Below are 922,746 nucleotides of genomic sequence, written 5' to 3' on the forward strand. Positions count from 1 at the left end.
CGCTGCGCAACAGGCCAGCGCCCACGTCATAGTGGGCGGACGAACGCGTCAGAGAGAGGCGTACAAATCGAAATGAAGCAAAAGCAGAAAGCAGGCGGCCAGCGTATCACAATAGGTCCCGATATAACGGGAAACATTGCGGTCCGCTCGCCGGCTGGTGCAACCAATGAACGAGAGCACATGCAAAACTGCAAGGAATAGAAGGCCACCGGCTTCGAAAAGGCACCTTTGAAGAAATTGGCAAAGAACGACACTTCAAAGAAGAGGTGTGGACCGGAGCGAATAGGGTGAGGCGAAAAAAAGGTGACGAGCAACACGAAGTCAAAGAAAAATCGCCAGCGAAAAGAGAATAGGCGAGGAGAATGCGGCACCACTAGACGGTCGGATTTCGCTTTTGCTCCCGACAAGCCCATTCTGAAAAATTGCCCCCCGCGCCAGTCAATGAAAAGCCGCCGATGGATATCTCCAGCGGCGGCCCTCCGTTACTTGGGGCAAGAAACATCTGTCAAAAGACGAGCCTTATTCCCACTCAATCGTGCCTGGTGGCTTCGAAGTCACATCATAAACTACGCGATTGATACCGCGAACTTCATTGATAATACGCGTTGCGGCACGGCCGAGGAATTCCATATCGTAGTGATAAAAATCCGCCGTCATGCCATCTACCGAGGTCACAGCACGCAGTGCGCAGACAAACTCGTATGTGCGGCCATCGCCCATGACGCCAACGGTCTGAACCGGCAGCAGAACGGCAAATGCCTGCCAGATCGCGTCGTACAGACCGGCCTTGCGGATTTCATCCAGATAGATGGCATCAGCTTCGCGAAGGATTTCGAGCTTCTCGCGGGTAATGCCGCCTGGGCAGCGAATGGCGAGGCCAGGACCCGGGAAAGGATGACGGCCGATGAAGCTGTCCGGCAAACCAAGTTCACGGCCAAGCACGCGCACTTCGTCCTTGAACAGTTCGCGCAGCGGCTCAACCAACTGCATGTTCATACGCTCAGGCAGACCGCCGACATTGTGGTGCGATTTGATGGTCACGGAAGGGCCGCCGGTAAAGGAGACGCTTTCAATAACGTCAGGGTAAAGAGTGCCCTGGCCGAGGAAATCGGCGCCGCCAAGTTTCTTGGCCTCGTCCTCAAATGTCTCAATGAACAGGCGACCAATGATCTTGCGCTTGGTCTCAGGATCGCTGACGCCTTCGAGCTCGCCGATAAAGCGATCAACGGCGTCAACGTGAATGAGATGCAGGTTGTAGTGTTCCTTGAACATGGCAACCACATTGGCTGCCTCGTCCTTGCGCATCAGGCCATGATCTACGAGAATACAGGTGAGCTGGTCACCAACGGCTTCATGGATGAGCAGCGCTGCAACAGAGCTGTCTACGCCGCCAGAGAGGGCACAGATAACGCGCTTGTCGCCAACCTGGTCACGGATAGCTTGAACGGCCTTGGCACGATAAGCCGACATCGACCAATCGCCCTTAATGCCCGCAACCTTGTGAACAAAGTTGGAAATCAGTTTAGCGCCATCGGGCGTATGCACGACTTCCGGGTGGAACTGAACGGCGTAATATTTCTTCTTTTCGTTGGCGATGAATGCAAACGGCGCATTGGATGAGGTAGCAACCACCTCAAAACCGTCTGGCAGAGCCGTTACGCGATCACCATGGCTCATCCACACCTGGTGGCGAGAGCCAACAGACCAGACGCCGTCAAACAGGGCGCAGTCCTTGTCGATCTCGAGGAAGGCACGACCGAATTCGCGGTGGTGCCCGCTTTCGACTTTGCCACCGAGCTGCATGCACATGGTCTGCTGACCATAGCAGATACCAAAAACTGGAACGCCGCTATCGAACAGAACTGGCGCGGCGCGTGGGCTACCGTCTTCCAGTGTCGAGGCTGGGCTGCCAGAAAGGATAACCGCTTTGGGCTGCAGACGTTTGAAACCGTCCTCAGCTGATTGGAAGGGAACGATTTCGCAATACACGCCGGCTTCACGGACACGGCGCGCAATGAGCTGCGTGACCTGGCTACCGAAATCGATGATGAGAACGCTGTCGGGATGTGCTGTGTTTTCCATGGCGAGCCTTTAAAGAAATCCGGCAGATTAGGCAACTGTCAGATGCCCCCAAACAGCAGAATTTCTGCGGTGAGGCAATGGTTCAAAGGGCAATCTGGCCCTGTTCAACCGCAGATGTCAGCCGGTCAATGGCCAGCGCCAGCTTCTCATCGATGATATCAAGATATTCCGTCCAGTCATCGACGTGGTGAAGCTCTGCCTTGCCATCGGAAATTCCCCGCAGACCGACCATTGGAATGCCAAAATACTGGCAGGCGCGTAACACGGCAAAACTCTCCATCTCCACCATATCCGCATCGATCGTGTCATAAGCGGAACCGGATACGATGTTGCCTCCGGTCGATAGTCGAGCACCCTCAATTCCGGGAATGAAAAACGGCAGCTTTACTTCCGCCGGAAGGTCGAGAAATGGCGTGCGGCCCTTCTCGAAGCCGAGGGGTGATGCGTCCATGTCGCGGTAGGAAATGGATGTCGCCTGGTAAATGCCGGTCTGCTGCAAACTACGCGAGCCCGCAGAGCCAAGTGAAACAACCAGGTCAGGCAGCGTGCCTTTGGTCTTGAGAAGGGAAAGAGCGGCCGTCAGGGACACTGCGGCTTCGACCGGTCCAACGCCAATCATCAGTGGCGATATTCTTGCTTTGATGTGTGGGCCGTACTCCGCTTCTGCCGCCATGGCAAAAAGGATTGATTTTCCGGCAATATCAAGAAGTTGAAAATCCATATGACTATACCTTTCAACGTGCTGAAAGGCCTTTATTTAGCCGATGAATATGACGATGCCTAGCGCATGGTTTGGGCGCGGCGTATGTCGGCGGCCTCATGCGATCCAAGTATATCGTTAACGAAAAATTTATATGGGAAATAATGTGAAAATATATATCATTATATTTTCAGTGCGTCACCTTGCGTAGTTTTAAGCAATATGGTGAGGCTTAAAGTGTTTCAGGCTAGACGCGCCGAATCTTTCTCAACAGGGCGAGACGGGTGTCTCGCCACGCAGCAGGCTGTAAACTCGGAATTAAAGCTGCACTTTATCGAAAGCAGCAGCATCGATACCAAGGGCTTCAAGGTCGGACTGTGCTGGCTTGCGGTGAGCGCGAACAGCGGCAGAAACCGACGCAGCGGCACCAAAGATAGCGATCGTCTGGCCAATGAAATTACGCGAATTCTTTGCGATATTACGCATTTTACTCTCCGTTTCTTGTACGCCCTAATAATGGTCCTCGGAGAGACTGTTTACAACCGATGATATAGCAGGCAAGCCATGCAGAAATGTTTGATCTGGCGCAAAAGCTGCCCGGGAAATTTGCACAGTCGCTAGAATTTGGTATGGCTTGCATCTGTTTGATCAAGATGCGGGAAGCCGATGACAGTCACCATTTATGGCATCAAGAATTGCGACACGATGAAGAAGGCCCGCACGTGGCTGGAAGCGCATAACATCGATTATCGTTTTCACGACTATAAGGTCGAAGGCATTGACCGTGCGCACCTTGAGACGTGGTGTGACAAGGCGGAGTGGGAAACGGTGCTAAATCGCGCCGGTACGACCTTCAAAAAGCTGGATGATGCGTCTAAGGCTGATTTGTCGAGAGAGAAGGCAATAACGCTCATGCTTGAACAGCCCTCGATGATCAAACGTCCGGTGCTGGAAAAGGAAGGAACTGTAACGGTCGGTTTTAAGCCTGAAATTTACGAGCGCCTGTTTTCCGCTTGAAGTGAGAAATAATGTCCAAGACCACGCGAGCAACGCAAGCTCTCAGCCAGAACAAGATCACATTTTCGACCGTCACCTATGATTATGATCCCGGGGCGGATCGCATCGGTCTGCAGGCGGCAGAGGCGATTGGTGAGCCTCCGCATCGCGTTCTCAAGACATTGATGGCTGAACTGGACGGCAAACCTGTATGCGTCGTTGTTCCGTCAGATAAGGAAGTCAGCATGAAAAAGCTGGCATCGGCCTTTGGTGGCAAGTCGGCCCAGATGATGAAGCCTGCGGAAGCGGAGCGTATCACCGGTTACCACGTCGGGGGTATCAGCCCGTTTGGACAGAAAAAGAAAGTGCCAACAGCAATTGAGCAGCAGGCGATGACTGAGGCGTATGTCTACATCAATGGTGGTCAGCGTGGCCTTCAGGTGCGCCTGTCGCCACAAGATGCTGTCACAACCCTCAATGCCATTGTCGCCCCGATTGTAGCGGAATAGTTATTCTCAAGACAAGGTGGTGTTGCGGGTCGACGCAGAGAGATGATTGAACATGCACTTTGATTGCGCACTAAGTTCGCCGCCCAAAATTTATCACGTTCATGGTTCCCAAGTCAGGCCGCAGGCTCTAAGAATCCAGCCCTGCGTTCCGTTCTGGTAACAAAGTTCGAGGTAAATCATGACACTCTCATCTTCGTCATCCATTGATCCTGTCAAACTTGAAAAGTTGGCCGAAGTGGCCGTCAAGGTGGGTCTGCAATTGCAGAAAGATCAGGATCTGGTCATCACGGCGCCGCTCGCTGCCCTGCCTCTGGTTCGGTTTTTGACCAAGCACGCCTATCTGGCTGGCAGCGGATTGGTGACGACATTCTATTCGGATGAGGAAACCACGCTGGCGCGCTATCGCCATGCCAGCGATGGCAATTTCGACAGAGCGTCCGGCTGGCTGTACGAAGGCATGGCAAAAGCCTATGCAAACGGCGCTGCACGCCTGGCTATTTCCGGCGACAATCCAATGCTGCTGTCGGCGGAAGATCCGGCAAAGGTTGCTCGCGCCAACAAGGCCAACTCCATGGCTTACAAACCTGCTTTGGAGAAGATTTCCAATTTTGATATCAATTGGAACATCATTTCCTACCCCAACCCATCCTGGGCCAAGCTAGTATTTCCCGATGTGCCGGAAGATGAGGCGGTCAAGAAACTGGCTGATGCGATATTCGCGGCCTCGCGTGTCGATGTGGCTGATCCAGTCGCTGCATGGGGTCAGCACAATGCCAACCTTGCCAAGCGTTCAACATGGTTGAATGGCGAACGTTTCGCCAGCCTGCACTTTACCGGCCCCGGTACAGATGTGACGATCGGTCTAGCTGATGGCCATGAATGGCACGGCGGTGCATCGACGGCAAAAAATGGCGTGACCTGCAATCCTAATATTCCGACCGAAGAAGTGTTCACCACACCGCATGCACTGCGGGTCGATGGTTATGTCTCGAGTACCAAACCTTTGTCGCATCAGGGCACCTTGATCGACAACATCCAGGTGAAGTTTGAGGCTGGCCGTATCGTAGAGGCCAAGGCAAGCAAGGGTGAAGAGGTACTGAACAAGGTACTGGATACCGACGAAGGCGCTCGCCGGTTGGGCGAGGTGGCGCTGGTGCCACATTCTTCGCCGATCTCGGCCAGCGGCATTCTGTTCTACAATACGCTGTTTGATGAAAATGCATCCTGCCACATTGCCCTTGGCCAGTGCTATTCAAAGTGCTTCCTTGATGGTGCCTCGCTCAGCCAGGAGCAGATCAAGGCGCAAGGCGGCAATTCAAGCCTTATTCACATCGACTGGATGATCGGCTCCGACAAGGTCGATATCGATGGTGTTCGCGCAGACGGTACGAAGGTGCCCGTCATGCGCAAGGGCGAATGGGCCTGATCTTTATCGGGGCATCTGGCTGCGCTGACTTAACCAGACGCTGCCTAGCACCATGATGAAGCCGACAATTTGGACTGGCGCTAGGCTTTGACCAAGCGCCAGCCAGCCAAGCAATGTTGCGACCAGTGGGCTAAGAAAGCCAAGAGAAGCAGCGGCTGACGGTTCAATGCGGGAGAGCCCGCGGAACCAGAGCAGATAAGTGAATGCTGCACCTATCAGGCCGAGATAAGCAATACCCAGAATATTTGCGGTGCTGGGCATCGGGAGGGCTGGCTCCAGCAGCAGCGCCACTGGCACAAGCAAAATTCCGCCGGCCGTCAATTGCCACGCTGTAAAGGTTAGACTTGAAACTGCCGGCCGCCAGCGACGCGTCAGAACCGTGCCAAACGCCATCGATACTGCACCTGCGAGGCCCGCAACGATTCCGATGGGATCAAGTGCAGCCTGCGGTGTGAGAACCAGCAGTGCCACGCCCGCTATGCCGATCAGGCCAGCAACAATCGCAAGAAAACGGATTGGCGTGTCAAGGAACGCGCGTGAAAAGGCAATCACGATCAAAGGCTGTACCGCGCCAACTGTCGCGGCGACACCGCCTGGCAATCGGTATGCTGAGACAAACAGCATGGCCCAGAAGAACGAGAAGTTGAGGCTTCCGAGAAGGAAGCTGCGCCCCCACCAGATACCGTTTGGCAGTTTTCTCACAAGCAACAATAAAAGCATGCCAGCGGGCAGCGCCCGTAACATCGCAACAGTTAATGGGTAGCCGTGCGGCAAAAACGACGTGGTGACGAAATAAGTGCTGCCCCATATCGCTGGGGCAATGGCCGTAGCAGCAAGATCGGTTGTGTATCGGAAATTTTGCTTCATAAAACAATCTCTACATCAAGATAAATTAGGATTGATGTATTTTATCTTGATGTCAAGATAATTTAGGTGGCCAGCCAGTTTGGAGTTTGGAGTTTGGAGTTCGGAGTTTGGAGGCTGAACGCTGGCCGAATGCGGACGCCCACCGCGTTGGCAGAATACGGGCAGTGTAATGCCTGAATTGACCTGAACCACCTTCTGAGAAATCGGTATCTGCTGTGTTCGGTTAGTTGCATTTAGCGTTGTCGCGGGAAGGTGGCCGAGGAAGACAACGGATTGTGCGTCCTGAACGTCGATTTGCTGGATTGGCGTGATGACCGTGCCCTTGAACACGACCACACCATGCAACGGTCGTCCTGTGAGTTGGAGCAAACCTAGACAATGTGTCACTGGTTTTGCCGCCGATAGTGCATTGGGAATCCTGCTGTCCGGCAATTCACTGCATAACTTTTTCCTAAATTAGGCCACGATTTGGCGAATTATGCCGTGACGTGACCTTGCGCACGTCAACGAACTCTTGTACGCAATAATCCATAAACCTGTAGTACAGGTTGGAGGAGAAATGTTTACAGAGGTTTCGCAGGACCTTGGTCTTGTCAGTGGTGCCATCAGCGCCATCACCCGCCATATCAGAGAAAATGAATTGGCTCCGGGTGAAAAATTGCCAAGCGAAATGACGCTGTCGCAGCAGCTTGGTGTGTCGCGCACCGTTGTGCGTGAGGCATTCCGGTCGCTCTCCGCCATGCGGCTGATTGACATGAGTCCCGGTAAGCGTGCAACTGTTGCCACGCTTGATCATGGTGCAATGTCACTGATGTTCGAACATGGCATTCATACCGAACAGATCAATATTCAGCAGATCTACGATGTTCGTCGTACCATTGAGGTCCGGACGGTTACGCTGGCTGCGCTGCGTCGCACCGACAGCGAAGCGCTGGACATTCTGCACCATGCCAAACAGATGGAAGTGGATTTTGGCAACAATGAAAAGGTCATGGAACATGACCTCGCCTTCCATCTTGCCGTTGCAAAAGCCTCTAAAAATCCGGTGTTTGAACTCATTCTAGGTGCGTTCCAGAATGTCACACGCCAGACATGGCCGATTGGCTGGAAAAGCCGCACATCGGACGAACAACGCCATGCGGCAGGCCAACTTCACATTGCCATCGGGCAGGCCATTGCCGCGGGTGATCCGCAAATCGCCGCGACATTGATGGCGAAACATTTCGACGAGAGCGTGCACGCGCTCATCGCAGCAGGAATAGCATAATCTGTCTTATGCGGTTCAGGGGCAGCTGATTTTTCCCTGAACCGCTTTCCAGGAGGAAATCCATGAAAATTACGAAACTTGAAACCGTCCGCGTTGCGGAACGGGCAAACCTTCTATGGGTATTGGTTCACACGGACGAAGGCATAACCGGTCTGGGTGAAACCTTCTACGGCGCGGAGACCGTCGAAGCCTATGTGCATGAATATATTGCACCACGAGTGATTGGGCGTAATCCTCTGGAGATCGACCTGTTGGCGCAGGATCTGGTCGGTTACCTCGGTTTCCGGTCTTCGGGTGCCGAAGTACGCGGAAACTCGGCTTTTGACATCGCGCTCTGGGATATTTTCGGCAAGGTGACAAACCAGCCGATTGCCCAGCTCCTTGGCGGTTTCAGCCGCAAGGAAATCCGCACCTACAACACCTGTGCAGGTACGGAATATATCAAAAAGGCGACCGGTCAGCAGACCGGCAATTACGGCCTGTCCGGCGGCAAGGAATATGACGATCTCAACGGCTTCCTGCACAATGCCGATGAGCTGGCTCATTCACTGCTGGAAGAAGGCATCACAGCCATGAAAATCTGGCCGTTTGACGCGGCCGCCGAAAAGACCCGTGGTCAGTATATCTCCATGCCGGATCTGAAAAGCGCACTGGTACCGTTTGAGAAGATTCGAAAGGCCGTTGGCGATAAGATGGATATCATGGTGGAGTTCCACTCCATGTGGCAACTTCTGCCCGCCATGCAGATTGCCAAGGCACTGGAGCCCTACAACACCTTCTGGCACGAAGACCCGATCAAAATGGACAGTCTGTCCAGCCTCGCGCGTTACGCTGCCGTATCGCCGGCACCAATTTCGGCGTCTGAAACGCTAGGCTCTCGTTGGGCGTTCCGTGACCTGCTGGAAACGGGTGCCGCTGGCGTGATGATGCTGGATATCAGCTGGTGCGGTGGTATTTCAGAAGCCCGCAAGATCGCTTCCATGGCTGAAGCTTGGCACCTGCCGGTCGCGCCGCATGATTGCACCGGTCCCGTTGTGCTGTGCGCTTCTACCCACCTCTCGCTCAACGCGCCAAATGCATTGGTTCAGGAAAGCGTACGCGCCTTCTACAAGACTTGGTACCGCGATCTGGTGACGGCATTGCCTGAAGTGAAAAACGGCATGATCACAGTGCCACCCGGTGCCGGCCTCGGCATGGAACTGCACCCGGACCTCGAAAAGGCCTTCACCGTCAGCCGTCGCTTCTCGGATGCCAATTCGATCTAAACCGATCATTTATCGCGCAAAGTTGCCAGCCAGCTTTGCGCGATGACCTTTAGAACAGACTGCCCTGATCCGTCGTGGTGGATGATGCTGGCTTTGCTGGCTTCTTTTTAGGCGCCGACGTTTCCGTTGGAGATGCAGCCCCGGTCTCATCCGTGGTAACGGCTGACACACGACCGTCGGCAAATTCCATGGACACAAACATGCCGCTGCTTATGGCTTCGGCGCGCGTTAATGTACGGTTTTCCTCATCGCGGATGACCGCATAACCGCGTTTCAGAACATTTTTATAAGACAGAGATTGTAGAATACGCTCATGTGCCGCCAGTCCTGAGCGGTTCTGTGCCATGCGGTGCAGAACCGCTGTATCGGCGCGCCGCGAAATACCGGTGACCCGTTCTTTTTGGCGTTCAACTTGTCCCAGCAGCCGCACAGGCAAGGTGCGTAGGGCGGAATCAAACGACGATACGCGGGAGGTAGCCTGTAATAGCCGACGTTCGACAATGCGATCAGCCCGCTGCATACGCTCAGTAAGCGTCTGACGCTGCACTTGCAGGCGGTGAACCAGCATGTCTAACCGCAGACCCGAGGCGATGCGTTCAAAGGTGCGCCGCTTGTTCAGCGTATTCAACTCAAGCCCGCGACCAAGCCCACTGGCAGCCTCGTCGAAACGACGACGGGGCAGGGCCAGAAGCTGGTCTAGCGAAGGCAATGCACGAACCAGTGCCCGCAGACCCTGGCGACGATTGTCCATTTGCCGTGTCGTTGAACCGGCAAGTCGTGCAGCAATTCCGGCAAGCTGCGCCTGCAAATCCGCACGAACAGGAACCGCCATTTCGGCAGCACCGGTTGGAGTCGGTGCACGCACATCGGCTGCGTGGTCTATTAGCGTCCAGTCGGTTTCGTGGCCAACGGCTGAGATCAGTGGAATGTCGCTGTCAGCGGCTGCACGAACCACAATTTCGTCGTTGAAGCTCCATAGGTCTTCAAGGCTGCCGCCGCCGCGCGCAACGATCAGGACATCCGGTCTGGCAATAGCGCTGCCGGGGGCGATCGCATTAAAGCCCCTGATGGCATTTGCAATTTCCTCTCCCGAACCGTCACCTTGCACCTTCACCGGCCATACAATGACGTGAACAGGAAAACGATCGGCAATACGGTGAAGGATGTCGCGAATGACTGCGCCGGTGGGCGAGGTTACGACGCCTATAACCCTGGGCATGAACGGCAACAACTGTTTGCGCCCTTGATCAAACAGCCCTTCGGCAGCAAGCCGGCGGCGACGTTCTTCTAGAAGCGCCATCAGCGCACCGGCGCCGGCCGGTTCCAGGTTTTCGATAACGATCTGGTACTTGGACGAGCCAGGGAATGTGGTGATCTTGCCTGTGGCAATCACTTCCATGCCTTCTTCTGGCCGGAACTTCAGCTTGCTGAAACTGCCTTTCCAAATCACGGCATCGATCCGCGCCTTGTCGTCCTTCAAGGAGAAGTACGCATGGCCCGAAGAATGTGGTCCACGATAACCGGAAATCTCACCGCGCACCCGCACATGATCAAACGCCGTCTCTACCGTCCGCTTGATGGAACCGGATAGTTCCGAAACGGAAAACTCGGTGAGATTGCTGCCAGAATCGCTCTCGAAAAAATTGCTCATTCCCGTTTCTAGCCAATGATGACCGGTTTGTGAACGTTTATGGAGAGATTGTAACGTGACGATTAATGACGATGAAACCATAACCCTACAAAGGGCTGAAACCTGCTTGCTTCCATGACCTATCGCAATGTTTCTTTAGGATATGCGGGCCATTTTGAGGTCAGTTAAAGTCGCACAGGAGGCGGACAAATGATCTTCTTAACCGCCATGGTTTTGGGCATGACAGCCGTTATGCTTCGCTCGGCATTTTGCATCATCCTCATCTGTTTGATGATCGGTGGCACCTTCGCCGCTGCAGCTTTTGTCTCAGCCGGTCCTGTCGCCTTCATGCCGTTGGTGATCGCTGTTGCCGGATACAATACCGGTATCATCAGCCTGCTTTGCGGCATGCTGCTGGTTCACAGACTGCGCGCCGCCTAAAGCTCAAGCCATCACCAACAGACAGTGTCAGGGGCGAACTCTGTAAAGCTGCAAGCCGGAAGTTTCATCCTTGGGCAAAGCCTCCATATAATCCGGGACAACACCACGCGCCAGCGACGCGTACAGCCCATCCGGTGCCGCTTCGATAAGATTTTTCGTGCCGATATCACTGGGGCAGAAGGCAAGAATGCCAACATCTGCACCACGCAGGAAAGCCTCTGCTTCCGTGGGCGATGACAGGCCGATATGGATTTCCGCCAGCATGCCACCCTGATTGCGGTGATAAGGTGCGCTCAGCACCCTATGATCTGTAAACCGCAGGATAGGTGCGCCGCTATCGACAGGAGCGGCGACAACGGTAGCTGGCAGGTTTGCCAATTGCGCGAAATCGCCTCTGCTCACGCAGGCTGTTTTACCTCCGACGGCAGCAACAGTGCGACCGCTAATCATATTCCAGCCGGTAATCGACCAAGAGGCCGCCAGAGCCCAGATCAGCGGCGTGGAAATGGCAAATAGCAGAAGATAGCAGAAGCTTGCACCAGAAGGCCGTTTTTGCATTGCTGCTTCGCGTAGGTTCGCAATCGTAACCGCGAGAACGGGAATGGAAATCAGATTTGCGAAAACTGCGACGCGAAGCTGGATCAATGAAATTACCCAGCAGATCATGATCAGAAGAAACAGCACGGCGTGAGGACGGGTCTTGTGACCGCCGGTAATTCGGTAAAGGCAGAGACCCATTGCCAGCAGGCCCGGCGCATAAAAGGCACCAAGTCCTTCCGGCTCGATCCGTGCCTGCGCGATGACACTGCGTGCCTCACCCACATTGTTCAGCCATAATTTGACCAGCAGCGGATCGAGGTTTGCAAGTGGGCTTTGCAGGCACTGTGGTGCCAGCACCGATGCGGTGCTGAGAATGGCGATGCCATTGGCTGCCAAAAGTGCGAAGCGTTTGGCCCTGGACAAAGCTGATGCGGCGCTGGCGGAAAGGAAAAGTAGCGTTCCACCGATTGCGGACAGCCCATAAAAGCCGAGCGAAAGGCTGTCACAGGTTACCAGTGAATAGGATGACGATGGAACGGTTAGAAAGAACAGCGCTGATATCGTGAGCGTCAGGGAAAGGCCGAACGCCTTTGCAGCAGCGCGGAATGCTTCGCCAATGATTGCCCACGACAAGGCGACCGCAAGAGCCGTTGCTGCAATCAGCGGCGTTGTTTCTGCACCAATTGCAATTGCGAAGGCGGCACAAGCACCGGCCACCGCGTAGTTTGAGGCTCGAAGTTTGGGGTCAAGCAGCATAGCGACAATCACCATTGTGAGTACGAGCTGCACATTGTGATGGTCAATCGCACCGGGATAAAAGCGGCTGCTACCGAAGGCGAGCAGGGCGGCCATCAGCAGGCTGATATGCATGGTGGCTTCTCCCCCCATGCGATGACCGGCAAGAGCCGTTGCTGCAAAAAGCGGAAATAGCAGCGAAAGTGGCCAGACAGTAAGTGCGACCCTCTCCGCACCTTCAGGCGATAGGAACAGGCCAAAAAAGCTGATCAAGACGGCGATGGGCACATCGATGACGCGCGACCAGTGCATCAGCGTTCCGCCGGTAAGGCCAAGCCTATATTGCATCAGGTCAAACCATCCCTGACCGGCAAGCAGGTCGCGTACTTCCACGAGACGCATCGTGTCGTCATTGTCGAGGCCGACATAATCCGTTGCCGTGAACAGGTTGCCGAAGAAAATAATACCGGCCGTGATCAGGAAATAAGCCAGCACGATAAGCCAGAAATGCCCGTTGGAGAGATTGCCGCTGTTTGCCGCTGTCAGGTTGGACATGCGTGTTTCCCTCGAAAGTCCCGGCAGGGTTTCGTCAGTCATGCTGTGATTTTCCGTATGTGTTTACTAGTCTCTTCAACCTAGATTTAACCTTCTCAAGAAATAGTAAAACGGGCTGGTTCTTGTTCTCCGGCTGAAGATTTTCTTTTGTATTGAGTAGAAATCATGACCTTTGCGCCCAGCAGCGATGTAACCGTGGCCGTGTTATTGCCGTGCTATAATGAAGCGGCAACAATTGCCGGTGTCGTGAGAGGTTTTCGCGAGGCTGTGCCAAGTGCCCGCATCGTGGTCTATGACAACAATTCCACTGATGGGACGGCCCTGCAGGCTATGTTAGCGGGCGCGGAAGTTCTGCGTGAGCGCCGTCAGGGCAAAGGTCACGTCGTGCGCCGCATGTTCGCAGACATCGAAGCCGATATCTACGTTATGGCGGATGGAGACGGTACCTATTCTCCAGCAGATGCCGAAGAGCTGATCCGCACATTGCTGACGGAACGTGTCGATATGGTCGTCGGTACACGGCGTGGCGTCACCGCTGACGCGGGACGTCAGGGACATGCTGCCGGCAATCGTATGTTCAATATCCTGTATCGCAGTATCTTTGGCGCCGATTTTACCGATATCTTCTCCGGCTACCGGGCGTTTTCTCGACGTTTCGTAAAAAGCTTTCCGGCGGTGTCGGCAGGTTTTGAAATTGAAACGGAAATGTCGGTGCATGCGTCGCGTCTCAAGTTACCGGTATGTGAGCTGGAGCTGGATTACGGTCGCCGCCCGGAAGGATCGCACTCCAAACTTTCCACCTACAAGGACGGTCTGCGCATTCTATGGATGTTCGCCATGCTGATGAAGGAGACGCGGCCTTTCGCGTTCTTCTCGATGATAAGCGCTGTAACGCTGTCGATCAGCATGGCCTTTATGACGCCGGTTCTGGCGGAGTATTTTGCCACCGGTCTGGTCTCGAAAATGCCGACCTGGATTCTCTCTATGGCTCTGCTGATGATTTCGTTCCTGATCTTTACAGCCGGTCTGGTTCTCGATTCCGTTGCGCGCTCGCGTAATGAACAGCTGCGCATCCATTATCTGAATCAGAAACAAATATCGCCCAAAGCCCTTGCCGAAACTCCTGTCCCGCGCCAGAACGGCAACGACAAGGATGTGAGGGTGGCGTGAAAAAACTTTTCTGGTTTGTGATAGCGGGCGGCTCGGGTTTTGCCGTGGATGCCGGTGTAACGCTGTTGCTGATCGCCTACACGCCAGCTGGTCCCTTCATCGCCCGTATTTTTGCGATTGCCACCGCCATGCTGTTCACTTGGCTTGTCAATCGCCATGTCACCTTTGGCAAGTCGGATCGCCGTGTTTCGCATGAGGGCTTTTTATATGCCTTTGTTGGCATCATCGCGGCCCTCATCAATTACGGCATTTACGCTCTTCTTTTGCTGCGCAATCCCGACCTGCAACCGTTCATCGCGCTATTTCTGTCATCGCTGTCGGCAATGGCATTCAGCTACTTCGGTTACTCACGGTTCGTCTTTCGTCGCCGCGAAGGTGGCAGATAGCGCTCGAGGACACGGAAACGGCTTACACCGTTTCCCAGCCATCCTTGTCAGCCGCGCGATAAATCGCATCGATAAAACGCTGGCTGTTTTTAGAGCTTTCGAGTGACACGACATCGGCATCGCCGCCCTTTGCGGCCGCCGAAAAGGCTTCAATTTCGCATCGGTACTGGCGGCTGTCCTGAAAACGGAAAATCTGTGACAGGCCATGGCTCTGGTTGGTCAACTCGACCTCTTCGGCGCCGTAGCGGTCGGCATTGAAGGGTGATTTTACCTCGATGAAACCTTCGGTGCCGTGGAACACCATGACCTGGCGGTTGGCCATCTGTGTCGAGACATAAAAGCTCAGTTCAAAATCACCGAAGTCAGCTTTGACGCTGGAATAGATATCGGTTCCGAAAACCGGGTCACGCTCCACCACGGCCTGCACGCGCTTCGGCTCCTTGCCGGTTGTGAAACGGGTGGTGATGGTGGGGTATACGCCGATATCGGGAAGGGCTCCGCCACCAAGTTCCGGAATATTGCGCATATTGCCTGGATCACGATTGAAATAGCTAAATGCTCCCTGCACATGTTTCAGCGTGCCAATCGCGCCAGAGGAGAGCAGTTCGCGCACTTTCAGCCACACCGGAGCGTAGGTCACCATATAGGCTTCCGACACCAGCACCTTGTTGCGATCACGCGCGGCAATCAGGTTGTCGACCTCATCGGCCATCAGGGCAATCGGCTTTTCGCACAATACATGTTTGCCGGCGTCAGCAGCCTTGATCGTCCATTCAACATGCTGGGAAGTGGGCAAAGGAATGTAGACGGCATCGATGACATCGGAGGCCAGCATTTCCTCGTAGGAACCAAAGGCGTGTGGCACCGAAAAGCGGTCTGCCAATTGACGTGCTTTGGCAAGATCGCGGCTGGCAATGGCTGTGACAACGGCATTTTCTGCATCCTGAATGGCAGGAATAACCAGATCCCGGCCGATTTTCGCTGTCGACAGAATTCCAAAACGTAGCATGCTCATCTCCCTAGAATGTGGACCGCACCTTAGCATGCCATGATAGACAAGCAACCGAAGACGAAAGACCGGATATGTTGATCACATTCATGGCCGGATATGTCCTGCATTTGGCGTGTAGCCCTCTTTTTACTTTTATAGAAATGCGAAAAACTGTATCCATCGAAAACTGGAGATACAGAAAATGTCCCGTGAGAAAACAGCGCTTTTGGTCATTGATGTGCAGGAATCATTTCGGCACACGCCGTATTTCGAGGAGAGCGGTCTGAATACCTATCTTTCGGCACAGCAGAAACTGATCGATGGTGCAGACACCGCCGGTATTCCGGTTGTCCAGATTTTTCACGTTGACGGTGACCACGCATTTTCCGAAGAAAACGGATTTGTCCGCACGCTTGCTGGCATTCAGGTCAACCCCGCCGTGACGTTTCGCAAAAACCGCCATTCGGCATTTGTCGGCACGCAACTTGACGCCTGGCTGAAAGAAAATGGCATCACGCGATTGATCGTGTCTGGTATTCGCACTGAGCAATGCTGCGAAACGACAACCCGCCATGGCTCCGATATCGGTTACAGTGTGGACTACGTGACCGAGGCGACGCTAACCTTTCCTATGACACATGCCTCCGGTGAAGTCTTTTCTGCCGAACAGATTGCCAGACGCACCGAGTTGGTCCTCGCCGGGCGTTTTGCGCGTATCGCCACTGTCGATGACGCTCTGGCAGGAACGAAAGCAACAGCATGATGAACACAAGCGGCGGCGCTCAAAAAACAATTATTTCTGTCTATGTGGTTCTGCCGCCGCAAACCCTTCTGCTGGACGTCGCTGGCCCACTGGAGGTGCTGCGTTATGCCAATCAACAACAAAACGACATTTCTTTTGATTGCCATTTCATCGCGTCAGGCGAAACACAGTCCACCACCATTGGCCTGACCTTGGCGGGGCTTGAGACTCTGCCAAACGAACTGCCTGATAATGCCATGGTGCTGATTTCAGGCAGCTCTTCTGTCACGCCGCCCGGTGCCGGTTTAGAGAGTGATATCACCCGGGAAAGGCGTGCCTTGGCTGATTGGCTGCGCAGCACCGTCAGGGACGATACCGTCATTATTTCCATCTGCTCCGGTGCGTTGATCGCTGCGCAAGCCGGATTGTTCGACAGACACCAATGCACCACCCATACCGACTGTATAAGTGAACTGCGCCGCATAGCGCCTCTGGCGCAGGTGCTGGAAAACCGGTTGTTTGTCGAGGATGGCAAACGTTTCTCAAGCGCGGGAATTTCGACCGGCATTGATCTGCTGCTGCATATCGTGTCGGGTCTGACGACGCCCATGGTCGCGGCGCACATCGCACAAACCATGGTCGTTTATCTCCGCCGCAGCGGTCAAGACCCGCAGATTTCGCCATGGCTGAGCGGTCGCAACCATATTCACCCGTCAATCCATAAGGCGCAGGATGCCATTATGGCTGCTCCCGCCGAAGAGTGGTCTTTACCGCAACTGGCGGGACGTTCAGGTCTCAGCCAACGGCATCTCTCGCGACTGTTTCGCGAACATACCGGCATGAGCGTGGTGGACTATGTCAACCTGATGCGGGTGAACTTGGCGCGAGATTTGATCAGCAATTCGCGACTGGACATGGAGAGTGTGGCGGAACGCTCCGGTTTTGCCTCGACACGTCATCTTCGCCGTGTGTGGTCTGAACATAATTCCCACTCACCCAGTCATTACCGTTCGCATCTGTCGTGAGATGTGACGGCCGCGATTCATCACGCGGGCAGGCAGTATCCCATCAGGGAAATTCAATGGTTATGTCTCCGCAGGATTGCTAGTTTGGCAAAAGCAGTTTTGAAAAGGAGTATTTGACGTGGAAAAACGCGCCCTTGGCCGCACCGGCCTATCCATCGCACCCATTGTTTTCGGTGGTAACGTGTTTGGCTGGACTGCCGACGAAAAGACCTCTTTCCAGCTTCTGGATGCTTTTTTTGACGCCGGTTTTAATGCCATCGACACGGCAGATGTCTATTCCGCCTGGGTTCCCGGCCATCAGGGTGGTGAGTCAGAAGCAATCATCGGCAAGTGGTTGAAACAGAGTTCGGTAAAGCGCGAAGATGCTGTCATCGTCACAAAAGTCGGCTTCGATAATAATGAGCGCAAGACAGGTCTGAGCGCCAAGTGGATAAACGAGGCTGTCGATGCATCGCTCAAGCGCCTGCAGACCGATTACATCGACCTTTATCTGGCCCACAAACCGGATGAAGATGTACCGCTTGAGGAGACGCTTGGCGCATTTGCGCGGCTGAAAGAGCAGGGCAAGATCCGCGCAATCGGATGCTCGAACTATAGTGCCAAACAGCTTCGGGCATCGCTGGATGTTGCCGCACGCACCAACCTGCCACGTTATGATGTGCTTCAGCCGGAATATAACCTTTATAATCGTGCCGATTTTGAAGGCCCGTTGGCTGACCTCTGCGTGAAGGAAGATATCGGCGTCATCAACTATTACAGCCTTGCTGCCGGCTTTCTGACCGGAAAATACCGTGCCAAGGTCGATACGGAAGGTGCTGCACGCTCTTATCGGGTAGAAGGTTACGTCAATGACCGCGGACTGGCTGTACTCGGTGCGATGGACACAGTTGCTGCCGAAACAGGTGCAAAGCTGGCAGATATCGCTCTTGCATGGTTGTTGCGCAAAAAGGCTGTGACGGCACCGATTGCCAGCGCCACAAGCCTGTCGCAGCTGGAGAGTTTCAAGCGGGCAACGGACCTGAAACTGACAGACGAAATGATGACGCTTCTCGATAAGGCAGGTGCATAATGAGCCTGCAAATTCGTGATGCCCAACCACAGGATCAGGCCGACTGGCTAAAACTGTGGAGCGATTATCTCGCCTTTTACAATGTTGATCTTGCTGAAGAGGTAACGGCTCATACTTGGGCTCGGGTGATGGACCCGGTCTCGCGTCTGTCTATGCGCCTGGCGGTCTTGGATGGGCAGACGGTGGGATTTGCCATTCACCATTTTCACGACTCCACCTGGGTTAAGACCCCTGATTGTTACCTGGAAGACCTGTTCATCGATGAGACCATTCGTGGCAAGGGTATCGGCCGCGCCCTGATTGATGATCTGATTGCCATCAGCAAGGAAAAGGGCTGGTCACGCCTCTATTGGCACACCGATGAAAACAATCAGCGCGCTCGCAAGCTTTATGACAGCTATGTCGAAAGCGATGGCCATATTCGCTACCGCCTCAAGTTCTGATCAGTCCTTGAAACGGAAGAAGTCGACGAAAGCCCTCAGCGCCGGCCGCATCTGTCGGCGCGAGGGGTAATAGATATAAAACCCGTCAAACGGCGCACACCAGTCCTCCAGCACACGCACCAGCCGGCCTGCCCTTATGTGGTCTTCGACGCGTTGTTCGAACACAAAGGCAAGTCCTGCACCGTCAATTGCAGCGCGGCAAATGAGGTTTTGGTCCGAAAGGATCAGTTGGCCCTGCACATCAACGACCAGTGGTTTTCCGTCCTTTTCCAGTTCCCATCGATAGATCCGCCCGCTTGAAAAACGACGGCTTATGCAGCGATGGTCCATCAGTTCGCGTGGATGTTGGGGAGCTGGATGTTTCTCGAAATAACGGGGTGAAGCGACAATGGCGCCGCGCCACGGGCCGCTGGCACGAACGGCAATCATATCGGCTTCGAGATTTTCACCCAGCCGGAAACCGGCATCAAATCCTTTGGCGACAATATCCTCAAAACTGTCGTGGGTGGCGACTTCAAGGGAAATGTCGGGATAAAGATCCAGAAACTCACTCAACCGCGGCATCAGCAATTCTTCTGCTGCAAGGCGCGGCAAGGTCACGCGCAAGGGTCCGGCCGGGCGACCGCCCTGTTCGGCAAGCGTGCTGATGACGGTGTCTATATCGCTCAAGGCTGGTGCCAATGTTTCAAGAAGCCGCCGGCCTTCTTCGGTTGGTGAAACGCTGCGGGTGGTGCGGTGAAGCAGGCGCAGGCCAAGGCTTGCCTCCAGCGCAGAGACGGCATGGCTGATGGCAGATGGCGCAATGCCCAGTTCCGCTGCTGCCTTGCGGAAACTTTTGCCCTCGGCCACCGCAGCCAATACGGCCAATTGTGAAAGCTGAACACGATTCATTGTTCTATTATTTAGAACAACCCACGCAGATTTGCAGCGATTATTTTTATCCGCGCATCGTCATATGGTGTGTCCGTTCCTCAAAGAATATTTCCTTCCTGAAAGGACGGACAAAATGAAAAGCAGAATTCTCGGAAAAGATCTTTCTGTCTCGGCGCTTGGCCTTGGCTGCATGGGTATGACCCACGCCTACAGCCCGTCGGCAGATCACAGCGGCTCGATTGCCACGTTGCACCGGGCGGTGGAGCTTGGTGTCACCTTTTTCGACACGGCGGAAGTTTACGGTCCCTACGACAACGAAATCCTGGTTGGAAAGGCGCTGCAGCCCTACCGCGACAAGGTGGTGATTGCCACCAAGTTCGGTTTCAAGATTGATACCAGTAAATCGGCTGGCCAGATGATGGTCGGAACCGACAGCCGCCCCGAAAACGTCCGCGCCGTGGCTGAAGCCTCGCTGAAACGTCTCGGCGTTGATGTTATTGACCTGTTTTATCAGCATCGCGTCGACCCCAATGTGCCGATTGAAGAGACAGTCGGCGCTATGGCTGATCTCGTGAAGCAGGGCAAGGTCAAATATCTCGGTCTCTCTGAAGCCAGTGCCGATACCATCCGCAAGGCGCATGCCGAACATCCGATCACGGCATTGCAAAGCGAATATTCGCTCTGGACACGCGACGTTGAAGAAAACGGCGTGCTCGACACCTGCCGTGAACTGGGCATAGGTTTTGTGCCATTCAGCCCGCTTGGTCGCGGTGTGCTGACCGGAGCGTTGAAAAGGCTGGATGGCCTGTCGGATAATGATTTCCGTCGATCGCTTCCGCGTTTTCAGGCGGAAAATTTCGACGCTAACCTGGCGCTCGTTACCCTTCTGGAAGAGATGGCGGCGCAAAAGGGCGTAACGGCCGGGCAACTGGCGTTGGCCTGGGTCATGGCGCAGGGTGATTTCATCGTGCCAATCCCCGGAACCACCAAGATTGCCAATCTGGAAAAGAACGTCGCTTCGGCAGATGTTGTGTTGAACAAGGAAGAGGTCAAGGACCTTGGCGATATGCTGTCCCCGGCAAAAGTTGCAGGCGGTCGTTATCCGCAGCAACTGGCTTCGATGGCAAGCCGCTGACAGGCGGCCTCAGGCGTGAGTGAGGACACCCTGACGGTAGGCTGAAGGCGTGGTGCCAACGAGGGACTTGAACACCCGTGTCAAATGGCTCTGGCTGCTGAATCCACAGGCGGACGCGATCTGAGCAATCGGATCGCGTCCTGCCAAAAGCATTTTGGCCTGGGAAAGGCGTCTGTGCATCACCCAGACATGCGGGGAAACCCCACAACTGGCGTGGAACATGCGCTGCAGATGAAATTCACTGAGACCGGCAATCCCTGCCAGATCATGTAGGGTCAGCGTCTGACCAAGATTGGCATCGATATAATCAATAAGCCGTCGCCGTACCGCTGGCGTCAGGCCACCCTTGATCGAAGGGAACTTCTTTCCGCCGTAACGCGGATCGGTAAACAGTTGAGTCAATGCGCTGGTCACGGCGGCATCTGCGGCCATCCTATCACTTTGCCGAGTTGCCCCTGCAATGCGCTGCAAAGCCTTTGCCATTTCAGGCGCATTGTCGAAGGTGGCCTCGGGCAACACCATCAATCTGGCGTCCTGATCGAATATTTCCGTATAGAAACGGCGCAGGTCGTCATCCTCTACGTAGAGATGCACAAACTCGAAGGTATCGGTGATTTCCCATTCCGACGAGGCGCCTTGCGGCATGACACATAAGGCACCCGGCCAACCGTTCACACCGCCATTGTCCAACCGTCGCGTGCCGGTGCCGCCTTGCAGGTAAAGGCTGAATGTGTGACCGTCAGTCCGCTCATATTTCATGCGGTCATGCGCATTGCGCCAGATTGCTGCCGAGCGGCCAAACGCCAGATCAATCGCACCAACCACATCTGCGGAAGGCGACGCCTTGAGAAAATTGAAAACGGATTGAGGTTGAGCCTGCATGATGAACCCTGACGATGAGGCCATTCTACCGAATAGTTTGGGTCCTGTCACAGTCTACGCAACGGTTCAGGTAAGCCGAGATCATTTCACCGCAAGAATATGCAAGAATGCAGTTCAGTGGCGGCGCATATCTCTCTCGCAATACCGCGAGGACCAAATGGCCAACATCATTCTGTTTATTTCCACCGTCGTGATCTGGGGCACCACCTGGATCGCAATTGCCATGCAGGTCGGGCCGGTGCCGGTCCTGGTTTCGGTCTTTTACCGCTTTGCCACCGCTGCGGTTCTGTTTCTCATCGTCCTGACGGTGATGGGAAAACTAAAAATTCCGGCACTGAAAAACCAGCCCTTCATTCTGGCGCAGGCGTTGTGCCTGTTCAGCCTCAACTTCATCTGTTTCTACAATGCCGCAAGCTACGTGCCCTCCGGTCTGATCTCGGTGATCTTTTCGCTGGCGACGATCTACAACGCCATTAATGCCCGGCTGTTTTTCGGCGACAGGATTACCGTCCGCACGTTGGTTGCTGCAGCACTTGGTGCCTCCGGCCTGTTGTTATTGTTTGGGCCTGATATCCTCATCCACTACAATGTCGACACGTGGAAAGGTGTCAGCCTGTCGGCGCTCGGCACGCTGTTCTTTTCCCTCGGAAACATGGTGTCACGCCGCAACAGCGCGGCCGGCATTACGCCGGCCACAGCTAATGCGTGGGGCATGACCTATGGGGCAATCATTTTGCTGGGTTTGATTGCGGTCACTGGAACGCCGGTCGTTGCGCCGCCCGACACCCGTTACCTGTTGGCCATGCTCTATCTCGCGGCCATTGGTTCCGTCGTTGGTTTTACCACCTATCTGATGCTGGTCGCGCGCATCGGATCGTCGCGGGCCGCTTATGCCACAGTGCTGTTTCCGGTGGTCGCGCTGTCGCTGTCGACGCTTTATGAAGGGTATCAGTGGACTTTGCTCGGTGGCATTGGCCTGCTGCTCACGCTGGCCGGCAATGTGGTGATCTTTGCAAAACAACCTGCGCCCCGAAAAACGTCGACGGCTTGAAACGTCTGCCGCAACAATAGCCAACCAAAACAAAAAGGCCCGCTTTCGCGGGCCTTGATCGTTTAAAATCAATGCTGTCTTAGGCGCGCAGCACGCCGCCGGTTGTCTTTTCGACATTGCCGACGATCTTGGCAGTCAGCGCTTCGAAATCCTCATCCGTCAGGGTCTTGTCGACCGGCTGGATCTGAACTTCGATTGCGATGGACTTCTTGTTTTCGCCAACGGATGCGCCTTCGAAAATATCGAACACGTTCACTCCGGTCACCAGCTTGCGGTCCGCGCTTGTTGCAGCCTTGATGATCGCGCCGGCTTCCACCGACTTGTCGACCACAAAAGCAAAGTCGCGCTTCACAGCCTGGAATGGCGAAAGCTCAAGCGCCGGCTTGGTGCGCGTGGCCTTCTTTTTTGGCTCTGCCATGGCATCGAGATAAATCTCGAAACCGGCATAGACGCCCGATACGTCGAGTTCACCAAGTGTTTTCGGATGGAATTCACCGAAGTAACCAAGAACGATTTTTGGTCCCATCTTGATGGTGCCGGAACGGCCAGGATGATACCAGTCCGGTCCGCCAGCCTCGATCTGCACATTGGCCATTGGCAGGCCGCAGGCCTCGATCACTGCCAGCGCATCAGCCTTGGCGTCATAAACGTCAACCGGCTTGCCGCCACCCTTCGCTGCATTGGACCACATGCGGCCGGAGCCGGACAGCGATGCTGTGCCGCGACGAACGCCGCCAGCAACACGACGCTGACCGTCCGGCGTGTCGTTTTCATAGGTGCCGGACACTTCGAAGATGGCCACGTCGCCATAACCCTTGTCGGCATTACGCTGAGCGGCGGTCAACAGACCTGGCAGCAGTGAAGGCCGCATATCGGACATGTCGGCCGCAATAGGGTTGGCAAGCTTCAGGGCAGGCGATCCGCCACCAAACAGCTTGGCCTGTGCTTCGGGAATGAACGACCATGTCACGGCTTCGAGCATGCCACGGCTGGCCAATGCGCGGCGCGCGGTGCGCGTGCGAATTTGCAGCGTCGTCAGGATACGGCCGTTGACGGCACCAAGGCTTTCCAGTGGCTGTGGCTTGATGTTGTCCACGCCATGGATACGCATGACCTCTTCAACCAGATCGGCTTTGCCTTCCACGTCTGGACGCCATGATGGAACTGAAACACTAACGCGCTCACCCGAACCTTCAATGCCAAAACCAAGCCCCTTGAGGATCTCAAGGCTTTCTTGCGTCGAAACGTCGAGACCGGTAAGGCGCTTGACCTCAGACAGCGGGAAGTCAACGAACTTGGGTTCAAAACCCTTGTAACCAACGATCTTGGCTTCACCCGCTGTGCCTCCGCACAGTTCCAAAACCAGTTCCGTGGTGCGCTCAAGGCCCGGAACCATATATTCCGGGTCGACACCGCGTTCGAAACGATAACGGGCATCGGTGATGATGCCGTGTGTACGACCGGTCTTGGCTATGTTGATCGGGTCCCACAGAGCCGATTCAATCAGCACGTCTGTAGTGTTCTCATCGCAGCCGGAATGTTCGCCGCCCATGATGCCACCGATGGATTCCAGACCATTGTCATCAGCGATGACAATGTTGGCGGGACCAAGCTTGTATTCTCGCTGGTCAAGCGCCAGGATAGTTTCACCTTCCTGAGCGCGACGGACCACCAGATTACCCTTGACCTTTGCAGCGTCAAACACGTGCATCGGACGGCCCTGATCGAAAGTCATGTAGTTGGTGATATCAACCAGCGCGTTGATCGGGCGCAGGCCAATCGCCATCAGGCGCTGCTGCATCCATTTTGGGCTGGGGCCATTTTTCACGCCACGGACGATGCGTAGGGAGAAGCCGGGGCAAAGGGCCGCGTCTTCCAGATCCAGCTTTACGTCGACCGGTGTCAGGCCCTCGACCTTGAAAGCCGGTGCCGGTTTTGTCTTCAGCGTGCCAAGGCCGGATGCGGCCAGATCGCGGGCAATACCGTAGATCGACGTGCAGTCCGGACGGTTTGGCGTCAGGTTGATTTCGATAACCGGGTCATCAAGACCGGCATAGGCTGCGAAGGATGTGCCGATTGGCGCATCTTCCGGTAGATCGATAATACCATTATGGTCGTCGGAGATGTTGAGTTCCTTTTCGGAGCACATCATGCCGTGGCTATCCACGCCGCGAATTTTGCCAACCGAAAGGGTCACATCGATACCCGGAACATAGGTGCCTGGACGTGCCAGTGCACCGACAAGACCGGCGCGCGCGTTTGGTGCACCGCAGACGATCTGAACCGGCTTGCCGTCACCGGCATCAACGCTCAATACCTTGAGGCGGTCTGCCTCTGGGTGTTTTTCAGCCGTCAGAACCTTGGCAATAACGAAGGGCTTATAGGCCGCCTTGTCATCCACGTCTTCAACCTCAAGACCGATGGCTGTCAGGCGCTCGCAGATTTCATCAAGCGTGGCATCGGTTTCAAGATGCTCTTTCAGCCAGGAGAGTGTGAATTTCATCGTCTTTTCTCCTTACTGGCTCAAGCCGCCGAACAGGGTCGGGATGTCGAGAGGGCGGAAGCCATAGTGGTTCATCCAGCGAACGTCGGCGTTGAAGAAGTCACGCAGATCAGGCATGCCGTATTTCAGCATGGCAATGCGGTCGAGGCCCATGCCCCAGGCAAAGCCCTGATATTCGTCCGGATCCAGTCCGCCGGCGCGCAATACATTGGGATGTACCATGCCGCAGCCGAGAATTTCCATCCAGTCCTTGCCTTCGCCGAACTTAACGATCGGGCCGGAGCGGTCGCACTGGATATCCACCTCGAAAGACGGCTCCGTGAACGGGAAGAATGACGGGCGGAAGCGCATCACAACGCTGTCGACTTCGAAGAAGGTCTTGCAGAACTCTTCCAAAATCCAGCGCAGATTGCTGACATTTGCCTTTTTGTCGATCACCAGGCCTTCGACCTGATGAAACATCGGCGAATGGGTGGCGTCAGAGTCCTGACGGTAGGTCTTGCCCGGAATGACGATGCGGATCGGCGGCTTTTGGGCCTCCATCGTACGCACCTGGACTGGCGAGGTATGCGTGCGCAGAACCTTGCGCTCGCCCTTGTCATTCGCAGGCAGGAAAAAGGTGTCGTGCATTTCGCGGGCCGGGTGGCCTTCCGGGAAATTCAGAGCCGTGAAGTTGTAATAGTCCGTTTCGATATCCGGACCTTCGGCAATCGAGAAACCCATATCGGCAAAAATCGCGGTGATCTCATCAACGATCTGGCTGATCGGATGGATGCGGCCACGCTCGGCAGGGGACTGACGAACAGGCAGGCTGACATCGACTGTTTCCGCTTTCAGGCGGGCCGTGATGGCTGCATCTTTTAGTTCGCTCTTGCGTGCAGTGATAAAGTCGGTGACTTCATTCTTCAGCTGGTTGATAGCCGCGCCGCGTGTCTGGCGCTCTTCCGGTGTCATTGTGCCCAAGGTTTTGAGAAGTTCGGAAACCGAACCCTTCTTGCCCAGCGCCGAAACACGCACAGCTTCAATGCTTGCCTCATCACCGGCTGCGGCGATCTCCGACATCAATTGCGATTTCAAAGTATCAAGTTCAGTCATCTTTTCCTGCCTCGCCGGGATATGTTCCAGCGGCTTGCGGTTTCACAGCATTCTTCAGATAGTCGGTCGCCATGATAAAGCGTCGCAGATCACTACCCATCCGCACGCGCCCGATCAACCGGGCAAGCGGTAAAAATCGCGCAAGAACGGTCACCAGACGCTGCAATTCTTGAACGGTGGCGGCAGGGGCCTGCTTCCGCCACAGGCGGAAGGCTTCATCACAGGTTTTTTGTTGTTCGACGGAGCGGGTCGCAACGATCAGAAACAGCAGCCACAGATCGCGGGCCTGCGCAGATTCAAGCGGCATGACAGCTTCCGGCTCTTCTTCGAAATCCATGAAGCCGATGCGGCCGTCACGCAGGAAGAAATCGCGCACATGTGGGCGTCCATGGCACAGACCGGTGGCATGCAGTGCGCCAAGCGCTTCTGTTGCCTTGACCAGCAGTGCGTCATTTTCTGCCGGAGAGGCGTTTTTCAAACCCTTGAGCATGACCTCGACGGTCGGGCCGACATCACCAAGCACAATTGCGGTATCGGACGCATAGACAATCTCTGCAACAGGAAAGCCCTTTTCGGCAAAACGCTCCATGCGACGGATTTCCCGCGCCATCATGGCGGCAGGTTTGAGAAGTGGTGACGGCTTGAGAAATGAATAGGGCAGGAGTTTTGCCAGGAAAGCCTGCAGCGAAATCCACCAGGAGGAATTCTCCGTTCCCTGACGTTTGATCCAGACGGCGCCGCTGTCAAGCTCAAGCCGCTGGATGCGCCGGTCACTGGCCAGAAGTGCCTGCATAAGGGCGGCAATATCCGTATCTTTCAGCGTGACGCGGAACCCACGCTTTTTCGTGTCCATATCCGTTGCATTTAACATAAGCCTCCGATCGTCGCGTTATGCTGGCGATCCTCCCTGTTTCATGTGCAGAGCGGCGAGAGATGAACTGGATTAAGTTCCGTCGCTCCAAGCTGTCATTGGGCATCAGATCGAGAACCGCTGGGCGTTTTCGGTCCAATGCTCCGGACGCATGTCATCGAAAGAAAAAACCCGCGCCGGATGAACCGGCGCGGGTTTAATAAGAACGAAGATGTTCAGCGCCGTATTAGTTTACAGCAGCTTCAAACTCGTTTTTCGTACCGGCTTCCTTGAGGTACTCGAGAGCCTTCTTGGAAGCGTCTACGAGTGCGCCGAACGTTGCCGGCTCATGGATTGCCAGGTCAGACAGAACCTTGCGGTCGACTTCGATGCCAGCCTTGTTCAGGCCGTCGATGAAGCGGCCGTAGGTCAGGCCGGATTCGCGAACAGCAGCGTTGATGCGCTGGATCCAGAGAGCGCGGAAGTTGCGCTTCTTGACGCGGCGGTCACGTGTTGCATACTGTCTGGACTTGTCGACAGCAGCCTTAGCTGTACGGATAGTATTCTTGCGACGACCGTAAAAGCCCTTAGCGGCCTTGAGTGTCTTGGTGTGCTTGGCGCGGGAAGTAACGCCACGTTTTACGCGAGCCATATCATGATCTCCTTAAAGTGTCCAAATACGCGGAAAAGTCTTAGAGACCGTTCGGCAGGTAGTTCTTGACGACTTTCTTGCCGTCAGGCTCGGCGAGAACCATGGTTCCGCGCGCGTCGCGAATGAACTTATTGGAACGCTTGATCATGCCGTGGCGCTTGCCAGCAGCGGCTGCAACGACTTTGCCGGTTGCGGTGATTTTGAACCGCTTCTTGGCAGCCGATTTAGTCTTCATCTTGGGCATTTTGCTACTCCGTTTTTTGTATCGAAACTGGCGGATGAGGCCTTGTTTCAAGCTATTCTGGAACGGCCTCGGCATGCCCTGCCGGACCGTTCGGACGCGCGCTTATAACCGCAGTCGGCCAAAAGCGCAACTCTTTATAAAAAGCCCTGTCAGGCTTTATTATTTGGGGGCGAGAACCATCATCATCTGACGGCCTTCGAGTTTCGGCTCGGCTTCTACCTTGGCAATCGCCAATGTGTCTTCCTTAACCTGCAAAAGAAGCTTCATGCCGAGTTCCTGGTGCGCCATTTCACGGCCACGGAACTTCAAGGTCACTTTCACCTTGTCGCCTTCTTCGAAGAAACGGCTGATAGCCTTCATCTTCACCTCATAGTCATGGGTGTCGATGTTGGGGCGCATCTTGATTTCTTTGACTTCGACAATCTTCTGCTTCTTGCGAGCTTCAGCGGCCTTTTTCTGGGTCGAGTACTTCAGTTTGCCGAGATCGAGAATCTTGCATACCGGCGGTTCGGCGTTCGGCGAAATCTCAACGAGATCGAGACCGGCCTCCTCTGCCAGTTTCAGGGCCTGATCCGTCGGCATCGGGCCGAGGTTTGTGCCTTCTTCATTGATGAGCTGAACGCGGGGAACCCGAATTTCCCGGTTGGAGCGCGGGCCCTCCTTGACGGGGGCATCGGCTTTGAAAGGTCTGCGAATGGTCGTATTCTCCTGAACTGTTTTCCGGATTGGCTGCGGCAATGACCTCCTGCCGAAGCAAATGGCGGAAATGTCGTGATTGCCGTGGCGAAGTCAATAGCATAAGTGCTGGAAAAAATCACCACTTGTCGCGGTTTTTGCGAATCTGCTCTACAAGACGTCAAAATCGAGGAGTGCAGGCATGCAAAACAGCGAAAATCCGGTTCAATACATCACTGTCGGTAACGATGATGATGCGCGCAATATAGGAATTATTGTTCGTCCTGCCAAGGCTGGTGCGACGGGTCCGACCCTTTTGTGGCTGGGTGGCTATCGTTCAGACATGTCCGGAACCAAAGCCGTCGAGCTTGATCGTTTTGCAAGTGAACATGGATTGGCCTGCATTCGGTTCGATTATTCCGGTCATGGGGTCTCCGGCGGGGATTTTACCAAGGGCACCATTTCGCGCTGGCTGGATGAGACGCTGGCCGTGATCGCAGATCAGAAACCGAAAAGCATCATTGCCATCGGTTCATCGATGGGCGGCTGGATCGCGTTGCGCCTGGTGCAGGAATTAAAGAAGCTCAAGACAGCAACGATAGACGGTCTGGTTTTGATCGCCCCGGCGCCGGATTTTACAGCCGAACTGATCGAGCCAAACCTGTCGGATGCAGAAAAAGCCTCGCTTGCAGAGCGTGGTTATTTCGAGGAGCCTTCCGAATACAGCCCTGAACCAAATATCTTTACCCGCGCGCTGATTGAGGATGGCCGCGAAAACCGGGTGCTCAAGGGCATGATCGAAACCGGTTGCCCGGTGCATATTCTGCAGGGTGGACAAGATCCTGATGTGCCTTACACCCATGCTCTAAGGTTGATGCAGTTTCTGCCGGCCGATGATGTGGTTTTGACCATGATACAGGATGGCGACCACCGGCTTTCACGCCCGCAGGATATCGAGCGTATGCTGCAGGCGGTAAAAGACATGGCGTTTTCGGCAAAACCGCAACGGTCTTAACCATATTCAACATCTCTCTGCCTTCAGCAATCGCTAATGATTGACTCAAAGCCGTCCCTCATTTTAACGTTTTGTTAAGAATGTAAGGGACGGTTTCATGATGAAAGCACCGCTGGCGCGTGCGCTGTTGATAGCAGCTGTCGCGGGATTATTCTCTGCGGCTTCCGTGCAGGCGGAAAACAAGGGCAGCCTGTCTATGGTGACAGGCGGTGTTACCTCGCAGCCAATTGGCCATTATGAGTTCTGTCAGAAATACACAGCCGAGTGCAATGTGCGCAGCAAACTGACAGCTCCACCACGTGTGACCGAATATGGCTGGAAGCTGGTGCGCGAGATCAATGCGTCGGTCAACAACAGCATCATCGCCATGACAGATCAGGAAATCTATGGTCGCGATGAGGTCTGGGAATATCCGACCACGGCCGGTGACTGCGAAGATTATGTTCTTTTGAAAAGAAAGATGATGATCGAGAACGGATTTTCCGTGTCCGACCTTCTGATCACCGTCGTTCGCAAGCCTGATGGCGAGGGACACGCTGTACTGACATTGCGCACCACTGAAGGTGACTTCATTCTCGACAACCTGTCGGATGAGGTAAAACTCTGGACAGACACACAATACACATACCTGAAGCGCCAGGCCTCGTTTAACTCCGGCCGTTGGGTTTCCATCGAAGATGGTCGCGACGTTCTGGTTGGTGCTCTGAGATAACTGTCTTAAGTGAAGCCTGCCTGTGCAGGCTTCAGTTTATGTGTCGGCCAGCAATCCCGAGGCCAGATGCTGGAAAGCATCGACAGCTCTTGGAAATGCCTCTTGCGGATTTTGAGCGGCGGCAATCCACAGTGCTGCGTTCAGCACAGCGCCATTCAGCAGCCATGTCGCAGCCTTTGCATCGACTTTTTTCAGTGTTCCATCGTCAATCAGGCCCTGAACGGTTTTTTCAATCCGTTGCAGGCAAGCCGTCTGGTTGGGCCAATTTGCGGGATCACCCAGAACCGCCGGACCATCCAGCAGCATGATACGCTGGATCTCTGGCTCCAGTGCCATTTCGATGTAGGCGGTACTTTCAGCGAGCAATGCGAGCCAGGGCGTCGCTGCATCCTCCTGGACGATGCGCAACCGTGCCAGCATCTCACCATCAATCTGGTCGATGACGGCCCATAGAAGGCCCTTTTTGTCACCAAAATTGTGATAGAGCGCGCCACGGGTCAAACCGGCTTCGGCCGTCAGGTCGTCCATGGAAGCGGCGGCGTAACCCTTTGTTGCGAAAGCTTTTCGAGCTGCAGTGATGAGCTTGGCGCGGGTTTCGTCAACCATCTGGGCACGTGTTTTCGCAGCCATTCGGCTCTCCTGGAATTAACATACGATCCGTATGCGTATTGACATACGTGATGTATGTTAACATATATTGGCATACGGGCCGTATATCAATGCTGCGTCCCGCTCACTAAAGCAATGAAAAATCGACCGATTTATCCAAGAACGCCACTGCGTAAGGCAGACCCGTGTTCTGGAATTGGACGAGTGCGTTTTAAAGGAGCACACAATGACCAAACGCGATGCTATTTTCCCTGCCAGCAGGCAAGAACTCTATGAAATCAACGGTTACTCCGCAGCAATCCGATCCGGTGATCTGCTGTTTGTGTCCGGCCAGGTCGGCAGCCGTGAAGATGGATCTCCAGAACCGGATTTCGAAAAGCAGGTGCAGCTAGCTTTCGACAATCTCAAAGCGGTCCTGAAAGCAGCAAACAGCAGCTTTGATGATATTGTCGATGTCACGACATTTCACACCGACCCTGCCAACCAGTTCGAGGTGGTGATGGCAGCCAAGAACAAGGCATTTTCGGAAAAGCCATATCCGAACTGGACCGCTGTCGGTGTGAACTGGCTGGCCGGTTTCGACTTCGAAATCAAGGTCATTGCCCGCATTCCGCAATCGAACTGATTGTTTGTTCCCGGTGAAGCACGTGGGGTATTTGCGTGCTTTACCGGCCCATGCCCACCCGCCTTCATCACTCACAGCGACGGGATTTGTGCGGTAAGACTTGGCACACAAACCATTTTTCTTGAAGCCAAGGAAACTGGATCCTATTATATGGTCCAGTTTTAATGCTTACAGGATGTGTGCAACATGGATTTCAACCCAGCAACAACAGTCACAAATTTTGTTGTTCACGGGAAAGTCCTTGTTCATGTCAACTTCGATAACACTCTCCAATCTAAGCTGGTCGACGCCTGAGGGGCGCCCGCTTTTTTCCCACCTTACGCTTGCTTTCGATGCAGAACGGACCGGCCTTGTCGGCCGCAACGGCGTCGGTAAATCGACACTTCTGAAACTGATAACCGGTGCACTGCAGCCGCTGGCGGGTGATATCTCGGTCTCTGGCAGCGTTGGCGCCATGAAGCAGATTGTGCAGATCGCAGCTGATGAAACCGTTGCGGATCTGTTTGGCGTGTCTGGTGCTCTCACCATTCTTCGCCGTGCTGAAAATGGCGAAGCGACAATGGAAGAACTGGCGGATGCCGATTGGACGCTGGAAGATCGCATGCGCGCGTCGCTTGATCTTCTGGGCCTTGCTGTCACGGCTGAAACCCTGCTTTCCAGCTTGTCCGGTGGGCAACGAACCCGTGCCGGCCTTGCGGCACTGATCTTCACGCAACCTGACTTTATCGTTCTGGACGAGCCTACCAACAACCTGGATCGTGAAGGTCGCCAAGCGGTCATCGATTTTCTGTCGACATGGCGCGGCGGTGTACTTGTCGTCAGCCATGACCGTGAATTGCTGGATACGATGGATTGCATCGTGGAATTGACGTCGCTTGGCGCAAATCGTTACGGTGGCAACTGGAGCGATTATCGTGAAGCCAAAGCCTTGGAGCTTTCCGCTATCGAGCAGGATATGTCCGAGGCCGAAAAGCAGCTTAACGACATTGCACGCAAAGCGCAGGCGAGATCAGAAGCCAAGGCACGCAAGGATAGCACGGGTAAGCAGAAAGCCGCCAAGGGTGATCAGCCACGTATCTTGCTTGGCGCCATGAAAGGGCGAAGCGAAAGTACCAGTGGAGGCTATGCGCGATTGACCGAGCGCCGCCAGACTGAAGCTACAGCAGCACTGGAAACGGCACGACGTCGTAAGGAAATCCTCCAGCCATTGGTGGTAACACTGGCGTCAACCGGTCTGCCAGCCAGCAAAATGGTCCTGCAGATGGAAAACGTCACAGCAGGCTATCAGCCTGAAGCACCCGTTCTGCGCGATGTCAGTTTTACCATCACCGGACCGGAGCGTATTGCCATCACAGGCAAAAATGGTGCGGGAAAATCTACCCTTCTGTCATTGGTTACAGGTGCGCTGAAACCGTGGGCCGGTCAGGTGCGTGTGTTCACCCCCTGGGCCATGCTCGACCAACAGGTCAGCCTGATGGATAGCGCGACCTCAATTCTTGATAACTTCCGCCGGCTGAACCCGAATTCCGATGACAATCAATGCAGGGCCGCACTGGCGAGATTCATGTTCCGTGCCGACGCTGCCCTGCAGATTGCCGGAAGTCTCAGTGGCGGTCAGCTTTTGCGGGCAGGGCTTGCCTGCACACTGGGTGGTTCATCGCCGCCACCCTTGCTGGTGTTGGATGAGCCGACGAACCATCTGGATGTGGAGGCGATCGAAGCCCTGGAAGCGGGATTGCGCGCCTATGACGGCGCGCTGCTGGTCGTCAGCCATGACGAGGTGTTTCTGGAAGCAATCGGTATAAACCGTTATCAGCTGTTGCCGATGATAATGCCGGCTGCCAGCACCAGCGATCCGCCCAGCACCACCTGAAAGACCGCCCGCATGAATGGCGTTTCCATAAAGCGGTTCTGGATGAAAGCAATTGCCCACAGCTCAACAAAGACCACGACGGCCGCGATGGCGGTGGCCGTCCAGAAATGTGGAATGAGATAGGGTAGTGCGTGGCCAAGGCCGCCAACGGCGGTCATGATACCAGAGGCAAGGCCGCGTTTGAGTGGTGAGCCTCGGCCGGAAAGTTTGCCATCATCATGGGCCGCTTCGGTAAAGCCCATGGAGATGCCGGCACCGACGGAGGCGGAAAGGCCAATGAGGAATGTTTGCCAAGTATCCTGGGTGGCAAAGGCCGCCGCGAAAATCGGCGCCAGTGTCGAGACCGAACCATCCATCAAACCGGCAAGACCCGGCTGCACATAGGTCAGCAGAAACTGGCGTTTCGCAGTTTCTTTTTCGGTCTCATCAACGCCGTCGGCCAGATGTTTGTTTTCCAGCATCTCGGCGATGTCCTGGTGTCCCCGTTCCGCATCTGCCAGATCGCCAAGCAGTTTGCGGGTATCGGCGTTGGACACGCGGGCGACCGCCTGGTCATAAAAATTCACCGCCTGCTGTTCCATGAGCTCGGCCTGCAGGCGGATTTTCTCAAGCGACAGGTTCTTAACCAGCCAGTCCGGTTTGCGGTCATAAAAACCGCTGACATGCTCACGGCGAATAAGCGGTATATTGTCGCCAAACCGGCGTATGTGCATGTCGATCAGCATATTGCGGTGCGTCTGCTCAACCTCGGCCATGTCGTCGAAAATTTTGGCTGATGCCGAGTAATCCTGCCTCAGAATGCTGGCATAGGCGCGGTAGATCCGGGCGTCGTCCTCTTCACTCGCAATGGCCAGTGCCAATATCTCCTGTTCGCTTAGCGAAGAAAAATCACGTTTTGAAGAGGCAAACAGCGAACGCAACATGGGAATGTCCTAGTTTAGAATTATTCTAAATATATTCAATGTCGCGCTGGGAAGCAAGGGATGCAAAAGGTCGCATTGCGAAAATTGCCCATGAAGACCATATGAGGCTGGCAGAAAGACATGAGTGCAGAAAGAACCGCCGGAACCAGCATGAGCGATGATCTACAGGCAAGAGCCGCCCACAACGCTGAAATTCAGCGCCGTGCCGAGGATGAGATGGCGCGGATGGGGATCGATGCGGCTTTTATCGATCATCTCGTTGAGACCTTTTACGGTCGTGTTCTCGCTCACCCGGAGCTGGGGCCGGTGTTTGATGGCAGGCTGCACGGCCGCTGGCCTGAACATATGGCCAAGATGAAGAGTTTCTGGTCGGCCATCGCATTCAAGAATGGTGGTTATGCGGGAAAACCGGTGCAGGCGCATGTTGGCGTACAGGGCATGACGTCCGGTCTGTTTCCGCAATGGCTGGCGCTCTTTTCGGAAACGCTGAGTGACATCGCCCCCAGCCGTGAAGCGCATGACTGGTTCATGGCAACGGCCGAGCGTATCGCCCGCAGCCTGACATTGTCACTGTTTTACAATCCGGCAATGGATGATCCCGCGATAAAACGGACCTGACAGGGCAAGGGGGCACGCCCCTCGGCAGCGCGCGCCCAATCGGTTATTTTCTGACTATGGTTTGGGATAGGGCCATTTCCAGTTCTGGATTTCCGGCATGTCCTCGCCGTGTTCACACACAAACATCTTGTGCTGCATCAGCTTTTCATGAAGCGCGGTCACGACATCTGCGGCCTTGTCCTTGAGAACCGGCAACCGGTTGATCGCCTCGATTGCCAGGTGATAGCGGTCCAACTCATTCATCACGGCCATATCAAACGGCGTTGTGGTCGTTCCTTCTTCAATAAAACCACGCACGTGGAAGTTCGGGTGATTGGTGCGCTTATAGACCAGCCGGTGAATGAGATAGGGGTAGCCGTGATAGGCAAAGATCACCGGCCGATCTGTGGTGAATATCCGGTCGAACTGCTCGTCGGATATGCCGTGCGGATGATGTTGCGGTGACTGCAGTGTCATCAGATCCACCACATTCACCACGCGAATGCGCAGGTGTGGCAATGCTTGCCTCAACAGATCAACCGCCGCCAGTGTTTCCATGGTCGGCACATCGCCGGCGCAAGCCATCACCACATCTGGTTCCAGCCCGTCCTCGGTGCCAGCCCATTCCCATGTGCCAAGCCCTGCTTCGCAATGACGCTCGGCCTCTTCCATGGCCAACCACTGCGGGGCAGGCTGTTTGCCCGCCACGATCACGTTCACCCGGTCCCATGTTTTCAGGCAATGGTCGCCAACCCACAGAAGGGTATTGGCATCCGGTGGCAGATAGACCCGCACAATCTCCGAGCTTTTGTTGGCAACAAGATCAACAAAGCCCGGATCCTGGTGGGAGAACCCATTATGATCCTGCCGCCAGACATGCGACGTCAGCAGATAATTGAGTGACGAAACCGGTTTTCTCCATTCCAGTTCACGCGAAACCTTCAGCCATTTTGCATGCTGATTGAACATGGAATCGACAATATGGATAAAGGCTTCGTAGCAAGAGAATAAACCGTGTCGGCCGGTGAGCAAATATCCTTCCAGCCACCCTTGGCACTGGTGTTCGCTCAATACCTCCATCACCCGGCCTTGCGGGGCGAGATTGTCGTCGGTTTCCAGCGTCTGCGCCATCCACACGCGGTCGGTGGCCTCAAACACACTGCCCAAACGGTTTGACGCCGTTTCGTCTGGCCCGAAGATACGAAAGTTCTTCTCACTTTCATTTAGCCGGATAACATCTCGCAGATAATCGCCGAGAACCTTGGTCGCTTGCCCCTCGGTTGCACCGGGTGTGGTGACGGAAACGGCATAGGTCCGGAAATCCGGCGTATGCAATTCTTTGCGCAATAATCCGCCATTGGCATGTGGGTTGGCGCCCATGCGTCGCTCACCCTGCGGTGCCAGCGCTTTCAGTTCCTCTTTCAGGGTGCCGTTTGTGTCAAACAGATCCTCCGGATTGTAGCTCCTCAACCAATCTTCAAGGATCTTGCGGTGCCCGGCATCCTGCCGGCAATTGGCCACCGGCACCTGATGCGAACGCCAATGGCCTTCGACGATCTTGCCGTCCACTATCTTGGGTCCGGTCCAGCCCTTGGGCGAACGCAGGATGATCATCGGCCAACGCGGACGCTCGGACGCGTCTTTTTGCGCCTTCTGTTTGATTGTCTTGATGCGATCGAAAATGACATCCAGCGTTGCCGCCATTTGCTGGTGCATGGCTTCCGGCTCATGCCCCTCGACAAAAAACGGCTCATAGCCATAGCCGGTAAACAGATGTGTCAGCTCTTCGTCGGGTAGGCGTGCCAGCACGGTCGGATTGGCAATTTTATAGCCATTCAGATGCAGGATTGGCAGCACGGTCCCATCAATTGCCGGGTTCAGGAACTTGTTGGAATGCCACGCGGTTGCCAGTGGTCCGGTTTCGGCCTCGCCGTCCCCCACCACGCAGGCAACGACCAGATCAGGATTGTCGAAGGCCGCACCATAGGCATGTACCAGCGCGTAACCCAACTCGCCGCCTTCATGGATCGAACCCGGTGTTTCCGGTGCCGCGTGGCTGGGAATGCCGCCAGGGAACGAGAACTGTTTGAACAGCTTCAGCATCCCGGCTTCATCCTCAGTAATTCCGGGATAGATTTCCGAATAGATCCCTTCGAGATAGGTGCTAGCTACCATGCCTGGCCCGCCGTGGCCCGGGCCGCAGATATAGATGATGTTGCTGTCGCGCGCTTTGATGATCCGATTGAGATGAGCATAGATGAAATTGAGACCGGGGGTGGTGCCCCAGTGTCCCAGCAGGCGTGGTTTGACGTGTTCTGCGCGTAGAGGCTCTTTCAAAAGGGGATTGCCGAGAAGGTAAATCTGCCCGACGGACAGATAGTTAGCGGCGCGCCAGTAGCGATCGATCAGCGAAAGCTCATCTGCCGTCAATGTTTTTTCACCGGATACTGCTTTTGTTGCCTGCGTCATACGTGCTCCTCACTCTGGTGATGTTTTGGAGAGTTGCGCACCGATTGGACGCAACAAAACGCTCCAGAAAATTCACTGCGACGCACCAGACTTGCCCCAAAAATCGAAACCCAATTTGTGGACTGGTGCAGTTCCATGCGTAGAAGATACTGGTTGGGCCGGCTTCTCCTTGACGCAAATCAAGTGACGTTGCGGTTTGTCTATGATTAGCGACCGAAGGCTACAATCATATGGCGTAGTCTTGCAATCCTCGGCTGTTAAAATGCTGTCCGCGCAAGATTCGGAACACTAAAGCCGCCTTTTGCGAAAGGATCGATTTTCCCACTTGAAGCAACCAAGAAGAAATGATTAGTAAACTGTGGGAGGCGTACCCGGCGGTTCGCCTTATGAAACTCTTCATAACAAGGCAAACCAACATGGATCGCAGATCTTTTATCCGCAATGCAGGCGCGGTTGGCGCCGGTGTCACGGCAACTGCATTGGCCGCTCCGGCCATCGCTCAAGAAAACCCGAAAATCACGTGGCGCATGACCTCATCCTTTACCAAGGGTCTGGATATTCTGTTTGGCGCGGGCCAGATTGTGGCTGACCATGTGAAGGAAGCAACCGGCGGTAACTTTACCATCCAACACTTTGCCGGCGGCGAGATCGTTCCAGCTTTGCAGGCTGCTGATGCGGTGACGGCCGGTACGGTCGAAATGGCGCATACCTGCTCCTATTATTACGTGGGCAAGGACCCGACCTTCGCGCTTGGCACGTCGGTTCCGTTCGGTCTCAATGCGCGCCAGACAAACGCCTGGTTCAATCAGGCTGGCGGTAATGAACTGCTCAACGAATTCCTAGCCCAGCACAACATTTACTCTATCCTGCTCGGCAACACCGGCGCGCAGATGGGTGGCTGGTTCCGCAAGGAGATCAACACCATCGATGATCTCAAGGGTCTTAAAATGCGTATCGCCGGTCTGACCGGTCAGGTCATGCAGAAGGTAGGCGTCACTCCGCAGCAGATCGCGGGCGGTGACGTTTACGCAGCGCTTGAAAAGGGCACGATCGACGCGACCGAATTCGTTGGGCCGTATGACGACCAGAAGCTCGGCTTCTACAAGGTCGCCAAGTATTATTACTACCCTGCTTGGTGGGAAGGCGGCCCGGCTGTTCATGCTTTCGTCAATCTCGAAAAGTTCAACAGCCTACCCGAAAACTACAAGCGCATCTTGAAGGACGCCTGCGCGGCCGGAAGCGCCAGCATGCTGGAGCGTTACGACGCGCGCAATCCGAAGGCATTGAAGGAACTGGTGGCACAGGGTGCCGTCCTGCGCCCGTTCAGTCAGGAAATCCTCGATGTTTGCCACAAGGCAGCACTGGAGACCTACGCTGAAATCTCTGCATCCAACCCAGCCTTCAAGAAGATCTATGACAGCCAGCAGGCTTTCAAGAAGGACGCCTATCTCTGGGCGCAGATCGCTGAATACACCTACGACACCTACATGATGATCCAGCAGCGCAACGGCACGCTGTAATCATCGATCAGGCAGAGTTAAACGGTCACCCGGTTTAGTCCGGGTGGCCGTTTTTGTGGGTGGAGACCAGTTTCCACACCTCACGCTCGCGCCATGCTACCGGGCTCAGGCCGGTTATGCGGCGAAATTCGCGATTGAAGTTGGATTTAGTCTGGAAACCGGCATCCAGCATGATCGAGGTCACCGATTGTTCGGTTTCTTCCAGAAGGCGACAGGCTTCCCGGATACGCAACTGATTGACGTATTGCGATACGTTCATATTGGCAGACCGATTTATGGCATTGGAAATCTGACGGCTGGGTAGGCCAAGTCGGCGAGACAGCCGTGTAAGATTGAGATTCTCATCGCGGTACAGCCGGTCTTTTTGCATAATATGCTCCAGCCGCTCCATCACTTCACGGTCTTCAGTCGAAGGTGGGATAGGCGTGTCGCTGGGCTCTTCTGTGCCAGCCTCTGGCTCGACCTTGCTGCCTTCTGCAACCGACGCCGTCAGACCGATCAGGAAAAGGCCCAGAAGATTGGCATTGCTGACGATAGCGGCGACATTGGCACCGCGTGTCCATTCGAAGTCCAGCAGCACCAGAAAGTCAAAGCAGGCAGACAGGCACAGCGCGCCCGCGGCGATGTAAAGTGCGCGGTGGGCAGGCACTACACTCGCAAAACGGGCCTCGTCCAACCCGTCAGGACCTGAACGACCCAGCGCAATAATGGCAACCGCATAACCGACGAACAGACTGATCAGAGCAAAGTCGATCGCCAGCGGATAGACCAGCATCAGCAACAGAATGATCAGCGGCGAAACGACAATCCCGGTCAGGGTAAAGTTGCGGGTGGCAGGTTGGTCATTCATCAGGCTGCGGAAGCTGGCATAAACAAGGGGCGGCAGGCATCCGGCAATAATAGGCAAAACATAACGCACGTCCTCGATGCCATAACCCCAGCGCACTCCGACTGAAATCGATTGCAGCACACAAAGGCCGATCAGCGCCAGAAATGGTCGGTTCGCTTTTTTTTCACGGGCCCTGAACAATGTGATCAGGGTGAGACCAAGCAACAGGGCAACGACAAAGGGCAAGGGAATAAACAGCACGTTAAGGGCCTTGACGAACGAAGTTTATGCGCGAAGCGCAGCAGACAAGCCGATTGCTCCGGTTTCTATTCAATGAAATGGACCAGATCGCGTTCCGGTACGACCTTGATCCTGATTGAGGACGCTAAATACCTGATTTTTGCCAGCATGGGCCATCGTTCATCCAACTCAACGAGGTTTTTTCATGCGCTTTCAAATTTCCATCGCTGCCCTTTTTATGGCCTGCACGGCTGGCTCGGTTGCCTTTTCAGCAGAGCAGGTCGGTGTGCGCAACATCAATGTTTTTTCCCCACAGCGTAACAGCAATCTCGAGGTGACGGTGTGGTACCCGTCAGCGGCGGATGGCGAAAAAACACTGGTTAGCGATAACCAGATTTTTGAAGGTTCTCAGGCTTTCAAGAATGCCACCATCAAAACGGGCCAGTTTCCGCTCGTCCTTTTGTCTCATGGCTCAGGTTCGAGGGTTGAAGGCATGGCATGGATTGCGGTGAAACTGGCTGAGGCCGGTTTTCTCGTGGCTGGTACCAACCATCCCGGTACAACAAGCGGTTATTCTACACCACAGGACACGCCAAAAATCTGGGAGCGTACGGAAGACCTATCAAACCTTGTCACCAGCCTGACCACTGACAAGGCCTGGGTGTCTTCCATCAGCCAGACCAACATCGGTGTTTTGGGCTTTTCGTTGGGTGGTGCGGCGGCCATGGAAATTTCCGGTCTGCGTGCTGACCTTGATTCCTTCATCCGTTATTGTGAAAACCATTCAGACATGATGGATTGCCGCTGGTTTGCCGGTGGGCGCGGTTACGTGAATGATGAAGCGGTATCCGTGCCGAAGCTTGATTTGCGCACCGTCGACAGGGAACGGTTTGAGCAATGCAACAGGGACCCGCGCATAAAGGCTGCGGTTCTTGTTGATCCCGCTCTGGCAACGGTCATCCAATCCGAAAGCATCAAGGACGTGACGATCCCACTGACCTTCATCAATCTCGGCGATGAGGGCAAGGTTCCGGTTGCCGTCAAAGCGGATGAGTTGTCACATCAGATCTCGTCGGCAGATTATGTTCGGCTCGGCGGTGCCGACCATTTCAGCTTTCTGCCGGTTTGCAAAAAGGACGCCAATGCTTTTCTTGAATCCATTGGTGAGTTGGACCCCATTTGCAGCGATGCCGGTCTGCGGGACCGTGCTGAAATTCATCAGGAACTGATTAAAACCATTGTCGATACCTTCACCCGCACCCTGAAAAATGGCCATTGAACCAAATGCCAGTAGAACAAAACGCCGGGAAAACCCGGCGTTTTGTCATTCGATGCGTTTGTAAAAGATCGTCGTGCTGCAATACCGGCCATCGGGGAACAGAGCGTAATCGGGGATAACGCCCACCCGTTGCCAGCCGAACCGTGGATAGATTGCTTCAGCATCGCTGCCGGTTGCAGTATCAAGAACGAGAAGCGTGCGCCCGCGTTTGGCAGCTTCTGCTTCCACCGAATCCATCAGCAGACGAGAAAGTCCTTGTCCGCGTTGCGAACGATGAATGAGCAGCTTCATCAGGTCACCACGATGCGGCTGGTTCGGTTTGGATGCCAGACCGATCTGCACGGTTCCGACAACAACGCCGTCAACCTCCGCGACGACATGGATGATGTCACCGGTATCGATGCCGTTAGCCACATTCCGCCAGAAGTCTGCCCCGTCTTGCGGAGTGAAGGGCAGCATGAAACCAACCGACGCCCCGTCATTGACGCAATCCGACAAAACCTCGCACAGGTCAGGCAGGGCGTTTAATGTATCTGCTGCGTCTAGAATTCGGATCGTTGCCATAGGTACCTGCGGTAGACTTAAATCGATGAGGGACTGTCGTTGAGAAATTTGAGATGTGTTTTATCCGCGTGTCAGCGAGTTCGCCGGTCCAAAACGACGCAGTAGTGGGCGGGCTGCTCACCCGGATTGTGAAAAACGTGGCCTTCGCCAACCGGCATGAACAGGCAATCGCCCGGCGAAAGGAGATAGACATCCTGTTGTGTCGTCATTTCCAGCGTGCCTTGCAGCAGCCAGACATGTTGGGTCATGCCATGCGAAGCAGAGTGCGGTGGAAAACTGACTTTCGCGCCAGCTGGAAACTCCACCTCAACAATATCGACATCCGAGCCGACGCGCGGCGGTGAAATTGCGCGGCGTACATATCCGGTTTCCGGATCCTGCCAGATTTTCTGTTCTGCCTTGCGGACGATTGGAGTGACTGTCTCGTCTTCAGCAAAAAAGCCTGACAGCGAAAGGCCAAGTGCGGCGCAAATCCGGGCTAGGAGCGAGGCGGTTGGGCTCGCCTCGCCGCGTTCGATACGCGAGATCATCGCCCGGCTGACGCCCGAAGCAATACTGAGCTGGTCGAGCGTCATATCGTTTTCAGCACGCAACGTGCGGACCCGCGCGCCAATCGATTTTTCGAGAATGTCGTTTTCCATGTCCATGATCAGAGATTTGCATTCTCTTATAATGGAGTCAACGGGTATTATAGTGGAATATTCGAAAAGTAACCAACCTGCGTGAAAGCAGGTTCGTCGTCCTTGATAGTCTTATGCGCCAACCTGAGCGATCCAGTCACTCAGATTATAGTAGTTTGTTACCCGGCTAACTTTACCGTCCTTTAATTCGAAGAAGGCCCCCGCGGGAAGCACGTATTTCTGTCCATTGGCCTCTGGAAGACCTTCATCGGTCACCAGATATTCACCGTTGACGACAAATTCTGCAGACGCGCGCTTGCCGTCTGCGCTGGCCATAATCACCATGTCGGTCAGGGTTTCCTTGTAGCAACGGTTCATGTGATCCATGAACTTCGCAAATACCGCCTTGCCGGTCTGGCGCTCACCCTGATTGATGTCGTGAACGACGTTTTCGTCGAGCAGGGCCAGGAAAGCATCCATGTCCTGACGGTTGAAAGCATCGTAATAGGCGTGGATGGTGGCGGCTGCTGTCATCTTTATCTCCATGGGTCTGCAACAGAACTTGGCTCACTTTGGTCGTCACGATATAACCGGGCACAACCAAGGTGAAAATGCTGTATATCGGAAAGTATCTTAACTGACATGAAAGCACTCGAAATCAAATCCGTATCCGGTGCCGATATTGCACCCTATTTTGATGACCTCGCCCGTTTGCGTATCGGTGTTTTCCGGGAATTCCCCTATCTGTATGACGGCACGATTGAACATGAGCGGGAATATCTGGCCACCTATGCCAATTCGCAAGGTGCCGTTGTGGTGCTGGCGCTGAATGACGGCAAAGTCGTTGGTATGTCGACGGGAATTCCAATGGCGTCAGAAACCGATGAGGTGAAAAAGCCTTTCATCGCAGCCGGTTATAATCCTGATCGGATCTTCTATTTCGGCGAGAGCGTGCTTCTGCCGCAATATCGCGGGCAGGGCGCTGGTGTTCGGTTTTTTGAAGAACGAGAGGCGCAGGCAAAACGGCTTGGCGGTTTTGACTATTGCACCTTCTGTGCGGTGGAGCGTCCGCTGGATCATCCAAGACGGCCCGCAGACTACAAACCACTCAACAGTTTCTGGGAAAATCGCGGTTACGTCCACAAGCCGGAACTGAGCACCACATTCACCTGGCAGGATCTAGATGAAACGTCAAAAAGCCCGAAAACCCTTTCCTTCTGGATGCGAAAGATCGAGGTGTAATTCATGACAAGACTTGCCGCTTGCCAATACGCCATTGAACTCATCGACAGCTGGGAAGATTACGTTGCGCATTTAAGCGCTCTGGTACGGCAGGCGGCAGAGGACGGTGCCGAGCTTGCGCTTTTGCCGGAATATTCTGCGCTGACGCTGACCGGCCTGCTGCCAGCTGATGTCCGCTCCGATCTGCACAAGTCCATCGATGCCCTGCAGCCCCTGCTGCCGGCTTGGCTGGAACTGTGTGAAGAACTGGCGCGTAGCCATGGTATCGTGTTCCAGCCAGGTAGCGCGCCGGTCAAGGAGTTAGATGGCAAATATCGCAACCGTGCCTGGCTGTTTGGACCGGACGGGTTGATCGGGTATCAGGACAAGCAGATCATGACCCGGTTTGAGCGGGAAAAATGGAACATTGCCGCCGGTGTCGAGGGATTAAAAGCCTTTGACACGCCGGTTGGCAAACTCGGCATCCTGATTTGTTACGATAACGAATTCCCGATGCTTGGCCGCAAGCTGGCGGAACTGGGTGTAGAGTTGGTTCTGGCACCCAGCTGCACTGACACGCTGGCCGGTGCATTCCGGGTGCGCATCGGCGCGCAGGCCCGCGCGCTGGAAAATCAGTATGCCGTACTGTCCTCCCCAACAGCGGGTGAAGCACCTTGGTCACCAGCGGTTGATGAAAATCGTGGCCGCGCAGCTCTCTACGTTCCCTCTGACTACGGCATGCCGCCTTCGGGCATTGTGGCAGAAAGCGAAAGCGACAATGTGGTCGATAGCCATTGGCTGATCACTGACATCGATCTCGGCGCCGTCGCAAAACTGCGAACCGAGGGGCAGGTGGCCACCCGCCGTGACTGGCCGGAGCAATTTGACGTATGAAAGGCCCATATTTAGTGGCCTTTTAACGAATTCCCACTTTTCGACTATCGAAGCCCCTGCTATAGCCCGGGGCATGAGCACAAATCCGAACCGCATCCCGCTTGACCATATCCGCAACTTCTCGATCGTTGCCCATATCGACCATGGCAAATCGACATTGGCCGACCGGTTGATCCAGTCGACCGGTGGTCTTGCCGAACGCGATATGTCCGAGCAGGTTCTCGACAATATGGATATCGAGCGCGAACGCGGCATTACCATCAAGGCCCAGACCGTGCGTCTGCACTATAAGGCCAACGATGGTGAGACCTATGTTCTCAATCTTATCGACACCCCCGGCCACGTCGACTTTGCCTATGAAGTGTCGCGCTCTCTGTCTGCTTGCGAAGGCTCGCTACTGGTGGTGGATGCGTCGCAGGGTGTAGAAGCCCAGACGCTGGCCAACGTCTATCAGGCGATCGATAACAACCACGAGCTCGTTACTGTTCTGAACAAGATCGATCTGCCCGCTGCCGAGCCGGATCGAATCAAGGAACAGATCGAGGAAGTCATTGGCATTGATGCCAGCCAAGCCGTTCTGATATCCGCCAAGACCGGCCTTGGTATTCCAGACGTGCTGGAAGCCATCGTCCATCAGCTGCCTCCACCGAAGAGTGAGCTTGGTGAAAAGGGCCCGCTGAAGGCGCTTCTCGTCGATAGCTGGTACGACACCTATCTCGGCGTCATGGTTCTGGTGCGCGTGCTTGATGGCGTTTTGACCAAGGGTCAAACCATCCGCATGATGGGCACGGATGCGAAATATCAAGTGGAGCGCGTCGGCGTCCTCACACCCAAGATGGTCGCTGTCGATAGCCTCGGCCCGGGCGAAATCGGTTTTATTACCGGCTCGATCAAGGAAGTGGCTGATACGCGCGTTGGCGATACCATCACGGAAGATAAGCGCCCGACCGAAAAGGCTCTTCCGGGCTTCAAGCCTGCTCAGCCGGTGGTTTTCTGCGGCCTGTTCCCGGTCGATGCAGCAGATTTTGAAGACCTGCGTGCCGCCATGGGCAAATTGCGCCTCAACGATGCGTCGTTCTCGTTTGAAATGGAATCGTCCGCCGCTCTCGGTTTCGGTTTCCGCTGCGGTTTCCTGGGTCTTCTGCACCTTGAAATTATTCAGGAGCGCCTCGAGCGTGAGTTCGATCTCGATTTGATCGCGACTGCCCCTTCGGTGGTCTATCAGTTGACGATGACCGACGGTTCCGAGCGTGAGCTGCACAACCCGGCTGATATGCCGGATGTAGTGAAGATTGCCGAAATTCGTGAACCATGGATCAAGGCGACTATTCTGACGCCGGACGATTATCTTGGCGGCATTTTGAAGCTCTGTCAGGATCGCCGCGGTGTCCAGACCGAACTCACCTATGTCGGCAAGCGTGCGATGATCACATATGAGCTGCCGCTGAACGAAGTTGTGTTCGATTTCTACGACCGCTTGAAATCCATCTCCAAGGGATATGCGTCCTTCGATTACCATCTGGATGGTTATCGTGAAGGCAACCTCGTCAAGATGTCGATCATGGTCAATGGCGAACCGGTGGATGCGCTTTCTATGCTGGTGCACCGTACCGCTGCCGAAAAGCGCGGTCGCGACATGTGCGAAAAGCTGAAGGATCTTATCCCTCGCCACATGTTCAAGATTCCGATCCAGGCGGCCATCGGCGGAAACGTCATCGCTCGTGAAACGATTTCAGCCATGCGCAAGGACGTGACAGCCAAGTGCTACGGTGGTGACGCCACCCGTAAGCGCAAACTTCTGGACAAACAGAAGGAAGGCAAAAAGCGCATGCGTCAGTTCGGCAAGGTCGATATTCCGCAGGAAGCGTTCATTGCTGCCCTGAAGATGAGCGACGACTAAGCGTTACACATCAAAATCCACAACAAAAAAGGGAGGCGAACGCCTCCCTTTTTTGTTCCGAATAGACAGTCTGTAAAAAGAAAACTGCCCGCCTCGAAAGACGGACAGCTCTCGCTCCTCCCGGTAACCGTTAGGTTATGGGGTCGTCGATGTGCCACCACCCGTTGCTGGGGCAGCAGGCGCAGCATTGTTGGCTGGCGGCTCAGCTGGCGTCGTTGGTGCCATAGGCTGAACTGCGGGAGCCTGCTCCGTTGCGGCTGGCGGTGTGGTCGTTGACGATGTTGTTGTTGGGTCCGTTGTTGGACCACCCATCTGCGACCAGATAAAGACACCCGCCAGAATGAGCACAATCAGAGCGCCGAACGGAACCCATGATGATGATGAGCGTGCTGGCGGTGCCAGATTTGGATCAATATGCGGTGGCACATTTGGATTCAAATCCGGCCGTGGGCGAAGTTCAGGATTTCTGTCATTTGGATCATACGTCATGTTACTTCCTCCTTCTGGATCAAGAACGCGTGATCGGCAAAAGAGTTCCAGTTGCGGTCAACAAGAGTTAAAAACATGCGCGATGTTGGCCATAAATGACAAAAGCGCCGGGGATATCCGCGGCGCTTTTAGGTCTATCTTAATGGTAACCCTAGCGGCTGGCGGTGCGAGCCGGACCGGATCTGGCGACCCAGCGATGCCAGTCTTCGATGCTGCCGTTGAACACATTCAGATCAATCTTGCCCGACACGCCTTGTGACAGGCCCGAACCGGAATACTGCCAGAACACCCACTTGCGGCCCGGATAAACCTTGGAAGGATGCTGGGCAACGGCACGAAGCCAGAATGGATAGTTGAGGAATTCGCCGGACAGGTGATCCTTGTAGAAGTCAGGTGCGGTGTAGATAACCGGACGCTGGCCGTAATGGCGTTCCAGCATGTCCATAAACACCTGCATCTTTTCAAGCACCTTAGCGCGTGGAAGACGCATCTTGCAGCTGGACTCACCGTTGTATTCAACGTCGATCACTGGCGGCAGGGCATCCGGGTCCCGCGGCACGTTGCGAATGAACCATTCGGCCTGATGGCTGGCCGGGCGGCACCAGTAGAAGAAGTGGTAGGCACCGCGACGGATACCGGCTTGCTTGGCAAGCTGCCAGTTGGTCTTGAACATCGGGTCGAGATGGTCGCCGCCATCGGTTGCTTTGATATAGGCAAAGTTTGCGCCCTGCGTGCGCAGCTTTTGCCAATCGATATTGGCCTGCCAGCGCGACACGTCGACTCCGTGCACGGCGTAATGATTAGGCGTAACCTTGCCGAAATTGATCGGCTTAGCGTCACGGAACTGGCGGCTATAGATCCGGGAACGTACCTGTGGGCCTGCCATGATCGCCGGGCTTGCTGCCATCGCCATCGTGACCGGGCGCTGGTCGGGAACCGGCATGCCAACGTTTGGCGCGACAACGGAAAATGCCTGTGGTTCTTCCGGCACAGGACCGCCCCACGCCAGAAGCTCCTGATGTTCATTGGAGCCGGAGGCCTGTGCGGTGCCAACTGTCGCCGAAGGAATGGGGCCGGATGTCGGAGTTACAGAGCTGGTGACTTCTCTCGACGGAGAGGAAACACCTGTCATGATGCTCTCTGGCCCAGAACTGGATGTACAGCCGGACAGTGTCAGGCAGGCGAGGAGCAATGCTGGCACAACAGATGAACGCATGGGAATCCGTACTCAAAACAAAACAGAAAATACGAGAAAAGCCTCCTCGCTAACGTTCTGCTAGGATTAAAGAACAATTATCAAGAAAGATTAAATTGCGCCCCACCAGAATGTGTTTATGGCCGTAAAACGGCTATTTTCGGAGGTTTCGGCGCCGCATTCAGCGGAAACCGAACCTGCCACCCATGATGATCTGTTAGGAAATGTGGCGAAACCACATGGTAAAAATCCATTCATTTTTAGAGACTTGAAATTCAGGCACGCGAAATGTGGCAGGATTGGTGAATGTGGGTGAACACCGTTAAGACCTTATCAACCACACGCAAAGCTTGCTGAAAAAATGACAATTAGGCCGGAACCGGGGTATTTGAGCGTTAGGAGCCGGCCAGAACCGGTTGCTGATCCTGCTTTTGCGTGGTGTTGTCACGCTGCTCGATCAGCTTTACCCAGGCGCGGGCCAGGGCAAGTCCGGCCACGTCAGCCAGTGTGCCGTTTTGTGCCTTCTGGTCGAAATAACCGGCCAGCCAACCCGGCGAAATCTTTTCAATACTGTCGGAAAAATTGCTGCGCCAACCCTCAACCACCGAGGTGTCTGCCTCGAAGTGAAACTGTGTACCGTAGGAGGCGCGGCCAACCCGAAAAGCCTGGTTGATTGCTGCGCCATTGGAGGCTAGCCGCACCGCATCCTGTGGCAATGTAAAACTGTCATAGTGCCACTGGAAAATACGGAAGTTATCGCCAACACTAGAAAACACTGGATCCCGTCGGCCTTCTTCGTTGACCTCGATATTTTCCCAGCCAAATTCACGCGTCACCTTCAGCAGGTTTTCGCCGCCATGGGCACGCGCCAACAACTGGCTGCCGAGACAGATACCGAGAACTGGCTTATCCGCTTCGGTAAAGTCACGCATCAATTTCGCAAGTTTGGGCAGGTAGGGATATTTTTCATCGTCTACGGCGCTTTGTTCGCCGCCAAATACCACAAGTGCATCGTGGCTGTCTGTATCGTCAGGCAGAGCCTCGCCGAGATAAACGCTGATGACGTCAAGCTCGGCGTTAACCTCGGCCAGGGCGACGCCCACTTGTCCGTGGGGTGTGCCAGCCATGTTTTCAATGATTGCGACGCGCATGAAGTCTACCTGTAAGAAAACCTAACGCGCTAAATTGACCATGCGACTGGACGCTTGACAAGACCAAAGGCAGCGCTGGCCACCTTTGGTCGGGGCTATTTTTCTGTGTGCCTCAGAAAGATCAGAACACTTTTTTCAGCTTGGCATCCACGGAGTGGCTGTTGCCGCCACGCACTGCAAAGAACAGGAAGATAGCTGCCCACAGGATCGACTTCTCACTGCCCGCCAAGCCCTCGGCCTTGACGATGCCGTGGAAGTAAACGGTCACAAGCAAAACGATAGTTGCGGCAAAGGCCGCAGGGCGAGTGAAAAGACCAATGGCAATTAGAATGCCGCCGAAAAACTCTGTCGCGGCCAGCAAAGGTGACCAGAACACACCGGGATAAAATCCGAGGCTTTCCACCATGCCAACGGCGCGAAAGGGGTCCATGATCTTGCCGTAGCCATGCGTAACAAGAAGAACACCGGCAGCAACACGCAGAATGGTTTCAACGATTTGGTGGGTGCTATTATAGACCGGTGCGACAGCCGGAACGATGAGACGCTGCGATGATTGAATATTTTTCGTCATAAGAAACTCCATGAATTGAACATGGTGTTTTCTCTAAAGCTGTATGACGTGAAGACAATCAAGCATCGTATAAAAACATGATTATTATTGTTAATATTTCCGTGAACGAGATTTGATGATGGAGAAGCCTGTGAACGATACGACCGCCAAACCCCGTGTTGCCATCGTATATTGCACGCAGTGCAATTGGCTGCTGCGATCCGGCTGGATGGCGCAGGAATTGCTGCAAACCTTTGGTCAGGACCTCGGCGAAGTTGCACTCGTTCCCTCGACGGGTGGCCGTTTTGAGATCACAGTAAATGACACTCTTATCTGGGAGCGCAAGCGCGATGGCGGGTTTCCCGGACCCAAAGATCTCAAGCAGCGTATTCGTGACGTGATCGATCCCGAACGTGATCTTGGCCATACGGATCGCAAGGCCAATGAGGGATTGGATACCTGAACTGCCTTAAGAGGCCAGGTCTGCAACCACGCTGTCAAGGATCAACATACCTGACGGCGTACAGCGAATGCGCGAATTGCCGAGACGCTCGACGAAACCATGTTGAATGAGGAAATCTTCGCGGTCCGGGTCCAGTTCACGCCCGGACAGCGACTGCCAGCGCACCAGATCGATCCCTTCGCGTAAACGCAGGCCCATCAGCAGCAACTCGTCTGCCTGCTCGTCATAACCCAGCATTTCCTGCTCGATCATGCCGTGGCCTTGCCGTTCAACCGATTCAAGCCACGCTTCTGGGTTGCGCTCTGTGGCGGTCGCCAGTTTCACCTTGCTTTGCGAAAGGCGTCCGTGTGCGCCGGGACCAATGCCAGCATAGTCACCATAACGCCAATAAGTCAGGTTATGGCGGCTTTCAGCGCCGGGGCGGGCATGATTGGAAACTTCATAGGCCGGCATGCCGTGACGGGCGGTAATCTCCTGCGTTGCCTCGTATAGCACTGCAGAATGCTCACCGTCCGGCACAATCAGTTTTCCGGCCTTGTGCAGCCCGTAAAAGGCTGTGCCTTCTTCGATTGTCAGCTGATAAAGCGACAGATGGTCCACCGCGTAGGAAATGGCTTCGGCCAGTTCCTTTTCCCACTCTTCCACCGTCTGATTGGGACGGGCATAGATCAGGTCAAACGACATGCGTGGGAATATCTCGCGCGCCAGCTTGATGGCTTTCAGCGCATCCGCAACGTCATGCAGACGGCCCAGAAACTTCAGATCCCGATCGTTAAGAGCCTGAACACCCATCGACACGCGATTGACGCCCGCGGCCCTGTAGCCGCGGAAGCGTTCAGCCTCGACGCTGGACGGGTTAGCTTCCATAGTGATTTCAATCCCGTCGGGCACATGCCAGTATTTGGCGATGCCATCAAGAATGGCGCCGACGGTCGAAGGCTCCATGAGGGATGGCGTGCCGCCACCCATAAAGATGCTGCTGACGACCTTAGGGCCACCAAGCGAGCGCATGGTCTGCATTTCCTTCAGAAACGCAGCTGTAAAACGCTCCTGATCGACCGGCTTGTGGCGGACATGACTATTGAAATCGCAGTAAGGACATTTGGCCGCGCAAAATGGCCAATGCACATATATTCCGAAACCGGGTTCCCCGGTATCAGGCAATAGAGTAGCACCGGGTGCAGATAGAGTACCGCTCCCGGCGCTGGTCATCATGCTTCGAGGCAGCTTTCAACAAAAAGCTTGAAGGCGCGGGCACGGTGCGAAAGTGCAGTCGCGTCGCCTGGCTTCCAGCCATGTTTCTGTTCAGACGGCATTTCACCGAACGTCGTGTCAAAACCTTCCGGCTGGAACACCGGATCGTAACCGAAACCTGCCGTGCCGCGTGGCGGCCACACAACAGTTCCTTCGATCTCACCACGGAACATTTCCGTGTGACCATCAGGCCAAGCAAGGCACAAAACACTGACGAAGCGGGCGGCACGATCCTTTGGATCTGTCACACCTTTGTCAGCAAGCGCCTTTTCAACCTTTTCCATGGCCATGGCGAAATCGCGCGTACCATCGGCGGTTTCTGCCCAATTGGCGGTGTAAACGCCGGGGGCGCCGTCGAGCGCATCAATCACCAGACCGGAGTCATCGGACAGAGCTGGAAGACCAGAAGCCTTCGCCGAGGCCCGCGCCTTGATCGCAGCATTTTCCTCGAAAGTCGTGCCGGTTTCATCCGGCTCTTCGAAGTTCAGTTCTGCCGCCGACTTTGCCGAAAAACCGAACGGACCGATCAGCTCGGCAATTTCGGCAATCTTGCCCTTGTTGTGGCTGGCAACGACGATGGTGCGGGTGTCGAGTTTACGCATGTCTTATCCGGATCTCAGGCGATTGCCTGCTTTTGCAGGGAAACCAGTTCGGCGCAGCCTGTCTTGGCAAGACCGAGCAGCGTCAGGAATTCCTGCTCGCTAAACGGTGCGCCTTCGGCAGTGCCCTGGATTTCAACGATACCGCCGGAACCGGTAATGACGAAGTTTGCGTCCGTTTCAGCAGACGAATCTTCAAGATAATCGAGATCGATAACTGGCTGGTTGGCGAAAATACCGCAGGAAATGGCAGCGATATGGTCTTTGAGAACCTTTTCGACCTTCAGCATGTTGCGGCTTTCCATCCACTTCAGGCAGTCATGAAGGGCAATCCATGCGCCGGTAATGGAAGCGGTACGGGTACCGCCGTCGGCCTGAATGACGTCGCAATCGATGCTGATCTGGCGTTCGCCCAGCGCCTGCAGGTCAACGACAGCGCGCAAGGAACGGCCAATAAGGCGCTGGATTTCCTGTGTGCGTCCACCCTGCTTGCCGGATGCAGCTTCGCGCTTCATGCGTTCATGGGTAGAGCGCGGCAGCATGCCATATTCAGCAGTCACCCAGCCCTTGCCGCTGTTGCGCAGCCATGGTGGGGTCTTTTCTTCCAGGCTCGCAGTGCAAAGTACATGCGTATCGCCAAACTTGACGAGACAGGAGCCCTCGGCGTGCTTGGAAAAATTGCGCTCGAATGAAACCTTGCGCATCTGGTCTGTTTTTCTGCCTGACGGCCGCATGACGGACTCCTCTTGAATTGGTCGGAGCCTTCTAGTGCCTTTCCCAAGCAATTGGAAGGCTCTGGCCCATCTATCCCGGTTTTGCGCCGCAAAACCGATCTTGGGAAGTGGAATTTCCGTTTTGCCGAAGGTCGATCAGTGATTATAGTTGATGGTCTCAGGCAATCGACAGAGATGACGGTCAATATGGGTTTTTCCATTCCGATAGCACAGGATCAATTCGCGTCGCTCGACGAACGTTCGCGCGAAATCTTCCGCCGTATCGTAGAAAGTTATCTCGAGACGGGAGAGCCGCTCGGGTCGCGTAACCTGTCGCGGCTTTTGCCCATGTCGCTTTCACCTGCCTCCGTTCGCAATGTGATGAGCGATCTGGAGGAACTCGGACTTATTTATTCGCCGCATATCAGTGCGGGCCGCCTGCCGACACATTCCGGTCTGCGGTTTTTTGTCGATGCCTTCATGCAGGTCGGAAACTTGTCTGATGACGAACGCGCCAATATCGATCGGAATATCGCGCCACTGTCCAATCGCGAACAACCCCTGCAGGGAATGATGACGCAGGCCAGCCAAACCCTGTCGGGCATGTCGCGGGGCGCTGGGCTAGTCATAACCACCAAAAACGATGTGGTCATCAAACATGTCGAGTTCATCCGGCTTGAGCCGTTCAAAGCACTCGCCATTCTGGTCGGTGAACACAATCAGGTGGAAAACCGTATCATTGATCTGCCGGCCGGCATCACATCTTCGCAGTTGACGGAGGCTGCCAATTTTATCAATGCCCACTTGTCCGGGCAGACACTGGATGAACTGCGAAGTGAACTGAATGCGCTGAAATTACAGGTGCAGACCGAACTTGGTACATTGGCGCAGGATCTGGTGGAACGTGGTCTGGCCGTTTGGGCCGGCGATAGCGAAGAGGGTAAACCCGGCCGTCTTATTGTTCGGGGACGCTCCAATCTGCTGGAAGGGCTTGGCAGCGAAGAAGATATGGATCGCCTGCGCCTGCTGTTTGACGATCTGGAGCGCAAGGACAATCTGATTGAAATTCTTGATCTGGCTGAAAGCGGGCCGGGGGTACGTATTTTTATCGGGGCGGAAAACAAGTTGTTTTCTCTGTCCGGTTCATCGCTGATCGTCGCGCCTTACCGTGATGATGACAATCGCATTGTTGGTGCTGTTGGCGTTATCGGGCCGACAAGGCTAAACTATTCCCGTATTGTGCCGATGGTCGATTATACGGCACAGTTGATGGGGCGGTTATCGCGAAAACCGCTATAGTTAGCTGCCATATTCCTCAACTGACAGTTCTTTGCGCACCGAATGGCGGCTAAGCCTTGATTTTTGCCCGTCAAACATCGATATCGGGCGCAACATCAAAATTTAATCTGGAGACCGTCATGACCGACGACACGAACAAGACCGGATCTGACGCAAAGCAAGCGGAAACGGCATATGAAGAAACTGTAGCGGACGCTACGGTTGATGAAAATTCCGCGCCTGTCGAAGAAACACCTGATCCTTCCGAGGCGCTAAAGGCGGAAAACAACGACCTGCGCGACAAGTTCCTGCGCCTTGCTGCTGAAATGGACAACCTGCGTCGCCGCACAGAACGCGATGTGAAGGATGCCAAGGCTTATTCGGTGGCTGGTTTTGCCCGCGATATGCTGGCCGTATCGGATAATCTTCGTCGTGCGCTCGAAGCAATTCCTGCCGAGCTGAAGGAAAATGCTGAAGCCGGCATTGCAGGTCTTATCGAAGGCGTTGAAATGACCGAGCGTTCGATGCTTTCGACCCTTGAACGCCACGGTGTTCGCAAGATCGAAGCGGAAGGTGAAAAGTTCGACCCGAACTTCCACCAGGCGATGTTTGAAATTCCAAACCCTGCGGTTCCCAACAATACGGTTGTTCAGGTCGTTCAGGCAGGCTTCACCATTGGTGACCGTGTTCTGCGTCCTGCCATGGTTGGTGTTGCCAAGGGTGGCCCAAAGGGTGAAGCCGCAGCAGGGGCTGAGCCAGGGACTGGCAGCCTGAATGAAAAAGATGCGTGATCTCTGATCACCAGCGTTTGAAACTTTTAAACCCCGGTCATCAACCGGGGTTTTTTAGTGTCAGGATCGGGAGAATTGCCGATCCAGCCAATCAAAGGCGTAGTCCTGCTGCTCGGCCTCGAAAACATGGGCGCCGGGCCAGATTTTGCTGTCCAGACAGTCTGCACGCTGCCATGCAGCCCATACATCCCCCATTTTTTGCAAAGCTTCAGTGACGGAGCTGACGGGAAAAAGCCTGTCTTCCTTGCCGGCAAAGACCAGTATGGGCCGCGGTGCCACAAGGCTTGCAACATCGGGATAATCCAGAAACTGCATAAGGCCCGGATGGGTCATGTGCCAAGCAGAACCACCACGCAGCTGGTTGTTACCCGGCACCATCAGACTCTTTGCTGTGGCCATCCAGTTCACCGCCACCGTCGCGGTGATAGTGTCGGTCAGAGCTGCAGCCTGCCAGGCGCGGAATGCGCCCATGGAAAACCCTGCTGATGCGATTTGTTGTTTGTTCACCGCAGGCAGACTGGCCAAAAATTCTGCGGTGCGGGTGTCCTCAAGCGCCATCAGACCGGCAAGGGAACTCCCCATATTGGCAAAATTGGCCGCCAGCGCCTGCTGTCCATCATACGTCAACGGCCCGCGATCGCCCCAGCCGAGTGCGTCAACTGCCAGCACGACATAACCGCGGCGTGCCAACTCGTCACCGGGAAACCTTCCTGAAAAATGTCTATCTGCCCACCCTTGTGCGGAGTGCAGCTTATCTGGATCATCCCAAGGCGAAATTAGTTTTTCTTTGCCGATATCGAATTTGGAACCATGGTCATGGTAAAAAACAGTTGCCGGAAATGGTCCCTTGCCCTGGGGTAACAAGAGCAAGCCAATAACCCGGCTGTCGCGCGTCAGGTTGAACGCAATCTTCCGGGCAATAAAATCACCACGGTCGATTTCATCGACAATTTCGGGATCAAAACCAGTTCTGTCTGGTGTCTGCCAAGTGAGTTCCCAGATCTTTGCTCGAGCTCGAGCCTTCCACTCCTCGAGATCGCTGACCTCAGGCGTCCATGCCATTGAATAGGTCAGTCGCTGTTTCAGTCGCTCACTGAAAACCGGCAGGTGGTCTCCGGTTACACCGGTCATTTGCACATCAGGCATCTGATCGAGGTCAAATGAACAGTCATCACCAACGCTGGCCCCACGCTTTTCCGGCTCCATGCATCCTCCGTCATCAGCGCTCACGTCTGATGACGGTTGATTTACCGCATGGAATGAAAAATCGGAATTGATTTTAAGGGGGATTATTAAAGCAGGTCGCTGTTGATAGACTGCTGCACGCCGTCGTGCAGCCTCAAGCGGCGTTGGCCTGCTCTTGGTTCAGGAAGGCATATATTGCCGTGTCCGAATCGGTTGCACGCAGCTTGGCAACTAGATCCTGGTCGCGCAGAACGCGGGCAATGCGTGAGAGGGCTTTCAGGTGGTCAGCACCTGCACCTTCAGGCGCCAGCAGCAAAAACACCAGATCAACAGGCTGGTCGTCAAGCGCCTCGAAATCCACGGGGCTTTCCAGACGTGCAAATACACCGACGATCGATGAAATGCTTTCGAGTTTGCCGTGCGGAATGGCAATGCCATGTCCAACACCGGTGGAACCAAGCCGTTCCCGTTGCAGAATGACGTCAAATACCTCGCGTTCCGGAACACCTGTAATCCGGGATGCCTTTGCAGCAAGTTCCTGGAGAAGCTGTTTCTTGGAATTTACCTTGAGGGCGGGGATAATCGCATCTTGTTGCAGCAGGTCTGCCAATGCCATTTCGTCTTCCTTTGTATCACCGGAGTGATTGGCGGGCGTGGTGACCACGTCCGCCAAACGTATTCCGACTGTTCAACCCTTTATCGCGGCTGCATCAATCCAGCCGATATTACCGTCGTGACGACGATAAACGATATTGAGGTATTCGGTTCCCGGGCTGCGGAAAAGCAGGACCGGTTCGTCTGTCATATCAAGTGCCATCACGGCATTTGCCACAGACATGGTTTTAATCTGTTTCGAGCTTTCCGCGACAATTGTTGGCGCGTAATCGTCCGGCACTTCATCATCTTCATCCGGAACGGCGTCCATAACCGTATAAGGAATTTCCTCGAAGGAAGGGACGTGCCCACCAGCATGGTGGTCTCTCAGTTTGCGCTTGTAGCGTCGAAGCCTCTTTTCGATTCGGGCCGCTGCTGCGTCGAAGCTGCCTTGCGGCTCGTTTGCTTCTCCCGCAGCATGAAGAACCACTCCGGTGTCCAGATGCAGCTTGCAGTCGCACGAAAAATGGGACGTCGATTTCTGAACAGTAACTTGAGCAGAATACCCCCCATCGAAATATTTCGTAACCGCCAAGCCGACCGCATCCTCGATCCTTTGACGGAACGATTCACCTATCTCCATATGCTTACCAGATACACGCACACTCATGGAATTTTCCTTTTTGTAGTGATTTGCGAATACCAGCTTACGTCAAGCCACGCGCTCATCCAAGCGATTCCAGACCTCTTTGGCCTTGCTGCGGCGTTCTGCCTTTCGATTAAGGGAGTTTGTTCGTCTCGATCATCCCGTAAAGGTGCGCGCTTCTACTCTTGGGGCAATCAGGAGTCAATGCTACCAAAGGCGGCTGGAGGCATATATTTACGGTTCGTTAATGTGCTGTCGGTGGCAAACGGCGCCCTTAGCCCAGTTTTGCAAGGGCTTTCTTCTCCCGCCGGCGCTGCACAGACGAGGGAATGTTCATCGCTTCACGATATTTCGCGACTGTTCTGCGAGCCAATTCGACCCCGCCTTGCTTCAGATTGTCCACAATGTCATCATCGGAGAGAACGGCATCGGGCGTCTCCTGAGAGATCATCACTTTTATGCGATGACGCACAGCTTCGGCCGAATGGCTGTCGCCTCCTTCCACGGCACCAATGGAAACCGTGAAGAAATATTTCAGCTCGAACATGCCGCGCGGTGTCAGCATATATTTTTTTGACGTGACGCGGCTGACGGTCGATTCATGCATTTTGATCGCATCCGCCACGGTCTTGAGATTGAGAGGGCGAAGGTGGTCAACACCATGCATCAGGAACGCATCCTGCTGCCTAACAATTTCGCTGGCAACCTTCATAATTGTCTTGGCGCGTTGGTCGAGGCTTCTTGTCAACCAGTTTGCATTTTGAAGGCATTCGGACAAAAATCCTTCGTCCTCGCCCTTACGGGCGGGCAGGCGCGAAATCTGCGCATAGTAGGACTGATTGACCAGAACACGCGGCAATGCGTCGGGATTGAGTTCCACAAGCCATGTTCCATCAGGTGTTTCCCGAACGATCACGTCAGGCACGATCGTTTCTGAAACAGAGGCTTCAAAGCCGGAGCCGGGACGCGGGTTGAGTGCACGAATTTCGCCAAGCATGTCGAGGAGGTCTTCCTCATCCACACCGCAGAGCTTTTTCAGGGTTACAAAATCTCGCTTTGCCAGCAGCTCCAGATTGCCGACTAACGCCTGCATGGCGGGGTCAAACCGGTCTTTTTGTCGAAGCTGTATCGCCAGGCACTCACTTAAAGAACGGGCGAAGATCCCGGGGGGATCGAGCGTTTGCAAGGCGGCAACGATACGTTCGATATCCTGCGCATCCTTGCCCAGACGCTCAGCCGTCTCGGACACGGTATCGGCGTGGATGTAGCCGGTCTCATCCAGCTGATCCACAAGGATTTCGGCAATTACCCGCGAAGTGGCATCCTGCAAAATGAACGGCACTTGCTGGTTGATGTAATCCCGCAAATTGGTTTTTGCCGCGACGAAGTCGTCAAGGTCATAAGCCTCGCCGCTATCATTGCCTGGCATCGATTTCCATTGATCGGCCAGTTCAGGGGCATCCGCCTTGCGCTGGTTACCATCATCCGGAAATACGTTTTCGAAACTGGTATCGAGCTGTTCACCAAGCCCAGTGCTGCGTTCGTTGTACCACTCATCCTGATCGGCAGCATGTGTGTCTGAAGGCTCAAAATCCCGCTCGGCAACACCAAAACTGTCTTCGGGGATGTCACTGCTCACGCCCTCATCACCTGCTGCAAATTCAAGCAGCGGGTTCTTTTCGACTTCCTGCGCAATAAATTGTTCCAACTCGCCATAGGTCATCTGAAGCAACTGGATTGATTGCATCAGCTGTGGCGTCATGACGAGCGATTGGCTTTGACGCAGAAAAAGGCTGGCGGATAATGCCATGACGGACGCGAAACTCCCCTTCAACGCCTTCCTGACCGCTTTTTTTAAGGTTGGCGGTGAATGAAATAGCACTTGGCCCAAAAATTGCTTTTTTATGAGATTTGGTCAAGCACAACAGGAGCGTCTAAAGGAAGATTCTTTCGCCAATGAGCGATTACAGGCTAAAATTATCTCCGAGATAAAGCCTGCGCACGTCGGGATTGTTCACAATATCGGTCGCGCGACCGTGGGTGAGAACCTCACCGGCATGAATAATGTAAGCCCGGTCAATCAGTCCCAGCGTCTCACGCACATTGTGATCGGTGATGAGAACGCCAATGCCACGTGCCGTCAAATGCCGCACAAGGTTCTGGATGTCACTCACAGAAATAGGATCGACACCGGCAAATGGTTCGTCGAGCAGCATGAAGGTTGGGTCTGTGGCAAGCGCACGTGCAATTTCAAGACGTCGGCGTTCACCACCCGACAATGCAACTGCCGGCGACTTGCGCAGATGCGCAATGTGGAACTCTTCCAACAGTTCGTTGAGCTTAGTATCGCGTTTCTTGCGATCCTTCTCGTGCACTTCCAGAACGGCAAGAATATTATCCTCGACCGTCAGGCCGCGGAAAATCGAGGCTTCCTGTGGCAGGTAGCCAACGCCAAGGCGGGCGCGGCGGTACATCGGCATTCCCGTCACGTCATTGCCATTGATGGCAATACGCCCGGAATCAACCGGCACAAGGCCAGTGATCATGTAAAAACAGGTTGTCTTGCCCGCACCGTTGGGTCCAAGCAGGCCCACGGCCTCGCCACGGCGCACCACAAGGGAAACCCCATTCACTACCCGGCGGGTGTTGTAGGTTTTCGACAGGCTGTGCGCGATCAGTGTGCCTTCGTAACGGCTTTTATCCCCTGAGAGATTGAGGGGGTTGCCGGGCGTGGCTTTGTCGGAGAACAGGCGAGATAGAGAAGGAATTTTCACGAGCAATTCTTATGGCTGTTTTTTCTGTGATTTCGGGTCGAGCAAAATGCGAACCGGCCCACCACAGCTGTCCAGCTTTGCCTGTCCGGTGTTCATAAACACCGTCAGCTTACAGCCGGTGAAAACGTTTTTGCCTTCAGATAGCACCACCTGCTTGCCCGACAGGATAAAGGTCTGGGCTGCCATGTCGAACTCGCCATGATCGGCCGTTGCTTCCTGTGTGCCGGAATTCAGGTACACCGTGTTATCGACGAAAATCTTTTCGATATCGGCATTACCGCTGGTGAGCGACGATCCTTCACCCTTGTAAAGCACGGTCATCTTGCCGGCCTTCAAGGTTGTAGTTCCCTGAACAACTTTCACATTGCCTGTGAAGTAGGCTTTGCGCTCCTGGTCCTGAATTTCCAACTGATCGCTTTCAATGGCAATCGGTTGGTCGTTGGAGAGCTTCAGCCCCTCCATCTGGCTCGTTGTGTTTTGCGCGGAGGCAGTTCCTGCCAGCGTCAAAACCGCAGCCGAGCCGGACAGCAGCGCGAGGATTGGGAAAATCGAACAACGTAAGGATCGTGACATCGGGTCGGGCTTTCAATTTTCAGCTTGTTGTATGGTCGATGCAGCGAGCCGTGCCCGAACCTGCCCCGAAAAAATTATTGTTCTGCCATTATCTGCGATCTGCATGCTTTGTGCAACAATCGAACCATCTTTGGTAGTAATGTCTACCGCTTCACTCGTTTGCATCTTGCCAGCACGCAAATCAACATCTGCAGATTGGAATTTTGCCTTGATGCCGTTGGTCATATTGATCTCGAACGGCGCAGTCATTTGCATCTTGTTGGTGTTGCGGTCAAACACGCCGCCGCTTGCTGTTACCTTAGCCACAATATCGTTCATGGGAACGGCGGCAAGCACATTTTCAAGTGTCATCAAATTTGGGCTGGCAATGTCCTGCAAGGCACGATCGGCGGTCATCGAATAGGCGATACCATCATCATTTCGACCCGCAACAGCCGGTTTTTCCATGACGATCTTGCCGTTTTCAATCGTCGCGCTCTCTACCGATACGTCAGCTGGCCACCAGGCCTTTATCAGCGACACACCAATAAAAACCATGGAAATCAGCAGAGCAGCAGCCGGAAGAATGATTTTCAGCCGGCGAACGCGCGAAGAATGTCGCATAGCAGTGCCATAGGCTGCGCCACCATCGGTGGGCACAGACGCAAGTGCTGGCGATTCGCGTAGCTTGTCGAGCATTCCTTAGATGTCCCGGGTAAAAGCGGACAGGATACCATAAATCCGGGTCGGCCTTTGTGTTTCAACGTTTGTCTTTGGCATGTGCGAAAGGTTCTGCCAATATGGTTTTTTATGCGTGCCATACAAGTAGGGCGTGATTTTTACCGAAAACAGGCTTTTTTATTTGTTTCCCGTGAGCGGCAATATAAAACCGGCTGTAACGCAAATAGTGTTAAGCCTTCGCTAGACCTCATCAAGGGACGTGAAAAAATGGATCGCATGGCAATCGCTGACAGGCGGCAATTACGCCGTAAGTTGACATTCTGGCGTGTTGCAGCGGTACTTCTTCTTATAGCAGCCTGCTTTACCGCATATCGCATGGTTTACACTCCAAGCTCAAAATCCGGCTCGGCGCATGTTGCCCGTGTTGAGATTTCCGGTTTGATTCGTGACGATACGGAACTGCTGGAACGGCTGGACAAGATTGCCAAGAGCGACAATGCCAAGGCGCTTATCGTTTCCATTTCCTCGCCCGGCGGCACGACCTATGGCGGCGAACGCATCTTCAAGGCAATTCGGGCCGTGTCTGACAAGAAGCCGGTTGTCGCTGACGTCCGTACTCTTGCAGCATCTGCTGGTTACATGATCGCCAGTGCCGGTGACGTTATCGTCGCTGGTGAAACATCGATCACCGGTTCCATCGGCGTTATTTTCCAGTATCCACAGGTAGGCCCACTTCTTGATAAGCTCGGCGTGTCCTTGCAGGAAATCAAATCGACGCCGTTGAAGGCGGAGCCGTCACCGTTCCATGAGCCGCCTGAAGAGGCGAAAACCATGATCCGAAGCATGATCATGGATACCTATGACTGGTTTGTTGATCTGGTTGCCGATCGTCGCAAACTGCCCCGCGAGGAGGTTCTGAAACTCGCAGATGGCTCGATCTTTACCGGTCGGCAGGCGCTGGCCGTGAAGCTGGTGGACCGTTTGGGGGGGGACGAAGAGATTCGCGCTTACCTTAAAGAGCGTGGTATAGACGAGAATCTGCCGGTCGCTGACTGGCGCGCGCCGTCATCATCCACGCCATTTTCACTTCTCGGGTTGGCAAAAGTTGCCAGAATGCTCGGATATGAGGATTTTCTGCCACTTGCAGGGGCTGCAAGCGAGGCAACCGACAAGTTGTTTCTTGACGGTCTCGTTTCGGTTTGGCAGGTTGAGCCACACTAAAAAGCCAATTCTTTCAGGGGGCCGTCGTGATTAAGTCTGAACTGGTGCAGATTGTTGCTGCGCGTAATCCGCACCTTTATCACCGCGACGTGGAAAACATCGTCAACGCGGTTCTTGACGAAATCACGGATGCTCTGGCGGGTGGTAACCGCGTTGAACTGCGTGGCTTCGGCGCCTTCTCGGTTAAAAACCGTCCTTCTCGTTCCGGTCGCAACCCACGTACAGGTGAATCCGTTTTCGTTGAAGAAAAGTGGGTTCCTTTCTTTAAAACCGGCAAGGAACTGCGTGAACGCCTGAACCCTGGTATGGGCGATGTCGAGGACGACGACGAAGATTGAGTTTGTGAGGATGCCGCTGGATGGTTTCATCCTTTGCGCATCGTGATGAAAAGCATGAACGGAGTATCCCATGTCGAAAAAGATCATCAACCTTCTGGTTTTGGTTCCGCTGGGTATCGTGCTGATCGTCCTGTCCGTTGCCAATCGCCAGTCGGTTACGCTGGCGCTTAATCCGTTCCGGCCGGAAGACAGCGTTTTGTCTTTCTCCGCACCGTTTTTTGTTTTCCTGTTTCTCGCCGTTATTTTCGGTATTCTCGTAGGCTCGGCGGCAACCTGGGTCACACAGGGCAAACATCGCAAGCGTGCGCGTGTTGAGGCGAAGGAAGCCAATCGTTGGCATGCCGAAGCGGACCGCCAGAAGGCTGTCGCCGCCCGCGCAACCGTCGTTCATTCAGACGCCCAGCTGCCAGCCAAGTGAACGCTGGCGCGAGTTAACGCCTTTTCTATCGCTGTTTTTCGTGCAATCGCGCTGAGGCCTTTGCCACGCGCCACACTGATGCTATTGGCTTTGCCAAGACAAAATAGCCTGAAATGGGAAAACTTCCGTTGAAGAAAAAAGATAACCGGTCCGGTGGCAAGAACTTTGCCGGACAGGATAAAAAACAATCCCGCCCGGTCCGCCCGGAAAAATCCGCATCCTCCAGGGAGCGCGGGCAAACGCAGCGCCGCCAGGAGGACACTCGGCCTGCCAGACCCGCTGTGGCGCCAAAAGACAAGATTGCGCAAAAGGATGTTGCTGCTGCATCCGCGGCACCCATCCCGCAGCGTAGCCTGATGAACCGCACCGGTGAACGCCCTGTAGAACAGGTGCCGGTCATTCTGGAATCGACCGGTGCCGGTGATTTCCACCTGATCGATAGCGGTAATGGCCTGAAGCTTGAGCAATATGGTGAATACCGTATCGTCAGACCGGAAGCGCAAGCGCTGTGGCGGCCAAATCTTGACCCGCGTGTCTGGGAAAATGTCGACGCTGTCTTTACCGGCGACACCGACGAAGACGGTATGGGACGCTGGCGTTTCCCGAAGGCGGCTCTTGGTGAAACCTGGCCGCTGTCGCTGCTGGGCGTCGATTTTCTCGGACGGTTCACGGCATTTCGCCATGTTGGCGTGTTCCCGGAGCAAATCGTGCATTGGCAGTGGTTGAAACATGCCGTTGAAAATGCAGGCCGTCCGGTCAAGGTTCTGAACCTCTTCGGTTATACCGGCGTTGCCTCCCTTGTTGCCGCCGCTGCTGGCGCAGAAGTAACCCACGTCGATGCGTCAAAAAAGGCGATCAACTGGGCAAAGGAAAACCAGGCACTTGCCGGACTTGAAAAAGCGCCAATCCGCTGGATTTGCGAAGATGCCATGAAGTTCATTCAGCGCGAAGAGCGCCGTGGCAGCACCTACGATATCATTCTGACGGACCCGCCGAAGTTCGGTCGTGGTACCAATGGTGAGGTGTGGCAGCTTTTCGACCACCTGCCGCTGATGCTGGATATCTGCCGTGAAATCCTGTCACCAAAGGCATTAGGCCTTGTTCTCACAGCCTATTCGATCCGCGCCAGTTTCTATTCCACCCATGAGCTGCTGATGGATATCATGCGCGGGGCCGGTGGAACGATTGCCTCCGGCGAACTCGTTATTCGTGAAGCGGGGCTTGATGGCAAGACGCCGGGTCGTGCTCTGTCTACATCCCTGTTTAGCCGGTGGGAGCCGAAATGAGTAAGGACTATCAAGCCGGAACACCGCGGCGCGTTGGCCAGGTGAAGGAAGTCACCAGCCTGACCAATCCCATCGTCAAGGATATCAAGGCTCTGACCCAGAAAAAAGGTCGCGAAGAGAGCGGTACCTTCATGGCGGAAGGCCTGAAGCTGGTCATCGACGCATTGGAGTTGGGCTGGACAATCCGCACGCTCGTCTATGCCAAGGCTGCCAAGGGCAAGCCTCTGGTGGAAAAGGTTGCGACAAAAACAGTTGCGTCAGGCGGACTGGTTCTGGAAGTCAGCGAGAAGGTTATTTCTTCGATCACCCGTCGCGATAATCCACAAATGGTCGTTGGTATCTTCGAGCAGAAATGGCGCGCGCTGCGCGATATTCAGCCATCGGAAAGCCAGACCTTCGTGGCGCTCGACAGAGTGCGCGATCCCGGCAATCTCGGAACGATTATCCGCACCGCTGATGCGGCTGGCGCATCCGGCGTTATCCTGATTGGCGATTGCACGGATCCGTTTTCGCTGGAAACGGTGCGTGCAACCATGGGCTCCGTGTTTGCTGTTCCTGTTACCAGGGCCAGCGTCGACGAGTTCTTGCAATGGAAAAAGCAGTCCGGCGTCAATCTTGTCGCCACGCATCTGGCCGGCTCGGTGGATTACCGGACCATTGCGTACAAGGGCAAGCCGGTTGTGCTGATGATGGGCAACGAACAGTCCGGTCTGCCAGAGGAACTTGCCTCCAAGGCGGATCGTCTGGCGCGTATTCCCCAGCAAGGTAGGGCGGATTCACTCAACCTTGCGGTGGCAACAGCCGTGATGCTTTTTGAAGCGCGGCGACATCTGCTTGATCTGGAGCTCCGCACGTAATGGAAAAAACAGGCATGTTTTCCCGATTGGTCCCGGCTTTGGCGCTCATTGTCTCATTGCTGGTGATCGACCAGATCGTCAAAACACTGGTTGAGCTTTATCTGCCTCTGCAGGAAATGGTGCCTGTTATTCCGATGCTGGCGCTCTACCGGACCTATAATCTGGGCGTTGCATTTTCCATGCTGTCGGACATGGACGGTTGGTTCATCGTGACCATGCGTCTGGTCATTGTGGTTTTTGTCATCTGGATGTGGAAAAAAACGCCCAAGGACCGCAGTTTTGCGCATCTGGGTTTCGCACTGATCATTGCCGGCGCGCTCGGCAATATCTTCGACCGTTTTCTGTATGGCCACGTCATCGACTACATCCTGTTTCACACGCAAACATGGTCATTTGCCGTGTTTAACCTTGCCGACAGCTTCATCAGCATCGGGGCGGCCTGCGTCATTCTGGATGAAGTTTTGCAGATGAAAACGGCCAAAGACGCGCAGAAAGATTAAACTTTTATCGTTTAGGCAAAGCCAATCAAAACCGCTGACATGGTAGAGATTGGGTATGAGCGACCCTGCACATCTTCGCAAGCAAATTTCCGGCGTCCTTGAGGATGCGTCTGCCCTGCAAGGCAAGGCGGACGGCAAATACCCTGCGCAGACCGCGACCCCTGCGGATCAGCTCTCCGTTGACCCGTCGGGTCAGCAGAGCAGAGCGCCGTTCATCTGGCTTGCCGCGGGTGCTGGCGTTGTTTCCACTCTGCCGTTTTTGTGGAGCGGGCTTGCCGGCTGGTCTCTTTCGCTCGCTTCTCTGGCTACACTCGGTGCTGTTGCGGTTCCGGTTTTCCGCGGGCTGAATCACTTTGTCAAAACCTCAAGTGACAGCCCAGATGAACAGGTAGTCGGATCCTTCTTGCCAGCCATCCATGATGCCATGGGTGATATCGCGGTTCTGCGTGGCATGGATCGTCGTATCATTGAGGCCAATAATACGTTTCGGGAAATGACTGGCTGCAATGCACCTGATGGCATGAGCTGCGAGGAAATTGGCGTTGCATTCCGTCCCGGCGGCAAGGCGCATTGTTACGACGTGGAAATTGCCACACCCTACGGACAGCGCATTTTCACCTGGCAGGATGCCGTGGTGCGTCTGGGGCAAAGCAACCGTCTGGTTATCCAGTCCGTGGCACGCGACGTGACGGATGAACGCCGCGCCTTGATGATGCGCGAGGAAGCACGGCAAAAAGCCGAAAAGGAAAGTGCTGTCAAAAGCAGGCTTTTGGCCACTGTCGCCCATGAAATTCGCCTGCCTCTCAGCGGTATTCTCGGAATGAACCACTTGTTGTCGCAGACAAAGCTCAATGATGAGCAGCGCAACTACCTTGATGGCACCCGCCAGTCCGGGCAGGGACTGGTGCAACTGGTTGAGGATCTGCTTGATTTTTCGACCATGGAAGCTGGCCGTTTCCGCCTGAACCCACGTGCGGAAAATCTCCGTCGGCTCATTGAAAGCATCGTCGAAATGCTTGCCCATCGTGCTCATGAAAAAGGTATTGAGATCGCCTCGACGGTTGCATCCGATGTGCCGGAATACCTTGACTTCGATCCGGCAAGATTGCGCCAGGTGCTGTTTAATCTGATTGGAAATGCCGTCAAATTCACCACCTCGGGGGGCGTGCTGATCCGTACCCTAATGGATGGAGACAATCTTATTCTCTCGATATCCGATACAGGTCCGGGCATGACCAAAACTGAACAGGCGCGGATCTTCGGAGAATTTGAACAGGCCGGTTCTGCCCGCCAACGCAGTGCCGGAACGGGACTTGGATTGGCAATTTCGGCACGTATCGTGCGTGAATTTGGTGGCACCTTGAGTGTTGAAAGCGCCAAAGGCAAGGGCAGTGTCTTCATCCTGCGTTTTCGGGCCGTTGCCGATGCATCGGGTGAGGATGATGAAGCCCGCCGCACGATGCTGACCAAAAGCAATGTGTTGGTTCTATCGCCGGAGGGAATGACAGCAATGGCCGCCAAGGCGTCCATCCACTCCTTGGGCGGGCGGTGCCGTGTTGTATCGGATATGGCAGGCGTAGAGGCGCTTGATCTCGACAGCGCGCAGGAGGACGAGGCGATCAGCGACATCATTGTCGACCATCGTTGCGCGACCCTGTTTGCCGATATTGTAAAACGCTGGCCTTGCCTGTCGGAAAAACCTGTGCGCCGCATCCTGATGGTCAATCCGGAAGAACGTGCAACCCAACTGCAGGGCGGTTACGACGCCTGGCTAATTCGTCCCTTGCGGGAAAAATCACTCGCGGACGTGTTGAGTGGGCGCCTTCGTGGCATGGAGCGTCGTGATGCCATCAATGACAACCAGCCCGGTTTCGGCGGTGCTGATATCGAACATCCGGCCGGCCGCAAGCCGATGGTTCTGGTGGCAGAAGATGATCCGGTCAACGCGCGTATTCTGCGTGTTGTTTTGGAAAAATCCGGTCACGATGTGCATTTGGTGACGGATTTTCCAGCGCTGCTGGCTGCCGCAGTCCCCGGTGCCGCCATTCGTCCGGACCTGATTATTTCAGACCTCAATATGCCAGGTGGCGAAGCCTTGGATGTTCTACCGCATATTTGCCGGGAATATGCGCATTGGCCGCGCGTGCCGGTTATCGTTCTAAGCGCCGACACATCGGCTGAAACGCGCAAATCCGTATTGGACGCAGGTGTGAGTACGGTTCTGGCAAAACCGGCCGATCCCAAGCAACTGCTGGAGGAAATCCACGCCCTGTTGCCACAGATGGAAAGCATGGTGCAGTAGGTACCAACCTTAAGTGGTTTGCCCTGTTACAATTGACCGATGTTCCTTTTCGCCGCAGGGCTCTATTGTCACTATTCTGTCGTCAATAAGTGATTTATGACAGCCGAACTCAATCGGTGGCGGAGCGATTCTCCATGGTCACAGAAATACTGAACCGCGATATTTCCGAACAGGGCGCTTCGGTCGCTCAGGTCATCGGCAAGCCGCAACTTGACAGCGGTCTTCTGGGCCGTATCGGTACATTGGAAACCCGCCTTGCGGTCAATGAACGCGAGGTTGATGCGGCCCAATCCGTCCGTTACCGGGTGTTTGTCGAGGAGATGAGGGCAAGCCTTCCTTCCGACGCCATGCGGCGCAAACGCGACGTCGATGCCTACGACGCCATCTGTGATCATCTTCTGGTGCTTGACCGCGCTATCGAAGGCGATACGGAAGACCAGATCGTCGGCACATACCGTTTGCTGCGGCAGGACACGGCTCTGGCCCATGGTGGTTTTTATTCCGCTTCGGAATTCCAGATCGGTGATCTCCTGGAGCGCCACCCTGACAAGCAGTTCATGGAGCTGGGTCGATCGTGCGTGCTGCCGGAATACCGCACCAAGCGCACCGTTGAATTGTTGTGGCAAGGCAACTGGGCTTACGCCCTGCGCCACAGAATGGACGGCATGTTCGGTTGCGCATCGTTCCCGGGTGTCAGCCCGGAAAGCCATGCGCTTGCGCTGTCATTCCTGCATCATCACAACACGGCAAAGGGCGAATGGGCAGTCAGTGCACGTCCCGAACTTTACCGTGACATGGACCTCATGCCAGTCGAGGCCGTCCATGCCCGCCGTGCCGTGTCGTCCATGCCACCATTGGTCAAGGGCTATATGCGCCTTGGTGCGATGTTCGGTTCCGGTGCCGTTGTCGACCACGCCTTCAACACAACGGATGTACTGGTCGTGCTTCCCGTGTCGGCAATCGCCGGCCGTTACGTCAATTATTATGGCGCAGATGCCGGCCGTTTCGCCAGCTAACCTGTATTGATGGGTGCTTATCGCACCCGAATAAGGGCTCGTCGCACCAGCTTCCTGTGGGAAGCGGTGCTGCCCATGTTGTGTTGCAAGGGACAAAACCGCTAGTTTGGCCGCTCGTTTCCCGCAACAGACCAGATTGTCGATTAAGCCATTGACGGACGTTCATTCCCACGCCTCGCTGATATCAGAAGAAAGCCGTGCATCGGCAACGCCGATGATGGAGCAGTATATTGAGATAAAATCGAACAATCCCGGTTCGCTGCTGTTCTATCGCATGGGCGATTTTTACGAATTGTTTTTCGACGACGCCGTGGCGGCATCGCGTGCGCTTGGCATTACACTGACCAAACGCGGCCAGCATCTCGGACAGGATATTCCGATGTGCGGCGTGCCCGTGCATGCAGCGGATGATTATCTTCAGAAACTGATTACCCGCGGTTTTCGGGTCGCCGTCTGTGAACAGGTCGAAGATCCGGCCGAAGCCAAAAAGCGTGGCTCGAAATCCGTCGTCCGACGCGACGTGGTGCGTCTGGTGACACCCGGTACGCTGACCGAAGAAAAACTGCTTGTCGCGACCGAATCCAACTACCTGATGGCGCTGACCCGCATCCGCGGCGGTGCCGAAGTGCAGTTCGCACTGGCTTGGATCGATATTTCAACGGGTGTTTTCCGTCTTTCAGAGACGAACCTGACGAGGCTTCTCGCCGATATATGGCGTATTGACCCGCGCGAACTGATCGTTGCCGATACGTTGTTTCACGATGCTGAACTGAAGCCGGTATTTGATGTGCTCGGCCGTGTTGCCGTCCCGCAGCCTGCTGTTTTGTTCGACAGCGCGACGGCAGAAGGCCGTATCGCCCGTTATTTTGGCGTCACGACGTTGGATGGATTTGGCAGTTTTTCGCGTGTCGAACTGGCCGCAGCGGCCGCGGCCGTTGCCTATGTCGAAAAAACGCAGATTTCAGAGCGACCACCCTTGGGTGCGCCGGAACGCGAAAGTGCAGCATCAACCCTATTTATCGATCCTGCCACCCGCGCCAATCTGGAACTCGCAAAGACGCTTTCCGGTGAACGCGAAGGCGCATTGCTGAGTGCTATCAACCGCACCGTTACCGGCGGTGGCGCGAGACTTCTGGCGGAGCGCCTGCTGTCACCTCTGACGGATCCGGACAAGATCAATGCGCGGCTCGATTCGGTCTCATGGCTGATCGATGATAACGCAATGGCAGAGCGGCTGCGTGAAGCACTGAAACATGTGCCGGATATGCCGCGTGCCTTGTCGCGTCTGGCACTGGAACGCGGCGGCCCACGTGATCTTGGCGCTATCCGCCAAGGCCTTTCGATCGCATCCAGCATTGCCTCGCTGCTTGAGGAAGGTCTGTTGCCGGAAGAACTGGCTGGCGCGCTCTCGGCCCTCAAATCCCTGCCAAAAGGCTTGGAGGCCATGCTTGGCTCCATGCTGGCCGACGAAATGCCGCTGTTGAAAAGAGACGGTGGTTTTCTGCGCGACGGTGCCAACCCGGAACTGGACGAAGTGCGGGCACTGCGTGACCAGTCACGGCGGGTGGTGGCTGGTTTGCAGCTGAAATATGCCGAGGAAACCGGCATCAAATCGCTGAAGATCAAACACAACAATGTGCTTGGGTATTTCATTGAGGTGACGGCCGGTAATGCCGACGTCATGATGGCGAGTGATGAGGCGAAGGCCCGGTTTATCCATCGTCAGACCATGGCCGGCGCCATGCGCTTTACCACCACTGAACTGGCGGATCTGGAAAGCCGCATTGCCAATGCAGCAGCCCAAGCCTTGACCATGGAGCTTGAGGCATTTGAGCAGATGACATCAGCCGTGGTTTCAGAAGCTGAAGCCATCAAGGCTGGCGCGCTGGCGCTTGCAGTTATCGATGTCGCTGCTGGTCTGGCCTATCTGGCGGTTGAGCAGGCCTACTGCCGTCCGGTCGTTGATGGCTCGATGACATTTGCCATCAAGGGCGGACGCCACCCGGTGGTCGAACAGGCGCTGCGACGCCAGTCTGTCGGTCCGTTCATTGCCAATAATTGTGATCTTTCTGCGCAGAACGGCGACAAGAATGGTGCAATCTGGTTGCTGACAGGCCCGAACATGGGCGGTAAATCGACCTTCCTGCGCCAGAACGCCCTGATTGCCATCATGGCACAGGCAGGGTCTTTTGTACCGGCCGAGACTGCTCATATCGGTATCGTCGACCGTCTGTTTTCGCGTGTTGGCGCATCCGATGATCTGGCTCGCGGCCGTTCGACCTTCATGGTTGAGATGGTGGAAACCGCTGCCATTCTTAATCAGGCGACCGAACGCTCCTTGGTTATTCTTGATGAAATTGGTCGTGGCACAGCGACATTTGATGGTCTTTCCATCGCATGGGCAGCCGTTGAGCATCTGCATGAAATCAATGCCTGCCGCGGACTGTTTGCCACGCATTTCCATGAACTTACCGTGTTGTCGGAAAAGCTTGGCCGACTGTCCAACGCTACCATGCGCGTCAAGGAATGGGACGGCGAGGTTATTTTCCTGCACGAAGTTGGCCCCGGTGCGGCAGACCGCTCCTACGGTATTCAGGTGGCGCGACTGGCTGGCCTGCCTGCTTCCGTGGTGGACCGTGCGCGCGATGTGTTGACACGACTTGAAGATGCCGATCGCAAGAACCCGGCAAGCCAGTTGATCGATGACCTGCCACTGTTCCAGATGGCAGTGCGTCGTGAGGACACCCGTAAAGCCAGCGCTTCTAAGGTGGAGGAAGCGGTCAAGGCGCTCAATCCCGATGAGATGACGCCTCGTGAGGCTCTGGACGCGCTTTATGCGCTCAAGAAACAACTTGGCAATGCTTGAGCGCTAAATTGCCTGTCCATGACGCCCCAAAATCGCTATAGGCCTTTGCCATTACGGTAGGCTATGGCGACCCTTAAGCAGAATGGATGCAGGCTTTATGGCCCACAAGGAAATCGATTACTCCGAAATCCTCGACGTCGAGGCTTTTCAGAAGGAATGCGACGCAGTGTTTGCCGGAAGCGGCAAACCGCTTCTGGATGCACGTTCGCAACTATTGCCAATCTTCCGCAAGGCAAGCAACGAAGGACGGAAAACGGCACGCCAGATTTTGGATGCGGACGGTGGCGGACTGGATTGTGCACGCCGTATATCCTGGTTGCAGGACCGCCTGATCGAGGTGTTGTACCATCTGGCGGTCAGTTACGTTTATCCACGCGATGCTGCTGAAATTACCGTGACCGCCGTCGGCGGTTATGGCCGTGATACGCTGGCGCCTGGCTCCGACATCGACCTTCTGTTTCTTCTGCCACCCAAGAATTCGCAGGATATGCAAAAGGCAGTCGAGTTTGTTCTCTACATTCTCTGGGATCTTGGCTTCAAAGTTGGCCATGCCACCCGCACGGTTGAGGAATGTATCCGCCTTTCAAAATCCGACATGACCATCCGCACCGCCATTCTGGAAATGCGCTACATCTGCGGCAAGATGGCATTGTCGGACGATCTGCAAAAACGCTTTGACGCCGAAGTGATCACCGGTACCGGGCCGGAGTTTATTGCCGCCAAGCTCGCTGAGCGCGACCAGCGCCACCGCAAGGCAGGTGACACGCGTTATCTGGTGGAGCCAAACGTGAAGGAAGGCAAGGGCGGTCTGCGCGACCTGCACACGCTGTTCTGGATCGCTAAATATTATTACCACGTACGCGACGCCGCCGAACTCGTAAAGCTCGGTGTGCTCTCACGCCGCGAATTGAAGCTGTTCGAAAAGGCAGATGATTTTCTCTGGGCCGTTCGCTGCCAGATGCACTTTCTGACCAATAAAGCAGAAGAGCGGCTGTCTTTTGATATTCAGCGGGAAATTGCCGCCGCGCTTGGTTATCAGCCGCGTCCCGGCCTGTCCGCCGTTGAACGTTTCATGAAGCATTATTTTCTTGTCGCAAAGGACGTGGGCGATCTGACGCGCATCGTCTGCGCGGCGCTGGAAGACCGGCAGGCCAAGGCTGTTCCCGGCCTCACCGGTGTTCTGAACCGCTTTACCAACCGCGTGCGTAAGATTGCTGGCAGCGTGGAATTTGTAGAAGACCGCGGTCGTATCGCACTGGCCGATCCCGATGTCTTCAAGCGCGATCCTGTCAACATCATTCGTCTGTTTCACATTGCCGACATCAATGATTTGGAACTGCATCCGGATGCACTGCGTGTTCTCACGCGCTCACTGTCGCTGATCGATAACAAGGTGCGGGAGAATGACGAGGCCAACCGTCTTTTCCTGTCGATCCTGACATCGCGGCGCGACCCGGCTTTGATGTTGCGACGCATGAACGAGGCGGGTGTGCTCGGCAAATTCATTCCGGAGTTTGGCAAGATCGTCGCGATGATGCAGTTCAACATGTATCACCACTACACGGTTGATGAGCATCTTATCCGCTCTGTTGCGGTTCTCTCGGAAATCGAAAAGGGCCAAGCCATCGATACGCATCCGCTGGTCAACCAGTTGATGCCGATGATCGAAGACCGCGAAGCGCTTTATGTTGCTGTGCTGCTGCATGACGTTGCAAAGGGACGGCAGGAAGATCACTCGATTGCCGGTGCACGCGTCGCCCGTAAATTCTGCCAGCGTTTCCGTTTGAACGTAAAGCAGACGGAAACCGTGACCTGGCTCATCGAACAGCATCTGCTGATGTCGATGGTCGCGCAGACACGCGACCTGCATGACCGCAAGACCATTGCCGATTTTGCCGACAAGGTACAGTCGATGGAACGGCTGAAAATGCTGCTGATCCTGACGGTCTGCGATATTCGTGCCGTAGGGCCTGATGTCTGGAATGGCTGGAAAGGCCAGCTTCTGCGCACGCTCTACTATGAAACGGAACTGCTATTATCTGGCGGTTTTTCTGAAGTTTCGCGTAAAGAACGTGCCAAGGTTGCTCGCGAAAAACTCTATGACGCGCTTACCGACTGGGGCCAGAAGGCACGCCGCAAATATACCGGTCTGCATTACGAGCCCTATCTTCTGTCGGTCGATCTGGATGACCAGATACGCCACACAAAGTTCCTGAGGGCGGCCGACAAGGAAGAAAAAGCGCTTGCCACCATGGTGCGCACCCACTCCTTCCACGCTATCACCGAAATCACCATTTTGGCACCCGACCATCCGCGTCTTTTGTCGGTGATTGCCGGTGCCTGCGCCGCTGCTGGTGCCAACATTGCTGATGCGCAGATTTTCACGACCTCTGACGGTCGTGCGCTCGACACCATTCTCATCAATCGCGAATTCCCGATCGATGAGGACGAGATGCGCCGTGGCGCCAATATCTGCAAGTTGATCGAAGAGGTGCTGTCGGGCACCAAACGTTTGCCGGAAGTGATTGCGACTCGCACCAAGTCGAAGAAAAAGAACCGGACCTTCAAAATTCCGCCGTCGGTTATCATCTCCAACGGTCTGTCGAACAAGTTCACGGTTGTTGAGGTCGAGTGCCTTGACCGTACGGGTCTGCTGGCCGACATCACCGCGACCATTGCCGATCTGTCGCTCGATATTGCCTCGGCACGCATCACGACTTTCGGTGAAAAGGTCATCGATACTTTCTATGTCACCGATCTCACCGGCCAGAAGGTGATGAATGACAACCGTCAGTCCACAATCGTGGCGCGTTTGAAAAACATCATGGCCGACCCCGAGGATTTGTTGGCCGCGACCGGTGAGGCGGCCACTGTTTCCTCAGCGGAAGCCGCAAACAATCGCATGAAAGCCCAGGCATGAGCCTTCTCAAAAAATTCGCAACAGTTGGCGCCGGCACGCTGGGCAGCCGTGTGTTTGGTTTCATGCGTGAAATGCTGATGGCTGCGGCACTTGGTACGGGACCGGTGGCGGATGCGTTCAACGCCGCATTCCGGTTTCCCAACACCTTCCGACGCCTGTTTGCCGAAGGAGCGTTCAATTCGGCCTTCGTGCCGCTGTTTGCCAAGGAAATCGAGGCAAGCGGCATGGAGGGTGCAAGAAGGTTTTCCGAAGAGGTTTTCGGCGTCCTGTTTACTGTGCTGATGGCCCTGACAATCGCCATGGAGTTGGCCATGCCGCTTCTGGTGCGCACCATCATCGCGCCGGGCTTTGTCGACGATACAGTCAAGTTCGACAACACCGTTCAGCTTGCTACCATCATGTTCCCCTATCTGGCCTGCATGTCGCTGGCCGCGATGATGGGCGGTATGCTGAACTCGCTGCACCGTTATTTCGCAGCCGCCATCGCACCGGTTTTCCTCAATATCATCCTGATCGGTGTTCTCGGCTGGGCATGGTATGGTGGCCATGATCCGCTGGAAGTGGGTTATGGCCTGTCTTGGGGTGTCATGGTTGCCGGTGTCGTGCAGCTTGCCATCGTATGGGTAGCGGTTCGCAATGCTGGTATGCGCATCGGCTTCCGACGTCCTCGTTTGACAAAAAACGTTAGCCGGCTATTGATATTGGCATTGCCTGCGGCAATTACTGGCGGCATTACGCAGATCAACCTGCTGATCAATACGGCGATCGCGTCTGGCGGTGAGGGGACTATTGCCTCGCTTGCCTATGCTGATCGCGTTTATCAACTGCCGCTCGGCGTCGTCGGCATCGCCGTTGCCACAGTGTTGCTGCCGGAACTGTCGCGCGCCCTGCGTGGCGGCCAGCATGTTGAGGCGGCGACGTTGCAGAACCGCTCCGTCGAGTTTGTCCTATTTCTAACACTGCCTGCCGCAGCAGCTTTGTTGGTCATGGCAGAGCCGATTGTTCAGTTGCTGTACCAACGCGGTAACTTCTCAGCCGATGCGACGGTCAAGGTCGCTGAAATTCTTGGTATCTACGGACTGGGCCTTCCAGCATTCGTTCTGATCAAAGCCTTCATTCCCGGATTTTTTGCACGCGAAGATACCAGAACGCCAATGATGTTTGCTGGCATTTCCGTTGTAGTAAACGTGTCGCTGGCGCTTTATCTGTTTCCGCGTTTTGATGGCGCTGGCATTGCCACTGCGGAAATTGTGGCTGGTTGGGTCAATGCCGCCATGTTGTTTGCAATGCTGGTAAAGCGTGGCCATTGGCAGATTGATATGCCGCTTCTGACCCGTATCCCGCGCCTGCTGTTTGCGTCAGCGGTTATGGCGACATTAATCTGGTTTGCCATGGGCTGGCTGCATCCTTGGTTGTCCAATGGGCATTTCGCTGTTCGGGCTGGCACCATTGCCGGGTTGATAGTGGTTTCCATGGCGGTTTACTTTGCGTTGGCTTTTGCCACCGGTGGAGCGCAGCTTTCAATGGTCAGACGCAATCTCAAACGGGGCGGCGCAAAACATACCCCTTCCAAGGATGAAAAAGCATGAGTGCCGATTTTGCGCGAAACCGCCGCATTGCGTTGGTTACGTTGGTTGTTGACAGCTACGATCGGGCCAAAACATTCTATTGCGAGACACTCGGTTTTGAGTGCCTTGCTGATGAACCGCTGCCGGATGGTAAACGCTGGCTGGTGGTGAAGCCTAATGGGGCGGATGGTTGTGGCCTGTTGCTGGCCGAGGCGGACGGTGAGGAACAAATGCTCGCCATTGGCAATCAGACCGGCGGTCGTGTCGGTTTCTTTTTGAACACGGACGACTTCGCACGTGACTATGCCGCGATGCTGGCCAAGGGTGTGCATTTCCTGGAACAGCCGCGCCATGAGATCTATGGTTCAGTGGCCGTGTTCGAAGACCTTTACGGCAATCGCTGGGATCTTTTGGAACCCAGTCATTCACCCACTTGATTGCGCGGTGTTGCGGGTGCATAAGCGCCCGCGAAATCTAACCAAGGAGCAAGGCCCTCCACAAGCCTTCGAGGACACTCATGAGCGAATTCAAGAAACTGGTTTTTTCGGGCGTTCAGCCAACCGGTAATCTGCATCTTGGCAATTATCTCGGCGCAATTCGCAAGTTCGTGGCGCTGCAGGAAGACAGTGACTGCATCTACTGCGTTGTTGACCTGCATGCCATCACCGCACAGCTGGTGCATGAAGATCTGCGGGCGCAGACACGGTCTATCGCTGCTGCATTCATCGCAGCCGGTATCGATCCGGTGAAACACATCGTGTTTAACCAGTCGGCCGTGCCGCAGCACGCCGAATTGGCTTGGGTGTTCAACTGCGTGGCGCGCATCGGTTGGATGGAGCGCATGACGCAGTTCAAGGACAAGTCCGGCAAAAATGCCGAGCAGGTGTCGCTTGGCCTTCTGGCATATCCAAGCCTGATGGCGGCTGACATTCTCGTTTATCGCGCAACCCATGTGCCTGTTGGCGATGACCAGAAACAGCATCTGGAACTGGCGCGTGATATTGCCCAGAAGTTCAATATCGATTTTGGTGGCCAGATCAAAAGCGCCGGCCTTGGGCTGGATATCGTGGTTGGCGAAGAGCCGGTTCACGCTTATTTCCCAATGGTTGAACCGCTGATCGGTGGTCCTGCGCCGCGTGTCATGTCGCTGAAGGACGGTTCAAAGAAGATGTCCAAGTCCGACCCGTCGGACCTGTCGCGCATCAACTTGATGGATGATGTCGATGCCATTTCGAAGAAAATTCGCAAGGCAAAGACAGATCCGGATGCCTTGCCGAGCGAAACCGAGGGGCTGAAAGGCCGCCCTGAGGCAGAAAATCTGGTCGGTATTTATGCGGCTCTTGCTGATAAATCCAAGGCAGAGGTGTTGCAGGAATTTGGCGGACAGCAGTTCTCGGCCTTCAAGCCTGCACTGATTGATCTGGCTGTGAATGTTCTGGCGCCGATCAATCTTGAAATGCGCCGTCTGCTTGACGACACCAACCACATCGACGCCATTCTGAGAGATGGCTCGGAACGGGCTGGCGTGATTGCGGAAAAAACCATGAATGAAGTCCGCGATATCGTTGGCTTTCTGAGGTGATAACTTGCCGCCCGCAGTATGTGTGGGCGGCTTGTCAGCTTGGCAAATTTCTATAAGCTCCGCCTCAATCGTATCAAAGGCGAGTTTCATCGTCTGGAATTTCAGAAACAGGGAGCACGCTCTATGGTTTCAAAACGGCTGTCTCGACTTGAAGGTCATCGCCGTAAATTTCTGGCGGTCATCGACGGGACGCCCGAATGCGAAAGGGCCGTTCATTATGCGGGCCGCCGTGCCAAGAACTCCAATGGCGGCCTTGTTTTGCTTTACGTCATTCCGGATGGCGATTTCCAGCAGTGGCTGGGTGTCGAGCAGATCATGCGGGCAGAGGCACAGGAAGAGGCAGAGGCCTCCATGGCCAAAACCGCGCAGAAAGTACGTGAGACCGTCGGAATAGAGCCGGAAGTGGTCATTCGTGAAGGTGCTGCCGCCGAACAGATCCATGGTTTGATTGAAGAAGACCGGGATATTGCCATTTTGGTCTTGGCTGCCGGTTCAACCAAGGAAGGCCCTGGTCCGCTGGTCTCGTCCATTGCGGGCAGGGGTGCTGCATTCCCCATTCCTGTTACCGTATTGCCAGATACGCTGAGCGACGAGGAAATTGACGCACTTTGCTGAGCGTCCGCCAAGTGGCAAGGCGCGTGCGATAAAACAAACAGCGTAAGCACGATCTATTGGCCATGTGCGGCTCAACATGCTTTAAGCGCGCAAATTGACTTTCTTTGCCGAAAGCCCATTTGTTGAATGTAATTGTCATGTCCGGGCTTGAAGAATGAGCCCGTCCGGCGTATTTTTGAACTATTCTAAATTCAGGGGCGCCGATCGCTCCGAAGGAGACATGTGATGTTCATTCAGACCGAAGCCACTCCAAATCCGGCTACGCTGAAGTTTCTTCCCGGACGCGTTGTGCTGGAAACCGGCACGGCAGAATTCCTGAACGCAGAGCAGGCGCAGGCGTCTCCGCTCGCACAGACCCTGTTTGAAATTCCAAGTGTAACCGGCGTGTATTTCGGTTTCGATTTCATCACCGTGACCAAGGAAGGTGCTGAATGGCACCATCTGAAGCCTGCGATCCTGGGCTCGATCATGGAACATTTCATGTCGGGTCGTCCGATTCTGGGTGAAGCACGCACTGCCGAGTTTTCTGACGAAGAAGACGAGTTCTTCGATGAAGGCGATGAAACCATCGTTGCTACAATCAAGGAACTGCTGGACAGCCGCGTTCGTCCTGCAGTGGCGCAGGATGGCGGCGACATCACCTTCCGTGGTTTCCGGGACGGCACCGTGTTCCTGAACATGAAGGGCGCATGCTCGGGCTGCCCATCCTCGACCGCAACATTGAAACACGGCGTTCAGAACTTGCTCAAGCACTTCGTTCCTGAAGTGCAGGCTGTAGAATCCGTTTAATACAAAGGCAAAATGGCATGATCGTTCTGGCGCTTGATACATCGGGAGGCGACTGCGCCGCCTGTGTTTATGACAGCGCCAGCGATGCCGTCCTTGGCAGAGTGTGTGAAACCATCGGCAAAGGCCACGCCGAGCGGTTGATGGGAATTGTCGATAAGGCACTTGAAGCAGCCAATCTTGACCTGAAAGCCGTGCAGCGGATTGCTGTCACTATTGGTCCTGGTTCCTTCACGGGCATTCGTGTCGGTGTTTCAGCCGCGCGTGGTTTTGCCTTGTCGCTTGGCATTGAGGCTGTCGGCCTAACTACGCTTGAGGTGATGGCCAAGGATTGGCAGGACCAGCACGGACAGAAACCTGTCACAATCGCGTTGGATGCGCGTCGTGGCGAGGTTTATATCCAGTCCTTTGCGGCGGATGGTTCGTCTGTCACGAATGCAGAACTGCTGCCTCTGGATGATGCGATTTCCCTGTTCTCACGCCTTGGGGGTGAGGTTTTCGGGTCGGGTGCATTTCTTCTGAATGGCGAAGCCAATGCCGTTGAGCCTGACCGGTTCGAAATTACCGCCGTCGCACGCCTTGGTGCTGCCAAGCCGCAAGGCGGACCTCGCCCGGCTCCGCTCTACCTGCGTGGCCCTGATGCCAGACCTCAAACGGGATTTGCGCTGGAACGACGTGCCCATGCCTGATAATCGGGCATAATATGTATTTATGCGGTGATTCCCTGCGATGATCGATCAGTATTTGACACTAAAGCCACAGTTCGAAATTGTACCTTTGGTACAAGACGATAGCCATGCCATAGCCGAACTGCACAAGCTGCGGTTCTCGCGGCCGTGGAGTGAAGACGAGTTTGGCAATCTTCTCGTGCAATCCAATTGCTATGGCTTCGTAGCACGCCAGACCAACGCGTTTTTCAGCAAACCACTGTCCGGTTTTGTGCTGGCCCGCGAGGCAGGTGGCGAAGCAGAAATTCTGACGATAGCAGTGCAGGAAAAATTGGGCCGTGCGGGTCTTGGCTGGCGTCTGATGCAGGCGGCGGTGCGTGAGGCCGCAGGCCGTGGCGCCGATTCTATGTTCCTCGAAGTTGATACCAGCAATGCCGCAGGTCTTGGGCTTTACCGCAAGCTGGGCTTCCAGCAGGTCGCGGAACGCAAGGCCTATTATACAGCCCCCGACGGTACACAGTCGACGGCGCTTGTCATGCGGCGCGATCTTCGCTAGTTGCGTTTATGACCATTTTCTATATCCCGCCTTCTTCGTGAGGGCGGGGCGTTGATATGAAGGCCTTACAACGTGACAGATCTGAACAAAACGCTCGAAGAGCTATGCGCCGAACGTGGCATGCGCATGACCGATCAGCGTCGGGTCATTGCCCGCGTGTTACAAGAATCGGAAGATCATCCTGATGTGGAAGAGCTGTATCGACGATCGTCTGAGGTTGATCCACGCATTTCCATCTCGACCGTTTATCGTACTGTAAAGCTTTTCGAAGATGCCGGGATCATCGAACGTCATGATTTTCGTGATGGTCGCTCTCGTTACGAAACCGTACCAGAAGAACATCACGATCATCTGATCGATCTCAAGAACGGCGTTGTGATTGAATTCCGCTCTGCAGAAATCGAGGCACTGCAGGAAAAGATTGCTCGCGAGCACGGGTTCAAACTGGTGGACCACCGTCTTGAGCTTTATGGTGTTCCGCTAAAACCTGAAGATTACTGAACGGTGCGAGTAGTCACGTCATGATGCTGTGGCTGCGGATTATCTATCTCGTTTTCGCTCTGACGTTGTTGACCCTACTTATGCTGCCATTTCAGCTTTTGGGCCTAGCATTTGATCTGAAGATACGACGCTGGCTACCGCGATTCTGGCATCGTGTTGCCTGCCACACCCTTGGCCTGAAAATCACCGTCCATGGAACACCGGATAAAAACCGCCCGTTGATGCTGGCGGTTAATCATGCCTCCTGGAAGGACATCATGATCCTTGGCAGTATTACCGATGTGGTTTTTATCGCCAAGACTGAGGTGCGAGACTGGCCGGTTTTCGGCATGTTGGCACGTTTACAGAAAAGCATTTTTGTCACCCGTGAGCAGAAACGCAGCACGGGCACGCAGGTGAACGAGATCGCCGAAAGGATGGCGGGCGGCGAGGTTGTTGTATTGTTTCCAGAGGGAACGACATCGGACGGCAACCGACTTCTTGAGGTAAAGTCATCGCTGTTTGGCGCCGCATCCACCGCCGTGGAGCAAGTGCCGGGTGGCATTGTCTATGTGCAGCCGGTGGCAATAGCCTATACCGGTGTTCATGGAATGGCTATGGGACGTTACCACCGTCCGCTCGTTGCATGGCCTGGATCTCTAACCCTTTTGCCGCATCTGGTGGGCGTCTTGAGATCAGGCGCGCTCGAAGTTGACGTCACGTTTGGCGATAGCGTCGCTTTCAAGCGCGGTGACAACCGTAAACATCTGGCGGTCAGTGTTACAGCTGCGATCCGCCGCATGTTGCAGCAAAGCCTTCGTGGTTATTGGCGGTAGTCGCTACACTTCGGAAAGCACTGCGTTTGTGTTCGACAGTTGCGGTTGAATGGCCGCAAGGCTGCCAGCGGCGCGTACAAAATCGATCTGGCGCGCAAAACCGGTCTTTTGCAGCAGGTGTTTGACGTGTGTGCGCACTGTCTCCTTGGCGGTCCCTGTCTGCGAAGCGATTTTCTCCAAGCTTTTTCCTTCGGAAAGCTGGGCTGCAATTCGTGCTTCAGTGGGTGACAGATCATAAAGACCTTTCAACCACTCCGCATTCAGGGTGATGTCCCCGATGGGACGAGCCAGAATAAGCAATGTTCCGCCAGCCCCGATGATATCCTGCGCCTGCATGCACGCCGGAATAACATGCAAAATTCCAGTCGGGAGACTGTTTGCCGCACGAACGGCAATCGAACGAACCGAACGCTGCTGCACAATAGTTCCTTCAAGCGCCTGCCGTAAAAGGCCATCCGCGCGTTTGTCGTAAAGGGCCAAACGGCCGAAGGCTGCCGGAAGGAACATCTGGCCTGCCAGCCCATCAAACGCGGCATTGGTGGCGATGACCTTTGAATTACGGGACAGAACTGCAGCCGGAATGCCAAGCAATTGCAGCGTGGCCATTGCGGTCATCGTTTGTTTCATTTTCAATCGGCCAGCGAGGGCCACGGCTCGTCCGAGGTGGGGACGAATAGTGTTGAGTAAATCAAGCTCTGGACCTGCGAAACGACCCTCTGCAAACCGCCGATCGACCGAAAACACGGCGATGTCGTCGCCAGAGCCTTTTATGACTGTCGCGGCAGTAAATGCGATGTCTCTTGGCAACAGAAAGTCACGAAAAATCGCCAGGCTCTGTATTTCGTCTTCTTCGAAAAAGTCTTTGTCCACGACAAATGCAGGGTAGCTCTTTTCGAGGAGACGCTGAAGACGCACGTTCCGGTCCGCCCACCCGCCGGCAATATACTCTTCCATGATGGTTTTAGTCGCCTCGGGTGCATCCCAGGTCAATTGTCCGTCGGTCAGAATAAACAGCGAACCGCCACGTCCTTTGACCTGATCTGACAGGCCGTCGATAACAGAAGGCCAAAGTTCTGGAAGAAGCCCTGCAGCATAGATTTGACTGACAATATCGTGGTGAATTTCACTCATGTAAAACTGTAGTGTTTGAGATCAATACTTCAACATAGCTTTCAAGCTTATATAAGCAGTAAAAATCACAAGAATTACAGACGGAAAATCGCAAAAATTTAGCAATTATCAATTGGCATTAGTCTGTCGACGCGGCTGCGCTTAGCAGGCGCTTTAAAGACGAAAATAGCCTGCGGCATATTTTTCTGTTTAATATGGTCCTGAAAATGACTAGGTAACCGCCATGACACAGCAAACGACAGCAATCGCCGAAACAGATCAATCGCTCAGTGACGGTAGCAACAGCCGCAAGGTTTTCATCAAGACTTACGGCTGTCAGATGAATGCCTATGATTCCGTTCGCATGAGCGATGCTCTTGCGAAGGACGGTTATGTGCCCACAGAGGACATGGCTGAGGCTGATCTCGTTTTGCTCAATACCTGTCATATCCGCGAGAAGGCCGCTGAAAAGGTCTACTCCGCGCTTGGCCGCCTGCGTGACATGAAGAAGTCGCGTCAGGAAGAGGGCCGCGAATTCATGATTGGCGTCGCCGGCTGTGTCGCACAGGCTGAAGGCGAAGAAATTTTGCGTCGTGCACCTGCCGTTGACGTGGTGATTGGCCCGCAGACCTATCATCGCCTGCCGGCCGCCCTGAAAAGAGTGCGCGATGGCGAGCGTGTGATCGAGACCGATTACGCGGTTGAAGATAAATTTGAACATCTGCCTGTCGCCGATAAGGCGAAGATCCGCACGCGTGGTGTCACCGCGTTCCTGACCGTTCAGGAAGGTTGCGACAAATTCTGTACTTTCTGCGTGGTGCCTTACACCCGTGGTTCTGAAGTATCGCGCCCGGTTTCGCAGATCGTTGACGAGGCCATGAAGCTGGTTGACGGTGGTGTTCGCGAGTTGACGCTGCTTGGCCAGAACGTCAATGCGTGGAAGGGAACCGGCCCCAAGGGTGAAGAGTGGGGCTTGGCACAGCTTCTTTACCGTCTGGCGGAAATCCCTGGTTTGGCGCGTCTTCGTTACACGACCAGCCATCCGCGCGACATGGATGACTGTCTTATCGATGCGCACAGCAATCTGCGCATCCTCATGCCTTACCTTCACTTGCCGGTACAGTCCGGCTCGGACCGCATTCTCAAAGCCATGAACCGTCGCCACACCGGCGCGGAGTATGTACGGCTGATCGAGCGCATTCGTGGCGCACGTCCCGACATCGCCATGTCCGGTGATTTTATCGTTGGTTTCCCCGGCGAGACGGATGCGGACTTCGAAGACACGTTGAAGATTGTCGAAACCGTTAGATATGCACAGGCTTTTTCGTTTAAATATTCCACACGTCCGGGAACGCCGGGAGCGGATTTGACGGATCAGGTTGCGGAAGACGTAAAGTCGGAACGCCTTGAAAGACTTCAGAATTTGCTTCTGAAACAGCAGAATGAATTTGCCGCGTCGCTCGTTGGCAAGACCATGGATATCCTGCTGGAGAAGCCGGGACGCATGCCGGGACAGCTTATTGGCCGTTCTCCATGGCTTCAGTCTGTGAATCTTGATGCAAAACCATCGCAAATCGGTGACATTGTAAATGTACGAATCACCGCGACGGGTCCAAACAGCTTGTTTGCCGAGGTGGCAGAGCGTTAAGATGGAGCCGGAGCTTACTGGGACGGGAGCCTGACCGCTTGAACGCACACGAATTGGTATCACCTTCATCGCGCCAGCCACGTTCAGCCGCGATCGACGCCAATCACTTCGTCCTCACGTTCGAGAATAACAGGATCGCTGGGGAGCTGTTTGGGCAGTACGATCAGAATCTGAAATTGCTGGAACAGCGCCTCAATATCGACGCGAGGCCGCGAGGCAATTCGGTTGCCATTACCGGCGATGTTGTGGCCACCAATCAGGCCCGCCGTGTGCTTGATCTACTGTATGAGAGCCTGCTGAAAGGCCGCTCTGTTGAACTTTCTGACGTTGAAGGCGTAATCCGAATGGTCCTAGCTGCTGACGACCAACTGACACTGCCGACGATGGAGGGCAAGGTTAAGCTTTCCATGGCGCAGATTTCCACTCGAAAAAAGACTATTTCTGCCCGCACGCCGACGCAGGATGTCTACATGCGGGCGCTGGAGCAGTCCGAACTGGTTTTCGGCGTTGGTCCAGCCGGTACCGGTAAGACCTATCTGGCGGTTGCCCATGCGGCACAGCTGCTTGAGCGTGGTGCGGTGGACCGCATCATTCTGTCGCGCCCGGCCGTTGAAGCGGGTGAACGTCTTGGCTTTCTTCCTGGCGACATGAAGGAAAAAGTCGATCCCTACCTACGCCCGCTCTATGACGCGCTTTACGACATGATGCCGGGTGACAAGGTGGAACGTGCCATCCAGGCCGGCGTGATCGAAATCGCTCCGCTCGCCTTCATGCGTGGCCGTACGCTTGCCAACGCTGCCGTCATTCTCGACGAGGCGCAAAACACCACATCAATGCAGATGAAGATGTTCCTGACGCGCCTTGGTGAAAACGGCCGCATGATTGTGACCGGTGACCCGAGCCAGGTCGACTTGCCACGCGGGGTGAAGTCTGGCCTTGTTGAGGCGCTGCAGATTTTGAACGGCGTGGAAGGTGTTTCCGTGGTCCGCTTCAAGGATGTGGACGTTGTGCGTCATCCGATGGTTGCCCGTATTGTGCGTGCATACGAGGCGCAGACAGCGGTTCCGGATGAAAGTCTGAACACGGACAGATAAAATCTGGACACGAAAAAGCGAAATACTGAAATGACAGAACTGGATATCCAGATCAGCGTCGAAGACGATGCCTGGCCCTCAGAAGACGTTTTACTCGCGCTTTGTGAAAAGGTGCTGGGCGCTGCCGCCCAGTTTCTTGCAAAGGAAGAGAAACAGCCCTTCCCGAAAATGGCTCCGGAGATTTCTCTCGTCTTTACCAACGACGCCGAAATCCGCGAAATCAACGCCGAATGGCGGGATAAGGACAAGGCAACCAATGTCCTTTCCTTCCCGGCTTTTCCGCTTGAACCGGGCGGTATGCCGGGTCCAATGCTTGGCGATATCGTCATTGCGCGAGAAACGGTAGAGCGCGAAGCTGTTGATTTGGAAAAGACTTTTGATGATCATCTGACACATCTTATGGTGCATGGATTTCTGCATCTGTTCGGGTATGATCATATGGAAACCGAGGAAGCGGAAGAAATGGAGTTGCTTGAGACTCGCATTTTGGCTTCGCTTGGACTATCTGATCCCTATGCGGGACAGGATCCGCTGTCATAATTATAGTCTGGAGCCATGAACGAACATTCGACAAGACCCTCTGAGCAGGGCAAGGAAACGGGAGAGCAGTCCTCATCGGAAGAGGGCAGTAGTCCGTTACGACAGGACTCGATACAGAAAACCAAAGGGACACTCTGGTCCCGCCTCTCACGCCTTTTGAGGCCGCTGCAAGGTGAACGCCTGCGTGAGGACCTGGCTGATGCGCTGATGACCGATGCGGATGTCGCCACAGCCTTTGCGCCCGAAGAACGGGCAATGCTCAACAATATCTTACGTTTTCGCGAAGTGCGCGTCGAAGACATCATGATCCCGCGAACGGATATTGATGCCATCGACCAGACCATGACAATCGGGGAAGCCATGATCCTTTTTGAGGAAACTGGGCGTTCGCGTATGCCGGTCTACCTTGAAACCCTCGATGATGCCCGCGGCATGATCCACATTCGCGATTTGCTCGCCTATATCGGCAAGCAGGCGCGCAACAAACGTCGGGTCGGTACGCGGCCAGCACAGGCTGAGGGTGTGAAGGCGCCAAAGACGCCACGCGCTGATTTTGATCTCGCCCGTGTTGATCTCACAAAGACGGTGCAGGAAGCAGGCCTTGTCCGCAAAATCCTGTTCGTGCCGTCCTCCATGCTGGCGGCCAATCTGTTGCAGAGCATGCAGCAGCAGCGCACGCAGCTTGCTCTTGTCATCGACGAATATGGTGGCGCCGACGGTCTTGTCAGCCACGAAGACATCGTCGAAATGGTTGTCGGTGATATCGACGACGAACATGACAATGAAGAGGCCATGTTCACCCGTCTTGCGGATGGTGCTGTTGTGGCGGATGCCCGTGCGGAACTTTCTGAGTTGCAACAGGCAATCGGTCCCGACTTCGACGTGGCAGAACATCTGGAAGAAGTGGATACGCTTGGCGGCCTAATCTTCTTCCTGCTCGGTCGTATCCCGGTTGCCGGTGAAACCGTTCATGCCGTTGCTGGCTTCGAGTTTGAAATTCTCGATGCCGACAGTCGTCGCGTAAAACGTGTTCGCATCACGCGGCACGATGCAAGCGGAGAAGACAATGACGGCGATAAGCCAATCGCTGCGCTGATCGCTGCATCCTCCCTTTCGCGTCAGGCTTCCGGACAAGCGGAAACGCCATAAATTTTGGACAGGCGACGTCAACTGATTGCACGGTCGTCGCCTGTTTTGTCGCCCCATGTAAACCGTGTCGGTTTTGCAGTGTGACTGCCAGAAATGCTGCCTATACTGCGCCGAAACCATATTATGTCCGCAGGGCAACAGACCATTTTAGAAATTCAATATTGGTGTCTACCGGATATATTTGTGCCTCTGACGCCAATTGGTTTATCTGGCAAGACACAGCGTATTTGATTCGATCACACCCATTCCGATGTGACGGATAAAATGCAACATCGAAGGCTCGCAGGATTTCGGTCGGGGCATCCTGCTTATTCTAGTCAACGGAATGGAGACCACATGGAGCGGCTTGCAGGTAGGGTCATGCTCATGGGGGGCTTTAGCCGAGCTGTTCTGGCCATCGCAGCCGGCGCTTTCGGCGCTCTGGCGCTTCCACCTGTCGGCTTTTTTGCAGCCCTGTTTATCTCCTTCACGCTGCTTGTTTGGCTGATGGACGGTTCCGTCGGTTCTGCCAGCGGTGGTGGTACCAGCCGCTGGTGGTCATCGGTGCGGATCGGCTGGCTGTTCGGTTTTGGTTATTTTGTCGCTGGCCTGTGGTGGCTTGGTAATGCGCTTCTACTCGAAGCGGATGAATTCGCCTGGGCTCTACCTTTGGCGATCCTCGGCCTGCCAGCCGTTCTTGCGCTGTTTTATGGCCTTGCGACGGGCCTTGCCCATATCTTCTGGTCAGAAGGTTTTGGGCGTATCGCTGCACTGGCGGCCGCCTTCGGCCTTGCCGAATGGTTGAGAAGTTTTGTTGCCACCGGTTTTCCCTGGAACGCCATCGGTTACGGTGCCATGCCCATTCCGATCATGATGCAGTCGTCGCATGCCATCGGCCTTTTCGGGGTCAGCATGTTGGCGGTCTTCGTGTTTTCCGCACCCGCATTGTTGGGTACACGACGCGGAGCGGTGCCAGGAATTGCTATAGCCGTCCTGCTTGTCGCCGCGCATCTGGGGTATGGTGCATATCGCATTCATACCGCGCCTGCGCGAACAGAAGACGGCCTGACAGTTCGTATCGTCCAGCCTGCCATCGACCAATCGCGCAAGCTTGAAAACACCGACAGGGCGGCAATTTTTGAAGAACATCTTAGCCTGACGGCAATGCCGGCTGCAGCCGGTAAAAAACGGCCCGACATTATCATCTGGCCTGAAACTTCCGTACCGTTCATTTTGACTCAGAACCCGGATGCACTGGTCAGAATTGCCGATGTACTGGAAGACGGCCAGATTCTTTTGACAGGAGCTGTGCGGTTCGAAGAAGCTGCACCGGGAATGCCTCCACGCTACTATAATTCCATCTACATGATTGATAGTCAGGGCCAGATTCTAGGAGCAGTTGACAAGGTGCATCTGGTGCCATTCGGCGAATATGTGCCGTTTGAGAATATCCTCACCCGATTTGGCATCGAGAATATCGTCAAACTTCCTGGCGGTTTCTCTGCGGCAGCAAATCGTAGTGTGCTGACGTTGCCGAGTGGCCAAAGCCTCTATCCGTTGATCTGTTACGAAGCCATTTTCCCGAATGAATTGGCCAATGGATTGGCGGGCGCTTCCCTGCTTCTCAACATCACGAATGACGGCTGGTTTGGCCAGACACCAGGGCCGTCACAGCACTTTTTGCAGGCTCGTTTACGGGCGGTCGAAAACGGCGTCAGCATGATTCGTGCTGCAAATAACGGTATTTCGGCTGTAATTGACCCAATGGGACAAATTGTCGCAGGTCTTGCGGGCGGTCAAAAAGGAATTTTTGACGCTACCCTGAGTAGTGCTGATCTTCAATCTGTACGTCAGGGTGTTCGCCAGGATCACTTTTGGTTGATCTTTGGAGTACTGCTTATAATAGCAATAGTTTCGCGCTTTGGTTTAGTTTTTAAGGAGAATTGACCAAAATTCCCTAAAAAGGCATAGTGATATTGCATATAGCTACAACGCAGATGGTATATGGTGGGGAACTTTGGGTCTACCGTTTCGTTGAAGATGTCGCTGGCAGCTTGTTCCATGCTTCGGATGACATGTTTTTGACGTGTTTAAGATGCGGAAAATGCTGCGGCAATGCGAAGTACCCGCAGTGACCAGTTAGGCTGGTCATTTTGCAATTACGCAACGTATCGATGTCAGGACATTGACTATGACCGAGAATAAAAAGAAGCCAAATCCCATCGACATTCATGTTGGTAGCCGGATCAGATTGCGCCGAACAATGCTTGGTATGAGCCAGGAAAAGTTGGGTGAGAGTCTCGGTATCACCTTTCAGCAGATTCAGAAGTACGAAAAAGGTACCAACCGCGTTGGCGCCAGCCGTCTTCAGAACATCGCTGGTATCCTCAATGTACCTGTTTCCTTTTTCTTCGAAGACGCGCCGGGCGATCAGCCAGGTTCGGCGACTGGCGCAGAAGCGTCCAGCTCGAACTACGTTGTTGATTTTCTGTCCTCCTCAGAAGGTCTGCAGCTGAACCGCGCTTTCGTGAAGATTTCTGATCCGAAGGTTCGTCGTCGTATCGTGGATCTGGTCAAGGCGCTCTCCGCTGAGGGCGAGGCCGAGTAAGCATTCGACAAACCGTGATTGGTTCATGATTGCCGCCGTGATTGAAAGATCGCGGTGGCTTTTTGCTGTCTACAGTTTGGTGGAGTTTCGCGGCAAAATTCGACAGAATTGCTGACATAAAGATATATTTATGTCGTTGTGTCCTTGTTTTTTTGACGTGAAATGACTAACACACGCAGAGGCCATTTCTTTGAGGGGAATCCCGTATGCGTGCCAACTACCTTTTCACCAGCGAGTCCGTGGCCGAAGGTCATCCGGATAAGGTGTGTGATCGTATTTCGGATGAAATCGTCGATCTCGTTTATCGTGAAGCTGTAAAGTGCAAAGTCGACCCTTGGGGCGTTCGTATCGCATGCGAAACCCTGGCCACGACAAATCGGGTGGTTATCGCTGGTGAAGTTCGCCTGCCGCCAAGCCTGATGAAGAAGGATAAAGACGGTAACGACGTTATCAATCCTGCCAAGTTCAAGGCCGCTGCACGCCGCGCCATCAAAGACATTGGTTACGAGCAGGATGGCTTTCACTGGAAGACCGCCAAGATTGACGTGCTGTTGCACTCGCAGTCCGCTGACATCGCACAGGGCGTGGACAATGCTGCCGACAAGCAGGGCGATGAAGGTGCTGGCGACCAGGGTATCATGTTCGGTTACGCCTGCCGCGAAACACCGGAACTGATGCCGGCTCCAATCTATTATTCGCACCTGATCCTGCAGTTGCTGGCGACAGCCCGTAAAAAGGGTGATGGCGACGCTGCAAAACTCGGCCCGGATGCCAAGAGCCAGGTGACAGTCCGGTACGTAGACGGCAAACCTGCCGAGGTTGCTTCGATCGTTCTGTCTACCCAGCACCTCGATGAAAGCTGGGACTCCAAGAAGGTACGTTCCGTCGTCGAACCTTACATTCGCGAAGCGCTCGGTACGTTGAAGATCGCTGACGATTGCCAGTGGTACATCAACCCGACCGGTAAATTTGTTATCGGTGGCCCGGATGGCGATGCTGGCCTGACCGGCCGCAAAATCATCGTGGACACCTATGGTGGTGCAGCACCTCACGGCGGCGGTGCATTCTCCGGCAAGGACACCACCAAGGTTGACCGTTCAGCTGCTTATGCGGCGCGCTACATCGCCAAGAACGTTGTTGCAGCCGGCCTCTCCGACAAGTGCACGATCCAGCTTTCCTACGCAATCGGCATTGCCCAGCCTCTTTCGGTCTATGTCGATCTGCATGGCACCGGCAAGGTCACGGAAGATCAGGTTGAGGCGGGTATCCGCAAGGTTATCGACCTGTCCCCAACCGGTATTCGTCGCCACCTTGACCTGAACAAGCCTATTTATGCTAAGACCGCGTCCTATGGACATTTCGGACGCAAGTCCGGACGTGACGGTTCGTTCTCCTGGGAGAAGCTTGATTTGGTCAAGCCGCTCAAGGAAGCATTGAAGGCTTAAAGCAAGGTATGACAGACGATAGCGAGCGGCGCGCACGCGCAACCGAAGCATTTTTCGGCAGACGCAAGGGTAAACCCCTGCGTGACCGGCAAAGCGATGATATCGCAACATTGTTGCCGGAACTGAAAATAGACCTCAATGCTGCGCCGCCCGCATCGCTTGTTTCGCTGTACCCAAACGCAGTCGGCCGGCTGCGGTTGGAAATCGGCTTTGGTGGCGGTGAGCATCTGGTTCACCGCGCGCAGGAAGAACCAACGACCGGCTTCATCGGCGTTGAACCATTCGTAAACTCGATGGCAAAACTGCTCCGGCAGGTTGGCGACCGCGGCATTGAAAATATCCGCCTTTATGATGACGATGCTACCCAGCTTCTCGACTGGTTGCCAGAGGCCTCGATCGATCAGATTGATCTGCTTTATGCGGATCCATGGCCGAAGAAAAAGCACTGGAAACGTCGCTTTGTCTCTGCAGTTAATCTCAGCCGCTTCCACCGTGTGTTGAAGCCGGCCGGAACTTTCTGTTTCGCATCCGATATCGACACCTATGTGAACTGGACGCTGACCCATTGTCGCGACCATGGCGGCTTTGAATGGACCGCAAAGTCTGCTGAGGACTGGAAGACCCCTTACGCCGGATGGCCAGGAACCCGGTATGAGGCAAAGGCCAAACGTGAGGGCCGAACATCCGCCTATCTGACGTTTATTCGCGTCTGAGTGATCTCGTTCAAATTGAATTCAATGAAAAAGCCGGGTTTTGACCCGGCTTTTTCATTTTAACCCTATGCGCGAGCAATTTGTCCTCAGACCTGCTGATCGACCTCGCTGGCCAGCGGAATAGACGGCTGGGCTCCATGTTTGGTGCAAGCCAGCGATCCGGCTGCGGCTGCACGCTTCAGCGCCGTCGCAAAATCCAGACCGTTGTCGAGGCTGGCTGCCAGATAACCGCAGAATGTATCGCCGGCCCCCACCGTATCAACCGGCTCGATCTTCAGACCGGCAGCCTTGTGCAGCTGGCCATCCCGCATGGCGACAACGCCATCAGCACCCAGCGTTATGATGATGGTTTGGCCGGTACGAGCATGCATATCCTGCATGGCCTGTTGGCGCTCTTCGCCGGAAATGCCCTGCTTGCCAATCAGCAGTTCAAACTCGGTTTCATTGGCGATGATGATGTCGGCCAATGCAGAAATGCGTGCAGCGTCTTTCGTCAATGGTGCCGTATTGATGATGCTGGTGACGCCCTTCTGTTTGGCGCCAGCCAAGGCAGCTTCAATGGCCTCGACGGGAATTTCAAATTGCAGCATCAGGATATCGCCGGACGTCATGCCGTCGAGCGCCTTGCTCGCATCGTCAGGCGTGATCGTACCGTTTGCCGCAGGAATGACGGCAATCATGTTTTCTCCGCCTTCGCCGACCAGAATGACAGCTGTGCCGGTCGCGCCTGGCGAGGTCTTGACGGTGGCAAGGTCAACACCGGCTTCATTGAGAAGTTCCAGTGCAGAGCCTGCAAAGGTGTCATCGCCTGCAGCGCCGGCCATGCGGACATTTGCTCCGGCCCGTCTGGCTGCCAGCGCCTGATTGGCACCCTTGCCGCCTGCTGCCGTTGCAAAGGTTTGCCCGGTTACGGTTTCACCCGGTTTGGGCAGGCGTTGTGCCGTGGCAACGAGGTCCATGTTGATGGAGCCGAATACAGTAATCATGATATGTCCATTTGATGTTCAATGGCGGCGACTTTGCCGACAGGGTCACTCGTCGTCAACCACCCGGAACTTGAGGCTGCCTATTCGGCTCTCCAATGATTGTGGAGAAGGCGCTTGAGGCTGCTCCGGTGTATCGCCGCCAAAATCCAGAGCTTCGATCTTGTTGCCGCGCTTGGTCAACTTGTCTGCGGAGGTCATGATCAGGTCCACATCCTTCTGTGCGGCCAGAAAATGCCCTTGCAGTTTGCGGGTCCGATCGTCCAGCCGGTTCAGATCATCCATCAAAAGCGCGACCTCGCCTTGAATGAGATGTGCCTGCTCGCGCATGCGCTGGTCTTTCAGCACGGACTGGATAACCTGTACCGACAGCATCAGCAGCGATGGTGAAACGATAACAACCCGCATGCGGTGTGCTTTTTGCACAATGGCTTCGAAATGCTGGTGAATATCGGCAAAAATCGATTCCGATGGCACGAACAGGAACGCCGTATCCTGTGTTTCACCTGCCAGCAGGTATTTTTCCGCGATATCGCGGATATGCACTTCCATGTCACGCCGGAATTGCTGGGCCGCAAGCTTGCGCACTTCAGGGGAAGTTTCCTCGCGCATGGAATTCCAGGCTTCCAGCGGAAACTTGGCATCGATGACCAGCGGGGGGGCGTTGTTCGGCATTCGCACCGTACAGTCGGGGCGGGAACCATTCGACAGTGTCGGTTGCAACGCATAGGCATTGGAAGGCATGGCGTCGGCAATGATCGTTTCCATGCGCGCCTGTCCAAAAGCACCCCGCGTCTGCTTGTTGGACAGAATGGCTTGGAGGCCAACAACGTCACGCGCCAGGGTCTGGATATTGCTTTGCGCGGCATCGATCACTGCAAGCCGTTCCTGAAGCTTGCTGAGATTGTCGTGTGTCGATTTTGTCTGTTCGGTCAGCGTGGCACCAAGTCGTTGCGACATGCCGTCGAGCCGCTGATTAAGGTGCTGGCTCATTTCAGACTGCTTGTTGGAAAGTGTTTCCGTCAGTGCCGAGATACGCCCATGCAACTCTGCCTGCGTGCGCAACAGCGTGCTCACTTCGCCGCGGGCATCGTCGTTGCGCCTTGAAAACCGCATTGATACGAACAGCGGCAGCGCAATGGAAAGCAGCAGCAAACAAATGATGATTGCGCCTGCCGAAACCTGCATGCCGCCAATGGTCAGGATCGTAATGCCGAGTGCGGGAAAATCGATGCTCATGGCCGAACTTACCCGGATTCAGTTTGATTCGGAAGATCAAAACAAGAACACGCACCAGTGTCCGCTTTATGTCTGGTATAAAAGAATTCTAAATTTAGCAAATTCGAAAGGAATGTTGGTGTAACCAAGGATTAACCATGTTTCCGGACGGGTTTAGCCGGGATCGTGGCCTTATCGGGGTTAAGGGGACCGTGCATGACAAACAACGACAGCAAACAGGTGCTCGCCAAGCGGCTCGATTTTATTGGTCTGGACACTGAGGCGCGCAAGAGGCTGAAAGATCTTGAGCCGGTGATTGCAGGTAATGTCGGATCTGCGCTCGATACGTTCTACACTAAGGTGCGGTCGACGCCCGAGACGGCGGCATTTTTCCGCAACGAAAATCACATTCAGGGTGCGAAAAAACGTCAGGTCGAGCATTGGGGTGTTGTTGGTGCCGCAGCCTATGATGAAAAATACGTTGAAGGCGTGCAGGCGGTTGGCCAGGCGCATGCCCGTATCGGTCTTGAACCCCGCTGGTACATGGGTGGTTACGCTCTGCTGATGGAACAACTGATCCATGCGGTTGTCAAAGAGCGTTGGCCATCCCGATTTGGCAAACGCAAGTCCAAGGGACTGGCAGAGGACGTTTCGGCAATCGTCAAGGCTTCGGTGCTGGATATGGACTATTCCATTTCCATCTACCTCGAAATTCTTGACGCACAGCGCAAGCAACTCGAAGAAGAGCGCCAGCGCAATCTGCGTGAACAGCAACAGGCGCTTGCGTCACTCACTAAACTTCTGTCTGCTCTTTCCAAGGGGGACCTGGAGACGCGTCTGACAGAAAAATTGCCTGATAATTTCGAAAAGATCGGCAATGACTATAATGTCTCGGTTGAAACCCTGAATGACACCATCGCGGCGGTGCGTCACACGGCAGAAGAAATTCTGAATGTCGCCACCAGTATTGCCAATGCGACGGAAAATCTTTCGCAGCGTACAGAGCAGCAGGCGGCGGGCCTGGAAGAAAGCACCGCTGCACTGCACGAATTGACCCAAAGTGTGGCAGTCACGGCAAATGGTGCACAGAAGGCTGCCTCAGCCGTCGGCGCAGCTCTGAGTGATGCACAAACCTCTGGCGAGGTGGTGACCAGCGCTGTCAAGGCGATGGGAGATATCGCCCATTCCTCCAACGAAATTTCTAAAATCATCGGTGTGATTGATGAGATTGCGTTCCAGACAAACCTGCTTGCGCTGAATGCCGGGGTTGAAGCTGCTCGGGCCGGTGAGGCGGGACGCGGATTTGCTGTGGTGGCGCAGGAGGTGCGTGAACTGGCGCAACGCTGTGCCAACGCCGCGAGAGAAATCAAAGCCCTGATCTCCCAGAGCACCAGTCAGGTGCAGTCCGGCGTCGGCCTGGTCAACAATGCCGGTGATGCCCTGCGCATGATCACCGACAGGATTGGTGACATTGATCGCATCGTATCCCAAATTGCAACGGCTGCGGAAGATCAGTCAGGCGGCTTACGCGAAGTGAACTCCGCCATCGGCGCCATGGACACCATCACCCAGCAAAATGCTGCGATGGTTGAGCAAACATCAGCGGAAACCGTCACGCTTCGTCACCAGGTCGAGCAGCTTGTCGGTGCACTCAACAAGTTCAAAACGAGAGACACACATCGCCAGTCCAATGCGGGTTGGGAAACCGCGCGCCGGGCGGGCTGAGCTTCTCGGCTGACTGCTTAAGACATGATTTATCGTGGTGAGACGATGATGTGTTTTTTCATTTCCTCTGGCAATCAGATGGGTTATGGGAAGCCATGACCATCAAACCACTTATCATTCTTCCAGATCCCTTGCTGAGACAGGTTTCAACACCAGTCGAACAGGTTGATTCACAAATCATCCAGCTTGCCGATGACATGCTGGAAACCATGTATGATGCGCCCGGTATTGGCCTTGCTGCCATCCAGATCGGCGTCGCTCGCCGTATGCTGGTGATCGACGTGTCCCGTGAGGATGAAGAAAAAGCGCCGATTGTTTTCATCAATCCGGAAATCGTCAAAACCACCGATGATCTGTCGACCTACGAGGAAGGCTGCCTTTCCATTCCCGATTATTATGCGGAAGTGGAACGCCCTGCCGGATTGACGGTCAATTACGTCGACCGCACTGGTAAGCAGCAGACCCTTGAAGCAGATGGTCTGCTCGCAACCTGCCTGCAGCATGAAATTGACCATTTGAACGGCGTGCTGTTCATCGACCACATTTCGCGCCTGAAGCGCGATATGGTCATCAAGAAATTCACCAAGATCGCCAAGGCGAAAGCCTGATCCTGCCTGTGCCGGTCATTCAACCGGCAAGGTTTTTTCCGGGCCGCAAAACTCAGGGAGGCGTCCGTGTCTCTTCGCATCATCTTTATGGGAACACCGGAATTTTCGGTGGCAACCTTGCGGGCTCTCGTGGAGGCTGGCCATCAGGTGGTGGCCGTTTACAGCCAGCCACCGCGTCCCGGTGGGCGGCGTGGTCTGGACCTTCAAAAATCCCCTGTGCATCAGGCTGCTGAATTGCTCGGCATTCCGGTTTTCACTCCCGTGAATTTTAAGGCCGAGGAAGACCGGCAACAATTCCGCTCGTTCGACGCGGATGTAGCTGTGGTGGTTGCCTATGGGCTGTTGTTGCCGGAAGCCATTCTGACCGGAACCCGGCTTGGCTGCTACAATGGACATGCCTCGCTTCTTCCGCGCTGGCGTGGCGCTGCACCTATTCAGCGTGCCATCATGGCCGGTGATAAGGAAACAGGCATGATGGTGATGAAAATGGACAAGGGGCTGGACACCGGCCCTGTTGCCTTGACAGTCAAGGTGCCGATTGGCGAAAACATCACGGCCGGGCAGCTGCATGACGCGCTGATGTTTGCCGGTGCACGCGCGATGGCGCAGGCTATGAACAAGCTGGAAGCCGACGACTTGCCGTTGCAAAAGCAGGCACAGGATGGCGTTCTCTATGCATCCAAGATCGACAAGGCTGAGGCGCGTATCGATTTTGCACGGCCGGCCCGTGATGTGCATAACCACATCCGCGGCCTGGCGCCTTTTCCGGGTGCCTGGTTTGAAACCGAAATTTCCGGCAAGCTGGAACGCGTAAAGGTTCTGGAAACAACAGTTGAAAACGGCAATGGCATTGCCGGCACGGCACTGGACAATCAGTTGCTGGTTGCCTGTGCAGAGGGGGCAATCCGTCTTCAGCGTCTGCAGAAGGCTGGAGGCAAACCGCTTGCCGCAGCCGATTTCCTGCGCGGTACGGCGTTGCCTGAAGGCACGAGGCTGATCTGATGCCACGTTACCGTATGACCGTTGAATATGACGGCACGGCCTTTGTCGGCTGGCAAAGGCAGCAAAATGATCGTTCCGTTCAGTCTGCCATTGAAGACGCTATTCTGTCTTTAACGGGAGAAACCGTGTCGATCCGTGGCTCTGGCCGTACCGATTCTGGCGTCCATGCCATGGGACAGGTCATTCATGCGGATCTATTACGGGAATGGGAGCCCTATAAGCTCAGAAATGCCTTGAACGCCCATATTGCCATGGCTGGCGACATGGTCTCCATATTAGATGTCATGTCGGTAACCGAAGATTTTGACGCGCGTTTTTCGGCGGTTCGTCGGCATTATCTGTACCGTATCATATCGCGCAAATCGCGGCTTGCGCTGGAGCATAAACGCGCTTGGTGGGTGTCGAAGGATCTCGACCATGACGCCATGCATGCGGCGGCCCAGACGCTCGTCGGTCGACATGACTTTACGACATTCCGGTCTACACACTGTCAGGCCAACAGCCCGGTGCGCACACTTGACCGGCTGGATGTGACGCGGAACGGTAACATCATCGAGATTCGCGCCTCGGCACAGAGCTTTCTGCACAACCAGATACGGTCTTTCGCCGGGACCTTGAAGCTGGCAGGTGAGGGCACCATGACCCCGCAGGATGTACGCGCGGCCCTTGAGGCGCGGGACAGAAAAGCCTGTGGGCCGGTGGCGCCGCCCGAAGGGCTGTATTTCATGCAGGTGGATTATCCTGACGTTATTCTGCCGCGAAAAAATCGTGCGGAAATAACCAGTGACGGCGACGATTTATCATAACCACGCCTTTTGGCGCATCCCGCGACACGCTTATCCGGGGTAGACACCCAGAAAGCGCTGCAGCACTTCCGATAGCAACATGCCGGGAATAAGCAGGGTCATGACAGCCGTGGAAACCAGCAGTGGCTGTTTACCGAGGATGAGGCTAAGGATGCGCGAAAACGTCCAGACCAGCGTCAACAGCAGCGCAAACCACAACAGCGCTACAAAGCCCTGCATGCCCGGCACCACCACAGCAATCAGCACCAGTGCGGCAGAAGCATAGGCAAAAGGCAGGTTCAGCCAGTTGACGACGGTGACCACGGCGGGAAACTTGCCGCGCACATCGGACATCAACATCAAGCCGCCAATCAATACGAGCGGAACGACCCAGCAAATAGCTTCTACCAGTGCCAGTCTGAGGTAATAGGAAGGGCCGGACATACTCTCCAGAACCTGCTCGACCTTGAAGGCGCGCTGCCACCAGAACCAGGACAGCAAAAGTGCAGGCAGGCTCCATATCGCCGAAAAGAACGAACGCATCATGCCGCGATCCGTAAGGTCGAGATAACTCTGACCTTTCGGATCGCCACAGAACATCAGCCAGAGGCCATGCAGGTAAGAGCGCACTTCGCTAATCGGCGGCATTGGCAAACCAGCGTTCGATAAAGGTTTCGTAGATATGGGTCAGCGTTTCCAGATCGGCAACCGCCACCCGCTCGTCGACCATATGCATGGTCTGACCGACCAGACCGAATTCCACCACAGGGCAGTAATCCTTGATGAAACGGGCATCCGACGTGCCGCCGGTCGTGGAAAGTTTTGGCTCGTTGCCAGTCACTTCGGCAACTGCACCGGAAAGCGACGATATCAGTGCGTTGTTGCGGGTCAGGAAGACGTGGCTTGGACGGTCAGCCCAAACGATATCGTATTTGGCAGGTGTTCTGTCTGGGCGCAGCGCGCCATTGGCCGCTGCGGCATCCAGACGACGTACGATTTCAGCCTTTACGCTGTCGGCGGTCCAAGTGTCGTTGAAACGAATGTTGAACGACGCGGTTGCCTTGGCCGGAATGACGTTGGTCGCCGGGTTGCCGGTATCGATTGTGGTGACTTCCAGATTGGACGGCTGGAAATTCTCCGTGCCGTGGTCGAATGGCGGGTCCATCAGAGCATGCGTCAACTGCAAAAGACCGCGCAGCGGATTGTCGGCCAGATGCGGATAGGCAGCGTGACCCTGAACACCATGTACGGCGACACGGCCGGACAGCGATCCGCGACGACCGATCTTGATCATGTCGCCGAGCCTGTCAGGATTGGTTGGTTCACCTACCAGGCAGGCATCCCAGGTTTCACCCTTAGCTGCCGCCCATTCCAAAAGTTTGGAGGTGCCGTTGATGGACGGACCTTCCTCGTCACCGGTGATCAGGAAAGAAACTGAGCCCTTTGGAGCGCCGTTCTTTTCGATATAACGGGCAATCGCCGCCGCAAAGCAGGCAATGCCGCCCTTCATGTCCACCGCACCGCGTCCATACATTTCACCACCGGCAATTTCGGCGGAAAAAGGCGGATGGCTCCATGCAGCTTCATCACCTACCGGCACAACGTCGGTATGACCCGCAAACATCAGGTGCGGGCCATTGGTGCCAATACGGGCGTAAAGGTTTTCCACGTCCGGCGTTCCCGCCTCCGTCGCTGTCATGCGCTCCACTTGGAAACCAAGTGGTGTCAGCAAGTTGTCGAGCAATGACAGCGCGCCGCCTTCTGCCGGTGTCACGGACGGGCAACGGATAAGGGCGGCGAGATTGGAAACGGGATCGGTTACGGGCATGTCTTGCACTTTCACTCAGTCACGCAGCAGTTCATTGATGCCGGTCTTGGAACGGGTCTTTTCATCGACGCGCTTCACGATAACAGCACAGTACAGGCTTGGGCCCGGCTCACCGTTCGGGAACGGCTTGCCTGGCATCGTGCCGGAGACCACGACCGAATATGGCGGAATTTCACCATAGGTGATTTCGCCGGTGGCACGGTCAACGATGCGAGTGGACTTGCCGATGTAAACGCCCATACCAAGCACGGCGCCTTCACGCACGATGCAGCCTTCAACCACTTCGGAACGTGCGCCGATGAAGCAATTGTCCTCGATGATGGTCGGGCCGGCCTGCAGCGGCTCCAGAACGCCACCGATACCAACGCCGCCGGACAGGTGAACATTCTTGCCGATCTGCGCACAGGAGCCGACGGTTGCCCATGTGTCGACCATGGTGCCTTCATCGACATAAGCGCCGAGGTTGACGAAGGACGGCATCAGCACGACATTCTTGGCCACATAGGCAGAGTGGCGCACGACAGCGTTTGGAACAGCGCGGAAACCCGCTTCACGAAACTGGCTTTCCCCCCAGTTTTCGAACTTGGATGGTACCTTGTCCCACCAGACGGAAGCACCCGGACCACCCTTGATAATGCCCATGTCATTGAGGCGGAAAGACAAAAGCACGGCCTTCTTCAGCCACTGGTTGACTTTCCAAGAACCGTCGGCCTGCTTTTCAGCAACACGCGCTTTGCCACCATCCAGAAGATTGAGGGAGGTTTCGACCGCATCACGAATTTCACCGCGTGTCGAAATCGTAACGGTGTCGCGATTGTCGAATGCGGTTTCAATGATGCGCTCAAGCGAAGCGAGATCGGTGCTGCTCATGAGAATTCCTTAAACTTCGTTGACTATCGTTGCAGACGGGAGAGCCCGGGCAATGTTCGGAAATGCTCTACAGCATTGGTCCGGGAATCGGAATGAATTTTTGATCTGTCGGGCAGATGGCTTCAAAAAAACGGAATGGACTTTACCATGTGTGGTGACATGCAGGGTGATCGCTGATTTGAGAATGGCGTCAACGCTGTTGGCGTGAGTGAAGGAAAGGCAATGCAATGGCAAAAGTGAAGAACGGCAAGCTGCATCGGAAGGACGGTGTTTGGGATCCTTTGAAAAGCAGTTCGACGGATCGTGATCAGGCGGAAGTCATTCCGAAAACCGCACAATCGGCGTCACCGTCCTACCGTCTTGCCTTTGTCGACACGGATTTCCTGTGCCGTGAAGAATTGCGCCCCGTCCGCCTGCAGCTTGAGCTCCTCAAGACAGAAATGGTGCTGACTGAGCGCGGCATCAAATCTACCGTTGTGATGTTTGGTGGTGCCCGAATTCCGGCACCTGGCATGCCCGCCTGGGCTGCCAAGAATGATGTCCAGAAGACCAATCTTGAAGCGGCGTCTGTCTATTACGATGAAGCCCGTAAATTTGCTCGCCTGTGCGCCGAAGAGGCCGCAAAATACGATCATCGTGAATATGTCGTGGTCACAGGCGGTGGTCCGGGCGTCATGGAAGCCGGCAATCGTGGCGCTTCGGAAGTTGGCGCACCATCGATTGGTCTGAACATTCTGTTGCCGCATGAGCAGGCACCCAATGAATATGTCACACCGGATTTGAGCTTCAACTTCCACTATTTCGCCATCCGCAAGATGCACTTCCTGATGCGCGCCAAGGCCGTGGTTATTTTTCCCGGCGGTTTCGGCACGCTGGACGAACTGTTCGAATGCGTGACTTTGATCCAGACCAAGCGCATGGCCCGTATTCCGGTTGTACTGTTTGGCGAGAAGTTCTGGCATTCAATCATCAACTTCCAGGGTCTGGCCGATTTCGGCACGATTGCTCCGGAAGATATGGAATTGCTGCATTTTGCCGAAACGGCAGAACGGGCATGGGATATCGTGGCGTCGTTTTATGAGCCGGATACAGTTTAACTTTTGCCAGTTACTTGATGAGTGAAAGTACAACCCAAGGATAAATGGTCTCCATCTAAGGATGTGGGCCGTTTATTTTTTTTTGGGCTTCGGACTCTATTTATAATAATTTTAGGAAACATCGAATAAATTGCAATTGTCGAGATTAATGCGACCCGTCTGCACTGAACAGACCCTCCATGATGGAGACATCCCCCATTCGTTACCCATTGTGCCGGTTTGCCAAAACTCGCGCGTTTTATTTGAGGCAATGATGTTCAATATCAAGATCAGGTCGCTTTCGACCAAGCTGATTCTTGCTACAGGCGGTGCCATTGCAACGGTTCTCGTTGCATCCAATTCATTTCTTATCCTTCAGACCAGCGAACGTGTGCACGCGCTGACGATGGAGCAGGCCAACACGGAAGCGCGCGCGATCGCCAACACCATCTCCGCAGATGTCGGGGAAATGGCAAGTGCGGCGCGTTCCATGGCCGGCGTTATCGGACGTGCCCATGAGGGCAAGTCGATGGACCGCCCCGGTATCGTCAACACCCTCAAAGCCAATGTTGAACAGAACGCATTTGCGTTCGGCAGCTGGTTCTGCGAGCAGATCGGCCTGTTCGATGGCCAGACGACGGAACTGGCGGGCAAGACCGAACTTGGCATGAACGCCAATGGCGCATTTGCGCCTTACTGGTCGAAAACCCAGACCAACGAAATTCAGTTCTCGACTTTCAACAATGACTACGCCGCTGAATGGTATTCGCTGGCGGCAAAAACCGGCAAAGGTGCTATTACCCAGCCTTATCTGGCAGAAGGTACGCAGGTTCCGACTACCATGACCTCGCTTGCCTATCCGGTTTTGTCCGGTGGCAAGATGATTGGTGTGGCAGGCGTCGATATCTCGCTGGCATCGCTCTCGACCAAGCTGCAGGCCATCCATCCATTCGGAACTGGGCGAGTGACTCTGGTATCGCAGGGCGGACAATGGTTGGTGCCGCCCTCTGCTGATCTCAATATGAAGGCCTATGCCGATAATGGCGCAGATACCGTCAAGGCTGCGATTTCCAATAGCACTGGCGGGCTGATAGAAAATCTCGGCATGGATACCGACACACCGTTCAACCGTCTGGTCTATCCATTCGCCGTTCCGGGCCTCAATGCCACGTGGGTCGTGCTTGTCGATATCCCGCACAGCGCACTCAATGCGCCGGTCAATGAGCAGACCTTCCTGATGGTGATCGGCGCGCTGGTTATTCTGGCGGCGGTTATCACGACGCTTTATTTCGCCGTACGCTTCTTCGTCCGCAATCCGCTTGCAGCCCTGGTAAAGGACGTGAAGACGCTGGAAAATGGCCAGTACGACCACACGGTGTCCGGCCAGCAAAGACTGGATGAGACCGGTGAGGTCGCTAAAGCGCTGGAAGGTTTCCGTGTCAAACTGGCAGATTCCTTGCGCATCCAGCAGGATGCGGATCATCAGCGCACTGCGGCAGAGGTTGAGCGCAACCGCTCTGAAGCCGAGCGAAATGAAAGCGGCCGCATCCAGATGCATATCGTTTCAGCGCTTGGCAGCGGTCTGAATGAACTTTCAATGGGCAATCTCGCCTTCCGTATTACGGATGACTTCCCAGGCGAATACGCAAAGCTCAAGACCGATTTCAATTCAGCCCTGACCAGCCTTGAAGACACGATGATGACTGTTAACGCAACCGTGTTCAGCATCGGCAATGGTACCGGTGAAATCACCCGTGCTGCCAGCGATCTGTCACACCGTACGGAACAGCAGGCGGCAAGCCTTGAAGAAACCGCCGCAGCACTGAACGAGCTGACTGCTCAGGTCAACTCCAGTGCCGAAAATGCCCAACGTGCGGCTGAGACCGTCAATCACGCCTGTGATGATGCTGGAAAGTCCGGTGACGTCGTCAAGCAGGCCGTCAATTCCATGAACGGCATTGCCCAGTCCTCGCAGGAAATTTCCCGGATTATCGGCGTTATCGATGAGATTGCGTTTCAGACCAATCTGCTGGCACTGAATGCCGGTGTTGAAGCGGCCCGTGCCGGTGAGGCCGGCAAGGGTTTTGCGGTTGTTGCGCAGGAAGTGCGTGAATTGGCGCAGCGTTCCGCAACCGCGGCCAAGGAAATCAAGGCACTCATCAACACCTCGTCCACACAGGTGCATGAGGGTGTTGATCTCGTCGGTCGTGCTGGCGAAACAATGGACCGTATTGCCGTGCAGGTCATGGAGATTAACGGATTGATCCGACAGATTTCGGCTTCTGCCAGCGAGCAGGCCGTCGGTCTGAAGGAGATCAACTCAGCGGTCAACCAGATGGATCAGGTGACCCAGCAGAACGCTGCGATGGTCGAAGAAACGACCGCTGCCAGCGTGACGTTGAATGGCGAAGCGGACACGCTGAAATCGCTGGTGGCGAAGTTTGCGGTGTCTGGAAATGCCGGCCATCCATTGCACTCTGTCGCCAACACCATGCGTTCTGCCGCCGCGCCTGCACCGTCACATCAGGTTAAAAGAGCCCCGGTGTCAGCGCGTGCCGCGCCGCGCGTGTCGGGTGCCAATGCGCTGGCGGAAGCAGATTGGACTGAGTTCTGAGCCAAGCCTGACCAGACAAACCAAGGTTTGCCGAACAAAAAAGCCACCGGCGCAATCCGGTGGCTTTTTCATGGGGGTCTTGGTGATGTCAGCACCGCATTAGAGGCGGGCGAAACGCTCGGTCAGAAGCGCAAAGAAACCGTCTGCATCAACGCCACCCATCACACGGGCATTGCGCTTGCGATCAGTCACGTGCCACCAATCAACGACTGTTGCGCCAATCGTCAGTTCAGAGCTGACTTCGATCTCGACATTGCAATCACGGCCGGTGAACAGTTCCGGCTTGATCAGGTAGGCAATAACCGACGGATCGTGCAGTGGCCCGCCATCCGAGCCATATTTCTCGACATCGAAACGCTCGAAAAATTCCAGCATGCCAACCATGGCCAGCGCCGGACGTGTGCCGATGTCGCGAATTTTCGCGACGCGTTCCTTTGTTGTCAGCAACTTGTGTGTCACATCAAGCGGCATCATGACGATTGGAATACCGGAACGGAACACGATGTCGGCCGCCTGTGGGTCGACATAGATGTTGAATTCTGCAGCTGGCGTGATGTTGCCGCCTTCAAAATAGCCGCCGCCCATCATCACCAGTTCTTTGACGCGCGGAGCGATCTCAGGTGCCTTGTTGAGGGCCGTGGCAATGTTGGTCAGGGCGCCCAGTGTGCACAGTGTGACTGTGCCAGCCGGTTCGCGCAGCAACGTCTCGATGATGAAATCAACTGCATGCTGGTCCTGCACCGGCATGGTCGGTTCATCGAAGTCAGCGCCATCGAGGCCCGTACTGCCGTGGACGTGTTCGGCGGTAATCGGTTCACGCACCAGCGGGCGCTCTGCGCCTTCGTAAACCGGAACGTCGGTACGATTGGACAATTCGCAGATAATGCGGACATTACGACTGGTCAGACGCAATGGCACGTTGCCGGCAACGGCTGTCAGGCCCAGAACTTCAAGCTCCGGGCTCGCCAGTGCCAGCATGATGGCAGCTGCATCGTCTTGGCCGGGATCCGTGTCGATAATGATTTTTCTGCGTTCGGTCATGGTGCGCCTGCAATTGAGTGAGGTGGTTCTTTTCGACCGTTCCGAAGTGGATTGTCAAGTTGGCTCGACAGAAGCTGCGGATGTGTCACCACGCGGCCTTGCAGGGCAGGCTTTCTCTTCCCATATGGAAGTTTGCGAGTGCCGATTGACGGGTTCGCAAAACGTCGCTTGGGTAAACAAGGACAGAAGATGAGCCGTATGACGCCTTTTGGTAGCCCGATGGTGCTGGGTTTCGATGCTATCGAAAAGACCCTTGAGCGCATGATCAAGGGCAATGACGGCTATCCCCCCTACAATATAGAGAGATTGCATGGCGAAGACGGAAAACACGATGTCTTGCGCATAACTATCGCTGTTGCCGGCTTTTCCGAAGAAGAGCTTGATGTCACGACAGTCGAAAATCAACTCATCATCCGTGGGCGCCAGCAAGAACAGGAAAAACGCGACTTTCTCTATCGCGGTATTGCCGCCCGGCAGTTCCAGCGCGTTTTTGTTCTGGCTGAGGGCATGAAGGTTGGCGAAGCGCGTCTGCGCAATGGCCTGCTTTCTATTGATCTCGTTCGTCCGGAAATTTCCCATATGGTGAAGAAAATTAACATTTCCGTCTCACAGTAGGACGCAACGCACCGTCTGCTTGAACAAGGGCACTGAGTGCGACAGGTCTTGGCGGAACAGTACAGACGTTCATGAGAACGTAAGGTTCCGAAGGGCGCTGGTGACAGCGTTCGCAAATGTGGAGGCATAAAATGCTTTTGAAGGATGCGCATTCGCGCCTTACGCAGTCACAGCTTGCTCATATCGGGGCAGGTGAGGTGGGTTATATCAGACGCATGCGCGCTGAAGAAATCAGCCGTTGTTTTCCTGAAGCGCCTGATGTCGACCCGCAGCTTGACCTTTGGGCATTGTTCGGTGCCGATGGTACACCGATCCTGCTGACTGACAATCGTTCCAGCACCTTCTTCAAGGCTGCCGAAGATCACCTCAAGACCGTAAGTCTTCACTGATCGCTTCGTTACACGGAGCTGCGTGTGCAGCTTAATGGACCATGAGGCCCGCCAGGCAAGAAACCGGGCGGGCATTATTTTTTAGATCATGTCCGTTCAGGGGAATGGACGGTCTGGCATGTCGTCAATGCTGATGACACCATCCTTGTTGCGATCCAGTCGTTCAAACAGTTTTGCACTGGCTTCAGTAACCTCGGCCTTGCTGAGCTGACCATTTTCGTCCTTGTCCGCCATACGGATCAGCATGAAACCGGCACCCTTGCCGCCGTGACGACCTTCACCCCAGCCTTTGCCACCATGACGACCCTCGCCGTGACGGCGGTCATCATTCTTGGCGTGCTCTTCATGCTTTTTATCTTTGGGAGCATCGGCATTTGCGCGTTCCGGACGCGGGTTATTGGCACGGAATTCCTCGAACTTCGCCTTGCGGTATTCGCGCATTTCCTTTGGCGTGATCGAGCCGTCCTTGTCCTTGTCGACTTCGGTAAACAGGGCTTCCTGTCTCGCGTCAAATTCCGCCTTGGATATTTTACCGTCCTTGTCGGTGTCGGCCACTTTCAGCAAATGAATGAACAGCGCCTCACGCGGCATCGGCGGGTGCCGATCCCTTGGTGCGGCAAAACTGGCCACTGTTGTGCTGCCGAGAACAAGTGCTGCACCAAGAGCGGTGAGGGTGATCTTTTTTGTAGTCATCGCTAGTACCTTTCCTTTGGTGTCCCTGAGGAAAAAGTAATGGCGCATGACGCTCCACACCACTTAAACATCCGTAATGTGGGTGACGATTTTGTAATGTTAAAGCAGGCTTATCTGCCTTTTTTAAACCGGATTTTTCATTCCCGTCAGATGGGTTAGGAACGATGTAAGATCATCAGTGATGTAATCGATGTGGGCATCGGTTTCGCCGGGAATTTCCCATCGTTCCATGACGATGCCTTCCAGATTGCGCGGCACCAGCAACACTGTCTTCATGCCAAGCGCCTTTGGCGCTGACAGATTGCGTGGCAAGTCTTCAAACATCGCGGCTTTGTTTGTTTCGAGCTTGGTCAGGGCCGCAAACTTTTCATAGGTCGCGCTGGCAGGTTTGGGCAGGTAGCCTGCGGCAACAATATCGAAAATATCTTCGAACTGATCGAGAATACCCAGTGCCCCTGCGGCGGCTTGGGCGTGTTTTACGCTGCCATTGGTCAGAATGAACTTGCGGCCCGGAAGCGCCTTGATTGCCTCACCCAGCTCCGGATGTGGCAGAAGCGGCGAATAGTCGATGGCATGTGCCTTCTCGAGGAAGTCATTGGGATCAATGCCATAATGGATCATCAACCCCTGCAGGGTGGTGCCGTGCTCGTGATAATACCGTTTTTGCAAAGCCCTGGCCTCGTCGGCCTCCAATTGCAACAGCTCTGACACGTAGGCGGTCATGTTGCGATCAATCTGTTCGAACAAATTGATGTGGTGCGGGTACAGAGTGTTATCGAGGTCAAACACCCAGTCGCGTACATGGTCGAAATCAGAGTTCTGAGGGAGATTGTGTGGCTTTGCTGTCATAGCTTTCTTATGCACCCTCGCCACGGCAAAGAAAATCGAAAAGGTGACGGCTTGCACCGCTTTCCGGGCTTGGGGCCTGCAAGTGCAGCGTGATAAAGCACAATACGTCCTACAGGACGCTAAAAGGACGCTCTAACCTATGGAAGCTTCGCACCGAGCTTTCCGGAAATCCTGTCCGATTTTCGAGCCGATGCTGTCGTCAAACATCATGGAACTCTGGATACCCATCACTATCGCTGCGGCCTTCATGCAGAACCTGCGCTCGGCATTGCAGAAGCATTTGCAGGGCTCGCTCGGCACACGCGGTGCGAGCTTTGTGCGGTTCGGCTACGGCTTTCCGATTGCCATCGCCTATGTGCTATTTCTGTATTTCACAGCCGCGCAGACATTCCCCAGCTTTCATGCGGCCTTTTTTGCTTGGGCAGTGATCGGTGGACTGGCGCAAATCTTCGCCACGATGCTGCTGGTGCATCTGTTCTCGCTGAGGAATTTCGCGGTCGGTACCGCCTACTCGAAGACCGAGCCGGTGCAGGCAGCCCTGTTCGGTTTCATACTGTTGGGTGAAAAGCTGACGACGGGTACCATCGCGGCAATCTTTGTCGGTGTCATCGGAGTAATGACAATTTCCATGGCGCGCATGCCGCTTTCGTGGCGCAATACACTGACGGCCCTGACCAGCCGGACAGCCCTGATCGGCATCGCGTCTGGCGGTGTTTTTGGTATTTCAGCAGTCGCCTATCGTAGCGCGTCGCTGTCTCTGGAAGGCGCAGGGCCAATCATGTCGGCCGCTGTCACGCTTGCCTGCGTCACCACTTTTCAGACGGCCTTCATGCTGGTCTGGATGGCATGGAAAGACAAACGGGAAATCGTGCAGGTTCTTGTCACATGGCGCTCGTCGGCGCTGGTGGGAATAGCTGGTGTGGTCGGATCGGCGTGTTGGTTTACGGCGATGACCTTGCAGCAGGTGGCCTATGTGCGGGCGCTCGGCCAGATCGAACTGGTTTTCACCTTCATGGCGTCATGGTTTCTGTTTCGCGAACGGATAAATGCCATGGAGCTTGCAGGATGCCTGCTGATCGTCAGCGGCATCTTGGGCCTGCTGTTCTGGTAAAAAACGCCCGGCCGGAAAGTAAAGCCACTTTCCGGCCGGGCGCACATGAAACGGGCATGGTGCAGTGATCAGGGAACGATCAGCGTGCCGGCACCTTCGGTGAAGATTTCCAGCAGAACCGAATGGGCAGTCTTGCCATTGAGAATGACGACGCCCTGAACACCTGCTTTGATCGCATCAATGCAGGTTTCAACCTTGGGGATCATGCCGCCGGAAATCGTGCCGTCCTTGATCAGCGCGCGGGCCTGCGAGACGGTCAGTTCCTTGATGAGTTCCTTGTTCTTGTCCAGAACGCCTTCAACGTCGGTGAGGAAAAGCAGGCGTGTGGCGTGCAGCGCACCAGCGATAGCACCGGCAAAGGTGTCGGCGTTGATGTTGTAGGTCGCGCCATCACGACCCGGTGCAACAGGTGCGATAACCGGGATCATCTCGGACTTGGCAAGCAGGTCCAGAAGCGTGCGGTCGACTTCAACAACTTCGCCCACGAAGCCGAGATCGAGAACGCGCTCTATGTTGCTGTCCGGGTCGATAACCGTCTTTTTGGCCTTTTCAGCAAACACCATGTTGCCGTCCTTGCCGCACAGACCGATAGCCCATTCGCCGGTCTGGTTAATCAGGGCAACGATTTCCTTGTTGATCGAACCGGCCAGAACCATTTCAACGATTTCGACGGTCTTGGCGTCAGTAACGCGCAGACCGTTTTCAAACTTCGATTCAATGCCCATCTTGGCCAGCATCGCGCCGATCTGCGGACCGCCGCCGTGCACGACGATAGGGTTGATACCGGACTGCTTGAGAAGTGCGATGTCTTCGGCGAAGGCCTTGCCCAGTGCAGGATCGCCCATGGCATGGCCGCCATATTTCACGACGATGGTTTTATTTTCGTATTTCTGCATGAAGGGCAGGGCTTGCGCCAGAAGCCGTGCTTGCATTTCGCTTTCAGAACTTGCCATAGAAAAACCCTCGTCGTTGGTTGCGGCCTTTTAGCGCAAGTTTTTGACGGAGGGAATAATCTCAAACGCTTAATGTGCCTGACGGACGTTAAAACCATAAATTCCGCGAGGGTGTGATTTTCCGGCGATTGACAGGCGCGGGGAATAGGCAGAGCTTGGTTGGATAGGACACATTGTGCGGGAGGCGCATGTGTCAAAACAACAAAAGTGATGACAGGGAGTGGACGGCAGATGACCATGCCGGACAGCAACAAACAAAGTGGTATGAAAGACGAGATCCTGGCCGGAGAATATGTGCTGGGTGCATTACCGCCAGATGTGCATGAGCAATTGACGCGCCGTATCCGGCAGGATCGGTCATTTGCACTGATGGTCAGCCGCTGGCAAGCCAATTTGCAGCAGGTGGCGTTTGAAGAACAGGCCACTCACACAGCCTATGCCGGGAAATTACAGACACAGACTGCAGCGATTGCGATGATGCAGGCGCGGCAACACGCGACAAAAAGACTGACTCTGGCGTATCTTTGGAATTCTGTGCGCTTCTGGCGCGCCATCGCCTTCGGGGCGATATTTTTTGCGGTACTCCTGTCATTCATGAACTGAATGACAGGAGCTGTATCTCAGACGTAGCCGACAGTCCGCACTATTTCAGCCCGCAATTCATCAAGACCGGATGACTTTTCCGACGATGTGGCAAGCACTTCCGGGTAAGCGGCAGGGTGCTTGCGGATTTTCTCAAGAGTTTCGCTCATCAGACGCGGTACGCCAGCTTCCTTGATCTTGTCGGTCTTGGTCAGAACGAGCTGATAGGAAATGGCGGCCTTGTCCAGAAGCGTAAACACTTCGTCGTCGTTTTTCTTCACGCCGTGGCGGGAATCGATCAGCACATAAACGCGCTTCAACGTCGCACGGCCACGCAGGTAGTCAAAGACCAGCTTGGTCCATGCATCGACCTGCTCTTTCGGAGCCTGTGCGTATCCGTAACCGGGCATATCGACCAGCGCCATCGGCGGAAGATCGTTTTCCTGGCCCGAATAACCGTCCGGCACGAAGTAGTTGAGTTCCTGCGTACGGCCCGGCGTGTTCGATGTGCGGGCCAGACCCTTATGGCCAACCAGCGCATTGATAAGCGAGGACTTTCCCACGTTGGAGCGCCCGGCAAATGCGATTTCCGGCGGTCCCTCAGGCGGCAGGAACTTCATGGCGGGTACACCGCGAATGAAGATCCATGGCCGTCCGAATAGCGGTTTTTCCTGAGGTAAACCTGTCGTCATTTCGGTTCGGCCGTTTTGCGTTTGAACAAGCCCTTGAGATTGTCAAACAGCTCAATCTTTGCGCCATGACGCTTCATGATAAGTGCCTGCTGGCTGATCGACAGGGTGTTGTTCCATGCCCAGTAAATAACCAGACCGGCCGGGAAGGAAGCGAGCATGAACGTGAAGATCAGCGGCATCCAGGTGAAGATCATGGCCTGTGTTGGATCTGGCGGGGTCGGGTTCATGCGCATCTGCAGGAACATCGTGATACCCATGATGAGCGGCCATACACCAATCATCAGGAAGTGTGGTACGTCGTACGGCAGCAGACCGAACAGATTGAACAGCGAGGTCGGATCTGGCGCGGAAAGGTCGTGGATCCAGCCAAAGAACGGCGCATGGCGCATTTCGATGGTAACGTAGATAACCTTGTAGAGCGCGAAGAATACCGGGATCTGCAGCAGCATCGGCCAGCAACCGGCCACCGGGTTGATCTTCTCTTCCTTGTAAAGCGCCATCATCGCCTGCTGCAATGCCATGCGGTCATCGCCATGCTTGGCCTTCAGCTCTTCCATTTTCGGCTGCATGCGCTTCATGTTAGCCATGGAAGCGTACTGCTTGCTTGCAAGCGGGAAGAACAGCGCCTTCACGACGATGGTCGTCATCAGGATCGCAACACCGAAGTTGCCAAAATAACGGAAGAAGAAGTCCATCATTTTGAACATTGGCTTGGTGATGAAGTAGAACCAGCCCCAGTCGATCATCAGATCGAAGCGCGGGATGGACAGCGATGTTTCATAGCGGTCGACCAGCGGAACTTCCTTGGCGCCTGCAAATACCAGGCTCTTCAGTTCCGTGGACTGGCCAGGGGCGACCGTAATGGCGTCGGTACGATAATCGGCCTGGTAACGGGGCTGACCATCGGTGAAGTGCGAATAACGGCCTTCGAAAGGTACGGTCTGCGGCGGAACAATCGCTGCTGCCCAGTACTTGTCGGTGATACCGATCCAGCCGCCAGTGCCCTTAGGCAGGGTAAGCGCGCCTTCTTCCGCCTTCTTGTAAGTCTCTTCCGTCAGGCTGGCATCAGGACCAGTCACACCGATGAAGCCTTCATGAATAACGAAAACAGACGGGGTGGTCGGCTTGTTGTTACGTGTCACGCGGCCGTAAGTGGAGAAGGAAACAGCTTCCTGTCCCGGGTTCTCGACCTTGTCGGCAACGGTAATCATGTAGTGTTCATCAATCGAAATGGTACGGGTGAAAACCACGCCCTTTTCGTTGGTGAAGGAAAGCGTAACCGGTGTCGTCTCGGTCAACTTGTCGCCAGAAGCGACAGTCCAGACAGTCGACGGGCCTGGTACAGAGCCTGCGCCTTCGCCGGCAATGTAACCAAGCTCAGTAAAGTAACCGTCCTTGCTGTCCGATGGAGAAAACAGCGTGATGATCGGGCTCGAGTCATCAACGGTCTCATGGTAGTCCTTGAGACGGATGTCATCGAGGCGTGCGCCTGTCAGATTGATCGAACCGGCAACTGCGCTGGTATCGATTGTGATACGCTGTGACTTGGCCAGGGATTCTTCGCGGGTCGCGGTTGCGGCTGGCTGGCCTGCAGCACCTGGGAGCGTGCCGTCTACCGTTGCACCCGACGTTGTCGACGCGGCGCCATTGGCTGCCTGGGTCTGTTCAACCTGTGCCTTGCGCGCTTCTTCAGCCAGACGTTGCTGTTCTATGCGCGGGTTCATGTAAAAGAATTGCCAGGCAAGGACGATGACAACCGAAAGGGCTATCGCGATGAAGTAATTGCGGTTCTTTTCCATCATTCTTTCCTGGAGCGGGTCTCCTGGGACCGTTTCGGTTTCCCACGGCCTTCGATACGATCGGCAAGCTGGGAGGACAGTTGGGCGAAAGGTGTTTTCAACACGTCACGCCGTGCGACAATCACATAGTCATGTCCGGGTTTCATTGCAAACCCGGCTGACAGCCTGACGGCTTCCTTGAGGCGACGGCGCATTCGATTGCGCTCGACCGCATTGCCTTGCTTTTTGGTGACCGTAAAACCGACACGAGCGTCGCTCTCAGGTTCTTTGCGGTCAAGAACTTCAAGAAGGAAATTTGCCCCCTTGCGTCTCTCTCCCTTTTGCACGGCAAGAAAATCCGGCCGGTTTTTCAACCGCCCGGGGGATTTCTTCGTCTCAGTCATCTGCCCGCGACTTTTCAATCGGGCAATCGGCAATTAAGCCGACAGACGGGCGCGGCCGCGTGTGCGGCGAGCAGCCAGAACCTTACGACCACCAGCGGTAGCCATACGGGCACGGAAACCATGACGGCGCTTGCGAACAAGCTTGGATGGTTGGAATGTACGCTTCGACATTTATTTAATACCGCGGTGTGCGGCCCTTCTTGGCTTTGCCCTTATGGGCAGGAGCGTTTCGATTGATGCCCGGCACGCGCATTAAGCGCATAATAGCCAGACGTGCGGGCTTATAAGGGCTTAAGACCTCTAAAGTCAATTGCTGAACCGCAGCTGGTTTTGTCTGCAAGATAAACAGCCGGAACGACTTTGCCGCGTAGCAGGAACAATTGCATCACTTCAGAATGTATAAATTTTGTTCCAGCAACGGCAAGTAATTAAAATCGGAAATTCTTTCTTAATGGTGCGTAGATAAATGTTGTTGTGACGAAAGGTCATGGCGGCTTCCTTTTTTCACTATTGCGTGAGGGGGCAGCACTTTGGAGGGATTGCAGTGAAAATTCGGGGCAAGATTAATCTTCTCGTGGGGCTTTTAAGCCTTGTCGCGTGTACCATCGGGGGCTTGTCTATCTATGCCGTCAATGAGTACCACAGCCGGGTTGTTGCTTTTGATGCGGCTGCCGATCGTGCGCATAAGGGGGAATCGCTCAATCGTCTGGTAACCGCCGTTGTTATGGAAGCACGCGGTATCTATGCGGCAAAGGACACAGCAACCGCATCGAAGTTTGGCGATGGCCTATTGAAGAACCTCGATTCCATGGAAAGTCTGATTGCCGCCTGGAAGCCAATGGTTCCTGCTGCACAGTCCGCCGCCTTCTCCAATCTTGAAAGCCGTTTTGCCGAATTCAGGAAGTTCCGTACCGAAACAGTCCGTCTTGGTCGCGATGTCAGCCCGCAAGCGGCCAATGAACAGGGTAATAATGACGCCAACCGCGAAAACCGTAAAGCTTATCAGGTTGATATCGACGCAATCGTCAAGGCTGACGTCGACGAGTTGAATGCGCTAAAAGCCGGTATCGAGAATTTTGGTCAGGCGATGTTCTGGATCGTGTCTCTGGTGACGGCTGCCGGCGTTATCGTTGGTTCGGCTTTTGGCCTTTACATTGGCTCCAAGCAACTGAGCGGCCCTATTCTTAAAGTCTCCGGCGTGATGAATGCTGTCGCTGAAGGTGATCTGGAGGCGGATGTCCCTTATCTTGACCGTAAGGATGAGATTGGTGAAATGGCCGCCGCTGTTGAAGTCTTCAAGCGCAATGGTCTTCAAGTGCGCCAGATGAATGCGCAGGAAGCTGCCATGCGAGCAAAGAGCGATGATCTTCAAGCCGGTATGGCCGAAGTTGTCGGCGCTGCCGCAGAAGGTGACTTCAGCCGCCGTATCAACAAGGATTACGGTGACGACAATCTCAATCGCTTCGCGCAAAACATCAATACGCTGCTGGTCAGCGTTGATAATGGCGTATCCGAAACCGGCCGCGTTATTGCAAGCCTCGCTGATGGTGATCTGACGCAGAGCATGCGTGGTGAATTCCACGGTGTGTTCGGTGAACTTCAGGGCAACGTCAACAATACCCTCGCCAAGCTGCGCGTCACTATGAGCGACGTTCGTTTGGGCACGCATAGTATTAATGACAGCGGTCTCGAACTCCGCTCGGCTGCCGACGATCTTTCCAAGCGTACAGAACAGCAGGCTGCGGCACTGGAAGAAACCTCTGCCGCTCTGGACGAGATTACCGCCGTCGTACGTAACTCGACCTCGCGAGCTCAGGAAGCAAGCACCATGGTTTCCGAGGCCAAGGAAACAACCGAGAAGTCTGGCAAGGTGGTTCGTGAAGCCGTTTCGGCCATGGGGCGTATCGAGCAGGCATCGCGTGAAATCAGCCAGATCATCAACGTCATTGATGAGATCGCTTTCCAGACCAATCTCTTGGCACTGAATGCCGGTGTTGAAGCCGCCCGTGCTGGCGAAGCTGGCAAGGGCTTTGCGGTTGTTGCGCAGGAAGTGCGTGAACTGGCGCAGCGCTCTGCAAACGCTGCCAAGGATATCAAGGCGCTGATTACCAAGTCCGGTTCTGAAGTGTCGCAGGGCGTAACACTGGTTCAAAAAACCGGTGAAGCGCTGGATGAAATCGAAAGCCGTGTTCTGAGCATCAATGAGCACATTCACTCGATTGCAACAGCTGCCAAGGAACAGTCGACAGGCCTGCAGGAAGTCAACACTGCCATCAACCAGATGGACCAGGTCACACAACGTAATGCGGCCATGGTCGAGGAAACTTCTGCCTCAACCCATAAGCTGACGGAAGAAGCTGGCAATCTGATGCGTTTGGTCAGCCAGTTCAGAGTTGGCGAGGGTAACCCGGTTGCACAGTCCCGTCCGACACTTGCCCGTTCCGGTCAGAATGGCGCGACGGCGGTTGCCTCTCCAGCCCGCCGCATGATGGGTGATGTTGCCCGCGCGTTTAACGGATCGGCTGCTGTTGCCCAGAATACCCGCGAATGGGAAGATTTCTGATATCGTGAGAGATCAGCGGTATCCTCAGTGAAATAACAAACGCCACCTTTTCAGGTGGCGTTTCTGTGTTATGGCGAGGAACGTGTTGGCAGGCATTGGAAAAACTCGGATGACCCCTTATTATGTCTGTCAGATAATGCCCAACGGATGCCCAACACCTTGGATGTGGCATCGCAGACAGGAATGAGCCGGTGTTTTCAGAAGGAGCAGACAAGGCAGGTCAAGCATTGGAGAAAGCTCCCAATGACATGCCGGGGCTGACCAAAGGTCTGTCCGGACGTCTGCTGCTCTTGACCGTGATTTTTATCATGGTGGCGGAAGTGCTGATTTTTCCACCATCTGTCGCCAACATGCGCCTGTCCTGGCTCAATGACCGTCTCAACACGGCTGCTGCGGCCGGTGCCGTCATCGATGGTTTACAAGCGGAACTTCCTCGCTCCGTGCAGGATGACACATTGTCGGCAATAGGCGCAAAGCTGATTGCCCTTCGTAAAGACGGAACCTCGCGTCTTCTGGCGGCGACCGAAATGCCACCAAGTGTCGATCAGCAGTTTGATCTCTCCCACGTGTCGCAACTCGGCGCCGTCAGGGATGCCTTCTCCACTCTGCTTTTTGGTGGTGATCGCATGATGCGGGTGTTCGGCGTGGTCGGTGAGACCGACACCATTATTGAGCTTGTCATGCCGGACAAACATCTGCGTAAGGCAATGCTGGCCTATGCTGGCAATGTGTTTCTCCTGTCGATAGTCCTTTCGCTGATTACCTCATTTCTTATCTTCGTTTCGATCAATCGCATCATGATCCGGCCAATTCGCCGTATCACCCGTGGCATCCAGGACTTTTCAGAACAGCCGGATAATCCGTCACGGATTTTCACTCCCGATAATGGTCCTGATGAGCTTTCGGTGGCCGGACGGCATCTTGCCGATATGCAGACACAGCTTCACCGGACGTTGAAGCAGCAGAAAAACCTCGCGGACCTCGGTCTTGCCGTATCCAAGATCAATCATGACATGCGCAATATTCTGTCATCGGCGCAACTGATGTCGGACAGACTGGTGGACGTAAACGATCCAATGGTCCGCAGTTTTGCGCCCAAGCTTCTGCGAACCATCGACAGGGCCGTTGGTTACACCAACGAAGTTCTGACCTACGGGCAGGCCACCGAAGCTGCGCCAAGGCGTCGTCCGTTGAGACTGAGCACAACGCTGCAAGAAGTGCGCGATATTCTGGCCATTGGCCCGCAAAGTGGCATTGAGTTTGTGTCGCAGCTGCAGTCGGAACTGGTTGTCGATGCCGATGCAGAGCAGCTGTTCCGCATTATTCACAATATCTGTCGCAACGCGGTGGAAGCATTGTTGAATATGGAGTGGGACGAAAGCATGCCACCGCGCACGCTCATTGTCTCCGGCCAGCGCAACGGCAATTCTGTCAGCATCACCATTGATGATAATGGCCCAGGGATGCCGCTCAAGGCACGTGAAAACCTGTTTTCGGCGTTTCGTGGCTCTGCTCGCTCCGGCGGGACGGGCCTTGGCCTCGTCATTGCCCGTGAACTTGTACTTGCCCATGGTGGTACGATTGCGCTGGTGGAAAAGCCGGAGCCGGGAACCCGTTTTCGCATCGAAATATCGGATCGGGCCGTCACAACCGAAACCGGAATGAAAACGGCCTGATCTTTATAAAGACGTCAGTGATTTTTTACTTCAAAAAGTCAGGACCGAAACCAAGGATTTTGTCATCGATATCGCCGATGGCCTTTTTATCTTTACCCTCGTAATCGATCGATTTGAGAATGTGCTGGATGACATTGATGCGTGCGCGCCTTTTGTCGTTGGCACGGACAATTGTCCATGGCGCGTCATCCGTATGGGTCTTATCCAGCATCTGGTCGCGCATTGCGGTGTAATCATCCCACTTTGTCAGCGCAGCGATGTCCATATCCGACAGTTTCCAGCATTTCAGCGGGCTGTGACGGCGATCATGGAAACGCTCGATCTGAGTTTCACGACCAATATCCAGCCAGAACTTGAAGAAATGCACATCGTCATGGACGATCATTTTTTCCAGCCGTGGCGTTTCCTTCAGGAAGCGTTTGTGTTCTTCCGGCGTACAAAAACCCATGATCGGTTCAACACCGGCACGGTTGTACCATGAGCGGTCAAACAGCACGAGTTCGCCCGCTGTCGGAAAATGAGAGATGTAACGCTGGAAATACCATTGACCGCGTTCGGTTTCCGTCGGCTTGGTCAGCGCAACAACCCGTGCGGAGCGAGGATTGAGGTAGGCCTTGGTAGCGAAAATCGTGCCGCCCTTACCGGCAGCGTCACGGCCTTCGAAGACCGCCATGACCTTCTTGCCTGTCGATTGAAGCCAGAACTGCACCTTTACCAGTTCAATCTGCAACGCTTCCAGCGCATTGTCATAATCTTCGCGCTTCATTTTCTTGTCGTAGGGATAACCTCCGGCGGAAAGTTTGGCGTCTTCGACCCAGGAGGGCAAGGTTGGGTCATCAATATCGAATGTCCGTGTCTTGCCATTGATATCAAGCTCAACTGCCCGTTTCTTGCTGGTATCAGCCATGGTATCTCCCTTTTCCACGCGTACAGAACGTGTAATTATCAACCGATCAACACATATTGCATGTTGAAATTCAAGTAATTTCAGGGACAGGTTTTTGTCGCCGGCTAAGGAAAATGGCCCTTTTTTATTCTCGGGGATAATGAGCTGTTTAATAACCGCTGGCTTGATGAATATCTGTCATGAAGTCACGATATGACGGATCGATGCGCCAAACGTTACGCGATTCTGCGGACATGATGTGCAATGCATTATAACTGGCGACGTTTGGAAGCGGACATGGCAATGGCGACGGATGACAACAACAATGCTGGCAACAGTGTCATCGCTAAGATGGGACGGAACTGGCTCGTTATCTTGTCCATGACCTTGCTGGCGCTTCTGGCTGTTCTGGAAAAAGGTTCGCCCTGGCTGGTGGGCGGCGCTTGGATATTGGCGCTGGTCGCATTGTTGCTGCGCGATAAATCAGCGCGTCCGGAAATCCCCCGCATGCTGCCACCTGTTGTCGTCGAAGCGGATGATGCGGTGCCGGAAAGCTTCGCCAGCTTCAAGGCCGGTCTCGCCGTGCTGGACAGCCCGATCTTCATTCTGGACAAGTCTGCGGCCATTCTGTTTGAAAACGAGGCTGCTGAAAAAATCTTCGGTCAGCTTACCACCGGCACGCATATTTCCGCCCGCCTGCGTTCGCCCAGCATACTGGACATGATCCGCGAAACCATCATGACTGGAGAGCCGAACCAGATCGAGCATTCCGAAAGACTGCCGTCCCAACAGGTCTTTATTGTCCGTATTGCACCGGCGGACCTACTGAAATCGCAGGACAAACGTTATTACATCCTTTCGTTCCGCGACATTTCCGAACTTCGTCGTATCGACCGCATGCGCAGCGACTTCGTTGCCAATGCCAGCCATGAACTGCGTACACCGCTCGCTTCTTTGCGTGGATTTATTGAAACCATGTTGGGACCAGCCAAGAATGATCCTGCGGCGCAGACGCGCTTTCTGGGTATCATGCTGGATCAGGCAACCCGCATGAGCCGTCTGGTTGATGATCTCATGTCATTGTCGCGGCTTGAGCTACGCGCTCATATCGCTCCGGATCAGAAGGTCGATCTTGTGCCGCTTCTCGGACATGTGCGGGATGCTCTGGTGCCGTTGGCCAATGAACTTGATGTCTCGATCAATCTGCATGTGCCCGAAGTGGCCGTCGAAGTGCAGGGCGAGCGCGACGAATTGGTGCAGGTATTCCAGAACTTGGTTGAGAACGCCTGTAAATACGGCCAGGAAGGCAAGGTCGTCGATATCCGGCTGAAGACACCGCCCGGAAAGCCGGTAGAAGTCAGCGTTATTGATAAGGGGCCGGGCATTCCCAAGGAACATTTGCCACGTTTGACGGAGCGGTTTTATCGCGTGAGCGTCACCGACAGTCGCTCCAAAAAAGGTACAGGTCTCGGTCTTGCGATCGTCAAGCATATCCTGACGCGCCATCGGGCACGGTTGATCGTGAAATCCGAATTGGGCGAAGGAACCGAGTTTACCGTTAGATTCTGACATACTCAGTCATCAAATTTCTGAGCTGATATAAAATGACGTTTTATATCAATGGGTTGACGTGTCACAAATGTTTCATTGAAATGACATAAAAGCATAAGCTAAGCGCGGCTAATAAGGACGCGCCGAACGCAGGAAAGTGCGAGTGCCGCATAGGCTGCGTCCTTACAAACCCATCATGGGAGAGACAAATGAACATTGTTAAATTGACCGCAGCAGCTTTGGTGGCTTCCGTTGCATTTGCAGGCGCCGCCGCTGCTCGCGACCAGGTACAGATCGCAGGTTCTTCGACCGTTCTTCCATACGCGAAGATCGTTTCCGAGACGTTCTCTGAAACCTTCCCTGCCTTTAAGGCGCCAGTTGTTGAATCCGGTGGTACCGGTGGCGGCCTGAAGGCTTTCTGCTCCGGCGTTGGTGAAGGCACCATCGACGTTGCCAATGCTTCGCGCGCAATCAAGGGCGAAGAGCTCGAAGCTTGCAAGGCTGCTGGCGTCACTGAAGTTCAGGAAGTCAAGATCGGTTACGATGGCATCGTTTTTGCGATGGATTCGTCCAACCCAGACGTAAAGTTTGAGCCGAAGGACATCTACCTCGCTCTCGCAGCTGAAATCGTTCAGGACGGCAAGCTCGTTGCCAACCCTTACAAGAAGTGGTCCGAAATCAACAAGGAACTGCCTGATGTAGCAATCGCTGCTTACATCCCTGGTTCCAAGCACGGCACACGCGAAGTCTTCGAAGAGAAGATTATGGCTGAAGGCTGCAAGGAAGCTGGTGCAACTGACGCCATCAAGGGTCTGGTTGCTGATGCCAAGCAGGCTGCTGCTAAGTGCGTAGCTGTTCGCAAGGACGGCGCTTCGGTTGATATCGACGGCGACTACACAGAGACCCTGGCTCGTATCGACGCTAACAAGGCCGGTCTCGGCGTGTTCGGTCTGGCTTTCTACGAAAACAATGCTGACCGTCTGAAGGTTGCTACCATCAGCGGGGTCGTTCCTTCCACGGAAACCATTGCTTCTGGCGAATACCCAGTATCCCGTCCGCTGTTCTTCTACGTGAAGAAGGCTCACTTGGGCGTTATCCCAGGCCTGAAGGAATACGTTGAGTTCTTCACGTCTGAAGAAATGATCGGCCCAGACTCTCCGCTGGCCGCTTACGGTCTGGTTGCTGCGCCTGACGCAGAGCGCGACGAAATCCGCGCCAACTTCGAATCCGGTAAGACTCTCTAATATCTTGACGGCGCGGGGTTTTCCCCCGCGCCGTTTATTCCCTTGGGTGTCTGGCTTGTTCCGGTTTCACCCTTGGCGTATTGGGATTGTGAAAACGGTCAGGCTGCCCACAGAGGCGTGTTGTTTGCCACCGTTACGTTGTTTTGCTGCACCCTGCCGCCCCGGCATGCCGAGGAAATTTTATGAACACATCGATCCTTTTGCTCATACTGGCATTGATCGGCATTGCCAGCTACCTGCTTGGTAGCCGCCGTGCTGCGGCGCTTGCCGGCGGCCGTTCCGCCGTCATGCATTCCCGCTCGGGTTATCACGGTTCTTATGTTCTCTTGTGGGCCGTCATTCCAGCCGCCATCATTCTGGGTATCTGGCTGATTATCAGCCCGATGGTCATCACCTCCACCGTGCGTGCCGGTTTCCCGGAAGACGTTCGCGCCCAGTCGCAAGCCCAGCAGGGTCTGGCTTACGGCATGGTCGGCGCAATTGCGCGCGGCATGAACGCCCTTTCGGCTGAAGAACTCGCCGCGGTTGAGGCTGGCACGACAGATATCCGTCCGCTTCTGTCTACCCGTGGTATTGCCTTGGCCGGCGACCCTCAGCCCTACATGATCGTTTCTGCCAAGGAGCTGAACGACCTGACATCGATGAGCCGCATTGCGATGATGGTTGTGGTGCTTGGTCTGGCCCTTGGCGGTGCAGCCGTGTCTTTCCGTTCGATTGCGCCGCGCTTCCGCGCCCGTAACAGAGTGGAGAAGTTCATTCTGACCGGTCTGATACTTGCCTCTTCGATCGCGATCCTGACCACGGTCGGAATTATCCTGTCGATGCTGACGGAAGCGATCCAGTTCTTCAATATGGTGCCAGCACATGAGTTCTTCTTTGGAACCGTTTGGGACCCACGTTTTGCGGCCGCTGGTGCAACGGATAGTTCCGGTCAGTTTGGTCTCATCCCACTGTTGATGGGTACGCTGTACATCGGTCTGGTTGCCATGCTCGTGGCTGTACCGGTTGGCCTGTTCTCGGCCATCTACATGGCGGAATACGCTTCGCCGCGTGTTCGCTCGATGGCCAAGCCACTTCTCGAGGTGCTCGCTGGTATCCCAACCATCGTTTACGGCTTTTTCGCCCTGACGACAGTTGGTCCGTTCCTTCGTGACATCTCCACCCAGATCAACGGTCTGGCAACGGGTAACTACACCACGTTCATCCAGGCACAAAGTGTTCTGACCGCCGGTTTCGTTATGGGCATAATGCTCATTCCTTATGTGTCCTCGCTGTCGGACGATATCATCACCGCCGTGCCGCGTGCACTGCGTGACGGTTCGCTCGGCCTCGGTGCAACCCGTTCGGAAACCATCAAGCGCGTTGTTCTTCCAGCTGCCTTGCCGGGTATTGTTGGTGCCATCCTCATGACGGCATCGCGCGCTATCGGTGAAACCATGATCGTTGTTCTGGCCGCCGGTGTTGCCGCGCGCATCCAGTTCAACCCCTTTGAACCGATGACGACTGTGACCGTGAAAATCGTCAGCCAGTTGACGGGCGACCTTGAATTTACCTCGCCCCAGACGCTGGTTGCTTTTGCCCTCGGCATTACGCTTTTCACCATCACGCTTTGCCTCAATATCTACGCGCTCTACATCGTGCGCAAATACCGGGAGCAGTATGAATGACCGACGCAGTTTCCTCGCCGGCCTCCACTCCGTCTGCCAAGGCGTCCACAAACCGTCGCGATATCGGTATCAAGCGTCGCTACGCTGCTGAACGCCGGTTCCGTGCCTATGGTGTCGCTGCCATCTCGTTTGGCTTGATTTTTCTCGCGCTGTTGCTGTGGTCGGTTATTGGCAAGGGTTATACCGCTTTCCAGCAGACGATGATCACGGTGCCTGTCGAGTTCTCCGAGCAGGTTATCGACCCGAACAATGAGCGCGCTCAGAATCCGGCAAAGTTGATGACCGCCAACTATCCGATCCTGGCACGCGACGCTGTTGCCAAGGTTCTGGGTATTGCACCTGACAATCGTGCAGACCTGCGCGCTGTCAATGCCATGATCTCCGATAGCGTGCGCACGCAGCTTCGCGATATCGTGACCAAGGATCCGTCGGTTATCGGTACGACCCGCAACGTGTCGCTGCTGGCAGCGGGCGACATCGACTCTGCTTACAAGGGTCAGATCGACCTGTCTGTGGCCGAGGCCAGCCGCAAGGTAAAAGACAACCAGGTTGGCTGGATGAACCAGCTTGCTGAGGCTGGCCAGTTGGCCAAGCACTTCAACACCGGCATCTTCTTCAATGGCGCATCTAGCCGTCCGGAAGCCTCCGGCGTGGGCGTTGCGCTGATCGGCTCCTTCTACATGATGCTGATCGTTCTGGTGCTGTCGCTGCCAATCGGTGTTGCCGCTTCCATCTATCTGGAAGAGTTTGCTCCGAAGAACCGCTTCACCGACCTCATCGAAGTCAACATCAACAATCTCGCAGCCGTTCCGTCCATTGTGTACGGTCTGCTCGGTCTGTCGGTGTTTATCAACTTCATGGGCTTCCCACGTTCGGCATCGATTGTTGGTGGTCTGGTTCTGACCCTGATGACCCTGCCAACCATCATCATCGCTACCCGTGCTGCACTCAAGGCAGTTCCGCCATCCATCCGCGCTGCGGCCCTTGGCCTCGGTGCATCGAAAATGCAGACGATCTTCCATCACGTATTGCCTCTGGCCATGCCTGGTATTCTGACCGGCACGATCATTGGTCTCGCACACGCTCTGGGTGAAACCGCACCGCTGCTTCTCATCGGCATGGTGGCCTTCGTTGCCAACTACCCGACCACACCAATGGACCCTGCTACTGCCTTGCCAGTCCAGATCTACATGTGGGCAAATGAAGCAGAACGCGCTTTCGTAGAGCGTACCTCGGGAGCAATCATCATATTGCTTCTGTTCCTGATTGTTATGAATGTAGGCGCAATCCTTCTGCGTCGACGTTTCGAACGGCGCTGGTAAAAGGAGCTTGAAGCAGATGAACATGATGTCAGAAGCAGCAGTTGAAAAGGCGCTGGACAAGAAAATGAATGATGTTTCGCTTAAGATGATCGGCAAAGACGTTTCGGTTTATTACGGAGAGAAGCGCGCGCTTTTCGACGTGAACCTCAACGTTCGCGAAAACACCGTAACGGCGCTGATCGGCCCATCGGGTTGTGGTAAGTCCACATTCCTGCGCACATTGAACCGCATGAATGACACCATCGATGGCTGCCGCGTTACCGGCAAGATCACGCTCGATACGGATGATATCTACGATCCGGCCATTGACGTGGTGGAACTGCGTGCCCGCGTCGGCATGGTGTTCCAGAAGCCAAACCCGTTCCCCAAGACGATCTATGAGAACATCTCTTACGGCCCACGTATTCACGGCCTGGCAAAGTCGCGGGCGGACATGGACCAGATCGTTGAATCCAGCCTTCACAAGGCCGGTCTCTGGAACGAAGTAAAGGATCGCCTGCACGAATCCGGTACCGGCCTTTCCGGTGGCCAGCAGCAGCGCCTCTGTATTGCCCGTGCGGTTGCCGTCAGCCCGGAAGTCATCCTGATGGATGAGCCTTGCTCGGCTCTCGACCCGATTGCAACGGCACGTGTGGAGGAACTGATCCACGAACTGCGCACCAACTACACCATTGTCATCGTGACGCACTCGATGCAGCAGGCAGCTCGCGTTTCGCAACGCACGGCGATGTTCCACCTCGGCCATCTTGTCGAAGAAAACGACACTGACAAGATGTTCACCAATCCAGACGACCAGCGCACGCAGGATTACATCATGGGACGCTTCGGCTAATCCTGGAGTAATCGCTCGCTGTTAACGTGAAAGAATTGTGCCGGAGCGACTTGGAGCCATTTGGCTTCGTCTCGCGTCCTTGCAGAAGCCGGAGACTTTGAAATGACATCGACACATTCGCATATCTTGTCTGCTTATGACGATGAACTGAAATTCCTGACACGTCGCATCTCCGAGATGGGCGGTCTTGCAGAGCAAATGTGCGCGGATGCGGTTCGCGCGCTGGTCAACTCCGACGCGGCTTTGGCTCAGAAGGTCATTTCTGAAGACGTCGTGCTTGACCACGCGGAACGCGAAATTGGTGATAAGGCAATTGTGACGATTGCCAAGCGCCAGCCGATGGCGGCCGACCTGCGTGAAATCATCGGTTCCCTGCGTATTGCAAGCGACCTGGAGCGCGTCGGCGACCTTGGCAAGAACACTGCCAAGCGCGTAATCGCTGTTCAGGGCACGGGCGTACCACGCAAGCTGGCACGCGGCTTGGAGCACCTGTCCGAGCTGGCACTGGTTCAGCTCAAGGAAGTGCTTGATGTTTACGCAACGCGTTCTGCCGAGAAGGCCAACGCCATCCGTGAGCGTGATGAAGAAATCGACGCCATGTATACCTCGCTGTTCCGCGAACTGCTGACATACATGATGGAAGATCCGCGCAACATCACCACCTGCACGCATTTGCTGTTCTGCGCTAAGAACATCGAACGTATCGGTGACCACGCAACCAATATCGCCGAAACCATCTATTACATGGCAACAGGCAGCCAGCTTGAAGGTGATCGTCCGAAGGACGACAGCTCCAACACGCTCGGTGCTGTAACCGAATAATAGATAGACGGACTTGAGCGGAGTACAGCCATGTTGCCGAAGATCGCAGTCGTAGAAGATGAAGAAGCGCTGAGCGTTCTGCTGCGTTACAATCTAGAAGCCGAAGGCTATGAAGTCGACACGATCACACGTGGAGACGAAGCAGAAATTCGTTTGCAGGAACGAGTTCCTGACCTTCTGTTGCTGGACTGGATGCTGCCGGGTGTTTCCGGCATCGAACTGTGCCGGCGCCTCAGAATGCGGCCTGAAACAGAACGCCTGCCGATCATCATGTTGACGGCCCGTGGTGAAGAAAGCGAACGCGTTCGCGGTCTGGCCACCGGAGCGGATGACTATGTCGTCAAACCGTTCTCCACGCCAGAGCTGATGGCACGTGTGAAAGCCATGCTGCGCCGTGCGAAGCCCGAGGTGCTGTCTTCGGTGCTGAAATGCGGTGATATCGAGCTTGATCGTGAAACGCACCGCGTTCACCGTAAAAGCCGTGAAGTGCGCCTTGGGCCAACCGAGTTCCGCCTGCTGGAGTTCCTGATGTCCTCCCCGGGACGCGTGTTCTCACGTTCGCAGCTGCTCGATGGTGTCTGGGGGCATGATATCTACGTCGACGAGCGTACTGTCGACGTGCATGTCGGACGTCTGCGCAAGGCGCTGAACTTCTCCAATATGCAGGATGTCATTCGCACGGTTCGTGGTGCGGGTTATTCGATGGAAGCGTGATCCGGCTTTTCATCATATAAAAACGTCAAAGGCGCGGCTCATAGTCGCGCTTTTTGTTTTTGGCAGAGCTTTCACTACACAAGAGCTTGCAACTCCTCGCTGCTACCGTCGCTCGATATGAGAAGTTGGCATACCCACTTTCGGGCAAAATTGGCCTGAAAATTTGCGGTTTCAGACACGCCCAATCCGACGAGCAAAACTGCGTGCTCGAATTGGCCGAAATCTAACATTCTCGGACAGGCTGTGAGGAGTAATTTAGGCCCTAAACGCAAAAAAGCTCCGGAGACCGGAGCTTTTTTGCAGGCTGATTTAGATAACTAAATCAAGAAATTGGTGCCCAGAAGAGGACTCGAACCTCCACACCCTTGCGAGTACCAGCACCTGAAGCTGGCGCGTCTACCAATTCCGCCATCTGGGCGACGGAGAGCGATGTACGGCGAGCAGCGCTCTATGTCAACGGACTTTTTTATTTTTTATGACAAATTGTTTTCAGTCATACGGATTGGCGATTCAACTGATTGAAAATAAATAGTATTTTTACGTGAAAATTTCTGCGCTTGGTTTTGCACAGCCTCTAAGCCCTTGTTTTATGCGGATTCTGTGTTTTGCCTGATTTGCCAAGGTGCTGGTTTTGCGTGGCACCAATTCCGTCACATATCAGAGCCTGAAAATCAGGCTGGCCTGTATCGATACAGGAATCTCTGGTTGTAACAGAATAAATCATATCTTTAGGCAAAAAGGGGGCTTCCGCCTCTGCCTCTCGTGATGCTAAGACAGCTTTTCGGTTACAGCGCCCGTTATTTTGGCAATGGGGGCAGCGAGGCTGGAACAGCAAAACGGAAACTGCCTTGTGAAGCTCTTCCCGTGTTGTGGCTCCGGCATCGGAACAGACTGAAATTACGATAATGACTCAACCATTCCCGCCTGTTGGCACAAGCGGGAACATAAAAGTGGGAGCTATACATGAATTCCAAAATTGGCCTCATTGCGGCAGCATTGCTGTCTGCAACATGCTTCGCCAATGTAGCAAGCGCGAAAACCTTCGTTTATTGCTCCGAAGGTTCTCCAGAAGGTTTTGACCCGGGCCTCTACACCGCCGGCACCACCTTTGACGCCGCTGCGCACACTGTTTACAGCCGCCTGCTCGAATTCGAGCCCGGCACAACCAAGCCAGTTGCTGGTCTTGCTGAAAGCTGGGAAGTTTCGGAAGACGGCACGGTTTACACCTTCAAGCTGCGTCCGGGCGTAAAGTTCCAGACAACTGATTTCTTCACGCCAAGCCGTGAACTGAACGCAGATGACGTTGTTTTCTCCATCGAGCGCCAGATCAAGACTGACAACCCATGGCACCAGTATGTTGCTGGTACATCCTGGGAATATGCTGCCGGCATGGGCTTCCCGGAACTGATCAAGTCGGTTGAAAAAGTCGACGACATGACGGTCAAGATCACCCTGAACCGTCCTGAAGCGCCATTCCTGGCAAACCTTGCGATGCCATTCGCTTCGATCGTTTCGAAGGAATACACAGACAAGCTGGCTGCTGACGGCACCAAGGAACAGCTGAACCAGAAGCCAGTTGGCACCGGTCCGTTCGCATTCGTCGGTTACCAGCAGGATGCCGTTATCCGTTACAAGGCTAACAAGGAATACTGGGGCGGCGCGCCTAAGGTTGACGATCTCGTATTCGCGATCACCACCGACGCTGCTGTTCGTTACCAGAAGCTCAAGGCTGGCGAATGCCACCTGATGCCGTTCCCGAACGCTGCTGACGTACAGTCCATGAAGGCTGATCCAAACCTGCAGGTTATGGAACAGGAAGGCCTGAACGTTGCTTACCTCGCCTACAACACAACGCAGGCTCCGTTCGACAAGGTTGAAGTCCGCAAGGCACTCAACAAGGCGATCAACAAGCCAGCTATCGTTGACGCAGTGTTCCAGGGCATGGCAACGCCTGCCAAGAACCCGATCCCACCGACAATGTGGTCTTACAACGACAAGATCGAAGATGATTCTTACGATCTCGACGCTGCCAAGAAGATGCTCGAAGAAGCAGGCGTGAAGGACCTTTCCATGAAGGTCTGGGCAATGCCGGTTTCGCGTCCTTACATGCTCAACGCACGTCGCGCTGCTGAAGTTATCCAGGATGACTTCGCAAAGATCGGCGTAAAGGTTGAGATCGTATCCTACGAATGGGCTGAATACCTCGACCGTTCGAAGGCTAAGGACCGTGACGGCGCTGTATTCCTTGGCTGGACTGGCGACAATGGCGATCCAGACAACTTCCTCGACACACTTCTCGGCTGCGAAGCTGTTGGCGGTAACAACCGTGCGCAGTGGTGCAACAAGGAGTTCAACGATCTGGTGAAGAAGGCCAAGGTTACGACCGATCAGGCCGAGCGCACCAAGCTCTATGAAGAAGCTCAGGTTATCTTCAAGAAGGAAGCTCCTTGGGCAACCATCGACCACTCCCTGTCCATCGTTCCTATGCGTAAGGAAGTCAGCGGCTTCGTTCAGAGCCCGCTGGGTGACTTCACATTCGAAAATGTGGACATCGCTGAGTAAGCTGTCATCGTTAAGCGTGCCGCGTGCCTTTTAATAAAGGCGCGCGGCATTTGCTTTGTGCAGTTCCGACAAATTAAGATGTAGGCAAAATCGCCACACCTACCAACGAACAGGTTCCTGAAGGAACAGATCGAAGGTCTACTATGATTGGCTTCCTTGTACGGCGCATAGCTGTGCTCATCCCGACATTCATCGGGGTTTCTATCGTTGCATTTTTGTTCATTCGCTTGCTTCCGGGTGACCCGGTTGCCCTGCTGTCGGGTGAACGCGTCATGTCCCCAGAGCGCCACGCACAGATCAGTGCAGCGCTCGGCATGGATCGCCCGCTGGTCATCCAGTATCTGGATTACCTTGGCGGCGTCCTCACTGGCGATTTCGGCACATCCATTGTGTCCAAGTCGCCTATTCTCGGCCAGTTTCTTGCACTGTTCCCGGCAACGGTTGAACTGTCCTTCTGTGCGATCGTCCTGGCTATCGCTATCGGTATTCCGGCCGGCATCATTGCCGCCATCAAGCGTGGTTCTGTCTTCGATCAGGGCCTGATGGGCGTTGCTCTTGTTGGTTACTCCATGCCGATTTTCTGGTGGGGTCTTCTGCTGATCATCCTGTTCTCCGGTATTCTGCAATGGACACCGGTGTCAGGACGCATCTCGCTGATGTTCTTCTTCCCGCCTGTTACCGGCTTCATGCTGATCGACTCGCTGCTATCGGGCCAGAAGGGCGCATTTGCTTCTGCTCTGAGCCACCTAGCGCTGCCATCCATCGTTTTGGCCACCATTCCGCTGGCTGTTATTGCCCGCCAGACACGTTCGGCCATGCTGGAAGTGCTGTCGGAGGATTACGTCCGCACCGCACGCGCCAAGGGCCTGTCGCCCTTCCGGGTTATCGGCATCCACTCGCTTCGTAACGCCATGATCCCTGTCATCACCACCATCGGCCTTCAGGTCGGCGTGATGTTGGCTGGCGCTATCCTCACCGAGACGATCTTCTCCTGGCCGGGCATCGGCAAGTGGATGGTCGATTCGGTCTTCCGCCGTGATTACCCTGTCATTCAGGGTGGTTTGTTGTTGATTGCGGGCATCATCATGATCGTCAACCTTATCGTTGATGTTCTGTATGGCCTTATCAATCCACGTATCCGGCACTAAGAAGGAGAAATTCCCATGGCCGATACCGCCATTTCCAAATCCGCAGAGCCGGTTTCCGCCTCTGCGATGCGTCGCCAGATGCTCAAGGAGTTCTGGTTCTATTTTTCTGAAAACAAGGGTGCCGTCATTGGTCTCTATGTTTTCATTGCTCTGGTTATCGTTGCTGTTTTCGCACCGATCATCGCACCACATTCGCCGTTCCAGCAGTATCGTGATGCTATTCTTGTTCCACCGTCATGGATGGAAGGCGGACGCCTGACATATCTTCTTGGCACGGATCCGGTTGGCCGCGATATTCTGTCCCGCCTGATCTACGGTGCGCAGTATTCGCTGTTCATTGGTGTGTTCGTCACCACGTTGTCCCTCACCAGCGGTATCGTGATCGGTGTCATCGCCGGTTATTACCGTGGTTGGGTCGACACGATGATCATGCGCCTGATGGATATCATCCTGGCGTTTCCATCGTTGCTGCTGGCGCTGGTTCTGGTCGCCATTCTCGGGCCAAGCCTGACAAACGGCATGATCGCGATCGCACTGGTTCTGCAGCCACATTTCGTGCGCTTGACCCGTGCTGCCGTCATGGCGGAAAAGACCCGTGACTACGTCACCGCGTCACGTCTGGCCGGTGCTGGTCCGTTCCGCCTGATGTTCCGCACCATTCTGCCGAACTGCACCGCACCACTGATCGTTCAGGCAACCTTGTCCTTCTCCAACGCCATTCTCGATGCGGCCGCTCTCGGCTTCCTCGGCATGGGCGCTCAGCCGCCTGCGCCGGAGTGGGGCACGATGCTCGCCGAAGCACGCGAATTTATTCTGCGTGCATGGTGGGTAGTTACATTCCCTGGTCTCGCCATTCTCATCACCGTTCTTGCCATCAACCTGATGGGCGACGGTTTGCGTGATGCGCTTGACCCGAAACTGAAGAGGTCCTGATATGGCACTTCTGCAAATTGATAATCTCACCGTTGAGTTTGAAACGGCCAATGGCTGGTTCAAGGCTGTTGATGGCGTTTCGATTTCGGTCGATCCGGGTGAAGTTCTCGCCATCGTTGGTGAATCGGGCTCCGGCAAGTCGGTGTCCATGTTGGCTGTCATGGGCCTTTTGCCCTGGACTGCGCGCATCACCGCTGACCGTATGCTGTTTCAGGGCAAGGATATCCAGAAGCTGTCTGCTGCGGAACGCCGCAAGCTGATCGGCAAGGATATTGCCATGATCTTCCAGGAGCCCGTCGCAAGCTTGAACCCTTGCTTCACCGTCGGTTTCCAGATCGAGGAAGTTCTACGCATTCACCTCGGCCTTGGCCGCAAGGAGCGTCGTGAACGTGCCCTAGAACTGTTCCGGCTGGTTGGCCTGCCGGACCCGGCTGAACGGCTCAAGCATTATCCGCACCAGATGTCCGGTGGTCAGTGCCAGCGTGTGATGATTGCCATCGCCATTGCCTGCAACCCGAAACTTCTGATTGCTGACGAACCAACAACGGCGCTTGACGTGACCATCCAGAAGCAGATTCTCGATCTGCTGATGTCGCTGCAGGCGCAGAACGGCATGGGTCTGATCATGATCACCCATGACATGGGTGTCGTGGCGGAAACGGCTGACCGCGTGGTCGTGCAGTACAAGGGGCGCAAGATGGAGGAGGCCGACGTGCTGACCCTCTTCGAAAACCCGAAAAGCAACTATACCAAGGCTTTGCTTGCCGCATTGCCGGAAAATGCAACAGGTGACCGTCTGACGACCGTTTCCGCATTTTTCGATGGCGCACCAACGCCTGCGGGAGAAACAGCATGACAGCGAACCAGTCCAACAAGACCATGCTGGAAATTCGCAACCTGAAGCGGGATTATGAACTGCCGGGCGGCATGCTCAAAAAAGGCAGAACAATCCATGCTGTGAAAGGTGTCTCCTTCAAGCTGGAAGCCGGCAAGACACTGGCAATCGTCGGTGAATCCGGTTGCGGCAAGTCTACGCTTGCCCGCATGCTGACCTTCATCGACGAGCCGACCTCTGGTGAACTGCTGATTGATGGCAAGACGGTTGATACCCGCCCAGGTCACCTGACGGCGGAAATGCGCCAGAAGGTTCAGATCGTATTCCAGAACCCATACGGTTCATTGAACCCGCGTCAGAAGATCGGCGATGTTTTGTGTGAGCCTCTGCTCATCAATACAAAGATGTCATCTGCCGAGCGTCGTGAACGTGCAACGGAAATGCTGGTCAAGGTCGGTTTGGGTCCGGAACACTACAATCGTTATCCGCACATGTTCTCCGGTGGCCAGCGCCAACGTATTGCCATTGCGCGTGCCTTGATGCTGAACCCGAAGCTACTTGTGCTGGACGAACCGGTATCGGCGCTCGACCTTTCTGTTCAGGCTCAGGTTCTCAACCTGCTGGCTGACCTGCAGGACGAGTTTGGCCTGACATACGTGTTCATCAGCCACGACCTTTCCGTGGTGAAGTACATCGCTGACGAAGTCATGGTGATGTATTTTGGTGAAGCGGTGGAATACGGCACGCGTGAAGAGGTCTTCTCGGATCCGAAGCACGAATACACCCGCACCTTGTTTGCGGCCACGCCGCAGGCGGATATCGAAAGCATTCGCAAGCGCATGGCAGCCAAGGCTGCCGCCCGCGAACAGCGCGCATAATCGAAAAGAAATGCCGGGTGCTGTGCGAGAGCGGCACCCGGCATCAATTATCCAAGGCAAAACAGGCACAAACCGTGGTAAAGGGTGGCATGCCCACAACTCTTTCAAACCCTGTTTATACGCCGCCGATGGAGCCATACCTGTCCATCGTCCACCGGGATGACGACATTCTTGTCCTCGACAAGCCAAGTGGCCTATTGTCTGTGCCGGGGCGTGACCCTGCTCTCTACGACAGTCTGGCGACTCGCGTTCAAAAGCAGTTTCCCAAGGCATTGATGATCAACCGGCTAGACAAGGACACCTCCGGTCTTGTCCTGATGTCGTTGAACCGCAAGGCGCACGCTACCGTTGCTGCCCAGTTCGAAAACCGCACGACACGCAAATCCTACATAGCCGTTGTCTGGGGGCATCTTGCGCAAGAAAGCGGCCTTGTTGATCTGCCGTTGGCAATTGATCAGGACAACAAACCGCGCCACCGCGTCGACCATGAAAATGGCCGTTCGGCGCAGAGTGAGTGGCATGTGCTGGACCGCCTGCCATTACCGGCTACCCGGGTAAAGCTGCACCCGTTGACGGGCCGCACCCACCAGCTGCGCGTTCATATGCAGGCGATCGGCCATCCAATTCTCGGGGATGCTTTCTACGCCAGTGGTGACGCGCTTGATGCCGCGGATCGCTTGTTGCTGCACGCCGAGGAAATCGGTTTTCGTCACCCGGACGGACGTGATGTGTCGTTTCGCGTTACGTGTCCGTTTTGAGGTGGCTGCGTGAGCAAGGAAACCAACAACACAGATCTGGTCGTGGATTTTGTCGGTGGCGCTGTCGGTCATCGCTTTCGCGCTGGCGAGGGGCGGGGACAGGCCCTGGCAAAGGCTGTCGGGCTGACCAAGGGGCGCTTGCCGACTATCGTTGATGCAACGGCAGGTCTCGGCCGCGATTCCTTTCTGCTTGCTTCACTGGGCGCCAATGTCACGATGATCGAGCGGTCGCCGCAGATGCATGCGCTACTGGCGGCAGGGCTTGAGGCCGCAATGGCCGAAGGTGGTCGCTACGCTGAAACCGTAGCGCGGATGACACTGCTGCACGGCGATTCCAGGCTGCTGCTGCCCGGGCTGGAAACCGACGTCGTGTTGGTCGACCCTATGCATCCTCCCCGTCACAACAGCGCACTTGTCAAAAAGGAAATGCGCGATCTCCGCGACATTGTCGGCGCAGACGATGATCAGGCCGAATTGATGCGTGTGGCGCTTGAGGTTGCCAAAAAACGTGTGGTTCTCAAATGGCCGCAAAAGGCGGACCCGATGCCCGGTCTGCCGAAACCCAATCATCAGATTGACGGCAAAAATACACGTTATGACGTGTTCATGATCTTTGGAAAGACGGATGAAACGGCAACAGGGCAGGGCTAGCGCTTGCCCGTAATAAAGTAAGGTATTCGGATGTTTTTAAGCAATGACGACCTTGTTGAATTGACCGCATTTCGCCGGCAACTACACCGGTTTCCGGAAATATCCGGAGAAGAGAAAGAGACCGCGCAGCGCGTCCGCACTTACATTGAGCAGATGAAACCGGACAGGATCATCGAAGGTCTGGGCGGCCACGGTCTGGCTGTAATCTTTGAAGGCCGTGAACCCGGTCACTCACTGCTCATTCGCTCCGAACTGGATGCCTTGCCGATTTTTGAAAAGACCGGTCTTGCCTACAGCTCACAAATTGATGGCAAGGGCCATTTGTGTGGCCACGACGGCCACTCCACCATTCTTGTGTCGCTGGGCCTTGGTCTTTCACGGCAAAGACCGCAAAAGGGCCGCGTCATCCTGATGTTCCAGCCGGCAGAAGAAACCGGCGCTGGTGCCGCCGCTGTATTGGCTGATCCGCGTTTTGCTGAGATCGTGCCTGACGTTTCCGTTTCACTGCACAATCTGCCCGGCTTGCCACTTGGCCATGTCAGCATCATGGAAGGCGTGGTCAACTGTGCCTCGCGTGGCATCAAGATCAGCCTCAGCGGCAAAACCGCCCATGCATCATCACCGGAGCAAGGCATCTCACCGATGCTGGCACTGTCAGAGTTGATGCCTGCGCTGGTTAAACTGGGTATAGGGCTACCAAAGGCCGACGAGCCATTTTTGCCAGGTTCCGACTTTCGCATGGTCACCATCACCCATGCCAGTATGGGCGAAGCTGCCTTTGGCATTTCCCCTGCCGATGCCGAGCTTTGGGCGACATTGCGCACATTGTCGGATGACAATATGGATACCCTGTGCGCTCAGGCGGAAGCGCTCGTGACCGATATTGCCAATAAAAACAGTCTGAAATTTTCCATAGCCTACGATGATATTTTCCTGCATTGCGAAAATTCGCCCGAGGCGACCACGCATATCATAACCGCACTAAAGGCCGAGAACATTCCCTATGCCGAGGATTTCCTACCGATGCGCGGATCAGAAGACTTTGGACGTTTCGGCTCTGTTTCACAGTCTGCTATGTTTTTTCTGGGGGCCGGCCAAAACCACGCGAATCTGCACAATCCGGACTATGACTTTCCTGACGAGTTGATTGATATCGGCGCCCGGATTTTTATGCGGATCATACGCAACATCAATGGATAAGGGCTGATATTGTTACGGTCACAATGCCGAGAATTTGCTTCAGCCACCATGTCATCAACGGTCAATGCAACCGGGGCCTGACAATGTTTTGATGACTGATGCTGAGGGGATTGCACCAACATGAGCGGGGCCGAGGCACTTTTCTTGACGGCTTCGACATAAACTCGTCACGAACTGCATATTACCCCTTGCACGCTCCCGTTTTGCCCGTTATGAGAACGCCGCACTTGAAGCTTTATGGCTTCCTGTGTCCGCGGAGAGGTGGCAGAGTGGTCGAATGCACCGCACTCGAAATGCGGCATACGGGCAACCGTATCGTGGGTTCGAATCCCACCCTCTCCGCCATTTGGATTTTACTCCCCGCCACTTGCCCCGCAAGTCCTTGGATTTCCGCATAAAGCCACCGGTTGCCTGCGGCCTTACCGGGAGCAGAAAACATGCGGGTATCGCGCGCGGTACAGCTTGGGGTATCGCTGGAACCATCGACTGAAGGGGCTGAAATCTCGACTCAGGGGAAGGCGCGCTCGCGTGGGCCGGGACCCTATCTTGTCAGATCAGGGTCCGTTTACATCTTCCAGATAAAGATGCCGAAGGACTTGGGAGGCGGACGTGTACCTCCTCCCGTTCGACTGAGTCTGGGTGCGTGTTCTCATCGCCGGGCAAGGCTATTTGCCGATCTGTTGGCGGCACGAGCAAGACTGTTGTTCCACACGATGAGGACGCGATACATGAGCGAACCCGGAAAGCATGGAAGTGACACAGAGCCGGAGATCACTCTGGATGCTTCTGCAGAAGCTCTCATCGAGATGCGCGGCGAACTGAAAGCATATCTGCGGATTATCAACCAGCCCGATCCACCGGTCACCCCGGAGGAGTTGCAGAAGACTGCCGGAATACGCGATCTGGTCGGATTGCATCGGGAGCTTCGGAAGCAGGAGGACGGCGAGCCATTCAACGAGCTTATCGTCGGCAATGCTCAGTTGCTGGAGCATACGGCTCTTGCCAAGCTAGGCCAGACCGCTCGCTCATCTGTTGCCCCCGCCATCCTCGTACATGAGCCTGCTGCCGTTCCGCTGCCGCCCATCATCGAGGTGCCGACGCAGGTGGCACGCGACGAGAGCGGCAAGCGGATCCCCGCCTTTAAACTGGATCGCAGGACCGCGGCGCGCAAGTCGTCAACTCTGCCGTGCCTTGGCGAAATCATGGACGAGTACCTTGAGAAGCGTAAGCTCAAGAGTGGTCCGAAAGGCGCCAAGGATATAAAGACGGCCCGCGCTAGGCTTGACGTCTTTATTGAACTGATCGGTGACCACCCAGTCGATACATATAATCTCACCGATCTCCAGGCCTTCATTGACCTCATGCAGTTTTGGCCCGGAGACAACAATCTGCGTGATCCCTCGATGTCGGCCATGCAGATCATTGACGGCAATCGTAACCTTCACCTGCAGCCGCTAACCCTCAAATCGCTTCAGGAAGGCTATGTCGCCGTCGTCAAGGCTGCCATCCGTTCTTTGATGACCGCCGGAGAATATCCTGATCCCTTTTCGGGACCCAGACTCGTCTACCCATCGACCGCTGCGGCAGCAGTCAAATCCGAGCCGCTGGCGACAAGCAAGATCAGCCAGGTGTTCAGCACCGGGGTGGCTTCTGGGCTCATGGAGGACGTCATGTTGCCGCTGCTCGGCCATCTAACGGGTCGGCGCATCGGCCTGCTCATTCATCTGACCGGAAACGATTTTCGGGAGAAGTTCACGGGTGTCTGGGTGGCGCAGCTTGCCAGTGTCAAGAAGATCGACGACGTCTGGGTTTCCACTCCACACAAGACCGACGCCAGCACAAGCTACTTCGTTCTGCACCAGTTCCTGAGCGAGATTGGATTTGTCGAATGGGCGGTTCGGCAAAAAGGCCGCTTCCTGTTTCCCAATCTGATGAGGCTTGCCGACCCCAGCAAGAGCGCATCCTCCTATATGAACCGCTTGTTCGAGCGCGCGGGTATTAAGCCGAAGAAAAAGAAGGGCGAGGATGGGGATGGCGGCGGCAAGGAGGTGTTCCATTCATTGCGTGGCGGGAACATCGACGATATGCGCGATGCGAAGATCGAGGGCCGCGACAGGCGCATGCAGTCGGGTCATCAGGTCGGGAGTGACGAACACGACAACTATGGATTCATGAATCTGGGCGAGCGGCAGGCGCGGCAGATCGCTGAGCTACCCCTTGACCCGGAGATCGATTTTTCCGTCTTCCGGGGGCTGGATTTCGACAGGATTGCTCGGAAGAGGAGGGCGTCGGGACGCTCTCGCCAGAAAAATGGCGATTGACCCATGCGCGCCGACAACCGAGCATAAAAAAGACCGCCATCAATGGGACTGGAATCCCTAGGCGGTCTTTCAAGGTGTGTTCGAAGATGTTGAATGTCGGCGCTGAAATTGTAAAGACCCCTGACACGGGTCGGTGAGCGGGGGGCTGGGACATACCCCAGCCCGGACAACAGAACTTCACACCCTACAGCGTCAACAAATTTGGCCCGGCGATCGGGACAAGTTGCTGTGCCTTGATTGGTCGGTTGATGAAGATGAACTCCGCCAGTGTGTTTCTATGCCGACGGCACGGTCGGCGAAGGCCGCGCACGTTCAGGCGGTTATTGTCGCCGATGCCATCATGTCGACACGCCGCGAACCGCTCCGCCGCATCTCCTACTCCCGCCGCAAGGGTTGGTGGACGGAGAGCAGCCGATACCGGGGTCGTGAATTTACCTACGACACTGTCGTGCCTGCCGTGGATGCTCTCCTCTACGCCGGAATCCTTGTTGATCATGACCTTCAGCCAGCGGGACGGGCGACGGGGATTCAATCGAGCTATCGGCCAGCAGCCTGGCTTGCGGGTACCACCACGCTTAGCCTTCGTCCGAAGCCGGGCGAACTGATCCGGCTGAAGGATTCGGCGGGCTCCCTCGTCTCCTACCGCGACACTGAGCGGACGCACCGCGAGCGGAAACTGGTGCAGAAGGTCAACAACCTGATCGCGGAGACGGACATTTCCCTGAATGCACCTGACGCCCATTTCGATGGCGACGTGATCCGGTTCGGGGAGCATTCGGTGTATCCGGACATGCTGTCCCTCTACCGGGTATTCAACGGCGGCTGGACGCTCGGTGGGCGATTCTATGGCGGGTGGTGGCAGTCAGTGAAGTCGAAGGATCGGCAGCACTTCATGCTCGATGGCCAGCGCACGACAGAAGTCGATTACGAGCAACTTCACCCCAGGCTGCTGTACGCGCTCGCTGGGGAGCATCTGGATGGCGATGCCTATACGCTTCCCGGTTGGGACAGGAAGCTGTGCAAGATCGCCTTCAATGTGCTCCTGAATGCGTCTGGCTATCATCAGGCACACGGTGCGCTGCTTCCGTATCTTGATGGCTGCGAGGTCTCCGCCCGTGACCTGATCCACGACATCAAGGCCCGGCATCCGAAGGTCGCGAGGTATTTCCATAGCGGCATCGGGTTGCGGCTGCAGAACGTGGATTCGGAAATGTGCCGCGTCGTCTTGGCGGACATGTCCGTGAAGAAGGGGATTGTCGTGCTCCCAGTTCATGACAGCTTCATCGTCCCTGAAACGGCAAAGGATGAGCTGGTGGCGACGATGAAGATGGCATTCGAACGGGCAACGGCGCATGTCGGAGATAATTGAGCTTTTTCAATTACATGACGTGGATGTGGACTACAAATGCAAGCTCGTGTGCCGTGTGCGTCGGCCTGCTGGGCGTGTGCTCCGGCCCGGCCCATGCTGGTCGTCGGTGTGCCCTACCGCTGCTTGCCATTCCCCACGGCGTGGTCCGGCTGAAGGCCTCCTCGAAGAGCTGACGCTTTGACTGGAGACCCCGAAGAGGTTGGAATGGAAAAGCATTAGTCGGTCACTAAACCTTTTCTCCCGTTGCGCCGGCTGATTTTTGAAGCGACCATTTTCTGAGTTCCCCGACCATAAGGAGGTTTTCCATGGAACACGAAATGGGAGTTGAACTGACGCTCACAACGAAAACGCTCGGCGACCTGTTGTCCGCCACAGCCGACGCAATACGACACATAGAAGCCGAACTCCGGGGATGCCGTCCTGATGCGCGGGAGCATCGTGAATTTCTGGAGGAACGCTTGGAGACGCATTACCGATTGAACCGAACTCTTGGTGCGACGCATTGGAGCGTGCAAAGGCAACTCGGCAGCGAAGCGCCGGGTTTTTTGAACGCCTGACGACATATGGCTTTTCAGTTCGTCCATCTCGAATCCTATAGTCGCAAGCCGGATTCCAAGGGCCGCTCGACAGGATTCGTGCTGGCCGAAGCGCGTCGCGATCCGGCGGCGTCTATCCACGTCCCGTCTCCGGGAACCCCGGTCGTCATCTACGGGGTGACTCCGGAGCAGGTCGAATCCTTACATGACAAGACTGCCGACGCGGCGCGCACGACGCCCAGGGCTGGAAAGCCGCGTAAAATTCGCGTCGATCAGCATACCCTTCTCGCCGTCGTCGCCAGTCATCCTCATACGGTCGAAGAAGTCCATGCCGACCCTCGGAAACGCGCCGAAGTCGAACGCTGGGAAGAACTGACCGTTGCCTGGCTTCAGCGCCTGTATGGAGATGCCCTCGTATCCGTAATCCGGCATGAGGATGAAAGCCACTGGCACCTCCACGCCTATGTCCTGCCACAAGCGCCGGACATGAAGGCGGCGACGCTGCATCCGGGTCAGATGGCAAAAGCCGAAGTTATGGCTGTAGGCCCCGGAGTAGACGAGGATTCTAAGATCCTTAATCGACGCGGCGACCAGGCTTACCGGGCGGCGATGCGTGTCTGGCAGGATTCGTATTTCGATACGGTGGGGGTCAAATGCGGACTGACGCGCCTCGGCCCCGCGCGACGTCGCCTGACGCGCGAGCAATGGCAGGCCGAACGGACGCAGGCGAAGGCGCTGCGGAACTGCCTCGATCGAGCGGAGCACGTCCAGCAAAAGGCCGAATCCTTCATCGTCAGGACGAAGACGGAGGCTGAGAGCCTGGTGGCCAGCGCCGAAGCAGAAGCTGCCGACTTGCGCGATGAGGCGCTGACGGCGAAAGCTGAATCCTCGCGCCAGATGGAGGCCGCGAAGGCGGCGACGGCTGCCGCACTGGCTGCGCAGGATCGGGCCATCGCAGAACAGCGGCGCGCTCGGAGTATGATGTCTCGTGTTCGAAAGGAAGCCGGACGAGTTCAGAAGGCTGCGGCAAGGATTCAACGACTGCCCAGCCTGCTGCGGACTCTCTGGGATGGTTTCCGAGTGTCGAGGCTTCAGGATCGAATCCGGCAGTCAGTCGATGACGAGATGTCCCGGCTCCGGGAACAGGCCGTGGCGGCAGCCGAACGGGCCAGCGCCGCCGATGTCGCGCGAAAAGCGGCGGAAGAGAAGCGCCGGACCATGGAACACAGCCTTGCGGAAGTCGGCATTCAGCGCGACGCCGCCTGGCGGGAACTTGCAAAAATAAGGCCTCCGGAGGCGCAGCCGTCGCTTTCGGGGCGATTGCGCCCGAGACCGTAATCCCTGCCGGAATCGGCCTATGTCCAAAAATTGAAGCCGGATTCAGGCCCGTGCAGCGCGTCTGGCACGGGCTGCCTTATCCGAGCCCATCGCGAAACGGCCACGGGTCCTGGCCCTGGCCCTGACGGCAAGGCAACCGTCGAAGCTTGAGGTTATGGCAGCAGGCACGTTCTCCCGAGGATTCAGCCCTTCCTCCCGACCGGAACGCCCGTGCGGCGCCAGGATCGTTGAGGGACCCAAGCGAGATGAGCGTATCGGAGCGGTAAGCATCGCGCCGCCATGGCGGGACCGCGGGCATTCGCGCATGGGGCGATCGGTTCCCGGCGGCAGCCATAGGAGCGTCAGCAAAGCGCCGCCAGGGCGGGACGCGGGACTGACTGCCCCCGACGCCCGCATTCCGTAGCTCCTCCCAGAATGCAGACATAGACTCTGTCTGCGAGAAACACACTCGGCGCAATCATGCGGTCGCGATCTCCACCTCTTCGAATGGCTCCTGTGAGGTCGCGGCGTCGAACGCATCGATGTCCTCCTTCAGCATAGGCGCGAGCCAGATGTTCACGGCAGTCCCGAAGAGGTTCTGGCCACGCTGCTTTATCGAATCTTCATTCCATTCTTCGTAGGAGTGCAGCTCGCGATTTAGCGTCAGAGCCGCATGCGCTCGCACAGCAGGAAGTTTTACGGAGAAGGCTCCATTCGAAACCTTCGCGTTGAGTTTATGTGTGAGGAGCGTCAGATTGCCCATCTTGTTGATCGACTGTTGACGCTCGAACTGCCTTGCGAGTTGATCGGGATCGAGTTCACCCTCGGGCACATGATCGAATCCTGGGACAGGCCAGTTTTCCTGCCACTTCTGGGGCATGACATGCTCGATAGTAAGATCGCTTTTTATGGCGATGACCTCGCCTTCGTTGGCCCGCTTCGAGTGCTCGATGGCCTCAAAAATGTGTCGTAACCGCGCTTGCCGATTCGGTTTGTACTGGTCACTTCCCATCCAAGCCGTTTTCCAGTCGGCATTGCTCGGCCACCGCATTGCGTCCGCCTGACTCGCGGACAGCAACCGACGGAGTCTTGTCAGCGGATCGCCCTTGCCGGAGCGCATTTTCGCGACGACGTCGACGAAGAAGCGATTGTAGTTTCCGGTGGGCAACGCGCAGATGTCTCGCCGAACGATATAGGATTCGATGAACTGGAGCGCTTCATCGAGCTTAGATCCGCCGAAATCGCCACACGTCGCAATGTAGAGTACGAGCGGCATCGCCGTTGAAACGTCGAATGCCTTGGAGAACCTACCGAACTTTCCTAGTGCGGTCTGAGTGGATTGCTCGGAGATCAGTCGATAAACGTCAGCACTCTGCTTGATCGACTTCAGTTCCGACTCAACCGTGTCGAATGGCTCTTCCTCCAGGATCCATTTCCGATACGCTTCGAAGAGGTGTTCCACAGAAACTACGTCCGCCTGCATCATGGCGAGGTAGTCCACGAGCATCCAATCTAGTCGCGTTTTTGTTTGCCGTCCCCTGGTGTCACCTTCGCGCCAGAACCAGCGATCCAATGGCAGCCAGTAATGCTCATAGAGCTTGTCGACGTTCAACGATCCCTCTGTCTGTCCAAGGCCCTTGGCCCGTTGGAAGATGAAGTTCCTCATGAGATCGCCCGCGGTGAGGTCGACACCTCGGCTGTTCAGTGTCTCAAAGATGGTCTGGGCGTCATCGCCACCTTCAAGCTCGATCGAAACGACGGCCAGCCCCTGCCGTAGTGCTTCAAATAGCTTCTCTAGCTTGAACGGATCGAATTCCCCGTTCACCTGGACATGTTCAAGGATTCGCTCCCGGAAAAACGCATGGGCGGCCGTCGCCGGACGGACCACTCCCTGCTCGTCTTCCGGAAGCGGTGTTGCTTTGGGAAATTCTCCTTCGGGATCGACTAGCGAAATGAACGAGCGCCGGTCCGTGAGGGAAGGCCAGAGTTTGTACTTCTCGACGTCGATGTGCTCCATCACTCCGTCATTGAAGAGGTACTTCATGATTTCGGTCGAGTATTCCTTCGACAAGTTTGTTGCCACGTCCCGGAAGGCTGCCAGCAACAACTGGAACGTCGTCAGCCGCTGTTGACCGTCAATCACTTCGAATGCTTGGATCTGCCGCCCAAAAGTTTGGATCTGGGAGATAACGATTGCCCCCATGAAATGAGGGGAAGGGAGTTGCCCACCTTCCTCAAATCGGCGTGCGACGCGATGTATGTCGTCCCACAGAAGTTCAAGCTGAGGGCTGACCTTCCAGGCATATTGCCGCTGATAGAGGGGAATGAGATAGCGGCGTTTTCCGTCGAATAGCTCAATGATGGTGCGCGTAAATGGTCTCATTGTTCCCCCGTTTAGTATGCAATCAAGTTCGTGACACCTGATCGTCAGATGAGTTCAGCGGCCTGCGCATAAGCGGCCACCAGTGACGCCAACGTCGCGCTGGGCTTCACCGCGTCATGCGGCACGAGCACATAGGTCCATGGCTTCTCGCCAGTTTCCTTCGCGTGATTGTTCGCATGATGAATCCACTTACGGGCCGCCTTCGCTTTGGCCTGAACGACAGGATCATCCACCTCGTTCTTCGCCTTGATCTCGACGATGAGCTTTTCCTTGTCGGTTTCCACGACGAAGTCCGGTTCATAAGATTGCCCGGCGGAGTACTCTATCCGGAACTGGCCGACGCCCGGCTTCATCCACCGCTGGACTAAATTCTCGCTGGCGGCTTCAATGATGACGGCGAATTCTCGTTCCTGGTCAGACTGGAATTTCTGGTACGGGTAGCAGCACTTCGCGAAGCCCTCGAACACGTATTTGGGTGTGTCCTTCAGAAGGTTGATAGGCGTTCGGAAATTCCGAATGAACGTATCACTTGGAACGTTGTAGGCCTGCGGCCTCAACATCACGAAGCCGCGCGAGACGCTGGCACGGTAGTCTGTCGGGCTTTCCCAATAGTGGGCCTTCATCTGCTCGAATACGAAGCGTGCAAGATCCTTCCCGTGCCCTATCAGCACGTTCTCGACGTCCGGGGGGGTCGAGAGATAGGCTTCCAAGCGTTTCACCATCTGCCCGGCCAGCTTGAAGAGAAGCTCGCTCTGGGTGTCGTAGTCGATCTGAGGCAGGTCCATGAGGTGTCGGACCAGGTAGTTCTCCAACCGTTCTTCCTTTGCACTATCGACAGTGCGAGCGAGGAAGGCGCGGGATTCATCCCGAAGTTTCTGGACCATTATCTGGTCAGACAGCGGCTGCCGGGCGATTGTTTCGAGATTCGAAAGGTCGAAGTCATGGAAGCCGAAGTTCACCTCACTCGTCGGCAGCACGACAATTTCCGGAATGGAAATGGTGTGCATGACGAGCTGCCTTGTCACCTTGGCGACGGTCGCGGCGACGTCGGTCTTTCGTTCGAAAGTTTCGAACGTTCCCTGTTCCGGAGCCATGACCTCCTTCACGATACGCGTGATTTCAGCCTGAACCTCCGGGGTTTCGAGCTTGTCGATACCTGTCTTGATCTTGCGCTCGAACTCGCGCTCGATCACTTCCCAGGTGACACGAGCGACCTCCCGTTCCTCGGGAGTTTCGAACACATATGGCTTCTGTTCGGATTCTTCGAATGAACCTGAGCCACCCGTCAGCATCGTTTCGACATTCGAAGGAGCGGTAACGATCTGGGCGCCGACATCAGAAACGTCGCCGTTGCCTCCGACAATGATCGTCTTGCGGATCGAGATCAGCGAGTCCGGATCGCGTGCCGCCTTGATGACGTCATCGAAACGGTCATGGGCTATGACGGTGAGGCGATCGACTGCTTCAACACCGGTCCGTTGGCCGTAAGGCAAGCGCAGCCCGCGCCCAAGCGTCTGCTCAGTCAGAATGTCAGACGCGGAGGCTCGCAGGGGAACGATGGTGTAGAGATTGGTGACGTCCCAGCCTTCCTTGAGCTTGTTGACGTGTATGACGATGTCGGTCTGTGCATCGTGTTCCAGGGCAACGAGCTTCGCAGTGGCCTCCTCCGTCTCCTCCCCTTTCGTGCCGGAGTGGACCTCAATGACGCGGCCCCTATAACGCCCCTGGAAGAATTCGTCGGACTCGACGAACTTCCTAATCTCCCCGGCATGGGTCGTATCCTGCGCCACCACAAGCATGAAAGGATGAACGAGCTTGCGTCCCGTCTGCTGCGCATAAATGGCCAATTCTGCCTTGGTATGTTCGTGGCAGTGGATGCCGTCTTCCAGCTTCATCCGTTCGAGCTGCTCCGGAGTGACACGATCAGCTCGAAAACCTTCGCGAGTGGCGACAGCCGGGTCCTTAACGTAACCATCTTCCATCGCTTGACCGAGGGGATAGTCGTAAACCACGTTCTTGAACGGAACCGACTTGGTGCCGACCGATCGGGGTGTCGCGGTGAGCTCCAGGCCCATAACTGGCTTGAGTTCCGCGATAGCCGACATTCCCGCCTTTGCACGATAGCGATGGGCCTCGTCCATCAGGAGGACGAGATCCGGCAGGCCGGAGAGATACTCGAAATAGGATTCGCCGATGTACTCGTGGAGCTTGCGAATGCGGCCCTGCTCCTTGTTGATCTTGTCGACGTTGAAGATGAATACGATAGCCGTCTCGCCGAGCAGGTCGCCACGCACGGCATAGCCACGCTCCCAGTTGTCACCCGTTTCCACGATCGGCGGAAGTTGAGCGAACTCGGCGATGCCCCGGAACACATACTTCGGCGATTTCTGCTGACTGAAGTCGGCAACCAGCTTGTTATAGATGGTCGTGTTTGGAGCCAGGATAAAGAAATGCTTCGAGCGCCCAGTGAGGTACAGGTAGGCGATGAAGGCACCCATCAGTCGGGTTTTGCCGACGCCCGTCGCCAAAGCAAAACACACGGAAGGGAATAGGCGCTCGAAATCGGTCACGCTCGGATAAGTGGCCTTGATCGCTTCCAAAGCAGCAACCGAATCCGCACTCTTCGAGAACTCGAAGGTATCAAGGACGTCGGCCAGGATGTCGAGCGCCTCCGACTGCGGCGTCCGAAGGGAAAGCCGAGCCTTGATCTGATGAATCTGCCGCTGCAACATCACTCGTCTCCCATGCTGTCGAACAGCGGCAGCGCGGCTGCCGGTCTGCTGGCCTTCGTGGCGTTCCCATCGTTAGCAACATCAGCGGCCTCTTCAGCGACAGACGCTTGCGGCAGGTTCGCTATACGGAGCGAGTAATCGTCTCGCCCCCATTCACATTTTGAGAGGATTGAGTGAGGAATCTTCTTCACGGTGAGGTTCGGAAAGCTGTCTTCCTTGGCGTTGTAAGCCTTGCAACATACCAGTAGCGTCCGATTCGGACCGACTTCCTCAGATAGCTTCTTGAGTGCATCGTAAGTCAGCGACTGGGTGGTGACATAAATGAAATCGGTTTCCGTGGAGTGCCCATGCCGCCAGTAGTCCGCCGAATCGTGGCTGGGCGCATAAATGAAGCCGAGATGACTGCACAATGCCTCAGCGAGCATCGGCGCATTGTATTCTTTTGAAACCACCCAGTTCCCGAAGCGATCCTTTGTCAGCAACGAGGGTGCGAGGGTGTAAAAACGGAACCCACCACCACCCTGCCAACCGACCGCCTCGGTTACACCCCCACGATCGGTGCCGTCGATGACCTGCTGTAGTCGAGGCACGATGTGGGTGAGCGCGTGGTCACCGAGTTCTGCCATAATCCAGCGTCTATGCAATTTGTGCGCAACGGCGCCAGTGGTGCCGGAGCCTGCGAATGAGTCGAGTACGACGTCCCCCTCGACCGTGCACATCAAAATCAGTCGTTCGATCAGCTCTTCAGGCTTCGGCGTCGAGAATTCATTCCCCACGCCGAATATTTCCTTTTGATGAGACTTCGTTTGGCGAGTCGTCGGGAGATCAGTCCAAATGCTATTATAGGGCCTAGTTGGACTCTCTTTTGCATATTCACGTGTGTAAGGCACCCACCTCTCGGAACCTGCTTCACCTCGCTTCTTCCAAATTAGCTTGTCTTCCGCGATAAGCTGGCTGACTGCCCCCTTGCCAAGCGCCCAGCACGCTTCACGTCCGTCATCATGTGTCGGGAAAATTTCAGTACCATCCGGATCGGTGATGCCGAAGTACATCGTAGGCCGATCCGTCCGGAGACTATTTTTTCCGTTTTTCTTTAGTAGTCTATCACGATAAAAGCGCCCGTCGTCGTCCGGGCCTCGGTAGGCTTGAAGGAGGGACTCATCGGCACGCTGATTGAGCTTGGCTGAAGATATATCCTTAGCGTATCCAAATATAAACTCGTGATCAGGCGTCACCGGAACTTTATTATCGTTCGGACTATCTACCTTTCTCCAAATAAAACTTGATATAAAGTTCTTTCGGCCAAATATTTCATCGCAAATTACCTTCAAGTAATGTGCTTCATTGTCGTCGGCTTGAACAAAAAAACAGCCGTCTTCCCGAAGTAAACGATGGAGGATGCGAACACGATCGGCAATCATGCTCAGCCACAAGGAATGCTCGAGTCCATCATCATAGTGGGCAAAGGCAGATCCGGTATTATAAGGTGGGTCAATGTATACTAGCTTCACGCTGCCCGAGTGGCTTGCCTCTAAAGCCCTGAGAGCGAGCAGGTTGTCACCATGGATGAGGATATTATCAAAAATGTCGTCATCAGATCGTCTCGCTTTTGCGTGACGGGACAACGCGCCATCCTCAAGCAAGATGCGCGGTTCTAGTTTCGGGCGCTCATCTTTACCAATCCAGGTAAGTTCAAGGCGCGTCTTCTTACTCATGCTGCAATCTCCCACCGGATCGTCATTACCGGCGTCACGTTTGGCGTAATGGCCAGCTTGGCCGCCACTTCGTCTAGCTTGTCGTTCACTTCTTTGCGGATTTCCTTGAGGGTTTTGAACGTGGAGAGCTTCAACTCATCTCTCTCTTCCTCAAGTCTCTTGATCCGGCGCTCTTCGATGAGTTTGTCCGCCAAGGCGACGGATTGGTTGCCTCGCAACGCCTTCCGGGCTGCCCGCGCTTCGACGTCCAATTCCTTCACACGCAGATCATTGGCGCGCTCCAGGTCTTCGGCATAGGCCTCCAGCTTAATCGTCTCTTCATCGAGCCACTTGACGTTCTCGTCTTCTGCGGCCTGCTGCGCGGCTTTCAAAGCAGCGTCGTCGATGCTCGCCATCGCGCTTGTCGGATATTCCGCATCAACGACATCGACGACGGCTGGTAGTTGAAAGAAGCGCTCTGCTGTTTCAGAAGCGAGTACGGTTCCGTCATCCGTAATTGCTGCCAGGACGAGGCTGTCCCGTGAACCCATTGCTGTCTCGGCACGGAGCAAAGATACCCGCATCCATCCGCGCTTCCCGACGTGCGCTTCAATGTCAGACAGCTTCGGTTGACCTTCCTCACGGTAGGACTGGTAGTCAAAGTGTAGCTTCGCGTCAGGCAGCGGCCGGGAAAGGCTTTCCCTTACGAGGCCGTCGGCCAAGGTGCCGTCGCCGAGACGGAAGAACTGCCACCCCCTATAATCTGCCTCGGGCCACACCGTCGACCATGTTTTTCCGGCATGCTTGAACGATGGGATACCCTCGTTGCTGAATGTCGCCTCCGGGAGTTCTGAACGAGCGAGGAGCCATAGACGACGTTCGAATTCGGACATCGTCCTTTCTATCTCTCCCCCACGCTGGCGCAGCATGTCGACGATCGAGGCGTCGAAGAGATCAAAGAGCTGCTGCCGCGTCTCCGCCATGTCCGCCTTGATCTGATCTTCAAGCTCTGCCTCCAGCTTCTGAAAGGCTTCGTTCACCTGGGCTTCGGTCCGGCAGGATTGAACGACTGCAAGCACCTTCTTCTCGAAGTCGATGCCGGATTCGATGACGCCGAGGACCTGATCGCTGGCTCCAAAAAGCCCCTCGAACAGCCTGAACTTATTGCTTAGAAGTTCATAGATTCGGCGCTCGGCCTGGTTTTTCCGGTTCAGCATATTGACGACGGTGACATCGATCTTCTGCCCATATCGATGGCATCGACCGATGCGCTGCTCGACGCGCTGCGGGTTCCAGGGCAGATCGAAATTGATCAGCAATGAGCAGAACTGGAGGTTGATGCCTTCGGCGCCTGACTCCGTTGCGATCAGGATAGACTTCGCATCTGACTTGAACGCACTGACGATTGCACTCTTCATGTCGGCGGATTTCGATCCCGAAACGGCGTCGGTTCCCTGCTTTTCCTTCAGCCAGTCCTTGTAAATCTTCTGGCTCTCCGGATCATTATTGGACCCATTCATGAGCGCAATTTGGCCAGAGTACCCGTTCTGGGAGAGGATCTCATAGAGGTAGTTCTGCGTACGAACGGACTCGGTGAAGATGACGGCTTTGCGCTTTCCGTCACGAGCCACGACTTCGTCAAGAACTTCCGGGAGTCGGCTGATGAGCTTCTCTCCCTTGGAGTTCGAACCGATCGATCTTGCAAGCGCAAGATAACCCTCCAGTTCGGAGATTTCTGCAGCGAGCTTTTTCGAGTCGATTTCTGGCCGATCCTCTTCAGAGACGTCCTCAGTAGACCCGTCTGCAGAATCGGCCAGGGTCGCGGCATCCGCTATCTCTTCCTGGATCTCTGCCGTGTCATCGATGTCCTCAACGACTGCTTCTGTCACCACCTGGTTGCGCTTCAATCTTAAGATTACATTCTCAAGAAACATCGCGATCGCTGCGATGGATGAACCGAGCGTTTTGCGTGCGCCGATGAGAACGAGCTGATTCGGCTTCGAGCCGAAAGCAATGGAATCGGTCTTCTGAAGGTAGCTTGAAACCCCTTCGTAAAGCTGCTCCTCGAGGCTATGGGGCTCGAAGTCGAAAGTCACGGCAAGACGTCGGGTGTAATTGACGTGGCCAGCGGCTTGCACGTCACGTCGCAGGTGGCGCTTGTAGAGAGGTGCCATTCGACGTCGAAGGGAAATCAGCGACTGCTTGTCGGTACCGCGTCCGTACATAACTCGGAAGGACTGCTCGTCACCGAAGAAGTTGTCGTCGATCATCGACACGAGCCCGAAGAGCTCCATCAACGAATTCTGCATGGGCGTTGCAGTCAGCAGCACCTTAAAACGAGAGGACAGAGCCTCTTTTAACCTCTTCGCCTGCGCCGAAGTGTTCTTCTTGTAGACGTTTCTCAGACGATGAGCCTCGTCGATTATGACGAGGTCCCAACCGATACGATGGATATGGTCGGAGTTGGCGGCTGCGTATTGATACGACGTGATGATGATTGCGGATTCGTTATCAAACGGCGCGCGCTGGCCGTTCTTGACGGCGTCGCGATAGGTTTTGGAGTCGAGGATGACGCTCGGCAGAGAGAACTTCTCCTGCAATTCCTGTTGCCATTGTGTTCGCAGCGAGGCCGGGGCGATGAGCAGGACATTGCGGCGACGCTCTGCCCACTTCTGTGCGATCACAAGGCAGGCCTCAATGGTCTTTCCTAGACCTACCTCATCCGCGAGGATGACGCCCTTGGACAACGGCGAGTGGAGTGCGAAACGAGCGGCTTCCACCTGATGCGGTTTCATGTCGACCCGTGCCGTAGAAAGAGATTTCGCGAATGCCTCGTCGCTTCTTCCTTCAAGCATGATGCGATGCGCAAAGAACTTTCCGTGGTAGGGAGTATAGGCCGTCATGAAAACCTCAATTCGATTCGCCGAGATAAGAACAAATGAGAAGGAGTAGTACAAGCTCGGCTTGTGTGATTCCAAACGCATTACAACTTTTGCTAACAAGAAATGTGGGCACTACTTTTCTTCAGCTTCGTCTCGAATCATTTGCGCGAAGTATTCGATTTCATCTAGCAAGCGAGGTCCATAACGCCCGGCAAGTTTCCCGGCCTCAGTCGGCTCCTTCCTTTGCGGCCCGCCAAATAGTGGAGTGCCAAAAAACTCCTCGGTCCTCTTCACTCGATCAGTGATTACAGACTTCTGTATCCCATAGCGCCCAGCGACACGATCCCTTGCGCCGTCGACGTTGGCATTTGCCTCGACTAGAAGTTCGATTGTCGTTTCCAGGTCTGTTAGCCGCATTCGTTCTCATCCCCCATATCTCCCACGCCAGAGATTTGCGCCGGTCCCTGCTTGGCCTCATCCTGTCCAAAGGTTTGGAGAAATATCTATGGATCGGGTGTTAAAGAAACGGGAACAGCGTCGAACTTGCGTGGATTGGATGCGCCGGGATGTTGCCAAACGGCGGCGACGCGATCCGACTGCGAAAACTATGCTCCAACTGCTCGGCCTATTGTCGTCGGTGCTGGCGCTGCTTCCGGAGAGGGACGCTTCGGCGCTTCCGCGACGCGGAAATTATTTCCGCAGTGATCGCTGGATGCCTCCGCCAGATTATGAGCTTGGAGCTGAAGCATGGGCCCGAGAGCGCGGACTTGAAGCAAGTTGGTATCCTGTCAATCGACCAAAGCCTCCCCCTTCATGGAGTCGTTTGGTCAAGGATCTGAACCGCAGATCCGCCAAGGATCGCGCGCGGATCATGATTGAGGAGCGCGTTCCCCTAGAGGCACTGGAGTGGCTACGGGAGATGATTAAGACTCAAGACTGGATCGCCCTACGCATCGTCGGTCATGACCGTCCGCAACAGGAAATCCGGGACCGGGCAATGATGGCGGCGCTACGTTGGGAGCTTGAGCGTCAGACGAGCGCGATATCCTCCTCGGGAGCGACCGACGACGCCGGGACGCCTGGCCCAGCACTGAGACCGCGATTTTAGAATTAAAGGGTCTCGCATTTCACGCTATCGCCCTGAAGGATTCCAATGCTCTGAGAACGCGCTTCTGGACGTCGCGGGTAGCCGCGCCGCGCCTACATGAAACGCAGAAAAATCGTCAATCCCGTTTAGGTTGACATACCGTGACCAGTAGCCGAATTCTTCGCAAGTATTGTTACGATTCTTGCGGGGGGATTAATGGCTATATTAGCTGAGCATAAATTGAAAATTCGATACGAGGGTGGGTTAGCGGATCAAAATGCGCTTCCGGGCTACGATGGGGTGACATCTATCGATGGAATTACTAGGGCCGTTCATATTGCCCTCCATGCCTACATGACGGGAGAAATCACTACTCGGGCGACAGCCTTGAAAAACGCCTCGATTCTATTGAAGCCTGCTCGTCAAGGCAGCTTCATATTTGAGTTGATAATCCTTATTGAGGCCTATCCAGCAACCACCGGAATTGCGGCGGCCCTTGGGGGGCCGATGTTGTATGACTTTTTGAAGACCGCATTCAAGCGGGCGACGGGAAGTCTCGATGCGGAACCGGAGACCACGAGCCTTCGAAAATTATACGAAAGGAAAGACCCCCCACCTCTGAAACATCCTCCTGTGGATTTCGATGAGTTGGCCGAAGTCCTTGAAGGAAGCCTTCAGGACGCGCACCGCCCCATCGGAGCCGATGGAACGATAGGTACCATCTCTATAGGTTCCACGAAGCAGGAATTGGTTAAGTTTGATGACGGTACCAAAGACTGGGTAAATACTCGCGACGAAGCCGTCGGGCTGGAAGTTTTGCGAGGAAATGTCACACGTTACAACTCAATGTCGCGAAATTCACGTGTTTACGTTGATCAGTTTGAACGTATCGTCCCAATGAGACCGGGCGGCGACTTCGCTGTCGGAAGTCTCGCGTTGTTAACGTGGTCCCTTCACGGGAGTAACGTCGGCGCCCCCAACAAGCTGGATATGCGCGTTCGCCGCGTGAATTCCGCAAGCGGCAAGGTGAAACGTTTGCTTCTGTCAGATTGCGCGAGGGCGCCTATTGACTGATGCCAATGCCTTCGGGAGAGGAAGACGGCTTTGATACTAACCGATCGGAATATGTCGATGGCGAGGATGGCAATTCCGATCGCTAGGGCCAGCGTACATGAAAACGGGCCAATCGGCCCCGGTGTCCACTTCCTAATGCATTTTGAGGGGGCATACAGCGCTTCTGGCCCCTCGGGTGGTGTCTTTATCCATCCGGTTGCATGACGTTATGAGACGGCCTTCAGCCGGGTCGTGGGGTGCAGCCACTGCCGGGCATCCTCCTCGGGCGGCTGAAAATGCCGATTCCTTGCCGTAGGCGATGTTCAGCGCCACAGGCCGGAGCTCACGGTCGCCCGCCTCGATGTTCGTGTCTACGGTATAAACCCAGCGGCCCCACGGGTCGGCTGGAAGGGGGGCGGTATAGAGGGAGAGGAAACGGCCATCGGAAGCGGTCGCCTCTGTCACGAATGCTACCTTTCCAGCCCATTCTTCGATCGTTACGGTGTGCTTCATGTTGGTGTCCTTTCTTCTGTTCACGAGGCTTTCTTAAATGCTTCCAATGCGCGAATGCCGTTGCGTTGGACGTCGCGGGCAAGGGCTTGTCCCGAGTTCGGAATGCGGGTCCTTTGGACAAGGTGCTGCGCACCAGTCCGACGATGGCGGACATAGATCATCGCGATGTAGAAGAGTGTCCCGACGGCATCTGTGTGCATCGTTTCGACAACGATGACGTCGATTGCGAGGCCGCGAATGAGGGTCTTCTTCGACTCCATCAAAATTCTCCTTAACTCGTTGAAAACCTGACTTTTATAGCAAGTTCAAAGTATTGAGCCCAGGTCGATCGGAAATGATTTGTATGCTCCCGGAAACACGGCGTCGAAGATGTTAACGTGATTCAGGATGGCACGGCGATCAGGCTGAGGTTGACTGTCGCATGGGTCGCCATGCTCGGAAGAGGCATGCCCCTCCAAGGGGGATGCCGCAGGCCGCAGCCGTTTCTGAGCGGCCCATGAGACTGTCACCGAAACGCGGGGCCACGCGACTTATCGAGAGGAGCGGTCGCCGTAGGCGATCGGATCGAGACAAGCGACTCGTTCCGAAGCTCGGGAGATTCGTCGTGGGGAAGCTGAGGGGAACCTCCGCCGGGTTCAAGGTGAGGACCTGATTTTGATCATGGAAACGTGCGTTGGAATGCGGTCCTTGCGATGGGGTATCGCTTGCGGTACACCACCGGGTATCGCAATTTCCGTAGCGTAGTTGGGGCTTTATCGCAGGCCTTGGAAAAGCGGGTATCGCGCGGCTATCTGGCGGATTGTCCCACCCTCTCCGCCATAACAGCCTTCAATATAAGGCATTTCCCTTATTATCAAATAATAGTCGAAACTGATCTGTATTTATCGTCACGCGCTATGTGTTAAGATCGCGTCACGGGAGCGTCGTCGGCAAATTTGACGTACGAAATGGTTGCGACAGCCGATACATAAGTTCGATCCCGTCGTTAATCGACCTTCGTCGCCATTTCGTCTCTCCATGTCGTTCTCACGGCAGTCGATGAGATAGGTTGATGTTCTGCTGGCAGGGCTGAGTTGTACTGCCGATCTGGCATAATCTTTTCGTGGAGGAAAAGGTTTTGAACCCGGCTGAACTGCCGTGTCCAAAGAATTGCCAGCCGAGCAGCAACAGTTTCGAATCTAAACCCAGAGGAGGAATGGGAATGAGCAGAAACAGAGGTGTCGTGTATTTGCGGCCGGGCCAGGTCGAGGTGAGAGATATTGACGATCCCAAGCTCGAGGCACCGGACGGTCGTCGGATCGAGCATGGAGTCATCCTGAAAGTCATCTCTACCAATATCTGCGGGTCCGATCAGCACATGGTGCGCGGCCGCACGACGGCCTTGCCAGGTCTTGTCCTTGGCCATGAAATAACTGGTGAGATCATCGAGAAGGGCGTCGATGTCGAGATGCTGGAAATCGGCGATATCGTCTCGGTACCGTTCAACGTCGCATGTGGTCGCTGCCGCTGCTGCAAGTCGCAAGATACTGGCGTCTGCCTGACCGTAAATCCATCACGCGCGGGCGGTGCCTATGGCTATGTTGACATGGGCGGCTGGATCGGTGGCCAGGCCCGTTACGTCACCGTTCCCTACGCCGATTTCAATCTGCTGAAATTTCCGGATCGCGAAAGAGCTCTATCGAAAATCCGCGATCTCACAATGTTGTCCGATATTCTACCCACTGGTTTTCACGGTGCGGTGAAAGCCGGGGTTGGTGTCGGATCGACCGTCTATGTAGCAGGCGCCGGTCCGGTGGGTCTCGCAGCAGCGGCGTCAGCGCGCATTCTCGGTGCAGCGGTCGTAATGATCGGCGATTTTAACAAGGAGCGCCTTGCCCATGCTGCCAAGGTTGGCTTCGAGCCCATCGATCTGTCGAAGAGTGATCGCCTCGGTGAGATGATCGCACAGGTCACAGGAACGGATGAGGTCGATAGCGCCATTGATGCCGTCGGCTTCGAAGCCCGCGGACATTCGGGCGGCGAACAGCCAGCCATCGTTCTGAACCAGATGATGGAGATCACCCGTGCAGCAGGCTCCATCGGCATTCCGGGCCTCTATGTGACGGAAGATCCTGGTGCGGTCGATGATGCCGCCAAAAAGGGTAGCTTGTCCCTTCGGTTGGGCCTTGGTTGGGCGAAGGCGCAGTCTTTCCACACTGGCCAGACGCCCGTGCTGAAATACAATCGTCAGCTCATGCAAGCCATCCTTCACGACCGGCTGCCAATCGCCGACATCGTCAATGCAAAAATCATTTCGCTTGATGACGCCGCGCAGGGCTATGAAAACTTTGATCAGGGCGCGGCAGTAAAATATGTGCTGGACCCTCATGGTGACCTGACGAAGGCCGCCTGATCTTCTCAAGCAGATTTGCGGCTAGCTGTCCTTGCCCGCCTCAGTAACGAGGCCGGACAAGGACAGCAGGTTCACCTTATGCCATTCTCCAACGTGTTGGCGTGTGCCACCACCAGTATTATTTGCTTTCGAGAATATCGACGATTTGCCGATAACCCCGGCTTTGCGCATGCTGAAGCGGTGTTATGCCATCATTGTCGGCGATATTTTTATCGGCACCTGCATCGACAAGCAGTTTGACGATTTCAACATGTTTTGGGCCGCCATCGCTCAGAATGATCGCCTCAAGCAGTGCGGTCCATCCGAGGTTGTTGACGTGGTCGATATCAACATCTGCGTCGATCAGCGTTTTCACTGTCTCGACATGACCGCGTTCCGAGGCTGGTATCAGCGCCGTTCCACCATAGCGGTTGGTGCTTTTCAGATCAGCACCATGCGAAAGCGTTAATCGCAGAATTTCCAGGTGCCCACGCGCACCGGCGTAGAGATAGGGGCTGTCCTGAATAGCGTCCTTCGCGTTGACGTCAGCTCCCGCCTCGATCAACATTTTCGCCGACTCGACATCATTGGCGTGGGTGGCAATCAGTAACGCAGTCTGGCCACGCGCATCGCGTAGTTCCAATGCAGAACCGGCCTTGATTGCCGATGCGATGGCAGGATGGTCACCGCGCCGCACGAGTTCCAACAGATCTGGTTTTGTCTCCGCCATTGCCGCTCCCGCCATTACGCTATAGAGAGCGATTGCCCGGATCATCAGCCTCAGTGATCTCTGCATGAAAGGCCATGTCCTCAACAATCTAAGCACTCCCTTGTTTTCACTCCACCGTCTTACAGCCTTTAAAAAGGCAGAGATATATCTCGGCTTGACGTGTCGGATCAATCTGCCGTGAGCATGATTGCTGGCGGCAGACACTTGATGAACCGTTCACTTTATGCCCTATGCTGTCACCAATGTCGCGCATGAGGGGTTGTGCATAGGTGGTAAAAGGCACGTATTCCCGGTTGAAATGGATAATCAGCATTCTTGCTGTCTGGCTCGTTTGCGTCGGTCTTTATGTCGCTGTTTCCGTCAATATTTCCCTCAAACGGGCCACTGATGAGCTGAATGATGCGGGATTTCTTCTGCACCGTCTGATTTCTCAGCGCGTGGCACAACATGATGCACATCTGACGACACTGGTATCGCTCATCCTCGCAGGTGACGGTGGGCAGATACAGCCGCTGTCACAGGTCAGCGAGAGCATCATTCACTTTTATCCTCGCATCACCGCTATTCAGGAAGTTGAACTGTCACGGCAGGAGGTGTCTGCTGTCACGGATGTGCGACAGGTAATGTCGGTTCCGGAAAATGCCAGGGTTGCGGATTACGCAACAATTACCAGCGCTATATTTGCGCAAAAGGCCGGTGAGGGGAAAAGTTATGTGTCTCCGTCGCTTGGCGACAATTACCTGCTGACCAAGAAGGTGAGTGACACCAACCCGGCCCTTTCCATTGTGCTGCAGATCGATCCGCAAAGGCTGGTGGATCTGGAAGAAGTACCGGCCTGGCTGACCATGCGGCTGCAACTGAACGGCACAGTGGTCATGGAACGTGTCAGCGAACATCAGAGATCCAATTGGCTGTCTATGCCGTCGTTCAGCCGCATGATCGACAGCCGGTCGCAGCCTCTGTTGCTGACTATGGAACGTCCGATTTCGGTGTTTGACCTCGTCGATTTCGTTTCGCTTGCTGTGGTGGCCGCCATCAGTCTTGCCGCGCTTTTACTGCTCGCCTACATCATACGGCAGAGGCGGGAAGCACAACGCCTGCAGGCAGCAGCGCTTGTGGCAGAACAGCGTAGCGCACTGCTGGCGCGTGAAACGCGCCTTGCCCACGCCGCCAGAGTCAATTCGCTTGGTGAACTGGCATCGGGCATTGCCCACGAGCTCGCACAACCCTTGACCGCTTTGATGAGCCAGAGCCGCGCTGCCGAGCGTTTGCTGGAGCAAGCGGGTATCGACAACACCCTTTTGAAGACGGCATTAGCGTCCAATGTGCGTGAGGCAAGACGGGCCGGCGATATGCTCAAGCGTATGCGCGACTATATCAGCAATCGGCCGCCGAGACCGGTCGGGGTTGAGGTCAACCGGGTTGTCGCCGACACGGTTGAGCTGATGCGCGCCGAGCTCGACAAACGCCATATCGCGCTGCAATGGGAGCTCGGTGCCGATTTACCGCTGCTGATGGCCGATCCGGTCGAACTTGAGCAGGTCTTTAACAACCTCATCCGCAATGCTGCCGACAGTCTTGAAAAGCTAAATGGTGCTGGGCCGGAGATCACGATTGAAACGATGCGGGACGGTGATTGGGTAAGAATAGACATCCGCGATAACGGCCCCGGCATTGACGATAAGGTGTTGCCACATCTTTTCGAGCCGTTTTTTACCACCAAAAAGGATGGCATGGGGCTTGGGCTGGCGTTGTGTTCGACATTGGTCGAGCGTGTCGGTGGACAGATCGAAGCGCAAAATAATGCCGTTGGCGGAGCCTGTTTCATTGTTAGGCTGCCGGTTCAAACACGGGAGACAGGCGCTTGACGGCAACACGCATCTATTTGGTGGATGATGACGAAGCTGTGCGCAACGCGCTGTCATTGCTGCTTTCAACCTACGCCATGCAGGTGGAGACCTTTGCCGACCCCATCACCTTTCTGGCGCATGTTGAAACAAGGCAGCCCGGTATATTGTTGCTTGATCTGCGCATGCCATTGATCAGCGGCTTACAGGTGCAGCAGAAATTGACTGAACGGAACATCGACTGGCCAATTATCATGATAACAGGTCATGGTGATGTGAACGCCTGCCGCCGTGCGTTCAAGGCCGGTGTCAGCGACTTCTTGAGCAAGCCGATTGATGAGGATATACTGCTCGATGCGATCCAGTCGGCACAAGGTCTTTTGCAGACGACACTGGAAAGACAAGAAGCCATAGGTCTTCTGGCCAGTCTGACCAGCCGGGAGCGAGAGGTGCTTGATCTCGTCTGCCAAGGGTTTTCCAGCAAGGATATCGCCAGCGCCCTTGATATCTCCGCCCGCACCATAGATGCACACCGGGCCAATATTGCTGAAAAACTCGGAACCAGTTCGGTGGCGGAGTTCGTGCGACTGACTGTTGCCGCTGCCACTCGGTAGAAATACCTAGGCGGACCTGTGGAACCGCGGATTCAATCAAACCCGGGCTGCCGTTAAAACCGGCGTCAGAAAGCAAGCAGCTTTCGAGACATGGTTTTAAGGAGACCCGACTATGAAGCGCATTCTTCTCGCCGCTACCGCTGCCGCCGTTATGACCTCGGCTGCTTCCGCCCAAGTTCTCGAAGAAAAGAATATCTCGATGGAACTGGCCAGCACCATTGCACGCGAAGCTGTCGCAGCCTGCTCGGCTGAGGGTTACAATGTTTCTGCTGCTGTTGTTGACCGCGCCGGTGTACTTCGTGCGCTTTTGCGGGCTGACCATGCTGGTTCCCACACCCCGGAAGCGGCGCGCCAGAAGGCCTACACTTCGTCGTCATCTCGCATGCCAACCAGCGCAATGGCAGAAAACATTGCCAAGAACCCAACCGCTGCTGAACTTGCCTCGATCGACGGTTTTCTGGTTCTGGCCGGCGGCATGCCGATCAAGGTTGGCAACGCAACCATTGGCGCAATCGGTGTTGGTGGTGCTCCAGGCGGCCAGTTCGATGAAGCCTGCGCCGTTGCCGCCATCAGCAAGGTCCAGGCTCAGCTGAAGTAATCAGGTCTGAACAGCAGCGCTGCCTCGTCCCCGGCGGCGCTCGCATGGCGCTTCGAACTTGGGTTTGAAGCGCCAGATGTCGTTAGCAATCTGTCACTCCCAAGTCGCGGCCAGGAATTATTCCTGATCTGCAACCAGCCGATAACCCACACCGGGTTCGGTCCTGATAATTGCCGGATTGACTGGGTTCTGTTCGATTTTTTGGCGCAGTTGGCCAATGAACACCCGCAGGTAATGCAGGTCGTCGCTATGAGCCGGTCCCCAGACGGAGGTCAGCAGGGTCTTGTGGGTCACAACCCGCCCGGCATGGCGGGCGAGCAGGGTCAGCAGGTCGTATTCCTTTGGTGTCAGCCTTATGGGCTGCTCACCGCGCGACACGGTTCGTTTCACCACATCCAGCACCAGACCATCGGCCTCGAAAACTGAAGGCATGGCGTCCGCCTTCTGGCCGCGGTGTCGCAGTGCATTGCGAATACGGGCCGTCAATTCGCCGATACCAAAGGGTTTTTCAACATAGTCGTCTGCGCCGAGATCAAGTGCCGCAATCTTTTCATTTTCGCGGTCGCGGGCAGAAAGAATGATGATCGGAATATCCGACCACCCACGCAGGCTGGCAATCACTTCCTTGCCATCCATATCTGGCAATCCAAGATCGAGAATGATCAGGTCAGGGGCAGCCGTTACCGCGGCCTTTAGGGCGTCCGCTCCGGTCCCGGCTTCAATGACACTGTAGCCTACCGCCATCAGTGCCGGTTTCAGGAAACGCTGTATCTGCGGTTCGTCATCGACAACGAGGATATTGGCAATCGTCACGGTCATCTCGGTCAGTAGGCTTTCTTATGTTTGGCCGCCGGAAAACGCATGACAATGCGCGTTCCTTTTTTCTTCACGGCCGGACTTTCGGCATGGATGTGGCCGCCCATAGATTCCACGAAACCACGTGCAATGGATAGCCCCAACCCAGTACCCGCGGCGCGTCCGTCCGGTTTTCCACGACGGTAGAATTTCTCAAACACCCGGTCCAGATCCTCTGGTGGAATTCCCTTGCCATGGTCAGTCACCGACACCAGAACGTCGTGTCCATCACGCCGAGCATAAATGTAGACTGGTTCCTTGCCTCCATATTTTACCGCATTGTCCAAAAGGTTGAATAGAACTTGCCCCAGCAAAACGCTGTCGCCTTCGATCAGAGGAAGGTCTGCGGCAATGCCAGTTTCGATCACGCGATCGGGGAAGTATTTGCGGATACGTTCGGCGGAGGCATGCACCACGTCGGAAACATCAATCCAGTCATGACGCGGTTTGAGATTCCCGGCCTCAATACGGGTCATGTCGAGAAGGTTGGCCACAAAACGGCTCATTCTGCTGCCTTCCTCCTCAATGGATTGCAGAAGATCATCGCGACTTTCCGGCGGCATTTTGTCGCCCAGTTCCCTCAGGCTGGTCACCGCACCGGTGATGGTGGCAAGCGGCGTTTTCAGGTCATGCGATATCGAAGACAACAGCGCTTCACGGTATTTCTCACCCTCCAGCTTGGCCGCCTGCGTGACGCTTTCTTCTGCAAGCCGGGCGCGATCCAGGGCGATTGCTGTCTGGTCGAGAATGGCCGAGAGCGCACGTTCTTCATTGATGTGTAGACGCTCGCTGATTTGTTCGACACCGCACACGCCAACCACGCCATGTGGTCCTCGCAAGGGACGAAACTCGAAACGGCTGTTGGGAAGCGTGCCGGTGCCGTGGCCTGCGGTTTCCTGTTTGTCATGGCTCCAGCGGGCTGCGGTCAGATCGGTGATATCCAGTTCCGTATCCGGGGGCCATGCGGCAGCAACCTTGACGTCGTTGTTGTCGGGCAGCAACAAAACGACATTGCGCTTGAGGCTGGCCTGCAACTGCGACACCGCCAGCCAGATGGCGTCATCGGCCTTGGCGGTCGTCGAAAGTTTGCGTGAAAAATCGTAGAGCGACTGCAAGGCCGTGGCCCGCACACGCGCGACGGAGGCCTGCTCTTTGATACGAGAGGCAAAACCACCGGCAATCATCGCAACCGCCAAAAATATGAACAGCGCAAACACTTCATGCGGTGTGGAAATGGTGAAGGTACGGAACGGGTCGATGAAGAAAAAATTGTAAGCCAGCGTGCACATCAGCGCGGCAAGAAAAGCAGCCATGTAACCGCCTGTGACGGACGCGCCGAGAACCGCAAGCAGAAATAACAAGGAGATGTTGGGTAGTTCGATGAAGCGGTCGATAACAAGCGCGCTGGCCGTCGTTATCAGCGTAAAGCCTACAGCAAACAGCGCTGATTGCCGCAGCGCCACCAGATTTGGCAACCGGAAACGCAATTTCCGATCGCGTTTTTCGCTGCGTTCAGGTGTGACCAAATGGATGCCAAGCCCTGCGGCGCGCCGTGACAATGCTTCATGCAGTGACAGCGCCCCAAATTTGACCCAACCGCGAAGTTGCCCGGTGCCGATGACGATTTGCGTTGCATGTTCCCTACGAGCGCATTTGAGGATTTCTTCTACAAAGTCGCTACCGATAATGTGTTGTGTCTCAGCGCCCAGCTGTTCAGCCAGTCTGAACAGTGCCTCCATGCGTTGGAAATGTTCGGCACTGCTGACCTCTCGGTCGGCGCGTTCGACAGACACGACGATCCATGGCGCATTGAGACCGGATGCCAGACGGCTGGCGACACGAATGACCTTTTCCGAGAGATCATCGGGGCCGATGCAGACTATCAACCTTTCGCCAGTGGCCCAAGGTCCCTCAATGGCATTTTGCCTGAGGTAGTCGACCATCTGGTCGTCAACGCGGTCGGCGGTTCGGCGCAGCGCCAGTTCACGCAGTGCAGTCAGGTTTCCCAAGCGGAAAAAGCGATCCACCGCCCGGCTGGCGCTATCGGGCAGATAGACTTTGCCCTCCTTTAAACGCTCAATCAGTTCTGTTGGTGGCAAGTCGACCAGCAGAACATCGTCGGCCCGTTTCAGCACGGTGTCAGGCACACGCTCCCGTACGGTCACGCCGGTAATCTGCGCCACCAGATCGGCAAGGCTTTCCAGATGCTGGATGTTCATTGCCGTCCAGACATCAATGCCGGCAGCAATTAGCTCTTCAATATCCTGGTAGCGCTTGGGGTGCCGGCTGCCATCCGGGTTGGAGTGGGCCAGCTCATCGACAATAACAATGCGTGGCCGACGCGAAAGAGCTGCATCCAGGTCAAACTCTTCCAGCATGCGGCCACGATGAGCAACCCGGATACGCGGCAGGATTTCGAGCCCATCGATCAGGGCGGCTGTTTCACTCCGCCCATGGGTTTCCACCAGCCCCACCATGATATCACAACCGTCGGCCTTAAGCCGTCGTGCCCGCGACAACATTGCGTAGGTCTTGCCGACGCCGGGTGCAGCACCCAGAAAAACGGTCAGCTTGCCCCTGCGTTCTTTCTCCGCAAGGGCAAGCAAGGCATCCGGATCTGGTCTGCGCACAGGGTTGCGGTCAGTATCCGCCATGCGGTGCCTCACGGTTTCAGGGAATCGAGCGCCATATTGATCTCTAGCACAGTTACACGCGGTTCGCCGATGAAACCAAGGTCACGACCTTTCAGATGTGTGATGACGAGATCCGCCACGGTTTGTGGCGGTAAACCACGTGCCTTGGCAACACGCTGGATCTGTGCGCGGGCATAGTCCACCGAGATGTGGGGGTCGAGGCCCGACCCGGATGTCGTGACAGCATCTGCCGGTACCGGCATGCCTATGTCGGCAATTTTGAGTTTTTCAACATCTGCAGCAACGCGGTCGCGCAGTTTGATGGACGTCGTGCCGAGATTGGAGCCGGAAGAGGCTGCCGCATTATAGGCATCCGGTCCTGTCGCAGACGGACGTGGCCAGAAATATTTGTCAGAGGAAAAATTCTGGCCGATCAGCTTAGAGCCGACAATGGTTCCGTTGTGTTCGACAAGACTGCCATTGGCCTCACCAGGGAAAATGGCTTGCGCAATGCCGGTAATGGCGAGCGGGTAGGCAAGACCGGTAAGCGCCGTCAAGGCAAACAGCAATGTCAGGGCAGGGCGAATATGGTTCAACATGGTTACACCAGATGGAGAGCTGTAATGGTGAGATCGATGATCTTGATGCCGGCAAAGGGCAGGAGAAGACCGCCAAAGCCGTAGATCAGCAGATTGCGGCGCAGCAGCACGGCGGCACTAGCCGGACGATAGCTGATGCCCCGCAACGCTAATGGAATAAGTGCGATGATGATCAGTGCGTTAAAGATCACCGCTGACAGAATGGCCGACTGCGGCGACGCTAATTGCATAATGTTCAACGCACCGAGTGACGGATAGGTCACCACAAACAGCGCCGGGATAATGGCGAAATATTTCGCCACGTCATTGGCAATGGAAAAGGTGGTCAGGGAGCCGCGGGTCATCAGCAGCTGTTTGCCGATTTCAACGATCTCTATCAGCTTGGTCGGGCTGGAATCGAGGTCAACCATATTGGCTGCCTCACGCGCCGCCTGGGTGCCGGTCTGCATGGCCACGCCGACATCGGCCTGCGCCAGTGCTGGCGCATCATTGGTACCGTCGCCACACATGGCGATCAGACGACCACCTTCCTGTTCGCGCCGGATATAGGAAAGTTTATCCTCCGGCGTTGCCTGCGCAAGATAGTCATCGACACCGGCCTCAGAGGCAATGGCCGCTGCAGTCACGGGGTTGTCGCCAGTGACCATCACGGTGCGGATGCCCATGGCGCGCAAGGCGGCAAACCGTTCTTTGATCCCGGGTTTGACGACATCCTTGAGGTGGATGGCACCAAGCAAACGTTGCCCGTCTGTCACGGCCAGTGGCGTGCCACCGCTGCGCGCAATAGCATCCACGGACTGGCGAAATGCGGCGGGGGCTGCGACCTCGCTCACGCCTGCAAATTTGAGGACGGAATCAACAGCTCCCTTGCGCAACCGGCGCTGACCGATATCGACACCGGACAGGCGCGTTTCCGCAGAGAAGTGGATGATATTGTCAAATGTGCTGTTTGGCGCGGCAATACCAAATTCACCTTTCGCAAGCGCCACAATGGAGCGGCCTTCCGGTGTTTCATCGGAAAGGCTGGCCATAAGCGCAGCCTCTGCCAGCTCGGTCTGGCTGACACCGGGAGCTGCAAGAAAATCGCTGGCCATACGGTTGCCGAAGGTGATGGTGCCGGTCTTGTCCAACAGCAGCGTGTCGACATCTCCTGCGGCTTCCACAGCACGGCCGGAAGTGGCGATGACATTGAAGCGCACCAGTCGGTCCATGCCGGCAATGCCAATGGCTGACAGAAGGCCGCCAATGGTGGTCGGAATCAGCGTGACAAGCAGTGCGGCAAGTACGGTAACCGACAGCACGGTGCCGGAATAACCAGCCAGGCCCCAGATCGCGACACACACGAACAGGAAGATCAGCGTCAAACCCGAAAGCAGAATCGAAAGCGCAATCTCATTTGGTGTTTTCTGGCGTTTGGCGCCTTCGATCAACGCAATCATGCGATCGACAAAACTGGATCCGGGAGCAACGCTAATCCGGATGCGGATTTCATCCGACAGGACCTGTGTGCCACCGGTCACGGCTGAACGGTCGCCACCGGATTCGCGGATCACCGGCGCCGATTCTCCTGTAATCGCGCTTTCATTGACGGAAGCCACGCCCTCAATCACGTCACCATCGCCGGGAATAAGCTCCCCGGCAGAAACGATGACGATATCGCCAACTTTGAGGTTCGTGGCAGGCACGGTTTCCGTATTGCCTGACGAAAGCAATCTGCGGGCAACCAGTTCGGATTTTGTCTTTTTCAGGCTGTCGGCTTGGGCCCGGCCTCGGCCTTCAGCAACCGATTCCGCAAAGGTGGCGAACAGTACCGTAAACCACAGCCATGCGGTGATCTGGCCGGAGAAAGTTGCCTGGGAGGGGTTGTAGCCAAGGTCACGCAGGAACAGCAGGGTCACCACCAGCGCAACCACCTCGGTCACGAAAATTACGGGATTGCGCACCAACTGACGTGGGTCGAGCTTGATAAAAGCGTCGCGCATCGCTGGCAGCACAATGGCAGGGTCGAAAAGTCCAGGAGCTTTATGGTCCTTTGACATGATGTATTCCTTTAGAAGCTCTGGTTGGCAAGCATCGCAAGGTGCTCGACAACAGGGCCGAGTGCGAGCGCAGGGAAAAACTGCAGACCACCGAGAATGAGGATGATGCCGACCAGTAGGCACACAAACAGCGGGCCATTGGTCGGAAATGTGCCTGACGATGCTGGCACTTTGACTTTGCTGACCAACGATCCGGCAATGGCCATGACCGGCACGACATAGGCAAAACGACCAAGCAACATGGCGATCCCCAATGTCGTATTGTACCAGACGGTATTGCCGCTGAGGCCTCCGAAGGCCGAGCCATTGTTGCCGGTTGCCGACGTGTAGGCGTAGAGAATTTCCGAAAGTCCGTGCGGACCTGCGGTTCCGACACTTGCCACCGCAAAGGGCAACATGGCGGACACGGCGGTGAAACCGAGAATGACCAGGGGCAGTATCAGCACTGCCAGCATGGCAAATTTCATTTCCCGGCTTTCGATCTTTTTGCCCAAAAACTCTGGTGTACGACCCACCATCAGGCCAGCCACAAAAACCGAGAGAATGGCAAAAACCAGCATTCCGTAAAGACCGGAGCCAACACCGCCGGGCAACACTTCACCAAGCTGGATCAGGAACATTGGCACCAATCCGCCAAGTCCGGTGAACGAGCCATGCATGCCGTTTACGCCACCGTCAGACAGGCCGGTTGTCACGGCGGCATACAGCGCCGTCATGGCCTGTCCGAAACGGACTTCCTTGCCTTCCATATTACCGAGAGAGGGGTCAACGCCAAGGGCGGTCATAATCGGGTTGCCCTGCGCTTCCGCCCAGTAGGTGACGGTAACCCCTGCGATCAACAGCACCGCCATGGCCGATATCAGCGCCCAGCCTTGACGGCGGTTCCCGACCATCTGCCCGAAGGTGTAAACCAGCGCTGCAGAAATCGACAGCATCGCGAACATGTTCAGGTAGTTGGCGTAGGTGGTCGGGTTTTCAAATGGATGCGCCGCATTAGCATTAAAGAACCCGCCGCCATTGGTGCCGAGTTGCTTGATCGCTTCCTGCGATGCGACTGGACCCAGCGAGATAACCTGCTGGGTACCTTCGAGCGTCGTGGCATTGACAGCGGCCTGAAGCGTCTGCGGCAGACCCATGGCAACAAAAGCAATCGCAACCAGTACGGCGATAGGCAACAATATGTAGAGAGTGGCCCGGGTCATATCGACCCAGAAGTTGCCAAGCGTCGATACCTTGGACCGGATGAAGGCACGTGTCAGCGCCATGGCAAGCGCCATGCCGGTGGCGGCAGAAAGAAAGTTCTGTACCGTCAAACCGGCCATCTGGCTGAAATGGCTGAGCGTGGTTTCACCAGCATAGTTCTGCCAGTTGGTATTGGTAACAAAGGAAACGGCGGTGTTAAAGGCAAGATCAGGGGCCATGCCGGCAAAACCCTGGCTGTTGAACGGCAGATAGGCCTGGCCTCTCAAGATTGCATAAAGCACCACAAAACCTGCGATCGAGAACACAAGCATGGACAGCGTATAGCCAAGCCATCCCTGTTCCCTGCTGGGGTTAACCCCGGCGGTGGTGTAGAGACCGCGTTCCAGCGGTCCGAATATCGATGACAGAACGGTGCGCTCACCTGAAAAGACCCGAGCCATGTACAGGCCAAGGGGTTTGATGGTGATAAGCACGGCGAGGAAAAGGAGGCTGATTTGCAGCCACCCGATAATAGTCATGAGAATCTCCTGTAGAATCAGAAGCGTTCGGGCCGCAAAAGCGTGACCACGAGATAAACGCCGAGGGCGAGAGCGACGAGAAGGCCGAAAAGGGCTTCAATCATGGTGTGTCCCTTCAAAGCCTGTCGAGGGCGCGGGCATAAAGCGCCAGAGCCAGTAGGGTGCCGAAGCCCACTCCCACAAAGATGAGGTCGGACATGTCAGGTTCTCCTGTTGATATGGCTAAAGGGTAGAGCCGCATCAGGTCAGGTTTCGATTGGGAATTTGTCGCCACGACATAAGGAAAAGATAAAGACGAAAGACCTCTCTTATGGCTCAATTAAATCTTTGTCTGGGCGGTAAAATGTATAAGTCTTTGTAATTAAATATATTTTAGGAATTTTTCTGTCGATTTTTCAAAGTTTTTGCACCGCATAAAGGCTTAAAATGCAAATTTATGACGAAAAGCGCTTGCATTCAGTCAGAGGACGTTTTAGAGGATCGCCACGCAAGCAAAACAAGTCTTCGCGTTACGCACCCGTAGCTCAGCTGGATAGAGCATCAGACTACGAATCTGAGGGTCAGGAGTTCGAATCTCTTCGGGTGCGCCATTTCTTCCTTCAATTTCAATATGTTAAAAACGACCTTTCATCAGCGTCTGCTGTTGTAGCTTGGTATTGTCACGTCAGTTTGGCACAAGCCATTGATGAAATATTTCGCCGACACCTAGGCGAAAGTTCACAATGGACAATACTGTTTCCCATCTCTCTTCCGATCCCCTGAATTCAATCAATCATAAGCTCGATGAGCTTCTGACCAGTGTTGCGTCTCTCTCCGAGCGCCAGCAGGTCAATGATGAGATTATGGTCGAACTGATCAAGTTTTTTCAGCGGTTTCGTGAGGAAACTCTGGAAGGTCAGCAGGTCAACGTTCAGGAGTTGCGTAGTGCGGCGGAAGCAATCATCTACAAGACCAATGATCTGATGCAGTCGAGCGTCAAGCTGACGGAAGCGGTTGCTGGCGGCCTGAAGGACATCGGTACGAAAAGCGAGCAGGCTGCGGCAGAACACTACCGTGTGCTGCGCCAGTTGGCGCAGACAAGCCTTCGCAAGCTTCCTGTGGCGTCCGGCAGGATCCGCAGCGTGTTTCTTGTTCACATGATTGAATCCTGGGATGCGCAGGTCGACATTTATCGTGCCATGCGTGCCGACGACCGCTTCGAGCCGGTCGTCGTCAGTATCAATCGCGCCTTTCCGGGTGACAACAGCTATAATGGCGAGGATGTTGTCAGCCGTGCGTTGACCAATCTCGGCATTGAGCACGTTCGCCTTGGCACGCAGAACTTTACCGAAGCACAGGAAACATTGCGGTTTCTGGCGCCGGATGTCATTTTCCGCCAGTCGCATTGGGATCGTGATTACCCGCCGGCATTCAGCACGGCAGAACTTGCCTTTACTCGCCTTTGCATCGTGCCTTACGGCATGTCGATCGTGCAGAAGTTCAGCCACTCAGAACCGCTGCCGACGACAATTTCGCCGATGGCATTTGACCAGCCCTATCACCGCTCCGCGTGGCGCGTTTTCTGCGAAACGGAACAGACCAAGTCTTATTTCCTCAGTTTCCAGCATTCGGATCCAAGCAAGTTCGTCCTTTCGGGTTATCCGAAGCATGAGCGTTTGCTAAGATCTATCGGTCATGGTGAATGGCCGCTGCCGGATACACCGGAAAACCCGTACCGCGTCATCTGGGCACCGCATCACTCGGTCGGTAATGACTGGCTGGCATTTGGCGTTTTCCATAACATGTATATGGACATGTTGCGTTGGGCACAGCGTGCGCAGCATATCCAGTTTGTGCTAAAGCCGCACCCGGCACTGTTCGCGCTGGTTGTGCGCATGGGCTTGGTGTCGCAGGCCAATCTTGATGAATTCAAGCGTCAGTGGCAGGCCCTGCCAAACTGCACGATCTTTGAGGGTCAGTATGGCGAACTGTTCGCCGCCTCTGATCTGATGTTGACCGATGGCTTGTCGTTCCTGACCGAATATCAGCTGTTCAACAAACCGCTGGTGTTTATCGATTCGCGCCGCCACGTGCAGCTCAACGCCTTGGGACAGTTGGCCGTGGATTGCGCCGAGAGCGTCAACACACTTGCAGAAGCTGAAGCCGCCGTTCTCGCCTATGCCGCTGGCAAACCGCTTGAACGCAATGAGACGCGTGCTCGTCTGCAAAACATCATGCTGCCCAATGAGCGTCCGTCGGCACTGGTTATTGTAGACGCGATTGCCGAAGGGCTTGGAAAAGAACGGGCATCTGCTGCAGCGTGAACTGGCAATCGCAGATCAGCCTGGGAAAAGATTGAGGCACTAGCAATGGCAGGCTTCATGATCCCCGAAACCACGGGGCGGACGCGGTAATTTGGAGCTTGGTATGAATATCGTTTTTCTGGCAGCGGGACGGGGTAGCCGGTTATCGGAACTGACGGGCGATACGCATAAATCGCTGTTGCCGGTGGCAGGCAAACCTGCCCTGCAGCATATTCTGGATGTCGCGGTGGCTGCAAAGCCGCGCGAGATCACCATCGTGACCGGATACCGCAACACGGATATCGAAGACTTTGTGCGTGCCACCTATGGCGATGCCGTTCGCCCGGTATTCAATGAACGTTATGCCGAGGATACCAATATCCTCTCGACGGATATTGGCGTCGATGCGCTGCGTCAGCCGCAGCATGGCTACCAGATTGTCGAGACCGATATCGTGATGCAGGAGCCCGGTTGGCAACGCATTTTCCGAGGTGCTCGCACGGCATCCGAATGGTCGACGCGCGGCCTCTACAGCGAGCAACTGACCGGTGGCACGCTGAAAACCGGTGCCGGCGGCAATGTTACTGATATCGTCTATGCCCCCAAATATGACGCAAAATACGAGGGCTGGTCGAAGCTTCTGGGAACGCTCTATGTCGGCAGGAACGAGGTTCAAGCAGACAGGTACATCCGCAAGCAAGCCATGCAGCGCACCATCGCGCAATATTACATGACACCATGGGTGGAAAACCTGGAGTTGCTGCCATGTCGCGAGCTTAACCTCAGCGCATTTTTTGCAGCCTCTTACAACGACGTTACCGCATACCGTAACGCCAGCCATCAATTTGAAGCAATGACAGCAGGACACGGAGCATAAGGTGAAGGTCGAACTCGTCGAGGTCGAAAGCCTCAAGCACATCGAAGGCTACAGCAAGCGCCGCGTGGAGTGGCTCAAGGAAAAGGTTCTGAACGAAAAGATTTGGAACAAACCCCTTGCGCTGGATGACCAGCACGCGCTCGTCATGGATGGGCAGCACCGCATGGAAGTCGCCCGTGCCTTGGGTCTCAAGCGCGTTCCCGCCGTCAAGTTCAGCTATGCCGAAGTTGAAATCTGGAGTCTGCGCCCAGGTAAATACGAATTCGACTGGAAGATGGTCACCGAGCGTGCGCTCAGCGGCGACATCTATCCTTACAAGACTGTGAAGCATCGTTTCCCGATTGATCTTCCTGTCATCAGCTACAGCCTGGAAGATCTGCGATGAGTGGTGTTGAACGTGCAATCATTCTCGCCGCAGGTCGTGGTCATCAGCTTGATGGTTACACCAAGATCCTGATCCGTCATCCAAAGACTGGCAAGACGATCCTTGACCATGCAATTGAAGCCTTCGCTGGCAAGCAGATCACAGTTGTTGTCGGCTTCCGTGCCGTTCAGATCATGGAACAGTATCCGCAGCTCGACTATGTCGTGAACTACGACTGGGCCTTGACCAACAATGCCATGAGCCTTGGTCTGGCATTGGATGAGCGCCCCACTTACGTGGTGTCGGGCGATGTGTTCTTTGATCGTCCGCTGATTGAGAAGCTGGATGCCGCACCCGCCGATCTGGTGCTGACCGAGGCGCGCGAAAACCGCACGCTGACCGCTATCCATTGCATGTTGCGGGACGATGGTACGGTTGAGGAAACCTATCAGGGCGCGGTGCGCAATGTGCGCCACCCCGAGGCAATCGGCCTGTTCAAGATCAGCAATTCCGATCTTCTCGAGCGCTGGAAAAAACTCTGCATACGCCACGGCAACCTCTTCGTTGGCCAGACCCTGCCGTGTGATGGCGCGCCTGTCGCATCTGTCGCGGTCGAGGATCATCCCTTCGTCGAGATCAACACGCCCGGCGATTATCTTAACTTCATGGAACGGTGCCGAAACCAATGATCAGATCTGTAACGGTTGGCATACCGGTTGGCGCCAAGTCTCCAGCCGAACTGGAAGAAGGCGCCAAGGGGCTGATTGCAACGGCCAGAGAAATTCTTGGCGATGCCAACATGGTGCCGCGTACGATACGTTACACGCTTCCCGCTGTTGGTCTTGAAGGGGAAAATGAGGGGACGGTTCTCTCCACCCTTCGTTGGATCGACAATCTGGCAGCCGAAACCGATGTCCGCTGGTTCTGCCTGCCGTTCGATTTTGTTGAGGAAGGTCCAAGACGCCAGCGTCTGTCCACGGCACTGGACATCATTACCCGTTTCCCACGTCTGTTCATGAACCTCATCGTCGCCGATGAGTATAAGATGTCTGTCTCGGCGGTAAATGACGTCGCCTCTCTGGTGACGCGTATTGCCCGCAAGAGCAATAACGGTTTCGACAATTTCCGGGTCGGCGCATCCTGCGGCGTGCCAGCCAACTCGCCATTCTTCCCGTTCTCGCGCCACGAAGGTGATGAAATCGCTTTCAGCTTTGCGCTGGAAACAACAGGCATCGCTCTTTCTGTCGTGCAGGAACTGGGCGTTGCGCCACCAATCAACGTGTTCCGTGATCGTCTGGTCGAACGGTTGAGTGAAGCTTTGGGTGAGATCAACCAGCTTGGTCTACAGATCGCGGAAAGAACCGGTACCGTTTACAAGGGACTGGATGCGTCCTTCGCACCGTTCCCGGATGGTGAAATGTCTGTGGCCGCCCTGATCGAACATCTGCTTGGCGCGCCTGTCGGCAGCCATGGAAGCGTTTTCATCACCGGTGTGCTTACCGATGCCATCAGAGCATCGCTGCGCGCCAGCGGTGCCCTGAGCGTCGGTTTCAACGGCGTCATGTATTCCCTGATGGAAGACAATACGCTTGCTGCCGCCAATAGCCGCCGCAACATCAACATGGATGCGCTGGTATCCCTGTCGGCGGTATGTGGTTGCGGTGTGGATATGGTACCGGTCAGTGGCAACAGCTTCCCCGAGGAAATTGCCGGCCTGACGCTTGATATTGCGCAAATGGCCTTGTCGTTGCACAAGCCGCTCGGCGTACGTGTTCTGCCAATCCCAAACAAATCACCAAACGAATTTACGGAGTTTAACCTGGACTTTCTGTGCGACAGCCGCGTTGTCGGCTTGCAGGCGCATGATCGCAGTCTGGCGACCTCCACCCCTTCACTGGGCCTTCTTTCGCCCCGTTTCTCTGATTCACTGAATAGCTAAGGCGCTCTGAACATGCTCGACAAGGACAAAGTCAAACGCTTCTGGGATGATCGTGCCTCGACTTTCGAGTCGGTTGCTTTTGAAAGCATCGCCAATCTTGAGCAAGACAAGAATAATCTTGAACTCAAGATCGACCGCGAAACACAAAAAGTGTTCGATTGGCTCGGTGATGTAAAAGACAAGACCATCGTTGATCTCGGCGCAGGCGTCGGTCAGTGGACGTTCCGCTTTACGGCCCGTGGCGCCAAGCACGTCACGGCGGTGGAATATTCCGCACCGCTGGCTGAAATCGGTCGCAATGAAGCGGTCCGTCAGGGCGTAGACAATATTGATTTCGTCGTGTCGCCAGCTGAAAAATTTCTGGCAGACGATGCATATGATGTCGTCTTCATTTCCGGTCTATTCGTTTATCTCAACGATGATCAGTCCGACGAGTTGATGAAAAATCTCGTCAAGGCGTGCAACTCCAATACGTTGATATTGTTGCGCGATGGCACTGGCCTCGAAAACCGTCATGAGATCAATGACCGGCTTTCGGAACATCTCCAGTCCAACTATTCGGCTACCTACCGTACACGCCAGCAATATGTCGACATGTTTGCCGCTGCCGGTTTCAGCATCGTTCGCGACGAGAACATGTTCGAGGAAGGTTCGCCGCTCAATAAATATCCCGAAACCCGTTTGCGCATCTATCAGTTCAAGCCGGATTTCTGAAAATGGCGAAAATCCTGCCGCTTGGTGGCGACGTAGACTGGCCGGAAGACGAAGGCGTGCTGGGTGTTGTTGGGGTTGCGCCCTGGGCGACCATCGAGTTCTTGCGCGCCTTTTACGCTCTTGTTCCAGCCACCAAGGATTGGCATTTTCCGCGTGTCATCACGGATACCAACACCAAGTTGCCAAGCCGGGGCCGTTACTTCCAGCTCGGAGAGCGTGACCCTTCGCCTTACATAGCTGAGAACATTAGGGAATTGGCGGATTTGGGTGCAACGGTCATCGTCCTGCCCTGCAATACCGCGCATCTGCTCTATGACCGCTGGGCGGTAAACGCAGCTGTTCCAGTTCCTAATATCGTTGAGGAAACCGTTGCCCTTGCCCATCATGAGCAGGCAAAGCTAGTAACGCCTTTCACCTCGACGTCGCTTGCCGATTTCGATCTATACGGTGCAGTAATCGAAAAGCAGGGCATGGCATGCCACCGTCTGTCGCCTGAGGACCAGTCGCTTGTTTCGCAGCTGCTGGAAGAGGTGAAAGTTCACAGTGTGGTTGGTGGCGCCAATCTGGAGCGGCTCGACCGTCTGTGTTCCAAACTGCGCCTGTCAGGGGTGGATACCATTCTGCTCGGTTGCACCGAACTGACCAGCCTCATGCCACGTTTTGCAAAGCATGGACTTAAGGTTTTCGATTCCAATCAGGCACTGGCTGGCAGTGCGTTCAGGCTCGTCATGGGCAAACAAAGCCAGACCACTTCCCACACGACACCTTCAGCGCTTTCCGCCTGATACGACAGCGATTATTTGACCAGCCTGACAATATGCTGGTCGAAAGCCACATCAGTTAGCCTGTCGCCAAAATGACCATCATAAGATGACACGATGATGCCCTTGGTTGCAGCGGCAACGCCTGCCGCCTCTCGTACTGTCGTTGCCGACAGAACGCGGCCCGTCGCCTCATCAAGCACAACTGCAGCATTGCCATTGGGTGAGGTCAGTCCCACAATCCCGTCACGGCGGTTCACCGCGATGGCTCCGACATAATTGGCCAGTTGTTCGGTCGTCTCCTCCGGCAGATCAATGAAGGTGATGTCCTCGCCCTTGGAGAAATATCCGGCCAGCGGCGGCAGGTCGTTGCGCGGTCCTTCGTATTGGCAGGCAAACCAGATGCGCACATCCTCACCAAGATCGACGTGACGCGTGGAAAGCTGGCTCAACTTCTCCGGCATAGTGTGTTTCTGCACTAGATTCCCGCTTTTGGCATCAAGCAGCACCAGAGATGGCTGCATGCGGTCAATATTGAGTTTGGTGCGCCCGAAGTCTGGATGGGTTTCAATACCGCCATTGGCTATAACAAGCAGGTGTCCGTCATCGCTGACGGTCATGTCATGGGTGCCGATGCCATGTGCATCAAACTCTGCAATGCGCCTGAAACCGTCCCGCGCATCATAAAGGCCAATGACACCACGATTGCCCTCAAAATCGTTTTCGCTGGCGTAAAGAATGGAACCATCGGGCGAAAATTGCCCATGCCCGTAAAAGTGTCGATTTTCCGGGGTGTGCATGACAATGGGCTCGACACCACCGCCGGGGTCGAAGGCCATGGCAAAAGTACCGGGCCGGCGGGCAAACGCCACTGTCATGCCTGACCTGTGGCAGGTGGTCATGCCATGGGCACGTGCTGGCAATTTCAGCCGGTCGATGATCTCACCGCTCTCGCTCAATGTCGCAATGCCGTAGGAGCCATCGCGTGCCCGAAAGCCTGAGGCAAATACCGCATCAGCCCGCTCGAGCGCATAAAGTGAGCGCGGGCCAAGGGCTGCAAGGAAGGACGCACCGGCGGCTTTGATGAAATGGCGCCGGTCGATCAACAGAGTGCTTTTCGCGCCTGTCATCTTTGAGCCTCAGTCGCCATCAGAAAAAGAGAAACCGGAACTCAGACCGATAGCTCCGCCATACTGGTCGTTCAGTCGGTAGATGAAATCCCGGCCATTCAGCAGAAGGTAATCAACCTTGGCGCGTTGCTCGTCATTGGCCAGGGCCTTTTCGACATCTGGATCGATCGTGCCAGCAACCCGCACCATGGATTTGGCGAGAAAGTCGATGGAGCCGCTGATCGAGCGTTGGTCGGATGGCAAAAGGTCAGCCATGCCAGCTGTTTTCATCAGGCTTTGAACGGCAGTGACGTTGTCGGCGATGCTTTTCCATGTCTGCCCTGAGCGCCAGTAGATCGCAGTGCGCGGAAATTTCACCTTTTCCGGACCCTTGTAGAAAGTCTCGATGCGCTGGTCACGAATGGTTTCCGAGCCGTGCACCAGAATGCCGAGCAGAGCGACGATCGCTTCCCGCTCATCACGGAATACCGGATTGTCCTGACCCGGCTCCGTCCAGCTCTTGGCGGCGCCATCCGGCTCGTCCCACACGGCCTTAAGGTCCTTGGCAACATTGGCAATGTTGCCAGCAACCGCAGCACCGTATCTGCAACGAAAGCCGTCTTTTTCCTGTTGCAACGCTTCGGAACCGGTGCCGTAAAGAACAAACTCCAGTGCGCCCAGACCCTGCGCGGCAACGCTTTTGCCCTTCAGGCTCTCCGCATTTGTAACAGTTTCGTCTTTTTCCGTCAGGTAACGCTGAACCTGCTTGAGACCGAGGCCCTTGCGATCAGGGTAATACAGGATACGCTCAAATCGGTTCTGTTCAATGACCGGGCCAACACGGACGATTTCGATCGTCGACCACTTCTTGACTGTGTCGGCAAATGCAGCGGTAGCAGCATCCAGGGTTTCCTGTGACGGTGCCGCACACAACGCTTTCATGTTGCTTTCCAGCGAAGTCGCAGACACCGCAAGCGCTGCATAACCCGGCTTGATGAAACCATCGACAGCCTTCTTCATGATGACCCGCACCTTGGCAGGATCAAGCGGCGGCGGTGGAGAGAGCTCCACATCCTGCGCTTTGGCGTTAAACGTCGTCAGAACCAGCATGATTGGCAGAAGGCACAAGGTTTTTCGCATGACAGGTCGCATCAAAGGGACTCCAGAAACGCCAGCAAAGCCTGCCGGTCAGATTTTTGCAAGGCTGCAAATGCATCCCGTGCCGTCTGCGCTTCTCCGCCGTGCCACAGAATGGCTTCGGTCAGGTCGCGCGCGCGCCCGTCATGCAGATAAAACGTATTTCCATTGACGGTCTTTGTAAGGCCAATGCCCCACAAAGGCTGTGTGCGCCATTCCCGCCCGTTAGCCTCGCCGACCTGTTGCCGATCGGCCAAACCATCTCCCATATCGTGCAGCAGGAAGTTGGAATAGGGCCAGATAAGCTGGAAGGCCTGCAACGTGTCGGTGGCGTCACGGCGCGTGACATATTTCGGCGTGTGGCAGTTCGTACAGCCGGATTTGTAGAACATCTCCTTGCCGCGCAGAACCTGAGCGTCACTCACCTTGCGCCGTGCAGGGACTGCAAGATTTTCGGTATAAAAGGTCACAAGGTCCATGACAGGGTCCGGCGCCTCGGTCGTGCCCAACCGGGGTTGAACCCCGGTCGGCAAGGTAAGACAGTCGGTCTGTGCGGGTGTGCAGTCACCATAGGCATTTGGTCTGTCCGGCGTGGAAATGCCGATGTCATGGGAGAATGCCGCGGCACTCTGGTCACGTACATTGGCGCTTTGCGCTTTCCAGCCAAAACGGCCGAGTTTGAGCTCGCCCGTTCTTTGGTTTCGCACCCAGGCAGGTTTGCCGGAAATGCCGTTGCCATCCCGGTCTTCCGGGTCGGCCTTGGCCATAATATCGTCGTCGTGGATGGCTTCGATCAGCCCCAGACCAAGTGTTGGCTGCGCAATGCGTGCCGATAGCGTGGTGGCGGGATCAAGTGGACCATAGTTCAGCCCGTCAATGCCATAAGTCGGGTTGCGCAGTGTTATGACTTCACCGTCACCAAGTACAACCGGCATATCCTGATAGGTAACGGTTAGCCGTCCTTCGGATTTCAAGCTGGGAATGGCGAGGTTCTGTAATTGCCCGCCATAAATTGGATCAAGAAAATTCAGGACATCATGGCGGGCGATAGCGTCCCGTTCGGACTGGCTTGATGCTGTGCGGGCCAGCCGCAGAAACATCGAGACGGCGTCCTCTCCCTCGCGGGGCGGACGGCCGCGCCCGTCATTGACGTGGCAACTCTGGCACGAGCGGGCATTATAAAGCGGCCCCAGACCGTCTGACGCCTGTGTGGAGGAGGGGGAGGACACCCATAATTTCTGAAACAGCGCATTGCCCAGCTTGAAATCCTGCCGCCGCTCGAACGGCATATTGGCGGAAAAATGCGAAAAGGCGCCGCTATTTGGTTTTGCCCGGCTGGTGGTTGCCCCGGCAGACATTGCTTCAAAAGGTTCTGGCTTTGAAAAGTCCGCCGTCGGTGCCGTGACCACACTCACGCGGTTGCGGTCTTCGTCTGAAAGATCGCTGCGCAACACGGAGGGTTTGTCATCGGCTAAGGAAGGACGCAGCAGACTTGTTGCCGCCAACGCACATAGAAGCAACCGGGAGGGCCGGAAATGGGGCATGGGGGGACCGGGCCGCACAGGATATGTACGGCCCGCCTCATTCTTACTGGAAAACAGCGTTCGGGTTGTCGAGGCTGTCAGAGCCTTCCAACTCGATCTTGCCGAGGTCGAGGGCCGTGATCACGCGCTCGACGCTCTTTGTCTGATCAACGAGACCGTCGATTGCTGCCTGAACAACGGCATTGCCTTCAGCGTTGCCTTCACCAATCATTTGGTCATAGGCTTCGCCAGCTTCAGCGCGCTTTTCCATGGCATGCATGGCGTCCAGCGTCTTGTTCAGCTTGCCCTTGACCTCTTCGTCCAGCGCCTTGTCCTTTTCCGCGACCAATTCGGAAACGGAAGGACCGGTCAGCTTGGTGCCGTCAACGCGGGTGTATTCACCGGTATAGGCCGAAGCGATGCCGATAGCATCGTTCAGATGCGAGGCATGGGTGTTGTCGGAGAAGCAATCATGCTCTTCTTCAGGATCGTGCAGCAGAAGACCAAGCTTCATGCGCTCACCTGCCAACTCACCATAGGAGAGCGAACCCATACCGGTCAGGATGGCAGTGATGCCTGCCTTGGGGTCGGCTGTGACATTCTTGGTGGCTTCACCTTCTGGTGCCCAGGCGGTGACCATATCCTGCAGATCAGCAACCAGCAGCGTGGTTGCAGCCTTCAGGTAGGCCGCGCGGCGGTCGCAATTGCCGTTGGTGCAATTCTTGGTGTCGTAGTCGGTGTAAGGGCGGTTGCCTGCACCGGGGCCGGTGCCGTTCAGATCCTGTCCCCACAGCAGAAACTCAATGGCATGGTAACCAGTGGCGACGTTGGCCTCAACTTCACCGGCTTCATGCAGGCTCTGCAGAAGCTCTGGTGTGATGTTGGCAGCATCAACATCTTCGCCGCTGATTTTCAGCGTCTTGTTGGCGATGACATTGGCAACATAAAGCTCGTTTTCATCGCTTTCAGTGCCGTAGGATGCGTCGACGTAATCGATCAGGCCTTCGTCCAGCGGCCAGGCATTGACCTTGCCTTCCCACTCGTCAACGATCGGGTTGCCAAAACGATAGACTTCTGACTGCTGGTAAGGAACACGCGCCTTGATCCAAGCGACGCGGGCGGCTTTCAACGTATCTTCGCTTGGTGTCGCGATCAGCGCGTCTACAGCCTTTTCAAGTTCCTTCGACGTGTTCAGCGAGTCTTCGAATTTGGCATGTGCGAGCTCCGCATAATGCTTGACGACAGCAGCCGGGTCGGTTGCTGCACGGGCAGGAATGGCGGTAAATGTGGCCGAGGCGGCCAGAAGCGCCAGGGTGGCGCCGAGAATGGATTTGCGGATCATGGTCCCTCCTTTTGCGACGCTAATATCCTGCGCCGCGGGCAGCCGAGTTCTGAACCAATCACAAACCTGTGTCAAATTATCTAGTTTAGAACCTTTTCAAACAGAACGGTCGAATTTGACACCCGTCATTTTGACGGGCGTCAAATGCTCGAGATCAGGCGGATTTCTGCATCGCGCAGAAAAAGAAGCCGTCCGTATCTGTTGAAGCAGGTGTCAATGTAATGGTGTCGCCATCGGACGAATGCGGGCGTTTGCCAGCCTTTCCAAACAGGTTGTCCCACTGTGGAAGTGCCGACTGAATGCTGAACTCCGGGTTCTCTGCGCAGAAATGCCGGACCTGGCGTTCGTTTTCCTGCGGCAGAACCGAGCAGGTTACATAAAGCAGGAAACCGCCGGGACGCACGAACGCCTTGGCCTGCTTCAGTGCATCGTTCTGCTGTTCCACACGCTCGTCAAGATTACGGGTGGTAATGCGCCATTTGGTGTCCGGGCGTCTGCGCCAAGTACCGGTGCCTGTGCATGGCGCGTCGACAAGCACACGATCAAATTTGCCAAGGAATGGATTAAGGCCAGCGGCGCGATCATGGACCTGCACGTTGCGGGTTCCGGCGCGCTTGAGACGCTCGATAATCGGCGCAAGCCGTTTCCGGTCTGCGTCAAAGGCGTGAACCTGGCCCTTGTTGTTCATGGATGCGGACATGGCCAATGTCTTGCCGCCGCCGCCAGCGCAATAGTCGAGAACCTGTTCGCCCTCTTGTGCACCGGCCAGATCGGCAACGATCTGGGACCCTTCGTCCTGCACTTCGAACCAGCCCTTTTGGAAGGAAAGTTCGGCCGTGACATTTGGCAGACGCGATGGGCCTGCGCCCGCGGGAATTCTGATGCCCTGCCGTGCAATCAGCGTCTTTTCCGCCCCGGCGTCGTCCAGGGCCTTCAGAACCTTTTCACGGGTGGCTTTCAAAGTGTTGGCGCGCAGATCGAGCGTGGGACGCTCATTCAGCGATTGTGCCTGCTGCAGCCAGCTTTCACCAAATGCTTCCTCAAAAGAAGCCTGCACCCAGTCAGGAATATCACCTTGAACATGCAGGGGAGCATCGGAAAGGTTCCGCGATTGAAATGCATTGAGTGCGCTGTCGGACAGCGCCTCTGGTGCAAACTTGTCGCCATCGAACTCGGCCCGCAATGCGTCTGCGGTCATGTTCCATTGGCGCAGCATCACACCGTAACCCAGCGCGGTTGCGCTATCGTCGTCCATCAGCCAGGCGTGGGAGAGTTTCATGCGCAGGGCATCGTAAACGATGTTGCCAATGGCCGCCCTATCACCGGAACCTGCAAAACGATGTGCAAGTCCCCAATCCTTCAAGGCATCAGCCACAGGGCGCTTGCGCGTCTCGATATCGGCCAGTACCTCGATTGCCCCGGCTAAACGCCCGCCCAAACGCATATGCTACCTCTCAACTATGATCGTCTGGTTGGTAGCGGTGAATGGCGGCGAGAGCAAGGCTTTCACGTTGTTTACCCGATTTGCGGGTAAAGCCGTCTTATCAGGGCTTAGCTGATGATCTGGTAGCAAACTTTTGCAGTACCGGAGCTGACCATGCCGATATGCTGTGCGGCAGCCTTTGAAAGATCGAGAACACGACCCTTAATGAACGGTCCACGGTCGTTGATGCGAACGATCACAGCCTTGCCATTGCGGTTGTTGGTAACCTTGACCTTGGTGCCGAACCGAAGCGAGCGATGGGCCGCCGTCAGGTTGGATGGGTTCATGCGTTCACCGGAAGCAGTCTTCGAGGTTAGTGCGTACCAGGATGCCCCGCCGCAGCCATTTGCTGCATTGGCTTGAAGTGGAGCAATAAACGAACAGCAAACTATAGTCGCAACGGCGATAGTCTTGTGGCCGATCTTCATCAAATTGTGCTTCCCTTTATCATCAGCGGGCGCCGGTTGATCTGTGCGGCGCTTAGAAAGGGCGAAAAATGGCAAAAAAGAGCCTTTTTCTAATCACGAAATATAAATGACTGTAATGATCATGATTTTATCGTGATGATTGAAAATGTTGAGCTTTTTGAGAAACAGTGAAAAATTTCTTTAGAATCAACAGCAAATTGAAAAGCAATTGCTAATGAATTTTAAGGTCTGGCCGTTCACAAAACTGTTATGAAAAAATTTTCCAAGACTGTGAATCTAGCGCCCAAAATCCGGTTTAACGAAATCTTAATGTGGCAAATTCTTGATAAATTCATCCGCTAAACTGGCTTTGGATGAATTTTTCATGCCAAAACCGAGGGTGGATTCAGCATTTCGCTTACCCCTGCCAGACCTTGTCGTCCCACATTTGCACTAACGACATCCGGTACTCCGGGTAGCGAAATTCAAAGCCCATATGTTGGATACGACGATTGGAGACGCGTTTGTTTTCGCCGTAGAAGGAGCGGGCCATCGCGGAGAGTTCAGCGGTTTCGAAATCCTGCTCTGGAGGTGGCTCAAGCCCCATCAGTCGAGCAGCGTAGGTCACAACATCCTGCGGCGGGCAGGGCTCGCTATCGGTCACATTGAAGATACCGTCAGCCTTCCGGGCAAAAAGGAATGCACATGCCGCACCGATGTCCTCCACCCGAATGCGATTGAAGACCTGATCCTTTTTGACCAGCCGGCGTGCCGTTCCGTTTTCCAGGTTTCGAAATGCATTACGACCCGGACCGTAAATGCCGGAAAGCCGCAAGATCGAGAGTGGCAGGCCGGAGGTTTTGGCCTGCGCCATCCATGCGTCCTCTGCCGCCACTCTTTGGACTGAGCGAACCGAGACCGGACGGCAGGCTGTTCCTTCATCCACCCATTCACCGCCATGGTCGCCATAAACGCCGACTGTTGACAGATAGCTTACCCATTCCAGTTTCGGCATCAGGCTTTGCATCGGTGCGTTGCCGATCAGGCGCAACAGCGGATCACCAGCGTCGTTCGGTCCGATGGATTGTATTAGGTGAGTTACGCTTGCAAACGTTTCACGTAGCGTATCATTCAGCTCTTCACCGTTGAAAATAAAGGGCTTTATTCCATTTTTTGCAAGCGGATCGGCCTTGTCGGCTGTGCGTGTTGTGCCTGAAATTTGCGAGACATGGGGTTGAAGGTTGGTCGCTATCGCCTTGCCGGAATATCCGGCTCCCAAAATCATCGCATGCATTATAGTCTTATGCTCCTGCCAGTCGCCATTCTTCAAGCACGTCCGGATCATCTTCCGAACCACGTGTTGCAGCGTAAGAGTGGAACGCCTGTTTGTCCATCAGTCGCGACAAGGCCCAAACGGCCATGCCGCGCACGTCAGGCGAGGGATCGTTCACGAGATCAAGACATCGGTCGACAAATGTAGCGTCACCGGAATTGCCAGCGGCAATCAGCACATTGCGAATAAAACGGTTGCGACCGACACGTTTGACCGGAGACCCACTAAAGAAAGTGCGAAAGGTCGGATCATCCAGCGTCAGCAAAAAGGCGATCGATGGTTCGTTCAGGTCGTCACGCGCCTTCAGCTTCATTTCTGATGCACTTTGCGCAAACTTGTTCCACGGACAGGCCGCAAGACAGTCATCGCAGCCATAGATACGGTTGCCGATCAGTGGACGGAAATGTGGGTCGATGATGCCCTTGTGCTCAATCGTCAGGTAGGAGATGCAGCGGCGGGCATCCAGCTTGTAGGGCGCGGGAAAGGCGTCGGTCGGGCAGGCATCGACGCAGGAGCTGCAAGACCCGCAGTGATCACGCTCCGGCCCGTCAAAATCCAGTTCGGCCGTGGTGAACAGGCTGCCGAGAAACAGCCAGGAACCATGCGTGCGGCTGACGATATTGGTGTGTTTGCCCTGCCAGCCGACACCGGCTGCCATCGCCAGCGGCTTTTCCATGACGGGTGCGGTGTCGACAAACACCTTCACATCTTCACCAGCACGGGCAGCAAAGCGCGTTGCGACCTCTTTGAGCCGGCCCTTGATAAGGTCGTGATAGTCGCGGTTGCGGGCGTAAACCGAAATTGCAGCCTTATCCGGTTTGTCCAGCAGATAACGCGGGTCTTCGTCCGGGCCATAATTCATGCCGAACATGACGATGGAGCGCACACTTTCCCAGAGGACACGCGGGTCGGCACGTCGTTCTTCCGTCTCCGCCATCCAGCTCATGGTGCCGTGGTAATCGGCCTCCAGAAAATCTCTGAGCCGTGCTGGCGCCTGCGGAATGCTGTCAGGGGCGGTGATGCGACAGAGATCGAACCCGACCGCTGCTGCCTCCGAGCGCACAAAAGCCGTCAGCTTCGCGCGGCGTTGGCTGTCGCGGTCATTTAAGGGCGCTGTTTGTGTCACCGGGTCAGAAATCGAGGTCCGCATAGTGTGAAGAAGGTGCAAGGCCACGGATCCGTTCCCCGAGCATCGGGCGGAAGGACGGCCGGGACTTCAGCCTTTGATACCATTCCTTGGTAATGGGGGATTCGAGCCAGTCGATCTCTCCCAGATAATCCAGCACGGAAACACCGGCTGCTGCCGCAAGGTCGGCATAACTCAGACGATCACCGGCAAGCCAGGTCCGTGAGCCGGACAGCCACTCGAGATAACGCATATGCTGGCGAATGTTGGCGCGTGCGGTGCGCAGCAGTTTGGAATCCGGGGCCCCACCGCCCTGTGCGGCGGTCATCTGCAGTTTATAGACACGTTCCCGTACCAGGGGGCGGGTGACGTCATTTTCCATCTTTTGCAGGAACCATTCGGTCAAGCGGCGAATTTCGGCGCGTTGGAACGGATCTTCGGCCAGCAGACGACGATCTCTTTTCAGCACACCGTGGGTTTCGTCCAGAAACTCGGCAAGCACATTCGGGCCGCAAAGCGCTCTCATATTATCATCAACATACACCGGCAGCGTGCCGGCCGGGTTGAGCGCCAGAAATTCCCTACGCTTCTCCCACGGCTGCTCCTCCACCAAATCGCACTGAAAGCCGTATTCTGACAGAATAAGACGTACAAACCGGGATGCAGTAGACATCGGTGAATGATAAAGAGTAGGCATTGATGCTCGAATTTAGAGATTGGTGATTTGTGAAAGGCTCGTGCTGCAGTGCTGCAAATATGCGCCTGTGGCAAAAGCTATAAGAGCTTAGCTAGTTCAAAACAAGTTTAAACCCAAGAGACCATCATCCACATTCTCCACGGCATATAAAAGGATTGCACATGGCGGACCAATCTATCATCAGCGCGTTGCTGCTTGGTATCGTAGAAGGTTTGACGGAGTTTATTCCGGTTTCGTCTACCGCACATGTGCTGCTTGCCGGACATTTCCTCGGTTTCAAGTCTCCAGGCAATACATTCGCAGTTTTGATCCAGCTCGGTGCGATCCTGGCCATCCTGCTGGTTTATTTCCAGAAACTGCTGTCGATTGCCATGGCTCTACCGACAAGTGCCAAGGCTCGCCGCTTTGTTCTGGCGGTCCTGCTGGCTTTTCTGCCAGCTGCCATCATCGGTGCCTTTGCCCATGATTTCATCAAGCAAGTGCTATTTGAAACGCCGATGCTGATCTGTGTCGTGCTGATCATCGGCGGCGTTATCCTGCTGGCCGTTGATCGCATGACGCTGACGCCGAAATATACCGACGTCATGGACTACTCGCCGTCACTGGCCCTCAAGATCGGTTTCTTCCAGTGCCTGGCGATGATTCCCGGAACGTCGCGTTCCGGTGCCACCATCGTTGGTTCGTTGTTGATGGGGACTGACAAACGCTCTGCAGCAGAATTTTCTTTCTTCCTGGCCATGCCGACCATGCTCGGCGCCTTCACACTTGATCTCTACAAGAACCGCGACGCACTGAGCTTCGACGATGGTGCGCTTATCGCCGTTGGCTTTATTGCGGCCTTCGTGTCCGGTCTTTTTGTGGTGCGTTCGCTGCTCGATTTCGTGTCGAAGCGCGGTTTCGCCGTCTTCGCTTGGTGGCGCATCCTGATCGGCATCATAGGTCTGATCGCTCTTCTGACGCTTGGCTAAATTTTGAGAACAAAACCGGGCTGGATGTGAAGATCATGTCTGGCCCGCTGGACACCAGAAATTCAAAAGCCTTTCCTGTTTCATTAAAACGGGAAAGGCTCAAAATGGCGTCAACGATGAAAATACCGCGCCGGTCGTCAAACCTAAAAATCAGATGCGATTTAGTGGATTGCACCGGTTGCGCAGGGATCCACACCGTAAGCCGGGGCGCATTCACTCTTTCCGGCGGCCACAGTACCCGGCGCCATGAAAGAACCTGCCAGAACTACCAATGCCGCACACGCAAAAAACAGTGCGATAGACCTGCCCATTATATATGCCTTTCAAATGATATTGCCCACATGACGGGTCGTCCATCTTGGGGATGCGAGGCTGGGGTATATGTGTCCCACCGCCCATTATCAATAGTACAGCTTGCTGAATGCTCGGTTAATGCAAAGTCTTATTCAGCGTTGCGCTTGTGCCACGCTTTCGTATCTGACGATTGTTGGCCAAAACGACAATCGCCCGGAAATAGTTCCCGGGCGATTGTAGATGTTTTAAAATTTTGAACCCCGCCCTCAGGCGGCTTTTCCAGTTTTGGCGAACTGGCCGTGGGCGCGATAATGCACCATGTATGTCGGCAAAACGGACGAGACACGAACAGGGGTAATGCCCATGGCAGCAAGTGTCAGGCCATTCTTCTCCGCGCTTTCGGAAACGACATTGTCCTTCTTCAACAGTGTAACCTGATCAGCGGTAAGAGCCGGCTTGATCAGTGGAACCATCGAGGAAATCTTGCCGATCAGCGAAGCGATCGGGAATGGCAGCGATACGAACGGGCGCTCACGATAGGTGGCAGCCAGAACTGCCTCAAGACAGTCACGGAATGTCATGACTTCCTGACCGCCGAGTTCGTAGATTGCGCCAGGCTTCAAGGCGCCATCAACGGACTTTGCAACAGCTTCTGCAACATCTTCAACATAAACAGGCTGGAACTTCGTCTTGCCGCCGCCAATCAACGGCAGGAACGGCATGGTCTGCGCCATGCGGGCAAACTTGTTGAAGAATTCGTCTTCATTGCCGAATACGACGGAAGGACGCAGGATAACCGCGTCTGGCAGAATGCTCTGTACGGCAGCTTCTGCACGACCCTTGGTGCGGGCATAGGACGATGCTGAGTTGGCATCGGCACCAATTGCCGAGATATGGGTCAGCTTGGCACCGGCGGCGCGGCTGGCTTCGGCAATTGCGCGAGCACCAAATTCCTGCACAGCGTCAAATGTGTTGCGGCCGTTTTCAAGCAGCAGGCCAACGCAGTTGACCACGTAATCGGCATCCTCGACAGCCTTGTCGATCGACTGGCGGTAACGAAGATTGGCCTGGGCGAAGGAAATCTGGCCAACATTGCCGAGTGGTTGCAAGAAGCCGGCAAGATCAGGACGGCGGACAGCAACGCGAATGCGGTAACCGCGCTTTGCCAGCGTCCGGACTACATGACGCCCGATAAAGCCCGAACCGCCGAATACGGTGACGAGAGGGGGAAGGTTTGCCAAGGTCATGACAGGCTCCTGCGAACGGAATTACTGAGGTTTTAATGGTCTCTTAGCTGAAAGCGGGCAGCAGGTGAAGAGAGAACAGCATCAAGGATTACCCTTTGATGAATGGTTCTCCATTCCCACTTGTTTTGCGTCAAATTCCCTCGACAACAACCAACTCTGCATCGGAAACTTCCTGACGAATTTTCAGGGCTTCCTGGTACTCAGGGGAGTTGAAACAATCGACGGCCGCCTGTCTCGAAGGGAATTCGATTACCACATTACGCTGGCGTGCTTTGCCTTCAAGTTCGCTAAACTCACCTCCGCGGGCCAGAAACACGGCGCCGAACCGCTCAAAGGCAGGTTTGGCGGTCGAAACATAGTCCTTGTAACGGTCGGTGTCGTGCACATCGATGCGGGCAATCCAGTAAGCCTTGGCCATCAGTTCAACTCCTTTAAAGTGCACTCTGCATTTCAGCGAGAATAGCGCGTGCAGCGGCTTTCGGGTCAGCAGCTTTCACGATCGGGCGGGCAACCACAAGATGGCTCGAACCGGCGCGGATGGCATCAAGAGGTGTCATCACACGTTTCTGATCTCCGTGATCGGCACCGGCCGGGCGAATGCCCGGGGTAACGACGGCCATATCTGGTCCAAGAACCTCGCGAACGGCGCTTGATTCTTCGGCAGAGCACACAATACCGCCCATGCCAGCTTCGCGGGCCTGTCTGGCCCGCAGCAGAACAAGTGAGCGGGCGTCGCCGCTGTAGCCGGCTTCGATGAGGTCGTCATTGTCCATGGAGGTCAACACGGTAACGCCCAGCAGGCAGAGGTCGGAGCCCTGCGCAGCCTTGACGGCCGCTCGCATTGCCTTGGGGTAGGCGTGAAGCGTCAGCATGGAAACGCCCATCTTGGCAATGTTCTCGACCCCTGATGCAACCGTGTTATCGATATCCAGCAACTTCATATCGAGGAAAACCTTCTTGCCGCTCTGGACAAGATCACGGGCAAATTCAAGCCCGCCAGCAAAGGCCAGCTGATAACCTACCTTGTAGAACAGAACGTCATCGCCAAGCTGGCTGACGATTGTTTCGGCTTCTTTTACTGTCGGAATATCAAGTCCGACGATCAGGCGATCGCGTGCGGTCATCTCGGCTCCCCGTTCGTTGAAAGCATTCCGCGCAAAGACGCGCGGCGCTGCGTTGCACCGATGTGATGAAACGCAATATGCTTTGGTCGCGTCCAAGTCGCATGAGATGGGCTGTTCCGCAAGAAAAAACGGACCCCATATATTGTCAGAGCCTTTTCATGTTCACTGAAAAGGCTCTTGGCGAAGTCTGCTGGTTCAGCTGCGGGTGTAACACCACAACTGTGCCGGCGGAATGTTGCGGACAATGAAGTCGAAATGCCGGATATGGTAGCGCGATGGCTGTGCAATGATCGGCGAAACCGGGCCGTAGGAAATCTGGATGACAGGACGGCCAACCGGAACGCGGTCCAGCAGCTGTTCCAGGAGGTTGGTGCGGGCCGACATCGGGAAGTTCAGCAGTGGCACCGCTGAAATGATGCTGTCAAAAATCTGGTCTTTCTGGTCGCCAAGCGTCTTTTCCAGATCAAACGCGTCGCCATTGATAAAATTAACGCCGGGGTAATGACGCAGAAGCTGATTATAGAAATCGGTCGAAAACTCGATTGCTGTCAGGTTTTCCGGTTTGATGCCACGGGCCAGAATGGCCTTGGTGATAACGCCGGTACCAGGACCAAGCTCGAGAACGGGAAGACCTGACTGCGGAGTGATGACGCTTGCCATCTTGCGTGCGGTGACGGAGGAGGTTGGAACGATTGCGCCAACTGCCTTTGGCTGGCTGACCATTCCCTTGAAGAAGCGAATTTCCTCTTCAAATTTTCTCCCGAAACGTTCCTTTAGGCTTAAACCCATTTGTTCCCTCTCCGTTTGACGGCGACAGTCATTGTCTGCGGTTATGTTGCGCTCGTTTGCCGCAAAAACAAGGCAAAATGTCGCAATTGGGTTCTTTGCAGATATTTTCTTTCTGCAGCTTATCGTGCCGAAGAACGCCACGGTGTTTTGATAACGACAGGCGATAACCTGATGGCCTGACGCTCAAGGCTTCGATTGCAACATGTCAGGACGCTTTAAATCGCATTGAATGAAAAACGCCGAAGGGGTGACCCTCCGGCGTTTTTAACAGATATGACAATATGTTGAGCCGGCTGTGTTACACGCGCATCGGCATCAGGACGTAAAGAGCATCATCGGCGGCAGTGTCGCGCACCAGCGTCGGCGAACCCGCGTCGGCCAGCAGGAAAATAGCGTCGTCGCCTGACAGCTGCGAGGTGATATCGAGCAGGTACTTTGCGTTGAAGCCGATTTCCATCGAGTCGTTGTCGTAGTCGATCGCGACTTCTTCAGTCGCGCTGCCGGAATCCGGATTATTGACGGTAAGCGTCAGCTGACCACTGGTGATTGCCAGCTTCACCGCACGACCACGCTCGGAAGAAATGGTCGATACGCGGTCAACGGCCTGGGCAAAGCTCTGGCAGGCAACGCGCATTTCCTTGTCGTTACCGGTCGGGATGACGCGCTGGTAATCCGGGAAAGTGCCGTCGATCAGCTTGGATGTCATGACAATCGAACCGATGGTCAGACGGATCTTGGCGTCGGAAACTTCCACCGTCACGATCAGTTCAGGGTTGTCGACCAGCTTTTGCAACTCACCCACGGTCTTGCGTGGAATGATGATGCCCGGCATGCCTTCCGAGCCGGATGGTGCCTCGACATCGGCGCGTGCCAGACGGTGGCCATCTGTTGCGACAGCGCGCAGCTTGAGGTCGTTGTCGCTTTCAATCGTGTGGAAGAAAATTCCGTTCAGGTAATAACGGGTTTCTTCCGTCGAGATGGCGAACTGGGTGCGATCGATCAGCATTTTCAGATCGCTCGCCTTCAGCTTGAATGTATGGCTGAACGTGCCAGCTGTCAGATCAGGAAAGTCTGTCTCCGGTAGGCACTGCAGCGAAAACTTCGAACGGCCGGAAGTAACCGTCATCGAGGACCCGTCCGGATTGGTTGCCAACAGAACCTCGGAACCGTCAGGCAGCTTGCGCACGATTTCGTACAGCAGGTGCGCTGGTACGGTTGTTGCGCCGGCCTGCTCGACCATGGCCGGTGTTGCTTCTGTTATCTCGAGGTCAAGGTCAGTTGCCTTCATGTCGAGGCTCGCACCGGAGGCGCGCAGCAATACGTTCGACAGGATCGGAATCGTATTCCGGCGCTCCACCACCCTGTGGACGTGGTTTAGCGATTTCAGAAGGTTGGAACGCTCAAGAGTAATACGCATGGACACTACCGCTTTCGACCGCGCGAACCGGAAACCCGGATCGACAATTGTATGCATGTCTGGCTGAACCAGAAACTGTGGGACGGGCAAAATGGCAGAGATATACCGAAAAATGCAAGAGGCGAATGCGTACGGCGCGCTCCATTTTGGTGCTATACAACATGATCCACAGCCAAAAACACCTTGGTGCCCTTGTTCAGGCATCGTCTCTTTACCATAAAGGCAGGAAAGATGCGGATAATGATCGGAAATAAGAGTGACGGATAATGAAACGAGCGGCACGCCATCAGGTGGCGTGAAGGGATATCTGGTTGGTGGCGTGACAGTGCCGTCCCGCCCGCTGGATGTGGCGCTGTACCTTGTCGCCACTCCGATCGGCAATCTCGGTGATATCACTCTGCGGGCTCTCGAGACCCTGGCCTCGGTTGATGTACTGGCCTGCGAGGATACCCGCGTCACCCGCATCCTGCTGGACCGTTACGGCATTCGCAACCGGCCGTTTTCTTACCATGAGCACAATGCCAATGAAGCGGGGCCAAAATTGCTGGCAGCGCTTGAAGCCGGAAAATCCGTTGCTCTAGTTTCCGATGCAGGCACACCGTTGGTATCCGACCCCGGTTATCGTCTTGGCCAGCAGGCGCTGGAGGCCGGTTACCGTGTGGTGCCCATTCCTGGCGCGTCAGCCCCGCTTACTGCACTTGTCGGTTCAGGCATGCCAAGCGACGCGTTTCTCTTCGCAGGGTTTCTGCCGGTCAAAGATAAGGGCAAGCGCGACCGCTTTTCGGAACTAGCCAAGACGCCGGCAACATTGATCTTTTTTGAATCGCCACATCGTATCGGTGCCACCATCAAGGTGGCGTCTGAAGTCCTTGGTGAGAACCGTCGTGCCGTGGTGTGTCGTGAACTGACCAAGACATTCGAGGAGTTTCGTCGCGGAACGCTAGGTGAATTGGCCGAGTGGTACAATGAGGACCGGGTGGTCAAGGGCGAGATCGTGCTGTTGATTGAGCCTCCGTCCTTTGACGAAGTGCCTGACATTGAGGATGTAGAGGATCTGTTGAAGGATCTGGCCTCCACCATGCCGACCGCAAAGGCTGCGGCCGAAGCGTCAAGGCTTACGGGCCTGCCCCGCAAGGAGCTTTATCAGCGACTGCTCGACATGAAGAATGCCAATGGCGGTTGAAGGCCGGCTAAAGAAACGAAAAAGGGCGCACCGGCGCGGCCATCTGGCGGAATATCTCGCCGCCCTTTACCTTGTCCTCAAGGGGTACCGCATTCTGGCGCTGCGTTATCGCACGCCGCTCGGTGAAATCGATATAATCGCCCGCAAGGGTGAACTGGTGGCGATGGTTGAGGTCAAGGCGCGCAAGGCCGAAAAGACGGCTGTGGATGCGGTCAGTTTTGAATCGCAACGGCGTATCCGCGCGGCCGCCGATGTCTGGCTCGCCCGCATGCGCGGCACAGGCCAACTGTCGCTGCGGTTTGATATTGTCGCCATCCTGCCATGGTCATGGCCCCGGCATTTCCGCGACGCTTTCTAAGGCGTTTCAGCCATCGGGAAGGGTTAGCGTCGCGCCTATGGCAGGGGCGGGAGTGCTGAACTCAACTTCTGCTTTTTGTTCAGCGTGCATCAATTGCCAACGGTTCAGCAATATTTGCGTCTGCGGAGTGATTTATCGGCATAACGGCGTGCTCTAATAACGACGTGCAATCAGCACCATGCACAACTGTAACAAATCTGACATGTAACTGTTAAAGTGGCGTCATGGAACGTCACTATTCGCATGCTCACCCCAATCAACTGGTGGAGAGGATCGAGTAATGCTCAAAAAGTTTTCCATGGCCGCACTGGCCATCAGCGTTTCGGCAACGTCTTCCATGGCGGCAACCAACATCACTTGGTGGCACGGCATGGGTGGTCGTAACGGCGAAGTCATCAACGAGATTTCGCAGAAGTTCAACGCATCGCAGGCCGACTGTGCGCTGACCCCGGTTTCCAAGGGCACTTATGAAGAAGCTCTCGCCAGCGGTATCGCAGCATTCCGTTCGGGCGAACAGCCAAACATCCTTCAGGTTTTTGACGCTGGCGCCGCCACCATCATCAACGCCAAGGGCGCAGTTATTCCTGCTGAAGACCTGATCAACAACGCCGGTTACAAGTTCGACCGCGAAGCCTTCATCCAGGGCGTACGTTATTTCTACGCGGATTCCGAAGGCAAGTTCGTCGGCATGCCGTTCAACTCTTCCGCTCCGATCATGTACATCAACACCGAAGCCTTCAAAAAGGCTGGCGTTGAAGTGCCAAAGACCTGGGAAGAATTCGAAACTGTTGCACCGAAGCTGAAAGAAGCCGGTTACACCGCGCTGACCGCCTCGCAGCTGACCTGGCAGTTCACCGAAAACTTCTTCTCGCGTCATAACCTGCAGTTCGCAACCAACAACAATGGTTACGACAGCGTTGTTGACACCAAGATGAACCTCACCGACCCGAACCTGATCAACATGTTCGAGAAGCTGAAGTCCTGGGCTGACAACGGTTACTACGCCTATTACGGCGCTGGCTGGGCCGACAACCAGAAGCCTTTCGAAGAGGGCAAGGTTGCTATGTGGATCGGTTCTTCCGGTTCGTTCGGTGGTCTGCAGAAGACTGCAACCATGCCATTCTCGGCTGATTTCCTGCCTTACTGGAAGTCGGTTGAAGGCGCTGGCACCAACACCTTCATCGGTGGTGCAGCCCTGTTTGCGATGGCTGGCAAGCCTGAAGCAGAAAACAAGTGCTCTGCTGACTTCTTCCAGTTCCTGACATCGCCGGAAATCCAGAAGTTCTACCATGAAGCAACCGGTTATGTTGCCATCACCAATGCTGCTTACGAGCTGACGAAGTCTGAAGGCTACTACGAAAAGCAGCCTGTTGCTGAAGTTGGCATCAAGCAGCTGATGCTCAAGGGTGGCGACTGGTCCAAGGGTTACCGTCTCGGTTTCTACCCACAGATCCGTTCGATCATGGAACGCGAATACAACCGCATTTTCGCTGGCGAAACGACTGTGAAGCAGGCGTTTGAAACCATCGAAAAGGAAGGCAACGAGCTTCTCGCACGTTTCGCCAAGACGGCTGGCTGATATCAGCTATCCCCGATAGTCGAATGTAAACTGGGCCTCCTTTCCCTTGTGGAAGGGAGGTCCATTCAGCGATTACCCCTATTGCGCAATTCTAGAGGTTGTCCGCCATGCGGTTTGCCGGAATTGCTTCAGGAGCAACGAGCGTGGCTTACACATCCTCTCAACCTCGCCGCATCCGGTTTCTTCCCGGATTTATCACCAGGGCGAACAAGCCGGCTGTTTTGGCCGAACCGGCTGGCATGAAACGGGTGCAGTTTTCCTCGTCGTTTCTTCCCTATCTGTTTCTTGCGCCGCAGCTGGCGGTTATTTTTATCTTCTTCTACTGGCCGTCCGTGCAGGCGGTTCAGTCTTCATTCTATATTGAAGACCCGTTCGGTTTCGGTTCGACCTTTGTCGGTTTCGACAATTACACCGACGCCGTTTCCAGTTCGGAATACGGCAATATTGCCAAGTTTACCGTAATCTTCACGGCACTTGTCACACTGTTTTCGTTATCGCTGGGCCTTCTTCTGGCGATCAAGGCCGACAAGATCATCCGTGGCAGTTCCGCCTACAAGACCTTGCTGATCTCGGTTTACGCGATCGCACCGCCGGTGGCGGGCCTGATCGGCATGATGTTCTTTGACCAGCACATCGGTCCCTTTGTAAAACTTGCCTCTTGGTTTGGCTGGGACATGAAGGTCGGGTTGAACTACTTCGATACGGCATTTGCGATGGTTACCGTCGCTGTGTGGAAGCAGATCCCCTACAACTTCATCTTCTTCCTGTCGGGCCTGCAGGGCGTACCCGTATCTGTTCGTGAAGCAGCTGCCATCGATTGCCGTTCGGGTTTCCGCCGGTTCTGGACGGTTATCCTGCCATTGCTGACCCCAACCGCCTTCTTCCTTTTGATCATCAACATCACCTATGCGCTGTTCGACACGTTCGCGATCATTGACGTGATGGTGAAGGACAAGGCTGCCAATAACCCCATTACCCTTGTCTACAAGGTCTTCATGGATGGTTTCCGTGGTAACGATATCGGTGGTTCGTCCGCCCAGTCCGTCATTTTGATGCTCGTGGTGTTTGCTCTCACAATCATCCAGTTCCGCTTCCTCGAGAAGCGCATTCACTACAGCTGAGCGGGGAACAGACATGTACAAGACAAAACCTCTCGACCATCTGGTGCTGATCCTCGGTTCGCTGTTTTTGATGCTACCGGTCGTGGTCGCCTTCATGACCTCCACCCATACGGCGGCAGAAATTCACAGCAATGGTATTACCATTCTGCCAGGTGACAACATGGTGGCCACCTACCAGAAGGTATTGACCCAGAAGGGCGGTTTTACCGGCCAGATCACCGGCTTCAATATGGTCATCAATTCGCTGATCCTCGGTGTCGGTTTTGCTGTCGGCAAAATCGTGCTGTCGATGATGGCGGCCTACGCCATCGTCTACTTCCGTTTCCGTTTTGCCACTCTCGCATTTTGGATCATCTTCACGACGCTGCTTTTGCCGCTCGAAGTGCGCATCATGCCGTCCTATCAGGTGATGAGCCAGCTTGGTCTGCTAAATACCTATAGTGGTCTGATCGTGCCGTTGCTGGCCTCTGCCACGGGAACCTTCTACTTCCGACAGTTCTTCAAGTCGGTGCCGGACGAGTTGCTGGAAGCGGCACGCATTGACGGTGCCGGTCCCTTCAAGTTCTTCATCGATGTTCTGGTGCCGCTGTCGCGCACCATGATGGCCGCCATCTTCATCATCATGTTCGTCTATGGTTGGAACCAGTATCTCTGGCCCATGCTGATGACCACGGATGAGAGTTTCTTCACCTTGATGCGCGGCATCAAGTCCATTCTCCAGGTCTGGATTGGCTCCCAAATCCCCGATTACAACGAAGCTTTTGCGCTTGCGGTGCTCGCCATGCTGCCGCCGGTTCTCATCGTGGTGATTTTCCAGCGGTGGTTCATCAAGGGCCTCACCGAAAGCGATAAATAAAGGATAGGTAACATGGCCGAGATCGAAATCAGTCAGGTCTGCAAGGATTACCATGGTGGCGTACGCGCCGTTCACGGGGTCGATATCTCCATCAATGACGGCGAATTCATCGTGCTCGTTGGCCCTTCCGGTTGCGGCAAGTCCACACTTTTGCGCATGGTCGCGGGTCTCGAAGAAATCTCCGAAGGCACGGTGAAAATCGGTGGGCGTGTGGTCAATAACGTTGACCCTGCTGACCGCGACATTGCCATGGTGTTCCAGAACTATGCGCTTTACCCGCATATGACTGTGTATGAGAACCTCGCTTACGGTCTGAAAAACCGCAAGACACCACAGGCTGAGATTGACGCACGCGTGCAGGAAGCGGCGCGCATGCTGGAACTGCAGCCCTATCTGGAACGCAAGCCGCGGGCTCTGTCCGGTGGTCAGCGTCAGCGCGTTGCCATGGGCCGCGCCATCGTGCGCAAACCGGCTGCCTTCCTGTTCGATGAACCTCTGTCCAACCTGGATGCCAAGCTGCGTGTTTCTATGCGCGGTGAAATCAAGCGTCTGCAAAAGCGTCTCGGCACAACATCGCTTTACGTCACCCATGACCAGCTGGAAGCCATGACACTGGCCGATCGTCTGGTTGTACTGAACGGGGGCCGTATCGAGCAGATTGGCGCACCTTTGGATGTTTATCACACACCAGCCTCGACCTTTGTGGCAAGCTTCATCGGCTCGCCAGCCATGAACCTCGTTGCCGGTGAATTACATGGCGATCGTCTCGCCGTCGGCCCTGAAATCATGACACTGAAGAGCTTTGCGCCTGCATCCGGTGCTGTCACGGTTGGCATGCGAGCCGAAGATTTCCGCATCGCAGGACCCGAGGAAAAGGGTCTGGCATTCCGCGTCGATTATGTGGAAGAACTGGGTTCGCAGCGCCTCGTTCATGGTTTTGTCGGCGATCAGGCAATGACGGCCGCTTTCCCGCCGGATCTGCCAGTACCGCTGGAGTTCTCGCTGACCATCGCGCCGGAGAAGCTGCACTTCTTCTCTGTTGAAACAGGCAAGCGGATTGAGCAGCAACATGCGCGTTTCAATTCGGAACAACAGGCCGCTGCTATCCCTTCATTCGCGGGCTGAAATCTCTGCATGTGAGGCCAGATCGATAAAATTGAACGAACTGGATGAACGGTATCGTTATTTGTTTGCGCTAAACCCCAATCGACAAAACTGGTTGGGGAAAGCGTATGTCGATCAAGATCATGTTGGCAAGTTCGTTGGCTATGGCAATTCGTAGCGTGCCGCTTATTCCCTTGACGTCTCGTCGCGGCAATCTGGACGCCGTCGTTGCCGCTTCAAGCCATGGCATGGACATGAAAGACGCACCAATCAATCCGGACTGGATTTTGTCCGGAACGCCGCATGCCCGTGCAGCGGACCATTCCAGAAGTCGTGATCGCGCCTCCAGCACTGCAATGTGGGACTGCACAGCCGGTGAATTTCGCTGGTTTTTCGGTTGGGACGAGACCGTTTATATCCTGGAAGGTGAAGTGCATGTCACGGCTGAAAACGGTGTGGTGAGTGTGTTGCGCAGCGGTGACGTTGCCTATTTCCGCGCCGGAACATGGGCGACATGGCGCGTTGACAACTACGTGCGCAAAGTGGCTTTCATGCGCCGTCCATTTCCGACAATGCTGGCTCTGGCCTATCGTGTCTGGAACAAGATTTTCTCGGCTCGCTCCTACAGCCTTGCCAGATAGAGCATCAATAAAACTCATAGATGCCGCATGGTGCAGCAGTTGCCTTTAAAGCCCCTCTATCCTAAATCTGTCGGGCTTTGAGAAAAGGGACTGCGCATGGCAAAAATCAAGAACGTTGCGATCCAGATGGATCATGTAGCCGGCATCAATATTGCCGGGGATTCGACCTTTGCCATGAGCCTTGAAGCGCAGGCCAGAGGCTACCGGCTGTTTCACTACACCCCGGACCGTCTCAGCATGCGTGACGGCAAGATTTACGCCAGTGTCGAACAGATGGAACTGCGCGACATCAATGGCGATCACTATTCCCTGTCAGAACCGGAGCGCGTTGATCTGTCGACGATGGATGTCATTCATCTGCGCCAGGATCCGCCCTTCGACATGGCCTATATTACCTCCACGCACTTGCTGGAGCGCATTCACCCCAAGACATTGGTCGTCAACGATCCGGCCTGGGTACGCAACTCGCCTGAGAAGATCTTCGTTACCGAATTTGCAGACCTGATGCCGGCAACGCTGATCACCAAGGACGTGACCGAGATTGCCCGCTTCCGTCAGGAAATGGGCGATATTATTCTGAAGCCGCTCTACGGCAATGGTGGCGCTGGCGTATTCCATTCGACCCGTGACGACCGCAACTTCTCGTCGCTTCTGGAAATGTTCGGGCAGATGTTCCGCGAGCCCTATATCGCCCAGCAGTACCTGCCTGACGTCCGCAAGGGCGACAAGCGTATCCTGCTGGTGGATGGTGAGCCGGTTGGTGCCATTAATCGTGTGCCAGCTGAAAATGATGCCCGCTCCAACATGCATGCGGGTGGTCGCCCCGAGCCGACAGAACTGACGGCGCGTGAAAAGGAAATCTGCGAGCGGATTGGTCCTGCACTGCGTGAGCGCGGTTTCCTGTTCGTCGGTATCGATGTGATCGGTGACTACATGACCGAGATCAACGTGACGTCGCCGACCGGCATTCGCGAAGTGAAAAAGTTCGGTGGTGCCGACGTGGCAAGCCTGTTGTGGGACGCCATTGAGCGCAAGCGCGAAGCGCAGGGCTGATTGGCCCTGCCTGCCCGGATGTGAAGGATTTGCCATTTCTTTGCATCCATTACAACTCCAACACACCATATACGTGGAATTGTTCACGTAACGTTCTTGTTTTGCGACGTCTCTTGTGTCAGGCTATTTGAGGCGGTCGGACAACGGGCAGATCATGTCTGGTCATGGCCGCCATAATCAGGTCTTCCGCCGGTCTCTAGCCATGAGGCGCCGGACCAGCGGATGCGGTTTACGGGAGCAGGCCATGGTGGCTCGGGTCAATACGGTTGCATTTCAGGGCATCGAAGGTGTGCCCGTTGAAGTTCAGGTCATGGTTGCGCCGGGCCGCGTCGGCATACAGATCGTCGGACTGCCGGATAAAGCCGTTGCGGAAAGCCGTGAACGCGTCCAGGCCGCCTTGCATGCGTCCGGTCTTGCACTTCCCCCAAAGAAGGTCACCGTCAATCTTGCCCCGGCAGATTTGCCAAAAGAGGGCAGTCATTTCGATTTGCCTATTGCGCTTGCCCTCATGGCGGCGCTCGGGGCCATACCTGCTGAAGCGCTGGCCGGTTACGTTGTTTTGGGAGAACTGAACCTTGATGGAACGATTGGTGCGGTAGCCGGCGCACTGCCTGCTGCTATCGGTGCCAATGCCATGGGTAGAGGCCTGATCTGCCCGGCGGACAGCGGCCCGGAAGCCGCATGGGCCGGTGCGGATATTGATATTCTGGCACCGCGCAGCCTGATTGCCCTCGCCAATCACTTTCGCGGTACGCAGCTTTTGTCGCGCCCGCAACCCGCTATCCGTGCGACACCTGCCAACATGCCAGACCTTGCCGACATAAAGGGGCAGGAGAGCGCCAAACGGGCGCTCGAAGTTGTTGCCGCCGGCGGTCATAACATGCTGATGGTTGGACCTCCGGGATCAGGTAAGTCGATGCTGGCTTCCCGACTGCCGTCTATCTTGCCGCCCCTGTCGGCAGCAGAATTGCTGGAGGTGTCGATGGTGCATTCCATTGCAGGCCAGCTTTCTGGCGGCAAACTGTCCGATAGCAGGCCGTTCCGCACGCCGCATCACTCTGCCACCATGGCAGCCCTTGTCGGTGGCGGTTTGCGTGCCAAGCCGGGTGAGGCATCGCTGGCCCATAATGGCGTATTGTTTTTGGATGAGTTCCCGGAGTTTTCACCGCAGGTGCTGGATGCTTTGCGCCAGCCGTTGGAAACCGGCGAATGTATCATTGCGCGCGCCAATCATCGGGTGAGCTATCCGGCGCAAATTCAGCTTGTTGCAGCGATGAACCCCTGCAAATGCGGGATGGCAGGCGAACCGGGCTTTACCTGTGCCAGAGGACCACGCTGCGTTTCCGATTATCAGGCCCGGATTTCCGGTCCACTAATGGACCGTATCGATATCCGCGTCGATGTTCCCGCTGTTTCGGCGGCGGACCTCATCCGTCCGATGGCGGCTGAAAGCAGCGTCGATGTTGCAAGGCGTGTAGCGCGTGCCCGTGAACGTCAGCAGGAACGGTATGCCAGTGCCGGTTTTGCCGAGATCAGGACCAATGCCCGTTGCTCCACCGCCCTTATTGAACGTTTTGCGGAACCAGACGCGCCCGGTTTGCAGCTTCTGCGTGATGCCGCAGAGCGCCTGAAATTCTCAGCGCGCGGTTATCACCGTATTCTCAAGGTGGCGCGGACACTTGCTGACCTTGAGGGGCACGACATCGTCAGCCGCATCCATCTGGCTGAAGCCATTTCCTATCGTATTGCCGGAGAAAGGCTCACCGCTGCGGCGTGAGGCTTAAAACTTGGGTATAGAATTGGCCCGCAGTGCGCGACAGCATGCGGGCCTTTTTGTGTTAGAGGCCGAGACCTTCAAACAATGCTGTCGAAAGATAACGTTCCGCAAAGGACGGAATGATCACGACGATGTTCTTGCCAGCGTTTTCTTCGCGGCTGCCAACCTTAATGGCAGCTGCAAGCGCAGCACCGGAGGAAATGCCAACCGGCACACCTTCAAGGCGCGCAACGAGACGTGCCGTTTCAAACGCCTCGTCATTGGTGACGGTGATGATTTCGTCATAGATCGCGGTATCGAGTACAGCGGGAGCGAAACCTGCGCCAATGCCCTGGATTTTGTGCGGGCCGGGGTTGCCACCGGACAGAACGGGGCTGTCAGCAGGCTCAACCGCAACGACTTTGAATCCCGGCTTGCGTGCCTTCAATACTTGGCCAACACCGGTAATGGTGCCGCCGGTACCAATGCCGGAAACGAGAATGTCCGCAGAACCGTTGGTGTCGTTCCAGATTTCCTCGGCCGTCGTTTTGCGGTGGATTTCCGGGTTCGCTGGGTTTTCGAACTGTTGCGGAATAACGGCGTCAGGCAGTGTTTCTGCCAGTTCCTGCGCCTTGGCAATGGCGCCCTTCATACCCTTCGGGCCTTCGGTCAGTACAAGTTCGGCACCCAGCAGCACCAGCATCTTGCGACGCTCGACCGACATGGTCTCCGGCATCGTCAGAATAAGCTTGTAACCCTTGGAAGCGGCAGCAAAGGCAAGTGCGATACCGGTATTGCCGGAGGTCGGCTCGACAAGCGTCGTCTTGCCAGGGGTGATCTTGCCCTGTGCTTCAAGGCTTTCGATCAGCGCTACGCCAATACGGTCCTTGACCGACGAGATCGGGTTGAAGAATTCGAGCTTTGCCAGAAGGTTGGCCTTGACGCCTTTTTCCTTGGCCAGCTTGTCGAGGCGTACGAGCGGCGTATCACCAATCGTCTCGGTGATCGAGGAATAGATACGTCCGCGTCCGGGCTTTCGGGCTTCTGACATGATAGTCTCCTTTAATATGCAACCGGCAGAAATTACCGCGCAGAATAGGAGCAATCACGGTTTCAGGCTAGCGAACGTTTGTTCTTATGCGAGCCGTTACTTGGAAAATTCTCGTGGAATCTCCATTTTAGTCGAACAAATATTTCAACTGGCGCGGGTGGCAATCATTGCCGCTGTTCCCGCCAGAATACCGGCGGCTGTGCGGTTGAGAATTTGCAATGCGCGGGGTTTCTTCAGCAGGGTGCGCGCCTTGGTGGCAAGCAGGATGTAGGGCAGAAGCACTGCCAACAAAACCACGAATGTCATGGCAACCAGCGTCAGATATTCCGAGATACCGATAACACGAATATCAATTAACGTTGGAACAAGCGCTACGTAAAACAGCATGGTTTTGGGGTTGCCGAGCGTGATCAGAAGACCTGACATGAAGGACATGCCGATGCTAGTGGATTTACGCGCTTTCAGGTCGGTCGACAAAAGCCCCGCCGTCCAAAGCTTCCATGCAATATAGATGAGGTAGGCAGCGCCCGCGAATTTCAACACCAGAAACGCTTCATGGAAGGTTTGCGCGACAAAGGCCAGTCCAAGAATAACGGCTGTCAGATAGACCATGTCTCCCAGAACAAGCCCAAGCCCCATGAAGAAGGTTTCACGAAACCCGGACCCCAAGGCACGCGCGACAATGGCCGTCATGCCGGGCCCTGGAATGGCAGCGGCAATGAACAGGGCTGTGGCATAAGCAAGCAGGGTGCCGATTGTCATGGAAGGCTCCGAAATCACATTCTGCTGTGCGGTGTATCCAACTGCCATGAACTTTTCAACCATGACAATTCGGGCGATGCAGACGCGCGCAAACCGATGCGTTTTAAGACCCCTCAGGCAGTCCCAGTTGAACCGAAGCCGCCCGCTCCACGGCTGGTCTCGGAGGTCTCACTGACCTCGATCACGACAACCTGCGTCACAGGTGCAATCACCATCTGGGCGATGCGCATGCCGCGTTCGATGGCGAAGTCTTCCTGCCCGAGATTGGCGAGAATGACTTTGACTTCACCGCGATAATCGCTGTCCACAGTGCCTGGTGAATTGAGGCAGGTGATACCGTTCTTGATGGCAAGACCGGAACGAGGGCGAATTTGCGCTTCAAAGCCAACGGGCACTTCGAAGATGAAACCTGTCGGCACAAGCATGCGCTGACCGGACTTCAGGATAACCGGGGCATCGGCATCCACGGCAGCGCGCAGGTCCATGCCAGCAGCACCGGTGGTTTCGTAAGACGGCAGTTCCAACCCCTCGCCATTGGCAAGACGGATGAGTTTAAGCTGCGGAGATGAGGACATATCATAAGGCATGGTGCCATTTGCTTTGCCATGGTGGCGCAGGTCAATTGCATATCGCGGCTTGAAACTGTAAAGACGGCGCCAATCAACAGGAATTTCTCAATGGCTGAAACACTCGCCGAGGCGGTATCCCGCCGTCGCACATTCGCGATTATTGCGCACCCGGATGCCGGTAAGACGACGCTGACCGAAAAACTGCTGCTGTTCGGCGGAGCGATCCAGCTGGCCGGTGAAGTGAAGGCGAAGAAGGACCGTATCCAGACCCGTTCGGACTGGATGAAGATCGAGCGCGAGCGCGGCATCTCGGTCGTCACCTCGGTCATGACCTTTGAATATAACGACCGTGTGTTCAATATTCTCGATACACCGGGCCACGAAGACTTTGCGGACGATACCTATCGCACGCTGACGGCAGTAGATGCCGCGATCATGGTCATCGATGCCGCCAAGGGTATCGAGCCGCGGACGCTGAAGCTGTTTGAAGTCTGCCGTATGCGCGACATCCCGATCATCACCTTCATCAACAAGATGGACCGTGAAAGCCGCGACCCATTTGAAATTCTAGATGAGGTGGAAGAAAAACTGGCGCTAGACACCGCGCCGGTAACCTGGCCAGTTGGCCGCGCCAAGACATTCTCCGGTGCGTATAATCTGGCCAACAACACGTTCCGTGGTGTCGATACGCAGGTTGAATCTTTGCCGGTTGATGGCCCAAGAGCAGTTGCAGACCGTCTGCCAGAAAATGAGCGTGAAGCGTTTATCGAAGAAACGGAATTGGCGAGAGAAGCTTGCCGCCCGTTTGATCGTCAGGCTTTTCTCGAAGGCCACATGACCCCCGTGTTCTTTGGTTCGGCACTGCGCAACTTTGGCGTCCGTGATCTCATCAATGCGCTGGGCGATTTTGCGCCACCACCGCGTGACCAGGTGGCAGATACTCGCACCGTTCATGCGGCGGAAGACAAGATGACGGCTTTCGTGTTCAAGATTCAGGCCAATATGGACCCGAACCACCGCGACCGTATCGCGTTTGCCCGCATCTGCTCCGGCAAGCTGGAGCGTGGCATGAAGGCGCGGCTTGCCCGTACCGGAAAGCAGATGGGTCTCACGGCGCCGCAGTTCTTCTTTGCCTCGCAGCGCCAGTTGGCTGATACCGCCTTTGCCGGTGACGTGGTGGGCATTCCCAACCACGGCACGCTTCGTATCGGCGATACGCTGACCGAGGGTGAAAACCTTGTGTTCCAAGGCGTGCCAAACTTCTCGCCAGAAATTCTGCGTCGCGTGCGACTGGAAGATGCGATGAAGGCCAAGAAGCTGAAAGAAGCACTGCAGCAGATGGCGGAAGAGGGTGTTGTGCAGTTGTTCTCGCCAGAGGACGGCTCCCCTGCGATTGTCGGTGTTGTCGGTGCGCTGCAGCTTGACGTGTTGAAAGAGCGTCTGATGGGCGAATATGGCCTGCCCGTGTCATTCGAAATGTCGCGCTTTTCGGTCTGCCGCTGGATTTCCTCGGACCAGCCTGCGGAAATGGACAAGTTCCTCAACATCAAGCGTGGCGACATCGCCCGCGATCTGGATGGCGATCCGGTATTCCTGGCACAGGATGCATTTTCGCTGCGCTACGAATCTGAGCGTTATCCGGCCATCAAGATGGTGGCCATCAAGGAATATCACGCTGCCAAGGCGGCGTGATAGCCGATCAATAGCATCCCCGGGATAAATGCCGAGAGCGCCGTGTGTCAAAGATGCACGGCGCTTTCATGCTTTTGAGGGATGTTTTGCACGTTGCGAAAATCGATTCCGATTTTTGTGGCGATGCGGTAGGGTCGGTTGAAACATCAATCGGTTACTTCGCGCATGACACTTTCAGGCAAACACATTCTTCTGGTCATTTCTGGCGGGATCGCGGCTTACAAGAGCCTTGATCTTATTCGTCGCCTGAAAGAGCGTGGCGCAAAGGTAACGCCCGTGATGACAGAAGGTGCGCAGGAATTTGTCACGCCGCTGGCGGTTGGTGCACTGTCGGCCACGCACGTCTTTACCGAGCTTTTTTCCCGGCAGGATGAGCAGGATGTCGGCCATATCCGGCTGGCGCGCGATTGCGATCTTGTTCTGGTTGCCCCAGCCACCGCAAATCTGATGGCCAAGATGGCACATGGTCTGGCCGATGATCTGGCTTCGACCGTGCTGTTGGCCACCGACAAGCCAATCTTGATTGCCCCTGCCATGAACCCGAAAATGTGGTCGGCCAGTGCAACACAGCGCAACATCGCTGCACTGAAAAACGACGGTATTCATTTCATTGGCCCGATGGCGGGTGAAATGGCGGAAAAAGGCGAGGCGGGGCTAGGCAGGATGGCTGAACCTTTGCAGATTGCCGAGGCTGTTGAGGCATACCTGGATGATGCGCCCAAACCGCTTGCCGGCAAAACAGCGATTGTCACCTCAGGTCCGACCCATGAACCGATTGATCCCGTACGTTACATCGCCAACCGCTCGTCTGGACGGCAGGGCCACGCCATAGCCGCTGCCCTTGCACGGCTGGGCGCTAAGGTGACGCTTGTTTCCGGTCCGGTTATTATTCCAGACCCGACTGGCGTGACGACCGTGCATGTTGAGCGGGCCGAAGAAATGCGAGATGCGGTGATTGGGCGTCTGCCTGCCGACATTGCCGTCTTTGTGGCAGCGGTTGCGGACTGGCGGGTGGCCACTGCATCCGATCAGAAGATCAAGAAGCAGCCGGGTGATGCACCACCACCACTCATGCTGACAGAGAACCCCGATATCCTGAAAACTGTCGGCCACCATGAAAAACGTCCGACTTTGGTCATCGGTTTTGCGGCGGAAACACAGGACGTGGAAAATAATGGCCGCGCCAAGCTGGACCGCAAGGGCGCCGACATGATCATCGCCAATGACGTATCCCCGGAAACCGGTGTGATGGGCGGTTTGCGCAATCAGGTAAAGCTGATTTCGAAAGATGGCGTCGAGGCTTGGCCGGATATGGGCAAGGATGAAGTTGCCGACCGTCTCGCAGCAGTCATTGCGGAGAAACTGGCATGAGCATTTTTGACCGCAATGGTTTTGATGATCTGCTGGCGAAATGGCCGGGTGTAACCTTTGTCGACCAGTGGGATTCTCACGTCGCCAAAGTCGGGGGCAAGGTTTTTGCTGTTCTCGGAAACAGCGACAACTGGCGTCTGGTCGTGAAGTGCTCCGAGGAAAGTTTTGAAATTCTGACTTCACTCGAAGGCATAGGGCAGGCGCCCTACTTCGCCAAACGCAAATGGATATCCATCGCAGACCATTCCCCGCTGGAGCGCGAGGAATTGGAGCATTATGTGCGCCGCTCCTATGACGTGGTAGCATCTGGGCTAACCAAGAAGCTGCGCACGGAGCTTGGGATCGCTATCAGCTGATCCGTATTGCGATGTAAACTAGCACCAAAGCAATGATCCAAAGCGCGATACGGCCCCATCGGGTGTGACGCGCTTCTGCCTTGCCGATGGCTTCTGCGGTCTGCGGATCGAAACGCACGCCGTTTTCGCTCATATAGACCAGTTCGCCATGCAGTTTTTCGGTCTTGGCGGCAATTTCCGGAATGGCCTCGGCCAGCTTTACAGCCGCCTTCATGCCGTCCTTCAAGTCAGTGACGATGCGCTTGGGACCGAGATTGTCGCGTATCCAGCTGCCAACCACCGGATCGGCAGCCTTCCACATGTTAAAGCGTGGGTTGAGAATGCGCGAAACGCCTTCCACCACCACCATCGTTTTTTGCAGCATCACCAACTCAGGCCGGGTTTCCATGTCGAAAAGCTCGGTAACCTCAAACAGCAGCGTCAGCAACTTGCCCATTGAAATGGTTTCGGCTGGTTGACCGTGGATCGGCTCGCCAATAGCGCGGATGGCCTGCGCAAAGCTCGCAATATCATGATGGCCGGGCACATAACCCGCCTCAAAATGCACCTCGGCGACGCGCATGTAATCGCGGGTAATGAAGCCATAGAGAATTTCGGCGAGGAATCGGCGTTCCTTTTTCCCCAAACGGCCGGCAATGCCCATGTCGACGGCAACGATCATGCCCTTGGCATCGACAAACAGATTGCCGGGATGCATATCGGCGTGGAAAAAGCCATCACGCAGGGTGTGGCGCAGGAATGACTGGATCAGCGTATCGGCCAGCTTGTCGAGATCGTGGCCCGCCACTTTCAGCGCCTCCACGTCAGACATCTTGATGCCGTCGATCCACTCCATGGTCACGACATCACGGCCGGTCCGTTCCCAGTCCACGTCAGGCACGCGGAAACCGGGGTCGTTTTTGGTGTTTTCGGCAATCTCTGAAAGGGCTGCAGCCTCAAGGCGCAGGTCCATCTCGATCTTGGTCGTCTGCTCCAGCGCGCGAGTGACTTCAACCGGACGCAGGCGCCGGGCAGAACGAACGAAACGCTGCTGCAGGTCGGCAATCAGATACATTGCTTCCAGATCGTTCTGGAAGCGCTGTCGCACACCGGGGCGGATGACCTTGACGGCAACCTTGCGCGGTCCCTGTGGCGTATCCACGATGGCCGGATGCACCTGCGCAATTGAAGCGGCGGCGATCGGATCGCCAAACTCGCGGTAAAGCTCGGTCACCGGACGGCCGAGCGATCCCTCGATATTGGCCTTTGCCGCGCTGATCGGGAAAAATGCCATACGGTCCTGAAGACCAGCCAGGTCATCGGCAAATTCGGCACCCACCACATCAGGGCGGGTCGCCAGAAACTGGCCCATCTTGACATAGGACGGCCCGAGCCGTTCCACCGCACGCGCCAGCCTGTCGCTACGCTCGCGACTTTTGGCACGGTTGCGCGCAAAGGGTTTCAGCAGCGCTTTGGCAAATTTTGCCGATGCGGGCAGATCATCGGACGGCAGTGCCAGAAACACGCCCTCACGCACGAGAACCCAGCCGACCCGTGCCAGCCGGAAATATGCACCCGGTAAGCTCATGCAAATGCTCTGTTCTGACGGTAGAAAGTCATTGGATTACAGTTTCCAGCCGGAATGCAGTGCAGCGATGCCGCCGGTATAATTTGTGTAGCTGACGCGCGAGAAACCGGCGGTGCGGATCATCGTCGCGAAATCTTCCTGCTTTGGGAACTTGCGGATGGATTCGACCAGATACTGATAGGGCTCGGCATCACCGGTAATCATCTTGCCGAACTGCGGAATGGCATTGAACGACCACAGATCATAGACCCGGTCGAGCAGCGGCATTTCCACTTCGGAAAATTCCAACACCAGCAGACGGCCGCCACGTTTCAGAACGCGGTGGGCCTCTTTCAGGGCGAAATCGATACGCGGTACGTTACGAATGCCAAATGCAATCGTGTATGCATCAAAGCTGTTGCTTTCCAGTGGCAGCTCTTCGGCATTGGCCTCAACAAACGTCAAATTTTCGGAAAGACCTTTCTTGGCAGCCCGTTCCTGACCGACACCCAGCATGGAGCCATTAATGTCGAGAACCGTGGCATGCGCCAGCCGGTTCGACGCCTCGACGATACGAAACGCAACGTCGCCCGTGCCGCCCGCAACATCCAGCACCTTGTAGGTCGGATCCTTGCGCGGATTGAGCGAGGATACCATCGCATCTTTCCATAGGCGGTGCAGACCGGCAGACATCACATCATTCATGATGTCATATTTCTTGGCGACCTTATGGAAGACCTCGTTGACCATGCCCTGCTTCTGGCCTTCTTCGACCTTGTGAAAGCCGTAAGACGTTTCCATGCCGCCATCTGCGGTGGTGCGGGCCTCGGTCATTGTCTGTCTCCATTCTTTATTGCGCGGCGGACCATAGCGGAAACGCTTTCGCGACGCTATCTGTGGCGGTATCAAATGGCCGCGATATGTGCAGGTGGTCTATAGAGCATAAAGTCGCATCGATAAACAACTGGATGAATGCCATGCCCGAATTGCCAGAGGTAGAAACAGTCAGGCGCGGTCTGGCGCCCACCATGGAAGGCGCGCTGATTGATGCGGTGGAATTGCGTCGGGCTGATCTTCGGTTTCCGTTCTCGGAAGGTTTTGGCTCTGATCTCGCCGGTCGCAAGATTCTGTCGCTTGGCCGCCGCGCCAAATATCTGCTGATTGATCTGGAGGAAGACCGCACGGTCGTTGCCCATCTTGGTATGTCCGGATCGTTCCGTATCGAGGCGGGGGGCGTTAGCAGTGGCAAGGGTGAACCTGAGACGCCGGGTGAGTTCCATCACCCACGTTCAAAGGATGAAAAGCACGATCATGTGATCTTTCATTTACAAACGGAAAGTGGGCCGCAGCGCGTGATCTATAATGACCCGCGCCGGTTTGGTTTCATGCATCTGATCAATCGGCGCCATATCGATCGCTATCCGGCTTTTGAAAGCCTGGGCCCGGAACCCACAGGTAACAGCTTGAGTGCCGATTATCTCGCCAGTCGTTTTGCTGGCCGCAAGCAGCCTTTGAAGACAGTGTTGCTTGACCAGAAGATCATCGCAGGTCTCGGCAATATCTACGTCTGTGAGGCCCTGTGGCGGTCGGGCCTGTCGCCGGAGCGGGCAGCCGGTACGCTGGTGACCACAGCGGGTGAGGCGGGTGACCGACTGGTTCTGCTGACCCAGAAAATTCGTGACGTGATTGCCGATGCCATCGCCGCAGGAGGATCGTCACTGAAAGACCATATCCAGACGGATGGTACGCTCGGTTATTTCCAGCACTCATTTTCCGTCTACGACCGGGAAGGGCACGCTTGCCGCTCACCCGGTTGTACGGGTACGGTTACACGGATCACGCAGGCAGGTCGCTCTTCTTTCTATTGCGCGGTTTGCCAGACCTGACACGAGCCCTAGGGAGAACGGCCATGGATTATGAAACGTTGCTGGTGGAAAAGCGCGATGAGGTTGGTGTCATCACCCTCAATCGTCCCAAGGCTCTGAACGCGCTGAACTCGACGGTCATGAAAGAGATGCGCCACATTATGCAGTCGTTCACGACAGATGATTCCATCGGCGCCATAGTCATCACCGGATCGGAAAAGGCATTTGCAGCTGGTGCCGACATCAAGGAAATGCAGACGCTCGATTTTGTCGACGCTTATCTGGGCGACTTTATCGGTGGCTGGGACGATGTTGCGGCCACCCGCAAGCCGGTCATTGCCGCCGTATCCGGTTTCGCACTGGGTGGTGGTTGCGAGCTTGCCATGATCTGCGATTTCATCATCGCATCGGATACGGCAAAGTTTGGCCAGCCCGAAATTACACTGGGCATTATACCCGGCATGGGTGGCTCGCAGCGGTTAACCCGCGCCGTAGGCAAGGCCAAGGCAATGGATCTCATTTTGACAGGTCGTATGATGGACGCTGTGGAGGCTGAGCGTGCTGGCCTTGTTTCCCGCATTGTCGCGCCAGAGAAGCTGCTGGACGAGGCTGTGGAAGCCGCCACACGTATAGCCTCCCTGTCGCGTGCCTCCGTTCTTATGGCCAAGGAAAGCGTTAACCGCGCCTTTGAACTGCCGCTTGCAGAAGGTCTGCGGTTTGAGCGGCGTATGTTCCACTCGCTCTTTGCAACACAGGACCAGAAGGAAGGTATGGCTGCATTCGTGGAGAAGCGGAAACCGGCGTTTCGCAATCGCTGATATTTCGCGCAATGGAGTCGGAATCTCTGGTTTCGTTGAAAATGCGCGTTGACGGGCGCGCGCATTCGAGCTATATGCCCGCCCACGGTAAAGGATAGCCCGTCAGGCTTGTCCAAATAACTCCCGCAATTCTGGAACGTGAGGTCTTTGAAAGGCTCTGTCCTGTGGTTGTGGAAATTAAATCGAATTCGAAGAGAGGCATACATGGCCAATACAACTTCGGCGAAAAAGGCGACCCGCAAGATCGCTCGCCGCACTGCAGTCAACAAGGCTCGTCGTTCGCGCGTTCGTGGCTTCATCCGTAAGGTTGAAGAAGCGATTGCAACTGGCGATCTCGCTGTTGCAACCGAAGCTCTGAAGGCCGCTCAGCCGGAAATCCAGCGCGCAGCCACCAAGGGTGTTCTTCACGGCAACACCGCATCCCGCAAGGTGTCCCGTTTGGCACAGCGCGTTAAGGCTCTCGCAGCCTAATATAATCCTTTTGGAATATAATTTTAAAAGCCTGGTCTTCGGACCGGGCTTTTTGTGCTTGTAACCGTTTATTAACGTCTCGGCATTTAACATGACAATCCCAAGTCAAGCTGATGACACAAAAAATCCTTTAAAATCAAATGCTTGCGAGAGGTCTTTATCAAGTAGCCTATCTTTCTCTGCGAAAGGTGGCAGAGGTTTCGAGTCAAGTTTTTTTTTAATTTTTTTATTTGTATAGCCTCGCGAAAGCCTAGAAATTTGAATCTCATTGATTCATAAGCGATTCTCCAAAATAGGCCCGGCGTGATGCAAAATGGTTAGTCAGAGTCAATGGCTGATCTTCGGCTTTGCAGAAAAATGACCATTGATCTCAACCTACGATCCTGCCTAAATGCACCTCGTCAGGGGGCACGGATTACAATCCATCAACTGTTTCGAGTATTGAATTCGAAGGTTCGATAGTTCCTTGCGGCGGGATGTTTTTCATCCCGTTTTTTCAGATATCGACACGATGCAAACTGCAACTGTGATGGTTGTAGAGCGGAATTTCTTTGTCTTGAAAAAAGTGATCTGAAGTTGAAACGAAAGGAGCACCGACAAGTGCATCGCAGGCCTCTCCATGATGAAGAGGGAAATGGGACAACCGGCTCGCGAGCAATAAACGAACTTTGAGCGATTCTTAACGAGGGGGTAGCTCAAGGCAATAACGAGAAGGTTTTCCCTGGCGGGGTATTTTCGTCAGGCTATGATTGGCAATTTGAAAGGCGGCAATATGCAAATGAATTTGGTGATGGGTGCGGCGGTAAACGGGGACCGCGCATCGCAGGCATGTGATGACGTTTGCTCTGAACCGGTAGGGGACAAATCGAAGATGACTCAAGATGCACTGTTTGAACGCTTCAGTGCACGCTTGAAGGCGCAGGTTGGTCCTGAAGTTTACGCAAGCTGGTTTGCGCGGCTTAAACTTCATTCGGTTTCCAAGAGTGTCGTTCGTTTCACAGTTCCAACGACGTTTTTGAAGTCCTGGATCAACAACCGTTATATTGATCTGATCACCAGCCTTGTGCAGAGTGAGGATCCTGAGGTTCTGAAGGTCGAGATTCTCGTCCGTTCGGCAACCCGTACAAATGTTCGCGTTCCGCAGACTGCTGAACGCGCCGAACCGGCAACAGAGACCATGGCACCGGTCGCTGCCCGCAGCAAAACTGCAGCAGCCCAGCCTATTGGTATGTCTGTACCAGCAGCCGCAAGCCAGGCTCAGCCTGCACGCCAGACATCGGGTGGACCGCTGTTCGGTTCGCCGCTCGACAGCCGTTTTACCTTTGATACCTTCGTTGAAGGTTCTTCCAACCGTGTTGCGCTGGCGGCGGCCAAGACGATTGCTGAAGCTGGTGCAGGTGCTGTGCGCTTCAACCCGCTGTTTATCCATGCAGGTGTTGGTTTGGGCAAAACCCACCTTCTTCAGGCCATTGCCAATGCTGCAATCGACAGCCCGCGCAATTCGCGCGTGGTCTACCTGACAGCTGAATATTTCATGTGGCGTTTCGCGACCGCGATCCGCGACAACGATGCCCTGACCCTCAAGGATACACTGCGTAACATCGACCTTCTGGTCATCGATGACATGCAGTTCCTGCAGGGCAAGATGATCCAACACGAGTTCTGCCATCTGCTGAATATGTTGCTTGATAGTGCAAAGCAGGTTGTTGTGGCCGCTGACCGTGCTCCATGGGAGTTGGAATCGCTCGATCCGCGTGTTCGTTCGCGTCTTCAGGGCGGTATGGCCGTCGAAATCGAAGGCCCCGACTACGACATGCGTTATGAAATGCTGAACCGTCGTCTCGGCACTGCCAGACAGGATGATCCGGCTCTGGAAATTCCCGAGGAAATTCTCACCCATGTTGCGCGCAGCGTAACGGCAAGTGGTCGTGAACTGGAAGGTGCTTTCAACCAGCTCATTTTCCGTCGTTCATTCGAGCCATTATTGTCGGTTGAACGCGTCGACGAGCTTCTGTCGCATCTGGTAGGGGCCGGGGAAGCAAAGCGGGTTCGTATCGAAGACATCCAGCGTATTGTGGCCCGTCATTATAACGTGTCTCGACAGGAGCTTGTCTCGAACCGTCGCACACGCGTTATCGTCAAACCACGTCAGGTCGCCATGTACCTGTCAAAAATGCTGACCCCGCGTTCCTTTCCGGAAATCGGACGTCGTTTTGGTGGCCGCGATCACACCACGGTTCTGCATGCCGTGCGCAAGATCGAGGAACTGATTGGCGCAGATACCAAGCTCGGCCATGAGGTTGAACTTCTCAAGCGTTTGATCAACGAGAATAACGCCTGATTTTTTCCAGTCTATGTTTTCGAGAGAAGCGGTCTTCGGGCCGCTTTTTTTCTGATGAAAGGATGGGTTACGGCCCCTCATTTTGTGAGTGCTGCTCACAGTTCGGTGTACAGGACAACACCGTCCGTTCAGTTTGACGGAACACGCGCACCGTGTTGCCTTCGTCAATCGACACCAGAATGCGTTCATCGACAATGGCGTTGCCGTCGGCATCCAGAAGCACAAGATTGGTTGTTCCATAGCTACGGCCAGTCAGCACAATTGTATGAGCGTCTGAAACCGTCGCGTCCGCCACCTTGGCGTTTCCGACAATCACTTTGCTGACGGGACGATCAAGCCGCAGAACCCGCGCATGGTTCATGGACACCCGCAACATGTCGTCGTCAGACGTGGCAATGCCAGCCATTGGCAACAGGATTGCCGTGGCAGCAATTGCGATTTTTGCCAGCGAACGGAGTGCCATTGCCATCAAATGCCTTTTTTACGCCGGAACATTATTTCCTATTCGAGAGATAATGCTCAGGTTTGGTTAATGAAGCGTTAAGGCAAAAGTCGGTTTAACCATTTCAATATGGGTCACATTAAACAATGCTGTCGGCATTCTGGACGCCCGCGTTTCATTCTGGTGCGCGGGTGAATCTCGAAATGAAGCATATCCGAGGTTGATTGCCAGTACGAATACTTATGAAATTGTGTAATTTTCAGAATAGAGTCGGTTTTTCAACGTATTGAGTAAGTTATTTACCATCCCGAAATTAGAAATGCGTTCACACTTTGTTAAGGCGTTTTCTTAAGGGGATGGCAATCGCTTCTGTGTAGGTTTTGTCCAACCGAACAACGGAAACAGTTGTCGGTGTGCTGAACAACAAACAACAGACCAGGAGAGTTTCCATGACCAAGATTTTCGCACGTTTCGTCAAGGACGAATCCGGCGCAACCGCTATCGAATACGGCCTGATTGCAGCGCTGATTTCCGTCGCGCTCATCACCGGTGCCACTGCGCTGGGCAACAAGCTGAACACTCAGTTCAACAATTTGTCCACATACCTGACAGTTGGCGCGAAGGCTCCATAATTCAATATATGTGTTGAACGACGCTGCCCCGTCTATTCGGGGCAGTACTGTTTTATTCACATTGTTCAGATGAACTTTTGAACTCGCGTATCCAAAGACATAAAGGAGAGATAATCATGGTTATTGCTGCGATTTTTCTGATCCTGCCTTTATGCCTCACGCTTGCGGCATTCACTGATCTTTTTACTATGACCATACCTAATAGGGTTTCGTTGATCCTGTTCGGTGCATTCCTTGTGGTAGCGCCCTTTACGGGCATGGCATGGTCGGCAATCGGCATGAGCCTGCTGGCTGGATTCGCCGTTTTTACAATCTGTTTCTGCCTGTTTGCCATGAATGTCATGGGCGGTGGTGACGCAAAACTCCTGACGGCTGCTGCAGTTTGGTTTGGTTTTGACCAGTCTCTGTTTTTATTCCTTGCGGCAGTGGGTTATGCAGGCGGCATCCTGACTCTGCTCATCCTACTGATGCGCTCACAGGCGGTAAGCCTGCTCGCGACCGGTTTACCTATTCCGCATTCCCTTATGACGGCGAAGAAAGTGCCTTATGGCATCGCTATTGGCGCAGCAGGTTTGATAACATACGCCGAAGCGCCTATCGTCAAAGCGGCGATTGCCAGCCTTTCTTAAGATTATCAGTCAGTAAATAGACCGCTTACAACAATATTTTCCGGAAATCTCTTGTTAACCACGAATGTAAGTGGTGCGTTAACCATAATTACACGAATTGCGGGTCATCCTAAAAGGCGAATTCAAAGCCTCAGGATTGGTCATGAAACCCGCACGCATCGTCATTCTGTCCGTCGCAGTCATTGCTGCCGGTCTCGCCGGGATGATTGCAATGAACCTTGCCAGCACTCCACAGGTCGTGGAGAAGGCGGAAGCAATCATACAGAAAGAGCCAACGGTCAACGTGCTCGTTTCGTCGGTCAACCTGCCGGTTGGCAGCCGATTAAATCCTGATTCAGTCCGTTGGGTGCCCTGGCCGCAAGGCAGCGTCGTTGAAGGATATGTCACGCAGGACAATCGCCCGGAAGCTCTGACAGAGTTGACGGGTGCTATCGTGCGTTTGCCGATGTTTGAAGGCGAACCTGTCCGCCCGGAAAAAGTTGTCGATTCCAGCAGTCGCATCATGTCGGCTCTGCTGCCTTCCGGAAAGCGCGCTGTCGCAACCGAAATATCCGTTGCCACCGGCGCCGGCGGCTTTGTCCTGCCTAACGACCGGGTGGATGTCATCATGGTTCGCAAGGGCGATGAAGGCTCTTTCCAGACGGAAAATGTTCTCAACAACGTGCGGGTTCTGGCAATCGACCAGCAAATCCGTGAGGGCGAAGATGGTGTGTCATCCGTTGTCGGTGCAACCGCGACGCTGGAACTGACACCGGATCAGGCCCGCATCATTACTGTTGCGCAGCAGATGGCTGATCGGCTGACCCTGTCGCTGCGTTCCGTATCAGACGCCCAGGAAAGTGACACTGTTTCCGCGGATTACCTGCTGAGCGGCGGCACTGGCCAACCTGAAATTCAGGTCATTAAATCCGGCTCGATCGTCAAGAACGGCCAACAGCAAGGTGCATCACAATGAGCGGGAGAGGTAACGTGAGAAACATTAAACGGACACTCCGTTCCTCCGTCACGGCAAGCCTGGCATTCTGCCTGGCTTTTTCCGGTATTCCGGGTGACTTTACACCTCGCGGCTTCCAGCAAGCTGAAGCGCAAGCCGCGTCTGAAAGCATCATTCGTATTACCGAAAGTGGCAAGGGCACACGTAAGCGTCTGAAACTTGGCCTGAACAAGGCGCTGGTTGTCGACCTGCCACAGGATGCGCATGATATTCTCGTTGCAGATCCAAGCATGGCAGACGCTGTCACACGCACATCCCGGCGCATCTACCTGTTTGGCAAATCTGTCGGCCAGACAAACATCTTCATTTTCGGTGCCCATGGTGAGGAAATCGTCAGCCTCGATCTCGAGGTCGAGCGTGACATCAATGGTCTTGAAGCGAATCTGCGTCGCTTCATTACCGATTCTGATATCAAGGTTGAGATCGTTTCGGACAACATTGTTCTAACCGGCACAGTGCGGACACCACAGGATTCAGCACGTGCGGTTCAACTCGCTGAAGCCTTCCTCAAAGGCGGTGAAGCTACCACCCGCAACGTAACATTGACAGGCGGCGATAATGGTGGCGACGCGGCAATTTTCGCCGAACAGCGCCAGACATCACAGATCGTTAACATGCTGACGATTGAGGGCGAAGATCAGGTCACGCTGAAGGTCACGGTTGCTGAGGTCAGCAGGCAGGTGCTGAAGCAACTTGGTTTCAGTGGTTCTATTGGCAGCACGAGCAGTGGCAATGGCTTCTCATTTGCAAACCCGGCCAATCTCGGTGGTGCGGTCAATCCATCCTCCGGTTTGATCACCGGCTCGATCGGATCCGGCTCCATGCGTTTTTCCTCCTACATCAATGCCATGGAGCAGGCTGGAGTCATGCGGACATTGGCAGAACCGAGCCTAACCGCTATTTCGGGAGAACAGGCAAAGTTCTATGTTGGCGGTGAATTCCGCATGCAGGGTACTCAGGAAATTTCCACTGAGGAAAATGGAGTAACCGGCGCTGAACGTCCAGTTCTGACCCGCCAGACAAACACGGTTGATTACGGCATCGAACTGAACTTCCGCCCGGTTGTTCTGTCGCCTGGTCGTATCAGCCTCAAGATTGAGACCAACGTTTCCGAACCGACCTATGAAGGTAGCGTCGTCACCGGCAGCACTATGCGCAGCACGCCAGGCGCGACCTATATGTCCATTCGCAAACGTGAGGCGTCAACCACTGTAGAGCTACCGTCAGGTGGTTCGATTGTGATTGCCGGTCTGGTGCAGGATAACATTCGCCAGGCCATGTCCGGTCTTCCGGGCATCTCCAAGGTGCCAATTTTCGGCACGCTTTTCCGCAGCAAGGACTTCATCCGCAACGAAACGGAACTGGTCATCATTGCCACGCCGTATCTCGTTCGCCCGGTGGCGCGTAATCAGATTGCTCGCCCGGATGATAACTTTAACCCGGAAAACGATGCCGCCATGTATTTCATGAACCGCGTCAACAAGGTGTACGGCCGCAAGGAGAAGGCTCCTGCCGCACCGTACCAGGGCACTGTTGGGTTTATCTACAAATGACGATGGAGCTTCAGATGAAACCGTATGCCGCTGCTCCCGGCACGAGGGGGGCCACCATGCTGGCAACACAGACAACCGTTTACGCTTCTCCGCTTCGCAGGGTATCCCTTGCGCTTGCCGTGACTGCGATGGCCAGCTTGCTGCAGGCCTGTGGCACGCGGGATGGCATGAACACTGGCGCTATCCCGGACGATTACCGCACACGCCACCCAATTACACTGAATGAAGCAGAACACACGATCGATATTCCGGTCTCTTCAGGGGACAGCCGTTTGACCACGCCGGCGGCCGATAATATCAGGGGGTTCGTTTCTAGCTACAAGGGAACGTCGACCGGTATCGTGCAGATACAGTTGCCATCTGGCTCGCCCAATTCAGCAGCCGCGTCACGCATGGGCAAGCAGATCCGCACGATCTTGACGGGCTCGGGTGTCCCTGCCGGCAAGATCGTTGAAACAGTGTACGCTGCTGGCCCACAGGGTGATGCTGCGCCAATCCGTCTCAGCTATGTCGCGGTGACGGCCATGACAGGGCAGTGCGGCGAGTGGCCGGAAGATCTAACCAGTAACACGTCCAAAAATCGCAACTGGCATAATTTCGGTTGCGCGACACAAAATAACCTCGCGGCCCAGATCGCCAATCCGATGGACCTTGTAGCCCCCCGTGGCATGACGCCAATTGATGCTGAACGCCGGTCTGTTGTCATTGATGGGTACCGCAACGGAGATAATACCGCCTCCGCTGACTAATGCAGGCCGGTACTCCATTTCCTGACAGGTGAAACATGAGCGCGATAGAATACGAGATCAAAGGCAGTGGTGACGACGAAGTGAACTTCGACGACCTGCACAAGCCTTCCGACATGGATAATCTGCGGCCCTTGCCGCGGATTTCCATTCATAGCTTTTGCGAAAGCGAAGTTATGCTGCGCGTCATGGAGCGTCTGGGCAGTGACCGGCGTATGGGTAAAGTCAGCCTGCGTATTACCAATGGTGATATTGCAGCCGCTGCAGGCATGTTTTCATCGTCACCGACACCCAACCTGATCATTCTCGAAACGAAATGTGATCCGTCAAGGCTGATGGATGAGTTGTCCCCGCTGGCCGAAGTCTGTGATCCCTCCACGCGTGTCGTCATTGTTGGTCATTACAATGACATCTCACTCTACCGGGACCTTATCCGCAACGGCATTTCCGAATATCTCGTTGCTCCGGTCAAGATGTCGGATCTCCTCTCGTCTATTTCGGCCATCTTTGTCGATCCAGAGGCTGAACCTTTGGGACGCAATATCGCCTTCATCGGAGCGAAGGGTGGGGTTGGATCGTCGACCATTGCGCATAACTGCGCCTTTGGCATCTCAAACCTGTTTTCGACAGAAACCATTCTTGCTGATTTTGACCTTCCATTCGGGACTGCCAATATCGACTTCGATCAGGATCCTGCGCAAGGCATTGCCGAAGCCGTGTTTTCGCCGGAACGTTTGGATGAGATGTTTCTCGACCGCCTTTTGACGAAATGTTCCGAACATCTTTCGCTGCTGGCAGCGCCGTCAATGCTTGATCGTGCCTATGATTTTGATCGCGCTGCATTCCAGCCGGTGATGGAACTGCTGCAGCGAACCGCGCCTGTCGCGGTACTGGATATTCCACATGGTTGGTGTGAGTGGACACGCAGCGTTCTAGCAGAGGCAGACGAGGTGGTGATCACCGCCGTTCCTGACCTTGCCAACCTGCGCAACACCAAGAACATGCTGGATTCCCTGAAAAAAATGCGCCCGAACGACAAGCCGCCACATCTGGTCCTCAACCAGGTCGGCATGGCGAAACGCCCGGAGATTGCGCCCGCCGATTTCTTCGAGCCGCTGGAAATCTCTCCGATTGCCATCATTCCATTTGATGTCCAGTTGTTTGGCAATGCGGCCAATAGCGGTCGTATGATCAGCGAGATTGATGCGAAATCACCTGTTGCGGAGACATTTTCGCAGATTGCCCACCTCGTGACCGGGCGTGCGAGCGCCAAGAAGGCCAAGAAACCGGGGCTGGGTAAGATTATGGAATTGCTGAAGCGGAAATAAACCGCTGCTCGATGAAACTGGAAAACTGGCATGTTTGGAAAACGCGGAAACGAAGACGCTGGAAGGGGTATTGGCATCGGGCAGGTGAGTGCGCCTGCGCCAATTCTTGCGCCTGTCATGCCGAAACCCGAAAAAATCGAAACGCTCGAGCCGGTAATCTCCCGTCAGCAGGTTCCGACGCCACCACTCCAGGCGAATTCTCAACCGCCTCAGCGCAAAAAAATGGCGCGCACCGAAGAGTACTATAAGACCAAAGGGCAGGTGTTCTCCGCCCTTATCGACACGATCGATCTTTCGCAGCTTTCCAAGCTGGATAATGAAAGCGCCCGCGACGAAATTCGCGATATCGTCAACGATATCATCACTATCAAAAATTTCGCCATGTCGATTTCCGAGCAGGAAGAACTGCTTGAGGATATCTGCAACGACGTTCTTGGTTATGGTCCACTGGAGCCCCTTCTGGCACGTGATGATATCGCCGATATCATGGTCAACGGTTCCGGTCAGACATTTATCGAAGTGGATGGTAAAACCATTGAATCGGAAGTGCGCTTCCGCGATAACACGCAGCTTCTCTCCATTTGCCAGCGTATCGTGAGCCAGGTTGGCCGTCGTGTCGATGAAGCAAGCCCGATATGCGATGCCCGTCTGCCTGACGGTTCGCGTGTCAACGTTATTGCTCCGCCTCTGGCGATTGATGGACCCGCGCTCACCATCCGTAAGTTCAAGAAGGACAAGCTGACGCTTGACCAACTGGTGCGGTTTGGTGCGATCACCCCAGAAGGTGCCGCAGTTTTGCAGATCATCGGTCGGGTGCGCTGTAACGTGGTTATATCAGGTGGTACGGGTTCGGGTAAAACGACACTGCTCAACTGCCTGACCAGCTACATCGACAAACATGAGCGGGTGATCACTTGCGAGGATACCGCGGAACTGCAATTGCAGCAGCCACATGTGGTGCGATTGGAAACCCGTCCGCCAAATATTGAAGGCGAAGGCGAGATCACCATGCGTGATCTGGTCAAGAACTGCCTTCGTATGCGTCCAGAACGTATCATCGTCGGCGAAGTGCGCGGTCCAGAGGTTTTCGACCTGTTGCAGGCCATGAACACCGGCCATGACGGTTCCATGGGAACGATCCACTCCAACTCACCGCGTGAGTGCCTCAGCCGCATGGAATCGATGATTGCGATGGGCGGGTTTACTTTGCCTGCGAAAACGGTGCGTGAAATCATCGCTGGCTCCGTTGATATTGTCATTCAGGCAACCCGCCTCCGGGATGGTTCGCGCCGTATCACCCACATCACCGAAGTGATCGGCATGGAAGGCGATGTGATCATCACCCAGGATCTCGTGCGGTACGAGATCGAAGGCGAAGATGCGCAAGGTAGGCTGATTGGTCGCCATGTCTCGACCGGCATCGGCAAGCCGCATTTCTGGGACCGTGCGCGCTACTATAACGAGGAACGCCGTTTGGCGGCGGCCCTTGATGAGATGGAAAAGAAATCGCAATAGGATTTGAGCGATAAATGGCTGGAAATGGGCTAACGATATTTATGCTTGTTGCGCTGGTCGGCATCTCTGCCGCCGCCCTTGCCTATGCGTTTCTTTTCCAGCGCATCGAGGTTGAAAACAAGACCGCAACCCGTGTTAACCGCGTCAAATCGGCTGAAACGGACCGCGTTAAAATAAAGGCTGCCCGTGATAGGGTTCAGGAACTGAGCAAACGGAGAAAATCCGTTCAGGACAACCTGAAGGACCTCGAAAAGCGACAGCAGGAAAAAACCAAAAAGAACCGTGATGTCACCCTGAAGGGCAAGATCACGCAGGCCGGCTTAACCATTACCATTGGCAAATTTTACATGCTGAGCGCTGTGCTCGGTTTGGTTATCTTTTTGCTTACTCTTATCTCGGGCTTGCCGTTTTTGATCGTTCTGGCCATTTCTTTCGTCGGCGGCCTAGGGTTGCCGCGCTGGATATTGGGTTTTCTTGTCGGACGCCGGCAACGCAAGTTTCTGGATGAATTTCCAAACTCGCTTGATGTGATGTGCCGATCCATCAAATCCGGTCTGCCGCTGAATGACGCTGTTCGTTTGATTGCTGCCGATGGACAGGAACCGGTGAAAACCGAGTTCCAGCGCATTCTTGATGCGCAGCAAGTTGGGCTGAGTATTCCCGAAGCGGCGACCCGCATGACGCTGACCATGCCACTTTCGGAAGTGAACTTTTTTGCCACGGTCATCACCATTCAGGCGCAGGCCGGTGGTAACCTTTCAGAGGCGCTGTCCAACCTTGCAAAGGTGCTGCGTGAGCGTAAAAAAATGAAAGCTAAGGTCAGTGCGTTGTCGATGGAAGCAAAAGCCTCCGCTGTCATCATTGGCGCTTTGCCGTTCATTGTGGCCTTTCTCGTCTACATGACCTCGCCCGACTACATCATGCACTTGTTTACCGATCCTCGAGGTCACATCATCCTCGGTGTGTCTGGTGTTTGGATGTCAATTGGCATCCTTGTGATGCGCAACATGATCAATTTCGATATTTGAGGGTGGCAGCGCATGTCTGAGGAACTCGCAAAAAGCCTGACCAATCCGACGATGATCATCGCGCTGCTTGTTGCGCTGGCCGTATTTGCAACTTTCTACACGCTTGTCATTCCCTATTTTGAAAAGGGTGATCTCAACAAGCGCATGAAGGCTGTGTCCACGGAACGCGATCAGATTCGCAGCCGTGAACGTGAGCGCATGCAAGCGGAGCTAAGCAACAAGGGCTCACTACGCACCTCCAACAACAAGTCAGCGCGCAAGATCGTGGAACGCTTCAACCTTCGCGAAGCCCTTGTTGATGAAAACACCATGAACAAGCTGCGGGCGGCAGGTTATCGCTCACAGAATGCGCTCAACACGTTCCTTGCTGCCCGTTTTATTCTGCCATTCGTATTTCTGGTCCTTGCTATCCTCTGGGTTTTTGGACTTGGGAACCTGGCAGAAAAAGCGATGCCGATACGTATTCTGGTGGTGATCGTTGTGGCGTATATCGGTTTCTATGCGCCAAACATCTACATCTCCAACCAAATGAAAAAGCGTCAGCATTCCATCAAACGTGCTTGGCCAGACGCACTCGATCTGATGTTGATCTGCGTTGAATCTGGTATTTCGATGGAAGCAGCCATGCGGCGTGTGGCGGAAGAAATGGCAGACCAGTCACCGGAACTTGCGGAAGAAATGGTGCTGACAACGGCTGAATTGTCGTTTCTTCAGGATCGACGCACGGCGCTTGAAAACCTTGGCATCCGTACACAGCTCGATATCGTCAAGAGCGTTACGCAAGCCCTAATTCAGGCAGAACGCTATGGTACGCCGCTGGCGCAGGCACTGCGTGTCTTGGCACAGGAAGGTCGAGACGAGCGTATGAACGAGGCAGAAAAAAAGGCTGCCGCCTTGCCGCCAAAGCTCACCGTGCCGATGATCTTGTTTTTTCTGCCAGTGCTTATCGCGGTTATTCTCGGGCCTGCAGGCATTCAGGTCGCCGATCGCTTCTAATTGGTTTTACCGATCAAGCACTGCAATTCAATTGCGTGAGAGTGGCGGTTGGTTCGCGTGTTCTATAGTGCGCTATAGTATTTTTCCATTGTTATTGTTTGATTTTTTGCGTCGTCTTATACAGCTGTCGGCGCCTTCCAGCCATTTTCCAACATCTTATAAACAGAACAAAGTCGCTCAACCTCGGCCTTGACAGATTGCCAATGCGGCATAATGCTAAGATGTCAGACCAATTAATAGGTCGTCGGGGAAGAAAGAGTGAAGCTGAAACAGGAGAGGCCGCCAATCGCGCCACTGCCACCGATCGATCGTGTGGCACAGGTTACCAGCGCATTGTCGGACTATATCGATAGAGCCAGCCTCAAAACGGGTGACCGTTTACCTGCCGAACGCGAGCTGATGGCAGCTCTCGCGGTTGGTCGCTCAACGATCCGCGAAATGATACGGCATTTTCAAGCGCTCGGCGTGATGGAAACTCGCAAAGGCAGCGGCACCTATCTGTTAAAGCCCGTCACCACCGCGACGATTCATATGCCGCTATCCCTTGAGACGGTAAATCTGCGCGACATCCTGCTGCAGACGCTCGAAGTGCGGCGCGGCATGGAGGTCGAGGCCAGCATGGTAGCAGCCCGCCGTCGTACCGCTGAAGATGTCGCCAACATCGAACAAAAACTCGATGAAATGGAGCGGGTACATATAGAAAAAGGCACCTCCGGTCGCCAGGATCTCGAGTTTCATCTGGCCATCTATGATGCCACCCACAACCCGCTTTTCCGCCAGTTGCTGGAACAGATGCGGGAGGCTTTCGAGCAGTTTTGGGATCAGCCATTTAATCGCCCGGACTTTGCAAGGCGCTCATTCCCATTCCATCGCACGCTATTTAACGCCATCGCTGCCCAGGATACGGAGGCGGCACGGCGCGAAACACTCAAGATTCTCGACATCGTCGAGGAAGATATCAAGGAAATGTCCAAATGAATGACGTAACCGGCACGTTCGATCTTGCATCACAGATCGTGGCCCATGACGAAACAAATGCTTTTGAAGCCGTTGTGCCGCCGATCGTGCAGACGTCGCTGTTCACCTTCTCCAGCTATGACGAGATGGTCTCGACCTATCGCGGCGAAAAATCCCGTCCGGTCTATACCCGAGGTCTGAACCCGACGGTCCGGGCATTTGAGGAAATGCTGGCCAAGCTGGAAGGTGCGGAAGACGCCATCGGGTTTGCCAGCGGCATGTCGGCCATTTCATCGACGGTCCTGTCATTTGTAGAGCCAGGCGACCGCATTGTTGCTGTGCGTCACGTCTACCCGGACGCATTCCGTCTGTTTGGCACGTTGCTGAAGCGCATGAAGGTTGAGGTCACCTATGTGGATGGCCGCGACGAAGAGGCTGTTGCCAAGGCTCTCCCCGGTGCAAAGCTGTTCTACATGGAAAGCCCGACAAGCTGGGTCATGGAAGCACATGATGTTGGCGCACTGGCAGCAATCGCCCGCAAACACGGCATCATCAGCGTCATCGACAACAGCTGGGCCAGCCCGATCTTCCAGCAGCCATTGAAGTTGGGTGTCGATATCGTCTTGCATTCGGCCTCCAAATATCTGGGTGGTCACAGCGACGTGGTTGCCGGTGTTGTTGCCGGTTCGAAGGAGCTGATTGGCCGCATTCGTGGCGAAGCATACCCGTATCTCGGCGGCAAGCTGTCGCCATTTGATGCCTGGTTGTTGATCCGCGGTATGCGCACGCTGCCAATTCGTATGAAGGCGCATGAGCAATCCGCTTTGGCGATTGCCCGCAAGCTTCAGGAACTCGATGTTGTGGAAACCGTCTGCCATCCGGCATTGGCCAATCGCCTGCCTACCGGTCTTAACGGCACGTCGGGCCTCTTTTCATTCATTTTCCGGGAAGGCGTGAATGTGCGCGCTTTTGCGGATCAGCTTAAATTTTTCAAGCTCGGCGTCAGCTGGGGCGGTCACGAAAGCCTGATCGTTCCCGGTGAGGTGGTGCTGGAACAAAAAGCACAGCCAAATTCGGCTCAGACCTTCGGCATCAGCGCCCGTTCCGTGCGTCTGCATGTCGGTCTTGAGGGAACGGATGCGCTTTGGGGAGATCTGGAAGCGGCCATCGCTGCCGCTACCTGATGGAGTAACGACAACCAACGAAACCCAACAATAGGGGGAACTGGAATGATGAAGAAGCTGCTGACCGCTGCGGTTTTTGCCTCGATGATGGCAGGCACGGCACTTGCGGACACGACATTGAAGCTGGTGGAGGTTATTACCAGCCCAGAACGTACCGAAACCTTGAAGTCTATCGTTGCCAAGTTTGAGGCAGCGAACCCGGGCACTAAGGTTGAGATCATTTCGCTTCCTTGGGGGGAGGCATTCCAGAAATTCGCGACCATGGTATCGGCCGGTGAAGTCCCTGACGTCATCGAAATGCCGGATACATGGCTATCGCTTTATGCCAACAATGGCATGCTCGAAAGTCTCGAGCCATATCTCGCAAAGTGGGAGCATACAGACGGTCTGACATCCCGTGCGCTTGAACTTGGCCGCGACGTGAAAGACACGGCCTACATGTTGCCATACGGCTTCTATCTGCGCGCCATGTTCTACAACAAGAAGCTTCTGTCCGAAGCGGGCGTGACCGAGCCGCCAAAGACCATGGACGAGTTCACAGAGGCCTCGAAAAAGATCTCAGCTCTGCCCGGTAAATACGGTTATTGCCTTCGTGGTGGTCCCGGTGGCCTGAACGGCTGGATCATGTTCGGCGCCTCCATGGCTGGCTCCAACAAGTTCTTCAATGAAGACGGCACCTCGACCATGAACAGCGAAGGCTGGGTGAAGGGTCTGACTTGGCTGATCGATCTCTACAAGAACGGTTATGCACCGAAGGACAGCGTCAATTGGGGCTTCAACGAAATCGTTGCCGGCTTCTATACCGGCACTTGCGCCTTTCTTGACCAGGATCCTGATGCCCTCATCGCGATCGCTGAGCGCATGAAGTCGGAAGACTACGGTATCATGACCATGCCGAAGGGTCCTGATGGCAAGACCTTCCCGACAATCGGTTTTGCCGGTTGGTCGATGATGGCCTCGTCCAAGGACAAGGATCTTTCCTGGAAGCTGATTGAGACGCTCGAAGGCCCAGAAGGCAACATTGAGTGGAACAAGAAGACAGGCGCTCTTCCGGTTCACAAGTCGGCTGAAAAAGATCCGTTCTACGCAAGCGAGCAGTTCAAGGGCTGGTTTGCTGAGCTGGAAGACAAGGACGCTGTTCCGACAACCATGCCGACCTATCTTGAAGAATTTGCGTTCTTCAAGGATTCGCTGGTTATCAAGACGTCGCAAGAAGCCTTGCTGGGTGACATCACCCCGGAAGATTTGGCCAACCAGTGGGCAGACTACCTGACGAAGGCGCAGCAGAAGCACCTCGCCAAGAAGTAATACAAAGTGCGGTGTGGGACTTCATGTCCTGCACCGCAATTCGCTGGCCAGATTGCTCTGCGTCAGCCCAAGAAAATAGCGGCAGTGCAGCGCGCCTGCCAAAAGGCCAGAACAGGATTGCCTTCCATGAATAACACTGCCCTTCCGCACACGCGGCGCCAGGACAGACGACCGTTTTTGCAGCGGCTGGCGCATAAGAGTGAGCCCTGGCTCTACAGCGCGCCATCGCTCATCCTGATTGCCGCCGTCATGCTGGTACCGCTGGCACTCGGCTTGTCCTATGCGTTTCGGGATGTGCAGCTTCTCAACCCGTTTTCCGGTGGGTTTATCGGCATTGAACACTTCAAAACGCTGTCACAGGATCAGGCCTTTTACCGAGCGTTGAAAAACACGCTGTGGTGGACTGGCGCCTCGGTGTTTCTGCAGTTCTTGTTCGGCCTTATTCTGGCGTTGCTCTTGGACAAACCCTTTTATGGCCGTGGTCTTGTACAGGCGTTGGTGTTTTTGCCTTGGGCGGTGCCGACATTTCTGGCCGGCCTCAACTGGGCATGGCTGTTCAATCCTTTGATTGGTCCGCTGCCGCACTGGCTATATGCTCTCGGCATCCTGGATGCGCCAAACAACATCCTTTCCGACCCTCAGCTGGCAATGTGGGGACCGATCGTCGCCAATATCTGGTGGGGCATTCCGTTTTTTGCCATCACACTTCTTGCCGCCTTGCAGGCTATCCCGCGTGATATTTATGAAGCCGCCGAAATTGATGGCGCAGGTCCCGTACAGCGCTTCATGTCAATTACCCTGCCGTTTCTGGCACCGACCATTGCCATCACCGTGTTGCTCAGAACCGTGTGGATTTCCAACTTCGCAGATCTCATCATCGTCATGACCAATGGTGGCCCGGCAGACCGCACGCAGATCGTTGCCAGCTATATTTTCACGCAAGCCTTCAAGCGGCTGGATTTTGGTTACGCCTCGGCGATCGCGCTGGTGTTGTTAGTACTGCTCTTGGCCTATTCAATGCTGATTATCCTGTTGCGCCAATCACTGCTGAAGAAGGATTGATCCCATGAGAGCCAGTAAAGTTATCTCCATCGGCGCTCATCGTATTGCGATCCTGCTGTATGTAATTGTTGCGCTTTTCCCATTATTCTGGTTGCTGAAAGTGTCGGTAACGCCAAACGATCTGCTCTACAGCGAAGGCGTGCGCATGTGGCCATCGCGCATGACATTCGACCATTTCAGCTTTGTTATCGCCCACAGCGCTTTTCCAGTTTTCTTCAAAAACAGTCTGATCGTCGCCGGCTCCACCGCCATTGTCGTGACAATCCTGGCATCGCTGTCCGGTTACGCTTTGTCGCGTTTCGACTTCAAGGCGAAATACTGGATTGTCGGCCTGATGTTGCTGACGCAGATGTTTCCGCTGGTCATGCTGGTAGCGCCAATCTTCAAGATGTTGTCGCCACTTGGTTTGACCAATAGTTTGACCGGACTTGTCGTGGTCTACACCGCCTTCAACGTGCCGTTTGCAACCTTCCTGATGCAGTCCTTTTTTGATGGAATTCCTAAGGATCTGGAAGAGGCGGCAATGATTGATGGCGCCAGCCGTTTTGTTGCTTTCCGGCAGATCATTCTGCCCCTGACGCTTCCCGGCGTGGCGGCAACCCTCGGCTTCGTCTTTACCGCAGCGTGGAGTGAACTTCTGTTCGCCCTGATGCTGATCTCCGGCAATGACGCAGCGACATTCCCGGTCGGCCTTCTGACCTTCGTTTCAAAATTCTCGGTGGACTTCGGACAGATGATGGCAGCGGGCGTTCTTGCGCTTATTCCTGCCTGCGTCTTCTTCCTGCTGATCCAGCGTTACCTTGTTCAAGGCCTCACCGCCGGTGCGGTGAAAGGCTAGGAGCTTTATTATGGCATCTATCGATATTCAAAATGTTCGCAAGACCTATGGCAATTATCCGGTGCTGCATGGGGTCGATCTGGAAATTCAGGACGGGGAATTTATCGTTCTGGTCGGTCCGTCCGGCTGCGGCAAGTCCACCCTGCTGCGCATGATTGCCGGCCTGGAAGACATTTCGTCCGGCGATATCCGCATTGAGGGAAACCGGGTCAACGATGTTGCACCGAAGAACCGCGACATCGCCATGGTGTTCCAGTCCTATGCGCTTTATCCACATATGTCGGTTGCCGACAATATGAGCTACAGCCTGCGCCTCCGCAAAACTGCCAAGGAAAAGATTGCCTCTGCCGTAAGCGGTGCGGCGTCCAAGCTTGGTCTTGAACCTTTCCTGGAACGACGTCCGAAAGCCCTTTCCGGTGGCCAGCGTCAGCGCGTTGCCATGGGACGTGCCATTGTGCGGCAGCCCAAGGCATTTCTGTTTGACGAACCACTTTCCAACCTTGATGCCCGTCTGCGTGAGCAGATGCGCGCTGAAATCAAGAAAATGCACGCCGACCTGAAAGCCACATCGATCTATGTGACCCACGATCAGATCGAAGCGATGACACTTGCTGATCGTATCGTTGCCATGAATGGCGGTGTTGTGCAGCAGGTTGGTACGCCGCTTGAACTTTACGATACCCCCGCCAATCTGTTTGTTGCCGGCTTTATCGGCTCTCCGGGCATGAACTTCCTGACCGGAACATATGTCGCCAAGGATGGCACCCATGGTGTGCGCCTTGCCGATGACATGGTGATGAAACTGGCAAAGCCGGTGAAGCTGGAAGAGGGGACATCCGTGACCCTTGGCATTCGGCCGGAACACGTCACAATAGTCGAGACCGGCGGCATTGAAGCCAATGTGGATCTGATCGAGCCAACTGGCTTTGGCATCATCATCCATCTGTCGCTGCACGGCCTGCCGTTCAAGGTCTTTACGCTGGATCGTGCTGCCCTGTCGGCTGGTCCAAAAGTCCGGGTCGATTTCCCGAGCCAGCATCTGCATGTATTCGACAAGGATGGTGTTCGCGCCATCAGCCTCGGCGCTTGAAAGAAAAAGGGCTCCCCGTTCATTGATCGGGAAGCCCTTGATCTTAGCGATTGATGGATTTCTTATCAGCCGGTAACACGCTCCATTGCCGCATGCCAGCGGCGTTTGTAATCACCAACCTCCAGCCTTCCTGCAACAATTTCGCGACCGTCTTGTGTGGTTGGTGATGGTCCCGTTAGCAGGGCTGCGCCAGCGCTGGTGCCCGTGGAGCCACCAATCGCAATCACATCCGTATTGGCGAAACTGGAAAGCGCCTTCAGGTAAAGGGTATTTTTCGCAAATGGTCCTTCCACAAGGATCGGCCCCTTGCGACCAATCAGGCTCAAGCTGACGTCCGTCATCAAGGCCAGGTAAAGCGCTGCCGCTGCATGGCGTTCTGCGTTGGTCGCACCGTCATCGGCAATCCAGCGTGCCTGATGGCCCGGAAACGGGCCGGAACCTTTCACCACACTTGGCAACAACATCATGCCACGTGCCAGAATCGCAGGTATAGACGCCTCGATGTCCGAGGTTGCGGCGGTACCGAATTGCTGCGTCAGCATTTCATATTCACGTCCGCCCATGAACCGGGATGACGGAACGGGGCGGGCATAGGCATCGACATTGGTCAGCGTATCGCGTGTTGGATCGAGTTGATCGAGCGCGCCGCCAATTGCAAAATTCACGACCCATGTGCCGGTGGAAACGACAGAGAAATTACCCTGCCTTTTCAAAAGATGCGGCAGCAGCGACGCGTTGGAATCGTGAATGCCACAATAAGCCGGTACGTCTGCCGAAAGGCCAAGGTCCGAGGCAATCTCCGGTTTGATAGGTCCCAGAACATCAAAAGCCGAACGGACCGGCGCCATCAGCGGGCGAATGTCCAGCGTATCAACAAGGGATGAAAATGCGTTGGCACCCGGGTTCCACAGGTCCGTGTGGCAACCGAGCGACGTCACTTCATTGGCCAAAACGCCGGTCAGGCGCGCCGCCCAATATTGTGGATAGGTGACGATATTGTGAACCGCTGCAAACTCTTCGGGAAAAGCAGTCTTCTGATAGTGAATCTGTGCGCCAAGATTAAGCCCGACCGACTGCCACGGAGAACCGGTTTCAGCAAAGGCAGGACGCAGGCGCGCATAGTCCTTTCGGATGTCGACGGGATATTCATGCTCGTAATCAAGAACTGGCATCGCCAGATCACCCTTGCCGTCCAGCAACGCAGCCGAAGCACCATGGGTAGTAATCGATATGGCATCGAAGCCAGGTTTAATGGCGAATGTCTTGAGGCTTGTGAGGATGAATTGCCAAAGAGCATCAATGTCGTAATGCGGATAAGGTCCGCTTTTGATGACGGTATTGGGCCGGCGTTCAACCGCAATTTCGGCACCACTCGCCGTATCAAGGACGACCACTTTGGCGTTGGTCTTGCCGATATCGATAACGGCGACGCGATGGAATGAAGAAGCATTGGTCATTTCAGATGAAACACCGTCACAAGATCGGTCGCGATAGGTGAATTATCAGGATTGCTTTCCATGATATCGGCCATATGAGCCCACCACTTCTTCATCACAGGATGATCGGGCAGCGCCGCCATGCCGTGATTTTTTAGGCGGGTCAGCACACCAAACAAGATATTGGTCTCGTGATCGAGATGGATGGAATAGTCACTCACGCCCGCCTCCTGAAGAAGTGTTACCAGTTCGGGCCAAATCTCGTCATGGCGTTTTTTGTATTCCGCTTCCATTCCGGGAAACAGCTTCATCTTGAAAGCGTGTTTTTCAAGCTCTGACATTGGTTACCTCATGGTCCGAATGCGGCGAACGATGATCGGAAGGGCGATGGTGCTGATCAAAAGCAAACCGACGAAGATCGACATGACGATGCCAGGTACGTTCAAAAGCCCAAGCCCGAATGTCACAAGCCCCATCACGAAGGCTGCGATAACGACGCCGCCGATCGTGCCGGAGCCGCCGAGAATGGAAACACCGCCAAGCACCACCATTGTGACCACTTCCAGTTCCCAGCCTTGCGCAATCGAAGGACGGGTGGAGCCGAGGCGGGATGTCAGACATACGGCAGCAATACCGCTCATCAATCCAGTCAACAGAAACAGGATGAATTTCACGCGCTCGACCGGGATGCCGGAAAAGCGTGCGGCGAAAGGGTTCGTGCCGATGACGAAAACCTGGCGACCGAAATTCGTGGCGTGCAGAAGGATGGCGAAAATGACAGCCATCACGATGAACAAAACAAATTCGAAGGAAATCACCCAGAACACGTAACCCTGTCCGAAATAGGCGAAATCTGCCGGGTATTTACCATAGGCCTGGTCACCCAGCACCATGTAGGAAATACCACGAAACAGGCTCATCGTGCCGATGGTGACAACGATCGAAGGCAGTTTCAGTCCGGCCACCAGAAAGCCGTTGAATGCGCCACAGAGAAGGCCCGTGCCAATGCCAATGGCAACAAGGCCCGGCGTGCCGACGCCCATTTGTACTGCATAACCCATGGCGGTGGAGGCGAGTGCAATGATGGCGGCAACCGAAAGATCGATCTCACCTGCAATGATCAATAACGCCATCGCAAAGGCAATCATCGCCTTTTCGGTGAAGTTGAAGGTGGCGTCCGACAGGTTCCAGGCATCAAGGAAATAGGGCGATGCAAAGGAGTTGGCGATAAAGATGAGGATCGCCACACCCAGCAGCAGTACTTCCCAGCTGGCCATGATGCGTTTGAAAGGTGTGCCGAGCTTGTCCGGGATAACGCGGGCAGGTGTGTTTTCTGTTTGTGAGACACTCATGCCGCAGCCTCCTTAGCTGTATCTTGTGCGGCCTGATCCCGCAGGATGATGCGGCCCTTCTTGGCTTCAGCGCGGGCATTGAAAACGACCGCAAGGACGATAACGATGCCGGAAATTGCCATTTGCGCGAAAGGAGAAATGCCAATCACCGGTAGGGCATTTTTGATGACGCCAAGAAACAAAGCACCAAGGACCGCGCCGGCGACCGACCCGATACCTCCGGCAATCGAAATGCCGCCAATCACGTTCGCAGCGACGCTATCGAGTTCAAAACCGGCGGCTATATCGACATAAGCGACGGCATAACGCGAAACCCAGAGATAACCGGCGAGGCCAGCCAGCGCGCCGGATAACACGAAGGCAAGGAACCGCGTCCGACCGACATCGATACCGGCGTAGATTGCAGCGTTGGGGTTGCCGCCTGACGCATAGGCGGAGCGGCCAAATGAGGTGCGTGTCAGAACCAGCCATGCACCGGCGATAATAAACACCGCAATCCAGGACAGGACCGGAACACCAAGGATCGGCAGGCGCGGAATATTGAGGAAACTCGGCGACATCTGGTGTGCATTGACCCAGCCACCACCCGACAGCACAAAGGCCATGCCGCGATAAATGGTGAGTGTACCCAGTGTCACAACGATCGGTGGAATGCGCAGCGCCCAGACGAGAAAGCCGTTGATACCGCCAAGACACGCGCCAATACCAACAGCCATGGCAATGAGCAGCGGCAATGGCACACCGGGAAAGGCTGCATTGGTCATCGCCACGGCCATGCCGGTAAATGCAAGATTTGCGGCGACGGACAGATCGATTGATTTCGTCAGGATCACGCCCATCTGGCCAAGCGCCAGAATGATGAGAATGGACGTGTCGTTGAAGATATTGACGAGATTGGCCGGTTTTTCAAAACCGGGAGCGCGCATCGAAAAGCCAATGATCATCAGGATGATGATCCCGGCCAGCAAGATTTCGCGGTTTTTAAGAAGTCGCTGCATCGTCAATTTCCTAGATATTGCCAGTTGCGGCGCGCACCAGCGCTTCCGGCGAAAATTCGGCACGTTCGAACATGCCGGCCATCAGACCTTCACGCATCACCAGCGCGCGGTCGGACATGCCGAGAATTTCCGGCAGTTCCGATGAGATCATGATGATCGACAGTCCCTCGGCGGCCAGTTCGCTGATGAAGCCGTGCACGGCAGCTTTGGAACCGATATCGATACCCTTGGTTGGCTCATCGAGAATGATCACCTTGGGCTGTGTTGCCAGCCATTTGCCAATAACAACCTTCTGCTGGTTGCCGCCGGACAGCGTGCCAACCGGAACTGAAAGCGCCGCGGCACGCAGATCAAGTCGCGTGGCATATTTGCGCGCCAGCGCGAACTCGTTGGCAGCTGCCAGAAAACCCTTGCGGGACGTGCGCGCCAAAGAAGGTAGCGACATGTTCTGATAAATAGGCATGTCGAGCGCCAGACCGTGGCGCCCACGTTCCTCTGGAACATAAACGATGCCAGCACCAATCGCGTCGCCGGGGGAGTGGATCTGGATATCCTGGCCGTTGAGCGACAAGGTGCCGGACGCCGGTCTGGTGATACCAAACAGCGATTGGCAGAGTTCAGAACGTCCTGCACCGATCAAGCCGTAAAGGCCAAGAATTTCACCCTTGCGCAGATCGAAGGAAATGTCGCGAAACTCCGTCGCGTGGCAGTAATTTTTGACCGACAGCACAGTGGCGCCAATATTGACGGCCTGTTTCGGGAACGCATCCTTGACGTCACGACCTACCATCAGGCGGACGATGTTTTCCTGCGGTGTGTCGGCAAGCTGGCCAGCGCCTACCATTTTACCGTCGCGGAACACCGCGTAATTTTCCGCAATTTCATACACTTCATCAAACTTGTGGCTGATGAACAGGATGGCCTTGCCTTGCCTTTTCAGGTTTTCAACGATGCGAAACAGATCGTCAATTTCCTTGCGGGACAGTGCGGCGGTCGGCTCATCCATGATAACGATGCGTGCTTCGACCGACAGCGCACGGGCAATCGCCACCAGATGGCGCTGGGCAATGGACAGGTCTTTCAACCGGATCGAAGGGTCGATGGTGCTCTCAAGCTTTTCGAGCAAAACCCGCGCACGGTTGTTGATGGTTTTCCAGTCGATCAGACGGAAGCGGCCTTTCGGTGCGTGCCCGAGAAATATGTTTTCGCCAACGGAAAGTTCGTCAAACAGCACGGTTTCCTGATGAATGGCTGTGACGCCCATATCGATGGCATCCTGCGCACTTTGAAACTGCACGGGCTGACCGTCGAGCAGGATTTCCCCTTCATTGGGGCGGTAAATGCCGGTCAGAATTTTCACCAGCGTCGATTTTCCAGCGCCGTTCTCACCGATCAAGGCGGTGACCTTTCCGGGATAAAGTGCGATATTGACGCCATCCAGCGCTTTCACGCCAGGAAATATCTGGCTGATGCCGCGCATCTCCAGAATGGGCGATTGGCTGGCGGAAGCCAACATGTCTGGTGCAGTGGGTTCAGCCATTTTTTCAATTGCCATGGTCATTGTCACGAATCCGGGTGCTCATGATTGAGCAGAAAGCGCACCTCACACCCGACGTCACTCTTCAGGCTGGATCCGAGGATCCAACTGCGTTGACGAAGTCGATCCATCTCAGATGGCGATGACGTTGAGTATGCAGTTGCGGTCTAAGGTCCCGACGGCTTTCGCCGCCGGGATAGCTGTCGCAGATTAGAAAATCTTCGAGAACTCATCGATGTTTGAAGAGTTGTAGATGAACGGTTCCGACATTGCGGCTTCGCTATTTTCGCCAACCTTGATCTTGCCCATGCGGCCGGCTTCGATTTCCGAGCCCGGCTTGCCGTCTGCGTCACCCTTGACGAGGTGATAGGCAATCTGTGTTGCGGAGTAACCAAGGTCGATCGGGTTCCAGATTGCAAATTCCTTGGTGGCGCCAGACTTGATCGCGCCGGCCATTTCGGACGGAAGGCCAAGGCCGGTCACGTAAACCTGGCCGATCTTGCCTGCATCCTTGACGGCCTGCGAGGCTGCGAGAACGCCAACGGTGGTTGGTGCCACGATAACCTTCACATTTGGCTGCGAGGTCAACAGGCCCTGTGCTTCACGGTAGCTCTTGTCGGCAAGGTCATCGCCATAAACCGTTGTGACGAGGTTGAGGCCTGGGAAGTCACCCAGCTGCTTTTTCATTTCCTCGATCCAGATATTCTGGTTCGTGGATGTGGTGGTAGCGGACAGAATGGCGAAGTCGCCCTTGCCACCTTCAAGGTGGGCTGCTGCCAGCTGCAGGCACATCTTGCCAATCAGCGCGTTGGAAGACGGGTTCAACTGAAGAATACGGCCTTCCGGTGCGACACCGCTGTCCCAAGAGATAACCTTGATGCCGCGCTGCGCAGCTTTCTTCAGGGCTGGAACGACAGCGTCCGGGTCGTTTGCGGAGATTGCGATAGCGTCAACGCCCTGTGCGATCAGTGAATTGATCACTTCGATCTGGCCTTCTGCCGTGGTCGAGGTTGGACCGGTATAGATGATTTCAACGCCGCCAAGTTCCTTGGCCGCTTCCTGCGCACCCTTGTTGGCAGCTTCAAAGAAGCCGTTGCCGAGCGATTTAACAACGAGCGCGATCTTCATGTCGGCAGCCTGTGCCGTCGTGCTCAAACCGGCTCCGATGCCGGCGACGCCCATGGCGACACCCAGCATCAAAGCGCGGGACAATGTTCTACGTGTAAGTTTCATGCCTTTTCCTCCCAGTTGAAAACTTGAACCCTCCCGTCAGTGCTCCTCAAGCAACCGACGTGGAACCTCTTTTATCGGGCGGCACATCGGCCACCGCGCTCGCCGATGCACCGGCGACAATCAATTTTATGCCCGCATCTTCCACCATGCGTGCCGCGTCGTCGGGCACGCCTTCGTCGGTAATGATGGTGGAGACATTTTCCAGCGGACAGAGAATGAGACTGGAGCGTTTGCGGAACTTGCTGGAATCGATCATCACGATCAATTCTTCCGCCTGCCGCATCAGCTTCTGTTCACTCTGAATAACCAGCGCGTCCGATTCCATGATGCCGAGTGCGCCAACACCCTGTGCACCGATGAAGATACGGCGTGCGTAAAAATTGCGGATTGCATCATTGTCAAACGGCGAAAGGATCAGGCTCTGGTCGCGGTAGATCGCGCCGCCGGGAACGCTGACATTGCACTTGGAATGTTTGACGAGATGTTCAGCGATCGCAAATGAATTGGTCATGACCTGCAGACGACGCGCCGACATGTAATGCACCATCTGGAACGTCGTTGTACCGCCATTGATGATGATTGCATCGCCATCGTCGCACAAATCGACAGCTTTGCGCGCAATTGCGCGTTTTTTATCGATGTTGACTGATTCGGAAACGCGGAACGGTCGCGCCGCCAGATTTCCCAACTGTGGCGGGTGCACCGCTTCGGCGCCACCGCGCACCCGGCGCAACTTACCCTGCACATGAAGGGACGCAATGTCCCTGCGGATGGTTGCTTCGGAAGCATCCGTCAGTTCGGCAATATCCTGCACCGTCACCACAGGCTTCTCCTGTATGGCGCTCAAGATAATGCGATGGCGTTCGCTTTCGTGCATTGGGGTCCTCCTGATTGGCAATTATTCGCAAACTCTTTACGTTGTCAATCAAGATCGATCAAATTAATCAATGGTGCGTCGCACAATGAAAAATTGTGATCGTTTTTGATTGACATTGCGGTTTTGATTGCGCGATATCTGCACCAACGGGAGGCGGACCGTGTTTGGTTCGCGAACGAAACACTAGGGAGGAAGACATGACGGGCCAAACCCGCCTTCTCGAAAATCGCTGGGATGATGCTTACGCCGCAAAACTCGATGAGCCCGGCAAGCTTCTGTACCGCTCCAACCTGTTGGGCGGTGACAAGCGTATTACCAATTATGGCGGCGGCAATACGTCCGCCAAGGTGCTGGAAACCGATCCGCTGACCGGCGAAAAAGTCCGTGTCATGTGGGTGAAGGGATCTGGCGGTGACGTCGGTACCATTAAGCTCGATGGTTTTGCGACCCTTTACATGGACAAACTTGAAGCGTTGAAGGGTATCTACAAGGGTGTGGAAGACGAGGACCGCATGGTCGGCTTCCTGCCGCACTGCACGTTCAACCTCAATCCGCGTGCCGCCTCCATCGACACGCCTTTGCATGGCTTTGTGCCGTTCGATCATGTCGATCACATGCATCCCGACGCCATCATTGCCATTGCCGCAGCGAAGAACTCCAAAGAACTGACACAACAGATTTTTGGTGCTGACATTGGCTGGCTTCCATGGCGCCGCCCGGGCTTCCAGCTTGGTCTCGACCTTGAAGCTTTCGTCAAGGCAAACCCGAATGCAAAGGGCGTTGTGCTGGAAAGCCACGGCCTGTTCACGTGGGATAACGATGCCAAGACGTGCTATGAGCTGACTCTGGCCATCATCAACAAGGCCATTGAATGGTTTGCTGCTCAGACAGAAGGCAAGACAATCTTTGGTGGGGCCGTTGCAAAAAGCCTGGCCGTTGAAGAACGCCGCGCCATTGCCGCCCGTCTGATGCCGGAAATCCGTGGCCGTATCGGTCGTGATGAGCGCAAGCTGGGTCATTTCGATGATCGAGACGCTGTTCTCGAATTCGTCAATTCGCAAAGCCTCAAGCCACTCGGCGCCTTGGGCACGTCCTGCCCGGATCACTTCCTGCGCACCAAAATCCGCCCGCTCATTCTGGATCTCGATACGTCAAATCCTGACGTCGATGGTCTTCTGGCCGGTCTGGACAAGGCACTGGAAGACTACCGCGCCGATTACACGCGTTATTACGAGACCTGCAAACACGACAATTCACCCAAAATGCGTGATCCAAACCCGGTCATTTTCCTGATTCCAGGCGTCGGCATGTTTTCGTTTGCCAAGGATAAGGCAACGGCACGTATCGCCGGTGAATTCTACGTCAACGCCATCAATGTGATGCGCGGCGCCTCCACGGTTTCCGAATATCAAGGACTACCGGAGCAGGAAGCGTTCGATATCGAATACTGGCTGCTAGAAGAGGCGAAACTTCAGCGCATGCCAAAACCAAAGAGCCTTGCAGGCAAGGTGGCCTTCGTTACCGGCGGTGCGGGTGGTATCGGCCGTGCCACCGCAGAGCGTCTGGCAGGTGAAGGCGCATGCGTTGTGCTGGCGGATATTGATGAGACAGCTCTTGCCAGTGCAAAAGGTGATTTTGAAAAGCGCTTTGGCGCAGATACCGTGCGTAGTGTCAAACTTGACGTGACCAAGGAAGACGGCGTGATTGCGTCGTTTATCGAAGCAAGCGTTGAATTTGGTGGTGTCGATATTCTGGTGTCCAATGCCGGTATTGCCTCATCCGCACCGGTTGAAGAAACCACGCTTGCCATGTGGAGCAAGAATATCGACATTCTGGCGACCGGTTATTTCCTCGTGTCGCGGGAAGCGTTCAAACTGTTCCGTCGACAGAATATCGGTGGCAACATCGTATTCGTCGCCTCCAAGAACGGTCTTGCCTCGTCACCGAATGCTTCCGCTTATTGCACGGCCAAGGCCGCTGAAATCCATCTGGCCCGTTGCCTTGCACTTGAGGGTGCAGATGCTGGCATCCGCGTTAACACGGTAAACCCGGATGCGGTTCTGCGCGGTTCAAAAATCTGGAATGGCGAATGGCGTGAACAGCGTGCGGCGTCCTCCAAGATCGAGGTCACGGATCTGGAAGAACATTACCGCAAGCGCTCGATGCTTAAGCTGAATGTGTTCCCGGAAGATATTGCGGAAGCAATTTACTTCCTGGCTTCGGATGCTTCGGCAAAATCGACCGGCAATATCATCAATGTTGATGCGGGCAATGCACAAAGCTTCACCCGCTAGTACAAAACGCTTTCACCCTCGGTCCCTAAAGGCCTGGGGTGATGTCGCTACTTTCGCAGGATAACCCAGATGGCATGGATAATGCCGGGTACATATCCACATAGCGTGAGAAGAATATTCAGCCAAAAATGCAAGCCAATGCCGACCTGCAAGAACACGCCGACCGGCGGCAGGATAATGGCGAGAAGAATGCGAATAACGTCCACGATTAAACCTTTGGTTTTTTAAATATCCGGACTGTTGAAACGCGATTGACGGCTATTGGTTCAATAGGCCGGGGAGGAAAAGATGACAGATACGAAAATTGCTGCTGATGTGATCGAGGCGGAAAATGCCAAACACGCTGCGGCATTGAAGGACGATTATGCAGCCCTTGGTGCCCAGCTGGCACGCCGTGGTGTTGATATCGAAAACGTCACGAAAAAGGTGTCGGAGTTTTTTGTCGCCGTCCCTTCCTGGGGTGTTGGCACCGGCGGCACCCGTTTTGCCCGTTTTCCGGGACAGGGTGAACCACGCGGCATTTTCGACAAGTTGGATGATTGCTCGGTGATCAATGAACTGACCCGTGCTACGCCGAATGTCTCGCTGCATATTCCGTGGGACAAGCAAGACCCAAAGCGCCTCAAAGCCCACGCTGATGCATTGGGTCTTGGTTTCGACGCCATGAACTCCAATACTTTCTCGGATGCGCCGGATCAGGCCCATTCCTACAAATACGGCTCGCTCAGCCACACCGATGCGGCAACCCGCCAGCAGGCCGTCGATCACAACATCGAATGTATCGAAATCGGCAACGCACTAGGCTCCAAGGCCCTGACAGTGTGGGTTGGTGATGGCTCGAATTTCCCCGGTCAGAGCAATTTCACCAAGAGTTTCGAGCGTTATCTCAGCGGTATGGCGGATATCTACAAGGCGCTGCCGGATGACTGGCGCATCTTCTCCGAACACAAGATGTATGAGCCTGCCTTCTATTCCACCGTTGTGCAGGACTGGGGTACCAACTATCTCATCGCCAACACACTCGGCGAAAAAGCCTATTGCCTTGTGGACCTTGGTCACCATGCGCCCAACACCAATATTGAAATGATTGTCGCCCGTCTTATCCAGTTCGGTAAACTCGGCGGCTTCCATTTCAACGACAGCAAATACGGTGACGACGATCTTGATGCGGGCTCCATTGAGCCGTACCGTCTGTTCCTGGTGTTCAATGAATTGGTGGATGCAGACTATCGCGGCGTGAAGGGTTTCCACCCCGCTCACATGATCGACCAGTCGCACAACGTCACGGACCCCATTGAAAGCCTGATTTCCAGCGCCAACGAAATTCGTCGCGCCTATGCACAGGCATTGCTGGTCGACCGCAAGGCACTGGAAGGGTATCAGCAGGACAATGATGCGCTGATGGCATCTGATGCATTGAAGCGTGCTTATCGCACGGATGTCGAGCCGATCCTGGCGGAAGCCCGCCGCCGTGCCGGTGGTGCGATTGATCCGGTTTCGACCTATCGCGCCAGTGGTTACCGCGCAAAAATTGCCGCTGAGCGGCCGGCCTCCAAGGCCGGAAGCGGTGGCATTATCTAAATATAACAGACTATGAATTGACCCAAGGCAGTCTCTAACGGATTGCCTTGGGCCTATCAGCGCTCGTTATGTCGCCATTTCATCAGCGCGGATTACCCGGCATCCACGATGCTCCAGGCCAGTGAGCGTGGCTTTTTCGGCTTTGGCCGTGGCGATAATCCCATCGATATTCTTGAGTTCGGTGATCTCGAAGGCGGAGACTGCGCCAATCTTCTCGGATGAGGCGAGGATATAGGCGGCGCCAGATATCGAGATAATGAACCGTTTGACCTCCGCCTCCTCGCTGTCGCCCGTCGTGATGCCCTGATCCGGGTGCAGGCCGGTGGCGCCAATAAAACAGATGTCGGGGCGATAACGCGATAACCATGCCAGAGTGGCCGCGCCGACTGTCACCACGGAATGTCGGAAAAGCCGGCCACCGACAATCTCTACTGTGATGTTGTGATGGTTCATCAGTTCCAGCGCAACATTCAGGCTGTGCGTGATGACTGTCGCCCGCAAATCCGGTGCAAGGTTTCGGGCAATGTGCAGGGCGGTGGTGCCGCCATCCAGAAATACCAGTTGGCCCGGCTCGATCATCCTTGCCGCATGTCTGCCAATTTCTGCCTTCTCATCATCGGCAATCGTCACACGATTTGCAAATGGCGCGACCGCTGGAGAAAGCGGCACCGCGCCGCCATGCACGCGTTTTAATTGCCCATCTTTTGCAAGTTCGCGCAGATCTCTGCGGATCGTGTCCTCGGACACGCCCATCGCTTTGCTTGCATCTGTTGCAACCACGCTACCTGTCTGCGCCAGCAGACGCAGCAAATGGGCTTTTCGTTCTTGTACCAACATTCAATTCAATCCTTGACTCTGCACGAGTTTGCACGAAAATACACGAATTGCAAAGAGGTAACGTTATGAGTGACAGTATTTTTCGGCCGATATCAGAGCGCGTTCTGGCCAGTGATTGGGGGCGATTGACCAAATATGAATATCAACTTCGGCTGAGGGACGGCAGTTGGCAACGCCAGCAACGGGAAGCCTATGACCGCGGCAATGGTGCAACCTGCCTGTTGTACAATCCGGCAACGGGTTCTGTTTTGCTGACCCGCCAGTTTCGCCTGCCTGTTTTCCTGAATGGCGGTTTGGAGGCGCTGATCGAGGCGCCCGCTGGCCTGCTTGAGGGAGCCGAACCGGCCGTGCGAATGCGCGAAGAATTGATCGAGGAGACCGGCTATGATGTATCGGCGCTCACCCACCTTTTTGATGTCTATATGAGCCCTGGCTCGGTCACAGAATATCTGGCGTTTTTTATCGGCGAATATTCAGAAAAGCAGAAGGTCAATGATGGTGGCGGGTGCGCAGACGAGGGCGAAGACATCGATGTTATGCAAGTGAGCTTGTCGAACGCCATGACGATGATTTCCAGCGGTGAAATCCGCGATGCCAAGACAATCATTCTGTTGCAGCATCTGGCGATCCGTCTTCTGCAGGAAGAGCGTGCCGCCTGAGGAAGGGTTGGCTTCGCCGCTTAAATGCGGGAAACGTAGACAACAAAAAGGCCGCATTAGCGGCCTTTTCGGTGACTTGTATGTTTGATCAGGCCCGACGACGTTCGCTGACAGGCTGGTAAGCCATCTTTGCGTGGAACTTGCAGTAAGGCGAGGAATCCTGGGAGTCGCAACCACAGAAATGGAAGTCTTCCGCCATTGGATCGCCAACTGGCCACTTGCAGGTGCGTTCGGTCAATTCCGTCAGGCTAAGGCGACGCGAAATTGGAACAACAACGTTGCTGGCTGGTGCAAACTCGAGAACTTCACCGCTTTCGACTTCAATCTCTTCCTTGATGAGATTGGCGCCGGAAGCGCGGGTTACCGTGCGGGTAACAACGCGCGAAGCGTAGTTCGGAGCGCGCGGAGCAGATGTCGTGCGCTTGGTTTGGGTGCGGGCGGAGGTTGCTGTGCCGCCAGCCTTTGCGCGGCCCGGCAGGCTAAGGCGGTGAACCTTGCCAATAACAGCGTTACGACTTACACCGCCGAGCTGAGTGGCAATCTGGCTCGCACTCAGTCCTTCGGACCACAGTTTCTTGAGTTTTTCGACGCGTTCGTCTGTCCAGTTCATGCCGCTCTCCGCTGTTCGCGTGTTGTAGGCAGAATCCGTCACCCTTGCCGCGGCAAGCCGCGAACACGCCCTAACAGGTATTTTGTGGTGACTAGTTCCGCCGCTTGCAGTCTAGTAATTGCCTATTAACCTAGTGTGAGGCTGACTCCGTGACAAGAGTCGAGGGAATCATCGCGAATCGATTTTCCGGTTTTCCCCAACTTGCTGCGAAAATGCGGCAGTCCTGAAGTGTCGCCAAAAGAATTATCTGCGGTTGAAGGGGATCTAAAAATACCGGAAAGTACCGGAAAACGCTGACTTTTGTTGACAGCGCAGGGTGAAGTGATGATAGTGCCGGTGCCGCCGCAAGGCGGCATTTTTGATTTTCAGGCGTTGGATAACCTGCCGCGCCGCTTGACAAACGATTTTAAGCGCAAGATGCGCGAAGGAGTGATACTGCCATGGCCGAAGCCGCGCCATTGTTCGATACTTTTTCCAGAGCCCCGCTTCGGTTCGAGCGAGGCGAGGGCGTATGGCTCATTACGGAGAGTGGCGAGCGATATCTCGATTTCGCGGCGGGCGTTGCAGTAAACTCGCTTGGCCATGCACATCCTCATCTGGTGGAAGCCATAAAGGCGCAGGCAGAAAAGGTCTGGCACCTTTCCAATCTGTATGAAATTCCCGGCCAGGAAAAGCTTGCCAAGCGCCTGACCGATGCCACCTTCGCCGACAAGGCATTCTTCACCAACTCTGGTGCTGAAGCGCTGGAATGCGCCATCAAAACGGCGCGCCGTTACCACTATTCCAAGGGTCATCCGGAAAAATTCCGTATCGTGACTTTTGAAGGCGCGTTCCATGGCCGCACACTGGCCACTATCGCAGCCGGTGGACAGGCAAAATATCTCGAAGGTTTTGGCCCGAAGGTCGAAGGTTTCGATCAGGTGCCGTTTGGCGATCTCGAAGCCTTGAAGGCATTGATCACCTCGGAAACTGCAGCTCTGCTGATCGAGCCAGTGCAGGGTGAAGGCGGTATTCGTATCGTTCCGCCAGAATTCATGCGCACGCTGCGTGATCTATGTGATGAGCATGGCCTGTTGCTGATCCTTGATGAAGTCCAGACCGGCGTTGGTCGTACGGGCAAGCTTTTCGGTTATGAGTGGACCGGCGTCACGCCCGATATCATGGCGGTCGCCAAGGGTATCGGCGGCGGCTTCCCGCTCGGCGCCTGCCTTGCAACGGCAGAGGCTGCTTCCGGCATGACTGCTGGTACACATGGCACGACCTATGGCGGCAATCCGCTTGCCATGGCTGTCGGCAATGCCGTGCTGGACATCGTCCTGGCAGATGGGTTCCTGGATCATGTCCGCGACATCACGCTGATATTCCGCCAGGGGCTGGCATCCTTGCAGGACCGTTTCCCAGATGTCATCGAAGAAATTCGCGGCGAAGGGCTTCTTCTCGGCATCAAGCCGAAAATGCCGTCCTCGGAACTCTTGCAGGCCATGCGCACGGAACATGTTCTGGGCGTGCCGGCTGGCGACAACGTCATCCGTCTTCTTCCGCCACTGGTCGTGACGGCAGAAGAGGCAAGAGAAGGGCTGCGCCGTATCGAAAACGCAGCAATCGCACTTTCGGCATCACTTAAGGCAAAAAGCGCCTGAATGGGTAAGAAGCAGGCGGCCCGGGGCAGCTTGCGGAAATAGGGTAAAAAGAATGGCATCTCCAAAGCATTTTCTGGATCTTTCGGCTGTTTCAAGCGGCGATCTGCGCTCAATTCTCGATGACGCACGAGCACGCAAAGGTGCAACGAAAGCCGGTACGGCTGACAAGCCGCTGGACGGTAAAATGCTGGCGATGATTTTCGAAAAGCCGTCAACACGCACCCGCGTATCGTTTGATGTCGGCATGCGCCAGCTCGGCGGCGAAACCCTGTTCCTGTCCGGCACGGAAATGCAGCTCGGCCGCGCTGAAACCATTGGCGATACCGCCAAGGTTCTGTCGCGTTACGTTGATGCCATCATGATCCGTACCACAGATCATAACCGTCTGCTGGAGCTGGCCGAGCACGCAACCGTGCCTGTCATCAACGGCCTGACAGACGACACCCACCCTTGCCAGATCATGGCGGATATCCTGACGTTCGAAGAACATCGTGGTCCGGTCAAAGGCAAAACCATCGCCTGGACCGGCGATGGCAACAACGTTCTGCATTCGCTGGTCGAAGGTTCGGCCCGTTTTGGTTACCGCATGAACATGGCGGTGCCGATGGGCTCCGAGCCGCATGACAAGTTCCTGAACTGGGCGCGCAACAATGGTGGCGACATCATGCTGTGCCATGACGCAGAGCGTGCTGTTGCAGATGCCGATTGTGTGGTGACCGATACTTGGGTGTCGATGAACCAGGAACACAAAGCACGCGGTCACAACATCTTCCAACCTTACCAGGTCAATGGCGCGTTGATGCAAAAGGCCAACAAGGAAGCGCTGTTCATGCACTGCCTGCCGGCCCACCGTGGTGAAGAAGTGACTGATGAGGTTATCGACGGACCGCAGTCCGTGGTGTTTGACGAGGCGGAAAACCGCCTGCATGCCCAGAAGTCCATCATTGCATGGTGCATGGGTCTTGTCTGATCACAAGGCCTGAAAGGGTCTTGATCTTTTACTGCTGACTTCCCATCTGGGTGTCTTCGAAGCGCGCAAGCTTGGCCATCTCGGCAGGGCTTGCGCGTTTTACTGCATGGTTTCTCAAACTCAGTATGGTTTTGTGGCAAAACATGCAGCTTTGAAAAGGTTCAACAGCGTTCTCAATGCGGCTTTGTTAAAAAGCACGGCTCTGTCGTGACCTTTCCAGATGCAGCATTTTCACTCCGAAAATGCAAAAAACAACCAATTGAGCGTTTCACCGGCCGGTTTTGGCGGGAAACGTGTATGCCACGGGTGGTTTCACTTTGCGTGCCCCTGTGCAAAAACACAATGACGTCACGCGTGTCCTGTAAGTGGAGCGGGTGCTGCAAGGAGTATATGGTATGGCAGATGTAACCGTGGAATTGGACGATCTGAAATTTGCGGGTGACGATAACGTGCTGCCGTTTCAGATTGAAGGACTGGACGTGCGCGGCCGTGCTGTGCAGGTTGGCCCTCTGCTGAACACCATTCTGCAGCGTCATGATTACCCGCCAGTTGTTGCGCGCCTGTTGGCCGAAGCAACGGTGCTGACCGCGCTGATTGGTACGTCGTTGAAATTTTCCGGCAAGTTGACCCTGCAGACCAAGGGCGACGGTCCGGTTGATCTGCTGGTTGCAGATTTCACCGCCCCTGAAAGCATGCGCGCCTATGCCCGCTTCGATCAGGAACGGCTGGATGCTGCCCTTGCCGAAGGAAAAACCAGCCCGGCGGAACTGCTGGGCACGGGTATTCTTGCCTTTACCATCGATCAGGGCATGGGCATGCAACCCTACCAGGGTATTGTGCCGATGGACGGATCGTCATTGGAAGAAATTGCTGGCACCTATTTCCGTCAGTCGGAACAATTGCCAACCCGCATCCGTCTGGGCGTTGCCGAGTTCTTCGATCGTGATGAAGACGGCAAGCCGCGGCACGGCTGGCGCGCTGGCGGCGTGCTGGCGCAGTTTCTGCCACAGGCGCCGGAACGTCTGCGCCAAAAGGATCTGCACGGTGGAGATGGCGATGAAGGCGACTTCGAAACCGATCATGATGACGCATGGACGGAAGCGGCAACACTTCTGGAAACTGTCGATACGGACGAATTGACCGATCCGCAGGTGCCTGTTGAGCGCCTGTTGTTCCGGCTGTTCCATGAACGTGGTGTACGGATCTACGATCCACAGCCGGTGTTTGACCGTTGCAATTGCTCGCGCGACAAGATCAAGGGCGTATTGTCCGGCTTTACCGCAGAGGAAATCCGCGACAGTGAAGAAAACGGCATGGTTTCGGTGACTTGCGAGTTCTGCTCGACGACCTACCGCTATGAAACCAGCGAGTTCGACGTTCTCTCGGCTGCCAAGAACTGATCGGGCAAATAGCTGACAAGCACCAGACTATCAAAGGCGGGCGTGACGAAAGTTGCGCCCGTTTTTATTTAGTTGAGGACGCGGGTCAGGCCGGGCGTATCCAGCGAGAAAGCTGGAATGGCGACATCGAAAACTTCGCCGTCATCGGTTTCCATCTGGTAGTGGCCGAACATCATGCCTGAGGGCGTATCGAGTGGGCAACCCGAGGAATACTCATAGGTTTCACCGGGTTGCAGGTGTGGAACTTCGCCAACCACCCCGGGGCCGGAAACTTCGTCGACCTGACCGTTCTGGTCGGTGATGTGCCAATAACGGTGGGTCAGGCGCACGGCTGCGTGGGAATTATTGGCAATGACAATCTTGTAGCCCCAGACGTAGCGGCTATCGTCCGGATCTGACTGTTCTTCAAGATAATAAGGGTCGACAGCAACTTCGATCCCGTTTGTCGTTGCACGATACATACGCGCTACCTTTAATGATCTGCTTTATTCTACACTATAACATCCGGTATTCGTCAAGAATTGACATAAAACAGGCGTTACCGAACGCTGACAATGTCGGATAGTAGATTAAATGCTGAAATAGAAGGTAAATTTAGGGCGAAGTAAAAGCCATGCTTCACGGAAAGCACGGCTTAGTTTGGTGTCAGGCCGAGACCTTGGACAGTGCCTGGGCGAAGTCATCAACCAGATCGTCAGTGTCTTCAATACCGCAGGACAGACGCAACGTACCGCTGGCAATGCCCATTTCGGCACGGGCTTCATCCGTCAGGTTCTTGTGGGTGGTGGTTCCCGGGTGGGTGATCAGGCTCTTGGCATCGCCGAGATTGTTGGAAATCTTCACGATATCAAGGGCGTTCTGCAGGGCGAAAGCTGCTTCTTTGCCACCCTTCAGCTCGAAGGCCACCATGGTCGAACCGCCCGTCATCTGGCGGGCAATGATATCTGCCTGCGGGTGATCCTTGCGGCCCGGGTAGATAACCTTTGCAACCTGCTTCTGTTCAGCAAGGAAGTCGGCAATGCGGGTAGCATTGGCGGTCTGCTGCTTGACGCGCAGTGCCAATGTTTCCAGTCCCTTCATCATCGTCCAGGCATTGAACGGCGACAGGGCAGGGCCGGTATGACGGTAATATTCCTGAAACTCTTCTTCGATCCACTTCTTGTCGGAAAGCACGACACCGCCAAGGCAGCGGCCCTGACCATCAATGTGCTTGGTCGCGGAGTAGACGACAATATGTGCGCCCAATTCAAGCGGCTTCTGGAAAAGCGGCGTGGCGAAAACGTTGTCAACAACCACCTTTGCGCCAATCTGGTTGGCCAGCTTGGCAACACCGGCAATATCAACCACTTCCAGTGTCGGGTTGGTCGGGCTTTCCAGGAAGAAAAGACGGGTGTTGGGGCGGATGGCGCCTTCCCAGTTGGCAAGGTCACGACCGTCGATCAGTGTGCATTCGATGCCGTATTTTGGAGCCAGCGTCTCGACAACCCAGCGGCAGGAGCCGAACAGGGCGCGGGCGGCAACGATGTGGTCGCCAGCCTTCAACTGGCACAGTATGGCAGAGGCAACAGCAGCCATGCCCGATGCGGTGGCGCGTGCTTCTTCGGCGCCTTCCAGCAGGCACATGCGCTTTTCGAACATGTCATTGGTGGGGCTGGCGTAACGGGCGTAAATAAAGCCTTCCGTCTCACCCTTGAAGCGAGCCTCGGCGGCTTCTGAATTTTCGTAGACAAAACCCTGTGTCAGGTAGAGTGCTTCTGATGTTTCGCCGAACTGCGAACGCAGGCTTCCGCCGTGAACGAGTTTCGTTGCCGGGCGCCAGTTATTGCTCATGTCCATCACCTTCAAACAAAAAAACCGGCCGCAAAAGCAGACCGGTTTCGAACACCCGGTCTTTTTAGCCACTTATTTAACGTGGCTGCAAGCCGACCGGCCAAATCACCACGGGATAAAATTGGCATACGCCCGTTAACGGCTTGCGTCAATGCTGGTGTTTTGGTTTTGTCGGTTGGAAAAGCAACAGGTGAGTATCATGAAAAGAACGACCGGTATTTTAACGGATGGAGCCATCCGCGGCCTGTTCGAAAGCGGCAATTTGAAAAGCGAAGCAGCACTGGATTCCGATCAGGTTCAGCCTGCCAGCCTTGATCTGCGTCTTGGCGCCATCGCGTATCGTGTGCGTGCCAGCTTCATGCCAGGCCCTGATTGCACGGTCATGTCCAAACTCGAGCGCCTGCGGTTGCACGCTATTGACCTCAGTGATGGTGCCGTTCTGGAAACCGGCTGTGTCTACATCGTGCCCTTGATGGAAACGGTTGATCTGCCCGCTGGAATGTCCGCGTCTGCCAATCCAAAAAGCTCAACTGGCCGTCTGGATATCTTTACCCGGGTCATCACAGATAGCGCGCAGGAATTCGACAAGATCCCGGCCGGCTACAAGGGCCCGCTTTACCTCGAAATCAGCCCGCGCACCTTCCCGATTGTTGTGCGCCGTGGCTCGCGCCTGTCGCAGATCCGTTTCCGCGTCGGCCATGCGCTGCTCAATGAAGCCGAACTTCTGTCACTGCACGCGGCTGAAACATTGGTTGCCAGTGAAACGCCGAACGTATCCGGCGGCGGCATTGCGCTGTCGATCGACCTAGAGGGTTTTGGCGAAGACCGTCTGATCGGTTATCGCGGCAAACATCACACCTCCGTGGTGGATGTCGACATCAAGGCGCAGCATGATGTCTTTGATTTCTGGGAGCCTCTTTATAACCGTGGCCGCTCTGAACTGATCCTTGATCCCGACGAGTTCTATATTCTCGTGTCCAGAGAGGCAGTTCATGTGCCACCGCTTTATGCGGCGGAAATGACGCCTTTCGATCCGCTGGTCGGTGAATTCCGTGTGCACTATGCCGGTTTCTTCGATCCGGGCTTCGGCCATGTGAGTGCCGGCGGTGCGGGCAGCCGTGCCGTTCTGGAAGTGCGCAGCCATGAAGTGCCGTTCATTCTGGAACATGGCCAGATTGTCGGCCGTCTGGTCTATGAACATATGCTGGAAAAACCGCAGGGCCTTTATGGCGCGGGCTCAGGGTCCAACTATCAGGCGCAGGGCCTCAAGCTTTCCAAACATTTTCGGATGTAATGGGCCAGTAGCCCATCCAAAACTGACCGCGGCTTGACAGCCGCGGTGATCTGTTGAATCTCTTTAGCCATTGCGGGTGTAGCTCAATGGTAGAGCAGCAGCTTCCCAAGCTGAATACGAGGGTTCGATTCCCTTCACCCGCTCCAGTAATTTCAGTAATTCACGATCATTTGCGGTTTACCTTCAATTTTGAAGCTGGGTTTGGTGCCAAGCAAGGCTGCCGTTCGCGCAATGATTTCCTTGGTCATTGGTGCGGCAGTGGACGCGGCGGTCCGTCCGCCATTTACACCGGTTTTGGGCGCGTCAACGATGGTCAACACAACGTAACGCGGGTCATCCATTGGAAAGCCGGCGACGAATGCGTTGAAATTGATGTCCTTGGCGTAACGACCATTGATGACCTTGTCGGCGGTGCCGGTCTTGCCACCGACATTAAAACCTTCAACTTGGGCTGCGCGGCCTGAACCTTTCAGGCCATTCCATGTGTAGAGGTAACGCATATCCGCACTGGTTTTTTCCTTGATCACGGCGCGCGAGACGATGGCTGCGTCTTCAATGGTGCGGGGCAGGAAGGTTGGGCTGATCAGATTGCCGCCGTTGATCAGGGCTGCGGCGGCGACGGCGGTCTGCAAAGGTGTCGTTGCAATGCCATGACCGAAGGAGATCGTCACCGAGTTGATCTTTTTCCATGTCCTTGGCTGGGTCGGCGTGGCCACACCAGGCATTTCGGTGTCCATCTTGGACAGAAGACCAAGCCGGGTCAGAAATTCCTGATGGCCCTCAATGCCGACACGATCGGCGATATCCGCCGTGCCGATATTGGAGGAATACTGGAAGATTTCCGGGATCGAAAGCGGGCGGTATTTGCCCTTGAAATCGCGGATCGTGAAACCACCCATGCGGATCGGACGGGAAGCATCGATAACGGTATTCAGATTTATCTTTTCGGCGTCGAGGCCCATGGCCAGCGTGAAACTCTTGAAGGTGGAGCCCATCTCGAATGTGGCATTACTCATTCGGTTGAACCACCCCTTTTCATATTCCTTGTCGACACTGCCATCGGCAAGTGTGCGGGAGGGCTGATTGGGATCGTAATCCGGTACCGATGCCATGGCGATCACTTCACCCGTATCGACATCGAGAATAACTGCGCCTGCCGCCTCGGCCTGATAGTCGACCATGGCTTTGGCGGCAATTTCCCGCACCATATTCTGCACGCGCAGGTCAATGGAAAGCCGGACGGGTTCAAGACGGGTGTCGGAGGTCAAGCCGACGGATCTGAGATCGGCATAACCTTGCTGGTCGATGTAGCGTTCCATTCCCGCCAAACCGAGATTGTCGATGTTGACGTGGCCGACGATATGCGAGGCAACCGGGCCGCCGGGGTAAAAACGCCGTTTCTCCGGGCGAAAACCAATACCGGGGATGCCAAGCGCCAGAATATCTGATTGTTGTTTCGGTGTAAGTTGACGCCGTAACCACTGAAACGCACTTCCCGATTGCAGCCTTCTGTGCGTGTCTTTCCAGTCGAGATTGGGAAGAACCGTTGCCAGTTTTTCCACGACCTCGTTAGCGTCTATGATTTTTCGCGGTTCGGCATAGAGGGAAACTGTGTTGATGTCGGTTGCAAGCAACTCGCCATTGCGATCGAGAATGTCAGGGCGTGAGGCCATGGCGTGGGTGTTGAACGAAATGGCACCGGTAACGGAGGGGTCGGCCATGCCATATTGGACGAGGCGTGCGCCGATCGTCACATACATGATGGCAAAAGCGGCGATCAAAAGAGTAAGCCTTTGCCGGGCCTGCCGTGTTCGACGCGCTCCGCTGCCCGAGATGGTTCCCCCCGGCGCCTTGCCTTTCACTTCCATGCGGAAGTGAGCGCGGCTTCTAAGCCGGACAATAAAACCAATCATTCGGCCGAAACCCACATCCGTTCAATACGGTGACACCTGAATGGTTCAACACCCGCTGAATGGAAGTGTGTCTGTAAAATGGCTGAAAGCCAACGAAAGCGTCGTTTGTTTTGAAGACGACATTAAAATTATATTAATATACATCTAAAGTTGCGGAGAGGCGGTTAACGTTTGATTTTCCTTCGGCCGGAAGCATTAAACCTTATACCGCCCATCGCATTAAATCGTCAGGCGATGCCCTTGCCGCCCGTTACACCGTAAACTTCACCGTTGATGAAGCTTGCTTCCTGTGACGCGAGAAGGACATAAACGGGTGCAAGTTCAACCGGTTGACCGGGGCGACCAAAATCGCTGTTCTCACCAAAATGCCGAACCTTCTCGTCAGGCTGGCCACCGCTCGGTTGCAGCACCGTCCAGAAGGGGCCGGGCGCCACCACGTTGGCACGCACACCCTTTTCAATCAGCTGTTTTGACAGCGCCTTGGTGTAGGCCACAATACCGGCTTTGGTTGTGGCATAATCAAGCAGGATGGGGGAGGGCTCATAGGCCTGAACAGATGCGGTGGTAATCACTGAAGAACCCGGCTGCAGATGTGGGACAGCCGCTTGGGCAATCCAATGCAACGCATAAAGATTGGTCTTCATGGTCTGATCGAAATCGTCAGTGGAGAGCTCGCTTAGGTTCTCTCGGTATTGCTGTCTAGCAGCATTAATGACGAGGATATCCAAACCGCCGAGGTCGCTGACCGCTTTTTCAACCATCTCGCGGCACCAAGTTTCATTTTTGATGTCTCCCGGCAAGGCAACACCAATGCGTCCCTCAGCCTCAATCAGTTCGATCACCCTCTCAGCGTCTGGCTCTTCATCTTCGAGATAAGAAATGGCGACATCAGCACCTTCGCGGGCAAATGCAATCGCGACGGCGCGACCTATACCGGAATCGCCGCCGGTAATCAGAGCCTTGCGTCCTGCGAGTTTGCCGGAGCCTTTGTAACTTTCTTCGCCGTGGTCAGGAGAGGGAACCATATTCTGCACCAAGCCCGGCATAGGTTGTGGCTGCGCATCGAAGGGGGGCGCGGGATATCGTTTGCGTGGATCCTGAATGGTGAGGCGGTCATTCATGTGTGCTCTCCCTGATACGGTTGCTTAAACGGCAAATGGAGCGCCACCGGTGGGAAGCGCTCCATCTAGCTGCATGGATTTTAGCGGAGGGTCTGATACCGGCGCTGTTCCGCTGCGATTTCGTCGTGGCTATAAGGATCACGCGTGTCGTCAAAACGGCTCCAGCCGTCCTGTTCATAAGTGCGTCGACGTTCAACCGGATCAACCAGGTTTGAGCGTTTGAGAATTGCCGAGGCTTCATCGACCTTTGCCTCGTCCACCTTTGCAACAACGATGCTGCCGCCACGACGTACACCTTCGGCATAAACATGGGCATGTTCCTCAGGCACACCGGCGCTGACCAGCGAGCCGATAATACCGCCAGCTGCGCCACCTGCTACAGCGCCAGCAACAGCGCCTGCCGCCGTCGCAGCAAGCCAACCTGCAGCCACCACCGGTCCGACGCCGGGAATAGCCATCACACCAAGCCCGGTCAGCAAACCAACGCCGCCACCGGCGACCGCGCCGACGCCTGCACCGGTTCCGGCACCTTCAGCGGCTTTGGTTTCAGATGTCTCGTCTTTGGTTGTGCCGTCATGCGCAACGATGCTGATGTCGTTCGAGGGAATACCTGCTGCTTCAAGCGCAGTCACTGCGTTGCGCGCGTCATCACGAGTGTCAAAAAGTCCGGTTACTGTACGCATTGATGTTTCCTCCAAATTTTTTTGAATTTTACTGAGTGACAATATTGCCCTGATAGTCGAGGCCGACATCGGCTTCTGCACCATCCTTGGTGGCCTTGGCGCGCCAGATACCCTGTGAATCAAGCGTCAAACCCGTCACCGCAGTATAACCCGCAGCCTCGATGCGCTCTTTGGCCTGTGCTTCTGTGAAGCTGTTCTCACCGGCAACAGGTGCGGTCGGATTGGTGCTATCCGGCGTGGTAACCGCAGGCGTTTCTCCCGACTGCGTAGGGGCCGGCTGCTGCGCAAAGGCTACCGTAGACAATAGAGTAACCGCTCCGGCGATAACCAGATTTTTCATTTTTTTGATCCTTTCTAGCTGTAGTGTGGATTAAACCTTTGAGACGGCAGATAGTTCCGTAGAATGCTTTTTAGTCATCTAGCGGACAAAGAAACTGGTGTTAGAGACAGCTTAAAAAATCCCGCAGCAGAACTTCGTCCTTGCGCATATGGGCGGTGCGTTTAGCCGCCGATTGAGTGAGCTTTACAAGTTTGGTACGCGTCGTCTCATCGCTTGCCAGAGCAAGCACCGCGGGATGGATGTAACTTTTCCTGCAGATTGCAGGGGTGTTGCACAGTTCCAGCGAGGCTGCATGGCACATGGCCTTGAGGGTCAGCGGTTGGCTGGTGGCGAGACACCGCAACGCGTAGCTGAACGCTGCCAGCGTCCCTCCCCAGGTTCGGAAAGTTTTGGCAGAAATGCTCTGGCCGGCAATACCTGCCAGATATCCGTTTAACTGGCTGGAATCGACGGGATGAATTTTATTGTCTGCATCCTGCCATACGAAAAGCTGCTTACCAGGCAGATCGGCAATCTCTTCAAGTATTTTCTGCAGGCGTGGCTGTTTCAGCGTCCGTTGAACCTTGGTGCCACCCTTTGCCTTGAATTTGAGGTCGATGGTGTTTCCAAATTTTACATGCCTTTTCAGCAGTGTTGTCGCGCCATATGTGCCATTGTCGCGCAAGTAAGATTTATTGCCGACCCGCAGAAATGTGGCGTCAAGCAACAGCACTATGGCTGCCAATGTCACGGTTTCTGGGCTTATACCGCGCTCGATATCGGCAATTGACCGCCGCCGGATCGCTGGCAGGCACTGTGAAAATTCCAGGAGTTGGTCGTACTTCCGTTCACCCCGCAAAGTCTGCCAATCCGGGTGATAACGATATTGCTTGCGGCCTCTCGCATCCAGTCCGGTCGCCTGCAAGTGCCCGTTCTCTTTCATGCAAATCCAGACATCTTTGTAGGCGGGCGGAATGCCAAGGCTCTTGATGCGCTGGATGATGGTCGTGTCCCTGACCGGTTCTCGATCAGGAAATCTGTAATGAAAGCCTCTGCCAGAGCGAAGCCGAGTAATGCCCGGCTCCTTGTCTTGGACATATATCAAACCACTTTTCTTCAACTCACGCGTTACAAGCGTATCCATCGGGGCACCGGCAATGAGTTAATTTGTTTGGCTTGGCGTGATATTGTCGACCCGCACGATGCCATCGATAATACCACGTTCGATTCCGGCTAGTGCCGGACCATCATCCACCACGCTATAAAGCTTTTCGTTGCGGTACATGCTGGCGTTGGCGGTAGTGACATCTTCCGCCGGCGCAGCATCGATTTCCAGAAAATCCAGCTCTCTGTCCGCAGCGACAATTCGCGCATCGCCAGCAGACACTGCGCAAACGACAAGTTCATCATGTGCTGTCGCATCAAGCCAGTTGGGATCATCGTTGGCAGCCGTTGGAATAAGCCGGTAAATACGAAGATTTTGTCCATCAATAACGGTCGATACTGGGGCGTCGACTTCCGCGGTCAGGTCACTTTTAACGGGTTTTTCCAACTTGGGGTCATCCATTGCGTTTACCTCCGTACATATTGGTCACAACGATGTACCGTTCTTCCCGGTTCCGTGCCCTCAAGCGCTACCCGCTCAGCCGTGTGTTTCACCCTCTCCCGCAAAAGCGATGGAACGATAATCAATGCAACTTGTTCAAGGCCATAGGACCCAGATCGATGGGTTGAGTTTTTGAAGGAGTTTCACATGGCAGATAAACCCAAACCTGCGGTTTTTAGCGCCCGCGAAGCCCGACAAGGGTGGCGAGGAAGTCCAGTTCTTGTGGTGTTGATTGTCAGCCTTATTCTGGTTGCAGCAGTCTGGCTTGCTGCAGAAATCTGGGGCAGCGTCAACGAACCAGACATACCAAACCCGCCAAGCGCATCTGCGCCTGCTGACAATAACAATCCAGGTGCAAGTAGCGGTGCGGGTTTCAGTGACAATCCACCCGAAGGCAGCAGACCGGCAACTGAAGGTACCGACCGTCAGCCCGTCCCATGACGGGCTGCCATGGAACTGAATACGTGCGATAGGCAAACCTCAATCGAGTTTGAACAGCGCGGCATCGGGGTCGCTGGTGCCGTTAATGTGTGCCGAGACAAGTTCTGCGGCAATCTGGCTGAATGTGATACCATTTCCGCCAAACCCCATCACGCAATAGACATTCCGGATGCCCGGTACTGGGCCGATCAACGGCAAACCGGTTGTGGTTGAGCCGAATGCAGCAGCCCATTGATAGTCCATCGGCCCGATATCAAGGCCTAGCAGCTTGTTGACCTTGCGCCGGATGGTTTGGGCTTTCCTGTGCAACTTTGCCTCGGACTGATAGGCATTGGAGTTGTTTTCGTCTTCACCGCCAACAATTAGACGTCCTGCTTCATCCGTCCTGAGATATAGATAGGGGTCAGAGGCCTCCCACAAGATATGCTTGTGCAACCAGTCCGGGAAGGACAAACCGGCTTTGCTAGAAATTGCCCATGTCGAGATGATCTCGTGTTTTTTGTTGGCAACGCTTTCCAGAAATTCGTAGCCGGTGCAGACCACGACATGCTGTGCGCTGATAAGCGTTCCATCTGCGGTTGCCATGACCACGTCATCACCGAGACTTTTGAGGTCTGTGATTTCAACCCCACTGACGATTTCCGCCCTCTGTTTAGCGGCGTAGCGCAACAAGCCCGCCGTCAACTGGCCGGGATTTGCCGATGCCGATATGTCGCTCAAGATGGCACCAGTGCGATCAAGCCCATAGTGGCTTTGAAGATCAGCCTTGTCCATGAACGTCGCTTCAATGCCAGCCTTCAGGCGCGCATCCACTTCCGTTTGCAGGCCACGCGCACCCAATTCATCTCCCGCGATATAAAGCGCTGGCTTGCGTTGCATCGCGCAAGAAATCTCCAGCGATCGGACGATATCTTCAAGTTTCAACACGGCCTTGGCGGAGCGTTGCCAGGCGCGATTGGCATTGTCCTCGCCAATCATGCCTTGCAGTTTGTGAAGAGGCACATCAATTTCATGCTGAATCATCGCGGTGCTGGCGATACTGCTGCCACGAACCGGCTCACGCTTGTCGACAATCAGAACCGATTTTCCCGGCTTCACCAGCCCCTGGGCCACCAAGGCGCCGCTGATGCCCGCACCAATGATGACAATGTCATAATGGCTTTTACCGATAAAGCTTTTGCTGCGCACGGAAATGCGCGGGCTGTCGATCCACAGAGGTCGTGAATCCCTCAGATCCCGCTCTTTTGTAAGTTTGGCTTTTTTCATGACATTCTTTCGGCGCGGAAATCATGGTTGGGTGTAACCCATGACAGTGAGATTGAACGTGCCGGAGGCAGGGTCTTTTTTAAAAAACAGGATGCCTGTTTCATGGGATTCAGAAGCGACATAATCGAATGTGACATCGGAGCTTTCAGGACTGTCAGGGGAGACAAGGTCGCCACGCACATGCACTTCTGCAGCCGTTGAAAGCGAGGTGTTGTGAATGTCGAACGTGACGCGATAATTTTCGTGTTCCGCCTGTACCGATAGCAGCGAAATCTCGAACTGCGCGGCCTGATCCTCGTAGCGGTAGATGTCCCAGCCGATCCAAACAAAGAGGGTAACAACCAGAAACGTACAAACGCCGCCCACCAGCCACTCAAGCCAATGGGGATCTGCGGTTTCCGTGTGTTTGCTTCCAACGGATTTTGTCATGATTGCTCACAGAATAAGACGGGCGGCCGCAGCACCGATCGAGGCGGGAAAGCCAAGAATGACGGCTGCGGTCAATATTTGAGAGAGTGAAGTGTGGTCCAGTCGCTCGAAGGTCCACAGCGCATAGATGCTGACAGCAAGCGCAATGACATAGCCGGGCATGGTGAAACGAATGAAAGAGTGCCACCACTGGCTTCCATCAGGCAAGCCGTGCGATCCCTTGAAATGCAGGGCGTAGACAAAACCATGCATCAGCGCGATTGAGATTAGCACGATACAGGCAGTGTGAAATGGTGTGATCTTGTAGGCAATCAGGATCATCTCGTCCGTCGGTGCGACGTTCAGATTAAGGAACAGGGCGCCGACCATCATCATGAAAAGCTCATGCAGATAACCGGTCTCGCCTTCGCCGTTGCTCTGTTCTTTTTCTTCTGAATGCGCACCCAGCTGGCTGCGTCCCAACAATGCGCCGATGCTGGCGGGCACCGATTGCAATGCCACTTTAGCAACAATGGTACTTGTGGTCAGCTGGTCGTTGAGGACGCCCAGGAGCAGCAAGATTGCGGCACTGACTGCGATGCCCAGCCCATAAGCGGTGAGCGCATCACGGATAGCCTGATGCCATGAAGAGGTTTTTTCAAAGCCAATGCGGCGCGCAAGCATAATCAGCAAAGGCAGGTTGAGAAGGCAAAGCAGCAGCAACCGCGTGCGATTGACGTAAAGGCCCAAGAACCACATTTCCATGGTCATCAGCATCGGCAGGGCAAATAGCAGGGCACCTGCCAAACCGCGGGCCAGACCTGTCAGGAAATGTCGTGTTTCGTTACCCCCGGACTGACCGGATGCTGCTGTTGCCATGTATCGCCTCCAGCATTCTGCAAGCGATAACGTGTGGTAAAGAACCTTGTTCCCACCTCAGGCGGATGTATCGATAAGTGCGATGCCAAATTCCGGACGGTAGGTGCGTCTAAGCTGGGCGGGCGTTTCCTTGACGATCACTTCCAGCGTCGGGCGGACGTAACCCTTCACGAAATGGCCGCCGCGCGTGTGCCCATCGGAGAACCCTAAAACTGCATGCAGGTGCGGATTGGGTTTGCCCCTTTCATCCAGAGTGATGTCGCCGATCAGGCTCAGTACCTCACTTTGATCATCGATTGGAATGTCGTCGTAGGTTTGTGAAGCAAGGTCGAAAAACGCTAATGTGGCTTTTTCAAACGCGCCAATCGCCGTCACCGACGCGGCGTTGATGTCGTGTTGAATGGCAAAATCCTTGATAATGCCAAATGCTTCTTCGCCGGGTTCGATCACGAGCATAAAAATGCGGTCGCTGTCGTTGGACAGCAGCTTGCTCTGCATCGGTTCTTCTCCCTTATCATGTCGTGTTGCCATCTTCATGGCTCAAAAAAGGACCGCCAGCATAACTGGCGGCCCGTTATGGTTGTTGCCTCAAGCGGCGCGGCGCGGGTGGCGCCCTTCCTCAATTTCTTCAACGATCTTGTCGACAAATGCCTCAAGATCATCAGGTGAACGTGAAGTAATGATGCCCTGATCAACCACCACCTTCTCATCCATCCAGATGCCACCGGCATTCTGAACATCCGTCTTGATGGAACCGTAGGACGTAACCTTCCGTCCGTTGATGGCGTCGGCTTCAATCAGCAGCCATGGAGCATGGCAGATCGCCGCGACCACCTTGCCGGATTCAGTGAATTCACGAACCACACGCATGGCATTTGCATCTGCCCGCAGCTTGTCCGGGTTGATCTGACCGCCCGGAAGCACCAGAGCATCGAAGTCACGGATAAAGACATCCTCAGCTGGAAGATCGACATCAACGGTATCTCCCCAATCTGCCTTGTCCCAGCTTTTGATCTTTCCTGATTTGATGGAGGCGATTTTTACATTCGCGCCACGACGCTGCAATTCCTCGTAAGGCACGCGCAATTCCGAACGTTCGTAGCCGTCAGTCGCCAAAATCACGATGTTAGCGTTAGTAATGTCAGTCATGTTTTCGTCCTTTCGGTTGTATCGGTGTTTCCGTCAGCGTTGATTGACGGCAGAAAGAATTCGACATCTTCGCGAGTTGCCTGATCCAGACTTTCAATATGCTCCTGCCAAAATTCAGCTGCTTTGCTTGGCTCTTCCTCGTACTGGCGAACGAAGGTCTTGTTGTCGTCGATCATCACTTGTCGAGTGCCGCCGAGCTTTAGGTACTGTTCGGCAAGAGTGCGTGTCTCAGTCTTTTCCATATGCGTGTCCTCAGGTAACAGGATGGAAAATGTCTTAGGGCGAAGCGCGCCGGACGGGTAAGAAGCTCGTCTGCCTTTTCGTTGGCCATCAGGAGAAAACGAAAAAATCCTGATGTTCTTCAGCGCCGTCACGTTCGTTTGACACGGCGCGCTTCTGATAAGTGAACGTGAGAGACCGGGCATTGTTCCGGTGAAAATAGGGTTGTGATCGCAGCCAGTTATCACGGCGGCAATATCAACTTCATCAGCCTGAAAAATTGGATGCCTGTTGTCTTGTGTTCACCAAGTATTGTTCACGTCGTGACTTGGTGGCCCAACCATCCGGGAACAAAAAAGCCTCAGCCTTCGTTTGTTTTGCAACGAAGAGAGGGAAATTCCCATGTTTAGAGTGGAAAAATTCGCTTCTGTGTTTGCTTTGAGCCTTGGCCTGCTGGGCGTTGTTACGATGCCTGCCCATGCTTTCAGTATCATCGCTCCTGCAGAGCAAAATCAGGCGGCTGACGGTAATACAGCCAAACGCCATTATCCTTTGGCAGCCTTTGCCGGAGAAGGTGCTTCGAATTCTGGCCAGGATAACTTCCTGTTGTCGGCAGAGGAAGTGCAGCATGTGCAATGGTGCGCCAAACGCTACATGTCTTATCATCCGGTGGATAACACCTATCAGGACAAATCAGGCAAGCGTCTGGAATGTCAGTCACCCTACTGATTGGCGCCAGATCAGGCCTTAAGCGCATAACGGCCTGATTGTGTCTTTGCCTCATTGATTTCGTCATCAAGCGCGCTCAGGCGCATCATATGCGACGTTATGTGGAGAGCGATGGCATTCCTGTCATCGATGGAAAAGCGCCTCCAGCGTTCCAGCCCGGTTATCACCTCGATCAGGTCTTCGCGTTCTTTTTCAAGTTTTGCAATGTTGCAGATCATGGTTGCCGCCCTTTCTGTCTGGGGCGCTAACGTGCTGCAAAAGCAAAAGTTCAAATAAGTAAAATTTAAGGTAAATTTTATCTTTATACCAAGAGGAAGGCGCCGTGCATTGTCTGCACGGCGCCTTTCAATTACGCGGCAGCTTTTTGTGATGCGTAAGGGTCAAACCGGCCATAAAAGGTTTCTCCCTTGGCGGCCATGTCTAGCAACAAAGGTGTTGGTTTGAAGCGTGGGCCGTAGGTCTGGCTAAGCTTGTCAGCCAGTTCCACGAAGGTCTTCACACCCATGCCGTCAATGTAGGAAAGCGCGCCACCCGTATACGGCGCAAAACCAAACCCGAGAATGGAGCCGACATCAGCCTCGCGTGGATCAGTCACAATGCCTTCTTCCACCGTTCGTGCAGCTTCCAGTGCAATGGTCACCAGGAAGCGAGACTTTAGAACGTCCATGTCCACATCGTCTGGCTTCTTTTGCGGGTAGAGGTTTTTAAGGCCCGGCCACAGAGACTTCTTTGCAGGCTTCGGTGGGTAGTCATAAAAGCCCTTGGCGTTCTTGCGGCCAAAACGCTCTTCATCTTCCACCAGCTTTTTCACCAGTGCCATCTGGCGTGGATCGACAGCTTTGTCCCCGAGATCGGCAACCGTTGCCTTGAGAATCTTGTAGGAAAGATCAATGGCAACTTCGTCGTTCAACGCCAATGGGCCAACCGGCATGCCTGCAAATTTCGCAGCATTTTCGATCATCGCCGCTGGAACACCCTCGATCAGCATCTCATAGCTTTCGGCCATGTAACGCAATACGCAACGATTGACGAAGAAACCACGCGTGTCGTTGACGACGATCGGAGTCTTCTTAATTTTCGCCACGTAATCCAGTGCCACAGCCAGAGCCTTGTCACCGGTTTCCTTGCCCAGAATGACTTCGGTCAACATCATCTTCTCAACCGGTGAGAAGAAGTGAATGCCGATAAAATCGGTTGGACGTTCGGAGTGCTTCGCCAGTCCGCTGATTGGCAGAGTTGAGGTATTGGAGGCAAAGATTGCGCCTTCCGGCAGCACGGCTTCCACCTGCTCGATGACCGCTTTCTTGACATCGCGATCTTCGAATACCGCTTCGATAACAAGGTTTGCGGTTTTGAGCGTTGTGTAATCGGCGCTTGGCGTAATGCGGGCGAGAATGGCAGCGCCTTCATCCTGCGTCATGCGGCCCTTGCCGACGCTGTCCTTGACAAGACCTTCGCAGGTCGCTTTGCCCTTGGAAGCGGCTTCATCGTCCCGGTCGATCAGGGTGACATCGAGGCCGGCAACGGCGGTGACATAAGCAATGGATGCGCCCATGAAACCGGCGCCAACTACGCCAACATGTTTCAGAACACTCTTCGGCTGGCCAGCCGGGCGGCGTGCGCCTTTGCCCAGTTCCTGCATCGAGATGAACAGCGAGCGGATCATCGCGAAGGCTTCCTTCGAGCGAAGGATTTCGGTGAAATAACGCTGCTCAACCTTCAATGCGGTATCAAACGGCAATTGCAGGCCTTCGTAAACGCATTTGAGAATGGCAAGGGCTGCAGGGTAGTTGCCAGCACTTTCACGGCGCAGAATAGCCGGTGCCGCAGGCCACAGCTGGGCTGCTGCCGGTGTCCAGATGCCGCCGCCGGGCGCCTTGAAGCCCTTTTCGTCCCAAGGGGCGACCGGTTTCAGACCATCCTTGATCATTTGTTTGGCGGCAGAAATCAGTTGATCCGGCTCGACGACCTGATGAACGAGGTTCATCGCCTTGGCGCGCTGGGCGGTCAACGACTGCCCTGTTGTCATCATCTGCAATGCCGATTGTGCATCGGTCAGGCGTGGAACGCGCTGTGTACCGCCAGCACCGGGGAAAATGCCAACCTTGACCTCAGGCAGTGCCAGCTTGACACTTTTGGCGTTGGAGGCAACCCGGCCATGGCAGGCAAGCGAAAGCTCCAGCGCGCCACCCATGCACGTGCCGTTGATGGCCGATACCCATGGTTTGCCGTTGGTTTCCACCTTGCGGTACAGCCAGTTCATCTTGCCGACGAGATCGAACAGCTTCTGTGCGGCCTCATCCGGGTTCTTCTGTTTTTCCTCATGGTAAAACGAGAACATCGATTTGATCATTGAAAGGTCGGCGCCGCCGGAAAAGGTGCTTTTGCCCGACGTGAATACCACGCCCTTGACGGCAGCATCGGCCACGGTTGCATCGACGATGGCGTCGAGTTCCTGCAGTACCTCTGCGGTAAAGACATTCATGGATTTTTCAGGCATGTCCCATGTTACGAGGGCAATGCCGTCAGCGTCAGTTTCGACGGTAAAATTTGTATAGCTCATCGGTTTCCTCCCGAAATCAAACGCGCTCGATGACCGTTGCCGTACCCATGCCGGCACCGATGCAGAGCGTGACCAGTGCTGTGTTGAGATCACGGCGTTCCAGTTCGTCCAGGACCGTCCCGAGGATCATTGCACCGGTGGCGCCAAGTGGATGGCCCATGGCAATCGCACCACCATTGACGTTCATCTTGTCGCGGCTGATGTCGAAGGCCTGACAATAACGCAGCACCACGGCTGCAAAAGCTTCGTTCAATTCAAACAGGTCAATGTCGGACAGCGACATACCGGTTTTCTTGAGAAGTTTTTCGGTGACATCCACCGGGCCGGTCAACATCAGCGCCGGATCAGAGCCAATGTTAGCAAAGGCCTTGATGCGGGCACGTGGTTTGAGGCTCATGGATTGCCCACCGGCTTTTGAGCCGACCAGAATAGCGGCCGCGCCGTCAACGATACCAGAGGAGTTACCTGCGTGGTGAACGTAGTTGATACGCTCGACTTCCGGATGCGCCATGATGCCAACAGCTTCAAACCCACCCATTTCGCCCGGCATCTGGAACGATGCGTTGAGCGAGGCAAGTGCCTGCATGTCGGTACCCGGACGCATATGTTCGTCACGGTCGAGAATGGTGATGCCATTCTGGTCTTTGACCGGGACAACCGAATTCTTGAAGTAGCCGTTCTCCCAGGCATGGGCAGCACGCTTCTGGCTTTCCACGGCATAAGCATCCACGTCATCGCGGGAAAAGCCGTATTTCGTGGCAATCAGGTCAGCTGAAACACCCTGCGGCATGAAGAATGCAGGGAAGTTGACTGATGGATCCATGTACCAGGCTCCGCCGGACATGCCCATGCCAACGCGCGACATGCTTTCTACGCCGCCTGCAATGACGATATCGTCAGAGCCAGCGGCAACCTTGCCGGCGGCAAAATTGACGGCGTCCAGACCCGAGGCGCAAAAGCGCGAGATCTGCATGCCCGGTGCCTTTGTCGAATAACCCGCCTCGAAAGCGGCAGCCTTCGGGATCACCGCACCGGCATCCATGACAGGATCCACGCAACCCATGATGATGTCGTCAACGGTTGACGTATCAAGTCCGTTACGATCGCGGATTGCTTCTAATGTCTTGGCAGCAAGACGAACGGATGGCACTTCATGCAAACTGCCGTCCTTCTTGCCGCGTCCGCGCGGAGTGCGGACATGATCGTAAATATATACCTCGGTCATTCTCTATCTCCCTGTGACGCATGGAGCGTCTTCGAAATCTTGGCGGGGCAAAAGAGGGGCGTATGCCCCTCAGAACGCCTCGGCAGCCAGTTCCATCATCGTGTCGGCACCCGTCTCGATGCGGGTCTTGCGCAGAACGGTTTCCGGCATAATACGCTCCATGAAGAACTTTGCCGTGACGAGTTTGGTCTTGAGATAATCCACGTCCGATGCACTGCCGGATGACAAAGCGCTCTGCGCTGCCTTGGCCATGCGGGCATGCATATAACCCAGGACAACAAGGCCGAAGAGGTGCATGTAGTCGGTCGAACCGGCACCGGCATTGTCAGGTTTTGCCATTGCGTTCTGCATGAACCACATGGTTGCCGCCTGCAAATCGTTCAAGCCCTTTTTCAGACCCTTGGTGTAGGTAACCAGTGCCTCATCCGCGCGGTTGTCCTCGCAGAAATCGCCGATTTCCTTAAAAAGCGCCATGACAGCACGTCCGCCATTCAGGCCAAGCTTGCGGCCGACCAGATCCAGCGCCTGAATGCCATTGGCGCCTTCATAGATCATGGTGATCCGCGCATCACGCACATACTGGCTCATGCCGTGTTCTTCGATGTAGCCGTGGCCGCCAAACACCTGCTGTGCCATAACCGCATGGTCAAAGCCCTTGTCGGTCAGCACACCCTTGAGGATTGGCGTTACCAGTCCAAGCAGGTCATCCGCCGCCTGGCGCTCCTTTTCGTCCGTAGAGCGATGGGCGATATCCGACTGCAGTGCCGTCCACAAAAGAAATGCGCGACCAGCCTCGTTATAGGCCTTGATCGTCATCAGCGTGCGGCGCACATCGGGATGCACGATAATCGGATCAGCTTTTTTCTCCGGTGCTTTGGCGCCAGACAATGAACGACCCTGAATACGTTCGCGGGCATATTCGACGGCGTTCTGATAGGCGATTTCGCCAACCGAAAGACCCTGCAGGCCAACGCCGAGGCGGGCTTCGTTCATCATCACGAACATGGCTGAGAGGCCCTTGTTCTCTGCGCCAAGCAGATAACCGGTCGCATCGTCATAGTTCATAACGCAGGTCGAGTTGCCATGAATGCCCATCTTGTGCTCGATGGCTCCGCAGACCACACCGTTGCGGGCACCCTGTGTTCCGTCGTCATTCACCAGGAATTTCGGCACGATGAACAGGGAAATACCCTTGGTGCCTTCAGGCGCGCCTTCGATACGGGCGATCACCAGATGCACGATGTTGTCGGTCATGGAGTGTTCACCAGCCGAGATGAAAATCTTCTGGCCGGAAATCTTGTAAGTGCCATCGCCCTGCGGAACCGCCTTGGTGCGCAGCAGACCGAGGTCAGTGCCGCAATGGGGTTCGGTCAAGTTCATGGTGCCGGACCACGTGCCTTCAACCATCTTTGGCAGGTAGGTCTGTTTCTGTTCGTCGGTACCGTGAACGAGGATTGCAGCAATCGCGCCCTGCGTCAGGCCGGGATACATCATCAGCGACAGGTTGGCAGATGACATATATTCGCCGATGGCGGCATGCATCGTGTAAGGAAGACCTTGCCCACCAAATTCCTGAGGAACGGCAAGACCGATCCACCCGCCGGCGCAATAGGCATCGTAAGCCTGTTTGAAACCGTCCGGTACGGAAACGGATCCATCGTCTGCGCGTTTGCAGCCTTGGCTGTCGCCGGGCAAGTTAAGCGGGAAAAGCTGTTCTTCCGCCAGTTTCGCGGCCTCACCGGCAATCGCCTCGATCATATCGGGAGTGGCGTCTTCAAAACCGGGAAGATTATTGTAGCGCTCCAAACCGAGCACATCATTGAGAATGAAAAGCGTATCTTTAACAGGGGCCTTGTAAACAGGCATTACCGATGTTCCTCCGCATCGTTCAAGCACGTATGCCAGCATAGTTACAAATTTTGACGTTTGCGTAAACGTCAAAATGCTCAGGTGGGTAAATTTATCGGGAGCAAGGAGCGGTTATTGGCGTCGGAAAAGCGAGAATCCATAAATTTTTAAGGGAATTAAAGGAAAAGTTAAAAAATACCGACGTCGGTTAACCACTTCTTTACCACGTTTCGTAAATTGTTCGAAACGTGGTGTCTGTTCGCGTTGTCTGCTCGTTTACCTCAAACGTGCATCGCAACGAGTCGGGGTTGGGGTGGCCCATTCTCGATGGCAATGCAGATCGACGCTATGGCGGACCAATGCCAACCATCGCGAAGTGAGCAGGAACATGAACGGATCGAGACCAAATCGGTATAGCGATGGCAGATCGTCCCTTGATGCCTTGAGCCGGACCATTGAGGGGCTGGAAGCTCGCATTGAGGGCCTCATGGGTCAGCCTCCTCAGGAACCACAGCCTCAGCGTCGGCCAGAGCCGGTAGAACGCCACGTTCAGCCGCCGCTTGCTGCTCGGCCGGAGCGTTTTGATCCAATCAACGAAATTCGCCAGCGCCAGCGTGCCCTGAATGCAGCGACGAGACCGCCACGGCAGGAAGATCGCCAGGAACGTCTCGAGCGGCAAGAACGCCCAGCGCCCCGCCAGCCGGAGCGCGCCCCGTTTGTGCCCGCGCCGCGCCCACCTTTGGCGCGCTCGACTGCTACACCGCCCGCAGACGCTCCTCAGCGCGCCTATCAGTCTTACGAGCCACGGCAGCCTCAGCCGCCAGTCGTTTCCCAGCCCAACGATACCGCCATGCGTGATATCGCGCAGGCGCTTGTCAGCCTGCGCCAGGAACTGAAGCAGGATCTTTCCGAAGGCATTGCGCGCGAAGTGCAGGGCCTGCGCTCGGAAATCCGCAGCATCAAATCAATCGCTGAAGACAATCAGTTTGTCGGTGATATCCGCTCCGACATCGACCGTTTGGCTGCCAGCATCGATCAACTCGGTGGCAGTGCTTCGCCGAATGCTTATGGCTTGCGCGAGGAGTTCGATGATCTGCGCGCCCTGATGGATCAGCTTGCGCGGCAGGACACCGTCAGCCGTATTGAAGATCACTGGGAGAACGTTGAGGAGAACCTCAGCAAGTTCGACACATCTGCACTGCAAGAAGAGATTGTTTCGCTGGCCTACCGACTGGATGACATCAAGGGCCACCTTGGTGCGATGAGCGACAGCCCAGCGGTTCGCATTCTGGAAGAAAAGCTGATCACCATTGCCGAAGCTGTGGAACAGCTTGGCAAGCATATGCAGCCTTCCGGTGGCGCAATTACGGAGCAATTCTCCAATCTTGACCAGCGCCTTGATGAAATCAGCCGTGCGATTGCCGCAACTAGCTCGCGCAATGCCGCACCGGCCCTGGACACATCGCTGTTCCAGCGGCTTGAAGGTCGCCTCAACGGATTGGCTGCGCAGATTGATGAGTTGAGCAACGCCTCTGCTCGCAGCAATCCGGCAGACGAACTTGCCGGTCGCATGGAAGCACTGACCCGCCGGATCGAAGAACTGGCAACCGAGCGCAATGCCGTCCATCTGGATGAGCGGCTCGATCAGCTTTCGCTGATGATGGAGCGTGCTCAAAAACCGGTTGCGCAGCCGGAGCTGACAGGTTTCCTTACCGACATTTCGCGTAAGATCGAAGCGCTGGATCATGGCACGTTCAATGATGCCCTGGCCTCGCGTCTCGATGATCTGGCACGCCGTATCGAGGATCTCGACTACCGTCAGGCACAACAGCAGCAACAGCCGGTTGCCGCCTTTGATGATGGTGCTTTCCTGCGGTTGGAAGAGCGGCTGGTCGATATCGCCGCGCGTCTTGACGAAACCTCGTCGTCATCACCGACCGATTACAACGCATTGCAAAATCTGGAAGACCAGATTGCAAACCTGTCCTCGCTGATCAGCCAGCCGGTGCAGCCTGAGCCGTTTGTAATGCCTGCGGAACTTGATGCCCGCATGGCTGCAATCGAAGATTATATGGCTTCCAACGATGAGTATATCATCGAGGCGGCACGTCAGGCGGCAGAAGCCGTGGTGGATGCCTATTCCCGCAAGGGTTTGTCGGGAAATGTCCAGCAGACCGACATGACGATGCTGAACGACCTAGCCAGCGATTTGCGCAATCTGGAAAACCTCAGCCGCTCGTCAGAAGAGCGTACCCATCGCACATTCGAAGCGCTGCATGAAACCCTCGTGCAGATTGCCGGTCGTCTCGACAGCTTCGACAACCGCTCCTTCTCGGAAACAAATTTCGCAGCAGCGCAGCAATCCTGGCAGCAGGAACCGGTAGAAAACCGCCCGGCGCGCGAACCCGCTGCCGAAATGGCATCCGGCAGCCTTTTTGCTTATGCCGGTGAAGAAGAGGCTGCACCTGCAAAGCCGCTGTTCAACAGCGCAGCCATTGAGCGTCAGCTGTCGGAAGAGGCGGCCCAGCAACTGGAAACCGCGGCAGAAGCCCTGATCATTCCGGAAGCACGTCCGCCTGCCGATGTGGCTATCGCTGATCAGCCAGCCGCTCCGGTCAAGGAAAAGCGTGGCCTGCTCGCGAGCCTGACAAGCCGTTTCAAGTCCGAGGCATCGCGCACAACAGCGGCCGAGCCACAGCAGCGCACCCAGATCAATCCTGCCCCATCGCTGGATCCGATCGACGTTCTGCCTGCCGGTCAGGAAAACGAGCTGCTTGAGCCTGGCTCTGGCGTACCGGACGTCAAGAAGATCCTTGAGCGTGTCCGTGCCAGCCAGAATGCACAGCGTGACACGGGTAAACCTGCCGCTCCTGAAGTTAGCAAGGCAGACTTCATCGCTGCTGCTCGCCGCGCGGCGCAGGCCGCTGCACAGGAAACGATGCCTGAAAAGGCATCTGGTGCTGCCAGTAAGGATGCCGCAGGTCAGGAAGGCAAAGCCTCCGCATTTGCACGTTACCGCCGCCCCATCCTGATGGGTATCGGTGCGATCCTGCTGGTGATGATGGCTCTGCCGCTGGTCAAGTCGGCTATCGAAGGTGAACCTGCATCGCAGGTTATCGAGCAGGCTCCAACCCAAACCCCGGGTGAAAACTCTGCGATCACACCTCCTGCTGCTCCGGAAGTTGCACATGAGCCGGTGACCATTCCGTCCGACCTGCTGTTGGAAAACGACAAGGCCGTTGAACAGGACGCGGCAATGACCGCCAATCAGCAGCCGAATACCATAGATGAAAGAACCATCGGTGGTGCACCGCTGCCTGAAGCTGAAACGACAGCCCAGCCGCAGCAGGAAACATTGCGTGCACCGGTCGATGCCGTTGTTGCTGACAAGATTGCGATTCCGTCTGAAATTCAGCCTACTTCTCTGTCTGAGGCAGCTGCTTCCGGCAATGCAGCTGCATTGTTCGAAGTTGGCGCACGTTACACCGAAGGACGTGGCGTTGCTGAAAATGCCGGCGAAGCTGCGAAATGGTACAAACTTGCTGCAGACCGTGGTCTCGCGCCCGCTCAGTACCGTCTTGGTAACATGCTGGAAAAAGGAAACGGCGTTTCGCGCGACCTGAATGAAGCCAGCGCCTATTACGCCAAGGCTGCAGAGCAGGGCAATGCCGGTGCCATGCATAATCTGGCGGTGCTTCTGGCCTCTGATGCGATTGGCCAGCCAAATTACGTACAGGCGGCAAACTGGTTCCAGAAGGCGTCTGAACTTGGTGTTCACGACAGCCAGTTCAACCTTGCCATACTCTATGCACGTGGCAGCGGCGTCAGCCAGAACATTGAAGAATCCTACAAGTGGTTTGCCATCGCAGCAAATGGCGGAGACAATGACGCAGCCCAGAAGCGCGATGAAGTTGCAAAGGCTATGCAGCCTGCACAGCTTGAAAGCGCGCGCGCCAAGGTTGCCGCCTGGAAGCCGACACCACTCAACGAAGACACCAATGCCGTCAACATGCCGGATGAGTGGGCTGGCATGGAAGGTGTAAAAACCTCTACGGTCGACATGACCAAGGCAATCCGCAACATTCAGGCCATTCTGAACAAGAACGGTTTTGATGCGGGAACTGCCGACGGTCAGATGGGCAAAAAGACGGTTGCCGCCATCAAGGCATTCCAGCAGTCCATTGGACAGGAACCTGACGGCCGCATTTCCGATAACCTTGTTAAGGCCCTGCTGGAGCGCAACGCGTAAACTTGAACGCCCCGGCAGCAAAGTTTCCAAATTATCAACGCAATTCCGGTAGATGAATTGACTTGCCTGCCCCCGGCAGGCATGACAGTTCAGGATGTGCGGTCAAGCCGCGTTCCTTGACTGCCGGAATGCTAAGATCAGGCAAACACTCCAAACGACCGCTTTGCCTTTCAGCCTTGACCCGTACCCTGCTTGAGGTCCGACCGTGACTGTTTATCTGCCGATTGCGGAACTGTCGGTGAATATTTTCATCATTCTGGGCATGGGCGCCGCTGTTGGATTTCTGTCCGGCATGTTTGGTGTAGGTGGCGGGTTCCTGATCACTCCACTGCTGATTTTCTACAATATTCCCCCCGTTGTTGCGGTTGCGACCGGTGCTAATCAGGTTGTCGCATCGTCAATTTCCGGTTCGATATCGCATTTCCGACGCGGTACGCTGGACGTGAAGCTGGGAAGTATCCTGCTTATTGGCGGTATTGGTGGGGCAACGGCTGGTATCTGGCTGTTCTCGCTGCTGCGGCGCGCCGGCCAGCTCGACCTTATCATTTCGCTGCTTTATGTGATTTTTCTCGGCACCGTCGGCGGTTTGATGCTGATGGAAAGCATTGTGGCGCTTCGCCGCGCTGCCCGCAACGAGCAGGTCACGTTGAAAAGACCGGGGCATCATAACTGGGTACACCGCCTGCCGTTTAAAATGCGGTTCAAGAAATCCAAGATCTATCTCAGCATCATTCCGCTGATTGGCCTTGGTTTCTTTATCGGCGTCCTGACCTCGGTAATGGGTGTCGGCGGCGGTTTCATCATGGTTCCTGCCATGATCTACCTGCTGCGTATCCCGACCAACGTCGTTGTCGGAACCTCGCTGTTCCAGATCATTTTCGTGACCGCCTATACGACGATCGTGCAGGCTGCGACCAACTATTCCGTCGACATCGTTCTGGCCTTCATCCTGATGATTGCCGGTGTAGTCGGCGCCCAATACGGGGTACGCGTCGGCCAGAAGCTGCGCGGCGAACAGCTGCGCGCTCTTCTTGCATTGCTTGTTCTGGCTGTTGGTGTACGTCTTGCCATCGCGCTGGTCGTCAGGCCAGAGGACCTGTTCTCGGTTGCCGTGGGAGGGGTGGGCTTTTGATCCGCAAACTTTTCCGCGCGCTGTTTGCCACTATGGTACTGGGTGGTTCCGCATGGGCACAAACACCGCCACAGATCCCGGCCTTGACGACATCACCTTACGGCCAACCACAGACGGTGCGTGAGACTATCGAGATTGGTGCTTCGACGACGGAAATCGCCATCACCTCGGATTTCCGTGGTGCTGATTTTACGATGTTCGGTGCGCTCAACAATCCCGACCAATTGCTGCTGGCCATCGGCCAATATGATGTCATCGTCACACTGGCAGGCCCGCTGGACCTGGCGACGGTGCGCAAGAAAGAACGTGTCTTTGGCATCTGGGTCAACACCAGCTCGATCAGCTTTGAGCCGCTGCCGGAATCCTATGCGCTTGCCAGCACACGCGATGTCAATTCCATTGCCAGCCCCGAAGTGCTCAACGATATAGGTCTTGGTGTAAACCACCTGCCTCTGGTAACGGCAGGCTACGCGGGCGAGCCTGACAATATTGGAGAGTTCCGTCAGGCCTATCGTCGCCTCAAACTATCCGATGGTATTTATCGCAATGATGAAACTGGCGTGCGTCTGGAGCGTACCGGCCTGTTTTGGGCAACGCTGCGCCTGCCAGCCAACGTACCGAATGGCGTACACACCGCCCGTGCCTATCTGTTCAAGAGCGGTGACTTCATTGCGCAACGAGAGCTGCGCCTGCGTGTCGTTAAAACTGGCATCGAACAGGCCATTACCGATGCTGCCCATCAAACACCACTTGCCTATGGCATGTTGTGTGTTCTGATCGCCGTCATTACCGGCTGGAGCGCCAGCATCCTGTTCCGCAAGGACTGATATCCTCCCGGTAATATCAGCTTGATTGCTTGATACGGATCAATCTGCAAATTGCCGTTCAGGTGCATGATGTCCTTATCAGCGCACAGGCACAGTTTCGTTCTGGTAGCGCTGTTTTTCAAGCGTTGCGGCAGGTCGGTAACCTGATGGGTCCTCTGCTGCGAAAGGGGAAATGCCATGTTCAAGCACATTCTCATTCCAACCGACGGATCACCCTTAGCGCAGATCGCTATCGATAGCGGTTTTGCGCTGGCAAAGGATGCCGGAGCCAAGGTCACGGTCATCACGGTTGCCGAACCGTTCCACATCGTCGCGGCCGATGCGGATAACATTGCCGTCATCACCGAACAGGAAGAAACGCATATTTGTGATGAGGCCGAGCAGGTATTGAAAGACACGCAGGCGAGGGCCAAGACGCTGGGACTGGAGTGCGACGCGCTGTTTGCCCGCGCCACCAAGGCGCATGAAGCGATTATCGAGGCTGCAAACCAGATTGGCTGCGATCTGATTGCCATGGCCTCTCATGGTCGCAAGGGCGTCCGTGCCATGGTTCTGGGCAGCGTCACCTCGAAGGTGTTGAGCAATTCGAACATTCCGGTTCTGGTCTACCGCCAGTAATTTGGAGGTCAGCCGATCAGGTTGTCGAAACGTACGGAATAAATCCTGTCGCGGCCGAGCATATGGGCCACGAGATGCGTCCTGTTAAATAGTCCCTTCATGGCGGCATGCCGGAGGTCCAGCCCGCCGGTGGTCACACCAAAGGCCGGCATCACAAGACGTGTGCCATCGGTGGCAAAACAGGCGCGGCGTACCGACTTTTCACGTCGCCTGACCACGGCTGCCGGATGCAGATGTCCGGCGATTTCGCCATTGGCTTGGCCTGGTTTCGGTTCATGTCTGAAGACAAGGCCGGAACAATGCAGTTCATCGACCGAGTTCCCAGGCAATCCAACCGCGCCATCAGGGTCATGGTTACCATTGACCCACAGCCAGTCACGACCTTTCGCCATATCTTTGATGGATTGGCGAAACAGCGGGGGCAGCAGGGCAGAGCCTTTCCGGTCGTGGAAATTATCGCCAAGGGTGACCACCGTCTTGGGAGCGTAACGGTCGATGAGGATTTGCAACAGTCGCAGTGTCGCAAGTGTGTCGTAAGGTGGGTGCAGCTGACCACGACGCGCGAAGGCAGCGCCTTTTTCCAGATGCAGGTCCGAGACAACAAGCATGGCATGTTGGGGAATAAACAATCCGCCTAGCGGATCGCACAGCACAGCAACATCATGCACACCAATTTCGGCGCACTGGCTTGGTGTCTGTGCAGTCACATCGCGGTAGCTGGCAATACGGTTCATGCTGTTGCGTTATTCCTTCATGGCTTCGCGAATAAGGTCTTCTGCCGCTTCCTCAAGCACCGTTTCATGGGCTTCGCCAGCCACGTGCTCGCGTCCTATTTCCAGCATCACCGGCACGGCCAGCGGCGAAACCCGCTCAAGCGCCCGGTGGGTTATATGGCTTCTGATTCGCTTCAGCATATCTCCAAGCCTGCCGATATCCAAAAGTCCGGAGGCTGCATCAATCCGTGTTGCCTCCATCAGAATGTGGTCGGGCTCATGGGTTCGTAACACGTCATAGATCAGATCGGTTGATACAGTGACTTGTCGTCCGGTCTTTTCCTTGCCTGGATGCCGCCTTTCGATCAACCCTGAAATCACGGCACAGTTGCGAAAAGTCCGCTTCAGCAAAAAGGATTCGTTGAGCCACGCTTCTAGATCGTCGCCCAGCATATCTTCGTCAAGAAGCTCATTGAGGGAGAGACGATCGTTGGCCAGCATCCGGCCCATGTCCTCCATGCCCCATATGGCAAGCGAATAATCTGTCGCCACGAAACCAAGTGGCTTGGCACCGGCACGTTCTAGCCGACGGGTCAGCAACATGCCAAGCGTCTGGTGCGCCAGCCTGCCTTCAAACGGATAACAGATAAGGTAAAAGCGTTTGCGATGTTCGAAGGTTTCAACAAGCAGCTCATTGCGTGCCGGAATGAGCGATCTTTCTTTTTGGATTTCCAGCCAGTCGCGCACCTGATCGGGCAGTTGCGACCAGCGGGCAGGGTCTGCCAGCATGGAACGGACCTGATCGGCAAGATAGGTCGATAGCGGGAATTTTCCCCCGGCATAGGATGGAATTTTCGGGTCCATGGAAGAGGCCTGCGAGGCAAGACATTCATTTTCACGGATACCCTCGAAACGTAGCACCTTGCCGGAGAACACGAATGTATCGCCCTGAACGAGCTGTTCCAGAAAATACTCCTCGACCTTGCCCAGTGACATTCCGCCGCGGCCAAGCGTGCCACGGTCATTACGTTTGACCATCCGCACATTCAGTTCGGCCGCTTCGATGATGGTCCCGAGGTTCATTCGGTATTGCTGCGCGACCTGCGGATTGGAGACCCGCCACAAGCCATCCTTCGTCTTGCGAATGCGGGCGTATCGCTCGTAGGTGCGTAGTGCGTAGCCACCGGTCGCGACAAAGTCGAGAACCCGATCATATGTACCGCGTGCCAGTGGCGCGTAGGGATAGGCACTGGCCACTTCCTTAAACAGCATGTCGGCATCAAAAGGTGTGGCACAGGCCATGCCCAGAATGTGCTGCGCCAGCACGTCCAGCGTGCCGGCACTGACCGGCGGCGTGTCCTGCGCACCAATGTAATTGGCGTCGAGTGCCGCCTGACACTCCATCACCTCGAAACGATTGGCCGGAACCAGGATTGCCTTGCTCGGCTCGTCCATGCGGTGATTGGATCGGCCGATGCGCTGCGCCAGACGACTTGCTCCTTTCGGAGCACCGACATGGACGACCAGATCGACATCACCCCAGTCAATGCCAAGGTCCAATGTCGAGGTGGCGACAACGGCACGCAACCGGTTTTCTGACATTGCCGCTTCCACCCTGCGGCGTTGTCCGGCATCCAGTGAGCCGTGATGCAGGGCAATCGGTAGATTGTCGTCATTGATGCTCCAGAGTTCCTGGAAAATCCGTTCCGCTTGCGAACGCGTGTTGACGAAGATCAGCGTTGTCTGATGCTGTTTCAGGATCTCATAGAGTTCCGGCATTGCATATTGTGCCGAGTGGCCGGACCAGGGAATGCGCTCCTGCGCATGTAATATTGCGATGTCCGGTTTCGCGCCACCGGACACGGTTATGACACCGGCAGGACCGATATCGCAATGCTGGGGTGCCAGCCATTGCCGCAGCTCCATCGGTTCGGCAACCGTCGCTGACAGACCGATTGTACGCATGCCCGGGGCGTGTTTGCGTAGCCGCGCCAGACCAAGCGACAACAGATGCCCGCGCTTGGATGTAACGAGTGAATGCAACTCATCCAGCACGACAAATTTCAGGTCTTTGAAGAACCTTTCCGCTTCGCGGTTGGCCAACAGAAGCGCGACCTGTTCGGGCGTGGTCAGCAGGATATCCGGCGGGTTCAATTTTTGTCGCTGCCGTTTACCCTGTGGCGTATCGCCGGTACGGGTCTCAACGGTAATCGGCAGTCCCATTTCCGAGACAGGCTTCATCAGGTTGCGCTCGATATCGACAGCCAGTGCCTTGAGCGGCGAGATATAGAGAGTATGCACACCCTGAAAAGCCTCACGGGGCAGCTTGCGAGACTTAGGGCGCTCGGCAAGGTCAGTCAGGGAAGAGAGGAAACCACCAAGCGTCTTACCGGCGCCGGTTGGCGCGATCAACAGCATGTTCTCGCCATTACGCGCCCGCGCCATCAGTTCAAGCTGATGGGGGCGTGGTTGCCAGCCCTTGTCCTGAAACCAGCGACTGAATACAGCCGGAAGTGTCGTGGTTTGTGCCTTACTGTTCAATCACTCGCGCCTTGCAGGTATTGCCGCAACCCGCAGCCAACGTGCGGAAGATGCTCAATATGTGGGCTGCAGGGCCACGCAAAACAACGGTAATCTTGGTGAAGTCTGGATTTTACGGTTGTTCGTCATCCAGACTGTTGCGCACTTCGGTATTCTGCTCGGTGCGGTCACGGTAAAGCGCTGCACGGCCAAGCAACATCAGCGAAACCGGTGTCGTTACCGTCATGAAGATGCCGATGAAAATCTCGTGAAAGGCAAATCGTCCTTCAGACACCGAAAAATAGATGATTGACGCCATGACAATGCCACCCGTTCCCCAGCTTGTGCCGAGGGTCGGCGCATGCAGGCGCTCATAAAAGCTGTTGAGTTGGGCAAAGCCGATAGTGCCGATCAGCGCAAGGCTGGAGCCCAGCAGGATGAAAAAGGCAACGGCGATGGCTGCCCACAGCGGAAACTCACCATATTCGCTCATTCGATCACCTCACCACGCATCAGGAACTTCGAAAGGGCAACAGTCGACACAAAACCAAGGATGGCGATGACCAGTGCAGCTTCGAAATAAAGGACGTTGCCGGTGCGAATTGCAAAGGTCAGCAGCAGTAGCATTGCGCAGACATACAACGTGTCGAGGCCAAGCACGCGGTCCTGTGCGCGGGGCCCGCGTGCAATACGCGAAACCGATATTCCCATTGCGATGGCCAGAAACAGTTGCGCAAGGCTGATTGACCAGAACAGAATGATTGAACTCATTCGAATATCTCCATCAGCAGTTTTTCATAACGGTTTTTGATAAGAGCGGTCCATGCCGTCTCGTCGACATTGTCGAGCACGTGCAAGAGCAACGTTCCCTGACTGGAGTTGTATTCCAGCCAGGCACTACCCGGTGTGCTGGTCAAAATGACTGCGAGCGTCGCAAGTCCTATCGGATGTTTCAGCTCAAGCTGAATGTTCAAGAAGCCGGACCGACGATTTTTTTCCTTCTTGAACAGGATGATCTGCGCGACTGATATGTTCGAGCGAACAATATCGAAAAGCACGATCAGGATGAGCTTGGGCAGTAGATACCAGCGACGAAACGTCGGTTTGACCGGTCGCAACGCCGCCATCGCCATGGAGGCGATCATGGCAACGATGCTTCCCAGAATAAGGTGGCCAAGCGAAAACGTGTTCAGCACCATCCAGAAGATCACAAGCGAAACCGTCAGCAGCGGATAAGGAAAGATACGCGCAATCATGGGCGTGCCTCCTCGGCTGGGCTGGTCGCCCGTGGTGCGGAAATAACACCCTGAATGTAGGATTCCGGCAGGTCTAGAATGCGGGCCGTTTCTTCCATGTAGCGCATAACAGGACCAGCCTGAATGGTCATCAGCAGTGTCAGGCCGAGCAATGCCATCACAGGTGCAATTTCGATGACCAGCACGCGTGGAACTGTGCCTTCAATCGAGGCCCAGAAGGTTCTGATGCCTGCACGGGTCATGGAAATGAGGGCTGCAAAACCGGAAAACACGATCAGGAACACGATCCACCACGACAGTGCCGGGATGCTGTCATTCGCACCAAGCCCCGAAGGGTTGAGAATGGCCGAGAGGATCGAGAACTTGGCGATGAAGCCGGACAGCGGCGGCAGACCCGCCAGAAGAATACCGCAGGCGGCAAAGCACGTGCCGAGAACCGCCATGGTTCCAGGCATCGTCACCCCCATTTCGGCGTCTTCCTCTTCATCCTCCGCGTCACCATAGGCTTCCATGGTCACGGCAAGAACGTTCGCGCCTGCATCCTGTCCGCGTTCCACCAATTCAATTAGCATGAAGAATGCGCTGATCGTCAGCGTCGAGCTGACCAGATAGAACAAGGCTCCTGCGGCGACCGTCGCATTGCCCGTGCCCATGGCTGCCAGCAGCGTGCCGGACGAGACAAGAACCGAAAAACCGGCAAGCCTGCCAAGTGCCTGCGAGGCAAGCACACCAATGGCGCCAAACACGATTGTGGCTATACCGCCATACAACAGCGCATCATGACCGAAACCTGCTGATTCTCCGGCTGTTGAGCCAAACAGCAGGAAGGACAGGCGGGCGATCACGTAGATGCCGACTTTGCTCATGATGGCAAAGATACCGCCGACCGGTGCCGATGCCGCGCTGTAGGTTGAGGGCAGCCAGAAGTTCAGAGGCCACATGCCGGCCTTGACCAGAAACGCCACGCCAAGAACGGCGGCACCCGTTTCAAGCAACATGCGCTGGTCGGGCTGTAGGGTAGGAATGCGCTGCGCCAGATCGCCCATGTTCAGGGTGCCGGTCACGCCGTAGATCATGCTGACGCCGATCAGGAAGCAAAGCGCGCTGACAAGGTTGATGGCGATGTAATGTAGACCGGCCTTGACGCGAAGCTGGCCGGAGCCGTGCAGCAACAGGCCATAGGACGCTGCCAGCATCACCTCGAAGAACACGAAGAGATTAAACAGGTCACCTGTCAGGAATGCACCATTAATCCCCATCAGCATCAGGTGGAACAGTGAGTGGAAATGTGCACCTGACTTGTGCCACTTGGCCAGCGAATAAATCAGTGCCGGAATGGCCAGAAGCGATGTCAAGAGTAACATCATCGCGGAAAGTCTGTCAGCCACCAGCACAATGCCGAAAGGTGCTGGCCAGTTACCGAGCAGGTAAACGCCGGTTGAAACGACAGCCGCCACTTCCGTGTTGACAGTCGAATTGACCTGCTGAAACAATGTGATGGTGATCAAAAGCAAGACACAGCAGGACACCAGACTGATCATCGCTTTGGCAAAACGCTGACGCTCATCAAAGAACAGCAGCAGAGCACCGGTTAAAAGCGGCAGCATAATAGGCGCGATGACGATATGCGAAGGGAAGGAGTTCATTTCGACTGCTCCCTTCCGTCAACGTGGTCCGTGCCGGTAAGGCCTCTTGCCGCAAGCAGAACGACGAGGAAAAGCGCCGTGGTTGCAAAACCGATGACGATAGCAGTCAGAACCAGTGCCTGTGGTACGGGATCGGTCAGGGTTGAGATATCAACCCCATCCACCAGCACCGGCGGCGCATTGCTTTTGATGCCACCGACACCGAAGATGAACAGGTTCACCGCATAGGACAAAAGCGACAGGCCAATAATGACCTGATAGGTACGCGGGCGCAGGATGAGCCAGATACCAGAGCCTGTGATGACGCCGATGCCGATTGAGAGAATGAGTTCCATTTACGCGCCCTCCGCTTTCGTGTCCGCAGATTTGACGCGGTAGTTACGCAGCGACTGGTGGGCAATCGCGATGAGCATCAGCACCGTAGCGCCAACGACGAGAGAGAACACGCCCAGATCGAACATCAATGCGGTGGCAAGCGGGATCTTGCCGATATAAGGCAGCTCCAGATATTGCGAGTAAGATGTCAGGAACGGATATCCGAGATACCATGATCCCATGCCGGTCATGGCAGCAACGATCAGACCAAAACCCATCCAACGCAGTGGCAGAATACGGATGCGGTCTTCTGCCCAGCGTGTACCACCGGCCAGATATTGCAGCAGGAAGGCAATCGCCATGGTGATGCCTGCCGAGAAACCGCCACCTGGAAGATCATGCCCGCGCATGAACAGGTAGACAGCGAAGGTAATGATTACCGGGAACATCCACTGCATGATAACCGACGGAACCAACAAGTAGTCACGAGCGGTATCTCCAGCCGAACGTTCCGGCCGGGCGGCATCGAAGGCGTTTTGTATCTTCTGCTGTTCGGTTTTACCGATACTTTCGCTGGCTGGACGGAAACGACGCAGCAGCGCAAACACGGTTAGCGCCACAATGGCAAGAACCGCAATTTCACCCATCGTATCAAAGCCGCGGAAGTCAACGAGAATAACGTTGACGACGTTACGGCCACCACCTTCCGAATAGGCACGCTCAAGGAAGTAGTTGGCGATAGTATTCGGCACAGGCAGCGTCATCACGGCGTAGGCAACAACCGACATCGCAATTCCGCACGAAACGGCCACCAGAAAGTCGCGGGCGCGGCGAAGCTGGGCTGGCAATTCTGTGCTGTTATCGACCTTTTCCTCGCGCTTTGGCAGCCAGCGCATGCCAAGCAGGATGAGGACCGTGGTGACGATTTCAACGAGAAGCTGGGTGATCGCCAGATCCGGCGCCGACAGCCATACGAAGGTAAGACATGTCACAAGGCCGGTCACACCGAGCATGATCAGCGCAGCGAGACGGTGATATTTCGCCTGCCATGCAGCACCAAGTGCGGCGACCATTCCGATCAGCCACAATATGACAAATACCGGATCGAAAGTGGTGACGCGTGGCAAGGTCAGTGCGAAATCTGACATTATCAGCGGCGAGACACCGGCCAGCAGTGCAAACAGCACCAGCAGGCGCAATTGCGGTTGAAGGCGGCGTGTACCGAGAGTGCTTTCCAGCCAGCGTGCCCATTTCCAGGAAACGGTAACGATAATACGCTCGAAAATACGCTGGCCGCGCAGGTGGCGGAAGACCGGCGGACCATCGTCACATTTGGCAAGATAACCGTTCAGCAACACGTAAAGCAGCACACCACTGGCCAGCGCAATCAAGCTCATAATGAGCGGCAGATTGAAACCGTGCCAGATCGACAGGCTGTAATAAGGGGTTTCCGGACCAAGCACCGACAGAACTGCGGAATGCAGGTAAGGGCCGATAGAAAGACCAGGAACGATACCAACTACAAGGCAGGCAAACACCAGAAACTCGATCGGGAAACGCATCCAGCGCGGCGGCTCATGTGGCTTCGGGTTTGGAAGGCCGTTTGGCGCAGGTCCGAAGAACACCGTGTGAATGAAGCGCAAAGAATAGGTAACGCTGAAAGCACCGGCAATTGTCGCGACATAGGGCAGGGCCTTGTCGAGAATGGAATCCGCGTGGGTTTCCACTGCCTCGGCAAAGAACATTTCCTTCGAAATAAAGCCGTTAAGCAACGGAACACCAGCCATAGCCGCACTCGCCGCCATAGCCAGAGTGGCCGTCGCCGGTAGATAGGTATAAAGGCCGCTCAGCTTGCGCATGTCGCGAGTGCCGGTTTCATGGTCGATGATACCTGCGGCCATGAACAGCGACGCCTTGAAGGTCGCGTGGTTCATCATGTGGAAGATCGCGGCCACGGCGGCAAGCGGGCTTCCAAGACTGAGCAGTGTTGTGATCAGACCAAGATGGCTGATTGTCGAATATGCGAGCAGACCTTTGAGGTCCTGCTGGAACATCGCGAAATAGGCACCCAGCAGCAGAGTGGTGATACCAGCGAAACCAACCAACCAGAACCATTCCGGTGTGCCGGACAAAACCGGCCACAGTCGCACCAGTAGAAACACGCCGGCCTTCACCATGGTTGCCGAGTGCAGGTAGGCCGACACAGGTGTCGGCGCAGCCATGGCGTTCGGCAGCCAGAAGTGGAACGGGAACTGTGCACTTTTGGTCAGCGCACCAATCAGGATCAGCACCAGTGCCGGCACATAAAGCGAATGCGACTGCACAACGGAGGCGGATTTCAGGATAACGTCGAGATCGTAACTTCCGACAATATGGCCAAGAACAAGCAGACCAGCCAGCAGGCAGAAACCGCCGATGCCCGTGACGGTCAGCGCCATACGCGCACCATCGCGAGCGGCGGCATTGTGGTGCCAGTAACCGATTAGCAGGAAGGAGAAGATACTGGTCAGTTCCCAGAAGATCGACAGCAGGATGACGTTGCCTGAAACGACGACACCGAGCATCGCGCCCATGAACAGCAGCAGGAAGGCGAAGAAACGCGGGATCGGATCTTCGGTCGACATATAATAACGTGCATAGAGCACAACCAGCAGGCCAATGCCGGTGATAAGCACGCAGAACATCCACGCAAAGCCATCAAGTCGCAGCGTGAAGTTCAGGCCAAGTTGCGGCAGCCATTCGGCGTCGTAACGCAGAACGGCACCACCGGCGACGGTCGGGTACAGGAACAGGCTGATCAGCAGTCCACAAAGGGCGACTGCGCCTGCCACCGATGCTGGACCTGCTGCCGCACTCGTTCGCAGCATCATCCCGGTGACGATGCTGCCGATGAAGGGCAAGGAAATCAGCAGTGGCAGAAGGTATTCAGGATTCATAGGCGGCGGTCATTCATCAAGCGGGTTTCAGGGGCAGATGGTGTCTCTGAACCGATGGCTCTCTTCAAACCGCAACCTCGCTGAATGCGAACCAGTAGAAAAGTATGCCTTACGGTTATGAGGCTCCGGAAGGGGGACCGCGCGGAACCCTGACAACTGAATAAGGTGATTCAGGAATGCCCTGCGCGTAGCGACCCGTCGGGGTTTTTGTACCGGCTTTGACAAGGCTGTCTATGAAAGCCGTTTGTAAACCCTCTATGCCGGAATTGCTTTTTCGCAAATCACACGGTGTATCAAACCGGTTGAGTGCTGCGCAGGTCGACGTTCCGTCATCGGTAAAGGCCTTACGCGCTAGTTCTTGCGGCTGCAGCCGCTCAAGACGGTAAGGCTTTATCGGGGAGCCTTGGCTAAGCCCGACGTGAGCACTGATAAGGACGAACAGGCAGGTGGTTGCAAGAACGATGAACCCGTAAGGATGGCGCAGGGCTGTTTGGCTTTTCCCCATCCATGGCAAGGTTACATCTCCTTTATTCGTTCGATCCGCGCCGCTCGTAATATCCCGTTGATTTTGTTTTAGGGTAATGGCGGACGCCTTGTCCAGCACATAGGGACAAGAAATGCGCTGTCTTTTGAGAAAAAATCGCAATTTTGAATGTGGTTATGAGGCTAATAGGTCAAAGTCGAAACAAATTTTACCGTTTGACGCGGCGGTTATTGTTTCTTAACCTTCGAGCAAGGAATTAACCATAAAGATTACCTGTATTCACGGCGAAAAGGGAGTTTTTCCAACTCCTCCTAGGCATGAAGCCGCTCTGCCGTACCGGGACTGATCCGGTATTCTCGTTTCAAATTTATAGCAGTTTTGAGTGTCGGCTTGGGAAACCCATTTGGTTTCGCTTGGCCGGATGCCGCCAAAACTGACTGCAAACAGGCAAATATACCGGAACGTGGGCCGGTATAAGGATTTGGGGTCGTCTCTTGGGGCATGAACTGCCGTCAGATCAGTCGCGCAAGACGCAGGGCAGCAGCCTTGGCGGACGTTTGCGCTTTGCTGGGCTCGACCAAGAGCAGTGTGAACTGTTGCGCCGTAACCGCATGACACTTGAGCCCCTGGCCCGCGGCGGCCTGCGCGATCTGATGCTGCGCTTCCAGTCGCTGCCGGACTGTTCTCCGTCATTCGAAAGTGAACACCAGCTTGACCGGCTGCACGATCTGCAAACTGCCCATTGGGGTGTGCTGACCGATGCCCGTTTTGATGCGCTTTATGCAGAGCGTGTAAAGGTTCTGTCCGACAGTGAAACGCGCATGGGTCTCGACCCGCGCTGGAACGTCGCAAGCCACGCCGTGGTGCTGGAGCATCTGCTGGTCGGCCTTATCCAGCAGGGCATGCCGCGTTCGATTTTTCCGGGTTCTCGCAAACGGGTCAATGAACTTGCAGATTTGGTGAAAGCTGTTGTCCGTTTGGTCATGACAGATACTGAAATTGCGGTTTCTCTGCGCTTTAATGAGCAGCGCATCAACCACCAGAAAGAACTGGCACGCTTGCGCAGCGAAGAGCAGGCCCGCACCGTCACCATTCTTGAAGGAACATTGCGGGCAATTGCCGATGGCAACCTGTCGGCACGTGTTGCCGATGACGATCTGCCGGAAGCCTACGGCGAGCTTGTGAAGCTGTTTAACTTTGCGCTTGATCGCATTGAAGACGCTGTTGCAGCGGTGAGCAGAAATGCTGACGAGGCCCATGCGCTGAGCAATGACTTCATTCAGGAAGGCAAGGCGCTTTCCGGCAATGCATCGCGGCAAACCGAACGTCTTCAGGATGCCGTCTCAATCATTGAAAATATTCTCTCGGCTTTCAGACATGGCGCTGAAAAGATGGATACCGCTGAAAAAGCCGTATCTTCAGCAAAACTGTCGGCGCAGGAAAGTGGCCAGGCGGTGGGCGAAGCCATCAATGCCATGTCTGACATTGAAAAGTCCGCCGAACAGATTGGCAAGATCATCGGCACTATCGACGAGATTGCCTTCCAGACCAACCTGCTTGCGCTTAATGCCGGCATTGAAGCGGCACGCGCTGGCGACAGTGGCCGTGGCTTTGCGGTGGTCGCGCAGGAAGTTCGCGCCCTTGCGCAACGTTCTGCCGATGCGGCGCGTGAAATTAAGACTCTGGTGAGCGAGACGAAAACGCAAGTCGATTCCGGCGTGAAAACGGTCAACCGCACCCAGAATGCCATCGAAGGTGTTGTCCGTCAGGTCTCTGACGTCAGCGGCATGATTACTGACATGACGACCATGACCGGCGACAATGTCGATCACCTGAAATCAGCGGCCAGCGAAATCAATGCTTTGGGTTCCGAAGCCAGCGCGAGTGCGCAACGCACTACCAATGTCGCGGCAAAAGCCGATGACCTTCACACGGTTATTCTGGAGCTAGGCCGCACGGTTCGCGAATTCCACATTTCGCACCAGAATTACCATCAGGCTGCACCGGTTGCCGCTCCGAAAACTCAACCGGAGCCGGTCGTGAGCAGCCCGAGATATTTCCAAGAACAGATACAGCAATTCAGACGGCAAGGAGTGAATTGATGGCAGGCAGAAAAAGCACGCAGGCAACATTGCAGTTGAGCGCGGTGCTGGACCTCAACGAAGCGTCGGTACTGCGCGGTAAATTGATGGAGTTGCGCGGCTCTGCGCTTGCCATTGATGCATCGGCAGTCGAGCGGGTTGGCGTTCAATGTGTTCAGGTGCTGATGGCCGGCATCAAGACATGGGAAACCGACGGCAAGGCAATCACATTCGCGAAAGCATCGGATGCTTTTGCAAAAACGCTCCAATTGATCGGCGTCAACATAGATCATCTGCTCCCGAAGGAGATACGGCAATGAAGAAAAAAGTGCTGACGGTGGATGATTCCCGCACGATCCGCAACATGCTGCTGGTAACGCTCAACAATGCCGGTTTCGAGACCGTGCAGGCTGAAGACGGCGTTGAGGGCCTTGAGGTTCTCGAGCAGAGCAACCCTGATGTGATAGTAACCGACATCAACATGCCGCGCCTTGATGGCTTCGGTTTTATCGAAGGTGTGCGCCGGAGCGAAAAGTTCCGTGCAGTACCGATCTTGGTGCTGACAACCGAAAGTGATGCGGAAAAGAAGAACCGTGCGCGGCAGGCCGGAGCGACCGGCTGGATCGTCAAGCCCTTCGATCCTGCCAAACTTATTGATGCCATTGAACGTGTAACTGCCTGATACGGGATTTTTCACAATGGATATGAACGAAATCAAAGAAATCTTCTTCCAGGAATGCGAGGAACAGCTCGCCGAACTGGAATCAGGTCTTTTGAAGCTGAACGACGGCGATCGTGATCCCGAGACAGTCAATGCCGTTTTCCGAGCCGTTCATTCCATCAAGGGTGGCGCAGGCGCATTTGGTCTGGACGATCTGGTTGCCTTCGCCCACGTGTTCGAAACCACGCTTGATTGCGTGCGTTCGAACAAGCTTGAGCCCAATCAGGACGTCTTGAAGGTCATGCTGAAGTCGGCAGACGTTCTGGCCGATTTGACCAACGCAGCGCGCGATGGTGGTCAGGTTGAGGCAACCCGCACCCGTGGTCTGGTTAAAGAACTTGAAGCACTTGCGAATGGTGAAATGCCAAGCGCGTCCAGTGCGCCGGAAGCTGCTGCGCCAAAAGTTGCAGATGCACCCGCACCAACCGATGAAAGCGGTTTCCAGCCCGTCGCATTCTCCTTCAGTGATTTTGAAGACGATATCACGCCGCTCATGGAGCCGTCGGTATACAATGTCGTGTTCAAGCCAAAGGCATCGCTCTACTCCAAGGGAAATGAGGCGGCTTTGCTGTTGCGCGACCTTTCGCGTCTTGGCGAAATGGGCATCAACTGCGACATGTCCACGTTGCCGTCGTTGGAAGATATCGATCCGGAAGCAGCCTATTTTTCCTGGACCATCACCGTAAAGACCGACAAGAGCGCGGAAGATGTTCGCAGCGTGTTCGAGTTTGCAGAGTGGGATTGTGATCTCGAAATCACGTCTCCGGAGCCGGAAGCCACGGCTGAAGAGCTGCCAATGGTGCCTGTTCCTTTCGACCTTTCTATCCTGGATGAAGAGGTTATTGAAGAGCCTGCCGTACTGTCTGCTGCTGACGATGCCGTTTCAACCGCTGGTGCTGCAAGCGACGTCTTGAGAAAAGTCTCTGCCGCAGTTGAAAAGAAAGAAGTTGCCAAGGAAGCGGCTGCTCCTGCCAACGCTGCTGCTGCTGCAAACGCCAGTGCTGGCCAGACAATCCGCGTTGACCTTGATCGCGTTGACCGCCTCATCAACCTGGTTGGCGAGCTTGTCATCAATCAGGCGATGTTGTCGCAGAGCGTGATCGAGAACGACACGACCGGCACCTCGGCTGTCAACATGGGGCTGGAAGAACTTCAGCAACTGACCCGCGAAATTCAGGATAGCGTTATGGCTATCCGCGCGCAGCCGGTTAAGCCTGTGTTCCAGCGCATGTCGCGTATCGTCCGCGAAGTTGCCGACATGATCGGCAAACAAATCCGTCTTATTACCGAAGGTGAAAACACCGAAGTGGACAAGACGGTTATCGACAAGCTGGCCGAGCCGCTGACCCACATGATCCGCAATGCCGTCGACCACGGTATTGAGACACCAGAAAAGCGCGAAGCCGCTGGCAAGAACCCTGAGGGTACTGTCAAGCTGTCTGCGAAGCACCGTTCGGGCCGCATTCTAATCGAACTGCAGGACGATGGCGCCGGTATCAACCGCGAGCGCGTTCGCCAGAAGGCGATCGACAACGATCTGATTGCCGCTGACGCAAACCTTTCGGACGAAGAGATCGACAACCTGATCTTCATGCCAGGCTTCTCCACCGCCGACAAGATTTCCGATATCTCGGGTCGTGGTGTGGGCATGGACGTTGTCAAGCGCTCCATTCAGGCGCTTGGCGGTCGTATCAGCATCACCTCGCGTCCGGGTCTTGGTTCTACCTTTACCATGAGCCTTCCGCTGACACTGGCCGTTCTCGACGGCATGGTGGTCACGGTTGCCGGGCAGACGCTCGTTGTACCTTTGACGGCGATTGTCGAAACACTACAGCCGGAAGCGCAGAGCATCCATTCGTTCGGTGCCAACCAGCGTCTGATCTCGATCCGCAACAGCTTCTGCCCACTGGTGGATGTTGGTCGTATCCTCAACTTCCGCGCAACCCAGGCAAACCCGGTCGAAGGTGTTGCTCTCTTGGTGGAATCTGAAGGTGGCGGCCAGCGCGCCCTGATGGTCGATGCGATCCAAGGCCAGCGCCAGGTGGTTATCAAGTCGCTTGAGGCAAACTACACCCACGTTCCGGGCATTGCTGCTGCAACCATTCTCGGCGACGGTCGCGTTGCTCTTATTCTCGACGTCGATGCCGTAGTTGGCGCATCGCGTGGCCAGTCCCTGAAGCAAGAGATGTCTCTTGCTGCAACCGGTTGAAAGCGGTGATGAATGACGTCGCTCAAGTTGAACGATCAACGACAGTCGCCTGATGAAGTGCTTGCCAGCGGAGAATATCCGCTGACAAGGCGCGATCTGACGGATATTGCGGCGATGATTTACGCCGATGCAGGGATTTATCTCAACGATTCCAAAGCATCGCTTGTCTATTCTCGCCTGTCGAAGCATATCCGCAATCTTGGCTTGAGTGGGTTCAAGGAATATTGCGCGCTTGTCGCCTCTCCAGAGGGAGCGCAGCCGCGTCGTGAAATGCTGTCGCATCTGACGACCAATTTCACGCGTTTTTTCCGCGAAAACCATCACTTTGATCACCTGCGTGACGAAGTACTGCCAGGTCTGATCAACCGTGCGAAAGCCGGTGGGCGCGTTCGTATATGGTCGGCTGCCTGCTCCGACGGGCAGGAGCCTTATTCGATTGCGCTGACGGTTCTGGCGATGTTCCCCAATGTCACGGATTACGACTTCAAGATCCTGGCAACCGATATCGACCCGAAGATTCTCGCACTGGCGCGCGCTGGTGTTTACGATGAAACGGCGCTTGAGACGGTCTCTGCATCCATGCGCAAGCAGTGGTTTACCGAGGTTGATGCTGGTGGTCGTAAAAAGTACCAGATCAGCGACAAGGTAAAACGTCTGATCACCTTCAACGAGCTTAATTTGATGACGCAGTGGCCCTTCAAGGGAAATTTCGACATCATATTCTGCCGCAACGTCGTGATCTATTTTGATGAGCCGACCCAGATGAAAATCTGGAACCGTTTTGCCGGTCTGTTTCCTGAGGGCGGACATCTTTACATCGGTCATTCCGAGCGCGTGTCTGGCGACGCTAAAAATGTGTTCGATAATATCGGCATCACCACCTACCGCTACATCGGAAAGGGGAGGAAATAATGGGTGCTCCAGCCAGAGTTCTCGTTGTCGATGATTCTCCGACCATGCGCGGATTGATCACGGCTGTCTTGAAGGCTGACCCGGACGTTCAGGTCGTGGGTCAGGCTGGCGATGCCATGGAAGCGCGTGCGGCAATCAAGCAACTTAATCCTGATGTTGTGACACTTGATATCGAGATGCCAGATATGAATGGCCTCGAATTCCTCGAAAAGATCATGCGCCTGAGACCAATGCCGGTGATCATGGTGTCTACGCTAACGCATCATGGTGCAAATGCATCTCTGACCGCGCTGGAAATCGGTGCTTTTGACTGTGTGGGCAAACCAGCACCTGGCGATCGCAATCCGTTTGGCGATCTTGCCGAAAAGGTGAAGGCTGCCGCACGGTCTCAACTTGTCAGCTATCGCACCGCGCCTGCACCGGTTGCCGAGCGGCCAGCACCACCCAAGGCCATGTCCGTGAATGATTATCGCGGTGGTCGCAAGATCGTGGCAATCGGTTCTTCGACCGGCGGAGTGGAAGCTCTCATTACTGTCTTGCAGAAATTTCCGGCCAATTGCCCACCGACCGTTATCACCCAACATATGCCGCCGACCTTTACCAAGAGCTTTGCAGAACGGCTTAACCGCCTGTGTGCACCGGTGGTGGAAGAGGCAACGGATGGCGCGCGATTGCAGATTGGTAAAATTTACCTAGCGCCCGGTGGGGAGCGGCATTTGCAAGTTGTCAATCACTCTGCGCCAAGTTGCAGGTTGTTGGAGCGGGAGCCGGTAAACGGTCACCGCCCATCGGTCGATGTGCTTTTTGATTCTGTTGCCGAACTGGCAGGCCGAAATGCAGTAGGTGTCATCCTTACCGGCATGGGGCGTGATGGTGCGGCAGGCCTTTTGAAAATGAGGCATGCCGGCGCGCGCACCGTCGGACAGAATGAAAAGACATGTGTCGTATATGGAATGCCAAGAGTGGCCTACGAACTGGGTGCCGTCGAGCAACAGCTGCCGTTAACCGCGATTGGCGAGGAAATTTTGAAGTTAACTGCTGCCCGGAAAGAAGGTTCTGAATAATGTCTATCGCAGAGAAAATCAAAGTTCTGATCGTTGATGATCAGGTAACCAGCCGACTGTTGCTGAGTGACGCGCTGACCCAGCTTGGTTTCAAGCAGATCACGTCCGCCGGTGACGGTGAGCAGGGAATGAAGATTATGGAGCAGCAACCTCACCACCTGGTTATCTCCGACTTCAATATGCCGAAGATGGACGGTCTGGGTTTCCTGCAGGCTGTGCGCACCAACCCGAACACGAAGAAGGCTGCCTTCATCATTCTGACGGCGCAGGGTGACCGCGCGCTGGTACAGAAGGCTGCACAGCTGGGTGCCAACAACGTGCTGGCCAAGCCTTTCTCCATCGAAAAAATGAAGGCTGCTATCGAAGCCGTGTTCGGATCGCTTAAATGATGGAAGCTGCAGCCAAGCGCGTGCATATCATTCAAGGAGAATACAAGGTCATCAAGGATCCCGATGTGGTTCTGACGACGATCCTGGGTTCGTGCGTGGCTGCGTGTATGAGAGATCCTGTCGCCGGTGTCGGCGGCATGAACCACTTCCTTTTGCCGGGTACGGGGGGAGTGAGCGGCGGGGATGCCACCCGTTACGGTGTCCATCTTATGGAGTTGCTGATCAACGGCCTGCTCAAGCAGGGTGCGCGGAGGGACAGGCTTGAAGCCAAGATCTTTGGCGGCGCAAAAACCATTGCCAGCTTCTCCAATGTCGGTGAGCAGAACGCATTGTTTGCCATGCAGTTTCTGAAGGATGAAGGCATACCGGTGATCAGTTCCTCAACGGGCGGGGATCATGGTCGCAAGGTTGAGTACTGGCCTGTTTCCGGACGGGCCCGCCAACATCCGCTTACCGGTGCGGAAGCGCAAAAAACCGTCGCTTTGGAAGCCCGACCGCAGCCGGCGCCCAAGCCGGTGGCCAACGATATCGAGTTTTTCTAGTAACGGGGTTTTTTATGTATATTGCCGAGCATTCACGGGTGGCACCATTGGAAGAAGCTCTGCCCGATGTCTTGATGCGCGTTGTGAGTGAACTTCATGACGTTGCCTATCTGATCGAGCGTATCGAACCCCAATTGCTTGAAATGGCCGATGGCGCCATCTCCGAAGATGGTCTGAAACTGCTGCAGGGCATTGACCTTGCGGTCCAGAAAACCCGTGGCCTGGCGGAATTTATCGACACGATTACCGGTACCATTCCAACCGAGTGGGTGATCGACGTCACCACGGCGCTCAGCCTGGTGAAGCTTGCCGAAATGCAGAAGGCGCTGGGCACCGGCTTACGTCACGGCCATTCGCAGCCGCTGGACAAGGTTTCCGGAGACGTCGACCTGTTCTAATCCGGCGGTGTGAAAGCCCCAATAGCATCAATTTGACAAACCGCACTGCGCGAAACGCTCGCGCAAGCTTCGTCTTCTAGGTTGCCACTAGGACTATTCGGTCTATGACTCCATGAATGACGGTGCGGAACAGAATGAATCTGTTAAATCAAGTCCCTCAGGTCTTAAGAAATATTGCAGCGCTAGGCCAAACGCGCTTGTTGCTCCTTGGTGGCGTTGGTATCGTCTCCATGGTCTTGGTCATTGCGGCGGCTGTTTACGTTAATAAGCCAGCTTACGAAACACTTTATGTCGGCCTCGAAAATGCCGACCTGAACAAGATCAGCCTTGCGCTTGCCGAATCCAACTTCCAGTTTGAAGTCGGCTCCGACGGCACAAGCATCCAGGTGCCGGTTGGTATGACCAGCCGCGCACGCGTACTGCTTGCCGAACGCGGCTTGCCAAACAGCGCCAATGCCGGTTATGAGCTTTTCGACAATGTCGGTTCGCTTGGTCTTACCTCCTTCATGCAGGAAGTAACCCGCGTTCGCGTTCTTGAAGGCGAAATCAGCCGCTCCATCCAACAGATCAACGGCATCACTGCGGCACGCGTTCACATCGTTATGCCTGATGTGGGTAACTTCCGCCGTGGCGAACAGAAGCCGACGGCTTCCGTTATGATCCGGGCCAGCGCGACAGCAGGTCGCAAGGCTGCGGCTTCTATTCGCCACCTCGTCGCATCGGCAGTTCCTGGACTTGAGGTTGATGATGTCACCATCCTCGACTCGACCGGTCAGCTTCTGGCCTCCGGCGACGATGCTGCCAACGGCGCTATGAGCCGTTCGCTGACACTTGTGCAGTCCGTACAGCAGGAAATTGAAACCAACATTGACAAGGCGCTCGCACCGTTCCTTGGCATGGACAACTTCCGCTCCAGCGTGACTGCACAGCTGAACACCGACAGCCAGCAAATTCAGGAAACCGTCTACGATCCTGAATCACGTGTCGAGCGTTCGGTCAGAACGATCAAGGAAGCACAGAAGTCTCAGGAACGTACCCCTGACACGGCAGCCACGGTTGAACAGAACGTGCCGCAGGCGGCCCCACAAGGTGGTAGCGGTGGTCCTGAATCGTCTGACGAATCCGACAAGAAGGAAGAGCAGACCAACTACGAAATCAACAGCAAGACAATTGCCACGGTTCGTAACAGCTATCAGGTCGAAAAAATCTCCGTCGCTGTCGTGGTCAACAAGGACCGTATCGCCCGTATGGTTGGCGAACCGGTCGACCAGGCCAAGATCGACGCCTATCTCGCGGAGATGCAGAAGATCGTTACCTCTGCGGCAGGCATCTCCTCTGACCGTGGCGACAATGTAACGCTGACCGCCATGACCTTCTTGGAAAGCCAGCTTCTTGATGAAGCACCAAGCGGTCCAAGTTTTATGGAAGTTCTAACACGCAACTCTGCAGGTATCATCAACTCCTTCGCCTTCATCGCTGTGGCTTTCCTCATCGTGTGGCTTGGAATTCGCCCGGTTGTCCGCTCTGTCATGGGCAATGGTGCGGCAAACGCGGAACTGGCACAGGATGCAGCCGGCCTCGAACTGCCAGACTTCTCGCCAGCAATGGGCGGCGGCGGTGGTGGTCTCATGGAAGGCTTTGGTGCAGACTTCGGCTTCGACAGCGCAGACGACCTGCTGTCTGGCGAAGATCCCAACGGCGGCTTCAACCGCCGGGTACGCGAAGGGCCAGAACGTCGCCTGTCGCGTATGGTGGAGATCAGCGAAGAAAGAGCTGCCAAGATCCTCCGCAAATGGGCCATCGAAAAGGCCGCTTGATAACAAGGCCGGGTTTCCCCCGGCCTTGTTTCGATAATTGACAGCTGTCAGCCGCGTTTTTGCCGGACATTAGTGATAGGAGCGAAGGAACTTTTCCGGGGAGATGCGCTTTATCCCTATCAACGAATCGTCTGACGCCAGCCACGCTTACGCAGGGCAGACTTCAAAACCGCCTGAAAAATGTGAGGATGTCTCGGTTTCCGGCGGTATTCCAGAAGATCACAAACCAGATCTGTGCCATGACATGAAACACCAATGCCAGATTGGTACAGCATTCATGGTCTGTTCCAGGTCGCCCGGTGAAAGGAGTGGAAATGCCAAATTCTGATAGTGGTATTTCCTTGACCGTCTCCTAGAATGAGGTGATTCGTAGGCTGAAATTTGAAAATGCTTTTGGGCGGCTCAGAGGTGATACCAATGCGTGCATCTCCGGCCGGTCTGGCCTTCCTAAAGGAAACTCATCACTTGAAGGCAGATGTGGATATTCGCAGACTGACGGTAAAACCGCTGAACCCAGCGGTGCAACCTTCATCGCGGGTACAAGTCATCAGCTGGATGGGCGAGATAGCTGGACGGGGGGACATGTCCGGTTCTCTTGATGTGTTGGCCACCTATGCGGGCGCTTCATATTATATGCTGGCCCGCGAGGATATGTTTCAGGAGAACGGTCTAAGCTTCGTCATCACATCCAACTGGCCATTCGATCTCGTCAAGAAGATTGGTGGTACGCTTGCTGCCAGCCAGGCGCGCGTGAGTGAGATGGAAAAGTGCCTCTCGCTCCTTCAGCCGCAACTGCATATCCTGCCCGATGAGGGATGCATCCCCAAAGGTACGGACCGGCAGTATTGCACAATGACGTTCTGCGTCGGCAACATACGCTTTGCACTTCTGCTGATGTTCCCAGAAGGTACAGTGCCTTCCATGGAGCGTTTGCGTGAAGTCGGCTTGTTGTGCGGCTATAGCGCCAGCTTCGGTATTGGCTATGATCTCAAGGTCGAGCGTGACATTGATCTGACCGAGCGCGAACTAGAATGCCTCTACTGGATTGCCGAAGGCAAGACCAGTGACGAAATGGCGACTATTCTTGGCATTTCGCGTAATACAATCAACAACTACATTACTAGCGTCATGCGTAAAACCGCGACGAAAACCCGCTCCGAAGCAATCGCTTACGCGGTTCGTAACAATCTTGTTTGATGGTTGATTGATGGCTTATTCGAGAGACACCACCACGGATGAGCAAGGCGGAGTACAGATTGTCCGCGTCAGCCGCACGTCCAATCGATCAGATCTTTTTCCAATGTTGATTGGTATGCAGAAGGAAATGGGGGCAAGAAATTTTGCCGTCTTCCGTGCTGCGATTTCAAGCTTTCCCAACAAGCGCAAGCTGGTGTGTGAACTCGAGAACTGGGGAATGGGCGCAGCCGAGCAGACCAATGCCCTGGTTTCGGCACTCGGCACCACACTCCTGGAGCATATTGACGGCTCGCTGCTGCCACTGATCTGGTCTACCGATCAGGGCAAGGGCATTTCCATAACACCTGAAATGGTGCCGATGTTGAAGCAGGCCGACAATACCGATCTGCCCTATGCAGGTGTGGCCCTGCCGATCAAACTCGGCAACATCGGTAATGGTCTGGTTGTCTTCTGCGGCACGGCTCTCGAGCTCGACTGCGGCACGACCATTGATCATCACCTGAAGTGCTGTCAGGTGATGATTGATCTTCTGGCGCTGGATGAGCGCCGGTCGACTCCGACAGAAGCCTTAAGCGAGCGCGAAATTGCCTGCTTGCAATTGGCAGGTGATGGCAAGATCAGTGAAGAAATTGCCGTTAAGCTTGGCCTGTCCGTTCACACGGTCAACGCCTATCTTGGCTCAGCGACAATCAAGCTTGATTCAGTCAATCGAATTCAAGCAATCGCCAAAGCAATTCGCATGGGCTACATTCATTAATTGTAGTATTATCTGCGTTTTGAAGTATTGCTGAATATTAGAAATTGATATTTGTCACCTAATCAAGTCGCCTTGAATATTAGCTGATTAGTTATTTTTTGAAATTTTTTCAATTTTAACGATTTCCCCTTACGATGCTTCAATCGTAAAAAATTGGGGAACTCCGAGATGAAGAAGCTCCTTTCTGCACCCGTCGCAGTGCAAATAATTGCTTTGACAGCCTGCCTCGTTCTTTTGGGTATCGCGGCCATCGGTGTCTCGACCTATGTCAGTCTCGAAGAAGACGTCATGGAGACGGCAGAGATCCAGACGAACAGTGCAGCCCGCGCCATGGCGGTTCTCTATGAACTGAAGGTTGGTGGTGCCACGTTGAACATCGATAATGGAAACCTTGTCAGTGTTGATCGTGCCAGCATCGGTACATTGCGTGATACGGATCTGGTGGATCGCACGGCACTGATCATCGGTGGCGTTTCCACAGTGTTCCAGAAGCAGGGCGAAGATTTCGTCCGCATGTCTACAAATGTTAAGAAGGAAAACGGCGAGCGTGCCGTCGGCACCAAGCTGGCAACCGACAGCCAAGCCTATGCAAAAATCAGCAAGGGTGAAGTCTACATTGGCAAGGCGACCCTGTTTGGCAGCGAATACATGACCGGTTACATCCCGGTAAAATCCAAGTCGGGCGCGCCGGTCGGCATCCTGTTTGTCGGTATTCCAATGCAAGTATTCTTCGATCATCTGGCTGGGCTTCAGACTATGATCCTGCTTTCCAGCGCGCTTGTCATGGGCGCCGTGGGCCTGTTGGGTTACTTCGTCATCCGTCGTGCACTGCGTCCCCTCGGTGTGCTCACCGGTGCCGTCAATTCGCTTTCGAGCGGCAATCTCGATACTGTCATCCCCTATGCAGATCGATCCAATGAGTTTGGCAATATTGCCGAAGCACTGGAAGTGTTCCGCACCAACGCGCATGAGAAGCTGGTTATCGAAGGTCGCAGTGAGGCAGACCGGATTGCCGCTGATGAAGAACGCGCCCGCAACGATGATGAAAAGCGCACACTCGATCAGCAGATCGAATTTGCGGTGACCGAACTTGCGTCTGGTCTGGCGCGCCTGTCTCAAGGTGACCTGACCCGCACACTTGACAAGCCATTCTCGGGCCGTCTTGATCAGCTGCGCATGGACTTCAACACGTCGCTCGCTCATTTGAAAAACGTCTTGCAGCAAATCCGCGAACGTACGCTGACCATTCAGCATAACGGCGACGAAATGCTGCAATCTTCAAACGATCTTTCGCGTCGCACGGAATCGCAGGCAGCGTCTCTGGAACAGACCGCAGCCGCTGTCGAAGAAATCACCATCACGGTCAAATCGTCGGCTGAGCGCGCCCGTGAAGCCAATCAGGCTGTCAATCGCACCCGCCAGAGTGCAGATAGTTCCGGCACGGTGGTGAGCAATGCCGTCGCCGCTATGGGCCGTATCGAAGACGCTTCCAAGAAGATCGAGCAGATCATCGAGGTCATCGACGATATCGCATTCCAGACGAACCTGTTGGCCTTGAATGCGGGTATTGAGGCAGCACGCGCCGGCGAGGCTGGTAAAGGCTTTGCGGTCGTGGCGCAGGAAGTGCGGGAACTCGCCCAGCGTTCCGCCGATGCGGCGCGTGAGATCAAGGGTCTCATCAACCAGTCGAGCAATGAAGTTGAGACCGGCGCATTGCTGGTGCAGCAGGCTGGTGAAGTTCTGTCCGAGATCAGCGGGCAGATCGTGGATGTCAGCAAACACGTTGAAACCATCGCAACAGCAGCGCAGGACCAGTCCTCTGCGCTGCATGAGGTCAACAGCTCCGTCAACCAGATGGACCAGATGACCCAGCAGAACGCGGCCATGGCAGAAGAATCCAGTGCTGCAAGCCAGATGCTGGCCAATGAGGTGCAGGAGCTTCTGGCACTTGTGCAGCAGTTCCGCATGGAACAGGCATCGCAATCGCACGCGCGTGAGCAATTTGCACGCGTGGCCTGATCCACTCGAAGACATCGCCAAAATGACAAATGCCCCGCAAGCAATTGCGGGGCATTTTTATTGGTTGGGTATTTCCAGGACTTTATTCTGCTGCTGCACGAATATGCGCTGACAGCTGCGTCATGTAAGCGCGCAGCACCGCAGGCCGCACTGGCTTGTGCTGAATGGTGATGCTATGTTTTTCGGCCTCGTTGCGCACCTCTGGCGTGCGGTCGGCCGTGATCAGCAGGGCAGGGATGTCTGCCTTATAGAGTGCGCGTAAAAGCAGGATGGCACCAACACCACTGCCATCGCCGAGATGATAGTCGGCGATAATCAGGTCTGGCGGCTGTGGTGATGTCACGGGCAACAAATCAAGCGCGGAAATCGCATCGGCCTGCAGCACCTCGCAGCCCCAGCCGCTGATCAGTAGCGCCATGCCCTCAAGGATTTTCGGTTCATTGTCGATGCACAGCACCCGCAAACCGACCAGCGGTTCATGCATGCCCCCGGCATTGCCGGTTGGTAGCGCTTTGACGCTAATATTTTCGGACTTGTCACGCGGCAGGCTGATACGGAAGGTCGTGCCTTTACTGAGCGTCGAGGACAGCTGCACAGGGTGGTTCAGCACGCGAGAAATGCGGTCCACGATAGAGAGCCCCAACCCGAGCCCAGTTGCCGTTCTGGCGCCTTCCTCAAGGCGTGCAAACTCCTTGAAGACAGTGCGGAACTTGGAGGCTGGAATGCCGATGCCGGAATCCATGACCTGCAGCACAACATTGTTCCCGTCACGGCGCACACCGACGAGTACTTTGCCCGACAGCGTATATTTGATGGCGTTAGAGACAAGATTTTGCACCAAGCGACGCAGGAGGTTCGGGTCGGAGCGCACGGAAAGCGAGGTCGGCATGACAACCAGCTTCAGATTTTTTTCGCGGGCAATCGGTGCGAAGTCCGTTTCGATACGCCGCAGCAGATCATTGAGCGGCACAGATGCAAAGCGGGGCTTCATGGCGCCGGTATCAAGGCGGGAAATGTCGAGAACTGCGCCGAGGATTGTTTCCACGGATTCGAGTGACGAGTCGATGTTCTGCACCAGTGTGCTGTCATTGGACACGCCAAGGCGTTCAACCAGTGCCGAGGAATAAAGCCGCGCGGCGTTGAGTGGTTGCAGAATGTCGTGGCCGGCTGCCGCAAAGAACCGGGTTTTGCCAATATTGGCTTCATCGGCAAGGGCGCGTGCTTCGGCGAGTTCACAATTCACCCGCGTCAACTCGCTGGTGCGCTCCGCCACCCTCTGTTCGAGTGTCTCATTGGCCTGCTGCAAGGCGCGGTCGACAGCCACCCGTTCGGTAATATCGGTGAAAGTCGCAACGATGCCGGTGTCCGGCATCGCATTGGAGCGCACTTCGATAATCCGCCCACTCTGCGACAGGACAATCGAAAATGGCATGTCGAGCGTCAGGAAGTTGCCGATAAGCTGGTCGGAATCCCGCGAAGTAACATCACCGCGTTCTTGCAACATGGCGACAATGTCGGAAAGCGGCAGACCAACACGACCAAACTGTTCCGGCAGATCAAGCAGGGTTCGGAACCGCCTGTTCCAAATGGTCAGCTGGTGCGAGCTGTCAAAAACCGCAATGCCCTGATCCATCTGCGCAAGCGCAGTTTGCAGCATGTCCTGATTATACTGCAGCGCTTCGCTTGCCTGATCGAGCAACCAGGCCGTATCGGCATTGGTATCTTCCGCCTTTTGCAGGATAAGCGACAGCACAAGCCGTGCCGATGACGAGCCGATGGCACTACCGAGCAACTGTTCGGAGAAATGGATAAGGGCCATATCGGCCGGCTGATCGTCATCCAGCTTTCGTCCGGCGGTTTTTTCATAGGTGGCCAGTGAACGCTGCATGCGCTCTTCGCCGAGATAACGGGCCACTGCACTTTTAAGGTCGCCAACACTGACCCGTGTTTTCCAGCCACGTGTCGCAAATTGCGAGCGGGAATGACGTTTAACGAAGATACCCGATTGAATGCGTTCCACCGGCCGTGGATTGCGCGACAGGGAGCCCAGGATAAAGGCCAGACTGTTGACGATCAGGCTAAGGATAACCGAGTTGACGAGCGGATCATGGTTTTCCGGATTGAACAGCGACAGGCCAGGGAAAACGAAACCGAGAATGCTTGCCGCAACCCGTGAATAATCGGGTCCGCCAAGGCTTGGCAAAAACAGCAGGTAGGCCCAAACCAGAAAACCTGACACCAGACCGGCAATCGCGCCACGCGCATTGGCTCTGCGCCACAACAGGCCACCAAATAGCGACGGCGCCATCTGCGCGATAGCTGCAAAGGCGAGAAGGCCGATCGACGCGAGACCGGTGGTGCTGTCGGCAGCGCGGTAATAGGCATATCCCAACAATAGAACGGCAAAAATGGCGGTGCGGCGGATGTTCAGCAGGGTCTTGGCGAAATCGGCCCGGTGCGTGGTGCGGCTCATCAGCTTGTGGCGAAGGAAGATGGGCATCACGATGTCGTTGGAAATCATGATGGAAAGTGCGACCGACGCTACGATGACCATGGCGGTGGCCGCAGAAAACCCGCCGATGAATGTGATCAGCGTGACAACAGGCATTTGTCCGGTCAGCGGCAGTTGCAACACATACAGGTCTGCCTCGCCAGTATTGCCGAGTGTGATCACACCAGCCATGGCAATCGGCAGCACAAACACATTGATGGCGACGAGGTAGAGCGGCAGCAGAAAGCCTGCCATGCGCAGTTCTTCGCTGGTACGGTTTTCGACAACGGTGACATGGAACTGGCGCGGCAACATGATGATCGCAAAGGACGATAGCATGGTCAGCACGATCCAGCGGCTGATCGGCGTCTGATACGTCAGCGCTGCCATGGCCTGCTCGTTTTGCCGGGTCAGTTCCCAAAGCTGTACAGGCCCGTCGAACAGGAAAAATATGACGTAGATGCCGGCCGTGCAGATGGCCAAAAGCTTGACGAGCGATTCCATCGAAATGGCCAAGATAAGCCCGTCCTGATGTTCGGTCGCATCGGTGTGGCGCGTGCCGAAAATCACCGCAAAACCCGCCATCAACACGGTGACGATGAAGGCAAGGTCGAGAAAGTAGAGATTACCGCTGCCAATGCCATAATCCGATGGGTTGACCATGGCGGCAACGGAGTTGGAAACTGCCTTCAGCTGCAGCGCGATGTAAGGAATGGCTCCGATCAGCGAAATCAACGCCACGATGATCGAGACGGCTGAGTTCTTGCCATAGCGCGCTGCGATAAAGTCGGCAACCGATGTCAGTTTCTCGGCCTTGGCCAGCTGGATGATACGCCTGATAACTGGCATGCCGATGGTGAAGGCAAGCACCGGACCGATATAGATGGCCAGAAATTCCAACCCGTGGGTCGCCGCGAGTCCAACACCACCGAAATACGTCCAGGACGTGCAATAAATCGCCAGGCTGAGCGCATAGACGATCGGGCGGCCGCGTTTGGAAACACTTGTCCTGCGGCTGTTGCGGTCACCAAGACTGGCGACAACAAACAACAGCAGAATATAGGCAAATGCCGCAACTAAAATAATCCACCCGGGAAGCACATGTCCTCCATCGCCCGGCAAAAATGACAGGCTTTCATGATCCTCCGAGGCAAACCATAGGACAAATGTGCAGGGTTGGAAATTACTCTTTGGTCGTCAATGGTTTGGCGTTGGCCAGATAATCACGCGCATAGATAGAGAAGCATTTAAACTTTGGTTTAGCATGTTATTATGAAGCAGTCTGGCGTTCGTTGGACTGATCTAACTGGGGACATCTTGAATGCTCAATGAATTTAAAACCTTTATCGCCAGAGGCAACGTCATGGACCTTGCTGTCGGCGTCATCATCGGCGCGGCCTTCAACAAGATCGTTGAATCCGTCGTCAATGACCTCGTCATGCCGATTGTCGGTGCGATCTTCGGCGGCTTTGATTTCTCGAACTACTTCATACCGCTGAGCTCAAATGTATCGGCTACTTCGCTTGCCGACGCACGTGCTGAGGGTGCGGTTCTTGCCTATGGTAGCTTTCTCACTGTCGCTATCAATTTCCTGATCCTTGCCTGGATCATCTTTCTGATGGTCAAGGGCGTAAACAAGATCCGCGCCAGTGTGGAACGTAAGGAAGCAGCGCAAGAAGCTGTACCGGCACCACCACCGGAAGACATCAAGCTGCTGTCGGAAATCCGCGATCTTCTCAAGACGCGCTGATCTTTTCAGCCTAGGCGTCCATCGATTTTTTGAACCGGCCAGTTGCAGGGCTGGCCGGTTCTCGACCCATCACAAAATGCGATATGATCTTCACGCAATTTCCATGGAAGAGTGCAGGGTGATTGCGTAATAAAGGACAAACGGAGTGTGTCCTTTATGCCTTTATTGAATAGCTTGAGTGCCAGATCTCTCGCCGCGCCTGCGAGCGGTATCATTGAAATCGTCAAATATGCCCGTGGCCGCGACGGCCTGTTGCCTTTGTGGACCGGTGAAGGTGATCTGCCAACACCTGATTTCATCAGCAATGCGACCGTAGCAGCATTAAATGCCGGTGAAACCTTCTACACCTGGCAGCGTGGTATTCCGGAATTGCGCGATGCGCTTTCGCGTTATTACCAGCGCCACTTCTCCGTTTCCTTGCCGCAGGACAGTTTTCTGGTCACCGGTTCGGGCATGCAGGCCATCGCGCTTGCCGTGCAGGCTCTGACATCACCCGGCGACGAGATGATCTATCTCTCACCGACATGGCCGAATATCGTCGCTGCCATCGGTGTTGCTGGCGCGAGTGCCGTTGGCGTCGGCATCGATTTTGCCGATGGCAAGTGGTCGCTGGACATCGAGAAAATTGCAGACGCCATCACGCCCAAAACCCGAGCGCTTTTCATCAACACGCCGTCCAACCCGACGGGATGGGTCGCCACCCATCAAGACCTCACCAATATTCTGGCGCTGGCCAGAAAACATGGCCTGTGGATCATTGCTGACGAAATTTACGCCCAATATTATTATGGCGAGGGTCGCGCTCCATCGTTCTTTGATGTGATGGACGAAGGTGATCGCATCATCTTCGCCAATTCCTTCTCCAAGAACTGGTCGATGACCGGATGGCGCGTTGGCTGGGTGGTGGCGCCGCCAGAAATTGCACAGGTCATTGAAAACCTCATTCAGTATTCCACCTCAGGCGTTGCACAATTCATGCAGCGTGGTGCAGTAGTCGCGTTGGACGAAGGGGATTGTTTCGTGCAGCAGAACTATGAGCGCGCCCGACTGTCGCGCGACATTCTCTGCGATGCTTTGATTGCTACCAACCGGGTAGAAACGCTGAAACCGGATGGCGCACTCTATGCATTCCTAAAAATTGACGGTGTCACCAACAGCCGTGAAGCGGCGTTTGATATCGTCGATAAAACAGGTGTCGGCCTTGCTCCGGGAACCGCGTTTGGCAAGGGTGGAGAACTGTTCCTGCGCGCCTGCTTCCTGCGCAATCCTGACCACATTCGCGACGCCGCAGACCGCCTGTCGTCCTATATTTTGAGCCGATAGGAGATCCAATAAAATTTTATCGGTTTTGAAAACGGCTTGTAAGTAACGTTTTTTGAATTACTTGCCGTTTTCTACCGGTGCACCCGTAACGTAATGAATAGTGAACAGTTGAATGGTTTTGTGCTTCCAACAAAAAGAAACAGGGAAGCACACAAATGTCTGTTCTGGTTACGGGTGGGGCTGGTTATATCGGCAGCCATATGGTCTGGGCACTGCTGGATGCTGGCGAAGACGTCATCGTTCTGGATCGTCTTTCGACCGGCTTTCGCTGGGTTGTCGCGCCACAGGCTCGTTTCTACCTAGGCGACGTCGGCGATGGCGAACTGCTGAACCAGATCTTCTCTGAAAACGAAATCGATACGGTCATGCATTTTGCAGGATCGGTGATTGTACCGGATTCTATTTCCAGCCCGCTCGACTATTACGAGAACAACACCAGCAAAACCGGAAAGTTGGTGTCCGCGGCGCTGGCGCATGGCGTGAAGAACATCGTTTATTCTTCTACTGCCGCTGTCTACGGCAACCAGCATGCAGATGGCCCGGTTGCAGAAACCGCCATTCTCAGCCCTGAAAATCCGTATGGCCTTTCCAAGCTGATGTCGGAAATCATGCTGCGCGATGCCGCTGCCGCCCATGATCTGCGTTATGTAGCGCTGCGTTACTTCAACGTGGCAGGCGCTGACATCAAGGGACGTACCGGCCTGTCGGCTGAAGGTGCGACACACCTTATCAAGGTTGCCTGTGAAGCAGCAACCGGCAGACGTGACCATGTCGATGTTTATGGTGTCGACTATGACACGCATGACGGTACGGGTGTGCGGGACTATATTCATGTCAACGATCTGGTCGATGCGCATATCCGCGCTCTGGAGTATCTGCGCGCCGGTGGCCAGCCCCTGGTTGCCAATTGCGGTTATGGCCACGGCTATTCGGTCATGGACGTTATTTCTGCAGTCCAGCAGGAATACGGCCGCACGATCAAGGTGAATTATTGCCAGCGTCGTCCAGGTGATGTCGCCAGCATGATGGCTGATTCAACCGTTGCCAAAACTGAACTCGGTTGGCAGCCGCGTTACGATGACCTGAACCTGATCATCCGCACAGCGTTGGCGTGGGAGGAAACCTTGGAAGATCAGCGTGCAGGCGATCTGGACAGAATTCAGCGCAAGCTGGCGGTCGCCGGCTATCGTTAAACCGACCGAAACAACCGGGTTGTAAATGTCAGCCCGGTGCCGCCTTGTGGGCGGGTTGATGCCGGAAAGGCATGTCCCGTTCAGGTGCCGCAGCGACAAGCCATTGCGCCGTATCAAAAAAGTTGCGGGTGCGCTTCAACTCGGCCGTCCGGTCGGTTGGCACAATCAGAATATTGTAGCGGTCCTGATTGCTGAATTCCCGTTTGATGGAAACGCGCATGCCGAAATGGTCGGTATCATAGTCTTCTGTGGGAATGGTCTGGGGCAGGTCTGTCCAGCGCAATTGCTGGGCAGCAAGCGTCAAAGCCTTGTCCAGCTGCTCACGCATGCGTTTGCCGTCATCAGTCGCAGGGCTGGCAATTTTCATACGCAGTGACGTGACCCGTCCGTCAGCCGCACCCTTTATATCCAGGAAAAACGAGGCAAAGTCGGTGGTGCCATCGGTTGCCTCATGCATTTCTTCCGCAAGGCATTCAAAGGTATTGGCGTCATAGGGGCTGGCCTGCCAGCCGCTACCGGCAATGATAAAACCGCTCTGCGCAAAGACATCGCACAGGCTCTGACCGGGAATACGAAACTGGCGCACAAAAGCCGAAGGCAGATCGTTGAGTGTGTTCAGCAATAACCGCGCCGGGATCGGCGGCAGTTGTGAGGCCTGTGGTCGCTCTGTCTTTAGGTCCGGCGCAACTGAGACAGGAGGTTTTGGGTGCAGCCAGTCAATTTGGAAGTAGTCGAGCAGCGCGCGCAGGTGCCGTTTGTCATTGGCCAACAGTAACGGCGTGCCAATCGCGGCACAGGCCAATGCAACGGAAATCAGGATTGGAAGCGTTCGGCTTTTTCGTTTGAGAGGATTATTATCCATCCGAACTGCCCCGTGAAACGCTTTGTCTTATTCGTCACCCCGACGTTCGGAGCTTGCTTTGCTTTCATCCTCTGCCACTGGAATGGCATAGGAGCCCTTAAGCCAACGAGAAAGGTCAAGAGACCGGCAGCGATCCGAACAGAAAGGATAATTATCCCGCGTAGATGGATGCCCGCATTCCGGGCAGGGCTGCGTTTTGCGAAGTGGTGTTACATTTCCTGTCGTCGTCATCCGTCTCAGCCTTCCGCCCAGCCGGATACGACATCAAAGCCTTCTCCAGCCAGTAATGTTGCTGTTTCATAAAGTGGCAGTCCCACAACATTGGAATAGGAACCGGTCAATTTTTGGACGAAACAGCCAGCAATGCCCTGAATGCCGTAAGCACCGGCTTTGCCGCGCCACTGACCCGAGGCAATGTAATTGTCGATTTCACTGCTGGAAAGGCGTTTGAAACGCACCTTTGTTTCAGCAATTTTTTGCCGGATCTTGCCGCCGGGCGTCACCAGGCAGATGCCGGTGTAAACCCAGTGGCTACGCCCGGAAAGAAGATGCAGTGCAGCTGATGCTTCCTCGACATATTCAGCCTTGCCGACAATGCGACGGCCAACGGCAACAACAGTGTCCGAGCCAAGCACATAGGCATCGCTCCAGCTCAGCTCACCCTTGATGGCGGCGTAGGCGGCTTGTGCCTTCTGAAGAGACAGGCGGCGGCACAGGGTTCTGGGATGCTCAAGACGTACTGGTGTTTCATCAATGTCCATCGGCATCAAACGCGCAGGCTTGATTCCGATCTGATTGAGAAGATCCAACCGGCGCGGAGAGCCGGAAGCCAGTATCAGCTTTTGAGTTAGTGCCGTCATGAATGCCCCAGCCGCTTCTCGAGTGTCGTGCGCTTGCGGCGCTCAACCCTGTTTTATCGGCGCAACGCTGTTTCCGAAAATCGCTTCATATGTCCGGATCGATGCGCCAGCCTTGTCGTCTTATTTGAAGCGGTATGTAATACGGCCCTTGGTCAGGTCGTATGGTGTCATTTCAACCAGAACCTTGTCGCCAGCCAGAACGCGAATGCGGTTCTTGCGCATGCGACCAGCAGTGTGGGCAATGATCTCATGTTCGTTTTCCAGCTTCACGCGAAAGGTCGCATTAGGCAGGAGTTCGGTGACGACACCCGGAAATTCGAGGACTTCTTCTTTTGTCATGTGGAGGTTTTCTTTCTGTTCTATCTATACCGGACAGATAAGTCCGGGAAAATTGGGCGGAAACTACACAATCGCCACCCATTTGTGAACCTTGCAGTTCACGAAATCTTCAATTGTTTCAAACCGTCTCTGAGAACGGTTTTCCACGGGTGGGTAATCGCTCTGTAATCATGCGTGTCAGGTAATCCCGCACGTCACGATATGCATCGAGAATCTGCTCGCGTGTGCCGGTCACGACGGTCGGATCCATGGTCGGCCAGTAGACCACATCGAGCGAATTGGAGCGGGTCAATTCCAACGCGGAGTGATGAGCTTCCGGTGTTAATGTAATGATGAGATCGAAAAAATCATCCTCGATTTCTTCAAGTGTTCTCGGTTTATGTTTGCCAAGCGTCAGACCCACCTCATCCAGCACCGCGTCAACGAAGGGATCGCGCTCGCCTGAGCGTACACCGGCCGATTGAATATAGATGCCCGGCACAATCAGCTGTTTGGCAATGACCTCGGCCATGGGGGAGCGGATGGAATTCATACCGCACATAAATAGAATGGCGCGCGGTGCTTTGGGCTCTGTGTGGCTGACTGAAGGATCGCTCATCGCCCGACCTAGCCCCGCCAGTAGAGAACGCAGACAAGGGTGAACAGGCGACGTGCCGTATCGAAATCAACTTTGATCTTGCCGGACAGGCGGTCCATCAGGGTTTGTGAGCCGTCATTGTGGATACCGCGTCGCCCCATGTCTATCGCTTCGATCTGGCTTGGGGTCGCAGACCGAATGGCTTCATAATAGCTTTCGCAGATCATGAAGTAGTCTTTGATGATCCGGCGAAACGGCGTCAGCGAAAGAATATGTGTTGCCACATCCTTGTCGTCTTCGCTTTTGATGGAAAAGACCAGTTTGGCCTCCACCAGCGAAATATACAGCCGGTAAGGGCCGCCAGCATGGCCAAGCGGCTCAAAGCTGTTTTCCTCGATCAGGTCAAATATGGCAACGGCGCGTTCATGCTCCACATCCGGCGTAGAGCGGCCAATGCTCTCATCCAGAATAATGTCACAAAGCCTGAAAGCGCCTGTGGCCATTCATCACCCTTCAGGATTGAGGCGTATGGCAACTGACTTGGCGTGAGCATCCAGTCCCTCGGAATGGGCGAGGGTGATGGCAGCAGGTGCCAGCTGTCGCAATTGTTCGGCGCCAAGCCGCAAAATAGAGGTGCGCTTGACGAAGTCGAGAACCGATAGGCCGGACGAAAAACGTGCCGAGCGCGCGGTCGGAAGAACGTGGTTCGAGCCACCGACATAATCGCCGATCACTTCAGGGGTATGGCGACCAACAAAGATCGCTCCGGCGTTTCTGACCTTACTGATCAGGGCGTCCGGATCTTCCACGGCAAGTTCCAGATGTTCGGCGGCAATACGGTTCGCCAGCGGAATGGATGCTGCCAGATCCGGAACGATGATGATGGCGCCAAAATCGGCCCAGCTTGCCGTTGCCGTTTCCGCACGCGACAAGAGTTTCAACTGGCGCTCGACAGCCGCTTCAACAGCATGACCAAGTACCGCGTCGTCGGTGATCAAAATGGATTGCGCACCACGGTCATGTTCGGCTTGCGCCAGCAGGTCGGCGGCTAGCCAGTCCGGGTTGTTGTCCTTGTCAGCAATAACAAGAACCTCGGAGGGACCTGCAATCATGTCGATACCGACCGTGCCGAATACCTGGCGCTTGGCAGCGGCAACATAGGCGTTGCCAGGGCCAACGATCTTGGCAACCGGGGCAATGCTTTCAGTCCCGTAGGCAAGGGCCGCCACGGCTTGGGCACCGCCAATGCGGTAGATTTCTTCAACGCCGGCAATATGCGCTGCAGCGAGAACTGCAGGATTGATGCTGCCGCCATTGGCAGGCACAACCATGACGATGCGCTCTACGCCGGCAACCTTGGCCGGAACGGCATTCATCAGCACCGAGCTTGGATAACTTGCCGTACCGCCGGGCACGTAAAGTCCAACCGCTTCGATGGCTGTCCAGCGGGACCCAAGACCAACGCCGATATCGTCTTCGTAGATATCGTCTTTCGGCATCTGGCGGGCATGGTGCTTTTCAATGCGTTTTGCAGCCAGCTTCAAGGCATCGACAACGGCCGGGTCGACCAGATCGACTGCAGCGGCAATTTCCTGCTTGGTGACGCGCATCGGCACCTTGGAGAAGTCGAGCCCATCAAACCGCAGTGAATATTCCGCCAGCGCCGCATCACCCCGTTTCCTGACATCATCGATGATGGCATGGACGGTTGCGTTCACATCTTCGGAAACTTCACGTTTGGTTGTCAGGAAATCCGCAAAAGTCTTTTCAAACGTCTCGGATGTCTGCTCCAGCCAGATTGCCACGTCGTATAACCCTCTCATGCCCCGCCACATCGATTGGCGGGGTATTGCATATCGCACTAAGTGTATAGCGATTTCAGGGCTGTGGCATAGATCGAAACGGATGTTTTGTGCAACATCGGGAGTGTTATTCGCCCAGATGTTACTCGTCTACGTGCTGGGGCTTTGATGCCGTTTCCCAGGAACCGCTGGCATCAGCCAGTTGCGCTTCGATGCACTCCACATCAAGCGCGATTGCACCGCCACCGGACAGCGTCAACTCGATCGTGCCGTCTGGACCATCTCCCTTTGCGGTGAAACGAATGGCCAGCAGCGAATGAACCTGATCCTTGTTGCTGCGATCGATGTCGTGAGATCGCACGGCTTGAACGCGTTTTAAAACGAGAACGGCGCGGCTGCGCTCAAAAGGCCTGTTTTTAACAGTCGCCGTTTCCCACACAAAGCGATTGACCGAAAGCGCAAACTGGCCCCGCTTAGCGTCATAGGATGCATCCGCCAACTTGAAAACACTGTCTTGCATATGGGTGGAGATAACCGCGAGATCCTCGCCGTCGAGTGCCAGAAGTTTAAGATCAGCCATTGTTCTATTCCTTGTGGCATAGCGGCGCTGTGCCGCGCCGCAACTGTTTGAGCGTACATCCTGCTGAGCGCAGTGCCGCCGCACTGGTGGCTCGGTGTAAACAGGAAATGCTTTATCAAGGAGATAGGAAATCAGGCGGCGTTGCGCAACGGGGGAATGAGACTGCGCAACACATGCTTTGCCGAAAATACGGCCGGTTATTAGTCGCTGATGCGCTCGACAAGCGCGCCGCAACGGGTCAGTTTTTCTTCAAGCCGCTCGAAACCACGGTCAAGGTGGTAGACGCGGGAAACGATTGTCTCACCTTCGGCTGCGAGACCGGCAATGACCAGCGAAACAGAGGCGCGAAGGTCTGTTGCCATGACCGGTGCGCCACGCAGGCGCTCGGTGCCCTCAATGCGGGCCGTCTGGCCGGAGAGGGTGATCTTTGCGCCAAGCCGCGCCAGTTCCTGCACATGCATGAACCGGTTTTCGAAAATGGTTTCCGTCACATGGGCCACGCCCTGCGAGCGGGTCATCAGCGCCATGAACTGTGCCTGCAGGTCGGTCGGGAAACCGGGGAAAGGTTCGGTGACAATATCAACCGGCTGAATGCCATTGCCGTTGCGCACCACACGCAGACCGCTTTCGGTCTCGGTAATGGTGGCGCCAGAGCGGCGAATGGTCTCAAGGGCTGTGTCCAGCAGGGCAGCAGTGGTGCCTTCCAGCACAACGTCACCACCGGTCATGGCCACAGCCATGGCATAGGTGCCAGTTTCAATGCGGTCTGGCAGCACGCGGTGGCGCGCACCGGAAAGCGACGTCACGCCTTCAATGGTAATCGTGGATGTGCCAGCGCCTTCAATTTTTGCGCCCATGGCGGTCAGGCACTTGGCGAGATCAACAACTTCCGGCTCCTTGGCCGCGTTGTGAATAACCGTCGTACCCTTGGCGAGTGTGGCCGCCATCAGCATGACATGCGTGGCACCGACCGAAACTTTCGGGAAAGTGTAGCTGTTGCCAACAAGGCCACCCTTGGGGGCAGTGGCAGTGATGTAGCCACCATCGATTTCCATGGTTGCGCCGAGCGCTTCCAGGCCGTCAATGAACAAATCGACCGGTCGCGTACCGATGGCACAGCCGCCGGGAAGCGAAACGCGGGCTCTGCCTTCACGGGCAAGCAACGGGCCAATAACCCAGAAGCTGGCGCGCATCTTGGAAACCAGTTCGTAAGGTGCGGTCGTGTCGACAACGGTGCGGCAGGTGAAGTGAACGGTACGCGAGTAAGATTCACCTTGGCTTTCGCGGCGACCATTGACGGAAATATCAACGCCATGGTTGCCGAGAATGCGGATCAACTGCTCCACGTCGGCCAGATGCGGCACGTTCTCAAGTGTCAGTGTATCACTGGTAAGCAGCGAGGCGATCATTAACGGCAGGGCAGCATTCTTGGCACCCGAAATAGGGATAATGCCGTTAAGTTTGTTGCCGCCGGTTACTTTGATGCGATCCATACGTCCCTACGGGCTTTGCGCCCGCCTTTCTCGTGCCTTTGTGAAGGATTGGTGTCCTTAGACGAAATCCTGCAGCGTTGCAATTTTGGCAGTCAGATTTCTTGTCAGCACGATTCGTCCGTTTTTGCGGCAGGCAAACCGATTGTTTCATCTTCTGCACCGGAACGTCGTGCCCGGGCCTGATGTTTGCGCCGCTGCAGGTTCTCGCGCAGCTTTTGTGCCGCCCGCGCCCTGCGCTGCTCCTCACGTTCTTTCACCTGATCTTTGCGGTCGCCCTTTTTCGCAATTTTTTGCTCAAGGGTATGTGCTGTGTCATCAGCGGCGGAGGAAATGGGCTCGAGCCCTTGTTTTGTGGTGTCTTCAGTCATGTTTCGACATTATCGGAAAAATCCTCAAATCCATAGAGCCGGCTATTTTTTGCACCACTATGTGAATAACTATCAAATTGCTGCTTGCGCTCGGGAAAAACCTATGGCAATAGGCGCCACGCTTGAAGTGTCGAGACCAAGTCAGACACCAGATGCTGCTATAGCTCAGGGGTAGAGCACTCCCTTGGTAAGGGAGAGGCCGAGAGTTCAAATCTCTCTAGCAGCACCATTTACCTCCTTAAAATAACTGATGATTTTCCGTTTAACCGGAATTCGGTTTATTGCGTCAAATCGCGCACTTGTCCGCAAACAGACAGGCGAAGTAGCCCCTCACGTCAAAACGATTCTTCCCAAGATCCGGAAAAGCCTTATTGGCCTGGCAGAATGCGCACCGAATAAATATTGATTGGCAAGCCGTTGCCATCGATATCGCTATTGATCAGCAGCTGGCCGGGAGAGTTTGGCACCAGTGACCGTTCAAACGTTGCGCGGAACAGCAGGTCAGCCTTTTCAGGCGTCGCCGTGAAGCGGTGGCGTGAGCAATCACCCAGGCTTGAGAAATCACAGCTGATGGCTACCTGCGTCTGGCGATCGGTCGAGGATTGCAGCGTCACCGCAATCGTTGAGGATTTGCCAGCCATTTCCTGCAGCACATTAACGGGCACTTCAATGCTGACGTTGCCCTGTTCCGACGGCGTTCTGGACGTGATGCGGCTGGCTACGCCTGCGGCCGTGGCAATCTGCTCGATGCTGGCGTTGGAACCGGCCTTCATGCCCTGTCCGCGCTTGTCGGCATGGTAGATCTCGACCCAGTCATCAGAAAAACCACGTGCCGGATCAAAAGCAGGCGTAGGGGCGTTGCCCTGAAAATCCTCCGATTCGACCTGCGCTGGTGGGTTCGGCACGCTGGTGTCGCGCTCCGCTTCGCTGAGCAGCAGCCCGGAGGAATACACCCACCATGCACCCATGCCGATAAAGGCAAGGGTAACGGAGGTCAGCAGAAGACGTGCAAAAAAGCCGCGTCGTTTTCTAGGGCGGACTGCACGTTCTGGCTTGAAGGCCAGCGAGCCGCCCTCAGACGGCGCTGTGCGCTGTTGCGCTGGTTCAGCTGCGTAAACATCGCGGGATGGCGCTTCAGGCTGCGGATAATGCCTGTCGTGATCATCAAGGCTAGGCGCCTCGTCATACTCATCCACTGGAGCGGAGCGCATATCTGGCTCAACGGATTCCGTGAAGGTTGGCGCGGTTTTCTGCGCCGAGACGGCTGGCGCAACGGCAGGGGCCACCGGTGATGAGGGCCTGATCATATGAGACTCGATCTTGTCGAGCAGCCTGTCGCGTTCCTGGGTTTCTATCTCGCGGATCAGTGTTTCCAAACGGTGACGTTGCTGGGCAATGACCTCTGGGTCATTTATGCCTTGCTTACGCATGCCCGCTTCGAGGGCCTGACGGGATGACTGGTAAATGCGCGCGCGAACCTCAGGATTTGCCCGGTCCGATTTCTCAAGCGCATTGCGAATTGCCGTTTCCAGTCCGCTCACAAAGGGTCCTTTTTTGACGTCACAGTTGATTCTTTTGCAATCGCTACCGTCAGATTTTGGCAATCACAAGCTTCAAGCTAATCAAATGCATCATTGGTCCCGGGAAAACAAGCACTCTGGCCTTTGGATAGCCGCGCAAAACACTGAAGCTATCAATGATTTTGACTTGTGTGGCACGTTCACTCTTATATTGTTGACGTGTGCGTAAACGTAAGTTGGAGGAAACGAATGCTGCCAGATGTGCTGAAAAACAATGTGAGGCTGCCTGTCGTGGCATCGCCGCTGTTCATTATTTCGCATCCGCAGTTGACGCTGGCGCAATGCAAGGCCGGTGTCATTGGCGCGTTTCCCGCTTTGAATGCCCGCCCGGAAAGCCAGCTGGATGAGTGGCTGGCCCAGCTGACAGAAGAACTTGCGACACATAATGCGGCGCATCCCGAACGCCCAGCCGCGCCATTTGCCGTGAACCAGATTGTGCATACCTCCAACAAGCGCCTTGAGCACGATCTTATGCTTTGCGTGAAATATAAGGTGCCGGTGGTGATTTCTTCACTGGGCGCGGTTCCAGAGGTCAATGCCGCCATTCATTCATACGGTGGCATTGTCCTGCATGACATTATCAACAATCGCCACGCACAGTCTGCCATTCGCAAGGGGGCGGACGGCTTGATTGCCGTGGCAACCGGCGCCGGCGGCCACGCCGGCACATTGTCGCCCTTCGCGCTGGTTCAGGAAATACGCAGCTGGTTTGATGGCCCACTATTGCTGGCCGGTGCGATTGCCACAGGCGGCGGAATTCTGGCAGCGCAGGCCATGGGTGCTGATATGGCCTATATCGGCACGCCATTCATCGCCACAGAAGAGGCCCGCGCCACGGACGCCTACAAGCAGGCGCTGGTCGAGGCGCGTGCCGGTGATATTGTCTACTCCAACTATTTTACCGGCATTCACGGTAACTATCTGAAATCGTCGATCACGGCTGCCGGGCTTGATCCTGACAATCTGCCCTCGGCTGATCCCTCGAAGATGGATTTCGGCGCTGCCGTCACCGGTGCCAAGGCCTGGAAAGACATTTGGGGTGCCGGGCAGGGCGTTGGTTCCATTGATGGTGTGGGCAGTGTTGCCGCCCTTGTGGACCGGCTGGAGGCTGAATACCGCGAGGCACGTCAACGTCTGGCGCTATGAAATCTTGCCGCTTCTGACGGGTCTCTGGCGCTCGAAAAATGCGCTCGGAATGTGCCGCCAACATTAACGGCGGCATGCTCCCGACTGGCAAATTTGACGTTAGGCAGATGGGGCTTTGCGTCGCTCAAATTGGCGGTGGCATGGCAATGGAAAATTGACCTGCGGTTATTTCAGCACTTGAAATCCACCGTCATTATCTGTATCAGCCCCCGCATGATGTTTATCCGTTCGCGGATAACAAAAGTGCCGCTTTAGCTCAGTTGGTAGAGCACGTCATTCGTAATGACGGGGTCACGTGTTCGAGTCACGTAAGCGGCACCATTTCTTCCCGATATCAAAAACTTAATATCTGCTGACGCCGAGTTTTGCGGGGGGGCGTCTCGTGTGCGTTCATTGCGCGTGGTCGAGCTAGATAGGGAGAATAATTGAGACCAAGCATGATCGGACAATCAGCAGGCTGTTGCTGTGTTGAAAGTCTTTGAGAAAATAAGTGGTGCCCGAACGCGGATTTGAACCACGGACACGCGGATTTTCAATCCGCTGCTCTACCAACTGAGCTATTCGGGCACTTTGCCTCGTGTGAGGCTCGACCTTTTCAGGTCACCGAGAGTTTTGCTCTCCCGAAAGTGAGCGGGGTTATAACATCTTGTTCGGCCATGTCCAGCGCCTGAAAGCATTTTTTTTGAGGAATTTCACGGTTAAAAAAAATGACGGCTGATTGGCCGCCAAAGTTTTCGCTAGTCCCGTGATAAATATGGGCTTTCCGTTATTAATCTTCCACAGCTGGCTTATGGCGGGTGTTCATATTCCGGCGCACATACCATGTTGCAACCGCAACCATCAGCGCAAGTAGATACCAAGTGATGGCGTAGGAGAGGTGGCTGTTGGGAAATTTCAACTGTGTCAGGCCGCCGATCGGCACGCCGCCATCATTTGGGGTGGCATCGGCATCAATGTAAAATGGCGCAGTGTCGCTCAGCGCATTCGCGGCAGCTATCTCTTCAATATTGCGCGAATACCAGCGGGCATTGGCGGGATCATTCGTCCGCAGGAAAAGCCCACCATGTTCCGGTGCGCGCATCAGGCCAACCACCGTCGCAGAACCGGTTATCTGGCCCTGCTGGCGCGTTTCGGCCAAGCGTTTGTCCGTCGGCACGAAACCGCGGTTGATGATCACTGTCGAGCCATCCTCGAGCCGCAGTGGCGTCAAGATCCAGTAGCCTGGGCCATAATCGGTAACAGTATATACGGCCGCTTCCTTGTCATTCTGGAATTCACCAGAAAGCTGAACGCGTCGATATTCATAATCTTCGGGCTTGAGTGTCGCCCATTCAGTGCGTGCGGGTGGTGCAACAGGCTCGGCATGCACACGCGCATTGATGCGCTCAATAAGATCCAGCTTCCAGCCAAGCCGCTGTACCTGCCAAGTGCCGAGCGCCAACAGTGAGGTGATAAGGCAGGCTGACAGCGTATAGAGAACAGCAACAGCCAGACGTGAAGGGCTGGTACGGTGCGCAACTGGCGTGGAATGGGGCGTAGGGGTGGTCATGGGGATCTTTCCTGCCTGTTCCGGCCCTGCACTCAAGTCTGTGCCGGAAAGAAAAACGCCGTGCATTCGGGTGAATGCACGGCGCTGACGTTGCCCTGAAAGATCAGGGCAAGTTTCGCATTTGCTCGATTGTCATGGTCGGCATCATGTTCTTGTTCATGTTGTACATGACCCAGAGCGAACCGATCAGCGTGATCATCACCACAACAACGGTGAAAATCAGTGCCATGAAGGTCCAGCCGCCTTCAGACTTCGTGTTCATATGGAGGAAGTAGATCATATGAACGAAAATCTGGATGACGCCGAGGCCCATGATCAGCAGGACTGTAAAGGTCTTGTTATCAAGAACGTCGCCCATAACCAGCCAGAACGGAACAGCTGTCAGAAGAACCGACAGGATGAAGCCGATCATATAGGACTTGAAGCTGCCGTGATCTGCGCCATCGTGATGATCGTGGTCATGATCATCGTGGTGTGCGTGTGTTTCGGAACCCATCACAGAACTCCCATCAGATATACGAAGGAAAATACGCCGATCCAGACCACGTCAAGGAAGTGCCAGAACATCGACAGGCACATCAGACGACGCTTGTTGGCCGGGATAAGGCCGTGCTTGCCAACCTGGAACATCAAAGTGACCAGCCAGATGACGCCGAAGGTCACGTGCAGACCGTGTGTACCAACCAGCGCGAAGAACGCCGAGAGGAACGCGGAGCGCTGCGGTGTCGCACCTTCGTGGATCAGGTGGTAGAACTCATAAAGTTCAACACATAGGAAGGCGAGGCCGAACACGCCGGTAATGCCGAGCCATATCAACGTTGTCTTGATCTTCTTCTTTTCCGATTCCAGCATGGCAAAGCCATAGGTGATCGAGGAAAGCAGCAGGAATGCCGTGTTGATGGCAACCAGCTTCAGGTCGAACAGGTCTGCACCGGAAGGACCGGCCGCATAACTGCGGCCGAGCACGGCATAGGTTGCAAACAGGGTTGCGAAGATGAGGCAGTCGCTCATCAGGTAGAGCCAGAAACCCAGCGAGGTGCCGTTTTCCGGGTGGTGGTCTTCCTTCAGGTAAAAGACCGGCGCTTCGCCTGTATCGGCGGTTGGTGCGTGTGTCTGGGCCATTCTGTTACGCCTGTTCTGCGAGCAGCTTGGTGCGCTCCGCTTCTACTTTGGTCACGTCCGAAGCCGGAATGTAGTAGTCGCGATTGTAGTTGAAGGTATGAGCGATGGAGACGCCGATGATGGCAAGCAATGATAGCGCAGCCAACCACCAGATATGCCACACCAGAGCAAAGCCAAGTGCAATGCTGATGGCGCTGAGAATGACGCCCGTACCGGTGTTCTTTGGCATGTGAATGGGGATGAACCCTTCCACAGGACGTTCTGCACCGCGCTTCTTCATGTCGGCCCAGGCATCGACTTCATGCACGACAGGCGTGAAAGCGAAGTTATAGGCCGGTGGCGGAGAAGACGTCGACCATTCCAGCGTACGACCGTTGAAGGGGTCGCCGGTCACGTCACGCAACTGTTCACGCTTCAGGAAGCTTACGAAGAGCTGGATCAGGAAGCAGGCAATGCCGAGTGCGATAAGGAATGCACCGAATGCGGCAATGATGAACCAGATCTGCAAGGACGTGTCTTCGAACTGGCTGAGGCGGCGGGTTACGCCCATCAGGCCGAGAACGTAGAGCGGCATGAAGGCGAAGTAGAAGCCGACAAACCAGAACCAGAAGGACAGTTTGCCCCAAAACGGATCAAGACGGTAACCGAATGCCTTCGGGAACCAGTAGACGATGCCGGCGAGAACGCCGAACAGCACGCCGCCGATGATCACGTTATGGAAATGGGCAATCAGGAACAGCGAATTGTGCAGCACGAAGTCTGCTGGAGGAACGGCAAGAAGAACGCCCGTCATGCCACCGATGACGAAGGTGATCATGAAACCGATGGTCCACAGCATGGGGACATCGAAATTGATGCGGCCCTTATACATGGTGAACAGCCAGTTGAAGATCTTGGCACCCGTGGGGATGGAGATAATCATCGTCGTTATGCCGAAGAAAGCATTGACACTGGCGCCGGACCCCATGGTGAAGAAGTGGTGCAGCCAAACGATATAGGCCAGAATGGTGATCACCACCGACGCGTAAACCATCGAAGCGTAACCGAAGAGACGCTTGCGCGAGAAGGTCGAGACGATTTCGGAGAAAACGCCGAAGGCAGGCAGGATCAGAATGTAGACTTCCGGGTGGCCCCAGATCCAGATGAGGTTGACGTACATCATCGGGTTGCCGCCGAGATCGTTGGTGAAGAAGTTCGTACCAACGTAACGGTCAAGCGTCAGCAGGGCGATCGTTCCGGTCAGGATCGGGAACGAGGCCACGATCAGGATGTTGGAACACAGCGATGTCCAGACGAAAATCGGCAGGCGCATCATGGTCATGCCCGGCGCGCGCATCTTGATGATGGTGACGATCAGGTTGATACCTGACAGCGTCGTTCCCACACCGGCGATCTGTAGACCCCAGATGTAATAATCCACGCCAACGCCGGGACTGCCCTCAATGCCGGAAAGCGGCGGATAGGCCAGCCAGCCTGTCTGTGCATATTCACCGATGAACAACGAGATCATGGTGATGATAGCGCCAGCTGTGGTCATCCAGAAGGAGAAGTTGTTGAGGAAGGGGAAAGAAACGTCACGCGCACCGATTTGCAAGGGAATGACGAAGTTCATCAAACCGGTAATCATCGGCATTGCCACGAACAAGATCATGATCACGCCGTGTGCCGTGAAGATCTGGTCATAGTGGTGCGGGTTGAGATAACCTTCGGATCCACCTGAAGCGATGGCCTGCTGGATGCGCATCATAATGGCGTCGGCAAAGCCGCGCAGCAGCATCACGAGGGCAAGAATGATGTACATGATACCGATCTTCTTGTGATCGATACTGGTAAACCATTCTTTCCACAGGTAGCCCCAAACGCGAAAGTAGGTGAGAATACCGAGAAGTGCCGCGCCACCGAGGGCAACGGCCGCGAAAGTTACAACGAGAATTGGCTCGTGGAGCGGGATGGACTCCCACGTCAGCTTCCCGAAAAGGAAGGACGTTTGATCGGAATTGACGACCATTTTAGCCTCTTGCGATTCAAAACAAATGTCGGCGCGGGGTTTCCGCGCCGTTGAAAGTCAGTGACGCCAGTCAGCCGGCAACCGGTTTGCTTTCCGGCAGGGCAGCCTTGATGTCAGGCAGAGCAGCAGGAACGAATGTCTGGCCTTCGATAGCCGCCGGCGTGGACTGCGAACCGGACGCCATGCCGTAAGGCGAAAGCGGGGTGCAGATCACGGAGTTCAGCGCCTTGGCGATATCGATGCCTTCCTTGCCGCCGCCGCCATTGGCGTCGATGTGCATCATGTCACGCATGCAAAGCTTGTTTGGCTCTACGCAGCGGTTGAGGATTGCGTCATACAGTTGTGGGTCGACACTGGCGAAGTACTCGACAGGATTACGCTCGCTCGGCTTGGCGAATTCGAGGTATTCCATCCGGCCGAAGCCCTTGCCGCCGTCCTTGACCTTGGCAACCCACTGGTCGAAGCCTTCATTGCTCAGACCGTGGAACTTGAAGCGCATGTGCGAGAAGCCAGGGCCGGAGAAGTTCGCCGAGAAGCCGTCATAAACGCCTTCCTTGTTGATGACTGCGTGCAGCTTGGTCTGCATGCCGCCCATGGCGTAAATCTGGCCAGCCAGTGCAGGCACGTAAAATGAGTTCATCGCCGTGGTGCCGGTAATTTTGAAGTTGATCGGAACATCGATCGGGGCAGCAAATTCATTGACGCTGCCAATGCCCAGCTCTGGGTAGAAGAACAGCCACTTCCAGTCCATAGCCACAACCTCGACCGTCAGGGTCTTGGTTTCAGCTGTCACAGGACGGTCCGCATCAATGCGGTCGATCGGGCGGTAAGGATCCAGACGGTGGGTTGCGATCCACGTCACGGTTCCCAACATGAGAATGATGGCAACGGGAGCAGACCAGATCACCATTTCAAGGCGCGTGGAGTGGTGCCACTCTGGATCGTAATCTTCAGCCTTCGCCGATTCACGGTACTTCCATGCAAAGAACAGCGTCAATGCAAGAACCGGAACGATGATGAGCAGCATCAACACAGTTGAGGTGATGATGAGATCACGTTGCTGGATGGCAATGTCCCCGGAAGGGTTCATAACCACGAGATCGCAGCCGCTGAGCAGCAGCAACGACGAAAATGCCATGAAGGCAGAAGAAAATTTCTTGATCGTGGGCACGTTCTTAAAACTCGTACTGTTTCAATTGTACCGCGAATAATTGCCAAACGTCATTATTGTAATGAGGTATTTTGTCGCGGTGCAGCGGGATCGCCGCAGCGCAACAGCCACGGCATGGCTGGGTGCATTATCTCATAGAAGGCCCTTGGAGCAAGTCCTTCCTGCAATCTTCATTTGACGGCTGTGCGCAGACTGTGTGACAATCCGCCGCAGGTAACGCAACGGAAGAGGAGCCAGCGCGTTACCCAACATGGTGCGCCATACGCAGGAGGAATAAAATGAGTTATATCAATAGTTCGCAGACCTATCCTGAAACACCTGCGACAGTCGATCCGGACCGCATCACCATCGCGGTCATTCTGGCAAGAATGACAGAGTTTTTTGACTTCTTTGTCTATGCCATCGCATCGGCATTGGTTTTTCCCTACGTCTTCTTCTCATACGCAGATCCGCTGACAGCAACTCTTTATTCCTTCGCAGTCTTCTCACTGGCCTTTATTGCCCGCCCCATCGGCTCAATGATTTCGCTGCAGATCGACAGAAAGTTTGGGCGTGCGGCGAAATTGACCGTCGCATTGTTCACACTCTGTGGTTCCACCATGGCGATCAGCTTCCTGCCGTCCTTTGCGGACGCTGGCATGTTGGCGCCAGTCCTGCTCGCCGTGTTCCGTATAGGTCAGGGACTTGGTCTGGGTGGTGCGTGGGACGGACTGACCTCGCTTCTGGCGATGAACGCACCTGCGAAACAACGTGGCTGGTATGCCATGATGCCGCAGATCGGTGCGGCCATGGGTTTTGGTCTGGCAAGCGCCTTCTTCATCGTTTTCTTCACTCAGCTTTCACATGCTGAATTCCTGGCATGGGGCTGGCGCTTCCCGTTCTTCGTGGCATTGGCACTTAATGTGCTGGCGCTGTTTGCCCGCCTTCGCATGATTGTGACGCCGGAATTTCAGGCCATGGTGCAAAGCCATGAGTTGGAACCAAAGCCGGTTTTCGAAATGCTGCGGTCGCAGTCACGCATCGTTCTGACCGGTGCCTTCGTTCCGCTGGCCAGCTTTGCACTGTTCCATTTGGTCACTGTGTTCCCGCTTAGCTGGGTCACGCTCAACACCAACCAGAAGATTTCAGACTTCCTGTTCGTACAGTTCGTTAGCGCCATCATCTGTGGTGGCATGATTGTCGTGTCCGGCGTACTGGCTGACAAATTCGGCCGTCGCAAACTGCTCGGCGTGGCCGCCATTCTTATCGCGCTCTTCAGTCTCGTAACGCCACTGCTGCTTAACTCGGGTGATATTGGCCGTTACCTATTCGTGTTGATCGGCTTTTCGCTGCTCGGTCTGTCCTTCGGTCAGGCAAGTGGTGCGCTGGCTTCGCGTTTCAGCCGTGAATACCGCTACACCGGTGCGTCTCTGACGTCGGATATCTCTTGGCTCATCGGTGCCGGTTTCGCACCGCTGGTGGCTCTCGGGTTCTCGTCAGAATTTGGTCTCATAGCGGCCGGACTTTATTTGCTCTCCGGCGCAGTCGCGACACTTATTGCCCTTGCATTCAGCACGACGCTTGATGCGACCTGATTGATTTTAGCAACAAACTAACCTGAGTAACCTTAAAGCCGTGAAATTCGTAAAGGATTTCACGGCTTTTCGTATTTTTATTGCGCGGACGTTAATTAATCTTGATTTCTGAAATCAACATAGATATGTAAGTCATGCTGACATAAATTGGCACGGTGTTCGTGTCGACAGCACAATTTGGCGCGGGTCATGAAATACGTTTCGACCATAAAATCGATGAAAGCGGCAATTGCCGGCACCGCGGTGCCAGCCAATACGCGCACGTCGATTATTCGCGCCGCGAAACGCCGATAACAGAAATCTGAAAAGGAGCAGTCAGGTCACCTGCGGCTCCGCCTGCGGGTGAAAAAGGTGACGCCTCGCTGCGCAACTGCGCCGGAACGGGAGATACCGATGAGCGTGAATGACCCTGATTATGGCCTTTATGACATTGCTGCCGAAAAGAGCAGCTGCGGCGTTGGCTTTATTACGCGCAAAGACGGTTTGCAGACCCATGACGTGCTGAAGCGTGGCCACGAGGCGCTTTGTGCTGTGCCGCATCGTGGTGGCATGTCGGCAGAGGGCGTTGGTGATGGTGCCGGTATCTCGGTGGATCTGTCCCTGTCTTTTTTTCGTCAACTGACCGGCTCTGTCGAACTGGAAGCCGGTCGGTTTGGTGTCGGTAATTTCTTCCTGCCGCAAAACGCCGCCTTCCATGATGAGGCTATTGAGATCATCGAAAAGGCACTTGAAGAACAGGGTTTCTCCGTGCTTCTGGTGCGCGATGTGCCGGTTGATAACAGCGCCATTCGTGAAGCTGCGGTTCGTTACCAGCTTCCCATTCGCCAATGGGTGTTTTCGGCCCATGCAGGTTGCCGCGCTCGTGGCGAGTTTGACTGGCGTATCCATAAGGCCTTGCTGGCTATCGAAGCCATTGCCTACACGCGCCCGGAACTGTCGGGTTTTTATCCGCTGTCGCTGAGTGCCCGCACCCAGGTTTTCAAAGGTCGTCTCAATTCGACGGAAGTCATGCCATACTTCTGCGACCTGGTGGACCCGCGCCATGAAGTACACACAATGTACTTTCACACCCGCTTCTCCACCAACACCGACCCGCATCCGTCCATGGCGCAGCCATTCCGCCTGATGGCGCATAATGGCGAACTGAACACCGACAAGAAGAACCGCCTTTCGGAAGCTGCTGTCGCCTTGGCACGCAATGCCAGCATCATTCGCCCCAAGGGGCAGTCGGATAGCTGCCGTCTCGACCAGACGCTGCAGGCCCGCGTTATGGAAGACGGGCTTGATCTGGTAACTGCTGTCGTTTCGATGATGCCGCCAGCCTGGGAAAATGACGAGACATTGTCGCCGCAAGTGCGGGCGATGTTTGAATATTTCTCCCTTTACGAAGAGAAGAACGATGGTCCCGCCGCGCTGATCTTTGGCGATGGCACCATCGTCGGTGCACGCCTGGACCGTCTGGGCTTACGCCCACTGCGCACCGTCGAAACAGACGAGTATCTCTGCGTAATGTCAGAAGCAGGCCAGATTGCCTTCCCACCGGAAAGCGTCATCCATCGCGGCCGTATCGAAGCCGGCGGCATGCTGTATTTCGATCAGGCCGAGCGCCGTGCATGGTCGACCGTCGAAGCGCTGGAAATGCTGGCATCGCGCCGCGATTATTCAACATTGCTGCGTGAAGCCCGTGTCACGCTGGAAGAGCTGCCTGAGGTTCCCGCAGAAAATCAGGGATCGCCCCAGCGTTACAATGGCGATCTGGAACGCCATCAGCGTTATGTCGCTTATTCGCACAATCAGGAAAGCTTCAAGTTCCTGATGGACCCGATGCTGGCGACTGGCGCTGAAAAAATTTCCGCCATGGGGTATGGCAACGCCATCAATGCGCTGTCGGATCAGGAAGGCGGCGTCGCGAAATATTTCTCGCAGCGTTTTGCGCAGGTCACCAATCCGCCGCTCGACAGTATCCGTGAAGCCGACGGCATGACGTTGCGCGTTGCGCTGGGCGCCAAGCCCAATATCGGCGCAAAGGCTGCCCGCCAGATCGTCGTGCGCTCTCCGATCCTGACCCATCTCGACATGTTGAAAATCCGTGAGCAGACGGAAACGCCGGTTCGTCGTTTTGAGATGCTCTACACCCCGATTTACAACGATCCCAAGGCCAACGAGGCCGCGTTGCAGGCGGGTATCGACAGTGTTTGCAACAAGGTCGCAGCCTTCGCTGCCGAAGAGGGTGGCATTGCTGTCATCACCGATCGCCACGTTGCCACTGATCGCGCTGCCCTGCCGATGATCATTGTGATCTCCGCATTAAACCAGAAGCTGATCGAGGAAGGCCTGCGCCTTCGCGTGTCGCTGATTGCCGAAAGCGGTCAGTTCTCCTCGTCGCATCACATTGCAGCGGCTCTCGGCTTTGGTGCATCCGGCGTTTATCCGCTCGGTGTGCAGTTCCGCGCCGAGGAAAAGTTTGGTGCAGATGCCGACAAGGCCTTCAAGCGTTTCGCCAAGGCTGCTGAAAAGTCTCTGATGAAGACCATGGGCAAAGTCGGGCTCTGCACCGCTGAAAGCTATATCGGCGGTGAGTTCTTTGAACCAAACTTTCTCGACACCAACGACCCGGTGCTGAAAAAGTACTTTCCCAACGTCAAGACGCCGGTTGGTGGTGTCAACTTTGCCGTTATCGCGCAGGCCGTCGCCGACTGGCACCGCAAGGCGTTGACCGTCAAGGGTGAGAGCGACATTCCGCTGCTTGGCCTGTTCAAGGAACGTGCCGAAGGTGCTGGCCATTCCTATGGCACCACGGCTGTGCGTGGCTTCGTTGACATGACCGAGGAAAAGATCGCGTTCCACAAGGACGCCGAAAACAGCGTTGGCGAAAACGAGGACATGTTGCGCCTGCTGCCGCTCAACCGTCTGGAAGATGCCTTCGGCCTCAACGATTCCGCCTATTACCACAACAGCTTCGACCGCCTGACACCTGAGGCAATCGACAAGTTCCAGATCACACCGGGTTATCGTGCCTTTACCCGCATGATGAGCGAAGAACGCATGCGCCGTCCATCTGCGTTGCGTGATGTGCTGGACCTGCCGGCTGACGTCACCTTTGCCAACTCGCCTGCAGAATTCCGCAAGGAAATGGGCCGTTTTTCGCGCAAGGGCAATAACAGCTTCATGGTGCGTGGCCTGACCGTTGAGAGCGTTGGTGACGAAGAGTTCCGCCTGCGCCTCACCGGTCCGTCCGGCGGTGATCTGACACGGCTTGCAGCCCTTGGCCAATCACTGGTCATCCGTTTCGGGCAGGATATCGTCGGTCATTGGTTGGAAGGCGGCGCATTGGCCGTTCAAGTCAAGGGACAGGCACTGGATTACCTGTCGCTGATCCACACCGCCCCTGCCAGCATCCCGCTTGAGGATGTTCAAAAGGCAAGTGACATCACCAGACTTCTGGCCTCCGGTGCCATGAGCCATGGCGCGCTGGTTGCCGCCGCTCATGAAGCGGTGGCGCATGGCACCAACATGGTTGGCGGCATGTCCAACTCCGGCGAAGGTGGTGAGCATATCTCGCGTTACGGCACCATACGTGCCTCGCGTATCAAGCAGTTCGCGTCCGGTCGTTTTGGCGTCTGGGCAGGTTATCTAGCTGACCCGATGCTGGAAGAGATCGAGATCAAGATCGGTCAGGGCGCAAAGCCGGGCGAGGGTGGTCAGCTGCCTTCACCAAAGGTCACGGTGGAAATCGCCGCAGCCCGTGGCGGCACACCGGGCGTTGAACTGGTTTCGCCACCACCGCACCACGACACCTATTCGATCGAGGATCTGGCGCAGCTGATCCATGATGCCAAGGCGGCGCGTGTGCGAGTTATCGTCAAGCTAGTATCGTCGGAAGGCATCGGCACGATTGCGGTTGGCGTTGCCAAGGCCGGTGCAGATGTCATCAACGTTGCCGGCAACACCGGCGGCACGGGTGCGGCTGCCGTTACCAGCCTGAAATATACCGGCCGTTCGGCGGAAATCGGCATTGCCGAAGTGCACCAGGCACTCTGCGCCAATGGTCTGCGTGCCAAGGTTCTGCTGCGATGCTCCGGCGCACATCAGACCGCAAGTGATGTCGTCAAGTCAGCCCTCCTAGGTGGCGACAGCTTCGAATTCGGCACCACGGCGCTGATGATGCTGAAATGCGTCATGGCCAAGAACTGCAACATCAAGTGCCCGGCTGGTCTCACCACCAACCAGGAAGTGTTCAATGGTGATCCGCGCGCTCTGGCGCAGTATCTGATGAACATTGCCCACGAAACACGCGAGATCCTGGCGGCCCTTGGTCTGCAGTCTCTGGCGCAGGCACGTGGCCGTTCCGATCTTCTTCACCTTCTCGACCACCCATCCAGCGTTGGCCAGCTTGACCTCCGGGCAATGTTGACTGTGGTTGAGGAGGTGAAGATCGCCAACCCGGTTTACATGGAAAAGGACTTCGCACTGGATGATGCTTTCATCGAACTGGTGCGTTCGGCCCTGGTCGACGGCAAGCGTGACAACATCGAGCTTGGTGGCAACCGCTTCCTCAACAACTGCAACAAGAGTGTTGGCGGTCAGCTTGCGGTCGATATCGAGCGCATTCTGAACCATGAACTGAGCGATGAGCAGGTGGCGACACTGCCTGCCGTCCGCCAGGATGAACGTGGTCGTCGTTTTCTGGAGCCCGGTGCCGTGCGTATCGCCACATCGGGGTCTGCCGGTCAATCCTTCGGTGCCTTCTGCAATGACGGCATGGTCATGGTCCACACCGGCACCTGCAATGACGGTGTTGGCAAGAGCGCCTGCGGCGGTACCATTGTCGTGCGTTCGCCAGGTGGTGGTTCGGCCGAGGCTGGTGGCAATGTTCTAGTTGGCAACTTCGCCCTGTTCGGTGCAACGGGTGGCCGCACCTTTGTTGAAGGGCAGGCGGGTGACCGTTTTGCGGTGCGTAACTCCGGTGCGACAGCGGTTGTTGAAGGTGTGGGCGACTTTGCCTGCGAATACATGACCAATGGTGCGGTCCTGAACCTTGGCAGCTTCGGCAAGGGTTTCGGAAACGGCATGAGTGGCGGTTTCGTTTACCAGTATGACCCCTATGGCGATCTGCCAAAGAAGGTCAGCCACGATTCCATTCTTCTGGGCTCTATCACGGGTGATGATGAACAGGCCGCGATCCATAATCAGGCCGTTCACCAGCTGCTAAGCTGGCATGTTGCCGAAACCGGTTCTGCCAAGGCCGCATGGCTTCTGGAAAACTGGGAGAGCGAGCAGCATAACTTCGTGTACGGAATGCCGCGCGCCCTGCTGCTCTACCAGGACAGCAACGAAATCCTGAAGGCAAAGCCACGCAAGGAACTGCTTGAAGAACTGGCAACGGCGCTTGCAGCCCATCAGGTTCGCAAGTTCAAGCTGGCCTATCGTGACAAGCGGGCGGTACTGAACGGTTCGGTACCTGGTTATGGCGAGACCGATACCGAGGAGATGTACGCGCTCCTCAACAATTACACGGTGCTGAGCATGGCGCAGGCCATTGCCATGCAGCGTGTACCGCTAGCGCGCGGTCCGTCCGACCCGGCGATTGAAAAGGCGGTACGCAACCTCATTCTGACCGAAGATTTTGCGCTGATGCAACGTCTGCTGAAATATGCACGTGAAGCATTGGCCGGCCACAATGACGAGCAGCTTGCTGTTATGATCGCCGCCAAGCGACTGGACGACTACAGGCAGGCGCTTTCCAAGCGCAACATCCTGTCTATGGACAGCCCGGGCACCTATGGCTGGATCATTCAGCAGAACGCCAGAAACATTGAAAAGATCGGACGCCTGCCGGGCTTCGAGGAACTGTTCGCAGCCAATGCGTTGCCGGACCTTGCCCTCGCAGCCAGACAGAACTGACTGAGACAGATTGAACTGAGTGAGAACGATGAAGATACCTTACATTCCAGAAGATGCTCCGTTCAATGGCGACCAGCGTGCATGGTTGTCAGGTTTTCTGGCCGGCCTGCACTCACGCATCAGTATTGGTGGTGAAGGCTCTACAGCCGTGGCCGCAGGTCAGTCTCCGAAGGCCGCAGCTGCGGTACTGAATGTACTCTACGGCACGCAAACAGGTAATGCCGAAGGACTGGCGATGGACATAGCGGCCGCTGCCCGCACACAGGGCATGCAGCCAGTTGTCACCGCATTGGACGATATTTCCATGGAAAACCTCGCTGTTATGAAGCGGGTGATCGTGGTTGCCTCGACCTATGGCGAAGGTGAAATGCCCGACAATGCCCAACTGTTCTGGGATGCGCTTTCCGCCGATACCGCGCCACGGTTGGAAACCGTCAATTTTGCGGTGCTGGCGCTGGGTGACACCGGCTATGACGGCTTTTGCCAGGCTGGCAAACTGATCGATACACGCTTTGAGCAACTGGGTGCCAAGCGCCTGCATGCCCGCCTTGATTGCGATATCGATTATGAAGATGCCGCTGCCGCTTGGATTGGTGAGGCACTGCCCGTCGCTGGCGCTATCGATGGTGGTGATGTCGCTGCGAATGCAGTTCCAGTCGCTGCTGCGGAACCGGCTAGGGCGAAGTCCGCATGGAACCGCAAGAACCCGTTCTCTTCGGTTGTCTCGGTCAATCGTCGCCTGTCGGGTATCGATTCCGCCAAGGAAATCCGTCACTATGAATTCGATCTCGGTGACAGTGGTCTGGAATATGAAGCCGGTGACGCCTTGGGTGTTGTCCCGTTCAATGACCCGGCACTGGTTGACGCCATTCTCCAGCGTCTTGGTGCCAAAGCTGATGATGCCGTTGCCGGCCTCGATCAGCCACTTGGCGATGCCCTGCTGAAACAGTTTGAAATTTCGACCCCGTCTCGCGAACTGGTGCAGGATGTTGGCAAGCGTGCCAATCATGAAGAGCTGAACCATATCTTGCGCAATGGTGACAAGCAGGCGCTGGACGCCTTCCTATGGAGCAAGGACACACTTGATCTCCTGTCGCTTAACTCGGCGATGGATTTGAACGTGGCAGATTTTGTGAAGCTGCTGAAGCCGCTGCAGCATCGCGCTTATTCCATCTCGTCCAGCCCATTTGCCGCCGAAGGTAGCGTACATCTCACCATTGCCAGCGTGCGTTACCACGCGCAGGGTCGTGATCATGGTGGTGTTTGCTCAACCTATCTGGCCGACCGCGTTGCGCAGGGGGAAAATGCCGGTATCTTCGTGTCGCAGAACAAGGCCTTTCGTGTGCCAGCCAACAATGACGCACCCATGATCATGGTTGGTCCCGGTACCGGCATTGCACCATTCCGTGCCTTCCTGCAGGAACGGCAGCAGCGTGGTGCCAAGGGCAAGAACTGGCTATTCTTCGGTGATCAGCATCGTGCCAATGACTTCATATACGAGCAGGAACTGGGCGAAATGAGCAGCAACGGCGTTTTGACACGCCTTGATCTGGCTTTCTCCCGCGATCAGGCAGAAAAAATCTACGTGCAGACCCGCATGAAGGAAAACGGCAAGGCGCTCTATGCCTGGTTGGAAGAAGGCGGCCATTTCTACGTTTGCGGTGATGCAACACGCATGGCCAAGGATGTCGACGATGCCTTGCATGATATCGTTGCCAGCCATGGCGGCCTGTCAGCGGAAGCCGCGGGTGATTACGTCAATGGGCTGAAGCGCGAGAAGCGATATCTGCGCGACGTTTATTGATTGCCTTGAAAGAAAAAATCCTCAGGGGCGGCCTCGAGGATTTTACGGATCTTTGCTGCGGATCTCCCTGGATTGATCAGCAATTTGTGCAGGCAAGCGTCGTACCAGCACGCTGACGGAAGAAGTCTTCCCGCGAGATATTCACCGTCTTGACCTGCGGCGGCATAACGCTTGGCATGAACATCAGCAATTCATGCGGAATGGTCAGTTCCGAGCGAACAAGGAACGTATTGGCAACGGTAAGGGCGCTTGGAATGGTAACGGCCGCACCCACAGCATAAGGCCGTGAGTCATCCTGTGCCCAGGACCAGGCGACTGTCGGTTTTGATGACGCATCAATGGAAATACCGGTGATTTTCAGCTTGAGGCCGGTGATGCCGTAAGGCTCGAAAATGCCGTCGGCAGCATTGATCATGGTTTTCAGATAGGTCTTGTTGACGCTGGTCTGCTGCGTGACGATATCGGCGATTGAGCCGGAGGCACGCGTCGCACGTTTTGCAACGCTCAAGCCAATCGTCAGCTCGAAAGATGTGATGTAGACCATCAGCAAAATGGGCACGATAATTGCAAACTCGACGGCACCCATGCCCTCGCGATCTTTCACCAGTCTTCTGAATATTCCGGAAAAGCTACGTTGTTGCTTCATCGTCCGCTCAATTGAATCGTGGTTCATTCTGGTAGGCCGATGTTGCGACAATCAGAAAATAGGACGGTACGGAGGCATCCGTCGGGCGAATATTGCTGATATAAGGCCGGATAAGGTCAGTAATGACCTGCCACTTGTAATAGGCGCGCAGCATGTTGATCGTGCCGGGACCGCCGGGTTCATATTTAAATGCCGACGTGTCGAGATCACCGTTCTTGACGGGCACTGAGCTTGGCATATCGGCAAAATTGGTAAAGGTACGTGCGTCGATAAACAGCTTTTGTGGTGTCTTTGCCTCCGTCGTGGAGCAAGTGATCATGATGGCAATTTCATTGCAGAACAGCTGGCGAAACTGTTCGGCTTCCTTGTCCGTCGTGGAATCGATCTTGTAGGTGATCTGCCCCGTGCGCAATTTGCGCGACATGTTTTCAACGGCATTGGAAACCAGCTGTTCGCCGGTAAAGGCAATGAAGGTTTCAACGATCGCAAAGATGATCATGAAATAGGGAATGGCAAGAATTGCGAATTCTATCGCGGCGGCGCCATCGCTCGATTTCCGCAGTTTTCTGATCTGTCCGAAAAATCTGAATACTGAACGCATGAGGCGTGACTATCTTCATGATGCATGGCGCCTGCCGATGCTCATCAACGGCAATACGCGGTCACGTTAGAAGCTCAATGTTTAAAATATCTTGCGCTGGTCGGAAGAATGCGACGCAAATGTAGCTTTAACGGTCATTTTTTTGCTGAAATGACCGGTTTCAAAACAAAAAGCCTGCCGTTGATAAAACGGCAGGCTCTCATCGTGTCGTCTGAAACTGGATCAGTCGTGATCGGCTTTCGACAGTACCTCAAGCGTTGGCGTCGAGGTGATGTTGAAGCCGCAGTCGACGTAATGACATTCACCGGTCACGCCACGTGATAGGTTGGACAACAGGTAAAGTGCAGATCCACCGATATCCTCGATGTCGGCGGTGCGACGAAGCGGAGCGTTTTTCTGGTTCCAGGCAAAGATGGCGCGTGCATCGGAAATGCCTGCGCCAGCAAGTGTGCGTACCGGGCCGGCAGAGATCGCGTTGACGCGAATATCGCGCGGACCGTAATCCGCAGCCAGATAACGTACAGACGCTTCAAGAGCGGCCTTGGCAACGCCCATGACGTTGTAGTTCGGGATTACACGCTGCGAACCATTATAGGTCAGGGTCAGCATGGAACCGCCATCGGTCATCAGTTCAGCGGCGCGCTTGGCAATTTCCGTAAACGAGAAGCAGGAAATGACCATGGTACGGCTGAAGTTTTCACGCGTCGTATCGGCGTAAAGGCCCTTCAGCTCGTTCTTGTCGGAAAAGCCGATGGCGTGAACGACGAAATCGATCTTGCCCCAACGTTCTTTCAAAGTCGCAAAAAGCGCGTCGACAGAAGCAATGTCTTCAACATCGCATGGCACCACGAAATCAGAATTCAGCTCTGCAGCAAGCGGTCTTACGCGCTTGCCCAGTGCTTCGCCCTGATAGGTAAAGGCAAGCTCAGCGCCCTGTGCAGAGAGCGCCTTGGAGATACCCCAGGCAATAGAATGGTTGTTGGCCACACCCATGATGAGGCCACGTTTTCCCTGCATGATGCCATTCATGGCTTTTATCCGTTGTAGCGCTGGAATACGAGCGTAGCGTTGGTACCACCGAAACCGAAGGAGTTGGACAGAACGGTATCGATCTTTGCATTGTCGATACGGTTGCGAACGATCGGTACGCCATTAAATTCCGGGTCAAGCTCGGAAATATGGGCGCTCTCGCCGATGAAACGCTCCTGCATCATCAACAGGCCATAGATGGATTCCTGTACGCCAGCAGCGCCGAGGGAGTGACCCGTGAGCGACTTGGTGGACTGGATGTGCGGGATGTTGGAACCGAACACTTCGCGGATCGCGCCGATTTCCTTGCTGTCGCCAACAGGGGTCGAGGTGCCGTGTGTGTTGATGTAGTCAACGTCACCCTTTACGGTCGACAGAGCCTGACGCATGCAGCGGATCGCGCCTTCGCCCGACGGAGCAACCATGTCGTAACCGTCAGAGGTTGCGCCGTAACCGACGACTTCAGCGTAAATCTTTGCGCCGCGTGCCTTGGCATGTTCCAGCTCTTCCAGAACCAGGACGCCCGCGCCGCCGGCGATGACGAAACCGTCGCGGTTTGCGTCATAAGCGCGCGAAGCCGTTTCAGGTGTGTCGTTGTACTTGGAAGACATTGCGCCCATGGCGTCGAACAGGTTGGACATCGACCAGTCGAGGTCTTCATGACCGCCAGCAAACATGATGTCCTGCTTGCCCCACTGGATCATTTCAGCAGCATTGCCGATGCAGTGTGCGGATGTCGAGCAGGCCGAAGAGATCGAGTAGTTGACGCCGTGGATCTTGAACCAGGTGGCAAGTGTCGCGGACGCGGTTGAAGACATCGCCTTCGGCACGGCGAACGGGCCGATGCGCTTCGGGCTGTTGTTCTTCAGTGTGATGTCGGATGCTTCAACGATGGTGCGCGTCGATGGACCGCCGGAACCCATGATGATGCCGGTGCGCTCGTTTTCGCTGATGTCCTTGTCCTCAAGACCGGAATCCGCAATCGCCTGCTTCATGGCAACATGGTTCCATGCACCGCCCTGGCTGAGGAAGCGCATGGCCCGACGATCAACCAGGTCGGTTGGGTCGAGCGAAGGCTTGCCCCATACCTGGCATTTGAAACCGTGTTCGGCGAAGTCTGGCGAGAATGAAATGCCGGACTTTGCGCCTCTGAGGGATGCTGTTACCTCTGCGGCATCGCTGCCGATGGAAGAAACAATGCCGAGGCCGGTGACAACTACGCGTCTCATGAACGTGGACCTTTTCTTTAGATTGTCGCTTGGCGGTCAAAATACCGCCGGGCGCCTGTCAGACTCTAACTGCCAGGTTCAGGCAGTCTTTTCTTTCGAAAGACCAACCCGAAGGTCGGATGCCTGGTAAATGGTTTCGCCATCGGCTTTCAGCCAGCCATCTGCGGTGCCCAGTACAAGGCGACCACGCATGACGCGCTTGAAGTCGATGCCGTATTCAAGAAGCTTGGTGTGCGGGCGAACCATACCCTTGAACTTCACTTCGCCGGTGGAAAGCGCCATGCCGCGGCCTTCTTCACCCAGCCAGCCAAGGAAGAAGCCAGTCAGCTGCCACATGCCATCGAGGCCAAGGCAGCCAGGCATGATTGGGTTGCCCTGGAAATGGCAAGGGAAATACCAGTCGTCAGGGCTGACATCGTAAGCTGCACGAATAAAGCCCTTATCGAAGGCGCCGCCGGTTTCGGATATTTCAGTAATGCGGTGAACCATAAGCATGGGAGGCAGAGGGAGCTGCGCGTTGCCGGGGCCGAAAAGCTCTCCACGGCCGCATGCCAGGATTTCCTCGTAATTGTAGCTTGATTGCCTCGTCGTCATGCTCTTTTCCGTTTCCCCAATACTGTTCAACTCAAATCTGTCTAGAGCATGTGAGGTTCAAAATGAAGCGTTGCAAGGGGTCGGCGGCGCGTCATCATGATGCATGCAAATAACAAATCCTAATGTTCTTTCCGGTCCGCATACAGGAAGCAGTCCTTATGAACCAGAGAAAAAATCAAAAACAAGGCCAATTCACAGGTGTTGCAGCTTCTGCAGGCTATAGAAGCTATTGAAACGTATTCTTGTAAAAGTTATATGCTTTAAGAGATTAACCTGAAATTGGATGGTTTTTAGGAACGGCCTGTATGTCACTAGACGCAAATATCGATATCGGTTCCCGGCTTCGCCGTTATGGCTTGCGCCCGACACGGCAGCGTGTTGCGCTGGGTGACCTGTTGTTTGCCAAGGGTGACCGCCACCTGACAGTCGAAGAACTGCATGAAGAAGCCGTGTTGGCTGGCGTGCCGGTTTCTCTGGCTACCGTCTATAATACGCTTCACCAGTTTACCGAAGCCGGGCTTATCCGTGTGTTGGCCATGGAAGGCGCGCGCACCTATTTCGATACCAACGTGTCTGACCACCACCACTTCTTTGTCGAAGACGACAATGAAGTGCTCGACATCCCGGTCAGCAACATTCAGATCGATAACCTGCCGGAGCCTCCTCCGGGTATGGAAATCGCCCATGTGGATGTTGTCATCAGGCTTCGCCGCACCCGCGATTGAACCGCGAATTTCCGACTTTCTTGTCTTTTTATAGAATATCTTCCGGCGGTCTGCCTGGACGTGTGCGATAACGCGGGAAAGTCCAGCCGAAAATCAATGCGCCGCTTCTGATCGCAAAGGCAGTCGTCACGCCAGCGGCCGATGCAGCATAAAGCGGAAAGCCCATGGTATTGGCTGCTGTGAAAACGCAGGCACCTGCCAGTGCGCAGGTTATATAGACCTCAGGGCGCAGCAACACAGATGGTTCTCCCGCAAGAAGATCACGCAAGATGCCACCGAATGTTGCGGTCAGTGTGCCGGTAACAATGGCAACGGTCGGTGAACCGGTGGCCGCAAGGCCTTTGGCGGCGCCCATCACGCAATAGGCCGACAGACCGATGGCATCGAGCCAGATCAGCAGACGGTAGCGTGACTCGAACAAGTGCGCGGTAAAAAACACCAGGATAGCCACCGAGACACAAACGAGAATGAATGTCGGGTTGAGGACCCAGAAGACCGGTGCGCGACCAAGGACCAGATCACGCAACGTGCCGCCGCCAATACCTGTTACGGCAGCTAGAAACATGAAGCCGATAAAGTCGAGCTGTTTGCGGGATGCGGCAAGAGCGCCCGTCGCGGCAAACACGGCGACGCCTGCATAATCAAGAAAACCGAGCAGGGTCATGCAATTTACCTCGAATTCAGAAAAACGGCGTCAGTGTCACGCAAGCACAATGGCTTAATATCTTGGGCCAAGCTTCGCAGACATCCATAGCGGAAAGCAATGCAAAGGAAAATGCCGTGAGATTGCCAATCGTAATCCTGCTTCAGTTGATATTCATGTTGCCCTTTTTTTCGCAAGGAGCGATGGCGCAGCAGGAACTGGTGCGGGATCCTGCCGAATATGAACAAGCCCACTTCAGCAAGGTCTGCGAGAAAGTGGAGTTTGGGGATGACTTCATTACGCAACTGGACATCAATAATGACGGCCTGATGGATGTGGTTACCAATCACGGCGCAATCACCTGCGACGGTGAGAAGGGCATGAACTGCACGGACGAAGGTTGCCCCTACAACTTCTATGTCCAGGTTCAGGAAGGCGGTCATATCATGATCGCAACGGCGCAGCTCTACAGCTATGACTTCATCAAGCGTTTCGGCAACATGGTCTTCGTGTTCAAGATGCACCCGAAATATTGCGACCGGACCGATGAGCGCCAGTGCGAGATGACGGTTCGCGTGCGCGGCACCCGTTTTGTGACCATTTCCAAGAACTGATCCGGTTGCACCCGGTTCAGGGGGCAGGCATTTTTCTTATTGTCACGCCCTGATTGTAACGATGCCGCAGCGAGCGCGGCATCAGCATGGTGATGAAGGCCAGAAGCGTGACGATGGCGGCAACGATCCAAAGGGACGCATAGTCCATATACGCCCCGACAACAGCACCACATAAAGCCCCGCTCAACATGCCAAGCCACGGCACAATTTGGATGGTCCAGTCCATCTTGCGCTCACCGATCAGCCAGCGGCCAATGCCACGCCCGAAGCGGGAGAGCGCCCCGGTCACATAGGTCAGGCCGATCGGCAGGCCTTCGACATGCTCGACGGCGGCATTGATCATGCCCATGGCCAGAACCACCATATAGAATTGTACAAGCGGCAGGTCCGTGGTCGGTATGACCGAGGCGACGGCCAATGTTGCACCAACTGCGGCAAGCACCGCAAAGATGCGGTTGTCGGCCCTGTGCGCAATGACAATCCCCACCGCATTTCCCAGCACAAAGGTCGCAATAGCCCCCAACAGTTTCAGGGTATGGCCCCAGTTACCGTCCTGCAAGGACATGGCTGCCCGTGTTGTGTTGCCTGTCATGAAGGAGACGAAGTCGCCGGACATGCGAAGGCCTATGGCGTCCGTCATGCCGGCGATAAAGGAAAGGGCAGCGACGAGCGCAATACCCATGCCGGTGCGTTTGGCCTTGATAAGAGAGCGGCGTCTTTGTCGTGTCATGATCTGCTCGACTGCGAATAGGTTTCGCGGGCCGGCGAGCCGTGGTGATGCGCGGGTCGGGTCCGACTCAAATTAGAGTGCTTGAGCTTTTGTTGTAGGCTCATTCCCCTGATCACCGCAACTTTACATCGCAGCTTCCCCGTTCAATCCGCTTTGTACGCGAGGGATAAGGTCGCAATTTACCTTGCCTGAGGTTGTGGTCGCGCTACACCAACTTGTGATTTTCACATCGGCTTGTGGGCGCATCCCCAGGTCAAGGTCCAGCTTCGTACAAAAACATCCAAAAAGTACAAGACTCTGCAAATCGGTAAATATATAGTTGCCAAATGTACTCATGTTTATTATCGGACTGCTATGAAAGAGAGCCGGGGCATCCTCGCTCAATTGAGCCAAAGGCTTGACGGTATTCATGGGTGCTCTTTTTTTACGGTAGACCGGGAAACCAATATCATGCTCGCCGAAACGTCCATCACCTCATCTGCTACCAGCGCGCGACGCAGCAATACATCCATTGCGTCTTTTTACGCTGTCGCTTTAGCAGCTCTTATGACTGCGGGTAGTGTCGCGGCGCAGACTTCGGCTCCTTCTGTAAGTTCTGAACAACCGGCAGCTGTCCAGGCACCTGCAGCGACCACCGCCCCGGTATCGCCGGCGCCGGCAACATCGACCCAGCAAAACCCTGCGCAAGCAATTCCGGTTCAGGCGGCTCCTACAACACCGGCAGCGACACCTGCACCGCAGGCCGCCGAGCCATCAACCAACGCGCCAGCAACAGGCAGTGAACAGACACCACCTGCTGCTACACCTGCGCCGAATGCGGCCCAGACTGGTCCCGCACAACAGCCAGCGGCTGCTCCGCAGTCCGAGCCAGCAGCGCAGGAGCCAGAAGCTGCGCCAGCAGAAGCTGAGCAGCCCGCTACCATGCTGGAGCAGATTTTCCAGAGCCCAGGCGAACGCTCCGACATTCCGCACGACCTGTCGCCTGTCGGCATGTTCATGGCAGCGGACTGGGTGGTCAAGGCGGTTATGATCGGGCTTGCTTTCGCATCGATCGTCACCTGGACCGTTGGTTTTGCCAAGATTATCGAACTGGCCGGTGCGCGCGTGCGCGTTGGCGCCGCCTTGCGCATTGTTCGTCGTGCCCGTTCGCTGGAGGAAGCTGTTCAGGCGGTTGAAAACAAGGGCGGCCCTGCAGCATTGATGCTGAAGGTGGCATCGTTTGAAACGAAGGTTTCCGATCCAGTTGTCGAACACACCGATGGCGCCGGCATCAAGGAGCGCGTGGCCTCTGCCCTGTCGCGTATTGAAAGCCACGGCGGGCGTCGCATGTCGCGCGGTACGGGTGTACTGGCGACCATTGGTTCCACCGCACCGTTTGTCGGTCTGTTTGGCACGGTCTGGGGCATCATGAACTCGTTCATCAGCATCTCGGAATCGCAGACCACCAACCTTGCCGTTGTGGCACCGGGTATCGCTGAAGCTCTGCTGGCAACTGCGATCGGTCTGGTCGCCGCTATTCCTGCTGTTGTGATCTATAACGTGTTTGCCCGTTCGATTACCGGTTATCGCCACCTGCTGGCAGACGTTGCGGCAGGTGTCGAGCGTCTCGTTAGCCGTGATCTCGATTTCCGTCGCGTTCCCCCCAGCGACAACAAACCTTCCGTTTCGCTTGTTGGGAGATAAGGGCTATGGCTGGCGGTATTCGTGAAGAAAGCGGCGACGATCTCTCCGAAAACCATGAGATCAATGTCACGCCATTTATCGACGTCATGCTGGTGCTGCTCATCATCTTCATGGTGGCAGCACCTCTGGCCACGGTCGACGTCAATGTTGACCTGCCGGCCTCGACGGCCAAACCTGCAGAGCGTCCCGATGAACCGATCTATCTGACGGTGAAGGAAGACTTGAGCCTTAATCTTGGCAATGATCCCGTCGAAAAGGCCAATCTTGCCTCGATGCTGGATGGCAAGACGCAGGGCAACAAGGATGCCCGCATTTTTCTGCGCGCAGACAAAACTGTCGATTACGGGCAGTTCATGGAAGTCATGAATGCGCTGCGTGATGCTGGTTATCTCAAGATCGCATTGGTCGGGCTTGAAACATTGCCCGCACCGGTTTCTCAAACAGCGCCGGGTGAAACCGGAACTGCGCCAAACGCTGGAACAACGGGAACGGCTCAATGACAACGCTCCGTCAGCCGCAGGCAAGACATTCCAGAGCAGGAGAAATCCTGGTCTGGTCTTTCGCTGCCGTCGTTATGCTTTCGGCACATGCAGGGCTTGCGGCACTGCTGTTGCTGGAACCAGTACCGACTGCGGCACAGGACGCGCCTCCGGCAGCAATCATGATTGAAATGGCTGCCCTGCCGGAATCGGTTGATACGACGGAAAATGTCATCAATCCCGATACGGCTGAAGCAGAAGATATCAAGAGTGACACGGTAGAACCTGTCGAAGAAGTGACCGACGTTCCTCCGCCCCCTGAGCCGCAACCCGAGCCAGAGCCTATCCCGGAGCCTGTTGTCGAGGAAACACCACCTGAGCCGGTAGAAGAGGTTGCAGAACCTCTGCCGGAAGAATTGCCGGAACCGATCGAAGAAATTGATCCGATTCAGCAGGAAATGGTTGCTGCGCTTGAAAATGTGGAAGTACCACTTCCGGTCAGCCGTCCGCCGCCTCCTGTTGAAAAGAAGGCTGAAGTAAAGAAGGTCGAAGACAAGAAAAAGAAGCCTGACACGCAGCCTAAAAAACCGCCGCCAGCTTCAAAGTCTTCGCAGATGGCCAAGGTCGATGCGACTGAGTCCAATCGTACAGCGGCCCAGAAGACCAGTGTTGGTTCATCTTCGTCTTCCGTGTCACCTGCACGTTGGCAGAACCGTGTAATGGCGCATCTTGAGCGTCGCAAGCGTTACCCGTCAGATGCTCGCTCCCGCAAGGAACAGGGAACGGCCTATGTGCGGTTCCAGATTGATGAGGGCGGCAATGTCCTGTCGGTTTCGCTGTCGCGTTCTTCCGGTTCTGCTGCACTGGACGAAGAAGTCGTTTCCATGGTCCGTCGTGCCTCACCGGTTCCGGCCCCGCCACCTGGCGTCAGCAAGACGATTGTCGCACCGGTCCAGTTCACCATTCGCTGAGTGGTGAACTGCATTTACAACGGATGATCCCGAATGCTCGTCTGGTCATGACAAGGGTAGCTTGCTATCGCTTGTCATGACGTGCTTTTCCGTAGACGTTTGTTTGCGGTGCAGTTGAGAAAAGGCCAGCATTTTATGAAGTTCAGTATTTCCGATGCGGAAGATTTTGTTTCCGATATTTTTGAACAGAATGGTGTGATTTCCACCAGCGCCCGCTCTACCGCAAAAGCGCTTGTTGCAGCAGAAGCTGCCGGGCAGGGCGGTCACGGGTTCAGACGCATTCCGGCCTACGTCAAACAGACACGCGCTGGCAAGGTTGACGGCAAGGCTGTCGTGACAACGAGACGTTTGAAACCGGGCGTCCTGGCCATTGACGCCGCTCATGGCTATGCCTATCCGGCGCTGGATGCAGCGGTTGCGGAACTGCCAGCTATTGCCAGGGAGCAGGGCATTGCCTTGGCGGCCATTTCGCGCTCACACCACGCCGGTGTCATGGCCCTGACGGTCGAACGTTTTGCCGAGCAGGGTCTGGTGGCACTGATGGTCGCCAATGCTCCCGCGGCAATTGCACCATGGGGTGGCACCAAACCACTATTTGGCACCAACCCGATTGCCTTTGCGGCGCCGGTTTCCGGTCAGGATCCGCTGGTTATCGATCTGGCATTGTCCAAAGTAGCGCGCGGAAAGGTCATGGCCGCCCGGCAGAAAGGCGTAAAAATCCCCGAGGGCTGGGCGCTCGATATCGATGGCAAACCAACGACCGATGCAGATGCGGCAATGGCGGGCACGATGATCCCGGCGGGTGACGCAAAGGGGGCAGCACTCGCCTTCATGGTGGAGATTATGGCGGCAGGCCTGACCGGTGGGGACTTCGCGTTTGAATCGCCATCTCTGTTTGATGAAAAGAGCCGTTCTGTTGCGCTGGGTCACACCATCATCGTCATTGATCCGTCGGTGACGGCCGGAGATATGTTTACCAGCCGTCTGGCAATGTTTGCCGCAGAGATCGAGGCGCAACCGGAGGCGCGTTTGCCGGGGCGGCGCAGTCAAGGAAACCGCAAGCGCGCATATGATGACGGTATCATCATTGAAAGTGACATTCTGGAAGAGATCGCCGCGCTCTGATCTGTAACGTGTCGGTTTCTTGCAAAAACTAGGCGGCCTGGTGAGGCAATCATTCACCTCACCAGGCCGTCAACCGCAAGTGCGATCCGCCACCGGGTAAACCCGGCCACTGCGGTTACGTATGGCACCGAAGACGTCATCGCCTCGAAAAAACCACACGGGCTGCGCTGCAAACGCAAAACTTGGCAGCGAAGATACATACATCCCTCCCCAATGTGGTTCCCGAATCCGGGTAGAGGGCATGTGATACGAAAACTAAAGCATGCTCACCGAACACAACTACCCGTTTTGGGGTGGGGACATGCAATAAGCAGAGAAAACGGCTATTTTCCGCTAATACACAACGGGGTTGAGCGGAAAATACTTTTGTCGCGGATCAGATGTCGCGCTCGATAATACCCTTGAGCAGGGCTATGCTGATAGCGTGCAACAGATTGTTCGCGCCAAGCTTTTGACGTGCACTCGCAAGTGCCGCCTGAACTTCATCTTCTGATTTTTCAAGATTTTTGGCGATAATCGAAGGGTGAGTGCCCTCCGCCGCCATGGTGAGATAGGTTTTTTCACAGTCGGTCAGCGTTTCAGGGCGTGCGAAATCGCCCGCATGCTGTTTATGCGGAGACATGGTCATTCTTTTCAATACCATTCTGACAAACATGCTCATCGCCCGCTTGGGCGGGTCGGTGGTTTTGTCGTTATTCCAAGAATTAGGAAGTATGCTGCCAAATGCAGCACAACTTCAGCGACTGTCATGAGTGAAAAGGCACGGCGCGACGTTGCGTCCGGTCATTCAGTTGCGGAGCCTAATATACAGAGGGAGATGGGAAATATATAACCTCAGGCGCCAAAAAATGTACTCGAGAGACATTTTTTAGTGATGTGTTGTCCCAATTTGGATCAATTCACAGAATTTCCTGATTTTTATCGAACATGTCAAGCAACTTTACGATGTTTTGCTGCGTCAAAGCGGGTTGTGTTATTCAATAATTTCGTGACATACTTTCGCGCAGGGCTTTTGGGGTCATGCCAAACCAGCGCGACACCGATCGCGAAAAGGCACTTGGCGCCGAATAACCCAGCCGGTAACAGATGTCCGCAATAGGTAATTCGCTTTCGGTCAGAAGCGTATGGCTGGCTTCACGCCTGACCTCGTCCCGCAATGTGTTGAGGTTGGTCCCGGCTTCCGCAAGCCGCCGCTGAAAAGTACGGGCCGACAGGCTGAAATAGGGTGATATCTCCTCAAGAGAAATATCGCGCTCATTCATGCGCATCTGCATGTAACGCCGAACCTGACTGACAAAGTTCTGCTCGGATAAAGATGAAATTTCCGGCCGCATGGCCCGACACTGCAAATCCATCAGCGTAAACAGGCGAATATCACCTTTGGGGTTTACCGCGTCCAGTAGATGTACCGGCACATGTACGCGGTTGATACGCCGTGAATATTCGATGTGTTTGGAGAAAGCTTTTTTGAAAAGGTTGGTGTTTTTAGGCTTAGGCCGTTCCAACTCGACCAGAAGAGTGTCAATTTCGTCGCCAATAATCTGCCGCAACCGGTTAAACGCCATCGCAAGCGACATATCGGTATATTGGTCGCGTTTGGCAATCACAGGCGCAAAAGTCCACGAGAGACTGGCGAACTTCTCGCCAAACTCCAGCTGTGTATCGCTGGCATTGGTCGCGTAATAGAGATGTTCGTCCACGAATTTCAGGTAATCGCGCACAGTTGGCGCACTCATCAGGCCATATCCGAATGGTCCAGTTGCACCAGGGGTGAGAAAACCCGCACACTGCAAACCAAATGTGTCATCATCCGCCAGCGTCGCGCAGGTCTCCAGAAGGCGGCACAAGCGATCAAGACTGACACGTGCCGTCATGCTCTGCAAAACGTCAGGATCAATGTCCAAGGACTTGGCAATCGGCTTGATATCGATGCCAAGGGATTGCGCATAGCCGGAAATAGCCGATCCTAAACCGGCCACAATCGTTATCTCGTCTATGAGCCTTAGATGGGGCATAGCACAATTGGCGTGTGATGTTTAACAAATGTCGCCAAATGGTAATCGCGATATTGCTAGATGTCGAGTGGTTTTGAAATTTTCTTTCGCGAAGTACCCGGAATTTTACCGACTTGAACTAAAGCAGTTTTGAGGGCTCAAGAAGCCTTAAGATTTATCTTTGACGGTAGTCTTCCAGCATCCCAACGAGCGCTTGCGCAGCTGTCTCAAGATCGCCGCTATTGTCGATCGTGGCAACATTAAAGTTGGCGGGGATGTCAAAAACACTGCGCTGTAGCCGCAAGAGAATGTCGGCCTTGCTTTCACGGCCGCGCTTCTCGAGCCGTTCCGCCAAAACCTCGGTCCGCGCCGTAATGTTGATGACCTGCAAACGAGCAAAGGCTGACTGGAAGTCGGGCAGGGTGGAGCGCGATCCGTTGACGATGACAAGGTCGCCCTTCTCCAACTGCGAGAAGACGTAAGCCGGAACACCGTAGCTAAGGCCGTGGGCTTTCCAGCACACCGCAAACTTATCCTGCGCCTCAAGCGCTGCAAATTCGTCTGATGTGACGCTGTCGTGATCCTCACCGCCAGCATCCTTGCTGCGGGTAATGACCCGGCGCACGAAATGCACATCCGGGCAGTCCTGGAAATGCTCTGCCGCCAGCGCCAGCAAGCTGTCCTTGCCGGCACCGCTGGGGCCGACCACGGCAACCAGTGTTCCGTGTCTGCCTTGTGTCATGGACTGGGCGGAAGGGTCGATGTCCATCAGGCGACGCGACGTCCCTGACGCCAGACGGAACGAACCACTGGTACGCCTTCTTCGCGGTGTACACGTACCAGATCGGCGCGCAGGCCGGTGCGTATAGCGCCACGGTCATCAAGGCTGACAGAGCGTGCTGGATTGGTCGTCACGAATGCAAGTGCCTGCGGCAACGATATGCTTTCTACCGAATCTGCGATGATAAACGGCGCGTATAGCAGGCTGAATGGAACGTAATCGGATGACAACACATCAAGTACACCCAGCTCTGCCAGATCCTTGGCCGCAATATTTCCGGAGTGGGACTGTCCGCGCACAATGTTCGGCGCACCCATCAGCACGCTCATGCCGGCCTCGTGCGAGGCGCGGGCGGCTTCGATGCTGGTTGGGAATTCCGCAACCTTGACACCATGGCTGATAGCTTCCTGCACATGTGCGGTGGTGGCATCGTCATGGCTGGCGACGGTAATGCCGCGTTCTGCACAGCGCGCCGCCAGATAGTCACGATGCGGGGCGGAATATTGCGCCGACGCCGATTTGCGACGTTCGACAAAACGGGCAAATGCCTCGTCGCTCAGGCCACGCTTCTTCTGGTAGTAGAGGATATACTGATCGAGCGACTGGAACTGGCGCTGGCCCGGGGAGTGGTCCATCAACGAAATCAGCTTCACATTCGGATCGCTTTCGAAATCCTCGAAATGTTCCAGCACGTCGGATGACGCCACTTCGCAGCGCAGGTGCAGAAGGTGCTCGGCGCGCAGACGGTTCTGGCTGGCGGCGTGCTCAATGGCATCAGCCATTTCACGCATCTCGCCTTTTTTGAAACCACCATCCTCGTCGGAGCCAAGGCGCAGGCAGTCAAACACCGTGGTAATGCCAGACGCTGCGACCTGCGCATCGTGAGCCTGCACGGCGGCTGTTTTGTTCCAGGTCACGCCTGGACGTGGCGAATAGTGCTGCTCCAGATGGTCAGTATGGAGTTCAACGAGGCCGGGGATGAGGTAATCACCTTCGAGATCCTCACCGGTAGTAGAAGGGCCAGCGCTGATATCAGCGATAAGCCCGTCACGGATCAGGACCGAACCTGAAATGATATCGTCTTCAAGGACGATACGGGCGTTGGAAAGAACCTGTTCGGAACGCATTGCTGGTGTCTTTCTATCGGGTGGCAAGCGAGTGCCAGGAGTGAACTTTAAAAGGCTCTCCACGCTGTTCTTCAACAAAAAGCGCAAGGCCGGTAATTGGGAGTGGACGGTTGATAAATTCTGAAAAATGCCCGTTGAGCACGGAATGAATATCAGGGCGATCCGGCTCTTCGGTCGGACCAGTCAGGGTCATGTGGAAGCGAAACTCTTCCATCACATGCGGGTAACCCCACAGCATGAGATTGTCGCGCTGCTTGGGTGTGAGATTTTGTGGGCGGCGGCGGGCGATGTCGGAGTCAGAAAGCGGTGCGCGGAATTCATCGAAAAAATCGACGATATCAGCGGCAAAATCCTGCAATGGCCCGTGCACGGAATGCGGCACAAGCGCGAAAAAAGGGCCGAGCTGACCAACCACGATCTGCGGAATATCAAATGCCGTGCGCATTTCAGCGAAGTTTTTGACAGCGGCAATCAATTGCGCTTCGGTCTTTTTTTCCGACAGCTCGAATGGCGCTTTCAGCGTAGCATGAAAACCGTAACGTCGTGGCTCGGCCGTCAGCTCTTCGCGCGCTTCATTGTCGGCGTGGATCTCACCGGTGAAGGCATCTCGCCCCAACCAACGGGCTGCGGCAAGGTTCAAAGGGTGTGTCTGCGGAGGTGTGAAATAAACAGCGTATCGCACTGTGGGATCTTTCAAACATCATGGGAACTACAGCGAACCTCATTTGAAGCCAAAGCCGGGTTCGCTGCAAGTCAGGCCATGCGCCTAAATGATTTCCATGACAGAATGATGATGCTGTTTACGTCTCGATCGTTAATGTGCGGTTTTGCCGATCAGTCGCGAGCGAATGGCGTTGGAAATGCCATCGAAGAGGAAGACCACAAACAGGATCAGCAGCACCATATAGGCAACCTTGTCCCAGTCGGCGTTGGTGCCCATGGCCTCGAGCAATTTGAGACCGATACCGCCGGCACCCACGGCGCCGATGATGGTGGCAGAACGTGTGTTGCTTTCCCAGAAATACAGGGACTGTGAAATGAACACTGGCAGCACCTGCGGCACCACGCCGTAACGATTGACCACCGCAGGTGACGCACCCACCGACTTGACGCCCTCGCGCTGCTTGTCATCGACATTTTCCAGCGCCTCGGCATAAACCTTACCAAGCGCGCCAGTGTCGGTGAAAAAGATAGCCGCAATACCCGGAATTGGCCCAGGACCAAAGCTGCGGGTAAAGAACAGCGCCCAGATCAGCATATCAATGGAGCGAAGGAAATCGAAGGCGCGCTTCATGCCCCAGTTGGCAAGGCGGTTTGGCGTAATGTTGCGCGCCGCAATGAAGGCGAAGGGGAACGCGACCAGAGTACCCAGCAGGGTACCGACAAAAGCCATGACCAGCGTCTGCATCAGCTTGGATAGAATGTCTGCATGCTGCCAGACCTTGTTGTTGAGGAAATCGTCGGTCATGTTGGCGATGTTGGACTGGTTCGGATCCAGCCGTTCACCAACCGTCGCCAGCGCAATCAGCTCACCGACGCTTTTGCCCCAGAATTCCGACTGTGTATCGAAGAAAAAGTTGGCCCAGCCCATGAAACGACGCTGCACGTAAACCTGGCTGTCGCGAATTTCCGCCTGACCTTCGAAACCGTAGTTGACGATGACCTTGCTTCCATCCTGCTGGATGGCGGCTGGTGCATCAACCGGGGCAGTGACCATGTCCTGTGAGATGGTGACCGTGTAAGGCGTCCCGGCAACGTAAACCTCGACCTTGTCGGTGGTAATGTCCAGCCGGTCATCCATGCTGCCATAGGTTACCGTATAGCTGCCATTCTGATCGGGGATCAACCAGTCGATTTCAGCGCCCGCCGGATATTGTCCGCGGCTCGACCATTGTGGCACCACGGCACCGTCCTGGAAGCGCAGGCGCGGTTGCGCGCGCCAGGAGTACCAATCCTGAATATAGGACGATGCACGGTCCCAGCGGCCCTGCATCAGCGCGGGGCCAACGTTGAAGAATACGAAGCACAGCGCCAGATAGGAGACCACGGCCCCAAGGCTGATGAGCAGGCCATAGCGCTGCATGAAGCTCTTGTGGAACACGTGAGGGTAGGTCTTTGTCAGGCGCTCGCGCTCGGAGGCGTGGATCGATGGTGTGGACTTCATCAGACTGTTCCTTGCGCGCTGTCAAATGCCTGCTGGCCAATCAGCCGACGGCGAAGCCATGACGAAAACTGGTCCACTGCGATGATGGTGATCAGCAGCAGGATAATGATGGCGTAGGTCTTCGCGGCATGATCGCGGCCAATGGCCAAACGGAACACCTCACCAATACCGCCGCCGCCGACCGCGCCGATAATGGTGGAGGCACGCACGTTGATTTCAGCGCGCAGCAATGCGTAGGAAACGAAGTTTGGCAGCACCTGCGGCACGATGGCGTAGCGGACGCGTTCCAGCCAGTTGGCACCGGCGGCACGTAGGCCTTCATCGGGGCGCATATCTGCATTCTCGACCACTTCGAAGAACAGCTTGCCCAGCGCGCCCACGGTGTGGATGGTGATGGCAACGATAGCGGCAATCGGACCGATAGACAGGATGGCGGTCAGCAGACCGGCGACCACGATTTCCGGGAAGGCGCGCATCACTTCCATGATACGGCGCACAACCCAGCGCACAATTCCGGCACCAACCAGATTGGTCGACGCGAAAAAGCACAGGATGAATGCAAAGCCGGTGCCGATCAGTGTCGAAACAAGCGCGATATTCAGGGTGATGATCAACTGGTAGATGAAAAACGGAATATAGAAATTGTCCGTCACATACACCCGGTCGGCGGTGTAGTTGTATTTGAGTGAGCCATCATCATAGGGCGATGGCAGGTCGAACATGGCGCGGAAAATTTCCAGCGGACTATCCGGCACGAATGTCTTGATGAAATCGAACAGGTAAGGAAGACGTTCAAAGAACTTGCCCGAATTTGCATTATTCGCGAAGTTCAGCGATGCGCCGAGCGCGATCAGGAAAACGACGATCGAAATGGCCGTATAGATCCGTCGTGTTCTCAACTGCTGCTGATAATGACGCATGACGGTGGACGCGGATTGTCCCAGCCCGCCCAGTGTCGAAGTCGTCGAATGTCCGCTCATGCTGCATCTTCCTGTTGCGAAAAAAAGCGGCGGCTTAGAAGCCGCCGCTCTGTTTTTATCCGTACCAATCAGCCGCCGATAACGGACTTACGGGCGTCGATGATGGTCTGGTAGAAGGAAGCATCAACCTTGATGTATTCCTTGTTGTCGCCCTGTGTGAACGCCTTGAAGCAAGCATTGTCGTTCTTTGGCAGAGCCAGGAAGAAGTCTTCAACCTTGGTCTTCATTTCTTCGCCGACCTTGTTGGAAACCATCAGCGGGCCGTTAGGGATCAGAGGGGACTTCCAGACTTCGACGATATCGTCCATGTCGAGGTTGCCCTTGTTGACCATCTGGTGAAGGTTGCCACCGGTGTAGCCTTCTTCCCACTTGCCAACGCCCGAACCGAAGGTCGTGCCAACGTCGAACTTCTTGTCGAGAACGGCGAGAACGAGGTTTTCATGGCCGCCGCCGAAGCCGCTTTCAGAGAAGTATTCCTTGACGGAAGCGCCGATTTCCTTTGGCAGGGCGACGTTTGGAACGAGGTAGCCAGAGGTGCTGTCAGGGTCAGCAAAGCCGATCTTCTTGCCCTTGGCGTCAGCCAGAGACTTGATACCGCTGTCCTTGCGGGCAACCATGATGGAGTAGTAACCGGAAGAGCCATCAGCCTGGGTATAGGTGAGGATCGGGTCAACAGCGTTTGGATCTGTCAGAGCGATCTTGGCGTAGGAAGACGCGCCCATGGAAGCGATGTCGATGGTGCCGCCGAGCAGGCCCTGGATAACGCCGTTGTAGTCAGGCGATGGGAAGATCTGAACTTCGGAAACGCCGGTCGCAGCCTTCAGACCTTCAACCAGGCACTGGGTGTTGCGGATCTGGTCGGCTTCGTTTTCAGAACCGTCGAGACCGATGCGCAGAACCTTGACGTCCTGAGCCATAGCGGCACTTGCAAGCATACCAACGGCAGTCGCCGCGAGAAGAGCTTTCTTGAACATGAGATCATCTCCTGATGTCCGGTTGCCCGGTTTTGCTGATGAGTGATGCCCTTGACGCGGGCGTAACGATACTGTGCGGTCTTCAAACCCCGGCGACAGCCAGAGGCTCCAGACCGGCAGATTGCTTTGCATCGGCTTCAAGCCGAGCTCCTGGTATGGTGATGCTGGTGGAGGTCATGCTCTCGTCGATGCCTGCCCCATGCGAATCCGTACCGTAAATTTCCTTGACGGCGGCAGCCGTCAGTTCCGAAGGTGTGCCGTCAAAAACCACACGGCCAGCCGACATGCCGATGATGCGTTCGCAGTAATTGCGCGCCGTATCCAGCGTATGCAGGTTGGTCAGTACGGTAATGCCTTCGCGCTCGTTGATATCGCGCAGGGCGTCCATCACGATCTTGGCGTTGAGCGGATCGAGCGACGCGATCGGCTCATCGGCCAGTACCATCTTTGGAGACTGCATCAGGGCGCGGGCAATCGCCACACGTTGCTGCTGACCACCCGACAGGGTGCCTGCGGCCTGTAGGGCCACATGTTCGATGCCAAGGCGCTCAAGTGCGGAAATCGCCATGATGCGTTCGTCATGGGAAAAAATGCTGAGGAGGCTGAGCACGGTCGAACGATGGTTCAGGCGGCCCAGCATAACATTGGTCAGCACGTCGAGACGTGGCACAAGGTTGAACTGCTGGAAAATCATTGCGCAGTCGCGTTGCCAGTTGCGCAGCGAGGAGCCGCGCAGGCTGGACACTTCCGTGCCATTGAAGCGGATGGAACCGTCGGTCGGATCGACCAGACGGTTGATCATGCGCAGCAGCGTGGACTTGCCGGCGCCCGAACGTCCGATGACGCCGACCATCTGTCCTTGAGGAATTTCCACGTTCACAGCATTTACAGCAACGTGATTGCCGAACCGGCGTGTGACGTGTTGAAGTTCAAGGCTCATTGTCTGTCCCGTACGCTATTGCTTCGGGACTTGGACCTAACACCACCCTGTGAAGCGGAAGTGTCAGTTTGGTGAAGAAATTGTTACAAACGCCAGATCAGCCCGCCGCGCGATGTTCATATCGATCAACGAAGGATTGCGCATCCATCGAACGAAAATCCCCAAGCGCGGACCGAAGCGTCTGGTGGTCCCAGTTCCACCATGCCAGGCGGTCCATGCGCTCACCCAGTTCCTGTGAAAAACGCTCGCGGATCAATTTGGCCGGAACACCACCGACAATGGTGTAGGGTGCGACATCCTTGGACACCACGGCACCCGCACCAATCACCGCACCATTGCCGATTTTGACACCGGGCAACACGGTAACACCGTGACCGATCCAGACATCATGGCCGATGACGACGCGCCGTTGTCGGCGGGCAGCAAAGAAATCTGTCTCGTCTTCGGCATCGTCCCAATAGCTGGCGGCGCGGTAGGTAAAATGGTGCAGCGTGGCGCGCTCCACCGGATGGTTGGTGGCGTTGATACGCACCGAGGCGGCAATATTGGCAAAGCGGCCAATAGTCGCGCACCAGATTGCGCCGTCCTGCATCACATAGGAGTAGTCGCCCATCTCCACTTCATGAATGCGGCAGCGTTCGGATATCTCCGTGTAGCGACCAATGGTCGAATTCTGCACATCGGCCGTCGGGTGGATAACGGGTTGAAGACCAACCTTTACACTCATGCTGCAATCTTTCTCGGTGAGAATTGGGCCACGTCAATGATGCGGTCGGCAACCGCTTCACGCACTTCTTCGTCATGGAAAATGCCGAGCAGCGCGACGCCCTGCTGTTTCTTCTTCTGGATCATGTCGATGACAACGCGGCGGTTGCGTGCATCGAGTGAAGCCGTCGGTTCGTCCAGCAGCAGGATGGAATGGTCGGTAATGAAACCGCGGGCAATGTTGACGCGCTGTTGCTCACCACCGGAGAAGGTGGCAGGTGGCAACAGCCACAATGCCTCCGGCAGATTGAGGGCGCACAGCAGTGCCCGTGCCCGTTCACGTGCATCTTCCAATGGCACCTGTCTTGCCAGCAGTGGTTCGGCAACAACGTCGAGTGCGGAGACACGCGGCACGGTGCGCAGGAACTGGCTGACATAGCCGATGGTGCTTTTGCGCACTTCCAGCACGGTGCGCGGCGGCGCAATGGCAATATCGATCACCCGGCCTTCATGGCTGATCAGGATCTGCCCGCTGTCGATGGCATAGTTGCCGTAGAGCATTTTCAGGATCGAGCTTTTGCCGATACCGGATGGCCCCCCCAGCACGGCACATTCGCCGGTGGCGACTGAAAAATTGACATTCTCGACCACGGGCAGAACGATGCCGTCGCGAAGATGCATGGTGAAGCTTTTGAAGACTTCTGAAACCACGAGAGGCGTTGTCATGAGAGTGTGCCTTTCAGACTTGCAGGATCGAGGAAACGAGCAATTGTGTGTAGGGCTGGCGAGGGTCATCCAGCACACGGTCCGTCAGACCATGTTCGATGACGTGGCCGTCCTTCATCACCATCATGCGATGTGACAGAAGACGTGCAACTGCCAGGTCGTGAGTAACAACGATAACCGCAAGGCCGAGATCGTTGACCAGTCCGCGAACCAGATCGAGCAGACGGGCCTGCACCGACACATCCAGACCACCGGTTGGTTCATCCATGAACACAAGACGTGGCGAGGTCACGAGATTGCGGGCAATCTGCAGGCGCTGACGCATACCGCCAGAAAAGGAGCGAGGCTGGTCGTCAATGCGGTCAATGCCGATTTCCACCCGTTGTAGCCAGTCCGACGCCGTATCGCGGATGTTGCCGTAGTGGCGTGCGCCAACCGCCATCAGCCGCTCGCCGACATTGCCTCCAGCCGAAACGGTCATTCGCAGGCCATCGGCAGGGTTCTGGTGCACGAAACCCCAGTCGGTGCGCATCAGCAAGCGGCGTTCTGCTTCGTTGATATGGTAGAGATTGCGGGTCACGTCGTCGCGCATGCGATATTCAACTGTGCCGGCGGTCGGCAGAAGGCGCGTCGAGATACAGTTGAGCAATGTCGTCTTGCCCGAACCGGATTCACCGACGATGGCCAGCACTTCACCGGGCCATAGTTCGAAAGACACATCCTTGCAGCCAATCCGGCCACCGTAAAACTTGGAGACATTGCTGACTTTCAGCAAAGGCGTATCGCTGTTCATTCTGCTGCCTCCGGCATGTCTGGTGAAAGGTGACCGCGATGGCCGTGTTCACGACGGTCCTCGCAGTGGTCGGTATCCGAGCAGACGAACATGCGTCCGCCCGCATCATCCAGAATGACTTCATCCAGATAAACATTGTCAGCGCCGCACAGCGCGCAGGGCTTGTCGAATGTCTGGATCTCAAACGGGTGGTCGTCGAAATCGAGGCTGACAACCTCGGTATAGGGCGGGACCGCGTAAATGCGTTTTTCACGACCCGCACCAAACAGCTGCAAGGCATCGGACATGTGCATTTTCGGATTGTCGAACTTTGGCGTCGGCGAGGGGTCCATGACGTAGCGGCCGGCAACTTTCACCGGGTAGGCATAGGTGCGGGAGATACGGCCATTATGGGCAATGTCTTCATACAGACGTACATGCATGAGACCATATTCTTCGAGCGCATGCATGACACGGGTTTCCGTTTCACGTGGCTCAAGGAAACGCAACGGTTCGGGGATCGGTACCTGATAGACGAGCACCTGACCTGCCGTCAGTTTTTCCTCTGGAATACGGTGACGGGTCTGGATGATCGTTGCTTCGCTGGTATGGGTGGTTACAGCGACATTGGCCACCTTCTGGAAGAAGGCGCGGATGGAGACCGCATTGGTGGTGTCGTCGGCCCCCTGGTCGATAACTTTCAGCGTGTCGTCCAGTCCGATGATGGCAGCTGTGACCTGCACACCACCGGTGCCCCAACCGTATGGCATGGGCATTTCGCGGGATGCAAATGGTACCTGATAACCCGGCACGGCGATGGCTTTGAGAATAGCGCGGCGGATCATTCGCTTGGTCTGTTCATCCAGATAAGCGAAGTTGTAACCGGCCAAATCATCCTTGAATGAAACTTCAGGCGGCATTGTGCGTTATCCCTTCATGTAAAAGGAGTACAAGCTCATGGATACTGGAATTCTGATTGGTTTGTTCTTTGCACTGTTCATTGCGCTGAACATCGTTTGTGCAGTTTGGTATGCGGAAAGCCTGCGTAGCAGGAACAAGCTCATTCAGCAGCATCGGCAATACTTCCCGTAATATTGGCCGACACGCTGTTTTTTGACGCCTGATAGTCGGAGCGCATTTTTCGCACCAACGCGAGTTCCGCTTGAAAATCCACGTAATGCGGCAGCTTAAGGTGCTCGACAAAACCGGTTGCCTGAACATTGTCTGCGTGGGAAATGACGAATTCCTCATCCTGCGCGGGGGCGGTTACATCCTCGCCAAATTCGTCGGCGCGAAGCGCGCGGTCCACCAGTGACATAGACATGGCTTTGCGTTCGCTCTGGCCGAACACCAGCCCATAACCGCGGGTAAACTGCGGTGGCGCCTTGGAAGAACCCTTGAACTGGTTGACCATTTGGCATTCCGTGACGCGGATTTCTCCAAGCGAGACAGCAAAGCCGAGTTCCGGCACGTCGATTTCTACTTCGACCTCGCCGATACGCACCTCACCCACAAAGGGGTGGTTACGGCCGTAGCCACGCTGCGTGGAGTAGGCGAGTGCGAGCAGAAAACCCTCATCGCCACGTGCCAGCGATTGCAGACGCAAGTCGCGCGCCATCGGGAACTCCATCGGCTCGCGCGTCAGGTCACCGGCCTTGTGGTCCAAGGGCATTTCGCCATCGGTTTCAATCAGGCCTTCGGCTGCTAGAATGTCGGACACTTTGGAAACAGGGTCGATGCCATTGCTTTCGAGCGCCGCTTCTTCAACAAAGCCGTCTTCCAGCAGCGATGGGTCAAGCAGACGGTGCGTATAGTCGAAGGTTGGGCCAAGCAACTGACCACCGGGCAAATCCTTGTAGGTGGCGGAAACGCGGCGTTCGACCCGCATGTTTCCCGTTTCAATCGGTTTCGATGTACCGAAGCGCGGCAGTGTCGTGCGGTAGGCGCGCAGCAGGAAGATCGCCTCGATCATGTCGCCGCGCGATTGTTTGATGGCCAGTGCTGCAAGTGCAGTATCGTGAAGCGAAGCTTCGGCCATGACGCGGTCAACCGCGAGGCCAAGCTGCGCAACGATCTGCTCAATGGTCAAAGCTGGCACGGAACGGTCGCCGCGACGGCGGTCGGCCAGCAGGCGATGGGCATTGGCAATGGCGGTCTCTCCGCCTTTGACGGCAACATACATCGATCAATTCTCCATCAGGTCTATGCGCGTGCTGCGCGGCAGGCAGAGGAAACTGTCACCACTTGTCAGGATGACATCGATACCGCGTGGAAAGGCCAGTCGGTTTTCCGCCCACATATGCAGGAACGCCTGCGGCAATCCTTGCGGGGCAATCTGGCGCTCGTCGCGAATACCGGGACCGGTCAACCGAAGAGGTGATCCACCATCGAGCGCCGCAACCTCGATCAACACTGTCGTCGAGCGGTCCGGATATTCCTGCGTGCCGACTGAAAACAAGCCAAGCGAGGTCAGGGCGGCGCCAGCTTCAAACACCGCGAAACGGGCTCCACTCTTGTCGGTTTCCAGTTCGGCACCAGTATGGAATGAAAGCCAGCCGGGAACGCCTGACTTGGCCAGCTCACCGTTCATCCAGAATGGCGTGTCGTGATCGCAAAGCGTCAGCAACACGGCACCTGCGGCCTTGCCCAGCGGTGCTGGCGGTTTGACACGGGCGTCAGCCACATGAATGGTTCCGGGCTGCGCCATGCCATCCATCAGCTTGCGGAATACGCCCTGGGATTCGAAAACGGGATCGGCAAAACCACCCGACAGAATATCGCCCTTGTGGTCCATCAGTCGTCTCCCCGAACCATGGTGAAGAAATTGACGCGCGTTGCCGCGGTCTCCTGTTTCTTTTGGTTGGCGGTGGCCTGAAGGCGCTGTTCAACCGGCGACAGCAGATTGGCTTCAATCATGTCCCGCGTTGCCGGCTCCTGCCAAAGGGCGTCGAAGATCGCGGAAACCCAGGCTTTCTTCTTGTTGGTGCCAAGTGCATGTGCGTGACCGACCGTGCCGGAGGCCAGGCGGATCGTGGCACGTGTCATGGTTGCTTCACCAAGGTTGAATGCATCGCCACCGCCGCCAATGCGGCCGCGTACCATGACGAGGCCGGTTTCCGGCCCACGCACCTTTTCAGCTTCGGGCGACTGTTCCAGTCCGCCCCACACGCTCATCAGTTCTTCCATGCTGGCGCGTGCGAGCAGGGCTGCGACCCGCTGACGACCTTCAATCGATGGTATGTTCTCTGTTTGCATCTTATCCTCAAATGTCTATTGATATAGACAACCATACAAGATAGGATATTGCTATCCGACTGACATGACAAGCGTGTGACATATGACTGTAACGGCCTCGATGGGCGCCAATGTGCGCAGGAAAAACGGCGTCGCTCTCTGGCGGCAGATTGCCGACCGTATCCGGCAATCTATTCTGGCCGGTGAGTATGATGCTGCTGGCATGCTTCCCCCCGAAATGGTGCTGTCTGAAACCTTCAGCGTCAACCGGCACACGGTACGTAGCGCCATCTCGGCCTTGGCGGATGAGGGGATCGTTCAGCCACTGCAAGGTCGTGGCACGATGATTGTGCGCAAGGATCGGCTGAGTTTCCCGATTTCAAAACGAACCCGCTTTTCTGAAGGGGTTGGCGACCAGGTTCGCGAAATGCAGGGGCTGCTGTTGTCGTCATCAATTGAGACGGCACCAATCGAAGTCGCCCGACAACTGGGACTTGTGCAGGGTGCGACCGTCATCTGTCTCGAACTGTTGCGCAAGGCCGACCGTCGCCCGGTATCACGCTCCACCACCTGGTTTCCTGCCGACCGGTTTGAAGGCATTGCCGCAGCCTACGAAAAAAGCGGATCGATTACTGCGGCTTTCAAGGCGGTGGGCCTCAATGACTATATGCGCGCCTCGACAAAGATTTCTGCCATGCATGCCAGCGCCGATGATCTCGCCGCACTTGAGCTTTCACCGGGGGCGATCCTTTTGGTGACGCATGCGCTGAACACCGATCTGGATGGCAAACCGGTGCAATATGCCATCAGCCGTTTTCCGGCAGACACGGTAGAATTCCGGATGGAGAACTGATTTTCAGGACTGACACATTCAACGATGTCACATAAAAAAGGTCGGAGCGCAGAACGCCCCGACCTTTTAAATTTCCGTGCTGCCAGGACTCAGTGCGCGGCGGACATGTCGCCGAGAACGTCCTTGGAGATAACGGTGGAATCCGCTTTCAGCTTGTAAACCATCGGGACACCGGTCGCGAGGTTGAGCTTGAGGATCTCTTCCTTGCTCAGGCGATCCAGAACCATCACCAGCGAACGCAGCGAATTGCCGTGAGCGGCAACCAGTACGTTTTCACCACGCAGCACACGCGGCAGAATTTCGGTGAGGTAATAAGGCCAGACGCGCGCACCCGTGTCGCGCAGGCTTTCGCCGCCCGGAGGTGGTACGTCATAGGAACGGCGCCAGATGTGAACCTGTTCTTCGCCCCACTTTTCGCGGGCGTCGTCCTTGTTCAGGCCCGAGAGATCGCCATAGTCGCGCTCGTTCAGCGCCTGGTCGCGGATCGTTGTCAGGTCAGGCTGGCCAACATTGTTGAGAACGATCTGGCAGGTGTTCTGCGCACGGGTCAGGTCCGATGTAAAAGCGATGTCGAACTTGATGCCGTAATCAGCCAGTGCCTTACCGCCTGCATTGGCTTCCTGCACGCCAAGCTCGGTCAGGTCGGGGTCACGCCAGCCGGTGAAAAGGTTCTTCAGGTTCCAGTCGCTCTGGCCGTGGCGAACAAGCACGAGAGTTCCGCTCATAGTCAATTCCCTCCGTAAAAATGAAAATTATCAGGCTTCAGATAGCCCCAAAACATCAAGCATCGAATAAAGACCGGGCTTCTGGCCACGTGCCCATATGGCTGCTGCCAGTGCGCCGCGTGCAAAAATCGAACGGTCGCCAGCATAATGCGACAGCGTTACGCGCTCGCCTTCGCCTGCAAAAATCACTGAATGGTCGCCAATAACCGAACCGCCGCGCAGCGCTGCAAAACCGATCGTGCCTTCGACGCGTGCGCCAGTATGGCCGTCACGCACCCGCACCGATGATGACGCCAGATCGATCCCACGACCTATTGCTGCTTCATTACCCAGAAGCAATGCGGTGCCGGACGGTGCGTCAACCTTGTGTTTGTGGTGCATTTCAACCACCTCAATGTCCCACGCATTGGCGGGCAGAGCCTTTGCCGTCTGGCGGGCCAGCACACCGAGAAGATTAACACCAAGGCTCATATTGCCTGACTTGACGACGCGGGCATGACGGGCCGCCGCTTCAAACTTGGCTTCATCTTCCGGCGAGCAACCGGTAGTGCCGATCACGTGCACGATGCGGGCCTGTGCTGCAAGTGCAGCAAAGGTGACGCTTGAGGCAGGGGAGGTAAAATCGATCACACCTTCTGCATTCACGAATGCTTCCAGCGGATCGCTGGTGATCGCAACACCGTTCACGCCAAGGCCGGCGATCTCACCGGCATCCTTGCCGATGAAGGCAGAGGTTTCGCGTTCAATGGCAGCATGCAGCGTGACACCCGGGGTCTCGTGAATAAGACGGATCAGGGTTTGTCCCATACGACCGGCAGCGCCGACCACAACCAGTTTCATGTCGTTGCTGCTCATGCGTCAGTTTCACTCTTCTGCGGATGACTTCAGACCGCTGCCGGTCGATTGAAGATTATTGAGGTGAGCGTAAAGCCCGTTTTCCTGCTTCGCAAGCTCTTCATGCGTGCCTTGCTCAAGCACCTGGCCGTCATGCATCACAACGATCTTGTCGGCTCGGACAACGGTGGAAAGACGGTGGGCAATCACGATCACGGTGCGTCCGTTCATCGTCGTTTCCAAGGCTTTCTGCACGTAGGATTCCGATTCCGTGTCCAGTGCCGAGGTCGCCTCATCGAGAAGCAGGATCGCCGCATTGCGAACCAGCGCGCGAGCAATTGACAGACGCTGGCGCTGGCCGCCGGAAAGGCTCATGCCATTTTCACCAACCGGTGTGTCATACCCCATCGGTTGTGCCATGATGAAATCATGCGCATAGGCCTGTCTTGCCGCATCTTCAATCTCGGCATCGGTCGCATCGGGGCGGCCATAACGGATATTGTCGCGAATGGTGCCTTCAAACAGATAAGGCTGCTGCGACACATAAGCGATGTGGTGGCGCAGCGATGCCTTTTTGACATCGGCAATATTCTGCCCATCAACCAGAATTTCACCCTCCAGCGGGTCGTAAAACCGTGGGATGAGGTTGATGATGGTCGACTTGCCAGCGCCTGAAGGACCAACCAGCGCGGTAGTCTTCCCACCTTCCGCCACGAAAGACACGTTACGGAGAATGGAATTTTCCTTGTTGTAACCGAAGGACACGTTGCGCAGCTCGATTGTCGCATTGGCAACCGTCAGCTCACCGGCATCCGGCTTGTCACGCTGCAGCGGCTGCAAATCCAAGAGCTCGTAGATCATACGGGCGTTGACAGTTGCCTGTTCCATCTGCACCTGCAGGCGAGCCAGACGGCGGGCTGGGTCGTACGCCATCAGCAGCGCGGTGACGAAGGAGAAAAATGCACCGGGTGCAACGCCGCCGTAAATCGACCGGAAGGCGGCATAAGCCAGCACGCTGGAAATCGCGAGACCGGCAAATGTTTCGGTCAGAGGTGCAGTCCGTTCGGTCAGCCGGGCAATGCGGTTCGCGCGCCCTTCGGCCGATTTGATGACCTCGTTGACCTTCTCTTCCAGCTGCTTTTCCATCGTGAAGGCTTTGACGATGGCCATGCCCTGAATGGTTTCCTGCGTCGCGCCCAGAACGCGGCTGTTGAGCACGATGGCGTCACGCGTGGCACTGCGCAGGCGTTTGGAAATGTAACGAAGACCAATCAGCAGCGGTGGTGCAACCACCAGAATGACCAGCGAAAGCAGGGCATCCTTGGACACCATGACGCCGATCAGCGCGATTAGCGTCAGCAAGTCACGTGCAATCGAGGTGACGGTCAGGTTGAGAACATCACGCACGCCGCTGACATTCTGGGTGATCTGTGCGGCAAGATGCGCCGAACGGGCTTCGTTGAAAAAACCGACCGAAAGCGTCATCAGATGCGAATAGATACGCTTCTGATATCCGGCGACAATGTTGTTGCCGATCTTTGACAGCAGCACTGACTGGCCATAAGTCGCAAAACCGCGTAGCACGAACGCTGCGAAAATGCTGGAGCATATGATGATGACGAGGTCGGCGCGCTTGTTGGCGAAGGCTTCGTTGATCACCGATTCCATGATCCAGGCCGTAAAAGCCGTCGTTGCTGCCACCACGAGTAGGCAGGAAATGGCAAGAATGTAATTGCGCAAATGCGCACGGCCATTTTCAGCAATAATACGTTTCAGGATTCCCGAAACCTTTTCGGAATCCATCGGCTTTTTTGTGCGTACGGTAGAGTTCAAACGCTGATCTGCCTTGTTAGTGTGCGGCCTCCCGCTTTTGAGGCGGTTCTATAACCAGTCGAGGCGCTTTTGGCCATAGACAAGTTAATGCGCAGTCACACCACCCAACGCCGTCCTTCAAGCGTAAGGCCATAGTTTTCAGGCGAACGAGCAAAGGTTGCAAGCCCTGCGAGTGCAGCCTGCGAATGAGTCACCACATAGGTAGGGATGGTCGAGAGCAGGGCGTTATGTGGAGCCTTGTCTTCAAAGGCTGCGCGGAACTCTCCCTGTTTAAGTGCGGGGATGATTTTCTGAGAAATACCACCCGCCAGATAAACGCCACCGCGCGCCATGAAGATCAGCGCAAGGTCACCTGCCAGACGCCCGAGATAGGTGCTGAACAGGGTCAATGTTTCGGCAGCCTGTGTGTCGTCACCAGCCAGGCCATGCGAGGTGATGTCAGCCGGGTCCTTGAAGGCGGGCTTGACGCCATCCGCAGCGCAAACCGCGTTATAAAGGTAAACCAGCCCGCGTCCGCACAGGATCTGTTCGCCAGAGATACGGCCCTCGATGGGCTCGAGATGCGGAAAAATCTGGAAATCACGTTCGCTTCTTGGGCCGATATCGACATGGCCGCCTTCACCGGGAACCGGGAACCACATGTTGCGGGCATGGACGAGGCCGGCAACGCCAAGGCCAGTACCAGGGCCAAGCACGACACGTGATGCAATCATGTCCTTGTTGTCAGGGCCGATAATGTCGCGGTTTTCATTATCGAGTGCCGAAATCGCCAGGGCCTGCGCTTCAAAGTCATTGATGACAATGATGTCTTCAAGGCCAAGCTTTTCCAGCATCTGCTGAGGACGTACCACCCAGTCGCAATTGGTCAGTGGAATTTCATCGCTTTCGATAGGACCAGCGACAGCCAGAATGGCCGAACGCGGCTGCACTGAAGTTTTGTCGAGGATCGATGTCTGGATTGCGTCATCAATGGTGGCGAAGTCGGCGGTCTTGACGCTGACGAACTGCCGAGGTTCTGCAAAGGCATCCAGGAGAATGGAAAAACGGGCATTGGTGCCGCCAATGTCGCCGATCAGAATTGGAAACGGGAGATGATCTTTTTCGATATTTTTTGACATGGATGCTCTCACCGTGGAATTTGAAACAGGGCGTGACCGGAAACGAATTTAATTAAAGCTGGAAATCGACCAGTTTTTCCGCAGTCGCCCGATTGAGCGCCATGGGAATGTCGTAGACGGTTGCAAGTCGCGTCAAGGCTTTTACATCGACATCATGAGGCATTGATGTCAGTGGATCGACAAAGAAAATCAGCATATGCACTTCGCCTTGCGCAATCATCGCGCCGATCTGTTGGTCGCCGCCAAGGGGACCGCTCTTCAGACGCGTGACGTTGAGGTCAGGGCAGGCATCCTGCACGCGGCCGCCGGTGGTACCGGTGGCGACAATGCGCCATTTGGCCAGAGACGCGCTGTGCTGGCGGGCAAAATCCGCCATGTCGTCCTTTTTCTGATCGTGGGCAATCAGGGCGATGCACTGTTCGGATGCCATGCCATCAACTTTCATGTCATGAATTCAATCGATTTGATTTCTTCTATAACAGCTTGTTGCCATTTGAAAAGCCGGGTTTGCCCGATCCGTTGAATTCAATTCACCGGACGGGCAAGTGGTATCGGTACACCGGCAGGGGCACTGCCGCTGACAGCATCTTGCGAAATAATCGCCTCGATCTGCGAAGAAGGCTGTGATGGCGCAGAATAGGCGCTTGGCAGTGCAGAGTTAACCGACGCAATGGATGGAGCCGCCAAGACCGAAGAACAGGCCTTTGGCAAATCCGACAGCATCATTGGACGCGGTTTGACCGGTTTTGCATTCGGGTCTTTTTTCGGCGGAGCCCATGGTTCTTTGGTGAACCACCAGGCGAGTGACTTGTCGCAACCGTCGCCGGCTGGAACAGCCGCCTGCGGTTTGCAACCGGCAGCACCGGCCGGGCACTTGATACGAATATGGAAATGTTCGTCATGGCCGTAAATTGGTCTGATTTTGCCCATGTCGGAGCGGTCACCCGACCATGTTTCACAAAGCTTCTTTTTGATGGCAGGGTTTACGAAAACCCGGTCTACCTGCGGATAGCTGGCAGCCTGCATCACAAGACGTGCGTGGGTAGAGGTCCAGCGATGCGGATTGACGGTCAGGAACTTGTTCTTGTCCAGCATAGAGGTGAACGGCAGGTTGTCACGCTCCTGCGGTGTCATCACGCGGTTTGGCATCGGCGTAAACCAGATGTCGGCATCAAGGCCGATCTGGTGCGATGCGTGACCGGACAACATGGGGCCACCACGTGGCTGCGAAATATCGCCCACCAGCAATCCCGGCCAGCCGATTTTCTGCGCATCCTGTGAAAACTGTTCTAGCAATGCAATCAACTGCGGCTGACCCCAGTTGCGATTGCGCGACGGACGCATGGCCTGCCAGCCCGGCCCATCCTTGGGCAGGGCAACGGCACCCGACTGGCAACCCTTGGCATAAGATCCATAAGGCGACGAGGCGTTGGCATTGGGCAGGAGCGCTGCGCCAAACAATTCCTTGGCAGGTTTGTCATCTAAAGCGTAGGCAGTGCCGCCCATGCCAATGTTGGATGAGAGGACCGCCAGCGCGACAACGCCGGTACGCCAGATGCCATCAAGTGTCGTTTTCATTCTCGTCTGCCGCATGTGAAAGTGATTTGCCCACAAGTCTAACTGAAAAGCGCATCAAGCTGAAACATCATTTTGGTGAAACAATGGTTCTGACGCCTCTGGAGACCGATCCGGATAATTAGCTTGTGAGCCACCCGCCTCTATATTTTGCCGCACTTTCGCTTATGCTTCTGGCACGCGATGACAAAATGGAGATGGACTGCATGCTATTTAACAGGCTGAAACCCTGCCTCATCACCTTGAGCGCATTATCGGTGTTGTCGACACCTTTTTCAGCCTCGGCGCAGGACGCCGACAAGTGGCGCAGCGGTGTTTCCGCGATCGGCGAACTCAAATATCCCGAGGGGTTCGAACGTTTTGCTTATGTCAACCCCGACGCGCCCAAAGGTGGCACGTTGCGTTTGTCGGCTAATGGCACGTTCGATACGCTTAATCTGTTGCTTGACAAAGGTGAGGCTGCCAACGGCTTGGGCCTCGTTTACGATACGCTGATGGTAAGCTCGGAAGAGGAATTGTCAGCCTCTTACGGGCTTTTGGCGGAGGCTGTGAGCTTCCCCGATGATATCTCGAAAGCAGTTTTTCGTCTGCGAAAAGAAGCAAAATGGGCGGATGGCCAGCCTGTGACGCCAGAAGATGTCGTTTTCAGTTTTGAGAAAACCAAGGAGCTCAGCACCAGTAAGGCGAATTATTACGCCCACGTCAGCAAGGCCGAAGTCACAGGCGAGCGCGAAGTGACCTTCACCTTCGATGAGGCAAACAACAAGGAATTACCGCAGATTGTCGGGCAATTGGCCATCGTGCCCAAACATTGGTGGGAGGGCACCGGTCCGGATGGCAAGCAACGCGATATTTCTCGCGTGACGCTGGAGCCGGTTATGGGGTCCGGTCCCTACAAGGTCGCATCCGTCTCGTCAGGGTCTACGTTGACCTATGAATTGCGCGACGATTATTGGGGCAAGGACCTCAACGTTAATGTCGGGCAGAACAACTTCAAGACCATCAGCTACAGCTTCTTTACCGACCAGGATGTGGAATTTCAGGCCTTCAAATCCGGCACGATTGATTTCCGCCAGGAGCAGTCTTCTAGCCGTTGGGTCAAGCAATATGATTTTCCCGCCGTCAAGGATGGTCGGATAACAAAAGAAGAACTGCCGAATGTCTATCGCGCTGCTGGCATCATGCAGGCTTTTGTACCGAACCAGAGACGTGAAAAATTCCAGAACCCGAATATGCGAAAGGCACTGAATTACGCCTTCGATTTCGAGGATTTGAACAAGACACTGGCCTTCGGTCAGTTCCAGCGCATCAACAGTTTCTTCATGGGAAGCGAACTGGCGTCTTCCGGTTTGCCGACAGGCCGGGAGTTGGAAATTCTGACGGAGCTGAAGGATCAGGTTCCACCTGAGGTTTTCACCGCGGAATATCAAAACCCTGTTGCTGGTGATCCCGGCAAACAGCGGACTAATCTTCTTGAGGCGAAGAAGCTGATGGAACTGGCCGGTTATGAATTGCGCGGCAACAAGATGGTCAATGCGCAAACCGGCAAACAGCTTGATATCGAACTGCTGATCGATTCAGTTGGTATGGAGCGTACGGTCACGCCGTTCATCCAAAATCTGAAAAGGATCGGCGTCAACGCAACGCTGCGTACAGTAGATGCATCGCAATACGCCAACCGCGTGCGCAGCTTCGATTTTGACATGATCGTCAAACTTTGGGGAACCTCGGCCAGCCCAGGCAATGAGCAGGCTGATTACTGGGGATCGGCAGCAGCAGACCGCCCAGGGTCGGGGAACGTGGGCGGCATTAAGAACCCTGCCGTGGACGCCTTGGTACGAAAGGTCATTTTTGCTCCAAACCGTGATGAACAGGTGGCTGCTGCCCGTGCACTGGACCGTGTTCTGCTGGCAAACGCCTATGTGGTGCCGCAGTTTTATCGCGGCTTCAGTTCCATTGCCTATTGGAACACGCTGGTTCACCCGAAAGAATTGCCTGAATATGGGCTTGGTTTCCCCAATGCCTGGTGGTCCGCCAGCGCCGGAAAATGATGCGGGTCTTGCTTTATAAGCCAAGCCTTGATTCACATAGCAAATTACGAATCATACAGTGTGCGGGATCTGCCGCACTCCGGAAAGGAAACGGTTTGACGCAGCCGATGACAGCCGAACCCAACTCCCTGAAGCGGAGCACCTGATGGGAGCTTATATTCTGCGGCGTCTGGCCCTGATGATACCGACGATTGTCGGCATCATGGGCATTTCCTTCCTCGTCATCCAGTTTGCCCCGGGCGGGCCGGTGGAGCAGGTTATTGCCCAGCTTTCCGGTTCGGGTGACAGTGCTGCGGACAGGCTTTCCGGTGGTGGCAACATGCTCGGGCAGGCTGGCGCGTTTGATGAGGGTGGCGCCACCTATCGAGGTGCTCAGGGTCTCGACCCAGAGCTGATCGCCAAGCTGGAAAAGCAGTTCGGTTTCGACAAGCCGCCTTTGACCCGCTTTCTTGATATGATGTGGAATTATATCCGCTTCGATTTCGGCGAAAGTTTCTTCAAGGGCCGTTCGGTGGTGGATCTCATCATCGAAAAAATGCCCGTCTCCATCTCGCTCGGCATCTGGATAATGATCATTTCCTATATGATCTCCATTCCGCTCGGCATCAAAAAGGCGGTATCGGATGGTTCGACCTTTGACGTCTGGACGTCGGGCATCATCATCATCGGTTACGCTGTTCCAAGCTTTCTGTTTGGTATTCTGCTGATTGTGTTGTTTGCCGGTGGCTCGTTTTTTGACTGGTTTCCGCTGCGCGGCTTGGTCTCGGATAATTTTGTTTCCCTTCCATGGTGGGAAAAGATCATCGACTATTTCTGGCACCTGGCGCTGCCGTTGACCGCGCTGTCGCTGTCGGCCTTTGCGACAACGACCTTGTTGACGAAGAATTCCTTCATTGACGAGATCAAGAAGCAATATGTCGTCACGGCAAGGGCCAAGGGATTGTCCGAACGCAAGGTCCTGTACGGCCATGTGTTCCGGAACGCCATGCTGATCGTGATTGCCGGTTTTCCTGGCGCATTCATTTCAGCCTTCTTCACCGGATCTCTATTGATCGAGAATATCTTCTCGCTGGATGGTCTTGGCCGTCTCGGTTATCTCGCGGTCATTGAGCGCGATTATCCGATCGTCTTTGGAACGCTGTTCATCTTTTCGCTGATGGGGCTTGTTGTCGGGCTGGTGTCCGACGTCCTCTATACATGGATTGATCCTCGGATCGATTTCGAACGGAGGGACGTGTAATGACCGACGTCACCTCGGGCATCGAAACTACAGCTGCAAAGCCGGACAAACCTTGGTTCTCTCCCACCACCAAACGCCGTTGGCAGAATTTTAAAGCCAACAGACGCGGATACTGGTCGTTCTGGTTGTTCCTGTTTCTGTTTATCGGCAGCCTTTTTGCCGAATTCATCGCCAACGATAAACCGATCCTCGCCTCCTACAAAGGCGAATTGCTGGTACCGGTTCTGGTGGATTATCCTGAAGAAAAGTTCGGCGGTTTTCTTGCACAGACGGATTACAAGTCATCCTTCATCCGTGAGGAAATTGAGAACAATGGCTGGATCATCTGGCCACCGATCCGCTATTCCTATCAGACGGTGAATTCCAATATTCCAAGTTCGGCACCCACGGCACCTTTCTGGATGCTGGACAGTGCGGAGCGTTGCAGTGCCTATCCGCTGGGTGACAAGGATCCGGACTGCACGCTTGGCAACATGAACTGGCTGGGCACCGATAATCAGGCACGCGACGTGACCTCACGTATGATTTACGGCTTCCGTATCTCGGTTTTGTTTGGTCTGGCTCTGACCATTGCCTCGGCTATCGTCGGTGTGACGGCCGGTGCCGTGCAGGGTTATTTTGGTGGCTGGACCGACCTTTTGATGCAACGTTTCATCGAAATCTGGTCGTCCATGCCGGTGCTTTATATCCTGCTGATCATCGCATCGATCTTGCCGCCCGGCTTCTTTATTCTGCTCGGTATCCTGCTGTTGTTTTCATGGGTTGGGTTTGTCGGCATTGTGCGCGCCGAATTCCTGCGCGCCAGAAACTTTGAATATGTCAATGCCGCACGCGCACTGGGTGTCGGCAACTGGACAATCATGTTCCGCCACCTGTTGCCCAATGCCATGGTGGCTACACTGACCTTCCTGCCATTCATCCTGTCGGGATCAATTACCACGCTGACATCGCTGGATTTCCTTGGTTTCGGCATGCCGCCGGGTTCGCCTTCGCTGGGGGAAATGATCTCTCAGGGTAAAAACAACCTGCAGGCACCCTGGCTTGGACTGACGGCATTCTTCACCATGTCCATCATGCTTTCACTGCTGATCTTTGTCGGCGAGGCCGTGCGCGATGCCTTTGATCCGCGCAAGACATTCCGGTGAGCGCGATGTCGAACAAAGTGGCCGATACAATGACCAAACCAATTCTTTCCGTCCGTAACCTGTCGGTAGCGTTTCATCAGGGCGGCAGCCAAAGCATTGCTGTCGACGGCGTGTCCTTCGATATCATGCCGGGCGAAGTGGTGGCGCTTGTCGGGGAATCCGGGTCCGGAAAATCAGTGACAGCAAACTCGATTTTGAAATTGCTGCCTTATCCGGCCGCCAGCCATCCATCAGGCGAAATCCTGTTTGAAGACAAGGATATGCTGAAGCTGCCGGAGCGCGAATTGCGTGCCGTGCGCGGCAACGACATCACCATGATTTTTCAGGAGCCGATGACCTCGCTTAATCCACTGCACACGATTGAGCGGCAGATTGGCGAAATTCTGGAACTGCATCAGGCCATGACAGGCACGCAGGCGCGTGCACGCATCCTGGAACTGTTGTTGCAGGTGGGTATTCGTGACCCCGAGAAACGCCTGAAAGCCTATCCGCACGAACTCTCGGGTGGCCAACGCCAGCGTGTGATGATCGCCATGGCGCTAGCCAACCGGCCAAAGTTGCTGATTGCCGACGAACCGACGACAGCGCTTGACGTGACAGTACAGGCCCAAATTCTGGAACTGCTGCGTAATCTGAAAGAACAGCACAGCATGTCCATGCTGTTCATTACCCACGACCTCGGCATTGTTCGCAAATTCGCCGACCGTGTCTGCGTGATGACCAAGGGCAAGATCGTTGAAACGGGTCCTGTCGAGCAAGTGTTCAACACACCACAACATGCCTATACCCGCCATCTCCTGGCTGCCGAACCGAAGGGTGAGCCGCCCCATTCGGATGACAGCAAACCGGTGGTGATGCAGGGCGATGACATCAAGGTCTGGTTCCCGATCAAGGCTGGCCTGATGCGCAGGGTTGTTGATCATGTCAAGGCTGTCGATGGTATCGATCTAACGCTACGGGCAGGGCAGACACTCGGTGTTGTTGGTGAATCCGGCTCTGGCAAGACCACGCTCGGCTTGGCGCTGGCGCGCTTGATAAGGTCACAAGGGCGGATCAGCTTTCTTGGAAACCAGATCGACGGTTATTCCTTCGAAGATATGAAACCGCTCAGAAACCGCTTGCAGGTGGTGTTTCAGGATCCGTACGGATCGCTGAGCCCGCGCATGTCGGTGGGTGAGATCGTCGCTGAAGGCCTGAAAGTGCATGAAAAGGCACTGTCGTCGGAAGAGCGTGACCGGCGTGTTGCATCAGTGCTGGAGGAGGTGGGGCTTGATCCGGCAACCCGCTGGCGTTACCCGCACGAGTTCTCCGGCGGGCAGCGGCAGCGTATCGCCATTGCACGCGCCATGGTGCTAAAGCCTCGTTTCGTCATGCTGGATGAGCCGACGTCAGCGCTTGATATGAGCGTGCAGGCGCAGGTGGTGGACCTGCTGCGTGACCTGCAGGCCAAACATGATCTCGCTTATCTGTTCATCAGCCATGACCTGAAAGTGGTCAAGGCACTGGCCAATGAGGTCATCGTCATGCGGCAGGGCAAGGTGGTGGAAAAAGGTCCATCCACCCAGATCTTCAACGCCCCGCAGCAGGATTATACCAAGGCGCTGATGGCAGCGGCCTTTAATATCGAGGCCGTGGAAACACCAGCCGTCAATCAATAATTGGCAAGTCCTGACCCGGTGCGGGCTTTGTCCCGTGCCGGTTGTTATTCCCGCGTTATGGCGTGATTTTGCCATTGCTTTCAGTTGGTGGCCGCCGCATGTTCCTCTCATCAGAGGAAGATGATGCGGGTAATGGGACTGGTGGAATGACAGCAGATGTAATCGTATTGGGTGCCGGTATCGTCGGCGTTTCCACGGCGCTGCAACTGGCACGCAAGGGCAAGAGTGTCGTTCTTGTTGACCGGCGTGAACCGGGTGAAGAAACCTCATTTGGCAATGCCGGGCTTATCCAGCGTGAAGGTGTTGTGCCATACGGTTTTCCGCAGGATCCGGGAAAAATCCTCCGTTACGCATTAAACAATAGTATCGACGCACATTACCACCTGTCCGCTTTGCCATCGGTGGTCTCGTTCCTGACCAGATACTGGTGGAACTCCAATGCATCGCGTCATCAGGCGATCGCCCGTGCCTATGCGCCGCTGATCGAACATTCGATTTCCGAACATCAGATATTGATTGAAGCGGCTGGCGCAGGGCACCTGATCGCCAAGAATGGCTGGATGGAGGCGTATCGAACACCTGAAAAGCGCGATGCCGAATATGCAGAGGCTGATCGCATTTCCGCGCAGTATGGCGTGCGTTATACCCGGTTGAGCAAGGGGGAACTGGAACAGGCGGAACCGCATCTCAGCCATGATTTTGTCGGCGCGTTGAAATGGGAAGACCCGTGGTCGGTTCTCGATCCCCGCGGCCTGACGATGGCTTATCTGGCCCTGTTCCAAAGCCTTGGCGGCAAGTTCATAAAAGGAGATGCAACCACCCTTGCGCAAACCGCAACCGGCTGGAAAGTGCGCACGCTGGATGGAGCGGTGGAAGCTGCCGAAGTGGTTTTGGCGCTTGGACCATGGGCGGATGAGGTCACACGTAAGCTGGGTTATCGTTTCACGCTTGGCGTAAAACGCGGTTATCACATGCATTATAATTTGCGTGATGGCGCCAAGCTGAACAACTGGCTTCTGGACGGTGAACGCGGATATTTCCTCGCGCCTATGAGTAAGGGCATTCGTATGACAACAGGCGCAGAGTTTGCGCGTCGCGATGCGCCGAAAACGCCTGTTCAGCTTGACCGCGCCGAAAAGGTTGCCCGGACGATCCTGCCGCTTGGTGACAGGCTGGATGCCGAACCTTGGATGGGTGCGCGACCCTGCACCACAGACATGATGCCGATTATCGGTCGAGCGCCGCGCCATAAAAGCCTGTGGTTTGCGTTTGGACATGCTCACCACGGATTGACGCTTGGGCCAATTACCGGTCGTATTCTGGCCGAGATGATGAATGGCGAAACGACAGTCATTCCCACCGATGCCTACCGCCCGGAACGCTTCAACCCGTGAAGATCGGGCGGATCAATATCTGACCAATCAATTGATTTTTCAATCAAATGATTGGTCGATTTCGTTAAGCTTGTACTTGATCACCTGAAAAAAGATCGTTTAGAAAATGCTCTTGCATTCAGCAAGAAAACAAGACAGAAGCACTCAAGTAATGCAACCGTCTTGGGTTTTACTAACCTTAAGCGTGTGGTGGTGGGGACCGGCCCGATAAATGTCAGGCAACCACATGACAGCGTCGTTCAGCCTTATGGCTGTTATCCAGCGACACTCAGAGTGATTGATCTTTGCATTGCGCTCGCCGGGAAGCATTTTGTTCTCCGGCCCGATGCATGAGTAGACAAGGATGAGAGGACAAATTTATGAATGAAGCTTTTGTTCCTGTCGGAAGACAGGCTGCTTTTGAACGCGGCAGCTTTACTGGGAACGCCAAGGAATATTTCGGCATCTGGATCGTCAACATTCTCCTGACGATCGTGACAATCGGCATTTATTCCGCCTGGGCAAAGGTGCGCCGCAAACGGTACTTCAATGGTAACACCGTTCTTCACGGCCGCGCCTTTGGGTATCACGCCACCGGCGGACAGATTTTCAAAGGCCGCCTGATTGCCTTTGGTTTCATCATTGTCATGAACGTCCTGGCGTTCATTATCCCGCCAGCTGCTCTCCTCTCACCGATCGCTATCCTTATTTTCCTGCCGTGGCTGATGATGCGCAGCATTCGGTTTAACGCACGTGTCACCAGCTATCGCAATGTTCGCTTTGACTTTGTAGGCACCGCAGGCGGCGCATTTGTATCGATCATGCTCGGCAGCATGGTTGCATTCCTGTCTTTCGGTATCCTGGCGCCTTTCAGCAGCCGTTGGGCCACCAAATATGTTTTCGGCAACCTGCGTTATGGCGACCGTCCACTCACGGCTGACCCGACGATTGGTAAGCTTTATAATGCATGGTTCATCCCGGCTGTTATGGTCGTGCTGGGCGGCATTCTGTTCAGCGCGCTTTCGGCAGTATTTCTTGCAACTCTTTCGTCTCTTGAAGGCGAGAGTTCTCAAGTCAGGTTTGCCGCTAGCCTTTACAGCACGATATTCGGTGCGTTTCTGGTCTACGGTCTTGCCGGCATCGTTTACCGCGTTGGTGTCCGCAATGTAGTCGTATCGTCTATGGTGCTGGACGGAAAACACCAGCTGGCTAGTGACCTGGGCCGTGGCCGTTATTTGTGGATCGTTATTTCAAACCTCGTCGTCAGTGTGATGACATTTGGTCTGATGCGCCCTTGGGCGGCGGTGCGCGAAGCACGTTACAGCGTCGAACACACGGCAATTCGTTTTGACGGCGATGTAGGTGAAGTTCTATCGTCCATTGAAGCAACGGGCGCTGCGGTCAGCGCCGAATATATGGACATGGAAGGCTTTGAGTTTGGTTTCTGATATCAGGAACATGGTTTCGGGCGAGTGGCATGCCGCTCGCTCGAACCTTTCAAACCCCGCACAACTCAAACTCAGTGGCCACATGCTGCTGGTTTATGGTGCCAACGACAACAGGGTTTATGTGCAGGCTGATATCGAACTGGTCGAGGTCAGCCAGCGCGTCGGCTCTATTCCTAGGGAAATCACCTTTCCTGATGGCTCGCTGTTTGAAACACCTGATAATGATGGCATCGACACATTGCTGCGTTATCACCGTAAAAAGGGTGTCGGCGTTGTCCATTGGCTGGAACAGTTTCGGCCTCGGCTGATTGGCATAACGGCTGCGGCAGTTTTCCTTGCTTACGCTACCTATCGGCTGGCACTGCCCGCCATGGTGGAGCTTGCGGTTGCGGTCACCCCACCCATGGTGCCGGAGTTGATGTCTTCCAGCACCATGGCAGCACTGGATCGTACGGCTTTTTCGCCGAGTGAACTGACCAACGAAAAACAGGATGAGATCCGGCAGGACTTTGCCAAGATCGCCGCGCATGCAGAAGGGTCGCCTGAGGATTACAAGCTGAACTTCCGCAAGGGCGGGGTCATCGGTCCCAATGCCTTTGCGCTGCCCGATGGTACACTTGTGGTCACGGATGAGCTGGTTTCATTGGCGGGCGACGATCTGCAGATGATCACCGGTGTTCTGGCCCACGAGATTGGCCATGTCGAATATGAACACAGTCTGCGCCAGCTTTACCGCGCAGCCGGTGTGGCCGGTCTGGTCATGCTGGTGGCGGGTGACGTTGGTTCCGCCATGGAAGATATCCTGACGCAGGGCGGTGGCCTTCTGGCGCTGTCGCACTCACGTGATGCCGAAGCCGAGGCTGACAGACGCTCGGTGGAATTGATGCGGGCTGCTGGCCTTGATGCCACGGCGATTGAACGTTTCTTTGCGCTGATGGAAAAAGAGTTCGGTGATCACGACAAGACAAGCATGCTTTCAACCCATCCCGGTACACCGGAACGGCGTGAGGCAATCATCAATTACGATAAGGAATTACAGAGCCGCTGAATGCCTTGAGGCGCGGTGCCTCAAGGCTTCATGTTAGTTCGACGGGCCTTCATTGAAGCCGACTTCGTCCACCAGTTCCGAAGCTTCTTTTCTGTGGGCGGCAATTTCCGTCAGGGACAGTGGATCCGGCTTGATCGGGCCAAAACCTTTGACGACGTCTGACGGCTGCGCACCGGGCAGAACCGGATATTCAAACACTTCCTTTGCGTAGATTTCCTGCGCCTCACCAGAGGCCAGGAATTCCATCAGCTTCAGCGCATTGTCGCGGTTCGGAGCATATTTCGTCATCGCAACGCCCGAGATATTGACGTGTGTGCCGCGATCGGCAGCATTTGGGAAGATGACCCGTACAGCACTGGCCCATTCTTTCTCTTCCGGCTCCTTGTCATTGGTCAGCATCAGGCCGACGTAATAGGTATTGCCAAGCGCGATATCGCACTCGCCGGAAAAAATCGACTTTGCCTGGGTGCGGTCCGTGCCATCAGGCTTGCGGGCCAGATTGTTTTTCAGACCGGTCAGCCATTCGCGGGTGTAGTCGACACCGTGATGGGCAATCATCGAGGCAAACAGCGCAATATTATAGGAGTGCTGACCATCACGAATGCAGATGCGGCCTTTCCACTTGGGGTCTGACAGTTCCTCGTAGGTGATGTCCCTTTGTGTTACGCGGTCCCTGGAAGCGTAAACGACACGGCCACGTGTCGTCAGACCGAACCACTCGCCCTCCGGGTCGCGCAGATTGGCCGGAATGTCCTTTTCAATGACCGGATCATTCAGCACAGGCTGTGTAACGCCGCCCTCCTTGGCCTCGACCAAACGTGCAATATCAACCGTCAGCAGAATATCGGCAGGAGAATTAACCCCCTCCGCTTGAATGCGCTCTACGAGCCCCTTGTCCAGAAACAGCACATTGGTTTCGATGCCGGTCTCTTTGGTAAAGGCGTCCAGCAACGGCTGAATGAGTTCCGGTTGGCGATAGGAGTAAACATTGACTTCACCGTCGGCGAAAGCTGTGGAAACACCGGAGCAAAATAAGCATCCTGTTAACGCAGCCCAAAAAACGCGAGATTTCACGCTTGCCATTGGCCTAGCCTCCATTACATTGCCATTGTTGAGTTGTTTGTTCATGATTCAAGAGAATGGTCAACACGGCTATTTCAGCAATTCTGAAATTTAATGGAATTTTTTCCAATCTTGGAATTGTTCTAAACTGAAAAACAGACTATATAACTCCACAAAGAGAGTTAGGAGATCAGCATGCGCTTGACAAAACAGACCAATTACGCCGTTCGCATGTTGATGTATTGCGCAGCGAATGACGGCAATCTTAGCCGTATCCCGGAAATCGCCAAGGCTTATGGCGTATCCGAATTGTTCCTGTTCAAGATCCTCCAGCCGCTAAACAAGGCAGGTCTGGTCGAGACGGTTCGTGGTCGTAACGGTGGTGTGCGTCTGGGCAAGCCAGCTGACAAGATCAGCCTGTTTGACGTTGTCCGCGTCACCGAAGATAGCTTTGCCATGGCAGAGTGTTTTGAAGATGGTGCTGTCGAGTGTCCACTTGTTGACAGCTGCGGCCTCAACTCAGCGCTGCGTAAGGCTCTGAATGCCTTCTTTGATGTGCTGGCAGAGTATTCCATTGATGATCTGGTCAAGGCCCGTCCACAGATTGGCTTCCTGCTCGGTCTTGATGACATGCCAGCCAGGCGTCATGCGCCAAAGACAACGGCCTCTGCGCCTGTCGCGCCTGCAGCCTGATAATTCATAGACAGAGATTTTCAAAAACCCGCACTTTGTGCGGGTTTTTTATTGGCGAAAAGCAAAACCTGCTTCGCATCTTCCGGCATAGTCGTTAGGCTGATATCAAAATATCCGCCTGTCTTGCATCGCCACATACCGATTGTTTTCCTGCCGTGATTACCAAACCAGAGATCCTCACCCTGCTGCTGACGGTTGTCGTTGGTACTGCCGGGGCCGCACTTGCAGCCATTGCAGGTATTCCTGCACCATTTCTTTCTGGCCCCGCACTTGCCGTTACAATGTGCGGACTTTTCGGCCTCAAACTAGACATTCCCAAACGCGTCCGTGATGCCTGCTTTGTGCTCGTTGGCATTTCCATGGGCACCAGCGTCACGCCTGAAATATTCCACGCCGCGAAATCCTGGCCTTTGAGTTTCGTCGCGGTCGTCGTTACCGTTGTCCTGCTACTGTATTGCGGATACTGGCTGCTGCATTACGTGTTCCGTTATGACCGTACCACCGCCATGCTTGCCGCATCGCCCGGCCATCTCAGCTACATCATCAGCCTGAGTGCTGAAACGCGCAGCGACCTTGCCAGCATCAGCATCATTCAAAGTGTACGCGTTCTTGCTCTGACGTTGTCCGTTCCTCTGATCGTTGAATATTTCGATCTCGTCAGTACCGATATTTCCGCACCGGCCGCCGCCATGAACCCGGTTGTGCTTGTCGTGACATTTGCCTGCGCACTGCTGCTCGGCATGCTGTTTATCCGCTGGCGTTTTCCTGCTGCTCTGCTTTTGGGTGGCATGGTCGTTTCCGTTGCTACCCATATTACCGGCTTTACTGCAGGTGCTGTGCCGCCATGGGCCATCCAGCCGACCTACATTCTGATCGGCTGTCTGATCGGTCTACGGTTTTACAATGTTTCGATTGGCGAACTGAAACGCGCCTTTATCGCCGGTGGAGTTTTGACCATCGTTGTGGTGGGCATTGCCGGTGCCATCGCACTCACCATTTCAAACCTCACTGGCGTGCCCCTGAATGCCGTGATGATTGCATTTGCACCGGGTGGACTGGAAACCATGGCAGCCATGGCCATCATGATGCATGCCGATGCCACCTATGTCGGCTCGCACCATATTTTGCGTCTGCTGTTTTTGTCATTCCTCATGCCAGCGGTTCTCAAAAGAACAAGCGGACCGGAAGATAGGGATGCTGGCAAATAACAGGCCGCGAGGTCGCATCCGGTTGCCTGGTTGGTCGCAAACGAAAATCCCCGGCACTGGACCGGGGATCAAACTGTCAGACTATTGGCGTTAGCGAACCAGTCGTACAGAGCCTACTGTGCCGCTGGAACCGGCAGAGCCGTAGGGCTCCAGCTGCCAGTTGGCGGAGTTGATGATCATCGAATTGACCACCATGGATATCTTGTTGGACTGATTGGTGGTCGAGTTATAGACCACGTCACGGTTCGGCAGATGGATGATGCCCTCCAACTGCTCACCCTTGGAGCCGTTGAAGATATATTGCTGCTTGTTGTTGCTGTTGGAGGCATTGCTGGTGTTTTCAAACATCAGAATGCCCTTGTAGGTGCCGCTTGTTGGTGCGGTTGCCGTAAAGGTTAGTCCACCATTGGCGCGAATTTCGCTGTTAACGTCGGGGAAGTAGAAGGTCACTCCTTCTGCCACAACGGTCGCGCCGCTGTTGATGATCATACGTCCCTTGATAATATGCAGTCCCGGCTCAAATGTAATTTTCGGGCTACCGTTAAATGTCGTTGCACAGTGAACGCCCGACTTCATCACCTGCGTCTGACCGTCGCGCGTGCCGCTTGTTGTGCAAATGGAGGAAACGGTCGGCTCGCTCAACTTGCCAGCATAGGGATTGTCAGCTGCGGCGCAACCCACTTCAAGATTGGTCAGCGTGCCGCCATTCTTGATGTAATTTGTGCCCTTCACGCAGAACCGCATCGTATTGATGGTGGAGCCGCTATTCATGATAAAGGCGGGGTTGCTGGTGGAGTGGACATCGACACCACATTTGGTGGCTTTGACATTGGCTCCGGAATTGATGAGTACAGCCTGGCTCTGCTTACCCATCACGTAAATGCACGGGCCGCCTGTGTCTGCCTTGTCGGCAATCGCGGTGGACGAGACTGAAATGTTCAGTTCATTCAGTCCAGCTAGACCCAAGAAGGATGGTTTGAATTTATCTGCGAATGTGCCGGTTACGCTGCCATCGGGATTGTTGCTGACCGTCAGCACCGCCGCGGAACTCATTTCAACCGTCTGGCCGTCTTTCGTGTCTTCCGGCAGAAACGCGCCCATGAAGTTTTCCACTTCCTGGCGCTGGCTTTTCGCGTCAGATTTCAAAACGGCAGCCAGAACGGCCGCATCCATTTTTTCCTGCAATTCCTGCTTTTTTGCAAAAGCATGGGACATATCAACGGCACCACCTGCTGCAACCAGTAGGACAGGTGCCATCACGGCGGCCATAATACCAAAATTTCCGGAGCGGTCTGAAGTCAAGCCACGTATAATCTGTTTTGTTTTAAATATTTTTGTTTCAAGTCGGGACATCATGTTCAACCGTCGTTTCATATCGAGACAAATCATTCGCTTATAAAATTGTTGTATTTTCAACGCTTTAATATTTTGAAAAGAGTGTAGGCCAACAAACGGTAAACGCGATGCTTGCATTTTTAGCAATTAATGCGTGCGGTAAAATGATTGCTGCAATGACCTTTTTTGGGTTTGCGATCATTTATGAACGTGTTAGGCGAAATTGAAATTTTTTCCTTCCTCCCATTCAGGTGCGTTATGAGAAAAGCAATCGTCGTCATGGGCGTCAGCGGCTGCGGCAAATCCACGGTCGGTGAAGCAATCGCTGCAAAGCTTGGCATTGAGTTTCAGGAAGGCGATCGCCTTCATCCTCAGTCGAATGTTGAGAAAATGGCAGCAGGCATTCCGCTGAACGACGACGATCGTTGGCCGTGGCTGGATTTGATTGGTGAGGAACTGCGCAACGGCATTGCCAAGGGCGGCATTGTCATCTCGTGCTCGTCTTTGAAAAAGACTTACCGCGAGCGCCTTCGCAATGCCTGCGACGGTGATCTGGCATTTGTGTTTCTGAATGGATCGCTTGAGCTGCTGACCGAGCGCATGGGTGCCCGCACCGGCCACTTCATGCCACTATCATTGCTCACCAGCCAGTTGGCAACCTTGGAAGACCCGACCGGCGAACCGGGCGTGGTGACCGTCGATATCAGCCATAGCCCTGAGGTGATTGTTGAAAATGCCCTTGAAGGGCTGAAGCAGGCTTAAAGCCTTGCGGCCCGGCCATTGTCCGGTGCGGCCTTCAACTTCCTGACATGACAAAAGCGCGCCCTTGCAAACAGGACGCGCTTTTTTATTGGCTATTTTACACGCCCAAACGGTCGCGCAGGCCGTACCACCATGCGCCAAGGACAGTCAGTGGCACGCGGAATGTCTTGCCTCCGGGGAATGGCAGGTTTGGCAGGGATGACCACACGTCGAAACGTTCGGCGTGACCGGCCACTGCTTCACCGAGAATCTTGCCGAGAAGGTGGGTGGTCGTGACCCCATGCCCACTATCACCATGCGAGAAGTAGACATTCTCGGCCAGTTTGCCCATGTGCGGAATACGCGTCAAAGTCAGCGCAAAATTACCACTCCACGCAAACTCGATTTTGGTTTTTTCCAGCTGCGGGAAGGTCTTCAACATATTGGGGCGGATAACGCCGGTCAAATCTGCCGGGTCTGACCCGCCATAGCCGATGCCGCCGCCATAAAGCAGCCTGTTGTCGGAGGTGCGGCGGTAATAATCGAGAATGTAATTGGCGTCTTCGACACAGTAATTGGCAGGCAAAAGCTGCTGGATCAGATCGGCATCCAGCGGTTCCGTCGCCATGACCTGGCTTGACACCGGCATCATCCTGTCGCCGATTTGCGGCAGCAATTTACCGAGATAGGCGTTGCCACAGACCAGCACATATTTTGCAGTGACCTTGCCGGTTGCCGTCCGCACGATTGGATTTGTACCGAATTCAACCGCAGTGACACGTGAGTTTTCGTAAATACGTCCACCGAGACTTTCGACCGCGGCGGCTTCGCCCAGCACTAGGTTAAGTGGGTGAATATGCCCGCCAAGCTTGTCGATCATGCCACCGGCATAACGATCGGTCTTGACGTATTTCGAAACCTCTGCCTTTGAAACCATTTCGAGGCCGGTGTGCCCGTGTTTTTCCCAATGTGCCTTGTGCGCCTCCATTTCGCGGATTTGCTTATCGGTAAAGGCGGCGAAGAACCCGCCATGAACCAGATCGCAGCCGATTGAATATTTCGCCACACGGCTGCGGATAATCTCTCCGCCTTCCAGCGACATGGCTGCCAGTTTTAGCGCCTTGTCTTTTCCGTAACGCCCCGCAATGGTTTGCAGGTCGCGGCTGTAGCCGTTGACGATCTGGCCACCATTGCGACCGGATGCGCCAAAGCCAATTCGCTCGGCCTCAAGAACGACGACGGAGTAACCGCGTTCACTCAATTCAAGGGCAGCCGACGTGCCGGTAAAACCGGCACCGATCACGCAGATATCGGCCTCAACATCGCCTTGAAGGGCAGGGCGGACAGTTTTGTCGTTGGCGGAAGCCGCATACCATGAAGATGTGTGGCCGGGGTTTGTGCTCGCAGAAGAAACCATGCTCATGTCACACCGTCCTGATATATGCGTCATATTCGACGTCGGTTACGCGCAGCGAAAACTCGGAAAGCTCCTGTTGTTTGCAGGCGGAATATAGCGTGCGATATCTTTGTCCAAAGGTCGCGTAGGCAAAGCTGGATCGTGCAAAGCGCTGCAACGCATAGTCCCAGTTGGTCGGCAAGGGTTCGTGGTTGATTGCGTGGCTGTCGCCAGCAATAGCGCCGCCGGGCTGGCGCTTTTCCTTCATGCCGGTCAACGCTGCATTGAGGATCATTGCCAGCACCAGATAGGGGTTGGTGTCAGCGCCGGCGACACGGTGCTCGATACGCGTGGCAGGTCGGCTGGCAGTAATCACCCGCACGGCAGCAGAGCGGTTGTCGAAACCCCATGAGGCATAGGTTGGTGCGTGTTCGCTGGGTCGCAGGCGGCGGTAGGAGTTGGCGTGTGGTGCAAACACTGCCATGCTTTCTCCCATGTTTTCCAGAAGTCCGCCAACCGAATGCATCAGTGCATCGGATGGACCATCAGGCCCGATGAAGATGTTGTTGCCGTTTTGATCCAGCACGGAAAAATGCACATGCATGCCGTTGCCAGCCTGTGTGCCATAGGGTTTGGCCATGAAGGTGGCATCAAGGTCATGTTTGCGCGCAACGCCCTTGACGATACGCTTCAGGAACACCGCAAAATCTGCGGCCCGTAGAGCATCCGGGACATGGTTGAGGTTGATCTCATATTGGCCGGGGCCATTTTCACGCAATGTCGTATCGGCCGCAACTTTCTGTTCGCGACATGCCGTTGCCACTTCGTGGAAGACGTTTTCGAAATCCTGTAATTCCGAAATCGAAAGCACCTGGGTCTGCCCGGTATGCCAGCGGCCTTCACGGCTTTTCGGTGGACGGACTGGGTCAAGGGCAGAGCGCACAGGGTCGATCAGGTAAAACTCAAGTTCCGTTGCGACAACAGGTGTTAGACCCAGCTTTTTGTAGCGGTCCAGCACCTGCGCCAGCACGTGGCGTGGATCGGCGAAAAAGCCGTTTCCATCGGCATTTTTCATCGCCAGCAGAACCTGTGCGGTCGGACGTCCAAGCCATGTCACGCGCGAAAGCGATTCCGGGACGGCGTAACAAATCCCGTCGGGATCACCTGTTCCTTCAGCAAGCCCGGCGGCGTTGACGTCCCGGCCCCAGATATCAAGGGCATAAACGGAGCGCGGCACGGCCATTCCTTTTTCCAGAATATCCAGCGCGCGTTCGCGCGGAATCCATTTCCCACGCGGAACACCGTTCACGTCGATGACAAAGGCTTCTAGAATTTCAATGTCGGGATTTTCATTAAAAAAGGTCTTTGCGTATTCAATATTATCCATTCAGGCACCAAAGGTCTGTTTCCGTTCATGCGACATGTCCGCTTGTCGCTAACGAAAAACATCTCTTTGCTGGTAGATCAGAAAACGCGCCACCATAACCCGCAAACACCCCATTATCGGCCGGTCCGGTTAGGTCCAACCTTTCTTGATTGAGAGCATGTTACGTGCACTGCGTGCAGAAGGCCAGCCATAAAGCGCATTACGAGAGCGAGTGGTCACGATCTCTGCAATTGCAGCTGCAAAACACAACGCCCGCAGCAATTGATATGCTACGGGCGCGTAAAATGAGAAACTTAGATTGGATTACTTCATTGTCGGCATAACGAACTCGGCGCCAGACTTGATGCCTGCCCGTGCGCCCGCAGCAAAGGGAGCTGCGAGGACGCACAGTCCAAGATCCATCAGGCGTCACTTCATTGTCGGCATGACGAACTCGGCGCCAGACTTGATGCCTGATGGCCAGCGTGCGGTGATGGTCTTGGTTTTGGTCCAGAACTTGATGGAGTCTGTACCGTGCTGGTTGAGGTCACCGAAGCTTGAAGCCTTCCAGCCGCCGAAGGAGTGGTAAGCCAGCGGAACCGGGATTGGTACGTTGACGCCAATCATGCCAATGTTGATACGCGATGCAAAGTCACGAGCCGCATCACCATCGCGGGTGAAGATAGCAACGCCGTTGCCATATTCGTGCTTCATCGGCAGATCGATAGCTTCTTCGTAGTTCTTCGCGCGGACAACCGACAGGACTGGTCCGAAAATTTCCTGCTTGTAGATATCCATGTCGGTCGTGACGTTGTCGAACAGGCAGCCGCCGACGAAATAACCGTCTTCATAACCCTGAAGCTTGAAGTTACGGCCGTCAACCAAGAGGTTTGCGCCCTGCTCAACGCCGCTGTCGATGAGACCCTTGACGCGTGCCTGCGCTTCCTTGGTAACCAGCGGGCCCATGTCCGCCTTGTCATCGGTGTAAGGACCGATCTTAAGGGCTTCGATTTGCGGGATCAGCTTTTCGACGAGACGGTTTGCGGTCTCTTCACCAACCGGAACGGCAACGGACACCGCCATGCAACGTTCGCCAGCAGAGCCGTAACCTGCACCCATCAGCGCATTGACAGCCTGATCGAGATCGGCGTCCGGCATGATGATCATGTGGTTCTTGGCACCACCGAAGCACTGGGCGCGCTTGCCGTTCATGGCAGCCGTACCATAAACGTAACGGGCGATTGGCGTGGAGCCGACGAAGGATACTGCACCAATATCCGGGTCGGTCAGGATGGCATCGACGGCGCCCTTGTCGCCATTGACGACATTGAGGATGCCTGCCGGCAGACCAGCTTCGATCATCAGTTCTGCAAGGCGGATTGGCAGCGATGGATCGCGCTCGGATGGCTTGAGGATAAAGGCGTTACCGCAAGCAATGGCCGGTGCAAACATCCACATCGGGATCATGCCTGGGAAGTTGAACGGTGTGATACCGGCACCAACGCCAACTGGCTGGCGAATGGAATACATGTCGATGGCAGGTCCGGCACCTTCGGTGAATTCGCCCTTTGACAGATGCGGAATGCCGCATACGAATTCGCAGACCTCAAGACCGCGAATGATGTCGCCCTTGGAATCGTCGACTGTCTTGCCGTGTTCGCTGGAAAGCAGAACGGCAAGTTCGTCGATGTGGGTGTTGAGAAGCTCAACGAACTTGAAGAAAACGCGGGCGCGACGCTGCGGGTTGGTCGCGGCCCACTTTGGCTGTGCTTGCTTGGCGTTCTCAACAGCCGCACGGATTTCAGCTTCGCTGGCCAGTGCCACGGTTGCCTGAACTTCACCGGTTGCCGGGTTGAAAACATCAGATGTCCGCCCACTGGTGCCGGCAACATGTTTGCCGCCAATGAAATGACCGATTTCCTTCATGATGATCCTCCAAATTGAATTGGCGGCAGCATTACGCTTTGAATTGCACAAATCAATGGTCTCGAATAATCATCTGTTGTGCAAGTTTCAACATAAGGGCCGGCAGATGAATTGGGATGATGTGCGCTGTTTTCTGAGCGTGGCCCGTTCCGGACAGTTTCTGGCCGCGGCAAAACGGCTGGGTGTCAACCACGCAACGCTGAGCCGCAGGGTATCTGCATTGGAAACCTCGCTCGGTAGCCAACTGTTCTTGCGCAGTACCAATGGCTGTGAATTGACGGAGCAGGGCGCCCGCTTTCTAGTTTCTGCCGAACGTATGGAGGTGGAAATGATGAACGCCCAGGCAGATCTTGGCCGGGTGGATGCAGCGGTGGCCGGCACGGTGCGTATCGGTGCGCCTGACGGTTTCGGTGTTGCCTTTCTTGCACCACGGCTTGGGCCCCTGATCGCCCGTTATCCGGCCCTTCGGGTGCAGCTTGTACCGGTTCCACGCTCGTTTTCGCTGTCACAGCGTGAGGCGGACATCGCCATCACCATTGAACGGCCGGACCAGGGCCGACTGGTGTCCGCCAAGCTGACTGATTATTCACTCGGCCTTTATGCCTCGCGCAGCTATGTGGAGACGAAAGGTACGCCTCCGCAGCTGGAGGCGCTCAAAGACCATGCCCGGATTGGTTACGTGGAAGATCTGATCTTCGCGCCATCACTCAATTATACTGGCGAGATCATGCGCGACTGGGATGCCGCCTTTGAAATCTCCAGTGCCATCGGCCAGACGGAAGCGGTACGCTCGGGTGCCGGCATTGGCATTCTGCATGATTATATAGCGCGGCAATATCCGGAACTTGTCCGGTTGTTTCCGCAGCACAGCATTTTGCGGTCCTACTGGACGACCTATCATGAATCGGCACGTGAACTCGTGCGCGTGCGTACTGTTGTGCAGTTTTTGCAGGAACTGATTGCCCAGGAGAAAAGAAACTTCACCTGATTCAGACATTTCGCCAGTAAATCAGTGTCCGTTAGCATTCGACGGGCCGGAAAATAAAAAATATTACTTTTGTTGCGAATGGCAATCATCGCTGTCTTGACACAACCGACAGGGAAAGAGACTTGTAGGGCAGAAAAACACCAATCCTGGATGAAAAGACCCCTGATATGACCGCATTTTTCAAACGTTTGTCCCCATCCAGCCTTGGCGTATGCGTAATGTTGCTGGGAATGCTGATGTTTGCCCTGAATGACGCAATGGGGAAATGGCTGGTTTCCACCTATTCTCTCGGTCAGGTCATCCTTATTCGTAGCGTCGCTGCAATCGTCATACTATTGCCTATTCTCTGGAAAGTCGGCGTCAGCGGTCTGGTGAATATCGAACGGCGCGGCCTGCAGTTTGCGCGTGTTTGTTTCTCGACGATCGAAATTTTCTGTTTTTATTACGCCGTCATTTCACTGCCTCTGGCTGATGTGATGACCTATTGGTTGGCAGCTCCGATCTATGTTGCGGCACTGTCTCCATTCATTCTTGGCGAGAAGGTTGGTTGGCGTCGTTGGACCGCCATCGCCATTGGTTTTGTCGGTGTGATCATCGCCCTCAAGCCAAGCTCGGCAAGCCTGACGCCGGCTGCATTTTTGTCGATTATTGGCAGTGCAGCCTTCGCCTTCATGATGATTTCCGGACGACAGCTGCGAAACACCGCCGATACCACTTTGGCTTTTTGGCAGATCGTCGGAGCGCTGCTTGCTGGTGCCGTAGCACTGCTGGTGTCTTCGGATGGGTGGGTGCCGCTTGAATCCACTTTCGATATGTCGTTGTTGTGTCTGTTGGGTATTGTTGCCATGGGCGCGCATGTGCTCGTCAACCGCGCCCTTAAACTGGCCGATGCCGCAGCCGTTGCACCGCTGCAATACACGTTGTTGCTCTGGGCGGTGTTCTTTGGTTGGCTTTTCTTCAATGACATTCCACAAATGTCGATTGTGATTGGTGCAGCACTGATTGTGGTGTCGGGCCTCTACATCTTCTTCCGCGAAAATGCGCTGAAGCGCAAAAAGGCAATTGCCGAATTTCCAAACGACCTCGTGTGAGGATATTTGGCAGCCACACCCGTAAAACGGGAAATGCCGGACAAATTTAGGCGGGAAATAGATCGGAAAACGGTTTGTTTCCCGTTTTTGATGATATGCCAAGCGCTCGGGGGACTTGACGAAATCCCAAACTTGGCAGAGTACATAGAGGCTCGCATCACAAATTTATGATCGGGCAAGAGGAACAATGGTGCCGGGCCCCTCTGGCGAGAGTTTTACGGCGCTCTCGCGATGTCGGTACCGCCTGCAAAGCAGCCGGCGGATTTTATCCCATGAAGACAACAACCACGCTTACTGCGCGTGCCTTTTGTGGCATGGCGTTTTTTGCTGCGCACGCCAGCATCTCAATTCGCGGAGAGATTTGAACATGAGCCTCTCCACCACCCAAAAATCGACCCTTTCCTATTTCAAATGGGCGTTCATCGTAACCGTCGTCGGCCTCATTCTGGGCGGCTATCTCGGTTGGGAGATGACAGGCACCGTCAGCGGCACTGCAACGATCTTCTTCATCTGCGCAGTTCTGGCTGTTCTTGAAATCTCGCTTTCCTTCGACAACGCCATCGTCAATGCCAACAAGCTTAAGGACATGACGCCGGAATGGCAGCATCGCTTCCTGACCTGGGGTATTCTGATCGCCGTTTTCGGCATGCGTATCGTCTTCCCGCTGCTCATCGTGGTTATCGCTGCCAATGTCGGTCCATGGACTGCCATGGTCATGGCTGCGACTGAACCGGATCGTTATGCGCAGATCATGCAGGACGCACATCTGCCAATCGCGGCATTTGGCGGCACCTTCTTGATGATGGTCGGTCTGAGCTTCTTTTTCGACCATGAAAAAGATGTGCATTGGGTGCGTTGGCTTGAAGAGAAGATTTCCACCTACTCTTCTATCAAGGGCATCGAAATCGCCTTCGTTCTGGTCATCATGCTGGTGTTTTCGCGTATCATTGCAGACAGCAGTGATCCGAAACTCGGTCCTGAAGCAGCAAATGTCTTCTTCAGTTCGGCAATCTGGGGTCTGTTGACCTTCTTGCTTGTGGAAGTTCTCGGCGGCGTGCTCGACCGTAGCCAGCAGATGATGCAGGGTGCGGCAAAGGGCGGTTTCGGCGCATTCCTTTACCTTGAAGTCCTGGATGCCAGCTTCTCCTTCGACGGCGTCATCGGCGCCTTCGCGCTGACTTCGAACCTGTTCATCATTGCCATCGGCCTCGGCATTGGCGCCATGTATGTGCGTTCCATGACGATCATGCTGGTTGAGAAGGGTACGCTGGCAGAATACCGTTACCTTGAGCATGGCGCATTCTATGCCATCCTCATCCTTTCGGTGATCATGTACATGCAGAGCCTGTTCCACATTCCGGAAGTAATCACCGGTCTTGGTGGTGCGGCCCTGATCGGTATCGCGCTATGGTCTTCCATTCGCTACAACCGAAATGAACGTGCCCATGAGGTAGCGGAAGAAAAACAGGCTGCTGAAGTCTGATTTTTCATAAGCAACGGACTGATATGAAAATCCCGCCGCACTCCGGCGGGATTTTTTTAGGCAAATGCTTTCGCACTGCACAAATTTTGCTCGATGCCGTTTCGGTGTCGGTTTGGCTTAAATCAGCGCAATACGCTGAAAATACTGCACATTTTGCTTCGTCACAAAACTGGCACGGTTTCTGCTTTGTAAGAGACAAGTCCAGAGGGGACGGAGAACGCCCGCTAAAAGGGTGAAACAGACCGCCGTCGATACTTGCTGTCAGCAAGAACATCGGCGGCGGTTTTGCTTTTGCGTGTTGTGTTTATCAACACAATCAAGGAAAACGGATGTGCAGAGCCATGACCCCTGAGATTTGGAGGGATATTTGCCGGTCGAATTTTCCCCTTCGGAGGCCTTGGGCCTGTGGCACAGGGTGACCCTGAAACAGGTTGAAACCGACGCCCGTGATTTGAGCCTAAGGCAGATGGCCGTTCTCCTGCATGTCTATCTTGTTCCTCCGCCACACACCGTCAGGGGTCTGGCGACAGTACTTGGTGTTACCAAACCGGTGATCACCCGTGCCTTGGACACAATGGGCGACATGGGGCTGATCGACCGCGTGCGCGATGAAAAAGACCGGCGCAACGTCGTCATCAAAAGGACTGTAACCGGTGCTCTTTTCCTTGAAAAATTTGGCGATATGATTATCGAGCAGGCAAGACTGCAAACAACGCCGGAACAACGCCCATGATACTGGATCGTCGCCTACATGCATTTCGCCCGGACCTCGCCGATACAAGGCTGGAGGGGCAGGTTGACGCAACACGGTTTGTGGCGGGTGAACCGGCGCGCATCGCGGTGCCTGTCTGTGCCTTGCGCCCATCGCCTGATCTTGCCAAGGGTATCGACACCGAACTTCTGCTCGGTGAAACCGTGCGGGTTTTTGAACGCGCAAATGGCTGGGCCTGGGTGCAGGCCGATACGGATGGTTACACTGGTTATTTGCCGGAAACGGCGCTGGGGCAGCTTGAGGCTGCGACGCACTGCATCATCGCACCCAGAACCTTTCTCTATCCGGAGGCAGAACTGCGCAAGCCACCAGTAGCAGCTCTGTCCATGGGCAACACGCTGCGTTTTGTCGGTGAGGCTGAAACCCGCGGGACACGGTATCTTCTCACTGAAAAAGGCGAGGGGGTCATTGCGGCGCACTGCCTACCGGTCGGCGAAATTGTGTCTGATGATTATGTGTCCGTTGCCGTCAGATTTATCGAGACGCCATATCTGTGGGGCGGCCGCTCCGGCTTCGGCATCGATTGTTCTGGCCTTGTCCAACTGTCCCTGTCGATGACCGGCAAGACCTCGCTGCGAGACACCGATATGCAGGTCAAATCACTGGGCTTTGAGATCGAGCGCGACGAACTCAGTCGTGGTGATCTGGTGTTCTGGAAGGGACATGTTGGCATCATGGAAGATGCTGAAACGCTGCTGCACGCCAACGGCCACAGCATGACAGTGGCCCGCGAGAATTTCGATGAAGCCGTCAAGCGCATCGGCTGGCTTTACGAATTTCCGACCTCCTACAAGCGGCTTTAAAAGGCGGCTTATGCCGTTCACGAAATCGTTGTTGCAAGCGGCCTGTTTATGGTCGCTGGCTATCCTATATTGCGGATGTAGACGTAGCAGTAAAGGTGGTGGCCGTGGCTGGGATATCAATGAAAGTTTTGGCAATCCTGCCGCTTGTGGCGACCATTGGATTTTCATCGGGCAGCGCCAGCGCGCAGACGATCTATCAGGACGGCTTCGAATTAAGTGCGCCGGATGCCTACCGCGATCTGCCGGGTGTAAAAGATCCCACCACCGCAAAACCAAAGGTACGTTATACCTGCCGCAGTGAAGTACAGACTGGCTCATTCGACAAGCGGCGCTATCGCAGCATTTTCGAAGAGGACCTTCCGGTAAGTGGTTATCGCTGCGAGGGCGGCGGGCTGACCTATTGGGGATCGCAAAATCCGACCTCAAAAGACTGGTACCCCGGCATCAATCCGTCCGACGCCTACAATTGATATGATTTATTGATGCCATTTATCTTTACTGGTGGCTTGTTTCCGGCCCATGGACTTTAGTATGTCTGTTTCTGTGTAGTGACTGGAGGGCAGTTTTGCTTTCACAGTGCAGAGGGAAACCGGCCCACCGGCCGGAAGAGGGAAGCCGCAGACATGACAATGACGGACATCGCCACCCGCGTTCATAACCACGCCTGGAAGCTCGATCCGATCATTCGTAGCCTGATCGATACGGACTTTTATAAACTTCTGATGTTGCAGATGATCTGGAAACTCTATCCAGAGGTCGATGCGACATTCTCCCTGATCAACCGCACCAAGACCGTGCGCCTGGCAGATGAAATCGATGAGGCGGAACTGCGTGATCAGTTGGATCACGCTCGCACGCTTCGTCTGACCAAGAAGGAAACCATCTGGCTGGCCGGTAACTCCTTCTACGGACGCTCGCAGATTTTTGAGCCGGAATTCCTGTCCTGGCTGTCCAGCTACCAATTGCCGGAATACGAACTCTCCAAGCGTGATGGCCAGTATGAGCTGAATTTCCATGGCCGCTGGATGGACACCACGTTGTGGGAAATTCCGGCACTGGCCATTATCAACGAGTTGCGGTCCCGCAGCGCCATGAAATCGCTCGGCTACTTCACGCTGGACGTTCTCTATGCCCGTGCCAAGGCCAAGATGTGGTCGAAGGTCGAACGTCTGCGCGAATTGCCGGGCCTGCGCATCTCCGACTTCGGTACCCGCCGCCGTCACAGTTTCCTGTGGCAACGTTGGTGCGTGGACGCGTTGAAGGAAGGCATTGGCCCGGCTTTTACCGGCACCAGCAACGTTCTACTGGCGATGGATTCTGATCTGGAAGCGGTTGGTACCAACGCGCATGAACTGCCGATGGTGGTCGCAGCGCTTGCCAATAATGACGAGGAACTGGCCGCCGCACCGTATCAAGTGATGAAGGACTGGAACCGCCTATATGGTGGCAACCTGTTGATTGTTCTTCCAGACGCCTTTGGTACCGCGGCATTCCTGAAGAATGCGCCCGAATGGGTGGCTGACTGGACCGGTTTCCGCCCGGACAGCGCACCACCCATCGAGGGTGGCGAACGGATCATTGCCTGGTGGGAAAAGATGAACCGTGATCCGAAAAAGAAGCTGCTGATCTTTTCTGATGGCCTTGATGTCGATGCGATCATCGACACCTACAAACATTTTGAAGGCCGTGCCCGTATGAGCTTTGGTTGGGGTACTAACCTAACCAACGACTTTGCTGGTTGTGCCCCGAAGGAAATTGCCGGACTGAAGCCGATCTCCATCGTCTGCAAGGTCAGCGATGCCAACGGCCGACCGGCGGTCAAGCTTTCCGACAATCCACAAAAGGCAACCGGAGAAGCATCTGAAGTGCAACGATACCTGAAGTTTTTCGGTCAGGAAGACCGAAAAAATCAGGAAGTGCTTGTTTAAGCGAGGCGCCTACCAACTGCTCCATTTACCTGCGAGAAGTGACGCCTGCTCTTGGCAGGCGTCTTTGCTGTGCCTATATCCACTCACGTAACAACAAAAGTGACGTGAGTGGAGTGAGCACATGAATGAGAAAGCGGAAACCCTGTTTAAGGGAAAGGCGGTAAGTTCCTATAATGAAGGGCCGCCACGGCAGGTCCCCGGCTACAGTGATTTGCACAGGATGATCTCGCTGTTACTGGCGGAAGTAACGCCGCAGGGCGGCCGAGTGCTGGTTCTGGGCGCAGGCGGTGGACAGGAAATCAAGGCTCTGGCCGATGCCCATGCCGGTTGGTCCTTTGACGGTGTGGATCCATCGGCCGACATGCTGGATCTGGCAAGGGCAGTGACATCGGCTCATGACAATAGGGTCCGCCTGTTCGAAGGCTACATCGAAGATGCACCACCAGCGCCTTATGATGCAGCCACGGCTATACTGACCTTCCACTTTGTCGCCGAGCAGCAACGTCTGGAAACACTCGTGCAAATACGCAAACGCCTGAAAACCGGTGCGCCGTTCATCGCGGTGCATTTGAGCTTTCCGCAAAGCGAACCGGAGCGCTCGAAATGGATCGCGCGCCACGTCGCCTATGGTTTGGCAAACGGCACCGACCCGGCAAAGGTTGAAAGCGCAAGACAGGCAATTGGCACCCGCCTTTCAATCCTCTCACCGGACGAGGATGTCGCCATGATGCAAGAGGCGGGTTTTTCAAACGTATCGCTGTTTTACGCCGGGCTCAGCATCAAGGGTTGGGTGGCCTACGCTGCTTAGTCTGCCGTGGTTCAAACCTGCCGATGGGGCGACTGTGCCGCACACAAAAATCTCCCCATTACTCTCAACCAACTAATGCAGTGCGTCTTCATTTGTCTGGCTGAGATAACAGGAAAATGGCAGTCCGGTGCTCACAGACGCTGTTGTGGTGCCGCAGTGTTACGTCAGCCTCCGATGACGGCAATTGCATCCATTTCGAACAGAATGGCCGGGTTGAAGAATGCCGTCACCTGCACAAGTGTGCTGGTTGGTGGTGCCTTTAGCTGAATAAAACGGTCCCGTACCTCTCTGAGGGTGCCGAGGTTACTCATATCTGTCAGATACATGCCCAGCTTCACGACATTGTCGAATGTGGTCCCCGCATCAGCAAGGGCAATTTCAATGTTCTCGAACACCTTTTCGGCCTGACGTTTGAAGTCACCTTCACCGACCAGCGCGCCAGTCACATCCATGGGAACCTGGCCGGAAATGAAAATTGTCTTGGCGCTGGCCGGGACAATGGCAGTGTGCGAGTAACTCGCGGTTGGCGGTAAGGTTTTTGGAGTACGAAAATCAATCAAAGAGGACATGTAAGGGTCTCCAAGTCATAAGCGAACATCGTGGCACGTGTCGGCCGACGTCCTTATGGATATTTAGGCTCTTTGTTCAGGACTGTTTTGATGTCGGCAAAGATTGAAGCCCATTCGTCATCGGAAATATCCATCAGGCCAAACCAGCGTAAAGCGAAGGCCCCTTCGGTGGCAAGAAATGCCAACCGTGCGGCGCGCCCTTCAAGCGTCGTCACATCAAGACCTTCCGTGCGGCTCTCATACCATTTCTTGGTCGAGGCCAGATATTCTGGCGACAGCATCAGCGCCGCCATCAATCCGGCGGCCTTGTAGTTTGCCGGCTCGTCAGCCTGCCGTGTCGCCTCCACATGCGCCCAGACCTTGGCCTGCGGGTCGGGAGCCTCGCCGGCAATGTCCTGGAACTTCTGGTCGTAGGTCACGAACCAGCGCGACACCATCGCGTCGATAATCGCATCCTTGCTGGCAAAGCTGTACTGGATACCGCCCTTCGTTACGCCAAGTGACTTTGCCAGCGCATCAATTGTCAGGGCGGCGGCTCCTCGCGAGCGCACAATGTCTTCGGCGGCATTCAGAATGATCTCCCGATCGATGGTTTTCTTTCGTCCCATGCCTTGCCTCTTTTTAATTCCATACGTATGTATTTAAATAATTCACAGCTATCGTTCAACTCGCTCTTAGCGACCATGGAGTTTTTATGCAGGCCAAAGCACGATGGGGTATTCTCGCGATTGTATCGAGTGCCTTGTTCATGATCGTGATCGATATGACGGTGTTGTACACGGCATTGCCGCGTCTGACACATGATCTCATGGCATCGTCCTCTGAAAAATTGTGGATCGTAAATGTCTATGCGCTGACCGTCGCCGGATTACTGCCCGCATCCGGCGCGCTTGGTGACAAATTCGGTGCACGTCTGTTGTTCCTGATCGGTCTGATTGTTTTTGGTGCCGCATCGTTGTTCGCCGCCTTTTCACCGAACCCTGCGATGTTGATTGCCGGACGGGCGCTGCTTGCCGTTGGCGCAGCAATGATGATGCCAGCCACGCTGTCGATTATCCGCCAGACATTCACGGAGCCCGGTGAACGGGCCTTCGCTATTGGTGTGTGGGCAGCCGTTGCCTCTGGCGGTGCGGCCTTCGGACCGGTCATTGGCGGCGTGTTGCTGGAGCACTTCTGGTGGGGTTCGGTTTTCCTGATCAACCTGCCCATCGTCGCGGTCGCCTTTGTCGCAACCATCCTGTTTGTTGGCCCCGGCTTGCGAAATCCGGAGCGATCATTCGATATCATTTCGGCCGTACAGATCATGATCGGGCTTGTAGCTTCGACCTATGCCGTCAAGGAATTGGCAAAGCCGGACATTTCTCTATCGTCATTTGCCGTCTCGGCGCTGCTGGGATTGGTCTTCCTGATGCTGTTTGCACGTCGTCAACGTCACATTGCATCGCCGTTGATTGATTTCAGCCTGTTTGCCAACCGCAATTTTCTGGCTGGCGTGATTGCTGCTGCCGTCGCCTCGGCTGCTCTTTTGGGCTTTCAGTTGGCATTGACCCAGCGTTTCCAGCTTGTGCTCGACATGTCGCCTCTGGAGGCAGGTCTGATGGTGCTGCCCATTCCGCTTGGTGCATTTATCGCTGGCCCGTTGGCAGGCATATTGGTGGCAAAAGTCGGCGAACGGGCGGTCATGTGGATGTCAATGGCAATCGCGGCAGCCAGCCTCGCGCTTTATTACAGTGTCATCAGCGATGGCCTCGCCGTGCAGGTTGCTGCCCTGTTTGTCATGGGCATAGGCCTCGGTGCGACAATGACTGCCGCCTCCACCGCAATCATGCTCAACGCCCCGGATCATCACGGTGGCATGGCAGCGTCGATCGAGGAAGTCTCGTTTGAACTCGGTGGTGCGATCGGTATCGCCACGCTTGGAAGTGTCCTTGCTGCGGTCTACAGCACATCGTTTGAAGCCCCTGTCGGTATCAATGACGGCGCGGCCTCGGCCCGCGATGGTCTCGACGCAGCACTGCTTCTGGCTGAGCGGGTTGGCGGCAATCTCGCCATTGCAGTTCGCAGTGCCGCAGAAACGGCCTTTGGCAATGCATTTACGGCCGTGTTGATCACTGCCGTGGTGTTGCTTGGTGCGACCAGCATCGTGGTGCGAATGCTGGCACAGCACAAACACGCCGACTGAACACCGACAGTCATACTTGCCACGCTGACTCAAAAGAAAACAACGGTGTTTGCGCACCGTTGTTTTGCCGTTTGTGCAGGTCTTTGAGCCGTTAGTTTTTGCTGATCAGCCGTAGGTTCTGGCAATGTAGTGATAGAGCGCGCGGATGGCCTGCGCTTCACCGCCAACCGACGAGTGCGGACGCTCATTCGGCGACCAGCCGTAAATGTCGAAGTGGGCCCATTTCTTGGTTTTCGACACAAAGCGCTTGAGGAACAAGGCGGCTGTGATCGAGCCTGCCATGCCGCCAGCTGGCGCATTGGTAATGTCGGCAGCGCGGGAGCGGATATCCTTGTCATATCCCATGTAAAGCGGCATGCGCCACATCGGGTCGTCCATGTCCATGCCCGCTTCGGCGATGTCATGAGCGAGATCTTCGTCATCGGTGTAATAGGGCGCAATGTCAGGTCCGAGCGCCACGCGGGCAGCACCGGTCAGTGTTGCCATGTCAATCATCAGGTCCGGCTCGTCCTGATCGGCGTAGGCCAATGCGTCGGCCAGAATAAGCCGGCCCTCGGCGTCGGTATTGTCGATCTGTACCGTCAGACCCTTGCGGCTCTGGTAGATGTCGCCCGGGCGGAAAGCATTGGCGGAAATCGAGTTCTCGACGACAGGAACGATGACGCGCAGGTTCACCTTGAGTTTGGCTTCCATGATCATCAATGCAAGGCCAAGCACATTTGCCGCGCCACCCATGTCTTTTTTCATCAGCGCCATCGAAGACGCAGGTTTGATGTCGAGACCACCGGTGTCGAAGCACACGCCTTTGCCTACCAAGGTAATGGCAGGATTGCCTTTCTTGCCCCAACGCATTTCCAGAAGGCGCGGCTGGCCTTCGCTAGCACGACCCACCGCATGGATCAGTGGGAAGTTTTCGCTGAGCAGCTTGTCGCCGGTCACGGCGGTAACTTCCGCCTTGTAGTGGGCGGCAAGTGCACGGAAAGCCACTTCAAGCTGGTCCGGCCCCATATCGTTTGCTGGCATGTTGATGAGGTCGCGTGCCAGGAAGACGCCAGCTAGTGTGCGCTTGATGCCAGTTGCGTCGGCATCCTGCGGAATGAGCATCTTGGCCGACGATGATTTGACGGTGCGGTAGCGGTCGAACTTGTAGCTGCCAAGACCGAAACCCAGTGCGAGACGGTTCACCGTCAATGGTGCTGTTTCAATGTGCCAGTCGCCCTCTGGCAGTTCGCGGGCCAGTTTGCCGGTCAGGAAAGGAAGTTCGGACGGATTGCTGCCAAGTCCGAAAAGCGCGCCACCCAGCGAGCCATCGGCCGAAGGGATGAGCAGAATGGCACCGCTTTCCGCTTTGAAACCGGCCTTGCGCGCCCAATCGAGCGCTATGGGGTCGATGGCACCTTGCTCGATATGAGCTGGCGTTACCGCAAAAACCGGCAGGGTGTTGCCCGCTTTGGCACTGAACGGTGTTGCTCTTTCGATGAACTGATACGGGGCCATGATCTGCTTTCGTAAACTTGGAGAATCAGTAAATTAACACTCTGTTAGGGTTAACAGATTATTGCTGGAGTGAAGATTGCGCCGCTTATAGGTGCAAAAGCCGTTCAACACACGCAGGGGCAATGCCATGACTGCTGTTCACTCTGTATCTACAGCGCGAAAAGCCATAATCAATGGCGGTGCCGTGCTGACTCTGGTGCTGGCATTAACCGCATGCGCGTCTACCAACAAGCATGACAGGCTGACAACAGGCTCTATCCCGACGACGGCGCCCGCACAATCATACGATAATCTCAACCAGTCTCAACTGCGACAGGCCGAAGAAGCAGCTGGCAAAGCCTATGAACGCAATCCCAAGGATGCGCGTACGGGCATGAGCTATGCCAATCTTCTGATGATGACTGGCAAAAGCACACAGGCTCTGGCCGTGATGCAGCAGATCGCTATTGCCAACCCCGCAGACCGTAACGTGCTGGCAGCTTATGGCAAGGCGCAGGCCGGTGCCGGTCAGCTGGAACAGGCACTGTCGACAATCGCCCGCGCGCAGACACCGGATAGACCAGACTGGCGCCTGTATTCTGCTGAAGGTGCCGTGCTGGATCAGCTCGGCCGCTCGCCAGAAGCGCGCACCAAATACCGCATGGCGTTGGACTTGCAGCCCAACGAACCCAGTATTCTGTCCAACCTCGGAATGTCCTACGTCCTGTCGAGTGATCCAAGAACGGCCGAAACCTATCTGCGATCAGCCTCGCAGCAACCGGGCGCTGACAGCCGAATCCGCCAGAATCTAGCGCTAGTCGTCGGGCTCCAAGGACGTTTCGCCGAGGCGGATAACATCGCCCGGCAGGAATTGACCCAGCAGCAGGCCGAAGCAAATCTTGCTTACCTGCGCGGCATGTTGTCTCAACAAAGTTCATGGAAGCAGCTTGCCGACAAGGAAAAAACTGCAACCAATTAAGGTTGTTGTGTGTTCCGGGCCGTGGACGATTTCTCTGGAAAGTGAAATCACAGCAATAACTTGCTGAATTCTGCTCATGATTGTTTTCGGGTAATATTCTCCCGCCTTTTGCGGCATTTATACAGCCAAAAGTCGTAAGGACTTTTTAAGTAATAGGCCGTTGCGTGTTTAAAAATATTCGCTTACGTTCCTCCTGCAACGTTTCAGTGAGGGAGGAGACTCATGCGTACGCGTGCTATTGTGGCTGCATTTGCGGCGAGTGTTTTGTTGCCTGCAGGTATGGCTGGTGCAACGGATCTTGAAGTAACACACTGGTGGACATCGGGCGGGGAGGCTGCCGCGGTTGCCGAACTGGCAAAGGCGTTCGATGCGACCGGTAACAAATGGGTGGATGGTGCGATTGCCGGTTCCGGCAGTACCGCTCGCCCGATCATGATCAGCCGGATCACCGGTGGTGACCCGATGGCTGCAACCCAATTCAACCACGGCAGACAGGCAGAAGAGCTTGTTCAGTCCGGATTGATGCGTGACCTGTCCGACGTTGCTGAAAAAGGCAATTGGAAAGAGGTTATCAAACCCGCAAGCCTGCTCGACAGCTGCACTATCGACGGGAAAATTTACTGCGCACCCGTCAATATTCACTCATGGCAATGGCTGTGGCTTTCCAACGCTGCCTTCAAGCAGGCCGGTGTTGAGGTTCCCAAGAACTGGACTGAATTTGTCGCTGCGGCACCTGCATTGAAGACGGCCGGTATTCAGCCGCTTGCGTTGGGTGGCCAGGCCTGGCAGGCCAACGGTCTGTTCGACACACTGGTCCTGTCACTGGGTGGCAAGGAACTGTATGAAAAGGTCTACAAGGACAAGGATGCGGAAGCCGCTGCCGGACCTGATATGGCCAAAATCTTTGCTGCTGCCGTAGAGGCACGCGACATGTCGCGCGGCACAAATGTGCAGGACTGGAACCAGGCAACCAACATGGTCATCACAGGCAAGGCCGGTGGCCAGGTCATGGGTGACTGGGCGCAGGGTGAATTCCAGTTGGCTGGCCAGACGGCCGGAACAGATTATTCCTGCCTGCCGGGTCTTGGCGTCAGCGACTACATCACCACAGGTGGCGACGCTTTCTATTTCCCGCTGTTGAAGGATGAGGCAAAAACCAAGGCACAGGACGTTCTGGCCGAAACGATTGTCGATCCAAAGACACAGGTTGCTTTCAACCTGAAAAAGGGTTCGTTGCCAATCCGTGGTGACGTGGACCTCGGCGTCGCAAATGATTGCATGAAGAAGGGTCTGGAAATTCTGGCCAAGGATCATGCTCTCACCAGCACCGACCAGCTTGTGTCCGCCGATACGCAAAAGCAGAAAGAAGACTTGATGGCGGAGTTTTTCGCCAGCACGTCGATGACTGCCGAAGATGCGCAGAAGCGGTTTGCAAGTATCATCAGCTCGGCTGATTGATCTGACGGGCGGTCTGTTGAACTTTTTATAGAGCTGCAGGCCGCTGCTTTACTCCTGCCGGTAATGTGAGTGCTTTTCTGACATTGCCGGTGACCACGCGGGTGCGGGCGGCCATTGGGCCACCCGCATTGCGATCAACGGCAACGTTTGATGAGGAGTGATCCATGGCGGGTCAAACGCGTTCAAAGCGCCCCAATCAGCTATTCCGCAATCTTAATTCGAAGATCGCGTCCATACCCATGATCCTCACTGCGGTTGTCATCTTCCTCGGCGGTACGATCTGGACGATTGTTTATTCTTTCACCAACTCCAAGCTTTTGCCGCGCGCCACCTTTGTTGGTATCGAGCAATATGAACGGCTGTGGGCTGCACCCCGCTGGATTATCTCGATTCAGAATTTGGCGATTTACGGCATTCTCTCGCTGATCTTCAGTCTGGTTATCGGCTTTCTGCTTGCCGCGCTGATGGATCAGAAAATCCGTTTCGAAAATACATTCCGTACGATCTTTCTTTATCCTTTTGCACTTTCATTCATCGTCACTGGTCTTGTTTGGCAGTGGATTCTCAATCCGGAATTTGGTGTGCAATCCGTCGTCCGCTCATTTGGCTGGACCAGCTTTACTTTCGACCCGCTCTATAATCCTGACATCGTGATCTATGGCATCCTGATTGCCGGTCTATGGCAGGGAACGGGCCTTGTCATGTGTCTGATGCTGGCTGGTCTGCGCGGTATCGATGAGGATATCTGGAAGGCGGCACGCGTCGACGGCATTCCCATGTGGCGCACCTATATTTTTGTGGTGATCCCGATGATGCGCGCAGTCTTCATCACCACGCTCGTCATTATCGCCAGCGGCATCGTCAAGGTTTACGACCTGGTGGTTGCGCAAACCAGCGGCGGTCCCGGCATCGCATCTGAAGTCCCGGCGAAATATGTCTATGACTACATGTTCCAGGCGCAAAATCTTGGCCAGGGATTTGCGGCATCGTCGATGATGCTGCTGACCGTCGCCATCATCATCATCCCATGGGCCTATCTTGAATTCGGAGGGCGCAAACGTGGCTAATATCAGCACCTTGAATACAGTCGCCGCAGGCGTTGACCCGGTTGCCCGGCAATTGTCGGGACCACGTGGCAAGAAGCCGCGAAAAACCCTCTCTCGCCGCAATATCGTGTTGTATGGCACGCTGTTTGTCGCGGCACTCTATTACCTGCTGCCGCTTTACGTGATGCTTGTGACATCGCTCAAGGGCATGCCGGAAATCCGTCTGGGCAATATCTTCGCGCCACCCATGGAAATTACCTTTGAGCCGTGGGCCAAGGCGTGGGCAAGTGCCTGCACCGGCCTCAACTGTGACGGGCTTTCGCGAGGTTTCTGGAACTCCGTCCGCATTATGGTTCCGTCAACACTCGTGTCGATCTTTATTGCATCGGTCAGCGGATACGCCATGGCCAACTGGAAGTTCAAGGGATCGGAACTGTTCTTTTCCATCCTGATCATCGGTGCCTTCATCCCCTATCAGGTGATGATCTATCCGATCGTCATCGTGCTGCGCGAAGTCGGTATCTACGGCACACTGACTGGCCTGATCGTGGTGCACACCATCTTCGGCATGCCGATCCTGACACTGCTTTTCCGCAATTACTTCTCGTCGCTGCCGGAGGAATTGTTCAAGGCAGCCCGCATCGACGGGGCAGGGTTTTGGCAGATTTATTTCCGCATCATGCTGCCCATGTCGTTGCCGATTTTTGTAGTGGCAATGATCCTTCAGGTAACGGGCATCTGGAACGACTTCCTGTTCGGTGTCGTGTTCACGCGACCTGAATATTACCCGATGACGGTTCAGCTCAACAACATCGTCAACTCGGTGCAGGGTGTGAAGGAATACAACGTCAACATGGCAGCAACCCTGCTCACCGGCGCCGTTCCGCTGATCGTTTATTTCATTTCAGGCAGGCTATTTGTCCGGGGCATTGCCGCAGGCGCAGTCAAAGGGTGATTTTCATGACTTATAGTGTTTCCATCCAAGAGCTTTCTCTGTCCTTCGGTGCTGTAACCGTGCTGGAAAATCTCAACCTCGATATTCACGAGGGTGAATTTCTGGTGCTGCTCGGTTCATCCGGTTGCGGCAAGTCAACCCTTTTGAATTGCATTGCCGGTTTGCTGGAACCGACCGACGGGCAGATTTTCATCAAGGAACGCAACGTCACCTGGGAGGAACCAAAGGATCGCGGCATCGGCATGGTGTTCCAGTCCTATGCGCTTTATCCGCAGATGACGGTAGAAAAAAACCTGTCCTTTGGTCTGCAAGTGGCAAAGGTTCCGCAGGCAGAAATTGACCGTCGCGTCGCACGTGCGGCTGAAATTCTGCAGATACAGCCGCTACTCAAACGCAAACCATCGGCCCTGTCAGGCGGTCAGCGCCAGCGCGTGGCAATCGGTCGTGCATTGGTACGCGATGTTGACGTGTTCCTGTTCGACGAACCCCTGTCCAACCTCGATGCCAAGCTGCGCTCGGAACTGCGCGTTGAGATCAAGCGCTTGCACCAGTCGCTCAAGAACACCATGATCTACGTGACCCACGACCAGATCGAGGCACTGACACTGGCCGACCGTATCGCGATCATGAAAAGCGGCGTTATCCAGCAACTTGATGATCCTATTGCCATCTATAACCGGCCCAAAAACCTGTTCGTAGCTGGTTTCATCGGTTCGCCGTCCATGAACTTCTTGCGGGGAGAGCTGGTGGCAAAAGATGGAGGCACGGCCTTCGTCACCAACGGCGTGAGCTTTAGTCTTGCCGGCTACCAGACATCGGAACCACTCGCCGCCGGCCGCCCGGTCATTCTGGGTATTCGCCCTGAACATATCCGTGTTGATGAGCAGATATCCGGCGGCGAAGTTCACGAGGCAATTGTCGACATCGAGGAGCCGATGGGTGCCGACAATCTGCTCTGGCTGAAACTTGCCGACCATACGCTGTCGGTGCGGATCGGTGGTCACCGACGTTATTCACCGGGCAGCAAGGTGCGGCTCGGTGTGGATATGTCGATGGCATCGCTGTTCGACGCGGCCACTGAAAACCGCATCTGATCCCTTTCCCGACACCCAAATATTGATGACATTGAGGAGACTTGGAAATGACAACACTTGGCTTTCAGCTTTACAGCGCCCGCAATTTTCCGCCGCTTTCCGAAATTCTAAAAAAGCTGTCCAAGGCCGGTTATCGTGAAGTCGAGGGATATGGTGGCATTTACGCCACCATGGATGATGCAGCACTCACACAATTCCGCGCTGAGTTGGATGCCAACGGGCTGACCATGCCAACCGGCCATTTCGGCATCGACATGCTCGAAAAGGAAACCGACCGGGCGCTCGCCGTTGCCCGCATTCTGGGCATTGAAGCCGTTTATTGCCCCTATCTGCTGCCAGACCAGCGCCCCAGTGATGCGGCTGGCTGGTTTGCCTTTGGGCAGCGTTTGCAGGCAGCCAGCAAACCATTCCGTGATGCTGGCCTGACCTTCGGCTGGCACAATCATGATTTCGAGTTTCACACGCTGGCGGATGGTTCGACACCGCAGGAACAGATTCTCGCCGGTGGTCCTGAACTGAGCTGGGAAGCCGATATCGCCTGGATTATCAGGGGTGGGGCTGACCCATTTGCGTGGATTGAAAGCTACGGCAAACGCATCACTGCTGTCCACGTCAAGGATATCGCGCCGTCAGGCCAGAATGCCAATGAAGATGGTTGGGCAGACCTCGGCCACGGCACTGTGGAATGGCAAAAGCTGATCGCTGCGCTGAAGAACACCTCGGTCAAACACTTCGTGCTGGAGCACGACAATCCGTCCGATATCGACCGCCTGATGGAACGGTCGATTGCATCTTTCAATGCCTACTGATTTTCATACTGGAGCATCATCATGGCCAAAGAGCTTGGCGTCGGCATCATTGGATGCGGTAATATCTCGACCACCTATTTCTCTCTCGCTCCGCTGTTCAAGGGGCTGAAAATTCTTGCCTGCGCCGATTTGAACCGCAATGCAGCCGAGCTGAAAGCGGAAGAATATGGTGTGAAGGCACAGTCCATTCCCGAACTGCTGGCCAACAGTGAGATTGACGTCATCGTCAACCTTACCATTCCCGCCGCGCATTTCTCGGTCTCTAAGGCTATTCTTGAAGCGGGCAAACATGTCTATTCCGAAAAGCCGCTGGTTTTGACGCTAGAGGAAGGCGAAGAGCTTCGAAAAGTTGCCGCTGAGAAAAAATTGTCTGTTGGCTGCGCGCCCGATACATTCCTGGGCGGCTCACATCAGCTTGCCCGTAAATATATCGATGAAGGTCGCGTCGGGCGTATCACATCAGGCACATGTCATGTCATGAGCCCCGGCATGGAAATGTGGCATCCGAATCCCGGCTTTTTCTTTGTGGCCGGGGGCGGGCCGATCCTTGATCTTGGCCCTTATTACATCGCTAACCTCATCAATCTGCTTGGTCCCGTAAAACGCGTTGCCGCCCTGACATCGATGGCCAACACAACCCGCACCATCACCAGCCAGCCGCTGGCCGGACAGACGATACCGGTGGAAACACCCACCAACATTCATGCGTTGTTGGAATTCGTCAGCGGTGCGACCATCACGCTGTCGGCCAGTTGGGATGTCTGGTCACACCGTCACGCCAATATGGAGCTTTATGGCACCGGAGGCTCGCTCTATGTGCCGGACCCCAACTTCTTCGGCGGAGTGGTGGAAGCCAGCGGCCAGAACAAGGATATCGAGCCGCTTGAAGATTGGGAGCATCCATTCGGTAAAGCCAATCAGGAAAGTCCGCAGGGGCCACGTGCCAATTACCGCACCGCAGGTCTCGCCGATATGGCCATGGCGCTGATTGAGGGGCGGGATGCCCGTTGCTCGCTGGAGCGTGCGCTGCACGGCATCGATGTCATGACCTCAATCCTGAAGTCGGGAGAGGAAGGTCGTTTCATCGACATGACAACGACATGCACGCAACCGGCTGCTCTTGGTATCGAAGAAGCGCAAAAGCTGCTGCGTTAAATTCGTGGGGAGGAAGACATGATCCGCAATCCTGTTTTGTCGGGGTTTAACCCCGACCCGTCCATATGCCGTGTCGGTGAGGATTATTACATCGCGACATCCACTTTCGAGTGGTATCCGGGCGTGCAAATCCACCACTCACGCGATCTGGTCAACTGGACCCTGGTACGCAGACCGCTGGAACGCGCCAGCCAGCTCGACATGCGCGGTAACCCTGACAGTTGCGGCATCTGGGCACCGTGCCTGTCCTATGCGGATGGCCGCTTCTGGCTGGTCTACACCGATGTCAAACGTTACGACGGCAACTTCAAGGATGCCCATAACTACATCGTCACATCAGACACCATTGAAGGTGCGTGGTCGGATCCGGTCTACGTCAACTCATCCGGTTTTGACCCGACGTTGTTTCATGACGATGACGGGCGCAAATGGTTCCTCAACATGCAGTGGAACCACCGCACCGAAAGTTACGGTGGCGCACCGAAACATCCGGCCTTTGATGGCATCCTATTGCAGGAATGGGATGCTGCAAGTGGCAAGCTGATCGGCCCGGTCAAAAACATCTTTCCCGGCAGCCCGCTAGGGCTTGTGGAAGGGCCGCACATCTTTAAGCGCAATGGCTGGTATTACCTGACCACGGCGGAAGGTGGCACGGGCTACGACCATGCTGTCACCATGGCGCGGTCCCGTTCGCTGGATGGTCCCTATGAGATGCACCCGAATGTCCATCTGATCACCTCAAAAGACAATCCGGAGGCGATGCTACAAAGGGCAGGGCACGGGCAATATGTCGAAACGCCAGATGGCGAGGCCTATCACACGCATCTATGCGGCAGACCCGTACCGCCGAAACGGCGTTGTACACTTGGCCGTGAAACGGCAATCCAAAAATGTGTATGGCGCGATGACTGGCTGTATCTGGCGCAAGGCGGTGTCGTACCCGCTGTCGAGGTGCCGTCTCCGACTTCAGCCACTCGCAAACGGGAAGAGGCCAATATTCACCACAGATTTGAAACGCCGCAATTGCCAGAGGATTTCCAGTGGTTGCGGTCGCCCTATCCTGAGCGGCTTTTCAGCCTGACTGAGCGTGCTGGGCATTTGCGATTGTTCGGACGTGAAAGCATCGGCTCTTGGTTTGACCAGTCGCTGGTGGCTCGGCGCCAGCAACATCACTCCTTCCGGGCCGAAACCGTGGTGGAGTTTTCACCCGATACCTACCAGCAGGTGGCGGGTCTCACCCATTATTATAATCGCCACAAGTTTCATGCGCTTGCTGTCACGCTGCATGAAAAGCTGGGACGGGTCGTCACCATCCTGTCATGCCCGGGCGACTTTCCACACGGTCGCTTGAGCTTTCCAATTGGCGGCGGCGTCACTGTTCCTGAGGGGCCAATTCATCTGGCGATGGAAGTGGAAGGCAACGATCTGCTGTTCTTCTGGCGCAGCCATTCAGCACCCACTTGGCAGCCGGTTGGGCCTGTTCTTGATGCCGGTGTCGTCTCGGATGAGGGTGGGCGCGGTGAACACGGCTCATTCACAGGTGCTTTTGTCGGCATGTTCGCTTTCGATACATCTGGTCGCGGACAGCCGGCTGATTTTGAAAGCTTTGCCTACAGCATCACCGACAGGGAATGACATGGACGGGTAGTCTGCGAAACAGGCTACCCGCTCGTTACATTGTCAGGCCGGGACGGCGGCTTTCAGCTCGGAAAGCATCGCGCGCAGATCCACCAACAGAGCGGCCTGCACAGGCAGGCCTTTGTCCTTGTTGCGGTCGCGGGCTTCATAACGACGCTGCGATGGCAGGCGCGCGCCCTGATCGGTAATCGAGCTGAACAGTTTTTCAGCCCGTCCCATGCTTTCCGTCATGCTCGCGCCGAGGAAGGACTGCGGATCAAGCGCAATCAGCAATTCGCCGTGGCACGGGGTTACCCCCGCACCATCGTCAAATTCCATCGATTCCGAACTCATCATGTCGTTGATCAATGGACCGGCCAACAGCTCGACCATCGCCGAAAGTGCGGAGCCCTTGTGACCACCGAAGGTCAACATAGCTCCGTTGAGGGCAGCTTCAGCGTCCGTTGTTGGATTGCCTTCGGCGTCGATGGCCCAGCCGAGCGGGATCGGTTTTCCGGCCCGGCGGTGCAATTCGATTTCACCACGCGCTGACGCGCTGGTCGCAAAGTCGAAAATGAACGGATGTTTGCCAGCCCGTGGCCACCCGAAGGCAAATGGATTGGTGCCGAAGGACGGTTTGGTGCCGCCAGCTGGCGCTACCCAGCAGTGGCTGGGGGTAACGGCAAAGGACACCAGACCCGCGTCAGCCAGCGCTTCAACCTCTGGCCAAAGCGCTGAGAAGTGGAAGCAGTTATTGATTGCCATGGCGGCAACACCCTGCTTTTTGGTTTTCTCGATGAAATGCGGCAGGCCGGCATGGAAGCCCATCAATGAATACCCGTAGTGGGAATTGACGCGCACGATACCCGGCGTTTCCGTATCCACTGTTGGCTCGGCATTGGGATCAACTTTGCCGATCTGCAGGGTTTTGACACAGCCCATTAGGCGGTAGAGGCCATGAGAATGGCACTCATCCTGCTGCGCTTTCAGGACAGAAGCAGCAATCGTTTCTGCATGACCTTTCGAAAACCCGGCAAGTGTCAGCAATTCAAGGCTTAGGGCGCGGGCTTCTTCAAAAGAAATATACTCGATCGCTTGGGTCATCTGTCACTCCTGCAGACTAATTTTTGTAGGTTTTTCGTGCCCGTACACTACCGCTTCGCCACACAAATGGAAGCGAAGCGGCAACACATTCCCTGTTGATTTGCGCTTACGCAAACGGTTCTGCTGGACCCTTGGCCGGCTGCGTAAACCAGTGGGCACCATCGTCCGCCATGTAGATATGATCCTCAAGCCGAATGCCGAACTTACCGGGGAAAACGATCATCGGTTCATTGGAGAAACACATGCCGGTTGCCAGTTTGGTCTGGTTGCCTCTGACGATGTAGGGCTCTTCATGAATTTCAAGCCCAAGTCCATGACCTGCTCGGTGCGGTAGACCAGGAAGCTGATAATCTGGTCCAAGTCCATGGCGGGACATCACTCCGCGGGCTGCGTCATCAAGGCTTGCGCAGGAAGCGCCAAGCTTCGCCGCATCGAAAACAGCCTGCTGTGCTTCACGCTCGATTGCCCAACCCGCGGCAAATTCTTTGGTTGGCTCATCGATCATGTATGTGCGTGTCAGATCGGAGTGATAACCGTCAATGCGCGTACCGGTATCAACAAGAATGACATCGCCGGCTACAAGCGTCTGATCGCCGTCGGCACCATGCGGCAGCGAGGTGGCCAAGCCGAAAGAGACAATGCAGAAAGTAGACGATGAACCGGCCAGTTCGCGGTGCCGCTCATCTATGAACCGAACGACTTCCGATGCCCGAATGCCCGGTTTCATGATCGCATGGGCCTGCCGGTGAATGTCCAGCGTCAGATCCATCGCATATTTGATGATGGCAATTTCAGCTGCCGATTTGCAAAGACGCAGATTGCGGATCAACCGTCCGCCATCGGCAAGCCGCTCGGCACCAACAGCCTTAGCCAGTGCGTGATAGATGAACAGCGGCAGAGCATCGTCCAGTGCCAGTTTTTCTGATGGCTTCAGCTGTGCAGCAACAAGTTCTGCCGGTGATTGGTCTTCTTCCCATGTCAGGATTTCGCCGGGCAGATGAGGCAGCGTTTCAACACGGCTCTTTTCAAAGCCCGGTACTATGTAGAAAAGCCCGTCCTGCGTCACCAATGCGCCAAGCAGTCTTTCACTCTGGTGCCAATGCAAACCGGTGAAATATAGCAGGCTATCGGACGCGCCGAGCAAAGTAGCGGAAATGCCGTGCGCACCCATGGTTTCACGAAGTTTTTTCAATCTCGACAGGCGTTCGTCATCTTGAATGAAGGCAGGTGGATTTTTCTGAAACATGACATTCCATTCCGGCAGGATTTTCAGGTGGGTAGTTGGATGCGGCGAAGACTAGATGGTTGTGCGCATTTTGTCGACAGCAAACGGATATCTTTGCTTCAGACGCGGGGGCGGTCAATTTCAATAACAAGCTATGGAACAGGACAGTTTCGGGAAAGCGAATAGGTGTAGCTAACAATGATAACTTTGGGCGTATTGCATCTGGATGCATTGCGTTTGCTGGAACTGTGAGCGACTGCGGAGAAAAAAATGTCCTCGACACAACCTATAATCTTGTCGATTTGTGTCCCCACATATAACCGGCAGTTTCTGCTTGAGCGCAACGTCACATTCCATTTGGATTCGTTTCGCAGACTGGGAATTCCGTTTGAAATCGTCATCGTTGACGACTGCTCGACGGATAATACACCTGCTTATATCGCCTCGATTTCCGACAATCCGGAAATCAACGCTTTCCGGCGTGTGAAGAATTCTGGCTTTGTCAGCAACTATTCGTTCGCCATGCAGCGCGCCCGCGGCCGTTATGCCGTGTTCCTCGGTGACGACGATCTGTTGATCCCGGAAAAGGTTGTCGAATATGTGCGCCTGATGGAGCAGGATCCGGCGCTCGGTGTCATTCAGGCCCCGTGGATGCTGGTTGATGGCCGTAACAACGCCAACACCGACATGGGCCCATTCTACCGCCTGCCTGGCCCGATCCGCCACAGCAAGGGCAACTTCCTGTCGATGCTGGACATGATCCTCAACTATCATGTCTTCCCGGAATTCATGATCATTCGTCGCAGTGTGCTGGCAAAGGCGATTTCCAGCCCGACGCCATTTATCTTCTGGGCATTCCTCTACACCACCCGCGCGCTCGAAGGCGGCGACATTATGTTCGTGCCAGAGCCATTTGCGCGCGTAACGGCTGTCTCCGATGATCCGCGCCAGCAACAGGGCAACAAGGAATGCATGTTCCTGTGGGATACCTATCGCGGTGGCATCGAATATCTGGTGTCACGCGCTGCACAGGTCAATCCGTTCAGCCCGGATGAAAAAGTATCGCTGAATGCCCGTATCCTAAAATTCATGATGATGCGTCAGGCCGTTGCGCTGCGCCTTCATGTCGAGGCAGGAAACTGGCCGGAAGCCTACATCATGTACCACCGCATGGCGGCCCATGAGCAGATGCCACTGTCGCCAGACGCATTTGGCCAGATCTGCAAACTGGCCGGCGTTGTCACGGCGGCGCGTGAAGCAACAGAGTTCTCGAATGAACCGATCATTCTTGATCCAATGATCGAAACCACAACGCTGAACCTGCTGCCGCAGGATATTCGCGCACGGATGACCTACCCGGTTGAAGGTGGGGCGAAGTCGCAGGAGCCACGCGCCTATCTGCGCTTTAACCCGGCATTCCCGGAAAATCCCGGCCCGAAGGACGGTATCTTTGATATCCGAGAATACATCGCCCAATTCGGCTGATCGTTTCGATCTTTCAGACATTAAAACCTGCGCGGAAAAGCTCCGTGCAGGTTTTTTTATGCCAGCAGTCTGGAGAATAACCAAAGAAAACGAAAAGACCCGGAAATCGCTATGATTTCCGGGTCGTAGAAAGGCTCAGAGATGAGGACGCCGCTGTTTCTATGTCCAAAAAGACGTTGTCAGGGCACTTTCATACGGTTGATAAACCGGGGCCAAACCGCGTTAAGCCAATTGACCGGTTTTGCGCGTCACAAAACGTGCCTCACGCAGGCTGCGTTTCAGAAACTCCGTATTGATATCCGGATTATCAGACGCATTCTGGAACGATATATGGTTGATATCGATCGCCGCAAACTCATCAGCAAGATGCAGTTGCGCGTAAATTGTCACTCCGAGCGGTTTAAGCTCAAGATCAAGAACTACCGTAGGAACGCCGTCCCACTCGAGCTTGTATTCCCCGCCCGCGCCGAAATTGACTGTGCCTGGATGGAAATACAGTTCAGCCGCAGAAGCAACCAGATCGGCAAGGCTCCCGTAGCATTCGAAACGCAGCAGAGAGATCAAGTCCGCTGGATCGAGGAGCCGTAGTTCCGAAGCGACCGGGCTAAGGGCTTCAGCAACAATTTGTTCTCGTTGTTCTGTGTAGGGGCATTTTTTCATTCGTATTACTAGACCCGCTTTTTCGCTGACCGTTGTGCAAAGACCCGATGAACGAGTTCTGCAACAGCCTTGTAAAAGGCTGGTGGAATCACACTATCTACCGAGACTTGCGCAAACATGGAGCGAGCGAGTGGTGGGTCTTCAAAAACGGGAATTCCGTTCTTTTCTGCAATTTCACGTATTTTCAACGCGATAAGGTCTTGTCCCTTTGCCACAACAACCGGAGCGTCGTTTTCATCGCGTACATAACGCAGGGCGACGGCATAGTGGGTCGGGTTTGCAATGACGAGGGTGGCGCGCGGCACATTGTTGATCATGCGGCGGCGAGCGCGGTCGCGCGCAATCGACCGCTGGCGTGACTTGACGATCGGGTCACCCTGGGTCTGTTTGTGTTCGTCCTTCACTTCCTGTTTGGTCATGCGCAATTGCGAGAACCAGTGATGGCGCGTCCAGAAAAGGTCGACGGCAGCCAAAAGTGCGGTGCAGATCAAAATGACGATCATCATTTTTTTGACGATCGTAACAAGTCGCACAAAAATCGTTTGCGGGTCCGAGAACATCGCATCGATCAATTTATAGTACTCACCCCGCAACGCGAAGAACATGATGATCGAGACAATCATGATCTTGAAGATCGATTTGCCGAACTCGACGAAACCGGGAACGCTGAATATGCGCTTGAAACCCTTCATCGGTGAAATGCGGGAGGCCTGTGGGCGCACACGCTCAAGCACGAAAGACGGCATATTCTGGAAGACTGACGATGAAATACCAAAGATGATGAACATCAACATCGCTGGCAGCAGCATATATGCGATGGCCAGACCCAAATGGGTAAACAGCGAAAACGCATCCGGCCGGTTCAGCAATTGCCATTGCTCCGGCTGGTCGAACAGATCCTTCAGGGTATCGCTAATATGGGCCGTGCTGGTCGGCATGAAAAAGACGAGATACAGATAAAAAGCGAGCGCAGACGCAAAGAGCGGAATTTCACGCGAGACAGGCAAATTGCCTTTCTCGGCCGCATCACGAAGTTTTTTCTCCGTGGGGCTTTCTGTTTTACTTTCTTTATCCTGATCGTCTGACAAGACGTCGGTCCCCGACATAAAACAAACCCGCCAGAATGGCGGGATAGTCAGGTCAGGCTAGACTGTGGTGCGTTGCGGGGCAATAGCGCAAGCCTGCCCCGCCAGGGTTTTCAACCGCTGCTTTGGCAATTACGCCGCTGCGGCATTCGCATCTGCTTCCTTCAGCAGGATCTGACCGGAGCTTGCCAAACGAATTGCTTCCTGCGCAACAGCACGGCGAGCGATAGCAACTTCGCGTGTGTTGAGCGTTGCAACCGGAACGGCCAGGTCGGATTCGATCATGCGGCGCTGGCGCGGGCTGATCGCCGAAAGGACACATTCCTTGATTTCGTTGGTCGCACCACGCAGAGCCATGGTGAGAACATCGCCGGAGACGTCGTTGAGCAGAAGGACGCGGCTGCGCTGTGGCATGACCAGCATGTCTTCGAACAGGAAGATCTTCGGCTTGACCTTGTTTGCGGATTCCTTGTTGAGGGTTTCCAGCGAACTCAGCAGCGTATCGACCTGTGGTTTTTCCAGTTCGTTCATGAGGTCTGCAACCTTCGCAGAACCACTTGCGTTTCTTTCCGCTTCAATCTCGGCAATCAGGGCCATAACGCGCTTCTCAATGATCTGCGCGGCGGCTGGGCTGACGTCCTTCATGTTGACCGTACGGTTCATGATGTCGGCGCGCTGCTCATCCGGGATGGTCAACAACACCTTGGCACCGAAAGCGGACGGCAGCATAGAAAGAATGTATGCGATGGTCTGTGGGTGTTCCTTGGCGAGGAACTTGCCAATGAACTCGGGGCTGGCGTCCTGAAGCTGATCCCAGATCGATGCTTCATAAGCCTGGAAGGCAGTTCTACGTCCAAGCAGACCGTCAACCTCTTCTGGTGTCAGGCCTTCTTCGAGAATGCTTTCAATCGCTTTGGCGTTATCCATCAGGCCTGTGCCTTCAGTGAACAAATCCTCGAATTCGTTCACGATGGCAGCAAGCTCATCCGGCGGGATAACCCGTAGGGTCTGCGCAGATGCAATAATAAGCTGCAGTTCGGCCTGCGTAAAAAATTTAAGTAATTTGCCCGCCACACCTTTTCCCATGGCGAGCAGCACGGCGGCAGCTTTATCTGCCTGAGACAACGGTTTCCCTTCAATGGGGTTACCGAAATCTTCAAAGTCCATCATGGTCTTTCCTCTCTGCCCCAAAACCGGGATCAGGCTTTCTTGATGCTCATCACTTCAATGAGTTTAACACCAAAACGTGAGTCGTCATTCTCAAGAACAGTAATTTCACCGCGTGCAATGCGTCTGCCATTTACCATTATTTCAACTGGTTCGCCGATTTTGCGATCCAGAGCAATTGTTGCGCCTTCTTCCAGGCCCATAAGACCGGAAACCAGCATGCGGCTTGTGCCGAGAACGATCTGAACATCGATTGGAATATCCATGATCAGGTCGAGGTTGTCGGTGAGGCCGCTGCCGATCTGCATTGGCGCGCCAGCAGCTGGTGCTGCCGAGAAATCGTCCATGCCGAAGTCGTTGGTACCACCGCCAAAGCTCATAGCATCGACGGTATCTGTAGCGGCCGTATCGGCAAAATCACCGAAATCGCCAAAGCCACCTTCTGCATCCGTTTTCAGGACACCGCGCAGGTCGCCAATCGCCTGATCCAGTTCGGCAGGTTCGCCGATGGAAAGCGCGTCATCTTCAGTCAAAGGTGTTTTCTTCGTAGCCATGCCGTAATTATTCCTTTTGAAACTTGCGTCAAACTGCCTTCGCTCAATTTGAGCACGACAAGATTTAACCCATCAGATGTCTCAATATCTCATCATCTGTGCTGACGTTGTTTTTCACGCGAACCATGTAGCGGTCTCCCGCCTTTCCAAACTCGCAATTGTAGATGTCGCTGCCATTGGCGCTGACCTCGACGGTGATATCGTCGCGGCTGATATCCCGGAACGGAACCACATCACCTTCCGTCAGGCGAGCAAGGTTGCGCAGGGTCATCTTCTGAAGGCGAATACGCGCCTCAAGTGTAACCTGCGAACGTTTGACCTGTTCCTTGATCAGAGCAACCCATTCCTCGTGCTTCTTGATGGCACTTGCCGATGCCTTTGGCGCAACGATCTGCGTCTTGAGCATGACGCGTTGCGGGATCACCAGCGCAAATTCCGAGGAAACCTTACCAAGATCCACCTTCAAGCGAATCAGTACACCGTACTGACCGGTGATTTGTTCATCGAAACCGCTTTTGCCCTTCGAATTGTAGGGCGGGTCAATCGCGGCTTCAAAACCGCCCGGTGCGTTGACGCCAGAACGAAGAACGCCGGCCATGCGGCCAATGACGAGAGCTGCAAGATCAAGCTCGATCTGCGACAGCGAGCGCACTTCCGGTTCGGAAATCGTCTCTGGCAGCGCGCCAAGCATACGTTCCATCAAAGTCATGATGAATGCATTGCCACAGGCCAGAATGAAGTTGGGAGACCAATTACGCAATGAGCAATCGGCCACCGCGAATTCAGGACCGATGCCGCGAACGAGATCGGTCATCAGGCCGGATTGGCAGCCGATATAATCGACCTCAATGGGGATGCCGGTTTCGCTGTGGAACATGTCCGGCAGAAACTCGCTGTAGAGATGCCCGACATCGGCGCCGATCTTGAGGATCGTCTTTTGGTCGCCAAGCCCACCTGTGAGCTTGGCAAGAAGTGCGTGGTCCATTGCGGGAGCTGTGTCTGGTGTCGTCATGATTTATCAAGCCGCCTTGTTTTCGCCGCCAGGGTTCATCATTTCCTGCTCCACGGCGTCGATCGACGGGCGCTCGTAGTTGGAAATGGTCTTACGGCCATATTCGAGAGCAACCTGCGGCACCGAACCATTCATGTAGGCAATCAGGGTCTGCTTGACGATGATATAGAGACGGTGCTGCTTGGTACGAACGATCTTGACCTGCGCTGCAAGCGGGTTGGCAATCGAGTAAGACAGGATGATCCCGAGCATGGTGCCCACGAGCGCCGCACCGATAAGTCCACCGAGAACCGCAGGTGACTCGTTGATCTTGCCCATCGCCTTGATAACGCCGAGAACCGCGGCAACGATACCAATAGCAGGGAATGAATCGCCCATCGCCGTGATCGAGTGATAAGGCTTCAGCTTGTCGTGAAGAATGGTGTCGATTTCTTCATCCATCAGCGCCTCGATCTCGTGTGAGCGGGCATTGCCGATGATGATGAGGCGGACGTAATCACAGATGAATGCAGTCAGTTCCTTGTTCTTCAGAACGGAAGGAGCTGTCTGGAAAATGCTCGATTCAGCCGGGTTGTCGATATGCGCTTCGATTTCGTTTCTGGACTTCGTGCGCAGGTCGCGCATCAGAGAGTAAAGAACGCCGAGAACATCGAGGTAATCGCGCTCCTTTGGAACGGAATGTTTGAAGGCTTCACCCAGCGCCTTGCCTGAATCTTTTACCACCTTCATGGGGTTAGCCATGATGAAGCCACCGAGACCGGCACCCCCGATGATGACAAGCTCAAACGGCTGAACGAGAACGTCCAAGTGGCCGCCCATAGCCATGTAGCCGCCAATAACGCAGCCGAAGGTGATGATTAACCCGATAATGATATTCATTGAACACTCGCACCTGACCGTTGTCTCGTGGCGGAGTTGTAGAAAATGTGGCTTGCGTGAACCTGTAGGATAGCCGCGGAAAATACATTCAGAACAAACAGTTTCGCGCAAGCAATGACCGTCATCATCCTGTCGAGGCACATCCGTGCGCAACAGGATTCGGCAACGGCGGACATAGCGTGACAACGACCTATACCAGTTATCGGCTTATCAGCCAGGATATCGGCAAGTCTCTTGATCGTATATCGAAGCAACCGGATGTTGCGCGGGAGACGGAATATTACCTTTCCAAGATCGGCTCGATCAAATCCATCGACGCTTTCATGGAAGATTCAAGGCTTTATAATTACGCGCTGAAAGCGCACGGCCTTGAAGACATGGCTTACGCGAAAGCCTTTATTCGCAAGGTGTTGACGGAAGGTGTCACCAAGGATGACGCCTTTGCCAACAAGCTGTCGGATACCCGCTATAAGGAACTGGCAACCTCTTTGAACTTTGCCGCTTACGGTGAAGCTGCGACGTCTTTCGACCGCGCGCAAAAGGATGTTGTTGCTCAATACACCCGTCAGACGCTTGAGCAAGAAGCCGGCTCCGACAATACCGGTGTGCGTCTGGCGCTCTATTTCGAACGCATGGCACCATCCATCACGTCAGGCATGGGCATTATTGCCGACGACGCGATGTCGCAGGTTTTCCGCACCACATTCCAACTTCCGGCAGAATTTGCCGGCACCGACATCGACAAGCAGGCAGCGCTGGTCGAAAAAGCCATCAAGATGGAGGATCTGCAGGATCCGGTCAAAGTCGGCAAGCTGCTCGAGCGTTTCACGATCATGTGGGAGATGGAAAACCCCTCACAGGTCAATACCTCAACGACCATTCTTGGTTCGTCCGCCGGTTTTGGAATTTCTTCCGACCTTCTTCTTTCAATCAACACCCTGAAACTCGGAGGCAAATGATATGCAGTCCGGACTGTATGTGGCCCTGTCGTCACAGATGGCGCTTGAGCGTCGTATCACCACCATCGCTGACAACATGGCGAACATCAACACCGCTGGCTACCGCGCAACGGAAGTCAAGTTTGACGAGGTGCTGAGCAAGACCCGCAACGACATGAATGCAAAAGTTGCCTTCGTGTCGCAAGGTAACGATTACCTTTCCACACGCAGTGGTTCACTCGACAGAACCGGCAACCCGCTTGATGTGGCCGTAAAGGGCGATGCTTGGCTTTCAATCGACACGCCGAATGGTCAGGTTCTGACCCGTGACGGTCGTCTGACCATCCGTGAAGATGGTATTCTGGTGTCGACGAATGGATACCCTGTATTGGATGCCGGCGGTGGCCAGATCGAACTCAACCGCGCTGGTGGTGAGATCAAGATCGGCGCCGACGGTGCGATTGTTCAGGATGACCGCCAGATTGCTCTGATGGGCCTTTACACCGCTGATATCTCGCAAGGTTATCTGCGCCATGACAACAGTGGTATCACCACCGTGGCCGCGCCGCAGCCGGTTGTGAACCGCAGTGATGCCGGCATCATGCAGGGTTACACCGAGCAATCGAACGTCAACGGTATCTCTGAAATGATGCAGCTCATTCAGGTCAATCGGGCCTTCGACAGCATCTCCTCCGTAATGCGCGAAACCGAATCCACATTCGGTGAAGCAATCAAGACACTCGGCGGTAGCCGTTAAGGATCAAGGCCATGATGGCTGACGCAGGTTCCCCTTCCAAACCGTCGACCTCCAAGCTGGCACAACTTGCCAGCCTGGTGGAACGTTATGCCGACCCCGAAGTTGCCGTTGCACATGGTGGGCGGGTGACGGCTATTGCGGCTGGCCATTACACGGTGTCCGGGTTGTCCCGGCACGTGCGTTTGGGGGAATTCGTCGCCCATCGCAGCGAAACCGGCATTCATCTCGGTGAGGTCGTTCGCGTTGAGTCCGATCTGATCTTTGTGTGCCCCATCGAACCGGGTGAACCGATCGGCATTGACGATACGGTCATCTACAAGGGGGCATTCCGCGTGGCGCCCGAGAACAGCTGGTGCGGCCGTACGATCAATGCTCTGGGCGACCCGATCGATGGATTGGGTCCATTGTCATCAGGCACGGATCGGCGTTCTATTTCCAACACCGCCCCGCCGTCGATGACCCGTAGCCGTGTGGAAAAAGCCTTCAAGACCGGTGTGCGCGCCATCGATATTTTCTCACCGCTGTGTCTTGGTCAGCGCCTTGGCATTTTCGCGGGCTCCGGTGTCGGTAAGTCCACCCTGCTGTCGATGCTGGCGAAAGCCGATGCCTTTGACAAGGTTGTGATTGCGCTCGTCGGCGAGCGCGGACGCGAAGTGCGAGAATTCATTGAAGATACACTTGGCGAGAACATGGCCAAGTCGATCGCCGTCGTTGCGACCAGTGACGAAAGCCCGATGTTGCGCAAGATGGCACCGCTGTCTGCCGTGACCATTGCCGAACATTTCCGCGATCAGGGTGATAACGTGCTCTTGATCATCGACAGTGTGACCCGTTTTGCCCATGCCATCCGTGAAGTCGCGGTTGCTTCGGGTGAATTGCCGGTGGCACGTGGTTATCCCGCGTCTGTTTTCACCGAACTTCCGAAATTGCTGGAGCGGGCAGGGCCGGGCGTCGAAGGCACCGGTACCATCACCGCAATCATTTCTATTCTGGTCGATGGTGACAACCATAACGACCCGATTGCCGACTCGACCCGCGGTATTCTTGACGGACATATCGTGCTGGAGCGCAGTCTGGCCGAAGAAGGCCGCTACCCGCCAATCAACCCGCTGGCTTCGATTTCGCGTCTTGCCAAAAAGGCATGGACACCAGACCAGGAAACGCTGGTTTCACGCCTCAAAGCACTGGTGCACCGCTTCGAGGAAACCCGCGATTTGAGATTGATCGGTGGCTATCGACCCGGCACGGACCCTGATCTCGATATGGCGATCAAGCAGGTGCCGATCATTTACGATGTTTTGAAACAGACGCCGTCAGAACCGCCAGCCGCAGATGCCTATGCCGACCTTGCGATTGCCTTGCGCAACGCAATTACCGGCAATGCGCCGCAGCAGGCAAATAATCAAAGACCAAGAGGATAACCATGCTCGACAAGCAACAAGAAGAACGTATCGAGATGGACAAGAAGGTAAAGGCATCGATTACCAGCACCGATCGCATTCTGGCGACCTGTGGTGTGACGCTTGCCGCGGCCGCTGCGTTTTTCCCATGGTACGTTTTTTTCAATGAAGACAAATTTGGCGTCACGACGCCGAACTTCGACATGACCCGTGACCTTCCTCACACCGGTCCAAAAGAAGTTTTCAGCGTTTCGCCATTGGCCATGGTCAACCGCAACAAGGATGACCGTCCGGATATTCCACCGTTGCCGTTTGATCCACTGACCACGGCGACAGTGTCGGATTCCGGCAAGGAGCGGCAGAACAACATCGCAGCACGTGAGGAGCAACCGTTCCCTGGCCACGGTTCCAACTACCGCCTGCTACACGTTGCTAACGGTCGTGCGCTTATCGAAGATAGTGCTGGCATGTACATGGTCAAGGTTGGTTCTGTCCTGCCCGACAATACCAAGCTGGCAAAGATCGAGCAGCGGGACGGCCGCTGGGTCATCGTGACCTCGAATGGCGAGATATACGAGAACGAAAGTCACTGATCACAATTCTGGAGACCCTATAATCTCCAACGGATACAGGCGCGGCTGACAAGCTGCGCCTGTTGTGTTTTGGCAACCCCAATCGCAAAGGCGTGAGATTTGCCATAACCGCTGTCGCAACGGATTTCCCGTAAGTCTGACGCAAGATTAGCAGCATAGGTTTTGACCATAAAATATGGAGAAATCTATGGAACCGATTCAACTGTTCGATCTGGCATCCCGTCAAGCGGAATGGCTCAGCATTCGTCAGGAGGTCGTGGCGACCAACATCGCCAATGCCAACACTCCTAAATACCAAGGCAAGGACGTCAGTCCTTTCGAAGCAGTCATGCAGTCGACCGGAACCACAATGGGAATGGCCAAGACGCATGCTGCGCACTTCGGCTCAAGTACGCTGAGCGACAATATCGAGGTTCGCAATTCCAAGGTGAACAACGAAATCGGCGTTCAAGAGTCCGGAAACACGATCGCTCTTGCGGAAGAAATGACGAAAACCGGTGAAATCAAGCGCCAGTACGAACTCAACGCCAATCTGGTGAAGACGTTCCATCGCATGATGCTGATGACTGTGAAGAGGTAAAGAACATGGATCCTTTAAGCGCTGCCAGCAAGATCGCAGGAAGCGGTCTGGAAGTTCAGTCCACCCGCCTGCGTATCGTTTCGGAAAACATCGCCAACGCGCGTTCGACCGGCGACACTCCGGGTGCTGACCCTTATCGCCGCAAGACGGTGACATTCGGGACCGAGCTGGACCGCGCTTCGGGCGTTGAACGCGTTACCGTGAAGAAGCTCGGCGAGGATCGTGGCAAGTACATCGAGGAATACGATCCCGGCAGCCCTGCGGCAGACGCCAACGGCATCGTCAAAATGCCAAACGTCAACATCCTCATCGAAATGGCCGACATGCGCGAAGCAAACCGCAGCTATGACGCCAACCTGCAAATGATCAAACAAACGCGTGAACTCGTCAGCGCGACGATTGACCTTCTGAAAGCTTCGCAATGATCGATAAAATTAATCAATTAAGCTCTCTTTCGCTGACGCGTGATCTTGACGGTATTTCGTCCGTCTCGACCGATCTGACCGGTGCAACGCGTGAAAAGACCCCTGGCGAACAGACCAGCATGAGCTTTGCCAGCGTGCTGGGCAACATGTCTGTCGACGCGATGAACAACCTCAAGAAGGCCGAAGTGGCCTCTTTTGAAGGTATTCAGGGCAAAGCCAACACACGTGAAGTCGTCGATGCGGTTTTGAGTGCCGAGCAGTCCCTCCAGACTGCCATTGCGCTGCGTGACAAGATCGTCAGCGCATATCTCGAAGTATCGAAGATGCAGATTTAGCACCATTAAGGACACGTAGACATGAGAGCACTTGCTATCGCCGCGACCGGTATGGATGCGCAGCAGACAAACCTTGAAGTTATCGCGAACAACATCGCCAACATCAACACGACCGGTTACAAGCGCGCCCGCGCCGAGTTTACCGATCTTCTCTACCAGACAGAGCGTGCGCAGGGTGTGGCCAACCGTGCCAACCAGGCTATCGTGCCTGAAGGCGCCAACATCGGTCTCGGTGTACAGACCTCCGCGGTTCGTAACATTCACACACAGGGTAACTTCATCGAAACAGGTAACGATCTCGATGTGGCTCTGGTTGGTCGCGGCTGGTTTCAGATTGAAGCTGCTGACGGTTCGACGCTGTATTCACGCGCTGGCGCCTTCAACAAGAACGCTGACGGCCAGCTCGTTACCATTGATGGTTACAACGTTATCCCGAACATCATCATTCCGATCGATGCAACGGAAACCGTGATCAGCCGTACCGGTCAGGTTACGGTTCGCCTGGGTAACGCCACCGAATTCACCGAAGTTGGCCAGCTACAGATTGCGAACTTCGTCAATGAAGCCGGTCTGAAGCCGCTCGGCGACAACCTGTTTGCTCAGACACCGGCATCCGGTGATGCGATCGTCGGCGTGCCGGAAGATCCAGGCTACGGCTACATCAAGCAGAACTACCTCGAAGGTTCCAACGTCGATCCGGTCAAGGAAATCACTGACCTGATCACGGCTCAGCGTGCCTACGAAATGAACTCCAAGGTTATCACCACCGCAGACGAAATGGCCTCGGTGGTCAGTAAGAACCTGAAGTAAAAACGGGAAAGGATGGGCGAACATGAGGTTTAGCCGGAAAAACAGCAGATTTAATAACGGACTTGTCCGGTTATGCATCGCGTCCGTCTTGTCCGTGGTCGCCACATCCTCCGTTGCTCAGGCACCAGTTGCGCTGGTGCCGACGCGCATCATCTATCCCGGTGAGGTGATTTCTGCCGATGCCTTGAAAGAGGTTGAAGTCACCAACCCCAATATTTCGAACGGTTATGCCAGTGAAGTCGGCCAGATCGAAGGCCTGATCTCCAAGCAGACACTGCTTCCAGGCCGCACCATTCCGGTTGCCGCGTTGCGTATCCCCTATGCGGTGACCCGCGGTGCAAGCGTCCGTCTGACCTTTACAATCGGACATATGACGATCTCTGCAGCGGGTACTCCCATGCAGGACGGTGGTGTGGGCGACGTGGTGCGTGTGCGTAACATTGATTCCGGCGTGATCGTCAACGGCACGGTCATGCGGGACGGCTCTATTCAGGTGATGGCGAAATGAAAGCCTTGCAGTCGATTGCGATACTTTTTCTGGCTTTGATGACGCAGGTGCTTGCCACCGTGCCGGCCCATGCCAATACATCGCGCATCAAGGATATCGCGTCCTTGCAGTCGGGTCGTGACAACCAGTTGATTGGTTACGGTCTTGTGGTTGGTCTTCAGGGAACGGGTGACAGTCTGCGTTCGTCGCCGTTCACCGAACAGTCCATGCGCGCCATGTTGCAGAACCTCGGCATCACCACACAAGGTGGCCAGGCAAATGCAAAGAACATTGCTGCCGTCATGGTCACTGCCAACCTGCCACCCTTCGCCAGCCCCGGCAGCCGCGTTGATGTCACGGTCAGCTCGCTGGGTGATTCCACGTCGCTGCGCGGCGGTACGCTGATCATGACCTCGCTCTCCGGTGCCGATGGCCAGATTTACGCGGTGGCGCAGGGTGCTGTCATCGTCAACGGCTTTTCCGCGCAAGGTGACGCGGCAACCCTGACGCAGGGTGTAACCACCGCTGCGCGGGTCCCCAATGGCGCAATCATCGAGCGCGAACTGCCATCCAAGTTCAAGGATGGCGTCAACCTTGTTCTGCAGCTACGCAATCCTGACTTCTCGACCGCGGTTCGTGTAGCCGATGTCGTCAACGCTTTTGCCCGCACCCGTTACGGTGGCACGGTGGCAGAGCCGCGTGATTCTCAGGAAATCATCGTGCAGAAGCCGCGTGAGGCGGACCTCACACGGCTGATGGCCGAAATTGAGAACCTGCTAGTCGAAACCGATACACCTGCAAAGGTCGTGATCAACGAGCGGACCGGCACCATCGTCATCGGCGCGGATGTTCGCATCTCGCCAGTGGCGGTCAGCTACGGCACGCTGACGGTTCAGGTCACCGAAACACCGCAGATCATTCAGCCAGCGCCGTTTTCACGAGGTGAAACCGCTGTCCAGCCCCAGACCGACATCATGGCGATGCAGGAAGGTGGACAGGTGGCCATCATTGAAGGTCCAGATTTGCGCACGCTGGTGTCCGGTCTCAACAATATCGGGCTGAAAGCCGACGGTATCATTGCCATCCTGCAAGGTATCAAATCGGCTGGTGCTCTCCAGGCGGAGCTTGTTCTGCAATGACGATATTATCTGAAACGCCAAAACGCTCCCTGTTCGAGACCCTTGGCCGCTTTGCCGCCGTCGCCGGTCTTATCCTGCTCGTTCCGGTCGCTAATGCCGAAAGCCAGCAGGCCATCCTGACGGAAATGAGCACGCAGGAAGAAATCCAGAAATTCTGCACGAACATTGCCGATGCAGCCCGCGACCAGCGTTACCTGTTGCAGAAGCAGGAACTGGAAAAGCTGCAGGCGGAAGTCAATGAACGCATCGCCACCCTCGAAAACCGCAAGACGGAATATGAGGACTGGCTGGCGCGCCGTAACCACTTCCTGGCCCAGGCAAAGGCCAATCTGGTCGATATCTACAAAACGATGAAGGCGGATGCCGCTGCTCCTCAGCTTGCCGAAATGCATGTCGAAATCGCGGCCGCCATCATCATGCAATTGCCGGCACGTCAGTCCGGCCTGATTTTAAGTGAAATGGATGCGCAGAAAGCCGCGATCGTCGCGGGGATCATGTCAAGCGCAACCGATCCGAACACCTCGAAGGATCCGTCATGACAATGCGTATTCCGGCCCTGATCTTGCCACTGATTTTGCTCGCGAGCTGCCAGAACAGCCAGACGCTGAAGGAAATTGGCAATGCGCCGGCCATGAGCCCGATTGGCACGGGCCTGCAATTCAGCCAGACGCCGCAGATGGGTATGTATCCCAAGCAGCCGAAGCATATGGCCAGCGGTTACTCCCTCTGGAGCGATTCCCAGGGTGCGTTGTTTAAGGACCTGCGCGCGCTGAACATCGGTGACATTCTCACGGTCAATATCCAGATCAACGACAAGGCTGATTTCGATAACGAAACCGAACGTAACCGCACCAATGCCAGCGGTCTGAACTGGAAGGCACAGGCAGAAATCCTTGGATGGACGCCGAACGCGGACTCCAGCATCAAATACGGTTCCGATACCGACACCCAGAGCAAGGGCAAGACCAAGCGCTCTGAAAAGCTGACACTGCTCGTTGCTGCCGTGGTTACTGGTATTCTCGAAAACGGTAACCTCATCATCAGCGGTTCGCAGGAAGTCCGCGTGAACCATGAAATCCGTATCCTCAACGTCGCTGGTATCGTGCGGCCGCAGGATGTGGATGCAGACAACATGATCTCGTATGAGCGCATTGCCGAAGCGCGTATCTCCTACGGTGGCCGTGGCCGTCTGACGGAAGTACAGCAGCCACCGGTCGGCCAGCAGATCGTCGATCTGTTCTCGCCAATCTGATGCAGTCCTAAACCGGCATGGCCTTCAGGCGGTGCCGGTTATTGCTCAAAGCAAACAGAAGTCCGGAGTAAAACAAGGTCATGGATAACGCACAGACCGGCGAGGAAAAACCCAAGAAGTCGCCTCTTGTCATGACGATAGCAAGCGTTGCAATCCTGACGCTGGTTGGCGCCGGTGGTGGCTGGTTTCTGGGTGGCTTTATCGCGCCGAAAATCGGCAAGGTCGTGGAAGAACATGCTGCGGCCGCGGCCCATGGAGGCGACAAAGAAAACGCCGGACTTCCCAAGGTCGATCCCAAGGTAAACGGTATTCTGCAGCTTGACCCGGTCACGGCAAATCTTGCCTATCCTTCGACCAACTGGATCCGGCTTGAAGTCGCGCTGATGTTCAACGGCGAACCGGACGTGAAAATGGCTGAAGATATCCATCAGGATCTGATGGCGTATCTGCGCACCGTTTCACTGCAGCAGCTTGAAGGGCCGCGTGGCTTTCAATATCTACGGGATGACGTACAGGAACGTGTTGACCTGCGTTCGGAAGGGCGAGTATCGAAGGTTATGTTCCGAACCTTTGTGATCGAATGATTCGATTTTTTTTGACCATTGCTGTCCTCTTGGTTTTGCCGGGCCTTGCTAACGCCCAGCAATTGCCGACTGATTTGCTGAATATGCAGATTGACGGTTCCGTCGCAGCATGGATCATCAGAACATTTGGCCTGTTGACGGTTCTGTCCGTCGCACCGGGCATCCTGATCATGGTCACGAGCTTTCCGCGCTTCGTGATCGCGTTCTCCATCCTGCGTTCCGGCATGGGATTGGCAACAACACCTTCCAACATGATCCTTGTCAGCATGGCGATGTTCATGACGTTCTACGTCATGTCGCCGACCTTTGATCGTGCGTGGACAGAAGGCGTGCAGCCATTGCTGCAAAACCAGCTGACTGAACAGGAAGCTGTGGTGAAGATTGCCGAACCCTTCCGCACTTTCATGACAGCCAATACCCGCGACAAGGATTTGAAACTGTTCGTGGATATCGCCCGTGAGCGCGGGCAGGAAGTCATGGCCGAAAACCTGATCGATTACCGGGTTCTGGTGCCTGCCTTCATGCTTTCGGAAATCAGACGCGGTTTTGAAATCGGCTTCCTGATTATCGTGCCATTTCTGGTGATCGATATTATCGTGGCGACGATTACCATGGCCATGGGTATGATGATGTTGCCGCCGACATCGATCTCCCTGCCATTCAAGATATTATTTTTCGTTCTGATTGATGGCTGGAACCTGCTTGTCGGCAGTCTGATACGATCGTTTTCTTGAAAACGTTCCAGAAAAAGCTGTAACAATCTGGTCTAAGTGGAAACACATCTGGATTGATGCTGCCAAGCGGCATCGAACAGCATATTTTGATGAAGTCATTACCCGGACAACCAGCAAACGGCGAGTTTGATTGCGATGCAGCCCAAAGACCTTGAAGAGCAAGCCGATACAGCAAAGGTGAGAGGTTCAGGCACGCAGACGGTTTACAGCACGTTGCGCAATGAAATTCTCTCCATGGCCCTGCCACCAGGTAGCCCGCTGGATGAGGTTCGTCTGTCCGAACGTTTTGGCATGTCACGTACACCGGTGCGCGAAGCCTTGTTGCGCCTGGCGGCTGATGGTCTGGTGACCACGCTTCCCAACCGCAACACCATTGTGTCAACGATTGATTTCGCATCCCTGCCGACTTACTTCGATGCGCTGACCTTGATGTACCGCGTCACCACCCGGCAGGCAGCAAAACATCCCAATGCTGAAGGCATGAAGACCATTCTGGATTACCAGAAACAGTTTGCCGAAGCCGTAGAAGCCAGAAATGCCTACGCGATGATCGAGGCAAACCGTGAATTCCACGTGGCAATTGCAGCGCTCGGCGGTAACGCCTACTACACCGCGTTTTTTGCCAGGCTGTTGGACGAGGGGCGGCGTATCCTGCGGCTTTATTATTCGACATTTGATGACCGCTTGCCGCGCCAATATGTTGATGAGCACGAAGAAATGATTGCAGCTATTGCCGCCGGTGATGTTGAAAAGGCCGATGAACTGGCGATTGCCCATGCCGCACAGATCGTCCGGCAGATACAGGAATATGTCGCCCGTGATATGAATAACGCGGTCGAAATTCAGGGTATCTGACCTTCCACGAGGGTGGAAAGATTGCCTTCTGTATCAATTGGGCGTGAGCTCTTGCATCTTTTGGGTTGTGTTGCGTTTTATGCGGCAACTGATTTCTGTTTTACGCATTGTCAGACTGAATATTTTTTAATTCACTTGATAGGGGGCAACCCTGATGCCGACATCACCGAAGCCGCGCACCCTTTCAGGTGCTATTGTCGAAAAAATACGCCAGGGAATTCTGGCAGGGCAATATCCCGCCGGAAGCCAGTTACGGCAGGATGCGCTTGCGGAAGCCTATGGCGTAAGCCGAATTCCGGTGCGTGAGGCGCTTTTTCAACTCGAAGCAGAAGGATTGGTTCGTATTGTGCCACAAAAGGGCGCGGTGGTGTCGGAACTGTCCGTCGCGGAAATCAATGATGTTTTTGAACTGCGGGCGTTGCTGGAACCTAGGCTGTTGCTCAGTTCGGCTCCACAATTGGATCAACAGGATTTCATCACTCTCGATAAGATCCACGGAGCTTTCATGACGGCAACTGCCAATGGTGACGTGCAACAATATGGCCAGTTGAATGCTCAACTGCATATGGCACTTTACCGTCGCTCTAATTTGCCCAAAAGCCGACAAATCGTCACCTCACTGCTGCAAACCAGTGAGCGCTATACCACCTTGCAGCTGTCAAATCCCGAAGCGATGAGCCGCGCCATGCGTGAGCACAGAGACATGATAAACCTTTGTCGCAGCAGGGAATTTGACAAAGCGGCACATTTCCTGCGCGGGCATATCGAGACGGTGCGCGAAGATCTGCTGACGGTGATTGATAGATATGAGACGGCAGCAGCACCTGCGCAATAGCTTTTGTAAAGCTCCAAATGACGTGACGGTCTAACATTGTTTTGAGGGGAAAAACCCACCCAACCGGTTTGCTCGGCAGATAGAAGGTATGATTTTCGGCTTGTTCGTGGCACTAACACACGGATGAGGAGAACCAGATGATCGTCGGAATCATAGCAAGCATTGTGTTGGCAGGTTTTGCCTTCGTATTCCCGCATAGAATGAAACTTGTCCTGACCGCCTTGGTAATCGTCTGGGTGGCAAGTGCGGCAATGATTTATTGGGAAACTGTGAAAGCCAGCGAGCGGCTGACGAGGATTGTCGCGACGGCGGCAATCGATCCCACCTGTGGCGATCCGAAATTACCACTGCGGATCACGTTCAAAAACGACAATTCGTCCGCCATCCTGAAACTCGGTTATACGCTTGAAGGCTTTGAGCCGGCATTCCGTGCCTCAGTCGCCTATGATGGTTATCAGAGCAGCAATGTCAGAATAGCGGCAGGTGAAAGTTACAGTGCATGCCGTGCATTCCGTATGCGCGGCAGCGAAAGCGCATCACCAGCAAGTCTCAACTGGGTTGTGACGGTAAACTCCGCCGAGTTTGAATGACATTATGTTTTCAGGCGGTTACCGCGCGGGATAAGCCATGAAAAAAGCCGCGCTTTTGGCGCGGCTTTCTTTTTCTGAGCATTGCTCCGTTTATTAACGGAAGAGCTGAAGAATGTTTTCCGAGTTGCTGTTTGCAATCGACAGCGACTGGATGCCGAGCTGCTGCTGTGTCTGCAGAGCCTTCAGGCGAGTGGATTCTTCGTTCATGTCAGCGTCAACCAGACGACCGATACCGCTTTCGATGGATTCGTTGAGCTTGGCAACGAATTCTTCCTGCAGGTCGATACGCATGGAGATCGAACCGAGGTCAGCAGCAGCACTTGTCATCTGCTTCAGAGCGGTTTCAACCATTGTGAGCGCGTCAGACAGGTAGTCGGTCGATGTGTTGGTAACGTCAAGCGTGAAGACGGACGCAGTGCCTGCACCCACTGTGCCAATGTTACCAAGAATACCGGTAGAAGTGACGATGCCACCAGCTGTGTTGGTGCCGAACAGAACGTTTGCAGTGCCAGATGTGCTGGAGTCCAGAACGTATTCTGTGTGCTTGACGGTAACGTTGTTGTTGCTGTCACGGACAAAACCGGAAACAACAGACTGTGTGCCGGAGCCAATAACCCAGTTTTCGCCGCTGAAGGAAGCAGCTTCTGCAATCGACTTCAGCTGGTCCTGCAGCTGGTCAATCTCTTCCTGCACCTTCTTGGTGTCGACAGAGTTTTCCTGCGCAGTAACGAGCTTCTTCTTGATTTCTTTAACAACGTCGATGGCGGATTCCATCGCGGTGTAAGCGGTGTCAACCTTGGCGGCGCCCAGACCGAGTGCGTCGGAAACGGCGTCCAGAGCCATGTTGTCAGAACGCATAGTGGTCGCGATTGACCAGTAAGCAGCGTTGTCGGATGCTTCACCAACGCGCAGGCCGGACGAAACGCGGCCCTGGGTTGTTTCCATGTTGGAATTGATGTTGCGAAGGGTCTGAAGCGCAGACATGGCTGCGATGTTTGTCAAAATGCTGGTCATTGGAAGTTGCCCCTTGAATTGGCTGATTTAAGGAAGGGACATTCCGGTATCACCGGTGAACGACAGACAGCGTCATGCTTGCTAACATATTAATAAATATGGTTAACTTGTCGTTTCGTTGCCGCTAGAAAACACCAATATGGTTAAAGAAAACCTAACTGCGCGAAAATTTGTTTAAAACGAAAAAAGCCGCCCCTTGCGGAGCGGCCTTCTTTCAAGAGTTGCAGTACGATCAGCCTTCGTACGCCGCTCTTTTTTTCTATTAACGGAACAGCGACAGAATGTTCTGCGAGTCCGAGTTTGCAATCGACAGCGACTGGATGGCCAGCTGCTGCTGCGTCTGCAGAGCCTTCAGGCGAGTGGACTCTTCGTTCATGTCAGCGTCAACCAGACGGCCGATACCGCTTTCGAGCGAGTCGCTCAGCTTGGAGATGAAGTCTTCCTGGAGATCGATACGCATGGAGATCGAACCGAGTTCAGCACCGGCACTTGTCATTGCAGTCAGAGCAGTTTCAACAGCGCTCAGAGCCTGATCAAGGTAACCAGTCGAGGTGTTGGTAACGTCCAGTTCGATAACCGAGATACCGAGCGAACCGCTGGTTGCGCCGAGAATACCTGCTGTCGTGACCAGAGCGCCGGCAGTGTTGGTGCCGAACAGAACGTTGGCATCGGTGCCGCTGTCCTTCATGACGTAGTCGGTCTTCTTGACAGTTACGTTACCGCTGCTGTCACGAACGAAGCCAGAAACAACCGATTCAGTGCGTGCGCCAGCGATCAGGTTCTTGCCGGAGAAGGAAGCAGATTCTGCAATCGACTTCAGCTGATCCTGCAGCTGATCGATTTCTTCCTGAACCTTCTTGCCGTCAACGGAACCTTCCTGGGCCGTAACGATCTTCTTCTTGATTTCCTTAACGACTTCGATAGCGGATTCCATACCGGAGTAAGCGGTATCAACCTTGGCGGCGCCAAGACCGATAGCATCCTCAACGGCAGAAAGAGCACCGTTGTCAGAACGCATGGTTGTTGCGATCGACCAGTAAGCGGCGTTGTCGGAAGCCTGTGAGACGCGCTGACCCGTAGAAATGTTGTTCTGCGTGTTCTCGAGGTTGCTGTTGATAGAGCGCAGAGTCTGCAGAGCGGACATTGCGGAAACGTTAGTCAGAATGCTTGCCATAGTAGAATTGTCCCTTTGATACGAAATACTAGTTGGGGGACATACCGGACTTAAATATTCACCGGTTCACAGCAGTTATACATCATGCTACTCGGTCTTTCTATTTACTCAGAAGAACCAAACCTGCTGTGTGTGGAAGTAATTTGGCAGTCAAAACTTGCTGAGTTATTAAAATTTGAGTCAAATGCCGGTCACTCAATCTTTATGGTTATCAAAGGGTAAACAGTTAATCACACCCGCCACAGGCAAGCTTCATGGTGGAAACTGGAAGGAATCGCCCGTCTATTTACGAAGCATCGCTTCATCGGAGTCCTGAACGTGAATATCAATTCAAGTTTTCTCACTGCAAACCAAGAATACCAGAAAGGCAACTACATCGGTGCCTTGCATGTTCTGAACGGATTGCTGGACACAAGACAGGACACCAGAACTTACGCGCTGCTGGGCAGGACATTCCTGAAGCTTGATATGAAGGAAGAGGCTGCCTCTGCTTTCGCGCTTGCTGGCAATGCTGGCGGTACCGACGCCGAAAGGCATCTGCACAATGCCATGATGCTGCATTACGAATGCGGCAACGAGGATGAAGCGCTCGTTATTGCCAAGAAATTCCTTCACAAGGCTCACAAGGATGCCGACGTGGCGTTTGTCATGGCGTCCATCTTTATCAAGCGCGGCCAAAAGGACATTCTGGGCGCTTTGAGAAAACCTCTGATCGAAAGCGCAAAACCAAATCATCTTGCCGTTGCGCTGCATCTGCTGGCCGACGCGCCTCATGATGAAGATAACTTCAAAACCATCCGCCGCACGCTGAAACTCTTCCCGGACAATCAGGGTGTGCGCCTGCTGCATCTCATTCACTCGCGTGAGTTCTGCGAATTCGAATCCATGCGCAAGCATCAGCCAATTCTGGACGCCGAAGTTGCCGGTGGTAACCTCGATATCATCCGTGCGGGCAGCCCGTTCTACAGCCTTATGTGGTGTGGCGATGAAAAGTTGAACCAGATTGCCGCCATGGCAACCCGCGCTTACGAGCCGGGTACACCAGAGCGCCGTCGTGCGCGGCCACACGACTGGTCGAATGAAAAGATCCGCGTTGGTTACCTGTCCTACGACCTGTGGGATGCACACGCGACAATGAAGCTGTTGGGCAACGTTCTCGAGCGTCACGACCGTGACCGTTTTGAAATCACCCTGTTCTGCTACACACCGGAAGAACACCTCGGCTTCAACAAATTTGACCGCAGTCTGTGGGGCAATGTGGTTCGTATCGTTGATATGACGGATGAAGAAGCCGCAAACACCATTCGCGCTCATAATATTGATATCCTCGTTGACCTCAAGGGCCACACCAAGGGTAACCGTACCCAGATCATGAATCACGAGACTGCCCCGGTTCATGTGTCCTGGCTCGGCTTTCCTGGTACATCGATCAATCTGGATATCGACTACATCATCGGTGACAGGTTTGTGCTTCCGGAATATTCCAAGCCTTACTTTTACGAAAAATTCTGCCGTCTGCCCGAAACCTATCAGCCGAACGATCCAGTTCATCGCCCTGCGCCGCGTGGCGCAACGCGCAAGGACTTCGGTCTGCCGGAAGATGCCTTCATTTTCGCGTCGTTCAATGCCAACCGCAAGATCACCGCAGAATATATCGAAATCTGGGGTACGATCCTCGAGCGCTGCAAAAACAGCCTGCTCTGGATAATGGTGGACAATGAACGTGCTCGCACCAACATCCTCAAGGAAATGGACAGCCGTGGCATCAGTGCCAAGCGCGTGCTGTTCTCTCCAAAGGTAAGCTACGAAGAGCACCTTGACCGTCTGAACCTCGCGGATGTCGGTCTCGATACATTCCCGGTAAACGGTCACACCACAACCTCGGAACAGCTGTGGGCTGGCCTGCCGGTTTTGACACGTGTCGGCACCAACTTTGCCTCGCGCGTCAGTGAAAGCCTGCTGCATGCAATTGGCCTTCCGGAACTGGTTGCGCAGGACGATGCCGAATATCTGGAAAAGGCAATTGCTCTCTACGAAAACCGCGAGAAGGCTGCTGAGTACAAACAGCGCCTCACCGACAACCGTTTTGTAGCACCGTTGTTCGATGCCGAGCGTTTCTGCCAGCATCTGGAACGCGCTTACGAAATGATGGTCGAAGAAGCCAAGGCAGGTCGTGCACCTGAACACTTTGACGTTCCGTCATTCCCGGCACGCGAAGGCAACTTCGCGCCACCAGCCGAGATCTGATAGGAACAGAGACAGAAAACAAAAACTGCCGGGGTTTCCCGGCAGTTTTTTTATGTCCAGAGATCAGGAAAAATTGCCATAAAAAAGGGCCTGTGAAAATCACAGGCCCTTTGTTTAATTATCATGCGTCCGGCGTCGCCTCAAAGGGATTGCCGGATGCGAAATGCGGAACGACGACGGTATCATAAGCCTTGAGCGCGGCACCGATTGCCTGATGCATGTCGAGGTAACGATAGGTGCCAAGACGTCCACCGAAATGGATGTTCTTCTCAGCTGCTGCACGCTGTTTGTAGCGCAGGAACAGTTCCTTATCGCCTCGGGTGTCGATTGGGTAATAGGGTTCGTCCTGACGCTGCGCAAAACGAGAATATTCCCGCACGATCACGGTTTTTTCATTCTGGTATTGCCGCTCCGGATTGAAGTGGCGAAACTCCAGAATGCGGGTATAGGGAATGGCTTCGTCTGCATAGTTCATGACGGCGGTACCCTGAAAATCACCGGTGGCAAGCGTTTCCTGTTCGAAGTCGATTGTCCGCCAGCCAAGTTCACCTTCGCTGTAATCGAAGTAGCGGTCTATCGGTCCGGTATAGATGATGGGGACGCCAGCCGGCAGCGAATTCTTCACTTCAAAAAAGTCGGTGTTCAGCAAAAGCTGGATGCGCGGATTATCAAGCATCCGTTCAAAAATCGCGGTGTAACCGTCTGTCGGCAAACCTTCGTAGGGGTCGTTGAAATAACGGTTGTCGAAGTTATAGCGGACCGGCAGGCGGGTGATGATGCTGGCTGGCAGATCCCTCGGGTTGGTCTGCCATTGCTTGGCGGTATAACCCTTGATGAAGGCGTCATAGAGCGGACGGCCAATCAGCGAGATTGCCTTTTCTTCCAGATTTTCAGGAACGCGGTCGCCCAGTTCCGCAGCCTGCGAACTGACCAGTGCCCGGGCTTGCGCCGGCGACATGCGCTTGCCGAAAAACTGGCAGATGGTGCCGAGGTTGATCGGCATTGCATAGACCTGATCTTTATAACTGGAATAGACCCGGTGGCGGTAATCGGTGAAAGAGGTGAAACGGTTGAGGTAGTTCCAGACGGTTGCATTCGGCGTATGGAAAAGATGCGCGCCGTATTTATGCACTTCGATACCGGTTTCCTGATCGAACTCGCTATAGGCGTTACCGCCGATGTGGCTTCGGCGGTCAATGATCAGAACGTTTTTTCCAAGCTCGTTGCTTACCCTCTCGGCAATTGTTGCGCCGTAAAATCCGGCACCGACAATGATGAGATCGACATTCTGAAAATCATGCATGGTTTCTGCTTGTCCGTATCAAAAGGTCATTCGGCGGCGTTCAAGGTAGCCGAAAAAATCGCGTTTAGCTGCTCTACACGTGGCATGCCGAGCTTTTCTCAGGCTTGCGAGCCGGGGCCACGTCTTGAATGACAAAGCCCCGCCCACCTTTAGTCGGGTGGGCGGGGTTTGAATATTCAGGTCTCAATGCTGTTGTCAGGCTTTGAAGCCGTACTGAATGGCGTGATAGGCGGAAACAACAGCTGCAATCTGTCCGGCATCCAGAGCATCGATCTGCGATGTGGTGATTGCCTTTAGCTGGTCGGTCGACAGGCTGGAAATATCACCGGCCGACAGGCCAGCCAAAGCAGCCGTGCTGATGGCGGCGATGTCAGCAGTCGAGAAGGTGGCAATATCCGCAGTCTTCAGCGCGTCAATCTGTGCAGCGCTCAATCCAGCCACTTGTTCGGGTGTCAATGCCTCAACCTGTGCGGTGTTCAATGTGCCGATCTGTGCCGTCGTCAGGCCGATAATCGCCTTGGGGCTGATGGCCATGATCTGCTCGGTCGAGAACTGGGCAATGTTCGCCGTACCCAGAGCCGCGACCTGAATGGCATTCAACGCCGCAATTTGGCCGGTTTTCAATGCGCTGATTTGGGCCGAGGTGACCGACGTCAGTTGCAAGTAGCTCAATGCCGCCATCTGCGCCGTGGTCAAGGCCGCAACATGTTCGTTCGACAGCGTTGCTATTGTCGCCGACGACAGGCCGGAGATCGCCGACGCACTGATCGCTGCAATGTCCCCCGTTGAAAGCACTGCCAGATCTTCGCTGGACAGAGCGGCAACTTGCGATGCTGTCAGCGCAGAGATCTGCGCCGACGACAGCACATCGATCTGGGCGGTGGAGAGTGCCACAATCTGCGCTGACGTCAGGCCGGAAATGGCACTGGTGCTCAGCGAGGCAACCTGCTCATTGGACAGCGAGGCAATCGTTGCTGTGGAAAGACCGGAAATTGCGCTGGCACTAATCGCCGCCATATCCGCTGTCGAGAATGTTGCCAGCTTTTCTTTCGAAATGGCTCCCATCTGCGAGGAGGTCAGCGAAGCGATCTGCGACGAGGACAGGGCAGAGACCTGATCGGATGACAAGGCGGAAATATTGGAAGAGGTCAGTCCGGCGATGGCATTCGGATTGATCGCCGCAATATCTGCCGTCGAGAAGGCTGCCAGATGTTCGCTTGTCAGCGCCTTGACCTGCGTCGAGGTCAACGCGTTGATTTGCGCTGAGGACAGGGCGTCGATTTGCTCACTGCTGAGGATGGAGACCTGCGCAGAGCTGAGCGCCGCAATCTGTGCGGTTGTCAATGCCGCGATTTGGTCGTGTTTCAGTGTCGCCGTATTGGCGGTTGAAATTCCCGGCAGTGCGGACGCACTGATCGCTGCAATATCTTCTGTCGAGAAGGTTGCCAGTGCCTCGCTTGATAGGGCGCCAAGCTGCGTTAAGCCCATGGCCGCGACCTGCGTCGGGGTCAATGCCTCCGCCTGCGCGGTTGTCAGCGCAGCAATTTGCGCTGTGGTGAGGCCCGGAATGGCGCCGGTGCCCAGAGCCACAATCTGATCGGTCGACAGTGTCGCGATATTCGCCGTCGACAGTGCCTTAATCTGCGTTGAACTCAAGGCGCCAAGCTGCGCGGAGGACAATGTGCCGATCTGGCTGCTGGTCAACGCAGCAATCTGTGCTGAGCTCATGGCTGAGATCTGCGCAGATGTCAGTGCCGCAATCTGTTCGCTTGAGAGAGCCGCGACATTGGCGGTTGACAGGCCGGGAAGGGCTGTTGTGCTGATCGAGGCAATATCGGCAGTCGAGAACGTGACGATATCGTCCGTAGACAGTGAGTTGATCTGTGCCGAACTCAAGACCGCCACAACGGTCGAGGTCAGCGCCTCGGCCTGTGCGGTAGACAGTGACGCAATCTGGGTTGTGGTGAGACCCGGAATGGCCGCCGCATTCAAGGCGGCAATCTGCCCCGTCGTCAATACGGAGATGCCTTCGGTTGAAAGCGCCTTGATCTGGGTCGAGGTCAGGGCACCGATCTGTGCCGAAGACAGGGTTGCCAGCTGGCCGGTGGTCAGGGTGCCGACCTGTGTCGAGGTCATCGCCGCGACCTGTGCGGTGATCAGCGCTGCAATCTGGTCGTTGGACAATGACGCAAGATTTGCCGTCGAAAGCCCTGGGATAGCGGAGGCGTTGATGGCGGCAATGTCATCAGTCGAAAATACCGCCAGCTTCTCCTTGGACAATGCACCCAGTTGTGTCGAGGCAAGTGCTGCCACCTGCGCAGAGCTCAGCGCTTCGGCCTGAACGATCGAAAGGGCAGCAATCTGCGCCGTTGTCAGACCGGGTATCGCTTTGGTGTTCAAAGCGGCAATCTGGTCAGCCGACAGAGCGCTGATGCTCTCATTGGTCAGAACCTTCACTTGCGCCGATCCGAGTGCGTTGACTTGTGCGGTCGACAGGGCAGAGACCTGACTTGCGGACAATGCGGTGATCTGTGCAGAGCTGAGCGCACCAACCTGTGCACTTGTCAGAGCCGACAACTGATCGCCACTCAGCTTCGCGATATGGGTGGTCGAAAGACCGGCAATGGCACTCGCATTGATGGCGGCAATATCTTCTGTGGAGAAGGTTGCCAGCTTTTCCGTGCTAAGCGCTGCCAGCTGTGCGGAACCGAGCGCTGCGACCTGTGAAGATACCAGAGCTTCAGCCTGTTCGCTCGACAAGGCGGTAATCTGGCCGGTCGTGAGGCCTGGAATTGCCTTGGCGTTCAACGCTGCAATCTGGTCCGGGGTCAGCGCCGCAATGCTATCCGTCGACAGTGCCTTGATCTGCGTGGAGTTCAACGCGTTGATCTGTGCCGTGGTCAGGGCCGAAAGCTGGCCGGTCGACAAGGCAGAAATTTGTGTTGAACCCAGTGCGGCGATCTGTGCGCTGGTCAGCGCAGAGACATGTTCGTCGCTCAGCGATGCGATGTTGGATGTCTGAATACCTGCAATGGCACCGGTATTGATGGCTGCAATATCTTCGGTCGAGAATGTTGCCAGCTTTTCTTTCGACAACACTGACAGCTGTGTCGAGCTCAAGGCTGCAACCTGCGCAGATGTCAGGGCTTCTGCCTGATTGGTCGACAGGGCGGCAATATGAGCCGTTGTCAGGCCGGCAATCGCCTTGGTATTCAGTGCCTCGATTTGTTGCGTTGTCAGGGCGACAATCCGGTCGTTAGGCAAAACCGCAACCTGCGCCGAGGTCAGCGCCGATATCTGGCTGGTTGACAGCGAATTGAACTGCCCGGTGGTCAGGGCGGTAATCTGGTTGGTTTTAAGCGCTGCAATCTGCGCGCTGGTCAACACTGCGACCTGATCGGCACTCAAGGCTGCAATATTGGCAGTCGACAGGCCGGCCAATGCCGACGAGGTAATAGCAGCAATATCCGCCGTCGAGAATGTTGCGAGATCCTCAGGGGTCAGTATCGAAATCTGTGTCGAGCTAAGAGCTGCCACCTGAAGCGCCGTCAACGCTTCGACCTGGGCTGTCGACAGCGTATCAATCTGTGCCGTTGAAAGGCCAGCAACCGTCTTGGTGTTAAGCGCCGCAATCTGATCGGTCGACAGGGCCGCAATCATGCTGTTCGACCAGTTTGCGATCTGGGTCGAGCTTAATGCGTTGATCTGGGTGGTGGCGAGAGCGGCAATCTGCTCCGAAGACAGTGCGGTAATCTGTGCAGAATTAAGTGCGGCAATCTGTGTGGTCTTGAGTGCTGCAATCTGCTCAGAGCTGAGTGCAGTCATATTGGCCGACGACAGACCGGCAAGGCCGGATGCGCTGATGGCGGCAATGTCAGCCGTCGAGAAGGTCGCCAGATCTTCACTTGAAAGAGCGGCGATCTGTGTCGATGTCATGGCGCCAACAAGCGCCGATGTCAGGGCCTCAGCCTGGGCCGTGGACAGTGACGCTATCTGCTGCGAGCTCAAACCGGAGATGGCTTTGGTGTGGAGTGCAGCAATTTGGTCTGTCGACAGAACCGTGATTTTTTCGGTTGCCAATGCGGCCAATTGCGCGGAGCCGAGCGCGTTGATCTGTGCGGAGCCCAGCGCAAAAAGCTGCGTGGACGACAGCGCGGTCATTTGCGCGGAGCTCAGGCCCGGAAGTGCCTTGGTGCTCAAGGCTGCAATCTGGTCCGTCGAAAGCGTGGTGACGGCCTCTGTCGAGAGCGCCTTGACCTGTGTCGAGGAGAAGGCCGCGACCTGTGAAGACGATAGGGCTGCGAGCTGGCCCGTGGTCAGCGCGGCCATCTGTTTTGTATTGAGGGCTGCAACTTGACTGGTCTTGAGGGCGGCGATCTGTTCCGAGCTGAGTGCGGTAAGACTGTCGGTGGAAATACCTGACACGGCTGAGGTTGTCAGGGCGGCGATTTCGGCCGGGGTAAAAGTCGCCAGATATTCGCCCGGCAGGACGGCAATCTGCGCGGAGGTCAGGCTTGCCACCTGCGACGACGTCAGCGCTTCCGCCTGAATGGCCGACAATGCTGCAATCTGTGTCGATGTCAGTCCTGCAATGGCTTTTACATTCAACGCGGCAATCTGTTCGGCAGTCAGTGCCGCCACACTTTCCGTCGACAAGGCTTTGCTCTGTGTCGATGTCAAAGCGGCAATTTGCGTCGTCGAAAATGCTTCGACCTGATCTGATGTCAGCGCGGTGATCTGTCCGGAGGTCAGCGCTGCAATCTGCGTTGCCTTGAGTGCGCTCAGATGTTCCTGCCGCAAGCTGGCAACCGCAAAGGTCGACAGGCCAGCAATTGCGGCTGTGCTGAGGGCCGCAATTTCGGCTGTTGTAAAGGTGGCCAGATATTCGCCGGTCAGGGCGCCAGCCTGCGCAGCCGTCAGCGCGGCAATCTGCGTCGAGTTCAACGCCGCAGCCTGAGCCGTTGACAGTGTCTGGATTTGAGCGGTCGACAGGCCGACAATAGCCTTGGCAGACAGAGCAAGGATCTGGTCGGCATCCAGTGCTGCAATGCTTTCTGTCGTCAGTGCACGCACCTGAGCGGAACTCAATGCTGCAATTTGCGCGGTCGACAGCGCATCGATCTGATGTGATGTCAGGGCTGCGATCTGCAATGTTTTCAGGGCAGCAATCTGCGTGGTCTTCAAGGCTTCGGTATGAGCCGTGCTCAACGACGCCAAGGCTTCGGTCGAAAGACCCGAGATGGCAGATGTACTGAGAGCTGCAATTTCAGCCGTTGTGAATTTCGACAGATATTCGCCCGTCAGCGCAACGGTCTGCGTGCTGGTCAGTGCGGCAATCTGCGCCGAATTCAAGGCCTCAACCTGGGCAGTCGTCAGTGCCTTGATCTGCAAAGACGTCAGGCCAGGGATTGCCTTTGTTGCCAGTGCAGCGACCTGGTCCGTCGACAAAGCTGAAAGGCTCTCAGTGGTAATTGCCTTGACCTGTGCAGCGGTCAGCGCGGCCACCTGGGCGGAGGTCAATGCATGAAGCTGTGCCGAGCTTAGAACCGCAACTTGCGCAGTTGTCAGTGCCGCGATCTGCAGCGTTGTCATGGCAGCCGTCTGGGCTGTCGACAGCGCATGCAACTGGTCAGTCGTAAAGCCAGGTGTTGCCTTGTTGCTGAGCGCGGCTAGCTGGTCGGTTGACAGGGCGGCCACACTTTCCGTCGACAGCGCGCGAACCTGCGTGGAGGTCAGAGCGGCAATCTGTGTCGAGGACAGGGCTGACATCTGGCTTGAGGTCAGTGCGCCAATCTGTGCGGCGCTCAGCGCCGTCACTTGTGTCTTTTTCAGTGCCGCCAGCTGCGCGGTTGTCAGGGCCGCAATATTTGCCGTGGAAAGACCGAGAATGGCAGCGGTGCTGATTGCCGCAATATCGGCCATCGAGAAGGTGGCCAAATCTTCCTTGGACAGTGCGGCGATCTGCGCGGAACTGAGCCCTGCGACCTGCGCCGAGGTCAACGCCTCTGCCTGCGTTGTCGAAAACACAGCAATCTGGTCGGTCGTCAGGCCCGCAATGGTCTTGACGTTCAGCGCCGCAACCTGCTCGGCGGAAAGAGCCTTCACATTGTCGGTGGAAAGAACCTTGATTTGTGCAGAACCGAATGCGGCGACCTGTGTGGTTGAAAGGGCTGCAAGCTGGCCTGAACTCAGGGCGGCAATCTGCGTTGTCTTGAGCGCCGCAATCTGGTTGGTCTTGAGGGCAGCAACCTGCTCGGAGCTCAAGGCAGCAATATTGGCGGTTGAAAGGCTGGCAAGTGCCGATGTGCTGAGAGCGGCAATTTCTGCCGGTGTGAATGTGGCAATATCTTCACTCGACAGGCTGGCAACCTGGAGCGCCGTCAAGGCGGAAATCTGTGTGGAGGTCAGGGCGCTGATCTGGATCGAATCCAGCCCGACGATCTGTTGGGTATTAAGTGCCGCGACCTGTGCAGTAACGAGACTTTCGATCTTGTCTGACGACAGGATAGCCAACTGGTCCAGCGTCAAACCAACAATGGCAGAGGGAGAAATCGCCTTGACCTGGGTCGTCGAAAACGCTGCCAGGTCCTCGGTCTCCAGCGCAGCAATCTGCGTGGAGGAAAGAGCCTTGATCTGTGTTGTCGACAGGGCGGCAATATCGTCTGTTTTTAGCGCCGCAATATCGGCAGTCGAGAGCAACTTGATCTGGCTGACGGTCAGTGAAGAAATATTCGAAATCATAAACGAAGCCTTTTGATGTATCTCACCGCTTGAGGTGCTGCTTTGCAGGCCTTCGAAAGGAAAACGTCAGAACAGTAACTGCCATTTTCGTGAGTTTCGTGCTGGCAATATCATCTGCCGCCTGTTCAGCCTGAAAATGCATGCGATTTGACACCTGCACACTGCCGCGATTTATGCTGAAACATGCTTGCCTGAGGCTGATCTGAGGCGATTGGTAAAACCCACGGTTTTATTATTCACAGGGGCTGATAGACGGCTGCATGGGCACTGGCCGGTTGCCGCATTGCGACAACCGCAGAAGGTGTTTGAAAAAGAGGACCATCCGTCGTTATTTCGCCTGTGGCCACAAACGGCAGTCACGGGCAACCGGGCTGTAATTGTCGCGTGTTGCCAGTTTTTTGAGGTACCGATGCTTGAGGCTTTCTTCGTCCTCGAATTCCACATGCTGAGCCACGATTTCGCCGCCAATCTCGTAATAGAGATCGAGATTTGCCAGGTCCGGAACCGGTGTCTCACCGCGCTCGCCTGCAACCTGCATCTGCCAGTACAATTCCTCAAGCCGTGCGGCAAGTGCAGGCATGTCGCGCAGTGTGCTTGTTTCGCGTTGTTCCTGCAGTGATGTTTTGACTGCTGCCAGGCTTTGTGGATCCTGCGCAAAGGCAATGGCGCGCGCCACGTAGTCATCGGGAGATGCACATGCCAGTTCTGGAATGCCCGCTGCGCTGATAATGCTTGTGCAGAAACGCGAGGCAAAGGTTTTACCCGGCATGGTCAAAACTGGGAGGCCCATGGTGATGGCGTCGGCGGCGGTGGAATGTGCGCCGTAAGGGAACGTATCCAGAAAAAGGTCGGCAAGACCGATCCGGGCAAGATGATCAGGATTGGCAGCTTTCGGTGCATAGATCAGACGCTGCGGGTCCACACCCTGCTGCTCTGCCAATTGGCGCAGGCGCTGATTGACGGGCTCGTCTCCGGCCAGCAACCACAGTACGCTTCCCGGTGTGGCTTTGAGAATGGCCATCCATCTGCCGAAGCAGTTTTCGGTGATCTTCTGCATGCCGTTGAATGAGGCATAGACAAAAGCATCCTGCGGCAGGCCGGTGGACGCGCGGTCCGGACGTTGTGCGATAACGCGCTTGCGGTCTACCGGCTGATTGCAGGCAATGCGCAGAACCTTCTCGGTGTAATAGATTTCACTCGATTGCGGCACGGTGTGTTCATCACCGATGATGTAGTTGTGGAACGGGCTGCCCATCGTGCCGGGATAACCGCAGAAATTGACGATAACCGGTGCCGGACGATAAGCAAAAATCTTCGTTCTGGCGTTTTTGGTGTAGCCGTTCACATCGATGAGAATATCGATATCGTCATTGTAGATGGTCCGCGCCGCGTCAACATCGGCAATGGCTGTGATGTCGCGCCAGTTGTCGGTTGCAGCCTTGATACGGTTCTGAGTGGCATCAAGCGGGCGGTCGTCGCCGGAATAGTAGGCGAAGATTTCGACACTGTCCTTGTTGTGAAGTTCCAGCACTTCACACAGCGCAAAACCGACGGCATGTTCCCGCAAATCCGACGATACGTAACCGATGCGCAAACGCTGCCCGGTACCTGTTTTCTGCTTGACCTGTTTGCGAACAAAACCACTGGTATCGGGGCGTCCGACAAGCGACTTGTGATAACGGTAGGCCTTCGCCAGCTGAAATAGCGGGTCATCGGAATAACAACCCAGTGTCAGCGGAGACATGGAATCAATCAGCTTGTCGACAGGTACATGTTCCGATGGCGTCAGGATCGGCCATTTGCACTGGCGCTGACGCAGCGACGACCAATGTTGACCGGCCTCGGTCCTTTCAGGCTTCAATTCCATTGCCTGCCACAGGGTGGTTTCTGCATCTTCCAGCAGGCCGGCCCCTTCCATCACGCGGCCAATATGTTGCAGGCACATCAGGCGGTGATTGATCCGTTCAGGGGTGATGTCGTTGGTGGCTTCGGTAAAGGTTCGCCACTGTTCAATCGCCTGCCGGGCAAGGCCGGAATCTTCCAGCGCACGGCCCAGATTGATGTGGGCTGCGCCGAATTGCGGATTGAAATTGACGCTGGCGCGCAATGACTGCACGGCACCGGCAATATCGCCCATCTGGCTCTGCGTGACCGAATAGTTGAAGTAGGCAAGATGAAGCAGCGGGTTTGTGTCGTTAAAGGCAACCCATGTCTTGTAGAAATCACCTGCAGCCCCGTGATGACCGGCGGCATTCAACGTTTCGGTAATTTGAAACAGTTCAAGCAGTGAAAGCTGCCCGTGGCGTGCCTTGTGCAAAGCGCCTGTGAGAGCTGCTGCGCCATCGGATGCAAGAGCTGGATCGTTGGACATGAGTACTCCACAACAGGCAAGCAGACTGAAAGTGCTTGAATTTGGTAACAGGTCGTCAGCGTTCCCTAATTTGTCTAGCTTGCGTTGGACTGGACAGGTTGCCGGAAGACGCGCAGGGAAGGGCATGCCGTTTACACGAACTCAGGCCAACGTTAAAAAATGCATGATTAATATCCGGCCTTATACAGCATTGGACCAGGAGGCGTGCCTGCGTCTGTTCGACGGCAATGTGCCGAAATTTTTCAACCCTTCCGAGCGGAAGGCTTTTGTAACTTTCCTGCAGGATCTCTCAGTGAGGACTGCTTTTCTGGTAATCGAAAACGACGGCGTCATCATCGCCTGCGGTGGCCATGTGATGGAAGACGACGGCCAAACCGCTGGCCTGTGCTGGGGCATGGTCGATCAATCACTGCATGGCCAAGGACTTGGCCGGTTGCTGACGGACGCACGTTTGCAAGCCATCCACAAACAGCCATCTGTCCAGCGCGTTCGCCTCGATACCAGCCAGCACACTCACGCTTTTTATTCGCGGTTTGGTTTTTCCGTTGAAAAGGTCGAGAAGGACGGTTACGGCCCCGGTCTCGACCGTCATGATATGGTGCTTTTATTGTGACTGGTTCGGCCTGGGTTTTACATTCGGGCGAGGCAGGGTCAGAGCGAGCACCGTGCCGAGCAAGGCAAAGCCACCGGTCAATGCAGCAACGGCAAACCAGCCGCCATGCTGCCAGAACCAGCCGGCGACAGAACCGGTAACACTGGCGCCGAGATAATAAAACAGCAGGTAAAGTGATGCCGCATGTCCCTTATGGCGGCCTGCGACCGGACCCACCGCACCGCTCGCCACCGAATGGCCGATAAAATAGCCGGTTGCGACAAGGGCAATGCCTGCTGATATGATGACAAGCGACGTTGAAAGGGTCAGCAACACTCCGACCAGCATGATCGCGAAGCCGGCAAGCAACAACGGTTTGCGGCCGAACTTATCCGCAAGGCCGCCGGCCACCGAGGATGAGACTATCCCGAGCGCGAAGGCAAGAAAGATCAGGCTGACCTGCGACTGGCTGAGAGCATAGGGCGTGCCGGAAAGGCGGAAGGTCGTATAGTTGAACAAGGCGCTGAAGATACTGGTGAGCGTGAAGCCAAGTGCGTAGACCCTAAGCAACCGTCCATTGCGCAAGTGCATGCTCCAGGCCTCGATATGAAAGCGTGGATCAAAGCCTGGCTGCCGCACGAAGTTTCGTGATGGCGGTAACAACCTCAGAAAGACAACCGCAGCGGCAAGACACAAAACCCCGAGAACAATCATGGCGACGTGCCAAGAGGCATAATCGGTCACCAGACCCATTCCGACACGGCCCATCATTGCCCCGAAGGCGGTACCGCCAATGTAAAGGCCCATTGCCTTGCCGAGATGAGCAGGATCAATTTCTTCCGCCAACCATGCCATGGCAACGGCAGGTACGCCACCCAACACCACACCTTCCAGTGCGCGCGCCACAAGCAGCCCGTGCCAGCTGGGAACTAGTCCGGCCACGATGTTGAGTAATGCGGCCAGCGACATGGAAACGAACATCAGGCCGCGTCGTCCGAGCGCCTGCGAAAATGCGCCAGCCAGCACGATTGAAACGGCGAGCAGCCCGGAGGTCAAAGACAGGGCAAGCGAGCTTTCAGCCGGACTGACACCGAATGATCGCGCAAATTCTGGCAACAATGGCTGCACACAATAGATCAGCGAAAAACTCGCAAAGCCAAGAAAAAACAGCGCGTATCCGGCGTTGCGATAGTCTCGCGTGCCGCGCCGAATCCATGAGGGTGGAATTTCCTGAATTTCAACTGGTGGATTTTCCTGGGATAGGTCGGTTCCAACATCCCGTTGGAGGGCAGCAGCTTGAGACATGATATGCAACTTTCTTTGTTGCCGTCATTGTCCGACTTTGTCCGTCATGTGTCCAATATATGGAAATGGCGTTTGCAATATGTTATGTAAATATCATGGAGCTTCGTCACATCCGCTATTTTCTCGCCGTCGCCGAGGAAGGAAACTTCACCCGCGCTGCTGCCAAGTTGGGCATAGGCCAGCCGCCGCTCAGTATCCAGATCAGGGATTTGGAGGCTGAAGTCGGCACTCAATTGTTCCATCGTCTGTCGCACGGTGCCGAATTGACCGAGGCGGGCCAGGCTTTTTGGGACGCGGTGCATACAATGCCGGCGCAGGCAAACACCGCTATTCGTGCAGCGCAGCGGGCATCCCGAGGGGAAACCGGACGGTTGCGGCTTGGATTTACCGGCACGGCGGCGCTCAGCCCCATCGTTTCGGCAACCATTCGTGCCTTTCATCGCAACTATCCCGAGGTGGAGTTGACGCTTGAGGAGGCCAATTCTGTGGCGCTGACCGCAGGCCTGATCGAAGGTAGGCTCGATGCCGCCATTCTGAGACCCAACAGTGCAGATCCGCCAGAGATTCGCGAATATCTGCTGAAACGTGAGCCGCTGGTCGCAGTTCTGCCGGTCGCGCATCCGGCGGTTACGGCAGATTCCGATGTCGAACTGGCATCACTGTCCACAATACCGCTGATTGTTACACCACGCGAAATCGGCGTCAGCCTGCATGAGGCAGCCATCGCCGCCTGCCGTAGCGCCGGGTTTGAACCGCTGCTCGGACAGTTTGCGCCGCAGATTGCTTCTATCCTGTCTCTGGTTTCCGCTGAGTTGGGTTTTTCGCTTGTCCCGGCTTCCATGGCCCAGTTCAATGTCATGGGCGTGGCATTTCTGACGCTGCGCAGCGAACAGCCAACCGTCGATCTTGCAGTCGCGCATCTCAAGACACGGCCATCGCAATCGGCCCTGAATTTTACCAAGGTGGCGCGTGGTCTTAGATCGGGAGACGGGGAAGGTCTGTCATAGAGCTTTCAGAAAACCAATCTATCCTGCCGGCAGCTTGATTGGAACGAGAGCGATTTATCGCTTGGCATGCATTCAAGGGAAGTTTTTGAAGAGCCTATGGCGGACAGGGTGGGATTCGAACCCACGGTACGCTTTCACGCACACACGCGTTCCAGGCGTGCGCCTTAAACCACTCGGCCACCTGTCCTTCATGAGAGACTGCATGTTTTGGAAACCTGCAAATCAACTGGAACGGCGCGATATATACCGATGAATCTCAAAGGATCAACCGCAATTTGACACTTTTTTTTATCGCGGTGCAAAAGCCTGTGTATAGCGCGATTGCAAATCGCCTTTTCGGCCTTTAATTCTAAGGTTCTGACGAGATGATTTTCCCTGCGCAGCCTGTGAGGATATACGGCATTGAAATCTTTGGCGAGAATCCTGAGTTTCGTGCTCCTATGTGTGGCCATTGTTGCGGGAACCTTTGATTCTATCCGCTCTGTGGCCACCTCTTCGGTTGATATGACCAGCACAATCGCTGCCTGGAAGGATATTTATCCGTCGTCGCTGACCATGGCAGAAGGCACGGTGACGCACTATATTCACCCCGACGCCTGGGGATGGTTGGTAGCCTGGTTGAACAGTCTTCCTGCCTTCGCGCTGTTTCTTGCTTTGGCATTGCTGTTTTGGATGGTCGGTTATCGCAAACCGCAAATCCGCAGCCGCTTTGGCTGACAGTCCCGCTCCACGCTGCATGTGAAACCTCAAGCAAACGGATCGTTTGATCCGCTGGAGAAGAGATATGTTCACGTTCGATAGCTATGCATCGAAAACAACAATGCCGACGATTGATTCGGCCATGCCCGGCCGCGACACGGTTATGCCGGTGCCGGAAACTCATTTCGTCAACGGTCATGCGCTGAAAGAACCATACCCTGAGGGGACGCAGGTTATTTATCTCGGCATGGGCTGCTTCTGGGGCGCTGAGCGTCTTTTCTGGAAAGTGCCCGGTGTCTGGGTAACGGCTGTTGGTTACTCCGGCGGTTTGACACCAAACCCGACCTATCAGGAAACAACCACAGGCCGCACCGGTCATGCCGAAGTGGTAAAGGTTGTTTATGACCCGTCCGTCGTTCCGCTTTCCGCGCTGTTGAAGCTGTTTTTTGAAGAACATGATCCAACACAGGGCATGCGCCAGGGCAATGATATCGGCACGACCTATCGTTCGGTGATCTACGCCACAACGCAGGAACAACTGGATGAAGCGTTGCATGCGCGCGACGTTTTCCAGCAAGCTTTGACGGATGCGAGAAAACCGGCGCCTATCACAACAGAGATAGAGCCACTAGAAACGTTTTATTACGCCGAGGACTATCATCAGCAATATCTTGCTAAAAATCCCGGTGGATATTGCGGGCTTCGCGGCACTGGCGTCAGCTGCAATATCGGCTAGTTTTTGATCAAAATGCCCGGCGGAAAGCTCAAAAAACAGACGTTTACGAGTTTTTCCACCGGGTAAAAAAACCGGATGAATTTTTCGTGCAGGCATGCAAGGATAAAAACAAGCACAGCCTCCAAAAAGGGCTGGCGGTTCCGCAGACATGCCTGTTAAGGGCTTGCGGGAGGACCTGATAAGATCAATTGCAACAACAGGGCTGCACGAATGAAAAAATCCATTTTGACTCTCTTCGCCATGGCTGCGATGTCTGCATCTGCATTGGCAGCAGATATCAAGCCGGCGCTGGTTTATGGTACCGGCGGTAAATTCGACAAATCCTTCAACGAAGCTGCCGCTGCCGGCGCTGAGAAGTTCAAGGCCGACACCGGCATCGAATTCCGCGATTTCGAGCCAACCAGCGACACGCAGGGTGAGCAGGCCATTCGCAACTTTGCAAGCAAGGGCTTCAACCCTGTTGTTGCCGTTTCCTTCGCATGGACATCAGCCATGGAGAAGGTTGCTGCAGAATATCCTGACACGAAGTTCGTGATCGTTGACTCCGTCGTCGAGCTGCCGAACGTCCGCTCGGTTGTCTACAAGGAAGAAGAAGGTTCTTACCTTGTGGGCCTGCTGGCCGGCATGGCCTCCAAGACCGGCAAGGTTGGCTTCATCGGTGGTATGGACATTCCGCTGATCCGCAAGTTCGGTTGCGGTTATGTGCAGGGTGCAAAGGCTGCCAACGACAAGATCGAAGTCTTCCAGAACATGACCGGTACCACCGGTGCTGCTTGGAACGACCCGGTTCGTGGTGGTGAATTGACCAAGAACCAGATCGACCAGGGTGCGGACGTCATCTACGCGGCAGCCGGTGCAACCGGTCTCGGCGTTCTCCAGACCGCTGCTGACAATGGCAAGTTCTCGATCGGTGTGGATTCCAACCAGAACCACCTGCATCCGGGTTCCGTGCTGACCTCAATGGTCAAGCGCGTCGATCTGGCCGTCTACAATGCTTACAAGGACACCCAGGACGACAAGTTCACCGGTGGTGTTCAGGCGCTCGGCGTTGCTCAAGACGGCGTCAGCTACGCGCTCGACAACGACAACAAGGCGCTCATCACGCCTGAAATGGTTGCGGCCGTTGACAAGGCAAAGGCTGACATCATTGCCGGTACCGTAAAGGTCCACGACTATATGTCGGATAACTCCTGCCCGAAATGATATGACATTTGAGGGGCGTATGGCTTTGTGCCATACGCCCTTTCCATATCCAGATTTGGAGATTTTCCGATTTGAGCACGCAGCTTGCAATCGAACTTGTTGGCATCGATAAAAAATTCGGCGCCGTTCACGCCAATAAAAACATCAATCTTGCCGTTGTCAAAGGATCCATCCACGGCATCATTGGTGAGAACGGTGCTGGCAAATCCACACTCATGTCGATCCTCTATGGATTTTATCAGGCCGATTCCGGTGAGATAAAAATGAATGGAGCGCCGGTGTCCATCAAGGACAGCCAGGCTGCGATCAGTGCTGGAATTGGCATGGTGCACCAGCACTTCATGCTGGTTGAAAATTTTACCGTGCTTGAGAACGTTATTTTGGGAGCGGAAAGCGGAGCCCTGCTGAAGCAAGGCGTTAACGCAGCCCGCACGGAACTGAAACGTCTTGAGGCGGATTACGGTCTTGAAGTTGACCCCGATGCAGTAATCGAAGAACTGCCGGTGGGCCTTCAACAGCGTGTTGAAATCCTCAAAGCCATGTATCGTGGCGCTGAAATCCTCATTCTCGATGAGCCGACCGGCGTGCTGACCCCGGCCGAGGCCGACCATCTTTTCAAGATTCTCGGCGTGCTGCGCGATCAGGGCAAAACCGTAATTCTCATCACCCACAAGCTGCGCGAAATCATGGCCATCACCGACACGGTATCCGTGATGCGCCGTGGCGAAATGGTCGCGACTCGCAAAACCGCTGAAACCTCGGTCGAGGAGCTGGCTGAACTGATGGTTGGTCGCCGCGTTCTGCTGCGTGTGGAAAAAGGCGAGGCATCTCCCGCTCAAACACTGATGTCGGTCCGCAACCTGACGGTCAAGGACAGCCGCGGTGTCGATATGGTCAAGAACGTATCCTTCGATGTTCGTGCTGGCGAAATTGTCGGCATCGCCGGTGTTGCCGGCAACGGCCAGTCGGAACTGCTCGAAGCAATAGCCGGCATTCGCAAACCGCATTCGGGAGAAATCCTGTTTGATGGCAAGACGATCGACAAGGCCGATCCGGCGCTGCTACGCGATCTTGGCCTTGCCCATATTCCCGAAGACCGCCACCACATGGGTCTGGTGTTGAAGTTCGAGGAATATGAAAACTCCATCCTCGGTTACCACCGCGATGAGCGGTACGGCAAAGGCCCGTTCCTCAATCCCGAAGCCATGCGAAAGGATGCCGAGGAGAAGATCGAAAAATACGATATTCGCCCACCGAATGCCCATTTGAAAACCGCGAATTTTTCCGGTGGCAACCAGCAGAAAATCGTCGTTGCGCGCGAAATCGAGCGCGACCCGAAGATGCTGATTATCGGTCAGCCGACCCGCGGTGTTGATATTGGTGCGATCGAATTCATTCATCGGCGCATCATTGAAATGCGGGATGCCGGTAAGGCCATCCTTCTCGTTTCCGTGGAACTGGATGAAATACGCTCTCTCTCTGACCGGATCATCGTGATGTTCGATGGTCAGATCGTGGGAGAAAAAACGGCTGATGCCGAAGAACAGACACTTGGCCTGATGATGGCCGGCATCGCCGCATGAGGGCCTTATGAGCACTGCTTCCGTACCACTTCCGAATTGGATTTCTTACGGCCTCATGCCGTTGTTGAACATCATGACGGCTTTTCTGATCTCGGGCCTTGTTGTCTGGTCGATAGGTGAAGATCCGTTCGCCGCCCTTAATCTGCTGGTGCAGGGCGCGCTGGGCCGTGGTGATGCCATCGGTTTTACGCTGTTTTACACCACCAGCTTCATCTTCACCGGTCTTGCCGTGGCCGTTGCCTTTCATGCCGGTCTTTTCAACATCGGTGCTGAAGGTCAGGCCTATGTTGGCGGTCTGGGTGCGGCCATCGTTGCCATGTCTCTCGACCATTATGTGCCGTGGTATGTAACGATGCCATTCGCCGTTATCGGCGCGGCATTGTTTGGTGCGGCCTGGGCATTCATCCCGGCTTGGCTACAGGCCAAGCGCGGCAGCCACGTGGTTATCACCACCATCATGTTCAACTTCATCGGTGCAGCCTTGATGGTCTACCTGCTGGTGAATGTGTTTATTGTTCCGGGCAAGATGGCGCCGGAAACCCGCACATTCCTGGCCGGTGGCCAACTGCCCAAGCTGGATTGGCTGATGGCAATCTTTGGCATGAAGCTCGGCCCGGCACCGTTTAACGTGTCGTTCCTGATTGCGCTGGTCATGTGTTTCCTTGTCTGGGTGCTGATCTGGCGCACCAAACTTGGCTATGAAATGCGCACGCTCGGTATCAGCCCTTCGGCAGCAGTCTATGCCGGCATCCCCTATGCACGTACGGTGATTATCGCCATGCTGATTTCCGGTGGACTGGCCGGCATGATGGCGCTGAACCCGGTCATGGGCGCCTCGGGACGTTTGCAGGTGGAATTTGTAGGTGGGGCGGGCTTTGTCGGCATCGCCGTTTCCCTGATGGGGCGCAGCCATCCGCTTGGCATTCTGTTTGCCGCGCTGCTGTTTGGCATTCTCTACCAGGGCGGTGCCGACCTGTCGTTTGAAATGCCGAATATCACCCGCGAAATGATCGTTGTGATCCAGGGTCTGGTGATCCTGTTTGCCGGTGCACTTGAATATATGTACCGCCCCGCGCTGGTGCGCATCTACCAGCAATTTACGAAAGGGTGAGAAACCATGGATTTTTTCGATATCGTCGTCAGCATTCTTGGTTCGACCGTTCGTTTGACAATTCCGCTGCTGTTTACAGCGCTTGCCGGTCTGTTTTCGGAACGTGCCGGGGTGTTTGATATCGGCCTTGAAGGCAAGATGCTGGCTGCGGCCTTTGCGTCGGCCTGTGTGGCCTATGTCACGGCCAACCCGTGGCTTGGCTTGTTTGCCGGTATTGCCGTTTCGATCCTGTTCTCGCTGACCCACGGTTTTGCCGTGATTACCAATCGTGGCAACCAGATCGTATCCGGCGTGGCGCTGAACTTCATTGCAGCGGGTCTAACGGTGGTGCTGGGGCAGGCATGGTTCGGGCAGGGCGGTCGTACGCCGCAGCTGGCGGGTGGCGGCCGTTTCACCCCCATTACCTTGCCGGGCGTGGATCTGGTCAGGGACATTCCATTTATCGGGCCGCTCTATGCCAATGTGATTTCCGGCCACAATATCCTGACTTATCTCGCTTTCCTCGCCGTACCACTGTCGTGGTGGGTGCTTTACCGCACACGGTTTGGCCTGCGTCTGCGCGCGGTGGGTGAAAATCCCGGCGCCGTCGACACCGCAGGTATTTCCGTTACATGGATGCGTTATCGTGCGGTGATCGTTGCCGGCTTCCTGTGCGGCTTTTCGGGCGCCTATCTGGCAATTGCGCAGTCGGCTGCGTTCATTGCCAATATGTCGGCGGGTAAAGGTTACATCGCGCTTGCCGCCCTGATCTTTGCGAAATGGAAGCCTGTTCCTGTCATGTTTGCATGTCTGTTGTTCGGTTTCCTGGATGCAGTTGCCAACTTCATGCAGGGCAAATCCGTGCCGCTGATCGGTGAAGTACCAGTACAGATATTCCAGGCACTGCCGTATATTCTGACCTGCGTCCTGCTGGCCGGGTTTATTGGTGTCGCAAAACCGCCGAAGGCCGGTGGTGTTGCCTATTCGAAGGAACGCTGAACATGTCTCACGATCTTTTTGAAGCCGCGCGCGATGCCATGTCATTTGCCCATGCTCCCTATTCGAAGTTCCCTGTCGGCGCGGCTATCCGCGCCGAGGACGGGCGGATCTACAAGGGCGCCAACATCGAGAACCTGTCCTTCCCGCAGGGCTGGTGTGCCGAGCCTAGCGCCATCAGCGCCATGATCATGGGCGGAGCCAAGCAGATCAAGGAAATCGCCGTGATTGCCGAAAAGCTGGCGCTCTGCCCGCCCTGTGGTGGCTGCCGTCAGAAAATTGCGGAATTCGCCAACGCAGACACCAAGGTCTATCTTTGCGATGAGACCGGCGTTCAGAAGGTCATGTCGATGGATGAACTTTTGCCCTTCAGCTTCAAGACCGAGCTGCCTTGATGTCACAAGCTATTTTCGATCTGCTGGTAGATCGTTTGCAAGGCATGATGCCGCGCGTCGCCATCGTGCTGGGCTCCGGCCTTGGTTCGCTGGTTGAAGAATTGACCGATGCGGTTCGGATCCCGTTTTCAGAACTGCCGGATTTTCCGGCAAGCGGCGTTTCCGGTCATGCCGGTGAGCTGGTTGCCGGTTACCTCGGTGGCGAACCGGTCATCATGCTGTCTGGCCGCGTGCATTATTATGAAAAAGGCGACGCCGCTGCCATGCGCGTTCCGATCGAGGCGCTGGCCGGTCTTGGCGTGCAATCGCTGATCCTGACCAATTCGGCCGGGTCGCTGCGTGAAGATATGCCGCCCGGCTCGGTGATGCAGATCGTCGACCACATCAACTATTCTGGCATGAACCCGCTGATCGGTGAGGAAAGTGATCGCCGTTTCGTGGGCATGACCACCGCCTATGATGCGGAAATGGCCGTTGCGATGCGCAATGCTGCCATTCGCGCTGGTGTGCCCATGTTGAGCGGCGTCTACATGTGGTTTTCCGGTCCAAGCTTTGAGACACCCGCCGAAATCCGGATGGCGCGCATTCTCGGTGCAGATGCCGTTGGCATGTCCACCGTGCCGGAAGTCATTCTTGCCAGATTCTTTGGCATGCGCGTTGCCGCTGCATCGGTTATTACCAATTACGGTGCAGGCATGACAGGGGCTGAACTCAGCCACGAAGAAACCAAGGACATGGCACCGATCGGTGGAAAGCGCCTTGCTGCTATCGTGCGCGAAATGATTTCAGGAGGAGAATAACATGGAACTCCAGAGCTCTCGCGAAGCTGCGGCTCTCGCATTGTCACTGCTTGACCTCACCAACCTGAATGATGACTGCACGCCTGAACAGATTGCCGCACTGATCAATCGTGCGCAGACCTCCTATGGCAACACGGCTGCGATCTGCATATGGCCACGTTATGTTGCACAGGCGCGGGCCGCATTCGGCTCAAACCACAGCTTGAAAATCGCGACAGTTGTTAATTTTCCGTCGGGTGATCTCGACGTTGCAACAGTGGTCACGGAAACCGAACGTGCGGTTGCCGATGGTGCCGACGAGATCGATCTGGTGATTCCATACAAAAAACTGCTGGCCGGAGATGAGGCTGCCGTTTCGGAAATGGTCACTGCCGTCCGCAAGGTCTGCCCGGCACCTGTTCTGCTGAAGGTCATTCTGGAAAGCGGGGAAATCAAGGATCGCGTTCTTATTCGCCGCGCTTCTGAAATTTCCATCGCCGAAGGTGCAGACTTCATCAAGACCTCCACTGGAAAAGTGTCCACCAATGCCACGTTGGAGGCGGCAGACATCATGTTGCAGGCCATCCGCGACAGCAAACAGAAGGTCGGTTTCAAGCCATCGGGTGGTATTTCCAGCGTCGACGATGCAACACTTTACCTGCGATTAGCTGAAACGATCATGCAGCCAAATTGGGCCATGCCATCCACCTTCCGTTTTGGTGCCTCCAGCCTGCTGGATGACATCTTGAACGTGCTGGGTGGCGGCACATCGGCCAAAGTTTCCAACGGATACTGATGTTGCTGCCACAAGAAATCATCCGCCGCAAACGTGATGGGGAAATTCTGGACGCTGCAGACATAGCAGCGTTTATCGATGGTTTGGCCAAAGAGAGAATTTCTGAAGGCCAGGCGGCCGCATTTGCCATGGCTGTCTATTTCAACGGCATGACCCGTGATGAAACCGTCGCCCTGACACTGGCCATGCGCGACAGCGGTGATGTGTTGGACTGGAGCGATATCGGCCTGCCGATTGCTGATAAACACTCGACCGGTGGTGTCGGTGACAATGTCTCCTTGATGTTGGCTCCCATTGTTGCGGCCTGTGGTGTCGCCGTGCCGATGATATCAGGTCGTGGTCTTGGCCATACCGGTGGTACGCTGGACAAGCTGGAATCGATACCGGGCTATAATATCGCCCCGGACGCTGCGCTGTTTCGTGATGTGTTGCGACAGGCAGGCTGCGCCATCATTGGCCAGACGGCCAATCTCGCGCCGGCGGACCGGCGACTTTACGCCATCAGGGACATTACCGCGACCGTTGAATCTGTGCCGCTGATTACGGCTTCTATCCTGTCAAAAAAACTAGCGGCTGGTCTGCAATCCCTCGTTCTTGACGTGAAGATCGGCAACGGCGCCTTCATGCAAAACAAGCAGGATGCGGAAACATTGGCCCGCTCGCTGGTCGAGGTCGCCAATGGTGCAGGCGTCAAGACATCCGCCTTGATCACCGACATGAACCAGCCGTTGGCCGATGCGGCCGGCAATACGCTGGAAATCATCAACTGCCTCGACTTTCTTGCCGGCAAAAAAGCGGGCACCCGGCTTGAGCGGGTGGTAATGGCCTTAGCTGCCGAAATGCTGTTGCAGGCCGGTGTGGCCTCTGGTGTTGCCGATGCCCATGATCAGGCCATGCATGCCCTGTCGTCCGGTCGGGCCTTGGAACATTTCGCGCGGATGGTCACCTTGCTTGGCGGGCCGGCTGATTTTGTCGAACGCTCTGGCGAATATCTTGTTGCAGCGCCTGTCGTTCATCCGGTTCTGGCGAAAGACAGCGGTTGGCTCGCCGCCTGTGAAACCCGTGAGATCGGCATGGCCGTGGTCGAACTCGGTGGTGGCCGTGTCGCCGCAACAGACACGATCGACCATCGTGTTGGACTGTCCGCCATTAAGCCGCTGGGAAGCCGCGTTGAAGCGGGTGACGAAATTGCGTGTGTTCATGCCGCTGACCAAGATCAGGCACGCAATATGGCGCAGAAACTGGCTGGTCTTCATACGATCAGTGATGAAAAGCCGGAACCAACGAACGAAATCGTGGCACGCATTACCTGACCAGCTTCAGGGTGCCGTTTTCAACCTTGAAAGATGACAGCTTGCGAAGGAATGTCATGCCGATAAGCGTTGTGCTGAGCGCCTCGTTTTTCATGACATAGGCTTCGACGTCGCGCACACGAATATTACCGAGCTCCACCCGGTCCAGCTTGATATAGGCGGCCTTTGTCAGGCCGTTGGCGGTTGATATCGGATATTTAAAATCGAGGCTGTTGACGCCGTAACCCAAGCGCCGTGCTGTTGCTTCGTTAATGACGATTGCCGATGCGCCGGTGTCGATCAGCCCGTCGACCGCCTTGCCATTCAATTTGAGTGTCGCATTGAAATGGCCGCGCGCATCCTGTTTCAGCACCACCGAACCCGGTGTAATGGCAACCTCGCGAACGGGGGCCGATACGGTCGGTGTTTCCTGCGGCTTTTCAGTGAGCATCTTGACGATTGCCGGAACCTGCGTTGCGCTGGCCGAAAGGCTGATCAGTAAAAAGACGCTGCGCGTAAACATAGGGACAATCTCGTTTTAACCGGACAAGCTTTCGCAAGGTATCGTCGGGTAAATATAGTCCGTTATGTCTTGCGAGATGCAAATAAAACGGCCATTTGCCCGGTTTATAAGGACAAATGGCAGTTCTGGTTAAGAGACGATGAAGGCTCTATTATTTCGTGCCGTACATACGGTCGCCTGCGTCACCAAGACCAGGAACGATATAGCCCTGTTCATTGAGGTGGCGATCAATCGCGGCCGTGTAAATCGGAACATCCGGATGTGCTTCCTGGAAGTTCTTGATGCCTTCAGGGGCGGCCAGCAGGCAAAGGAAACGAATGTTCTTTGCACCACGTTCCTTCAGCTTTTCAACAGCTGCAATCGAGGAGTTGCCGGTGGCAAGCATCGGGTCAACAACGATGACCAGGCGGGCATCGAGGCTTTCCGGAGCCTTGAAGTAATATTCAACCGCTTCCAACGTATCGTGGTCGCGGTAAACGCCAATATGCGAGACGCGGGCCGAAGGCACCAGCTCCAGCATGCCTTCCAGAAGGCCGTTGCCAGCGCGCAGAATGGACGCAAAAACCAGCTTCTTGCCTTCCAGAACCGGTGCTTCAATCGTTTCCATCGGCGTGTCGATGGTTTCCATCGTCATTTCGAGATCGCGTGTGACCTCATAGCAAAGCAGCGTTGAGATCTCCCTCAACAGGCGACGAAAGCCTGCCGTCGAGGTTTCTTTTTTGCGCATGATGGTGAGTTTATGCTGCACCAGCGGATGCTTGATGACTGTGACGCCGTTCATGGAGAAATGACCTTCCCTCTGTTTGTTATCTTGCTCTTCTATGTCACCGACCCTTGCTTTCGCAAGGGTTTCAGAAGGTTTTACCCTGTCATATGGCCTTTTACGCAGCACTCTCGTCCAGACGGGCAAGCAGTGCTGCGCGGGTGGCCTCGTCAACGAAGGCCGCCTCAAGCGATGTGCGGGTCAGTTGATCGATTTCCGGCTTTGAAAATCCGAAAACACCAGCGGCAAGGTCATATTCGCGTTGCAGCGAGGTATGGAAAAATGGCGGGTCATCCGAACTGATGCAGACACGCACACCGGCTTCCTTCAGGCGGCGCAGCGGATGGCTTTCAAAATCCGGATAGACGTTCAAGGCAATGTTGGAGCCAGGGCAAACCTCAAGCACCGTGCCGGTTTCCACCAGTCGTTCAACGAGTGCCGCATCCTCGATGGAGCGAACACCGTGACCGATGCGCGATGGCTTGACCAGGTCCAGCGCATCGCTGACGCTGAATGCGCCACAGACTTCACCGGCATGGATCGTGAGGCCAAGTCCAGCATCACGGGCGATGTCGAAGGCGCGGGCATAATCGGCGACGCGGCCCATACGTTCTTCACCAGCCATGTTAAAGCCGGTGATCAACGGATGTTTGACGCGTGCGGCATATTCCGCCGCGGCAATAACCTTTTCCGGCCCGAAATGACGCTCACCTGTCACGATGATGCGCGCTTCTATGCCCGTCTTTTCCTTGGCCGCTTCAATACCAGCGACCACGCCTGCAAGATAAGCGTCGGCGCCCAGACCGATACGGTCACCATGATCCGGCGAGATGATAAGCTCACTATAGATCGTGTCGATGGCCGCCAGTTCTGCAAGATAGGTCTCGGTCAGAAGGGCATAATCTTCCTCAGTGCGGAATACCGCGGCCACCGCATCGTAGCAGCGAATGAACTCGGCAAAATCCGACCAGACATAAGCGCCGTCCCGCAGGAAGGGACTGCTGTCGATACCGTATTTTTCGGCCTGTTTTGCAACAAGGGCAGGCGGGGCTGCACCTTCAAGGTGGCAATGAATTTCTGCTTTTAATAGTTTCGTCGTCACATAAAGCTCCTGCCGTATTTTCCCGGCTCTATTCCCAGATGTGCAGCAACGCTTTCGCCAATGTCGGCAAAGGTGCTGCGAATCCCTATGCTGCGTGAACGGATGCCTGGACCAAACACCATGATCGGCACTCGCTCGCGTGTATGGTCGGTTCCGCGCCATGTCGGATCACAGCCGTGATCGGCGGTGATGACGGCAATATCACCGGGCCGCATCTTGCGATGTATTTCTGGTAATTGGAGATCAAAAGCCTCCAGAGCTGCCGCATATCCGGCAACGTCCCGCCGGTGGCCGTACAGCATGTCAAAATCAACGAAGTTGGTAAAAACCAGATCACCGTCTTCGGCTTCATCGATTGTCTTGAGTGTCGCTTGCATCAACGCTTCGTTGCCATTGGCCTTGATGACGCGGCTAACGCCCTGATGGGCATAGATGTCGCCGATCTTGCCAATGGCATGTACATTGCGACCCGCCGCAACCAGCCGGTCAAGCAGGGTTGGCTCCGGTGGCAAAACGGAAAAATCGCGCCGGTTGCCGGTCCGCTGGAAGGTCGCTGCGGTTTCGCCGACAAAGGGTCGCGCAATGACGCGCCCGATATTGAGCGGATCCAGCAAAACGCGTACGGCCTGGCAAAGCTCGATCAGGCGCTCGAGGCCGAAATATCGCTCGTGTGCTGCGATCTGAAAAACCGAGTCCGACGACGTGTAGCAGATTGGCTTGCCGGTCTTGATATGTTCGGCACCCAGTTTGGCAATCACATCCGTACCGGAGGCATGGCAGTTGCCGAGAATGCCGGGAATGTTGCCGTCGCGACAGATCGCTTCGACCAGTTCCGGGGAAAATGCATCACCTTCGTTAGGGAAATATCCCCAGTCGAATGAAACCGGTGTGCCAGCAATTTCCCAGTGACCGGACGGGGTATCCTTACCATTGGAGACTTCACTGGCGCTGCCATAGAGGCCAAAAATTCGCGAAGGAATGCGCATTCCCAAAGGAAACTCACCGGTCGCCTGGCGGGATATGTGCACGAGGCCAAGCGATGACATGTTGGGCAAATCGAGCGGACCGGAACGCAAACCGGGCCGGTCAGCCGCGCCGGCCGCACAAAATTCGGCAATATGACCCAGAGTGTTTGAGCCATCATCGCCGTATCGTATCGCATCGACAGCTCCGCCAACGCCGAAGGAATCGAGAACGAGTAGAAATGCGCGTGCCATCAACCACCTGAATTATGCACCGGCGTGTCAGCCAGCACGTGTCCTAAACAATGCCTGCAAGCGAGAAGTTGAGGCCTCTGCAACTGCGTTTAAAAATAATCCCTCATATAACCACGAGAAACCGAACTGCGAAGCGATTTTCGTAAATTGCAACATAGCGTGGATATCAGGATTTATCTGCCCATATTTTTGGTGGGCTTTTGCAGGCTTTGATCATTCAAAACTTGCCATTGGCCCATCTTCGTCCTAGCTCATGCACATGACATCGAAGGTTTTTCTCTCGCAGTTGAAGTTGGCGGATTTCAGAAATTACGCCCATGCTGCCCTGGATATGGACGACCGCCATGTGGTGCTCACTGGCAATAATGGCTCTGGCAAGACCAACTTGCTGGAGGCCGTTTCGTTTCTGTCGCCGGGACGGGGAATAAGACGTGCCACCCTGCCGGAAGTCACCAGGGTGGGTGCCGAAGACAATGGCTTTTCAATTTTTGCCCATGCTGAAGGCATGGAAGGCGACGTTGCCATCGGCACAGGCATTGAAAATACCGGAGATACGGTTACACGCCGCCTGCGCCTGAATGGCACCAGTGTCAAATCCGTAGATGAATTGACCGATCACCTGCGTGTTCTGTGGCTGACGCCTGCTATGGACGGGCTGTTCAGCGGCCCATCGGCAGACCGTCGCCGGTTTCTCGATAGGCTGGTGTTGTCTATTGACCCATCACATGGCCGCCGGGCAGGCGACTTTGAAAAAGCCATGCGCAGCCGCAACCGCTTGCTGTCCGATGGCCGGTTTGACCCAGTGTGGCTGGATGGTATCGAAACGCAGATGGCGGCTCTCGGCATTGCCATGGCATCGGCGCGTCAGGAGATCCTCGGCCTTCTCACCGCACTGATTGCCGACCGAGCAGAGAGTGCCGCTTTCCCGACAGCAAGCTTGCAGTTGTCCGGTTTCATGGATGACGATCCATTGCGCCCAGCCGTCGAGCAGGAGGACATGTACCTCGCCATGTTGCGCGACAGCCGTCACAGAGATTCTGCCGCCGGACGCACGCTGGATGGCCCGCACCGTGTCAATCTGTTCGTGCGCCACCGTGAAAAGGATATGGACGCAGGACGGTGTTCAACCGGCGAACAGAAAGCTCTTTTGGTGGGGCTGGTGCTGGCACATGCACAATTGACTGCAAACATGACCGGTTATGCGCCTGTCCTGCTGCTGGATGAAATTGCCGCCCATCTCGATGAGGGTCGACGTGCCACGCTGTTTGATCTCATCCATGTGCTTGGTGGTCAGAGTTTCATGACCGGGACCGATGCTTCGATGTTTGAAGCGCTGGGTTCCCGTGCCCAGTTCTTCAATGTTTCCAATGGACGGATCTCATCCTAATATCGTGCAGGTTATGCGGGGATAAGCGTGATGGACGTGCTGACTGACGAAGAGATCGAACGCTACAAACGGCACATATTGCTGCCGGAGATTGGTGGTGTCGGCCAGCAGCGGCTCAAGCGCGCCAAAGTGCTTGTAATCGGTGCTGGCGGTCTGGGCGCGCCGATCTTGCTTTATCTCGCCGCGGCCGGTGTCGGAACACTGGGCCTGATTGACGATGACACGGTGTCGCTTTCCAATCTCCAACGGCAAGTCATCTATGACAGCGGTACGATCGGAGAAATGAAAACCGCGAGCGCCGTTGATGCGATAAAACGTTTGAACCCGCATGTCCGCACGGTGGTGTTTGAAGAACGTTTTTCACGCGAATGGGCGCAGTTGCATCTGTCGCGCTTTGACTTGGTCGTTGATGGGTCGGATAATTTCGATACGCGCTATGCCGCAGCCGACAGTGCTGAACAGGCAAAAATTCCCCTGGTCACTGGCGCTGTCGGACGGTTCGATGGCTCTGTCACTGTGCTGAAGCCCTATGAGACCGGCCCCGATGGTGTCATTTATCCAGGCTACCGCGACCTGTTTCCCGAACCGCCGCCATCAGGACTTGTTCCATCTTGTGCAGAAACCGGCATTGTCGGCGCCCTGACAGGGGTCATCGGCACCATCATGTCCATGGAAGCTATCAAGCTCATCACGCAAACCGGAGAGCCGCTTGTTGGGCGGTTGTTGTTATACGATGCCTTGTCAGCGCGGTTTGAGACCGTGCGGTACAAGAGGCGACGCTAGAAAGAGGCGTGATGTGATTGAAATCAGCAAGGTCGATGACGGTTTTGGCCGTTGGGATGAACTATTGAAACTGATCTGCAAAGCATTTGCCTATATGGATGGTGTCATCGACCCTCCGTCGTCTGCCCACGCCTTGACGCCTGAGAACCTGCGTCAGAAAGCCAATGACAAAGTCTGTTTCGTCGCCTGTGGTGAGAACGGAAAACTACTTGGCTGTATTTTCTGCAAGACGGAACCTGCAACGCTCTACATTGGCAAACTGGCCGTCAGCCCGCTGGCGCAGGGCAAGGGCGTCGGCGCTGCCTTGTGTGCGGTGGCAGAACAAACGGCACAACAACTTGGCCTGAAAGCGCTACGGCTGCAGACTCGTATCGAACTGGTCGACAATCACGGGACGTTCGGCCGCTGGGGTTTTGTGAAGACTGCAGAGCGTTCGCATGCAGGTTATCAGCGCATAACCTACATCGAAATGGAGAAACCGCTTTTCTGAACAGTCTTCAGTTCTTGCCCGGAAGAACCCGGTTCGGTGGGCGGTGGCCATCGAAATAGGTGCGGATGTTGATAATGACCTTGTCACCCATATCCATGCGACCTTCGATTGTGGCAGATCCCATATGCGGTAACAGCACGACCTTGCCCTCACGTGCCAGCTTGATCAGTTTGGGATTAACCGCCGGCTCATTTTCATAAACATCAAGCCCGGCGCCGGCGATCTTGCCATCGCGCAGGCACTGGATCATCGCTGCCTCATCAATGATGTCGCCGCGTGCGGTATTAACGATGTAGCTGGTCGGCTGCATCAGCGCCAAACGCCGGGCAGAGATCAGATGGTAGGTTGCAGGCGTTGACGGGCAGTTGATCGAAACAATATCGACACGCGCCAGCATCTGGTCGAGGCTGTCCCAGTAGGTTGCCTCAAGCTCTGCTTCCGTGGCGGGGTTTACCCGGTGGCGGTTGTGATAATGGATGGAAAGACCGAACGCTTTGGCACGGCGCGCAACGGCTGTGCCGATGCGCCCCATGCCAACAATGCCGATACGCTTTCCGGAAATGCGACGACCGAGCATCCAGGTTGGCGACCAGCCGCCCCATTCATCGGCATTGTTGGCGAGAACCCGCGTGCCCTCAACCAACCGGCGTGGCACGGCCAGCACCAGCGCCATCGTCATGTCGGCACTGTCTTCGGTCAACACATTGGGTGTGTTGGTAACGGTGATGCCCTTTTGCGCGGCAGCGTCGACATCAATGTGGTCGATGCCATTTGAAAAGCTGGCGATCAGTTTCAGCTGTGGACCGGCTTTTTCGATCATTGCAGCGGTGATGCGGTCGGTCACGGTCGGCACCAGAACATCGGCTGTCTGCATCGCGGCAACCAGCTCTGATTCGCTGCGCTGGGCGTCGTCTATGTTCAATTCTGCATCGAAGAGTTCCCGCATACGCGTTTCAACCATGTCCGGCAGCTTCCGGGTGAGGTAAACGGAGGGTCTCTTCTTGTTGCTCATGATGTGTCCGATGCCTTGTTCAGAGGTCGTTAACCAGAAAGAGCGATAATTTCTTTCATTCACGCGTTTCTACCAGACCGTTCGAGGAAGACAACAGAACTCGTCAGGACAAGTCCGACCGAGTTCCGGTTTCGATGGCCTAACTCGCCGATCTGGAGATGAGCGTATTCTAGAGATCAAAAACCGGGTTTCCTTTGATGGCAAGGGCTCCGGTTAAGAAAACGGAGGCATGCATGCGTAGATCTGCATTTGTTTTTTGCATGGCTTTATCTTTGGCGCTTGCCGGCGGTCTGGGGCAGATTGCCCACGCCCAAGGTGCAGCCAAGGGAGCCAGCGGTTTGCCGCTTCCCCGTTTTGTCAGCCTGAAATCGAAGCGCGTTAACATGCGAATCGGCCCAAGCACCGATTATGCGGTGTCATGGATGTACCTGAAGGCAGGTATGCCGGTTGAAATCGTGCAGGAATACGAAAACTGGCGCCGTATCCGCGATGCGGATGGTACCGAAGGCTGGGTGAACCAGGCTCTTTTGTCGGGAGAGCGCACAGCTGTTGCCGCTCCATGGATGCGCGGCAAGGGAGAAAGCATTTACGTGAACATGCGCCGTGAGCCGCAATCATCTGCGTCTGTCATCGCCAAACTCGAGCCGGGCGTGATGATCAGAATCGGTGAATGCAATGGCGACTGGTGTCGTGCCGAAGCAGGCCAGGCAAACGGTTGGGTGCCCCAGGGGGAAATCTGGGGCGCTTACCCGGGTGAGGCCTTTAAATAAGACCGGCTTTGCTGCCTGCTGTTTTCAGCGAGCTCATTGGCCTTGGGCCGATTTGCTGGATAACAGCAGCGGCTGCAAGGCAGCCCAGCTTGCCGCAATCTTCCAGGGAACGATCCGTGGTGTAACCAAACAGGAAGCCTGATGCGAACAGGTCGCCAGCGCCAGTGGTGTCCACGACATCGTGAACGGCATAGGCATCGACCTTCACGCGCTCTGTACCCCGTACGATCACGGCACCTTCTTCGCTCATCGTCACGGCAGCGATCTTGCAATCTGCAGCGATTTTGGACAGTGCCAGCTCGAAGTCGTCAGTTTCGTACAGCGAAAGCGCTTCTTGCTTATTGGCGAAAACAATATCCACCGTGCCGGAGCGCATCAGGTCGAGAAACTCTTCCCTGTAACGGCCAACGCAGAAACTGTCGGACAGCGTCATAGAAACTTCGCGACCGTTCTCATGGGCAATACGCGCGCATTCACGGATTGCATCCTTGGCGCGTGGCGGGTCCCACAGATAACCTTCGAAATAGGTCACCTTGGATTCGGCAACGACGTCGGCCTCGACATCCTCAGGACCCAGCTCAACGCAGGCGCCGAGATAGGTGTTCATCGAACGCTCGCCGTCTTCGGTCACGAAGATCATGGAACGGGCGGTTGGCGGGAAGGTGCCTTCCGGCTTGGTTTCGAAATAGACGCCCTGAGCACGAATATCGTGCTGGAAAATTTCACCGAGCTGATCTTCTGCGACCTTGCCGAAATAGGCGGCCTTGCCACCGAAATTGGCGACGCCGGCTGCCGTATTGCCAGCACTGCCACCGGAGGCTTCCAGAGCCGGGCCCATCAGCGAATAAAGAAGTTCGGCGCGTTCGGCATCGATGAGGTTCATCGCACCTTTTGTAATGCCGTTTTCATTGAGAAATTTGTCGTCGCAACGTGAAATAATATCAACGATAGCGTTGCCGACGGTCAGAACGTCATATTTTGCCATATATCCAGTCCGGAGAGAGTTCATCCGGGATTCCGTCATACCGATTTCTGCCCGCATGGAAAGGAAAAACCGCGCAGCGCCGGTTGTTTGAGGGATTTAAAAACTTACCCTTTCGTCATGGTAGTGTCATCTGGTGTGGCTATATGGGGATCAGCCAATTCATAGTTCTCGGTTTTAGAGAACTGTGTAAGGAAAACATGATTGTTCTCCGGCTTTTCGGCGAAACCGCACCACGGATGTACTGGTGCAGGCATTTGCTGTGATGATGAAGCGGGGATTGATCCCCGCTTTTTTCATTTCTGCGCGTGAGTGACCGATCCGCTAATTGCCGCGCAAGAATTGTCCCCCCATGGGATTTGCGTTAAAGCTGGATTCTCCCGCCTCATATTCGCGAAAGCTCCCTCCCAATGTCCGCGATTGCACTGAATGTTGCCCCTATTTTTATTCTCATCCTGACCGGATGGCTGATTGTAAAAGTAGGTTGGTTCAAGGTCGATGTCGGTGATGTACTGGGGGATTTCGTTTTCAAGATTGCCGTGCCGACCCTGATTATCCGTACGCTGGTGGAGGCTGATTTCCACGGAGCTTCGCCGTTTAAGCTTTGGATTGCCTATTTCAGCGGTGTCGCCGTGACTTGGGCTGTTGGCCATATCGTGGCGAAATATGTTTTCAAACAGGATCTGCGCATTGCCGTGATTGCCGGTATCTCGTCATCCTTTGCCAACAATATCTTCATCGGTTTGCCGCTGGTCGGTCGGTCGGTTGGTGATGAGGGTCTTGTTGCTCTGTCCATTCTTCTTGCCATCCATCTGCCGGTCATGATGATTGCCGGCACCATTCTAATGGAAAATGCTACCCATAAAGCCATCGGTGGTGAGAAGCGCTCCACCGGCGCAATCCTCAAGCAAATTGGCCGCAATCTCATTTCCAATCCGCTGATCATCGGTCTTATCATCGGCATGTCAGTGCATGCTATTGATGTGCCGGTACCCGTGGTGTTGAAATCGGTTATTGACCAGATTGCCAGCATGGCCGGACCGGCAGCACTTATTTCTCTTGGCATGGCACTCAACAAATACAGCATTCGCGGTAATGTACGCATTGCCGCCGCCATGACCACATTCAAGCTGTTCCTGTTGCCGGGCTGTGTGTGGATTGCCGGGCATCTGCTGGGCCTCAGCCCGCAATGGACAGCTGCACTGGTGCTGACAGCATCTGTGCCGACCGGCATCAACGCATGGCTGCTCGCCAACCGCTTCGGCACCGGCCATAGCCTCGCAGCATCCACCATCAGCATATCAACGCTGCTGGGTGTTCTCTCGGTTTCGCTGTGGGCATGGCTGCTGGGCTGACAACAGACCGAAGTTGCAATTACCCATTAAAAAAGCCACCGGCACTGGCGTGACGGTGGCTTTTTTTGAACGACAGAAGAAAAAATCAGTTGGTGGCCGGTGCAGCCGCCGGATCCGGCAGCGGAGCAGGGTTCGCCGACAACGTACGAAGATACGCGATCAGATCGGCACGTTCCGTTTCCTTTTTCACGCCTGCAAAGCCCATGGCTGTGCCGCTGATGTATTTCTTTGGACCTTCCAGGAAGTGATTGAGGTGGTCATAATCCCAATGGACTGAGCCGCCCTGAGCAAAATCCTTGAGTGCAGCCGAATAGCTGAAACCTTCATGTGCGGCGATTGGACGATTAACGAGATCGAAGAGATTGGGTCCAACCTTGTTGGCACCGCCACTCTCCGAGGTGTGACAGCTCTGACACTTCTTGAACACCACTTCGCCCTTTGCGGCATCGGCGCTTGCAAGGAGGGTCGCGATTGGCGTTGCAACTGCTGCTTCGCTTTCACCACCGGCACTGGCACTTTCTTCTGCAACGATCGCGAAGCCTTCCTTTTCAGGAGCAGCAGAATGGAAGATCCCTTCCGACGCTATCGAAACAGACATCAGGACGAATACGGTGCCCAAAAGAGCCCCCACGCCCATGTTTACATATGAATTCATCTACAATCGCTCCCTCACAGCCGTTTGATAACAAAACGGGCCATCTTGAAATTGCATGAAAGCTATGGCTTTTGCATAGCTTGCGCAACTTGAATATGCTCCCCACTCCGTGACGTTTTGACACTTTTCGGGCGGGATTTGAAGGGTCTCGAAATGAAGAATACGGATTTAGGCAAAGCTTTGGTGCTTATCCCGGCACGGCTTGCATCCACTAGACTGCCTGGAAAACCTTTGGCGGATATCTGTGGCAAGCCGATGATCGTTCAAGTGGCTCTTCGCGCCCGTGAAGCGGGGTTGGGACGCATTGTCGTAGCCGTTGATGATCATCAAGTTTACGACGCTGTGGCCGCTGCCGGATTTGAAGTGATGATGACGCGCGACGATCATCAGTCCGGTTCGGACCGTATTTTTGAAGCCCTTGAAAAGGTTGACCCGAATCGCGAGGCTGAATTCGTGGTCAATGTGCAGGGAGACCTGCCAACCATCGAGCCAGAAACCATCCTGGCCGCGATGCGTCCGCTGGAAAATCCGCAGGTGGATATCGCCACCCTCACGGTGGAAATTGCTAGCGAGGAAGAAAAGGTCAATCCACATGTGGTGAAGGTTGTGGGCAGTCCGCTATCGGACACCCGCCTTCGCGCTTTGTATTTTACCCGTGCCACTGCACCTTACGGGCAGGGGCCGCTCTACCACCATATCGGTCTTTATGCCTATCGCCGCGCCGCACTTGAGCGCTTCGTGTCACTTCCGCCTTCCGTTCTCGAGCGCCGCGAATCACTTGAGCAGTTGCGGGCGCTGGAGGATGGCATGCGCATTGACGCAGAAATCGTGAAATCTGTTCCGCTTGGCGTCGATACGCCAGCGGATCTGGAAAAAGCCAGACGTATTCTGGCTGCAAAATCTCTTTGATGGGACTGTCCATGACAATGAAAACCAACCGCATAGCATTTCAGGGTGATTTCGGCGCAAATTCGGATATGGCCTGCCGGGACATGTTCCCGGACATGGAGCCGCTGCCATGCCCGACATTTGAAGACGCCTTCATGGCCGTGGAAAGCGGTGAGGCCGATCTCGGCATGATCCCGATCGAAAACACGATTGCCGGCCGCGTTGCCGATATTCACCACCTGCTGCCGGAGTCCCGCCTCAACATCATCGGCGAATATTTCATGCCGATCCGCTTTCAGCTTATGGTGCTGCCGGGCGTCAAGCGTGATGAAATCCTGACCGTACACAGCCACATTCATGCGCTGGGGCAATGCCGCAAGATCATCCGCAACAATGGCTGGAAACCGGTTGTCGCGGGCGATACGGCTGGTGCCGCCAAGCTGGTCTCCGAGAAGGGTGACAGAACCATGGCCGCCTTGGCGCCACGACTGGCCTCCAAGCTCTATGGTCTCGATATCATTGCGGAGAATGTCGAAGATACGGAAAACAATGTCACCCGTTTCGTCATTCTCTCGCGTGATGAAAAATGGGAAGAGCGCAAGGACGACAACGAGGTCATCGTGACCACCTTTGTCTTCAACGTACGCAACATTCCGGCCGCCCTTTACAAGGCAATGGGTGGTTTTGCCACCAACGGCATCAACATGACGAAGCTCGAAAGCTACCAGATTGGCGGCAAGTTCGTGGCCACGCAGTTTTATGCTGATATTGAAGGGCATCCGGATGATGCCCCCGTTCGTCATGCGCTGGAGGAATTGCGCTTCTTCTCAGAAAAAGTCCGCATCCTCGGTGTTTACAAAGGTCACCCGATGCGTGGCCGTTTGCAAAACGGTCAGGCCTGATCCTCACGCGGATCCCATTCCAGCCAGTCGCGCATCAACCGGTGCGCGATGGCACCCTTCGGTGGCGGTGAGCGACCGTCCGCGCCAGTCATAGCCAGAAGTGCTGCCACCTCGTCGCGAGTAAACCAGCGGCAATCCTCAAGCTCTGCCTCATCGCGGGTAATGTCGAATGAGGTTGCTTCAGCAAAACAGCCAATCATCAGCGTATGCGGCATCGGCCATGGCTGCGATGCGTGATAACGCACGCGTCCAACAGCAATGCCGGATTCCTCATGCGTCTCGCGACGAACGGCATTTTCGATGGTTTCACCGGGTTCCACGAAACCGGCCAGGCATGAATACATGCCCGGCGCAAAATGCGGGCCACGGCCAAGCAGGCAAAGATCACGCTCCAGATCGATTGTCAGCATGATAACCACGGGATCGGTGCGCGGAAAAATCATGTGGCCGCAGCTGCTGCAAACCCGCTTGTATCCGCCGATTTTCAAATCCATGCGCGACGCGCAACGGCCGCAAAAACGGTTGTCATCATTCCAGCGCAACAGACTGACTGCCTGCGCTGTTTCGCCCAAAAGGTCCTCGTCCAGCAGTTGATCGCGGTACAGCGCACGGGCATCCACGGGTTTGAAGTGGCTTGCCAGTTCTTCTTCCGTTGTCTGCACCGGTACGGCAATTCTCGGTTCGCCATTCTGCTTGTAGCCAAGCAGGATTGCGTTGTCGAAATCGGGCTTCAGTTCTGCCAGCTCATAGGCGGCAAACAGTGGATCGAGAACCTGATCGTCATGTTTGAGAACGAGTTTTCCAGTGGTGAAGGCGAGAATATGGGTGCCTTCAATGGCGAGCGCTGTTGAGACGCAATCATCGTCGCGTTTCTCAGCCTGGCGGTCGAGGGCGTTTTGTGAAAATGCAGTGAGATTGCTTGCTTCGGGATGCGGGGCGTCAGTATCGAAAATAGTCGCTTTGTTCATTAAAGAGCACCGGTCAATCTTTTGATGAGATCGCGTTTTTCAGCATGGTCATAGGGTTGCGCCGTACCGTGGCCCCAGATTGGCCCCGGCCAGCACGTGTCGCCCTCATTGCGGGCGATGATGTGAACATGGAGCTGGCTGACGATATTGCCAAGTGCACCGATGTTTATCTTTTTGGCTTTGGTAACAGTCTTGAGCGCTTCGGCGACCATGTTGGTTTCGAAGGTCAGCATGGCCTGATCTAGCGGCGTCAGCTCAAAAACTTCGCTCAGATCGTTGCGTTGCGGCACCAAAACCAGCCATGGCCACCGCTTGTCGTTCTGCAAACGCAGCTGACAAAGGCCAAGTGTCGTGATCAGTTCGCTGTCGCGAGCGATCCGTTCATCCAGTTTGAATGTGGACAAGTGGTTCCTCCATAGGATGTTTTCATTGTGATAGCAGTTTTTTGAATGCTTGGCTTGCATTTGCTTTCGATATTGCCGATATGTGCCTTCGGGAGGTTGGTGGTGGACGAGCCACTCGCCAACCGGGTCAGGTCCGGAAGGAAGCAGCCCTAACGAGCCAGGCACGGGTCGCCGTGCCAGCCTCCCACCTTTTTTTCCTGTGCCTCAGCTTTTGCCGGGCAGCTATGCCCGTAAAACAGGCCAAAACGCAAAGCTGGCGAGGGCAATGAGCGATAGCGAACAAAAAGCAGGAACCGATTCGCAGCCAACGGCTGGCTATCGCGTTCTTGCACGAAAATATCGCCCCAAGGATTTTTCTGACCTGATGGTCGGCCAGGAGCCGATGGTTCGCACGCTGACCAACGCGTTCGAAACCGGCCGCATTGCGCAGGCTTACATGCTGACTGGCGTTCGTGGGGTTGGCAAAACGACCACGGCCCGCATTCTGGCACGCGCACTGAATTACAAGACACCGGAAATTGACCGCCCGACAATCGACTTGCGCTTACCCGGCGAACATTGTCAGGCGATCATGGAAGGCCGCCATGTCGATGTGATCGAAATGGATGCCGCCTCGCATACCGGTATCGACGACATCAGAGAAATTATCGAGCAGGTGCGTTATCGCCCGGTCTCGGCGCGCTACAAAGTGTACATCATCGACGAAGTGCACATGCTGTCGACGCAGGCCTTTAACGGCCTATTGAAGACGCTTGAAGAGCCGCCTGAGCATGTGAAATTCATTTTTGCAACGACGGAAATTCGCAAGGTGCCGATCACCGTTCTGTCACGGTGTCAGCGTTTCGACTTGCGCCGAATCAGTGCTGCAGATCTCGTCGGCCTGTTCACGACCATTGCAGGCAAGGAAGGCATCGAAGCCGAAGCTGAGGCATTGTCAATGATTGCGCGTGCGGCCGAAGGCTCTGCACGTGATGGTTTGTCTTTGTTGGATCAGGCAATTGCCCATGGTGGCGGCCGCGTTGAGGCGGACGCTGTCCGTGGTATGCTGGGTCTTGCCGACCGCGCCCGTATCGTCGATCTGTTCAGCCACGTCATGAAGGGCGATGTCGCTGCTGCTCTGTCGGAATTTGGCAGCCAGTATGAAGCAGGCGCAAACCCAGTCGTAGTATTGAATGATCTTGCCGATTTCACTCATCTCGTCACGCGGCTGAAATATATTCCCGATGCCGCCGACGATCCGTCACTGTCGGAAATCGAACGTGTCCGCGGCAGCGAATTTGCGCAGGGCGTTGCCGTGTCTGCCTTGTCGCGCATCTGGCAGATGCTGCTCAAGGGCATTCCGGAAACGGAAAACTCGTCGCGTCCTGCCGGTGCGGCAGAAATGGTTTTGATCCGCCTGACCCACGCTGCGCATCTTCCATCACCGGAGGATGCTGCGCGCCGTCTGCAAGATATCGCCGCTGGCGAAAGCAATGGTTCGCCAATGCCATCCGGCGGCGGCAACGGTGGTGGCGCACGCGCTTCCTATTCATCCGTTCAGGCGGTCGCCTCGGCTCAGTCGATGGCGGCACCGCAGCGGCAGGCATCACCCGCACCAACCGCAATGCTGCGTGCAGTGCCGGATAGCCGCCCGCAGGATATGCAGGTCGTAGCTCCCCGCACCGAAGAACGTCCGGAACCAAGCGTTCCCGTCAATTCCATTCAGGATATCGCTGATCTTTGCGGCAAGAACCGCGATCCGGTGATGAAAGCCAAGGTGCGCAACTTCGTGCACGGTGTGCGACTGGAGCCGGGCAAGCTCGATATCCGTCTGGGTGAGGGCGCGCCGGGAACCTTGCCAGGTGAGCTGGGTGTAAAGCTTAAAGAGTGGACCGGTATTCACTGGATTGTCAGCCTCAGCAAAGAGCAGGGGCAACCGACGCTGGTCGAAGCCGAAGGCAATGCGCGCACGGCTCGTATGCTCGATGCACGCCAGGATCCGGATATCATGGCGATCCTGTCACAATATCCCGGTGCAAAAATCACCGACGTGCGCATTCGCGCCCCATTGCCCGACGATAACGAGAATATTCCACCGCCAGCGATCGTTGAATCCAGCGAGGGTGATATTCTGCCGGGCGACGACATAGAATTCTGAAAGTAAGCAATTCAAGGAGTTACGACATGCGCGACATCATGGGTATGATGGGCAAGGTCAAGGAAATGCAGGCCAAGATGGAAAAGGTGCAGGAAGAAATTGCCGCCCTTGAAATCGAAGGAAAATCCGGTGGCGGTCTGGTGACCGTTATTCTGAACGGCAAAGGCGAAATGCGTGGTGTGAAGGTTGATCCTTCGCTGTTCAAGGAAGACGAAGTTGAAATCCTTGAAGACCTGATTGTTGCAGCCCACAAGGATGCAAAACAGAAGGGCGAAGCCCAGGCACAGGAAAAGATGGCTGGTCTGACCGCAGGCCTGCCACTGCCGCCCGGAATGAAGTTCCCGTTCTAAGCGCTCATTGATCCGACAGGCGTGAAGCGGTTTTGCAAAAGCCGCTTCAACTTTCCAGCATGGCGCGGAAACGGGATGCAAGCGGCGTGTCTAGAGAGGCAATCCGTTCCTGTTCGCTCAGGCGACTGGGCCGGAAACGTTGAAGCACAACGGGAATCGGCAGTTGTGTGCCCTGATAGGGCGTGAATTCCACCGCTTCACCAGCCTGCAAAAATCCACCTTTCAGCACGCGGCAATAAAACCCTGGCTGGCCTGCTGCCTTGAAGCGTGGCGCAAAGTCCGGATCACCAATGCGGGCAGACAAGGTGGCGCAGGGAATACGCGCTGCGGTCACTTCCAGTTCGACCTCTTGCATTGTCAACCGGTCGCCGACATGCAGTTTTGCGCTGTCGATGCCATCGATGACGAGGTTTTCGCCGAAAAATCCCGGTTCAACGGTCAGGCCAAGGTCATGAGACCAATAATCGAGATCGGCCGAACCCATGGCATAAATGGCCTGATCCGGTCCGCCGTGATGTTTGCGGTTGCAGACAGCATCACCGACAAGGCCTTCGCGATCGACCATGACGGCACCGTTCACCGGGTGTTTGAATATACCGGTCTTGCTGGTTTTGCCCGGCAGGATCTGTGCATCGGCTAGGCAAATGGCCTGAATTTTCATGGGATGCTTTCGCTCCTGATTCCCGTTGTCTCTTTTATGCAGTAGAGAATGCTTATGGCAAAACGAGTCACTGGTCCTGAAATTGAAAAACTGATCCAGCTTCTGGCAAAAGTGCCGGGGCTCGGTCCGCGTTCCGCGCGTCGCGCAGCGCTTCATCTTATCAAGAAAAAAGAGCAACTGCTCGGCCCGCTTGGTCATGCCATGGGTGAGGCCTATGACAAGGTAAAGATCTGCTCTTGCTGCGGCAATGTCGATACGATTGATCCATGCACCGTGTGCTCAGACGATCGCCGCGACCATTCAGTCATCATCGTGGTCGAAGATGTGTCTGACCTGTGGGCGCTGGAGCGTGCAAGCGCTATGAACACTGCCTATCACGTTCTAGGCGGTACACTTTCGCCTCTGGACGGAGTTGGTCCGGAAGATCTGAACATTATCGGTCTCATCGACCGCGCCAATGATGAAAAAGTTCGTGAGATCATCATTGCCGTAAACGCCACCGTCGAGGGGCAGGCAACGGCGCATTATATCACCGATAGACTAGCGGGTTTGCCCGTCAAGATTACGCGCCTTGCGCATGGCGTGCCGGTGGGTGGAGAGCTGGATTATCTGGATGAGGGTACGCTGACTGCGGCCCTCAGGGCGCGCACGACCATCTGAAATCCGGTCCCGGCGGTTAAAAATCCTGCGTTCAGGCACATATATGCCGTAAATTTCCGAGAAGCATCGGAGCTGATTTATTGGGAGAGAAAATGAAAACCAGATGGCTTTCCATGCTTGCCGCCACCGTTTTTCCATTGGTTCTGGCATCGGCTGCCAATGCACAGACGGCAAAACCGCCAGCTGCTGCTGCGGCCCGTTATGACGCGGAGTTTAATGCCTGGCTGAAAAAGGAAGTCTGGCCGCAAGCCCGCAAGGCGGGGGTCTCCCAAAAGACACTTGAACGCACACTGAACGGCATCTCCATCAACTGGCAGCTGCCGGATCTGGTCATCCCCGGACAAAAACCGCCGAAGGAACAAAGCCAGAGCCAGGCCGAATTTTCATCCCCGGGAGCTTATTTCTCGGAAAAACGCCTGCAGGCCTTGGCATCAACTGGCCGTGGGCTAGCCTCAACCCATGCCTCGACGCTGCGCCGTATCGAGCAGACCTATGGCGTGCCTGCTTCAGTTCTCGTTGCCGTTTGGGGCAGGGAGTCCGGATTTGGCCGTGCCAAGCTGCCACATTCCGTCATCGATGTGCTGGCGACGAAGGCTTACATGTCGACCCGCAAGGACATGTTTCGCAATGAACTGATTGCCGCCTTGCATATCGTCGATAGCGGAGATGTCGCTGCCGACCGTATGATGGGGTCCTGGGCCGGAGCCCTTGGGCAGCCGCAATTCATGCCGTCCAGCTACCTTGAATACGCGGTCGACTTTGACGGAGACGGCCGTCGCGATATTTGGAACTCGGTGCCCGACAGTCTGGCATCAATTGCCAATTACCTTGCCAAGAAGGGCTGGCAAAGAAACCGCGATTGGGGTTTTGAAGTCTCCATCCCCGCCAACGTCAGTTGCGCGCAGGAAGGTCCGGATTTGGCCAAACCCGTCAAACAATGGGCATTGATGGGCATCACCCGCATTAGCGGCAAGGGCTTCCCGTCGAACGATCTGGATGCTGCTGGCATGATGTTGGTACCGGCCGGTCGCCACGGTCCGGAGTTTCTGGTGACACCGAATTTTTATGTCATCAAGGAGTATAACAACTCCGACCTCTACGCCCTGTTCATTGGTAATCTTGCAGACCGCATCGCTTATAATGCCGGTCCGTTCCGCGGGGAATGGGGGGCGGTTGGTTCGATGCTGCGCTCAGATGTGCTGGCCATGCAGAAGGCACTGGTTGCCAAGGGTTATGATGTTGGCAAGGCGGACGGACTGGCTGGTTTCAAAACCCGTCGTTCTCTCGGTGATTGGCAATCGAAATCCAATATCGCGCCGACCTGTTTCCCTGATGAAACTCTGAAAACCAAGCTGCGCTGACCCATCAAGCCGACCGTCAATGATGGTCGGTGTGGGCCTTGTGAAAGATGTCATCGGTTGGCGGAATGGTCTGGCGTTCGATCATGCGATGAACGCGAGGACGTTTGTCGCCACGATGCAGCGTCAACAGCTTGTCCCAGGCCTCGGCATCCGCCTGGGTGCGGCGGTGGTTATGCCGCACATATTCCACCCATGTCGGAACATGGTAGCTTTCCGTCCAGATGTCAGGGTTTTCCAGATCGCGCATCAGGTTCCAATTACGCGCCCCGTCACGAATGCGGATACGCCTGCGCTCGGTCATCAGCGCCATGAACTCCGGAAGGTCCGAATCGTCGATTTCATAGTCGATAAGAATGGCGATCGGACCGCTCTGTGGTTTGATGTCGAGGCGCAGAGGCGGTTCGACAAATCGGTTCAGCGGATCGAGATTCAGCGAAGCGAAGGCTGGCATCTGCAGGAAATAGCCGACGAGCACGCCGAACAGCATCAGAACACAGGAAAGCTGAAGGGCAAAGGAAACACCGTGGATTTCCGACAGCGCACCCCAGACCCAACTGCCCAGTGCGATACCGCCAAAGGTCAGGGTCTGATAAAGCGATAGTGCACGTCCAACCACCCAGCGCGGTGTTGAAAGCTGCACGATGGTGTTGAACAGTGATAGCGCCAACACCCAGCAGGCGCCAGCTATGGTAAGCGCAAGGCTCGTGAGTATTGCGTTGGTGCTGATGGCCGTCATGCCGGAACTAAAGGCAAAGCCGAGGAAGGCAACGCGCACGATCCATTCGCTGGAAAGTGCCTCGCGCAACCGCGCACTGATCAGTGCACCGCCAATGGCGCCGAGACCGAATGCGCCCAGCATCACTCCGTAAGTCAAGGCGCCGCCCTGCACCAGGTCACGCGCCACAACGGGCATAAGGGCCAGGATGGCACTGGCTGACAGGCCAAATAGAAAACCGCGTACCAGCACCTTGCCAATATTGGGTGACATCGCCACATAACGCATACCGGAAGAGATAGCGGCACCCAGATGTTCTCGCGGCAATTGTGAGGTCGGTGCCGGCAATTTCCACTGCATCAGGGCGTAGATCAGCGCGAAATAGCTGAGTGAATTGACAAGAAAGGCCGCTGCAGCACCTGCTGCGGCAACGATTGCACCACCGATTGCCGGACCGACGCTGCGGGTAATGTTGAAACCCACACTGTTGAGCGTCACGGCGGCCGGCAAATCTTCACGCGGCACCATTTCGCCAACCGATGCCTGCCAGGACGGGTTGTTGAGGGCGGTACCGCAGCCAATCATGAAGGTAAAAAACAACAGCAGCCATGGTGAAAGCCAGCCGAGCCAGGCAAAAACCGTCAACATGACTGAAGCAACAAGCATCAGGAACTGGGCGGAGATCATGATGCGGCGACGGTCGAAACTGTCGGCTAGCGCGCCTGATATCAGTGAGAACAGCATGATCGGCAGGGAGGTCGAGGCCTGAACCAGCGCGATCATGTTTTCCGAACTGGACAGGGACGTCATCATCCAGGCCGCACCGACAGCCTGAATAAGGCCACCGAAATTGGATGCAAGGCTGGCTATCCAGATGGTTCGATAGGTCTGGTGTCTAAGGGGAGCAAGAGGCGATTTCCGGTCCGGCACGGCCTGTCCAGTAATTTTGATGTGAGTTGTTTTGTGCGAGTATAAACACACAAATGAAGGATGCCACCGTTTGAAGTGTGGAAGCGGTTAAATTGTGACAAATGGCAATATCCACTGCCTTTCTGCCGCCGTCCTTGCAATTGCGGGGATGACGGGTTATATACGGTTCAAATTCTTGATCACTTGATGAAGAGTGGAGCCGCAAGGCTCCGCTCTTTTTCGTTAAGTGGTCCCAGTTGAGAAAACGGACCGGAAAGACGCATATGTCGGAATACACTACCGAGACACGGCTTATCGTTGAAACAGGGGTTGATCGTCGGATTGCCGACATTGTCGAACCTGTTCTGACTGGCATGGGTTTCGTTCTTGTCAGAGTGCGACTTTCCAGCCAAAATGGCTCAACGCTCCAGATTATGGCTGAGCGTCAGGATGGAACGATGAACGTTGAGGACTGCGAAGCAGTTTCAATGGCGGTTTCTCCGGTTCTGGATGTAGAAGACCCGGTTGAAAAGGCGTATCATCTGGAAGTATCCTCACCGGGTATCGACAGGCCGTTGGTGCGCAAGTCCGACTTCTCGCGCTGGCAGGGTCATCTGGTAAAGATCGAAACATCGATCCTGGTTGATAACCGCAAGCGGTTCCGCGGCAAGATTGCCGAAATCGGTGCGGACGATTTTACGTTAGAGCGTGATCAGATTGCCTACGGCGAAGAGCCGACGGTTGTTATTCCGTTCAATGCTCTTTCTGACGCAAAGCTGGTGCTGACCGATGATCTCATTCGTGACGCATTGAAGGCTGACAAGCAGGCGAAAGCGGCTGCAGCCAACCAGAACGAAGAAAACGACGAAGAATAATTCCAACGTAATGCCCTTCAAAGAGGGGGCAGCTAACGCAATCATGCGACTTACGGAGACGAACAAATGGCAGTGAGTGCAAACCGGCTTGAGCTTTTGCAGATCGCCGATGCTGTGGCACGCGAAAAGGTTATCGACCGCGAAATCGTGCTTGCCGCGATGGCGGACGCCATCCAGAAAGCTGCCCGCTCGCGTTATGGTTCTGAAACCAACATTCGTGCGGATATCAATTCCAAGACCGGTGAAATTCGTCTTCAGCGTCTTCTCGAGGTTGTCGAAAAGGCCGAAGACTATTCCACGCAGATCCCGCTGGAACTGGCACGTGACCGCAACCCGGATGCCAAGATCGGTGACTTCATTGCCGATCCGCTGCCGCCAATGGACTTCGGTCGTATTGCTGCGCAGTCTGCCAAGCAGGTTATCGTGCAGAAGGTTCGTGAAGCCGAGCGTGACCGTCAGTTCGACGAGTTCAAGGATCGTATCGGCGAAATCGTCAACGGTACCGTTAAGCGCGTTGAATACGGCAATGTCATCGTTGATCTGGGCCGTGGCGAAGGCATCATCCGTCGTGACGAGATGATTCCACGCGAAAACATGCGTTACGGTGACCGCGTTCGTGCCTATGTTTACGACGTGCGTCGCGAACAGCGTGGCCCGCAGATTTTCCTGTCGCGTACCCATCCACAGTTCATGGTCAAGCTTTTCACCATGGAAGTGCCGGAAATCTACGACGGCATCATCCAGATCAAGTCGGTTGCCCGTGACCCGGGTTCGCGCGCCAAGATCGCCGTTATCTCCAGCGACAGCTCGATCGATCCGGTCGGTGCCTGCGTTGGTATGCGCGGTTCCCGTGTTCAGGCGGTTGTTGGTGAACTGCAGGGCGAAAAGATCGACATCATTCCGTGGAGCCAGGATCCGGCTTCCTTCATCGTCAACGCCTTGCAGCCTGCTGAAGTGGCCAAGGTCGTTCTCGACGAAGATGCAGAGCGTATCGAAGTTGTGGTTCCTGATGAGCAGCTGTCGCTCGCCATTGGTCGCCGTGGTCAGAACGTACGTCTGGCATCGCAGCTGACCGGCTGGGATATCGACATCATGACGGAGCAGGAAGAATCCGAGCGCCGCCAGAAGGAATTCAACGAGCGCACCAACCTGTTCATGGATGCACTCGACGTTGACGAAATGGTCGGTCAGGTTCTGGCATCCGAAGGCTTTGCCCAAGTTGAAGAGCTTGCTTATGTCGACCTCGACGAAATCGCCTCTATCGACGGCTTCGACGAAGACACTGCAAACGAAATCCAGACCCGTGCCCGCGAATATCTTGAGCGCGTCGAAGCGGAAATGGATGCCAAGCGCAAGGAACTTGGCGTTTCCGACGAACTGCTGCAGATCGAAGGTCTGACATCGCAGATGATGGTTGCTCTCGGTGAAGATGGCATCAAGTCCGTTGAAGACTTTGCCGGTTGCGCTGCTGACGACCTGATTGGTTGGAGCGAACGCAAGGACGGTGAGACCAAGAAGTTCGAGGGTATCTTCTCGAAGCTCGATGTTTCGCGCGTTGAAGCTGAAAACATGGTTGTTCAGGCTCGTCTGCTCGCTGGCTGGATCACCCAGGAAGACCTGGATGCCCAGCAGCCTGCTGAGGAGGAGGCAGACGCCGCTGAACAGGAATGAGTGGCAAGTTACGCCAGTCGGATGCCGTCCTCGAGGATGACGGCTTCGGCGCTATCAACGGTCGCATGTGCATTGTGACCCGCGAGAGCGACAAGCCAGATGATTTGATCCGGTTTGCACTTGGTCCTGACGGCGTTGTCGTCCCGGATATCAAGCGTCAACTGCCGGGTCGCGGCTGCTGGGTGAAGGCCGAGCGGCAATATGTGGAGAAAGCAATCGCGAAGAAGCTCTTCGCGCGCGCTTTCAAAAAGGAAGTGAAGGCTGGTCCTGAGCTTGTCGACATGGTTGACAGGCTTTTGGTGCAACAGCTTGCCGGAATGATGAACCTGGCCCGTAAGGCCAGCCAATTCATTACCGGCGCAACAAAAGTCGATGCGGCTGTGCGTTCCGGTGCAGCCCTTGCCGTCTTCCATGCCGCTGATGCGGCGCCGGACGGCGTTCGGAAAATAAACCAGGCCCGAACGGCTTGGCATCTCGGGATGGAAACCGAGGCAGCAATACCGTCCATTCGGCCCTTTACTGCGGCAGAAATGGACGAGTTGATGGGTCAGAATGCTTTTATCCACGCTTGCGTGCTTGCAGGGCAGGCAGGTGAGGGTGTAGTGAAGCGCGCAAACATGCTCCTAAGGTATCGCGATGGCGGTCAGTCCGGGGCAGAAGGCGGCGCTGGCCGGAATGAAGAATGACGCGGTTATCGGCTAAGGTCGACGCTGTGTTTCGGATACAGCAATTGAACGACGGGGCTTGATGTTTGTCATCCGGCCCGCGTCCGAAGGAACGGGAACGGAATGACCGACAACAACGACGACAAGACACTCAACGCACAGCCCAAAAAGACTCTCACTCTCAAGCCGAGCGGGATGAGTCAGGGTACTGTGCGTCAGGATATGGGTCGAGGTCGCACCAACGCGGTTGTAGTGGAAACACGCAAGCGTCGTCCTTCGCGTCCTGAAGACGAAAAACAGGCTCCAGTAGCGGTTGCACCGGCTCCCAAGCCAGCGGCACCGGCAGCACCAGTTGCCGCACGTCCGCAGCAGCAGCCTGCGGCGCCTGCGCCACGCATCCACCAGCCATCTTCTGGACAGCAGCCAAACCGCCCGAACCAGCAGCAGAACCGCCCGGGTCAGCAGAGCCAGCCATCGCGCCAGCCTGATCGTCCGCGTGGCAATGTTCTGCACGATCTGTCGGCCGGTGAAATGGAAGCCCGTCGCCGCGCGCTTATGGAAGCGCAGGCCCGCGACGTGGTTGAAGCCAAGCAGCGCGCTGAAGATGAAGCCCGCCGTAAGGTGGAAGAAGAACGCCGTATCGCTGAAGAGCGTGAAGAGGCTGCACGTCGTGCAGTTGAAGAAGCTGCTGCTGCCAAGGCCGCAGCAGCACAGGCTGCCGTGGCTGAACAAAAGCCGCAACCTGTTGCTCCACGCTCTGCCGCTGCACCACAGGCAGCCCGCCCGGACGCTCGTCCGCAAGGCTCACGCCCTGTTCCTGCAAATGAAGAACCAGCTCCGAATGCTGCAGCACGTGTCCGTCGTCCAAACACCAGCGACGATGATGATCGTGGTGTGCGCCGTGGTCCGGGTATGCCTGTCCGTGGCAAGGTTGCCACGCCGGTTCCCGCCAAGCCTGCTGCACGTCTGAAGACAGAAGATGAACGCCGTCGTGGCAAGTTGACTGTGACTGCTGCCGGTCTTGACGAAGAAAAGCGCGGCCGCTCCTTGGCCTCGATGCGTCGTCGTCAGGAGAAGTTCCGTCGCAGCCAGATGCAGGAAACCCGCGAAAAGATTACGCGCGAAGTCATTCTGCCGGAAACCATTACCATTCAGGAACTGTCGCAGCGTATGTCCGAACGGGCCGTTGACGTGATCAAGTACCTGATGAAGGAAGGCCAGATGATGAAGCCGGGTGACGTCATTGACGCCGATCTGGCAGAACTGATCGCTGGCGAATTCGGTCACACGGTTAAGCGCGTTTCAGAATCCGACGTTGAAGAAGGTATCTTCAACGTGGTTGATGACGAAGGTGAAATGCTGCCACGTCCTCCGGTCGTTACCATCATGGGTCACGTTGACCATGGTAAGACCTCGTTGCTCGACGCGATCCGTAAGGCGAACGTTGTTGCTGGCGAAGCCGGTGGTATCACCCAGCATATCGGCGCCTATCAGGTTGAACAGAACGGTCACAAGATCACCTTTATCGACACCCCCGGTCACGCCGCATTTACCGCGATGCGTGCACGTGGTGCGCAGGCAACCGATATCGCCATCCTGGTGGTTGCTGCTGATGACAGCGTGATGCCGCAGACCATTGAATCGATCAACCATGCCAAGGCAGCTGGTGTTCCGATCATCGTTGCCATCAACAAGATCGATAAGCACGAGGCAAATCCTGAAAAGGTTCGCCAGCAGTTGCTGCAGCATGAAGTGTTCGTGGAATCCATGGGTGGTGAAGTTCTGGACGTCGAAGTTTCGGCCAAGAACAAGCTCAACCTCGACAAGCTACTTGAAGCCGTGCTTCTGCAGGCCGAAATTCTTGACCTGAAGGCTGATCCAAGCCGTACGGCTGAAGGTACCGTTATTGAAGCTGAACTTGACCGTGGCCGTGGTGCCGTGGCCACCGTTCTGGTTCAGAAGGGTACACTGCGTCCGGGTCAGATCATTGTGGCTGGCGACCAGTGGGGCCGTGTCCGTGCTCTCGTCAACGACAAGGGTGAACACGTCAAGGAAGCCGGTCCGGCTATGCCTGTCGAAATCCTCGGCCTGTCCGGTACGCCATCTGCTGGTGACCGTTTCGCGGTTGTTGAAAACGAAAGCCGTGCTCGCGAAATTTCCGAGTACCGTCAGCGTCTGGCACGCGACAAGGCTGTTGCCCGTCAGACGGGTCAGCGCGGTTCGCTCGAACAGATGATGAGCCAGCTACAGACTTCGGGACTGAAAGAGTTCCCGCTGGTTATCAAGGCTGACGTACAGGGTTCGGTCGAAGCGATTATCGCATCGCTCGACAAGCTCGGCACCGACGAAGTGCGTGCCCGTATCGTGCATTCAGGCGCCGGTGCGATCACGGAATCGGATATCTCGCTTGCCGAGGCATCCAACGCTGCGATCATCGGCTTCAACGTCCGCGCAAATGCCCAGGCCCGTGCGGCTTCGGAACGTGCTGGCATTGAGATCCGCTACTACAACATCATCTACGATCTGGTAGATGACGTTAAGGCAGCAATGTCCGGTCTGCTCTCGCCAGAACGTCGCGAAACCTTCCTCGGTAACGCTGAAATTCTGGAAGTGTTCAACATCACCAAGGTCGGTAAGGTTGCCGGTTGCCGTGTTGTCGAAGGCAAGGTCGAGCGTGGTGCCGGTGTACGTCTGGTACGCGACAACGTTGTTATCCACGAAGGCAAGCTCAAGACGCTCAAGCGCTTCAAGGACGAAGTCAGCGAAGTGCCGGTCGGTCAGGAGTGCGGTATGGCCTTCGAAAATTACGAAGACATCCGTGCAGGCGATACGATCGAGTGCTTCCGCGTAGAGCATATCATCAGAACGCTCTAAGTTCGCTGCTCGAAACGACTAGAAAATGTGACGGGCGCCGGTTAGTCGGCGCTCGCTCCGTTTGAGGCTAATAAAATGGTAAAAGCAACATCTTCCGCCCCGTCACAGCGCATGTTGCGCGTTGGCGAACAGGTGCGCGCCGCAATAACTCAGGTCCTGCAACGTGGTGAAGTCCGCGACGATCTCTTGGAAAAGACGGTCGTGTCGATTTCAGAAGTGCGGATGTCGCCTGATCTGAAAATGGCAACTGCCTATGTGACGCCGCTTGGCGTTGCTGATCACACCCAGACGATTGACGCTTTGAACCGGCACGCGAAATATATTCGTGGTCGTCTCGGCGCGCAATTGCGTCAGATGAAGTATATGCCGGAACTGCGTTTCCGGGATGATACGAGTTTTGACAATTACCAGAAGATCGATGCGCTGTTGCGCTCGCCGGAAGTCAGTCGTGATCTTGGAGCGTCTGCAGGCAAAGTCTCCGAAGATAAAGACGAAGAATAGAAATACGGCATGTCCAAACAGCGTAAACCACAACACCGCAAGCCCAAGGGCCGCCCGATTTCCGGCTGGCTTATTCTCGACAAGCCGTTGGATTTCGGTTCGACCGAGGCTGTTTCCAAAATCAAGTGGCTGTTTAACGCCCAGAAGGCCGGTCACGCGGGAACTCTTGATCCCTTGGCGTCCGGCATGCTGCCCATCGCCCTCGGTGATGCCACCAAGACTGTGCCATATGTCATGGATGGCCGGAAAATTTATGAATTCACGGTGACGTGGGGCGAAGAACGCGCGACCGACGACCTTGAAGGCGAAGTAGTCGAAAGTTCCGATGCTCGTCCGGAAGAACAGGCGATCCGTGACCTTCTGGCGAAATACACCGGTACCATTCTTCAGACACCGCCGCAGTTTTCGGCCATCAAGATTGCCGGCGAGCGCGCTTATGATCTGGCACGTGAAGGTGAAACCGTCGAAATTCCGGCACGCGAAGTTGAGATTTACCGTCTGAGCTTGCTTGCTGTTACCGATAACAACCATGCGCATTTTGAAGTGGAATGTGGCAAGGGTACTTATGTGCGTGCATTGGCGCGCGATATGGGCCGCGACCTTGGCTGTTTCGGGCATATCTCTGAACTGCGTCGCACCATGGTCGCACCATTTGGTGAAGACGTCATGGTGCCGCTTGCAAAGCTTATCGAGTTTGAGGCGGTTGAAGATCGTGATGAGCGGCTTGCAGCTCTCGATGCGTTCCTGATCGATACGGCCGAAGCCCTGTCGTCGCTGCCACAGCTGGTCATTAGTGATGACCAGGCGCATCGCCTGAAGATGGGTAATCCAATTCTGCTGCGCGGCCGTGATGCCCCGGCCGATCACCCCGAGGCCTATGCCATGGCACGTGGCAAACTGGTTGCCATCGGTGAAATCGGGCAGGGAGAGTTCCGACCCAAGCGGGTTTTCGGATAAGACCATGCAGGAGGGGGGCGAGTAATCGCCCCTTTTCTTTGTGCTGCAGATGGTTTATAGGCAGCCCCAGCTTAAGGCTTTTGCCTTTTGCCAATGAATGGCCAGAGCTGGACGACATCCCGGCTCTAGGCGTCCCGATTTTCCTTAGACAATAGAAAGGATCGTACGATGTCGATTACTGCAGAGCGCAAAGCCGCCCTTATCAAGGAATACGCAACCGTTGAAGGCGACACAGGTTCGCCTGAAGTTCAGGTCGCAATTCTGACGGAGCGGATCAACAATCTGACGGAACACTTCAAGGGTCACAAGAAGGACAACCACTCACGTCGTGGCCTTCTGACCATGGTTTCGAGCCGCCGTTCGCTTCTTGATTATCTCAAGAAGAAAGACGAAGCCCGTTACACAAAGCTGATCACAGCCCTTGGTGTACGCCGCTAAAAAAAATCCGGCGGGTCATCGGTTTGATGCCCGCCGGTTTTTCTATCCGGCAGTCTGCCGGACTATGCCCCGAATACCACACAGGTATCGCCGGGGGACAGGAAGATGGGCCGGATGGGCCGGTACCGTCTGAAACAACCGATGACCTGTCATGGGGCAGGATTGCCGGATGCTTTTGCAACGCCGATGACGTTGCAATGAACAAAGCCTCCAGTTGTCTTGCCCGTGATGTGTCGTAGCTGCGAAGACGAAACAATTTCGCAGCGACAGTTAAGGACAAAATATGTTCAAGCAACATTCCGTGGAAATCGAATGGGCAGGCCGCCCGCTCAAGCTTGAGACAGGCAAAGTTGCCCGTCAGGCTGACGGCGCCGTCATCGCAACCTACGGCGAGACCATGGTTCTCGCGACAGTCGTTTCTGCCAAGGCTCCAAAGCCAGGCCAGGACTTCTTCCCGCTGACCGTAAACTACCAGGAAAAGACCTATGCTGCCGGTAAAATCCCAGGCGGCTATTTCAAGCGCGAAGGTCGTCCAAGCGAAAACGAAACACTGGTTTCGCGCCTGATCGACCGTCCAATCCGTCCGCTTTTCCCCGAAGGCTACAAGAACGACACGCAGGTTGTCGTGACCGTTATCCAGCACGATCTGGAAAACAACCCTGATATCCTTTCGATGGTCGCAACTTCTGCTGCGCTGACACTTTCCGGCGTTCCGTTCATGGGCCCGGTCGGTGGCGCGCGCGTTGGTTACATCAACGGCGAATACGTACTGAACCCGCACCTCGACGAAATGGACGAGTCTGTTCTCGATCTGGTTGTCGCCGGTACGCAGGACGCAGTTCTGATGGTTGAGTCCGAAGCAAAGGAACTCAACGAAGAAATCATGCTCGGCGCCGTCATGTTCGGCCACAAGGGCTTCCAGCCAGTTATCGACGCCATCATCAAGCTGGCCGAAGTTGCTGCCAAGGAACCACGCGAATTCGAACCGGAAGATTTCTCCGCGCTCGAAACAGAAATGCTCGGCCTTGCCGAAGCGGAACTGCGCACCGCGTACAAGATCACTGAAAAGGCTGCACGTTACGCTGCTGTCGACGCAGTAAAGGCAAAGGTGAAGGCTCACTTCCTGCCGGAAGAAGGCGAAGCAAAGTACACAGCCGAAGAAATTGGCGCAGTGTTCAAGCACCTGCAGGCCAAGATCGTTCGTTGGAACGTTCTGGACACCAAGAGCCGTATCGACGGCCGCGACCTGTCCACCGTTCGTCCGATCATTTCGGAAGTTGGCCTTCTGCCACGTACGCATGGTTCGGCGCTGTTTACACGCGGCGAAACGCAGGCGATCGTTGTTGCCACACTCGGCACCGGCGAAGACGAGCAGTATGTTGACAGCCTGACCGGCATGTACAAGGAACGCTTCCTGCTGCATTACAACTTCCCGCCCTACTCGGTCGGCGAAACAGGTCGCATGGGTTCCCCAGGCCGTCGTGAAATCGGTCACGGCAAGCTGGCATGGCGCGCAATCCGCCCAATGCTGCCAACCGCTGAGCAGTTCCCGTACACACTGCGTGTGGTTTCTGAAATCACCGAGTCCAACGGTTCTTCCTCGATGGCAACCGTTTGCGGCACATCGCTCGCTCTGATGGACGCTGGCGTTCCTCTGGCCAAGCCAGTTGCCGGTATCGCCATGGGCCTTATCCTCGAAGGCGACCGTTTTGCGGTTCTCTCCGACATCCTCGGCGACGAAGATCACCTCGGCGACATGGACTTCAAGGTTGCTGGTACTGCTGACGGCATCACCTCGCTTCAGATGGACATCAAGATCGCCGGTATCACCGAAGAGATCATGAAGGTTGCTCTTGAGCAGGCTCAGGGCGGTCGCAAGCACATCCTCGGCGAGATGGCCAACGCCATCACAGAAAGCCGCGGCCAGCTTGGTGAATTTGCTCCACGCATCGAAGTGATGAACATTCCGGTCGACAAGATCCGTGAAGTTATCGGTTCGGGCGGCAAGGTCATCCGCGAAATCGTTGAAAAGACCGGCGCAAAGATCAACATCGAAGACGATGGCACCGTGAAGATCGCTTCTTCTTCCGGCAAGGAAATCGAAGCTGCTCGTAAGTGGATCCACTCGATCGTTGCAGAGCCAGAAGTCGGCGCAATCTACGAAGGCACAGTCGTCAAGACCGCTGACTTCGGTGCATTCGTTAACTTCTTCGGCGCACGTGATGGCCTGGTTCACATCTCGCAGCTCGCTTCCGAGCGCGTTGCCAAGACCTCCGACGTCGTCAAGGAAGGCGACAAGGTTTGGGTCAAGCTGATGGGCTTTGACGAGCGTGGCAAGGTTCGCCTGTCGATGAAGGTTGTCGATCAGGCAACTGGCAAGGAAGCCGAGAAGAAGGACGGCGAAGCAGCCGAGTAAGGCCTTCGTTTCTTTCCGATATCGAGGCGCGGAAGATTTCCGCGCCTTTTTTCTATTTTCAAAAAGGTCGCAAATATGAGCCGTGACGCCGTCAAAACCCTGTTCCACCCGTTCGCCGCAGGCATGGTCGAAGCACCTGTGCAGGGTGAACGCGTACTGTTTCTTGGAGCCGAAGCAGGCACACCGAGGCTCGAAGGATTTGATGCCGAGATTGTTGCGGTTCAGAGCCTTCGTCCGCTTTACCGCGCCTTGCAGGCCGAACATGCCAATGTCACACCTGACCTGTCAGGCGAGGCGTTCGATGCGGCGCTTATCCTGTGCGGCAAACACCGTGGTGAAAATGAAAACCGCGTCGCCGAAGCGCTTGAACGCGTCAAGGTAGGCGGCACAATCGTCATTGCCGGTTCGAAAGAAGATGGCATCGCCACCATGCGCAAGATGCTGTTGAAGCTGGGTGTCGAAGTCGAATCCACACCAAAATATCATGGCATTGCAGTGTGGTTTAAGCGCCCCGAAGAGGTGACTGCTTACGTTGCGAAGCTGAAGCATGACGCCGTCACGGTTGATGGGCGGTTCACGGCGATGCCGGGCATGTTCTCGCATGATCGTATCGATGATGGCTCCGAATTGCTGGCATCGCGCCTGCCAACCGATTTTGATGGCAATGCCGCAGATTTTGGCGCCGGCTGGGGTTATCTCTCGGTCATGCTCGCAGAGAAGTCTCCACGCACCGCCCGCATAGATTTGTTTGAAGCAGACTGGAATGCATTGGAATTCGCCAAGATCAATCTGGAAGAAAATTGCCCGAAACTGACGGCACGTTTCTTCTGGCAGGATCTTGCTGCTGAGCCACCAAAAGAGAAATACGACTTGATCATCATGAATCCGCCCTTCCATGCAGGTGGACAGGCGGCTGAGCCTGCCTTGGGTCAGGCACTGATCAAGGCAGCGGCAGGTGCTCTGCGCAATGGTGGCAAGCTGCTGATGGTTGCCAACCGTGGTCTTCCCTATGAAACCATTCTTGCTGGCGAATTCAAAACAAGCGGTGAAATATGCCGTAACTCCCGCTTCAAGATCCTGAGCGCACAGAAGTAAAAGACAAAAAAGATGTTCCGCAAAACCGAAAGCAATGGTTTTGCGGGATTTTTTTGATGTCAGGACTTTCTGACTTTTTGCGATGCCAGCACATTGCGGATCGCAAAGCTTGAATGAATACGTGAGACGCCGGGTAACTTTGACAAAATGTCCTTGTGGACACGCTCAAAGTCTCCGGCGCTTTCAATTTCCACCCGCACGAAATAATCGGCGCCGCCGGTCATCAAAAAACACTCACGAATTTCAGAGTGTTTGCGCACTGCCACTTCGAAGCGGTTGAGATAATCTTCCGTCTGTCGATCAAGGGTTATTTGCACGATCACCGCAATACCTTCTTCGCCCGATGTATTGCCTGTCAGCACCGTGTAGCCACGGATTGCGCCGGACTGTTCCAGAATATTAATGCGGCGCAGGCATGCCGAGGGTGACAAACCAACGGCTTCTGCAAGTTTGGTGTTGCTGATGCGCGCATTGGCGCGTAGCGCCCTGATGATATGCCGGTCTATCGCATCGAGCCCTGACATGTGGTTTCTTTCATTTTGTCGCAGATTGTTTCAATAAATAGCAATAATCTGAATAATCAACACATCATCGCTGGAAAATTCGACAATACGTGCATTACCATCCTTCATTAATAATGAGGGTGAACGATAATGAACATGCAAATCAGCCGCACACATGCGAGCGGTAATGCAAGCGGTTGGCTGACAATCGATCTGGGCGCTCTATTCGACAATTACCGGTTTTTGCAGGCGCAGGCACCAGCCAGTGCCGTGGCTGGTGTGGTGAAAGCAGATGCCTATGGGCTGGGCGCAGACCATGTCGCGACCACGCTATACGCCGCCGGATGTCGTGACTTTTTCGTTGCGCATATCGACGAGGCTATCAGCCTTCGCAAACTGATTGCACAGGACGCACGGTTTTATGTGCTGAATGGATTGCAGCCCGGCAATGAAGCAAGCTGTGAAGCGTTCGATATCACACCCGTTCTCAACTCTTTGGCGCAGGTCGCGCAATGGTCCGACTTCGCAACCAGCATCGGCAAGACGCTGCCAGCAATCTTGCAGGTCGACACCGGCATGTGCCGTCTTGGCCTGCCGCCGGAAGAGCTGGAAATCCTGGTGAAGGACCAAAGCCGTCTTTCGGGCCTGCGCATTGATTATATCATGAGCCATCTTGCCTGCGCTGATGAACCGGAAAACCTGGCCAATGCAGCGCAGTTGGCTGTCATGTTGGAAGCGGCACTTGGCCTGCCGAATGCCAAAATCTGCTTTTCAAATTCAGGCGGTATCTTTCTCGGTAGCGGATATCACAACCACCTGATGCGGCCAGGTATTGCGCTTTACGGCGGTGCACCGTCGGTGCTGCGACCAAATCCCATGAAGCCGGTTGTCGGGCTTCAGGTTGCTGTGGTGCAAACCCGCATCGTGCCCGCAGGCTCACAGGTTGGTTATGGCGGTTCCTTCGTTGCAAAGCAACAGATGCATCTGGCGACACTGGCGGCCGGTTATGCGGATGGGCTGCCACGGTCTTTGAGCAACAGTGGAGCAGTGTGGTTTAACGGCCAGCGCCTGCCGATTGTCGGACGTGTGTCGATGGACAGTATCATTGTCGACATATCCGCTTTGCCTAAGGGAACCTTGCAGCACGGTTCACTCGTTGAAGTGATTGGGCCGCAGCAGAGTCTCGAAGACGTGGCCGATGATGCCGGTACCATTGCCTATGAAATTTTGACGAGCCTCGGCCGTCGTTATCAGAGAAAATACATCCAACCTCGGGACGCCGCAGCAGCCTTTACTGACCGTGCCCCCAATGCGTGAGAATGGCATGAATATTACGATCCTTGGAGCCGGTGTTATCGGTGTGACATCTGCATGGTACCTCGCCAAGGCAGGCCATAAGGTCACGGTTATTGACCGGCAGTCGGGCGCGGCACTGGAAACAAGCTTTGCCAATGCCGGCGAAATCTCGCCCGGTTATTCGTCGCCTTGGGCAGCGCCAGGTATTCCGATGAAGGCGCTGAAATGGCTGTTCATGAAACATGCCCCATTGATCGTGCGCCCGACACTGGATGCGGCAACATGGAGCTGGATGCTGAAGATGCTGTCCAACTGCACGGCAGCCCGTTATGCGACCAACAAAGGTCGCATGGTGCGAATTGCCGAATACAGCCGCGATTGCTTGATGTCACTCCGTGATGAAACCGGTATTCAGTACGACCACCGCACGCAGGGCACATTGGAAGTGTTCCGCACCCAGAAGCAGTTTGATGGTATTGCCAAGGACGTCGCCGTCCTGAAGGCGGGCGGCGTGCCGTTTGAAATACTCGACAGCAAGGGATGCGTGGCAGTTGAGCCAGGCCTTGCTCCGTCGAGTGACAAGATTGTGGGTGGTCTGCGGCTGCCAGGCGACGAAACCGGTGATTGCTACATGTTCACCACGGAGTTGGCGAAGCTGGCCGAGCAGGCTGGCGTTACCTTCCTCTACGATACGGCCATCCATCGTCTGGTTACCGAAGGTTCGGTCGTCAAGGCAGTTGAAACCTCCAAGGGCCGGATTGAAGCTGATGTGTTTGTTGCGGCCCTTGGCAGCTACTCGCCGGCGCTGGTCAAACCTCTCGGTCTTGATCTGCCAGTTTATCCAGTGAAGGGCTATTCGATTACCGTGCCGATCATCAATGAAGCACGGGCACCTGTTTCGACCGTGATGGATGAAACCTACAAGGTTGCCATTACCCGCTTGGGCTCGCGCATCCGTGTGGGCGGTATGGCGGAAATCGCCCGTTTCAGCAATGATCTGCCTCTGGCACGCAAAGAAACACTAACCCATTCCGTCGAGGATCTGTTTGGCGGGGCAGGAGATCAGTCGCAGGCCCTGTTCTGGTCGGGCCTACGCCCGATGACACCGGATGGTACGCCGGTTATCGGTAAGACCCGTTATGGAAACCTGTATCTCAACACCGGTCATGGCACTCTCGGTTGGACCATGTCTTGTGGTTCCGCACGCGTGCTTTCTGATTTGATCAGTGGTCAAAAACCAGACATTGAGACGGCCGATCTTTCGATTTCCCGATACGGCCGTTGAGGCCTCGGTATAGAGCCGAGCGAATAAGGGATTATGCAAACGGGGCTTTCAGGATGGTATCCGAAGGCCCCGTTTGTCTGTGCAGAGAGCGCATAAAACAAAAAGGCCGGGCAAGCCCGACCTTTCACAACCGCTTTGCTTCATGCCAGTACATCCGTGGTCATGGCGAAGCGATTTTGTATTTCTAAACGACAACCTGAGGTTTTCGTCTCGTTGCTCACATCCTCGCGCCAATTGGTTAACATCAAGTTAACGCCAAGGCAGCGAATGCAGTATTGCCGTGCCGTGAGCGACGTGTGAAATACATATGATCCCTATATGCTGTCGCATAAGGGCTTTTTCAAGGCCCGCTAAAATAAAACAGCTTTTGCAATCTTAATATAACGCAAATAAAAAAGGCCGGTAAAACCGGCCTTTAATCGTGTGCAAAAAACTGAAAGCTTATTAAGCCTGCAGGTTGTCTGCAGACATCTTGCCCGAACGACGGTCCTGAACCAGTTCGTAAGTAATCTTCTGGCCATCCTTGAGGCCGTTCATGCCAGCGCGCTCAACAGCAGAAACGTGTACGAATACGTCCTGTGTGCCGTCGTCAGGCTGAATGAATCCGTAACCCTTGGTGGAGTTGAACCATTTAACTGTACCAGTTGCCATAACGATTTCCTTCCGTTGGCAAATTGAATTAGCCTCGAAAAATAGTCCTTTCGAGAGCAGTTGGTCGAATTTGCAGAAAAAAGATCGTCGTTTGCGTCTATGCGGCGCCGAAGTCTGGTCGTCAAACAAATATCGATGGCGCCGACATAATTGGCTTTGCAGTTGCTTGTCAAGAGACAGGAAAGTTTGTCAAAGGCTTGAAAAGCAAAAACCCGGTGCGGGAGGAGGTGCACCGGGTTCTTGAAACTGACTGACAATTGGGAGGAGGAGTATTGTCAGTCCAAATCGGCGGGCGCTGGGAGGAGGAGTGCGCCGCGTCGATGATTTAAATGTACCGGAAACCCGCACAAAATACAGACACATGATTGCAGCGCAGCTTTGCAATTAGTGCATGGCTGGGGGCTGTTCTATTGCCATTACTCAATCGACCGCCTATCATTTAAGCATGAGCATTGAATCGGTCCGTACATATTTCGCTTCCAAATCCCCTGACATCACCGTCATCGAGACGGAGAAAAGCTCCGCAACGGTGGCACTCGCTGCTGAGGCGCATGGTGTGGAGCCAGATCAGATTGCTAAAACTATCTGCCTGCGTGCCGGTGAAGCTGTTCTTTTGGTTGTAACAGCCGGAACCAGGCGGCTTGATAACAAGAAGTTCCGTGAGCAGTTTCAAGCTAAACCCCGCATGTTGGATGCGGAAGAGGTTGTGGCCGTCACCAGCCACCCGGTCGGTGGCGTATGCCCGTTTGGCCTTGCCACGGATGTTCCGGTTTATTGCGATGTGTCGTTGAAGAACTATCAGGAAGTTGTGCCTGCCGCTGGCGCCACCAATGCTGCGGTCCGCATCTCGCCGGATCTGATGGCATCGCTCACCAACGCCCAATGGGTTGATGTCTGCCAATAACATAAAGTTGGTAGGCCCGTGAGTTTAACCGCACCTTAAATCGCCGTATTTTATTCTCATTCGAATGAAATGCAGATCGAGCGTCGAAACACGCCCGTTTGCAAGGGTTTATCGTATCAGGAGTGGTTTCGGCCATATGGCAGGCAAAAGCAAATCAGGTCGCAGAATAGAACCTTCATTCGAGGATGATGAGCTCGAAGATGAAGAGATGCGCCTTGATGCTGGCGACCGCATTGCCGGAAACTCCGCCGTTCGCCGTAAAACCGCCGCCACTGCAGCCACACCCAAAAAATCCAGAAAGAGCAAAGCTACACCTGTAAAAGTCGCGAAATCAGGAGGGTTGGTCCGGCTGGTCAGGCGCCTGTTTTACTGGTGTGTGGTGCTGGGTATCTGGGGCGGCATCGCCGTCACGGGTTTGGTTCTTTATTATGGTGCACGCATGCCTGCTGCCAGCACCTGGTCTATTCCTGAGAGACCACCGAATGTCAGGATCGTGTCCGTTGATGGCGAAGTCATTGCCAACCGTGGGACTACCGGCGGTGAAGCTCTCGCGCTTGAGGACATGTCTCCTTACATACCGCAGGCGGTCATGGCCATTGAAGACCGGCGGTTCTATTCGCACTTTGGTGTTGACCCGCTCGGTTTGGCGCGCGCCGTGGTCACTAACGTGACCTCGGGGCGTATGGTACAAGGTGGCTCCACACTAACCCAGCAGCTTGCCAAGAACTTGTTCCTCTCCCAAGAGCGCACGCTTGAGCGCAAGGTACAGGAAGTGCTGCTGTCGTTCTGGCTGGAGCAAAAATACAGCAAGGACCAGATTCTTGCGATGTATCTGAACCGCGTTTATTTCGGCTCGAATGCCTATGGTGTGGAGGCCGCATCCCGCCGTTACTTCAACAAGTCTGCACGGGATGTAAATCTTGGAGAAGCGGCTCTTCTGGCTGGCCTCCTGAAGGCGCCGTCCCGTCTTTCGCCTGCGCGAGATCCGCAAGCCGCCGAAGAACGAGCGCAGATCGTTCTTTCTGCCATGCGCGAAGAAGGTTACATCACCGATAGCGAAAGCGCGACGGCGATGTCGCAGCCGCCAACCAAGGCCAAACATTTCTGGTCGGGTGCCCAGCATTACGCTGCCGACATGGTGATCGATGAGGTCCGATCGCTGGTCGGTGAGGTGAAGCAGGATCTGGTTGTCGATACCACCCTTGATCTCGGCCTTGAAGAAAAGGCCGATGAGGCCATCACTAAGGCATTGGCTGCCGAAGGCAAGAAGCTCGGCGTTTCGCAAGCCGCTCTGGCAGCGATCGATGGCACCGGCGCCATTCGAGCAGTAGTCGGTGGCGCAAGCTACGCTGACAGCCAGTTTAACCGCGCAACCAGAGCCAAGCGTCAGCCCGGTTCGGCCTTCAAGCCATTCGTTTATGTGGCGGCTTTGGAAGCCGGTCTGCGACCCAACTCCATCCGTAATGACGGTCCGGTTCGCATCGGCAACTGGACGCCTGAGAACTATGACCAGAAATATAGGGGCGAGGTAACGCTGTCATCCGCTCTGGCACAATCGCTCAACACCATCGCTGCGCAATTGGTGATGGAGGTCGGTCCTGACCATGTGACCAAGGTGGCGCATCGTCTAGGCATCGAATCCCAGTTGCAAGCCAATGCCTCGATTGCGCTCGGTACTTCGGAAGTCTCTCTGACGGAACTGACGGCCGCCTACGCGCCTTTCATGAATGGCGGTTACAAGGCCACGCCTCATATCGTCAAACGCATTTCTGATATGGACGGCAACGTCCTCTATGAAAACAAATATGATAATCCACCACGTGTGCTAAGCGAAGCGATCGTCGCTGCGATGAATAACATGCTGACGCGTGTTGTCGATGAAGGCACGGGTAAGGCCGCCAGACTGAAGGGTTGGCAGGTTGCTGGTAAGTCCGGTACCACTCAGTCTTTCCGCGATGCGCTGTTCGTTGGTTATACAAGCAACCTGACGACAGGCATCTGGCTCGGTAATGATGACGGCACACCCATGAAGAAGGTCACCGGTGGTGGCCTGCCTGCAAAAGTATGGCATGACTTCATGACCGCCGCGCATTCGGGCCTGACCCCATCACCACTGTTTGGTCAGGGTTATGTGACCGATGAACCGGTTTTCCCACCCGATCGTCCCAACGAAAACCAGCCGGGGTCTATAACCGACATTATCTCTGGCGCCTTCGGTGACCGTCCGGCATCGCAAGGCATGCCGCCTGAGCAGGTCGGTCCGGCCAATGGTCAGCCGATGGATATTCCGCAGCGCTCTTATCCGGGCGAGCCATCCTATTCAAATGGGCCGGTGCCGCCCGCCGATGTTGGAGCAAGTGATCAACGCGGTCCTCAGCCGGCAAGACAGACGACGCTTCTCGATTTTCTGATGGGAAATTGACGAGCAGGAGGCCGCAGGTGAGTCTTGTCTCTTAATGCGACATCCTGGTGCCGGGCGACTGCCAGCGATGTTACCGACGCCTTGAGCAGAATTCGTTCATTCGGTTCTTTAAAATTTAGAATTCGTGTTTTGGTTGATTTTTTCAATCTGTTTTCTAAAGTACTGATTTTTATCAATAATATCTAATTTCTAACGCTCGTTTGGCCCGTTTCAATTAACCCTAAGGCTTGTTTTTTCATCGGCTGCCCCATTTCTGATGACTTTCCAGGGTAAATGAATTATTACTTATGATTATTGGAATGCTTAGTTGCTGTACTAAATTTTTTTAATTGAGGATTAAGATGTTTAGACTTGGCGAGGCTCGCGCAGGTGGGTTCGAAGAGATTCAGCAGTCTGGTAGTATTGTTCTAGAACCACAAAATATTTTATTTGAGAATGATCAGGTTGAACAAACACCTATGCTGAAATTGCAGTTTGCAGTTAAGCGCCTTATTGATGTCTTTGGTGCTTTTTCTGCTCTCTTAATGTTGTCTCCACTCTTTGGTGTCGTCGCTCTTCTTGTGAAACTTGATAGCAAGGGGCCGGTATTCTTCTCCCAGATTCGCTGGGGAATGAATGGAGAGAAAATCCGCGTTTATAAATTCCGCTCAATGAGAACAGATTTGTGCGACGCAACGGGTGTCGCGCAGACCGTAAAAAATGATCCTCGCGTTACAAAGATGGGCGCTATTTTGCGCAAGACCAACATTGATGAACTGCCACAGTTGATCAATGTCCTGAAGGGTGACATGTCGCTGGTCGGACCACGTTGCCATGCCATCGGCATGTTTGCAGGTGGCCGTCTTTATGAGGATCTCGTACCAAACTACCACAGGCGTCACACTGTGCGTCCGGGCATTACCGGCCTTGCGCAGATGCGTGGCCTTCGTGGCCCGACGGACCGTGCCGACAAGGCAAGAGCCCGTATCGCATCGGATATCTACTACGTCGACAATTTCTCGGTGTGGCTGGATATCAAAATTATTTTTGGAACTTTGTGGTCCGAACTCAAGGGTGGCAAAGGCTTCTGATTTTTGGCCTTTGTCTGATATTTTTTTTAAAGACGTCGTTATTTTAGAAAGCCCCGCTCCGGTAATCCGAAGCGGGGCTTTTGTTTATTTCGCGGCCAGCGCGTCCATGATCCGGATCCAGGAGCGGATACCCTTGTGGAAGGACTGCAGGTCGTACTTCTCGTTCGGGGAGTGGATACGGTCATCGGTGAGGCCATAACCGACAAGAAGCGAATCCATGCCGAGCATCTTCTGGAAGTCACCAACGATTGGGATCGAGCCGCCCATGCCGATAACAACGGCAGGCTTTGGCCATTCGTCGGAGAGCGCATTTTTGGTCTTCGTCAATGCCGGAGAATCATAAGACAGCTGGATGGCCGGCGAGCCGCCATGTTCATGGAACTCGACCGAGCAATCCGCTGGAATTTTGGAGCGAACATAGGCGCGGAACGCTTCACGCACCTGGGCCGGATTCTGCTTGCCAACTAGACGGAACGAGACTTTTGCCGATGCTTGCGCGGCGATAACGGTCTTGAAGCCATCGCCGGTGTAACCTCCGATAATCCCGTTCACTTCGGCGGTTGGTCTGGCCCATGTCAGCTCAAGAACCGAGCGGTCTTTTTCACCGGAAGGTGCGGACAGGCCAACTTCACCAAGGAAAGCCTCCGCGGTGCGGCCGAGCGTTTCCCAGGAAGCCTTGATATTGGCTGGCGTTTCTTCAACACCATCATAGAAACCGTCAAGCGTCACGCGACCTGTCGTGTCGTGCAGACCGGCCAGGATATTGGCCAGAATGTGGATCGGGTTGGCGGCGGCACCACCGAACAGGCCGGAATGCAGGTCGCGGTCCGCAGCGGTGATGACGACTTCTTCGCCAACCAGACCACGCAATGCGCCTGCAATCGCAGGTGTTTCCCGGTCCCACATGCTGGTGTCACAGACGAGTGCGAACTCTGCCTTCAACTCCCCGGCATTGGCTTCGAGGAATGGTTTGAGGGACGGGGAGCCTGACTCCTCTTCACCTTCAAACAGGATGGTCACGCGGATCGGCAGCGAGCCGTGAATTTCCTTGTAGGCGCGGCATGCCTCAACGAAGGTCATCAACTGACCCTTGTCGTCAGATGTGCCACGACCGGTGATGACCTTGCGGTCGTTGCCAAGATCCTTGATCGCAGGTTCGAACGGATCGTTTTCCCACAGGTTCAGTGGGTCGACCGGCTGTACGTCATAATGGCCATAAAACAGAACATGCGGGGCATCCGCTGTCGCCGCCGCATGGTGCGCAACGACCATCGGGTGGCCTGCCGTATCACGAACCGACGCGTCGAAACCAATCGACGACAGCGAGGCTGTCAGCCATTCGGCGGCCTTGCGGCATTCAGCCTTGAAAGCCGGGTCGGTAGAGATGGACTTTATTCTTACAAGTTCAAACAACCTGTCGAGGCTCGACGTCAGATTTTCATCGGCCTTGGCCAAAACGTTGGAAATATCAGTCATTGGGTATCCTGCCATTGGACAGCATTCTGAAACCCGCGCGGTTTGATGGGAATGCTGCCTTTTAATTCTAAGCCGGGCTTACGCATGTAATCGAAATGCGCAGTCAGTTGCGGATAACAACGTTATCGCATCGACCTACATCGCGGAAGTGTTTTTGAGTGCGCGCTGTACATACTCGATCAGCAACTCGCGCTCGAAGCGACGGAAGCCGGAAAATGCCACTTCATCCGCCTCTTTGGCAGCGGCAATAGCCTGTTCCTCGAGCGAGCGACCCTGTGCTGTAAGTTCGATGATCTGGGCGCGTTTGTCCTTGGGGTGCTGCTTGCGGGTGATCAGGCTGTCGCGCTGCATGCGGGCCAATGTATTGGCAAGCGTTGCCTGCTCGATATCCAGCCGATCAAGCAATTGCCGTTGTGTGATGCCATCTTCATTCCAGAGCTCGAGCAAGATCGGAAATTGGCCTGGAGAAAAGCCAAGTGCCGAGGCTTTTTTATGCAAGGCACGTGAAAAGGCCTTAGCCAGCTGGGCAGTCAGATAGGCAGCAGAATCGGTTCTTGAAAAGCGCATGCGATTTGAGGTCCTGAAAACAAGTCTCGCACTGGTCGATGGCATCGACAGGGCGGCTTACGCATAATGGTGCATTCTTTCCCCAAACATGCGGCGGCATTTTTAGGCGGCAAAGCCGAGGTATTTTTGCGGGGTAAGGGTAATAAAAAACCGCCACGGCCGGGAGGGGGTCGGCCATGGCGGCTTATCGAGGGACAAAGGCCCGGAGAGGGGGGGAAGGCCTTTGTCCGGTCTGACGCGGCGGGGGACGAGCCAGCTATCAGACTACGGCGTGATCAGGCGCCGTTGACTAATAATTGTGGCTGCAATTGAGGCTTTTCAAGGGAAGAAACTATTACAAATCGGTAACGTTAAGGTGAGCGTTGGACACGGGTTTTGAGCGAATCTTTCTGGGCATGAAACCGGGCCAAATCTAACTTTCTGTGGACGCAAGATGAGGCGCAAGGTAACGATGGCACCATGAAAAAAGGCGATCATCTCTTCCTCGTTGACGGCTCCGGCTTTATTTTCCGGGCGTTTCACGCAATTCCAGCATTGAACCGCAAGTCCGATGGCTTGCCGGTGAATGCGGTTTCCGGTTTTTGCAATATGCTCTGGAAATTGCTGCGGGATGCTCGCAACACCGATGTTGGCGTTACGCCCACGCATTTCGCTGTCATTTTTGACTATTCCTCAAAGACATTTCGCAATGAGCTTTATGACCTTTACAAGGCAAACCGCTCTGCACCGCCAGAGGACCTGATCCCGCAGTTCGGATTGATCCGTCATGCGACCCGTGCGTTCAACCTGCCGTGCATTGAAAAGGAAGGTTTTGAGGCCGACGATCTGATCGCCACCTACGCCCGGCAGGCCGAGGCGGTGGGCGCCGACACCACCATCATTTCGTCCGACAAGGACCTGATGCAGCTCATCACGGCCAACGTGCACATGTACGATGCCATGAAGGACAAGCAGATAGGCATCCCGGAAGTCATCGAAAAATGGGGTGTACCGCCGGAAAAGATGATCGACCTGCAGGCGATGACCGGAGATTCGACCGACAATATTCCGGGCATTCCAGGCATCGGTCCGAAAACGGCAGCGCAGCTTCTGGAAGAATATGGTGATCTCGACACGCTGCTTGAACGGGCAGGCGAGATTAAGCAGCAGAAACGCCGTGAAAACATCATAGCCAACACGGAGCTGGCGCGGTTGTCTCGTCAGCTGGTGTCGTTGCGCACGGACGTACCGCTTGAAATGCAGCTCGACCAGCTGGTGCTGGAGCCGCAAGACGGACCCAAGCTGGTTGCCTTCCTGAAGGCCATGGAGTTTACGACGCTGACCCGCCGTGTGGCAGAGGCCACGGGTGCGGAAGCCAGCGAGATTGAGGCTGCAGTCGTAGCCGTCGAATGGGGCGCAGATGCCCATGGTCCTGATGTCGGTGCTGGCACAACAGCCGCAGCACAGCCGTCGCAGGCAGCGGTGTCGGCAGACGATGCGCAGGTCGTCCGCAAGGACGGTTTCGCGCCGTCTGATCTGGCGGCATCGCGTGCTGCGTTGTTCGCATCATCGCCCATCGACACGACCGGCTATGCTACAATTTGTGACATCCAGACGCTCGATCGATGGATTGCGGATGCCTACGAGACAGGCGTTGTCGCTTTCGATACCGAAACAACATCCCTTGATCCGATGCAGGCCGAGCTTGTCGGTTTTTCGCTGGCACTCGCTGATAACAACAAGGATGGTTCCGGAACAACCATTCGCGCCGCCTATGTGCCTTTGACCCACAAGACCGGGTCTGGTGGTGATCTGTTCAGCGATGGCATCAAGTTGAGCGAAGGCCAGATACCTTTCCGTGATGCTCTTGAGCGGCTGAAGCGCCTGCTTGAAGACCCTTCCGTCCTGAAGGTCGCGCAGAACCTCAAATACGATTACCTGCTGATGAAGCGCCACGGCGTGGTGATTGACGGTTATGACGACACGATGCTGATGTCATACGTGCTGGAGGCGGGCAAAGGCACGCACGGCATGGATGCTCTGTCTGAGCGTTGGCTTGGTCATAAGCCGATTGCCTACAAGGACGTTGCGGGCTCTGGCAAAGCCAGCGTCACCTTCGATTTCGTAGACATTGAGAAAGCCACCGCCTATGCCGGTGAAGACGCGGATGTAACACTGCGCCTCTGGCTCGTACTGAAACCGCGTCTGGCTGCTGAAGGTCTGACGTCAGTCTATGAAAGGCTGGAGCGGCCGCTGGTGGCTGTGCTGTGCCGCATGGAAGAGCGCGGCATCACCATTGACCGTCAAATCCTGTCGCGTCTCTCGGGAGAGCTGGCGCAAAAGGCCGCTGCCGCAGAAGAAGAGATCTATACGTTGGCAGGTGAACGGTTCAACGTCGGTTCGCCCAAGCAGCTTGGTGACATCCTGTTCGGCAAGATGGGGCTACCCGGTGGTTCCAAAACCAAGACCGGACAATGGTCTACCTCTGCACAGGTGCTGGAAGATCTGGCCGCCGAGGGTGCGGAACTGCCCTCGAAGATTGTTGACTGGCGTCAGCTGACCAAGTTGAAGTCAACCTATACAGATGCGCTGCCGGGTTACATTCATCCCGAGACAAAGCGTGTTCATACATCTTACGCAATGGCCTCGACAACGACAGGGCGTCTGTCATCGTCCGAACCGAACTTGCAGAATATTCCGGTTCGTACTGCGGAAGGTCGCAAGATCAGAACGGCATTTATCACCACGCCCGGTCACAAGCTTCTGTCTGCCGACTATAGCCAGATTGAATTGCGTGTGCTGGCGCATGTGGCGGATATTCCACAGCTGCGGCAGGCCTTTGAGAATGGCGTCGACATTCATGCCATGACCGCCTCTGAAATGTTTGGCGTGCCGGTTGAGGGCATGCCGTCAGAAGTGCGCCGCCGCGCCAAGGCCATCAACTTCGGCATCATCTACGGTATTTCCGCTTTCGGTCTTGCCAATCAGCTGAGCATTGGCCGCTCGGAAGCCGGCGAATACATCAAAAAGTATTTTGAGCGTTTCCCCGGCATCAAGGACTATATGGAAGCGACCAAAGCCTTTGCACGCGACAAGGGTTATGTGGAAACCATTTTTGGTCGCCGGGCCTATTATCCTGAAATCCGCTCGTCCAACCCGTCTGTCCGTGCCTTTAACGAACGCGCGGCGATAAATGCGCCTATTCAGGGCTCTGCGGCGGATGTCATTCGCCGCGCCATGGTGCGTGTCGAACCGGCACTGTTGGCGGAAAAGCTTTCGGCGCGGATGCTGTTGCAGGTGCACGACGAATTGATATTCGAGGTTGAAGACGCGGAAATCGACAAGGCGTTGGAGCTTGTCGTGTCTGTCATGGAAAACGCGGCAATGCCTGCCGTATCCATGGCCGTGCCGCTGAAGGTTGATGCGAGAGCCGCGACCAACTGGGATGAGGCGCACTAATACCGGTTTTAGAGCATCCATCAAAAAACTTCATCAACCGGATCACCGTCAAAGGATCGTCAGTCGATCGTGTATCTGTCATGGAAGAAGCTGAAAACGCGCCTAGTAGCAGGCGTGTTTTAAAAGCGTTGTGACAGGAGTAGCGAATGGAAAAGCTGACGCTCTATATAGGCAACAAGAATTATTCCTCATGGTCTTTCCGGCCATGGCTTGCCATGGAAGCGGCGGGAGTTCCTTTTGAGGAAGTTCTGATTCCCTTCGACTTTGCGGCAGGCAATCCGAAGTTCAAGGATATCTCGCCCACCAAACTGGTTCCTGTCCTGCACCACGGCGATCTGCGTGTCTGGGAATCACTTTCGATCATCGAATATGTGGCTGATCTCTTCCCTGAAAAGCAGTTGTGGCCAACAAATATAAAAGACCGGGCAGTCGCACGCTCTGTTTCCATGGAAATGCTGGGCGGTTTCCGGGCTCTACGACAGGCTTGCCCAATGCACATGCGCAGGAAAAAGAGTAAACTTGAGGTGTCCGACGCGGTTCGTAAGGATGTCGAGCGTATTGAAAACATCTGGCGTGAATTGCGAGTCCGCTCTGGCGGACCCTACCTTTTTGGGGCTTTTTCGGCTGCAGACGCCATGTTTGCGCCGGTTGTCTGCCGTTTTGATGTCTATGATCTGGTTTCCAATGAAGATACTCTGGAGTATATGCAGGTGATGAAGGCGCATCCTGCATGGCAAAAGTGGTATCAGGCGGCAATTGTTGAGCCGTGGACTGTTCTCGAGGGTGAAGCATAACCCTGCAAAACCTGAAAAAATATGCGTGGGGACTGGTCAAGACCCGGTAAGGCATGTATAAGCGCGCCAAATTTCCGATTTCGAAACATGCGGCATTCAGCCATAAGTGGCAACATGCTCCGTTTCGTCCGTTAAGTGGAGTAACACAAATGGCTGTACCTAAAAGAAAAACAAGCCCGTCCAAGCGCGGTATGCGCCGTTCGGCTGACGCTCTCAAGGCTTCGACATACGTTGAAGACAAGAACTCCGGCGAACTGCGTCGCCCACACCATATCGATCTGAAGACCGGTATGTACCGTGGCCGTCAGGTTCTGACGCCGAAGGAAAGCGCATAAGCGTTTTCTGACTGACTGATTAAAAAAGCTGGCCTTGTGCCAGCTTTTTTTATGCCTGCATTTTACCGTCAGTGCAGGCGGCAGCACACTACGTATCGGCCATCTTGGAAATCGGTAATCTTCCACATACACTCCCATTGAGGATGGAGACCCGGGCGACTGTTCGGGATTGCGTGAAAACGCTGTAGTGGAGGAAATGAACGGTGAAGCATCGCTGGATACCCGTTGCTGTCGTGTGTCTGGTCTTGGGCCTTGTCGCCATGACCAAGGGCAGCGAACTTGTTTCCCGCCATTTCATGAATGAAGCCTCTTCCCAGGCCCATACAACGCTCAGGCTGGCTGTTTCGGCTCTCGGTGGGCATCTAAGCCGCTACGAGCCATTGCCCGCCCTGATGGCCGATCATGACGATATTGAAGAACTGGTTAGCGACCCTTCCAACCAGTTGCTGCGTGACCGCGCCAATATCTATCTGAAAGAGATCAACACCCTTCTGCACTCGTCGGACATTTATGTCATGACGCTGGACGGTGAAACGATTGCTGCCAGCAACTTCGATGGACCGGCCACCTTCATTGGCCAGAACTTCAGCTATCGGCCCTATTTTCAGGAGGCAGCAAAAGGCCAGCAATCGCGGTTCTTTGCCCTTGGCACCACCTCGCATAAGCGTGGCTATTATTTCTCCTCCCCCATTCTGTTCGAGAATGTCATCAAGGGCGTGATCGTTTTTAAGGTCGATATTGAAGGCATCGAGGCTTCCTTCGGTAATGGTGAAAATCGGATCATCGTGTCGGATCCTGAAGGCATCATCTTCATGACTGGTACGGCGGAGTGGCTCTATGCCTCTCTGCTGCCATTGACCAAGGATCGGTTGTTGCGAACCGAAACATCGCGCCGTTACTCGGATGCGACATTGCGTGAATTGCCATTGAGCATCGAAAGCAGTGACGGACATGCACTATTCAAGATCGCCAGCGGGCAGGGGGAGCAGGAATATCTCGCCCTGTCGCAACTGATGCCTGAAGCCGGCTGGACCGTGCGGGTGTTGATGGACACCAGTTCGGTGCGCAACCAGGTACGCACGACTGTCATTGCGGTGGTGCTCTGCCTTTGCCTTGCAGGGTTCATCCTTGCCGCAGTTCTGCAGCGCCGAGCACGATTACAGGAACGAATGGTGCTGCAGGCTGAAACACAGGCCGAGTTGGAACGAAGGGTGGCAGAGCGCACGCAAGATCTGGCGCGGGTGAACCGCCATATTGAGCGTGAAATTGCCGAACGCCGGCAAACCGAAAAACAGCTGCGCAAAACGCAAGGGGACCTCATTCAGGCCGGTAAGCTGGCCGGTCTCGGCCAGATGTCGGCCGCCCTGTCGCATGAATTCAACCAACCACTGGCGGCAGCAAAAACCTACGCCGACAGTGCGGCCCTCCTTATCGGACGTAACAGAGTGGAGGAGGCCAGCGACAACCTCAAGAGGATCTCTGCTTTGATCGATCGCATGGCGTCAATCAGTCGCCACTTACGTAACTTCGCCCGCAAACCGAATGAAAAGATGACGTCTGTCTCGCTTGAAGAGGCAATGCAGGACACGCTGGAAATTCTGCATGCGCGATTGAGGGCCGCCAACGCCGATCTTATCGTAGATTTTGGGACCAACCCCTTGAGCGTCAAGGCGGGCCTCGTCCGTTTGCAGCAGGTTCTGGTGAATATCATTTCAAATGCTGCGGATGCGGTGGAGACTTTGGAAGACCGCCGGATCTTTGTTACTGCGAAACAGCATGATGGCAGGGTCCTGATTTCGGTGCGGGATTATGGCCCGGGAGTGCCAGCCGCGATCATGGAACGTATCTTCGATCCGTTTTTTACCACCAAGGGCGTCGGTCGTGGCTTGGGTCTTGGCCTGTCCATCTCGTACAACATTATCAAGGATTTTGGCGGAGAACTGCGCGTGCGTAATCCTGAGGGCGGCGGTGCCGAGTTCGTTATCGAATTGTCGATGGCTGAGCGTATTGCGGAGGTCGCTGCAGAATGAATGGTGCCCGTGTCTTGCTGATTGATGATGAGGAAGAGCTTCGCCTTTCCACGGCGCAGGCGCTGGAACTGTCCGGTTTTTCCGTAACCATGCTGTCCAGTGCCGAACATGCCCTTGAACTGATCGGTTATAGTTTTGATGGTGTGGTCGTCAGCGATATCAGGATGCCTGGCATGGATGGCATGACATTGCTGCAAAAAGTCCGGGAGCTGGATGCAGAGATCCCGGTTATTCTGGTAACCGGCCACGGCGACGTGCAACTGGCCGTTAATGCCATGCGCAATGGCGCTTACGACTTCATGGAAAAACCTTTCACGGCACAATATCTCTCAGGTGTCATTCACCGCGCCATGGATAAACGGTCGCTGGTTCTGGAAAACAGACGCCTGCGCGCCGTCGCTGGCAAACGTGATGATCTTGAAACGAGGCTTCCCGGTCGCACGCAAGTCATGGTGGATCTTCGCTATCGAATCCGAGCGATTGGTGCCGCCGATGCCGATACCTTGATTATTGGCGCAACCGGTGCCGGTAAGGAAGTCGTGGCGCGTGCCCTGCATGATGTCAGCAACCGCGCCAATCGTCCGTTCGTGGCGATCAATTGTGCGGCCTTGCCACAGAACCTGATTGAAAGCGAATTGTTCGGCCATGAGGCTGGCGCCTTTCCCGGGGCCATTCGTGCCCGCTACGGCAAATTTGAACACGCTCGTGGCGGTACCATTCTGCTTGATGAAATCGGCTCGATGCCAATCGACATTCAAGCGAGATTCCTGCGCGTGCTGCAGGAGCGGGTTATTACCCGTCTTGGTTCCAACGACATTGTGGAACTGGATGTCCGCTTCATTGCCACCAGTAAGGTCGATCTTGAGGCAGAGGTGGCTGCCGGCCGTTTTCGCCCTGATCTGCTCTATCGGCTAAACGTCGCAACCGTGCACGTGCCATCGCTGGCACAAAGGCGGTCCGATATTCCGCTGTTGTTCCTGCATCTGGTGCGTGAGGCGGCGGCTCGTTATGGCCGCGAGGATAGGGAGGTTCCGCAAAGTGTTATCGCAGAGGTAGCGACGCGGGAATGGCCAGGAAATGTGCGTGAATTGCGCAATGCTGCCGACCGTTTCGTGCTTGGCCTATCATCTGAAAATGCCGAGCAGGTGGCCACCGATGAAGACAACAGGCAACCACATCGTCTGGCGGATAAAGTGGCGTCCTATGAGCGCGATCTGATTGCCCATTCCATTACGTCCAATGCCGGAAATCTGAAGGCGGTTTATGAGACGCTCGGTATCTCACGCAAAACGCTCTACGAGAAAATGCAAAAATACGGTCTCGATAAACGCCATTTGGGCAATTTTGCGCATCTCGACGACGAGGCGTTGTAACGCCAATTGGCCAGATGGGTGGATTTCCACCCATCATTTTTCCGCAATGTTTCGAATTCCACCCATTTACCATTTATTCATAGCAAAAGATGCTGCGGCGTCATGTGAAGCCGATTGCAGTTTCGTGTCCCCCCGCTGCAAATGACGTATCCGCAGGTTCCGATTGAGGAGTCGGTTCTTGCGAACATCATCGTCACATTCTGGGAGGAACCGATGAACTTTTTCAAGACACTGTCGTCTGCCGTCATGGCTGCAACCGTTTCGCTGGTTGCGATGTCTGCTTCTGCGCAGACCTATCCGGATCGCGGTATCACCATGGTGGTGCCTTTTGCAGCCGGTGGTCCGACCGATACTGTAGCCCGTCTGGTTGCTGAATCCATGTCCAAGGACCTTGGCCAGCAAATCGTCGTTGAAAATGTTGGCGGTGCCGGCGGCACACTTGGTGCCGGTCGCGTCGCCGCTGCTGATCCTGATGGTTACACGATCCTGCTGCACCATATCGGCATGGCGACCAGCGCCACGCTCTATCGCAAGCTGGCCTATGATACGCTCAATGCATTCGAATATGTTGGCCTCGTCACTGATGTGCCGATGACCATCCTGTCACGCAAGGATCTGGAGCCGACGGACCTTAAGGGCCTGATTGAATATGCCAAGGCCAACAAGGACACAGTAACGGTTGCCAATGCCGGTATCGGTGCCGCCTCGCATCTGTGCGGCATGCTGTTCATGAGCGCGATTGAGACACCGCTGGTGACAGTGCCTTACAAGGGAACTGGTCCAGCGATGACTGACCTTCTCGGCGGCCAGGTTGATATTATGTGCGACCAGACAACCAACACCACCAAGCAGATCCAGGGTAAAACAGTCAAAGCCTTCGCAGTGACCTCGCCAAATCGTCTTGATGTTCTGCCTGACGTACCAACTGCTGTTGAAGCAGGCCTGCCCGGCTTTGAAGTGGGCATCTGGCATGGTGTCTATGCACCAAAGGGCACACCGCAGGAGGCTGTCGATCGTCTCTCCAAGTCGCTTCAGGTCGCATTGAAGGACCCGAACATTGCAGCGCGCTTTGCTGAACTTGGTACCATCCCATCCCCGGAAGCAGATGGCACGCCCGCCGCGCTGAAGGCCAAGCTTGAAAGCGAAATCGCTCGCTGGAAGCCGGTCATCGAGTCTGCTGGTCAATACGCCGACTGATACCTCCATCTGAAAGAGCCGGCGGCAAGGCCGCCGGTCCCTTTAGCCCTTTCCATGGTGCGCTAGCGTTTGATGCATGCGCGGAAGCGGAGCTTCTATGAAATCAGTTTCCTTCAATATGTCCGAAGCCGTTTGTGGATTGATCTTTGTCGGTCTCGGCATGGCGTTCGGTTGGCAAGCTTTCGAGCTCGATCTGGGCACGACATTTCGGATGGGGCCGGGGTATTTCCCCTTTGTCCTGTCATTGGTTCTCGTCTTGTTGGGTGCGGTTATATTCCTGCGTTCTGGCAAGGTGGCACATGAACCGCTGGGCGCTATCGCCTGGCGCGGTATGTTGCTTATTTTGCCCGCACCAGTCTTCTTTGGATTTACCGTTCGCGGGCTCGGGTTTGTGCCCGCAATATTTTTCACGGCGCTGATTGCCGCCTTCGCCTCCCGTAAAATGAAAGTCCACACCGCCGTCCTTCTGGCCGCCGGGCTGACTGTCTTTTCGGTCGTCGTGTTCAATTATGGTCTTGGCCTGCCGTTCCAGCGGTTTGGTCCATGGCTCAAGTTCTAAGAGGTTTCGATGGAACTTTTCGATAATCTCGCACTTGGTTTCAGCACGGCGTCGTCGTTTGGAAACCTGTTCTTCTGCCTGATTGGCGTGTTGCTGGGAACCTTGATCGGCGTGTTGCCGGGCATTGGCGCAACGGCAACCATCGCCATGTTGTTGCCGATCACCTTCCAGCTTGAGCCGGTTTCGTCACTGATCATGCTGGCCGGTATTTATTACGGCGCGCAGTATGGTGGCTCAACCACCGCTATCCTGATCAATATGCCGGGCGAATCCTCATCTGCCGTAACGGCCATCGATGGTTATCAGATGGCCCGCAAAGGTAAGGCGGGTATAGCACTTGCCACAGCGGCAATTGGTTCGTTTTTTGCAGGAACAGTTGCGACATTCCTGGTGGCGATCTTTGCGCCGCCACTGACGGTGATTGCACTAAAGTTCGGTGCTGCCGAATATTTTTCACTGATGGTCGTCGGTCTGGTATCGTCGATTGCCCTGGCGCATGGCTCCATCGTGAAGGCACTGGCGATGGTGGTGCTGGGCCTGCTTCTCGGTCTTGTTGGCACCGATATCTACAGCGGTACACCGCGCTTCACGCTTGGCATCCGAGAATATGCCGATGGCCTGAATTTCGTGGCGCTTGCAGTTGGTGTTTTCGGCATAGCGGAAATCCTGCGCAATCTCGAAGATGAACATTCCCGTTCGGTGCTGATGTCCAAAGTCAGCGGCCTATTGCCAAGCAAGGATGATTTCAAACGTATGATTGCGCCTATTCTGCGTGGAACCGTCATTGGCTCGGCTTTGGGTATTCTGCCCGGTGGTGGCGCAATCCTTGCTTCATTCGCGTCTTACACCGTTGAAAAACGTGTGTCGAAAAACCCTGAGGAATTCGGCCATGGTGCGATTGCCGGTGTGGCCGGTCCAGAATCTGCCAATAATGCCGGAGCGCAGACATCCTTCATCCCGCTGCTGACGCTTGGCATTCCCGCCAATCCCGTTATGGCGCTAATGATTGGTGCGATGATCATTCAGGGCATTGTGCCCGGTCCAAATGTGGTGAGCGAACAGCCTGCCTTGTTCTGGGGTATCATTGCGTCGATGTGGATTGGCAACCTGATGCTGGTGGTCTTGAACCTGCCGTTGATCGGGCTTTGGGTCAAATTGCTCACCATTCCCTATTACGTGCTGTTTCCGATCATCATGGCCTTCTGTGCCATCGGTGTTTACAGCGTCAACTCCAATGTCTTCGACCTCTACGCCGTCGCATTTTTTGGTTTCATTGGTTACGTGCTGGTGAAACTGCGCTGTGAGCCGGCGCCGCTGCTGCTCGGCTTCGTGCTTGGGCCGCTGTTGGAGGAGAACCTGCGCCGTGCCATGATCCTGTCGCGCGGCGATCCGACAACATTCGTCACACGGCCGATCAGCGCCATCCTGTTGGCAATTGCAGCCTTGGTTCTGGTTGTCGTCTTCCTGCCAAGCGTCAAGGCAAAGCGTGAGCAGGTTTTTCAGGAAGAAGAATAATCCTCATCGGGTCTCACTACCCGCAACCCCGGCATTTCCTGCCGGGGTTTTTCGTTGGTGAGTGTGTCGTCCGCGCCGTTATGTCATAGCGCGCATTCTGAAAATCAATTCCGATTTTGTGGGTGCTGTTGTACAATCGTGAAAATACCCCGCAGAAGGGATGCGCCATGAAAAACGACGACGACCTTGAGATGACGCCGGAAGAAGCCCGGCAGGATCATTGGGACATGTTGTGGTTTCTGGCGCGTAATGCCGGATTCGGGGCAAGCCTTGGCCTATTTATCGCGGCTGGTTTGATGTTCTTTGATATCGGCGGTCTTGGAACCCGGATTGAACATTCCCAAAATCCGCTGTTGCCAATGTTGCTGATTTCTCTGCCTCTTGTCACAACCTTTGCCGGTGCCGTGACGGCATCCGCAATCATGTTGATGCCGTATAAACGGCGTAAGGAAAGGTGAGGTGACATTATGCCGTCGGTTGACATTCTGCCGGTGTGGGTTGAATGCAGCACTGTTGAATAAATGAGGATATGCATGCCGACTGATATGGAAGCGCGGGTAGTGTCACTGGAAGAAACGGTCGCCCATCAAAGCCGTGTTATCGATGAACTCTCGGATCAACTGGCGGAGCAATGGCGCGTCGTGGAACAAACGCGTGCCAAACTGGACCGTTTGACGGAGCGGTTTTTGAGCCTGGAAGAACAGTCATTGGACGCGCCCGCCATAACCAAGCCGCCACATTACTGAAATCCCCACATTGCAGAGGTAACAGCATTGATAGCAACAGCAGCCGAAATCATCACCTTCTGGACAAATGCAGGTCCTGAAAAGTGGTTTGCCAAGGATGAGGATTTCGACCAGGAGTTCCATGATCGATTTAAAGCTGCGCATTTTGCAGCGGCTGCCCGTGAACTGGATGACTGGCTGAACAATGCGGAAAGTGCACTGGCTCTTCTGCTATTGTTGGATCAGTTCCCACGCAACTGTTTCCGCGGAACGGGCCATATGTATGCGACGGATTCGCTTGCTCGACATTTTGCCCATAAGTCCATCGCGCAAGGTCTTGATACGGCGGTCGATGAGGCGCTGTGCGTGTTTTTCTATATGCCGTTCATGCACTCGGAAGAGTTGGATGATCAGGAGTTCTGCTGCCGCCTGATCGAGATCATTGGTGGCCCGTCATTACACCACGCCATCGAGCACCGTGACATCATCAAGCGCTTTGGCCGCTTTCCTCATCGCAACAGAATTCTCGGCCGCGACACGACGCCAGAAGAACAGGCGTTTCTCGATGAGGGTGGATTTGCCGGATAATAAAAAGGCTGGAGATTGTCACAATCTCCAGCCTTTCAATTTTATGCCGTTACGTCAGACTCTTAGCCGTCAAAGAATTCCTTCATGCGGGCAAAGAAACCCGACGATTCCGGGTTGTTTTCCTTCGACGAAAGCTGCTCGAATTCCTGTAGCAACTCTCTTTGACGTTTGCTGAGTTTCTGCGGCGTTTCGATCTGGATCTGGATATAGAGATCGCCCGTCTGCGCAGAACGTAGCACCGGCATGCCCTTACCCTTCAAACGGAACTGTTTGCCGGCCTGTGTGCCCTCAGGCACGGAGACACGCGATTTTGTGCCATCCAGTGTCGTTACATCGAATGTACCGCCTAGAGCTGCCGTAGTCATCGAAATTGGCACGGCGCAGTAAAGATCTGCACCATCCCGCTGGAAAAATTCGTGCGGTTTTACAGACAGGAAGATGTACAGGTCACCGGTCGGTCCACCGCGCATGCCGGCTTCACCTTCGCCCTGCAGACGAATGCGTGTGCCGTCTTCGATACCCGACGGAATGTTGACGGAAAGCGAACGTTCTTCGGTGACACGTCCCTGGCCATGGCACTTGCCGCACGGGTCGGTGATTGTTTGACCTCGACCATGACAGGTAGGGCAAGTGCGCTCGACCGAGAAGAAACCTTGCGCTGCGCGCACACGACCGGAACCCTGGCAGGTGCCACAGGTCTTGGGCTGCGTGCCGGGCTTGGCGCCAGAACCAGTGCATACGTCGCAGGTGATCGAGGTCGGGACTCGGATCTGCGCCGTTTTGCCAGTAAAGGCTTCTTCAAGCGAGATTTCCATGTTGTAGCGCAAGTCAGCGCCACGTTCGCGGCCTCCGGATGAACGGCGTGCGCGACCGCCACCCATCATCTCGCCGAAGATGTCTTCGAAGATGTCGGAGAAGCCGCCATTGGCGAAACCACCGCCACCACCGCCACCCATGCCGCCTTGCTCAAAGGCAGCGTGACCGAAACGATCATAGGCCGCGCGCTTTTGCGGGTCCTTCAGCGTTTCATAGGCTTCGTTGATTTCTTTGAATTTCTTTTCAGACTCGGCGTCATCTGGATTTTTGTCCGGATGATACTTCATTGCAAGTTTGCGAAAGGCGCTTTTCAGCTCCTTTTCATCGGCGGACTTGCTCACACCGAGGGTTTCGTAAAAGTCTGCTTTCGCCATGAAGATAACACGCCCCAAAATGGATTTCCGGCTGCACGAGGCAGCCGGATTTTAGTCATTCAATCAAGTACGTTCAGAAGCCAGCATTAAGCAGACTTCTTGTCGTCCTTGATTTCCTCGTAATCTGCATCGACGATATCGTCCTTGGCGCCTTCAGCATTGCCTTCACCGGCTTCTGCCTGCTGCGCTTCGTAGATCGCCTGACCAAGCTTCATGGAGACTTCCATGAGTGTCTGGGTCTTGGCCTGAATATCGTCTGCATCCGGCTCGGAAGCTTCAACGGCTGTCTTGAGCGATGCAATTGCATCTTCAATAGCCTTGCGGTCTGCTTCCGAAACCTTGTCGCCATACTCCGTCACCGACTTTTCGGTCGAGTGGATGAGGCTTTCAGCCTGGTTCTTGGCTTCAACGCCTGCACGACGTTTCTTGTCGGCTTCAGCATTGGCTTCCGCGTCCTTGACCATCTTTTCGATGTCCGCGTCGGACAGACCACCAGATGCCTGAATGCGGATCTGCTGTTCTTTGCCTGTGCCCTTGTCCTTGGCGGATACCTGAACGATACCGTTGGCGTCGATGTCGAAGGTCACTTCGATCTGCGGAACGCCGCGTGGTGCCGGTGGCAGGCCAACCAGGTCGAACTGGCCGAGAAGCTTGTTGTCCTGTGCCATTTCGCGCTCGCCCTGGCTGACGCGGATGGTTACGGCAGACTGGCTGTCTTCAGCGGTCGAGAAGGTCTGGCTCTTCTTTGTCGGGATCGTCGTGTTGCGGTCGATCAGACGGGTGAAGACGCCACCCAGTGTTTCGATGCCCAGCGACAGCGGAGTTACGTCGAGAAGCAGAACATCCTTGACGTCGCCCTGCAGAACGCCAGCCTGAATGGCAGCGCCCATGGCAACAACTTCGTCAGGGTTTACGCCCTTGTGCGGCTCTTTGCCGAACAACTGCTTTACGATTTCCTGCACCTTAGGCATACGGCTCATGCCGCCAACCAGAACGACTTCGTCGATCTCGGAGGCAGATACGCCAGCGTCCTTGAGAGCGGCCTTGCACGGCGCAACGGTGCGCTGAACGAGGTCATCAACCAGGCTTTCGAACTTGGCGCGTGTCAGCTTCAGTGTCAGGTGCTTTGGACCGGTTGCGTCTGCCGTGATGAATGGCAGGTTGATTTCGGTCTGCTGCGAAGACGAAAGCTCGATCTTTGCCTTTTCTGCGGCTTCCTTGAGACGCTGCAGCGCAAGCTTGTCGCCCTTCAGGTCAATGCCCTGATCCTTCTTGAATTCACCGGCCAGATATTCGACCAGACGCATGTCGAAGTCTTCACCACCAAGGAACGTGTCGCCATTGGTGGACTTTACTTCAAATACGCCATCGCCGATTTCCAGAACGGAAATATCGAAGGTGCCACCGCCAAGGTCATAAACAGCAATCGTCTTGCCGTCCTTCTTGTCGAGGCCGTAAGCGAGAGCAGCCGCAGTCGGCTCGTTGATGATGCGCAGAACTTCAAGACCGGCGATACGGCCAGCATCCTTGGTTGCCTGACGCTGTGCATCGTTAAAGTAGGCAGGAACCGTGATAACGGCCTTTTCGACCTTCTCACCAAGGTAAGCCTCTGCGGTTTCCTTCATCTTCTGAAGAATCATCGCGGAGATCTGCGATGGGGAATATCCCTTGCCCTGGGCTTCTACCCATGCATCACCGTTATCGCCCTTGACGATTTCGAAAGGAACGAGGCCCTTGTCCTTGGCAACGGTCGGGTCGTCATAACGACGGCCAATCAGACGCTTTACCGCGAACAGTGTGTTTGTCGGGTTCGTTACAGCCTGACGCTTGGCAGGCTGGCCAACCAGACGCTCACCATCGTCGCTGAACGCAACCATAGAAGGGGTGGTGCGTGCACCCTCTGCATTTTCAATGACCTTGGTGTCCTTGCCGTCCATAACTGAGACGCAGGAATTGGTCGTGCCAAGGTCGATACCGATTACTTTTGCCATTCTACTCTCTCCTTGAAGCGAGTTGTCGGAACCCCGGTAGGCATTCCATTGACAACTCCTTGACTTGGATTGTCTTGATATCTGTTCAGCATTTTTGCTGTTCTGGGGCGTATATAAGGAGCGATTTTTCCGGCTGCAAGGCGGTAAGCGGTGTGGAATGCGGCAAAACAAAAGAAATGGAATGGCCTACCACAGTTTATTGCCACAACATGCGTTCCAGCCGTCGAACTCCTGAGCTCATATAGGTGCTGCTGGGCGAATAATTAGAAAAAATGACATTTTGGTATATTTTTTCTGGGAGGATCAACTCAAATAAAAACGGCCCCGAGGCGGGGCCGCAATTGTCACGGAATTTCACTTATGTCAAATGGCGAGCCACTTGCGCGGTGAATCCGGCGACTGGATTTTCAGCCACTTCAGATTGACTCTGTGCCAGGGCTTTACTTCATTCGTTCGGTTGTCGAGCACGTAGTCACCCTGGTCTGTTGTCACAACAAGTACGGCATGGCCGATGCCATTTGGCAAGCGGGCGACCGCGATACGCAGGGCGCCGGAGGGCCAGCCAGCAGCAAGCAGTTTGTGGCGTTTTGTCAGTGCGTAATCTTCGCAATCGCCTTGTGTGACATTAATCTCCCAAGCGTCATTATCATCTTGATCTGACGTGTATTTTATGGCGCGGTTGATGCTGCTGTTGATGTTTTTCAGCTGGCTCATCTTGTCGGGTGACAAAGATACTTTTTTACCGCTGCCTTGAACATCGCAATCTGCAGAGTTGGTTGTGCAGAAACTCGCGAAAGAAAATGGAGCAATAGTTGTGCGGCGGGTCGAAATATGCTGATCCGGCTTCGGGGCAGCGCTGCGCGCCAATCCACTTAAGGGGGCCGCAGCGAGGCTGCTGCTACCTGCCATTAACATAGCGAAAGACAGGAATGTTGCAGTTGCTGTTTTCTTGATAAGCATGTTAGCCCCGTTTCATTGCAACCTGAATTGTTTTTATTTGGATGCTTGATATCAGGTAGTTTTTGCGGGCCAGTTAAGTGTGTATTTAAAATTTTAATGGTTGTAATTTAATTACTCAATCTGGACATATAAGTGCCATAAGGATTCTCGACGGTTTGCTTGTTTATTGAATTTCCTGCTCGGCAGGTAAATTGAGTGATATAAATGTGACGGTTTCCAGGGGTTGGAGAGGCCGGCATTTATTGTTTTAAGCCTACTGTATTGCGCCATAACGCCGTGTGGCTTATGGAGTTTGTGATTTAAAGGGACTTGATTATATTATGCGTTTTTCGAGTGTGTTGCTTTTAAGCACAGCAGTTCTTTCTGGCTGCACTGTAACCTCTTCTTCGGGGCCGGATTTTAGGTCGATCGAATCTCAGGCATCCGTCAAGCTTGTCGCTGACAAGAAGGGTGGCAATAAGGGCGTTGCAGGCATCGATTATGCGCTGATTGAAATCAACAGCCGAGTGCTTGGTTATATCGGTGGTGCAACGGGTGGTAGCATGGCGACCGGCTTCGGCGGTGGACGCGGCGGTCCTCCATCTCTGCCGCTTGGCGTTGGCGACGTTGTTCAAGTCTCAGTCTTTGAATCGCAGGCTGGCGGTCTGTTTATACCGCAGGAGGCTGGTAGCCGACCGGGCAATTATGTTTCCTTACCTGTCCAAACTATTTCGCGTGATGGTACGGTGAGTGTGCCTTATGCTGGCCGCGTACGTGCGGCAGGGCGTTCGGTTGAAGAGGTTCAGGCCGATCTCGAAGAGCGCCTGGCAAATCGCGCCATCGAACCGCAGGTCATGATCAACAAGGTCAGCAGCCGTTCCGCGCAGGTTTCCGTTCTGGGCGACGTCAAATCCGCTGCCAAAATTGACCTAAGCGAAGCTGGTGAGCGTATTCTTGACGTGATCTCTGAAGCTGGTGGCTTGAGTTCGCCGGGCATTGAATCTTATGTCACACTTATTCGTAATGGTCGCTCTGCGAAGGTCCATTACGACTATCTGACCAGCCATCCGCAGGAAAACATCTATGTGATGCCCGGCGATGTGGTGATGGTTGATCGTGAACGTCGTACATTCATGGCCTTTGGTGCTTCTGGTCTGAACGGTCGTTTCGATTTCGAAGAGTCTGAACTGAAATTGTCTGATGCACTCGGCAAGGCCGGTGGCTTGCTGGATTCAAGAGCCGATCCGGCGCAGGTCTTCCTGTACCGCGTCGTCAATCGCGACCTGCTGGTAAAGCTTGGCCTTGATACTTCGAAGTTCGTCAAAGACGAGGTTCCTGTGATCTTCCGGGCAAACTTGAGAGATCCAGCCACGTTCTTTGCGGTTCAGAAGTTCCCGATGCAGGACAAAGACATTGTCTATGTTACCAACTCGGATGCAATCGAACTGTACAAGGTTCTTGATCTGGTTGGTTCTGTACCTGCGACCGCAGCGGACGTTTCGAGTGACGTTCTTGCCACCCGCAATTCGGTTCGGGCACTTAAAAATTAAACATAATAATGGAAGCCGGTCAGGCTTTCTTTATTAATATTGCGTTAATCGTCCGTCTGTGTGATGGATTGAAAACAGATACTTATAGCCATTTGTTTTGGGGATATTTGCATGGTTATTGTCAAGCATATGCTTGGGTTGCTCTCAGCTGCAGCCATCGTTGTAGTGGCTGGGCAGTCTTCGGCAATCGCTCAGGCAACTGCACCGCAAGTTGAGGCTCCCGCAGTTGAGCAAGTTAGCACTCCTGCTGTTGAGCAGGCTGCTCCGGCGCCCGTTGTTGTGTCAAGAGCGGAAGGTGAGGCTATTGGTGCCTTCCTCGTTCGTATTCAGTCAGGCATAGCTGACGGTAGCGTCGAAGACGAAGCTATGGCGGAGCAGATTGCATTACTTTTGCCACCTGAAACCACGGTAACAGATGCGACGCGTTCGATTGTGGATGAGGTTCTTGCGTTTGCTAAGACGAATCCTACATCTGCGGAAGCTGTGGGCGATGGTCTGGCGTTGGCCGCAAATGCTGCAAGCAACGCGAATAACGCAGCTCTTGCCCGAATGATCCGTGTTCGAGTTGAAGGTGCGGCTGGTCTGCTCGCTCAGGCATTCTCTGACAACTTTACCGCGACTGCCGCTGGAGGTGGAGCTGCAGGTGCTGCTGGCGCAGGTGGCGGTGGCGCTATCGGAGGCGCTGCAGGTGCCGTTGGTGGCGGTAACGCAGGTTTTAGTGAAGGGTCTTCGCCGGTGACGCAAACGAATTCGACAAACGCACCGACCGGTGGTAGCAGCGTGAATTTTACGACGGGCAATACCACAATTGTTGGCGATGTGAGCCCAGGTTAAATTAAAGTTATGTTCCTCATACTTTCATCCAAACTAAAAGTTTGAAATTTGATGAGGAGCATAATTAGGCCCAGAACTTTCGGCATCTACTTTAGACGTTACAGTGGTATTTTATCACCTAATCTATCCTGAAGTACCGTATTTCAGAGGTGAAAGTTTGCAGCTACATAATAGACAAATTTCAGAAAAAATTTCTCACGATAATATCGATGATGAAAATCGTATTGATTTCATCGATTTTGATGCGCTGCTTGGCGCTGTACGCCGTCAATGGTTAGTCGTGGCAGTCTGTGTTGCTTGTGCTGCACTTATCGGCTTCGCAGTGGCAACTACATCCGTGCCTTTATATACAGCCAGCGCCAAGGTTCTTATGGACCGAGATGCTAATCAAGTCGTTCAACAGCTTTCTGTCATCGGTGGCGTAATGGACGATGAAGCCAGCGTTTTAAGCCAAGTAGAGTTGTTACAATCCGAAACAATAGGTCTGGCCGTCGTTGATAAGCTTGATTTGTCGAACGACCCTCAATTTATGGCCAGACAATCATCGCTTTTCGGAAGTGTCGTCCGCTTTATAAAATCCGTTGTTAGTGTTTCCCAGTGGTTCTCAAGTGGCAAAGACGACAGTGTGGCCGCCGAGGCAAAAAGACGCGCCGCGCTTGGTCGAGTCGTAGGAAATGTTGATGTTTCGAGGGTAGGGCGGACGTATGTTCTTGAAATAAAATATACATCTCCTTCACCAGAACTTGCCGCGCGTGTTGCAAATACTATTGCTTCTGAATATCTCGTAGACAAGCTGAATTCCAAATATGACGCAACCCGTCGGGCAAGCGTTTGGTTGCAGGACCGCATTGATGAGTTGCGTCGTAAAGCGATGGAAACTGACCTCGCTGTCCAGAAGTTTAAGTCTGCGAATGGCCTCGTAACTGCGGGCAATTCTCTCGTTTCAGACCAGCAACTGTCTGAATTGAACAGTGCGATGATTGTTGCTCAATCTGACTCTGCAAAAGCGGAAGCAAAACTTGACGGCATCCAAAAAGTAATAAGTGCCGGTCAATCTGACGCCATTGTAACCGACGCGCTCGACAGTTCCGTCGTCAATGAGTTGCGCAAGAAGTATCTGGCATCTTCCAAGCTAGAGTCTGAAATTTCCTCACGTCTCGGTGCTCAGCATATCCAGGCAGTCCGTCTTCGAAAAGAGATGGACGAATATCGGCGTCTGATGTTCGAAGAACTGGGACGTATCGCTGAGAGTTATAAAAGCGATCTCGCTATTGCCAAAGCCAGGGAAACTTCTCTGCAGAACAGTGTATCGTTGGCAACAGGTGTCAGTGCTGTTGCTAATGAAACGCAGGTTCAACTGCGCGAATTGGAGCGTGAGGCTGAGACATATAAGAACCTCTATCAAACATTCCTACAGCGTTACCAACAGGCTGTGCAGCAACAGTCATTCCCAGTCACGGACGCACGCGTAATTTCTAGCGCAACTGCACCAGACTCACCAAGCCAACCACGAAAATTGCTTGTGCTCGCGGCATTTTGTTTTGTTGGCGCAGGTATCGGTGCTGGTATTGGCGCATTCAGGGAATTCAGGGATCGGTTCTTCCGTACTGGAGAGCAGGTTCGTGATATCCTTGGCCTTGAATTCCTTGGCATCGCTCCGTTGATGAATGATGGTCTGCGGGTTGTTGATAACGCAACGGAAAGCAATCCTCGCAGTATTCGCAAGGCGACTGAAGTCACCAATTACGTGATTGACCATCCGCTATCATCGTTTGCTGAGACGCTTCGCAGCGCGAAGATTGCAGCTGACCTTGGGGTTTCTGAGAAAGAATGCAAGGTAATAGGTATTATTTCGACGTTGCCGGGTGAGGGGAAGTCCACGGTTTCAGTCAATTTCGCGGAGTTGCTGGCGAGCCAGGGATCCCGTGTTATCCTGATCGATGCCGATTTGCGCAATCCAGGTGCAACGCGCGCCATTGGTCGCCACGCGCAAGAAGGTCTTCTTGAAACCCTGCTTGAAGGGAAGAACCCCAAGGATTGTTTCCTTTATAATGCCCGTACCGGCATGGCTTTCTTGCCTGCTGTGGTCAAGCATCGCGTTCCGCATTCCTCTGAGTTGCTTTCATCGGTCGCGATGAGGAAGCTGTTGAGCACGCTTTCTGCCAGTGCAGACTACATCATCATCGATCTACCGCCTCTTGGGCCGGTTGTGGATGCCCGTGCCATGGCAAGCCGTATCGATGGGTTTGTCTATGTTGCAGAGTGGGGCAAAACGGCACGGCGTGTCGTACGCCAGACACTCGAGACTGAGCCTTTGATCCGCCAGAAGTGCCTTGGTGTCATCCTGAATAAGGTTGATCAGGAAAAGATGAACCTTTACCGCTCCTACGGCTCGACCGAATATTATTATTCGCGCTACTCAGAATATTACCAGGAAAAGACCTGATTATGAGAGCGACTATTTTTGCTGCCGCCATTGTTATGGCGGCATCTTTATTGGTGCTGAGCTATGCATTTAAGGAGACTTGGTACAGTTCCAGGTTTGCGAATGTTTTGTCAATCGCGCAGGATGTGGATACCTATGGCAGCGTTCCCAATGAAACGCTGCTTGCTTCGATGGACAGTCTTTCAGAAATTGTCGATGACAATGTATGCCGCTCTGACATCGTCAAGGCCGGTATGTCGCTCGTTTTGAAGGATCTGGACTACCGCTACCAATTGCAGGAAATTGCGAGCAGATCCAACGGCTTGATTTTTGCCGAACGATATCTCCGTCATGCTCTGAAGTGTTTGCCTGTTGATGGCAATGTCTGGTTACGTTTCGCAATGGTTCGCTATGCCAGAACGTCAAATTTGGACGAATTGGCGCACTCGATATCGCTGTCCCAACAACTCGCTCCAGCCGAGGAGAATATTATTCTCGGCCGGTTTGCACTGTGGAATTCGGCTCCCGCGCAGTTACAACAAAAAGCCGCCGCGGCCTACAATGCTGACAAAAATGCTGTTTGCGGTAGTCGATGGAACTTGGTCCGGAAGCAGTTACCGGATTTGTGCCCCAAAACCTCGTAGTTTGACACTAGGGTATAAACCGAAACCCGTGATTATCTCGCTGAGTTTTAGACACGTGAACGGGATTTTCGAGCCGCGTTGTATTTTGATAATTTCTCCGGCTGGCGCTGCGTGTCACCAAGTGTAGAGAGCAAAGTCTTGCTACTCTGCAGGCGGTCGCAAAAAATAATCTCCAAAAATAGCAGATACACTCAAAGGCTGTAACGCCTTGGCGTGAAAGGCATGTCAGCGTTTGCTTTCACACAAACAGAATGCTGTGTTTTCTGCCGAAGCGCTTTTTTAAAATCCGCTTAGGTTTTCTTTAACCATATTGGTGTTTTCTGTGGCCAACGAAACGGCCAGTTAACTATATTTATTAATAAGTTAGTAAGCATGATGCTGACGGCTGTTCACCGGTGTGTACCCGGAATGTCCCCTCCCTAAAATCAGCCAATTCAAGGGGCAACTTCCAATGACTAGCATTCTGACAAACATCGCAGCCATGTCTGCGCTGGAAACTCTCCGCAACATCAATTCCAACATGGAAACAACCCAGGGCCGCGTTTCGTCCGGCCTGCGTGTTGGTGAAGCATCCGACAACGCCGCTTACTGGTCGATCGCGACCACCATGCGTTCTGACAACATGGCTCTGGACGCCGTTTCCGACGCACTCGGTCTGGGCGCCGCCAAGGTTGACACCGCTTACACCGCGATGGAATCCGCCATCGACGTTGTTAAGGAAATTAAGAAGAAGCTCGTTACTGCGCAGGAAAACTCTGTCGACAGCAAGAAGGTGCAGGAAGAAATTGACCAGCTGCAGGACCAGCTGAAGTCGATTTCGGAAGCTGCTTCCTTCAGCGGCGAAAACTGGGTCATCGGCTCCGGCACGCAGTCTGTTGTTTCCGGCTTCGTCCGTGACAGCAACAACAATGTTACCGTCAAGCACACCGAATATGTTTTGAATAACGCTGGTACGGATGCGAACGTTCTGTTCGGCGTCAACACAGCTGGCAGCCTGGTAACAACAGCAGGTATTCTCGGTCAGGTTACGACCGTTGGCAGCGTTGGCTTCTCGGTTATCGAACTGGATGTTACCAACACAGCAACTGACTACCTGAAGAACGCTCTGGATATCGTTGAAACCGCTCTGAAGCAGATGACAAGCGCTGCTGCTGACCTCGGTTCGATCTCCATGCGTATCGACCTGCAGGAAGAATTCGTTGCCAAGCTCAACGAGTCCATCGAAAGCGGTATCGGTCGTCTGGTTGACGCTGACATGAACGAAGAATCTACCCGCCTGAAGGCTCTGCAGACACAGCAGCAGCTCGGCATCCAGTCGCTGTCGATTGCAAACAGCAACTCGGAAAACATTCTGTCGCTCTTCCGTTAATAAACGGAGCAACGCTCACAAAAAGAAAGCCGCGCCAAAAGCGCGGCTTTTTTTATTGGTTCTTTGGAGGAGTCATTGTCGATTTCAAAATTATTCTAATAAAACAATATATTGTCAGGCGAGCGCGTGGTTTTTCGACTTCAACTGCTCTAGCAATTTTTTACGATTTTATTAACTTTAGTAAACGACCGTTTAACCTTTGTTAACCATTTCTTCCTTAAATGGCCTCATCGAAACGATGGGTTAACCAAGACGAAGAAATGGTTAACGGGCATCAAGCCGCTCCATTGTTCCCGGTGAAATCCGGAATGTCCCTGTTTATCAGCCAATTTAGGGGCAACGAAAATGACAAGCATTCTGACAAACACCGCAGCAATGGCAGCACTCCAGACTCTGCGTGGTATCAACACGAACCTTGAAGGTGCGCAGGAGCGTGTCGCATCCGGTTTGCGTGTTGGCGAAGCCGCAGACAATGCCGCTTACTGGTCGATCGCGACCACCATGCGTTCCGACAACATGGCTCTTGATGCCGTATCCGACGCAATTGGTCTTGGCGCCGCCAAGGTTGACGTCGCCTACGCTGCAATGGAAAGCGCCATCGACGTCGTTAAGGAAATCAAGAAGAAGGTCGTTGCTGCAACCGAAAACGCAGTCGACAAATCGAAGATCCAGGAAGAAATTCGCCAGTTGCAAGAGCAGCTTCGCTCGATTGCACAAGGTGCATCCTTCAGTGGCGAAAACTGGGTAGCTGGCAATGCTGGAACGCAGTCTGTCGTAACTGGCTTTATCCGTGACTCCTCGGGCAATGTGTCGGTTAAAACAACCAGCTATTACCTCGACCCGACATCTTCCCAGGGTAACGTTCTGTTCGGCACCAACACTGCAGGTGCAATCGTGACCACGACCGGTCTGGTTGGACTGGTATCGACCATCGGCACCGTCGGTTACTCTCTCGATACACTGAACGTTGAAAGCACCACTGGCGACTACCTGACGGGCGCTTTGACCCACGTTGAAAGCGTGCTGAAGTCGATGACCAGTGCCGCGGCCGCCCTTGGTTCGATCTCTATGCGTATCGACCTGCAGGAAGAGTTTGTAAACCGCCTCAAGGAATCCATCGACAGCGGTATCGGGCGCTTGGTCGATGCGGACATGAACGAAGAATCCACGCGTCTCAAGGCCCTGCAGACACAGCAGCAGCTGGGTATTCAGGCTCTGTCTATCGCCAACTCCACCGCAGAGAACATCCTGCAACTGTTCCGTCAGTAAGCGGCGTCCCGGCTGGGGACGACTTCGTCCCGCCCTGGCAAAACAGTTACAGGCAAACGAAACCACGCTTCGCAAGGAGCGCGGTTTTCGCATCTTCAGCGGCGATTAAACTAACGACCACCGGACCAAGAGGCACCAGAACCGGCGTGTGTGATATGGAAAGAGCCGCTTAAGTCAGGTGAAATCGTCTGAAAATGCCATGTAGCTTGCGTGAAACCTGCCATGCGCGCGGGAAGTGCAATTTAGCATGTGGCAAGTGCTTGCATAACGGCACAGATGTTTGTTACCTGTTCGTTAATGATTTGTTAACGAACGACAGGCCGCTTGGCGAGTTTACGCCGCGGTGAGCATGATGCCCTCTGGTCGTTTCCGGTTCGCAACCGGATTTCCCACGCATATCGACCGAGGCCATATTTATGACCAGTATTATGACGAATGCCGCCGCTATGGCAGCACTGCAAACCCTGCGTATGATCGACAGAAATCTGGAAACAACGCAGGGCCGTGTATCGTCTGGATACCGCGTTGAAACCGCAGCCGATAACGCCGCCTATTGGTCAATCTCCACAACAATGCGCTCAGATAACAGTGCCTTGTCGGCTGTGCAGGATGCGCTCGGCTTGGGTGCAGCAAAGGTTGATACCGCCTATGAGGCGCTTGAGAGCGCCATTGAAGTGGTCAAGGAAATCAAGAAGAAGCTAGTGGCTGCCTATAGCGTTGGCGCCGACCGCGTAAAAATTCAGGAAGAAATGCAGCAGTTGCAGGAGCAATTGAAGAGCATTTCCGAATCCGCGTCCTTCTCCGGTGAAAACTGGCTGCAGGAGCGCATTGGCAACAGCGGCACTCTGCCGGCCGAAGAGCCGATTGTCAAAAAAATCGTTGCGTCCTTCATCCGTACATCATCAGGTGGCGTTGAAGTTACGACCGTTGATTACAGCCTCGATTCAAAGACCGTGCTGTTCGATTTGAGCGGCGGTAAGTTCGGTATTCTGGACAAGGAAGCGATCTTTGTTGGCCCGAACGAGGCGCAGGTCAATGTGAAGGTCGCCGCAGGCACCACAACGACAACAACCGGTTACGTTGTCGAGAAGCTGAACGACACACAGATCGCAGCACTCAATGCCGCAACACCGGATACCAATACTGATCCGAACATCTACAGCGATGGAACGGACACCTATTTTCAGGTAGCGACCAACAGCTGGGTCAAGATGGCCGGTACGCCGTCTACCGGTGCAGGCACTGAAGCGGCCTATACCGATGGCTCCGGCACTGACTGGTACTACGATATTGGCGCGACACCGGTTCTGGCGACGGATCGCTCGCTCTCGTTCTCCGTAACGACGCTGAACATCAACGAGCTCAACTCGGTTGCTGGCGTCATGAACGGTATGGTCACAGGCGGAAGCTATACAGATTCGGAAGCATTGGATGTGATGGTTCAGTTCGTGAACACCCAGCTAGAAGCCATGACCAGCGCGGCATCCAGCCTCGGTTCGCTGCAAAGCCGCATCAGCATGCAGGACGACTTCGTGTCGGCACTGATGGACGTGATCGATAAGGGTATCGGCCGTCTGGTTGACGCCGACATGAACGAAGAATCCACCCGCTTGAAAGCCCTTCAAACCCAGCAGCAGCTTGGTATCCAGTCGTTGTCGATTGCGAACTCCAACGCTGAAAATATCCTGATGCTCTTCAAGTAAGTATTTGCTGGCGTTCGGTGATTTTTAAGGGCGAGGAGGCGGCTCCTTCATCCTCGCACAAGTTTGAAGTTCTAGCGTTTCGAGTGAGTATCCTCGGCTTTTTCTGGCAGAGGGTGGAATTGACGATCTTCGAACATGGTGACGGGAATGATTTCACAACCGCATAGAAAACATGGCTTCTGGAGGCAGCACTGTGCCTCCACTTTCATGGCCATGGGCGGAGGAAGACGATGAGCGCGTCCATTGCCCGTTATCTAAAAGACTTTGGCGAAAGCCAGCCTGTCCCGCATGCCATGGATGAGACCGTAGCATTGCCGTCCTCATTTCCAGATTTTGATCTGGGCGAGGACGACAGTTTTGCCATGCCTGCACCTGTCGATGTTGATGAAGAAAAGCGCATCTCCTATGCCGAAGGTCATGAAGCGGCGACTGCGGCACTGACCGAGCAATTCGAGACTGAAAAACGCGCCATGCTTGAAAGCCATGCGGCGGAAATTGCCGAGTTTCAGGCGCGCTACCATACCGAGATGGCCGGTTTCATCGCAAGCCGTTTGCAGGAAAATCACGACCTGGTCGTCAGTAACCTCGATGAGCAGATTTCGGCCGTGCTGGCACCGGTGCTGACCGATGCACTGGCGCAGAAGGCTGTGGCCGGGTTGGCAGACATTATTCGCCCATCATTGACCGATGGAGAGGCCGTGACTTTGACCGTGAAAGGGCCAAAGCCACTTTACGACCGTTTGATCGAAGCCCTCGGCGGCAATGAAAAAGCGTTTCGTTTCGTTGAAAATGCGGATGTTGATCTATCCGTTGAGATGGACAACAGCGTGCTGGTAACCCGCATGTCTGCGTGGGCGTCTAGCGTCCGGAAGGTGTTGAAATGAGTGAAAGCGAAAATCACCACCACGGCAAAAACGAGGTCATTATTGTCAAGCGCCGCGGTGGTGATCACGACGGCGCGCATGGTGGTGCATGGAAGATCGCGTACGCTGACTTTATGACCGCGATGATGGCGTTCTTCCTTGTTATGTGGCTGGTTAACGCTGCAAACGAAGAAACCAAGGCATCCGTTGCAAGCTACTTCAACCCGATTCAACTCTCCGATGAAAAGCCGACGACCAAGGGTCTGGAAAAGCCTGTCGATGAGAAGGATGGGTTGGAGAAGAACGAACGCTCCAAGGTTAAAGCTGAAAATGCGACAGTCGGGTCTGCGGCCGCGACCGGCGAAGATCAGACATCGCAAACCGGTGAAGAGGCCAATTACTCGGAAGCCGACTTCTTCCAAAACCCCTATTCGGTTCTCGCCGAAATCGCGCAGGAAGTTGGTCAGCAGGCCAATGTTAGCGCGAAAGGTGAGGGCGGTGCTGCCGATTCCGGCCCGGCAACCGGTGCAAGCGGCGGCGAGGCTTATCGAGATCCGTTCGACCCTGATTTCTGGACACAGCAGGTACGCATAACCCGCGCTGATCAACGTTCCGAAACCCAGCCGCAGGACACACAAGCCGCGCAGCAGGAAACTCAGGCGACCGAGAACCAGCAGGTGGCGGCTGCATCGAAGCAAAGCCAGCAGCAAAACGAAGCTCCGCAGTCCAACGACATCATTGCTGACGTCGCCAAACTCAACGAGCAGAAACAGAATGACCACGAGCAGCAGGAAATTGCGGCGGTTATCCCGCAGCAGAAACCTGCTTTTGATCCGAATGAGATCAAGCCGACGCCGGATCCGGAAGAGGCTCAGCACAAGCCAACTCCTCTCGAGGAAAAGGAAGCCAAGGAGCTTCGTGACGAGATCGAGGCGCAGATCAGCGGTGTCAGCGGAAAGCTTGCAGAAGGCTTGATCGTGACGCCGGCCGAAGGTGGGATGCTCGTGACGATTTCCGATCAGAGCCAGGCGCCGATGTTCAATGTCGGCTCTGCGGTCCCGCGCCGTGAAATGGTTTTGGCGATGGAAAAGATCGGTCAGCTGTTGCAGGACAAGGGTGGTAGCGTTGTCATTCGCGGCCATACCGATGGTCGCCAGTTCAAGGGCAGTTCAAACGACAACTGGCGTCTGTCCATGGACCGTGCCCACAGCGCCTATTACATGCTGGTGCGTGGCGGTCTTGAGGAAAATCGCGTGAAGCAGGTATCCGGTTTTGCGGATCGTAGACTGCAGATTCCGTCAGATCCTTTGGCTGATTCCAACCGACGTATCGAAATTCTTCTGGAAGCGGATCGGGGATGATGCGGATGCGGCTTCCAAAACGCTGGGTATCTCTATTGGCTGCGGTCAGCACCTTTGTCGGTGCTGCCGAAAGCTTTGCCCAGTCGCCTGACAATCTGATGCCCTATTCGATGCTGCGGTCACTGCAGTTCGTGCAGGATTCCGTTGTGCTTGGTGACCATTCGGCGGCCGAGATGCAGCGCTTTATGCTGACGACCATCGATGAACGTCTAAGAGATGCACCGCCGTCAATTTTTGCTGACCCACGCAATGTGGACGCCGCACTGATCTATGCGATGAGTGGTGGTAATCCAGCGACGCTTGAATTGCTGGTCGCCAAGGACGTCGACGGCAATTTCGACACACGCGTTGCAGATGCGCTGCGGAAATATCTCAGCGGCCGAGGTACCCTGATTGCCAAGGGTTTGGGCGCCATGGTGCCGGAATATCGCAAGACCCGTATCGGACCCTATCTGGCTTTGATCAGCGGTAACGTGACATTGGCGCAGGATCCGGTTGCCGCGTTGAAATTCTATGATATCGCCCGGCTTGAAGCGCCCGGTACGATCGTTGAAGAAGCGGCGTTGCGTCGCTCGCTGGCCATTGCCGTGGAGGACGGAGACGCAGCGCAGGGCTTCAAATACGCCCAGCGTTATGCACGTCGTTTTCTGCATTCGCCCTATGCCAGCCAGTTCGCTGATTTGATCGTGGCCCTTTCTGTGCGTCGTTATGAGCATATTGAAGAGGCGACGATTACCGATACGGTCGCCCTGATGGATGCAGACCGGCAGCGCGAGACATATTTGCGTATGGCACGCATGGCGACAGTCGCGGGCAAGGAAAAACTGGCCCGCATGGCGGCAACCAGAGCCAAGGACCTTTCAACGGGTCTACCTGTTGTGGATGGGGCACCGGCAAATCTTTACGAAAGTCTCGCAAACATCGGTACTCCGGATATCGTCAGCGCGATCAAAACCATCACCAGTATCCCGGACGAACATCTGTCTGACCGCGACAAGATTTTGCGGGACGCTGCAAAGGCCATTGCTGAAGAGGTCGTACGCCCACCTGTGGCGAGTGCCGCGTCCTTGCAGCCCGGTACGGCCGGCTGGGAAGGAGAGGCGACCCTGCCGGTCGCGGAAGCGCCTGGCAGCGAACCGAAGGTCACCGAGGGCACTGGCGTTTGGCGCAATCCGACGCCTGTCATGGAAGACCTTAGTCCTGAATACAAGAGCACCGTTTCAAGCGGACGGTCAAAGCTGGATGAAATAGACGCACTGCTTAAGAAAGAAGGCTCCTTGCAATGATCGATACGAGCGCATTTACACTGACGCCACCAGTATCTGACGCAAAACCTGCGAGCGCTGGCATTAGCAAGGGCGACTCTCGGCCGAGCGGATTTGACGACGCGATGTCGGGTGCACGGAACGACCGTTCCGGGCCGCACGCATACGACCGTCAGTCGACTGACCGTGGATCTGATGATGCCGCTTCGGAAGACGATGCGAACTCGGCAAATGGCCGGCTGCAGGAAGATCAGGCCAGTGCACACGGCCAGAAAAGCAAGTTGAATGGCTCGGCAGAAAACCTTCGTGCCCATCTGTCTGCCTACGACAAGATGACCAAAACAGCCGATGACGCATCGATTGCCAAGCCCGTCAAGGGCGACCAGGTCAAGAAACGTCTCAAGGACATGGATGAAGGCGACGCGCTCAAGGGCGCGACTGTCGCCGACGCTGATCTTGCCGCCGACGACACAAAAGTACCGACGGTTCTTTCTGTCCTTGATGTGGGCGATGCAGCCGTGCAGGAGCTGGCAAAAGCCATTGCCAAGGAAAATCCCGGCGGAACCTCACGCAGCGATGAGAAACCGACAACGAAGTCGAAGGCATCCAATGCCATCGACATGCTGTCTTCGGCCAAGATTGACAGTGACGCCGAAGATGTTGATGTGAATGCCGACCCACTGACAGTTCGCTTTTCTTCCTCGCGCGCCAGTTCCGGCCGTGACATGGACATGTCGATCCGGTCGGGCAGCGATGGCATCGAGTTCAAGGTCAGTGATGCAAAGGGTGGAGCGATGGAGAACGTCACGGTTCTCGATTCACGCCGGTTCATCGGCCTTTCCATGTCGACAAATGCGTCCGCATTGACCAGCCTGATCGCTGGTGACCCTGAATGGGTCAGCGCCATGCAGCCCGGCTCCGAGCTGTCCAATGCAGCCGCACAGAGCAGCACAGGAAGGGTCGTCCATACGCTGAAGCTGCAAATGACACCGATCGACCTCGGCACGGTCACCATGTCACTGCGTATGGTTGGCGACGAATTGAACGTTCATGTGACCGTTCAGAACACTGCCGCCTACAGAAAATTGAGTGACGACAGCAAAAGCATCGTTGATGCGCTGCGTGCTCAGGGCCTTCAGGTCGATCAAATCACGCTAAATATTTCTTCGACAGAAAAAAGTGATCAGTCGAGTTCGCAAAATAATGGACAGCAAGGTCAGCAAAACAATCAGCAGGCTTTGAGTGGTCGCAACCAGGGCGAGTCAGGCAGCCAGCGCGGACAGTTCGCGGGACAGGGTAACGAAGGGGAACTTGATGTCATTGCTGAAGGGAATTCTGGTCTCGCTTCCGGTAATCACAGTTCTGGCCTTTACCTCTGACGCATCAGCGGTTGGCGTGCAGGGTGCTTGTGAAAATGAGATCCGTTCTGCGGCTGCCAAATACGGCGTGCCCGAGGGCATCTTGTATTCTGTTGGCTTGACGGAAACCGGCCGCAAGGGGCGACTTGATCCCAACGCGATGAATATTGAAGGAAAATCAGTGTTTTCCGCGTCGCGCAATGAGGCAATGGCGGCATTTGAAGAGGCAAAACGTAACGGCGCAAAACTGATTGACCTTGGCTGCATGCAGATCAACCAGCACTTCCATGGAGAAAATTTCAGTTCTCCGCAGGAAATGTTTGACCCGAAGCGCAACGTGGAATATGCGGCGATGTTCCTTAAAAATCTGCACGACAGGCATGAAACCTGGACGATGGCAGTTGCCAGATATCACGCAGGACCAAACAACGATCCGGCACAGAAGAAATATGTGTGCCGCGTGATATCGAATCTGGTCGCGACCGGGTACGGAAAATGGACCACGAACGCAAAGAATTTTTGCGACCAATAACAACCATAAATTGAGTTGCCCTATATGTGGCCGGAATCTGGAATTGTGGCGATCGTTTGCCGCAAATATGGTCGGGCAAGAGGAATTCTTATTGAATCCTACCTTTCTCCACATTAAAATAGTGCCGATTAGTTAAAATGCCTACTAAATGTAGATCAAATCGGCACTCAAAAGTTAATCAATTATTAATTTCTATAGTTAACATTCCACAGTTGTCGCAGATTCCCCCGATTCGTACCAATGCCAACATTGGCAACACCACATTGATTCGGAGGCGGACGAATGATCGTAGTGGTTGATGAGCGCGAGCTCGTTAAGAACGGATACACATCTTTATTTGGGCGTGAGGGCATTCCCTCGACGGGTTTCGACCCGCGCGAGTTTGGCGAATGGGTCACGACGGCTGCAGACACAGATCTGGCAGCTGTTGAGGCGTTCCTCATCGGCCAAGGTAACGCGTACGCGAATTTGCCACGGGCAATTCGCGACAGAACCATGGCGCCGGTCATCGCGGTAAGCGATCAGCCTTCGCTGGAGGCTACTCTCGCATTGTTCGACAGCGGAGTCGACGATGTCGTGCGTAAGCCGGTTCACCCACGCGAGATCCTGGCACGTGCAGCGGCTATTCGCCGTCGCCTGAAGGTCATCAACAATTTTACGGACATCGGCCCGATCCGCGTTTTCTCGGATGGTCGTGATCCTGAAATCAACAGCGAAGTTTTCCCGTTGCCACGCCGTGAGCGTCGCATTCTGGAATATTTGGTCGCCAACCGTGGCCGTCGCGTTTCCAAGACACAGATTTTCAATGCCATCTACGGCATTTTTGATGATGACGTCGAAGAAAACGTCGTCGAAAGCCACATCAGCAAGCTGCGCAAAAAGCTCCGTAAGAAGCTTGGTTACGACCCTGTCGATTCCAAGCGCTTCCTCGGCTATTGCATTGATTGGCAATGATTTTTTGAACCTTTGCCGCATTTCATCGGAATGCGGCAAATGAGACAGCTTCACGCAAGGCCCATCTCTTAAGTTGCTATTCAACGACCACCACGAGGGTTCTTTTAATGAGTATTTTTGGAACGATGAAGACCGGCGTTTCCGGTATGAATGCGCAGGCTAACCGCTTGGCTACAGTCGGTGACAACATCGCCAACTCCAGCACAATTGGTTACAAGCGCGCTTCGACCGCGTTTTCGTCCATGGTTCTTCCGTCCTCGGGTGGAAACTACAATTCCGGTGGCGTCAGTTCCAACATTCGCTACAGCATTTCTGAATCTGGCGGTTATTCCTACACAACGACTGCTACGGATATGGCAATTGAAGGTAGTGGCTTCTTTATCGTCGCTGAATCCCGCGATCCGGACGCAGCCCAGTTCCTGACTCGTGCAGGTAACTTTGCTCGCGAAACCGTAGAAGAGCCATCAGGCTCGGGTGTTTACAAAACCTTCCTTAAGAATGCGGCTGGCTATTATCTGTTTACGCCTTCTCAGGCCACAGCATCGAGCAACCGTTTCTCGGGTAGCGTTGTTGAAATGCCGGGTAATGACATCCAGTCGACCCCGACAACTGCCGGCACGATGAAATTCAACCTTAATAATCAGACTAAAATTGCCCCCGCGTTACCAGACCTTCCCACGGCTGAGAATATTTGGAAAACGTCCATGACCGGTTTCGGCTACCAGGGTGTCGAGATCGTTTACGATTTCACGTTCACGCGAACTGCGGCAAACGAATGGTCGTTGACTGTCACAGACAAGCGGGACCCATCAACAGTTCTGGTGGGGCCAGAGACCCTGGAATTCGATCCGGTAACAGGAGCATTGAATCCAGCCACAGGTGATCTGACAATTCCTCTTGTCGCTGGTCAAAATGACGACATCGTAGTTAGCCTTGCAGGTTCTACCACACAGAACACCGGCAGCACCATCATGAGCGGTGGCTTGAACGGTAACGGCGCTTCGGCGGTCAAGGATGTCATCATCGAAACCGATGGCAGCATCTACATCCAGTACCAGAACGGCTCCAAGGTGTTGACGGAAAGCAGGCTGATGCTTGCGACCGTTACCAGCCCAGATAACCTCAATCCGGTTAATGGCAATGCTTACAGCGCCAGCAACACATCTGGCATTCTGATCGCCAATGATCCCGGCACAAAGGGCGTTGGTAACCTGATGACCAAGACGCTGGAAACTTCGAACGTCGATATCGCCAATGAATTGACCGAGATGATTGAATCGCAGCGCATCTACAGTGCTAACTCCAAGGTTTTCCAGACAGGTTCCGAATTGTTGGATGTCCTGGTCAACCTGAAGAGATAATAGATCTCACGAGGACAGATGAATGTCACTTTCGTCAGCAATGATTACTGCACAGTCAATTTTTAATAATACCGGCAAGCAGACTGATGTTGTCTCAAGCAATATCGCCAATGTTGGTAATAAAAATTACGTTAAAAGAACTGCAATTCTGAGCGCAACAGCTTACGGCGCATCGGTTGTTACGACGGCCCGTGTTCAGAACGACAGTCTTCTGCGGCAGACACTTGCTTCGTCCTCACTTTTTTCCGGTCAGAATGTCCTTCTGACCGGCCTCGAAGAAGTAAAGAGTATCTTTGGCGGAAATGACTACGAAAGCTCTCCGAGTGCATATCTCGGAGCTCTCCAGAAAAGCCTCGACACTTATGCTGGCAAACCCGGTGACTCTGCGCTCGCAGCAACCGTTGTCAACGCAGCAACTGACCTTGCGACCTCTCTGAACACCGCTTCCAACGAGCTGCAGGCTATTCGTACCCGTGCAGACAAGGAAATGGCACTTCAGGTCGATAGCCTCAATCAGTTGCTTGCCCGTTTTGAAGTCGCTAACAATGCGGTGAAGTCGGCAACAGCATCCGGTGCTGATCCGAACGACGCTCTTGATATCCGCGACAGCCTCCTGAAAGACATTTCAAGCATTGTCGGCGTGTCCGTTGTGACGCGCGGTGACAATGACATGGCTCTTTACACCAGCGATCAGGGCATCACTCTGTTCGAAACCATTCCGCGCCAGGTCAGCTTTACACCGAAGATCGGCTACACCGCATCGATGGACGGCAATTCGCTGTATATTGACGGCGTTGCAGTCAAAGCCGGTGAAGGTAGCAACACTACGGCATCCGGCAGCCTTTCCGGTCTGTTGCAGTTACGTGACGACGTCGTTCCGACGATGCAGAACCAGTTGGACGAAATTGCCCGCGGTCTGATCACTCTTTTTGCTGAAAAGCAGGCAGACAGCACCGGTACCGATCCGGATCTGCCAGGCCTGTTCACCTATAACGATCCTGCTACAGCCACGGTCCCGGCTGCTGGCACCATCACCAAAGGTCTTGCGGCTGCCATTAAAGTGCACCCGGATCTGATCATTTCCCAGGGTGGCAACCCTGAACTTCTTCGTGATGGAGGTATCAATGGTGCGGCTTACGTCAAGAATGATCTGTCGAATGGCGGTGGCACGGGCTACTCCGCGCTTATCCGCAGCTATGTAACGGCACTCGACACATCGATCGATTTCGATCCAACGACCCGTATCGACACGGACACAAGCCTTCTCAAATACGCTTCCAACTCAATGGGTTGGCTGGAGCAGATGCGTCAGGGCGCGACCAACGCCAACGATGTGAAGACTGCAGCTTATGAGCGCGCAGAAGAGGTATATTCAAACACGACCGGCGTCAGCCTGGACGAGGAACTGTCTCTGCTGCTCGATATCGAACAATCCTACAAGGCTGCAACGAAGCTGGTCTCGACGATTGATGAAATGTTGCAATCTCTGATGAGCATGGTGAAGTAAAATGAAGACATCTTTCATATCCTCACTGGCAATGCAGAATAGCATGCGTAGCACGATCCTGAAGGCTCAGCTTGAGATGACGGATCTGACCACGGAACTGACAACAGGCAAGCACGCTGACCTTGGCGTGGCTCTGGGTGCCAACACGGCACGTAGCCTGGACCTCAACCGTGATGTGCAGCGCCTGACATCGATCATCGGCGTAAACTCGATTGCCACCCAACGTCTGGAAGCATCGCAGCTGGCACTGAAGAACATGTCGGAAGCGGCAAATGAAATTCAAAAGGTGCTTGTCCCGAACACCAGCGCAGAAGAACCGACGCTGAGCACTGTTCGCAACACGATCACCAATGCTTTCAACAACTTCATTGGCTTTGCCAATACGTCCGTCAACGGCGAGTTCCTGTTCTCCGGCATCAACACCGATGTGAAGCCGGTCGATGATTACTTCGCTGACGATTCCAAGTTGAAGCAGGCCTATGACGACGAGTTGAACTATTACATGACGAACGTGGTATCGCCTGCAGTTGGCGATGCCTCGCAGTTGACCAAGGAACAGGTCGCGACGTTCATGTCCGACATGGAAAAGAAGTTCAACGGCGAAACCAAGGTCACCAACCCGCCGCACTCCACGTTGACGGCTGGTACGGACTACGATTTCTGGACCGCCTTTGGCTCGGATTCCAGCGATGTAAACATGACAAGCCGTATCAGCCAGACGGAAGTCGTCGAAACATCGACAAACGCCAATTCCAAGGGCATGCGTTACTTCGCTTTCACAGCAATGACCACCATGACCTTCCTTCAGGACAATATCGCTCCTGAAATCCGCGAACAGGTTTCCATGGGTGCGGTCAACAACATCAAGTCCGCAATTGACGGACTGAACCAGCAGGCCAGTAAACTCGGTCTTTCTGAAGAGCGTGTTTCCAAGGCAAACGACGCTTTGTCAGCACAGAAGAAGATCATCGAAACGCACCTCATTGATCTCGAGGGCATCGATACATACGAGGCAAAGACACGCCTCGATCTGCTGAAGTCTCAAATAGAAATTGCCTACAGCTTGACGGCACGGCTGCAACAAATGAGCCTTGTAAACTACCTTTGATGATTAAAGGTAGCCGTAGATAAAGGATACAATGAATGTACCAGTTTTCCTATGCGGAGATAATGGAGGACGACGTCACCGACGCGAAAGATCGCGAGCGGCAGGCCTTGTCCAAATCTTTGGAATTACTGGACGCCGCGCAAAAAGACTCTGGGCAATACCGTCTGACGGTCGAAGCGCTCTATTACACTCGACGGGTTTGGGTGAGGTTCATAGAAGATCTCAAACACCCGGAGAACCAGTTGCCGAATGAACTTCGTGCCAATCTGATCTCCATCGCAATCTGGATTTTGAAGGAATGCGAGCGGATCAGAAAGAGGGAATCGAGCAACTTCCAAGGCATAATTGACGTAACAACCATCATCAGGGATGGACTTAAATGAAAAGTACTCTGCGCATTTCGCTCAAATCCGGCGAGAAAATCTTTATTAACGGGGCGGTGTTGCGTGTTGACCGCAAGGTTGCACTCGAATTCCTGAATGATGTTACCTTCCTTCTCGAGAACCATGTTCTCCAGCCAGAGCAGGCGACAACTCCACTGCGTCAGCTCTACTTCATCGCCCAGATGATGCTCATCAACCCGGAAGGCCGTGAACAGTCCACGACCATGTTCCGCAAGTCGGTGACGATGCTGCTGTCATGCTTCCAGAACGACGAAATTCTGGCCGAGCTGAAGCGTATTGATGCGCTGGTTGCAACGGGCAAGGCGTTTGATGCTCTCAAGGCTATCCGTTCCATGTATGCGACTGAAGAGCAGATCTTGAGCAACCAGGAAATGACGCCAGCGACTATCGAACATATTCGCAAGGAGATTGCACCATGGCGGTAGATATTGTCGGCTCCACAGCTGCATCAAACCCTTGGGCAAATGCAGGTTCCGACACCTCGGCAAGCGACAAGGCGTCGCTGAATTATGACAGTTTTCTGAAGCTCCTCATCGCACAGATGAAGAATCAGGATCCGACAGAACCGATGGATGCCAGCCAGCAGATGTCTCAGCTGGCAAGCTTCTCGCAGGTCGAGCAGTCGATCAAGACGAATACGCACCTCAAGAGCATGCTGCAGGCTGAAGCCCTGACGCGCTCGACAGATCTTATCGGCAAACATATCACCAGCGCCGATGACAAGACCTCGGGTATCGTCAAGGAAGTCGAAATCTATTCCGACGGCATTATCGCCATCACGGAAGAGGGCAAGGGCATCCTGCTGCAGGTTGGCGTGAAATTCGGTGAGAAAAGTGGGACTTCCACATCGGACACCACAGATTCCACCTCGGATTCGAGCAGCGAATCTGATACCTAAGGTCAACAATTGTTGTTCTGAGGTTTTGCAATGAACGAGGCGGATGCGCTTGATATCATGCGGGCAGCCGTTTGGACCATTCTGGTCGCATCCGGTCCTTGCGTCATTGCGGGCATGGTGGTGGGGGTAACGATTGCCTTCATTCAGGCCCTTACCCAGGTCCAGGAAATGACCCTGACCTTCGTTCCTAAAATCGTTGCTATCATGGTGACGATTGGAATTGCGGCGCCTTTTATTGGCGCCCAGATTTCCCTTTTTACAAATCTCGTCTTTTCTCGGGTGCAAACCGGGTTCTGAATTTTGTTGCAGGAATGCGCGGTTACCATTTTCGCGCAAGCTTCGGTCGCTAGTGATGGTGTGAAACCATGCGGCGGCCCTTATCGGTCGCCCCTTCTCATGAAGAGACAGGACGTTATCGATGGCGCAACCACCTGCAATATCAATACCGAAGGTCACTCCCAGCACGCGTGATGTTGGATTTGCCCTTGGTATCGTTGCAATTCTTTGCATTCTCTTTTTGCCGATCCCGGTTATTCTGGTGGATATGGGGCTGGCGTTTTCCATTGCGCTGTCCGTTCTGATCCTGATGGTATCCCTGTGGATCCAACGCCCTCTCGACTTCTCGTCGTTTCCGACAATCCTGCTGATTGCGACCATGGTGCGCTTGGCACTGAACGTGGCCACGACGCGTGTTATTCTCTCGCATGGTCACCAGGGACATGACGCCGCTGGTAGCGTGATTGCAGGCTTTTCCAGCCTCATCATGTCCGGCGACTTCGTTATCGGTCTGATCGTCTTCCTTATCCTGATCACAGTGAACTTTATCGTTATCACCAAGGGTGCGACGCGTATCGCGGAAGTGGGCGCGCGCTTCACCCTCGACGCGATCCCGGGCAAGCAGATGTCGATCGACGCTGACCTCTCTGCCGGTATTATCGATGAAAAGGAAGCTCAGCTTCGCCGCAAAGAGCTTGAAGCTGAAAGCTCGTTCTTCGGCTCCATGGATGGTGCGTCCAAATTCGTGCGTGGTGACGCCGTCGCCGGCCTCATCATCACCGCCATCAATATCTTCGGCGGCATCATCATCGGTTATTTCCGTCACGGCATGGAAATCGGCGAAGCTGCTGACGTTTTCGTAAAGCTGTCGGTTGGTGACGGTATCGTTACCCAGATCCCGGCTCTTATCGTATCTCTGGCTGCTGGTCTTCTCGTGTCGCGTGGCGGTATGTCCGGCACCACCGATAAAACAGTTGTCGATCAGTTGAGCGCCTACCCGCGTGCGCTGTTCGTTGCATCCCTTCTGATGGGACTGCTTGCTGTTATGCCTGGCCTGCCTTTCCTGCCTTTTATGGCGCTCTGTGGCGTCATGGCCTTCGGTGCCTGGTACATTCCAAAGCAGGTCGAGGCGATGAACCTCGTGCGCCGCGAAGAGGAAGAAAAGAAGGTTATCCAGAGTAAGGAAGCCGAGAAGGACTCCGTCAAGCTGGTGCTTAAAACCGCAGAAATCGAACTTGCCCTTGGCAAGCAGGTTTCGACACGCTTGCTGGGTGCCCATCAGGAGCTGGCGTTCCGCGTTGGCAAGATGCGCAAGAAATTCGCCAGCCAGTATGGTTTTGTGGTGCCCGAGATCAAGGTGTCCGACGACATCATGATCCCCGAAAAATCGTACCAAATTCGTATTCATGGAACGACGATTGCCTCCAGCTCACTGCGTGTCGGCGACGTTCTTGTCGTGACCGGTTCCGGCCGCAAGCCAACCATTCCAGGCGACGACATTCGCGAACCGGCTTTTGGCATGCCGGCTGTCTCTATCCTCGAAGCGTTTGCTGACGACCTGCGTCGCGAAGGTTTCCACCCGATTGATAACGTCTCGGTGGTTCTGACCCACCTGAGCGAAGTCATTCGCAACAACCTGCCGCAGCTTCTTTCCTATAAGGACGTGAAGGTGCTGATCGATCGTCTTGATCCGGAATACAAGAAGCTAGCAGATGAAATCTGCTCCTCGCACATGTCCTATTCCGGCCTTCAGGCTGTTCTCAAGCTGCTGTTGGCTGAGCGTGTGTCCATTCGTAACTTGCACCTCATTCTAGAAGCCGTTGCAGAACTTGCACCGCATGTTCGCAAGACGGAACAGATCGTTGAGCATGTTCGTATCCGCATTGCCCAGCAGCTCTGTGGTGACCTTGCCGACAACGGCGTCCTGCGTGTTCTCCGCCTTGGCAACAAATGGGACATGATTTTCCATCAGGCACTGAAGCGTGATGGAAAGGGCGAAATTGTCGAATTCGACATCGATCCGCGCCATCTGGAAGAGTTCAGTGAGCAGGCATCGAAAGTTATCCGTGAATTCATGGACAGGGGCCTACCTTTTGTTCTTGTCACGTCGCCTGAAACACGGTCCTATGTGCGCATGATTATCGAGCGACTCTTCGCCACCTTGCCTGTGCTGTCGCATGTTGAACTGGCCAAGGGGCTTGAGATCAAAATTCTAGGCGCTATTTCATGATAACCGACCCGCAAGGGACAATATTGGCATTGTTCCTTGCATTTTGCCGCATCGGTGGTTGCTTCATGACCATGCCGGGCTTCTCAAGTGCCCGGCTCAACATGACGATCAGACTGCTTTTGTCCGCTGCGGTATCCATGGCTTTGACGCCGATCCTGTGGGATTCAGTCTATCCCAAAGTATCGGGCGCGACACCCGGCGCCATCGTTGCGCTGATCTTTTCAGAAACCATTATTGGCGCCGTCTACGGCATGATTGCCAGACTATATGTCCTCGGCTTGCAATTTACCGGCGCTATTGTCGGTAACGCCATCGGCTTCAACGCGCCGGGCGGTGCGGACGTTCTGGAAGATAGCCAGGAAAGTCAGTTGACCAACATGATCGTCTTTGGTGGCCTGCTGATGCTGTTCATCTTCGACTTTCATCATGTGGTTCTGAAAGCGGTTATCGATTCCTACAGCTCAACGCCCGTCGGTTTTGTGCTGGATTCGCAAAAAACACTGATCACCATGACCGATACCTTACGCGCGACCACCAATGTCATGTTGCGTCTGGCAAGCCCGTTTTTGATCTATGGACTGATGTTCAACGTCGCGGTTGGTTTGATCAACAAGCTGGCGCCGCAGGTTCCTGTCTACTTCATTTCCACCCCCTATTTGCTGATGGGTGGTCTGTTCATGCTTTATCTTTCCATCGCAGCGCTGATTCGACAGTTCGCGGATGGGTTCGGACCGATATTCTTCGGTTACTGAATGATGTGTTCGGCAAGTGGTCTTCGTAAAGGCCCGCCGTGAAGGAGAAGCGCCATGGCGCAGGATAAACGCTCCCGCAAGCTCAAACGGCTTGTCACAGTTCAACGCCATATGGAAAAAATGGCGGAAGTGACGCTTGCCGATACCACCCGCCAGCGTGCGGAAGTGACAGATTCCATGGACAGTATTCTCGGCGCCTTAAGCTCTATGGACCCGGTGCATCACCAGTTCTCAAAAATGTATTCGGAACGTTTCGGGCGTCTTACCGTCAAGGACCGGCAGTTGGCCGGCGCGCAGCAATTGCAGGAAATGGCTGTTCTCAAAGAGAAAACCAAAGGCGACCGCCTGCAGGACAAAATGTACGAAGCGCGTGATGATGAAGATCGCGAAACCGATGACAATGCAATTTATGATCTATTGGAAATCATGAATGCGACACCAGCACCAGCCTCCAGCAAGGTTCGCGATACATAGTCGTCGCCACATCATACATCGCCCTTTAGTGGTGGTGAATATTCGTGATTGATGAAATGCAGATGTGGTGGGTCAAAACCTGCTGCATTCCTTTCAGGAGGTAATTGCGTGGCGATATCGATTGTTAGCGACCTTGTCATGGACGTTGTCCGTGCAGCCGATCCAACGGACGTGCAGGTTGCGCAGGATAAGCTCAAGGCAAACAAGGCGGCGTTTGCAGCATCCAGCCTTGCGGATGCGGGTAAGGGGTTCGATGCCGCTGTCGGCGTTTTGAACGATGCCGCATCCAAAGCCGGATTGGGAGACACCAATCTGCGCGCTGAGCGTAAAGAAATTCCGGAAACCTTCCGTCAGTTTGAAGCATCCGTGCTGCGGACGTTCATCGGCTCCATGCTCCCGCAGGAGAGCGAGGAAGTCTATGGCAAGGGTAACGCTGGCGAAATCTGGAAAGGTATGCTGGCCGAGCAGTTGGCCAACAGTATGACTGAGAACGGCGGCATCGGTATTGCTGAGCAGGTCTACAAGGACACGCTGCGCAAGGCTGAAAGCCAGGGCTTCGAAAGTGTCTCCTCCGTCGAAGACAAGGATAACAATGCGGCCCTGCGTATGGTTGCAGAGTTCGAACGCAAGATTCTCGGTGTATCCAGTGACATGAACGACGAGGCTAGAAATGTATAATCATAACGGAACAGAAGTCATGGAAGCAGTGTCGAACGATCATCGTATTCAGTCGGTTCTCGGACGTCTGGAAACGATCATTGATAATGAAAACGAAAAAATTGGCAAAGACCCGAAATTCGATCTGAAGGTCTCCAACGCGCACAAAAGCCGTTGCCTGTATGAACTGACCATGCTGTTCCGTGATACACCGCATGAAGAAATTGCCGCCGGTTACATCAACCAGGTTCGCGGCATCAAGGAAAAGCTGGCAACGAATGCCCGCCGCGTTGAGGCACATCTCAATGCCGTGCGTGCGGTTGCCGACCTGCTGAAAAACGCCATCCGCGAGGCTGACACCGACGGCACTTACTCGCAGGAACAATTTCTTTACGGCGCTACCTGATGTTAAAACTTCTCCTTACCGGCGTATGGGTTTGCGCAATCACGCTCGGCGCAGTGTATTTTTCCGTGCAGATGGCAATGCCACCGGCGCCGGTCAGCGAGGAGGAGGCCCGCAAGGCGTCGCTGGCTTTGGTCAAGGGAGAGCAGATTACAGTCCCTGTCATCAGTGAAGGGGCTGTAAATGGTTATTTCCTCACGCTGATATCGTTGAATGTCGACAAGGCAAAGGTCAACCTGATCGAAGGACCAAAAACAGAACTGATGACCGACGAGTTGATCACGCTTTTGGCTGGTTCCAACATGATCAACATTGCCAATGTTTCGACCTTTGATGCGGATGAGTTCAAGAAACGCATTCGCGAAGGGCTAAACAAGAAGCTCGGTGATGATGTCGTGCAGGAAGTACTGATCGAAAAACTCGATTATCTTTCCAAGGCAGACATTCGCGCCCAGCAGGGTGGTGGTGAACCGCACTCTGTCAAAATCGTTGAAGGTGAAAAGGTCGATGCGGCTCCCGCAGCCGAAGCAGCACCCTCACATTAAGTCAGGAAAGTTCGTCCTGACACCAATCAAAGGGCCGCTATTGCGGCCCTTGTTGTTCGTGCATTTTTGAAATGATTAATATTCTCTTAAAAAAATGCTTCATATTCGAAAACGCTATTTGAAAGTAAATTCAATTCTGTCAAATAATATGCCTGAACAGCGAAGATGCTGTTTAAGAGGAACTGCTAGCGCAGGACGGGTGTGGGTGTGAGTAAGTTTTCTGGATTTTCTTTTTCTGCATTTGAATCACCCGAAAAAACGACGCCTCTGGCGCATCGCGTTGACGTAAACCGTGCACGCAATATGCAAGCCGGCAAGACCTCGCAGGTTCACTATTCCCCTGACCGGGAACCGGTACCGGAGGTGTTTTCGCGCCTTGGGTTTGAATGGCTTTATCGCATCATTCGCCATTGAAACGCGCCGCCGGAAACCGATCCGGGATTTTGCGCCGACAACCGCCCATATTGGCCTTTGTTAACTGTTTATTTGCCTTGTTGATTTAGGTTTCATTAATATTACGGGGGCTCCAGCCAGTTCCGACCCGGAATATTGAGGTGGCTTGACGTGGCAGATCACGCGCAAAATATTGAACATTCGCATTTGTCGGATCGATCTGGTGTGCCAGCACAAATGCGCGGTGAAGCAAGTGTCGTGGCGCGGTCCTCGACGGGTTGGTTGAGCGCCGTTTTCAAGAAAAACCCTTATCGATTCGCAGTCAGCTGCACTGTACTTTTTACGCTGGCTGGTGTCGCACTTGGCCTGGTGGTTACGCCGTCATCTGAGCCCGAAAAGCTGACGCAGATCCGTATCCAGTTCAATATCGCTTCAACACAGCAGTCTGATTCCAAGACATTGATGACGGTGGCACAAAATGCCGTCCTGTCCGATGAGGGAAGGGCCGAGCTCGCACAACAGATCATCAATGATGGCCTGGTCCTGACATCCGCTCATGAGGCGACATGGTGGGGCCTGTTTGGTGAAGTGGTGCTCGGCAAGGTGCCAACGCCATCGGATCCTGTTCTGCGGGCCAGACATGATATGCGCGGACGTATTTCTCTGTCGCAAGCTACTGATGGCAGTGCAATTTTTGTAACGACCTACGCCGAGACATCGGGTGCAAGCGCGCGGTTTGCGCAACATGCCGCCAACCGCATCGTAACTCATATCAATGCCAGCGCGACTGGTTCTGTTCAGGGACATAACGACAGCAACCGTGCACTGTTTGAAAACGCGGAAGCGGCCGTTACCGGTTTTCAGGTCCGGCATGGCAACGACGCCATGGCAAAGATGGAAGCTGCGACACAGAATCTGGCGCTTGTGTCAGGCTCAGTGGCTGACCTGGAATCCCGTCTGGCGGACGTGACCCACAAGCTGTCAAATCTGACGCTGTTGCAGGGCGACAAGGCGCTGGCCCGTGAAATTCCAGATGATACGACGTTTCTTCCGCTCCAGGATGCTGTTCGGCAATATGTCGCCGCGTCCAAAGCGCTCGCTCAACTGTCTGTGCAATATGGCCCGAAACATCCGCACGTCATTGCGGCAACGCAGACCCAGCAGGAAACAAAGGCAAATGCTGCCCGTGCATTGAAAAACATCACCAGCGAGCTGAAACAGCAGGAGCAGGCGGCCAAGACAGAGCTTGCACAAGCCAGAAACAGACAGCGGGCGCTTGAACAGGAATTGGCGGTTTTTGGCGATGCACCTGCGGAGCTAAAAAAGCTGGAAGCAGAGCTGTCGCAAGCCCGTGAGACCTATTTCAACGGATTGACTGATAGTGACCCCAAATCGACACAGGCCTCTGCTCCATTTGCTGTCGCAAACGCACCGCTTGCGGTCAATATTCCGGCTGGTTTCCGCCAGATGATTTCAATGGCGGTGATTGGTGGTGGCTGCGGTCTTGGCCTTGGCGTTTTGACACTTGTTGCCTTGTACATCCGTTTCCGCAAGCGCGAGGCGTCAATACCTAGACACGAGTCCGCCAACGGTCCAAACATTGGCTTTTATACGGATACGCCGCAGCCGGATGCCATTTTCCCGCAGCCGGAAAGCGATGACGCTCTGGATTATGCTGAAGAGGACTTTGCAACCCCTGAAACGGCTGGTGCCTATGATCTGGCCTACGACATCGCAGCGAATGACATTCCGCTCGATCAACGTGTCCGCGAAGTGTTGATGCGCAGAAGTATCAAGGCATCACCACAAGACATCGCTGATCTGCCGCCTGTGCTGGCAGCTGCCATGCAGGGCGATTTTGAAGTGCAGTTCTACAACAAACCGGCTTTCAGCCAGCCAGTCTATCACGAGCCTGATGAAGTGGTGGAGGTCCGCCGCGACATCGCCGCCCTCCGTCAACGTTTGCACGATTACGCGAACCGCAGGGCGGTATCCTGAGCCTGAGATTATTGTCGCTTCTGTCGCAGCCTTTTTTGCTTGCAATCGATATCATTCAGCAGCATTAGGGGCGAAACTCACCCGGCTACCCGGTGTGATAGGGTAAGCCGTGCCGGTGTTCTGCTGGCAGGCTGTTATTGGAGGCAGACGCATGGTTCAGGTTATTGACGGCAAAGCGAAAGCGGTATCGGTAACGGAGGCAGTTCGTGTTGCTGCTGAGACGCTGGAAAAGACCGCTGGCGTAAAGCCGGGCCTAGCCGTCATCATCGTTGGCGACGATCCCGCCAGCCATGCCTATGTTGGTTCCAAGAGCAGAATGGCCAAGCAGTGCGGTTTTAACTCCGTGCAGCACACATTGCCGCTGGAAACCGGACAGGCTGAGCTTGAGGCACTGGTCGCATCCTTGAATGACGACCCTTCTATCCACGGGATCCTCGTGCAGTTGCCGCTTCCAAAACACCTTGATTCCGAGCCGGTCATTCAGATGATCCTGCCGGAAAAGGATGTCGACGGCTTGAGCGTCGTCAATGCAGGTAAGCTCGCCACTGGTGATCTGGCTTCGGGCCTGATCTCCTGCACACCGGCTGGCGCCATGCTTCTGGTCAAGGATATCAATGGCGAAGACCTGTCAGGTTTGAATGCCGTTGTCATTGGCCGTTCCAATCTGTTTGGAAAACCGATGGGACAACTTTTGCTGAACGCAAACGCGACTGTCACCATGGCACATTCACGCACCAAGGATCTTGCGGCCGTGTGCCGTAACGCAGATATTCTGGTGGCCGCCGTTGGTCGTCCGCAAATGGTCAAGGCTGATTGGGTCAAAGCTGGCGCAACGGTGATCGATGTCGGTATCAACCGGATTGACGCGCCGGAAAAAGGCGAGGGCAAAACCCGCTTGGTCGGCGATGTTGCGTTTGAAGAAGCAAGTCAGGTTGCTGGTGCAATTACGCCAGTTCCCGGCGGCGTTGGCCCGATGACAATTGCCATGCTGATGGCAAACACAGTGATCACCGCCTACAGAAAATGCGGAAAGGCTGCGCCGACATTCTAACGCGCTTTGACTTAAGCGTAGAAGCACGCTGCAACCGTTGACAAATGCAGCGTGCCTGAACCGCCGGATTAGACCGGGGCAGGTCCGGTAGATGCGCGCACCACAAGCTCTGCTTTCCACAGCTCCTGCACAGGCTCCACCTCATCAAACGAAATGCGATTGATCAGTCGTTGCGCCACCCGGATGCCGGCAGCGCGCAACGATGAACGGGTCGTGGTCAGCGGCACGGAAAAATTATGCGGCTTCAGTAGCGGCAAAACATCGTCATGAGCGATCAGAGACACGTCCTTGCCGGGCTTCAATCCCCGCTGGTTGAGGGAGCGAATGGCACCGAGCGCCAGTGTGGTACTGGCACAGAGAATGGCGGTCGGTGGGTTTTTCTGCGAAAGCAGCTCTTCCATATTGAGAAAACCGATCTCGTCCGTCATGGCACTGTGCCGCAGACAGTCGGCACGCAGCGCGAGGCCATATTCGGTCAATGCCTTTTCGACACCGGCCTTACGTCGGTAGGTGAAATCTAGACCTTCCGGGCCGTTCAGCAGGCCAATCCGGTTGTGACCAAGCTGCAAAAGCAATTTGGTGGCATCGTAAAAGGCGCCTTCATTGTCGACATCGAGAAACGGGTAGTCGGCATCTGCACCAAACGAGCGCCCATGTACCATGAACGGGATGTTGAACGATTTGAGAAGCGCGATGCGCGGATCCCGCTCCCGCATATAGGCAAGATAAATTCCGTCGACATTGCCGCTGCCGGCTAGCCAGCGCAAAGCGTCTTCCTCGTTGCTGGGATCTGCAGGCATGATCAGCATGTGAAAGGAGTGCCGGGCAGCCTCTTCACCGAGACCGCTTAGAAACTCGCCAAAATGCATGTCGGACTGATGCGCAGGGGCAGTCGGCATGACCAGACCGATCGAGCCGGTCTTGCCTGTTGCCAGTCGACGTGCTGTCAGGTTGGGGCGGTAACCGGTATCCTTGGCTGCTTGCAGCACGCGCTGGCGTGTTTCGGCATTGACTTCAGGGTAACCGTTCAAGGCGCGGCTAATTGTCGTTTGGGACAGACCGAGCAACTGGGACAATTGCTTCAGGTTCATCTTTGTTCCTCCTCCGCACGCTTCCAAAATTTCGCGAGACGAGCCAACGTCTCAAAAATTCAGCTCCAAAGCGCTTTGAATTGTGTAACGCCAGATTCCATTTTGCTCAATGGAAAATACAGCTCAAAACTGCAATTTCGTTGCAAAACCTATTGAAGCAAGATAACTGCAACGTTACAGTTAGATAAGGCACTTGACTCCTCTTGTTTGTGCGGGGAATTAATAGCGTCCAAAGCGCTTTGAAGTGTTTGTATAGGTTTAAATCTTTATGTGATGGGAGGTAAGTCACATGCTTAAGACATTCCTGGCAACAACAGCAGCCATGGCCATTTTCATGAACTCCGCGATGGCTGCGGATTTGAAATTCGCCCCTGGCGAAGATGCAAAATTCAACTGGAAAAGCTACGAAGATTTCAAAACAGCGCATGCCGATCTCAAGGGCCAGACCCTGACAATTTTCGGACCATGGCGCGGCGAAGATGAAGCCCTGTTCCAGACGGTCCTGGCATATTTCGCCGATGCGACCGGAATTAACGTAAAATATTCTTCTTCTGAAAATTACGAACAGCAGATCGTTATCGATACGCAGGCTGGCTCTCCTCCCAATATCGCAATTCTGCCGCAACCGGGTCTGCTGGCTGATCTCGCCGCCAAGGGCCTGCTCGTGCCACTTGGTGATGACGTCGCATCCTGGGTCAAGGACAACTACGGCGCAGGTGAATCCTGGGTGAACTACGGCACCTATAATGGCAAGGACGGCAAGCCTGCCTATTTCGCATTCCCGTTCAAGGCTGATGTGAAGTCGCTGGTATGGTTCGTGCCGGAGAATTTCGAAGAAGCCGGTTATGAAGTGCCTGAGAGCATGGAAGACCTGCTGGCTCTGTCCGACAAGATTATTGCCGATGGCGGTACGCCATGGTGCATTGGTTTGGGTTCAGGTGGTGCAACCGGCTGGCCAGCCACCGACTGGGTGGAAGACCTGATGCTGCGCCTGCACAGCCCGGAAACCTATGACAAGTGGGTCAAGAACGAAATCAAGTTCAATGATCCGGCTGTGGTTGCCGCTATCGACGAATTCGGCAAATTTGCCAAGAATGAAAAATATGTCAGCGGTGGTATCGCGGCCGTTGCTTCGACCGACTTCCGTGACAGTCCGAAGGGTCTGTTTGACATTCCGCCGAAGTGCTACCTACACCATCAGGCATCCTTCATTCCTTCCTTCTTCCCTGAGGGCACGAAGGTCGGAACTGATGTCGATTTCTTCTACATGCCAACTTATGCCGCAAAGCCTGAGCTTGGAAAACCGGTTCTCGGCGCAGGTACGCTGGTGACAGTGACCAAGGAATCGCCAACTGCAAAGGCATTTGTCGAGTTCCTGAAGACGCCAATCGCACACGAAGTATGGATGGCGCAGTCCAGCTTTCTCACGCCTTTCAAGGGTGTGAACACCGATGCCTACGGCAATGAACAGATGAAGAAGCAGGGTGAAATTCTCACCTCCGCAACGACATTCCGCTTTGACGGTTCTGACCTGATGCCGGGCAAGATCGGTGCTGGCGCATTCTGGACCGGTATGGTGGACTTCGTCGGCGGTAAGTCTGCCGAAACTGTTGCGACTGATATCCAGAAGGCCTGGGACGGCCTGAAGTAATCATTTCCTGCCCCGCCCGGCAACATCGTTGCCGGGCGGTTGTTTCTAAAGCTTTTCGTTCTCGTGATCGGCAAAAGGTCGGACGACCGGGAATAAGGGAGGGGAATGTGATCGCTCAGATCGTTTCGGCAATCGGCGTCATGATTGTCGGTGTATTTGCTTGTGCCGCCTATTATTGGCTTTCCGACAAATTTTTGCAGGTTCTGTTCCCTGTAAGCGCAAAAAATGTCATCGACGCCTCTCGCAATCTCAATCGAAGAGCCGCTGTGCGTCCATGGCTATTCGTCGGGCCAGCGCTTATCCTGCTGTTGGTCTATCTCGTCTATCCTGTCATCGCGACGTTCTTTCTGTCTTTTTATGACCGGACGGGCGTGAATTTTGTCGGCCTGGCGAATTACCGTTGGGCGTTTTTTGATGCCGGTTTCCGGCAGTCGATTTTTAACAACATCCTCTGGCTTGCCGTTGTGCCGGCTGCCTGCACCTTCTTCGGGCTGGTTATCGCCGTGATGACCGATCGGATCTGGTGGGGCAATATTGCCAAGAGCATTGTGTTCATGCCGATGGCGATTTCCTTCGTGGGCGCCTCGGTTATCTGGAAATTCATTTATGAATATCGCGGCGAGGGGCAAACCCAGATCGGTCTTCTGAATGCTGTTGTCGCCTTTTTCGGCGGCAATCCGGAAGTGTGGATCTCCATGCCGTTTTGGAACAATTTTTTCCTGATGGTCATCCTGATCTGGATCCAGACCGGTTTTGCCATGGTCATTCTGTCAGCAGCACTGCGTGGTATTCCCGAAGAAACTGTTGAAGCTGCTGTGATTGATGGTGCCAATGGCTGGCAGATTTTCTGGAAAATTCTGGTGCCGCAAATCTGGGGCACAATTGCGGTTGTGTGGACAACGATTACCATTCTCGTTCTCAAGGTTTTCGACATCGTGCTGACCATGACCAACGGCCAGTGGAATACAATGGTTCTGGCGAACCTGATGTTTGACTGGATGTTCCGCGGCGGCGGCGACAGCGGCCGAAGTGCCGTTATAGCTCTGGTCATTATGGCAGCAGTGACCCCGATCATGATCTGGAACATTCGCCAGGCCAACAAGGAAATGGAGGGTCGCTGATATGGATATTGTAAAACGTATTCGCCGTGTCGGCCTTCCACGACTGATCGTTCATGCCAGTGTGCTGTTGATCGTCATTCTGTGGTTGCTGCCAACACTCGGCATCCTCGTCAGCTCGCTACGTGACAAGGATCAGATCACCGTCTCCGGTTGGTGGACGTCTTTTGCCAGTTCAACGCAAACGGAAGCGGTGCGCTTGGCTGATCCATCAACGCAACGGCAGGAGGGTGACAAGTTCATCATCTCCGGCTCGGTGTTCGAGAATGGCAAGGGTGGTCAGGTCTCCGCATTTGGTGTGCGCGTTCAAGAACCTGCTGCCTATCCGGCCGGTGAAATTGTGGATCTTGGGGATGGCGAAAACCTTCTGCTAGAGAAGGACGGCGCTTATGAGTACAGCAAGAACGCGAGCTTTGAGGGTTCTCGCGGCAAGCGTATCTACATATCCGTTCTGTCTCCGCCGGTCTTCACTTTCGACAACTACCGCACAGTGCTGTTTTCTGAAGGCATAGGACAATCCTTCGTCAACTCGCTCACGGTGACAATCCCCGCGACGATCATCCCGATCCTCATTGCCGCCTTTGCCGCTTATGCCCTGTCTTGGATGCGCTTTTCCGGCCGTTCCCTGATGATTGCCATGGTGGTCGGCCTGATTGTGGTACCGTTGCAGATGTCGCTTATTCCGTTGTTGCGGCTTTACAACGAGATCGGCAACATCTTCGGCGTACCATCCAAAACCTATGCCGGCATCTGGTTGGCGCATACGGCATTCGGCCTGCCGCTCGCCATCTATCTGCTGCGCAACTACATCTCCGGTCTGCCCAAGGAAATCATTGAATCGGCGCGTGTTGACGGTGCCAGCGATTTCGAGATTTTCGTCAAGATCATCCTGCCGTTGTCATTTCCGGCATTGGCATCCTTTGCAATCTTCCAGTTCCTGTGGACATGGAATGACCTGCTTGTCGCCATGGTCTTCCTTGGCACCCAGAAAGATCAGCTGGTGTTGACCGGCAGCCTTAATGCGTTGCTTGGTTCACGCGGTGGTAACTGGGAAATTCTTACCGCATCGGCATTCGTCACCATCATCGTGCCGCTTTGCGTTTTCTTCGCCCTTCAACGTTATCTCGTACGCGGCCTGCTGGCCGGCTCCGTCAAGGGAGGCTGATATTTCATGAATGCTTATACCAAGGATACTGCAATGACGTCTTCGGTTACATCCGCTCTCAAGTCTGACAAGGATTGGTGGCGCGGTGCTGTCATCTACCAGATCTATCCGCGATCGTTCCAGGACTCCAACGGCGACGGCATCGGCGACCTGAAAGGCATTACCGATCGCCTCGAACATATTGCCCGCCTCGGCGCTGACGCGATCTGGATTTCGCCGTTCTTCACCTCGCCGATGAAAGATTTCGGTTATGACGTGTCGAACTATGTCGACGTCGATCCGATGTTTGGCACGCTGGCCGATTTCGATGGTCTGATCGCCGAAGCCCACCGACTGGGCGTGCGGGTCATGATCGATCTGGTGATGTCACATACCTCAGACCAGCATCCGTGGTTTGTCGAAAGCCGCTCCAGCCGTGATAACCCGAAGGCGGATTGGTATGTGTGGTCGGATGGAAAGCCGGATGGCACGCCGCCCAACAACTGGCTGTCGATTTTCGGTGGTCCGGGCTGGCAGTGGGACCCGACCCGCATGCAATATTACATGCACAACTTCCTGACCTCGCAGCCAGACCTCAACCTGCATAACCCGCAGGTGCAGGACGAGTTGTTGAATGCCACCCGTTTCTGGTTGAAACGTGGCGTGGACGGTTTCCGTCTCGACACCATCAACTTCTACTTCCACGACTTGGAACTACGCGACAACCCGGCTCTTGCACTAGAGCGCCGCAATGCTTCGACTGCGCCGGCCGTTAACCCGTATAATTTCCAGGAACATCTCTACGACAAGAACCGCCCGGAGAACCTGGAATTCCTCAAGCGCTTCCGCGCCGTGTTGGACGAGTTCCCGGATATTGCCGCCGTCGGTGAAGTCGGCGACAGTCAGCGTGGTCTGGAAATTGTCGGGGAATATACCTCCGGCGATGACAAGATGCAGATGTGCTACGCCTTCGAATTCCTGGCTCCAGATGCGCTCACCCCGCAGCGCGTGGCAGATGTTCAGGCAGCCTTTGCGACGGCCGCGCCTGAAGGCTGGGCGTGCTGGGCATTTTCAAACCACGACGTCGTCCGTCACGTCAGCCGCTGGGGTGCAGATGTGGCCGACAAGGATGCCTATGCCAAGGTGCTGTCAGCCCTTCTGTTGACGCAGCGCGGTTCGGTTTGCATTTACGAAGGTGAGGAGCTTGGACTGACCGAAGCCGATATCGCCTTCGAAGACCTGCAGGACCCATACGGCATTCAGTTCTGGCCGGAATTCAAGGGTCGTGACGGCTGCCGCACACCAATGGTTTGGGATGCCGGTCATGCACAGGCAGGTTTCAGCACCTCTGATAAGACCTGGCTGCCTATTCCTGCCGAGCACAAGGCCCGTGCCGTCAGCACGCAGGTAGGCAACGACGCCTCGGTTCTGGAGCATTATCGTCGCTTCCTGTCGTTCCGCAAGCAGCACCCGTCTTTCGCCAAGGGCGGAATCGAGTTTCTGCCGGTCAGCGACAGCGTCGTTGGTTACACCCGCTCCAAGGGCAACGAAACCATCGTCTGCTTCTTCAACCTGTCTCCGGCAGCTGCCACGGCCGCACTGCCTGACGGCAACTGGGAAGTTCTGGAAGGCCATGGCTTTGAAAGCAGTCTGAACGGACGCAATATTGAATTGCCTGCATGGGGCGCATTTTTTGCGCGTTATGCCTGAGAAAACGGGGAGGGTAGAATGGCGGGTCTGACACTTAAAGACATTCGCAAGTCCTATGGGCAGGTAAAGGTTCTGCATGGTATCGATCTCGATATCAAACAGGGCGAATTCATCGTATTCGTCGGTCCTTCCGGTTGCGGAAAATCGACCTTGTTGCGCATGATTGCCGGGCTTGAGGACATCACTGGCGGAGAGATGTTTATCGATGGCCAACTGGTCAACGACATCCCTCCGTCCCGTCGTGGCATTGCCATGGTGTTCCAGTCTTATGCGCTTTATCCACACATGACAGTGTATGATAACATGGCGTTCGGCATGAAGATCGCCAAGGAAAGCCGGCAGGAGATTGACCGGAGGGTGAGGGCCGCTGCAGACATCCTGCAGCTGACCCAGTATCTGGAACGCCTGCCAAAGGCGCTGTCTGGTGGCCAGCGTCAACGCGTCGCAATTGGTCGCGCCATCTGCCGTAACCCGAAGGTTTTCCTGTTTGACGAGCCGCTTTCCAACCTCGATGCAGCGCTGCGTGTTGCAACGCGTATCGAGATTGCCAAGCTCAACGAACAGATGCCCGACACCACGATGATCTATGTGACGCATGATCAGGTGGAAGCCATGACGCTTGCGGACCGTATCGTTGTTCTGAATGCCGGGCGTGTGGAGCAGGTCGGGGCACCGCTTGATCTCTATGAACGCCCCGCCAACTTGTTTGTCGCCCAGTTCATCGGCTCTCCAGCCATGAACATCCTGCCAGTCAAGATAACCGCTACTGGTCCGGAAACTGCGCTCGAACTCAACGGCAACCAGAACCTGCGCATTGCCGTAGAGACGCCGCAAAGTGAGGTTGGTAAACCGGCAAGTTTTGGTGTTCGCCCCGAGGATCTTTACATTGCCAAGGACGGTGAAGATTACCTGTTTGAAGGGAAGGTTTCCATTGTCGAAGCCTTGGGCGAGGTCACGCTTCTCTATATCGACAGTGGCGTTGTTCAGGAGCCGGTCATCGCAAAAATCCCCGGCATCGCGAATGTCCAGAAAGGTCAGACGTTGAAGTTTAATGCGATGAGAGAAAAACTGCATCTCTTTGACGCGAACGGGGCGACTTATCGCAAATAGAATGAATTTATAAACCTTCTGCTAACCTTCAAATTGCGTAATTTGCGGTTTGAAGGTTAGTTTCTGGAAGCGAAAGGTGAGGCAAATTCAAGTGTTTGATGGGTGCGGAGTGCTTGAAAATCAAGCCATTTTCGGCCGGTTACACTGCATTTACCGAAGTGTTTCATATCGAAACGCGCAAACAAACTTTTAAAGATTCTGATCTTAATATGAACCCATAAATTCAGTGGGGAAATATTGTGAACGCCCGTCCTAATATTCAAAAAAGCAGTTACTTCAGCAGGGAAGAATCTTTCATGTATGACCGCGAGGGGCGGTTTAAGATGGAAGATACGATGAACGCGGCGCGCATCGAATATACTGAAAAAGCAGTCATGAATATGGCTTCCCGTCGTTGTGATGTTATCAAGATTTCACAGTCGGAAGCCGTTCTTGCTCTTTTGACACAGTATAACCTGCCGCAGCAATTTTATCTCGATATCCCTGACGCCCGTATCAGCAAGATTGGTTGCGTGTTGATGCGGGTCCACGCCAACAACACCATGCAGGTACGTTTCCTCCGTCTGTTGACTCAGAAGGAACTGGACCGGATTTTTGTGTTCAGCACACATCCGGCGCATCGCGATAGGACCCTTGATCTTCGTTCCTGGTAGTCTGGAGCATGTCCATCGTCTGGATATGAAAAAGCCGCGTTGTCACCAACGCGGCTTTTTATATTTAGGGAAACTGGTTCAGTTGAACAGAACGCTGGCGCCCTGGTCTGCCGGTCCGGCATTCCGGCGGAATGTCGCAAACAACTCGCGGCCCATGCCCCATTCATTGCCAGACAGGTCCACCGTGGCCGGTTCGCGGCGAGCAAGTTCTGCCGCACTCACCAGAATCTCCAGCGTGCCGGTGACTGCATCCAGGCGCAGGATGTCGCCATCGCGGACACGCGAGATCGGACCGCAGTCAACGGCCTCGGGTGTCACGTGAATGGCGGCTGGCACTTTGCCTGATGCACCAGACATACGACCATCAGTCACCAGCGCCACCTTGAAGCCACGGTCCTGCAACACACCCAATGGCGGTGTCAGGCGGTGCAGTTCGGGCATGCCGTTGGCTTTTGGTCCCTGGAAGCGCACGACAGCGATAAAGTCGCGGTTGAGCTTGCCGTCCTTGAAGGCGTCGTGAAGTTCCTGCTGATCGTTGAACACCACAGCCGGTGCCTCGATAACATGACGCTCGGGCTTGACGGCAGAAATCTTGATCACGGCCTTGCCGAGATTGCCGGTCAGCATTTTCAGGCCGCCCGTGGGCTGGAACGGTGTTTCGATGCTGGCAAGAACCTTGGGATCATGACTGACCTCAGGGGAAGCTTCACGAATGACGGAGCCGTTTTCACCAAGTTTTGCGTCAACCGTGTAGGCTTCAAGACCCTGGCCGAACACCGTGCGCACGTCATCATGCAGGAAACCATGCTTGAGAAGCTGCTTGATGAGGAAGCCCATGCCGCCTGCAGCGTGGAAATGGTTCACATCGGCAAGGCCGTTCGGATAGACGCGAGCCAGCAGCGGCACAGCGTCGGAAAGATCAGAAATGTCTTGCCACGTCAGGACAATGCCTGCAGCGCGCGCCATGGCGATAAGGTGCAGGGTGTGGTTGGTCGAACCGCCAGTGGAGTGGAGACCGACGATGCCGTTGACGATAGAGCGTTCATCGATCATTTCGCCCGCTGGGGTAAATTCATTGCCCTGTGCGGTAATCGCCAGTGCGCGCTTCGTCGCTTCACGCGTCAATGCATCGCGCAGTTCGGTGCCGGGATTGATGAAGGAAGAACCGGGCATATGGAAGCCCATGATTTCCATCAGCATCTGGTTCGAATTGGCTGTGCCGTAGAAGGTGCAGGTGCCAGGACCGTGATAGGACTTAGATTCCGCATCGAGCAGTTCGGCGCGACCGACCTTGCCTTCAGCGTAAAGCTGGCGAATACGGGACTTCTCGTCATTCGGCAGGCCTGTTGTCATGGGACCGGCAGGAATGAAGATCGAGGGCAGATGACCGAAGGTCAAAGCGGCGATCACCAGACCGGGTACGATCTTGTCGCAGACGCCGAGATAGACGGCAGCGTCAAACATATTGTGCGACAGGCCGATGCCGGCAGTCATGGCAATGGCATCACGCGAAAACAGCGACAGTTCCATGCCCGGCTGCCCCTGAGTAACACCGTCACACATGGCTGGAACCGCTCCGGCAACCTGCGCTATGCCGCCAGCTTCCTTTGCCGCATCACGAATGATGTTCGGGTAGATCTCATAGGGCTGATGCGCCGAGAGCATGTCATTATATGCAGTGATGATGCCGAGGTTTGGAACCTTGTCGCCGGCAAGGATGTCCTTGTCGGCGGGGGAACAGACCGCAAATCCATGCGCCAGATTACCACATGAGAGAACAGAGCGGTGAACACCCTTTGAAACCTGAAGCCTAAGTCGCTCCAGATAGGTTTCACGGAAAGGTTTGGAGCGTTCAACGATACGGTCTGTGATTGCCTGAATACGGGAATCGGCGGCCATGGGCGTTCATCCTGTCTGTTGGTGACCATCGGCCTCCGCTTGGGACGGACAGGCCGATGTTCATGTTGTTGTCAGTCTTGGGGTAAACCCGGTTTCTGGCCGGTCACGATCCGGCCGGAAAAATCAGGGTGCCCAATAGATATTTACGGGCGAATCTGCCCTGTTCAGCACGGCCCGAATGGGCATTTCGTCCTCGTCCAGATCGGCCTTCGCTTTTTCAAGCGTTTCCTTCTTGGCAGCACCTTCAATGTGCAGAACAAGGAAGCGGGCATCGTGCAGGCTGGACAGATTGAAGGTCAATCTTTCTTCGCCTGCGGTTTCCGCCGCCATTGTCAGAACACTGCGCGGTTCATCGAGGTCGAGTGCTTCTTCGAGATTGTCTCCACCGGGAAAAAACGAAGCGGTGTGCCCGTCGGTTCCCATGCCGAGAATAACCACGTCGAACGGATCGCAGAACGGTTCCGTTTTTACTGTGGCAAGGGTCGCAGCATCTTCCGGTGTTGCGGCCGCCTGATAAAGCGGAATGAAATATGCGGACTTTGCGTTATTCTGCAGCAGATTGTCGGCAACCAGCTTGTGGTTGGACCGGTCACTATCTGCGGCAACAAAACGCTCATCGACCAGCGTCACATTGACCTTGCTCCATTCCAGATCGTGCTTGGACAGCGCCTGAAAAAACAGCTTTGGCGTAGAGCCGCCGGAAACGGCGATACTGGCCGTTTCCTTCTCGGCGATCGCTGCCTTGAGGCGTTCGGCAACGTCGGCGGCCAGCTTTTCAGCAAGCGCCGGGCCGTTTTCGAAAACATGCATCTGTGCGTCCATAAGCATATCTCCTTAGTCGGCGTCGTGCCAGGTGCGGCCGTCGCGCTCGATAAGAGCAATCGCACCGCTTGGACCCCATGTGCCAGCCGTGTAACCCTGCACGCCCTGTCCAATGTCTTCCCAGCTTTTCAGAATAGGATCGACCCACTCCCATGCGGCTTCGACTTCGTCGCGGCGCATGAACAGGGTCTGGTTGGAGCGGATGGTGTCCATCAGCAAGCGCTCGTAAGCGTCCGGGCTGCGCACGCTGAAGGCTTCTGCAAAGCTCATATCCAGCGAAACCTGACGCAGACGCATGCCACCTGGACCTGGATCCTTGATGAGCAGGGACTGCTTCACGCCTTCGTCCGGTTGCAGGCGGATGACCAGCTTGTTGGCTTCGATCTTCCCGGCTGCGTCGTCAAAGATCGAGTGCGGGATCTGCTTGAAGGTAACGACGATTTCCGAAACGCGCGTGGCAAGACGCTTGCCGGTGCGGATGTAGAAAGGAACGCCAGCCCAACGCCAGTTGCCGATTTCAGCCTTGATGGCAACGAAAGTTTCCGTGTTGGAAACGCCACCTTCAAGCTCGTCCAGGTAACCCTTGACCGGGCCACCGGCAGATGCGCCGGCACGGTACTGGCCGCGAACGGTGGCCTTTTCGACATTCGAGCTGTCGATTGGTCTCAGCGAACGCAGGACTTTCAGCTTTTCGTCACGGACGGCTTCGGCATCGAGTGAAGATGGAGGTTCCATCGCAACAAGGCAAAGAAGCTGCAGGATATGGTTCTGCACCATATCGCGCATCGCGCCAGCCTTGTCGTAATAACCTGCGCGACCTTCAAGGCCGACAGCTTCCGCAACGGTGATCTGTACGTGGTCGATATGCGCGGAATTCCACAGCGGCTCGTAGAGAGCGTTGGCAAAACGCAGCGCCATTAGGTTCTGAACGGTCTCTTTGCCCAGATAATGGTCGATACGGAAAATCTGCTCTTCCTTGAAGACATGACCGATCGTGTCGTTCAGGTCGAGAGCGGATGCGAGATCACGGCCGATCGGCTTTTCGACAACGATACGTGTCGACTTGGTAATCAGCTTGTGTTCGCGGATCTTGTCGGCGATGTCGCCAAAAATGCCCGGTGCAACGGCGAGGTAAAATGCGCGAACGCGTTCCTTACCTTCTTCCAGCAGCTTCTTGAGCGCATCCCAGCCATTGTTGGACTTCGCATCGACTGGCACGTAGAAAAGGCGTTCGCAGAATTTTGTGACCTGCGCTTCGTCATATTCACCCGACTTCAGATGCTCTTTCAGAGCATCCTTGGCAAATTTGCGATATTCTTCATGTGTCATGACCGAACGTGACGCGCCGATAATACGGGTCGGGTCCGTGAGTTGGTTCTCTACCTGACGATGATAAAGCGCAGGCAGAAGCTTGCGCTCTGCCAGGTCGCCTGTGCCGCCGAAAACGACGCAATCAAAGGGGTCAACAGGAATAATTTGACTGCTCATACCGATTCTCTCGATCTTCACGGGTTGGGGGCATTGATAATCTAATCGATTTAAAAACGCCAGAGTTTGTTGTCGGGAATTATTATTTTGATGTCACTTCGCTTTTATCCGGCGAAAATGAAAGTTTATCTATGGTTATGCCCACCGACTGAAGCGGGCGATTAAAAACGGTCTCGCAGCGCAAACCATGACAATGCGAGGAAAAGCAGAGGCGCACGCAACGTTGCCCCGCCGGGGAAACCTGGGACATTCAAAGATGAGAACTGCTCGAGCGCTCGATCCTTGTCCGTCAGCATATCCGCATACAGCTTGCCGCAGTAGTTGGAAAGCATCACACCGTGACCGGAGTAACCACCGATCGACATGACGCCAGGCATCACCTCACGCACGAAAGGTTGGCGTGGCATGGTGATACCAACCGAGCCACCCCATGCATGGGTAATCTCGATATTGGCAAGCTCTGGATAGATTTCGGCAATTTGCTTGCGAATATGGGTGGAAATGTCCCGTGGCGTATCGGCCGTATAGGCCTCGCGCCCGCCAAATAACAACCGGTTATCCGGCGTCATACGGAAATAACGAACCACGAAACGTGAATCGGCAACCGCCTCCTTGCCCGGCAGAATTCTCGGGAACTTGTCCAGTGGCGCGGTCGCACCAATAAAGGAGCGGATCGGCATGATATGGGCAGCGGTGACCGGTTCCAGATTGCCGATATAGGCGTTGGTCGCCAGCAACACGCGACGGGCCGTTATATTGCCCTTAGGTGTTTCGATGATTGTTTTGCCGTTCGACTGGCGAAGGCTGGTCGCTGGTGTCATCTCATAGATTTCAGCACCAGCGGCCTTGGTGGCTTTTGCAAGCCCCACCAACAATTTCAGCGGATGGATATGGCCGGTCCCGGTGTCGCGAACGCCACCATAATAATGTGTTGAGCCAAGGCGCTCTTCGGCCTCTGCCTTGTCCATATAGTACATGTGCGGGTAATTATAACGCTCGACCACCGCCTCGACACTTTTACGATAATGTTTTTCATAGGCCTGTTTGTGGGCGACATTCAACTGACCCGGCAGATACTCCATGTCGATGCCATGGGCGGCGGCGAAATCCAGCACGTAATGTTTGGCATTTTCTGCTAGATCGAACAGGCCCTTGGAGCGCTCGTAACCGATCTCGTCTTCCAGTTCATCCGGCCATGACCGTTGACCGGTGCCGAACTGGCCACCGTTGCGGCCCGATGCACCGTCACCAAAGCGGTGCGCTTCAATCAAAACAACGGAAATGCCTTTCAAAGCCAGATTATAGGCGGCTTGCAGGCCAGTGAAACCGCCACCGATAATGGCGACCTCAACCTCTCTCGACCCATCCATCGCGGGATATTCAGGTCGGTCAGCAATCGTTGCCTGATACCAGGAAATTCCGGGAGCTATCGGGCTTTGCCATGTCATTGCACATTCCTTGACGGTGTTGGAGCGCCCACCCTTCGGCCAGACACATGAGCGTGCTCCAAGTTACTCAATTCTACGCATCGTGTTCCGAAGGTCGTCCCGACCATGGCAGCGATGCCGTAGGATCAAACGTTCAGCAGCAGGAATTCCCGCTCCCACGGGCTGATAACCTGCATGAACGTTTCGAACTCCCCCCGTTTCAGACCGGCATAAAGACCAACGAACTCATGGCCAAACACCCGCTCCAGTTCCGGCTCTCCCTCCAGCAGCGCAACCGCTTCCAGCAGACCGCGCGGCAACTCGATGGAGCCTTCATTGGCAGTTTCATAGGTTGGTTCCGTCGGCTGTATTTCATTGACAATGCCAAGCCAACCACACGCCAGCGATGCGGCCAATGCCAGATAGGGATTGGCGTCAGAGCTGGGCAGGCGGTTTTCAACACGCCGTGCCGACGGACCGGAAATCGGTACGCGGAACGCGGTGGTGCGATTGTCATATCCCCACGCATTGTTCACCGGGCAGGCCATATCAGGCGTCAGACGGCGATAGGAATTCACGTAAGGTGCCAGCATCACCAGTGCGTTCGGAACATACCGTTGCATGCCGCCAACAAAATGGAAGAACTCCTTCGATGCATCGCCACTATCGGTCGAGAAAATGTTCTTGCCGGTTTCGATATTCAGCACCGATTGGTGAATATGCATTGCCGAGCCTGGCTGTCCCTGCATGGGCTTGGCCATGAAGGTTGCATAAATACCGTGCTTGAGGGCTGCTTCGCGAATGGTTCGCTTGAACAGGAAAACCTGATCGGCAAGCTCGATGGGATCGCCGTGGCGCAGGTTGATTTCAAGCTGTGCCGGACCTTCTTCGTGGATCAGTGTGTCGATCTCAAGACCCTGCTTTTCCGAGAAGTGGTAGATATCGTCGATCAGCTCGTCGAATTCGTTGATACCGGCAATTGAATAGCTCTGTCCGCCGACAATCGAACGTCCTGAGCGTCCCTTTGGTGGGTGCAGCGGGTAATCGGGGTCATCATTCATGGCGACCAGATAAAATTCGATTTCCGGCGCAACAACCGGCTTCCAACCCTTCTCCGCATAAAGCGACAGCACGTTTTTCAGCACGTTGCGTGGGGTATAGGGAACGGATTGTCCTTCGGCGTCAACCACGTCACAGATAACCTGTGCGGTTGGATCGCTTTCCCATGGCACAACCGACAGTGTCGATAGGTCAGGGACGAGCTTGAGGTCGCTGTCGCGTGGCTCATAACGGAAGTTCGCGGTTTCGTCAGGATATTCGCCGGAAATCGTATGGCGATAAAGTGCCGATGGCAGCGCCAGCGATGTATCGCCGGTAAATTTCGAGGTCGGCATCATCTTGCCGCGCGGTACACCGCCAAGGTCCGGTGTAATGCACTCAATGTCCTCGATACCCCGTGCCCGCAACCATTGTGCGGCTTCACGCCAGGAGGAAACGCCACGAGTAGAGGAAAGGTCTGGAGCTGCCGGTTTTGCCATGGTTGCCGATTTTTTTGGGCGGAGCATGGTTCTCTTTGCAGGCATAAATCACCGAAGGTCTGTTTCGAATGGCGCTATCATAACCAGAGTTTGGCAATTGGCGAGGGGGAAACCGCATTGACATTGCTCCATGTTCTGAAAAGACAAGGCAAGAGATAGCAAAGGATAAAAAATGGTTCGGCGATGCGATGTTCTGGTGCTGGGGGCAGGGGCTGCGGGCATGATGTGTGCCATCCGCGCCGGCCAGCGTGGACGCTCGGTCATCATTGTCGATCACGCCAAGGCACCGGGTGAAAAAATCAGAATTTCCGGTGGCGGGCGGTGCAACTTTACCAATATTCATGCCACGGCCAAAAACTACCTGTCGGGAAATCCTCATTTCGCCAAGTCGGCACTGGCGCGTTATACGCCCGCCGATTTTCTGACGCTGGTCGAAAAACACGGCATTGCCTGGCACGAAAAGACCCTTGGGCAATTGTTTTGCGACAATAGCGCCAAAGATATTATTGCCATGCTGTTGAAAGAAATGCGCGAGGCTGGCGCTGAGCTTCTGTTGCAGACTGAACTTTCCGGTGTGGAAAAAACCGAAAGTGGCTTCAGCGTCGCCACCTCATCAGGTGTGATCGAGGCACAAAGTCTGGTTATTGCGACCGGTGGCAAATCCATTCCCAAAATGGGCGCGACTGGTTTTGCCTATCGTGTGGCTGAACAATTCGGCCTGCCGATCATCGAGACGCGGCCCGGCCTTGTGCCCTTAACGCTTGATCCAACCTTGCTGGAAAATCTGTCCGTGCTTTCAGGCGTTGCCGTACCTGCTGAAGTATCATCAGGCAAAACGAGTTTCCGCGAAGCTTTGCTGTTTACCCATCGTGGTTTAAGCGGGCCGTCGATCCTGCAGATCTCATCCTATTGGCGGGAAGGCGAAACCATCCGTCTGAAGCTGGAACCGGACACCAATATTCTGGAGCGGCTGAAAGAAGCCCGCAAAAGCAATGGCAAACAATCACCGCAGACGGTGCTGGGAGATATCCTGCCGAAACGTCTGGCGCAGTATACCGTCGAAGCTTCCGGTATAACCGGCCCCTTGGCGGATATGGCTGATCGCAAGCTGGCGACCCTGGTTGAAGCGATCCAGAACTGGCAGATAAAACCGTCGGGTTCGGAAGGATACCGCACGGCGGAGGTCACGCTCGGCGGCGTTGATACAAACTGTCTCGACTCCAGGGATATGCAGGCAAAAACCGTCCCAGGCCTGTATTTTATCGGTGAATGTGTTGATGTAACCGGCTGGCTTGGCGGTTACAATTTCCAGTGGGCATGGGCGAGTGGCCATGCGGCAGGCGAAACGGCTTGATCTGTAATAAAACAACGAGTTAAGTCATTTTTAATGGCGATGGTGAAACACAGCGTTCATTAAGGACTTGTTAACAAGCGTCGAGGCATCCTGCTTGATACCAGCGCGGTTTATACCGTTACATGATGTGCTGCTGGGCGCCGCCAAGCGGCATGCCGGTTATGTTTCTCGTTAGGAACCGCTCATGAAAAACAACAGCAGACGTGCCCGCGCAATTGCTATTGCCCGCGCAGAGGGCAGTAAGCAGCTCCTCATCTTCAGACTGACGCTTATTGCCGCTGGTGCTTTCGCCACGCTTTGCGCGCTGCTGTTGGCGTAGTTTCTCGCAATCCAAATAGAAAAAAAAACCGGGCAGTGAACCGCCCGGCTTGTTGTGTCCAGTTTAAGGTCAGGCTGCCGCGTTGTTCTGGGCAACGATAACAGGGATCAACAGATCACCCCAATTGCCGCCGCCGCTGTGGTGGCGTGCCGAGCGAACCAGCTCAACCGAAACACCCGCCTCAACCGCATTCATAACCGCCTGATTGAGGCGATGCAGATCATTGGCCAACATACGGATGGCGGCCTGCTGGTCTTGTGTCATGGCCGAAGACTGTTCCTCGGCCCGCTCACGAACTCTCGAAATAGAAGCCATTTCCTTTTCCTCCTTTGACGCATCGGTCCCGATTGGACTTTTGATGCGAGGTTTCGCAGTGCCAGTTATTCAGCCGCAGGGCGGAACTGGTCGTGTTCAGTCGATTCATGCATGGCGGTTGTGGATGATTGCCCGCCGGTAATTGCCACTGAGACCGCATCGAAATACCCGGTGCCAACTTCACGCTGGTGTTTTGTCGCCGTGTAACCGTTGATCTCGGCTTCAAATTCAGCCTGCTGCAATTCCGAATAGGCGGCCATCTGCCGGTCCTTGTATCCGCGTGCCAGTTCAAACATGCCGTAGTTGAGCTGATGGAAACCGGCAAGTGTAATAAACTGGAACTTGTAACCCATTGCTCCAAGCTCACGCTGGAACTTGACAATGGTTGCGTCGTCCAGGTTCTTTTTCCAGTTGAATGATGGCGAGCAGTTATAGGCGAGCTTTTTGCCCGGATGAACCTTGTGCACGCCTTCGGCAAATTTGCGTGCCTGCTCGAGATCCGGTTTTGATGTCTCACACCAGATCAGGTCGCAGTAAGGCGCATAGGCATTGGCGCGTGCGATACAGGGTTCAAGACCGTTTTTGACGCGGTAGAAACCTTCAACCGTGCGGCCGGCATCGTAATCGACGAAGGGCTGATCGCGTTCATCGATATCGGATGTCAAAAGCTTGGCAGCCTCGGCGTCGGTGCGGGCGATCACCAGTGTGGAGACACCCATGACGTCTGCGGCAAGGCGCGCAGCAGACAGATTACGGATATGGGCCGCTGTCGGGATCAGCACCTTGCCGCCCAGATGCCCGCATTTCTTTTCCGATGCCAGCTGGTCCTCATAGTGAACACCGGCGGCACCCGCCTCGATAAAGGCCTTCATGATTTCGAAGGCATTGAGCGGACCACCAAAACCGGCCTCCGCATCGGCAACAATCGGTGCAAACCATGTCTCCACCGACAGGCCCTTGCCCTCAGATGTTTCAATCTGGTCTGCCCGCTGCAGGGTGCGGTTGATGCGTTTTGCCAGCTCCGGTGCCGCGTTGGCAGGGTAGAGAGACTGATCAGGATACATGGCTGACGCAGTATTTGCGTCGGCGGCAACCTGCCAACCCGAGAGGTAAATCGCCTTCAAGCCGGCGCGAACCATCTGCATGGCCTGATTGCCCGACAGTGCTCCCAGCGCATTGATAAAATCATCCTGCTCCAGAAGCTGCCACAGTCTGTTTGCACCCATTTCCGCGAGGGAGTAACGAATGTCCACAGACCCGCGCAGACGCTTCACGTCTTCAGCGGTATATGTCCGCTCGATGCCGTCAAAACGGCCTTTGGGTGCGTTTGGTACCAGATTGTAAAAATCAGTCATATCTCTCTCCCGTATGTACAAATAGAAAAGGAGACGTTTCTTCCTAAAAGAATGTCTCAGATTTCTATGACTGAATTTACATAATCACTCCGTTTAGTTCTATTGGAAACATAAAATCAGTGACTTGAAAGAGGTTAGGATGTAGTATCTTTTACTGACAGCTGTAGTAAAGTTGTAAAATTGTAAAAATAACGACAGCTCGATCTTGTAATATTCTTGTCAAAGGGAGGAGCCTGTGGCGGAGAATAAGATTTTTGCAGGCCCGCGTGTGCGGCGCATGCGCAATGGCCTTGGTTTGACGCAGACCTCCATGGCAGAGGGGTTGGGCATTTCGCCGTCCTATCTCAACCTGATCGAACGCAACCAGCGCCCCTTGACCGTGCAGCTGCTGTTGAAGCTGGCGTCTGTGTACAAGATTGACCTGGATGAATTACAGGGTGAAAGCGGCGGTGTTGCCACGCAGTTACGGGAAGTGTTTGCCGATCCGCTGCTGACGGGGGAGGTGCCATCTCCGCAGGAACTGGTCGAGGTGGCAGATGCTGCACCCAATGTGGCCGGCGGCATCATGAAACTGTATCGGGCCTACCGCGAACAGGCTGAACGGCTGTCTGACCTGGCGGGCTTGATGGCGAGGGATGGTCAAGGATCGTCTCTTTCATCGGCGCGGTTGCCGATTGATGAGGTGCGCGATGCCTTTGAACATTGCAGCTATTATTTTGCGGCGATCGATGACGCGGCCGAAACATTCCATGAGCAGTTGAAACCGGGTGACGACCTGCCGGCAGCCTTGAAAACCTGGCTGCAGAAAACGCACGGCGTCGTGGTGCGCACCTTGCCCATCCATGCGATGCCAAATCTTCGCAGACGGTATGACAGGCATTCCATGCGGCTGTTTCTGTCCGAACGGTTGTCACCTTTTGACCGGCTGCAGGAAATGGCGATGGAGGCATGCCTTCTGATGCTCCAGCCGGAGATACAGGCGTCGCTGGAAACACTGGACCTCAGTAGCCCAGAAGCCAAACGCCTGGCGCGTTTTGAGCTTGCCCGCTACGCTGCTCATGCCCTGATCATGCCTTACGGCTCATTTCTCGCGGCGGCTCAGCGTTTCAGATATGATCTGGATCTTCTCGCCTCACGGTTTCAGGTATCCTTTGAGCAGGTCGCCAATCGACTTGTCTCTTTGGGTCGGTCGAGTGCGCCTGGCATTGCCTTTTTCCTGATGGAGATTGATCAGGCGGGCAATCGCTTTCGCAAGATCGGGGCGCATGGCTTTCCGCATTCCAGCTTTGGTGGCCTCTGTCCGCGGCTCAATATCCACGCTGCCTTCAGTCAGCCGGGACAACTTATGGCCGAAGCGGCCGAGGTGCTGGATGGGGACACGTTTTTGACAATCGCCAGAACGATCGAGGGTCCAAAAACAGCCTTTGGTGAAAGGGTGCGGCGCACAGCGATTTTGCTGGCCTGCGATATCACTCAGGGCGCCGAGACAATCTATGGTGATGTTGCCAGAGTAACCAGTGGAACCGTTGGCATCGGGGTTTCCTGTCGTCTGTGCGAACGCTCCGGTTGTCTCTCAAGAGCACAAGCGCCGGTAACCCGTCCATTGGGTTTGGATGAAATGGTTACAGGATTGAGTGTTTTTGATTTTCAGTAACTCCAAAAAAGTGAAGTGGGAAAATTCTGCACTGCACATTTCCCGCTTGCCGATAATCTTTTTCCTTTCTAGTCTCATTCAAAAAGGGGATGCCGCCTGCTTCGAAAGGCGTATTAACAGGAGAAATCATGACGCAGCGCTCACTTGGTATGTCTGTCGCCTTCGCCGCAATGTTGATGGCCGGTACGGCCCTCGCACAGGAAAAAGTGGTCCATGTTTACAACTGGTCCGATTATATCGACGAATCGATCCTGACCGATTTCACCAAGGAAACCGGCATCAAGGTTGTCTACGACGTTTTTGACAGCAACGAGCTGGTGGAGACCAAGTTGCTGGCCGGTAACTCCGGTTACGACGTTGTCGTGCCAACTGCACCGTTCCTCGCCCGCCAGATCCAGGCAGGTGTGTTTCAGAAGCTCGACAAATCCAAAATTCCAAACCTTAGCAACATGTGGCCGGAAGTCAGTGAGCGTCTCGCCAAGTACGACCCCGGCAATGAATATGCCGTGAACTACATGTGGGGCACAACAGGCATTGGTTACAATGTCGACAAGGTTAAAGCAGCTCTCGGTGACGTGAAAATCGATAGCTGGGATATTCTGTTCAAGCCTGAAAATGCCGAAAAGCTGAAGAGCTGTGGCATCAACATTCTTGATGCTTCGGACGAAACCTTCGCAATTGCAATGAACTACATCGGCAAGGATCCGGACAGCAAGGAAGCTGCTGATCTGGAAGCTGGTGGTGAAGTCTACAAGGCGATCCGTCCATCGGTAAAGACCTTCAACTCGTCTGCCTATATCGACGAACTTGCCAATGGCGATACCTGCATCACCATTGGTTGGTCCGGTGACATTCTTCAGGCCAAGACGCGCGCTGAAGAAGCCAAGAACGGTGTGACTGTCGACTACGTCATTCCGAAGGAAGGCACCTACATGTGGTTTGACAACCTTGCCATTCCTGCGGATGCCAAGAATGTTGACGAAGCTCATGCCTTCATCAACTACCTGATGAAGCCGGAAGTCATCGCCAAGGCGTCTGATTATGTTCAGTACGCCAACGGCAACTTGGCATCACAGGCGTTGATGGATGAAGCCGTTTCCAAGAACCCGGCGGTTTATCCTGACGAAGCGACGATGAAGAAGCTCTTCACCATCTCCCCTTATGGACCGAGAGAACAGCGCGTTCTGAACCGCGTCTGGACACAGATAAAAACCGGTAGCTGATTTTGGGCCCGCTGGTTTAGAAACGGCCGGCGGGCGCGTTTCTGACCATTGGTTGCCAGCTTATTGGGCTGGCAACTACCATTTGCCCGCCTCATTGTTATTTTTAGGGGATTGCGAATGGCGAAGTCTCTCGGACCTGTAAAACGAAAATTCAGTCCCTGGGACGATCCCGCATCCGTACCCTTCATCCGGTTTGAAAACATCACCAAACGCTTTGGTGATTTTGTCGCCGTCAACAATCTGACACTTGATATCTATGAACGTGAGTTCTTCTCGCTGCTGGGACCATCCGGCTGTGGCAAGACCACGCTGATGCGCATGCTGGCCGGTTTTGAAGAGCCGACGGAAGGCCGTATCCTGCTGCAAGGCAAGGATATTTCAGGTACCCCGCCGCACAAACGACCGACCAACATGATGTTTCAATCCTACGCACTTTTCCCGCACATGACGGTCGAAAAGAACATTGCGTTCGGCCTGGAGCAGGATGGTTTGCCCAAGGCCGACATATCGGCGCGTGTTGAAGAAATGCTGCGCATGGTCAAGCTGACGGAGTTTGCAAAACGCAAACCAAGTCAGCTGTCGGGCGGTCAAAGACAGCGCGTTGCTCTGGCGCGCTCGATTGCCAAACGCCCGAAGGTTCTGTTGCTGGATGAGCCGCTTGGCGCGCTAGACAAAAAACTGCGCGAAGAAACCCAGTTCGAACTCATGGATATCCAGCAAAGCCTGGGCCTGACCTTCCTGATTGTGACCCACGATCAGGAAGAGGCGATGACCGTTTCCGACCGTATCGCGGTCATGGACAAGGGTAATGTGGTTCAGGTTGCCACTCCTGCGGAAATCTATGAGGCACCCAACAGCCGCTATGTTGCGGACTTCATTGGCGATATCAACATATTCGAGGCAACCGTGTCGTCCAATATGGCAGGTGTCGGCAAACCCGGAACCGTCCTTCTCGATTGTGAAGGTTTGGGTGTGACAGTCGAGCAGGATTGCAAGGCCGTAGTAGGCAGCAAGGTTGCCTTTGCCATTCGACCGGAAAAGGTCCGTATCACCATCGATCCACCAGCAGATACCACGACAAATGCAGTCAGTGGGCAGGTCTGGGACATCGGTTATCTCGGGGACTTCTCGGTGTTCCTCGTCAAGTTGGCGGACGGCCGCATCATGCGTGCGGCTCAAGCCAACGTGTCCCGCCTTGTTGATCGCCCGATCACCTTTGATGATACGGTGTGGCTCAACTGGCGACCAGATTCCGGTATGGTTTTGACCAACTAAGGGAGGTTCTTATGGCAACGGCCTCTTCGGAAAACAAACAAAGTCTTGCACGCTGGTTGGTAGTAGCAATTCCTTATTTCTGGCTACTGCTGTTTTTTGCCGTGCCGTTTTTTATCATTGTCAAAATATCGCTGTCTGGTACGGCGATTGCCATGCCGCCTTATACGCCGGTTTTTGAGGGTTTCGGCGCTATCGGCGATTTTCTATCGCAACTCAATTTTGACAATTACCTCTTTCTCACTGAAGACGCACTTTACGTGAATGCCTATTTTTCTTCGGTAAGAATTGCCTTCATTTCGACGCTGATGTTGCTGCTGATCGGGTATCCGATGGCACTTGCCATGGCGCGTGCACCGTCCACCATTCGCCCGACCTTGGTGATGCTGGTGATCCTGCCATTCTGGACCTCGTTCCTGATCCGCGTTTATTCATGGATCGGAATTCTGAAACCAGAGGGGCTGTTGACAGTGTTCCTGCAATGGCTGGGACTTATGGCGCCTGATCAGCAGGTCCATATCTTCCGTACGGAAACGGCCGTGTTTATCGGCATGGTTTATTCGTATCTGCCATTCATGGTGCTGCCGCTTTATTCAGCCTTGGAAAAACTCGACAATACCCTATTGGAGGCGGCAACCGACCTTGGTTGCCCACCATGGAAAGCCTTCTGGAAAATTACCTTCCCGCTTTCCATGCCGGGTGTGATTGCCGGCTCCATGATCTGCTTCATCCCGATTACGGGTGAATTTGTTATCCCTGATCTGCTGGGTGGTGCGGAAACATTAATGATCGGCAAGACATTGTGGACCGAGTTCTTCGGAAACCGTGACTGGCCAATTGCCTCGGCTGTTGCCGTGCTTCTTCTTCTGGTGCTGGTGGTTCCTATCGCCATCTTCCAAAACCAGCAGCAGAAAGTGTGAGGGCAGGGCGATGAAGAACAGAAAGTTTGACGTAACCGTCCTTACCCTCGGGTTTGCGTTTCTTTATATCCCGATCATCATTCTGGTGATCTATTCGTTCAATGCCTCTAAGTTGGTCACCGTATGGGGTGGTTTCTCCCTGCAATGGTACAGTGCCATGTGGTCAAACCAGGGGCTGATGGATGCCGCCTGGGTGACAGCCCGGGTCGGTGTGTTGAGCGCCACCCTTGGCACTATCCTCGGCACATTGGCAGCGCTGTCGCTGGTACGCTTTGCCCGGTTTCCGGGACGCATGCTGTTTTCCGGTATGATCTATGCACCGCTCGTCATGCCAGAAGTCATCACCGGTCTTTCGCTGTTGCTGTTGTTTGTGGCGGTTGGTGTCGACAGAGGGTTCTGGACGGTGGTCATTGCCCACACCACATTCACCATGTGTTACGTGGCAATCGTCGTGCAATCACGCCTTTTGACCTTTGATCGCAGTCTTGAAGAAGCGGCGCAGGATCTTGGTTGCCCACCTGTCAAAACCTTCTTCCGCATTACCTTGCCACTTATTCTCCCTGCGGTTCTTGCAGGCTGGATGCTGGCATTTACCCTGTCGCTTGACGATCTGGTTATTGCCAGCTTTGCGACAGGACCGGGAGCCACGACGCTGCCCATCAAGATCTACTCGCAAGTTCGCCTTGGTGTGACACCAGAAATCAATGCGATTTGTACGATCCTGATCGGTCTGGTCACCATGGGTGTGATCTTTGCGTCGATTGCCTCGAAACGGACGGAGCTGCAACGCATTCGTGATGAGCATGCGGCGGCCAAGGCTGCGGCAGGCTGAACAGCATTGTAGGTTTGAAGCTATCAGGCGCGTCAGGGTCAAACTCTGGCGCGCTTTGCATTTGGCTCTAAGGCAATCCGGTGTCGGTTTAAGGCATATGTCAAAAGACATGCGCGAGTTTTTGCCATTGATAGATTGGGGCGGTTTTTAACACACTGTTAAGAGGCGTTTGACAAAAGTAAACCAACGTGGGGCCATCCGATGAGTGGATGGCGCAAGGACCTCTGGTCCTACAGACATGATGTCGGCCTACTCCTCCTTTCGTTGAACAGCATTAATTTTTAAGGCAGCGTTAGCTGCCTTTCTTTTTGGGTGATTATTCAGACGGTCGCTGTTCTAGCGATCGTGAAACCAGTGCCACCGGAATAAGCCCTGCTGCAATGATGATGATGGCCGCAACAGATGCATCCTGTACCTTCGAGCGCGAGGCATCCTCATAGACAAGTGTTGCCAGCGTATTGAAGCTGAATGGGCGCAGCAGAATTGTCGCTGACAATTCTTTCAAAGACTCGATAAACACCAATAGCGATGCAGTCAGTGCTGCCGGTCGCATATTGGGAATGAGCACCGAAACAAGAGTTTGTAGTTTTGTGCGACCCAGAGTTCGTGACGCCATATCCATATGTGGGGAAAGCTTCTGGAAGCCGGCATCCAGTGATCCTTCTGCCATGGTCATGAAACGCACTGTGCTTGCGTAGATGATCGCAAAGGCTGTTCCGCTCATCATCAGACCGGTTGAATAGCCAAATGTGCTGCGCATGAAAGCGTCGACCTGATTGTCAAAGCCGGCAAGCGGAATAAGCACGCCAATCGCCAGAACAGTGCCGGGGATTCCGTAACCCAGCGACGCGACGCGGCCAGCTGTGCGCGTTACAGGCGATGCATTGGCGCGGGCAGCGTAAGACAGCACGAAACCCATGACGAGCGTCAGGCATGCAGCGGTGCCTGAAACAGACAGGCTATGCCATAGCGCTTTCAGCAGCTTGGGAGACAGAAATCCGTCTAGCCTTTTGGCTGCATAGGTGCCAAGCACCAGAACGGGAATGGCAAAACCGATCAAAACCGGGATCGCACAGGTGACGGTCGCCAGCCATTTCCTGGGACCAGTCAGCGGTCTTAGAAGGAACCGCTGCGCCATCATCGTGGTTTTCTGGGTGGAAAAGCGTTGACGTTTGCGCGCTGTTCTCTCCAACAAAATCAAGCAACCAACAATCAGCAATACCACCGCAGCAATCTGCGTGGCGCCAGCCAGGCTGCCACGGTTCAACCACGTCTCATAAATCGTGAAGGTGAGTGTCTGTACACCGAGATATTCGACAGCGCCGATATCATTGAGTGTTTCCATAAGCACCAGTGTCAGGCCGATCATGATCGCCGGGCGCGCCATCGGCAATTGCACCTGCCAGAAAATCCGCCAGGATGAAGCCCCCATGGTACGGGCAGCTTCGGCCGCAAACCGCCCCTGCATGCTGAACGCGGAGCGGGCAGACAGATAGATGTAAGGGTAAAGCACTGAGCTGAGCACCAGCACCGCACCACCCAGCGAGCGAATGTCCGGAAACCAGTAATCCTTGATGCTGTGATAGCCGAACACTTCACGCACTGCCGTCTGCAATGGCCCGGTAAAATCGAAAAATTCGCCAAAGGCATAGGCCGCCAGATAGGCAGGGATGGCGAGCGGCAGAACGAGCGCCAGAGACAGGATACGCCGCAGCGGAAATTCGAATGTCGTGACCAGCCAAGCGGTCAAGGCACCGAAGAAAGTTGCCAGTAAGCCGGTGCACAACAGCAGCAATACCGTCCTAACACCGGCGCGTGGCAACACATAGGCAAACAAATGCTCCCAGTTTCCAACACCACCGCTCATGGCAATCCAGAAAACCGCAATGATGGGAACGGCGACCACAAGCGCCACGAGAATTGCAATGAGGCTCAACAGGTTGAAGCGCGTGCTTGGCCCGGAGACATGCTGGAGACTGGTATCGGCTGACTGCAATTGTCTGATCCTTCCACCGGCTGTCCGGCAGAAATCCGTTACTGCAAAAGAAGCCCGCTATTTACAGCATCGTTACTCAAACAGGAACTGCTTTCATAAAGCATCATGTAAAAATCCCGCGGCAAAAGCACGCTGTCAAAAGCGGCCGCGGATTTGCGTGCGAATTAACGTAAAAAGGGCGTTGCATTCCTGTGACGGGATGCAACGCCCTCTCAAAAATCATTCGCTCAGGTAGCGAGAACGCGCTGCGAGGGAAAGTTGATTTCAACCAGCGTGCCTTCGTTGGGCGAAGAACTGATCGAAAAATTGGCCCGGTTCGCATCAACCATCGCCTTGGTCAGTGGCAGGCCGAGGCCGGTACCATCGCCACGAATGCGGTTGCTGGACGCCACCTGCCGGAAAGGTTTCATCGCCTGTTCCAGTTCCGAACGGCTCATGCCGATGCCGGTGTCGCGAATACGCAGGTTGACACTGCCATTCGGCTCATAGGCGGTTGACACAACAATCTGTCCGCCAGCGGGTGTGAAGCGGATGGCGTTGGAAAGAATGTTGAGCACGATCTGCTTGATCGAACGAAGATCGGCGACAATGGCTGGAACAGACTGCGAAAGCGAGGTGCGGATGATGACACGCTGGTTGTTGGCCTGTGGCTGCACCAGCGATACCGCTTCAGAGATCGTTTCGTTCAGTTCAACAGCCACGAAATCGAGATCCATCTGGCCGGCTTCGATTTTCGAGATATCGAGCAGATCATTGACGATATCCAGCACATGGCGTCCAGAACGGCCAATATCATTGGCATATTCGACATAACGCGGGTGTCCAATCGGCCCGAAACGCTCCGTTGCCATCATGTCGGCAAAACCGATAATGGCGTTAAGCGGCGTGCGAATTTCATGACTGACGCGGGCAAGAAAGTCGGTTTTGTGCGCGTTGGCGGTTTCCGCAACACGCTTGGCATTGCGCAATTCTTCCTCGGTACGTTTCCACTGGGTAATGTCGCGGATGACCGCGCAGAACCCTCTGGAAGACTTGAGCCGGCCGATGGTCATGAACAGCGGCAGGAAACCACCGCTTGCTTCGCGGCCGATAACGTCACGGCCGTCGTTCAGAACACTGGCGACACCATTGTTCGACAAACCCGACAAGTAATCGAGAACGGCCTTCTGGCTTTCATGGGCAAACAGAACAACGAAGGGTTTGCCGCTGATCTCGCCATTGTCGTAATTGAACAACGCGCTGGCAGACCTGTTGAGGGAGCGGATGGTGCCTTCCTCGTCCAGAATGACGATGCCATCAGTTGCCGTTTCGAGGATCGAGTGCAGTTCATCGACTTCACCCTGCAATGTCTCGACCGCAAGGGTGTTTGCAGGAGCTTCGATCACCTCGGCCACTGCAGCGACAGGGGTTGGCTCTACGACCTTGTGGACCGGCACCAACGACAACATCAGTGCGGCGGCGCCATTCCAGCGAATGGACTGCAGGCGGGCATTGACAGGAATGAGATCATTTTCGGCACTTACGGCAACCATGCCGCCACTGCCTTCGCCGATATTCTCCAGATCCTGTCTTTGCAGCAGCGCGTCAATACCACCAACCGAAGCCAGTTCCTCAACAGAGCTGTAGCCAGTCAGACGCAGGAAGTCCTGGTTGGCGTGAATAAGGTCATCGCCTGTGTGGATGAGCAGCGCCAGCGGCAGCGCATCAACGGTTTCTTCCGTCAATGTACCGACCTCACGGGCAGGTGGCGCTTCGTGTTCCACCTCGGTGATCTCAGGTTCTACGTCGGCAACCTCAGGCGCTTCCAGTTCGTCAACCTCTGACGTGGCTGTGATTTCTTCTTCTGCCGGTGTCAGCTCGTCACTGAGTGAAACGGGCGCTTCAACAGCGACCTCTTCAGAAACGTCCGAGACATCAGCAACTGGGCTTTCCAGCGCAACCTCTTGTACCACGGGTGGCAAAGGCTCGGACACCTGCGCAGGTTCCAATTCATCCTTGGGCGTCAACTGACGTGCAATTTCACGGAATGCAGCCTGTTCGCCGGGGCTCAAGCCATCACGTCCACGGGAACGATGTTCTTCCAGCTGAATGATCTTGTCCGAGTAACGACGATTTGGGGTTTCGCTGATGCGAAGCACAGGAACTTCTTCGTGTGGCGGCTGCAAAGCAACAGGCTCTTCGTGCTCTGCTTCGCTGTGCTCCTCCGCGACGATAACCGGCTCGTCGGTCAGCTCGGTTTCAGGCTCATGGTCTTCGACCTCGGCGAATGGCGCCTCGTCTGCCTGTTGCTCTTCCTGCGGTAGAATAGTTTCGGCATCTGGCAGCGTCGTGCCGACCACGTCCAGCAAAGGAGCGATATCGGTTTCGGCAAGTGTCAGGCCGATAGCATGCGGGTCTTCAACGGCATCGGCCAGTCTCACGATGCCGAAACCACGGAAACCGTCAAACTCGCGGGTGCGCGTATAGGTCGGCAGGGCCGCAAGATCGATCGGCACAACAAGTGATGTGCCTTCGACCGGCCAGAAAATCGTTTTGCCAGACCATGTGTCACGTTTGCTGAGCAGTTCGGTGATCTTGCCGTCCTTGTCGAGGTTCAGCAGGCTCGAAACATCCGCAAAGGACATGCCCTCAACAGCGGCAGAACGTGGTCCGACGGCTTCGGCGAATTCGTGCGAGATCGAGCTGAAGCAACCATTCGCATCGATTTTCCAGACAAACCGCGAAGCCCGGGCCGATGGATTGAATATGAATGTGCCCGGCGCCGCAGATGGTGCGTCGTCAGCGTGTTCAATCTGTTCAGCGACCGTTTCTGTTTCTACAACGGTTTCTACAGGTACGTCCGCGGCGGCAAGGGGCTCGATGTCGTCAAAAACTGGAAAGTCGAGGTCCTTGGAACGCTCATCATAATTTTCGGTAACAGAGAGCTGTACTTCTTCCTCTGCAACGTCGATGGTTTCCTCAGCCTCAGCCTCAGCCTCAGCCTCAGCCTCAGCCTCAGCCTCAGCCTCAGCCTCAGCCTCAGCCTCAGCCTCAGCCTCAGCCTCAGCCTCAGCCTCAGCCTCAGCCTCAGCCTCAGCCTGTTCAGGAGCTTCAACGTCAGCGAAGATTAGCGACGCCTGCGCATCAAGTGCTTCTGATGCATCAAACTCTTCGTCCTGCTGCGGCAGATCTTCAATGCTGGCGATATCGTTGATCAGTGTCTCGAATTTGTTGTCAGCCGGTTCAATAACCTGTTCTGTCACCTCTACAGCTGTCACGGGCGCTGCCGGAGCGACATCGTCTTGCTCGCTGCCGTCGAAAACCGGGTCGAGTGTCCCGATTGCGGTTTCCACCACAAACAGCAGGTTCATGATCGGTGCCTGGCTCAGCTGGCCGGTGGCGGCTGGCAAATAACCCTTGCCGGTCGGAATAGGGCGCTTAACCAGATGCCCGGCCTGATGCTGGGTCATTGTTGTCAGCGTTTTTACGGTATTAGGCGTGATGCCGAGATTGCGAAAATTATCCGACGCCGCAAGGATCAGCCCACTGTCATCCAACACCGCCAGATGAATGTCGGGATCGCTGAAACCCTCGATCATGCGATTTGCACAGTCCTGCGCCGATGGCTGTTGCACATCAACGGGCGATGAAAAAAGAATGGCCTGGGTATTGTTATCGACCTCGATCAGTTCGACGATTGCCTTGACCGGAAAGGTTCTGAAACCCGCGGCAATACGCGCGGTAAAAAACTGGGAATCGCCAACGGCCGATAGCTTGCTCGCCGCCATCGAAATCTGTCGGAAGGTGATATCCTGCGGCTTCGGGCCATGATCCACAAAATCATAGATCGAAGGCGTGCCAAACAGCGAGGCGCCGCGACCGTTTGCCCACAGGACATGGCCGAGATCGACAGAAAACAACACCAAGGCTTCGCCCCGGCCGAAACGGTCACGCACACGCTCATGAACAGCTATATCTATGAAAGGATATTGAACGGCGGGCATCTCGAAACCTATTCTGGTACTGCTGACCCCAGCATGTTTCTGTCGCTTTTCCTCATGAAAAGCCAAGCATTAATGCGTACAGGGCATGTTAACAGAATATTAAATAACTTCCCAGCGCACGGCGGTCCATAATCACCAGCAGGGAATTGGCAAACAGAGTTAATTGCCAGAAGTTTGGTTGTTGGTGGGCCTGCGGTCAATGATCGGCATTTGCTATTCCACGTCTTTTTTTGTAAAAAGTTCAAAGGGTCTTGCAAAAATGGAAAACACCCCGTATGTGACCCCCATAGCGGCCTTGCGGCCGGTCGTGTGCGGTTGTAGCTCAGTTGGTTAGAGCGCAGGTTTGTGGCACCTGAGGTCGGTGGTTCAACTCCACTCAACCGTACCATTTTTCCACATAAATTCAGACAGTTGTAAGACGCCAGGGATGTAAAAAGCCCCGTTTGCCCTGTCTGCTATGGTTTCTCACCATGTGACCGCTTTCTGGAGTTTTCGCAAATTTGCGTCCGGTGCGCCCGGTTTGTGTGTTCAGATCGAAATCACCGGCTTTGAAACGCGACTTGTGGCGCACTACGCCTAAAGCAGCATATTGATTCGCTTAAACGCGATTTTATCTCAACATTCTAACTGCATCTGTTTGTCGTTCAGGCAATCACTTTGGCGCGACTGAAAATGCGACAGATGAGGTCAAGCCGAAGCTTAATGTCGCAAAAAAGAACGTTCTGCACCCCACCGGTCGCGACGCTTCTGATTACGTCCAAATGAAAAGCCTCCCGCATTCTGACGTACGGGAGGCTTTTTATGTTTGAGATGAGGCGGCGATTTCGAGCAGCGCTGTCACGCTTATTTCTTCCAGAACAACATCAGATTGTTGGTCGTCTTGCCGCCGTAGCCGTCCATCACCTTGATATCGCTGACGAGCCGCAAACCTTCGCTGATAAAGGTGTTTTGGTAAAGATGCAGGTCTCTGTACTTGGCCACGTAACCGGACTGGTCTTCGAGAGACAGAGTATTGTGGTGAGACAGTGAGTCACCCATGATGATGAATGCGTTGTTGGACGCCAGATGGACCATTTTCTTGACGAGAGCATTAAATTTCTCATCGTCAATGATGCAGCTCGTTACGCCCATGCACAGGATGGTGTTGAACTTTTCCTGGTCTGGAGAAATTTCGTCCACCGTTGCACAGTGAAAGGTCATTTTGGGTTCGTGCGCGAAATTTTGTCTGGCAACATCCAGCAGGCCAGGCGAGATATCGTAGCCGACGATCTTCTCAGATTTCGGCAAAAACATTGCGGTATATTCGCCGTTGCCGCATCCGATATCCAAAGTCGAATGTGCGGCTGGAATATGTGAAATAATAACCTCGAGAATCTTTTTCTTTTTCTCGTAATATTCCGGTGCAGCCAGATGTGAATTGCTGGTGTTTTTCCAATAAATCTCGGATTTTTCCTGATGGGAAACCATGACGTCCGCCTTTTAAATTATGCGAAATTTCAATTTCGAATCACGTGCTTAGCACTGTTGGCAGGCAGCATCCCAATATTGCGGTGATTTTCAAGTGAAGTTACCTTGTCGCACGCTTTTTACAGGATATCTCGGTCGTGAGGCTGGGTCGGTGCGGCATGGGGGAAAGGCCCGCAATGCAGGCCGACAAACGTTCCGTCACACGCTCTCCATCAAACGAATGCATTCTGTTGTGAGGAAAGCAGTTTTCGGGCTTGTGGTTGATTGACGAATCGCGCGCAATAACTACTATATGTAGCGTTCTAGGTTCTTCCGGTCGCAAGACATGGAAGCTAAGATGGGAATATGGTGAGCCAGCGTAGTCAGGCGATGCCATAGCTGCCCCCGCAACTGTAAGCGGATAGCGTCTACTTAATTCCGTCACTGAAGCATGTGTGCTTTGGGAAGACTGGGTATGATGCCGTGACCCGCGAGCCAGGAGACCTGCCTCGAACAAGACAATCCACGGGCGGGGTGTCCGAAGGGTGCGTGTTATCCCAGGCATAGCTTGGCATGCGCACATTTGACCCCTGCCAAAGCTTCGGGGTGAAAGCATGCTGTATGAAATATGTGTTCCGTTCGTCATGATGCGCGCGCGGTATTTAATCTGATGTGATTTCAGAACCCCGAGAATTTTAAGAACCAACGGTTTTGTCGCCAAGACGTAACCGAATGCATCCGCTTGCCCATTTTATCGATCAACGAGGAACGTCATGAATATCACCGTCTACAGCAAACCTGCATGCGTACAGTGCACGGCCACGACACGCGCTCTCGAGCGACAGGGTATTGCGTACAATGTCATCGATGTTTCCGTTGACGATCAGGCGCTGATGCATGTGCAGAATCTCGGTTACCGTCAGGTGCCAGTTGTTGTGGCGGGTGACACCCATTGGGCCGGTTTCAGACCGGATATGATCAGCACGCTGTCGTGACGGACGATCGGCATGGGGCTGATCGTCTATTATTCATCGACATCGGAAAACACCCGCCGTTTTGTTGAAAAACTGGGGTTTCGGGCGCTGCGCCTACCAGTTGCGGCAGATCAAGTGCCGCCGCTGGTGACAGAACCTTATGTGCTTGTCGTGCCGACCTATGGCGGCGGCGGCGCAAAAGGTGCGGTGCCGAAACCGGTTATCCAGTTTTTGAACTCTACGGAAAATCGAAGCTTCATTCGCGGTGTTATCGCCGCTGGAAACACCAATTTCGGCGAGGCCTACTGCCTTGCCGGTGACATCATATCCCGCAAATGCGACGTGCCCTTTCTCTACAAATTCGAGCTGTTGGGTACCGGGGAAGATGTTGCGAAAGCCAAACATGGATTGGAACGATTTTGGACGTCACAACACTCGAGCGCCCACTAAAGGCGGGTGAAACGGCGCTGGATTATCACGCGCTGAACGCGATGCTGAACCTCTATGATGAGGATGGAAAAATCCAGCTCGACAAGGACAAGCTGGCGGCACGGCAGTATTTTCTCCAGCACGTCAACCAGAACACGGTCTTTTTTCATAACCTGCGGGAAAAGCTCGATTATCTGGTCTTGGAAGGCTATTACGAACAGGAGGTTCTGGACCAGTATTCCTTCAATTTCGTGCGTGATCTTTTCGACGAAGCCTATGCGCGTAAATTCCGCTTCCCGACCTTCCTAGGCGCATTCAAATATTACACCAGCTACACGCTGAAAACCTTTGACGGCAAGCGTTACCTCGAGCGCTACGAAGATCGTATCTGCATGGTGGCGCTGACGCTGGCGCGCGGTAATGAGCAGCTGGCCCGCAACCTGATGGATGAGGTCATTTCCGGTCGTTTCCAGCCGGCAACGCCGACATTTCTCAATGCCGGTAAAAAGCAGCGCGGCGAGCTGGTGTCTTGCTTCCTGTTGCGCATCGAAGACAACATGGAAAGCATTGGTCGTTCCATCAATTCGGCGCTGCAATTGTCCAAGCGTGGCGGCGGTGTCGCCCTGTCCCTGACCAACGTCCGCGAAATGGGCGCACCGATCAAGAACATCGAAAACCAGTCATCCGGCGTGATTCCTGTCATGAAGCTGCTGGAAGACGCATTTTCCTATGCCAACCAGCTCGGCGCACGCCAAGGGGCAGGGGCCGTTTATCTGCATGCGCACCACCCTGACATCATGCGGTTTCTCGACACCAAGCGCGAAAATGCCGATGAAAAAATCCGCATCAAAACCCTGTCGCTCGGCGTCGTCATTCCCGACATCACCTTTGAACTGGCCAAGAACAACGAGGATATGTACCTCTTCTCGCCCTATGACGTGGAGCGGGTTTACGGCGTGCCGTTTACCGAGATTTCGGTGACTGAAAAATACCGCGAAATGGTTGCCGACAGCCGCATTCGCAAGAAGAAGATCAAGGCCCGTGAGTTCTTCCAGATCATTGCAGAAATCCAGTTCGAAAGCGGTTATCCCTACATCATGTTCGAGGATACGGTGAACCGGGAAAACCCTGTTGCCGGTCGTATCACCATGAGCAATCTGTGCTCCGAAATCCTGCAGGTCAGCGACGCGAGTGTCTTTAATGACGACCTTTCCTACAGCCATATGGGCAAGGATATTTCCTGCAATCTCGGTTCGCTGAATATTGCTGCCGCGATGGACTCCGCAGATTTCGGCACGACCATCGAGACGGCAATTCGCGCTTTGACCGCCGTTTCGCAGATGAGCCATATCTCGTCCGTGCCATCGGTCGCAAAGGGCAATGAGGAAAGCCACGCGATTGGTCTTGGCCAGATGAACCTGCACGGTTATCTTGCACGCGAGCGCATTTATTATGGTTCGCCAGAAGGCATCGATTTTACCAATATCTATTTCTACACTGTGGCTTACCACGCAGTCCGCGCATCGAACCGGCTGGCTACGGAACTTGGTGAAAGCTTCAAGGGCTTTGAAAATTCCAAATACGCGTCTGGCGAATATTTCGATAAATATACGCAACGCGAATGGACGCCTGCGACTGAGAGGGTTCAGGAACTGTTTGAAAAGGCCGGTATTCACATTCCAACCCAAGACGACTGGCAGGAATTGAAAGAAGCGGTCATGACATCTGGTCTCTATAACCAGAACCTGCAGGCCGTGCCGCCAACCGGCTCGATCTCCTACATCAACCACTCTACGTCTTCGATCCATCCGATTGTCTCGAAAATCGAAATCCGCAAGGAAGGCAAAATTGGCCGCGTCTATTATCCCGCAGCCTATCTGACCAATGATAATCTTGAATATTATCAGGATGCCTATGAGATCGGTCCTGAAAAGATCATCGATACCTATGCCGCTGCCACACAACATGTCGATCAGGGACTGTCGCTGACACTGTTCTTCCGCGACACCGCCACCACCCGCGATATCAACCGCGCCCAGATCTATGCGTGGAAGCAGGGTATCAAGACCATTTATTACATTCGGTTGCGCCAGATGGCGCTGGAAGGCACGCAGGTTCAGGGCTGCGTTTCCTGCACGCTGTAAATTTGAGGGACAAGCAACATGAATATGCAAATCAAGGCGGCCAGCCGACTGCGTGCAATCAACTGGAACCGCATCGAGGACGACAAGGATCTGGAAGTCTGGAACCGTTTGACCGGCAATTTCTGGCTGCCGGAAAAGGTGCCGCTCTCCAATGATATCCCGTCTTGGGCAACATTAACCCCGCAGGAACAGCAGCTCACCATCCGTGTGTTTACTGGACTGACACTGCTCGACACCATTCAGAACGGTGTCGGCGCGGTAAAACTGATGGCAGATGCCATCACGCCGCATGAAGAGGCGGTGCTGTCCAACGTCTCCTTTATGGAGGCGGTGCATGCGCGCTCCTATTCTTCCATCTTCTCGACGCTGTGCCTGACGCCTGATGTTGACGATGCTTATCGCTGGTCAGAAGAAAACGAGTTCCTGCAGCGCAAATCGACGTTGATCATGGAGCAATATGCCTCCGATGATCCTCTCAAGAAGAAGGTCGCCAGCGTCTTCCTGGAAAGCTTCCTGTTCTATTCCGGCTTTTACCTTCCGATGTATTGGTCCAGCCGCGCCAAGCTGACCAACACGGCTGACTTGATCCGCCTTATCATTCGCGACGAAGCCGTTCACGGTTACTACATCGGCTACAAGTTTCAGCGGGCGCTGGTTCGTCTCAGCGATACCAGGAAACAGGAGATCAAGGACTTTGCCTTTGATTTGCTGCTTGAGCTTTATGACAACGAGGCGAAATACACCGAAGAACTCTATGATGGTGTTGGCCTCAGCGAAGACGTCAAGAAATTCCTGCACTACAACGGCAACAAGGCGCTGATGAACCTGGGATATGAGGCGCTGTTTCCGCCGGAAGCATGCAAGGTTAATCCGGCAATTCTTTCAGCGCTTTCACCCAATGCAGACGAAAATCACGACTTCTTTTCCGGTTCTGGTTCGTCCTACGTCATCGGTAAAGCGGTTGCGACCGAGGATGACGACTGGGATTTTTAAACCGCGACCTGTCTGTCCAGTTCGCACGCAAAGTGGGGTGCACTGATTTTTTGTGATAGCGGTGGTGGTGTCAGGCTGCCGCCGCCATTGGGCAAAACAAAAAACGGTTGGCTAAAATGCCGTGTGCTGGTATGTTCTGCCCAACGAAACCTTTAAACGCCTGCGGCATTGCTTCTCGCTTTGCGCGGCGAAATGGACAAGACAGTGACTGACCCCGGCAGCGGCGAAAAGCCGTCAGAATCAGGGGCGTCGACGGTAAACAAGAGCAGAGCGAAACGCTCTCGACGTGGTAAAGGCAAGCGCAACGGTACCAACCGTGGCGCCCAAGTTGCTACGCCGGTTGTTGTCGTCGGTTCCCATGCTGATTCTCAGCATGAAACCTCACCCGGCCAGGATGCCGGTGAGCGCAAGCGCAAACGGCGCAGGCGTTCGCGCGGCAGCGGACAAAATTCCAATCCAGAAGCAAAATCTGCCAGCGATGGTGCGCAAGCCAATGGCCAGGCCGCCAAGGCGGCAGGACCAAATGCCGGTTCACCTGAGGGACGCAAATCTCGCGACCGTCGCCGTGGACACCGCGGGCCGCAAGGCCGGCCGCTGGTTCCGACGCATGTTGCCAAGAACGGCAAGCCGCAAGGCCAGTCGTCCGGGCAAGACGGAACGGGATCGACGTCGCGTGGTGATGGTCACCGGCATGGCCAGCGCCAGCACAGCCATGACCGTGATGCGGATCAGGCCGCCGATATGTATGCGGCGCTTGATCTCGGCACCAACAATTGCCGCCTGCTGATTGCCCAGCCAACGCGTCCCGGCCAGTTCCGTGTCGTAGATGCCTTTTCGCGTATCGTGCGCTTGGGGGAGGGGCTGATTTCAACCGGCCGTCTTTCCAATGAGGCGATGGACCGTGCCGTGGAAGCTCTGCGCGTTTGTGCTGCAAAACTGTCGGGACGTCCCATCCGGCGCATGCGCCTGATTGCGACTGAAGCCTGCCGCGCTGCCGAAAACGGGGAGGAGTTCCTGTCCCGCGTCACCCGCGAGACCGGCCTGGACCTCGAAATCATCAGCCGTGAAACTGAAGCGCGTCTTGCCGTCTCCGGTTGCTCGTCGTTGATTGGCCGTGATGCCCGATCGGTTGTGCTGTTTGATATCGGTGGCGGTTCATCGGAAATTGCCGTTATCCGCGTTGGTGAAAATCGCTCCAACCGTCTTGCCAACCACATTACCCACTGGACATCGCTACCGGTTGGCGTGGTTACCCTGTCGGAACGTCACGGTGGTCGCGATGTTACACCGCAGGTGTTTTCTGCGATGGTGACCGAAGTTGAAGGCCTTCTCGATTCGTTCGTGTGCCCTCCATTTGCGGCAAGCGACGTACTGGAAGATTTCCACCTGATCGGCACATCAGGCACGGTCACCACACTGGCCGGTGTCCACCTGGATTTGCCACGGTATGATCGCCGCAAGGTGGATGGCTTGTGGTTGTCGGACCGCGAAGTGACAGCCATGCAGAACAAGCTGCTGGATTGGGATTTTGCTGGCCGCGCCGCCAATGCCTGCATCGGGCCGGATCGTGCCGATCTGGTGCTGGCGGGTTGCGCTATTCTGGAGGCCATTCGTCGCCGCTGGCCAGCCCGGCGCATGCGGGTCGCGGACCGCGGGCTGCGTGAAGGCCTGTTGACCGATATGATGGCGGATGATGGCGCGTGGCGACGCAATCGTCTACGCCGCCAGCAAAACGGTGCGAGATAAGGAAAAAAGTTTATGAGTAAGCCTCCAGTCGGAAGCAATCGCACCGGCCGCAAAATTGGCCAGAAGGTGAAAAAAACCAAGCTCAAGGCGTCATCGCGCCGTTGGATTGAACGCCATATCAATGACCCCTATGTGCAACGCGCCAAGCTGGAAGGCTACCGCGCCCGTGCAGCCTACAAGCTTCTCGAGATCAACGACAAACATCAGATCTTGAAGGGTGCGACCCGCATTATCGACTTGGGTGCCGCTCCGGGCAGCTGGTCGCAGATTGCCGCCAAGGTTACGGATTCGACCGAAGACGATATCCGCGTTGCCGCGATCGACTTCCTTGAGGTCGATCCTATTCCGGGCGTTCGTCTGTTGCAGCTCGATTTCCTTGATCCGACTGCGCCAGAAAAGCTGAAGGAAGCAATCGGCGGCACACCGGATCTCGTCTTGTCGGACATGGCGGCGCCGACCACGGGCCATCAAAAAACCGACCATATTCGCACGATGCATCTATGCGAAGTCGCGGCGGACTTTGCGATTGAGGTGTTGGCAGAAGGCGGACACTTCCTTGCCAAGACCTTCCAGGGTGGCACGGAAAAGTCGCTGCTTGATCTGTTGAAGCGCAACTTCAAACAGGTGCTGCATATCAAACCTGCGTCATCGCGCTCTGAGTCGGTAGAAATGTTCCTGCTGGCCAAGGGCTTCAAGGGTCGCAAAGATACAGGTGCGGCCGACCACCATGCCGACGAGCGCGATACTTTCGAGCAGGACGCCGACGAAGACGTCTAAGCGACAACGTTTCGATCTTTAATGGCTGCGCAGCCCTTTATAAGCGCTGCGCAGTGTTGTTTTCCGTTGTTATCTGATTTTCGGACGATGCCCGGATATTGCTTCACCTGCGTTTTTGTCCAGGCGGAACAGCGGTATCAGGGCAAGAAGCGAAAATGCCGCGACAATCACGAATGCCAGATGGAAGTCCGCAAGTTGCAGGTGTGAACCGGTCAATGCGGCACTGACTTCCAGAATGGTCGCCGCAAACGCAACGCCCAATGCAAGGCTGATCTGTTGCAGAACCGACGACATGGATGTCGCCTGGCTGGCCTGATTGTTGTCGATCTCCGAATAGCTCAGCGCATTTGAGCCCGTAAAGAAGAACGACCGGGCAAACCCGGACACGACAAGAACACTGATGATGATCGCGTGCGGTGTTTCCGGCACAAATAGCGCATTGGCTGCTGTTGTAAACGCGCCAACCACCGAGGCGACAATCAACGTGGTCTTGAAGCCGGTCGCGGCAAACATCCGCTTTGCAATAAACTTCGTGGTGATGGCGCCGATCGCGCCCGCAAAGGTGACCATGCCAGACTGAAATGCATTCAACCCGAACCCGATCTGCAACATCAGCGGCATCAGGAAAGGAATGGCGCCGGTCGATATACGGAAGATCGTGCCACTGACCGAGGTTATTCTGAATGTCGTGTTCTGGAAAATCTTGAAGTCGAGGATCGGGGCCGGGTGCCTGCGGGCATGGATCACGTAAAGCACGCCAGCGACGATACCGGTGAGAATTGAGGCGATGCCAATGGTCGGCGGCAGAGCAGGAAGGCTGATAACCGAAACACCGAAAACCACGCCCGATGCGGCGACGGATGACAGAATAAAACCTCTCACATCCATTGCCGGCGGATTGGTGGTTTCGATCACCGGCAAGTAGATGCTGGACAGCACGATACCGGCGACACCGATCGGGATGTTGATCAAGAAAATCCAGTGCCAGGAAAAATAGGTCGTGATGAAGCCGCCGACCGGTGGTCCCGTCAGCGGGCCAAGCAGCGCTGGGATGGTGAGCAAGGCCATGGCCGATACAAGTTCCTTGCGGTCTGTTGTGCGCAACAGGACGAGACGACCAACCGGCGTCATCATTGCGCCGCCCATGCCCTGCAAGAAGCGCGAAAGCACGAATTCTGTCAATGAACCGGATACCGCACAGAACAGCGAACCTACCATGAAGACGCCGATGGCCAGCCGGAAGATGGTCTTGGCGCCAAATTTGTCAGCCATCCATCCGCTGATCGGAATGAAGATTGCCAACGCCACCATGTAGGAGGTGAGGGCCAGCTTGAGAGTAATCGGCCCGACATTGAGGTCATGAGCAATGGTCGGCAAGGCTGTTGCAATAACGGTGGAATCCATCTGCTCCATGAACAATGCCACGGCAAGGATAAGCGGTATGATGCGGTTCATGGGAAATGCCTGCGCTGCGCTTGTGATCAGGTTCACACGGTGTGTGTTTAGTTTCTATGCGGATCAATGCCAATTGCTTTGTCGTGGATTTGACATCCATCACGTGTGTGTGATGTTTCATCTAAGTGGTATCAACGTCTTAGTCTTGTCTGCATACTCCTGCCAAATGAAAACGGACATTTTTTTGAGGAGACAGGACAATGGCTGAGATTTCAAAAATCGGCAGACGCGTACTTCTGGGATCTGCCGGAACAGGTGTACTGGCTGCTCCGTTTATCATGGCGCGTGCGTCGATGGCGCAAACCGCGCAACCACAAACCTCCATGGAGATAAACCACGCTATGGGGCCGGAAACAAATCGCTTCAAGCTTGGCAATTTCGAGGTTCTGGTCATCAAGGACGGTGCAGCCGTTTCGGGACCGCCAAACGAAACCTTCGGCACCAACCAGTCTGCGGAAACCGTCGGCGAACTTCTGGAAGAGAACTTTCTTCCCAAGGACAAGTTCGTCAACAGCTTTGCACCCGTCATGATCAATACCGGATCGGAGCGCGTGCTGTTTGATACCGGCTTTGGTGAGGCTGGCCGTGCCAACGGTAATGGACGCCTGCAGGAGGGCCTGGCCGCGGCCGGTTACAAGCCCGAGGATATCTCGGTCGTTGTCCTGACCCACATGCACGGCGACCATATTGGCGGCCTGACGGAGAAGAACGCAGCGGCATTCCCCAACGCCCGTTATGTAGCAGGCAAGGTTGAATATGATTTCTGGACCAGCGATGCCCGCGTCGGAACCCCAGCTGAAAACGGCCACAAGGGTGTGCTCGGCAAGGTGAAGCCACTTGCAGACAAGATGACCTTTATCGGAGAAGGTGCTGAAGTTGTGTCAGGCATCACCGGTATCGAGGCTTTCGGCCACTCTCCCGGCCATATGATTTTCCGGGTGGAGTCGGAAGGTCGCCAACTTGTTCTAACCGCTGATACGGCCAACCATTATGTGCTGTCGTTGCAGCGTCCGGAATGGGAAGTGCGTTTCGACATGGACAAGGCTGCCGCTGCGGCAACCCGAAAAAAAGTCTTTGATATGATTGCGACCGACAAGCTGGCATTCCTCGGTTACCACATGCCATTCCCATCCGTCGGTTATGTCGAAAAGCAGGACCAGGGTTACACGTTCGTGCCGAAGTCCTACCAATTTGACCTGTAATAGCCTCCCGTTGTGGTAGAAACACAACGAGCTATGCATAATAGTGTGAGCTGATCAGCAGACCCGGATTAATGAATCCGGGTTTTTGCTATTTCCTTCCTGTCATAGACGTGTTACCAGCCCTCGCCAACTTCCAAGAACTCCTTGTGAAACCACCGGTGGATGATTCCTCCCGGCGGATACCCTATTCTTTAATGAAGGAAATTGGCATGGCACGTATTATTCAAACGCCCACAGGTTTGGACGCCCTCACTTTCGACGATGTGCTCTTGCAGCCGGGACACTCCGAAGTGATGCCGGGCCAGACGAATATTTCGACGCGTATCGCACGTGATATCGACCTGAACCTGCCTATTCTTTCCTCCGCAATGGACACCGTCACCGAAAGCCGCCTGGCGATTGCCATGGCACAGGCCGGTGGTATCGGCGTTATCCACCGCAACCTTACCCCTGCTGAACAGGCTGAAGAAGTTCGTCAGGTGAAGAAATTCGAAAGCGGCATGGTTGTAAACCCGGTCACCATCGGTCCGGATGCCAGCCTTGCTGAAGCCCAGAGCCTGATGAAGGCACACGGCATTTCCGGTATTCCGGTTGTCGAAAACGGCGGCCAGGGCGGCCACAAGACAGGCCGTCTGGTTGGTATTCTGACCAACCGTGACGTTCGTTTTGCTTCCGACCCAGCACAGAAAATCTACGAACTGATGACCCGCGAAAACCTCGTGACGGTCAAGGAAAGCAGTGTTGACCAGCAGGAAGCCCGTCGCCTTCTGCACAAGCACCGCATTGAAAAGCTGCTGGTGGTAGACGCGCAGGGCAACTGCGTTGGCTTGATCACTGTCAAGGACATCGAAAAGTCGCAGCTCAACCCGAATGCGACAAAGGATGCGCAGGGCCGCTTGCGTGCCGCAGCCGCCATCAGCGTTGGCGATGATGCCCGTGACCGTGCAGAGCGCCTGATCGATGCCGGCGTCGACATCCTTGTTGTCGACACCGCCCATGGCCATTCACAGCGCGTTCTCGACGCTGTTGCACAGGTCAAGAAGATGTCGAACGCTGTTCGCATCATCGCCGGTAACGTCGCGACCGCTGACGGCACCAAGGCGCTGATCGATGCAGGTGCTGACGCCGTCAAGGTTGGTATCGGCCCAGGTTCGATCTGCACCACACGTATCGTCGCAGGCGTTGGCGTTCCACAGCTTGCAGCCATCATGTCGGCCGTTGATGCAGCACAGTCCCTGGACATTCCTGTGATCGCCGATGGTGGTATCAAGTTCTCCGGCGACCTCGCCAAGGCTATCGCCGCCGGTGCATCCGCCGTGATGATTGGTTCGCTGCTGGCCGGCACGGATGAAAGCCCAGGCGAAGTGTTCCTCTATCAGGGCCGCTCCTTCAAGGCTTACCGTGGTATGGGCTCCGTTGGCGCCATGGCACGCGGTTCTGCAGACCGTTATTTCCAGGCCGAAGTTCGCGATACGCTGAAGCTGGTTCCCGAGGGTATTGAAGGTCAGGTTCCTTACAAGGGCCCGGTTTCCGGCGTTCTGCACCAGCTGGCAGGCGGCCTGAAAGCTGCTATGGGCTATGTCGGTGGCGCAACCATTCCTGAATTCCAGGACCGCGCGACATTCGTTCGTATTTCCGGTGCCGGCCTGCGCGAAAGCCACGCCCATGACGTGACGATTACCCGCGAGAGCCCGAATTATCCGGGTAGCGTTTGATCCTTACGCAGGCTAGGTTGACGGCCAGTTGAATTTTTGTGCGCTCCCTGATCCAGATCGGGTCAGGGAGCGTAACTATGAATACCGATGAAGGAGAGCCCGCATGTCACCCACAACCGCAATGTTCTGGCCGATGATTGCGCATGCTTTCCTTGTTTTCGGTCTTTATTGCTTGCTGTTCATTCGACGGAAAAAATACACCTTCCTCAACGCGGAAGCGGCGCGCCGTTTCAGGGATGCCGGTGAGGAGGCGCGCGAGAGCCAGTTGGTTAACAAGAATATTGCCAACCAGTTCGAACTTCCCGTGCTGTTCCACGCTGCATGCTTGTTGCTCTACATCACTGATGCGGACAATATCGTCACTATCGTGCTGGGATGGATTTTTGTGCTTTCGCGTTACGCCCATTCTTACTTTCATGTCACCAGCAATCGCCTGCGTTATCGTGCACCGGCATTTGCCATCGGCTTTGCCGCGTTGGTCTGCATGTGGGGCTGGATGGTGATCTGGCTGGCATTTGAATAGTCGCGACTGCCGCAAAACTGCGACACAGTGAGCAACGAAACCGTTTTCTCTTGCGATAGATCAACTCTACTGAATGTTGGTGTTCTATCCTTTGACCGTTCTATGGTTGAAGGAGGCAAGACAAATGGCAGCAATGATGAAGGCCGCAGTCGTCAGGGAGTTTGGCAAACCGCTTTCGATTGAAGAGGTGCCAATTCCCGATCCGGGCCCCGGCGAAATCCTCATGAAATATGAGGCGACCGGCGTTTGCCACACGGATTTGCACGCAGCAAACGGTGACTGGCCGGTTAAGCCCAAGCCACCCTTTATTCCCGGCCATGAAGGCGTTGGTTATGTCGCCAAGATTGGCGCTGGCGTAACCGGCATCAAGGAAGGTGACCGTGCTGGCACGCCTTGGCTCTACAGTGCCTGCGGTTGCTGCGTTCCATGCCGCACCGGCTGGGAGACATTGTGCGCCGAACAGAAAAACTCCGGTTATTCTGTGAATGGCAGCTTTGCGCAATATGGTCTTGCCGATCCGAAATATGTTGGCCGTCTGCCTGACAATCTCGATTTCGGTCCTGCGGCTCCCGTGCTGTGCGCCGGTGTGACCGTCTACAAGGGCCTGAAGGAAACCGAGGTGAAACCCGGTGAATGGGTGGTCATTTCCGGTATCGGCGGTCTTGGCCACATGGCGGTGCAATATGCAAAGGCTATGGGCATGCATGTGGTTGCCGCTGATATTTTTGACGACAAGCTGGAACTGGCGAAAAAGCTTGGTGCCGATATCGTCGTTAACGGCAAGGCGCCGGATGCGATTGAGCAAGTGCAGAAAGCAACAAAGGGTGTTCACGGTGCATTGGTAACAGCCGTTTCGCCGAAGGCTATGGAGCAGGCCTTTGGTTTCCTGCGTTCCAAGGGCACGATGGCGCTGGTCGGTCTGCCACCGGGTTACATTTCCCTGCCGGTGTTCGATACGGTGTTGAAGCGCATTACAGTGCGCGGCTCGATTGTCGGGACACGACAGGACCTTGAGGAATCCCTGGCCTTTGCAGGTGAGGGCAAGGTGGCCGCCCACTTCTCATGGGACAAGCTGGAAAACATCAATGATATTTTCCACCGCATGCAGGAAGGCAAGATCGACGGCCGTATCGTTGTCGATCTGAACTAGTCTTTCACATGTCCGACAGCCTGTGTTTCTTTCAAAGCACAGGCTGTTATCATCTCTGCCAATGCCGCCATGTCGTCCGCACGCGCGCTGGTGCGTCGCCAGGCAAGGCCAATCTGCCGGGATGGCTGCGGCTCGGCAAAGGCAACGATCCTCAGATTGTTGCGTTTGGTTTCCAAGGGTACCGCGATCTCCGGAATAAGCGTCATGCCCATATCGTGCGAAACCATCTGCAGCAGCGTGGTCATCGACGTTGCACCAAAATTCACCAGACTGCGTTTGCCGGCTGTGCCACACACCGCCAATGCCTGGTCGCGCAGGCAATGGCCTTCTTCCAGCAGCAGCAACCTGTCCATGTCGACCTGCGCTTCTGTCATCGGGGAGGAGAGCACGCTGTCCTCATTGCTGGCAACGGCCATGTAAAAGCGGTCCGTAAACAGCACCTGGCTGGCAAGTGACTCGTCATCCAGCGGCAGAGCAGCAATCACCGCGTCCAACTTACCTTCAAGCAGGTCACTGCGCAGCCGGTCTGTGACGGCTTCCTTCAATTCGATTTCAATGCGTGGATAGGTTTGGCGCAGTCGCGGTATCAGTTGTGGCACAAGATAAGGTGCAATGGTTGGAATGATGCCGATACGAACTGGACCCTCCAGCACACCCGACCCCTTGCGGGCCGTTGCCTCAAGCCGATCGACCTCAGCGAGAATTGCCCGGGCATGCTGTAATATTTCCATGCCTTTTTGGGTTATAATGACCCCGCTGCGGCTCCGCTCTACTAGCTTTACGCCGAGATGGTTCTCCATCTCCATAATCTGGGCCGATAGCGCTGGTTGACTGATGTTGGCCGCACGGGCCGCTCTTCCAAAGTGAAGTGTGTTGGACAGAGTTTCAAAATACCGCATTTGCCGAAGTGTAATCATGATAGGAAAATCCTATCGAAAATGAACGCAAATACAATTGGAAATTATAGAAAGGTGATGCCAAAAACCATTGTTAGAAGTATTCTAGGCAAGCGTCCGGCCTGATTGCCGGTGACTTGCTGCCATCGAGAGTGAACCCAAAAGGAGGAAATCTTGGCTGATCGCCCGACAATGACAACCAGCGCAGGATCACCAATTCCTGATAACCAGAATTCCCTGAGTGCAGGCGAGCGTGGCCCGCTTCTGCTGCAGGACTACCAGTTGATTGAAAAACTGGCGCATCAGAACCGTGAACGTATTCCGGAGCGTGCCGTTCACGCCAAGGGTTGGGGTGCCTATGGCACGCTGAAGATCACTGGCGATATCTCTCGTTACACAAAGGCCAAGGCGTTGCAGCCGGGCACTGAAACGCCGCTGATCCTGCGCTTCTCCACCGTGGCCGGTGAGCAGGGCGCCGCCGACGCCGAACGTGATGTGCGCGGTTTTGCCATCAAGTTCTACACCGAAGAAGGCAACTGGGATCTCGTTGGCAACAATACGCCGGTGTTCTTTGTGCGCGATCCGGTCAAGTTCCCTGATTTCATCCACACGCAGAAACGTCATCCGCGCACAAATATGCGTTCGGCAACTGCCATGTGGGATTTCTGGTCGCTATCGCCTGAAAGCCTGCATCAGGTCACGATCCTGATGTCCGACCGTGGTCTGCCAACCGACGTTCGTCACATCAATGGTTATGGTTCACATACCTATTCCTTCTGGAATGATGCCGGTGAACGCTACTGGGTAAAGTTCCACTTCAAGACCCAGCAGGGCCACAAGCACTGGACCAATGAAGAGGCCGAAACCGTCATCGGTAAAACCCGCGAGTCGACGCAGGAAGACCTATTCAACGCGCTGGAAGCCGGTGAATATCCGCGTTGGACTGTACAGGTTCAGATCATGCCGGAACTGGATGCCGAAAAGACAACCTATAACCCGTTCGATCTGACCAAGGTCTGGCCACATGCCGAGTACCCACCGATCGATATCGGCGTGATGGAGCTGAACCGTAACCCGGACAACTACTTCACCGAAATCGAAAACGCTGCCTTCTCGCCGTCCAACATCGTGCCAGGCATCGGTTATTCGCCAGACAAGATGCTGCAGGCGCGCGTGTTCTCTTATGCGGACGCCCACCGTCACCGCCTCGGTACCCACTACGAGAACATTCCGGTCAACGCTCCGAAGTGTCCCGTGCATCACTACCATCGCGATGGTCAGATGAATACTCACGGTGGTATCAAGACCGGTAACCCGGATGCCTATTACGAGCCAAACTCGTTTAATGGCCCGGTAGAACAGCCGGCTGCAAAAGAGCCGCCACTGCGTATCTCCGGTGATGCCGCTCGTTACAACCACCGTATCGGCAACGACGATTACAGCCAGCCGCGCGCGCTCTTCAACCTGTTCGATGCAGGCCAGAAGCAGCGCCTTTTTTCGAACATAGCTGCAGCCATGGGTGGTGTGCCGGGCTTTATCGTTGAGCGCCAGCTTGCGCATTTCCGCCAGGTTCATCCGGACTATGAAGCCGGTGTAAGAGCTGTCCTCAAGGCCGCTCACGGTTATCAGGCCGATACTATCAGCGCGGCCGAGTGAGACTAAACTGCCAGTTGAAAACGGAAAGCCGGGCTTTTGTCCGGCTTTTTGCTGTTTTCATTAAAAAGCCCGCAACGCAGTTCAACTTTCGTCAAAAAAGCTCATGCCATATCGCAACCATTGTGGTGGCAAGGGAGCTACCCGCATGTGTTTCAGGACGGGAAACAATATGCCAAGACGTGGTACGCCAGAACGCATTGAACCAAGAAAAACGCCACAACAGGATCGCAGCATCCAGCGCGTTAATGCCATTCTTGAATCGGCAACCAGACTGATTACCAAAAGCGGTGTCAGTTCCCTGACCATGACCGCTCTCGCCAAAGAGGCCGGTATTCCAATTGGGTCGATCTACCAATATTTTCCTGAAAAAGCCGCCATCCTGCGTGCGCTGTTCGACATGATCTCGAACCGTGTCGAAGATCATGTCATTCGGTCGCTGGACGAGGCGACGTCACTGGATGAACTGAAACAGCACGTTTTCGTTTTAATTGATTGGTATTATCAGGAGTGCCGCGAAAACCCCATCTATCTCAGCATCTGGCTGAGCATGGAGATGGACAAGGCGCTGGCCAGGTTGAACATTGACCAAAGCTATCGGTTGGCAGAGATTTTCATCCGTTACACCTCATCATTGCGCAGTCCACGTCCGGGCGAAGATTATGAAGCCCGCTGTAAACTACTCAGCTATTTTCTCGGCTCCTGCATGCGCTTGTCGCTGCTGAGTGATCAGGATGAGGCGCAACGTCTGTTGGCGGAGTGCAAGGTGCTGATCGGTGAAAGCATCTAACACCGTTCAGACCGTCGCTCACCAACCCGGCAGCATATGTCCGGCCCGCAGCCTCGGCATCTTCGGATAACTTTTGACATCACTATCCAGATCATCGGTTGCCACAGCCGTCAGTGAAATATTGTCGAGGCAGGCCGAGATATGGTCGGTAATGGCGTTGGCAAGTGACGGCGAAATGCCCGGACGTTTCATCAGGCCGATTTGAACGGGCGGAAGTGGCGGGAAGCCATCACTGGCGGTCAGTACCTTCATGCCGGTCCTTAAAGCCGATTCCGGCAGGACCGAAACCGCCATGCCTGCGAGAACCGCTGAAGCGATAACCGTAGACGACCAACTGGTAAACAGAACCTGATAATCGCGACCATCGGCATCCAGCGCTGAACAGGCAAGCTGGCGCCAGTGACAGTCACGACGGCCCACGGCAAGCGGTACCGGCGCATTGTCGCGCAAGGGATGGTTGGCGGAGGCCACCCAGCAAAGCGGTTCGGTGCGCACCACGTCAGAAATACGGGCGCGGGGATTATGCGTCACCAGTGCTATATCAAGTTCGCCACGGGCCATTTTTTCCGCCAGGCTGACGGATGGTTCGCAGACAATGTAAAGTTCGACATTGGGGTGTGTCTTGGCAAAACGGCCGATAATTTCTGGCATGTACCGGTCGGCGTAGTCGTCAGGTGTGCCGATGCGCAATGTGCCTTCCAGACGATTATCATCGAAAGCTGCGATTGCCTCATCATTCAGACGAATGATGCGCCGCGCATAATTCATCAGCTTCTCACCTTCGTTGGTCAGGCGGTTGCCGCGCCCGTCCTTGGTGAACAGCTGTTTGCCGATCCGCTCCTCAAGACGGCGCATCTGCATGGACACCGCAGATTGCGTTTTGAAAATACGATCCGCAGCCTTGGTGAAGCTGCCTGTATCCACGATGGCGATAAATGTGTGTAGCTGATCGATATCAAGCGGGGCGGACATGGTGCATCCCATAAGAACCATTGATGACTAACATTAAAAACATTCGTTGGACTGATCAATGGGGCTGCGTCATTAAAGGTGCAACTAAATGACGATCAGGACAGTAAGCCTGATGGTCGCAATCGTGCCAAGGAAAGGATCTCATCATGAGCACGGCAGACCAGATTATTGCAAGCGGTATTTGCCAGCCGGAAAAGCGTGTCGAACTACGCAATGTTTCCCGCTTCGGCATGCGCGTGAATATGGTTTGGCGCAACCTCGTGACCCGTTTCCAGGTCAACCGCCTGACCGATCTCGATGATCGAATGTTGGCAGATATCGGTATTGTTCGTCAGGACGTACTAAAAGCCCTGAATGTGGGCTTGCTAGATGACCCCGCTCAGCAGTTAATAAAGGCAGCGGAAGTGCACGCGACCCAACGGTTCGCTCGCAAGACGCTCTGATTTTTTGAGTTTTCCCCGCAGGGTGATTGCCAATAGCCCTGCTTTTGCCCGGTGCCAGGCTATGCCGCACCGGGCTTTTTTTGTGCCCGGTGTAGCAAATTGTCTTGCCGGTTCAATGGGTTCAATGAGCCAACACTGCTGACGCAAATTCAGTACTGGTATTCTTCGTAAGCCGGATCAACCGACTGGTTCCAGCGGCCGTTATAGGCAGACAGCATGTCTTCTGCGAGTGTGGTCTTCTTGGCGATAACTTCATCAAGAGTGGACAGGAAAACTGTTTCGTCCTGACCTTCCGCGTTCAGTCTGTTGCGGTTTTTCAGGCCAAGGTGAGAAATTTTCAGAACTTCACGACCAATATCCAGCAGGCTATGGCCGGTAATTTCTGCCTTCAGTGCCTTGGTCGGCACATCGTCACGCAACTGATTGACCTGCTCGAACGACCAGTCCTTGGTCAGTTCATCGGCAGCCGACAGGGCCTCGTCGTCATAAAGTAGACCCACCCAGAAAGCCGGCAACGCACAGATTCTGCGCCATGGGCCACCGTCTGCACCACGCATTTCAAGAAAACGCTTGAGGCGAACGTCCGGAAACAGCGTCGAGAGATGGTTTGTCCAGTCACCGAGTGTTGGCTGCCAGTCGGCAATTTCACCCTTCAATGCGCCATTCATGAACTGGCGGAAGGTGATGTGTGTGCAGTTGTGATATTTTCCGTCACGCACGACGAAATACATCGGCACATCCAGCGCCCATTCGACATAGTGGTGGAAGCCGAAATCTTCTTTCAGGCTAAAGGGTAGGATGCCGGAGCGGTTGTTGTCCGTATCGCGCCAGATATCGCCACGCCATGAGAGCTGACCATTCGGCTTGCCCTCGGTAAATGGCGAGGAGGCGAACAGGGCAGTTGCGAGTGACTGCAACTTCATGCTGACGCGCATCTTGCGACGCATATCCGCTTCCGACGAGAAGTCGAGGTTCACCTGAATGGTGCAGGTCCGGTACATCATGTCCAGACCCTTGCTGCCGACCTTCGGCATGTAGTCGGTCATGATGGCATAACGGGACTTAGGCATGCGCGGTGTGTCGGCAAAGCTCCAGGATGGCGTACCGCCCATACCCAGAAAACGAATGCCCAGCGGCTCTGCAATGTCACGTAGCACGGCAAGATGCTGGTTGGATTCCTTGCAGGTCTCGTGAATATTTTCCAGCGGTGCACCGGAAAGTTCAAACTGGCCACCTGGTTCGATGGAAATGGCGCCCATGCCGGTGGGTTCGGCAAGGCCGATGATGTTTTCGCCGTCCATGATTGGTTCCCAGCCTAGCCGGGATTCCATGCCCTTCAGCAGGGCGGAAATGCTCGCGTCGCCAAAATAGGGCACAGGCTTATGTGTGTCGCGAAAAAACACGAACTTCTCGTGTTCAGTCCCGATGCGGAATTTCTCAACCGGCTTGTTGCCGCCTGCCAGATAGTCTGTCAGTTCCTGTTTTGAGGAGATCGGGGTCTGATCGGTAGTATCGCGAGCCATTGATGTAACCTTACTGCGCAACGTCTGTCTGTCATTCAAAAAGCCAGATAGGGCGGGACGATAGCCTCTGCAAATGAATTTCTTTCAATCATGGTTTAATGCCGATAATCGCCATCGACAGGATTGATTATTGCCAGTCTCCGATGGCCGCCTGAATAACCGCAAGTGCGGCAACAGCAGCCGTATCCGCCCGCAAAATCCGTGGGCCGAGTGGTATCGGCGTCACGCTTTGGTGGTTGCGAAGCAGCTGTCTTTCTTCTTCGGAAAAGCCGCCTTCCGGGCCAATCAACAGCGCAAGTTGGCGCTCCTTGATACGTGACAGAACGGGCAGGGGGTTCTGGCCCTCGTCGCCTTCATCGCAATAAATGATGCGGCGTGACGATGGCCAGTTCTCCAGAAGCTCACGCAGCTTCACTGGCTGCTGCACCTGCGGAATGGCCAAGATGCCGCACTGTTCGGAGGCTTCGATTGCGTTGGCCTGCAAACGTTCCAGATTGTTGATCTTGCCCTGTACATGCTGCGTCATCACCGGTTGCAGAATGCCCGCACCCATTTCGACAGCCTTCTGGATCAGGTAATCGATACGGCCAACTTTCAACGGGGCGAAAAGATAATGCAGATCGCAGGGCGCTGGCTGCGGCCGGGTCTGTTCTTGCGGCACCAGCACGATTTTCTTTTTTGACGGGAAGGCCAGACGCGCTTTCCACTCGCCATCACGGCCGTTAAAAATCAGCACCTCTGCGCCGTCCGTCATGCGCAGCACATTGGCCAGATAGTTGAACTGTTCACTGCTGGCGGCAATACCGGTGCCGAGGATAATGGCATCCTCGACATAAAGACGTTGCATGCGAAAATTGGCGCGCATTTTCTGCTCTTACATTCCGTTATATGAAGAGCCGGAACATAACCCAATAAAGCCAGGCTGCAAGAGTGGCGCTTGCAGGAACCGTTATCATCCAGGCCGCAATGATGGTCATGAAATGCGAACGGCGCACCAGATAACGTCTGCGCATTTCCACGGTGTCCGTTTCAAACACATTGTCGGTTACGCGGATCGGCTGTGCACGCACCGTAAGTTTACGGCGCTTTGAATTGCGGGTGTACCACTCACGGAAAAAGCCGACCCCAAACACCGCTCCGACGGCGGTATGTGTGGTACTGACCGGCATGCCGAGCCAGGATGCCAAGAGAACGGTCAGCGCTGTTGCGAGGGAAACGCAGAAAGCGCGCATCGGGTTAAGCTTGGTAATCTGTTCACCAACCAACCGGATCAGGCGCGGCCCGAACAGCAGAATACCGCAGGACAGCCCAAATGCGCCGATCAGCATGACCCACAACGGCACGTCAACGTCATTGCTCATCGAGTTGTTCTGCACGGCCTGTACGATTGCAGCCAAGGGGCCGACCGCATTGGATACGTCGTTTGCACCATGAGAGAAAGACAGCAACGCAGCAGAAAAAATCAGCGGTATCTGAAACAACTGGCGCAGGGACTGATTGCGGTTTTCAAGCCCTATCGACTGCTTATTGACAAAGGGTGCGCTGGCAAGCCAGGTAAGACCCGCACATAGCAATCCGATTAACAAAGAGGTGCCAACAGAAATCTGCACGATTTGCTGTACGCCGATCAGGGCCAGATAGCTCGCAAATACACCGGCCAGAATTGCCGACAGGATAGGCACCCAGAAACGTGCCGCTGCAACCTTGTCGGTGCGGTAGATGATGAATTCCTTGATGAAGGCCAGGAATGCGATGGCAACCAGTCCGCCCAACAACGGAGAGACCATCCATCCTGCGGCAATGCGCGCCATGGCAATCCAGTCAACGGCGTCAAGGCCGGACGCTGCAATGCCTGCACCGGCAACACCGCCAACAATCGCGTGCGTGGTAGAAATTGGTGCTTTTAGCCAAGTCGCGAGATTGACCCACAAGGCCGCCGCCAGCAGGGCTGCCATCATGATCCAGACGAGGACGTCGGCATTGGCGACGTCGGACGTGTCGATAATTCCGCTGGAAATCGTGTGCACAACTCCGCCGCCCGCTAAAAGCGCGCCGGCAATTTCAAAAACGGCCGCAAGCACAAGTGCTGCGCCCATGCTGATGGCTTTTGCGCCTACCGCCGGTCCAACATTGTTGGTCACGTCGTTGGCGCCGATATTGACGGCCATGTAGGCTCCGACAGCACCAGCCGCGATAATGATCCAGACCCCCGGGCTATTGCTGACCGACGCACCCGCAAAGAAACCTGCAACGATTAGAAACAGCGTTGCGGTGGCATAGTTCGCAAATTGCCTGGCAAGATAATGGGTCGCCGCCTCGACATTGGTCAGCTTGTCTAGGTCTTTGTCCAGTGTACGTTTTGTTAAGTCTGGCAATTCCATAGCCATCGTCACCTCTATGCCGGGTATCCTTTCATCCGTGGTTCAGGCGGCTTAAGGGAGGGTAGGAAAACTCATGATAACACGAGGCCTGCGAACGGAGCGCCAGGATAAAGCATTCGTTATCATGATGGGGAATATCGGTTAGTTTATGGAGCCCGCAAAATCAATATGGACGGCCCCCAAAGTGGCTATTCTTATCAGATTTTGGCTGGAATGACTGTAGAAATGCGTTTGCCGAAAGAACGAATAAGAGTTTTTAACTCCGGTTCGTTGACGCGGCTAGCAGCTTCTTCCACGGAAACCCATTCAAGTCTACGGCTGTTCTTTTCAGGGAAGTTCTTGATCAACTCTTCAACTTCCAGTGCATGAACTTGTACCTTGCAAAGAACATTCATGCCGTTGGACAGTTTTTTCTGGTATTCGTAGAAGCCGAGAATTTCTTTTTCGACCTTACCTTTTACGCCAGCTTCCTCATAGGCTTCCTGCGCAGCAACTGTATGTGCCTGCTTGCCTTCCATCGGCCAGCCCTTCGGAATAACCCAACGTCCGGTATCGCGGCTCGTCAGGACCAGGATCTCAACGCCGCCCTGCTTTTTCTTGATCCGGTAACACAAAGCCGCATATTGCTGACGCGGTGGACGGCGCAGCATGAGATAAACGTCATTGGTCAATCGGCTAAGTAGGTTCAATAACGGAGTTTCCTTCCATTTGGGCATGCTTAAATATAAGCGATGTCGAATATTATGCGCAAATCATGAAAATACGATGATTCTCGATAGTCTGCGCTTGGAAAAGGACCGTCAATATCCTGTTTGCGCCATTCCGACGACGTTCCACCGGAAATTTACGGTTCACGCGCAAGCAATTGGGTAAGACCCTCAATAACACCATCGGCCATCGGTAATTTTACCATCATCAACCGATCATTTGTGTTGCCAAGCTGACGCAGCTCTTCCAGCGCATTGGCGACGATAATGCCGCGCACACCGGGAATTTCAAACATGGCGCGGTCGTTGCCGGTATCGCCAGCCACGATGATATCGCTTGGTGCGATGCCCAGCGATTTTGCAAGCCAAAGGGCTGCATAGCCCTTGTTGGCATTACGTGGCAGTACGTCCAGATCTCGACTGCTGGAGTACACGATCTGGGCTTGAAGCCCCGCATGTTCAAGCTGCTGTTGAATGGCGGTAAGCGCATTCTGCGTTGAATCGTAAAGATACCAGCTTGATTTCAGCGCGTGCTGATACTCATCCGGCTGCTTCTTTATGCCGTCTACACCAGACATGATGCGTTCGACGGAATGGCTATTAAATCCGTCGGCGATAGCCAAACTGAAGTTGTCGGAAATGCCGGTATTTGTCTTGTGGTGCAACATCGTGCCGACGCCACCAATAATGAAGTCCGGTTCGGGCAGGCCGGTTTCGTCAATCAGCGCAAGCTGGTCATCCACCAGACGACCGCTGTTGTAAACCAGTACCGGGCGAATATCGTCGGGCAGGGAATGCCAGAAACGCGCAAAGCGACGCGTCGCCTCCGGGTTTCCGACAACCGTGCCGTCAAGGTCAGTCGAAAAAAGCCGCATCAGTCGCCGTCATTCCACGGTTCTGCCCAATCGGCTTCTTCCAGCACCGGCATCATGCTTCTCCCTTCCACCAGCGCCAGCACCTGCTGTGCAATGCCGGTCCAGGTAAACAAGCTGCGAGCCTTGTGGGCACCCATCCGCGACAGGCGGCCATAGAGCCTTTCATGTTTGAAGGGCTTCATCATGGTGATGCCCAGATCCTCCTTGTCGAAAGGATCGGCAAACAGTGCGTGACGACCATAACTGACCGCCCGGAACAAACCACCATGAATGGTCACCACAGTTGGTGTGCCACTGGCCATTGCCTCAATGGCGGTCATCCCGAAAGGTTCGTAACGGCTGGAAAGAACAAACAAATCGGCTGCACGGTAAATATCTGGCAAATCCTCATCTGACACGTAGCCGGAGAATACGACCTTGTCCTGCAAACCGAGATCATCAACCCTCTGCTTGAGTTGGTTGAGGATTGTTGTTTCCTGCGGATCCATGTTCTCGCCGCCAACGGCCAGATGCAGGCGAGCTTCCGGTTCGCGTTCCGCAAGAACCGAAAAGCCGTCAATCAGCAAATCATAACCCTTGTTGGTCGCCAGCCGACCAAGCGCCAGCACGGTTTTGCCCTCGAAGCCAAAACGACTGCGCAGCATCTGACGGGATGCTTCTGACACAGGGAAAAAGCGGTTGTCATCATAACCGGGCGGAATCATGTGCACTTGCTTGCGCTTGAGATTGTAGTCCTCAAGCAGCATGTCCAATTGTATGGGGGTCGTGGCGATCACCAGATCGCAGCTGCGATAGACGATCAGCTCGTGCTGGATGCGTTCCTTGAAGTTGAACTCTAGGTCGAAACTATCTGCCTTCTCCGGATAGTCGGTCTCCATCTGGCGTTTTTTCCAGATGCCGAGGGAATGCGGCGTATGCAGGTGTGGCACCTTAAGCGCTTCGGACAAGCGTTGACCCGCGACACCGGCGTCCCAATAGTGACTGTTGATGAAGGAATAGGTGAGGTTGTTTTTCTTGATGAACCGCAGCGCATTCTCACACCATTCCATCATGTGGCGGTGCAGATATTCCTTGGGAATAAAATCGCTGCCGCCGCAGGGAATACGGACCACGCGAACGCGTTCGTCCACCTCGTCGAATTCCGGCTGATCTTCAAAGCGCCGTGTATAGAGGTCCACAGTATAGCCAAGCTGCCCAAGTTTTCGGGCAAGTTCAAGCACATAGACAACCTGGCCACCGGTGTCCGCGGCGCCCAGGGGAGGATGGGCGGCCACATAGCCATGGGTCGAAACGAGTGCAATCCTTGGATAGCGATCCTGATCGGTCATGGGAAATATACATCCATCTTGGTATAATTTTTCAACTAATGAATGCAAATGCGACTTCATTGAAAAAGTTCCATCGGAATGGTGCGATTTCTGGTTTTTTTGTATTTCAACATAAAAACGAAGATGTCATCGCTCCCAGTAAGGGACCGGCGCGTATAATGTTGTAAGGTAGTCGATGAACAGGCGCACTTTCGCAGGCAACAGTTTGCGACTGGAATAAATTGCCGACAGCGAGACGTTTTTCGATCCCTCATAATCAGGCAAAACCTGAACGAGCGAACCGTCACGCAGTTCCTGCCCGATATCCCACGTGGAGCGCAGTGCAATGCCAAGACCGGCGATGACAGCTTCACGAATAACTTCACTCGAGTTGGTGACCAGCATGCCGTCGGGCCGCAGTGTCACAGCGCCATCCGGTCCCTCAAGCCGCCAACTGTCGTTGTTATGGGCCGGTAGACAACGATGGTGGGCAAGGTCGCTGATGTCCTTCGGCAGTCCGTGTGTCGCGATGTAGCTGCGGGAGGCGCACAATACGCGGCGAACCGGTGCAAGACGCCTCGCCACAAGGCTTGAATCATTAAGGTCGGCGATGCGGATGGCGAGATCAAAACCGCCGGCCACAAGATCGGTGAACTCGTCGCTTAGCACCAGATTGATGGCAAGGGCGGGATTGGCATCCATGAATGGTTTGAGATGGGGTGCGATATGCAGGCGCCCGAACGAGGTGGGGGCCGAAATTTTCAACGAACCTGAAATGGCATTGGCGCGTCCGGCGACAAAATCCTCTGCCTCGCCCAGACTGACGAGAATGCCTTGAACGCGCTCATAAAAACCCTGACCCGCTTCGGTCAATGAAAGCTGACGGGTGGTGCGCTGGAAAAGACGGACGCCAAGGCGTTCTTCAAGACGTTTGATGCGTTTGGAAATAACCGCTGGCGAATACCCGAGGGAACGCGCTGCTTCTGACATGCTGCCGCATTGCGCCACGAGATTGAAGACTTCAAGGTCACCAAGATTGGTCAAAATCTTTTCCATTTATGCCGGAACGGTCATCAATCCAATAGCAGCAATTGCTAGCCACGTCATCGGTCAGGCAAAGACGTTCCCGACAAGTCAATCTGGTAAAATTCCAAACACGCCCTAAATGTTGTAGGCGGAAGCAAATGTTATGAATAGCGGAGGTATTTCATGGCAGACCCTATGTCCAACGAACCGGTACGCTCGCCTGACGATAACTGGCTCGAACCTGGCAAAACCAACATCCAGCTTGTTTACATATTGTATCTGCTCAGCTTCGTAGTCGGCATTACCAGCATTGTCGGAGTTGTTATCGCCTATCTGAACAAGACAAAGGCGACCGGCTGGATGCAGTCGCATTACACCTGGGCTATCAGGACCTTCTGGATAGGCATTCTCTACGGCTTCATTTCGCTGATGCTGACAGTCGTTTTCATCGGTTTTCTGGGCATGCTGGCCACGATTATCTGGGTCGTTGTCCGTTGTGTCGTGGGACTGCAAAAAGCCGGTAATCAGGAACCGATCGCCGATCCCTACAAGTGGTTGATCTGAAGAATAATTCACCCGGCGCCAAAATCGCAAAACCATGACAGGGCGTCGTCCACCCTGTCATGGCTGGTGCGTCAACCACCGAAAATGGTGCGCAGAATATCAATGCCGCGATCGTTGAACGATACGTTGCCCTGCTTGTTACCCGGACCGACAACGATGACCTTCGTGCCAATATCGGCGCGGGCATACAGATGTTCGACATCCTTGTTCATCATACGGATGCAGCCGGACGACATATTCAGACCGATTGTCCACGGCTGGTTTGTGCCGTGAATACGGAAGATGGTGTCGCGTCCGCCCTGATAGAGATAAAGCGCGCGTGCGCCGAGCGGATTGTCTTCGCCACCCATTTGAACGGCTGGCAGAATGCGGCCTTTCGCGGCTTCGCGGCGTCGCATTTCAGCGGGCGGGGTCCATGTTGGCCATTCCGCCTTACGGCCGACCTTTACAACACCGGACCAGCCAAAACCATCGCGTCCGACGCCAATGCCGTAGCGGGTCGCGCGGTTCTTGCCTTCAACGAAATAGAGAAACTTATTGTTGGTATCGACGATGATCGTGCCGGGCGTTTCGCTGGTGGAAAGACGAACTACGCGGCGTTTGTACTTTTCCTCAACTTGCTTTTTCTGGATTGCCACCGGCTGGACATCGGTCCCTGCGGGTACGTTCAATGCCTTGTCGGCGAGTGTGACTGCCTGTGCGGATGGTACGGAAATCACAGCCAGTGCTGCCATCCCCATGGCTGATGCAAGAAGATCTCTTCGGTTCATCTATGCTCCCCTCAAACCTGATACAGGCTGAAGTTAGCCAAGCCGCCCATGAACGCAAGTCTAAACGTGCATGCGTTCCGGCAATACACGCTATACTGCCGGAATGTCGTGTTCTGTTTGTCGGATTTAAAGCCTTACATGACGATAACCTTGGTGCCGACATTGACGCGCTCATAGAGGTCGGTCACGTCCTCATTGCGCATGCGGATGCAACCGGACGAATTGTTGCTGCCGATTGTCCATGGCTGGTTGGTGCCGTGAATGCGGTAGAGGGTCGAGCCGAGATACATGGCGCGTGCACCCATTGGATTTTGCGGACCACCCTCCATGAATGCTGGCAGATAATGACCCTTTGCCGCTTCGCGGGTGATCATTTCTTTCGGTGGTGTCCAGCTTGGCCATTCCGCTTTGCGGGTAACCTGGTGGGTGCCCGCCCATTCAAAGCCGGGTTTGCCAACGCCAACGCCGTAACGACGTGCCTTGCCATCGGCCAGAACCAGATAGAGGAAACGGTTCGGCGTATCGATAACGATTGTGCCGGTCGGATGCTGTGTCTGGTAGGATACGATCTGTGGCAGGAACTGCGGCGCGATCTGTGCCTTGGCCGGTGAATTTGGTCGTACAGCAACCTGCTGCACACCGGCCGGACGCTGGCTTGTCACGCCATTATACTGGCGGGTTGGACGAACATTGACCGCCTGCTGGCGCTGGTAAACCGGCTGACGTACCGTCTGGCGCTGTGGTACCACCACAGGACGTGCACTCCCGCCACCAAGCTGCATCAGCCACGGTGCCGAAAGATCGGGGCTGACAATAACCGGAGGCCGTTCGCGATAGCGGTCATTTGCCAAAGCGGCTGAAGAAAAGACAGAAACAAGGCTTAATGCCAGACATAGAGACTTCATCGTCATCGGATCTACTCGTTACATGCACCGAAACATGTTTCGACGTTCTCACTTTCGGACAAGCGAATGGTAAATGCCGATTAATTAAAACAGGCGTGATCATGGAAACCTTGTCGTAAGGTTACCGCGGGGTTTTGAAACAGGGTGAATCAATGGTAATTCCATGGTGATTTGCACGAGGGATGGCATCAGATGAGTGAAAATGGGCTTCTGACGGGTCCGGATGGACAAGTGCGCTGCTCGTGGCATCAGGGGCTTGAAGATTACCGTCACTACCATGATGAAGAGTGGGGCAAGCCTGTGGTCGATGATATCAGGCTTTTTGAGAAAATCTGTCTTGAAGGCTTTCAGTCTGGCCTGTCCTGGCTGACGATCCTGCGCAAGCGCGAGGCGTTCCGCGCGGCCTTCAGTGGGTTCGATTTTTCCATCGTTGCAGCTTTCACTGAGGATGATGTGAACAGGTGCCTGGCCGACAAAGGCATTGTGCGGCATCGCGGTAAGATTGTTTCCACCATCAACAATGCGCGACGTGCGCTGGACCTGAAACAGGAATTTGGCACGCTGGCCCATTATTTCTGGAGTTATGAACCGTCTGCGGACCAGCGTCCGGCGGTGTTCGATTATCAGGAACTGAGAGCCAACCCGACAACACCAACCTCGGTGCGATTGTCTAAAGACCTGAAAAAACGTGGCTGGACATTTGTCGGCCCGACCACCGTTTATGCTTTCATGCAGGCCATGGGCATGGTCAATGATCATATCGAGGGTTGTTATTGCCGGAACCGGGTGGAAAAACTGCGCGCGGAGTTTGTACGTCCTTGAGCGACGAGTTGAAAAAACGCCAGTTTCTGATGTTGCTTCTTGCATCATGTGCAGCGCCAATCACGGCAGTGGCACAAGATGAGAGGCCGTCATGGCTCAACCCTGGCGAAGTGCTGAAAGATCTTGGCTCTTTTGCGCCGGGAGGTCTGCATGTCGGCGGCTGGACGCGTCAAGGCAGAGGCAATGTCTACCGTCTCAATGTCAAGTCGGGCGACGCCATGCGGATCACGCTGACGTCCTCGAGCGAATTCTTGAATTTTGCGGTTTTCGATATGGCCGATCCCGATGACGACGCAATTTTTTTCAGTGATGCCGGGGTGAAGGTCGCCACTCTAAAGGCTGACAAGGATAGCTGGTGGCTTATCCGTCCCATTCTTATCCTCAGTGCACCACGCCGCGGGTTGGGTGCACATTACGATTTACGTATCGAGAAAAACTGACGCCGATGCCTGCGTCTTTACTGATATGAGGGGGAATGCGCCCGTCAGGCGCATTCCCTTTTTATCGTTTAGTGGCCTTTGCTTTTCAGCCATTCCTTCATCATGGCAATCTCGCCTTCCTGCGCCTTGACGACCTCTTCGGCCAGCTTGCGAATTTCAGGATCCTTGCCGTATTGCAGCTCAATGCGGGCCATATCGATAGCGCCCTGATGGTGCGGGATCATGCCCCGTACGAAATCCACGTCGGCATCACCGGTAAATTCCAGGGACATGTCGCCGTGCATCTTGTCATTCGCTTCCATGAACGCCTTGGTCGATGGGCTCTCTTGCGTTTGGGCCGCCGCGCCATGACCGGCATGGCTGTTGGTGTCTTGCGCCAAGGTTTGGCCAGCGAGCATCGCAGCAAAGGCTGCCGTCAAAAGAAGTGTTTTGGTCATGAGTATAAATCCTGAGTTCTCATTGTTTCAGGGTAAAGCGGATGATACGCGGTTTTGATTTTGAACGATGAAAAAATCAGGATCGGGGAGGCGGGATCGGTGGCGCAGAGCCGGAGGTCAGGAAAACGTCACCAAAATCCGGTGTGGGATAGGCGAAGATGTGTTTTCCACTCTCGAAAACAGTGATGTGCGGTGCTGTCGTCAGACAGGCGGTACACAAGTTACTGTGTTTCATGTCTCCGCGGTGCGGGCAGGGTTCGCCTTTCTGGGTCGCCTGCTGCTGATGCGCGGAAGTGTGGTCGAGCTTTTTATGATCTGAATGTGAGGATTTATCGCCTCTCATGTCCTGCATGATGGGGCGAACGTTCATCGGCTCAATGAGAAAAGCAGACTGTGCCGGGATCGACCCGTAAAACAGCCATGCCAAGATCATCAATGCTTTTGCCGCAAATCGCATAGGCTGATTTAAAGCCGGCGATCAGCGCACGTCAACAGCAATCACCTTGTGCACGACTTTGTAATCGCGGCTCTCTTCACCCAATGGCACCACCGGCCATACCCAGTTTGAAACAGGTGTTGGCGTTTCCACGCCATACAGCAGATCAACGGTTTCATGGGTGTTTCCGTTACGATCGATAACCGTGTAGTCCGTGTCGGTCAGCAGACAGACTGCGCAGGGCAGGTTTTCCAACCCCTCGACATGCGCTTTGATCAGCCGGGGTAGAACGTCCTGTTCTCTGGCTTCCAGTCCGTGTTTGGACAGTCGGTCGCGGGCACCGGTTCCAATCTGTGAAAGCACATTGGCTGAAACGACAAAATCGAGATAGGGCACCAGCCGCAGAAACCCCAATGGCTCACAGGGTCGATCTTCCGCTGCATCTTCATAACCGGAGAGGTCGCGGTAAACGAAGCGCAGGTTTTTCAATTTGCGGAATGATTGTTCCAGCTTCACGCTGGCCGGGTGGACAAGATCTATCAACACGACGGTGTCGAACAGTCGACAGAGCTCTCTGACGGGCACATCTCGCCAAAGGCCGGAGCCCAGCACGACAGCGGTTCGTCGTTGCCGCAGTTTAGCAGCGCGTTCTAGTATGGTGCGTTTGCAGTTTTCTTCATGCGCCTTCCAGTCCTGTGTGCAGCGTTTGGCACGCGCCCACAGGTTTATGCTGTAACGAATATAAGGCCGGAACTCCCGTGGAGTGACGGCGAACGTGGCAGCATAATGGATGGCTTCGAGAATCATGATGCCTTTATCGGGTTTTTGCAGGGTGTTTGAAAGAATTTGCTGGCGGTAGCCGCGCTCGAATTGAGCGCGGCGTAACACGTCAGGCGCGGTGAGGGGCTACCAAAAGCCCGACGATCCTGCGCACCAGCGGCAGCACAAGAAGAAGCGTCGGGAAGGCAACCATCCACGACAGGCCCCATGCCGACATCCATTCACGTGCCGAGAAATCGCTGATACCGACCGCCTTGACGGTGGCAATCAGCGACACAATGAAGGTCATGATGATCGAGAGGATCAAAGGTGTCAGAAGCGCACCATATTTCGCGGGTAAGCGTGACAGTTTCATAAAGCTTCGCTTTCTGGAAATTCGTCTTCATGGACAGCACCTTGGATAAGCGCCCTCCGGATGACGAAGGGTTAGGTGCGTTGCTTGACGTCAGACGCTTACGGTTGCTGCATGCAACGGGCAAGCGACTAACAGATGGTCTGGCGCTTCGCAAGCGCTAAGGATGCAGGAAGCCGTCCTGATAAGAGCGGCTTTGGGTCGATCCATTGCCGCGACAAAATCCAATCGTCAGGACCTGTGCTGATTTATCGACCGCTGGCCCATTCTCTGTGGCTAGATTGGTCGTGTTCGTGCTTGCCGCATGCAGTCCGATCCTCTAATAACCGGCATTATCCTGAAGAAGACCGGAATGGTAAAAATGAGTGAAAAGCAGAAGAAACCGCAGAAACTGAAAGCACGCTTGCCGCGTGGATTTGTGGACCGTTCGGCTGCCGACATTCATGCCACCAATGAAATGGTCGAAAAAATCCGCAATGTATACGAGCTTTACGGTTTCGATCCGATCGAAACACCGCTGTTCGAATACACCGATGCGCTTGGAAAATTCCTGCCCGACAGTGACCGCCCAAATGAGGGCGTGTTCTCGCTGCAGGATGATGACGAACAGTGGATGAGCGCCCGTTACGATTTGACCGCGCCTCTCGCCCGTCATGTGGCAGAAAATTTCAACGAAATTCAGTTGCCATTCCGCACTTACCGCGCTGGCTATGTGTTCCGCAACGAAAAGCCGGGTCCTGGCCGTTTCCGGCAGTTCATGCAGTTTGATGCTGACACGGTCGGTGCTGCCGGCGTGCAGGCTGATGCTGAAATGTGCATGATGATGGCCGATACGCTGGAAGCGTTGGGCATCAAGCGTGGCGATTACGTTATTCGCGTCAACAACCGCAAGGTTCTCGACGGCGTTATGGAAGCTCTGGGTCTGGGTGGCGACGAAAATGCTGCCCGTCGCCTCAACGTTCTCCGCGCCATCGACAAGCTCGACAAGTTTGGTCCTGAAGGCGTCAAGCTGCTTCTCGGCCCGGGCCGCAAGGATGAATCAGGCGATTTCACCAAGGGTGCGGGGCTTGATGACGGACAGATCGAAAAGGTTCTGTTCTTCGTAGGTATCAAGAATTACGCGGAAAGCGCCGCTGATCTGGCAGCACTGGTTGCCGGCACCTCGAAGGGTGAAGAAGGCGTCGAAGAACTGAATATCATCGGTGCGCTGGTGACCAGCGCCGGTTACGATGAAACCCGCATCAAGATCGACCCGTCCGTCGTGCGCGGTCTCGAATATTACACTGGCCCGGTTTACGAAGCTGAACTGACCTTTGACGTTACCAATGACAAGGGTGACAAGGTCGTATTCGGTTCAGTCGGCGGCGGTGGCCGATACGATGGTCTGGTATCCCGCTTCATGGGCCAGCCTGTTCCGGCAACCGGTTTTTCCATCGGTGTGTCGCGCCTGATGACGGCGCTGAAGAACCTTGGCAAGCTTGGCCAGCAAAAGGCACTGGCGCCTGTATTGATTACCGTCATGGACGGTGATGTGGAAAGCATGGGCCGTTACCAGCGTTTCACGCAGGCACTGCGGGCCGAAGGCATCCGCGCCGAAATGTATCAGGGCAACTGGAAGAAGTTCGGCAACCAGCTGAAATATGCTGACCGCCTCGGTTCTCCTGTCGCCATCATTCAAGGCGGTGATGAGCGTGCGCAGAGCGTCGTTCAGATCAAGGATCTGATCGAGGGTAAGCGACTTTCCGGCGAGATCGAGGACAATGCGACGTGGCGTGAAGCGCGTGTAGCGCAGGAAACCGTTCCGGAAGCTGAACTCGTTGCCAAGGTGAAGGGAATTCTGGCCGCACAGGCTGAAGACCGGGCACGGGCAGGGTAACATGCCTTTCATCGACATGCCGGATTTTGCCGGTGAACTGCTGGATGAATTTGCCAAGCGCAAGACAGTGCGCATCGATACGCCTGTCATTCAGCCCGCCGAACCGTTTTTGGATATGGCGGGCGAAGATCTGCGCCGCCGTATTTTCCTAACCGAAAGCGAAACCGGCGCAAGCCTTTGCCTGCGCCCGGAATTCACCATTCCCGTTTGCCTTCGCCACATCGAAACGGCAACCGGGACGCCGAAGCGCTACTCCTATATGGGGCAGGTATTTCGCCAGCGTCGTGAAGGCGCAAACGAATTTTACCAAGCCGGTATCGAGGATTTGGGCGATGCGGATATCGCTGCATCTGACGCTCGCGCCATCGTTGACGCAACGGCGGTCCTTAACAGACTTTTGCCATCGCAGACGCTGTCGATAACGCTGGGCGACCAGAAGGTTTTCGAAGCGGTTGTTGCAGCCCTTGGCCTGCCATCCGGCTGGCAAAAGCGGCTTGTGCAGGCATTTGGAAATATCCAGCAACTCGAAGCCCTGCTCGAGGGACTGATCAATCCAAAACCGGTAACGGGACTGGATTCGCGGGTAGCAGGCCTGCTTGCCTCAGGCGATGAAGCGGAGCTTGTCGGTTATATCGATACCGTCATGCAGCAGACCGGTTATTCCACCAATGCAAGCCGCGCACCGGCAGAAATTGCCCGACGTCTGCGCGAAAAGCTGGCATTGGCAGCGACCCGTCTTTCCGACCATAATTTCAACACCCTGAAGACATTCCTGTCCTTGCAGGCGCCATTGTCAGGTGCATCCGAGGCACTTGCCGCATTTGCGCAGGAGGCCGGTTTGCAGCTAGGCGCAGCTCTCTCCACCTTTGATGGCCGCGTGGCTGCGTTGGCAAATTCCGGTGCGGACTTGGATAACATTCAGTACAAGGCGGCCTTCGGGCGTCCGCTGGACTATTACACCGGCCTCGTGTTTGAAATCACCAAAACTGGCAGTGTTGAAGTGCTGGCGGGTGGCGGACGTTTTGACCGGCTGATGACGCTGCTCGGCGCAACGGATCGTATCCCCGCCGTTGGCTTCTCCCTGTGGCTGGACCGTATTGAAATGGCGAGGGCTTCCAAATGACCATCACCATTGGCCTGCCCTCCAAGGGTCGCATGAAAGAGGAATCCTCTGCCATTCTCGAACGGGCAGGCATGAAGATTTCTGCCTTAGGCAATGATCGTTCCTATCGCGCCCGTGTTGACGGACGCGACGACATCGAGATCGCATATCTGTCTGCCTCTGAGATTGCTCGTGAGATCGGCAATGGCACCGTAGACTTCGGCGTGACCGGTGAAGATCTTGTGCGCGAAGGACTTGATAATGCCGATGGACGTGTCGAATTTTGTGCACGCCTCGGTTTTGGTCATGCGGATGTTGTCGTGGCCGTACCTGAAATCTGGCTGGATGTCGACAGCATGGCGGATCTTGGTGATGTGGCGGCCGAATTTCGTGCGCGCCATGGACGTCGTTTGGCCATTGCCACGAAATACTGGCGTCTGACACAGCAGTATTTTTCCGGCAGCCACGGTATCCAGCTGTATCGCATTGTCGAAAGCCTTGGTGCCACCGAAGGCGCACCTGCTGCAGGTCAAGCTGATATCATCGTTGATATCACCTCGACGGGTTCGACACTGAAGGCAAACCACCTAAAGATCTTGTCGGACGGCGTCATCCTGCGTTCCGAGGCCTGCTTTGTGCGGGCACGCAAGCCTGAACATGCGGGCGATGCGGTGGTGAAAAACATCATCGCACGCGTGCAGTCTGCCCTTTAGACTGTTGGTTTTTGTCCTGTTCATTTATGATGGCCTGCCTGAAGAGGGAGGCCATCATGCATATTAGCGGGCAGTGCCACTGTGGCCATGTCAAATTTGAAGCGGAAGCCGATCCGAGCCGTGTGGGCATTTGCCATTGCACGGATTGCCAGAGACTAACCGGCTCACCCTTCCGCGTCACACTGCTCGTTCAGAGGGCAGATCTTAAAATTCTCGATAACCAACCCAAGCTCTACCGGAAGGTGGGCGATAACGGCCGTGCCCGTCGGCAATATTTTTGTCCAGAGTGCGGTTCGCCGCTGTTTACCAGCGGCGAGGGCGAAGACGAGCAGGGATGGGGAATTCGCTGGGGTAGCATCAACGAGCGCGATATGTTGGCTCCCAAAGCCCAGATATGGGCGCGCTCCTCTGTTGCATGGCTGTCGCAGATCAACGATCTCCCATCCTATGACAAAGACTATGTGGAATAAAAAACCGCCGGAACAATCCGGCGGTTTTTGTGTTTTCCAGGAAGGGCTTATTAGCCGCGACGACCATCGATGGAATAGGCACCAGCGCCAACTGCTGCCAGGCCGAGGAAACCACCTGCGACCGCAATATTTTTCCAGAAGATCAAGCCGTTGAACATGGTCAGGAGGTTGTTTGCGCCTTCAGGAAAGTCGGGGACAACAATCGGGCCATTATGGAAGACGAATGCGGTGAACAAGCAGAAGAGTGCGAGAGCAAACGCTGCGATCTTCGTTTGGAAACCGAGAAGGATAGCAAGACCGGAAACGACTTCAAAGATGCCGGCAATGTAAGCAAGCGCGGTTGCGGCAGGCAGGCCAGCGCCGGCGATCATGCCAGCGGTGCCAGATGGATCGATGAGTTTAGGAAAACCTGCGAGCAGGAACATGGCGGCAAGAAGTACGCGTGCGCCAAGCAAGATCAGGCTGTTGGTGTTGGAATTTGTTGCAGACATATAAGGCTCCATGCGCCGTGTAGGCGATTGTGTGTGATGCTGAATTCTGCAACCATATTTGGATCAGTTTGTCTGTTTACGAAAGATAGACGAACAAAGACGATTTGTTCGCTATTGATGAACAATAGAGATCCGAAACGATGACTTTCGGGTTTAATTGCAAGCATTAAAATATTTGCAATGCGCATACAGTCTCATAACGACCGAGGAGATGTGCCGTGATCGATCTTTCTGCTTTTCCTGTGACCACGCAATGGCCGGCCACCAATCCAGACATCATACAGCTTTATTCACTTGCCACGCCCAACGGCGTGAAGGTTGCAATTGCCTTGGAGGAATTGGGGCTACCCTATGAGGTTCACAAGATCGATATAGGAACCAATGTCCAGAAATCGATGGAGTTTTTGTCGCTCAATCCCAACGGTCGCATACCCGCAATCATAGATCCACATGGGCCAAACAAACGGCCCATTGGTATTTTTGAGTCCGGTGCTATCCTGCTGTATCTCGCTGAAAAGACTGGGAAACTTTTGCCCCGCGATCCGGAGAAGCGGTATCTTGCGATACAATGGCTTTTTTTTCAGGTTGGTGGGGTCGGCCCGATGTTCGGCCAGTTTGGCCACTTCTTCAAGTATGCCTCCGACAAGGTCGCCAATAATCCATACGCGACGGACCGTTATCGTGAAGAAACCCAGCGCCTGCTGAGTGTTTTGGAAAAATGGCTGGAGCACAATCAATGGCTGGCAGGTGATGACTATTCGATCGCCGACATCGCGACATTTCCTTGGGTGCGGGGTCTGGAAGTCCATTACGGGGCGAGGGAGGCTTTGGAACTGGAACGTTATCCCGCTGTTGCAGCGTGGCACCATAAAGCAGAATCTCGCCCTGCCAGCATAAAGGGGCTAAAAGTTCCGGCCTAGGAAAGGGCTGGTTTGCCCTTCCAGGGTCCCATACCCTATATCGGTTGGAGCTTATTGCGCAAAACGGGTCGAATAAAATGCATTCTGACCAACAGGCACCTGAAAGCGTGGGAACATGAAGAGGCCGGTTATGCTGCCGTAAAAACGCTCTTCTTGGCCGCGAGATTCGCCTGCACAGAACACTGGTTGGCGTTTGTTGCCGTCTATTTTCACCGTTGTTGTGAAACAAAAGCGTGATGCAGCCATAGAAGCTTGCTCGAACAGGGCCAGAATGCTGGCGCGATCATGGGGATCATAACAACGCATCAGGCTAAGCAAGCCGCATTCTTTACCTTCAAGACCATGAAGTGACGACGACAGGCTGCCAAGTTCAATGATGCCGTTTGACAGGTTGCCGGTCCATTTCTCCGAAACGCAGAGCTGCGAAAAAATTCCATGGTCCTCGTGGCTCCATGAAGGGGAAAATTCGGCATTGTTGTTTCGCGAAATCTTAAACACAGTAGTCCCCGAATTTTATGCCGGAATGCATTCGCAGGTCTCTCGTACCTGACGATATTGGAATGCAAAATGGCACTTTAACAATTCCCATACTCAAACACGTCGCGATGAACCCGATTTGCTGGCGTAGTTTAAGTTGTTGTTATACTTATCATTATCGCAAAGTTCCGGTACACTTGCGCGTGACACACTTCAGATTGCGTTTTTCGCTGAAGCATGTGGCATTGCGATGCTGGTTGCTCATCATGAGAAACCTGAAATCGTGAATATTGCGAATGCGCAAAGTATTCACTCATACGAATGTCGGCGAGTCTTGATAAATGCTTTTTGTTTTAGACGCGCTCTGAATTTTTATCTTAGAGTTGTAAATATCTGCTGTTCGCGCAGGATTTATAGTTTCTTTTTTTTAAACGGCAATGCATTTTTGCTAAAAAACATCACATACTATGTTTTTTCCGCGATAACTCGAAAATACGACAATTTGCTGGGTTTTCAAGGGTGTTCGTCTGTCAGCATCTACCATCCGGTAAGCTCAGGGACGGAAGAAGAAAGTCCTCATACTCTATTTTTCTGCCGCAACAAGTATTTTCTAACATCAATGCTGTCCCATAATGATTCATATTAGATAATTTTGTATTTCTAATTTGTTGCAAACGGCATTTGAAACATAAAATAGTGACTGCCGTCAAAACTGTTTTGCTGAGGTCTGAGGCAAAACTGTGAAGGGTGCGAAGTTGTAAAGGCGCCGGGCGCTCAAAAAGGCCCGATCTCACATTCCAATTGGCAAAAACGATAAGACCTGTGTGCTGACCGTTTTTTTTAACCACGCGCATTAACGTTACAAGACGAGTATTGGCGCAAACAAAAAAAGGGCGATCCGAAGATCGCCCTTTCGTATACGAAACGAGTAGGACTGATTAGAAGTCCATACCGCCCATACCGCCCATGCCGCCGCCTGGAAGAGCCGGAGCATCCTTCTTTGGCAGTTCAGCAATCATGGCTTCAGTGGTGATCAGCAGGGAAGCAACCGAAGCTGCGTTCTGCAGAGCCGTACGAACAACCTTAACAGGGTCAACGATGCCGAGAGCGATCAGGTCGCCGTATTCGCCAGTCTGAGCGTTGTAGCCATAGTTGTCTTCGTTCTTTTCAAGGATCTTGCCAACAACGATAGAAGCTTCGTCACCTGCGTTGTCAGCGATCTGGCGAACCAGAGCCTGCAGAGCGCGGCGAACGATGTTCACGCCAGCTTCCTGATCGTCGTTCTCACCCTTGACAGTGATCTTCGTGGAAGAACGCAGCAGGGCAACGCCGCCGCCTGGTACGATACCTTCCTGAACAGCAGCGCGCGTCGCGTTGAGAGCGTCGTCGATGCGATCCTTCTTTTCCTTAACTTCAACTTCTGTCGAACCGCCAACGCGGATAACAGCAACGCCGCCAGCGAGCTTAGCAAGACGTTCCTGCAGCTTTTCGCGGTCGTAGTCAGAAGAAGTTTCTTCGATCTGAGCCTTGATCTGGGCAACGCGGCCTTCGATGTCGGACTTCTGGCCGGAGCCGTCTACGATCGTTGTGTTTTCCTTGGAGATCGAAACCTTCTTCGCCTTGCCGAGCATGTCGAGCGTAACGTTTTCGAGCTTGATGCCGAGGTCTTCGGAGATCACTGTACCACCGGTCAGGATGGCGATGTCTTCGAGCATAGCCTTGCGGCGGTCGCCGAAGCCAGGAGCCTTAACAGCAGCGATCTTCAGGCCGCCACGCAGCTTGTTGACGACGAGCGTAGCAAGAGCTTCGCCTTCTACGTCTTCAGCGATGATGACGAGTGGCTTGCCGGTCTGAACAACAGCTTCGAGCACTGGCAGCATAGCCTGCAGGTTCGAAAGCTTCTTTTCGTGGAGAAGGATGTATGCGTCTTCGAGGTCCGCAATCATCTTTTCTGGGTTGGTTACGAAGTAAGGGGACAGGTAACCGCGGTCGAACTGCATGCCTTCAACGACTTCGAGTTCGGTTTCAGCAGTCTTGGCTTCTTCAACGGTGATAACACCTTCGTTGCCAACCTTCTGCATTGCTTCAGCAATGTCGAGACCGATCTGACGTTCGCCGTTTGCAGAGATCGTACCGACCTGTGCAACTTCTTCGGACGTGTTGATCTTCTTTGCCTTTGCCTGCAGGTCCTTGACGACTTCTGCAACAGCGAGGTCGATACCGCGCTTCAGGTCCATTGGGTTCATGCCAGCTGCAACAGCCTTCGCGCCTTCGCGAACGATAGCCTGCGCCAGAACGGTAGCGGTGGTGGTGCCGTCACCTGCAATGTCGTTGGTCTTGGATGCAACTTCGCGAACGAGCTGTGCGCCCATGTTCTCGAACTTGTCTTCCAGTTCGATTTCCTTGGCGACTGAAACGCCGTCCTTGGTGATGCGTGGTGCGCCGAAGGACTTGTCGATAACAACATTACGACCCTTAGGGCCGAGAGTTACCTTCACTGCGTCTGCAAGAATGTCTACGCCGCGCAGCATCTTTTCGCGTGCGCTGCGGCCGAATTTTACTTCTTTAGCTGCCATTTTCAAAACTCCTGGTTTCGAATTGCCGGACGGTGTCCGGCTTAAAATTTAAGGAAACGACGGGTTCGGCAGATTAGCCGATGATACCCATAATGTCGGATTCCTTCATGATCAGAAGGTCTTCACCGTCGAGCTTGACTTCGGTGCCGGACCACTTGCCGAACAGAACGCGGTCGCCAGCCTTGACGTCGAGAGCGACGACCTTGCCGGACTCGTCACGAGCGCCGGAACCGACGGCGACGATTTCGCCTTCCTGTGGCTTTTCCTTGGCGGTATCAGGAATGATGATGCCGCCCTTGGTCTTTGCTTCGGACTCAACGCGACGAACGACAACGCGGTCGTGAAGCGGGCGGAAAGTTGTGCTTGCCATTGTCTAATCCCTCGATCAAATGACATTCATGGATCTTGTGATCCATCTGGATAGTGTTAGCACTCCCTGTATGTGAGTGCCAGCGAGACGGAGATAAGCAGGCTACCTGTACGAGTCAAGGACGGCCTGTCGGAAAAATTTCATGTAAAATGGTTACTGCGTCTGCATGACAGATTTTTTGCGCCCCGACATTCCGACTACCCGCCCCTCATTTTTTGAGTTGACTGCGACCTTTGCCCGGATCGGCCTGCTTAGCTTTGGCGGTCCGGCGGGTCAGATCGGCATGATGCACCGTATCTTGGTTGATGAACGCCGCTGGATCTCTGAAGAGCGGTTTCTGCATGCTTTGAATTATTGCATGGTGCTGCCCGGTCCAGAAGCACAACAACTTGCCACCTATTGCGGTTGGCTTTTACATGGAAGGCGCGGGGGCATCATTGCCGGAACACTTTTTATTGTGCCCGGCTTTATCGTCATCGTGGCGCTAGCGGCAGCTTACGCGCTTTATCAGGATACCCACTGGCTGCCAGCATTGTTGTCAGGTCTGAAAGCTGGCGTTCTCGCCATCATCATTGAAGCAATGCTGCGGGTGGCAAAACGTGCCCTTGTCAGTCGGTCTCTTGTGTATATCGCTGGCGCAGCGTTCATTTCTCTGTTTCTGTTTGGTCTGCCATTCCCGTTGGTGATCCTGATTGCCGGCGCTGTCGGTTGGTTTGTGGCGCGAAGAGCCATGACCTCCAGTGCAGCCGGTGAGCAATCACCTTCTTTAGGATGCGCGCCAAAGATCGACGTGCCGCCTTTGCACAAAAGAGCGGTCGGCCTGCTGTGTGGTCTTGCTATCTGGCAAATCCCCTTTGCCTTGATCTGGATTTTTGCGGCACCTGAAACCCTGGCGCAATTGCAAACCTTCTTCTCAAAGATGGCCGTTGTGACCTTTGGTGGTGCCTATGCAGTGCTGGCCTATGTGGCTCAGATTGCTGTAGAAACACACGGCTGGATGACAGCAGGTGAAATGCTTGATGGTCTGGCCCTCTCGGAGGCGACGCCTGGTCCGCTGGTGCTGGTACTGTCTTACATCGGTTTTCTCGCAGCGTTCAGAAATCCCGGTCTGCTTGATCCGCTTTTGGCAGGTGTCATGGGGGCAAGTGTTGCGGCATGGGCAACCTTCGTGCCCAGCTTTATTTTCATTTTTCTTGGTGCACCTTACGTGGAAAGTGCGCGCCACAACCGCAAGCTTTCAGCCGCCTTGTCAGCAATCACCGCTGCTGTTGTTGGTGTCATTCTCAATCTTTCTGTCTGGTTTGGCCTGCATGTGCTGTTTCGTGATGTCGAGCGTATCGCGCTTGTCCCTGTCATCAATCTCAACCTGTCAGTGCCGGTGTGGAGCACGCTGGATCCGGTTGCGCTTGCACTGTTTGTGGCCTCAGCACTGATGCTGTTTCGCTTCAAGCTCGGCATGGTGCCGGTCCTAGTGCTGTGTATCACCGCCGGTTTTGTCCGTTTGTGGGTTGGCGGTTAACTGCCGTAACGTCAACTTGCCTTTCAATCCGGTGGCTTTTTTTCTTGCCATCAACGTTGCGCTTTGCAATGTCAGCCTCAATTGTCTTTTACCCGGAAAGTACTCATGGCCCACCGCATAACCACTCTTGGCGACATTACCACGCAGTTCGACGTCATTCTGTCTGATGTATGGGGTGTTTTGCACAACGGCGTTTCGGCATTTCCGGATGCGGCCATTGCCTTGGAAGAAGCGCGCAAGGTCGGCAAGACCGTGGTGCTGATTACCAATTCTCCGCGCCCGGCGCCCGGTGTGATTGCGCAACTGCGTGCGCTTGGCATTCCCGATACCGCCTATGACCGCATCATCACCTCAGGCGACGTGACACGTGGACTGATCGCCGAGGGCCCAAGCAAGGTTTTCCTGCTGGGACCGGAACGTGACCTGCCATTGCTCGATGGGCTGGACGTTGAAATCGTACCGGAAGCCGACGCGGAATCGGTCGTCTGCACCGGGTTCTTCGATGATGAAACCGAAACACCTGAAGACTACACTGATATGTTGAAGGGCTTTATTGCCCGCTCCGTACCAATGATCTGCGCAAACCCCGATCTGGTGGTTGAGCGCGGCGAGCGCATCATTCCATGTGCAGGTGCCATGGCTGCCTATTATGAGCAGCTTGGCGGCGAGGTCCGTATTGCTGGAAAGCCGCATACGCCAATCTATCAGGCCTGTCTGGCTGCGGCCGAAGAGGTTCGTGGCCCGTTTTCGCAGGAGCGGATTTTGGCAATCGGCGACGGCATGCCGACAGATGTGAAGGGTGCCCTCTCGAACGGTCTGCAATTGCTCTATATAAGCGGTGGCATTCACGCTGCGGAATATACGCTGAACGGCCAGACGGATGAGGCATTGCTCAATGCCTATCTGAAGGGGCAGGGTGCGGCGCCTGGCTGGTGGATGCCACGTCTGGCGTAAACAGGAATTGGCGGAAATGACAGTGTTTCATCGCAACGAGAAAAAAGAGCCGCTGCCGGAAAATCTTCGCGGTGGGGTCATTGCCATCGGCAATTTCGATGGCGTGCATCGCGGCCATCGGGCTGTGCTTGAGCGGGCGCTGGAATTGGCCAGGTCGCGTGGCGTACCTGCGCTGGTACTGACGTTCGAGCCGCATCCGCGCACGATTTTCAAACCGGATGAGCCTGTTTTTCGTCTGAGCCCAGCGTCGCTCAAGGCGCGTTTGCTGGAGGCCGAAGGTTTCCAGTCTGTCATCGAATATCCATTCGACCATGATTTTTCGCAGCGCTCTGCCGATGAGTTCGTCAAATCCATATTGTCGGACTGGTTGGGTGCCAGTGCAGTGGTGACCGGTTTTGATTTTCATTTCGGCAAAGGCCGTGAAGGCGGGCCGGCATTCCTGATGGAAGCGGGCAAACGTTACGGTTTTGATGTCGCGCTGATTGATGCTTTCCGGGATGAAGGTGCAGAGGTGGTATCGTCCAGTCGTGTCCGGGCATTGCTGATACAGGGCGACGTTGTCGGTGCTGCCGGACTTCTGGGTTATCGTTATACGGTTGAGGCAGTGGTTATCAAAGGCCAGCAACTTGGCCGCACCTTGGGTTACCCAACCGCCAATATGGCGCTTCCTCCCGAGACTGCACTGAAACCCGGCATTTACGCCGTGCGCTTCCGTCGTGCCGATGGCACGCTTCATGATGGTGTGGCGAGTTTCGGTTACCGCCCGACTGTCACGGAAAATGGCGCCGCACTGCTGGAAACTTTTGTGTTCGATTTTTCGGGCGATCTCTACGGCGAAACCTGCTCCGTATCGTTCTTCGGTCATCTGCGCGATGAGTTGAAGTTTGACGGACTTGAGCCACTTGTCGCCCAGATCAAGCGCGATGAAGAAGAGGCTAGGGCGCTTCTGTCAGGTGTCCGTCCGTTGGGCGAACTGGATGCAAAAATCGCTTTTTGAGACGTCTTGCCATCCGCCGGAAAATGCTGGCGGACAATGCTTGATTGCACGGCAAGAGAGCGATTTTGTTGCATTTTTTTGGCGGGTGGCGGGCTATTGAGACGCTATCACCATCTATTCTCTTTTCAAACGGGCTGAAACGCCTTAAAGAACCGGCACTATGTTCCAATATCGGTCGACGTTCATATCCCGAATTATTGGCCCGGCCTTCCGCCCGCTGTAACAGCCGGAAGGTCCGGGATGTTGGCGCTTGTCGAGGCGCTTTCCGCTTTTGTTTATCAAAATCAATACGACGCGACCCCGTGAGGGCGCCTCAGTAACGGTACGGTTATGAACGACACCGCAGAAAAACTAGACTATTCCTCCACGCTCTATTTGCCGCAGACGGATTTCCCGATGCGTGCAGGTTTACCGCAAAAAGAGCCAGAAACAGTAAAGCGCTGGCAGGAAATGGGCCTATATAAGCGCCTTCGCGCCTCCGCCGCAGGACGTGAGAAGTTCGTGCTGCATGATGGCCCTCCCTATGCCAATGGCAATATCCATATCGGCCACGCACTGAACAAAATCCTTAAGGACGTTATCACGCGCTCGTTCCAGATGCGCGGTTTCGACAGCAACTACGTTCCTGGCTGGGATTGCCACGGTCTGCCGATCGAATGGAAGATCGAAGAAGCGTACCGTGCCAAGGGCAAGAACAAGGACGAAGTTCCGATCAACGAATTCCGTAAGGAATGCCGTGATTTTGCATCTGGCTGGATTGCGAAGCAGTCGGATGAATTCAAACGTCTCGGTATCGAAGGCGATTTTGAAAACCCTTACACGACCATGAACTTCCACGCGGAAGCGCGGATTGCTGGCGAACTGTTGAAGATCGCCAAAAGCGGCCAGCTTTATCGCGGCTCCAAGCCGGTCATGTGGTCGGTTGTCGAACGCACGGCTCTGGCTGAGGCCGAAGTCGAATATGCGGATGTCGAAAGCGACATGATCTGGGTGAAGTTCCCGGTTGTCGAAGGCCCGGCTGACCTGAAGGGCAACTTTGTTGTCATCTGGACGACTACGCCTTGGACAATCCCGGGCAACCGCGCGATCTCGTTCTCGTCGCGTTTCCCATATGGTCTTTATGAGGTTGAAACGGCCACCAATGATTTTGGCCCGCAGCCCGGCGAAAAGCTGATCTTCTCCACCCGCCTTGCGGATGACGCTGCCGCCAAAGCCAAGGTAACGTTTAAGTTGCTGCGTGGTGTCACGGCGGAGGAGTTGGCGTCGGTCACCTGCGCCCATCCATTGGCATCCCTGGGTTACGACTTTGCGGTTCCGCTGCTGGACGGCGATCACGTCACCGACGATGCTGGCACTGGTTTTGTGCACACCGCACCAAGCCATGGTCGTGAAGACTTTGACGCGTGGATGGCCAGTGTTCGCGAACTGGAAGCGCGCGGCATCTCGCCCAAAATCCCGTTCCCGGTTGGTGATGACGGTTTTTACACCGAGGATGCTCCGGGCTTCGGTCCGTCGGCTGAAGGCGGTCCCGCACGCGTCATGGATGATAACGGCAAGAAGGGTGATGCCAATGATCGTGTTATCAAGGCGTTGATCGCTGGCAATAACCTGTTTGCACGCGGACGTCTGAAGCATAGCTATCCGCATAGCTGGCGCTCCAAGAAGCCGGTTATCTTCCGCAACACGCCGCAATGGTTTGTTTACATGGACAAGGAACTGGGTGACGGCACCACGCTGCGCTCGCGTTCGCTTTCGGCTATCGACGACACGCGCTTTGTGCCTGCGTCCGGCCAGAACCGTCTGCGCGCCATGATCGAGAACCGCCCTGACTGGGTCCTGTCGCGTCAGCGCGCCTGGGGCGTTCCAATCGCTGTTTTCGCAGACGAGCAAGGCGAAGTGCTGGTGGACGACGCCGTCAATGCCCGCATCCTTGAAGCTTTCGAGGTTGAGGGTGCAGATGCGTGGTTTGCAGATGGCGCCAAGGATCGTTTCCTCGGCAGCGAGCACGATCATTCCAAGTGGCATCAGGTCATGGATATCCTTGACGTTTGGTTTGACAGTGGTTGCACGCACACCTTCACGCTGGAAGATCGCCCTGACCTGAAATGGCCAGCCGATGTTTATCTGGAAGGTTCTGACCAGCATCGCGGTTGGTTCCACTCGTCGCTGCTGGAAAGCTGCGCAACGCGTGGCCGTGCGCCTTACAAGGCTGTCGTTACCCATGGTTTCACCATGGACGAACAGGGCCGCAAACAGTCCAAGTCGCTTGGGAACGTTGTTGCTCCGCAGGACGTCATGAAGGAATCCGGCGCCGACATCCTGCGTCTGTGGGTTATGACGACCGACTACTGGGAAGACCAGCGTCTCGGCAAGGCCATCATCCAGACCAATATCGATGCCTATCGCAAGCTGCGTAACACCATCCGCTGGATGCTTGGTACGCTGGCGCACGACACCGGTGAAGACATTGCCTATGCCGACATGCCCGAACTGGAGCAGTTGATGCTGCACCGTCTGGCTGGGCTGGATAAGGTTGTCCGCGAAGGTTACGACGCCTTCGAATTCAAGAAGATCGCCCGTGCCCTGATCGATTTCTCGAATGTCGAATTGTCGGCATTCTATTTCGACGTTCGCAAGGACACGCTTTATTGCGACGCTCCGTCTTCGCTCAAGCGTCGTGCATCGCTTGCCGTTATCCGCAAGCTGTTCGATTGCCTGGTGAGCTGGCTGGCGCCAATGCTGCCATTCACCACAGAAGAAGCGTGGCTCTCGCGTTATCCACAAAGCGAATCGGTTCACCTTGAGCAGTTCCCAACTGTGCCGGGTGAATGGAAAAATGATGCACTTGCCGCCAAGTGGGACAAGATCCGCAAGGTTCGCACGGTTGTCACCGGCGCGCTTGAAATCGAGCGCCGTGAAAAGCGTATCGGTTCTTCGCTGGAAGCCGCTCCGGTTGTGCACATTGCAGATCCGGAACTGCTAAAGGCACTTGAAGGCCAGGATTTCGCAGAAATCTGCATCACCTCTGCCATCTCGGTGGTGACGGGTGAGGGTGCGTCTGATGCCTTCCGTCTGAACGAAGTACAGAAGGTTTCGGTTGAGCAGAAGCTGGCCGAAGGCAAGAAGTGCGCACGGTCCTGGCGGATTACGGCTGATGTCGGCTCGGACCCTGAATATCCTGACGTATCAGCGCGTGATGCAGCAGCATTGCGTGAATTGGCCGCAGTAAACTAAGGAAAATGACCGGATGAATTGCACTTTGGTGCTTCATCCGGTAAACCTGCCTGAAATTGGCCGGATTTTCCCAGCATTGCCAAATGAAATTGGCTATGTCTTTTGTTCTGGCTTGGCTTGAAGGGTTCGATGAAGATGATGCAAGGTTTACGCATGTCCGGCGGTATCGCAGGTGTTCTCACCGCTTGCCTGGCCTTGAGTGCATGTACCGGCAGTCCGACCTATGGCACGGGCAAATCCTCTATGGAGCAGCTTGTCGAAGATCTGGGTTCGTCGGTTTCGCTGACCGGCAATCAGGAAAATCGCAATCTGAAATACACGCCGCGTCCGGGCCTCGTTGTGCCTGCCAACGCCAACACACGTCAGCTCAACCAGCCGCAGCAGTCTCTTGCCAGCCGCGAAAACAACCCGCAATGGGTGGAAGCGCCGGAAGAAACCCGCGAGCGCCTGCGTGAAGAGGCGGAAGCCAACAAGAACAACCCGAACTACCGTTCGCCGCTCCTGGCAGGCAATGGCACCAATGGCCAGATGACCGAAAGCCAGAAGTGGGAAGCATTCCGTAAGGCCAAGGCGGAAGCCTCAGGCGGCAACGCCGTCAACGGCCAGCGCAAATACCTGACAGACCCGCCAACCGGCTATCGTTCAGCCTCACAAGAAGAGTTGAATGATCTGGGCGAACCTGAACAGAAAAAGGCCAAGCGCCTTAAGAAAGAGGCCGCAGCTGCCAAGCAGGGCAGCAAGTGGTGGATGCCATTCCAATAATGACCGGTTGAGGTATCATGCCGTTGCCCTTATCGCGACGGCATGAGATCGCAGCGTTTTAATCCTCTCGCTTGCTCTGGAAAAAATCTTTGAGCAGCTGCGAGGACGAAGTTTCGCCTATGCCGGAATAAACATCGGGTGCGTGGTGGCAGGTCGGCTGCTGGTAAAAGCGCACCCCATTGTCGACGCCGCCGCCCTTGGGGTCTTCGGCGCCGTAATACAGTCTGCGAATACGTGCAAATGATATGGCGGCAGCGCACATAGTGCATGGTTCAAGGGTCACATACAGGTCGGCGCCGCTTAGCCGTTCCTGCCCCAATGCCTCACATGCCATGCGGATCGCCATGATTTCGGCATGTGCCGTGACATCATTTAGTTCACGTGTGCGGTTTCCGGAACTGCCAATAACATAACCATCGAGGACGACCACAGCGCCAATAGGAACTTCCTGCTTTTCTCCAGCCTCTTGCGCAGCCGCAAAGGCAAGGTCCATGAAATGCATTGTTTCCGCCATTGTCTGCAATTTCCTCTTAACCACGGCCGTTTGACCTGATAGGACACGGCAAACAACAGGCAAACAACAAATGACATTCAAAGACAAGCCGACGCGCGGTGGTGACAAGAAATTTGACCGTGATCGCAAGCCTGGCAAGCCAGAAGGCAAGCCGGCGGCGAAAAAACAGTCCTATGACAAGGCGGCCGCCGCAAAGGTCGCAGCTGAAGACGCGCCGGTCGGCAAGCCGGAGCGCATTTCCAAGATCATGGCACGAGCAGGGGTCGCATCGCGACGTGATGTCGAGCGCATGATCATGGAAGGTCGTGTTTCAATGAACGGCGTCAAGCTTGATTCGCCGGTCGTGAATGCAACACTTGCCGATCAGATCGAAGTGGATGGCGTGCCGATCCGTGGCGCAGAACGCACCCGCCTGTGGCTCTACCACAAGCCTGCCGGTCTGGTGACCACCAATTTCGATCCTGAAGGTCGTCCGACAGTGTTTGACAACCTGCCGGAAGAATTGCCGCGCGTTCTGTCGATCGGCCGCCTGGACATCAATACCGAAGGTCTGCTTCTTCTGACCAATGACGGTGGATTGTCTCGTGTTCTGGAGCTGCCCACCACTGGCTGGCTGCGCCGTTACCGCGTGCGGGCCCATGGTGAGGTCGATCAGGCAGAACTGGACAAGCTCAAGGAAGGCATTGCCGTCGGCGGCGTTCTCTACGGCGCAATTGATGCGACGCTGGACCGCAAGCAGGGCCACAATGTCTGGATTACCATGGGTCTGCGTGAAGGCAAGAACCGTGAAATCAAGAACGTTCTCGGTGCGCTCGGTCTGGAAGTTAACCGCCTGATCCGTATCTCCTACGGTCCTTTCCAATTGGGTGACCTGCCGGAAGGCAAGGTTGTGGAAGTTCGTGGACGCATGCTGCGCGATCAGTTGGGTCCACGCCTGATTGAAGCTGCTGGCGCCAACTTCGAAGCGCCGCTTTACAACGACAATGCTGGTGCAGAAGACGATGAGGCACCAGCGGCCCGTCCTGCCAAGGGTGAGTGGGCAAAGCGCTCGGACGGTGATGAGAATTCACGTCCAGCAAGATCCGGCGACAAGCGTGATGACCGTGAACGTTCGCTAGGACGCCTCGATACAAAACGTTCTGACAAGCCCGCCGGGAAATTTGGTTCCAAGCCCGGTTCGAAATTTGGCGCGAAAGGCCGCGACGAAAACGAAGGCGATGATCGCCGTCCATCCCGTCCTGCTTTGGGCAGCAGCCGTACTGCCAATGTCTGGATGGCACCGGGTGCAAGGCCGACCCGCGATGGCAAGGCACGCAAGACATCAGCGCGCGCTGAAGCTGAAAGCCTGTTCAAGCAGCCATCTGCACAGGAAGAAGCACGCCGTAGCGTCGTGCGCCATGCAGATGCCGAGGGTGAGTGGATTCGCTCCGATTCTCCACCGCGTGACGAAGAGCAAGGCCGTGGCCGTGGTGAGCGTGGCGACAGACCACGCGGCGAACGGTCATTCGGTGACCGCCCACGCGGTGACAAACCACGGGGTGACAAACCATTCGGCGACCGCTCGGATCGACCAGCCCGTGGCGATAAGCCGTTTGGTGCTCGGCCTCCACGTGGAGATCGTCCCGCCGGCGAACGTTCGTTTGGGGACCGCCCGCGCGAAGAGCGTTCTTTTAGAGACAGACCGGAGCGTGGTGAACGTTCCGAACGCCCAGCCCGTGGCGACAGACCCTTTGGCGACCGTCCACCACGTGGCGATAAGCCTTACGGTGACCGTCCACCACGTGGCGATAAGCCTTACGGTGATCGTCCACCACGCGGCGATAAGCCTTATGGCGATCGTCCGCCACGCGGCGATAAGCCTTATGGCGATCGTCCGCCACGCGGAGATCGTACTGAACGTGGCGAACGTTCTGAGCGCCCGGCACGCGGGGACCGTCCGTTTGGTGATCGCCCGGCCCGTGGCGAGCGCAGTGAACGCAGCGAACGACCATTTGGTGACAAGCCACGCAGTGGCAAACCTGGCGGCGGACGTCCGGATGGCAAACCTGGTTTTGGTAAACCGCGCGGTGAACGTTCCGAAGGCGGCGCACGCGGCAAATTCGATGGTAATGGGTCTGGAGGCAAACCCGGCGGCAAAGGTCCTGGCAAGGGACCCGGCGGCAAGTCTTCAGGTGGCAAAGGGATGACACGGAATGCGGATCGTAGGCGGTGAGTTTCGTGGCCGTAGTTTAGCGGCCCCAAAATCAAACAGCATTCGCCCGACAATCGATAGGACCCGGGAAAGCCTGTTCAACATATTGAGCCATGCCTATCCGGAAGCACTGGATGGCACGCGCATTCTCGATGTGTTTGCTGGTACCGGTGCCGTCGGCCTTGAGGCACTGTCCCGAGGCTGTCGTATTGCACTTTTTGTGGAAAACGGCGTTGAAGGCCGTGGACTGCTCTGGGAAAACATCGACGCGCTGGGCCTGCACGGCCGGGCGCGTATCCTGCGGCGGGATGCGACCAAACTTGGCAGCGTCAACAATATCGAACCTTTCGACGTACTTTTCGCTGACCCCCCCTATGGGCTGGGACAGGGTGAGAAGGCTTTCGTTGCCGCGCACGAGGGTGGCTGGCTGGTGCCGGGTGCTTTGGCCATTCTCGAAGAGCGTGGCGATGTCATGGTCAGCGTTGCACCCGTCTTTAAGCCGCTGGAGCAGAGAACCTTTGGCGATACGAAGATGCATTTCTATCGTTACGAGCCGTAATCATGATGCGGTTCGCAATGTCCCTGAAGATGTTTTCACTCTGACGAGAAAACAGGGAATGTAATGGTTGTTGTGAAGGACGCTCTCGAAATGCAGGACACACCTTCGCAACCAGCCCTTACCCATAGCGAACCACGATTTGCAATTGCCCTCGGCGGCGGTGGCGCGCGTGGCATCTGCCACATCAACATCATCGAAGCCCTGGATGAGCTTGGCTTGAAGCCAGTCGCCGTGGCCGGCGCTTCAATCGGCTCGATTTTTGGCGCTGGTTATGCCGCCGGAATGACCGGCGCGGATATCCGTCAATATACGATCGACCTGATGGGCAAAAAAGGCAGCGTGGCAAACCGTCTGTGGAGCCTTGGGCCCGCCACCATGCGCCATCCCGTCGATGGTTTTCGTCTCGGCCAGTTTAATCTGGAACTTATCCTTGATGCCCTGCTGCCCCAGGCAATCCCGAAGACATTCGACAAACTGCCAACACCGCTGAAGGTGGTGACGACGGATTATTATGGCCAGTGCGAGGCTGTGGTAACAGAGGGCCACATTTGCACGGCGCTTGCTGCATCATCAGCTATCCCGGCTCTGTTCATGCCGGTGCGGGTCAACGGTCGGGTGATGATCGACGGGGGCATCTTCAATCCCGTTCCCTATGAACCGCTTCTCGATGATGCCGATATTGTGATCGGCGTCGATGTGGTGGGCGGACCGGAAGGTGACGGCACCACAATTCCCAGCCGTATCGATAGCTTGTTTGGTGCAAGCCAATTGATGATGCACTCTGCCATTGCTGCAAAATTGAAGCTCAATCCGCCACATATCTTCCTGCGTCCACCGGTAAACCGTTTTCGCGTCATGGATTTTATGAAAGCTGAAGAGGTTCTGGCAGAAACGGCGTCCGTGAAGGACGATCTCAAACGCCAGATCGAAACGCAGATCGAATTGTACCATCGCCGTCGGGAAGGGCGAATTTAATCCCGTCAAATCTGTGCGAGCTTTGAAAGTAGCTTCAGTTCTTTGCCTGATTTTGCGACCGAGTTCTCCCTTTACCCTTGATGATAGGCGCACCGGTCAATAAATGGAGCGTAACGAAAGGCGAAATAATGTCCTCTGAAATCAATTCATCCGCTCTCCTCGATCGCGCAAGCCAGTTGGTGGACCTTGCAAAACAGGCAGGTGCCGATAAGGCCGACGCTGTTGTGGTTCGTTCCCGCTCCCATTCTGTTGGCGTGCGTCTCGGCAAGGTTGAAAATACCGAGTCCTCGGAAAGCGATGATTTCGCCCTGCGTGTTTTTGTCGGCAACCGGGTCGCAAGTGTTTCTGCCAATCCGGGCTTCGACCTGAAAACCTTGGCCGAGCGTGCTGTCGCCATGGCAAAGGTCTCACCAAAAGATCCCTTCGCCTGCCTGGCGGACGAAGCACGCCTTGCTGGTCAATATGACGATCTTGATCTTTTCGATCCGACCGAAGTGTCATCTGCTGCCTTGCAGGAAGCAGCCCTGGCCATGGAAGAGGCCGCTCTCGCAGTGAAGGGTGTTTCCAATTCATCCGGCGCTGGCGCCTCCACCGGCATGGGTGGTCTTGTGCTTGTGACTTCGCATGGGTTTGCCGGAAGCTATATGGGCAGCCGTTTCAGCCGTTCCGTCAGTGTTATCGCTGGCGAAGGAACGAAGATGGAGCGCGACTATGATTTCGACAGCCGCCTGTATTTTTCCGATCTCGACAGTGCGCAGGACATTGGTCGTCGTGCCGGTGAACGGGTGGTTGAACGCCTGAATCCGCGTCAGGTCGATACGGGTAAAAACGTTACCGTTGTCTTTGATCCACGCGTGGCGCGTGGTTTTGTCGGTCATATCGCCGGTGCCATCAATGGTGCTTCAGTTGCCAGGAAGACCAGCTTCTTGCGTGACAAGATGGGACAGCAGGTTCTGAAAGGCGGTTTGTCTATTACCGATGATCCGCAAATCGTGCGTGGTTCGTCTTCCCGTCCATTCGATGGCGAAGGTGTCCGGGGCGAACGTCTTGTCATGATCGAGGACGGCGTGTTGAAGCACTGGTTCTTGTCCACATCGGCAGCCAAGGAAATTGGCGGTTTCGAGACCAACGGGCGCGGCGTTCGTGGTGGCACCACAGTTAGCCCTGCCTCAACCAATCTGGCGCTGGAACCAGGAGATGTTTCGCCGGAAGAGCTGATCGCCAGCGTCGGCAACGGTTTTTACGTGACAGAACTGATCGGTCAGGGCGTCAATATGATCACGGGTGAATACAGCCGTGGAGCAACCGGCTTCTGGATTGAAAATGGCAGATTGTCGTTCCCGGTATCGGAAGTGACGATTGCTTCCAATCTGAAGGACATGTTCATGCGTGTCACTCCAGCCAATGATGTCGACCGCAAATATGGCGTGGCAGCGCCCACTTTGGCCATTGAGGGCATGACGCTTGCCGGCCGCTGATCCGGCAAAGCAGATAGCGATTAAACAATGACGGCAGAGCAAAACAACTGGCAGGCCGATCTCGACCTTATTCTTGCTGCGGCAAGGCAGGCAGGTGAGGTCGCGTTCGGTTACTTCGGTAATAAGCCTGAGGTCTGGTGGAAGAATGAAGGCCGCTCTCCCGTCAGTGCGGCGGATTATGCGGCGAACGCTGTTCTGGAAAAGGTTCTTCGCACAGCACGGCCAGAGTACGGCTGGCTTTCGGAGGAGACCGAAGACGGTCATGATCGTCTGAGCCGCAAGACAGCGTTTGTTGTCGACCCTGTCGACGGCACGCGGGCCTTTATCTCTGGTCTGGACACGTGGTGCGTCAGCGTCGCTGTCGTCCACGACGGACTGCCGGTCGCAGGCGTTCTTGTTGCACCGGCGCTCGGGGAAGAATTTCTGGCTGTTAAAGGTGGTATCGCCCAAAGAAACGGGCAGACGATTACTGTGTCATTTCCGTCCTCGGTGCTCAATATTGCAGCCCCGAAAGATGTCATGGCGGATCTACAGAAAAACACCGCTCAGACTATCAATCGCATTAAACATGTACCGTCGCTCGCCTATCGTCTGGCGATGGTGGCCGATGGCCGTATCGATGGAACGCTGGTACGCACAGGTTCACATGATTGGGATTTGGCCGCAGCCGATCTTATCCTGCAATGCGCCGGCGGTCGCCTTGTGAACCTCGATGGTTCACCAATCATTTACAACAAGCCGGTGGTCAGTCATCCGTCATTGTGTGCTGCCAGCGAAGCGGCGCTTAGTGGACTTCTGAACGCTTTGTGAAGGCAGGTAATGGTTGACCTTTGGGCGGAAATCCCGCACAGGAAAGGGACCAGATCACATGGCAAGAGATAAAAGAAAATGACCGAATCCAGTGAAAAAAAACAACTTCTGCACCTCGTTTTTGGCGGCGAGCTTGAAAGTCTTGAAGACGTGCAATTCCGGGATTTGAACGGGTTAGATATCGTTGGTATCTTCCCGGACTATGCCTCTGCACTTACAGCTTGGAAAGCAAAGGCGCAGCAGACTGTGGATAACGCTCACATGCGCTACTTTATAGTGCATATGCACAGACTTCTTGATCCACAAACCACGAAATAACCGGCTTTAGACTTAAAGACCCCGATTTATGCTATAATATATCTCGTAGAATCGCACGGCATGGGTGTGAAAACATCCGTGCCGGATCCAAAGTTTTTTGCCGCAAATGAACAAAAAGATTCACGTCGGCTCAATTATTGACGCATTTCGAGAAGACAGAAAGTTCAAGAAAACACCTGACAAGGGGATGGCACCATTGGGCGCACGGATTGAAGGCATACCGTCATGAAAAGCCGAATTGCGCGGGTGGCACTTTCCGGTTACCGGTTGGCAGGCATGGCAGCCTATCCATTTGCCGGTCCCTACCTTACCTATCGTGCGATCAAGGGTAAGGAAGACCGAAGCCGAAAGCTAGAGCGCTTCGGTTATGCCAGCGTGGAGCGTCCCAGAGGCCCGCTCATCTGGTTTCATGCCGCAAGCGTCGGCGAGACGATGGCGCTTATTCCGTTGATCCGCGAAATCCGCAAACGCGAAATTCATGTGCTGCTGACAACTGGCACTGTGACGTCGGCAGAACTGTGCCGCTCCAGACTTGGTAGCGACGTCATTCACCAATATGTGCCGCTTGATATCAAAATCGCGGTAAAACGTTTCATCAGCTATTGGCATCCGGATGCAGCCATCACGGCGGAGTCTGAGGTCTGGCCGGTGACGATGATGGAACTGGAACAGGCCCACATTCCGCAAATACGCGTCAATGCCCGCATGTCAGACCGTTCCTTCGCCCGGTGGCAATCGCATGCCGATTTTGCCGAAACCATTTTCAACAAGATGTCGCTGGTTATCGCGCAGTCGGATCTCGATGCCGAGCGCTTCCGTGATCTGGGCGCCTGGCCGGTGATGACTTCAGGTAACCTTAAGGGCGACACGGATCCACCGCCAGTGGATCAGGAGCTGTTGGATCGCTATCGTCAGCAGATTGGCAGCCGCAAGACTTGGGCGGCCATCTCGACCTTTGAAGGCGAAGAAAAGATTGCCGGCACCGTTCATAACGCCATCAAGGCGCGCAATGGTCAGCTTTCGATTATCGTTCCGCGCCACCCTGACCGTGCCGACGCCATTGAAGCGCAGTTGAAGGAAATGGGGCTGGTTGTTGCCCGTCGCAGCCGCAACGATGTCATTGCGCCGGAAACGGATGTGTTCCTCGGTGACAGCATTGGCGAGATGGGGCTCTATCTTCGTTTGACGGAAATCGCCTTTGTCGGTCGCTCGATGACCGGTGAGGGTGGTCAGAACCCGCTGGAACCGGCCATGCTCGGTTGCGCTGTGCTATCCGGTGCACATGTGCAGAATTTCCGTGAGGCCTATCAAAAGCTGCTCCGGGCCGGTGGCGGACGTATCATTCGTGACGTCGAAATGTTGGCCAAGGCCGTTCATTATCTGATGGTCAACGACAATGAACGTTACAAGATGATGGATGCGGGCGACCGGGTCATTCAGGAAATGCGTGGCGCCTTGTCCTCGACGATTAAAGGTCTTGAACCCTACATCGCACCGCTGACCGTGACTGCAAAGCTGATGCCAAGAAATGTGGCTGCCGGTTGATATCCACCAAAGCATGTCGCATCAAAGCCTATTTATCCACATTGCGTTCCATAATGATGATGATGTGTTGTGGCCTGACAGTGGGACAGCTGTCGGGTTTCCGGTAACATGTTTTAAAATTGGTGCATTCCCGTGAACAAAGACACACAGTCGATTGCCGGTATCCTCTTCGACAAGGACGGAACCCTGCTGGGTTATGACGCAAGCTGGGGCCCGGTAAACCGGGAACTGGCCCGCATTGCCTCAATGGACGATCCTGAACTGGCAGACAGGCTGCTGTTGGCCTGCGGCATGGACCCGGTCAGCGGAAAGGTCATGCCGGATAGCTTGCTGGCGGCCGGCAATACGCAGGAGATCGCGGCCGGTCTGGTCGCTGCTGGCTCCCCTTGCGATCAGGAAGAACTGACGAAACGTCTGGACAGGCTGTTTACCGAAGCCGCTGCCCATTCCGTTCCGGTCACGGATCTGCGAGCTTTTTTTGAGCGCCTGCGCCAACGCGGTTATCGCATTGGTATCGCGTCCAGCGACAACGAGCGCTCGATCCGTGAAACGGCGCGCCGTTTCGGTTTTGAAGAGCACATTGATTTTATTGCCGGTTATGACAGTGGATTTGGTACCAAACCACAGCCGGGTATGGTGCTCGGTTTCTGTGAGGCGGTAAAACTGTCGCCGTCGCAGGTTGCCGTGGTCGGTGACAATAATCATGATCTGCATATGGCAAAAAGCGCCGGGGCGGCCTTGAAGGTTGCCGTTCTCACCGGAACTGGCTCGCCGCAAAGCCTCAGTGACGACAGCGACTATTGCCTGTCCGATATCACCGCGCTAGAGCCGCTTTTGCCGCAACGGGCTGCAATCTAACCGCGCTTTAAACAGTAGGACGGGCTAACGTTTTGCCACTTTAGTATATTTTATCGTTTCAATCGGATATTGGCAGACAGCGTATTCGGCAGGAGCGAGAGATGATTTCGGAAGCGCCGCCTTTCTGGTGGAAAAAACCGGGCTGGCAGGCATATGCACTCAAACCCGTTTCGTGGGTTTATGGTTGGATTGCCGGTAAAAGAATGCGCCGCGAGAACCGGCCATCCGTGCCTGTTCCGGTGATCTGCATCGGTAACTTTACGGTCGGTGGTGCCGGCAAGACGCCCACCGCCATCGCAATTGCCAAAGCTGCGGTCGAAAACGGGTTGAAACCTGGCTTCCTCAGCCGTGGATACGGTGGAACGCTGGATGTCACGACGCTAGTCGAACCGCATCATCGCGCCGCCGATGTTGGTGACGAACCGCTTTTGCTGGTCAGCCACGCCATGACGGTCATCTCACGACGGCGAATCGAAGGTGCACGTCGTCTGGTGGAGGCAGGTGCCGATGTCATCATCATGGATGACGGTTTTCAAAGCGCTCGTCTGACGCTGGATTATGCACTTGTGGTGGTCGATAGCGTGCGCGGCATTGGCAATGGTTGCCTTGTGCCATCAGGGCCGGTGCGTGCGCCAATCCAGGAACAGATGCAACAGCTTTCCGCCATTCTCAAGGTTGGCGCTGGTGACGCCGCCGACCCGCTGGTTCGCAAAGCGGCAAGGGCGGGCAAGACAATCTATGTCTCAGCCATTCAGCCGGTCGTGCCGCCTGATTTTGTCGGCAAACGGGTGCTGGCCTATGCCGGTATCGCAGATCCAGATAAATTTTACAGAACGGTCGAAAGTCTCGGTGGCAATATCATCGAGCGTCGCTCGTTCAGCGATCACCATACGTTCGAAGAGGATGAGATTTCCGATCTGCTGGCGCTCGCTGACAAACAGCAGCTGCAACTGGTCACGACCGCCAAGGACTTCGTGCGTTTGAGGGGTGTTCACGGCAAGGCAGAAGAGTTGCTGCAGCGGAGCCAAGTCATTGAAATCGAAATGGTGTTTGATGACCCAAACACGGCTTCCGATATCATTCGTGCGGCAATCGAGAACTGCCGCACGCGTGTGCTCAAGGGCAACTGACGATAATCAGGCCGTCGGGCGCTTCTGGTTCGGCAAAATGCCTGCAATCTTGTCTGCTTCCAGCGATGCAGCGGCATCGACATACGGTTCCTGTCGCGCAACGCTCCAGTAACGCAGTTCATCGACGGGGATCTGCTGCCCTGTCATGGCGCAGGTCACATAAGATCCATTGGTGACGATTTGAAAATCACCATCCAGATATTTGATCTTTGCTTCGCGGCTGCCGCTGCCTTCAAACCGGTTCATCCGCTGTCTCCATTCAATTTCGTGAGGTCAAGCACTGCCAATTGCAGGCCCGATCATCTCTATCCAATAATCCGTGCAGGTATGAAATACCAGCATTTAGCATCAGCTTCGGCCGAATAACCGCTCAATATCGGACAGTTTCAGCTCGATGTAAGTGGGCCGCCCATGGTTACACTGGCCAGAGCCGGGTGTGTTTTCCATCTGTCGCAGAAGCGCATTCATTTCTTCTGGCCGCAAACGGCGACCGGAACGGACAGAGCCGTGGCACGCCATTGTCGCGGCAACATACTCCAGCTTACCATTCAGCGTTGATGCAGTGTCCCATTCGGCAATTTCATCCGCCAACTGGCGCACCAAGCCTTGTGCATCGACCTTGCCCAGCATGGCAGGCGTTTCGCGCACTGCAATGGCACCGGGGCCGAAACGTTCAATTGCCAGCCCCAAAGCGTCGAAACCTTCGGCATGCTCCATCAGCCGGTCACAATCTTCTTCCGGCAGATCGATGATTTCAGGTATCAACAACACCTGTGATGGCGGGCGCCGGGAATGCAGCGCCTTGCGCATTTCTTCAAACACCAGACGTTCATGCGCCGCATGCTGGTCAACAATCACCAGTCCGTCATCGGTTTGCGCAACGATGTAATTTTCGTGAATTTGTGCGCGGGCTGCACCGAGTGGGTATTGCGCGCTCGATATGCTTTCAGTGGGCTGCTCGGCAAAAACCGTTGCCGTTTCCTGCCGGGCTGCGGGTGCTGTGACGTCCAGAAACTCGGCTTGCGTGTTCTCTGCAAAGCCAGCGGATGGCTGATAGGAAAAGGGACGGGATGGTGATGCCGCCGCACTCCACGCGTTCGCCGCCTGCGGTCTCGCTGCCGGAGCGGCTTGGAAACCCTGACGGAACGCATTCATCATGCCGCTGGTCGCTGTTGTCGAGGCGCGGTCGCCTTCGCGCGAAAGCGCCTCACGGATCGCACCGACGATGAGGCCTCGAATAAGTCCAGGATCACGGAACCGCACATCGGACTTGGCCGGATGCACGTTGACGTCCACCAGTGCCGGATCGAGCATCAATGACAGCACCGCAACAGGATAACGGCCATGCGGGATGGTCTCGGCATAGGCGCCGCGAATGGCAGACAGCAGCAATTTGTCCTGAACCGGTCGCCCATTCACGAACATATACTGATGGGCGGAGTTTCCGCGGTTGAAGGTCGGCACACCGGCATAACCGGACAGCGCAACATCCTCACGTGCCGCATCGATTGCAATCGCGTTGTCCCGGAATTCCACCCCAAGGATCTGGCCCATGCGTGCAAGCGCATCGCTGCCAGTCGCGGGCAATTCCAACGTGGACCGGTCCGTGCCTGAAAGGACAAAGCGGATATTCGGGAAGGCAATCGCCATGCGTTTGACGGTTTCAGTAATCGCAGCCGTCTCCGCACGCTCGCTTTTGAGAAATTTCAGACGGGCAGGGGTTGCAAAAAACAGGTCACGCACTTCAACGACGGTGCCGATATTGGCGGCCGCCGGGCGGACATCGGCCACTTTACCGCCAGTTACAGCAACGACGGAGCCTTGCTCCGAGCCATGCTGGCGGCTTGTAATAGTCAACTTTGCCACCGAACCGATCGATGGCAGTGCCTCGCCACGAAAGCCGAGTGTACGTATATCGTCCAGTGTCTGCGAGATCTTGGAGGTGCAATGCCGCTTGATGGCAAGCGCCAGATCGCCAGGGCTCATGCCAGTGCCGTTATCGGTAATGCGAATGAGGCTTTTGCCGCCACCGGATGTCGCAACTTCGATACGCGTCGCACCGGCATCGATAGCATTTTCTATCAATTCCTTGGCCGCGCTGGACGGTCGTTCGATAACCTCGCCAGCGGCGATCTGGTTGATGAGCGTTTCTGAAAGCTGTTTTATGGACATGATTCTATTGTCGTGGATTTGTTGTGGTGGGAAAAGAGAAATCGTATGTTTTCCGCGCCTTATTCACGGATGAAACCCGGCCATTAAGCAACGCTTAAGACAAAAACTGTAATCTCGCAAAGACTTGAAATGATTACGGGATAGTATTTCCGTCAAAGCAGTGGGTGGCCAACCGGAGGGTCACCAATTTGTAATATGTGCTTTGTTTCAAGGTCTGCCCGGTATGTTTTCTCAGCGATTGCAACAGTAACGGCCCCGTGCTCGACATCAGTTGTTTTATCAATTTTCGGAATGCCCTTGTGGCTGGAGGATAGGCGTGGGGAGCAGCAATGACTGATGTGACGTCGCAAGACGTAGACATCCAAATATCACTGCTGGAAACCGTGTGTGATGCACTGATGACCGCCGTCATTGTGTATGACAAAAACGACATCATTACCTTCGTCAGTCGCCACATTACCAATTATCTGCCATCGCTTGGAGAACGTGTTTTCGTTGGTATGCGCCTTCGGGACTTCCTGAATACACGTTATGACTGTGAGGACGTTTCCAATCAGAATATCGCTTCAGGCCGCAAGAGCAGCCGTGAGGAATGGATCGCCGAACGGCTTGCCGCCCACTGGAAAGAAAAATCCGAACATCTTGAAAAACGCGGTAGCGATCGCTGGTATCGTTACGTCAAGAAACGGCTGCCATCCGGCATCGGAATGTGTGTGATCACAGATGTCTCCGAACAAAAGAAGCGCGAGGAGCAATGGCGCGCTGATCTCGAGCGGTTGCAGCTGACCGAGGAAATACTGGACAACATTCCGTTCCCGGTCGTCGTCAAGGACCGCAACCTGACCTATGTCGCCGTCAACAAGGCGACCTGCGACATGATGGAAGTCGGCCCGGAAGCAATGCTGGGCCGCACGGTTTTTGATATTCACAGTCATGAACTGGCAAGCCGGATCGATGCGATGGATCGCCGGATTCTGGAGACCGGCCAAAGCAGCACCATTCCCGAACACCTTACCAAAATTGACGGCGAACATGCATTGCTGATCACGCGCAAGCAGCGTGTGGGCAAACCCGGCCGTTACTTCCTGGTCACAACAATGGAAGATGTCACGGCTCTGTCCGTGACCGATGAAACCGGTGAACCGGTTCTGCCCGGCATGATGCACCTGCCCTTCGTGAAAACCTCCCACAGAGGCCGACCGGTCGAGAAACGCGAAGAGCCGGATTTCGCCGCCCGCCTGAAGGGATGCCGCATTCTTTTCGTGTCGCCAGATCACAGCGTGCGGGATAATGCCTCACAGGTCTTTGCCTGTGTCGAAGCGGATTATGCGGCAGCCAGCAGTTTTGACGAGCAGGTGACCTTCCTTGATGTCGCGACATCATCAGGTGTGGCAATCGATCTCGTGGTCGTTGATTCCAACATGAGCCACGCAAGCATTGATATTGCCAAGCAATATGGGCTGTCGGTGCTGACACTGGATGCGTTCCAGATCCAGCAGGACCTTGTCCGCCATATCTATAACTTCCTGGCCACGACATCGCAGGTCAACACATTATCCAGCGTCAAGGAAACCGTAGCGGATAAGGCCATCAAGGCTGCTCGCCCCAAGACCCAGACGTCGGGTATCGATGTGCTTGTCGTGGAGGACAACGAAGTCAACAAGATCGTTTTTTCACAGATCCTCGAAAGCCTGAATGTCGGCTACAAGGTCGCGGGCTCCGGTGAAGAAGCATTGCGGATGATTGACGCCCATTTGCCGTCACTGGTGCTGGTTGATGCGACATTGCCTGACTTTGACGGATTCGAATTGGCAAGACGTATTCGCTCCGCAGAGGGCGATGGTAAGAAGATCCCGCTGATCGGTGTGATCGCCCATGCTTTTGATGGTGATCGCCGAGCGTGCCTCGATGCTGGCATGGATGATATGATTCTCAAGCCGGTCAGCCCGGACATGATCGAAACCGTTCTCAGGCGATTTTTGCCTTCCAGCAGCACCGCCGTGCGTAGCGATATGAGTGTATGATGGTCGGCTAGGTCAGGCTACCGATAATCGTCGGTATTTAACCATTGTTAAATATACGCTATATGTTTCTTAAGACATAGCCATCATTGTGCGCTAAATCGTTGCAGATTTCTTAGGACGCGAACATGAAGTCGGCGGAAGCAAACTACCCGCAGATCAGTCAGCATGAGTTGCAGGCCATGGCCTATAGTGACCCATTGACCGGTCTTGGAAATCGCTATCGCCTGCGCGACAAGGTGCGTCAGCTCGCTGCGGAACGCGCCAGTGATCCTGCTCCCTTTACCATCGGCATTGCCAATATTGACGGCTTCAAGCCAATAAATGACTTGTTTGGTGCGGCTGCCGGTGACGAAATTTTGTGCCAGGTCGCCCATCGCCTGAAAGCCTGTATCCCCGATGGTGCAACCGTTACCCGCCACGAGGGCGATGAATTTGCATTCATTTTACCGCTTGTCTTCGAGCGTACAGGCGCCGAACGCATCGGTCATATGATCAAGGATGTGTTGTCGGCGCCTTATGACCTGGGGGACCGCAATGTGCGTCTGTCGTCGTCCTTCGGTTTTGCCGTCTATCCCTTTGCGGGGCAGGAATTCGAAGATCTGCTGAAAAGCGCCGAAACTGCCTTGTATCGTTCCAAACGCCGTGGTCGCGGGCAGATCACAGTCTATTCCAGCGAAATTGCGCAGGAAATGAAGCGGGCGACGCAGCTGGAACAGGCGTTGCGTAATGCCATTATCACCGATGCCGTTGAAGTTCATTTCCAACCTATCGTTCGCCTGACCGATGAAATGGTCATTGGTTTTGAAGCCTTGGCGCGTTGGCACGATCCTGATCTCGGCTTTGTGTCTCCAGCCGTGTTTGTGCCGCTGGCGGAAGAACGCGGCTTTATCGATGCACTGTCGGAAACGCTGCTGCGCAAGGCAGTTGAGGCTGCACTCTCCTGGCCGCGCGACCTGTTCCTGTCGTTCAACCTGTCGTCGGCACAGTTGATGGATCCGGGCACAGCAGACAATATTCTCTCCATCCTTGGCCGCGCGGGTTTCGATCCCAGCCGGTTGGAACTGGAAATTACCGAAACCGCTGTCATGACCTCTGCGGAAACGGCGACCAAAATTATTTCGGATCTCAAGCAGGCCGGTGTGCGTATTTCACTGGATGATTTTGGTACGGGTCAGTCGAGCCTTGGCCGTCTGCGGGACTTCACCTTTGACAAGGTCAAAATCGACCGTGCCTTCGTGTCGCGCATTTCAACGGATCGCCCGTCGGAACACATCGTCAAGGCAATCGTCACCATGTGTGATGGTCTTGATCTCGAGGTCGTTGCTGAAGGGATTGAGAACCGCAACGAGTCTGAAAAACTGCGTGGGCTTGGTTGCGAAATGGGGCAGGGCTTTTTCTTTGGTCGCCCGGCAGATGCCAATGCAACACTACGTTATCTGCGCGACAATTTCCGCGATTTGGCACCAGTGGGCGCCTGAAAACGTCCGGGTAAAATCAGAATTTGAGCGGCGGAACTGCCTCCGCCGCTCATTTCGTTTAGGCGAGCCGGTACGCGAAGTCGTGAACGCCATTCACGTCGATACCGAGATCGAATGTTGCACCCTGCATGGTATCAGGCGACAGACCTGCATCCGCCGTGCCATCAAAAGCTGACGTGACCAGGAGCCGGTTTGCAGCCTTGCCGATGAACGCCGGGCATGTGGTTTGCAGACCCGGCACGGCATACTGTTCGAGCAACTGTCCATTGGCGTTGTAACGAGCAACGCGCCCGGCGCCCCACTTGGCGTTCCAGATATCGCCGTTCTTGTCGCATACCGATCCATCGATACCAGCATCGTCATCGCTCGCGTCAACCAGAACGGATGGTTTCCCCGTTGGCAGGCCGGTCGAGGGATCAACCGCAACACGCATCAGCTTGTTGACCCTTGTGTCGGTGTAGTAGGCGATGGCTCCATCCGGTGAAAAGCAGATGGAGTTGGGGATGCTGATATTATCAAACAACGTCGTCACAGTACCATTGGCAACATGATAAATGCCGCCAGCGCCGTCTTCCGCTGATTTACCCATCGTGCCGATCCACAGGGCACCTGAGGCATGCACGCGTCCATCATTGGAGCGGTTTGCCGGTTTGCCTGGCTCGAAATCGGTGTGCAGCGTCAGCTCACCGGTTGCGATCTGGCGCAGGAACAGGCCATTTTCGGATGCAATCAACTGACGGTCATCATCCACCTTGGCCAGAACGCTGGCTATGAAAGGGAGTTTGTGAACGCTCTTTCGGCCGGATGCGAGGTGCAATTCATGCAACTCTTTTCCAAGAATATTGAACCACCATGCAGTGTCGGTCGCAGCGTCATAGGTTGGGCCTTCACCCAACTGAAGTGCAGTTTCGTCAAGAACTTTACCTGTGAAAGGATGTAGGGTCGCCATTATGCCTCCTTGATCGCAGCGTCATAGGCGTTGATGGTGAGGATGGCGCGTTCCTTGACTTCCGCGGCCGTGAGGCCGGGTTTGTAAAGGCTTGTGCCAAGGCCGAAAGCTGTGATGCCTGCCTTGGTGTAATCGGAGAAGTTCTTGTCCGATACGCCGCCGACGGCTGCAATCAGCAGATCCTTTGGCAAAATGGTGCGGATGGCAACAATACCGGCGGGGCCGATAATGCTGGCCGGGAAAAACTTCAGACCGGTTGCACCGGCCTTGGCGGCCAGCAGTGCTTCGGTTGGTGTCAGTACGCCCGGCAATGTCACCATGCCTTTTTCGCGTGCGGCGGTGATAACCTCAACGTCGACATTCGGGCTAACCATCAGCTTGCCGCCAGCCTTGTCGAGATTTTCTACATCGTCAACGCTCAACACGGTGCCTGCGCCGATCAGGCAATCGGCAGGAGCAAGCTTTGCAGCTATCTCGATGGACTTGAACGGCTCTGGCGAGTTCAGCGGAATTTCGATGGCGCGAAAACCGGTTTCGATCAGAACGCTGACCACATCATGGGTTTCTTCCGGCTTCAGGCCACGCAGAATGGCGACCAGCGGATATTTGATGGATGGAAATGGAATGCGCATGGGTATCAACCTTTCAAATTCGGCCAGATGGTCGTAGCGGCGGCGTAAAGACCGTGGCGTACTGCGGCATCGGCATCGATAAGCGTGTAGGAAATGTCCAGAGCCGCTAATGCGGCCTTGTAGAGTTCGCCAAGTCCGCCGGATGCGACCAGAACAACCTGCGTGTCACTGGATACCTGTGAACGGGCACCGGCAATTTCAACACCGATCAGAATACCGGAGAGGCGTGCCTTGGCGTTTGTGGCGGACAGTGCATGCAGCAGCTGACCGGAGCGGACAGTGAACACATGGTGTGTCGCCATCTGCGGGTTCTCAACGGCCTTGCGCACAGCGGCAATAAATTCAGGGTTCTCGCCCGTCGTTGCTTCACCCTCCGAAACAGCGTGAGCAAGGATCGAATGTTTGGCGATAACTTCAAAAAGCTCACCGGTCATGTAGGTGGAGAAACCTTCAACAGTGCCGTCCTGTACGGTCACCCATTTGGAATGGGTTCCGGGCATGCAGACGAGGCAATTGTTTTTGACCTCATCGGAGGCCAATGCGCCGAGCAGCTGGGTTTCTTCACCGCGAATAACGTCTGGTGCCGTTTCGGCACGTTGGGCAAGGCCCGGCAGAATACGAATTTCCCGGCTTTCGCCGGGAATACGAACAGCGCCCTTCAGGACGTCTTCGATTTGTGCGGGTACGTCAATGTAACCGGCTTCGATCCAGCCTTGGCGCGCACCAGCCATGCCGCAGATCAGCACCGGAATATCGTCAGGCGCCTCCGTCGCCGCCAGATGTGCGTTCAATACGTCGGCGAAGCCCGTGCGGGCTGCCGTGGTCATACCTTCGTTGCTGCGTCGTTCAGCAAGAATGGCTCCGCTCTTGTCGAGTAGCCACATGCGGAAACTGGTGGTTCCCCAGTCCACGGCCACGAATGCGGGTTGCGCCATCAGAAAATTCCTCCGTCAACGATAATAGATTGTGATGTAATGGCTCCCGCTGCTTTTGAAGACAGGAAAAGGCACGGGCCTATAATATCTTCTGCAGTCAAGACGCGCTTGAGGCACTGTTTGCCCAATGTCGCTTCGATTGACTGTTCTGTCAGCCAAAGTTCCTTTTGCCGCTCGGTCACGATCATGCCCGGCAGGATACAATTGACCCGAATATTTTCCGGCCCAAGCCGCCCTGCAAGGCTTTTCGTCAGGCCGATGATGCCGGCCTTCGCTGCCGCATAGGATGGTAGATCACCCATGTTCATCATGAAGGAAATGGACGAGAAATTGACGATCGCCGCATCCTTTTCCTTGCGCAGGTAGGGAAGAGTAGCCTGCGTGACGAAAAACAACTGCTTCAGGTTGATCGCCTGATTATTATCCCAATAGTCTTCGTCCACGGTGTCGATGTCATGACGGTCGTCCCATGCGGCATTGTTGACCAGCACGCGAAACGAACCGGCGTTGCGCCCAGCTTCATCGATTGCTGTTTTCGTTTCAGTGATATTGCGCAAGTCGGCATGGACGAAATTCACTGGATGGATGCATTCGGCGGAAAGCCTTGCTGCCAGGGCTTCGCTCGGCGCCTTGGCGATATCGAGAAAGCTCACTCGGGCGCCCGCGCGGGCAAACCCCTCAGTCAGGGCCGCCCCAATACCGGAGCCTCCGCCGGAAATCAGAACGCCAGCATCTTTCAGATCGGAAAACCCGGGCTGCTCCATATTAACCGTTCCTCGCCATAGACATTCACTCCATAAAGTCTTGTTAATTCCATTATTTGGAACTATGTTCAATTAAATGGAATTATTCGTCGCTCTTTCGCAAGCTGTCAAGCTTGCGGCCAAGGATATCAAGGCAAATGCCTGACCATAATGTCGCAGCATCAGTGAGCACACCCGGGGAAGAATCAGCAACCGGTACACTTGGCAAGGCCATGGCTCTGCTGGAATTGGTTGTGATGGCGCCCGAGCCTTTGCGTTTCACCGAGATATTGAACATTGTTGGCCAGCCGCGCGGCACTGTTCACCGGCAATTGACCCATTTGTTGCAGGAAGGGTTATTGGAGCTCGATGCCCATCAGGCCTATGTGCCCGGCGTGCGGCTTTTGAAGTTTGCCGGCAAGGCATGGGCCCGTAATGATTTCAGAAGTGTTGCCGCACCCTATTTACGAGAATTGCAGGCGGTAACCGGAGAATCAGTGCATCTCGGTATGCTGCGCGACACTGAAGTTATCTATCTGGACAAGGTGGAGGGTAGCCGCGCCATTCGCATGCACTCGCAAATCGGCAATGCATCGCCGGTATTTTGCACCGGGGTTGGCAAGGCAGCATTGGCCACGCTTGAGCAGGAGAGGCTCTTGCAAATCGTTGATAATATTCAATTTCGTTCATTTACAGCCAGCACCATAACAAATGGTGAGGCATTGGTGAAAGAGGTCAATGCCATAAGAGCCCGCGGCTTCGGCTTTGATCTGGCCGAACATGAGGACGGTATCCACTGTGTTGCAGCGCCAATTCTTTGTACCGGTCATGACTTTGCAGCGGCAGTTTCCGTGACGGGTCCGGCGTATCGATTGACGCTTGAACATCTTGAAAAGCTTGCGCCGGTTGTTTGTAAAATCGCCGATAAAATTGCAACTGATATATCCGTTAGAATATCTCCATCATCCCGTTAGGTCATTGATTTTCAATTTGTGGGGTTACACAAACGGCGCGGTTGTGGTTTTTTAGCTCAACTACGGTTTGTAAAAAAATTCGGTCTTGGGTAGATATTCGGACCACGTTTTTTGAAGCCGGTCTATTTGTTTATCCACCTAAAGAAAAAGCCCAATGTCCATGTCTGAACACGATAGACCTGTCAGGACGCATGCAGAGCGCGTCACTGAGATCGAAGCGCTGAAGACACAATTTGATGTTTTCCGCTTTTTGAAAAATCTGACGGAAACCTGGGGCATGAAGGCATTCATGGTCGTCAATCTGCCCACCCAGGCAGGACTTGAATTATCGCAATACACGATCATCACTAATTGGCCGGCCGAACTGCTGCAGTCCTATGACAACGAAAGCCTCATCCGTGGCAGCACGGTCATGGCGGCGCTGCAAAAATCGACGGTTCCCTTTTTCGTTGATGCTGACTTTCTCAATCGAACCGAAGACCCGGCAGCCACAAAAGTCGTGCGTGCGCTGTTTGAGCGCTTCGAAATGTTAAATTCCATATGGTGCCCGGCGCATGACGTCTCTGGCGCGCGGGGTGCCGTGTCCTTCTCTGGCAACAGAGAAGCGTTCTCGCATCAGGAAATTGCCGAAATTTCCTATATTGCCACCCATATCTTCGACCGGTTGGCGTTTATCAAGCGCCTCGACAACCGCGTACCGGACACACTGACGGACCGGGAACTGGATTGCCTGAACTGGACTGCTGCTGGCAAGACCAGCGCTGAGATTGCGGAAATCCTCATTCTCTCCGAGCACACGGTCAATCATTACCTCAACCGGGCAACCAAAAAGCTGGATACGGTCAACAGGACGCAGGCTGTAGCAAAAGCGTTGCGCGTGGGTCTTATAAAATAAGACGATTTTGCTGTTTGGTGATTGTTATCTGCCGCGCCATGCGCAATCCTCTATACGATTCGTCAGGAGGACCCGTGCTTGCCGGACAACCCCATTATCTCGGTTGGTTTCTCTCCTTCCGTCGATAGCGCAATTCTTGCGATTGCAGCTGAGAAGGGTTTTGCAGCGGATGAAGGCGTCCGCCTTTCACTCGTTCGTAAAAACCTCGTTGGTGATATTGTCGAAGCCCTGCGCGATGACGAACTGTCGTTGGGTCAATTGCCTGCAACATTCCCCGTTTTGTCTGCTTTGCAACTCGCTGGTATGCCCGAAGGGTATTTTGCACCCTTTACGCTGTCGCTCGGCGGTGCCAGTCTGGTTGTCTCTCCGGATTTGCATAAACGTCTGGAGGATGCTGGCGCGCTCGGTTTGAGCCCGTCCACCGTATCCATTGCCCTGTCGCGCCTGTGTGGACGCAGAAGAGCGCAAGGTCTGGCAACACCTCTAAAGTTTGCCGTTGAAAGCAGATATGCCACCTCGTGGTATGAGCTGCGCTACATGCTGGCACACTGTCGCATTGCGGTGCCGACCGACGTCAGCATCGTTATCTCGTCACCACAGGCCATGCCCTATCTTCTGGAAGAGGGCACGATTGACGGGTTTTATGCGCCGGAACCATTTGGCAGTGCGTCTATCCTCAATGGCACAGGCTTTATGGCCACCACCAAGTCCAATATCTGGCACAACTCTCCGGAACGGGTGCTTGCCGTCAGCCAGGGCTGGGCCGAACAAAATATGCAGCATCTGGAAGCCTTGCTGCGCGCCCTTTACCGTGCCGGCCAGTGGTGCGCCAATGCCAGCAATATCGAGGAACTGACCGGCATTTTGGCAGCACCAAAATATCTGGGCGAAGATGGTGACCTTATCCTGCCGTCCTTCACCGGCTTTCTGTCGATATCCGATCTGCAGATGCTAGAAATCGAGGAGTTTTTTGTCACCAGTGGCAAGGCGGCCAATTTCCCGTGGCAAAGTCAGGCGCTGTGGTACTTCAACCAGATGATGCGCTGGGGCGATTGCCCGGCCACACTGGCCGATGACCGCACGACGTGCGAGGCGGTGCGAGATGCGTTCCGGCCGGATATTTTCCGCAAGGCCCTAAAACCGTTATTTGCGCATGTACCATCCGCCAATCTGAAAATGGAGGGAACATTGCGCCAGCCGGTTCATGTCGGCTCCTCCCGTTCGGGTCTCGTTTTGGGTCCAGACATGTTTTTTGATGGCCGGATTTTCGATCCGGAGCGTTTTGAAACCTTCAACGATCTTTGATCTATGTCAGGGATAGTGCAATCCGGGCATTGGCGAATGGCCCGGACGTGTTTATCTACGCTCGAAACCGGAAGGCAGCGCAGTCATGGCACAGGTCGAAAAACAGAGAGTTCTCGAAGTTCTTGCGAAGGTTCAGGTGCCGGGCGGCCCGTCGAACATCGTGGATATGGGCATGGTTTCGGAAATCTTTGTCACCGATGGCAAAGTCTATTTTTCCATTTCCGTGCCCGCCGGACGAGCAGAAGAGCTGGAGCCACTGCGAAAACAGGCTGAAACTTTGGTCAAAGCCATCCCCGGGGTCGCCTCTGTTATGGTGGCCCTGACGGCCGACAAGAAAGCGGGCGAACCATCTTCCTCTGCGCAATCGCGGCCGGTTCCTCCCGTCGGTGGTCTGCGTCCACCCGCACCTCGGCCTCCTGCCAAGGCGGGCATTCCCGGCATCGGTGCCATTCTGGCGGTCGCATCCGGCAAAGGTGGGGTGGGCAAATCCACCACTGCCGTCAATCTGGCCCTCGGTCTTCAATCAATCGGTCTGAAAGTTGGTATTCTCGATGCCGATATTTACGGGCCCTCATTGCCGCGTTTGCTGAAAATTTCAGGTCGCCCGAAACAGCTGGAAGGTCGTACCATCGTGCCGATGGAAAATTACGGCCTTAAAACCATGTCGATGGGTTTTTTGGTCGATGAAGAAGCGGCAATGATCTGGCGTGGTCCCATGGTCCAATCAGCATTGCTACAAATGTTGCGCGAAGTCGCATGGGGAGAGCTGGACGTGCTGGTCGTTGATATGCCACCCGGCACAGGTGACGTACATCTCACCATGGCGCAGCAGGTTCCGCTGTCCGGTGCAGTTATCGTGTCGACACCTCAGGATCTGGCACTGGCCGATGCGCGCAAAGGCATCACCATGTTCCGCAAGGTCGAGGTACCGCTGCTCGGTGTTATCGAGAACATGAGCTATTTCATCGCGCCGGATACTGGCGCGCGCTATGACATTTTCGGTCATGGCGGTGCCAAGGCAGAAGCTGAAAGGATCAATGTTCCTTTCCTTGGTGAAGTGCCGCTCACCATTTCGGTCCGTGAAATGTCCGACGCTGGAACGCCAATCGTTGCAATGGAGCCGGACGGTCCGGTTGCAAAAATCTACCGCGATATTGCCTTGCGTGTCTGGGATGCGCTGAAGGCTGGAAGTGGCAAGGCTGCACCAAAAATCGTGTTTGAATAACACTCCGGTTTTGTGAGCCGATAAATAGCGCTTGATTATAAATCCGTTTACGGGCACATGCCTGCGCCGTTCAGACGTCTGATCAGGGCGTCCGAGGCTTGAACAAAAACAGAGCGGTAGGGCGGCTTAACTTTATCCCCTGCCGTTCTGGCTTGCTGCAATCATTTGTTTGTCGCCTCCGCCCGGATCATGATAATGAACGATTTGGCGGCAGGCTGATGACAGTCAGATTTGCAAACCGGAGAAACTGATTGATCAATGCCTATCGCTCGACCTGCGAGGCAGTAACCCTCTCGGCGCAACAGCCGATTGCGGAGCTATATCCCGATATAATCTGGATCGACATGCTCAATCCTACTCAGGATGAAGAGCGATATATAGAGACTCTGCTGGGCATAGAGGTTCCCACCCGCGAAGATTTGAAAGATATTGAACCTTCCAGCCGTCTTTATATTGATAACGGCAATGTCTTCATGACGGCATCTTTGATCTGCAAGGCAGAAACCGATGCGCCGCAGTTGACGGATGTTGCCTTCATTCTGGCTGGAAATCGACTGGTCACCATCCGATATGCAGAGCCGAAATCCTTCAGCCTGTTTATTGCCGCCATTTCGCGCGTTTTCGGTGAACAACGCAGCGGCGTGCAATTCCTGCTGAAATTGCTTGAAACGATTGTCGACCGCACAGCAGAAATTCTCGAACGATCCGTAGTCGGCATTGATCAGCTTTCGGCAAGCATCTTTGGAAGTCAGGCTAGGGTCAAACGCAAGGCGCCACGGTTTCTGGAAGACCGTTTGGGCGACATTGCGTCCTATCATCGCTTGCTTTCAAAAGTACGCGATAGCCTGATGTCATTGTCGCGCCTGCAGACATTTTTGTTCAGCGTACCGGCAATTCAGCAGGACAAGGATGCAAAGGAGCTTTGCCGCTCCATCGGTCGTGATATTCCGTCGCTTTCCGAGCATGCGTCCTTTATCTCCGGCAACCTTTCGTTCTTGCTGGATGCGTCACTCGGCCTGATCAATGTCGAGCAGAACGCCATTATCAAGATATTCTCGATCGCGTCGGTCGTTTTCCTGCCCCCAACTCTGGTTGCGTCCATTTATGGAATGAACTTTCACATCATGCCGGAGTTAGACTGGACTTACGGTTACCCGGTTGCGGTGTGTGTAATGCTCTTGTCGGCAGTAATTCCGTTTCTCTTTTTCCGCTGGAAGGGGTGGCTCTGACGAGCCTGAGGTGACATGTCTCACGGATTTGGAAGTGAAGTTAACGATAGCCAAAACAGCGAAACAAAGTCTGCGGAAGGCTTGTTGGCGGCGACCCTAGGTTCCGTTGGTGTCGTCTATGGCGACATCGGAACCAGCCCGCTTTATGCCTTCCGGGAAGCCCTGAAGCCAATCGCAGAGGACGGCGTAACCCGGATCGAGATCATCGGCCTGATTTCCCTGATGATCTGGGCTTTGACGATCATCGTGACATTTAAATATGTGACGCTGCTGTTGCGTGCTGACAATGACGGCGAAGGCGGTACATTATCTCTGTTGGCTATGTTGATGAAGACGGCCGGCTCCAGACGGGCAACATTGATTTTCCTTGGACTGGTGGGTGCGGCGCTGTTTCTTGGCGACGCCATGATCACACCAGCCCTTTCGGTCCTCTCGGCCGTTGAGGGCCTCAAGCTCGTCACACCTGCCATGGATGAGTTTGTCATCCCGATCTCGGTTGCCATTCTGGTCGCATTGTTTGCCATACAGTCACACGGCACCAGCACGGTCGCGAAATTTTTCGGTCCAATCACCGTCCTGTGGTTTCTGGTCATGGGTGGCGTTGGTGTCATGCACATCTCGGATGACTTTGGAATTCTTGCCGCGTTCAATCCGCTCTACGCAGCAGAGTTCCTGCTACGAGAAGGATTTCTGGGTGTCGTCGTTTTGGGCGCGGTGTTCCTGACCGTTACCGGTGCCGAAGCACTTTATGCGGATCTCGGGCATTTCGGTCGGCGTCCTATCCAGCTAGCATGGTTCCTGCTGGTTTTTCCGGCGTTGACGTTGAACTATCTCGGGCAGGGGGCCTTTGTGCTCAAAACGCCTGAGGCCATGTCCAACCCGTTTTACCTGATGTTCCCGCAATGGGCATTGCTGCCAGCGGTAATCCTTGCGACCGCGGCAACCATTATTGCCAGTCAGGCCGTTATCACCGGCGCCTTCTCGCTTGTCCGGCAGGCTATCAACCTTGGCTATCTGCCGCGTATGGAAATCCTGTTCACATCAGAGACCAATACCGGGCAAATTTATCTGCCGTCGGTCAACACCATTCTGCTTTTGGGTGTCATCGCATTGGTCTTCAGCTTCCAAAGCTCGGATGCACTGGCTACCGCCTATGGCATCTCGGTCACTGGTGCGATGGTCGTCACCAGCCTGATGTTCTTTGAGTTTGTGCGCAGCCGCTGGAACTGGTCGTTGTGGCTGGCACTCGCGGTGCTTTTGCCACTGTTCCTGCTGGAAATGGTGTTTCTTGGCGCTAACTTGCTGAAGGTTCATGATGGCGGTTACGTGCCGGTTATGTTTGCCATTGTCTTCACTATTATAATGTGGACATGGCAGCGCGGTTCCAAAATCCTGTTTGCCAAGACGCGTCGCACAGATGTGCCACTTAAACTGTTCGTGGCTTCGGTCGAAAAGGAAAGTTCGCATGCGCCACTGCGTATTCCCGGCACGGCTATTTTCCTGACCGGTGACCCCGAGACCGCTCCTGCAGCTCTGCTGCATAATCTCAAGCACAACCACGTCCTGCACGAAAAGAACGTCATCCTGACGATCCGCACGGAAGACCAACCGCGCGTTAGTCAGGTGGAACGCTTCACCATGCGGCGGTTAAGCGACCGCTTTATTGTGGTCGAGCTGCATTTCGGCTTCATGGAAACCCAGAACGTCACACAGGCATTGGCCTATCTGCGTCGCGCCGGTTTCAAGTTCGATATCATGTCGACCTCCTTTTATCTCGGACGTCGCAAGCTGGTGCCAGATAAAAACTCCGAAATGCCAACATGGCAGAACCGTCTTTTCATCGGTCTTGCAGAAACAGCCGCTGATCCCTCCGACTATTTCCGCCTCCCTGCCAACCGGGTGGTTGAACTTGGCTCTCACGTGGTGATCTGAAAACGCCCGAAAGAACCTCAAGGCGCGGGCAGGGTGGATGATCACTCTGCTCACCTTATTTTGTGTCTCTCACTGCGTATTGTGCTCACGGCTGGCGTCTCGCTAAGTCGTTCCGCACCGATTCACGAAAACGTGTGCCGATCTTATCTGTCACTTTGTTAAATCCGCTGCGCAGGCGGGCATCTCGTTAACCAAGCATCAAGGTTAACGAACTATTTTTGCTCATATACGAGTTCGTGTCGCTGGCCCCTCCGGTCGCGTCATTTGTGTGTGTCTGCGTGTTTGGAGTGCCGGTTTTGCGTTCAAAAGGTGTGATGCGTCGCGGGTCGTTCATTTCGAGTGGGAAATGGACCTCGCCTTTAGTTCTTGGCCTCGCTGCATGGCTGGCTTTCCCCACTTTGGCATCGCGGGCCGATCTGGCCGCACTGCTTGCCGGCCTTGATGGCGGCAATAGCCAGTGGCGCATGGTATTGACCAACTCGCCGGCTGGCTCGGTCCACTCTGCTTCACTTGCCTTTAATAACGCAGACAGCGCCTCGGCTTCATCCGGTGCAGGCATGACCCTGCCGGACGGCCGCAAGATCGCTTTTGCCGACGACAAGGAAAAACATCCGACAACGCCTGATAGCGAGCGCGTCAATCGCGCCGCCAAGAAGGGCCGCGTTGTCGCACTGGAAATCATGCAGCCACCGCCAGCTTTTACAGCGGGCTCAGTTCTGCAGCGCACAAGCATGATCGACGTCGAACCGCTGAGCCGTAAGGAGCGCCCGTCTTTTGTAAAGTCAAAGCGCGAAAAGCCGGTCGAACTGGCCTCATTCTATTTCCGTCGTGATGAAAAGAAGATGGACAATGGCGTTTCGCCAATGCTTGCGTCGCTGGTCACCAACCGTAACGCGGACGTGCTGGCAACTGCCTATGCACCAGCAGAGCCGGACTTCGCCCGCGAATCTCCTTTCGACGCTATTTTGAAGAAGCCGCAGACCGGACGTTTCATTCCTGATATCGGGCCGGACGACCATGCATGGGCAGCAACGCCACTGCCGCCTGCAGTCTTTTCTGCTGAGGAGCAGCAGTGCCTCTCTTCCGGCATTTATTTTGAAGCCCGTGGAGAATCGGTGAAGGGTCAGGCGGCTGTCGCGCAGGTCATTCTCAACCGAGTTCGCAACCCGACCTACCCGTCAACCATCTGTGGTGTTGTCTATCAGAACAAGGACTGGCGCAATCGTTGCCAGTTCTCCTTTGCCTGCGACAACATCCGTGACCGCGTCAACTCGCAGCGTCACTGGAAAATGGCGCGCGAAATCGCCATGGCCACCACAGCCGGCAAAATCTGGCTGCCGGAAGTTGGTTCTGCAACCCACTACCATGCTGTTTACGTGCGCCCGGCTTGGGGCAAGAGCATGAAAAAAGTCGGTCGTATCGGATTGCACGTGTTTTACCGCACATATGGTGGCGGATGGAGCTGAAATTGTGGCCTGATGGCAACGATTAGTGTGAACAAATCCAGTGATTCCTGTGCGCTGTAGACGCCTGAAACCGGTTTTGAAGTCTAAGCTCATGTTTTTACAGTGTTAATTTGTATTTAATCAAGCGTGTTCAACGCCTTGACTATACGGGCACTCAAAACTATGTTGCGCGCGACTTCAGAACGGGCTGGAACATGTCAAAGCCCTTGCCGTTTACAACCTCAAAGCGTTCTGGCGGTGCTGGAACGAGGGAAGAAAAGGCAGGTGGGACATGAATAGCAACCGTGACGATAGTCTGGAAGAACGCCGTAAACGCCTGGCCAACGAGTTGGCAAAGGTGAAGACGGAGGATGAGGCCGAAGCAGCGGCGGAGAGAAATGCCGGTGAAACACGCAAGGGTTTCGCAATGGCAATGAAGCTGTCTTCTGAGTTCATATCCGCGATCGTGGTTGGCGCCATGCTCGGGTACCTTCTGGACTACTTAGCTGGTACGTCGCCTTGGGGGATGATTATACTTCTTCTTCTCGGCTTCTGTGCAGGTGTATTGAACGTTCTGCGTTCGGCCGGTGTTGTGGCTCAGCCACAATTTTCGGACGATGCGCAGACAAAGAAACAGAATGGGAAAAACAGCCCTTAAAGCTGTTTTTTCAATACGATGAAGAGGCGCCGTTGATGGCGCCAAAGGCAAAGAGGGCAGCCGGTGGCAAACGATCCGACACATCAGTTCGTGGTACAGCCGATTATTCCGATCGAAATCGGTGGGGTCGATTTTTCCTTTACCAACGCATCGCTGTTTATGGTCGCTACTATCGCAGCCGCTTCTGGTTTCCTGTATTTCGCAACATCGAACCGCGGTCTTATCCCGACCCGTTTTCAGTCTGTTGCTGAGATGTCCTACGAGTTTATTGCGTCGATGCTGCGCGAAGGCGCCGGAAGCAAGGGTATGAAGTTCTTCCCCTTTGTTTTCTCGCTGTTCATGTTCGTGCTCACCGCAAACCTGCTCGGCATGTTCCCATACTTCTTCACGATCACCAGCCAGATCATCGTAACCTTCGCACTGGCGTGCCTGGTTATCGGCACGGTCGTCGTTTACGGTTTCTACAAGCACGGTCTTCACTTCCTCGGCGTCTTTGCGCCGGCTGGCGTTCCAAAGGTTCTTTTACCTCTGGTGTCGTCCATCGAGGTGATCTCGTTCCTGTCCCGTCCGATCAGCCTCTCGGTTCGTCTTTTCGCGAACATGCTGGCCGGTCACATCACCCTCAAAGTTTTCGCAGGTTTCGTTGCCACGATGAGCGCTATGGGCGCAGTCGGTATTGGCGGCGCTATTCTGCCACTGATCATGACTGTCGCAATGACTGGTCTGGAATTTCTCGTTGCCTTCCTGCAGGCATACGTCTTCGCGGTACTAACTTGCATGTACCTGAACGACGCCGTGCATGGTGGTCACTGAGAAGTAAAGTCGCTGGCCCCGGTTCCCGGGCGTCAATAAAAGCCGCAACAACCATTTCTAAGGAGCTTAACATGGAAGCGGAAGCAGCAAAGTACATCGGCGCAGGTCTCGCATGCCTTGGCATGGCTGGTACGTCCCTCGCTCTCGGCCGTATCTTCGGTGACTACCTCTCCGGCGCACTGCGCAACCCATCTGCAGCAGACAGCCAGTTCGGCCGTCTGGTATTCGGCTTCGCCGTTACGGAAGCTCTGGGCATCTTCTCGTTGCTCGTCGCTCTTCTTCTGCTGTTCGCTGTCTAATATCGGCAGTGACGTTTATTGATCGCGGCGCGTTTTTTATGCGTGCCGTGATCTTTCGTATTTGCAGTACACCTGGAGGTAAGCATGTTTGTGACCCCGGCTTATGCCGAGTCAACACCGGCTGCTGGTGAAACGCATACGGAAACCGGCGTAGCACAAAGTGCTGAACACGGTTCTGGCGTTTTTCCCCCGTTCGATCAGTCTACATATGCTTCGCAGCTTTTGTGGCTGGCGATTACGTTCGGCCTTTTTTACGTGCTTATGCAAAAGGTCATCGTACCCCGCGTCGGCGGTATTCTTGAAAACCGTCACGGGCGTATAGCGCAGGATCTGGATGAAGCTTCTCGTCTGAATGCTGAAGCCGATGCCGCGATTGAAAGCTATGAAAAAGAACTCGCAGCCGCGAGAGCCAAGGGAAGCTCTATCGCTTCTTCGGCTCGTGACGCAGCCAAGGCTAAAGCCGATGCTGACCGCGCCGCTGTAGAGGCTGAATTGGCTGAAAAGCTGACCGCTGCCGAGCAGCGTATTGCTGGTATCAAGGAAAAGGCATTTGCCGAAGTTGGTGCCATTGCTGAGGAAACAACGACTGCGATCGTTGATCAGCTGATTGGTTCCAAAATCAAGGATACCGATGCGAAGGCGGCTGTCGCTGCCGCTTCCGAAAAGAAGGAGGCGTAACATGGCCTTAGACGCATCATTCTTTGCACTGGTTGGTCTTGTTCTTTTCTTCGTATTGATTGCCTACCTCAAGGTTCCTGGCATGATCGCGAAGTCTCTGGACGAGCGCGCCGACAATATCCGCAATGAACTCGACGAAGCAAAGCGTCTGCGTGAAGAAGCCCAGCACCTGCTGGCTGAATATCAGCGCAAGCGCAAGGATGCCGAAGCAGAAGCTGCAAGCATCGTTGCTGCGGCCGAACGTGAAGCGGCAGCCCTGACAGCTGAAGCCAAGGCCAAGACGGAAGAATTCGTCGCACGCCGTACCGCTCTGTCTGAACAAAAGATCAAGCAGGCTGAAGACGACGCCATTGGTGCAGTTCGTTCCGCAGCTGTTGATCTCGCGATTGCTGCTTCTGAGAAGCTGATTGCAGACAAGTCTACCGCTGCTGTGCAGGGTAAGCTGTTCAAGTCGGCGGTAGGCGAAGTCAAATCTCGTCTGAACTAAGCGGATTGCAGTTTGGATTTTGAAAGGCCGGGGCAACCCGGCCTTTTTTGTATCTGGACGACGGCTGCGCCTGTCTTGGCCATGAGAAGGGTTGATCGGACGGCGTTGCATCGACACCGCCACACCGAACGCTGGCTGCGCAGTCTTGCATTGCCACCTTCCGGCAAGTGCCCGTCTGACCGGCTCGCTCCCGATTGCAATGTTAATACTGGCGCTGTCAGCAGAGTTTCACGACAAACTCGGGCTTGGGTTGTCTCACGACGGCGTAACTGTCGGCCTTGCTCAATCAAGACATGGCGGCATAGGTGGTAAGGCTTAATCCTGACGCAGAGGGCGAAAACTCATGCGATGCAATGGGCAGGCGCCATGTTGTTCAATCGCCTGCCTGTGAGCCGCTGTGCCGTAACCTGCGTGCCCTGCGAAACCATAATGCGGGAACAGTTCTCCAGCCTGCTCCATCATTCTGTCTCGCATCACTTTGGCGACGATGGAGGCCGCTGCAATCGAGACGGATCGTGCATCGCCCTTGATCACGGCGCGGCCGGGGCAGGCTATGCCAGGCGGTACGTCACGACCATCGGCTAGGATGATGGCAGGTGATGTCGTCAGACCCAGGATTGACCGACGCATGGCATCAAGGCTGGCGCGCAAGATATTCATGTCGTCAATTCTTGTCGGTGAGGACGAGGCAATGGAGACGATTGAGGTCTTGAGGATAAGTTCGAAAAGGCTTTCCCGTTTGCCTTTGGAAAGCTGTTTGGAATCGTTCAGCCCTGGCGGAATATTGTTGGGATCGAGAATGACTGCTGCTGCCACCACCGGACCGGCCAAGGGGCCACGTCCTGCTTCATCCGTGCCTGCAACTGGCCAGAAACCTTGTTTTTGGCATTCGGTCTCAATGCTGAAATCCGGTCCAGTCAGCTGGAAATCAAAAAGGGCAGGAGAGTCGGGAGGCATACGCTTTTTCATGCGGCGGAAACTCGCATGCCAACCCGATCTCCTGCAAGCCCCGGTGCGATGATAATTGCAGCAAATACCCGAGCGGCGGCAACGGTGGTTCTGCTGGCGGCTCCTGTCTTCATGACAGATGCGGCGGGGTCATCACAAAGCGGTCCGGGGATCGGTTCGCGGCAGGGACGACGCGAACGATATCTTTCAAACGCATTCAGCCTTTGATCTGGCAATGAGACCCAGGAAGTGTGGATGTCACTGAAGACTGTGCTGAGGTTGGACGTGGTTCAGAGAAGCGAAAGCTGCACGCCGGCACCTCCCGGAGGAACGAACAGGTCATCGCGCAAATGGATGCCACGACGCACCATGCCAAGGCGTTTGGTGGCCATCTCGAACCGTCTGCCGATCTGCCAAGCGTAGGGACCGGCACCCTTCATGCGCTTGCCAAATTCCGCGTCATAATCCTTGCCATCCCGCATGGAGCGGATGAGCGACATGACGTGGCGGTAGCGGTCGGGATAATTGCGCAACAGCCAATCGCGAAACAGCGGGCTGACTTCGAGAGGCAGCCGCAGCAGCACATAACTGGCTTCAGTGGCACCGGCAGCCTTGGCCGAATCGAGAATCCGTTCGATCTCGTGATCATTCAGTGCGGGAATGACCGGGGCGACCATGACGGATGTCGGAATGCCTGCCTCGGTCAGTGCCTTGATGGCTTCAAGCCGCTTTTCCGGCGTCGAGGCACGCGGCTCCATTGAGCGCGCTAGCTTCTTGTCCAGCGTCGTCACGGACAAGGCAACCTTGGCCAGGCCCTTCTTTGCCAGTGGTGCAAGGATATCGATATCGCGTGTTACCAGAGCCGACTTCGTCACGATAGCAACTGGATGCTCCGCCTCAGCCAGAACTTCGAGGATCTGTCGCATGATGCGCCATTCTCTCTCGATGGGCTGGTAGGGGTCCGTGTTTGTGCCAATGGCCAGTGTGCGTGGTTTGTACCCGGGTTTCGCCAGCTCGCGCTCCAGCAGTTTCGCTGCATCGGGCTTGGCAAAAAGCCGTGCTTCAAAATCGATGCCAGCCGACAGGCCCATATAGCTGTGGGTGGGACGGGCAAAACAATAGATGCAGCCATGTTCGCAACCACGGTACGGATTGATAGAGCGATCAAAGGGAATGTCAGGCGATTCATTGCGTGTGATGATGGAACGTGGCTTTTCAACCTGCACCTCAGTTTTGAAGGCAGGCAGGTCTTCCAGTGTCTGCCAGCCATCATCAAAGGCTTCGCGTTGTTCTGTCTCAAAGCGACCGGATGGATTAAGCCCGGCGCCACGCCCTCGGCGACGATCAATTTCGATACGCAGGCCGGATACATTTGCAAGTGCGTTGGCAATATCTGCCGTATGGGCAGGCGCGAATGCGCTTTGCCCCGAAAGCATATGGTTTGTCATCTGGTTGCTCCGTGCGAAAACGACTCTTCGCTTCGATGATTAAATTCCTAAAACATTCATGAGAACATTACAAGAACAAAATGCGCAAACAGATTGTGGCAATTTATGATCTGATACGATAATGCTAGGTTGCATAGGACATCAGGGGTTTGGACTGCGGCATGAGGGAAGATCGTTCGGTTTCAGAAGCAAGACCACGGATGGAATTGATGTCCATCAAGGTTTTGCAAAACAGAACTGACCGACTTTCACCAGGCTTAAGTGCTTCGATGCGACCTTCCGCAATCGCTGGCGATTGGGTCCACCCATGCTGACGGTGATCATGGAATGCCGGGATCAGGAACCTGAGTTGGCTCACACCCTGTCCACGCTGGTATCCGGCGCGGTCGAAGGGCTGGTAAGCGACGTTGTGATCTTGGATCATGGTTCGCGTGATGGCTCATCGCATGTTGCCGATGCAGCCGGTTGCCGCTTTCATGTCCAGTGGGACATTAATGACATCGTACAATCGGTACGCGGCGAATGGCTGTTGCTGCTGGAACCGGGAGCACGTCCGCAAACCGGTTGGATTGAAGACATTCAGGAATACGTGGCGCTGAACAGGGTGCCCGCCAAATTCACGCCGTCGCGCAATTACCGGCGGCCATTTTTTCGACGCCTTTTTCAGAAACCGCAACCGCTGGAATATGGGCTGCTTTTGCCGAAGAAGCAGGCGGTCAGCCTGGCGAAATCCAACATGGCGCTTGCGCATTTCACCAAAGGCCAGAAACTGCGCCGCCTGAGTGCGGAGATCATCCCTTCATGGGTGGTGACGGAAGCGCGGGAAGGCCGCTAACGGCCTCAGCAAAATTACCCGCGTTTCAGATGTTCATCCAACCGCGGCATGATTTCCACGAAGTTGCAGGGCATGTGACGGTAATCGAGCTGTGCTTTTAATATGCCGTCCCACGCATCCTTGCAGGCACCGGGAGAGCCAGGCAGCACGAAAATATAGGTGGCATTGGCCACACCACCAGTCGCCCGAGATTGGATTGTCGACGTTCCGATCTTGTCGTAGGAAATGCGATGAAACACTTCAGAAAAACCGTCCATGCGTTTTTCAAACAGGGGCTCCAATGCCTCCGGTGTCACGTCACGTCCGGTAAAACCTGTGCCCCCAGTGGTAATCACCACATCGACACCCTCTGACAGGGTCCAGTCACGCACCGTGTTGAAAATCGCCTCGCGATCATCAGCGACGATGGCGCGGTCCGCCAGCCTGTGACCGGCCTCGGTTATTCTCGCAACCAGCGTGTCACCGGACTTGTCATTGTCCAGCGTGCGCGTATCGGAAACTGTCAAAACGGCAATATTGACCGGGATAAACGGGCGAGACGTATCGCTCATGGCTGCGCTTCCTGTTTTGTCATGGTTGCCTTGAAGTACCAGTCCGGCCGTTGTGCTGCCAGTGATGCCTCAACCTGTCGTGCGACCTCGAAAGAGGGGAATATCCCGAAACAGGTGGCGCCGGAGCCGGACATCCGCACCAGCGTGGCACCATGTTGTTTCAACAGGTCTGACACATCCCGGATGACCGGCAGGGCTGAAATCGCAGGCGCCTCGAGATCATTGCGCAAATTATGGATGAAAGTCTGCCAATCGTCTTTGTTCTGCGGCAAGACGTTTGGAACGGGCGGATTGTTCTTCGTCTGCAGCCTGCGGAAAATCTCCGGTGTTGAGACACCTGTCAAAGGGTTTGCCAGCACCATCGCAAATGTCGGTAGCTGCGGCAGCAGGGTCAACTCTTCACCAATGCCACGCGCCATCAGCGGCATTCCGGCAAAACACATAGGTACATCGGCACCAAGCGACAGGGCAATCGTGTCAAGTGTTTCATTGGGGATGGAGCAGCGCCAGAACCGCAGAAGCCCACGCAGCGCCGCTGCGGCATCAGCCGAACCACCACCGATGCCCGACGCAATTGGCAGGTTCTTTTCCAGATGAATGGCCACGGCCGGTGCTTGCTGTCCAGTGGCGATCACAGCTTGACGCAAAAGATCACGTGCACGCAACACCAGATTATCGGTCAAACCGTCATTGTTGGCGAGTACAGCGGAAAAGGGGCCGGAGATTGAAAATCGATCTGCATCGTCGGCTGCAAAGGACAGCCGGTCACCAGCATCAGCGAATGTGACCAGCGTTTCCAGCAGATGATAGCCATCTGCCCGTTGCCCCACCACGTGCAGGGCAAGGTTGATTTTGGCCGGAGCGGTTTCGTAAAACTCCGCCGCTCCGGAAAAAGACTGAACTGGCATGCGGTTGATCAGGATTTCTTGTCAGGCACAGGAGCAACCGGTTCTTCCGGTTTCACATCCTTTTTGGCCGTGTTTTCGGCATCCTTTTCCAGCGGCGGCAGGCCGTTGGCGATCTTTTCCTTGACCTTCGCCTTATCGACGTCATCGCTGTCGCCAATCAGTGCGCGGTTCCACTGGTAAACGGCTTCAACTTTGCGGCCAACACGCCAGTAAACATCACCAAGGTGGTCGTTGATGGTCGGGTCGCCAGCACGCAGCTCGATGGCGCGTTCCAGTTCGACCACAGCTTCATCAAACTGGCCAAGACGGTAATGAGCCCAGCCAAGCGAATCGACGATGTAACCGTCATTCGGGCGCAACTCGACCGCGCGACGGATCATGTCCATCGCGTCATCAAGGTTGAGGTTTTTATCGACCCAGGAATAACCGAGGTAATTGAGAACCTGCGGCTGCTCAGGATTAAGCTCCAGAGCCTTCTTGAAGTTTGGCTCGGCCTGATCCCATTCCTTCAAGCGTTCATAGGCAATGCCGCGCTGGAAATAGACGGCCCAATCACCACGTTTTGCCACTGGTCCGAGGATTTCAACGGCTTTGTCGTAGTTCTCCGCCATTGCCTTGTAGTCCTTGGCATCTGAGAGAACGCTACCATAGGCGAGGTAACTGCGAATATCCTTCGGGTCAGATGCCAGCAGCGACTTCAAATGTTCGCGGGCTTCATCAACCTTACCCGTCTGGGCAAGAGTCAGACCAAGCTGCAACTCCGAAATGCGGTGCATCGGCGATGTCGCAGGCACTTTCGAATAAAAATCGATAGCACGTTCCGGCTGCTTGAGGTTCTCCGCAAGGCCACCCAGCAGGATCAACGTATCGGCACTTTTCGAATCCAGTTCATGGGCAATCTGCAGGTAGAGCGTCACGATCTCTTCCGCGCCTTCGCGGTTCAACGCACCGGCAATGGAAAACAGAACCGCGGAAGCACCTTCGGTCGCAGTGGTGACCTGCTGTTCCGGCTTTTCACCCTTTTCGATGCTTTCGCGCAGGGCCTTCAGCGGGGCATAGTTGTTGGCAAAATCATCGCCAACCGAAATGGCATCCAGTGCCTTCTGTTTGTTGCCGGCTTTTGCTTCCAGGCGGGCAAGAGCCATCACGGCGCGCATATAGGTATCGCTGGCGGTGGCGCCGCCTTCGCGGTCGGTGATCGCGGCGTTCAGTCGGCTGCGTGCAACTTCAACATTGCCTGCTACCAGCGCCATGGCGCCTGCATGGTAATTTTTGAAAATCGCGTACCAGCCGGGGCCTTTCATACCATCGATCATCGCAAGGGCTTCCTTGCTTTTGCCCGCACCGGCATTCGCCCAGGCGATCAGCAGCGTATTGACCATTTTGTCGAGGTCGTTCGGGCCGGTATATTTCAGCAGCTTTTCAGCTGAGGTGAATTCCTTTTTGCGCATCGCATCAAGGGCGCGAACGATGGTGGTTACGCGCTCGACGGAAGAATCGTTCTTGAGGCTTTCTGCGATTTTTGCACCCGCATCGAAATTGCCGTTCAGCAATTGTGCAATCATCAAACGCTGGCGGATTTCCGAATTGGCCGGATCGAAGTCAAGAGCCTTGGTGTAAAGTGTAATTGCCGTGTCGTAATCCTGATCAACGTCAGCGGTGCGGGCCGCCAGAAACGCTCCGGAAAATGAGTTGACGCTGGCCGGATCGAAGGTTTCGGCTTTTTCCGCAGGTTTCGTTTCAGCGCTGGCCGTTCCCGGTACCGCCCCCAAGGTGAGAGAGGCGACAAAAGCCACGCCACAGAGAAAACGAAATGCTGGTTTGCGCCGCATGTGGAAACCCTTGATTGGTGCCGAAGCACTGAAAATACAACTTTCCATTCTTCGTCACAACAGAATGGCTTTTTTGGAGCAGGCCCGCAACCAAATCGATTTTTGGTTGCGGGATGCTGGGGAAATGACGTTCCGAGAAAAGGCGCACGGGTGGTTCAAAATCACACCGGGCGGTTTTTTCCGGTTCAGTTCACGCGCTCGATGCAGAAGTCGATGACTTCCATCAGCGCAGACTTCCAGGGCGTTTCAGGCAACGGTGCAAGCGCATCGCGTGCAATCGTCCCGTAGTGGACGGCGCGGGTGATCGTATCTGAAAGGCCGTTATATTTGCCGATCAGGCCGAGGGCTTTTTCGAGGTTCTCGTTGGAGCTTTCGCCATTTTCAATGGCGTTTTTCCAGAACTGTCGCTCTTCCGGGCTGCCACGACGGTAGGACAGAATGACCGGAAGTGTGATCTTGCCTTCACGGAAATCGTCACCGACGTTTTTGCCGAGGTCGGCGGCCTTGCCACCGTAATCGAGAACGTCATCGACCAGCTGGAAGGCCAGACCGAGGTTCATGCCGTAGGACTTCAGTGCATTGCGCTCAGCCTTGGTGGTCTTGGCCACAATAGGGCCAACTTCGGCGGCGGCTGCAAACAACGCTGCAGTTTTGGCGCGGATAACAGAGAGGTAATCGTCTTCTGTTGTTTCCATGTTCTTGGCAACGGAAAGCTGCAGCACTTCGCCTTCGGCGATAACAGAAGCGGCGGTAGACAGAACATCCAAAGCATCGAGAGAGCCGACTTCCACCATCATGCGGAAGGCTTGGCCAAGCAGAAAGTCGCCAACCAGAACGCTGGCCTGGTTACCCCATATGGTGCGCGCCGTGGACTTGCCGCGGCGCAGATCGCTTTCGTCCACCACGTCATCATGCAGGAGGGTGGCCGTATGCATGAACTCGACGCTTGTTGCCAGCTTGATGTGATGATCGCCCGTATAACCAAACATCGCTGCAGAGGCGAGGGTAAGCATGGGACGCAGACGTTTGCCACCGGAGGAAATCAGATGATTGGCAACCTCCGGGATCATCTGCACATCCGAACCGGCCTTGGAAAGAATAAGCTGGTTTACCCGTTCCATGTCTGCTTTTGTCAGCTCGACGAGCGGTTTTACGGATGCGTGTTTGTTTTTGCTCTCTTCAAGCGGTATGACGATGCCCAACGGCCCGGACTCCTGTTCATAATTTCGATTGGACAATAGAAAGGGGCGCTTGGCGCGGCAAGGGGCGAATTGCCACTGGGCATTCAAAATTATGGGATTATCGTTGATATGCTGGAAATAATCCGCACAAACGATGCGGTTCTTCTGTCCTTCGTGGAAACACTTTTGAGTGAGGCGGGGATTCATTGCATGATAGCAGACCAGTCCATGAGCATATTGGAAGGGTCGCTAGGCCTTCTGCCTCGGCGTTTTCTTGTTGAGGAAGGGCGTGCAGAAGAGGCGCGTACCATCCTGCGTGAGGCGGGACTGGGCGCTGAATTGCGTGACGAAAAGGCCTGAGGCAAGCGATGTCTGAGGTCGATGCGGACACAATCGATGCTTTTCATCGCGGACGGTTTCTGGTGGTGCAGCCCAAGGGGCGTGGCCACCGTTCCGGCATGGATGCTATGTTACTTGCCTCGCTGGTCGCGGATGACAGGCCGTGCAGAGTGGCGGATCTTGGTGCTGGTGCAGGTGCTGCTGGCATGGCAGTTGCCTCACGTCTGGAGCAGGCTGAAGTCTTCCTGTTCGAACGCTCGGACGAAATGGTTGCCTTTGCTGAGCGCAGCCTGAAACTTTCCGAAAACGCCTATTTTGCGAACCGCGTTTGCGTGCATGAGGCCGATGTCACCTTGCGGGCCAAAGCGCGCGCAGCAGCCGGATTGCAGGACAATTATTTTGATCATGTGATCATGAACCCACCCTTCAATGACGCCTCGGACAGGCGCACGCCGGATGGACTGAAGGCGCAGGCGCATGCCATGACGGAAACATTGTTTGAGGACTGGCTGCGAACGGCTGCCGCTGTGCTCATGCCCGGAGGCCAGCTTTCCCTTATCGCCAGACCGGAATCGGTTGGTGAACTGATAAGTGCCTGCGGCAAACGTTTTGGCGGGCTGGAAGTAACGCTTGTTCATCCGCGTCCGGGCCAAAATGCCGTGCGGGTTCTGGTGACCGCCATCAAGGGGTCACGAGCTCGCCTGTCTTTCCGCGCAGCGTTGGTCATGCATGCAGAAGAAGGCCACGCCTTCTCCAGTTTCGTGGATGATCTTAGTAACGGCCGTGCGGCCTATGCGCGCAAGCCTCTGAAAGGCGCGTAAAAACTGCGCTTTTTTTAACCATTGCCATTGCGTTTGACGCTTCGATGCATACATCACCAAACGAGAGCAGGATGCATCATGCTTGCTGAAAACCGGTGCGGTTTTCGCAGAGCGGCATCCGCAAATGTGTAGCAGTGAGGCAGGTGTATGGCAGGTTTATTGAGGCGGCTTTTGCCCAAACGTTTTCGCAAACGGGAAACTGTGATCCCGGTTGTGAGAATGCATGGGGCTATCATGGCAGGCGGCAGCCAGTTCCGTCCCGCCCTTAACCTTGCCACCTATGCGCCATTGCTTGAAAAAGCCTTTGCCAGAAAGGATGCACCGGTTGTCGCGATTTCTTTGAACTCGCCGGGTGGATCGCCGGTTCAGTCGCGCATGATTTATCAGCGCATTCGCATGCTGGCGGAAGAAAATGACAAGAAGGTTCTGATTTTTGTGGAAGACGTGGCCGCATCCGGTGGTTACATGATCGCCCTTGCCGGTGACGAGATCATTGCCGATCCGACATCGATTGTGGGTTCGATCGGCGTTGTTTCTGGCGGGTTCGGTTTCCCGGAGCTGCTGAAGAAGATCGGTGTCGAACGGCGCGTTTATACTGCCGGTGAAAACAAGGCGATCCTTGATCCTTTTCAGCCAGAAAAGGAAAGCGATGTCGAATATCTGAAAACCCTGCAGATCGAAATTCACAAGGTTTTCATGGACATGGTGCGTATGCGCCGTGGCGATAAGCTGGCCGATGATCCCTATATTTTCTCCGGCCTGTTCTGGACCGGTATGCGTGGTCTCGACCTTGGCCTGATTGATGGGCTTGGCGACATGCGGGACGTGCTGCGTCGCCGTTACGGCAAGAAAGTAAAGTTGGAGCTGATAACCGGTGCACGCAGCCTTTTTGGCAAACGGGTTCCGGGCGTATCGCTGAACGCGGAACACATTGCCGCAGCTTCTGTTGCAGGACTTGCAGAGGTGGCTGAAGAAAAGGCATTGTGGGGACGTTTCGGTCTGTAATCCGCCTCGCGTCGAAACGTGAGGCTGTTTCAAAGCCCGACATCAAACAAAAAGACAAGGCAGCGGGAAACGCCAATTTCATCCGCTGCTTTTGGCCAATCGTGCCAAGGGGAACGCAGTATGGCGCAAATTATATTTCTGGTGGTGCTGATTGGCGGGGCTCTTCTTTTGTATCGGCGGTTTATTTCCGATGCGGAAAAGCTGGCTGCACGCTCGCGTCAGGAGCGCAAGGAAAAGGAAACCGGCGCAACCGGCACCTTGGTCAAGGACCCGGAAACCGGTGAATATCGTCTCAAAAAGGACGATGAGGATTAAGTTGAGTATATCAAAATGGGAAACGCAACCATTATGATACGAATTAACTATTTCAACCAGTAGTTTCCAAATGGTGCATGACTTATGCAAATATCCGCCTGATTATTTTGGGGGCGTATTTTGCAAAAGATCCATTCCATCCAGGTCCTGAGAGCGCTGGCTGCACTTTCTGTTGTGTTTTTCCATGTGATTGGAGAGGCTTTTACAATAGGCGCAGCCGGTGTGGACGTATTCTTCGTCATCTCCGGCTTCGTCATGGGAACGTTTGCCATCAACGCGACGCCCGGGCAGTTCCTCTATCATCGTGTTCTACGCATTGTTCCGCTATACTGGGCGGTGACGGTTGTCATGTGCCTTGGTGCAATGGCTGGCGTGTTTTCCAGCTTCGGCTTCACCGCTGACCAGCTTTGGAAATCGCTGCTGTTCGTGCCTTATGTCAATGAAACCGGCATGCTGGCACCTCTGGTCATGGTGGGCTGGACGCTCAACATGGAAATGTTCTTCTATCTGGTCTTTGCCGTTGGCCTTGCCTTGCGTGCACCGATGTCCGTCACCGCCGGTTTTCTTCTTGCCATGGCGGCTGGTGGACAGATCATGGAATGGCAATCGCCGGTCATGCAGGTCTGGACCTCACCGCTTCTCATCGAATTCCTGTCGGGTCTATTCCTGTCGCAACTGATCCTGAAATGGAAAAGTGGTGGTCTGATCGCGATTGGACTTTCCTTTGTAGGCTTTGCAATTGCCGCCGCCACCGGTGAACAGACAGGACTGTTGCGCTTGCTCAGCTGGGGTTTGCCATCCCTGCTGCTGGTTGCCGGCTGCGTCTGGCTTGAAACGGCAGGTGCCTGGCCAAAACGCCTGTTGAAGCGGTTTGAAATTGTCGGTGACGCGTCCTACGCACTTTATCTGACGCACGGGCTGGTTATCTCTGTCGTTCACAAGGTGCTGGGAACCGGTTTCCTGTCGGGTATTGCGGTGCTCATGACGGCGATTGGTGCATCGATCATCATACATCTGATGTTTGAAAAGCCGGTAACGCGGTTCCTGAAAAAGGCATGGTCTTCCGACGGCCGAGCGGTGGTTAGCGCCAGTTGAACAGACAGAGCTGGCTGTGCCTGTGCGCAACCAGCGCCATCAGCTGTTCAGTCTCTGTCCGGCGCGCATAAAACCTTGACCCGTCGCGCCGGTCGTGGCACCTGTCCGCATCCGAAATAAGCAAGTGCTGGCCTATCCCATGACCGACGTTCCAGATCATATGAACCCTAAGCGTTCTTTTCAGGCGCTCATTCTGACGCTCCATAACTACTGGGCTGACAAGGGCTGCGCCGTTTTGCAGCCTTATGATATGGAAGTGGGCGCTGGCACGTTTCACCCGGCAACAACATTGCGCGCCCTCGGCCCAAAACCTTGGAAGGCTGCCTATGTCCAGCCGTCGCGCCGCCCGTCCGATGGCCGTTATGGTGAAAACCCCAACCGCCTGCAGCACTATTACCAGTATCAGGTCATTCTGAAGCCGAACCCGTCCAACCTGCAGGAACTGTATCTCGGCTCGCTGCGCGCCATTGGTCTCGACCCGTTGCTGCACGATGTCCGTTTTGTGGAAGACGATTGGGAAAGCCCGACGCTTGGCGCATGGGGCCTTGGCTGGGAGTGCTGGTGTGACGGCATGGAAGTGTCGCAGTTCACCTATTTCCAACAGGTTTGCGGCATCGAGTGCTCGCCTGTCGCCGGGGAATTGACCTACGGTCTTGAACGTCTGGCCATGTATGTGCAGGGCGTGGACAATGTTTATGACTTGAACTTCAACGGCCGTGAAGGCGACGAGAAGATTTCCTACGGTGATGTCTTCCTGCAGGCAGAGCAGGAATATTCCCGCCACAACTTCGAATTCGCCAACACTGAGATGCTGCATCGCCACTTTATCGATGCCGAGCAGGAGTGCATGGCACTTCTCGCCGCTGGTGCACCGGGCGAACATGATAACCACATGCTGCACAAGTGCGTGTTCCCGGCCTATGATCAGTGCATCAAGGCAAGCCATGTCTTCAACTTGCTGGATGCGCGCGGCGTTATCTCGGTCACCGAGCGCCAGAGCTATATCCTGCGGGTTCGCACGCTGGCCAAGGCCTGTGGTGAAGCATTCCTGCTGACGGATGCCGGCGGCGCAAACTGGAACAAGGCCGCCTGATCGGGCGAACCGTTTGCATGCATAGAAGCAGTGACAATATTTGGAGGAGAGAATATTGTCCGGCAGCAAATGACCTGGAACATGAAGTTGCCGCACCACTCGGGTGGGAGTGGACTTCATGCTCTCAGTGGTCACGTAGGAGAGGGGTATCCTGAATGTTTACTGCGCTTGCCATTATTGCTGCCGTTCTTGTCTATGCCGTCATCGTCTATAACGGGCTTGTCAAATCCCGTCAGATGGTCGAGGAGGCATGGTCGGGTATCGACGTCCAGCTCAAGCGCCGTGCAGATCTTATCCCCAATCTGATCGAGACGGTGAAGGGGTATGCCGCCCATGAAAAAAGCACCCTCGAAGAAGTTATAACCCTGCGCAACAAGGCGCAGGCCGTACCCGCCGGTGACGTTGCCGGCCGTGCGCAGGCGGAAGGCATGCTGGGACAGGCGCTGGGCAAACTGTTTGCTCTGGCAGAGGCCTATCCCGACCTGAAAGCCAATCAGGGCTTTCTCGATTTGCAGGCATCCCTTGAAACGCTTGAGGGCGAAATCCAGATGTCACGCCGGTATTATAACGGTGCGGCACGCGACCTCAACGTCAAGGTGGAAAGCTTTCCGTCCAATCTGGTCTCGCGCAATTTCGGCTTTACCAAAGCCAGCTATTTCGAAATCACCAACGAAGCAGACCGCGCCGTTCCTTCCGTGAAATTCTGAAACGCCAACAACCCGGCGTTATCCCGATAATACGGGAAAACATGAGATACAAATGACAGAACTGACGATTACTCCCCCCGGCAGACCTCTTACCGGCAAGGTGCAGCCTCCCGGCTCCAAATCGATAACCAACCGCGTGCTGCTTCTGGCGGGTCTGGCCAAGGGCGTCAGCCGGCTGACCGGCGCTCTCAAAAGCGATGACACGCTTTATATGGCAGACGCGCTGCGCGCCATGGGCGTGACCATTAACGAGCCGGATGAAACGACCTTTGTCGTTGAGGGCAATGGTTATCTCAGCCAACCGGAAAACCCGCTGTTCCTCGGCAATGCAGGCACAGCCACCCGCTTCCTGACGGCCGCTGCCGCGCTGGTTGACGGTGCCGTCATCGTTGATGGCGACGAACATATGCGCAAGCGTCCGATCACGCCGCTGGTCGATGCTCTGCGTTCGCTGGGCGTTGAAGCCGATGCCCCAACCGGTTGCCCGCCAGTCACCGTGTGCGGGAAAAAAGGCTTCCTCAACGACAAGGTGACAATCGACGCCAACCTGTCCAGCCAGTATGTCTCGGCGCTACTGATGGCAGCAGCCTGCGCTGGCAAGCCGATCGACATCGTCTTGGCCGGCGAGGAAATCGGCGCAAAGGGTTACATCGATCTCACCGTCACAGCCATGGGAGCTTTTGGGGCAAAGGTTACACGCGTTAGTGCCGCTGTCTGGCGCGTTGAGCCAACCGGTTATATCGCAACCGACTTCCATATCGAGCCGGATGCATCTGCCGCAACCTATCTCTGGGGTGCAGAAGTGCTGACCGGTGGCAAGATCGATATCGGCACACCGGCCGACAAGTTCTCACAGCCAGATGCTCGCGCCTACGACGTGATTGCGCAGTTCCCCAACCTGCCAGCTGTTATCGACGGCAGCCAGATGCAGGATGCCATTCCGACCATTGCGGTTCTCGCTGCCTATAACAAAACGCCGGTGCGTTTCGTCGGTATCGCCAACCTGCGCGTCAAGGAATGCGATCGTGTGCGCGCCCTGTCGCTGGGGCTGAACAATATTCGCGAGGGTCTGGCACTTGAGGAAGGTGACGATCTGATCGTGCATTCTGATCCTGCACTGGCGGGGCAGAGTGTGACGGCATCCATCGACACATTCCACGACCACCGCATTGCCATGAGCTTTGCGCTGGCTGGCTTGAAAACCGGTGGCATCGCCATCCAGAACCCGTTGTGTGTCGGCAAGACCTATCCCGGTTACTGGAAAGCGTTGGCTTCACTCGGGGTCGAATACACAGAAGCTTGAAGTTACTGAAACTGCAGGAGGTCCGGATGAAAATCCTTGTTGCGAGACTATTGGGCCTGCTGCTGTTTCTGGCCGTTTCGCCAGCAATGGCGGAAGAATATATCCAGTCCTATCATTCGGTTATTGATGTTTCCGCTGCCGGTGAACTCACCGTCACCGAAACCATCAAGGTCAATTCCGAAGGGAACGACATCAAGCGCGGTATCTTCCGCGACTTCCCGCTCTATGCACAGAACGCTGAAGGACGGCGTGCCAAGGTTGATTTTGGTGTCGTCTCGGTGGAGCGTGACGGCGCAACGGAAGATTGGCACACGGAGAATATCTCCGGCGGTATACGCATTTACACCGGCAGCGCCGACCGCTTGTTGCAGGCGGGCGAACACACCTACCAGATCACCTATACGACAGACCGACAGATCCGTTATTTCGATAGTTATGACGAGCTTTACTGGAACGTGACCGGCAATGGCTGGCAGTTTCGGATCGAGGAGATTTCCGCAACAGTTGTTCTTCCGCAGACGGTGAAAGCCAGCGAAACGGCGGTCTTTACCGGTGCGGCCGGAGAGACGGGCACGGATGCTCAGGTCATGACCGAGGGGAACGAAGTGTTCTTCTCCAGCACGCGCGCCTTCAACGAGGGCGAAGGCATGACCATCGCCGTCAAACTGCCCAAAGGTGCCATTGCCGCGCCGTCATCAGGGCAGGAAGGCCAATGGTATTTTCGTGACAATGCCGGTTATCTGCTGTCGATCGTTGGACTGGTTGTCGTTGCCCTATATTACCTGCGGGCTTGGTTTGCAGTGGGGCGCGATCCTTCCAAGGGCGTGATCGTGCCGCGCTGGGATGCGCCGGAGGGCATTTCGCCCGCACTTGTCAACTACATCGATAATAATGGCTTTTCAGGCGCAGGCTGGACAGCGCTTTCCGCGAGCGCCATCGATCTTGCGGTAAAGGGTTTTGTTGTTCTCGACGATTTGAAAAGTTCGATCGTCATTCGACGCACCGACAAAAAAACTGATCCTGCGCTGCCAACCGGCCAAAAAAAACTGTTGCAGAACATCGGTGGACCAGGCGCTGAACTGCGCATCGACAAGGCCAATGGCAAAAGGGTTGAGCAGGTTGGCAGTCAGTTCAGGCAGGCGATCGAGAAGGAACATCGCGGCAAATATTACCATTCAAATGCGGGATATACACTGTTTGGCGTGTTCCTGAGCATTGCCTTTGTCGCGGCGGTTCTCATCCTCGGCGATCTCGATGAAAACGTTATTGCGGCGGCGATTATCGGCATATTTTTTGCCGTGTTTTTCAGTATTGCCGCAACCATTATCGGCAAGAACTTTCGCGGCAGCGCCAGCCTTCCGAAAAAGATTGGTGGTATTGTGGTGGGTGCGATTTTTGCATTTACCGCTATCAGCATGTTCGCCAGCATCCTGTCGGCTATGTGGTTTGATCTCAGTCACAGCGCGCAGTTCCCGATCATTCTCGCTCTGGGTGGCATCGCCTTGCTGAATGGCCTGTTTATCTTCTTGATGGGCGCTCCAACGCCATTGGGTCGCAAAATGATGGACGGTATCGAGGGATTGCGCATCTACCTCACACTGGCTGAAAAAGACCGCATGAACATGGCGGGCGCACCGCAAATGTCGCCATCGCATTTCGAGAAGCTGCTGCCCTATGCTGTCGCTCTTGGTGTGGAAAAGCCGTGGAGCAGGGCGTTCGAAACATGGCTGGCAACAGCCGCGGCCGGTGCCGCTGCGGCGGCCTATGCGCCGGGGTGGTATGGCGGCAATTATAGTGGCGGCTTCGGGGATCGGATCGGAGGGTTTTCCTCGTCGATGGCCTCCACCATTGCGTCCACGATTCCACAACCGGTCAGCAGTTCTTCGTCCAGTTTTTCCGGTGGCGGTGGTTCGTCAGGCGGTGGCGGTGGTGGTGGTGGCGGCGGCGGCTGGTAAGTTTGCACGGCACGAGAGTGCAACAAGGGCGGCTGTGAATGGCTGATACGTCATCATATGTTTTGGCACTCATCTGCATAGCAGTTGTCGCGCTCTATTATCTCGGTGTCAGGCTCAAGGTTGGCCCCGGCCTGCCGAAAGGTTTGATCAGACCACAATGGTCTGTTCCCGAGGGCATGTCGCCCGTCCGCGCAAACTTTCTCGCACACCACACTTTTTCGTCGGAAGGCTATACGGCCTTTTCTGCCAGTATATTCGAACTCGCGGTGAAAGGTTTTGTTGTGCTGACGGATCTGGGAACCGAGATTGTTCTCCGCCGGACCAATAAAACCGCAGACAAACAGTTGCGGGCCAGCCAACAGGCCATTCTTTCCCACGTTGCAAATTCGGGAGCAGAGTTCACTATCGACAGGTTCAATGGCTGGGCGGTTGACGCGTTGGTCAAAGATTTTCGCCAGACGCTAGGAGGCGAAGATTTGGGACAATATCATGAGGATCACTCCTCATATTTTCTGTTCGGATTCATTCTCAGCATCGTGTCATTGTGTGTTTTTGTATTTTTGACCGACTTTAATTTTGAGCAGTTTGAAATACTCCTTGGCGTTTCTATGGTTGTTCCCTTTTTCTTCCTTCTTGTTCCCCTATTCATTTGGAGACTTATGGCTGAAGTCCGTGCGGGTTGTGCCGCCAAGATTTTTGTAACTGGTATCCTGGTGTTTGTTGTCTACCGGTGTAGGGATATCGCACTTACCTTCTCGCAAGACGTGTGGCAGGACACTATTGACCTTGGTTTACCTCCCATAATTTTGGCTATTGGCGGCATTTTTCTCACAAATGTGGCTTCTCTATTCCTGATCGGCGGGCGGACACCACTTGGCCGTACGGTACTGGAGCGCTTTGAAGGTTTCAGCCTTTATCTGCAATTGTCAGAAAAGGAGCGCGCGGTGATGGCCCGTGCACCATTGATGTCTGCATCGCATTTTGAGGATATGTTGCCTTATGCTGTTGCGTTGGGCGTTGAGAAAAACTGGTGCCAGCAATTCAGAAATTGGTTGATCAGCGCAGGTGTTACCTCTTCCTATGCGCCATCATGGTATGGCGGCAGTCCTGAAAAATGTTTTGCTGACTGGATCGTCGACTTCTCCTCCGCTCTTGCGCAAAGGGTTGAAGCCGTTGTTCCTGAACCTGAGAAAAAGATGAGCCGGTTTTTTTGCTATAGTTTTGCCGGATCATGGTGCTGGTTGTCTCTATCCGCTAGATAAACCTAACCTTGTCGGTAATTTAACCGTTTGCCGTGGTGACTTTTTTCACAGGGCTTGCTAAGTCCGCGACACTCTTTTGAAACAGATAAAGTTTTCATCCCATGCCCGATCTTCTGCTTGAACTCCGCTCCGAGGAAATCCCCGCCCGCATGCAGCGCAAGGCGGCGGGTGACCTCAAAAAGCTCGTCACCGACGCACTGGTTGAAGCTGGCCTGACCTATGATGGCGCGCGCGAATACTGGACACCACGTCGCCTGACGCTGGACATTCGCGGCCTGAACGCCCGTTCCGCCGATGTGAGGGAAGAAAAGAAGGGTCCACGCACCGACGCCAATGAAAAAGCGATCGAAGGCTTTTTGCGCGGCGCGGGTCTGAGCGATATTTCGCAGGCGCAGGTCGTTTCCGATCCGAAGAAGGGTGACTTCTATATCGCCGTGGTCAACAAGCCCGGCCGTCCGGCGGAAGACATCATTGCTGACGTTATGCCGGGTATCATTCGTGGTTTTGCCTGGCCAAAGTCCATGCGCTCCGGCCCGGCTTCCATGCCAAAAGGTTCGAGCTACGGCGGCATAGAAGGCAAAGGATCGGAAAGCCTGCGCTGGGTGCGCCCGTTGCAGTCCATCGTTTGCCTGTTTGGGCCAGAACATGACGAGACGCAGGTCATTCCGTTTGAGATCGATGGCATCGTTGCCGGCAATGTGACCTATGGTCACCGTTTCCATGCGCCTGAAGCGATCACTGTCCGCCGTTTTGAAGACTATGTTTCCAACCTCGAAAAGGCCAAGGTAATTCTTGATGCTGAGCGTCGCAAGGATATCATCCTGCATGACGCCAAGGACATCGCATTCGCCAACGGTCTGGAACTGGTAGAGGACGAAGGTCTTCTCGAAGAAGTGTCTGGCCTTGTGGAATGGCCACAGGTGCTGATGGGAACGTTTGAGGAAGATTATCTGCAGATCCCGGCAGAAATCATCCGCCTGACCATCAAGACCAACCAGAAGTGTTTCGTGACCCGCCCGCAGGGTGCGGAAGAAGGCCTGTCCAACCGCTTCATTCTGGTGTCCAACATTCAGGCAACCGATGGCGGCAAGGAAATCATGCATGGCAATGGCAAGGTCGTGCGTGCACGCCTGTCGGATGCCAAGCACTTCTGGACCCGCGACCAGGGTAACCTACCGGACCTCGAGACGCTGAAGGCATCTGCCGAAAAGTTCAACCTCGACCTTAACAAGCCGCTTGATCAGCGCATGGCCAAGTTGGACGCTCTCAACGTAACCTTCCACGCCAAACTTGGCACGCAGGGTGAGCGCGTAACCCGCATTCGCCAACTGGCAAAACGGCTGGCACCAATCGTCGGTGCCGATGCTGCGCTGGTCGATCGCGCCGTAGTTTTGGCCAAGGCCGACCTGCGCACCGAAGCTGTTGGGGAGTTTCCAGAGCTGCAAGGCCTGATGGGCCGCAAATATGCGCTGTTGCAGGGCGAAAACGAAAGCGTTGCTGCTGCCATTGAAGAACATTGGAAGCCGCAGGGCCCGACTGATCTCGTGCCACGTGACAAGGTTTCGCTGACTGTCGCGCTGGCTGACAAGCTGGACACGCTGTCAGGGTTCTGGGCCATCGATGAAAAGCCAACCGGTTCAAAAGACCCGTTTGCACTACGTCGTGCAGCACTTGGTGTTGTGCGCATCATCATGGAACGCAATGTTCGCCTGCCGCTGCTTTCCGTCATCAAGGACCCGGACCTCCTGTCGTTCTTCCATGATCGCCTGAAGGTGTATCTGCGTGATCTCGGTGCCCGTTACGATCTGATTGATGCGGTTCTGACACCGGAATCAGACGATCTCTTGATGGTTGCACGCCGCGTTGAAGCGCTGACGGCATTCATCACCGATCAGGACGGTATCAACCTTCTGGCTGGCACAAAGCGCGCCACCCAGCTTCTGGCTGCGGAAGAAAAGAAGGGCACCGTGGTTGCCGATGGCGTGGCAGACGAGCTGTTGAAGCTTGATGCTGAAAAGGCGCTTTATGCTGCAATAAAAACAGCCTCTGCTGATGCCGCCAAGGCTGTCGCAGGCGAGGACTTCCGTTCTGCCATGCAGGCGCTGTCGACGCTGCGTGCGCCGGTCGACAAATTCTTCGAAGACGTTCTTGTCAACGATGAAGATGCGGCGATCCGCGCCAACCGTCTGGCATTACTGAAGGCTATTCGTGAAGCAACTGGCACTGTTGCCGACTTCTCGAAAATCACTGGCTAATAAAGGGGCGTCTGGTGGGCGGAAAAATCCTCATCAGCGCCTGCCTTCTAGGCCATGGCGTGCGGTATGACGGCAAGGGAAAGCTGCTTTCCCATCCGGCGATAGAACGCTGGAAAAACGAAGGGCGTCTTGTGTCCATCTGCCCGGAAATGGCAGCTGGAATGCCCGTTCCCCGTCCGCCTGCTGAAATAGAAAATGGTGCCTCCGGTCTTGATGTGCTGAAGGGCCGTGCCCGTGTGCTGGAAATCACCGGTGGTGATGTGACGGCCGAATTCATTCGAGGTGCGCAAAAGGCGCTGGCTTTCGCGCAGGATAATGGCTGCGACTATGCCTTGCTGATCGATGGCAGCCCTTCCTGTGGTTCGGTTGCCATTTACGATGGCTCGTTTTCCGGCCTGAAACATGCCGGCAACGGCATAACTGCTGCGCTTCTCGCGCAGGCGGGCATTACGATCTTTTCCCACAACCAGATTGAACAACTCGTCCAACTGACCGAGTAAAAAATGATCCGGCGCTGCCACAGGCGATATCCGATGTCACGAGGAACGTTAGGCGTTGCTGCGCATTCTATGCCTGATGAGGTGGTCAATCGGGAGGAAACGAGCATGGCCAAGAATACGATCTGTCTCTGGTATGAAAGCGAGGCGGAACAAGCCGCGCGTTTTTATGCCGGACTTTTCCCGGATAGCGTGGTGGGCAAGGTCTATCGTGCGCCGAGTGATTACCCATCAGGCCACGAAGGCGATGTGTTGATGGTCGAATTTACCGTCGCTGGCGTGCAGTGCGTTGGTCTGAATGGCGGACCGGTCTTCAAACATAATGAGGCTTTTTCATTCCAGATCGCTACCGACAATCAGGAAGAAACCGACCGTTATTGGGATGCCATTGTCGGCAATGGCGGGCAGGAAAGTGAGTGCGGCTGGTGCAAGGACAAATGGGGTATCTCCTGGCAGATAACCCCACGTGTCCTGATGCAGGCGATGGCCGCTGGTGGAGCTGAAGCAAAACGTGCCTTTGATGCCATGATGACCATGAAAAAGATCGACGTGGCAAAGATCGCGGCCGCCCGTCGCGGCTGAGATACGGTACTGCGATTTGACCCAAACAAAAACGCCGGAGAGTGATCTCCGGCGTTTTGTCTTGTCTGAAATTATGTTGCGACCTTAGCTTGCCCGGCGCATCTGCTGGCCCATGCCATAAAGGCTGCCGGAAGCATTGGACGAGGCGGACACCCGGAAGGTGCGGATCAGCGTCAGCAGCTCTTCCGTATCCACGGCAAGGGCTTCAGCCGACGCCGTGGTTTCTTCCGCCATGGCGGCATTGTGCTGGGTGGCTGCGTCAAGCTGGTTCAGCGAGGACGAAATGGACCTCAGCGTCGTATCCTGTTCGGACGCCGAATGGGCAATCTTGGTGACAATCTCATTGGCTGATTTGATCTGGTCGGAAATACGCTTCAATGCATCGCCGGCCTCGCCAACAAGACGAACACCGTTTTCGACCTGACCGGACGAACGGGCGATCTGGTCCTTGATTTCCTTGGCCGCAGCCGCAGATTTCTGAGCCAGTTCACGCACTTCCTGTGCCACGACGGCAAAGCCCTTGCCTGCTTCACCAGCGCGTGCCGCTTCAACACCGGCATTCAGCGCCAGAAGATTGGTTTGGAAGGCGATGTCGTCAATCACGCCGATGATCTTGGAGATTTCATCCGAGGACTGCTCAATGCCACTCATCGCGCCAATGGCCTGCTCGACAACGAGGTCGCTACGGCTTGCTTCACCGCTGATTGCGGTAACTCGCTTGGCGGCCTCGTGTGCACCTTCTGCGGTCTGGCGAACGGCAACAGTCAACTGGTCGAGAGCCGCGGAGGTTTCTTCAAGGTTTGCAGCCTGAAGCTCGGTACGCTGGGACAGTTCATTTGACGCCTTGCGGATTTCTTCCTTCGAGCCACCAATGTCGATGCTCTTGGCGTTCACCTTGGCCATGGCTGCATCAAGATGTGTCAGGGCTTCGTTGAAGTTGCTGCGCAGATCCGCATAACGCGGGCCAAGATCACCACAACGAACGGTCAGATCACCCTTTGCCAGTTTTTCAAGCGACTGACCGATGATGGTGACGACATGCGCCTGCAGTTCAGCTTCGCTGCGCTGCATATCAAGGTTGTTCTGGCGTTCTGTGTTCAGTTCTCGCTGCTGCTGTTCCTGACGCTCGACCATGGCGTGGCGTTCACGAACTTTCTGTTGCAGCGATGCGGTTGCCTTGGCCATCATGCCGACTTCATTGGTCATGGTGGTGTGTGGAATGTCGATTGCGACATTTTCGTTGGCAACTTCACCCAGTGCCTTGTGGATGTCGGCCAGCGGCTGGGAAATGCCACGAATGACATAAAGTGCTGCACCGATACCAAGCACCAGAACGGCAATGCCGAGCGACAGCGCCTTGAAGATTTCAGCGCGAACCTGTGCCTGAAGATCGTCCACATAAACGCCTGTTACCACGACAAGCTGCCAGGGTTCAAAAGCCAGCGCATAGGAGCTTTTCAGGAAGGAGCCTTCAAGACCCGGCTTTGGACCGTAAAAGTCGGTCTGGCCACCACCAGCGCGGCCGAGTTTTACCAACTCGTCGCGATACTGGTAACCCTTGCTGTCCGGCTGGCCCTTATAGTTCTGGCCAACACGTTTTGCCTCCGGGTGGAACACCATTTTCACGTCGTAGTCATAACCGAACATATAACCATCAGGTGTGTAGCGGATGGCGGAAACGACTGTAAAAGCCTGCTTCTTGGCTTCCTCGGTCGTCAAAGTGCCTGCCTGTTCCTTGGCGTGATACTCTTTGAGAATAGAGACTGCAGATTGAACCTGCGTGCGCAGCATGTTGTACCGCTCTTCATAGATCGCATTCGCGGAAGAGCTGATCTGATAATATGTTGCACCGGCAAATGCGATCATCAGGGTGATGACCAACAATAGCAACTGTCGGGAAATCGGAAGATTTTTCATATCCACTCATCGCGCTTTTGCTGCACCGCGTCTCGTGAAGCGGTGGGGCAAGATCTAAAAATAGGGGGAGCGCATTCTGCACTGGTCATCATGCTGCATCGCACAACCATGCATTAAAAAAATACATATTGTTGAATAAATATTTAATTGAGCAGTTGATGTGAGGAAAATCGTTTCAAGTTTATGAGTATTATGAGGCCGTTATTCAGTGAGATTAAGTTGATCAAAAATAAAAATAAAACCAAAGCGAGCATATTGCTGCATCCGTCATAAATACTACATATTAATACATGGTGGGTTGTCGCTAATAATAAAACCCTTCACAGTTGAGTTTTAAAAATATGTTGCGCCGAACCCCGCTTCGGGGATGCGAAAGAAATCTGACAAAAGACAAATCATTAACGCGGCTGGCAGGCGGCATGCTCAAGCACAATCCGCTACAGGTTGCGGAAATCTGCGTCGGCTGATCGCAGCTCAAAGCGCACCTAGCAGAAAGGAACACGCACAAAAACACCCGCCTGTTGTTGCCACGCGGGTGAAGCTGGCCTCAAAGGCCGATCGCTGTAATGTCTGTTAGTTCAAGCGCAGCGAAAAATTGCTGAAATCAGGTTTTGTCACCGTAGAAGCTGCAACAGGTGGCTGCGGTTTGCTGATTGAGGTCGTTGTCGCCTCTAAATCAATGCCATCAGGCGCGTGTTCTGGGCTGTCCTTCGTTGCAGCCAGCGCTGTGGCGCTATCTTCCGCTGGCATCCAGGTCTTGGCGGTGCTCACGTAGACAACGGGCGAACCGCCCAGCCATGCTTCGGTGCGGAACATTTCCTTGGTGCCGTTCACATCACGGATTTCGGTTTTCTGAACACCGGACGGCAGCGATGGCGCAACATACTGGCTGGCCGTCACCTTCTCCTTCAGGGGAGGGCAGGATCCGCAACGCAGGTTGATAATGCTCTTGTTCTCTGTGCGGTCATGGTCAATGACCTCGATCGAGGAAGCCATAGCGGCATGGCTTGTCAGGGCAAACAATGCAACCGAAACAAAATAACGCATGGGCCAATACTCCTTCATTCGAAGAAGTATAGTAACCGGACTTCCTTTCCGTCCGGTCAGTAAAATTGGTAAATATTGAACGAATAACCTGTCAGGGCGACAGCTAATTAGCCCTGTTCGCGGGCAATAGCCAACCAGCCAATATCCTTCCGGCAGAAACCATTGTCCCATTCAACCTTGGAAAGCAGGTCATAGGCACGGCGTTGCGCTTCGCTCGTCGTTTTGCCTGTTGCCGTCACATTCAGCACGCGACCACCGGTTGCCACCAACTGGCCGTCTTTGAGCGCTGTGCCGGCATGAAACACCTTTGCGCCGTCGTTTGCCTGCGGGATGGACACGATGGGCGTGTTCTTTTCATAGGTTGCCGGATAACCCTTCGACGCCAGAACGACTGTCAGTGCGGTGTCGTCGATCCACTCTGCCGTAACCTTATCCAGCGTGCCGGTGGCCGTGGCGTAGAGAATAGGGAGCAGATCGCTCTTCAGGCGCATCATCAGGACCTGGCACTCCGGATCGCCGAAACGCACATTATATTCGATCAGTTCGGGGCCTTTTTCGGTGATCATCAGCCCGGCGAAAAACACACCGCTGAACGGATGGCCGTCCTTGGCCATGCCGTGAATGGTCGGCTCGATGATTTCCTTCATGGTGCGCTCGACCATGTCAGGTGTCATGACCGGGGCAGGGGAATAGGCACCCATGCCGCCGGTGTTCGGGCCGGTGTCACCATCGCCAACGCGCTTGTGGTCCTGTGCGGTTGCCAGCGCCAGCGCCGTCTTGCCATCCGAAAGGCAGAAGAAACTTGCTTCTTCACCATCCAGAAATGCCTCGACAACCACTTCTGCGCCAGCAGCACCAAAGGCGCCATCAAAACAATCGTCAATGGCGGAAAGCGCCTCGGCTTCGGTCATAGCCACTGTCACGCCCTTGCCAGCGGCAAGTCCATCGGCCTTGATGACAATGGGTGCGCCCTGTTCGCGCACATAGGCCTTGGCCGGTTCTGCTTCCTTGAAACGCTGGTAGGCGCCGGTTGGAATATCGTAGCGGGCACAGAGGTCCTTGGTGAAACCCTTGGAGCCTTCGAGTTGCGCCGCCGCCTTGGAGGGGCCGAAAGTGGCAATGCCTGCATCACGCAGATCATCCGCCAAACCTGCAACAAGCGGAGCCTCAGGACCAACGATAACAAAGTCTATCGCCTTTTCCTTAGAAAACGAGATGACCGCAGCGTGGTCTTCAACGTTGAGAGACACCAGCGTCGCATGGTCTGCAATGCCTGGATTGCCGGGTGCCGCATAGAGTGTGTCCAACAGGGGGGACTGCGCGATTTTCCACGCCAAGGCATGTTCGCGTCCGCCAGAACCGATCAACAGAACTTTCATAGTCTCACCCCTGTAATCTCGTTTCTGCGGCGTTAAGGGCAGGGGGGAGAAAGGTCAAGGAGAAAGCTGTCTTTCCGGCCTGTTTGTTCCCGCATATCCGCCTTCCGTGGCCTTTAACACCAGCTGTTCACGGTGCTTTATCGGCTTTTCTGTGGGTTTGTTCACACTTCGTGTTGTCATGCCACAATCAGCCTCTATGTTCGGCCAGATTTTAAACAGACCAGAGAAGCACATGTCCGCAGATAATGCCCGCCTTGCGCCAGTCATCGCATCTGAGATCAATGCCCGACCCGATCAGGTCAAGGCTGCCATACAGCTGCTCGATGAAGGCGCGACGGTTCCGTTCATCGCACGTTACCGTAAGGAAGTGACCGGTGGTCTGGATGACACCCAGCTTCGCACACTGGCCGAGCGATTGTCTTACCTGCGTGAGCTGAATGCGCGTCGTGCCTCGATCGTCGATTCCATCACCGGTCAGGGAAAAATGACCGACGATTTGATGGTCAAGATCGTATCGGCAGTCACCAAGGCCGAACTGGAAGACCTTTACCTGCCTTACAAACCAAAGCGCCGTACCCGTGCGGAAATAGCCCGCGAGCGCGGCCTTGGACCGCTGGCAGAAGCGATATGGGACAATCGCAGTGCCGACCCTGCCAAGCTGGCTGAGACTTATGTTCAGGGTGAAGTGGCCGATGTAAAGGCTGCCCTTGAAGGTGCGCGTGATATTGTAGCCGAAACCATGACCGAAAATGCCGAACTGCTGGGCCGCCTGCGTGACCACATGCGTCACAACGCAACGTTCCGTGCCAAGGTTGTCGAAGGCAAGGAAGCAGCGGGCGAAAAGTTCTCTGACTATTTCGCCCATTCCGAACGCTGGGCCACAGTTCCGGGTCACCGTGCACTAGCCATGCTGCGCGGCTGGAACGAAGAAATTCTGACACTGACAATCGACGTTGATGCAGAAGATCCATCGCCGGTCAAACCGTGCCAGAGAACCATTGCCAGTGCATTTGATATTCGCTCCGGCGGAGCGGGCGATGCATGGCTGATGGAGGTTGCTGGCTGGACATGGCGCGTCAAGCTGTCCATGTCACTATCGCTGGACCTGATGCGCGAAATCCGCGAACGGGCGGAAGAAGAAGCGATCCACGTGTTCGCCCGAAACCTGAAAGACCTTTTGTTGGCGGCACCCGCCGGTTCGCGCGCCACCATGGGTCTCGATCCGGGCATCCGTACCGGCGTCAAGGTGGCGATTGTCGATGGTACCGGCAAACTGCTCGATACTTCGACAGTTTACCCGTTCCCGCCCAGAAACGACATTCGTGGTACGCAGGCCGAACTGGCAAGCCTTATTCGCAAACACGGCGTTGAACTGATTGCGATTGGCAATGGTACCGGCAGCCGCGAAACCGAAAAACTGGTGGCTGACATGCTGACCCAGCTGACCGGCCCGAAGCCCACCAAGGTTATCGTGTCGGAAGCTGGCGCTTCCGTCTATTCGGCCTCTGAGCGTGCCGCTGCCGAATTCCCCAATCTCGATGTTTCAATCCGTGGCGCGGTGTCCATCGCACGCCGCTTGCAGGATCCGTTGGCCGAACTCGTCAAGATCGAACCGAAATCAATTGGCGTTGGCCAGTATCAGCACGATGTTGATCAGGGCAAGCTGTCGCGTTCGCTGGACGCCGTCGTGGAAGATGCCGTGAACGCGGTTGGTGTTGATCTCAACACCGCCTCGGCCCCACTTCTGGCGCGCGTTTCCGGTCTCGGCGCATCGATTGCTGATGCCATCGTGCTGCACCGTGACCAGACCGGTCCATTTGCCAGCCGCAAGGACCTGCTGAAAGTGCCGCGCCTTGGCCAGCGCACCTTTGAGCAGTGCGCAGGCTTCCTGCGTATTCCAAACGGCAAGGAGCCGCTGGATGCATCCTCGGTGCATCCGGAAGCCTATGGCGTTGCCAAGAAGATTGTTGCCGCTTGCGGCCGTGATTTGCGCACTCTTATGGGCGACAGTGCCACCCTGAAATCGCTTGATCCAAAAAAGTTCATTGATGAGCAATTTGGCCTTCCGACGGTCAAGGACATCATTGCGGAACTTGAAAAGCCCGGTCGCGACCCGCGCCCAAGTTTCAAGACAGCAACCTTTGCAGAGGGCGTCGATGAAATCACCGACCTTAAGCCCGGCATGTTGCTGGAAGGCACGGTTACCAACGTAGCGGCCTTCGGCGCCTTCGTGGATATCGGTGTGCATCAGGACGGTCTTGTTCACGTGTCGCAACTCGCAGACCGTTTCATCAAGGATCCGCATGAAGTCGTCAAAGCCGGCGACGTGGTAAAGGTAAAGGTGGTTGAGGTTGACGTTAAGCGCAAGCGCATCGGCCTGACCATGCGCAAGGATGGTGGCGAAGCGGCACCTCAGTCGATGCGGGAAAAGGGCAATGCCAGCGCCATGAAGCACGCCAGCGCCAAACCGCAGGGTCGTGGCAACGATGCGGGCCAATCCGGTGGTGCTTTGGCCGCCGCACTGGCAGAAGCGATGAAACGCCGCTAACCTTATCTGCGATAAACTGAAGAACAAACAACGCCGCCCCGTGTGACTTACAGGGCGGCGTTTCGCGTCTGAAATGCATCAATATTTTTGAAAACTGCCTGTCTTGAAACTTTGGCCGAAAGGAATACGGTTACAAAACTTGATAAGTGAGACTTAGCTTATTCGGGAGGTGAAATGGCCTCGTCTCTGCATGCATTGCTTGAGAAAATAGTCAAAACCGGCGACCTCGTCGTTACCGGTCCAAATGGACTTCACATTTACGGCGACGGTACGGGAAAACGGGTCGCGATCAGCTTTACCGATGATGAAGCGTCAGACGAGATTGCCAGAGACCCGACATTGAAACTCGCCGAAATCTACATGGAACGCCGCATGAATGTCGACGAAGGCGACATTTATGATTTTCTGGCTTTGATCAAGGCGAATACACTGAGCGAGGCCCTGACCTTCGGCATGATTTGGCGCGGTTTCGCGCGCGTTATCGCCTCGCGCATAAAGATGCACCTGCCAGTCAATCACAACAAAAGCAACGTTTCACACCACTATGATTTGAGCGCCAAGCTGTTCGATCTGTTTCTGGATGAGGACTGGCAATATTCCTGCGCTTATTTCAATCCGCCCGGAATAACGCTGGATGAGGCGCAGGCTGCCAAAAAACGACATATTGCCGCAAAACTGTTGCTGGCCGAGGAGCAGAGCGTCCTGGAAATCGGCTCCGGTTGGGGCGGCATGGCGATGTATCTGAGCGAAAGTTCCGGTGTTGATGTAACTGGCATCACCTTAAGCGAAGAACAGCTAAGGGTATCGCGGGGTCGTGCGTCAAAACGCAACCTGTCGGAGAAGGTGCGGTTTGAACTGCAGGACTATAAATATCTGCCGTCCAAAAAATACGACCGTATCGTGTCGGTTGGCATGTTCGAACATGTTGGGCCAACTCATTACCGGGAGTATTTCAACAAGGCGGCAGAAGTGCTGGATGACTACGGCGTTATGGTGCTGCATTCCATCGGTCAACCCTATCCGGCGCTGGCCACCAACCCGTTCATCGAGAAGTATATTTTCCCCGGCGGTTATATTCCGTCACTGGCGGAAGTGTTGCCTGCGGTGGAAAAAGCCGGCTTGTTGGTGCGGGATATCGAAATACTGCCGATGCATTATGCCCATACGCTGAGACACTGGCGGCAACGTTTCGTCGCTCGAAAGGATGACGCGGTCGCCCTTTACGACGAGCGCTTTTTCCGCATGTGGGAGTTTTATCTGGCCGGCTCAGAAATGGCCTTCACTCACGAGAATTTTCATATCTTCCAGCTGCAACTGGCAAAACGCGGTGATGTTGTTCCCGACAACCGCAATTACATTCAGTTGGCAGAACAGCGGCTGGCAGAGTTTGAAAAGACCCGCCTGCCGATGGAGAAGGTCGAGTTCTGACACACAATCTCGGATAGGATTTGACACGCCGGCAGCTACCCTGCGTAGTTAACAGATTGGCAAGGGAATATGCTTAATTTGAAATGAGAGTATCTGTTTCTCCTTTCTGTTTTGCGTATCCGGAGTTCATACATGTCCATTTCAAAGCTGGCTTTTTCCGCCTGCCTTATTCCCCTTTGTCTTGCGGGCACTGCACAGGCCGAAAGCTGGTTCTCCGGTGACTGGTATCTGAAAGTTGGTGCGGTCGGTTTTTCCGCGCCGAAGTATCAGGGCGACAACAAGAATGAGTTTGGCGCTGCGCCAATCATTTCGCTGGGCAAAGTTGGCCCGTCCGCAAAGTTTTCGTCGCGTAATGACAGTGCGTCGTTTGGTCTTCTCGATCAGGGAACGTTCCGCGCCGGTGTTGCTGCAAAGCTGATCATGCCACGTGATGAGGGTGATTCTTCTGACCTTCGTGGCATGCAGAAAATCAAGCTCGGCGGTGAACTCGGTGGCTTTGCTGAAGTCTACCCAACAGACTGGGTGCGTGTTCGCGGTGAAGTGCGCCAGGGCATACGCAGCCATAGCGGTGTCGTTGCCGATCTGTCAGCGGACATTTTCACCGACATCACCCCCGGTCTGCAGATCTCGGCCGGTCCACGCGCGACATGGGTCAGCAACAAATATAACGACAAATATTACGGTGTAAGTTCTGCGGCTGCCGCGTCCGGTGGTCCGTCGGCCTATAATCCCGATGGCGGTCTGCATTCTGCCGGTGTTGGTGCCGCCATCACCTGGAAGGCAACCGACAATATCGAGCTGACATCCTTTGCCGAATACAAGCGCCTGATGGGCGACGCTGGCAAAAGCACGCTGGTCAGTGAACGTGGTTCGAAGAACCAGTTTGTTGTTGGTATAGGCGCCAGCTACAAATTCGGGTTCAGCGTTCCTTAATCATCCTTGCTTTGCAAAAAGCGCGGGTTTAGAGCCTTTCCATGTCTCATGGTAGCAGGAAAGGCTTGGAAACCCCGGTATGGTTCACAATAGCGATATGACCGGCCGCGTTTCAGACGCGCCATCCGACAACTGGGTTTACCGACTGCTGCCACGGTGGGTCTGGCCCTATGCGCAGCTTGCTCGTTGGGACCGCCCGATTGGCTGGCAGCTTCTGATGTGGCCGTGTTTCTGGTCAGCCGCCCTGGCGGCAAATGTCGCCATGGACGCCGGAACATTTTCATGGGGCCTGCTGGCCTTCCATCTTGTGCTGTTTTTTATCGGTTCGGTCGCCATGCGTGGTGCAGGCTGCACCTATAATGATCTGGTCGATCACCAGATCGACATGGCCGTTGCCCGTACACGATCCCGCCCATTGCCATCAGGGCGGGTTACACGCAAACAGGCGAAGATTTTTATTGTGCTGCAATCGCTGGCCGGTCTCGTGGTGCTGTTGCAGTTTAATACCTTCTCTTGGGCGCTTGGCATTTTTTCGCTGATCTTTGTCGTCATCTATCCCTTTGCCAAAAGATTTACCGACTGGCCGCAGTTCTTCCTCGGTCTGGCCTTCTGCTGGGGTGCGCTGATGGGGTGGTCGGGACAGTTCGGCACTCTTGCACCGGCAGCATTCCTGCTTTACGGAGCGTCAATTGCCTGGACGATTGGCTATGATACGATCTACGCCCATCAGGACAAGGAAGACGACGAATTGGTCGGCGTACGTTCAACCGCTCGCCTGTTTGGCGACAACACACGTACGTGGCTTATTGGCCTTTACGGTTTGGCGCTTGTGCTGATGGTGATGTCTTTTGCATCTGCCGGCGTTGGCTTGCTGGCCTACGCAGGTGTTGCCGCTGCGGCAGGCATGTTCATTCGCCAGATCCTCGTGCTGGATATCAATGATGGCGACCAGTGCCTTGCACTGTTCAAGTCCAATACGCGGGTCGGCGCGCTGGTGTTTGCCGGTCTGTTATTACCGCTTACCGTCAATCTTCTTCAATAAAGAAAACCCGGCAGGAATGAATTCCGTGTCGGGTTCTTTTTGATCTGGAGATCACGTTTAAAGTCAGTTGCGTGCGATAATTTCTTTGCCTTCGATCTTCATCGCAACGCCAAGCTTGCCGGTGGATCGGCGAACCAGGAAACGTGGACGACGATTTGCGAAGTAGGAATGGCGACGGCGCGGACGAAGGTCCTGCGGGCGTGGGCCGCCAATATGGTCTTCCAACGGACGGGCAACGCCATCTGCTTCAACCATCAGCATCGGAATGCGATAGGTTTCAGACCAGTTGCGCCAGTCGGCAGCAATATCACAGAGATCATGGGCTACCAGCAGCGGAATGCACAGGGCAGGGTCCTCGTGGTGCAGTTCCAGTGTTACGGTAACCTGACCATCACCATGGTCGATGGCGCGGGCGGCAACACCCTTGAAAGCGCGTGCTGGCAGGGCAAAGGAAAGCGGCAGGCCGCTTGAATTGAGTGTTTTCTTGAGTACGGCACCGCGTTCATCAAGTGTAATGACAACGTCGGAACATCCGTCGCGGACTCCATAAGTGACCTGTTGCGGAAACCGCGCTGGATCGAGTCTGAGTGTCGCTGCGGCCCATTCGGGCTTCAAAACCGTATTTGTCATATTCATGCAACCCTTGTTTTACCTGAGAGCCTTTTGGGCATCTCCCGGGACTTTTCGTCCTCTGATGATGTGAACATAGCGCCTGCTCATTCTGGACCGCTTAAAAAACGAGGTTAAAAAACTTTGCATTCCCAGATGGTTAGCAAAGTGCCCAATGATCAGGGTTGCGGAAGTGTGAACGGAGACAGTGCAATTTTCTCCAATTGGCCACGGCAGAGGTCCCATGGTTCAAGCTCCGGGCAAGGCTACACGGGCATTTTGCCAATCTCGGAGTTCTGTGCGATTTTATCGGACGGAATTGCTTGGTTTTGTTTTGCGGTGGAATTTACGCGAAGGAATACGCGCAATGGTGTCGACTTATCTCAGCTACGATTTGATAAACCGGGACATGAAAACCAGTTTGTCACGCGTTGCCCAGCAAAACATGACCGCCCGGCAAACCGAGTATTACAAGGAGAACATCGGCAAGGTGAAAACCGTCGATGAGTTTCTGGATAATTACCAGCTCTATACGTATGCCATGGAAGCCTTCGGTCTGTCCGACATGAGCTATGCCAAGGCGTTTATGAAGAAAGTGCTTGAGAGCGACCTGAATGATTCAAACAGCTTTGCCAACAAGCTCACCGACACTCGTTACCGCCAGTTTGCTGAGGCGTTCAATTTCAGCACACCCACCAGCACGTTGCAGTCGGATTCGCAGCTGGAAGCGATGATCGGCCTCTACAACACCAATGTTGCGGATGCGGACTCGGCGATTACCGAAGAAAATCGCTATTACAATGTGATGATCAAGACGATTGATAACGTCGACAAGCTTATGCAGAACGAGCGCCTTCGCTCCTATACGCTCAGTGTCTTCGGGATTGATCAGCAGTATTTCTCCTATGCCAACATCAGGGGATTGCTGACCAGCGATACAGATGATCCCAACAGCTATTTCAACATTACCTACGGCGCTAAATACGGCGCCAATGCCACACGTCTGGCCGAGATTAACACCACGCTGACCGAAATCACCGGGCGTGCCACAGCCATCACCAAGGTCAGTGACCTCAATAGCGCGATTACCAAGGGTGATGCCCTTCAGGTGCAGATTGATGCGGCACAGGAGGAACTGGACAATGGCGGTGACGAGGAAACACTAACTGCCAAGATCGAAGATCTAAAAACTCAGCTCGCCAGCGTGTGGAGCAAGGTCAGCGTTACCGACCGTGATGCAGCGCAAGCTGCAATCACCACCAATCAGGCGCTGATTGACGATTATAACACCCGTCTTCCAGCCGTTGGCACTGAGACAACGGCCCTGACCACGAAGTTGAATGCCGAAAAGACCACGCTGACGAAGACCAATTCTGATCTGGATGTCTTCCGTGCCCTTGCCGATGCGTTTGATTTCAACGCCGATGGCACCGTAGCCCCAGGCAGTGCCCAGACGGAAGAAAACCGTCTGGTGATGAACAACGCCTATATCCTGACCAACCCTCGTTCAACTATCGCCAAGGCCGAACTGGAGCGAGATTACTTTCTGAGCAAGATCAACACGATCACCTCGGTCGAACAGATTGCTGGCGGTGGTGGTGTGACCGGTGACGCACGCCTTCTGGCCTATATCCAGACTGCGTTTAACCTGACTGATGCGACGATCATGCCGGCAACGATCAAGAACATTCTGACGGCCGACCTGAGCGACCCGACCAATTATATCGCAACAGTCGGCAAAAATGACGAGCGGTATATTGCGTTGAGAAACGCATTCAATTTCCAGTCGGATGGTACGCTTGCCGACGGCACTCTGCCACAGACGTCTGAACAGAGCCGTATTACCAATATGGGCTATATGAGCTACCATAATGACAAGGATGAAGCTGCCGACGAAAAGGCCCTTGCTTCGTTCAAGACCCAGATTGCCACGGTCACGTCGCTGTCGACCTTTATGACCAACACCAGCGTTTATAGCTATGCACTTAAGGCTGTTGGTCTCGATCCGAACACGGAAAGCGAACGCACCATTAAAGAAGTACTGAAAAGCGACCTTCAGGACCCGAAGAGCTTTGTCTACACCCTGAAGGACGAACGCTACGTCAAGCTGGCGGAGCTTTTCAACTTCAAGTCGGATGGCACAATAGGCGCGCCGGTTCTCGCCCAGTCGGAGCTTGACGTACAGACCGTGGCGGCCGCCTATATCAACGGTCGTTCGGCATTCGGCACCGAAGACGAAAAGACCCTCGCGAAAAAAGAGTCCGAATATTACACGGAAGAAATTCAGAAGATCAAATCCCTCAAGGACTTGCTGGGCAATGCCAGACTGCTGGCCTTTGCGATGGAAGCTTTCGACATTGATCCGGCCAGCGTCACGACCGAACAACTCTACAAGATTTTCACGTCCGATCTGGACGATCCGAAAAGCTACATCAATACGGAAGCCGACACCTCTTTCCGCAGGCTGGTAACCTCCTTCAATTTTGACACAGAAGGTAACCTGATGCGCGAGGACCGCGCCTCCATTCAAAACCGTAGCGGTCTTTATGAGACGCTCGACAACTATCTGCAGCAGACCTTGGAAACCCAAGCGGGTGAAGACAATGCCGGTGTTCGTCTTGCGCTGTATTTCCAGCGTATGGCCAAGGATACGACGTCCTATTACACCATTCTTGGCGATACAGCGCTTCAGAAGTTCATTACGACGACCTTCGAAATTCCTGATGAAATGGCCAATGCGGAAGTCGATACGCAGGTGACGATGATGAAGAAATACTTCGACATCGAGGACTTTCAGGACGAAGAAAAGGTCAAGAAGCTGATCTCACGCTTCACCGTCATGTATGACATGGTCAATGGAAGCTACAATCCGACACTGGCCATGTTCAGCGGGTCGACAACTATCAGCGTCGACACGTTGATGGCGGTAGCAACGCTCGGTTCGTCGCGGTAATCGCAACAGGCGGTGCCTGTTATGGCGTCGCTATGACCTTGCCGGGGTTCATGATGCCGGCAGGGTCAAAAGCGGACTTGATGCGCCGCATGAGATCGATCTCGATACCATCCCTGATATGGGCAAGTTCGTCGCGCTTCAGCTGACCAATGCCGTGTTCAGCCGAGATTGACCCGCCACAAGACAGTACCAGCTGATGCACGACGGCATTGACCTCGCGCCAGCGACCAATGAATTCTGCCTTGTCTGCTCCAATTGGCTGGGAAATATTATAATGGATGTTGCCATCACCCATATGGCCGAAGGCGCAGATACGGGCATCAGGAATAACCTGCAAAACAGCCGTCTCTGCCGCTGCCATAAATTCCGGGATGCTGGAAACCGGCACTGACACGTCGTGTTTGATCGAACCGCCTTCTGGGCGCTGCGCTTCCGACATGCTTTCACGCATATGCCAGATTGCCTGACGTTGTGCGTCTGATGTCGCAATGACGGCATCCTCAACGATACCGTTTTCCAGGCCATGCTCCAGCAGGACCTGCATCATCGCATCGGCTGCATCGCTGGAGTCGGATGTCGAGATATCGATCAGCACATACCAGGCATGTGGCCGTGCCAGCGGATCCCTGACACCGGGAATGTGTTTGGTCGTGAACTCAACACCGAGGCGCGGCATCAATTCAAAGCCGGTAAGGGCAGACCCGCACAGGCTGGTTGCTTTTTCAAACAGCGTCAAGGCAGCATCAGGGCTCGCCAAGCCGACAAAAGCAACCTGATGGCCGAGCGGTTTGGGAAACAGTTTCAAAACGGCGGCGGTAATGACCCCAAGCGTACCTTCCGAGCCGATGAACAGATCCCGCAGATCATAACCCGTATTGTCTTTTTTCAGCTTGCGAAGACCGTTCCAGATTTCACCTGTCGGTAAAACCACCTCGAGGCCAAGGCAAAGCTGGCGCGTATTGCCATACGCCAGAACGGCAGTGCCACCGGCATTGGTGGCGAGGTTGCCGCCGATGCGGCAGGACCCCTGTGATGCCAGCGTCAACGGAAACATGCGGTTTACACCGTCGGCTGCCGTATGAATGTCTTCAAGGATGCAGCCGGCGTCGGCAACAATGACATTGGCCACGGCATCGATTTCACGCACTTTGTTCATACGTTCCAGTGACAGAATGATATCGCAGGCTCCGGCCCGTGGAGTCTGACCGCCAACAAGGCCGGTATTGCCGGTTTGTGGAACGATGGCCGTGCCGGTTTTGCTCGCCAGCTTCATGATCTCGGCAACTTCTTCTGTCGAAGCAGGTTTCAGCAGCAAGGGCGATGTGCCCTGGTAAAGACCACGGTTTTCGACAAGGCGCGGCGCGAGTTCGGCCTGATCGCGAATGGCGTGGCTTGCACCGACAATGGCTGTGAACTGTGCAATGAGATCGTCTGAAAAAGCGGCAACAGTCATCTTTCACCTTTATCGTGGAGATTGCTGGATCTTATGAACGGGGTGCGGCGGCTCGTGCCAGTCGATCATTGATCGCTTCACCGAGGCCATGCCGCGGAATGGCGGTAACCGCGATGCTGGCTGCCCCGCTGGCATCCGCCAGTTTGAGATATCCGAAAAGATTTGTAGCGGCCTCGGCCAGATCACCAGACGGGCTAAGGTTGAGAACGACCTGGGCTTTGTCCTGTCCCTGCAGCGGCGCGATTTCACCGAAGGCAATAAGGGCTTCGCCTGCGTCAACCGACGTGGCTTGCAGACGCACGGCCGCACCCGGCGCATAGTGGGAGGCCAGCATGCCCGGTGCTTCAATGGCTGGCGATGCCGTTTTGGACCGCAACAATTTTTTGCCCGCAACCCGTTCAATGTCCTGTGAGGCAAGACCGCCCGGCCGTAACAGTCGCAAACTGCCGTCGTCTTCAACTTTGATGATGGTGGATTCGACGCCAACTTCGGCGGAACCTGCGTCCAGCACCAGCTTGATTTTTTCGCCCAGATCATCTTCGACATGCGACGCACTTGTGGGGCTGATCTTTCCGGAGCTGTTGGCGCTTGGTGCAGCCAGCGGTCGATCAAATGTCTTGATAAGCTCACCGGCAAAACCCTGCGGCACACGAATACCGACCGTATCGAGACCGGCAGTGGCCAGTGGATGAATGCCGCTGTTGTCTTTTAACGGCAAAACGATGGTTAGCGGGCCTGGCCAGAAAGCCTTCGCCAGCGCAAGAGACAAGTCGTCGAACTTTGCGTAGCGCTGCGCCATCTCAAGATCAGACATATGGCAGATCAATGGATTGAAACGTGGGCGGCCCTTGGTCTCGTAAATGCGTGTAATCGCTGCGGGATTAGTCGCATCGGCAGCCAGGCCGTAAACGGTTTCCGTTGGAATTGCCACAGGGTAACCGTCGCCGAGAATTGCGGAGGCAACCTCAAGGGCTTCCTGGGGATGTATATGGATATTGATATGCCGAGCCATCTAAATGCACCGTTCCTGTGGTGTGGTGCATAGCGCATTTTAGGTCCGCCTGTGAAGCGCACATTATCATTGCGCCACGGGCGGTCTGTTTACATTGCCATGATGAGTTTGCGCATTTCTTCCGTACGCGCACCAAGCGTCAGTACGTTTTTCAACGCGACCTTGGGGTCATGCGTGCGAAACAGCAGACCGTCCTTGTGAACCGAACGATCGATCTCAACGCTGTGGCCGTTGACCGCATTCATCGCGATGGCAAAATACATGCGGGAATAGCGTGGATCGATCTCAACGAAGAAACCGTCCTTCTCACCACCGATTTCCGCGAAAAAATTCGCAAAATAGAACGACCAAAGGATCTGTCGGCGCATGTCGAAACTGGTTTTCGACGCAGTCACGTGGCAGTAGCCAAGATGTGGGCTGTCTTCGAGCGTCTTGTGAAAGATCATGCTCGGGAATTGGATCGACCGGTGGAAATTGTTGAGGTGGGAGTGCGTCTTGTATCCCGCCGTTTCGAGCTTACGGCCGGTTCGGTCCGCAACCTCGTCATGCGTCATGTAACGCTTTTCTTCGGGCAACCAGCGTTCTTCGTAACGCAGGATGCGCCCGGTCCGCAGGAATTCCGAATGCATATTGCGCGCACGGGCAGGGGCCTTCTTGCGCGCACTGGCGTCGTAATAACGGATACGTGTTCCCTGTTCCACGCGACAGGTTCTCCATGGTCACTGGGACATCAGTTTATATTTAAGGAGTTAATACACGGTTTCCGGCGATTTTCTTCACAGGTGGCATGTCTGGTTGCGACTTCGTGTGTCGGAAATCAAATTAAACTATTGATTATAAACAATGATGTAGATCACGGCATTGTTTGGCCATGTCGCAAATTGTCGCCAATGCGGAAAACCATGTCGCTGTTTGCGCACCTGCGCCCTTTCAGGCGTGATTAGATGTTCACATACCGTTGAAACAGCAGTTGGAGTGCCTCTTCGACATTCTGTTTTGCCAATGAGGAATGTGGCCATGGATTTGCGTGACACCGTTTTGCGCCAACTGAAGAACCGTCGGGAAGGCTTCAGTCTTGAGCAGCCATTTTACATCGACAAGGATTATTTCCAGCTTGATATGGAAACAATCTGGTACCGCGATTGGCTGTTTATCGGACATGATTGCGAAGCGCCGAAGGCTGGCAATTATTTCACCGTTCAAATCGGAAATTATGCCGTGGTCATCGTGCGCGGCAAAGATGGTGTCATACGCGCTTTCCATAACTCCTGTCGCCACCGCGGTTCTCGGGTCTGCACCAGCCATAAGGGGCAGTCGGCACGTCTCGTCTGCCCATATCACCAATGGACCTATGATCTGGATGGCAAACTGCTGTTTGCCCGCCATATGGGCGATGATTTCGACAAGAGCGAATTTGGCCTTAAGCCGGTCGCCTGCGAAAGTGTCGCCGGTTACATCTTCATCTGTCTTGCCGAAAACCCGCTTGATTTCTCGCTGGTGCGTGCGCAGGTCGAGGGCTACATCGCCCCGCATCGCATCGCCGATGCGAAGATCGCCCATGAAAGCACGATCATTGAGAAGGGCAATTGGAAGCTGGTGTGGGAAAACAACCGCGAATGTTACCACTGCGCGGCAAACCACCCGGAACTGTGCCGTACCTACCCGGAAAACCCGAGTGTAACAGGCACGGATGGCGGCGCTGATGATCCTGAAATTGGCGGACATTGGTCACGGTGCGAGGATGCAGGTCTTCCAAGCCGTTTCCAGATTGATCCGCGTGGACAGTTCCGTGTCGCTCGTATGCCGCTGATTGGCGATGCGGAAAGCTACACCATGTCTGGCAAGCGTGCGGTGCGACGCCAGCTCTCGGATGACGTCACGATCAGCCATATCGGCGCATTGCTGCTGTTCCACTATCCAACGACATGGAACCACTTCCTGGGCGATCACTCGATTTCCTTCCGCGTGTTACCCCTCGGGCCCGAGGAAACCATGGTCACTACCAAATGGCTGGTGCACAAGGATGCGGTTGAAGGGGTGGATTACAATATCGAGGAACTGACCCACGTCTGGAACGAGACCAATGATCAGGATCGCCAGATCGTGGAAGAAAATGCATTTGGTATTCGCTCACCTGCCTATGAGCCCGGACCCTACTCCATGGTTCATGAAGGCGGTGTCATGCAATTCGTCAACTGGTATGCGGATTTCATGATTGATCGCCTGCAGGGTGACAAGGCAAAACTCGCAGTGGTTGCCTGACGTGAACATGGTGCTCTCTTATAAACATCTCGACGAAATGAAGCCGTGGAGCGACAAGCTCCACCTTCTTGAATGCCTTTCCGTCACACCGGAAACTGCAGATGTGATGACGTTCCTGTTCCGCTCGGAAGAGCCGAACTGGTTTCGTTACATGCCGGGTCAATTTGTGACGCTGGAGCTTCCTGTCGGCAACGAGGTGCTGTTGCGCACCTACACACTGTCATCCAGCCCCTCGCGGCCCTTTGCATTGTCGGTGACGGTGAAGGCGCAGGCCAATAGTATCGGCACGCGCTGGATGTTTGATAACCTCAAACCGGGCATGAAGCTTCGGGCGCTGGGGCCATTTGGTGATTTTTCCTATGTGAAACACCCCGGCGACAAATATCTGTTCATCTCGGCGGGCTCCGGTATCACACCGATGATGTCGATGGTCCGCGACATGAGTGATCGCGCACCGCAAAGCGATATCGCCTTCCTAAACTGCTCTCGCTCGCCCTCCGATATCGTGTTCCGGCACGAGCTGGAATATCTGGCACGTTTTATGCCAAAACTGTCGCTCGGCTTCATCGTCGAAAATTGCGGGCGCACAGATCTCTGGTCTGGCCTTAAGGGCATGGTGGACAAAGCCAAGATTGCTCTTCTTGCACCTGATTTCATGGATCGCACAGTGTTTTGTTGCGGGCCGGAACCGTTCATGACAGCGGTACGCTCGTTGCTGGAAGCCTCCGGTTTCGACATGAGCCGGTACCATCAGGAAAGTTTTGCTCCGGCCGCGCCGCCGCCTCTGGCTGAAATTATCGCAGGTGCAGATGGTGAGGTGCTGGCCACAGTCACCTTCACGCTTGCCGGCAAAGAAGCCTTCTGCCAGCCGGGACAGACAATTCTGACCACCGCGCGTGCCGCTGGTGTTCGTATAGGGGCAGCGTGTGAATCCGGTATTTGCGGAACCTGCCGGGTGCTCAAACTTTCCGGTCAGGTCGATATGGCCCATAATGGAGGCATTCTCGATGAGGAGATCGAAGAAGGTTATATTCTTGCGTGCTGCTCACGACCGCTGGGTGATGTAAAAGTCGAGGTCTGAATACAATCACCTGAATTTTACTTTGAGCACCGCGGTCGTGCGGAACAAAGTCCTATCAAACTCGTTTCCTCTATAGTTGAATTTGAAGTTAGTGTACTCCCTGCGATCGTCGTCTGGTAAGTGCATGTCCTCAAAAAAACTTCGTTTCGTCATTGACGATTTACTATGGAGGAATACCCATGATGCGATTTCGTACGACAAGCGTTGCTACGGCAATCGTTATGTGCATGAGCAGCATTATTCCGGCTCAGGCATTCCAGATGCTACCGGTGCCGCACTCAGGCGCAAACCAGCCCCCGATAGTTCAGGTAAATGATAACTTTCAACGTCTCGGTCGTGATCGAAACGGCAACATTGTAGATGTTCCGAGATATTTGCCAAGGCACGGTCGAGATGTTTCCCCCCGTGACCGTTGGGATGGACCACGCGTAAGAGACCGTGATCGCTGGGATAGTCGGCCAAGCAGAGATCGTTATGGCTGGTACAATGGCCACCGCGGCTATTCTGATAGACGTCCAGGCTATCGCTATCACAATGGCTACTGGTTTCCTCTAGCCGCTTTTGCAGCGGGCGCCATTATCGGCGGTGCTGTACAGCAGGGCCAGCCATCTTATGGCAACAGCCACACAAGCTGGTGCGCCAACCGGTGGAGATCCTACCGCGCTTACGACAACACTTATCAGCCCTACAACGGCCCACGGGCTCAGTGTGTATCGCCTTACGGCCGATAAGAAACTCTTGTTAACCCGCGATTCAATCGCGGGTTAATTTTTGAAAAAAAGGGTTTTCCCGCAATTCCATTCGTTAATGCTGGGTTCATGCGAACTGAAATATGTTCGTACTATAAATTCCGGAATATACCTGCGTGGTGCAGATGTAGTTCGGTGGAACAAATAACGTTTATCGCTCTGCTGGTGCAGACTTGCCCAGAGTAGGGAGAAGTCAGATGAGTAACTACCTCAAGAAAATTGCCGGTGCCGGTTTTGCTGCACTTGTTGCACTAACAGCGATCGCACCGGCGCAAGCCATGCCGCTGCCGGTGGTTCCAAGCCAGCCCAGCGTTAACCCCGACGTGGTCAATGTCCAATACTACCGCGACTATGATCGCGGCCCTCGTCGTGGTTATTACAACGGTTATCGCGGTTATCGCGAGCCGCGTCAGGGCTATCGTCACCATGACGGTTACTGGTTCCCGCTTGCTGCATTTGCGGCGGGTGCGGTGATTGGCGGCGCTATGGCTGCTCCGACGTATAGACCGGCCCCGGTCTATCGTCCTGCGCCAGTCTATCGCCCGGAACCAGTTTATCGCCCGGTTCCTACGGGCAATATCAATCCGCGTCATTACGACTGGTGCTCGGCCCGTTACCGGTCTTATGATTCCTACAGCAATACGTTCCAGCCAAATTACGGCCTACGCCGTCAGTGCCTGTCGCCGTATTTCTGATCTGTATCCTAGAAATGTCTATCAAGCTCCGTCCGGTTTCAAACCGGGCGGAGTTTTGTTTTGTGCTTGATGCATTGGCTCGACAGCCATTGGTGCTCCATGGGAATTCAATCTCATCAGCAAATTGACGTTTACGTAAAAATAAATTATTTCTGAAAACCAAACGTGAAAACGTGGTCTGTAAGGTCGTGGGAGGAATGCCGTGCAGGATAACCATATCGTGGTGGAAAAGTCTGAAGACGGATCAGGCGTTCTCGTCATTCGATTTAACCGGCCTGAGAAAAAAAATGCGATAACGCAGGCAATGTATCGACGCATCGTGAAAACACTGAATTTCGCCAATGAAGACGAGGGCGTGCGGGTTGTTGTTTTTCTCGGCACGGAAGGCTGTTTCTCGGCCGGCAACGACATGGCCGACTTCTTGACCTATGGCATGGGGCAGGTAACGGAACCGCCTGCCGGTTTTGAGTTTATCAAAGCGCTGGCGGAAGCGAAAAAGCCCTTGGTGTCCGGTGTTGATGGTTTGGCGATTGGCATCGGCACGACGCTACATCTGCATTGCGATATGACGGTCGCATCGTCACGCAGCCTGTTCAAAACGCCTTTCGTCGATCTGGCGCTGGTGCCAGAAGCCGCGTCCAGTCTGCTTGCACCACGCGTTATGGGTCACCAACGTGCTTTTGCGTTGCTGGTGGCAGGGGAGGGATTTTCGGCAAAACAGGCCTTGGAAGCGGGGCTGATCTGGAAAGTCACTGAGCCGGAAAACGTGGAATCGGAAACGCTGGAAATTGCCCGCAAACTTGCTGCCAAGCCACCACAGGCTCTGCGTATCGCGCGCGACTTGTTGCGCGGCAGCGAACAGGAAAAACTCCAACGGATGGATGAGGAATTTGCTCATTTCAGTTCTCGCCTGAAAAGTGCAGAAGCGCGGGCTGCCTTTGAGGCTTTCATGCGCCGTTAATGCTGAAGGCTGTAAAAGAATGCCGCTGGCAACCAAACGCTTAAACGGCAGTTGAAGCCAGGATGATCGGTTATTCGGGAACCAATGTAATGCGTAATATTGCCCTTGCCTGCATGGCGCTGCTGATCACCACAGCCGCCGAAAGCCGTGAGATGCCAGCCATGTCTGCTGCGCCAAACAGTGATGTTTTGCTGGCGCAGTCTCAGAACATGGATTTTAACTCTTCACAGTCACGCCCAGACCGTCAAAAAAACAACCGCGCACGTTTTGCCTGCGTGATCACGCCGCCAGAAAGCGCACGACGCTCGCAACCCTACGTCTGCCGTGTCGAAACCGGCCGGGCAGGCGGGCGCTGCCGTTGCCCAGGTATTGTCGGGAGCGGCAACCTTCAGCCAGTCTGGTAAAAAGAGATCTTTGGGGGTGAGCTTGCTGCGCTCACCCTATTTTTCGAGCAGCGCCACCGCTTCCACATGGGGTGACCACAGGAACTGGTCCACAGGCACAACGCGCACGATGCGGTAGCCACCTTCTACCAGAATGGACAGATCGCGCGCCAGCGTCAGCGGATTGCAGCTGACCGCAGCGATTTTTTTGATAGTGCTGCGTGCCAGCTCTTTCGATTGCGCTTCCGCACCGGCCCGTGGAGGGTCAAACACAACGGCGTCAAAGATCTTGAGCTCGCTTGTCATCAATGGCCGACGGAACAGGTCACGTTTTTCGGCTTTGACGGGTTTCAAACCCTGGGTTTTGCGGGCACCGGCATCCAGTGCCTTGATGGCCTTGTCATCGCCCTCAACCGCGAGAACCTGCGATTTTTCCGCCAAGCGTAATGAGAACGTGCCGCAACCTGCAAACAGGTCGACCACACGTTTGGCCTTGCCAAAATGGCCAACCACGATGTCCGCCATCGCATTCTCAGCAGCAATGGTTGCCTGCGTGAAGTTGCCGGGCGGTGGATTAACCTCGGCCTTGCCAAATTTTAGCGCCGGTTTTTGCGGTTCGATGAGGATTTCACCATTCAACGAAACGCGAGCAATGCCTCTCATCGCCAAAACGGTCTGGGTCAGCACATGGCGCTGTTTGTCATTGACGGATTTTATGCCCTCGACCGCGACATCAAGACCCGACAGGCTTTCCAGCACCGTCATGCGGAATGGTTCGGCACTCTGAACCATGGCTGTACCAATGGCCCGAAGATCGTTCAGTCGGCTGACAATGCCATCCGAAGTGACGGGACATTCGGCAATATCGACAATATGGTGACTACCTGCCTGGCTGAAACCGAGAAGCATGCTTTTTTCGGTTTTGCGCAGAGCAAAGACCGCGCGCCGACGCTGTTTGGGCTGACAGGTCACCAGAGCATCCACTTCAGGTGCCAGGCCCTTGGCTTTCAGGGCAGAAACGACGAGATCGCGTTTGAATTCGTGATAGGCCTCATCACCCATGTGCTGTAGCGAGCAGCCGCCACAGGTGCCTCCCTGACCATCCGGTCCGAAGTGGCGACAGAGCGGTTCGCGTCGCTGCGCAGAGGCTTCCGAAATCGACATGATCGTGCCTTGGTCCTTAACTCGCGCAATGGCGACGGTTTCGCCGGGCAGGCTGAACGGGACATAGACGGTGCCGTCGGGACAGTGTGCAATGCCGTCGCCCTGCGCGCCCATGCTCTGGATTTTCACCGTTTGCGTTGTCATGGCTTTTGGCCTCCGAGCAAAAATTCGATGTTTCCGTCTCCTCCGGCAATAGGCGAGGGAATGAGGCCAAGGCTTAGCCAGCCCATGTCCTCAACCAGCCATCGCTCAAGTTCGCGTGCAACATCAGGCGCGGTTTCTGGTGCCTTGAGCAGACCGGCTTTGCTGATGGCATCTCTGCCCGCTTCAAACTGTGGTTTGACTAGCAGCACTGCGTGGGCGCCAGCTTCGGCAAGCTCCAGCGCAGGCGCAAGTGCGAGCTTCAGCGAGATAAAGGAAACGTCCGAGACAATAAACGTCACCGGCCGGTCGAAAATATCTTCCGCTGTCAGGTAACGCGCATTGAGCCCTTCGATGTTGGTCACCGACGGGTTCTGTTCAATTCGGGCGTGCATCTGGCCATGGCCGACATCGATTGACGTCACGTGGGCTGCACCGCGCTCAAGAAGCACTTCGGTAAATCCGCCAGTCGACGCACCGACATCAAGGCATTCCTGGCCGCGCGGATCGAGTTTGAAATGGTCGAGTGCCGCCACAAGTTTCAGCGCTGCTCGCGAGACATAGTCCTGCGCAGGGTCAGCGGTGCTGATGGCCACGTTGGCTGCAAACATCGCAGCTGGTTTGGTGACCACCTGCCCGTTGACGCTGACCGTGCCACGTTCAATGGCATCGCGCGCGCGCGAACGGCTGCTGAACAAACTAAGTGCCACCAGCAACTGGTCTAGGCGTTGTGTTTCTGTTGAGTGAGACATGGGAAGTGTCAATGACTGCGGTCTGCCCTGAACGCAAGCCTTTTGTCGAGGTGAGCACTGATCTGACAACCATATGGCGGTGATGGGCATCATCTTTGCAACGCAAATGGTTTGTTCTGACCTATAATTTTGCTGCACACGCGAAATCCGGGTGCTTTTGCGCGGCCGATTAAGTGATTTTAAACGCGCTATCTGCAAGGTGCGATTGGCTGGCTGCCTTTAATCCCGCCGATTTGCCATGAGGGCATTTTCTAAAAATCCATGTTGCGACACCGGGGTTCTTGAGCGTCGGGCATGGTGCTGTTGATACATCAACTGTTCCGGAAAGAGCATTCAATGTCCTTGAAGAATTTCTCGATCAATTTGAAACTGATCATAACCTTCGTCGCCTTGATGGGGATTTGTCTTGTGGCATCTGCCGTGGTTTTCTGGCAGACACTCGACACGAAACGTATCTCTTCTGAACAGTTTAAAACAGACAAGATCGTGGAGTCGGTGGATGCGGCGCTCGCAGCAATGCTTGAGCAGGCCGTCAACCAGCGGGGCTTCCTGCTGTTCCGCAGCGACAGCACCTATAATGACGTATTCGCCAACCGCGAATTGATGCTGAATAAGCTCAATGAAGCCCGGACTTATGCAGCCGGTATGCCAGAGATTATTAAATCCATCGACGCGATGGAAGCATCGGCAACGGTGTTCCACAAGCAGCTTGCCGAGCCACAGATTGCTGCGCGCAAGACGACGGAAGCGCCGATTTCCGAGATCATCGAAATTGGCCGTAACCAGGCTAAGGGTCAATTGGATGGCTTCCGTACCAATGCGGCGACCATCAAATCGCAGCTTGCTGAACTGTCTGCATCACACTATGCGGCGCAGGACGCCGCACAGTTTAACCTGCAGATGGCGCTTCTTGGCGGCGGTGCAGTTGCTGGCGTGATTGCCATTGCTTTGATCCTGCTTCTGGCACGCGCTATCGCAACGCCAATCGTGCAGATGACGGAATCGATGAGCCGCCTTGCACAGGGTGACAACACTGTCGAAGTGCCGGCACTCGACCACAAGGACGAAGTCGGTAAAATGGCGCAGGCCGTTCTGGTCTTCAAACAAGCCGGTATCGAAAAGCTGCGTCTTGCCGACGAGACCGAAAGAATGCGCCTTTCGTCGGACGATGAACGTCGCCGCAACGAAGCTGAAAAGGCCCGCGAGGATGCTGAGAACAACGTCGCAGTTGAAGAACTGGCAAATGGCCTGACGGCTCTTTCCAACGGCAATGTCGCGTATCGTATTGAAAAGCAGTTCGCCCCGCGTCTGGACTCGCTTAGAAACGATTTCAACAATTCGCTTGAAAAGCTGCAGCAGACGCTGCGCTCGGTTGGCGAAAATGCTTCCGCCATCAACTCTGGCGCTGCTGAAATGTTGTCCTCTGCCGATGACCTTTCCCGCCGTACTGAACAACAGGCTGCATCGATCGAACAGACGGCCGCTGCTCTGGAAGAAGTTACAACGACAGTTCGCGATTCTGCCCGCGGTGCGGAAGAAGCAGGCAACTTAGTACAGCGTACCCGTGAAGGTGCCGAAAAGTCTGGCGTGGTGGTGCGTAATGCCGTCAAAGCCATGAAGGAAATTGAAAAGTCTTCGGGTGAAATCGGCAACATCATCGGTGTAATCGATGACATCGCCTTCCAGACCAACCTTCTGGCGCTCAACGCCGGTGTTGAAGCGGCGCGTGCCGGTGAAGCAGGCAAGGGCTTTGCGGTTGTTGCGCAGGAAGTTCGTGAGCTGGCGCAGCGTTCCGCCAATGCTGCAAAGGAAATCAAGTCGCTGATCACCGCTTCGAGCCAGCAGGTCGAAAACGGTGTGAACCTCGTTGATGAAACTGGCAAGGCGCTGGAAAAGATCGTTGCCGACGTTGCCGAAATCAGTACGCATGTCAGCGCCATTGTTGTTGCCGCTCGCGAGCAGTCCACCGGCCTTCAGGAAATCAACACGGCCGTCAATGCTATGGACCAGGGCACGCAGCAGAATGCTGCCATGGTCGAACAGCAGACGGCAGCCAGCCATTCACTGGCCCGTGAAGCAGAAGGCCTGAACACGTTGCTTGGCCAGTTCAATATCGGTGCCGTCAACCGCGTTGCCGCAACGGGAACATCATCCCACCGCCAGTCGTCGTCGGTGCGTCCACCGGTTCAGCCAGTGGTCAGAAAAACAGTGACAAGCCGTGGCCCGAGTGCCGCGACTGAAACGTCGCGTCCGGCTGCGTCGCCAGCTCGTTCTCTGGGACAGACATTGGCCCGTGCCTTTAACGCCAAACCGGCAGAAAGCACAGCCAAAGCCGCTGAGCAGGATTGGACAGAATTCTGATAAGCGGTTCCTGAAAGCGCTGTAGGCAATCACTTACAGCCTCATGGTTTCCATAACAAAATCCGACAACGCCGTGCGTCCGACAGGAGGCACGGTGTTTCTGCTTTCAAGCAGCCGTGCGAAACCCCCGCTCAGTGTTTCGCACAGCCTGCCTGGACATGAGAACATGTCTGCAACACCGGGTGTGACGTCCCGTTTGCTGCAATATTAACCTATCAACTCTGGTGGTTTTATCTTTGCGCTAAAGCACATTGCGGGGCGTTCTGCCCCTCGCAAACGATGTGCCCGCATGTCATCCATGGCATGATAGAGGGATAGGACGCCGGAGTTAACCGGCGTAACCCGTACCAGGCTGTGCCTGGCCCAGCGCCTTGAACACAGTGTTGACGATGCCAGCGCGGTCAAGCCCGGCATTGGCATACATGGTTTCCGGCTTGGCCTGTTCAACCCACTGATCTGGCAGTGTCAGGGTGCGAACCTTAAGGCCCGTATCCAGGAGACCGGCACTGGCCATGAAATGCAGCACATGAGCACCGAAGCCGCCCGCAGAACCTTCTTCAATGGTCAGCAGGACTTCATGATGGCTGGCAAGTTGGCGGATAAGGTCGAGATCCAGCGGCTTGGCAAATCGTGCATCGGCAACCGTTGTCGAAAGTCCGGCGGCGTCAAGATCTTCCGCCGCCATCAGGCATTCGGCAAGCCGTGTCCCGAATGACAGGATGGCAACCTTGCTGCCTTGCTTGATGACACGGCCTTTGCCGATTTCAAGGATTTCACCACGGGTAGGCATTTCAATGCCCACACCTTCGCCGCGCGGATAACGGAAGGAAATAGGACCTTCATCATAGGCGGCAGCGGTGCGCACCATATGTTTGAGTTCGGCTTCATCAGCGGCTGCCATGACCACCATGCCGGGCAGGGTAGCAAGGAATGTGGTGTCGAAAGAACCGGCATGGGTTGGGCCATCGGCGCCAACAAACCCGGCGCGGTCGATGGGGAAGCGCACAGGCAAGCCCTGAATGGCAACATCATGGACGACTTGGTCGTAACCGCGCTGTAGGAATGTCGAATAAAGCGCGCAGAACGGTTTGTAACCATCCGCAGCAAGTCCGGCTGCAAATGTCACGGCGTGCTGTTCGGCAATACCGACATCAAAGGTCCGCGACGGAAAGAGATCGGACAGCTTGTCGAGGCCAGTGCCGTTTGGCATGGCCGCGGTAACGCCAACGATCTTTTCGTCAAGCGTCGCTTCCTGCACCAGCGCTTCAGCAAATACGCTGGTGTAGCTCGGCGCATTGGGTTTGGCCTTGGCCTGCGCACCAGTAATGACGTCAAACTTGTTGACGCCGTGGTATTTGTCTGCGGCGGCTTCGGCAGGGGCGTAGCCCTTGCCCTTTTGTGTCACGACGTGAATGAGCACAGGGCCTTGCTGGTTGTCGCGCACATTGCGCAGCACCGGCAACAGATGGTCAAAGGAATGACCGTCAATCGGGCCGATATGGTAGAAACCAAGCTCTTCAAACAGCGTGCCACCAGTTACATAACCGCGGGCGTGGGTGACTGCCCGTGTAATGGCACGGTCAATGGTCTTGCCGAGATAGGCGGTCAGCTTCTTCCCGAAATCACGGATGCCCATATAGGTGCGGCCAGACGCCAGACGCGCCAGATAGGCGCTCATCGCACCGGTCGGCGGTGCAATAGACATGTCGTTGTCGTTCAGAATAACGATCAGGCGCGCATCGAGTGCACCGGCATTGTTCAGCGCCTCAAAGGCCATGCCGGCAGACATTGAGCCGTCACCGATCACGGCAATGACCTTGCGGTCGCTTTTGTCGAGTTCGGCTGCCACAGCCATGCCCAGACCGGCTGAAATCGACGTGGACGAGTGACCTGCACCAAAGTCGTCATATTGGCTTTCGGCCCGGCGGGTAAAACCAGAAAGACCGTCTTCCTGACGCAGCGTGCGAATACGGTCACGACGACCGGTCAGGATCTTGTGCGGATAACACTGGTGGCCGACGTCGAAGATAAGCCGGTCTTCAGGCGTGTTGAAAACCTTATGGATAGCGATGGTCAGCTCAACTACACCAAGGCCAGCACCGAGGTGGCCACCGGTACGGGAGACGGCATCGATCATTTCATCGCGAAGTTCCCGTGCCAGTTGGGGCAGGTCGCGGTCTTCAATCGTTTTCAGATCGGATGGAAAATGCACCCGGTCAAGCAATGGTGTTTCTGGCAATACGGTCAATCGTCCGGCCTTTATTCAGATGGCTCCAGCAGCAGATAAATTATCGCAAATCCATGTATTGCGAAATTCTGTCTGAGCAATTGGTCCACTTCTACAAAATGTCAACCTTGCGGCAAAGGAACAAACTCTTCTTCATCACCCGGAACAATGTCAAACCGGGCGGTTCTCCACTCTTCCTTGGCCTGTTCAATACGTTCTTTTGATGAAGAAACGAAGTTCCACCATATATATCGTTTGGAATTGAGGGCAGCCCCGCCAAACAGCATGATATGACAGCCTGTCTGTCCGCCCTTCAGCGTTATATTGTCGCCGGGGCGAAATACCAGCAATTGATCGGCGGCGAAAATATCGCCAGCAACATCCAGAGAGCCGGAAAGAATGTAGATCGCCCGCTCTTCATGCGTTGCATCGAACGGGAATGTGACGCCCGGCTCGAGGCTGATATCAGCGTAAAGTGTATCGGAATAGGTTGTAACTGGCGAAACCAGCCCACCCATCCCACCAACCACTACACGGCCGGATACGCCTTTGACATCAATATCAGGCATGTGTTCGCGCCCGGTATGGGCAAAGGCCGGTGCCATTTCTTCCAGATGATCGGGCAGCGCCAGCCATGTCTGCAAGCCGGACATAGACAGCGGGTGCCCGCGCAGGTTCTCCGGTGTGCGCTCCGAATGCACGATGCCGCGACCGGCCGTCATTAGATTGATATCGCCGGGGCGAATGACAAGTTCGGTCCCCAGGCTGTCGCGATGTTTGATCTCGCCGTCAAACAGATAGGTGACAGTCGAAAGGCCGATATGCGGGTGCGGCTTCACATCCAGCGCTTCACCGGCTTTCAAAATGGCAGGGCCCATACGGTCAAAAAAGATGAATGGCCCGACAAGGCGTCTCTGGCGGGTGGGCAGTGCCCGTCGCACGGCAAAGCCGCCAATATCACTCGAGCGTGGAATGATCAGGTTTTCGATCGCGTCGCAACTGAATGCATCACCGGCGGCTGGATCATTCCCAGGAAAAAAGGACATCGTGTATTTTCCTTCTTATTTCCCAGCAAACTAGCACAGATGAGCGGAATTGGCAGAGCACGTCTTGTGAACAGCGTGTACTGTTTTTGAATGGATCAACTTAAAGCGGAAATCCGCTTGAACGACTTATTCGCCGTCGAGCGGCTCAACACCTTGTGGTGCACCATTCCGATCAAGGCGGATTTTTTCGATGCGCTTTTCTGCGGCGGTCAGGAGGTTCTCGCAATGCTTTTTCAGGGCTTCGCCACGTTCGTAAATCTTGATGGAATCATCAAGTGCAACATCACCGCGTTCAAGACGGGCCACGATGCTTTCCAGTTCCGCGACAGCTTTCTCGAAAGAGTAGCTGCTAACATCGGTTGCGCTGGTCGTGTCCGTCATATTTAACCCTTCATCATTCTCAAAATATGCATGGCCGCCGACTCCGCCAGCCCTTCCAGATCATAACCACCTTCAAGCAGGCTGACGACCCGGTTCTGACAATATTTGTCGGCCATCTCCAGAAGTCGGCCCGTTGCCCAGTCGAAGTCATCACCGACCAGGTTGATATGTGCCAACGGATCGCGATAATGCGCATCAAAGCCGGCAGAGATGATAATGAGGTCCGGCGAAAAATCGGAGATCGCTGGCAAGACGCGGGATTTGAACGCCTCACGGAAATGATCGCTGCCGGTGTTGGGAGATAGAGGCGCATTGACCACGTTGTTCTTCACGCCGGTTTCGTTCTTGTCACCGCTCCACGGATAAAGTGGCATCTGGTGGGTAGAGCAAAACAGCACGGAGGTATCTTCCCAGAAGATATCCTGTGTGCCGTTGCCATGGTGAACGTCCCAATCGACAATGGCCACGCGTTCAGCACCATGCACTTTCTGTGCGTGGCGTGCGGCGATAGCGGCATTGTTGAACAGACAAAAACCCATGGCTTTTGACGTCTCGGCATGGTGGCCGGGAGGGCGTGATGCCACAAACACGTTATCGGCGGCGCCGGAAAACACATCATCCACCGCCGCCATAGCCGCGCCAATGCCGGTCAATGCGGCCTGAAGGCTTTTCGGTGAAGCATAGGTGTCGGCCTCAAGACGGTTGATACGGCCTTCCTCTTCCGGAATTTCCCGCATCACGCTCAGAAGATGTTCTTCCGGATGTGCCAGAAGCACCGCATCCTCATTGGCCTGTGGCGCCTGCTTGCGCTCGAGGCCACCGAAATTCGGGTGCTCCAGCGCAATGTTGAGCGACCGTAACCGATCGGGGCGTTCAGGGTGCCCCTCCGGTGTCAGGTGTTCGAGAAAAATGGGATGTTCGTAAAGACGTGTGGCCATGGTCTATCCAGGTGTCTTTTAAAAAAGGTGAAGCTGAAAAAAGCGGTCAGACGCGTTGTGGCAAAAGAGGATAACCCGCGAGAACTGCACGACCGGCAAGTGCCGCCAGAACTGCTTTGAGAACGTCACCTGGAATGAAAGCCAGCGAACCCAAGAAAGCTTTTTCCAGACCCGTGCCTGCCGCGTAACCCAGATAGGGCACACCGAAAGCATAAAGCACCGCAACACCGCCGGTGACGCTGGCAATGAAGAAACCAACGCCTTGGACCAGACCGGACTGCTGACGATTGACCAGTTTCTCCGAGAGATAACCGGTGACGAAAGCGGCAAAGATCCAGCCGATCAGATAACCGGTTGTGGGTGTGTTGAAGATCGACAGGCCACCACGACCGCCCGACAGCACCGGCAGGCCGATGGCGGCAATCAGGATCGTCAATAGCACAGCCAGCGTGCCGCGTTTTGCGCCGAGTACGACACCAGCTAGCATCACACCGAGCGATTGCGCCGTAATTGGAACGGGGATAATGGCGACCGGAATTGGCGGCAGCAATCCAAGCGCAATGATGATCGCTGAAAACAACGCAATAAGAACGAGGTCACGGGTCTTCATGGGTTTAGTCTCCCCTCAAAATATCAGGAGATGAGGTTTGGCCTCTGAAACCGCGCGCGTCAATGGCGTCGGCAATCGCATCGGCATCCTTCAACGTCATAATAATCAGCGGAACAAGGATCGTGTGCAATTTCGCCCGTATTCCGCGTGCCCGATGGGCGTCCTGCAACAACTCGTAGCGGTGAATGACCTCTGGTACGAAACGAATAACCAGCCCAACCGCAAGTCCGATGTCGGCAGCCTTGGCCAGTCCCAGTTTTTCCAGCGGACGAATGGCTAGCGTGATTTCGTCCATGAACTGCGAGATACTGACACTTGCCGTTATCGCGGTTGCTAAGAGCGTGAGCGCAGTCAGACGAAAAAGGGCAATGGTGGCTTCCAGTGGTGAGGCAAACATGAAGCTAAAAAAGGCGATTACCGCAATCGTCAGCATGACCGGCCGCAGACGCGATATGGTTTCTTTCAAACCCAGATGTGCCTGACACAAAACGCCACCACCCACCAGTAGCCCGAAGGCCAAGAGAAAGGGATCGCGCGTCATGAAAAGTGCAATGCTGAACAGGGCAAGCGAAATCAGTTTGACGCGTGGCGACAAACGGTAAAGCCAGCCGGTTCCCTCAACGTGCAGGCTTCTCATGACAAGGCCAATTCGCGGTAGAGGCTGATGGCAGTACCGGGTGACGTATCGGCGTGCAGACTACCCTGATTGAATACCAGCACACGATCGAAGGTTTCCAGCAGAGCAAGGTCATGGGTTATGACGATCAAGTCCTGCTCCAGCCCAGCCATGGTCTTTTCCACAAGTGCACGGTTCTTCAGATCAAGCTGGTTGGTCGGTTCATCCATGATCAGGATCTGGGGGCCCGTTATCGTCAATGCGGCCAGAGCCACCAGCTGCAACTCGCCACCGGAAATCTCATGGGCGCGGCGGTTTGCCAGATGTTCTATGCCAAGACGCTGCAAAACGGCTTCAACTGCGGCATCCAAGGCCGCCTTGCTCAGTCCGCGGTTTTTCAACCCGAAAGCAATGTCATCGCGAATAATGGGCAGGATGATCTGATTTTGCGGGTTCTGAAAGATAAAGCCGACCTGCCGCAAAACGGCAGCCTCGTCCTTGACGGTATCGAGCCCATTGACCGTGACGGTGCCGCTTGTTGGTTTGGTCAACCCGTTGATCATGCGGGCAAAGGTGGTTTTACCGGAACCATTCAACCCGATAATACCGATACGATGTTCGTTCAGCGTCAGGCTCAGAGGGTGAAGGGCAGTGCGGTTTTCAAACCGTGCGCCCGCCTGGTTAAAGCAGATGTCCAACCGCCACGTCTCCTGAAATACGATCATTCTTGTTCAAGGTCACGCGGAACGTTTGGAGCATCACGGCGAACCTGTAAAGGGTTCAGCAGTGGTGATGATTAGGAACAAAAAAAGAACATTGATTTTCAGATTTTATCGCACTAACGTTTTGACCATGGCGATTGAGATTGAAAATCAGATGGCACGACGGTTGTTTCTGGCAAGGCAGGGGCTTTGTGTCGCGCCCGCACGTGCCATGGACAAACAAGGCCTGTTGCAGCTTGTCGATAATATCGGCTTCGTTCAGGTGGACAGTATCGCCACCGTCGAGCGCGCCCACCATCAGATCATCTTTTCACGCAACCGCACCTACAAACCCAAACATCTGACCGAACTTCTGGAAAAGGATCGGTTGCTGTTTGAGCATTGGACGCATGACGCCTCCATCCTGCCGGCTCGATTTTTTCCCTACTGGAAGCACCGTTTCCGCCGCCGCGAACCGGGTATGATTGAGCGCTGGACAAGATGGCAAGGCGAGGGGTTCCGTCAGGCTGTTGACGAAACCTACGCACGGATTGTGCAAAACGGTCCGGTCATGTCACGTGACGTGAAGGCCGAGGATCATAAGTCGGGCGGGTGGTGGAACTGGCATCCTTCCAAAACCGCCTTGGAATTTCTGTGGCATACCGGCAAACTGTCGATTTCTGGCCGGGTGAACTTCCAGAAGGTTTATGATTTGACGGAACGGGTATTGCACCCTGATCACCACGAATCGGATGTCGATCATGATGCGTTTCTTGACTGGGCCTGCCGCGAGGCACTGAAACGGCTTGGTTTCGCAACCTCGGGCGAAATCGCTGCCTTCTGGGATATCGTAACACCGCAGGAAGCTAAGGCCTGGGTTGACAGCCACCGGGATGAATTGACCGATGTGACCCTCGCATCAGCCGATGGCAAAAAACTGCGCGCCTGCGTCGCCTTCCGTGACATTGAGGATGATTTGCAGGCAGTGCCTGAGCCGCCAAGCGGCATTCGTGTCCTCAGCCCCTTCGACCCCTTGCTGCGCGACCGTGCTCGGGCGGAACGACTGTTTGGGTTTTTCTATCGTATCGAAGTGTTCGTTCCCGAACCCAAACGGCAATACGGTTATTACGTGTTTCCGTTGCTGGAAAAGGACCAGATGATCGGCCGCATCGATATGAAGGCGGATCGCAAGCGCGGAACGTTGGACGTAAAGCGTCTATGGCTGGAGCCAGGGGTACGCGGTTCTGCCGGGCGCTTTGATAAGCTGGACGCCGAACTGAAACGGCTGGCACGGTTTACCGGTGTCGAGAGCGTCAATTATCTGGATGGCTGGAAAGGGGAATGATCCCCTTTCACCCATAATCTAAAACTCTGCAATCAACAGATTTCGGTCTCTGAGATATTGATACCAAAACCCTCAAGGCCAACATAGTGACGCTCACGGCTGGCCAGCAGCTTGATCGAACTAATGCCGAGATCTTTGAGGATTTGCGCGCCGAGACCAATTTCCAGCCACTCATGTTCGCGTGAACGAGCCTGTGCATGATCCTCGTCAATGGCTGTCTTTTTGCGGTTACGGCTTGGGTCACTTGCCTGACCAACACCGACAGAGCCTTCACGCAGGTAAACGATGACGCCGCGGCCCTGTTCAGCAATTTTTTGCATATAGTGCTGCACCGGCTGCTTGTTGCCGAAAATGTCGTCAGCAACATTTTCAGGATGCAGACGCACCGGAATATCGACGCCGTCACGGATATCACCAAAGATAATCGCCATGTGCTGCATCGGGTCCCAAGGCAGCGAATAGGTCTGTGCCTTTGCAGGGCCGTAGGGCGTATCGATGGTAAATTCAGATTCCATATCCACCAGCGTTTCTTTGCGCTGGCGATAAGCGATGAGATCGGCAACCGAAACCTGCTTCATGCCATGGGTCTCGGCAAAAGCTGAAACCTGCGGGCCACGCATGACGGTGCCGTCATCATTGACCAACTCGCTGATCACGCCAATCAATGGCAGGCCCGCTAGCTTGCACAGATCAACGGCTGCTTCGGTATGGCCGGAGCGCATCAAAACGCCGCCTTCACGCGACACCAGCGGGAATATGTGGCCGGGGCGAGTAAAGTCGGCAGCGCCGACATTGGGATTGGCAAGGTTGCGAACCGTCAATGTGCGGTCATCGGCAGAAATACCGGTCGTGGTGCCGTGCTTGAAGTCGACGGAAACCGTAAAGGCCGTGGTGTGGGCGCTATCGTTTTCTGCCACCATCGCATTGAGGTTCAGGCGTTTCGCCTCCTCACGTGGCATGGGCGCACAAACAATACCGGAGGTGTGGCGCACGATGAAGGCCATTTTTTCCGCCGTGCAATGCACGGCAGCAACGATCAGGTCACCTTCGTTTTCACGATCATCATCATCCATGACAACAACGATCTCACCGGCTTCGAAGGCGCGGATTGCTTCAACGACACGCTTTTGATCATAGGCCATGTTCAGTTCCTTACTTCAGACGGCCGGTCTGGCCACGATCCCGCAGATAATGATCGGCAACAGTGCATGCCACCATCGCCTCGCCAATCGGTACGGCGCGAATACCGACGCAGGGGTCATGACGGCCCTTGGTACGAAGATCGACGTTCTTACCGTCAGCATCAATCGACTGACGCTCGGTCAAAATGGAGGAGGTCGGCTTGATGGCAAACCGCGCAACGATCGGTTCACCGGTAGAGATGCCGCCGAGAATACCGCCAGCATGGTTGGACAGGAATATCGGTTTGCCGTCATTGCCCATTCGCATCTGGTCGGCATTTTCTTCACCGGTCAGTTCGGCAGAGGCAAAACCTTCACCGATCTCGACACCCTTTACGGCATTGATCGACATCAGATTGCTGGTGATGTCCTGATCGAGCTTGGCATAGATTGGCGCGCCCAATCCGGCCGGCACATTTTCAGCGACCACTTCGACAACCGCACCAATCGAGGAACCGGCTTTGCGGATGCCGTCGAGATAGTCTTCCCAAACCGGAACCATCTCTGCGTCAGGGCAGAAAAACGGGTTCTGGTCGATCTGGTTCCAGTCCCAGTTATCGCGGTTGATCTTGTGTTTGCCGATCTGCACCAGTGCGCCACGCACAGTGACCTGCGGCAGAATTTTTCGCGCCAGACCACCGGCCGCCACACGGGCTGCCGTTTCACGCGCCGACGAGCGGCCACCACCACGGTAATCACGAATGCCGTATTTCAGATCATAGGTGTAATCGGCGTGCCCCGGACGATACTGGCGGGCAATTTCGCCGTAATCCTTCGAGCGCTGATCGGTATTTTCGATCAGCATGGAAATTGGAGTGCCGGTGGAAATGAATGTTTCGCCATCCTCATCCAGCATCACGCCGGAGAGTATCTTGACGATATCGTCTTCACGACGCTGCGTCACAAAACGGCTTTGGCCGGGTTTGCGCTTGTCGAGATAATCCTGAATGTCACGCTGGGTAAAACGGACGCCGGGAGGGCACCCATCAACGACACATCCCAAGGCTGGACCGTGGCTCTCGCCCCAGGTGGTAACGCGGAAAAGATGACCGAAAGTATTGTGCGACATGTATTCAGACCAAGGCAATCGCGACCGTTTGTGAAGGGCGCATTGTTGATGAAAGCAAAGCTGTCATAGTGGAAAAAGGAAAGAAGGCAAAAGCCTTTCTTCCCGTGCGGCAAGAGAAACGGCAATCAAGCCTCAGGAGGCCATCGACCAGACGCCGGATTTCGCCTGTGCGGAAAAGTCTTCTGCGCTCAGCGGCTTGGCAAAGGCGTAACCCTGTAAGAGGTCACATCCCATTTGCGCCAACATGGTAGCGTGATCCATGCTTTCCACGCCTTCCGCCACGGTTTCGATGCCAAGCGAGCGGGCAATATCGATAATCGAGCGAACGAGCGCGCGTTCCTGCGATGCCTCAAGAATGGGCATGACCAGCTGACGATCGATCTTCAGACGCTTCGGCTTCAGTCGCAGCAGACTGACGATCGAGGTGTGACCTGTACCGAAGTCGTCGACCTCGATATCAATGCCCAATGCTTTGATGCTTTCAATATTCGATGACACGAGATGTTCGCTCTCATCGAGGAAGATCGATTCTACCAGTTCAAACGCCACTTCGCCGGGCATGATGTTCAAATCAGCCAGGCTTTCCATCAGGTGTTCGTTGTTGAGGCGGCGCAGCGACACGTTGACAGAAACGCGGGGCAGGGTAACGCCCTTCAGGTTCCACAAACGTTTGTCGGTCAGCGCCGTTTCCAGCATCTGCCGATCAAGTGATGCCATGACGTTAAGGTCTTCGGCGATTTTCAGGAACTTGTCTGGCGTGACGATACCACGTGTCGGATGGCGCCAGCGGATGAGGGCTTCAGCACCGACAATCTGCCTGGTCCTGGCGCAGAACTGTGGCTGGTACCAGGTTTCAAACTCGCCGTTTTCGATGCCGACCAGAATTTCATCGGCGATACGTTTGGTGTTGATAACCTCAGCCTGCAGGTTCTGCGTAAAGAACTCATAGCGGTTACGGCCCATGCTTTTGGCACGATAAAGGGCAAGGTCGGCATTGATCAGCGTCTTGCGGGCATCTGCATGTATGCCCTCACCAAACGCAATGCCGATGGAAACACCGCAACGGCAGGAAAAGCCCTCGAAATCCAGAGGTTGGCGGAAAGCGTCGATGATGTTGAGCGACAGGTCTTTCAGCGTCTCGCGGTCACAATTGTTCTGCACGACAATCACAAACTCGTCGCCGCCAATACGCGCCACCAGATCATCCTGATGCACATATTGTTTGAGGATTTTCGCAGCGTGAATAAGCATGGCGTCGCCGGCCGCGTGGCCAAGCGTGTCATTGATCTGTTTGAAGCGATCTAGATCCAAGTGGATGATCGCAAAACGGTTGCGGCTTTTGACCTCGCGTTGCGGCAGCGCATCCAGCTCCAGGTCCAGCTTGCGGCGGTTGAAAAGGCCAGTCAACGGGTCATGAAGTGAGTTATGCTCGATGCGGTTCTTGGCAATTTCCAACTCGGCATTTTTGGCTTCCGCGTCTTCCTTGGCGGTCTGTAACTGCTGGGCCAGCAACATGTCGGCGGTAATATCAAAGGCAATACCGACGATTTTTCCCTCGCCACTCCGCCCTCTGTAAATCTGTCCTACGGACCGGACATAGCGCACCTCGCCGGAGGGCAGGCGGACACGCTGGATATCTGACAACTGCGTGTTGTTAGAGGTCGACGTGTCGGCGCGCTCCGCCGCAGTTTCTCGATCCTCCTGCACGAGACAATCCAGCCAACGCTGGCGAGATACGTGGCCGTTACCGATATACTCCAGCTCATAAAGCTGGTGCATGCGGCGATCCCAGATCGCACCATCTTGAGAGAGATGCGATTCCCATGTGCCGCACTGGTAGGACGCAAGTGCAAGGTCCAGACGGCCGGAAAGCTGTTCCAGATCCTGTTCGCGGCTGAACAGCTCCTGCAGGGCGAGTTCTAGTTCCGCGTTTTTGATTTCACTGGTCGACATCGCATCGCGCAGGTTTTGCGCCATCATGCTGTCGGCAGACACATCCCAGGCAATGCCGGTCGTGCGGCGTGTGCCGTCCGGTCTGGTATAGTTGGCGCCGGCTGAGCGAATATACCTGATGGAGTTATCGGCCAGTTTCAACCGGTAGATTTGCGAGAATGTTTTGGTGCCAAGCATACAGTTGAAGACATAGGCTTCCGTGGCCGCGCGGTCCTCCGCAACAATCATGCTTAACCAGCTCTGCAGCGACACATCCTGTTCCAGCATGGCCAGACCATGCAGACCGGAAGCACGTTCGTCCCAGAAGCAGCGTTCTCCATGTTCATCCAATTCCCAGATGCCGATGTTGGAAGACTCCATTGCCAGCTTGAAACGCTGGGAAATCTCCTGCAATCGGCTTTCACGGGCGCGAAGCACCGCGATGTTGCGGTTACGCTCTGAAATCAGGAAGCTCGCTATAAAAATTGGCAGGATCATCGCAATTGCAGCCGACGATAGCATAAGCCGGAAGGTGCCTTTGCCTTCAGGCATGGCATCCCAACCCTTTTTGGGGCTGGCCATGATGTCCCAGGAACCACCGGGAATATTCAGCTGTCTGATCGCAGGCTGCGAGTTGACGACATGGTCTGCGCCGATGAAGGCGGTGGTCGTATTGCTGTTTTTCAGCGCCACTTGCAGCCCGTCCATTTCCCGGGCGATCTCATTGTCGGGATGGGCATTGGCTGCATCCAGAAACTTGTCCTGATCGATAACAAGAACGACCGCGCCATGCGCGTTAGCCTGTTCTGTTTCGCTGTCCATGATCGGAACGACGAGAATAAGGGCACCATCCTCTGCATTGCTCATGATCGGTGCAGTCAGCTTGGTATCGGCAGGTGTTCCCTGACGAATTTCCTCAAGCCGCTTTTCCATCATCTGCCGGATTTTCTCTTTCGGAAAATCTGAGACCCATTGGGCGGGGTAGATGTTCTGCAACTGGTAGCCGGGTGCAAGCCCGATACTGATGAAATGACCGCTGGAATTGAGGTTATGTTCGGCGAGACTGCCAAACCGCTCAACTGGATCATTGGAAACATTGATCGTGGAATGGGCCAGCGAGCGGATCAGGCTGACGTCATGATCAATACGCGCAGACAATCTGTTGCGCAAAAGCTGTGACAGATTATGCGCCGTGGTTCGCAATTCGGTGCGGAAATTCTCAGTATGGCGCATGTCCACGACAAGAACCGCGATAATCACCACGCAGGAAAGCAACACCGATGCGACAATTGAACCGCGATAAGTACGTGAAATGCCTGTATATTTTTTCTGGAAAAAAGATGCCGCACTCAAATCGGGAAAACTCTCCTCGCCAAAAAGTGTGCCGTGTTACGGAAATACTGCGCAATACAGCACAGATTTCACAGGCATTCTCATTTTACCCAGGCTCGCACTATAGTCGACGCGAGTTAATTTAGACTTGAAATTTTACTTGGCACGGGATGGTGGGGAAATCTCTTTGCGGGCGCTTGATTGCACTAAAAATTCAGGTCATCAATTGCGCCAAAATGTCATTGTTACGGGCGAATTCCGCCACAATCAGGAGGCAAATCTTGTCAAAGGTTTTGATGGCGAATGCGCTTGGGAAGGTTAAGTCGATGCGTTTGATGATTGCAGCACTGTTGGCGACGGCAAGCTTCTTGTCTCCGATCAACGGCTTCGCTCAGAGTGCGGATGTCGAATCCACCATCAGCAAGGTCGACGAAAATGGCCTGACCATTACCCTGAGCGATGGCAAGAACTACAAGGTTCCGGAGGAGTTTAACTTCGAAGGGCTGAAGGCTGGCGTAAAGGTCGTCGTGTTCTACACCGAAGTTGATGGCAAGCGCGTCGTTGACGATCTGGAAGTTGTCCAGTAACGCCGCAGTCATCGACCTGTTTTGAAGAATAAGGACTGGCTGATTACAGCCAGTCAGCCGTTTTATCGGCAAGCGAAATTTTCAGGATTCGATCCTGCGGAATTTCCGTGTTGGCCGCAACTGCAGTATCCATTCCCGTGACCAGCCTGAAAATTGAGCGGATAACGCCGCCGTGGCAGACACAGACCGTTGGCTTGTCGACAGACGACAGCCATGCCCCGATGCGCCATGAGAGAATCTCGTAGCTTTCGGCATGTTTGCCTGGCGGGATAAAGTCCCATTTGGCGCGGTTGCGGGCTTTCACGCGGTCAGGCACTTCAAGTTTCAGTTCGGGCAGGGTGCGGCCTTCCCAGTCGCCGAAGGAAATCTCGACCAGTCTATCGTCGGTTCTATAGTCGAGTGCAGGTAGCTGCATCGCGCTGCGGATAAGCTGCATTGTCTCGCGTGTACGGCCAAGCGGGCTGGCCACGAAATCAAACTGCGAGACAGTATCACCAAGCAGGTCGCTCAGCGCCTTGCCGTTCGCAACCGCCTGGCTGCGCCCGAAGTCATTCAGCGGTATGTCTTTTTGCCCTTGAAGGCGGCGTTCGGCATTCCAGTCGGTCTGTCCATGTCTGATTACATAGATAAGCACGCGTATCCTTTCGCCGCCTTCCGGCGTATTTCAATCAGTCTTTCACTACGGAGATGTCTGGCGCATCCACGGCCTTCATGCCGATGGTGTGGTAACCCGAATCGACGTGATGAATTTCGCCGGTAACGCCGGTCGAAAGATCAGACAGCAGATAAAGCGCAGACTTGCCAACTTCTTCGATGGACACGGTACGCTTCAGCGGCGCGTTATATTCGTTCCATTTCAGGATATAACGGAAGTCACCGATGCCAGATGCAGCGAGCGTCTTGATCGGGCCGGCCGAAACCGCGTTGACGCGAATGCCGCGGTTGCCGAGATCAACCGCCAGGTAACGAACGCTGGCTTCGAGAGCAGCCTTTGCAACGCCCATGACGTTGTAGTTCGGCATGACCTTTTCCGCACCGTAATAGGTGAGGGTGATGATCGAGCCGCCATCATTCATGATAGGCTCTGCGCGCTTGGCGACAGCCGCAAGCGAGAACACCGAAATGTCCATCGTGCGGTTGAAGTTGTCACGGCTGGTATCGAGGTAACGACCGGTCAGCTCGTCCTTGTCGGAAAACGCGATGGCGTGAACAACGAAGTCGATCTTGCCCCAATGCTTTTCCAGCGCAGCAAAAACCTCATCGATTGTTCCAAGGTCCGTCACGTCACAGTGGCCGGCCATGAAGGCACCCAACTCTTGTGCAAGCGGTTCAACACGCTTTTTCAAAGCGTCACCCTGCCAGGTCAATGCAAGTTCGGCACCTGCATCGGCGCAAGCCTTGGCAATGCCCCAAGCGATTGAGCGGTTGTTTGCAACGCCCATGATGAGGCCGCGTTTGCCAGCCATAAGGCCGGATGTCTGAGCCATGTTATGCTCCCTGATACCTACAGCGTCCTTGTGCGTTTGAGAAAACGCACAAGGACGCTGTAATATTTTAAGTTGCTGCAAGATTTTCACCGCAAATCGATTCCGATTTAGGGTGATGCAGTGGATTGACCTGCCTATGGCATAGCCTGCTTGCCGGTTCAAGCAGGCAGAGGATCATCTCCTGTTAGGGAGTGTCACAAAGGGTGCTTGACCAACAGGTTTCGTGAAAATGTCACAAATAAAGGCCCTGACGCATGTGGCGCATCAGGTCTGTTACCTTTTCGTCGGGCTTTTCCAGAAGCACGATGCGGATTTCCATTACCAGATCACCGCGTTCGCCTTTGTCGTCGTAGAGACCTTTACCAGGAATACGGATAGTCTGGTCGGAACCGGACCATGCCGGCACGGTGACGGAAATTTCGCCTTCGGGCGCCAGCAATGTAGTTTCACACCCGAGCACGGCATCCTGCAACGACACCGAAAGAGGAGTGTGGATATCGTATCCATTGATCCTGAAATTGTCGCTGCGTGCGGCAAGCAGGGTAATGGTCAGATCGCCGCGCTGCATGCCGGGGATCTTCAGGCCCTGACCTTTAAGCCGCACAACATGACCGTGGGTCATGCCAGGCTCGATCTGGAACCGGACCTCGCGTTCGTCGCTTAGCGTCAAGCTGACAGATTTCTTTTCCAGGAAATCGCTGACAGTGACGGTTGCTTCCGCCGTGATATCAGGCGCTTTTTCAATCACCTGGCTTGTGCCCGTCAGGCGTTTGAAAAGGGATGTGATGAAGGATCCGGCAGCAGCGATAGCCGCCGGTGTCTTGTCACCGGATGCATCGGTTTCGGAATAGGCCTGAGCCTCGTTTGATGTGGTGCCGTTGCCAGAAGTGCCAGCCGTACCGGAAGTGCTGCTATCGCTTGCAGAGGTTTTTGCCTGCTGCTGGCGCGCCTGCGCACCAAAAATCCGCTCCAGCATATCTTCCGGCGCTTCGGGTGCTGTCGCATCGGCAGGCTTGCCGGAGGCAGCGCCCTGCGGTTTGCGGGCTTCGGCCTTTGCCAATTCTTCCATCAGCTTTTCGGCAGCCTTTGCGCGTTCGGCGGCCTCACGGGCGGCTTCGCGCTGCTGCATGATGGTCTGCTCGCGGTGTTTTTGTGCCGCTGCCTTGCGCGCCTGATCATAGCGGTCACGCTTTTTGGGATCTTTCAGAACGTCGTAGGCCTGCCCAACCTCGGCAAAACGCTGCGATGCATTGGGGTCATCCCGGTTCTGGTCGGGATGGATTGACTTGGCTTTGGAGCGCCACGCCGCCTTGATCTCGTCGGCGGGAGCATCACGTTTGACGCCAAGCACGGAATAAGGATCACGCATCTGAACCACCGGTAACGCTTTTCCCTGTTCTTCTCATCATGAGAACGAGGGTGAAAATACACTTGCGGTAAGCTGGTCGCGATCATTCGCGCCCTCTTCCTGCTTAAACTGCACAAGACTTTGGCGACAAGTTGCTAATCAGACCTTTACGCGCGGGGTTCAGCCGCGCTCCCAGCGGGTTTTCGCGTGGATAAGGTAAATAGATTATTTCTGGTTGAAGCGGGTCATCAACCATTCGCCTGCTTCTGAAAGGCACGTTTGGCCCGAATAGCTGGCGATACCCTCATAGGAATGACGGGTGGTGTCAAAGTTGCGGCAAAGGAAGCCGGTGGAGTTGTCTTCGCGAATGGCGGTAATCACGCCAGCACTGCCGGTTGTGGTATTGGCCCAGGGAAGGGGAGAATTGGACAGTTTTGAAAGATCGGCTGACGTTACGGCATTGCGCACGGTAACATCGTCGGTCTGAACGGTGGGGCGGTTGCCACCGGACACGGAGGCTGTGGAAAGGCTGGTATCAGCCTTGTCGCCACCAAACAGGTTGAGGCTGCTGACACAGGATGTAAGCATCAAAACAGCCGACATGCTCAGGAAAAGACCTGCGCCTGTTTGCAAGCTGCTCTTTGTTCGCCTGTTCGACTTTGCTATGACGTTCACCATCTTCATGCCGGAGATCATCTCCGGGTTTGCCAATCAGTTCAGGAGCTTTTTATTCAATATGTCTGAAAGTGGGTTAACAACCGGTGACTTCACCGAGGAAAACGAACCCTTTGCTCTTTTCGGGCAATGGCTGAACGACGCAACCGCGTCCGAGATCAACGATCCGAATGCGGTCGCACTGGCAACTGTCGATGAATACGGCATGCCGAGCGTCCGCATGGTTCTCCTCAAGGATTTTGATGAGCGAGGGTTCGTATTCTACACGAACTTCGAGAGCCGCAAGGGACTGGAAATTCTTGGCCAGAAAAAGGCAGCCATGTGTTTTCACTGGAAATCCTTGCGCCGACAGGTCCGTATCCGTGGCGATGTGGAAATTGTCAGCGACGAAGAGGCGGATGCGTACTACGCGTCCCGCCCGCGTGGCAGCCGCATCGGCGCATGGGCGTCCAAGCAGTCGCGCCCGCTGGAAAGCCGTTTCGCGCTGGAAAAGGCCGTTGCCGAATATACCGTACGTTACGCGGTTGGAGACATTCCGCGCCCGCCGCATTGGTCCGGTTTCCGTATCCGCCCCGTTACCATTGAATTCTGGCACGACCGTAATTTCCGCCTGCATGACCGGGTGGAATTCAGACGCGACACGGCAGAAGGTGACTGGAGCAAGGTACGCATGTACCCGTGACCATCTGTCCTGTGCGTGGCAGATTGGCACCGCGCACCGGACACACAGTGTATCTTGATGATGAGTATTTGCGTGTTGTCCAAGACGAAGTCGTTTCAGGCCGGGCTGTTTGTCCGTGTAATAAAAGCCGCCCGTGTTCCGGCCCTGGCATTGTGTTCCGTGGCGGCTATGACATTTGGTGGTTCTGCGAATGCCATGGACGAGGTGGCCTTGAAAGCGGCGATGGCGTCGTTCGGCGAAGCGGCGCAAGCGCAGCGGCTGGAGAATGAGATTGCCGCTTACGTAAAATCAGGTGACCTCGAAAAACTCACGCAATTGGCTGAAGACATCCAGGCCAAGGATGGAGAGTTTCTCAATATTCTGACGCTGATCGTTGAACAGCAGGAACAGGATGTCAGTGAAGAGCTGGCGCTGATGGCGGTTGATCCACACCAGATCGCTCTGCAAATGGGGCCGTGTCACCACGCCAATATTGCCATCCGCTCCTTGGCGCTGATGATCGCTGATGGCGCCGAACCCACCATCAGAAATGATGTCGTCATGGTTGATGGCACTCAGCTCGATAATGTCTTTGCTGAAACCATCAATCGCTGTGAGCGTATCAAGGGTTTGCCGCAGCGTGTGCCGCAGATCGGCTCATTATGTATGATGACCGGTAACTGCTCCGATGATCCGGACCTCGCACCGCAGCCCTGATACATCTGCCTTGGCATTATCTTTTATAAATCGCGCACAGCTGCGTCGTTGATTGTGTTGATGAAGTCGGTCTTGGCGCGCGTATAGGCGTCGCCATCATATTCAAACTTCTGTGCCAGTTGCAGTTTTAGCCCCTGGTACTGCAGAGCAAGATCGCTGTTCTCGCGCAGCCTGTCCCTGAACAGAACACGGCGGGTATGGGTCAAACTGTCAGGCGGGCATACATAAAGACGCTGATGGGGCAGGACGTCGCGACGCAAGAAGGCCCAGACGCCGTCGCCATCACGGCTGCCGCGCGGTGCATAACCAGCGTGTTCCAGAGCGGCTCGGCAAAAATCCATATCAGTGAGGTCACCAAGGATGATGTCTACATCGATACAGGGCTTGGCAGACAGGCCAACAACGGCCGTGCTGCCAATATGCTGGATATCAAGGAATTTGCCCGGCAGAAGGATGTGTATGTCCTGCCGGATTTTTTCGAATTCAAGTGGCCATGAGGCATCATAGGGAACGATTTCAACCTTCGTTCCCATAGGGTTTTAAGCCTGTGTGCCGCCGACGGTGACTTGATCCATGCGCAAGTGCGGCTGGCCAACACCAACTGGAACCCACTGGCCTGCCTTGCCACAGTTGCCAATACCGGTGTCGAGTTTCATGTCGTTACCAACCATCGAGATGCGCTTCATAGCATCCGGGCCGTTGCCGATCAGCATGGCGCCCTTTACCGGCGCACCGATCTTGCCGTTTTCGATCAGATAGGCCTCGGTGCAGCCGAACACGAACTTGCCGGAGGTGATGTCCACCTGACCACCACCGAAGGATACGGCATAAATGCCCTTCTTGACTGAGGCGATAATTTCTTCCGGCGTCTTGTTGCCGCCCAGCATGTAGGTGTTGGTCATGCGGGGCATCGGTACATGGGAGTAACCCTGCCGTCTGCCGTTGCCCGTCGGCGTCATGCCCATCAGGCGGGCATTCTGGCGGTCCTGCATGTAGCCGACCAGTTTGCCATTTTCGATCAGGACATTGTAGGCAGACGGTGTGCCTTCATCATCGATGGTGATGGAGCCGCGACGGTTGTCGATGGTACCATCGTCAACCACGGTCACATCAGGTGCTGCAACCATCTCGCCCAGCAAACCTGCAAAGGCTGAGGTTTTTTTGCGGTTGAAGTCACCCTCAAGGCCGTGACCAACCGCCTCATGCAACATCACACCTGGCCAGCCGGAACCCAGCACGACATCCATGGTGCCCGCGGGCGCATCGATGGCGCTCAGGTTAACCAGTGCCTGACGCAACGCCTCGTCGGCGCCGCGCTGCCAGTTGTCTGTCGCGATAAAATCACCAAAGCCTACACGTCCGCCCGACCCGAAGGAGCCGCTTTCCTGGCGGTCGCCTTCTCCGGCAATAACGGAGATGTTGATGCGGGTCATCGGGCGAATATCGCTGACACGGTGGCCGTCGGCGCGCAAAATATCAACGATCTGCCAGCTTGCCGAAACCGATGCCGTCACCTGACGTACCTTCGGATCCTTGTCGCGAAGGTAGGTGTCGATATCCTGCAGCAGCTTTACTTTTTCTTCGAAGCTCGGTGAACCGATCGGGTTCTCGTCACCGTAAAGCTTGCGGTTTGTTCCCTGTGGAGCGGCCGCGTAAGAACCGGAATAACCCTTCGTTACGGCAGAAACAGCATCCGCTGCGCGTTTGAATGCGCCTTCAGACAGTTCACCGGCATGAGCATAACCAACGGTCTCGCCAGCCACGGCGCGCAGGCCAAATCCCTGGTCGGTGTTGAAGCTGCCGCCTTTCAGGCGTCCATTATCGAAGGTCAGTGATTCCGCCTGCGCATGTTCGATAAACAGTTCACCGTCATCCGCTCCCGAAAGAGCATCTGCCACAAGCGCGCGCATCTTTGCTTCGTCGCAATCAAACAGGGACAGAAGATCTTTCGTCATCACATGCTCCATCGGTTTGCCGTGGTTTCTGGCACTAGCGGACCTAATCCCTGATAGTGCAGACCATAGCGTAAAATTATGAAGGGCGTCCGCCGGGTCTGCGAACGCCCTCAAGGTATGATGTAGGCTCTGGTGGTCGCTGGCGCAAGCAGGCCAGCGGTCAGGCAATCTGGTTAGGGAAGTGCGTCGTACCCTTCGGAAAAGCCGGAAAGTTCGATCGGAATACCAACACGATCCTGATCAACTGATTCCCGCAGTGCAAAAACGGCTGACTTGCCAGCGCGCAGCACCTTCATCAGTTCGTCGTCAATGTCCACTTCCACGTAGCAACCTTCAGAGAAGCAACGTGTGAAATATGCGCGGCCGATATTGTTATTGTCGACGTAAAGCTCCATCCCGTCTTTCAGCAGCACGCCGAGCGGCGCCAGAATGCGCAGAATGCGGGATTTACGGTCAGCGGTCTTTAGCACGACAACGGAGAGACCAACTTCGGGCCTGTCATCCGCAATCACGTTTTGCATCAGCGCACACTGCTCTTCAGACGCACCAGCCGGCTTGTCGCAAATCACCGACCACGATCCATGGTTGGAACGCGCCATGCCCGGAGCGGGTGGCTGGCCGGGTGCAGGCTGCGGTTGCTGTGCCATAACCGATACTGTCGGCATGATGATCGCTAGTCCCGCGGCTGCAAGCACAGTGCGGGCAAACGGGGTGAAACCCATGAGTACCTCTGGAATTCGAATCAATGCGGCTATTTTGCCCTTCGCTCAAGGAAATGAAAGCCTTAATCCTTCAATTCCAGTTGAGTGCGGCGGAAATTGGACTTCCCCGTGAAATCTTCAAACAAGCCTGATATGTCAGCTAGTTCATGTTTTTTAGATATAAACGATGAAAAACATTCTGAAATTGATGAATGCCAAAAAGCCGCACCCGCTTTCGATTGCGGATATTGCGGCGACGTGCAAACTATGGTTTGAGTTTATTCTATAGCATGGATTCTGCGTTTGAGTTTGAGATGGATCAAACGCGTGAGGGAGAGATACCGTGATTAACAGAATTTACGTGGCGCTGGGGGCATTTTTCTGTCTGCTCACGGCTGGCGGCGCCCATGCCGACCAGCCGGTACATTGGCAAATGGGGATGCAGGAAGCTGCCACAATTATTATGCACGACATTCGTGCGTTTGAGCAGTACACCCTGTGGTTCATTGTGCCAGTTACGCTTTTTGTACTTGCGCTGCTGATCCTGGTGGCAATCAAGTTTCGTGCAGCCGCCAATCCGGTTGCATCCAAGACCAGCCATAACACGGCAATTGAGGTCGTCTGGACACTGGCGCCAGTTCTGATCCTGCTGTTCTTGGCTTTCCCGTCTTTCAAGCTGTTGAATGCACAACTTATTCAGCCGGAAAATCCGGACCTGACATTGAAGGCGACTGCAACGCAGTGGCTGTGGAGCTATGAATATGCGGCGGCTGAGGGGGCCGAGCCCGTGTCTTTCGATAGCTACATGCTCAAGGAAGAAGACAGAGACGCCGCCGGCAAGACCGACAAGGCTGTTTATCCGCGCCTTCTGGCTGTCGATAACGAACTGGTCGTTCCGGTTGGCAAGACCGTCCGCCTTCTGGTGACGGCTGCTCCGACAGATGTTATCCATTCATTTGCAATGCCAGCCTTCGGTATCAAGATCGATGCCGTACCGGGCCGTCTGAACGAAACATGGTTCAAGGCTGACCGTGAAGGTCTTTATTATGGCCAATGTTCCGAGCTTTGCGGCAAGGATCATGCTTTCATGCCAATCGCCATACGGGTGGTTTCCGAAGATCAGTACAATAGCTGGCACGCCGCCGCAGGCTCTGACCTGGGCGCAGCCAACAAGGCACTGACTGCTTCTGTCGAGGGTGGGGTACGCACCGTCGAAGTGGCTGGAAACGAAACCAAGTAAAGGTAGGGTGAGGCAAATGGCTGGACATTCCGCACAAGACGACCATCACTCTCATGGTCATTCCGCTCACAACGAGCACGCGCATGACGAACATCATGCACATACACCGGGCTTTTTCGCCCGCTGGTTCCTGTCGACGAACCACAAGGACATCGGCACTCTCTACCTGATTTTCGCGATCATCGCGGGCATCGTCGGTGGCGGCCTTTCGGTTGTCATGCGTATGGAGTTGCAGGAGCCTGGTATTCAGATTTTCCACGGTCTTGCGGCCATGGTTTATGGTTTTGAAGGCGATGCCGCTATCGATGGCGGCAAGCACATGTTCAACGTGTTCACCACTGCACACGCCCTCATCATGATCTTCTTCATGGTGATGCCGGCGCTGATCGGTGGTTTTGCCAACTGGATGGTGCCGATCATGATCGGTGCGCCTGACATGGCTTTCCCACGTCTGAACAATATTTCGTTCTGGCTCATCGTTCCGGCATTCATTCTGCTTATCCTGTCGCTTTTCGTGGAAGGACCAGCGGGTGCTTATGGTGTCGGTGGCGGCTGGACGCTTTATCCGCCACTGTCGACAACCGGCATGCCGGGACCGGCGGTTGACCTTGCGATCTTTGCGCTTCACGTTTCAGGCGCGTCTTCGATCCTGGGTGCGATCAACTTCATCACAACCATTCTCAACATGCGTGCGCCGGGCATGACCCTGCACAAGATGCCGCTGTTTGCATGGTCGGTTCTGGTAACCGCGTTCCTGCTCTTGCTCTCCATGCCTGTTCTGGCTGGTGGCATCACCATGCTGCTGACCGACCGTAACTTCGGCACTGCATTCTTCTCGCCGGAAGGCGGCGGTGACCCGATTCTCTACCAGCACCTGTTCTGGTTCTTCGGTCATCCGGAAGTGTACATTCTGATCCTGCCTGCTTTCGGTATTGTCAGCCACATCGTGTCCACCTTCTCGAAGAAGCCGGTATTCGGTTACCTCGGCATGGCTTACGCTATGGTCGCCATCGGCGCCGTCGGCTTCATTGTTTGGGCTCACCACATGTATACGGTTGGCCTGTCGCTGGAAGCACAGCGTTACTTCGTGTTCGCCACGATGGTTATCGCTGTTCCGACCGGTATCAAGATCTTCTCCTGGATTGCAACGATGTGGGGTGGCTCACTCAGCTTCCGCACACCGATGATCTGGGCTATCGGCTTCATCTTCCTGTTCACGGTTGGTGGCGTCACGGGCGTACAGCTCGCCAATGCTGGTCTCGACCGTTCGCTGCATGACACCTATTACGTGGTTGCACACTTCCACTATGTGCTTTCACTGGGTGCGGTGTTTGCGATCTTTGCAGGCTGGTACTACTGGTTCCCGAAGATCACCGGTTACATGTACAGCGAAACCATTGGTAACATTCACTTCTGGGTAATGTTCGTGGGCGTGAACCTGGTGTTCTTCCCGCAGCACTTCCTCGGTCTTGCGGGCATGCCACGTCGTTACATCGACTATCCGGATGCCTATGCCGGCTGGAACATGGTATCGTCCTACGGTTCTTATATTTCCGCAGTGGCTGTTCTCATCTTCCTTTACGGTGTATGGGAAGCCTTGGCGAGGAAGCGTGTTGCGGGTGATAATCCGTGGGGCGAGGGTGCAACCACCCTTGAATGGCAGCTTTCGTCTCCGCCTCCATACCACCAGTGGGAACAGCTTCCGCGCATTCGCTAAGGCGAAATGACGTTGGTACAAGGATATCGCGCCGATGCGCGCGGTATCCTGATTGAATCAGGATTAAGTTTGAAATGACTGTTATCGACAATCACGACGTATTGGATGCGAAAGGCTCTGGTCTGTCAGAAGCCGGTGCTCGTGATTATTTCGAATTGCTCAAGCCACGCGTTATGTCGCTTGTCGTATTCACAGCATTTGCCGGTCTTATCGTGGCGCCAGGCAGCCTTAACCCGGTACTTGGCTTCATTGCCATTCTGTGTGTTGCTGTTGGCGCAGGTGCCTCCGGTGCGCTGAACATGTGGTACGATGCTGATATCGATGCGGTCATGACCCGTACGGCAAATCGTCCGGTGCCTTCCGGTCGCGTTGCGCCCGGCGAAGCTCTGGCATTCGGCCTTACGCTGTCGGCCTTCTCGGTGATGATCCTCGGACTGGCGCTGAACTGGCTTGCTGCAGGCATCCTTGCCTTCACCATCTTCTTCTACGCCGTGGTTTATACCATGTGGCTGAAGCGCTCGACACCGCAGAACATTGTGATCGGTGGGGCGGCCGGTGCTTTCCCGCCAATGATCGGTTGGGCCTGTGTAACCGGCGACGTGACGCTGAACAGCGTTCTCCTGTTCCTTATCATCTTCCTCTGGACGCCTGCGCATTTCTGGGCGCTGGCATTGTTCAAGATGAAAGATTACGGTTCCGTCGGTATCCCGATGATGCCGAATGTGGCGGGCGAAGCTTCTACCAAGAACCAAATGCTAGCATATACTTTGCTGACCTCTGCGGTCGCTGTCGCGCCATCATTTACCGGTCTTGCGGGCGTTGGCTACGGCATTTTTGCGGCCGTACTCAGTGTGATCTTCATCTATTTCTCCCTGACCGTGCTGCGCATGCCGGACGGAGATGAAAAGATGGTTCCTGCGAAAAAGATGTTCGCCTACTCGATCTTTTACCTGTTCGCGATCTTCTCTGGACTTCTGGCCGATCACTTCGTGCCATCATTCCAGACGTTAATGGCGGGGTGGGCCTAATGGAAACAGTAAAACCAAGCGAAGCAGAAAAGAAATCAAGACGTGGAAGAAACATCGCGCTCGGCCTCGTATTGGCGGCGTTGGTGGTCCTTTTCTACGTCATTACGATCATCAAGATAGGATCGCACTAGAGCATGTCGCGCAATAGTGCGCTGCAGTCACTTCTAACGCGACAATGCGGAGAGAAATGGCGGGCAGTGCAGAGATTGCATCTTAAAGATCGTTACACGCCCCGGGTTTTTCGAAGCGCGTAACGAAAGAAGGGAGGAGGAGCGAAATGACAACGGCAAATGTAGGACCTGCAAAACGCACAGGGAACGGCACAATTCTGGTGCTGTGCCTGGTATTCGTTTGTGGCATGGTCGGCATGGCCTATGCCGCCGTCCCCCTCTATCGCCTTTTCTGTCAGGTCACCGGTTATAACGGCACCACGCAACGCGTTGAGCAGTACTCCGAGACCATTCTTGATCGCACCGTAAAGGTGACGTTCGATTCCAACACATCCAATGGTCTGAACTGGGACTTCCGCCCGGCACAACGTTCAATCGATCCCAAGATCGGTGAGACGGTCGAGGTCCGCTTCAAGGCGACCAACCGGTCTTCGGTGCCTACCACGGGCACAGCTGTCTTTAACGTGACGCCGATGGAAGCGGGCGCCTATTTCAACAAGGTTGAATGCTTCTGCTTTACGGAAACCACCTTGCAGCCAGGCGAAACGCTGGAAATGCCGGTGGTGTTTTTTGTCGATCCAGATATCGTCAAGACGCGCGAAACAAAAGACATACACACAATGACTTTGTCCTATACCTTTTATCCGTCGAAAACGGACAAGCCGGTGGCAGCGCTACCGGTAAAAACAGAAGGTCAGGAACAGAAACTTTGAGAGAGGGAATCGCACGCTCTGATCGGGAGGGTGTGATTTTGGGAAAGCAGTCAATTCGGGGAATTGTCGGATATGGCAGACACGCACGAAAAGAAACATGACTACCACATTATAGATCCAAGCCCCTGGCCACTACTGGCTGCTGTTGGTGCATTTGTGCTGACCTTTGGTGGCGTCTGTTATATGCGCTACCTCTCGGGTAGCTCGATGAAGCTGTTTGGTCTGGAAATGGCCAATCCTTGGCTGTTCTACATCGGCCTCGTGCTGGTGCTTTACGTCATGTATGCCTGGTGGGCAGACACCGTGAAGGAAGCGCATGAAGGGCACCACACTCGTGTTGTGTCGCTGCATCTTCGTTACGGCATGATCATGTTCATTGCCTCGGAAGTCATGTTCTTCGTGGCATGGTTCTGGGCTTACTTCGACGCCAGCCTCTATCCGCATGAGGCAATTCAGGCCTCGCGCCTTGAATATACAGGCGGTCAATGGCCACCCAAGGGCATCGAAGTGATCGATCCATGGCACCTGCCACTGTACAACACCGTGATCCTGCTGTTGTCGGGTACCTGCGTTACCTGGGCACACCATGCCATCCTGCACAATGATCGCAAGGGGCTGATCAACGGTCTGGCGCTTACGGTTGCTCTTGGCGTCTTGTTCTCGTCCGTGCAGGTCTATGAATACATGCACGCGCCGTTCGACTTCAAGAACTCTATCTATGGCGCCACATTCTTCATGGCGACCGGCTTCCACGGCTTCCACGTTTTTGTCGGTACCGTGTTTCTACTGGTCTGCATGTTCCGTGCTCTAGCCGGGGACTTTACGGCGAAACAACACTTTGGTCTCGAAGCGGCCGCCTGGTACTGGCACTTCGTTGACGTGGTTTGGCTGTTCCTGTTCTTCGCAATCTATATCTGGGGCGGTTGGGGCGCACCGGTTCACGGTTGATCGCCAAACAACAGACAATGTCGGGCGGCAGCAATGCCGCCCTTTCTTTTTGCCTGCCCTGAAGCATGTTGCCGTTAAACATGTTTTAGTGCGGGAATACGTGGAGACAGAGGAAAAGCCATGCAGGATGACAGCGCCCTTTATCCACCGGTTGATCCGGTTAAGTGTGGCTTGAAGGGGCATTGCCCGCGCTGCGGGCAGGGGAAACTGTTTGATGGTCTTCTCAAGGTAAAACCAGAGTGTTCAGCCTGCGGGCTTGACTATTCTTTTGCCGATGCGGGTGATGGGCCGGCCGTGTTTGTCATGCTGATCGTCGGTTTCCTGATTGTCGGTCTGGCGCTCTGGCTTGAGACTACCTTTGAACCGCCCGTCTGGGTTCACGCCCTGATATGGTTGCCACTGACGGTCATTGTGTCCCTTACCCTGTTGCGTGTTCTGAAAGGCATCATGATTGCCCTGCAATATAGAAACAACGCCAGCGAAGGCCGCATCGATCGTGGCTGACATCAACATGACAACAGTTGGAAGAACACGGAAACTGGTCGCTGGCTTGAGCGCCTTGGTCGCTCTGGCAATCCTGTTGGGGCTTGGTACGTGGCAGGTACAACGCCTGCACTGGAAAGAGACGCTGCTGCAGGACATCGAAACCCGCCGCACCTCCGAGCCGCTGACGCTTGCACAAGCCGAGCAAATGCTCGGCAAACAACCACTGGAATATCGCCGGGTGAAGGTTCAGGGTTTGTTTGACAATACCCGTGAACGTCACTTCTTTGCCACCCATCGTGGGCAGACCGGGTATTATATCTACACGCCGTTGCGACTGGAGGATGATCGCTTCGTTTTTATCAACCGTGGTTTCGTGCCCTATGAGTTGAAGGAGCCGGCAACACGGCTCGCCGGAGAAATAATGAGCGGCCCTGTCGTTATTGAAGGACTGCTGCGTGAGAAGCTCACGGAAAAGCCTTCCTCGATGGTTCCGGAAAACGATCTCGCCAAGAATATCTTCTACTGGAAAGATTTTGACGCAATGGTGAACAGTGCCGGTCTTGATCCGGCCACGGTCGTGGGCTTTTTTGTCGACGCCAACGATGCGCCGAACCCCGGTGGATGGCCGCAAGGTGGCGTAACGCTCATCGATTTGCCAAACAATCATCTGCAATATGCGATAACATGGTACGGACTTGCCGCTGCCCTTGTCATCGTCGCCGGATTTGCCTATTTCCGGGGAACTAAAGGTAAAACCGGGTAGCAACTTTACCGGCTCGCCAAGGAGAAGGAATGAACACCATCGTTTCCAAGTCGCCCCTGACGATTCGGCTCTGTGGGCCGCGCGGTTTTTGTGCAGGCGTGGACCGGGCCATTCAGATCGTCGTTCTGGCGCTGAAAGCCTATGGTGCTCCCGTTTATGTCCGCCACGAAATCGTTCACAACCGTTACGTGGTTGAGGGGCTCGAGGCCAAGGGCGCGATCTTTGTCGAGGAACTGAACGAGATTCCACCTGAACACCGTGAGCAACCGGTGGTGTTTTCGGCCCATGGTGTGCCGAAGTCGGTGCCTGAAGATGCGCAGGCCCGTAACCTGTTCTATCTCGATGCAACATGCCCGCTGGTTTCCAAGGTGCACAAGCAGGCCATGCGCCACCAGCGTTTGGGTCGCCACGTCGTGTTGATTGGCCATGCCGGTCACCCGGAGGTCATCGGCACCATGGGTCAATTGCCTGATGGTACCGTCTCGCTTGTCGAAACCATTGAGGATGCAGCGGTCTATGAACCGGCTGATGCCGAAAATCTCGGGTTTGTCACGCAGACCACTCTTTCGGTGGATGATACGGCTGGCGTTATTGCCAAGCTGCAGGAACGTTTCCCGTCCATCCAGTCGCCTGCGGCTGACAGTATTTGTTACGCAACGACCAATCGCCAGGAAGCCGTCAAGCAGGCTGCTCCCGGTTGTGATCTGTTCATCGTGGTCGGCGCACCCAACTCTTCCAATTCCAAGCGCCTCGTTGAAGTGGCCTTGAGGGCAGGGGCAACGCGCTCCGTTCTGGTGCAGCGCGCTTCTGAGATCGACTGGGATGTAATTGGAGATATCCGTACGGTTGGCCTGTCGGCGGGCGCCTCGGCCCCGGAAGTGATTGTTGACGAGATTATCAGCGCATTCCGCGAGCGTTACGACACAACACTGGATCTGGCTGTGACGGTTGAAGAAACCGAGCATTTCCTTGTCAACAGAGAGCTGCGCAGCATTGAATTGACCACTGCCGATATGGCATTCGTAAATGGCGATTCACGCGACATCATGCCTGCAAAATCCATCTTTGCTGCAAACCTCTGATATTTAAGAGACTTCAAATTGGCAGTTTACACCGATATTACCGAAGACGACCTCAAGAGCTTTCTGGAAGCCTATGATGCAGGGGAATTGACCTCCTACAAAGGCATTGCCGAAGGTGTAGAGAACACCAATTTTCTGCTTCACACCACCAAGTCGCCGCTGATCTTGACGTTGTATGAAAAGCGGGTGGAAAAGTCGGACCTGCCGTTTTTCCTTGGCCTCATGCACCATCTGGCAGACAAGGGACTTTCCTGCCCTCTGCCGCTGCCCCGCAAGGATGGCGAGTTGCTGGGTGAGCTTTCAGGCCGCCCGGCCGCCCTGATCTCCTTCCTTGAAGGCATGTGGCTGCGCAAGCCGGAAGCCAAGCATTGCCGCGAAGTCGGCAAGGCTCTGGCCGCCATGCACCTTGCGGGCGAAGGTTTTGAGATCAAGCGACCCAACGCGCTGTCCGTTGAAGGCTGGAAAGTTCTCTGGGAAAAATCCCGTGAACGCGCTGACGAAGTTGAAAAAGGCCTGCAGCAGGAAATTCAGCCGGAAATCGATTTTCTGGCAGCCAACTGGCCTAAGGATCTGCCGGCTGGCGTCATTCACGCCGATCTTTTTCAGGACAATGTGTTCTTCCTGGGCGACGAACTGTCTGGCCTGATCGACTTCTATTTCGCCTGCAATGACTTCCTCGCTTATGACGTTTCCATCTGCCTCAACGCTTGGTGCTTTGAAAAGGATGGTGCCTATAACGTCACTAAGGGAAAGGCGTTGCTGGAGGGGTACCAGTCCGTACGTCCACTGAACGCTGAAGAGTTGAACGCACTGCCGTTGCTGGCGCGTGGTTCTGCACTTCGCTTCTTCCTGACCCGCCTCTACGACTGGCTGACAACGCCAGAAGGGGCATTGGTGGTCAAGAAAGACCCGATTGAATATCTGCGCAAGCTGCGCTTCCACCGGTCCATCAACGACGTGGCCGAGTACGGATTGGCCAGCGAATGAAACATGTCGATATTTTTACCGATGGCGCCTGTTCGGGAAATCCAGGACCGGGTGGCTGGGGCGCTGTTTTGCGTTATGGCGAAATCGAAAAGGACATGTGTGGCGGTGAGGCGGAAACGACCAACAACCGCATGGAGCTGATGGCGGCAATTCAGGCGCTTAACGCCCTGAAATCCCCCTGCGAAGTCGATCTCTATACCGACAGCTCTTACGTTAAGGACGGTATTACCAAATGGATTTTCGGCTGGAAGAAAAAAGGCTGGAAAACCGCCGACAATAAGCCAGTGAAAAATGTCGAGCTATGGCAGGCACTTGAAGAAGCGCGTGACCGGCATAAGGTGACGCTGCACTGGGTCAAAGGTCATGCCGGACACCCGGAAAACGAACGTGCCGACGAACTGGCGCGCAAGGGTATGGAGCCGTTCAAGACACGGTGACGCCAATCGGCGTCTGATTTAACCTTGCCAAAGCCTCATCTCTACCTATCTTGTCGTCAAATAACAGGAGAGGTCATTTATGATTCAACATTGCGTGTTTCTGCGTTTGAAAGCCTCGACCACGGCTGATCAAAAGCAGGCAATTTATGATGCCATTGCGGCCTTGAAAGATGTTGTCCCCGGAATTACCGATATCAAGTTCGGACAAAATGTATCGCCGGAAGGCTTGAATGGCGGTTTTCTGGACGGGTTTATCGTGACACTGGAAAGCATTGAAGCCCGTGATGCGTACCTCACCCATCCGCAGCACGTTGAGGTCGGCGATGAGATCATCACATTGACCGATGGCGGACTGGCGGGAATTCTCGTCTTTGACATGCTGATCTGAGCGGCACGCGCGCCTGCTGCGCGATATCGCATCGTACAACAAAAAGGGCACCTTCCAGCTGGAATGTGCCCTGATTTTTTTGACTGTCTTCAGATCAAAGCTGTTCGATCATCGTCGCCGCGGAGGAAACCGTGGCCTGGCCTGGGTTTTCCTCGACGTTCAGAGACTTCACGACGCCATCATCGACCACCATGGAGTAGCGCTTGGAGCGAACGCCAAGGCCGCCACCCGACAGATCTGCATCCAGACCGAGTGCCTTTGTGAAAGAAGCATCCCAGTCAGCCAGGAAGTGGATCTTGCCAAGGCCGCCAGAAGACTGCGCCCACGCACCCATGACGTGCCAATCATTGACGGCAACGACGGCAATATCGTCAACGCCGCGTGCGAGAATGGCATCGCGGTTTTCAAGATAGCCGGGAAGGTGGTTGAGAGAACAGGTTGGCGTAAACGCGCCCGGAACGGCGAAAACAACAACCTTCTTACCCTTGAAAAGGTCTTCTGTGGTGGTTTCTACCGCGCCATCCGCTGTTTTTTCCTTGAAGGTGGCCGAAGGCAGCTTGTCACCAATTGCAATGGTCATTGAATGCTCCTGTTGAATAAATGGAAATGACTAAAAGGTTTTCCGCGGGGCACCGTAGAGGCTAAATCGGTCTGTGAAAAATGAATTTTGTTAAAACTGAAGCGGGCTTTCGATTGCCTTGCCACCGGCCTTTATCAGAACACGCCAATTGCTACCCGGCATGCTGAAGCGTTTGGGCAGTCCACTCACATCCATATCAAAAACGGCGTGTCGTCCCGTTTTCTTGATATTGGAGGGGCTGGAGAATGCGTAGCCATTCGGCCCTGTCAGATAGACCTCGAATGTCTCGCCAGCACCCTCGGGTAGCAGGACGTCGAAAGCGACCGTATTGTCGTGTTTGTGGGCGTAGGATACGACCTTGAAGTTGTCGTCGGGTTGCAGAGGCAGCTTTTTGTATGCGGTTTCAATGATCTGGCGTTCATCCAAGGTTGCTTTGGAAGACTTACCTGCGGTGATTTCGAACTCCGCCTGAAACGGTATGCAGATATTCTGGCAGACGCCGATAAAAGCAGACAGCTTGGCAGAGATTTCTTTCGAGGGGTCGAACGCGCCAAGTTTGAAGGGCAACAACACGGACTGATCATAGCCGATATCGCGCATCTCGCCGTTCATGATGAGTTTCGGAACAGGAAAAACAAGCGATTGAACAGTGACACCACCGCCCGGTGAACTGGCTTCAATATGCGGCGGAATACCTGCTTCGCCCGGTTCACGCCAATAGGTGATCCATCCCTGCTTGAGTTCGATTTCCAGTCCGGCTTGAAGCATGCCATTTTGGTCGACATCCAGTGTCACCACACGCATGCGGCCGCCTTCGCTTTCCGCCCATTCGGTGACAGTGGCGTTGCTGGACGTTGCTGTTCCAAGGACGCTGAGGCTGGCAAATATGGACAGGGCTTGAAGTGATCTGGAAATACGCATGGGTTCTGATTTACTCCAGCCGCCAGCGCTCTGCCACTTCATATAAAAAAAATTCAATCATTTTCAGTTGATTGATTGGCCACAATGCCGCATCCTGAATGAATTGGGCAAAGGGCAGGGCCGACAGTTTCCAAAGATCCGGAGGTGAATATGAAGTTTTCAACTCTCATGGACAAGCGAGAACGGGGCTTTCTGGATGGACAATTTCTCATTGCCATGCCAGCGATGAACGACGGCAATTTTGCCCGTTCAGTGATTTACATTTGTGCGCATTCCTCAGCTGGTGCCATGGGTTTCATCATTAACCGGCCACAGCAGATAACCTTTACTGACGTGTTGCTGCATTTGAACCTTATGGACAGCAACGACGCTATCATGCTCCCAAACCACACGCGGGAATTCCCGATCCAATGCGGTGGTCCGGTAGAAAGCGGCCGCGGCTTTGTTTTGCATTCCGATGACTATTCCAGTGAGTCCAGCATTCCGGTGAGCGACGAAATTTCGCTGACAGCAACGCTGGATATCGTGCGCGCCATTTCCAATGGCCGTGGACCGGATCGTGCGACGATGTTGCTTGGGTATGCTGGTTGGGGACCGGGGCAACTGGAGGAAGAAATCGTCCAGAATGGTTGGCTCAACTGCGAGGCGAATGAAGGTATGATTTTTGACCGCTCGCTCGATAACAAGTACCAGCGTGCGCTTTCATTGATGGGCATTGAGCTTTCTGCATTGTCGACCACGGCCGGGCACGCCTGACGACTCAAAAATAATTCGAAAGCGTTTGGAACCAGCATGAGCCGCTGACGTTTTCTCCACGCTGCCGCTACAGACGGCAGAAAAGTTTAAAGGAGAAGTCCAATGGGTAGCATGTCGGATAAGGTTGCTGGTAAGGCAAATGAAGTCGCAGGCAAGGTGAAGCAGGGCGTGGGCAAGGCAACTGGCAATGACCAGATGCGTGCTGAAGGTGCTGTTCAGGAAACCAAAGGTAAGGTCCAGACAGCAACCGGCAAAGCCAAAGATACCGTGAAGAATGTAGTCGACCGCATGTAAACACCCCATGCTTGACTTGTCGTCTGACCGGCAAAGCAACGTTAAGTGCAGGTAACCTTTTACCTGCACTTTTATTTTGTTTCATTGATGCGACTGCGGGGTTGAAATGAGACTTTTTACATGCGCGACGTGCGGCCAATCCATTCATTTCGATAATAGATATTGCGTGAAATGCGGAAGCCGTCTGGCTTTCATTCCAGACATGGTTGCGCTGGAAGCGTTGCAGCCAGCCGGTGAACCGCTTTGGAGCTTGGTGTCATCTCCTGAGCGACAAGTTCGTTTCTGCGCCAACGAGGTTCACGACATCTGTAACTGGGCGATCCCTGCCGAGCAGGACGGTGAGTTTTGTGAAGTCTGTAAACACAACAGACTGGTGCCCGATGCTTCGACCGCGGTTGGTCTTGAGCGCTGGAGACGTATTAGCCAAGCGCAGCGCCACCTGTTCTATTCGCTTTTACGGTTGAGATTGCCTGTGCCTGACCGCCTACAAGACCCGCAGAGCGGGCTGGTGTTTGATTTCCTGGTGGACGAGGTAACGCCGGATGGCAATATCATTCCCGCCATGACCGGCCATGAGGAAGGGTTGATCGCCATCCGTGCCGCTGAAGCGGATGACGCGACACGCGAGCAAGTTCGCAGCAACATGAATGAGCCCTATCGCACCATGCTCGGGCACTTCAGGCACGAGACAGGGCACTTCATTTGGAACAAGCTGGTACGTGATGCAAATCGGTTCGAAGCATTCCGCGCCGTGTTTGGCGACGAAACGCAAGACTACGCCGAAGCGCTCGAGCGCAATTACCAGAGTGGACCGCCCGAAGGTTGGCAGGAAAATTACATCAGTACCTATGCCGCCAGCCATCCCTGGGAAGACTTTGCCGAATGTTTTGCCCATTACCTGCATATCATCGATACACTGGAGACGGCTGGGTCTTTCGGCATGGCGATCGAACCTGAAGGTCACAAGGAGATGGCCGCAGAAGTTGAGTTTGATCCGTATAAAGCCCGCAGTGCAGAACAGCTCGTATCCGTCTGGGTGCCGCTCAGCGTGGCGATGAACTCCATCCACCGCAGCATGGGGCAGGGAGATCTCTATCCATTTGTCGTTACACCGGTTGTTACCGCCAAGCTCCAGTTCATTCACGAACTGGTGCATGGCGATATTTCAACGGATCAGGCGCGTTTGGCTGGCTGAAAACGCTCGCGCAACAGCTTGAGTGAAGCGTCTGCATTTTCCGGTGTGCCGAAAATGAAGCTCTGGCCGTAATGGCAGTTCATGCGTGCCAGTTCGGCTGCGTCTTCTGGCGTTTCGATGCCTTCGGCCACCACATGCATTTCCAGGGCACGGGCCATCGCGATCACCGACATAAGCAGGATATTGCGCTTCTCTGTAGAATTGGCGACCAGCGCCTTGTCCAGCTTGATCGTATCGAATGGAAAGCGGGTCAGATAGGCAAGCGATGAATAACCGGTCCCGAAGTCATCAAGGGCAAGGCTCAAACCTGTGTCCTTGAGCTTGTTGAGGACAAGCCGTGCCTGCTCGGGGTTTTCCATCACGATGGATTCGGTCAGTTCCAGCTTCAACTGCTTGGGATTGCAGTGTGTGCGTGCCAGCATGCTGCGAACATCGTTGTAAAGTTCGTTGTTTAGCAACTGGGCGCTGGAGATGTTGACGGAAACAAAGATCGGCAATTTGTCGATCGCCTGTTGCCATTCCACGAGGTTGGTCGCAGCGCGCTCAAGTGCAAACATCCCGAGCTGTTCGATCAGGCCTGAGGCCTCTGCAATAGGAATGAACTCACTGGGTGGAATATTGCCGCGCTTGGGATGCTCCCAGCGCATGAGAGCCTCGAAGCCTGCAATATCGCCATTATCAAGCCGGATGATGGGCTGATAGGCGAGGTAAAGCTCCTTTCGCTCCAATGCTCGGCGCAGGTCGCTTTCCAGCTGCAAACGGTCTGTACCGGAACTGCGGAACGCCGGACGGAACGGTTCGACACGGTTGCCGCCAGACCGTTTTGCACGGTACATGGCAAGTTCGGCGTCGCTGAGCAGTCCGGCTGCACTGTCCTGCTGATCTATCCAGGAAACCAGACCAACCGATGCCGTCAGGATGATTTCACGTCCGGCAAAGTTGATCGGCACCATGATCGCCTTGTTCACCGCATCGGCAAAATCAGCAATACGGGCCGGATCTCGTTCGGAAACGAGGATAAGGCCAAATTCATCACCACCCAGGCGGGCGAGCGTATCCTGCGGTTTAAGCAGGCGGCGCAGGCGGCGGGTCAGTGCAATTAGGATATTGTCGCCGGCGGCAATGCCCAGCGTATCGTTGACCAGCTTGTAGCGGTCGATATCGATGGCAAGAACCGTCGGGCGGACACTGTCGCCGTCAGCGGTCAGGTTAAGGATCGATTGCAAACGATCAAGGAAAACCTGACGGTTCGGTAGGCCGGTTAGATTATCGGTGAGCGCATCCTGCAAGAGGCGCTCCACCGAGTTTTTCTGCTCGGTAATGTCAGTAATCGTTCCCACGCAGCGAATGATTTCACCGTTGGAGCCGAGAACCGGCCGAGCCCGAATCTGCAGCCAATGGAAATGACCATCTTCGGCGCGAATGCGGAATTCATGGTTGAAACGACCCTTACGGTGGTCGAGTAGCACGTCTAGCGTCGCCTTAAACCGGTCTCGGTCGTCGGGATGAAGGCGTGGCAACCAGTTGCGCGCTGCGCCATGCATGCTGCCGGGATGAAGACCCAGCTTGAGGGAAATGTCTGGCGTGGTCACGATGCGGTCACGGGTAACATCCCAGTCCCAAACGGTGTCGCCGCTGCCGGTTAGGGCAAGTGACTGGCGCTCGAGGTCTGAAAACAGGCCTTGCTGGTAGGCGCTGCCAGCAAAGGCATGCTGGATGACTGTAAAGCCGATCAACAGCACGATCAGGACAAGACCACCACCCAGCGCCGGCTGGATAATGTCATTGTCCAGTTGACCGGTAACGGTCAGCCAGCTGCCGAAAAGCCATGCAAGGATCAACGCCCATGAAGGCACCAGCAAAATGGCGCGGTCATAGCGGTTGAAGCCGAGATAAATGATCAGGGCAATACCGACGACACCGGTCAGGGCAAAGGAAATACGGGCGATACCCGACGCCACCGACGGGTCATAGATCGCAACGCCGAACAGAAGTGCCAGACCGACAACCCAAGCGAATGTCGCATAACCAAGATGGGCGTGCCACCGGTTGAGGTTGAGGTAGGTAAACAGGAAGATTACAAGGCTGGATGCGAGAGCGACCTCCGCCCCCGCGCGCCATATTCGCTGATCGCTTGAGGTCACGCTGATCAGCTTCTCAAGGAAACCGAAATCCACGCAGATATAGGCAAGAACAGCCCAGGCAAGGGCAGCCGAAGCTGGCAAAACCGATGTGCCCTTGACCACGAACAGAATGGTCAGCAGCACCGCCAACAGGCCGGCAATGCCAAGCACGATACCGCGGTAGAGTGTAAAGGCGTTGACGGTGTCCTTGTAGGCTTCCGGTTCCCACAGATAAATCTGTGGCAGTTGCGGCGTGGAAAGCTCGGCAACGAAGGTAATGACAGAACCGGGGTTCAGGGTGATGCGGAAAACGTCGGCATCCGGGCTTGGCTGACGGTCCAGCGCAAAACCTTCACTGGGGGTGATAGCGATGATGCGCTGAGAACCAAGATCCGGCCAGAATACCTTGGAATTCACCAGACGGAAATGCGGGGCAACGATAACGCGCTCAAGCTGCTCTTCGGACACGTTGGCGAGCGCAAAAACTGCCCAGTCACCCTGGTGGGCAGGAGAGCTGGCACGCACCTCGATACGGCGGCGAATACCATCGGGTCCCGGTGCGGTGGATACCTGAAAGGCTTCACCCTGATTGACATGAATATCGGTCGTGGCGGTCAGGTCCAGCGCGGTGGCATCGCGCGAAATCTTCACCGGCTCAAAGGCAGCAGCAGTCGTTGCGAAACCGGCCAGCGCCAGTAGGGCCGAAAAAAAGATGGCGATTGCTGCGATCAGCCGTGAAACTCGAAATTTTGAATACATGCCAGCCATAATCAGTCCGGTTTCCTACTGTCATGGCGACCATCAGCGATTAAGGAGAACATGGCATGATCGCGCCACTCACCATTGATCTTGAGATATTCTCGCAAGAGACCTTCCCGCTGAAAGCCGGCATTTTCGAGCAACCGGATGCTTTTGAAGTTATCTGGAATACAGGCTGCCTCAATTCGGTGCAACTGTAGCCCATTGAAGATGTAGGGTATTACCAGTCTTAATGCGGCAGACATATGACCTTGTGCCGCATATCGTTCGCCCATCCAGTATCCGATCATGCAGCTTTGCGCTGCACCTCTGCGTATGTAGCCGATTGTAAGACCGCCGAGAAGTAACATTTCGGGCTGTTTGAAAACTAGGAGCGCTACAGCGGTGCCGGAGGAGAATTCCTGGCCGTTGCGGATTACCCGCGTTCTGAAAGAACCTTCTGTTAACTCATCTGGCCGCCAAGTCGGTTCCCACGGTTGCAGAAACCGACGACTTTCAGAGCGTAGCCCGTGCCATTGCCGAAAATCCGAATATTGCGGCAGGCGCAGCAAATAGGACGAATCGCGAATTTCCGGTTTGTCGCCGTTTCGTGAGAAAAAACGCAACATGGCTCGGCTCATTCAATTCCCCGTTACGACCATCGCCTCCTGATCGTTGTCAGGGGCGTCAACCTAGGCATTTGCTTTTTTCTGTAAGTGCTGCGGTGCTGAGAGGGCAGCGGAGATATCGTCCATGGACGCGAGATTTTCCAACGGGCCGATGGCAGACAGTGTCGGAGCCTTGTCGAAGAACAGGCGTCCGGCAAGATCCGTCAATCGCTCGGTGGTGATGTCACGCAGGCGCTGCATCATCTCGTCATTGGGGATGGGCCGACCATAAAGCATCATCTGCCGTGCAATCTGTCCGGCACGGGCGGCAGGGCTTTCCTGACCCATCAGCAACTGCGCACGAATCTGGGCCCGGGCACGCTCGATTTCCTGATTGTGGATTTTATCAGAAGACTTGCGAAGCTCCTCCAGAATAACTGGAACCAGTTCCGGCAGATCGTTTGCGCCTGTTGCTGCGTGGATGCCGAAAATGCCGGTATCGGAAAAGCCCCAGTGGAACGCATAAACCGAATAACACAGACCGCGATATTCGCGCACTTCCTGAAACAGTCGCGAAGACATTCCGCCGCCCAGAATATTGGCGAGAATTTGCGAGCAGTAGAAATCACGGGCGTGGTAGGCTTTGCCTTCAAAACCGAGCAACACCTGCGCATCCATCAGGTCGCGCGTTTCGCGGATTTCACCGCCGGTGTAGATCGCCTTCTGCATGACAGGCAGCGCATTCGGTGTCTGCGGCAGGCTGGAGAAGCGCTGCTCGACCTGCTTGACAAATGTTTCGTGGTCAACGCCACCGGCAGCAACGACGAAAATACGGTCCGTCGTGTAGTTGCGGGAAAGATATGCGCGAATTTGTGAGGTGGTAAACGACTGGACCGTCTCAGGTGTGCCAAGAATTGGCCGGCCGATGGTCTGATCTTTATAGGCAACGCCGGAAAAATTATCGAAGATCACGTCATCGGGAGTGTCGGTGGCAGCGCCGATTTCCTGCAGAATGACGTTTTTCTCGCGCTCCAGCTCGTCTTCCTCAAACGAGGATTCTGTCAGGATATCAGCCAGAATGTCCACTGCGAGCGGGACATCGTCCTTCAGGACGCGGGCGTAATAGGAGGTGGTCTCTGTCGATGTTGCGGCGTTGACTTCACCGCCTACGTTTTCAATCTCTTCCGCAATCTGGCGGGCTGTGCGTCTCGCCGTGCCCTTGAATGCCATGTGCTCAAGAAGGTGAGCAATGCCATGCTCATTATCGGTTTCATTGCGTGAACCCGATTTGATCCAAACCCCGAGGGCCACACTCTCAATGTGTGGCATGCGCTCGGTTACGACCGTCAACCCGGACGCAAGCCGGGTTACTTGAACATTCATTTTAACGTCTTTCCGCGTCTCTATTCCTTGGCGCGCGCATGTTTGCCGATAAAGGTTTCAACGGCTTTAAGGTCGGCCTCAAGAATTTCGAAACGCTCCTCCCGGTTCATAAGATCAGCGAGCCATGATGGAAGGGCCGGATCGATTGCGCAAGCGGATTTTACAGCCGCCGGAAATTTTGCTGGATGAGCAGTGGCCAGCGTAACCATCGGGCTGCGTGGCTTTTCATGCTTTTTCGCCACAAAAACGCCGGTTGCTGTGTGCGGATCCAGCAAATAGCCAGTTTCCTGCAGGGTGTCGCGAATGGTTGCTGCAACCTGCTTTTCGGTTGCACGGCCTGCGCGGAAGTCGCGACGAATAAACTTCATAGCTTCTTCTGGAATTTCAAAAGAGCCGGACTGCTTGAGACCATCCATGGAATTGCGCACGGCACGCGCATCGCGGTCATAGGCTTCAAACAGCAGGCGCTCGAAGTTCGAGGAAATCTGGATATCCATCGAAGGCGAGGTGGTCGCCTTCACGCCACGCATTTCATAACGGCCAGTCTTCAGCGTGCGCGCCAGAATGTCGTTGTCGTTTGTGGCGATGACCAGACGATCGATTGGCAGGCCCATTTTCTTGGCGACGTAGCCTGCGAAAATGTCACCGAAGTTGCCTGTTGGTACGGTGAAGGACACTTTGCGATCCGGAGAGCCCAGCGTCAGTGCCGAAGTGAAATAATAAACCACCTGCGCCATGATGCGCGCCCAGTTAATGGAATTGACGCCGGACAGTTTGACGGTGTCGCGGAACTTGGCGTCATTGAACATTTCTTTGACGAGATTCTGGCAGTCGTCGAAATTGCCGTGAACGGCAATGGCGTGCACGTTCGATGCGGTCGAACTGGTCATCTGGCGCTGCTGCACTGGCGAAACCTTGCCGTGCGGGAAGAGGATGAAGATGTCTGTACGTTCGCGGCCGGCAAACGCGTCGATTGCGGCGCCACCAGTGTCGCCGGATGTGGCGCCAACAATAGTCGCTCTTTGATCGCGCTGCGTAAGGGCGTAATCCATCAGGCGACCGATCAGCTGCATGGCGACGTCCTTGAACGCCAGCGTCGTGCCGTGGAAAAGTTCAAGCACGTAGGAGTTGGGACCGGTCTGCACCAGCGGAGCAACGGCTGGATGTTTGAACGTGGCGTAGGCCTCGTCTATCATCGCGCGGAAATCATCAGCCGGAATTTCGCCGCCTGTAAAACGGTAAAGCACTTCAAAGGCGATTTCCTGATAGGACTTTCCGCGCAGCGCACGAATTTCCTTTTTGCTCATCGACGGCCATTTACGCGGCACATACAGCCCGCCGTCGCGTGCCAGACCGGCAAGCAATACATCGCAAAAACCCAGCGAAGGGGCTTCGCCCCTGGTCGAAACATATTCCACGAGATGGTCCCTTGTCGTAAGCAGTCAGGTCGCCGAAGCAAAACAGATATGGTGGTATTCAGTGATGCTGAGGAAAATTCAAGCAAATCCGAACAGGCCAATCGATTTTTTCCGACGTCGCTGCTATAGACCATCGCCAACTGGCGTGAAAGGCCGTTAAACAGGTTCTCCGGTACACCTCGGAGGCAGTGTAGAGGATTGAACAGAGTGTCAGGTCATATTTTGCGTTTATCCGCCGCCATGTCGCTGCTGGCTATCGTTGCCGGATGCAACTCTTCCAGCCCATCGGAAGCGCTCGGCATCGGCGAAACCGGCGGCAGTGCAACCCCGGCAGCCGCAGCTGTTACGCCGGTTGTGCAGGCAAACTGCCCCAAGGTAACGGTTCTCGATAGCAATGCCGTGCATCGCGTTTATGCGCGCGGCGCCAAGGATAATCCGGAACAACTGGTTTATCAGGCGTCATTGGCTGACAGCACCCGCGCCTGCACGATGAACATGGACACATTGACTGTGAATGTTTTGGTGCAGGGCCGAATCGTTCCCGGTCCACAGGCAAAGCCAGGTGCGGTGACATTGCCAATTCGCGTCTCTGTAAAAGATGGCGACGGTGAAATTTTCTCCGAGGTAACGCAGTTCCCGGTCAATATTGCGGCTGATGGTGGCGCACAGTTCATCTTCAACAATGACCATGTTGCCATTCCAAATGGCCCTGGCGGTGCACCAAAGACTGTAAACGTCTTCGTCGGCTTCGATGATGGTGTGAAAAAGAAGAAGTAACGACTGGCTGGCCCGTCAGCGTAAATCTGCTTTAGTCGGGTGGCAAGGTTTTGAAAAATGGGCGGAAGAACAACGTGTTCCTCCGCCCATTTTCTTTATCAGGAAATGCCGCCCCAATCGGACAGCGCTGCAACGACAGCCGGCAGGTCCATCATGCGGGCGATGACGGTTTCTGCGCCCGCATCGGTCAGCTTGTCAGCGTGGCCTGGGTAGGTGTGCGAGGCGCCGGTAAAGCCGATAACACGCATGCCAGCCGCTTTTGCCGCATGAACGCCGTGAACGGAATCCTCGACAACAACGGTCTTGGATGGCGAGACATTAAACTGGCTGGCGCCGTGCAGGAAAATATCCGGTTTCGGTTTTACCCTGTCCGGACCAAGGTCTTTGGCCGAATAGATATGCGGATCGAAATAAGGCTTCAGGCCGACTTTGGTCAGCATCATGTCCAGACGCTTGCTGCTGGAATTGGAGCAAATGCAGCGCTGCAGCGTCAGGCGCGCCAGCGCAAACTTGACGCCTTCGATGACTTTGACGTCGCGCTGTAGGCGGGCATCCAGCAGCTTTTCCGATTTGTCGAGCAGCGATGCCGACAGCGGTATGCTTGCTTCACGCTCAACAGCCAGCAGAATATTGTGCCATGTCATGCCGGCAAAACGTTCGCCCATCTCTTCCACGGTAATCGGATAGCCTGCATCTGTCAGAAGTGCGGATTCGACCTGCGCGGCAATGATTTCGGAATCGACCAGCACGCCGTCACAGTCAAAAATGATAAGGTCGAAGGCGCTCATCTGCGCTCCTTTCAGAATAACAAATCGCGGCGCTTTTAGACCATGCGGCGGTTAAGCTCAACCTGCTTGCTTTTGTTGCTCGACAAGCTCTGCACCGCATTCTATGGGAAAGCATGGCTCCTAAAGAACCCCGCAAGCCGGATGATACAATCGCGGCGCGTATCGCACGCAGTCTCGGCGACCGGATCGTTCGTGGTGAATTGTCGCCGGGTGAGCGGCTGCGGCAGGATCATATTGCTGAAGAGTTCGGTGCCAGTCACGTCCCTGTGCGTGAGGCTTTTCGGAGGCTTGAAGCGCAAGGGCTTGCCATCAGCCTGCCGCGACGCGGCGTAAGGGTTGCAGATTTCGGTCTGAACGAAGTCCGCGAAGTTGCTGAAATGCGCGCGGCTCTCGAGGTTCTGGCCTTGCGACACGCCATTCCGCACATGACTGCCGCCATTCTTGATGAGGCTGAGGCCGCAACGGCCGAAGGCGACAGCGCGGCGGATGTGCGAAGCTGGGAGGCGGCAAACCGGCGCTTTCACCGGTTGATCATAACGCCTTGCGGCATGCCGCGATTGCTTGAAACGATCGACGGGCTGCATGCGGCGAGCGCGCGTTTCCTGTTTTCCGCTTGGCGTGCCGGATGGGAGCGCCGTACAGACCATGACCATCGCGCTATCCTGAATGCCTTGCGTTCTGGCAGGGGAGAGGAAGCTGTGCGTATTCTCGATGGTCACGTGCAATGGATTGGCCGAACCGCAATACGCACACCAGCCGGCTCCACGAAGGATGCCTTTGCTATCGTCGGATAAAATTATAGATAATTTTATTTCCGCGTAATTCACTGTAAATAAAGCCATTTATTGAAATATCTCCACAGCCTCCTGGTGAAGGTGCGTGCTATTTTTCAAGTTTTGAAGATTCCATTTGGTTCTTGGACGGTTTGATCCTTATAAATTCAGAATTATCTATAATTTTGAAAAGGAAAGATAATGTCAGGAAAAGTATCTGCTTTGAACGGTCGACTTATCGATAATCTCGAAAAGACTCTGTTTGGGAAAGTCGTCCTCGTGGTTGCCGGCACGCTGGTGTTGGCAATCGCATCACAGATTTCGGTGCCCATGGTCCCTGTGCCAATCACCATGCAGACATTTGCTGTGACGATGATTGGAGCGCTTTATGGATGGCGATTGGGCGGGCTGACAGTTTTGGCATGGCTCGCTGAGGCGATGGTCGGTTTTCCCGTTCTTGCCGAGTTCAAGTCGGGCATTGCACCCTTCATGGGGCCGACCGCAGGATACCTCGTGGCATTTCCGCTAATGGCGATATTTGTCGGTTTCCTCACTGAAAAGGGCATATCGGCCAATCGGTTGTTTGCCGGCTTTTCATTGCACCTTGCCGCGAACCTGCTTTGCCTGCTCTTGGGATGGATGTGGCTGGCACAGGTGATCGGCGCTGAAAAAGCCTGGATCGCCGGTGTTGTACCATTCCTGATCGGCGCGGTCCTTAAATCTGCTCTGGCAGCAACGCTGCTCAAGGCAACCATAGGCCGGGTAAAGACCTCTTGAGTATACGTCTGCGCGGGCATCATCTGCTCTGCATGTTGACCTTTGTCGGTGAGGGCTACACGACGGCCTTCACCGATAATTATCGCAAAATCGCCAAACGGCTGTCTGCCGGTGAGACAATCGAGATTGTCGATGGACCGGACGATATATGCCAGCCCTTGCTCTGCAGTCAGGGCGCGCATTGTTACAAGGAAAGTGTCGTGCAGCGCGATATTGCTGCATTGGATGCGGTTGGGCGGTTGCTCGGGAAAACACTGTTGATTAGTGATACGCTGAAACCCGACCACGTGTTTCTGTCACGTTTGCGGTTGGCATTTTCACACAATTCGATTCGCAAAGCCTGCCATGATTGCGAATGGAGTTCGCTTTGTGACAAGGTTGCCGCCTCCGGTTTCAAGGGCGTGAAAATCATCTCTGAAACCGTCGAACCCGCTGCGTGCCATGGTTAATGGCACGCTCGCTTCTTCTATTTGTCACACTGCGATGACCAACTGAATACAAATGAAATAATGCTTTTTTGTCAGATATTTGCGTTTTTCTGTTCCGCATTCAGTCTTTGATAACCATCTTCGGTAACCATAGGCATCAGTTCAGTTCGAGTAAGCGTATGGAGCGAGTACCGATGGCATCAGTTTATCCGCTGGCCGATTTTCGGCGTGCCGGTTTTGATCGTGCAGGGCAGGAGGATGCCTGGAAAGACAGCATCATCAAGGGCGATTGCGTAGCAGCTCTTGAAGCACTGCCGAGCCAGTCGGTCGATGCGATTTTTGCCGATCCACCCTATAATCTTCAGCTTGGCGGCACATTGCATCGTCCGGATCAGTCTGTTGTCGACGCCGTTGACAATGACTGGGACCAGTTCGCTTCGTTTGAGGCTTATGATGCTTTTACACGTGCATGGCTTCTCGCCTGCCGCCGTGTGTTGAAGCCCAATGGCACGATCTGGGTTATTGGCTCCTACCACAATATTTTCCGCGTCGGTGCGATGTTGCAGGATCTCAACTTCTGGCTCCTCAACGATATCGTCTGGCGCAAAACCAACCCGATGCCGAACTTCAAGGGTCGCCGGTTCCAGAACGCACATGAAACCATGATCTGGGCCAGCCGCGATTCCAAGGCCAAAGGCTATACCTTCAACTACGAAGCGCTGAAGGCATCTAACGATGACGTGCAGATGCGTTCCGATTGGCTGTTCCCGATCTGCAGCGGGCATGAGCGCCTGAAAGGCGAAGACGGCAAGAAGGTTCATCCGACGCAGAAGCCGGAAGCATTGCTGGCGCGTGTCATCATGTCCTCGACCAAGCCGGGCGATATCATTCTCGATCCATTCTTCGGTTCTGGTACCACCGGTGCCGTTGCCAAGCGTTTGGGACGCCATTTCGTCGGCATTGAGCGTGAACAGGATTACATTGATGCAGCTTCCGCTCGCATCGCTTCGGTAGAGCCGCTGGGTAAAGCCGAATTGACGGTTATGACTGGCAAGCGTGCTGAACCACGTGTCGCGTTCAATACGCTGCTTGAAAGTGGACTTGTTCGTCCAGGCCAGGTTCTGACCGATGTGAAGCGCCGTTATAGCGCCATTATTCGTGCGGATGGTACGATTGCTTCAGGCGGTGATGCGGGCTCAATTCACCGGCTTGGAGCCAAGGTGCAAGGGCTGGATGCCTGCAATGGCTGGATGTTCTGGCACTTTGAAGATGGTGCTGACCTCAAGCCTATCGATGAATTGAGAAGTGTCATTCGTTCTGAACTGGCAAAGGTAGAATAAACGATCCACCGCCGCGCCTGTCTGCCAGTTTCTCTTTCCGGTGTAAGTACCTCTAGTCCCGGAAGGAGATGAACGGCCCCCGAAGCGAAAGCCTCGGGGGCCGCTCTGTTTATAAGCTATTTCTGTATAGTGCTGAAATGTTGGTCATATAAGTATTGCTTTAGATAACAAAACCATGACAGTTTCACACAAGCCTGTGTCTTTATCTCTGTTTTCAGAGGAGACATGGCGAGTTGCGAAAGCATAAACGTCTCACGCATGAATTCTGAAATCCTGCCGTTTACGGCTGGACTGACGCAGGTGGGAGACCGCCATTTCCTGCCTGCGTCAGATATTCGCTCACAGCACGCCGTGCGCTTTCAAATCTTCTCTCAGCTTTTCAATGCCGGTAAAATGCACTGCCTGCCATCCGGCCTTGCGTGCGCCTTCGACATTCGGATAGGAATCGTCGATAAACAATGTGGCCGAAGGCTCCAGATTAAAAGCCTTGTGATGTGTTTCGTAAATCGCGACATCGGGCTTTATCAATCCAACATCGCCGGAAACGGTGACCCCACGTGGCCGTTTCAAAAATGGGTACATTTCCTGCGCCTGCCGGAATGTGTCCGACGCAAAGTTGGTCAGCATCGTCACGTCACGACCGTCCTCGATCAGTCCAAGCATGATCGCAACGGACTCGTCATAGGCGTGCGATACCATTTCATGCCAGTTTTCGCGAAACGCACGGATATGTGCTTCTTTTTCCGGATGCTCTGCAATCAGCAACGCTTCAGCATCCTGCCAGGTGCGACCTCTGTCCTGCTCCAGATTCCATTCATGCGTACATACATTCTCGAAAAACCACTGGCGCTCTTCCTTGTTGGGAATGATGCGGCTGTAGGGAATGTCAGGATCGTAGTGGATGAGTACTTTGCCAATATCGAAAACAATATGCCGAATAGTCTGGGTCATGCAGAGGTCCTGTTATGATCGAAAGCAAACGGAATAGCCTGTTTGATCGCTTTTTTCATGACTGTTGGCAGCGCTTGCGCATCAAGATTTATGACTGGCTCCCACCATCCGTCATTGACATGATTTTCGCTGTCCGCAGGAATTTTTGCCCGGTAGATCGAAAGTCTCAATTCAAAATGGGTAAAGACATGCACGATTGCGCCTGCGGCCTCCCAGTCCGCTGGCAACGGCGCTTCTTCGGTCCCCGTCGTGCCGTCGATCCTCGCTGTCCAACCCGTTGTTGGCACTTCTGTCATGCCACCCAGCAAGCCGCTTTCAATCCGCCGCCGCAACAGAATCTCGCCGCTGTCATTGACAGCAATAAAGGCTGCACCGAGCCGCACCGGCTTGTCTTTTTTGGGTGCCTTGACCGGAAAGCGCTCCGGATTGTCAGTGGCAAGCGCCAGACAGTGCTCGTTGAACGGACAGAGTGCGCAGGCCGGACGCTTCGGCGTACAGATAGTAGCACCCAGATCCATCATCGCTTGCGCAAAATCGCCGGGACGGCCGGCCGGCGTCAGCGCAACGACCTTGGCTTTCATGGCCGGTTTTGAAGATGGCAAGGGCGCGTCGATGACAAAGAGCCGCGAGATAACACGCTCGACGTTACCGTCCATCACGGCAGCCTGCCGATTAAAGGCGATCGCTGCGACGGCGGCAGCGGTATAATCACCAATACCGGGCAGGGCTCTCAAGCCATCTTCATTGTCCGGAAATATACCGGCATGGTCACGGGCAACGGTTTCGGCGCATTTCCGCAAATTACGCGCACGTGCGTAGTAACCGAGCCCGGCCCAAGCGGCCATCACATCTTCAACCGGTGCATCAGCCAGATCGGTAACGGTTGGCCAGGCGGCCAGGAATTTTGCGAAATAGGGTTTTACCGCCTGCACGGTCGTCTGTTGCAACATCACCTCAGACAGCCAAACGTGATAAGGGTTAGCTGTGACACCTTTTGCTGCCATGGCAGGGGATGTGCGCCATGGGAGTTCCCTGTGATGCCTGTCATACCATCGCAATAGCAGGTCGGATAATGCTGGACGGTCGTTCGTGAGGAGCATTGCACCTTTTCCGCGATATTTATGTCACGCGACACCCCTGGTGGAAACTGTTTTCAACGGAAAAGCAGGGATATGTCACTGGTAATGGCGCATTCTTTAAACTATGCCAACCATCTCATATAGGGCCATGCAAATCTTAGTCAATGAAAGTGGAATTGATGAAGCCTCTGTCAATGAATGCAAACAACCATGTGTTCATTATTGCCGTGGCGGCCTTGGCAGGTGTCGGCGGCTCGGTCACGACGATCCTGTTGATAGCCTCCGTTGTCTGGGCGATTGTTTCTCTTTCTCTGAAACGTTTTCCGCCAGCCTTTTCCAGACAGGATCTTTTCCTGATTATACCGGCCATCGTCTACGTTCTGGTGCAGCTCCTCGCCATGATCATCAATTCGGATACCGGTTTGATGCCTGCACTGCGCAAGCTGGCACCATTGCTGCCGTTCTTGCTGTTCTGGCTGATGCTGCCGCGTCTGCGCATTACGTCAGGAAGGACCCTTTTTGAGAGTTTTGTCCTGGGTGCGGCGATCTGTGGCATCCTCGCTTTGCCCATTGCCATGTGGCAGGGCGTTATTCTGCGGACTCGTGCAGAGGGCGGAGCGGGTAATGCGCTGCCATTTGCCCTGATTTGCGCTCTGTTTTCAGTGCTTGCATTGTTGAACCTGCTGTCTGAGGTCAAATGGCGCAAGATTGTTGGTTTCATTGGCTTTGTGGCTGGCTTCGTCTGTCTGCTGCTGTCTCAGTCACGCGGCATGTTGCCGGCAACCGTCCTTGCTATCGCTTTGTTCGCAATGTTTTTCCCAGCCACTATCAAGCCGTGGCTGAATATCAAGGGTGCGCTTATTCTGGCTGTTGTTGCCGTGATCATCGTGTGGTTCGGCATCAGCAGTGCCGATAGAATTCGCGATACGATTACCTATATGACCAGCGAAAATGCCACTGCAACCGACACATCATACAGTGTCCGGATGGACTTATGGAAATATGGCCTTGAGTTGGTTCAGCAGAACCCGGTTTTTGGTTATGGTGTTCAAAACAGACGTGCGCTGATCGAACAGACCGGACTGCAGTTCACCCACTTCCACAATGGTTTTCTGACGGCGATGGTTGATTCAGGTATCGTCGGTTTCCTGTCTTTGGTCGCGTTGCTCTGCGCACCGCTTCTGGCCGCGATCAATGCCGCTCGTGATGATTTTTATCGCCAGCGCCTGTTTGTCGCTATCGTTTTGACTGCTACATATGTGGTTGGCGGCATGACGAACTTCATCTTCGGCCACGATATCTACGACAGTATTTTCCTGTGGTCGGCGCTGGTTATTTTTGTCACTCTGCCAGTCAAAACTGAAGAGAACACGAAGGGAAATGTGCGTGGCACCGTTTAAGGGACGCAGACCATCTGTTGTCCAGATATCGGAAGTGGCCAACGGTATCATCGACCCGGTGCTGGCGCGCCGGGCAGGGATCAGCACCGCCCTGCTTGGTTCCTGGGATGAAATTGCCGGTGAAGATTTTGCCGACTGCACCCGTCCTGAAAAAATTGCCTGGCCGCGACGCGACGATGCATCCGACGGCAGCGGTTATCAACCCGGTGTTCTGACGATTGCCTGCGAAGGCGCACGTGCGCTTTTCCTGACCCATGCGCAAGGTGAACTGATTGCCCGTATCAATGGATTTTTCGGTTATCCCGCCGTGCGCCAGATCCGTATTGTGCAAAAGCCCGTTTCGCAGGCGATACTGCGCAAGAAAAAACCGCAGCCATTAAAGGGAGACGCCGCAAAGCGTCTTCACGACATGATGGAAGGTATTGAAAGCGAACAGCTTCGCAAGGCGGTGGAGCGATTGGGCACCGCAGTGTTGCAGAAACCTGCGCGCGGACGTTCTTGATCAACGGCAATAGTGTCGGAAAATACTTCCGAATGTGCACTGATATTTTAGCGAAACGAGCTTTGGTCACAATTCTTTGACAATAAGAATGAGAATGGCTGCTTGTTATGAACAGGCCGCCGCGATATCGGAAATACAGACATATCGAGTCTTCACACGAACAGGTGCTTCAATGCCTTCTTCCGAACTTACCATGACCCGCCGTAATCTTCTTGGCAGCGTTGCTTTGGCAGCGGTTTGCGTAACCTTGCCGATTTCGCTGGTTGCGGATTACGCAAGCGCGCAGGAACTGCCGCAATCCATTGGCGATGTGGATATGACGGAAGTGCTCAAGCCTGGCCCTCTGCCAGACAAGGCGCTTGGTGATGCCAACGCACCAGTCAAGATCGTGGAATACATGTCCATGACTTGCCCGCATTGCGCAAACTTCCACAACAACACCTTCGACAAGATCAAGGAAAAGTACATCGACTCCGGTAAGGTGTACTTCGTTATCCGCGAATTCCCGTTCGATCCGCGTGCTGCTGCGGCCTTTATGCTGGCCCGTTGCGCTCCTGAAAACCAGTATTACCCATTCGTCTCCATGCTGTTTAAGCAGCAGCAGACATGGGCGACAGCACAGGATGCACGCGCCGCATTGCTGCAAATGTCGAAACTTGCCGGTTTTTCACAGGAGAGCTTCGAAGCCTGCTTGACGAACCAGAAGCTTCTGGATGATGTGAACGCAACGATGCAGCGTGGTGCTGGCGAGTTTGGTGTAAACTCTACGCCAACCTTCATCATCAACGGCAAGAAGTATGCTGGAGACATGTCGCTTGAATCCATGTCGGCCCTTATCGACAGCCTTAGCTAAACGACGTTCCACTCAAATGACGGGCGGCGGATCATTCCGTTCGCCCGTTTTTTATTGCTTATGCGCTGCCGGGGATAACGATCAATGAAGTTCAACAAGCTACGCCTTGTCGGCTTCAAGTCGTTTGTCGAACCATCCGAGTTCATCATTGAGCCGGGACTGACTGGTGTTGTCGGTCCGAACGGCTGCGGAAAATCCAACCTTGTTGAAGCGTTGCGTTGGGTGATGGGGGAAAACTCCTACAAGAACATGCGCGCCTCCGGAATGGATGACGTCATCTTTTCAGGTTCCGGAAATCGTCCGGCCCGCAACACCGCCGAAGTTGGCCTTTATCTCGACAATGCAGACCGCACGGCACCTGCGGCGTTTAATGATGCAGACGAAATTCAGGTGACGCGACGCATTGAGCGCGAAAATGGCTCGGTCTATCGCATCAATGGTAAGGAAGCCCGCGCCAAGGACGTGCAACTGCTGTTTGCTGATGCATCAACCGGTGCCCGCTCTCCATCGATGGTCGGGCAGGGGCGCATTGGCGAGTTGATTAACGCCAAACCGCAGGCCCGCCGTCAGTTGCTGGAAGAGGCAGCCGGTATTTCCGGTTTGCATTCCAGACGCCATGAGGCGGAACTGCGCCTGCGCGCTGCAGAAACCAATCTTGAACGTTTGGAAGATGTAACGGCGCAGCTGGAAAGCCAGATTGAGAGCCTGAAACGTCAGGCCCGTCAGGCAAATCGCTTCAAGAGCCTGTCTGCCGATATTCGTGCCCGCGAGGCCATGTTGCTGCACATCCGTTGGGTGGAAGCCAAGCAGGCGGAAGGCGAAGCCGAAAGCGCACTCAATCAGGCCACTGTTCTGGTTGCTGAAAAAGCCCAGAAGCAAATGGAGGCGGCCAAGGAACAAGGCATTGCCAGCCTGAAGCTGCCGGAATTACGCGAGAATGAAGCGCGTGCCGCAGCCGCCTTGCAGCGCCTGCAGATTGCCCGAACCCAGCTTGATGAGGAAGCAGGCCGCCTGCTCAGACGTCGCGATGAACTGACCAGACGCTTGGCACAACTGGGAGAAGACATCGCCCGCGAAGAGCGGCTGGTTGCCGACAATGCCCAGATCCTGACACGGCTGGATGCCGAAGAGGCCGAGCTGGTCGAGACACTGGCCGATAGCGGGCGTTATGCCGAGGAAACGCGCGAAGCCTTTGAGGCGGCCGCAGCAAAGCTCAGCGAAAGCGAAAATGCCGCGACGGCACTGACGGCCCAGCGCGCGGAAGCGGCTGCTGCCCGTACCCAGCTTGAACGCGCCATTCGTGATCTCGCCGACCGAAAGATGCGCCTTGAAAAACAGGCGCAGGACGCGTCCTCCGAACTGGACGCCATCTCCGAAAAACTGTCTTTGCTGCCGGACCCCGCTGAAAAGCGCTCGGTGGTCGAGGCGGCGGAAGATGCGGTCAGTGACGCGCAGATTGCGGTTGAAGAGGCCGAAACGGCACTGACGGAAGCGCGCAGTGGTGAGGCCATGGCGCGTGCACCGGTGGATGCGGCGCGGGCGCGGGTAAACGGTCTTGAAACCGAAGCCCGCACCATTTCACGCATGCTGGCGGCAGGCGCAAGTTCTGGTACATTTACGCCGATCGCTGAAGAATTGACGGTTGGCAAGGGTTTTGAGGTAGCTCTTGGCGCGGCCCTTGGCGATGATCTTGAAAGCTCACTTGATCCGGCGGCTCCGACCTATTGGAGCCTCAGCGGTGACGCGAGTGCTGATCCTGCGCTGCCAACCGGACTTGCCTCTCTGGCCGAACATGTAAAGGGTCCGGCGGTCCTGTCGCGAGCGCTCAAGCAGATCGGCATTGTCGCAAACATTGAAGACGCACTTCGCCTGATGCCGAAGCTGCAAACCGGCCAACGGCTTGTGACGCGTGAAGGTGCGGTGTTCCGTTGGGACGGCCATGTCACCGGCGCAGATGCCCCGGGGACGGCCGCCCTGCGGCTTGCGCAGAAAAACCGTCTGGCTGAGCTGGAAGGCGAGATGGAAGAAGCGCGTTTTGCGCTCTCGGAAGCCGAAGAACTGCTTGCGGCGACGGCGGATGAAATTCGCCTAGCCGATATTCGCCTGAATGAAGCGCGCGAAATGAGCCGTCTTGCCGTGCGGCATCTGGCGGAATCGCGTGACGCGCTGTCCAGTGCAGAGCGCGCCTCCGGTGACCTGATGCGCCGTCGCGATATCGTCAGCGAAGCCGTCAACCAGATTCGGTCGCAGATCGAAGAGGTTGTCATTCAGGAAGAAAATGCGCGTATCGAAATGGATGATGCGCCTGATCTGACGCTGATCGATACCCGTTTGCGCGAAGTCCAGATGGAGGTAGCGACCGATCGTGGCCTGTTGGCCGAAGCCCGCGCCCGTCACGAAGGTCTGAACAGGGAAGCCGAAGCCCGTCAGCGCCGTATCAACGCCATCGCGCAGGAGCGCAGTACCTGGCAGGCACGTGTTGCCAGCGCTTCCGATCATATTTCGACCTTGCGTGAACGTGAGGAAGAAGCCCGCGAAGAAATGCTCGATCTCGAGGTCGCGCCAGAAGAGTTCGATGAAAAACGCCGAGCGCTTTTGACGGAACTGCAAAAGACTGAAGAGGCCCGCCGTCTGGCCGCTGACCAGCTGGTGCATGCGGAAAATCTGCAACGTGAAGCAGACCGCACGGCTGCAACGGCACTGTCAGAACTGGCGGAGGCCCGCGAGCGTCGCGGTAGAACCGAAGAACGTCTGGTATCTGCGCGCGAAAGACGCCAGGAAACCGAACATCGTATTCAGGAGACGCTGAATGTCGGTCCACATCAGGCCTACCGCCTGACGGGCCTTGCCGCTGATGCAGCGCTGCCTGATTTGCGCGAAGTGGAGCGTGAACTTGATCGCCTCAAGATCGAACGCGAAAGACTGGGCGCGGTTAACCTGCGTGCCGACGAAGAACAAGCAGAACTGTCGGAAAAACTGACCGCGCTGGTCAAGGAACGCGATGACATCATCGATGCCATCAAGAAACTGCGCGCCGGTATCCAGAGCTTGAACCGCGAAGGACGAGAGCGTTTGATCGCTGCCTTCGACGTGGTCAATGGCCAATTCCAGCGGCTGTTCACGCACCTGTTCGGCGGTGGCACTGCGGAACTGCAATTGATTGAATCGGAAGACCCGCTGGAAGCCGGCTTGGAAATTCTTGCCCGCCCGCCCGGCAAAAAGCCGCAGACGATGACGCTGCTTTCAGGTGGCGAGCAGGCATTGACGGCAATGGCGCTGATCTTCGCTGTGTTCCTGACCAACCCGGCGCCGATTTGTGTGCTGGACGAGGTGGACGCACCGCTGGATGACCACAACGTCGAGCGTTACTGCAACCTTATGGATGAAATGGTGGCGTCAACCGCAACGCGGTTTGTCATCATCACCCATAACCCGATCACCATGGCCCGCATGAACAGGTTGTTCGGTGTGACCATGGCAGAGCAGGGTGTGTCGCAACTCGTGTCGGTCGATCTTCAGGCAGCAGAGCGGCTTGTCGAGGTTGCGTGATCAGGCCTTTTGCAGTCTGAGACCGGTTCCCCAGGGATCGACAGCTTCAACATCGCCATTCTCAAGCTGGGAAATCTTGTAACCTGCTGCCTCAAGACGGGCCTGCTGCTGCTTGATGTCAGCCGCGTCGGTGATCGTCAGCGAGAACCAGGCAAGCCCGGTCTGTTTGTCATCGCGCAATTCGGCGCCCCGGCTGTTCCAGGTGTTGATAGCGACATGGTGATGATACCGCCCGGAAGACAGGAAGGCAGCGTCCTCACGGTTGCCGCGTGTTGAGGCGAGACCCACTGCATTTTCATAAAACGCACGGCCCTTGGCGATATCGCCGACCCGCAAATGCATGTGCCCGATACGCAGATTATCCGGCGCGATCGTATAATCGTCCTTTGTTGTATCGGTCAGCGCGACGATGTCGTCGATATCAAGCTCCTTGGTGCCCATGGTCACCACATCGCCATCCCACTGCCAGCTGTCCTTCTGACGGTCACTGTAGACTTCGATGCCGTTGCCTTCGGGGTCGTTCAGGTAAACGGCTTCGCTGACATTGTGGTCGGCAAAACCGGTAACCGGTGCCTGCATTCTTGCGACATGCACAAGCCAGCGGGCAAGATCCTTGCGGGTGGGCATCAGGTAGGCGATGTGGAATAGGCCCGCAGCACTCTGGCTCTCAAATTCCGCCTCCGGCATGTGAATGAGATGCAGCAGCGCGGTGCCACCGGCACCAACAATGACGGTGTTGCCGTTGCGTGCAATCTCGGTGAAGCCCATCACCTGCCGGTAATAGGCAAGCATGTTATCAAGGTTTTTTACCCGGATTGCGGCCTCGCGGATATGCATTGGCGTGGTCAGCGCAAACGGCATGGCATCGGTGGAAAGGGTCAAGTTGGTCATGCCTTCGGCTTTGACAGCACCGGCCAGGGCAGCACTGGCAGATGTCACGCCAGCAAGTTTCAGAATATGTCTGCGGGAAAGGTTCATGGAAAAAATCCGGAAGTGAGATTGATTTCCCTTACGCCGCGTTTTGTGCTCTTGCATCTCACGAATGCGTCAACCGTTTACCGAAAATTCGTGATCCTGAGAGGCAAGGCATGCAATCGCCTCATTTCTGTTGCACTGCGCCGAAGCAGTTATACGGTATCGATTTTAAATAGCCGGATGATGCTATAAAGATTTGAAAAACAAGACCGCTTCTGGGTGGAGAGCGTTGATGAAGAAATGGGTCTACACCTTTGGCAACGGGGCAGCCGAAGGCAGGGCGAGTGACGTCGAGATCCTTGGCGGCAAAGGGGCAAATCTTGCCGAAATGGCAAGTCTCGGCCTGCCGGTGCCACCTGGCCTGACCATCATCAGCGAAGCATGTGGCTGGTATCACGTCAACGGCCGCGATCTGCCTGACGATCTTAAACAACAGGTCATGACAGGTATTGCCGACATGGAGGCCATGTCGGGTCGCAAATTTGGCTGCGGTTCGCAACCTTTGCTGCTTTCAGTTCGGTCTGGCGCGAAAGTCTCGATGCCCGGCATGATGGATACTGTCCTCAATCTCGGCCTCAATGATCAAACCGTGGAGGCGCTGGGCCATGATGCTGGTGACGCACGTTTTGCCTGGGACAGCTATCGCCGCTTTATCCAGATGTATGCCGATGTGGTCATGGGCCTCGACCACGAGGTTTTTGAGGAGGTGCTAGAAGATGAAAAGGCACGCCTCGGTTATGAATATGACACCGAGCTTTCCGCCGTCGAATGGCAGCACATCGTCACGCTCTACAAACAGATCATTGAAGATGAGCTGGACGAGGTATTCCCGCAGAACACCGAAGTGCAGTTATGGGGAGCCATCAAGGCTGTTTTTGCCAGCTGGATGAACCCGCGTGCCGTCACCTACCGGCAGCTTCACAATATTCCGGCAGCCTGGGGAACCGCGGTCAATGTCCAGGCCATGGTGTTCGGCAACCTTGGCTCTACTTCGGCAACCGGTGTTGCTTTCACGCGCAATCCATCAACCGGAGAAAAAGCCCTTTACGGCGAGTTTCTGGTCAATGCGCAGGGTGAAGATGTCGTGTCCGGCATTCGCACACCGCAATCAATTACCGAAGAAGGCCGTATTGCATCCGGATCGGACAAGCCGTCCATGGAAAAATTGATGCCGGAGGCGTTCGAAGAATTTGCCGGCATCTGCGGCGATCTCGAGCGGCATTACTGCGATTTGCAGGACATGGAGTTTACCATTGAGCGTGGCAAGCTTTGGATGCTGCAGACCCGCGCCGGCAAACGCACGACACGTGCCGCGCTCAAAATTGCTGTCGATATGGTGGATGAAGGGCTGATCTCCCGTCATGAAGCAGTATCGCGCATCGAGCCCTCCTCGCTGGACCAGCTTTTGCACCCGACGATTGATCCGCGCTCGCAGCGTCCTGTCATCGGCTCCGGTCTGCCTGCCTCCCCTGGAGCTGCCACCGGTGAAATCGTCTTTACCGCAGAGGCAGCCGTTGCTGCGGATGCAGAAGGTCGCAGCGTCATTCTGGTGCGTATGGAAACCAGTCCTGAAGATATTCACGGCATGCATGCCGCAGGCGGTATCCTGACGACACGCGGCGGCATGACCAGCCACGCGGCCGTTGTTGCACGCGGCATGGGTATTCCCTGTGTCTCCGGTGCCGGTTCCATGCGTGTTGATTTGCGCAACAACACGCTGGTTGGGCTGGGCTGTGTGCTCAAAAAGGGTGACATTATCACCATTGACGGTTCCTCCGGGCAGGTATTGCGCGGTGAAGTGCCGATGGTACAGCCGGAGTTGTCAGGTGATTTTGCCCGCTTGATGTCATGGGCGGATGAAGCACGCCGTATGACAGTTCGTACCAATGCCGATACCCCGCAGGATGCACGTGCTGCCCGTGCCTTCGGTGCGGAAGGCATTGGCCTTTGTCGTACCGAGCACATGTTCTTTGAGGAAGACCGCATTCACTCCATGCGGGAAATGATCCTTGCCGACAGTGAAGAGGGCAGGCGGGTCGCACTCGACCGGCTGTTGCCCATGCAGCGGTCCGACTTTACCGAAATATTCAAGATCATGCATGGCCTGCCGGTGACCATCCGTCTGCTGGACCCGCCCTTGCACGAATTCCTGCCAAAGACCGATGGCGAAATCGTTGAAGTTGCGGCGGCCATGGGCATGCCGCAAACCGTATTCCGTCAACGGCTGGATGCTTTGCACGAGTTTAACCCGATGCTCGGCCATCGCGGGTGTCGCCTTGCCATTTCCTATCCTGAAATTGCGGAAATGCAGGCGCGGGCGATCTTTGAAGCGGCCGTTGCCGCAGCCAAGGAAACTGGCGCACCTGTGGTGCCGGAAATCATGGTGCCACTGGTTGGCTTGCGCTCAGAACTTGATTATGTGCGTGCCTGCATCGATCGCATCGCTGCCTGCGTGGCGGAAGAAACCGGTGTGAAAATCGATTATCTCACCGGCACGATGATCGAACTGCCGCGTGCCGCCTTGCGCGCTCATATCATTGCCGAAGCGGCCGAATTCTTCTCGTTCGGTACCAACGACTTGACGCAGACGACCTTCGGTATTTCGCGTGACGATGCGGCGCGGTTCATCACGACCTATCAGCGCAAGGGTATCATTGAGCGTGATCCGTTCATTTCGCTCGATTTTGACGGGGTTGGCGAATTGATCCGTATTGCTGCCGAGCGCGGCAGGCAGACCAAAAGCGATCTAAAGCTCGGTATCTGTGGCGAGCATGGTGGCGACCCGGCATCGATCCATTTCTGCGAAGATGCGGGGCTGGATTATGTGTCTTGCTCGCCGTTCCGTGTGCCGATTGCACGGCTGGCCGCCGCGCAGGCTACTATAGCGGCGAGGGCATTGTCCGCCTGACTGGCGGTTCGCGCTAAGACGACTTCTGCACGATCACCCGGCGTTCAATAACCACCGGTTGGCGGAAGAACATGTCGTTCTGCCGTTGTTGCCAACTGCGTGCTTCTGCACGACGGTCCAGATCGATATCAAGCAGGCATCTGGACATGGCATCTGTTCCGACTTTGAAACCATAACCGCGGCAGGTCGCCTCGTCGGCAGCACGCCGCTCTTCCGGTGTCATGGTTTGGCAGGACGCCAACGTCACTGCCGCACAAAACAAGCCGATGAGAGAGAAAATACGCATCTGAACACCTCCAATGCCGAATGGCCGTGATGCACATTTTCTACAACGAATAGAATGGCATCTGGTTCGACTGATACGCCCGTTTGATCGCTTTCGGAAGAATTTCTTTTGTCGTCACGTTTGCCGCAACGCGAATCCGGTCTATTTACTGGCAGATGGTGATTCTTGGGCCATTGGTCTGACCATCCGTTGCCGGATGGCAGGCTTCATATAACGACTGAAAAATATCCGGGTGGCTGTTTCCATGGCTGTGCGCTTCGTTCGACCTGTTTCCCGTGCTGCCGCTGCCTCGCGTTATTTCGGCCTTGTCGCACTGTGCCTATTTGTATTTGCCGTGCCGCTGTTCCGGTTCGGGCCACTCACCATGCCGGACTTTGTCAGCCTGGTGCTGATTTCTGCAGGCCTGGCGCTTGTCGCAGTGCTTTTGGCATTTTTTGGTCTTTATCGGCTGTGGATGACAGGGGCAAAGGGCGGTCGATCTGCCTTCAAAGCCATCCTGTTATCGGCTTTGCCTTTGGGCGTCGCGATTTGGGCAGGTTTTCTCTATTGGCAAAACCCTGTTCTTTACGATGTCTCGACCGATACCACTGATATCCCTGAATGGATCGAGGTGCCCACGGCCAACCAGCAATGGTTTTCCCGTCCGCCAATTACAGCCGAAACGAGGGTGGAACAGGCTGAAGCCTATCCCGGTTTGACCGGGAGGCGTTATGAAGGTGCTGTGGACCGTATCTATCAGGCGGCACGTAAAGTCGCGACGGCGCAAGGCATCCGTATCACCGAGACACGTGGACTTGCAGGCGCCATTCCTGACCAGCCGGAAGCGTTGCCTGCGCCGGAAGAAAATCTATCGGGTGAGACATTGAATGACGAGCCACCGGCAAATGTGCCGGTACCGCTGTCGAGACCGGCGGATGCGCCGCGACCGATGTTTGGAACGGGCGGCGATGTGCTGGTGCAGGGTGCGACACGCTCCTTCATCCTTGGTGCGCGTTTTGATGTCCTGTTGCGACTGCGGGAAGAAACGGAAACGACGCTGGTCGATATTCGCGTTGCCTCACGTTTTGGCCGGCATGATCTCGGGACAAGCGCCAGTCTGGCGGAAGCCTATCTGCTGGCGCTGGATGCTGAGATGCTCGGCATATCGGGGGACTGATCCCTTAAGCATTACGTCGGGAAATAAAGCCCTGACAGCAATGGCGGGCCATCGGTTTGCACACGCCCCTTTTCAAGCAGGTCTTCCAGATGCGCCAGAACCGAAAGAGCTGCAGCGCCGTGCAGACGCGGATCAGTGCTCTGGTAGATAACCTTGACCATGTCGGGAATCCTGCGGTCACCAGCCTTTATCCGCTCCAGAACGGCCCGTTCGCGCATACGACGATGGGTCCTCAATCCTCGCATAAAGGAAGAGGGGTCTTTCACCGGGCCACCATGGCCGGGCAGGAACAGCCTGTCGTCTCGCTCCAGCAGCTTTTCCAGTGACGCCATATAGTCGCTCATCGCGCCATCCGGTGGTGCCACAATGGTGGTTGCCCAGGCCATGACATGGTCGGCGGAAAATACGATGCCGGTACCGTCAAGCGCAAAGGACGCATGGTTTGCGGTATGGCCGGGTGTGTGCAGCGCCGTCAACGTCCAGCCATCACCTGATATGCTCTCATTGTCGCCAATGGCGATATCCGGCGCGAAGGTGTAGTCGGAGCTTTCTGAAAACGGGTTGCGTTCATCGGCATGCAGCGGACGTGCAGATCGGTGTGGACCTTCAGCCACGACGATGGCACCGGTGGCATCTTTCAACCGGGCAGCAAGCGGCGAGTGGTCGCGGTGTGTATGGCTGACAAAAATATGGCTGACTTCCCGACCTTTCAGGGCGTCGATCAGAGCTTGGAAATGCGCGTCATCTTCCGGGCCGGGATCGATAACTGCAACCGATCGGTTACCAACAATGTAGCTGTTGGTGCCATGAAAGGTAAACGGCGAAGGGTTGTTGACGGTAATCCGCTGGACATGATCGCTCACCGGAATGGCTGTACCATAGGCGGGCAGAAATTCGCGGCTGAATTCCGGGTCTGGCATCTGTCTGGCTAACGCCCTTATTTGTATTCGATTTCGATAAATGACATTGGCTCGTTACCAGCATTGACGACATTGTGCGAAACGCCTGCCTCCCGCCGATACGGCATGCCGCGCGGTGTGTCGACGCGACGGCTGCCATTTTCATCCTCGATCAGGAAATGGCAATCGGTCATCGGCACAACAACGTAACCAAGCCCGTGGGTATGGTGGCCGGTATCGGCACCGGGCTCAAAGTCCCAACGGATGATCCGCACGACATCGTCATCAAGCAGTGTGGTTGGCGTGGCTGGGGGACGTGCGCTGTATTTGCTCATGTGCGCTTTCAAGCAAAATGATCGGCAATATCGGTTGCTTTATGAACTACCATGAAGATGGTCCGGTCCTAACAAGAAATATTGCAGTTCTGCAAACTTAATGATTGCCGCTGCCCTTATGCTTTGCTAATCAGGCGCCACTCGAATAGCAGCGCTTCGCCCTGCTGTTTTGTTGGGGCGTCGCCAAGCGGTAAGGCACCGGTTTTTGGTACCGGCATTCCCAGGTTCGAATCCTGGCGCCCCAGCCACATTTTTCCAAGATGATTTTGAGTTTTAAGTCTGCTGATCAATCGGTCGGGCAGCGTCAATAACATTACGGCCCCGATGTTACTGCGGGGCCGTATTGGTCTTTGGATATATTACTCAGCAGTCAGGAATTCTGCGCAGTAACTCGGGCCGTTCACGCCTGGGCGGTCGGCAACCGGGCGGATCGAGCGGATGGTGTAATCTTCCGAAGCTGTGATCTGCACGGTGCACGACAGGTAGAGCGTGCGGGCTGGTGCAGTCTGCTTGCCACGCTTGCCGTCCTTAGTCTGCTCAAACTGCGCAGGAACGCGTGTGTTTTTGTATCCGCCGCGCCATGTGTAAAGCGTTTCGCTGCCAGATGCCGTGTCGCTGATCGGCGGGCCGTATTTTGCGAAAAATACGCCTGCGGACTGTCCCTTCCAGCGGCTTTCGATTGGATTTGTTGCTGGCAGTGACGTTGTGGTGCAGGCGGTGAGGGCAACAGCCAGCCCTGCCAGCATTACGCTGCGAAATCGCATGGTCGAGATCCTTTTGAATTTTGTCCGGCTGATTGCCGTTTATGTGCGTCGCCTAGCAGATTTGTTGCGTCGAATGGAGTGTTTTGCGAGTGCTAATGTGCGATTTATTGACGGAATTGCTTTTTTGTAACGTTTGCACCCGGCTGAAAATTGCGGATGCGCAAGCCCAAACGAAATGAGCAAAGAACCATCATAAAATTTACACAAAAGCTGCGTTGTCCGCTTGTGGAACTTTTTAGGCTGGTCTATAGAGTGCCGCAGGTAACGGAGTGTAGCGCAGTCTGGTAGCGCATCTGGTTTGGGACCAGAGGGTCGGGAGTTCGAATCTCTCCACTCCGACCATATTATCCCATAAAATCAACTATTTTTACCTGCGACTTCAGTGGGTTGGCGTGTTCTATTTCGCCTCCGCGCACAGTTTGCAAACGCGCTTTTTGCTCTCCCCAGATTATAACTCATGGCTTGATGACCGACTGGTGTCGGTCGGGTCGCGCTCTTCTTCACCATTGTGGTTGATGTCGCCAATAGCGCAAAAATTATCACAATTTTAACCTATTGGCACCTTGGTTAAAGAGTTGTTAACCATGTTCGGTTGTATTGCATGCAACCTCTCATAGCTCATGACGAGCATCTCACAATTTTTCCATGAGCTATTATGACCAGCATTCTTACGAACGTTGGAGCGATGTCTGCACTCCAGACGTTGCGCGCCATCGATTCCAGTCTTCGGCAAGCACAGAACGAGACCTCTTCAGGTCTGCGTATTTCGTCTGCGTCTGACAATGCTGCCTACTGGTCGATTGCGACCACCATGCGATCGGACAACGTGGCGCTGTCTGCCGTCACCGATGCTCTGGGTCTTGGCGCTGCGAAGGTTGATACGGCCTATGCTGGAACCAGTTCGGTTGTTGATGTGCTCAAACAGTTCAAAGCCCGTCTGGTGGCTGCGAAGGAGGAGGGCCTGGACCGCTCCAAGATCCAGGAAGAGCTGACGCAGTTGAATGCGCAGGCCGAGAGCATCGTGGCGTCTTCAAGCTTCAGCGGTGCCAACTGGCTGAACACCGACGCGACAACCCATCTGATGGAAACGGACAGCCTGACATCATCAGTGGTTTCCGCTTTCGTCAGATCAAGCGACGGTTCGGTTGCCGTCAAGACGACAGAGGTCGATCTGAAAAGCATCAGCATGCTTAATGCCGGCGGCGGTGGCATTCTGCAGAAAGATCTCGGCGGCGTGAGCGACATGGGCGGTTTTGCCAATGCCAACATGAATGCCTATGCCCATAACGGCCACGAAACCCACGAATTTACAGGACCTGCTACGTTTGATGTTGGCGACTTCATCGAGTTCTCGGTGTTGATCGACGCGTTCGACACCGACGCCGGTGTAACGGTCAACAATTTGAGAATAGACAAGAGCGTGATTGACAACGCCCTTGGTACGACCACCGGCACTATCAACAATGCCTACGACATGACACGTGTGTTGCAGCAGGTGTTCGATGATAACAGCGTTCCCTTGTGGGCTGTAAGGCCGTCGACTTATACGTCCTTCGGTAACTCTGCCACCCGCTTCGAAATTGGTTCGCTTGAGACTTCGGGGCGTAATGGTTCAAGCGTGGACATCGTCGGGGTAAGCTCAAGTTTTGCGGTGGGACATCCAGCAGGTTTTGCGCTGGGGCTCGAGGATGCGCCATCCAACAATCACGACAACATGTTCCCCAAGGGCACTCTCAGCTTCACCGAAGGGTTCATGGTTTCGGCAACTGCGGAAATCCGCTTTGACGTTGAGGTCAATGGTGGTGGCGTGCAGACAATGCTCATCAACAAGGCAGTCGTTGATGCGGCCCTTGGCACAACAGATGGATATATCGGCGACCGCCACGAACTGGCGACTGTGCTTGCCTATGTGACGGCAGGTACCGGCGTCACGGTCATATCCAATGATCTGGAATATCCAGGCGTTGTCGTCTTCATGGCTGATCCGGCGATGTATCCCGAAGCCGGAAACCGGGCAGCAAGGTTCAACGTTTCAAACGTGCGCACCAACCTGCCATTCTCGCTGGATTTTGACCTCGCCGAGATCGATGTCACCTCCACCCGTTTCAAGATCGATAAATACATTGAGGGTGTCGAGCACATGTTGCGCGAGGCGATTGACAGCGCCGCGACACTTGGAGCGCTTTCCATGCGTATCGACATGCAGAGCGAATTCGCTAACCGGCTTTCCCAGTCTATCAGTCAGGGCGTCGTCCGGCTTGTCGATGCCGACATGAACGAAGTCTCGACGCGCCTCAAAGCGCTCCAGACACAGCAGCAGCTGGCAATCCAGGCGCTGTCGATCGCCAACTCCAACTCCGAAAATATCGCGCAACTGTTCCGCTGATCAACCGGCAAACTGAGATCTTGGAGGCCAAACCGTCATGCCATTGGATGACGCTTGAGGAAGTCCGTGACAGCTTGCCGAAACAGCGGGTGGGATGGAGCGTTGCCGTGAGTGGCGCCATCAATTTCCACATGCTCGATTTGCGGGATGCGGCTCTTGAGTTCCCGCATGGCTTCCGCCTGCCAGTCCAGTGAACCGATAATGCCGAGAACCGGCAGCGACGTCCTTTCGATACTCGCCTTCATCTCCTCAAGGGTCACGGTATGGTCAGGCATCGAGCGTTTGATGGCTGAAAGCGACAGTGCATCCTTGCCCGCGAGCCTCTGGCGCGAAATCTCAATAACCTGCTCTGGGCCGGGTTTGGGCGAACCAGTCCACATGCGCAATATGTGCTTTGTCATTGCACCATTGGCCAGTTCATCCGCCTCGTCAGAGATAGCCTGAAGTTCTGCGGCCGTAAAATTCCAGCGTCCGACCCCGCCGCCGAGTGTCAGGCTTGCCATGCGCTCGGGCGCGATAGTCAGTGTTTGAGCGGCGATATGCGCACCAAGCGAATAGGCTAGAATATGCGCGCGTTCCAGCTTCAGATGATCCATCAGGCGCAACACATCCAGCGCCATTTCCCGGCCGTAGTCTTCGCGGCGGTGCAGGCTTTGGCTGTTGCCATGGCCGCGATTATCGAGGGCGATGACGCGAAACTGGCTCGGCAACGCGTCTAAAACGCCATCTTTGCCCCACTGGGTAGCGGTGCTGGAGGTGTAGCCATGGGTCAGAATAACCGGTTCGCCTTCTCCAGCTTCACCAAAAGCAAGGCGGGCATTGCCGGATTGAAAAAAATGATCTGTGGTCATCATATGCGTGTTCATTTCCGTAAAATTGTTTGCGAATACTCTACGATATTTTGAAGGGACGAAAACGAGTTTCCATCACTTGCGAGCAATACAGTGTTTGGGTTGGTTTATGATGATCTAATACTGTACCCCCATTTATGGGGGTGTGGCACATAATGCGTTTTCTTTTAAATATTATGAACAGAAGCGATTCAAGTTCCGGCCGATAATATTCCATCTACAACGTTGCAGTTCGAAGATGCGGTTGAAATAGGGTAATTACACCGGGATCGTTCTCCAGAGGTGCATGATTGACATTACGCAACAAACGCACGGCGCGTGAAAAGATTACCTTGCAGCACGTCGCAGAAAAAGCAGGTGTCAGTGCAATAACCGTTTCAAGAGCATTGCGGGAGCCCGACAAGGTTTCCGAGACATTGCGTGAGATGATTCTGCAAATTGTAGCGGAGATGGGTTACGTTCCCGATCTTGCAGCGCGGGCCCTTGCGCGTGGCAGCAGTGGTTTCATTGGCGTGCTTGTTCCATCCCTGTCACATGCTGCCGTACTAAGTGTGGTGCGTGGTATCGAGGAGCGGGTAAGGGGCAGTGATTACAGCATCCAATATGCCAATACCCATTATGATCTGGCCGAAGAAATTGCCAAGATCCGCCTGTTTGCCGCGCAGCGTCCGGCCGGTATCATTCTGGCCGGGGTGGAAGATCACGGCAGTATGGAAGCGCTCATGCGTGAGGCCGCATGCCCCATCGTGCAAACTGTTGATGTCAGTTTTCCATTGTCGGAATTTGCGGTGGCGATTGACCACCGAAGTGCGGCACGAGCCGCAACACGGCACATGCTGGCGCAGGGCTATCGTCGTTTCGCACTGATCGGTGGCGGCAATGATTTCCGGGTCCGACAGCGCCAGATGGGCTATTGCGAGGCGATGCGCGATGCTGGCCTATACGACGAAAAACTGGTGTTCTGGGAGGATACGCCGCCAAGCCCAAGACTCGGCTCTCGCCTCGCGCGCGCTTTCATTGAGGCCGTGCCAGACGCTGATGGTGTATTATGTCACAGCGATGATGTGGCGCTGGGTGTTATTTTTGAGGCTCAACGTCTCGGCATCCGTATCCCCGAAGATTTCGGAATCTGCGGCTTTAACGATCTGGACTTTGCGAGCGTTACTGAACCGCCGCTGACGACGGTGCGTATTCCGCGTTTCGAGATGGGTTACCGCGCTGCCGACATGCTGCTGACGCTGGCGGCCGGAAAAAAGGTTGAAGAGAAGATCGTCAGCCTCGACTATCAGTTTGTCGAGCGGCAAACCACGCGGCGACTGCGCAGCCCTGTATCAATCTGAAATAAGTCTCTGAACTGCTTTGGAACCTTTTCCATCGCCTTGTCGTTATTTATTCGAACAAGCAAGGAGGTAGAAACATGTTACGAGCAATGCTTCTGTGGGCCATGGGCGTACCGTTTGTTGTTGTGCTTTTGATCTGGATGTTCTTCCTGCACTAGTAGGAATACTTGAAGATCTCCAAACCAAATGCGGTATGCCGTAACAGGCAAAAATCAAAAAGCCACCTTCCGAGGAAGGTGGCTTTTGTATTGGCTGAACGCAGAACCTCAGCTCAGATCATTGATGATCCGGTTGGCCGTGGTTGCATTTGTCCGGCGAACGTCAATGTCATCACGGCGGTTCGCAAACAGCTCGCTCGACAGCAACTTTTCAGCCAGATCTGCTGGCAGTGATAGGATCACCCGTTCATTGCTGCCCAAAGCGCTAACATCGCTGCGCTTGGATACGATCATGCCACCGGCAACCGTGTTGTTGCTGTCCGGGTCGATCAGGATAAACGAGCCGGTTGCACGGTTCAGTTCATAGGGGTCGAAGATCGCAGTCTCATCAAAGGACAGATGCACCTTGCCGATGGCATTCATTGCCAGTGCGGTCGAATGTTCCTGCCATTTGCCGTTCTTGAGGTCGAGTTGCGAAACCGGCTCAACCGTTACACGCTGGCGGCGACTGCCGCTTTTCAGCCAGTAACGTTTATTGGGCTCAATGCCACCGGGTTGCAGGGCAACCAGTTGCGCATCAAAGGCAAGCCCGGCATGCGGCTGGCCGTCAATCGAGCTGATGACATCGCCACGGGAAATGTCGACCTGCCGGTCAAGCACCAGTGTGACGGCGTCACCTGCCACAGCAGCGTTGCGCACCAGATCAAACGTCACGATCTGCTTGACATTGGCAACCGTCCCGGACGGCAGAATGACGACGGAGTCACCCGGCTTGACTGAGCCACCGGCAATCGTGCCCTGATAACCACGGAAGCTTTCGCCCGGACGCGATACGCGCTGAACTGGCATGCGGAAACCAACGGTTTGCGAGGAGCGAACAGTGGCCAGTTCCAGTGTTTCGACCAAAGTCGGACCATCATACCATGGCATGGCGGCATGACCGCTCAACACCACGTTTTCGCCCTTCAGCGCAGACATGGGAATCGCGGTAATCTGCTTTACACCCAGCGACAGCGCAAATTCGCGGAAGTCATGGGCAATAAGCTCAAAGCCGGCCTTATCGTAATTGGTCAGGTCGATCTTGTTGATCGCCAATACAAACTGCTTGATGCCCATCAGGGCAGCAATCGTCGCATGACGGCGGGTCTGCTCAAGAATGCCGACGCGGGCGTCGATCAGCAGAATGGCGAGATCGGCCGTGGATGCACCGGTTGCCATGTTGCGCGTATACTGCTCGTGACCGGGCGTGTCAGCGACGATAAAGGCGCGTTTTTCGGTCGAGAAATAACGATAGGCGACATCAATAGTGATGCCTTGTTCGCGCTCGGCCTGAAGACCATCCAGCAACAATGCAAAGTCCGGCAGACCAAGGTCGTTCTGCTTGCCGCTGTCACGACGTAGCGTTGCAGCCTGATCTTCCTTCACAGCCTTGGTGTCCCAAAGTAGGCGGCCGATCAGGGTCGATTTTCCATCATCCACGCTACCGCAGGTAATCAGGCGCAAGGGGCGCGTGTCACGCACTGCCTTGACCGGTTCTGCAAACGGCAGAATTGTAGCGGAGGTGGTTTCGTTATGGGAGGCCATATCAGAAATATCCTTCGCGTTTCTTCTTTTCCATGGAGCCGGACTGGTCACGGTCAATGGCGCGGCCTTGCCGTTCGGAAACAGTCGCAATTTCCAGCTCGTCGATAACTTCTGTCAGCGTCGTCGCTGTGGAGCGGATGGCGCCGGTCAGCGGGAAGCAGCCGAGTGTACGGAAGCGGATCATGCCTTCCTGCTTCACTTCGCCGGGCAGCAGTTCCAGACGCTCATCTTCCGCCAGGATCATCATGCCATCGCGCTCAACATAGGGGCGCGTCTTGGCGTAATAGAGTGGCACCAGCGGAATGTTTTCCGCCTGAATGTAACGCCAGATATCGACTTCCGTCCAGTTGGACAGCGGGAAGGCGCGTACGCTTTCGCCACGCTTGATCATGCCGTTATAGATGTTCCACAGTTCCGGGCGCTGGTTGCGTGGGTCCCAGCGGTGATCTGGCGTGCGGAACGAGTAGATACGTTCCTTTGCGCGGCTTGCTTCTTCGTCGCGGCGTGCACCACCGAATGCAGCATCGAATTTGCCGGCATCCAGCGCCTGCTTCAGCGCTTCGGTTTTCATGATGTCGGTGTAAAGCGAACCGTGGGTAAACGGCGAAATCTTCTCGGCATCACCACGCGGGTTGGTGTGGGAAATCAGGTCGAGATCATATTCCTTGACCATGCGGTCACGGAACTCGATCATTTCCTTGAACTTCCAACCGGTGTTGACGTGCAACAGCGGGAAGGGCACGCGACCAGGGAAAAATGCCTTGCGCGCCAAATGCAGCAGGACAGACGAGTCCTTGCCGATGGAATACAGCATCACAGGATTTTCGAACTCGGCTGCAACTTCACGGAAAATGTGAATGGCTTCGTTTTCAAGGGCTTTCAGATGGGGATCAAGAGGCGGCTTGGGTGCAAGCGGGCTTTTGCTTTCCGTTTCCGGAAGGGCACTAGACATGTAAAAACTCCGGGATTTCTGAATTCTGAGAAAAGGTTACTGCTGGGATGATGAGGGGAGGAGAGAGGCTTGAGGCGCTTCCGCAACATGGAGGCCGCACTCGCGCTTTTCGTCGTTTTCCCACCACCAGCGTCCGGCGCGCTCAGGCTCGCCGGGCTTGATGGCGCGTGTACACGGTTCGCAGCCGATCGAGGGATAACCACGTCCATGCAACGGGTTCACCGGAATGCTCTCCTTCGTCACATGGGCGTGGATCGCATCAATGTCCCAGTCTGCAAGGGCGTTGATTTTGATGAGGTTTCTGTCCGCATCATATTCGGCAAAGGGTGTGGACGCCCGGTTGCCGGACTGACCACGGCGCAGGCCGGTAATCCAGAAAGAAGCACCTTCCAGCGCTCTGGCCAGCGGCTTCAACTTTCTGACATGACAGCAGGCATGGCGGGCTTCAACGCTCTCGTAAAAGCCGTTTAGGCCGTACTTGGCGGCATAGGCGTCGATGTCATCCTGTTCGGGATAAAAGCGACGGATGGCAATATCGTAGCGTTCTTCGGTTTCCGAAATCAGCGTAACGGTTTCGGCAAACAGACGGCCGGTTTCAAGCGTTGCCACTTCGATTGGAAGCCTGTGTGTGCCGATGGCAGCGGTGATAACCTGGTCTTCAATGCCAAGGCTGGTGGTAAACACCGCACGACCGCCGAGCCCTGCCACAAGCGATAGCCTTCCGGCCAAATCCAGTGAGGCAAGGGCTTCATCCAGCGACACAACGTCGAGAGGTTTATCGGTCTGCAAAGGCTTAGGCATCGTCATCATCGGCATCCATCTGCGATTTTGGCGATTATCGGTCTTCAGGCCGCTCTTTGTAAGAAATGTGAGTCTTTGGCCTTTGCTTTAGGGAGCAAATATCTCTCACACACGCCAATTCTTAAGCAAAACGTGCCCACGCGTAAGAAGGGCGCTCATCGGTTTGAATTCTTTCGGAAATTGCGCTAATGCGGGGGGGAACATTTGTTTGCGTGGCGTGTTTTTGGTTTTGTTATGATTTCCCAGAAGGCGAAATATGCGTTGAGGGCGCTGGCCGCATTGGCACAAAGCGATGACGCATGTCCTGTACAGATTTCCGATATAGCCAAGAAACGAGCCATTCCGAAAAAGTTTCTGGAGCAGATCCTTCTTGAGCTGAAACGCGAAGGTTACGTCGAAAGCCGACGTGGCAAGCAGGGTGGTTATCTTCTGCTGCGCCCAGCCAACGATATTACTTTTGGCGAAATCCTGCGTCTGATCGATGGTCCCGTTGCGCCGCTGCCCTGTCTGTCGCAGACAGCGTACCGCCAATGCGAGGACTGTGATGGCGAAAGCCAGTGCGAAATTCGCCACGTATTCGCCCGCGTTGCCGACAGCACCCGCAACATCCTGTTCAACACCACCATCGCGGATTCGGTCAGCGGTGTGATGGTTCCGGAGTTGCTCAAGGCCTGACGCTTGATGCGATTTGTCGGGGAACAATATTCCGCCTGAATGAATTATCCTGCCTGTAGTGCCCCGTTTTTCGCATAAAAACGTGAATTCGTTTTGCCTGTGTGTTTGAGTTCAAAGGGCCATATTGCGCAATTTTGCCGTTGTGCACTGTGTTTATTGCCCGCCGGAAAGCCGGGGGGAAACACTTTTGCGATTACAATTCATGCGATTGACCAAGACGACTGAACCAGTAGAGTTAAGAGGCATCCAATAGGAGGAAAACCTATGTCAAAGCTTCTCTCCGGCTTGAGCATTCTTGCTCTGAGCCTTTCACTGACGGTTGGCTCGTTTAGCGCCGCCTCGGCCGATACTAAACTGTTGAACGTTTCCTACGACCCGACCCGTGAGCTTTACAAGGATTTCAACGACGCCTTCGCCAAGAAGTGGAAGGCTGATACGGGTGAAGACATTACCATTCAGCAGTCGCATGGCGGCTCCGGCAAACAGGCCCGTTCGGTTATCGATGGTCTTGAAGCCGATGTAGTTACGCTCGCCCTGCAGAGCGACATTGATGCCATCGTGAAGAATGGTGGCAAGATCAACGCCGACTGGCGCACACGCCTGCCGCACAATTCATCTCCTTATACATCGACAATCGTTTTCTTGGTCCGCAAGGGCAACCCAAAGGGCATCCATAACTGGGGTGACCTCGTAAAGGGCGATATCCAGATCGTAACGCCAAACCCGAAGACCTCAGGTGGTGCACGCTGGAACTACCTTGCCGCCTGGGCATGGGCCAATGAAGAGTACAAGGGCGATCAGGACAAGATCAAAGCGTATGTGGGTGAACTCTACAAACGTGCTCCAGTGCTGGACACAGGCGCCCGTGGTTCAACGGTAACCTTCGCACAGCGTCAGATTGGTGACGTGCTGCTGGCCTGGGAAAACGAAGCCTATCTGGCCGGTGAGGAATTCGGCAAGGACGCTTTCGATATCGTTGTGCCGCCGATCTCCATCCTCGCAGAGCCACCAGTCGCTGTGGTTGACAAGAACGTCGATGCCAAGGGTACCCGCAAGGTCGCAGAAGCTTACCTGCAGTATCTTTATTCTGACGAAGGTCAGAACATTGCTGCCAAGCACTTCTACCGTCCATCCAACCCGTCTGTCGTCGCACCTGATCTGTTGAAGCAGCTGCCAGACATCAAGCTGGTCACCATCGACGACCCGCTGTTTGGCGGATGGGCCAAGGCGCAGCCGGAACATTTTGGTGACGGCGGGATCTTCGACCAGATTTACAAGCCCGGCAAGTAAGCGGATGATGTGAACATTCTGGATTGGCAGCAAACCATTCCAGACCGGATAAGATATCGACCGGCCACAAGCCGGTCGATGGCGCGTAAAGTGCCAGCGTGGATTTTGCCTGACGCGTGTCCTGACGTCTGGTGCCTGAACAACAGCTGAGAGTGGCGGGATTAGTCCAGTTTTCCCGGCGTTCTGAAAAAGGGTGGCTTTTGCCACCAGAGTTTACCCGGAGCATTGATGAGCAATACCCCATCGCCAAGCAGGTGGAAGTGGCGTCAGTCGAGTGTCCTGCCAGGATTTGGCCTGACGCTCGGCTACACGATAACTTACCTTTTTCTTATAATTCTCATTCCACTTGGCGGCTTGGTATGGTCCACCGCAAAACTCGGTCTGGCAGACTTTATTGCCATCGCCACAGATAGCAGAACACTGAACGCCCTGCGCGTCAGCTTCGGCACGGCCTTCGTAGCTGCCATGGTCAACGCGGTGTTCGGCGTCATAATCGCATGGGTGCTGGTGCGCTATCGCTTCCCCGGCCGCCGCTTTGTTGACGCCATCGTCGATCTGCCGTTTGCTTTGCCCACCGCCGTTGCCGGTATCGCGCTCACTGCACTTTATTCCAATCGTGGTTGGGTGGGGTCATGGTTTGAGCCCTTCGGCATCAAGATCGCCTTCACACCAACCGGTATTGTCATCGCGCTAATCTTCATCGGTCTGCCATTTGTGGTGCGCACCGTGCAGCCGGTCATGGAAGAAATTGACCGTCAGGTGGAAGAGGTTGCCGCGACTTTGGGCGCCAACCGTTTTCAGACTATCACTCGTATTCTGCTGCCGGGTCTGGTTCCGGCAATCCTCACGGGCTTTGCACTGGCGTTCGCCCGAGGTGTGGGTGAATACGGTTCGGTCATCTTTATTGCCGGCAATATTCCTTATGTCTCGGAAATCGCGCCGCTGTTGATTGTCATCCGTCTGGAGGAATTCAATTACGCAGGCGCAACAGGCATAGCGACAATCATGTTGATCATTTCCTTTGCGATGCTTTTTGTCATCAATCTCATTCAGGCTTGGAGCCGCAAGAGGTACGGATATGCCTGATAACGCGCGCACCATCCAATCCAGACCATTCCGTGATCCGGCAACTGAAGGTCCGCTTGCAATATTGGCGCTTTTTGCTCTGGCTTTCCTCTTTCTGGCCCTGTTTCTGGTCCTTCCGCTGGTCTCGGTGTTTTTTGAAGCTTTCCGCAAGGGCGGGGAAGCCTTCTGGGAAGCGATTGTCGAGCCAGATGCTCTGTCGGCCATTCGCCTGACATTGCTTGTCGCGGCAATCTCTGTCCCGCTAAACCTGATCTTCGGTGTCGCAGCGGCCTGGGCCATTGCGAAGTTCGAATTCAAGGGCAAGGCTTTCCTGATTACGCTGATTGACCTGCCGTTCTCGATTTCACCTGTGATTTCGGGCCTTGTTTATGTCATCCTGTTTTCGTCCCACAGCGTGCTCGGTCCATGGCTGAAAAGCTACGGTATCGAAATCCTGTTTGCCGTGCCCGGCATCGTATTGGCCACGGTATTTGTGACCTTTCCGTTCGTGGCACGTGAACTTATTCCGCTGATGCAGGAGCAGGGAACGGGTGACGAAGAGGCGGCCATTTCGCTCGGGGCCTCCGGCTGGCAGACCTTCTGGTATGTGACCCTGCCCAACATCAAATGGGGCCTGCTTTACGGCGTGTTGCTGTGTAACGCGCGTGCCATGGGTGAATTCGGTGCCGTCTCGGTGGTGTCGGGTCACATTCGCGGTGAAACCAACACCATGCCGTTGCATGTCGAGATTCTCTATAATGAGTATAATATCGGTGCTGCATTTGCTGTCGCAACGCTGCTGGCGGGTCTGGCGCTGGTTACGCTCGTTCTGAAAACTATTCTTGAAATTCGCTTTGGCGCGGGCAACGCTGCCGGCAAGCATTGAAGGGCATTTTTATGGAAGTCAAAGTTTCCGGCATTACCAAGCAGTTTGATCGTTTTCCGGCTTTGAACGATGTGTCGCTGGACATTCGTTCTGGAGAACTGATCGCGCTTCTTGGACCTTCCGGTTCGGGCAAGACCACGCTGTTGCGTTTGATCGCCGGTTTGGAGCAACCCACGCAAGGGCTGATCTTTTTCGGAGATGAGGATGCCTCGCACCGCAGTGTTCAGGAACGTAACGTTGGTTTCGTGTTTCAGCACTATGCGCTTTTCCGCCACATGACGGTGGCCGAGAATATTGCCTTCGGCTTGAAGGTACGCCCGTCGGACACACGTCCGGCCAAAAGCGAGATCAAGCGCCGCGTGTCGGAACTGCTTGATATGGTGCATCTGAGCGGCCTTGAAAAACGGTATCCGAACCAGCTATCTGGCGGTCAGCGCCAGCGTGTTGCTTTGGCACGTGCCGTGGCAATCGAACCAAAGGTCCTGCTGCTCGACGAACCTTTCGGTGCGCTCGACGCCAAGGTGCGCAAGGAACTGCGCCGTTGGCTGCGCGAATTCCATGACCGCACCGGCCATACAACGGTCTTCGTGACACACGATCAGGAAGAGGCGCTAGAACTAGCCGACCGTGTGGTGGTGATGAGCCAGGGTAAGATCGAGCAGGTTGGAACGGCTGACGACGTGTACGATCGTCCCAACTCACCTTTCGTGTTTTCATTTATCGGTGAATCTTCCAGCCTGCCGGTGTCGATCAAGGACGGCCATGTTCTGTTCCAGGGTGAGCAGATCGGCGTTTCCGATGAAGGCAAGGGTGAGGGTGAACTGTTCTTCCGTCCGGAAGATGTCGAACTGACTATCGATCAGGGCGCGCTATACGGCAAGGTTACCACCTGTCGTCGTCTGGCCGGAACACGCATTGCGGAAATCGACATCGCCAATAACGGCCATGATCCCTACCATCTGGAAATCGAAGTGCCGCTGCATGCGTCGATCGTTGTTGGGCAGGAACTGCGTTTCCGCCCAACACGCTGGAAGATTTTTCAGAAGTAATCTTAGGGGCTCGGTGTGCTGGCCGGGGCATCGTGACGTTGCGTCGCGCGTTTGTCACGAATGCTCTGTGCCAGGAAAACTCGCGAGAGGCCATGATAAAGTGGTTCATGCGAAATGAACCGCGACGTCAGATAGCCCAGCATGGCGGCTGCCATGATGGGTAGAACGCCTTCGTGATTGCCGGTCATTTCCAGAATGATGACGAAGGCTGTCATGGGCGCTTGAACGACACCGGCAAAATACCCCGCCATGCCGACAATCGCACCAAGACCAATACTGGCGCCGAGCATGGAGGCAACCGTACTGCCAAAACCTGCTCCAACCGACAGCGATGGAGCAAAAATTCCACCGGGGATACCGGACAGCATGGCAAGCAATGTTGCGGCAAGTTTTTCGACGAAGAACAACTGACCGGTTCCATGTCCTTCAATGGCCGCCCGCGCCTGTTCATAGCCGGTGCCGAATGTTGCGCCACCGGTCATGACGCCGAGCAGTGCGGAACCCAAACCGCATATCAGGGCAATAAAGAGCACTTTTCGCAACGGCGTATAGCGGTTCCATCGACGTATACGCTGCGAAATCTTCAAGGCGAGTGCGCTGAACAGGGCGCCGAAAACGCCACCGCCAACACCGCAAACCAGAACCAGTGCCCAGTCTTTTGCAGTGGTGGCCAAGACAGTGCTTGCACCGAAATAAGTGTAGCTGCCGACCAGCGCAAGCGAGGCAAGACCGGAAAGAATGACGGCCATGAGCACCAGGCCGTTAGCACGGGATTCGTATGCTCTGCTCATTTCCTCAATGGCAAAAACGATGCCGGCAAGCGGCGTGTTGAAGGCCGCCGCAATGCCCGCAGCAGAGCCAGCGAGAATGAGGCCACGGGCTTGCGCTATGCCACCCCAACGGGCGGCTTGCAGCATGATGGATGCACCCACCTGAACTGTCGGGCCTTCGCGTCCGATTGACGCGCCGCACAGCAGGCCGGTGATCGTGAGAATGATTTTTCCCGTGGCGACTTTCAGGTTTAAGAGCCGGGAGCGATCTTCGACATCACGCAAATGGCGCGCAGCAATAGCCTGCGGAATGCCACTGCCTTGAGAGTTGGGGAAAATGGTTGCTGCAATCCATGTACAAAGCATGAAGCCAGCAGGTGTAATGATCAATGGCAGCAGGAAGGTGTATTCACCTGCAGATGTCATGGCAAAAAACAGATGCTGCGCGGCATCCGCCATTTTTGCAAAGGCAACGCTGATGACGCCGACTGCTATTGCACCCAGCCAGAAAATTCCTCTGGGTTTCCACACACGCCAAAACCCCCACATCACGCGTGAGCGACGCAGCATTTTCAGCTTCTTGTAATTCATGGCATCGGAAACGATCTTTAGTCAGTCAACGATCAGGCTGCCCTCTTATCTGCCTCGTGTAATGCCATTGCAAATAAAAATCCCCACATATCTGGCGGGGATTTTCGATTTTGACGGTAGCACTCGTTTATCTGTCACTGACGGCAGCGCGTGGATTGGTCCATGGCTGCTGGTTGGAGCGCGGCAACGGCTGGCGTCCGAGAATATGGTCAGAGGCCTTCTCGCCTGTCATGATCGACGGGCCATTCAGGTTGCCATAGGTGACATGCGGGAATATTGAACTGTCGGCGACGCGCAATCCTTCTACACCAATCACCCGGCATTCGGGATCGACGACCGCCATTGGGTCATCACGGTCGCCCATCTTGCAGGTGCCGCAAGGGTGATAGGCGCTTTCGAGATGTTCGCGAAGGAAGGCATCGATATCATCATCGGATTGTACCGCATTTCCCGGCTGAATTTCAGGACCGCGATAATCGTCAAATGCCTTCTGGCCAAAGATCTCGCGTGTCAGCCTTACGCAGTGGCGGAACTTCTCCCAGTCTTCCTCATGGCTCATATAATTGAATTGGATAACCGGATCGGCCTTCGGGTCGGCGGAGCGCAAGGTCACGTTGCCACGCGACTTTGACAGATTGTAGCCAACGTGAACCTGGAAACCGTGGCTCTTGGCGGCAGCACGGCCGTCATAAGAAATGGCCACTGGCAGGAAGTGGTACTGGATATCCGGTTGCTTAAGGCCCGGCTCTGAGCGCAGGAATGCACAGGCCTCGAACTGGTTGGAGGCACCAAGGCCACCCTTCGATAACAGCCACTGCGCGCCTGCCACGCCCTGCCAGAACCATGGCAGCCAGGAATAAAGCGATACTGGCTTGGTGGATATCTGCTGGAAGTAAAACTCCATATGGTCCTGCAGGTTGGCGCCGACACCCGGTCGATCAACCTTCACCTCAATGCCCATATCCTGCAAATGCTGCGCCGGGCCGATGCCAGACAACAGCAGCAATTTGGGCGAATTGAACGAGGAGGCCGACACGATCACTTCGCGGCCAGCCTTGATGACCTCGACACGACCTTTTCGTTCGATTTCCACGCCGGTCGCACGACCGTTTTCAATGACGATCTTGCGGGCAAATCCGTGCACCAGCGATACATTGGGGCGCTTGAGAGCCGGCCGGAGATAAGCATTGGCGGCAGACCAGCGCCGACCATTATGGATGGTCTGCTCCATCAGGCCAAAACCTTCCTGCTTCGAGCCGTTGTAGTCCTCGGTCATTTCAAAACCGGCCTGCTGGCCGGCCTGAATAAAGGCGTGAAACAGCGGGTTCTTGACCGGACCACGCTGTACATGCAGCGGACCATCGGTGCCGCGCCAGCCTTCTTCCCCGCCATGGCTGTGCTCCATGCGCTGGAAGTAGGGCAGCACGTCGGCATAGGCCCAGCCACGCGCGCCAAGCTCTTCCCAGCGGTTGAAGTCTTCGGCATGGCCGCGCACGTAGACAAGACCATTGATGGACGATGAACCGCCAATCACCTTGCCGCGCGGTGCGGTGATGCGGCGATTGTTGAGGTTCGGTTCCGGCTCGGACAGATAACCCCAATTGTAACGTTTCATGCTCATCGGCCATGCAAGCGCCGCCGGCATCTGGATGAAGGGGCCAAAATCACTACCGCCAGCCTCGATCACGATGACGGAATATTTGCCGTCTTCGGAGAGGCGATAGGCCATGGCTGAACCGGCCGAACCCGAGCCGACGATAACGAAATCTGCTTGCTGCATAGAATTTCCTTGAAACGATCTGTTAGTCGTAAGAGTAGGCGGTTGGTGTCAAAAATAATTTAGGGTTGTATTTCCCGGTTCGAACTTTAGCTTGAAACCTTGTTGATCTTTCAGGCGGACTTAGACGATGGGAACCGGATCGTTCAGTCAGCGGCTTCTTAAAAAACTCGTTCGTACCGAGATGGCGCGAAATGACGATGAGCTTGCTCGAGAGCGATTCAGCGAGGGTGTTGTTAACGTCCACCGTGATCAAAGAGACAACCGGCTGCCCGGCGCACGTTTTCAGCTTCGTCAGGGAAGGAAATTTCTTCTCGCGCTTGGAGCATTGATCGGCCTGTTTATGCATCGTCTTTCCGGCGTAAATCTGCTGGTATGTGTTGTTGCTTTCGGAGCGTGTAGCGTGTTGATCTTCGAATGGTTGAGGCAAATCAAAGTGCGCCGGGACGCACACTTTGACTAATACCTACGTCATAATGCCCAGACCCCGTCAGTAAGGCGCGTCCACCTTGCCCATGCCGACATAGACCGTCTTCAATTCGCTGTAATGGTCCAATGCCGCAACCGAGTTTTCACGACCAAAACCAGACTGTTTGGAACCGCCGAACGGAATTTCGACAGGGCAGAGATTGTAGGTGTTGATCCACAATGTACCGGCCTGGATTTGGTCGACAACACGGTGAGCGCGCGACAGATCGCTGGTGAAGACACCACCGGCAAGACCAAGCTCGGTCGCATTGGCACGTGCGATCACGTCTTCTTCGCTGTCGAAATCCAGTACGCACATCACAGGTCCGAAAATTTCCTCACGGGCAATCGTCATCTCGTCTGTCACATCGGCAAATACGGTTGGCTGCACATAATATCCAGCACCGGAAACCGTGTTGGGAATGCCGCCGCCGGTAATGAGTGTTGCGCCTTCGGCTTTGCCTTTTTCAATATAGGCAAGAACCTTTTCCCGCTGCGCCAACGACACCAGCGGGCCAAGCTGAGTTTCTTCATTCATTGGATCGCCAACCGACATGGCCTCGGTACGCACCTTCAGCTTGGCAAGGAACGTATCCTTGATCTTGCGATGGACGAAAACACGCGTACCGTTGGAGCATACCTGACCACTTGAATAGAAGTTGCCAAGCATTGCACCGCCAATGGCGCTGTCGATATCGGCATCATCGAATACGATCAGCGGCGACTTGCCGCCAAGTTCCATGGTGACGTGTTTGAGGTGGCTGGCAGCCGCAGCGGCGACCTTGCGTCCAGTCGCAACGGAGCCGGTCAGCGAGACCTTGGCAACGTCGGGGTGATTGACCAGAAGCGGGCCGGTATCGCGGTCGCCCTGAATGACATTGAAAACGCCCTTGGGCACACCGGCCTCAGCCAGAATTTCTGCAATCTTGAGGGCGCCAAGCGGTGTGTTTTCTGAAGGTTTGAACACCATGGTGTTACCGGCTGCAAGCGCCGGTGCGCCTTTCCAGCAAGCAATCTGCTGCGGATAGTTCCAGGCGCCAATACCGACGCAGACGCCCAGTGGCACACGCTTTGTATAGGCAAAATCGGAGCCTAGCGGAATGTAGTCGCCGTTGAGAGCTGCCGGTGCAATGCCGCCAAAAAACTCAAAGGCATCGGCACCTGATGTCGGGTCGGCAACAATGGTTTCCTGAATGGGCTTGCCGGTATCGTAGGTTTCCAGTTCGGACAGTTCGCGGTTGCGCTCTCGGATAAGGTCTGCAGCGCGCTTGAGAATACGGCCACGTGCCGTCGGGCTCATCGCCGCCCATTCCGGTTGCGCACGCTTGGCCGCAGCAATCGCCTTTTCGACGATAGCAGGGGTTGCAGCGTGCAGCTTTGCGATCACGTCACCGGTTGCAGGATAAATGCTTTCGAAAGCTGTACCCTGCTGGTCTTCAACATATTCGCCGTCAATAAAATGCGAGGCAGTTGGTTGGGTTTTCATATCGAGAACTCCGAAAAAGAAATTCGTTTAGTGTTTAGGGGCAAGGGCACCGGTGAAGGGGACGAGTTTTGCGTCCAGATAATCCTCCACCAGGGCGATTGCAGATTTGATGTCAAAGCGCGCGGCGCGCAGGCTGTGACGGATGTAGAGACCATCGATCATCGCAGCGGCACCTTCGGCGATGCGCGCGGCATCATCCAGCGGGCAGAGCCGCTTGAGATCCGCCAACAAGTTTGAGCGCAGCCGGTGTGTATAGAGAGACAACAGCCGTCTGGTTTCCTCCGACCGCTGTGCCTCGACGTAAAAGGCAAGCCATGCGGCAATCGTTTCGCTGGTGAACTGGTCTTGCTGAAACGAAACACGGATAATGGCAGAAAGCCGCTCGCGTGGACCACAGGCACTGTTGAGTGCCGCAATCGCATCTACGCGCAAATCCCGCAGCATGCTGCGGATGCTTTCCAGCAGAAGCTGTTGTTTGCTGCCAAAATAATGGTGTGCCAATGCCGCAGACACGCCAGCTTCCCGGGCAATCTCGTTCATTGTGACATTGAGCGAACCGTGATGGCCGATTGCCCGCAACGTGGCATCCACCAAAGCCTTTCGGCGCAACGGCTCCATTCCAATCTTCGGCATAGGTGTCTCCTGATATCAGTCAGAATTACAGTTGATTGATTGATCAATCAATAAAAATAAATGCCGTTTTGCCGTGAGGCGGTTTCATGTTGCGCTAAATCAATTGCTGTCACCTATTAGGCGTATATGATAAACGTATACCGTGTGGATGGAGTGTCAAAAATGTCCGATTTCCAGCCTTTGAGAATGTCCGGTATTCACGCCAAATGGGGGTGGTTCGTCGCTCTAGGCGTTGCTCTTCTTGTGTTTGGTATCATCGCCTTTGCGAACCTGATGGTGGCGACCGCTGCCTCAGTCTTTTATGTCGGTCTGCTGATGCTGATGGGTGGTGTCATCCACCTGATCCATGCGTTTCAGGTCAAGGGATGGGAAAACATCCTGTTCTGGACTTTGAGTGGTGTCCTCTACCTGCTGGCAGGCATTATCGCGTTTCAGAACCCCAACCTGACCGCCGCCGTGCTGACGTTGATGATGGCCGTCGCCTTGGTCATTGCCGGGGTGTCGCGCATATGGCTTGGCCTGAAGCTGCGTCCGTTGAAAAGCTGGGGCTGGGTGGTTGTCGCGGGTGTCGTCACCGCACTGGCGGGCTTCATCATCGCGCTTGGCTGGCCAGTCAACAGCATCTGGGTGCTGGGCCTTTTCCTGTCGATTGATTTGATGATGCAAGGCTGGGCGCTGATTGCGCTTGGGCTTGCGCTAAAATCCTGAACATCAAAATGCAGGTAAAATAACAAGGGCGGCGGAACCTGCAGCGTATCGTCTGCATTATTGCTCGGCTCAACCGGGTGCGCTTGCGTCGAACATTCATCCCGAATGAGTTTTGTAAGTTGCGGTAGTTTGTGCTAATATAATGTCTTCGGATTACCAATGTCCGGTGCCACGGTCAGGCTCAAAATAATAAGACCGCAACCAATCCAAAGCTGGCCCAATTTTTCGGCAGTTCTGCCAAGGGTCATGATTTGAGAAAAAGGGAGAAACAATATGCCTATGGTCACTGTGTCAGTTTCCCCGGAGCAGGCGGCGAGAATGCGCCATGCTGTTGAATGTGGTGCATACGCATCCGGCAGCGAGGTTGTGCGTGCCGCATTGCGTTTGTGGGTCGCATCGTCGCAGACAAACGACTTGAACGTTGCTGCTAAAGGTCAGCAAAATCATGAAGATGAGCGAGTGAATGTTGCAGAGCTTTTTGCAGCTCACGCAGACAAGAAGCGGTGCGGCTGATGCAGCGTCCTGTCTAACAATATTGGCCGGCTGAAGTGTGACAGTTATGTCATAAAACTTTCATCCAACATTCACATACGGTCAATCTTTTATTGACCAGTTTTCAGGATGCTTCTCCGTAAAAAGCGGTGTTGTCGCCGTGCCCAAAAGGCCGCGTAAACCCGTATAATTATGGTACGGAGAATAATCATGACAACGGCTCTGGCGTTGGATCACCCTTCGATACGTCGTTTTGCCAGCGGACAGATGATGTCCATGTCTAAATTGGTTCTGGAAACGGCATTTCAGCCGATTGTGGAAACCACAACAGGAACGGTGTTCGGTTACGAAACCCTGATGCGCGGTCACGAAAAGCTGGGCTTTTCTTCTCCCTTGGCGCTGCTTGATCAGGCGGAAAGTGACGGCCAACTTGTCGCGCTGGAAAACCTGCTGGCCAGCAGGGCACTGGCCAAGTTTTCGACCTTACCTGATTTTACCTCTGCCACGCTTTTTCTCAATCTTGATGTTCGATTGATACGTCATGGGGATGCCATTCTCGACAAGCTTGTTTCGCATCTTTCGGGCGCCGGTATCGCGCCGTCTTCAATCTGTTTTGAACTGTCTGAACGCTTCGACAATACCAGCGTGCCGGAATTTTCTTCGCTGATCGCCAGAATGCGCAAGGAAGGTTTCAAGATTGCCATCGACGATTTCGGTGTCGGTCATGGCGAAATGAAACTTCTTAGCGACTACCAGGTGGATTATCTCAAGATTGACCGCCACTTCATCGATGGTGTCGACAGCAATGCACGCAAACGCCATCTGGTGCGCCACATCGTCAACATTGCGCATGTTCTGGGTGTGCGGGTTATCGCTGAAGGCATTGAAACCGAAGCGGAATTCCTTGTATGCCGCGAATATGGCGTTGATCTGGTACAGGGCTGGTTCATTGCCCGGCCGACAACCTTTACCACTGAATTGCAGCCGGCCTTCCCACATCTCCAACATTTGGGCGAGAACCGTCGCAGCAGCCAGTCACTGGATGAAATACTCATCCGTAAACAGATTGAACGTCTGCCGACCGTTTATGAGAACGACAGCATCGACAGCGTGTTTGAACTGTTTCGCAGAAACCCTGCCCAAGGCTTTTTCCCGGTTCTCAATGCAAATGGCGAGCCGCGCGGTGTTATTAATGAGCACCACCTAAAAGAATATATCTATCAGCCCTTTGGTCGCGACCTGCTAAAGAACAAGGTCTATGAGCGCACCATATCGCACTTTGTCGACGCCGCGCCGATCGTTGGTCTGGACGCTGATGCAGACCAGTTGATGTCGATGTTTGCCAGCATGGATGGCAGCGCCTGCGTGATCTTGACGGAAAATCTACGTTACGTCGGTGTTGTCTCTGCGGCCTCGCTTATCAAGGTCGTCAATGAGAAAAAGCTGAAAATGGCGCAGGACCAGAACCCGTTGACGGCACTACCTGGCAACCGTGCCATCAGCAGCTTCATTGAAGAGGGCTGCCGCGACGACGACGATACCCGTTTCCTGTGTTACTGCGACTTTGACAACTTCAAGCCGTTCAACGACAAATACGGTTTTCACATCGGAGACCATGCAATTTCATTATTCGCCGCTCTTATGCGGCGTTACTTCTTTGCTGGCGGCTGTTTCCTCGGCCATATTGGCGGCGATGATTTCTTCATTGGCGTTCGTGGCTGGTCGCGTGAGGAAATCTTGGAGATTCTTGAAAGACTGCTCAGCGATTTTCACGGCGACGTCATCGAACTCTACTCTGAAGATGACCGGGAAGCAGGCCGTATCGTTGGTCACGACCGCTTCGGAACAGAGCGTTTCTTTGCGCTGCTGCGTTGTTCTATTGCCGTTCTGGAGCTGCCGAAAGGTCTGATGATTGGCGACAGCGAGCGTATCGGAAGTGAAATCGCTGCTATCAAGAAAGCCGCCAAGGACAGCAAGGACGGCCTGACGGTCCGGGTATTTAACGGGACAAAATGACGCCAGTGGCAAAGCGTCTTCTTTTCTTCGCCATACCATTCCTCTAAGCCTTTCCCCCTGCATTGTTTCAGGAGGATTGTTCTATGGCATTGCCGCATGAAATGAATTTTGTCGATCTGCCCTCTTTTGGCGGCGCCGAGGTTATGGTCTTGGCCAAGGGGCCTGTACCTCAACCGAAGACGGGCGAAATTCTGGTCCGGGTTGAAGCGGCAGGAATCAACAGGCCAGATGTGGCGCAGCGGCAGGGAACCTATCCGCCTCCCAAGGACGCCAATCCGATTCTGGGCCTGGAAATCGCCGGCGAAATTGTTGCGCTGGGCGAAGGCGTAAACGGTTTTGCCATCGGACAGAAGGTCTGCGCGCTCGCCAATGGTGGCGGTTATGCCGAATTTTGCGCCGTTCCGGCTAGCCAGACATTGCCGTTTCCCAAGGGATATGATGGAGAACGTGCAGCTGCATTGCCGGAAACCTTCTTCACCGTCTGGGCAAACCTGTTCCAGATGGCAGGTCTCGGCGAAGGCGAGAGCGTTCTTATTCATGGCGGAACAAGCGGCATTGGTACCACGGCCATCCAGCTTGCCAAGGCGTTTGGTGCCAAGGTCTATGTCACGGCGGGATCCGCGGAGAAATGCGAAGCCTGCCTTAAGATCGGGGCCGATGTCGCCATCAATTACAAGACAGATGATTTTGTTGCCATCATCAAGGAAAACACTGGCGGAAAGGGTGTCAACGTTGTTCTGGATATGATCGGCGCTGATTACTTCGAGCGCAATCTGGCAAGTCTTGCCAAGGATGGTTGCCTGTCCATTATCGCGTTTCTCGGCGGTGCGGTTGCCGAAAAGGTTAACCTGACACCAATCATGGTCAAGCGACTGACGGTAACCGGTTCTACCATGCGACCGCGCACCGCGGCTGAAAAGCAGGTTATCCGGGACGAATTGTTACAACAGGTCTGGCCGCTCATCGAAAACGGAACCATTGCGCCTTGCATTCACAAGGTCATTCCATTCAGCGATGTGGTTGAAGGACACAGGCTGATGGAAAGCAGTCAGCACATCGGCAAAATCGTACTTAAGTTGAATACGTAAGAAAGCCCTTGAAATCGCCCATGGATGGATTACCTTTCTCTCATGTTCAACGTAGCGAAAGGAAGGTGATCCAATGTCTAATGAGATTTCGATCTTTGTACTGGGCTTGGGAAAGGAGAAGGTTTTGACGGGGCAGCCCTCGGCCTGACCAACCTTCCTTCGGACTGCCATCTTGAATGACAGTTCGGGTCCTCTATCAGGATCAAACTCATGGAAGGGTCGCGTGAGCGGCCCTTTTCCTGTTTTTACGACCTATCAAATCGCGATATTGCCGGTGCGTTGCATACCAAACCAGCCAAGGCCGGGGACCTTTATGCCGGGATTGACCACATCGATACCGGCGACAAGCCCAAGCAGATGGACTTCAAATCCGCTGCGCACGCCAGCGGCAACCCCGATCAGACCTCTCCAGGACACATGGACATCTTTCCAGTCGTCATCGACATGGAACAAGGCGGCATTCGGCACATAATCCCGCCCGACCGCATCTGGCGGCAAGGCTACACCCAGTTCCGGTACCGAGCGCAGCACATGCGCAACAAATGTATTGGAGTTGGGGCCGGGGTAGATCTGATAACCACCCTGTTTGGCGTACGGGTACGCGGCAATCGCCTTTTCGATTTTCGGGATCAGCCACTCAGCTTCATCACCCTTGATCGCAATGACCTGACGTGGCGGATTGGAATACCAGAAAGCGTCAGGCGGATAGTTGTTCACCCTGATAGGATTGCCCCAGCCAACCTTGTCATAGCGGTTGTAGCGCGCCGCGTTTTTTTCCTTGGTGACGATCCATGCATGGCTAGCCAGCGCGCCTTTGAAGCCGCCAGTCATCGCGGAAAACACGTAAACCGCAGCATCCTTCTGGTCATCTGCTTTCGGCAATAGGCCAGATGATGACCACTTTGCCTCACGCCAGCTGGAGGGCTTGTCGCGAATGGCCCATAACCCGGCAGATGCGATGGCCGGTAAAAGGAAGATGACAAAAACCAGAACGAAGAAACGTTTGACGTATCTCATATTGCCCCGTGCGTTGTATCCAGTGCCTTTCAAAGCGCAGCGCCTTCTGTAAACTGCGCAAGCGAAGCTGGAATGGCTGAATGATCCTTGCCTTGAATCAGCTGTGATGTAAGGCGTCATCCAGTAGAAGCCTATATTATCTGGAGTTTTTTGAGGCCGTTATGAACAATCCTGTTACTGTTGAAGTTACCCGCGGAAATCTGGTCGAAAGCCGTCATCATGGTATGGCGGTGGTGGTCGACGGTGACGGCAAGATACTGTTTTCGGCCGGCGATATTGAAAGGGGTGTTTTCCCGCGTTCGGCGTGTAAGGCGATGCAGGCTCTGCCACTGGTGGAAAGTGGTGCCGCAGACGCTTACGGCTTTGGTAACCGGGAACTGGCGCTGGCCTGCTCGTCGCACAATGGCGAAGATGCCCATGTCGAACTGGCGGCCTCGATGCTGGCAAAAGCCGGTCGAGACGTGAATGTGCTGGAGTGCGGTGCCCATTGGTCGTCCGATCAGGCAACGCTCATTCATCAGGCCCGTACGCTGGAAAAACCAACCGCCCTGCACAACAACTGCTCCGGTAAACATTCCGGTTTTGTCTGCGCCTGCTGCCACATGGACGTGGATCCGCAAGGTTACGTCGGTTACGACCACCCTTTGCAGCAGGAAATCCGTGCAACCATGCAGGCACTGACCGGCGCCGTGCTCTCCCATGAGGTTTGCGGCACCGATGGCTGCTCCATTCCCACCTATGCAGTTCCATTGAAGGGGCTGGCACATGGCTTTGCCAAAATGGCAACCGGGACGGGGCTTGAGCCCTTGCGGGCCAAATCGGCAAAACGCTTGATCGACGCTTGCATGGCTGAACCGTTTTACGTTGCCGGGACGGGCAGAACCTGCACGCGTCTGATGCAGGTTTCCCCCGGTCGCATCTTTGCAAAGACAGGAGCTGAAGGTGTGTTCGTCGCGGCTCTTCCGGAGAGTGGCATTGCCATGGCGGTAAAATGCGAAGATGGGACGACGCGTGCGGCAGAAGCCATGATCACGGCACTGCTGGCGCGTTACTCTGACAAGGGAAGTCAGCAACAGGCCGACCTGCTGGCCATGTCGAACCGTGGCATGAAAAACTGGAACAAGATCCACGTCGGCGACGTCAGGGTCGCTGCCGGTTTTGCGCAGTAAGGTCGCAAAACTTCGTCCTTGATCAAAATTAAAGGAAATCGAAAATGTTTACGCTGTTTTCCATGCCGGGCACCTGCTCGCGGGCCAGCCATATTACGCTTGAGGAATCCGGTTTGCCTTACAAGGTCAAGCGGGTTGATTTCAGCAAGCAGGAGCAACTTTCGCAGGAGTTTCTGGCCGTTAATCCGAAGGGCAGGGTGCCAGCGCTGGTGACATCCAGCGGTGTTTTGACGGAAACACCTGCCATTCTGTCGTTCATCGCGCAAATGGCACCGGCCGCCAAACTGGCGCCGCTGGATGACGCCTTTGAATTTGCGCGCATGCAGTCCTTCAACGCTTATATTTCATCCACCGTGCACGTTGCGCATGCCCATGGCCGTCGTGGCAGTCGGTGGGCGGATGAGGCGTCATCGCTGGAAGACATGAAGCGCAAGGTGCCGCAGGTCATGAGCGACTGTTTCGAGATTATCGAACAGGGTTTTCACGGCGGCCCATGGGTGCTGGGCAACCAGTATTCAGTGTCCGATCCTTATCTGTTCGTGATGTCTGGATGGCTGGAAAGCGACGGTGTCGACATCGCCAGTTTTCCAAAAGTGCATGACCATTACCAGCGCATGTTGGCGCGCGCTGCCGTCATCAAAGTGCTTGAGGCTGAAAAGCAGGCTTGAAACATCAAGCCACCCCGGTCAACATTCGGGGTGGCTTGTTTTATTATTGGCGTGTCATGCGGCTTCAGCGCCACGTGCATCCCACATCGCCTTGAAAGCTGGGCGGGACTGGCAGCGTTCCAGCCAGGCTTTAAGTGCAGGATATGTGTCGATCAGTGCCGTATGGGCCTGCGCATAACGGACCACCTCAGCAACATTGATGTCGGCAACGGTAAAACGATCACTGATCAGGTAGTCATGTGACGCAAGATGCTGCTCGAGAACACGCAACGGCCGTTGCAGCAGGCGGGCTGCGACATCAATCACCGCTTTGCCAGCAGCCGTTTTGGCCAGATCCTCAGCAAAGGTCGTGGATATTTTCAGCGACTGCGTTTCAATCTCGGTCGCAGCGAAGAACGACCACTGCATCACTGCGCCATCTTCGGACAGGTCTTTAGGCGCAAGCGGGCCACCATATTTGCGGGCAAGGTAAAGATTGATCGCCATCGATTCGTATAGAACGATGCCGTCATCTTGGATGCAGGGTATTGTCCCCATAGGATTGATTGTCAGAAAAGTCGGGGAAAGCGTGTTCAGTGGTGCTGTGTCGGCAAGGGGATTGTCGAGACGTCTGGCTTGGATGACCGGCACATGTTTGTAGGCGATACCAAGTTCTCCTGCCAACCAGAGAGTGCGCGTGGCGCGGGAGCGGTAAACACCGTAAATAGTCAGCATGATGGTCCCCTGTGTGCAGCCGCTTATCGCAACTGCGAAAGAAAGCAAATTATCTCAAAATCCTAAGGCCACGTAGTCGGCACTTTTGTGCCTCACAGTCGCCGGTTTTCGCGGCGAGCCTATTGTCGCTTTTGTCTAAACGAAAGGAAATTTAAACCGTTTTATTATGAATTTTTCTGAACCTGCTATCCGGATCAAATTGCTACCTTTTCCGTTAATTTGTAATATTTTCTAACAAATCGGTTGCATGCTTGGTTTTTCCGGGAATCTTTAATCAAGCATAAGCAAATATTCGCTAAGTCCTATAGACTAACGACGCAGATCGAATGAATTACCTGTTTTAAACGTGCATTTGAGAATGTGCTGAAAAATCTAACGCAAGTTTGGATGGGTATTTCTTGAAACAGGCCGTGAAGAGATGGCGAAGCCCATGACAAAAGTTCTTGATGTATCTTTTCTCAGGAATAACGGCGGCTTTACCGAAGCGGATCAACTTCTTGGCTTGGTCAATCTTTTGCCTGACATGGTGTTTGTCAAGGATGCTGCAGGTCGCTTTATCTTTGCCAACGCAGCACTTCGCAAGTATCTCGGGCTGAGTTCTGACGAACCGCTGAACGATCTTCACGAAAGTCATTTCCTGCCCGAAAAGTCAGTCAGCAATATTCTTAGCGCCGAAGCTCGAATTCTGGAGACAGGTGAGTCGACTGCCGACGTGGAAGAGTGCTTTTCTTTTAGCGGCAGGCCTGTTTGTTGGCTTTCGACGACGAAAATTGCACTGCGAGACGAGCAGGGCCGCATCAACGGTCTGGTTGCCATTTCGCGCGACATTACCGAAAACAAAAGACAGGATACGATACGACGCGGCAGTGCAGCATTGTTCGAATTGATAGCGCGCAACCAGCCGCTGGACATGATCCTGCACGCACTGACTTTGCTAGTCGAAAGCATGGTTGAGGGCATTTGCGCGTCGGTTTTGCTATTTGATCAGGAAACTGGAAAGCTGCGTCACGGTGCTGCCCCCAGTTTGCCGGAAGCCTATTGCCGCGTGATCGACGGGATTACATTCGGCCCGAAGGTTGGTTCTTGCGGTACGGCTGCCTGGCGTAGTGAGCCGGTCATCGTCGAAGACATAGAAAACAGTCCTCTATGGGAGGACTATGTCGAGATCGCCCGGCCGTTCAAGCTTCGCTCGTGCTGGTCCACTCCGATTATGGACTCCAACAGGCAGGTGCTCGGCACCTTTGCGCTTTACTCAGGTGAGGTGCGCAAACCTTCCGCTCACGAAAAAGAGCTGATCGATATGGCGACAAGCATTGCCAGTATCGCGATTGATCGTTGGCATAATGAAGAGCGGGTGCGTTTCATGGCGCATCATGACCCCTTGACCGGCCTGTCCAACCGCACGCTGTTCTGGACGCAGTTCAATCGTGCGCTGCACGAGGCCAAGCGCGAAAACCGCATGGTGGCAATTACCTACCTCGATCTCGATGACTTCAAGCAGGTGAATGACCTGTTCGGCCACGCCGCCGGTGATGAGGTGCTGTGCAGGGTGGCGGACCGGATCGTATCCTGCATCCGTGCTGCCGATATTGCCGTACGTCTTGGCGGGGATGAGTTTGCGCTGGTGTTCAGCAATCCCAAGCATGATGAGGAGGGCGTGCGTCGACGTCTCGCGGAGATCAGGGAAAAGGTCAGCATGCCGATTGATGTTGAGAGCGCTCGTCTCAAAGTCGATTGTTCGATCGGCGTTGCGTTTTACCCTGGCGATGGCCAAACGGCCGAAGACCTGCTCGCCGCAGCCGATGCCGATATGTACAGTGCCAAGAAGGCAGGTCGTAACCGATTGACGGTGGTACAGGTCGAAGAATGATCTGCAAAAGCGGACTTCAACGGTAAATCGCCGCCTGCGGCATTATGTGTCAGTCGCATGTGCAGCTTTTGTGTCCGTTGTTTTCATTGATGTATTTTTGATTTTGAGTGCGGGCGGAATGCTTGGAATGCGCGCATTTGATCTCGCTCAAATTCAGCAAAAGCCGTCAGGCCTATAGTTTTCGTCAAGCATATTATTCGCTTTAGAGCTTTACGGAGATAATAAAATGACACGCACAGATGCCGTAATCGATGCCTTCGCAGGTCCGGTTCTGGCCGGTTTCGCGATTGTTCTTCTTCTGTCTGCCCGTCATGCGGAGGCCTGGAAGCCGAGAAAAAGCTACCGCCAGATCCCGCACCACGTGCCACCGGCCGCCATTGCACATCAGGGACCTGTCAGGCCGACAAGTCACGTGCGTTTCGCGCATTTTGAGGGCTGACTACCTTTGGCAAACCTGTCGTAAACGCTGATCACACCAGCTTCGCGCCAGCCGAAAGGTTCATCATGAGGGCAACGATATCTGTGTGAAGCGGTTCAATGACAGACATATTCAAGAAAACCTGCCGTCGCTCGCTGTCCGTAGCGGCCTTGATGGTTCTGCCTTTTTTAGGGGGCTGCCTGTTCGTGACGGACACCAGCCGCATGAATGCGGATGTTTTCGTGCGAGAAACGGCACCGGTGTTTCAGTATAATGATGTGAACTCCAACCGGCAGCCGCCACGGGAGCGTCTGCCCGGCCAATTGTCGCCGCAGCCGCCAGATCTATTCCGTACACGCTTCCATCAGCAATATGGCTTACCTGTTCCGGGCCAGCCCCTGTCTTATGGCTTGCCAGTATCCAATCCGCTACACCGCGCCATGTATGGCGTGGTCAATGATGATGGCCACACACTTCCGGCCGTTCCTTACAGTCGTATCGATCAGCGTTTCCTACGGCAGGAAGTCAGTTATCAGACGAACGAGCCGCCGGGCACGATCGTTGTCGATACCAACCAACATTTCCTTTATTTGGTACAGGATGGCGGCAAGGCCGTCCGTTATGGTGTAGGGCTTGGAAAAGACGGTTACGCCTGGTCCGGCCGTGGCAAAATTCAGTGGAAGGCCAAATGGCCACGTTGGACACCTCCGGATGAGATGGTGCAGCGCCAGCCTGAACTCGCTTCCGTATCTGCCCGCAACGGAGGCATGGTGCCCGGTTTGAACAACCCGCTTGGTGCGCGTGCGCTTTACATTTTCAAGGACGGCAAGGACACGCTGTACCGCGTTCATGGAACGCCTGACTGGCAGTCCGTTGGCAAGGCAACGTCATCCGGATGCGTGCGGCTGCTCAATCAGGACGTGATCGATCTCTATGAACGCGTGCCGCAGGGTGCGCCAATTGTGGTTATTTGAGCACGGTCACCATTTGATCGTATCGCCGTGACTGCGGTTTAACGCACCGGTTGCTGGAATTTAGGGATGCCTTAACTAATGTGGGAATAAATCCTTGACTGCGAAATGAGTACCGCACGTCAGTATGTGATGTCCCGCTTATGAAAGAATTCCGGCCTTCATGATGAACCCCGACCAACCAGATTTTTCCAAAAGATCCTTCCTGTCTTTGCTTGGCCTGTCCTCCGTGGCGCTGCTCAGCGGCTGTGCATCTTCCGGCAACTACAATCCCTCCGCAGTCGCCAACAATATATCCGGTGGCGTTCGCCAGTTTTTTGGCGGTCGTTTGAGTGATGAAGAACTGAATGTCATGTATGGCTCGATTGAGGATGGCGGTTATGTCATCCCAGCCGTGCCTTTCAGGCAGATCGACTCGCGTTTTTACCGCCAGCGGGTTGTCGACCCGACCGGCGAACGGCCCGGCACCGTGGTTGTGGATACGCGGTCGCGCTTCCTCTACCTTGTTGAGCAGGGTGGTTCGGCCATGCGCTACGGCGTTGGTATTGGCCGTCAGGGTTTTGCATGGCAGGGTGAGGGCGTTATCCAGTGGCGTCAGAAATGGCCAAAGTGGACCCCTCCAGATGAAATGGTTGCCCGCCAGCCAGAACTCGCCAAATATTCTTCCAAGAATGGCGGCATGCAGCCTGGTTTGAAGAATCCGCTTGGCGCGCGTGCGCTCTACATCTTCCAGAATGGGCAGGATACGCTTTACCGCCTTCACGGTTCGCCCGAGTGGAATTCCATCGGCAAGGCAGTTTCCTCAGGCTGTGTACGCCTGATGAACCAAGACATTATTGACCTCTATGAGCGCGTTCCCAACAAGGCGCGTATCGTCGTCTGGCAGTAATTGTCCTGACATCAATATATATTTTCAAAACGCCGTATGCAGTTCGCATGCGGCGTTTTAGTTTTGGGTGTCGTTGAGCCGTGCGCTGAGGTTCTTGAGCGTGTCGCGTATGGCCGCCAGTTCGTCAAATCCGCAGCCGGTTGCCTGGCCAATCGCCTGCATCACGCCAACCGCATCTTTTTTCAAGTCCCGTCCACGATCGGTCAGGGTAATCAATACCTGACGCTCGTCTTCAAGGCTGCGCTTGCGACTAATCAGCCCTGCTTGCTCAAGCCGCTTGAGGAGAGGGGATAGGGTACCTGAATCCAGGCCTAGCATTTCGCCGAGCGCCTTGACGGTAGCTGTATCTCTTTCCCACAGCGCCATCATGGCAATATATTGTGGGTAGGTCAGACCAAGTGGATCCAAAAGAGGTTTATAAGCCCGCGTGAACGCATGGGCCGCACCGTAAAGTGCAAAGCAAATCTGATGTTCCAATTGTAAGTGCTTCTCAAGCTCATCCCTGTCCATGGCGTCTCCTGCAATTCCCGCGCTTAATGGAACAATCGGCGGGGCTGTAAGTTCCTTGGGCATGCCGCCAAAGATTGTTTCTAACGCTGTTGTGCTTTTCACAGATAATATTTTTGGTGGCAATGTGCAAAATTATATTGCGCGCAATTAAATGGAGTGATAGGTAATACTCATCAAATCAACCGAAGGGAGTTAATGCCATGCCAATTCTGTACAAGACAAAAGCAAGCGCAACCGGTGGCCGCGCTGGCCGCGCCGCTTCGGAAAATGGGGTCCTAGACGTGACGCTGACAGTTCCTAAGGAACTCGGTGGCGACGGTGCAACCGGCACAAATCCGGAGCAGCTTTTCGCCGCCGGCTACTCAGCCTGCTTCCTCGGCGCGCTTAAGGTTGTTGCTGGCAAGGAAAAGGTAAAGATTTCTGAAGACACCACTGTGACAGCAACCGTGGGCATTGGTCCGCGCGAAGATGGCGGTGGTTTCGGAATTGATGTTGCTCTCAGCGTCCATATTCCAGGCGTCGAGCGCGAAGTCGCTGAAAAACTGGCTGCTGCAGCACACATCGTGTGCCCATACAGCCACGCCTTGCGCACCTCGACGGAAGTGCCTGTCACTGTTGAGTAACCGCAGTAATACCAACATAAAGCCGGCGGTTCATCCCGCCGGTTTTTTTATGGGTTTGTATGAAGGATGTTATCTGGAGATGTCGAGCAGGTCCTGCCGCAGACGGCTAGGGTTACCACTGACGATACCCCGTTCAACATCCGCATGGACACTTTCCCAGATCGGAAAGGCGCTGACCAGCAGTTGCATGCCCGCTTCGGTCAAACGCAGTCTTTTTCCCCGCTTGTCTCTGGGGTCGGGCTCAATGCTGACAAGGCCTTTTTTCTGAAGAGGTTTAAGGGCGGCCGTCAGTGTTGTCCTGTCCATGGCGAGCAGTTGCGCCACTGGTCCCATCGGTGGCGGCTCCGGTCTGTTGAGCGACATCAGCAGTGAGAATTGGCCATTGGTCATGCCTAAGGGCTTCAATGCATTGTCGAAACGCCGCGCCAGCGCACGCGCTGCCCTTTGTGCGTGAAGGCAAAGGCAACTATCGCGCACCAGAAGCGTTGTTGAAAAAGGAATCACTGTGACATTTGACATGACTAATATATGTTGATATCAACGTAATTAGTCAAGCAAAAGCTGATCGAAGGAGGATTGATCATGTCTCATGCTGTCGTTTCTCAAAAGGAATGGCTGGAAGCCCGCAAAAACCTTCTCGTGCTGGAGAAGGAAGCCACACGTGCGCGAGACCGGCTGAATGAAGCGCGACGAGAGCTGCCCTGGGAAAAGGTCAGCAAGGACTACATTTTCGACGCACCGTCCGGTCCTAAAAATCTTTCCGAACTGTTTGATGGCCGCAGCCAGCTCATCATCTATCATTTCATGCTGGCACCGGATTGGGAGGAGGGCTGTGTCGGCTGTTCTTTCTTTGCCGATCACGTCGATGGTTCTGTCATACACATGCAGCATGCCGATGCCACATTTGTTGCCGTGTCGCGTGCGCCACTGGCAAAGATTGAGGCCTACAAGACACGTATGGGCTGGAAGTTTCCTTGGGTCTCGGCCGAGGACAGCGATTTTAATTACGACTATCAGGCGTCTTTCCGGGATGAGGAACTTTCAGACGGAGGGATCACTTATAACTACCGCGAGATACCGCCCATGGGCGACCTCAAGGATTTGCATGGTATCAGCGTGTTTGCAAAAGACGAAAACGGCGAAGTTTTCCATACCTATTCCACCTATGCCCGCGGCTGCGAACAGACCATAGGTACTTTGATGCTGCTGGATCTGGTGCCAAAGGGACGAAACGAAGACGGCGTGATGAATTGGGTGCGACGCCACGATCAGTACGAAGATGCACCGAAGGCCGCAAGCTGCTGCCATTGAAACATCATCTGGAAAGGCCGCAACAACGGCCAACCGGATCATGCGTCAACTAAAGGATTTGGAGTGCTTAAACACCCTTACGTAATCTCTGGAGGAAAAGATTATGGAAAGTGCCAAGCCGCAAAAACAGCATGAGTTCCTGCAACGGATCGTGGGGGACTGGGTTATGGTGTCCACATCGGGACATGAAGGCTATAATCCCGATGATCCCGAGCAGGTGTTTACCGAAACCGTTAAATCCATCGGCGGTCTCTGGATCGTTGGCGAAGGCAAGGGAAAGATGCCGGATGGCAGCCCGATGACTGCGCTTATTACGGTTGGCTATGACCCTGATAGAGGTGATTTTGTCGGCACCTGGGTCGGGTCTATGATGACCAATCTCTGGGTCTACAAGGGCTGGCTGGAAGCAGACGGCAAAACATTGACGCTGGAAGCCGAAGGTCCCGCCATGGATGGCACCGGCGGCACCGCCGTTTATCACGATGTCCTGACATTGCATGACGACAATAACAGAACATTTTCCGGCAGCGTCAGGCAGCCGGATGGCAGTTTCAAACAATTCATGTCTTCTGAATTTCGCCGGAAATGACAGCGGTTACGTTTGTGCCGCCTAACATGTGACCAATGGGAGAGTGCAATGTCTGATACGCATGGCAAGTTCATCTGGTATGAACTGATGACGCCCGATACCGAAGCTGCAGCACGGTTTTACGGTTTTGTCGTTGGATGGACGGCGGCGCCATTCGAAAATGCCGCCATGCCCTACACCATTTTCGAGACCAATGGTCGGGGTGTCGGCGGCATGATGGAGCTGACCGACGAGTTTGCCAAAAGTGGCATACCACCGAACTGGACCGGTTATGTCGCTGTCGACAATGTAGATGAGACTGTGCGCAAGATCGACGCCGAAGGCGGAAGCATCATGCGCCCTGCGGAAGACATTCCGGAAGTCGGCAGGTTCGCCGTGGTCAAAGATCCTGACGGGGCGGTTCTGTGCATCATGACACCTCTGCCTATGGATAACCAGCCGCCGGAAGCAGCTCCGGATGCACCCGGCCATGTCGGCTGGAGCGAGCTTTTCACCGACGATGTCGAACGGGCGAGTGCATTTTATCACAGCGTCTTTGGTTGGACGAAGGACCATGATTTGGACATGGGTGAAATGGGGCCATACCGCATTTTTGCCTATAAGGATAAAGCCATTGGCGGCATGATGAAACGCTTGCCGCAGGTTCCCGTCTGTCACTGGGGTTACTACTTCAATGTCGACGCCATCGATGAGGCCATTACACGCGTCAGCACCGGCGGCGGCCAGGTGATAAACGATCCCATGGAAGTGCCCGGCGGCAGCTGGATCGTCAATTGCCTTGACCCACACGGGGCCTATTTCTCGCTGGTCGCACCACGCAAGTAAACGTAGTGCTCGCGCGTGTCAGATATGCCCCCTTTGCCCGGACCAGGCAAAGGGGACATTTTTTATCCGAAGGACGCAAAGAAATCTTCGGGGGCATCGACCTCAATCAGTTTGCGTTTTTCGATTAGCCAGAAGCGGTTGGCAACATCCCTGATAAAGCTGCGGTCATGGGATACCAGAACGCAACTGGTGGTCTTGCCGGTCAGCTCTTCGCCAAGGGTTTCTTGGCCCTCGATGTCGAGATGGTTGGTTGGTTCATCCAGCAAGTAGAAATTGGGTGCCATCAACCGCAGCACCAGCATGCTGAGCCGTGCCTTTTGCCCGCCTGACAACAGGCTGGTGGCGCGCTGTTGCATGATGATGCTGATGCCAGCCCCTGCCAGCAGGGTGTGAGCCTGCTGGTCGGAGATATCAAAACGCCGGGTTATCGCGACAAGTGGCGTTTCCTCCGGTGACAACACATTCAGCGCTTGATCAGCGTAGCCAAGCACAAGCGACGATGTTGCGCGGATACTGCCGGTAGCCGACGGCTGTTCAATCGCGGCCTTCAACATCCGTATCAGGCAGGATTTTCCAACACCATTGCGGCCCAGCAGGACAATGCGGTCGCCCTGGCGAATGTATTGTTTACCGGTCCTGAACAACAGCGTTCCGTCCGGTGTCGTCACGTCGGCGTCCTCAAGGCTAAGCAACACCTTGGCGTGTGTACTGCGGCTGGCCAATGCAATGTTGCCGCTCGACTGTTCGCGGTGAGCAGGACGTGAAGCATCCTCCAGCTTTTCTGCGCGCTCCTTCAGTTGTTTTGTCTTGACGACAAGCAGGTCGCTGCCGGAATTGATGCCGATATTCTTCAGCTTGGCGGCCTGCTGGCGCAGTTGCTGCGCCACCTTGATGTTGCGCTGGTAGAGGCGTTCTTCCGAGGCATCCACTTCATCAAGTGCAATACGTGCCTTGCTGTAGGGCAGGGCGAAGGATTGCGAACGTTCCGGCCGCAGGAACAGGGTGCTGCGAGTTGTTGCGTCCAGAAACGCCCGGTCGTGGCTGGCAATGACGATTGCCGTTTCTCGGGGCAGTCCGGCTAGCCAGTTCTCGAGGACAGCTATTCGTTCCAGATCGAGGTGATTGGTCGGTTCGTCCAGCAGCAACACGTCGGGCTCGCGTATCCAGACCCTGGCCAGAAGGGCCTGCCGTTGCCAGCCGCCACTCAATTCAAAAAGCGACCGGCCCCTCATCTCAGCTGGTACTTCGAGCATGTCCAGCAGCATGTCGACACGCCAGCTTTCCATGGTCGCCTGCTCGTCAGGCAGGCCACCGGAGACCATGTCGTGAAATGAAAGCTTCGCCAGTGCCGGTGTTACATGCTGGGTAACATGGCCGATGGTCACGCCGCGCGCCGAAGTAAGCTGGCCTTCAGTTGTGTCGATTTCGCCTGCCATTGCCCGCAACAGGGTCGATTTACCGCGCCCATTGGCGGCAACAAGGCCGATGCGGTCACCGGCCGAAATGCTCAGGTTGAGGTGTGTAAAAAGGGGCGCGGTGAGTGTGACGCCAAGGTCACGAATATTGATCAAAGTCATTGAAATTCTCGGGTCTGCCAAGCCGGAACCCATGGGGAATTACCCATGAGAACATGCTGACGGTGCCTTGGGCAACACGACAGCAAAATCCGGCGATCAAAAACATGCAGGCACAACGCAAAAGGTCGTGCTGCGTCTAACCGCTACGGTAGGCAAACCAGAGTGATATGTGTCCGGTCAGCCCCGCAAACGCATTTGCAGGGCAGAAAGGTGCGTGATCTGGCAAAAACGCCAGAAGCATGAAATGTCCATGCGAAGCCTCCTTTCAAAACCGGTTTCAGATGCCAATTCATAACACAAGCTGTTTTCTGAAACAATCAGCCGACATTGGTCACTTGGCGGTCAACTGCGCCGTGGCAGCCGGACGTGGTCAATGAAGGCCCGAAGTTTGGGCGCCAGGTTACGGCGGTTTGGATAATAGAGATAAAACCCCGCAAAGCTCGGGCAATAACCATCCAGTAACGACACCAATTGCCCACGTTCGATGTATGGGCGAAATGTCTCTTCCATACCGAAGGTAATGCCGGCACCGGCACAGGCCAGCTTGATCATCAGTTGCATATCATTGGTGGTAAATTCCGGTTCCACCGCCACGGCAAATTCACGGTCGTTTTCCGCAAACTCCCATCGATAGGGGGCAGCGCCGGGGCGGGCACGCCAACCGATGCATCTGTGGTCGATCAGCTCTGCAGGGTGGGAGGGTAGGCCATGGTGATCTCTGTAAACTGGTGCGCAGACCGCAAGCTGACGCTGCTCGACCGAAACAGGCACCGCGATCATGTCCTGGGCAATCAACTCACCCAGACGAACGCCCGCATCATATTGTTCGGCAACAATGTCGAACTCCTCATCGGTGACGACAATATCCAGCTGAACTTCTGGATAGGTCTCGGCAAAACTGGCCAGCAGTGGCCCGGACAGAAAGCGTTCGGCAATCGACGACACGGCCAGCCGCAATTGCCCGCGCACCGCACCGCTGAACGACGATGTGGTGAGGGTGGCCTGTACGAGATTGGCGATTGATGGTGACACGTCGGCATAAAGCTGTTGCCCTGCTTCGGTCAGGCTGACGCTGCGTGTCGTGCGCTGGACGAGCGCAATGCCCATCGTTTCCTCCAGCTTGCGAATGGTCTGGCTGACCGCCGAGCGCGTGACACCAAGACGGTCGGCTGCGGCGCGAAAATTACGCTCCTCGGCGACCAGGCAAAAAGCTGACAGTGCATTGAGATCGATATTCATTGGTTAGAAAATCTACCTACTGAGTTCATGATTGAGGCGGTTATCACGACAATGCCTGTGAATTATCTTCCTTGCAACAGCAGAGGCCGGAAAGGTCGAGCTGGCAAACCAAGGAGATGAAACATGGTAATGAACAAAGTCGTTCTTATTACAGGCGCATCCAGTGGTATCGGTGCAGGCATTGCACGCGAACTTGCTGCCGCTGGCGCCAAGCTGGTTTTGGGCGCCCGTCGCATGGATCGCTTGGAGGCATTGGCAGACGAGTTACGTCTGGCTGGTGCGGATGTGGTCGCCCATCCGTTGAATGTGACACACCGGGAAAGCGTCGCAGACTTCGTCGAGGCTGGTCGTAAGGCTTTCGGACAGGTCGACGTTATCGTTAATAATGCCGGTATCATGCCCTTATCGCTGATGTCGTCGCTGAAGGTTGCCGAGTGGGACCGCATGATCGACGTCAACATCAAGGGTGTGCTCTACGGTGTTGCAGCTGTCCTGCCGGAAATGATCACCCGTAAGTCCGGTCAGATTATCAATATCGCCTCGATCGGTGCACTTGCAGTGTCTCCGACGGCAGCGGTCTATTGTGCGACCAAATTTGCGGTACGCGCCATCTCCGATGGTCTGCGTCAGGAACACAAGGATATCAGGGTGACCTGCATCCATCCCGGCGTGGTGGAAAGCGAACTGGCCGACACCATCACCGATCCGGCAGCCGCCGAACTCATGAAAACCTACCGCGCTATTGCGTTGAAGCCAGATGCCATTGGCCGCGCCGTGCGGTTTGCCATCGAACAACCTGATGGCGTTGACGTTAATGAAATCGTCGTGCGCCCGACGGCTGCGTGACGCGGGGAGATCCAGCAAATGAAAATGGTTTCAACATCAATTGCGATGGCGCTCGCATCTGTCGCTGCAGATGCCAGCCCGTCCAGAGCGAACTCCATGATGAAAACAGAAAACACCGAGCAGACATCGCAAGCGGTTACACATCCTTACATTGGCATGTGGGTGACGGGCGACGGTCAGATCCGTCAGGAACTGTTGGCAAACGGGCGCTACGATGAAGCGCGCGGCCAACGCAAAAGCGCCTATCAGGGGCGTTACGAAGTCACCGGAAATCATATCGATTATTGGGATGACACCGGCTTTACTGCGGACGGCAAGTTTGTTGACGATGTGCTCTATCATGGCGGCATGATTTTTTACCGCGAGAAATAAGCCGTCGCCAGAACGTCAATAGATGCCACCGCCCGTGCCTCTCTGGCCGGGCGGTGGCATAATTCTATCGCTTCAGGCTTCCGAGAATGCCACGCACAATCGCCCGACCGACCGATGTCGCGACCGAACGGGCGGCACTTTTCATTGCAGCTTCAATCACCGTCTCGCGCTGGTAACCATTGGTACGGCGTGGCGCAGAACCGCGCGAACCGGTTGTTGAGGCTTCTTTCGGTGCGTCGCCAAATCCCGGCAGCGTCCAGCGTCCGGCAGCGCTGTCCGGCTGCGCGGCCTGCTCTTCGGCGGCACGCTTGGCGGCTTCGGCCTCAGCTGCTTTTTGAGCGCGGGCAGTCAGAATTTCAAACGCGGATTCACGGTCGAGGTCGGTGTCGTACTGTCCGGCAACCGGGCTGACATTCATCACGCTTTTGCGTTCCGCATCGGTCAAGGGACCGGCGCGACCAGAGGGGGGGCGAATAAGCGTGCGTTCCACGATTGAAGGGGCACCCTTCTCCTGCAGGGTGGAAACCAGCGCTTCACCGGTGCCGAGCGTGGTGATGACCTCAGCCGTGTTGAAGGCTGGGTTTTGGCGGAAGGTGTCGGCAGCGGTCTTGACCGCCTTCTGTTCGCGTGGGGTATAGGCGCGCAAGGCATGCTGCACACGGTTACCAAGCTGCGCCAATACTGTCTCTGGCACATCGAGCGGGTTTTGGGTCACGAAGTAGACGCCAACGCCCTTGGAGCGGATCAGGCGCACAACCTGTTCCACGCGCTCGATCAGGACCTTTGGTGCGTCGTTGAACAGCAGGTGCGCTTCGTCAAAGAAGAACACCAGTTTTGGTTTGTCCGGATCACCCACTTCAGGCAGTTCTTCAAACAGTTCCGACAGCAGCCACAACAGGAAGGTGCCGTAGAGGCGAGGGTTCATCATCAGCTTTTCAGCCGACAGAACAGAAACAGCGCCACGTCCATCATTGGTAACACGCATGATGTCGCTGATTTTCAGGGCTGGCTCACCGAAGAAATGTTCAGCACCCTGTTGCTCCAGCACCAGCAGACCACGCTGCAACGAACCGACCGATGACTTGGAAATCAGGCCAAACTGTCCCGAAAGCTCGGAGGCATTTTCCGCCATGTAGTTGAGCAACGATTGCAGATCTTTCAGGTCGAGAAGCGGTAGGCCACCCTTGTCTGCAATCTTGAAGGCAATGTTAAGCACGCCTTCCTGAGCCTCGGAGGCATCCATCAATCGGGCCAGCAAAAGTGGTCCCATTTCGGCGATAGTTGCGCGCACCCGGTGGCCTTTTTCACCATAGAGATCCCAGAAAATGACCGGGAATTCCTGGAAGGTGAAATCAGAAAAACCGATCTGTTCGGCGCGTTTGCTGACCCAATCTTTTGCCTCGCCAATCGCGGCAATGCCGGAGAGGTCGCCTTTGATATCGGCGCAGAATACTGGCACGCCGGCATTGGAAAAGCTTTCTGCCAGAACCTGCAAAGTCACGGTTTTACCGGTGCCGGTCGCACCGGTTATCAGGCCGTGCCTGTTGCCAAATTTTAGATCCAGATATTCGCCCTTGTTGAGAGTGTCGTCCGGATTGCGGCTTGTGCCGATGTAGAGTTTTCCATCCTGCAACATGTGGGCATCTCTCCTGTTAGGCGTCTGACTGTAAGCCGGTACACTCGTAAAAACACGAGGCACCCTTCGTTGTTTATCAATCTATTGCAATGTTCTTGTAAGGCTGCAAGCAATGTCCAACAACAAGTTGCTGTGCGCCATGCTAAACGCTGCATAGTTTGCCTCAGTGGCTTGAGTCGGCAAGATATTTGTTTTACCTTGACGTTAACGTCAAAATAATCAGGAGGTGACGATATGAACCAACTCGTAACGCAGGTGGCCGACAAGGTCGGTGTCAGCCCGGAAGTGGCTGAAAAGGCCGTTGGCATGATGCTGGGTTTTCTACAGCGCGAAGCCGATGACGGCGCCATTGCCCGCATGATCGAAGCCATTCCCGGTGCGACCGAGCTGGTTGCACGCTTTAACGGTGAAGGCGCCGGTGGCGGCGGCGGTCTGCTGGGTGGCTTGATGAGCGCCATCGGTGGCGGCGGCATCATGGGTCTTGGCCAGCAGCTAATGAGCCAGGGCCTTGGCATGGGCGAGATTACCGCTCTTGCAAAGGAAACCATTGCAGTTGCCCGCCAGCACGCTGGTGATGAAGTTGTCGATCAGGTTATCGCCTCAGTTCCAGGCCTCAGCCAGTTCACCTGATCAGCAATTGATCGCCTGAAGTTTCAAAGGGTGCATCTGCTATTCAAACGCAGATGCACCCTTTTTTATGGAGGCAGGTCAAGGGACAGGGCAGGGCTCAGCCTGCCGCCGCTGCAAAATTGCGCCGCGCCTTTTCAATTTCGGCGTGATGGGTCTCCGCCCAGATCCATACTCCGCAAAATGCACCACCCAGACTGCGGCCAAGATTGGTCAGGCTATAGTCGACATGCGGTGGAATAACCGGATGCACGGTGCGTTTCACCAGCCCGTCACTCTCCATCTGCCGAAATGTCTTGGTCAGCATCTTCTGGCTGATGCCGCCCACCAACTTGCCCAGTTGTGTAAACCGCACGGTTCCGTGTTCTTCCAGAACCTCCAGAATAAGCATCGTCCATTTGTCCGCCACCTTGGCGATGATGTCCTGCACCAGCGCTTCAATCACTGGGTCGACATTATCAGGTATCTCATCATGCAGGCGTTTTTCGATGATCGGATCGACGGAATGCCTTTTCATACAGACACTCTCCTTTTGGTAAGTATAAATCTTTTGGGTGCCTTCTTTCGATTAGAGAGGATGATAGCTAATCTTTGTCTAGACAACAAGGAAAGGGCATCGCCATGAAAACCACAGGTAACACCATTCTCATCACCGGCGGCAGCTCCGGCATTGGTCGTGCACTGGCCGAAGCATTTCATGCCCTCGGCAATCAGGTCATCATAAGCGGTAGACGCGCCAACGTGCTGGACGAGGTCACCAAGGCAAATCCCGGCATGGCATCCTTTGTGATGGACGCAACCGATGCTGCTGATATCAGCGCATTCGCCGACAAAGTGGTTGCGGCCTATCCCGCATTGAATGCGGTCATCAATAATGCCGGTATCATGAAAAACGAAGCCATTCCGTCAGCGCCTGATTATCTCGCCATCGCGGAAGAAACCATTGCCACCAATCTTCTGGCACCCATTCGCCTGACGGCGGCATTGCTGCCGCATTTCCTGAAACAGAAGAATGCGACAGTGTTGACTGTATCGTCAGGTCTTGCCTTTGTGCCGATGGTTGCAACCCCGACCTACAGCGCAACCAAGTCGGCCATTCATGCCTACTCGTTGACGCTGCGCGAGCAGTTGAAGGCAACGCCGGTCGAGGTTATCGAGATTGTCCCACCTTACGTGCAGACCACCCTGCAGGGTGAACATCAGGCAACCGACGAACGCGCCATGCCCCTGGAAGCCTTCATCACGGAAGTCATGGATATCCTGACAAACCGCCCGGATGAAAAGGAAGTGGTAGTCGAGCGCTGCAAGCCGCTGCGCTTTTCCGTTGAAAACGGTGCTTTCGACAAGGTCTTCCAGATGGTCAATTCCATCCACGCATAAACAGGCGCGGTCCAAACAGACAACATCCGGCAACCATCATCCGTTGCCGGATGTGCTTTTATCCAGAACCTCCTGCAGCGCTGATATGAACACGCTGACCTTGGCTGGCAGCAGCTTGCGGGTGGGATAAACCGCCCAGATAGCGATTGTCTGAGGCGCGACATCCTCAAGCTTGACCTCAACCAGTCGCCCGGACTGCAAGTCCTTCTCGACATTCCAGTTGGCAAGCAGGGCAATGCCGCCACCGGCAATACTGACCGCATGGCATCCCTCGATGCTGGTCGCGGAAAAGCGCGGGTTCAGCCGCATATGTCGTTCATGTCCATCGGCGACAAAGTTCCACTGCTGGATGTTGGCAATCGGCAGGCAGTTATGCTGTTGCAGTTCTTCGAGCGTGCGCGGCGTGCCGTATTTTCTGAGGTAGTCGGGCGACGCCACAAGAACACGCGGATTGTCTGCCAACTTGCGGGCAATCAGATTGCTGTCCTTTAACCTGGCAATACGAATGGCGAGGTCCATACCGCTGGACACCAGATCGGGCAGGGCATCGCTGAGGTCGAGGGAAATGCGCAACGAGGGATGGGCCTCTAGCAATTGTGGTACGAGAGGTGCCACAAATTGGATGCCAAAAGCCACAGGAACCGACACGCGCAGCAAGCCGCTGGCCTTTTGTGTGCCGGAATTAAACTGGGCGAGTGCTTCTTCGGTATTTTCCACCAGTGCCTGCGCGTAAGGTAGAAATGTCTCGCCCTCCGCTGTTAGCGAAAGCGAGCGGGTCGTGCGGTGCATCAGGCGCACCCCAACCGTTGCCTCCAGTGCAGCCAGGCGACGTGTGGCCGTCATGGACGGCATACCAAGCCGTCTTGCCGCCTCGGACAGGCTACCAGCAGAAACAGCCGTGGTAAAAACCAACACGTCTTGAATATTCATTGTATCAATTTCCGTTATACGGGTTGAACTGCATAGGTCACTAAATCTTATTTTGATTAAATTGTATATCTGCGCCAACTCTTCGGCCAGAAAGGCGTGAAACATGAACACGACGAAAACCAATGCACCGCAGGCTAATGCCGGCTTGAGCAAGTGGAGCTTGCTGGCAATGGCGGTAGCTAGCGGCATTGCCGCCGCGAATATCTATTACAGCCAGCCGATGCTCGGCATCATGAAGGCAGGTTTCCCGCATGATGCGATCACCAGCTTTGTACCGACCGCCACACAGCTCGGATTTGCATTCGGCCTGTTGCTGCTTCTGCCGCTCGGGGACATCGTAAACCGCCGATATCTCATCATCGGGCAATTCATGGCCCTGTCTGTCGCGCTGGCGGCAACAGCTGTTGCACCAACCGCATGGATCTTGGTCATCGCCTCATTTGCCGTTGGCGTCGGGTCCGCGGTCGCTCAGCAGATCGTGCCCTTTGCAGCCTCGCTGGCAGCACCGGAAAAACGTGGCGCCACCATCGGTACCGTTATGGCCGGTCTCCTGTCAGGCATTCTGTTAAGCCGCACCCTGTCCGGTTTTGTCGGGCAGCATGCCGGCTGGCGGGAAATGTTCTGGATCGGCGTGCCGATGGCACTTTTTGCCGCCGCATTGATGTTCGTTGCCCTTCCAAACCACAAGCCATCGTCGCGCATGCCTTATCGTAAGGCGTTGGTGTCCTTGGTGCACATCTGGAAGCGTGAACCGGATTTGCGTATCGCTGCATTGGTGCAGGCGGCGCTGTTTGGCTCCTTCTCGGCATTCTGGACCATCCTTGCGCTTTACCTGCAAGGTCCTGACTTCCATCTGGGCGCAGATGTCGCTGGTCTGTTCGGTGTGGTGGGCGCTGTCGGCATCTTCGCAGCACCGCTGGCAGGCCGTATCGCTGACAGTCGTGGACCACACTTCGTGGTATGGTCAGGCGCGGTTCTTGCGCTTGTCTCGTGGATTGTCTTCGGGGCATGGGCGTCGCTGGCTGCACTCGTCATTGGCGTCATCATCCTTGACTTTGGGGTGCAGAGTGCCCTCGTGTCCAACCAGCACATCATCTATGCGCTGGATCAGGAAGCCCGTAGTCGCATCAACACCATCTTCATGACCAGTATGTTTTTGGGAGGTGCTAGCGGTTCTGCTCTCGCAACCGCCGCCTGGGGTTATGATGGATGGACTGCCGTCAGTGTTCTGGGCGCGGTGCTTGCCATTGCTGCTGTAGTTGTTCGGGTGTTCGACCATCGAACCCGCACCGCATTGGCGCGGTAAGATAGGCCCGATATGCAGTGAAAGGACGGCTTCGGCCGTCCTTTCCATATGCGGGAGGAACATTTCAAGCGACACTGCGTTAGGGGCAAAGGTGCAACCTGACATGAGGTGTCCGGAGCATTCTGTGTGAGTGCATCAGAAGCTCGTTAATTAGTATTCCCTTTCAAATTGAAACATCTCAAAAACATTATCGCAACCGGTGGATGAAATGTCGTTCAGCAACGACACCGGATTGTGGTCTTTGAAGAATGACGCCCGGCAAGATGGGCTCATCCACTGAAGCCACCCTGAGAATAGAGCGCGCTTCACCTCTGCTGATGCTGGTGTCGAAAAGCCTTTCCGGCACCGGTGATTTTTTCAGATCTGCGAAAGGAGAACACATGTTTGTTCTCATTATTGGGGTTGTTGCAGCCATACTGGCTCTGGCGATATTGTATCCCGGCGTTCAACTCGCAATGGCTGGCGGAAGCGTCTTCTATGTGGTTATAGGCATTGGTTTGTTGCTGGCGGCCATCCAGCTCATTCGTCGGAGACAATCTGGCTATTTTCTCTATGCACTGCTTCTGATCGCCACCTTCGTGTGGACCATCTGGGAAGTGGGTTTCGACAAGTGGCAATGGATACCGCGCGGTGCATTGCTGACCTTCCTGGGATTATTGCTCAGCCTGCCACCGGTGCCCTACGGCCTTAAAACCAAAGGCAAAAGCGTTGCTTTGTTGCGCATGACAGTTTTTGTTATCGCTGTATTGGGTGTCGTGTCATGGTTTGTCGACCCGCGGCTGATTGATGGCGAACTTCAACCGCAAACCGCCCAGGCCGAGCCCGCTGCGACTGGCACGCCGGCTTACCCGGCAGATGATTGGATTGCCTATGGCGGCAACAATTTCGGCCAACGTTATTCCTCCCTCAGTGATATCAACGTCGATACTGTCAAGGGGCTGACCGTTGCCTGGGAACACCATACCGGCGATTTGAAAACTGCCAATGACAGCAAGGAGTTTACCTTCGAGGTGGCACCTTTGAAGGTCAACGGACTGCTGTATCTCTGCACGCCACACAACATTGTCGAGGCACTGGTCCCGGAAACGGGCGAGGTGAAATGGAAGTTTGACCCTGAGCTGAAACCCAGCACATTCTTCCAACACCAGACATGCCGTGGTGTGTCCTATAATGACAGCAGCGATTTTGTCGCCGCCCCTGCAGCATCTGCTTCCACATCAATTCCTGTAGCACCCGCTGCTCCGGCAACCGAAGGCACGACACAGACACAGCCACAAACGCAGGCTCAAAACCAAACACCGCAAGTGGTTGCGCCAGTTCCGGCTACATTGACCTGCCCACGGCGTATCATCTCCACCACGGTTGATGGTCGCCTTTATGCGCTGAATGCCGATACCGGTGCACTTTGCACCGAGTTTGGCGAAAATGGTTATGTCAATCTTCTGGCGCAAATGCCGATGTTGCATGAATCCTCTTACATGCAGACATCAGCGCCTCTGGTGACGAAAAATCTCATCATCATCGGCGGTTCGGTGTCCGACAATTATTACGAGGACAACACCTCGGGCGTGATCCGCGCCTATGATGTGCGCACGGGCAAAATCGTCTGGAAATTCGATGCCGGAAAACCGGACGAAACAGCGCCTCTGGCGGCCGGTGAAACCTATGAGGCCAACTCTCCCACCGCATGGACAACCTTCAGTGCCGATGAAGCCCTGGGTCTTGTCTATGTGCCTTTCGGCAACAAGTCTCCTGATCAGTTCGGTATGAACCGCACTGAAGAGGACACGCAATTTGTTGATGCGCTGGCAGCACTCGATATCGAAACCGGCAAACTGCGCTGGAAATTCCAGACCTCCTATCACGATCTTTGGGACCGCGATAATCCGTCTCAACCGACACTTCTCGACCTTCCAAAGGACGGCAAGAATGTACCGGCGGTGATCATGCCAACCAAGGGCGGCAACTTGTGGGTTCTCAACCGTCAGGACGGCACGCCTATCTTGCCGGTCAGTGAACAGAAGGTCAGCACGGAAACCGATGTGCCCAATGAAAAACCGTCACCGGTGCAGCCGATCTCGTCGCTGAACTTCACGCCGGCACCGCTGCGTGAAGTCGATATGTGGGGTGTCTCACCGATCGACCAGGCGATGTGCCGTCTGGCATTCAAGCAGGCGCGATATGATGGAAATCCTTTTACACCTCCGGGTATAGGCAAACCGTCGCTTGTCTGGCCGGGCAATATCGGTGTGTTCAACTGGGGGTCGATCGCGGTTGATCCGGTCAACAAATGGCTGATCGGTACACCGCAATATCTGCCCTATCTATATCAGGCCTATCCACGCAACCCGGATGATCTGAATGCCCGTCTCTTCACCAAGGAGGGCACCAACCCCGGCAATGAAAATCTTGGTGGGCCATTTGGCATCAGCATCCTCAACTTCCGGTCCGGCATTGGCCTGCCATGCAATACACCGCCATGGGGTGAAATGGTTGGCGTTGACCTGACAACGGGAAAGACCGCATGGAAACGCCGCAACGGCACGGTGCAGGACCAGAAGATATTGGGATATTCATGGCCGATCCCGCTGCCGATGGGCATCCTCGCCCATGGTGGCACCTTGACCACGGCAGGCGGTGTGTCCTTCACCGCTGCCACGCTCGACAACTATCTTCGAGCTTACGACATGAAGTCAGGCGAAAAACTGTGGCAGGCCCGTCTGCCGGCCGGTGGGCAGGCAACGCCCGTCACCTATCGCGGGGAAGATGGCAAACAATATGTCGTCATTGCCGCCGGTGGTCATGGCTCAATCGGCACGACGCTGGGTGACAGTGTTATTGCCTATCGGCTGAACTGATGGAAAAAGAAAGACCCCGCCCATGCATATGGGCGGGGTCTTCGTCTGTTTTGCTCTGAGTTGACTACTCGGCCGGCCGGATCACTTCTTGACAGCAACGACGAAAAGTCGCGGGAAGCGCAGCAGGACACGGCCGTCCGCCATCGGCGCGTAGGCCTTGGCGATGCGCGCCGTATAATCCTCAAGAAACGCGTCCTGATGTTCAGCACCGGCGGCATTCAGATAGGGGCGCAGTCCAGTACCTTTCACCCATTCGACGATCGCGCTGGCATCCGTCATCGGGTGATTATAGATCGTGTGCCAGACATCGACCCGTGCAGATTTCGGACCAAGCCGGTCGAGATAGGCGGTTGGGGAGGGCAGTGGTTTACGACGCAACGATCCCTCGGCAAAGGCCGGGGCCCAAGGTCCGACAGACGCGGTTTCTCCCATCGAGACATGGGTCGGTTCAGACAGATTGTCCGGCATCTGGACCGCCAGCACGCCGCCCGGTTTCAGATGATCCATTAGCTTTTCCAGAACGCTGAGATGGTCCGGTATCCACTGGAAAACCGCATTGGCATATAAAAGGTCGGCCGGGGTATCGGGTTGCCATGTGGAAAGATCGGCTTTGCGAAACTCGGTATTCGGCAGGCGATCTCTGGCCTTTTCCAGCATGTCGTCGTCGCTGTCCACGCCGGTGATCACATTCAAACCGTAGCGGTTAGTCAGCAGCTCTGTGGAATTGCCGGGACCGCAGCCGAGATCATAACCCGCCATTACCGTTTCCAGCGGAACCTGCGCCAGCAGATCGCGGGCAGGGCGTGTTCTTTCATCTTCAAACCGGAGGTATTGTGCGGCGGACCATGCCATATCTGTGAGTCTCCCATGCTGACACCTTCGCTCAGGTGTCCCGTTTCAATTACACAGTTTTTACCCGCTCCATCATTTATCGTTATACGTCCATTTATCAAGTTGTTGGTTCGATGGAAGATTCTTGCTCAGATACCGCAGGTGAATATTGTTTTGCGTCGTTTTGTGTTTTTGCGGAAAAATTATCTTGACCTGGTGCAGGTCGAGGCATTCACTCCGGCCACTTATCTATAGGAGACTTTGAGAATGGCCGTCGATACTTCACCGAAATCAAACACCTGGACCTATGTTGACGGTGAATGGCTGCCCGGCAATCCGCCGTTGATTGGCCCCACCTCGCATGCCATGTGGCTGGCTTCGACAGTGTTTGATGGAGCTCGCTGGTTTGACGGTCTTGCGCCGGATCTGGATCTGCACTGCCTGCGCGTCAATCGCTCGGCCACCAACATGGGCATGATCCCGACCAAAACCCCTGAGGAAATCGAGGCGCTGGCACTCGAAGGCGTCAAGAAGTTTGATGGCAAGACCGCCATCTACATCAAGCCGATGTATTGGGCTGAACATGGCTCAGTTGGCAGCGTTGTTGCACCGGATGGTGCCTCCACCCGTTTTGCTCTTTGCCTGTTTGAAGCACCGATGGATGCGGGCAAGTCGCTGACGCTCACCGTTTCTCCGCTGCGTCGCCCTTCGCCGGAAACAGCCATGACCGACGCCAAGGCAGGCAGCCTTTATCCGAATAGCGGCCGTGCGATCATTGAGGCGCGTTCGCGTGGTTTCGACAATGCCCTGATGCGCGATATGAACGGTAATGTTGCTGAAACGGCAGCCTCAAACATCTTCATGGTAAAGGATGGCGTTGTCCTGACCCCGGTTCCAAACCGCACCTTCCTTGCTGGCATCACTCGCTCGCGCGTTATGGGCCTGCTTCGTCAGGCGGGTTTCGAGGTTCGCGAAGCGACGCTTTCGGTTGAAGACTTCAAGAACGCCGATGAGATTTTCTGCTCCGGCAACTATTCCAAGGTTTCTCCGGTCACCAAGCTGGACGAGAAGGAATTGCAGGCTGGTCCGGTCGCCCGCAAGGCATTGGAGCTTTATCTTGAATGGGCCAAGTCAGGCACTGACGCCTAATTATAGATCGACCAAACGGCCGGGTTCCCCGGCCGTTTTTTTATCCTGCCACACATATTCCGGATGACGGCAAATGGCCGAAAAATCTTCGCTTAACATCATTATTCGTCAGAGCCATACAGACGATATCCCAGCGATAACCGAAATTTACCGTGATGCTGTCCTGCACGGCAAGGCGAGCTTCGAAATCGACCCGCCCTCTGCTGATGAAATGCTCAAGCGCCGCGACGCTTTGGTCTCTGGTGGGTTTTCTTATCTGGTGGCAGAGGTCGAAGGCCGTATCGCTGGTTACGCCTATGCCGGTGCCTACCGTGCGCGCCCGGCCTATGGCGCAACGGTCGAGGATTCGGTCTATGTCAGCCCCGATGCCAAAGGCATGGGCATTGGCCGAAAATTGCTGGATGCGCTGATTGTCGACGCGACGGCCAAGGGCTTTCGGCAAATGGTGGCGGTGATCGGTGATTCCGCCAATGCCGCTTCGGTCGGCGTGCATCGCGCGGCAGGTTTTGAAATGGTTGGCACATTGAAGTCAATCGGCTGGAAGCATGGCCAGTGGCTTGATACTGTGCTGATGCAACGCCCGCTTGGTGAAGCAGATACGACGCCGCGCTTCCAGCCCTGATATGATTGGGGATATCTCGCCTTATGGCTTGACCTGATCGGGAATATCGATCTTGACGGTGTCTGTCGTCATTTCACCGCCGATTTCCACGGTCTTTGCCTGCTTGTCATAAACGCAGATATGGTTGATTGTCGCGTCGGCCCCCTTGGCTTTGCCACTGACGATCGCAAGGCCGTAGCTTTCGCTACCAAACGGATCGACCACGATCTTGGCGTTCTCGATCATGCCTTCCGTGGCGGCAAGGCATTTCGCTTGGACGTCGGCAGTAAACTCCTGCCATGCTTCATCCGATGAGGCGGCAGCAGGGAGTGAAATCAGGCTTGTCAGAATTGCAGTGCAGAGGGTTTTCCTCATCTTGTCGCTTTCCTTGTCAGTAATGCCGAACCGAAGTTCTTGAATCGGTACGCAACCATCGAATGCGATTGTGAATTTCTGATGTTGGTAGTGGAATTTTCTCTTTTGCCGGAACATTTTGATATTTCGCAGGTTGCCTCAATTGAGTTCCGCTCCTATGTTCCGCGCACAAGGTTTCAAGGAGCGGGTCACCGCTGCAACAAGGAGTACCACCATGGCCTTCGAACTTCCCGAACTTCCATACGACTACGACGCTCTCGCACCATACATGTCGCGCGAAACGCTCGAATTCCACCACGACAAGCACCACAAGGCATACGTAGACAACGGCAACAAGCTTGCTGCTGAAGCTGGCCTTGCTGACCTGTCGTTGGAAGAAGTCGTCAAGAAGTCTTTCGGCACCAATGCTGGCCTGTTCAACAATGCTGCCCAGCACTACAACCACGTTCATTTCTGGAAGTGGATGAAGAAGGACGGCGGCGGCAACAAGCTGCCTGGCAAGCTGGAAGCTGCAATCAACTCCGACCTCGGCGGTTTTGACAAGTTCAAGGCAGACTTCATCGCTGCCGGTACCACACAGTTCGGCTCTGGCTGGGCATGGCTGTCGGTCAAGAACGGCAAGCTCGAAATCTCCAAGACCCCGAACGGCGAAAACCCGCTGGTTCACGGTGCAGAGCCGATCCTCGGTGTCGACGTTTGGGAACACTCCTATTACATCGACTACCGCAACCTGCGTCCAAAGTACCTCGAAGCCTTCGTTGATAACCTCATCAACTGGGACTACGTTCTGGAGCGCTTCGAAGCCGCTTCCAAGTAAGGTTTTCAACCTGCGATTTTACGAGACACCCGGCCTTTGTGCCGGGTGTTTTGCTATGTGGCTGCGATGTCATATCGCTGTCATGTGCAGGGCATAAAGCCGCCGCCATGACACATCTTGCTGCACCGCTATTTTCCTTCGGCATCATCGCCGACCCCCAATATGCCGACATCGAACCGAAGCCTGATATGGGGCGCTATTACGCCAATAGCCCACGCAAGCTCGATGCGGCGATTGAAACGATGAATGGCGAGGATCTGGCCTTCGTCGTGACGCTGGGTGATCTGGTCGATCGTGACTGGAACAGCTTCGATGCAATTCTTGCCTGTTACGACAAGCTGCGGCACCGTTCCGTTCTGTTGCCGGGCAATCACGACTTTGCCGTCGATGTTGAGAAATTGCCAGACGTCTATCAGCGACTGGGCATGCCATCGCCCTGGCATGATTTTGCCGAGCAGGGTGTGCGTTTCATTGTTCTTGATGGATCCGACGTCAGCCTGTTTGCACCGGAAAGACATGACCCGAGGCGCGAGATCGCGGCTACGCGGCTGGAAACTCTGCAGGCGGTTGGCGCCATCAATGCGCAGACCTGGAATGGTTCATTGAGTGATGAGCAGTTTGGCTGGCTGGAAAACACGCTGGAAGACGCAGCACGCCTCAATCAGAAGGTCGTGATCTTCTGCCACTATCCTGTCTTTCCAGATAACGCCCATAACCTGTGGGATACGCCGCGCATTCTGTCGTTGTTGGCCGACCATGATTGTTTTGTGGCATGGTTCTGTGGCCATAACCATGTCGGTAATTATGGCGAAATAGACGGCAAGCATTTTCTCAATTTCAAGGGCATGGTGGATACGCCTGACGAAAACACCTTTGCCATTGCCGATGTCTATGTTGACCGTATCGAGATTCGCGGTTTCGGTCGTGAAGACAGCCGCACCCTGGCGCTTTGATAGCTCTCAAACATTGGTCTTTGGCGTTTGACTATATTGCCAGTTGGCCATCCATAGCTGGCGCAAAGCCTCACCTTGATGTTTGAAGAAGTCCTGTGTTTCGACGCAGGTTTTCACACGGTCCGCACGGAAGTTGCGGATCGCCTGCCGCAACTCGCACCAGGCGACGATATTGGCGGTTTCGGAATAATAGATCACCGCGATTGGCCGTATCCGCCGTTCGGTCAGCGAACCGGCTTCATCCTGATAGGCGATATCAAGCTTTTCCTCGTTGCGAACGGCGCGTCGGATCATCGACAGGTCCACGCCGTCAGGCGAATTGGCAATAATGCCCCAGGCATGTAGTGCAGTGGTGGACAGAATGCGGGAGAGCGGTTCGGGGACCGATGAGGCAATCTTGTCGCTGACCCGCTTGGCTGCCTGGCGTAACTCCGTGTCACCGGTTCTGCTGACAAGCGCTAGAGCTAGCACGATGGCTTCCGTTTCCTCGATCGAAAACATCAGCGGTGGCAGGTTGAAACCGGGCCGCATGATGTAACCCACACCACGTTCCCCTTCGACTGGCACACGCATGGCCTGCAAGGCGGCAATGTCGCGGTAAACCGACCGAGGCGTCACCTCCAGCGTGTCGGCAATCTGCTGTGCGGTCACCGGCTGGCGTGCCACCCGCAATATCTGGATGATTTCGAAAAGCCGTGATGCTTTGCGCATTTCTGTCCCCGAGCGAAGGCTACTGACAGAACGCTGTCAGTAGCAGGAGATTATAGACAATAGAAATTGGTTGAAAACCTTGGGATAGCGCGCAGTTCGCAGCAAATAATGAGGGGACATACTGACATGGCCTATAGCGAAAACCTTTGGCTGTTTTTCCTGCTTTTGTTTGGCATCATCATTGTGCCGGGCATGGACATGCTGTTTGTGCTTGCAAGCTCTTTGACCGGCGGAAAACGCACCGGCTTTTTCGCTATTCTCGGTATCGTGGCCGGTGGTGTCGTCCACTCGCTGTATGGTGCGGCCGGTGTCGGGCTACTGGCTGCCTGGATGCCTAGCCTGTTCACACCGCTACTGGTGCTGGGCGCTGGTTACATGATCTGGATCGGCATCAGCCTGATGCGCAGTTCAATCACCGTGCAGGGCGATGAGGCATCGTCTAGCAAATCGGCATGGCGTGCCTTCCGGCGCGGCATCCTGACCTGCCTTGCCAACCCCAAGGCCTATCTGTTCATGCTGGCGGTTTATCCGCAGTTTCTGAAACCCGCCTATGGCCCGGTGTGGACACAAGGGTTGATCATGGGGGCCATGGTGGCTGCGACCCAGTTCAGCGTCTATGGCGCATTGGCGCTGACGGCGGATAAAAGTCGCAGGTTTCTGGTTTCATCACCTGCAGCAACGGTTTTTGTCGGACGTGCCGCGGGTCTGGTGCTGGTTGTTGTATCGGCGCTAACCCTGTGGGCGGAATTGACAAAAGTCTCTTAGATGACTGTTTTAGCAGCGAAAATCACCAAACCTCACCTTATTGTGACTTCTCTAGAAACGTCAAACGGGGCATGTTTGGGCGTCCCTAAATGTTGAATCGTCCCTTTGGCCGGTATCAAGGAGAGAAGCATATGAAATTGAAGACCATTGCGGCTGCCATGTTGTTCGGCTGTCTTTGCGCCGGAGCGGTTTCCGCTGCTGGCGAAATTGAAAAGCGCGAAGGCATGATGAAGCAAATCGGTGGCGCAATGGGCGCGCTGAATGCCATCGCCAAGGGCCAGAAGCCTTACGATGCTGAAGCGGTGAAGGCTGCTGTCACGACCATCAGCACAAATGCCAAGGCATTCCCTGATCAGTTCCCGGCGGGTACGGAGACCGGAAGTGCGGCGTCTCCAGCCATCTGGCAGAATTTCGATGACTTCAAGGCCAAGTCCGAAAAGCTCGGCGCAGACGCTGATGCCGTTCTGGCGCAGCTGCCTGCCGATCAGGCTGGCGTTGCAACCGCCATGCAGTCGCTCGGCGCTGATTGTGGTGTCTGCCACCAGACCTACCGCTTGAAGCGTTAAGCTTTAAGCCTGCTGAGAATGTGCGGCTGTTCAGCATGAGCCGCACATTCTGCTGACGATATCCATGGTCTGTCATCCCGATCGCTGGGGGTACGCGCAGACCGGCATTTTTCAGACTGTTTTTCAGACTGTGCATTTCGGGAGAATGATATGGCTTCGAAGCTTGTAAAGCTTGGTGCCGCCGCGGCTCTGGCTGCTGTTGCAGGTGCAGGCATTTTCTTCGTCGTTACGGCGCCGGACAGGCAGGCGCCAAGCCATTGGGCCAATGCCGGAACTCCAGATCTCGTCAATGGCGAAAACCTGTTCTGGGCCGGTGGTTGCGCAAGCTGTCATGCAGCGCCTGATGCTACGGGGGATACCCTGTTACAACTCTCTGGCGGCGCGCCGCTGCATAGCCCGTTCGGCACATTCTATGCGCCAAATATCTCGCCGGATTCAAAGGCCGGTATTGGTGAGTGGACCCTTGCAGAATTTGGCGATGCCATGACCCGTGGCACCGGCCGCAATGGTGAGCACCTCTATCCGTCCTTCCCGTATGCTTCCTATGCGCGAATGCCCGCCAAGGATATCAGCGATCTGTTTGCCTATATCAAGACATTGCCTGCCAGCGATCACGTCGCGCCGAACCATGACTTGCCATTCCCGTTCAACATCCGCCTGGCTCTCGGTGGCTGGAAGTTCCTGTATTTTGACGAAGGTGCGCCACGCGTCCAGCTGGCAAATGCCGATGCCGCACTGGTGCGCGGCCAGTATCTGGTCGAAGGGCCGGGCCATTGTGGTGAATGTCATACACCCCGCAACCTGTTGGGTGGTTTCCTCAAAGACAAGTGGCTGGCCGGTGGCCCCAATCCGGAAGGCGAGGGCAGCATTCCCAATATCACCCCTGGTTCCAGCGATATGGAAAACTGGGCTGATGCGGATATTGCAAGCTATCTGGAAACCGGCTTCACGCCAGAGTTCGACAGTGTTGGCGGCTCAATGGTGAAGGTGCAGCAAAACATGGCGCGCCTGCCAGCCGAAGACCGTGATGCGATTGCCGCCTACCTCAAGGCCATCCCGGCACGGTAATATCCTGTCTGAAAACTGATGTGGACGAATGGTGTGGCAAAAGCACCGTCGTCAACAGTCGGTTCTAAGCGGCTGCCATCGTCGGCTGGCGGAAGGTAATGTCAGCGCATCCAGACATTTCGAACAGCCATGCCGATGATGAAAAGCGGTATGGACGCGTTGCTCACGATATGCAGCATTCGTATTCGCGCGGCCAATCGGTCGCCTTTCTGTGCGCGTTGTTTCAGGATGGTATTGATCTTCGAAACATTCCTCCATCCGCCGAACCATGGTGGCTTCTGGTCGTCCAGCCCATCTTCTCTGGCGATCTTGCGGGCGTAGAAATATGTTGTGTAACCACACACCATGCTCACTACGAGTACGACCACTATCCACTGGTGCATTTGTTTTCCTCAACAACTAAAAATCACAAAAAACGCTCTTAACGTGCAAGCCCTTAGTGGTTGATAATGCAGCGTTGAAGATGGATCGACTTCGTTAACCACGCCTTTGAGAACCCTGCGGATTTAATCATCTCGTAAGCTGTTGCCTTCAGTAATGCCCGGCCTAGACGGGCGCTACCATTGCTTATTTCAGGCATGTGACGTCTCTGCATATTCGGGGTATGAAATGAATTCGATACTGACGTGCTTGGTGTATGAGCACGATATGCGACTGGTAGTGCTTGCGGGAATATTGTGCCTTCTTTCCGCGACGGTAGCGATGTTGCTGCTGCGGCGCGCTGTAAAAAGCACTGGCTTACCTCGTGTGATCTGGATTGCTGCGACCGGCGGGGCAAGCGGGTTTGGCATCTGGACCACCCATTTCGTGGCAATGCTTGCCTATGATCCCGGTTTTGTGTTCGGTTATGAAATTAATGGAACGCTGATTTCGCTGGCGGTTGCCATCGGAACGACGGTGGCGGCTGCGGCCTGCGCGACCTACGATACCGGTCGGCACGGTACTGTTGCTGCAGGTGTATTGTTCGGCATCGGCGTCACCAGCATGCACTTCATCGGAATGACGGCAATTGAACTGCCTGGCACCATTGTCTGGGATCGTTCCCTGGTCATTGCGGCTTCCATTTTGGCCGTTGTGCTATCTGTGCCAGCATTCGCGGTACGTCGCGCTGAAAAGACCAGCGGTTCACCTGTCATCCTGCCTGCCGCACTTTTGACGCTGGCAATCGTTGGCATGCACTTCACCGCCATGGGTGCAATCACTGTCGTGCCGGATTACTCCGCGCCAGCCAGCAACGTCATCTCTGCGGGCGTGATGGTTCTCATCATCACCTGCGTGACACTGTCCTTCCTGTTTGCCGGGCTGACGGCAGCAATGTTTGCCATGCGGGCAGAAATTGCAACGGTAGCTGGTGAAACCAATTTCCGACGCCTCGTGCAGGGTGTTACCGACTACGCAATCTATATGCTGGATACTGAGGGACGGGTCAGCAACTGGAACGTCGGTGCCGAGCGCGCCAAGGGTTACACGGCAGATGAAATTGTCGGCCAGCATTTCTCACAATTCTATTCACAGGAAGACAGGGCCGCAGGACTTCCTGAAAAGGCGCTTGAGACAGCCCGGACGAAAGGCAAGTTTGAATCTGAAGGATTGCGTTACCGCAAGGACGGTTCGTCCTTCTGGGCGGCTGTGGTAATTGATGCAATCTACGCTGAAGACGGCACCTTGGCCGGGTATGCCAAGATCACGCGGGATTGCACCGAGCAGAAACGTGCCGCCAACCGCATTCAGGAGGCTTCCGACAATCTGGCGCTTGCTTTGGACAACATGGCCAATGGCATCATGTTGTTCGACAAGGACGAACGGCTGGTTCTGCAGAATACACGCCTCAATGAAATCGTTGGTATTCCCGATGACGCGGCTCTGGTGGGCAAGACCTTCCGGGAAATCTGCGAACTACCCTATGGCCATGATTCGGGCAGCAAGATCGACGCCTCTGACTTTTATCACGGCCATATCGACCTGATCCGCGCGCCGGAAGGTGGCGAAACCATTCGCACGATCCAGAACGAACGCACTGTGCGTGTCATTCATCGCCCGGCCGTGCAAGGCGCATGGGTGACAACCGTCGAGGATATTACCGAACGGGTTAAATCTGAAAAACGCATTGCCCATCTTGCTCGCCATGACGTCTTGACCGGCCTGCCAAACCGCCGCCAATTTGTCGAAATGCTGGATGCCGCTATTCGAGACGCCGATACACTGACTTCAAAGGTCGCCGTTATCGCAGTCGATCTCGATAATTTCAAAGAGGTCAACGATACGCTCGGCCACGCCGCAGGTGACAGCGTTCTGGTGACATTGGCAAAGCGCCTGGGCGAACGACTGCTAACTGGCGAAACGGTTGGCCGCTTGGGCGGCGACGAATTTGTTGCCATAAAAAGCTTCAACGATCAGACAGAATTGGATGAATTCATCCGTCGCATGAATCGCTTGCTGACCACCAAAATAGAACTGTCCCACACCGAGATTGTGCCAGGTGCCAGCCTTGGCGTGGCGATTTATCCGCAGGATGCTACTGATCGGGAAAAGTTGCTCAGCAATGCCGATATGGCAATGTACCGTTCCAAGGCCAGCATCGAACAGAAGATCAGCTTCTATGAAGCGGCGATGGACGAAGCGGCCAGAGAACGGCGGGCCATGGGCCGTGATATCTGGATTGCGCTTGAACAGAAGCAGTTCTACTTGACCTACCAAGTACAGCGTTCGGTGAAGACCGATGAGGTCACCGGCTACGAGGTGCTGCTACGTTGGTTGCATCCAGAGAGAGGTCTCGTTTCACCAGTCGATTTCATTCCGATTGCAGAAGAATGTGGTGCGATCTCGGCGATTGGCGAATGGGTGCTGCAACAAGCCTGCCGTGAGGCCGCAGATTGGGACATCCCGCATAAGATTGCGGTCAATCTGTCCCCATTGCAGTTGAACAATGTTATATTGGTCGAGAAGGTCCGCGAGATTCTGCTGGACACCGGCCTGCCTGCTGCGCGTCTTGAGCTTGAAGTCACCGAAAGCGCCATCATTGGCGACAAGGCGCGTGCACTGCATATCCTGCGCCAGATCAAGGCGATGGGCGTAACGATTGCGATTGATGACTTCGGCACTGGTTATTCGTCGCTTGAAACACTGCGGTCCTTCCCGTTCGATAAGATCAAGCTCGACAAGAGCTTCGTACATGAGCTGGAAAGCCGACAGTCCAAGGCTTTCGTCCGGGCAATTGTTGCACTCGGCAAAAGCCTCGATGTGGCGGTGCTGGCTGAAGGTGTCGAGACACGCGAACAGTTGCAGGTGCTTTTGTCGGAAGGATGCGACGAGGTTCAAGGCTTTCTGTTCGGTCGCCCCGCAACACGCGAACAGCTGTCTGCTTCCACGCCTCTTCTTTTTGGTATCGGCAAAGCTGTGTGAGTTGATACCAAAAACGACTGCCCGTCTCGTGAGAAACGGGCAGGCCAAAATTCCGCGATATCAATGATGTACGGACGGATGAACAGCAGGCAAGGTGCAATCCTTGCTTTTGTTGTTATGACGCTTTGGCCAGTCCCTTGATGGCGGCCTTTGGCTGGTAGATGGTGTTTTTGCCGTAACCGCGATCTTCCGGCCCAAGCTTGGAGGCATCCGAGCCCGGCTCACGCTGCCATTTGCGGCGGTTAAGCTTGAAGCGCTTGACGAGATGTTCAAGTTCACCAGCACCATCGGCCAATGCTTCGGAAATGGCGCTCATGCTGCTGACCATCGCGGCATTTTGCTGGGTCATTTGATCGAGCGAGCCGATTGCCGAATTGATCTCTGACAGCTTCGTGGATTGTTCAGAAGAGCCAATCGCGATGGCCTCGACATTGCTTTCGATGCTCTGCACAAAGCCCTGAATGTTCTTGAGTGCATCACCTGTCTTACCAACCAGTCTGACTCCTTCATTGACCTCATTGGTCGAGTTCTTGATCAGGCCGGAGATTTCCTTGGCGGCGGAGGCTGAACGCTGGGCAAGCTCACGCACCTCCTGCGCGACGACCGCAAAACCTTTGCCTGCTTCACCGGCGCGGGCAGCCTCAACACCGGCGTTGAGGGCGAGCAAATTGGTCTGGAAGGCGATTTCATCGATGACGCCGATAATCTTGGAAATCTCGCGTGATGCGGTTTCAATGCGCGCCATGGCATCAACCGTTGCATCGACAACCTGCACGGAATCGACTGCTGCAATGCGGGCGTCCTGAACCAGCTTGCGGGCCTCGGCCGTGCGACCGGTGGATTCGCGAACCGTCTCGGTAATCTGCTCAAGGGCGGCGGAAGTTTCCTCGAGAGCCGCCGCCTGCTGCTCGGAGCGGGTGGCGATGCCACTGGCACTGGCGCGCATCTCGCCGCTTTTACTGGACAGCATGGCCGTTTCGGTCAGCACCTGCTCAAGGGTTTCCTGGAACTTTGCCAGCGACTGGTTGAAGTCGTGGCGCAGGTGGTCGAATTCAGGAACGAAGGGGTCATCGATTGTCAGACGAATATTGCATTCCGCCAGACGTTCAAGACCAGCGCCCACTTCCTGAAGTGCCCGTACGCGACCAGAGACATCGGTGGCAAACTTCACAACCTTGATGACCTTGCCTTCATCATTGAGGATTGGGTTGTAGGTCGCCTGAATGAAAATGGCGCTACCATCCTTGGTAATGCGCTTGAACTCGTCGGCATAAAATTCACCGGCAGCCAGACGTGGCCAGAAACCGGCATATTCATTGGAGGCAACATAGTCTGCCTCGCAGAACATCTTGTGGTGGCGTCCCTTGATCTCTTCGAGGCTGTAACCCAGCGCCGAGCAGAAGTTTTCATTGGCGGTCAGGATCGTGCCATCCGGCTTGAACTCGATGACGGCCTGCGCGCGCGACAGCGCGGAAATCTTGCCCTTGCTTTCCACGCTCTCCTGCTTGGCAGCAGTAATGTCGGTGGCGATCTTCACGACTTTGACAACCTTGCCGCCGCGGATAATCGGGTTGTAGCTGGCCTGGATCCAGATTTCTTCACCGCTCTTGGTCAGGCGGCGGAACTGGCGTTGCTCATACTGGCCGGAAGCGAGGCCCTTCCAGAACGTCTTGTAGTCTGCTGCGGCAGCGTCTTCTGCGCGCATGAACATTCGGTGGTGACGACCTTTGATTTCATCGAGCCGGTAACCGAGCGTCGCGCAGAAATTTTCGTTGGCGTCGAGCACCATGCCGTCGGGTGTAAAAGATATGATGGCCTGCGATCGGCTGAATGCAGACAGGATAGCCGCGGCTTCCGTGCTGAAAATGCGATCAAACCCCATAACTCCACCTGTCAAACTTGGTTAACGTCTATAACTATTCACTGGCAAATTTTAGTTAAAACTTTGATTAGATTTCCGCATTTTCAACTCTAACGGTACAATCACCTTGTCACGCAGCGACACTGATTGCCCGATTGAAACGTCGCCCATTGACTCAAACCGTGCCGCGCCGGATAACAATGATGTGATGGTTCCTTGCCGGGTTTTCCGGCGGGATGAAAAGGGAACACGATAGGGAATTGTCCTCATTCGTGGCTGCCCCCGCAACTGTGAACGGAGAGCCTGAAAACAAAGAGCCACTGGTCTGGCGCATCGACGCGAAATCATAGTGATTTTGCACTGTCGATGCGAAAAAACAGACAGACCGGGAAGGTGTTTTCAGGTTACGACCCGTGAGCCAGGAGACCTGCCATCGCGAGAGTGTCCATGCCGGCGGGGTGTCCGGAATTTGCGCGGTTTTGCGGAAATGCTTCGGCGGTTTCCTCTTTCTTCGTGTGCTTCCCCGTGGTGACGGATGTCGATTGCGGATCCGCGTGTCCATTGCATACGCTGCCGGTTCCGTTTTTGAGACTGCGTATGCATTGAGCGAGAGGGTTCACCATGTCTGTCCAAAACAACGTCGCCACGCAGGCGGTATCTGTAAAATCTGCCAGCGCAGTCCAGTCGCTTCTGGCCGTGTTCTGCGGCCTGTTCATCATCGGTTTTGTCGGCTTTTCGCATATCGAGGCCGTGCATAATGCCGCGCATGATACGCGCCATGCCAACGCCTTTCCCTGCCACTGAGGGAGAGCGGCATGTCGTCTTTTCGTAATATCGTTTTTACATCCGTTCTGGTGGGGCTGATCTGCGGACTTGCCGTCAGTCTCATGCAATATGTCGGCACCACCCCGTTGATCCTGCATGCCGAGACATTCGAATCGGCTGGAGGTGAGGCCGGGCATAGTCATGACGCAGCACCAGCAACCGGTGAAGCAGCTGCACCCACTGGCCACGCTCATGACGAAGAAGCCTGGGGACCGGCGGATGGTTTTGAGCGGAACGCCTACACGGCTGCTGCCAATATTCTGACGGCAATCGGTTATGCACTGGTTCTGACCGGCCTCATCTCACTGCGGGGCAGCAATATTGGCTGGCGTGAAGGTCTGTTCTGGGGGCTTGGCGGCTTTGCGGCCGTGGCTCTGGCGCCGATGGTCGGTCTGCCGCCTGAATTGCCGGGAAGCCCGGCTGGTGAACTGGCCGCGCGTCAGGCCTGGTGGATTGGCACTGCGGTAGCAACAGCGGGTGGCATTGCCCTGCTTGCCTTCCGTCGTGAGCCATGGGCAGCGGTTCTCGCTATCGTGCTGATTGCTGTGCCACATGTCATCGGTGCGCCGCTGCCGCCGGAAGGCGAGCATGCATTGGCACCACTGCCACTGGAGCGTCGGTTCATCATCCTTGCCACACTCACCAGCTTTGTTTTCTGGGTGTTGCTGGGTGCCTTGAGCGGCACGTTCCTCAAGCGCTTTGAAGCGGCCAAGTGAACAACGGTTCTGCCGAATGGAGCGTGGCGCTTGATGCGCTGCGCTTTTCTGTTACCGGGCATGGCGCGCCTTGCGCCGTGCACCGCCTTGCTTTCAAGGCATTGCTTGGTGCATCACCGGATAGCGAGGCTTGCCTTGCCTGTTTTACCGAGCATCAGGCTGCGTTTGAAGCTGCCGCCCGCGACAAGATCAAGCGACAAAATCTGGCGATGGATAAAAGCCTTCATCTGAACAGTCGGGATATTCGTCGCGCATTGGGTAACGATATCGCGCCGGGTCCACAGCGTGTCTGCCGGGTTCTCGACCGCGATTTTACCAGCTGAACTATCTCAGCGGTGCTCGGCTGCAAACGCCTTAATTTCTGCTTCCGCTTCCGGTCCCCACAGGTCAAGCGCCTTGAGGATCTCGGTGGTAAAACTGACCGGCGCGGTTCCCGCTGCCGTGATAATGCCCTGATCGCGTACCGCCTGTGGCTGGTCGCGATAATAATCGGCGCCCGTATAGGCTGGATAGGCGCTGTGTGAGGCAAGTGAGTTGCCGGTATGGGCAACGTTATTCAAAATGCCGGTGCTCCCGAGCATGCTGGCGGCCGCGCAAATGCCGGCGACCACACGCCCCTCCCGCCGGAACCGCTGCACCATCTCTGTAAAGTCCGGCGCGCTGCCACGCTCCCAACTCAGTCCGCCGGGAACAATCAGCGCATCGATCGATGCCGGATCAAGTGCACCATAGGCCACATCGGGCATGACTTTCAGGCCACCCATTGACGTTACGGGCGAACCATCCGGTGACGCAATGATGATTTCGGCACCCAGATAGCTGCGCGCCACCGCACTGAACAGGGCGCTTTCCCAATCGGCGAACTCGGGCGTCAATGCAATTGCAATACGGGTCATTGTCTTTGTCCTTGCTGACAGCAATCCAACGTTACGCAATAGCCTGCATGTAGCGCATGCCGGTGACCGGACGCGGTGTGAAGTCCATGTTTTCGTAGAAACGATGTGCAGCAACATTACCGGTGGCGGCACTGACAGAAAGGTAGTCACAGCCGCAACGCTTTGCGACATCGCGTGCACGCGACACCAGATGCTGGCCAGTACCGTGACCGCGATGACCATCACGGACGTAAAGGTGGTGCAGTTCCATGCCACGACGCGCCTCCTGCGCTCTGTAGAGCGGAACGAGAATGGCGTAGCCGATCAGCTCATCACCGGCTTCGGCAACAAGTGCGGTAATCCATGGAATAGGGCTGAACAGGTCGAGTTCCAGCTTTTCCGGCGTCATCACCGATGCGTCGCCATGATGTTTGGCAAGCAGAGCGATCATTTCGTTGAGCTGTGGCAGGTCAGCCTTGCGTGCGCCGCGAATGGTTACAACGGCGGGGCGTGGAAGGGTAATGGCACTGTCTTCGGTCATTTTTCGGTCCTTCGGGTTTTTTGAGGTGCCATCAGGACGTTTGAAAAACAACAAAGCCGCCTGACGGCGGCTTGTTGACATGATGATCTGTCGAGCCGCCCTTTACAGGTAGGCCCAAAAATACGTGCAGGAGATTGGTGCGCGATTGTTGATCATGGGCGACTAGATGCTCCTGAATCACAAGATTGTCAATCGGGATTTTTGCAGATGTTTCGTTTCAGTAAGGCCGCCTGAAATTAATGCTCACCTTCGCACAGCTTATGGTCCGAAAGTGCCCGGATCACGTAGCAATCTTCTATGGAATGCCCGTCGCAATGCGAAACGATCCGCTCCAGTTCCTGCTCCAGTTTTTTCAGCTTGGCAATTTTCCCGCGCACGGCGACCAGATGATCAGCTGCGATCCTGTCAGCACCCTCGCAGGGCTGCTGCCGGTGGTGGCTGAGGCGGATCAACTCACGGATGGCATCAATGTTGAGACCGAGATCGCGTGCGTGACGAATAAAGGCCAGCCGTTCCAGATCGGCCTTTTCATACCGGCGCTGATTGCCTTCGGATCGCTCTGCCGCCTCAATCAGCCCCATCTGTTCATAGTAACGGATAGTCGGGACCTTGACGCCCGTTCGCTTGGAAAGATCACCGATGGAAAGCATGTCCCGCTCCTCAAACCCATAGCTCTAGAAGACTTAAGGTTTTTCGCGGGATATATCAATGTCAAACAGCGTCAACCTCAAGCGACTGTTCAGCATCGCTTTTGCCGGATTGGGTATTATCGACATCAAGCGATTGCTTGATTGCCGCTTTGATCTTTTCCTCAACGGCCAGACGTTCGTCTGCTGGCAGAGCGGCAAATTCTTCTTCGGAAAGACCCAGTTGTTCCAGTAGCTTGGCGCGGATCATTTCGCCCGGCGTCAATTGTGACCATTCCTGCAATTCGGCCAAAAGACGATCACTGGATGATGTATCAACTGCATCGCCTGACATGGTGGTGGCTTCAGACTTGAGTTGTTCGATGTCCCAAAGGGAAGAGGCGAGAGACGCGTAGCTATTGACGCTGCTTGCGGCATCCTCGCGGCCACGCGAACCGGACTTTTCCTCGTCTGGTGTGAATGTTGCTCCCGATGTAACCGGCGAGAAGCTGTCTTCGGTTTTCGCGTCCCGTAATCTCGAACGCATCGGATAATAACTGTCCATATTTGAAATGGTCGTCATCGTGATTCTTCCTTCAGGAATCGTGATGACTAAACTCTACGAGCCGAAACATTCGCGAGGGCTGCGTCGGCATGGTTCTGTACTTCGAAGTGTGCCTTTTAATTTTCACAGAGATATAGTATACCCCCCTATATTATATTTAGGAGGGCCTCATGTCTCATACCGTTCGGGACAAGGAAAAGTTGCTGGCTCGTGTTCGTCGCCTCAAGGGGCAGATGGAGGCGGTCGAACGTGGGTTGGAGGCGGAGAAGCCCTGCGGCGAAATCTTGCAACTGTTGGCCTCAGTGCGCGGCGCGCTGTCCGGACTGACGGGCGAGATCATGCACGACCACCTGCATGAACATGTTGTGCATGCGGAAAGCGATGCTGAGCGTGAAAAAGCCGCCGATGAACTGGCGCAGGTCCTCAAAACCTATATTCGATGAGCGAAAGGTAACGGCCATGGCTGTTGATGGAAACTTTGCGGACAATGCACAACATGAGCACGTGTTTCTAGGCCGCGACCACGAGCGGAACGAGCGCCGTGTGTGGATGGTAATCGCGCTGACAAGTGTAATGATGGTAGCGGAAATTGCCGCCGGTACGATTTACGGATCGATGGCGCTGACAGCCGATGGCTGGCACATGTCCACTCATGCTGGCGCGATGCTGATTTCGGCACTGGCTTACATGTTTGCCCGCAAATATGCCCGCGACCCTCGGTACTCCTTCGGCACCGGCAAGTTCGGTGATCTCGCAGGATTTGCCAGTGCGGTCATCTTGGCGCTTGTGGCGCTGCTAATCGCCTGGGAAAGTGTGGTCCGCCTAGTGGCGCCGGTCGAGATTGATTTCAACCAAGCCATTCTCGTTGCTGTGCTGGGGCTTGGCGTCAATCTGGTCAGCGCCTGGTTGTTGAAGGACGATCATTCGCACCATGGTCGTGACCACGGACATGATGATCACGCCGGTCACGGCCACCACGCTCACGCGTCTCACGGTTCTCATGGATCGCACGGCAGCCATGGAGGGCACGACAACAATCTGCGCGCCGCCTATCTGCATGTGCTGGCAGATGCCTTGACCTCGGTTCTGGCCATCGTTGCGCTCATACTTGGTAAATGGCAGGGCTGGGTCGTGCTGGACCCATTGATGGGTGTTGTTGGTGGTCTTGTTATTGCGCGCTGGTCTTGGGGGCTAATTCGCGCCACCTCGGGTGTGTTGCTGGATGCGACACCTGCCGACAAGGGGCTGCCCAAAACGATCCGCGATATCGTCGAGAAAGACGGTGATGTGGTGACCGATCTGCATGTCTGGCAAGTTGGGCCGGGGCATTACGCAACCATTGTTGCTTTGGTGTCTCCGGCTGGAAAAAGTCCTGAGCTTTATAAAAAGGAATTAAGTAAAGTTCCGAAACTGGCGCATGTTACCGTGGAAGTCTCCGCTGCCGCGTAATGCGGCACGGTCTGTCAGAACTCTTCATATTCCTGATAGGCGCCCTGAACCCATTCCATCTTGGCGGCAACTTTTTCTTCTGCCGAGATGGGCTTGGAGGCATCCTGGTCAACAGGTGCACGCGCACCGCCGACAGCCCAAAGAACATTGGCCAACGAACTGGATAGTACCGTGCTGCTGACGGTCGGCAAACCACTTCGTCTGCTCTGCTCTTGTTCCTGCTGCACAGGCTCGGCGTTCTTCTTGTCCAAGTCATGTATGCGACCCTGGTAGGGGTTGCCACTAACGCTGCTTTCAATCTGCATGGCACTTATCCTGCGTTGAAAAATATGACGATTATCTATCGTCCAGAACTTGCGTCAGGCTGTTTTTTGCCGGTTTTCCGGGCTTGACAGGGGTAAAGGTGCTGCTTCGCGGCACTAAAACCACACATTCTGAGAAGAAATGACCGGTCATTACTTGGGGTGCGCAACCAATTTGCGCGCCAATGACTGTTTCAGCCAAGAATCGGCGGGGTTTTTATTTGGTTGTTGAGTCGGGGAGAGAATCGGTTGCTACACGGCCACTGAAATGCCGGTAGCAGGATGTCCATCAAGACAGAGGTCTTCAGAACGGAGATCGTCAAAAGCGACTGCCCCGGCATCGCGTTTGCAGTGCCGGGGCAGGGAATGTTGTATCAGGCCTTTGGCTTGCGCTTGGCGAAGGGCTTGTCCTTCTTGGCTTGCGGCTTGCCGGCATTGTCGCCTGTCTTCTCAAACTTCGGCTTGCTGTCTTTTTTCTTCCAAGGCTTGTCGCTGGTCTTGGCTGCGAAGTCAGGCTTGCCGCCAAACTTCTTCGGGCCGGAGGAGGAGGGGCGGTCATCACGACGCTCGCCACGCTTCTCGTCGCGACGCTCAAAGCTGCGGTCGTCACGGCGCTCAGTCGACATATCCGGCTTGCCCTCAAGGGCCTTGACGCGGATACCCTTTTCAAGGGCCATGTCTTTGCCAATCGAAGATACGAAACGGTCAACGGCATCAGCGGCCAGTTCCACATAGGTTTCGTTCTGCTGCATGCGGATCGCGCCAATATCCTGGCGGGTCAGCTTGCCGAAGCGGCACAACATAGGAATGAGCCAACGTGGTTCAGCGCTCTGCTTGCGGCCAACCGAAAGCGAGAACCATGCGCTATCGGCAAACTCGTTGCGATCGCGGCGTGGTGCCGTGTTTGTGTCGCCCTCAGTGTTTTCGCGGCGCGGCTTACGGGTGTTATCAACCGAAACCTCGGTCAACTCTTCCGGAGCGGAACGGCCGGAGTGGTAGAGGCGGATAAAGGCCGCTGCCACCTGTTCTGCGCCGTGCGTTTCAAGCAGCGTTTTGACAAAGCCGCTTTCGTCGTCGCTGATTGCCTGCGAAAGCGAGGCATCGGCCAGCAGACGCTCGGCGTCACGCTCGATGATCTCGTCGGCAGATGGGGGACGTACCCACTGTGGCTGTACGCGTGCACCCTCGAGCAGACGCTCGGCCTTGCGACGCTGGTTGACGGGCACGATTAGAGCGCTGACGCCCTTGTTGCCAGCGCGACCGGTACGGCCACTGCGGTGCAGCAGTGTTTCCGAGTTGGTCGGCAGGTCGGCATGGATAACCAGTTCCAGACCGGGAAGGTCGATACCGCGGGCGGCAACGTCGGTTGCGATGCAGACGCGGGCACGACCGTCACGCATGGCTTGCAGCGCGTGTGTGCGCTCGTTCTGTGTCAGTTCGCCGGACAGGGCAACAACAGAAAAACCACGGTTGTTGAAACGCGCTGTCAGGTGATTAACGGCTGCACGGGTTGAGCAGAACACGATAGCATTGCGTGCTTCGTAGAAACGCAGCGCATTGATAATGGCGTTCTCGCGGTCGGCAGGTGCCGTCAGCATCGCGCGATATTCAATATCACCGTGCTGCTTCTGTTCGGAAGCGGCCGCGATACGAATGGCGTTTTTCTGGTAGCTTTCAGCCAGCTTGGCGATGCTGCGCGGCACTGTTGCCGAGAACATCAGTGTGCGGCGATCCTTAGGAGAAGATTCCAGAATGAATTCGAGGTCTTCACGGAAGCCAAGGTCGAGCATTTCGTCGGCTTCATCCAGCACGACGGCGCGCAACGACGAAACGTCGAGCCCGCCGCGATTGATGTGGTCGCAAAGGCGACCAGGTGTGCCGACAACAATGTGCGCGCCGCGTTCAAGCACGCGACGTTCGGTGCGAACATCCATGCCGCCGACGCAGGACGCAATCGATGCGCCAGACATTTCGTAGAGCCACTCGAGTTCGCGTTTTACCTGAAGGGCAAGTTCGCGGGTTGGCGCAATTACCAGCGCCAGAGGTGCGGCCGCAGGGCCGAAGGTTTTGCGGTCTTCCAGCAGTGTGGAAGCAAGTGCAAGACCGAAGGCTACGGTCTTGCCGGAGCCGGTTTGGGCGGAAACAAGCGCATCGGCGCCTTCCAGCTCGGGTGCAAGCATGGCCTGCTGCACAGGTGTCAAATCAGTATAGCCACGTTTTTGCAACGCCTGAGCGAGCGCCGGGGCAAGGCCCTGGATGTCTGTCATCTATCGTCTTTCGGAATTGGAGAGCGTCCGCCTGCACAGGTCTTGGAAACAGTGCTGGTGGACCATTCAGCCCCGGAAATACCGGTTCATTGGCCGCGCTTCTACTTGGAATACGCGGCTTTGTACAGTCCAGCAGTCGAAAATGCCTGAATTCAGCGCTTCAAGCAGCCTAACATGGTGAATATTGCCGGGAAAAAAGTCACAGGCCAGACCTAATGCAGGGTGGATTCACCCAAGAAATTGAGATTGCTTGTTCGGCAGCTGCTGTATCTCTGCTTCGCATCTATCAAACAAAGGAGCGCTCGCGATCAAGAATGCGATTGAGTGCCGCGGCCTTTTGCTATTTGCAACGGCATTTACTCCGCCGTGTGACCAATAAGGTTTTTGGCCGGGCGAACCGATCTGCGAAAAACCGGCATTGCGCGTGCTTGACCTTTTCGGTAATAGACGCGCAACTTGAGGCTCAAGGTCATATTGAGCTGGTATGAGGTGCCGTATCCGCCGTGCGGACGGCGTAACGGGTGGTACTGGTCAAGACTATGGCTCGCATTGTCATGAAATTCGGCGGAACGTCCGTCGCCAATCTCGAACGCATCCATAACGTGGCGCGCCATGTGAAACGTGAAGTAGATGCCGGTCACGAAGTGGCCGTTGTTGTGTCTGCCATGTCGGGCAAGACCAATGAACTGGTTGACTGGGTGCAGAACATGCCCAAGGTCGCCGGTGCGGATTCACCGTTTTATGACGCGCGCGAGTATGATGCCATTGTTGCATCCGGTGAGCAGGTAACGTCTGGTCTTTTGGCCATTGCCTTGCAGTCTTTGGGTGTCAATGCCCGTTCCTGGCAGGGCTGGCAGATCGCGATCCGCACGGATAACGCTCACGGTGCTGCCCGTATTCAGGAAATCGATGGTTCGGACATCATCCGTCGAATGGGCGAGGGGCAGGTTGCCGTTGTCGCCGGTTTCCAGGGCATTGGTCCTGACAACCGCATTGCAACGCTTGGCCGTGGCGGCTCCGACACCTCTGCTGTTGCTATTGCCGCTGCCGTCAAGGCAGATCGCTGCGATATCTACACCGACGTCGATGGCGTTTACACCACTGACCCGCGCATCGAGCCAAAAGCGCGCCGCATGAAGAAGATCGCATTCGAGGAAATGCTTGAAATGGCATCGCTCGGCGCCAAGGTCTTGCAGGTCCGTTCCGTTGAACTGGCCATGGTACACAAGGTTCGTACCTTCGTGCGTTCAAGTTTCGAGGATCCCGATGCACCGGGCATGGGTGACCTTTTCAATCCGCCCGGTACGTTGATTTGTGACGAGGATGAGATCGTGGAACAGGAAGTAGTCACCGGCATCGCTTACGCCAAGGATGAGGCTCAAATCTCCCTGCGCCGTCTGGCAGACCGCCCGGGCGTATCGGCAGCCATCTTTGGCCCGCTGGCAGAAGCACATATCAACGTCGACATGATCGTGCAGAACATCTCTGAAGATGGTTCGCGCACCGACATGACCTTCACCGTGCCAGCAGGCGACATGGACAAGGCGCTCAAGATCCTGGAAGAAAACAAGGCCCATATCGGCTTTGACGTTGTCCAGAGCGAGCCCGGCCTTGCCAAGGTTTCCGTCATTGGTATCGGTATGCGCAGCCATGCAGGTGTTGCTGCCAGCGCCTTCAAAGCGCTCGCCGCCAAGAACATCAACATCAACGCCATCACCACGTCGGAAATCAAGATTTCTATCCTGATTGACGGTGCATATGCGGAACTTGCAGTTCGCACTTTGCATTCCGCTTACGGTCTGGATAAAAGTTGATTCGATAGCGGTGGTTCGCACTGCTTCGGTTTGCCGAAGCACTGTCCTCCGTTTGGAGCGTGCTTTGTATGATGCCTTGAGGAGTGGGCGTCGTACGAAGCACGCTCCAACTTGTTTGATGTGTGCATCACTCAAAACGTGAACCGTTTTCGTGCGGATGCTGTAGCGAATGAAGGAGCATCGCGATGAGAGACCTTGCAGCCGGTCCGCGCGTCCTCCTCAAGAAGCTTCGCGAAATGATGGCGGAGCAACTTGAGCCTCAGGAGCGCTTGGACCAGATTGTGCGGCAGATTGCCGGGAACATGGTCGCGGAGGTGTGTTCCGTTTACGTGCTGCGTTCTGATGGCGTCCTCGAACTTTACGCCACAGAGGGTCTGAACAAGGGTGCTGTCCACCTGGCCCAGCTTAAAATGGGGCAGGGCCTTGTCGGTACCATTGCCGCATCGGCGCAACCGCTCAACCTTTCCGATGCCCAATCGCATCCCGCTTTCCGCTACCTGCCGGAAACCGGCGAAGAAATTTATCACTCTTTCCTCGGTGTGCCGATTTTGCGATCTGGCCGCACTTTGGGCGTTCTCGTTGTGCAGAACAAGGTCAGCCGCAATTACCGCGAAGATGAGGTAGAGGCGCTGGAAACGACTGCCATGTTGATTGCCGAAATCGTTGCGAGTGGTGAACTAAAGAAGATAACCAAGCCCGGCGTGGAGCTTGACCTGACGCGCGCAATCAGCGTCGATGGCGATGGCTATAGTGAAGGCATCGGTCTTGGCCACGTCGTGCTGCATGATCCGCGTGTCGTGGTCACCAATCTTCTAAACGAGGATGCCGATACCGAAATCCGTCGTCTGGCTGAGGCGATCGGTTCCCTGCGCCTGTCGATCGACGACATGCTGCAGCGCCGTGACGTACCCACCGAAGGTGAACACCGTGAGGTTCTGGAAACCTACCGCATGTTTGCTCATGATCAGGGCTGGGTGCGGCGCATGGAGGAAGCCATCCGCAACGGCCTGACGGCTGAGGCGGCGGTCGAAAAAGTGCAGAGCGATACCAAGGCGCGCATGATGCGCCTGACCGATCCCTATCTGCGCGAGCGCATGCATGATTTCGACGATCTTGCCAACCGCTTGCTGCGCCAGCTTACCGGCTTTAGCGGGCGTGGCCCGGGCGAGGATTTCCCGAGCGACGCCATCATTCTGGCACGTGCCATGGGTGCTGCCGAACTGCTGGACTATCCGCGGGAAAAACTGCGCGGTCTTGTGCTGGAGGACGGCGCGGTTACCAGCCACGTTGTAATCGTGGCGCGTGCCATGGGTATTCCTGTTATCGGGCAAGCCGCAGGCATCGTGGCCCTTGCCGAAAACAATGACGCCATCATCATTGATGGTGATGATGGGCAGGTGCATCTGCGTCCGATCATGGACCTGCAGCGCGCTTACGAAGAAAAAGTACGGCTGCGCGCGCGTCGTCAGGAACAGTTCCGCGCTTTGCGCTCTGTCGATCCAATCACCAAGGATGGCCAGTTCATTAATCTCAAGATGAATGCTGGCCTGCTCGTAGACCTGCCGCAACTGGCCGAATCCGGCGCTGATGGCATTGGCCTGTTCCGCACCGAACTGCAGTTCATGATTGCCTCGACCATGCCGAAGGGAGAGGAGCAGGAAGCCTTCTATCGCAGCGTTCTGCGCAATGCGAAAGGCAAGCCTGTTACCTTCCGTACCCTAGACATTGGCGGTGACAAGGTCGTGTCCTACATGCGCGGACAGGAAGAGGAAAACCCGGCGCTTGGCTGGCGTGCGATCCGCCTGTCGCTGGACCGTCCCGGTCTGTTGCGCACACAGATGCGCGCTCTGTTGCGCGCAGCCTCCGGTGCCGAATTGAAGATGATGCTGCCGATGATTACGGAAGTGTCTGAAATTCACGCGGTGCGCGAACTGATGCAGAAAGAAATTCAGCATCTGTCCAAGTTCGGCCATGCACTGCCGCGCAAACTGCAATTTGGTGCCATGCTGGAAGTGCCAGCCTTGTTGTGGCAGTTGGACGAACTGATGCAGGAAGTTGACTTCGTGTCTGTTGGCTCGAATGATCTTTTCCAGTTCTCCATGGCAGTGGACCGCGGCAATGCACGCGTTTCGGACCGTTTTGATATTCTCGGCAAACCGTTCCTGAGGATCCTGCGTGACATCGTGCGGGCCGGCGAACGTAACAACAAGCCGGTGACGTTGTGCGGTGAAATGGCCGGCAGGCCGCTTTCCGCCATGGCACTGATCGGCCTTGGCTTCCGTTCGGTCTCCATGTCGCCCACATCGATTGGTCCGGTAAAGGCCATGTTGCTGGGGCTGGATGTTGGTGCGCTGTCGGTCGAGTTGAATGCGGCGCTCGATGACCATAAATCTCTGGAAAGTCCGCGCATCCTGTTGCAAAGGTTTGCCGCGGAACATTCCATTCCAGTCTGAGACACAAGGGATTTCCCGCGTTTTTGAGCGCAATGTGTTTCAGGTCTTTTTGAATTCAAATACCGGAGCGAAGGTTGGCAAAGCTACCCGTCGAAAAAATGCGCGAGCTTTCAAGGCGTTTCGAGGAAATCGAAGCGCGGATGTCCGCTGGCCCTGCTGCTGATGTCTATGTGAAGCTGGCGTCCGAATATTCCGAGCTTCAGCCTGTGGTGAAGAAAATCCAGGAATATGAAAAGGCATTGGCCGAGCAGGCAGACCTGCAGGCGCTTCTGGCTGACAAGACGACGGACCGCGACATGCGTGATCTGGCCGAAGCTGAATTACCTGATCTTTCCGAGCGCATCGAGCAGCTCGAAAAAGAGATGCAAATTCTGCTGCTGCCCAAGGATGCCGCCGACGAAAAGAGCGCTATTCTGGAAATTCGCGCCGGCACCGGTGGCTCGGAAGCAGCCCTTTTTGCAGGCGACCTTTTCCGCATGTATGAACGATTTGCCAGCACCAAGGGCTGGAAGGTTGAAGTGCTGTCATCCAGCGAAGGTGACGCAGGTGGTTTCAAGGAAATCATCGCCACCATTACCGGGCGCGGCGTGTTCTCCAAGCTGAAGTTCGAATCCGGTGTCCACCGCGTTCAGCGCGTGCCAGATACCGAAGCGAGCGGCCGTATTCACACGTCGGCCGCAACCGTTGCGGTGTTGCCCGAGGCCGAAGAAATCGATATTGAAATTCGCCCGGAAGACATTCGCATTGATACGATGCGCGCGTCCGGTGCCGGTGGTCAGCACGTTAACACCACGGACTCTGCGGTGCGCATCACCCACTTGCCGACCGGTCTGATTGTGACCAGTTCGGAGAAGTCGCAGCACCAGAACCGCGCCAAGGCCATGCAGGTGCTGCGTTCGCGCCTCTATGATATCGAACGGCAGAAGGTCGACAGCGAACGGTCCGCCGATCGTAAAAGCCAGGTTGGTTCGGGCGATCGTTCTGAGCGTATCCGCACCTACAATTTCCCGCAGGGTCGGGTGACCGACCATCGCATCAACCTCACGCTTTACAAGCTTGACCGGATGATCGAGGGCGAAATTGACGAGATGGTGGACGCGTTGATTGCCGACTATCAGGCCGGACAACTCGCACAGTTGGGTGAACAGCGCGGATGACGGTCGCACCGCGCACCATTGCCGACCTGTTGGCTGAGGCCCGCAAACGTTTCGACGCGGCCGGTGTGGCTGATCCGGTCTTTGATGCGCGCCTTCTGGTGAGCGGCATTCTCGGGCTGTCTCTAACCGATGTTTTGCTCAAGGGTAGCGATAGTGTTGCCGATGATGTGGCGCAAGGGGTACTGGGTGCCATTGCACGGCGAGAAACCGGCGAACCTGTCCACCGCATTCTCGGCAAGCGTGAGTTTTACGGCCTGGAATTTTTCCTGTCGTCCGGCACGTTGGAGCCACGCCCGGATACCGAAACACTTGTTGATACCGTTCTACCGTATCTGCACTCCGCAGTTGCCGCCAAAGGATCGTCGCAGCTGCTGGATATGGGGACCGGGACGGGCGCAATCTGTCTTTCGCTGATACACGAATGTCCGGGCGCAGAAGGTGTCGGCAGCGATATTTCCGAGGATGCCTTGGCAACCGCTTGGCGTAATGCGGTGGCAAATGGTGTTTCTGACCGCTTTAAAACAGTGAAAAGTCACTGGTTTGACAAAATCGAGGGCAGTTTCGACATAATCGTGTCAAACCCGCCTTATATACGAAGCGCTGTCATTGAAACGCTGGACCGCGATGTGCGGGAGTTCGATCCCATGGCTGCTTTGGATGGCGGGCCGGATGGTCTGGAACCCTACAGGGCAATTGCCCGTGGTGCAGGCGGATTTTTAACAGAAAATGGCATCATCGGGGTCGAGATCGGGTTTGATCAGAGACAAGATGTTGAAACGATCTTCAAGTCAGCCGGTTTTCCTTGCATCGCAGGGGTGAAAGATTACGGTGGAAACGATCGTGTTCTAGTATTTCGAAAGTAAGGGAGCCGCTGCGCTTCCCTCCTGTTTTAAGGATATTTTGCAAAGCAAAAGAAAAGACTTGGTTTTCCGCATGAAGCGGGATAGTTTGCAGCCACATGCAGGGTGACTGAGGGCGAACTAGATTCGCCCGGGTTTGGTCAGTCCCTAGGGGAGTTCCTTGAAGAACTCTGAAAGGCTGGGCGTTTCCGGCATGTGAATCATAAACTTCATTTCGCAAGCAACCCGGTAAAGCCATGGGGGCAACCGGACGCGAAGGCGAGGTCTTGATCCGGCCTGTCCGGCAAGCCGCGTGGTTAATTCGTGAGCACAACAGAATTCAGGTGAGCAATTGATGAGGCCAGGACAGCAAAATAAGCGCGGCCGTGGGCGTGGAAATAACAACAACAATAACAACAATAATGGCGGTGGTGGTAATAACAACTTCAACCGCAAGGGCGGGAATCCGCTCACTCGGACCTATGACAGCTCCGGTCCGGATGTAAAAATCCGCGGTACTGCCCAGCATATTGCTGAAAAATATTCCGCTCTGGCCCGTGATGCGCAAAGCTCCGGCGACCGGGTTATGGCTGAAAACTACCTGCAGCACGCAGAACACTATAACCGCATCATTGCTGCCGCACAGGCGCATATGCAGGAACGTGTCCAGCGTGACGAACGTAATGCTGACTACAACAACGAGCGCGATGGTGACGACGTTGACGGCAACGACAACGATAGCGACAGCGACGACACAATCGGTTCCGCTGCTCCGCAGGTGCAGCAGTCTGGTGATGACGATGAACAGCCTTCCTACGATGACGGCAGCGGTCCGCAGCCCGTAATCGAAGGCACGCCGCTCGAGGTCGCCGTGGAAGAAGAAGCTCAGGCAGCTGAAGCTCCTCGTGAGCGCCAGCCGCGTCGCCGCAGCACTGGCCCGCGTCCACGTCGTCCACGTCGAACCGCTGAAAATGCGGAAGGTGGCGAAGAGGCGGGTGGCGAGGCTGCTGCTGAGCCAGCCGCACTTGAAGGCGCCGCTGAATAAGCGACATACTTCCTATAGAGATATTTCGAAAACCCCGGCTTGCCGGGGTTTTCTGTTTGTGCAGATGCGGTCGCAACGACTAATCGTGCCGCAGCAAATTTGATGATCGTCATGCGCTCATGTTTTTCTGCGTTGCGTTGTCTGCAACCTCTTTAAACCGCGAAAATCGCTTACCATATCAAGCACAACGGAAGGGCCGGTTGGCTGCTTCCAAAGCATGTTTCTATCCAGGACATGCGAAACGAAGAGGCGATGGTGCGGATATGTCCGTTGGCGTCGTAGCGGGGCTTGCCGTTATCGGGAGCCTTTACCCTAACATCCGGGTCTGTGCCGCTTGAGGGCAGACCGGTTCAAGGAGGCATATATGAATATCGAAAAATACTCCGAGCGGGTGCGCGGATTTTTGCAATCTGCCCAAACCCATGCGCTTGCTGAGGACCATCAGCAGTTTGCGCCGGAACACGTTCTGAAAGTATTGCTGGATGACGACCAGGGCATGGCGTCTTCGCTGATTGAGCGTGCTGGCGGTAATGCCAAGGAAGCACGGCTCGCCAATGATATTGCGCTTTCGAAGCTGCCTAAGGTCTCCGGTGGCAATGGCGGACTGTCACTGACGGCACCGCTTGCCAAGGTATTTGCAACGGCCGAAGACGCTGCCAAGAAATCCGGCGACAGCTTTGTCACGGTCGAACGCCTTTTGCTGGCTCTGGCCATTGAAGGCAGCGCGTCGACGTCAGCGACACTGAAAAAGGCTGGTGTTACTGCGCAAGGCCTGAACCAGGTTATCAACGACCTTCGCAAGGGTCGCACGGCAGATACTGCCAATGCAGAACAGGGCTTTGATGCGCTGAAGAAATTTGCACGCGACCTGACTGCGGAAGCTCGCGAAGGCAGGCTCGATCCTGTGATTGGCCGCGACGATGAAATTCGCCGCACCATGCAGGTTCTGTCGCGCCGCACGAAAAACAATCCGGTTCTGATCGGTGAACCCGGCGTTGGTAAAACAGCGATTGCTGAAGGCCTGGCATTGCGTATCATCAATGGTGACGTGCCTGAAAGCCTCAAGGACAAAAAGCTGATGGCGCTCGATATGGGCGCGTTGATTGCCGGTGCGAAATATCGCGGTGAATTTGAGGAGCGCCTGAAGGCTGTTCTGAACGAGGTTCAGTCAGAAGACGGCGGCATCATCCTGTTCATCGACGAAATGCACACGCTGGTCGGTGCAGGCAAGGCAGATGGCGCAATGGATGCGTCCAACCTGCTGAAGCCGGCTCTGGCGCGTGGTGAGTTGCACTGTGTTGGCGCGACCACGTTGGATGAGTACCGCAAGCACGTTGAAAAAGATCCGGCTCTCGCCCGTCGTTTCCAGCCAGTTTTGGTTGATGAACCGACAGTGGAAGACACGATTTCCATTCTGCGCGGCTTGAAGGAAAAATACGAGCAGCACCACAAGGTCCGTATTTCGGATTCGGCACTGGTGGCGTCTGCGACTTTGTCCAATCGTTATATTACCGATCGCTTCCTGCCGGACAAGGCGATTGACCTGATGGATGAGGCTGCATCGCGTCTTCGTATGCAGGTTGATTCCAAGCCGGAAGAACTGGATGAACTGGACCGTCGTATTATTCAGCTGAAGATTGAGCGTGAAGCCTTGAAGCAGGAGACCGATGTGTCCTCTGCCGACCGGTTGAAAAAGCTGGAAGACGAACTGGTTGATACAGAAGAGAAGGCGGATGCGCTGACGGCGCGCTGGCAGGCGGAGAAGCAGAAACTCGGCCATGCTGCGGACCTGAAAAAGCAGATTGACGATGCACGCAACGAATTGGCAATTGCACAGCGCAGTGGCCAGTTCCAGCGGGCAGGTGAGTTGACGTATGGTATTATTCCGGGCCTTGAAAAAGCACTTGCTGCGGCGGAAGAACGCGACGCAAGTGGTGCTGGTTCAATGGTGCAGGAAGTGGTGACGGCGGACAACATCGCCCAGGTTATCTCGCGCTGGACAGGCATTCCGGTAGACCGGATGTTGGAAGGCCAGCGTGAAAAGCTGCTGCGTATGGAAGACGAACTGGCCAAATCAGTGGTCGGTCAGGGTGAAGCCGTTCAGGCGGTTTCCAAGGCGGTGCGCCGTTCGCGTGCCGGTTTGCAGGACCCCAATCGTCCAATCGGCTCGTTCATCTTCCTAGGCCCGACCGGCGTTGGTAAAACCGAGCTGACAAAGGCGCTGGCACGCTTCCTGTTCGACGACGAAACCGCGATGGTTCGCTTGGACATGTCGGAATACATGGAGAAGCATTCCGTGGCTCGCTTGATCGGTGCGCCTCCCGGTTATGTCGGTTACGAGGAAGGTGGTGCACTGACGGAGGCCGTGCGTCGCCGCCCATATCAGGTCGTGCTGTTCGACGAGATCGAAAAGGCGCATCCGGATGTGTTCAACGTGCTGTTGCAGGTTCTTGATGATGGCCGCCTGACCGATGGTCAGGGTCGTACCGTCGATTTCAAGAACACCATCATCATCATGACCTCGAACCTCGGTTCGGAATTCATGACGCAGATGGGCGACAATGACGATGTGGAATCGGTGCGGGAACTGGTCATGGAAAGGGTGCGTAGCCACTTCCGTCCGGAATTCCTCAACCGTATCGACGACATCATCCTGTTCCACCGCCTGCGGCGTGAAGAAATGGGCGCGATCGTCGATATCCAGTTGAAGAGACTGGTGGCCCTGTTGTCCGAGCGCAAGATCACGCTTGATCTGGATGAAGATGCCCGTGTCTGGCTTGCCAATAAGGGTTACGATCCGGCCTATGGTGCACGTCCGCTGAAGCGCGTTATTCAGAAGACGGTACAGGACAAGCTGGCTGAAATGATCCTTGGTGGCGAAGTGCCTGATGGCTCTCGCGTAAAGGTGACATCCGGCACCGACCGTCTGCACTTCAAGGCAAAAGCCGGCAAGGGCAGTACGGAAACCGAAGCATCTGCCGACGCTGCTTAAGGACTAAATCAGGGCACCCAATTGGGTGCCCTTTTTGTTTGGCGTTCCCCCTGAGTGACTGAGGCCTCCGTGCACCGACATCTGGTCCTCTCGGCGCGACAATATCTCCCACTCAGTCGTCTTTGGATGCGGCTTTTCACGCGCCCACAAGCGCCCAATCGTAGCAATTCAGATGTCCAGCCCGAGGTCTTGGAACAATCTCGTCTCAAAAAACGTTTAAGCAGTCTGTTGCAAGTAATTCGCAATTGCATTTCAAAAATAAACATGCCACCTTGTTGCAAATGGTTCTTAATAGCGTAGTGTTGGTGTGAGCAAGGAGTGACTTATGTTTGATATTGTCAGGCGCGGGCTTTTGGGCGGAATGGCTGCCGTGGTGGCGTTGGGTGTTACCGGTGGCGTGGCGTTTGCGCAGGAAAAGTTCAAAGCCGTGACGACCTTCACGGTCATTGCTGACATCGCCAGAAATGTCGCGGGCGACGCTGCCATCGTCGAGAGCATCACCAAGCCCGGCGCTGAAATTCACAACTACCAGCCGACGCCAGGCGATATTCGCAAGGCGCAGGGCGCGCAGCTCGTGTTGTGGAACGGCCTTAACCTCGAATTGTGGTTCGAGAAGTTTTTTGTAAAGCTGAGAGATGTGCCAAGCGCAGTGGTTTCAGATGGCATTGAGCCAATGGGCATTTCTGAAGGTCCCTATGAGGGCAAACCCAATCCGCATGCCTGGATGTCGCCCAATGCAGCACTGATCTATGTCGACAATATCCGTGATGCTTTCGTGAAATATGATCCGGCCAATGCCGAGGCCTACAAGGCCAATGCAGAAAGCTACAAACAGCAGATCAAGGACGCCATTGAACCGATCCGTCAGGAGCTGGCAGCCCTACCTGAAAACAAACGCTGGTTGGTATCGAGCGAAGGCGCATTTTCTTATCTGGCACGCGATTTCGACCTGAAAGAACTGTACCTTTGGCCCATCAATGCCGACCAGCAGGGCACACCACAGCAGGTGCGTAAGGTCATTGATGCCGTTCGTGAAAACAAGATTGGCGTCGTCTTCTCGGAGAGCACCATTTCCGCGGCCCCGGCAGAGCAGGTGGCCCGCGAGACCGGCGCAAAATACGGTGGCGTTCTCTATGTCGATTCGCTGACTGAAGCTGACGGTCCGGTGCCAACCTATATCGACCTGTTGAAGGTCACATCCGATACCATTGCCAAGGGACTTGCATCGTCCTCCTGACATGATCCGAACTTTTACGGCCTGCAGTTTTTGCAGGCCGTTTGTTTTTGTAACCGCTGAAAAGGAATGCTTTTCATGAATGCGCACACCGGCTGGCAAACGGGAACGGAGGGTTCCGGTATTTCCGTCAACAACGCCACCGTGACCTATCGCAACGGCCATACGGCCTTGAAGAATGCAAGTTTCCAGATACCAACAGGCACGATCGCGGCGCTGGTGGGGGTAAATGGCGCGGGCAAGTCGACGCTGTTTAAGGCCGTGATGGGCTTTGTGCGTATTGCCCAGGGCTCGATTTCCATATTGGGCAAAACTGTGCCGGAAGCCCTTCGGCAAAATCTGGTGGCCTATGTACCGCAGAGCGAGGAAGTGGACTGGAACTTCCCGGTGCTGGTGGAAGATGTGGTGATGATGGGCCGCTACGGCCATATGGGTTTCATGCGCATCCCCAAGGCTGCCGATCGTGATGCAGTGACCGCTGCCCTTGCACGCGTCAACATGAGCGAGTTTCGTGGCCGCCAGATTGGTGAGCTTTCCGGTGGTCAGAAAAAGCGCGTTTTTCTGGCGCGTGCGCTGGCGCAGGATGCCAAGGTCATTCTGCTGGACGAGCCCTTTACCGGCGTTGATGTAAAAACCGAGGAGCAGATCGTCCACCTTCTCCGTGCCCTCAGGGATGAAGGCAAGGTCATGCTGGTGTCGACCCACAATCTCGGCAGCGTGCCGGAATTCTGTGACCGTACAATTCTGATCAAGGGCACGGTGCTGGCCTATGGGCCGACCGAAGAAACCTTCACCAAGGACAATCTGGAAAAGACCTTTGGTGGCGTGTTGCGCCATTTTGTTCTGAATGGCTCGGATGGCGGAAAGCCATGGCCGGTCGGTGTCATGACCGATGATGAACGGCCGCTGGTTTTGCGCGACGGACGTCCAGTCTCCGGCCAAAGCGTGACATCGGAAGGGGCAGACAATGATGAACGCCCTCGTTGAACCCTTCACCTATGACTACATGCTCAATGCCATGTGGGTGTCTGCTCTGGTTGGCGGTGTCTGTGCGTTCCTATCCTGTTACCTGATGTTGAAAGGCTGGTCATTGATTGGCGATGCGCTTTCGCATTCCATCGTTCCAGGTGTGGCCGGTGCCTATATGCTGGGCCTGCCGTTTTCCATCGGGGCATTTTTCTCAGGTGGCTTGGCGGCGGTGACCATGCTGTTTCTCAACCAGCGTACCAAGCTCAAGGAAGATGCGATCATCGGGCTGATCTTTTCGTCCTTCTTCGGACTTGGCCTGTTCATGATGTCGATCAACCCGACGGCTGTGAACATCCAGACCATTGTTCTTGGCAATATTCTTGCCATCACGCCCGCCGATACATTGCAGCTTGCCATTATCGGTTTTGTGTCGCTGGCGATTCTACTTCTCAAATGGAAGGACCTGATGGTGACGTTTTTTGACGAAAGCCATGCCCGTTCCATCGGTCTGCGACCAACGTTCCTGAAAGCCGTGTTCTTTACACTGCTGGCAGCATCGACAGTCGCAGCCATGCAGACCGTCGGCGCGTTCCTTGTCATCTGCATGGTGGTCACACCGGGCGCAACGGCCTATCTGCTGACAGACCGTTTTCCGCGTCTGCTGGGCATTGCTGTTGCCATTGGTTCACTCACCAGCTTCACCGGTGCCTATGCCAGCTATTTCCTGGATGGTGCGACCGGTGGCATTATCGTCGTGTTGCAGACGCTGATCTTCCTCATCGCCTTCTTTTTTGCCCCTAAACATGGGCTGGTGGCATCTCGCCGCCGTGCAGCTCAGGCGCAGGAGGTGGCGATATGAACTTCCTCGAACCCTTCGAATTTGACTTCATGGTCAACGCGCTGGTCATCGCAGCGCTGGTTGCCGTGCCAACCGCCGTTCTGTCCTGTTTTATGGTGCTGAAAGGCTGGTCGCTGATGGGCGATGCCATCAGCCATGCGGTGTTTCCCGGCGTCGTCATCGCCTACATCGTTGGCCTGCCATTTGCGGTTGGCGCCTTTGTTGCCGGTATGGTCTGTGCGCTTGCCACCGGTTATCTTAAGGATAACAGCCGTATCAAACAGGATACGGTGATGGGTGTGGTGTTTTCCGGCATGTTCGGACTGGGGCTGGTGCTCTACGTCAAGATCCAGTCAGATGTGCATCTCGATCACATCCTGTTTGGCGACATGCTGGGCGTGAGCTGGCAGGACATTACCGAGACGGCGGTTATTGCGGTCATCACCACTGGCATTATCAGTCTGAAGTGGAAAGACTTCCTGCTACATGCCTTTGACCCTGCTCAGGCAAAGGCGGTGGGCCTCAGGGTAAACCTGCTGCATTACGGTCTGTTGTGCCTGATTTCGCTGACCATCGTCGGCGCACTGAAAGCCGTCGGCATCATTCTCGCCATTGCCATGCTGATTGCGCCGGGCGCGATTGCATTTCTGCTGACACGCAAGTTTTCCACCATGCTGATGCTTGCAGTGGTCATTGCGCTTACGGCGTCTTTGCTCGGCGTCTACCTGTCGTTTTTTATCGACAGCGCCCCGGCACCGACCATCGTGCTTCTGCTGTCGGCAATGTTTGTTGCCGCCTTCGTGAGGGCGAGCATCGTCACGGCGAATACCGAGGCCAACAACGGCTAAAACAAAACGGCCCCGCCTGTTCGGAAAACAGGCGGGGCCGTTCAACTCAAACTTTACATCTTGCCCGCGACCTTGATGGCAAAGGAATATTCAAAGGCGATTTCCTCCAGTCGCTGGAAGCGTCCGGATTTGCCGCCATGGCCGGCGGCCATGTTGGTCTTCAACAGGATTGGCGCGTCGCCTGTGCTGTACTCGCGCAGTTTTGCCACCCACTTCGTTGGTTCCCAATAGGTCACGCGTGGATCGGTAAGTCCGGAAATCGCCAGCAGTGGCGGGTAAGCCTTTGCACCGACATTGTCGTAAGGGCTGTAAGCCGCAATCCAGCTATATTCCTCTTCTGAATCGATCGGGTTGCCCCATTCCGGCCACTCCGGTGGTGTCAGCGGCAGCGTGTCGTCCAGCATCGTCGTCAGCACGTCCACGAACGGAACGGCTGCAATAATGCCAGCGAATTTCTCTGGTGCCATATTGGCCACGGCACCCATCAGCATGCCACCGGCCGATCCCCCTTCAGCGATGATCTTGTCGTAAGAGGTAAAGCCCTCTTTCACCAGATGGTCGGCCGCAGCGATGAAGTCCTTGAAGGTGTTCTGCTTGTGCTCCATCTTGCCGGTTTCATACCACTCGAAACCCTTGTCCTTGCCGCCACGAATATGGGCGATGGCATAGACAAAACCACGATCTGCCAGTGACAGATTGTTGGTGCTGAACGAGGCGGGAATGCTGATGCCGTAAGCGCCGTAGCCATAGAGAAGGCAAGGGGCCGAACCGTCCAGCTTGGTATCCTTGTGGTAGAGCAGAGATACAGGCACCAATGCTCCATCATGCGATGTCGCCATGACGCGGCGGGTTACGTAGTCATCGATAGTGTGGCCGGATGGAACTTCCTGGGTCTTCAACAATACGCGTTCACGCGTCACCATGTTGTAATCGAACAACTGGCTTGGGGTGGTCATCGACGAATAGGAGAAACGGATGGTGTCGGTGTCATATTCAGCTGCTCCCTGCAGGCCGAGAGAGTAGGCTTCCTCGGCAAAGGCAATGGCGTGTTCTTCACCGGTCGCGCGGTCACGAATGACGATGCGCGGCAGGCCATCACGGCGTTCCAGCCACAGCAGGTGGCGGGCATGCGCAAGATGCGACAGGATAAGGCGGCCCGGTTCATGCGGCACCACTTCCTTCCAGTTTTCCTTGCCCGGTGCCGTCACCGGCGCTTCCATGATCTTGAAGTCCTTGGCATCACCATCATTGGTCAGGATGTAAAAAACATCACCGCCCTCGGTCATGGAATATTCCACGCCTTCCTCACGCTTCGCCACGATGACAGGCTCGGCAGTCAGGTCGGCGGTGGACAGCAGGCGGTATTCGCTGGTCTCATGGTCATGAATGTCGATGAAGATCCAGTCTTCAAGCAATGAGCCGCCAACGCCCATAAAGAAGCCAGGGTCCTTTTCCTCATAGACGAGGCGGTCTGTCGATTGCGGCTGGCCGATGATGTGATGGAAGACCTTGGACGGCCGATGGTTTTCGTCCTGCAAGGTGTAGAAAAAGCTCTTACCGTCAGGCGCCCATGCGCCGCCGCCACCAGTGTTTTCGATCACGTCATCAAGGTCTTCACTGGTCGCAAGATTACGAACCCGCAGTGTGAAATATTCAGAGCCCTTGTCGTCATAGCCCCAAATGCCATGAGTGTGGTCGGACGAGTTGTCGATGCCAGCGAGGCGGAAATAGTCCTTACCTTCAGCTTCCTTGTCGCCATCAAGCAGGACCTGCTTTTCACCACCGTCGCGTGGGGTGCGGAAATAGTGTGGCTGCTCACCACCGGTTACAAACAACGTGCCGTAGGCGTAAGGACCATCTTTCATAGGCACGGACGAATCGTCCTGCTTGATGCGGCCCTTCATCTCTTCAAACAGCTTTTCCTGCAGTGGTTTGGTGTCGCTGAGGGCAGCTTCCATATAAGTGTTTTCCGCTTCCAGATGGCTACGGATTGCCGGATCGAGCAGGGTCGGGTCCTTGAACATTGCCTGCCAGTTGTCTGCCCGAAACCACGCATAGTCATCGGTGCGGCTGATGCCGTGACGCGTATCCGTTACCGGCTTTTTTTCTGCGACAGGAGCGGCGGGGAGGTTCTTGAATATCGACAAAACAAACTCGCTTTCATCGGAAATGAATGGCAGCGCCAGTGGCCGTTTTCAGGCCGTGGCACCAGTGGAAGAAGATGTAGAGAGGGGCGGGGGAAGGATCAAGGTTGAATATCCACAGGCATCTCTGCTGGCCCCTTGAGATTTACCCTGTTTCGGGCACAATTCGACGATACAGCCTTAGGTATGTGGAAAAGAGCGGTTGCTGTTTTTATTTTCCAGGGAATCGAAATCACCAGGTCAGGATAATATGCGTCACCTTCTCCCGGCAGTTGTTCTCGTTGTCGTGTCAGCTGTTCCATCCCTTGCACTGGATAGTTCCGTCAAAAGACAGTTGAACGCGCTCGCACCGGAAGAACGTCTTGAGCAGCGTTGTGATATCGAGGCTATGGAGCGCATCGCCGCCGAACAGAAGGGCATGAGGCCGGACAAGGTCATCGCCTACACGTTCGGTGAGCCGCAGGTCACGGAAAACTCCATCAAGGCGGCAGGCGCCGTGTTTCGCAGCAGTGGCGAATGGTACAAGCTGAAATATAAGTGCCGGACCAGCGAACAGAACCTTGCCATCCAATCCTTTGATTACCGTGTGGGCGAAAAAGTCCCGGAATCGCAATGGGGCCAGTATTACCTTTACAACTGAAGCAGCTTTGCTGTTGACCCAGCCATAATTCAGGCGTTTATCCGGCGCATCCGCTTTTGATATTCTCCCGTTGAGCTGTGTCTGCCATGCGCCGTTATCTTCTTTCCAGCCTCGCCAGCGTTTGTTTTGTTGCGCTGTTTTCAGTGCCCGCCTTTGCGTCATCAGGGTTGGTTGAGCCGACGCTTAAAATGCGCCCGCAGGCAAGTGGCGTAACGCGGGTTGCCATCACGCTGGATGCCTGCATGGGCAAGACCGACTTTCGAATTCTCGATACGCTGGTCAAAGAGCGCATTCCCGCGACCGTGTTCGTGACCGCACGCTGGATCAGGCACAATCGAGATGCGCTTGCCATCATGCTGGCCAATCCTGATCTGTTTGAGATTGAAAACCACGGACAAGACCATATCCCGGCCATCGACCGTCAGGTCTCTGTCTATGGTATTACCGCTGCCGGCAGCATGGAAAGTGTCATGCGGGAGGTCAATGGTGGGCGTGAGGCCATCCTTGCGGCCACTGGCAAGGAGCCCAGCTGGTTCCGTGGGGCAACCGCCAAATACACCCATTCGTCGATGGCTGAGATCAATGGTATCGGCGAACGCATTGCCGGTTATTCCATCAACGGCGACGGTGGTTCTCTGCTCGGTGCCGGCGTTGCGCAAAAACGCATTGCTGCCGCTAAGGATGGTGATGTGGTGATTGCCCATATCAACCAGCCAACCCATCAGGCAGGTGAGGGCGTTGCCAAAGGTCTGCTCAACTTGAAAAAACGCGGGGTCACCTTCGTCCGTCTGGATGATCCGGGATTTGATCCCGAAACCAACTAAAGCTTAGTCGGGAAGGTTCGGCACCACTTTGCGCGACGGGAAAAGCTCCTGCGCGATTGTCATGCCAATCAATGACAGAGGGAGCGCCAGCATGGCGCCTGCTGCACCCCACATCCATGTCCAGAAGATAATCGCAACAAACACGATAAACGGGTTGATTTCGAGGTTGCGGCCGATCACGGCCGGAAACACCAGATTTTCCATCAACAGGTGAATGGTGAAGAACACAAAGGCGGGCAGCAGGCCAAGCAGCAACGTATCATGGGTCAACATGCCAGCAATCGTCAGGGATATGGTCATCACGGCAATGCCGATAAACGGGATGAAGCTGGAGAGGAAGGCAAACAGCCCCCATAGCAATGGCATGGCCAGACCGCCGAGATAGGCAATAAGAACCATGGTAACACCAAGCCCGGCATAAATAAGACTGGCGGTAGCGAAATAGGTGCCAAGCACATGTTCCACCGATCCGATGGTACGGATGGTCCGTAGTCTTTGGTGGCGGGCTGGAAAGGCCATGATGATGCCCTTGCGCAACCGCAAGCGGCTGTAAAGGAACATCAAAAGTCCGGCAAAGAAGATCAAGCCTTGCACAATCGCGGGTGTCAGGCTGGACGTGACGACGGACAGGATACCGGTGCTGCGGTCCAGCAGCGATTCCATCGACATTGTGCCGAAGCTGAAGGTCGCCGCAGAAATATTGAGCCATCTCACACGCTCAAGATAGGGCAGGAAACGTTCTGCGGTCTGATCCAGAAGTTGCGGCCCCTGAGAAGCGAGCATGGAAAGTGGATCGATCAGCGAATTGATGACGAAAATGAACACCAGTGCCACAAGGCCTGACAGAATGAGCGCCACGCCAAAGCCCGGAATACCGTAACCAGCCAGCTTTTCCGCTGCCATCCCAAGGATCATCCCGACAACGATTGCCATGACGATGGGGATCAGCACTACGGACAGCAGGTGTACGCAGGCAAGAAAGGCAATGGTGAACAGACCGACGATCGACCACTTAGCCGCAACTTCCAGCGCTTCGCGACCCAATGGCTGCTGGCTGCGCGCATCGTCATCGGGCGAATTTTTTCTTGATACGTGTCTGTGCTGCGGCGCCTCTACGATCGGTGTCACCGGAACTTTTTCATCGATTTTTATGGTGCCGTTCATGATTTCATATCCCCGTCCGGGACAGTAACGTTCAACAACAGTTACGGTTCCCAAAGGGGGAGGGTGACCAGCAGAGATTTTAAGCTGCGAGCCTTAGACCAATGCCCCATGGATCTTTCAGAACGATGCCGTCGCTTTGACGTTCAGTTGATATACCCAACCGGTCCAGTGCGGCGACCGCGCTGTCCAACGCACCCTTTTCGTTGAAGCGCAGCGAATAACCGGCAAGACCTGTCATGTTGTCGCGTCGGGCTTGGGTACCACGGCTGTTCCAGATATTGGCGGCAACATGGTGGTGGTAGGAGCCGGTGGCAAAGAAGCTGGCGCCGGGATAGCGCGCCATGATCTTCAGGCCGAGCACGTCCTGATAAAACTCGTCTGCCTGCGGAATGTTGCCGACCTGCAAATGAATGTGGCCGATGGCGGTACCTTCAGGCGCACCTTCCCAAAGTGTCTTGGGGGCAGAGTTATAGAGCTCCTGTAGGTTGAGGCGCAGGGTGTTCATCTCCACCGTGCCGTCCTGCTGGTAGGTCCATTCCAGAGGCGAGCGGTCGCGGTAAACTTCTATGCCGTTTCCTTCCGGGTCAGACAGATAGATCGCCTCGCTGACCAGATGGTCGGATGCGCCATCAAGCTGAATATTGTTGTGCGCAATATGGGCCAGCCAATGCGCCAGATCCTTGCGGCTTGGCAGCAGGAAGGCGGTATGGAACAGGCCTGCCGCGTTGCGTGGAGCACGCTCGGCATTGCTGGATGTGGATAGGGTCAGCAAGGGTTGGCCGTTGACACCGAGTATCTCTCCGCTTGGCTGTTTTTCAATAACCGACAGGCCGATCACCTTCTGGTAATAGTCGGAAACGCGCGCCAGGTCGTTCACGATAAGATGTGCCTGCCCAACATAGGCCGGCCGTGTCAGTGCAAATTGCGATGTTTCAGTCATGATGTCACGAACTCCATCTACGCTGGCGTGCTTGATCAGCAGGCGGCCGTGCGCTGCGGCGCCGTTCCGGCGACGCTTTATTTGATGTGAATATGATGCCTCGGGAACGTTCAGGAAAGAGGGACGTTTGGTGATTGAGCGTGCACTATTTGTTGACAATGATGTTGTCTGCGCTTGACCTTAATCAAGGCAGAGCACCGCAAATTTGAGAAACTGCATGTATCGGTTGTGGAACCGAATTATAATTCTCGCGGCGACTGGCTTTGCGCTGCGTCGGGGTTTGGGAACTGGGCTGTCATCGCGCGCAAATAGCCGCAGCCTTAACGTGGAAGGAGAAGCATATGTACAAGAAGATCGTTGTACCTGTTGACATGAGTGCCATTGAAAAGGGTGAAAAGATCATCCGCAAGGCATCGGGTTTGCTGGATGCTGGTGGCGAGATCGTTTTGCTGAATGTGGTCGAGCAGCTGCCGGGCTATATCGCCATAGACCTTCCAGTCGACCTGATTGAAAATGCGATCGAGGATGGCAAGGCAAAACTTGTGGAACTGAAAGAGCGGACAGGCATTCAGGCAACAGTTGAAATCCGCAGTGGCCCGCCGGCGCGTGAAATTCTTGCCTGCGCGGAGGAACATCATGCAGATCTCATCATCGTCGCTTCGCATACGCCTGATTTCACAAACTATTTCATCGGTGCGACAGCGGACCGCGTTGTACGCCATGCAAAATGCTCGGTGCTGATCGACCGTTAAAAGCAAGGCTGCACGACATCTTTGAATTGGCGCAGCGGTCTCTCGATGGGTGGCCGCTGCGCTGAAATCGACCATTAGAGGACATGGGTTATGGATACGTCTGGCTATGAAAAAATCCTGCGCGACAGGCAACGTGAACTGAACAAGCGGCTGCGCAAGATCGAGGATGACTTTGAGCAGCCGGTAAACCCTGACAATGAAGACCGTGCCGTTGAACGCAGCAATGACGAAGTTCTGGATGAGCTTGGTCAAGTCGGACAGGATGAGTTGAAGGCCATTGATGCTGCTCTGGTGCGCATTTCCGACGGCACATTTGGCACCTGCGTCAGATGTGGAAAGACCATTTCCGCTGAGCGCCTCGCAGCCGTGCCCTATACGCCGTTTTGCCAGGAATGTGCGGCAGAAATGCAAGCTGAACAGGTGTGAGACGATGCTGTGGCCTGGCGCTTCGCCGGCCACATCTTCATGACAGGCTGCAACATATCCGAACGCAATGTGATCGTCAGTTTCGAGGCACCACTTGCTGTTGGCGCGTGTTGTCGGCATTCTATACGCCGGACAGCAGGAACGGACCATGAGTGAACTTTGGCGTTTAGGCCGCAAATATGATTTTCACGAAATCGTGGCCGACGGCATCGTGCATGGCGTCGGTATCGTACTGGCCTTGATCGGCGCAACCGCGCTGATCTTCTACGCTACAGTATGGAGCACATTCAGCGGCATGGCCGCCGCCTGGGTGTATGGTCTGGGGCTGGTTTTGTGCCTGTCCATTTCTTTTACCTATAATATCTGGCCCCATTCGCGTACCAAATGGTATCTGCGGCGGCTCGATCATTCTGCGATCTTTTTGCTGATTGCCGCCACTTACACCCCATTCCTGCAACGCGGTGCAGACGAACCGCTGATCGTGTTTATGCTGGCTTTCATCTGGCTGGCAGCCATTGGTGGCATTGCTCTGAAATGCCTCTTTCCCGGTCGTTATGACCGTCTGGCCATCCTGCTTTATCTTGGCATGGGCTGGAGCGGGGTTCTGATCGCCGCGCCGCTTTCACAATATCTGTCGACGGTAACCATCTGGCTGCTCGTGGCGGGCGGCATGATCTATTCGCTGGGCGTGATCTTTCACGTTTGGGAAAAACTGCGATTTCAGAACGCCATCTGGCATGGCTTCGTGGTGGCTGCCGCTGCGGTGCATTATTCTGCGGTTATCACCTGTTTCAGCCTTTCGCCTGTCACCGGCCTGTGAGACATAAGAGCCATATTCCGGCTTTACATGTGATGGACATACCCGATGACACTTATTGTGCGTGACGCGACGGAAGCAGATCTGTCTGCGATCATGGATATTTATAACGACGCCGTTCTCAACACCACGGCAATCTGGAATGACACGGTGGTTGATTTGGAAAACCGCCTGAACTGGTTCAAGGCACGCAAGGACAAGGAATATCCTGTTCTTGCAGCTGAACTGGACGGCAAATGTGTCGGTTATGCTTCCTATGGTGACTGGCGTGCTTTCGACGGTTTTCGCCGGAGCATGGAACATTCCGTTTATGTGCGTAAAGACACGCGTGGCACTGGTGCCGGCAAATCACTGATGCAGGAACTGATTATCCGCGCCAAGCAAAATGGTGTGCATGTGTTGATCGGAGCAATCGAGGCGGAAAATGCCGCGTCCATTCGTCTGCATGAAAAAATGGGCTTTCGCCATGTCGGCCGGTTTGAGCAGGTCGGCATCAAGTTTGGTCGCTGGCTCGACCTGACCTGCATGGAACTGCGCCTCGGCGAAGCGGATCCGACGTGAGCAACATCCATTTCATCACCCACCCTGAAGTCGTGGTCGATCCGGCAAAACCGGTGCCCCGCTGGTGCCTGTCCGATAAGGGCATTGCCCGCATGCGGATGTTTGCTGCCTCTGCGGCCATGGCCGAAGTTACGAACGTCTGGGCAAGTGATGAAACAAAGGCCATTGAGGCGGCGGGCATTCTGGCCGGGTTCCAGGGTCTTCCGGTTCAGGTGCAGCACGCGCTGCATGAAAACGATCGCAGTGCGACCGGCTTTTTGCCGCCCTCTGAATTCGAAGTCATGGCGGACCGTTTTTTTGCCGAACCCAACGAAAGCGTGCGCGGTTGGGAGAGAGCGATCGATGCACAAAACCGTGTTGTGCAAGCCTTTCGGCGGATTGCTGCAGAGACAGACGGGGCAGGTGATGTGGCGATTGTCGCCCATGGCGGCGTTGGCACGCTGCTACTGTGCGCCCTGCAGGGCGTAAAAATTGACCGCGCCTATGATCAGCCATTTCAAGGGCATTACTGGACATGGTCGCGTGAGGAGCAGCGCGTTCTTGGCGGATGGCAATCCATCACGCCGGAGTAAGCCTCTGTCGCGGTGAAAGCCGAAGGCCTTCCACGCAAAGGTGACGCCCCGAAAGACGAAGGGCAGGTTTATGTGATCCTGCCCCTCATCAATTTCATGAATACGTGTTTTGTTATTGCGGCTCAAACACCATGGAATGGCCGTTAATGCAGTAGCGCAATCCCGTTGGTTTGGGTCCATCAGGGAACACGTGGCCGAGATGGCCACCGCAATTAGCGCAACGGATCTCGGTGCGGACCATGCCGTATTTTGTGTCACTGTGCTCGGTCACCGCATCAGCCTTGACCGGCTCGAAATAACTTGGCCAGCCGCATCCCGCATCGAATTTGGTATCTGAATAAAACAGCGGCTCATCGCAGGCAGCACAACGGTAGAGACCCTTTTCATTGCTATCCCAATAGGGGCCGGTAAACGCGCGCTCAGTACCGTGTTCCCGCAGGATATGGTACTGTTCCGGGGTCAGTTGTTCTCTCCACTCCGCATCGGTTTTGACGAGTTTAGATGTCTTGATGTCGTTCATGGCGCTGATCCTTTCTGTTGTCCCTTTAGATAAGGTGCGTTACGTCAAGAAAAAAGCCCGCAAGTGCCAGTTCCCCGCATTTGGTGGAGAACTTTGTGTATGGCCCGATTCTCGCTGAAAATGGTTGAGGCACGACCCATGTTACCCTATTGAAAAGAGGGTGTTGTCGAGGGGGATTCTTGACAGTTCCACAGGGGGTGAGATGTCTGAAAATGTCACGTTGATGACATTCATTGTGCTGTTTCTGCCATTTGCAGGCGCGCTGGTTGCACCGTTTCTGGTTCGCAGATTCAGTCACAACGCCGCCTGGATACTTGCCCTCATTCCGGCCGTTGCTTTTGCCCAGTTCGCCTCTTTTCTGCCGCTTGTCGCAGCGGGGGATGCCGTCACTGGCGGTTATGTCTGGGTGCCTAGCTTCGATCTCAGTTTCTCGTGGTTTCTTGACGGCCTGTCGCTGACCTTCGCTCTGTTGATTACCGGTATTGGAGCTCTCATCGTTCTCTATGCTGGCGGCTACCTCAAGGGCCATCCGCAGCAGGGTCGCTTCCTATCCTTTCTGCTGCTGTTCATGGGGGCGATGCTCGGCGTTGTCGTCTCCGACAGTTTCCTGATGCTGTTCGTCTATTGGGAACTGACCTCGATCACCTCATTCCTGCTCATTGGTTTTGACCATGAGCGCGTGGCATCGCGCCGCGCGGCATTACAGGCGCTGCTGGTCACCGGTGGTGGTGGTTTGGCTCTGCTGGCAGGCCTGATCCTTATCTGGAACATCAGTGGCGTCACCCAGCTGTCCCAACTGATGCAGGGCGGCGATATCTTGCGTGCCAGCCCGTTCTATCTGGTCACGCTGGCACTGGTTCTCGGCGGTGCTTTCACAAAATCCGCGCAGTTTCCATTTCATTTCTGGCTGCCCAACGCCATGGAAGCACCAACACCTGTTTCGGCCTACCTGCACTCAGCGACCATGGTCAAAGCTGGCGTCTACCTTCTGATGCGCCTTAATCCGGTATTGGGCGACACACCTGCCTGGGAAATCCTACTGCCGCTCTTTGGTGGCATTACCATGCTTGTCGGCGCGTTTCTGGCGGTACGGCAGACCGACCTCAAACTGATGCTGGCCTATACGACGGTGTCGTCTCTTGGTCTTTTGGTCATGCTGACCGGCTTCGGGTCGCCGCATGCCATCGAGGCGGCCGTGCTTTATCTCATCGCGCATTCGCTGTTCAAAGGCGCACTTTTCATGGTCGTCGGAATTATCGATCATGAGGCTGGCACCCGTGATGTGACGAAGGTTGGCGGACTGCGCAAGGCTATGCCGATAACCTTTGCCGCGGCGCTGATCTCTGCGATTTCCATGGGCGGCTTGCCGCCGATGTTTGGGTTCTTGGCCAAGGAAGAAATCTACTATGCGCTGGCGCATAACGATCCGCGCGCCGTGTTGTTTCTCGGTGTCGCGATCATCGGCAATGCGCTGATGTTTGCCATTGCCTTTGCCGTGGCGTTGAAACCGTTCCTTGGCAAGCCGGTCAAAACACCGAAACATGCGCATGAAGGGCCGGTATTGTTGTGGGTTGGCCCGACCGTCCTGGCCGCATGCGGGTTGCTGCTGGCACAGTTTTCCGGTGTTGCCCACCAGTTCTTGTCGATGCCAATGGCCAGTGCCGTTGCCGGAGAGGTGAGGGCGGTGGAGATATCCCTGCTGCCGCATATCGGTGTTCCGCTGGCGCTATCGCTACTGACAGTCGTGCTTGGAATTGTCGCCTATAAAAGCCTTGCGAAGCTGCGCATCCTTATTGCGTCGACGCTGCAGGCAATTGGGGGCGGACCCGACAAGGGCTTTGACGGTTTCGTGGCCCTGATGGTCAAGATGGCATTTCATGTTACCCGCTTCATTCAGCCGGGCCGGATGGAGTTTTATGTCACAGCGACCTTTGCGGTGCTGGCCTTTGCACTGCTGGTACCATTGTTGGTTTATGATGAACTGCCTGACATGCCGGTCTGGCCGCAGGACATTCTGCTGCACGAACTGACTTTCATCGTGATTGCGCTGATTGGTCTTGTCGCCATTTTGATGGCGAGAACTCGTCTGACAGCGATTGTTGCTCTGGGCATACAAGGGTTTTCTGTCGCCGTTCTGTTTTTGCTGTTCGGCGCACCGGACCTATCCTTCACCCAGTTCATGGTAGAAACCCTGTCGGTGGTCATTCTAACCCTTGTCATGACCCGGTTGCGCCTGTCTGCGGTCGATCACCGCTCCTGGGGGCAGATCATACTCGACAGCACCATTGCTATTGCATGCGGTACCGGTTTTGCGCTGATGCTGCTCAAATCCACGCAAGTGCCATTCAACAACAGTCTGACGGACTTCTTCAATCAGTGGTCCAAGGTGATTGCCCACGGCGCCAACGTGGTGAACGTCATTATTGTCGATTTCCGTGGCACGGATACGCTGGGCGAAATCTCTGTGGTGATGATCACCGGCCTTGCCATTCTGGCGCTGATCCGGCTGCGGGCAGGTGTGCGTATTCACCCGCTGGATGATGACCAGGGCGGGCAGGAGAAACGCGCATGAATACGATCATCCTGCGGACCATTGCGCCGATAATTACCAGTCTGATGGTGCTGTTTTCTATCTTCGTGCTGCTGCGCGGCCATAATGAGCCGGGTGGCGGTTTTATCGGTGGACTGATCGCCGTTTCCGCGCTGGCCATCTATGGCATTGCCTTTGGGGTCAACGCCGTTCGTCGCGCTATCCGTTTCCATCCGCTGGCCATTGCAGGCGCGGGTCTGCTGCTGGCAACCGTATCCGGTTTGGTATCTGTCATTGCCGGTGTGCCTTTCATGACAGGCCTGTGGGTCTATCCCAGCCTGTTCGGCGTCGAAGTGCCGCTTGCCACCGTCATGTCCTTCGATGTCGGTGTTTATCTTGTCGTTGTCGGGGCCATAACCTCCATTGCGCTGGCGCTGGAAGAAAGGGACGTTGACTGATGGAAGCTGTTCTTTCTGTTGTGGTCGGCATTTTCTTTTCCGTCGCCATCTATCTCATGTTATCGCGCTACAGCATCCGCATCCTGCTGGGCGTTGCGGTGCTGGGCAATGCCGTCAACCTGCTGCTATTTACCTCCGGCCGTCTCACCCGCGAAATCCCGCCAATCATTGGTGCAGGCATGGACACGTTGCCTGCAGACACGGCCAATCCTTTGCCACAGGCGCTGATCCTGACAGCCATCGTGATCTCATTTTCGTTTTTCTGCTTTCTGCTGGTGCTGACCTGGCGTGCCTTTCAGGAACTGAAAACCGATGACACGGACGAAATGCGTAAAGCCGAACCGGCGCATGAACCCTTGCCGCCGCTTGGCTACTGACGTTTCAGCATAGAAAGAAAAAATGGCCGCTCCTTCTTCTACAGTGCCAGATCACGCCGCCGCCATGGTCATGCAGCCCGTTGCTGCCTCCGAGTGGTTGATCATCCTGCCGGTTGCCGTCTGCATCGCCTTTGGTGCCATCTTGATGATGGTGCGCCACTCCACATGGCTGCATGCACGTATCGCGCTGACAGGTCTTGCGGTGCTTGTGGTTCTGGACGCCGCTCTGTTGTGGAAGGTTGCAACACAAGGGCCGTTCACCATGGTCATGGGGCGCTGGCTGCCGCCATTTGGCATTGCCTTTACCGCTGATTTGACTGGTGCGTTGCTGGCCTTTGTTGCGGCGCTGTCGGCGTTTGCCTGCGGCCTTTATTCCCTGTCGGATATGGATGAAAATCGTAAGCGGTACGGTTTCTATCCATTTTTGATGTTGCTGATGGCCGGTGTAAGCGGCGCATTCCTCACCGGTGATATCTTCAACCTCTATGTTTGGTTTGAAGTGCTGCTGATTTCGTCCTTTGGCCTGCTGGTACTGGGGTCGGAGAGAGAGCAGATCGACGGTGCGCTGAAATATGCGGTTCTCAACCTCATAGGCACAACCCTGTTCCTGATCACCGTCGGCTACCTCTATGCCATCTTCGGCACGCTCAATATGGCTGACATTGTGCTGAAAGCCGGTGATCTACGGGGTATTGCTCCGATGATGACTCTGGCCTGCCTGTTTACACTGGCCTTTGCGATGAAGGCAGCAGCGTTCCCGGTCAATTTCTGGCTGCCTGCATCCTACCACACGCCCAAGATCGTGGTTGCGGCATTGTTCGGCGGTTTGCTGACGAAGGTCGGCGTCTACTCTTTGCTGCGGGTCATGGTCATGCTGTTTCCGGTAGAGCGCGAAGAACTGAGCTTTGTGATCGCCATCGTCGCAGCCCTCACCATGATCCTCGGTGCACTTGGCGCTCTGGCACAAAATGATATCAGGCGCATGTTGGGCTACGTTGTGGTGTCCGGTATCGGTTACATCATGGCAGGTGTCGCAATTGGCACCACAGCGGGTATCAGCGGCGCAATATTTTATGCTGTCCAGTCCGTGTTGCTGATGACCGCGCTCTACCTTGTGGCAGGTGTTGCCGCCCGCATTGGCGGCGGCTGGTTGCTCTCAGAACTTGGCGGCCTCTACAAAACCGCACCTCTATTCTCCGGCATGGCGCTGGCACTGTTCTTTGCCGGGGCAGGGCTGCCGCCCTTCATTGGATTCTGGCCGAAAGCCATGTTGGTCAAGGCTGCAATTGATATCGGCGCGTGGTGGCTGGCAGCTTCGCTGCTGGTGGCCGGTTTCATCATCACGCTGACCTTTGGTCGTGTCTATCTTCTGGCCTTCTGGCGCCCACAGGTGAAGCAGGTCGGCACACAGACTGCTGTCACACTTCAGCCAGGTTCTTCGATTGCGGTTACTGCTATCGCCGGCCTTGCACTACTTGTGACGATTGGCGGCGTATTTCCAGAAACCGTCTTTAACCTCAGCCAGCGGGCAGCAGAAGGTCTGGTGGATCCATCAGCCTATATACGGTCTGTCTTTCCTGAGGGGAGCCTGAGATGACCCTGCTTATCGTCAATGTTCTCTTTGTTGTCGTCTGGGTTGCCATTACCGGCAGCGCGACGCTTCTCAATATCGGTTTCGGCTTTCTTCTGTCAGCATTTACGCTTTGGTTGATCCGTGATCAGGTGGGCGGACGCAGTTACTGGACCCGTATTGGCCGTATTGCGTCGCTGATCGGACTGTTCTTCAAGGAGTTAATGCTGTCGGCATGGACTGTCGCTGTGATGGTGGTGAAACCGCGTCTGGACCTTCAGCCCGGCATTTTTGCCTTTCCCCTGACTGTGACCAGTGACTTTGAGATAACCTTGCTCGCCAACCTTATCACGCTGACACCGGGCACACTGTCGGTGGACGTGTCGGAAGACAGGCGTTACCTTTACGTGCACGCCGTGGATTGCTCGAATATCGAGGCAACGAAGCGGGATATTGCCAATGGCTTTGAGCGCAAGATCATGGAGGCCTTTCGATGAGTGCCGTATCCCTGATCGTATCATGGGCAACCGTTGCTGCCCTCGTCATCCTCTCGCTGTCATTTCTGCTGACCGTCTACCGCGTCATAAAGGGGCCAACACTCCCGGACCGGATTGTTGCCCTTGATATGCTCGTTGGTATTGTGATCGGCTTTATCGCGGTCATCGCCATCAAGACAGGTTTCACGCTCTACATCGATATCGCGATAGCCCTCGGTCTTGTCGGGTTCCTGGCAACCGTGGCTTTTGCCCGCTTCGTGTTGTCACGCGCGCCGAGCAAAAACGGCGTTACTGTTAAAGCGACGGGCCGGCAGGAAAAGCCGCAGCGTAAAAAAGCATCGAAAAGGAAGAAGTGATGGAGCTGATCATCGCGCTCATAACCGCGTTTCTGATGCTCTCCGGCGCGCTGTTTGCGCTGGTGGCAGCCATCGGCGTCAACCGCTTCCCAGACCTCTATACGCGCATGCACGCCGCCTCAAAGGCAGGGACGATCGGCTCTGGTTTGCTGCTATTGGCGGTAGGAATTCATTCTGTCGATATTTCAATTTTGGCGCGAACTATAGCCGGTTTCTTTTTCTTTATATTGACGGCGCCGATCTCTGCGCATTTGCTTGCCAGAGCAGCCCATATCGCAGGTTACAAGCTTTGTGATGTGTCTGTTATTGATGAATTGAAGATAACCGAAAGTTGAAAATCTGAATATTATCCAGATCTCCAGCTATATATTACCAAATCATAAGGTTCTCTAACGTCAAGATAGAATTTTCTTGAGGAATACGTAAATTATAAGAAATCAGTAGCTTAAATTAGTATGAAATTATAATTGGACTTTTTTTGAAACGGTGTTATTCGATTTCCCATTAAGTTTCTGATGCTGGTTTTCCTGCCGCGCAACATGCTTTGTGATCATTGAGACTACGTGATCAGTGCTCTCCTAAATGAGCATATGCTTTGTGCGGCGTCGTTGAATGGCCAGTAACAGACGATGTTTGCTTTGTCTGCTGGAAGCCATTTGGGGGTGGTTTCGTAACATGTTCATAAACATGGAAGGGCAGGATCAAACGTTGCCGTACCGGAACGAATTGATAGGAGATACTTATATGACTGAAACCGCATACGGTAGTGCACATGATCTGCTGGTTGAACTAACCGCTGACATTGTTGCCGCCTATGTCAGCAATCATGTTGTTCCGGTTGCAGAACTGCCAAGCCTCATTTCTGATGTGCATTCCGCCTTGAGTGGTACAACAGCCCCAGCCCCTTCTGTAATTGCTGCCGAGAAACAGAAACCTGCCATCTCGGTCAGAAAGTCGGTTCAGGACGATCAGATCATCTGCCTCGAATGTGGCGGTTCCTTCAAGTCGCTGAAGCGCCACCTGACAACCCATCACAACATGACGCCGGAAGACTACCGCGAAAAGTGGGAACTGCCGGTTGACTATCCGATGGTTGCCCCAGCCTATGCCGAAGCACGTTCGCGCCTCGCCAAGGAAATGGGTCTTGGCCAGCGTCGCAAGGCTTCGCGCTAATCGCTTTCAAGTCTGCAGTGCCTCGACCATGTTCGAGGTCGCGACTTTAAACTGGCAACAATGAGTAGTTTTGAAAACCGGCCCTCAGAGGCCGGTTTTCTTTTGCGTGGATTTTTGTGTATAAAGAGGAAAAAAATCACATTTATTTCATCGCTCGATGCGTAGTCTGCGCAACGATATCTCGCTTTCGATAGGTTGAAAATATACGAACATACTGTTTTTAAATGATTAAATAATGTTGCCTCGCGGGTCTGTTCGTGGTCGCTCCGCAAGGTTGCTGCGGGGATGTACAAAAGTGTTATGATAATTTCCCCTTGCATGCAGCACGTGACATGAATTAATTCCTATTCATGAAGGGAGTTCGTTCATGCCAGGGGATACACAAAGGAAAGATATCCAGCCACAACAAGGCCAGAAGAACCCGGCCGCACCAATGGTGATGTGCGGCGGATTGCCATTTTCCACCCGCCGCGTCTGCCGTATCGTCAGGCAGTTGACCAGCGAATTGGTGGTACTTGCGGGGGAGCGTACCCTGGTGCGCAGTGACCGGCGCCGAGCGGCCTGCCACATTAGGCAGATTGCGATGTATGTATGCCATGTTGTGCTTGGCATATCTCTCAGTGATATCGGCATGTCCTTTGGCAAGGACAGGACAACAGTCGGTTATGCCTGCAATGTTGTCGAGGACAGGCGCGACGACCCCGGTTTCGACGAGTTCGTTTCTGTCCTTGAGCGTATTACAGCCTCAGTCTTCAGCAAGGCCGACATCTGAAACGGTTCGCCATGTCGCGGTGAACGAAAACAAACGACACAAAAAAGGTGCGACCACAATCGCGCCTTTGAAGGTAGAGCGGGCGAACCTTTTCCAGGATGAAACCAGTCCGAAGGACTTGCCCGCCAACTGGATTCTTATTGCAGCCGCAGCCGTGCCTCTTCCCGAATACGATTTATCATCGAACGCAGGCCATTGGCGCGCTGGGAAGAAAGGTGCTCCACTAGGCCGATCTTGTCGAAGACCTGGATGGCATCCAGCTGCGTGATTTCGGAGGCATGTTTGCCCGAATAGACCGCAAGGACGATAGCGACCAGCCCGCGCACGATATGGGCGTCAGAATCGCCCTCAAACGTCATCATAGGGTCTTTGTCGGCATCTGCATGTGTTACGAGCCAAACCTGGCTGGCACAGCCCTGAACCTTGTTCTGGGCGTTCTTATGCTCGTCGGCCAAGTCAGGCAGTTCCTTGCCCAACTCGATCACGTAACGATAGCGATCCTCCCAATCATCGAGAAAGGCAAAGTCGTCAATCATTTTGTCGAGAGAGGTCATCACACTATCCATTTAATTGCTTGCCGCCATATAGGTGAAAATCGTGATGATTTGAACCGCAAAGCAAAGAAAAAGCCCTGCCGGATTTTCACCGGGCAGGGCGTGACCAAATTCTCAGGCCAGTTCAGGCAGTCCGGCGGCAGACGATGGCTATCAACTGTCCGCAAGGGGTGTGGGCCGAAGGGGTGGTTTTCTTCGGCAGGAATTTCAAATGGCGAGGGCAGCGCCGAATTCAGAGGATATCAAAGGGCAGGGCGCTTTTGCGGAACCGGTACGAAACCTTCAGATGTCGCCTTGTCCCCATTCTGAGGGAATTCAACGCTAATGCTTGGCGTACCGGTCGAGGCGGTGGTCAACTCAGCGGTGGCCTTGTCTTCATTGACACCAATCTGGGTGTCGAGAAATTCATAGGCAACCTTGGCGCCGTCACGGGCACGTCCGGCCAGAGCGTGGAATGTCTCTGCACCCTGTTCACAAACTTCAGGTTTCTCCGTGCAGATTGCACTGACATAACGGTAGGCTTCACTGGCAGCAGAAACTGCACCTGCGACATTCATCGGTGTCGAGGTCTGCGATTCGTTCTGCGCGGCGCCAAAATAGGATAGCGCCACCAGCACCAACGAAAACCAGAATGTTCCTTTAATAAGAAACCACATTGTCAACTACCCTGTTTGTTGGCTTGCCTTTCAGGCCTGCCTTGTTTTGCAACGGTATTCCCGTTTGCGAATGCCCTGTTTTTCGGGCTTGAGCAGAACCTACACACAACAGACCAACAGCCGTTTGAAATTTCCGGCGGTATTTTCATCAAATTTGATTCAAATTTTATCTTTTTTCCTTTTCCGGCATCCAGTCCCGGGCAATTGGATCGAATTTAAACGATCATGTTAAGCATAATTGCGGCAGCGCGGCCCTAATGCACCGCAAACCTTGGGTTCTCTTCGCCACAATGATTAACGGCATTTGGAAAATTGAGCAAAATCCGTCGCTTACGCGTCATTAACCATGTTTGGCAAAGTCGCTGTGAAATGTTCCGAAATGAGATTTCAGACCCTTTTGCTGCCCCATCTGGCCCATGTCTTTATCCTTTCTTTAAGTGGCAAGACCTATTCTCCGGCCTCGAGAAGACCGTTTTAGGGTTTTGGTGTGCAGGTATTGAGTAACATTGCTGAAAGAGCGGTTGCAGGCATTGATCATGTCGCAAGCACGTGGCTTGCGCGCATGGAAGAAGATGCCGTGCATCGGACCGCCAGAGTGCCGGTGCTGCGCCGGTTCATGGCGTTCAGCCTGTGTGCACTTTTTGTCGTGCCGACCATTATGAGCCTGTTTGTAAGTCCAGCAATTGCGCTTCCGGCAGGGGCAGCCATCGTGCTGGCAAGCTTCCTTATTGTCATTGCCGTATATTTGGGTGTGCGCCGTCCGGTATCGTCCGCTGCAACTGTGGCCAACCAGCCGGTCAAGCTGGATGCGCTCGCTGCCTATGTTCCTGGCGTGGTTATCTTTTTCGACGAGCTGGGCATGGTGCAAAATGTTGCCGGTCGCGACATCGACGCCTTTCCCAAGAGCGTCAAGGATTGCGCCGGTTATTTGTTTGCCGAGCGTATTCATGTGACGGACCGTATTGCCTTTGCACAAGCGCTGGATTTCCTGCGCCAAGGTGCGGAGCAGTCGTCTGTCGACCTGCGTTTCGAACAATCGTCTCTTAGCCGTGGTGTCGATCAGTTCCTGCATACCCGCATGGATTTGACGGCGGTTCGCGAGCCGAGTGGTGAACTTCTGCGGGTCATTGGCCAGCTGCGTGATACGACCGAAAAGGAAGTTTTGCGCGGTGAAGTGGCACGCAAAGTCGCCGAGGCCGAATCGGCCAATGACGCCAAGTCGCGTTTTCTGGCCGCCGTCAGCCATGAGCTGCGCACGCCGCTCAATGCCGTCCTTGGTTTTTCGGATATCCTTGCCGGTGAATATTTCGGCAAGTTAGAGAATGATCGCCAGCGCGAATATGTTGCGCTGATCCGCCAGTCCGGTGCGCATCTCCTGTCGGTGGTCAATACCATGCTGGACATGAGCAAGCTGGAAGCCGGTCGTTACGAGCTGCTGATGGAGCCGTTCAACATTGGCGAATCGATTTCGACCTGCGAAGCCATGCTTAGCCTGCAGGCCAAGGAAAAGGGCGTCACTCTGACCAGCCGCGTCCAGCGCGATCTCGGTGATGTGGTTGCAGACCAGCGCGCAATCCAGCAGGTTCTCATCAACCTGACTGGCAACGCACTTAAATTCACCGATGCCGGTGGCGTCGTCAGCATGGATGCGGCCCGCGAGGGCAACACGCTGAAAATCTCCGTCAGCGATACCGGCATCGGTATTGCCGCTGACAAGATCGATCTGTTGGGCCAGCCTTTCATGCAGGTTCAGAACGAATATACCCGTCGCTATGAGGGCACGGGGCTTGGTCTTTCGCTGGTCAAGGGACTGGTTGGTCTGCATGGCGGTCGTTTCGCTATTGCCAGCCGTCCGGGTGAAGGAACAATTGTAACGGTTACATTGCCAATTGACGGTTCAGGCGCAATTGGCTGTGCACAGAATGATGAAACCGAGCGCATGGTCGAATTTCCGCCACGTCTTCGGCAGATCGCTTCTGTGGAAGTTATGAAAGAGGGAAGTGTAAATGGCACCGCGAAAGCGAAAATCGCCTGAGAGGAAACCAGCCCGCCGTGAGCCGGGTGTCGTTTCTCTGGCTGTTGGCGCTGTGGGGCGCCAGGTGGGGTATCAGCTCGGTCAACATCCGCGCCTTGTCGCCGGTGTCGCCGCCTTTACGATTGTCTTCGGTTTCGTGTCTGCCAACGCGCTCTGGTACCAGCCAGGTGTGCATCCGTCGCCGTTTCTCAGAACCCGTGACGAGGTCAATCCCAACGGCATTGCCGGCTATCGCGTTGCACAGCCACTCGATGCAGCGGGCGATGTAACGACATTCCGCATTGAGCGCGCACCGGGTGAAGCGGGAGATCAGCAGAACGGCGGCCAACCGCAGGACGGCGTATCGCAGCAGGCCTCGACACAGGTGTCCGACGGTCAGCCATCCCAAGTGCCTTCGCAACTCGTAGCCGAGATCCAGCAGGAACTGGCCCGCCGGGGGCTCTACGATGGCAAAGCTGACGGCAAGATCGGTCCACGCACCACGGCGGCAATCTTGTTCTTTGAAGAAACCGTTGGCATGACGCAGACCGGTGAGCCGACCACGCGCGTTCTCGCTGCACTGAAAATCGATGGTTCGACCGTATCGGCAATTCCCAGAGATCGCCCGAACGAGAGCGCCGGCAATCAGGGCGTCGCGATTGACCCCGTAGCCGCGGCAATCCGCAAATCGGAGAATACCAAGCCGGCACCGGTCAATGCAACGGCGCAGAATGCCGCCATTAAGCCGGTCAATAATGAGCTTGTTGCCAAGATCCAGCAGGGGTTGGTCAACATCGCGTATGCCAATGTGACCGTGGACGGCATGCTTGGGCAGCAGACCCGGACGGCGATCCGCCACTTTGAAAAACATTACCGCCTGCCTGAAACAGGCGAACCAAGCGATGCGGTATTGAAGAAGCTGAAGGATATCGGCGCCCTGTAACAGGGCCGCCTCTCCATTCAAGCAGGAAACCCTAAATGCGGTTGAAATCGGATATCTTTGTCGCCGCTCTCATTCGGCGGGTATTTGCCACTGGTGATTTCGCAGCCGTTGAAAAACGCGGTGCGGAAGAGGCAGGTGCGATCTTTATCCGCCAGCGATTTCGTGACGGCTCCGAAACGCTTTTTGGCCCGGCGCCACAGGTGTTCTCCGACAGTGAGGAAAGCGACGCAGGACGCCGCTTCGAGGTGCGTCTGCGACGGCAGGATGCAGCAGTGGTTGCCGCTGTCATCGAGAAGGAAAGTCGCTTTGACAGCGACCTCTGGCTGGTGGAAATTGAAACGGAAAACGCCAGTGACCTGTTTACAGTCGTGAACGGCGATATCTGAGAATCATGCTGGCTGGTCGTGTCAGCCAAACCGTTTCTGTTTGTCCGCATCCTTGGGCTGGAACGTATAGCTGTCGGCACGGCGCCAGCTTTCGATGCGCTGTTCACAGGCGATCGCGTCCAGCTTGTACAAGATGCCTTCAGCCCGGCTGATGTCACCAGTCTTCTGGCTAAGATGCGGATAGAAGCCCTGTAGCACGAATATCGCGTCTGACGCGTTCATGCCGAGCCCCTTGAGGGTTGTTGCCAACTGCACGCCGGAAATATCAAGCATGATGCGCTCTGCAAGCCAGTGGCTGGCCGAAAGCGTGTTTGCAAGGGCGGCAGAAAACTGCCGGGCATCCCGCTCGCGGGCAAAACGCACCAGCAACGCTTCCTGAATGTCGCTCAGGCGGCGAAGACCCAGCACATCGTCGGATGGACGGCTGACCTGCCGAGCCATTGTCTTGATCTGCTGGCGAAGTTCTTCCTCCCGCGATGGATTGCTTGGCGGAACATCGATGATTTCGGAAGGCACAGGTGCGGTCTGAACGGCCTGCGCGTCCGTTGCCTTTGCCGTTTCCACGGGTTGCGAGGCGGACTGCGAATGGCCAATGCAGACCAGAGCATCGATGACGGTTGGCGAGAGAGATTCTCTGCGCACAATGGCGCGCGCGTGGGCACGCCCTTGCGTTCGGGCAATGGTGATCAGCGTTTCGTCATTGAGAGATTTCGAGGAAATCAGAAACGGTGCGGAGATCGAAATCGGCTGGCTGGCAATAAAAAATGCCACTGGTGCCGGAATGTCGGGATGTTGAGACAGGGCAGCGATGGCCTGGCGTCTTGCCTCATCGGTCGAAGCGGCAAACAAAGGCATGAAAAGCTCTGCAAACTGGCGCAATTCCGACTTCGATGGATGTGCAAGTGTCTCAAAGCTTGTGACCGTAGCCATCAGCACGACATCTTTCTTCCGCATGGCCGTAGGCCTTTCAAGTTCTCGAAACCGGTCGTCCAAAGCGCACCCAATACAACTTACGCAAACGCAATATTGTGTAGATTTAGAACAAATGCGTTGACGTCCTGTTAACTATGGGGCGCGGCGCGCCAAGTTTTTCAGCGAGAGGGAAAGTTGCTGTGGAAAATCGAGAAAAAATCGGGGAGGGCAGGAGATGGCGAACAAAGCGCAGCATCTGGAAATGCGGAACCCGCACCATAGTTTTGCTATGAAATGCGGGCCCTAACCGTCGTCATGACGGCTGAATCCTATAGAGAACACTGAACCTTATTCCGTCAAACGCTGATACACGGATTTCGCCCCCAAATTTTGGGGTGTCAAAAAATGGCGTGAGAAAAAACTATTTCATTACAACGGCATAAATCGCCTAAATCTTGGGTTGTTGAAATGAAAGCCCGTGGTTGTAAGATTAATAAAATCTTAGTGATCTACTACGAGATTTTAGGGGCCAGCCTGTGGATATCCGCGCAGTTGCGTCCAAATTAGCATTAACTATCTGTTAACCATAATGTGGCTTGATCGCATACTATGCAGTGGTTCGAATACCGAGTGTAGAAGGCGTTTCAGAATGTCAGTGTGACCGCATATAATGAGCCTGACTTATCGCCTTCTTCATAATGTTGACTCAAGTGCCCATGAGTGTGCCAAAGGTCAATGAATGATGCAGCGAAGGAGAGGAGCATGGCAGACATTATCAAACTGGACAGTGCGAATGATCGCTCTTTCCATGGTGTGAAAGCGAAAAACAGCCAAGCCATCAACGGTCCGGCGCAAATCCTGTTTTTCACTGGCGTGCGTTATGAACGCCGCCCGACGGAACCGGAAACACCGGCACCCACAACGACCAACGGTCGACCTGTACAGCCAGGAAAAGCCGTCAAATCCTGATGGACCGCATCAGTCAACATGCAGGTAGCGGGTCAATATCCGCTAGGTGTTATTATTGCCATTGAAATGGTTCGCATTTCGCCTGATCCAGAAATGTCTCGGCTTCCTGAACGAAGCTGCTCTGCGGCGTCATTGTCCGCAAAACCGCATATCCCTCTGTTTGAACAGATGATGTCAGAATGGCCTGTGCCAGCGCTGCAGGCTGCGATTTGCGGATTGTTGAAAGCTGCACCGGTGTCGCCACCAGAATATCCATCACACCTTCGGCCGATGTGCGGTCATTCATGCTGAACACTTCGTTGGATGCGCTGTCGTAAATGGCAATCGACCAGAACGGCACATTGCCGAAGGCAGTCAACCGCAAGGGCATCTCTTCAATGTCAAAGGTGCAGACGGCCACCTTCATGAACGGGTCGCCACTGCCAAGTGCTGCCTTGTCACGCTTATCCTTCAACAGATGAAACGTGTTGGCGGGCCCTTCGGCCATTGAGCGCGTATAGGCATCACGATTGCTGAAATGCGGAACAGCCAGCACGATGATGAGGTGCAGCAGGGCTGCACCGATCAGGCCGGTAAAGATTGCCAGTGCGATCCTAAGCATTGCCACACCCCGTACGGATAATGCTTGGCATGGTCAGATCGATAAGACCGGAGCTGCCCGCGACGGGTGTGTCGAGCAGTGTTAGCACCAGTTTGAACTCTCCGCTTGCGGGAATGGCCAGCCAGTTGAATGTCTGGGCGGTGGAGGCGACAGCGATATCGATATCACCCTCAGGACCGCGCAAAAGCGTGCGTGAATTCAACGCCGCCGGCCGCCCGCTGCCGTCGTCCAGCAGATTGCCCTGCATATCGGCAGCGTAAAGCGTCCAGAAGCGGGCAGGTGGTGTCACGCCCTCGATATTGTATCTGCAGCCGCCGACCAGTCTGTTGCCTTGATTGTCGACTGTTGCGGTAAAGGCCAGGCCCTCGGCGGTGCCGTACAGCAACTTGCCAGCGTCTGCGCGGTGAGATTTGGCATAGGGATCGGCATTGACTGTTTGGGCTTCCGGGAAGGCGTCCCATTGGCCGATCCGGATGGAACCGAAACCGGAGGTCGCTTCCAGCGCTGCTAATGTCGAGACAATGCCGCCACCAAAAGCGATGACCAGCATGATGGCGACAAGAAAGGGAACCCTTAGCACTTCTATATTTCCTGTTCCGAACCGCGCCATGGTTTACCGCGAGTATAAAGTCAGTCTGCGGAGGCTGGAAGCCTGTCTGGTTTACCTGCCTCAGACCGGCTCCAGCCTGCTGTTTCGTTTGCTTCTCGGGCAAAACCGGTGCCGGTATGCCCCTGCAAATGTTAGAGCGCCGCTGTGTTTTCAAAACACATCAAGGGCATTCTAACCTATTGAATCTGCATATCGTGCTTCCCCGGGCATCGTGCTCGTCCCAGCTCCGATGCATTAGAGGGGTATCACTGATTCCCGTTTTGGGAAATGCAGAGTTTTTGTCATGCCCCGCTTTGGTTCAATTCTGCTCTTTGGTTGAATTGGATGGAGTGTCGATACCCGCTACCTTTTGCACCGATAGCGACAGGGCAGGTGCATCCTTGAAACGCTTGCTCATGTCACGAATGATGCGAGTTGCTTCGGTCGAAAGCGAACGGGGACGCACGAATACCGGCATGTTTTCTGTCGCACTGGCCACATTTGCAGACCCTGCCGCCGGTTCCGGACGCGAGCCCGACGGAAGCGGGTTCTGAATACCGGGGATCGGGCGGAGCTCCATGCCCTGATGGGCATAATCCATCAGCCGCTTGAAGGTCATCGCAGGCAAGGCACCGCCGGTCATGTTGTTCATCGGAGAGAAATCGTCATTACCAAACCATACGGCGGTGGTGTAGTTGCCGGTAAAGCCGACATACCAGGCGTCGCGGTAGGACTGCGATGTGCCGGTCTTGCCGCCGCTGACAATGCCGTTGTCCAGTGCGCCACGGCGGGCGGTACCATTGACCGGAATAGTCACCAGCATGCGGTTCATTTTGGAGTTGGCTTCTTCGCTCAAGACGCGGCGGGCAGGTTGTTCGTCGCGTTCGAAATCGTAGAGCACATTGCCTTCGTAATCGAGCACCTGTTCGATACCATGGCGACGCGATTGCATGCCGTCTGCCGGGAAAACAGCGTAACCGGTGGCCTGATCAAGAACGGTCACTTCCGACGTGCCAAGGGGAATGGTCTTGTCTTCGCGCAGCGGGGTCATCACACCCATGGCCTTTGCCGTATCGACAATGACCTTGGTGCCGAGAACATCCTTTGCGAGGCGTACCGGCACTGTGTTGTAGGACTTGGCCAGAGCGGTTTCCAGCGTCACCTTGCCAGCGTAAGAGCGGCCATAATTCTGTGGCGACCAACCGCGCCAGGTCACAGGCGCATCGGAAATCAACGTTTCCGGCTTGTAACCCTTTTCCATGGTGGCGGCATAGGTATAGACCTTGAAGGACGAACCGGGCTGGCGAAGCGCATTGGTGGCGCGGTTGAACTGGCTTTCGCCATAGTCACGACCGCCGACCATGGCACGCACGGCGCCACCGTTTTCGATCATCACCATTGCGCCCTGTTTGACGCGGTAGCCTTCGCCATATTCGCGAAGACTGGATTCCATCGACTGCTCGGCGACGCTTTGCAAGCCGGTATCAACCGTGGTGCGTACCACCACAGTGTGATCCTTGAATTTGCCGGAGGCCGAAAGTTTCTGCACCTCGTCGAAGGCCCAGTCGAGGAAGTAGTCGGGGGTCTTGACCTCGGCACGGTCGATTACCGTCGCCGGGTTGCGGCGCGCACCAATAACCTGACCTTCGGTCATCAGGCCGCCCTGAACAAGGTTGGACAGAACCTGGTTGGCGCGGGCACGTGCGGCAGGCAGGTTGGCATGCGGGGCGTATTTCGCCGGTGCCTTGAACAGGCCAGCAAGCATGGCAGATTCCGCCAGTGTGACGTCGCTCAGGTTCTTGCCGAAGTAAAACTGTGAGGCCGCAGCCGCACCAAAGGTGCCGCCGCCCATATAGGCGCGGTCAAGATAAAGGCTAAGGATTTCTTTTTTCGACATGTTGGCTTCAAGCCAAAGCGCGAGGAAAGCTTCCTTGACCTTGCGTTCCAGCGACCGCTCATTGGTCAGGAACAGGTTCTTGGCCAGCTGCTGGGTCAGCGTCGAGCCGCCTTGGACGACGCCGCCCGCGCGGGCGTTTTCGCTCATGGCACGGGCAAGACCTATAAAGTCGATACCGAAATGTTCAAAGAAGCGACGGTCTTCCGTTGCCAGAACCGCCTTGATGAAATGGTCGGGCAGTTCATCAATTGGCACTGAGTCTTCATGGATAATTCCTCGATGGCCAATTGTATTGCCGTAACGGTCCAAAAAGGTCACGGCGAAGTCGCCACGATATCGCCAGTCTTTTTTGGTTTCTTCAAAGGCAGGCATGGCAAGCGTCAGCAACAGCACGGAACCGGCGGCTCCAAGCGTCAGCGCATTGCCTGTGAGGTTGATAAGATGTTTTTTCCAACCCTCGACATGGAATTTCCGCGAAAAGATCGTTACTTCTTCCCAGAGGTCAACGAGGCGGAACCCTGCGGTCCACAAGCTGGAATCGATCCATGAATCGATTCGCAAGAGAATGTGGCGCTTGCGTTTGAGCGGTTTATTTGTGTTCTTGTCTTCCTGCACGTCGCGACCATGTCCTGTTCGGGTCTGAAAGGAATGCTTGACGCATTGAGCTTGCGCGGGTCATTCCTCGGCATCGGCCCCTGTAGATAAGAAATACCGCATATCTCGATGCTTGACGAGGTAGCAAAATCCGGCGATGGCGCGCGATGATGAAATGGAATGATGAATAATGAGTGACCTTCCGTTCTGGAAAACGAAATCGCTGGAGGAAATGACGACACAGGAGTGGGAAAGCCTCTGTGACGGCTGCGGCCTGTGCTGTCTTAACAAGCTGGAAGACTGGGACACCGGCGATGTCGTATTCACCTCCGTTCGATGTCAGTTGCTGGATGGCCATTCCTGCCAGTGCAGCGATTACCCCAATCGTCGCGCAACGGTGCCAGAATGCATCCAGCTGACCCCGGAACTGGTCGATGAAATCGGTTGGCTGCCTCCGACTTGCGGTTACCGGCTGGTGCGTGACGGTGACGACCTCTACTGGTGGCATCCGCTGGTGTCTGGAGACAAGGAAACTGTTCACATTGCAGGTATTTCGGCACGTGACCGCACTGTGAGCGAGCTTGACGTCGACGTGGATGATTTCGAGGACCATGTGGTCGACTGGCCGCTTCGGGTGGGAGAAAACGCGCCTGAGCGCCCCTGACACCAAAAACAACGGCAAGGAGATCAGTGAAACCGTCATTGATCTCTACCGTGCCCACGCCGCGGAGTTCGATCAGTCGCGTGGCAAGGACATGCGGGAAGCATCGTGGTTTGATCGCTTCCTGTCTCTCATACCTGCCTCATCGCATATTCTTGATATCGGCTGTGGTTCGGGCGAACCTATAGCGCGTTATTGCATCGAGCGCAGTTGCGCTGTAACCGGTATTGATGCGTCCGGCGAATTGATTGCGTTGTGCCGCTCGCGTTTTCCAAATCACCGCTGGCATGTCGAGGATATGCGTCAGCTTGATATCGGCCAGCAATTTGATGGCCTGATTGCCTGGCACAGCTTTTTCCACCTGACGCCGGATGACCAGCGCTTAATGTTTCCGCGTTTTGCCAGCCACGCAAAATCCGGCGCCGCACTGATGTTTACCTCGGGGCCGACCGCCGGCGAGGTGGTTGGTGAGTGGCAGGGCAGGCCGCTTTATCACGCCAGCCTTTCTGCAGAAGAGTATCGCCAGCTACTACATGACAACGGATTTCGAGTGTTGCATCACAGGGTAGAGGATCCCCAGTGTGGTGGCGCAACCGTGTGGCTGGCACAGAAAAACTGATACGCACCATCCTCTCTCACAACACCCTTCGATCACTGAGCACGGCAAGCGCATCCATTAAACGGCTATTTTTATTGAGATTTACGCCAGGGCTGGCCTAGTTTTGCCACGCTTCAATAAAAAACAACACCGTCCCTTGACCTTACCATGATGGGAAGCCCTACATAGGGTTCAGCGAAAGACGATTGCGCTGACTAGCGCCGTTTTGATTATGAGATCCATCTGACATCCGGGGGGATCTCAAAAAGGGGTTCCCATGAACGAGACCATTAAACACATCCACTCCGCTGAGCCGGTTTCCGTTCCCGTTGAAGGTATGACATGCGCTTCCTGCGTTCGCCGGGTGGAAACAGCCGCCGCGAAGGTGCCGGGCGTTGCAGCCAGTTCCGTCAATTTTGCTACCAAGAAACTGACCGTTGAACCTGGCGACGGTTTTTCGGCCAAGGCACTGGCCGCTGCCGTGAAAAAAATGGGTTATGAGGTAACCCCGAACCATCTTGAGCTGAATTTCGAAGGATTGAACAATTCTCAGGAAGCCGAACGTCTTAAATCAGTGCTGGAAGCGGTCGCGACAGTGGTCAATGTTCACGTCGATGCTGAACAGGGCGCTGTCCATATCGAGACAATTGGCGGGCGCCACGAGCGCGACACACTGTTGCAAACGGCCAATGCGGCCGGTTTCAAAACAAAGGTGGTATCGGGTACGGCACATCACGCCCATGCGGGCCATGCACATGCTGGCCATACCAGCGATACATCGGGTGATCAACCCTCCCATGGTGGCCATGACCACATGCAACATGTTGGCAGCGAGGCGTCCTTAAAGCGTGACCTGTTGATTGGTGGCGCGCTGACTTTGCCGCTGTTTATTCTCGAAATGACTGGCCATATCTACGAGCCATTCCATCACTGGCTGATGGGCGTCATTGAAACGCAGACGCTGTATTACATCTATTTTGCGCTGGCGACAGTGGTCATCTTTGGCCCCGGCTGGCGTTTCCTGAAGGCGGGCATTCCGGCATTGTTGCATGGCGCACCGGAGATGAATTCGCTGGTGTCGCTTGGTGTCCTCGCTGCCTACGCCTATTCGGTGTTTGTCACCTTTGCACCAGACCTGCTGCCCTATGAAGCGCAGTTCGTTTATTACGAGGCGGCCACCGTTATCGTGGTGCTCATTCTGACGGGGCGTTTGCTGGAAGCACGTGCGAGCGGCAAAACCGGCGATGCCATTCGTAAACTCGCCAGTCTGCAAGCCAAAACCGCACGTGTTGAACGTGAAGGTCAGGAAATCGAGATTTCTCCTGATGACGTGGTGCTGGGTGATGTCATCATCATTCGCCCCGGCGAGCGTATTGCCGTTGACGGTGAGGTGGTTGAGGGCGCGTCTTTCGTCGATGAATCGATGATCTCGGGCGAACCGGTGCCGGTTGAAAAAACAGTTGGCGCAACGGTGATCGGTGGCACGATCAACAAGACAGGCGGTTTCAAGTTTAAGGCGACCAAGGTTGGCGGCGATACCATGCTGGCGCAAATCATCCGCATGGTTGAAGAGGCCCAGGGTTCCAAACTGCCAATCCAGTTGCTGGTCGACCGGGTCACGGCCTTGTTCGTGCCAGTGATCATCGCCATTGCCATTATCACCTTCTTTGTCTGGCTGACCTTTGGTCCGTCACCGGCCTATACCTATGCTCTGGTCAATGCCGTTGCGGTACTGATCATTGCCTGCCCATGCGCCATGGGCCTGGCAACTCCGACGTCCATCATGGTTGGAACGGGCAGGGCAGCTGAGCTTGGTGTGTTGTTCCGCAAGGGGGATGCCCTGCAAGCCTTGCGTTCTGCCGAAATCGTCGTTGTCGACAAGACCGGTACTGTTACCAAGGGAAGCCCGGAACTGACCGATCTCGTGGTGGCGGAAGGTTTTGGCGAGGCGGAGGTGTTGCGTCTGGTTGCAGCTGTTGAAGCGCGCTCCGAGCATCCGATTGCCGAGGCCATCGTGAAGGCTGCCAAAGACCGGGATTTGGGTGCCGTAAAAGCTGCACAGAATTTTGAGAGCGTCACCGGCTACGGCATTGCGGCAACAGTCTCCGGCCGCAAGGTTGAGGTCGGTGCTGATCGTTTCATGAAAAAGCTTGGGCTTTCCGTTGACGTGTTCACTGAGGTTGCCAACCGTCTGGGCGACGAGGGCAAGAGCCCGCTTTATGCGGCAGTCGATGGCCAATTGGCTGCGATCATTGCCGTTGCCGATCCGCTGAAGCCGACCAGTGTCACTGCCATCAGGGCGCTGCAGGATATGGGCGTTGAGGTTGTCATGGTGACCGGCGACAATGAGCGCACCGCCAAGGCGATTGCCCGCCAGGTTGGCATTACCCGCGTCGTGGCGGAAGTGTTGCCGGAGGGCAAGGTCAAGGCCATCCATGATCTGCGTCAGGGCGGCAAGACGCTTGCCTTTGTTGGTGATGGCATCAATGACGCTCCAGCCCTTGCCGAGGCCGATATCGGCCTTGCCATTGGCACGGGTACCGATGTTGCAATCGAAAGTGCCGATGTGGTGCTGGTGGGTGGTGACCTGACCGGCGTGGTCAATGCCATTGAAATGAGCCGTGCGACCATTCGCAACATCAAGGAAAACCTATGCTGGGCCTTTGGGTACAACGTTGCGCTAGTGCCGGTGGCGGCAGGCGTGCTTTACCCGTCCTTTGGCATTCTATTGTCACCAATGCTCGGCGCGGGCGCCATGGCGCTTTCCAGTGTCTTTGTGGTGGCCAATGCGCTGCGACTGAAAACCGTCAGGGTTTCGCACCATGACATGTCTCAACAGGGAACCCATGCCGCATGAATATCGGGCAAGCTTCATTAGCCTCCGGCGTCTCTGCCAAGATGATCCGTTATTATGAGCAGATCGGCCTCATCCATCCGGCAGAGCGAACTGGCAATAATTACCGGGTGTATGGCGAGCAGGATATTCACAACCTGCGCTTCATCAAGCGGTCGAGAACGCTCGGCTTTTCACTGGAGGAGACCGAGACGCTGCTAAAACTCTGGCAGGACAAGAGCCGGGAAAGCAGCGCCGTGAAGGAAATTGCGCTCTCGCATATCGCCGATCTTGAACACAAGATCGCAGAAATGAAGAGCATGGTGACGACCCTGTCACACCTGGCCCATTGCTGCGGTGGCGACCACAGGCCCGATTGCCCGATCCTCGATGATCTCGCCGGGTTTGACGTGCCGCCATCCAACCCATCTCACCGTCATAAAAACTGAAACAGCATGAAAGGAAATATCATGAGCGATACCGTAACATTCCATGTGCCGGACATGACCTGCGGCCACTGTGAAAAGACCGTGCGTGGCGCGCTGGCAGATGTACTGCCGGATGCAGAGGTCAGCATCGATCTTTCGACACATAGCGTGTCTGTTACAGGAAATGCGCAGACTGCCGAAGAAGCCATTCGCGGGGCTGGTTACAGTCCTGAAAAGGCAGCGTGACAGCCGCCAGTACCTTTCACGTCGCCATCAATGGCCTGTTGAAGACCAGACATTGATGGTGATGACGCCGGCCATGATGAGCGCAATGCCGATAATCGCCGGCAGGTCCAGCTTCTGGCCCATTAAAACCCAACCGATAATGGAGATCAGAACAATGCCGGTGCCGGACCAGATGGCATAGGCCACGCCGACAGGGATGGTTTTCAGCGTGATCGACAAGAAATAAAACGCCGCACCATAACCGACCACTACAATGAGTGACGGTACCAATTGGCTAAAGCCATGCGACGCTTTTAGGGCAGCCGTGGCGATGACTTCCGAGACAATTGCAATGCCAAGTGCGAGATATGCGTTCATGCCCACGCATCAAGCAGAAAAGCGAAATCTCGTCACGTGAATTTTCGATGATTTCAGGTCCATAAACGAGCCGACGCCGGTTATGTCGACCCGATCATCTGTCATTCTGGTATGCCGAGGAATTTGAAGGCAGGGCTTTCCTTGAATTCGCCGCTGGTTTCTCCAGAAAAAGTATGGTCCTGATCCGGTCCCAGATCGAGCTTCAGGACTTTGCCGGTGTTTTCCGCAAAATCCAGCTTCTTCAAATCGACCCAAAAAGTATTTGGAGTCAGTGCCGACTCGAAGAAGTAAAGTTTGCGCTTGTGGTCCACCACAACGCGCCAGCGGGTGGATGAGATGTTCGGTTCTTCCGGCGTGTTGATGCCAAATGGCACCGAGGCATTGCGGATCACGCTAAATACGCTGGCAAGTGCCCGGTTGGAATCTTCTTCCTTCGGAATGGCGTTCACGTAAAACGATGCGCGGGCAAAACGGTCCGCCGCACGGTTGGTGCCCGGCAGCATCGTGGTGCCACCAATGCTCTTCCAATAGGCGTTGAGTGCCAGCTGTTGCTCGAACTGCGGAGAATTCGTCATGACCTGGTAATCACGGTTGTGATGAATGACCTGCTTGCCCTTGATATATTCGACAATGGCGCTGTCGCCGCTGGCGTCGGACATCGACAGGTGAAGCGTGGTCAGCCGGTTTTCGCCAGGCACGTTATCGGTAACAACGGTGAAGGGTTCTTTTTCCAGTGCTTCGACAGCTTCTGCAACGGTGGCAAAGTTATCCAACACATATTGCGCCCAGGCGGCGATTGTCAGCCCGGGCTTGTTTTTGTCGAGCACCGGGTATTCCGATTCCGCCAGCCACAGCAGGTTGGCGTTCAGACCCATTTCATTGATGCCATCGGTCGTGGAGACATCGTAGCCCGTGGCGACCACGCTACCATATTTGGCTTTCCACTTTATCGAATTCAGCCCGGTTTCACCTGTTCGTTCTATGCCGCGCGGCAGTACCCAAAGATTGGTCGCAACGTCATTTTTCCAGTCCATGGAACGTGCAGTGATGATGTTGTCGTTTGGACCGAGATAGACAACGCGTGTGCAGGCTTCGGCAGTGGTCTGAAGTGTGAAAACGCTAGCGAAGGCAAGGGCGACCAATGATTTTGAAACGTTAAGGCGTCTGGCTTTCATGGGAGATTTCCTCTGCTTGGAGCCTGGTATCAGGACGTTCAAAAGCGCATGGAAAAACCAACGACAGGCCCATGCTGCGTCACGTTCCAGCGGAACTTGTTGGCACCGGTAAAGTCGTCGCTTTCATAGTCCTGATGCAGCACGCGGTATCCGGCCCGCAGGATCGTCGGTTTGCCAAACATCGTGGTGCGATAACCGAGATAGGATTGTGCGTTGATGGTGAATTTCGATCCGACATCAAACCCGCCAACATCCACCGAGCTAAACAGGTTCCAGCGATCGGTGAGGTCGGCATTGACGCGCAGACCGATGAACGGATCAACCCAGTCGGCGCTTTTTTGGGCGCTCAGACCCAGAAAATGCACGGTGCCTTCCAGCTTGGTCCATCGAATACCAGCGGTCGGTTCAATCGAAATGGTACGTGGGCGGTTGAAAACAGTCTGACCACCCAGCTCAGCTTCATAGGCCTTGAAAAAGGCGCCAGCACTCAAGGAAGTGGTCTTGATACCAAGATCGAGTTCATTGGCCAGCAACTGCTCGTCCTGACTGGTACGCACATGTTGCGCGTCAAAATAGACGCCCCAAAAGCCATTTGTGATCTCGACATTGCCCATAACGACGAAGTCGAGATGTTTGAGAACATCTGAGAAGGGCACATCGACATCAGTGTCGAAGCCGGCCAGTGAACCGTCACCGTTCAGGCTGGCGGCCCAAGCATAGGGGCTTACAATCACGGCCCATTCGCGTTCAGGGGCCATGCGCTCTGCGTTGAAATCAGCGCCGAAAGCCGGGAAAGCGAGTGACAGCGCCGCGACCGACATCAATGAACGAATGGAATGATACAAAGCAGCGCCCCCGCCATTTACGCATCTGGCGAGGATAATAATCAGAAGTTATTGTCGCGCAATCTAATTCAATGCAGGGTGGATGAAATTTAAAAGACTACGGTTTGAGGGCCCATACGGTTGCGTGTTGTACTGAACCGGCAGGCGCGTGCAACAATGCGGAACTGACCGGGGCAAAGCCGTCGATCCGTTTAGTGCCGACCCAGCGTCCCCTGTCGGCGAACACTTCAATCGAGCCGAAATCGAGGAAAATACGAAAGCGGGAAGGTCTCGCATCCCGCGCCAAATAATGCGGGGATGGAGCACCACTTTTATCCTCGTGACGGATCCACAGCCCGGTGTCATCGCACACGACACCGAGGCGCAAGGTGGGATGTTCAAGTTCCAGATCGAAGTGTCGACCGGCTTCCGATGTTTCGAAAAGCAGTTCGATGGCGCCGCTGAGAAATGTCACGCGTTCGCCAGCCGCCAAACGGGTGCGGTCGAGAATTTGACTGCGCAGGCTTTCAGCCGCACCAATCGGAGGGGTCAACAAGGCATCACCGGCAAGGTGCAGTCGCCTTGGCAATGTCATGGCGGTGGGAAAATCGATTTCCGGGCTTGCATCGCACCAGTTGGCCAACCAGCCGATACCAACGGCGGTATCGCCATCCAGAAAGGCTTGAAACGCATAATTGTCGGTGCCGAAATCCAGTTCCTGTCCGAAGGACTTGATGAAGGTTTTTCCGTCGAACCAGCCGACATCGGCCATGGTCAGGTTCTTGCGACCGGTCTGCGCATCCTCGCTGTGCATCAGGCCATAAATCAGTACCCAGCGCGTGGCACGCCCGGTCACCGGCCCATCCAGTGGCAACAGGCATGGACACTCGATGGCCGTCGTCTTGTAGCGGGTCTCGATCAGCAATTTACCAACATAGGTCCAGTCGGAAGCGGCGGTCGGATCCTGTGTTTCATAAAGCAGGATAACGCCGCCCTGATCGCTCTGGCTACCAAGCAGCATTTTCCAGATGCCATCCGGTCCCCTGAACACATATGGGTCTCGAAAGTCGGGCGTCAGACCTTCATTTGCCGGGCGAGTGGCGAGAATAACGTCGGCCTGTCCAGCCATGATCAGATCATGTGAAATGGCGGTTAGCTGAATCTGATGTTCCGGCTCGCGCCCCAATTCTTGCTCGGTGAAAAACACACGAATGCCCGGTCCTTCGGCAAGCGGAATGGTGGTGCCGGAAAAGGCCCCGCCACGCTTGTCGGGTTTCGCGGTCAGTTCCTCGGATGGGAACAGGAAGATAGGCAGATGCCGCCAGCGCAAGTAATCGGATGAAACCGCGTGGCCCCAATGCATGGTATTCCAGTGCAGCCCGTGTGAATAATGCTGATAAAACAGGTGCGGTCGCCCTTCAAAACGACCAAAACCGTTGGGGTCGTTCATCCAGCCGAAGGGTGGGCGGAAATGATAGCTGCCTGATATGTCAGGGGCGGCATTGTCCGGCTTGGTGTGAACCACGGTAATGCCGGTTTCCAGTACGTCGGAGGCCGTAAACCAGTAGATGACCGAAACGGCCGTTAGCGCCGTGTCATAGTTCAGTTCCACATGGCCGCCGCCGAAAATCTGGTAGATACGAAATGAATATTCGTCGGTATTGGAACTGGAAACTTCGGCAAATTTCCCATTGGCATTGGAAAAGGCAACGGCACCTGCTTCATCTTCTTTTTTGGCCTTCAGCCATATGTGGAATGTCGTGTTGACAGGTAGGTCGAGGTGGATGGTGCGAATGGCGCTCTCTGCTTCGATGGGCAAGGATGTGTCGTTCATTCGGCGTCCTTTCTCGTCTGTGTCTAACTTTAGACAACGAAACTAAGGCGCAAAAGTTCAGCAAGAAAAAGGCTACGTGGTTTCAACGCGCGCATGTTGCCGCAACCACGACGCTATGTTTGCGGCACATCATAGATGTTTCATTAACTTAGAAGTTGAACTTATCGTGGAGATACAAGGGTTTACATTTGTTTAGATAGTCATGGACTATAAAGGTGCCGAAATTTCACTTTTATCCGGTAGAACAAATGTCTGTCATTACTAATAAAACCTCTGAAGTGCATGCCGAGTTACGTGCGCTTAATCAGGTTTTTGCTACGGTTCGGTACTCACCGGATGGCAGGATCAAGGCTGTAAATCACAGGTTTTTGCGCATCACCGGATATGAACTACCTGACCTGATAGGCCAGCAGGAAACCATGTTCCTGTCCAAAAGTTACCAGCGCACAGAACAGAACGCGATCTGGGAAGATCTGCGCGCTGGCAAGATCGCTGAAAAGCGTTCGCTTTGCATCACCAATGGCGGGCATGAAATCTGGCTACATTCGCGTTATGTGCCGCTGCAGAACGACGGTGGCCAAATCACTGAAATCGTGCAGATCGTTGAGGATGTGACTGAGCAGCAGACCCGCGAAGCGGACGAGCGCAGCCAGATCATCGCCATTAACAAGACTCAAGCCGTTGCCCATTTTTCGCTCAGCGGCGTCATTCTCAGTGCCAATGAAATCTTCCTCAATGCCATGGGCTATGAGGAACAGGAGATACTTGGCCAGCACCACTCGATTTTCATCCAGCAGGAAGAGCGGGAAAGTACAGAATACAAAGCTTTCTGGGAGGAACTCTCCAACGGCGCACACCGCGTGGGGGAATGCCGCCGGATCAACAAGGATGGCAATGAAGTCTGGCTGCAGGCGGTTTACAGCCCGGTACTAGACCCTGCTGGACGTCCGACAAAGGTGGTTAAATACGCCACGGACATTACCCAGCAAAAGCTGCGTCAAGCCGATTACAGCTGGCAGATTACCGCCATCCACAAGTCAAACCTTGTCATAACTTTTGATATGTACGGCACTATTCTGGATGCCAATGACCTGTTTTTGGAAGCGACCGGTTACACGGAAAACGAAATTTGCGGACGTCATCACCGCATCTTCGTTGAGCCATCTTATGCGCATAGCGGCGAATATGCCGCCTTCTGGCAGGACCTTCGCAAGGGGCACCATCGCTCCGGCCAGTACCGCCGCATCGGCAAGGACGGCAAGGAGGTCTGGTTGCAGGCGACCTACAATCCGATTTTCGACACCAATGGCCAGCCGGTCAAGGTGGTGAAATACGCCTCTGTGGTCACTGATGAACGTTTGTTGCAGGCCGATAATCAGGGTCAGATTGCTGCGATCCACAACGCGCAATGTGTGATTTCCTTCGAGCTCGACGGCACGATCATCGATGCCAACGAAAACTTCCTTGATGCCACCGGTTACCGTTATTCCGACGTACGCGGCATGCACCACAGCATGTTCGTGGATGAGGAGTATACCAAAACTGAGGACTACCAGTCCTTCTGGAAAAAGCTGTCAGAGGGCAATCATTGCGCGGGTGAGTATCGCCGCATCTGCAAGGATGGTCGCGAGATCTGGCTGCAGGCAACCTACAATCCCATTCTCGACATGAACGGTAAGCCGTTTAAAATCGTCAAATATGCGACCGACGTCACCGCTGACAAAATGATGCATGCCGATCATGTTGGCCAGATCAACGCCATCCACCGCTCGCAGGGTGTCATCGTGTTTAACCTCGATGGTACGGTTGCCGAGGCCAATCAAAACTTCCTGAACATGTTCGGTTATGAAGCCAATGAATTGGATGGAAAACACCACGCGACGCTTGTTGAAAAGGAATTTGCTGCCAGCCGAGAATATGTCGAGTTCTGGGATCTGCTGCGAACCGGTGCTTATCATTCGGGCATGTACAAGCGTCTGGGCAAAGACGGCCGCGAAATCTGGATCCAGGCCTCCTATAACCCCGTTCTCGATCTCGATGGCAAGCCGGTCAAGGTCATCAAATACGCCACCGATGTCAGCTCGAATGTTGCCCTGGCCGAAGCCTTCGAAGATGCTCGCCGTCAGGCCAACCATGATGCGGCAACGTCGCTGCCCAACCGCGCCAAGCTTTCCAGCTTCATGAATGCCTGCCTTGGTGGCCCGGAAGCCAGCATGGTGGTTTTCTACATCGACCTCGACCGCTTCAAGCCGGTCAACGATACATATGGCCACCATGTCGGTGACCGGGTGTTGGGTGAGGTGGCAGACCGTATGCGCCGCGCATTGAAGGACGACCAGCTTGTTGCCCGTATCGGAGGTGACGAATTCGTTATTGCCGCACCGGGAATGACGATGGATGAGATCGAGCCATTCTGCAAAAATCTCTACAAGTCTGTCACTCAGCCGATCCGTCACGATGGTGGTGAGGTGAGCATTGGCATGTCAATCGGTATTGCTATCGCGCCAACCGATGCGACGACACCGGATGAGTTGTTGCGGATGGCCGACACGGCCCTGTACCGCTCCAAGGAAAATGGTCGCGGGCATTACAGCTTTTTCGCATCCGACATGAATGAGAAGATCAGCACACAGCGTCAGCTGGCCGAAGACATGCGTCACAGCCTGACGGCTGGCGACTTCTATCTCGAATACCAGCCAAGATTTGATACGCGCCAGAGAACGATCCGCAGCGTGGAAGCACTGGTTCGCTGGGCGCACCCGGAACATGGTCGTATCAACCCGATGGACTTCATTTCCATTGCCGAACAGAACGGTCTGATCGTTCCGCTGGGTGAATGGATATTGCGCACTGCCTGCAATGCTGCTGCACAATGGGACAGTATCGGCGTTTCCGTCAACGTATCGCCCATTCAGTTCCGAGATGCCGGGCTTGTAGACAAGGTCAAATCCTGCCTGCTGGAAAGCGGTTTGCCTGGCCATCTGCTGGAACTTGAAATCACCGAAGGGGTGCTGCTGGAGGATGCCGAGCGCGCCAACGACGTGCTGCGGGATTTGAAGGCGCTGGGCATAAAGCTCGCAATGGACGATTTCGGAACCGGATATTCCTCACTGAGCTATCTGCGCAACTTCCCATTTGATGTGATCAAGATCGACCGCAGCTTTATCTCCGACATCGATTCCAGCGATAGTGCACGCTCGATCATTCAGGCCATCCTCGGTCTCGGCAAGGCGCTTGGCTTGTCCGTCACCGCTGAAGGTGTCGAAACCAACGAGCAGCTTGTCATGCTGACTGCTGATCAGTGTAACGAGGTTCAGGGCTTCCTGATGGCGCGACCTTTGACGACAAATCAGGTCAGCGAACTGCTCAATGAAATCCCGCAATTGAAAAACAAACCGTCGCTGGATGTTCTTTCAAAGGCGTCCTGATCGATCCGCTGCCGGCCTTCATCTCGGCGATGGAACAAAATTTTCCCTTTGCTGTTCTTCATGCGTGAAATCTCATCATGTGTGGAGAACAGATATGAATTGGCTGTCGATAAGTCTTGCGGCAATCACCCTGACAGCCACTTCACTTCCCGCTTTTTCCCAATCCATGAAAGCTGTCAGCCCACCAGCCCAGAAAAACCAAGCTGTGACCGCCGCCACGGGTGAGGTTCATTACATTACCGATGTTGCAGGCAAGCGCGTTCGTCTTGTCGGCTCGCGTTTTTACACCGATCCGGCAAATGCCATGCAGTTTCCCGGCCGGGAAAACCCTACGCTTGAAAGAAATGATCTGGCTGACGCAGCAGTGCAATAAACGACAAGCGGCATGCGGGGGCACATCATGAAAAAGACAAAGGCGAAAGAGCCGGCAAAAGCTGGGCTTTTGAAACGTGAGGATCAGGAAGGCGGCAAGGCGACATTCCCTGAGTTGTTCTTCGATCTGGTGTTCGTATTTGCGCTTATCCAACTGTCGCACACGCTGGCAGAAGATTTCGGTACGACGGCACTCGTCGAAGCGGCAATCCTTATCCTTGCGGTGTGGTGGCTGTGGATCAACACCACCTGGCTGACCAACCTGCTGAACACCGAAAAGGAAGTGGTCAGGCTGCTGCTGTTTGCCATGATGTTTGGCGGAATTCTGCTGGCCATTGCCATCCCAGAAGCCTTTGCCGAACAGGGCACGGTGTTTGCAGCCATCTACAGCGCCATTCAGATCGGCAGGACATGTTTTGCGCTCTATGTGTTCAAAGGCGTTGATGACGAGAATTATCGCATCTTTGCGCGTATGGCGGTGTGGCTGGTGTTTTCAAGCCTGTTCTGGTTTGCCGGGGGACTAGCCGAACTACACCTGCGCATAGTGCTGTGGACGCTTGCCATTGTGGTAGAATATGCAGGACCGCTGGTAAAATATTACGTACCGGGTCTTCAAACCGGTGGTGAAGAAAAGCTCGGGCTGTCGGGCGAACATCTGGCTGAACGCTGTGCGCTTTTCGTCATCATCTGCCTGGGTGAAACCATCCTGACGACTGGGCGCACTGCGTCGGAACATATGAATTCCAGCCTGACTTTCGTTGTATTCTTCTGCGCCTTTTCCAGCACGGTGCTGATGTGGTGGATCTATTTTGATTATGCGCAGCAGCGGGTGTCCGAAAAGGTGGATGGCGCTGCGGAACCGGAAAAGATCGCTCAAAGCCTGTTTAATTACGGTCATTTGCCGATCGTCGCGGGCATCATCTTAACCGCGGTGGGGGAAGATTTCAGCCTGTCGCATAGCCATGACGAAGCGACGCTGCGCCAGACGCTGGCCATCATCGGTGGGCCGGTCCTGTTTCTGGCCGGAGCGATCGGTGTGAAAATGGCCTCGGCCCATATGCGGTCAGTTTCGCATTTTGTCGGCATTGCCATTTTGGTCGGCTTGCTCTTCCTGCCGGGCCTGCCGCTTTATCTATTGCAAATTGCCAGTGCCGCCGTGCTTTTGATGGTCGCCATATGGGAGTATCTCGTTGTTCGCCGGCGTTCAGTCACCGTTTCCGCTGCATGACGCTGTGTGGGTGAAATCCTCTCGCATCTTTGCCTGACAAGCCCCATATAGAGGCAAACGCAGGGAGTGAAACCTTGACCCAATTCGATAATTCATATGCCCGTTTGCCCGAACGGTTTAGCGCAGCGGTCATGCCAACGCAGGTGAAAGCGCCGCAGCTTATTGCTTTTAACAAGCCACTCGCCGAGGAGTTGGTGCCGGATCTCGCCGATGCCGATAATGTGCGCTTGGCGCAGATTTTTTCCGGCAACACCATTCTGCAGGGCTCCGAGCCTCTGGCCATGGCCTATGCTGGCCACCAGTTCGGCGGCTTTGTGCCGCAGCTTGGGGATGGCCGTGCAATCCTCTTGGGTGAGGTGGTCGACACATCCGGCAAACGCCGCGACATCCAGCTGAAAGGGTCGGGCCGTACGCCGTTCTCTCGGCGAGGGGACGGGCGCGCGGCGCTTGGGCCGGTTTTGCGCGAATACATTGTCTCGGAAGCCATGTATGCGCTTGGCATTCCCGCAACACGCGCGCTTGCCGCTGTGACGACAGGCGAGCGGGTGCAGCGTGAAACCGGTCTGCCGGGCGGTGTCTTTACCCGCGTTGCCGCAAGCCATATCCGCGTTGGCACATTCCAGTTTTTTGCCGCCAGAGAAGACAATGAGGCCATCAAGGCCTTGGCCGATCACGTCATTGATCGCCACTATCCGCACGCCAGACAGGCAGAAAACCCATATCTTGCCATGCTGCAGGGCATTGCCGCACGCCAACTCGAACTGATTGCACGCTGGCTGATGGTCGGTTTCATTCACGGCGTGATGAACACTGACAATATGGCGGTGTCGGGCGAAACCATCGATTTCGGCCCCTGTGCCTTTCTCGATGAATACCAGCCGATGAAGGTGTTTTCTTCCATCGATGCGCAGGGGCGTTACGCCTACAACAACCAGCCCGGTATCGCCCAGTGGAACATTGCCCGGCTGGCGGAATGCCTGCTGCCGCTGCTGGATGAGAATGTCGAAAAAGCAGCCGAGATGGCCAATGGCGTGCTGGCAGATTTTGCCGGAACTTTCCCGCAACGCTGGCTCAGCGGTTTCCGCCAGAAGCTTGGCTTAAACAATGAAGAGGACGATGACGAAGCGCTGGTGCAGGATTTGCTGGAGCAGATGAAGCTGGGTGAGGTCGATTTCACACTCGCCTTTCGTCGGCTGTGCGATGCCGCCGAGGGTAACGTCGAGCCTTTCCGCAGTATGTTTATTGATCTGCATTCGATTGATACGTGGCTTGCGCGGTGGAAAGAACGGGCAGGGCGCGAAGTTACGTCACCGCAAGGACGGGTGGTCACTATGCGCGCCACCAACCCGGCAATCATTCCGCGCAACCACCGCATTGAGGAACTGATTGCGGCGGCAGTCGAGGATGGTGACTTTGAACCCTTCCGCGACATGTTGAAGGCAATTGCCAAGCCGTTTGAAGAACTGCCGGAATTTTCCGTCTACATGCAGCCGCCAATGGGCCATGAGCGAGTGTTCAGGACATTCTGCGGGACTTAAGTCCAGCGCAAGCAGCTTGGGGGCGAAAAGTCATCGCCCCCGATTGTGCAGCTTTAGCCGACCTTCGCCAAACCGTCATGCGGCGCATAATAGTGGCCGAAGCGATTGTTTAGGAATTTGGGCAGAGCAACTTCTTCCTGCTTCACGAAACCCTTCTGTGGCAGGGTGCCATCGGCCAGAAGATCCAGGACCGTGCAGATGCCGGCGGCTGTGGTGACCTGGATCGCGCTCATCATGCGGCCTGATACGGCGCCGGCATAGACCTTGTTGGCATAGGTTTCCTGAAGGAAACGGCCACCGCGCGTGCCGCAAACAGTCACGAACACAATCACCACGTCCTGCATGGTCGCAGGTAGGGCATTTTCAAACAGGTCCTTCAGCACCTCGCGGCGGTTGCGCAGGTTGAGGTCGTTTAGCAGCGCCTTCATGATCGACACATGGCCGGGGTAACGGATAGTGCGGTAGTTCATGGTGCGCACCTTGCCTTCGAGCGTCGCCGCGAGTGTACCAAGGCCACCCGAGGTGTTGAACGCCTCATAGGTCACGCCATCCAGTGAGAACTCTTCGCGCTCTTCCAAAGCAGGAACGGCGGTCAAACGACCTTCGACAATCGCTTCACACTGTTCGATATATTCGTTGATCAGGCCGTCGGTGCTCCAGGTCAGGTTATAGTTGAGCGCATTGGACGGATATTGCGGAAGGGCACCAACCCGCATGCGCACGCTGTCCAGTTTGTCGAAACGGGAAGCGAGATCGGCAGCCACGATGGAGATGAAACCGGGTGCCAGCCCGCATTGCGGGATGAGCGCGGTGTTGGCGGTTTCCGCAAGTGCCTTGACCCGGCGGGTGGATTCAACGTCTTCGGTCAGATCGAGATAATGTGTGCCGACTGCAACCGCCGCTTCGGCAATGCCCGAGGTCAAGTGAAACGGTGCGGCTGAGAGAACGGCGAACTGACCTTTGAGCAAGGCCTCAAGTTCCGTACGGTTGGTAATATCGACAACTTTGGTTTCAACCAGCTCATGGGCCGGCACATTGGCCAACTGTTCTGTAGAACGATCCGCAACGGTAATCCGGTAATCACCCGTGGCTGCCAGCATCCATGAAATGGCAGAGCCAATATTTCCAGCGCCAACGACGACAATGTTTTTCATTTTTATTTCCCCACAGGATGATGCAATTTTTTAACAGAATGCCGATTTTTCTTGTCGATTCGTAGCTGCATATGTTTCATATAGACGAAATAAATAACGCATAATGCCGACAGGATTGCGCAATATGACGGTAAGCGACAAGGATCGCGCTTTGCTGGCGCTATTGAGTGAAAATGCCCGTATGCCGGTGACGGAACTGGCGCGCAAACTTGGCCTGTCACGCACCACGGTACAGGCCCGGATCGAGCGTCTGGAAGCGGATGGGGTGATTGCCGGTTACGGCCTTCGGCTGTCGGATGCCTATCGCAGCGGGCTGGTGCGGGCGCATGTGCTTATCACCATCGCGCCCAAATCCCTGCCGGCGGTGACGGCGGCACTCGCCGCGATCAGCGAAGTCACGACACTACACTCTGTCAGCGGCACCTTTGATCTGATTGCCATACTGGCAGCCCCATCCATTGCCGATCTCGACAGCCTGATTGATCGCATCGGCGCAATCGATGGGGTCGAGCGAACCCTGTCGTCGATTATTCTGTCGACCCGGATTTCGCGCTGAAGCGTTCAGTTTTTCTCGGCAGCATTGTCATCATAGGCTTTTTGCGCCGCAAGCACCGCTTCTATATTGCCTTCCGCCCAATGGGTCAGCGCCGCAACGGTTTCATTTAACGTCAGCCCAAGCGGTGTCAGTGAATATTCCACGGTCACCGGGACAGTGGGGAAGACCTCGCGGTTGACGAGGCCGTCACGCTCCAGCTTTTTCAACGTCTGTGACAGAACCTTCTGCGAAATGCCTTTGATGTCCCGTCGCAGATGGTTGAAGCGCACGGTCTTGGAGCGCAGCCGGTCCAGGATCAACAGCGCCCATTTGTCGGCCAGCCTGTCCAGCACCATACGGGTGGGGCAGCGATCCTCGTAGACATCATAGACATGTTCCATCTCAACACCGCTTTGGCACGGTCCCCGGTTTCCTGATGGAAACCATGTGACTTTAAAGTGCTCTCTTTCGCCACTTTCGTGATGAAAGTATGTATCTCAAGCACACATAGTTTCTAACGGATACTAAGAGGTTTTGAAATGGCAGGCAAGGTTCTCGTATTGGGGGCAAATGGAAACGTCGGCAAACCGCTGGTCAAGCTGTTGCTCGACAAGGGCGAAAGCGTGAAGGCCGCTTCCCGCTCCGGTAACGCTATTGATGGTGCGGAAGCCGTGCGGTTTGATTACGATGACGCGGCAACCTTCGGCCCGGCTTTCGAGGGCGTCGATCGTGCCTACATCATGCTGGCGGGTGGTTATGTCGATGCCAAGGGCAAGTTATTGCCGGTGATTGAGGCTGCTATCAGCCGCAATGTCAAAATCGTCTTCCAGAGCGTGCTGGGTGTCGATGCCGATGACAGCATTCCTTACCGGCAGGTGGAACTGACCATCATCAATTCGGGTGTGCCTTATGTCATCCTGCGGCCCAATTGGTTCTCGGACAATTTCCACACTTACTGGAAGGCAGGCATCGACCACGGTCAGGTCTCGGTTCCCGCCGATGATGGCAAGTCCAGTTTCATCGATGTGCGGGACATTGCCGCCAGTGCAGCCGCAGCACTCACCACAAGCAATTTTGATGGCAAGGCGTTTAACCTGACCGGGCCTGAAGGATTGGGTTATGCTGACGCTATTGCACTTATCTCTAAGGCAACCGGCAAGCCGGTGACCTATTTGACCTTGAGTGACGAGGCCTTTATCGGCCTTTTGACCGGTGTTGGTGTACCGGAGGATTACGCAACATTCCTCACCTCGATCTTCTATCCGGTCCGTCAGGGTTGGACGTCAGGTGTGACCGGTGATGTTGAAACGCTGACAGGTAAACCTGCACGTTCGCTGGAAACCTACATCGCCGACAATCTCGCGACACTCAAAGCCTAAGCGAAGACCTTAGATAGGGCAGAGCTGTTCTGCCCTATTCTGTCAGACTGCGCCGCTGAATGAAAAACCCCTTTAGCCGCTCCGTCTCTTCCGCGTTCCAGCCTTCTGGCTGTGTCACCTGTATCCAGGCATCAATATAATGCTCCGGCGCGTAGACGTGGCCATAACCCATCGGTGCCGTTGTTGCAGAGGCGACATCAAGTCCCAATTGCAGAAGTGTCACGACAGGGAACCAGCGCAGCGACAGCGACACATCCGGCCCTCGCGGCGTGTCCATCCATGCGGGACGGCGATAAAGCGCCGATGGCTCGAAGAAGGTAATCGGGTCGCTGGCATATTGCAGGTAGACAATCCGCATCGGTCCCCATGGCTTGTCTGGCATTTCCGCCGTGGTGGTCTGGTTGGCAAAGCGGATGACCGACGAATCCCGGAAGCGTGGCAACCATGCCGGCGAACCCGGTTCGCGGCCGTTGGTCGCCATGCGCCATGTTGTGCTGGAAAAGGGTGGTCCGCTCCATAGCGCACCGTCAAACGGATCGGCAAGAACATCATAAAGATCGGAGGATTTTTGTGAGTTCAGCGAGCCAAGGCTCAACCCATGCAGGTAGAGTTTGGGACGCTGGTCTTTTGGCAGTGTGGTCCAGTAACCATAGACCTCCTGAAACAGCGCCCGGCCGGTTTCGATGCCGTAATCCGGCTCGGTCAGCAGCGCCAGCCAGCTGGAGAGATAGGAATATTGCACGGCGATGCTAGCCGTATCGCCATGGTGCAGATATTCGAGCGTGTCGACTGCCTCAGGGTCGATCCAGCCGGTGCCGGTTGGCACGATGATGGCGAGCATTGAGCGTTCAAAGCCGCCTTGGCGCTTCAATTCCTCAAGCGCCAGTTTTGCTCGGTCCTGCGGTGTCTCGGCTGAGTTCAAGCCGGTATAGACGCGGATGGGTTCCATCGCCGGTTTGGTGGTGAAAGCTTCGATTTCTGCCTTCGAAGGGCCGGTTGCCACATATTCACGGCCGCGTCTGCCAAGCCCTTCCCAGCTGACGAGAGAAGCGCTGCTGCCGGTCTTGCTGGCATCTGTCGGTCGGGCAACATCTGGCTCCATCATCGAGTCGAACTGTTTCAATGATGAATCCAGCGCTCGGAGGCCGATGTCGAAAATGATACCGTTGACCACCATCCATGACAGCGACACGGCAACTGCGATGCCGACAACATTCGCCACCCGGCGCGGCAGGAAACGGCCACTACGCTGCGACGTAAACCGCAGGATAAACTGGAAAAGGCGACCGGCGGCAATCAGAACAATGCTGATAGCCGCAGCGATCAGGCCGGTTTTGGTCGGATGTGCACTATCAACCGGATGAAGCTGCATCAATATACGAATGGAGTTCTGCCATTCGGCTGCCTGCCACAAGAAAAAGATCGCGGTGACCAGGCTTGCAAAAGAAATGAGAAACCGTATGCCCCGCGCCTGATGGCGGTTCGGTTCCGGCAATTGCAGATAGGCCCACACCCAGTGCAGGAAGACACCGATCATGTAACCGGTGCTGAAGGCAAATCCACACAGTGCCCCCTGCATGACATAGGTCCGGGGTAGCAAGCTTGGCGTCAGCGACACGCAGAAAAACAGCGTGCCAATCAGAATGCCGGTGATTGAAAGAGAACGGAGACTATTCCTAAGGAATTGAAAATTCATGAGGGTTTCAAAATCCTGTTCGTCATGTCCGCAAGTCTATTACGGGTGTTTGGCGAAAGCCAACAGATAACTGTAATAATCAATAGCGGGCAGGAATGTGGTCCGGTGATTAAAGTCCTCACGATGAGACGCGCTTATGGTAAGACGGTTTTTCTGTTGAACTAGAGGAATCCGGCAATGGCCAAACGAACGTCACCTTGGGGTGGAAGTTATTCACACAAGATAAAGACCAACAAGCCGAAGAACGTGGCCGAGGCCGCCAACAATCGTCTGATGGCTATTGAGGCGATTGACCGCGGCATGTGTTTGTCGATGACATATGAAGGCCTTCCGAGGGTTGTCGAAGTTCACACTGTTGGAACGACAACGGCATTTCGGCCAGCGATGAGCGCTTGGCAAGTCGATGGTGAAAGCAATACGCCACCCATTCCTGATTGGCGGTTATTCAGCTTCGATGAATGCTTCAACGTCACGTTGACGAGCACGCCTTCTGAAGGCCCGCGCACCGGTTTTAGAAACGGTGCCAAACAATTCCGGAAAATCGACAGAGAGATTTGATGTGTCGTTCCGACGCACCATTTACCGTCAACTGAGGGCGGCAAATCTAATAAAGTAAGGGGCACTACGTGCCCCCTACGAAAACTTACAAAATATTACTTTTTGCTCGACGTAGCCGGCTTTTGCTTCGATCCCAGATCGCGCATCTGACGCCATTCATCTTCTAGACGCTGTGCAACATCATGGGGAATTGTCGATGTCATTGGCATTCCTCCTATTGGTCATGGCGGGGTGATGAACGTGAGGATTACTGTGATTGTTCCCGGCTTCAAGCAAAAAAATACTCCCGACCCGGCTTTGAGACATTAAAATCGATTAAGATTTTTTCAAATCGATTAGCATTTGATGAACGGAAATAATTGGCCTGCCGAGGAAAGGTGACGCCCCTGCATCATTGCGGGTCTTTTGAGGCAGGCCGTCCTTTTTCAGCACAAAAAATGCATTAAATCTGGATTGAGAATCTGCCCCCAAATCTGCTGCGGGATTATTTCAGCCGCACCACGCGGATTGATCATACAACGCGCAGGTGTTATCGCCGGGGCAGTTCAGACGAATATAAAGCAAGGTGCAGCCGTGATCCGTCACATCGTTTTTTTCACAGCCACAAAAGAAAATCGCGAAGCGGTCAGGGCAGGTCTGTCGATCCTCACGGCCATTCCGCATGCGTCCAAGCTGGAGATCGGCGAGAATGTGAAAAACGATCAGTGGCACAATGAGGTTGATTTTGTCGTATACGGTGAGTTCGAAGACGAGGCAGCCCTTGCCGCCTACAAGGCCCACCCGGAATACAATCGCTCGACCTCCACGGTAAAGCCGCTGCGCGAAATCCGCATCGCTGCCGACTATGATAACGCCAAGGCTGTGACCAGCCCGATCGTCGATTGAGCTCTTAGCCCTATTAAATGGCAGGATTTGCAAACCGCCCGAAAGAGATTTCAGGGCGGTTTTTCGTACTCGCTGGTCATCATTCTAGGTGGCGGGATCGAAACCATCCATCAGGATGAAGGAACCTTCCTGCCACTGGTGCTGATTGATCAGCGGCACCAGACGGGTGAAATGTTCGGTCGCACAATGGGCATCGAGTGCTGCCCGGTCTGGCCATTCCTCAACAAAAATGAAGTGGCCGGGATCTTTCTGATCAACAAAAAGATCATAAGCAATGCAGAGTTTTTCCTGTTTGGTTTTCTCAACCAGCTCGCGGTACAGCGGCATGACGATCTCGACTGCCTCTGGCCTGATGAAATCCTGCGCAATGACTTTGAGCATAAGCAATACCTCACGAAAACAAACCGCTACGACCTTTTGCGGAATCAAATTCCGCCAAAGTTGAATCAGTGTGTGAAGTACCGGACTCATTATGTGAAGGACAGCGCGCAAGAGATTCAAATGAATCGTCAAATCAGGTTTGATAAAGCGCAAAACACGGTCTTTCAGGCCACACCTGGTGGTCCTGCAAGTAATGCCGATCTTAATTCGAAGAAATGAAATATGTCTGAACGTCCCCATCGAACCCTGCGTCTGCAAGGGCGGCATCGATAGGTCGGATAGTAACAGTTCCCATCCGCAAAGAGGCTCGCCAACTCGCTCTTGTGGAATCACGCTGTGGATATCCACGGACAGGGTCTCCATGTACTTGGTAGTACGACTTCGTTTTATGGCAAAGTTTTTGCCATCAAGTCGTTGAAATGACAAAGAGGGGAAGGGCGGTGTAAACCTTGTTTTCTTGAATTATGGCGTCATTCATTTGCCATTCAGACGTATTGCGCTACATATTCTCTACCGTGTTTTGTATTTGGAAGTTTGTGGAATGGCATCACCTCTGATCATAGCGACGCTTGCAGCCGGACTATCCGGCTTCATAGCGCCGGAGGCTGATATGCAGGACCGGGTGATATTGGCCGCTGTAGATTGCAGTGCTGCCGTCTCCCGTGTCATCCGCGAAACCGGCGGCCAGCTTCTTTCCGCTCAGCCGTCGGGGGACGGCCAGAGTTGCGTTGTGACTGTGCTGGTGCAGGGCGGCGGCGAGCGACCAAGAAAAGTCACGATGAGAGTTCCCATGTAACTGGAGTTGCTGGCGGCGGGGGTATATCCTCGCCAGCACCCGGGCGGTGGGTGAATTAGAGGGTTAAGGGCGGACATGCGCATTCTTGTGGTCGAGGACGACACAAATCTCAACCGACAGCTGACAGACGCGTTGAAGGAAGCAGGATACGTGGTCGACCAAGCCTTTGATGGCGAGGAAGGGCACTACCTCGGCGATACCGAGCCCTATGATGCTGTCGTGCTGGATATCGGCTTGCCACAGATGGATGGCATTACCGTTGTTGAAAAATGGCGTGGCAGTGGCAAGGGCATGCCGGTGCTGATGTTGACGGCGCGTGATCGCTGGAGCGACAAGGTGGCCGGTATTGATGCCGGTGCCGACGACTATGTCACCAAACCATTCCATGTCGAGGAAGTTCTTGCCCGCGTGCGCGCACTTATTCGCCGCGCCGCTGGCCATGCCTCTTCTGAAATCATCTGTGGCCCGGTCCGCCTCGATACCAAGACATCCAAGGCGACGGTCAATGGCATCACGCTCAAGCTGACCTCACACGAATTCCGCTTGTTGTCCTACCTCATGCATCACATGGGTGAGGTCGTGTCCCGCACCGAACTGGTCGAACATATGTATGATCAGGATTTCGACCGTGACTCCAACACGATCGAAGTATTTGTCGGTCGCTTGCGAAAGAAGATCGGCATCGATCTTATCGAGACCATTCGCGGTCTGGGTTACCGCATGCAAGCGCCTGAAAATGCAAAATAGCTCGCTAACTGCCCGCGTTCTGCTGCTAGCCTCTTTATGGTCAGCACTGGCGCTGGTGGTGATTGCTGTGACAATTTCCACATTGTACCGGCAGGGTGCTGAGCGCAGCTTCAGCGACCTTCTGCGCGCCCAGCTTTACAACGTCATCAACTCGGTCTCAATCAGCAATGAAAATACGCTGACCGGCAGCCCGCAGTTGGGCGACCTGCGCTTTGCCCAGCCCGATACCGGTTGGTACTGGGTGGTGGAGCCACTTGGAAACTTTACCGCCGCTCCCTTGGTATCGTCATCGCTCGGTGTGGCAAGCCTGCCAGTTCCCGGCATTCTCGACGCTCCCTTCGACAGTCGTTATGAGCGGTTTTATCCCGTTGTCGATGAGGCCGGAAATCGTGTGCTGGTTGCGGAAACGGAAGTGGTGCTGGATGGCGAGGGACGTGCTGCGCGGTTTCGCGTGACCGGCAACCTTGATGTCGTCGAAGATGATATCGCCAGCTTCTCCAACAGCCTTTATATCGCATTGGCCATTTTTGGTGTCGGTAGTCTTGCAGTGAATGGCTTTGCCATTCTGTTCGGCCTTCGTCCGCTTGATAGGGCAAAGGTTGCGCTTGGAAAAGTGCGCAGTGGTGATGCCGAGCGTCTGGAAGGAACCTTCCCGCGTGAAATTCAGCCGCTTGCCACGGAAATCAATGCGCTGATCGATAGCAACCGCAGACTTGTCGAGCGTGCACGGATGCAGGTGGGCAATCTGGCCCATTCGCTGAAAACCCCGATTGCCGTTCTGTTGAATGAGGCGCGGCTGCTGGATCATCAGCAAGGCGAACTAGTTCGCACGCAGGCCGAGGCGATGCAGGCGCAGGTTCAGTCTTATCTCAGCCGGGCACGTATCGCCGCGCAGCGGGGTTCCATTCTGGCGCGTGTCGAGGCAGAGCCTGCACTGGAGCGGCTGGTACGTGTCATGCGCCGCCTTAACAGCGACAAGAATTTTACGCTGCAAGTGGCGCCAGCCGGTCTGGTTCTGGCCATGGAGCAGCAGGATCTCGAGGAGGTGGTTGGCAACCTGCTGGAAAATGCGGCACGGTTTGCCGCCTCTAACGTTAGTCTGACGCTGGAAGTTTCCACGCAGGCGCCGTCAGATCCCGAAGATGCCCGCCGAACCTGGGTGAACCTTGTTGTCGAGGATGATGGCCCGGGACTGGAGCCTGAGCAGATCAGTGAAGCGATGAAACGTGGCAAACGTCTGGATGAGAGCAAGCCCGGAACGGGGCTTGGGTTGTCCATCGTCAGCGAGGTTGCCTCGGAATATCATGGCACATTCAAGCTGTCGCGCAGTGCATTGGGTGGCCTCAAGGCTGAGCTGTTGCTGCCGGGACTTTCGAAAGAACATGTATGACAGTGCAGGCTACTCAAAAAACGACACCGGAAAACCGTGCAGCTTTCGTGGAGCGTGATGGAACGGCTGACGGCAAAGAGTCACTAAAACGCACCATCTCTTTGTTTTTACGTGTATCCCCAAGGAAAACTGCTTCACTCTTTTTCTGGAAGTGTTCTAGAATAGCGACAAGCGTATTCGTGGCCGGTGAAAACAGAAAAACAAGATTTGGTAAGATGATCAATCTCGCAATGCGTTCGGCAGTCGTATCGGCTGTATCCCTGTCTGTTTTGAGTGCCTGCACAACGACCAACCGTGCAGCGGGCACCGGTGGTTTGCTGTCGCGCAGCTCCGCCACCTCGACACCCTATATCGCCAGCCTGCAGGGGGGCATCATCGCGCGCAGCGGATTGAAGTTTGAACGCAATGACCTGCAGCGCGCATTGGAAGCCGAATACAAGGCACTTGAGGCAGCCCCCGGTGGCCAGCCCGTGACCTGGAGCGGCGACGACGGCAAGGGTCAGGTTGTGGCGGCAGCACCTTATCAGGTCGGCGGACAGAATTGCCGCCAGTATACCCACACCATCACCGCGGATAGCCGCGAGACGAAAGTGCGTGGAACGGCGTGCCGAAATGCGGACGGATCCTGGACGCCTTTGACATAAGTCATGGCAAGAGGGTGTTTTTAGCCCCATGAAAGATGCGCAAGGTTGCGGCACATTGCCTCAAATTTGCGTTATTGCGGGCCTGCTTGTTTCAAAAGGGACCGCCTTCGAGTAATGGGCATTATGTTCTGGATTATCGTCGCCATACTGACGGCAGCCGTGGCTGTTGTCCTCATGTACCCCCTGATGCGCAAGGCCGAAGTGCTGGAGGCAACAGAGAGCGGTGAAGTTGCCGTTTACAAGGACCAGATCGCGGAACTTGAACGCGAGCGTAAAGGCGGCCTGATAAGCGATTCCGAAGCGGAATATGCGCGTGCGGAAATCGGCCGGCGGCTTCTTGCTGCTGATGCAAAAAGTTCCACGAAATTGGACAAGCCTGCCCGCGTGCAAAGCAGCCACAAGTTTGCGTCTGCATTTGTCACCGTGCTGCTGCCTGCCTTTGGTCTCTGTCTTTACTTGCTGACCGGCAGTCCGGAAAAACCGGACATGCCGCTAGAGGCACGTCTTGCAAATCCCGGCAATAACATGTCGCTGCTGATCGCCAAGGCCGAACGTCATCTGGCGGAAAACCCCGACGATGGCGCAGGTTGGGACATTTTGGCACCGATCTACTTCCGCACCATGCGTTTGGGTGATGCCGAGCTTGCCTACCGCAATGCCATCCGTATCCAGGGGCCAAGTTCTGATCGCCTAATTGGTCTTGGAGAAACGCTGGTGGCGGCAAATGACGGTATCGTCACGGAAGATGCACGCTCAGCCTTTGAAGAAGGCCTTCGCCTTGACGCCACCAATCCGCGCGCCCGTTTTTATGTTGGCCTTGCCTATGAGCAGGCCGGCAGAAAACAGGAGGCACTCGCTACCTTTGAGGGACTGGTGAAGGATTCCAAATCGGATTCGCCGTGGCTACCACTGGTTAATGAGCATATCGCAGCATTGAAACAGGACAACGGACCGACCGTCGACAGGGCGCAAACCCAGACACAGGGTCAGGCACAATCACAGGACAGCGAGCAGCTTGGCAATCCGAGCGCTGAAGATATCGCCAATGCGCAAAGCATGAACACCGAAGAACGTCAGGCGATGATCCTCGGAATGGTCGAAAGCCTTGATGCACGCCTGCAGGAAAATCCTGACAATTTTGAGGGCTGGATGCGTCTGGTCCGTTCCTATGCCATGCTCAAGAACGAGACCAAGGCACAGGAAGCTCTGAAAACTGGCCTGAAATCATTCCCCGTACAGGGCGAACAGGGAAAACAGCTCGTTGCTTTGGCAAAAGAGCTGGGACTGTCGCTTGAAGGAGTTTCGCAATGACACGCAAGCAGAAACGCCTGACGATCATTGGCGGTGGGGTCAGCTTTATCATTGCCGCAGTTCTGCTGGTTATGTTCGCCTTCGGGCAGGCCGTTGCCTATTTTTACATGCCGTCTGATCTGGCCAAGACCACCGTTGAGCCGGGCACCCGCATTCGCCTCGGTGGGCTGGTGGGTGAAAACTCCGTGAAGCGCGGTGAGGGCACCACGATCAGCTTCAACGTCACCGATGGCTCTGCAACCGTGCCGGTAACCTATACCGGTATTCTACCGGATCTTTTCCGTGAGGGACAAGGCGTTGTCACCGAAGGCTCATTTGATGCGGCAAGCCACATGTTCGTGGCCGATAGTGTTCTGGCCAAACATGATGAAAACTACATGCCCAAGGAAGTTGCCGACGGTCTGAAAAAACAGGGTCTGTGGCAGCATGGCGAGGAAGAAGCCGCAAGTGGAGCAAAGCAATGATTACCGAGGTCGGTCACTATTCGCTGGTGCTTGCATTGGCTGTTGCCTTGATCGTATCGATCCTGCCGGTGATTGGCGCGCGTCGTAACGACGTTGCACTGATGGATATCGGAAGCCTCGGCTCCATCATGTTGTTCCTACTGGTCAGCCTTTCCTTTGCAGCGCTTACCAGAGCCTATGCGGTGTCCGACTTCTCGGTCGCCAATGTCTACCAGAACTCGCATTCGATGATGCCAATGCTCTACAAGCTCACTGGCGTTTGGGGCAACCATGAAGGCTCGATGATGTTGTGGTTGCTGATTATCACCTTCTTCAGCGCGCTGGTCGCCATTTACGGCCGCAATCTGCCGGATACGCTCAAGGCCAACGTGCTGGCAGTTCAGGCGTGGATTACTCTCGCTTTCCTGCTGTTCATTCTGCTGACTTCGAACCCGTTCGAACGGCTTGATCCGGTGCCGGCCGAAGGCCAGGACCTCAATCCGATCCTGCAGGATTTCGGTCTGGCGATCCATCCGCCGCTTCTCTATCTCGGTTATGTCGGCTTTTCCGTCTGTTTCTCCTTTGCTGTAGCTGCCTTGCTGGACGGTCGCATCGACGCAGCCTGGGCGCGCTGGGTTCGCCCGTGGACGCTGGCCGCATGGACCTTTCTGACGGCCGGTATTTCCATGGGCTCTTACTGGGCCTATTACGAGCTCGGCTGGGGCGGCTGGTGGTTCTGGGACCCGGTTGAAAACGCGTCCTTCATGCCATGGCTTGCCGGTACGGCACTGCTCCATTCGGCAATCGTCATGGAAAAACGCGAAGCGCTGAAAATCTGGACGGTGCTTCTTGCCATCATGACTTTCTCGCTGTCGCTGCTGGGTACCTTCCTGGTGCGTTCCGGTGTGTTGACCTCGGTCCACGCCTTCGCGACAGATCCAAGCCGCGGTATCTTCATCCTGGGCATTCTGACCGTGTTTATTGGTGGTGCGTTTGCGCTGTTTGCATGGCGGGCACCGATGTTGAAGGCGGGTGGCATGTTCGCGCCGATTTCGCGTGAAGGTGCACTTGTCCTCAACAACCTTGTCCTGACGGTTGCCACCGCGACGGTTCTGACCGGCACGCTTTATCCGCTGGTTCTGGAAACCTTGACCGGCGAAAAGATTTCGGTCGGTGCGCCGTTCTTCAATCTGACCTTCGGCCTTCTGATGGTGCCGATCCTCATCATCACACCATTTGGGCCGTTGCTGGCCTGGAAACGTGGTGATGCACTGGGTGCCCTGCAGCGGCTCTATGTTGCAGCCTCACTTGCATTCTTGGCTGGTCTTGTTCTGTGGTACGTGGAAAATGGCGGCCCGGTTATGGCGGCGCTGGGTATTGCCGCCGGTTTCTTCCTGATCATCGGTGCCTTTACCGACCTCTGGTACCGCGCCAACTTTGGCAAGCTGGCCTTCGGCATTGCTTTCCGCCGTCTGAAAGGTCTGCCACGCTCCGCATTTGGTACCGCTCTTGCCCATATGGGCCTCGGCATCACGGTTCTCGGCATCGTCATCGTGACCACCTACGAAACCGAACATGTGCTGGAAATGAAACCTGGCATGGTCACCGAAGCTGGCGGTTACACACTGGTATTTGATGGCATGCGCAGTGCTGCCGGCCCGAACTTTACCGAAGATCGTGGCCACTTCAACATTTTGAAGGGCGGTGTGATGGTTGCCGATGTCTGGTCGTCCAAGCGGCTCTACACCGCACGGCGTATGCCAACGACTGAAGCGGGCATTCTGACCTTCGGCCTCAGCCAGCTTTACGTCTCGCTTGGTGATCTCACCGAAAATGGTGGCATTGTCGTGCGTGTCTGGTGGAAACCATTCATTCTGTGCATCTGGGGCGGTACGCTGTTCATGATGGCTGGAGGCTTCATGTCTCTGAGCGATCGCAGGCTGCGGGTGGGGGCGCCCACGCGCAAGGTCAAGCCGGTCAAGGCACCAGCACTGGAGGCGGCCGAATGATCCGCAGTCTCGTCGTCGCCGTGCTTCTGCTGTTTTCGACAGTCCCTGCCATGGCGGTTCTGCCGGATGAAATCTTGAGCGATCCTGTTCTGGAAGAGCGCGCACGAAATCTCTCGGCGCAGCTGCGCTGTATGGTGTGCCAGAATCAGTCCATTGATGATTCCAACGCAGAACTGGCCCGCGATCTGCGCGTGCTGGTGCGGGAACGTCTGGTCAGCGGCGACAGCGATCAGGACGTGATCGCTTATGTTGTGTCCCGTTACGGCGAGTTCGTGCTTCTCAAGCCACGTTTCAGCGCTCGTACCGTGTTGTTGTGGGGCGCGCCTATCCTGTTGACACTGGCTGGCGTCACATCGCTGCTGGTCTTTGCCAGACGGCGTAACACATTGCCCACACAGCAGAAATTGTCTTCCGAGGAGGAAGCGAAAATCCGCTCACTTCTGGAAAAACAGGACTGACCCTTTTCGTGAGAGCCCGGACGGCGCCAACATTACCGATTTTTCATGCAGCAGACACCTGATTGTAAGGTGAGAGCTCCTATATCTTCATCATCCACCGCTTCCCGCTAACGGGCTCCAGTTTGAATGATGAAAGAAGGTACCTCCATGCTGAAGAATTTAACCGGACGCATTTCCGTAAACACCGCGCTCAAGACATCAACTGTTGCGGGTCTGGCTGCCGTCATGCTGGCCACCGGTCTCCCACTCCATGTTGGTCAGTCCTTGGCTGCACCTGTCGAGGTTAACGCGCCGCAGGTTGCAAGCTTTGCAAACGTGGTTGATGCCGTTTCCCCGGCCGTTGTTTCGGTGCGTGTACAGACCAATGTCCAGCCAGCGTCTGACGACAACAGCAACTTTTCCTTCAATTTTGGCGGTCGTGGTCTCGACCAGCTTCCTGACGACCATCCGTTGAAGCGTTTCTTCCGTGAATTCGGCGGGCCAACACCCGGTGACCGCGATCATGCAGACCGCGCACCAAACCGCCGTGGACCTGGCAAGGGCGCACTTCGCCCAACCTCGCAGGGTTCCGGCTTCTTCATCTCTGAAGATGGTTACATCGTCACCAACAACCACGTTGTCGATGATGGCGCTGCCTTCACCGTGGTAATGAACGATGGCACCGAATATGATGCCAAGCTGGTCGGCAAGGACAGCCGGACCGATCTGGCCGTGCTGAAGGTCGATGTGAACCGCAAGTTCACCTATGTTCAGTTTGCCGATGACAGCAAGGTGCGCGTTGGTGACTGGGTTGTCGCCGTTGGTAACCCGTTCGGCCTCGGCGGTACGGTCACGTCGGGCATCATCTCTGCCCGCGGCCGTGACATCGGTTCTGGCCCATACGACGACTACCTGCAGATCGACGCTGCGGTTAACCGCGGTAACTCCGGTGGTCCTGCCTTCAACCTAAATGGTCAGGTTGTCGGTATCAACACCGCGATCTTTTCGCCATCCGGCGGTAACGTCGGTATTGCCTTCGCTATTCCGGCAGCCGTCGCCAAAGACGTCGTTGCTGACCTGATGAAGGATGGCAAGGTGGAGCGCGGTTGGCTCGGCGTTCAAATCCAGCCGGTCAGCAAGGACATTGCGGAATCGCTTGGTCTTTCCGAAGCAAGTGGTGCTCTGGTCGTTGCACCACAGGCTGGCTCGCCTGGCGACAAGGCTGGCATCAAGCAGGGCGACATCATCACTGCCGTCAATGGTGACACCATCAAGGACGCTCGCGATCTGTCCCGCAAGATTGGTGCATTGGCGCCAAACACCAAGGTTGAAATCTCCCTGTGGCGCGACGGCAAGTCTCAGCCAGTCACCGTAACACTGGGTGACCTTTCCAGCGATGAGGCTTCCCCGACAACGCCAAGCACCTCGCAGGGCAATGAACAGCAGCCATCCAGCGAAAAGGCACTTGCAAGCCTTGGTGTGACGGTCGCTCCGGCAGAAGATGGCAAGGGACTAAGCATCACGGACGTTGATCCGGATTCCGATGCCGCAACCCGTGGTCTCAAGACCGGTGAAACGATCACCTCCGTGAACAACCAGCAGGTCAGCTCTGCGGCTGATGTGGAAAAAATCCTTGAACAGGCCAAAAAAGACGGCCGCTCCAAGGCTCTGTTCCAGATCCAGACCGAAAACGGCAGCCGCTTCGTCGCTCTTGATATCGATGCAGGCTAAGCCCGTTTGAACGTGTGCCGGGGCGTTCATGCCCCGGCATTTCCTTTTCAGGAGGTTTCTTATGGATATCAAGCTTCAAGATGCCACTGCCTCAACTGTTTCCAGTTGTGCGGAAAAGGCGGACGGCGCTAATGTGCCGCACATGAAGATTCTTGTTATTGAAGACGACCTTGAAGCTGCGGCCTACATGACCAAGGCATTCCGCGAAGCCGGGATCGTGGCCGACCACGCCAGTGACGGCGAAAGCGGCCTGTTCATGGGCTGCGAGAATACCTACGACGTTATGGTCATTGACCGTATGTTGCCGCGCCGTGATGGCCTGTCGGTCATCAGCGAGCTGCGCCGTCGAGGCATTGAAACACCTGTTCTTATTCTTTCGGCTCTCGGCCAGGTCGATGACCGTGTCACGGGCCTGCGTGCCGGCGGCGACGATTACCTGCCGAAGCCTTATGCATTCAGCGAATTATTGGCTCGCATCGAAGTGCTTGGGCGCCGCAAGGGCAAGCCTGAACAGGATATGGTCTATCGTGTCGGTGATCTGGAACTCGATCGCCTGTCCCATGATGTACGCCGCAACGGCAAGGAAATCCTGTTGCAGCCCCGTGAATTCCGGCTGCTTGAATATCTGATGAAGAATGCCGGTCAAGTCGTCACCAGAACCATGCTTCTGGAAAACGTCTGGGACTATCATTTCGACCCGCAGACCAATGTGATCGATGTGCACGTATCCCGCCTGCGCTCCAAAATCGAAAAGGACTTCGAGAAGCCTTTGTTGAAAACCATTCGCGGTGCGGGTTACATGATTAAAGACGAAGGGTAAGCCCGCATTATGGCTGGTTTCTGGCTTCTTCAGAGATCGACGGCGGTTCGTCTTTCTGCGCTTTACATTCTTCTTGTTGCCCTGTGCGCGGCATTTCTTGTTTTCTACGTTACAGCCCTGTCCGAACGTCTGCTGAACCAGCAGACGCGAGACTCGCTGGTGCAGGAAGTGCTTGAGGTCCAGCGCGCCTATGAACGCGGTGGCATTAACCCCATGCTGCGCATGCTGGAGCGGCGCGCGCGCCAGCCGGGCGCCAATCTCTATGTGATCGCTGGTCCCAATGGCGAAATTCTTGCAGGCAACGTTGCCTCGGTACAGCCTGGTATATTCGACAAGGAAGGCTGGACCGGATTTCCTTTCCGCTACCAGCGTTATTCGGAAACGGGCGACAGCGTAAAACATCTGGCCGCTGGCCACGTATTTTTCCTTGATAACAGCATGCGCATCCTGATCGGGCGTGATCTGGGTGAACCCACCAAGCTGCGTCTGCTGGTTCGCAATGCGCTGATGGTGGCACTTGCCATCATGGGTATTGGTGCACTGGTCATCTGGTTTGCCATCGGGCGCAATGCGTTGAAGCGTATCGACCGCATGTCTGCCGCCAGCAAGAAGATCATGGCGGGTGATCTGTCGCAGCGCCTGCCGGAGGGGCGCTCAGGTGATGAATTTGACCGACTGTCCAGTTCGCTCAACGCCATGCTTGGACGCATTGAAAAGCTCAATGAAGGCCTGCGTCAGGTCTCTGACAATATTGCCCATGACCTGAAGACACCACTGACGCGACTGCGCAACAAGGCCGCTGACGCGCTCGGCAGCCCGGATGACGACAGTCGTAAGATCGCACTGGAAGGCATTATTGGTGAATCCGACCAGTTGATCCGCACCTTCAATGCACTGCTGATGATTTCGCGCGTCGAGGCTGGTTCGATCGCGGCCGAAATGACGGAAGTGGATGTTTCCGCCATCGCGGCCGATAGTGCCGAACTCTATGAGCCGGTTGCCGAAGAGGTCGGGCTGACGTTGATTGCAGAGGTAGAGCAGGGTATCTCGCTGAATGGTAATCGCGAACTTATCGGGCAAGCTTTGACCAACCTGATCGACAACGCCATAAAATATTCCTCGGAAAGCGATGGCGAAAAACGCATTCGTGTCAGCCTTGCCAAAAGAGACCAGAAGATCGTTCTCTCCGTCAGCGACGACGGGCCTGGTGTCCCCGCCGACAAGCGTGGTGAGGTGAAAAAGCGCTTCGTCCGTCTGGATGAAAGCCGTTCCAAGCCCGGCACGGGCCTCGGCCTCTCGCTGGTGGAGGCGGTGATGGAACTGCATGGCGGCACGCTGGAACTGTCCGATACCAATCCCCTCGGTGCGGCATGTCCGGGCCTCACTGTTTCGATGGTCTTTCCCGTTTCAAATCCCTAAACTCTCGCCATTGAACGATACGAAGCCGATTCCATTTGCGTGGAACCGGCGGCAGAAAAGTATCGACAAGGGAGAGAAACATTGCCGCAGGACAAGACAACGCAGAACCGGCTGGATGCTGTTGCGGCGGATATTATCCGGCCCTACACGCAGACGGAGCTGAAATCCGTTTTTTCCATTTTAAAGGACATCGCCAAAAACGAACCGTCCGTTGCCAGTCTTTTGGCGACTGAGACGCCTTTAAAAGACTTTATTGCCAATGCTTTCACGCTCTCGCCCTACCTGCGCGATATGGCGACCATGGATGACGGATTGCTGACTTTGGCAATCAGTGAACCGGTGGACGCCACGCTACAAAAGCTTGTCGATGATGCACGCAATTGTTGGCGTACCGATGCACAAGGCGCTTTCCCGAGTGAAAGCGATGTGATGACACGGCTGCGCATTGCCAAACGTCGATTGTCCTTCATCGTTGCCCTTGCCGATCTCGCCCGTATTTATACCGCCCGTGACACGGTGCGCTGGTTAAGCGACATGGCAGATGCGGCCCTGTCTGCCGCGATCGACTTTCTGCTGCTGTCGGCCCATCAGGCGGGCAAGTTGCAGATCAGCAATCCCGACGCGCCATCGGAAAAATCCGGCCTTGTCGTGCTAGGCATGGGTAAACTCGGTGCGCGAGAGCTTAACTACTCCTCCGATATTGATGCGGTGATCTTCTTTGAACCGTCGGCCGGCATCGTGGCGGATCCGCTTGAAGCAACCGAGACCTTCGGACGCCTGATGCGTCGCCTTATCCGTATCATGCAGGAACGTACCGGTGATGGTTATGTCTTCCGCACAGATCTGCGCCTGCGGCCTGATCCTGGCTCTACGCCGCTTGCCATTCCGGTTGAGGCAGCGCTTCTTTATTATGAGGGTAGGGGACAGAACTGGGAACGTGCCGCCTATATCAAGGCGCGCCCGGTGGCCGGTGACATCAAGGCTGGTGAGAACTTCCTGCGTGAACTGACACCCTTCGTGTTCCGCAAATATCTCGATTATGCGGCGATCGCCGATATTCACTCCATCAAGCGGCAGATCCATGCCCATAAGGGCCATGGCGCGATTGCCGTCAAAGGCCACAATGTCAAACTTGGCCGCGGTGGTATTCGCGAGATCGAGTTTTTTGCCCAGACCCAGCAATTGATCGCCGGCGGCCGTATGCCGGCCCTTCGCGTTCGTGCCACCGAACCGGCGTTGAATGAGCTGACCACCGCGAAATGGATCGATGCTGATACCCGCGACGAGCTGATCGATGCCTACTGGTTCCTGAGAGAAATCGAACACCGCATCCAAATGGTCCGCGATGAGCAGCTTCATACACTGCCGGACAGCGAGGCTGAACTGAAGCGCATTGCCTTCATGTTTGGGTTTGCCGATACAAAGACATTCTCCAGCCGGTTGGAAGAGGTGCTGCGTCGGGTCGAAAAACAGTATTCCGAACTGTTCGAGCAGGAGACCCGTCTTTCCATCGGTACGGGCAATCTGGTGTTCACCGGCCAGAAGGACGACCCAGACACATTGCAGACCCTCAGCAAACTGGGCTTTGAACGGCCACAGGACATTTCACGTGTCATCCGCACTTGGCACAATGGCCGTTATCGCTCAACGCAGTCTGTCGAGGCACGCGAGCGACTGACGGAACTGACACCACAATTGCTGAAAGCCTTTGGCGAAAGCAAACGTGCGGATGAGGCTTTGCTCCGGTTTGACAACTTTCTGTCTGGCCTGCCGGCCGGCATTCAGCTGTTTTCGCTGCTCGGTAACAATCCCGCCCTGTTGTCGCTGCTGGTCACTATCATGTCGTCCGCGCCGCGACTGGCAGATATCATTGCCTCGCGTCCGCATGTATTTGATGGCATGCTCGATCCTGGTCTGATGAATGATATTCCGACCCGTGAATATCTGGCAGGCCGTATGGCGGGCTTCCTGGCGCCTGCCCAGCACTATGAGGATATTCTTGACCGGTTGCGTATCTTTGCCGCCGAGCAGCGTTTCCTAATCGGTGTTCGGCTTCTGACAGGCGCTATCCGTGGAGAGATGGCGGCACGAGCCTTTACACACCTTGCGGACCTCGTGATTGAATCAGCCCTCAATGCTGTTCTGGAGCAGATAGAGCAGGCGCATGGCCGTTTCCCCGGTGGTCGCGTGGCTGTGCTCGGTATGGGTAAACTCGGTAGCTTCGAGCTAACTGCGGGCTCCGACGTCGACCTGATCCTGCTCTATGACTACGATGACAGTGCAACCGCATCTGACGGCGAAAAACCGCTGGATGCTGTGCGTTATTTCACCCGCATTACCCAGCGGCTCATCGCTGCGCTGTCTGCCCCGACGGCCGAGGGTGTTCTCTATGAAGTTGACATGCGTCTGCGCCCGTCCGGCAACAAGGGGCCAGTGGCAACGCGTCTTTCCGCCTTCGAGAAGTACCAGCGCGAGGAAGCCTGGACCTGGGAACACATGGCACTGTCACGCGCCCGTCCTCTCTGCGGTGACCCAAGCCTGAGACTGGATGCAGCCACCATCATTCGTTCGATCCTTTCGCAGAAGCGCGAAATCAGCAAAATTGCCGCCGATGTAAAGGAAATGCGCACCCTGATCGAACACGAAAAGCCACCGGCTGACATCTGGGATCTCAAGCTTATCCCCGGTGGTCAGATCGATTTGGAGTTCATGGCGCAATTTCTGCTGCTCGTCACGGTCACCAAGGGGCAGGAATTGCCGCTGCTTGGCCAAAGTACCTATGACGTACTGGACGCGCAGGCAGTTGGGGCGATGGAGCCATCAGCCTTTGACGACTGCCTGAAAGCCATGCGGCTATGGACGGCGTTGTCGCAGATCATCCGCTTATGCATCGATAGCCGTTTTGAACCGAAGGAGGCCCCGGCCGGGCTGATTGATCTGGTCTGCCGTGCAGGCGAATGCCCTGACATTGCAACGCTTGAAGGTGAAGTGAAGCGCCTGTCTAAAACCGTTCGGAAAACCTTCAATGCGCTGGTCAAGAACGGCGGATGACAGGCTGCATCGGGATCAATGCAGCATGCATCCACGTGGCTGGACGTGAGGGATAATCAGGGTAACGACAGTGCCCTTGCCCTCGCAGGAGCGGATCTTCATCGTGCCGCCATGCAGGTGGACAAGCGAGCGCGAGATTGCCAGGCCGAGACCTGAGCCACCCTTGCTTTTGGCGTATTGGCTCTGCACTTGTTCGAAGGGCTGGCCGATCTTGTGCAGCGACTTGGTGGGGATGCCAATGCCCGTATCGGCAATCGTCAGCATCAAGGCGCCCTGATGGACATGGGTGCGCAGGGCAATCCGGCCACCTTCTTCTGTAAACTTCACCGCATTCGAGAGAAGATTGAGGAAAATCTGCTTCATGGCGCGACGATCACCCGTCATTGTCAGGCCGGTGCACATGCGCTGTTCAATTGAGATGCTCTTCTGTTCGGCCTGAATGGAGGTCAGGCGCAGGGCTTCATCAATCAGTGGCGCAAGATCGATATTTTCCGGGTTGATACGCATATGCCCGGCTTCGATCTTCGACATGTCGAGAATGTCGTTGATGACATTCAGCAGATGTTTGCCGCTGTCGTAAATGTCGTGCGAATATTCCTGGTATTTCGGGGATCCGACCGGACCGAACATCTCGTTCACCAGAATTTCCGAGAAGCCGAGAATAGCATTCAACGGTGTGCGCAACTCATGGCTCATATTGGCAAGGAATTCCGACTTGGCCTTATTGGCCGCTTCAGCGCGGTCTTTTTCCGCTTGGTAGTTGGCGTTTGCCAGAGACAATTCCGACTTCTGTCGTTCAAGCGTGTGACGCGAGGCTGAGAGGTCGCCAATCGTCGCCATCAACCGTTTTTCAGAATCGCGCAACCGTTCCTGATGGCGCTTGAGAAGGGTAATATCGGTACCAACCGACACGAGGCCACCGTCACGGGTCCGTCGCTCATTGATCTGCAGCCAGCGTTCATCGGCAAGCTGTACTTCTGTTGTACGCGAAAGACCGGACTGGTCGCCATCGGCGATACGTCGCTCGACAACAGGGCGCGCTGCCGCAGCGTTTACAGCGGAACGTTCCGTGCCGGGAATAAGGACGCTATCCGGCAGACCATAGGCCTGCTGGAAGTGGGCGTTACACATCACCAGGCGGTCATTTTTATCCCAGAGAACAAAGGCTTCAGAGGTACATTCAATCGCATCTGCAAGGCGCTGGTCAGCTTCCGCATAACGTTGCGCCAGACGATGCTGCTCGGTCACATCCATCACAATGCCGATGACATGGGTACGGCCGGTCACGGTGCGAATGACCTGCGCGCGGGCGCGCATCCAAACATAGTGACCTTTTGCGTGTTTGATCCGGAAAATCTGGTCGATCTGGTTCAGTTCGTGTCCGGCAACAGCACGGGCAAGGGCGTAGAGATTGCCGTCCTGAGGGTGCATCATGCGGGCAACATCGCTGAACGACAGCGGCTTGTTGCGCGGCGGCAGTCCGAGCATCTCATAAAGCGAACTGGACCAGAACATGCGGCGGTTGGCGAGATCGAAATCCCACAGACCACAGCGGCCGCGCGACAGCGCCGTATCAACGCGCAGATTGGATTCCAGGAAGATCTCGTCGGCTTCACGCGCCCGTTTGACCTGCATGTAATAGGCATAAAGGATCACAATGAGGATTGAGGAAATGCCGGCGAACAACGTGACGTTCATGGCAATTTCCTGCCGCCAGAACGAGCGGATGGACTCCAGCGACTGCGCTGCAATCACCATACCGCCCTCGGTGCCGATTGGCATCATCGTGGCGTAATGTGGCGTGCCGTCAATATTGGTCTCGATCGTGCCGGGTGCGCCGGCAAAACGGCGCACAATTGCAATTTCCGGCAGGAGATTTGTCAGGCTGGTACCGATATAGATCGAAGAGGCGACGCTGGAAGTTGCAAAGACTTTGCCTGAGGCGTCAGACAGCAAAACGAAGGTATCGCCACCCATGCTGCCTTCGGGAAATGCGGCAGAGAGTTTCTGTTCAGCTTGCAGGCGGTTCTGAAATGAAAGCGGAGCGGTATTTTCAGACAATACGGACCGGGAGGTTATGGCGATTAGAGCCGTGGACTGCCGGGCGGCATCGTCCATTCGGTTATACTCTGCCATGATGCCAAGCGTGCGTGACGCAGCGACCACAACAAGGAAGGCTGTAATGAGTATGGGAATGAGACGCTTGAGCGTCGTCTCCACCTGCGGCAGCTGACGCGGAGATCCGTGAACCAGCCCTATCAAATTGCTTGATAGCTGCTCGCTCCAGACTGAAAAATCAGAAAACTTGGCATACGGTCGCTCATCGCCCGCAGTCGCCCGCCGCACGTTCGTCATTGTCCCGCCTTGATGTCCCTCGATTACAGCGCCGCGCCATTCATGTCGCAAATCAGGACGCTGTCACAATTTGAAAAGCCGCATAGCCCACTCTCAAGACCTGTTCAGATCCCCAAGACCAATGCGCTGATCCAAAGCACCGCCGCTCGAATCTACCCTAATGAATCAAAGGCTTTGTGTGTTGTCCAGAGGCTTTGGTTAAAAGATTATTAACCCCTTGAACCGACTCACGGTTTTTTACTCTTGTCTGCGTCCGGTTGCGAAATGCTGTTTTAAAACAAAAAAGGCCGGAGAAGCTCCAGCCTTTTTTGCAAAAGAAACTCTCAATCAGCCTTTGAGAGTCCTCTCAACGATGTCACGCACATCAGTGGAAAGCGCTGGTGCGTGCTCAATTTTCATCAGGGCAGAACGTGCCTTGTCAGCCCGGCCGGCCTCGAGAGACCGCCATGAGCGCATGCATGTCAGAATGCGCGCAGCAAGCTGCGGGTTTTTCTTATCGATTTCGATGATCTGCTCGGCAATGAAAGCGTAGGCTAGACCATCCGGGCGATTGAAACCGGTGGCGTTTGCAAAGGCAAAGTTGCCGACAAGCGAGCGAACGCGGTTCGGGTTGCCTGCAATGAAGTGCTTCGACTGCATCAACTTCTTGACGCGGTCCAGCGCGTCGTGGCCGGGAATGGTGGCCTGAATGGCAAACCACTTGTCGATGACAAGTGCGTTGTTTGCAAAGCGTGTTTCAAACGACGCCAGCGCTTCTGCTGTCTCGGTCGCCGCAGGAAAGCGGTGCGCAAGGACGGTCAAGGCATGGGCAAGGTCAGTCATGTTGCTAGCAGTGCGGAAGGCTTCTGCTGCTCGTGCCGGATCTTTTTCGGCGTAAGACAGGTAGAGCAAAGCACTGTTGCGCAGGGCACGGCGTCCGGCACTGGCTGCATCTGGCGTAAATTCGCCTTCGGTGCGCATGTCTTCCGCTAGGCGGACAAAGGTTTCCTGGCCACCCTGTGCGATGATCGCCAGCACTTCGCCACGTGCTTTGTGAATGGCGTCGGGATCATTGTCCCTGCCAAGTTCACGGGCAATGTCGGATTCACTTGGCAGCGCAAGCGCCTGCGCTCTGAAGGCAGGTTCCAGACTGTCGTCTGATGCGATTTCCAACAGCGCTGTAATCAGGTCCGGTGCAAAGCTGACAGCCTTGCCCTGTTTTACCGATGTCACGGCTTCGATCAGGTTTGGTAGTGCAAGGTCGGTAATCGCCTGCCAACGCGAGAACAGGTCTGCGTCATTGCGGGCAATATGCACGAGGTCGGCAGGTGTTTGGTCGAAATGCAGGTTGATCGGTGCGGAGAAGCTGCGGTTGAGTGAAACAACCGGGCGAGAGGAAATGCCGGAGAACACGAAAGTCTGTGAGCGCTCGGTCAGGTGAATGACACCATTGGAAAACTCGCCACCCTCGACCTGTGTCGGCTCGGCAATCTGGCCATTGTCCAGCAGCAGCGCGGTGCTGAGCGGAATATGCATCGGCTCTTTGTTCTGCTGGCCGGGTGTTGGCGGAATTGTCTGCTCAAGCGACAGGGTACAGGTCTGTGCTGCCGCGTCGTAAGCAGTGGATACGCTGACCAGCGGCGTGCCGGCCTGACGGTACCACAGCGAAAACTGTGTCAGGTCACGACCGCTGGCATCTTCGAAACATTTCACAAAGTCTTCGACGGTTGCTGCATCGCCGTCATGACGTTCGAAATACAGGTCCATGCCCTTTTTGAAACCATCCTGGCCAAGCAGGGTGGCAATCATCCGGGTAACTTCGGAGCCTTTTTCGTATACAGTCGTCGTGTAGAAATTGTTGATTTCGCGGTATTTCTCTGGACGAACGGCGTGTGCGAGCGGTCCGCCGTCTTCCGGAAACTGCTCCGCTTTCAGGTGACGCACTTCCGCAATACGCTTGACGGCGCGCGAGCGCATGTCAGCCGAGAACTCATGATCGCGATATACGGTCAGGCCTTCTTTCAGGCACAGCTGGAACCAGTCGCGGCAGGTAATACGGTTGCCGGTCCAGTTATGGAAATATTCGTGAGCGATGATCGCTTCGATATTGGCGTAGTCCGCATCGGTTGCGGTCTCAGGATCGGCCAGGACGTATTTGTCGTTGAATACGTTGAGACCCTTGTTCTCCATCGCGCCCATGTTGAAGTCAGATACGGCAACGATCATAAAAATATCGAGATCGTATTCGCGGCCGAAACGGTCTTCATCCCACTTCATCGAGCGCTTCAGCGCATCCATGGCGTAGGTGGCGCGCGGCTCCTTGCCGTGCTCGACGTAGATCTTCAGCGCAACTTCACGGCCAGACATGGTTGTGAATGTATCTTCCACAACGCCTAGATCGCCTGCGACAAGCGCAAACAGATAGCTTGGCTTCGGGTGCGGATCGAACCAGGCTGCGAAATGACGGCCTTCGTCGTAATTGCCACCACCGAGAAAGTTTCCGTTCGACAGCAGTAGGGGATTACCCTCTTTCTGCGAGATGATGGTGATCGTGTAAGGTGCCAATACATCCGGACGATCCGGGAAATAGGTGATGCGACGGAAGCCTTCTGCTTCACACTGCGTGCAGTAAATGCCGCCAGTGCGGTAAAGGCCCATCAACTGGGTGTTGGATGTCGGGTTGATATAGTTGGTAACGCAAATCTCGAACGGTTCGCTTTCCGGCAGATCACGGATTGTCAGGCTTTCCGGAGTTGCGTCATATTGTGCAGCAGGAATATCGATCTGATCCAGAAGCAGACCGGACAGAACAAGCTCGTCACCATCCAGTACCAGCGGTGCTTTTGCATCGACACCTTCGCGCCGGTGAAAAATCAGACGCGCTTCGACTTTGGTGTTTTCAGGGTCGAGTTCAAAGGTGAGATCCACCCGTTCCAAAACAAAATCTGTTGGGCGGTAATCTGCCAGGTGAACGATCTGGCCCGTGTCTGTTCGCATGACTATTCCTGAATGAACTTATGTCTGCCGCTACCGGACATCATGGAACATGCCGCCCGAATGTAAAATTAATTTTGAGATTCACAATCATGTGAAACGCGAAAAACATAATGTCCTTCGTAGTAGCTGCCAGACAATCTGTTCACGGAAAACCAATGAATGTGCCTCGCATTGGCACATATTCACATCAAATGTTGAACGATTACTGAAATTATGTCTTTGCCCGAATAATAATTTGGCAAATCTATATGGAGGAGTAAGTCGAGGCAGACTTGACCTCCCCGGTGGCAAGTTCTTACCGCAGCTTACTTTGTTTTCGCTGTGTTGGCGGAGACAATATCCTGGCCATAGCATCGAACTTATGTCGCGCTGGAAAATGCCTTGTAAGCGACGATCAAAACACGCGCCGCAATAGGTGCCGTAAATTTCCAAGCCTATTCATGGTTCGATAACACGTTTTGATGAAAGTGCGATCAAATATGGGTTATAGGTAAAATCCATTTCCGTGCGCCGCCGTCTCTGCTTGCTTCGATAGCGCGTTTTTTCCAGATGTCCTGAGTGCAATTCCGATGAGCGTGGCAGCAATAAATCCAATTCGCGGTATCAGTTTCAAGGTGCTGTCGGTAATGCTGTTTTTGATGATGCAGACCTGCATCAAGTCGGCAGGCGCGGATATTCCGGCGGGACAGATTACCTTTTTTCGCTCGGCCTTCGCGCTGGTCCCCATTCTTATCTATCTTGCCTGGCTGAAGGATCTGCCAGGTGCTTTTTATACCCGTCATCCCTTCGGTCATTTCAAACGTGGCGTTCTCGGCATCCTGTCAATGGCCTGTGGTTTTTATGGCCTTGTGCATCTGCCCATGCCGGATGCCATCGCGCTTGGTTATGCCTCTCCGCTGATGGCGGTCATTTTTGCCGCCGTGTTGCTGCGTGAACAGGTGAGGGTCTATCGCTGGACGGCCGTTTTCGTCGGCATGATCGGCGTTATTGTTATTCTGTTTCCCAAGCTGACTTTGCTGCGGGAAGGTGGCTTTGGCAGCAGCGAAGGCATGGGCGCTCTCTCGGTCATGGCGGCAGCAGTGCTGGCAGGCATGGCGATGATCCAGGTGCGTCAGTTGGTCGTCAGCGAAAAGACCGCCACCATCGTTGTCTATTTCTCGATAACCGGTGCCGTCTTGTCGCTGTTTACGTTGCCATTCGGTTGGGTCTCACTCAGCGCCACGGATACCGCGCTGCTCATCGCCGGTGGTATATTTGGTGGCGTGGCGCAGTTGTTCCTGACTGAAAGCTACCGCCATGCCGAGGTTTCGACCATCGCACCGTTTGAATACAGCTCCATCATCATCGGGATCGGGATTTCCTATGTGATGTTCGGTGATATCCCGACATTCACCATGCTGGTGGGAACAGCTATCGTCATTTCGGCCGGTATCTTTATTATCTACCGCGAACATCGTCTCGGACTGAGCCGCAAGGCAAGCAAGAAAGCCTCAACCCCACAGGGCTGATTTTCTTCATATAAATGCGTAGAGTTGTAACATAACTGTCTATTGCACCTGTTACCCGTTGTCCTGGTTGTTAAAATTTAGTTAAAAGATAATTCTAGGGTAATGCAGTTTTTGCTAATGCTTGTGTTGCAGGCTGGTAAAAGCGGAAATGGGGTTGAGCGTGGTGAAGTGCACGCCTGCTTTTGCAGGCGGTGTATTATCCTGTACGCTCATGATTGCGATGCATGCTTCAATCAGTGATTATGGTGAGACTGCCAGGTTCGTTCATGTCGGGAGGATATCTTGAAAAGATATACGCCCGCTGAACTTGTAGAACATCCGGCATTCGTTAGCGGCTTGAGTGATCTGGCGCAGGTTTTACGCGCCGTCTTCGCGGAAGGTCCACGGATGGCCAAGATGCTTGCCGCCCACCAACGCTGGTTATTAAGCCAGGCCGGAATGGCGTTGCATCTTGAAAATGGCGAGGCGGGCCTGACGATTGCCTCCCTGCGCGATCTGATCACGCCCCATGGCATTGCCAGCCGTAACACTGTTCAGAACTTTCTCGAGCAGTTGGAAATCTACCGCTTCATCGAAGTAGTCGGTAAAAACGGCCGCTATTATCCGCGTCGTTACCGCGCGACGGAAACCACCGAAGGCGCGATGTTCCGCTGGTACGCCAGCAATCTGATGGTGGTGGATGGCATGGATGGCGGCGTGCGTGCGGCGCGGCTGATCAGCCAACCGCAATTGTTCCGGCTAGCTCACCCACGCGCCATTCGCAATTGCATCGAATCCAAGGAATGGCGCGAACCGCCCGAGAACGTTGCAATGTTTATGTGGACGGAAGGCGGCGGTCTGGTGGTGGATGATTTCATCGCCCGCATCAAAAATGTCGATATAACCCAGAAACGCATCGATATCGGTTACGTCAACATTCCTGAACTGGCGACCGAGTTCATGATGTCGCGCACCCATTTCCAGCGTATGATGCGCAAGGCCATGGATATGGAGCTGATCGGCTGGTCAGACGATGCGCCGCGTTCCGGCATGTGGTTATCGAAGCAGTTTCTGCATGACTATGCCGGCTGGCAGGCTGTGAAGATCGCCCATGTCAACAATGCATTCGTGACGGTCGTGGAAAGCCACGGTGATGAGATGACTATGCCACAAGTCAACCGCGATTGACTGTGCGGTCTTGCTGGCCGTCGATGGTACCAGTGCGCCAATGGCGCTTTATTTCCAAAAAGGTCCATAAAAACCAAAAGAGCGTCTTTCTGTCGAAAAACGCTCACGGTACCGCAATTTTTAAAACGTGACGCCTTTGGATCAGCGTGCACGAAAATCCGCAAAAACTTGCGAAGGGCGCGTTACACCATGCTGAACAGCATAGGCACGTGCGGTAATTTGTTCGTTCGTTGCCGAACCGAAACGGTGGTAACCCTGACTGGAGCGGGGGCCAACCCCTGCGAGCCTGAGTGTTTCAAAGCCGGAGTGAACCGGACGAAAGCGAGTTGTCATAGCCTTGGTTCCTTAAACCTATTTCCTCCCAAGACATGAGGTGCTTATGACAGCGGTCGTCGGATTCGACAATCAGGGTAAATGCGGCGCTGTTATGCGTTAACCGCATGGCTATTTTCATAAAACATTTACAATGGTCAAAAACCAAGCATTTACATTTGAGCAAGACGGGATTTGAAAGATAATAAATCCTGCCAGGCCAATGCCTTACTGGCTGGAGCATTAAGCAATTCCTGCGGATGCAGGCTGGCAAGTGCCGGAATAATCGCGCCGCCAACGGGCACTTCACGCCACTGACCGCGCATTGTGTGGATGGTGCCGGTGCCGCCAAAGAAGAATCGGGCGGTGACGTTGCCCAAAAGCAACAGCAGTTTCGGCTCAAAAAGCGCGATCTGCCGCTCGATGAAGGGGCGGCAAATGTTCATTTCCGGCCCGGAAGGGGCGCGGTTGCCCGGCGGGCGCCATGGCACGGTGTTGGCAAGCGCGATCTGATTGCGGTCGAGATCGATCGCTGCCAGCATACGGTCTAGCAACATGCCTGCCTTGCCGGAGAAAGGCAGGCCGTCGCGGTCGTCATCCGCATCCGGCATTGGGCCAATGATCATGACCTTGGAGCCCGGTGTACCCGTCGCAAACACCGTATTGCGCGCACCGTTTTTAAGATTGCAGCCGTTGAAGCTTTCAAGGGCAGTTTTCAACTCTTCCAGGGAACGCGCACTTTCGGCCGCAAATCGGGCCGCAGCCACCGCCTGTTCGTCTGGCACCGCCATATTAGGCATGGAAGGTGTCGCCGCCGCAGGACGTCCACCGGCGGCGGCAGATGGTTTGCCGGCATCGCCCCGTCCTGCCGTTTGGCCGGAGCGTGCATTGTCCGTCTGCCGCACCTGCTGTTTGGCACGGCTTGCCTCAAATTCCGCAAACCGGTCAATGGCCGTATCCTCCAGCAACCAGTCAACGCCAGCATCTGCATGAAAATGCAGAAGCGCGGCGAGTTCGGCGGGGGATAGGTCGTTTGCGGATATCATGAGGTCAACATAGTGATCTGGCGGCGTAGATCAAAGTAAAAAGCGTCTTTGGTTACGCCGTCCAACGCTCAATGTCGCCATTCTCGCCAATCATGGCCAGACCGTGCGCAATCGACAGCAGTTCTCCGCCGCTTTCAATCTTGTCGGCGTCGAAACGCTGCGTGAAGATTTTACGCACCGCAGGAACGAAGGATGTGCCTCCAGTCAGAAAGACCTTGTCGATGCTGGATGCATCAGTGTTGGTCTTGGTCAGGACTTCGTCGAGCGCGTCTTCGATCTTGGCTAGATCGTCGCTGATCCAGGTGTCGAAATCCGCGCGGCGCACGGTCTTGCGGCCGGACTTTCCAAGCGGCGAGAAATTGAACTCTGCCTCTTCATGCTGCGACAGTGCCATCTTGGTGGCCGAAATGGCCTGATAGAGCGGATAACCTTCGTCATGCTCAACCAGATCGATGAACATTTCCAGCTTTTCCGGCTCTAGCGCAGAACGCACCAGTGATTTCAGATCGGTGAATTCCTTTGACGTTTTGAAGATCGAAAGCTGGTTCCAGCGGCCGAAATTGACGTAGTAGCCGGCCGGTACATCGAGAACCTTGTCGAAGCTCTTGAACTGGCTGCCTTTGCCGATCTCTGGCGAGACCAGATTATCAATCATGCGAAAATCGAAATGGTCGCCGGCAACGCCAACACCGGAGTGACCGATGGGTTTTGCCGAAAGCTGGCCGCCATTGGTTTCGAAACGAATGAGTGAATAGTCGGTGGTGCCGCCGCCGAAGTCGGCGACCAGAACATTCGCATCTTTCTTGAGGCTCTGGGCAAAATAGTAGGCGGCTGCCACCGGCTCGTAAACATAGTGGATGTTTGGGAAACCCATGCGCGTCAAGGCTTCATTGTAGCGCTGCAGGGCAAGGTCTTCATTCGGGTTGGAGCCGGCAAACCGCACGGGACGACCAGCTACAACAGTGCCGATATCACCGTTCCAGTTATCGCCTGCATAGGTCTTCAGCTTGCGCAGGAAAACCTCCATCAGATCTTCGAAGGTCTGGCGCTTGGCGTAGATCAACGTGCCCTGGAACAGCGAGGAGGCGGCAAATGTCTTGATCGACTGCAGGAAACGGCAATCACCGGCGTGATCGATGAACTGGCGAATGGCGGCCTGACCGGCTTCCACCTGCAATGCCGCAGCACCAAGCGACGGATCTTTCATAAAGGAAAGTGCGGTTCGCATGCTGTCTGTGTCACCGGCCATGCTGCTGAATTGCATGGAACGGCTCTGCGTGCCGTTTTCAGAGAGAGCCATGACCGTGTTGGTCGTGCCGAAGTCGAGGCCGAGCGCCCGTGCCATTGCGGTATCCTTTGTCGATAAAATAGCTGGCCGGACTGAGCGATGTCAGTCCCGCAAATAAAAAGGCGTCAATTGACACCTGTGATTTTTGAAGAGGGCGGGTGATCGCATAGGAGATTGTGAATGGCAAGCATGGCGCACGCGTTTTCTTAAGTCATGCCGCAATAAAGCCACGGGGGTTGGCGCAATACGAAGATGGGGATGGACATGATTTGATGAAACGCACGGCGCTTGTTGTTTTTGAGTAAGGCGCCTCAGGAGGGCGACGTATGACGCAAACACTTTATCGTTCGGCATTGTTTTTTAGTTTGGTATCAGGCGTTTGTCTGAGTTTTGGTGCGGCCGGTGCAGCAGAACCGGTTCACTGCACGGTCATTCTGGATGTGGCGAGCCGGCAGGCTCTGCACCGTGAGGGGGATTGCGATAAGGCCTTTGCACCTCAATCGACTTTCAAATTTCCTCTGGCGATCATGGGTTATGATGCAGGCATTCTGACGGACGCCACAACGCCGAGATGGGACTACAATGCCGAATGGAAAAGGCCGAAGCGCGAACAGCAATCGGTCGATCCGACGATTTGGGAAAAGGATTCCATCGTCTGGTATTCGCAGGAAATTACCCGAAAGCTCGGCAAGCAGAAGTTCGCCGAATACGTCAAGGATTTTGAATATGGCAATGCCGATGTCAAAGGCGTACCCGGCCATACGGATGGGCTGACAGAATCCTGGCTGATGTCGTCGCTGAGGATTTCTCCTGATCAGCAGGTCGATTTCATGCGCCGCTTCGTGAGTGGAAAAATACCGGCCTCCAAGCAAGCTTATGACAATACAAAGGCGATCATCCCGCAATTTACCGCCGCTGACGGCTGGTTGATTCACGGTAAAACCGGTTCCGGTCGTATTCGCAACAAGGTCGGCAAGGCAGATGGTAATAACTGGCTTGGCTGGTTTGTCGGCTGGGCAGAAAAGGGCGATCAGCGGGTGGTCTTTGCCACGCTGAATGTCCGGGAATGGACAACCAAGGAACCGATCAGCTTTGCGACCCGTGACGCGCTGATTGCAGATCTGCCAAAGCTGGTGAAGTAATTTAGCGGATAAAGCGCCGTGCCACGAAGATCATGGCCAGCCCGGCAATCGCCAAAAGTGCGCCGCGCAACATCCATGGGCTTTGATTGATCATAAAGCTGGAGGCAGGGTAGGGGAAATGACCGCTACCCTGCCCAATCCAGATCACGCCGATAAGCGTTAGAAGAAACCCAAGGACGGTCAGCGAAATTCGAAGCACCTGCATGATAAACCCCGAAAGAGAAAGCTGGACCACCATAAACCGAATACGCGTCACAAACTACATGCGGGTTGAAAAGACGGGATTATCAAACGAAAAAAAGCACGATCAGCGTACACTCTACTGGTCGCGCTTTCCATTGATGTCACCAAGCCCAACGCTTAGATAGAGTTTGCAGCGCCGCCATCGACCCGCAACATGGTGCCGGTGATGTAGCTTGCACCTTGCGAGCACAAGAACGCACCTGCAGCGCCAAATTCATCCACGGTGCCGAGACGGGCTGCCGGAATAGTCTTGACGGACGATGAGCGGATTTCCTCAAGGCTCTTACCAGTACGCTTGGCATTGGCGCCATCCAGTTCGTCGATCCGGTCGGTGTGAATGCGGCCGGGCAGCAGCATGTTGGATGTGATGCCGAAACCTGCCACTTCGCTCGACAATGTCTTGCTCCAGCCAACCAGCGCGCCACGCAATGTGTTGGACAGCGCCAGATTGGGGATCGGTTCAAAAACGCCGGACGAGGCGACGGTGACAATACGGCCCCAGCCTTGCTCCTTCATCTGCGGCAGGAAAGCGCCGGTCAGTGTGATGACGCGCAGCACCATCGACTGGAAGAAGGTCTCGAGCTTCTCGGCTGTGATCTCTTCGGCAGTGCCGGGTGTCGGGCCGCCGGTATTGTTGATCAGGATGTCGATGCCGCCGAGCTTTTGTTTAACGGCGTCAACCATCTCGGCCACAAAATTTGCCTCGGAAATGTCACCACGAACCCAATCAGCCTTGCCTTTGCCAAGCGCGTTGAGAGCTTGGCAATTTGCTTCCAGCTTTTCACTGGTGCGGCCAACCAAGAGAACATTGACGCCTTCCTTGACGAGTGCCGTTGCAATGCCAAGACCCAGTCCGCGTGAAGAGGCAAGAACCAGTGCGCGTTTGCCGGAAATTCCGAAATCCATGTGTCATTCCTTATGAAATCGAGACGTCATTCTTTGTATAGGGTGCGCAGATCACGATTTGAAGGTCGAGACACGCATTGATGCATTTAGGCAAATGGCACTTTGCCGGGATTGAACAAACCGTTGGGGTCGAGAGCCTGCTTGATCTGTTTTGCCAGACTGCGTTTTATCGGGTCAGCATAATTTTCGTAACCATATCTTTTCTCAAAACCCACGCCATGCTCGGCCGAGAAACTGCCACCAAATTCGCGGACACCGGTATAGATCGCGTCCTGAATATGGACGGTCTCGTTGTCATCCGGTTCATCGCACTTCACGGTCAGGTGCAGGTTGCCATCGGCTATATGGCCGTAGACATAAAGTTCGTAGTGCGGGTTGAGCACGTGAAAACGGGCATGCAGATCCGCGACATAGGCATCCAGCAGGGCAGGCGGCAGTGACACGTCGAAGGAGGGTGGATTGTTGTAGAACTGGTAATAGAAACCGGACTCCTCGCGCAGTACCCAGATTTGTTTGGCCTGGGTGCCAGACTGCGAGAAAATGC

At 55.0% G+C, this 922,746-nt stretch carries 857 protein-coding genes, 11 tRNA genes, 1 other RNA gene, 1 pseudogene and 3 riboswitches (1 of these 873 only partly in view); of the genes and pseudogenes, 521 read left to right on the plus strand and 349 right to left on the minus strand.

Annotated elements, in window-relative coordinates; all coding sequences use genetic code 11:
* Positions 1 to 519: 519 nt before the first annotated feature.
* The 3 genes from guaA to IB237_RS00015 all read right to left on the minus strand — a co-directional run bounded on the left by guaA (position 520) and on the right by IB237_RS00015 (position 3,268).
* Complete coding sequence (gene guaA / locus IB237_RS00005) at positions 520 to 2,082, minus strand: glutamine-hydrolyzing GMP synthase (RefSeq protein ID WP_192486585.1); 1,563 nt, start codon at positions 2,080 to 2,082, stop codon at positions 520 to 522.
* Positions 2,083 to 2,164: 82 nt separating this feature from the next.
* Positions 2,165 to 2,803: a 5'-methylthioadenosine/S-adenosylhomocysteine nucleosidase gene (locus tag IB237_RS00010; protein ID WP_192486586.1), complete on the minus strand. Its 639-nt coding sequence runs from the start codon at positions 2,801 to 2,803 to the stop codon at positions 2,165 to 2,167.
* 297 nt (positions 2,804 to 3,100) lie between these two features.
* On the minus strand, positions 3,101 to 3,268 hold the full coding sequence (locus IB237_RS00015) for a hypothetical protein (protein WP_192486587.1): 168 nt from the start codon (positions 3,266 to 3,268) through the stop codon (positions 3,101 to 3,103).
* 180 nt (positions 3,269 to 3,448) lie between these two features.
* Between IB237_RS00015 and IB237_RS00020 the strand changes: the two genes are divergently transcribed.
* The 3 genes from IB237_RS00020 to IB237_RS00030 all read left to right on the plus strand — a co-directional run bounded on the left by IB237_RS00020 (position 3,449) and on the right by IB237_RS00030 (position 5,713).
* Entirely contained in the window at positions 3,449 to 3,799 is a 351-nt protein-coding gene (locus tag IB237_RS00020; RefSeq protein WP_192486588.1) for an ArsC family reductase, read from the plus strand.
* Positions 3,800 to 3,810: 11 nt separating this feature from the next.
* Positions 3,811 to 4,287 (plus strand): Cys-tRNA(Pro) deacylase, encoded by a 477-nt coding sequence (gene ybaK, locus IB237_RS00025; RefSeq protein WP_192486589.1) that lies wholly within the window; start codon positions 3,811 to 3,813, stop codon positions 4,285 to 4,287.
* Positions 4,288 to 4,465: 178 nt separating this feature from the next.
* The gene (locus tag IB237_RS00030; RefSeq protein ID WP_192486590.1) at positions 4,466 to 5,713 is read left to right on the plus strand and encodes an aminopeptidase; all 1,248 of its coding nucleotides are present in this window, start codon (positions 4,466 to 4,468) and stop codon (positions 5,711 to 5,713) included.
* Positions 5,714 to 5,716: 3 nt separating this feature from the next.
* Here IB237_RS00030 and IB237_RS00035 read toward each other — a convergent pair whose 3' ends face one another.
* Entirely contained in the window at positions 5,717 to 6,580 is an 864-nt protein-coding gene (locus IB237_RS00035) for an EamA family transporter (protein WP_192486591.1), read from the minus strand.
* Positions 6,581 to 6,595: 15 nt separating this feature from the next.
* The gene (locus IB237_RS00040; protein WP_192486592.1) at positions 6,596 to 6,925 is read right to left on the minus strand and encodes a hypothetical protein; all 330 of its coding nucleotides are present in this window, start codon (positions 6,923 to 6,925) and stop codon (positions 6,596 to 6,598) included.
* 214 nt (positions 6,926 to 7,139) lie between these two features.
* Between IB237_RS00040 and IB237_RS00045 the strand changes: the two genes are divergently transcribed.
* Both IB237_RS00045 and IB237_RS00050 read left to right on the plus strand, forming a co-directional pair.
* Complete coding sequence (locus tag IB237_RS00045) at positions 7,140 to 7,847, plus strand: FadR/GntR family transcriptional regulator (RefSeq protein ID WP_192486593.1); 708 nt, start codon at positions 7,140 to 7,142, stop codon at positions 7,845 to 7,847.
* Positions 7,848 to 7,909: 62 nt separating this feature from the next.
* Positions 7,910 to 9,112 carry a mandelate racemase/muconate lactonizing enzyme family protein gene (locus IB237_RS00050; RefSeq protein WP_192486594.1) on the plus strand — a complete coding sequence of 401 codons (1,203 nt, stop codon included), beginning with the start codon at positions 7,910 to 7,912 and terminating at the stop codon, positions 9,110 to 9,112.
* A 49-nt stretch (positions 9,113 to 9,161) separates the two neighbouring features.
* Here IB237_RS00050 and xseA read toward each other — a convergent pair whose 3' ends face one another.
* Complete coding sequence (xseA, locus tag IB237_RS00055) at positions 9,162 to 10,763, minus strand: exodeoxyribonuclease VII large subunit (RefSeq protein WP_192486595.1); 1,602 nt, start codon at positions 10,761 to 10,763, stop codon at positions 9,162 to 9,164.
* Between the two features lie 189 nt (positions 10,764 to 10,952).
* Here xseA and IB237_RS00060 point away from each other — a divergent pair, with 189 nt between their 5' ends.
* Positions 10,953 to 11,183 carry a hypothetical protein gene (locus IB237_RS00060; RefSeq protein ID WP_192486596.1) on the plus strand — a complete coding sequence of 77 codons (231 nt, stop codon included), beginning with the start codon at positions 10,953 to 10,955 and terminating at the stop codon, positions 11,181 to 11,183.
* Positions 11,184 to 11,210: 27 nt separating this feature from the next.
* Here the strand turns inward: IB237_RS00060 and IB237_RS00065 are convergent, their stop codons facing one another.
* On the minus strand, positions 11,211 to 13,055 hold the full coding sequence (locus IB237_RS00065) for a hypothetical protein (protein ID WP_246787594.1): 1,845 nt from the start codon (positions 13,053 to 13,055) through the stop codon (positions 11,211 to 11,213).
* A 123-nt stretch (positions 13,056 to 13,178) separates the two neighbouring features.
* Between IB237_RS00065 and IB237_RS00070 the strand changes: the two genes are divergently transcribed.
* The gene (locus IB237_RS00070; RefSeq protein ID WP_192486597.1) at positions 13,179 to 14,183 is read left to right on the plus strand and encodes a glycosyltransferase; all 1,005 of its coding nucleotides are present in this window, start codon (positions 13,179 to 13,181) and stop codon (positions 14,181 to 14,183) included.
* Complete coding sequence (locus IB237_RS00075) at positions 14,180 to 14,569, plus strand: GtrA family protein (protein WP_192486598.1); 390 nt, start codon at positions 14,180 to 14,182, stop codon at positions 14,567 to 14,569. The genes IB237_RS00070 and IB237_RS00075 overlap by 4 nt, the downstream gene beginning before the upstream one ends.
* Before the next feature lie 22 nt (positions 14,570 to 14,591).
* Here the strand turns inward: IB237_RS00075 and IB237_RS00080 are convergent, their stop codons facing one another.
* Positions 14,592 to 15,578, minus strand: a complete 987-nt coding sequence (locus IB237_RS00080) for a Gfo/Idh/MocA family protein (RefSeq protein WP_192486599.1) — start codon at positions 15,576 to 15,578, stop codon at positions 14,592 to 14,594.
* Between the two features lie 184 nt (positions 15,579 to 15,762).
* Between IB237_RS00080 and IB237_RS00085 the strand changes: the two genes are divergently transcribed.
* From IB237_RS00085 to IB237_RS00100, 4 genes are all read left to right on the plus strand, one after another.
* Positions 15,763 to 16,323 (plus strand): isochorismatase family protein, encoded by a 561-nt coding sequence (locus IB237_RS00085; protein WP_192486600.1) that lies wholly within the window; start codon positions 15,763 to 15,765, stop codon positions 16,321 to 16,323.
* A complete protein-coding gene (locus IB237_RS00090) occupies positions 16,323 to 17,327 on the plus strand; it encodes a GlxA family transcriptional regulator (protein WP_192487790.1) in 1,005 nt (334 codons plus the stop codon). Before IB237_RS00085 ends, IB237_RS00090 begins: the two co-directional genes overlap by 1 nt.
* A gap of 118 nt (positions 17,328 to 17,445) precedes the next feature.
* The gene (locus tag IB237_RS00095) at positions 17,446 to 18,396 is read left to right on the plus strand and encodes an aldo/keto reductase (protein WP_192486601.1); all 951 of its coding nucleotides are present in this window, start codon (positions 17,446 to 17,448) and stop codon (positions 18,394 to 18,396) included.
* Positions 18,396 to 18,839 (plus strand): GNAT family N-acetyltransferase, encoded by a 444-nt coding sequence (locus IB237_RS00100; RefSeq protein WP_192486602.1) that lies wholly within the window; start codon positions 18,396 to 18,398, stop codon positions 18,837 to 18,839. The genes IB237_RS00095 and IB237_RS00100 overlap by 1 nt, the downstream gene beginning before the upstream one ends.
* On the opposite strand, the gene IB237_RS00105 is transcribed toward IB237_RS00100, so the two are convergent.
* Positions 18,840 to 19,730, minus strand: coding sequence for a LysR family transcriptional regulator (locus tag IB237_RS00105; protein ID WP_192486603.1), 891 nt, complete (start codon positions 19,728 to 19,730; stop codon positions 18,840 to 18,842).
* A gap of 115 nt (positions 19,731 to 19,845) precedes the next feature.
* On the opposite strand from IB237_RS00105, the gene IB237_RS00110 reads away from it, so the two are divergent.
* Positions 19,846 to 20,847: an aldo/keto reductase gene (locus IB237_RS00110; protein WP_192486604.1), complete on the plus strand. Its 1,002-nt coding sequence runs from the start codon at positions 19,846 to 19,848 to the stop codon at positions 20,845 to 20,847.
* A gap of 9 nt (positions 20,848 to 20,856) precedes the next feature.
* On the opposite strand, the gene IB237_RS00115 is transcribed toward IB237_RS00110, so the two are convergent.
* Positions 20,857 to 21,606, minus strand: a complete 750-nt coding sequence (locus IB237_RS00115) for an AraC family transcriptional regulator (protein WP_192487791.1) — start codon at positions 21,604 to 21,606, stop codon at positions 20,857 to 20,859.
* 280 nt (positions 21,607 to 21,886) lie between these two features.
* On the opposite strand from IB237_RS00115, the gene IB237_RS00120 reads away from it, so the two are divergent.
* Positions 21,887 to 22,780, plus strand: a complete 894-nt coding sequence (locus tag IB237_RS00120; protein ID WP_192486605.1) for a DMT family transporter — start codon at positions 21,887 to 21,889, stop codon at positions 22,778 to 22,780.
* Between the two features lie 79 nt (positions 22,781 to 22,859).
* Here IB237_RS00120 and pheT read toward each other — a convergent pair whose 3' ends face one another.
* The 6 genes from pheT to infC all read right to left on the minus strand — a co-directional run bounded on the left by pheT (position 22,860) and on the right by infC (position 28,820).
* The gene (gene pheT, locus IB237_RS00125) at positions 22,860 to 25,283 is read right to left on the minus strand and encodes a phenylalanine--tRNA ligase subunit beta (RefSeq protein ID WP_192486606.1); all 2,424 of its coding nucleotides are present in this window, start codon (positions 25,281 to 25,283) and stop codon (positions 22,860 to 22,862) included.
* Between the two features lie 12 nt (positions 25,284 to 25,295).
* Positions 25,296 to 26,378: a phenylalanine--tRNA ligase subunit alpha gene (pheS, locus tag IB237_RS00130; RefSeq protein WP_192486607.1), complete on the minus strand. Its 1,083-nt coding sequence runs from the start codon at positions 26,376 to 26,378 to the stop codon at positions 25,296 to 25,298.
* Positions 26,371 to 27,249 carry a serine/threonine protein phosphatase gene (locus IB237_RS00135; protein ID WP_192486608.1) on the minus strand — a complete coding sequence of 293 codons (879 nt, stop codon included), beginning with the start codon at positions 27,247 to 27,249 and terminating at the stop codon, positions 26,371 to 26,373. Before IB237_RS00135 ends, pheS begins: the two co-directional genes overlap by 8 nt.
* Before the next feature lie 226 nt (positions 27,250 to 27,475).
* The gene (rplT, locus tag IB237_RS00140) at positions 27,476 to 27,880 is read right to left on the minus strand and encodes a 50S ribosomal protein L20 (RefSeq protein ID WP_192486609.1); all 405 of its coding nucleotides are present in this window, start codon (positions 27,878 to 27,880) and stop codon (positions 27,476 to 27,478) included.
* 40 nt (positions 27,881 to 27,920) lie between these two features.
* Positions 27,921 to 28,124, minus strand: coding sequence for a 50S ribosomal protein L35 (gene rpmI / locus IB237_RS00145; protein ID WP_192486610.1), 204 nt, complete (start codon positions 28,122 to 28,124; stop codon positions 27,921 to 27,923).
* A 159-nt stretch (positions 28,125 to 28,283) separates the two neighbouring features.
* The gene (infC, locus tag IB237_RS00150) at positions 28,284 to 28,820 is read right to left on the minus strand and encodes a translation initiation factor IF-3 (protein WP_250983679.1); all 537 of its coding nucleotides are present in this window, start codon (positions 28,818 to 28,820) and stop codon (positions 28,284 to 28,286) included.
* A 181-nt stretch (positions 28,821 to 29,001) separates the two neighbouring features.
* Here infC and IB237_RS00155 point away from each other — a divergent pair, with 181 nt between their 5' ends.
* A complete protein-coding gene (locus IB237_RS00155; protein ID WP_192486611.1) occupies positions 29,002 to 29,814 on the plus strand; it encodes a carboxylesterase in 813 nt (270 codons plus the stop codon).
* A gap of 97 nt (positions 29,815 to 29,911) precedes the next feature.
* A complete protein-coding gene (locus IB237_RS00160; RefSeq protein ID WP_192486612.1) occupies positions 29,912 to 30,526 on the plus strand; it encodes a transglutaminase-like cysteine peptidase in 615 nt (204 codons plus the stop codon).
* Positions 30,527 to 30,562: 36 nt separating this feature from the next.
* On the opposite strand, the gene IB237_RS00165 is transcribed toward IB237_RS00160, so the two are convergent.
* On the minus strand, positions 30,563 to 31,156 hold the full coding sequence (locus tag IB237_RS00165; RefSeq protein ID WP_192486613.1) for a TetR/AcrR family transcriptional regulator: 594 nt from the start codon (positions 31,154 to 31,156) through the stop codon (positions 30,563 to 30,565).
* 205 nt (positions 31,157 to 31,361) lie between these two features.
* Between IB237_RS00165 and IB237_RS00170 the strand changes: the two genes are divergently transcribed.
* Together IB237_RS00170 and IB237_RS00175 are read left to right on the plus strand one after the other, a co-directional pair.
* Positions 31,362 to 31,760 (plus strand): RidA family protein, encoded by a 399-nt coding sequence (locus IB237_RS00170; RefSeq protein WP_192486614.1) that lies wholly within the window; start codon positions 31,362 to 31,364, stop codon positions 31,758 to 31,760.
* 247 nt (positions 31,761 to 32,007) lie between these two features.
* Positions 32,008 to 33,633 carry an ABC-F family ATP-binding cassette domain-containing protein gene (locus tag IB237_RS00175; protein WP_192486615.1) on the plus strand — a complete coding sequence of 542 codons (1,626 nt, stop codon included), beginning with the start codon at positions 32,008 to 32,010 and terminating at the stop codon, positions 33,631 to 33,633.
* Here the strand turns inward: IB237_RS00175 and mbfA are convergent.
* On the minus strand, positions 33,573 to 34,556 hold the full coding sequence (mbfA, locus tag IB237_RS00180) for an iron exporter MbfA (protein WP_192486616.1): 984 nt from the start codon (positions 34,554 to 34,556) through the stop codon (positions 33,573 to 33,575). The two genes, IB237_RS00175 and mbfA, sit on opposite strands and share 61 nt — an antisense overlap.
* Before the next feature lie 150 nt (positions 34,557 to 34,706).
* Here mbfA and IB237_RS00185 point away from each other — a divergent pair, with 150 nt between their 5' ends.
* A complete protein-coding gene (locus tag IB237_RS00185; protein WP_192487793.1) occupies positions 34,707 to 35,174 on the plus strand; it encodes a group III truncated hemoglobin in 468 nt (155 codons plus the stop codon).
* Between the two features lie 54 nt (positions 35,175 to 35,228).
* Here the strand turns inward: IB237_RS00185 and IB237_RS00190 are convergent, their stop codons facing one another.
* Positions 35,229 to 37,622 carry a phosphoketolase gene (locus IB237_RS00190; protein ID WP_192486617.1) on the minus strand — a complete coding sequence of 798 codons (2,394 nt, stop codon included), beginning with the start codon at positions 37,620 to 37,622 and terminating at the stop codon, positions 35,229 to 35,231.
* Between the two features lie 416 nt (positions 37,623 to 38,038).
* Here IB237_RS00190 and IB237_RS00195 point away from each other — a divergent pair, with 416 nt between their 5' ends.
* The gene (locus tag IB237_RS00195) at positions 38,039 to 39,142 is read left to right on the plus strand and encodes a TRAP transporter substrate-binding protein (RefSeq protein WP_192486618.1); all 1,104 of its coding nucleotides are present in this window, start codon (positions 38,039 to 38,041) and stop codon (positions 39,140 to 39,142) included.
* Here IB237_RS00195 and IB237_RS00200 read toward each other — a convergent pair.
* Positions 39,143 to 40,232: pseudogene (locus tag IB237_RS00200) on the minus strand (helix-turn-helix domain-containing protein).
* A 184-nt stretch (positions 40,233 to 40,416) separates the two neighbouring features.
* On the opposite strand from IB237_RS00200, the gene IB237_RS00205 reads away from it, so the two are divergent.
* Positions 40,417 to 41,490 carry a dienelactone hydrolase gene (locus IB237_RS00205; RefSeq protein ID WP_192486619.1) on the plus strand — a complete coding sequence of 358 codons (1,074 nt, stop codon included), beginning with the start codon at positions 40,417 to 40,419 and terminating at the stop codon, positions 41,488 to 41,490.
* Positions 41,491 to 41,535: 45 nt separating this feature from the next.
* Here the strand turns inward: IB237_RS00205 and IB237_RS00210 are convergent, their stop codons facing one another.
* The 3 genes from IB237_RS00210 to IB237_RS00220 all read right to left on the minus strand — a co-directional run bounded on the left by IB237_RS00210 (position 41,536) and on the right by IB237_RS00220 (position 43,208).
* Positions 41,536 to 42,054 carry a GNAT family N-acetyltransferase gene (locus tag IB237_RS00210; protein ID WP_192486620.1) on the minus strand — a complete coding sequence of 173 codons (519 nt, stop codon included), beginning with the start codon at positions 42,052 to 42,054 and terminating at the stop codon, positions 41,536 to 41,538.
* 71 nt (positions 42,055 to 42,125) lie between these two features.
* Positions 42,126 to 42,695 (minus strand): helix-turn-helix domain-containing protein, encoded by a 570-nt coding sequence (locus IB237_RS00215; protein WP_192486621.1) that lies wholly within the window; start codon positions 42,693 to 42,695, stop codon positions 42,126 to 42,128.
* Positions 42,696 to 42,806: 111 nt separating this feature from the next.
* Entirely contained in the window at positions 42,807 to 43,208 is a 402-nt protein-coding gene (locus IB237_RS00220; RefSeq protein ID WP_192486622.1) for a ketosteroid isomerase-related protein, read from the minus strand.
* Positions 43,209 to 43,316: 108 nt separating this feature from the next.
* Here IB237_RS00220 and IB237_RS00225 point away from each other — a divergent pair, with 108 nt between their 5' ends.
* The 3 genes from IB237_RS00225 to lepA all read left to right on the plus strand — a co-directional run bounded on the left by IB237_RS00225 (position 43,317) and on the right by lepA (position 46,689).
* A complete protein-coding gene (locus tag IB237_RS00225) occupies positions 43,317 to 43,916 on the plus strand; it encodes a GNAT family N-acetyltransferase (RefSeq protein WP_192486623.1) in 600 nt (199 codons plus the stop codon).
* 3 nt (positions 43,917 to 43,919) lie between these two features.
* Positions 43,920 to 44,789 carry a carbon-nitrogen hydrolase family protein gene (locus IB237_RS00230; RefSeq protein WP_192486624.1) on the plus strand — a complete coding sequence of 290 codons (870 nt, stop codon included), beginning with the start codon at positions 43,920 to 43,922 and terminating at the stop codon, positions 44,787 to 44,789.
* A gap of 61 nt (positions 44,790 to 44,850) precedes the next feature.
* On the plus strand, positions 44,851 to 46,689 hold the full coding sequence (gene lepA, locus IB237_RS00235; protein WP_192487794.1) for a translation elongation factor 4: 1,839 nt from the start codon (positions 44,851 to 44,853) through the stop codon (positions 46,687 to 46,689).
* Positions 46,690 to 46,824: 135 nt separating this feature from the next.
* Here the strand turns inward: lepA and IB237_RS00240 are convergent, their stop codons facing one another.
* Both IB237_RS00240 and IB237_RS00245 read right to left on the minus strand, forming a co-directional pair.
* Positions 46,825 to 47,178 (minus strand): hypothetical protein, encoded by a 354-nt coding sequence (locus IB237_RS00240; RefSeq protein WP_192486625.1) that lies wholly within the window; start codon positions 47,176 to 47,178, stop codon positions 46,825 to 46,827.
* Positions 47,179 to 47,329: 151 nt separating this feature from the next.
* A complete protein-coding gene (locus tag IB237_RS00245; RefSeq protein ID WP_371815207.1) occupies positions 47,330 to 48,121 on the minus strand; it encodes a GH25 family lysozyme in 792 nt (263 codons plus the stop codon).
* Between IB237_RS00245 and IB237_RS26505 the strand changes: the two genes are divergently transcribed.
* The gene (locus IB237_RS26505; protein WP_371815208.1) at positions 48,063 to 48,197 is read left to right on the plus strand and encodes a hypothetical protein; all 135 of its coding nucleotides are present in this window, start codon (positions 48,063 to 48,065) and stop codon (positions 48,195 to 48,197) included. The two genes, IB237_RS00245 and IB237_RS26505, sit on opposite strands and share 59 nt — an antisense overlap.
* Before the next feature lie 571 nt (positions 48,198 to 48,768).
* Here IB237_RS26505 and IB237_RS00250 read toward each other — a convergent pair.
* Positions 48,769 to 49,524, minus strand: coding sequence for a type 1 glutamine amidotransferase (locus IB237_RS00250; RefSeq protein ID WP_192486627.1), 756 nt, complete (start codon positions 49,522 to 49,524; stop codon positions 48,769 to 48,771).
* A 121-nt stretch (positions 49,525 to 49,645) separates the two neighbouring features.
* On the minus strand, positions 49,646 to 50,095 hold the full coding sequence (locus tag IB237_RS00255) for a DoxX family protein (RefSeq protein ID WP_192486628.1): 450 nt from the start codon (positions 50,093 to 50,095) through the stop codon (positions 49,646 to 49,648).
* Between the two features lie 130 nt (positions 50,096 to 50,225).
* On the opposite strand from IB237_RS00255, the gene IB237_RS00260 reads away from it, so the two are divergent.
* Positions 50,226 to 50,537 (plus strand): SelT/SelW/SelH family protein, encoded by a 312-nt coding sequence (locus IB237_RS00260; RefSeq protein WP_371815209.1) that lies wholly within the window; start codon positions 50,226 to 50,228, stop codon positions 50,535 to 50,537.
* Positions 50,538 to 50,543: 6 nt separating this feature from the next.
* Here IB237_RS00260 and hemW read toward each other — a convergent pair whose 3' ends face one another.
* Genes hemW through rph form a run of 3 tightly spaced genes read right to left on the minus strand, consistent with a single transcriptional unit; the run spans position 50,544 to position 53,124 of the window.
* On the minus strand, positions 50,544 to 51,749 hold the full coding sequence (gene hemW / locus IB237_RS00265) for a radical SAM family heme chaperone HemW (RefSeq protein ID WP_192486629.1): 1,206 nt from the start codon (positions 51,747 to 51,749) through the stop codon (positions 50,544 to 50,546).
* The gene (gene rdgB, locus IB237_RS00270) at positions 51,749 to 52,393 is read right to left on the minus strand and encodes an RdgB/HAM1 family non-canonical purine NTP pyrophosphatase (RefSeq protein WP_192486630.1); all 645 of its coding nucleotides are present in this window, start codon (positions 52,391 to 52,393) and stop codon (positions 51,749 to 51,751) included. Before rdgB ends, hemW begins: the two co-directional genes overlap by 1 nt.
* Positions 52,394 to 52,407: 14 nt before the next feature.
* Positions 52,408 to 53,124 carry a ribonuclease PH gene (gene rph / locus IB237_RS00275; protein ID WP_192486631.1) on the minus strand — a complete coding sequence of 239 codons (717 nt, stop codon included), beginning with the start codon at positions 53,122 to 53,124 and terminating at the stop codon, positions 52,408 to 52,410.
* A gap of 186 nt (positions 53,125 to 53,310) precedes the next feature.
* Here rph and hrcA point away from each other — a divergent pair, with 186 nt between their 5' ends.
* A complete protein-coding gene (hrcA, locus tag IB237_RS00280; protein WP_192487796.1) occupies positions 53,311 to 54,402 on the plus strand; it encodes a heat-inducible transcriptional repressor HrcA in 1,092 nt (363 codons plus the stop codon).
* Positions 54,403 to 54,521: 119 nt separating this feature from the next.
* Positions 54,522 to 55,172 carry a nucleotide exchange factor GrpE gene (grpE, locus tag IB237_RS00285; protein WP_192486632.1) on the plus strand — a complete coding sequence of 217 codons (651 nt, stop codon included), beginning with the start codon at positions 54,522 to 54,524 and terminating at the stop codon, positions 55,170 to 55,172.
* Between the two features lie 60 nt (positions 55,173 to 55,232).
* On the opposite strand, the gene IB237_RS00290 is transcribed toward grpE, so the two are convergent.
* The 7 genes from IB237_RS00290 to lptC all read right to left on the minus strand — a co-directional run bounded on the left by IB237_RS00290 (position 55,233) and on the right by lptC (position 61,622).
* Positions 55,233 to 56,378 carry a dienelactone hydrolase family protein gene (locus IB237_RS00290; RefSeq protein WP_192486633.1) on the minus strand — a complete coding sequence of 382 codons (1,146 nt, stop codon included), beginning with the start codon at positions 56,376 to 56,378 and terminating at the stop codon, positions 55,233 to 55,235.
* A gap of 133 nt (positions 56,379 to 56,511) precedes the next feature.
* A complete protein-coding gene (ptsN, locus tag IB237_RS00295) occupies positions 56,512 to 56,973 on the minus strand; it encodes a PTS IIA-like nitrogen regulatory protein PtsN (RefSeq protein WP_192487797.1) in 462 nt (153 codons plus the stop codon).
* Between the two features lie 72 nt (positions 56,974 to 57,045).
* The gene (gene hpf / locus IB237_RS00300; RefSeq protein ID WP_192486634.1) at positions 57,046 to 57,621 is read right to left on the minus strand and encodes a ribosome hibernation-promoting factor, HPF/YfiA family; all 576 of its coding nucleotides are present in this window, start codon (positions 57,619 to 57,621) and stop codon (positions 57,046 to 57,048) included.
* A gap of 250 nt (positions 57,622 to 57,871) precedes the next feature.
* Positions 57,872 to 59,407 (minus strand): RNA polymerase factor sigma-54, encoded by a 1,536-nt coding sequence (gene rpoN / locus IB237_RS00305; protein ID WP_192486635.1) that lies wholly within the window; start codon positions 59,405 to 59,407, stop codon positions 57,872 to 57,874.
* 154 nt (positions 59,408 to 59,561) lie between these two features.
* Positions 59,562 to 60,347 (minus strand): LPS export ABC transporter ATP-binding protein, encoded by a 786-nt coding sequence (gene lptB / locus IB237_RS00310; protein ID WP_192487798.1) that lies wholly within the window; start codon positions 60,345 to 60,347, stop codon positions 59,562 to 59,564.
* 33 nt (positions 60,348 to 60,380) lie between these two features.
* The gene (locus IB237_RS00315; RefSeq protein ID WP_192486636.1) at positions 60,381 to 60,944 is read right to left on the minus strand and encodes an LptA/OstA family protein; all 564 of its coding nucleotides are present in this window, start codon (positions 60,942 to 60,944) and stop codon (positions 60,381 to 60,383) included.
* Positions 60,945 to 60,956: 12 nt separating this feature from the next.
* The gene (gene lptC / locus IB237_RS00320) at positions 60,957 to 61,622 is read right to left on the minus strand and encodes an LPS export ABC transporter periplasmic protein LptC (protein WP_192486637.1); all 666 of its coding nucleotides are present in this window, start codon (positions 61,620 to 61,622) and stop codon (positions 60,957 to 60,959) included.
* A gap of 249 nt (positions 61,623 to 61,871) precedes the next feature.
* Between lptC and sppA the strand changes: the two genes are divergently transcribed.
* The 19 genes from sppA to IB237_RS00415 all read left to right on the plus strand — a co-directional run bounded on the left by sppA (position 61,872) and on the right by IB237_RS00415 (position 82,419).
* Positions 61,872 to 62,825, plus strand: coding sequence for a signal peptide peptidase SppA (sppA, locus tag IB237_RS00325; protein ID WP_192486638.1), 954 nt, complete (start codon positions 61,872 to 61,874; stop codon positions 62,823 to 62,825).
* Positions 62,826 to 62,851: 26 nt separating this feature from the next.
* Positions 62,852 to 63,163: an integration host factor subunit beta gene (locus tag IB237_RS00330; protein WP_192486639.1), complete on the plus strand. Its 312-nt coding sequence runs from the start codon at positions 62,852 to 62,854 to the stop codon at positions 63,161 to 63,163.
* A 70-nt stretch (positions 63,164 to 63,233) separates the two neighbouring features.
* Complete coding sequence (locus IB237_RS00335) at positions 63,234 to 63,581, plus strand: DUF1049 domain-containing protein (protein ID WP_192486640.1); 348 nt, start codon at positions 63,234 to 63,236, stop codon at positions 63,579 to 63,581.
* 128 nt (positions 63,582 to 63,709) lie between these two features.
* On the plus strand, positions 63,710 to 64,867 hold the full coding sequence (locus IB237_RS00340) for a class I SAM-dependent methyltransferase (RefSeq protein ID WP_192486641.1): 1,158 nt from the start codon (positions 63,710 to 63,712) through the stop codon (positions 64,865 to 64,867).
* Complete coding sequence (locus tag IB237_RS00345; RefSeq protein WP_192486642.1) at positions 64,864 to 65,724, plus strand: RNA methyltransferase; 861 nt, start codon at positions 64,864 to 64,866, stop codon at positions 65,722 to 65,724. The genes IB237_RS00340 and IB237_RS00345 overlap by 4 nt, the downstream gene beginning before the upstream one ends.
* A gap of 14 nt (positions 65,725 to 65,738) precedes the next feature.
* Positions 65,739 to 66,224, plus strand: coding sequence for a signal peptidase II (lspA, locus tag IB237_RS00350; RefSeq protein ID WP_371815210.1), 486 nt, complete (start codon positions 65,739 to 65,741; stop codon positions 66,222 to 66,224).
* Between the two features lie 55 nt (positions 66,225 to 66,279).
* Complete coding sequence (locus IB237_RS00355; RefSeq protein WP_192486644.1) at positions 66,280 to 68,526, plus strand: hybrid sensor histidine kinase/response regulator; 2,247 nt, start codon at positions 66,280 to 66,282, stop codon at positions 68,524 to 68,526.
* 134 nt (positions 68,527 to 68,660) lie between these two features.
* Entirely contained in the window at positions 68,661 to 69,542 is an 882-nt protein-coding gene (locus IB237_RS00360) for a GNAT family N-acetyltransferase (protein WP_192486645.1), read from the plus strand.
* Positions 69,543 to 69,693: 151 nt separating this feature from the next.
* Complete coding sequence (gene mutS / locus IB237_RS00365) at positions 69,694 to 72,408, plus strand: DNA mismatch repair protein MutS (protein WP_371815211.1); 2,715 nt, start codon at positions 69,694 to 69,696, stop codon at positions 72,406 to 72,408.
* Positions 72,409 to 72,505: 97 nt separating this feature from the next.
* A complete protein-coding gene (locus tag IB237_RS00370) occupies positions 72,506 to 75,328 on the plus strand; it encodes a [protein-PII] uridylyltransferase (RefSeq protein WP_192486646.1) in 2,823 nt (940 codons plus the stop codon).
* Entirely contained in the window at positions 75,325 to 76,917 is a 1,593-nt protein-coding gene (murJ, locus tag IB237_RS00375; RefSeq protein WP_192486647.1) for a murein biosynthesis integral membrane protein MurJ, read from the plus strand. Before IB237_RS00370 ends, murJ begins: the two co-directional genes overlap by 4 nt.
* On the plus strand, positions 76,914 to 77,333 hold the full coding sequence (locus IB237_RS00380; protein ID WP_192486648.1) for a VOC family protein: 420 nt from the start codon (positions 76,914 to 76,916) through the stop codon (positions 77,331 to 77,333). The genes murJ and IB237_RS00380 overlap by 4 nt, the downstream gene beginning before the upstream one ends.
* Positions 77,334 to 77,413: 80 nt before the next feature.
* Complete coding sequence (trpS, locus tag IB237_RS00385) at positions 77,414 to 78,478, plus strand: tryptophan--tRNA ligase (protein ID WP_192486649.1); 1,065 nt, start codon at positions 77,414 to 77,416, stop codon at positions 78,476 to 78,478.
* A 123-nt stretch (positions 78,479 to 78,601) separates the two neighbouring features.
* Positions 78,602 to 79,093, plus strand: coding sequence for a universal stress protein (locus IB237_RS00390; protein WP_192486650.1), 492 nt, complete (start codon positions 78,602 to 78,604; stop codon positions 79,091 to 79,093).
* A 225-nt stretch (positions 79,094 to 79,318) separates the two neighbouring features.
* Positions 79,319 to 79,882, plus strand: a complete 564-nt coding sequence (locus tag IB237_RS00395; protein WP_192486651.1) for a NifU family protein — start codon at positions 79,319 to 79,321, stop codon at positions 79,880 to 79,882.
* Positions 79,883 to 79,899: 17 nt separating this feature from the next.
* The gene (gene tsaB / locus IB237_RS00400) at positions 79,900 to 80,568 is read left to right on the plus strand and encodes a tRNA (adenosine(37)-N6)-threonylcarbamoyltransferase complex dimerization subunit type 1 TsaB (protein WP_192486652.1); all 669 of its coding nucleotides are present in this window, start codon (positions 79,900 to 79,902) and stop codon (positions 80,566 to 80,568) included.
* Positions 80,569 to 80,608: 40 nt separating this feature from the next.
* Complete coding sequence (rimI, locus tag IB237_RS00405) at positions 80,609 to 81,103, plus strand: ribosomal protein S18-alanine N-acetyltransferase (RefSeq protein WP_192486653.1); 495 nt, start codon at positions 80,609 to 80,611, stop codon at positions 81,101 to 81,103.
* Positions 81,104 to 81,175: 72 nt separating this feature from the next.
* Positions 81,176 to 81,604 carry a Fur family transcriptional regulator gene (locus IB237_RS00410; protein WP_192486654.1) on the plus strand — a complete coding sequence of 143 codons (429 nt, stop codon included), beginning with the start codon at positions 81,176 to 81,178 and terminating at the stop codon, positions 81,602 to 81,604.
* A gap of 23 nt (positions 81,605 to 81,627) precedes the next feature.
* Positions 81,628 to 82,419, plus strand: coding sequence for a 1-acyl-sn-glycerol-3-phosphate acyltransferase (locus tag IB237_RS00415; RefSeq protein WP_192487800.1), 792 nt, complete (start codon positions 81,628 to 81,630; stop codon positions 82,417 to 82,419).
* A 3-nt stretch (positions 82,420 to 82,422) separates the two neighbouring features.
* On the opposite strand, the gene IB237_RS00420 is transcribed toward IB237_RS00415, so the two are convergent.
* Complete coding sequence (locus IB237_RS00420; protein ID WP_192486655.1) at positions 82,423 to 83,550, minus strand: helix-turn-helix transcriptional regulator; 1,128 nt, start codon at positions 83,548 to 83,550, stop codon at positions 82,423 to 82,425.
* A gap of 223 nt (positions 83,551 to 83,773) precedes the next feature.
* On the opposite strand from IB237_RS00420, the gene miaB reads away from it, so the two are divergent.
* The 8 genes from miaB (at position 83,774) to trmB (ending at position 92,705) form a co-directional block, all read left to right on the plus strand.
* The gene (gene miaB, locus IB237_RS00425; RefSeq protein ID WP_192486656.1) at positions 83,774 to 85,177 is read left to right on the plus strand and encodes a tRNA (N6-isopentenyl adenosine(37)-C2)-methylthiotransferase MiaB; all 1,404 of its coding nucleotides are present in this window, start codon (positions 83,774 to 83,776) and stop codon (positions 85,175 to 85,177) included.
* 38 nt (positions 85,178 to 85,215) lie between these two features.
* Positions 85,216 to 86,271 carry a PhoH family protein gene (locus IB237_RS00430; protein WP_192486657.1) on the plus strand — a complete coding sequence of 352 codons (1,056 nt, stop codon included), beginning with the start codon at positions 85,216 to 85,218 and terminating at the stop codon, positions 86,269 to 86,271.
* A 30-nt stretch (positions 86,272 to 86,301) separates the two neighbouring features.
* Positions 86,302 to 86,811 (plus strand): rRNA maturation RNase YbeY, encoded by a 510-nt coding sequence (gene ybeY / locus IB237_RS00435; protein ID WP_192486658.1) that lies wholly within the window; start codon positions 86,302 to 86,304, stop codon positions 86,809 to 86,811.
* A 15-nt stretch (positions 86,812 to 86,826) separates the two neighbouring features.
* Positions 86,827 to 87,960, plus strand: coding sequence for a hemolysin family protein (locus IB237_RS00440; RefSeq protein WP_192486659.1), 1,134 nt, complete (start codon positions 86,827 to 86,829; stop codon positions 87,958 to 87,960).
* Positions 87,961 to 88,296: 336 nt separating this feature from the next.
* Positions 88,297 to 89,886 carry an apolipoprotein N-acyltransferase gene (lnt, locus tag IB237_RS00445; protein ID WP_192486660.1) on the plus strand — a complete coding sequence of 530 codons (1,590 nt, stop codon included), beginning with the start codon at positions 88,297 to 88,299 and terminating at the stop codon, positions 89,884 to 89,886.
* Positions 89,887 to 90,130: 244 nt separating this feature from the next.
* Complete coding sequence (locus tag IB237_RS00450) at positions 90,131 to 90,547, plus strand: helix-turn-helix domain-containing protein (protein ID WP_192486661.1); 417 nt, start codon at positions 90,131 to 90,133, stop codon at positions 90,545 to 90,547.
* A 206-nt stretch (positions 90,548 to 90,753) separates the two neighbouring features.
* Complete coding sequence (gene metK, locus IB237_RS00455) at positions 90,754 to 91,992, plus strand: methionine adenosyltransferase (RefSeq protein ID WP_192486662.1); 1,239 nt, start codon at positions 90,754 to 90,756, stop codon at positions 91,990 to 91,992.
* An 8-nt stretch (positions 91,993 to 92,000) separates the two neighbouring features.
* Complete coding sequence (trmB, locus tag IB237_RS00460; protein WP_192486663.1) at positions 92,001 to 92,705, plus strand: tRNA (guanosine(46)-N7)-methyltransferase TrmB; 705 nt, start codon at positions 92,001 to 92,003, stop codon at positions 92,703 to 92,705.
* An 86-nt stretch (positions 92,706 to 92,791) separates the two neighbouring features.
* On the opposite strand, the gene IB237_RS00465 is transcribed toward trmB, so the two are convergent.
* A complete protein-coding gene (locus tag IB237_RS00465; protein ID WP_192486664.1) occupies positions 92,792 to 93,691 on the minus strand; it encodes a ribokinase in 900 nt (299 codons plus the stop codon).
* A gap of 45 nt (positions 93,692 to 93,736) precedes the next feature.
* Positions 93,737 to 94,927 (minus strand): DNA recombination protein RmuC, encoded by a 1,191-nt coding sequence (locus IB237_RS00470; RefSeq protein WP_192486665.1) that lies wholly within the window; start codon positions 94,925 to 94,927, stop codon positions 93,737 to 93,739.
* A 195-nt stretch (positions 94,928 to 95,122) separates the two neighbouring features.
* Here IB237_RS00470 and IB237_RS00475 point away from each other — a divergent pair, with 195 nt between their 5' ends.
* The 4 genes from IB237_RS00475 (at position 95,123) to truA (ending at position 99,047) form a co-directional block, all read left to right on the plus strand.
* The gene (locus IB237_RS00475; protein ID WP_192486666.1) at positions 95,123 to 96,631 is read left to right on the plus strand and encodes a globin-coupled sensor protein; all 1,509 of its coding nucleotides are present in this window, start codon (positions 95,123 to 95,125) and stop codon (positions 96,629 to 96,631) included.
* Between the two features lie 95 nt (positions 96,632 to 96,726).
* Complete coding sequence (gene def / locus IB237_RS00480; RefSeq protein ID WP_192486667.1) at positions 96,727 to 97,239, plus strand: peptide deformylase; 513 nt, start codon at positions 96,727 to 96,729, stop codon at positions 97,237 to 97,239.
* 66 nt (positions 97,240 to 97,305) lie between these two features.
* On the plus strand, positions 97,306 to 98,241 hold the full coding sequence (fmt, locus tag IB237_RS00485; protein ID WP_192486668.1) for a methionyl-tRNA formyltransferase: 936 nt from the start codon (positions 97,306 to 97,308) through the stop codon (positions 98,239 to 98,241).
* A complete protein-coding gene (gene truA, locus IB237_RS00490) occupies positions 98,241 to 99,047 on the plus strand; it encodes a tRNA pseudouridine(38-40) synthase TruA (protein WP_192486669.1) in 807 nt (268 codons plus the stop codon). The genes fmt and truA overlap by 1 nt, the downstream gene beginning before the upstream one ends.
* Before the next feature lie 30 nt (positions 99,048 to 99,077).
* On the opposite strand, the gene IB237_RS00495 is transcribed toward truA, so the two are convergent.
* From IB237_RS00495 to dapD, 3 genes are read right to left on the minus strand one after another with little or no spacing between them, the layout of a single operon-like run.
* Positions 99,078 to 99,674, minus strand: a complete 597-nt coding sequence (locus tag IB237_RS00495) for a hypothetical protein (protein WP_192486670.1) — start codon at positions 99,672 to 99,674, stop codon at positions 99,078 to 99,080.
* Positions 99,661 to 100,854 carry a succinyl-diaminopimelate desuccinylase gene (gene dapE, locus IB237_RS00500; protein WP_192486671.1) on the minus strand — a complete coding sequence of 398 codons (1,194 nt, stop codon included), beginning with the start codon at positions 100,852 to 100,854 and terminating at the stop codon, positions 99,661 to 99,663. The genes IB237_RS00495 and dapE overlap by 14 nt, the downstream gene beginning before the upstream one ends.
* A 15-nt stretch (positions 100,855 to 100,869) precedes the next feature.
* A complete protein-coding gene (gene dapD, locus IB237_RS00505) occupies positions 100,870 to 101,724 on the minus strand; it encodes a 2,3,4,5-tetrahydropyridine-2,6-dicarboxylate N-succinyltransferase (protein WP_192486672.1) in 855 nt (284 codons plus the stop codon).
* A gap of 227 nt (positions 101,725 to 101,951) precedes the next feature.
* Here dapD and IB237_RS00510 point away from each other — a divergent pair, with 227 nt between their 5' ends.
* Positions 101,952 to 102,821: an LOG family protein gene (locus IB237_RS00510; protein WP_192486673.1), complete on the plus strand. Its 870-nt coding sequence runs from the start codon at positions 101,952 to 101,954 to the stop codon at positions 102,819 to 102,821.
* Between the two features lie 253 nt (positions 102,822 to 103,074).
* On the plus strand, positions 103,075 to 105,414 hold the full coding sequence (locus IB237_RS00515) for a methyl-accepting chemotaxis protein (protein ID WP_192486674.1): 2,340 nt from the start codon (positions 103,075 to 103,077) through the stop codon (positions 105,412 to 105,414).
* A gap of 99 nt (positions 105,415 to 105,513) precedes the next feature.
* Here IB237_RS00515 and IB237_RS00520 read toward each other — a convergent pair whose 3' ends face one another.
* Entirely contained in the window at positions 105,514 to 106,455 is a 942-nt protein-coding gene (locus IB237_RS00520) for a nucleoside hydrolase (protein WP_192486675.1), read from the minus strand.
* 189 nt (positions 106,456 to 106,644) lie between these two features.
* On the opposite strand from IB237_RS00520, the gene IB237_RS00525 reads away from it, so the two are divergent.
* Both IB237_RS00525 and IB237_RS00530 read left to right on the plus strand, forming a co-directional pair.
* Positions 106,645 to 107,070 carry an Hsp20 family protein gene (locus tag IB237_RS00525; RefSeq protein ID WP_192486676.1) on the plus strand — a complete coding sequence of 142 codons (426 nt, stop codon included), beginning with the start codon at positions 106,645 to 106,647 and terminating at the stop codon, positions 107,068 to 107,070.
* Between the two features lie 131 nt (positions 107,071 to 107,201).
* Positions 107,202 to 107,459, plus strand: coding sequence for a DUF1150 family protein (locus tag IB237_RS00530; protein ID WP_192486677.1), 258 nt, complete (start codon positions 107,202 to 107,204; stop codon positions 107,457 to 107,459).
* 96 nt (positions 107,460 to 107,555) lie between these two features.
* On the opposite strand, the gene IB237_RS00535 is transcribed toward IB237_RS00530, so the two are convergent.
* Both IB237_RS00535 and IB237_RS00540 read right to left on the minus strand, forming a co-directional pair.
* Positions 107,556 to 108,152 (minus strand): EF-hand domain-containing protein, encoded by a 597-nt coding sequence (locus IB237_RS00535; RefSeq protein WP_192486678.1) that lies wholly within the window; start codon positions 108,150 to 108,152, stop codon positions 107,556 to 107,558.
* Positions 108,153 to 108,275: 123 nt separating this feature from the next.
* The gene (locus IB237_RS00540; RefSeq protein ID WP_192486679.1) at positions 108,276 to 109,001 is read right to left on the minus strand and encodes a pyrimidine 5'-nucleotidase; all 726 of its coding nucleotides are present in this window, start codon (positions 108,999 to 109,001) and stop codon (positions 108,276 to 108,278) included.
* A gap of 208 nt (positions 109,002 to 109,209) precedes the next feature.
* On the opposite strand from IB237_RS00540, the gene IB237_RS00545 reads away from it, so the two are divergent.
* Positions 109,210 to 110,112 (plus strand): DMT family transporter, encoded by a 903-nt coding sequence (locus IB237_RS00545; RefSeq protein ID WP_192487801.1) that lies wholly within the window; start codon positions 109,210 to 109,212, stop codon positions 110,110 to 110,112.
* Positions 110,113 to 110,180: 68 nt separating this feature from the next.
* Here IB237_RS00545 and argB read toward each other — a convergent pair whose 3' ends face one another.
* Complete coding sequence (gene argB, locus IB237_RS00550; protein ID WP_192486680.1) at positions 110,181 to 111,065, minus strand: acetylglutamate kinase; 885 nt, start codon at positions 111,063 to 111,065, stop codon at positions 110,181 to 110,183.
* A gap of 231 nt (positions 111,066 to 111,296) precedes the next feature.
* On the opposite strand from argB, the gene IB237_RS00555 reads away from it, so the two are divergent.
* Positions 111,297 to 111,668: a hypothetical protein gene (locus tag IB237_RS00555; RefSeq protein ID WP_192486681.1), complete on the plus strand. Its 372-nt coding sequence runs from the start codon at positions 111,297 to 111,299 to the stop codon at positions 111,666 to 111,668.
* Positions 111,669 to 111,685: 17 nt separating this feature from the next.
* Here the strand turns inward: IB237_RS00555 and yihA are convergent, their stop codons facing one another.
* Genes yihA through rpmH form a run of 4 tightly spaced genes read right to left on the minus strand, consistent with a single transcriptional unit; the run spans position 111,686 to position 114,692 of the window.
* On the minus strand, positions 111,686 to 112,339 hold the full coding sequence (gene yihA, locus IB237_RS00560) for a ribosome biogenesis GTP-binding protein YihA/YsxC (protein WP_192486682.1): 654 nt from the start codon (positions 112,337 to 112,339) through the stop codon (positions 111,686 to 111,688).
* Complete coding sequence (gene yidC, locus IB237_RS00565) at positions 112,336 to 114,138, minus strand: membrane protein insertase YidC (RefSeq protein WP_192486683.1); 1,803 nt, start codon at positions 114,136 to 114,138, stop codon at positions 112,336 to 112,338. Before yidC ends, yihA begins: the two co-directional genes overlap by 4 nt.
* On the minus strand, positions 114,138 to 114,521 hold the full coding sequence (gene rnpA / locus IB237_RS00570) for a ribonuclease P protein component (RefSeq protein WP_192486684.1): 384 nt from the start codon (positions 114,519 to 114,521) through the stop codon (positions 114,138 to 114,140). Before rnpA ends, yidC begins: the two co-directional genes overlap by 1 nt.
* 33 nt (positions 114,522 to 114,554) lie before the next feature.
* Complete coding sequence (rpmH, locus tag IB237_RS00575) at positions 114,555 to 114,692, minus strand: 50S ribosomal protein L34 (RefSeq protein WP_111839965.1); 138 nt, start codon at positions 114,690 to 114,692, stop codon at positions 114,555 to 114,557.
* Between the two features lie 373 nt (positions 114,693 to 115,065).
* On the opposite strand from rpmH, the gene IB237_RS00580 reads away from it, so the two are divergent.
* Both IB237_RS00580 and IB237_RS00585 read left to right on the plus strand, forming a co-directional pair.
* Positions 115,066 to 117,084 carry a methyl-accepting chemotaxis protein gene (locus tag IB237_RS00580; protein ID WP_192486685.1) on the plus strand — a complete coding sequence of 673 codons (2,019 nt, stop codon included), beginning with the start codon at positions 115,066 to 115,068 and terminating at the stop codon, positions 117,082 to 117,084.
* A 248-nt stretch (positions 117,085 to 117,332) separates the two neighbouring features.
* On the plus strand, positions 117,333 to 118,760 hold the full coding sequence (locus IB237_RS00585; protein WP_192487802.1) for a HAMP domain-containing sensor histidine kinase: 1,428 nt from the start codon (positions 117,333 to 117,335) through the stop codon (positions 118,758 to 118,760).
* A gap of 25 nt (positions 118,761 to 118,785) precedes the next feature.
* On the opposite strand, the gene ppk2 is transcribed toward IB237_RS00585, so the two are convergent.
* Entirely contained in the window at positions 118,786 to 119,667 is an 882-nt protein-coding gene (ppk2, locus tag IB237_RS00590) for a polyphosphate kinase 2 (protein ID WP_192486686.1), read from the minus strand.
* A 276-nt stretch (positions 119,668 to 119,943) separates the two neighbouring features.
* On the opposite strand from ppk2, the gene phoR reads away from it, so the two are divergent.
* The 7 genes from phoR to phoB all read left to right on the plus strand — a co-directional run bounded on the left by phoR (position 119,944) and on the right by phoB (position 127,798).
* A complete protein-coding gene (phoR, locus tag IB237_RS00595) occupies positions 119,944 to 121,215 on the plus strand; it encodes a phosphate regulon sensor histidine kinase PhoR (protein ID WP_371815212.1) in 1,272 nt (423 codons plus the stop codon).
* Positions 121,216 to 121,406: 191 nt separating this feature from the next.
* Complete coding sequence (locus IB237_RS00600; protein WP_192486687.1) at positions 121,407 to 122,441, plus strand: substrate-binding domain-containing protein; 1,035 nt, start codon at positions 121,407 to 121,409, stop codon at positions 122,439 to 122,441.
* Between the two features lie 182 nt (positions 122,442 to 122,623).
* Entirely contained in the window at positions 122,624 to 124,108 is a 1,485-nt protein-coding gene (pstC, locus tag IB237_RS00605; RefSeq protein ID WP_192486688.1) for a phosphate ABC transporter permease subunit PstC, read from the plus strand.
* Positions 124,105 to 125,430, plus strand: a complete 1,326-nt coding sequence (gene pstA / locus IB237_RS00610; protein ID WP_192486689.1) for a phosphate ABC transporter permease PstA — start codon at positions 124,105 to 124,107, stop codon at positions 125,428 to 125,430. Before pstC ends, pstA begins: the two co-directional genes overlap by 4 nt.
* Positions 125,431 to 125,446: 16 nt before the next feature.
* Entirely contained in the window at positions 125,447 to 126,262 is an 816-nt protein-coding gene (gene pstB, locus IB237_RS00615) for a phosphate ABC transporter ATP-binding protein PstB (RefSeq protein ID WP_192486690.1), read from the plus strand.
* A gap of 102 nt (positions 126,263 to 126,364) precedes the next feature.
* Positions 126,365 to 127,084, plus strand: a complete 720-nt coding sequence (gene phoU, locus IB237_RS00620; RefSeq protein ID WP_192486691.1) for a phosphate signaling complex protein PhoU — start codon at positions 126,365 to 126,367, stop codon at positions 127,082 to 127,084.
* A gap of 30 nt (positions 127,085 to 127,114) precedes the next feature.
* Positions 127,115 to 127,798: a phosphate regulon transcriptional regulator PhoB gene (gene phoB / locus IB237_RS00625; RefSeq protein ID WP_192486692.1), complete on the plus strand. Its 684-nt coding sequence runs from the start codon at positions 127,115 to 127,117 to the stop codon at positions 127,796 to 127,798.
* A 331-nt stretch (positions 127,799 to 128,129) separates the two neighbouring features.
* Here phoB and IB237_RS00630 read toward each other — a convergent pair.
* A tRNA-Leu gene (locus IB237_RS00630) sits at positions 128,130 to 128,216 on the minus strand.
* 545 nt (positions 128,217 to 128,761) lie between these two features.
* On the opposite strand from IB237_RS00630, the gene IB237_RS00635 reads away from it, so the two are divergent.
* From IB237_RS00635 to IB237_RS00695, 13 genes are all read left to right on the plus strand, one after another.
* Positions 128,762 to 130,360, plus strand: coding sequence for an ABC transporter substrate-binding protein (locus tag IB237_RS00635; RefSeq protein WP_192486693.1), 1,599 nt, complete (start codon positions 128,762 to 128,764; stop codon positions 130,358 to 130,360).
* A gap of 143 nt (positions 130,361 to 130,503) precedes the next feature.
* Positions 130,504 to 131,508 carry an ABC transporter permease subunit gene (locus IB237_RS00640; protein ID WP_192486694.1) on the plus strand — a complete coding sequence of 335 codons (1,005 nt, stop codon included), beginning with the start codon at positions 130,504 to 130,506 and terminating at the stop codon, positions 131,506 to 131,508.
* A gap of 15 nt (positions 131,509 to 131,523) precedes the next feature.
* Positions 131,524 to 132,441 carry an ABC transporter permease subunit gene (locus IB237_RS00645; protein WP_192486695.1) on the plus strand — a complete coding sequence of 306 codons (918 nt, stop codon included), beginning with the start codon at positions 131,524 to 131,526 and terminating at the stop codon, positions 132,439 to 132,441.
* A 1-nt stretch (position 132,442) separates the two neighbouring features.
* Positions 132,443 to 133,297 carry an ABC transporter ATP-binding protein gene (locus IB237_RS00650; RefSeq protein WP_192486696.1) on the plus strand — a complete coding sequence of 285 codons (855 nt, stop codon included), beginning with the start codon at positions 132,443 to 132,445 and terminating at the stop codon, positions 133,295 to 133,297.
* Positions 133,294 to 134,154, plus strand: coding sequence for a dipeptide ABC transporter ATP-binding protein (locus IB237_RS00655; RefSeq protein WP_192486697.1), 861 nt, complete (start codon positions 133,294 to 133,296; stop codon positions 134,152 to 134,154). Before IB237_RS00650 ends, IB237_RS00655 begins: the two co-directional genes overlap by 4 nt.
* A gap of 89 nt (positions 134,155 to 134,243) precedes the next feature.
* On the plus strand, positions 134,244 to 134,912 hold the full coding sequence (locus IB237_RS00660) for a pseudouridine synthase (protein ID WP_192486698.1): 669 nt from the start codon (positions 134,244 to 134,246) through the stop codon (positions 134,910 to 134,912).
* 9 nt (positions 134,913 to 134,921) lie between these two features.
* Positions 134,922 to 135,563 carry a class I SAM-dependent methyltransferase gene (locus IB237_RS00665; protein ID WP_192486699.1) on the plus strand — a complete coding sequence of 214 codons (642 nt, stop codon included), beginning with the start codon at positions 134,922 to 134,924 and terminating at the stop codon, positions 135,561 to 135,563.
* A gap of 30 nt (positions 135,564 to 135,593) precedes the next feature.
* A complete protein-coding gene (locus IB237_RS00670; RefSeq protein WP_192486700.1) occupies positions 135,594 to 136,763 on the plus strand; it encodes an amidohydrolase in 1,170 nt (389 codons plus the stop codon).
* 255 nt (positions 136,764 to 137,018) lie between these two features.
* A tRNA-Ser gene (locus IB237_RS00675) sits at positions 137,019 to 137,108 on the plus strand.
* Positions 137,109 to 137,491: 383 nt separating this feature from the next.
* Positions 137,492 to 139,084 carry a hypothetical protein gene (locus tag IB237_RS00680; RefSeq protein ID WP_192486701.1) on the plus strand — a complete coding sequence of 531 codons (1,593 nt, stop codon included), beginning with the start codon at positions 137,492 to 137,494 and terminating at the stop codon, positions 139,082 to 139,084.
* A gap of 277 nt (positions 139,085 to 139,361) precedes the next feature.
* On the plus strand, positions 139,362 to 140,453 hold the full coding sequence (locus IB237_RS00685) for a hypothetical protein (RefSeq protein WP_192486702.1): 1,092 nt from the start codon (positions 139,362 to 139,364) through the stop codon (positions 140,451 to 140,453).
* Positions 140,454 to 140,758: 305 nt separating this feature from the next.
* Positions 140,759 to 141,010: a hypothetical protein gene (locus tag IB237_RS00690; RefSeq protein ID WP_192486703.1), complete on the plus strand. Its 252-nt coding sequence runs from the start codon at positions 140,759 to 140,761 to the stop codon at positions 141,008 to 141,010.
* Positions 141,011 to 141,016: 6 nt separating this feature from the next.
* Positions 141,017 to 142,327, plus strand: a complete 1,311-nt coding sequence (locus IB237_RS00695; RefSeq protein ID WP_192486704.1) for a hypothetical protein — start codon at positions 141,017 to 141,019, stop codon at positions 142,325 to 142,327.
* A gap of 457 nt (positions 142,328 to 142,784) precedes the next feature.
* Here the strand turns inward: IB237_RS00695 and IB237_RS00700 are convergent, their stop codons facing one another.
* The 4 genes from IB237_RS00700 to IB237_RS00715 are packed head-to-tail and all read right to left on the minus strand — an operon-like array spanning position 142,785 to position 152,018.
* On the minus strand, positions 142,785 to 144,689 hold the full coding sequence (locus IB237_RS00700) for a DUF262 domain-containing protein (protein ID WP_192486705.1): 1,905 nt from the start codon (positions 144,687 to 144,689) through the stop codon (positions 142,785 to 142,787).
* Between the two features lie 44 nt (positions 144,690 to 144,733).
* Positions 144,734 to 147,421, minus strand: a complete 2,688-nt coding sequence (locus IB237_RS00705; protein ID WP_192486706.1) for a DEAD/DEAH box helicase — start codon at positions 147,419 to 147,421, stop codon at positions 144,734 to 144,736.
* Positions 147,421 to 149,136, minus strand: a complete 1,716-nt coding sequence (locus IB237_RS00710; protein ID WP_192486707.1) for a site-specific DNA-methyltransferase — start codon at positions 149,134 to 149,136, stop codon at positions 147,421 to 147,423. The genes IB237_RS00705 and IB237_RS00710 overlap by 1 nt, the downstream gene beginning before the upstream one ends.
* The gene (locus IB237_RS00715; RefSeq protein ID WP_192486708.1) at positions 149,133 to 152,018 is read right to left on the minus strand and encodes an SNF2-related protein; all 2,886 of its coding nucleotides are present in this window, start codon (positions 152,016 to 152,018) and stop codon (positions 149,133 to 149,135) included. The genes IB237_RS00710 and IB237_RS00715 overlap by 4 nt, the downstream gene beginning before the upstream one ends.
* A 1,282-nt stretch (positions 152,019 to 153,300) precedes the next feature.
* On the opposite strand from IB237_RS00715, the gene IB237_RS00720 reads away from it, so the two are divergent.
* Positions 153,301 to 154,158 carry a hypothetical protein gene (locus IB237_RS00720; protein ID WP_192486709.1) on the plus strand — a complete coding sequence of 286 codons (858 nt, stop codon included), beginning with the start codon at positions 153,301 to 153,303 and terminating at the stop codon, positions 154,156 to 154,158.
* 512 nt (positions 154,159 to 154,670) lie between these two features.
* On the opposite strand, the gene IB237_RS00725 is transcribed toward IB237_RS00720, so the two are convergent.
* A complete protein-coding gene (locus IB237_RS00725; protein WP_192486710.1) occupies positions 154,671 to 154,910 on the minus strand; it encodes a hypothetical protein in 240 nt (79 codons plus the stop codon).
* 941 nt (positions 154,911 to 155,851) lie between these two features.
* On the opposite strand from IB237_RS00725, the gene fdhA reads away from it, so the two are divergent.
* A complete protein-coding gene (fdhA, locus tag IB237_RS00730; RefSeq protein ID WP_192486711.1) occupies positions 155,852 to 157,042 on the plus strand; it encodes a formaldehyde dehydrogenase, glutathione-independent in 1,191 nt (396 codons plus the stop codon).
* A 118-nt stretch (positions 157,043 to 157,160) separates the two neighbouring features.
* On the opposite strand, the gene IB237_RS00735 is transcribed toward fdhA, so the two are convergent.
* Positions 157,161 to 157,817: an ankyrin repeat domain-containing protein gene (locus IB237_RS00735; RefSeq protein ID WP_192486712.1), complete on the minus strand. Its 657-nt coding sequence runs from the start codon at positions 157,815 to 157,817 to the stop codon at positions 157,161 to 157,163.
* 203 nt (positions 157,818 to 158,020) lie between these two features.
* Here IB237_RS00735 and IB237_RS26510 point away from each other — a divergent pair, with 203 nt between their 5' ends.
* From IB237_RS26510 to IB237_RS00750, 3 genes are all read left to right on the plus strand, one after another.
* Entirely contained in the window at positions 158,021 to 159,619 is a 1,599-nt protein-coding gene (locus IB237_RS26510) for an ATP-binding protein (protein ID WP_192486713.1), read from the plus strand.
* Positions 159,616 to 160,212, plus strand: coding sequence for a response regulator transcription factor (locus IB237_RS00745; protein ID WP_192486714.1), 597 nt, complete (start codon positions 159,616 to 159,618; stop codon positions 160,210 to 160,212). The genes IB237_RS26510 and IB237_RS00745 overlap by 4 nt, the downstream gene beginning before the upstream one ends.
* A 112-nt stretch (positions 160,213 to 160,324) precedes the next feature.
* Complete coding sequence (locus IB237_RS00750) at positions 160,325 to 160,810, plus strand: heme-binding protein (RefSeq protein WP_192486715.1); 486 nt, start codon at positions 160,325 to 160,327, stop codon at positions 160,808 to 160,810.
* A 117-nt stretch (positions 160,811 to 160,927) separates the two neighbouring features.
* Here IB237_RS00750 and IB237_RS00755 read toward each other — a convergent pair whose 3' ends face one another.
* The 6 genes from IB237_RS00755 to kdpF are packed head-to-tail and all read right to left on the minus strand — an operon-like array spanning position 160,928 to position 168,761.
* Entirely contained in the window at positions 160,928 to 161,623 is a 696-nt protein-coding gene (locus IB237_RS00755; RefSeq protein ID WP_192486716.1) for a response regulator transcription factor, read from the minus strand.
* Positions 161,624 to 161,634: 11 nt separating this feature from the next.
* Positions 161,635 to 164,319, minus strand: coding sequence for a sensor histidine kinase KdpD (locus tag IB237_RS00760; protein ID WP_192486717.1), 2,685 nt, complete (start codon positions 164,317 to 164,319; stop codon positions 161,635 to 161,637).
* 8 nt (positions 164,320 to 164,327) lie between these two features.
* Complete coding sequence (kdpC, locus tag IB237_RS00765; RefSeq protein WP_192486718.1) at positions 164,328 to 164,897, minus strand: potassium-transporting ATPase subunit KdpC; 570 nt, start codon at positions 164,895 to 164,897, stop codon at positions 164,328 to 164,330.
* A gap of 2 nt (positions 164,898 to 164,899) precedes the next feature.
* On the minus strand, positions 164,900 to 166,936 hold the full coding sequence (kdpB, locus tag IB237_RS00770; protein WP_192486719.1) for a potassium-transporting ATPase subunit KdpB: 2,037 nt from the start codon (positions 166,934 to 166,936) through the stop codon (positions 164,900 to 164,902).
* Positions 166,937 to 166,947: 11 nt separating this feature from the next.
* Positions 166,948 to 168,657: a potassium-transporting ATPase subunit KdpA gene (gene kdpA / locus IB237_RS00775; RefSeq protein ID WP_192486720.1), complete on the minus strand. Its 1,710-nt coding sequence runs from the start codon at positions 168,655 to 168,657 to the stop codon at positions 166,948 to 166,950.
* A gap of 17 nt (positions 168,658 to 168,674) precedes the next feature.
* A complete protein-coding gene (kdpF, locus tag IB237_RS26515) occupies positions 168,675 to 168,761 on the minus strand; it encodes a K(+)-transporting ATPase subunit F (RefSeq protein WP_352230564.1) in 87 nt (28 codons plus the stop codon).
* A 409-nt stretch (positions 168,762 to 169,170) separates the two neighbouring features.
* Here kdpF and IB237_RS00785 point away from each other — a divergent pair.
* From IB237_RS00785 to IB237_RS00820, 8 genes are all read left to right on the plus strand, one after another.
* Positions 169,171 to 169,247 (plus strand) — tRNA-Arg (locus tag IB237_RS00785).
* Between the two features lie 132 nt (positions 169,248 to 169,379).
* Entirely contained in the window at positions 169,380 to 170,960 is a 1,581-nt protein-coding gene (locus IB237_RS00790; RefSeq protein ID WP_192486722.1) for a hypothetical protein, read from the plus strand.
* A 103-nt stretch (positions 170,961 to 171,063) separates the two neighbouring features.
* On the plus strand, positions 171,064 to 171,816 hold the full coding sequence (locus IB237_RS00795; RefSeq protein ID WP_192486723.1) for an NTP transferase domain-containing protein: 753 nt from the start codon (positions 171,064 to 171,066) through the stop codon (positions 171,814 to 171,816).
* Position 171,817: 1 nt separating this feature from the next.
* Positions 171,818 to 172,201, plus strand: coding sequence for a hypothetical protein (locus tag IB237_RS00800; protein WP_192486724.1), 384 nt, complete (start codon positions 171,818 to 171,820; stop codon positions 172,199 to 172,201).
* Positions 172,198 to 172,869, plus strand: a complete 672-nt coding sequence (locus IB237_RS00805; RefSeq protein ID WP_192486725.1) for an NTP transferase domain-containing protein — start codon at positions 172,198 to 172,200, stop codon at positions 172,867 to 172,869. Before IB237_RS00800 ends, IB237_RS00805 begins: the two co-directional genes overlap by 4 nt.
* Positions 172,866 to 174,119 carry a DUF711 family protein gene (locus IB237_RS00810; protein WP_192486726.1) on the plus strand — a complete coding sequence of 418 codons (1,254 nt, stop codon included), beginning with the start codon at positions 172,866 to 172,868 and terminating at the stop codon, positions 174,117 to 174,119. The genes IB237_RS00805 and IB237_RS00810 overlap by 4 nt, the downstream gene beginning before the upstream one ends.
* A 12-nt stretch (positions 174,120 to 174,131) precedes the next feature.
* Entirely contained in the window at positions 174,132 to 174,833 is a 702-nt protein-coding gene (locus tag IB237_RS00815) for a class I SAM-dependent methyltransferase (protein WP_192486727.1), read from the plus strand.
* 2 nt (positions 174,834 to 174,835) lie between these two features.
* Positions 174,836 to 175,618: an aspartate/glutamate racemase family protein gene (locus IB237_RS00820; protein ID WP_192486728.1), complete on the plus strand. Its 783-nt coding sequence runs from the start codon at positions 174,836 to 174,838 to the stop codon at positions 175,616 to 175,618.
* Positions 175,619 to 175,629: 11 nt separating this feature from the next.
* Here IB237_RS00820 and IB237_RS00825 read toward each other — a convergent pair whose 3' ends face one another.
* The 9 genes from IB237_RS00825 to IB237_RS00865 form a co-directional block, all read right to left on the minus strand.
* Positions 175,630 to 176,724: a DUF1513 domain-containing protein gene (locus IB237_RS00825; protein WP_192486729.1), complete on the minus strand. Its 1,095-nt coding sequence runs from the start codon at positions 176,722 to 176,724 to the stop codon at positions 175,630 to 175,632.
* 9 nt (positions 176,725 to 176,733) lie between these two features.
* On the minus strand, positions 176,734 to 177,855 hold the full coding sequence (locus IB237_RS00830) for an imelysin family protein (RefSeq protein ID WP_192486730.1): 1,122 nt from the start codon (positions 177,853 to 177,855) through the stop codon (positions 176,734 to 176,736).
* The gene (locus IB237_RS00835; RefSeq protein WP_192486731.1) at positions 177,855 to 179,384 is read right to left on the minus strand and encodes a di-heme oxidoredictase family protein; all 1,530 of its coding nucleotides are present in this window, start codon (positions 179,382 to 179,384) and stop codon (positions 177,855 to 177,857) included. The genes IB237_RS00830 and IB237_RS00835 overlap by 1 nt, the downstream gene beginning before the upstream one ends.
* Before the next feature lie 43 nt (positions 179,385 to 179,427).
* Positions 179,428 to 180,705: an imelysin family protein gene (locus IB237_RS00840; RefSeq protein ID WP_192486732.1), complete on the minus strand. Its 1,278-nt coding sequence runs from the start codon at positions 180,703 to 180,705 to the stop codon at positions 179,428 to 179,430.
* A gap of 154 nt (positions 180,706 to 180,859) precedes the next feature.
* Entirely contained in the window at positions 180,860 to 182,149 is a 1,290-nt protein-coding gene (locus IB237_RS00845; protein WP_192486733.1) for an RsmB/NOP family class I SAM-dependent RNA methyltransferase, read from the minus strand.
* A gap of 107 nt (positions 182,150 to 182,256) precedes the next feature.
* The gene (locus IB237_RS00850; protein ID WP_192487804.1) at positions 182,257 to 182,616 is read right to left on the minus strand and encodes a septal ring lytic transglycosylase RlpA family protein; all 360 of its coding nucleotides are present in this window, start codon (positions 182,614 to 182,616) and stop codon (positions 182,257 to 182,259) included.
* Between the two features lie 397 nt (positions 182,617 to 183,013).
* A complete protein-coding gene (locus IB237_RS00855; protein ID WP_192486734.1) occupies positions 183,014 to 183,889 on the minus strand; it encodes an SDR family oxidoreductase in 876 nt (291 codons plus the stop codon).
* A 7-nt stretch (positions 183,890 to 183,896) separates the two neighbouring features.
* Positions 183,897 to 185,078 carry a tRNA epoxyqueuosine(34) reductase QueG gene (gene queG / locus IB237_RS00860; protein ID WP_192487805.1) on the minus strand — a complete coding sequence of 394 codons (1,182 nt, stop codon included), beginning with the start codon at positions 185,076 to 185,078 and terminating at the stop codon, positions 183,897 to 183,899.
* Positions 185,059 to 185,751, minus strand: a complete 693-nt coding sequence (locus IB237_RS00865) for a glutathione S-transferase family protein (protein WP_192486735.1) — start codon at positions 185,749 to 185,751, stop codon at positions 185,059 to 185,061. The genes queG and IB237_RS00865 overlap by 20 nt, the downstream gene beginning before the upstream one ends.
* A 161-nt stretch (positions 185,752 to 185,912) precedes the next feature.
* Between IB237_RS00865 and IB237_RS00870 the strand changes: the two genes are divergently transcribed.
* The gene (locus tag IB237_RS00870) at positions 185,913 to 186,719 is read left to right on the plus strand and encodes an undecaprenyl-diphosphate phosphatase (RefSeq protein ID WP_192486736.1); all 807 of its coding nucleotides are present in this window, start codon (positions 185,913 to 185,915) and stop codon (positions 186,717 to 186,719) included.
* Positions 186,720 to 187,279: 560 nt separating this feature from the next.
* On the opposite strand, the gene IB237_RS00875 is transcribed toward IB237_RS00870, so the two are convergent.
* From IB237_RS00875 to dnaN, 5 genes are all read right to left on the minus strand, one after another.
* Positions 187,280 to 188,260 (minus strand): complex I NDUFA9 subunit family protein, encoded by a 981-nt coding sequence (locus IB237_RS00875; protein WP_192486737.1) that lies wholly within the window; start codon positions 188,258 to 188,260, stop codon positions 187,280 to 187,282.
* Positions 188,261 to 188,390: 130 nt separating this feature from the next.
* Positions 188,391 to 188,678 carry a DUF1330 domain-containing protein gene (locus IB237_RS00880; RefSeq protein WP_192486738.1) on the minus strand — a complete coding sequence of 96 codons (288 nt, stop codon included), beginning with the start codon at positions 188,676 to 188,678 and terminating at the stop codon, positions 188,391 to 188,393.
* Between the two features lie 13 nt (positions 188,679 to 188,691).
* Positions 188,692 to 189,384: an orotidine-5'-phosphate decarboxylase gene (gene pyrF / locus IB237_RS00885; protein WP_192486739.1), complete on the minus strand. Its 693-nt coding sequence runs from the start codon at positions 189,382 to 189,384 to the stop codon at positions 188,692 to 188,694.
* Between the two features lie 195 nt (positions 189,385 to 189,579).
* On the minus strand, positions 189,580 to 190,173 hold the full coding sequence (pmtA, locus tag IB237_RS00890) for a phospholipid N-methyltransferase PmtA (RefSeq protein ID WP_192486740.1): 594 nt from the start codon (positions 190,171 to 190,173) through the stop codon (positions 189,580 to 189,582).
* A gap of 298 nt (positions 190,174 to 190,471) precedes the next feature.
* Entirely contained in the window at positions 190,472 to 191,590 is a 1,119-nt protein-coding gene (gene dnaN / locus IB237_RS00895; protein WP_192486741.1) for a DNA polymerase III subunit beta, read from the minus strand.
* A 295-nt stretch (positions 191,591 to 191,885) separates the two neighbouring features.
* On the opposite strand from dnaN, the gene rsmI reads away from it, so the two are divergent.
* From rsmI to IB237_RS00940, 9 genes are all read left to right on the plus strand, one after another.
* Positions 191,886 to 192,773: a 16S rRNA (cytidine(1402)-2'-O)-methyltransferase gene (gene rsmI / locus IB237_RS00900; protein ID WP_371815246.1), complete on the plus strand. Its 888-nt coding sequence runs from the start codon at positions 191,886 to 191,888 to the stop codon at positions 192,771 to 192,773.
* The gene (locus IB237_RS00905) at positions 192,763 to 193,131 is read left to right on the plus strand and encodes a YraN family protein (RefSeq protein ID WP_192486742.1); all 369 of its coding nucleotides are present in this window, start codon (positions 192,763 to 192,765) and stop codon (positions 193,129 to 193,131) included. Before rsmI ends, IB237_RS00905 begins: the two co-directional genes overlap by 11 nt.
* 280 nt (positions 193,132 to 193,411) lie before the next feature.
* The gene (locus IB237_RS00910; RefSeq protein WP_192486743.1) at positions 193,412 to 194,710 is read left to right on the plus strand and encodes an extracellular solute-binding protein; all 1,299 of its coding nucleotides are present in this window, start codon (positions 193,412 to 193,414) and stop codon (positions 194,708 to 194,710) included.
* A 143-nt stretch (positions 194,711 to 194,853) separates the two neighbouring features.
* Positions 194,854 to 195,831, plus strand: coding sequence for an ABC transporter permease subunit (locus IB237_RS00915; RefSeq protein WP_371815213.1), 978 nt, complete (start codon positions 194,854 to 194,856; stop codon positions 195,829 to 195,831).
* A 13-nt stretch (positions 195,832 to 195,844) separates the two neighbouring features.
* A complete protein-coding gene (gene ugpE, locus IB237_RS00920) occupies positions 195,845 to 196,687 on the plus strand; it encodes a sn-glycerol-3-phosphate ABC transporter permease UgpE (protein ID WP_192486744.1) in 843 nt (280 codons plus the stop codon).
* 12 nt (positions 196,688 to 196,699) lie between these two features.
* Positions 196,700 to 197,812, plus strand: coding sequence for a sn-glycerol-3-phosphate import ATP-binding protein UgpC (locus tag IB237_RS00925; RefSeq protein ID WP_192486745.1), 1,113 nt, complete (start codon positions 196,700 to 196,702; stop codon positions 197,810 to 197,812).
* 107 nt (positions 197,813 to 197,919) lie between these two features.
* Positions 197,920 to 198,432: a cupin domain-containing protein gene (locus IB237_RS00930; RefSeq protein ID WP_192486746.1), complete on the plus strand. Its 513-nt coding sequence runs from the start codon at positions 197,920 to 197,922 to the stop codon at positions 198,430 to 198,432.
* Positions 198,433 to 198,528: 96 nt separating this feature from the next.
* The gene (gshB, locus tag IB237_RS00935) at positions 198,529 to 199,485 is read left to right on the plus strand and encodes a glutathione synthase (RefSeq protein ID WP_192486747.1); all 957 of its coding nucleotides are present in this window, start codon (positions 198,529 to 198,531) and stop codon (positions 199,483 to 199,485) included.
* 244 nt (positions 199,486 to 199,729) lie between these two features.
* Entirely contained in the window at positions 199,730 to 201,262 is a 1,533-nt protein-coding gene (locus tag IB237_RS00940) for a YifB family Mg chelatase-like AAA ATPase (protein WP_192486748.1), read from the plus strand.
* Positions 201,263 to 201,323: 61 nt separating this feature from the next.
* Here IB237_RS00940 and cysK read toward each other — a convergent pair whose 3' ends face one another.
* The 3 genes from cysK to dut form a co-directional block, all read right to left on the minus strand.
* The gene (cysK, locus tag IB237_RS00945) at positions 201,324 to 202,292 is read right to left on the minus strand and encodes a cysteine synthase A (protein ID WP_192486749.1); all 969 of its coding nucleotides are present in this window, start codon (positions 202,290 to 202,292) and stop codon (positions 201,324 to 201,326) included.
* Positions 202,293 to 202,436: 144 nt separating this feature from the next.
* A complete protein-coding gene (locus IB237_RS00950) occupies positions 202,437 to 203,054 on the minus strand; it encodes a LysE family translocator (protein ID WP_192487808.1) in 618 nt (205 codons plus the stop codon).
* 113 nt (positions 203,055 to 203,167) lie between these two features.
* Positions 203,168 to 203,641: a dUTP diphosphatase gene (gene dut, locus IB237_RS00955; RefSeq protein WP_192486750.1), complete on the minus strand. Its 474-nt coding sequence runs from the start codon at positions 203,639 to 203,641 to the stop codon at positions 203,168 to 203,170.
* Between the two features lie 90 nt (positions 203,642 to 203,731).
* On the opposite strand from dut, the gene IB237_RS00960 reads away from it, so the two are divergent.
* The 3 genes from IB237_RS00960 (at position 203,732) to IB237_RS00970 (ending at position 207,042) form a co-directional block, all read left to right on the plus strand.
* Positions 203,732 to 205,315 (plus strand): peptide chain release factor 3, encoded by a 1,584-nt coding sequence (locus IB237_RS00960; RefSeq protein ID WP_192486751.1) that lies wholly within the window; start codon positions 203,732 to 203,734, stop codon positions 205,313 to 205,315.
* Between the two features lie 165 nt (positions 205,316 to 205,480).
* A complete protein-coding gene (coaBC, locus tag IB237_RS00965) occupies positions 205,481 to 206,686 on the plus strand; it encodes a bifunctional phosphopantothenoylcysteine decarboxylase/phosphopantothenate--cysteine ligase CoaBC (protein ID WP_192486752.1) in 1,206 nt (401 codons plus the stop codon).
* Positions 206,683 to 207,042 carry an MmcQ/YjbR family DNA-binding protein gene (locus tag IB237_RS00970; protein WP_192486753.1) on the plus strand — a complete coding sequence of 120 codons (360 nt, stop codon included), beginning with the start codon at positions 206,683 to 206,685 and terminating at the stop codon, positions 207,040 to 207,042. The genes coaBC and IB237_RS00970 overlap by 4 nt, the downstream gene beginning before the upstream one ends.
* On the opposite strand, the gene ubiB is transcribed toward IB237_RS00970, so the two are convergent.
* Positions 207,035 to 208,609 carry a 2-polyprenylphenol 6-hydroxylase gene (gene ubiB / locus IB237_RS00975; protein ID WP_192486754.1) on the minus strand — a complete coding sequence of 525 codons (1,575 nt, stop codon included), beginning with the start codon at positions 208,607 to 208,609 and terminating at the stop codon, positions 207,035 to 207,037. The genes IB237_RS00970 and ubiB overlap by 8 nt on opposite strands.
* A 36-nt stretch (positions 208,610 to 208,645) precedes the next feature.
* The gene (gene ubiE / locus IB237_RS00980; RefSeq protein WP_192486755.1) at positions 208,646 to 209,422 is read right to left on the minus strand and encodes a bifunctional demethylmenaquinone methyltransferase/2-methoxy-6-polyprenyl-1,4-benzoquinol methylase UbiE; all 777 of its coding nucleotides are present in this window, start codon (positions 209,420 to 209,422) and stop codon (positions 208,646 to 208,648) included.
* Positions 209,423 to 209,565: 143 nt separating this feature from the next.
* Here ubiE and mutM point away from each other — a divergent pair, with 143 nt between their 5' ends.
* The 4 genes from mutM to dnaA all read left to right on the plus strand — a co-directional run bounded on the left by mutM (position 209,566) and on the right by dnaA (position 214,083).
* Positions 209,566 to 210,474 carry a bifunctional DNA-formamidopyrimidine glycosylase/DNA-(apurinic or apyrimidinic site) lyase gene (gene mutM, locus IB237_RS00985; RefSeq protein ID WP_192486756.1) on the plus strand — a complete coding sequence of 303 codons (909 nt, stop codon included), beginning with the start codon at positions 209,566 to 209,568 and terminating at the stop codon, positions 210,472 to 210,474.
* Positions 210,475 to 210,497: 23 nt separating this feature from the next.
* Positions 210,498 to 211,271, plus strand: a complete 774-nt coding sequence (locus tag IB237_RS00990; protein ID WP_192486757.1) for an enoyl-CoA hydratase — start codon at positions 210,498 to 210,500, stop codon at positions 211,269 to 211,271.
* Positions 211,272 to 211,475: 204 nt separating this feature from the next.
* Entirely contained in the window at positions 211,476 to 211,742 is a 267-nt protein-coding gene (gene rpsT / locus IB237_RS00995; protein ID WP_192486758.1) for a 30S ribosomal protein S20, read from the plus strand.
* 772 nt (positions 211,743 to 212,514) lie between these two features.
* Complete coding sequence (gene dnaA / locus IB237_RS01000) at positions 212,515 to 214,083, plus strand: chromosomal replication initiator protein DnaA (RefSeq protein WP_192486759.1); 1,569 nt, start codon at positions 212,515 to 212,517, stop codon at positions 214,081 to 214,083.
* 67 nt (positions 214,084 to 214,150) lie between these two features.
* Here dnaA and IB237_RS01005 read toward each other — a convergent pair whose 3' ends face one another.
* Positions 214,151 to 214,489: a pilus assembly protein N-terminal domain-containing protein gene (locus IB237_RS01005; RefSeq protein ID WP_371815247.1), complete on the minus strand. Its 339-nt coding sequence runs from the start codon at positions 214,487 to 214,489 to the stop codon at positions 214,151 to 214,153.
* Positions 214,490 to 214,974: 485 nt separating this feature from the next.
* Between IB237_RS01005 and IB237_RS01010 the strand changes: the two genes are divergently transcribed.
* The 15 genes from IB237_RS01010 (at position 214,975) to IB237_RS01080 (ending at position 230,385) form a co-directional block, all read left to right on the plus strand.
* Positions 214,975 to 215,157, plus strand: coding sequence for a Flp family type IVb pilin (locus IB237_RS01010; protein ID WP_192486760.1), 183 nt, complete (start codon positions 214,975 to 214,977; stop codon positions 215,155 to 215,157).
* A 116-nt stretch (positions 215,158 to 215,273) separates the two neighbouring features.
* On the plus strand, positions 215,274 to 215,786 hold the full coding sequence (locus tag IB237_RS01015; RefSeq protein WP_192486761.1) for a prepilin peptidase: 513 nt from the start codon (positions 215,274 to 215,276) through the stop codon (positions 215,784 to 215,786).
* Between the two features lie 142 nt (positions 215,787 to 215,928).
* Positions 215,929 to 216,741 (plus strand): Flp pilus assembly protein CpaB, encoded by an 813-nt coding sequence (cpaB, locus tag IB237_RS01020; RefSeq protein WP_192486762.1) that lies wholly within the window; start codon positions 215,929 to 215,931, stop codon positions 216,739 to 216,741.
* Complete coding sequence (locus IB237_RS01025; RefSeq protein WP_192486763.1) at positions 216,738 to 218,333, plus strand: type II and III secretion system protein family protein; 1,596 nt, start codon at positions 216,738 to 216,740, stop codon at positions 218,331 to 218,333. The genes cpaB and IB237_RS01025 overlap by 4 nt, the downstream gene beginning before the upstream one ends.
* Positions 218,334 to 218,389: 56 nt before the next feature.
* Positions 218,390 to 219,082 (plus strand): CpaD family pilus assembly protein, encoded by a 693-nt coding sequence (locus IB237_RS01030; RefSeq protein WP_192487810.1) that lies wholly within the window; start codon positions 218,390 to 218,392, stop codon positions 219,080 to 219,082.
* A gap of 35 nt (positions 219,083 to 219,117) precedes the next feature.
* Positions 219,118 to 220,407 (plus strand): CpaE family protein, encoded by a 1,290-nt coding sequence (locus tag IB237_RS01035; protein ID WP_192486764.1) that lies wholly within the window; start codon positions 219,118 to 219,120, stop codon positions 220,405 to 220,407.
* Positions 220,408 to 220,437: 30 nt separating this feature from the next.
* A complete protein-coding gene (locus tag IB237_RS01040; RefSeq protein ID WP_192486765.1) occupies positions 220,438 to 221,922 on the plus strand; it encodes a CpaF family protein in 1,485 nt (494 codons plus the stop codon).
* A gap of 14 nt (positions 221,923 to 221,936) precedes the next feature.
* Entirely contained in the window at positions 221,937 to 222,950 is a 1,014-nt protein-coding gene (locus tag IB237_RS01045) for a type II secretion system F family protein (protein ID WP_192486766.1), read from the plus strand.
* Positions 222,951 to 222,962: 12 nt separating this feature from the next.
* Positions 222,963 to 223,946 (plus strand): type II secretion system F family protein, encoded by a 984-nt coding sequence (locus tag IB237_RS01050; protein WP_192486767.1) that lies wholly within the window; start codon positions 222,963 to 222,965, stop codon positions 223,944 to 223,946.
* Positions 223,947 to 224,204: 258 nt separating this feature from the next.
* Positions 224,205 to 224,924 carry a FadR/GntR family transcriptional regulator gene (locus IB237_RS01055; protein WP_192486768.1) on the plus strand — a complete coding sequence of 240 codons (720 nt, stop codon included), beginning with the start codon at positions 224,205 to 224,207 and terminating at the stop codon, positions 224,922 to 224,924.
* Positions 224,921 to 226,087, plus strand: a complete 1,167-nt coding sequence (locus IB237_RS01060) for a PLP-dependent transferase (RefSeq protein ID WP_192486769.1) — start codon at positions 224,921 to 224,923, stop codon at positions 226,085 to 226,087. Before IB237_RS01055 ends, IB237_RS01060 begins: the two co-directional genes overlap by 4 nt.
* Positions 226,088 to 226,135: 48 nt before the next feature.
* Complete coding sequence (locus tag IB237_RS01065) at positions 226,136 to 227,395, plus strand: sugar ABC transporter substrate-binding protein (RefSeq protein ID WP_192487811.1); 1,260 nt, start codon at positions 226,136 to 226,138, stop codon at positions 227,393 to 227,395.
* Between the two features lie 126 nt (positions 227,396 to 227,521).
* Positions 227,522 to 228,457: a carbohydrate ABC transporter permease gene (locus tag IB237_RS01070; RefSeq protein WP_192486770.1), complete on the plus strand. Its 936-nt coding sequence runs from the start codon at positions 227,522 to 227,524 to the stop codon at positions 228,455 to 228,457.
* A 4-nt stretch (positions 228,458 to 228,461) separates the two neighbouring features.
* The gene (locus IB237_RS01075) at positions 228,462 to 229,295 is read left to right on the plus strand and encodes a carbohydrate ABC transporter permease (protein WP_192486771.1); all 834 of its coding nucleotides are present in this window, start codon (positions 228,462 to 228,464) and stop codon (positions 229,293 to 229,295) included.
* Between the two features lie 10 nt (positions 229,296 to 229,305).
* Complete coding sequence (locus IB237_RS01080) at positions 229,306 to 230,385, plus strand: ABC transporter ATP-binding protein (protein ID WP_192486772.1); 1,080 nt, start codon at positions 229,306 to 229,308, stop codon at positions 230,383 to 230,385.
* 65 nt (positions 230,386 to 230,450) lie between these two features.
* Here IB237_RS01080 and IB237_RS01085 read toward each other — a convergent pair whose 3' ends face one another.
* The 7 genes from IB237_RS01085 to IB237_RS01115 form a co-directional block, all read right to left on the minus strand.
* Positions 230,451 to 231,842 carry an FGGY-family carbohydrate kinase gene (locus IB237_RS01085; protein WP_192486773.1) on the minus strand — a complete coding sequence of 464 codons (1,392 nt, stop codon included), beginning with the start codon at positions 231,840 to 231,842 and terminating at the stop codon, positions 230,451 to 230,453.
* Positions 231,839 to 232,162, minus strand: a complete 324-nt coding sequence (rhaM, locus tag IB237_RS01090; RefSeq protein ID WP_192486774.1) for an L-rhamnose mutarotase — start codon at positions 232,160 to 232,162, stop codon at positions 231,839 to 231,841. Before rhaM ends, IB237_RS01085 begins: the two co-directional genes overlap by 4 nt.
* 3 nt (positions 232,163 to 232,165) lie before the next feature.
* Entirely contained in the window at positions 232,166 to 233,173 is a 1,008-nt protein-coding gene (locus tag IB237_RS01095; RefSeq protein WP_192486775.1) for an ABC transporter permease, read from the minus strand.
* The gene (locus IB237_RS01100) at positions 233,170 to 234,171 is read right to left on the minus strand and encodes an ABC transporter permease (RefSeq protein WP_192486776.1); all 1,002 of its coding nucleotides are present in this window, start codon (positions 234,169 to 234,171) and stop codon (positions 233,170 to 233,172) included. Before IB237_RS01100 ends, IB237_RS01095 begins: the two co-directional genes overlap by 4 nt.
* A gap of 10 nt (positions 234,172 to 234,181) precedes the next feature.
* Complete coding sequence (locus IB237_RS01105; protein ID WP_192487812.1) at positions 234,182 to 235,711, minus strand: sugar ABC transporter ATP-binding protein; 1,530 nt, start codon at positions 235,709 to 235,711, stop codon at positions 234,182 to 234,184.
* Positions 235,712 to 235,918: 207 nt separating this feature from the next.
* On the minus strand, positions 235,919 to 236,941 hold the full coding sequence (gene rhaS, locus IB237_RS01110) for a rhamnose ABC transporter substrate-binding protein (RefSeq protein WP_192486777.1): 1,023 nt from the start codon (positions 236,939 to 236,941) through the stop codon (positions 235,919 to 235,921).
* Between the two features lie 46 nt (positions 236,942 to 236,987).
* Positions 236,988 to 237,818, minus strand: coding sequence for a DeoR/GlpR family DNA-binding transcription regulator (locus IB237_RS01115; protein WP_192486778.1), 831 nt, complete (start codon positions 237,816 to 237,818; stop codon positions 236,988 to 236,990).
* Between the two features lie 197 nt (positions 237,819 to 238,015).
* Here IB237_RS01115 and IB237_RS01120 point away from each other — a divergent pair, with 197 nt between their 5' ends.
* Positions 238,016 to 240,112, plus strand: coding sequence for a bifunctional rhamnulose-1-phosphate aldolase/short-chain dehydrogenase (locus IB237_RS01120; RefSeq protein WP_192486779.1), 2,097 nt, complete (start codon positions 238,016 to 238,018; stop codon positions 240,110 to 240,112).
* Positions 240,113 to 240,159: 47 nt separating this feature from the next.
* Here the strand turns inward: IB237_RS01120 and IB237_RS01125 are convergent, their stop codons facing one another.
* Positions 240,160 to 240,318 (minus strand): YqaE/Pmp3 family membrane protein, encoded by a 159-nt coding sequence (locus IB237_RS01125; protein ID WP_148146741.1) that lies wholly within the window; start codon positions 240,316 to 240,318, stop codon positions 240,160 to 240,162.
* Between the two features lie 82 nt (positions 240,319 to 240,400).
* Between IB237_RS01125 and rhaI the strand changes: the two genes are divergently transcribed.
* Positions 240,401 to 241,693, plus strand: coding sequence for an L-rhamnose catabolism isomerase (gene rhaI, locus IB237_RS01130; RefSeq protein WP_192486780.1), 1,293 nt, complete (start codon positions 240,401 to 240,403; stop codon positions 241,691 to 241,693).
* Positions 241,694 to 241,759: 66 nt separating this feature from the next.
* On the opposite strand, the gene IB237_RS01135 is transcribed toward rhaI, so the two are convergent.
* A complete protein-coding gene (locus IB237_RS01135; RefSeq protein ID WP_192486781.1) occupies positions 241,760 to 242,530 on the minus strand; it encodes a DeoR/GlpR family DNA-binding transcription regulator in 771 nt (256 codons plus the stop codon).
* Positions 242,531 to 242,595: 65 nt separating this feature from the next.
* Between IB237_RS01135 and IB237_RS01140 the strand changes: the two genes are divergently transcribed.
* Complete coding sequence (locus tag IB237_RS01140; RefSeq protein WP_192486782.1) at positions 242,596 to 243,189, plus strand: NUDIX domain-containing protein; 594 nt, start codon at positions 242,596 to 242,598, stop codon at positions 243,187 to 243,189.
* Between the two features lie 88 nt (positions 243,190 to 243,277).
* On the opposite strand, the gene IB237_RS01145 is transcribed toward IB237_RS01140, so the two are convergent.
* Positions 243,278 to 243,799, minus strand: coding sequence for a GcrA family cell cycle regulator (locus IB237_RS01145; protein ID WP_192486783.1), 522 nt, complete (start codon positions 243,797 to 243,799; stop codon positions 243,278 to 243,280).
* Positions 243,800 to 244,239: 440 nt separating this feature from the next.
* Between IB237_RS01145 and IB237_RS01150 the strand changes: the two genes are divergently transcribed.
* From IB237_RS01150 to IB237_RS01160, 3 genes are all read left to right on the plus strand, one after another.
* Positions 244,240 to 245,439: an aspartate aminotransferase family protein gene (locus IB237_RS01150; protein WP_192486784.1), complete on the plus strand. Its 1,200-nt coding sequence runs from the start codon at positions 244,240 to 244,242 to the stop codon at positions 245,437 to 245,439.
* Positions 245,440 to 245,491: 52 nt separating this feature from the next.
* Entirely contained in the window at positions 245,492 to 246,409 is a 918-nt protein-coding gene (gene argF, locus IB237_RS01155; RefSeq protein WP_192486785.1) for an ornithine carbamoyltransferase, read from the plus strand.
* A gap of 395 nt (positions 246,410 to 246,804) precedes the next feature.
* Positions 246,805 to 247,809, plus strand: coding sequence for an Hsp33 family molecular chaperone (locus IB237_RS01160; protein ID WP_192486786.1), 1,005 nt, complete (start codon positions 246,805 to 246,807; stop codon positions 247,807 to 247,809).
* 68 nt (positions 247,810 to 247,877) lie between these two features.
* Here IB237_RS01160 and apaG read toward each other — a convergent pair whose 3' ends face one another.
* Together apaG and IB237_RS01170 are read right to left on the minus strand one after the other, a co-directional pair.
* Positions 247,878 to 248,270, minus strand: coding sequence for a Co2+/Mg2+ efflux protein ApaG (gene apaG / locus IB237_RS01165; RefSeq protein WP_192486787.1), 393 nt, complete (start codon positions 248,268 to 248,270; stop codon positions 247,878 to 247,880).
* 184 nt (positions 248,271 to 248,454) lie between these two features.
* Positions 248,455 to 249,639 (minus strand): O-succinylhomoserine sulfhydrylase, encoded by a 1,185-nt coding sequence (locus tag IB237_RS01170; protein WP_192486788.1) that lies wholly within the window; start codon positions 249,637 to 249,639, stop codon positions 248,455 to 248,457.
* A gap of 43 nt (positions 249,640 to 249,682) precedes the next feature.
* Positions 249,683 to 249,761, minus strand: a riboswitch (SAM riboswitch).
* Between the two features lie 77 nt (positions 249,762 to 249,838).
* On the opposite strand from IB237_RS01170, the gene IB237_RS01175 reads away from it, so the two are divergent.
* Both IB237_RS01175 and IB237_RS01180 read left to right on the plus strand, forming a co-directional pair.
* Positions 249,839 to 250,933: a 2'-deoxycytidine 5'-triphosphate deaminase gene (locus tag IB237_RS01175; protein ID WP_192486789.1), complete on the plus strand. Its 1,095-nt coding sequence runs from the start codon at positions 249,839 to 249,841 to the stop codon at positions 250,931 to 250,933.
* 72 nt (positions 250,934 to 251,005) lie between these two features.
* A tRNA-Gly gene (locus IB237_RS01180) sits at positions 251,006 to 251,079 on the plus strand.
* Positions 251,080 to 251,085: 6 nt separating this feature from the next.
* On the opposite strand, the gene IB237_RS01185 is transcribed toward IB237_RS01180, so the two are convergent.
* From IB237_RS01185 to IB237_RS01210, 6 genes are all read right to left on the minus strand, one after another.
* The gene (locus tag IB237_RS01185; RefSeq protein ID WP_192486790.1) at positions 251,086 to 252,846 is read right to left on the minus strand and encodes a penicillin-binding protein 2; all 1,761 of its coding nucleotides are present in this window, start codon (positions 252,844 to 252,846) and stop codon (positions 251,086 to 251,088) included.
* Positions 252,847 to 253,073: 227 nt separating this feature from the next.
* On the minus strand, positions 253,074 to 253,967 hold the full coding sequence (locus IB237_RS01190; protein ID WP_192486791.1) for an SDR family oxidoreductase: 894 nt from the start codon (positions 253,965 to 253,967) through the stop codon (positions 253,074 to 253,076).
* An 80-nt stretch (positions 253,968 to 254,047) separates the two neighbouring features.
* Positions 254,048 to 254,650, minus strand: coding sequence for a general stress protein (locus IB237_RS01195; RefSeq protein ID WP_192486792.1), 603 nt, complete (start codon positions 254,648 to 254,650; stop codon positions 254,048 to 254,050).
* 28 nt (positions 254,651 to 254,678) lie between these two features.
* A complete protein-coding gene (locus IB237_RS01200) occupies positions 254,679 to 254,990 on the minus strand; it encodes a PepSY domain-containing protein (RefSeq protein ID WP_192486793.1) in 312 nt (103 codons plus the stop codon).
* Between the two features lie 100 nt (positions 254,991 to 255,090).
* Positions 255,091 to 256,113, minus strand: coding sequence for a DNA topoisomerase IB (locus IB237_RS01205; RefSeq protein ID WP_192486794.1), 1,023 nt, complete (start codon positions 256,111 to 256,113; stop codon positions 255,091 to 255,093).
* 18 nt (positions 256,114 to 256,131) lie between these two features.
* Positions 256,132 to 256,536, minus strand: coding sequence for a hypothetical protein (locus tag IB237_RS01210; protein ID WP_246787602.1), 405 nt, complete (start codon positions 256,534 to 256,536; stop codon positions 256,132 to 256,134).
* A gap of 186 nt (positions 256,537 to 256,722) precedes the next feature.
* Between IB237_RS01210 and IB237_RS01215 the strand changes: the two genes are divergently transcribed.
* Positions 256,723 to 257,016: a hypothetical protein gene (locus IB237_RS01215; protein WP_192486795.1), complete on the plus strand. Its 294-nt coding sequence runs from the start codon at positions 256,723 to 256,725 to the stop codon at positions 257,014 to 257,016.
* A gap of 39 nt (positions 257,017 to 257,055) precedes the next feature.
* On the opposite strand, the gene IB237_RS01220 is transcribed toward IB237_RS01215, so the two are convergent.
* The 6 genes from IB237_RS01220 to IB237_RS01245 form a co-directional block, all read right to left on the minus strand.
* The gene (locus IB237_RS01220; protein ID WP_192486796.1) at positions 257,056 to 258,282 is read right to left on the minus strand and encodes an FAD-binding oxidoreductase; all 1,227 of its coding nucleotides are present in this window, start codon (positions 258,280 to 258,282) and stop codon (positions 257,056 to 257,058) included.
* A 21-nt stretch (positions 258,283 to 258,303) separates the two neighbouring features.
* Positions 258,304 to 258,711, minus strand: coding sequence for a TIGR02588 family protein (locus IB237_RS01225; protein WP_192486797.1), 408 nt, complete (start codon positions 258,709 to 258,711; stop codon positions 258,304 to 258,306).
* 6 nt (positions 258,712 to 258,717) lie between these two features.
* Entirely contained in the window at positions 258,718 to 259,569 is an 852-nt protein-coding gene (locus tag IB237_RS01230) for a TIGR02587 family membrane protein (RefSeq protein WP_192486798.1), read from the minus strand.
* 57 nt (positions 259,570 to 259,626) lie between these two features.
* Positions 259,627 to 260,067: a PPC domain-containing DNA-binding protein gene (locus tag IB237_RS01235; protein ID WP_192486799.1), complete on the minus strand. Its 441-nt coding sequence runs from the start codon at positions 260,065 to 260,067 to the stop codon at positions 259,627 to 259,629.
* Positions 260,068 to 260,157: 90 nt separating this feature from the next.
* Entirely contained in the window at positions 260,158 to 260,718 is a 561-nt protein-coding gene (locus tag IB237_RS01240; RefSeq protein WP_192486800.1) for a DJ-1/PfpI/YhbO family deglycase/protease, read from the minus strand.
* Positions 260,715 to 260,960, minus strand: coding sequence for a hypothetical protein (locus tag IB237_RS01245; protein ID WP_192487814.1), 246 nt, complete (start codon positions 260,958 to 260,960; stop codon positions 260,715 to 260,717). The genes IB237_RS01240 and IB237_RS01245 overlap by 4 nt, the downstream gene beginning before the upstream one ends.
* 379 nt (positions 260,961 to 261,339) lie before the next feature.
* On the opposite strand from IB237_RS01245, the gene IB237_RS01250 reads away from it, so the two are divergent.
* Positions 261,340 to 261,666, plus strand: a complete 327-nt coding sequence (locus tag IB237_RS01250; RefSeq protein WP_192486801.1) for a BA14K family protein — start codon at positions 261,340 to 261,342, stop codon at positions 261,664 to 261,666.
* An 11-nt stretch (positions 261,667 to 261,677) separates the two neighbouring features.
* Here the strand turns inward: IB237_RS01250 and IB237_RS01255 are convergent, their stop codons facing one another.
* The 4 genes from IB237_RS01255 to IB237_RS01270 form a co-directional block, all read right to left on the minus strand.
* The gene (locus IB237_RS01255) at positions 261,678 to 261,884 is read right to left on the minus strand and encodes a hypothetical protein (protein ID WP_192486802.1); all 207 of its coding nucleotides are present in this window, start codon (positions 261,882 to 261,884) and stop codon (positions 261,678 to 261,680) included.
* 131 nt (positions 261,885 to 262,015) lie between these two features.
* Positions 262,016 to 264,229 (minus strand): FAD-dependent oxidoreductase, encoded by a 2,214-nt coding sequence (locus IB237_RS01260; protein ID WP_192486803.1) that lies wholly within the window; start codon positions 264,227 to 264,229, stop codon positions 262,016 to 262,018.
* Between the two features lie 16 nt (positions 264,230 to 264,245).
* The gene (locus IB237_RS01265) at positions 264,246 to 265,454 is read right to left on the minus strand and encodes an acetyl-CoA C-acetyltransferase (RefSeq protein ID WP_192486804.1); all 1,209 of its coding nucleotides are present in this window, start codon (positions 265,452 to 265,454) and stop codon (positions 264,246 to 264,248) included.
* Positions 265,455 to 265,523: 69 nt separating this feature from the next.
* Positions 265,524 to 267,320, minus strand: a complete 1,797-nt coding sequence (locus tag IB237_RS01270) for an acyl-CoA dehydrogenase C-terminal domain-containing protein (protein ID WP_192486805.1) — start codon at positions 267,318 to 267,320, stop codon at positions 265,524 to 265,526.
* Between the two features lie 370 nt (positions 267,321 to 267,690).
* On the opposite strand from IB237_RS01270, the gene IB237_RS01275 reads away from it, so the two are divergent.
* The 4 genes from IB237_RS01275 (at position 267,691) to IB237_RS01290 (ending at position 274,128) form a co-directional block, all read left to right on the plus strand.
* A complete protein-coding gene (locus IB237_RS01275) occupies positions 267,691 to 271,551 on the plus strand; it encodes an SEL1-like repeat protein (RefSeq protein WP_192486806.1) in 3,861 nt (1,286 codons plus the stop codon).
* A 205-nt stretch (positions 271,552 to 271,756) separates the two neighbouring features.
* Entirely contained in the window at positions 271,757 to 272,683 is a 927-nt protein-coding gene (locus IB237_RS01280) for a sulfite exporter TauE/SafE family protein (RefSeq protein WP_192486807.1), read from the plus strand.
* Between the two features lie 32 nt (positions 272,684 to 272,715).
* The gene (locus IB237_RS01285; protein WP_192487815.1) at positions 272,716 to 273,510 is read left to right on the plus strand and encodes a TIGR02186 family protein; all 795 of its coding nucleotides are present in this window, start codon (positions 272,716 to 272,718) and stop codon (positions 273,508 to 273,510) included.
* Between the two features lie 177 nt (positions 273,511 to 273,687).
* Positions 273,688 to 274,128, plus strand: coding sequence for a universal stress protein (locus tag IB237_RS01290; protein ID WP_192486808.1), 441 nt, complete (start codon positions 273,688 to 273,690; stop codon positions 274,126 to 274,128).
* Between the two features lie 8 nt (positions 274,129 to 274,136).
* Here the strand turns inward: IB237_RS01290 and pdeM are convergent, their stop codons facing one another.
* The 9 genes from pdeM to IB237_RS01335 form a co-directional block, all read right to left on the minus strand.
* The gene (gene pdeM, locus IB237_RS01295) at positions 274,137 to 274,862 is read right to left on the minus strand and encodes a ligase-associated DNA damage response endonuclease PdeM (protein ID WP_192486809.1); all 726 of its coding nucleotides are present in this window, start codon (positions 274,860 to 274,862) and stop codon (positions 274,137 to 274,139) included.
* A gap of 9 nt (positions 274,863 to 274,871) precedes the next feature.
* A complete protein-coding gene (locus tag IB237_RS01300; RefSeq protein WP_192486810.1) occupies positions 274,872 to 277,382 on the minus strand; it encodes a ligase-associated DNA damage response DEXH box helicase in 2,511 nt (836 codons plus the stop codon).
* Positions 277,383 to 277,494: 112 nt separating this feature from the next.
* Entirely contained in the window at positions 277,495 to 277,854 is a 360-nt protein-coding gene (gene mnhG, locus IB237_RS01305; protein WP_192486811.1) for a monovalent cation/H(+) antiporter subunit G, read from the minus strand.
* Positions 277,851 to 278,132 carry a K+/H+ antiporter subunit F gene (locus IB237_RS01310; RefSeq protein WP_192486812.1) on the minus strand — a complete coding sequence of 94 codons (282 nt, stop codon included), beginning with the start codon at positions 278,130 to 278,132 and terminating at the stop codon, positions 277,851 to 277,853. The genes mnhG (IB237_RS01305) and IB237_RS01310 overlap by 4 nt, the downstream gene beginning before the upstream one ends.
* On the minus strand, positions 278,129 to 278,617 hold the full coding sequence (locus IB237_RS01315; RefSeq protein ID WP_192486813.1) for a Na+/H+ antiporter subunit E: 489 nt from the start codon (positions 278,615 to 278,617) through the stop codon (positions 278,129 to 278,131). Before IB237_RS01315 ends, IB237_RS01310 begins: the two co-directional genes overlap by 4 nt.
* Positions 278,614 to 280,263: a monovalent cation/H+ antiporter subunit D gene (locus tag IB237_RS01320; protein WP_192486814.1), complete on the minus strand. Its 1,650-nt coding sequence runs from the start codon at positions 280,261 to 280,263 to the stop codon at positions 278,614 to 278,616. The genes IB237_RS01315 and IB237_RS01320 overlap by 4 nt, the downstream gene beginning before the upstream one ends.
* Positions 280,260 to 280,598, minus strand: a complete 339-nt coding sequence (locus IB237_RS01325; protein ID WP_192486815.1) for a Na+/H+ antiporter subunit C — start codon at positions 280,596 to 280,598, stop codon at positions 280,260 to 280,262. Before IB237_RS01325 ends, IB237_RS01320 begins: the two co-directional genes overlap by 4 nt.
* Positions 280,599 to 283,514 (minus strand): monovalent cation/H+ antiporter subunit A, encoded by a 2,916-nt coding sequence (locus IB237_RS01330; protein WP_192486816.1) that lies wholly within the window; start codon positions 283,512 to 283,514, stop codon positions 280,599 to 280,601.
* A 115-nt stretch (positions 283,515 to 283,629) separates the two neighbouring features.
* Positions 283,630 to 284,160 carry a hypothetical protein gene (locus IB237_RS01335; protein ID WP_192486817.1) on the minus strand — a complete coding sequence of 177 codons (531 nt, stop codon included), beginning with the start codon at positions 284,158 to 284,160 and terminating at the stop codon, positions 283,630 to 283,632.
* Positions 284,161 to 284,492: 332 nt separating this feature from the next.
* Here IB237_RS01335 and IB237_RS01340 point away from each other — a divergent pair, with 332 nt between their 5' ends.
* The 13 genes from IB237_RS01340 to IB237_RS01400 all read left to right on the plus strand — a co-directional run bounded on the left by IB237_RS01340 (position 284,493) and on the right by IB237_RS01400 (position 298,104).
* Positions 284,493 to 286,100 carry a methyl-accepting chemotaxis protein gene (locus IB237_RS01340; protein ID WP_246787604.1) on the plus strand — a complete coding sequence of 536 codons (1,608 nt, stop codon included), beginning with the start codon at positions 284,493 to 284,495 and terminating at the stop codon, positions 286,098 to 286,100.
* On the plus strand, positions 286,100 to 286,399 hold the full coding sequence (locus IB237_RS01345; protein ID WP_192486818.1) for an STAS domain-containing protein: 300 nt from the start codon (positions 286,100 to 286,102) through the stop codon (positions 286,397 to 286,399). The genes IB237_RS01340 and IB237_RS01345 overlap by 1 nt, the downstream gene beginning before the upstream one ends.
* Entirely contained in the window at positions 286,396 to 286,761 is a 366-nt protein-coding gene (gene cheY1 / locus IB237_RS01350) for a chemotaxis response regulator CheY1 (protein ID WP_192486819.1), read from the plus strand. Before IB237_RS01345 ends, cheY1 begins: the two co-directional genes overlap by 4 nt.
* A 16-nt stretch (positions 286,762 to 286,777) precedes the next feature.
* The gene (locus IB237_RS01355; protein ID WP_192486820.1) at positions 286,778 to 289,009 is read left to right on the plus strand and encodes a chemotaxis protein CheA; all 2,232 of its coding nucleotides are present in this window, start codon (positions 286,778 to 286,780) and stop codon (positions 289,007 to 289,009) included.
* A 12-nt stretch (positions 289,010 to 289,021) separates the two neighbouring features.
* The gene (gene cheR, locus IB237_RS01360) at positions 289,022 to 289,921 is read left to right on the plus strand and encodes a protein-glutamate O-methyltransferase CheR (RefSeq protein WP_192486821.1); all 900 of its coding nucleotides are present in this window, start codon (positions 289,022 to 289,024) and stop codon (positions 289,919 to 289,921) included.
* On the plus strand, positions 289,921 to 290,985 hold the full coding sequence (cheB, locus tag IB237_RS01365; RefSeq protein WP_192486822.1) for a protein-glutamate O-methylesterase CheB: 1,065 nt from the start codon (positions 289,921 to 289,923) through the stop codon (positions 290,983 to 290,985). The genes cheR and cheB overlap by 1 nt, the downstream gene beginning before the upstream one ends.
* Positions 290,985 to 291,374, plus strand: a complete 390-nt coding sequence (locus IB237_RS01370) for a response regulator (RefSeq protein ID WP_192486823.1) — start codon at positions 290,985 to 290,987, stop codon at positions 291,372 to 291,374. The genes cheB and IB237_RS01370 overlap by 1 nt, the downstream gene beginning before the upstream one ends.
* Positions 291,371 to 291,916 carry a chemoreceptor glutamine deamidase CheD gene (cheD, locus tag IB237_RS01375; RefSeq protein ID WP_192486824.1) on the plus strand — a complete coding sequence of 182 codons (546 nt, stop codon included), beginning with the start codon at positions 291,371 to 291,373 and terminating at the stop codon, positions 291,914 to 291,916. The genes IB237_RS01370 and cheD overlap by 4 nt, the downstream gene beginning before the upstream one ends.
* A 14-nt stretch (positions 291,917 to 291,930) precedes the next feature.
* A complete protein-coding gene (locus IB237_RS01380) occupies positions 291,931 to 292,314 on the plus strand; it encodes a hypothetical protein (protein ID WP_192486825.1) in 384 nt (127 codons plus the stop codon).
* A 134-nt stretch (positions 292,315 to 292,448) separates the two neighbouring features.
* Positions 292,449 to 294,131 (plus strand): flagellar basal-body MS-ring/collar protein FliF, encoded by a 1,683-nt coding sequence (gene fliF / locus IB237_RS01385; RefSeq protein ID WP_192486826.1) that lies wholly within the window; start codon positions 292,449 to 292,451, stop codon positions 294,129 to 294,131.
* Positions 294,132 to 294,548: 417 nt separating this feature from the next.
* Positions 294,549 to 295,328, plus strand: a complete 780-nt coding sequence (gene visN / locus IB237_RS01390) for a transcriptional regulator VisN (protein ID WP_192486827.1) — start codon at positions 294,549 to 294,551, stop codon at positions 295,326 to 295,328.
* A gap of 10 nt (positions 295,329 to 295,338) precedes the next feature.
* Positions 295,339 to 296,085, plus strand: coding sequence for a transcriptional regulator VisR (gene visR, locus IB237_RS01395; protein WP_192486828.1), 747 nt, complete (start codon positions 295,339 to 295,341; stop codon positions 296,083 to 296,085).
* A 168-nt stretch (positions 296,086 to 296,253) separates the two neighbouring features.
* Positions 296,254 to 298,104 (plus strand): methyl-accepting chemotaxis protein, encoded by a 1,851-nt coding sequence (locus tag IB237_RS01400; RefSeq protein WP_192486829.1) that lies wholly within the window; start codon positions 296,254 to 296,256, stop codon positions 298,102 to 298,104.
* A gap of 82 nt (positions 298,105 to 298,186) precedes the next feature.
* On the opposite strand, the gene IB237_RS01405 is transcribed toward IB237_RS01400, so the two are convergent.
* The gene (locus IB237_RS01405) at positions 298,187 to 301,696 is read right to left on the minus strand and encodes a PAS-domain containing protein (RefSeq protein WP_192486830.1); all 3,510 of its coding nucleotides are present in this window, start codon (positions 301,694 to 301,696) and stop codon (positions 298,187 to 298,189) included.
* A 220-nt stretch (positions 301,697 to 301,916) separates the two neighbouring features.
* Between IB237_RS01405 and mscL the strand changes: the two genes are divergently transcribed.
* The 3 genes from mscL to galE all read left to right on the plus strand — a co-directional run bounded on the left by mscL (position 301,917) and on the right by galE (position 304,861).
* Positions 301,917 to 302,345, plus strand: a complete 429-nt coding sequence (mscL, locus tag IB237_RS01410) for a large conductance mechanosensitive channel protein MscL (RefSeq protein WP_192486831.1) — start codon at positions 301,917 to 301,919, stop codon at positions 302,343 to 302,345.
* 156 nt (positions 302,346 to 302,501) lie between these two features.
* Positions 302,502 to 303,668, plus strand: a complete 1,167-nt coding sequence (locus IB237_RS01415; RefSeq protein ID WP_192486832.1) for a pyridoxal phosphate-dependent aminotransferase — start codon at positions 302,502 to 302,504, stop codon at positions 303,666 to 303,668.
* A 155-nt stretch (positions 303,669 to 303,823) separates the two neighbouring features.
* The gene (galE, locus tag IB237_RS01420; RefSeq protein WP_192486833.1) at positions 303,824 to 304,861 is read left to right on the plus strand and encodes a UDP-glucose 4-epimerase GalE; all 1,038 of its coding nucleotides are present in this window, start codon (positions 303,824 to 303,826) and stop codon (positions 304,859 to 304,861) included.
* 28 nt (positions 304,862 to 304,889) lie between these two features.
* Here galE and IB237_RS01425 read toward each other — a convergent pair whose 3' ends face one another.
* From IB237_RS01425 to IB237_RS01470, 10 genes are all read right to left on the minus strand, one after another.
* On the minus strand, positions 304,890 to 305,723 hold the full coding sequence (locus IB237_RS01425; protein WP_192486834.1) for a DUF6030 family protein: 834 nt from the start codon (positions 305,721 to 305,723) through the stop codon (positions 304,890 to 304,892).
* Positions 305,724 to 305,750: 27 nt separating this feature from the next.
* Positions 305,751 to 305,954: a DNA gyrase inhibitor YacG gene (gene yacG, locus IB237_RS01430; protein ID WP_192486835.1), complete on the minus strand. Its 204-nt coding sequence runs from the start codon at positions 305,952 to 305,954 to the stop codon at positions 305,751 to 305,753.
* Positions 305,955 to 305,959: 5 nt separating this feature from the next.
* Positions 305,960 to 306,583: a Maf-like protein gene (locus IB237_RS01435; protein WP_192486836.1), complete on the minus strand. Its 624-nt coding sequence runs from the start codon at positions 306,581 to 306,583 to the stop codon at positions 305,960 to 305,962.
* Between the two features lie 120 nt (positions 306,584 to 306,703).
* The gene (gene infA, locus IB237_RS01440; RefSeq protein WP_027673809.1) at positions 306,704 to 306,922 is read right to left on the minus strand and encodes a translation initiation factor IF-1; all 219 of its coding nucleotides are present in this window, start codon (positions 306,920 to 306,922) and stop codon (positions 306,704 to 306,706) included.
* A 118-nt stretch (positions 306,923 to 307,040) separates the two neighbouring features.
* On the minus strand, positions 307,041 to 307,520 hold the full coding sequence (locus tag IB237_RS01445; protein WP_192486837.1) for a low molecular weight phosphatase family protein: 480 nt from the start codon (positions 307,518 to 307,520) through the stop codon (positions 307,041 to 307,043).
* Positions 307,521 to 307,528: 8 nt separating this feature from the next.
* Positions 307,529 to 308,002, minus strand: coding sequence for a UPF0262 family protein (locus IB237_RS01450; RefSeq protein ID WP_192486838.1), 474 nt, complete (start codon positions 308,000 to 308,002; stop codon positions 307,529 to 307,531).
* A 3-nt stretch (positions 308,003 to 308,005) separates the two neighbouring features.
* Positions 308,006 to 309,304 (minus strand): histidinol dehydrogenase, encoded by a 1,299-nt coding sequence (gene hisD, locus IB237_RS01455; protein WP_192487817.1) that lies wholly within the window; start codon positions 309,302 to 309,304, stop codon positions 308,006 to 308,008.
* Positions 309,305 to 309,443: 139 nt separating this feature from the next.
* Positions 309,444 to 309,881: a DUF2948 family protein gene (locus IB237_RS01460; RefSeq protein ID WP_192486839.1), complete on the minus strand. Its 438-nt coding sequence runs from the start codon at positions 309,879 to 309,881 to the stop codon at positions 309,444 to 309,446.
* Between the two features lie 200 nt (positions 309,882 to 310,081).
* Positions 310,082 to 311,374 carry a UDP-N-acetylglucosamine 1-carboxyvinyltransferase gene (murA, locus tag IB237_RS01465; protein ID WP_192486840.1) on the minus strand — a complete coding sequence of 431 codons (1,293 nt, stop codon included), beginning with the start codon at positions 311,372 to 311,374 and terminating at the stop codon, positions 310,082 to 310,084.
* Positions 311,375 to 311,478: 104 nt separating this feature from the next.
* A complete protein-coding gene (locus tag IB237_RS01470; protein WP_210323800.1) occupies positions 311,479 to 311,742 on the minus strand; it encodes a hypothetical protein in 264 nt (87 codons plus the stop codon).
* A gap of 154 nt (positions 311,743 to 311,896) precedes the next feature.
* On the opposite strand from IB237_RS01470, the gene IB237_RS01475 reads away from it, so the two are divergent.
* Positions 311,897 to 311,971, plus strand: a tRNA-Thr gene (locus IB237_RS01475).
* A 139-nt stretch (positions 311,972 to 312,110) separates the two neighbouring features.
* Here IB237_RS01475 and IB237_RS01480 read toward each other — a convergent pair.
* A complete protein-coding gene (locus tag IB237_RS01480) occupies positions 312,111 to 313,283 on the minus strand; it encodes a hypothetical protein (protein ID WP_192486841.1) in 1,173 nt (390 codons plus the stop codon).
* 228 nt (positions 313,284 to 313,511) lie between these two features.
* On the opposite strand from IB237_RS01480, the gene IB237_RS01485 reads away from it, so the two are divergent.
* Both IB237_RS01485 and IB237_RS01490 read left to right on the plus strand, forming a co-directional pair.
* Entirely contained in the window at positions 313,512 to 314,468 is a 957-nt protein-coding gene (locus IB237_RS01485) for a nitronate monooxygenase family protein (RefSeq protein WP_192486842.1), read from the plus strand.
* 245 nt (positions 314,469 to 314,713) lie between these two features.
* A tRNA-Thr gene (locus IB237_RS01490) sits at positions 314,714 to 314,789 on the plus strand.
* A gap of 170 nt (positions 314,790 to 314,959) precedes the next feature.
* Here IB237_RS01490 and IB237_RS01495 read toward each other — a convergent pair.
* From IB237_RS01495 to cyoA, 6 genes are all read right to left on the minus strand, one after another.
* A tRNA-Phe gene (locus IB237_RS01495) sits at positions 314,960 to 315,035 on the minus strand.
* A gap of 202 nt (positions 315,036 to 315,237) precedes the next feature.
* Positions 315,238 to 316,017, minus strand: a complete 780-nt coding sequence (locus IB237_RS01500) for an SURF1 family protein (RefSeq protein ID WP_192486843.1) — start codon at positions 316,015 to 316,017, stop codon at positions 315,238 to 315,240.
* A gap of 103 nt (positions 316,018 to 316,120) precedes the next feature.
* Positions 316,121 to 316,513 (minus strand): cytochrome o ubiquinol oxidase subunit IV, encoded by a 393-nt coding sequence (cyoD, locus tag IB237_RS01505; RefSeq protein ID WP_192486844.1) that lies wholly within the window; start codon positions 316,511 to 316,513, stop codon positions 316,121 to 316,123.
* Positions 316,513 to 317,139: a cytochrome o ubiquinol oxidase subunit III gene (gene cyoC, locus IB237_RS01510; RefSeq protein WP_192486845.1), complete on the minus strand. Its 627-nt coding sequence runs from the start codon at positions 317,137 to 317,139 to the stop codon at positions 316,513 to 316,515. Before cyoC ends, cyoD begins: the two co-directional genes overlap by 1 nt.
* 4 nt (positions 317,140 to 317,143) lie before the next feature.
* Positions 317,144 to 319,147 carry a cytochrome o ubiquinol oxidase subunit I gene (gene cyoB / locus IB237_RS01515; RefSeq protein ID WP_192486846.1) on the minus strand — a complete coding sequence of 668 codons (2,004 nt, stop codon included), beginning with the start codon at positions 319,145 to 319,147 and terminating at the stop codon, positions 317,144 to 317,146.
* 70 nt (positions 319,148 to 319,217) lie between these two features.
* A complete protein-coding gene (cyoA, locus tag IB237_RS01520) occupies positions 319,218 to 320,285 on the minus strand; it encodes a ubiquinol oxidase subunit II (RefSeq protein ID WP_192487819.1) in 1,068 nt (355 codons plus the stop codon).
* 311 nt (positions 320,286 to 320,596) lie between these two features.
* Between cyoA and IB237_RS01525 the strand changes: the two genes are divergently transcribed.
* From IB237_RS01525 to IB237_RS01535, 3 genes are all read left to right on the plus strand, one after another.
* Positions 320,597 to 321,892: an MFS transporter gene (locus IB237_RS01525; RefSeq protein ID WP_192486847.1), complete on the plus strand. Its 1,296-nt coding sequence runs from the start codon at positions 320,597 to 320,599 to the stop codon at positions 321,890 to 321,892.
* Positions 321,893 to 322,285: 393 nt separating this feature from the next.
* Entirely contained in the window at positions 322,286 to 327,796 is a 5,511-nt protein-coding gene (locus IB237_RS01530; protein ID WP_192486848.1) for a glutamate synthase-related protein, read from the plus strand.
* A 28-nt stretch (positions 327,797 to 327,824) separates the two neighbouring features.
* Positions 327,825 to 329,600 (plus strand): sulfite reductase subunit alpha, encoded by a 1,776-nt coding sequence (locus IB237_RS01535; protein ID WP_192486849.1) that lies wholly within the window; start codon positions 327,825 to 327,827, stop codon positions 329,598 to 329,600.
* A 76-nt stretch (positions 329,601 to 329,676) separates the two neighbouring features.
* On the opposite strand, the gene IB237_RS01540 is transcribed toward IB237_RS01535, so the two are convergent.
* The 5 genes from IB237_RS01540 to fabA form a co-directional block, all read right to left on the minus strand.
* Entirely contained in the window at positions 329,677 to 330,246 is a 570-nt protein-coding gene (locus IB237_RS01540) for a TadE/TadG family type IV pilus assembly protein (protein WP_192486850.1), read from the minus strand.
* A 7-nt stretch (positions 330,247 to 330,253) separates the two neighbouring features.
* Positions 330,254 to 330,847, minus strand: a complete 594-nt coding sequence (locus IB237_RS01545; protein ID WP_192486851.1) for a TadE/TadG family type IV pilus assembly protein — start codon at positions 330,845 to 330,847, stop codon at positions 330,254 to 330,256.
* Between the two features lie 222 nt (positions 330,848 to 331,069).
* Positions 331,070 to 331,876, minus strand: a complete 807-nt coding sequence (gene fabI / locus IB237_RS01550) for an enoyl-ACP reductase FabI (protein ID WP_192486852.1) — start codon at positions 331,874 to 331,876, stop codon at positions 331,070 to 331,072.
* 5 nt (positions 331,877 to 331,881) lie between these two features.
* On the minus strand, positions 331,882 to 333,105 hold the full coding sequence (fabB, locus tag IB237_RS01555; protein ID WP_192486853.1) for a beta-ketoacyl-ACP synthase I: 1,224 nt from the start codon (positions 333,103 to 333,105) through the stop codon (positions 331,882 to 331,884).
* A 78-nt stretch (positions 333,106 to 333,183) separates the two neighbouring features.
* Entirely contained in the window at positions 333,184 to 333,699 is a 516-nt protein-coding gene (fabA, locus tag IB237_RS01560; protein ID WP_192486854.1) for a 3-hydroxyacyl-[acyl-carrier-protein] dehydratase FabA, read from the minus strand.
* Positions 333,700 to 334,004: 305 nt separating this feature from the next.
* Between fabA and irrA the strand changes: the two genes are divergently transcribed.
* A complete protein-coding gene (gene irrA, locus IB237_RS01565; protein ID WP_192486855.1) occupies positions 334,005 to 334,424 on the plus strand; it encodes an iron response transcriptional regulator IrrA in 420 nt (139 codons plus the stop codon).
* Positions 334,425 to 334,452: 28 nt separating this feature from the next.
* Here the strand turns inward: irrA and IB237_RS01570 are convergent, their stop codons facing one another.
* A complete protein-coding gene (locus IB237_RS01570) occupies positions 334,453 to 335,088 on the minus strand; it encodes a trimeric intracellular cation channel family protein (protein WP_192486856.1) in 636 nt (211 codons plus the stop codon).
* Positions 335,089 to 335,204: 116 nt separating this feature from the next.
* Here IB237_RS01570 and IB237_RS01575 point away from each other — a divergent pair, with 116 nt between their 5' ends.
* Positions 335,205 to 335,681, plus strand: coding sequence for a hypothetical protein (locus IB237_RS01575; RefSeq protein WP_371815214.1), 477 nt, complete (start codon positions 335,205 to 335,207; stop codon positions 335,679 to 335,681).
* Between the two features lie 16 nt (positions 335,682 to 335,697).
* On the opposite strand, the gene IB237_RS01580 is transcribed toward IB237_RS01575, so the two are convergent.
* Complete coding sequence (locus tag IB237_RS01580) at positions 335,698 to 336,411, minus strand: YoaK family protein (protein ID WP_192486857.1); 714 nt, start codon at positions 336,409 to 336,411, stop codon at positions 335,698 to 335,700.
* Between the two features lie 450 nt (positions 336,412 to 336,861).
* Between IB237_RS01580 and exbB the strand changes: the two genes are divergently transcribed.
* From exbB to IB237_RS01600, 4 genes are all read left to right on the plus strand, one after another.
* Positions 336,862 to 338,094 (plus strand): tonB-system energizer ExbB, encoded by a 1,233-nt coding sequence (gene exbB, locus IB237_RS01585; RefSeq protein WP_192486858.1) that lies wholly within the window; start codon positions 336,862 to 336,864, stop codon positions 338,092 to 338,094.
* A gap of 5 nt (positions 338,095 to 338,099) precedes the next feature.
* Positions 338,100 to 338,594, plus strand: a complete 495-nt coding sequence (gene exbD / locus IB237_RS01590; RefSeq protein WP_192486859.1) for a TonB system transport protein ExbD — start codon at positions 338,100 to 338,102, stop codon at positions 338,592 to 338,594.
* Complete coding sequence (locus IB237_RS01595; RefSeq protein WP_192486860.1) at positions 338,591 to 339,544, plus strand: energy transducer TonB; 954 nt, start codon at positions 338,591 to 338,593, stop codon at positions 339,542 to 339,544. The genes exbD and IB237_RS01595 overlap by 4 nt, the downstream gene beginning before the upstream one ends.
* A 135-nt stretch (positions 339,545 to 339,679) precedes the next feature.
* Positions 339,680 to 340,669, plus strand: coding sequence for an Ldh family oxidoreductase (locus IB237_RS01600; protein ID WP_192486861.1), 990 nt, complete (start codon positions 339,680 to 339,682; stop codon positions 340,667 to 340,669).
* Between the two features lie 376 nt (positions 340,670 to 341,045).
* On the opposite strand, the gene IB237_RS01605 is transcribed toward IB237_RS01600, so the two are convergent.
* The 16 genes from IB237_RS01605 to phnG form a co-directional block, all read right to left on the minus strand.
* Positions 341,046 to 341,330 (minus strand): LuxR C-terminal-related transcriptional regulator, encoded by a 285-nt coding sequence (locus IB237_RS01605; protein WP_246787606.1) that lies wholly within the window; start codon positions 341,328 to 341,330, stop codon positions 341,046 to 341,048.
* A gap of 316 nt (positions 341,331 to 341,646) precedes the next feature.
* Positions 341,647 to 342,684 (minus strand): AraC family transcriptional regulator, encoded by a 1,038-nt coding sequence (locus IB237_RS01610; RefSeq protein WP_192486862.1) that lies wholly within the window; start codon positions 342,682 to 342,684, stop codon positions 341,647 to 341,649.
* Positions 342,685 to 342,838: 154 nt separating this feature from the next.
* Complete coding sequence (phnN, locus tag IB237_RS01615; RefSeq protein WP_192486863.1) at positions 342,839 to 343,432, minus strand: phosphonate metabolism protein/1,5-bisphosphokinase (PRPP-forming) PhnN; 594 nt, start codon at positions 343,430 to 343,432, stop codon at positions 342,839 to 342,841.
* On the minus strand, positions 343,432 to 344,571 hold the full coding sequence (locus IB237_RS01620) for an alpha-D-ribose 1-methylphosphonate 5-triphosphate diphosphatase (protein WP_192486864.1): 1,140 nt from the start codon (positions 344,569 to 344,571) through the stop codon (positions 343,432 to 343,434). Before IB237_RS01620 ends, phnN begins: the two co-directional genes overlap by 1 nt.
* Before the next feature lie 13 nt (positions 344,572 to 344,584).
* Complete coding sequence (locus IB237_RS01625) at positions 344,585 to 345,253, minus strand: DUF1045 domain-containing protein (protein WP_192486865.1); 669 nt, start codon at positions 345,251 to 345,253, stop codon at positions 344,585 to 344,587.
* A gap of 132 nt (positions 345,254 to 345,385) precedes the next feature.
* On the minus strand, positions 345,386 to 346,735 hold the full coding sequence (gene phnE / locus IB237_RS01630; protein WP_192486866.1) for a phosphonate ABC transporter, permease protein PhnE: 1,350 nt from the start codon (positions 346,733 to 346,735) through the stop codon (positions 345,386 to 345,388).
* Positions 346,735 to 347,655 carry a phosphonate ABC transporter, permease protein PhnE gene (gene phnE / locus IB237_RS01635; protein ID WP_192487822.1) on the minus strand — a complete coding sequence of 307 codons (921 nt, stop codon included), beginning with the start codon at positions 347,653 to 347,655 and terminating at the stop codon, positions 346,735 to 346,737. The genes phnE (IB237_RS01630) and phnE (IB237_RS01635) overlap by 1 nt, the downstream gene beginning before the upstream one ends.
* Positions 347,656 to 347,783: 128 nt before the next feature.
* Positions 347,784 to 348,689, minus strand: coding sequence for a phosphonate ABC transporter substrate-binding protein (gene phnD, locus IB237_RS01640; RefSeq protein WP_192486867.1), 906 nt, complete (start codon positions 348,687 to 348,689; stop codon positions 347,784 to 347,786).
* Positions 348,690 to 348,771: 82 nt separating this feature from the next.
* Positions 348,772 to 349,629 carry a phosphonate ABC transporter ATP-binding protein gene (gene phnC / locus IB237_RS01645; protein WP_192486868.1) on the minus strand — a complete coding sequence of 286 codons (858 nt, stop codon included), beginning with the start codon at positions 349,627 to 349,629 and terminating at the stop codon, positions 348,772 to 348,774.
* A 97-nt stretch (positions 349,630 to 349,726) separates the two neighbouring features.
* Positions 349,727 to 350,356 (minus strand): DapH/DapD/GlmU-related protein, encoded by a 630-nt coding sequence (locus tag IB237_RS01650; RefSeq protein WP_192486869.1) that lies wholly within the window; start codon positions 350,354 to 350,356, stop codon positions 349,727 to 349,729.
* Positions 350,353 to 351,060, minus strand: a complete 708-nt coding sequence (gene phnL, locus IB237_RS01655) for a phosphonate C-P lyase system protein PhnL (RefSeq protein ID WP_192486870.1) — start codon at positions 351,058 to 351,060, stop codon at positions 350,353 to 350,355. Before phnL ends, IB237_RS01650 begins: the two co-directional genes overlap by 4 nt.
* A gap of 13 nt (positions 351,061 to 351,073) precedes the next feature.
* A complete protein-coding gene (gene phnK / locus IB237_RS01660; RefSeq protein WP_192486871.1) occupies positions 351,074 to 351,853 on the minus strand; it encodes a phosphonate C-P lyase system protein PhnK in 780 nt (259 codons plus the stop codon).
* Positions 351,850 to 352,752, minus strand: a complete 903-nt coding sequence (locus IB237_RS01665) for an alpha-D-ribose 1-methylphosphonate 5-phosphate C-P-lyase PhnJ (RefSeq protein WP_192486872.1) — start codon at positions 352,750 to 352,752, stop codon at positions 351,850 to 351,852. Before IB237_RS01665 ends, phnK begins: the two co-directional genes overlap by 4 nt.
* Positions 352,753 to 352,892: 140 nt before the next feature.
* Positions 352,893 to 354,014, minus strand: coding sequence for a carbon-phosphorus lyase complex subunit PhnI (locus tag IB237_RS01670; RefSeq protein WP_192486873.1), 1,122 nt, complete (start codon positions 354,012 to 354,014; stop codon positions 352,893 to 352,895).
* A 3-nt stretch (positions 354,015 to 354,017) separates the two neighbouring features.
* Positions 354,018 to 354,626 (minus strand): phosphonate C-P lyase system protein PhnH, encoded by a 609-nt coding sequence (gene phnH, locus IB237_RS01675; RefSeq protein ID WP_192486874.1) that lies wholly within the window; start codon positions 354,624 to 354,626, stop codon positions 354,018 to 354,020.
* The gene (gene phnG / locus IB237_RS01680; RefSeq protein ID WP_192486875.1) at positions 354,626 to 355,087 is read right to left on the minus strand and encodes a phosphonate C-P lyase system protein PhnG; all 462 of its coding nucleotides are present in this window, start codon (positions 355,085 to 355,087) and stop codon (positions 354,626 to 354,628) included. The genes phnH and phnG overlap by 1 nt, the downstream gene beginning before the upstream one ends.
* 100 nt (positions 355,088 to 355,187) lie before the next feature.
* Here phnG and phnF point away from each other — a divergent pair, with 100 nt between their 5' ends.
* Positions 355,188 to 355,919 (plus strand): phosphonate metabolism transcriptional regulator PhnF, encoded by a 732-nt coding sequence (gene phnF / locus IB237_RS01685; RefSeq protein WP_192487823.1) that lies wholly within the window; start codon positions 355,188 to 355,190, stop codon positions 355,917 to 355,919.
* 89 nt (positions 355,920 to 356,008) lie between these two features.
* On the opposite strand, the gene IB237_RS01690 is transcribed toward phnF, so the two are convergent.
* From IB237_RS01690 to mepA, 6 genes are all read right to left on the minus strand, one after another.
* Positions 356,009 to 356,644: a 2,3-bisphosphoglycerate-dependent phosphoglycerate mutase gene (locus IB237_RS01690; protein ID WP_192486876.1), complete on the minus strand. Its 636-nt coding sequence runs from the start codon at positions 356,642 to 356,644 to the stop codon at positions 356,009 to 356,011.
* A 30-nt stretch (positions 356,645 to 356,674) separates the two neighbouring features.
* A complete protein-coding gene (dapB, locus tag IB237_RS01695) occupies positions 356,675 to 357,499 on the minus strand; it encodes a 4-hydroxy-tetrahydrodipicolinate reductase (protein ID WP_192486877.1) in 825 nt (274 codons plus the stop codon).
* A 9-nt stretch (positions 357,500 to 357,508) separates the two neighbouring features.
* Positions 357,509 to 359,281, minus strand: a complete 1,773-nt coding sequence (locus IB237_RS01700) for an ABC transporter ATP-binding protein (RefSeq protein ID WP_371815215.1) — start codon at positions 359,279 to 359,281, stop codon at positions 357,509 to 357,511.
* A 125-nt stretch (positions 359,282 to 359,406) separates the two neighbouring features.
* Positions 359,407 to 360,429 (minus strand): glucokinase, encoded by a 1,023-nt coding sequence (locus tag IB237_RS01705; protein WP_192486879.1) that lies wholly within the window; start codon positions 360,427 to 360,429, stop codon positions 359,407 to 359,409.
* 52 nt (positions 360,430 to 360,481) lie between these two features.
* Positions 360,482 to 360,859 carry a methylglyoxal synthase gene (locus IB237_RS01710; RefSeq protein ID WP_192486880.1) on the minus strand — a complete coding sequence of 126 codons (378 nt, stop codon included), beginning with the start codon at positions 360,857 to 360,859 and terminating at the stop codon, positions 360,482 to 360,484.
* Between the two features lie 95 nt (positions 360,860 to 360,954).
* Positions 360,955 to 362,007, minus strand: coding sequence for a penicillin-insensitive murein endopeptidase (mepA, locus tag IB237_RS01715; RefSeq protein WP_192486881.1), 1,053 nt, complete (start codon positions 362,005 to 362,007; stop codon positions 360,955 to 360,957).
* Positions 362,008 to 362,210: 203 nt separating this feature from the next.
* Between mepA and IB237_RS01720 the strand changes: the two genes are divergently transcribed.
* From IB237_RS01720 to IB237_RS01750, 7 genes are all read left to right on the plus strand, one after another.
* On the plus strand, positions 362,211 to 364,055 hold the full coding sequence (locus tag IB237_RS01720; protein ID WP_192486882.1) for an extracellular solute-binding protein: 1,845 nt from the start codon (positions 362,211 to 362,213) through the stop codon (positions 364,053 to 364,055).
* A 145-nt stretch (positions 364,056 to 364,200) separates the two neighbouring features.
* A complete protein-coding gene (locus tag IB237_RS01725) occupies positions 364,201 to 365,295 on the plus strand; it encodes a microcin C ABC transporter permease YejB (protein ID WP_192486883.1) in 1,095 nt (364 codons plus the stop codon).
* Positions 365,295 to 366,440: an ABC transporter permease gene (locus IB237_RS01730; RefSeq protein ID WP_192486884.1), complete on the plus strand. Its 1,146-nt coding sequence runs from the start codon at positions 365,295 to 365,297 to the stop codon at positions 366,438 to 366,440. Before IB237_RS01725 ends, IB237_RS01730 begins: the two co-directional genes overlap by 1 nt.
* A gap of 29 nt (positions 366,441 to 366,469) precedes the next feature.
* Positions 366,470 to 368,098, plus strand: coding sequence for an ABC transporter ATP-binding protein (locus tag IB237_RS01735; RefSeq protein WP_192487824.1), 1,629 nt, complete (start codon positions 366,470 to 366,472; stop codon positions 368,096 to 368,098).
* Positions 368,099 to 368,244: 146 nt separating this feature from the next.
* Positions 368,245 to 369,492 (plus strand): FAD-binding oxidoreductase, encoded by a 1,248-nt coding sequence (locus IB237_RS01740; protein WP_192486885.1) that lies wholly within the window; start codon positions 368,245 to 368,247, stop codon positions 369,490 to 369,492.
* Positions 369,493 to 369,851: 359 nt separating this feature from the next.
* A complete protein-coding gene (locus IB237_RS01745) occupies positions 369,852 to 370,919 on the plus strand; it encodes a YjgN family protein (RefSeq protein ID WP_192486886.1) in 1,068 nt (355 codons plus the stop codon).
* The gene (locus IB237_RS01750; protein WP_192487825.1) at positions 370,909 to 371,967 is read left to right on the plus strand and encodes a M48 family metallopeptidase; all 1,059 of its coding nucleotides are present in this window, start codon (positions 370,909 to 370,911) and stop codon (positions 371,965 to 371,967) included. Before IB237_RS01745 ends, IB237_RS01750 begins: the two co-directional genes overlap by 11 nt.
* Before the next feature lie 33 nt (positions 371,968 to 372,000).
* Here the strand turns inward: IB237_RS01750 and IB237_RS01755 are convergent, their stop codons facing one another.
* Positions 372,001 to 373,050, minus strand: a complete 1,050-nt coding sequence (locus tag IB237_RS01755; protein WP_371815216.1) for a Fe(3+) ABC transporter substrate-binding protein — start codon at positions 373,048 to 373,050, stop codon at positions 372,001 to 372,003.
* A gap of 174 nt (positions 373,051 to 373,224) precedes the next feature.
* Here IB237_RS01755 and rirA point away from each other — a divergent pair, with 174 nt between their 5' ends.
* Positions 373,225 to 373,722, plus strand: coding sequence for an iron-responsive transcriptional regulator RirA (rirA, locus tag IB237_RS01760; RefSeq protein WP_192486887.1), 498 nt, complete (start codon positions 373,225 to 373,227; stop codon positions 373,720 to 373,722).
* Positions 373,723 to 373,877: 155 nt separating this feature from the next.
* A complete protein-coding gene (locus IB237_RS01765; protein WP_192486888.1) occupies positions 373,878 to 374,930 on the plus strand; it encodes an AbrB family transcriptional regulator in 1,053 nt (350 codons plus the stop codon).
* Between the two features lie 90 nt (positions 374,931 to 375,020).
* Here IB237_RS01765 and IB237_RS01770 read toward each other — a convergent pair whose 3' ends face one another.
* A complete protein-coding gene (locus IB237_RS01770; RefSeq protein WP_371815217.1) occupies positions 375,021 to 376,319 on the minus strand; it encodes a TadE/TadG family type IV pilus assembly protein in 1,299 nt (432 codons plus the stop codon).
* 204 nt (positions 376,320 to 376,523) lie between these two features.
* Between IB237_RS01770 and IB237_RS01775 the strand changes: the two genes are divergently transcribed.
* Positions 376,524 to 377,027 (plus strand): gluconokinase, encoded by a 504-nt coding sequence (locus IB237_RS01775; RefSeq protein ID WP_192486889.1) that lies wholly within the window; start codon positions 376,524 to 376,526, stop codon positions 377,025 to 377,027.
* A 97-nt stretch (positions 377,028 to 377,124) separates the two neighbouring features.
* Here the strand turns inward: IB237_RS01775 and IB237_RS01780 are convergent, their stop codons facing one another.
* From IB237_RS01780 to IB237_RS01790, 3 genes are all read right to left on the minus strand, one after another.
* Positions 377,125 to 378,423: an NAD(P)/FAD-dependent oxidoreductase gene (locus IB237_RS01780; RefSeq protein ID WP_371815248.1), complete on the minus strand. Its 1,299-nt coding sequence runs from the start codon at positions 378,421 to 378,423 to the stop codon at positions 377,125 to 377,127.
* Positions 378,424 to 378,430: 7 nt separating this feature from the next.
* A complete protein-coding gene (locus tag IB237_RS01785) occupies positions 378,431 to 379,789 on the minus strand; it encodes a glutamine synthetase family protein (protein WP_192486891.1) in 1,359 nt (452 codons plus the stop codon).
* 408 nt (positions 379,790 to 380,197) lie between these two features.
* Positions 380,198 to 381,694, minus strand: a complete 1,497-nt coding sequence (locus tag IB237_RS01790; RefSeq protein ID WP_192486892.1) for a CoA-acylating methylmalonate-semialdehyde dehydrogenase — start codon at positions 381,692 to 381,694, stop codon at positions 380,198 to 380,200.
* 106 nt (positions 381,695 to 381,800) lie between these two features.
* Between IB237_RS01790 and IB237_RS01795 the strand changes: the two genes are divergently transcribed.
* The 8 genes from IB237_RS01795 to IB237_RS01830 all read left to right on the plus strand — a co-directional run bounded on the left by IB237_RS01795 (position 381,801) and on the right by IB237_RS01830 (position 389,567).
* Positions 381,801 to 382,682 (plus strand): LysR family transcriptional regulator, encoded by an 882-nt coding sequence (locus IB237_RS01795; RefSeq protein ID WP_192486893.1) that lies wholly within the window; start codon positions 381,801 to 381,803, stop codon positions 382,680 to 382,682.
* A gap of 167 nt (positions 382,683 to 382,849) precedes the next feature.
* Entirely contained in the window at positions 382,850 to 383,773 is a 924-nt protein-coding gene (locus tag IB237_RS01800; RefSeq protein ID WP_192486894.1) for a DMT family transporter, read from the plus strand.
* Positions 383,774 to 384,140: 367 nt separating this feature from the next.
* A complete protein-coding gene (locus IB237_RS01805) occupies positions 384,141 to 385,256 on the plus strand; it encodes a DUF475 domain-containing protein (RefSeq protein ID WP_192486895.1) in 1,116 nt (371 codons plus the stop codon).
* A gap of 367 nt (positions 385,257 to 385,623) precedes the next feature.
* Positions 385,624 to 385,989, plus strand: a complete 366-nt coding sequence (locus tag IB237_RS01810) for a MarR family winged helix-turn-helix transcriptional regulator (RefSeq protein WP_192486896.1) — start codon at positions 385,624 to 385,626, stop codon at positions 385,987 to 385,989.
* Positions 385,986 to 386,831, plus strand: a complete 846-nt coding sequence (locus IB237_RS01815) for an NlpC/P60 family protein (RefSeq protein WP_192486897.1) — start codon at positions 385,986 to 385,988, stop codon at positions 386,829 to 386,831. Before IB237_RS01810 ends, IB237_RS01815 begins: the two co-directional genes overlap by 4 nt.
* Before the next feature lie 119 nt (positions 386,832 to 386,950).
* Complete coding sequence (locus tag IB237_RS01820) at positions 386,951 to 387,301, plus strand: hypothetical protein (protein ID WP_192486898.1); 351 nt, start codon at positions 386,951 to 386,953, stop codon at positions 387,299 to 387,301.
* A gap of 153 nt (positions 387,302 to 387,454) precedes the next feature.
* Entirely contained in the window at positions 387,455 to 388,759 is a 1,305-nt protein-coding gene (pncB, locus tag IB237_RS01825) for a nicotinate phosphoribosyltransferase (RefSeq protein ID WP_192486899.1), read from the plus strand.
* Positions 388,760 to 388,880: 121 nt separating this feature from the next.
* The gene (locus tag IB237_RS01830; protein WP_192486900.1) at positions 388,881 to 389,567 is read left to right on the plus strand and encodes a class I SAM-dependent methyltransferase; all 687 of its coding nucleotides are present in this window, start codon (positions 388,881 to 388,883) and stop codon (positions 389,565 to 389,567) included.
* A 164-nt stretch (positions 389,568 to 389,731) separates the two neighbouring features.
* Here the strand turns inward: IB237_RS01830 and IB237_RS01835 are convergent, their stop codons facing one another.
* On the minus strand, positions 389,732 to 390,136 hold the full coding sequence (locus IB237_RS01835; protein WP_192486901.1) for a RidA family protein: 405 nt from the start codon (positions 390,134 to 390,136) through the stop codon (positions 389,732 to 389,734).
* Between the two features lie 53 nt (positions 390,137 to 390,189).
* Entirely contained in the window at positions 390,190 to 390,744 is a 555-nt protein-coding gene (locus tag IB237_RS01840) for a TetR/AcrR family transcriptional regulator (RefSeq protein ID WP_192486902.1), read from the minus strand.
* A gap of 86 nt (positions 390,745 to 390,830) precedes the next feature.
* Between IB237_RS01840 and IB237_RS01845 the strand changes: the two genes are divergently transcribed.
* Positions 390,831 to 392,318 carry an MFS transporter gene (locus tag IB237_RS01845; RefSeq protein WP_192486903.1) on the plus strand — a complete coding sequence of 496 codons (1,488 nt, stop codon included), beginning with the start codon at positions 390,831 to 390,833 and terminating at the stop codon, positions 392,316 to 392,318.
* A 105-nt stretch (positions 392,319 to 392,423) separates the two neighbouring features.
* On the opposite strand, the gene IB237_RS01850 is transcribed toward IB237_RS01845, so the two are convergent.
* Positions 392,424 to 393,815, minus strand: a complete 1,392-nt coding sequence (locus IB237_RS01850; protein WP_192486904.1) for a M17 family metallopeptidase — start codon at positions 393,813 to 393,815, stop codon at positions 392,424 to 392,426.
* Between the two features lie 241 nt (positions 393,816 to 394,056).
* Between IB237_RS01850 and IB237_RS01855 the strand changes: the two genes are divergently transcribed.
* The 8 genes from IB237_RS01855 to IB237_RS01890 all read left to right on the plus strand — a co-directional run bounded on the left by IB237_RS01855 (position 394,057) and on the right by IB237_RS01890 (position 402,925).
* On the plus strand, positions 394,057 to 394,773 hold the full coding sequence (locus IB237_RS01855; RefSeq protein WP_371815249.1) for a tetratricopeptide repeat protein: 717 nt from the start codon (positions 394,057 to 394,059) through the stop codon (positions 394,771 to 394,773).
* Positions 394,774 to 394,995: 222 nt separating this feature from the next.
* Entirely contained in the window at positions 394,996 to 396,231 is a 1,236-nt protein-coding gene (locus IB237_RS01860; RefSeq protein WP_192486906.1) for an ABC transporter substrate-binding protein, read from the plus strand.
* Between the two features lie 164 nt (positions 396,232 to 396,395).
* A complete protein-coding gene (locus IB237_RS01865) occupies positions 396,396 to 397,298 on the plus strand; it encodes a carbohydrate ABC transporter permease (protein ID WP_192486907.1) in 903 nt (300 codons plus the stop codon).
* The gene (locus IB237_RS01870) at positions 397,291 to 398,232 is read left to right on the plus strand and encodes a carbohydrate ABC transporter permease (RefSeq protein WP_192486908.1); all 942 of its coding nucleotides are present in this window, start codon (positions 397,291 to 397,293) and stop codon (positions 398,230 to 398,232) included. Before IB237_RS01865 ends, IB237_RS01870 begins: the two co-directional genes overlap by 8 nt.
* 5 nt (positions 398,233 to 398,237) lie before the next feature.
* Entirely contained in the window at positions 398,238 to 399,326 is a 1,089-nt protein-coding gene (locus tag IB237_RS01875; RefSeq protein WP_192486909.1) for an ABC transporter ATP-binding protein, read from the plus strand.
* Between the two features lie 47 nt (positions 399,327 to 399,373).
* Complete coding sequence (locus IB237_RS01880; protein ID WP_192486910.1) at positions 399,374 to 400,135, plus strand: sugar phosphate isomerase/epimerase; 762 nt, start codon at positions 399,374 to 399,376, stop codon at positions 400,133 to 400,135.
* A gap of 21 nt (positions 400,136 to 400,156) precedes the next feature.
* Entirely contained in the window at positions 400,157 to 401,290 is a 1,134-nt protein-coding gene (locus IB237_RS01885) for a Gfo/Idh/MocA family protein (protein WP_192486911.1), read from the plus strand.
* Between the two features lie 18 nt (positions 401,291 to 401,308).
* The gene (locus IB237_RS01890) at positions 401,309 to 402,925 is read left to right on the plus strand and encodes a glycoside hydrolase family 43 protein (RefSeq protein WP_192486912.1); all 1,617 of its coding nucleotides are present in this window, start codon (positions 401,309 to 401,311) and stop codon (positions 402,923 to 402,925) included.
* A gap of 45 nt (positions 402,926 to 402,970) precedes the next feature.
* Here IB237_RS01890 and IB237_RS01895 read toward each other — a convergent pair whose 3' ends face one another.
* Together IB237_RS01895 and IB237_RS01900 are read right to left on the minus strand one after the other, a co-directional pair.
* Positions 402,971 to 404,011 carry an Ldh family oxidoreductase gene (locus tag IB237_RS01895; protein ID WP_192486913.1) on the minus strand — a complete coding sequence of 347 codons (1,041 nt, stop codon included), beginning with the start codon at positions 404,009 to 404,011 and terminating at the stop codon, positions 402,971 to 402,973.
* 106 nt (positions 404,012 to 404,117) lie between these two features.
* Entirely contained in the window at positions 404,118 to 405,257 is a 1,140-nt protein-coding gene (locus tag IB237_RS01900) for a Xaa-Pro peptidase family protein (RefSeq protein WP_192486914.1), read from the minus strand.
* 249 nt (positions 405,258 to 405,506) lie between these two features.
* Between IB237_RS01900 and IB237_RS01905 the strand changes: the two genes are divergently transcribed.
* Positions 405,507 to 406,721, plus strand: coding sequence for a glycosyltransferase family 2 protein (locus IB237_RS01905; RefSeq protein WP_192486915.1), 1,215 nt, complete (start codon positions 405,507 to 405,509; stop codon positions 406,719 to 406,721).
* Positions 406,722 to 406,943: 222 nt separating this feature from the next.
* Here the strand turns inward: IB237_RS01905 and IB237_RS01910 are convergent, their stop codons facing one another.
* The 6 genes from IB237_RS01910 to motA all read right to left on the minus strand — a co-directional run bounded on the left by IB237_RS01910 (position 406,944) and on the right by motA (position 412,078).
* Positions 406,944 to 407,381, minus strand: coding sequence for a hypothetical protein (locus IB237_RS01910; protein ID WP_192486916.1), 438 nt, complete (start codon positions 407,379 to 407,381; stop codon positions 406,944 to 406,946).
* Between the two features lie 8 nt (positions 407,382 to 407,389).
* Positions 407,390 to 408,487 carry a flagellar biosynthesis protein FlhB gene (gene flhB / locus IB237_RS01915; RefSeq protein WP_371815218.1) on the minus strand — a complete coding sequence of 366 codons (1,098 nt, stop codon included), beginning with the start codon at positions 408,485 to 408,487 and terminating at the stop codon, positions 407,390 to 407,392.
* A 111-nt stretch (positions 408,488 to 408,598) separates the two neighbouring features.
* Positions 408,599 to 409,636 carry a flagellar motor switch protein FliG gene (gene fliG / locus IB237_RS01920; protein WP_192486918.1) on the minus strand — a complete coding sequence of 346 codons (1,038 nt, stop codon included), beginning with the start codon at positions 409,634 to 409,636 and terminating at the stop codon, positions 408,599 to 408,601.
* A 29-nt stretch (positions 409,637 to 409,665) separates the two neighbouring features.
* Positions 409,666 to 410,187 carry a flagellar motor switch protein FliN gene (gene fliN, locus IB237_RS01925; RefSeq protein WP_192486919.1) on the minus strand — a complete coding sequence of 174 codons (522 nt, stop codon included), beginning with the start codon at positions 410,185 to 410,187 and terminating at the stop codon, positions 409,666 to 409,668.
* 64 nt (positions 410,188 to 410,251) lie between these two features.
* On the minus strand, positions 410,252 to 411,199 hold the full coding sequence (locus IB237_RS01930; RefSeq protein ID WP_192486920.1) for a FliM/FliN family flagellar motor switch protein: 948 nt from the start codon (positions 411,197 to 411,199) through the stop codon (positions 410,252 to 410,254).
* A 6-nt stretch (positions 411,200 to 411,205) separates the two neighbouring features.
* Positions 411,206 to 412,078 carry a flagellar motor stator protein MotA gene (gene motA / locus IB237_RS01935; RefSeq protein ID WP_192486921.1) on the minus strand — a complete coding sequence of 291 codons (873 nt, stop codon included), beginning with the start codon at positions 412,076 to 412,078 and terminating at the stop codon, positions 411,206 to 411,208.
* A gap of 179 nt (positions 412,079 to 412,257) precedes the next feature.
* Between motA and IB237_RS01940 the strand changes: the two genes are divergently transcribed.
* From IB237_RS01940 to IB237_RS02020, 17 genes are all read left to right on the plus strand, one after another.
* Positions 412,258 to 413,037, plus strand: a complete 780-nt coding sequence (locus tag IB237_RS01940; protein ID WP_192486922.1) for a DUF1217 domain-containing protein — start codon at positions 412,258 to 412,260, stop codon at positions 413,035 to 413,037.
* A gap of 1 nt (position 413,038) precedes the next feature.
* Positions 413,039 to 413,773, plus strand: coding sequence for a flagellar basal-body rod protein FlgF (gene flgF, locus IB237_RS01945; protein ID WP_192486923.1), 735 nt, complete (start codon positions 413,039 to 413,041; stop codon positions 413,771 to 413,773).
* Positions 413,774 to 413,787: 14 nt separating this feature from the next.
* On the plus strand, positions 413,788 to 415,194 hold the full coding sequence (fliI, locus tag IB237_RS01950) for a flagellar protein export ATPase FliI (RefSeq protein WP_192487828.1): 1,407 nt from the start codon (positions 413,788 to 413,790) through the stop codon (positions 415,192 to 415,194).
* A gap of 2 nt (positions 415,195 to 415,196) precedes the next feature.
* Positions 415,197 to 415,766, plus strand: coding sequence for a hypothetical protein (locus IB237_RS01955; RefSeq protein WP_371815219.1), 570 nt, complete (start codon positions 415,197 to 415,199; stop codon positions 415,764 to 415,766).
* Between the two features lie 187 nt (positions 415,767 to 415,953).
* Complete coding sequence (gene flgB, locus IB237_RS01960; protein ID WP_192486924.1) at positions 415,954 to 416,346, plus strand: flagellar basal body rod protein FlgB; 393 nt, start codon at positions 415,954 to 415,956, stop codon at positions 416,344 to 416,346.
* Positions 416,347 to 416,351: 5 nt separating this feature from the next.
* Positions 416,352 to 416,771: a flagellar basal body rod protein FlgC gene (gene flgC, locus IB237_RS01965; RefSeq protein ID WP_192486925.1), complete on the plus strand. Its 420-nt coding sequence runs from the start codon at positions 416,352 to 416,354 to the stop codon at positions 416,769 to 416,771.
* Positions 416,768 to 417,106, plus strand: coding sequence for a flagellar hook-basal body complex protein FliE (locus IB237_RS01970; RefSeq protein ID WP_192486926.1), 339 nt, complete (start codon positions 416,768 to 416,770; stop codon positions 417,104 to 417,106). The genes flgC and IB237_RS01970 overlap by 4 nt, the downstream gene beginning before the upstream one ends.
* Before the next feature lie 21 nt (positions 417,107 to 417,127).
* On the plus strand, positions 417,128 to 417,916 hold the full coding sequence (flgG, locus tag IB237_RS01975; protein WP_192486927.1) for a flagellar basal-body rod protein FlgG: 789 nt from the start codon (positions 417,128 to 417,130) through the stop codon (positions 417,914 to 417,916).
* A 22-nt stretch (positions 417,917 to 417,938) separates the two neighbouring features.
* The gene (flgA, locus tag IB237_RS01980) at positions 417,939 to 418,424 is read left to right on the plus strand and encodes a flagellar basal body P-ring formation chaperone FlgA (RefSeq protein ID WP_192486928.1); all 486 of its coding nucleotides are present in this window, start codon (positions 417,939 to 417,941) and stop codon (positions 418,422 to 418,424) included.
* A gap of 38 nt (positions 418,425 to 418,462) precedes the next feature.
* Entirely contained in the window at positions 418,463 to 419,542 is a 1,080-nt protein-coding gene (locus tag IB237_RS01985) for a flagellar basal body P-ring protein FlgI (protein ID WP_246787675.1), read from the plus strand.
* Positions 419,539 to 420,081: a MotE family protein gene (locus tag IB237_RS01990; protein ID WP_192486930.1), complete on the plus strand. Its 543-nt coding sequence runs from the start codon at positions 419,539 to 419,541 to the stop codon at positions 420,079 to 420,081. Before IB237_RS01985 ends, IB237_RS01990 begins: the two co-directional genes overlap by 4 nt.
* On the plus strand, positions 420,078 to 420,794 hold the full coding sequence (gene flgH / locus IB237_RS01995; RefSeq protein WP_192486931.1) for a flagellar basal body L-ring protein FlgH: 717 nt from the start codon (positions 420,078 to 420,080) through the stop codon (positions 420,792 to 420,794). Before IB237_RS01990 ends, flgH begins: the two co-directional genes overlap by 4 nt.
* An 80-nt stretch (positions 420,795 to 420,874) precedes the next feature.
* A complete protein-coding gene (locus tag IB237_RS02000) occupies positions 420,875 to 421,378 on the plus strand; it encodes a flagellar basal body-associated FliL family protein (RefSeq protein ID WP_192486932.1) in 504 nt (167 codons plus the stop codon).
* A complete protein-coding gene (fliP, locus tag IB237_RS02005; RefSeq protein ID WP_192486933.1) occupies positions 421,375 to 422,112 on the plus strand; it encodes a flagellar type III secretion system pore protein FliP in 738 nt (245 codons plus the stop codon). Before IB237_RS02000 ends, fliP begins: the two co-directional genes overlap by 4 nt.
* 135 nt (positions 422,113 to 422,247) lie before the next feature.
* A complete protein-coding gene (locus IB237_RS02010) occupies positions 422,248 to 422,967 on the plus strand; it encodes a GntR family transcriptional regulator (RefSeq protein WP_192486934.1) in 720 nt (239 codons plus the stop codon).
* Positions 422,968 to 423,121: 154 nt separating this feature from the next.
* Positions 423,122 to 423,802: a GntR family transcriptional regulator gene (locus IB237_RS02015; protein ID WP_192486935.1), complete on the plus strand. Its 681-nt coding sequence runs from the start codon at positions 423,122 to 423,124 to the stop codon at positions 423,800 to 423,802.
* Between the two features lie 137 nt (positions 423,803 to 423,939).
* Positions 423,940 to 424,392, plus strand: coding sequence for a hypothetical protein (locus IB237_RS02020; protein ID WP_192486936.1), 453 nt, complete (start codon positions 423,940 to 423,942; stop codon positions 424,390 to 424,392).
* Positions 424,393 to 424,485: 93 nt separating this feature from the next.
* Here IB237_RS02020 and IB237_RS02025 read toward each other — a convergent pair whose 3' ends face one another.
* Together IB237_RS02025 and IB237_RS02030 are read right to left on the minus strand one after the other, a co-directional pair.
* Complete coding sequence (locus tag IB237_RS02025; protein WP_192486937.1) at positions 424,486 to 425,406, minus strand: flagellin; 921 nt, start codon at positions 425,404 to 425,406, stop codon at positions 424,486 to 424,488.
* A gap of 262 nt (positions 425,407 to 425,668) precedes the next feature.
* On the minus strand, positions 425,669 to 426,580 hold the full coding sequence (locus tag IB237_RS02030; RefSeq protein ID WP_192486938.1) for a flagellin: 912 nt from the start codon (positions 426,578 to 426,580) through the stop codon (positions 425,669 to 425,671).
* Positions 426,581 to 426,898: 318 nt separating this feature from the next.
* Here IB237_RS02030 and IB237_RS02035 point away from each other — a divergent pair, with 318 nt between their 5' ends.
* Positions 426,899 to 428,827 carry a glycosyl transferase gene (locus IB237_RS02035; protein ID WP_192486939.1) on the plus strand — a complete coding sequence of 643 codons (1,929 nt, stop codon included), beginning with the start codon at positions 426,899 to 426,901 and terminating at the stop codon, positions 428,825 to 428,827.
* Positions 428,828 to 428,948: 121 nt separating this feature from the next.
* Here the strand turns inward: IB237_RS02035 and glf are convergent, their stop codons facing one another.
* From glf to IB237_RS02050, 3 genes are all read right to left on the minus strand, one after another.
* On the minus strand, positions 428,949 to 430,130 hold the full coding sequence (gene glf, locus IB237_RS02040; RefSeq protein WP_192486940.1) for a UDP-galactopyranose mutase: 1,182 nt from the start codon (positions 430,128 to 430,130) through the stop codon (positions 428,949 to 428,951).
* Positions 430,131 to 430,325: 195 nt separating this feature from the next.
* Positions 430,326 to 436,871, minus strand: coding sequence for a hypothetical protein (locus IB237_RS02045; protein WP_192486941.1), 6,546 nt, complete (start codon positions 436,869 to 436,871; stop codon positions 430,326 to 430,328).
* A gap of 328 nt (positions 436,872 to 437,199) precedes the next feature.
* Complete coding sequence (locus IB237_RS02050; protein ID WP_192486942.1) at positions 437,200 to 439,242, minus strand: glycosyl transferase; 2,043 nt, start codon at positions 439,240 to 439,242, stop codon at positions 437,200 to 437,202.
* A 163-nt stretch (positions 439,243 to 439,405) separates the two neighbouring features.
* Between IB237_RS02050 and IB237_RS02055 the strand changes: the two genes are divergently transcribed.
* Entirely contained in the window at positions 439,406 to 439,855 is a 450-nt protein-coding gene (locus tag IB237_RS02055) for a GNAT family N-acetyltransferase (RefSeq protein ID WP_192486943.1), read from the plus strand.
* Here IB237_RS02055 and IB237_RS02060 read toward each other — a convergent pair.
* Positions 439,847 to 441,139 (minus strand): MFS transporter, encoded by a 1,293-nt coding sequence (locus IB237_RS02060; RefSeq protein WP_192486944.1) that lies wholly within the window; start codon positions 441,137 to 441,139, stop codon positions 439,847 to 439,849. The genes IB237_RS02055 and IB237_RS02060 overlap by 9 nt on opposite strands.
* Before the next feature lie 95 nt (positions 441,140 to 441,234).
* On the opposite strand from IB237_RS02060, the gene IB237_RS02065 reads away from it, so the two are divergent.
* Positions 441,235 to 442,146 carry a LysR substrate-binding domain-containing protein gene (locus tag IB237_RS02065; RefSeq protein ID WP_192486945.1) on the plus strand — a complete coding sequence of 304 codons (912 nt, stop codon included), beginning with the start codon at positions 441,235 to 441,237 and terminating at the stop codon, positions 442,144 to 442,146.
* A 97-nt stretch (positions 442,147 to 442,243) separates the two neighbouring features.
* On the opposite strand, the gene IB237_RS02070 is transcribed toward IB237_RS02065, so the two are convergent.
* Positions 442,244 to 442,333 (minus strand) — tRNA-Ser (locus IB237_RS02070).
* A gap of 317 nt (positions 442,334 to 442,650) precedes the next feature.
* Between IB237_RS02070 and IB237_RS02075 the strand changes: the two genes are divergently transcribed.
* From IB237_RS02075 to deoA, 10 genes are all read left to right on the plus strand, one after another.
* A complete protein-coding gene (locus IB237_RS02075; RefSeq protein WP_246787611.1) occupies positions 442,651 to 442,863 on the plus strand; it encodes a hypothetical protein in 213 nt (70 codons plus the stop codon).
* Between the two features lie 67 nt (positions 442,864 to 442,930).
* Positions 442,931 to 443,581: a peptide-methionine (S)-S-oxide reductase MsrA gene (gene msrA / locus IB237_RS02080; protein ID WP_192486947.1), complete on the plus strand. Its 651-nt coding sequence runs from the start codon at positions 442,931 to 442,933 to the stop codon at positions 443,579 to 443,581.
* Between the two features lie 210 nt (positions 443,582 to 443,791).
* Complete coding sequence (locus tag IB237_RS02085) at positions 443,792 to 444,784, plus strand: BMP family protein (RefSeq protein WP_192486948.1); 993 nt, start codon at positions 443,792 to 443,794, stop codon at positions 444,782 to 444,784.
* Between the two features lie 71 nt (positions 444,785 to 444,855).
* Positions 444,856 to 446,367: an ABC transporter ATP-binding protein gene (locus IB237_RS02090; protein WP_192486949.1), complete on the plus strand. Its 1,512-nt coding sequence runs from the start codon at positions 444,856 to 444,858 to the stop codon at positions 446,365 to 446,367.
* 7 nt (positions 446,368 to 446,374) lie between these two features.
* A complete protein-coding gene (locus tag IB237_RS02095; protein WP_192486950.1) occupies positions 446,375 to 447,478 on the plus strand; it encodes an ABC transporter permease in 1,104 nt (367 codons plus the stop codon).
* Between the two features lie 6 nt (positions 447,479 to 447,484).
* The gene (locus tag IB237_RS02100) at positions 447,485 to 448,456 is read left to right on the plus strand and encodes an ABC transporter permease (RefSeq protein ID WP_192486951.1); all 972 of its coding nucleotides are present in this window, start codon (positions 447,485 to 447,487) and stop codon (positions 448,454 to 448,456) included.
* Positions 448,457 to 448,458: 2 nt separating this feature from the next.
* Entirely contained in the window at positions 448,459 to 448,848 is a 390-nt protein-coding gene (locus tag IB237_RS02105; protein WP_192486952.1) for a cytidine deaminase, read from the plus strand.
* Positions 448,848 to 449,648, plus strand: coding sequence for a purine-nucleoside phosphorylase (locus IB237_RS02110; RefSeq protein ID WP_192486953.1), 801 nt, complete (start codon positions 448,848 to 448,850; stop codon positions 449,646 to 449,648). The genes IB237_RS02105 and IB237_RS02110 overlap by 1 nt, the downstream gene beginning before the upstream one ends.
* Position 449,649: 1 nt before the next feature.
* Positions 449,650 to 450,423 carry a deoxyribose-phosphate aldolase gene (deoC, locus tag IB237_RS02115; RefSeq protein WP_192486954.1) on the plus strand — a complete coding sequence of 258 codons (774 nt, stop codon included), beginning with the start codon at positions 449,650 to 449,652 and terminating at the stop codon, positions 450,421 to 450,423.
* Positions 450,420 to 451,736 (plus strand): thymidine phosphorylase, encoded by a 1,317-nt coding sequence (gene deoA / locus IB237_RS02120; protein WP_192487830.1) that lies wholly within the window; start codon positions 450,420 to 450,422, stop codon positions 451,734 to 451,736. Before deoC ends, deoA begins: the two co-directional genes overlap by 4 nt.
* Here the strand turns inward: deoA and IB237_RS02125 are convergent.
* The 4 genes from IB237_RS02125 to IB237_RS02140 all read right to left on the minus strand — a co-directional run bounded on the left by IB237_RS02125 (position 451,729) and on the right by IB237_RS02140 (position 455,320).
* Entirely contained in the window at positions 451,729 to 452,238 is a 510-nt protein-coding gene (locus IB237_RS02125) for a TIGR02281 family clan AA aspartic protease (protein ID WP_192486955.1), read from the minus strand. The two genes, deoA and IB237_RS02125, sit on opposite strands and share 8 nt — an antisense overlap.
* Before the next feature lie 151 nt (positions 452,239 to 452,389).
* Positions 452,390 to 453,019 carry a uracil phosphoribosyltransferase gene (gene upp / locus IB237_RS02130; protein ID WP_192486956.1) on the minus strand — a complete coding sequence of 210 codons (630 nt, stop codon included), beginning with the start codon at positions 453,017 to 453,019 and terminating at the stop codon, positions 452,390 to 452,392.
* Positions 453,020 to 453,119: 100 nt separating this feature from the next.
* Positions 453,120 to 454,103, minus strand: coding sequence for an adenosine deaminase (locus tag IB237_RS02135; RefSeq protein WP_192486957.1), 984 nt, complete (start codon positions 454,101 to 454,103; stop codon positions 453,120 to 453,122).
* Complete coding sequence (locus IB237_RS02140) at positions 454,100 to 455,320, minus strand: phosphopentomutase (RefSeq protein ID WP_192486958.1); 1,221 nt, start codon at positions 455,318 to 455,320, stop codon at positions 454,100 to 454,102. Before IB237_RS02140 ends, IB237_RS02135 begins: the two co-directional genes overlap by 4 nt.
* A 259-nt stretch (positions 455,321 to 455,579) precedes the next feature.
* Here IB237_RS02140 and recF point away from each other — a divergent pair, with 259 nt between their 5' ends.
* Genes recF through IB237_RS02155 form a run of 3 tightly spaced genes read left to right on the plus strand, consistent with a single transcriptional unit; the run spans position 455,580 to position 457,980 of the window.
* Positions 455,580 to 456,707 (plus strand): DNA replication/repair protein RecF, encoded by a 1,128-nt coding sequence (gene recF / locus IB237_RS02145; RefSeq protein WP_192486959.1) that lies wholly within the window; start codon positions 455,580 to 455,582, stop codon positions 456,705 to 456,707.
* Between the two features lie 30 nt (positions 456,708 to 456,737).
* Positions 456,738 to 457,490: a molybdopterin-synthase adenylyltransferase MoeB gene (locus IB237_RS02150; protein ID WP_192486960.1), complete on the plus strand. Its 753-nt coding sequence runs from the start codon at positions 456,738 to 456,740 to the stop codon at positions 457,488 to 457,490.
* A 16-nt stretch (positions 457,491 to 457,506) separates the two neighbouring features.
* Positions 457,507 to 457,980: a GNAT family N-acetyltransferase gene (locus tag IB237_RS02155; protein WP_192487831.1), complete on the plus strand. Its 474-nt coding sequence runs from the start codon at positions 457,507 to 457,509 to the stop codon at positions 457,978 to 457,980.
* Positions 457,981 to 457,987: 7 nt separating this feature from the next.
* On the opposite strand, the gene IB237_RS02160 is transcribed toward IB237_RS02155, so the two are convergent.
* Positions 457,988 to 458,992, minus strand: coding sequence for a D-glycerate dehydrogenase (locus IB237_RS02160; protein ID WP_192486961.1), 1,005 nt, complete (start codon positions 458,990 to 458,992; stop codon positions 457,988 to 457,990).
* A gap of 233 nt (positions 458,993 to 459,225) precedes the next feature.
* Between IB237_RS02160 and IB237_RS02165 the strand changes: the two genes are divergently transcribed.
* Positions 459,226 to 459,762 carry an SH3 domain-containing protein gene (locus IB237_RS02165; protein ID WP_192486962.1) on the plus strand — a complete coding sequence of 179 codons (537 nt, stop codon included), beginning with the start codon at positions 459,226 to 459,228 and terminating at the stop codon, positions 459,760 to 459,762.
* On the opposite strand, the gene IB237_RS02170 is transcribed toward IB237_RS02165, so the two are convergent.
* Positions 459,755 to 460,747, minus strand: coding sequence for an adenosine kinase (locus IB237_RS02170; protein WP_192486963.1), 993 nt, complete (start codon positions 460,745 to 460,747; stop codon positions 459,755 to 459,757). The two genes, IB237_RS02165 and IB237_RS02170, sit on opposite strands and share 8 nt — an antisense overlap.
* A gap of 407 nt (positions 460,748 to 461,154) precedes the next feature.
* Here IB237_RS02170 and IB237_RS02175 point away from each other — a divergent pair, with 407 nt between their 5' ends.
* Positions 461,155 to 462,099 carry an AEC family transporter gene (locus tag IB237_RS02175; RefSeq protein ID WP_192486964.1) on the plus strand — a complete coding sequence of 315 codons (945 nt, stop codon included), beginning with the start codon at positions 461,155 to 461,157 and terminating at the stop codon, positions 462,097 to 462,099.
* Between the two features lie 85 nt (positions 462,100 to 462,184).
* Here IB237_RS02175 and IB237_RS02180 read toward each other — a convergent pair whose 3' ends face one another.
* Entirely contained in the window at positions 462,185 to 462,754 is a 570-nt protein-coding gene (locus IB237_RS02180) for a cytochrome c family protein (RefSeq protein ID WP_192486965.1), read from the minus strand.
* A 153-nt stretch (positions 462,755 to 462,907) separates the two neighbouring features.
* Between IB237_RS02180 and IB237_RS02185 the strand changes: the two genes are divergently transcribed.
* Both IB237_RS02185 and IB237_RS02190 read left to right on the plus strand, forming a co-directional pair.
* Entirely contained in the window at positions 462,908 to 463,663 is a 756-nt protein-coding gene (locus tag IB237_RS02185; protein ID WP_192486966.1) for a 3-deoxy-manno-octulosonate cytidylyltransferase, read from the plus strand.
* Between the two features lie 11 nt (positions 463,664 to 463,674).
* Positions 463,675 to 464,544 (plus strand): prephenate dehydratase, encoded by an 870-nt coding sequence (locus IB237_RS02190; RefSeq protein WP_192486967.1) that lies wholly within the window; start codon positions 463,675 to 463,677, stop codon positions 464,542 to 464,544.
* Here the strand turns inward: IB237_RS02190 and nudC are convergent.
* A complete protein-coding gene (gene nudC, locus IB237_RS02195; RefSeq protein WP_192486968.1) occupies positions 464,535 to 465,512 on the minus strand; it encodes an NAD(+) diphosphatase in 978 nt (325 codons plus the stop codon). The genes IB237_RS02190 and nudC overlap by 10 nt on opposite strands.
* Positions 465,512 to 465,976, minus strand: a complete 465-nt coding sequence (locus IB237_RS02200; RefSeq protein WP_192486969.1) for an HIT domain-containing protein — start codon at positions 465,974 to 465,976, stop codon at positions 465,512 to 465,514. Before IB237_RS02200 ends, nudC begins: the two co-directional genes overlap by 1 nt.
* 31 nt (positions 465,977 to 466,007) lie before the next feature.
* On the opposite strand from IB237_RS02200, the gene ffs reads away from it, so the two are divergent.
* The 3 genes from ffs to IB237_RS02215 all read left to right on the plus strand — a co-directional run bounded on the left by ffs (position 466,008) and on the right by IB237_RS02215 (position 468,403).
* An RNA gene (gene ffs / locus IB237_RS02205) (signal recognition particle sRNA small type) lies at positions 466,008 to 466,104 on the plus strand.
* Between the two features lie 77 nt (positions 466,105 to 466,181).
* Positions 466,182 to 468,053 (plus strand): DNA polymerase III subunit gamma/tau, encoded by a 1,872-nt coding sequence (locus tag IB237_RS02210; RefSeq protein ID WP_192486970.1) that lies wholly within the window; start codon positions 466,182 to 466,184, stop codon positions 468,051 to 468,053.
* Positions 468,054 to 468,079: 26 nt separating this feature from the next.
* The gene (locus IB237_RS02215) at positions 468,080 to 468,403 is read left to right on the plus strand and encodes a YbaB/EbfC family nucleoid-associated protein (RefSeq protein WP_192486971.1); all 324 of its coding nucleotides are present in this window, start codon (positions 468,080 to 468,082) and stop codon (positions 468,401 to 468,403) included.
* A gap of 46 nt (positions 468,404 to 468,449) precedes the next feature.
* Here IB237_RS02215 and IB237_RS02220 read toward each other — a convergent pair whose 3' ends face one another.
* A complete protein-coding gene (locus IB237_RS02220) occupies positions 468,450 to 469,064 on the minus strand; it encodes an MOSC domain-containing protein (protein WP_192486972.1) in 615 nt (204 codons plus the stop codon).
* Between the two features lie 54 nt (positions 469,065 to 469,118).
* Here IB237_RS02220 and recR point away from each other — a divergent pair, with 54 nt between their 5' ends.
* Together recR and IB237_RS02230 are read left to right on the plus strand one after the other, a co-directional pair.
* Positions 469,119 to 469,724 carry a recombination mediator RecR gene (gene recR / locus IB237_RS02225; RefSeq protein WP_192486973.1) on the plus strand — a complete coding sequence of 202 codons (606 nt, stop codon included), beginning with the start codon at positions 469,119 to 469,121 and terminating at the stop codon, positions 469,722 to 469,724.
* A 113-nt stretch (positions 469,725 to 469,837) separates the two neighbouring features.
* Complete coding sequence (locus tag IB237_RS02230; RefSeq protein WP_192487832.1) at positions 469,838 to 471,085, plus strand: lytic murein transglycosylase; 1,248 nt, start codon at positions 469,838 to 469,840, stop codon at positions 471,083 to 471,085.
* Positions 471,086 to 471,101: 16 nt separating this feature from the next.
* Here the strand turns inward: IB237_RS02230 and IB237_RS02235 are convergent, their stop codons facing one another.
* Positions 471,102 to 472,730 carry an MFS transporter gene (locus IB237_RS02235; RefSeq protein WP_192486974.1) on the minus strand — a complete coding sequence of 543 codons (1,629 nt, stop codon included), beginning with the start codon at positions 472,728 to 472,730 and terminating at the stop codon, positions 471,102 to 471,104.
* A 263-nt stretch (positions 472,731 to 472,993) separates the two neighbouring features.
* Here IB237_RS02235 and rimP point away from each other — a divergent pair, with 263 nt between their 5' ends.
* The 9 genes from rimP to IB237_RS02280 all read left to right on the plus strand — a co-directional run bounded on the left by rimP (position 472,994) and on the right by IB237_RS02280 (position 484,201).
* Entirely contained in the window at positions 472,994 to 473,584 is a 591-nt protein-coding gene (gene rimP / locus IB237_RS02240) for a ribosome maturation factor RimP (RefSeq protein ID WP_192486975.1), read from the plus strand.
* Positions 473,585 to 473,650: 66 nt separating this feature from the next.
* Complete coding sequence (gene nusA, locus IB237_RS02245; protein ID WP_192486976.1) at positions 473,651 to 475,255, plus strand: transcription termination factor NusA; 1,605 nt, start codon at positions 473,651 to 473,653, stop codon at positions 475,253 to 475,255.
* Positions 475,252 to 475,941, plus strand: coding sequence for an RNA-binding protein (locus IB237_RS02250; RefSeq protein ID WP_192486977.1), 690 nt, complete (start codon positions 475,252 to 475,254; stop codon positions 475,939 to 475,941). Before nusA ends, IB237_RS02250 begins: the two co-directional genes overlap by 4 nt.
* A gap of 102 nt (positions 475,942 to 476,043) precedes the next feature.
* Positions 476,044 to 478,794: a translation initiation factor IF-2 gene (gene infB / locus IB237_RS02255; RefSeq protein ID WP_192486978.1), complete on the plus strand. Its 2,751-nt coding sequence runs from the start codon at positions 476,044 to 476,046 to the stop codon at positions 478,792 to 478,794.
* Between the two features lie 75 nt (positions 478,795 to 478,869).
* The gene (rbfA, locus tag IB237_RS02260; RefSeq protein ID WP_192486979.1) at positions 478,870 to 479,295 is read left to right on the plus strand and encodes a 30S ribosome-binding factor RbfA; all 426 of its coding nucleotides are present in this window, start codon (positions 478,870 to 478,872) and stop codon (positions 479,293 to 479,295) included.
* A gap of 9 nt (positions 479,296 to 479,304) precedes the next feature.
* The gene (gene truB / locus IB237_RS02265) at positions 479,305 to 480,252 is read left to right on the plus strand and encodes a tRNA pseudouridine(55) synthase TruB (protein WP_192486980.1); all 948 of its coding nucleotides are present in this window, start codon (positions 479,305 to 479,307) and stop codon (positions 480,250 to 480,252) included.
* A gap of 168 nt (positions 480,253 to 480,420) precedes the next feature.
* Positions 480,421 to 480,690 (plus strand): 30S ribosomal protein S15, encoded by a 270-nt coding sequence (gene rpsO / locus IB237_RS02270; RefSeq protein ID WP_192486981.1) that lies wholly within the window; start codon positions 480,421 to 480,423, stop codon positions 480,688 to 480,690.
* A gap of 283 nt (positions 480,691 to 480,973) precedes the next feature.
* Entirely contained in the window at positions 480,974 to 483,106 is a 2,133-nt protein-coding gene (gene pnp, locus IB237_RS02275; RefSeq protein ID WP_192486982.1) for a polyribonucleotide nucleotidyltransferase, read from the plus strand.
* Positions 483,107 to 483,181: 75 nt separating this feature from the next.
* Positions 483,182 to 484,201, plus strand: a complete 1,020-nt coding sequence (locus IB237_RS02280; RefSeq protein WP_192486983.1) for a class I SAM-dependent methyltransferase — start codon at positions 483,182 to 483,184, stop codon at positions 484,199 to 484,201.
* Positions 484,202 to 484,260: 59 nt separating this feature from the next.
* Here the strand turns inward: IB237_RS02280 and IB237_RS02285 are convergent, their stop codons facing one another.
* Positions 484,261 to 484,725, minus strand: a complete 465-nt coding sequence (locus tag IB237_RS02285) for an Lrp/AsnC family transcriptional regulator (RefSeq protein ID WP_192486984.1) — start codon at positions 484,723 to 484,725, stop codon at positions 484,261 to 484,263.
* A gap of 129 nt (positions 484,726 to 484,854) precedes the next feature.
* Here IB237_RS02285 and alr point away from each other — a divergent pair, with 129 nt between their 5' ends.
* Entirely contained in the window at positions 484,855 to 486,021 is a 1,167-nt protein-coding gene (gene alr, locus IB237_RS02290) for an alanine racemase (protein WP_192486985.1), read from the plus strand.
* A 7-nt stretch (positions 486,022 to 486,028) separates the two neighbouring features.
* Entirely contained in the window at positions 486,029 to 487,285 is a 1,257-nt protein-coding gene (locus IB237_RS02295; protein WP_192486986.1) for a D-amino acid dehydrogenase, read from the plus strand.
* A gap of 444 nt (positions 487,286 to 487,729) precedes the next feature.
* Here IB237_RS02295 and IB237_RS02300 read toward each other — a convergent pair whose 3' ends face one another.
* Positions 487,730 to 487,936: a cold-shock protein gene (locus IB237_RS02300; RefSeq protein ID WP_192486987.1), complete on the minus strand. Its 207-nt coding sequence runs from the start codon at positions 487,934 to 487,936 to the stop codon at positions 487,730 to 487,732.
* Between the two features lie 445 nt (positions 487,937 to 488,381).
* On the opposite strand from IB237_RS02300, the gene IB237_RS02305 reads away from it, so the two are divergent.
* From IB237_RS02305 to IB237_RS02315, 3 genes are all read left to right on the plus strand, one after another.
* A complete protein-coding gene (locus IB237_RS02305; protein ID WP_192486988.1) occupies positions 488,382 to 488,840 on the plus strand; it encodes a YbaK/EbsC family protein in 459 nt (152 codons plus the stop codon).
* Between the two features lie 136 nt (positions 488,841 to 488,976).
* The gene (locus tag IB237_RS02310; RefSeq protein WP_192486989.1) at positions 488,977 to 491,262 is read left to right on the plus strand and encodes a transglycosylase domain-containing protein; all 2,286 of its coding nucleotides are present in this window, start codon (positions 488,977 to 488,979) and stop codon (positions 491,260 to 491,262) included.
* A 341-nt stretch (positions 491,263 to 491,603) separates the two neighbouring features.
* The gene (locus IB237_RS02315) at positions 491,604 to 492,332 is read left to right on the plus strand and encodes a sugar transferase (protein ID WP_192486990.1); all 729 of its coding nucleotides are present in this window, start codon (positions 491,604 to 491,606) and stop codon (positions 492,330 to 492,332) included.
* Between the two features lie 84 nt (positions 492,333 to 492,416).
* On the opposite strand, the gene IB237_RS02320 is transcribed toward IB237_RS02315, so the two are convergent.
* Both IB237_RS02320 and IB237_RS02325 read right to left on the minus strand, forming a co-directional pair.
* A complete protein-coding gene (locus tag IB237_RS02320) occupies positions 492,417 to 493,808 on the minus strand; it encodes a M20/M25/M40 family metallo-hydrolase (RefSeq protein WP_192486991.1) in 1,392 nt (463 codons plus the stop codon).
* 135 nt (positions 493,809 to 493,943) lie between these two features.
* Complete coding sequence (locus IB237_RS02325; protein WP_192486992.1) at positions 493,944 to 494,375, minus strand: MarR family winged helix-turn-helix transcriptional regulator; 432 nt, start codon at positions 494,373 to 494,375, stop codon at positions 493,944 to 493,946.
* Between the two features lie 459 nt (positions 494,376 to 494,834).
* Here IB237_RS02325 and polA point away from each other — a divergent pair, with 459 nt between their 5' ends.
* From polA to IB237_RS02380, 11 genes are all read left to right on the plus strand, one after another.
* Positions 494,835 to 497,813, plus strand: coding sequence for a DNA polymerase I (gene polA, locus IB237_RS02330; protein WP_192486993.1), 2,979 nt, complete (start codon positions 494,835 to 494,837; stop codon positions 497,811 to 497,813).
* A 146-nt stretch (positions 497,814 to 497,959) separates the two neighbouring features.
* Entirely contained in the window at positions 497,960 to 498,607 is a 648-nt protein-coding gene (locus IB237_RS02335; RefSeq protein ID WP_192486994.1) for a glutathione S-transferase family protein, read from the plus strand.
* Positions 498,608 to 498,756: 149 nt separating this feature from the next.
* Positions 498,757 to 498,942 (plus strand): 50S ribosomal protein L32, encoded by a 186-nt coding sequence (gene rpmF / locus IB237_RS02340; protein ID WP_006724402.1) that lies wholly within the window; start codon positions 498,757 to 498,759, stop codon positions 498,940 to 498,942.
* Between the two features lie 203 nt (positions 498,943 to 499,145).
* Positions 499,146 to 500,972, plus strand: coding sequence for an ATP-binding protein (locus IB237_RS02345; RefSeq protein ID WP_371815220.1), 1,827 nt, complete (start codon positions 499,146 to 499,148; stop codon positions 500,970 to 500,972).
* On the plus strand, positions 500,969 to 502,345 hold the full coding sequence (locus IB237_RS02350) for a sigma-54 dependent transcriptional regulator (RefSeq protein ID WP_192486995.1): 1,377 nt from the start codon (positions 500,969 to 500,971) through the stop codon (positions 502,343 to 502,345). The genes IB237_RS02345 and IB237_RS02350 overlap by 4 nt, the downstream gene beginning before the upstream one ends.
* Positions 502,346 to 502,558: 213 nt before the next feature.
* Positions 502,559 to 503,542, plus strand: coding sequence for a tripartite tricarboxylate transporter substrate-binding protein (locus tag IB237_RS02355; RefSeq protein WP_192486996.1), 984 nt, complete (start codon positions 502,559 to 502,561; stop codon positions 503,540 to 503,542).
* A 97-nt stretch (positions 503,543 to 503,639) separates the two neighbouring features.
* Positions 503,640 to 504,101 (plus strand): tripartite tricarboxylate transporter TctB family protein, encoded by a 462-nt coding sequence (locus tag IB237_RS02360; protein ID WP_192486997.1) that lies wholly within the window; start codon positions 503,640 to 503,642, stop codon positions 504,099 to 504,101.
* A 9-nt stretch (positions 504,102 to 504,110) separates the two neighbouring features.
* The gene (locus IB237_RS02365; protein ID WP_192486998.1) at positions 504,111 to 505,616 is read left to right on the plus strand and encodes a tripartite tricarboxylate transporter permease; all 1,506 of its coding nucleotides are present in this window, start codon (positions 504,111 to 504,113) and stop codon (positions 505,614 to 505,616) included.
* Positions 505,617 to 505,783: 167 nt separating this feature from the next.
* Entirely contained in the window at positions 505,784 to 506,074 is a 291-nt protein-coding gene (locus IB237_RS02370) for a hypothetical protein (protein ID WP_192486999.1), read from the plus strand.
* Between the two features lie 75 nt (positions 506,075 to 506,149).
* The gene (locus IB237_RS02375) at positions 506,150 to 506,362 is read left to right on the plus strand and encodes a SlyX family protein (protein ID WP_192487000.1); all 213 of its coding nucleotides are present in this window, start codon (positions 506,150 to 506,152) and stop codon (positions 506,360 to 506,362) included.
* Between the two features lie 27 nt (positions 506,363 to 506,389).
* Entirely contained in the window at positions 506,390 to 506,929 is a 540-nt protein-coding gene (locus tag IB237_RS02380) for a DUF924 family protein (RefSeq protein ID WP_210323803.1), read from the plus strand.
* Between the two features lie 62 nt (positions 506,930 to 506,991).
* Here the strand turns inward: IB237_RS02380 and dnaJ are convergent, their stop codons facing one another.
* The 3 genes from dnaJ to IB237_RS02395 form a co-directional block, all read right to left on the minus strand.
* On the minus strand, positions 506,992 to 508,119 hold the full coding sequence (gene dnaJ / locus IB237_RS02385; protein WP_192487835.1) for a molecular chaperone DnaJ: 1,128 nt from the start codon (positions 508,117 to 508,119) through the stop codon (positions 506,992 to 506,994).
* A gap of 86 nt (positions 508,120 to 508,205) precedes the next feature.
* Positions 508,206 to 510,110: a molecular chaperone DnaK gene (gene dnaK, locus IB237_RS02390; RefSeq protein WP_192487001.1), complete on the minus strand. Its 1,905-nt coding sequence runs from the start codon at positions 510,108 to 510,110 to the stop codon at positions 508,206 to 508,208.
* A 363-nt stretch (positions 510,111 to 510,473) separates the two neighbouring features.
* Positions 510,474 to 511,070, minus strand: a complete 597-nt coding sequence (locus IB237_RS02395) for a transglutaminase-like cysteine peptidase (protein ID WP_192487002.1) — start codon at positions 511,068 to 511,070, stop codon at positions 510,474 to 510,476.
* Between the two features lie 320 nt (positions 511,071 to 511,390).
* Between IB237_RS02395 and IB237_RS02400 the strand changes: the two genes are divergently transcribed.
* From IB237_RS02400 to folD, 29 genes are all read left to right on the plus strand, one after another.
* Positions 511,391 to 512,599 carry a polysaccharide biosynthesis/export family protein gene (locus tag IB237_RS02400; protein WP_192487003.1) on the plus strand — a complete coding sequence of 403 codons (1,209 nt, stop codon included), beginning with the start codon at positions 511,391 to 511,393 and terminating at the stop codon, positions 512,597 to 512,599.
* Positions 512,600 to 512,710: 111 nt separating this feature from the next.
* Positions 512,711 to 513,433, plus strand: coding sequence for a hypothetical protein (locus IB237_RS02405; protein ID WP_192487004.1), 723 nt, complete (start codon positions 512,711 to 512,713; stop codon positions 513,431 to 513,433).
* A gap of 178 nt (positions 513,434 to 513,611) precedes the next feature.
* The gene (locus IB237_RS02410; protein WP_371815250.1) at positions 513,612 to 515,879 is read left to right on the plus strand and encodes a polysaccharide biosynthesis tyrosine autokinase; all 2,268 of its coding nucleotides are present in this window, start codon (positions 513,612 to 513,614) and stop codon (positions 515,877 to 515,879) included.
* A 2-nt stretch (positions 515,880 to 515,881) separates the two neighbouring features.
* Positions 515,882 to 516,502 (plus strand): hypothetical protein, encoded by a 621-nt coding sequence (locus IB237_RS02415; RefSeq protein ID WP_192487005.1) that lies wholly within the window; start codon positions 515,882 to 515,884, stop codon positions 516,500 to 516,502.
* A gap of 451 nt (positions 516,503 to 516,953) precedes the next feature.
* Positions 516,954 to 517,871: a flagellin gene (locus IB237_RS02420; RefSeq protein WP_192487006.1), complete on the plus strand. Its 918-nt coding sequence runs from the start codon at positions 516,954 to 516,956 to the stop codon at positions 517,869 to 517,871.
* A 345-nt stretch (positions 517,872 to 518,216) separates the two neighbouring features.
* Positions 518,217 to 519,140, plus strand: coding sequence for a flagellin (locus tag IB237_RS02425; protein WP_192487007.1), 924 nt, complete (start codon positions 518,217 to 518,219; stop codon positions 519,138 to 519,140).
* Between the two features lie 416 nt (positions 519,141 to 519,556).
* Positions 519,557 to 520,843 (plus strand): flagellin, encoded by a 1,287-nt coding sequence (locus tag IB237_RS02430; protein WP_192487008.1) that lies wholly within the window; start codon positions 519,557 to 519,559, stop codon positions 520,841 to 520,843.
* A gap of 230 nt (positions 520,844 to 521,073) precedes the next feature.
* Positions 521,074 to 521,727 carry a hypothetical protein gene (locus IB237_RS02435; protein ID WP_192487009.1) on the plus strand — a complete coding sequence of 218 codons (654 nt, stop codon included), beginning with the start codon at positions 521,074 to 521,076 and terminating at the stop codon, positions 521,725 to 521,727.
* Positions 521,724 to 523,067, plus strand: coding sequence for a MotB family protein (locus IB237_RS02440; protein ID WP_192487010.1), 1,344 nt, complete (start codon positions 521,724 to 521,726; stop codon positions 523,065 to 523,067). Before IB237_RS02435 ends, IB237_RS02440 begins: the two co-directional genes overlap by 4 nt.
* Positions 523,064 to 524,353 (plus strand): chemotaxis protein MotC, encoded by a 1,290-nt coding sequence (gene motC / locus IB237_RS02445; protein WP_371815221.1) that lies wholly within the window; start codon positions 523,064 to 523,066, stop codon positions 524,351 to 524,353. The genes IB237_RS02440 and motC overlap by 4 nt, the downstream gene beginning before the upstream one ends.
* Entirely contained in the window at positions 524,350 to 525,711 is a 1,362-nt protein-coding gene (locus IB237_RS02450) for a flagellar hook-length control protein FliK (RefSeq protein ID WP_246787613.1), read from the plus strand. Before motC ends, IB237_RS02450 begins: the two co-directional genes overlap by 4 nt.
* A complete protein-coding gene (locus tag IB237_RS02455; RefSeq protein WP_192487012.1) occupies positions 525,647 to 526,222 on the plus strand; it encodes a lytic transglycosylase domain-containing protein in 576 nt (191 codons plus the stop codon). Before IB237_RS02450 ends, IB237_RS02455 begins: the two co-directional genes overlap by 65 nt.
* A gap of 282 nt (positions 526,223 to 526,504) precedes the next feature.
* Positions 526,505 to 527,176 carry a transcriptional activator Rem gene (gene rem, locus IB237_RS02460; protein ID WP_192487013.1) on the plus strand — a complete coding sequence of 224 codons (672 nt, stop codon included), beginning with the start codon at positions 526,505 to 526,507 and terminating at the stop codon, positions 527,174 to 527,176.
* Between the two features lie 107 nt (positions 527,177 to 527,283).
* Positions 527,284 to 528,537 (plus strand): flagellar hook protein FlgE, encoded by a 1,254-nt coding sequence (locus IB237_RS02465; protein WP_192487014.1) that lies wholly within the window; start codon positions 527,284 to 527,286, stop codon positions 528,535 to 528,537.
* A gap of 22 nt (positions 528,538 to 528,559) precedes the next feature.
* On the plus strand, positions 528,560 to 530,044 hold the full coding sequence (flgK, locus tag IB237_RS02470; protein WP_192487015.1) for a flagellar hook-associated protein FlgK: 1,485 nt from the start codon (positions 528,560 to 528,562) through the stop codon (positions 530,042 to 530,044).
* A gap of 1 nt (position 530,045) precedes the next feature.
* The gene (locus IB237_RS02475; protein ID WP_192487016.1) at positions 530,046 to 531,152 is read left to right on the plus strand and encodes a flagellar hook-associated family protein; all 1,107 of its coding nucleotides are present in this window, start codon (positions 530,046 to 530,048) and stop codon (positions 531,150 to 531,152) included.
* A gap of 35 nt (positions 531,153 to 531,187) precedes the next feature.
* Complete coding sequence (gene flaF, locus IB237_RS02480; RefSeq protein ID WP_192487017.1) at positions 531,188 to 531,535, plus strand: flagellar biosynthesis regulator FlaF; 348 nt, start codon at positions 531,188 to 531,190, stop codon at positions 531,533 to 531,535.
* Positions 531,532 to 531,981 (plus strand): flagellar biosynthesis repressor FlbT, encoded by a 450-nt coding sequence (flbT, locus tag IB237_RS02485; RefSeq protein ID WP_192487018.1) that lies wholly within the window; start codon positions 531,532 to 531,534, stop codon positions 531,979 to 531,981. The genes flaF and flbT overlap by 4 nt, the downstream gene beginning before the upstream one ends.
* Positions 531,972 to 532,454, plus strand: a complete 483-nt coding sequence (gene flgD, locus IB237_RS02490; RefSeq protein WP_192487019.1) for a flagellar hook assembly protein FlgD — start codon at positions 531,972 to 531,974, stop codon at positions 532,452 to 532,454. Before flbT ends, flgD begins: the two co-directional genes overlap by 10 nt.
* A 30-nt stretch (positions 532,455 to 532,484) precedes the next feature.
* Positions 532,485 to 532,751 (plus strand): flagellar biosynthesis protein FliQ, encoded by a 267-nt coding sequence (fliQ, locus tag IB237_RS02495; RefSeq protein ID WP_192487020.1) that lies wholly within the window; start codon positions 532,485 to 532,487, stop codon positions 532,749 to 532,751.
* Positions 532,752 to 532,872: 121 nt separating this feature from the next.
* Positions 532,873 to 534,960 carry a flagellar biosynthesis protein FlhA gene (gene flhA, locus IB237_RS02500; RefSeq protein WP_192487021.1) on the plus strand — a complete coding sequence of 696 codons (2,088 nt, stop codon included), beginning with the start codon at positions 532,873 to 532,875 and terminating at the stop codon, positions 534,958 to 534,960.
* Entirely contained in the window at positions 534,957 to 535,712 is a 756-nt protein-coding gene (locus IB237_RS02505; protein ID WP_192487022.1) for a flagellar biosynthetic protein FliR, read from the plus strand. The genes flhA and IB237_RS02505 overlap by 4 nt, the downstream gene beginning before the upstream one ends.
* 54 nt (positions 535,713 to 535,766) lie before the next feature.
* Positions 535,767 to 536,186, plus strand: coding sequence for a hypothetical protein (locus IB237_RS02510; RefSeq protein ID WP_192487023.1), 420 nt, complete (start codon positions 535,767 to 535,769; stop codon positions 536,184 to 536,186).
* Positions 536,187 to 536,294: 108 nt separating this feature from the next.
* Positions 536,295 to 536,864, plus strand: coding sequence for a rod-binding protein (locus tag IB237_RS02515; RefSeq protein WP_192487024.1), 570 nt, complete (start codon positions 536,295 to 536,297; stop codon positions 536,862 to 536,864).
* 19 nt (positions 536,865 to 536,883) lie between these two features.
* On the plus strand, positions 536,884 to 537,249 hold the full coding sequence (locus IB237_RS02520; protein WP_192487838.1) for a hypothetical protein: 366 nt from the start codon (positions 536,884 to 536,886) through the stop codon (positions 537,247 to 537,249).
* Positions 537,249 to 537,791, plus strand: coding sequence for a hypothetical protein (locus IB237_RS02525; RefSeq protein WP_192487025.1), 543 nt, complete (start codon positions 537,249 to 537,251; stop codon positions 537,789 to 537,791). Before IB237_RS02520 ends, IB237_RS02525 begins: the two co-directional genes overlap by 1 nt.
* A gap of 207 nt (positions 537,792 to 537,998) precedes the next feature.
* Positions 537,999 to 538,205, plus strand: a complete 207-nt coding sequence (locus tag IB237_RS02530) for a hypothetical protein (protein WP_192487026.1) — start codon at positions 537,999 to 538,001, stop codon at positions 538,203 to 538,205.
* Between the two features lie 186 nt (positions 538,206 to 538,391).
* Entirely contained in the window at positions 538,392 to 540,182 is a 1,791-nt protein-coding gene (locus IB237_RS02535) for a hypothetical protein (RefSeq protein WP_192487027.1), read from the plus strand.
* 151 nt (positions 540,183 to 540,333) lie between these two features.
* Positions 540,334 to 541,233 (plus strand): bifunctional methylenetetrahydrofolate dehydrogenase/methenyltetrahydrofolate cyclohydrolase FolD, encoded by a 900-nt coding sequence (folD, locus tag IB237_RS02540; RefSeq protein ID WP_192487028.1) that lies wholly within the window; start codon positions 540,334 to 540,336, stop codon positions 541,231 to 541,233.
* 68 nt (positions 541,234 to 541,301) lie between these two features.
* On the opposite strand, the gene IB237_RS02545 is transcribed toward folD, so the two are convergent.
* Complete coding sequence (locus IB237_RS02545) at positions 541,302 to 542,324, minus strand: LacI family DNA-binding transcriptional regulator (protein ID WP_192487029.1); 1,023 nt, start codon at positions 542,322 to 542,324, stop codon at positions 541,302 to 541,304.
* Between the two features lie 289 nt (positions 542,325 to 542,613).
* Between IB237_RS02545 and IB237_RS02550 the strand changes: the two genes are divergently transcribed.
* The 6 genes from IB237_RS02550 (at position 542,614) to IB237_RS02575 (ending at position 549,710) form a co-directional block, all read left to right on the plus strand.
* Positions 542,614 to 543,975: an ABC transporter substrate-binding protein gene (locus IB237_RS02550; protein WP_192487030.1), complete on the plus strand. Its 1,362-nt coding sequence runs from the start codon at positions 542,614 to 542,616 to the stop codon at positions 543,973 to 543,975.
* A gap of 107 nt (positions 543,976 to 544,082) precedes the next feature.
* Positions 544,083 to 545,096, plus strand: a complete 1,014-nt coding sequence (locus IB237_RS02555) for a carbohydrate ABC transporter permease (protein ID WP_192487031.1) — start codon at positions 544,083 to 544,085, stop codon at positions 545,094 to 545,096.
* A gap of 1 nt (position 545,097) precedes the next feature.
* The gene (locus IB237_RS02560; RefSeq protein WP_192487032.1) at positions 545,098 to 546,258 is read left to right on the plus strand and encodes a carbohydrate ABC transporter permease; all 1,161 of its coding nucleotides are present in this window, start codon (positions 545,098 to 545,100) and stop codon (positions 546,256 to 546,258) included.
* Between the two features lie 33 nt (positions 546,259 to 546,291).
* On the plus strand, positions 546,292 to 547,947 hold the full coding sequence (locus IB237_RS02565; protein ID WP_192487033.1) for an alpha-glucosidase family protein: 1,656 nt from the start codon (positions 546,292 to 546,294) through the stop codon (positions 547,945 to 547,947).
* A gap of 18 nt (positions 547,948 to 547,965) precedes the next feature.
* Entirely contained in the window at positions 547,966 to 549,057 is a 1,092-nt protein-coding gene (locus IB237_RS02570; protein ID WP_192487034.1) for an ABC transporter ATP-binding protein, read from the plus strand.
* 296 nt (positions 549,058 to 549,353) lie between these two features.
* Positions 549,354 to 549,710 carry a hypothetical protein gene (locus tag IB237_RS02575; protein ID WP_192487035.1) on the plus strand — a complete coding sequence of 119 codons (357 nt, stop codon included), beginning with the start codon at positions 549,354 to 549,356 and terminating at the stop codon, positions 549,708 to 549,710.
* Between the two features lie 78 nt (positions 549,711 to 549,788).
* Here IB237_RS02575 and edd read toward each other — a convergent pair whose 3' ends face one another.
* The 5 genes from edd to IB237_RS02600 all read right to left on the minus strand — a co-directional run bounded on the left by edd (position 549,789) and on the right by IB237_RS02600 (position 556,929).
* Positions 549,789 to 551,609, minus strand: coding sequence for a phosphogluconate dehydratase (gene edd / locus IB237_RS02580; RefSeq protein WP_192487036.1), 1,821 nt, complete (start codon positions 551,607 to 551,609; stop codon positions 549,789 to 549,791).
* A 123-nt stretch (positions 551,610 to 551,732) separates the two neighbouring features.
* The gene (gene pgl, locus IB237_RS02585) at positions 551,733 to 552,431 is read right to left on the minus strand and encodes a 6-phosphogluconolactonase (RefSeq protein WP_192487037.1); all 699 of its coding nucleotides are present in this window, start codon (positions 552,429 to 552,431) and stop codon (positions 551,733 to 551,735) included.
* A gap of 12 nt (positions 552,432 to 552,443) precedes the next feature.
* Positions 552,444 to 553,919 carry a glucose-6-phosphate dehydrogenase gene (gene zwf / locus IB237_RS02590; protein ID WP_192487038.1) on the minus strand — a complete coding sequence of 492 codons (1,476 nt, stop codon included), beginning with the start codon at positions 553,917 to 553,919 and terminating at the stop codon, positions 552,444 to 552,446.
* Positions 553,920 to 554,080: 161 nt separating this feature from the next.
* Entirely contained in the window at positions 554,081 to 555,367 is a 1,287-nt protein-coding gene (locus IB237_RS02595) for an FAD-binding oxidoreductase (RefSeq protein WP_192487039.1), read from the minus strand.
* A 125-nt stretch (positions 555,368 to 555,492) separates the two neighbouring features.
* Positions 555,493 to 556,929 carry a glutamine synthetase family protein gene (locus IB237_RS02600; RefSeq protein WP_192487040.1) on the minus strand — a complete coding sequence of 479 codons (1,437 nt, stop codon included), beginning with the start codon at positions 556,927 to 556,929 and terminating at the stop codon, positions 555,493 to 555,495.
* Positions 556,930 to 557,056: 127 nt separating this feature from the next.
* On the opposite strand from IB237_RS02600, the gene IB237_RS02605 reads away from it, so the two are divergent.
* Together IB237_RS02605 and IB237_RS26395 are read left to right on the plus strand one after the other, a co-directional pair.
* Positions 557,057 to 558,238 (plus strand): NAD(P)/FAD-dependent oxidoreductase, encoded by a 1,182-nt coding sequence (locus tag IB237_RS02605; RefSeq protein WP_192487041.1) that lies wholly within the window; start codon positions 557,057 to 557,059, stop codon positions 558,236 to 558,238.
* Positions 558,239 to 558,422: 184 nt separating this feature from the next.
* Positions 558,423 to 558,557, plus strand: coding sequence for a hypothetical protein (locus IB237_RS26395; protein WP_256435677.1), 135 nt, complete (start codon positions 558,423 to 558,425; stop codon positions 558,555 to 558,557).
* A 69-nt stretch (positions 558,558 to 558,626) separates the two neighbouring features.
* Here the strand turns inward: IB237_RS26395 and IB237_RS02610 are convergent, their stop codons facing one another.
* Entirely contained in the window at positions 558,627 to 558,872 is a 246-nt protein-coding gene (locus IB237_RS02610) for a hypothetical protein (RefSeq protein WP_192487042.1), read from the minus strand.
* A gap of 65 nt (positions 558,873 to 558,937) precedes the next feature.
* Positions 558,938 to 560,227 (minus strand): isocitrate lyase, encoded by a 1,290-nt coding sequence (gene aceA, locus IB237_RS02615; protein WP_192487043.1) that lies wholly within the window; start codon positions 560,225 to 560,227, stop codon positions 558,938 to 558,940.
* Positions 560,228 to 560,462: 235 nt separating this feature from the next.
* Between aceA and IB237_RS02620 the strand changes: the two genes are divergently transcribed.
* The 5 genes from IB237_RS02620 to IB237_RS02640 all read left to right on the plus strand — a co-directional run bounded on the left by IB237_RS02620 (position 560,463) and on the right by IB237_RS02640 (position 566,128).
* A complete protein-coding gene (locus IB237_RS02620) occupies positions 560,463 to 561,881 on the plus strand; it encodes an XRE family transcriptional regulator (RefSeq protein ID WP_192487044.1) in 1,419 nt (472 codons plus the stop codon).
* A 128-nt stretch (positions 561,882 to 562,009) separates the two neighbouring features.
* Entirely contained in the window at positions 562,010 to 563,104 is a 1,095-nt protein-coding gene (locus tag IB237_RS02625) for a polyamine ABC transporter substrate-binding protein (protein WP_192487045.1), read from the plus strand.
* 117 nt (positions 563,105 to 563,221) lie between these two features.
* A complete protein-coding gene (locus IB237_RS02630) occupies positions 563,222 to 564,379 on the plus strand; it encodes an ABC transporter ATP-binding protein (RefSeq protein ID WP_192487046.1) in 1,158 nt (385 codons plus the stop codon).
* Positions 564,380 to 564,390: 11 nt separating this feature from the next.
* Complete coding sequence (locus tag IB237_RS02635; protein ID WP_192487047.1) at positions 564,391 to 565,296, plus strand: ABC transporter permease subunit; 906 nt, start codon at positions 564,391 to 564,393, stop codon at positions 565,294 to 565,296.
* Positions 565,297 to 565,306: 10 nt separating this feature from the next.
* Positions 565,307 to 566,128 (plus strand): ABC transporter permease, encoded by an 822-nt coding sequence (locus IB237_RS02640; RefSeq protein ID WP_192487048.1) that lies wholly within the window; start codon positions 565,307 to 565,309, stop codon positions 566,126 to 566,128.
* A 316-nt stretch (positions 566,129 to 566,444) separates the two neighbouring features.
* Here IB237_RS02640 and IB237_RS02645 read toward each other — a convergent pair whose 3' ends face one another.
* Together IB237_RS02645 and IB237_RS02650 are read right to left on the minus strand one after the other, a co-directional pair.
* Positions 566,445 to 567,995, minus strand: coding sequence for an iron ABC transporter permease (locus IB237_RS02645; protein ID WP_192487839.1), 1,551 nt, complete (start codon positions 567,993 to 567,995; stop codon positions 566,445 to 566,447).
* A gap of 356 nt (positions 567,996 to 568,351) precedes the next feature.
* Entirely contained in the window at positions 568,352 to 572,107 is a 3,756-nt protein-coding gene (locus IB237_RS02650; RefSeq protein ID WP_192487049.1) for an ATP-binding protein, read from the minus strand.
* A 311-nt stretch (positions 572,108 to 572,418) separates the two neighbouring features.
* On the opposite strand from IB237_RS02650, the gene IB237_RS02655 reads away from it, so the two are divergent.
* Positions 572,419 to 572,495 (plus strand) — tRNA-His (locus tag IB237_RS02655).
* 455 nt (positions 572,496 to 572,950) lie between these two features.
* Here the strand turns inward: IB237_RS02655 and IB237_RS02660 are convergent.
* On the minus strand, positions 572,951 to 573,574 hold the full coding sequence (locus IB237_RS02660; protein ID WP_192487050.1) for a bifunctional 2-polyprenyl-6-hydroxyphenol methylase/3-demethylubiquinol 3-O-methyltransferase UbiG: 624 nt from the start codon (positions 573,572 to 573,574) through the stop codon (positions 572,951 to 572,953).
* 287 nt (positions 573,575 to 573,861) lie between these two features.
* Positions 573,862 to 574,080, plus strand: a riboswitch (cobalamin riboswitch).
* A 246-nt stretch (positions 574,081 to 574,326) separates the two neighbouring features.
* Between IB237_RS02660 and nrdH the strand changes: the two genes are divergently transcribed.
* The 6 genes from nrdH (at position 574,327) to IB237_RS02690 (ending at position 580,616) form a co-directional block, all read left to right on the plus strand.
* Positions 574,327 to 574,548, plus strand: a complete 222-nt coding sequence (gene nrdH / locus IB237_RS02665) for a glutaredoxin-like protein NrdH (RefSeq protein ID WP_192487051.1) — start codon at positions 574,327 to 574,329, stop codon at positions 574,546 to 574,548.
* 12 nt (positions 574,549 to 574,560) lie between these two features.
* A complete protein-coding gene (nrdI, locus tag IB237_RS02670) occupies positions 574,561 to 574,977 on the plus strand; it encodes a class Ib ribonucleoside-diphosphate reductase assembly flavoprotein NrdI (RefSeq protein ID WP_192487052.1) in 417 nt (138 codons plus the stop codon).
* Positions 574,947 to 577,100, plus strand: coding sequence for a class 1b ribonucleoside-diphosphate reductase subunit alpha (gene nrdE / locus IB237_RS02675; protein WP_192487053.1), 2,154 nt, complete (start codon positions 574,947 to 574,949; stop codon positions 577,098 to 577,100). The genes nrdI and nrdE overlap by 31 nt, the downstream gene beginning before the upstream one ends.
* An 18-nt stretch (positions 577,101 to 577,118) precedes the next feature.
* Positions 577,119 to 578,093 carry a class 1b ribonucleoside-diphosphate reductase subunit beta gene (gene nrdF / locus IB237_RS02680; protein WP_192487054.1) on the plus strand — a complete coding sequence of 325 codons (975 nt, stop codon included), beginning with the start codon at positions 577,119 to 577,121 and terminating at the stop codon, positions 578,091 to 578,093.
* Positions 578,094 to 578,285: 192 nt separating this feature from the next.
* Positions 578,286 to 579,839: a Ppx/GppA phosphatase family protein gene (locus IB237_RS02685; RefSeq protein WP_192487055.1), complete on the plus strand. Its 1,554-nt coding sequence runs from the start codon at positions 578,286 to 578,288 to the stop codon at positions 579,837 to 579,839.
* Positions 579,840 to 579,851: 12 nt separating this feature from the next.
* Positions 579,852 to 580,616: an RlmE family RNA methyltransferase gene (locus IB237_RS02690; RefSeq protein WP_192487056.1), complete on the plus strand. Its 765-nt coding sequence runs from the start codon at positions 579,852 to 579,854 to the stop codon at positions 580,614 to 580,616.
* Between the two features lie 69 nt (positions 580,617 to 580,685).
* On the opposite strand, the gene IB237_RS02695 is transcribed toward IB237_RS02690, so the two are convergent.
* Positions 580,686 to 582,071 (minus strand): MDR family MFS transporter, encoded by a 1,386-nt coding sequence (locus tag IB237_RS02695; protein WP_192487057.1) that lies wholly within the window; start codon positions 582,069 to 582,071, stop codon positions 580,686 to 580,688.
* 200 nt (positions 582,072 to 582,271) lie between these two features.
* On the opposite strand from IB237_RS02695, the gene IB237_RS02700 reads away from it, so the two are divergent.
* The 4 genes from IB237_RS02700 (at position 582,272) to adhP (ending at position 586,661) form a co-directional block, all read left to right on the plus strand.
* On the plus strand, positions 582,272 to 583,273 hold the full coding sequence (locus IB237_RS02700; protein WP_192487058.1) for an MBL fold metallo-hydrolase: 1,002 nt from the start codon (positions 582,272 to 582,274) through the stop codon (positions 583,271 to 583,273).
* A 209-nt stretch (positions 583,274 to 583,482) separates the two neighbouring features.
* Positions 583,483 to 584,988 (plus strand): IMP dehydrogenase, encoded by a 1,506-nt coding sequence (gene guaB, locus IB237_RS02705; protein ID WP_192487059.1) that lies wholly within the window; start codon positions 583,483 to 583,485, stop codon positions 584,986 to 584,988.
* 121 nt (positions 584,989 to 585,109) lie between these two features.
* The gene (locus IB237_RS02710) at positions 585,110 to 585,511 is read left to right on the plus strand and encodes an MAPEG family protein (RefSeq protein ID WP_192487840.1); all 402 of its coding nucleotides are present in this window, start codon (positions 585,110 to 585,112) and stop codon (positions 585,509 to 585,511) included.
* Positions 585,512 to 585,635: 124 nt separating this feature from the next.
* Complete coding sequence (adhP, locus tag IB237_RS02715; protein ID WP_192487060.1) at positions 585,636 to 586,661, plus strand: alcohol dehydrogenase AdhP; 1,026 nt, start codon at positions 585,636 to 585,638, stop codon at positions 586,659 to 586,661.
* On the opposite strand, the gene IB237_RS02720 is transcribed toward adhP, so the two are convergent.
* A complete protein-coding gene (locus IB237_RS02720; protein WP_192487061.1) occupies positions 586,658 to 587,578 on the minus strand; it encodes a hydrogen peroxide-inducible genes activator in 921 nt (306 codons plus the stop codon). The genes adhP and IB237_RS02720 overlap by 4 nt on opposite strands.
* 153 nt (positions 587,579 to 587,731) lie before the next feature.
* On the opposite strand from IB237_RS02720, the gene katA reads away from it, so the two are divergent.
* Positions 587,732 to 589,213 carry a catalase KatA gene (katA, locus tag IB237_RS02725; RefSeq protein ID WP_192487062.1) on the plus strand — a complete coding sequence of 494 codons (1,482 nt, stop codon included), beginning with the start codon at positions 587,732 to 587,734 and terminating at the stop codon, positions 589,211 to 589,213.
* Between the two features lie 169 nt (positions 589,214 to 589,382).
* On the plus strand, positions 589,383 to 590,000 hold the full coding sequence (locus IB237_RS02730) for a TetR/AcrR family transcriptional regulator (RefSeq protein ID WP_192487063.1): 618 nt from the start codon (positions 589,383 to 589,385) through the stop codon (positions 589,998 to 590,000).
* An 18-nt stretch (positions 590,001 to 590,018) separates the two neighbouring features.
* Here the strand turns inward: IB237_RS02730 and IB237_RS02735 are convergent, their stop codons facing one another.
* Positions 590,019 to 590,972, minus strand: a complete 954-nt coding sequence (locus IB237_RS02735) for a LysR substrate-binding domain-containing protein (protein ID WP_192487064.1) — start codon at positions 590,970 to 590,972, stop codon at positions 590,019 to 590,021.
* Between the two features lie 146 nt (positions 590,973 to 591,118).
* Between IB237_RS02735 and IB237_RS02740 the strand changes: the two genes are divergently transcribed.
* Positions 591,119 to 591,415, plus strand: a complete 297-nt coding sequence (locus IB237_RS02740; RefSeq protein WP_192487065.1) for a DUF1127 domain-containing protein — start codon at positions 591,119 to 591,121, stop codon at positions 591,413 to 591,415.
* 149 nt (positions 591,416 to 591,564) lie between these two features.
* On the opposite strand, the gene IB237_RS02745 is transcribed toward IB237_RS02740, so the two are convergent.
* From IB237_RS02745 to IB237_RS02775, 7 genes are all read right to left on the minus strand, one after another.
* Entirely contained in the window at positions 591,565 to 592,938 is a 1,374-nt protein-coding gene (locus IB237_RS02745; RefSeq protein ID WP_192487066.1) for a glutamate--cysteine ligase, read from the minus strand.
* A gap of 127 nt (positions 592,939 to 593,065) precedes the next feature.
* Positions 593,066 to 593,803 (minus strand): 16S rRNA (uracil(1498)-N(3))-methyltransferase, encoded by a 738-nt coding sequence (locus IB237_RS02750; protein ID WP_192487067.1) that lies wholly within the window; start codon positions 593,801 to 593,803, stop codon positions 593,066 to 593,068.
* A 19-nt stretch (positions 593,804 to 593,822) separates the two neighbouring features.
* Positions 593,823 to 595,325, minus strand: coding sequence for an inorganic phosphate transporter (locus tag IB237_RS02755; protein ID WP_192487068.1), 1,503 nt, complete (start codon positions 595,323 to 595,325; stop codon positions 593,823 to 593,825).
* Between the two features lie 191 nt (positions 595,326 to 595,516).
* The gene (locus tag IB237_RS02760; RefSeq protein ID WP_192487069.1) at positions 595,517 to 596,008 is read right to left on the minus strand and encodes an NUDIX hydrolase; all 492 of its coding nucleotides are present in this window, start codon (positions 596,006 to 596,008) and stop codon (positions 595,517 to 595,519) included.
* Positions 596,009 to 596,163: 155 nt separating this feature from the next.
* On the minus strand, positions 596,164 to 596,901 hold the full coding sequence (locus tag IB237_RS02765; protein WP_192487070.1) for an HAD-IIB family hydrolase: 738 nt from the start codon (positions 596,899 to 596,901) through the stop codon (positions 596,164 to 596,166).
* Positions 596,901 to 598,229, minus strand: coding sequence for a glycosyltransferase family 1 protein (locus IB237_RS02770; protein ID WP_210323805.1), 1,329 nt, complete (start codon positions 598,227 to 598,229; stop codon positions 596,901 to 596,903). The genes IB237_RS02765 and IB237_RS02770 overlap by 1 nt, the downstream gene beginning before the upstream one ends.
* Positions 598,230 to 598,355: 126 nt before the next feature.
* A complete protein-coding gene (locus tag IB237_RS02775) occupies positions 598,356 to 599,252 on the minus strand; it encodes a LysR family transcriptional regulator (RefSeq protein WP_192487071.1) in 897 nt (298 codons plus the stop codon).
* Positions 599,253 to 599,417: 165 nt separating this feature from the next.
* On the opposite strand from IB237_RS02775, the gene IB237_RS02780 reads away from it, so the two are divergent.
* A complete protein-coding gene (locus IB237_RS02780; protein WP_192487072.1) occupies positions 599,418 to 599,798 on the plus strand; it encodes a DUF4870 domain-containing protein in 381 nt (126 codons plus the stop codon).
* 71 nt (positions 599,799 to 599,869) lie between these two features.
* Here IB237_RS02780 and IB237_RS02785 read toward each other — a convergent pair whose 3' ends face one another.
* The gene (locus tag IB237_RS02785) at positions 599,870 to 600,568 is read right to left on the minus strand and encodes a L,D-transpeptidase (RefSeq protein WP_246787617.1); all 699 of its coding nucleotides are present in this window, start codon (positions 600,566 to 600,568) and stop codon (positions 599,870 to 599,872) included.
* Positions 600,569 to 600,702: 134 nt separating this feature from the next.
* Entirely contained in the window at positions 600,703 to 601,479 is a 777-nt protein-coding gene (locus tag IB237_RS02790) for a L,D-transpeptidase (protein ID WP_192487073.1), read from the minus strand.
* Between the two features lie 186 nt (positions 601,480 to 601,665).
* Here IB237_RS02790 and IB237_RS02795 point away from each other — a divergent pair, with 186 nt between their 5' ends.
* Both IB237_RS02795 and IB237_RS02800 read left to right on the plus strand, forming a co-directional pair.
* Positions 601,666 to 602,295 carry a DNA-3-methyladenine glycosylase I gene (locus IB237_RS02795; protein WP_192487074.1) on the plus strand — a complete coding sequence of 210 codons (630 nt, stop codon included), beginning with the start codon at positions 601,666 to 601,668 and terminating at the stop codon, positions 602,293 to 602,295.
* Complete coding sequence (locus tag IB237_RS02800; RefSeq protein ID WP_246787619.1) at positions 602,292 to 602,735, plus strand: hypothetical protein; 444 nt, start codon at positions 602,292 to 602,294, stop codon at positions 602,733 to 602,735. Before IB237_RS02795 ends, IB237_RS02800 begins: the two co-directional genes overlap by 4 nt.
* A gap of 68 nt (positions 602,736 to 602,803) precedes the next feature.
* On the opposite strand, the gene IB237_RS02805 is transcribed toward IB237_RS02800, so the two are convergent.
* From IB237_RS02805 to IB237_RS02820, 4 genes are all read right to left on the minus strand, one after another.
* Entirely contained in the window at positions 602,804 to 603,172 is a 369-nt protein-coding gene (locus tag IB237_RS02805; RefSeq protein ID WP_192487075.1) for a DUF305 domain-containing protein, read from the minus strand.
* Between the two features lie 76 nt (positions 603,173 to 603,248).
* Complete coding sequence (locus IB237_RS02810) at positions 603,249 to 603,605, minus strand: hypothetical protein (RefSeq protein ID WP_192487076.1); 357 nt, start codon at positions 603,603 to 603,605, stop codon at positions 603,249 to 603,251.
* A gap of 45 nt (positions 603,606 to 603,650) precedes the next feature.
* The gene (locus IB237_RS02815; protein WP_192487077.1) at positions 603,651 to 604,415 is read right to left on the minus strand and encodes a hypothetical protein; all 765 of its coding nucleotides are present in this window, start codon (positions 604,413 to 604,415) and stop codon (positions 603,651 to 603,653) included.
* Between the two features lie 82 nt (positions 604,416 to 604,497).
* Positions 604,498 to 604,743, minus strand: a complete 246-nt coding sequence (locus tag IB237_RS02820) for a DUF2798 domain-containing protein (protein WP_192487078.1) — start codon at positions 604,741 to 604,743, stop codon at positions 604,498 to 604,500.
* 29 nt (positions 604,744 to 604,772) lie between these two features.
* On the opposite strand from IB237_RS02820, the gene IB237_RS26400 reads away from it, so the two are divergent.
* The 5 genes from IB237_RS26400 to IB237_RS02840 all read left to right on the plus strand — a co-directional run bounded on the left by IB237_RS26400 (position 604,773) and on the right by IB237_RS02840 (position 608,901).
* Positions 604,773 to 604,904 (plus strand): hypothetical protein, encoded by a 132-nt coding sequence (locus tag IB237_RS26400; RefSeq protein WP_256435681.1) that lies wholly within the window; start codon positions 604,773 to 604,775, stop codon positions 604,902 to 604,904.
* A gap of 197 nt (positions 604,905 to 605,101) precedes the next feature.
* Complete coding sequence (gene hisS / locus IB237_RS02825) at positions 605,102 to 606,616, plus strand: histidine--tRNA ligase (protein WP_192487079.1); 1,515 nt, start codon at positions 605,102 to 605,104, stop codon at positions 606,614 to 606,616.
* A 1-nt stretch (position 606,617) separates the two neighbouring features.
* Positions 606,618 to 607,739, plus strand: a complete 1,122-nt coding sequence (locus IB237_RS02830) for an ATP phosphoribosyltransferase regulatory subunit (RefSeq protein WP_192487080.1) — start codon at positions 606,618 to 606,620, stop codon at positions 607,737 to 607,739.
* Positions 607,736 to 608,431: an ATP phosphoribosyltransferase gene (hisG, locus tag IB237_RS02835; RefSeq protein ID WP_192487081.1), complete on the plus strand. Its 696-nt coding sequence runs from the start codon at positions 607,736 to 607,738 to the stop codon at positions 608,429 to 608,431. Before IB237_RS02830 ends, hisG begins: the two co-directional genes overlap by 4 nt.
* A 56-nt stretch (positions 608,432 to 608,487) precedes the next feature.
* Positions 608,488 to 608,901, plus strand: a complete 414-nt coding sequence (locus IB237_RS02840) for a GFA family protein (RefSeq protein WP_192487082.1) — start codon at positions 608,488 to 608,490, stop codon at positions 608,899 to 608,901.
* Between the two features lie 50 nt (positions 608,902 to 608,951).
* Here IB237_RS02840 and IB237_RS02845 read toward each other — a convergent pair whose 3' ends face one another.
* On the minus strand, positions 608,952 to 609,392 hold the full coding sequence (locus IB237_RS02845; RefSeq protein WP_192487083.1) for a DoxX family protein: 441 nt from the start codon (positions 609,390 to 609,392) through the stop codon (positions 608,952 to 608,954).
* A gap of 218 nt (positions 609,393 to 609,610) precedes the next feature.
* On the opposite strand from IB237_RS02845, the gene IB237_RS02850 reads away from it, so the two are divergent.
* A complete protein-coding gene (locus IB237_RS02850) occupies positions 609,611 to 610,312 on the plus strand; it encodes a glutathione binding-like protein (protein ID WP_192487084.1) in 702 nt (233 codons plus the stop codon).
* Positions 610,313 to 610,363: 51 nt separating this feature from the next.
* Here the strand turns inward: IB237_RS02850 and IB237_RS02855 are convergent, their stop codons facing one another.
* The 3 genes from IB237_RS02855 to groES all read right to left on the minus strand — a co-directional run bounded on the left by IB237_RS02855 (position 610,364) and on the right by groES (position 613,735).
* Positions 610,364 to 610,810 (minus strand): hypothetical protein, encoded by a 447-nt coding sequence (locus IB237_RS02855; protein WP_192487085.1) that lies wholly within the window; start codon positions 610,808 to 610,810, stop codon positions 610,364 to 610,366.
* Between the two features lie 917 nt (positions 610,811 to 611,727).
* Positions 611,728 to 613,365, minus strand: coding sequence for a chaperonin GroEL (gene groL, locus IB237_RS02860; RefSeq protein ID WP_192487086.1), 1,638 nt, complete (start codon positions 613,363 to 613,365; stop codon positions 611,728 to 611,730).
* A 73-nt stretch (positions 613,366 to 613,438) separates the two neighbouring features.
* The gene (gene groES / locus IB237_RS02865) at positions 613,439 to 613,735 is read right to left on the minus strand and encodes a co-chaperone GroES (RefSeq protein ID WP_027673890.1); all 297 of its coding nucleotides are present in this window, start codon (positions 613,733 to 613,735) and stop codon (positions 613,439 to 613,441) included.
* A gap of 166 nt (positions 613,736 to 613,901) precedes the next feature.
* On the opposite strand from groES, the gene chrA reads away from it, so the two are divergent.
* The 5 genes from chrA (at position 613,902) to IB237_RS02890 (ending at position 621,201) form a co-directional block, all read left to right on the plus strand.
* A complete protein-coding gene (gene chrA / locus IB237_RS02870) occupies positions 613,902 to 615,254 on the plus strand; it encodes a chromate efflux transporter (protein ID WP_192487087.1) in 1,353 nt (450 codons plus the stop codon).
* Positions 615,255 to 615,359: 105 nt separating this feature from the next.
* Positions 615,360 to 616,208: a TIGR01459 family HAD-type hydrolase gene (locus IB237_RS02875; RefSeq protein ID WP_192487088.1), complete on the plus strand. Its 849-nt coding sequence runs from the start codon at positions 615,360 to 615,362 to the stop codon at positions 616,206 to 616,208.
* Between the two features lie 16 nt (positions 616,209 to 616,224).
* A complete protein-coding gene (locus IB237_RS02880; protein WP_192487089.1) occupies positions 616,225 to 617,205 on the plus strand; it encodes a bifunctional riboflavin kinase/FAD synthetase in 981 nt (326 codons plus the stop codon).
* Positions 617,206 to 617,535: 330 nt separating this feature from the next.
* The gene (gene ileS / locus IB237_RS02885; RefSeq protein ID WP_192487090.1) at positions 617,536 to 620,439 is read left to right on the plus strand and encodes an isoleucine--tRNA ligase; all 2,904 of its coding nucleotides are present in this window, start codon (positions 617,536 to 617,538) and stop codon (positions 620,437 to 620,439) included.
* A gap of 129 nt (positions 620,440 to 620,568) precedes the next feature.
* Complete coding sequence (locus IB237_RS02890; RefSeq protein ID WP_192487091.1) at positions 620,569 to 621,201, plus strand: hypothetical protein; 633 nt, start codon at positions 620,569 to 620,571, stop codon at positions 621,199 to 621,201.
* A gap of 58 nt (positions 621,202 to 621,259) precedes the next feature.
* Here the strand turns inward: IB237_RS02890 and IB237_RS02895 are convergent, their stop codons facing one another.
* The gene (locus IB237_RS02895) at positions 621,260 to 621,715 is read right to left on the minus strand and encodes a nucleoside deaminase (RefSeq protein WP_192487092.1); all 456 of its coding nucleotides are present in this window, start codon (positions 621,713 to 621,715) and stop codon (positions 621,260 to 621,262) included.
* 70 nt (positions 621,716 to 621,785) lie between these two features.
* Here IB237_RS02895 and IB237_RS02900 point away from each other — a divergent pair, with 70 nt between their 5' ends.
* From IB237_RS02900 to lpxK, 9 genes are all read left to right on the plus strand, one after another.
* Positions 621,786 to 623,927, plus strand: a complete 2,142-nt coding sequence (locus IB237_RS02900; protein ID WP_192487093.1) for a pseudouridine synthase — start codon at positions 621,786 to 621,788, stop codon at positions 623,925 to 623,927.
* Positions 623,908 to 624,465, plus strand: a complete 558-nt coding sequence (rsmD, locus tag IB237_RS02905) for a 16S rRNA (guanine(966)-N(2))-methyltransferase RsmD (RefSeq protein ID WP_192487094.1) — start codon at positions 623,908 to 623,910, stop codon at positions 624,463 to 624,465. Before IB237_RS02900 ends, rsmD begins: the two co-directional genes overlap by 20 nt.
* 63 nt (positions 624,466 to 624,528) lie before the next feature.
* Positions 624,529 to 625,440 (plus strand): patatin-like phospholipase family protein, encoded by a 912-nt coding sequence (locus IB237_RS02910; RefSeq protein ID WP_371815222.1) that lies wholly within the window; start codon positions 624,529 to 624,531, stop codon positions 625,438 to 625,440.
* Positions 625,441 to 625,568: 128 nt separating this feature from the next.
* Entirely contained in the window at positions 625,569 to 626,918 is a 1,350-nt protein-coding gene (locus tag IB237_RS02915; protein WP_192487095.1) for a TldD/PmbA family protein, read from the plus strand.
* 27 nt (positions 626,919 to 626,945) lie between these two features.
* Positions 626,946 to 627,728: a 3'(2'),5'-bisphosphate nucleotidase CysQ gene (locus IB237_RS02920; protein WP_192487096.1), complete on the plus strand. Its 783-nt coding sequence runs from the start codon at positions 626,946 to 626,948 to the stop codon at positions 627,726 to 627,728.
* A gap of 78 nt (positions 627,729 to 627,806) precedes the next feature.
* Complete coding sequence (locus IB237_RS02925; RefSeq protein WP_192487097.1) at positions 627,807 to 628,046, plus strand: DUF4170 domain-containing protein; 240 nt, start codon at positions 627,807 to 627,809, stop codon at positions 628,044 to 628,046.
* Between the two features lie 225 nt (positions 628,047 to 628,271).
* On the plus strand, positions 628,272 to 629,591 hold the full coding sequence (gene waaA / locus IB237_RS02930) for a lipid IV(A) 3-deoxy-D-manno-octulosonic acid transferase (RefSeq protein ID WP_192487098.1): 1,320 nt from the start codon (positions 628,272 to 628,274) through the stop codon (positions 629,589 to 629,591).
* Positions 629,592 to 629,723: 132 nt separating this feature from the next.
* On the plus strand, positions 629,724 to 630,449 hold the full coding sequence (locus IB237_RS02935) for an HAD family hydrolase (protein ID WP_371815223.1): 726 nt from the start codon (positions 629,724 to 629,726) through the stop codon (positions 630,447 to 630,449).
* A gap of 101 nt (positions 630,450 to 630,550) precedes the next feature.
* Complete coding sequence (gene lpxK, locus IB237_RS02940; protein WP_192487099.1) at positions 630,551 to 631,579, plus strand: tetraacyldisaccharide 4'-kinase; 1,029 nt, start codon at positions 630,551 to 630,553, stop codon at positions 631,577 to 631,579.
* 6 nt (positions 631,580 to 631,585) lie between these two features.
* Here lpxK and IB237_RS02945 read toward each other — a convergent pair whose 3' ends face one another.
* The gene (locus tag IB237_RS02945; protein WP_192487100.1) at positions 631,586 to 631,825 is read right to left on the minus strand and encodes a DUF2093 domain-containing protein; all 240 of its coding nucleotides are present in this window, start codon (positions 631,823 to 631,825) and stop codon (positions 631,586 to 631,588) included.
* Positions 631,826 to 631,927: 102 nt separating this feature from the next.
* Positions 631,928 to 633,751: a DNA mismatch repair endonuclease MutL gene (mutL, locus tag IB237_RS02950; RefSeq protein ID WP_192487101.1), complete on the minus strand. Its 1,824-nt coding sequence runs from the start codon at positions 633,749 to 633,751 to the stop codon at positions 631,928 to 631,930.
* Between the two features lie 329 nt (positions 633,752 to 634,080).
* Here mutL and IB237_RS02955 point away from each other — a divergent pair, with 329 nt between their 5' ends.
* Both IB237_RS02955 and IB237_RS02960 read left to right on the plus strand, forming a co-directional pair.
* Positions 634,081 to 635,775: a response regulator gene (locus tag IB237_RS02955; RefSeq protein ID WP_192487102.1), complete on the plus strand. Its 1,695-nt coding sequence runs from the start codon at positions 634,081 to 634,083 to the stop codon at positions 635,773 to 635,775.
* A 125-nt stretch (positions 635,776 to 635,900) separates the two neighbouring features.
* Entirely contained in the window at positions 635,901 to 637,253 is a 1,353-nt protein-coding gene (locus IB237_RS02960; RefSeq protein WP_192487103.1) for a bifunctional diguanylate cyclase/phosphodiesterase, read from the plus strand.
* Between the two features lie 58 nt (positions 637,254 to 637,311).
* Here IB237_RS02960 and IB237_RS02965 read toward each other — a convergent pair whose 3' ends face one another.
* The 4 genes from IB237_RS02965 to IB237_RS02980 are packed head-to-tail and all read right to left on the minus strand — an operon-like array spanning position 637,312 to position 640,533.
* Positions 637,312 to 638,202, minus strand: coding sequence for an SMP-30/gluconolactonase/LRE family protein (locus IB237_RS02965; RefSeq protein WP_192487104.1), 891 nt, complete (start codon positions 638,200 to 638,202; stop codon positions 637,312 to 637,314).
* Positions 638,202 to 638,834, minus strand: a complete 633-nt coding sequence (locus IB237_RS02970) for a 2-dehydro-3-deoxy-6-phosphogalactonate aldolase (protein WP_192487105.1) — start codon at positions 638,832 to 638,834, stop codon at positions 638,202 to 638,204. The genes IB237_RS02965 and IB237_RS02970 overlap by 1 nt, the downstream gene beginning before the upstream one ends.
* 5 nt (positions 638,835 to 638,839) lie before the next feature.
* On the minus strand, positions 638,840 to 639,769 hold the full coding sequence (locus tag IB237_RS02975; RefSeq protein ID WP_192487106.1) for a 2-dehydro-3-deoxygalactonokinase: 930 nt from the start codon (positions 639,767 to 639,769) through the stop codon (positions 638,840 to 638,842).
* Positions 639,769 to 640,533: an SDR family NAD(P)-dependent oxidoreductase gene (locus IB237_RS02980; protein WP_192487107.1), complete on the minus strand. Its 765-nt coding sequence runs from the start codon at positions 640,531 to 640,533 to the stop codon at positions 639,769 to 639,771. Before IB237_RS02980 ends, IB237_RS02975 begins: the two co-directional genes overlap by 1 nt.
* Before the next feature lie 137 nt (positions 640,534 to 640,670).
* Here IB237_RS02980 and IB237_RS02985 point away from each other — a divergent pair, with 137 nt between their 5' ends.
* From IB237_RS02985 to IB237_RS03040, 12 genes are all read left to right on the plus strand, one after another.
* On the plus strand, positions 640,671 to 641,486 hold the full coding sequence (locus IB237_RS02985; RefSeq protein WP_192487108.1) for an IclR family transcriptional regulator: 816 nt from the start codon (positions 640,671 to 640,673) through the stop codon (positions 641,484 to 641,486).
* A gap of 154 nt (positions 641,487 to 641,640) precedes the next feature.
* Positions 641,641 to 642,381, plus strand: a complete 741-nt coding sequence (locus IB237_RS02990) for an autoinducer binding domain-containing protein (RefSeq protein WP_371815224.1) — start codon at positions 641,641 to 641,643, stop codon at positions 642,379 to 642,381.
* Between the two features lie 78 nt (positions 642,382 to 642,459).
* Positions 642,460 to 643,686: a CmpA/NrtA family ABC transporter substrate-binding protein gene (locus tag IB237_RS02995; RefSeq protein WP_192487109.1), complete on the plus strand. Its 1,227-nt coding sequence runs from the start codon at positions 642,460 to 642,462 to the stop codon at positions 643,684 to 643,686.
* Between the two features lie 85 nt (positions 643,687 to 643,771).
* Positions 643,772 to 644,911 carry an Mrp/NBP35 family ATP-binding protein gene (locus IB237_RS03000; protein WP_192487110.1) on the plus strand — a complete coding sequence of 380 codons (1,140 nt, stop codon included), beginning with the start codon at positions 643,772 to 643,774 and terminating at the stop codon, positions 644,909 to 644,911.
* Positions 644,912 to 645,162: 251 nt separating this feature from the next.
* Positions 645,163 to 646,140, plus strand: a complete 978-nt coding sequence (corA, locus tag IB237_RS03005) for a magnesium/cobalt transporter CorA (protein ID WP_192487111.1) — start codon at positions 645,163 to 645,165, stop codon at positions 646,138 to 646,140.
* A 15-nt stretch (positions 646,141 to 646,155) separates the two neighbouring features.
* Entirely contained in the window at positions 646,156 to 648,072 is a 1,917-nt protein-coding gene (locus IB237_RS03010; RefSeq protein WP_192487112.1) for a potassium transporter Kup, read from the plus strand.
* A 314-nt stretch (positions 648,073 to 648,386) separates the two neighbouring features.
* Entirely contained in the window at positions 648,387 to 649,538 is a 1,152-nt protein-coding gene (locus IB237_RS03015) for a cell wall hydrolase (protein ID WP_192487847.1), read from the plus strand.
* 271 nt (positions 649,539 to 649,809) lie between these two features.
* A complete protein-coding gene (locus tag IB237_RS03020; RefSeq protein WP_192487113.1) occupies positions 649,810 to 650,175 on the plus strand; it encodes an AtpZ/AtpI family protein in 366 nt (121 codons plus the stop codon).
* 63 nt (positions 650,176 to 650,238) lie between these two features.
* Positions 650,239 to 650,988: a F0F1 ATP synthase subunit A gene (locus IB237_RS03025; protein ID WP_192487114.1), complete on the plus strand. Its 750-nt coding sequence runs from the start codon at positions 650,239 to 650,241 to the stop codon at positions 650,986 to 650,988.
* A 71-nt stretch (positions 650,989 to 651,059) separates the two neighbouring features.
* Complete coding sequence (locus IB237_RS03030; RefSeq protein ID WP_003494147.1) at positions 651,060 to 651,287, plus strand: F0F1 ATP synthase subunit C; 228 nt, start codon at positions 651,060 to 651,062, stop codon at positions 651,285 to 651,287.
* 84 nt (positions 651,288 to 651,371) lie between these two features.
* Entirely contained in the window at positions 651,372 to 651,965 is a 594-nt protein-coding gene (locus IB237_RS03035) for a F0F1 ATP synthase subunit B (RefSeq protein ID WP_192487115.1), read from the plus strand.
* A 1-nt stretch (position 651,966) separates the two neighbouring features.
* Complete coding sequence (locus tag IB237_RS03040; RefSeq protein ID WP_192487116.1) at positions 651,967 to 652,452, plus strand: F0F1 ATP synthase subunit B; 486 nt, start codon at positions 651,967 to 651,969, stop codon at positions 652,450 to 652,452.
* 315 nt (positions 652,453 to 652,767) lie between these two features.
* On the opposite strand, the gene IB237_RS03045 is transcribed toward IB237_RS03040, so the two are convergent.
* Complete coding sequence (locus tag IB237_RS03045) at positions 652,768 to 653,421, minus strand: ribonuclease HII (protein ID WP_192487117.1); 654 nt, start codon at positions 653,419 to 653,421, stop codon at positions 652,768 to 652,770.
* Between the two features lie 15 nt (positions 653,422 to 653,436).
* Here IB237_RS03045 and IB237_RS03050 point away from each other — a divergent pair, with 15 nt between their 5' ends.
* The gene (locus IB237_RS03050; protein ID WP_192487118.1) at positions 653,437 to 653,628 is read left to right on the plus strand and encodes a hypothetical protein; all 192 of its coding nucleotides are present in this window, start codon (positions 653,437 to 653,439) and stop codon (positions 653,626 to 653,628) included.
* A 62-nt stretch (positions 653,629 to 653,690) separates the two neighbouring features.
* Here the strand turns inward: IB237_RS03050 and IB237_RS03055 are convergent, their stop codons facing one another.
* On the minus strand, positions 653,691 to 654,848 hold the full coding sequence (locus tag IB237_RS03055) for a PA0069 family radical SAM protein (protein WP_192487119.1): 1,158 nt from the start codon (positions 654,846 to 654,848) through the stop codon (positions 653,691 to 653,693).
* Between the two features lie 307 nt (positions 654,849 to 655,155).
* Between IB237_RS03055 and IB237_RS03060 the strand changes: the two genes are divergently transcribed.
* The gene (locus IB237_RS03060; RefSeq protein ID WP_192487120.1) at positions 655,156 to 655,683 is read left to right on the plus strand and encodes a glycosyl transferase; all 528 of its coding nucleotides are present in this window, start codon (positions 655,156 to 655,158) and stop codon (positions 655,681 to 655,683) included.
* 14 nt (positions 655,684 to 655,697) lie between these two features.
* Here the strand turns inward: IB237_RS03060 and moaB are convergent, their stop codons facing one another.
* The 4 genes from moaB to IB237_RS03080 form a co-directional block, all read right to left on the minus strand.
* Positions 655,698 to 656,234, minus strand: a complete 537-nt coding sequence (gene moaB, locus IB237_RS03065) for a molybdenum cofactor biosynthesis protein B (protein WP_192487121.1) — start codon at positions 656,232 to 656,234, stop codon at positions 655,698 to 655,700.
* The gene (locus IB237_RS03070; protein ID WP_192487122.1) at positions 656,231 to 657,142 is read right to left on the minus strand and encodes a 4-(cytidine 5'-diphospho)-2-C-methyl-D-erythritol kinase; all 912 of its coding nucleotides are present in this window, start codon (positions 657,140 to 657,142) and stop codon (positions 656,231 to 656,233) included. Before IB237_RS03070 ends, moaB begins: the two co-directional genes overlap by 4 nt.
* A gap of 8 nt (positions 657,143 to 657,150) precedes the next feature.
* On the minus strand, positions 657,151 to 658,974 hold the full coding sequence (locus IB237_RS03075) for a tetratricopeptide repeat protein (protein WP_192487123.1): 1,824 nt from the start codon (positions 658,972 to 658,974) through the stop codon (positions 657,151 to 657,153).
* Between the two features lie 185 nt (positions 658,975 to 659,159).
* On the minus strand, positions 659,160 to 660,176 hold the full coding sequence (locus IB237_RS03080; RefSeq protein WP_192487124.1) for a polyprenyl synthetase family protein: 1,017 nt from the start codon (positions 660,174 to 660,176) through the stop codon (positions 659,160 to 659,162).
* A 108-nt stretch (positions 660,177 to 660,284) separates the two neighbouring features.
* On the opposite strand from IB237_RS03080, the gene IB237_RS03085 reads away from it, so the two are divergent.
* From IB237_RS03085 to IB237_RS03145, 13 genes are all read left to right on the plus strand, one after another.
* The gene (locus tag IB237_RS03085; protein ID WP_192487125.1) at positions 660,285 to 660,515 is read left to right on the plus strand and encodes a DUF2007 domain-containing protein; all 231 of its coding nucleotides are present in this window, start codon (positions 660,285 to 660,287) and stop codon (positions 660,513 to 660,515) included.
* 8 nt (positions 660,516 to 660,523) lie between these two features.
* Complete coding sequence (locus IB237_RS03090; RefSeq protein WP_192487126.1) at positions 660,524 to 661,315, plus strand: tRNA1(Val) (adenine(37)-N6)-methyltransferase; 792 nt, start codon at positions 660,524 to 660,526, stop codon at positions 661,313 to 661,315.
* 147 nt (positions 661,316 to 661,462) lie between these two features.
* Entirely contained in the window at positions 661,463 to 662,320 is an 858-nt protein-coding gene (locus IB237_RS03095; RefSeq protein WP_192487127.1) for a S49 family peptidase, read from the plus strand.
* A gap of 120 nt (positions 662,321 to 662,440) precedes the next feature.
* On the plus strand, positions 662,441 to 662,635 hold the full coding sequence (locus IB237_RS03100) for a hypothetical protein (protein WP_192487128.1): 195 nt from the start codon (positions 662,441 to 662,443) through the stop codon (positions 662,633 to 662,635).
* 120 nt (positions 662,636 to 662,755) lie between these two features.
* On the plus strand, positions 662,756 to 663,730 hold the full coding sequence (locus IB237_RS03105) for an acyltransferase (protein ID WP_192487129.1): 975 nt from the start codon (positions 662,756 to 662,758) through the stop codon (positions 663,728 to 663,730).
* Positions 663,731 to 663,890: 160 nt separating this feature from the next.
* Positions 663,891 to 664,823, plus strand: a complete 933-nt coding sequence (locus tag IB237_RS03110) for a glycine--tRNA ligase subunit alpha (RefSeq protein ID WP_192487848.1) — start codon at positions 663,891 to 663,893, stop codon at positions 664,821 to 664,823.
* 155 nt (positions 664,824 to 664,978) lie between these two features.
* A complete protein-coding gene (locus IB237_RS03115) occupies positions 664,979 to 665,530 on the plus strand; it encodes a LemA family protein (protein WP_192487130.1) in 552 nt (183 codons plus the stop codon).
* Between the two features lie 52 nt (positions 665,531 to 665,582).
* Positions 665,583 to 666,833: a 3-phosphoshikimate 1-carboxyvinyltransferase gene (locus IB237_RS03120; RefSeq protein WP_192487131.1), complete on the plus strand. Its 1,251-nt coding sequence runs from the start codon at positions 665,583 to 665,585 to the stop codon at positions 666,831 to 666,833.
* Between the two features lie 26 nt (positions 666,834 to 666,859).
* Positions 666,860 to 668,788 carry a DUF2207 domain-containing protein gene (locus IB237_RS03125; protein WP_192487132.1) on the plus strand — a complete coding sequence of 643 codons (1,929 nt, stop codon included), beginning with the start codon at positions 666,860 to 666,862 and terminating at the stop codon, positions 668,786 to 668,788.
* Positions 668,789 to 668,826: 38 nt separating this feature from the next.
* The gene (locus IB237_RS03130) at positions 668,827 to 670,050 is read left to right on the plus strand and encodes a DUF2207 domain-containing protein (RefSeq protein WP_192487133.1); all 1,224 of its coding nucleotides are present in this window, start codon (positions 668,827 to 668,829) and stop codon (positions 670,048 to 670,050) included.
* 101 nt (positions 670,051 to 670,151) lie between these two features.
* A complete protein-coding gene (glyS, locus tag IB237_RS03135) occupies positions 670,152 to 672,305 on the plus strand; it encodes a glycine--tRNA ligase subunit beta (protein WP_192487134.1) in 2,154 nt (717 codons plus the stop codon).
* Between the two features lie 14 nt (positions 672,306 to 672,319).
* Positions 672,320 to 672,805 carry a DUF523 domain-containing protein gene (locus IB237_RS03140; protein ID WP_192487135.1) on the plus strand — a complete coding sequence of 162 codons (486 nt, stop codon included), beginning with the start codon at positions 672,320 to 672,322 and terminating at the stop codon, positions 672,803 to 672,805.
* Between the two features lie 105 nt (positions 672,806 to 672,910).
* Positions 672,911 to 673,384 (plus strand): VOC family protein, encoded by a 474-nt coding sequence (locus IB237_RS03145; protein WP_192487136.1) that lies wholly within the window; start codon positions 672,911 to 672,913, stop codon positions 673,382 to 673,384.
* A gap of 84 nt (positions 673,385 to 673,468) precedes the next feature.
* Here IB237_RS03145 and IB237_RS03150 read toward each other — a convergent pair whose 3' ends face one another.
* The 3 genes from IB237_RS03150 to purD form a co-directional block, all read right to left on the minus strand.
* Positions 673,469 to 675,301, minus strand: a complete 1,833-nt coding sequence (locus IB237_RS03150; protein ID WP_192487137.1) for a methyl-accepting chemotaxis protein — start codon at positions 675,299 to 675,301, stop codon at positions 673,469 to 673,471.
* 573 nt (positions 675,302 to 675,874) lie between these two features.
* Positions 675,875 to 676,348, minus strand: coding sequence for a plant virulence effector HPE1-like domain-containing protein (locus IB237_RS03155; protein ID WP_192487138.1), 474 nt, complete (start codon positions 676,346 to 676,348; stop codon positions 675,875 to 675,877).
* A 107-nt stretch (positions 676,349 to 676,455) separates the two neighbouring features.
* A complete protein-coding gene (gene purD / locus IB237_RS03160; RefSeq protein WP_192487139.1) occupies positions 676,456 to 677,727 on the minus strand; it encodes a phosphoribosylamine--glycine ligase in 1,272 nt (423 codons plus the stop codon).
* Positions 677,728 to 677,959: 232 nt separating this feature from the next.
* Here purD and IB237_RS03165 point away from each other — a divergent pair, with 232 nt between their 5' ends.
* The 4 genes from IB237_RS03165 (at position 677,960) to ubiA (ending at position 683,678) form a co-directional block, all read left to right on the plus strand.
* A complete protein-coding gene (locus IB237_RS03165; protein ID WP_192487140.1) occupies positions 677,960 to 680,275 on the plus strand; it encodes a Tex family protein in 2,316 nt (771 codons plus the stop codon).
* Between the two features lie 174 nt (positions 680,276 to 680,449).
* Positions 680,450 to 681,703, plus strand: coding sequence for a cyclopropane-fatty-acyl-phospholipid synthase family protein (locus IB237_RS03170; protein WP_192487141.1), 1,254 nt, complete (start codon positions 680,450 to 680,452; stop codon positions 681,701 to 681,703).
* A gap of 132 nt (positions 681,704 to 681,835) precedes the next feature.
* Entirely contained in the window at positions 681,836 to 682,636 is an 801-nt protein-coding gene (locus IB237_RS03175; protein ID WP_192487142.1) for a MipA/OmpV family protein, read from the plus strand.
* Between the two features lie 79 nt (positions 682,637 to 682,715).
* Positions 682,716 to 683,678 carry a 4-hydroxybenzoate octaprenyltransferase gene (gene ubiA, locus IB237_RS03180; RefSeq protein ID WP_192487143.1) on the plus strand — a complete coding sequence of 321 codons (963 nt, stop codon included), beginning with the start codon at positions 682,716 to 682,718 and terminating at the stop codon, positions 683,676 to 683,678.
* Between the two features lie 63 nt (positions 683,679 to 683,741).
* Here ubiA and IB237_RS03185 read toward each other — a convergent pair whose 3' ends face one another.
* Positions 683,742 to 684,308, minus strand: a complete 567-nt coding sequence (locus IB237_RS03185; RefSeq protein WP_192487849.1) for a DUF6101 family protein — start codon at positions 684,306 to 684,308, stop codon at positions 683,742 to 683,744.
* Positions 684,309 to 684,654: 346 nt separating this feature from the next.
* Here IB237_RS03185 and IB237_RS03190 point away from each other — a divergent pair, with 346 nt between their 5' ends.
* A complete protein-coding gene (locus tag IB237_RS03190; RefSeq protein ID WP_246787621.1) occupies positions 684,655 to 687,240 on the plus strand; it encodes a DUF1217 domain-containing protein in 2,586 nt (861 codons plus the stop codon).
* A 19-nt stretch (positions 687,241 to 687,259) separates the two neighbouring features.
* Here the strand turns inward: IB237_RS03190 and IB237_RS03195 are convergent, their stop codons facing one another.
* From IB237_RS03195 to IB237_RS03205, 3 genes are all read right to left on the minus strand, one after another.
* Positions 687,260 to 688,693, minus strand: coding sequence for an FAD-binding oxidoreductase (locus IB237_RS03195; RefSeq protein WP_192487144.1), 1,434 nt, complete (start codon positions 688,691 to 688,693; stop codon positions 687,260 to 687,262).
* Between the two features lie 31 nt (positions 688,694 to 688,724).
* Positions 688,725 to 689,705 carry an L-threonylcarbamoyladenylate synthase gene (locus IB237_RS03200; protein WP_192487145.1) on the minus strand — a complete coding sequence of 327 codons (981 nt, stop codon included), beginning with the start codon at positions 689,703 to 689,705 and terminating at the stop codon, positions 688,725 to 688,727.
* 89 nt (positions 689,706 to 689,794) lie between these two features.
* Positions 689,795 to 690,406 carry a DUF6656 family protein gene (locus tag IB237_RS03205; protein WP_192487146.1) on the minus strand — a complete coding sequence of 204 codons (612 nt, stop codon included), beginning with the start codon at positions 690,404 to 690,406 and terminating at the stop codon, positions 689,795 to 689,797.
* Between the two features lie 316 nt (positions 690,407 to 690,722).
* Here IB237_RS03205 and IB237_RS03210 point away from each other — a divergent pair, with 316 nt between their 5' ends.
* From IB237_RS03210 to IB237_RS03235, 6 genes are all read left to right on the plus strand, one after another.
* The gene (locus IB237_RS03210) at positions 690,723 to 691,967 is read left to right on the plus strand and encodes an SRPBCC family protein (RefSeq protein ID WP_192487147.1); all 1,245 of its coding nucleotides are present in this window, start codon (positions 690,723 to 690,725) and stop codon (positions 691,965 to 691,967) included.
* 7 nt (positions 691,968 to 691,974) lie between these two features.
* On the plus strand, positions 691,975 to 693,048 hold the full coding sequence (locus tag IB237_RS03215) for a hybrid-cluster NAD(P)-dependent oxidoreductase (RefSeq protein ID WP_192487148.1): 1,074 nt from the start codon (positions 691,975 to 691,977) through the stop codon (positions 693,046 to 693,048).
* A 179-nt stretch (positions 693,049 to 693,227) separates the two neighbouring features.
* Positions 693,228 to 693,779, plus strand: a complete 552-nt coding sequence (locus IB237_RS03220; protein ID WP_192487149.1) for a BA14K family protein — start codon at positions 693,228 to 693,230, stop codon at positions 693,777 to 693,779.
* Positions 693,780 to 693,994: 215 nt separating this feature from the next.
* Positions 693,995 to 694,492, plus strand: coding sequence for a BA14K family protein (locus tag IB237_RS03225; protein ID WP_192487150.1), 498 nt, complete (start codon positions 693,995 to 693,997; stop codon positions 694,490 to 694,492).
* 202 nt (positions 694,493 to 694,694) lie between these two features.
* Positions 694,695 to 695,453: a crotonase/enoyl-CoA hydratase family protein gene (locus tag IB237_RS03230; protein WP_192487151.1), complete on the plus strand. Its 759-nt coding sequence runs from the start codon at positions 694,695 to 694,697 to the stop codon at positions 695,451 to 695,453.
* Positions 695,454 to 695,542: 89 nt separating this feature from the next.
* Positions 695,543 to 695,857 (plus strand): hypothetical protein, encoded by a 315-nt coding sequence (locus IB237_RS03235; protein WP_192487152.1) that lies wholly within the window; start codon positions 695,543 to 695,545, stop codon positions 695,855 to 695,857.
* A 36-nt stretch (positions 695,858 to 695,893) separates the two neighbouring features.
* Here IB237_RS03235 and IB237_RS03240 read toward each other — a convergent pair whose 3' ends face one another.
* A complete protein-coding gene (locus tag IB237_RS03240) occupies positions 695,894 to 697,144 on the minus strand; it encodes a class I SAM-dependent RNA methyltransferase (RefSeq protein ID WP_192487153.1) in 1,251 nt (416 codons plus the stop codon).
* The gene (locus tag IB237_RS03245; RefSeq protein WP_192487154.1) at positions 697,141 to 697,893 is read right to left on the minus strand and encodes a TlyA family RNA methyltransferase; all 753 of its coding nucleotides are present in this window, start codon (positions 697,891 to 697,893) and stop codon (positions 697,141 to 697,143) included. Before IB237_RS03245 ends, IB237_RS03240 begins: the two co-directional genes overlap by 4 nt.
* 336 nt (positions 697,894 to 698,229) lie before the next feature.
* Between IB237_RS03245 and IB237_RS03250 the strand changes: the two genes are divergently transcribed.
* Entirely contained in the window at positions 698,230 to 700,254 is a 2,025-nt protein-coding gene (locus IB237_RS03250) for a methyl-accepting chemotaxis protein (protein ID WP_192487155.1), read from the plus strand.
* Positions 700,255 to 700,582: 328 nt separating this feature from the next.
* Here the strand turns inward: IB237_RS03250 and dxs are convergent, their stop codons facing one another.
* The 7 genes from dxs to IB237_RS03285 form a co-directional block, all read right to left on the minus strand.
* The gene (gene dxs, locus IB237_RS03255) at positions 700,583 to 702,502 is read right to left on the minus strand and encodes a 1-deoxy-D-xylulose-5-phosphate synthase (RefSeq protein WP_192487156.1); all 1,920 of its coding nucleotides are present in this window, start codon (positions 702,500 to 702,502) and stop codon (positions 700,583 to 700,585) included.
* 101 nt (positions 702,503 to 702,603) lie between these two features.
* Positions 702,604 to 703,527 (minus strand): pirin family protein, encoded by a 924-nt coding sequence (locus IB237_RS03260; protein WP_192487157.1) that lies wholly within the window; start codon positions 703,525 to 703,527, stop codon positions 702,604 to 702,606.
* Positions 703,528 to 703,653: 126 nt separating this feature from the next.
* Complete coding sequence (locus IB237_RS03265) at positions 703,654 to 703,908, minus strand: exodeoxyribonuclease VII small subunit (RefSeq protein WP_192487158.1); 255 nt, start codon at positions 703,906 to 703,908, stop codon at positions 703,654 to 703,656.
* Positions 703,909 to 703,910: 2 nt separating this feature from the next.
* Positions 703,911 to 704,846 (minus strand): histone deacetylase family protein, encoded by a 936-nt coding sequence (locus IB237_RS03270; RefSeq protein WP_192487159.1) that lies wholly within the window; start codon positions 704,844 to 704,846, stop codon positions 703,911 to 703,913.
* Between the two features lie 46 nt (positions 704,847 to 704,892).
* A complete protein-coding gene (locus IB237_RS03275) occupies positions 704,893 to 705,456 on the minus strand; it encodes a biotin transporter BioY (protein ID WP_192487160.1) in 564 nt (187 codons plus the stop codon).
* Between the two features lie 4 nt (positions 705,457 to 705,460).
* Complete coding sequence (locus IB237_RS03280) at positions 705,461 to 706,093, minus strand: energy-coupling factor transporter transmembrane protein EcfT (protein WP_192487161.1); 633 nt, start codon at positions 706,091 to 706,093, stop codon at positions 705,461 to 705,463.
* Positions 706,090 to 706,770 (minus strand): energy-coupling factor ABC transporter ATP-binding protein, encoded by a 681-nt coding sequence (locus IB237_RS03285; protein WP_192487851.1) that lies wholly within the window; start codon positions 706,768 to 706,770, stop codon positions 706,090 to 706,092. Before IB237_RS03285 ends, IB237_RS03280 begins: the two co-directional genes overlap by 4 nt.
* A gap of 154 nt (positions 706,771 to 706,924) precedes the next feature.
* Here IB237_RS03285 and IB237_RS03290 point away from each other — a divergent pair, with 154 nt between their 5' ends.
* A complete protein-coding gene (locus tag IB237_RS03290; RefSeq protein ID WP_192487162.1) occupies positions 706,925 to 708,118 on the plus strand; it encodes a winged helix-turn-helix domain-containing protein in 1,194 nt (397 codons plus the stop codon).
* Between the two features lie 32 nt (positions 708,119 to 708,150).
* Here IB237_RS03290 and ribB read toward each other — a convergent pair whose 3' ends face one another.
* The 3 genes from ribB to IB237_RS03305 form a co-directional block, all read right to left on the minus strand.
* Complete coding sequence (gene ribB, locus IB237_RS03295) at positions 708,151 to 709,260, minus strand: 3,4-dihydroxy-2-butanone-4-phosphate synthase (protein WP_192487163.1); 1,110 nt, start codon at positions 709,258 to 709,260, stop codon at positions 708,151 to 708,153.
* Between the two features lie 10 nt (positions 709,261 to 709,270).
* Positions 709,271 to 710,368 carry a chorismate synthase gene (aroC, locus tag IB237_RS03300; protein WP_192487164.1) on the minus strand — a complete coding sequence of 366 codons (1,098 nt, stop codon included), beginning with the start codon at positions 710,366 to 710,368 and terminating at the stop codon, positions 709,271 to 709,273.
* 132 nt (positions 710,369 to 710,500) lie between these two features.
* The gene (locus IB237_RS03305; protein ID WP_246787623.1) at positions 710,501 to 713,653 is read right to left on the minus strand and encodes an EAL domain-containing protein; all 3,153 of its coding nucleotides are present in this window, start codon (positions 713,651 to 713,653) and stop codon (positions 710,501 to 710,503) included.
* A 305-nt stretch (positions 713,654 to 713,958) separates the two neighbouring features.
* Between IB237_RS03305 and IB237_RS03310 the strand changes: the two genes are divergently transcribed.
* Complete coding sequence (locus tag IB237_RS03310) at positions 713,959 to 714,219, plus strand: DUF1344 domain-containing protein (protein WP_192487853.1); 261 nt, start codon at positions 713,959 to 713,961, stop codon at positions 714,217 to 714,219.
* Positions 714,220 to 714,262: 43 nt separating this feature from the next.
* Here the strand turns inward: IB237_RS03310 and IB237_RS03315 are convergent, their stop codons facing one another.
* From IB237_RS03315 to IB237_RS03330, 4 genes are all read right to left on the minus strand, one after another.
* The gene (locus tag IB237_RS03315) at positions 714,263 to 714,853 is read right to left on the minus strand and encodes a histidine phosphatase family protein (protein ID WP_192487165.1); all 591 of its coding nucleotides are present in this window, start codon (positions 714,851 to 714,853) and stop codon (positions 714,263 to 714,265) included.
* A 34-nt stretch (positions 714,854 to 714,887) separates the two neighbouring features.
* Entirely contained in the window at positions 714,888 to 715,706 is an 819-nt protein-coding gene (gene fabI, locus IB237_RS03320) for an enoyl-ACP reductase FabI (RefSeq protein WP_192487166.1), read from the minus strand.
* Positions 715,707 to 715,938: 232 nt separating this feature from the next.
* On the minus strand, positions 715,939 to 717,075 hold the full coding sequence (locus IB237_RS03325) for a DnaJ C-terminal domain-containing protein (protein ID WP_192487167.1): 1,137 nt from the start codon (positions 717,073 to 717,075) through the stop codon (positions 715,939 to 715,941).
* Between the two features lie 204 nt (positions 717,076 to 717,279).
* Complete coding sequence (locus IB237_RS03330; protein ID WP_371815226.1) at positions 717,280 to 717,642, minus strand: RT0821/Lpp0805 family surface protein; 363 nt, start codon at positions 717,640 to 717,642, stop codon at positions 717,280 to 717,282.
* 148 nt (positions 717,643 to 717,790) lie between these two features.
* On the opposite strand from IB237_RS03330, the gene pdxH reads away from it, so the two are divergent.
* Complete coding sequence (gene pdxH, locus IB237_RS03335) at positions 717,791 to 718,411, plus strand: pyridoxamine 5'-phosphate oxidase (RefSeq protein ID WP_192487168.1); 621 nt, start codon at positions 717,791 to 717,793, stop codon at positions 718,409 to 718,411.
* A gap of 72 nt (positions 718,412 to 718,483) precedes the next feature.
* Positions 718,484 to 719,107, plus strand: a complete 624-nt coding sequence (locus tag IB237_RS03340) for a hypothetical protein (protein WP_192487169.1) — start codon at positions 718,484 to 718,486, stop codon at positions 719,105 to 719,107.
* A gap of 23 nt (positions 719,108 to 719,130) precedes the next feature.
* Here IB237_RS03340 and IB237_RS03345 read toward each other — a convergent pair whose 3' ends face one another.
* The 3 genes from IB237_RS03345 to IB237_RS03355 form a co-directional block, all read right to left on the minus strand.
* Entirely contained in the window at positions 719,131 to 719,640 is a 510-nt protein-coding gene (locus tag IB237_RS03345) for a GrpB family protein (protein WP_192487170.1), read from the minus strand.
* A gap of 6 nt (positions 719,641 to 719,646) precedes the next feature.
* Positions 719,647 to 721,062, minus strand: a complete 1,416-nt coding sequence (gene tldD, locus IB237_RS03350; RefSeq protein WP_192487171.1) for a metalloprotease TldD — start codon at positions 721,060 to 721,062, stop codon at positions 719,647 to 719,649.
* A gap of 173 nt (positions 721,063 to 721,235) precedes the next feature.
* Positions 721,236 to 721,784, minus strand: coding sequence for an invasion associated locus B family protein (locus IB237_RS03355; protein ID WP_192487172.1), 549 nt, complete (start codon positions 721,782 to 721,784; stop codon positions 721,236 to 721,238).
* Between the two features lie 322 nt (positions 721,785 to 722,106).
* Between IB237_RS03355 and coxB the strand changes: the two genes are divergently transcribed.
* From coxB to IB237_RS03410, 11 genes are all read left to right on the plus strand, one after another.
* Positions 722,107 to 723,003: a cytochrome c oxidase subunit II gene (gene coxB / locus IB237_RS03360; protein ID WP_371815228.1), complete on the plus strand. Its 897-nt coding sequence runs from the start codon at positions 722,107 to 722,109 to the stop codon at positions 723,001 to 723,003.
* Between the two features lie 16 nt (positions 723,004 to 723,019).
* Positions 723,020 to 724,720 (plus strand): cytochrome c oxidase subunit I, encoded by a 1,701-nt coding sequence (gene ctaD / locus IB237_RS03365; protein ID WP_192487173.1) that lies wholly within the window; start codon positions 723,020 to 723,022, stop codon positions 724,718 to 724,720.
* A 74-nt stretch (positions 724,721 to 724,794) separates the two neighbouring features.
* Positions 724,795 to 725,748 (plus strand): heme o synthase, encoded by a 954-nt coding sequence (gene cyoE, locus IB237_RS03370; RefSeq protein WP_192487174.1) that lies wholly within the window; start codon positions 724,795 to 724,797, stop codon positions 725,746 to 725,748.
* A gap of 277 nt (positions 725,749 to 726,025) precedes the next feature.
* Positions 726,026 to 726,631, plus strand: coding sequence for a cytochrome c oxidase assembly protein (locus tag IB237_RS03375; protein ID WP_192487175.1), 606 nt, complete (start codon positions 726,026 to 726,028; stop codon positions 726,629 to 726,631).
* A 72-nt stretch (positions 726,632 to 726,703) separates the two neighbouring features.
* Positions 726,704 to 727,579 carry a cytochrome c oxidase subunit 3 gene (locus IB237_RS03380; protein ID WP_192487176.1) on the plus strand — a complete coding sequence of 292 codons (876 nt, stop codon included), beginning with the start codon at positions 726,704 to 726,706 and terminating at the stop codon, positions 727,577 to 727,579.
* A gap of 120 nt (positions 727,580 to 727,699) precedes the next feature.
* A complete protein-coding gene (locus IB237_RS03385) occupies positions 727,700 to 728,083 on the plus strand; it encodes a DUF983 domain-containing protein (RefSeq protein WP_192487177.1) in 384 nt (127 codons plus the stop codon).
* A gap of 7 nt (positions 728,084 to 728,090) precedes the next feature.
* Positions 728,091 to 728,828, plus strand: coding sequence for an SURF1 family protein (locus IB237_RS03390; protein ID WP_192487178.1), 738 nt, complete (start codon positions 728,091 to 728,093; stop codon positions 728,826 to 728,828).
* 29 nt (positions 728,829 to 728,857) lie between these two features.
* The gene (gene ispH, locus IB237_RS03395; protein WP_192487179.1) at positions 728,858 to 729,910 is read left to right on the plus strand and encodes a 4-hydroxy-3-methylbut-2-enyl diphosphate reductase; all 1,053 of its coding nucleotides are present in this window, start codon (positions 728,858 to 728,860) and stop codon (positions 729,908 to 729,910) included.
* An 18-nt stretch (positions 729,911 to 729,928) separates the two neighbouring features.
* Positions 729,929 to 730,897 carry a homoserine kinase gene (locus tag IB237_RS03400; RefSeq protein WP_192487180.1) on the plus strand — a complete coding sequence of 323 codons (969 nt, stop codon included), beginning with the start codon at positions 729,929 to 729,931 and terminating at the stop codon, positions 730,895 to 730,897.
* Positions 730,894 to 731,334 (plus strand): ribonuclease HI, encoded by a 441-nt coding sequence (gene rnhA / locus IB237_RS03405; RefSeq protein ID WP_192487181.1) that lies wholly within the window; start codon positions 730,894 to 730,896, stop codon positions 731,332 to 731,334. Before IB237_RS03400 ends, rnhA begins: the two co-directional genes overlap by 4 nt.
* Before the next feature lie 79 nt (positions 731,335 to 731,413).
* Positions 731,414 to 731,722: a Dabb family protein gene (locus tag IB237_RS03410; RefSeq protein WP_192487182.1), complete on the plus strand. Its 309-nt coding sequence runs from the start codon at positions 731,414 to 731,416 to the stop codon at positions 731,720 to 731,722.
* Positions 731,723 to 731,816: 94 nt separating this feature from the next.
* Here the strand turns inward: IB237_RS03410 and IB237_RS03415 are convergent, their stop codons facing one another.
* Positions 731,817 to 732,302 carry a peroxiredoxin gene (locus IB237_RS03415; protein WP_192487183.1) on the minus strand — a complete coding sequence of 162 codons (486 nt, stop codon included), beginning with the start codon at positions 732,300 to 732,302 and terminating at the stop codon, positions 731,817 to 731,819.
* Positions 732,303 to 732,392: 90 nt separating this feature from the next.
* Entirely contained in the window at positions 732,393 to 733,223 is an 831-nt protein-coding gene (locus IB237_RS03420) for a protein-disulfide reductase DsbD domain-containing protein (RefSeq protein ID WP_192487184.1), read from the minus strand.
* A gap of 150 nt (positions 733,224 to 733,373) precedes the next feature.
* On the opposite strand from IB237_RS03420, the gene IB237_RS03425 reads away from it, so the two are divergent.
* From IB237_RS03425 to IB237_RS03435, 3 genes are all read left to right on the plus strand, one after another.
* A complete protein-coding gene (locus IB237_RS03425; protein WP_192487185.1) occupies positions 733,374 to 733,979 on the plus strand; it encodes a YqgE/AlgH family protein in 606 nt (201 codons plus the stop codon).
* 102 nt (positions 733,980 to 734,081) lie between these two features.
* Entirely contained in the window at positions 734,082 to 734,273 is a 192-nt protein-coding gene (locus tag IB237_RS03430) for a CsbD family protein (RefSeq protein WP_192487186.1), read from the plus strand.
* 106 nt (positions 734,274 to 734,379) lie between these two features.
* Positions 734,380 to 735,468 carry a putative zinc-binding metallopeptidase gene (locus IB237_RS03435; protein ID WP_192487187.1) on the plus strand — a complete coding sequence of 363 codons (1,089 nt, stop codon included), beginning with the start codon at positions 734,380 to 734,382 and terminating at the stop codon, positions 735,466 to 735,468.
* Here IB237_RS03435 and IB237_RS03440 read toward each other — a convergent pair.
* The 4 genes from IB237_RS03440 to thrC are packed head-to-tail and all read right to left on the minus strand — an operon-like array spanning position 735,447 to position 741,738.
* Positions 735,447 to 738,359: a sensor domain-containing phosphodiesterase gene (locus IB237_RS03440; RefSeq protein ID WP_192487188.1), complete on the minus strand. Its 2,913-nt coding sequence runs from the start codon at positions 738,357 to 738,359 to the stop codon at positions 735,447 to 735,449. The two genes, IB237_RS03435 and IB237_RS03440, sit on opposite strands and share 22 nt — an antisense overlap.
* Before the next feature lie 2 nt (positions 738,360 to 738,361).
* Positions 738,362 to 738,970 carry a GNAT family N-acetyltransferase gene (locus IB237_RS03445; RefSeq protein WP_192487189.1) on the minus strand — a complete coding sequence of 203 codons (609 nt, stop codon included), beginning with the start codon at positions 738,968 to 738,970 and terminating at the stop codon, positions 738,362 to 738,364.
* 51 nt (positions 738,971 to 739,021) lie between these two features.
* The gene (locus tag IB237_RS03450; RefSeq protein ID WP_192487190.1) at positions 739,022 to 740,320 is read right to left on the minus strand and encodes a pitrilysin family protein; all 1,299 of its coding nucleotides are present in this window, start codon (positions 740,318 to 740,320) and stop codon (positions 739,022 to 739,024) included.
* A gap of 20 nt (positions 740,321 to 740,340) precedes the next feature.
* On the minus strand, positions 740,341 to 741,738 hold the full coding sequence (gene thrC / locus IB237_RS03455) for a threonine synthase (RefSeq protein WP_192487191.1): 1,398 nt from the start codon (positions 741,736 to 741,738) through the stop codon (positions 740,341 to 740,343).
* 240 nt (positions 741,739 to 741,978) lie between these two features.
* Between thrC and IB237_RS03460 the strand changes: the two genes are divergently transcribed.
* Positions 741,979 to 742,515, plus strand: coding sequence for a PilZ domain-containing protein (locus IB237_RS03460; RefSeq protein WP_192487856.1), 537 nt, complete (start codon positions 741,979 to 741,981; stop codon positions 742,513 to 742,515).
* A 98-nt stretch (positions 742,516 to 742,613) separates the two neighbouring features.
* Here IB237_RS03460 and IB237_RS03465 read toward each other — a convergent pair whose 3' ends face one another.
* Positions 742,614 to 743,303, minus strand: a complete 690-nt coding sequence (locus tag IB237_RS03465; RefSeq protein ID WP_192487192.1) for an HAD family hydrolase — start codon at positions 743,301 to 743,303, stop codon at positions 742,614 to 742,616.
* A gap of 113 nt (positions 743,304 to 743,416) precedes the next feature.
* Between IB237_RS03465 and IB237_RS03470 the strand changes: the two genes are divergently transcribed.
* The 4 genes from IB237_RS03470 to IB237_RS03485 all read left to right on the plus strand — a co-directional run bounded on the left by IB237_RS03470 (position 743,417) and on the right by IB237_RS03485 (position 746,621).
* A complete protein-coding gene (locus IB237_RS03470; protein ID WP_192487193.1) occupies positions 743,417 to 744,097 on the plus strand; it encodes a GntR family transcriptional regulator in 681 nt (226 codons plus the stop codon).
* Positions 744,098 to 744,277: 180 nt separating this feature from the next.
* On the plus strand, positions 744,278 to 744,853 hold the full coding sequence (locus IB237_RS03475) for a biotin transporter BioY (protein ID WP_192487194.1): 576 nt from the start codon (positions 744,278 to 744,280) through the stop codon (positions 744,851 to 744,853).
* Entirely contained in the window at positions 744,850 to 745,302 is a 453-nt protein-coding gene (locus tag IB237_RS03480; protein WP_192487195.1) for a DUF1284 domain-containing protein, read from the plus strand. Before IB237_RS03475 ends, IB237_RS03480 begins: the two co-directional genes overlap by 4 nt.
* Before the next feature lie 173 nt (positions 745,303 to 745,475).
* Positions 745,476 to 746,621 carry a site-specific DNA-methyltransferase gene (locus tag IB237_RS03485; RefSeq protein ID WP_192487196.1) on the plus strand — a complete coding sequence of 382 codons (1,146 nt, stop codon included), beginning with the start codon at positions 745,476 to 745,478 and terminating at the stop codon, positions 746,619 to 746,621.
* A gap of 339 nt (positions 746,622 to 746,960) precedes the next feature.
* Here IB237_RS03485 and IB237_RS03490 read toward each other — a convergent pair whose 3' ends face one another.
* Together IB237_RS03490 and mutY are read right to left on the minus strand one after the other, a co-directional pair.
* Positions 746,961 to 747,572 carry an HAD family phosphatase gene (locus tag IB237_RS03490; RefSeq protein ID WP_192487197.1) on the minus strand — a complete coding sequence of 204 codons (612 nt, stop codon included), beginning with the start codon at positions 747,570 to 747,572 and terminating at the stop codon, positions 746,961 to 746,963.
* Entirely contained in the window at positions 747,569 to 748,672 is a 1,104-nt protein-coding gene (mutY, locus tag IB237_RS03495) for an A/G-specific adenine glycosylase (protein WP_192487198.1), read from the minus strand. Before mutY ends, IB237_RS03490 begins: the two co-directional genes overlap by 4 nt.
* A 158-nt stretch (positions 748,673 to 748,830) precedes the next feature.
* On the opposite strand from mutY, the gene IB237_RS03500 reads away from it, so the two are divergent.
* The 4 genes from IB237_RS03500 (at position 748,831) to smc (ending at position 754,955) form a co-directional block, all read left to right on the plus strand.
* Complete coding sequence (locus tag IB237_RS03500; RefSeq protein WP_192487199.1) at positions 748,831 to 750,051, plus strand: O-antigen ligase; 1,221 nt, start codon at positions 748,831 to 748,833, stop codon at positions 750,049 to 750,051.
* Positions 750,032 to 750,553: a DUF721 domain-containing protein gene (locus tag IB237_RS03505; RefSeq protein ID WP_192487200.1), complete on the plus strand. Its 522-nt coding sequence runs from the start codon at positions 750,032 to 750,034 to the stop codon at positions 750,551 to 750,553. Before IB237_RS03500 ends, IB237_RS03505 begins: the two co-directional genes overlap by 20 nt.
* Positions 750,554 to 750,725: 172 nt before the next feature.
* Positions 750,726 to 751,406 (plus strand): DsbA family protein, encoded by a 681-nt coding sequence (locus IB237_RS03510; RefSeq protein ID WP_192487201.1) that lies wholly within the window; start codon positions 750,726 to 750,728, stop codon positions 751,404 to 751,406.
* Between the two features lie 84 nt (positions 751,407 to 751,490).
* Positions 751,491 to 754,955, plus strand: coding sequence for a chromosome segregation protein SMC (smc, locus tag IB237_RS03515; protein ID WP_192487202.1), 3,465 nt, complete (start codon positions 751,491 to 751,493; stop codon positions 754,953 to 754,955).
* Here smc and IB237_RS03520 read toward each other — a convergent pair whose 3' ends face one another.
* Positions 754,956 to 755,933 (minus strand): VOC family protein, encoded by a 978-nt coding sequence (locus IB237_RS03520; RefSeq protein WP_192487203.1) that lies wholly within the window; start codon positions 755,931 to 755,933, stop codon positions 754,956 to 754,958.
* 229 nt (positions 755,934 to 756,162) lie between these two features.
* On the opposite strand from IB237_RS03520, the gene ppdK reads away from it, so the two are divergent.
* The gene (gene ppdK / locus IB237_RS03525) at positions 756,163 to 758,838 is read left to right on the plus strand and encodes a pyruvate, phosphate dikinase (RefSeq protein ID WP_192487204.1); all 2,676 of its coding nucleotides are present in this window, start codon (positions 756,163 to 756,165) and stop codon (positions 758,836 to 758,838) included.
* A gap of 13 nt (positions 758,839 to 758,851) precedes the next feature.
* Here the strand turns inward: ppdK and IB237_RS03530 are convergent, their stop codons facing one another.
* Positions 758,852 to 759,124: a hypothetical protein gene (locus IB237_RS03530; RefSeq protein ID WP_192487205.1), complete on the minus strand. Its 273-nt coding sequence runs from the start codon at positions 759,122 to 759,124 to the stop codon at positions 758,852 to 758,854.
* A gap of 244 nt (positions 759,125 to 759,368) precedes the next feature.
* Between IB237_RS03530 and IB237_RS03535 the strand changes: the two genes are divergently transcribed.
* Complete coding sequence (locus IB237_RS03535) at positions 759,369 to 760,280, plus strand: DUF1499 domain-containing protein (protein WP_192487206.1); 912 nt, start codon at positions 759,369 to 759,371, stop codon at positions 760,278 to 760,280.
* A gap of 11 nt (positions 760,281 to 760,291) precedes the next feature.
* Here the strand turns inward: IB237_RS03535 and IB237_RS03540 are convergent, their stop codons facing one another.
* Both IB237_RS03540 and IB237_RS03545 read right to left on the minus strand, forming a co-directional pair.
* Positions 760,292 to 761,200 carry an MBL fold metallo-hydrolase gene (locus IB237_RS03540; protein WP_192487207.1) on the minus strand — a complete coding sequence of 303 codons (909 nt, stop codon included), beginning with the start codon at positions 761,198 to 761,200 and terminating at the stop codon, positions 760,292 to 760,294.
* Between the two features lie 17 nt (positions 761,201 to 761,217).
* Positions 761,218 to 761,514 (minus strand): cupin, encoded by a 297-nt coding sequence (locus IB237_RS03545; RefSeq protein ID WP_192487208.1) that lies wholly within the window; start codon positions 761,512 to 761,514, stop codon positions 761,218 to 761,220.
* A 173-nt stretch (positions 761,515 to 761,687) separates the two neighbouring features.
* On the opposite strand from IB237_RS03545, the gene IB237_RS03550 reads away from it, so the two are divergent.
* A tRNA-Gln gene (locus IB237_RS03550) sits at positions 761,688 to 761,762 on the plus strand.
* 111 nt (positions 761,763 to 761,873) lie between these two features.
* Here the strand turns inward: IB237_RS03550 and IB237_RS03555 are convergent.
* On the minus strand, positions 761,874 to 762,278 hold the full coding sequence (locus tag IB237_RS03555) for a hypothetical protein (protein WP_192487209.1): 405 nt from the start codon (positions 762,276 to 762,278) through the stop codon (positions 761,874 to 761,876).
* Positions 762,279 to 762,543: 265 nt separating this feature from the next.
* Here IB237_RS03555 and IB237_RS03560 point away from each other — a divergent pair.
* Together IB237_RS03560 and IB237_RS03565 are read left to right on the plus strand one after the other, a co-directional pair.
* Positions 762,544 to 762,620: transfer RNA gene (locus IB237_RS03560), tRNA-Pro, on the plus strand.
* Between the two features lie 313 nt (positions 762,621 to 762,933).
* The gene (locus tag IB237_RS03565) at positions 762,934 to 764,664 is read left to right on the plus strand and encodes a flagellin (protein WP_192487210.1); all 1,731 of its coding nucleotides are present in this window, start codon (positions 762,934 to 762,936) and stop codon (positions 764,662 to 764,664) included.
* 35 nt (positions 764,665 to 764,699) lie between these two features.
* On the opposite strand, the gene IB237_RS03570 is transcribed toward IB237_RS03565, so the two are convergent.
* Complete coding sequence (locus IB237_RS03570; RefSeq protein WP_192487211.1) at positions 764,700 to 765,518, minus strand: alpha/beta fold hydrolase; 819 nt, start codon at positions 765,516 to 765,518, stop codon at positions 764,700 to 764,702.
* A 287-nt stretch (positions 765,519 to 765,805) separates the two neighbouring features.
* Between IB237_RS03570 and IB237_RS03575 the strand changes: the two genes are divergently transcribed.
* Positions 765,806 to 766,855: a LacI family DNA-binding transcriptional regulator gene (locus IB237_RS03575; protein ID WP_210323806.1), complete on the plus strand. Its 1,050-nt coding sequence runs from the start codon at positions 765,806 to 765,808 to the stop codon at positions 766,853 to 766,855.
* Between the two features lie 266 nt (positions 766,856 to 767,121).
* Here the strand turns inward: IB237_RS03575 and cysN are convergent, their stop codons facing one another.
* From cysN to IB237_RS03590, 3 genes are read right to left on the minus strand one after another with little or no spacing between them, the layout of a single operon-like run.
* Entirely contained in the window at positions 767,122 to 768,597 is a 1,476-nt protein-coding gene (gene cysN, locus IB237_RS03580) for a sulfate adenylyltransferase subunit CysN (protein ID WP_192487212.1), read from the minus strand.
* A 1-nt stretch (position 768,598) separates the two neighbouring features.
* On the minus strand, positions 768,599 to 769,549 hold the full coding sequence (gene cysD / locus IB237_RS03585; protein WP_192487213.1) for a sulfate adenylyltransferase subunit CysD: 951 nt from the start codon (positions 769,547 to 769,549) through the stop codon (positions 768,599 to 768,601).
* A gap of 36 nt (positions 769,550 to 769,585) precedes the next feature.
* Positions 769,586 to 770,356, minus strand: a complete 771-nt coding sequence (locus IB237_RS03590) for a phosphoadenylyl-sulfate reductase (RefSeq protein WP_246787625.1) — start codon at positions 770,354 to 770,356, stop codon at positions 769,586 to 769,588.
* A gap of 228 nt (positions 770,357 to 770,584) precedes the next feature.
* On the opposite strand from IB237_RS03590, the gene IB237_RS03595 reads away from it, so the two are divergent.
* The 5 genes from IB237_RS03595 (at position 770,585) to IB237_RS03615 (ending at position 775,315) form a co-directional block, all read left to right on the plus strand.
* Complete coding sequence (locus tag IB237_RS03595; protein ID WP_192487215.1) at positions 770,585 to 771,025, plus strand: Rrf2 family transcriptional regulator; 441 nt, start codon at positions 770,585 to 770,587, stop codon at positions 771,023 to 771,025.
* Between the two features lie 264 nt (positions 771,026 to 771,289).
* Complete coding sequence (locus IB237_RS03600; protein ID WP_246787627.1) at positions 771,290 to 772,315, plus strand: sulfate ABC transporter substrate-binding protein; 1,026 nt, start codon at positions 771,290 to 771,292, stop codon at positions 772,313 to 772,315.
* Between the two features lie 228 nt (positions 772,316 to 772,543).
* Positions 772,544 to 773,401, plus strand: coding sequence for a sulfate ABC transporter permease subunit CysT (gene cysT, locus IB237_RS03605; RefSeq protein ID WP_192487216.1), 858 nt, complete (start codon positions 772,544 to 772,546; stop codon positions 773,399 to 773,401).
* Entirely contained in the window at positions 773,394 to 774,266 is an 873-nt protein-coding gene (gene cysW / locus IB237_RS03610) for a sulfate ABC transporter permease subunit CysW (RefSeq protein WP_192487217.1), read from the plus strand. Before cysT ends, cysW begins: the two co-directional genes overlap by 8 nt.
* Before the next feature lie 11 nt (positions 774,267 to 774,277).
* A complete protein-coding gene (locus IB237_RS03615) occupies positions 774,278 to 775,315 on the plus strand; it encodes a sulfate/molybdate ABC transporter ATP-binding protein (RefSeq protein ID WP_192487218.1) in 1,038 nt (345 codons plus the stop codon).
* Positions 775,316 to 775,317: 2 nt separating this feature from the next.
* Here IB237_RS03615 and IB237_RS03620 read toward each other — a convergent pair whose 3' ends face one another.
* Positions 775,318 to 776,676, minus strand: coding sequence for a chloride channel protein (locus IB237_RS03620; RefSeq protein ID WP_246787629.1), 1,359 nt, complete (start codon positions 776,674 to 776,676; stop codon positions 775,318 to 775,320).
* Between the two features lie 127 nt (positions 776,677 to 776,803).
* Positions 776,804 to 778,456 (minus strand): choline dehydrogenase, encoded by a 1,653-nt coding sequence (betA, locus tag IB237_RS03625; protein WP_192487219.1) that lies wholly within the window; start codon positions 778,454 to 778,456, stop codon positions 776,804 to 776,806.
* Positions 778,457 to 778,583: 127 nt separating this feature from the next.
* On the opposite strand from betA, the gene IB237_RS03630 reads away from it, so the two are divergent.
* Positions 778,584 to 778,916, plus strand: a complete 333-nt coding sequence (locus IB237_RS03630; protein ID WP_192487220.1) for a hypothetical protein — start codon at positions 778,584 to 778,586, stop codon at positions 778,914 to 778,916.
* A 27-nt stretch (positions 778,917 to 778,943) separates the two neighbouring features.
* Here IB237_RS03630 and betB read toward each other — a convergent pair whose 3' ends face one another.
* Positions 778,944 to 780,407, minus strand: a complete 1,464-nt coding sequence (gene betB / locus IB237_RS03635; protein ID WP_192487221.1) for a betaine-aldehyde dehydrogenase — start codon at positions 780,405 to 780,407, stop codon at positions 778,944 to 778,946.
* 27 nt (positions 780,408 to 780,434) lie between these two features.
* On the minus strand, positions 780,435 to 781,040 hold the full coding sequence (gene betI / locus IB237_RS03640) for a transcriptional regulator BetI (RefSeq protein WP_192487222.1): 606 nt from the start codon (positions 781,038 to 781,040) through the stop codon (positions 780,435 to 780,437).
* Between the two features lie 162 nt (positions 781,041 to 781,202).
* On the opposite strand from betI, the gene IB237_RS03645 reads away from it, so the two are divergent.
* From IB237_RS03645 to IB237_RS03660, 4 genes are all read left to right on the plus strand, one after another.
* Positions 781,203 to 781,748, plus strand: coding sequence for an HdeD family acid-resistance protein (locus IB237_RS03645; protein WP_246787631.1), 546 nt, complete (start codon positions 781,203 to 781,205; stop codon positions 781,746 to 781,748).
* Positions 781,749 to 782,021: 273 nt separating this feature from the next.
* Positions 782,022 to 782,261 carry a type II toxin-antitoxin system ParD family antitoxin gene (locus tag IB237_RS03650; protein WP_192487224.1) on the plus strand — a complete coding sequence of 80 codons (240 nt, stop codon included), beginning with the start codon at positions 782,022 to 782,024 and terminating at the stop codon, positions 782,259 to 782,261.
* A gap of 189 nt (positions 782,262 to 782,450) precedes the next feature.
* On the plus strand, positions 782,451 to 784,256 hold the full coding sequence (locus IB237_RS03655; RefSeq protein WP_192487225.1) for a bifunctional diguanylate cyclase/phosphodiesterase: 1,806 nt from the start codon (positions 782,451 to 782,453) through the stop codon (positions 784,254 to 784,256).
* Positions 784,257 to 784,339: 83 nt separating this feature from the next.
* Positions 784,340 to 785,344, plus strand: coding sequence for an NAD(P)H-quinone oxidoreductase (locus IB237_RS03660; RefSeq protein ID WP_192487226.1), 1,005 nt, complete (start codon positions 784,340 to 784,342; stop codon positions 785,342 to 785,344).
* Positions 785,345 to 785,599: 255 nt separating this feature from the next.
* Here IB237_RS03660 and IB237_RS03665 read toward each other — a convergent pair whose 3' ends face one another.
* Complete coding sequence (locus tag IB237_RS03665; RefSeq protein ID WP_192487227.1) at positions 785,600 to 786,361, minus strand: DUF3750 domain-containing protein; 762 nt, start codon at positions 786,359 to 786,361, stop codon at positions 785,600 to 785,602.
* A gap of 161 nt (positions 786,362 to 786,522) precedes the next feature.
* Between IB237_RS03665 and IB237_RS03670 the strand changes: the two genes are divergently transcribed.
* Positions 786,523 to 787,530: an asparaginase gene (locus tag IB237_RS03670; RefSeq protein ID WP_192487228.1), complete on the plus strand. Its 1,008-nt coding sequence runs from the start codon at positions 786,523 to 786,525 to the stop codon at positions 787,528 to 787,530.
* A 44-nt stretch (positions 787,531 to 787,574) separates the two neighbouring features.
* Entirely contained in the window at positions 787,575 to 788,198 is a 624-nt protein-coding gene (locus IB237_RS03675) for a glutathione S-transferase family protein (protein WP_192487229.1), read from the plus strand.
* Positions 788,199 to 788,252: 54 nt separating this feature from the next.
* On the opposite strand, the gene IB237_RS03680 is transcribed toward IB237_RS03675, so the two are convergent.
* A complete protein-coding gene (locus IB237_RS03680; protein WP_192487230.1) occupies positions 788,253 to 788,912 on the minus strand; it encodes a glutathione S-transferase family protein in 660 nt (219 codons plus the stop codon).
* A 430-nt stretch (positions 788,913 to 789,342) separates the two neighbouring features.
* On the opposite strand from IB237_RS03680, the gene IB237_RS03685 reads away from it, so the two are divergent.
* From IB237_RS03685 to IB237_RS03700, 4 genes are all read left to right on the plus strand, one after another.
* Entirely contained in the window at positions 789,343 to 790,782 is a 1,440-nt protein-coding gene (locus IB237_RS03685; protein ID WP_192487231.1) for a diguanylate cyclase domain-containing protein, read from the plus strand.
* A gap of 226 nt (positions 790,783 to 791,008) precedes the next feature.
* A complete protein-coding gene (locus tag IB237_RS03690; protein WP_192487232.1) occupies positions 791,009 to 791,221 on the plus strand; it encodes a hypothetical protein in 213 nt (70 codons plus the stop codon).
* Positions 791,222 to 791,319: 98 nt separating this feature from the next.
* On the plus strand, positions 791,320 to 792,174 hold the full coding sequence (locus tag IB237_RS03695) for a L,D-transpeptidase (protein ID WP_192487233.1): 855 nt from the start codon (positions 791,320 to 791,322) through the stop codon (positions 792,172 to 792,174).
* A 160-nt stretch (positions 792,175 to 792,334) separates the two neighbouring features.
* Entirely contained in the window at positions 792,335 to 793,060 is a 726-nt protein-coding gene (locus tag IB237_RS03700; RefSeq protein WP_371815229.1) for a L,D-transpeptidase, read from the plus strand.
* A 57-nt stretch (positions 793,061 to 793,117) separates the two neighbouring features.
* On the opposite strand, the gene IB237_RS03705 is transcribed toward IB237_RS03700, so the two are convergent.
* On the minus strand, positions 793,118 to 793,570 hold the full coding sequence (locus IB237_RS03705) for a MarR family winged helix-turn-helix transcriptional regulator (protein WP_192487861.1): 453 nt from the start codon (positions 793,568 to 793,570) through the stop codon (positions 793,118 to 793,120).
* A 200-nt stretch (positions 793,571 to 793,770) separates the two neighbouring features.
* On the opposite strand from IB237_RS03705, the gene IB237_RS03710 reads away from it, so the two are divergent.
* Positions 793,771 to 794,193 (plus strand): organic hydroperoxide resistance protein, encoded by a 423-nt coding sequence (locus IB237_RS03710; protein ID WP_192487234.1) that lies wholly within the window; start codon positions 793,771 to 793,773, stop codon positions 794,191 to 794,193.
* 69 nt (positions 794,194 to 794,262) lie between these two features.
* Here the strand turns inward: IB237_RS03710 and IB237_RS03715 are convergent, their stop codons facing one another.
* Entirely contained in the window at positions 794,263 to 794,712 is a 450-nt protein-coding gene (locus IB237_RS03715; protein WP_192487235.1) for a MarR family winged helix-turn-helix transcriptional regulator, read from the minus strand.
* 63 nt (positions 794,713 to 794,775) lie between these two features.
* Between IB237_RS03715 and IB237_RS03720 the strand changes: the two genes are divergently transcribed.
* The 3 genes from IB237_RS03720 (at position 794,776) to IB237_RS03730 (ending at position 796,918) form a co-directional block, all read left to right on the plus strand.
* Entirely contained in the window at positions 794,776 to 795,504 is a 729-nt protein-coding gene (locus IB237_RS03720) for a thioredoxin family protein (RefSeq protein WP_192487236.1), read from the plus strand.
* Between the two features lie 103 nt (positions 795,505 to 795,607).
* On the plus strand, positions 795,608 to 796,093 hold the full coding sequence (locus IB237_RS03725) for a DUF1579 domain-containing protein (RefSeq protein WP_192487237.1): 486 nt from the start codon (positions 795,608 to 795,610) through the stop codon (positions 796,091 to 796,093).
* Between the two features lie 48 nt (positions 796,094 to 796,141).
* Entirely contained in the window at positions 796,142 to 796,918 is a 777-nt protein-coding gene (locus IB237_RS03730) for a VOC family protein (RefSeq protein ID WP_192487238.1), read from the plus strand.
* Between the two features lie 62 nt (positions 796,919 to 796,980).
* On the opposite strand, the gene IB237_RS03735 is transcribed toward IB237_RS03730, so the two are convergent.
* Both IB237_RS03735 and IB237_RS03740 read right to left on the minus strand, forming a co-directional pair.
* On the minus strand, positions 796,981 to 798,495 hold the full coding sequence (locus tag IB237_RS03735) for an ABC-F family ATP-binding cassette domain-containing protein (protein WP_192487239.1): 1,515 nt from the start codon (positions 798,493 to 798,495) through the stop codon (positions 796,981 to 796,983).
* A 342-nt stretch (positions 798,496 to 798,837) separates the two neighbouring features.
* Positions 798,838 to 799,734, minus strand: a complete 897-nt coding sequence (locus IB237_RS03740; RefSeq protein WP_192487240.1) for a LysR family transcriptional regulator — start codon at positions 799,732 to 799,734, stop codon at positions 798,838 to 798,840.
* Between the two features lie 123 nt (positions 799,735 to 799,857).
* Between IB237_RS03740 and IB237_RS03745 the strand changes: the two genes are divergently transcribed.
* Together IB237_RS03745 and IB237_RS03750 are read left to right on the plus strand one after the other, a co-directional pair.
* Complete coding sequence (locus IB237_RS03745) at positions 799,858 to 800,580, plus strand: SDR family oxidoreductase (protein ID WP_192487241.1); 723 nt, start codon at positions 799,858 to 799,860, stop codon at positions 800,578 to 800,580.
* Positions 800,581 to 800,598: 18 nt separating this feature from the next.
* Positions 800,599 to 800,952 (plus strand): Atu4866 domain-containing protein, encoded by a 354-nt coding sequence (locus tag IB237_RS03750; RefSeq protein WP_192487242.1) that lies wholly within the window; start codon positions 800,599 to 800,601, stop codon positions 800,950 to 800,952.
* A 64-nt stretch (positions 800,953 to 801,016) separates the two neighbouring features.
* Here the strand turns inward: IB237_RS03750 and IB237_RS03755 are convergent, their stop codons facing one another.
* Complete coding sequence (locus IB237_RS03755) at positions 801,017 to 802,588, minus strand: helicase HerA-like C-terminal domain-containing protein (RefSeq protein ID WP_192487243.1); 1,572 nt, start codon at positions 802,586 to 802,588, stop codon at positions 801,017 to 801,019.
* Between the two features lie 234 nt (positions 802,589 to 802,822).
* Between IB237_RS03755 and IB237_RS03760 the strand changes: the two genes are divergently transcribed.
* Positions 802,823 to 803,218, plus strand: a complete 396-nt coding sequence (locus IB237_RS03760) for a DUF2780 domain-containing protein (protein WP_192487244.1) — start codon at positions 802,823 to 802,825, stop codon at positions 803,216 to 803,218.
* A 97-nt stretch (positions 803,219 to 803,315) separates the two neighbouring features.
* On the opposite strand, the gene IB237_RS03765 is transcribed toward IB237_RS03760, so the two are convergent.
* Entirely contained in the window at positions 803,316 to 803,732 is a 417-nt protein-coding gene (locus tag IB237_RS03765; RefSeq protein ID WP_192487245.1) for a helix-turn-helix domain-containing protein, read from the minus strand.
* Between the two features lie 104 nt (positions 803,733 to 803,836).
* Here IB237_RS03765 and IB237_RS03770 point away from each other — a divergent pair, with 104 nt between their 5' ends.
* Positions 803,837 to 804,595: an SDR family oxidoreductase gene (locus IB237_RS03770; RefSeq protein WP_192487246.1), complete on the plus strand. Its 759-nt coding sequence runs from the start codon at positions 803,837 to 803,839 to the stop codon at positions 804,593 to 804,595.
* A gap of 36 nt (positions 804,596 to 804,631) precedes the next feature.
* Here IB237_RS03770 and IB237_RS03775 read toward each other — a convergent pair whose 3' ends face one another.
* Entirely contained in the window at positions 804,632 to 805,525 is an 894-nt protein-coding gene (locus tag IB237_RS03775; protein ID WP_192487247.1) for a LysR family transcriptional regulator, read from the minus strand.
* A gap of 103 nt (positions 805,526 to 805,628) precedes the next feature.
* On the opposite strand from IB237_RS03775, the gene IB237_RS03780 reads away from it, so the two are divergent.
* Complete coding sequence (locus tag IB237_RS03780) at positions 805,629 to 806,831, plus strand: MFS transporter (protein WP_192487248.1); 1,203 nt, start codon at positions 805,629 to 805,631, stop codon at positions 806,829 to 806,831.
* Between the two features lie 187 nt (positions 806,832 to 807,018).
* Here IB237_RS03780 and IB237_RS03785 read toward each other — a convergent pair whose 3' ends face one another.
* Positions 807,019 to 807,213 (minus strand): hypothetical protein, encoded by a 195-nt coding sequence (locus tag IB237_RS03785; protein ID WP_192487249.1) that lies wholly within the window; start codon positions 807,211 to 807,213, stop codon positions 807,019 to 807,021.
* On the opposite strand from IB237_RS03785, the gene IB237_RS03790 reads away from it, so the two are divergent.
* Complete coding sequence (locus tag IB237_RS03790; RefSeq protein ID WP_192487250.1) at positions 807,212 to 809,689, plus strand: membrane-bound PQQ-dependent dehydrogenase, glucose/quinate/shikimate family; 2,478 nt, start codon at positions 807,212 to 807,214, stop codon at positions 809,687 to 809,689. The two genes, IB237_RS03785 and IB237_RS03790, sit on opposite strands and share 2 nt — an antisense overlap.
* 81 nt (positions 809,690 to 809,770) lie before the next feature.
* Here IB237_RS03790 and tam read toward each other — a convergent pair whose 3' ends face one another.
* Positions 809,771 to 810,541 carry a trans-aconitate 2-methyltransferase gene (tam, locus tag IB237_RS03795; RefSeq protein ID WP_192487251.1) on the minus strand — a complete coding sequence of 257 codons (771 nt, stop codon included), beginning with the start codon at positions 810,539 to 810,541 and terminating at the stop codon, positions 809,771 to 809,773.
* 246 nt (positions 810,542 to 810,787) lie between these two features.
* On the opposite strand from tam, the gene IB237_RS03800 reads away from it, so the two are divergent.
* Positions 810,788 to 811,669 carry a branched-chain amino acid aminotransferase gene (locus tag IB237_RS03800; protein ID WP_192487252.1) on the plus strand — a complete coding sequence of 294 codons (882 nt, stop codon included), beginning with the start codon at positions 810,788 to 810,790 and terminating at the stop codon, positions 811,667 to 811,669.
* A gap of 73 nt (positions 811,670 to 811,742) precedes the next feature.
* Positions 811,743 to 812,291, plus strand: a complete 549-nt coding sequence (locus tag IB237_RS03805; RefSeq protein ID WP_192487253.1) for a GNAT family N-acetyltransferase — start codon at positions 811,743 to 811,745, stop codon at positions 812,289 to 812,291.
* A gap of 21 nt (positions 812,292 to 812,312) precedes the next feature.
* Here the strand turns inward: IB237_RS03805 and IB237_RS03810 are convergent, their stop codons facing one another.
* Positions 812,313 to 812,645, minus strand: coding sequence for a hypothetical protein (locus tag IB237_RS03810; protein WP_192487254.1), 333 nt, complete (start codon positions 812,643 to 812,645; stop codon positions 812,313 to 812,315).
* A 214-nt stretch (positions 812,646 to 812,859) separates the two neighbouring features.
* Here IB237_RS03810 and IB237_RS03815 point away from each other — a divergent pair, with 214 nt between their 5' ends.
* A complete protein-coding gene (locus IB237_RS03815; RefSeq protein ID WP_192487255.1) occupies positions 812,860 to 813,462 on the plus strand; it encodes a superoxide dismutase in 603 nt (200 codons plus the stop codon).
* A gap of 107 nt (positions 813,463 to 813,569) precedes the next feature.
* The gene (locus IB237_RS03820; protein WP_192487256.1) at positions 813,570 to 814,415 is read left to right on the plus strand and encodes a metallophosphoesterase; all 846 of its coding nucleotides are present in this window, start codon (positions 813,570 to 813,572) and stop codon (positions 814,413 to 814,415) included.
* Between the two features lie 6 nt (positions 814,416 to 814,421).
* Here the strand turns inward: IB237_RS03820 and IB237_RS03825 are convergent, their stop codons facing one another.
* Entirely contained in the window at positions 814,422 to 815,126 is a 705-nt protein-coding gene (locus IB237_RS03825; RefSeq protein ID WP_192487257.1) for a YafY family protein, read from the minus strand.
* A gap of 126 nt (positions 815,127 to 815,252) precedes the next feature.
* On the opposite strand from IB237_RS03825, the gene IB237_RS03830 reads away from it, so the two are divergent.
* The 3 genes from IB237_RS03830 to IB237_RS03840 all read left to right on the plus strand — a co-directional run bounded on the left by IB237_RS03830 (position 815,253) and on the right by IB237_RS03840 (position 817,525).
* A complete protein-coding gene (locus IB237_RS03830; RefSeq protein WP_192487258.1) occupies positions 815,253 to 815,891 on the plus strand; it encodes a LysE family translocator in 639 nt (212 codons plus the stop codon).
* A gap of 131 nt (positions 815,892 to 816,022) precedes the next feature.
* Complete coding sequence (locus tag IB237_RS03835) at positions 816,023 to 816,457, plus strand: cytochrome c (RefSeq protein WP_192487259.1); 435 nt, start codon at positions 816,023 to 816,025, stop codon at positions 816,455 to 816,457.
* Between the two features lie 150 nt (positions 816,458 to 816,607).
* Positions 816,608 to 817,525 (plus strand): cytochrome c, encoded by a 918-nt coding sequence (locus tag IB237_RS03840; protein ID WP_192487260.1) that lies wholly within the window; start codon positions 816,608 to 816,610, stop codon positions 817,523 to 817,525.
* Between the two features lie 101 nt (positions 817,526 to 817,626).
* Here IB237_RS03840 and IB237_RS03845 read toward each other — a convergent pair whose 3' ends face one another.
* Complete coding sequence (locus IB237_RS03845) at positions 817,627 to 817,908, minus strand: hypothetical protein (RefSeq protein ID WP_192487261.1); 282 nt, start codon at positions 817,906 to 817,908, stop codon at positions 817,627 to 817,629.
* Between the two features lie 226 nt (positions 817,909 to 818,134).
* Between IB237_RS03845 and IB237_RS03850 the strand changes: the two genes are divergently transcribed.
* Positions 818,135 to 820,927, plus strand: a complete 2,793-nt coding sequence (locus IB237_RS03850) for an EAL domain-containing protein (protein WP_192487262.1) — start codon at positions 818,135 to 818,137, stop codon at positions 820,925 to 820,927.
* Between the two features lie 115 nt (positions 820,928 to 821,042).
* On the opposite strand, the gene IB237_RS03855 is transcribed toward IB237_RS03850, so the two are convergent.
* Positions 821,043 to 822,809, minus strand: coding sequence for a PAS domain-containing methyl-accepting chemotaxis protein (locus IB237_RS03855; RefSeq protein ID WP_192487263.1), 1,767 nt, complete (start codon positions 822,807 to 822,809; stop codon positions 821,043 to 821,045).
* A gap of 171 nt (positions 822,810 to 822,980) precedes the next feature.
* Positions 822,981 to 823,238: riboswitch (cobalamin riboswitch) on the plus strand.
* A gap of 171 nt (positions 823,239 to 823,409) precedes the next feature.
* Between IB237_RS03855 and IB237_RS03860 the strand changes: the two genes are divergently transcribed.
* Genes IB237_RS03860 through IB237_RS03870 form a run of 3 tightly spaced genes read left to right on the plus strand, consistent with a single transcriptional unit; the run spans position 823,410 to position 824,652 of the window.
* Entirely contained in the window at positions 823,410 to 823,592 is a 183-nt protein-coding gene (locus IB237_RS03860) for a CbtB domain-containing protein (RefSeq protein WP_192487264.1), read from the plus strand.
* Between the two features lie 11 nt (positions 823,593 to 823,603).
* Positions 823,604 to 824,329 (plus strand): CbtA family protein, encoded by a 726-nt coding sequence (locus IB237_RS03865; protein ID WP_192487265.1) that lies wholly within the window; start codon positions 823,604 to 823,606, stop codon positions 824,327 to 824,329.
* Positions 824,326 to 824,652, plus strand: coding sequence for a DUF1488 family protein (locus IB237_RS03870; protein WP_192487266.1), 327 nt, complete (start codon positions 824,326 to 824,328; stop codon positions 824,650 to 824,652). The genes IB237_RS03865 and IB237_RS03870 overlap by 4 nt, the downstream gene beginning before the upstream one ends.
* A 6-nt stretch (positions 824,653 to 824,658) precedes the next feature.
* Here IB237_RS03870 and IB237_RS03875 read toward each other — a convergent pair whose 3' ends face one another.
* The 4 genes from IB237_RS03875 to IB237_RS03890 form a co-directional block, all read right to left on the minus strand.
* Positions 824,659 to 825,225 carry a type 1 glutamine amidotransferase family protein gene (locus IB237_RS03875; protein ID WP_192487267.1) on the minus strand — a complete coding sequence of 189 codons (567 nt, stop codon included), beginning with the start codon at positions 825,223 to 825,225 and terminating at the stop codon, positions 824,659 to 824,661.
* A 31-nt stretch (positions 825,226 to 825,256) separates the two neighbouring features.
* The gene (locus tag IB237_RS03880) at positions 825,257 to 825,745 is read right to left on the minus strand and encodes a GNAT family N-acetyltransferase (RefSeq protein WP_192487268.1); all 489 of its coding nucleotides are present in this window, start codon (positions 825,743 to 825,745) and stop codon (positions 825,257 to 825,259) included.
* A 236-nt stretch (positions 825,746 to 825,981) separates the two neighbouring features.
* On the minus strand, positions 825,982 to 826,395 hold the full coding sequence (locus IB237_RS03885; RefSeq protein ID WP_192487269.1) for a helix-turn-helix domain-containing protein: 414 nt from the start codon (positions 826,393 to 826,395) through the stop codon (positions 825,982 to 825,984).
* 61 nt (positions 826,396 to 826,456) lie between these two features.
* Positions 826,457 to 826,954: a hypothetical protein gene (locus IB237_RS03890; protein ID WP_192487270.1), complete on the minus strand. Its 498-nt coding sequence runs from the start codon at positions 826,952 to 826,954 to the stop codon at positions 826,457 to 826,459.
* Between the two features lie 152 nt (positions 826,955 to 827,106).
* On the opposite strand from IB237_RS03890, the gene dmeR reads away from it, so the two are divergent.
* Both dmeR and dmeF read left to right on the plus strand, forming a co-directional pair.
* Positions 827,107 to 827,379, plus strand: coding sequence for a Ni(II)/Co(II)-sensing transcriptional repressor DmeR (gene dmeR / locus IB237_RS03895; RefSeq protein WP_192487271.1), 273 nt, complete (start codon positions 827,107 to 827,109; stop codon positions 827,377 to 827,379).
* A 16-nt stretch (positions 827,380 to 827,395) separates the two neighbouring features.
* On the plus strand, positions 827,396 to 828,385 hold the full coding sequence (gene dmeF / locus IB237_RS03900) for a CDF family Co(II)/Ni(II) efflux transporter DmeF (RefSeq protein ID WP_192487272.1): 990 nt from the start codon (positions 827,396 to 827,398) through the stop codon (positions 828,383 to 828,385).
* 14 nt (positions 828,386 to 828,399) lie between these two features.
* On the opposite strand, the gene IB237_RS03905 is transcribed toward dmeF, so the two are convergent.
* Complete coding sequence (locus IB237_RS03905; RefSeq protein WP_192487273.1) at positions 828,400 to 828,690, minus strand: hypothetical protein; 291 nt, start codon at positions 828,688 to 828,690, stop codon at positions 828,400 to 828,402.
* 371 nt (positions 828,691 to 829,061) lie between these two features.
* The gene (locus IB237_RS03910) at positions 829,062 to 830,954 is read right to left on the minus strand and encodes a DEAD/DEAH box helicase (protein WP_192487274.1); all 1,893 of its coding nucleotides are present in this window, start codon (positions 830,952 to 830,954) and stop codon (positions 829,062 to 829,064) included.
* A gap of 539 nt (positions 830,955 to 831,493) precedes the next feature.
* Here IB237_RS03910 and IB237_RS03915 point away from each other — a divergent pair.
* The 10 genes from IB237_RS03915 to IB237_RS03960 all read left to right on the plus strand — a co-directional run bounded on the left by IB237_RS03915 (position 831,494) and on the right by IB237_RS03960 (position 845,143).
* Positions 831,494 to 832,768: an aspartate kinase gene (locus tag IB237_RS03915; protein WP_192487275.1), complete on the plus strand. Its 1,275-nt coding sequence runs from the start codon at positions 831,494 to 831,496 to the stop codon at positions 832,766 to 832,768.
* Between the two features lie 185 nt (positions 832,769 to 832,953).
* Entirely contained in the window at positions 832,954 to 835,221 is a 2,268-nt protein-coding gene (ptsP, locus tag IB237_RS03920) for a phosphoenolpyruvate--protein phosphotransferase (RefSeq protein WP_192487276.1), read from the plus strand.
* 74 nt (positions 835,222 to 835,295) lie between these two features.
* A complete protein-coding gene (prfA, locus tag IB237_RS03925) occupies positions 835,296 to 836,378 on the plus strand; it encodes a peptide chain release factor 1 (protein WP_192487277.1) in 1,083 nt (360 codons plus the stop codon).
* Positions 836,375 to 837,241, plus strand: a complete 867-nt coding sequence (prmC, locus tag IB237_RS03930; protein ID WP_192487278.1) for a peptide chain release factor N(5)-glutamine methyltransferase — start codon at positions 836,375 to 836,377, stop codon at positions 837,239 to 837,241. Before prfA ends, prmC begins: the two co-directional genes overlap by 4 nt.
* A gap of 331 nt (positions 837,242 to 837,572) precedes the next feature.
* Positions 837,573 to 838,262 (plus strand): DUF4167 domain-containing protein, encoded by a 690-nt coding sequence (locus IB237_RS03935; RefSeq protein ID WP_192487279.1) that lies wholly within the window; start codon positions 837,573 to 837,575, stop codon positions 838,260 to 838,262.
* A 364-nt stretch (positions 838,263 to 838,626) separates the two neighbouring features.
* The gene (gene clpB, locus IB237_RS03940) at positions 838,627 to 841,254 is read left to right on the plus strand and encodes an ATP-dependent chaperone ClpB (RefSeq protein WP_192487280.1); all 2,628 of its coding nucleotides are present in this window, start codon (positions 838,627 to 838,629) and stop codon (positions 841,252 to 841,254) included.
* A 325-nt stretch (positions 841,255 to 841,579) separates the two neighbouring features.
* The gene (locus IB237_RS03945) at positions 841,580 to 842,491 is read left to right on the plus strand and encodes a metal ABC transporter substrate-binding protein (RefSeq protein ID WP_192487281.1); all 912 of its coding nucleotides are present in this window, start codon (positions 841,580 to 841,582) and stop codon (positions 842,489 to 842,491) included.
* 75 nt (positions 842,492 to 842,566) lie between these two features.
* Positions 842,567 to 843,475, plus strand: coding sequence for a manganese/iron ABC transporter ATP-binding protein (locus IB237_RS03950; protein WP_192487282.1), 909 nt, complete (start codon positions 842,567 to 842,569; stop codon positions 843,473 to 843,475).
* Positions 843,459 to 844,316 carry a metal ABC transporter permease gene (locus IB237_RS03955; protein WP_192487862.1) on the plus strand — a complete coding sequence of 286 codons (858 nt, stop codon included), beginning with the start codon at positions 843,459 to 843,461 and terminating at the stop codon, positions 844,314 to 844,316. The genes IB237_RS03950 and IB237_RS03955 overlap by 17 nt, the downstream gene beginning before the upstream one ends.
* Positions 844,313 to 845,143: a metal ABC transporter permease gene (locus IB237_RS03960; RefSeq protein WP_192487283.1), complete on the plus strand. Its 831-nt coding sequence runs from the start codon at positions 844,313 to 844,315 to the stop codon at positions 845,141 to 845,143. Before IB237_RS03955 ends, IB237_RS03960 begins: the two co-directional genes overlap by 4 nt.
* Positions 845,144 to 845,196: 53 nt before the next feature.
* Here the strand turns inward: IB237_RS03960 and IB237_RS03965 are convergent, their stop codons facing one another.
* Positions 845,197 to 847,290 (minus strand): S9 family peptidase, encoded by a 2,094-nt coding sequence (locus IB237_RS03965; RefSeq protein WP_192487284.1) that lies wholly within the window; start codon positions 847,288 to 847,290, stop codon positions 845,197 to 845,199.
* On the opposite strand from IB237_RS03965, the gene IB237_RS03970 reads away from it, so the two are divergent.
* The 3 genes from IB237_RS03970 (at position 847,277) to IB237_RS03980 (ending at position 848,751) form a co-directional block, all read left to right on the plus strand.
* Positions 847,277 to 847,429 carry a hypothetical protein gene (locus IB237_RS03970; protein ID WP_192487285.1) on the plus strand — a complete coding sequence of 51 codons (153 nt, stop codon included), beginning with the start codon at positions 847,277 to 847,279 and terminating at the stop codon, positions 847,427 to 847,429. The genes IB237_RS03965 and IB237_RS03970 overlap by 14 nt on opposite strands.
* Before the next feature lie 108 nt (positions 847,430 to 847,537).
* The gene (locus IB237_RS03975) at positions 847,538 to 847,927 is read left to right on the plus strand and encodes a DUF930 domain-containing protein (RefSeq protein ID WP_192487286.1); all 390 of its coding nucleotides are present in this window, start codon (positions 847,538 to 847,540) and stop codon (positions 847,925 to 847,927) included.
* An 86-nt stretch (positions 847,928 to 848,013) separates the two neighbouring features.
* A complete protein-coding gene (locus IB237_RS03980; protein WP_192487287.1) occupies positions 848,014 to 848,751 on the plus strand; it encodes a polysaccharide deacetylase family protein in 738 nt (245 codons plus the stop codon).
* 3 nt (positions 848,752 to 848,754) lie between these two features.
* Here IB237_RS03980 and IB237_RS03985 read toward each other — a convergent pair whose 3' ends face one another.
* Together IB237_RS03985 and IB237_RS03990 are read right to left on the minus strand one after the other, a co-directional pair.
* Positions 848,755 to 849,915 (minus strand): AI-2E family transporter, encoded by a 1,161-nt coding sequence (locus IB237_RS03985; RefSeq protein ID WP_192487288.1) that lies wholly within the window; start codon positions 849,913 to 849,915, stop codon positions 848,755 to 848,757.
* 79 nt (positions 849,916 to 849,994) lie between these two features.
* Complete coding sequence (locus IB237_RS03990; protein ID WP_192487289.1) at positions 849,995 to 850,855, minus strand: VOC family protein; 861 nt, start codon at positions 850,853 to 850,855, stop codon at positions 849,995 to 849,997.
* A 341-nt stretch (positions 850,856 to 851,196) separates the two neighbouring features.
* Between IB237_RS03990 and IB237_RS03995 the strand changes: the two genes are divergently transcribed.
* From IB237_RS03995 to IB237_RS04015, 5 genes are all read left to right on the plus strand, one after another.
* Positions 851,197 to 851,607, plus strand: coding sequence for a universal stress protein (locus IB237_RS03995; protein ID WP_192487290.1), 411 nt, complete (start codon positions 851,197 to 851,199; stop codon positions 851,605 to 851,607).
* 90 nt (positions 851,608 to 851,697) lie between these two features.
* Positions 851,698 to 852,033 (plus strand): TraR/DksA C4-type zinc finger protein, encoded by a 336-nt coding sequence (locus IB237_RS04000; protein ID WP_192487291.1) that lies wholly within the window; start codon positions 851,698 to 851,700, stop codon positions 852,031 to 852,033.
* Positions 852,034 to 852,181: 148 nt separating this feature from the next.
* On the plus strand, positions 852,182 to 852,853 hold the full coding sequence (locus IB237_RS04005; RefSeq protein ID WP_192487292.1) for a hemolysin III family protein: 672 nt from the start codon (positions 852,182 to 852,184) through the stop codon (positions 852,851 to 852,853).
* 45 nt (positions 852,854 to 852,898) lie between these two features.
* On the plus strand, positions 852,899 to 853,411 hold the full coding sequence (locus IB237_RS04010) for a GNAT family N-acetyltransferase (protein ID WP_192487293.1): 513 nt from the start codon (positions 852,899 to 852,901) through the stop codon (positions 853,409 to 853,411).
* Positions 853,408 to 853,983, plus strand: coding sequence for a histidine phosphatase family protein (locus IB237_RS04015; RefSeq protein ID WP_192487294.1), 576 nt, complete (start codon positions 853,408 to 853,410; stop codon positions 853,981 to 853,983). The genes IB237_RS04010 and IB237_RS04015 overlap by 4 nt, the downstream gene beginning before the upstream one ends.
* A gap of 112 nt (positions 853,984 to 854,095) precedes the next feature.
* Here the strand turns inward: IB237_RS04015 and msrB are convergent, their stop codons facing one another.
* Positions 854,096 to 854,503, minus strand: a complete 408-nt coding sequence (gene msrB, locus IB237_RS04020; RefSeq protein WP_192487295.1) for a peptide-methionine (R)-S-oxide reductase MsrB — start codon at positions 854,501 to 854,503, stop codon at positions 854,096 to 854,098.
* Positions 854,504 to 854,705: 202 nt separating this feature from the next.
* Between msrB and IB237_RS04025 the strand changes: the two genes are divergently transcribed.
* From IB237_RS04025 to IB237_RS04065, 9 genes are all read left to right on the plus strand, one after another.
* Positions 854,706 to 857,075 (plus strand): putative monovalent cation/H+ antiporter subunit A, encoded by a 2,370-nt coding sequence (locus IB237_RS04025; RefSeq protein WP_192487296.1) that lies wholly within the window; start codon positions 854,706 to 854,708, stop codon positions 857,073 to 857,075.
* Positions 857,072 to 857,491 (plus strand): Na+/H+ antiporter subunit B, encoded by a 420-nt coding sequence (locus IB237_RS04030; protein ID WP_192487297.1) that lies wholly within the window; start codon positions 857,072 to 857,074, stop codon positions 857,489 to 857,491. Before IB237_RS04025 ends, IB237_RS04030 begins: the two co-directional genes overlap by 4 nt.
* Positions 857,491 to 857,868 carry a Na+/H+ antiporter subunit C gene (locus tag IB237_RS04035; RefSeq protein ID WP_192487298.1) on the plus strand — a complete coding sequence of 126 codons (378 nt, stop codon included), beginning with the start codon at positions 857,491 to 857,493 and terminating at the stop codon, positions 857,866 to 857,868. Before IB237_RS04030 ends, IB237_RS04035 begins: the two co-directional genes overlap by 1 nt.
* A gap of 22 nt (positions 857,869 to 857,890) precedes the next feature.
* Positions 857,891 to 859,465 carry a Na+/H+ antiporter subunit D gene (locus IB237_RS04040; protein WP_192487299.1) on the plus strand — a complete coding sequence of 525 codons (1,575 nt, stop codon included), beginning with the start codon at positions 857,891 to 857,893 and terminating at the stop codon, positions 859,463 to 859,465.
* Positions 859,462 to 859,935: a Na+/H+ antiporter subunit E gene (locus tag IB237_RS04045; protein WP_192487300.1), complete on the plus strand. Its 474-nt coding sequence runs from the start codon at positions 859,462 to 859,464 to the stop codon at positions 859,933 to 859,935. Before IB237_RS04040 ends, IB237_RS04045 begins: the two co-directional genes overlap by 4 nt.
* On the plus strand, positions 859,932 to 860,291 hold the full coding sequence (locus IB237_RS04050) for a cation:proton antiporter (protein ID WP_192487301.1): 360 nt from the start codon (positions 859,932 to 859,934) through the stop codon (positions 860,289 to 860,291). Before IB237_RS04045 ends, IB237_RS04050 begins: the two co-directional genes overlap by 4 nt.
* On the plus strand, positions 860,291 to 860,626 hold the full coding sequence (gene mnhG / locus IB237_RS04055) for a monovalent cation/H(+) antiporter subunit G (RefSeq protein ID WP_192487302.1): 336 nt from the start codon (positions 860,291 to 860,293) through the stop codon (positions 860,624 to 860,626). The genes IB237_RS04050 and mnhG (IB237_RS04055) overlap by 1 nt, the downstream gene beginning before the upstream one ends.
* Positions 860,627 to 861,035: 409 nt before the next feature.
* The gene (locus IB237_RS04060) at positions 861,036 to 861,464 is read left to right on the plus strand and encodes a MucR family transcriptional regulator (protein ID WP_192487303.1); all 429 of its coding nucleotides are present in this window, start codon (positions 861,036 to 861,038) and stop codon (positions 861,462 to 861,464) included.
* Positions 861,465 to 861,897: 433 nt separating this feature from the next.
* Positions 861,898 to 862,236 (plus strand): helix-turn-helix domain-containing protein, encoded by a 339-nt coding sequence (locus tag IB237_RS04065; protein WP_371815251.1) that lies wholly within the window; start codon positions 861,898 to 861,900, stop codon positions 862,234 to 862,236.
* A gap of 137 nt (positions 862,237 to 862,373) precedes the next feature.
* On the opposite strand, the gene IB237_RS04070 is transcribed toward IB237_RS04065, so the two are convergent.
* Positions 862,374 to 862,790, minus strand: a complete 417-nt coding sequence (locus IB237_RS04070) for a SufE family protein (protein ID WP_192487304.1) — start codon at positions 862,788 to 862,790, stop codon at positions 862,374 to 862,376.
* A 242-nt stretch (positions 862,791 to 863,032) separates the two neighbouring features.
* The gene (locus IB237_RS04075; RefSeq protein WP_192487305.1) at positions 863,033 to 863,446 is read right to left on the minus strand and encodes a DUF5330 domain-containing protein; all 414 of its coding nucleotides are present in this window, start codon (positions 863,444 to 863,446) and stop codon (positions 863,033 to 863,035) included.
* A 505-nt stretch (positions 863,447 to 863,951) separates the two neighbouring features.
* Here IB237_RS04075 and IB237_RS04080 point away from each other — a divergent pair.
* The 3 genes from IB237_RS04080 to IB237_RS04090 are packed head-to-tail and all read left to right on the plus strand — an operon-like array spanning position 863,952 to position 866,789.
* Positions 863,952 to 865,481 carry an ATP-binding protein gene (locus IB237_RS04080; protein WP_192487864.1) on the plus strand — a complete coding sequence of 510 codons (1,530 nt, stop codon included), beginning with the start codon at positions 863,952 to 863,954 and terminating at the stop codon, positions 865,479 to 865,481.
* A complete protein-coding gene (locus IB237_RS04085) occupies positions 865,453 to 866,403 on the plus strand; it encodes a peptidoglycan-binding domain-containing protein (protein WP_192487306.1) in 951 nt (316 codons plus the stop codon). The genes IB237_RS04080 and IB237_RS04085 overlap by 29 nt, the downstream gene beginning before the upstream one ends.
* A gap of 35 nt (positions 866,404 to 866,438) precedes the next feature.
* Positions 866,439 to 866,789, plus strand: a complete 351-nt coding sequence (locus IB237_RS04090) for a DUF1491 family protein (RefSeq protein WP_192487307.1) — start codon at positions 866,439 to 866,441, stop codon at positions 866,787 to 866,789.
* A 21-nt stretch (positions 866,790 to 866,810) separates the two neighbouring features.
* Here IB237_RS04090 and IB237_RS04095 read toward each other — a convergent pair whose 3' ends face one another.
* On the minus strand, positions 866,811 to 867,743 hold the full coding sequence (locus IB237_RS04095) for a DUF2336 domain-containing protein (protein ID WP_246787635.1): 933 nt from the start codon (positions 867,741 to 867,743) through the stop codon (positions 866,811 to 866,813).
* 720 nt (positions 867,744 to 868,463) lie between these two features.
* On the opposite strand from IB237_RS04095, the gene IB237_RS04100 reads away from it, so the two are divergent.
* Complete coding sequence (locus IB237_RS04100) at positions 868,464 to 868,670, plus strand: hypothetical protein (RefSeq protein WP_192487906.1); 207 nt, start codon at positions 868,464 to 868,466, stop codon at positions 868,668 to 868,670.
* Between the two features lie 52 nt (positions 868,671 to 868,722).
* Here the strand turns inward: IB237_RS04100 and IB237_RS04105 are convergent, their stop codons facing one another.
* From IB237_RS04105 to IB237_RS04115, 3 genes are all read right to left on the minus strand, one after another.
* The gene (locus IB237_RS04105; RefSeq protein ID WP_192487308.1) at positions 868,723 to 869,271 is read right to left on the minus strand and encodes a DUF1254 domain-containing protein; all 549 of its coding nucleotides are present in this window, start codon (positions 869,269 to 869,271) and stop codon (positions 868,723 to 868,725) included.
* Positions 869,264 to 869,851: a DUF1214 domain-containing protein gene (locus tag IB237_RS04110; RefSeq protein WP_192487309.1), complete on the minus strand. Its 588-nt coding sequence runs from the start codon at positions 869,849 to 869,851 to the stop codon at positions 869,264 to 869,266. Before IB237_RS04110 ends, IB237_RS04105 begins: the two co-directional genes overlap by 8 nt.
* A 328-nt stretch (positions 869,852 to 870,179) precedes the next feature.
* Positions 870,180 to 872,372: a transglycosylase domain-containing protein gene (locus IB237_RS04115; protein ID WP_192487310.1), complete on the minus strand. Its 2,193-nt coding sequence runs from the start codon at positions 872,370 to 872,372 to the stop codon at positions 870,180 to 870,182.
* Positions 872,373 to 872,541: 169 nt separating this feature from the next.
* On the opposite strand from IB237_RS04115, the gene IB237_RS04120 reads away from it, so the two are divergent.
* From IB237_RS04120 to IB237_RS04140, 5 genes are all read left to right on the plus strand, one after another.
* A complete protein-coding gene (locus tag IB237_RS04120) occupies positions 872,542 to 873,015 on the plus strand; it encodes a YcgN family cysteine cluster protein (RefSeq protein ID WP_192487311.1) in 474 nt (157 codons plus the stop codon).
* Entirely contained in the window at positions 872,963 to 873,631 is a 669-nt protein-coding gene (locus IB237_RS04125) for a class I SAM-dependent methyltransferase (RefSeq protein WP_192487312.1), read from the plus strand. The genes IB237_RS04120 and IB237_RS04125 overlap by 53 nt, the downstream gene beginning before the upstream one ends.
* Before the next feature lie 256 nt (positions 873,632 to 873,887).
* Complete coding sequence (locus IB237_RS04130) at positions 873,888 to 876,467, plus strand: heavy metal translocating P-type ATPase (RefSeq protein ID WP_192487313.1); 2,580 nt, start codon at positions 873,888 to 873,890, stop codon at positions 876,465 to 876,467.
* Entirely contained in the window at positions 876,464 to 876,892 is a 429-nt protein-coding gene (gene cueR / locus IB237_RS04135; RefSeq protein ID WP_192487314.1) for a Cu(I)-responsive transcriptional regulator, read from the plus strand. The genes IB237_RS04130 and cueR overlap by 4 nt, the downstream gene beginning before the upstream one ends.
* A 21-nt stretch (positions 876,893 to 876,913) precedes the next feature.
* Positions 876,914 to 877,117: a heavy-metal-associated domain-containing protein gene (locus IB237_RS04140; RefSeq protein WP_192487315.1), complete on the plus strand. Its 204-nt coding sequence runs from the start codon at positions 876,914 to 876,916 to the stop codon at positions 877,115 to 877,117.
* Between the two features lie 27 nt (positions 877,118 to 877,144).
* Here the strand turns inward: IB237_RS04140 and IB237_RS04145 are convergent, their stop codons facing one another.
* The 4 genes from IB237_RS04145 to IB237_RS04160 form a co-directional block, all read right to left on the minus strand.
* Positions 877,145 to 877,474 (minus strand): multidrug efflux SMR transporter, encoded by a 330-nt coding sequence (locus IB237_RS04145; protein WP_192487316.1) that lies wholly within the window; start codon positions 877,472 to 877,474, stop codon positions 877,145 to 877,147.
* Positions 877,475 to 877,575: 101 nt separating this feature from the next.
* Positions 877,576 to 878,649: a linear amide C-N hydrolase gene (locus IB237_RS04150; protein ID WP_192487317.1), complete on the minus strand. Its 1,074-nt coding sequence runs from the start codon at positions 878,647 to 878,649 to the stop codon at positions 877,576 to 877,578.
* A gap of 38 nt (positions 878,650 to 878,687) precedes the next feature.
* Complete coding sequence (locus IB237_RS04155; protein WP_246787637.1) at positions 878,688 to 879,494, minus strand: hypothetical protein; 807 nt, start codon at positions 879,492 to 879,494, stop codon at positions 878,688 to 878,690.
* A 97-nt stretch (positions 879,495 to 879,591) separates the two neighbouring features.
* On the minus strand, positions 879,592 to 881,307 hold the full coding sequence (locus IB237_RS04160) for a glycoside hydrolase family 32 protein (protein ID WP_192487318.1): 1,716 nt from the start codon (positions 881,305 to 881,307) through the stop codon (positions 879,592 to 879,594).
* 248 nt (positions 881,308 to 881,555) lie between these two features.
* On the opposite strand from IB237_RS04160, the gene IB237_RS04165 reads away from it, so the two are divergent.
* The 4 genes from IB237_RS04165 (at position 881,556) to IB237_RS04180 (ending at position 887,873) form a co-directional block, all read left to right on the plus strand.
* A complete protein-coding gene (locus tag IB237_RS04165) occupies positions 881,556 to 884,735 on the plus strand; it encodes a bifunctional diguanylate cyclase/phosphodiesterase (protein WP_192487319.1) in 3,180 nt (1,059 codons plus the stop codon).
* A gap of 94 nt (positions 884,736 to 884,829) precedes the next feature.
* Positions 884,830 to 885,108 carry a hypothetical protein gene (locus IB237_RS04170; protein ID WP_192487320.1) on the plus strand — a complete coding sequence of 93 codons (279 nt, stop codon included), beginning with the start codon at positions 884,830 to 884,832 and terminating at the stop codon, positions 885,106 to 885,108.
* Positions 885,109 to 885,135: 27 nt separating this feature from the next.
* The gene (locus IB237_RS04175) at positions 885,136 to 886,335 is read left to right on the plus strand and encodes a low temperature requirement protein A (RefSeq protein ID WP_246787639.1); all 1,200 of its coding nucleotides are present in this window, start codon (positions 885,136 to 885,138) and stop codon (positions 886,333 to 886,335) included.
* A gap of 74 nt (positions 886,336 to 886,409) precedes the next feature.
* Positions 886,410 to 887,873 (plus strand): YdiU family protein, encoded by a 1,464-nt coding sequence (locus tag IB237_RS04180; protein WP_192487322.1) that lies wholly within the window; start codon positions 886,410 to 886,412, stop codon positions 887,871 to 887,873.
* A 53-nt stretch (positions 887,874 to 887,926) separates the two neighbouring features.
* On the opposite strand, the gene IB237_RS04185 is transcribed toward IB237_RS04180, so the two are convergent.
* Positions 887,927 to 889,033 carry a saccharopine dehydrogenase NADP-binding domain-containing protein gene (locus IB237_RS04185; RefSeq protein WP_371815252.1) on the minus strand — a complete coding sequence of 369 codons (1,107 nt, stop codon included), beginning with the start codon at positions 889,031 to 889,033 and terminating at the stop codon, positions 887,927 to 887,929.
* Positions 889,034 to 889,151: 118 nt separating this feature from the next.
* On the opposite strand from IB237_RS04185, the gene IB237_RS04190 reads away from it, so the two are divergent.
* Positions 889,152 to 889,583 carry an Lrp/AsnC family transcriptional regulator gene (locus IB237_RS04190; protein ID WP_192487324.1) on the plus strand — a complete coding sequence of 144 codons (432 nt, stop codon included), beginning with the start codon at positions 889,152 to 889,154 and terminating at the stop codon, positions 889,581 to 889,583.
* Between the two features lie 5 nt (positions 889,584 to 889,588).
* Here the strand turns inward: IB237_RS04190 and IB237_RS04195 are convergent, their stop codons facing one another.
* Complete coding sequence (locus IB237_RS04195; RefSeq protein ID WP_192487325.1) at positions 889,589 to 889,963, minus strand: helix-turn-helix domain-containing protein; 375 nt, start codon at positions 889,961 to 889,963, stop codon at positions 889,589 to 889,591.
* A 138-nt stretch (positions 889,964 to 890,101) separates the two neighbouring features.
* Here IB237_RS04195 and IB237_RS04200 point away from each other — a divergent pair, with 138 nt between their 5' ends.
* Positions 890,102 to 890,941, plus strand: a complete 840-nt coding sequence (locus IB237_RS04200) for an SDR family oxidoreductase (protein WP_192487326.1) — start codon at positions 890,102 to 890,104, stop codon at positions 890,939 to 890,941.
* A 34-nt stretch (positions 890,942 to 890,975) separates the two neighbouring features.
* Here IB237_RS04200 and IB237_RS04205 read toward each other — a convergent pair whose 3' ends face one another.
* Complete coding sequence (locus IB237_RS04205; protein ID WP_192487327.1) at positions 890,976 to 892,637, minus strand: alpha/beta-hydrolase family protein; 1,662 nt, start codon at positions 892,635 to 892,637, stop codon at positions 890,976 to 890,978.
* 177 nt (positions 892,638 to 892,814) lie between these two features.
* On the opposite strand from IB237_RS04205, the gene IB237_RS04210 reads away from it, so the two are divergent.
* Together IB237_RS04210 and IB237_RS04215 are read left to right on the plus strand one after the other, a co-directional pair.
* Positions 892,815 to 893,195, plus strand: coding sequence for a hypothetical protein (locus IB237_RS04210; RefSeq protein WP_192487328.1), 381 nt, complete (start codon positions 892,815 to 892,817; stop codon positions 893,193 to 893,195).
* A gap of 573 nt (positions 893,196 to 893,768) precedes the next feature.
* Entirely contained in the window at positions 893,769 to 894,080 is a 312-nt protein-coding gene (locus IB237_RS04215; protein WP_192487329.1) for a Dabb family protein, read from the plus strand.
* A gap of 84 nt (positions 894,081 to 894,164) precedes the next feature.
* Here IB237_RS04215 and IB237_RS26520 read toward each other — a convergent pair whose 3' ends face one another.
* Positions 894,165 to 894,809: a putative quinol monooxygenase gene (locus IB237_RS26520; RefSeq protein ID WP_371815230.1), complete on the minus strand. Its 645-nt coding sequence runs from the start codon at positions 894,807 to 894,809 to the stop codon at positions 894,165 to 894,167.
* Positions 894,810 to 895,002: 193 nt separating this feature from the next.
* Here IB237_RS26520 and IB237_RS04225 point away from each other — a divergent pair, with 193 nt between their 5' ends.
* From IB237_RS04225 to IB237_RS04280, 12 genes are all read left to right on the plus strand, one after another.
* The gene (locus tag IB237_RS04225) at positions 895,003 to 895,257 is read left to right on the plus strand and encodes a hypothetical protein (protein WP_192487330.1); all 255 of its coding nucleotides are present in this window, start codon (positions 895,003 to 895,005) and stop codon (positions 895,255 to 895,257) included.
* A gap of 75 nt (positions 895,258 to 895,332) precedes the next feature.
* A complete protein-coding gene (locus tag IB237_RS04230; RefSeq protein ID WP_192487331.1) occupies positions 895,333 to 896,004 on the plus strand; it encodes a response regulator transcription factor in 672 nt (223 codons plus the stop codon).
* The gene (locus tag IB237_RS04235; protein ID WP_192487332.1) at positions 895,994 to 897,394 is read left to right on the plus strand and encodes a HAMP domain-containing sensor histidine kinase; all 1,401 of its coding nucleotides are present in this window, start codon (positions 895,994 to 895,996) and stop codon (positions 897,392 to 897,394) included. Before IB237_RS04230 ends, IB237_RS04235 begins: the two co-directional genes overlap by 11 nt.
* 215 nt (positions 897,395 to 897,609) lie before the next feature.
* Positions 897,610 to 898,038, plus strand: a complete 429-nt coding sequence (locus tag IB237_RS04240; protein WP_192487333.1) for a hypothetical protein — start codon at positions 897,610 to 897,612, stop codon at positions 898,036 to 898,038.
* Between the two features lie 123 nt (positions 898,039 to 898,161).
* Positions 898,162 to 899,349: a c-type cytochrome biogenesis protein CcmI gene (gene ccmI / locus IB237_RS04245; protein WP_192487868.1), complete on the plus strand. Its 1,188-nt coding sequence runs from the start codon at positions 898,162 to 898,164 to the stop codon at positions 899,347 to 899,349.
* A complete protein-coding gene (gene ccmE / locus IB237_RS04250) occupies positions 899,346 to 899,813 on the plus strand; it encodes a cytochrome c maturation protein CcmE (RefSeq protein ID WP_192487334.1) in 468 nt (155 codons plus the stop codon). Before ccmI ends, ccmE begins: the two co-directional genes overlap by 4 nt.
* Positions 899,810 to 901,801 carry a heme lyase CcmF/NrfE family subunit gene (locus tag IB237_RS04255; protein WP_192487335.1) on the plus strand — a complete coding sequence of 664 codons (1,992 nt, stop codon included), beginning with the start codon at positions 899,810 to 899,812 and terminating at the stop codon, positions 901,799 to 901,801. The genes ccmE and IB237_RS04255 overlap by 4 nt, the downstream gene beginning before the upstream one ends.
* On the plus strand, positions 901,798 to 902,259 hold the full coding sequence (locus tag IB237_RS04260; protein ID WP_192487336.1) for a cytochrome c-type biogenesis protein: 462 nt from the start codon (positions 901,798 to 901,800) through the stop codon (positions 902,257 to 902,259). Before IB237_RS04255 ends, IB237_RS04260 begins: the two co-directional genes overlap by 4 nt.
* 147 nt (positions 902,260 to 902,406) lie before the next feature.
* On the plus strand, positions 902,407 to 903,969 hold the full coding sequence (locus IB237_RS04265; protein ID WP_192487337.1) for a Do family serine endopeptidase: 1,563 nt from the start codon (positions 902,407 to 902,409) through the stop codon (positions 903,967 to 903,969).
* Between the two features lie 61 nt (positions 903,970 to 904,030).
* Positions 904,031 to 904,789 (plus strand): response regulator transcription factor, encoded by a 759-nt coding sequence (locus tag IB237_RS04270; RefSeq protein WP_285200493.1) that lies wholly within the window; start codon positions 904,031 to 904,033, stop codon positions 904,787 to 904,789.
* Between the two features lie 9 nt (positions 904,790 to 904,798).
* Positions 904,799 to 906,208 (plus strand): HAMP domain-containing sensor histidine kinase, encoded by a 1,410-nt coding sequence (locus IB237_RS04275; RefSeq protein ID WP_192487338.1) that lies wholly within the window; start codon positions 904,799 to 904,801, stop codon positions 906,206 to 906,208.
* 81 nt (positions 906,209 to 906,289) lie between these two features.
* Positions 906,290 to 909,259 carry a bifunctional [glutamine synthetase] adenylyltransferase/[glutamine synthetase]-adenylyl-L-tyrosine phosphorylase gene (locus tag IB237_RS04280; protein ID WP_192487339.1) on the plus strand — a complete coding sequence of 990 codons (2,970 nt, stop codon included), beginning with the start codon at positions 906,290 to 906,292 and terminating at the stop codon, positions 909,257 to 909,259.
* Between the two features lie 15 nt (positions 909,260 to 909,274).
* Here the strand turns inward: IB237_RS04280 and IB237_RS04285 are convergent, their stop codons facing one another.
* Together IB237_RS04285 and pepN are read right to left on the minus strand one after the other, a co-directional pair.
* Complete coding sequence (locus tag IB237_RS04285) at positions 909,275 to 911,614, minus strand: PAS domain-containing sensor histidine kinase (RefSeq protein ID WP_192487340.1); 2,340 nt, start codon at positions 911,612 to 911,614, stop codon at positions 909,275 to 909,277.
* 327 nt (positions 911,615 to 911,941) lie between these two features.
* Positions 911,942 to 914,590 (minus strand): aminopeptidase N, encoded by a 2,649-nt coding sequence (gene pepN, locus IB237_RS04290; protein ID WP_192487341.1) that lies wholly within the window; start codon positions 914,588 to 914,590, stop codon positions 911,942 to 911,944.
* A gap of 569 nt (positions 914,591 to 915,159) precedes the next feature.
* Here pepN and IB237_RS04295 point away from each other — a divergent pair.
* Both IB237_RS04295 and IB237_RS04300 read left to right on the plus strand, forming a co-directional pair.
* Positions 915,160 to 916,098 (plus strand): DMT family transporter, encoded by a 939-nt coding sequence (locus IB237_RS04295; RefSeq protein WP_192487342.1) that lies wholly within the window; start codon positions 915,160 to 915,162, stop codon positions 916,096 to 916,098.
* Positions 916,099 to 916,380: 282 nt separating this feature from the next.
* The gene (locus tag IB237_RS04300) at positions 916,381 to 917,265 is read left to right on the plus strand and encodes a hypothetical protein (RefSeq protein WP_192487343.1); all 885 of its coding nucleotides are present in this window, start codon (positions 916,381 to 916,383) and stop codon (positions 917,263 to 917,265) included.
* A gap of 141 nt (positions 917,266 to 917,406) precedes the next feature.
* Here IB237_RS04300 and IB237_RS04305 read toward each other — a convergent pair whose 3' ends face one another.
* The 3 genes from IB237_RS04305 to IB237_RS04315 form a co-directional block, all read right to left on the minus strand.
* Positions 917,407 to 917,598, minus strand: coding sequence for a hypothetical protein (locus IB237_RS04305; RefSeq protein WP_192487344.1), 192 nt, complete (start codon positions 917,596 to 917,598; stop codon positions 917,407 to 917,409).
* 152 nt (positions 917,599 to 917,750) lie between these two features.
* Complete coding sequence (locus IB237_RS04310) at positions 917,751 to 918,623, minus strand: uracil-DNA glycosylase family protein (protein WP_192487345.1); 873 nt, start codon at positions 918,621 to 918,623, stop codon at positions 917,751 to 917,753.
* Between the two features lie 52 nt (positions 918,624 to 918,675).
* Positions 918,676 to 919,968 (minus strand): Hsp70 family protein, encoded by a 1,293-nt coding sequence (locus tag IB237_RS04315; protein ID WP_192487346.1) that lies wholly within the window; start codon positions 919,966 to 919,968, stop codon positions 918,676 to 918,678.
* 269 nt (positions 919,969 to 920,237) lie between these two features.
* On the opposite strand from IB237_RS04315, the gene blaOXA reads away from it, so the two are divergent.
* Positions 920,238 to 921,053 (plus strand): class D beta-lactamase, encoded by an 816-nt coding sequence (blaOXA, locus tag IB237_RS04320; protein ID WP_192487347.1) that lies wholly within the window; start codon positions 920,238 to 920,240, stop codon positions 921,051 to 921,053.
* A 1-nt stretch (position 921,054) separates the two neighbouring features.
* On the opposite strand, the gene IB237_RS04325 is transcribed toward blaOXA, so the two are convergent.
* The 3 genes from IB237_RS04325 to IB237_RS04335 all read right to left on the minus strand — a co-directional run.
* Positions 921,055 to 921,258 carry a hypothetical protein gene (locus IB237_RS04325; RefSeq protein WP_192487348.1) on the minus strand — a complete coding sequence of 68 codons (204 nt, stop codon included), beginning with the start codon at positions 921,256 to 921,258 and terminating at the stop codon, positions 921,055 to 921,057.
* Positions 921,259 to 921,413: 155 nt separating this feature from the next.
* Positions 921,414 to 922,202, minus strand: coding sequence for an SDR family oxidoreductase (locus tag IB237_RS04330; protein WP_192487349.1), 789 nt, complete (start codon positions 922,200 to 922,202; stop codon positions 921,414 to 921,416).
* A gap of 86 nt (positions 922,203 to 922,288) precedes the next feature.
* On the minus strand, positions 922,289 to 922,746 hold the 3' end of the coding sequence (locus IB237_RS04335) for an FAD-binding oxidoreductase (RefSeq protein WP_192487350.1). It continues 937 nt past the right edge of the window; 458 of the gene's 1,395 nt are visible here — the last part of the coding sequence; its start codon lies off the right edge, out of view; the stop codon is at positions 922,289 to 922,291.

It is taken from the genome of Agrobacterium sp. AGB01 (assembly GCF_014851585.1).
Taxonomy (GTDB): domain Bacteria; phylum Pseudomonadota; class Alphaproteobacteria; order Rhizobiales; family Rhizobiaceae; genus Agrobacterium.

Bases quoted from the DNA above. Each gene is read 5' to 3' on its own strand.
- guaA (WP_192486585.1), bottom strand. From the start codon at position 2,082: ATGGAAAACACAGCACATCCCGACAGCGTTCTCATCATCGATTTCGGT.
- IB237_RS00010 (WP_192486586.1), bottom strand. From the start codon at position 2,803: ATGGATTTTCAACTTCTTGATATTGCCGGAAAATCAATCCTTTTTGCC.
- IB237_RS00015 (WP_192486587.1), bottom strand. From the start codon at position 3,268: ATGCGTAATATCGCAAAGAATTCGCGTAATTTCATTGGCCAGACGATC.
- IB237_RS00020 (WP_192486588.1), top strand. From the start codon at position 3,449: ATGACAGTCACCATTTATGGCATCAAGAATTGCGACACGATGAAGAAG.
- ybaK (WP_192486589.1), top strand. From the start codon at position 3,811: ATGTCCAAGACCACGCGAGCAACGCAAGCTCTCAGCCAGAACAAGATC.
- IB237_RS00030 (WP_192486590.1), top strand. From the start codon at position 4,466: ATGACACTCTCATCTTCGTCATCCATTGATCCTGTCAAACTTGAAAAG.
- IB237_RS00035 (WP_192486591.1), bottom strand. From the start codon at position 6,580: ATGAAGCAAAATTTCCGATACACAACCGATCTTGCTGCTACGGCCATT.
- IB237_RS00045 (WP_192486593.1), top strand. From the start codon at position 7,140: ATGTTTACAGAGGTTTCGCAGGACCTTGGTCTTGTCAGTGGTGCCATC.
- IB237_RS00050 (WP_192486594.1), top strand. From the start codon at position 7,910: ATGAAAATTACGAAACTTGAAACCGTCCGCGTTGCGGAACGGGCAAAC.
- xseA (WP_192486595.1), bottom strand. From the start codon at position 10,763: ATGAGCAATTTTTTCGAGAGCGATTCTGGCAGCAATCTCACCGAGTTT.
- IB237_RS00060 (WP_192486596.1), top strand. From the start codon at position 10,953: ATGATCTTCTTAACCGCCATGGTTTTGGGCATGACAGCCGTTATGCTT.
- IB237_RS00065 (WP_246787594.1), bottom strand. From the start codon at position 13,055: ATGACTGACGAAACCCTGCCGGGACTTTCGAGGGAAACACGCATGTCC.
- IB237_RS00070 (WP_192486597.1), top strand. From the start codon at position 13,179: ATGACCTTTGCGCCCAGCAGCGATGTAACCGTGGCCGTGTTATTGCCG.
- IB237_RS00080 (WP_192486599.1), bottom strand. From the start codon at position 15,578: ATGCTACGTTTTGGAATTCTGTCGACAGCGAAAATCGGCCGGGATCTG.
- IB237_RS00085 (WP_192486600.1), top strand. From the start codon at position 15,763: ATGTCCCGTGAGAAAACAGCGCTTTTGGTCATTGATGTGCAGGAATCA.
- IB237_RS00090 (WP_192487790.1), top strand. From the start codon at position 16,323: ATGAACACAAGCGGCGGCGCTCAAAAAACAATTATTTCTGTCTATGTG.
- IB237_RS00100 (WP_192486602.1), top strand. From the start codon at position 18,396: ATGAGCCTGCAAATTCGTGATGCCCAACCACAGGATCAGGCCGACTGG.
- IB237_RS00105 (WP_192486603.1), bottom strand. From the start codon at position 19,730: ATGAATCGTGTTCAGCTTTCACAATTGGCCGTATTGGCTGCGGTGGCC.
- IB237_RS00110 (WP_192486604.1), top strand. From the start codon at position 19,846: ATGAAAAGCAGAATTCTCGGAAAAGATCTTTCTGTCTCGGCGCTTGGC.
- IB237_RS00115 (WP_192487791.1), bottom strand. From the start codon at position 21,606: ATGAAATATGAGCGGACTGACGGTCACACATTCAGCCTTTACCTGCAA.
- IB237_RS00120 (WP_192486605.1), top strand. From the start codon at position 21,887: ATGGCCAACATCATTCTGTTTATTTCCACCGTCGTGATCTGGGGCACC.
- pheT (WP_192486606.1), bottom strand. From the start codon at position 25,283: ATGAAATTCACACTCTCCTGGCTGAAAGAGCATCTTGAAACCGATGCC.
- pheS (WP_192486607.1), bottom strand. From the start codon at position 26,378: ATGACTGAACTTGATACTTTGAAATCGCAATTGATGTCGGAGATCGCC.
- IB237_RS00135 (WP_192486608.1), bottom strand. From the start codon at position 27,249: ATGTTAAATGCAACGGATATGGACACGAAAAAGCGTGGGTTCCGCGTC.
- rplT (WP_192486609.1), bottom strand. From the start codon at position 27,880: ATGGCTCGCGTAAAACGTGGCGTTACTTCCCGCGCCAAGCACACCAAG.
- rpmI (WP_192486610.1), bottom strand. From the start codon at position 28,124: ATGCCCAAGATGAAGACTAAATCGGCTGCCAAGAAGCGGTTCAAAATC.
- IB237_RS00155 (WP_192486611.1), top strand. From the start codon at position 29,002: ATGCAAAACAGCGAAAATCCGGTTCAATACATCACTGTCGGTAACGAT.
- IB237_RS00160 (WP_192486612.1), top strand. From the start codon at position 29,912: ATGATGAAAGCACCGCTGGCGCGTGCGCTGTTGATAGCAGCTGTCGCG.
- IB237_RS00165 (WP_192486613.1), bottom strand. From the start codon at position 31,156: ATGGCTGCGAAAACACGTGCCCAGATGGTTGACGAAACCCGCGCCAAG.
- IB237_RS00170 (WP_192486614.1), top strand. From the start codon at position 31,362: ATGACCAAACGCGATGCTATTTTCCCTGCCAGCAGGCAAGAACTCTAT.
- IB237_RS00175 (WP_192486615.1), top strand. From the start codon at position 32,008: ATGTCAACTTCGATAACACTCTCCAATCTAAGCTGGTCGACGCCTGAG.
- mbfA (WP_192486616.1), bottom strand. From the start codon at position 34,556: ATGTTGCGTTCGCTGTTTGCCTCTTCAAAACGTGATTTTTCTTCGCTA.
- IB237_RS00185 (WP_192487793.1), top strand. From the start codon at position 34,707: ATGAGCGATGATCTACAGGCAAGAGCCGCCCACAACGCTGAAATTCAG.
- IB237_RS00190 (WP_192486617.1), bottom strand. From the start codon at position 37,622: ATGACGCAGGCAACAAAAGCAGTATCCGGTGAAAAAACATTGACGGCA.
- IB237_RS00195 (WP_192486618.1), top strand. From the start codon at position 38,039: ATGGATCGCAGATCTTTTATCCGCAATGCAGGCGCGGTTGGCGCCGGT.
- IB237_RS00205 (WP_192486619.1), top strand. From the start codon at position 40,417: ATGCGCTTTCAAATTTCCATCGCTGCCCTTTTTATGGCCTGCACGGCT.
- IB237_RS00210 (WP_192486620.1), bottom strand. From the start codon at position 42,054: ATGGCAACGATCCGAATTCTAGACGCAGCAGATACATTAAACGCCCTG.
- IB237_RS00215 (WP_192486621.1), bottom strand. From the start codon at position 42,695: ATGGAAAACGACATTCTCGAAAAATCGATTGGCGCGCGGGTCCGCACG.
- IB237_RS00220 (WP_192486622.1), bottom strand. From the start codon at position 43,208: ATGACAGCAGCCGCCACCATCCACGCCTATTACGATGCTTTCAACCGT.
- IB237_RS00225 (WP_192486623.1), top strand. From the start codon at position 43,317: ATGAAAGCACTCGAAATCAAATCCGTATCCGGTGCCGATATTGCACCC.
- IB237_RS00230 (WP_192486624.1), top strand. From the start codon at position 43,920: ATGACAAGACTTGCCGCTTGCCAATACGCCATTGAACTCATCGACAGC.
- IB237_RS00240 (WP_192486625.1), bottom strand. From the start codon at position 47,178: ATGACGTATGATCCAAATGACAGAAATCCTGAACTTCGCCCACGGCCG.
- IB237_RS26505 (WP_371815208.1), top strand. From the start codon at position 48,063: ATGATCGCCGGGCTTGCTGCCATCGCCATCGTGACCGGGCGCTGGTCG.
- IB237_RS00245 (WP_371815207.1), bottom strand. From the start codon at position 48,121: ATGCCGGTTCCCGACCAGCGCCCGGTCACGATGGCGATGGCAGCAAGC.
- IB237_RS00250 (WP_192486627.1), bottom strand. From the start codon at position 49,524: ATGCGCGTCGCAATCATTGAAAACATGGCTGGCACACCCCACGGACAA.
- IB237_RS00255 (WP_192486628.1), bottom strand. From the start codon at position 50,095: ATGACGAAAAATATTCAATCATCGCAGCGTCTCATCGTTCCGGCTGTC.
- hemW (WP_192486629.1), bottom strand. From the start codon at position 51,749: ATGACCAGCGCCGGGAGCGGTACTCTATCTGCACCCGGTGCTACTCTA.
- rdgB (WP_192486630.1), bottom strand. From the start codon at position 52,393: ATGCGTAAACTCGACACCCGCACCATCGTCGTTGCCAGCCACAACAAG.
- rph (WP_192486631.1), bottom strand. From the start codon at position 53,124: ATGCGGCCGTCAGGCAGAAAAACAGACCAGATGCGCAAGGTTTCATTC.
- hrcA (WP_192487796.1), top strand. From the start codon at position 53,311: ATGGGTTTTTCCATTCCGATAGCACAGGATCAATTCGCGTCGCTCGAC.
- grpE (WP_192486632.1), top strand. From the start codon at position 54,522: ATGACCGACGACACGAACAAGACCGGATCTGACGCAAAGCAAGCGGAA.
- IB237_RS00290 (WP_192486633.1), bottom strand. From the start codon at position 56,378: ATGGAGCCGGAAAAGCGTGGGGCCAGCGTTGGTGATGACTGTTCATTT.
- ptsN (WP_192487797.1), bottom strand. From the start codon at position 56,973: ATGGCATTGGCAGACCTGCTGCAACAAGATGCGATTATCCCCGCCCTC.
- hpf (WP_192486634.1), bottom strand. From the start codon at position 57,621: ATGAGTGTGCGTGTATCTGGTAAGCATATGGAGATAGGTGAATCGTTC.
- rpoN (WP_192486635.1), bottom strand. From the start codon at position 59,407: ATGGCATTATCCGCCAGCCTTTTTCTGCGTCAAAGCCAATCGCTCGTC.
- IB237_RS00315 (WP_192486636.1), bottom strand. From the start codon at position 60,944: ATGTCACGATCCTTACGTTGTTCGATTTTCCCAATCCTCGCGCTGCTG.
- lptC (WP_192486637.1), bottom strand. From the start codon at position 61,622: ATGCTCGACAAGCTACGCGAATCGCCAGCACTTGCGTCTGTGCCCACC.
- sppA (WP_192486638.1), top strand. From the start codon at position 61,872: ATGGATCGCATGGCAATCGCTGACAGGCGGCAATTACGCCGTAAGTTG.
- IB237_RS00335 (WP_192486640.1), top strand. From the start codon at position 63,234: ATGTCGAAAAAGATCATCAACCTTCTGGTTTTGGTTCCGCTGGGTATC.
- IB237_RS00345 (WP_192486642.1), top strand. From the start codon at position 64,864: ATGAGTAAGGACTATCAAGCCGGAACACCGCGGCGCGTTGGCCAGGTG.
- lspA (WP_371815210.1), top strand. From the start codon at position 65,739: ATGTTTTCCCGATTGGTCCCGGCTTTGGCGCTCATTGTCTCATTGCTG.
- IB237_RS00355 (WP_192486644.1), top strand. From the start codon at position 66,280: ATGAGCGACCCTGCACATCTTCGCAAGCAAATTTCCGGCGTCCTTGAG.
- IB237_RS00360 (WP_192486645.1), top strand. From the start codon at position 68,661: ATGGTCACAGAAATACTGAACCGCGATATTTCCGAACAGGGCGCTTCG.
- IB237_RS00370 (WP_192486646.1), top strand. From the start codon at position 72,506: ATGGCCCACAAGGAAATCGATTACTCCGAAATCCTCGACGTCGAGGCT.
- murJ (WP_192486647.1), top strand. From the start codon at position 75,325: ATGAGCCTTCTCAAAAAATTCGCAACAGTTGGCGCCGGCACGCTGGGC.
- IB237_RS00380 (WP_192486648.1), top strand. From the start codon at position 76,914: ATGAGTGCCGATTTTGCGCGAAACCGCCGCATTGCGTTGGTTACGTTG.
- trpS (WP_192486649.1), top strand. From the start codon at position 77,414: ATGAGCGAATTCAAGAAACTGGTTTTTTCGGGCGTTCAGCCAACCGGT.
- IB237_RS00390 (WP_192486650.1), top strand. From the start codon at position 78,602: ATGGTTTCAAAACGGCTGTCTCGACTTGAAGGTCATCGCCGTAAATTT.
- IB237_RS00395 (WP_192486651.1), top strand. From the start codon at position 79,319: ATGTTCATTCAGACCGAAGCCACTCCAAATCCGGCTACGCTGAAGTTT.
- tsaB (WP_192486652.1), top strand. From the start codon at position 79,900: ATGATCGTTCTGGCGCTTGATACATCGGGAGGCGACTGCGCCGCCTGT.
- rimI (WP_192486653.1), top strand. From the start codon at position 80,609: ATGATCGATCAGTATTTGACACTAAAGCCACAGTTCGAAATTGTACCT.
- IB237_RS00415 (WP_192487800.1), top strand. From the start codon at position 81,628: ATGCTGTGGCTGCGGATTATCTATCTCGTTTTCGCTCTGACGTTGTTG.
- IB237_RS00420 (WP_192486655.1), bottom strand. From the start codon at position 83,550: ATGAGTGAAATTCACCACGATATTGTCAGTCAAATCTATGCTGCAGGG.
- miaB (WP_192486656.1), top strand. From the start codon at position 83,774: ATGACACAGCAAACGACAGCAATCGCCGAAACAGATCAATCGCTCAGT.
- ybeY (WP_192486658.1), top strand. From the start codon at position 86,302: ATGACAGAACTGGATATCCAGATCAGCGTCGAAGACGATGCCTGGCCC.
- IB237_RS00440 (WP_192486659.1), top strand. From the start codon at position 86,827: ATGAACGAACATTCGACAAGACCCTCTGAGCAGGGCAAGGAAACGGGA.
- lnt (WP_192486660.1), top strand. From the start codon at position 88,297: ATGGAGCGGCTTGCAGGTAGGGTCATGCTCATGGGGGGCTTTAGCCGA.
- IB237_RS00450 (WP_192486661.1), top strand. From the start codon at position 90,131: ATGACCGAGAATAAAAAGAAGCCAAATCCCATCGACATTCATGTTGGT.
- metK (WP_192486662.1), top strand. From the start codon at position 90,754: ATGCGTGCCAACTACCTTTTCACCAGCGAGTCCGTGGCCGAAGGTCAT.
- trmB (WP_192486663.1), top strand. From the start codon at position 92,001: ATGACAGACGATAGCGAGCGGCGCGCACGCGCAACCGAAGCATTTTTC.
- IB237_RS00465 (WP_192486664.1), bottom strand. From the start codon at position 93,691: ATGATTACTGTATTCGGCTCCATCAACATGGACCTCGTTGCCACGGCA.
- IB237_RS00470 (WP_192486665.1), bottom strand. From the start codon at position 94,927: ATGAGCATCGATTTTCCCGCACTCGGCATTACGATCCTGACCATTGGC.
- IB237_RS00475 (WP_192486666.1), top strand. From the start codon at position 95,123: ATGACAAACAACGACAGCAAACAGGTGCTCGCCAAGCGGCTCGATTTT.
- def (WP_192486667.1), top strand. From the start codon at position 96,727: ATGACCATCAAACCACTTATCATTCTTCCAGATCCCTTGCTGAGACAG.
- truA (WP_192486669.1), top strand. From the start codon at position 98,241: ATGCCACGTTACCGTATGACCGTTGAATATGACGGCACGGCCTTTGTC.
- IB237_RS00495 (WP_192486670.1), bottom strand. From the start codon at position 99,674: ATGCCGCCGATTAGCGAAGTGCGCTCTTACCTGCATGGCCTCTGGCTG.
- dapE (WP_192486671.1), bottom strand. From the start codon at position 100,854: ATGCCCGTAACCGATCCCGTTTCCAATCTCGCCGCCCTTATCCGTTGC.
- dapD (WP_192486672.1), bottom strand. From the start codon at position 101,724: ATGAGCAGCACCGATCTCGCTTCGCTTGAGCGCATCATTGAAACCGCA.
- IB237_RS00510 (WP_192486673.1), top strand. From the start codon at position 101,952: ATGGCAAAAGTGAAGAACGGCAAGCTGCATCGGAAGGACGGTGTTTGG.
- IB237_RS00515 (WP_192486674.1), top strand. From the start codon at position 103,075: ATGTTCAATATCAAGATCAGGTCGCTTTCGACCAAGCTGATTCTTGCT.
- IB237_RS00520 (WP_192486675.1), bottom strand. From the start codon at position 106,455: ATGACCGAACGCAGAAAAATCATTATCGACACGGATCCCGGCCAAGAC.
- IB237_RS00525 (WP_192486676.1), top strand. From the start codon at position 106,645: ATGAGCCGTATGACGCCTTTTGGTAGCCCGATGGTGCTGGGTTTCGAT.
- IB237_RS00530 (WP_192486677.1), top strand. From the start codon at position 107,202: ATGCTTTTGAAGGATGCGCATTCGCGCCTTACGCAGTCACAGCTTGCT.
- IB237_RS00535 (WP_192486678.1), bottom strand. From the start codon at position 108,152: ATGACTACAAAAAAGATCACCCTCACCGCTCTTGGTGCAGCACTTGTT.
- IB237_RS00540 (WP_192486679.1), bottom strand. From the start codon at position 109,001: ATGACAGCAAAGCCACACAATCTCCCTCAGAACTCTGATTTCGACCAT.
- IB237_RS00545 (WP_192487801.1), top strand. From the start codon at position 109,210: ATGGAACTCTGGATACCCATCACTATCGCTGCGGCCTTCATGCAGAAC.
- argB (WP_192486680.1), bottom strand. From the start codon at position 111,065: ATGGCAAGTTCTGAAAGCGAAATGCAAGCACGGCTTCTGGCGCAAGCC.
- IB237_RS00555 (WP_192486681.1), top strand. From the start codon at position 111,297: ATGACCATGCCGGACAGCAACAAACAAAGTGGTATGAAAGACGAGATC.
- yihA (WP_192486682.1), bottom strand. From the start codon at position 112,339: ATGACGACAGGTTTACCTCAGGAAAAACCGCTATTCGGACGGCCATGG.
- yidC (WP_192486683.1), bottom strand. From the start codon at position 114,138: ATGGAAAAGAACCGCAATTACTTCATCGCGATAGCCCTTTCGGTTGTC.
- rnpA (WP_192486684.1), bottom strand. From the start codon at position 114,521: ATGACTGAGACGAAGAAATCCCCCGGGCGGTTGAAAAACCGGCCGGAT.
- rpmH (WP_111839965.1), bottom strand. From the start codon at position 114,692: ATGTCGAAGCGTACATTCCAACCATCCAAGCTTGTTCGCAAGCGCCGT.
- IB237_RS00585 (WP_192487802.1), top strand. From the start codon at position 117,333: ATGCCGGGGCTGACCAAAGGTCTGTCCGGACGTCTGCTGCTCTTGACC.
- ppk2 (WP_192486686.1), bottom strand. From the start codon at position 119,667: ATGGCTGATACCAGCAAGAAACGGGCAGTTGAGCTTGATATCAATGGC.
- phoR (WP_371815212.1), top strand. From the start codon at position 119,944: ATGGCAATGGCGACGGATGACAACAACAATGCTGGCAACAGTGTCATC.
- IB237_RS00600 (WP_192486687.1), top strand. From the start codon at position 121,407: ATGAACATTGTTAAATTGACCGCAGCAGCTTTGGTGGCTTCCGTTGCA.
- pstC (WP_192486688.1), top strand. From the start codon at position 122,624: ATGAACACATCGATCCTTTTGCTCATACTGGCATTGATCGGCATTGCC.
- pstA (WP_192486689.1), top strand. From the start codon at position 124,105: ATGACCGACGCAGTTTCCTCGCCGGCCTCCACTCCGTCTGCCAAGGCG.
- pstB (WP_192486690.1), top strand. From the start codon at position 125,447: ATGAACATGATGTCAGAAGCAGCAGTTGAAAAGGCGCTGGACAAGAAA.
- phoU (WP_192486691.1), top strand. From the start codon at position 126,365: ATGACATCGACACATTCGCATATCTTGTCTGCTTATGACGATGAACTG.
- phoB (WP_192486692.1), top strand. From the start codon at position 127,115: ATGTTGCCGAAGATCGCAGTCGTAGAAGATGAAGAAGCGCTGAGCGTT.
- IB237_RS00635 (WP_192486693.1), top strand. From the start codon at position 128,762: ATGAATTCCAAAATTGGCCTCATTGCGGCAGCATTGCTGTCTGCAACA.
- IB237_RS00640 (WP_192486694.1), top strand. From the start codon at position 130,504: ATGATTGGCTTCCTTGTACGGCGCATAGCTGTGCTCATCCCGACATTC.
- IB237_RS00645 (WP_192486695.1), top strand. From the start codon at position 131,524: ATGGCCGATACCGCCATTTCCAAATCCGCAGAGCCGGTTTCCGCCTCT.
- IB237_RS00650 (WP_192486696.1), top strand. From the start codon at position 132,443: ATGGCACTTCTGCAAATTGATAATCTCACCGTTGAGTTTGAAACGGCC.
- IB237_RS00655 (WP_192486697.1), top strand. From the start codon at position 133,294: ATGACAGCGAACCAGTCCAACAAGACCATGCTGGAAATTCGCAACCTG.
- IB237_RS00660 (WP_192486698.1), top strand. From the start codon at position 134,244: ATGCCCACAACTCTTTCAAACCCTGTTTATACGCCGCCGATGGAGCCA.
- IB237_RS00670 (WP_192486700.1), top strand. From the start codon at position 135,594: ATGTTTTTAAGCAATGACGACCTTGTTGAATTGACCGCATTTCGCCGG.
- IB237_RS00680 (WP_192486701.1), top strand. From the start codon at position 137,492: ATGAGCGAACCCGGAAAGCATGGAAGTGACACAGAGCCGGAGATCACT.
- IB237_RS00685 (WP_192486702.1), top strand. From the start codon at position 139,362: ATGCCGACGGCACGGTCGGCGAAGGCCGCGCACGTTCAGGCGGTTATT.
- IB237_RS00690 (WP_192486703.1), top strand. From the start codon at position 140,759: ATGGAACACGAAATGGGAGTTGAACTGACGCTCACAACGAAAACGCTC.
- IB237_RS00695 (WP_192486704.1), top strand. From the start codon at position 141,017: ATGGCTTTTCAGTTCGTCCATCTCGAATCCTATAGTCGCAAGCCGGAT.
- IB237_RS00700 (WP_192486705.1), bottom strand. From the start codon at position 144,689: ATGAGACCATTTACGCGCACCATCATTGAGCTATTCGACGGAAAACGC.
- IB237_RS00705 (WP_192486706.1), bottom strand. From the start codon at position 147,421: ATGTTGCAGCGGCAGATTCATCAGATCAAGGCTCGGCTTTCCCTTCGG.
- IB237_RS00710 (WP_192486707.1), bottom strand. From the start codon at position 149,136: ATGAGTAAGAAGACGCGCCTTGAACTTACCTGGATTGGTAAAGATGAG.
- IB237_RS00715 (WP_192486708.1), bottom strand. From the start codon at position 152,018: ATGACGGCCTATACTCCCTACCACGGAAAGTTCTTTGCGCATCGCATC.
- IB237_RS00720 (WP_192486709.1), top strand. From the start codon at position 153,301: ATGGCTATATTAGCTGAGCATAAATTGAAAATTCGATACGAGGGTGGG.
- IB237_RS00725 (WP_192486710.1), bottom strand. From the start codon at position 154,910: ATGGAGTCGAAGAAGACCCTCATTCGCGGCCTCGCAATCGACGTCATC.
- fdhA (WP_192486711.1), top strand. From the start codon at position 155,852: ATGAGCAGAAACAGAGGTGTCGTGTATTTGCGGCCGGGCCAGGTCGAG.
- IB237_RS00735 (WP_192486712.1), bottom strand. From the start codon at position 157,817: ATGCAGAGATCACTGAGGCTGATGATCCGGGCAATCGCTCTCTATAGC.
- IB237_RS00750 (WP_192486715.1), top strand. From the start codon at position 160,325: ATGAAGCGCATTCTTCTCGCCGCTACCGCTGCCGCCGTTATGACCTCG.
- IB237_RS00760 (WP_192486717.1), bottom strand. From the start codon at position 164,319: ATGGCGGATACTGACCGCAACCCTGTGCGCAGACCAGATCCGGATGCC.
- kdpC (WP_192486718.1), bottom strand. From the start codon at position 164,897: ATGTTGAACCATATTCGCCCTGCCCTGACATTGCTGTTTGCCTTGACG.
- kdpB (WP_192486719.1), bottom strand. From the start codon at position 166,936: ATGTCAAAGGACCATAAAGCTCCTGGACTTTTCGACCCTGCCATTGTG.
- kdpA (WP_192486720.1), bottom strand. From the start codon at position 168,657: ATGACTATTATCGGGTGGCTGCAAATCAGCCTCCTTTTCCTCGCCGTG.
- kdpF (WP_352230564.1), bottom strand. From the start codon at position 168,761: ATGATTGAAGCCCTTTTCGGCCTTCTCGTCGCTCTCGCCCTCGGCGTT.
- IB237_RS00790 (WP_192486722.1), top strand. From the start codon at position 169,380: ATGGACAATACTGTTTCCCATCTCTCTTCCGATCCCCTGAATTCAATC.
- IB237_RS00795 (WP_192486723.1), top strand. From the start codon at position 171,064: ATGAATATCGTTTTTCTGGCAGCGGGACGGGGTAGCCGGTTATCGGAA.
- IB237_RS00805 (WP_192486725.1), top strand. From the start codon at position 172,198: ATGAGTGGTGTTGAACGTGCAATCATTCTCGCCGCAGGTCGTGGTCAT.
- IB237_RS00810 (WP_192486726.1), top strand. From the start codon at position 172,866: ATGATCAGATCTGTAACGGTTGGCATACCGGTTGGCGCCAAGTCTCCA.
- IB237_RS00815 (WP_192486727.1), top strand. From the start codon at position 174,132: ATGCTCGACAAGGACAAAGTCAAACGCTTCTGGGATGATCGTGCCTCG.
- IB237_RS00820 (WP_192486728.1), top strand. From the start codon at position 174,836: ATGGCGAAAATCCTGCCGCTTGGTGGCGACGTAGACTGGCCGGAAGAC.
- IB237_RS00825 (WP_192486729.1), bottom strand. From the start codon at position 176,724: ATGACAGGCGCGAAAAGCACTCTGTTGATCGACCGGCGCCATTTCATC.
- IB237_RS00830 (WP_192486730.1), bottom strand. From the start codon at position 177,855: ATGCGACCTGTCATGCGAAAAACCTTGTGCCTTCTGCCAATCATGCTG.
- IB237_RS00835 (WP_192486731.1), bottom strand. From the start codon at position 179,384: ATGCCCCATTTCCGGCCCTCCCGGTTGCTTCTATGTGCGTTGGCGGCA.
- IB237_RS00840 (WP_192486732.1), bottom strand. From the start codon at position 180,705: ATGATCCGCAAATCCATTCTCGGCGCCACCCTGGCGCTTCTGGCCGCC.
- IB237_RS00845 (WP_192486733.1), bottom strand. From the start codon at position 182,149: ATGCGTTTGGGCGGGCGTTTAGCCGGGGCAATCGAGGTACTGGCCGAT.
- IB237_RS00850 (WP_192487804.1), bottom strand. From the start codon at position 182,616: ATGAAGATCGGCCACAAGACTATCGCCGTTGCGACTATAGTTTGCTGT.
- IB237_RS00855 (WP_192486734.1), bottom strand. From the start codon at position 183,889: ATGCATGCGATGATTTTGGGAGCCGGATATTCCGGCAAGGCGATAGCG.
- queG (WP_192487805.1), bottom strand. From the start codon at position 185,078: ATGCGGACCTCGATTTCTGACCCGGTGACACAAACAGCGCCCTTAAAT.
- IB237_RS00865 (WP_192486735.1), bottom strand. From the start codon at position 185,751: ATGCCTACTCTTTATCATTCACCGATGTCTACTGCATCCCGGTTTGTA.
- IB237_RS00870 (WP_192486736.1), top strand. From the start codon at position 185,913: ATGGCGGACCAATCTATCATCAGCGCGTTGCTGCTTGGTATCGTAGAA.
- IB237_RS00875 (WP_192486737.1), bottom strand. From the start codon at position 188,260: ATGACCTTGGCAAACCTTCCCCCTCTCGTCACCGTATTCGGCGGTTCG.
- IB237_RS00880 (WP_192486738.1), bottom strand. From the start codon at position 188,678: ATGGCCAAGGCTTACTGGATTGCCCGCATCGATGTGCACGACACCGAC.
- pyrF (WP_192486739.1), bottom strand. From the start codon at position 189,384: ATGACCGCACGCGATCGCCTGATCGTCGGACTTGATATTCCGACAGTA.
- pmtA (WP_192486740.1), bottom strand. From the start codon at position 190,173: ATGGGTTTAAGCCTAAAGGAACGTTTCGGGAGAAAATTTGAAGAGGAA.
- dnaN (WP_192486741.1), bottom strand. From the start codon at position 191,590: ATGCGTATTACTCTTGAGCGTTCCAACCTTCTGAAATCGCTAAACCAC.
- IB237_RS00905 (WP_192486742.1), top strand. From the start codon at position 192,763: ATGGCGGTTGAAGGCCGGCTAAAGAAACGAAAAAGGGCGCACCGGCGC.
- IB237_RS00910 (WP_192486743.1), top strand. From the start codon at position 193,412: ATGCTCAAAAAGTTTTCCATGGCCGCACTGGCCATCAGCGTTTCGGCA.
- ugpE (WP_192486744.1), top strand. From the start codon at position 195,845: ATGTACAAGACAAAACCTCTCGACCATCTGGTGCTGATCCTCGGTTCG.
- IB237_RS00925 (WP_192486745.1), top strand. From the start codon at position 196,700: ATGGCCGAGATCGAAATCAGTCAGGTCTGCAAGGATTACCATGGTGGC.
- IB237_RS00930 (WP_192486746.1), top strand. From the start codon at position 197,920: ATGTCGATCAAGATCATGTTGGCAAGTTCGTTGGCTATGGCAATTCGT.
- gshB (WP_192486747.1), top strand. From the start codon at position 198,529: ATGGCAAAAATCAAGAACGTTGCGATCCAGATGGATCATGTAGCCGGC.
- IB237_RS00940 (WP_192486748.1), top strand. From the start codon at position 199,730: ATGGTGGCTCGGGTCAATACGGTTGCATTTCAGGGCATCGAAGGTGTG.
- cysK (WP_192486749.1), bottom strand. From the start codon at position 202,292: ATGTCAGAAGCCCGAAAGCCCGGACGCGGACGTATCTATTCCTCGATC.
- IB237_RS00950 (WP_192487808.1), bottom strand. From the start codon at position 203,054: ATGACAATCGGCACCCTGCTTGCTTATGCCACAGCCCTGTTCATTGCC.
- dut (WP_192486750.1), bottom strand. From the start codon at position 203,641: ATGCCTTATGATATGTCCTCATCTCCGCAGCTTAAACTCATCCGTCTT.
- IB237_RS00960 (WP_192486751.1), top strand. From the start codon at position 203,732: ATGGCTGAAACACTCGCCGAGGCGGTATCCCGCCGTCGCACATTCGCG.
- coaBC (WP_192486752.1), top strand. From the start codon at position 205,481: ATGACACTTTCAGGCAAACACATTCTTCTGGTCATTTCTGGCGGGATC.
- IB237_RS00970 (WP_192486753.1), top strand. From the start codon at position 206,683: ATGAGCATTTTTGACCGCAATGGTTTTGATGATCTGCTGGCGAAATGG.
- ubiB (WP_192486754.1), bottom strand. From the start codon at position 208,609: ATGAGCTTACCGGGTGCATATTTCCGGCTGGCACGGGTCGGCTGGGTT.
- ubiE (WP_192486755.1), bottom strand. From the start codon at position 209,422: ATGACCGAGGCCCGCACCACCGCAGATGGCGGCATGGAAACGTCTTAC.
- mutM (WP_192486756.1), top strand. From the start codon at position 209,566: ATGCCCGAATTGCCAGAGGTAGAAACAGTCAGGCGCGGTCTGGCGCCC.
- IB237_RS00990 (WP_192486757.1), top strand. From the start codon at position 210,498: ATGGATTATGAAACGTTGCTGGTGGAAAAGCGCGATGAGGTTGGTGTC.
- rpsT (WP_192486758.1), top strand. From the start codon at position 211,476: ATGGCCAATACAACTTCGGCGAAAAAGGCGACCCGCAAGATCGCTCGC.
- dnaA (WP_192486759.1), top strand. From the start codon at position 212,515: ATGCAAATGAATTTGGTGATGGGTGCGGCGGTAAACGGGGACCGCGCA.
- IB237_RS01005 (WP_371815247.1), bottom strand. From the start codon at position 214,489: ATGGCTGGCATTGCCACGTCTGACGACGACATGTTGCGGGTGTCCATG.
- IB237_RS01010 (WP_192486760.1), top strand. From the start codon at position 214,975: ATGACCAAGATTTTCGCACGTTTCGTCAAGGACGAATCCGGCGCAACC.
- IB237_RS01015 (WP_192486761.1), top strand. From the start codon at position 215,274: ATGGTTATTGCTGCGATTTTTCTGATCCTGCCTTTATGCCTCACGCTT.
- cpaB (WP_192486762.1), top strand. From the start codon at position 215,929: ATGAAACCCGCACGCATCGTCATTCTGTCCGTCGCAGTCATTGCTGCC.
- IB237_RS01025 (WP_192486763.1), top strand. From the start codon at position 216,738: ATGAGCGGGAGAGGTAACGTGAGAAACATTAAACGGACACTCCGTTCC.
- IB237_RS01030 (WP_192487810.1), top strand. From the start codon at position 218,390: ATGCTGGCAACACAGACAACCGTTTACGCTTCTCCGCTTCGCAGGGTA.
- IB237_RS01035 (WP_192486764.1), top strand. From the start codon at position 219,118: ATGAGCGCGATAGAATACGAGATCAAAGGCAGTGGTGACGACGAAGTG.
- IB237_RS01040 (WP_192486765.1), top strand. From the start codon at position 220,438: ATGTTTGGAAAACGCGGAAACGAAGACGCTGGAAGGGGTATTGGCATC.
- IB237_RS01045 (WP_192486766.1), top strand. From the start codon at position 221,937: ATGGCTGGAAATGGGCTAACGATATTTATGCTTGTTGCGCTGGTCGGC.
- IB237_RS01050 (WP_192486767.1), top strand. From the start codon at position 222,963: ATGTCTGAGGAACTCGCAAAAAGCCTGACCAATCCGACGATGATCATC.
- IB237_RS01060 (WP_192486769.1), top strand. From the start codon at position 224,921: ATGAATGACGTAACCGGCACGTTCGATCTTGCATCACAGATCGTGGCC.
- IB237_RS01065 (WP_192487811.1), top strand. From the start codon at position 226,136: ATGAAGAAGCTGCTGACCGCTGCGGTTTTTGCCTCGATGATGGCAGGC.
- IB237_RS01070 (WP_192486770.1), top strand. From the start codon at position 227,522: ATGAATAACACTGCCCTTCCGCACACGCGGCGCCAGGACAGACGACCG.
- IB237_RS01075 (WP_192486771.1), top strand. From the start codon at position 228,462: ATGAGAGCCAGTAAAGTTATCTCCATCGGCGCTCATCGTATTGCGATC.
- IB237_RS01080 (WP_192486772.1), top strand. From the start codon at position 229,306: ATGGCATCTATCGATATTCAAAATGTTCGCAAGACCTATGGCAATTAT.
- IB237_RS01085 (WP_192486773.1), bottom strand. From the start codon at position 231,842: ATGACCAATGCTTCTTCATTCCATCGCGTCGCCGTTATCGATATCGGC.
- rhaM (WP_192486774.1), bottom strand. From the start codon at position 232,162: ATGTCAGAGCTTGAAAAACACGCTTTCAAGATGAAGCTGTTTCCCGGA.
- IB237_RS01095 (WP_192486775.1), bottom strand. From the start codon at position 233,173: ATGAGTGTCTCACAAACAGAAAACACACCTGCCCGCGTTATCCCGGAC.
- IB237_RS01100 (WP_192486776.1), bottom strand. From the start codon at position 234,171: ATGCAGCGACTTCTTAAAAACCGCGAAATCTTGCTGGCCGGGATCATC.
- IB237_RS01105 (WP_192487812.1), bottom strand. From the start codon at position 235,711: ATGGCTGAACCCACTGCACCAGACATGTTGGCTTCCGCCAGCCAATCG.
- rhaS (WP_192486777.1), bottom strand. From the start codon at position 236,941: ATGAAACTTACACGTAGAACATTGTCCCGCGCTTTGATGCTGGGTGTC.
- IB237_RS01115 (WP_192486778.1), bottom strand. From the start codon at position 237,818: ATGCACGAAAGCGAACGCCATCGCATTATCTTGAGCGCCATACAGGAG.
- IB237_RS01120 (WP_192486779.1), top strand. From the start codon at position 238,016: ATGACGGGCCAAACCCGCCTTCTCGAAAATCGCTGGGATGATGCTTAC.
- rhaI (WP_192486780.1), top strand. From the start codon at position 240,401: ATGACAGATACGAAAATTGCTGCTGATGTGATCGAGGCGGAAAATGCC.
- IB237_RS01135 (WP_192486781.1), bottom strand. From the start codon at position 242,530: ATGTTGGTACAAGAACGAAAAGCCCATTTGCTGCGTCTGCTGGCGCAG.
- IB237_RS01140 (WP_192486782.1), top strand. From the start codon at position 242,596: ATGAGTGACAGTATTTTTCGGCCGATATCAGAGCGCGTTCTGGCCAGT.
- IB237_RS01145 (WP_192486783.1), bottom strand. From the start codon at position 243,799: ATGAACTGGACAGACGAACGCGTCGAAAAACTCAAGAAACTGTGGTCC.
- IB237_RS01150 (WP_192486784.1), top strand. From the start codon at position 244,240: ATGGCCGAAGCCGCGCCATTGTTCGATACTTTTTCCAGAGCCCCGCTT.
- argF (WP_192486785.1), top strand. From the start codon at position 245,492: ATGGCATCTCCAAAGCATTTTCTGGATCTTTCGGCTGTTTCAAGCGGC.
- IB237_RS01160 (WP_192486786.1), top strand. From the start codon at position 246,805: ATGGCAGATGTAACCGTGGAATTGGACGATCTGAAATTTGCGGGTGAC.
- apaG (WP_192486787.1), bottom strand. From the start codon at position 248,270: ATGTATCGTGCAACGACAAACGGGATCGAAGTTGCTGTCGACCCTTAT.
- IB237_RS01170 (WP_192486788.1), bottom strand. From the start codon at position 249,639: ATGAGCAATAACTGGCGCCCGGCAACGAAACTCGTTCACGGCGGAAGC.
- IB237_RS01175 (WP_192486789.1), top strand. From the start codon at position 249,839: ATGAAAAGAACGACCGGTATTTTAACGGATGGAGCCATCCGCGGCCTG.
- IB237_RS01185 (WP_192486790.1), bottom strand. From the start codon at position 252,846: ATGATTGGTTTTATTGTCCGGCTTAGAAGCCGCGCTCACTTCCGCATG.
- IB237_RS01190 (WP_192486791.1), bottom strand. From the start codon at position 253,967: ATGAATGACCGCCTCACCATTCAGGATCCACGCAAACGATATCCCGCG.
- IB237_RS01195 (WP_192486792.1), bottom strand. From the start codon at position 254,650: ATGCGTACAGTAACCGGACTTTTTGACACTCGTGATGACGCGCGCAAC.
- IB237_RS01200 (WP_192486793.1), bottom strand. From the start codon at position 254,990: ATGAAAAATCTGGTTATCGCCGGAGCGGTTACTCTATTGTCTACGGTA.
- IB237_RS01205 (WP_192486794.1), bottom strand. From the start codon at position 256,113: ATGGATACGCTTGTAACGCGTGAGTTGAAGAAAAGTGGTTTGATATAT.
- IB237_RS01210 (WP_246787602.1), bottom strand. From the start codon at position 256,536: ATGGATGACCCCAAGTTGGAAAAACCCGTTAAAAGTGACCTGACCGCG.
- IB237_RS01215 (WP_192486795.1), top strand. From the start codon at position 256,723: ATGGCAGATAAACCCAAACCTGCGGTTTTTAGCGCCCGCGAAGCCCGA.
- IB237_RS01220 (WP_192486796.1), bottom strand. From the start codon at position 258,282: ATGAAAAAAGCCAAACTTACAAAAGAGCGGGATCTGAGGGATTCACGA.
- IB237_RS01225 (WP_192486797.1), bottom strand. From the start codon at position 258,711: ATGACAAAATCCGTTGGAAGCAAACACACGGAAACCGCAGATCCCCAT.
- IB237_RS01230 (WP_192486798.1), bottom strand. From the start codon at position 259,569: ATGGCAACAGCAGCATCCGGTCAGTCCGGGGGTAACGAAACACGACAT.
- IB237_RS01235 (WP_192486799.1), bottom strand. From the start codon at position 260,067: ATGCAGAGCAAGCTGCTGTCCAACGACAGCGACCGCATTTTTATGCTC.
- IB237_RS01240 (WP_192486800.1), bottom strand. From the start codon at position 260,718: ATGACTGACATTACTAACGCTAACATCGTGATTTTGGCGACTGACGGC.
- IB237_RS01245 (WP_192487814.1), bottom strand. From the start codon at position 260,960: ATGGAAAAGACTGAGACACGCACTCTTGCCGAACAGTACCTAAAGCTC.
- IB237_RS01250 (WP_192486801.1), top strand. From the start codon at position 261,340: ATGTTTAGAGTGGAAAAATTCGCTTCTGTGTTTGCTTTGAGCCTTGGC.
- IB237_RS01255 (WP_192486802.1), bottom strand. From the start codon at position 261,884: ATGATCTGCAACATTGCAAAACTTGAAAAAGAACGCGAAGACCTGATC.
- IB237_RS01260 (WP_192486803.1), bottom strand. From the start codon at position 264,229: ATGAGCTATACAAATTTTACCGTCGAAACTGACGCTGACGGCATTGCC.
- IB237_RS01265 (WP_192486804.1), bottom strand. From the start codon at position 265,454: ATGACCGAGGTATATATTTACGATCATGTCCGCACTCCGCGCGGACGC.
- IB237_RS01270 (WP_192486805.1), bottom strand. From the start codon at position 267,320: ATGCCTGTTTACAAGGCCCCTGTTAAAGATACGCTTTTCATTCTCAAT.
- IB237_RS01275 (WP_192486806.1), top strand. From the start codon at position 267,691: ATGAACGGATCGAGACCAAATCGGTATAGCGATGGCAGATCGTCCCTT.
- IB237_RS01285 (WP_192487815.1), top strand. From the start codon at position 272,716: ATGGTACTGGGTGGTTCCGCATGGGCACAAACACCGCCACAGATCCCG.
- IB237_RS01290 (WP_192486808.1), top strand. From the start codon at position 273,688: ATGTTCAAGCACATTCTCATTCCAACCGACGGATCACCCTTAGCGCAG.
- pdeM (WP_192486809.1), bottom strand. From the start codon at position 274,862: ATGAACCGTATTGCCAGCTACCGCGATGTGACTGCACAGACACCAAGC.
- mnhG (WP_192486811.1), bottom strand. From the start codon at position 277,854: ATGAGCGAATATGGTGAGTTTCCGCTGTGGGCAGCCATCGCCGTTGCC.
- IB237_RS01310 (WP_192486812.1), bottom strand. From the start codon at position 278,132: ATGAGTTCAATCATTCTGTTCTGGTCAATCAGCCTTGCGCAACTGTTT.
- IB237_RS01315 (WP_192486813.1), bottom strand. From the start codon at position 278,617: ATGATTGCGCGTATCTTTCCTTATCCGCTGCTGACGGTTTCGCTTGTG.
- IB237_RS01320 (WP_192486814.1), bottom strand. From the start codon at position 280,263: ATGAACTCCTTCCCTTCGCATATCGTCATCGCGCCTATTATGCTGCCG.
- IB237_RS01325 (WP_192486815.1), bottom strand. From the start codon at position 280,598: ATGGAACTCATTCTCTCAATCGGCATCGGCGTCATCACAGGCTCTGGT.
- IB237_RS01330 (WP_192486816.1), bottom strand. From the start codon at position 283,514: ATGAATCCTGAATACCTTCTGCCACTGCTGATTTCCTTGCCCTTCATC.
- IB237_RS01345 (WP_192486818.1), top strand. From the start codon at position 286,100: ATGGCAGGCAGAAAAAGCACGCAGGCAACATTGCAGTTGAGCGCGGTG.
- cheY1 (WP_192486819.1), top strand. From the start codon at position 286,396: ATGAAGAAAAAAGTGCTGACGGTGGATGATTCCCGCACGATCCGCAAC.
- IB237_RS01355 (WP_192486820.1), top strand. From the start codon at position 286,778: ATGGATATGAACGAAATCAAAGAAATCTTCTTCCAGGAATGCGAGGAA.
- cheR (WP_192486821.1), top strand. From the start codon at position 289,022: ATGACGTCGCTCAAGTTGAACGATCAACGACAGTCGCCTGATGAAGTG.
- cheB (WP_192486822.1), top strand. From the start codon at position 289,921: ATGGGTGCTCCAGCCAGAGTTCTCGTTGTCGATGATTCTCCGACCATG.
- IB237_RS01370 (WP_192486823.1), top strand. From the start codon at position 290,985: ATGTCTATCGCAGAGAAAATCAAAGTTCTGATCGTTGATGATCAGGTA.
- cheD (WP_192486824.1), top strand. From the start codon at position 291,371: ATGATGGAAGCTGCAGCCAAGCGCGTGCATATCATTCAAGGAGAATAC.
- IB237_RS01380 (WP_192486825.1), top strand. From the start codon at position 291,931: ATGTATATTGCCGAGCATTCACGGGTGGCACCATTGGAAGAAGCTCTG.
- fliF (WP_192486826.1), top strand. From the start codon at position 292,449: ATGAATCTGTTAAATCAAGTCCCTCAGGTCTTAAGAAATATTGCAGCG.
- visN (WP_192486827.1), top strand. From the start codon at position 294,549: ATGCGTGCATCTCCGGCCGGTCTGGCCTTCCTAAAGGAAACTCATCAC.
- visR (WP_192486828.1), top strand. From the start codon at position 295,339: ATGGCTTATTCGAGAGACACCACCACGGATGAGCAAGGCGGAGTACAG.
- IB237_RS01400 (WP_192486829.1), top strand. From the start codon at position 296,254: ATGAAGAAGCTCCTTTCTGCACCCGTCGCAGTGCAAATAATTGCTTTG.
- mscL (WP_192486831.1), top strand. From the start codon at position 301,917: ATGCTCAATGAATTTAAAACCTTTATCGCCAGAGGCAACGTCATGGAC.
- IB237_RS01415 (WP_192486832.1), top strand. From the start codon at position 302,502: ATGCCTTTATTGAATAGCTTGAGTGCCAGATCTCTCGCCGCGCCTGCG.
- galE (WP_192486833.1), top strand. From the start codon at position 303,824: ATGTCTGTTCTGGTTACGGGTGGGGCTGGTTATATCGGCAGCCATATG.
- IB237_RS01425 (WP_192486834.1), bottom strand. From the start codon at position 305,723: ATGGATAATAATCCTCTCAAACGAAAAAGCCGAACGCTTCCAATCCTG.
- yacG (WP_192486835.1), bottom strand. From the start codon at position 305,954: ATGACGACGACAGGAAATGTAACACCACTTCGCAAAACGCAGCCCTGC.
- IB237_RS01435 (WP_192486836.1), bottom strand. From the start codon at position 306,583: ATGACGGCACTAACTCAAAAGCTGATACTGGCTTCCGGCTCTCCGCGC.
- infA (WP_027673809.1), bottom strand. From the start codon at position 306,922: ATGACAAAAGAAGAAGTCCTCGAATTTCCGGGTGTCGTCACCGAACTC.
- IB237_RS01445 (WP_192486837.1), bottom strand. From the start codon at position 307,520: ATGAGCGATCCTTCAGTCAGCCACACAGAGCCCAAAGCACCGCGCGCC.
- IB237_RS01450 (WP_192486838.1), bottom strand. From the start codon at position 308,002: ATGGCCACAGGCGCTTTCAGGCTTTGTGACATTATTCTGGATGAGAGC.
- IB237_RS01460 (WP_192486839.1), bottom strand. From the start codon at position 309,881: ATGGCTGATCTTAAACTTCTGGCACTCGACGGCGAGGATCTCGCGGTT.
- murA (WP_192486840.1), bottom strand. From the start codon at position 311,374: ATGGATCGCATCAAAGTAACCGGCGGCAACAAACTTAACGGCATTATC.
- IB237_RS01470 (WP_210323800.1), bottom strand. From the start codon at position 311,742: ATGACTGAAGACACCACAAAACAAGGGCTCGAGCCCATTTCCTCCGCC.
- IB237_RS01485 (WP_192486842.1), top strand. From the start codon at position 313,512: ATGCTGCCAGATGTGCTGAAAAACAATGTGAGGCTGCCTGTCGTGGCA.
- IB237_RS01500 (WP_192486843.1), bottom strand. From the start codon at position 316,017: ATGACCACCCCTACGCCCCATTCCACGCCAGTTGCGCACCGTACCAGC.
- cyoD (WP_192486844.1), bottom strand. From the start codon at position 316,513: ATGGGTTCCGAAACACACGCACACCACGATGATCATGACCACGATCAT.
- cyoC (WP_192486845.1), bottom strand. From the start codon at position 317,139: ATGGCCCAGACACACGCACCAACCGCCGATACAGGCGAAGCGCCGGTC.
- cyoB (WP_192486846.1), bottom strand. From the start codon at position 319,147: ATGGTCGTCAATTCCGATCAAACGTCCTTCCTTTTCGGGAAGCTGACG.
- cyoA (WP_192487819.1), bottom strand. From the start codon at position 320,285: ATGGCATTTTCGTCGTTGCTGCTGCTCAGCGGCTGCGATCTCGTGGTT.
- IB237_RS01525 (WP_192486847.1), top strand. From the start codon at position 320,597: ATGAGTTATATCAATAGTTCGCAGACCTATCCTGAAACACCTGCGACA.
- IB237_RS01530 (WP_192486848.1), top strand. From the start codon at position 322,286: ATGAGCGTGAATGACCCTGATTATGGCCTTTATGACATTGCTGCCGAA.
- IB237_RS01535 (WP_192486849.1), top strand. From the start codon at position 327,825: ATGAAGATACCTTACATTCCAGAAGATGCTCCGTTCAATGGCGACCAG.
- IB237_RS01540 (WP_192486850.1), bottom strand. From the start codon at position 330,246: ATGAAGCAACAACGTAGCTTTTCCGGAATATTCAGAAGACTGGTGAAA.
- IB237_RS01545 (WP_192486851.1), bottom strand. From the start codon at position 330,847: ATGCGTTCAGTATTCAGATTTTTCGGACAGATCAGAAAACTGCGGAAA.
- fabI (WP_192486852.1), bottom strand. From the start codon at position 331,876: ATGAATGGCATCATGCAGGGAAAACGTGGCCTCATCATGGGTGTGGCC.
- fabB (WP_192486853.1), bottom strand. From the start codon at position 333,105: ATGAGACGCGTAGTTGTCACCGGCCTCGGCATTGTTTCTTCCATCGGC.
- fabA (WP_192486854.1), bottom strand. From the start codon at position 333,699: ATGACGACGAGGCAATCAAGCTACAATTACGAGGAAATCCTGGCATGC.
- irrA (WP_192486855.1), top strand. From the start codon at position 334,005: ATGTCACTAGACGCAAATATCGATATCGGTTCCCGGCTTCGCCGTTAT.
- IB237_RS01570 (WP_192486856.1), bottom strand. From the start codon at position 335,088: ATGACCCTGCTCGGTTTTCTTGATTATGCAGGCGTCGCCGTGTTTGCC.
- IB237_RS01580 (WP_192486857.1), bottom strand. From the start codon at position 336,411: ATGACACGACAAAGACGCCGCTCTCTTATCAAGGCCAAACGCACCGGC.
- exbB (WP_192486858.1), top strand. From the start codon at position 336,862: ATGCTCGCCGAAACGTCCATCACCTCATCTGCTACCAGCGCGCGACGC.
- exbD (WP_192486859.1), top strand. From the start codon at position 338,100: ATGGCTGGCGGTATTCGTGAAGAAAGCGGCGACGATCTCTCCGAAAAC.
- IB237_RS01595 (WP_192486860.1), top strand. From the start codon at position 338,591: ATGACAACGCTCCGTCAGCCGCAGGCAAGACATTCCAGAGCAGGAGAA.
- IB237_RS01600 (WP_192486861.1), top strand. From the start codon at position 339,680: ATGAAGTTCAGTATTTCCGATGCGGAAGATTTTGTTTCCGATATTTTT.
- IB237_RS01605 (WP_246787606.1), bottom strand. From the start codon at position 341,330: ATGAGCATGTTTGTCAGAATGGTATTGAAAAGAATGACCATGTCTCCG.
- IB237_RS01610 (WP_192486862.1), bottom strand. From the start codon at position 342,684: ATGCCCCATCTAAGGCTCATAGACGAGATAACGATTGTGGCCGGTTTA.
- phnN (WP_192486863.1), bottom strand. From the start codon at position 343,432: ATGGACATCGACCCTTCCGCCCAGTCCATGACACAAGGCAGACACGGA.
- IB237_RS01620 (WP_192486864.1), bottom strand. From the start codon at position 344,571: ATGCGTTCCGAACAGGTTCTTTCCAACGCCCGTATCGTCCTTGAAGAC.
- phnE (WP_192486866.1), bottom strand. From the start codon at position 346,735: ATGAAGTCCACACCATCGATCCACGCCTCCGAGCGCGAGCGCCTGACA.
- phnE (WP_192487822.1), bottom strand. From the start codon at position 347,655: ATGCGTCATTATCAGCAGCAGTTGAGAACACGACGGATCTATACGGCC.
- phnD (WP_192486867.1), bottom strand. From the start codon at position 348,689: ATGTTCAAGAAAGCTCTTCTCGCGGCGACTGCCGTTGGTATGCTTGCA.
- phnC (WP_192486868.1), bottom strand. From the start codon at position 349,629: ATGAGCCTTGAACTTCAACACGTCACACGCCGGTTCGGCAATCACGTT.
- IB237_RS01650 (WP_192486869.1), bottom strand. From the start codon at position 350,356: ATGAGTGTAAAGGTTGGTCTTCAACCCGTTATCCACCCGACGGCCGAT.
- phnL (WP_192486870.1), bottom strand. From the start codon at position 351,060: ATGACAACGCCTCTCGTGGTTTCAGAAGTCTTCAAAAGCTTCACCATG.
- phnK (WP_192486871.1), bottom strand. From the start codon at position 351,853: ATGAACAGCGATACGCCTTTGCTGAAAGTCAGCAATGTCTCCAAGTTT.
- IB237_RS01665 (WP_192486872.1), bottom strand. From the start codon at position 352,752: ATGCCGCCTGAAGTTTCATTCAAGGATGATTTGGCCGGTTACAACTTC.
- IB237_RS01670 (WP_192486873.1), bottom strand. From the start codon at position 354,014: ATGTATGTTGCCGTCAAAGGCGGAGAGACCGCCATTGCCAATGCCCAT.
- phnH (WP_192486874.1), bottom strand. From the start codon at position 354,626: ATGGACCACAAGGGCGATATTCTGTCGGGTGGTTTTGCCGATCCCGTT.
- phnG (WP_192486875.1), bottom strand. From the start codon at position 355,087: ATGCAAACAGAGAACATACCATCGATTGAAGGTCGTCAGCGGGTCGCA.
- phnF (WP_192487823.1), top strand. From the start codon at position 355,188: ATGGGCGCCAATGTGCGCAGGAAAAACGGCGTCGCTCTCTGGCGGCAG.
- IB237_RS01690 (WP_192486876.1), bottom strand. From the start codon at position 356,644: ATGAGCGGAACTCTCGTGCTTGTTCGCCACGGCCAGAGCGACTGGAAC.
- dapB (WP_192486877.1), bottom strand. From the start codon at position 357,499: ATGAGCAGCAACGACATGAAACTGGTTGTGGTCGGCGCTGCCGGTCGT.
- IB237_RS01700 (WP_371815215.1), bottom strand. From the start codon at position 359,281: ATGGATTCCGAAAAGGTTTCGGGAATCCTGAAACGTATTATTGCTGAA.
- IB237_RS01705 (WP_192486879.1), bottom strand. From the start codon at position 360,429: ATGTCAAAAAATATCGAAAAAGATCATCTCCCGTTTCCAATTCTGATC.
- IB237_RS01710 (WP_192486880.1), bottom strand. From the start codon at position 360,859: ATGGCATCCGAACAGTGCATCGCCCTGATTGCCCACGATCAGAAAAAG.
- mepA (WP_192486881.1), bottom strand. From the start codon at position 362,007: ATGAAAACGACACTTGATGGCATCTGGCGTACCGGCGTTGTCGCGCTG.
- IB237_RS01720 (WP_192486882.1), top strand. From the start codon at position 362,211: ATGCTATTTAACAGGCTGAAACCCTGCCTCATCACCTTGAGCGCATTA.
- IB237_RS01725 (WP_192486883.1), top strand. From the start codon at position 364,201: ATGGGAGCTTATATTCTGCGGCGTCTGGCCCTGATGATACCGACGATT.
- IB237_RS01730 (WP_192486884.1), top strand. From the start codon at position 365,295: ATGACCGACGTCACCTCGGGCATCGAAACTACAGCTGCAAAGCCGGAC.
- IB237_RS01735 (WP_192487824.1), top strand. From the start codon at position 366,470: ATGACCAAACCAATTCTTTCCGTCCGTAACCTGTCGGTAGCGTTTCAT.
- IB237_RS01740 (WP_192486885.1), top strand. From the start codon at position 368,245: ATGACAGCAGATGTAATCGTATTGGGTGCCGGTATCGTCGGCGTTTCC.
- IB237_RS01745 (WP_192486886.1), top strand. From the start codon at position 369,852: ATGAATGAAGCTTTTGTTCCTGTCGGAAGACAGGCTGCTTTTGAACGC.
- IB237_RS01755 (WP_371815216.1), bottom strand. From the start codon at position 373,050: ATGGCAAGCGTGAAATCTCGCGTTTTTTGGGCTGCGTTAACAGGATGC.
- rirA (WP_192486887.1), top strand. From the start codon at position 373,225: ATGCGCTTGACAAAACAGACCAATTACGCCGTTCGCATGTTGATGTAT.
- IB237_RS01770 (WP_371815217.1), bottom strand. From the start codon at position 376,319: ATGATTTGTCTCGATATGAAACGACGGTTGAACATGATGTCCCGACTT.
- IB237_RS01775 (WP_192486889.1), top strand. From the start codon at position 376,524: ATGAGAAAAGCAATCGTCGTCATGGGCGTCAGCGGCTGCGGCAAATCC.
- IB237_RS01780 (WP_371815248.1), bottom strand. From the start codon at position 378,423: ATGGTTTCTTCTGCGAGCACAAACCCCGGCCACACATCTTCATGGTAT.
- IB237_RS01785 (WP_192486891.1), bottom strand. From the start codon at position 379,789: ATGGATAATATTGAATACGCAAAGACCTTTTTTAATGAAAATCCCGAC.
- IB237_RS01790 (WP_192486892.1), bottom strand. From the start codon at position 381,694: ATGAAGGAAATCGGTCATTTCATTGGCGGCAAACATGTTGCCGGCACC.
- IB237_RS01795 (WP_192486893.1), top strand. From the start codon at position 381,801: ATGAATTGGGATGATGTGCGCTGTTTTCTGAGCGTGGCCCGTTCCGGA.
- IB237_RS01800 (WP_192486894.1), top strand. From the start codon at position 382,850: ATGACCGCATTTTTCAAACGTTTGTCCCCATCCAGCCTTGGCGTATGC.
- IB237_RS01805 (WP_192486895.1), top strand. From the start codon at position 384,141: ATGAGCCTCTCCACCACCCAAAAATCGACCCTTTCCTATTTCAAATGG.
- IB237_RS01815 (WP_192486897.1), top strand. From the start codon at position 385,986: ATGATACTGGATCGTCGCCTACATGCATTTCGCCCGGACCTCGCCGAT.
- IB237_RS01820 (WP_192486898.1), top strand. From the start codon at position 386,951: ATGAAAGTTTTGGCAATCCTGCCGCTTGTGGCGACCATTGGATTTTCA.
- pncB (WP_192486899.1), top strand. From the start codon at position 387,455: ATGACAATGACGGACATCGCCACCCGCGTTCATAACCACGCCTGGAAG.
- IB237_RS01830 (WP_192486900.1), top strand. From the start codon at position 388,881: ATGAATGAGAAAGCGGAAACCCTGTTTAAGGGAAAGGCGGTAAGTTCC.
- IB237_RS01835 (WP_192486901.1), bottom strand. From the start codon at position 390,136: ATGTCCTCTTTGATTGATTTTCGTACTCCAAAAACCTTACCGCCAACC.
- IB237_RS01840 (WP_192486902.1), bottom strand. From the start codon at position 390,744: ATGGGACGAAAGAAAACCATCGATCGGGAGATCATTCTGAATGCCGCC.
- IB237_RS01845 (WP_192486903.1), top strand. From the start codon at position 390,831: ATGCAGGCCAAAGCACGATGGGGTATTCTCGCGATTGTATCGAGTGCC.
- IB237_RS01850 (WP_192486904.1), bottom strand. From the start codon at position 393,815: ATGGCCCCGTATCAGTTCATCGAAAGAGCAACACCGTTCAGTGCCAAA.
- IB237_RS01860 (WP_192486906.1), top strand. From the start codon at position 394,996: ATGCGTACGCGTGCTATTGTGGCTGCATTTGCGGCGAGTGTTTTGTTG.
- IB237_RS01865 (WP_192486907.1), top strand. From the start codon at position 396,396: ATGGCGGGTCAAACGCGTTCAAAGCGCCCCAATCAGCTATTCCGCAAT.
- IB237_RS01875 (WP_192486909.1), top strand. From the start codon at position 398,238: ATGACTTATAGTGTTTCCATCCAAGAGCTTTCTCTGTCCTTCGGTGCT.
- IB237_RS01880 (WP_192486910.1), top strand. From the start codon at position 399,374: ATGACAACACTTGGCTTTCAGCTTTACAGCGCCCGCAATTTTCCGCCG.
- IB237_RS01885 (WP_192486911.1), top strand. From the start codon at position 400,157: ATGGCCAAAGAGCTTGGCGTCGGCATCATTGGATGCGGTAATATCTCG.
- IB237_RS01890 (WP_192486912.1), top strand. From the start codon at position 401,309: ATGATCCGCAATCCTGTTTTGTCGGGGTTTAACCCCGACCCGTCCATA.
- IB237_RS01895 (WP_192486913.1), bottom strand. From the start codon at position 404,011: ATGACCCAAGCGATCGAGTATATTTCTTTTGAAGAAGCCCGCGCCCTA.
- IB237_RS01900 (WP_192486914.1), bottom strand. From the start codon at position 405,257: ATGTTTCAGAAAAATCCACCTGCCTTCATTCAAGATGACGAACGCCTG.
- IB237_RS01905 (WP_192486915.1), top strand. From the start codon at position 405,507: ATGTCCTCGACACAACCTATAATCTTGTCGATTTGTGTCCCCACATAT.
- IB237_RS01910 (WP_192486916.1), bottom strand. From the start codon at position 407,381: ATGAAAAAATGCCCCTACACAGAACAACGAGAACAAATTGTTGCTGAA.
- flhB (WP_371815218.1), bottom strand. From the start codon at position 408,487: ATGTCGGGGACCGACGTCTTGTCAGACGATCAGGATAAAGAAAGTAAA.
- fliG (WP_192486918.1), bottom strand. From the start codon at position 409,636: ATGATGGACTTTGAAGATTTCGGTAACCCCATTGAAGGGAAACCGTTG.
- fliN (WP_192486919.1), bottom strand. From the start codon at position 410,187: ATGGCTACGAAGAAAACACCTTTGACTGAAGATGACGCGCTTTCCATC.
- IB237_RS01930 (WP_192486920.1), bottom strand. From the start codon at position 411,199: ATGACGACACCAGACACAGCTCCCGCAATGGACCACGCACTTCTTGCC.
- motA (WP_192486921.1), bottom strand. From the start codon at position 412,078: ATGAATATCATTATCGGGTTAATCATCACCTTCGGCTGCGTTATTGGC.
- flgF (WP_192486923.1), top strand. From the start codon at position 413,039: ATGCAGTCCGGACTGTATGTGGCCCTGTCGTCACAGATGGCGCTTGAG.
- fliI (WP_192487828.1), top strand. From the start codon at position 413,788: ATGGCTGACGCAGGTTCCCCTTCCAAACCGTCGACCTCCAAGCTGGCA.
- IB237_RS01955 (WP_371815219.1), top strand. From the start codon at position 415,197: ATGCTCGACAAGCAACAAGAAGAACGTATCGAGATGGACAAGAAGGTA.
- flgB (WP_192486924.1), top strand. From the start codon at position 415,954: ATGGAACCGATTCAACTGTTCGATCTGGCATCCCGTCAAGCGGAATGG.
- flgC (WP_192486925.1), top strand. From the start codon at position 416,352: ATGGATCCTTTAAGCGCTGCCAGCAAGATCGCAGGAAGCGGTCTGGAA.
- IB237_RS01970 (WP_192486926.1), top strand. From the start codon at position 416,768: ATGATCGATAAAATTAATCAATTAAGCTCTCTTTCGCTGACGCGTGAT.
- flgG (WP_192486927.1), top strand. From the start codon at position 417,128: ATGAGAGCACTTGCTATCGCCGCGACCGGTATGGATGCGCAGCAGACA.
- flgA (WP_192486928.1), top strand. From the start codon at position 417,939: ATGAGGTTTAGCCGGAAAAACAGCAGATTTAATAACGGACTTGTCCGG.
- IB237_RS01985 (WP_246787675.1), top strand. From the start codon at position 418,463: ATGACGCAGGTGCTTGCCACCGTGCCGGCCCATGCCAATACATCGCGC.
- IB237_RS01990 (WP_192486930.1), top strand. From the start codon at position 419,539: ATGACGATATTATCTGAAACGCCAAAACGCTCCCTGTTCGAGACCCTT.
- flgH (WP_192486931.1), top strand. From the start codon at position 420,078: ATGACAATGCGTATTCCGGCCCTGATCTTGCCACTGATTTTGCTCGCG.
- IB237_RS02000 (WP_192486932.1), top strand. From the start codon at position 420,875: ATGGATAACGCACAGACCGGCGAGGAAAAACCCAAGAAGTCGCCTCTT.
- fliP (WP_192486933.1), top strand. From the start codon at position 421,375: ATGATTCGATTTTTTTTGACCATTGCTGTCCTCTTGGTTTTGCCGGGC.
- IB237_RS02010 (WP_192486934.1), top strand. From the start codon at position 422,248: ATGCAGCCCAAAGACCTTGAAGAGCAAGCCGATACAGCAAAGGTGAGA.
- IB237_RS02015 (WP_192486935.1), top strand. From the start codon at position 423,122: ATGCCGACATCACCGAAGCCGCGCACCCTTTCAGGTGCTATTGTCGAA.
- IB237_RS02020 (WP_192486936.1), top strand. From the start codon at position 423,940: ATGATCGTCGGAATCATAGCAAGCATTGTGTTGGCAGGTTTTGCCTTC.
- IB237_RS02025 (WP_192486937.1), bottom strand. From the start codon at position 425,406: ATGACCAGCATTTTGACAAACATCGCAGCCATGTCTGCGCTTCAGACC.
- IB237_RS02030 (WP_192486938.1), bottom strand. From the start codon at position 426,580: ATGGCAAGCATTCTGACTAACGTTTCCGCAATGTCCGCTCTGCAGACT.
- glf (WP_192486940.1), bottom strand. From the start codon at position 430,130: ATGCATGATTTTCAGAATGTCGATCTCATCATTGTCGGTGCCGGATTT.
- IB237_RS02045 (WP_192486941.1), bottom strand. From the start codon at position 436,871: ATGATTTCGAATATTTCTTCACTGACCGTCAGCCAGATCAAGTTGCTC.
- IB237_RS02050 (WP_192486942.1), bottom strand. From the start codon at position 439,242: ATGTCCAACGATCCAGCTCTTGCATCCGATGGCGCAGCAGCTCTCACA.
- IB237_RS02055 (WP_192486943.1), top strand. From the start codon at position 439,406: ATGATTAATATCCGGCCTTATACAGCATTGGACCAGGAGGCGTGCCTG.
- IB237_RS02060 (WP_192486944.1), bottom strand. From the start codon at position 441,139: ATGTCTCAAGCTGCTGCCCTCCAACGGGATGTTGGAACCGACCTATCC.
- IB237_RS02065 (WP_192486945.1), top strand. From the start codon at position 441,235: ATGGAGCTTCGTCACATCCGCTATTTTCTCGCCGTCGCCGAGGAAGGA.
- IB237_RS02075 (WP_246787611.1), top strand. From the start codon at position 442,651: ATGACCAGCACAATCGCTGCCTGGAAGGATATTTATCCGTCGTCGCTG.
- msrA (WP_192486947.1), top strand. From the start codon at position 442,931: ATGTTCACGTTCGATAGCTATGCATCGAAAACAACAATGCCGACGATT.
- IB237_RS02085 (WP_192486948.1), top strand. From the start codon at position 443,792: ATGAAAAAATCCATTTTGACTCTCTTCGCCATGGCTGCGATGTCTGCA.
- IB237_RS02095 (WP_192486950.1), top strand. From the start codon at position 446,375: ATGAGCACTGCTTCCGTACCACTTCCGAATTGGATTTCTTACGGCCTC.
- IB237_RS02100 (WP_192486951.1), top strand. From the start codon at position 447,485: ATGGATTTTTTCGATATCGTCGTCAGCATTCTTGGTTCGACCGTTCGT.
- IB237_RS02105 (WP_192486952.1), top strand. From the start codon at position 448,459: ATGTCTCACGATCTTTTTGAAGCCGCGCGCGATGCCATGTCATTTGCC.
- IB237_RS02110 (WP_192486953.1), top strand. From the start codon at position 448,848: ATGTCACAAGCTATTTTCGATCTGCTGGTAGATCGTTTGCAAGGCATG.
- deoC (WP_192486954.1), top strand. From the start codon at position 449,650: ATGGAACTCCAGAGCTCTCGCGAAGCTGCGGCTCTCGCATTGTCACTG.
- IB237_RS02125 (WP_192486955.1), bottom strand. From the start codon at position 452,238: ATGTTTACGCGCAGCGTCTTTTTACTGATCAGCCTTTCGGCCAGCGCA.
- upp (WP_192486956.1), bottom strand. From the start codon at position 453,019: ATGAACGGCGTCACAGTCATCAAGCATCCGCTGGTGCAGCATAAACTC.
- IB237_RS02140 (WP_192486958.1), bottom strand. From the start codon at position 455,320: ATGGCACGCGCATTTCTACTCGTTCTCGATTCCTTCGGCGTTGGCGGA.
- recF (WP_192486959.1), top strand. From the start codon at position 455,580: ATGACATCGAAGGTTTTTCTCTCGCAGTTGAAGTTGGCGGATTTCAGA.
- IB237_RS02150 (WP_192486960.1), top strand. From the start codon at position 456,738: ATGGACGTGCTGACTGACGAAGAGATCGAACGCTACAAACGGCACATA.
- IB237_RS02160 (WP_192486961.1), bottom strand. From the start codon at position 458,992: ATGAGCAACAAGAAGAGACCCTCCGTTTACCTCACCCGGAAGCTGCCG.
- IB237_RS02165 (WP_192486962.1), top strand. From the start codon at position 459,226: ATGCGTAGATCTGCATTTGTTTTTTGCATGGCTTTATCTTTGGCGCTT.
- IB237_RS02170 (WP_192486963.1), bottom strand. From the start codon at position 460,747: ATGGCAAAATATGACGTTCTGACCGTCGGCAACGCTATCGTTGATATT.
- IB237_RS02175 (WP_192486964.1), top strand. From the start codon at position 461,155: ATGTCCGCGATTGCACTGAATGTTGCCCCTATTTTTATTCTCATCCTG.
- IB237_RS02180 (WP_192486965.1), bottom strand. From the start codon at position 462,754: ATGAATTCATATGTAAACATGGGCGTGGGGGCTCTTTTGGGCACCGTA.
- IB237_RS02185 (WP_192486966.1), top strand. From the start codon at position 462,908: ATGAAGAATACGGATTTAGGCAAAGCTTTGGTGCTTATCCCGGCACGG.
- IB237_RS02190 (WP_192486967.1), top strand. From the start codon at position 463,675: ATGACAATGAAAACCAACCGCATAGCATTTCAGGGTGATTTCGGCGCA.
- nudC (WP_192486968.1), bottom strand. From the start codon at position 465,512: ATGAACAAAGCGACTATTTTCGATACTGACGCCCCGCATCCCGAAGCA.
- IB237_RS02200 (WP_192486969.1), bottom strand. From the start codon at position 465,976: ATGCAAGCCAAGCATTCAAAAAACTGCTATCACAATGAAAACATCCTA.
- IB237_RS02210 (WP_192486970.1), top strand. From the start codon at position 466,182: ATGAGCGATAGCGAACAAAAAGCAGGAACCGATTCGCAGCCAACGGCT.
- IB237_RS02215 (WP_192486971.1), top strand. From the start codon at position 468,080: ATGCGCGACATCATGGGTATGATGGGCAAGGTCAAGGAAATGCAGGCC.
- IB237_RS02220 (WP_192486972.1), bottom strand. From the start codon at position 469,064: ATGAAAATTCAGGCCATTTGCCTAGCCGATGCACAGATCCTGCCGGGC.
- recR (WP_192486973.1), top strand. From the start codon at position 469,119: ATGGCAAAACGAGTCACTGGTCCTGAAATTGAAAAACTGATCCAGCTT.
- IB237_RS02230 (WP_192487832.1), top strand. From the start codon at position 469,838: ATGCTTGCCGCCACCGTTTTTCCATTGGTTCTGGCATCGGCTGCCAAT.
- rimP (WP_192486975.1), top strand. From the start codon at position 472,994: ATGTCGGAATACACTACCGAGACACGGCTTATCGTTGAAACAGGGGTT.
- nusA (WP_192486976.1), top strand. From the start codon at position 473,651: ATGGCAGTGAGTGCAAACCGGCTTGAGCTTTTGCAGATCGCCGATGCT.
- IB237_RS02250 (WP_192486977.1), top strand. From the start codon at position 475,252: ATGAGTGGCAAGTTACGCCAGTCGGATGCCGTCCTCGAGGATGACGGC.
- infB (WP_192486978.1), top strand. From the start codon at position 476,044: ATGACCGACAACAACGACGACAAGACACTCAACGCACAGCCCAAAAAG.
- rbfA (WP_192486979.1), top strand. From the start codon at position 478,870: ATGGTAAAAGCAACATCTTCCGCCCCGTCACAGCGCATGTTGCGCGTT.
- truB (WP_192486980.1), top strand. From the start codon at position 479,305: ATGTCCAAACAGCGTAAACCACAACACCGCAAGCCCAAGGGCCGCCCG.
- rpsO (WP_192486981.1), top strand. From the start codon at position 480,421: ATGTCGATTACTGCAGAGCGCAAAGCCGCCCTTATCAAGGAATACGCA.
- pnp (WP_192486982.1), top strand. From the start codon at position 480,974: ATGTTCAAGCAACATTCCGTGGAAATCGAATGGGCAGGCCGCCCGCTC.
- IB237_RS02280 (WP_192486983.1), top strand. From the start codon at position 483,182: ATGAGCCGTGACGCCGTCAAAACCCTGTTCCACCCGTTCGCCGCAGGC.
- IB237_RS02285 (WP_192486984.1), bottom strand. From the start codon at position 484,725: ATGTCAGGGCTCGATGCGATAGACCGGCATATCATCAGGGCGCTACGC.
- alr (WP_192486985.1), top strand. From the start codon at position 484,855: ATGAACATGCAAATCAGCCGCACACATGCGAGCGGTAATGCAAGCGGT.
- IB237_RS02295 (WP_192486986.1), top strand. From the start codon at position 486,029: ATGAATATTACGATCCTTGGAGCCGGTGTTATCGGTGTGACATCTGCA.
- IB237_RS02300 (WP_192486987.1), bottom strand. From the start codon at position 487,936: ATGGCAACTGGTACAGTTAAATGGTTCAACTCCACCAAGGGTTACGGA.
- IB237_RS02305 (WP_192486988.1), top strand. From the start codon at position 488,382: ATGAGCATTGAATCGGTCCGTACATATTTCGCTTCCAAATCCCCTGAC.
- IB237_RS02310 (WP_192486989.1), top strand. From the start codon at position 488,977: ATGGCAGGCAAAAGCAAATCAGGTCGCAGAATAGAACCTTCATTCGAG.
- IB237_RS02315 (WP_192486990.1), top strand. From the start codon at position 491,604: ATGTTTAGACTTGGCGAGGCTCGCGCAGGTGGGTTCGAAGAGATTCAG.
- IB237_RS02320 (WP_192486991.1), bottom strand. From the start codon at position 493,808: ATGACTGATATTTCCAACGTTTTGGCCAAGGCCGATGAAAATCTGACG.
- IB237_RS02325 (WP_192486992.1), bottom strand. From the start codon at position 494,375: ATGCGCTTTTCAAGAACCGATTCTGCTGCCTATCTGACTGCCCAGCTG.
- polA (WP_192486993.1), top strand. From the start codon at position 494,835: ATGAAAAAAGGCGATCATCTCTTCCTCGTTGACGGCTCCGGCTTTATT.
- IB237_RS02335 (WP_192486994.1), top strand. From the start codon at position 497,960: ATGGAAAAGCTGACGCTCTATATAGGCAACAAGAATTATTCCTCATGG.
- rpmF (WP_006724402.1), top strand. From the start codon at position 498,757: ATGGCTGTACCTAAAAGAAAAACAAGCCCGTCCAAGCGCGGTATGCGC.
- IB237_RS02350 (WP_192486995.1), top strand. From the start codon at position 500,969: ATGAATGGTGCCCGTGTCTTGCTGATTGATGATGAGGAAGAGCTTCGC.
- IB237_RS02355 (WP_192486996.1), top strand. From the start codon at position 502,559: ATGAACTTTTTCAAGACACTGTCGTCTGCCGTCATGGCTGCAACCGTT.
- IB237_RS02360 (WP_192486997.1), top strand. From the start codon at position 503,640: ATGAAATCAGTTTCCTTCAATATGTCCGAAGCCGTTTGTGGATTGATC.
- IB237_RS02365 (WP_192486998.1), top strand. From the start codon at position 504,111: ATGGAACTTTTCGATAATCTCGCACTTGGTTTCAGCACGGCGTCGTCG.
- IB237_RS02370 (WP_192486999.1), top strand. From the start codon at position 505,784: ATGAAAAACGACGACGACCTTGAGATGACGCCGGAAGAAGCCCGGCAG.
- IB237_RS02375 (WP_192487000.1), top strand. From the start codon at position 506,150: ATGCCGACTGATATGGAAGCGCGGGTAGTGTCACTGGAAGAAACGGTC.
- dnaJ (WP_192487835.1), bottom strand. From the start codon at position 508,119: ATGGCGAAAGCAGACTTTTACGAAACCCTCGGTGTGAGCAAGTCCGCC.
- dnaK (WP_192487001.1), bottom strand. From the start codon at position 510,110: ATGGCAAAAGTAATCGGTATCGACCTTGGCACGACCAATTCCTGCGTC.
- IB237_RS02395 (WP_192487002.1), bottom strand. From the start codon at position 511,070: ATGCTTATCAAGAAAACAGCAACTGCAACATTCCTGTCTTTCGCTATG.
- IB237_RS02400 (WP_192487003.1), top strand. From the start codon at position 511,391: ATGCGTTTTTCGAGTGTGTTGCTTTTAAGCACAGCAGTTCTTTCTGGC.
- IB237_RS02405 (WP_192487004.1), top strand. From the start codon at position 512,711: ATGGTTATTGTCAAGCATATGCTTGGGTTGCTCTCAGCTGCAGCCATC.
- IB237_RS02415 (WP_192487005.1), top strand. From the start codon at position 515,882: ATGAGAGCGACTATTTTTGCTGCCGCCATTGTTATGGCGGCATCTTTA.
- IB237_RS02420 (WP_192487006.1), top strand. From the start codon at position 516,954: ATGACTAGCATTCTGACAAACATCGCAGCCATGTCTGCGCTGGAAACT.
- IB237_RS02425 (WP_192487007.1), top strand. From the start codon at position 518,217: ATGACAAGCATTCTGACAAACACCGCAGCAATGGCAGCACTCCAGACT.
- IB237_RS02430 (WP_192487008.1), top strand. From the start codon at position 519,557: ATGACCAGTATTATGACGAATGCCGCCGCTATGGCAGCACTGCAAACC.
- IB237_RS02435 (WP_192487009.1), top strand. From the start codon at position 521,074: ATGAGCGCGTCCATTGCCCGTTATCTAAAAGACTTTGGCGAAAGCCAG.
- IB237_RS02440 (WP_192487010.1), top strand. From the start codon at position 521,724: ATGAGTGAAAGCGAAAATCACCACCACGGCAAAAACGAGGTCATTATT.
- motC (WP_371815221.1), top strand. From the start codon at position 523,064: ATGATGCGGATGCGGCTTCCAAAACGCTGGGTATCTCTATTGGCTGCG.
- IB237_RS02450 (WP_246787613.1), top strand. From the start codon at position 524,350: ATGATCGATACGAGCGCATTTACACTGACGCCACCAGTATCTGACGCA.
- IB237_RS02455 (WP_192487012.1), top strand. From the start codon at position 525,647: ATGTCATTGCTGAAGGGAATTCTGGTCTCGCTTCCGGTAATCACAGTT.
- rem (WP_192487013.1), top strand. From the start codon at position 526,505: ATGATCGTAGTGGTTGATGAGCGCGAGCTCGTTAAGAACGGATACACA.
- IB237_RS02465 (WP_192487014.1), top strand. From the start codon at position 527,284: ATGAGTATTTTTGGAACGATGAAGACCGGCGTTTCCGGTATGAATGCG.
- flgK (WP_192487015.1), top strand. From the start codon at position 528,560: ATGTCACTTTCGTCAGCAATGATTACTGCACAGTCAATTTTTAATAAT.
- IB237_RS02475 (WP_192487016.1), top strand. From the start codon at position 530,046: ATGAAGACATCTTTCATATCCTCACTGGCAATGCAGAATAGCATGCGT.
- flaF (WP_192487017.1), top strand. From the start codon at position 531,188: ATGTACCAGTTTTCCTATGCGGAGATAATGGAGGACGACGTCACCGAC.
- flbT (WP_192487018.1), top strand. From the start codon at position 531,532: ATGAAAAGTACTCTGCGCATTTCGCTCAAATCCGGCGAGAAAATCTTT.
- flgD (WP_192487019.1), top strand. From the start codon at position 531,972: ATGGCGGTAGATATTGTCGGCTCCACAGCTGCATCAAACCCTTGGGCA.
- fliQ (WP_192487020.1), top strand. From the start codon at position 532,485: ATGAACGAGGCGGATGCGCTTGATATCATGCGGGCAGCCGTTTGGACC.
- flhA (WP_192487021.1), top strand. From the start codon at position 532,873: ATGGCGCAACCACCTGCAATATCAATACCGAAGGTCACTCCCAGCACG.
- IB237_RS02505 (WP_192487022.1), top strand. From the start codon at position 534,957: ATGATAACCGACCCGCAAGGGACAATATTGGCATTGTTCCTTGCATTT.
- IB237_RS02510 (WP_192487023.1), top strand. From the start codon at position 535,767: ATGGCGCAGGATAAACGCTCCCGCAAGCTCAAACGGCTTGTCACAGTT.
- IB237_RS02520 (WP_192487838.1), top strand. From the start codon at position 536,884: ATGGAAGCAGTGTCGAACGATCATCGTATTCAGTCGGTTCTCGGACGT.
- IB237_RS02525 (WP_192487025.1), top strand. From the start codon at position 537,249: ATGTTAAAACTTCTCCTTACCGGCGTATGGGTTTGCGCAATCACGCTC.
- folD (WP_192487028.1), top strand. From the start codon at position 540,334: ATGGTTCAGGTTATTGACGGCAAAGCGAAAGCGGTATCGGTAACGGAG.
- IB237_RS02545 (WP_192487029.1), bottom strand. From the start codon at position 542,324: ATGAACCTGAAGCAATTGTCCCAGTTGCTCGGTCTGTCCCAAACGACA.
- IB237_RS02550 (WP_192487030.1), top strand. From the start codon at position 542,614: ATGCTTAAGACATTCCTGGCAACAACAGCAGCCATGGCCATTTTCATG.
- IB237_RS02560 (WP_192487032.1), top strand. From the start codon at position 545,098: ATGGATATTGTAAAACGTATTCGCCGTGTCGGCCTTCCACGACTGATC.
- IB237_RS02565 (WP_192487033.1), top strand. From the start codon at position 546,292: ATGACGTCTTCGGTTACATCCGCTCTCAAGTCTGACAAGGATTGGTGG.
- IB237_RS02570 (WP_192487034.1), top strand. From the start codon at position 547,966: ATGGCGGGTCTGACACTTAAAGACATTCGCAAGTCCTATGGGCAGGTA.
- IB237_RS02575 (WP_192487035.1), top strand. From the start codon at position 549,354: ATGTATGACCGCGAGGGGCGGTTTAAGATGGAAGATACGATGAACGCG.
- edd (WP_192487036.1), bottom strand. From the start codon at position 551,609: ATGGCCGCCGATTCCCGTATTCAGGCAATCACAGACCGTATCGTTGAA.
- pgl (WP_192487037.1), bottom strand. From the start codon at position 552,431: ATGGACGCACAGATGCATGTTTTCGAAAACGGCCCGGCGCTTGCTGAA.
- zwf (WP_192487038.1), bottom strand. From the start codon at position 553,919: ATGAGCAGTCAAATTATTCCTGTTGACCCCTTTGATTGCGTCGTTTTC.
- IB237_RS02595 (WP_192487039.1), bottom strand. From the start codon at position 555,367: ATGACATGGCAAAGCCCGATAGCTCCCGGAATTTCCTGGTATCAGGCA.
- IB237_RS02600 (WP_192487040.1), bottom strand. From the start codon at position 556,929: ATGCCTGCAAAGAGAACCATGCTCCGCCCAAAAAAATCGGCAACCATG.
- IB237_RS02605 (WP_192487041.1), top strand. From the start codon at position 557,057: ATGGTTCGGCGATGCGATGTTCTGGTGCTGGGGGCAGGGGCTGCGGGC.
- IB237_RS26395 (WP_256435677.1), top strand. From the start codon at position 558,423: ATGAAAAACAACAGCAGACGTGCCCGCGCAATTGCTATTGCCCGCGCA.
- IB237_RS02610 (WP_192487042.1), bottom strand. From the start codon at position 558,872: ATGGCTTCTATTTCGAGAGTTCGTGAGCGGGCCGAGGAACAGTCTTCG.
- aceA (WP_192487043.1), bottom strand. From the start codon at position 560,227: ATGACTGATTTTTACAATCTGGTACCAAACGCACCCAAAGGCCGTTTT.
- IB237_RS02625 (WP_192487045.1), top strand. From the start codon at position 562,010: ATGACGCAGCGCTCACTTGGTATGTCTGTCGCCTTCGCCGCAATGTTG.
- IB237_RS02630 (WP_192487046.1), top strand. From the start codon at position 563,222: ATGGCGAAGTCTCTCGGACCTGTAAAACGAAAATTCAGTCCCTGGGAC.
- IB237_RS02635 (WP_192487047.1), top strand. From the start codon at position 564,391: ATGGCAACGGCCTCTTCGGAAAACAAACAAAGTCTTGCACGCTGGTTG.
- IB237_RS02640 (WP_192487048.1), top strand. From the start codon at position 565,307: ATGAAGAACAGAAAGTTTGACGTAACCGTCCTTACCCTCGGGTTTGCG.
- IB237_RS02645 (WP_192487839.1), bottom strand. From the start codon at position 567,995: ATGAGCGGTGGTGTTGGAAACTGGGAGCATTTGTTTGCCTATGTGTTG.
- IB237_RS02650 (WP_192487049.1), bottom strand. From the start codon at position 572,107: ATGCCCGCCGTTCAATATCCTTTCATAGATATAGCTGTTCATGAGCGT.
- IB237_RS02660 (WP_192487050.1), bottom strand. From the start codon at position 573,574: ATGGTTTCCCATCAGGAAAAATCCGAGATTTATTGGAAAAACACCAGC.
- nrdH (WP_192487051.1), top strand. From the start codon at position 574,327: ATGAATATCACCGTCTACAGCAAACCTGCATGCGTACAGTGCACGGCC.
- nrdI (WP_192487052.1), top strand. From the start codon at position 574,561: ATGGGGCTGATCGTCTATTATTCATCGACATCGGAAAACACCCGCCGT.
- nrdF (WP_192487054.1), top strand. From the start codon at position 577,119: ATGAATATGCAAATCAAGGCGGCCAGCCGACTGCGTGCAATCAACTGG.
- IB237_RS02685 (WP_192487055.1), top strand. From the start codon at position 578,286: ATGGACAAGACAGTGACTGACCCCGGCAGCGGCGAAAAGCCGTCAGAA.
- IB237_RS02690 (WP_192487056.1), top strand. From the start codon at position 579,852: ATGAGTAAGCCTCCAGTCGGAAGCAATCGCACCGGCCGCAAAATTGGC.
- IB237_RS02695 (WP_192487057.1), bottom strand. From the start codon at position 582,071: ATGAACCGCATCATACCGCTTATCCTTGCCGTGGCATTGTTCATGGAG.
- IB237_RS02700 (WP_192487058.1), top strand. From the start codon at position 582,272: ATGGCTGAGATTTCAAAAATCGGCAGACGCGTACTTCTGGGATCTGCC.
- guaB (WP_192487059.1), top strand. From the start codon at position 583,483: ATGGCACGTATTATTCAAACGCCCACAGGTTTGGACGCCCTCACTTTC.
- IB237_RS02710 (WP_192487840.1), top strand. From the start codon at position 585,110: ATGTTCTGGCCGATGATTGCGCATGCTTTCCTTGTTTTCGGTCTTTAT.
- adhP (WP_192487060.1), top strand. From the start codon at position 585,636: ATGGCAGCAATGATGAAGGCCGCAGTCGTCAGGGAGTTTGGCAAACCG.
- IB237_RS02720 (WP_192487061.1), bottom strand. From the start codon at position 587,578: ATGATTACACTTCGGCAAATGCGGTATTTTGAAACTCTGTCCAACACA.
- IB237_RS02730 (WP_192487063.1), top strand. From the start codon at position 589,383: ATGCCAAGACGTGGTACGCCAGAACGCATTGAACCAAGAAAAACGCCA.
- IB237_RS02735 (WP_192487064.1), bottom strand. From the start codon at position 590,972: ATGTCCGCCCCGCTTGATATCGATCAGCTACACACATTTATCGCCATC.
- IB237_RS02740 (WP_192487065.1), top strand. From the start codon at position 591,119: ATGAGCACGGCAGACCAGATTATTGCAAGCGGTATTTGCCAGCCGGAA.
- IB237_RS02745 (WP_192487066.1), bottom strand. From the start codon at position 592,938: ATGGCTCGCGATACTACCGATCAGACCCCGATCTCCTCAAAACAGGAA.
- IB237_RS02750 (WP_192487067.1), bottom strand. From the start codon at position 593,803: ATGCGCGCCAATTTTCGCATGCAACGTCTTTATGTCGAGGATGCCATT.
- IB237_RS02755 (WP_192487068.1), bottom strand. From the start codon at position 595,325: ATGGCTATGGAATTGCCAGACTTAACAAAACGTACACTGGACAAAGAC.
- IB237_RS02765 (WP_192487070.1), bottom strand. From the start codon at position 596,901: ATGCGGCTTTTTTCGACTGACCTTGACGGCACGGTTGTCGGAAACCCG.
- IB237_RS02770 (WP_210323805.1), bottom strand. From the start codon at position 598,229: ATGACCGATCAGGATCGCTATCCAAGGATTGCACTCGTTTCGACCCAT.
- IB237_RS02780 (WP_192487072.1), top strand. From the start codon at position 599,418: ATGGCAGACCCTATGTCCAACGAACCGGTACGCTCGCCTGACGATAAC.
- IB237_RS02785 (WP_246787617.1), bottom strand. From the start codon at position 600,568: ATGAACCGAAGAGATCTTCTTGCATCAGCCATGGGGATGGCAGCACTG.
- IB237_RS02790 (WP_192487073.1), bottom strand. From the start codon at position 601,479: ATGACGATGAAGTCTCTATGTCTGGCATTAAGCCTTGTTTCTGTCTTT.
- IB237_RS02795 (WP_192487074.1), top strand. From the start codon at position 601,666: ATGAGTGAAAATGGGCTTCTGACGGGTCCGGATGGACAAGTGCGCTGC.
- IB237_RS02805 (WP_192487075.1), bottom strand. From the start codon at position 603,172: ATGACCAAAACACTTCTTTTGACGGCAGCCTTTGCTGCGATGCTCGCT.
- IB237_RS02810 (WP_192487076.1), bottom strand. From the start codon at position 603,605: ATGATCTTGGCATGGCTGTTTTACGGGTCGATCCCGGCACAGTCTGCT.
- IB237_RS02815 (WP_192487077.1), bottom strand. From the start codon at position 604,415: ATGATTCTCGAAGCCATCCATTATGCTGCCACGTTCGCCGTCACTCCA.
- IB237_RS02820 (WP_192487078.1), bottom strand. From the start codon at position 604,743: ATGAAACTGTCACGCTTACCCGCGAAATATGGTGCGCTTCTGACACCT.
- IB237_RS26400 (WP_256435681.1), top strand. From the start codon at position 604,773: ATGGACAGCACCTTGGATAAGCGCCCTCCGGATGACGAAGGGTTAGGT.
- hisS (WP_192487079.1), top strand. From the start codon at position 605,102: ATGAGTGAAAAGCAGAAGAAACCGCAGAAACTGAAAGCACGCTTGCCG.
- IB237_RS02830 (WP_192487080.1), top strand. From the start codon at position 606,618: ATGCCTTTCATCGACATGCCGGATTTTGCCGGTGAACTGCTGGATGAA.
- hisG (WP_192487081.1), top strand. From the start codon at position 607,736: ATGACCATCACCATTGGCCTGCCCTCCAAGGGTCGCATGAAAGAGGAA.
- IB237_RS02840 (WP_192487082.1), top strand. From the start codon at position 608,488: ATGCATATTAGCGGGCAGTGCCACTGTGGCCATGTCAAATTTGAAGCG.
- IB237_RS02845 (WP_192487083.1), bottom strand. From the start codon at position 609,392: ATGTCTGCAACAAATTCCAACACCAACAGCCTGATCTTGCTTGGCGCA.
- groL (WP_192487086.1), bottom strand. From the start codon at position 613,365: ATGGCAGCTAAAGAAGTAAAATTCGGCCGCAGCGCACGCGAAAAGATG.
- groES (WP_027673890.1), bottom strand. From the start codon at position 613,735: ATGGCAAGCACAACTTTCCGCCCGCTTCACGACCGCGTTGTCGTTCGT.
- chrA (WP_192487087.1), top strand. From the start codon at position 613,902: ATGACAGATTTTTTGCGCCCCGACATTCCGACTACCCGCCCCTCATTT.
- IB237_RS02875 (WP_192487088.1), top strand. From the start codon at position 615,360: ATGGCCCACCGCATAACCACTCTTGGCGACATTACCACGCAGTTCGAC.
- IB237_RS02880 (WP_192487089.1), top strand. From the start codon at position 616,225: ATGACAGTGTTTCATCGCAACGAGAAAAAAGAGCCGCTGCCGGAAAAT.
- ileS (WP_192487090.1), top strand. From the start codon at position 617,536: ATGAACGACACCGCAGAAAAACTAGACTATTCCTCCACGCTCTATTTG.
- IB237_RS02890 (WP_192487091.1), top strand. From the start codon at position 620,569: ATGAAGATGATGCAAGGTTTACGCATGTCCGGCGGTATCGCAGGTGTT.
- IB237_RS02895 (WP_192487092.1), bottom strand. From the start codon at position 621,715: ATGGCGGAAACAATGCATTTCATGGACCTTGCCTTTGCGGCTGCGCAA.
- IB237_RS02900 (WP_192487093.1), top strand. From the start codon at position 621,786: ATGACATTCAAAGACAAGCCGACGCGCGGTGGTGACAAGAAATTTGAC.
- rsmD (WP_192487094.1), top strand. From the start codon at position 623,908: ATGCGGATCGTAGGCGGTGAGTTTCGTGGCCGTAGTTTAGCGGCCCCA.
- IB237_RS02910 (WP_371815222.1), top strand. From the start codon at position 624,529: ATGGTTGTTGTGAAGGACGCTCTCGAAATGCAGGACACACCTTCGCAA.
- IB237_RS02915 (WP_192487095.1), top strand. From the start codon at position 625,569: ATGTCCTCTGAAATCAATTCATCCGCTCTCCTCGATCGCGCAAGCCAG.
- IB237_RS02920 (WP_192487096.1), top strand. From the start codon at position 626,946: ATGACGGCAGAGCAAAACAACTGGCAGGCCGATCTCGACCTTATTCTT.
- IB237_RS02925 (WP_192487097.1), top strand. From the start codon at position 627,807: ATGACCGAATCCAGTGAAAAAAAACAACTTCTGCACCTCGTTTTTGGC.
- waaA (WP_192487098.1), top strand. From the start codon at position 628,272: ATGAAAAGCCGAATTGCGCGGGTGGCACTTTCCGGTTACCGGTTGGCA.
- lpxK (WP_192487099.1), top strand. From the start codon at position 630,551: ATGATTTCGGAAGCGCCGCCTTTCTGGTGGAAAAAACCGGGCTGGCAG.
- IB237_RS02945 (WP_192487100.1), bottom strand. From the start codon at position 631,825: ATGAACCGGTTTGAAGGCAGCGGCAGCCGCGAAGCAAAGATCAAATAT.
- mutL (WP_192487101.1), bottom strand. From the start codon at position 633,751: ATGTCCATAAAACAGCTTTCAGAAACGCTCATCAACCAGATCGCCGCT.
- IB237_RS02955 (WP_192487102.1), top strand. From the start codon at position 634,081: ATGACTGATGTGACGTCGCAAGACGTAGACATCCAAATATCACTGCTG.
- IB237_RS02960 (WP_192487103.1), top strand. From the start codon at position 635,901: ATGAAGTCGGCGGAAGCAAACTACCCGCAGATCAGTCAGCATGAGTTG.
- IB237_RS02965 (WP_192487104.1), bottom strand. From the start codon at position 638,202: ATGGCGACCCTACATCCTTTCACAGGTAAAGTTCTTGACGAAACTGCA.
- IB237_RS02970 (WP_192487105.1), bottom strand. From the start codon at position 638,834: ATGCGCATTCCATTTCCATCCATCAAATATCCGCTGGTCGCCATTCTG.
- IB237_RS02975 (WP_192487106.1), bottom strand. From the start codon at position 639,769: ATGGCGCAACCCGCATTCGTGGCCGTGGACTGGGGAACCACCAGTTTC.
- IB237_RS02980 (WP_192487107.1), bottom strand. From the start codon at position 640,533: ATGGAGCAGCCCGGGTTTTCCGATCTGAAAGATGCTGGCGTTCTGATT.
- IB237_RS02985 (WP_192487108.1), top strand. From the start codon at position 640,671: ATGCCTGACCATAATGTCGCAGCATCAGTGAGCACACCCGGGGAAGAA.
- IB237_RS02990 (WP_371815224.1), top strand. From the start codon at position 641,641: ATGTCCATGTCTGAACACGATAGACCTGTCAGGACGCATGCAGAGCGC.
- IB237_RS03000 (WP_192487110.1), top strand. From the start codon at position 643,772: ATGGCACAGGTCGAAAAACAGAGAGTTCTCGAAGTTCTTGCGAAGGTT.
- IB237_RS03010 (WP_192487112.1), top strand. From the start codon at position 646,156: ATGTCTCACGGATTTGGAAGTGAAGTTAACGATAGCCAAAACAGCGAA.
- IB237_RS03015 (WP_192487847.1), top strand. From the start codon at position 648,387: ATGCGTCGCGGGTCGTTCATTTCGAGTGGGAAATGGACCTCGCCTTTA.
- IB237_RS03020 (WP_192487113.1), top strand. From the start codon at position 649,810: ATGAATAGCAACCGTGACGATAGTCTGGAAGAACGCCGTAAACGCCTG.
- IB237_RS03030 (WP_003494147.1), top strand. From the start codon at position 651,060: ATGGAAGCGGAAGCAGCAAAGTACATCGGCGCAGGTCTCGCATGCCTT.
- IB237_RS03035 (WP_192487115.1), top strand. From the start codon at position 651,372: ATGTTTGTGACCCCGGCTTATGCCGAGTCAACACCGGCTGCTGGTGAA.
- IB237_RS03040 (WP_192487116.1), top strand. From the start codon at position 651,967: ATGGCCTTAGACGCATCATTCTTTGCACTGGTTGGTCTTGTTCTTTTC.
- IB237_RS03045 (WP_192487117.1), bottom strand. From the start codon at position 653,421: ATGAAAAAGCGTATGCCTCCCGACTCTCCTGCCCTTTTTGATTTCCAG.
- IB237_RS03050 (WP_192487118.1), top strand. From the start codon at position 653,437: ATGCCAACCCGATCTCCTGCAAGCCCCGGTGCGATGATAATTGCAGCA.
- IB237_RS03055 (WP_192487119.1), bottom strand. From the start codon at position 654,848: ATGACAAACCATATGCTTTCGGGGCAAAGCGCATTCGCGCCTGCCCAT.
- IB237_RS03060 (WP_192487120.1), top strand. From the start codon at position 655,156: ATGCTGACGGTGATCATGGAATGCCGGGATCAGGAACCTGAGTTGGCT.
- moaB (WP_192487121.1), bottom strand. From the start codon at position 656,234: ATGAGCGATACGTCTCGCCCGTTTATCCCGGTCAATATTGCCGTTTTG.
- IB237_RS03070 (WP_192487122.1), bottom strand. From the start codon at position 657,142: ATGCCAGTTCAGTCTTTTTCCGGAGCGGCGGAGTTTTACGAAACCGCT.
- IB237_RS03075 (WP_192487123.1), bottom strand. From the start codon at position 658,974: ATGCGGCGCAAACCAGCATTTCGTTTTCTCTGTGGCGTGGCTTTTGTC.
- IB237_RS03085 (WP_192487125.1), top strand. From the start codon at position 660,285: ATGCTGGAAATAATCCGCACAAACGATGCGGTTCTTCTGTCCTTCGTG.
- IB237_RS03090 (WP_192487126.1), top strand. From the start codon at position 660,524: ATGTCTGAGGTCGATGCGGACACAATCGATGCTTTTCATCGCGGACGG.
- IB237_RS03095 (WP_192487127.1), top strand. From the start codon at position 661,463: ATGGCAGGTTTATTGAGGCGGCTTTTGCCCAAACGTTTTCGCAAACGG.
- IB237_RS03100 (WP_192487128.1), top strand. From the start codon at position 662,441: ATGGCGCAAATTATATTTCTGGTGGTGCTGATTGGCGGGGCTCTTCTT.
- IB237_RS03110 (WP_192487848.1), top strand. From the start codon at position 663,891: ATGAACCCTAAGCGTTCTTTTCAGGCGCTCATTCTGACGCTCCATAAC.
- IB237_RS03115 (WP_192487130.1), top strand. From the start codon at position 664,979: ATGTTTACTGCGCTTGCCATTATTGCTGCCGTTCTTGTCTATGCCGTC.
- IB237_RS03120 (WP_192487131.1), top strand. From the start codon at position 665,583: ATGACAGAACTGACGATTACTCCCCCCGGCAGACCTCTTACCGGCAAG.
- IB237_RS03125 (WP_192487132.1), top strand. From the start codon at position 666,860: ATGAAAATCCTTGTTGCGAGACTATTGGGCCTGCTGCTGTTTCTGGCC.
- IB237_RS03130 (WP_192487133.1), top strand. From the start codon at position 668,827: ATGGCTGATACGTCATCATATGTTTTGGCACTCATCTGCATAGCAGTT.
- glyS (WP_192487134.1), top strand. From the start codon at position 670,152: ATGCCCGATCTTCTGCTTGAACTCCGCTCCGAGGAAATCCCCGCCCGC.
- IB237_RS03145 (WP_192487136.1), top strand. From the start codon at position 672,911: ATGGCCAAGAATACGATCTGTCTCTGGTATGAAAGCGAGGCGGAACAA.
- IB237_RS03150 (WP_192487137.1), bottom strand. From the start codon at position 675,301: ATGAAAAATCTTCCGATTTCCCGACAGTTGCTATTGTTGGTCATCACC.
- IB237_RS03155 (WP_192487138.1), bottom strand. From the start codon at position 676,348: ATGCGTTATTTTGTTTCGGTTGCATTGTTTGCCCTGACAAGCCATGCC.
- purD (WP_192487139.1), bottom strand. From the start codon at position 677,727: ATGAAAGTTCTGTTGATCGGTTCTGGCGGACGCGAACATGCCTTGGCG.
- IB237_RS03165 (WP_192487140.1), top strand. From the start codon at position 677,960: ATGTCCGCAGATAATGCCCGCCTTGCGCCAGTCATCGCATCTGAGATC.
- IB237_RS03170 (WP_192487141.1), top strand. From the start codon at position 680,450: ATGGCCTCGTCTCTGCATGCATTGCTTGAGAAAATAGTCAAAACCGGC.
- IB237_RS03175 (WP_192487142.1), top strand. From the start codon at position 681,836: ATGTCCATTTCAAAGCTGGCTTTTTCCGCCTGCCTTATTCCCCTTTGT.
- ubiA (WP_192487143.1), top strand. From the start codon at position 682,716: ATGGTTCACAATAGCGATATGACCGGCCGCGTTTCAGACGCGCCATCC.
- IB237_RS03185 (WP_192487849.1), bottom strand. From the start codon at position 684,308: ATGACAAATACGGTTTTGAAGCCCGAATGGGCCGCAGCGACACTCAGA.
- IB237_RS03190 (WP_246787621.1), top strand. From the start codon at position 684,655: ATGGTGTCGACTTATCTCAGCTACGATTTGATAAACCGGGACATGAAA.
- IB237_RS03195 (WP_192487144.1), bottom strand. From the start codon at position 688,693: ATGACTGTTGCCGCTTTTTCAGACGATCTCATTGCACAGTTCACAGCC.
- IB237_RS03200 (WP_192487145.1), bottom strand. From the start codon at position 689,705: ATGGCTCGGCATATCAATATCCATATACATCCCCAGGAAGCCCTTGAG.
- IB237_RS03210 (WP_192487147.1), top strand. From the start codon at position 690,723: ATGGATTTGCGTGACACCGTTTTGCGCCAACTGAAGAACCGTCGGGAA.
- IB237_RS03215 (WP_192487148.1), top strand. From the start codon at position 691,975: ATGGTGCTCTCTTATAAACATCTCGACGAAATGAAGCCGTGGAGCGAC.
- IB237_RS03220 (WP_192487149.1), top strand. From the start codon at position 693,228: ATGATGCGATTTCGTACGACAAGCGTTGCTACGGCAATCGTTATGTGC.
- IB237_RS03225 (WP_192487150.1), top strand. From the start codon at position 693,995: ATGAGTAACTACCTCAAGAAAATTGCCGGTGCCGGTTTTGCTGCACTT.
- IB237_RS03235 (WP_192487152.1), top strand. From the start codon at position 695,543: ATGCGTAATATTGCCCTTGCCTGCATGGCGCTGCTGATCACCACAGCC.
- IB237_RS03240 (WP_192487153.1), bottom strand. From the start codon at position 697,144: ATGACAACGCAAACGGTGAAAATCCAGAGCATGGGCGCGCAGGGCGAC.
- IB237_RS03245 (WP_192487154.1), bottom strand. From the start codon at position 697,893: ATGTCTCACTCAACAGAAACACAACGCCTAGACCAGTTGCTGGTGGCA.
- IB237_RS03250 (WP_192487155.1), top strand. From the start codon at position 698,230: ATGTCCTTGAAGAATTTCTCGATCAATTTGAAACTGATCATAACCTTC.
- IB237_RS03260 (WP_192487157.1), bottom strand. From the start codon at position 703,527: ATGTCCTTTTTTCCTGGGAATGATCCAGCCGCCGGTGATGCATTCAGT.
- IB237_RS03265 (WP_192487158.1), bottom strand. From the start codon at position 703,908: ATGACGGACACGACCAGCGCAACCGATGTTAGCAGCTACTCTTTCGAG.
- IB237_RS03270 (WP_192487159.1), bottom strand. From the start codon at position 704,846: ATGGCCACACGTCTTTACGAACATCCCATTTTTCTCGAACACCTGACA.
- IB237_RS03275 (WP_192487160.1), bottom strand. From the start codon at position 705,456: ATGAAGACCCGTGACCTCGTTCTTATTGCGTTGTTTTCAGCGATCATC.
- IB237_RS03280 (WP_192487161.1), bottom strand. From the start codon at position 706,093: ATGAGAAGCCTGCACGTTGAGGGAACCGGCTGGCTTTACCGTTTGTCG.
- IB237_RS03290 (WP_192487162.1), top strand. From the start codon at position 706,925: ATGGCGATTGAGATTGAAAATCAGATGGCACGACGGTTGTTTCTGGCA.
- ribB (WP_192487163.1), bottom strand. From the start codon at position 709,260: ATGGCCTATGATCAAAAGCGTGTCGTTGAAGCAATCCGCGCCTTCGAA.
- aroC (WP_192487164.1), bottom strand. From the start codon at position 710,368: ATGTCGCACAATACTTTCGGTCATCTTTTCCGCGTTACCACCTGGGGC.
- IB237_RS03310 (WP_192487853.1), top strand. From the start codon at position 713,959: ATGCGTTTGATGATTGCAGCACTGTTGGCGACGGCAAGCTTCTTGTCT.
- fabI (WP_192487166.1), bottom strand. From the start codon at position 715,706: ATGGCTCAGACATCCGGCCTTATGGCTGGCAAACGCGGCCTCATCATG.
- IB237_RS03325 (WP_192487167.1), bottom strand. From the start codon at position 717,075: ATGCGTGATCCTTATTCCGTGCTTGGCGTCAAACGTGATGCTCCCGCC.
- IB237_RS03330 (WP_371815226.1), bottom strand. From the start codon at position 717,642: ATGCTTACATCCTGTGTCAGCAGCCTCAACCTGTTTGGTGGCGACAAG.
- pdxH (WP_192487168.1), top strand. From the start codon at position 717,791: ATGTCTGAAAGTGGGTTAACAACCGGTGACTTCACCGAGGAAAACGAA.
- IB237_RS03345 (WP_192487170.1), bottom strand. From the start codon at position 719,640: ATGGGAACGAAGGTTGAAATCGTTCCCTATGATGCCTCATGGCCACTT.
- tldD (WP_192487171.1), bottom strand. From the start codon at position 721,062: ATGACGAAAGATCTTCTGTCCCTGTTTGATTGCGACGAAGCAAAGATG.
- IB237_RS03355 (WP_192487172.1), bottom strand. From the start codon at position 721,784: ATGGGTTTCACCCCGTTTGCCCGCACTGTGCTTGCAGCCGCGGGACTA.
- ctaD (WP_192487173.1), top strand. From the start codon at position 723,020: ATGGCTGGACATTCCGCACAAGACGACCATCACTCTCATGGTCATTCC.
- cyoE (WP_192487174.1), top strand. From the start codon at position 724,795: ATGACTGTTATCGACAATCACGACGTATTGGATGCGAAAGGCTCTGGT.
- IB237_RS03375 (WP_192487175.1), top strand. From the start codon at position 726,026: ATGACAACGGCAAATGTAGGACCTGCAAAACGCACAGGGAACGGCACA.
- IB237_RS03380 (WP_192487176.1), top strand. From the start codon at position 726,704: ATGGCAGACACGCACGAAAAGAAACATGACTACCACATTATAGATCCA.
- IB237_RS03385 (WP_192487177.1), top strand. From the start codon at position 727,700: ATGCAGGATGACAGCGCCCTTTATCCACCGGTTGATCCGGTTAAGTGT.
- IB237_RS03390 (WP_192487178.1), top strand. From the start codon at position 728,091: ATGACAACAGTTGGAAGAACACGGAAACTGGTCGCTGGCTTGAGCGCC.
- ispH (WP_192487179.1), top strand. From the start codon at position 728,858: ATGAACACCATCGTTTCCAAGTCGCCCCTGACGATTCGGCTCTGTGGG.
- rnhA (WP_192487181.1), top strand. From the start codon at position 730,894: ATGAAACATGTCGATATTTTTACCGATGGCGCCTGTTCGGGAAATCCA.
- IB237_RS03410 (WP_192487182.1), top strand. From the start codon at position 731,414: ATGATTCAACATTGCGTGTTTCTGCGTTTGAAAGCCTCGACCACGGCT.
- IB237_RS03415 (WP_192487183.1), bottom strand. From the start codon at position 732,302: ATGACCATTGCAATTGGTGACAAGCTGCCTTCGGCCACCTTCAAGGAA.
- IB237_RS03420 (WP_192487184.1), bottom strand. From the start codon at position 733,223: ATGCGTATTTCCAGATCACTTCAAGCCCTGTCCATATTTGCCAGCCTC.
- IB237_RS03425 (WP_192487185.1), top strand. From the start codon at position 733,374: ATGAAGTTTTCAACTCTCATGGACAAGCGAGAACGGGGCTTTCTGGAT.
- IB237_RS03430 (WP_192487186.1), top strand. From the start codon at position 734,082: ATGGGTAGCATGTCGGATAAGGTTGCTGGTAAGGCAAATGAAGTCGCA.
- IB237_RS03435 (WP_192487187.1), top strand. From the start codon at position 734,380: ATGAGACTTTTTACATGCGCGACGTGCGGCCAATCCATTCATTTCGAT.
- IB237_RS03440 (WP_192487188.1), bottom strand. From the start codon at position 738,359: ATGGCTGGCATGTATTCAAAATTTCGAGTTTCACGGCTGATCGCAGCA.
- IB237_RS03445 (WP_192487189.1), bottom strand. From the start codon at position 738,970: ATGAGCCGAGCCATGTTGCGTTTTTTCTCACGAAACGGCGACAAACCG.
- IB237_RS03450 (WP_192487190.1), bottom strand. From the start codon at position 740,320: ATGAATGTTCAAGTAACCCGGCTTGCGTCCGGGTTGACGGTCGTAACC.
- IB237_RS03460 (WP_192487856.1), top strand. From the start codon at position 741,979: ATGTCGCTGCTGGCTATCGTTGCCGGATGCAACTCTTCCAGCCCATCG.
- IB237_RS03465 (WP_192487192.1), bottom strand. From the start codon at position 743,303: ATGAGCGCCTTCGACCTTATCATTTTTGACTGTGACGGCGTGCTGGTC.
- IB237_RS03470 (WP_192487193.1), top strand. From the start codon at position 743,417: ATGGCTCCTAAAGAACCCCGCAAGCCGGATGATACAATCGCGGCGCGT.
- IB237_RS03475 (WP_192487194.1), top strand. From the start codon at position 744,278: ATGTCAGGAAAAGTATCTGCTTTGAACGGTCGACTTATCGATAATCTC.
- IB237_RS03485 (WP_192487196.1), top strand. From the start codon at position 745,476: ATGGCATCAGTTTATCCGCTGGCCGATTTTCGGCGTGCCGGTTTTGAT.
- IB237_RS03490 (WP_192487197.1), bottom strand. From the start codon at position 747,572: ATGACCCAGACTATTCGGCATATTGTTTTCGATATTGGCAAAGTACTC.
- mutY (WP_192487198.1), bottom strand. From the start codon at position 748,672: ATGCTCCTCACGAACGACCGTCCAGCATTATCCGACCTGCTATTGCGA.
- IB237_RS03500 (WP_192487199.1), top strand. From the start codon at position 748,831: ATGAAGCCTCTGTCAATGAATGCAAACAACCATGTGTTCATTATTGCC.
- IB237_RS03505 (WP_192487200.1), top strand. From the start codon at position 750,032: ATGTGCGTGGCACCGTTTAAGGGACGCAGACCATCTGTTGTCCAGATA.
- IB237_RS03510 (WP_192487201.1), top strand. From the start codon at position 750,726: ATGCCTTCTTCCGAACTTACCATGACCCGCCGTAATCTTCTTGGCAGC.
- smc (WP_192487202.1), top strand. From the start codon at position 751,491: ATGAAGTTCAACAAGCTACGCCTTGTCGGCTTCAAGTCGTTTGTCGAA.
- IB237_RS03520 (WP_192487203.1), bottom strand. From the start codon at position 755,933: ATGAACCTTTCCCGCAGACATATTCTGAAACTTGCTGGCGTGACATCT.
- ppdK (WP_192487204.1), top strand. From the start codon at position 756,163: ATGAAGAAATGGGTCTACACCTTTGGCAACGGGGCAGCCGAAGGCAGG.
- IB237_RS03530 (WP_192487205.1), bottom strand. From the start codon at position 759,124: ATGCGTATTTTCTCTCTCATCGGCTTGTTTTGTGCGGCAGTGACGTTG.
- IB237_RS03535 (WP_192487206.1), top strand. From the start codon at position 759,369: ATGGCTGTGCGCTTCGTTCGACCTGTTTCCCGTGCTGCCGCTGCCTCG.
- IB237_RS03540 (WP_192487207.1), bottom strand. From the start codon at position 761,200: ATGCCAGACCCGGAATTCAGCCGCGAATTTCTGCCCGCCTATGGTACA.
- IB237_RS03545 (WP_192487208.1), bottom strand. From the start codon at position 761,514: ATGAGCAAATACAGCGCACGTCCCCCAGCCACGCCAACCACACTGCTT.
- IB237_RS03555 (WP_192487209.1), bottom strand. From the start codon at position 762,278: ATGCGATTTCGCAGCGTAATGCTGGCAGGGCTGGCTGTTGCCCTCACC.
- IB237_RS03565 (WP_192487210.1), top strand. From the start codon at position 762,934: ATGACCAGCATTCTTACGAACGTTGGAGCGATGTCTGCACTCCAGACG.
- IB237_RS03570 (WP_192487211.1), bottom strand. From the start codon at position 765,518: ATGATGACCACAGATCATTTTTTTCAATCCGGCAATGCCCGCCTTGCT.
- cysN (WP_192487212.1), bottom strand. From the start codon at position 768,597: ATGGCCTCCCATAACGAAACCACCTCCGCTACAATTCTGCCGTTTGCA.
- cysD (WP_192487213.1), bottom strand. From the start codon at position 769,549: ATGTCTAGTGCCCTTCCGGAAACGGAAAGCAAAAGCCCGCTTGCACCC.
- IB237_RS03590 (WP_246787625.1), bottom strand. From the start codon at position 770,356: ATGACGATGCCTAAGCCTTTGCAGACCGATAAACCTCTCGACGTTGTG.
- IB237_RS03595 (WP_192487215.1), top strand. From the start codon at position 770,585: ATGATTTCCCAGAAGGCGAAATATGCGTTGAGGGCGCTGGCCGCATTG.
- IB237_RS03600 (WP_246787627.1), top strand. From the start codon at position 771,290: ATGTCAAAGCTTCTCTCCGGCTTGAGCATTCTTGCTCTGAGCCTTTCA.
- cysT (WP_192487216.1), top strand. From the start codon at position 772,544: ATGAGCAATACCCCATCGCCAAGCAGGTGGAAGTGGCGTCAGTCGAGT.
- cysW (WP_192487217.1), top strand. From the start codon at position 773,394: ATGCCTGATAACGCGCGCACCATCCAATCCAGACCATTCCGTGATCCG.
- IB237_RS03615 (WP_192487218.1), top strand. From the start codon at position 774,278: ATGGAAGTCAAAGTTTCCGGCATTACCAAGCAGTTTGATCGTTTTCCG.
- IB237_RS03620 (WP_246787629.1), bottom strand. From the start codon at position 776,676: ATGAATTACAAGAAGCTGAAAATGCTGCGTCGCTCACGCGTGATGTGG.
- betA (WP_192487219.1), bottom strand. From the start codon at position 778,456: ATGCAGCAAGCAGATTTCGTTATCGTCGGCTCGGGTTCGGCCGGTTCA.
- IB237_RS03630 (WP_192487220.1), top strand. From the start codon at position 778,584: ATGGGAACCGGATCGTTCAGTCAGCGGCTTCTTAAAAAACTCGTTCGT.
- betB (WP_192487221.1), bottom strand. From the start codon at position 780,407: ATGAAAACCCAACCAACTGCCTCGCATTTTATTGACGGCGAATATGTT.
- betI (WP_192487222.1), bottom strand. From the start codon at position 781,040: ATGCCGAAGATTGGAATGGAGCCGTTGCGCCGAAAGGCTTTGGTGGAT.
- IB237_RS03645 (WP_246787631.1), top strand. From the start codon at position 781,203: ATGTCCGATTTCCAGCCTTTGAGAATGTCCGGTATTCACGCCAAATGG.
- IB237_RS03650 (WP_192487224.1), top strand. From the start codon at position 782,022: ATGCCTATGGTCACTGTGTCAGTTTCCCCGGAGCAGGCGGCGAGAATG.
- IB237_RS03655 (WP_192487225.1), top strand. From the start codon at position 782,451: ATGACAACGGCTCTGGCGTTGGATCACCCTTCGATACGTCGTTTTGCC.
- IB237_RS03660 (WP_192487226.1), top strand. From the start codon at position 784,340: ATGGCATTGCCGCATGAAATGAATTTTGTCGATCTGCCCTCTTTTGGC.
- IB237_RS03665 (WP_192487227.1), bottom strand. From the start codon at position 786,361: ATGAGATACGTCAAACGTTTCTTCGTTCTGGTTTTTGTCATCTTCCTT.
- IB237_RS03670 (WP_192487228.1), top strand. From the start codon at position 786,523: ATGAACAATCCTGTTACTGTTGAAGTTACCCGCGGAAATCTGGTCGAA.
- IB237_RS03675 (WP_192487229.1), top strand. From the start codon at position 787,575: ATGTTTACGCTGTTTTCCATGCCGGGCACCTGCTCGCGGGCCAGCCAT.
- IB237_RS03680 (WP_192487230.1), bottom strand. From the start codon at position 788,912: ATGCTGACTATTTACGGTGTTTACCGCTCCCGCGCCACGCGCACTCTC.
- IB237_RS03685 (WP_192487231.1), top strand. From the start codon at position 789,343: ATGACAAAAGTTCTTGATGTATCTTTTCTCAGGAATAACGGCGGCTTT.
- IB237_RS03690 (WP_192487232.1), top strand. From the start codon at position 791,009: ATGACACGCACAGATGCCGTAATCGATGCCTTCGCAGGTCCGGTTCTG.
- IB237_RS03695 (WP_192487233.1), top strand. From the start codon at position 791,320: ATGACAGACATATTCAAGAAAACCTGCCGTCGCTCGCTGTCCGTAGCG.
- IB237_RS03700 (WP_371815229.1), top strand. From the start codon at position 792,335: ATGATGAACCCCGACCAACCAGATTTTTCCAAAAGATCCTTCCTGTCT.
- IB237_RS03705 (WP_192487861.1), bottom strand. From the start codon at position 793,570: ATGGACAGGGATGAGCTTGAGAAGCACTTACAATTGGAACATCAGATT.
- IB237_RS03710 (WP_192487234.1), top strand. From the start codon at position 793,771: ATGCCAATTCTGTACAAGACAAAAGCAAGCGCAACCGGTGGCCGCGCT.
- IB237_RS03715 (WP_192487235.1), bottom strand. From the start codon at position 794,712: ATGTCAAATGTCACAGTGATTCCTTTTTCAACAACGCTTCTGGTGCGC.
- IB237_RS03720 (WP_192487236.1), top strand. From the start codon at position 794,776: ATGTCTCATGCTGTCGTTTCTCAAAAGGAATGGCTGGAAGCCCGCAAA.
- IB237_RS03725 (WP_192487237.1), top strand. From the start codon at position 795,608: ATGGAAAGTGCCAAGCCGCAAAAACAGCATGAGTTCCTGCAACGGATC.
- IB237_RS03730 (WP_192487238.1), top strand. From the start codon at position 796,142: ATGTCTGATACGCATGGCAAGTTCATCTGGTATGAACTGATGACGCCC.
- IB237_RS03735 (WP_192487239.1), bottom strand. From the start codon at position 798,495: ATGACTTTGATCAATATTCGTGACCTTGGCGTCACACTCACCGCGCCC.
- IB237_RS03740 (WP_192487240.1), bottom strand. From the start codon at position 799,734: ATGAATATCGATCTCAATGCACTGTCAGCTTTTTGCCTGGTCGCCGAG.
- IB237_RS03745 (WP_192487241.1), top strand. From the start codon at position 799,858: ATGGTAATGAACAAAGTCGTTCTTATTACAGGCGCATCCAGTGGTATC.
- IB237_RS03750 (WP_192487242.1), top strand. From the start codon at position 800,599: ATGAAAATGGTTTCAACATCAATTGCGATGGCGCTCGCATCTGTCGCT.
- IB237_RS03755 (WP_192487243.1), bottom strand. From the start codon at position 802,588: ATGTTGCAGGATGGAAAACTCTACATCGGCACAAGCCGCAATCCGGAC.
- IB237_RS03760 (WP_192487244.1), top strand. From the start codon at position 802,823: ATGAACCAACTCGTAACGCAGGTGGCCGACAAGGTCGGTGTCAGCCCG.
- IB237_RS03765 (WP_192487245.1), bottom strand. From the start codon at position 803,732: ATGAAAAGGCATTCCGTCGATCCGATCATCGAAAAACGCCTGCATGAT.
- IB237_RS03770 (WP_192487246.1), top strand. From the start codon at position 803,837: ATGAAAACCACAGGTAACACCATTCTCATCACCGGCGGCAGCTCCGGC.
- IB237_RS03775 (WP_192487247.1), bottom strand. From the start codon at position 805,525: ATGAATATTCAAGACGTGTTGGTTTTTACCACGGCTGTTTCTGCTGGT.
- IB237_RS03780 (WP_192487248.1), top strand. From the start codon at position 805,629: ATGAACACGACGAAAACCAATGCACCGCAGGCTAATGCCGGCTTGAGC.
- IB237_RS03790 (WP_192487250.1), top strand. From the start codon at position 807,212: ATGTTTGTTCTCATTATTGGGGTTGTTGCAGCCATACTGGCTCTGGCG.
- IB237_RS03785 (WP_192487249.1), bottom strand. From the start codon at position 807,213: ATGTGTTCTCCTTTCGCAGATCTGAAAAAATCACCGGTGCCGGAAAGG.
- tam (WP_192487251.1), bottom strand. From the start codon at position 810,541: ATGGCATGGTCCGCCGCACAATACCTCCGGTTTGAAGATGAAAGAACA.
- IB237_RS03800 (WP_192487252.1), top strand. From the start codon at position 810,788: ATGGCCGTCGATACTTCACCGAAATCAAACACCTGGACCTATGTTGAC.
- IB237_RS03805 (WP_192487253.1), top strand. From the start codon at position 811,743: ATGGCCGAAAAATCTTCGCTTAACATCATTATTCGTCAGAGCCATACA.
- IB237_RS03810 (WP_192487254.1), bottom strand. From the start codon at position 812,645: ATGAGGAAAACCCTCTGCACTGCAATTCTGACAAGCCTGATTTCACTC.
- IB237_RS03815 (WP_192487255.1), top strand. From the start codon at position 812,860: ATGGCCTTCGAACTTCCCGAACTTCCATACGACTACGACGCTCTCGCA.
- IB237_RS03820 (WP_192487256.1), top strand. From the start codon at position 813,570: ATGACACATCTTGCTGCACCGCTATTTTCCTTCGGCATCATCGCCGAC.
- IB237_RS03825 (WP_192487257.1), bottom strand. From the start codon at position 815,126: ATGCGCAAAGCATCACGGCTTTTCGAAATCATCCAGATATTGCGGGTG.
- IB237_RS03830 (WP_192487258.1), top strand. From the start codon at position 815,253: ATGGCCTATAGCGAAAACCTTTGGCTGTTTTTCCTGCTTTTGTTTGGC.
- IB237_RS03835 (WP_192487259.1), top strand. From the start codon at position 816,023: ATGAAATTGAAGACCATTGCGGCTGCCATGTTGTTCGGCTGTCTTTGC.
- IB237_RS03840 (WP_192487260.1), top strand. From the start codon at position 816,608: ATGGCTTCGAAGCTTGTAAAGCTTGGTGCCGCCGCGGCTCTGGCTGCT.
- IB237_RS03845 (WP_192487261.1), bottom strand. From the start codon at position 817,908: ATGCACCAGTGGATAGTGGTCGTACTCGTAGTGAGCATGGTGTGTGGT.
- IB237_RS03850 (WP_192487262.1), top strand. From the start codon at position 818,135: ATGAATTCGATACTGACGTGCTTGGTGTATGAGCACGATATGCGACTG.
- IB237_RS03855 (WP_192487263.1), bottom strand. From the start codon at position 822,809: ATGGGGTTTGATCGCATTTTCAGCACGGAAGCCGCGGCTATCCTGTCT.
- IB237_RS03860 (WP_192487264.1), top strand. From the start codon at position 823,410: ATGTCTGTCCAAAACAACGTCGCCACGCAGGCGGTATCTGTAAAATCT.
- IB237_RS03865 (WP_192487265.1), top strand. From the start codon at position 823,604: ATGTCGTCTTTTCGTAATATCGTTTTTACATCCGTTCTGGTGGGGCTG.
- IB237_RS03875 (WP_192487267.1), bottom strand. From the start codon at position 825,225: ATGACCCGTATTGCAATTGCATTGACGCCCGAGTTCGCCGATTGGGAA.
- IB237_RS03880 (WP_192487268.1), bottom strand. From the start codon at position 825,745: ATGACCGAAGACAGTGCCATTACCCTTCCACGCCCCGCCGTTGTAACC.
- IB237_RS03885 (WP_192487269.1), bottom strand. From the start codon at position 826,395: ATGCTTTCCATCGGTGATCTTTCCAAGCGAACGGGCGTCAAGGTCCCG.
- IB237_RS03890 (WP_192487270.1), bottom strand. From the start codon at position 826,954: ATGACGACCATTTCAAATATGGACAGTTATTATCCGATGCGTTCGAGA.
- dmeR (WP_192487271.1), top strand. From the start codon at position 827,107: ATGTCTCATACCGTTCGGGACAAGGAAAAGTTGCTGGCTCGTGTTCGT.
- dmeF (WP_192487272.1), top strand. From the start codon at position 827,396: ATGGCTGTTGATGGAAACTTTGCGGACAATGCACAACATGAGCACGTG.
- IB237_RS03905 (WP_192487273.1), bottom strand. From the start codon at position 828,690: ATGCAGATTGAAAGCAGCGTTAGTGGCAACCCCTACCAGGGTCGCATA.
- IB237_RS03910 (WP_192487274.1), bottom strand. From the start codon at position 830,954: ATGACAGACATCCAGGGCCTTGCCCCGGCGCTCGCTCAGGCGTTGCAA.
- IB237_RS03915 (WP_192487275.1), top strand. From the start codon at position 831,494: ATGGCTCGCATTGTCATGAAATTCGGCGGAACGTCCGTCGCCAATCTC.
- ptsP (WP_192487276.1), top strand. From the start codon at position 832,954: ATGAGAGACCTTGCAGCCGGTCCGCGCGTCCTCCTCAAGAAGCTTCGC.
- prmC (WP_192487278.1), top strand. From the start codon at position 836,375: ATGACGGTCGCACCGCGCACCATTGCCGACCTGTTGGCTGAGGCCCGC.
- IB237_RS03935 (WP_192487279.1), top strand. From the start codon at position 837,573: ATGAGGCCAGGACAGCAAAATAAGCGCGGCCGTGGGCGTGGAAATAAC.
- clpB (WP_192487280.1), top strand. From the start codon at position 838,627: ATGAATATCGAAAAATACTCCGAGCGGGTGCGCGGATTTTTGCAATCT.
- IB237_RS03945 (WP_192487281.1), top strand. From the start codon at position 841,580: ATGTTTGATATTGTCAGGCGCGGGCTTTTGGGCGGAATGGCTGCCGTG.
- IB237_RS03950 (WP_192487282.1), top strand. From the start codon at position 842,567: ATGAATGCGCACACCGGCTGGCAAACGGGAACGGAGGGTTCCGGTATT.
- IB237_RS03955 (WP_192487862.1), top strand. From the start codon at position 843,459: ATGAACGCCCTCGTTGAACCCTTCACCTATGACTACATGCTCAATGCC.
- IB237_RS03960 (WP_192487283.1), top strand. From the start codon at position 844,313: ATGAACTTCCTCGAACCCTTCGAATTTGACTTCATGGTCAACGCGCTG.
- IB237_RS03975 (WP_192487286.1), top strand. From the start codon at position 847,538: ATGCGTCACCTTCTCCCGGCAGTTGTTCTCGTTGTCGTGTCAGCTGTT.
- IB237_RS03980 (WP_192487287.1), top strand. From the start codon at position 848,014: ATGCGCCGTTATCTTCTTTCCAGCCTCGCCAGCGTTTGTTTTGTTGCG.
- IB237_RS03985 (WP_192487288.1), bottom strand. From the start codon at position 849,915: ATGAACGGCACCATAAAAATCGATGAAAAAGTTCCGGTGACACCGATC.
- IB237_RS03990 (WP_192487289.1), bottom strand. From the start codon at position 850,855: ATGACTGAAACATCGCAATTTGCACTGACACGGCCGGCCTATGTTGGG.
- IB237_RS03995 (WP_192487290.1), top strand. From the start codon at position 851,197: ATGTACAAGAAGATCGTTGTACCTGTTGACATGAGTGCCATTGAAAAG.
- IB237_RS04000 (WP_192487291.1), top strand. From the start codon at position 851,698: ATGGATACGTCTGGCTATGAAAAAATCCTGCGCGACAGGCAACGTGAA.
- IB237_RS04005 (WP_192487292.1), top strand. From the start codon at position 852,182: ATGAGTGAACTTTGGCGTTTAGGCCGCAAATATGATTTTCACGAAATC.
- IB237_RS04010 (WP_192487293.1), top strand. From the start codon at position 852,899: ATGACACTTATTGTGCGTGACGCGACGGAAGCAGATCTGTCTGCGATC.
- msrB (WP_192487295.1), bottom strand. From the start codon at position 854,503: ATGAACGACATCAAGACATCTAAACTCGTCAAAACCGATGCGGAGTGG.
- IB237_RS04025 (WP_192487296.1), top strand. From the start codon at position 854,706: ATGTCTGAAAATGTCACGTTGATGACATTCATTGTGCTGTTTCTGCCA.
- IB237_RS04030 (WP_192487297.1), top strand. From the start codon at position 857,072: ATGAATACGATCATCCTGCGGACCATTGCGCCGATAATTACCAGTCTG.
- IB237_RS04035 (WP_192487298.1), top strand. From the start codon at position 857,491: ATGGAAGCTGTTCTTTCTGTTGTGGTCGGCATTTTCTTTTCCGTCGCC.
- IB237_RS04040 (WP_192487299.1), top strand. From the start codon at position 857,891: ATGGCCGCTCCTTCTTCTACAGTGCCAGATCACGCCGCCGCCATGGTC.
- IB237_RS04045 (WP_192487300.1), top strand. From the start codon at position 859,462: ATGACCCTGCTTATCGTCAATGTTCTCTTTGTTGTCGTCTGGGTTGCC.
- IB237_RS04050 (WP_192487301.1), top strand. From the start codon at position 859,932: ATGAGTGCCGTATCCCTGATCGTATCATGGGCAACCGTTGCTGCCCTC.
- mnhG (WP_192487302.1), top strand. From the start codon at position 860,291: ATGGAGCTGATCATCGCGCTCATAACCGCGTTTCTGATGCTCTCCGGC.
- IB237_RS04060 (WP_192487303.1), top strand. From the start codon at position 861,036: ATGACTGAAACCGCATACGGTAGTGCACATGATCTGCTGGTTGAACTA.
- IB237_RS04065 (WP_371815251.1), top strand. From the start codon at position 861,898: ATGGTGATGTGCGGCGGATTGCCATTTTCCACCCGCCGCGTCTGCCGT.
- IB237_RS04070 (WP_192487304.1), bottom strand. From the start codon at position 862,790: ATGACCTCTCTCGACAAAATGATTGACGACTTTGCCTTTCTCGATGAT.
- IB237_RS04075 (WP_192487305.1), bottom strand. From the start codon at position 863,446: ATGTGGTTTCTTATTAAAGGAACATTCTGGTTTTCGTTGGTGCTGGTG.
- IB237_RS04085 (WP_192487306.1), top strand. From the start codon at position 865,453: ATGGCACCGCGAAAGCGAAAATCGCCTGAGAGGAAACCAGCCCGCCGT.
- IB237_RS04090 (WP_192487307.1), top strand. From the start codon at position 866,439: ATGCGGTTGAAATCGGATATCTTTGTCGCCGCTCTCATTCGGCGGGTA.
- IB237_RS04095 (WP_246787635.1), bottom strand. From the start codon at position 867,743: ATGCGGAAGAAAGATGTCGTGCTGATGGCTACGGTCACAAGCTTTGAG.
- IB237_RS04100 (WP_192487906.1), top strand. From the start codon at position 868,464: ATGGCAGACATTATCAAACTGGACAGTGCGAATGATCGCTCTTTCCAT.
- IB237_RS04105 (WP_192487308.1), bottom strand. From the start codon at position 869,271: ATGCTTAGGATCGCACTGGCAATCTTTACCGGCCTGATCGGTGCAGCC.
- IB237_RS04120 (WP_192487311.1), top strand. From the start codon at position 872,542: ATGAGTGACCTTCCGTTCTGGAAAACGAAATCGCTGGAGGAAATGACG.
- IB237_RS04125 (WP_192487312.1), top strand. From the start codon at position 872,963: ATGTGGTCGACTGGCCGCTTCGGGTGGGAGAAAACGCGCCTGAGCGCC.
- IB237_RS04130 (WP_192487313.1), top strand. From the start codon at position 873,888: ATGAACGAGACCATTAAACACATCCACTCCGCTGAGCCGGTTTCCGTT.
- cueR (WP_192487314.1), top strand. From the start codon at position 876,464: ATGAATATCGGGCAAGCTTCATTAGCCTCCGGCGTCTCTGCCAAGATG.
- IB237_RS04140 (WP_192487315.1), top strand. From the start codon at position 876,914: ATGAGCGATACCGTAACATTCCATGTGCCGGACATGACCTGCGGCCAC.
- IB237_RS04145 (WP_192487316.1), bottom strand. From the start codon at position 877,474: ATGAACGCATATCTCGCACTTGGCATTGCAATTGTCTCGGAAGTCATC.
- IB237_RS04150 (WP_192487317.1), bottom strand. From the start codon at position 878,649: ATGAAAGCCAGACGCCTTAACGTTTCAAAATCATTGGTCGCCCTTGCC.
- IB237_RS04160 (WP_192487318.1), bottom strand. From the start codon at position 881,307: ATGAACGACACATCCTTGCCCATCGAAGCAGAGAGCGCCATTCGCACC.
- IB237_RS04165 (WP_192487319.1), top strand. From the start codon at position 881,556: ATGTCTGTCATTACTAATAAAACCTCTGAAGTGCATGCCGAGTTACGT.
- IB237_RS04170 (WP_192487320.1), top strand. From the start codon at position 884,830: ATGAATTGGCTGTCGATAAGTCTTGCGGCAATCACCCTGACAGCCACT.
- IB237_RS04175 (WP_246787639.1), top strand. From the start codon at position 885,136: ATGAAAAAGACAAAGGCGAAAGAGCCGGCAAAAGCTGGGCTTTTGAAA.
- IB237_RS04190 (WP_192487324.1), top strand. From the start codon at position 889,152: ATGACGGTAAGCGACAAGGATCGCGCTTTGCTGGCGCTATTGAGTGAA.
- IB237_RS04195 (WP_192487325.1), bottom strand. From the start codon at position 889,963: ATGGAACATGTCTATGATGTCTACGAGGATCGCTGCCCCACCCGTATG.
- IB237_RS04200 (WP_192487326.1), top strand. From the start codon at position 890,102: ATGGCAGGCAAGGTTCTCGTATTGGGGGCAAATGGAAACGTCGGCAAA.
- IB237_RS04205 (WP_192487327.1), bottom strand. From the start codon at position 892,637: ATGAATTTTCAATTCCTTAGGAATAGTCTCCGTTCTCTTTCAATCACC.
- IB237_RS04210 (WP_192487328.1), top strand. From the start codon at position 892,815: ATGGCCAAACGAACGTCACCTTGGGGTGGAAGTTATTCACACAAGATA.
- IB237_RS04225 (WP_192487330.1), top strand. From the start codon at position 895,003: ATGGCATCACCTCTGATCATAGCGACGCTTGCAGCCGGACTATCCGGC.
- IB237_RS04230 (WP_192487331.1), top strand. From the start codon at position 895,333: ATGCGCATTCTTGTGGTCGAGGACGACACAAATCTCAACCGACAGCTG.
- IB237_RS04235 (WP_192487332.1), top strand. From the start codon at position 895,994: ATGCAAAATAGCTCGCTAACTGCCCGCGTTCTGCTGCTAGCCTCTTTA.
- IB237_RS04240 (WP_192487333.1), top strand. From the start codon at position 897,610: ATGATCAATCTCGCAATGCGTTCGGCAGTCGTATCGGCTGTATCCCTG.
- ccmI (WP_192487868.1), top strand. From the start codon at position 898,162: ATGTTCTGGATTATCGTCGCCATACTGACGGCAGCCGTGGCTGTTGTC.
- ccmE (WP_192487334.1), top strand. From the start codon at position 899,346: ATGACACGCAAGCAGAAACGCCTGACGATCATTGGCGGTGGGGTCAGC.
- IB237_RS04255 (WP_192487335.1), top strand. From the start codon at position 899,810: ATGATTACCGAGGTCGGTCACTATTCGCTGGTGCTTGCATTGGCTGTT.
- IB237_RS04260 (WP_192487336.1), top strand. From the start codon at position 901,798: ATGATCCGCAGTCTCGTCGTCGCCGTGCTTCTGCTGTTTTCGACAGTC.
- IB237_RS04265 (WP_192487337.1), top strand. From the start codon at position 902,407: ATGCTGAAGAATTTAACCGGACGCATTTCCGTAAACACCGCGCTCAAG.
- IB237_RS04270 (WP_285200493.1), top strand. From the start codon at position 904,031: ATGGATATCAAGCTTCAAGATGCCACTGCCTCAACTGTTTCCAGTTGT.
- IB237_RS04275 (WP_192487338.1), top strand. From the start codon at position 904,799: ATGGCTGGTTTCTGGCTTCTTCAGAGATCGACGGCGGTTCGTCTTTCT.
- IB237_RS04285 (WP_192487340.1), bottom strand. From the start codon at position 911,614: ATGACGAACGTGCGGCGGGCGACTGCGGGCGATGAGCGACCGTATGCC.
- pepN (WP_192487341.1), bottom strand. From the start codon at position 914,590: ATGCGAACAGACACGGGCCAGATCGTTCACCTGGCAGATTACCGCCCA.
- IB237_RS04295 (WP_192487342.1), top strand. From the start codon at position 915,160: ATGAGCGTGGCAGCAATAAATCCAATTCGCGGTATCAGTTTCAAGGTG.
- IB237_RS04305 (WP_192487344.1), bottom strand. From the start codon at position 917,598: ATGACAACTCGCTTTCGTCCGGTTCACTCCGGCTTTGAAACACTCAGG.
- IB237_RS04310 (WP_192487345.1), bottom strand. From the start codon at position 918,623: ATGATATCCGCAAACGACCTATCCCCCGCCGAACTCGCCGCGCTTCTG.
- IB237_RS04315 (WP_192487346.1), bottom strand. From the start codon at position 919,968: ATGGCACGGGCGCTCGGCCTCGACTTCGGCACGACCAACACGGTCATG.
- blaOXA (WP_192487347.1), top strand. From the start codon at position 920,238: ATGACGCAAACACTTTATCGTTCGGCATTGTTTTTTAGTTTGGTATCA.
- IB237_RS04325 (WP_192487348.1), bottom strand. From the start codon at position 921,258: ATGCAGGTGCTTCGAATTTCGCTGACCGTCCTTGGGTTTCTTCTAACG.
- IB237_RS04330 (WP_192487349.1), bottom strand. From the start codon at position 922,202: ATGGATTTCGGAATTTCCGGCAAACGCGCACTGGTTCTTGCCTCTTCA.